The following is a 922,746-nucleotide window of genomic DNA, read 5'->3' as shown; positions in this document are numbered from 1 at the left end:
CCAGCAACTCCCTTGCCTCACCCGTCATGGCCTTGGTCCACGCGGCCTCGTCCGCCGGAGGCTCCGGAAGGAACAGGAAGTCGACCATCGCGACGATCTCGCCGAGCACGGCGACCCGGGTCTGCGCCAGTGGCGCCACCGCAGCGAACGCCCCCTCGTCGTACTCCTCCGGCTGCCACGGCGTGAACTCCCCGCGCAGCCACGGCTGGCAGACGGAGATGAAATCCTCGACACTCAGCGCACGAATGTACTCGCCGTTGAAAGCCCGCAGCTTCTTGACGTCGAAGAACGCCGGCGAGGGGTTGACGTCGGTCAGCCGGAACTCGGCCACGATGTCGTTCCAGGGGACGATCTCCCTGTCCCCCGATGGTGCCCAACCGAGCAGCATCAGGTAGTTGCGCATCGCATCCGCGAGATAGCCCTCCGCGCGGAAGTCCTCCAACGCGACCCGGTCACGACGCTTCGACAGCTTCTGCCGCTTTTCGTTCACCAGGATCGGAGCGTGCGCCCACACCGGGGGCTCGTGCCCGAGCGCCTGCCACAGCAGCTGCTGCTTGGGCGTGTTCGATAGGTGCTCCTCCGCCCGCAGCACGTGCGTGACGCCCATGACCATGTCATCGACAACGTTCGCCAGCAGGAACACCGGCGACCCGTCACCCCGCGCGATCACGAAGTCCTCGATCGTGGCGTTGTCGAACGTCGGCTCACCTCGTACGAGGTCCCGCACGACCGTCTGGCCCTCGTCGGGCGTACGGAAGCGCGCGGCCCGGCCGGGAGCGGCCCCCAGACCACGGTCACCGCAGAACCCGTCGTAGCCCCGATGTTCGCTGCCGGTGCGCGACACCACCTGCTCGCGGGCGCAGTCGCAGTAGTAGGCGCGTCCAGCGGCGAGGAGCTTGCCAATGGCATCGCGGTGGTGCTGCACGTACGCGGACTGGAACAGCGGCCCCTCGTACTCGTCCGGCCCACAGCCCAACCAGGCCATCGCGTCGAGGATGCCCTGCACCCACTCCGCCTTACTCCGTTCGGCGTCGGTGTCCTCGACCCGAAGCACGAGGGTGCCACCGGACTGCTTTGCCAGCACCCAGTTGTAGAGAAGGGAGCGGGCGTTGCCCACGTGGAACATCCCCGTGGGTGAGGGAGCGAACCGCACGCGAGCGCCGGAAGGAGCAGACGTCATTTTCGTAGCGTACAGATCGATGTCGGACGTCCACGCGGCGTATGGGCGATGAGGTCACTCCGCCTTGCCGCCTCGCCATCTGCTCGCGGTCAGGTGATCGAGGTGCTGCTTGAAGGAGTTGACCAGGCTGTCGAGATGGAGTTGACCCGGCTTGACGGACAGGGTCGATATGTTGATCTCACGCCACCCTGAGGGAATAGGCAGTTTCCTCGTGTTCGCTGGGGCCGAGGCAGCCGAGTGTGGAATGCCGGCGGCGGGTGTTGCACCCGCCCTCGATCCAGTCGAAGATCGCCGTCCGGGCGACGGCGCGGGTCGGCCACGCCCGGCGGTCGAGGAGCTCGGTTTTGATCGTGGCGAAAAACGATTCGGCGACGGCGTTGTACCCGGCACTGGCCCCGGGAAACGACTGAGAGCAGAACCCGGTGCTGACGGGCGAGGCGGGCGTACTGCGCTGAGGTGTAGCGGTACCGCCCGCTGTACCACCAGCCCACCTTCCAGCCCTATGCCAAGCAGTGCCTGAACACCGAACGCCTCGCCACGACCACCGTCCAGCTACCAGTTCACCCCGGAATGACCGACGCGACCGTAGCCTGGATGGCCGACCGCTTGGCCCAGATCGGCCAGAGAGAAGCCAGATCATGATCCGTCATTTCACCAGGTCAGCCATCGTCTTCAACGACGAGGGCCACGTCCTGCTCGTGCACCACAACAAAACCGACCTATGGCTTTACCCCGGCGGACACATCGACCCCAACGAAGACCCCGCTGAAGCTGCACTACGTGAAGTCCGCGAGGAAACCGGGATCACTGCCGACATCCTCGACCCACAGCCGTTCCGGCACCCCGCCGTACGCAGCATCCCGAGCCCGTTCGCCATCATCGAAATGGAGATCGAGGACCGCAAGGTCGGCCCACACCGACACATCGACTTCGTCTATGTCTGCCGAGCGATCAGCGGTAACTTGGTAGCCCAAGCGGAGGAAGTCAGCGGTGCCAAATGGGTACCTGTCGAGGACCTGCCAGCTCTCCACACGCCTGTCGAACTCCCCGCCCTCATCACCGAGGCCGCCAAGGGGGCTATGGGGGGCCTATGGAATTAACGGCTCTGCCTCACACTCGAAGCAGACTGGAGATGGTCGATGTCGCCGCGACCGTCAACTCCAGCCGGCCAGCCACCCAGGCAGGAGTTGCGGAACTGCGCGCCGCACTCGCCAGCCGGACGGTTGCCGTATGACCGAGGGGCTGGCACCCGACGACATGTTCGACGTGGCCTTCGTGGGTCGCGCCAACATCGACCTGACCGTCCATGTCCCACACCGCGCCCGGCCGGGCCGCACCGCCGTCGGATCGTCCCTGACCGCCCGCCCCGGAGGCAAGAGCCTCAACCAGGCCATCACCGCCGCCCGTGCGGGTGGACGTACCTGCCTCGTCACCAACGTCGGCGGCGACACCTGGGGCCACCAGATCGCCGACGCCCTCGTCCACGAGAAGGTCGACACCCGACACCTCACGGTCATCCCCGACGCGACCACCGGGGCCGCCGTCATCGAGGTCACCCCCGACGGCGAAAGCTACATCACCCTCGCCCTGTCACCCCCGACCGAACTCACCGCCCACCACATCCTTCACGCCACCGCCGACCTTCACGCCACGGTGACCGTCGTCCAACTCGACCTTCCCACCGAGCCCGTGACCGTGCTGCTGCAACACCGCCCCGGACCGATCCTCATCGGCAACCTCATCCCCCACCCCGACCACACCCCCGACCTGCTCCGACACCTCGACGTCCTCGTCGTCAACCACCACGAAGCCACCGCCATCCTGCACACCACCACCCACGACGCCCTCGACGCCGCCACCGCGCTCCACCGCCTCGGACCCCGCACCGTCGTCGTCACCGCCGGACCCCACGGCGCCGCCTACACCAACGAACACACACACGGAACAATCCCCGCCCCCACCGTGCCGGTCGTCGACACCACCGGCGCCGGCGACGCGTTCCTCGGCCGACTGGCCCTCGCCCTCGCCCGCCACACCCCGCTACCCGAGGCGGTCACCACCGCCGTCCACGCCGGAGCCGAAACCGTCCAACAATCAGGGGCCACCACCCGAAGCCACGACCGCTGAACAGACCCGCAGGCGGCGAGGTCGATAACCCCTCCCGCCGGGCCGTCACGAGGACCGACATGGAAGCGCACCACACCACACCGCCGACCTTGGTGATCATCCGCGGTAACTCGGGAAGCGGGAAGACCACCACCGCCCGCGAGGTACGCCGCCGGTACGGCCGCGGCGCCGCACTCCTCGAACAAGACTATTTCCGCAGGATCGTGCTCCGAGAACACGACACCGCCGGCATCGCTCCGGTCGCCCCCACCTTCATCACCACGACCGCCCGCACCGCCCTCGACCTCGGCTACCACGTCATCCTCGAAGGCATCCTGCACACCGAACGCTACGCACCCGCCCTCCACCACCTCATCGACCACCACCCCGGCCCCACCACCGTCTTCTACCTCGACGTCTCCTACGACGAGACCGTCCACCGCCACACCCACCGCGCCGAACCCATCCCCGTCACCCCCGACCAGATGCGCCACTGGTACACCCACCTCGACCTACTCGGCACCCCCGGCGAAATCACCATCCCCGAACACAGCACCCTCGACCAGACCATCACCACGATCCTGCACCGCAGCGGCCTCACCAGCACCCCCGCTCACACCCCCTGCCCACGACGCTGCCCGCACTGCACCCGATCCACCCACCTGCGAATCGGCGAGCGACAACCCAGCGACGGCGGTCCACAAGACATATGTCTGCAGTGAGCACCATCGAGGTCGCAGCGAGACCTCCGTAGTGCTCACTGCTGTCGGACGAGGACGTAGGCGCAGGCCTACGTGACGGACCCGGCACCGACCATCATCGGACCACTGGTCGAGGCCGCATCACCCCTTTGAGGTTCGGCCTGGACGCTCTCACCAGCCCCACTGGCGCACGCCTGACCGTCCTCTACTACCGGCGTGGACAGGATGCTGCCCACGCACCGCGAGCGCTGCTTGAACTCGACCGACGAGCTGCCGGTGGTCATCCGATTCCCGGGCCGGCGTCGTGGCCAGTGAGGGCTTGACGGACGGCACATCCGGTGACTACGGGGCGCCGACGGGGGGGTTCAGGGCGTCATGGCGGTAGCCGTCGGTCGGAATCTCGGTGGAACGGTCCGGCTGTGACCGGTCAGGATCGTCTGATGTCCGTTCCCGTGCGTCAGGTCCGTGCCCGTTACTCGGCCGCCACCATCACCGTCTACCAGGCATACCCTCCGCAGATCGCCTCACCGGCCGTGGCGGCCGGCCGGTTCGTCGCGCCGTTCAAGCGAGACCGGATGACCTGGATCAAGCCGTCGTTCCTGTGGATGATGTACCGCTGTGGCTGGGCTACCAAGCCAGGACAGGAACGCGTACTGGCCGTCGACATCAGCCGGGAAGGGTTCGAGTGGGCGCTGACGCGAGCCTGCCTCAGCCACTACGACCGGGACCTGCACGGCGACAGGGCGGCCTGGTCCAGGAAGCTGAAGAGCAGCCCGGTCCGGGTGCAGTGGGACCCGGAGCGGACACTGCGTCTGGGCGCACTGCCGTACCGGTCACTGCAGGTCGGCCTCTCCGGTGAGGCCGTCGACCGGTACGTCGACGAGTGGATCGTCGACGTCACCGACATCACCCCCACCGTCGAACGGATCCGCGACCTCCTCCGAGACGGCGGCGAAGCGGCGGCAGCGGTCCACCTACCCGTCGAGGACGTCTACCCCCTTCCAGGGAAGATCGCCGCCGGACTCGGCGTCGGGACAGACATCAGTCAGACCGCCACCGGGCGGCAATGAGGTTTGGTGTCAGCCGAGCGTCAAGCGCTCGCCGTCAAAGTCGGCAACGAGCTCCAGCTTGCCGCCGAGGGCCGAGACGTAGCGCTGGATGGTGCCGACCTCGGTGGCCGGCACCTCGCCCTTCTCGATGGCGGCGACCCGCGGTTGCGAGACGTCCATGCGCTCGGCGACGTCCATTTGGCTCAGGCCGCGCCGCTCGCGCACCTCGCGCAGCCGGGTGGCGCGGACCTCAGCGAGCATCCGCTCCTTATGCTCGGTGACCTTGGCCTCGTCGAGGTCGATGCGGGAGCGCGTGTCCCGCCAGCTGCGTGCCATCAGCGTTGTCCCTTCAGCTCTTTGAGGTGTTCGGTGAACCGTCGGTCGGCCTCGAGGATGCTGGTCTCGTACCAGCCCTTCCAGTTGCCCGCCTTGTCGCCTGCCACCAGCAGGATCGCTTCCCGCTGGGGGTCGAAGGCGAACAGGATGCGTACCTCGCTGCTGCCGGATGAGCCGGGTCGCAGTTCCTTCATGTTCTTGTAGTCGGATCCCTTGATCCTGTCGACGAGCGGACGTCCGAGTGCCGGGCCGTGCTCGACGAGCAGGTCAATCGCGGCGGCTACCTGGTTGGCGGAGTCGGGGTCTTCTTTGGCCAGGCGCTCGAACCAGTCGTCGACCTCGTCGGTCAAGCTGACTTCCCACCCGGCCATGAGTTCACTGTACCTCACATCAAAACGCCAGCGTTATATCCCGACGATACGGGGAGTGCTTTGGCGCTGCCGACGGCGAGAGCCATGAACAGGACATATGCTGCCATAACACTTGAAGGATCATACCGGCGCCTGCCACCTTCTCGCCCATCCGGCCGGTAGAGAAGCGCAGCGCCCAAGGGTGTCCACCGGCAGACCCGGATCCGCAGCGGCGAGTCGGGGCGGGTCGTGGCGTCGCCCAGGGAGTGGATGAACGTGCCGGCGTCGGCGGCCAGCCCCACTCACCACCACGAGCGGCCCGCCACAAGCGCCTGCATGAGCAGCACGGCCGCACCGGTGATCAGCAGTGAGCCCCAACGCCCGGCAGGTCAGGCCGGAAACACCGTTGAATCCACAGACCCAACGCACGCCCGACACATTCGTGAGGTTCTCGGTGCAGACCGTTACGAGTGGGTGAAGGTTTCGGCGAGCCCGTAGTTGTCCCACCATTGCGGTCGGTGTGTGCGTAGCCGGTCGGCGGTTCGGGTGAGCAGGAGCCAGTTGTTGCCCAGGACCAGGGCGGCGTCCTCGGGCCGGTCGGCGAGGACCCGGGCCACGGCGGCCACCATGGCTGCGGTGGCGGTGTCCGGCTGGTCGTTCTTGACCATGTCGAAGATGACGTTGACGTACCTGTCGGGCTCCCACTCCCAGTGGGTGCCGTCGTCGCCCTCGGCGTCGAGGTAGCCGTGGCTGCCCGCGAAGACGCTGACGCTGAAGCCCCGCTGGGTGGTCAGGTCGGCGGTGAGCAGGCGGGGACCGCCGGCTCCGGTGGAATCCCGGAAGCCGTCCGGTACGACGAGCGCCGCCACCTGCTCCAGCGGGATGTCCCCGGCCAGGGTCAGTCGGTAGTCGATACCCATGTGCTGCTCGCTCTCAGTCTCGCCGCAGGATTTGAATGATCTCACCGTTCCTGGTCACCGCCGCGACCTCCTTGAGGTTGGGGATGAGCCAGTCGTCGAACTGCTTGCGCAGGGCGCCGAGGTCGCCAGTCCAGTCCTGGAGGTTGATCACCACCCGCTGGGTCTGCTTCCGGACGATCTTCTCCTCGACGGCCGTCCAGACCCCGCGCACGGCCCTGGTGGCCGTCGGTGAGTAGCAGTCGAAGACATGTCCCTCGACCAGGTAGTCCGGGTCCTTGTCCGGCTCTCCGGTATCACCGGTGTCGTGCCGAGCCTGGCCGATCTCCTGCCGGGTCGGGTTCTGGTGCACCTGGTACGCCGCATCGGCGAAGGTGTCCGCGCACTCGTTCTCCAACTGCAGTGCCCGCTGCACCGCGGCGTCCGCGGAGGGGCGGATCCTGGTCCGGGGACCGGTGGGCTTTCCACCCGGTGTACCGGTGGAACGCCGTGACCATCGCATGCTCCCCACGCCGGTGGTGCAACCGGCGCGACCGGCGTCGGAACGCGGATCCGCAGAACCCGTGGCGTCCTCGGGGCCGGGGCTGACCGTCGAGGGACGGCCGGCCCCGCTCAGTTTCCCGCCGATCCCAACTGTCGGGCCTGGCTGATCGCCGCTTCGACGGTCTGTTGAGCGTTGGTGCCGCCCTGGACCAGGAGCACCAGAACCTGCTTGACGCTGTCGAGCGCCTGGAGAAGCGGGCCGGGCTGTCCGCCGTGCAGGACCGCGCCGACGAGGTGCCGGGCCTGGTCGACGTGCCCGATCGTGGCGGTGGCGGCCTCCCGGGCACCGGTGATGCCCTGCCCGACCGGAGCCAGGGCGGAGATGCTCTCCTGCGGGGTGGCCTCCCGGGGCACCCGGCCGGTGGCGGTGATCGCCTCACCGACCGCCGAGGCGACCCTGCCGAGCCCACCACGGATGGCGGCGATCGCGGCCCGTACCTGGGCCATGCCGGCGGCGACCGCCGTGAAACCGCCCCCGGCGGCGCGCGCGGCGACCCCCTGGGCCTGCCGATCAGCGGCGGCCGTCAGGCTCTGCGCCCGCTCGACCCCGGTCGTCAGCGCACGAACCTGACCGGTGATCTCCTCTATGCTCGACACGCGCCAACCACCCCGGCCGAGAAGCGGACTTCGACCGCCTGCAACGTACCCGGACCCGTCGACTCCCGGCGATGCCGCTCGTGTCTTTCGGCTGATACTGCCCCAGCCTCTCGATGCGTCCGGCCGCCCCGGTCTGCTGCATCGAACTACCCCGCAGACCTGCCCGAACGGCGCCATCCATGAAGCAGAAAAGGGCAGGTGTGCGCGTGTGGTGACGGATTGGTCCGCCACCACGCGCGCCGCTACCTACTCGTCTGCTGAACGTTGGGCTTCCTTGGTGGACCGGCTTCCGAGTACCCGCACGGTGGTGCTCAGCTTGATCGGCAGGTTCTCGTCGCCTTTGAGGAACGGTTGGATGTCGATGGTTCGGCGGAGGCTGCGGCCGGGGCCGTAAGCCTGTTGACGCTCGTGTCCGGAGACCCAGAACCGATGGTCGGGTCTGGTCCGGCCGTGACTCCCCGGCGTCGGGGTCCGTGGTGAGGTCGGGGTGGCGTTCGACGGTCGGATCCGGACGATCCTGACGTCGGGGGCCGCGCGCCGGGTGCGGGCGTACGACCTCGTCGTGCTTTTTCGGATCTTTGCCGGTACCGCTTCGGCCATCTGCTGCTTGATCAGTAGCCAGGTGGTGATGAGGGGCCCGAGTGGATGGCGTCCGTGGAGCGGGGTGCGGCGGGTGATGTGTTCGGCGTGGATCGGGGCCAGCCAGCCGATCTCGTGGCGCAGCAGGGGCATCAGGTCGTCGTCGAGGGCGGTGCCGATGCTGCGGTATCCGATGAACTGCCAGCCGTCGTCGTGGGGTGTCCAGGAGGCTGCGGCGAGTTGTCGGTCGGTGCCGACCGGGGTGGGCCAGGCGAGCAGGCCGGTTGGCGAGGGCACGAGTTCGTCGGTGATCTTTACCGGGGGTTGGTCGTGGCTGACCTCGTTGACCATGTCGGTGAACTCGTCGTTGATCCAGTACATGGGTGCGAGGTCGAGTTGGCCGGCCAGCGCTCGGCGTTGTTCTCTGTCGTTGATGGGTCCGGGCAGGTCCGCCGGGCTGTGCAGGAGGCCGGTGAACCGGTCTCGGATCTTCGGCAGCATGTCGGCGGTGAGTCGGGCCGGTGGCCAGCCGGTGGTCGTGAGGAGTGTCCTGCCCTCGCGGCCGAGGACGATTCCACGGTGCAGCGTGCGCAGGATCGCGTACTCGGCGCTGCTCGGTGGCCACAACATCGCGGTGGCGCTGTGGGCGGTGAGGGCGTCGGAGTCGTCGGCTTCGATGAACTGGGCGCACCGGTAGCAGACGTGCCATCGGTCGTTGTAGGTCGCCACCACGCCGGTGGTGAGGTCGCCGATCTGGAGGTGGCTGGTGCGGTAGTTCCAGACCGGCTCCGCAGTGGTGCAGGTGTGGCAGCGGTTGAAGACCTGTTGGAGGTCGTGGCCGTTCACGGGGATGGCATCGTGTCGGTCCTCGGTGACGGGGTGCCGGTAGATGATGCGTTTCCCGTCTGGGTGTTCGGTGAGGGCTTGGCGGCAGGTGGCGCAGGCCATGACGGTGGTGAGGTTCATTCGGCGCTCCCCCGCTTGTCACGCCGCAGGTCGCGTAGGCGTGGCCCTCGGCGGTGCCGGCGGCCGGGCATGGTCATGCCGGGGGTGTAGAGGAGGTGGTGGCCTCGTCCCTGGTGCTTGGCGTGGTACATCGCGATGTCCGCCCGGTGCAGGGCCACGGATTCCAGTGGTTCGGTGCTGGCTACTCGCGCGATGCCGATGCTCGCCGTGACGGTGACCGTGACGAGACCGCTGTCGGCTTGGATCCTGACTGGAGTGGCGACGGTCCGGCTGATCCGTTCGGCGATGTCGTCGATCGGGTGGTGGCGGACGGGCAGGAGGACGGCGATCTCGTCGCCGGCGAGCCGGGCGGCGATGCCGCCGTAGGTGTGGGCCGTGTGGGTGAGGCGGTCGGCGATCTCCATGAGCAGGTCGTCGCCCGCGTCGTGGCCGTGGGTGTCGTTGACGTGTTTGAACCGGTCGAGGTCGATGAGCATGACGATGATCGGCTGTGGTCCGCCGACGGCGGTGATGGCGGGGTGGATGGCACGCAGGCCGGTGCGGTTGAGCAGGCCGGTGAGTGGGTCGTGGGCGAGCTGCCAGGACGCGTCGGCCAGCTCGCCGCGCAGCCGGGTGGTGGTCGGTCGGGTGGCCAGGTAGCCGATTGCGGCTCCGAGAAGGGCCACCGCGGCGGTGGCGATCGCGAGGAGTGGGGTGAACACTGGGATCTCCGTTCGGTGGGGAGCCCGGGACGCGACGTCGTCGTGGCGAGGCGTCCCGGGCGTGCGACGACGACGGCCCGCCTGGTGGCGGGCCGTTGGTGTGTGGGGCGGGAGCGCGATGGGGGCAGTCGATGGGCGGCACTCGAGGTCCGCTCGGCTGAACCTGGAGGCGGTCAGCCGGTGGCCTCCTACGCCCGACGGTGCTGGGTCAGCAACGGTGGGACGTCCCGCAGGAGGTGGTCGGTGAGCCACGAGCAGGCGGTGGGCAGGACGATGACGTACCTCGCGGCGATGCGCTCCGCGTGCGCTCGGACCCGTTCGTCGGGTTGGTTCACTGAGGCGACGACGACGAGTCCGCGGCAGGCCAGTGGTCTGCGGACGCGGCCGGCGAGGTCGGCGCCCACGATGATGAGCGGGCGGCGGGCAGCGTACCGGCGTCCCTCGGGGATCGATGCGGCGTAGTCGAGGTCGGAGCCGGACTGCTGCTCGACGGTGTGCAGTTCGGCGCGGAGTAGTCGGCTGCCGGTGATGGCGATGGGTGGGAACCATCTGCCGGGCATGTGCGTACCTCCTTCACGAGGTGCCCCGGTCGGCGTGGTGAGCCGGGCGGGGCGGTGGGTTCGGTTGCCGGTGGGCTGTTGCACCGGTCAGGTGCCCGGTGGACAGTTCGGGCGGGGGGCGGGCGCAGGGACGGCAGACGGGCCGGCCCGAGGTCGGGTGTGGCCGCCGTGGCACGCCTGGCAGACGATGCGGAGGCAGGATCGGCGTTCGCCGGAGGCGACGGCGGTCAGGTTGGGGCCGCAGTGCCGCACCCGCCGGTCAGACACGTGTCGGTGTCCTGACCGGCCGGATGCTGGTGGCAGGGGTGTTCAGCCGTGACGTCTGGACCGGAGATGGCGGTGGACGGTGTCGGCGGTGAGCGGTGCACCGGTGATGCCCGTTGGCGTGTCGATGCGCTGCCAGCCGACGAATTCGCAGGCCAGCCAGGTGGTGTGACCGTTGGCGGTGACGGCGACGACGTCGCCGGTGGAGACCGACCGTAGCCGCAGCAGTCGGTAGGTGCAGGCGAGGAGGAAGTCGGCCTCGCCGGTCGGCGTGGCCCGTCCGTTCTCCAGGGGGTCGAGACCGATGTTGAACAGGCCGTAGATCCAGGCAGCTGTCTTCTCCGGGGTGGCGGTGTCGGGTAGGTGCCGCCAGTGGGAGATGACCTGGGTGAGAGCGTGACCGGTCTCGTACGGGAGGAACCGGCTCTCGGTGTTGTGGTAGACCGCGATGACGTGCAGGGTCATGGCAGATCTCCGTTCGAGTCAGGTGTTGCGGGGCGGGTGTTGATCGGGCGGACGCGCAGGATCTGGTCGGGCAGCACCATCGCGGCGGGTTGTCCGGTGAGGGGGTTCGTGAAGGGCCGGTAGCCGGTCGCCCAGAGCAGGTTCCAGCGTTCGGCGGGTGCTGCCGGGCGGGCGCCGGTGGGGTCGCCGTGGCTGGTGACGCCGAGTTCGGTCAGCTGGGCGGCCGGCAGAGTCGTCCGGTAGTGGCTCATTCGGCCGGTGAGCATGGGGCAGCCGTTGGCGGAGTAGGTGGCGCAGACCGGGTGCATGGCCGGCTCGTGGCTGATGAACGTCCGTAGGTCGCTGTCGCGCATCGCGAAGACCATCCGAGCCGAGTCGAGTGGGTTGCCGCAGGTTTGGCAGAGCCGGTTCTGCAGGGCGCGGACCTGGCGGCGGTGGTCGACGTGGCCGAAGCGGTACCGGCCGTCAGGCGTGCGGGCGGTGATCCACGGGACGACGAGTCCTCCGACGACGGGTCGGCGGGTCAGGCTCACCGCAATGGCGGGAACCTCTGCCCCGGTCACCCGGTGTGCTGCCGGAGCGGCGCGGCCCGGGCTCGGTGGGTGGGAGTGGGGGTCTGGCAAGGGATTCCTCCGTCTGGGAGAGGCGGAATCCGGGCACGCCTGTCGGCCGTGCCCGGATTCAGGGTGGTCCTCGGGCACTGAACAGGTGGTGCGAAGGGGCGGACCGGCACGCGACCGGCGCCGGATCACCCCGACCGCAGGTCGTGGCGCATGAGGTTGCCGCGCCGATGGGGCCGGTGGAGCGCCTGTCGTTACAGGTTGCGGGGGTCGTACCCACCCTCGCCGGTCAACCGGTCGAAGGTGGATGGCGGCATTCCGACGCGGAGCGCTCGCAGCACCAGCCCGGCGAGCTGGTACGCGGGATCGGCTTGGAGGGCGTACTCGGCGGCCATGCTGGCCAGGGCTCCGTCGCCACAGCGCCAGGCGGTGATGGCGAGCAAAGTGGCCGGCGCCGGTGCCAGCGGTTCGTCGGCCCGACGAGTGATCTCGGCCCAGAACGTGACGTGCCGATCGTGGGGCTTGGTCGCCATGACGGCGAGATCCCGCACCGTCAGGTTGGTCAGGAGCACCGCGATCCAGGCCGCCTCATCGTCGATGAGGTGCCGATCCGACTGCTGCAGCGCCTCACGGACCGCGTGAGCGCCGGCCGTTTCGACGGCGGACCTGCCGCCGGTGCTCTCCATCGCCTTCAAGCGGGCGAGGGCGGCATCGGTGGCCTTCTGCATGGCGGCGCGTGTGGCACCGCGAACCGGCTCGAAGCGAGCCCTGATGGCTGCCCGGTCCGGTAGGGCGACCATGCCGGCGGCGGTCGCCTGAACGGCGACGAGAGAGGCAGTGGGGTCGAAGGGAAACCCCTGCGGGGAGCAACACGACGGGTCGTCGCAGGTCAGGTTGAACACCCGGGCTCCGGTCACCCGCAGCAACTCGCGGACGGCCAGGCCGCCGCCGGTCATCAGCCCACTGATGGCGACCATCGCCGGGTCGATGTGGTCGGGATCCCCGTAGCCGATGAGCACGACGTCGTTGACCGGCTGCTGCCGCTGGAGGACGGGAATCAGGTGAGCCCCGAGGTCGGTGAGGTGATGTGCGGGTGCTCCGGGTGCGGGCAGGTCCGCTCGTGCGGCGAACACGACTCGGCCTTTCCTGAGGACGATCACGACCATGCTGCCGTCGGCTGGGCGGAACCCGAGAAGGTAGGGCACTGCGGCGGCGAGGTCGGCCGGGGTTCGGACGGTGAGTCTGTTCTCCGGAAACGACATGCTGATCTCCAGTACGTGGGCGGGGGTGGGCCAGCGGCCCGGGGACGGTGAGGCAGCGGCCCTCGAAGGTGACCGCTTGCGTGGATGGGGGGACGTCCGGACGCACCGGTAGGGCGCGAGGACATGTGGTGGGTGCTGGGACTCAGAGGCGGGCGTACGGCGGCCGACCGGGGAAGGTGGGCGCGATGCCGTCGCGGACGCGTCGGAGCAGCACAGAGAACCAGAAAAGAGCCTTCAAGCTAACCGCCTGACCACCGGTGCGGCCGGGGCTGTCAGGTCCCGCGATCGGACAGGACCTGACAGCCCCGGCCCATCTGCTGTCAGCTCGGGGAAGCCGTGGAACCGAACCCCGGCAGGCCACGCCTCAGGACCAACACGTCCTCGTGCGCCACCAGGTGCACGGGGATGCCCTCGTCCCTCGATCGGCGTACGGACATGAGGGCGAACATCGCGGCACGATGCACGATCTGCCCGTCCCGGACAGCCGCGAGCAGCGCTGCGCACCGCTGGACCGGTTGCAGCCCCACCGACCGGGCCACAGCCAGTAGCTCACCGGGCAGGTCGATCAGATCGTCGCGCTGACGGCGCACCGGCCGGCAGGTGATCACCACGAAACCGCCCGGGCGCAGCAGCGCAGAACTGGCGGCCAGGATCGCGGCGAACCCGTCGAGAAGCCGGGACCATCCCCCGTAGGCGAGGTTGCCGTGCTCCCGATCCCCGTACAGGTGGTCCCGCTTGCGCACCCCGCTCCTGGTGATCTGCACCAGGCCGTGGGTTCCGCGCCCGTACGGCGGCGACGTGAGCACAAGCCCCACCCGGCCGACCGCCGACGCGGGCACGATGTCGCGCAGACCGACGGCGTCACCGGTGAACACCCGCGCCGTTCCGGTCGCGCCCTGCGAGGAGGCGAGAGCCACGTTGGCTTCGGCCAGTGTGGTGAACCGGGGTTCGATGTCGATGCCGATCCCCTGCCGCCCGAGGTGCATCGCCTCCACCAGCGTCGTGCCCGACCCACACATCGGATCGAACACCAGATCACCGGGCACCGTGTACGAGCTGATCGCGTACGCGGCCAGGTGAGGCAACATCTTGCCGGGATGACTCGACGTCGCCCGCACGTAGCGACCCCGCCGCTGATCCCGAGCCGGCTGCTGACAGGTCAACCACAACGAGGTGACCGGCAGACCCTCATCCATGGGCGACGCCGGTGTCAGTCGCACTGCGCGTCAGGATCAGAACGTCGGTGTGGATGTCGAGCTGCGTCCGCTGGCCCCGCCGGGGCGGACGGTCGGCCGCCACGACGTGCTGCAGGTACGCAAGCCCGGCCCGCTTCGCGGCGATCACCACGTCGACGGGCAACGTCGCGTCACCGTGCGGCAGGAGCACCGCAACGCAACCGCCCGGCATCAGACCGCTGCGGCAGCGCCGGAAGAACGCGACCGGGCCGGCAGCGTCGTCGACCGGCCAGCCGGTGACGATCAACGCCACTGGTTCCCGCCCCCAACCCCCGGGATGAGTCGGATGCAGGTGGCTACGGCGATGCGAGGCGATGACCGCGCGGGCAAGCTGCGGCCCCACGGCCAGGTCGACGACCAGACCGGACGGATGGGTGAGGTTGTGGACCAGCCGCACGCCCATCGCGTTGGACATGGTCTCGCCCTGCTCCGGGGCAGGGACCGGCCAGACGGTGATCGGCACGGGCGGGTCGCCGGGCACCACATCCCCCACCGGGACGGGCGCACCAAACGGATTTCTCTCGGTCATAGGCGCGGTGGCCCCCGGACCGGCGGACGTACTGACGACCCCCAGTGCGCCGCTGACAGCCCGATCGAACTCACCCCCGACCTGACAAGCCCCGTCAGAACCTCCAGCTCCAGACGCGAGCGGCGCGGCTTCGATCTCCCTCGACGACCGACGGCACGGGCCGAACAGCCACCAAAGCCAGTCGCGTTCGTAGGGTCGGACGGACGTGAACTCGATTGCTCTTCGGCTCCCGGTCATGCCGATGAGCGGATGCTGCTGATCCGACTGGCGGCTTCCTGATACTCGGACGCCGGTGTGAGCGGAGACCGGACGGGTTGCGTCAGTCAAGCGAACCATCTGTCACCGGTCGCCCTCGCTCTCAGCCGAGTGGTCCTCCCTTCTGGCGTCTTCCCTGTAGGACCGGCTCAGCCCGTCGAGCAGCGCCCCCGAACGAGGCCACCGACCGCGTACACGATCAGCCGCCGCGCGGTACTGGTCGGCGAGCGCGCGTTCCTGCGCTCCGCCGTCGTAGACGCCGCGAGTTGTCACGCCGCGCCGGGTCAGCCTCGCGACAGCAACATGGTCGTCGAGCTCTGTGTCGCTGAGGATTTCGAGGACATCCCGGACTGGCTCGCTGGGCCAGGTGCCGTCCTCGTCTGTCACGGCACCCGACAGCGCATCGCCCAGAACTCTGGGCAGCACTCGTGCCCGGCCGGATGCGGTGAGCATCTCGCGTACTGATTTCACCCATTGCAGCATGTCCTCGGTGGTCGGCAATTGCCCGTCAGTGCAGCCTGGGAGCGGTGTGCGCCACTCCCGCAGGATGGCCCAGGCCGCATCGGATGCCTGTGACGATGCGGTATCGACCCTCGCCTCTTCGTCGGCTGAATCCGCGTCAGTATCCGTGTCGGGCCGGTACATCAGGGAGACGAGGTTGGCGAAGTGGGCAGGGTTGCGGGCGAGTTCTCGGTGCAGGGCCATTGGCCTACGACTGTGGTCGAGAAGTGGCTGGTAGAACCACTCAAGGTCTGCGAGCAGCGTGTCGTCCACGCCGGCCTCAGCAACACGGTCGAGTAGGCGTCCGACCTCATACTCCGGCGACCGCGCACGCGAGATGTCCTCGGTCGTGGCTAGAGTCGGCGCCTTCAGTGCCTGGATGGCCAGTTCACGGTCGGCGCCGAAGCCTGCGCGGCTGAGTAAGCCGATCGCCGTCCAGGCCCGGCCGTGCTCGAGGAGGCGCCGCGCGACGGCCGGTGTCAGATCACCCGGAACTCTCCACGGCTGCATGTCGCGCCAGAATTCATCTTGCGTGTCCGGCTCTAGGCCATCTACGAGCGCCAGCAAAGCCTCGTCGATCATCGCGGTGCGACACAAGGCTGCGGCCTGCGCGGGCCTGGCGGCTGCGGTAGCAGCGAGCCATCCTGCGTCCTGCCGCTGTCGGTGGGCCGCCAGTCCGGCGGCCATGGCGTGCAGTAGTTGTGACGAGCTCGCGAGATGCTCGAGAACTACAGGATCATGGTCGGTCGTAACTGACGCCAGGGCGTCGCCGACGGCTGCCGGGTTCTCGGACGCCTCAGAGGGCGGTCTGCGGCAGCTTGATCTGATCTATGCGTTGCGTCTGGTTGGTGGCCTTCCGGTGGGTTCGCTGTGGATAGCGGCAGGTCGATGAGTTGAATGTGAGTTCTGGTCGTGACCGCTCGGGCGGGTGGGGCGTTAGCCTGGTCATGGGTGATCGGAAGCCGTATCCGAGCGATGTCAGCGACGAGCAGTGGGAGCTGATCGGGCCGTTTCTGCAGGCGTGGAAAACCAGACGCGTCGCGGTGTCGGTGTCGGGCCAGCCAGGCGACTACGACCTGCGGGAGGTCGTGAACGCGATCTTCTACCAGAACCGGACGGGTTGTCAGTGGGCGTACCTGCCGCATGACCTGCCGCCGAAGTCGGCCACCTACTACTACTTCGCGCTGTGGCGTGATGACGGCACTGACCAGGTGATTTACGATCTGCTGCGCTGCCAGGCGAGGGAGAAGGTGGGTCGTCGGGAGGATCCGAGCGCGGTGGTGTTGGACACCCAGTCGATCAGGGCGGCGAACCACGTCCCGGCCACGACGACCGGCAAGGACGCGGCGAAGAAGGTGTCGGGGCGTAAGCGAGGCTTGGCGGTGGACGCGTTGGGACTGGTCATCGCGGTCGTGGTGGCCGCGGCGTCGGTCACCGACAACGCCATTGGTATCCGGCTGCTCGACAAGGTCGTCGCACACACCCCGACGGTGAGCCGCGCCTGGGTCGACGCCGGGTTCAAACAAGACCTCGCGCTGCACGGCGCCGTCCTCGGGGTCGACGTGGAGGTCGTCAAACGCTCCGACACTCGGCCCGGGTTCGTGCCGATCCGTAAGCGGTGGATCGTCGAACAGGTCAACGGCACGTTGATGCTGCACCGCCGCCTCGTGCGCGAGTACGAGAGCCGACCGGAATCCTCGGTGTCACGAACCCTGTGGGCCTCGACGGCGAACATCGTGCGCCGGCTGACCGGAACCAGCACACCCACCTGGCGGCACCGGTGAACCTCCCCACCGTCCTCGACCTGATCACCGACCGGGAGACCACCGCACGCCGGCACGCCGACCGACTCCGCGAGCAGATCACCGCCCTGACCAGCGAACTCGCCCGCCTCGACGGCGAACTGGCCGACCTGGCGACGACCCGCACCACTCTGCGCACCCTCGCCGCCGCCGAGTTCACCGCAGACGATCCGACGATCGCCAGCGGCCCCTACCAGCAGATCCTGCATGTCCTCGGTGCCGCGCCCGCCGGCATGCGCGCCAAAGGCATCTGCCTCGCCCTCGGCGTCGAACCCTCACCGAAACACGTCGAAGGCACCCGCGCGAAGCTGAAACGCATGGTCAACCAGCGCATCCTCACCGAAGACGAACCCGGTCTGTTCACCCTCATTCCAAAACAGACGTAGTACTGCGAACCGGCCTCTGAGTGCGTCACGGCTCTGCCGTCAGATCCTGTGGTGAGCCTCCTCGACCTTCAATCAGCGGCGCGAATCCGTCGAGCAGGTGTTTCATACCGAGGCCGAAGATCGCGTGTACGTCGGGCGGCCCGGAGACGCTGAACGTAAGGGGGAACCGGCCCTGCTCGGCGATCCTGAGGAACTCCGGACCCCTGGACCTCCACCAGTGTTCGGCGTCCATTCCGAACTCGTACTCCTCCACCACCGCCCGCGTGGCCTGGAGAGCCATACCGGAGGTGTAGGCGGACACGAAGGTGAGGATCGCCAGGGCCTCATCCGGGGATCGCCCCTGGGCGGTGATCACCTTCATCATCCACTCGGCGTTCTCCACGAGCCCGGGGGACTGGACCGCCCCGGCGAGCATGGTCAGTCGAACTGCCCAGGGGTGCCTCCGGTAGATGTCCCACTCAGTCAGGAGCGCCAGTTCGAGGGCTCGTCGCCAGTCGGCGGGCGGCGGTTCGGGCAGGGCGTGCTCCGTATAGACCTGGTCGATCATTGCCGTTGCCAGTGCCTCTTTGCTCGCGACGTGGCGGTACAGGGCCATGGTGCTCACCCTCAGGTGGGTGGCGACCCGGCGCATGGACAGGCCGTCGATTCCCTCAGCGTCGGCGATGGTGATCGCGGCCCGGACGATGGCCTCTCTGGTAATGGCGGTCTCGGTGGTCGGGCGGCCTCCTCCTGCCTCCGCCGGACGTGGGCGTACCCGCTGCCCCTGTGGCCCGCGTGCTTGCGGCGTAGCGACGGGCGCATCCCGCACGAGGGTCCCCACCCCGCGCACCGCTTCGACCAGACCCTCCTGACGCAGGGCCGCGAGCGCCTTGGTGGCTGTGGCCATGGCCACCCCCCACTCGCGCATGATCTCTCTCGTGGAGGGCACCCGCGCGCCCGGTCGCAGTTCCCTGGCGTCGATACGCGCACGGATATCGGCGACAACCTGCGCGTAGGGCGGCAACTTCTGTTCCGCAGTGGCGGACATCACTGGTCCCTTCGACTGTTCCCCGTCGCTTCAGTGTACTAGTGCACAGGGGAGTGCGAACTGCCTGCCCTCACGGCACCGGGCCGAACCAGCGAGCACTCCTTCGCTCCTGCTGCACTAGTGCTGATGGGGCGGTAGTCCCAGTAAAAATGAGGCTCACAAGGGAATCCACAGTGTGCGTACTATGTACACTCCGCCTCGGAGGGTGCACCTCGACGCGTACGCCGTTTCGCATAATCTGCGGCCCTTTGGAGGCCACCATGTCCTACACGTCCACCACCGGGCCGCGGACCGCTCCCGCTTCCGGTCCGCTCCCGCTCGACCGCCGTTCCCTGGCGCCGGATCTGGCCCGCGGCGTCATGCTTCTGGTCATCGCACTTGCCCACACGCACCTGTTCACCGTGTTCATCGGCGGTCCCGAGAACGCCCTCACCACTGCGGACCAGATCACCACCGCAGGCACCGTCATGTTCGTCGACCTGCGCGGCTACCCCATGTTTGCGGCCCTGTTCGGTTACGGCCTGGCCGTGATCTACCGACGCCGCAGCGAGCAGGAACACGCCTGGACCCGGACCCGCGGGCTGCTACGCCGGCGCGGCCTGTGGTTGATCGTCTTCGGGCTGGGACACGCGGTGCTGCTCTTCCCCGGGGACATTCTGGCCGTCTACGGCCTGGTGGCGCTGCTCCTGGTGGGCGTTCTGCGGCTGCGCGACCGGACCCTGGTGCTCCTGGCAGTGCTCTGGCTGCCCGTGGCCGCAGCCGTCCATGCCCTGGTCGCTGCCGACATGGCCATGACGGGGCAGGGCATGCCAGTGCTGCCCGACGGGTTCGTGAACGAACTCGTCTTCCGTCTGACCCTGTACTCGGTCCTGTTCGTGATGATGCTCGTCAGCACCCTCGTCCCGTTCCTGCTCGGCGTGCTGGCGGCTCGGCACCATCTTCTGGAGCGGCCCCACGAGCACCTGCGGCTGTTGCGCGTGACCGCGTTCGCGGGTATCCCCCTGGCCGCGGTGGCCGGTCTCCCCCTGGCCTTGGACAAGGCGGGGGTGTGGACCGACGTCAACCCGGGGGACGTCCTGGTCACCACCGCCCTGCACCAGGCGAGCGGCTACGCGGGCGGTTTGGGTTATGCGGCGCTTATCGCCCTCGTCGCGGCCCGCCTCGCCGGCCGGCAGGGACCGGTGGCCAACGCCCTGGCCGCACTCGGACAGCGCTCCATGACCTTCTACCTGGCCCAGTCGGTGGCCTGGGCGGCACTGTTCTCCTCCTACACACTCCACCTGCGGTTGACCTCACCCGCAGTGGGCGTGGGCATCGCGGTGGCGGTGTGGCTGACCACGGTGCTGCTCGCCGACCTCATGCGCCGCCGGGGCGTACGCGGACCGGCCGAGGTGGCGCTGCGCCGCCTCACCTACCGGGGCGCACCGGGTACCACCGGAAACAGTCTCGGGTAGGCGGAAGCCCTGGGCCGGCCCCCGGCCCCGCAGCTGGCCGTCGACTGCCTGGGTGGCCACGTCCACCTGCCCGCGTCGCCTCAACCCGGGCGGGCATCGCCGCCAGGCCACGAACTCGCGGGCGCACAATCGCGGAGAGCGGCTGCGTGATGCCCGGAAGGTCTGCCTGCCGCCAGGCGCTGTGTGGTGGCAGAGAGGGCGCCTCAATTCAGAAGCTTCTCCGTGAGGTCCATCAACCGCTCGGCGTCATGGGGATCGAGGGTCGGGAAACTGGGCGGAAGTCGCTTCTTTCGGTCGACGGCGGTCACCGGCGCGGCTGGCGGCGCGTCCAGGAACTGGTGAATCGGAGCTACTGCGTCGGCGACGGGTCGGGCCGCCACCGCAGCCGCGACCGCGAGCAGCACGCGGGCCAGTAGGGGGAACGCGCTACGGTCGCCGCTTCTGGTGAACCCGGGATGGTAGAGCACATATCGAGCGTGACTGCCGGACCGCTGGCTGAAGCCCACGCCAAGCAGATCGTTGGCGCGACCGGCCTGCAACTGTGCGGCGATGGCCGAATAGCCCGACGTCATCTGCGGGTCGGCCCAGTGCACCTTGCCTTTGGTGACCCCGACGCCAGCGACGTTCACGATCACCGGGGCGGTGGCCCGGTCCAGGGCCGGGACGCAGGCCGAAGCTGAGCAGATATCGGCTGAGGTAGTACAGCGCGAACGTGCGTTCCAGGCCATCGACTGGTCAGACTAGAACGCGCTCTTGGCGTCGAAAAGTGCCCCGATCCGCAGGCTCCGCCAAGACGGCCAAGTCACCACGGTGCGGAAGTCCACAAGAACCCGAATCCGAGCAAGTAAGGAAGCCGCCCATGGCCAGACTGGTCACTCCCGACGAAGTTGCCGGAACGAAGTGGTTCAAGAGCAGCAGGAGCAACAACGGAACCGGATGCGTCGAGGTAGCGCTCAACCTCCGAGGCGCCTACGTCCGAGACACGAAGGACGGCGGGAAGGGACCAGTCCTGCACTACACCGATGAGGAGTGGACAGCCTTCACGTCGAGCGTCCGGGCCGGCGAGTTCAGCAAGTAAGCCCAGGTGCCGTCCTCGGCGGCACCCGAGCCGATGCGGCCGCCCTCGGTCGACTGACGGCAGCTCCAGACGCCGTGACCTGATCCGAACCCACAGTGACGTCGACCCGCAGCCGGGTGATGTCACTCGATCACGGTGGCCGTCTGGCTCGACCAGGCGGCCACCAGGCCGGCCCTGGGGCAGCGGTAGATGTCGCCCCCCACCCGAGCCAGATCCCACACCCGGCCCAAGTGTTGCCGATACCGGACAGCATGATGATCACGGGTCAGGCCGTGCCTCAGCCCGGTCTCGGTCGGAGCGTGCTCGGGCGATCCGGACCTTCCACCACGCCCATTCTAAGATCCGGTCTGCCGTGCGCAGGAGGCCGTCGATGGGTCCAGCCACGGGAGGCGGCGCGGACAGCAGCCTGACGAGATCGACACGTCGACGGCTTTCAGCTGTGCAGAAGGCGGTGAGTAGCCTCCGTAGGCCGGGATCGTCTCCACCGGCTATCGGGAGATAGCCGTCCTGGACATCGATGCGCTGCGAACCGTGGCGGAGGTCGAGCTCGCGCGCTGAGCGTACGGGTGGAAGACCATCAGCACGCATCAGCCGTGGTGGTGACGGACTATTGGAGGTTGGTCCGGAGCTGATCGGCCAGGTCCGTCGTTGCCTTCTGGGGTGTGGTGTCGAGGTCGGCGAGGGCTTTGGTGAGGGCACCGAGCAGGATCCGGATGCCGTTGGCATCGCCGAGTGCGTGGCGTGCGCGCATCGCCCTGGTATAGAGGGCTTCGTTGTAGCGGTCCAGGACGATGGCTTGGTCGAGTAGGTCGGATGCGGCCTGCGGGTCGGTGTCGAGCAGGTCGTCGGCGAGCAGGAGGTGGGCTTCGGTGCCCCACCGTCGTACGGGACTGCCCCGGGTTTGGTTGACTCGCGGTGTTGAGTGGTTCAGGCCGCGTGTGCGGGTCTGTTGATTGTCTCGAACTCGATGGGGGTGAGCCGTCCGAGGCGTTGTTGCCGGCGTCGGCGGTGGTAGGTGCGTTCGATCCAGGTCACCATCGCCAGGCGGAGGTCGTGGCGGGTGGTCCAGCGTTGCCGGTCCAGGACGTTGCGTTGCAGGAGGGCGAAGAACGATTCCATCGCGGCGTTGTCACCGCAGGCGCCGACGCGGCCCATCGAGCCGACCAGTCCGTTGCGGCGTAGTGCCTTCACGAACTTCTTCGACCGGAACTGGCTTCCTCTGTCGGAGTGGACCACGGTGCCGGCCGGGTTCCGTAGTCGGATCGCGTTGTGCAGGGCGGTGACGGCCAGGGAGGCCTTCATGCGGGTGTCGATGGAGTAGCCGACGATCCGGCCGGAGTACACGTCCTTGATCGCGCACAGGTAGAGCTTGCCTTCGGCGGTGGGGTGTTCGGTGATGTCGGTGAGCCACAGCCGGTTCGGGGCGTCGGCGGTGAACCGGCGTCGTACCAGGTCGTCGTGTACCGGCGGTCCGGCACGCCTGGTCAGGCCCTTGCGCTTGGCGAACACCGACCAGATCCGCTGCTGTGAACACAGTCGGGCGACCCGGTTACGGCCGGCGGTGACGCCGTGGGCGGGGAGTTCGTCGGCGATGAACCGGTACCCGAACGCCGGATCATCGTGGTGGATGTCCAGGGCGGCGTTGATCAGGTGGGCGTCATCGACGTCGCGTCGCGACACCGGGTCGGCGCGCCACGCGTAGTAGGCCTGCTTGCTGAACCCCAACACCCGGCAGGTCACCGCGACGGGAATCCCGTCCGCGGCCAGGTCACCGACCAGCGGGTACATCATTTTGGGGAGATCTCCCGGGCGAAGAACGCCGCCGCTCTCCGGAGGATCTCGTTCTCCTGTTCCAGGAGCTTGTTGCGCCGTCGCAGGTCCCGCAACTCGGCCGACTCCGAACCGGTGACGCCGGGACGGACGCCGTCCTCGACGTCGGCGAGCTTGAGCCAGCGGTGCAGACAGCCCTCGGAGATCCCGAAGTCCTTCGCGATCTGCCGCAACGGCGCCTCACCCTTGCGAGCGACCGCGACCACGTCACGGCGGAACTCCGGCGGGAACGCTTTCGGCATGACAGACATCCTTCCAGCGAGGAACGCATCCTCACAAATCAGGAGTCAACCAAACCGGGTGCAGTCCCTACCGTCTCGCGGTGTGGTTGCAGCCATTCGTAGTTCTGGCCCTCAGCGAGGGGCGCGGTGTAGAGCGCGCAGGCGGCGGTGAGTAGTTCACGGCGGTGGGGGCCGGTGGCGATGGTCGCGGTGCGCATCAGGTCTCGGAGGCGCCAGACGTCGACGTCCACGGTCGTGGGGTCGAGTCGGTACCGTCCGGAGGATTTGATGACGTAGGCGTTCTTCGTGTCGGCGGTGCCGGCTCGACCGAGCACGTGTCGTAGGTTCGAGGCGTTGGTGTGGACGCGTTGGTCGGCTTGGCTGAGGCGGGCGTCGGGTTCGAGGTATTCGCCGACGTCGCGGGTGGTGGCTCCGTCGGGGTGCACGGCGAGGTAGACCGCCAGCTCCAGGGCTTTGGCGCGGAGCGGACGACCTTCTGCGGTGATGCCTTCGATCCGCGGAGGGCCAAGAACACACAGCCGTGCCCGGCCGGCGTCCGCCTCACTGGTCGACGCGGCATCTGGTTGAAGGGCTGACTCGGTGTCGGCGGGTGTGCTTCCGGTACGGCTTGTGTGCAGGGCGACGGTGGAGAGCGCCACCGGTGGCGGGGCTGGTGGTTCGCCGGTCTGCGCTTCGCGAAGGGTCGTCAGGATCTGGATGGCCGTGACCGGTTCGAGGACCGGCAGTCGGGCAGGAAGCGTCTCAGCGGACGATCCGGGGGTGCTGTCGTGGTGCCCGGTCGGGGTGACGGTGATGGTGGTGCCGTGTTCCCACTCGCCGAGCAGCAGCGCGGTGACGTGCAGGTCCTCACCGAGGACGAGTGCGGTCTTGGCGCGTACCCCCGCTCCGGGTGGTGGGGCTTCCGTGATGAGCACGACCGGCGGCAGGGGTGCTGCGTCCGGTGCCCGCTCGGGTGGGCTGTCCAGGTCGGTCGTGGCGTGCTCGTCGAGGATACGGCTGCGGTGCAGCAGCCGGGACTCGATGGCGGTGAGCGCAGCCTCGACGGTGTCGACGACGTGCAGGCGTGGCCAGGGCAGAAAGCTGGTCGTATCCGAGCCCAGGAGTGTCCGGAGGGTGTCGGTGGGGATGACGATTTCGCCCTGCGCGTGGGGATGGTGCCGGTTGCCGGCCGAGAGGACTGCGACGAGGGCGGCACGGGCGGCGGCGGACGCGCCGTCGCCGGTGAGGCCGAGTCCACCGGACGGGAGCGACGCGAAGTCGGGCACGTCGGCGGGTGTTTCGCCCTCACCGAGATCGGCGGCGGGTTGTTCGTCGCCAGAGTCGGGGGTGGGTGGCTCGATGGTGCGGGCCGCTACCGCGCGGCGGAGTCGGGTCACCGGAGCTGGTAGGTCGACGGGCGGGTCGGTGTCGGGTTGGCCGGTGTAGCGGCGCCGGCGGTGGAGCCAGACCGACGTGGCGGCTGCGCTGATGGCGGCGGCGAGTGTCCAGGGCAGCCAGTTGGTGCCTGGCAGCGGCACGCCGTGGTCGTCCCCGAACGTAGAAGGGCGATCCGGGGCGGTGTCGTCGGTCGGTGAGACCGATGGTGAGGACGTCGGTGGGGTGTTCGCCGACGGAGGTCTGCGGGACGGTTCGGACTCGCTCGGGGCTGCTGTCGAGGTTGTCGGGGCAGGGGCGGATGACTGCGTGGGGCGGGGTTCGGATTCCTGTCGTTCAGGGGCGGTGCTCGGCAGCGGAGGCGTCGTCGAAGGCGGCTTGGATGGTGGTGCGGGTCTGGCGGCATGCGGTGGGTGGGCGTCGCCGGGTAAACGCAGTTCCCAGCCGGGGTAGATCAGGTCGCAGTCGCGGAGGATGCCGCCGTTGTCCGGGAAGTGACGGTGCTTGTTCAGTCGGCAGATCTCCGGCCATCGGTCACTGTCGCCGAGCCACTCCTTGGCGACCTTGGACATGGTGTCTCGACGTTCGACGGTATAGACATAGCGCTGGTTGCCGACGTGAATGACGGCAACCCCACCGGCTACCGGCTGCGCAGGGGCATCGATGCGGACCGTCGCTGCGGCCGGCGTGGCCGCCGGGCCGGGGCTCGTCGCACGGTCGAGGGAACCGGCGGAGGTGACCGCGATGGCGGCGGTTCCCGCCAGTCCGAACACGAGCCGGTGTAGCGGGGCTGGCAGTCTGAGCACCGGAATACGCCAGCGGGTCAGCACCGCGACGAGTTCAGCCAGCAGGAGCAGAGTGAGTACGCCCCACAGCAGCCACATGACCCACAGGGCCACGCCGATGAGGACGTCCGGGGTGAACCGTCCGCTGATGTCCTCGAACCATCCCGGCACCTGCGACCACGCCGGTAGCCGATGAAGTGGATTACCGCCGACGAGCCACAACAGCACGGGAATCCCGGCGAGCAGGACAGTGGTGCCGACGACAGCACGGCCGACCCTGGCCAGGGAGCGTGACATCGGCGCTCGGGGCGACGGAGCGTCGCGGGGACGGTGGACCGTGGCTCGAACCCCGTAGTCCACCCGAGGGTCACTTCTGTCCGGGGACGTCTGCGGCACCTGCACCTCGCCCAAAGTTGATCGTCAATCCTCCGGGGTACACGAGAATGACGGACTCCGACCATCCCGCCGAGAAGAATTCTCACCATCCGCGCACAGAAGATCACCAGAGGGAATCACGGTTGACGTCACCGCGCCCTGTCCGGCGAGACTGCACCAATGCCAAACGGGGGCGCCCACGCGTCGATAGACCTCAGTTCCGCCGCCATCGCTGTCACCGTTCACCAGCAGTCCGCCCGGGTCCCGATCCTCATCGACGGTCGCATCGTCATGCCGACCGGCGTCGCCATCGGCCCCGAAGGTCAGCTGTACGTCGGCCTCGACGCCACACGCGCACAGTCACTCCCGGCCGGCCACCGGTACGTCGACAACCCGGCCGACCTGCTCGGGGCACCAACTGACCGCGGCGACGCGACACCCCCGGACACGGCGGATCTCCTCGCCGCAGTCCTGCGGCACACCGCCTTCCACGCCACCCACCAGGTCGGGCAGCCCGTCACCGGACTCACCATGACCGTCCCACCACAATGGGGACCACGACGTCGAGGACACCTCGCAGAAGCCGCCTCCCGCGCAGGCCTACCACCGCCCACCCTGGTCACCGCCCCCGCCGCCCTCGCCGCCTACGCCACGGCACTCGGCCACGCCGTGCCCCAGAACGCCTGCATCCTCGTCTGCCAAGCAGACCGACAACCGGTCACCCTCACCGTCCTTCAACTGGTCGGCGACGACTTCCACGAACTCGCCACACGGCAGATCGACACCCCACGCGACGTCGACCACCTCATCGTCCAACGAGTGATCGCCGCCGCGACCACCAACGACGACCCGCTCCGGACACAGGCCGACCACCCCTCGGGTGTCGACACGAACGGTCGGCTCGCCCTCATGGAGTCGGTCCGCACCGCCCGGCACGTGCTCGCCGAACACGACCGGGCACCCGTCCTGCTACCCGCGCCCCGACCACCCGCCGTCATCACCCGCGACGACGTCACCATCGCCACCCAACCGTTCCTCGACGAAGTCACCACCGAAGTCGCCGAACTCCTCGACGCCGCCGACGTCGACAAGACGCACCTCGCCGGTGTCATCGTCCGCCCCGCCCACGGCGTACCAGGCCTCACCGAACGCATCGCGCAGGCGACCGGCACCGTCCCCGGCGTCGTGGACAACTCTCACGCCCTCGCCGACGGAGCCCTCACACTCACCACCCTCGACCAGCCCGAACCACGCGCCGCCGCCGCACACCTACCCCGCGTCCGGCTCCGCATCCGCGACCTCGCCGGCATCCTCCTCCTCGGCGCCTGCTCACTCGCGCTCCTCCTCCAAGCCGTCCAGACCGCCGACGTCACCACCGTCGACAGCTGGGTCGTCGGCATCCGCACCTCCATGCCCCAACTCGCCACCGCCGGGGCGTTCGCCATGCTCGCCGCACTGGCCATCGCACACCTCGCCCCCACCACCTGGCTCGCCGGCACCCCGACCCCGACAACACCCGAACCCACCACCGGCAGCCTCATCCGCCAGGGATACCTCGCCGCCACCGCAGGCGGCCTCATCACCGCCACCCTCTACGGACTCGCCACCGGCACCGCCTTCGAATTCGACTACACGCCGTACCTGAAGTGGACCCTCGGTGCCGCCCTCCCCCTGGCCGCCTGCACCGCGCTCATCGCCCTCACCGCACCCCGCATCCCCGCCCCCGCCCTACCCACCTGGCTCACCCTGGCCCGCCCCGCCCTCACCCCTGCTCTCCTCGCCGTCACCGGCATCTATCTCATGCGCGCGGCACTCACCCTCACCACCCCGGTCGACCTCACCGGCATGCCCGGCCTCGTCGGCAGCCTCGGAGCAGCCCTCCTCGGAGCAGCCACCATCCTGACCATGACGAACAGCCGCCTGCTCCGCGTCATCGCCACTCCGGGCCTGGCCATCGGGTACGCCCTCGTCTTCACCTACACCACGAAGAGCGCCCTCATCGTCGCCTACCTCGTCGCACTCACCTGGTGGGCCGTCCGCACCACGACCAGAACACTGCAACTCGCCTTCCCCGGCACGGGAGCAGCCCTCCGGCGTTTCGCTGATCGATCCCACGGCTGAGGCACCTCGCTGATGGCGCTGCCGGTCAACGAAGTTGGTGTCACCTGTGCGCTCAGCCTGCAACCGCCGCATGCAGGGCCCGCGTTCCCACGGAGTCGCGTACTACAGGTGCCGACACCCCGCCGAGTACGCGCTTTCCAACCGCGTCGGGGTCTGCCGCACCCGTCACCCATCGGTGCAGCAGACCCCAATGACCAGAGGCCTCGATGAAGGCAGCTCCGACAGGAACTGCGGCTCGTCTACACGAATCTGTCGAAGGAATTCCCCGGGCCTCAATGATGGGCAGCTCCGCCGGGAGCTGCGGCCGCCGGGACCGCCCCGGTGTACCGGTTGATCGAGCCTCAATGAAGGGCAGCTCCGACGGGAGCTGCGGCCGCCCACCGGCACTTGCGGATCAGCCGCGACGCGCCTCAATGAAGGGCAGCTCCGACGGGAGCTGCGGCTGGATCCAGACGGACGCACAGGCGAAGATCAAGGGGCCTCAATGAAGGGCAGCTCCGACGGGAGCTGCGGCTCGCTAGCCGAATCTATGTCAATTATCGCCATCTTAGCCTCAATGAAGGGCAGCTCCGACGGGAGCTGCGGCCTTTTGGGTTCGCATTCTGAGGCTTTCGCTATTCACGAGCCTCAATGAAGGGCAGCTCCGACGGGAGCTGCGGCCCCGACACGCCGACGGTCCAGGGCCCAGAGAGCGCCGCCTCAATGAAGGGCAGCTCCGACGGGAGCTGCGGCTCGACCCGGGCCGGCTTGGTGGTGCGGGGCCGGCGGAAGCCTCAATGAAGGGCAGCTCCGACGGGAGCTGCGGCCTGCGCCTTCGAGTGGGCCCGACCCCGACTCACCACGCCTCGATGAAGGGCAGCTCCGACGGGAGCTGCGGCCGGTGGTGTCACCGGCGGCGGTGCAGGCGACCAGGCCGTCCGTGCCTCAATGAAGGGCAGCTCCGACGGGAGCTGCGGCAGTTGATCGCCCATCGGCCTTCTTGGTCCTGGCCGATGCCTCAATGAAGGGCAGCTCCGACGGGAGCTGCGGCGGATCACGCGGGCACCCGGGCCAGTTCGGCGGTGAGGCCTCAATGAAGGGCAGCTCCGACGGGAGCTGCGGCCGGCACCCCGCCGACGTCCGGCATGGTCGTCCAGCCTCAATGAAGGGCAGCTCCGACGGGAGCTGCGGCCCGCAGCGCCAGGGACTCCACGCGCTGCTTGGCCTGCTCGCCTCAATGAAGGGCAGCTCCGACGGGAGCTGCGGCGCCTGGAACGGCTGGACCGGGAGAAGGACGAGAAGGCGCCTCAATGAAGGGCAGCTCCGACGGGAGCTGCGGCTCGTGGCCGGTTTCCTCCCCTGCTGCGCGAGGTACGTGACGCCTCAATGAAGGGCAGCTCCGACGGGAGCTGCGGCTTGCGGAGCACCTGACGCGAGGCGTCACAGAGTAGGCCTCAATGAAGGGCAGCTCCGACGGGAGCTGCGGCCCGGGAGCGCCACCGCTCGGGGAGGTCTTCCTCCAGTGCGCCTCAATGAAGGGCAGCTCCGACGGGAGCTGCGGCGGCACCTGTCGGCCGAGGTTGTTGGGCGACCCGATGCCTCAATGAAGGGCAGCTCCGACGGGAGCTGCGGCGGGGACCACCTCGATGCCCTTGTCTCGCAGCCCGGACAGGCCTCAATGAAGGGCAGCTCCGACGGGAGCTGCGGCGGGGACATCATGGCGGGGAGGTCGGTGCTCCATGACTGAGCCTCAATGAAGGGCAGCTCCGACGGGAGCTGCGGCGCGTGCCCCATGCGCCAGAGCGCATCCCGGTTGACCCGGCCTCAATGAAGGGCAGCTCCGACGGGAGCTGCGGCGGCCCAGACCCGGCGCATGGTGGCGTGGACCAGGTCGTGGCCTCAATGAAGGGCAGCTCCGACGGGAGCTGCGGCGCCCGACCCATCCACCACATTACTGACGGCCCTACCTGCCTCAATGAAGGGCAGCTCCGACGGGAGCTGCGGCTGGGTTGAAATCTTACCCGCTTTGAGCTGCGCTGGAGTGGGTCAGTTGCGAAGGGTGCCGCTGGAGGACCCGTTGGACTCCGTCGGGTCGACGACCAACAAGTGGATCAAGGCTTCTGAGCTGGGGAAACTTGCCCGCGAAGGGTCCACGCTCACGGCCGTCACGACGGAGCCTTCGCCGAAGGTCTACAGGATCGCCGGCCCGTGATCGGTGATGTCCCGGCTGCAGCCGACGACATCGAGCGACCGGCGTAGGTTCTCGCGGAGGGTGCCCAGGTCGCAGAACAGGATCGAGTCCGTGTTCTGGTCGATGATATCGCCGAGCTGGGTACGGAGCCGCAGCAGCTTCGCCGGGCGGGCGTCGACGATGAAGACGCTGTACTGGACGCGGTCGCCGTACGATTCGAGCTTCTTGGCTACCTTCGTGCGGCGCATATCGTCGGTGATGTCGTAGGCGACGAGGAAGCGCCGTACGTCCTCCAGGCTCATCGGATTCTAATTCCCTGGTAGCGGGGTTGGGTTCCGTCGATGACTCCCAGCACGAGTCGTGCCTGGATCTCCATCGCCCGCCGCCACGTGACGTCGTACCCGAACAGGGGGTGACGGAAGGTGCCGGTGACGCGACGTTCGTAGCCGGAGATCAGGGCTTTGCGTCCGCGTTCGCCGATCCGTGTCGTGCCGAGCACGGTGGAGAAGTCGCGGGCGCGGATCTCGCCGTTGTTGAATGCGGTGACGACGACCGAGTCGGCGACGGGTGCCCGGAACTCCTCGACCAGGTCGAGTGCGAGCGCGGGTTTGCTGCGTCCGCTGCTGTGGAGGAACCCGGCGTGCGGGTCGAGGCCGCAGGCGACGACGGCCCGGAGGGTGTCGGCGGTGAGGAGGCCGTAGCAGAAGTTCAGGGCGGCGTTGATCGGGTCGCGGGCGGGACGTCGGGTCCGGGTGGAGAAGCTCAACTCCTCGGCGGTGACGACCTGTGGTCGGAGCATGGTGAGGAAGTGTTCGAAGTAGCGCGCTGCCGCGTCGCCTTCGATGCCGAAGAGGTCGGTCAACGACGGCGCTTCGAGGGCCTCCCGCTGGAGGGTCCGCAGCCGTGTCACGACGGTCGGGGCGTCGCCGTGGCGACGGAGCATCGTCGCCTGGTTGGCGACTTTCGCGGCCACGAACTGTCGGGCCAGGTCGATGCGCCCGTTGTGGGATGCGACGTGTTGGAGCACCCGTGGACCGCCGTTGGGGCCTTGCGCTGCCCGCGCCCATCCGGTGACCCGGCCCGAACTGCTGCACCACACGACGGAGAGGCTGCGCCAGAGCACCTCCCGGATGAGGCCGCTGGAGAGGTCGACGTTGCCGTGCACGACCACCCCCTGCACGCGTTCGATCGGGAAGGTGCCGAGTTTCTCGCCGCTCTTGCTGACCTCGATCCGTCCGCGGGCGACGTAGGCCCGTGAGCCTGGTGTGGTGAGGTGCAGGACCTGCGTGTCCGGGTCGGCCACGACGATCCGGCGGGTCACCGGCGCGAGGGGGCGTTCGTCGGGGAGGCAGACGGTGATGTGGGAGCACCGGGAGCAGCGCCGGTCGTCTTCCAGCGGGGGTGGTGCCTGCTCGGCGGCGAGGGTGAGTGCGGTGGCCGTCACCATCTCCCGGGCGAGCGCCATGTCGGGTGCGGACACCGGTACGTCCACCCGGGTGCGGTGGTTGATGAAGTAGATCGCCTGCCCGGCGACCGGGTAGCCCATGTCGGTGAGGGCGCCGGACAGGAGGGCGACCTGGATTCGCATCGGTTCGGTGACTTCGGGTCGGCGCCGGACCGGGGTGGCTTTGTGTTCGATGACGGTCATGGCGGCGTCGTCGTCGAGTTCGACGGTGTCGCAGCGTCCGATGACGCCGAGGTCGTGGCTGGCGACCTCGACCGCCCGGTAGCGCTGGGACCGTGACCCGGTGGGGTCGTCGGCGGGCAGGTGGGCCTGGATGCCGACAGCCACCTGGTGGGTGTCGGTGGTCTCCCCGACGGCTTCCAGCCAGGCCCTGCGCGGGCAGAACGCGTGGTGTGCGACGAGGCTGATGGGGATCAGCTCACGCATCAGCGGTGCCCGATTCGGAGGAAGTCACCGAGCATGGCCCGGCGTTCGGGTGCGCTGTCGCTGCCGAAGCGGTGCACGGGGAACCTGATGACTGTGGTGACACCTCGGCTGGCCAACCACTCGCGGGCGGATTCCCGGCGGGCCGTGTCGTCGTGGAGGTTTCGGCCGGTTTCCTTCGGGTCGAGGCCGGTGGCCGCGAATCGGGCCAGGTGCCGGCTGGCGAGGACCGTCCGGTGCCGGGCCGTGCGCCACCGGCCCTGCCAGACGGGTACGAGGAAGTAGCCGGCGGTTCCTCGTCCGATGTGCCCGCTGGTGGTCGCGAACCCGGTGGTGCGGTGGGCGATGGGGAACTGGGAAATGCCCCACAACGCGCACCAGGCCAGGGCGTTGTCGGTGGGTCCCGGTGCGGCAAACCCGGTGGGGGTGCGGCTGGCGGGTTGATCCTTGCCGATTTCGTCGCGGTTGCTGCGGCCAAGCAGGCCGTCGATGACTCCGGTGGCAGTCCGAGCGGCGACTGCGGTGGCGAGTGGGCGGATCCGGTTGCCGACGAACTCGGACCCCTGGTTGCGGGGTTGCATCTCGAGGCGGCTGGCGCCGTCGTCCTGGAGTCGTTGGCCCTGCTTGTTGCGTCGCCAGTAGCTGGGTTCGCCGAGGGCGGCGAGCAGCCGCAGGTCGAGTAGTGCCCGGCTGTCGGTGAGCTGGTCGAGGACCTGGTGGCGCCGGTCCTGCAGGGTTCGCCAGCCGTCCCGTTCGGGGATGACACTGATGCGGGGGCTCATCAGCGCGCGGTTCTCGCCGTCGGTGAGGGGTCGCCTCGGCCAGCTGTCGGGGGCGTCGCGGCGGGCGGCGTGGCGGCGTACGGTCTCACCGAGGGTTTCTTCGGTGGCCTGTGTCGTGCTCAGTACCGGCCGGGGGGTCATGCCCGAGGTCCACGACAGCCGTACGTCGTCGAGGCCTTCGTCTTCGGCGATCGCGGCGAGTCCGTAGAGGGCGAGGTGGGAGAGCATCGTCGTCGGGTCGGCGGTCGCCAGTACGAAGTCGGTCATGATCCCTCCGCGGAGACCTGTCCGTCGGCGGCGCGGAGCAGTGCCTCCAGGTAGGCGCAGCCCCACACTCCCCAACGGGTGTGTGTGCGTTCGATCAGTTCGTCCCACAGGCCCTCGTCGAAGAGGGTGGTGGTGATCTCGTCGGCGGTGTCGACGAGTTGCCCGCTGGTGTGGGGGAAGCCGTGGCGGCCGTGTCCGTGGCTGGTGCCGACGAGTCGGGCCACCAGTTCCCGGCTGTCGTCGTCGAGGGCGGACAGGGCGGGCCAGGCGCGGGTCACGGAGAGTTGCTCGTGTCGCCAGCCGGTCGGCAGGCCCGAGGCGGTGCGTAGCCGTCGGATGGTGCGGATGTCCCGTACCCCACTCTTGGCCAGGGGTTCGATCGGGGCGGGGCCGTCGCGCAACGACCGTTGGAACCGGTCGTCGGCTTTCCCGTCGTCGTGGTGCAGGCCCGCGAGGCGCAGCGCTTCCACCAGGTCGGCGGGGAGGCCGAGCCGGTCGGCGACGGTGGCGGCCCGGTCGGCGACGGCGTCGGCGTGCTGGCGGAGGGGGACGGGCCTGCGGCGCGGGGTCCAGGTCTGTCGGAGTTCCGCGTCGATGGTCGCCCGGCGCAGGTCGACGACGATCATGCGGACGAGTTCCGGCCTGTCGTCGTCGGGGTCCTGCCAGTGCAGGGTCACCTCGGCCTCGGCCCGCTCCTTGGCCGGGCGGTCGAGCAGGTCGGCGGCGGCTGCCACCATCGGCTGTGGGGTCAGCTCGGTGCGGTGGACGCGCAGCAGTCGGGCGATCTCGATCGGGTCGGGTTCGGCCGGGTCGACGGCGTCGGCGACGGCGTCGAGGAACCGGCGGTGCGCGGCGGTGTCCCGCTCGGTGCGGAGTACGACCTCACCGGGTTCCGGGGCGTCGAGGGCGTCGAGCACGTCGTCGACCCGTTGGGTGCCGTCCGGGTCGGGTACCCCGGCGGTGAACAGGGCGGTGGTGTCGTCGATGACGATCTGGTCGCCGGGGCGCAACCGGTCGTCGTCGATCAGCGGACGGGGTGCGTCGTCGCCGGGCCGGACCAGCACGGAGCCCGGCTTCAGCCGCCCTCTAATCAGTGTGGCCTTGCGGATCGAGACCGGGAACACCTCGTACGGTCGGGGTGGCAGCTTCTCGATCAGTCGGACGGCGTCGGGTTCGGTGGCGGGCAGGGCGCGTCGGACGACGAGGCCGATCTCGTGGTCGGGTTCGTCGAGGTCGTCGGAGAGCCACAGGTCCAGGTCGTCCTGGTCGGCGGCGAGGTCGTCGCTGGTGCGGGCGAGGTGCCAGGTCTGGGCCAGTTCGAGGCGTTGCAGGAGGTCCCGCCGCAGCGCCGGTACCGGGGGTCGGGGGTCCCGGATCGCCCACGGCGCCAACCCGGCCTGGTCGCCGGACTGCCGCTGCAACAGCCAGGTGTGGGCGGCGGTCAGGTCGTCCGGCTGGTACGGGCCGGACCGGGCGCCGGGAGGCAGGTCGGCTGCCGGCACCACCACGCTGACCTCGGTGGCACGCCGTCCGAGCCGGTTGACCCGGCCGGCCCGCTGGGCGAGGGCCCCGCCGGGGGCCAGTTCCGTCACGGCTGCGGCCAGGTCCAGGTCGACCCCGACCTCCAGGCTCTGGGTGCTGACCAGCACGTCGACCTGCGGGTCGCCGCCGATGGTGAGCAGGGTCGACGCCGGTGGCCGGAGGCGGGCCACGTCGTGGGGTCGCAGCCGCCCGCAGATCAGCTCCGTGGCCATGCCCCGGGTACGGAGTTCCTCGGCGACAGCGGCGGCGACCGGGACGCTGTTGACGAAACACCCGACGGTCGGCCCGTACGCCTCACGCAGGCGCACGGCCTCGTCGGCCAGGGCGGTGACGCCCGCCTTGCGGGCAGGTCCGGTCGACGGGATCGGCCACGACGCCAGCGGCAGGAGGGTCAACGGTTTGGGGGCGGTCAGCCGTTGCCACAGCGCCTCGTCGACGGCCAGGTCGTCGGCGTCGACGCCGACCGCCACCCCGGCGTCGACGCGGGGGGTGGCGGTGGTCTCGACCACCTGGAGGGCCGGAACGTCGAGGGGTCTGTCGGCGATCACGGCCAGTTCGGCGACTCGGCGGGCGGTGGTCACCAACTGCTGGGACAGGTGAGCCTCGTCGATGACGACGACGGTGTCGTACGCGAGCAGACCGGCCTCGCGGGGCCACGCCTGCGGCCGGGACCCGTAGCCGGACAGCAGCAGCCGGGAACCCCACATGTCGGGGGTGGCGCAGAGCACCGCGCAGCCGGCCGGGTCGTCGAGCCATGCCCGCGACGGCGGGGCACCGCCCCGCAGCAGCGCTGTGGACAGCGCCGCTGCAGGGTCCGGTCGTCCGACGCGCAGGGATTCGAGGGCGGCGCGTACCCGGGCGAGGACGGTGAGGTCCCCTCGGGCCTGCGCCAGGTGCCGGGCGACGGACCGGGCGTGTTCGTGCTGGTCGTCGACGAGGGCCCGCCGGTCGACGACCAGGGCCAGTCGGCGCGGCACCCGGACCGGGTGACCGGCGGCCATCAGCGCCACAGCGAAGACGTGGACGTCGATGACGCTGGTCTTGCCCGCGCCGGTGGGGGCAACGAGCTGGTCCGGCCACCGACCGGTACCCAGGATGTGGTCGAGCAGTCGCTCCTGCCAGCGGAACGGCCGGTGTCCACCCCGGACGGCGGCGAAGAAGGCACCGAAGTCGGTGCGGTCGAGGCTCACCGGGCGAGCCTGCGGGCGATGTCGGCGGGCAGGTCCCTCGGCACGAGCAGACCCCCACCGAGGTGCCGGCTCTGCCCGATCGCGGCGACCGTCCGAGGGCCGGTCAGGTCGCCGAGGGTGAGCACCGCCCGGTAGGGCTGGATCGTCGCGTCCGAGTTCACCTTGTGGACGTACCGGCCGACGTCGCCATCCATCACCCGGATCGCCGACTCGACCCGGACCCCGCGCGCGACGGCAGCGTCCGCCAACGCACGGTAGCGGGCGTCGCCGCGCCCGGGTGCGGAGAACTCGTGCCGCCACACCATGGCGACCGACAGGGCGGTGGCGTCCGCGAGGGACCAGGGGCCGCCGCGCGGCGGTCGGGTCTCCGGAACGGCGACCGGGTCGGTCTGCCACCACCGTTCGGTGCCGGCGGCGGGTTCCGGCCAGAAGGTGTCGGCGGGGATCTCCACCGGCGGCTCCACAGTGAAGGGGCCGGCGGCGACCTTGACGTGCCGCAGCCGTTGCACCGCCATCCGGATCAGGGTCAGGTCGACCTCGCTCGCAGACCGGGGCAGGAGCAGGGCCAGCGCGGCACCGCCGACGTGCGGTGTGTCCGGGCCGAGGAACTGGATGGCGCACCTGTTGCTCGGCCGGGGCACAGCCTGTTCGTATGCGCCGGTCAGGACCGCCGGTGCGCCGTCTCCCACGAGCGCGACGAGCGCCCGGTGCACCGCGACCGCGTACCGGACCCGCAGGTGCGGGTGGACCGGCCTGTTCATCCGGAACAGCAACACCGACGTCCACGGCGTCGGGGGTGGCGGCGGTTCCGGCGAGACGTACCGGCCGACGCCGAGGCCGTTCGTCACGACGGGCGGCGGGGCGGTCTTCTCGCTCGACCGGTGGGCGTCGTTTCGCAGCGGTGGGGGAACCGACGTGTCGTGGTGCGCCGCCTCCAGCGCGTCGACCCGACCGGCCGTGGCCACCGCCAGGTCCAGGCCCTCGCCGGTGAACAGGCCGGCGTCCCGGTCGAGGCGGTGGGTCGGCTCGGCCTCGGACACCGACAGCCGTACCGGCGACTCACTGGTGCCCAGGTACGGCACCTCGGGGCAGAGCGCGACCAGCGCGGCCACCACCGACGCGGGCGGAGCCTGCTCCCACGTCCAGGCGAACCGTTCGGCCACCGCGATCCCGCTGACCGCGGGCTTGCCGACCAGTTTCTCCGACAGCGGTCCACGGCCTTCCTTGACGATCAGCCCTTCCTTCCGGTACGCCGTCGCCGCACCGTCGTTGCGGAGGGTCTCCGGCACGGCGAGGCCGTCCGGTGGGTTCGTCTCCAGCCAGCGCAACGCGTCCCGGTCCGTGTCGCACGGGCGCAGCCCGTCCCCGTCGGGGACCGCCCGGACGCCCTGCGCCGCCGCGCAGAGCAGGGCGGCGTGCAGCCGCGCCGGTGACGGCAGCGCATCGAGCTGCCCGCTGCCCACGTGCCCCTTGTAGACGCCGAGGAGGGGCTCGGCGACGATCGCGAAGCTCACGAGTTGTCGTCCGTGTCCGCCGCACCGGAGACGATGTCCGGGCTGCCGTCGACCCGCATCGCGAGGCCGGACCAGCTGATGTCGGCGGCCTTCTCCGCATGGGCGAGCGCCTCGGCCAGCAGCAGGTCGGCGTCGTCGATGCCGAGCGGCTCGACGTCCAGGAACACTCCGCCCCGCTGGTCGATCCGGGCCTTCGGGGCCTCGGCCTCGACGAGGTCGCAGTTCGCCCGCAGGTACAGTTCGGCGTCCGAGCGGGCCAGGGCGCTGAGCGCCAACGCGGCCAACAGTGCCCGGCACGCGGCGTCGCCCTCGCCACCGGCACCGAAGCGCATCTGCCGCAGGGTGGCGAAGGACAACACGTGGGTACGCAGGATCGTGTCGCAGGCGACCCCCGCCAACTGGTCCAACGTGGGCGGGATGCCACCGAGGCCGAGCGGGGAGGCCGACTTCGTCTCGCCGGCCTTGATGCCGTTGGCCGCCTTGACGATCTCGCCGAAGGTGGACGGGCTGAGCTCCGCCTGCTGCCGGGTGGCGGTGTCGGCCATCGCCGTCTTCCCGAGGTTGATCTGCATACCCACCGGGTCGACCCGGGCTCCGCCCCGCAGCCCCGGCTCGGGCCGGGTCAGCGCGCCGCTGCGGTCCCGGCTCGCGGCGACGAACCCGATGATCTCCCCGACCAGGGCGCTGCGCCACCGACCCTGTCGGGTGCGCCGGCTGGAGTCCCAGCCACCGAAGATCAACGTCACCGGGCTCGTCTCCAACAGTGCCCGCGCGTTCGCCGGGGTCGCGTCCCGAACCGCCCGGTACGCCGCCGTCTGGGTGGTGGGCTGACCGTCGATGCTGCCGGCCCGGATGTGCCCGTCGAAGACCCGATGTGGCAGCGTCAGGTCGTAGTGGCGTTCGACAGCCCCGTCCCGTTCGTAGGTGACCCGCACGTGCGGCACCCGGGACAGCAGCGGATGCCGGTCCTCGATCGCCTGGGCGAGGGTCGACTCGGCCCGGTTGAGCTGGGACTGCTTCGAGTCGATCACCACCGCGTACCGGCTCTCCTCACCGAGGTACCGCTGCTCGTACGCGTACACCCCGCCCTTCTTGCCGCGCTCGGCGAACTTGGCCGGTGCGACGGAGGTGTGCCGACCGCCGGCCGGTTCCAACACGGTGGTCGACGTGAGACAACTGGAACCACCCGGCGAACCCGCCGCAAGCAACAACCCCAGATCGATCGAACGCACTCAAGACTCCCTTCGACAGTCGAACCACCTCCTGGTGGCCGACTCCTGGCTACTTGATGGTCTTTGGTCAGATGACTCTATGGAGACGACCCTGCACGCGGCGTACGCCACGCCGAGCCTGTCGCGTCGTGGTTGCCGAGCCGACCGACCTGCATCACACTGCACGGCAGGTAGGGGTGCCCTTCATTGAGGCTTGATCGTCTTGGCCTGCGACCGATGGGAGTCTGGTTGCACCCCTCCCCACACTTCGACGACCGCGGTCAGCCGCTTGTCGTCTCCTCCCCAGTAGAGGCCGAAGTGGGGCTGGGCACGGAACATGACCTCCTCCTCCGACAGCGGGCCTGCCGGGTGATGGCTCAGGCACAGCGGGGTGCAGGTCTTCCGGGACGGCTGACCTTCGGCTGGCTGGGGAGCGTCGCAGCAGGATCCCCCGGTCCGACCGTAAGGCCGCCACCAGGGACGACCGGTGCAGGTGGCCCAGCCGAGGCCCGGACGAGCCGGGTGACAGTGACCCCCGCCGATCCACACCGCGAGCCGACCGTGGTCGATCAACCACTGCGCCGCCTGGACCACGGTCCGAGCCTCACGGTCGCTCAGGTCATCAGGGGGTTGCAGAAGCAACACACACATCGGCCGTCCGAACCCCGACGCGAGCACCCGCCCCAGCCCGAGTGCACGCACCTCGGGCGGATGCCGCCGAGTGTGTGGCCCCGAACCGACCAGAGAGCCGGTCGCCAAGTCAGCAAGACAGTGACCATAGTAGACATTACTGGCGGCATGCGCTATCGCAAGTGCCCGAACAGCGGCAGGCGCGGCACCGCCCGACGCGGCGGAACCCTCTGCTCCAGGAAGCCACGCAGGGAGCAACTGCCCCGCCACCGCCTCCATCCCGTCCAGGCTGGCAGTGACCACCGCGTGCCGACTCCACCCTCGCGCAATCCGCTGAACCAAGACCGCTGGCACGTCGGACGGCGAAACCGCCACCGCAAGGTCCACATCGCTTGGACAGAAATCCTCGATCCAGACGACCCGATCGGTCGGAAGCTTCGAAAGAGCAGGGGCCAACGCTTCACCTTGCTTGAAAGGGCGGGGATCATCCATCCTGACGAGACACCCAACACAGCGACAATCGCCCATACGCCGATGCTTCACCACGGTCGGACACCGGTCGATGACCGATGAACCGCATTCCCTCATCCCACCGATGCGGGGCCTGCCGACCAACTCCCGCCCTCACACCCCGAGTGGCCAGTTCGCCCATACCAGCTGGACCGCACCGGCGGCCGCATGCGCCTCGCGCTGGGCCGATCGGTGGGCTCCGCCGGGCACCGGAAGAAGACTGGAACGGAACCTACGACCCGGGACCCTCGTTCCCGCACCCGCACCGGCCGTCGCGGCTGGGACGTGGATGGACGTCCGGATCGGGTACGCGTCCGGCACCACCACCCCCGCGCCCTCGACCCGACCGACCCCTCCTCCGCCCAACAGCAAGGAAACTCGTGGACCGCTCGGCCGGCGCCGTCAAGGTAGTCGTTGGTGATCGACTTCGGCGGGAGGGAGTAAGGCAGGTGCACCCCCTGGCAACCCGACGGGTGCCGACCTCGTCGAACCGACAGGAGCGGTCCGCCCACTGCCCCTGCCCATCGGTCAGGCCACTCCGATGCGCCGCACGCCCACCCCAACGGCCCGACACCCCAACCGGTTACGGCCTCAGCTCACATTCATGTCCGAACCTGGGTCCCCATGAAGGGCAAATCTGACGAACAACCTCTTCGTAGCCTGGCGACGTGGGGCAGGCCGTCCAACCAGACCTCGATGAAGGGCAGCTCCGAGAGAACCTGCGGCCCGTGATCGCGCTCGCGGTGACGGTCGGGTAGTCGCAGCCTCAATGAAGGGCAGCTCCGGGAGGAGCTGCGGCGACGATGCTGAAAGCCCTCGCACACCTGCAGTTCAAGCCTCAATGAAGGGCAGCTCCGGGAGGAACTGCGGCGATTGCCATGGGCCTCGGGGTGCAGGAAGTGAATGGCGGCGCCTCAATGAAGGGCAGCTCCGGGAGGAGCTGCGGCTGGGTCAGGATTCTACCGGTCCTGACCTGCTCCTGGGCTGTGCTACGGCGAAGGGTCCGCTCCGCCGACATGAGCGTCGCCTCCCACGACCAAGGTCATCGGACACGCTGGCAATCTGAGCTGGGGAAACACCCCCGCGAAGGGTCCGCGCTCACCGGCGGGACGACGGAGCCTTCGCCGTTGGCCTCCAGATCGCCGTGACCTGTTCGTGTCCAAGCAACATCGTCCACTCGTCCGCAGTTCAACGTCGAGGTTGGGTAGATGGTCGTAGAGAGCGGTGGACCGATCGCGGCGGTGCCATCAGTCTGACGCCTCGGTCTCGACGAGCACGGTGGAACCATTGGCTGCTTTGCGTACGTGGAGACGCGACGGTATGCGCCTGCGCAACTCGGCGACGTGGCTGACGAGTCCAACGGTGCGACCTCCGGCGCGCAGGCCGTCGAGAACGTCGAGTACCTGGTCGAGTGCCTCTTGGTCGAGTGTCCCGAACCCCTCGTCGACGAAGAGGCTGCCGAGTTGGGTGCCCCCTGCTTCGGCGAGGACTACGTCGCTCAGCCCGAGGGCCAAGCACAGGGATACCAGGAAGGTCTCTCCCCCGGAGAGGGTAGAGGGGCGTCGTTCCTGACCCGTCCAGGCGTCGACGATGGACAGACCGAGGCCGTTTCGGCCGGCGCGGCGGCCGGTGTCCGACTCGGTTACGTGGCGCAGCAGGTAGCGGTTGTGGGTCACCTGTCCGAGTCGGGTGTTCGCGGCTGTCACGACGTGTCGGAACCGGTGGGTCAGCACATAGGTGGAGAGGGTCATCCGGATGTTGCTGTCGGTGCTTTTGCCCTCGACGAGTTGGGCGAGCCGGTTGGCGACCTCGTACTCGGCGCGGATGGGTCTCCAGCGAGCGAGGGCTTCGGTCAGGTCGGGAGTCAACTCGCTCAGTCGGACGTGCTGTCCGACGGCAAGGCTGTGCTGGGTCTGCAGTTCGGTGGCCTGCAGTCGGGACGCCTGGTATGCCTGTTCGCTGCCTTCGACGTCCGGGGGTGGTTCGTGGGCGGCGGCGAGCAGCGCAGGGTCCTGCACTCGTCCTGTGATCTTGTGGTGGTCGGCGTCGAAGGCCTCGATCTGCTCCTGTAGTACGAGGACCTCGAATTCGGACAGGGCCGCTGCGCGGGCTGCCGCAGTGTCGGCGAACTCCGACCGGTGTAGGTGATCGTCCGCTACGCGTTGCGCGTCGGCGAGTTCCTTCGCTGCCTGTCGCCACTCCCTCAGGTTGGTTGCTGCGGTCCCGACCTCAGCGATCTCCTCGGTCAGTCGTGTGACCCGTACTCGCAGGCTCTTGTCCTCACCCCGGATGGCGTCGATGGTCTCGTCGAGTTCGGTGATCTGGGCGGTGAGGGTGGCCAGCTGGGTTCTCGCCGTAGCCTCCTCACGGCCGACCTCGGCGGCCTCGTCGTGTTGCTCGCTCAGCAGTACGTCGAGGGTTTCCAGTTGGGCGCTGAGGGAGTCGGCCAGTTTGCTGGCCTCGGTCGCAGTCCGGACCGCCTTGCGTGCCTCGGTGACCGCCGACTTCGCCTGTGCTGTCGTCAGGTCGCCGACGGCTTCGGTGATCTCCTGGAGCTGGGCGTTGATACGTCCCACGGTGATCTCGGCGGTGCGCCTTTCATCGAGCCGTCTCCCCGCCTCGGCTTTGGCGTGCTCTTCGTCAGCGGCGGTGACGGCGTCGGCGGCGGCTTGTGCGGGTTCGGGATGGTCCGGGGAGCCACAGACTCCGCAGGGCTGCCCGGGCCGGAGTTCGCCGGCGAGTTCCGCCGCCATTCCGGCCAGCCGGCGCTGCCGTACATCGAGGTGATGGTCCTCTGCAGCCTGGTGGCGGTCGGTGGCGGTATGCCGTTCCTCTTCGGCGGTCGGCAGCTTGGCGGTGAGGTCGTCGCGCCGTTTGCATGTCTTGGCCCGCTGCTGTGCCTCGGTCAGCAGAAGTTCGGCGGTAGCGTGGCCGGCCGATTCCATGAGAGCCTGCTCGTGCCGGGCGGTGACCTCGACCCGTTCGAGGGGTAGTTCGGCCAGCAGGCTCGTGACCTTCTCGGTCCGGCCGGCCAGGTCTTCGAGCTTCTTGCCGACAATCGTCCGCTGACGCAACAGGGTCGTACGTCGGGCCTCGCTCTCGATCGCCCCCTGGGCCGCGTGTAGTTGCTCGTTGCGGGTCCGCTCGGCGCGGTTCAGCGTTTCGGGGTCGAGCTCGGCGACGTCGACGGCGGGCACGCCGTCCTCCGAGAGCGTCAGCGGGCCTTCCGGCAGCAAGACCACGTCGGTGGGCAGCCGTGTGAGGTGTTCGATCGTCGTGCGGCGGACCTGCTCCAGGTCACTCTGCCTGCGGTCGACCTGGTCGAGGTGCGGTGTCAGCGTCGCTGACTCGCGGGCCAGGTCGAGCTGACGTTTCCATTCGTCACGTTCCGGCCTGCGCAGGGTCAGCTCGTCGCGCTGTTGGACCGCTGTCCGGTAGTCCCGCTGCTGGCCTGCCAGGGTTGTGGCTGACTGCCGGGCCCTGTCGAGGCGTTGTTCCTCGGCGGTCGCTTCGGCCACGCTCGTGGTCAGGGCATCGACCAGGTGGCCGATCCGGGTCTGGTGGGAGGTGGCCCACTGTTCGAGCTCGCCCAGGGTGCCGGGTGTGTCGAGATCGGCGGGCGCCTCCACCTTGATCACCTCTGCGAGGCGTTGAGTCAGGTCGCGGATCGTTTCGAGGGCGCCGCGGTCTTGTTGGCCGAGCTGCGTACGGTGCTCGGCCAGCCACCGCTCGGCACTGGTGAAGACCTCGATGTCGAAGAGGCGCCGCAGGAGCCCCTGCCGGTCGTCGGGGGATGCCTGCAGGAACTTGGCGAACCCGCCCTGGGGCAGCAGGACCACCTGGCAGAACTGCACGGCTTCGAGGCTGGTCTCCGCCCTGATGAGGGCGGCGGCTTCCTGGTGGTTCCCGGTGACGAACTCGGTCCGGTCCGGTAGCTGTTCGACGATCTCGACTCGTGCCGTCGCCCGGGTCGTCCCGCTGCCCCGCTTCCGGGGACGGACCCACTCTGGAGTGCGGGTGATCAGCAGGCGCCGGTTGGTCAGGGTGACGTCCAGTTCGACGCGGGGGCCGAGACCGGCGGCAGCGTGGTGGGAGTGCAGTGACTTGGCGTCGTCCCGGAAGCCGGGCACGACTCCGTAGAGGGCGAAGCAGATCCCGTCCAGGATCGTGGTCTTACCTGCGCCGGTGTCCCCGTGGATCAGGAACAGGCCGTCGGCCGTCAGAGTGTCGAAGTCGACGCTGACCGTCGTGGGAAACGGTCCGAACGCGGTCATGGTCAGTCGGTGAAGTCGCATCAGCGGGTCGCCTCCAGTCGGCGCAGCTCGTCGAAGGTGCGGTGGAGCAATGCGGCCTCGTCGCTGTCGGCGGACCGACCCCGAACCTCGGAGACGAAGTCGAGTGCCACCTCCACTGGAGACATCTGGTCGAGCGCGGTGAGATCCCGGTGACCAAACTCGGCGGTCAGCCCCGGGATGACCAGCTTCAGCAGATGCGGGAACCGGTCCTTGAGCCGCTCGTGCGGTGACATCGGCCGGATCCGGTCTGTGAGGGTCGCCTCGAGCCAACACTCCTCGTACTCGCTGAAGGCAGGGCTGTTGAGCAGCTCGTCGACGGTGCCGGTGATCCGGGCCATCCGTCTCGGTACCGGCGCGGGGATCTCCTGGACACGGCTCATCCCTTGGGGTCCGAGATCGACGAGGTAGGACGACTTGATGTGGGTGGCCTCGGAGAAGCTGAACGCCAGCGGCGAGCCGCTGTACCGCAACCCGTCGGCCAGGCGCTGCCGTCCGTGGAGGTGCCCGAGCGCCACGTAGTCGACGCCCCCGAACACCGCGCCGGGAACGTGCTGCACCCCACCCACGCTGATGTCCCGCTCGGTGTCACAGCCCTGCCCGCCGGAGACGAAGGCGTGGGCCATGACGACCGACCGATGATCGGGGCGGGCAGCCAGGTCCGACCGGACCCGACCCATCGCGGCTTGCAGCGCCGCCGCGTGGCTACGATCCTCGACCCCCCAGTCGGCCACCACCGCCGTCGGTTCCAGGAACGGAATCGGATAGCACGCCACCTTCGACGTCCCATCGTCGAAGAGCACCGGCGTGCCCACTGCGCCCGTGCCCACCCGGACGTGGACCCCTGCCCGCTCCAGTAACCGGGAACTGACCCCCAGGCGCGCCGGCGAATCATGGTTTCCCGCGATGACGACGACCTTGGTCTCCGCCTCCAGGGCGAGTCGGGTCTGCGCCTGGTCCCACAGACCGACCGCGTCAGGCGGCGGCACCGCCCGGTCGTAGAGGTCACCGGCGATGAGCACCGCGTCGACTCGTTCGTCGCGAGCAACCTCGACGAGGTGATCGATGAATGCCTGATGTGCATCGTGCAGGCTGAGCCCGTGCAGATGACGCCCCAGATGCCAGTCCGAAGTGTGAAGGAAACGCACGAGCGGTGACGCTAGGACACCCCCCAACGGCAGCACATCACCCCAGCCGACCACACTCCCGGCCGAAAATCGGGAGTGTCCCGACGGCCGAACGGCCGGTTGTCTGATATGGCCGGCGGCACTTTCCACTTCACCACCACGATCTCCGACTATGTGGTTGTCGCCGGGGGCGTCCATGCCTCGCCGACAGGCCTCGCAGCCTCAGGATCGACTGACGCCGCCATGTCGGTTAGGCGACAAAGGTTGTGAACCGCAAAGGCCGGACGGCATGATCCAACCTTCGCGAGCCGTACACGCGAATAGCCAAGCCGTACGTTGACTGACAGCCGAACGACGTTCGGCGAAGGGGCAAGGGTGTCTGACCCGGACGTCACGACCATGACCGACGCCGCAGGTCGAGATCTGGTGATCGTTGCGCTGTCCGGCGTCCAGTCGTTCATCGCCGAGTCCCGCACCACCTCGGACCTCCATGCGGCCAGTCAGATCGTCGGCCGCTTGGCGTCCACGGCCGCCGAGGTCTGCGCCGCGACCACGGGTGCCACCGTCGTCTTCCCGGCGACGGCGCACGCCAGCGCGGCCGACGACAACACGGTGGCCGTACCCAACCGGGTGGTGGCGCTGGTTCCCGCCGGCAGCGGTGCACAGGTCGCAGAGGCTGCCGCAGCCGCGGTCCGCAGGCAGTGGGCCGACTGGGTCAACGAAACCGTCGGCCGTGACGTGCCCACCCCTGGCATGCCGAGTGTGCAGTGGGTTGCGATTCCGGCCGGGCACAGCGGCTATGCCCCGCAGTGGAAGCTGGCCAACGAGACGCTTGCCGCACGGAAGCGGATCCGTGACTTTCCCGGTGACGGTCAGTGCGAGTGGACCGGCCGAAGAATCTGCGAACAGAGCCCTCGCTGGCCGGCTGAGGACAACCGGCCGCCTGGTACACCCCCGCACGAAACCGACGTGCTCAGCGCCGCGAACTGGGTCAAACGCCGATGGAAGCGAGGACCCGGCACCTCCGGTGAGGAGCGTGTCGGTTTCCCGTCCACCTTCTCCATCGCCTCCGCCCCCTACCGTCAGCTCATCATCAACAGGCTCGACGAGAAAGGCGTCCAACAGGCGGTCACCGCCCTTCGGGACGCGGTCGTGCCGTTGACCCGCAGGCGGGAGTCGGCGGTTTCTGGCCTGGTCGTCCCGTCCGACACGGCGCATGCCGAACTGGCCCGCTGGCTCGTCGATTCGGCGGGCCCCTGGGTCTATCCGAGTGCCTGGAACGCCCGCCGGCTGCGTCGCGACCACGGCCGGGGCGACCAAGACCAGCGGGACTTCAGCCACCACGCCACGGCAGGCCGTTCCGCCGTCGAAGGGCTCGCCGACGCGCTACAAGGCCTCGTACCACCGGCATACCTCGCAGTCGTTGCCCAAGACCTCGACGGGATGGGCCGGTTCCTCAGCGGCACCGCAGCGGTGAGCGCCGCGACACACCGGCAGATCTCGGCGCGGCTCTCCGAGCTGGCCGGTACCCAGCGGGTGGCCTTGCGCGCACCCCGACTGTTCGGCGTACCCGTCTACACCGGGGGTGACGACCTGCTGGCCTTCGCGCCGGCCGCCACCGCGCTCGACGTCGCCAGCACCTGCCATGAACTGGTGCCGCTCGACGCCCTGCCTACCGCCAGCACTGCGGTCCTGTATTTCCACAGCGGTTCATCGCTGCGGCGCGCGGTTGCGGAAGTGACCCAGTTGCTGCACGACGCGAAGGAGAGCCACCCGGACAAGCATGCGCTGGCGGTCGGATTCCTACGCCGCAGCGGCGCTCGGGAAAGCACCATTCAGCCCTGGACGCCCACCCCGGAGCCGGCCACCGGCGTTGCGCCCGACCACACAGCCGCAGACCTGCTCGCGGTCTTCACCGCAGGTGCCGTGCACCAGCGGCTGTCTCCTCAGCTCCTCGGTGAGTTGACCCGTGACGCCAGCGAGTTCGCCGACCGGAACCTACCCGAGGAACTCTACGAAGCGGAGCTGAGCCGACTGGCCGTCCGGCACGGCGGCACGGCGGCGGATGGGAAAGCCCTGGCTCGCCTCGGCCATCTGGAACGGGCCGGCCTGGGACGTGGCAGCGACGGACGACGTACGCCGGAGCGGGCCGCTCGAGTCGCGGTGTTCCTGCGGCAGGAAGCCCTGCCACTACCCGCTGAGGACAGGGAGACCGACCGGTGAGCAGCACGCGACGCTGGTTGGCCCTCACTCCTCGCGACGCGCTGCTGGTTCGCGACGGTCGCCAGTTCGACGCCGGACCGGACGCGTCAGCCGAGCCGGCTTTCCCCCGCCCGAGTACCGTCGGTGGTGCGGCCCTCAGCGCATACGGCCAGGAGCCCGAAGAGATCCGCGGCCCGGTTCTCGCCCGTTGGCATCGGGGTGGTTGGTGGACGTCGTACTTCCCAGCGCCGGCCGACCTGGTCCGTCTTCCTGACGACCCTGGTCTGGTCACCCGGTTACGCCCGGCCCCGTCGGGCGGCATCACGGATCTCGGTGACGGCTCCCCGCTGTTGATGATCGGCGAGGGCGACCCGTTGAACGGGTGGTTGACCTCGGAAACCCTCGGTGGCTACCTGCGCGGCGAACTCATCGACTCAGATCACCTCCACCGCAGGGTCGACGAACTCGACCTGGCCTTCGTCCGTGACGATCCGGACCTCGATCCTGGGCCGCTGGCCCGCGAACCACGGATCGGCCTCGGTCGCACCCCGCATCGGGTCGCTCAGGAAGGGCTGCTCTACCAGGCGACATTCCTGCGACCGGTGGACGGGGTCGCACTGCTCGCCGAGTGCGTACTGCCGGCCACCTGGCAGCGGACAGCCACCGGACCGGTGACACTCGGAGGGCGCGGTCGGCTGGCGGACGTGGCTGAAGTGGACGGGGTCAGCTGGCCTGAGCCACCGAAGGGGTTCCCCGCCGGCCGGGTGTTGGTCTACGTGGCCACGCCGGCGATCTGGCCCGACGGCTGGCGCATCACCGTTCCGCCCCGTGCCCGACTGATGGCCGCCGCTGTCGGGCCGCCGGAGCCGATCGCCACCGGCTCGCCGCGCTCCGCGGGTGGAGTACGGGCCACCCGCGCGCTGCGTTGGGCGGTCCCGCCCGGCTCGGTCTACCTGTTGCAGTTCGACAGCGCGGACGCGGCGGCGGACTGGGCGGTAGGTGACGGGGAACGTCCGGGTGTGCACGGGACCGCATACGGGCGGCCCCACCACGACCGGCTACGGACGGCGGGTTTCGGAGTGATCCTGACAGGAGTGTGGTCGTGAGGGAGATGCTGCTCTACCTGTATGCCGAGTCGCCCGTGCATGCCGGGGCGTCCGACAGCCTCGGGGTTTTGGACCTGCCGGTGCAGCGGGAGGCCACCACCCGGTACCCGGTGATCTGGGGACAGAGCCTCAAGGGTGCGCTGCGCCAGGCAGCACTGGATGCCGGTCTCGACGAGCTGGTGGTGCCGGTCTTCGGCTCACCGGTTCGGGGTTCCGGGGACGCCGAGGTCGAGTTGAGCGCGGGCCGGTTGACCGTCGGCGATGCGCAGGTGGTGGCGATGCCGGTGCCGACCTTGCAACGTACCTTCGCATGGGTCACCTCCGAGTTGGCGCTGTACCGTCTGGCCCGCAAGTACGCCCGCCTCGGGACGAGCGGGCTGCCGCAACCGAGTCGGATCGCCCCCGAGGGCGGGGTCGCCGCATCGAGTACGTGGACTGGTACCGGCAGTGCGGGTAACCAGGTGTTGGGGCCGTGCCTGGTCGAGCTGGGTGACGCACCGGATCGGCTGTTGCGGCACTGGGCCGCCCAGCTCGCCACCGACGTCCTCGGCGGTGTCGACAGCGACGCCCCCCTGGTGGCGCTCGGCGACAAGCTCCGCGAGGACCTGCTCGCTGTCGGGTCGGACGTGATGCCGATTCTGCTTACCGAGTGCACCGAGTTCGTCGCCCGAGTGCAGCTCAAGGAGGGCAAGACCGTGCAGCACGGCCCCTTTCACAGTGAGTACCTGCCCTCGGAGACGATCCTCGCCGCCTCGTTGACGCTACGCCCGATGCCACCCACCGGTGGACTGACGACCGACGATGCCGTCGAGTTCCTTCGTGATCTGCTGCACGACAGGCTGATCCAGGTCGGAGGAGACGAGACGATCGGCAAGGGCCTGGTCTGGGCGCGGCTGCTGCGCGCGGAGGACGTCAAGCCCGTGCCCGATCCGACGACCACGGACGACACGGTGGAGGCCGGCCGGTGAGCGGTCAGGTCCGTCGGGTCGACCAGCAGATGGCTTCGGCCGCAGCGGCCATGCTGCCAGAGAAGATCACCAAGGAGTTACGCACCCGCTACCGCCAGCTCCCCGTACAGATCCGAATGTCCGGGATGGCAGCCACCTACGCCTATCTGCTGGGCAAGAGCACGGACAGCGACCTGGGCCGGGCCTACCGAAGAGTCGCGGAGGGGATCCGGCATCACCTCACCACCCGCAGCGGGCTGGTCGACGGGGCCAAGGCCAACACCGGTGAGAAGCTCCTGCACGCCCTCGCCGACCTGGACCCGTCGGTCTACGCCCGAGCCTCAGCAGAGGTGCAGGCCCTCGCGGGCTGGTTGGGCAGGCTCGCCGAAGCACGCTGGATCGCCACCGGCGGCGACACGAAACGCAACGCCAGCCGCAACGCGGACGGCGGTGCGCAAGGTGACGCCGACGACGAGACGCCCGGCGGAGGCCAACGGTGAGTCATCCAAGCCGAAGAGCGGCCGGACCGATCGGCAGAGTCGTGTGGACCAAGGACCTGCTGGTCCGTGGGCACGGCGGGGCGTTGGGCTCTGGAGCGAATCCCCTCGTCGTGCTGCATCGTGCAGCGTTCGTCAACGGGATGGGGGTGTTCGACACCGACACGGAGGCTGCGGTGCTGCGGTGGGCCGCCGACTTCGACCTGGGTCAGGAGACCGGCCTGCTCGCAGTGGCTGCCGAACGGCGCGACCGGGCGCTGAGAGTGCTGGTCGGTCGGAGCGAGGGCAGGCTGGTGAGGAAGCGCCTGAAGGTCACCCCACAGTGGCGGATGGCCATCGGTGTGGGTAACCGCCTCAACCCGTATGAAATCGGTGTGTCCCTACATGGCACCTACGGCTGCCCGGTCATTCCCGGCTCCACCCTCAAGGGTCTGACCTGTGCATGGGCCCGCGAATGCGGCATCGATCGGGACGACGCGGAACGGTTCGACAGGATCTTCGGGCTCCCCCGGGTCCGAGTCGCCACGGAAACCGCCGAGGGGGTCTCTGCACCGGTGGACGGCGACAGTGCCGCCAAAGGCAGCGTGATCTTCCTCGACGGGCTGCCTGTCGACGGCCCGGTCAGCGTCATCCGTGACGTGGTCACCCCGCACCAGCAGCCGTACTACAGTCCGAGCCAGCGGCAGGCACCGGGCGAGCACCACCAGCCGATTCCCAGCGCGTTCCTGGTGGTGGACGGCGGCGCCTTCGCCCTCGACTTCGTCGGCCCAGACGAGGACGTCGCGGCTGTTGCGCGATGGTGTGCCACCGCGCTGGACGAGCTGGGTGTCGGAGCCAAGACCTCGGCCGGATACGGATACCTGTCCGTCCGGGAGGGCCAGCCGTGACGGTGCACCTCATATCCGTTGGATGCAGCGTGCTGAACGCATTCCACCGACCACGCGAGTTCTTCGGAGACATCCATCCGGTCATCACCCGCCACAAGCCGCAGCACGTGCTCGATGATGTCGGCACCAGCACCGCCGCCATGAGCGACAGGTTGACCGTCTGGTTCGGCGTAGGAGGCGACCTCCCAACTACGCAGGCCAACCTGATCCGCGCGGTCGAGGCAGACCGGTGGCCGGTGAAGGTATGCGCCGAGATGGAGACCTTCCACCGGGTGACCGGGCGACGCCGCATCGCCGATGACGATCTAGTGGTGCTTCTCGCCACCGACACCGTCGACGGCCTCGTCTCGGGCATGTGGGCTGCTGTCGGCCTGGCCGGGGGCGCACCCGAACGGATCCGCTTCGTCGACACCCCAGGCAGTATCACGCCGCAGCCCGGGGTGGCCATCGTCCGCGTGCCGCACCTGGACGCGAGCAACGAATCGGGGTTCGCCAAAGCGATGTCCGGACTCGGGTCACTGGGCCAGGCCCTGCTACCCGGACCGCACGGACCAGCCGAGACCTTTCACTTTCATCTCTCTGGTGGCTTCAAAGCAGCCATCCCCTACCTGATCGGGCTGGCAGAAGGACTGCGGTCCTTCCCCGACACGCAGGTCACCGCCGTCGAGGCGCACATGCTGCACGACACCAGTGACCGAGTCATCCGGCTGCCCCTACGCAAACTCGACTACTCAAGAGTCCGCAAGGAGTTGGCCTGCTTCACGCCCGACGGCTCGTGTAACCGACCGCCGAACCCCACGACCATGAACGGATACGCGTACGAGGCCGACCCGGACGGCCGACGCTTCAGCCTCACTCCGTTCGGCGTCGGTCTGCGTACCCTCATGGGTATCGCATCCGAGCCGATCGGCAGAGGCTGACGGTGTCCACCGAGGTCGGACTGCCCTACGGGCTGGCCGGGCTGGTGGACCGACTGGGCACCGGGCTCGGACCCGCGATCACCCGGTGGCGCCCCAACCAATGGAACTCGCAGGACATCCTCGCCCTCACCAGCACCGAACTCTGGACCGACCTGTTCGAGCTCGACGCACACCTACCACGTGGCGCCGCCCTGGCACCGACGAGGGCAGCGGCAGCAATCAGAGTCACGGCCACGAGGCTGCGCCGCAATCGGCCCGCGCTGCTGGCCATCCTGCTCGCTCCCGGCCTGCTGCCCCAGCGGATCAGCACCCTGCTGGACGAGCCGACCCCAACATCGACTCAGGTGTGGATGTGGTTGTGCTGGATCGGCGAGGCCTCCTGGCTCGCCGTCACCGACACCACGCCCATCAGCGGTGAACTCTCCGTTGCCGACATCGCCCCCGAGGATGCCGAGTTACTCCGTCCGGTGGCTGCCCGTCTGCGGTTCCTCGCAGTCAGCGAGGCGTTCCGCGGCGGGACAGGAACCAATCGCGGTCTCTGGCAGGAAGAACCTCCCGCCCTCGATCTGGGCACAGTCTTCGGCACCGACACGACCCACCTGGTGGTGCTGCGCTGCCGACAGGCCCGCTGGGAATGGCACCGCTGCCTCGACACACACCAGACCCATCCGCTCCTCGCCGCCGCCACGCCCGCCGAGATCGAGAGCGAGGTCGACGCGTTGGCCTTCCGGCAGCCAACTCCCGGGAGACCGACTTCACGATCGCGCCGGATACCACCAGGCCCGCCGCTGGTGACCGACTGGGACGTAGTCGACAACCCCACCCGGCCACTCACCGGCGACGACCGGGCACTCCTCGACGACGTACTCGATCGACATCTACTGCCCCGGATGCGGCTGGGGCGAGTGATACGTGCCGCCACCTATCCGACCGCCCTGACGACACCTCACCGACGCGCCATCACCGCAAGCGTCCGCTGGTCCCGACGATGGGCTGGCGTGCTACCACCACTCGGCGCGGCGGGCGCACTCACGCTCGCCGCCCACGGACACTTCCACGCAGCCGCGATCACCGCCGCAGCCAGCTACACAATCCTCGGTGCCCTCGTCGTCGCCTTCGGCAGACTGTGGGCCACCGCCTGGCTCCTGCGCCTGCCCGCCGCCGGCACAGTCGGCCTGTTCGCGCTACTCACCCTGCACCCACACTGGTGGCAGGAGCCGTCCGGTACCTGGTGGGCACCGGCCGCCCTCACCACAGCCAGTATCGGCTACCTCATCGTCGAAGCCCGCAACCACGGAGTCGCCGCTGTGGCATCGATCGGCCGCGCCCTGACGGTCGCCGCTGTCGGCGCCGTGCACGCGTTTCTCGTCGCGGTGATCGGCCTGGTCGCCGTCGCGCCGGCACTCGTGGAGAACGGCCGGACCCTACGCGAGGCATGGCAGACCTGGCCGACCACCACCGGCCTGGCAATCCTCGGCCTCGGCACCGCCTGGTGCCTGGTGGTCGGTGTCTTCGCCCAGATCCTCTGGGACGACCGGCCGATCACCGCCCCTCTGGCCCACCTACGCTGGCGCCGCTGATGAACACCGATCAACACAGCACGACAACGAGAGGCAGTCATGGCCTGGACGACGCTGAGCATGCAGGTCACCACACCGCTGTTCAACGGCGGCCATCAAGCCCCGCTGACCGATCACGAAGCTAAGCAACTCGACGCGAACCGGAAATCCCGGCCCCACAGCGCTGCCACCGATGCTGACGCCGGAGTACGTGTCTCGTCTCTGCGCGGTGCGATGCGCTACTGGCTCCGTGCGATGGCCGGGGCGACGGTAGGAGACCGGATCGACGTACTCGCCGCGCTGGAAAGTCGGGTCTTCGGCAACACCTCGCAGGCATCATCGGTAGCACTGCGGATCCCGGCCCCCCAGCAGTGTGTCAGAAACCCCCAGCCGGACTGGTGCAGACGCGACGATGCCCGCTGGATCGGATACCTCGCCGGTCAAGGGCTCTCCAAACCCGCCGACGGCAACCGTCGATGCGAACTCACCCGCAGCTTCGTCACGCCCGGAACGCCCTTCGACCTACAGCTCCGCTTCGGCCCGAACAAAGACGCCGCAGCACTCGCCGTAGCGACCCTGTGGTCCCTCTGTCGATACGGCGGCTTGGGCGCCCGCACCCGTCGCGGATTCGGCGGCCTGCGTATCGTCGCGGCCGAAGGCGACCTACCAGCACCGTGGACGCCGGAGATGCTGCACGCCGCAGCCGTCCTTCCGAGCAGCGGACTGGGCCTCGACGAACGTGGCCTGCCACCGGAGCTGACCGCGTGCGCCGAATCGCTGGAACGGATCGCCGCCCTCGCCCGTCACGACGTGGACGCTCCAGCGGCATCCCCCGAAGTCTGGCGCAGCCCGCCCACCTACCCCGTGTTCGGCGGCCCTCAAGTATTCGTCACCGGACTCAGCGCCCGCACCTTTCCCGACTGGCCGACGGTGCTCGGCTACGCCGGTGAACAGTTCCGGTGGTTCCGTGCCACCGAACCGGCGCTCGGAGCCCCGTACGACCCGCCTATCAAAACCCGGGAGTGGCTTCATGCCGTGAACGGCCACGATCGCCGATTCGCGCTGGGAGCCCTGGGGCTCCCGATCAACTTCAAAGAGGGGAAGACCGTCCATCCAGTACAACTTGCGGCAGCCGGAGGCACTCCCACCACACTGCGCCGGGCGTCACCGCTGTGGCTCCGGCCCGTACAGGACAGTGACGCCCGATGGCGGCTGCTCTCCTTCGCGTTCCTCGGTCGTTTCCTGCCCGACGAGACCAAGGTCGTCCTGCGGGGTCAGCGAAACCGCGAGTTCACCGTCAACACGGCCGATGTCGCAAGACTCAGCACGGACTGGATAACCACGCTGAGCGAGAACGGCACGTTCGTCCGCTCTACGACCTCCTGAGAGTTAGACCGGCGTGCCGTCGCAGTGGGCCTCAACCTCGCGGCACCAGTCGACCTCAACCGGAGCAAGGGCGACCACGGACCGGTGGTCAAGCCGCGCGACATGGTCGACCTGATGGCGTTGCCGCCTCAATGAAGGGCAGCTCCGGGAGGAGCTGCGGCCACCCACAAGTCGATCAACGACCCGGCGCTGCTCGTGCCTCAATGAAGGGCAGCTCCGGGAGGAGCTGCGGCGCGACGCCGACGACGGCCCAGAGCAGGGCGAGCGCGGCGCCTCAATGAAGGGCAGCTCCGGGAGGAGCTGCGGCGCGTATCCGAGCCGGTGTCGTCGACCCGCACCGTGGCGCCTCAATGAAGGGCAGCTCCGGGAGGAGCTGCGGCGCCGTACTCGTCGGCGGCCCCCTCGCCGAGGTCGATCCAGCCTCAATGAAGGGCAGCTCCGGGAGGAGCTGCGGCGTGCCGGTGGTGGTGTCGGCTGCGGGTGAGCGTGGCCGGCCTCAATGAAGGGCAGCTCCGGGAGGAGCTGCGGCACCTTCATGGCGTGCTTGGCGGCGGTCTTCGTCCGGCCTCAATGAAGGGCAGCTCCGGGAGGAGCTGCGGCCGGGATTGCCGCAACGGCGCAGCAAGAATCGGTAGTCCATCCCAATGAAGGGCAGCCCCGGGAAGAGCTGCGGCTGTCAGCCCGTGCTCGGCGTTCGGCCGGTCGATCCGGCCTCAATGAAGGGCAGCTCCGGGAGGAGCTGCGGCAGGGTGACCAATGGCGACCGAACCGACCGTTCCGAGCGTCGCCTCAATGAAGGGCAGCTCCGGGAGGAGCTGCGGCGAGCACCCCACGATCAAGTTCGAAGACGTCGACTTGCCTCAATGAAGGGCAGCTCCGGGAGGAGCTGCGGCCGAGGGAGACGTGAGCCTCGGGAACGCGAACATGCGCCTCAATGAAGGGCAGCTCCGGGAGGAGCTGCGGCTTTTCGCCATCACTGCGGCGTTGACCATTGGCATCCTGGCCTCAATGAAGGGCAGCTCCGGGAGGAGCTGCGGCCAGCAGGGGGCGACCGGGGAGGGCGTGAAGTACCTCCAGCCTCAATGAAGGGCAGCTCCGGGAGGAGCTGCGGCAGGGTCAAGATTCTACCCGTCCTGACCTGCTCCTGAGCTGCGCTACAGCGAAGGGTCCACTCCACCGACAGGAGCGTCGCCTCTTACGGCCGAAGCAATGGGACCCCAGTCGCGATCTGAGCTGGGAAAACACCCCCGCGAAGGGTCCACGCTCACGGGCGGGACGACGGAGCCTTCGCCGTTGGCCTCCCAGACCGCCTTGACCAACTCGATGGCAATACCGCCAGCGACAAGCGTGTGGCTACAGGCGGCTGGCGTCGAGTTTGGTGAGGAAGTTCGGTCGGCGTCGGTGGTCTGTGCGGAGCTGGTGGAGGTAGGCGGCGAACTGCGCGGTTTCACCGGTCGCGGTGTAGGCGTCGCGGAGGTTGCGTAGCAGCGTGATGGTCTTGTCGTAACGGCGCTTGTCGTACGAGTCCAGCATCTGGGCGTCGATGAGTTCCTGATACGGCTCCCGGACGTCGGCCGGGTGGGTACGCCGCCGAGTCTCCAGCAGTTCGATGCGCTGTCGGGCGGGTAGGTCGTTCAAGTGGGGCAGCCCGCTCTGCCATGCCTCGTCGGGGCGGTCGGCAAGCACCAAGGCGTCGATCAGGTGGGGCAGGTATCGCTGGTCCTGTCCGGCGCGCTCGCGTAGCACCGTCAGCGCTCGTTCGGCGGCGTGGGCGATGTCGCGGTCAGTCTCGACCACGGTGGCCATCAACGGCTGAAGGTTGTCGATCGTCGGCTGAGCGACGAACGCCGTCCAGCGTTCGACCACCGCCGCCTTCGGCTCACCCGTGTCGATCAACAGCCGAACGAGAAGGTCTCGTAGCTCCACCGTCTGGAAACCGGGCGGATGGTGGGCGAGGCCTCGGCGAGCCCAGTCGATCGCCTCGGCCGGCCGGTCGGCCTCTGCCAGAACTCGCACGATCCGGCTGTACTGCGCAGCGCTGAGCAGGTGCTCCGCCAGCACCGTCACGTACCGGTCGACGTCGCCGGAAACCTCGGCCAACTGCTCCCGCAGATCCCGCACCGCCCACCGCCGGCCGTCGGAATCCCCTGCGGTGGCGCGCTCGTCGACGAGCTGGGTCACCTCGGCCACCCCGGCCGGTCCCAGGGCCGGAGCCCAGTCGCGTAGCCGTACATCCGGCCAGCCCGGACCGTCGAACACCAGCTTCACCAACCACCCCGCCAGGGTGCGGGGTCGCGGCGGCGCGGCCCGGCACGCCCGGGCATAAAGATCCATCAGGTACGCCAGGTCCTCGCCAAGTACACCCGAGGAACTGTCCATGTACATCAGGGCGGTCGTCATCCGGTCGACCGCCTTCCGCAGCGCCGGCACCGCGACGGCCGCCTCACCCGCGTCGATCAGCCTCTCGCAGCGATCCGCGACATCCCGCGCGGCCCGCGAGTAGGCAGACCTGCCCGAGTACGGGTCACGACGGCGATCCCGCCGCAACCGGTCCACCAGCATCGTCAGCTCGTCGTGATCCTCAAACCCCACCCCGACATCAGAGGGCGGTCTGCGGCAGCTTGATCTGATCTATGCGTTGCGTCTGGTTGGTGGCCTTCCGGTGGGTTCGCTGTGGATAGCGGCAGGTCGATGAGTTGAATGTGAGTTCTGGTCGTGACCGCTCGGGCGGGTGGGGCGTTAGCCTGGTCATGGGTGATCGGAAGCCGTATCCGAGCGATGTCAGCGACGAGCAGTGGGAGCTGATCGGGCCGTTTCTGCAGGCGTGGAAAACCAGACGCGTCGCGGTGTCGGTGTCGGGCCAGCCAGGCGACTACGACCTGCGGGAGGTCGTGAACGCGATCTTCTACCAGAACCGGACGGGTTGTCAGTGGGCGTACCTGCCGCATGACCTGCCGCCGAAGTCGGCCACCTACTACTACTTCGCGCTGTGGCGTGATGACGGCACTGACCAGGTGATTTACGATCTGCTGCGCTGCCAGGCGAGGGAGAAGGTGGGTCGTCGGGAGGATCCGAGCGCGGTGGTGTTGGACACCCAGTCGATCAGGGCGGCGAACCACGTCCCGGCCACGACGACCGGCAAGGACGCGGCGAAGAAGGTGTCGGGGCGTAAGCGAGGCTTGGCGGTGGACGCGTTGGGACTGGTCATCGCGGTCGTGGTGGCCGCGGCGTCGGTCACCGACAACGCCATTGGTATCCGGCTGCTCGACAAGGTCGTCGCACACACCCCGACGGTGAGCCGCGCCTGGGTCGACGCCGGGTTCAAACAAGACCTCGCGCTGCACGGCGCCGTCCTCGGGGTCGACGTGGAGGTCGTCAAACGCTCCGACACTCGGCCCGGGTTCGTGCCGATCCGTAAGCGGTGGATCGTCGAACAGGTCAACGGCACGTTGATGCTGCACCGCCGCCTCGTGCGCGAGTACGAGAGCCGACCGGAATCCTCGGTGTCACGAACCCTGTGGGCCTCGACGGCGAACATCGTGCGCCGGCTGACCGGAACCAGCACACCCACCTGGCGGCACCGGTGAACCTCCCCACCGTCCTCGACCTGATCACCGACCGGGAGACCACCGCACGCCGGCACGCCGACCGACTCCGCGAGCAGATCACCGCCCTGACCAGCGAACTCGCCCGCCTCGACGGCGAACTGGCCGACCTGGCGACGACCCGCACCACTCTGCGCACCCTCGCCGCCGCCGAGTTCACCGCAGACGATCCGACGATCGCCAGCGGCCCCTACCAGCAGATCCTGCATGTCCTCGGTGCCGCGCCCGCCGGCATGCGCGCCAAAGGCATCTGCCTCGCCCTCGGCGTCGAACCCTCACCGAAACACGTCGAAGGCACCCGCGCGAAGCTGAAACGCATGGTCAACCAGCGCATCCTCACCGAAGACGAACCCGGTCTGTTCACCCTCATTCCAAAACAGACGTAGTACTGCGAACCGGCCTCTCACACCAGATCACCCGCCACGAATCGGACAGGCACGGCAACAGGAGATGTGGGCTGTGTCAAAAATCTTCGTAGATGTGCTGGTCAGGCTGCTATCGGAGTCTGGTAGGCGGTGAGGGCTTCAGCTGGGGTGCGGTAGTCGAGGGCGGAGTGCAGCCGTTGCCGGTTGTAGAGGATTTCGATGTATTCGCCGACGGCGAATCGGGCGCGGGCGCGGGTGTCGGAGCGCTGCCGGGGGTACACCTCGTTCTTCAGGGTGGTGAAGAACGATTCGGCGGCGGCGTTGTCCCAGTACACACCGGCACGCCCCACGTTGGTGCGTATCTGGTTGCCCGACATGAGCATGCCTCAATGAAGGGCAGCTCCGGAGGGCGCTGCGGGGCGGTCGCATTCCCCCTGGTGCCCGCCGTCACCTCGCCTCAATGAAGGGCAGCTCCGGAGGGAGCTGCGGGGCTCGGCGCGGCTGTCCATCCGGACCCGCACCGCCCCGCCTCAATGAAGGGCAGCTACGGAGGGAGCTGCGGGTGACCGCCCGGCAGCCATCGCCAGCGGAGCGGGCGATGCCTCAATGAAGGGCAGCTCCGGAGGGAGCTGCGGGCAGCGCAAGCGAGAGATGGGCGCTCGCGCGTGGAACGCCGCCTCAATGAAGGGCAGCTCCGGAGGGAGCTGCGGGCAGCACCGTCCACACCGTCCGTATCCCGCTGTGGCCGCCTCAATGAAGGGCAGCTCCGGAGGGAGCTGCGGGGGGCGCGTCCGGGCCGACGTCGCAGGAGACGAAGCCTCAATGAAGGGCAGCTCCGGAGGGAGCTGCGGGCCGCGTACGCGCCGCGCCGGTTGATGCCCGCCCGGCCTCAATGAAGGGCAGCTCCGGAGGGAGCTGCGGGTCCAGACCGGCGGCCAGCTCGGCCTGGCGCTGCTCCGCGCCTCAATGAAGGGCAGCTCCGGAGGGAGCTGCGGGCGGGTCATCAAGCCGGCCGTGGACGCCCTGGTCTGGCCTCAATGAAGGGCAGCTCCGGAGGGAGCTGCGGGCCGGGACGGACTCCGGCGGCGGGGGCGCGATGTCGCCTCAATGAAGGGCAGCTCCGGAGGGAGCTGCGGGCGACAGGCGAGGACTGGGCAGTCAACGGCGCGTTCGTGCCTCAATGAAGGGCAGCTCCGGAGGGAGCTGCGGGTGGGTACGAATTCTACCCGCCTTGAGCTGCACGGTAGGCGGCTTCCTGCGAAGGGTCCGTTCCGTCGGCTCACGCGCCGCCACCAGAACGACGCCTTGCCGGCCATCCACGGGACTTGAGCTGGGGATGTACCTTGGCGAAGGGTCCACGCTCACGGCCGGGACGAACGAGCCTTCGCCACATGCCGTAAATGGCCGCCGACCCGTAGCCCGTTCTGGTGCAGCCATCCCCGACGACATCAATTGATGGGCATCCCGCTCACGGAAGGATACCCAGTTCGCCGATCAGCACCAGACCGCACCGTGATCGATGAGATTGACGATCTGGGCACCAAGCCACAGCTCACCGGGACTGCACCGTAGTTGTGCAGGCCGACCGTCCGGAGGGGAAGGTCAGGCCAGAGCGCAACTCTCCTCCGACCTCGCCGCCGCCATTGCGCGTCCACCTCCGACCGTCGCCGCCGTACCGTCGAGCACCGGTCGCAGGGCCGAGGGGACGGTGGGGATTGCCAGGAGGCGCGTGGTCCCAGACGATCCTGTGATGGACATCGTCGTCGCCCAATGGGTCAGGACCTCCTGGACCGGACAGTCTCGGGACGGCTCCCAGGCCGCCCTTCGCAACGCCCTCCCCGTCGCGTTCGCCCTGACGGAGGGCCAGGCCACTGTCACCCACGAGGTGACCCTCAGCGAGGGTGAGGAGTTCCAGCCGCAGAGTGTCCTGCGCCGGGCGGATCCGTCCCCGGACACGGTTCGCCTCCGCCGTTCCGACGGGGACCTGTGGGTCGATCTCGTGCCGTTGCCTGCGGGTAGGCCGTTGCGGCGGCGGCGTCCGGGGGCGGTGCGGGTGCCGCGAGGCGAGTGGCTGCGGTGGCAGATCAACTACCGGTTCGACGCCCGTTACGGGGCGGGCTCGCACTACCGGTTCGACACGTTGAACATCGCGTACGGGTCGGTTCCGCTCGACGTCTTCCTCACCGAGCCGACCCGCACCGTCGACGAACGCATGCACCTGCGCTGACGGTGAGGGCCGGACAGGCACCGAACATCCAGGCGGCGGAGGCTCCTTCCGTACAGTGGGTTTCCGTGCTCTACGGCAGATCGACGGAAGTGGGCGTACTCGACGGGGTGGTCGCCCGGGCTCGGGACGGTTGCGGCGGCGCTGTGGTGGTGCGGGGTGAGGCGGGCGCGGGCAAGTCGGCGCTGCTCGACGCGGTGGCCTCGCGGGGTGGCGGGATGCGGGTGCTCCGGGCCACCGGCGTCGAGTCGGAGTCCGACCTTGCGTTCGCGGCGCTGCATCAGGTCCTGCGGCCGGTGGCCGATCTTGTCGACGCGTTGCCCGAGCCGCAGTTCGACGCGGTGTGTGCCGCTCTGGGGTTGGCCGCCGGTGGTGTCGGTGATCGGTTCCTGCTGGGGGCCGGTGTGCTGTCGGTGCTTGTCGAGGCCGCCGTGCCGGACGGGTTGGTCGTGGTGGTCGACGACCTGCAGTGGGTCGACAGGGCGTCGGCCGACGCGCTGCTCTTCGCGGCCAGGCGGTTGGGTACGGAGCGGATCGCGATGATCTTCGCCGTGCGGGGGGACCTGCCGGTCAGGGGTGTGCCGCTGACGGTGGAGGTGGGTGGTCTACCCGAGTCGGCGGGGGTGGAGCTGTTGAGGTCCCGCTTCGGTGCGGTGCCGGATCCGGTGGTCCGGGAGTTGGTGGCGTTGACCCGGGCGAACCCGTTGGCGTTGGGTGAGATCGGTGACCGGTTGACGTCCGCGCAGCTGGGTGGTCGGGAGCCGCTGCCCGATCCGCTGCCCGGTGGTGGTCGGCTCTTCGGTGACCGGGTGGCCGCGTTGTCCGCTGCGGGCCGGTTGGTCGCCCTGGTCGCGGCGGTGGAGGGTGACGTCGGTCCGGTCCTGCGCGCGGCGGACCGGTTGTTGGCCGAGGAGGGGGTACGGCCCGGCGGGTCGGCCGGTCGGGTGGCGTTGGCGGAGTTGGAGGGCAGTGGGCTGGTCGGGGTGTCGGGTCCGGCTGTGCGGTTCCGGCATCCGCTGGCCCGGTCTGCGGTGTACGAGGGGGCCGCCCCCGACGACGTCCGCCGGGTGCATGCCGTCCTGGCGGAGGTGACCGAGGGTGATCGGCGTGCCTGGCATCTGGCCGGTGCCGCCCTGGGTGAGGACGAGGAGGTCGCCGTCGCGCTGGTGGAGGTCGCGGAGCGGGCGCGTGATCGGGGCGGATACGGGACCGCTGCCTCCGCCCTCGCCAGGGCCGCCGGGTTGACCCCCGACCCGTCGGTGCGGGCCGCCCGGTTGAAGGACGCGGCGGTCGCGGCGTGGCTCGGTGGCCGGTCGGGGCAGGCGGAGTCGTTGCTGGCCGAGGCGCGGGAACAGACCGGTGGGGACCCGGTCCTGGCCGTGGAGATCGCGCACCTGCGGGGCCGGTTCGAGTTGAACTCGGGTGACGCCGCCGAGGCGGTCCGGATCCTGGCGTCCGGCGACGGCCTGGACATGCTGGCCGACGCTGCGGAGGCGGCCTCCTACGTCGGTGACACGGCGGCGATCGTGGCGGTGGGCCGGAGGGTCGCGGCCCTCCCGGAGGGTTTCCTGCGGGACGCGGTGGCCGGGATCGGTCTGACGTTGGACGGTGACGTCGCCGGGCCGGGCCTGCTGCGGCGGGCGTTGGCGGGGGTCGACGGGTGCGGGGACGCGGCGGGGTACCTGTGGGCTGCGGCGGCGGCCAGCCAGCTGGGCGAGTCGGACCTGGCGGCGGAGATGGCGACCCGGGCCGGTCGGGTGGCCCGGGTGTCGGGGATGACCGGGCAGCTGCCGGTGGTGTTGGAGTTCACGGCCACGGCGGAGCGCATCTGCGGGCGGTTGGCGAGTAGTCAGGCGATCTCCGAGGAGGGTCTGGCGCTGGCCCGGGAGGCCGGGTACGAGAACACGGTGGCGGCGCACCTGGCGAACCTGGCGGTGGTGGCGGCGCTGCGTGGCGACGAGGAGTCGTGTCGGCGGCAGGCCCGGGAGGCGTCGGCGATCGCCATCCCCCACCGGGTGGGTCTGCGGGCGGGGGTGGCCGCGTACGCGCTGGGGTTGCTCGACCTGTGTTTGGGCCGTCACGCGGCGGCGCACGACCGGTTCACGGCTCTCGCGGCGGCGGGTCCGGGGGTGGGGCATCCGAGCGTGGTGTGGCGGACGGCGCCGGATCGTGTGGAGGCGGCGGTGGGTGCTGGTGACGGGGCGGGCGCCCGGGCGGTGGTCGACGGATATCGGCGGTGGTCGGCGCATGCGCAGACGCCCGAGTCGCGGGCTCTGGTGGCCCGCTGCCGGGGTCTGGTCGACTCGTGCGAGGACGCCCTCGGTGAGGCGCTGGGGTTGCACACCAATCCGTTCGAGGCGGGCAGGACGGCGTTGTTGCTGGGGGAACGGCTGCGTCGTGGGCAGCGGCCGGGTGAGGCGCGGACCCACCTGCGGCGGGCGGCGGAGACGTTCGAGCGGGCTGGTGCGGTGCCGTGGGCGCGGCGGGCGCGGGAGGAGTTGCGGGCGGCGGGTGAGAGTGGGCAGGCCCCTCCCCCGGCGGTGTTGGACGCGCTGACCCCGCAGGAGTTGCGGATCGCGGGTCTGGTCGCCGACGGCTTGTCGAGTAGGCAGATCGCGGCCCGGCTCTTCCTCAGCCCGCGTACCGTCGAGTACCACCTGTACAAGATGTATCCGAAGTTGGGCATCGGCTCCCGTACGGATCTGGCGCGACTGGTAGTTCTACAGATGGCGCCCGGTGGGGAGGGCGACATGCTGTGAGCATGCATAACGTGAACCTGTGGAGCGAGGAGTTCGGCGCCGAGACGGACCCGCCCATTTTGTTGATCATGGGGTCGATGTCGCAGGGCGTCCTGTGGCCCGACGAGTTCGTGGGTCGCCTGGCCGCCGGGGGCCGTCGGGTCATCCGGTACGACCACCGCGACACCGGCCGGTCGGACACCGTCGACTTCGCCGCGCAGCCGTACACCTGGAACGACGTCAAGGACGACGTGTACCGCGTCATGGACATCCACGGGGTGCAGAGCGCCCACCTGGTCGGCCATTCGGCGGGCGGGCTCCTCGGCCAGCTCGTCGCGGTCGAGCGGCCGGAGCGGGTACGGTCCCTGACCGTCATCGCCTCCTCCCCCCTCGGCGGCGGTGAGGGTCAGGTGATCGTGCGGGCCCTGACCGGGCAGCCACAGCCGCAGGGGAGCCTGCCGGAACCGGCCCCGGAGTTCGTGGACCACTACCGCACGCTGATGGCCGCCCCGCCGCCGGAGGGTCGGCGGGCGCTGGTCGACGGCATGGTCGCCGAGCAACGGGTGCTCCACGGCACGGGGCTGCCGTTCGACGAGGACGCGACGCGTCGGCTCCAGGAGCGGATCTACGACCGTGCCCGGGACCTGTCGGCGGTGGCGAACCATCGGCTGGCCGCGATGGCCGATCCGGACTTCGAGCCGGTCGGGGTGCTGGATCAGGTACGGGTGCCCACGCTCGTCGTCGAGGGCAGCCACGAGCCGGTCAAGCCGGGACACGGCGCGGTCATCGCCGAGCAGATCCCGGGTGCGCGGTTGATGGTCGTTGCGGGCATGGGACACACCCTGCCGCCCGAGGTCCACGAGGAGGTGACCGACGCCATCCTCGCGCACACCGCCGAGTGACCCACCGGCCGCCGACGGCTGACCGTCCACGGGTCAGCCGTCGGCTTCGCGGACGTCCTTTCCCTGTTCGGCGAACGCCTTGAAGTCCTGCATGTGCTGTTGTGACTGCTTGCGGAAGGCGCCGGGCATGAGGAGCCCCACCAACTTCATCGGCAGGCTGTTGAACCGGAATTCGCTGTCGCTCACCCAGAGCGTCGTCTCCGGACCGGCTTCGGTCAGCCGATCGCGGACAGCGCTCCACATGCCCGCGCCGACGGTCTCCCGGTCGAAGTGGACGACGACGTCGGTGGGGATCCCGTGCAGGTCCGCCGGGTCCCGGCGGGTGATCGTCTCGGTGAGCTCCATGGTGCTCTTACCGGACTGCATCACGACCCGGGACGTGGTGCCGACCTGTCCGTGTGTCCCGTTCACGGGCTCGTGCAGCACCATGCCGCGCAGCCACTTCGGCAGGTGTGTCGGGTCGGCGAGCAGCTGGACCACTGTCTCTCGCGGCAGGGCGATCTCGATCGAGTTGGTGTACTTCACGGCGCGGATTCCTTTCCAGGATGGGTGGGCCGGGACTGTGTCACGCCGTCGACCTCGGTCAGCGCCGTGGGTTCGACGGTGTGGAACCGGCGAGCTCCCTCACTCCGTACCGACGCGAACCCCCTGTACATGACCAGGAACCGTACCGGCTGCCACTTATATAAGTCAAAGCTGAGATTCGGACGAGACGTCCGCCGGCACGGGCCATAGGACACCCGTGTCAGCCGAGGAAGTAGGGCAAGCTCGATCAACGGCACCAGGTCTGCCGAGACGAGGAGAACCGACACCGTGAGCTTCGGCTACCGACTGACCCTGGCAGGCGACATCCCCCTACACCAGGTGGCAGAGCTCGTCGGCTCCCACACCGTCGAGACCACCTCTCCAGCCGGAACCCGTCTCCTCACCGTCGACCGCTACGACGAAGACGGGTACCTGATCAGCATCACCTCGGGCCGCCACGGTTACTACGACGCCGAAGACGACGACACCCACTGGGAGTGGGAGCCCGAGCAGTACGTCGACATCAGCTTCGACATGCACACCGACGACCTCGTCGACAAGGGCATCCCCAACATGGTGGCGACGGTGACCCGCATCCTGACCGGCCGGCACGAAGACGCGGCACTCGTCCAGAACGGCAGCCATCTGCTGCTGACCCGTACCGCAGGCGTCGTCCGCAGGCACCGACCAAGCTGGTGGGACCACTACCACCTGAACCACCCCATCACCTGACCGTCCACCGCCCCAGTGACCACCACCAGCGCGGACATGGCCGCTGCTGTCAGGCCGGCGGCGGTGACACCCCATTGACGCCGGACGTCCCGGACGGGTACACCCTGTTCACCGAGGTACCCGCGTTGGGCGTCTCGCTCCAGACCTCGTGACCGGTCACCGGGGCGGTGGGGCGGGAGCGCCCGCCGCCGGCACACCCGCAGGATGGGAGACGAGAATGGCCGTCCGGATCACCATCGTCGTCGGTGCTCTCGGCAGCCTGGCGGCAGTCCTCTGGCTGCCGTGGGCCACCTACGGCAGCATCGACATACCGCTACACCGATTCCCGGGCTGGACCTTCCACGTCGCCGCCGTCACCGTCCTGTACGGCGCGGCGCTGTGGGCGCTGCTGCGGCCACCCGCCCGCCGTGCCCTTCCTCTCGCGGTCTGCGGGGTGGCCGGACTGGTCGCGGCCGGTTCCGCCGTCACCATCGCCAGCCGGTACGACGACCCGACCAGCCTGTTCGACGGCATCTTCCCGGCGATCCTGCCCGTGCTCGGGTCGGGTGGGCCGGTCGCCGTCCTGTCAGTGCTCGTCAGCCTCGCCGCGCTCGCCGTCCTGACGGCCCGGACGAGTGACACGCCGACTCGCACCGACGACCTGCCCCGGCGTCCCGGCACCGTCGCACGACAGCTAGACGGGTAAGCCCTGAACGTCCTTCGCCGCCCCCGAACGTGAAGTCGACGTCGACCACCACCGGTGGCACACCAGGGGCGCGGCACATCAGGAAGACTGACGGACATGGCTGACCCCGGCGACACGAAGGCTGTGCTGCACGACTACCTCCGGTCGGCCCGCGAGGCCCTGCTCTGGAAGCTCGACGGCCTCACCGAACGCGAGGCCAGACTGCCCCGGACCGCGACCGGCAACAACCTCCTGGGCGTCGTCAAGCACTGCCTCAACGTCGAAGCCGGTTACTTCGGCCCCACCTTCGGACGGGAGTTCCCGACCCCCGAGGACCTCGTCCCCGAGGAGGCGTTCGAGCAGGACCCGCAGGCGGACTGGTACGCCAGGGAGGACGAGACGAAGGAGGGACTGATCGACCTGTACCGTCGAGTCGCCGTCTTCGCGGACACCACGATCGAGCAGCTCCCCCTCGACGCCCCGGGACGGGTGCCGTGGTGGCAGCCCGGTCGGCAGACGGTGACACTGCACCAGATCATCCTGCACGTGACCTGCGACCTCGCCCGGCACGCCGGCCACGCCGACATCATGCGCGAGCAGCACGACTCGACGATCGGCCTACGTCCGGGAAGCACCAACATCCCCGACGACCACGACTGGCCCGCCTACGTCACCAAGCTGACCAGCATCGCCGACCGCTTCGCGTGACCGCCCCACCCCGCCGTGGTCAGATGGTGAAGCCGCCGTCGACGTTGACCGTCGCCCCGGTGATGTAGCGCCCGCCCGGACCGGCGAGGAACGCCACCGCAGCAGCGACGTCGGCCGGCGCCGCGTAGTGGCCGAGGGCGGTGAACGCGTTGATCGCGGCGATCCGCCGGTTGTCGAGGCGCGCCCTCCGCCGCATGGGATCCCCGCCTCACGGCTGGGCGGGCCTGTGTCCGTACAGAATCTCGGTGTCCGGCAGTTGCTCGGCGAAGACGCCATCGGGGGATGCCTCCCGCAGTACCTCGCGGAGGTCCCGTTCGAAATCCCCCATCCGCTCCCCGAACAGGTGCGGTGCCATGTCCGACCGCGAGAACCCCCAGGCCACGACATCGTCCTCGCTACGTTCGACCACCGCACCGGACGGGACGACCAGACGGCTCAGACCCGCGAAGCCGGCCCGAGCCAGGACCTCCCGTTCGCCGCAGGGCGTCCCGTGCACGAGGACGCCCTGTCCCGCCCGGCGCACGTCGCCCAGGTACTCCCGGGTCAGTGCGGCGATCCGGTCGTACGGCGGCGCGGGATGCGGCAGCGGGGCGGGGTCGGCGCGGGGCGTCTTCAGATCGCTGAGGTGCACGATCCAGCCGCCCGGCTCCAGCATCCTCAGGACGGTCGCCGCGACGCGGTCCCGGTCGGTCCAGTGGAACGACTGCGCGAAGACCACCACTCGGAAGGTTCCCAGCCCCCGGGGAAGATCCTCCGCCCGGGCCTCGACCCAGGTCACGTTCCGCACACCGAGCGAGTCGGCACGCCGCCCCGCCACGACGAGCATCCCCGGATCCGGATCCATCCCCACCGCCTCGGCGAAGTGCCCGGCGAAAGGCACTGTCACGGTGCCCGGGCCGCAGCCCACGTCCAGCAGCCGACCGCGACCGTCCAGCCCCAGCACCTCGGCCAGCCGGTCGGCGTAGCCCGGCGCGTACGGCAGACGCCCCTGCTCGTAGTACCCGGCGCTACCTCGGAACAGACTCTGATCCCACCGCCAGTCCTCTGGCACGCGTGAACTCCACTCGGGTGAGAGGGGGAACGTTCGCCTGCGGCAAGGCCTTCGACCGTACCGGACAGGCACCGGCAGCCTGAGCGAACTACCGTCCTGAATCAGGGTGTTCCCAGCATTTCGCCTCCGTATACCTTCGCCGTCGATATATTCCCAGGGATGGACATACCACTGCAGGAACCAACATTCTGGATCCTCACCGCTCTCGCCGGGCCGCCACTGCACGGTTACGGGATCATCAGAGAGGTGGCGACCCTGTCCGGCGGTCGGCTATCGCTGCGGCCGGGCACGTTGTACGGCGCGCTCGACCGGCTGGTGGACGCGAACCTCATCGAGGCCGACCGGGAGGAGACAGTCGACGGCCGGCTGCGCCGCTACTACCGCCTCTCCCCCACGGGCAGTGCCACCCTCGCCGGTGAGACCGAGCGCCTACGGCGCAACGTGGAGGCAGCGACCACCCGCTTGGGTAGATGGACACCGGCCGCCCGGCCCGTCGCCCCACGCGCTGTGGGAGGACTGGCATGAGGGACCTGGAGCGCCGTTACCGGAAACTACTCCGGGTCTATCCCACCAGCTATCGGCAGGCACGAGGCGCCGAGATCATCGGCACATATCTCGACCTGGCCGAATCCGAACGCCGCTGGCCGTCGATCCTCGACGTGACGGACGTGCTGGCTGGGGGCATTCGTGAGCGCCTACGCGCCGTCGGCGCCGCCGACCTACTACCCGGCGTACGCCTCGCTGCCGTTCTCAGCTTCATCACCGCTACCACTCTCGCAGGCTTCTGGGCCGCCGCCGAGACGGTCACCGTCTCGGATACGTGGGGCTCACCGTCCTTCGGGCCCTTCGCCACCACCGGCATCGTCGTGTGGGCCTCCTGGCTGCTGGCGGCCGTCGTTCATGTTCTTGCCCCGGCCCGGGTGCACATCGCCATCGGGCTGGCACTGTCCACCACCGCCGCCGTGGTGCCCGTCGCCGCGCTGTTCGAACTGCCCCGCCCCTACATGTTCGTCCTGGTTCCCCAAGCGATGCTGGGCTTTCTGGCACTGGCAATCCCAACCCACACGGCGCGACGTCATCGCCTCATGCCCTTGACGGTCGCCGCAGCGGCAGCCCTCATCGCAGCCGGAGCCCTGTCCGGGAGAAGCACGTGGTTCTACCGCTTCAGTTACGGAGGCGCATTCCTTCCGGAAGCCGGCGCCGCTCTCCTGCTGACGGCGATGCTCACCGCGGCCATCCTGTCGCTGCGCGGTGACACCCGAGGGCTCTGGGCAATTTTCGTCCTGCTCACCCCGATCGGACTACTCGCCCTCTACCCTCTGACCGAGAACATCGCCCCCGTCGTCGGTGCCGGTCATGCCGACTTCCGTGTCGCCACCGGGACGGCCGCCGTCGTCTTCCTCCTCGGCGGAACCACCCTGGTCACGGCGCTCGCGATCCGAAGACGTTCCAGCGCGGCGGTCGACACTCTGGCATCCCCCGTGCACGAGCGGTGTCCGCAATGCGGCAGATAGCCTCACCGTTCCAGTCCGAGCGAGCAGGGTTGATCGGAGACGGGAGCACGGCTCCATGCTCCGATTTCATGGTCGCATCCGGCCCGATCGAGAACCTGTCCATGTAGACACTCAGCCCATCCGTCTCGTTGGCGACTGAGTCAGGACAGAGCGTGATCCGTACGCCTAGGGTCGCGGCTATGCAACCGACCCCCGGCGCCGCCCAGGACAACCAGGCATCCCCACCGGCGCACCCGGCGTTGACCACGCGCCTCACCCAACTGTGCACGGCCCACCAGGTGGTCGCCGACGCCGTGGCGTCACTCAACACGGGCCATCCCACGCCGCTGTGCGTCGGGCTCCTCGACACCCAGGTCGGCAGCGACTACCTACCGGCCGCCAACATGATCGTCCTCTCGGCCAAGTACGCCGGTGCGGCGCTCGGCGTCATCGCCGACAAGCTGATCCTCTACCGGCTGGCCGCCTGCCTCGAACAGCTCCCCGTGAACGTGAACGACCCGGTCGCCCTCCAGGCGTTCAACACGCGACAGGAACACCTGTGGCGGCTGGCGAACCCGGCACCGGGACCCGTACCTCCGGGGATGCTCCGGTTCTACCAGGGCACCAACCGGGACAACTTCTACACCGGGCCGACCAGCATCTCCGTCGTGGGACTCGACCCCAGCAAGGCCGGCGGTGCCATCGGTTGCAAACGGTGGGAGAAACACATCGTCGCCGCAGAGTTCAAGGATCAGGGTTGGCACACTGTCACGCTCAGCTTCGACGTGGCGCTCTCCTACGCCCGCCAGCACACCGAGTGGGCCATGGGGATGAAGGAGCACGAACCCGCCCTCTTCGACGTGACCGACTTCGGCGGTCTCGTTCTCAGCTTCGACGTGCCGGAGGCGAGTGTCACCGGCAACGACCGGTGGCGACAGGACAAGAGCGGTGACAGCAACAACTTCCAGACCACGGACGCGATCGCGCGGGGGCAGATCCAGGTGGTCGAGCCGTTGGCCGTCCCCGGGCCGTTGACGAAGGTCGCGCCGCCGCCCATGGTCGCCCAGATCCCAGCGGTACAGCGGCAGGCGTCCGCCGCGCAGGGCACCGGCACCAAGCGCCGGGTCTATCCGACGAACTTCTCCTGAGATGGCCTGTGCGGATCGCGATGACCTGCCGCTGCCGCTGCGGTGGGCGCGGGAAGACGCATCCGGGCACGAGGGCGCGGTGACGATCGGCCGGATCACGGCCGGCGAGGTACAGGCGGCACAGCTGGCCGGCGAGGGCGATTTCATCGACGCCGTGCCGGAACTGGCGGAGGCCCTGGAGCTGTGGCGGGCCGGGTTGCTGTTCCCGAGCGTGGACCTGGACGACTTCGAGTTCGTGTACACGGACGGCGACTGCAAGTCGATAGAGGTAGATGTCCGGCGAGGAGTGGGAGGCGTTCATCGAGTCCGGCGAGGAGCCGTACATCCCGGTGACGAGGGGCCGAGTCATGGCGGTGACCATGCTCGGCACACAGGCGTTCATGAAGGCACGGCTGAACCTGGCTGACGGCTATTCATCGAAGAAGTCGCCTCGCGCGGTCCCGTGGTCCGTTGTGGCCGCGTACGTTGCAGGGAGACGGTCACGCGGGAGGATCATCGTGATTGGTGAACAGATCGCCCGGCTACGAAGCGCCGCGCACCTGACCCAAGACCAGCTTGCCGAACGGGCCGGGATCTCTGTCGACGTGATCCGACGCCTCGAACAAGGCGTTCGCCACTCCGCACGCCTCAACACGCTGACGAAGATCGCAAGCGCCCTCGGCGCCGAACTGTCCGTGATCATCGCGCCGCGAACCACCTTTGCTCCCGAGCCCGACCGTGGCATCCCCGCAATCCGCGAAGCGATCACCAGCTCCACTGTTGACCAGCTCGGCGGGCTCGCGGAGAGCGACGCAGACTTCGACCTCACGCGCCTGGCGGCCTCAGTCGACAGCGCCTGGCACATCTGGCAGCGCGGCGAATACAGCATCCTCGGCCGGCTTTTGCCCGACCTTATCGCCGAAGCCCGCCACGCCAGCAGAGAATCGACCGGCATTGACCAGGAACACGCCTTCTCGCTCCTCGCGACCGTATTCGAGCTTGCCGCCGGCGTCACTGTCATGCTCGGACACGAAGATCTCGCATGGCTCAGTACCGAACGCGCCGTCGCGGCATCCGAACACTGCGCCGACGAAGTCACCAAGGCATCTGCGGTGTACTGGGCCGCATGGATCCTCCGCAGGCAAGGCCGATTCCGAGAGAGCCTCACTGCCGCCACCCGGGCAGCCGAAACCCACGAACCTCGAATGAGCCGCGCCACCCCAGCACAACTCACCGTTTGGGGTGGTCTACTGATCAACGCCGCCGGAGCCGCCGCCCGCGATGACCGCGCCGGCACCGCTACCGACCTCCTCGCCTTCGCGCGTACCGCAGCCGTACGCCTCGGACAAGACCGAGTCGATAGATGGAGCGTGTTCGGACCCCGTCTGGTCGCGCAAAGCGCGGTCATCAACGCCACCGAACTCGGCGACTTCGACACGGCGGTTCGCCTCTCGGCCGAGGTGGACGCCACGCGCAGCCGTGTGCCAGTCACCTGGGAATCGCGATATCTGCTTGCTCTGGCACAGGCGCAGGCCGAACTCGGTCAAGACATCCCCGCAACAGAGACCCTGTACAAGACGCGCCGGCTGACACCCGAGTGGATCCGATACCACCGACTTGCCCGCGACCTCACGGCCGAGCTCACCACACGCATCCCTGCCGGTCGAAAGCCTGAACTGGATGAGCTGTCTCGTCACTTGCTTATGACGTAGGCGGCTCTCGAAGGGCTGGGCCACCCGCCTGTCTTGAACCTGCGTAATCTGGGCTGCGTTAGTCTGGGCGCTGTACCGCCGATGCTGGCTGCGGGCCGGTCGGGACGAGATCCCTACCGTGCTGGGGTTCCCCCGGTTTGCCGGAGGGGTGGTTACCTGGTGCCTGTGGGCCCACGCTGAACAAAAAAGCCGACGCGGCCTTCAGGATCTCGTGGGCACGCTTCAACTCGGGATTCTCCCACAGCAACCGCCGTAGCTCCTCCACCTTTGAGGTCGTTGGCCGGTCACCGCGTAGGCCACGGTCGGCTTCGTCCTGGCGGATCCAGTTGCGCAACGCCTCGTGATGCCCACCGAGATGGCGTGCCAGCTGGCGGATCACCGGTTTCGGGTCCGAATCCGATACAACCGCACCGCACGTTCACGCAGCTCATCGGGGTACTTCTTCGGTGCTGACACGGATGACTTCCTCTTGCCGTGACGCACTCGGATGCGGCCGTAGGGACGGCTCGGGCCGCCTGCCGCTGGTTGTCGAGGTAAGTGCGATCCGTCCCCGCGTCGAAATGAGCGCCGCAGGAGTGTCAGATGATCAATGACGAAACCCTCACTCGCAGCAACCGGATTCCTGTCGACTCCAGAGTTCCGCGACACCCGAGCACACCTGGGGGGAGACCGCTGCTGGCCGCGTGTGACGTCAGATGACGGCTGCCTCAGATCATCCGCCCCGCTCGTTGAGTAGTCCGCTGCGCCATGCAGCGAATCGGCCACGGAGATCGTTCAGAGCCTGGCCGGTGACGCCATACTGGGCAAAGTCGTCGGAATCGAGCAGGTTGGCTTGTCCGAGCGCGTCGGCGAAGACGCCTCGGTCGAACCCGCTGTCGGCGTGGTGCACGAGGTCGAGGAGATCGTCCTGGGTGTAGCGGCCGACCGGAGCGTAGCGTCGATGTCGATGAAGTCACGGGCAAATGCCCGTCCGTAGAGCGCGCTCATCTTGTTCGCTACCGCGTCGTCGGGATGCAGGACCGGCCCGATGGCCATGAGGATGGGCTCGTTGGCCCGCCAGTCCACACCGAGTTCCATCTTGGATGCACGGTCGCCTCCGGCGACGGTCAGCCGGACGAACGTCTCGTACTGTCGCTCGACGTCAACGGTCAGACCATCGTCGCGGTAGGCGTCAACGACGGCCGTGACCGCAGTGCTGAAATCGTCGCGACGGTCCCAGGCGGTAAAAAGATCGACATCTTCGCTGGGGCGTTCGAACAGCCCTGCGGCCTGGACGGCGTAGCCGCCGGCGAGAGCGAAACCGTATCGGCGGGTGGCGGCAAGCCCGATACGGGCAAGCCTCCCATGGAAGGCATCCATGCTTATACGGCGTTCGCGCTGATGGTGGCGAGTTCGGGGAAGGCTTCCTCCCAGTGTCGTCGAAGTCGAGGCGGGAGCCAGAGGGTGGGCCACAGGTGTCGGAGCAGGTCAGCGTCGAGCCACGTGTTGAGGTCGTCGACAGTGCCGGCTTCGGTGAGTACCACCTTGTACATGCTGGCCAGCCGGGCCGGCCGGCTCAGGTCGTACTCGGCGTGACCGGACCAGTCCAGGTGACGCGGAAGGGTGACCACGCCTGCGGTCGGGCCGGTCAGCGTGGAAAGAGTATCGGCCACGACATACGGTTTGCGGTCGCCGTAGAGGAGATAGTCCGCGGGCGGCTGCCGCGGCGTCTTACGCCGGCTGAGGTTAGTCGCCCGCCGGATCTCCGGCCGGAGCGCCTGACGGATCGTTTCCCGGCTGTACCCGGTGCTCCGTTGCAGGTCCACCGGTCGCCAACCGGCCGCGTGGAACGCCCGCAGTTGCTCGTCGCGCTCAGTCAGAGCGGCCGCCCTGGTCGCCTCGTACCTGGCGACAACCGCCCGCAGATCATCCTCGGAGTGTTGACCCACGCAGGCCAGCCTACCAGGCTAGGCCCAGCACGCTAGGCGCATAAGGCCGCTCGGCATTGTCGGCCCATACGACCACTGGCGACAGCGGCGACAGCAACAACCTTCAGACCACGGACGCGATCATCCCGGGGCCACATCCAGGTGGTCGAGCAGTTGACCGTCCCCGGCCATTGACGAAGGTCGCACCGACGCCCATGGTCGCCCCGATCCCAGCAGTGCAGCAGCGGCCGCCACCCAGGGCACCGGCACCAAACGCCGGGTCTACCCGACGAACTTCTCCTGAGATCTTCAGCCGTACCGACCAGGAACATCCTCGCCGGTCCAGGACACGCCGCTGGGGCGTCGTCCGGTGGTCGCGTACTCGATGATCAGGTCTCGGGTGGTGCGGGTGTCGAGTCGGGCGAGGGATGCGGGGATGCCGATCAGGCCACGGTCGGGAGACTCGTAGACGGTGATCCCGACGGTCGGTTCCAGGGCGGTCGCGTGGGTGTCGTCGGGTAGCCAGCGGGCGGCTGCCCGATCGGCGTCAACGTCGATGTCGATGCGCAGCGTCGGCTGGCCGACGGGGCCGACGGTGAGGGTCTGCCCGCAGCCCCCGTGCGGCATGATCGCCTCGATCTGCTCGTCGAACCTTCGCCCGGCTTCCTCGGCGGTGACCAGGTCGTACGGGTGGCCGTGGTAATCGCGCAGCTGCAGTGTCATGGGCGGGTGATCCTCATCCCGTGCTCGGGGTACATACCGTGCCACCCGGTGCCTCCGCCGTCGCGGGCGACCACCCGGCCGGCGGCTGTCACGTCAGGTGCGCTACGGCTCTGATCGCTGACGGCCACCGCCGAGGTGTCGGCTTTCGCAATCACTGGAACGCTTGATGCTTGAGTACGTGGCCCAGGGAAGTAATGCGGTAGAACCGAGGAAGAGACTCACATCCAGATCGAGGATTCCCCCAACCCAGAGCAAAGGCGACAGAGCCCAGAGCGCAAATCCCACACCTGCCAGAATCCAACCGGTCCTCGTCACCTTCGCTCCCCGTCACTCCGTACAGGAGAATACGCCCTCCGACACCATTTCGGGATTGACGGCGACCCGGACTGCGATCGACGGCTGCCGTGGTGGGGCTGTTGCTCTCATCCCCCTGATCACCGAGGCACAGCAGGTCGTCGTCCGAGTGCTTCAGGGCGGGCAGCCCGGGCCACTGGTGCAGTCACTGGACACCATCAGGCAGGTGCTGGTCCTGGTGGTCCAGCACATCGACCGCGCCCGACAGGCCGTCGAGGCCGCGATCAGTGAGGCGCGGCAGCTCGGGGCCTCGGGAAAACCCTCGGGGCTGGCGGTCCCACACCGACCAGCCCACCCCCAACCCCGTTCGGCGACTCCGCTGTCCGCCGATCCCCCGGCTCCGACCGAGGCGGGTCCGGCCCGCTGGGCATCCCGTGGACCTGCCGTCCCTCGGGCGTCGTCGGTGGAACACCGACCGGCCCGCGAACCCGGATCCCACCCCGGGAGGACGCACGAGTCCAGCGGGCACTGGAGTTGGAGAACGCCTGCGCCGACACGGCGGCCGGCCGCGGCTACCGGGTCCACCAGAACCCGACCAGGCGGGAGATCGCCGAAGCCCGGCAGAACACCGGAGACGTCGGCAAGCCCGACAAGGACCCGGACTACCTGATCGAGGGCCACGTCTTCGACTGCTACGCCCCGACGCCCAACAAGGCCGTGCATGGGTTCTGGACCGAGGTGTCGGGGAAGGTGACCAACCAGCAGACCCAGCGTGTGACGTTGAACCTGCACGACTGGCGTGGAGACCTCCCCGCACTGCAGAAGCAGTTCGACGACTGGCCCCTCCCCCACCTGAAGGAACTCACGGCGGTGACCCGCCAGGGTGAGATCATTCAAATCGTCCGGCGCGACTGAGAGGACGACACGACGTGGCCATCGAGTACCGGTTGACGCTGGCGGGAGACATCCCACTGGCACACGTAGCCGCTCTCATCAGCCCTACCGGCGTCGAGGAGTCGAACCTACCCGGCTACCCCCGACTACTCAGCGCGAACCTTCAGGCCACCTCCGGATGCACGGTCAGCATCCATGGCGGCAGCAACGGCTACTTCGACGCCGAAAGCGACGACCATTCCCCATGGGAGTGGGAACCCGACCAGTACGTCAACATCACCTTCCACATGCCGAAGGACGACCCCACCGGCCAGTCGACACCAGCCATGGTCGAGGCCGTCGCCCGTATCCTCACCCACCAGCCGGAAGACGCCGCACTCGTGCTGAACGGCAACTGGCTCCTACTCACCCGAGTCGCCGGGACACCGCACAAGCATCGACGTTCCTGGTGGGCCAACTACGACCTCGACGAGGCCTTCCCGTGACAACCGTCGGACGGATGTCGACTGACGACATCGTCATCGTCGAAGCTGGTGGTCCCTTCTGGTCAATCTCCATCCGTCAGCGGCCTCAGAAAGTACCTCGTCGTCAGTCTGGCCGGCTCCACACCGTGGTATGGATCTCCGGTCGAGGGATGCGGCGCCAGGATGTCCTCGCCGCGTCACGGGTGATACGGGTGGCATCGGCCTTGCCCCGATCGGCCAGGCGTGGGTCCGCGCTGGCGGCCAGGATCAAAGCCGCCCGCAGATCAACGCCACCACAGCCGGGCAGGAGCCGGTAGCCAGCCCGACGCAGCTCCACCCGGCCGTCCCGGAGCACTCCCACGGCAGGGCCGGGGGCAGAACGCCGGCAACCGGGCGCACCACCGTCGGTGACGGATCCCGCACCAATGTCACCAACTCCCCTGCGACGACCGCGCCCCGCAGCCGCAGACTCTGTACCGCCTGGGCACGGACCCTCGGCCGCTCATGGCCGAGCAGCCGAGGCAGCAACGGGGCGTCCGCTGCCGAGCCGGTCTCAGCGAGTCCGGCGATCGCCCCGACAGCCGGCTCGTCGGTGTTGACGCTCCTCCAGTAGCGTTCCCGCGCGTCCGTGCCGAGGCAGCGGGCCACGTCTCGGGCCAAGCCCGCACCAACTCTCCTGGTTCCCGACTTCGTCGATGCTCCCTCGACAGTTAATCGCTGGTCAACACTGGATGTAGGGCACGAGCCGGTCAAGAGACCATCGCCTCAGAACGCCTCTACCGGTTTGCGGTAACGAGGCTGCCAATCGATCACCCGGTATCCCGCCTTCTCGTACAACCGAACGCTGTTGTTCGGATTCTCCGCGACCGTGCTGAGTCGGGCCGTCGAGACTCCCGCTTCCGCCAGGATGCGCAGCGTGCGCCTCATCACCGCAAGGCCGACCCCCGCCGGCGCCACGCGGGACGTACGGCAACCCAGGGCGTCAACGCGCTGCCGTCGGTCTGCAACTCGTTCACCACGACCACCGCGATCTCATCCCCCGCCCAGACGACGCACCAGATGCCGACGTCCTGGACGTCGCGGAGGTACTCCTCGTAGGTCCTGGGCTGGTAGCCGTCGCGTGCTCCGGCGAAGCACTCCTCGATCACCTGGTGGATCTGGGGATGGTGGGCAGCCTCAACCGGACGCTGGACCAGCCCATAGGGCAGCCGAACGTCCCCGTCCGGCAGACCGTTCAGCTCGTGGGCCATCTCCACGGCCGTGAACGCGACCCGGTAGCCGTGAGCTGTCAGCAACGCCAGATTACCCGGCTGGTGCTCGCTCACGTTGGCACCGAAGACGCTCCGGCCCCCGACCGGATCGCTGCGGTCGAACGCGCTGGCCTGCGCCTCCTGCCACCGCAGCATGGCGGTGCCGATGCCCCGCCGACGCCACGCCGGATCCACGCATCCACTCAGCAGGTAGACCCGGGTATCGGCCGCTTCGGACCACCAGTCCATCCAGCTGAAGCCCACGATCCGCCCCGACTCGGCCTGCGCGATCAGACAGAACGGGTGCACGCCGTCGGGGTCCTCGCTGGTGTCGGGACCGGGCAGCCAGAGATCGCCGTCGACCCGGTGCACCTCGGCCCGAACGACCTGGATGCCGGCAACGTCACTGACACCCGAATAGGCACGCATCGCGACCCCCGCCACCCCTCGTGAACCGAACCGCTCAACCGCCACTGGTCACGCCCTTTCCGTGCCAGTTTCTCGGACTGCTGATGCCTGCTGCGGGTTCCACGTCTTGCTCCGGTTCTGCGATCAGCAGCGCGACCTGATCCCGTCGCCGCAACATTGATCCCGTCGCCGCACAAACCCTGGAACTATCACACAAGATCCGATGCGCCACTGAAGTGATCTCAGCGACTTTGCGGTAGGTATTTGTACTCGAAGTGGGTCAGGTGCAGGGCTGCGGTAACGATGTCGCCGATTCGGCGTGGGCTGACGGTCGTGTGGCGTAGCGTCTTCCAGCGTCCGATCAGGATCGCGAATCCTCGTTCTCCTTGCCAACGTAGACCGCGTAGCAGTCGGTTGTAGGCGCGGTTGTCAGGTGCGAGTCGGCGGCCGTCGGCGGGTTGCTTGACCGGGGTCATGATGCCGTGACCTGCGCTTTCGTAGCCGGAGTCGGCCAGGGTCGGTAGGTCGAGTTCGGCGGCGGACCAGTTCAGGGCAGCGGTGATCCCGAGTTCGCGAGCGCAACTGGTGTCGTGTAGATGCCCGGGCAGCGCCGCCGATGTCCAGATCGGCAGCCCGTCGGGTCGAATGATCGCTTGGACGTTCGCGCCGAAGTCGCGGTGCTTTCCGGAGAACCAGGCATCGATCACCTCGCCCTTGACCGACAGGGTCGTCTCGGTGAGCCGGTCGCAGTCGAACAGCTTGCCGTCGAGGATCACATGCGACCAGTCGTCGGCCGCAGCCCGACGCAGAGCGGCATGCAGGTCGCCGGCCTGGGCGGCGAGCACGGCGACGCCCTCGTCGCGGTAGCGGTAGGCGGTCGCCCTGGAGATGCCGAAGCCGGCGGCGAGCAGGGCCATGTCCTCGGCCTTGCGGAACCAGACGAGCACCATCAAGGCCTGGTAGAAGCAGGTCAACGCCCGGGTGCCACGGCGGGTACCGCAGGCCCGTCGCTGTGCGTACAACAGATGCGCGAGGTGCTGCACGAGTTCCCTCGGGACGTCGACCATGGCACGATAGGCAATCACGTGGAGCCCTCTCGAAGACGTGGATCTGTCGCAAGGACATGTCTATCGATGGCTCCACGCCTGTTTCCACTGCCGCCCGACTCGCGTCCTTCGCCCGTGTCGCACCAATCAAACCCTTTGCGTTGCTGAGATCACCTCACTGTCGGACAATTCTTATGCCCCTGAGACGTCCTATGCGTTTCCTCGGCTTGCCGAGGGTGGTGTTTACATGGGACAACACGCGCCTCGCCACCCCCCTCCTTCCGCCGACCTCGCGTAGCCTCCAGCTTTACCTGCCCAGCCCCCCCGACAGGGCGCGGTTCAGAGAGAAGGTAAGACCAGCCGACGTCGTGCATCTCGGGCGCGGTCCCGGGTTCGACTGAGCCGACAGCCACGATCTCCGTAACCACCCTGAATCGGGTCGGCGTCGCCGTCGACGCATCCGTCCGTGGAAACGTCGCCGTCTGGTGCTCCGGGAAGCGCCGCAAGCGGGCCAGCGCCCCGCCCGTCTCCAACACCTCGTCACAGCGAGTCATGACATCAAGGCTGGCCGTCCGCTCCGCCTTCTCGATCTTGCCAAGGAGGTCCGGACTCACGTACACCAGCGCCGCGAGCCCCCGCCAGCGACAACCCGCGCTGCTGCCGCCAGCATCGCAACTCCGCCCCGAGAAAATGACGCCCGGACGCGTGCGGCCTCAACTCCGCCGGCCGCTGCCCCATCAAACCCGCCTACGCCCATCAGCGAGCGGAAACACCCAGTTCAGTGGCAGCGACGTCATGCCGAAATCGACAAGAGTCTCGGCGTTACGGCGGATCCAGGGGACCTGTACACCCGTCATCGCTGCCGCCGCCCATCCCTGGGCCAGCGCACCCGGGACTCGTTGACCGGCGCGCTCGAACAGGCCGGTACCGGGGCGAGGGTGGTCGCGGGGTCGGACGGTTCGATGACAACCTCGACCGGCCCCGCCAGCACTCTGACACGGCCAGCCGGGACCTCGTCACGCACCACTCTGACCTGCGCCGCCTCGACGATCAGGCTCACCCGCACCGTCGCCGCACCAACCGGAACGACCAGCCCACCACCCTCGTTACCGACCACCCCGCCTACCGCTGCCGCACCATCGATGTCATCGGGTACGGGATTGGGCACGTTCGAGGTCCCCGGTGCGGCCACGTCCACCTCGGGGTCTTTGGCGTGTCCGTGGATGACGAAGAACCCGAGCTCGGCGTTCGTGGACTTGCCCAGCACCATCCGCAACGCGGTGCGGCAGGGCTCGAACGGCCACCGATGCTCACCCCGTTCCAGCTTGCCGACATAGCGGGCGTCGACAGTGACGCTGCGCCCCGCGTGCTCGTAGGCGTACGCGTTGACCGCCTCCGCCAACTCCTGCCGCGACATCGGCCGCCCCGAACCCGATGGAGACCGCCGCGCCAGCCGCGCCGCGCGCAGCAGGTCATTCGGCCCCGCTTGATAGGCCACGATGAGGATCCGTCTCCTGGTCTGTTCGCTGATGTCCACCTGGCCCTACGGGGAGGTCACTGTCCCCGCATCCTGACGATCGTCGGTTGACCACTCGCGACGATCATTCCGACACCGCTCGCAGCCCCGTCTCGTCCGGTCGTGATGAAGGGCCGATGGTCGGCTGCGGAACGCTGGGATTCCGATGCGTCCAGCCGAGAAACCGGTCGAACACTCCACCACAACCGCCCGTGCTCCGCACATCGAACGCCCGAAGATCCTCGATTGCCTCGTGCAGACACGCAGACAGGTACAGCGACAACCCGATCCGATTACCCTCGTACTCCACGACGAGCCAATCCCGTGCCGGACCACAGGGCCACGCGACGGCACATGCTCCACCCGACCACCGCCGTCGCCTGAACTCCCGTCAGACCCGGGTTCGCCGGCCCTCACCGGCCAACCCCCAGTCGGCCCGACTGGTCGAAGAATCGACGCCAGACATAGGTGAACAAGGGTGGATCGGCAGCCACCACCGTCACCGCGTGCAACGAGCGCGGCCTTCCCTGCTGGCCCGATCTCGCGTTGCTGGAGATGTACACGGTCACGCCCGCTCCCCCACCCCGACCAGAGCCGGAAGACGGTGGGCCAACCACTGGCGAGGTCGGCCCACCGCCCCCGGGCGGCGGACGGGGGCCGACCGCCCATCACCCGTTCCCGCAGCCCTGCTGGCGGTACGAGAACGGGGAGTCACCCACACGTTTGCCAGAGCGCCCGGCGGAAGCACATGCCCGTACGCTGGATCGCATTCCGGCCTACCGCCGATTGGCACATCCATGTGAAACTCCCGCGCGTTGAGACTGCTTCTGGCCACCCAAAGCGCCTGGATAAGCAGGCTGGCCACTCCAGATTGGCCTGAAGGACGAATCGGTGAAATGCCCTGTCGGTGCACTGACGGTGCACCTGCAGTCACCCCACACACCGCTACGATCAATCGACAGATGATGTCCGTTTCGAGGGGACCTGCGATGGCTCCGGTGACGACCTGGACCGGTCGGGAGGCAACAGCACTACGCCAGGCGTTACGGATGAGCGTCACCGCCTTCGCCGAGCACCTGGGCGCAGCACGAAGGACGGTCGCCAAGTGGAGCAGTCAGGGCGGCAGCGTCGTTCCGCGCGCCGACATGCAGGCTGCGCTGGACACCGTGTTGACCCGAGCCACACCCGACGAACAGGGACGATTCAATGCCCTGAGAACGGCAGGAATCCCCGGTGCACCACCGAGCATCACACCAGCGCTTTCCGCCACAGCCGCTGATACTGGAGCGGACCGACACGACGGCACGAGTGCGGACGGTGACGTGCGACGAAGAGATCTTCTGCGCGGCGCGGCGATCGGGGTAGCTGCGGTACCGACCGCAGCGCCGTTACTCGACGCACTCGTGGCACCCGGCCATTCCCCGGCGACGCTGCCGTCCATCGAACAGTTCTCCCGCGACGTGGTCGCAGTCAAACGCGACTACCAGGCCTGCCGATACGAGCGCGTGCTCCACCAGCTCACTCCGCTTCTGTCGGCCCTCGAACCCGTCCGCGCCGAGGCGGAGGGAGGGCATCGGGCGCAGGTCGATGTCCTCGCAGCTGACCTGTACCACGTCGTCGGAAGTGTTCTTCTCAAAGTCGGCGACCGAGGTATGGCTCTGGTCGCGGCCGAGCGGAGCGTCCGCGCCGCCGGGGCGAGCCAGGATCCGGTAGCGGTCGCTGCGAGCGCACGGATCATGACCCACGCCCTGATGAGTAACGGCCACAACGCCCAGGCGGTGACCCTTGCCGGCAACGCGGCTGACGTACTTGACCGGGGCACCCGCCTCGATTCGACCGACGCCGTCGCCGTCTACGGCGCCCTCATTCTCCGTGGTGCCGTCGCCGCAGCACGCCGGGACGACCGGGACACCGCCCACTCCATGCTCGACGAGGCGACTCGCGCCGCAACCCGACTCGGTTACGACGGTAACGACCGGTGGACGGGCTTCGGCCTCACCAACGTGCTCCTGCACCAGGTCAACATCGCACTCACCCTCGGCGACGCCGGCACCGCAATCGCGATCGCCCGCACCGTGCCCCTCGGCAAGGTGACGATCGGCGAGCGCAGAGCATCGCTGCACCTCGACGTCGCCCGCGCCTACACCCAATGGGGTCGCCACGAGCACGGCCTGAACGCGCTGCGCGCCGCCTACGAGGTGGCACCCGAGGGGGTCCGCTGCCGCCCTGCGGTCCAACGCATCGCCAGCGACCTCGCCCACCACGCCAAGGGCTCTACCCGCACCGCCGTCCTCGACTTCGCCCAGACCGCCCGGATCCCTCTGTGACGAAAGGCCACCTGCAGATCGTCGTCTGTGGCGCCGGGCCCGCGACCGACGTGGCCCAACTCGTCCGGGCCGCCCACGAACAGACCTGGACGGCAGCCGTCACCGCCACACCCAGTGCGCTGGCCTTCCTGGATGTGCCGGCGATCGAGGAGATGACCGGCGATCCCGTGCGGTCCGACTACCGGACGCGCCCCGGTGCCCGCCGGTCACCAGCCGCATCAGACGCCCTGGTCATCGCCCCCGCCACCTTCAACACCCTCAACAAGATCGCCCTCGGCATGGCCGACAACTACGCCACCACCTCGGTGGCCGAACTGATCGGCCGTCGGGTGCCCACCGTCATCGTGCCCTTCGTCAACACCGCCCTCGCACGCCGACTCCCCTTCCGGCGAGCCGTGGAGAACCTTCGCGACGAAGGCGTACACATCCTTCTCGGCCCCGAACACGACTGGGAGCCACACCCACCCGGCAGCGGCACCGAGCGACGACACGTCTTCCCCTGGACAACCACGTTCGAAGTCGCGGCCCGGCACGCCACCTGACAGGCTCGACCGGCCACATACGGCATCGCCAGCAGACCACCCCGACCAGAGCATGCAACAGTCGCGGACGTGACCTTTCCGCTGGAGGCGCTGTCAGCCGCCATCTCGGACCGAGCCCAGACCTGGGCGAGGCTGAGCATGAGTTGGCACGCGCGACCGATCAAGCCGAACCATGGCAAGCAGATCGTCAGCGGTGATTTCGAGTCCGAGTCTTGGCTTGCCGCGATCACGATCTGGAGCAGCGGAGAGGCCGAGTTGGAGGCAGCCCGCCTGACCGACGGTCGGATCGTCGCCAAGCACTACGACCTGAGCACCCCCGATGACCTCGACACACTGCTCAACGAACTCGTCGCCCTTCTCACCGAGAACCGCATCCCCGAAGCGGCAATCGTCGTCGCGCACGAGCCCACCGCACCAGCCTGAAGCCACCGATCGAAAGCGCCCGACGGGCTTACCGGCATGGGCTCCTATCGTTCAGGCCGCGATGGTTCAACGACTCTCAGGCACTGGGCACTCGACCACGACGAGTTGCCCGCGGATCGGAGTCAGCTCGGGATCGGGTACGAGGCCACGAGCACCCATCCCGGAGCAGTTGACGATCACTGGGGCCACACCAACGGCCTCACCAAGCGAGTGAATCCAACGGATCGCGACCTCGCCGCCGGCCGCCTCCAGCCGTCGGCGCAGGTAGCCGAGGTAGACCGGCATGTCGACCAGCGGGGCGGTATACCGCCACCCGGTGGCGAAACCATCCGGCAGCTCACTCGCAGATCCGGAACCCATCGAGCTGGCTACCCCCACTCGGGCGGTTCGACGGGCGTCCGGGACGCCTCGCGACCGCACATCACGCTCCAGGTGCTGCCCTACAAGGTCGGCGCACATCCGGGTATGCATGGCGCGTTCGCCGTGATGGACTTTCCGGACGGCGCCGACCCCGAACTCGTCTACATCGAGAACATGGCTGGCGCGCTGTACCTGGAGAAGGAGGCTGACATCCGGCGGTACGCCGAGATGTTCGACCAGCTTCGAGCGGCTGCCCTGAACGTGGCCGATTCGCGGAGGCTCCTCCGCCGCTTGATCGACATACACTGAGTGTTAGGGGAGGCGAAAGGTGAACGCTTCGGATCTGGGTGCCGTGACGTGGCGGACGAGCACCCGTAGCGGCGCAAATGGCAACTGCGTGGAAGTCGCCCAGCTCACCAACGCAGTTGCACTGCGTGACAGCAAGGACCCTTCGGGCCCCGCGTTGGTGTTCATGTCCCGAGAGTGGGTGGCTTTCATCGAGGGAGCCAAGGATGGGGAGTTCGATCGAGGCTGACCAGCCTGCCCGGGGTATCGATCTTACCGGCTCGGCTACGTGAGGCGTCAGGTTGACGAGCTTGCTCACCTGATCAAGGTCACTGCAGTAGACCCTGAAGGGGCACCCGCCGCCAGGCGGATGCCCCTTCGTGAACAGGCGTGTCCAGTGACTACCGGAACTACCGGAAGGTCACATCACTTCTGTTGACCTTGCAGTTGGCGTCGTTCCAGCCCTCACCGAGGTAGTCGGGGTCGCCGCTGCCCTTGGGCACGCCCTTGTACTTGCCACAGATGGTGGCCGAGCCGATGACAACCACACGGGTGATCGTCGCGGTGTCGTTCCAGTTGCTGTTGATGCCGGCGAGCATGTCGATGTCGTCGACGAGGACGTTGTCGATACGCGCGTGGCGGGTGTGCGAGGTGGTGCAGTTGCCGCAGCCGCGGTACAGCTTGCCGGACCCCTTGAGGTAGAAGCCGGAGATGTTGACCGTGCCGTTGCCGTTGTGCTGGAAGGTCTTGTCGCTGCCGTTGCGCGCGCCGCCACCGATGACGTAGGAGGTACCGCCGTTGGTCTGCTTGAAGGTGGCGGCGTCCTCACCGATGTCGTTCCACCACACGTTGCGCAGGGTGCAGGTGCCCTCGCAGTGCACGCCGTCGCCCGCGGGCGAGCCGAGGATGACGTTCTGCAGGGTGCCGCCGTTGGCGATCTTGAACATCGGGTCCTGCGATTCGCCCTGCCCACCGTCACCGATGCAGCAGTAGGTCTTCATCCCGCCGTCGAGGAAGCTGGGGACGTTGACCGTGCCCGAGATGCTCACCGAGCCGGTCGACGACGGCCAGGCGCCGGTCGGCGTGCCCGGGTTGCCGGTCGGGCCGGCTGTCGGGCCGCTGGTGGGGCCAGTGGTCGGGGTCGGGTTCGATCCGCCGCTGGAGTACGTCTCGAATTCGGCGATCCGAGGAGTGCCGGACGCGCCGGTGATGACGAAGGAGATCTTCTTCAGCGAGGCCGAGGAAAAGTTGATGGTGCTCGGGGCGCTGCTGCCGCTGGCCAGGACGGAGCCCGTGTCGTGGTTCTTGAGCTGCCAGCCGCTGATCGAACCGCCGCCCGAGGCCTGCTTGATGACGGCCGAGGACACCGTGGTGGCACTGCTCCACTTGACCGAGACCGTGCCGGTCGAGCCGCTCGGCGACCAGTAGGTGCTGGCGTTGCCGTCGATGACGTTGCCGTAGCTGGTACCACTGGCCTTGCTGGAGCCGTCGGCGCCGGCACCGAGGCTCAGGTTGGTGGCGGCCGAGGCGCTGGGAATCTGCAGCGCCAACACGGCGACGGCACCTGCGACCACAGTGGCACTGCAGGCAAGCCACCGCCTGGAGACGTTACGTCTCATCCGATGTCACCTTTCAGACATAGCAACATGGTATGGGAAAGCGCTTTCCACCAACCATAGAGATGGGTCGATGGTGAGGCAAGGGTCACAGTCAGTACGTATGCTTATACTACTAATGGTCCGAATTTGCCTTAAGGGGTAGCGCCTCTCGGGTTACGAACTCGCCCCACTACGATTTCCGATCACCGCTGACGAGGTATCGGCGCTGGCTCGTTCAGGCTCGAACACCGGATGCAGCGGACGGCAGGGCGGGTGGGACGACGGCGGGCCTCACGGTGTCACCGTCCAGGGCGGACGGACCTACAGGGCCGGCAGCTCGGCATCACCCGACTGGCCGACTACCGCAGAACGACGGAGCGTGACGTGCCGCACGCGGTGGGAGCCCTCCACGACTCCAGGAGATCGACACCGTTCCGCCTCACCACGAGAGCGTGGACCGATCCCACCACAGGTCGGTCCACGCTCTTTCATGGCGCACGGCCCCCTCGACATCGACCGGCGCTCCCGGCGACTCCTGGGCTACCCGGGGGGCGCCTGGCGCGATGCCGGCCTGGTCGTCGCGGCGGTGGGCGTGGTCCTACGGGCTCGTGCAGGTCAGCGCCGGTGTCGTCGGGGTACCGTTCGCGATGAAGCCGAACGTGGTCGTGGCCGAGGCCGCCAACGCGCCGTTGTAGGACTCGTTGGTGACCGTGGCGGCGGTGCCGCTGCTGGTGAGGCGGCCGTTCCAGGCCTGGGTGACGGTCTGACCGCTGGCGGGTGTCCACCTGACTGTCCAGCCGGTGATGGCCGTGCTGCCAGCCTTCACCGTCACCTCGCCCTGGAAGCCGCCGGCCCAGGTGTTGGTGGTCTGGTAGGTCGCGGTGCAGGCCCCACCGGCCGGCGGCGTGGTGGGGGAAGACGTGGGCGGCGTGGTCGGGGGCATGGTGGTCGGTGGGGTTCCACTGCCCTGGGCCGCGTGGTCGAGGTACTCCTCGATGTTGCGGTAGCCGTCGCCGTCGGTGTCCCCGTTACGGTCGTCGGTGTTCGGGTTCAGTCCGACGGCGGTTTCCCAGGCGTTGGGCATGCCGTCCCGGTCGGTGTCCCATCCGCTGGGGCGGTTCACCTGCGGGGCGTTCCACAGAGTGTTCCACTCGGTGGGGTCGGCCTCGGTGGGGACGGCTCCGCTGGTCGAGCGGGTCTCGCGGATCACCCTGGTGTCGACGGCGTCGCGTGCCCACCAGAAGGCGCCGGCACCGTCCAGCACCTTCGTCAGTGCCGCGCCCGCCGACTCGGTGGTCATGTGGGGGACGTTGAAGCGGCTGCTCCGTTGGTTCGGAATGTCGGTGAAGCGGTTCCAGCCCGCGTCCGCACCGTTGGTCAGGTTCGAGTCGCCGTCGTAGTCGGCCTTGTTGCCGGAGATGTAAGCGCTCGTCCCGGTCGTCCCGGTGTACACCTCGGGGTTGCTGGAGTTGTGGCGTAGGTAGGTGTTGCCGACGAAGTTGGCGTTGGCGATCTGGTTGGCGCCGCTGTAACCCTTGCCCTCGAAGACGACGTTGTTGCTCCACTCGACGGTGGTCGACGCCCCGACCTCGTTCCCCAGCCGTGGCAGGCGGCTCTTGTGATGGGCGAACAGGTTGTGGTGGTAGGCGATGTTCGATCCGGCCACGTCGCTACCGATGAGGGCGCCGTAGCTGTGACCGTTGTAGTTCAACCCGTCGGACACGATGGCGTACTGCACCGTGACCTGGCCGGCGCCGTCGCTGGCGCTGATGCCCTCGTCGTCGTGCCAGCTGACCGAGACGTGGTCGACGATGACGTCGTCGCCGGTGATCCAGATCCCGTCGTTGGTCGCCGATCCGGGATTGGCCTGGTCCTTCCCGGGACGGAACTTCAGGTGCCGGATGACGATGTTCTCGCCGGTGACCTTGGTGGTCTGCCCCATGATCGTGATGCCGGGGTCGGGCGCGGTCTGGCCGGCGATCGTCAGGTTGCTCTTACTGATCGACAGCCAGCCCTGCCGGCCGGCGGGGGACAGCTTGATGGTGCCCGCCACGTCGAAGACGATCGTCCGCCCGCTGCCGGGCGCGTTGTTGATTCCGTACCGCAGCGACCCGGGCTGTGGGTTGCTGGCGTTGTCGCTGAGGTTGGTGACGTGGTAGACGTCGCCACCGCGACCACCTGTCGCGTACATCGCCGGGCCTACGGCACCCGGGAACGCCGCGACCGTGGCCGCGCTCGCCTGCGGGCTGGTGACGACCAGCCCGACCAGGACGAGTACGCCGACCGCCGCCGAAGCCACGGCGACGCGGGCGGAGGCCAGCAGTGTGGACGGTGTCGCCGAAACCCTTGTCGATCGTGTTCTTCTCATGTGTTCTCCCTGATGGAGTGCCGGGTGGAACGGACGAGTCGAAAGCAGTTCGTGAGGACAACCGGATCGAGCGCAACCGACCTCCCGGGGTCGGGTGCTGCCACGAGGGCACGAAGTGGACGCAGCAAGCGCTGGTGTGCGATATCGCCAGGGGCCTGACCTGCTGACACGGAGGTCAGGCCCCGACTCACCCGTCTTCAGCCCTACGGGCTGGTGCAGGTGAGTGACGGCGCGGTGGGGCTGTCGCCACTCAGAGGGGGTTCCAGCCGTCGGTGCCGGCCAGGTACCGGTGGGGGGTGTAGGTGGCGGCCTGGGCGTCGCTGAGCTGCGGGCGGGTGCTGTTGACCGCCGCGCCGGACCCGGTATTGCGGTACTCCAGGAACCGGGCGTTCTGCCAGGTGGCGTCGCCCATGTTGGTCCAGGGTTGGTTCGTCTTCACGGTGCCGCCGAGGTTCGACTCCCGGTACAGCACCTGGGCGCCCTGCCGCCAGGGGCGACCGAGGTTGGTGTTGTTGGAGCCGGTACCGGTAATGGTGGAGCGGTAGAAGAGGAAGCCGTAGGTCTTCGCGGCGTCGGTGCTGGCGGCGGTGATGGTGCCCCCGCTGGAGCGCTTCTCGTGCACCGTGCTCCGGTCGATCACGATGGTCCCCCCACCGAAGACGAAGTCCACGGTCCCCTCGACGTAGGAGTCGACCATGTAGGCCCGGGTCCGGTCGTTGACCAGGAAGGTGTCCTGGTCCCCGAGGAGCCGGACATTGCGTAACACCGCCCGGTCGGCGTTGAGGTTCAGGGCGACCGCCTGGTGTCCGCTGCTGGCCAAGTTCTCGTCGAAGTCGTTGGAGATGGTCAGGTTCTCCGCGACGAAGTTCGCCCCGTCGACGAAGACACTGGCGCTGCCGGAGGTGCCGTGGGTGTAGGCGGAGTTGTTGAAGACCAGCACCGTGTTGGCGGGACCGGAGCCCAGCCCCCGCAGGGTGATGTGCGGCTTGTTCCCGGGCACCCGGACCACCTGCCGGTAGGTGCCCGCCTTGATGGTGATGGTGACCCGCTGGGTGTTGTTCACCGGTACCGCGTCGATCGCTGCCTGCACCGTGCGGTACTGCCCGGAGCCGTCGGCCGCCACCGTCGGGGCACTCGAAGGCGGGGTCGTCGGTGGGGTGGTGGGGGGTGTCGTGGGTGGTGGGGTGGGGCTGACCCCGCCGGTGCAGGTGGTGCCGTTGAGGGTGAAGGTTGTCGGCGCAGGGTTGGTGGAGTTGTTCCATGAGCCGTTGAACCCGACGTCGATGGTGGCGTTGGTGGGGATCGACCTGTTGTAGTCGACGTTGGTGGCGACGACGGTGCCACTGGTCGGGCTGGCGGTGAAGCCCCAGGGTTGGGTGATGGCCTGGCCGGCGGTGAAGGTCCAGCCCAGTCGCCATCCGTTGACGGCATCGCCGAGATTCTTGATCTTGATGTTGGCGGTGAATCCGCCCTGCCATGCTCCGGTGACCTCGTACCCGACCTGGCAGCCGGCCGCCGCCTGAGCGGACACCGCCGTGGCGATGCTCGCCGCGACCATCGCAGCGGTAAAGGCGGCAAGCCCTGCTCCCGACGCTTTTGACCACCTTGTTCTGGCTCTCACCCAGACCTCCTCAGTTCCGATCGACAGGGGAGGCGGACCCGCCGAGGCACCCGCCAACATTGCAGACGGGTTGCCGGAGGAGGCATAACATGAAGTGACAAACAATCACGGGTATCGCTCACATCCAGGCAAGATCGCCTGGTCAGCGACCAAAGACCCCAGTAGCCGACTCTGCTACCCGATCGGCGTGCCTGAACGGCATGCCGCATCCCCGCGAGCCGCCCGGCATCAGCACAATCAATCGGCTCGCCGGCGACGGGCGAGGTGAACGGCGTCACAGAGGAGCGGGACCGGTTCGGGAAGCACTCGACCTGCCAGCCTAATCGCCGCCATCATCTGGCTCTGATGACACCGATGACTCGCCTCAAGCAGCGACCTGGGCAGAGCTGACGAACCAGGAACCCGACTCGACACCGATGGGCTCATCAACCAAGGCTGCACGATGACGGCGAGCTGCGCTGTCATGGGCCACACGTCCACGACCCACCCGTCGGGCGTCACCTCGACATGCGCGCGCAGCGGCTCGGTGACCTCTGACGGCAGGTCCCACGAGCGATCGAGGAAATCGTCCACGCCGAACTTCTCAACCGTGTTGACCACAACCACGGCGAGACTCTAGCCAAGACGTCCTGCCTCACCGTTCCCTGACCGGCAAGACAGGGGTCAAGGCTGACCTCCCGGCGCCGTAGCCTGGCCACGTCGTCGACAGTGCGAGGGCATGCCGATCGGCCTGGTCAGCCTTCGCTTGTCCTCATTTCGGCAGGCGCGCTCGCCATTCTGCGGCGGGCGAAGGTCGATGTGCCTGAGGGTTCAGTCTTGCCTGAAGCCATTACTTTTCAGAGGGCGTCTGGTTCACGTACTTTGTGTGTTATGACGGTTTAGTCGTCTCGCCAGGTTGGGGTGGTTTCGGTGGTGAGGCGTTTGGCGAGGTTGTCGATCATGGCGAGGGTGATCATGCTGGCGGAGTTGTCGGGTCGGGTTTCGTAGTCGCGGACGAGTCGGCGGTGGTGCATGAGCCAGCCGAGGGTGCGTTCGACGACCCATCGCCGTTTGACGACGCTGAAGCCTTTGACCTGCGGGTCCTTGGTGACGGTCTCGACGTCGACGCCGAGCGTGGCGCCGTGTTCGACGACGCGGTTCTTGAAGCCGGCGTCGACCCAGGTCTTGGTCAGGGTGGGGTAGGTGGTGGTGGCCTGGTCGAGCAGGTTGATGCCGATGGTGTTGTCGCTGGCGCTGGCGGCGGTGACGGTGACGGCGAGGAGGAGGCCGAGGGTGTCGGTGATGATGCCGCGTTTGCGGCCGACGATTCTCTTGCCGGCGTCGGTGCCCTGTGTGGACAGTGGGACGTTGGTGGAGGGCTTCACGCTCTGGCTGTCCATGATGGATGCTGTGGGTTGGGTGGTGCGGCCGTGGTGGTCGCGGACGAGGCCGGTGAGCTGGTAGTTGAGTTCGGTGAAGATGCCTTCCCTGGTCCAGGCGGCGAAGTAGCCGTAGACCGTCGGGTGGGGTGGGAAGTCGTGGGGTAGGTAGCGCCAGGCGATGCCGGTGCGGTTGACGTAGAGGATGGCGTTGAGGATCTCGCGCAGGTCGTGGGTGGGGGTTCGGCCGCTGACGCCGGCGTCGGTGCGGGCCTGTCGCCAGGCGGTCAGGCGGGGTGCGATCAGGGCCCATCGGGCGTCGGACAGGTCGGACGGATAGGCTCGTCGGGCGGTCATGATTCAGGGGTACGGCGTTCGGGGCTCGGATCGACGGACCTCATGTACGTCGATGTCGGGTGAAAGTGAATCAGACACGATCGCGGGCTGAAATGCGCTGATTCTGGTCACGGTAGAGCTGGCTGGGATGTGCGTCTTCCGGGTCAGGCCCGGCATATCACCCTGACGAGGTCGAGGCGCAAATCGGTCGCTACTGACGTGAACGCGAAACAAACGTCCAGTCAGATGCTCAAGGGAGCGCCAACATATGCTGGAGTCCGCTGCGCCGGTGACGGTTACATATCGCCACCGGCGCAGCATTGACCGTCGCTATGTGCCGCTGTTCAGCCTCTGCCAGGCCCGGGCAATCACGGGTTCCGGCACCCACCGCCCGTCGACGTCGCTCTGGTCAATCACGTCGAGCATCTGAAGGATGCGGGCGGTCCGGTCCGGCTGGGAACCGGTGAGCGCGCACAGCTCGATCATCTCATCGTAGGTGACCGGAGCGGCGTACTCGAGCAGAGCCTGGAACGCGGCTTCGGCGCCGATGTCGGTACGCAGCCCGGTCGACTCGATGAATTCGGTGGCTCCATCGACGGTCGCCAAATACGCGGTGACCTGCTCGCAGATCTTTCTGGTGCTGGTGTGTTCGCGGGCCTTCTCCGCGGCTAGGTCCAGCAGATGCGGCCATCCGCCGGTTGCCGTCATCAGCTGGGCCTGGCTGGTCGCGTCGGTGAACACCTTCATCCGCTCGTTGTCCGCCAGCCACGTGCGTAGACCGATGTCGGTGGCCCGGCGCAGGGCGATCACATCGTCGCTGCCAAGTCCGAGGTCCGGGCTGGTCAGCAAATCCAAAATGCCGGGGGCTTCAACGTCGACAAGGACGGCGACGGTCCGGGTCGTACCGGAGGCCGGCTGGATCTGCATCGCGTTGACGATCGTGGACGTGACCGTGTCCGGTTTGGCGGAAAGCAGCGGGCTCAGAACTACGTGGTGCTGGCCGCCATTGTCCCCGCCCCGCAGCGCCCTTCCGTACGTCTGAGGCCGGGTGGTGACCGTCAAGCGGAACCGGGCCCCGTAACTCTTGCGTGACTGCTCCAGCAGTTCCTCTACCCGATCGACGGCGGTGGCCCTGGCCCCGGCGATAACTCTGATGGTACTGCCGGCGGTGCGGGTGACGACCTTGGACAGCTGCTGATCTGTACAGGGGGAGATCCGGCCGTCGGCGAGGTGGCCACGAGCCTGTTCGGTGGACAGCTTCGTTGGCGTCTTACGCCACTGGGAGCTGCACAACTCCTCCCAGATCTCGTCGGCGGTACCGAGCAGCCGCAGCACATTCGTCGACCGGAGCCGCCAGCGGGTGCCGCCGACGGTGGCCGCAAGAACCCCGAGTTCACGCATCTCGTCGAGCAACGAGCGGAACTCGCCGGGCTCCTGCCGGGCGAAGCCCGCCGGCCACCAACGGTGGCATTCGTTGCGCAACTGCGAGGTCGTCATCGTGTGGTCGGCGCCGTTCTCCAAGGCGAAGTAGGCGACGACCAAGGCGATGAGTTTGTACCGGGAGTCCAGGTCCAGGGTGAGGTGGACGGTCTGACGGATCCGCTGCTTTAGCGACTCGGACCCGAGGACCTGGTCCAGCAGGTTCTCGTCGATCAGGTAGACAGGGCCGCCGTCACGGCGGTTGAGAACTGAGCTGACCAGGGCTTTGCCGGCCATCTGCAACAGCTTCGGCTGGTAAGTGCAGTAGGCGAGGACTCGATGGACCAGTTCGTCGGACGCGAAACGGATACCGAGCGCTTCCATGGGGGTGAACAGCAACTGGTATGCCGGTTCGGGGCTGAGCGGGCCGATCGCTACCTGGTCACCGAGGTGAGCGTTGGCCAGCGGCTGGTTCGGCAGGTTGGCGAACCGCTGTACCTGATGCAGGCCGGCGAAGACGGGTTTGAAACGCCGGCCGGGGTACTTGTCGCGCAGGTTACGCAGATGCGTGACATGCTCGAAACCGCGTTCGGCGTCCGCGTCGAAGAATCCGTCACATTCGTCGATAAGCAGTAGCATCCGGCGGGCCGGATTCTGGTCCAGCCATGTGGTGATCGCAGCGATGACGTCCTTAACGGGGTCGCGGGTCCTCTTTGGCAACGCGATCTTGTTCTCGGCAAGCTTCTCTGCCAGCTTGTCCCACAGCGTGAGCGGGTTGACCTTAGTGCCGATGACGTTGGGCAACGTCACGTAAATCGGCAGGTTCGTGGGCACCCGCCCGAACGCCCGGGCGGCCTCCTGCAACAGGGCCGTCTTGCCGAGCTGCCGGCCGCCGTAGAGCAGGTTCGGGCCGTTTGGGTTGATGATGTCGGCACGTTCTGACCGCCGGCCAAAGAACATCTCCAGCGGCAGGGCTGCCTGCCCGTCCGGGGCGTAGGGGTTCGTTGCCGCGAACGGCAGCAGGGTCCGAGCGGTGGTGATGAACTGACCGCTGCCGTGCAACGCCAGGTGCAGAATCGCGATGTCGTCGATCACGATCACGGGCTTCTCGCTGTGCTGGGCGCACATCCCGGCGAGTTCCTCACGCTGGCCGGTGGACAACGCGGCGAACAGCAGCACGATGACCGGCAGGTCGGTTCCAGGGTCCTGGTCGATCCAGCCGAACATGGCCCGCACGTCGGGTTGCCCCCAGCACAACATGATCCGTTGCTGGCCGTCGGGCGGCGGGCTGTACTGCGGTACGCCCTGGGTCTCGCCGATACGGCGTACGCCGGTCAGATCCCACCAGGCACGGCGGGAACTTCCCTTGGGCTTCATATCCCGTACCGGCTGCATGCTAGCGAACTCGATACCGGCCAGCAGCAGCGCCGCCGCCAGACTGCTGCGCTGCACCCGGTCGTGCCGGATGTCGCGCATGTCAAGCCACGTTTGCAACAGGTCGGCGGTGGTTCGCTGTGCGGGAGTCAGTTCGTGGACGTCCAGCGCAGGGTGAGGTTTGCCGTAGCGGACTGCGTCGATCAAGTCCCGGGTGAGGCCGCCGGGGACCCGCTCGGTCAGCCGCAGGAAATGGGTCAGGTCCTCCGAGGGCTCTGCGGACGGTAGAGTCTCGCCGAGCACCGCGGCGAGCAGGTACTCCTCGGCGGTCGCCAGGTCGCCGGCGTCGATACGGTCCTGGATCTGGTTCAGACGCTGGCTGCGATCCGCTCCGGATGGTACTTCGCTGTCCGCGCGGCGCCGCAACGCCGCCTGGGCCTCGTGCCGGTACTTCGGGAGCTGTTCACGAACGTTGACCAGCCGGCTGCGGTAGTCGCTGAGGTTGACCTGCTCCGGCGCGGCGGCGAGTCGGGAGACATCCCCGGCCGCCAGAACACTGGTGACGGCGGTGCCGGCGTTCTCGTCGAGCTGACCGAGACGGGTGGCGCGGGCCACGTCCTCAGCCACGCTGCGATACAGGGCCTTCAGCTTCAATAGCGACTCGGCGGCAGCAGCCGTGAGCTGCTGGCTCAGCTCCCGGGACTCCTCCGGCTCCGTAACGGCACCAATGAGCAACCCGGCAGTGGCGTACTGCTCTGCCCGCAGCCGCTGCTCAAACGCGTCGGACCAGCTGGTGGAAGCCGCAACGGCGATCTCGTTGATGGTGGCCGGCCGCTCGGGAACGCCGTCGGCGGTGAACGGCAGCTGCGGGCAGAGCAGCAACTCCTGGTAGATGACGGCATCGGGATCCCGGTCGGAGCCGGTCAGTTTGCGCCCGTCGAGCAGGCCGACGCTACCGTTTAGACTGGTCAGGCACACCTGTGCCGCTTCGGCCTTCAGCAGCCATGGCGTGTCAGCGACCGAGGCGATCAGGTTCTGCAGCTCAAGTTCGGCGGCTGGCCACTGCGCGATCACGTCCACACGCAGACGCGCCAGTTCGGCCGGTACGGGGCCGTGTTCGGTGGCCTGGTTCACCCGGACGGCGTCAGCCCAGGCTCGGACGGCGGCTACGGACCGTCCGACCATCTCTTTGAGCTTGCGGCGCTGGCGGCCCTGCAGAGGGCGAGTGCTACCGGAGCGCATCTCGGCATCCTCGCGGTCGAGCAGGTCATCGACGTACTGACGCTTGGCGAACAGGCGCAGGCTCTCGGTTACCGCGTCGATCTCGACACGCCGGTCGGCTGCCGCGAGGGTCAGGAGCCGGCCGATGGCCCCGTTCGGGGACCACCACAGGGTGGCGATCTGATCAGCGCGGTCGAAGGCGAGGTTTCGGGGCTTGTTGAGCTCGGTCTGGGCGGCCTCGACGGTAACTGCTATGTCGTTGTCCGCTCCGGCGATTGGGGCGAGCCCCGCCAGCAGGTCCGGGCTGTACAGTAGGCGCTTCTCCGTGGCGGTGCCGATCGTGCCAGCGATCGAGGACACCGCCGGCAGCTCGCGCAGGGACTCAGCCACCGACTGGGCGACCTGGCCGGCGCCTGCGTCGGTGGTGACGAGGCAGGCCCGGACGGCACCGGCCAGCAGCAGCATCTGTGCCGTGGTGTCGCCTGAGGGCGCGGCGCCCTGCTCGGCTTCCAGAGCGACCCGTAAGGCGTCGGCGGTCGGGGAAGTCTCGCTCCGAACCGCAGTGGCCAGGGTGAGGACCCGCAGCGCGTCAGCACGACGCCGGTCCCCGCAGGCCGTGGCGGCGTGATAGGTCAGGCTGAGCCGGCCCGCGCCGAGCAGCTCCCGGACCAGCTCACGGCCGGCGGCGGGGTCGGTAGAACTCGTGTCGTCGGCCTGGCCCCGGCCAGCGTCGTCACCGACCTGGGCGTCCTCAGGAACATCGACGGTTACATCCTCACGAACGGCCGAACCGTCCGTGGCCGTGGCCAGCTGCTCCTCGCCGAGCGGAGCAGGGTCGGTGAATGCCTCGTCGACCGACGAAGGCACCGTGACAACCGGTTGTGGAGCGTTAGCCGGCTCCGGTTCCTCAGTAGCGGTCGGCTGCGGTTCGAAAGAGGCGACCATCGCCGTTTCAGGGCCGGTCTCGGCGGCTTGCGGCGCAGGCTCGGAGACCGACGTGTTGCTGGTCTCCTCCTCGCCGGGTCCAGTCATTCGCAACTGCCCGGTAATGGCAGCGGTGCGCAGGACGGCAAGGTCGGCGGGCAGATGCGATTCGAGAGTGGTCAGGGCCGCGGACAGCGCCTGCATGTCTTTGGTCTCGGAGGCGATGATCAGGTCCAGCAAAGCGATCAGGCCAGCCGCCTGCCGCTGCTGGTTCGCGTCCCAGAGCGGGTTCTGCTGCAAATCGGCAGCGAGCTGTATCGCCGCAGTGATTCGGTCGTGTTCGCTGGTCGGTCCGGTGAGCCGGCTGATGTCGGCGAGCCGGTCGTGTTGACCGCACTGCTCGGCGGTCGCGGTTAGTGCCGTGAGCAGGTCCTCGACGGTTACGTCAGCGGGTGTGTCCCGACCCAGCTGGGCGAGCAGGTCACAAGCTGCGTCGGCCGCGTCGAGGAACTCGATGACCGCGTCCAGGTCGGTTCGGCCCGGGATCTGACCACGGCCCAGCGCGTCGGTAAGGGCCTCCACAGCTTCCCGGGCCGCCGTGTGGCGGGTGGTCAGGTTCGTCGCGGCAGCCGCAACGTCACCTGCTGGCATGAAGGTGCTGGATTCGGCAGGCACGATTTCAGATCCTTCTGCGATCGGGGCGTTGCCGAGACCGGGCGGTCGGCATGTTTCGACACCGGCTGACTCGATGCTGCCGCCGTCGTCGACTTCACCGTCGCCACAAGGCGCGTCTCCGCCTTCATTGTCATTAGTCTCGTGAGAATCGATGATGGACTGTTCTACCTCTCGGCAGGCCTGCATGATGTCGTCTGCGGCCTTCTGCGGCCAGCTAGGAAGGCCGAGAGCGGCGTCCAGACCGACCCGCAGAGCGATGGTCATGATCGGGGAGACCGGGCCGTGGCACACAAGCGCCAAGCGCAGGATCGCGGTCTGTGCCGGGTCCTTGGTCAACGCTTGCCGTAGCGCCTCCTCCGCCTCCAGCAATCCGGCATCGGCGTGGCGACGCCACAACGTTTCGAGTCGTTCGGCTACCGAGACAGTGAGAAAAATGGCTGCCTTGTGGCGTTTATGTGTCGGCCACGCCCGAAGTTTCGTCAGGCCCCAACCCGCCGAGACCGTGGTTGGCCGTTTGGCAGGCGGGACACCTAAGTCATTGAGGAAGTCTGTTCTACCTGGCTGAGATAACTGCCACGCGAGAGCGGCGAACTGTTCGCTGGTCAGACATGCCAAAGAGTCCGTTACCGGATCGCCGAGCTCTGCCAGGCTTGCCCGCAGTGCCGTCACCGCTTCGGATTCGGACTCGGCTTGTAGTGGGGTGAATGGGCTGTAGCAAAGGCAGGCTTGTGCATGCCTACGCCGCTGCCGGCGGGACGGGTTGGCCATCGTAGGGGTACTCACTTTCGGAGAGGTTGCGCTCAGCCAGGGGTTGGTGGGGGTTAGTGCCGGGACTGCTGAGGCACGGCGAGATGTAGCAGCGGGGCGGGTTCACCTGAGCCACGCAGCTGCCCACGAACCCAGGTGTATCCATCGGGAAGTCGGGTGTCGGCGCTCGGGCCGTAAACCTTGAGAACCCAGGCGGCGTACTCCCGACGGGCGGTGTCACTGGCCTGATGTCCGGGCTGCAGCCGTCGCTTGAACGCAGGCACCCAGTGTTCGCGGACCTGGCCGGCAAGGATCTCCGCCCGAGTCGGCAGTTGGTGGCCGCTACGGCGGGCGGTACCGTCTGGCCACCAGACGAACGTCTCGAGCCTGCTGGGTCTCCCGTCTTCCGCTGGATCGCCGGGCTCCTTGATCAGGGTGCCGGCGTCGACGAGACGGTCGCACGTGTACACGACCTGCCACATCAACGGCGGCGCGACCAGTTCGGGTCCAAAGAGGGCGGCGAGCAACTGTGGGCCGGTGAGCCGCCGAGCACCGAACGCCCCCTGCTCTCCATGCCGGTGCAGCGCGGAGATAATCAGAGGCTGCAGTTGCGATATGCCGCGCTGGCGTTCGGAAATTCCTGGCGGTAACGGTTCGGGAGACGGCGGCATGGCGGCCGAGTCCGCAGCGGGAGGCTCGGCACCGATCGACGCGGCGAGGATAGCGGCGTCTGCGTCCCAACGGTACTGGTCGCCATACGGCAACGGCTGATTCAGCAGCGTCGTGGTGACGCTGATCCGGGTCGCGTTACGGGCAGCAGCGACGGTGACCTTGATCCCGGCGTAGAAGCTCCACGGCCAGCTGACACCGGTCAGGGTGGCGCCGCTTCGGTTGATCTGTTGCACCTGTTCGCTGTCATCAAGGGTATCCCCGTCATGGTGCAGCTGCATAATCAGCGGTCCCGCGCCGAGCACGCCGGTGGCCGCAGACGGTAGGGGCAGCTCTCCGGCTTCCCAGTGACTCTCGCGCAGTGCGACGGTGAACACGATCAGGCTGTCCGCGACGACGACGAGATCCGTCTCTCCCCCTTCTGTGGTGTTGGTGTCGGCCGGGGTCGGTCCGGGCGGAACCTCGTCTATGCGCCGCCCCGCCGGCCCGAGTTGTTTCTCGTCGGGGTTGTCGTCGTCGCCGAGCGGATCTGTCTCCACGTGTTCGGGCTGGGGCTCGGCAGGCCTGTCGCTGTTGCCGAGGGTGCCCGGGCCGGCGTATTCGATGGCGGGGACCACCATTTCGAAGGTGTCAACGGCAGGGCTGTGACCGAGGCCTAGTGGGATCCTCGGGTCGGTGGCCACCACCAGCGCCGAGACGGGCTCCCGCTGGGTACGCCACACACCTCCGGCCTGCCAGGGATCGTCGGCGCGCAGGTGTACTCGTTCGGGCAGCAGTCCGTCGACAGCGGTGTCAGCCAGGTCCGCGGCGACAAGGTTGGTGTGCACGACGATGTCAGCGGCACCGGTGAGCCCAAGCGAGTCGGGGGTGCCGCCAGCGGGAATCCGGCTGGACAGCAGCGGCCAAACGGCGGTGTAGCGAGGGTTCGGCGCGCTGCGGCGGACCGTCGCGACGACATCGTCGATGTCTGCGGCTGGCAGGCCGGGCCAGCCTTCGTGGGACCGCCGCGTGAACCGGTCCCCGCAGACGGCGTATCCGTTCCATATCCGCAACCCGGCTGCGCCGTCCAGCAACTGGCCGATGGTGTCGAATGTCTGGTGCAGAGCCGCAGCAAGTACCTGCTCATCGCCAGGATCGGTGAGCAACTCGGCGAGCGGTCCGCCGAGCAGCAGCGGTCGGGCCGGCCCGAGCAGATACGCAGCGTACAGGGCTACATCGTCACGGCCATCGGTCCCGGCCGGATACTGCACGGGGCCTGTCAGATGCCCGCGATTGTCGAGGACCTGACGGCGTAGCCGACTCAGTTCGCTGTAGTCGGCGGCATTCAGTGCACCGAACGCCTGCACGTCCAAGATAACCCGCTCGATACCGGTTCGGGTGCCGTCAGACTGCTCAACGCCGGCCGGGGCGCCGGACAGCTCAGCCGGTGTCCAGCCGTCAACGTCAACGTCCGGGTCGGCGCCGTACCGGGCGACGACCTCAGCCAGCAGCGACCGGCGACCACCCCGATCGAGATGCACGAACGTGCCGACTGGCAGCACGCACCGAGCCTGCGGCTGCACAGCGACCGGAACGAACAGGTCCGGGGTGAGCACCTCCGCCCGGTAGCCGTGGGTTTCGACGTCGAACCCGAAGTGCAGGGCGTTGAACGCGGTGCAGATGTGCAGAGGTGCGCTGCGGGTCTGCGCGACTGCGGTTAAGTACCCGACTATCCGATGGATCAGGTCGGTCGGGATTGCGCCCGGGCCTAGCAGCAGCTCTGGGACGAACAGCGGTTCGTCGTCGAATGGCCGCCACACGGGGGCCGCGGTCACGGTCAAGCGATTACCTCCGGGGTGGCCGCACCGGCATTCGCGCGGGCGCGGGCGGCTTCACGTGCGGCGTAGCGGCGCAACCGCCACACCCGGCCGTCACCAACGATCTCCCCACTGGTGGTGAGAACAGTGACGGCTTCCTGCACATGCGTGATCTTGATGCCAGGGTCGACACCACGCAGGCGGTGATACAGCAACTTCGGCCACAGCGGCCGCCGTCGCCCGTCGGCAGCCTGGTACGTCTCGTCGCCGTGTAGGACCCGGTGGATCATTCCTGCGGTCAGACCGCGGTAGTTGTCCCACAGCAGCGACCGGACGTAACGCTGGATGGCGGCCTGGTACGGGGCAGCGTCCCGCCGAGTCTCGGGCGTCGGCCGGGGTGTGTTCAACGCGGTGAGCAGCGGCGGCAGCGAGGACCGGTCACTACTGGTAGACCAGCAGCTCGAGCACCGGCACGCTGTGGTGGAGCAGACCCCGTCGGGTAGCGTCACCTTCCCTGTGAGAGAGAAGTAGCTCGCAAACCCCGCGTTCGCGCACTCGTCGGCGTCGTACCAGGCCCGTAGTTCCCGCAGGTCGTCGATCAGCCGGGCTCGGTGCCCGGTCATCTTTTGCACGTAGTCGCCCGGCAGGGTGGCGTTTCCACGCGGGCCGACCGCTATCAGGGTTCGGTTGTTGCCAGCCTGAGAAAGATCGATGACACCGAGGTCGTGCAGGGTCGCCAGGACCGCCCAGGTCTGTGCCGGGTCGTCGGCAATCATGCGGTAGCCGCGCACCTGCCTGGTGAGAGTCTTGTGCAGTTCGGTCAGTCGATGCCGACCCGGCGCGGTGGCGGCGAGTGCGGCGACCGCACCGGCGGCGGCGGTGAGAGTGTGGTCGTCGCAGCGGGTCGGGTCGTCCAGAGGTGTGATCGTCACCGTCGCCGGGAAGTCTCCATGGTCGTCAACCGTTCCCGTTTCGGCGAGCACGGCCAGCGCTCGCACGACCGTCGACCGGTACTGCGACACGGTGCCCGACCGGCGGGCATCGTTGCGGGACAGCCTCCCGGCGGTGAGGTCGGCGGTCATGCACGCATCAGTGACCCGGTCAGGGTCCAGAACCCCACCGTTGCGGGCCGCCTTTAGGACGGCCTGCCCGATCGTACGCAACGTCTCCGGTGGCAGTCCTTGGGTAGCCATCCACATCACGGTCCGGAACCCTCGACCGGAGCCGAGCGCCAGTCCCGCCGACGGCGTAGTCACCTCGCCGGGTGGCCGGCCGGCCTGATCCCGGCCAGCACGGCCAAGCTGCTGATAGAGGGCGGCCAGGTCCGTCGGCGGGGACACCACGAACACGCATCGGATGTCACCGCGGTTGACGCCGAGACCGAACGCGCTGGTCGCCACGATCAGTAACGGTGCATATCCGTCCTCGCCCTTGGCTGGCGCGTCTCGGAACTCGGTGAGCACGGCGGCCTTCTCCGCCTCCGACAACCGGCCGTGGAATCGCCGCACGCGCTGGGCGCCGTCACCGACGAACGCACGCAGGTGGGCGTAGACCGCGTCGACCTGCTTGACGGTCAGGCAATAGAAGATTGCGTGACCGTCACAGGCGGCCGCGATCTGCTCGGTCAGCCCGGCGATGGTGTTCGGGCCGGCGGCTTTCATCGTTCGCCGGTAGATCGCCAGTTCCGGGCGCAGCGGGTCCGCAGCGACCATCACCAGCGGTTCACCGGCCATCGTGGTGGCGGGCAGCCCAAACAGGCCGGTCCGTAGCCCCTCGCGGACAGCCCGGTTCGCGGTCGCGGTCACCGCAGTCACCCGCACCCCGTACCTGGACCGTAGTTCTGCCAGCAGCCGGCCGGCGCGGCGAAAGCTGGGCCGGAAGTCGTCGCCCCACTGCACGAAAGTGTGCGCCTCGTCAACGGCAACCCGCCGCAGGATTCCCCCTGCGGCCGCGGCTCGCAGGAGATCCTGGAAGCGGCGGTTGGCGAGCCGTTCCGGGGACACGTACACCAGCTTGATGCTGTGCTCGAACGTGCCGGTGAGCTGCTCGGCGACCTCGGTCTTGCCGCGGCGGCTGTTCGATTCGGCCATCGGCCCCACCAGCGCCCGGACCGCCCCGCCGACGGTCGCGTTGAGTTCCAGGGCCTGGTCGGCCATCAACGCGATCAGCGGCGACACGACCACGGTCACCCCCGGCAGCGCCAACGCTGGCAATTGGAACGTGTACGACTTCCCGAACCCGGTCGGCAGCAGCGCCAGCACGTCCATACCGTTGGCAACCGCGGCGATCACCCGCTCCTGCTGCGGTTTCAACGTCAGTGGCGTGTCTGAAAACCGCAGATAGCCCGCGATCGCCGCGCACCGGTCGGTCAGCAGCCGCGCCAGGGTGCCGTCGGCGCGGGCTGCCGCCTCCTGCTCGGAGGTCAGCTGCGCCTGCCGGATCTTGCGGGTCGCCGGCAGCAGGGTCTGTTCGGTGAGCGCCTGCGGTGTACACAGCTGCTCGACCCGGTCGGCGTTGACCAGCCCGGTCTCGCCGACAAACCGCCAGATCCGCTCCCACCCGTCGGTCATCGTGGTCAGGTTCCCGCCCGCCGGTTCGCCGGTGTCATCGTCGGCGACCAGCAGGCCCGGCTCCAGGGATTCCAGGAATACCCGCCGGTACGCGCGCCTCAACGCGGTGCGGCCAGCAAGTTTGCGGTCGCTGATCACGACCACGCCTCGGTGATCGCGCGAACGGATTAAGCGACCGACCGCCTGCCGCAGGTCCATCGCCGCCAGCGGCAGATAGTACGACTCGGTCGCGACCCGGTCGGGGTCCGCCGCCCCGCCCAGTTCGGCGCGGCGGGCGACCGCCGCCCGCCGGGCAGCCACGACCGGGTCCGCGAACGGCGCGAACGGCAGCTTGTTGATCCATACCATCGACAGACGGTCGGCGGGGAAATCGACGCCCTGCCACATGCCCCGCGTCGCGACGCAGAACCCGCCGGTGTCGGTGAACGCCCGCGCGGCGCGGGCGTTACCCAACAGCGGCGCCGAGGCGACCGGCACCTCGACCGCCTGCTGCTGCAACCGTTCGGTGATCGCAGCCGCAGCCTTCGTCGCCGTGGTCAGCACCAACGCCCCACCACGGAACCCTTGCTCCGAGTCGGAGCGGATCGCCTCGCGGGCGTACCCGGCAAGCTGGTGGGCGACCGTGCGGATCGCCCCGTCGGTCTGCTCGGCCCAGCTCGGGAAGTCGGTGAAACAGACCAGGCGGGCCTGGGTGGCCAGGTCGAACGGGCCCGGCAGGGTGTACGCGTCGACGGTCGTGCCGAGGCCAAGCCGGCCACGGATGTATTCCCACCGGCTGGACACCTGTAGCGTCGCAGACACGTAGAAGATCCGGGCGAATCGGTGCCGGACGTCCAGCCACTGCGGCTCGCGGGCCAGGTCGATCGGAGCGGACGCCAGCGAGAACCCGTATCGGCGGACGGACACGCTGACACCGGCCAAGTCTTGCTCGACGGCGTACACCACTCGGTTACCCAGGTCCGGGCCCGTCAGCGGGAACAACCCGTTTGGGCCGAGATCGTCGCCGTCTGCACCGAGATCCTCCTCGTCCGCACCGACCGTCCCGGTCACCTCGCCCTCGTCGTCGCTGCCGTCCCCCGGGTCACCGGTGCCGGGCGCGCTGCTGCCCTCCACGTTGGCAGGATCGGGTGCAGTGTCGAGAACGGCGCTGGCGTCACCGACGATCCGACCGGCCGCGTCAGCGAGCTGCGCGACGCGAGCGGCCAGCGAACCGGCCCGTTCCTGCTCCCACCAAGACTCCGCTTGCATGTGTGGGGTTTGCAGAAACGCGGCCAGTTGCCGGTGCACCTGAGCGGCGACGACCGCGATCGCGTCGAGCCGCGACAGCAACTGCCGTGCTGACCGGTCCCCTCCGAGGCCACCGAACGGACTGGCCAGCGTTGCCGGCCGGCCGCCCGGCTCGCCGCCGGCGGTGTCGAACACCGCCTGAGCCGATCGCGGCAGGACCTCCGTGTCGAGATGCCCCTCCAGATCGGCGATCACCGTCCGCAACCCGGGCGGGGTGTCCGCGTGCTGGGCAGCCCATCGCCGCAGGTCACCGGCCAGATTCTCCAGCAGCCGATACTCCACGACCGCGCTCGCCGCGCTGGTGACCGCCTGCTCAAGCGCATGCGCCTCATCAACTATCAGCAGCGTGTCGTCACCGAACACGTCCGGGCGACTCACCAGCAGCGCATGGTTCGCGATCACCAGCCGGTGCCCGGCCAGCGCTTCGGCGACCGAGTCGGTCATCGCCGCCAGCGGCGAGGCAGACCGGCGGCCGTAGTCGTCGGTGTCCTGACTGATGCTACGCAGCCAGGAGCCCACGACCGGCCCATACCCGGCGGCAAGGTAATCGGCCAGAAAGATCGGCAGGTCGACCGGGTCGGCGCTCCGGGCCAGCCATCCCTGCGGTGCAGTGACCGCGGTGACCAGCCTGCGGGTCACATAGATCAGCAGTTCCCGGAACCCCGGCACAGCCGCGAACCGGGCCCGGACGGACCGGCCATGGCCCGCAGCCGCCTGCGCGGCATCGGCCGCGTCGGCGAGCGAGGCGACCAGCGCCCGCAGGGACAACCGGTTCGCTGCTCCCTTGACCAGGTCCGCGGACCGCTCCAGACCCGGAATCCCGGCGGCGAGCCGGTCGATGTCGGCGCCCATCTGGGTCTGAAGCGCCTTGGTGTACGTCGCGATCACCGCCCGGCGCTTCGGGTCACCGTCGAGCCACTGCAACGCGGCCGCCAGCACCGCAAAGCTCTTACCAGTGCCAGTCGGCGCCTCGCACAACGCATCCCGACCGGCGCGGATCTGCGCGTTCAGCAGCGCCGCCATCTGCTGCTGCGCCGCCCGGCGTTCCACCTGCCGGGTCGAGGCCACCTGTGCCAGCGCGTGCGGGTCAACGTCACCGTCCGGACCTCGGACCGCGGCGGGCAGGCGCAGCACCGGTCGGGACCGGCCACGCCGGACCGGCTCATACCCGCCCGGGGTGCCGAGGCCGTCGAGGGCGTCGGCGAGGACCTGCGCGACCGTCACATCGTCGACAGCCATCCGGGAAACCGGTACCGGCAACAACGACGTCACCAGATCCCAGACCGGACTGCCAGCCCCGACCGTGCACACCAACTTGCGCATCGCGGCGTCCCACCCCGCCACGGTGGTGGCGGCGTGCCGCAGCAGCCGGCCCGTCAGTTCCGCGTCGTCGGCAGCGTCATGCCACGCCAGCCCGGACCGGTCGACACCGACTTTGTCGGCCAACTCAGCAAGCCGGTGCGAGCCCGCGTGCGGCCACACCGCGTAGGCCACGTAGAGCGCGTCGACGCGTCGCGGGCCGTGCAACGGCTGCTGCCCGGCCCGGACCGCCGCATCATCGAGTGCCGGAAAGTCGGCGCTGACACCGTTGTAGGCCACCAGCACGTCCGCGTCGGCGATGAAACGGCGCAACCTGTTCAGAACCCCGGCAGGATCGGCCGCGTGATGGACATACTGCTCACGAGCCGCCGGCGATCGCAGATGTTGCTCCCACTCCAGGGCCGGAAGCCGGACCCAGGAAACAAACGACGGTTCCTCAGCACACCATCGCGTGTCGGCCGACAGGCGGACCGCCCCGATCTGGAAGATTCGCCGATCACCCTGCGGCCGGTCAGCGCTGGCCCGGACCACCACCTCCACGTCCACGATCACCGCCCGCAGCGGTCCCGGCCGCCGCTCAGCTCCCGGCTCCGGCCGGCCTGGCCCGGCCGGATCATCGACGGCGGAGAGAATCCCCTGTTCGTCGCGGATGAGACCGGCGGTGATCGCCTTGACTACGACTGCCCGCACGCGGGCATCGGGAGTCCCAGGCCATCGCTGTTTGACCATCGCCACGAGAGTGCCGCCGTCACACGGACCGGACTCCTTCAGCAGTCGCTGAATCTGCACCTCGCGGGAACCTGCTGTGCTCGTAAAACCACCCCGTCCGTCACTGCCTTTGTCACTGGCGCCGAGAGTGCCGCTCTCTGTGGCGGCAGGGTCTGAATTTATCTCGCCGTTTCGTTCCGAAGTCCGACCTCGTTCAGGCGATTGACACGATGGGCCAGGAGTGCTTTGCCGCGCTCAAGGGGGGCGGCAGGACCGCCGCCGGAGCATGCGGTGTTCCGCGCCAGGTCGGTCGATTGGGGATTGTGGGGCGATCCAGGCATCGGGATGAGCCGCGATCGAATCGCAAGCGGGTTCGGACTGGCCTCGACGGCCGACGGTCGAAGCTCATTCCTCGACGGCCCATCCTGGTCGTCACCAGTAACCCCCGCCACCTTCCCATGTCCGCCAGCCAAACATCAGACGACGTCTGATAGGTTCTCGGCTTTCGCTCTACGCCCGCTACGAGCGGCGCACCGGATCGCCACCGAGCTGCGACCTCCTCTTGCACTCGCCTCATCTGCGAGGTCGACGACGGCTCTGAACCTGCCCGAACCTTCTGAACATCTAAGACCTTTGCTCTTTACTTGAGACAGTGGCCCCACCGGGATGGTCAGAACGGGTGACCTCAGAGGACGCGCCACGACGCTTTCCTCCGTCCGCAGCCTGGGTCTCGACGATCACGGTGAACCCGGTGGCTGCCTCACGTACATGCAGGCGGGACGGTATGCGCCTACGGAGCTCGGCGACGTGGCTGACGAGTCCTACGGTACGACCGCCAGCGCGTAGCCCGTCGAGGGCGTCGAGTACCTGGTCGAGTGCCTCCTGGTCGAGGGTCCCGAAGCCCCTCGTCGACAAAGAGACTGCCGAGTTGGGATCCTCCTGCCTCGGCGAGGACGACGTCGCTGAGGCCGAGGGCGAGGCAGGAGGAGACCAGGAAGGTTTCTCCGCCGGAGAGGGTGGCAGGGCGGCGTTCCTGGCCGGTCCAGGCATCGATGACGGACAGGCCGAGGCCGTTGCGGCCGGCGCGGCGACCGGTGTCCGAATCGGTAACGTGGCGCAGCAGGTACCGGTTGTGTGTGACCTGGCCGAGTCGGGTGTTCGCGGCCGTCACGACGTGTCGGAACCGGTGGGTCAGCACGTAGGTGGAGAGGGTCATCCGGATGTTGCTTTCGGTGCCCTTGCCCTCGACGAGTTGGGCGAGGCGGTTGGCGACCTCGTACTCAGCGCGGACGGGTCTCCAGCGGGCCAGATCGTCGGTCAGGTTGGGAGTCAGCTCGTCGAGTCGACGGTGCTGGTCGGCGGCGAGTCCGTACTGGGCCTGCAGTTCGGTGGCCCGACTGCGGCCGGCCTGGTATGCCTACTCGCTGTCGTTGACGTCGGGGGATGGTTGGTGCGCGGCGGCGAGCAGGACAAGGTCCTGCACACGTCCTGTGATCTTGTGGTATTCGGCGTCGAAGGCGGCGAGCTGCTCCGCAGGTTGGCGAAGCCCTTCCCCTTGCACGCGGCGAGGAGTTTGCCAGTGTCCTCGTCGCGCATCACCGGGATGAGTTGCGGGGGGTCTTGGGCTGTCGTACCAGGTCCATCGGGTGGCCTGTTCGTCGACGAGCAGCCACTTGAAGAACTGCTGTAGTCCCTTGTGCTTGTTTAGTGCGGTCGAGGTCGACCGGGTCTGGATCATCCAGGCCTGGAACACCTCGACGTGTCCCCGGGTCACCGCGCACGGGTCCTCGGTCGCCTCCTCGGCGTCCGGGTCCGGCGAGTACTCCCCGAGGTACCGGCCGAGCTGCGCGGCGGCGAGAAGGTAGTTGTAGCGGGTGGTATGGGGGTAGTTCCCGGCCCGCAGTGAGCGGTCTCAGTCCCGGAGGCACCCGGCCCAGATCCGGGACAGTCCGGCGGAGAGCTTTCGAGATCGAGGAGTGGCATTCGACACCTGCCCGAGTCAAGGAGTCCAACAGCGGCGCGCTAGACCGGACATCCATGTCGAGCACTGAAAAGAAGGCTTCCGCAAGTCGATGACCTGCGAAAACCCTCTCGCTGTCGGGACGGCCGGATTCGAACCGACGACCCCTTGACCCCCAGTCAAGTGCGCTACCAAGCTGCGCCACGTCCCGATGCCACCACTCGGGTCACCCCTGTGGCAGCCGCTACAGCTTAGCGCAAGATCGGCGCGGCCCCCCGACCGCCCCCACCCCGCGCCACACACCCCTCCTGACCGCCCCTACACCCCTGGGGAAACCCCAGGGGGACGGATCTCGGTCAGCCGTGGGCCTTGCCCCGGCCGCCGGGGCCAAGCTTCTTGCGGGGGCGTACGGAGATCTCCACCGGGCTGCCCTCGAAGCCGAACTCCTCGCGGAGTTTGCGCTCGACGAACCGTTGGTAGCCGGCGTCCAGGGGGCCGGTGGTGAACAGGACGAACCGGGGCGGCGCCACCCCGGCCTGGGTGGCGAAGAGGATCTTCGGCGCCCGGCCGCCGCGCACCGGGTGCGGGGTGGCCTGTACCAGGGCGGTGAGCCAGGAGTTGAGGTGCGCGGTCGGCACCCGGGTCTCCCAGCTCTCCAGGGCCTTACGGAGGACCGGGGCGAGCTTGTCGACGGCCCGGCCGGTCATCGCGGACAGGTTCAGCCGCAGCGCCCAGGGGATCCGGCGGAGTTCCCGTTCGATCTCCTTGTCCAGGTAGTACCGGCGGTCGGCGTCGACCAGGTCCCACTTGTTGAAGGCGATCACCAGTGCCCGGCCGGATTCGGTGACCATGCCGAGGATCCGCTGGTCCTGCTCGCTGATCGGTTCGCTGGCGTCCAGCAGGACCACAGCCACCTCGGCCGCCTCGATGGCCGAGGCGGTGCGGAGACTGGCGTAGTACTCGGTGCCGCTGGCCCGGCCGACCCGCTTGCGCAGCCCGGCGGTGTCCACGAGGTGCCAGGTCTCGCCGCCGATGGTGACGAGGCTGTCCACCGGGTCGACTGTGGTGCCGGCGACGGAGTCGACGACCGCCCGGTCCTCCCCGGAGAAGCGGTTGAGGAGGCTGGACTTGCCGACGTTGGGGCGGCCGACGAGCGCCACCCGGCGGGGGCCTCGGGGTCGGTTCTCCACGATCGCCGGGGCCTCCGGCAGGGCCTTGAGGATGGCGTCGAGGAGGTCACCGGAGCCTCGCCCGTGCAGGGCGGAGACCGTGAACGGCTCACCGAGGCCGAGTGACCACAGTGAGGTGGCCTCCATCTCGATGGTGGCGTTGTCGGCCTTGTTGGCGACCAGGATGACCGGCTTGGCGCTGCGGCGCAGCATCTTCACCGCGGCCTCGTCCACATCGGTGGATCCGACCATTCCGTCGACCACGAAGAGGACCACGTCGGCGGTGGCCACCGCCAGTTCGGCCTGCGCGGCGATCGCCGCCGCCCGGTCCTTGGCGTCCGGTTCCCATCCGCCGGTGTCCACCACCGTGAAGGCCCGGCCGGACCATTGGGCGTCGTAGGGGACCCGGTCCCGGGTGACCCCGGGGATGTCCTCCACGACGGCCTGTCGCCGGCCGATGATCCGGTTCACCAGGGTCGACTTGCCCACGTTGGGGCGGCCGACGACCGCCACCACCGGCACCGGGCCGGTGGACTCGTCGGTTCCGGCCTCGGGCTCGGGCAGCTCCACCCAACCATCGTCGTCACTCATGCTGCTCTCCCGCTCCGCGTCGGGACGTCCCGCAGGACGGCCGTCCGCGACCTCATGCCACTCCCCGCTCGGTGAGCAGCTCACGTAGCCGGTCGACGACCTCGTCGATGCCCAGCTCGGTGGTGTCCAGGACGACCGCGTCGGCGGACTGCTGCAACGGGTCGGCCTTGCGGGTCGAGTCCAGGCGGTCGCGTCGGGCCAGGTCGGCGGCGGTGGCCGCCACGTCGGCGGCGTCCTCGGCGCTGCGCCGCGCGGCCCGGGCCGCCTCCGAGGCGGTCAGGTACACCTTCAGGTCGGCGTCGGGGGCGACCACCGAACCGATGTCGCGGCCCTCGACGACGATCCGACCGGCGTTGTCGATCATCTGCCGCTGCCGTCCGACCAGGAGGGCCCGGACCGCGGGTACGGCGGCCACGGCGGAGACCGCCCCGGTCACCTCGGCGCCCCGGATGTCGGCGTCCACGCCGACCCCGTCGACGGTGACGCCGTACCCCTTGGGGTCGGTGCCGATGCGCAGGTCGGTCTCGCCGGCGACCTTGGCCACCGACTCGGCGTCGGCCGGGTCGACCCCGGAGCGCAGCACGGCCCAGGTGATCGCCCGGTACATCGCGCCGGTGTCGAGGTAGCGGGCGCCGAGTCCGGTGGCCAGCCGCCGGGAGACGGTGGACTTCCCCGAACCGGACGGCCCATCCACTGCGACCACACAACGCCCGGTCGGTACGTTCTCCACCACGGTGTTCCTCCTCAGCCCGTGTCGACCCCGACCGGTGAACGGTCGTCCGTCGTCAATGATGCCCGGCGCTCCCGGCGCGTTCCCGAGCGGGACACCGCCCGCCGCTGGGCCGCACGGAAGCCTACCGGCAGCCGTACCCGCGAATGACGGGTCAGTCACGTACCGCCTTGTACAGGGCGGCGACCTCCGCGTTGGTGAGGCGTCGGGTCCGCCCGTTGCGCAGGTCGCCCAGGCGGATCGGTCCGATGGAGGTACGCACCAGACGGGACACCGGGTGACCGACCTCGGCCATCATCCGCCGTACGATGTGTTTGCGCCCTTCGTGCAGGGTGACCTCGATCTGCGCGGTGCGTCCCACGGTGTCCAGGACCCGGAACGAGTCGACCCGGACCGGCCCGTCCTCGAGGTCGATCCCGTCGGTGAGTCGCCTGCCGAGGTTGCGTGGGATCGGGCCGGACACCTCGCACAGGTACGTCTTCGCCACCTTGTACGACGGGTGCATCAGCCGGTGGGCGAGGTCACCGTCGTTGGTGAGCAGGAGCAGGCCCTCGCTGTCGGCGTCGAGCCGCCCGACGTGGTAGACGCGGTGGTCGGACCAGCCGTCGAGGAAGTCGGCCAGGGCGGTGCGGCCCTTCTCGTCGGCCATCGTGGAGACCACTCCGCGTGGCTTGTTCATCGCCAGGTACACCAGGCTGGTGTCGGTGACGAGGCGTTCTCCGTCGACGTGGATGACGGCGGTGGTCGGGTCCGCCTTGTCGCCGAGTTGGGCGACCCGCCCGTCGACGGTGACCCGACGTCGGAAGATCAGGTCCTCGCAGGCCCGGCGGGATCCGACACCGGCGGCGGCGAGGATCTTCTGGAGACGCTGCTCCCCCTCGACGGCCTCGGTGGGCTGTGCGGGCCGGGTGCTCTGGCCGGGGCGGCCGACGGCACCGAGCGCGGAGCGACGCGGCCGATCGGCGGCACCCCGCTCACCGCGCTCGCCCCGGGCGACGGTGCGGTCACCGCGCGGGGCGGTCCGGTCACCGTGACCGGCGGTGCGGTCGCTGCGGCCAGTGGACCCGTCGCGATCGGTGCGGCCAGTGGACCGGTCCCGGTCGCTGCGGCCGGTGGTCCGGTCGCCCCGGTTGGTGGCGCGGTCACCGCGACCGGCGGAGCGGTGGTCGGAGCGGGAGGGGCGGTCATCGCGTGGCATCGGCAAGCTCTTCTACGTCGTCGGGGAGGAACGGGGCCAGGGGCGGCAGTTCGGCGACCGAGTTCAGCCCGAGCTTCTCCAGGAACAGGGTGGTGGTGCGATAGAGGAACGCGCCGCTGTCCGGCTCGGTGCCGCACTCCTCGACCAGTCCCCGGGACACCAGGGTACGGATGACCCCGTCACAGTTGACACCCCGGATGGCCGAGATCCGTGATCGGGAGACCGGCTGCCGGTAGGCGACCACGGCCAGGGCCTCCAGCGCCGCCTGGGTCAGCCGGACGGACTGCCCGTCGAGGATGAACCGCTCCACGTATCCGGCGTATTCCGGCCGGGTGTAGAGCCGCCAGCCCCCGGCGGCCCGGCGCAGGTCGAAGCCGTGTCCGGCGGCGGTGTAGCCGGCGGCGATCTCGTCGAGCATCCGCCCGACCCGCTCCGGTGACTGCTCGACAATCTGGGCCAGGAGGAGTTCGCTGACCGGTTCGTCCACGACCAGGAGGATCGCTTCGAGGGCACCGCGCAGTCGGTCGTCGTCGAGCGTGGGGGCCGCCACCGGTTCCGGGGCGGTCCGCCGCCCTCGTCCCCGACGGCCTGTCCGACCGGCGTGCCGGTTCTCGTCCGCACCGGGGGCGGCGTCGACGGGACCGGGGGCACCGGTCCCGAGGTCGGCGTCGACAGGACCAGAACCGGAATCGGTGGAACCTGAATCGACGGCCGGGACCGGGGCCGATGTCGGGGCCGCGTCAGAGAGCTGGGCGGCGTCCGAAGCCGGGGTCGGGTCAGGGTCAGAGGCCGGGGCGGCCTCCGAAGCCGGGGCCGGGGTCGGGTCAGGGGCCGAGGTCGGGAAGGCGTCCGAAGCCGACGCCGGGGTCGGGTCAGGGTCCGACGTCGGGGCGGCGTCCGAAGCCGGGGCCGGGTCGGGGTCCTCGGGGGATGGGGTCGGGGGCGACGGTTCCGGTCCGGTCCCGTCCTGTGATGCGCCGGACCGGCGTTCGGGTGCCCACGGCGGCACCCAGGCGGCGGCCTGGTCGGCCAGGGAGTCCCGGCGCTGCTCGTCGCTCATCCCGGTCGCTCCTCGCTCGTCCCGGCGGGATCGGCCCCGCCGATGCCCGCCTCCGCACCGCCACCTGCCGGTTCCGGCTCGCCCGCCGGGTCCGCGACGTCGCCCGTCGGGTCCGGTCCGTCGGCTGCGGGTCGGGCGTCACCTGCCGGGTCCGGGGCGTCGGTGCCGGCGTACTCGTCGATGGTCAGTTCCGGGCCGCCGTCGGCCGGGCCGGTCCAGCGTACGGTCAACTCCTCCAGGGCCTGGTCCTGCGTGAACGCCACCAGACCCTCCCGGTACAGCTCCAGCAGGGCCAGGAACCGGGCCACCACCTCCAGGGTGGTGTCGCAGTCGACGCAGAGCAGCGAGAAGGAGGCGATGCCGGCCCGACGGAGCCGGTCGGTGAGGATCGCCGCGTGTTCCCGGACACTGACCCGGACCATGTGCACGTGGTCGATGCTCACCTCGGGCACCGGTTTCGGGGTCATCGCCCGGACCGCGAGGGCACGTAGCCGCTCCGGGCCGATGCTCAGCACCAGGTCGGGCAGCGCCTCGGCGTACCTGGCCTCCAGGGTGACCGCCCGGGGGTACCGCCGACCGCCGACCGCCTCCAGGTCGGCGATGTACGCGGCGGCCTCCTTGTACGCCTTGTACTGCAACAGTCGGGCGAAGAGCAGGTCCCGCGCCTCCAGCAGGGCGAGGTCCTCCTCGTTCTCCACCTCGGCGGCGGGGAGCAGCCGGGCGGCCTTCAGGTCGAGGAGGGTGGCGGCGATGAGCAGGAACTCGCTGGCCTCGTCGAGGTCCCAACGGTCGTCCATGGCCCGGATGTAGGAGATGAACTCGTCGGTGACCCGATGCAGCGCCACCTCGGTGACGTCCAGCTTGTGTTTGCCGATCAGCTGCAGCAGCAGGTCGAACGGGCCGGTGAAGTTCTCCAGCCGGACGGTGAACCCGCCGCCCTGCGCCTCGGGGGTGGCCTCGGCGTCGGCGGGACCGGCCACGGTCTCGGGCGACGCGTGCGGCGGGTCCAGGGGCGGGGCGGTCACTCGACGACCGTAGTCGACGGGTGGGGCGGTTCGGCGTGGCGGTGCACCCTCTACCGCTCCGCCTGGGCGGCGATCACCTCACGGGCCAGCTGCCGGTAGTTGCGGGCACCGGACGAGGCCGGATCGAGGGTCGTGATGGGAGCACCGGCGACCGTCGACTCGGGGAACTTGACCGTCTTGGTGATCACCGTCTGGTAGACCTTGTCGCCGAACGCCTCCACCACCCGTTGCAGTACCTGCCGGCAGTGGGTGGTGCGACTGTCGTACATGGTGGCGAGGATGCCTTCCAACTCCAGGTCGAAGTTGAGCCGTTCCCGCACCTTGTCGATGGTGTCGAGCAGCAGCGCCACTCCTCGGAGGCTGAAGAACTCGCACTCCAGGGGGATCAGGACGCCGTGCGCGACTGTCAACGCGTTGATCGCCAGGAGGCCCAGGGACGGCTGGCAGTCGATCAGGATGTAGTCGTACTCCTTGCGGATGCTCCTGAGCACCCGCGCCAACGCCATCTCCCGGGCGACCTCGTTGACCAGCTGTATCTCGGCGGCCGACAGGTCGATGTTGGCCGGGAGCAGGTGCAGCCCGGCCACGTCGGTCTTGATGAGGACGTCCTCGGCGGTGACGTCGTCCTGCATGAGCAGGTTGTAGACCGTCAGGTCCAGGTTGTGCGGGTTGACCCCGAGCCCGACGGAGAGGGCGCCCTGCGGGTCGAAGTCGACGAGCAGGACCTTGCGCCCGTACTCGGCGAGGGCGGCACCCAGGTTGATGGTCGTCGTGGTCTTCCCGACGCCGCCCTTCTGGTTGGCCATCGCGATGATCCGGGCCGGACCGTGCCGGTCGGTGGGCATCGGCTCGGGAATAGGTTTACGCATCGTGTAGGCCGCCGGGTCCGCCGGCCCGAGGTCCGCGCCGAGCGACGCCTGCTGTTCGCGGAGCTCCGACGTCCAGGTCTCGGCACGGTCACCGTTGCCAGCCATGTCCTTGTTGCCCCCTCCCGACGTCCACCCGACGTCGGAACCGACCGACGTCCCTCGCGGCGCCGCTGCGCACCCCGGCTGTCGCCTCAGGAGGTCCGCGCCAATGCCGACTGTACGCCACCGTCCGCCGCCCCGGTCGGCACCGGTGCGGCGTGTCGACCGCCCTGCCTACCAGGTCATCCCTGGTCGGCGCCGCTGCCGGACCGGGGCACCCCGGACGTGGTGACGACCGGCGGACGCACCCTGCGCGGCCTGCCGATCCAGCCTACCGGGCCGGGCCCCTCCGGTCGGCACCCCGGCCCGCCGGGTCGGGGCCGGTCGGGTCGCCGGGGCGCGGCCGGTCGGGTCACCGGGGCGTGGCCGGTCGGGTCACAGTGCCCGGGGGTGGCTGGTGGCGTACACCTCGCGGAGCCGCTCCACGGTGACCAGTGTGTACACCTGGGTCGTGGTCACCGAGGCGTGCCCGAGGAGCTCCTGGACCACCCGGACGTCGGCGCCGCCGTCGAGCAGGTGGGTGGCGTACGAGTGACGCAGGGTGTGCGGGGAGACCGCGTCCGCCCCGTCCACGGGCAGGCCGGCCCGGGCGGCGGCCCGACGCAGGATCGTCCACGCCCCCTGCCGGGTCAGCGGCCCGCCCCGGGCGTTGACGAAGACCGCCGGGGTGCCCCGCCCGGCGGCGACCAGTCCCGGTCGGCCCCGCACCAGCCAGGCCCGGACCGCGTCGAGGGCGTACCCGCCGACGGGCACCAGTCGGGTCCGACCGCCCTTGCCGCGCAGCAGCACCGTGGCCTCCTCGGCGCAGAGGTCGTCGACGGCCGCGCCGACCGCCTCGGAGATCCGGGCGCCGGTGCCGTACAGGAACTCCAGCAGCGCCCGGTCCCGCAGCGCCAGGGGTGCCCCCTCCCCCGCCGCGTGCACGCTCCCGGCGGTCTCCAGGAGACGGACCACGTCCTGCACCGGCAGGGCGCGGGGCAGCCGACGCGGCGGGGTGGGCGGGCGGACGTCGCGGCTGGGGTCACCGCCGGTCAGCCCCTCCCGGAGGGCGAACCGGTGCAGTCCCCGGACCGCGCTCGCCGCCCGGGCCACCGAGGCGGTGCCGAGCGGCTGGTGGTCGTCGTCGCCGGCCCGGAGCCGGGCCAGGTGGGTCTCGACGAGTCCGGTGCCCACCACCGCCAGGTCGACCACCTCCGCCTCGGCCAGGGTCGTCAGGTAGCGGCGCAGGTCCCGACGGTACGAGGTGAGGGTGTTCGCCGACAGTCCGCGTTCGACGGTGAGGTGGTCGAGGTAGCCGTCGACGGCCCGGTGCAGGGCCGCCGCCCCGGTCGGGTTCGTCGTCTGTGTGTCGGGGGGCACGGGGCTCGCCGTCGGTGTCCGGCCGGTCAGCCCAGCACGTCGGCCAGGGGGGTGGCGGTCAGGCCGTGTGCCTCGGCGACCGGCCCGTAGACGACCTGCCCGTCGTGGGTGTTGAGGCCGAGTCCGAGGGCCGGGTCGAGGCGCAGCGCCTCCCGCCAGCCGTGGTTGGCCAGTTCCAGGGCGTACGGGAGGGTGACGTTCGTCAACGCGTACGTGCTGGTGTGCGGGACCGCCCCGGGCATGTTCGCCACGCAGTAGAACAGCGAGTCGTGGACCCGGTACGTCGGTTCGGCGTGGGTGGTGGGCCGGGAGTCCTCGAAGCAGCCGCCCTGGTCGATGGAGATGTCGACGAGGACGCTGCCGGGCTTCATCCGGGACACCAGGTCGTTGCTGATCAGCGTCGGGGCCTTCGCACCGGGCACCAGGACCGCCCCGATGACCAGGTCGGCGTCGAGGACCGCCCGTTCGATCTCGTAGGCGTTGGAGGCGACGGTCTGCAGGTGTCCCCGGTAGATGGCGTCGGCCTGGCGCAGCCGTCCCACGTTCTTGTCCAGCAGCAGCACCTCGGCCTGCAGGCCGAGGGCGATCGCGGCGGCGTTCATCCCGGACACCCCGGCGCCGATGACCACGGTCTTGGCCGCGTACACCCCGGAGACGCCGCCCATCAGGACGCCGCGTCCGCCGCCCTGCCGTTGCAGGTGGTACGCCCCGACCTGCGGGGCGAGTCGGCCGGCCACCTCGGACATGGGGGCGAGCAGCGGCAGCGACCGGTCGGGCAGTTCGACGGTCTCGTAGGCGATGCCGGTGACCCTCCGGTCGACCAGCGCGTCGGTGCACGCCTTGGAGGCGGCCAGGTGCAGGTAGGTGAAGAGGACCTGCCCGGGGCGCATCCGGTGGTACTCCTCGGCCACCGGCTCCTTGACCTTGAGGACCAGGTCGGCGGTCTGCCACACCTCGTCGGGGCCGGGGAGGATCTGCGCCCCGGCGGCGAGGTACTCGGCGTCGCTGATGCTGGAACCGGATCCGGCTCCGGCCTCGACGAAGACCTGGTGTCCAGCGCGGGTGAACTCGTTGACGCCCGCCGGGGTGATGGCGACCCGGTACTCGTGGTTCTTGACCTCGCGGGGAATTCCGACCTTCACGATGCTGACACCTTTCTGCGGGGCCGGGGGTCGCCCGGGCTACGCGGTGCGGGACGGCCCCGTTGCCGCCCGGTCCACCGGTCCCGTGGGCGGCAGTCTAGGCGTACCGTCGGCCGCCGGCAGCCGGCAGTGTGACAGCCCGTGGTCGACCACCCTGCCGAGTTGGCAGGGTGAGGTGGCCGGTGGGTCAGGCCGCCTCATCCGTCCGGGCACTATCGTCGCACTACCCACCCCTTGGTGCAGGACACCGCTCGTGGGATCACTAAGGTGACGCCTCATGACAACTCCTCCGTACCAGCAGTACCCGCCGAACGTGTCCGACAAGAGCAAGGTCGTCGCGGGCATCCTCGGCATCGTGCTCGGCGGCTTCGGCGTCGGCCGGTTCTACATGGGCGACACCAAGATCGGCGCCCTTCAGCTCGTGGTCACCCTCGTCACCTGCGGCATCGGCTCCCTGTGGGGCTTCGTCGACGGCATCCTGATCCTGATCAACGGTGGCGTCGACGGTCAGGGACGCCCGCTGCGGGACTGACCCACCGCCTGTTCCGGGCCCCGGCGGGTCCGGAAAGGGTGAGGAAACCGAAGACCGGGGCCGCGCGGATCACCGCGCGGCCCCGGTCCGTGTCCACGTCCGGTGGGCACCCCACCTGCGGGGTCACACCGGTGATAGAGCCGACTCCCGTCGTACGGCGGGGACACCCCCGCCGTACGACGGGGCTGTCAGGACGTGGCCCTGCCGGGCAGGGGCGCGTCGGCGGAGCGCAGGGCCGACCACCCGGTGTCCCGGGCCCGGGCTGCGGCCAGCAGACCGGCCACGCAGGACGCGTTGGTGATCTCCCCGGCCAGGACCTTCGACACCGCCTCGTCCAGGTCGACCCGGACGACCTGGAGGTCGGCCTCCTCGTCCCGGCGCTGGTGACGCCGGTCGACGGGCACGTCGGTGAGGTCCCGGGCGAGGAAGACCCGGACCAGCTCGTTGGTGAAGCCCGGCGAGCTGAACACGTCGACGAGGGTGTCGACGGTACGGGCGGCCAGGTCGGCCTCCTCGGCCAGCTCCCGCAGCGCCGCCGACGGCAGGTCCTCCCCCGCCACGTCGACCAGCCCGGCCGGCAGCTCCCACAGGTGCCGACCGACCGGGTGCCGGTACTGCCTGATCAACACCACCCGGTCGGCGTCGTCGAGGGCGACGACGGCGACCGCCCCGACGTGCCGGACCCAGTCCCGGCCGGCCGTCCCGCCACCGGGCATGGCCACCTCGTCGCTGACCACGGCGAAGATCGGCCCGGCGTAGCGTTCCTGCCGGGAACGCAGGTCGTAGCGGTGCTCGACGGCGCTCACGAGGCGGAGCCGGCCGACGCCGCCGACACCGGCTCGGCCAGGTCCACCGGAAGCTGGTCGGCCTCCGAGTAGTCGATGGTGGCCCTGACGAACGCGGCGAACAGCGGGTGCGGCCGGGTGGGGCGGCTCTTCAGCTCCGGATGCGCCTGGGTGGCCACGAAGAACGGGTGCAGGTCCCGGTCCAGTTCGACGAACTCCACCAGCCGGCCGTCCGGGGACGTCCCGGAGATCCGCAGACCGGCCCGGTCCAACGCGTCCCGGTAGGCGTTGTTCACCTCGTACCGGTGCCGGTGCCGCTCGCTGACCTCGGTGGTGCCGTACGCCTCGGCCACGATCGACCCGGGCGTCAACACCGCCGGGTACGCCCCGAGGCGCATCGTGCCGCCCAGGTCGCCCTTGCCGGAGACGATGTCCTCCTGGTCGGCCATGGTGGCGATGACCGGGTGGTCGGCCTCCTCGTCGAACTCCAGCGAGTTCGCGCCGTCGAGGTCCGCCCGGTGCCGGGCCACCTCGATGGCCATGCACTGCAGGCCGAGGCAGAGCCCCAGCAGCGGGATGCCGTTCTCCCGGGCGTACCGGGTGGTGCCGATCTTGCCCTCGATGCCGCGGACCCCGAACCCGCCGGGGATCAGGATGCCGTCCACCCCGGCCAGGGCCGCCGCCGCACCGGCGGGGGTGACACAGTCGTCGCTGGGCACCCACCGCAGCTTCACCCGGGCCCGGTGGCCGAACCCGGCGGCCCGGATCGCCTCACTGACCGACAGGTACGCGTCCGGCAGGTCGACGTACTTGCCGACCACGGCGACGGTGACGGTGTGCCGGGGCTGGTGCACCCGCTCCAGCAGGTCGTCCCAGCGGGTCCAGTCCACGTCCCGGAACGACAACCCCAACCGGCGCACCACGTACGCGTCGAGGCCCTCCCGGTGCAGCACCTTCGGGATGTCGTAGATGCTGGGCGCGTCCGGGGCGGCGACCACCGCCTCCCGGTCGACGTCGCAGTAGAGGGACAGCTTGTGCTTGAGCTTGTCCGGGATCTCCCGGTCCGAGCGGCACACGATGGCGTCGGGCTGGATACCGATGTTGCGCAGCTGCGCCACCGAGTGCTGGGTCGGCTTGGTCTTCAGCTCACCCGACGGGGCCAGGTACGGCACCAGCGACACGTGCAGGTAGAAACACTTGTCCCGACCCAGGTCGTGGCGGACCTGCCGGATCGCCTCCAGGAACGGCAGCGACTCGATGTCGCCGACGGTCCCACCGACCTCGGTGATCACCACGTCCGGGACCTGCCCGTCCTGGTCCGGGTCGGCCATGCCCAGGATCCGCGCCTTGATCTCGTTGGTGATGTGCGGAATGACCTGGACGGTGTCGCCGAGGTACTCGCCGCGCCGTTCCTTGGCGATCACGTCGGAGTAGATCTGCCCGGTGGTGACGTTCGCCTTCCCCGACAGGTCACTGTCGAGGAACCGTTCGTAGTGGCCGACGTCCAGGTCGGTCTCGGCCCCGTCCTCGGTGACGAAGACCTCACCGTGCTGGAACGGGTTCATCGTCCCCGGGTCGACGTTGAGGTACGGGTCGAGCTTCTGCATCACCACCCGCAGCCCTCGGGCACTGAGCAGATTGCCGAGGCTGGAGGCGGTGAGGCCCTTACCGAGCGAGGAGGCCACCCCTCCGGTGACGAAGATGTGCCTGGTCGTCTGTGCTGTTGGGGCCAACGCCTGCTCCCGTGTCGTCCGTCGCGGTCGTGCAGACCGCCGTGCCGATCAGTGCCAACCGCCAGCCGGAGACGGCTGGGTCGAGCGAAGTGATCACGCGATCCACGGGATTCCACGGTAACACCTCCCCGACGGCCGCCCGCAGGGTGCACCCGAGGTCACCCCCGCCACCACCCGACCCGTCACACCGGCACCACCCGCACCGGCTCGACGACGCCGCCCACGCCTGTCACACCGGTCGCCGCCGCCGCTCAGGCCGGGGCCACGCCCCCCGCCGACCGGGCGAGCGGCTCCGTCGACGTCGTACCCGACGGGGTGTCCGCCGCCGCCTCGGACCCGGCGGACGCGGGCCGGTCCGTTCCCCGGATCACGTCCTGGGGCCGGTCCCCCGGCGGCTGGCTCCGGTCGGCGGAGTGGTCCAGCACCCGCAGCGCCGCCAACGCCGCCATCGGCACCACCAGGGCACCCGCCGCACCCGCCACGTCCAGGGCGGCACCGCCGAGCAGACCCCCGATGGCGGCGGCCACGGCCGTGCCGGCCATCGCCCCCCGCATCGCCGGGTAGATCCCGAACAACCGCATCAGCCCGCCCCACGGGCGGAGCAGGGCGAACCACACCAGCAGCACCCCGGCCACGGCCAGGACCGTCAGCGGGCTGTTCATCAGGGTCTCCACGTTCGCGGCACTGGACCGGTGCACCGTCAACCCGCCGGTCCCGTCGCCCAACGCGGCCAGGAACCGGCCGAGGCTGCCCCGCTCGGCGGCCGGTCGACGCAGGTCCAACACGGCGAAACCGACGGTGACCGCCAGCGCGGCCATCGTCGCCCACGCCAACCGGCTGATCGTCAACCAGCCCCCGGCGCTGATCGCCGCGGCGACGCTCACCCCGGCGGTCAGGGCGATCGCCCCCACCGAGTCCGCCCCCAGGTACGGGCTGCCGACGACCACCACCGCCGCGACCCCGACAGTGACCATCACCACCGGCCGCCACGCCCGACGGACCCGCTGGGCCAGCCAGCCACCTGTCAGCAGCGACCCGGCGATGAACAGTCCGAGGCCCACGGTGCCCAGCCCGGCGTACCGGCCACCCTGCAACGCCGAGTAGCCGACCACCCCGTTGAGCTGCAACCGCGCCCCGGTCAGCACGTCGGCGCCGACGACCACGGTGGCGACCCCGGCGACCGCTCCCAGCGGCCCCAGCGTGGTCGCCCACCCGGGGGCGAACCGCACCATCGACGTCGCCGCCACCAGCACCGCCGCTGTCACCAGGGCGAAGTACCACCCGGCGTGCTCCCCCCGCCACCACGGCACCAGGTCGGCGAGCAACGCCGCCGCAACGGCCAGCGCGGCGGCGACGAGGAGCACCTCCACCACCCCCACGACCCGGCGTGACACCGGCTGCGGGCCGAACGGCCCGGCCTCCGGGCGGGCCCGGCGCAGCAGCGGCAGCACCGCCACCGCGAGTAGCACCTGTCCGGCCGCCAGGACGGTGAAGAAACCCTCGGCGACCCGCCGCTGGGCGCCGGCCTCCCGGTCGGCGTCGGCGGACGCCCTGATCGCCGTGGCCAGGTCCGCCGGTCGTCCCTCCACGGCGACCGCCGGGCGGCCGATGAACATCCGCTCCGGCATCGGACGGCCCAGCACCGCCAGGGCCGTCGGCGCCAGGTCGACCAGTTGCAGGTAGCCCTCCCGGCCGGTGGTGGCCGAGGTGAGCCACCCGGCGTCCCACCCCGGGCCGTCGGCGACGGCAACGTGCAGCCGCGAGGGCCGCGAGGTGTCGGAGATCCCCGCCACCACCACCAGGGACTGCGGCGGGCGGGCGGCCAACACCCGGGCCAGGTCGGCGTCGGCGGCGCGGACCGTCTCGGCCCGGACCGCCGGATCCTCGCCGCTGACGGTGCCCAGGTCGACGATGCTCAGCACACAGGACCCGAGCAGCTCCGCCGGGTCGGCCGGCAGCTGCGGGGCGTACCGGTCCACCCGACCGAACGGGCGGGCCGCCGCCACCGCCGCACCCGGCCCCACGGCGACCGAGCAGCGCACCGACTCCGACAGCGCCCCCGGCACCGCACCCCAGGACAGCTGGTCCTGGTTGTGCATGACCACGCTCTCCTGGTCGGGCAGGTTCGCGCCGATCCCGTCGGGCTGTTCCACCGCCACACCCGAGGGCGGGCACTCCCCGCCCGGACGGCCGCCGTTCCACCCGGCGTAGTTCCCCGCGCCCAACGTCAACCACCCGTCGACCGGGCAGGTCGGGTGGTACGCCGACCGCACCGACAGCGACCCGATGGAGCCGTCCCGGGCCATCCGCCACAGGTTCGGGGTGTTCTGCGGATCGACGTCGTCCCACCGCAGACCGGCCATCCCGACGAGGACGACGAAGTCGGCCCGCTGCTGGGCCGCCCGGCCGTCGCCGGGCCGCGCGGTCAGCGCGGTGACCGCCAGCGCCACCACCACCAGGGTCAGCAGGATCGGGGCGAGTCGACGCAGCATCACTGGTGCCCCACCGGCGGGGTGCCACCGTCACCGGGGGCCGCCGTCGGGCTTCCCACGGCGGTCGACGGCGGGCTCACCTCGGTGTAGAGCGCCTCCAGCGCGGCCACCGTGTCCTGCTCCGTCGGCCAGGTCGCCGCCTGCACCCGGCCCCGGGCCGTCAGGTCGGCGCGCAACGTCACGTCGTCGAGCAGGCTCCGCACGGCGGCGTCGACGGCGTCGACGTCCCCGGCGGGCACCAGCAACGCCGCGTCGCCCACCAGCTCCGGCAGCCCACCCACCGCAGTGGCCACCAACGGCACCCCGGCGCGCAGCGCCTCCTGGGCGAACAACTGCCGGGCCTCCCAGTCGCTGGTCACCACGGCCAGGTCCGCGCCGGCCAGCAGGTCGGCCACGTCGTCGCGGTGTCCGAGCAGCGTCACCGGGGCACGGGTCGCGGAGATCCGGGCGGCCAACGGCAGGTACGCCGGTCCGCTCCCGGCGACCACCACCACCGGCGGTGGGGTCCGGGTCCGCCACCGGGCCGCCGCGTCGACGAGGACGTCGTAGCGTTTCTGCGGGTGCAGCCGACCGACGGACAGCACCATCGCCTGGTCGGCGGTCACCCCGAACTCGGCCCGGACCGCCGCGCGGCGACGCGTCGCCGCCGGCCGGGCGGGGGCGGCGACCGGCGCCAACCGGGCGTCCGCGGCACCCAGCGCGGCGGCCCGCTCGACCAGGTCCGCCGACGCCCCCAGGGCCACCGTCGCCGACCGGGCCACCACCCGCTCGGCCAGCCGGGACAACCGGCCCCGCACACCGGTGGCGAGCACCGCGTTGTGCCAGGTCACCACCAGCGGTACGGACGGGCGGGCGAGCGCGGCCACCAGGGCGGCCCGCAGACCGTGCGCGTGCACCACGTCCACCGGGTCGGCGGCGAGGACCCGACGCAGGGCGGCGACGGCCCGGGCGTCGGCGGGGGTCGGGCTGGCCGGGATCTCCACCGGCTGGAACCGGGCCCCGGCGGCGGTGAAGTCGAACTGCTCCTGGGTGGCCGCCGGTCCGCAGACCACGACGTCGGCACCGGCTGCGGTCAGACCCCGTGCCACCGACCGGACGTGTTGTCCCACCCCGCCGGTGCTGGAGGCGAGCAGCAGGGCGACCCTGCCGGTCCACCGGGGTGCCGACGTGGCGTCGGTCATCGGGACACCGTCTCCTTCCCGTCACCCCGCTGACGGGGCGTGTCGTTGTCGTGCAACGGCCGGACGACTACCGGGTGCCCCGCCCGAGCCGCCGACCCACCGCACCGGTCCGCCGCACCACTGCGGCCAGCAGTGGCTGCACGTCCCGCCGGTCGGCGGCGAAGGCCACGGCGAGGAACACCACACCGACCACGAATGCGGACAGCATGCCTTGGCCGAGCGCCACCGGTGTCGTCGGGGTGCCGTCGGCCACCCCGGCCAGCAGCCGGGCCACACCCGCCCCGGCGAGGGCGGAGAGCACCCCGGCGAGAGTACCGGCGACACCGGCCCGGGCGGCACCGGTGAGCGCCCCCCGGCCCGCCGTGCGGGCCACCGCCGCCAGGAGCAGCCCACCGAGCAGGAGCATCCCCAGGGAGTTGGCGAGGGTCACCGCCAGCACCCGGTCGGCGGTGGGCAGCAACGCCGCCAACGGCACCGCCGCCACCGGCACCGCCAGCCACCCGAGGGTGATCGCCACCGTGGCCGGCCGGGTGTCGCCCCTGGCGTACAGGGCCCGGGACAGGACCGCGAACAGGCCGTACCCGACCAGGCCGGGGGCGAACCCGACGATCGCCGCCGCCGTGGCGGCGGGCTGCTCGGGATAGAAGAACCGGGCCACCGGGGCGGCGGTGCCGACCAGCGCCGCCGCGCCGAGGAAGCTGAACAGGAGCACCCCCCGGGTCGTCGAGGCCAGGGTCCGCCGGTATCCGGCCTCGTCCCCGCCGGCCGAGGCGGCGGCCAGGGTCGGGTACGCGGCGACCGCGAGGGGCACCGCCAGGACGGCCCACGGCAGCAGGTACATGGTCTGCGCCAGGTTGAACACCTGCGGGGACCCGGTCGGGCCGCCGGACACCCGGTTCAACGCCACCAGCAACGCCACCTGCTGGGCGGTGACGGTGACCGCACCGGCCACCGCCAGACCACCGATGCGGGCCCGGGCGTCGGGCGGGAACGCGTACCCGAACCGGGGCCGCAGCCCCAGTCGACGCAGCGGCACCAGCAGCGACAGCGACAGCACCACCACCCCGAGGGTGGTACCGGCCGACAGGACCAGCTCCCCGCCCCGGCCGACCTCGGCCACCGACGCCCCGCGCCCCTCGGTGGCCCCGAAGACCAGGTAGACCACGATCACGGTGAGGCTGGACAGCAGCGGCGCGATCACCGGCCAGGCGAACCGGCGGTGCGCCTGGAGCACCCCGGTCAACACGATGCCGATGCCGTACAGCGGCAGCTGGGGGGCGAACACCCGCAGCATCCGCGCTCCGGCGTCCGACTCCGGTGCCGACGGCCTGTCACCGACCGCGGCGATGATCGGGTCGGCGAAGACCGCCACCAGCACCGCCAACGGCACCAGCAGGGTCAACGTCCAGGTCAGCAACGCCCCGGTGGTGGCGGCCACCGACCGCCGGTCACCGGCGGCCACCGCACCGGCCAGCAGCGGTACGACCAGACTCGCCATCGCCCCACCGGCGACGATCTCGAAGATGATGTTCGGGACCCAGTTCGCCACGACGTACATGCCGCCGAGGTCACTGAGCTCCACCACCCAGGTGAACACTGCGGTACGGCCGAAGCCGGCGAGCCGACTGAACACGGTCAGCACGGCGATGAGGGCGGCGGCCCCGGCCACCTGACCGACGCCGACCGAGGGGGCCGGTTTCGTCACGTCAGTCGGTTCGACGGCCCAGCTCGTCCAGCTCCCGCAGGCCGGGCGTCCGCCCGATGACCTGGGTGAAGCTGACCTTCTCGCTGGCGGCGGTGAGCCCGGCGAGCACCGCCAGGGCGGCGGCCCGCCCGACCGGCCCGGTACGCGCGGCCAACCCGACGCCGAGGACCGCGCCGAGCGCGTTGGCCCCGCTGTCGCCGATCATCACCTGCTCGTCAAGGTCGGCGGGGAGCAGACCGGCGGCGGCACCGACCGCCCCGGCGGCGATCCCACCGTGCACCCCACCCAGCAGCGGCGCACCGAACAGCAGGCCGGACTTCGCCGCCCGCCCCGGACGCAGGTCCAGCAGGTTCACCAGGTTCGCCGTCCCGGCCACCACCCCGGCGCCGAGCAGCACGTCGACGGCACCGCGCAGCGGGCCCTGCCCCCGCCGGTGTCGGTGCCCCCGCACCGTGGGGTCGGCGGCGAGCAGCGCCGCGGCACCGAGCCCGGCGGCACCCACCCCGACGACCTTGACCAGCCCGGCGGTGACCCGCCCCTGACGCAGGGCGGCGAGGTGACCGGCGAACCCCTTCGCCGTCCGCTGCTCGGGGCGCGCCCCGACCACGTCGTCGTAGAGCCCCACCGCGCCGGAGGCGAGCCCGGCGACCAGGGTGGCCGCCCCGGCGGGGACGCTCCCGGCACCGAACGCCCCGGCTCCGGCGGCACCGGCGGCCAGCGCCGGACCGGCGGCCAGGGTGACGGTACGGCCCCGGAAGTTGGTCCGCTCCAGGTCCGGGCCGACCGGCGCGGTCCGGACCTCACGCAGCAGATACCGGGCGGCAGCCGCCCCGGCGCCGGCGACCAGCAACCGTCCCAGCAGGCTCACGGGGTCACTCCCGTCACGAGGGGATGGTTTCCGGACAGGCCGTCACGTCGTTCGCTCACTGGGGCAGTTTAGGCATCCGTTCGGCGGCGTTGTCGCCCACGCCGTACTGACCGGCCTTCTTCTCGGTCACCTGCTGCACCATCGCCAGGACCGTCACCAGTTGCCCCTGGATGGTGTTGGCGTTGTCCACCGTCGACATGGACTGGGACAACACCGGGTCGGCCCGGACGATCGCCACCAGGTTCCCCCCGGCCGACCCGTTACCGGCCACCACCGTCGCCCCGGTCCGGTCGAACTGCTCGGCGATCTTCACCACCGACTCGTCCTTCTTGCCGAAGTCCTTGTCCACGTACGGCTGCCCGCTGACCACCACGACCGCCTCCGCCGGACCGGCCACCCGTTCCTCGGTGGCGGCGTACCCGGCGTTGACGTACGAGGCGAGCACGGCCCGCCGGTCGGCGTCGGTCACCGGGGTACCACCCTCGGGGCGGTCGAGCAGGACGCTGGCCAGCAGCGCGCTGGAGGTCTCCACACCGTGCCCGTTGCCGGGCAGACCGGTGGCCGGGGCGGTGGGCCGGGCGGCGACGGTCGCCAGCTCCATTAGGTTGCTGTTGTTCTCCGGGTCGATGAACTTGTCCTGCAGGTCGACCCGGCCGGTGACGTTCGCCCCGGCGGTGGTGAGCATCTGCATCACGCCCTCGGTGTGGTCCCGCCCCGACGGCAGGCCCAACACCAGCACCCGACGGTCGGTGAGCCGGCCCGGCAGGAAGACCTGCGCCATGTCGGCGGCGAACTCCTCCTCCTGTTCCAGCTCCTTCTGCATGTTCTGCACCGACTGCCGCATCTGCTGGTTGTCCTTGCTCAGCGCGTTGACCCGCTCCTTGATCGAGTCGACCACCGGGCCGTTGAGGGCGGCCGTACCCACCACAAGGCCGATCGCCAGCGCCAGGAAAACCGCGGTCAGGGACACCACGTGGTACCGAAAGTTGATCACGCTTGCAGCCTCTATCGGTTCGGGATCTAGAAGAGCTGGCCCAGCTGGAACACGAAATTGTCCCACCATTCGGAGACCACGCCCAAATATGCCTTGCCGACGGTGGAGACCGTCACCGCCGAGGCCATCGCGGCCACCGCGGAGAGCACCAGCAACAGCAGCGACGACCCGGAGATGCTCTGCCGGTACAACCGGCTCACCCCCTTGGCGTCGACGAGCTTCCCACCGACCTTGAGCCGGGTCAGGAACGTCGACGCCATGCCGCCGCGCCCCTTGTCGAGGAACTCCACCAGGGTGGCGTGGGTGCCGACCGCGACCAGCAGCGACGCACCCTTCTCGTCGGCCAGCAGCATCGCCAGGTCCTCACTGGTCGCCGCCGCCGGGAACGTGATCGCCGACACACCGAGACTGTTCACCCGGGCCAGACCCGGAGCCCGCCCGTCCGGGTACGCGTGCACGATCACCTCGGCCCCGCACCGCAGGACGTCGTCGGTGACCGAGTCCATGTCCCCGATGATCATGTCGGGGGTGTAACCGGCCTCCACCAGCGCGTCGGCACCACCGTCGACCCCGATCAGGACCGGCTTGAACTCCCGGATGTACGGGCGCAACACGTCCAGGTCGGCCTTGTAGTCGTACCCCCGGACCACGATCAGACAGTGCCGACCGGACATCTCCGTCTGGATGTCCGGAACGCCCACCCCGTCCAACAGCAGGTCACGTTCCTGCCGCAGGTAGTCCATCGTGTTGGCGGCGAACGCCTCCAACTGCACCGACAGACCCTCCCGGGCGTCCGCCATCGCCTTGGCGACCGTCTCGGCGTCCTGGAGACTGCCGTGCGCGACCGGCTCGTCACCGACGAAGACCGTGTTGCCCTCGATCCGGACGACGTCACCCTCACGGATCCGCTCGAACACCCCCTCACCGAGGTCGTCGAGCAGCGGGATGCCCGCCGAGACGAGCACCTCCGGACCGAGGTTCGGATAGCGACCGGAGACCGACGGCTTGGCGTTGAGCACCGCCGCGACACCGACCGCCACCAGAGAATCGGCGGCGACCCGGTCGACGTCCACGTGGTCGATGACCGCGATGTCACCGGGCCGGAGCCGCCCGACCAGCCGTTTCGTCCGCCGGTCGAGGCGCGCGGTGCCGAGGACCCGGCCCGGTTCCACGTTCCGGGCGCGGCGCAAGGTGGGAAGACGCATCCTGACCATCCTGGCATGTGAGGAAGGCAATTCCGTCGCGACATGCCTGAGCAGGGTCGCCTACCCAGGGAAGCACACCGGGGCCGCGCCCGGTGCGCCCGCACCCACAAAACCGGCTCAGAAACGGCGTTCCCGGGCCGCCACGGCCAACAACTCCTCCGCGTGGGCGATACCCAGATCCGAGTCGGGCAAACCGGCCAACATCCGCGACAACTCCCGGGCCCGAGCCGTGTCCTCCACCACCCGCACCCCACTGGTGGTCACCGCACCCCCGGTGTCCTTGGCCACCACCAGATGCCGATCCGCGAACGCCGCCACCTGCGGCAGATGCGTCACCACCAACACCTGATGACTACGGGCCAACCGGGCCAACCGGCGGCCGATCTCCACCGCGGCCTGCCCACCGACCCCCGCGTCGACCTCGTCGAAGACCAACGTCGGCGGCCCACCCGACCCGGCGAACACCACCTCGATGGCGAGCATCACCCGGGACAGCTCCCCACCCGAGGCCCCCCGCTGCAACGGCAACGCCGGCGCCCCCGGATGGGCCAACAACCGCAACTCCACCTCGTCGGCACCGTCCGGACCGACACCCACCTCGGCCCCGTTCACCGACAGGGACGGCTCGGTACGCCCCGCCGCCCGGGGCAACACCGCCACCTCGATCCGGGCATGCGGCATCGCCAACCCGGCCAACTCGACGGTGACCTGATCGGCGAAACGCCCCGCCGCCTCCCGACGCGACGTCGACACCCGACCCGCCAACTCCGCCACCTCACCGGCCAGCCGCGACGCCTCCCGGTCCAACTCGTCGAGGAACTCGTCGGAGGTGTCCAACTCGGACAACCGGGCCCGGGCCCGCTCGGCCCACGCCACCACCCCGTCCACGTCGTCGGCGTACTTACGGGTCAACGCCCGCAACGCCGCCCGCCGCTCGTACACCACCTGCAACCGGGCCGGATCCGCGTCCAGCGCCGCCAGATACGTCGACAGCTCCGCGGACACGTCCCCGACCAGGGTCGCCGCCTCCTCCAACCGGGACGCCAACTCACCCAACGCCGGATCGGTGCCGGCCTGCGCCTCCAGGGTCCGACGAGCCGTACCGAGCAACGCCGTGGCGTCCGGAACCTCGTCGCTGGGCTCCCCCGTACCCGCCACACACTGCTGGGCCACCTGCGCGGCGGTCCGCAGCCCCTCGGCGTGCTCCAGCCGCTGCGCCTCCACCTTCAACTCGGCGTCCTCGCCCGGCTGCGGGTCGACCCGGGTGATCTCGTCGAGCCCCAGCCGCAACAGGTCGGCCTCCTGATGCCGGGCCCGGGCGTTGCTGCGCCGGTCGGCCAGGTCGTCCACCACCCGCCGCCACCCCGCGTACGTCTCCCGCAACGCCTCCAACAACTTCTCGTGCTCCGGACCGGCGAACCGGTCCAGCGCCGCCCGCTGCTCGGCCGGACGCAGCAGACGAAGCTGGTCGGACTGGCCGTGCACGGCCACCACCTGCTCACCCACCTCGCCGAGCATCGCCACCGGCATGCTCCGCCCACCCAGATAGGCCCGGGAACGCCCCTCGACGGTGACCGTACGGCTCAACAGCAGCGAACCGTCGTCGTCGGGTTCACCACCGGCGTCGACGGTACGGGCGTGCACGGTGGCCGCAGTCCGGCCGCTCAACCGCAGCCGCCCCTCCACGACCGCCCGGCCGGGTTGGGCGCGAACCCTCCCGGCGTCGGCCCGCCCGCCGAAGAGCAGGCCGAGGCCGGTCACGACCATCGTCTTACCCGCGCCCGTCTCGCCGGTGATGACGTTCATCCCGTCGGCCAGCGGCAGCGTGGTGTCCTCGATGACGCCCAGTCCGGTGATGCGTAGCTCTTCCAGCACAGCACCCGACAGTAGACGCGCGCCCCGACAGTTGACCAGCCGACGCGGCCCACCGTCGCCCCGCCGACGGTCCCGACCCGGGACACGCCGACGCGAGACACCGCACGTCGGGCGGTCGACCGGCCCCGGACACACCCACATGCCGCGACTCGCGACGAACATGAATCTCCGGCTGTCAGGTCACCGACGGTTGCCGCGCCACCCGTGCACCGGAAGATCGAACTTCGCCACCAACCGGTCGGTGAACGGCCGGTCCTGCAACCGGACGATCCGCACCGGCAACGAACCCCGCCGGACCGTCACCCGCGCCCCCGGCGGCAGGTCGTAGACCCGACGCCCGTCGCAGCAGAGCACCGCCAACGTGGTGAACGGATCCACGGTGATCGAGAACGTCGACCCGGGAGCGGTCACCAACGGCCGACTGAACAGGGCGTGCGCGCTGATCGGCACCAGCAGCAACGCCTCCACCTCCGGCCAGACCACCGGCCCCCCGCCGGAGAACGCGTACGCGGTGGAACCTGTCGGCGTGGCGCACACCACCCCGTCGCACCCGTACCGCGACAACGGCCGACCGTCCACGTCGACGAGCAACTCCAGCATCTGGGCCCGTTCGCCCTTCTCGACGCTGATCTCGTTGAGCGCCCACGACTCGATCGTCGGACCACCGTCGAACTCGGCCGTCACGTCCAACGTGAGCCGCTCGTTCACGGCGTAGTTGCGGTCCACCACGTCCCGCACGGCGACGTCCAGGTCGTCGATCTCCGCCTCGGCGAGGAAACCCACCTTGCCCAGGTTGATCCCGAGCAGCGGCACCTTCGCCGGCCGGGCCAGCTCCGCCGCCCGCAGGAAGGTCCCGTCACCACCCAACGCGAACACGATCTCCGCGCCCTCGGCCGCCTCCAGACCGGCCATCGGCACCACACCGGGCAGATCCAGGTCGTCGGCCTCCTCGGCGACCACCCGCACCTCGAAACCGGCGGCGATCAGATCCGCCGCGACGGCCCGGGCGTGTTCGGTGCTGCGTCGACGACCGGTGTGGGTCACCAGCAACGCGGTCCGATCCGCCGACCCCCTCGCGTTCACCCCGCAACCTCCTCGGCAGTCGCATCCAGGTCGCCGGACCGTACCGGACCGTCCGGCCCGGCCGCCACCACCGCCCGGACCCGCTCCGGATCCGGCGACGGCGCCCCCCGGCGCAACCACACGAAGAACTCCACGTTCCCGCTGGGCCCCGGCAGCGGGCTCGCCGCCACGTCCGCCAAACCCAGCCCCAGGTCGGCCGCACCGGCCGCCACGTCGAGGACCGCCTCGGCCCGCAACGCCGGATCCCGGACCACCCCACCGGCCCCCACCCGCTCCCGACCCACCTCGAACTGCGGCTTCACCATCAGGGCCAGATCACCGTCCGGATCGGTGCACCCCGCCAGGGCAGGCAGGACCAGACGCAACGAGATGAACGACAGGTCCGCCACGACCAGGCCCACCGGACCACCGATCGACTCCGGGGTCAGGGTCCGCACGTTGGTCCGTTCCTGCACCCGCACCCGGTCGTCGGTCCGCAGCGACCAGGCGAGCTGCCCGTACCCGACGTCCACGGCGACCACCTCCGCCGCCCCCGCCCGCAACAGGACGTCGGTGAAGCCGCCCGTCGACGCCCCCGCGTCCAGGCATCGCCGACCCGTCACCGACAGCCCCTGCGGACCGAACGCCGCCAGCGCCCCGGCCAACTTGTGACCACCCCGGGAGACGTACTCGGTGCTCGGGTCGTCCCCGGTGACCAGCACCGGATCGGCCGGGTCGACCATGGCCGCGACCTTGCGGGCCGGCGCCCCACGCACCAGGACCCGACCGTCCTGCACCAACACGGCGGCCTGCTCCCGAGAGCGGGCCAGTCCTCGACGGACGAGTTCGGCGTCCAACCGGTTACGACGTGCCACGGTGTTCTGGTTCTCCTCAGGCCCGGTCGATGGTGGCGAGGGTCTCGCTCAACGTCTGGTAGGCCGCCTCGTACTGGGCGATCTGGTCGGCCGGGGAGAGCGTCGCCGCGTTGGCCATCGCCTGCACGGCGGCGTCCACCGCCGGATGTCCGGCCTCCCCGTCGTACCCCCGGGTCCCGCCCGGTGGCGGCCCCGGACGCGGAGAACCCCCCGGTCGCGGCACGCCCTGCGGTGCCGGGGCCGACGGCGGGCCGGGGCGAGGCCCCGGACGCGGTACGTCCCCCGGTGTCACGCCGTCGCCTCGGCTGCGGACCCACCGGTGGTCGGCGGCTCGTCCCCGGAGGATCGCCTCGCGACGGCCTTCTTGGCGACTGCCTTCTTCGCCACCGCCTTGGTGGCGGGCTGCCGCGCCACCGCCTTCGTCGCGACGGCCTTCTTCGCGACGGGCTTGCGCGCCACCGCCTTCTTCGCCACAGCCTGCCCGGCAGGCGCCTCACCCGGTACGGACGCGTCCTGCGGACCCTCGGCGACCGGCTCCACATCCGGGCCACCGACCCGCGCACCGGTCGCCGACGTCGCGGGTGCTGCACCGTCGAGACGGGCCTGACGCAGCTGTCCTTCGAGATCCCGCACCCGCCGGTTGAGCTCGGCGACCTCCTCGGCGGTGGCCAGACCGACCAGCCCGAGAGCCCGGTCCACCTCGAACCGGACCAGCTTGGTCAGCGCCTCCCGGTTCGCCGCACCCGTGGAGACCAACTCCTCGGCGAGCGACTGCAACTGGGTCGCCGTCGCCCCGCCCGAGCCCACCACCCGTCGTACGGTGTCCTGAGCCTTCTTCCGGGGCGCTTCGGTCAGGCCCATGACCAGCTCGAGGTAGGCGCGCCACGCGTCCTGCATACCTGAGTCCTTCCGAGGTGGGTGTGCAGGTGTCCACGCTACCGGGCCGCCCGCGAGCCCCCGTGCGGTACGGTGCCGGAAACGGTGTGGCGTGCGGTGTGAGGAGGCGACGGTGGCCAGCGTGGACGAGTGTCGGCAGGCGTTGGAGGAACTCGCCGCCCGGTTGGACCGCAACGCCGCCACGGTGCGGGACCGCATCGACCTGGACCGGACCCTGGTCTGCAGGATCACCGACCTGGACACCGCCTTCCACGGCCGGTTGACCGGCGGGCGGCTGGTCGGGCTGACCGAGGGCGACGACCCGAAGGCGAAGATCGCCCTCAGCAGCACCGGTGACGACCTGCTCGCCCTGCTCCGTGGTGAACTCGAGATCACCAAGGCCCTCGCCGCACGCCGAGTGTCGATCAAGGCGAACCCGTTCGACCTGATGAAGCTCCGCAAACTGCTCTGAGCAGGACTTCCGCCCGGTGCGGTGGCCGCCGTCGACGACGGCGGCCACCGATCACACAGTCAGCCCCAGCTCCGCCAGCGCCTGCGTCGCCGCCGGGGACCCGGCACGGAACGCGGGAACCACCGCCGTGGACCAGGCTGCGGCGCAGAGCACCGCCAGCGCGTCCAACGCCGTACCGGAGCCGACGAGTTCCCAGCCGTCGCCCCCGGCGGACACCGACCAGCCGCCACCGGGCGGAACGGATCCGTCAGCCCCCGGGGTCACCCGGACCACCGCCGCCGGGTCGAAGAGCCCCGCCAGGTCGAACGCCACGTACGTGGGTCGGCGCTCGGGACCGGACGAGAGCAGCTCCGCCACGTCGCTGACCCCGGTCAGGACGAGCAGACTGTCGAGGCCCGCCCGGCAGGCGCCCTCGATGTCGGTGTCCAGACGGTCGCCGACCACGAGGGCACGCCCCGAACCGGCCCGCCGCGACGCCGTGGTGAACAACGCCGGTTCCGGCTTGCCCACCACCAGGTCGGGGTCCCGCCCCAACGCGGTAGCCACCGCCGCGACGAGCGAACCGTTGCCCGGCAGCGGCCCCCGCCCACTGGGCAACGTCCGGTCGGTGTTCGTGGCGATCCAGGTGGCCCCGGACCTGACCGCGATCGTGGCCTCCGCCAGATCGGTCCACCCGACCTGCGAACCGCCACCCTGAACCACGGCGACCGGGGCGTCGTCGGCACGCCCGACCGGGTTCAGCCCCACCGCCCGCACCTCGGCGCGCAACGCGTCGGCACCGACGACCAGCACCGCGGAACCGGCCGGGAACCGCTCCCCGAGCAGCTGAGCCGCAGCGGCAGCCGAGGTGAGCACCTCCTCCGGGCGGGCGGAGACGCCCATCCCGTTGAGCATCTCCGCCACCTCGCTGGAGCGCCGCGACGCGTTGTTCGTGGCGTACGCGATCTCCCGACCCTCGGCCCGCAGCCGACCGACCGCCTCGACGGCACCCGGAATGGGCCTGTCGATCAGGTAGATGACCCCGTCGAGGTCGAACACGACCAGCCGGTAGTCGTCGGCCAACGGCCCACCGGAGAGGTCACTCACCGCTGGTCCGCCGCCGGGTCGACCCGCCCTTCGGCCGGGGCCGGACCGGTCTTCGACGTCCCCGACTCCTCGGTGCGGTCGGCCGGGTCCGAACCGGAGTCCGGGCCGTCCTCGTCGGCCGGCACCCGGTCGACGTCCGCAGCGGCCTCGGAGGCCTCGACACGCGGCTCGGAGTCCCCGTCCCGGTCCACCGAAGCGGCAGGATCCACCGACACGGCACTGTCACCGGTCTCGTCCTCGGGGGCGGGGCCGGCCACCTCGCCGTCCGCCTCCGCACCGTCCCGGTCGGCCGGGTCGGACTCCGCGTCGGGGCCGGCGACGTCCTCGTCGTCGTCCTCCTCGTCGCCCTCGATCAGCACGCCGTCGAGCTCCAGCAGCCGCTCGGCAGCGTCCGTCTCACCGTCGACGTCGACCTCGGCCGCCCGGGAGAACCACTCCCGGGCCTCTTCCCGCCGGTCGACGGCCAGCAGCGCGTCGGCGTACGCGTACCGCAGCCGCGCCGTCCACGGCTCGGTGGCCTCGGCGGTCAACTCGCGAACCTGCAGCATCGCCACGGCCGCGTCCTTCTGCCCCAGGTCACCCCGGGCCCCGGCCGCCACGATCAGCAGCTCGGTCGCCACGGACCGGTCCAGCTTCTCCTGGTCGGCACCCCGGAACAGGTCGATGGCCCGCTCCGGTCGGCCGAGCGCCCGCTCGCTGTCGGCGATCACCGCGAGGTGGCTCTGCTCGCCGGTCATCCGGTGGTAGGTGCGCAGCTCGGCGATGGCGGTCTGCCACTCACCGGCGTGGTACGCGGCCAGCCCGACCGCTTCCCGAACCGCCGAGATGCGGGAGGCCAGACGACGGGCCGCCAGCGCGTGCGCCAGCGCCCCCTCCGGGTCGTCGTCGATCAGGGCGCCGGTCGCCACCAGGTGCCGGGCGACGCTCTCCGCCACCGGCTTGGCCAACGACAGCAGCTCGGCCCGGACCGCCTGGTCGAGGTCGGACGCGACGATCTCGTCGGGCAGTTCCGGGGCCGACGTACCTGCGGCACGGTCGTCCGGGCCACCCTCGCGGCGACGGTCGCCGGAGTCGGCCCGGTCGTCCCGGCGCGGCCGGTCACGGTAGCTGTCACGCCCGTCGGACGACCTGTCGAAGCGTCCCCGACCGGAGTCGCCCCGCTGGCCGCCGTCCCGGTCACCCCGGTAGCCACCCTCACGACGGTTGCCACCGTCGCCACGGTCGTCGCGGCGGAAACCGCCGTCACGCCGGTCGTCGCGGCGGAAGCCACCCTCGCGGCGGTCGCCACCGAAGCCGCCCTCGCGACGGTCACCGCCACGGAAGCCGTCGGGCCGCCGGTCGCCACCCTCACGACGGTCCCCACCACGGAAACCACCGTCACGGTCCCCACCACGGAAACCACCGTCACGGTCCCCACCACGGAAACCACCGTCACGGTCACCGCCACGGAAACCACCGGAACGGCGGTCGTCGGTACGGCGGTCGTCCCGGTTGAAGCCACCCTCGCGGCGGTCGCCGCCACGGAAGCCGCCCTCACGACGGTCACCACCGCCGAAGCCACCCTCGCGACGGTCACCGCCACGGAAACCGTCGGGACGACGATCCCCACCACGGAAACCACCCTCACGGCGGTCCCCACCACGGGATCCCTCGTCACGTCGGTCGGAGCGGAAGCCCCCACCGCTGCGGGATCCACCGTCGCGGTCACCGCCCCGGTAGCCGCCCTCACGCCGGTCGTCACGACCCCCGCCGGGACGCCGGTCGCCGCCGAAACCACCCTCGCGGCGGAAGCCGCCCTCACGCCGGTCCCCGCCGCCGAAGCCGCCCTCGCGGCGGTCACCGCCACGGAAGCCGTCGGGCCGCCGGTCGCCACCCTGGTAACCGCCCTCACGACGGTCACCGCCACGGAAACCACCCTCGCGGTCACCGCCACGGAAACCACCGGAACGGCGGTCGTCGGTACGGCGGTCGTCCCGGTTGAAGCCACCCTCGCGGCGGTCCCCACCACGGAAACCACCATCACGGTCGCCGCCACGGAAGCCGCCCTCACGACGGTCACCACCGCCGAAGCCACCCTCGCGACGGTCACCGCCACGGAAACCGTCGGGACGACGATCCCCACCACGGAAACCACCCTCACGGCGGTCACCACCGTCTCGGAAGCCCCCGCCGGACCGGCGGTCGTCGCCGCGGAACCCGCCCTCGCGGCGGTCACCTCGCGCCCCACCCCGGTCGTCCCGGTTGAAGCCACGGTCACCGCGGTCGTCTCGACGGTCGCCTCCGAAGCCGGCGCCCCCGCTGCGGAAGCCACCCCGGCCACCCTCACGGTCGCCACGGAAGCCGCCGTCACGGGACGGGCCACTGTCGCGGCGGAAGCCACCACCACGGGGGCCGTCGCCGTCACGCCGGAAACCGCCTTCGCGGGATCCTCCGCCGTCTCGGCGGTCGGAGCCGCCACCGTTCCCACGGCCGGAGCCGCTGTCGGAACGGAAACCGCCCGGGCGGCGATCCCCGCCTCGGAATCCCCCGTCCCGTCCCGACTGGCCGCCGCGATCGCCACGGTACGAAGGTCGGTCGTCACTCCGCCCACGACGGTCGTCGTCCCGGCCTCGGGAGCTGTACGACTGGGGGCGGTCGCTGCGCTCGTCGTGGCGGCGCTGACGATCTCCGCCCTGGGATTCTGAACTCACAGGTATTTCCTTCCTGATTGCGCCGCCCAGGGCGCCAACACGCAGTCGAGGGCCGACCCGGATGGGGCGGCCCTCGACTGGAAAGATGTCCGGCGGTGTCCTACTCTCCCACACCCTCCCGAGTGCAGTACCATCGGCGCTGGAAGGCTTAGCTTCCGGGTTCGGAATGTAACCGGGCGTTTCCCTTCCGCCATGACCGCCGTAACCCTATCGACATATCAAACAACACCACACACGTGGTCTGCTGTTCGTTTGTCAAGAGTTGCACAGTGGACGCGTAGCAGCTTCGTAGTCAAGTCCTCGGCCTATTAGTACCGGTCAACTCAACCCGTTACCGAGCTTACATCTCCGGCCTATCAACCCAGTCGTCTAACTGGGGGCCTTACCCACACCAAAGATGTGGCGGGATACCTCATCTTGAAGCGAGCTTCCCGCTTAGATGCTTTCAGCGGTTATCCCTTCCGAACGTAGCCAACCAGCCGTGCCCCTGGCGGGACAACTGGCACACCAGAGGTTCGTCCGTCCCGGTCCTCTCGTACTAGGGACAGCCCTTCTCAAGTATCCTACGCGCACGGCGGATAGGGACCGAACTGTCTCACGACGTTCTAAACCCAGCTCGCGTACCGCTTTAATGGGCGAACAGCCCAACCCTTGGGACCTGCTACAGCCCCAGGATGCGACGAGCCGACATCGAGGTGCCAAACCATCCCGTCGATATGGACTCTTGGGGAAGATCAGCCTGTTATCCCCGGGGTACCTTTTATCCGTTGAGCGACACCGCTTCCACACGCAAGTGCCGGATCACTAGTCCCGACTTTCGTCCCTGCTCGACCTGTCAGTCTCACAGTCAAGCTCCCTTGTGCACTTACACTCAACACCTGATTGCCAACCAGGCTGAGGGAACCTTTGGGCGCCTCCGTTACCTTTTAGGAGGCAACCGCCCCAGTTAAACTACCCACCAGACACTGTCCCTGAACCGGATCACGGCCCGAAGTTAGATATCCGAATCAACCAGAGTGGTATTTCAAGATTGCCTCCACCCATACTGGCGTATGGACTTCACCGGCTCCCACCTATCCTACACAAGCTAACTCAAATACCAATGTCAAGCTATAGTAAAGGTCCCGGGGTCTTTCCGTCCTGCCGCGCGTAACGAGCATCTTTACTCGTAATGCAATTTCGCCGGGCCTGTGGTTGAGACAGTGGGGAAGTCGTTACGCCATTCGTGCAGGTCGGAACTTACCCGACAAGGAATTTCGCTACCTTAGGATGGTTATAGTTACCACCGCCGTTTACTGGCGCTTAAGTTCTCCGCTTCGCCCCGAAGAGCTAACAGGTCCCCTTAACGTTCCAGCACCGGGCAGGCGTCAGTCCATATACATCGAATTACTTCTTCGCATGGACCTGTGTTTTTAGTAAACAGTCGCTTCCCCTGCTCTCTGCGGCCATACAACGCTCCACCCGCACGGGGCTTCACGTCTCCGGCCCCCTTCTCCCTAAGTTACGGGGGCAATTTGCCGAGTTCCTTAACCACAGTTCACCCGATCGCCTTGGTATTCTCTACCTGACCACCTGTGTCGGTTTGGGGTACGGGCCGCTCGGAACTCGCTAGAGGCTTTTCTCGGCAGCATAGGATCACTGACTTCACCTGAATCGGCTCGGCATCACGTCTCAGCCACATGCGCCGCGGATTTACCTACGACACGGCCTACACGCTTACCCCGGCACAACCACCGGCCGGGCTCAGCTACCTTCCTGCGTCACCCCATCGCTTGACTACTACCCGCCAGGTTCCCACGCTCCCCACCATCAACCCGAAGGCATCCGGCAGCTCGGGTGGTTAGCACAACGAGGTTCATCACGGGCGCTCCTTCGCGGGTACGGGAATATCAACCCGTTGTCCATCGACTACGCCTCTCGGCCTCGCCTTAGGTCCCGACTCACCCAGGGCGGATTAACCTGGCCCTGGAACCCTTGGTCATCCGGCGGAAGGGTTTCTCACCCTTCTTTCGCTACTCATGCCTGCATTCTCACTCGTGCCGCGTCCACAACTCGATCACTCGGCTGCTTCACCCCCGGCACGACGCTCCCCTACCCATCCACACACCTGCACAAGAACCACAAGGATCCCCGCGAAGTAAAAATGTGAATGCCACAGCTTCGGCGGTGTACTTGAGCCCCGCTACATTGTCGGCGCGGAACCACTTGACCAGTGAGCTATTACGCACTCTTTAAAGGGTGGCTGCTTCTAAGCCAACCTCCTGGTTGTCTATGCGACCCCACATCCTTTTCCACTTAGCACACGCTTAGGGGCCTTAGCTGGTGATCTGGGCTGTTTCCCTCTCGACTACGAAGCTTATCCCCCGCAGTCTCACTGCCGCGCTCTCACTTACCGGCATTCGGAGTTTGGCTGATTTCGGTAAGCTTGTGGGCCCCCTAGACCATCCAGTGCTCTACCTCCGGCAAGAAACACGCGACGCTGCACCTAAATGCATTTCGGGGAGAACCAGCTATCACGGAGTTTGATTGGCCTTTCACCCCTAACCACAGGTCATCCCCCAACTTTTCAACGTTGGTGGGTTCGGCCCTCCACGTAGTCTTACCCACGCTTCAGCCTGCCCATGGCTAGATCACTCCGCTTCGGGTCTAGGACACGCGACTCAAACGCCCTATTCAGACTCGCTTTCGCTACGGCTCCCCCACACGGGTTAACCTCGCCACATGCCACTAACTCGCAGGCTCATTCTTCAAAAGGCACGCCGTCACCCCGCAAGGCTCCGACGGATTGTAGGCGAACGGTTTCAGGTACTATTTCACTCCCCTCCCGGGGTACTTTTCACCATTCCCTCACGGTACTCGTCCGCTATCGGTCACCAGGAAGTATTTAGGCTTACCAGGTGGTCCTGGCAGATTCACGGCAGATTTCAGGGGTCCGCCGCTACTCGGGAACACCCACAGGAGACCAGCCACTTTCACCTACCGGACTCTCACCGTCTACGGTCAGCCTTCCCAGACTGTTCAGCTAGCAACTGGCTTTCTCACTCCTCCAACAGTCGTCAGCCTGTTGAGCAGGGTCCCACAACCCCGACCACGCAACCCCTGACAGGTATCACACGCAACCGGTTTAGCCTCATCCGCTTTCGCTCGCCACTACTCACGGAATCACATGTTGTTTTCTCTTCCTACGGGTACTGAGATGTTTCACTTCCCCGCGTTCCCCCCACACACCCTATGTATTCAGATGCGGGTGACATCACATGACTGATGCCAGGTTTCCCCATTCGGACACCCTGGGATCACAGCTCGGTTGACAGCTCCCCCAGGCCTATCGCGGCCTCCCACGTCCTTCATCGGCTCCTGGTGCCAAGGCATCCACCGTTCGCCCTTGACAACTTGACCACAAAGATGCTCGCGTCCACTGTGCAATTCTCAACAAACGACCAACCCACAACCCACAGCCCCACACCAAACCCAACCCCCACGGGCCGGCGGTATGCGAGACCAGGCCATGCCTGGCGACCTGACAGACCACGTCACCGCAGCCCACCACAGTCTCTGAAACAACAACACGATGGTTGTTCCTTCAGGACCCAACAGGGTGCTCTCCGCCCTCTCCCAGCCGCACCAGACCCCCCGCTCCACACCAATCCGAAGATCAGCCGTACTAGAGGAACCCGGCCGTTGCCAGGAAAAAACTCACCAGTGTCTCCGCCTCTGAGCACCCCGACCTGACATTCGCAGACCGCGGGCTCCATACCGTCTTTCGACGAATGGTGCTCCTTAGAAAGGAGGTGATCCAGCCGCACCTTCCGGTACGGCTACCTTGTTACGACTTCGTCCCAATCGCCAGCCCCACCTTCGACGGCTCCCTCCACAAGGGTTGGGCCACCGGCTTCGGGTGTTGCCGACTTTCGTGACGTGACGGGCGGTGTGTACAAGGCCCGGGAACGTATTCACCGCAGCGTTGCTGATCTGCGATTACTAGCGACTCCGACTTCACGGGGTCGAGTTGCAGACCCCGATCCGAACTGAGACCGGCTTTTTGGGATTCGCTCCACCTCACGGTATCGCAGCCCATTGTACCGGCCATTGTAGCATGCGTGAAGCCCTGGACATAAGGGGCATGATGACTTGACGTCATCCCCACCTTCCTCCGAGTTGACCCCGGCAGTCTTCGATGAGTCCCCGCCATAACGCGCTGGCAACATCGAACGAGGGTTGCGCTCGTTGCGGGACTTAACCCAACATCTCACGACACGAGCTGACGACAGCCATGCACCACCTGTGACCGCCCCCGAAGGACCTGCCATCTCTGACAGTTTTGCGGCCATGTCAAACCCAGGTAAGGTTCTTCGCGTTGCATCGAATTAATCCGCATGCTCCGCCGCTTGTGCGGGCCCCCGTCAATTCCTTTGAGTTTTAGCCTTGCGGCCGTACTCCCCAGGCGGGGCGCTTAATGCGTTAGCTGCGGCACAGAGAACCGGAGAGGCCCCCCACACCTAGCGCCCAACGTTTACAGCGTGGACTACCAGGGTATCTAATCCTGTTCGCTCCCCACGCTTTCGCTCCTCAGCGTCAGTATCGGCCCAGAGACCCGCCTTCGCCACCGGTGTTCCTCCTGATATCTGCGCATTTCACCGCTACACCAGGAATTCCAGTCTCCCCTACCGAACTCTAGCCTGCCCGTATCGACTGCAGGCCCGCGGTTGAGCCGCGGGTTTTCACAGTCGACGCGACAAGCCGCCTACGAGCTCTTTACGCCCAATAAATCCGGACAACGCTCGCGCCCTACGTCTTACCGCGGCTGCTGGCACGTAGTTGGCCGGCGCTTCTTCTGCAGGTACCGTCACTTGCGCTTCGTCCCTGCTGAAAGAGGTTTACAACCCGAAGGCCGTCATCCCTCACGCGGCGTCGCTGCATCAGGCTTCCGCCCATTGTGCAATATTCCCCACTGCTGCCTCCCGTAGGAGTCTGGGCCGTGTCTCAGTCCCAGTGTGGCCGGTCGCCCTCTCAGGCCGGCTACCCGTCGTCGCCTTGGTAGGCCATCACCCCACCAACAAGCTGATAGGCCGCGAGCCCATCCCAGGCCGAAAAACTTTCCACCACCAAACATGCGCCCGGTGGTAATATTCGGTATTAGCCCCGGTTTCCCGGGGTTATCCCAAAGCCTAGGGCAGGTTGCTCACGTGTTACTCACCCGTTCGCCGCTCGAGTACCCCGAAGGGCCTTTCCGCTCGACTTGCATGTGTTAAGCACGCCGCCAGCGTTCGTCCTGAGCCAGGATCAAACTCTCCAACAAAAACCTGTGGAAAATCCATCCCAGCAACAAACCAAATTGTTGCCAAAGGAATTCCGTCAACCAACCAGAAACCGAAGCTCCCAGCCAGCCACGGGGTATAAAACAATTGGCACTGGCTTATCAAGCACCCTGTTGAGTTCTCAAAGAACAACCACACACCAAACCCGAACCCCACACCGTGGAACCCGAACCCGGGGCATTTCGTCCCGCTGTGCCCGCTCTCGCGCCGGGCACTTTTACTACGTTACCCGGTGGTTTCCGCCGTGTCAAACCGGTATTTCGCGGTTCGTCAGGCTTCGTACCATTTACGGGCACCACGATTCCGCCGACTTCCGTCGGATCGGATCTCGCGGTTTTGGTAGGCCGGCCGCGCGGTCACCCGCAACTCGCCCGTTTCCCTACCGGCGGACCACTCTACCCGGTCGAGTTCGCTCCGCCAAATCGACCCTCAGGTCGCTCGGGGGCTCCGCCCGTCCCGGACTCCGCGACCTGGGTCGTGGTTCCGGAAGTGGTCGCCGCGCTCCGGCCTTCCCGGTTGTTTAGTCCCGGTTCGTCCGTTCCGCGCTGGCAGAGAGAAAGTTACGCCCCCGACGGATCGGTCGTCAAATCCGTCGGGGGCGTTCCCCGTCACACCGTCCGGGTGGCGCTATCCGCCCAGGTCGACACCGGCGAAGGACTTCTTTCCCCGGCGCAGGACCAGGTACCGGCCGTGGAGCAGTTCCTGCGGGGCCACTGTCGCGTCGACCTCGGTGACCCGTTCGTTGTTCACGTACGCGCCACCCTCGGCGATCACCCGACGGGCCTCCTTCATGCTCGGCACCAGCCCGGACTCTTTGAGCAGTCCGGCGACGTCGGGCAGGGCGTCGAGGCGTACCAGGCCGGCCTCGGCCAGCGCCGCCCGCAGCGTCTCCGGGGTCAACTCCGTCAGCGAACCCCGGCCGAACAGCGCCTGGGCGGCGGCGACCGCCTGCGCCGTCTCCGGTGCGCCGTGCACCAGGGTGGTCAGCTCCTCGGCCAGCGCACGTTGGGCCAGCCGGGCCGCCGGGCGCTGCGCCCCCTCCTGCTCCAACCGCTCGATCTCGTCGCGGCTGCGGAAGCTGAAGTACCGCAGGTACCGCCCGACGTCGCGGTCGTCGGCGTTGAGCCAGAACTGGTAAAAGGCGTACGGGCTGGTCAGCTCCGGGTCGAGCCAGACGGCGCCGCCCTCGGTCTTGCCGAACTTGGTGCCGTCGGCCTTGGTCACCAGCGGGGTGACGAAGGCCTGCACCGGACCGGCGCCGCGACGTCGGACGTAGTCGACTCCGGCCGTGATGTTGCCCCACTGGTCGCTGCCGCCGAACTGGAGCCGGCAGCCGTGCCGCTGGTGCAGTTGGTAGAAGTCGTTGGCCTGGAGGAGTTGGTAGCTGAACTCGGTGAAGCTGATGCCGCTGTCCAACCGGGCCCGGACCACCTCCCGGGCCAGCATCTTGTTGACCGGGAAGTGTTTGCCGACGTCCCGTAGGAACTCGACCACCGACATCTCGCCGGTCCAGTCGAGGTTGTTCACGGGGTGGGCGGCGTTCTCCCCCTCGTACGAGACGAAGGGCGAGAGCTGGGCGCGGATCCGCTCGACCCACCCGGCCACCGTCTCGGGTGGGTTCAACGAGCGCTCGGCGCTCTCCTTCGGGTCGCCGATCTGCCCGGTGGCTCCGCCGACCAGCAGGAGGGGCCGGTGTCCGGCCTGCTGCAGCCGGCGGGCGGTGGCGACCTGCATGAGGTGGCCGACGTGCAGGCTGGCCGCTGTCGGGTCGAAGCCGACGTAGAAGGTGGTGCAGCGGCCGTCGAGGAGTCCGCGCAGCTCGTCGGGGTCGGTCGAGTCCTGGATCAGGCCCCGCCACCGCAGGTCTTCGGTCAGGGAGTCCCGCCCGGAGGGCGGGAGGGTGCTGTCGGTCACGAGCACCGATTCTCCCCCATCACCCCGGGGTGGCCGAAGCGGGTTCTGGCCTGGTCACGGCCGTACCACGGTGCGCGACGGGGTCAGCGAGGGTTGCGACCCGGCGGTTAGGCTGGGTTTTTCCATGATCGCGGGAGGACAGCGTGGAGATGCCGGAACTGACCGGCGGCCTGATCGGGCTGCTCGGGCTCGAGTTCGACGAGGTCGGTGCGGACCGGGTGGTGATCCGCTGGCAGGTGCGTCCGGAGCTGCACCAGCCGCACGGCATCCAGCACGGCGGGGTGTACTGCACCGTGGCGGAGACGGCGGCGAGCATCGGTGGCACTCTCTGGCTCGGCGAGCGGGGGCGGGTCGTCGGGGTCTCCAACCAGACCGACTTCCTGCGGGCGGTCAGCGCGGGTGAGCTGGTCGCGGTGGGTACGCCGCTGCACCGGGGACGTAGTCAGCAGTTGTGGCAGGTGGAGATCGTCGACGCCGAGGAGCGGCTGGTGGCCCGGGGTCAGGTCCGGCTGCAGAACCTGACGCCCGCCTGATCGGATGAACGGCGGGGCCGGGCCGGGGCCTCGCGTGGGTGGACGTCGTCGGCGACCGCCGGCGGCATGTCCGGTTCAGCGCTTCTGAGGGCATTCGTCCCGATATCGTCGCCTCGATGACCCGGCCCGATCCGTCAGTGCGGTGAGGAAGCTCCTCGCCGCGACGCTCGGCATCCTCTCCGCGGTGGGCGGCTTCGTCGACATCGGCGACCTGGTGGCGGCGAGCCAGGCGGGTGCCCGGTTCGGGATGGGCCACGTCTGGGTGCTCCTGGTCGGCGTGGTCGCCATCTGCGCGTACGCCGAGATGGCCGGACGGATCGCGGCGGTCAGCGGCCGGGCGGTCTTCGACCTGGTCCGGGAGCGGCTCGGCCCCCGGGTGGCGCTGGTCAACCTGGTGGCGTCGTACCTGATCACGGTCCTGACGCTGGCCGCCGAGCTGGGCGGGGTGGCGCTGGCGCTGCACCTGGCCTCCGGCCTGCCGTACCTGCTCTGGGTGCCGGTGGCGGCGTTCGCGGTGTGGCTGGTGCTCTGGCGGATGCGGTTCCAGGTGATGGAGCGGGTGTTCGGCCTGGCCGGGCTGACGCTGGTGGTGTTCGCTGTGGCGTTGACCCAGCTGCCCACGGACTGGGGTGCGCTGGCCCGGGGCGCGCTGGCCCCCGGGCCGGGCGGCGACGGGTGGGGGGTGTACTGGTTCATCGCGGTGGCGTTGTTCGCCTCCACCGTGAGCCCGTACGAGGTGTTCTTCTTCTCCTCCGGCGGGGTGGAGGAGAGGTGGAGCGCCGACGACCTCTCCGACGCCCGGGCCAGCACCCTGATCGGTTTCCCGGTCGGCGCGTTCCTGGCGTGTTCGCTGATCGCCACTGCCGCTGTGGTCTACCACCCGTCGGGCACCCGCCTGGACAGCCTGGAGCAGGTGGCGCAGCCGGTGGTGATCGCCTTCGGCACCGTCGGTCTGGTCCTGGCGGTGGTGGCGTTCTTCGCCGTCACCTTCGGTGCCGCCCTGGAGACCGGGCTCTCCGCGGCGTACACGGCGGCGCAGTACTTCGGCTGGCAGTGGGGCAAGCGGGTCAGCCCCCGGGAGGCGGCCCGGTTCCACACCGTCCTGCTGGTCAGCGTGCTGCTCGGGATGCTGGTCCTGATGACCACCGTCGACCCGATCACGTTGACCGAGTACATGCTGATCGTCAGTGCGGTGGCGTTGCCGCTGACGTACCTGCCGATCCTGATCGTGGCCAACGACCGGACGTACCTGGGTGACCGGGTCAACGGCCGGTGGTTGAACCTGCTCGGCGCGCTCGTCCTGGTGGTCATCGTGGCGGCGTCGGTCGCCGCGATCCCGCTGGCGGTGGCAACCCGGATGGGGCAGTGACGACGATGACACCGACGAGGGTCCGGGGGTGACGACGGTGCGGATGCAACTCGGTCAGCATCTGCTGGACCGGCAGATCGTCGACGCCGACGGGCTCCTCGTCGGCAAGGTCGACGACATCGAGTTCGCGGTCGCCGACGACGGCACCGTCGTCGTGGACGCGTTGCTCACCGGGACCGGTGTGCTCGGGCAGCGGATCGGGGGGGTCGTCGGACGGCTGTTGATCCGGGCCGCCGACCGGCTCCGCGACCGGCAGCCGTCGGCGGTACGCATCCGCTACCCGCTCGTGGAACGGGTGGACAGTGCCGTCCGGCTGCGGGTCCGTCTGGACGAGTTGCCCCCCGCCCCGTTGGAGGAGTACCTGCGGCGTCGTCTGATCGACCGGATCCCGGGGTCGGACCGTGCGAGCGGGTGAGGTGCTCGGCCGGATCGCGTACGACGGCGACGGTCGGCGGCTCGGTCGGGTGGTGGACCTGGTGGTACGTCGTGACCCGGCCAACGGGCGGTTGGTCCTGACCGATCTGCTGGTGGCCCGTCGCTGGTACGGGCGGGTGGCCGGGCGGCTGATCGGCACCGAGCACCACCCCTCCGGGCCGTGGGTGATCAGGATGGCCGCCCGGCTGATCAACCGGGGCACGCACCTGTTCCCGGTGCACCGGGTCCGGTTGGTGCCACCGGTGCCGGGGCTACCCGACACCGGCGACGACACCTGACCGGGGTCCGGCCGGATCCGGTGCGGTCAGGGGCGGGCTCCGTCCATCACCGGGGTGTCGGCGGTGTCGGTGACGGGCCGCTGCTCGGGGGTGGGAAGCTGCCCCCCGTCGTCGGTCTGCCCGCCCGCCGGGGTGGACTCGTCGTCGGTCTCGGCCGACCGGGTCACCCGCCGGGCCTGCACGGCGGCGATGGCGTGGTGGTCGATCTCGGTGACCGTCAACGTCCAGCCGTCGAGGGTGATCTGTTCACCGGTCTCGGTGGGAATGTGGCCGAGGCACTCCAGCACCAGCCCGGCGATGGTGGTGTAGTCGCCCTCCGGGCGGTTGGGCAGCTCGACGTCGATGTCGGTCAGGTCGTGCACCGGGAAGGTGCCGGGCAGGACGAGGGCGCCGTCCTCGGTGGTACGGACCGAGTGCACGTCCCGGTCGGTCTCGTCGTAGATCTCGCCGACGATCTCCTCGAGGATGTCCTCCAGGGTGACGATCCCCTCGACCGCCCCGCGCTCGTCGACCACCAGGGCGATGTGCTGCCGTTCGGCCTTGAACTGGCGCAGCGCGTCGACCACCGGGAGGGAGTCGGGCAGCATCATCGGCGGGCGGGCCCGCTCATCGACGGGTCGGTCGTCGGCCACCCCGACGAGGTCCCGCAGGTGGATCACGCCGACCGCGTCGTCCAGGCCGCCGTGGCGGACCACCGGTGCCCGGGAGTGCCCGGACGCGGCCAACACCAGCCGGGCCGCCTCCGCGGTGGTCCCGCTGTCCAGGCAGAACACCTGAAGGCGAGGCACGAGTACGGCGCGGAGCCGACGGTCGGCGATCTCCACCGCTCCGGCGATGATGGTCTTCTGCTCGGTGGTGAACCCGTGGTTACCCGAGACGATGTCGCGCAGTTCGTCCGGGCTGATCTCGTCGCGCTGCTCGTCGAGTTTCACCCCGAGGAGCCGTACCACCAGGTCGGTGGTGGCACCGAGGGCCCAGACGGCCGGTCGGGTGAGGCTGGCGAGCAGGTCCAGGGGGCGGGCGATGAGCAGCGCCCACCGCTCGGGGGCCTGCATGGCGATCCGCTTCGGGGCGAGTTCACCGAAGACCAGGGTGACGAAGGTGAGTACCAGGGTGACCAGGACGACTGCCACCGCCTCGGCGGCACCGCCGAGGAAGCCCAGCAGGGGCACCAGGGGGCGGGACAGGGAGACCGCGGCAGCGGCCGAGGCGAGGAAACCCGCCAGGGTGATGCCGATCTGGATGGTGGCCAGGAACCGGTTGGGGTCCTTGGCCAGTCGGGCCAGGACCCGTCCGGAGCGGCTGGTGCGCTCCAGTCGCTGGATCTGGCTCTCCCGCAGCGACACCAGGGCGATCTCGCTACCCGCGAAGATCGCATTGAGGACGACCAAGACCCCGACCAGTGCCAGTTGGGTCCAGATGCTCTGCACGCCGGCTCCTCACCGTAGCCGCGACGGTCGACGGACCGACGCCCCCGGCCGGCCCGTCCGGCCGAGGTAGCGCTGTCTTTTCCCAGCGGGGACCGCGCCGAATCCTGGGTCCGTTCTCAGGCCGGTTCGTCGGCCCGGGTGACCGGCAGGTCCAGCACGTACCGGCCCTCGTGGGGGCGGAATCCGAGGCGGCTGTAGTAGGGGGCGACCATGCCGGGTGGGCTGACCACCCGGTGGAAGCCCCGGTCGGTGAAGAGGCTGCTGCGCCGGTAGACGAACTCCCCCGGGGTGAGATCCCGGTACCGGGCTGTCACGTAGTCGAGGTCGATCTGGGCCACCCCGTCGGGTTCGGCGTGGACCAGCACCACCCCGACCACCTCGTCGGCGCGTACGACCAGGAAGGCCGAGCCGCCGTCGCGGTCCGGGGTCGGCCGGAACCCGGGGTTGAACCTGGCGATGTCGGCGGCGTGCACCCGCAGCGTGTGGGCCAGGAAGGCGTCGTCCACCCCGACCTCGACGACCTGGTACGTCGCCTCGTCGTGGCGGGTGGCGAGCAGCGTCCGCAGGTACCACAGGTTGATCACGGCGAGCACCACGTTGAGGCCGACCATCGGCCAGACCTCGACGGCGGCGTTGTAACCGATCAGGATCAGGCAGCCGATCAGGTTGATCGCGCGCAGCCGTAGGAGGCGGGTCTGCAACAGGGACCAGACCAGCAGCGCGGAGCCGACCCAGCCGAGGATCTCCAGCCAGTTCACCACGGAAGCCTATTCGCCGCCCCGGTCACCCGGCTCGGCGGGCAGTTCGAGCAGCCACTCCTCGACGTCGGTGCCGCGGAAGGGGGCGTACCCGGTGTCCTCGCCGACGACGACGAAGCCGCACTTGCGCAGCACCGCCAGGGAGGCCCTGTTGTCCTTGGCGGCGCGGGCGTGCACCGGGCGTTGCGGAAGTTCGCGCAGGAGTGCGCCGAGTGCGGTGGTGGCGTATCCCCGGCCCCACCGTCGGGGGTCGATCCAGTAGCTGACCTCGGTGCGGGTCTCCACCGGGAAGGCGGCCACGTGGCCGACGACCTCCCCGTCGACGGTGACGGTGCGCGGCCGGATCGTCGGGTCGGCGCGGATCCTCGACCAGTGGGCCTCGAAGGCGGCCCGGTCGCCCGGGTCGGCCGGTCCGAAGGCGGCCATCCACCCGGCCTGCGGGTCCTGCTCGAAGCCGAACAGGTGCGGCAGGTCGTCGTCGCGTACCGGACGTAGGCGCAGGTCGGCGGTCACGGCCGGAGGATACGCGGTACGGCGGCTGCGGTACGGGAGGCCGGGGTGGCAGGTGACCTGGTCGCGGCCCCGCTGCGGCGGCAGACCGTACGGGTGATCATGGAATGCGTGTCGGGCGGCGTGTCCGGGCAGAATGCCGGGGGTCGACGCCGACAACCGTCGACAATGACCGCACACCGACCCAGGAGAGAACATGAACCGACCTGTCGTGGTGGGTGTGGACGGCTCCCCGTCCAGCCTGGTCGCCGCAGAGCAGGCCGCGCGGGCCGCGATCCGGTGGTCCCGGCCGCTGCACCTCGTGCACGGCTACCTGCACCCCCTCGGGTACGGGGTGCCGCTGAACCCGTACGACCTGGGGATCCCGGCCCCCACCGAGGACGCCCAACGGATGTTGGAGGAGACCGCCCGGGAGCTGGCGGACAGGTGGCCGGGGCTGGCCGTGGAGGTCCGTCAGGTGGCCGGCGGCCCGGGGGCCACCCTCGTGGAGGAGTCGCGCCGCGCCGAGCTGCTGGTGGTGGGCAGTCGGGGTCTGGGCGGGTTCGCCGGGCTGCTGCTCGGCTCGGTGAGTCAGCAGGTCGCCGGGCACGGTCAGTGCCCCGTCCTGGTGGTCCGTCCGCCGGAGCAGCCGATCCCGGTCGAGGGTCCGGTGATCGTGGGTCTCGACGGTTCGGATCCGACCCTGGGCGCGGTCCGGTACGCCGCCGACGAGGCCGCCCGGCGCGACACCGGGCTGGTGCTGCTGCACGTCCGCTCGGACGACTCCGACCGGGAGGCCCCGGACGAGGTGGAGCAGGGCGCGGCGGGGCGGGTCGACGCCGACGAGTTGCTGGCCCGTGCCGTCGCCACGGTCCGGGCCGAGCATCCCGACCTGCCCGTGGAGCAGCGGACGCTGCGGGCGGAGAAGCCGGCGTCGGCGTTGGTCCAGGCCAGTGGTGAGGCGACGTTGTTCGTGGTCGGCTCCCGGGGGCGGGGCGGGTTCACCGGTCTGCTGCTCGGCTCGGTCAGCCAGGCCCTCGTCCAGCACTCCCACTGCCCCGTCCTGGTGTTCCGCCCGCACCCCGACGACCGGTCCTGACCCGGGCGCTCGTCGGCGGTGCTGTCAGTCGCCGCCGGCGAGCAGGTGGTCGAAGGTGGTGGTGAGGGTGAAGGGGTCGGTGCGGGTGGGGGCGGTGTAGCGGCCGACCTGGTCGGCCAGTTCGGCGGCGGCGCGGTCGATGCGGCTGCGCAGCGCCCCGTCGGCGGCACCGTCGGCCCAGTCCTCGGGTCCGGCGAAGACCCCGGTGGGGGCGACCACCGCGCGGGCGTAGGTGAACAGCGGTCGCAGGGCGTGTTCCAGGGCCAGCGAGTGGCGGACGGTCCCGCCGGTGGCGGCGACCAGCACCGGTTTCCCGGCGAGGGCGTCGCGGTCGAGGACGTCGAGGAAGGACTTGAACAGCCCGTTGTACGACGCGCCGAAGATCGGCGAGACGGCGATCAGCCCGTCGGCGGTGGCGACCGCGTCGATCGCCGCGCCGAGGGTGTCCGACGGGAACCCGGTGAGCAGGTGGTTCACCACGTCGTGGGCGTGTTCGCGGACCTCGACGGTGGTGGTGTGGAGGGTGAGGTCCCGTCGGGCCGCCTGGTCGGCGACGGCGGCGGCGAGCTGGTCGGCGAGCAGCCGGGTGCTGGAGGGCTGGCGCAGGCCGGCGGTGAGGACCACCAGGTTGCGGCTGGTCATCGGCGGGCCTCCTGCGGGGTGTCGGTGGTGACGGTGGCGAGGCGGGCGGCGTGGGTGGGGGCGTCCGGGACGTGGGCCGGTCGCCGGGCCGCGAACTCACGGCGCAGCACCGGTACGACCTCCTCGCCGAGCAGGTCCAGCTGCTCCAGGACGGTCTTGAGGGGCAGACCGGCGTGGTCGACGAGGAACAGTTGCCGCTGGTAGTCGCCGACGTACTCGCGGAAGCCGAGGGTCTTGTCGATGACCTGCTGCGGGCTGCCGACGGTCAGCGGGGTCTGGCCGGTGAACTCCTCCAGTGACGGGCCGTGCCCGTACACCGGGGCGTTGTCGAAGTACGGCCGGAACTCCCGTACCGCGTCCTGGGAGTTGCGACGCATGAACACCTGCCCGCCGAGGCCGACGATGGCCTGCTCGGCCGAGCCGTGGCCGTAGTGGGCGTAGCGCTGCCGGTAGAGGGCGACCATCCGGCGGGTATGTTCGGCGGGCCAGAAGATGTGGTTGGCGAAGAACCCGTCGCCGTAGTAGGCGGCCTGTTCGGCGATCTCCGGGCTGCGGATCGAGCCGTGCCACACGAAGGGGGGAACCCCGTCCAGTGGGCGGGGCGTCGACGTGAAGGACTGAAGCGGGGTGCGGAACTTGCCCGACCAGTCGACGACGTCCTCGCGCCAGAGCCGGTGCAGCAGGGCGTAGTTCTCGACGGCCAGGGCGATGCCGTTGCGGAGGTCCTGGCCGAACCAGGGATAGACCGGGCCGGTGTTGCCCCGACCGAGCATCAGGTCCACCCGACCGTCGGCGAGGTGTTGCAGCATCGCGTAGTCCTCGGCGATCTTCACCGGGTCGTTGGTGGTGATCAGGGTGGTGGCGGTGGAGAGCTGCAGCCGGGACGTCCGGGCGGCGATGTACCCGAGCATCGTGGTGGGCGACGAGGGTACGAAGGGCGGGTTGTGGTGCTCCCCGGCGGCGAAGACGTCGAGGCCCACCTCCTCAGCCTTGAGGGCGATGGTCACCATCGCCTTGATCCGCTCGGCCTCCGTCGGTTCCCGTCCGTTTGTCGGGTCGACGGTGACGTCGCCGACGGTGAAGACTCCGAACTGCATGGCGGGCTCCCGCTCCTCGTCTGGTCGGGTCCGGGGCGGTGGCTCCCGGACCTCCCCGACAACATAGTTGCTGCGTCAACTATTCCGGAGCCCCCCTGGCTACCATGTGTGACGAAGATCCAGTGCACGGCCGACACGAGCCGCCGGGATCCGGGAGGATTCGACAGTTGTCGCCTGACTCGCTCGCCGTCCTGGCGCAGCCCGCACCACTGGTCGCCCCGGCCCTGATCGGCTGGACCCTGACCCACCACCACCCCGAAGGTACCGTCACGGTCGAACTGACCGAGGTCGAGGCGTACGCCGGCGAGGCCGACCCCGCCTCCCACGCCTGGCGCGGCCCGACCGCCCGCAACGAGGTCATGTTCGGCCCGGCCGGACGGCTCTACGTGTACCTGTCCCACGGCCTACACCACTGCGCCAACGTGGTGACCGGACCGGCGGGCACCGCCTCGGCCGTCCTGCTCCGGGCCGGGAGGGTGATCGAGGGGGTCGACCTGGCCCAGCGGCGACGCGGAGAGCGGGTCGCCCCGCACTCGCTGGCCCGAGGCCCCGGCAACCTCGGCCAGGCACTGGCCCTGACCCGCCACCACAACGAGGCTCACCTGCTCGGCGACGGCCCGCTCGTCCTGAGCCCTCCGACCCGGGCGCGAGGCCCTGTCGTCGCCGGCCCCAGGGTCGGGGTCAGCCGGGCCCACGACCGGCCGTGGCGGCACTGGCTCGCCGACGACCCCACGGTCTCGGCGTACCGCCGCGCCAAGGCGGCCGGAGCAGCCGTACCGCGCTGACTCTCGTTCCACGGCCCGGTCCGCCACCGGCATCGGGCCTACTATGGAGCCCCTGGCGATACGATGTCCAAGCTTCAGAATCGGATCTTTCGTCACCACTCCCACCCGGAAAGCTTGAGATGATCTTCGGAACCAAAGTGAATGAAAACTGGAGAGTTGATCTTTAGCTCCCCAGGTCAGTAAGTCTGCTCCCCGCGCATGCGGGGGTGATCCGTCGGAGACGCGGCGCAGCGTGCGGAGCATCCACTGCTCCCCGCGCATGCGGGGGGTGATCCCGCCTTGCGGGCCGACATGCACCGGGCCGCCCACTGCTCCCCGCGCATGCGGGGGTGATCCCGAGTTCGACGCCCCCGCCGGCATGGTGTCGGTCTGCTCCCCGCGCATGCGGGGGTGATCCCGCCGTGGTGAGCGACCAGCTGCGCCGGGAGCGCTGCTCCCCGCGCATGCGGGGGTGATCCCCCACGAGACGGGAGCAACCCCCATGGCGATCACTGCTCCCCGCGCATGCGGGGGTGATCCTCCCGAATGTCACGGAGCAAGCCGTTCTGCTCCCTGCTCCCCGCGCATGCGGGGGTGATCCCGAGTGCTGGTCGCGGGGGTTCGACCCGTGGTCCTGCTCCCCGCGCATGCGGGGGTGATCCGGAAGACCCGAGCATCTTGACCCGCTCGCTGTTCTGCTCCCCGCGCATGCGGGGGTGATCCCCGCAGGGACGCCGCCCGCGCGACTTTGCTGAGCTGCTCCCCGCGCATGCGGGGGTGATCCCTGGGCGTCGGCGGCCCCCTGGGGACCTTCCGCCTGCTCCCCGCGCATGCGGGGGTGATCCACTGATGACACCGGCGGCGGCATGGCGGGCGAGCTGCTCCCCGCGCATGCGGGGGTGATTCCACGTCCTTGATCGACCCGGACTTGATGCGCAGCTGCTCCCCGCGCATGCGGGGGTGATCCCCTCATCTTCATCCTGGACGCGGCCGGGAACCGCTGCTCCCCGCGCATGCGGGGGTGATCCCATCCAGATCAACAGCACGATGAATGGCGATCTCTGCTCCCCGCGCATGCGGGGGTGATCCGACGCTGCCGCAGCGCGCCCGGGTCGGGGGCGGCTGCTCCCCGCGCATGCGGGGGTGATCCGCGTGCGTCTACGATGGCGCACGGTCACCCCCTCTGCTCCCCGCGCATGCGGGGGTGATCCGCGGAAGACCAGCTCGCCGACCCCGTCCATCACCTGCTCCCCGCGCATGCGGGGGTGATCCGTGGCGTCCGGTGACGTCGATGTCCTGGACGACCTGCTCCCCGCGCATGCGGGGGTGATCCGGGCCGGTCGGCCCGCTTCATCGCGGAGCGATACTGCTCCCCGCGCATGCGGGGGTGATCCCCGGTACTCCTGGCCGTGCTGCGTCGCACGGGTCTGCTCCCCGCGCATGCGGGGGTGATCCCGCCTTCACCGGCGCGGTGACCCGGGCGACCTTCTGCTCCCCGCGCATGCGGGGGTGATCCTGCCCACAGCCGGCCACCGACCCGCCGGTCACGCTGCTCCCCGCGCATGCGGGGGTGATCCTTGCAAGAAGTCCGAGGGGGCGTGGATCGAGTGCTGCTCCCCGCGCATGCGGGGGTGATCCTTGGTGCGCTGAGAGGAAATACGGAGCATAGCCCTGCTCCCCGCGCATGCGGGGGTGATCCCTCTCGACGATTTTTGCCAGCACCCCTATGGATCTGCTCCCCGCGCATGCGGGGGTGATCCCCGTGCGCCGCTGGGCCGAGACCCTACTGGAACCTGCTCCCCGCGCATGCGGGGGTGATCCCGCCAAGCCTGCTGAGGGGGGCTGACCGATGGGCTGCTCCCCGCGCATGCGGGGGTGATCCCCTCGCCGCCTCCGGGATCCTGTCGCAGGTGTGCTGCTCCCCGCGCATGCGGGGGTGATCCCATCGCGGACACGCTCATGCTGACGCTCCCGGCCTGCTCCCCGCGCATGCGGGGGTGATCCGCCCCGGCTTCCGAACGGCCCAGGGTGGGCGGGCTGCTCCCCGCGCATGCGGGGCTGATCCCCAGTGGCAGGCCACCGCCACCGGCAAACCGTGCTGCTCCCCGCGCATGCGGGGGTGATCCCGTCACGTCGTTCGGCCCGGGGTCGAGCCGCCACTGCTCCCCGCGCATGCGGGGGTGATCCCGACACCTGCATCGACCTGTGCGTGCTCAACCCCTGCTCCCCGCGCATGCGGGGGTGATCCTGTCTACCGTCGCCACGTCAGTTCACCCATTCCCTGCTCCCCGCGCATGCGGGGGTCATCCCTCGAAGCTGCCCCCCGTCGCCCCGGGCCCGGTCTGCTCCCCGCGCATGCGGGGGTGATCCCCTGCACGTGACTAAGGATCCGGTGGCGTACCACTGCTCCCCGCGCATGCGGGGGGTGATCCCCACATCCCGTCGAAGCGGTGGCTCGTCCACCCCTGCTCCCCGCGCATGCGGGGGTGATCCCGGCGGGTAGGAGCCCCGCGCCCGCCCGTCATCCTGCTCCCCGCGCATGCGGGGGTGATCCCCAGCCGTCCACAAGGAGGTGCCGCCGGTGTACCTGCTCCCCGCGCATGCGGGGGTGATCCCCAGCCGTCCACAAGGAGGTGCCGCCGGTGTACCTGCTCCCCGCGCATGCGGGGGTGATCCCTTCGCTGCGGCGATCGGCTGCCGGGTCCGGGGCTGCTTCCCGCGCATGCGGGGGTGATCCGCTTACCTGGTAGGCGTCGTGGCTACCCAACACTGCTCCCCGCGCATGCGGGGGTGATCCGTCGTCGGCATCCTTGATACCGGCGGCGTAGGCCTGCTCCCCGCGCATGCGGGGGTGATCCTGGTAATGCGCGTTTCCGGCCAATGGCGTAACCCTGCTCCCCCGCGCATGCGGGGTGATCCGGCGGCTGCCGACCAGGGCGTGATCCTGGTCAACTGCTCCCCGCGCATGCGGGGGTGATCCGGGCTGTTCCCCCGTGGCACGGACGGCGTGGACCTGCTCCCCGCGCATGCGGGGGTGATCCGGTCCGTCCACCCGTGCCCAACCGTCAGCATGGCGGCTCCCCGCGCATGCGGGGGTGATCTCTGGACGAGGTTGAGCATGTTGATGAGCATCATCGGTTCCCCACATAGGCGGGGTAATGCCACACAGACGCGCAGGTCCTCGGTGGACTGACGTAACGCCAGTTGCCTCGCTCGTATCCGCGCTCGTGAGTCATCGGGCACCGTCCAGGCCCAGGGACTCCCCGAGCATGACCAGGCGGGGATCAGGACGGTCCGCCTGCCGCAGGGCCAGGGCGACCGCTGCCCGGGCCGCTGGCCGTACCCGCACCTCCTCCGGCGCGATCCGGTCCGCCTCCAACAGGGTCCGGGCCGCCTCCGCATCCTGCCCGGTGCCGGCGTACCCCCGGGCCGCATCCACCAGGTGATCCGCCCGGGTACCGGCCGGGAGGCCCCACCACCCCGGCCGGGTCACCGCCTGCTCGTGCGCCGCCACTGCGACAGCCGGGGATTCCAGGGCCAGGGCGGCGGCCACCCGCACCCCGTCGACCAGGGCCGGGCCGAAGCCGGTGTGGTGATGGTCCTGACCGTCCCCGACCCGAGCGGCACAGGCGGCGGCCTGGTCGACCAACTCCAACACCGTCAAGGGGTCTCCGAGCTGGGCGGCGGCCATCGCCGCCTGCAACAGCAGGCTCCCGTGCACCGACAGCCGCTCCTCGTCGACCGCGAGGGGATCTGTGGGAGCCAGGTCGTGCGCGACGGAGACGCACAGCTCGAAGGCCGGGCGGGGCTGGGCCAGCTCCCGCACCACCCCGCCGAGTGGAACAGCCGCCCGTGCGGCCAGTACCGGGTCACCGAGCCCGACACTGACCGCCATCGCGCGGTCGGCGGCCAGCCACGCCACCTCCGCCGCACCGACCTTCCGCAACACGGTCGCCGCAAGCTGGTACACCTCGACAGCCACCGCGTCAGCACCCGGCGCATCAGCCCGGGCCTGCCTGGACTGAGTCAGCAGGCCAGGCAGATCGGCCAGCACCCGACGCAGCCGTCCGTGGCGGAAGGTCGTCCACCCGTACGCCGCATTCCGTGCTAAACGATCGAGGGAACGGGCCGGGGCAGCGGGACCGTACCGGGCCAGGGATGCCTGCACCCCGTCGACCAATCCGCGCAGCTCGGCATCAGCGGGCGGGACCGCGCCGCCGCTCAGTGGCCCGGTCTGGAGCAGGGCCACGTCGACCCGCAGCGCGGCGGCGATCTCGTGAAGCACGTCGAGTTTGTTCAGCTCCCGGATGCCCCGCTCGACCTTGTCCACCCAGGACTTCGACTTGCCGAGCCGGTCGGCGAACATCTGCTGGGTCATGTTCCGACGGCTCCGCCAGTACGCAACCCGACGCCCCACCGGCACCGAGTTGTCATGACCGTCCACGCCGACCCCGCACCCGGGTCGTCTCCTCCACGGGTATCCGTTCCGCCTCGGCCAATTCGAGGATTCGTTGCTTCGCCGCTTCGTGTTCGGCGGCCTGGTCGACGACCACCGGCGGAATGGGCGGTTCGGGTTGCTGAGTGTTCACTGCCGGTCCTCCTTCCACTGCTTCGATAGCGCTCGCGTGCACATCGCCGAGCCGCACAATTGCTTGGAGTTTCGGCGCGCCATCGGCAGACGAGCCTCAAGGGCGGCAGGACCCTGTTCGGTTCCGATCACGATCGGCGGGCAGTGCGAGGCTGGAATGATTCACAGCCTTGCTCATGACCGCGCCCACCGGAACCGCCTGCTGCGGTGCGAGAGGTGCACACGGTCAGAGCGGTGGTGCGGATGGTGCGGATTTCCCCGAGAAGCACCGGTAACCGCTATCGTCGGACCTACTCGAATTGCCCTCACAACGCAATCGGCCCAACAATGGGATTCCCGCCGAGGACGATGCCGTGGAAGAATCTGCTCCGAACCATCACAAGGGCCACCTGGGCTCGTTGCTGATTCGGGCCGGCTGGCGGCCCGAGACGCTGGCCCGTCGCGTGAACGCCGCACTGTCGGAGCAAGGCAGTAGCCGTCGGGTGCACGAGAAGACGCCGTACAAATGGATCAAGAACGGCGAGACACCACACGGCGAGGTACCCGACCTCGTGGTTCAGCTTCTCTCAACCGCCTTGGATTCCGCCTTGTCCTTCGAGGAGGTATGGGGTGTCAGGGCTCGTCGCCCGGAGACGACCCTGCGCGTGGACGACTCGATGGACGTACCCTGGGACAGCAGCGGACTGCTCAGCCTCCTGGGAGGACCCGTGCCCACCCGCCGCACCATCCTCGCGCTCTCCGGTGTCGCCCTGACCGGTCACGCCTGGCGTGCGCTCCAGTACCCGGCACCCACCCTCACCGCCGTGGCAGCGGAACAGGGCCGAGTCACCCCTCCCCTGCTGGCCATGGTCGAAAGTGTCGTCACCCATGCGCAGCAGCTCGACACCCAGCACGGCGGCGCGGCTCGGGCCTTCGTCGCCGACCAGTTCGCCGCCGTCGCACGACTGCTCCGGCACGCCTCCTACCCGGCGGCCACCGGAAGTCGTCTGGCCGCCGCCCTCGCACAGCTCGCCCAGACCAGCGGTTTCATGGCCTTCGACGCCCACCACGACGGCGAGGCCCAACGTTGGTACCTCCTGGCCCTGCGCGCAGCGCACGCCGCACAGGACCCCGCGCTCAGCGCCAGCATCCTCGCCCTGATGTCCAACCAGGCCGCAGACCGGGGTTTCGGCCTCGACGCCCTCCAGCTCGCTTCCGCAGCGCAGGAAGCCGCAGCCACCGCCGGTCCCGCCGTCCGCGCCCTGGTGACCGCTCGCAGCGGTCTGGCCCACGCCGCCGCCGGCGATCTCACCGGCTTCCACCGCATGCGCGACGCCACCCTGGAGCTGGGCGACAGCAACGCCGACAGCCCGCTGCCCCGCTGGGCCTCCTACATGGATCCGGTCGAACTCGACGCCATCACCGGACGAGGGCTGGTCATGCTCGCGGAACGGCTGCCGGTACGCCGCAAACAGCTCCTCGGGCAGGCCACCCTGCTGCTTCATGCCCGCGCCCACACCCCCGGGACAGCCCCGCCGCAGCGGTCGGCGCTCCGCCACGGAGCCTGGCTCAGCCTGGCTCACCTGCGCAATGGCGACACCGACATCGCCGTCGACACCGCCCACCGCGCCCTCGACCGTCTGCCCCACGTGGCCTCCGTCCGCAGCGTCGCCCTCCTCCACCGATTACAGGAGGAACTCACCGCGACCGGGCCGCGCCACCCGGCCCCCGTACGGCAACTCATCGCCGAGCTCGGGCGACTTCCTCGCCGACACGACGGTGGTGTGATGTGACTCGCTCGCGGGCGATCTCACGCACAACGCTCGCCACCCGGCACCGTGACATCCCGGAAACTCAGCACCTGCGAGCCCGACTCCTGCAGACTGTCGGATCCGTCGGGTGAGATCGACTCTGGAGATGCTGACCGTCGGCTGCAGACAGGCGGGACTCACCGCCGACGGAGCCGAACTCATCCGTGCCGGGGAGAACACCCTCTACCGGCTTCGGGCCGGGGTCGTCGCCCGAGTCAGCCGACAGGGTCGACGAGAGGCGGCCGACAAGGAGGTACGGGTCTCCCACTGGCTGCAGCAGGTCGGTGTGCGGGTCGTCGAAGCGCTACCCGACATCGACCAACCGGTCGAGGTGGACGGGCGGGCGGTCACCTTCTGGCGTGAACTGCCCGATCACCGGGAGGGCGACCCCGAACACGTCGCCGACGCACTCCGTCACCTCCACCAGCTACACCAACCACCCCCGGAGCTGGACCTACCGCCCCTCGACCCGTTCGTGCGGCTGGAAGAACGCATGACCCAGACCACCGTCTTCGACGAGGCGGAACGACGCTGGCTCCTCGACCACCTGAACCACCTCACCCAGCAGTACGAACTCCTCCCCCTCGGCCTGCCCCGCTCGGCCGTCCACGGAGACGCCTGGGCGGGGAACATCGTCACCACCAGCCGTGACCAGTCCCCCGTCCTGCTCGACCTGGAACGTTTCGCTCACGGGCCACCCGAGTGGGACCTCGCCTCCGTCGCGGTCGACTACCTCACCTTCGAAACCACGCCCCCCGGGTCATGGGCACAGTTCTGCCACCGGTACGGACACGACGTCACCGACTGGTCCGGATACCAGGTCCTCCGCGACGCCCGAGAACTCCGGAAGGTCACCTTCGCCGCGCAGATGGCCGGTCACCATCCCCGCCTGCGACAGCAGGCACGGCACCGACTGGCCTGCATTCGGGGACAGCACGGACCACGCCCATGGCAGTGGCCCACAATGGCCTGATCACTCACACCGGCGGCATAATCACCCACGCCGCTACCGCACTTCAGGAGGCGATGGCGAGGCTCACTACCCGGCGGCCACCGCAAGTCGTCTGGCCCCGCCCTCGCCCGACCCAGCGGTTTCATGGCCTTCGACGCGCACCACGACGGCGAGGTCCAACGTTGGTATCTCCTCGCCCTGCGCGCAGCGCACGCCGCACAGGACCCCGCGCTCAGCGCCAGCACCCTCGCCCTGATGTCCAACCAGGCCGCAGGTAGGGGCTTCGGCCTCCTGCACCGATTTCAGGGGGAACTCACCGCCACAGCTCTCCCCGGGCCTTATGCGCCACCAACTCCAGCACCGCGATCACCGTCCCGGCACCGACGATCTAACCCCGGGACACCAGCTCGTACGCCTCGTCGAGCGGAATCCACGCGACCTGCTCGGCCTCGTTCACGTCAGCGGGCGCCGATCTGCTCGGGACCACCTCACCGCGGTCATGGCCAGCGGCACCACCGCCGAACGCAAGGCCGCCGTCGAGACCCTCATCGCCGAAGCCGACTCACCGACCAGGGAGTCGTCCCCGTCTTCAAGATCCCCACCGACGCGACGATGCTCCCGCCCGAAACGGACGGGGCACTCATGAGGAACGACCACCGGTTCGCACAATGATGTGGTCGGTGAGCCCGATGCATCACCATGCGAACCATCTCGCCGTCATCGTCGGTGAACCGCTGTCGCCGAGTCTGACCAGCTCGCGCGATTGAATGCCAATCCGATCCAGGGGTGCCGTACCGTCGTGGCCAGAGTCGCAGTCAGCGCGGGGCCTGACCGGGGAGGAGTCCTACGAACGGTAGGCGTCGCGTCGGTGGCGGATCGAGTGAATCTCTACGACTCGTTTGGCTTCATTGATCCGGTAGATGATCCGGTAGGTGCCGCGCCGGGCGGAATGAAAGCCGTCGAAGGGTTCGTCGAGGGGTTTGCCCACTCGGTACGGGTTGATCGCGATCGCCCGCTGGATGGTTTCCGTTGCTGCGACCGCCACCTCCAACGGCAGGTCCTCGTGCAGGTTGCGGCGGGCCTGCCGGGAGAAGGACACCGTGTACGGGTTGAACGGTTCGGTGGTGCGGTCGTCCGCCCGCTTGCCCCCCGGAGGCATCAGGCTGCCTTGTTTCGACGCCGCTCCAGTTCGGCACGGACCTCGTCCACCGAGAACGTGTCTCCGGCTGCGAAGTCCTCCCGCGATTGGCGCAGGTCTGCCAGGGCCTCGTTGTCGGAGAGTAGGTCGAGCGTCTCCCGCATCGACTCGTACTGGGCCACCGAGATCAGCATGACGTCGGCCCGGCCGTTGCGGGTGATCGTAAAGTGGTCGTGCTCCCGGGCGACCCGGTCGGCGAGTTCGGCGATCCGGGCCTTGGCCTCTGTGATCGGAATGATCTCCATGGCGACCATTCTAGCGACCGGTCATAATTATGGTCAAACCTGAAAGGGTGCGACGGTGATGTCATGTGAGCACGTCGTCGACCAGGCGACCGGAAGGAGCCTCATGTCCGCCTCCGGCAAGCGCATCCGTCAGCACTGGAAGGTGAAGCCCACCGCTCAGGACAAGGGGTTGAAACTGACCGTCACCGTCGTCGCGTACGACAACGGGCTCGTCGAGGTCGACGGTGTGCTCGTCGACGACAGCGCCGCACCTGACCCGGGTAAGGGCTGGCTGGTGGCTGCCGAGAGGCTCACCTCGACCCTCGTCGAGTTCCGCAAGGACGCGGTCAAGCGCCAGGAGAAGAAGGGCAAGGGCGGTGGTGGAACGCACCGGGGACGGCCCGCACGTCGGGCAGCCCAGCCTCAGCGCCCTCGACCGGAACCGGCGCACCACCCGTACGACTCATCCGGCAGCGGGGAGGGGTGAGGTCCGCGACGGCGGGCACCACCTGGGGGCGGTTCTACGACCCGACCTTCTCAACGAAGTGTTGACAACGTTTCGTTGAAGTGTTGGGATCGGGTGGTGACCAGCGAACCTGACGCCACCCATCCCGGACCCGACCGCACCTGGGCGGCCCTGCACCGGCTCACCGAGCGGCACGCCGCCACCGAGGCCCAGCGGCACCGGCACCTCAATCCCTATCTGGCCGACCCCTACGAGGCGGTCGCCCTGGTGCTGGCCCTGGCCGCCGGGGCCGCCGAGCCGACCCCCGGGGAGGAGCCCGTCGACCGGGACGACCTGCTCGCCGCCCTCGCCCTCCTGCCCCACCTGCGGGCCGAGGTGGACACCCTGGAGGCGGGGCTGCTCGGCCTCGCCCGGTCCCGGGGGCTGACCTGGCAGGCCATCGGGGAGGGGCTCGGGTTGGGCAGCGCCCAGGCCGCCAGTCAGCGCTACGAGCGGATCTCCGCCCGGAGCACGGGAACGGCCCCGGGCGGTGGGGCGGGGCAGTCGAGCCGGTGATCAGGCGTACGCCTCGACCCCGGTCGACGCGGAGACCCGGCCGGTCGACGACGTCGTGCGGGTTACCGCGAACCGGTGCCGCCGGGCTTTTCCGGCCCGCAGGGACGAGACTGACCCAGAGGACCCGACCGGAGGTGCCGCGCCCATGGAACGCGCACAGATGCTGACGTACTGCCTGGCCAAGCCGGGCGCCTGGCTGGACCGCCCCTGGGAGGACGAGGAGGTGGTGAAGGTCGGCAGCCGGATCTTCGCCTTCCTCGGGCCGGGGGACACCGGGGCGAGGATCGGGCTCAAGTGCGGGCCGGACCGCGACCTGGCCGACGAGTGGCTGCGCCGTTACCCCGAGGACGCCGGGGTGATGCCGTACGTGGGGCGGGCGGGGTGGAACACGCTGCGCCTGGACGGGGCGATCCCCGCCGACGAGCTGACCGAGGCGGTGGACGCCTCGTACGCCACCATCGTCGGCAAGCTCCCCCGCCGCGAGCGCCCGGACGTCCCCTGAGACGGCGTCGGGTCGGAGCGCGACGTGCGCGCCCCGACCCGACAGTGCCTCAGCGGGGTACGACCTGCTCGGCGGCCCACTCGCGCCAGCCGGTGAGCTGGTCGGCGGCGGCGGCGAGTTGGTCGGCGACCGGTCCGGGACCGGTGGAACCGGGGGTGGTCCGGGTGGCCAGGGCCGAGCGGACCGAGAGCACGTCACGCACCGACGGGTCGAGGTGCTCGCTGACCGCCGACAGGTCGCTGTCGGAGACCTCGTCGAGGGCGCAGTCCCGGACCACACAGAGCGCCACCAGCTTCCCGGTGATCTCGTGGGCCTCCCGGAACGGCACCCCCCGACGGACCAGCCAGTCGGCGACCTCGGTGGCCAGGGAGTACCCCACCGGCGCGGCGGCGACGAGCCGGTCGACGCGTACCGTCATGGTGGAGATCATTCCGGCGAGCGCGGGCAGCAGCAGTTCCAGGGTGTCGACAGCGTCGAAGGCCGGCTCCTTGTCCTCCTGCATGTCCCGGTCGTACGCCATCGGCAGGCCCTTGAGCATGGTGAGCACGCTCATCAGCCCGCCGACGAGACGACCGGACTTGCCCCGGGCCAGCTCGGCGATGTCCGCGTTCTTCTTCTGCGGCATGATCGACGAACCGGTGGCGAAGGCGTCGTCCAGCTCGACCCAGCCGAACTCGTGCGACGTCCAGAGCACCACCTCCTCACCGAGGCGGGACAGGTGCACCCCGACCAGCGCGGTGACGAAGAGGAACTCGGCGACGAAGTCCCGGTCGGCGACGGCGTCCATCGAGTTGGCGAAGGAGGTCCGGAAACCCAGCTCCTTGGAGACCGCCACCGGGTCCAGGGGCAACCCGGAACCGGCCAGGGCACCCGCGCCCAGCGGACTGATCGCGGTGCGGTGGTCCCAGTCGCGCAGCCGCTCCAGGTCCCGCAGCAGCGGCTGGACGTGGGCCAGGAGCCAGTGCCCGAAGGTCACCGGCTGGGCGTGCTGGAGGTGGGTCATCCCCGGGGCGGCCGTGTCCACGTGCCGCTCGGCCTGCTCGACCAGGGCGTCGGCCAGCTCGACCAGCCGGGCGGCCACCCCCCGCGCGTGGTCGCGCAGGTAGAGCCGCAGGTCGGTGGCGACCTGGTCGTTGCGGGACCGCCCGGCGCGCAGCTTCCCGCCGAGGGCGCCGAGCCGCTCCAGCAGCCCCCGCTCCAGGGCGGTGTGCACGTCCTCGTCGTCGACTGTGGGACGGAACGCGCCGGAGGCGCACGCCGCCTCCAGGTCGTCCAGGGCGGCCAGGACCCGGCCCAGCTCGTCCGGGTCGAGCAGGCCCGCCCCGGCCAGGACCCGGGCGTGCGCCCGCGACCCGGCGATGTCGTACGGGGCGAGGCGCCAGTCGAACTGGACACTGACCGACAGCCGGGCGAGGGCCTCGGCGGGTCCGCCGGCGAACCGACCACCCCACAGGCTCGTACGGTTGGTGGCGGCACTGTTCTCGGTGAGGCTCTTGTCGTCCACGTCGCTCATTCTGGTCGTCACGGTCAGTTCTCCGGCAGCCGGGCTTCGGCGTTGTCGTCGCGGCGGGACCAGGCGGAGAGCTTCTCGCCCAGCGCCGCCCCGCCGACGGTGTCCCGGGCCACCACGAGGATGGTGTCGTCTCCGGCGATGGTGCCGACCACCTCCGGCAGTCCGGCCCGGTCCAGTGCACTCGCCAGGTACTGGGCCGCCCCCGGCGGGGTCCGGAGGACGGCGATGTTGCCGCTGGCGTCGACCTCGTTCAACAGCTCCCGCAGCAGCCGGACCAGCCGGGCCGGGGCCGCCTCGGCGTCGCGCAGCGGACGGTGTCCGTCCTCCGGGATGACGTACACGCCGCGCCCGTCACCACCCCGGGCGGTCACCGCGCCGAGTTCCTTGAGGTCCCGGGAGAGGGTGGCCTGCGTCACCTGGATGCCGTCGGTGGCGAGCAGGTCGGCCAGCTCGGTCTGCGAGCGGACCGCCCGGTCCCGGATCAGCTCCACGATCCGGGCGTGCCGGGCGGCCCGGGTCAGGGGGCCGGTCACCCCCGGCCCTCCAGCAGGAAGGCCAACAGGGCCTTCTGCGCGTGCAGTCGGTTCTCCGCCTGGTCGAACACCACGCTCTGCGGCCCGTCGAGGACGTCGTCGGTGATCTCCTCGCCACGGTGCGCGGGCAGGCAGTGCAGGACGATCGCGTGCGACGCGGCGTACCCGACCAGTTCCTTGTTGACCTGGTACGGCAGGAACGGGGTGATCCGGTCCAGCCCGTCGGCCTCCTGCCCCATCGAGGTCCACGTGTCGGTGGCGATCACGTCGGCGTCGCGTACCGCCTCGACGGCGTCGGTCAGGACCCGGACCGATCCGCCGGTGTCGGCGGCGAGCTGCGCGGCCCGCTCCAGGACCACCGGGTCGGGACCGAAGTCGGCCGGACCGGCCACCCGCACGTGCATCCCGGCCAGCGCCCCGGCGAGCAGGTACGAGTGGGCCATGTTGTTCGCCGCGTCACCGAGGTACGTCAGGGTCCGTCCCTGCGTACCGCCGAGGTGTTCCCGGACGGTGAGCAGGTCGGCCAGGAGCTGGCAGGGGTGGAACCCGTCGGTCAGGGCGTTCACCACCGGGACGCTCGCCCCGGCGGCCACCTCGGCGATCCGGTCGTCGCCGTGGGTGCGCAGGACGATCGCGGCCACGTACCGGGACAGCACCCGACCGGCGTCGGCCAGGGTCTCCCCCCGACCGAAGTGGGTGACCTGGGTGTCCACCACCAGGGGGTGGCCACCCAGTTCGGCGATGCCGACGTCGAACGAGAACCGGGTACGCAGGCTCTGCTTGTCGAACAGCACCGCCACCGACTTCGGGCCGGCCAACGGCTTGTGCCCGTACCTGTCGGCCTTGAACCGGGCGGCCAGGTCGAGGACGGTGGACTGCTCGGCGGCGGTGAGGTCGTCGTCGCGCAGGAAGTGCCGGGTCATGCGGGGGTCTCCGTCTCGGTGGGTCGGGCCGCGTCCAACGCGGCCGGCAGGGCGGCCAGGAAGGCGTCGACCTGGGCGGGGCTCAGGATCAGCGGCGGGGCGAGCCGGACCACGTCCGGCTGCACCGGGTTGACCAGGAACCCGGCGTCGCGCAGCGCTGCGGTCACCGCCCCGCTGACGGGTGCGGTGAGCACCACGCCGAGCAGCAGACCGGCGCCGCGTACCTGCGCGACCAGCGGGTGACCGAGCGCCTCGACACCCCGCCGCACCCGCTCCCCGACCCGCTTGACGTGGTCGAGCAGCCCCTCGCTGGCGATGGTGGAGACCACCGCCAGGGCCGCCGCGCAGCTGACCGGGTTGCCGCCGAAGGTGGTGCCGTGGGAGCCGGGGCGGAGCAGGTCGGCGGCCGGGCCGAAGGCCAGGCAGGCCCCGATGGGCAGCCCACCGCCGAGCCCCTTGGCCAGGGTCACCACGTCGGGCTCGACCCCCTCGGCCTGGTGGGCGAACCAGTGTCCGGTCCGGCCGATCCCGGTCTGCACCTCGTCGAGCACCAGCAGGGCACCGCGCCGGGTGGTGATCCGCCGGGCCGCCGCCAGGTAGCCGGCGGGCGGCACGACGACGCCGTTCTCCCCCTGGATCGGCTCCAGGATCACCATCGCGGTGGCGTCGGTGACCGCCGCCTCCAGGGCCGCCACGTCGCCGTACGGGACGTGGGTGACCTCACCGGGCAGCGGGCGGAACGGGTCGGCCTTGCTCGGCTGACCGGTCAACGCCAACGCCCCCATGGTCCGCCCGTGGAAACCACCCTGGGTGGCGACGACGTGGCTGCGACCGGTGAGCCGGGACAGTTTGAACGCCGTCTCGTTGGCCTCGGCACCGGAGTTGGTGAACAGGACCCGGCCGGGTCGCCCGGCCAGCGCCAACAGCAGCTCGGCCAGGGCGATCGGCGGCTCGGAGACGTACAGGTTGGAGACGTGTCCGAGGGTGGCGACCTGCCGGGACACCGCGGCCACCACCGCCGGGTGGGCGTGCCCGAGGGCGTTGACGGCGATCCCGCCGAGCAGGTCGACGTACTCCCGGCCGTTCTCGTCGACGACCACCGCGCCCTGGCCGGAGACCAGGCCCAGCGGGGGTGTGCCGTAGTTGTCCATCATGCTCTGCCGCCAGCGCTGCACGAGCCCGGTCATGACTGTCCCTCCCGGTCGGCGGCCGTCTCGGTGACCGAGGCGGTGGTGGGCTCCGGCACGACCATCGTGCCGAACCCCTCGGAGGTGAAGACCTCCAGCAACGTGGAGTGGGCGACCCGCCCGTCCACGACGTGCGCGGCGGGCACCCCGCCGCGCACCGCGCGCAGGCAGGCCTCCATCTTGGGCACCATCCCCGACGCCAGCGACGGCAGCAGTCGGGCCAGGTCGTCTGCGGTGATCTCGGAGATCAGGCTGTCGGTGTCCGGCCAGTCGGCGTAGAGCCCCGGCACGTCGGTGAGGACGACCAGCTTGCGGGCCTGCAGGCCGATGGCGAGGGCGGCGGCGGCGGTGTCGGCGTTGAGGTTGTGCAGCACCCCGTCGACGTCCGGCGCCACGGTCGAGATGACCGGGATCCGACCGGCCGCGATCAGGTCGGTGACCGCCGAGACGTCGACCGACTCGACGTCACCCACCTGCCCGACGTCGACAGGCTCCCCGTCGACGTACGCCGGGCGGCGGACGGCGGTGAACAGGCCCGCATCCTCACCGGAGAGGCCGACGGCGAAGGGACCGTTCGCGTTGATCAGGCCGACCAGTTCCCGGCCGACCTGGCCGACGAGGACCATCCGGACCACGTCCATCGCCTCGGCGGTGGTGACCCGCAGGCCGCCCCGGAACTCGCTGGCGATGCCGAGGCGACCGAGCATCGCCGAGATCTGCGGTCCGCCGCCGTGCACCACGACCGGCTTGAGACCGGCGTAGCGCAGGAACACCATGTCGGCGGCGAAGGCCCGCTGCAACTCCGGGTCGATCATGGCGTTGCCGCCGTACTTGACCACGACGGTGGCCCCGGAGAACTGCGCCAGCCAGGGCAACGCCTCGATCAGCGTGGCCGCCTTGGCCTGGGCCTGGGTGAGGTCTGCCGAAAGTGTCACTGTGCCGTCTTTCCGTTCGCGACTGCGGGACTCCGCTGCGCTGCATTCCTCGCGCTCACCGGTCCACCTCTTCGTTCGCGACTGCGGGACTCCGCTGCGCTGCATTCCTCGCGCTCACGTCGAGTAGGCCGAGTTCTCGTGGACGTAGGCGTGCGAGAGGTCGTTGGTCCAGACGGTCGCCGAGGCGGAGCCGGCGTGCAGGTCGATCCGGATGGTGACGTCCCGCCCGGAGAGGTCCACCTTGGAGCGGTCCTCGGCGGCGGCACCACGGCGACACACCCACACCCCGTTGACCGCCACGTCGAGTTCGTCGGCCTCGAAGGCGGCGGAGGTGGTGCCGACGGCGGCGAGGATCCGACCCCAGTTCGGGTCGTTGCCGAACAGCGCCGTCTTGACCAGGTTGTTGCGGGCCACCGCGCGTCCCACCGCCACCGCGTCGTCCTCGTCGGCCGCCCCCACCACCTCGATGGCGGCCTGCTTGGTGGCGCCCTCGGCATCGGCGAGCAACTGCTGGGCCAGGTCGTGGCAGGCGGCGGTGACCGCGTCGGTCAGCTCCTGCTCGGTCGGCTCGATGCCGCTGGCCCCGCTGGCCAGCAGCAGCACCGTGTCGTTGGTGGACATCGCCCCGTCGGAGTCGAGCCTGTCGAAGGTGACCCGGCAGGCCGCGCGCAGCGCCGCGTCGAGGGTCGCCGGACCGGCCACCGCGTCGGTGGTGAGCACACAGAGCATCGTGGCCATGGCGGGGGACAACATCCCGGCACCCTTGGCCATCCCGCCGACCGTCCAGCCTGTCCCGGTGACCACCGTCGTCTTCGGCCGGCTGTCGGTGGTCATGATCGCTTCGGCGGCGGCCGGTCCCCCGTCGCGGGCGAGTCCGCGTACGGCTGCCTTGACGCCCGGCAGGAGCTTGTCCATCGGGAGCCGTTCGCCGATCAGCCCGGTGGAGCAGACCGCCACGTCCCCGGCCCCGACCATCAGGCGGGCGCTGGCCGAGGTGAGCACCGACGCGGTGTGCTCGGCGGTGGCGTGGGTGTCCTGGAACCCGGCCGGTCCGGTGCAGGCGTTCGCGCCACCGGAGTTGAGGATCACGGCGCGGGCGACCCCGCCGTTGACCACCTGCTGGGTCCAGAGCACCGGGGCGGCCTTCACCCGGTTGGCGGTGAAGACCCCGGCCACCCCGGCGTCGGGTCCCTCGTTGACCACCAGGGCGACGTCCAGGGCACCGGCGCTCTTGAGCCCGGCGGCGACGCCGGAGGCCCGGAACCCCCGTGCGGCGGTGACACTCATGCCGTCGTCTCCTTCGTCGTCTCGCTGCTCGACCGGGGCGACCTCACGGGGCCACCCCGTAGACGGACAGGCCGGTCTGCTCGGGCAGGCCGACCATCAGGTTGGCGCACTGGACGGCCTGACCGGCGGCGCCCCTGCCGAGGTTGTCGATGGCGCTGACCACGATCACCCGGCCGGAGTCGACGTCGACGGTGGCCTGGAGGTGGCAGGAGTTGGAGCCGAGGGTGGCCCCGGTGTGCGGCCACGCCCCCTCGGGCAGGACGTGCACGAACGGGGAGTCGGCGTACGCCTGCGCCAGGACCGCCCGGGGGTCGACCCCGTCGGTCAGCGGCAGGGCGGTCACCGTGGCGAGGATCCCCCGGGGCATCGGGGCGAGGATCGGGGTCAGGGAGAGGCCGGTAGCCCCGGTGGCCTGCTTGATCTCCGGTACGTGCTGGTGGGCGCCGACCTTGTAGGGCGTCAGGTCCCCCATCACCTCGCTGCCGAGCAGGTGGGTCTTGGCGGCCTTGCCGGCCCCGGAGGTGCCTGAGGCGGCGACCACCACCACGTCGGCGGGGCTGACCGCACCGGCGGCGACCAGGGGGGCGAGGGCGAGGGTGACGGCGACGGCGTAGCAGCCGGTGTTCGCCACCCGGGTCGCCCCGGCGATCTCCGACCGCTGGCCGGGCAGTTCGGGCAGGCCGTAGGTCCAGGTGCCGGCGTGTTCCCCACCGTAGTACCGCTGCCAGGCGGCCCCGTCGCGCAGCCGGTGGTCGGCCCCGAGGTCCACGACCTTGACCGTGTCGGGCAGCCCGGCGGCCAGGGCCCCGGACTCCCCGTGCGGCAGGGCCAGGAAGACCAGGTCCGCGTCGGCGAAGGCGGCCGGTTCGGTCGCCCCGAACACCTGGTCCACCCCGACGAGCTGCGGGTGTACGGCGCTGACCCGCTCGCCGGCCTGCCGGTGTGCGGTCGCGGCGACCAGCTCGAACTCCGGGTGACCGGCGATCAGGCGCAGCAGTTCACCCCCGGCGTACCCGCTCGCCCCGGCGACCCCGACCCGAATTCCCATACCTACCTCCGCATGACTATGCAAAGGAGGCTAGCAGGCCGCGTTACACAGCCGCAATGTGTCATGCAGCCGACCGCATGCCCATGCAGCACCGTTCAGCAGTTCGCCAGCGTCGTCGAATGGGCCGGGCACCTCCCTCGCTCCCGACCAGGGAGGTGCCCGGAGTCAGTGGTTCTCCCGTGTCAGGCCGTGACGCTCTTCGTAGCTGCGCAGCGCCGCGTCCCACGCCTGGGTGTACTCCGAAGGGCCGAGCCCGAGGTCGTTGTGCCCCCGCACCGCTTCCCGCAACAGGGACACCAACTCCGGCACCGTGCCGCGCCGTTCTGTCAGATAGCGGCCGAACACCTCGGCGAAGTCTTCACTGGTCAGCCAGGCCGCGTGGGCCGTCACCGGCAGGTCCTCAAGCCCTCGGAACACCGCTGACCAGCAACGGGTCAGCTCGTTGGCCTGCTCAACACGGATCTTCTGCAGCTCGTGCTTGTACTCCAGCTCGATCCGTTCTTCCCAGTACGGCCGCAACCGCTCTCGGATCCGCTCGTCCGGACTGACCCGCACCAGAGCCGTGAAACCGAGCAGCGCGTCCGAGTGGGGCCACCGACGGCCCGCCAAGTGGTCGTTCAGTGCCCGTTCAAGATCCTGGGCATGATGGGGGTCATGTCCACAAGCCAGATCCGTGGCCTGCTCCTGAACGATGCTCCCGGCCCACGGCAGGTGTAGACGGGCTCGCACCTGCAACTGATCGACGGACATGTTCCTGGCCGTCCAGGTATACACAACCCGCACCTGAAAATCGAAGGCGTTCCCCCGAGCGGGTACCAAGAGCGGCTGTGGGACCGACTGCCGAAAACCCACCGATGAGGGTGCGGGCGGTGGTGCCGGCCGAGGCGGCTCACCGGTTAGGTCAAACACCGAGAGGAGCCGTTCCCACCAGGTACGGCGCAACGGCACGGCGGCGGAGCCCTGGGCGTCCCCGCCCGGGTCGGAGTACATGCTCATCGGGTTCCCTCGGCAGTCAGTCGTCGCACGTCGGCGAGCAGGGGCGTACGGGGCAGGTTGATCACCCAGACGTGATCGAGTTGGTGGGCCAGTCGGCGACGCAGAGGCGCCTCTCCGGACATCACCAGCCCCAGCATTCTCAGGAGCAGAGCGGAGAGTTCAGGCTGCCCGTCGGCCAGGCTCAGCCAGTAGCCAAGGGTCCGCCATGCGCGGTAGCCGGTCTGCGGGATACTCAGAGCAGCCACCCAACAGGTCGCCAGGTCGTCAAGGCGGACCGTGCCGTCCCGGGTCAGGTTCAACAGTTCAGGCCAGTGTTCGAACGGAGAAGCCGCCGACCGGTCGGCGAGCACCCGCAATGCCCGCGCGGCGTGCAGGCGGACCTCTGTGTCCTCTGAGGCGGTCCACTCCGTCAACACCGGGAGAACAGTGGCAGCGTGTCCGGCCGAGTACACCTCGACGAGACCACGGACGACTGAGTTGTGCCACCGCTGACCCCGAACTTGGGCGACCAGACGCAGGTGCAGGAGTGCGATGTCAGGCCAGATCCGGGCCAGGCCCAGGGCGTAGGCCCGCGCGACAGTGTCCCGGAGGTACGCCGCCCCACCAGCCGCCCACTCGTCTAACGCAGCCCGAATGGGCTGACGCAGTTCGCTTTGCATAGCCATAGCCACCAGCGCGATGGCGGCGGCCTGCCGGACTCCGGCTCGCCGCTCCCTCGCCAATCGGTCAACGGTGTGCAGGGCTGCGTGGACACTGTGCCGGGCTGACAGACCGATTGCGCCTGCGGCGGCCTGCCGGACCCCGGGTGACTCACTGCGGACGAGATCCGCCAGCCAACCGAGGAACTGATCCGGCAGCCACCAGTCCGACCAGGCGGCCTCCAGCAACGGTGCCCGCAACACCTCATTGCCTGGGGTGAAATCGAGCCGCCGCCCACCCGACGGATCACGGTCGTCAACCGTCTGCACCACCTGTCGCAGGGTCGGGCCGAGCAGGACGTCCAGCCCTGCACGGATGGATCCAGCGAACACGGGCGCGGAGGGTGGCTGCACCGGCGCATCAGGCTGCCCCACGAGAGGTGGTCCGGCTAATCCCGCACCAGAAAGTCGTTGGGCGGCGGCGTACATCTCAGTCACCGGTTGCCCGGCCAACACCGCGCAGGCAATCCGGAAGGCCCGCCGCTGGTCAGGTGGAACGGCGGACGAGTCCTCCTCGCCGTCATCGAGCGACAGAATCCGGGTCGCCCGTGCCCGCAACCGGCTGGGCAACCACCGCTCCAGCCATTCGGTGAACCTAGTCTCCGGAATGACGTGGGAGTCGAGCGCCTCCACGAGTCTGACCACCTCGACGGTCCGGCACTCGCCCGCCAGATGAGCCGTCAGGAGAGGGTGTTCCAAAAGCCGCTCGACGTATGATTCTGCGCAATCCCCCTGGCAGCCGCTCTTGCACCAACGGACGCACCGTCCGCGCAGCCGTTGGCGCAGATGCACCCGGAACACCTCAGTGGTACTCGGTGCCCGGTGCTCGACCAAATACTCGGCGACCTCGCGAGTGCGGCTGCCGAACTCGCCGATCAAGATCAGGGTGCTGTTCTTCGTCTCCATCCGGGAGGCGAGACCGATCAAGGTCAGCCCGTCCAGCTCACGAACTTTCGCCTCGTCTAGTTCCAACACATGGCCGTGGCCGTGACGAATCGGTCCATCGGGGCGGAGCAGGTCGACCAGATGGTCGACGCCGAGCACGCCGACCCGGTCGGCCCCGCGGTCGCGAGCCGAGGCCAGACACGCGGTCGTGTAGCGGCCGGTGCCAACCGTTCCCGATAGGCACACGAGGCGACGGCGCTTGAGCTGATGATCGAGTTGGTGATCGTCGGGGGCGGGAGCGTACCCAGCGGCCATCTGCTCGACCGATTCGACCGTGAGCATCTCAGCCCAGGCGTGACCGGCACCGTTCGTCCCAGAGGTGGAAAGGTTCAGGGTACCGATGGCGGTCGCTCCCGGCCCGGTGGCGTTCTGCCCCCGAACCCAAACATCCCCGACCCCGACAGCCGGCCCACCAAGCAACGAGGCCAGCCGAGTAAGCACTTCACCTGGGTCGAGGTGCTCCTCCGCTTCGTCACCGGGCAGCTCCGCTGCGTCGTTCGCGGCTGCTCCGGAGCTGGCCCCTTGGTCCTGGCTCGTGTTCTCTGCGGCATCCCACCTCGCGGCGGGGTCTACGCCCGGAGAGTCGAAACGTCGATCCCTCGGCCCCACGCTCCCCGCATCGTCGAACGGGTCCGCATCCTCCTCGGGAAGCCGGCCGTCACTCACCATCCACCGCGCTCAGGGCCGAAGTTGAGGTCCCGGCCGACCGAACCGATCGCGGTGGCATTCGAGCCGATCGCGTTTGGTCCGTTGACCCGGATGTTTCCGGTGCGAATCCCCTCATTGCCTCGGTGAGAGCGGCTACCTCCAGCGGGTCCTTCTGGACGAGGGTCGGAGCGGCCCGACATCTGTCCGCCCGAATCGTCGGGGCCTCCCTGGTCGTCCGGCCCATCAGCCTGGGGCTCCTGGAAGGCCGACATGTCCTCGTCCACAACGTACAACCATGCGTGTTCGTCAAATCCCTTCTCAGGACGACTGATCCGGATCCGAACGAAACGTTCAGAGCGCATTTCCTCCGGGTACTCGCAGACCACCTCACGGTAGATGTCCGGTGACACGACCAAGGCGACTCCTGCCTCCGGGAAGGCCGCCAGCGCCCGCCGGACCGGATCGGCGTCACAGAGCCGGCAGACGAGGACGACGGCGTTGCCTGGGAAGCCGTTGGCACCGTCGAGATGTACGAGACCCTGGTGGACGGCGAGGCGCAGGCGCACCCGCGCCGCCGCCACCCGGCTGCTGTTGTACTCGCGCAGACGCCGGTTCAGTTCGGGCACGAACCGACCGATCACCCGCGACTCAGCGACGTCCCGGGGAAGAATCGCCAACTCGCCGTCACCGGCCTTCTGAGTCGTCCAGGAGGCACGGTCCAGGCCGACCGCATGGGCCGCGTCGTGCAGGAGTTCGTGGAACGCACGCTGCGCCTCGTGCTGCTGCACGTTGCCACGACGGCTGTACCGCTCCATGTCCACCGAGATCAGCAATCGCCGTTCCGGAGAGTTCATCTGCTGTCGCCTCTCGATCCGAACCGCCTCACTCGGGCGGCCAGAGGACATCGAACAGCGGCTGCAGCATAGAGATCCCCTACTAGTACGAGATCCGGGAAATCTATCGACCACCGGTCAACCAACCCGTTAGGGAAATTCATGCCGGAAGCGAAGGTCTGCGGTGACGAATGATGATCGACACGACCGGCTGCTGCTCGCCGCTGGCTGGTCACCCGAACAGACAGCCTGGGCGCTGGCGCCCTACGTGGTACTCCAAGCCACTGTCCGCACCACGACATCGCGCTACGCGCAGACACGGCTACGCTTCGACAAATCTTGCCGATTCAGGAGGGGTAGACCGTCCATGCATGCAGGCGATCCGTCAGAGCCCGAGTGGCCACACGGCACTTTTCTTCGGCGACTGGAGCCGGCTGATCGCCGATCCCTGCTCGAACTTGGAGTACGCCGTCGGGTGCCCACCGGGCAAATCCTGCTCCACGAGGGAGCCGACGGTTCACACCTGATCCTGCTGGCGGGCGGACTCACAAAGGTCACCGTCGCCCTGCCCGACGGGCGTTCCGCTTTGCTGTCACTGCGAGTTGGCGGTGATCTGATCGGGGAGATGTCCGCGCTAAACAACAAGCCCCGCTTCGCCACGGTGACCACCTGCGGCACCACCCGCTACTGGGTCATCCAACGGGAGCAACTCTATGGCTTCCTCCGGACACGTCCTCAGGCTGCTTTGGAACTTGCGGCGATGATGTCTGACCGTCTCCGCTGGTCCAACCGCCGCCGGATCGACTTCACCTTGTTCGGGGTACAGGTCAGAGTGGCCCGGGTAATCGCGGATCTGGCCCGCACCCACGGCCGACGCAACCGTGACGGGGTTGTCATCGACGTACGGCTGACCCAGCCGGAGCTGGCCTCCATCTGCGGAGCTGCAGAGACCACAATTCACAAGGCACTACGGGAACTGCGGACCGACGGGCTGGTGGACACCGACTACCGCCGGATCACCGTTCGCGATCTTGCGGGCCTGCGGCACCTCGGTCACCTGGATCCGGACGAGGAGTGAGAAGGGGTCCCTTCTAGACCGGGATCGTCACGAAGGGACCCCTCCTCACTTCGGTCAGGTGCCGCGGAGGGTGGCCTGGTGAAGGTCGGCGGCGCGGGCCACGGCGGCGTCCCGGGCGGCCACCGCCTCCTCGACGGTCAGGGTGCGGTCGGGTGCCCGGAAGGTGAGCTTGTACGCCAACGACCGGCGTCCCGCCCCGAGCTGCTCCGAGGCGTACACGTCGAACAGGCGCACGCTCTCCAACAGGTCACCGGCCCCCTCGACGAGAGCCCGCTCGACCTCGGCCGCCGGTACCCGCTCGTCGACCACCAGGGCCACGTCGATCAGGGCGGGCGGGAAAGCGGAGACGTCGGGCGCGGGAACCACCGGGGCGTCCGGCAACGCGTCGAGGTCCAGCTCCATCGCGGCGGTCCGCCGGGGCAGTTCGAGCCCCGCCAACACCACCGGGTGCAGCTCACCGGCGTGGCCGACGACGACCCCGTCGACGAGCAGCTCGGCGCAGCGGCCCGGGTGCCAGGGGGCGACCTCCGCCGCCCGCACCTCGACCCGGTCGGCAGGGACACCGGCGGCGGCGAGGACCGTCCGACCCGCCTCGACCGCGTCCGCCCAACCCGCCGGGCGACCCGGCCCCCACCAGCCCGCCGGCTCCACGTCACCGGTGAGGACCACCGCGACGTGCTGCGGCTGCGACGGGACCACCGCGTCGGCGGCGGCGAACTCGGCCTCGGTGGGCCGCCTGTCGACGCCCATGACCGGCGGGGACCCGGCGTCGGCCCGGGGCCGGAACACCAACCCGATCTCGTACAGGGCCAGGTCACGCAGGCCCCGACCGAGGTTGCGCCGGACCGCCTCCAGCAGCGGGCCGAGCAGCGTGGTGCGCAGCAGCGGCTCCTGCTCCGACAGCGGGTTGGCCAGCCGGACCGCCGGTCGCCGGGGGTCGTCGTCGGTCAGGCCGAACCGGTCGGCGAGGTGCACCCCGACGAACGGTTGGCTGAGCACCTCGACGTGCCCCTGCTCGGCCAGGGACCTGGCGACCGCCCGGCGACGACGCTGCCGCCAGGTCAGGCCACGTCCGGGGGGTGCGGTGGGCAACACCGACGGCACCCTGTCGTACCCGTCGAGGCGGACCACCTCCTCCACCAGGTCGGCCGGGTCGGTCAGGTCGGGCCGCCACGGCGGCGGGGTGACGGTGAGGACCTCGGCGTCGCCGACAGTCGTCCCGACGCTGCCCGGGTCCTCGGCGAGCCGGTCCGCGCCCCGGGTGACGGTGCACCCGATCTGCTCCAGGATCGCCACCACCCGCTGCGGCGGGTACGCCACTCCGACCCGCCGGGAGGGCAGGTCGACGGGCAGGGTCACCGGCGTACGCGCCGCCACGTGGTCCAGGTCGAGGATGTGCTCACCGGCGGTGCCCCCGGCGTACTCGGTGAGCAACGTGACGGCGCGTTCCACGGCGACCAACGGCATCGTCGGGTCGACGCCCCGCTCCCACCGCTTCGCCGCCTCGCTGAACAGCCGGTGTCGACGGGCGGTCCGCCCGACCATCGCCGGATCCCAGTGGGCGGCCTCGAAGAGGACGTTCGTGGTGCCGGCGACGACCTCGCTGGTCTCCCCGCCCATCACCGCGGCGAGCGAGATCGGCCCGGTGTCGTCGCAGATCACCATGTCCTCGGCGACCAGGTTGCGGGCCACCCCGTCCAGGGTGGTGAGCTTCTCCCCCGGCTCGGCCCGACGGACCACCAGGTCCCCGCTGAGCCGGTCGGCGTCGAAGGCGTGCATCGGCTGGCCGAGTTCGAGCATCACGTAGTTGGTGATGTCCACCGGCAGGGAGATGCTGCGGATCCCGGCGACGGTCAGCCGTCGCCGCATCCACTCGGGGGTCTGCGCGGTCGGGTCCACCCCGGTCACCAGTCGGGCGGCGAACCGGTCGCAGCCCACAGTGTCGAGCACCCGCACCGGGTACGCCGGTTCGGCGGTACCGGCGGGGGCGGGTGCCGCCCCCGGGTCACGCAGCGGCACCCCGAGGGCGTGGGACAGTTCCCGGGCCAAGCCGCGCAGGCTCAGGGCGTACCCACGGTCCGGGGTGACCTCCAGTTCCAGGACCACCTCGTCGAGGCCGACCACCGGGCGGGCGTCGTCACCGGGCTCGGCCGCCACGTCGGCGGGGAGCACCATGATCCCGGAGTGGTCGTCGCCCAGGCCCAGCTCCTTGGCCGAGCAGATCATGCCGTGGGAGTTGCGCCCGTACGTCTTACGCGCGCCGATGGCGAAGCCGCCGGGCAGGACCCCGCCCGGCAGGATCACCACCACCCTGTCGCCGGGGGCGAAGTTACGCGCCCCGCAGACGATCTCCTGCGGCTCGCCGGTGCCGTTGGCGTTCCCGACGTCGACCAGGCAGAACCGGATCGGCTTCTTGAAGCCGGTCAGCTCCTCGATCTCGCGTACCTCGCCGACCACCAGCGGTCCGGTGACCGACCCGCTGAGGTCCTCGACGGAGTCGACCTCGATGCCGAGGTCGACCAGGGCCTGGGCCAGGTCGCCGGTGGGCAGGTCGGCGGGGAGGTCGACGTACTCCCGCAGCCAGCTGACAGAGACTCGCATGACTTCAGACCACCGTTTCCGTGACTCGTACCCGCATCGCCTACGCCCCGACCCCGAACGCGCGGGTGAACCGCACGTCGCCCTCGACCAGGTCCCGCATGTCGCCGACCCCGTGCCGGAACATGACGGTCCGGTCGATGCCCATGCCGAAGGCGAAACCGGAGTAGACCTCCGGGTCGATCCCGCAGGCCCGCAGCACCCTCGGGTTGACCATGCCGCATCCGCCCCACTCGACCCACTGCGGGCCCTTGCGGTGCTCGGGGAACCAGACGTCGAACTCGGCCGACGGCTCGGTGAACGGGAAGTAGTGCGGCCGGAACCGGGTCTTCGCGCCCGCACCGAACATCGCCCGGGCGAAGTGGTCCAGGGTGCCGCGCAGGTGGGCCATGGTGATGCCCTCGTCCACCACCAGGCCCTCGATCTGGTGGAAGACCGGGGCGTGGGTGGCGTCCAGCTCGTCGGTCCGGTAGACCCGGCCGGGGGCCACCACGTAGATGGGGGGCCGCCGGGTGAGCATGGTCCGCGCCTGCACCGGCGAGGTGTGGGTCCGCAGCACCAGACCGGAGGTGTCGGCGCCGGTCGGCGGGGCGACGTGGAAGGTGTCCATCAACCCGCGCGCCGGGTGGTCGACCGGGATGTTCAGGGCGTCGAAGTTGGTCCACTCCAACTCGACCTCGGGTCCCTCGGCGATCTCGTAGCCCATCCCGACGAAGAAGTCGCTGACCTGCTCCATCAGCAGGGTGACCGGGTGTCGGGCGCCCCGGGGCCGCCGGTCGTGCGGCACTGTCACGTCGACCCGTTCCTCGACCAGCACCCGGGCTGCCTGCTCGCGGTCGAGGATTTCGGCGCGGGCGGCGTAGGCGGCCTCGACGGCGCGGCGGGCTTCGTTGACCCGCTTGCCCGCGTCCGACTTCGCGGCCGGTGGCAGTGCGCCGATCTCCCGGCGGGCCAGCGACACCGGGGACCGGTCCCCCAGGTGCGCGGGGCGCAGCGCGGTCAGCGCGTCGGGGTCGCCCGCCTCGGCGAACGCCTTTTCGGCGTCGGCGACGGCACCGGCCAGGGCGGCCGGGTCGAGCAGGGCGACCTGCTTCGGGTCGTACGGATCGTTGCGGTAGCTCATGGCGTACGGGCACTCCCTCACGGCGGCGCCGACCCTCACGGGCGGCGAAGCGAGTCTACGGACGCGCGGCTGTGCCGCAGCCCGCCGGTGGGAGTTCGCGCAGGGGGAAGGGTCAGGCCGTCCGCCCGCCGACACCGGCGGGCTGGCTAAACGAACGCTTGACGGCGTTCCTCATGACCGATGTTCTCCCTGGTCGTGGCCGACAGTCGCCGCACGGGTCACCGGCGGCGCAGTGCTGTGGCCGAAGCGTACAGGCAGACGGCGGCGGCCGCTGCCAGGTTGAGGCTCTCCGCCCGCCCGTGCAGCGGCACCCGGACCCGGGCGTCGGCGGCGGCGGTCACCTCCGGCGGGAGGCCGTGCGCCTCCGATCCGAACAGCCAGGCCGTCGGGGTGGCCAGTCCGCCCGCATCGGCCAGGTCGTCGAGGTCGGTGTCGCCGTACCCGGTGGTGGCCAGCACCCGCAGACCGGTGGTCCGCAGCGCGGTCACCACCTCGACCGGGTCGGCGGCACGGACCACGTCGACGTGGAACAGGCTTCCGGCCGAGGACCTGACGCACTTGCCGTTGTACGGGTCGACGGCGTCCCCGGCGAACACGACGGTCTGCGCCCCGGCGGCGTCGGCGGTCCGCAGCACCGTACCGGCGTTGCCCGGGTCCCGGATCCCGGCGAGCACCGCCACCAGGCGGGGTCCGGCGTCCAGCGCGGTGGCCAGCGGGACGTCCAGGTGTCGGCAGAGGGCCACCAGTCCCTGCGGGGCGACGGTGTCGGCGAGGACGGCGAGCGCCTCGTCGGTGACCGGGGAGACGGGCACCCCCTCGGCGGCGGCCCGGCCGACCAGGTCGGCGTACCGGTCCAGGGCGGTGGGGGTGCCGAAGAGTTCGCAGACCACCTCGGGGACGGCGAGGGCCTCCCGGACCGCCTGCGGCCCCTCGGCCAGGAACCGGCCGGTGGCCTCACGGTCGCGTCGGCGGTGCAGCCTGCGGGCCGCGACGACCCGGGGCGTACGCGGGGTGAACAGTTCGGTCTCTCCTACGACGTCGAGGCGTCTCCCACGCGATGGTGGCCGCATGGGAGACGCCTCGATGATCTGGTGCGGGTGGATCAGGCGGCCTGGGCCGCGGCGCCACCGGTGCCCTCGGCGGCGACGGCCGCGCGGGCCACCTCGACGAGAGCGGCGAACGCCGTGGCGTCGTGCACGGCGAGATCCGCCAGGATCTTGCGGTCCACCTCGACGCCGGCCAGACGCAGGCCCTGGATCAGACGGTTGTAGGTCAGCCCGTTGGCGCGGGCACCCGCGTTGATCCGCTGGATCCACAGCTGCCGGAAGTCGCCCTTGCGGTCGCGACGGTCCCGGTAGGAGTACTGCATCGAGTGCAGCACCTGCTCCTTGGCCTTGCGGTACAGCCGGGAGCGCTGACCGCGGTAACCACTCGCGGTCTCCAGCAGGGTACGACGCTTCTTCTGGGCGTTCACAGCCCGCTTGACGCGTGCCATCTCAACTCCTTCTTCGGTTCAGGTGGCGCGCGTCAGCGGCCGAGCAGCTTCTTGATGCGCTTGACGTCAGCCTTGGCCACCTCGACCACGCCGGTCAACCGGCGGGTACGGGTGGAGGACTTCTTCTCCAGGTTGTGACGCATACCGGCCTGCTGGGCAACGATCTTGCCCTTGCCGGTCACCCGGACCCGCTTGCCCATACCCGTGTGGCTCTTCATCTTCGGCATTGGAACGTCTTCTCCCCTGTTACTGGCCGCTGGTGTCAGCGGTCACGCCGGTATCACCGGCGACACCGACCTCGCTGGCCTCGCCGACCGCCTCAGCGGCGGACTCGTCCGTCGCGCGGTCACGGGGTCCACCACGGGAGGCCGTGGCCGCGACCGCGGCCGCCTTGGTCGCCCGGTGCGGCGCGAGCACCATGATCATGTTTCGGCCGTCCTGCTTCGGAGCGGCCTCGACGTACCCCAGATCCGAGATCTCGGATTCGAGTCGGCGCAGGAGCCGGTAACCCAGCTCCGGGCGGCTCTGCTCCCGACCGCGGAACATGATCGTCACCTTGACCTTGTCGCCGGCCTTGAGGAACCGCACCACGTGACCCTTCTTGGTCTCGTAGTCGTGCGGGTCGATCTTCGGTCGGAGCTTCATCTCCTTGATGACGGTCTGCTGCTGGTTACGCCGCGCTTCGCGCGCCTTGAGTGCGCTCTCGTACTTGAACTTTCCGAAGTCCATGAGCTTGCACACCGGCGGGCGCGCCATCGGCGCAACCTCGACCAGGTCCAGGTCGACGTCCGCGGCCAGCTGCAGGGCGCGCTCCAGCGGGACGATGCCCACCTGCTCACCCTCAGGGCCGACCAGTCGGACCTCACGTGCCCGGATCTGCTCGTTCACGCGTGGTTCGACGCTGATGGGGCCTCCTCTAGTCCGAAACTTCCACGGTGGCCGACCCCGCGGGCTCCCCGGTGGGAGCCGAGCCGGAAAGCAGAAGGCCCCGGCGCATGCCAGGGCCCGCTCGACCGGTCGACACGATCAGATGATCGCGCATCCGGGACCGGGACGTGCCCGGAACCGGTGACCGGACCCGGCCACCTCGATCGGTGACGCGGGTGGGAGCAGGCGCTCCACTTCAACGGCTGTCTCGGTCGTGGCCGGTGCGAAGGCACCGAACGGCGCGGACAGCCTGGTCGACTCGGCCACTCTACACCCTCGCCCCGAGCCGTCTCAAACCGGGCACGCCGGTCGGCCGGTGTCGCGCCGCAGGTCAGGGACCGACAGGGGTGGACCGGTGCGCCTGGTGCAGCCGACGCAGGGCCCGGACCCCCTCGACCGCGCGGTCCTTGTCGGCCGCCTGGAGGGCGACCACCGGGAGCAGGTCGTCGTCGTGCAACTCCACGCTGGCCCAGGGGGCACCCCTGTCGAACCGGACCCCCCGGACGACCTCCCAGGGCAGCTCGTACGAGCCGATGATGTTGCGCACCCGGATGCCCCAGGCGTCGGCCTGGACCCGGGGACGGGTGAAGAGCAGGATCGCCACCGCGCCGATCAGCCCCAGGCCGATCATGGCGAACCCGTCGCCACGCTGGAAGGTGCCGTACCCGTTACCGGTGGGCCCCTGCAGACCGGTGGCCAGCAGGCTGAAGGTCACCACCAGCGCCACCGCCGAGGCCCAGCAGACCACCCGGATTCGACGCGGACGCAGGGTCACCATCTCGGATCCACTCACCCCACCAGTCTGCCATCGCCGGTCGGCCCGACCTCACCGGCCACCCGCGGGACCCGCTGGTCGTACCGGACCGCTGTCGTCAGTACCGGCCGTCGGGGCGACTGCGGCGACCACCCCGGCGGGCGGTCGGCTCCCCCGCCCGGCGACCAGGACGGCCAGCAGGGTGAGGGCGGCGCCGACGAGCACCGGCACCCGCAACCCGGCGCCCTGCGGCAGGAGGAGGTCCAGCAACAGCGCCCCGGTGAGCTGGCCGGTGACCAGTCCCAGGCCGGTGCGCAGCACCCCGACGGCGCGTACCCCGACCAGCATGCTGACCACGATCGCCAGGCCGAAGACCCCGCCGAGGTAGAGGTGCCAGGCCCCCGGCCAGGTCGGGGCGGGGCCGGTGAAGACTCCGGCGACCACCGCGACGGCCAGCACCAGGGGCGTACTGACCAGGAAGTTGACGAGGGTCGCGGAGGCGGCGGTGCCGGCGGCGGTGAGTCGTCCGTTGAGGGCCGACTGCATCGCCACGGCGACCCCGCCGAGGGCCGCCAGCAGCACCGCTGCGAGCGCCAGCTCCCCCGCCGGCTGCCCGACCTGGGCCAGCGCCACGGCGCCCACCCCGAGCAGGGCTCCGGCGAGGCGGGGACCGGTGAGGGCGAACCGACCGGCGGCGGCCAGGCCGGCCCGGTCCACGGCCAGGCCGCCGAGGCTGGCCCCGGCGACCTGGGTGATGGTGAACACGGCGATCCCGAGGACCGGGACCGTGACCGTGGCGACCACCACGACGGCGGCCCCACCGACTCCGCCGAGGTAGGCCCACCAGGGCGGCCGGGTCCGACGCAGGGTCACCGCCCCGGACCGCATCGACGGCAGCAGCATCAGTCCGACGAGCACCAGCAGGGTGCCGACGAGGTTGTTCACCACCGCGCCGAGGACCGGGTTCCCGGCCCGCTCGCCCAACTCCGCGTTGACGGTGCCCTGTGCCGCAGACGCCATTCCGCCGAGGAGCACCACGGTCAGCGCCACCGGAGTGGGCAGCGACCTCACAGTCGGCAGGCGTGCAGGGTGGTCACCAGGATGGCCCGGGCACCCAGGTCGTACAGCTCGTCCATGATCCGGTGGACGTCCTCGCGGGGGACCATCGCCTGGACCGCCACCCAGCCCTCCCGGTGCAGCGGGGAGACGGTGGGCGACTCGATGCCCGGGGTGAGGGCGCTGGCCCGGTCGAGCAGAGCGGCAGGCACGTCGTAGGTGAGCATCACGTACCGGCGGGCGACGAGCACGCCGTGCAGCCGACGCAGGAGCTGGTCGGACTGCGGGTGGGCCGGTGCCCCGGCGCGCCGGACCAGGACCGCCGCGGAGCGCAGCAGCGGCTCGCCGAAGACGACCAGACCGGCCTGACGCAGGGTGGTCCCGGTCTCCACCACGTCGGCGACCACGTCGGCCACGCCGAGGCGGATGGCGTTCTCCACAGCGCCGTCGAGGCGGGTCACCTCGGCCTCGATGCCCAGGTCGGCCAGGTGCCGCTCGACCAGCCCCGGGTACGCGGTGGCGATCCGGTGTCCGCCGAGTTCGCGGACGTCGTCGACGTCCTCGGGGCGGGCGGCGAAGCGGAAGGTGGCCCGGCCGAAGTCGAGGTCCATGACCTCCTCGGCCGGGGCACCCGAGTCGATCAGCAGGTCCCGGCCGGTGATCCCGACGTCCAGGTCACCGGAGCCGACGTAGGTGGCGATGTCCTTCGGGCGCAGGTAGAAGAACTCGATGTCGTTGCCCACGTCCTGGCAGACGAGGTCCTTCGGGTCGGTGCGCTGGCGGTAGCCCGCCTCACGCAGCATCTGGGCGGCCTTCTCGGCCAGTGCCCCCTTGTTCGGTACGGCGACGCGCAGCATGACGGAGTGCTCCTTCGATCGGGTCTGATCCGGCGGCGGGGCACTCACAGATGTCGGTAGACGTCCTTGAGTTCGAGACCGGTGGCGAGCATCAGCACCTGGGCCTGGTAGAGCAGCTGGGAGATCTCCTCGGCGGCCCGTTCGGGGCCCTCGTGCTCGGCCGCCATCCAGGACTCGGCGGCCTCCTCGACGACCTTCTTGCCGATGAAGTGGACCCCCTTGTCCAGGGCGGCCACCGTGCCGGAGCCCGGGGTGCCGGCGGCGGCCTTGGCCTGCAGCTCGGCGAACAACTCCTCGAACGTCTTCACGCCGCGATTGTTCCAGCCGGGAACCGACCCCGTACACCGGGTCCGCGACCGGGTCACCTGGTGGTCACCGGTCGCGGTGGGGGCGTGTCGACACCCCCGGGTAGGCGACGGTCGAGCGGCCGGATCCGGGCGGACAGGGGTGCCCGAGTGGGCACGGCGGGTGCTAAACGGGCGACAGGGGCGGAGAAACGGGCACCGGGGTCAGCAGATCGGCGGCTTATATGATCATTTGATGGGCTCGTCCCGGGCACCGAATCCACCTGATCTGCGCGAAGACGATCGGGTCGGCGGTGCCCGGACGGTGTTACAAACGAGAAACACGAGGCCGTCGGGAGGTGCACAGTGGATGCGACGCAGCGGCGGCAGCACATCCTCACCATGGCCCGCCGGCAGGGCGACGTCGACGTCCGGCGGCTCGCCGCCGATCTGGACGTCGCGGCGGAGACGATCCGACGCGACCTGAGCCTGCTGGCCCAGCAGGGTCTGGTCCGCCGGACCCACGGGGGCGCGTACCCGGTGGAGAGTGCCCGTTTCGAGACCGCCCTGGAGACCCGGTCGGCCCGGATGGCAGTGGAGAAGCGGCGGATCGCCACCGCCGCCGTGGAGCACCTCGGCGATGCGGAGTCGATCTACCTCGACGAGGGCTACACCCCGCAGTTGATCGCCGAGGCGCTACCCACCCACCGCCCGCTGACCGTGGTGACCGCCTCCCTGCACACGGCGGCGATCCTGGCCCCGCACCCGACCATCACCGTCCTGCTGCTCGGCGGGCGGGTACGGGGACGCACCCTGGCCACCGTCGACCACTGGGCCACCGGGATGCTCGCCAGCTTCGTCATCGACCTGGCCTTCCTCGGGGCGAACGGCGTCTCCCGCAAGCACGGGCTCACCACCCCCGACCCCGCCGTGGCGGCGGTCAAGTCCCAGGTCGTCGCGGTCTCCCGGCGGGTGGTCTTCGCCGGGGTGCACACCAAGTTCGGTGGCAGCAGCTTCTGCAGGTTCGCCGACGTGGCCGACGTCGACACCGTCGTCACCGACACCGGACTCCCGGCCTCCGAGGCGCACCGCTACTCCCTGCTCGGGCCGGTCGTGCTGCGCGTGTGAGCGGCGGGCGGGACAGCCCGGCAAAAATGTGGTTCTGAGGACATTCGAGGGAGCGGTCACATGAAGGCAGCAGTCATCTCCACGCCGGGGCAGATCAGCATCGAGTCCGTCCCGGACCCCACGCCCGGCCCCCGTGACGTGGTCGTCGAGGTGGCCGGGTGCGGGATCTGCGGCACCGACCTGCACATCATGGACGGGGAGTTCGCCCCGGCGTACCCGATCGTGCCGGGGCACGAGTTCGCGGGCACCGTCGTCGCCGTCGGCGCCGACGTCACCGAGGTCCGGGTCGGTGACCCGGTCGCCGTCGACCCGTCCCTGCACTGTCAGGAGTGCTACCAGTGCCGTCGGGGTCGGGGCAACATGTGCGAGCGGTGGAACGCCATCGGCGTCACCGTCGCCGGTGGGGCCGCCGAGTACGCCGTCGCCCCGGTCCGCAACTGCGTGGTGCTCCCCGAAGGGATGAACCCGGCCGACGCCGCCCTGATCGAGCCGCTGTCCTGCGCGGTACGGGGGTTCGACGTCCTGCCCCGGCGGCTGGCCGACCACTACCTGATCTACGGGTCGGGAACGATGGGCCTGATGATGATGGAGCTGGCCAAGCGGTGCGGGGCGGCGACGGTGAGCATCGTCGACCCGAACGCCGACCGGTTGGCCACCGCCGTCCAGCTGGGGTGTTCGGCCTCCGCCGCCGGTGCCGACGAGCTGGACCGGCCGCGCGGCTGGGACGTGGTGATCGACTGCACGGGCGTGCAGGCGGCCATCGAGGACGGCCTGGGTCGGGTCGCCCCGGCCGGGACGTTCCTCCAGTTCGGTGTCTCGGAGTACAAGACCCGGGCGGGGATCGAGCCGTACCGGATCTACAACAAGGAGATCACCGTCACCGGGTCGATGGCGGTGCTGCACAGCTTCGAGCGCGCCGCCGACCTCTTCGCCGCCGGGGTGCTCGACCCGTCGGTCTTCATCAGCCACCGGTTCCCCCTGGACAGCTACGCCGAAGCGATGGCCCAGTTCCGGGCCGGGATCGGGCGGAAGATCCAGATCGCGTCCTGACCCGTTCGGGTCCGTCGGCCCGAACCCGTCGAGGATCGGTCGACCGGGAGCGCCCTCGCGCCGACCCGGTCGACCGTCGCGGACGGGGTGGAGCGGGACCGGTGATCAGAGTTCCCCACCGACATGGTGGGAAGATCTACTGAGGCATCTAGATATGCCTCTACGCTGATCGCCATGGTTCGTATCCCCCGTGTCACCGCGCTCACCGTCGCCGGTGTCGTCCTCGCCTCCATCACCGGCTGCTCCCCGCAGCAGGATTCCACTGTCACCCCCGCCCCCGGCACCTCCGCGTCCTGCGCCAAGGAGGACCTGCCGACCCGTACGCCGGGCACCCTCACCATCGCCACCGACCAGCCCGCGTACCAGCCGTGGTTCGTCGACGACAAGCCCGACAACGGTGAGGGGTTCGAGGCCGCGGTGGCGTACGCGGTCGCCGGGAAGCTCGGCTACACCCCTGCGGAGGTGACCTGGACCCGGGTGAAGTTCGACAGCGCCATCGCCCCCGGGCCGAAGGAGTTCGACTTCGACATCAACCAGTTCTCCATCACCGAGGAGCGCAAGCAGGCCGTCGACTTCTCCGCGCCGTACTACCTGGTGCGGCAGACGGTGATCGCGTTGAAGACCTCGAAGATCGCCGGAAAGACGTCCCTGGCCGACCTGCGGGGCGCCCGGCTCGGCGCCCAGGTCGGGACGACCAGCTACCAGGCGATCACCGACGTCGTCGCGCCGACGGTGAAGCCGCAGGTCTACAACAGCAACGACGACGCCAAGAAGGCCCTCCAGAACGGTCAGCTCGACGGGCTCGTCGTCGACCTGCCCACCGCCTTCCAGATCACCTCCTCGGAGATCGAGGACGCCGTCGTCGTGGGACAGCTGCCCCAGGTCGGCTCCCCCGAGGCGTTCGGGTTGCTGCTCGACAAGAACTCACCGCTGACCGGTTGCGTCAGCGACGCCGTCGGGAAGCTCACCACCGAGGGCTTCTTCAAGCAACTGGAGCAGAGGTGGCTGGCCGAGGAGGCCGGAGCACCCGAGCTCAGGTGAGGATGACCGCCCCGGGGTACTCCCCCTCCCCGGCCCAGCAGGCCCGCGACGCGTACCGGCGTCGACAGACGGTGCTCAGCGTGCTGGTCGCCGCCGCCTCCACGGCGGCGATCGGCACGCTCCTGGCGGTCGCTGTCACCGGGGCGCCCGGGTGGTCCCGGGTCCGCGACTCCTTCCTCGACCCGCAGATCGCCCGGGACGCCCTGCCGGAGGTACTGGCCGGGCTCTGGCTCAACCTCCGGCTGCTGGTCTGCTGTGCCGTCGGCGCGCTGCTGCTCGGGCTGGTCGTGGCGGTGCTGCGGACGCTGCGGGGACCGGTGTTCTTCCCGATCCGGGGGCTGGCCGCCGGGTACACGTACACGTTCCGAGGGCTCCCCCTGATCATCGTGCTGTACGTCCTCACCCTCGGCGTGCCCGGCCTGCGGTTGCAGGGGATGCCACCGGTGCTGGTCCTCGGCGGGCTGGCGCTGGTGCTCACCTACGGCGGATACCTGGCCGAGGTGTTCCGGGCCGGCATCGAGTCGGTGCACCCCAGTCAACTCGCGGCGGCCCGGTCCCTCGGGTTGACCCATCGGCAGACCATGCGGCACGTGGTCCTCCCCCAGGCTGTCCGCCGGGTGGCCCCGCCGCTGCTCAACGACGTGGTGGCGTTGCAGAAGGACGTCGGGCTGGTCTCCCTGGCCGGGCCGATCGACGCGGTACGCGCCGCGCAGATCGCCACGGCCCAGACCTTCAACTACACCCCGTACGTCGTGGCCGGGGTGTTGTTCGTGCTGCTCGCCGTGCCACTGATCGCGGTCACCGACCAGGTGACCCTACGGGCGGCCCGCCGCCAGTCGGGAGGGTGACGGTGTTGCGGTGCCGGGGGTTGCGCAAGGTCTTCGGGGGGCAGCCGATCCTCGACCGGCTCGACCTGACGGTGGCCGAACACCAGGTGGTGGCGTTGATCGGGGCGTCCGGTTCGGGCAAGTCGACACTGCTTCGCTGCGTCAACCTCCTGGAGGAACTCGACGACGGCGTGATCGAGTTGGACGGCGAGGAGATCTCCGCCCCCGGGGTCGACCCGGACCGGGTACGCCGCCGCATCGGGCTGGTGTTCCAGTCGTACAACCTCTTCCCGCACCTGAGCGTGCTGGACAACGTCACCCTCGCCCCGCGTCAGGTGCACCGACGGCCCCGGGCCGAGGCGGAGGCGCAGGCCCGGGAGCTGCTGGACCGGGTGGGGTTGGGGGCGAAGGCCGGGGCGTACCCGGATCGGCTCTCCGGCGGCCAGCAGCAGCGGGTGGCGATCGTCCGGGCGCTGGCCAACCGTCCGCGCCTGCTGCTGCTCGACGAGGTGACCTCGGCGCTCGACCCGGAGCTGGTCGGGGAGGTGCTCACGATGATCCGGGACCTGAAGTCCGAGGGGATGACGATGGTCCTCGCCACCCACGAGATGACCTTCGCCCGGGACGTCGCCGACCAGGTCTGTTTCCTCGACGGCGGCCGGGTCCTGGAGTCCGGCCCACCGGAGCGTCTCTTCGGTGATCCGGTCCAGGACCGCACCCGCCGGTTCCTCGCCCGGCTCCGCGACGCGGGCCGACTCTGACCCCGTCACCCCACCCGGCACCGACCTCGATCGCCACCCGGCCCGCTCTCCCGGCACCGACCTCGATCGCCATCCGACACCGATCCGGGTCGCCACCCGGCACCGGCCTGACGCCGATTCCCGGGACCACCCGGGCACCGTGTGGGGTTTTTGTTACCTTTGGTGCAATTGGGTCGACAATCGACGGGTGATGTGGGGGTGACGCAGGTGCGGTACAGGCGAGGGCTGTCCCTGGGCCTGGCGATCCTCGTCGCGGTCGTGGCCGGACCCGTCGTCGTCGCCGCCCCGGCCCAGGCCGGTCTCGTCCGGGCCTTCACGCCCCGGTTCCAGGCCTCCGAACGCGGGGACGTCATCTTCGCGGGGAACACCCTGGTCACCTGCCTCGCCCCCGCCACGACGGGCACCCCGACCTGCGCCGCCGCCCAGGCCGGCGCGGTCATCAACAACAACAGCTACACCTCGCAGTACGTCGACGTGGACAGCGTCGCCGCCACCACGAACTCCAGCTCCGCCACCCTGACCGTGCCGGCCGGGGCGACAGTCCTCTGGGCGGGCCTGTACTGGATGGGCAGCGCCAGCACCACCGCCACCAGCCGACGCAACATCTCCCTCGCCCCGCCCGGCGGCGGGTACACGGCACTCCAGGGCCAGGTCACCACCGGCGTGGTCGCCTCCACCGGAGGCAACCCCTACTCCGGGTTCATCGAGGTCACCTCGCTGGTCCGGACCAGCGGCACCTACACCGTCGGCGGGCTCACCACCAACCTGGGGACCAACGCCCGGGGCGGGTGGGCGATCGTGGCGGCGATCCGCGACACCACCCAGCCGCTGCGCAACCTGGCGATCTTCGACGGGTACGCCGAACTCGCCGCCACCACCGCCGACAACCGGGTCACCACCACCATCTCCGGGTTCCGGACCCCGTCGACGGGGACCGTCAACGCCCGCATCGGCGCCGTCGCCTCCGAGGGGGACCTCGCCACCACCGGCGACTCGATCGCCTTCAACGGCGTCACCCTCAGCGACGCCCTCAACCCGGCCACCAACTTCTTCAACAGCACGATCAGTCGCCTCGGCACCCGGGTCACCGCCAAGAACCCCGACTACGTCAACCAGCTCGGCATCGACGTCGACTACGTCGCCGCACCCGCCGGATCGATAGGCAACGGCCAGACCTCCGCCACCGTCGCCTTCACCACCACCGGGGAGTCGTACGAGGCGGTCGCCCTGTTCACCGTGATCGACATCTTCGAGCCCGACATCACCGCCACCAACACCGTCACCCGGGTCGGCGGGGGAACCATCGTCAACCCCGGAGACGTCCTGGAGTACACCACCACCGTCAACTCCACAGGCAGCGAGAACGCCACCGGGGTCCAGGTCCTCAGCCCGTTACCGGCGGGCACCACGTACGTCGCCGGGTCGATGACGATCAACGGGGTGGCCCGGACCGACGCGGCCGGCGACGACACCGCCCGCCTCGACACCGCCAACAACCGGCTCGTGTTCAACCTGGGCACCGGTGCCACCGCCACCGCCGGGGGCACGATGGCCCCCGGCAACCAGCAGGTCCTGCGGTTCCGGATCCGGGTCAACGACCCGGCCCCGGCCGGGCTGGTGGTCAGCAACCAGGCCACCATCACCTACGGGTCACCGACCAGCAGCACCACCTACACCGACGTGACCGACGACCCCTCCGCACCGGGCGCCACCGAACCGACAGTCATCGACGTCAACGACGCGCCGGTCGCCGCCACCGGCACCCTCGGCACCCCCGAGGACACCCCGGTGGCGTTCACCCTGACCTCGTTCGCCACCGACCCCGACCAGGACACCCTGACCTTCACCGTCACCCAGCCCCCGGCGGGACGGGGCACCGTGTCCTGCACCCCCGCCGGGGCCTGCACCTACACCCCACCGCCGAACTACTTCGGGCAGACCAGCTTCGACTACACCGCCACCGACCCGGGCGGCCGTACCGCCACCAGCTCGGTCACCGTCACGGTCACCCCGGTCAACGACCCGCCGGTCGCGGTCCCCGACACCGCCTCGACCGTCAGCGGGGTCGCCGTGACGGTCGACGTCCTGCGCAACGACACCGACGTGGAGGGCGACGTCCTCACCGTCGTCCCGGGCGGGGGCACCACCGCCGGGGGCAGCTTCACCTGCACCGCGTCCGCCTGCACGTACACCCCGGCGGTCGCCTTCGTCGGGCAGGACGGCTTCACCTACCGGGTCACCGACGGCAACGCCACCACCACCGGAACCGTCACAGTGACGGTCGCGGCGGCCCCGGCCGGACTCACCATCACCGTCGCCCCCACCGCCGTCCTGCCCACCGTCACCGGCGGCACCCCGACGGTCGCCGGGCAGATCGGCCGGGTCACGGTCGTCGACGACCGGGGCGCGGCCTCCGGATCCTGGGTCACCACCGTCACCATGACCGACTTCGTCAACACCGGCCTGCCCGGCCAGCGAGTCCGCCGGGACTCGGTGGTCTACGCCTCCGGACCGGCGCTGGAGACCACCGGCACCGGCACCTTCCAGCCGCAGCCCGGTGCCGGACTCACCACCCCGCAGACCGCCGCCCGATGGACCGGCACCGGACGCAACACCGTCGCCTGGAACCCCCGGCTGACCGTCTCCCTCCCCACCGACATCGTCGGCGGCCAGTACCGGGCCACGGTGACCCACTCGGTGGCCTGACCGACCCGGCCCCGCCTTGGCCGTGGCCTGGGTTTGGCCTGGCCTGGTTTGACTTGGCTGGGCTGGGCCACCGCCGGCTTGGCCGGGCCACCGCCGCCCGGTTCCGGCCGGACCCCTCGGTGGCCCCGGCGTTTCGACTGTGACAGCGATCCGGGGCGACTCGGGTCCCCACGGAGCGGGGTTCGACGGCTACCATCGCGCGATGGATCTTCGAGGAACGATCAGCCCGGACCGCCCGCTGCTCGTCCTGGCCCTCGCCGAGGAGGCCGCCCACCTCGACACCGACCTGCCGGTGCTGCTCACCGGGATGGGCAAGGTCAACGCTGCGATCGCCCTGGCCACCGCCCTGGCCCGGGGTCCGCTACCCGCCTCGGTGATCAACCTCGGTACGGCGGGCGCGCTGCGCCCCGGCAACACCGGGGTCCACGAGGTCAGCCGGGTCCTGCAACACGACCTCGACACCGAGCTGCTCCGTACCCTCACCGGGCAGACCGTCGGTGCCCCGCTCGCCCTCGCCGACTCCGGCCCGGTGCTGGCCACCGGCGACCAGTTCATCGCCGACGACGACGCCCGGGACCGGTTGGCCGCCCAGGCAGACCTGGTGGACATGGAGGGCTACGCCCTGGCCGCCACCGCCCACCACTTCGGCGTCCCGGTCCGGCTGGTCAAGCAGGTCAGCGACGGTGCCGGGGAGGGCGCGGACCGGACCTGGCAGGCCTCGGTCGACGACTGCGCCCGACTCCTCGCCGGGTGGGTCCGGGACAACCTCCCCGGCACCTGAGACTCAGGCCACCACTCACCTACCGTCCTCCCGCTTGAGTTCCACCAGGAGGTCCTCGTAGTCGCGGGCAGCGGTGGCCGTCGGGCAGTCCGACACCCGGCAGACCGGGCACCGACCGTCCGGGGCCGGCCGGTGGTCGCGCAGGATCCACCGGGCGGACAGGATCAACCGGTTGCGGATCTGGGCCGCCGACCGGAACGGCGCGGTCACCGGGTCAGGCCGACCAGGGTCGCCAGCCGGGCCACGTCCGACGCGGCCGGGTCGCCCCGCGCCACCTCGGCGATCACCGTACGCGCCGTCGGTCGGCACCGTACCTCCGCCGGAGCGACCCGGTCCGCCGCCACCAGCACCCGCCCCGCTCCGACCGGGTCCCCGAACTGGAGGTATGCCCGCGCGACGTCGAGCAGGTACGCGCCCCGGTGCTCGGCCGGTAGTCCCCGCCACCCGTCCCGCCTGACCACCTGTTCGTGCCGGTGCACCGCCTCCCCCGCGTCCCCCAGCACGGCCACCGCCACCACCCTGGCCACCTCGACCTCCACCGGCCCGACGTCGATCCGCCGACCGTGGCCGCGTACGAGCGTCGCCTCCGCCTGGTCGAGCAGCTCGGTGACCGCCCGCCGGTCGCCGCACCCGGCGGCGGCCAACCCGGCCTGCACCAGCAGCGCCCCGGCCACCGAACCACCGACCCCGCTCCGGCACGCGACGGCCACCGTCGCCGTCCACGCCAACCGGTCCCGGCCCGAGGCCCGTAACGCCTGCGCGAGCGGCACCACCGCCGTCGCCGCCAACCCGGGGTCGGTGCCCGCCACTGCCACCGCCCGGTCCGCCGCCAGCCAGGCCAGTTCCGGTTCTCCCAGCTTCACCGCCAGCAGAGAGACGATCCGGTACGAGCGCACCAGCAGCTCCGCGCCCCGAGCCGGGTCGACGCGGTGGAGTCGTCGGGCGGCGTCGAGCAGGCCCGGCAGCGTCCGGACCAGGAGCGCATAGTGCGCATGCTGGTACGTCAACACGGCGTGCCCCACGTGTCGGTCCAGCTCGGCTGGCGAAACCGGAGCAGGTTCCGCCCCGGTCCGGAACACCTCGTAACTGGTCAGGGCGGCACGGAGCCGCTCCACCCCGTCCAGGCCCGATCCGGTGCTCGACACCGACACCATCGCGGCGTCCCGGCCGAGCAGCACCACCGCGTCGACCCGCAGCACCTCGGCGATCTCCTCGATCACCGAGTACCGGTCCAGCGCCCGTACGCCCCGCTCGACCTTGTCCACCCAGCTCTTCGACTTGCCAAGGCGATCCGCGAACACCTGCTGCGTCAACCGCCGCCGTACCCGCCACTGCGCCACCCGCCGCCCGATCGGCAGCTCACCGCCGGTCACGCCGCCACCCGTGCTCAGGCATTGCCCGGGTGGTCTCCTCGACCGGTATCCGCTCGGCCTCGGCCAGATCGAGGATGCGCTGCTTGGCCGCCTCCCGCTCCGCCGCCTGGATCTGCTCACCCCGGCTCACGGCCCTCTTGTCATTCCCGCTCATTCCCATCTCCCGGTCGGGGACAGCGGCACCCGAGGATGTCGGACCGCTGACCGGATCGTGACGTCCTTGGTCGTACGGCCGAAAAGCCCGCCGATCCAGACGCCTCGATCACATCCTGTGACGGCGAGTGAGCACCTTCCAGACGGACGTCGTCCGCTACTGTCCGCCAGGAGCCTCAGTGGTGGCGGACAGATCTGCCGCCAGGTCCAGGAAGGCGTCGACCGCGACCGAGCCACCTGCGACCTCTTTCAACAGTCGCTGTAGTTCGGCCACCCGGGCGACCGCCCTGTGGGAGTGGGCTCGGCGTGCCATGGCCAACGCCCGCCCGGCCGTGTCCGCCGCCTGTTCGGCCTCTCCCGCCTGGAGGTAGCCCTCGGCGAGCCAGGTGAGGTACAGCGACGTCTCCCGGGGCGTACGATCACCGTACGCAGCGATCACCCGTTCCAGGATCGGCACGGCGCGCAGGGGCCGGTGCAGTTCCGTCCACACCCGGCCGGTCATGATCTCCACTTCGTCGGGAGTCAGCCAGTACGCCCACGACGGCGCGGACTCGGGGTCGCGGCTCGCGTACTCGTCCTCGACAGCGCCGAGTGCCCGTTCGGCAGGACCCACCTCACCGAGTCGGGCGTGCGCCCAGGCGACCCGCTCCAACAGAAGGCTCCGACCGGTCGCCTCGGCCGCGTGCCGCCCTCCGGCGTAGGCCGACCGGGCCAGCATGACTGCTTCCCGGCGGTCACCCAGGTTGGCTTCGAGGTAGGACAGGGTGCTCAGGCAGTTCGCCGCAGCAGCGGCGTCACCACCGGCGTGCGCCGCCCGCATACCGGCGAGGTAGTACCGGCGAGCCTCCCCCACCCGCCCGGCGTCCTCGGCGACGAACCCCGCAAGCTGACACAGGTCCGCGATCGTGACGAGCAGCCTCCGGGTCACCCTCTCGGAGTGGCTCCCCTCCCGCAGGAGTCCAGCTGTCGCGTCCAGCTCGGCGCTGACCACCGCGTACGTCTCGGCACCACCGACGTGGTCGTCCAGGCGGCGAAGCTGCCGCACCCGCTGCTCGACTCGGTCGACCGTGCCCGCCCCGACACGCCTTCCTGCCGCGAGTTCGTACCGTTGCGGTGGTTCGGCGACCAGCCACTGATGCGCCAGAACCCTGGCGTGGCCTGCCGTCGGTTCCCGCGAGACGAGGACATCCGCCAACCGTTCGGCGTCGCAGCGCTGCCACTCCTCGCGGTGGTCGAAGACCGACTCGTCGCCGACGCCCGACTCTGTGGCGAGGGCGGCCAGTGCACCCCCGGCGTTCAGCGCGGCGTCCAACCGCTCAGCGGCCTTCCGATTCGGGGTCTTTCGACCGCTCGCCAGGTCATGCAGGTAACTCTTGCTGTAGTGAAGTGATCTCAGCGACTTTGCGGTAGGTATTTGTACTCGAAGTGGGTCAGGTGCAGGGCTGCGGTAACGATGTCGCCGATTCGGCGTGGGCTGACGGTCGTGTGGCGTAGCGTCTTCCAGCGTCCGATCAGGATCGCGAATCCTCGTTCTCCTTGCCAACGTAGACCGCGTAGCAGTCGGTTGTAGGCGCGGTTGTCAGGTGCGAGTCGGCGGCCGTCGGCGGGTTGCTTGACCGGGGTCATGATGCCGTGACCTGCGCTTTCGTAGCCGGAGTCGGCCAGGGTCGGTAGGTCGAGTTCGGCGGCGGACCAGTTCAGGGCAGCGGTGATCCCGAGTTCGCGAGCGCAACTGGTGTCGTGTAGATGCCCGGGCAGCGCCGCCGATGTCCAGATCGGCAGCCCGTCGGGTCGAATGATCGCTTGGACGTTCGCGCCGAAGTCGCGGTGCTTTCCGGAGAACCAGGCATCGATCACCTCGCCCTTGACCGACAGGGTCGTCTCGGTGAGCCGGTCGCAGTCGAACAGCTTGCCGTCGAGGATCACATGCGACCAGTCGTCGGCCGCGGCCCGACGCAGAGCGGCATGCAGGTCGCCGGCCTGGGCGGCGAGCACGGCGACGCCCTCGTCGCGGTAGCGGTAGGCGGTCGCCCTGGAGATGCCGAAGCCGGCGGCGAGCAGGGCCATGTCCTCGGCCTTGCGGAACCAGACGAGCACCATCAAGGCCTGGTAGAAGCAGGTCAACGCCCGGGTGCCACGGCGGGTACCGCAGGCCCGTCGCTGTGCGTACAACAGATGCGCGAGGTGCTGCACGAGTTCCCTCGGGACGTCGACCATGGCACGATAGGCAATCACGTGGAGCCCTCTCGAAGACGTGGATCTGTCGCAAGGACATGTCTATCGATGGCTCCACGCCTGTTTCCACTGCCGCCCGACTCGCGTCCTTCGCCCGTGTCGCACCAATCAAACCCTTTGCGTTGCTGAGATCACCTCAGTAGGTCCGCGCGGCGAGCGCCCGATAGCTGACGCCTGCCTCCCGAAGCAGGCCCTGGAGGCGCTGACCAAACGAGGAGGCGGTCGCAGTCACGAAGGCTCCCGGAATCAGATCGGGTTGCACGCCGCTGGCCGCGAACGACGGCCCACAACCACTCAGGGTATATCGACAGTATCCACTCCGCGCTGCCCCGCCACCCCGACCCTGCCCGACCCAAGAGGCCATCCTGGGCCACGTACTTCGGCCCCGCGCACCTGGCCGGTGCCGCAATTCGTTGCCTCGGCGACCTCGGCCTGCACCGGCAGGCCTTAAGGCACGCGGTTGACGCGATGGCCTTGAATGCCACCAACAGCCGCACAAGGGCGCTGCACACCGCCCTGATAGCAACGACGCACGCCCACGCGGGTGACATCGATTCGGATTTCACCTGGGGGAACGATCTGGCGGTGCTCGCCCCGCAGGTGAACTCTGCCCGGGTAACCAGCCGGATCCGCGAGTTGTGCGCTCACCTCAGTCCTCACCGAACAGTCCGTCGCGTCGACGAAGTCCTGCAATGCCTGACGGCGGAAGGCACCTCACCTGCCTGACAGGTCCTCCTTGGCCCCGAAGGGTCGACTACCGTCTTCAGCGTGACCTGGACGGAGCCCGAAGTCTGGTATGCCAACTTGTCCGCTTTCCACGCCGCTGCATCAGCCTGGATCACCGACACAACCGGCAGGATTCTTCTCGTAAAGCCCACCTATCGCGACCACTGGACCTTCCCTGGTGGTTACGTCGAGGAGGGCGAGTATCCCCACCAAGCCTGCGTCCGCGAGGTGCGGGAAGAACTCGGTATCAATGTGATGGTGGGGACGCTACTCGTAGTCGACTGGGCACCACCCGCTGGACAGCGACCACGATCGCTCATCAGCTTCACTCTTGACTGTGGGAGCTTGGCCGACCTGAGCGAGGTCAACCTTGCCCGGCAGGAATTGGAAGACATCGCGTTCTTCACCGCAGAGGAGGCCGAGCAGCATCTTCCAAGCAATGTCTCCCCTCGCGTCCGGGCTGCACTTGCCGCACGGCATCAAAAGACCCCGATATATTTGGCTGCCGGCTCACCACCTGGCGACGGATGAAGACATGACAGCCACCAAGTCCCATTCTGAGAGCACCACCGATGCCTGAAGCCGCCTACCTACAAGTTGCTCGCGACATCCGTGAGCAGATCGCCTCCGGCCAGCTCAAACCGGGCGACAAGCCGCCCTCCTCCGCTGCCTTGTGCCAGCAGTACAGGCCCGTCCGTAGTTTCCAGACCAAAAACAACGCTAAGAACTGAGGGTTGATCAAGCTCTCCACCCGGCGGTAGCGTCCCGTTCCGTTCGGTGACGGTCGATGCTCGGGTGGTGGGGTTGTGGCGACTCAGGACGTGTTTTCGGCGGAGGATCTGGCGCGGCTTCGGGGGTTCCCGGAGATCAACCGGGCGGAGTTGATTCGGTACTTCACGTTGACCGGTGCGGACGAGGCGTTCGTGCGCCAGTTCCGTACGGGCCGCAACGTGTTGGGTGTGGCGGTGCAGTTGTGCACGCTGCCGTGGCTGGGGTTCGTGCCCGATGACGTTGCGGCGGCCCCGGTGGCGGTGGTGGGCCGGTTGTCGCAGCGGCTCGGGGTCGCGATGGGTGAGTTGCGCGGGTACGGCGAGCGGGGTCAGACCCGGACGGGTCATCTGCGGGAGGTGGCCGGCTACGCCGGCTGGCGGTCGATGGACATGGCCGAGTGGAAGGAGCTGGAGGAGTTCCTGTTCGCTCGGGCGATGGAGCATGACTCGCCGAAGCTGCTGTTCCGGCTGGCCTGCGAGTATCTGTTGTCGTCGCGGGTGGTGCGGCCGGGGGTGATCCTGCTGCTGCGGCAGGTGGCTGCGGCCAGGGCACGCGCTCGGGGTGAGACGTGGGCGCGGGTGCGGCACCTGCTCACCGACCGGCGGTGCGCGGAGCTGGACCTGCTGCTGGTCCCGGACGCCTACCCAGGCCGGACGCCGCTGGCGTGGCTGGGTGTGGGGCCGATGTCGTCGAGCCCGGCCGGGGTGAAGGCCGAGTTGGAGAAGCTGACCTACCTGCGCCGGTTGGACGCGCACACCCTAGACCTGTCGATGCTGCCGGCGGAGCGGCGCCGGTTTTCCTGGCCGGGGTCGGCCGCCGTTTGACGGGGCAGGCGTTGCAACGGCGCGAGCCGGAACGCCGGTATCCGATCCTGCTGACCCTGCTCGCGCAGTCGGCCGTCGACGTGCTCGACGAAACGCTGCTGCTGTTCGACCAGGTGATCCGCAGACGGGAGGCGGCGGCGAAGCAGAAGGTCGCCGAGGCCCTCGCGGAGCGGGCGAAGGCGCGACGCTGCACCAGCTGCGGCATTCCGCGTTGACCCACGCCGCGGAGGACGGGGCGAACACCTCGACCCTGTTGTCGTTCTCCGGGCACACCTCGGTGGCGTCCCTGGCCCGCTACGTCCGGGTGTCACCGGAGGTGCTGCGCCGCTGGCAGCAACGCCGCGACCCGGCCACCCGTCGCCGGTAGTAGCGGTGGCCGTCGTCGGCCTTAGGGCTTTGCGAGCCAGCGAAGCACGTCGTCGGTGAGGATCACGTCGTATGGAAGGCCGCGCAGGTCTTCCTCGGAGACCTTCAGGCCGCGAGCCCGAGCCAGGTCGGCCAGCTCCGCCCACGGGTGTGCCTCGGGGCTCTCGTCGTCGTCAGGAAGAACGGCGTTCAACGTCGCGTGGAGGATGCTGTCCCGGGCCACATGGTCCGGGACAGCATCGTCGCGTGTGCTACCGGACGTCCGGCCGATCGTGAAGCCACGAGCATCATGCAAGATCACGCGGCGGGCGTCGTCCAGCGCGGCGAATTCGCTGACCGAGAAGCTCTGGGCGTCCGGGTCGTCAAGGCGTTCCGGTCGGATGTCGCAGATCGCACCCAGCCCTACGACTCGTCCTGGGTCGACCGGGCAAAGATCGACGTGATCGTCAACAGCGTCCGGGTACGCACGCCAACCGCTCTCCACATCGCTCACTTCCTCGGAGGTCCCACGTTGCCGCGTCGAAGCTCATCGCGATAGACCCTTCAACCCCGATCAGCTGCTGCGACGCACTCCGACGCTGGTGCGGCTGGAGCACGTCCTATTGAAACAAGCTTTGCAGTCCCCGGGGTCCGAATTGGCGCAGAGGCGGTCAGGGGCTGCATGCGAGGTTCTGAACGGTCCCCGTAGTGGTGCCGGACGGATCGATAATCCCGGGTAGGTCCACGTCCACGACACCGCGCCAGCCGACCGTCGAGGAGTTCGAGCACGTCTTTCTCCCAGTGGCACGTTGACCGGAGCCACCCCCGGGGTAGTACCTGCCGCTGCCCGACCCGACCGTCACCCAGTAGCACGAGAAGGAGTCACAGAAGTAGCCCTGCAAATTCACCGCCACGTCTGCCTTCTCGGGGCAACTGCCGGAGACCTTGATCCACCAGCCGTGAACGGAGGTATCCCCACCGGACAGGTGAGGGTCATCAACGGCCTGCCGGTACGTGCAGCCGCCGGCACTGATATTGGACGACTCCGTCTGCGGGCTGACGCCACCCGGGTAGGGCGCGAAGTGACCCGCCCGCGAGGGCGATGACGGCTGCGACGCTACCGATAGTGCTGGCGAAGCCACCGCGGCGGTGGGCATCGCGCCGAGGAACACCGCAGCAGCGCAGCACGCAGCGACGGATGCGCGGCGCAGAGTTCTGAGCCTGTGGGCTCTGGTCACAACAACCACCTCCACGAGCATCGATGCAACTCGTGGTACACCTCATGAATGCATCCTGTCAATAGGTGGGGAAGTTCTGCGCGTTGCCGGGATCGGGCTCGGCCCAATCGCCGGCATTCGCTGCGATACGCGGCCCGGACCTAGCGTGACTTTCCGTTCCGATGCTCCCCAAGGGCCTTACCGCTGATCGGGGTTGCGCAGCGGGCGCCGGCCTCCACCCAGGTCGGGCAGCACGAACGAGTAGTGACCGTGGACGTTGAGCGCCCTGGTCGTCGAGAATGGCGGCGACCGCGCCTATGTGCACTGGGAGACCCCCACCGCCCGCCTGCTGCCCCGACTGCTGGCCGGTCGTAGCGCCGGGCCGGTGTTCCTGGCCGACCGGCGCGCACCCGCCGCCGGGCGCCGCGCGCCGGCCCTGGTCCACGTCTGCCCCGACACCGGCCGTGGCCGGCTGTCGTACCCGCGCCGAGTACCTGTTCCAAGCAGGCGTCCCAGCTCCACGACCCGCACGGCACCAGGCACACCCTCCATCAACTCCGCAACTCCGGGCTGACCCACCTCGCGGCCAAAGGACGCAGCGCCTCCGAGTTGCAGGCCAAGTCCCGCCACCGGCGCCTGGCCACCCTCGGTATCTACGTCCGGCTCGGCGAGGAAACCTCCGCCCGCATCACCGCCGAGACCGACGAGCACCACCGACGGCACCGACGCTGACGACGCATCCCACGTACCGGGATCACGGAAAGCGGCGAAGCGCTCCCCGCACGACCCGCCATTACTGGGCAGCCGTCCCTGGTGTGAGCCTTGATCAACTGCTTAGCGTTGTTTTTGGTCTGGAAACTACGGAAGGGCCTGCAAGGTGAGCAACACAACACAAAGAGCATTCGGATCTCAGAATTTCCAGATGACCCGGCCTCAATTCCTTGAGGTTATGGAATCGGCATTCGTGAATGCGGTCGACCATGGGGCCGACCAAGGCCTGGCCCCGCATCCGCCAGGTGATCGATCGCCTCCATTATCCGGTTGGCGGTCACCGCATCCACCTCACACAACTCCAGGAACCAGTCCTCCACCGGCCCCAGCAACACGATCTGCCACATACCCAGATCATAAATCCTAACTTATTCCAGACGTCGCACCCTCGCCGGACCGGCTAGCTAAGACAGCGGTGTTCGGGTGGGCAGGATAGTTAAGAGACAAAGCTTCGATGATCTGGTACAGCGAATGTTTCGTCTCCGAATTGGCTTGAGGTGTCCAGCGTGACAAGTGAATGCTGCACGAGTGCTCGTCCACTGGCCGACATGTTGTTCGCGGCCAGCACGATACCCGTCGCGAAATGCACGTCAACGTCACACCTGTCAGCCCAGGGGCTCACAAGTGCAGACTCGACAAGGTCGGCGGATCGAGGGGATCCATGCAGCCGGACCGCCGCGCCGAACTCGGACTCGAAAGGCTCGGCGTGCTTGATCGAAAGCGCCGACAGGACAAGGGACGGGTCAATGACCTCACGGAGGGCGAGGCTCGGGGCCTGCTGCCAGGCAGTCGGCGCCAGTTGCCGAACGTCGGCCGAAGGATCGGGACGCCATGCTCTGACTGTGGCGTCCACGTATGCCCAGCGGGTGACACCGTCGGAACCGTGTGCCCGCACGACGGCGCCTTTCTCGCTGAGGTCTTCGTAACGCCACCGATCAGGCTTGCCTACCTGCAGGCGGCAGCGCACCATGTTCGGTGACGTGGGAGCCTCCGGCCGATTCCGCATCAGCCACCCGCCGAGCGACCGGCACCCCGTCGTGGTCAGTGGAGCCACGGATCTTCCCAACGCCGGGGCGACGACCTCGACGAGGTACCGCTCGTCGTAGAAGCTGACGAGTTCGATGGCAAGGCGGGGATAACGGGCGTCGGCCGTTGTCATGGCGACCAGCAGGGGTCCCAGAATCTCGTTCGTACTGCCTTCCACAGGTCGTTCACCCGCGTCTCGTTGTCTCGGTAATGAATGCCCAAGACGCTGACACCTCGGCGGGAAGTCGACCATCCTGCTCACGCATCCGTGCGGGAACGTACCAAGCGGCGTTGACAATGATCAACCGAGCTTCGTCGCTTGACACTGTCGAGATACGGATCTGGGGTCTGCTGCACCGATAGGTGACAGTTTCAGTCACGCGGCCTGACTGGCCGGTGGGGTCATGATGGTCTCGTACTCGATGGGGGTCAACCGGGACAACGACCGTTGTCGTCGGCGGCGGTGGTAGGTCCGTTCGATCCAGGTCACGATCGCGGTCCTGAGCTGTTGGCGGGTGGTCCAGGTCCGGCGGTCGAGGACGTTGTTCTGGAGCAGGCCGAAGAAGGACTCCATGGCGGCGTTGTCGCCGGCGGCGCCGACCCTGCCCATCGACCCGATCATCTGATGTTGGTGGAGGGCACGGACGAATTTTCGTGATCGAAATTGGGATCCGCGGTCGGTGTGTAGGACACAGCCGGCGACGTCACCGCGTCGGGCGACGGCGTTGTGCACCGCGGTGACGGCCAGCCTCGATTTCATCCGTGAGTCGATGGAGTAGCCGACGATTCGGTGGGACCACACGTCCTTGATCGCGCACAGGTACAGCTTGCCCTCGGCGGTGCGGTGTTCGGTGATGTCGGCCAGCCACAGCCGGTTCGGGCCGTCGGCGGTGAAGTCCCGCCGGACCAGATCGTCGTGCACCGGGGGACCGACCTTGCCGCCCTTGCCCCGGCGTTTGCGCTTGCCGAAGGTGCTCCACCAGCCCATGCCGGAGCAGATCCGCCACGCGGTGCGCTCGACCATCGGCTGCCCGGCAGTACGGGCCTCGTCGGCCAGGAATCGGTAGCCGAACTCCGGATCGTCACGGTGGGCGTCGAACAACGCGTTGGCCCGATACGCCGCCACCTCCTCGGCGTCGGTGACACGGCGGGCACGCCACCGGTAGTAGGGCTGACGAGCGATCTTCAACACCCGGCACGTCACCGCCACGGGGATCCCGTCGGCGGCCAGCTCGCTCACGAGCGGGTAGAGCCATTTCCCGGCAGATTCGCCTGCGACAGATACGCAGCGGCCCGGCGCAGGACCTCGTTCTCCTGCTCCAGGAGCTTGATCCGCTTGCGGGCCTCGCGCAGCTCGGCCGAGTCACTGCCGCTGACACCCGGTCTGGTTCCGGCGTCCACGTCAGCCTGGCGCATCCACTTGAACAACGTCATCGGGTGGACCCCGAAGTCCTTCGCGACCTGCTCGACCGTCACACCAGGGTCCCGATCACGGGCCACCCGCACGACGTCGTCGCGGAACTCACGGGGGTAGGGCTTGGGCACAGCGACATCCTTCCAGCTCACCCACAGGGCAAGCCAACTCAGATGTCACCTATCGGTGCAGCAGACCCTGGATCCGTCGCGCCGGACCGCGAGGAGGACGGCGAGTTCGTCGGGCTGATGATGTTGTTGCCGACGGGCGGCCCCGATCAGCTCGACGACCCGACCGTCTGCGCCCTCGGTTACCGGATGGTCCGGCGTGCCTGGCGTCGGGGACTGGCCAGCGAGGCGGCGCGCACCCTGCTACGGCATGTCTTCCAGACGCTCGGCCGTGATCGGGTGGTCGCGGACACGATGGCAGTCAACGTGGGTTCCCGGGGTGTCATGGCAGCCGTCGGGATGCGCCACGTACGCAGCTTCCACCAGCAGTGGGACGACCCACTGCCGGGCACGGAGCTGGGCGAGGTCGAGTACGAACTGACCCGACAGGAGTGGGCGGCGGTCAACCACCGGCAGCCGATGGGCAGCTGAGGCGTCCAGCTAAGGACGGCCGGGCACAGCGCTCGCAGCGACAGGCCGGAGCTGACTCACCGTGGGTCCACTCAGCAGAGCCCCTGCTCAGTGGCCCAACTTTCGAATCCCCCAGCGGGGAACGGCAACCGGTACTGGCTCACCAACAGGTCGTCGGCGAGCGCACTCACCAGCTTCACCGTCAGTAGATCCTGCCTGATGGCATCGCACAGGAGCGCCAGGGTCGGCTTGAGGGGGATTCCATTCTCGCGCGCCGCCCTTCTACCCGCCCCGTCATCGACTACAGCGACTCCACCGACCACCGAGGCAAGGGCGAGGACTCCCGCTTCACCCTTGTTCCGTTCACCTTTCACCAGCAGCGCAGCGAACTTCGCAAAAGCCAGGATCTCTTCGGATGTCCGGAGCTCTCGGCGCTCGACCCAATCCGCGTCGAGGGCGGCCTTGACTCGATCGTCCATCAGGCTCATCTGCTGCAACTCGTCCACCACGACATCAGGCACCAGTGCCAGCCGGTCACCGACCACGGCTTTCAGAACGCCGAGCCAATTCTGCCGGGCGAAGTGCGCCAAGGGGCTTGTGTCGAAGACGAGGACACTACCGGGCACCCCTTCGGCCCGGGCATTGTTCCCATCACCTACACGAGGTTCCATATGGCACTCTCCGGTAGGTTGGGCAGAACCGGCAGGTCCTCCTCGCTCCAGGTGTCGAAGAGAAGATCAGTGGCGCGTGCCGGCGACACCATTTCGTGGCGGTAGATCCTCAGCACCGACTCTTCGTACGGCCTCGGGAGGTACGGTGCCGCGAGATCGTCGGGGACGATCAGGTTGAATTCCACGATGTCCGCACGAGTTGTTCGTATCGCACGAACCTGCCGACCCTCGGACTGTGCAATCATCCCGATCTCGACGAGGCGGCGGGCCAGGGTGGACATGTCGACCCTGAAAGCGCTGCCCACTTTGACACACTTTGCTCGTAGGTCGTCGCCGCGCGCCTCCAGGTCGGCCCACATTCGCGTGAGACCTGTTGCTGGAAGCAGGAGAGCGCGAGCGAAGCGGTCAAGCCGTGCTTCCCACGCGTTGTCGTCCCCCCAGTCGGAGACCCGCCAGTCGACCGAGTACTCGTCCGCGAAGAGGAAATGGCCGAGTTCGTGTGCCGCAGCGAGCCTCCGCCTACCGACGTGCAGGTGACCGTTGACAACCGCCACCCCGCCACGGTCGAGAAGGACGGAAGCCGCATCGGCTGCGTCGCGGCCCAGGTCGAAGGCGAAGACCAAGAGACCGAGGTCGGAGAAGGTGCGGGCGACGTCCACGAGCGGCGCGACGTCGTCCAGCTTGAGCAGGCTTCGGGCAGTAACCGACGAGGCTTCGGCCTCGTCGGAGTTCCGAGGCCGTGGCAGCGTGTCGATCGACCGTGTGACCCATCGTTCGTCACGCTGCGAGGCGAACTCGACGTTGAACGCGACCCTCTCGATCGCCCGGTCAATGGTGGGGCTCTCCGCTCCCGGTTCCTCAAGGTTCCGATGGGAAACGATCGCTGGAGGCGTTTCCATCACGAACCACTCGATCCGTTCACCGAGAGTGGTCGCGATCCGGGCCAGTTCGAGCGCAGAGACTCGACGCCCACCGTTTTCGATCTTGGCGAGGACCGAGCGGTCCAGCGAGATGGCCGAAGCGAGATCAGCCTGGGTGAGACCGCTACGGCTCCTCGCCTCGGCGATGCGCCTGCCCATGGACACGCTGTCACTCACTGTCACGTGTGCGATTCTAGAACATTCCTGCGGTCCGAAACCACGATCCGGCCCGGCACACGGTGAAGGAACGAGGCATCGTACGGAGACAGGAGGTCCGACACCTCAGCCGGTGAAGCCGACCCGGTGGGCGCCCGCCGCGCCCACGCCCCGGATGGCCAGGGCGGCGTCGAGGGCGGCCACCGTGGCCGCCCAGCCCTTGTCCTCGGCGGAGCCGGGGAGTCCGGCCCGGTCGCGGGCCTGGTCGATGGTGTCGACGGTGAGGACGCCGTGGGCGACCGGCTTCCCCTCGTCCAGGGCCACCCGGGTCAGGCCGTCGGTGACCGATTGGCAGACGTAGTCGAAGTGGGCTGTCGCACCGCGTACCACGACGCCGAGGGCGACCACGACGTCACAGCGACGGGCGAGGGCCTGGGCGACCACCGGGAGTTCCACCGAGCCCGCGACCCGGGCCACGACGGTCCGGGCGCCGCACGCCTCGGCGGCGGCGACGGCGCGGTCGAGCATGTGGTCGGTGAGGTCGCCGTGCCAGCGGGCGGCGACCACCCCGACGGTCAGGCCGGCGGCGTCGACCGCGTCCACTCCGGGTTCTCCGAAACCTGCCATGATCATGCTCCGATCTCGTCGCCGGTGGCACGCCGACCGGCCGGTACGTCGTCAAGGTCGTCAAGGAGGTGACCCATCCGGTCCCGCTTGGTGCGCAGGTACCGGACGTTCTCCGGGTGGGGGCGGATCGGCAGGCTCTCCCGGCCACTGACGGTCAGGCCGTAGCCTTCCAGACCGGCCCGCTTCGCCGGGTTGTTGGTGAGCAGCCGCATCGAACGGATTCCCAGGTCGGCCAGGATCTGCGCGCCGGTGCCGTAGTCCCGGGCGTCGGCGGGGAGCCCCAGGTCGAGGTTGGCGTCGACGGTGTCCCGACCGGTGTCCTGCAACTGGTAGGCGCGGAGTTTGTGCAGCAGCCCGATCCCGCGCCCTTCGTGGCCGCGCAGGTAGAGGACCACCCCCCGCCCCTCGGCGGCGACCCGGGCCAGGGCGGCGTCGAGTTGGGGGCCGCAGTCACAGCGCAGCGAGCCGAACACGTCGCCGGTGAGGCACTCGGAGTGCACCCGGACCAGCACGTCCCGGCCGTCGCCGAGGTCGCCGTAGACCATCGCGACGTGCTCGGCCGGGTCGTGCTCCGCGCGGTACCCCAGGGCCCGGAACACCCCGTGCTCGGTGGGCATCCGGGCGTCCGCGACCAGTTCCACCTGCTTCTCGGTACGTCGCCGGTAGGCGATCAGGTCGGCGATGCTGATCAGGGTGAGGGTGTGTTCGGCGCAGAACTTCTCCAGCTCCGGCAGGCGCATCATGGTGCCGTCGTCGTTGACCAGTTCGCAGATCGCCCCGGCCGGGCGGAGCCCGGCCATCCGGGTCAGGTCGACGGCGGCCTCGGTGTGCCCGGGGCGGCGCAGCACCCCGCCGGGGCGGGCCCGCAGCGGCACCACGTGCCCGGGGCGGGCCAGGTCGGTCGGGCCGGTCGCCGGGTCGGCGAGGAGCCGAATGGTGTGGGCCCGGTCGGCTGCGGAGATCCCGGTGCTCACCCCCTCCCGGGCGTCCACCGTCACCGTGTACGCGGTGCTGCGCCGGTCCTGGTTGATGTGGTGCATCGGGGGAAGGTCGAGCCTGTCGCACTCGTCCTCGGTGAGGGGGACGCAGACGTACCCGGAGGTCCACCGGACCATGAACGCCACCAGCTCCGGGGTGGCCAGTTCGGCGGCGAAGATCAGGTCGCCCTCGTTCTCCCGGTCGGCGTCGTCGACGACGACGACGGGGCGTCCGGCGGCGATGTCGGCCAGCGCCTGGTCGATGGTGCCGAACTCCGCGTGCTCGAACATGTCACGGCCTTTCGAGTCGATCGACGGTCCATCAGGCGTGCGGGGTGGGCAGACGCGGGCCGAGCAGGCGTTCGACGTACTTGGCCAGGACGTCGACCTCCAGGTTGACCGGGTCGCCGACCCGCCGGGTGCCGAGGGTGGTCAGGGCGAGGGTGGTGGGGATCAGTCCGACGGCGAACCAGTCGTCCCCGACGTCGGCGACCGTCAGGGACACCCCGTCGACGGTGATGGAGCCCTTCTCGACGACGTACCGGGAGAGGGTGTCGGGGAGGCGGAACCGGACCGTCTCCCACTGGGCGGCCGGTTCCCGGGCGACCACCTCGCCGACGCCGTCGACGTGTCCCTGGACCAGGTGACCGCCGAGGCGGGACCCGAGGGCGGCGGCCCGTTCCAGGTTGACCGGGTCGCCGGGGCGCAGCCCGCCGAGGGCGCTGCGGCGCAACGTCTCCCCCATCACGTCGGCGGTGAAGACGTCGCCGTCGACGACCTCCACCACTGTCAGACAGACCCCGTTGACAGCGATGGAGTCGCCGTGGCGGGCGTCGGTGGTGACCACCGGGCCGCGGACGGCGAACAGCGCCGAGTCGTCACCGGTGGGGGTGGTTCGGACGATCTCACCCAGTTCCTCGACGATGCCGGTGAACATGTCAGCTCTCCCTCTTCCGGGGTACCGCGGTGATCCGCAGGTCGGGGCCGATCTGGCAGACGTCGGTCACGTCCAGGTCGATGGCCTCGGTGATGGTGGTGACCCCGGCGTCGACGAGTGCCGTCGGTCCGGCGCCGAGCAGTCGGGGCGCGAGGTAGCCGACCACCCGGTCGACCAGGCCGGCGGCGAGGAAGGCCCCGGCCAGTCGGGGGCCGCCCTCCAGCAGCGCGGCCCGGACGCCCCGGGCGTGCAGGGCGGACAGCAGGGCGGGCAGGTCGACCCGACCGTCGACGTCCGCGCCGACCTCCTCGGCGGTGGCGATCCAGGTGCGGGCGGCACCGTCGCGGACCTTCGCGTCCGGCGGGGTCCGGCCCGTCGAGTCCACCACCACCCGCAGGGGCTGTCGGATGGCGAGGCTGCCGTCACGCAGGTTACGGGCGGTGAGCCGGGGGTCGTCGGCGAGGACGGTGCCCACCCCGGCGATGACCGCGTCGACGGTGCCGCGCAGGGCGTGCACGTCGATCCGGGCCGCCTCGGAGGTGATCCACATGCTGGTCCCGTCGGCGGCGGCGGCCCGGCCGTCCAGGGTCGCGGCGTACTTCCAGATCACGTAGGGCCGACCCCGGCGTACGGAGGTGAGCCAGGCGATGTTGCCCGCCTCGGCCTCCTCCCGGCGGATCCCGACGTCCACCCGGACCCCGGCGGCCCGCAGGGTGTCCCCGCCGCCGGTGGCGACCGGGTCGGGGTCGGGTACGGCGATCACCACCCGGGCCACCCCCGCGTTGGTCAGGGCGACGCTGCAGGGGCCGGTGCGACCGGTGTGGTCGCAGGGTTCCAGGGTGACCACCGCGGTGCCGCCCCGGGCCCGCTCCCCCGCTTGCGCCAGGGCGACGATCTCGGCGTGGGGGCCACCGGCGTACGCGTGGAAACCCTCGCCGACGACGCGGCCGTCGGCGTCGAGCAGGACACAGCCGACCACCGGGTTGGGGCTTGTCGTGCCGAGCCCCCGCGCGGCCAGTTCGATCGCGCGACGCATCGCCTCGTCGACGGAGACCCCGGTCATCGTCTGCTTCTGCCTCTCACTCGCCGGTGATGCGCAGGCAGGGTGAGGCAGGCGGCGACGAACGGGAACGGCAGAGCCGAACCCGAGGGACCCCGTGCGGCGGCCAGGCAGCAGCCAGCACGAAGCCCTCATCCGTCCCGCGCGCTGTCTCCCATCCGGACTGTCTGAGGGCGGCGAGGCCGTCCTCAACCGTCGGCCCCGGATTCTCACCAGGTCCACCGGGCAGCCGAGGCCGACCGGGTCGCGGGCTTACCACGGCCGGGCCGTGGATCACCGCCGGTTCGGAATCACACCGAGTCCCGCCAGCGCGTGGTGGGTACCTCAGGAAGTCTTACACGCCGACGCCTCGATGTCGCTATTCCCGCGTGCTTCCTCACAGGCTGCGTCGTCGGTCCACGGCGACGTACGACCCGGGCTGCCCCTTGGCCACCGACTTCATCTCGGAGGCCACCGCGATCGCGGCGAGGGGGTCGGTGATCCGTTTGGTGGAGTCGGACAGCGACACGCCGATCGAGAGGGTGACCAGGGCGGCGCGGCGGGTGTTGCCCCGGCGGTCCTTCAACTCGACGAAGCCCCGTTCCCGGTCGGTGGGGTCGTAGAGCTGGTCGGCGGCGTTCTCGAAGTCGACGACCGCCCGCTGGGTCAGGGGGCGGATCTGCTCGGGGCTACAGATGATCACGAAGTCGTCACCGCCGACGTGACCGAGGAAGGCCGGGGGGCGGCCCACCGAGACCACCGCCCGGTGCAGGCTCCGGGCCAGGGTGGAGATGAACTCGTCGCCCCGGACGAAGCCGTACCGGTCGTTGACGCTCTTGAACCGGTCGATGTCGACGTACCCGACGACGTAGTCGGCGCCGGTGCGGATCCGGTCGCGGATCTCGCGGCGGATCCGGCTGTTGCCGGGCAGGCCGGTCAGCGGGGAGACCTCCCGGGCCTCCTTGTTGCGCCGCAGGGTGGCGGAGACCCGGGCCACCAGTTCGGCGGTGTCGAAGGGCTTGACCAGGTAGTCGTCGGCACCGGCGGCGAGCCCGTGGACCTTGTCGACTGTCATCCCCTTGGCCGTCAGCATGATCACCGGCAGGGCGGAGGTCATCGGGTTGGCGCGGAGGCGACGGGTCAGTTCCAGGCCGTCGACCCGGGGCATCATCAGGTCGACCACCGCCAGGTCCGGGCGGCGGCCCTCGATGACCTCGAGGGCCTCCTGCCCGTCGGAGGCGTGGACCACCTCGAAGCCGTGCAGTTTCAGGTTGAACTCGACGAAACGGGCGATGTCCGCGTCGTCGTCGACGACGAGGATCAGATCGGGTCGGTCGTCGGCCTGGTCCACGCTCAGTTCTCGCCGTAAGCGCGCTGCGCCGGGGACTCGCCGTAAGCGCGCTGCGCCAGGGAACGGAGCTTACGGACCGCCTCGGCGGGGTCGTCGGCCCCGTAGACGGCGGTCCCGGCGACGAAGGCGTCCGCCCCGGCCTGCGCGGCCTGCTCGATGGTGTCGGCGGCGATCCCTCCGTCGACCTCGATCCGCAGCTCCAGGTGCCCGGCGGAGGCGTGCCGCCGGGCCGCCCGGACCTTGTCCAGCAGGTGCGGGAGGAACCGCTGCCCGCCGAACCCGGCCTTGATCGTCATGATCAGCAGGGTGTCGAAGCTGGGCAGCAGGTCCAGGTACGGCTCGATCGGGGTGTCCCGGTCGATGGCCAGTCCCGCCTTGGCCCCGGCCGCCCGCAGGTCCTTGGCCAACGCCACCGGGTCGTCGCACGCCTCGGCGTGGAAGGTGACGTTGTAGGCTCCGGCGTCGGCGTACCCGGGGGCCCACCGGTGCGGGTCGTCGATCATCAGGTGGACGTCGAAGGGGATCTCGGTCGCCGCCCGCAGACTCTGCACCACCGGCAGGCCGATGCTCAGGTTCGGCACGAAGTGGTTGTCCATGACGTCGACGTGCACCCAGTCCGCAGCGCCCTCGACGGCACGGACCTCCTCGGCGAGGCGAGCGAAGTTCGCGGCGAGGATGCTGGGGGCGATGATCAGCGGCGGCGGTACGGTCACCCGGTCAGTGTACGAATGCGGACACCGGCCGCCGTCATCGCGGGACCACCTCGAACCCGTTGTCACCCAGATGTGACCGGTGGTACAGGATTGCCCTCCGGTGTCGGCGTTCCTGAACGAAAGGGCAGCGGTGACTGGCCGATCGAAGGAAACGCCGCAACACTCCAACAGGGACGGTGTCATATGCTGCACGCCCGGCGGCGCACGGCCGTACCGGTCGCGGCAGCCGGCCGTCAGCTCCGGGAAAGGGCAGACGATGCGACGGTGGCTCGGCGCGCTGGCGCTGGCCGGCACGATGGTGACACTTCTCGGCGGGTGCGTGCAGCCCACCGGCACCGACGGTGACCTCACCGGCGGTTGGCCGGCGCTGAGACCACCCCAGCCCTTCGTGCCCTCCAGCGGCGTCTGCCTGCCCCGGATCACGGTGGTGGTGCAGGCCAGCACCTACGAGACCGTCGACTGCACCCGCAACCACCTGGCCGAGGCACTGCACGTCGGGGCGTTCACCGGCCGGACCGCACGGGCCGAGAACCGACCCGAGCCGGGGTCACCGGCGCTGCGTACCGCCCGGACCGAGTGCGACAAGCGGGTCCGGGAGGTCCTCGGCGGGGACTGGCGCTCGGCCCGGCTCAGCCTGACCATCGCGGTGCCGACCACCTCCGCGTGGAGCGCCGGGGCCCGGTGGTACCGGTGCGACGTCGCCGAGACCGACAGCATCGACAACGCCCGCCCGGTCAACCGGATCGGCAGCCTCCGCGGCGCGCTGGTCGGCGACTCCCCCCTCTCCCACAGCTGCTTCGACCCGAAGCTGATCAGCGGCAACCTGAACTACATGGCCCCGGTCATGTGCAGCGAACCGCACCGCGCCGAGTTCGTCGGCGTCTACCAGGAGGACGACATGACCTGGGAGGAGTTCGGCCGGGCCGACGCCCAGGTGCACAAACGGTGCATGGAACTGGTCGCGAACTTCGCCGCCGTGCCCGTCAACAGCGACCTGTCGTACCGGACGGGGTCGATCTTCTACCCGCCGTCGCAGCGGGAGTGGGAGGAGGGCGACCGGGGCATCCGGTGCTTCCTCTGGAGCGACGACCGGAAGCTCACCCGCTCCATGCGCGACGCCGGCCCCACCGGCCTGCCCGTCATCTGACCACCCCCGTCCGGCCACAGCGCCCACGGTTCGTCGGTCATGCGCGGCCGGGCCTGGTCCTCGCCGTCCGACTTCACCGCCGCCCCGACGGCCACCGGGGGTGGACGGCGTCGCGCCCGTCCCGGCAGGGAACGGGCGCGACGGTCGCCGACAGGTGAATACGGTATGGGGTCAGGTGCGACGCAGGACGGCGAGGAACATCGCGTCCGTGCCGTGCCGGTGCGGCCAGAGCTGCACCGTCGGCCCGTCACCGAGCCCCGGCATCCCGGCGGGCAGCAGCGGCCGGGCGTCCACGAAGTCCACCGGGACACCGCACCGGCGGGCCGCCTCGGTCACCGTCACGTGGGTCTCCACAGTGTGCGGAGAGCAGGTCACGTACGCCACCACGCCCCCCGGGCGGAGAGCCCGGATCCCGGCGGTGAGCAGCTCCCGCTGCAACCGGGTCAACGGCGGAAGGTCACCCGGCTGCCGACGCCACCGCGACTCGGGCCGCCGCCGCAGCGAACCGAGGCCGGTGCAGGGCGCGTCGACCAGGACCCTGTCGAACTCCCCCTCCGGCAGGTCCGGATCGGCCCCGACGGTACGTCCGTCGGTGGTCAGCACGGTCACCGGGAACCCCCGGGTGGCCTCGGCGACCAACCGGGCCCGGTGCTCGGCCACCTCGACGGCGGTCAGCCGGGCACCGCGCTGCGCGGCGACCGCGCCGAGCAGCCCCGACTTGCCTCCGGGGCCGGCGCACAGGTCGAGCCACCGGGCGTCCGGGCCGTCCAGTTCGGCGGCGACCAGCGCCTCGGCGACCAGCTGGGACCCCTCGTCCTGGACGTGTGCCCGGCCCTGGGCGACCGCCGGAAGGTCACCGGGCGCCCCACCGGGCAGGTAGACCGCGTGTGGTGAGAAGGCCCCCGGCGCCCCGCCGACCTCGTCGGCCAGGTCCGCCGCGTCGATCCGCCCGGGGCGGGCGCACAGGTGCACCGGCGGGCGGACGTTGTCCTCGATCAGCAGCCGGGTGGTCTCCCCCAGGTCGCCCCCGAGGGCCTCGGCGAACGACCTGACGATCCACTGCGGGTGGCTGTAGGTCACCGCGAGGTGCCCGATCGGGTCGGTGTCCATGGCCGGTGCGAGCTGCCCCGCCCAGGCGTCGGCGTCCCGGGTGGCCACCTCCCGCAGCACCGCGTTGGCGAACCCGGTCGCCCCCGCCCCGACGGTCCGGACCAGATCGACGGTCGACGACACCGCCGCGTGCGCCGGTACCCGGGTGTGCAGGATCTGGTACGCGCCGATCCGCAACGCGTCGCGCACCGGCGGGTCGATCCGGTCCACGTCCCGCCCGGCGGCCGCGGTCAGGATCGTGTCCAGGGTGCCCAGGTGGCGCAGGGTGCCGTAGGTCAGTTCGGTGGCGAAGGCGGCGTCCCGGCCGAACAGTCCCGCCTCGCGCAGCATCGCCGGCAGCACCAGGTTGGCGAACGCGTCGTCGCGGTGCACGGCGGCGACCGCCTCGTACGCCACCCACCGGGGGCGGTCCACAGCCGGTCGGGCGGACCGGTGCGGGCCACCCCGCCGGTCGTCGCCCCGCCGGTCGTCGCCCCGCCGGTCACCGCCCCGCCGGTCACCACCCCGCCGGTCACCGCCTCGCCGGTCGTCGCCGGGTCGGGGGCGACCGCCACCCCGGGGGGCGGTCACGCGAACACCTCGCCGGTGCCGACGCGGACGCCACGGGCCCAGTCGGTGGCCGGCATGGCCTTCTTGCCCGCCGCCCGGACCTCGCCGAGGCGTACCGGGGTGGTGGCCGTACCGACGAGCACCCGGGACTTCTCCACGAGCAGTTCACCCGGTTCGAGGTCAGGGCCGTCCGGGGCGGGGACGATCGGGCCGAGTTTCACCCGGTCACCCCGGAAGGTGGTCCACGGGCCGGGGGCCGGAGTGCAGGCCCTGATCCGTCGGTCGACAGCGAACACCGGATCCGACCACCGCACCCGGGCGTCCTCCACCGTCAGTTTCGGTGCCAGCGACACCCCGTCGGCCGGCTGCGGCTCGGCGCGTACGGTGCCGGCCTCGATCGCGTCGAGCACCGCCACCAGGAGACCGGCCCCGGAGTGCGCCAACCGCTCCAGCAGGTCACCGGAGGTGTCACCGGCGCGGACCTCGTCGGTCACGGTGCCGAAGACCGGCCCGGTGTCGAGCCCCTCCTCCAGCTGGAACACGCTGGCCCCGGTCATCTCGTCGCCGTGCAGGACGGCGTGCTGCACCGGTGCCGCCCCCCGCCAGGCGGGCAGGAGCGAGAAGTGCAGGTTGATCCAGCCGTGTCGGGGGATCTCCAAGGCCACCGGCGGCACCAGCGCGCCGTAGGCGACCACCGGGGCGCAGTCCGGGGCCAGCTCCCGCAACCGGTCCAGGAACTCCGGCTCCCGGGGACGGGCCGGGGTGAGGACCTCGATCCCGTTCTCGTCGGCCCAGGCCCCCACCGGGGAGCGGACCAGGCCCCGTCCCCGCCCGGCGGGGGCGTCGGGGCGGGTGACCACTGCGAGAAGTTCGTGCCGGGAGGCCGCGACGGCGGCCAGGGCGGGTACGGCGACGGCCGGGGTACCGGCGAAGATCAGACGCATCCGTCGGTCACCGCCCCAGACCGAAGGGGCTGCGGTGCGGGTCGACCTTCACCGTCGGTGGGGCCCCCGGGTCGTACCACTCCGCCTCCCGGATCGCCTTCATCGCCGTCTTACGGCCGGCCGGGTCGAGCCGGTCGAGGAAGAGCACCCCGTCGAGGTGGTCGGTCTCGTGCTGGACACACCGCGCCATCAGGCCGGTGCCCACGATCTGCATCGGGTCGCCGTAGCTGTTGTAACCCTTGGCGATCACGTGCTGTCGACGCTTGGTGTCGAAGTAGAGCCCCGGGATGGACAGGCATCCCTCCGGGCCGTCCTGTTCCTCCTCGTCGGGGAACTCCAGCACCGGGTTGACCAGATGTCCGACCACGTCGTCGACGTCGAAGGTGAACACCCGCAGCCCCACGCCGAGCTGCGGGGCGGCCAGACCGGCCCCGTTCTGCTCACGCATCGTGTCGGTCAGGTCGGTGACGAGCTTGCGCAGCTCGACATCGAAGTCGACCACCTGATCGGCCGGCGTGCGCAGCACCGGATCACCGAAGAGACGGATGGGCTGGACGGTCACGCGGGGTGGCTCCTTCGCGAGGTGGGACGGGTCCGTGCCGTACCAGTCTACGGAGTGTCCCGATCACGACCGGTCGACCAGGGTGGTCGGCCGGTCGTGCCCGCCGCGCGTCCCGGGGTCAGGCGCCCTGGCCCGGTTCCCCGGCCAGGACCGTCTCCGGATGCAGCAGGGCCTGCTCGGGCAGGGGCAGCTCGATCCCGTGCGCGGCCTGCCAGTCGTAGACGACCGACGGCCGGACCTGGGCGGCGAAGTAGTCCACGGCGCTCATCCCGCCGACCACCGGCTCCTCCATCTCGGCGACCAGCCGACCCGGTACGAGACGGAACCCGCCCCGCAGGGCGGCGCTGAGCCGACGGTGCCCCTCGACGACGAAGAAGTACTCCCCGGTGTAACCGATCTGCAACGGCTCCAGGGCCTCGTCACCGGCGGCGTCGACCCCGTCGACGAGGTCGGAGTCCCACACGTCCCGCAGCGTGGCGATGTCCTCGGTCGGGTAGACCCGGGCCGGGTCGAGCAGCAGCAGCGGCGGGGAGTCCTGGACGACGTCGGCGCCGAGCGCACCGGTGAAGACCGCGACGACGTGTTCGATCACCTCGTCGGCGGCGGCCCGGGTGGTGTCGCACACCAGGTCGTAGTTGCGCAGTCGGGCCTTGTCGACGCCGTACCGGACGACGAACCGGTTGCGCTCGCTGTCGCTGCGCTCCCGCAGCTTCGCCTTCGCCTCCTCCAGGGAGGTGTAGCTCTCGGCCGGGCCGGACGGCCGGGCCAGCACCCGCCGGGCGGCCTCACCGGCCTCGGTGATCATGTGCACCTTGAGCGCGTCGGTGAAGAAGTGCCAGGCCAGCCGGGAGTCCATGACCAACCGCTCACCGGAGGCGGCGATGTCGCGTTGCAGTTGGTCGACGTACCCGTCGACGGCCTGGTCCAGCTCGGCGTGCAGGTTGAGCTGGAGCGCGGTCATGTCCCGCTCCTGCGCCATCTGCCGGTAGAGGTCGCCGACACTGATTCGGCGCAGCCCCAGCCGTTTGGCGATCTCCACGGAGACGGTGCTCTTGCCGCTGCCGAGGTCACCGTTGAAGACGATCGATTGACGAACGGTCACGACTGGTCCACCTCTGATCACCGAATGGTTGACATCATCGCCCTGGCACCACGGCGACGCCGGGACCGACACGGCACCACACCGGTGCCGCGTTCAGCCGGGTCGGGCAGCGTCGCGACCGGCCGACGGGCGACCTCGTCGCCACACCCACCGTCGTTCGCGTCGTCCTCGCGCCCCGGCATGACGGGCGATGCTACCACCCGGGCGGCAACCCTCCGTCACCATGACGCTCAGAACAGGCTCAGCGGATCGATCTGGAGACGGACCGGGTCGGCGGCCTTACGCGCGGTGCGCGTACCGGCGGCGGAGTGCAGTGCCCCGGCCAGTTCGACGGCCCGGGAACGGGGCACCCGGACCAACATCCGCTCCCGGTCGTCGTCGGCGGGGACCGGGCCGAGCACCTCGGCCTCGGCCGGCAGCCGGGCCCCGGCGAGCAGGTCCGCCACCGCGTCGGCGAGACCGGTGACGCTGGCCATCCGGACCGCCGGGGGGAACCCCAACTCCCGCCGCTCGGCCAGCTCCCGCCCGGCGAACCAGGCGGCGTCCCAGCGCAGCAGCGCCTGCACCACGGCGAGGCCCCCGTCGGCGACCACCACCACCCGACCACCCCGGGACGCCGGACGGGCCAGGGCGGCGGCGGTCATCCACCGGCGCAGGGCCTCCTCACCGGCACGCAGGTCGGCCCGGGTCAGCAGGGCCCACGAGTCGAGCAGCAGCACCGCCCCGTAGCCGCCCTCGGCGACCGGCTCGGCACCCGGGGTGGCGATGACCAGGCCCGCCCCGTCCCCCACCGCGGTCAGCACCTCCTCCCGCCCGGAGGTCCGGACCGGCACCCCGGGGAAGGCCCGGCCCAACTCCTCGGCGGTCCGCCGGGCACCGACGACAGCCGCCCGGAGTCGCCGTCCACCGCACTCGGGGCAGGCGTACCCGGCGCAGACCCGCCCGCACCAGCGGCAGGCGGGCGTCCCCGTGGCGTTCGGCAGGGCCAGTGGCCCGGCGCAGTGCGGACACCGGGCCGGGGTCCGGCACTCGGCGCACCCGACCGACGGCAGGTAGCCGCGCCGGGGCACCTGGACCAGGACCGGCTGGTCGGCACGGACCGCGTCGCGGGCCGCAGTCCAGGCCAGGCTGGGCAGCCGGGCGGTCGCCGCCCCCGGATCGCGGGCCAGTTGCGGGTCGTCCCCGGTCGGGACGATCGCCGGGGTACGGCTGCGCAGTGTCGCCCGGTCGGCGGCCACCTCCCGGGCCCACCCGGTCTCGACGAGCAGCTGCGCCTCGGCGGTACGGGCGAACCCGCCCACCAGGGCGGCGGCCCCGGCGAGTTGGGCCCGGGTCAGCAGCACCTCCCGGGCGTGCGGGTACGGCGCCCGGGGCTCGGCGTGCAGGTCGTCCCCGTCGTCCCAGACCGCCACCAGGCCGAGCCGCTCGACCGGGGCGAACATCGCCGCCCGGGTGCCGACCACGACCTGGACCTCCCCGCGTCGCGCGGCCAGGAAGGCCCGGTAGCGGCGGGCCGGGCCGAGCGCCGCCGACAGGCAGACGTGTCGCCCCGCACCGAGCGTCGCCGTCAGGGCGGCGTCGAGGCGGTCCAGGTCCCGGGCGTCGGGCACCACCATCACCACTCCCCGGTCGGCGGCGACGACGGCGGCGCACGCCTCGGCGTAGCGGGCCGCCCAGTCCTCCCCGGGTAACGCCGACCAGACGGCCCGGGGTGCCCGCCCCTGCGTGAGTGCCCGCAGCAGCGCCGGGCCGGCCGGGTAGTCCCGCCAACCGCTCCGTCGTTGCGTCGTCGGGGTGGACTCGCTGGGCTCGGGCGTGGTGGGTTCGGGCATGGTGGGCTCGGCGTCGGCGGCGAGGATCTCCTTCTCCACCCGGGCGTGCCGGGGTGGGACGGCGAGCCGGAGGACGTCGGCGAGGCTGCCCGCGTACCGGTCGGCGACTGCGCGCGCCAACCCGGCGACCTCCGGGGCCAGGACGGGCACCGGGGAGACGACCTTCTCCAGGTACGCCAGTCGACCGGAGTGCGCCGACTCGTCGGCCCGCTCCAGGAGCCACCCGTCGACGAGCTGCCCGGCGAAGCGCACCTTCACCCGGCAGCCGGGCGTCGCGGCGTCGGCCAGGTCGGCCGGGACGAGGTAGTCGAAGGGGCGGTCGAGGTGCGGCAACGGCACGTCGACGCAGACACGAGCGACCGGCGACCCCTCGGCGGGTCGCCGGTCGCTGCGCTTGGTGCCGGTCAGGCTCCCGCAGCCGACTTGAGGTCGGCGGCCCGGTCGGTGCTCTCCCAGGTCAGGTCGGGCAGCTCCCGGCCGAAGTGGCCGTACGCGGCGGTCTGCCGGTAGATCGGCCGGAGCAGGTTCAGGTCCCGGATGATCGCGGCCGGCCGCAGGTCGAAGACCTCGTTGACGGCCTTCTCGATCGAGGCGACCGGCACGGTCTCGGTGCCGAAGGTCTCGATGAACAGGCTCACCGGGTGGGCCTTGCCGATGGCGTACGCCACCTGCGCCTCGCAGCGCTCGGCGAGCCCGGCGGCGACCACGTTCTTGGCCACCCACCGCATCGCGTACGCCGCCGACCGGTCCACCTTCGACGGGTCCTTGCCGGAGAACGCCCCACCGCCGTGGCGGGCGTACCCGCCGTAGGTGTCGACGATGATCTTGCGCCCGGTCAGGCCGGCGTCGCCCATCGGGCCACCGATCTCGAACCGGCCGGTCGGGTTGACCAGCAGCCGGTAGTCGCTGGTGTCCAGGCCGAGGCTCTCCAGCTCGGGGGCGATGACGTGCTCACGGACGTCCGGGGTGAGCAGCGACTCCAGGGAGATGTCCGCGGCGTGCTGGCTCGACACCACGACGGTGTTCAGCCGCACCGGGCGCAGGCCGTCGTACTCGATGGTGACCTGGGTCTTGCCGTCCGGGCGCAGGTACGGCACGGTGCCGTCCTTACGGACCGTCGCCAGTCGACGGGACAGCCGGTGAGCCAACGCGATCGGCAGCGGCATCAGCTCCGGGGTCTCGGAGCAGGCGAAACCGAACATCATGCCCTGGTCGCCGGCGCCCTGGGCGTCCAGCGCGCTCTCCGACGACCCGGTACGCAGCTCGAAGGCGTTGTCCACGCCCTGGGCGATGTCCGGCGACTGCGCCCCGATGGAGACGTTGACCCCGCAGGACGCCCCGTCGAACCCCTTCTTCGACGAGTCGTACCCGATGTCGAGGATGGTCTCCCGCACGATGCTCGGGATGTCGGCGTACGCCTTGGTGGTCACCTCCCCGGCGACGTGGACCTGCCCGGTGGTGATCAGGGTCTCCACCGCGACCCGGCTGCGCGGATCCTCGGTCAGCAGCGCGTCCAGGATGCCGTCGCTGATCTGGTCGGCGATCTTGTCGGGGTGGCCTTCCGTGACCGATTCGGAAGTAAAGAGGCGGCGTGTCACGGCACTCCTAAGCTATGGATAACTCGTCTCGCGGGAGTCTAGTCTCGCGGACATCCGGGCGCGGGGACGGTCCTTCCCGGGTCACCTGTCGGGAAACGTCTCCCACCGCGCGACGACCAGGTCCCACACGGCGTCGGCGACGTCCTCCTTGGACTGCTCGGGCATCCGGTGCACCGCACCGTCGGCTCCGATGACCGTCGCCGTGTTCGTCTCGGCCCCGAAGACCTTGTCCGCACCGACCTCGTTGACGACGACGAGGTCGGCCCGCTTGCGGGCGAGCTTGTCACGGCCGTTGGCCTCGGCGTCCCCGGTCTCCGCGGCGAAGATCACCAGCACCTGGTCCGGCCGACGGGCCTGACCCAGCTCGGCGGCGATGTCCGGATTGGTGACGAGTTCGATCGTAGGCGCTGCCGACTCGGACTTCTTGATTTTCCCCGAGGAGTACGTCGCGGGACGGAAGTCGGCCGGCGCCGCCGCCATCACCACGGCGTCCGCCGACTCGGCGGCGGCGAGGGTGGCGGCCCGCAGCTGCTCGGTGGTGCCGACCGGGACCACGTCGACACCGGCCGGATCGGCGAGGGAGACGTTGGCCGCGACCAGTGTGACCCGGGCTCCCCGGGCGACGGCGGCGCGGGCGAAGGCGTACCCCTGTTTGCCTGACGACCGGTTACCGAGGAAGCGCACCGGATCCAACGGCTCGCGGGTGCCACCGGCGGTCACCACCACGTGCCGCCCGGTGAGGTCGGCGGGTGCGTCGACGCCCCGGGCCAGCGCCCGCCGGGCGACAGCGAAGATCTCCGCCGGGTCGGGTAGCCGCCCCTTGCCGGTGTCGGCACCGGTCAACCGGCCGACGGCGGGCTCGATCACCCGGACCCCCCGACCACGGAGGGTGGCGACGTTGGCGACGGTGGCCGGGTTCTCCCACATCTCGGTGTGCATGGCCGGGGCCAGCAGCACCGGACACCTGGCGGTCAGCAGGGTGTTGGTGAGCAGGTCGTCGGCGAGCCCGTGGGCGGCCCGGGCGAGGAGGTCGGCGGTGGCCGGGGCGACCACCACGAGGTCGGCCTGCTGACCGAGCCGTACGTGGGGCACCTCGTGCACGTCGGACCAGACGTCCTCGGCGACCGGCTGACCGGAGAGCGCCGCCCAGGTCGGTGCCCCGACGAACCGCAGGGCGGACGCGGTGGGCACCACCCGGACCCGGTGCCCCGACTCGGTGAACAGTCGGAGCAGTTCGCAGGCCTTGTACGCGGCGATGCCGCCGCCGACTCCGAGGACGATCCGAGCAGACATCGACGGACCGGGGGCGGGTGCTACGGCTGGTCGGTCGGCTCGGCGGTGAGCAGACCGGCGTTGATCTCCCGCATGGCGATCGAGAGGGGCTTCTCCTGCGGAGTGGTCTCCACCAGGGGGCCGACGTACTCCAGGAGGCCCTCGCCGAGCTGGCTGTAGTAGGCGTTGACCTGACGGGCACGCTTCGCGGCGAAGATCACCAGGGCGTACTTCGAGGTGGTCTTGTCGAGCAGCTCGTCGATCGGCGGGTTGGTGATGCCTTCGGGGTTGGCGATGGATCCCACTGTTACCTCTGCGTCTCTGGAAAGCTCGATGTCTCTGGAAAGCTCGACGTCTCTGGAAAGCTCGATGGCACGCAATAACCGAGCAAGCCTACCAGCTCAGCGACCACCCGATCCGTGCGGTCGTGCAGTACGGCGTGGTCCACGGCGGCCGCGACTGCCGGATCGGGCCGGTAGCCGGGGGGCTGGAGCAGGACCAGGCGGGCCTGGGGCAACGCTGCACGCACCTGCAACGCGCCGGTCAGGTCCAACGGCAGCAGGACCGGCAGACCGGCCTGCAACCGGGACCGGATCGGCTCGCCCGACGTACCCCGCCGGTACGGCCCGATCCTGGCCCACTCCAGCAGCTGGCCGTCCTCGGCCAACTGATCGAACCCGGCCGGGTCGACGAAGACCCGGTCGATGCCGTCCGTCTCACACCCTCGGCGGGGCCGGGTGGTGACCGGAACGGGCACCCAGACGGACGGTGAACGCGCCCGGATCAGCTCGACCACACTCTCCCGACCGGAACCGGACGGTCCGGCCAGGACAGTGAGCCGAGCCGCCGGGCGCGCCTCGCCATCCGTGCTCACTGCTTGTTTCTACACGGCGTCGCGGCTCAGTTGGCGGCGAACTCTCCCAGCAGAGCCTTACGCTGCTGCTCGCCGAGTCCGCGCAGGCGGCGGCTGTCGGCGATCTTCAGCTTCTCCATGATCTGGGTCGCCCGGATCTTGCCGATGCCCGGCATCGACTGCAGGACGGCCGAGACCTTGAGCTTGCCGACGACATCGTCGCCCTCGGCCCGGTCGAGCACGGCGGCGAGGGTGGTCTTGCCCTGCTTGAGCTGCTCCTTCAGCTCAGCACGGGCCTTGCGGATTTCCGCGGCCTTCTCCAGCGCTGCAGCGCGCTGCTCAGGGGTCAGTGACGGGAGCGGCACCAGTTCTCCTCAGGTCCCTATCGCGACGGGCGGGACGCACCGCCGCATCTGTGAAAGATGGTGTCGCTGGAAACCAAAGGGGTCCGTGGTTCCCAGCGCGGGGAAAACTAGCGGTCAGCGGAGCTTTCGGCAACGTGGGCACGCGCCCATGGACGCTCAGTGACCGAGCCGTCAGTCAGTTGCCACCCTCGACAGCGGCCCGGCACTCGGCCAGCACGCGGTCCGTAGCGGCCCGTAGCGCGGCCACGTCGGGACCCGCGTTGAGCACCTCCCGCGAGTACGTCGGCAGCACCCACGGCAGCGCGGCGCCGAAGACGGTACGCAGATCCGCCGCCGTGGCACCCTGCGCGCCGAGCCCCGGAGCGAGCAGCGGACCCCCCACGGTGGACAGGTCGTGACCTGTCTCGCCAATGGTCGCCCCGACCACCAGCCCGAAACTGCCGAGCGGCTCCGCACCGCTGTTGAGCTGCGAAATCTCGTCGATCACGGTCTGCGCCACAGTCCGCCCGTCGGGACTGACAGCGCGTTGCACCGATGCCCCCTCCGGGTTGGAGGTGAGGGCCAGAACGAACACCCCACCCCCGTGCTCGGCGGCCAGGTCGAACATCGGAGCCAGCGAACCCACCCCCAGGTACGGACTGGCGGTCACCGCGTCGACATACAGGGGGCTGGATGGATCGAGGTACGCGGAAGCGTAGGCGCTGACCGTTGAGCCGATGTCGCCGCGCTTGACGTCGAGCAGAACGAGCGAACCGGCTTCTCGCAACTGTCGGATAGTTGACTCAAGAACCGACACGCCCGACGCGCCGAACCGCTCGAAGAAGGCCGACTGAGGCTTAACCACCGCAACCCGGTCACCGAACGCCTCCACCGCCGTCTCGGCGAACCGACGCAGGCCCTCCACGCTGTCCGGCAGACCCCAACGGGCCAGCAGGCCCGGGTGCGGGTCGATCCCCACGCAGAGCGGTCCCCGCTCGGCCGTCGACCGGTGCAACCGGCTACCGAAGCTCTCCATCCGTCCGTACCTCCTTCACACCCCGCGACGGTGGGACCGTCCGGGAACCTCCTGCGTCGTGTCCCCGACGGCGACACGCCGTGGGGTGGACCTCTTCGATCGTGGCGCCCGAGAGCGTCGCCCGACCTCGGCTCAGCCGGCCGCCACCGCCGCCGCCACCCCGGCCGTGATGCGGGCCAGGTCCGCGTCGTCGGTGACGTACGGCGGCATCACGTACACCAGGTCCCGGAACGGGCGCAGCCAGACGCCGCACTCCACCGCCGCCGCCGTGGCCGCCGGGACGTCGACCTGACGGTCCACCTGGACCACGCCGATCCCGCCGAGCACCCGGACGTCGTGCACCCCGGGCGCGGCCCGCAGCGGCTCCAGACCGGCCCGCAGTCCGGCACCCAACCGCGACACCTCGGCGGCCCAGTCCCCGGACCGGAGCAGTCCGAGGGAGGCTCCGGCCACCGCGCACGCCAACGGGTTGCCCATGAACGTCGGCCCGTGCGCCAGGACCCCACCGTCGGCGGAGATCCCCCGGGCCACCTCCGGCGTGCAGAGCGCGGCGGCGAGGCTGAGGTACCCGCCGGTGAGCGCCTTGCCCACACAGAGCACGTCCGGGACGACACCGGCGTGTTCGGCGGCGAACATCGTCCCGGTCCGACCGAATCCGGTGGCGATCTCGTCGAAGATCAGCAGCACCCCGTGTTCCCGGGTCACCTCCCGCAGCACCCGCAGGTACTCCGGATGGTGGAAACGCATCCCCCCGGCGCCCTGCACCACCGGCTCAACGATCACCGCGGCCAGTTCGTCGGCGTGCCGCTGGACCGACTCGGCCAGCGCCGTGCAGTACGCGGGATCGGGCGGGGTGTCGAACCCGGACGGCGGTTGCGGGGCGAAGACCTGCCGGGGCAGGACGTCGGTCCAGAGGTGGTGCATCCCGCCGACCGGATCGCAGACGCTCATCGGGTGGAAGGTGTCCCCGTGGTACCCGCCGCGCCAGGTGCCCAGCCGGTGCCGCTGCGGCCGACCGGTGGCCCGCTGGTACTGGAGGCACATCTTGACGGCCACCTCGACGCTCACCGACCCGGAGTCGGCGAGGAAGACCCGTTCCAGCCCCTCCGGGGCCAGTTCGACGAGGGTACGGGCCAGGCGGACCGCAGGCTCGTGGGTCAGGCCGCCGAACATCACGTGACTCATCCGGCCCAGCTGGTCGGTGACCGCCGCGTCGAGGACCGGATGCCGGTACCCGTGGATCGCCGACCACCACGACGCCATCCCGTCGACCAGTTCCCGGCCGTCGGCCAGCCGCAGCCGTACCCCCTGTGCCTCGGTCACCAGGTACGGCGGGGTCTGCGGCGGGAGTGAGGCGTACGGATGCCAGACGTGTTCCCGGTCGGCCGCGAGGATCTCCTCCGGTGTCATCGCAGCGGTTCCTCCCGTACCTCCCGTGGCCACCGGCCACCCGGACCACCGCCGCAGCGGTGGCCGGGTGCCGGATCACCTGGCGGCGGCACGGTTCGACGCGACCGCCACGGCCCGGGGCAGGGCTGGCCCCCGGTAGACGAACCCGGTGTAGAGCTGCACCAGACTGGCCCCGGCGTCGAACATCCGGGCCCCGTCGTCCGGGTCCATGATGCCGCCGACCCCGATCACCGGAAGCCGCCCACCGGTCTCGGTGTGCACGAAGGAGACCACCTGACGGGCCCGTTCGGCCAGCGGCCGACCGGAGAGTCCCCCGGCCTCCTCGGCGCGCGGCCGGTCGGCGGGGGCGAGCCCGTCGCGCGACAGTGTGGTGTTGGTGGCGATCACCCCGGCCGCGCCCCGGGCCAGGCAGACCTCCAACAGCTCCGCGATGGCCGGTTCGGTCAGGTCCGGGGCGATCTTCACGAGCACCGGCTTCTCGCCGACCAGCGCCGACAGCAGGGCGTCCAGGTGCTCCCTGTCCTGCAACGCGCGCAGCCCCGGGGTGTTCGGGGAGGAGACGTTGACGGCGAAGTAGTCACCGTGCTCCCGCAACGCCCGGTACGAGGTGAGGTAGTCCTCCACCGCCTCGTCCAGTGGGGTCACCTTCGACTTGCCCAGCGAGATCCCCAACGGGACCCCCAGCGGACGGGACGACGCGGCCAGCCGGGCGGCGAGCGCCTCGGCACCGGCGTTGTTGAACCCCATCCGGTTGATCACGGCCTCGCTGTCGCGGAGCCGGAACATCCGGGGGGTGGGGTTCCCCGGCTGGGCGTGCGCGGTGACCGTGCCGACCTCGACGAAGCCGAAGCCCAGCGCCGGCCAGGCCGGCAGGGCCACGCCGTTCTTGTCCATGCCGGCGGCCAACCCCACCGGGTTGGGGAACTCCACCCCGAACACCGTCCGGGGTGCCCGGGTCAGGTAGCGGGCCCGCAGCGCGGCCAGCAGCGCAGGCTGCCGACCGAGCACCGCCAGCCGACGCAGCGTCCACTCGTGCGCCGCCTCGGCGTCCCCGCCGCCCACCCGGAACAACCCGTTGCGGACGACCTTCTCAAACAACAACCCGCACCCCCGCCGTCACCGGGCCGGCCGCAGGGTGGCGTGGAGCTCCTGGAGGGGACGGACCTGCATGTCCCCACGGATCCGCGCCTCGATGCCCATCACCGCCGCCGCCGCACCCGGGACCGTGGTGATGCACGGCAGGTCGGCGGTGACGGCGGCACTGCGGATCTCGTACCCGTCGGAGCGGGCACTCGCCCCCGACCCCTGCGGGGTGTTGACCACCAGGGCCACCTCGCCGCGCAGGATCAGCGACACCGCGTCGTCGTCGGCACCGGCCTGGTAGTGCTTGCCGACCTGCTCGCAGGCGATGCCGTGGCGCCGCAGCACCTCGGCGGTGCCCTCGGTCGCCAGGATCTCGAAGCCCAGGTCCGCCAGGCGCTTGACCGGGAAGACCATCGCCCGCTTGTCCCGGTTCGCCACCGAGACGAAGATCTTCCCCCCGGTCGGCAGGGAACCGTACGCGGCCGACTGGGACTTGGCGAAGGCGTGCCCGAAGTGCGGGTCGATCCCCATCACCTCACCGGTCGACTTCATCTCCGGGCCCAGCAGCGAGTCCACGCCCTTGCCGGCCGGGGTGCGGAACCGCTTGAACGGCAGCACCGCCTCCTTGACCGCGATCGGGGCGTGCGCCGGCAGCGACCCGCCGTCCCCGGTCTCCGGCAGCATCCCCTCGGCGCGCAGCTCGGCGATGGTGGCACCGAGGGCGATCCGGGCCGCCGCCTTCGCCAGCGGCACCGCCGTCGCCTTGGACACGAACGGCACCGTCCGCGACGCCCGGGGGTTGGCCTCCAGGACGTACAGCACGTCGTCCTTGAGCGCGTACTGGACGTTGAGCAGACCGCGTACCCCGACACCGTGGGCGATCGCCTCGGTGTAGCGGCGGACCTGGTCGATGTGCTGACCGGCCAGGGTGATCGGCGGCAGCACGCAGGACGAGTCACCGGAGTGGATACCGGCCTCCTCGATGTGCTCCATCACGCCACCCAGGTACACCTCGCCGTCGGCGTCGCAGAGCGCGTCCACGTCGATCTCGATGGCGTCGTCGAGGAACCGGTCCACCAGCACCGGATGGTCCGGCGAGATGTCGGTGGCCCGTCCGATGTAGTCGCGCAGCGTCGGGTCGTCGTAGACGATCTCCATGCCCCGGCCGCCCAGGACGTACGACGGGCGGACCAGGACCGGGTAGCCGATCTCCTCGGCGATCGCCCGCGCCTGCTCGTAGGAGACGGCGGTGCCGTGCGCCGGGGCACGCAGCCCGGCCCGGGCCAGCACCTCCCCGAACGCGCCCCGCTCCTCGGCCAGGTGGATCGACTCCGGCGAGGTCCCGACCACCGGCACCCCGGCGTTCTTCAGCCGTTGCGCCAGGCCCAGCGGGGTCTGCCCGCCGAGCTGCACGATCACCCCGACCACGCCCGGACCGCCGGCGGCCTTACCGGAGGTGTCCTCGGCGTGCCACACCTCAAGGACGTCCTCGAAGGTCAACGGCTCGAAGTAGAGCCGGTCGGCGGTGTCGTAGTCGGTGGAGACGGTCTCCGGGTTGCAGTTGACCATGACGGTCTCGAAACCGCCGCCCTCGTCGCCCGAACCGGTCGGTGCGCCCCGCAGCGCCATGACCGCGTGGACACACGAGTAGTCGAACTCGATGCCCTGGCCGATCCGGTTCGGCCCGGACCCGAGGATGACGACCTTCGGTCGGGCCGACCCGGTCACCTCGGTCTCCGAGTCGTACGACGAGTAGTGGTACGGGGTCGTCGCCTCGAACTCGGCCGCGCAGGTGTCGACGGTCTTGTAGACCGGGCGTACGCCCAGCCGGTGCCGCAGGGTACGGACCCCGTCCTCGGCGGCGAGTTCCGGGCGCAGTGCGGCGAGCTGCCCGTCGGACAACCCGGCCCGCTTGGCCCGGCGCAGCAGCTCCTCGTCGAGCACCGGCGCGGCAACGATCTCCGCCCGCAGCTCGACGAGGGCGGAGATCTGGTCGAGGAACCACGGGTCGATCCCGCCGGACGCGGCCGAGACCTCGCTGATCGAGGCGCCCAGACGCAGCGCCCGCTCGACGGTGTAGAGCCGACCGTCGTGCGGGATCCGGAGCGCGGCGAGGGTGTTCTCCTTCGTCGCGTCGGCCGGGTCGGCGGTGGTCCAGAAGCCCGCCGCCTTGGTCTCCATCGACCGCATCGCCTTGTTCAGCGCCTCGGTGAAGTTCCGTCCGAGGCTCATCGCCTCGCCGACCGACTTCATCGTGGTGGTCAGCTCCGGGTCGGCGCCGGGGAACTTCTCGAACGCGAACCGGGGGATCTTCACCACCACGTAGTCCAGGGACGGCTCGAACGCCGCCGGGGTCTTGCGGGTGATGTCGTTGGGGATCTCGTCCAGGGTGTAGCCGATGGCCAGCTTGGCCGCGATCTTGGCGATCGGGAAGCCCGTCGCCTTCGAGGCCAGCGCCGACGACCGGGACACCCGGGGGTTCATCTCGATCACCACGAGCCGGCCGTCGGCCGGGTTGACAGCGAACTGGATGTTGCAGCCACCGGTGTCCACGCCGACCTCACGCAGCACCGCGATGCCCAGGTCGCGCAGGCTCTGGTACTCCCGGTCGGTGAGCGTCATGGCCGGGGCCACCGTCACGCTGTCGCCGGTGTGCACACCCATCGGGTCGACGTTCTCGATCGAACAGACCACCACCACGTTGTCGTGGCGGTCACGCATGAGTTCGAGCTCGTACTCCTTCCAGCCGAGCACGCTCTCCTCGATCAGCACCTCGGTGACCGGGCTGGCGGCCAGCCCGGCACCCGCGATGCGGTGCAGGTCCTCGTCGTTGTGCGCCATCCCGGACCCGAGCCCGCCCATGGTGAACGACGGCCGGATCACCACCGGCAGGCCCAGCTCGGCGACGGCCGCCTCGACCTCGGTCATCGAGTGGCAGACCCGCGAACGCGGCACCAGCGACGACGGGTCCTCGATGCCGATGCGGGCACCGGCGGCGGCGACGACGTCCTTGAACAGCTGCCGGTCCTCGCCGCGCCGGATCGCCTCGATGTCGGCCCCGATCAGCTCGACGCCGTACTTCTCCAGGATCCCCGCCTCGGCCAGGGCGACGGCCGTGTTCAGCGCGGTCTGCCCGCCCAGGGTGGGCAGGACCGCGTCCGGCCGCTCCCGGGCGATGACCAGCTCGACGAACTCCGGGGTGATCGGCTCGACGTACGTGGCGTCGGCGAACTCCGGGTCGGTCATGATGGTCGCCGGGTTCGAGTTGATCAGGCTGACCCGGATGCCCTCCTCCCGCAGCACCCGGCAGGCCTGGGTGCCGGAGTAGTCGAACTCGCAGGCCTGCCCGATCACGATCGGCCCGGAGCCGATGACCAGGATGTGCTTGAGATCGGTGCGCTTAGGCATCCTTGCCGCCTTCGGTGGTGTTCCGGTCGAGGCCACGGCCCTCGCCCTGGTTCCGGCCCTCGATCAGCTCGGCGAACCGGTCGAAGAGGTAGTCCGCGTCGCGCGGTCCGGCCGCCGCCTCCGGGTGGTACTGCACGGTGAAGGCCGGCACGTCGCGGGCCCGCAGCCCCTCGACCACGTTGTCATTGAGGCAGACGTGGGAGACCTCCACGCCGCCGAACTCGGTCTCGATCACCTGGTCGGGTACGACCGCGCCGACCCCCGCCCCCGGCACCTGCACCGCGAAGCCGTGGTTGTGGCTGGTCACCTCGACCTTGCCGGTCAACCGGTCCAGGACCGGCTGGTTGATCCCCCGGTGCCCGTAACCCAGCTTGTACGTGCCGAAGCCGAGCGCCCGACCGAGGATCTGGCTGCCGAAACAGATGCCGAACAGCGGGATCCGGCGGCGCAGCACCTCCCGCGCCAACCCGACCGGGCCGTCCGCGGTGGCCGGGTCACCCGGACCGGGCGAGAAGAACACCGCGTCGGCACCGGTGGCCAACAGGTCCTCGATGGTCGAACCGGCGGGCAGGACGTGGGTGGTGACCCCCCGGGCGGCGAGCCGACGCGGGACGTTGCGCTTGATCCCCAAATCGAGGGCGGCCACCGTGTACCGGTGCTCCCCCTCGGCCGACACCACGTACGGCTTCTCGGTGGTCACCTGGGTGGAGAGGTCCGCCCCGACCATCTGCGGCGCCTCCCGGACCCGGGCCAGCAGGCCCCTCGGGTCGTCGTCGACGCTGGAGATGCCGACCCGCATCGCGCCCCGCTCCCGCAGGTGACGGGTGAGCGCCCGGGTGTCGATCCCACTGATCCCGACCACACCCTCGGTGGCCAGCCGGTCCTCCAGCCCGCCGGTGGCGCGCCAGTTCGAGCCGATCCGGGCGGGGTCACGCACCACGTAACCGGCCACCCAGATCCGGCCCGACTCGTCGTCGTCGTCGTTGACGCCGGTGTTGCCGATGTGCGGGCTGGTCTGCACCACCACCTGCCGGTGGTACGACGGGTCGGTCAGGGTCTCCTGGTAGCCGGTCATGCCGGTGTTGAAGACAGCCTCACCGAAGGTCTCCCCGATGCTGCCGTAGGCCTCACCGTGGAAGGTCCGGCCGTCCTCCAACACCAGGATCGCCGCTCGTCTCCGAGTCACTGTTACTTCACTGCCTTTCCGTCGAGCACGGTCGCCTCGCCGCGTAGGAAGGTCGCCACGACGCGACCCGGGAGCGTCATTCCGGCGTACGGGGTGTTGCGGCTGTGGCTGGCCAGGTCGGCCGGTTCGATCCGGCGACGGGCGGCCGGGTCCACCAGGGTCAGGTTGGCCGGCACCCCGGGGGCCGGGTCGACGCCGTGCCCGGTCAGCCCGGCGATCCGGGCCGGTGCCCGGGACAGCCGCTCGGCGATCAGGTCCCACTCGGGTCCGAGCACCTCCAGCGCGATCGACAGCGCGGTCTCCAGACCGAGCATGCCGGGGCGGGCGTACGCCCACTCGCACTCCTTGTCCTCCACGGTGTGCGGTGCGTGGTCGGTGGCGACGATGTCGACGACCCCCTCGACCAGGGCGGCGCGCAGGGCGGCCACGTCGGCGACGGTCCGCAGCGGCGGGTTGACCTTGAACACCGGGTCGTAGCTGGCCCCCGGCTCCCAGTCCCGGCCCACCTCCGGGCTACCCGGCTCACTCTTCTCCCCGACCGGACCGGCATTGGTCGCGAGTGCGGGGCTCGCAAGCTCACTCTTCCCCCCCACAACCTCGTCGGTGAGGAGGAGGTGGTGCGGGGTGACCTCGGCGGTGACGCGTACCCCCCGGGCCTTGGCCTGGCGCAGGACCTCGACGCTGCCGGCGGTGGAGACGTGGCAGACGTGGAGACGGCTGCCGACGTGCTCGGCGAGCAGGACGTCCCGGGCGATGATCGCCTCCTCGGCGACCGCCGGCCATCCGGTCAGGCCGAGCCGGGTGGAGACCTCCCCCTCGTGCATCTGGGCGCCCTCGGTGAGCCGGGGCTCCTCGGCGTGCTGGGCGATGATCCCGTCGAAGGCCTTGACGTACTCCAGCGCCCGGCGCATCAGCTTCGGGTCGGCGACGCAGTGCCCGTCGTCGGAGAAGATCCGCACCCGGGCCGCCGAGTCGGCCATCGCGCCCAGTTCGGCCAGGCGTTCACCGGCCAGCCCGACGGTGACCGCGCCGATCGGCTGGACGTCGACCAGCCCGGCCTCCCGGCCCAGCCGCCAGACCTGCTCGACCACACCGGCGGTGTCCGCGACCGGGGAGGTGTTCGCCATCGCGCAGACGGCGGTGTAGCCGCCCAGCGCCGCCGCCCGAGACCCGGACTCGACGGTCTCGGCGTCCTCCCGGCCGGGCTCCCGCAGGTGGGTGTGCAGGTCGACCAGGCCGGGCAGGGCGACCAACCCGTCGGCCTCGATCACCAGGGCGTCCGGGGCGGACAGCCCCGGCCCGACGTCGGCGACGACACCGTCGCGGATCAGCAGGTCGGTCGGTGCGGCACCGACCACGCTCACGTTCTTGACCAGGTACGCGGTCACCGGTTGCTCCCTCCGAGCAGCAGGTAGAGGACGGCCATCCGCACGGAGACCCCGTTGGCGACCTGTTCGACGATTGTTGACCGGGGCGAGTCCGCCACCTCGGGGGTGATCTCCATCCCCCGGTTCATCGGCCCCGGGTGCATGACGATGGCGTGGTCGGGCAGGCGACGCAGGCGGGGGCCGTCGAGCCCGTAGCGGCGGGCGTACTCGCGGGCGGAGGGGAAGAAGGAGTCCCCCATCCGTTCCCGCTGGACCCGCAGCATCATCACCACGTCGGTGCCGGGCAGCACCGAGTCCAGGTCGTAGGAGACGGCGGTGCCGGGGGCCAGCGCGGCGGCGATGTCCACCGGGATCAGCGTCGGCGGGCCGACCAGGGTGACCTTCGCACCGAGGGTGGACAGCAGCAGGACGTTGGATCGGGCCACCCGGCTGTGCAGGACGTCCCCGACCACCGCGACGGACAGGCCCGCCAACCGGCCCAGCCGGGAGCGCATCGTGTACGCGTCCAGCAGCGCCTGGGTGGGGTGCTCGTGGGTGCCGTCCCCGGCGTTGACCACCGACCCGTCGACCCAGTCGGCGAGCCGGTGCGGGGCACCGGAGGCCGGGTGCCGGACGACCACCGCGTCGGCCCCCATCGCCTGGAGGGTGAGGGCGGTGTCCTTCAGGCTCTCGCCCTTGGCGACGCTGGAACCCCGAGCCGAGAAGTTGATCACGTCGGCGCTGAGCCGCTTCGCCGCCGCCTCGAACGAGATCCGGGTCCGGGTGGAGTCCTCGTAGAAGAGGTTCACCACCGTCCGGCCGCGCAGCGCGGGCAGCTTCTTGACCTCCCGGCCGGCGACGGTGGCCATCTCGGCCGCGGTGTCCAGGATCTGGGTCGCGGTGTCGGCGTCCAGGTCCGCCCCGGAGAGCAGGTGCTTGATCATGCGTACGCCCGCCTTTCGTTCACTGCCGACCGGCTGCGCCGCGCTGTGGTGCGCCCGCTCACGACGCGGCCTCCCCGTAGAGGCGTACCTCGTCGGTGCCGTCGGTCTCGGCCAGGGTGACCTTGACGTTCTCGACCGCCGCGGTGGGGATGTTCTTGCCCACGTAGTCGGCGCGGATGGGCAGCTGCCGGTGACCCCTGTCGACCAGGACGGCCAGCTGCACCGAGGAGGGGCGGCCGACGTCGCTGAGCGCGTCGAGCGCGGCCCGGACCGTACGCCCGGAGAAGAGCACGTCGTCGACGAGGACGACCCGGCGGCCGTCGATCCCGCCGGAGGGCAACTGGGTCGGTCCGACCGCCCGGGTGGCGTGCCGGCGCAGGTCGTCGCGGTAGAGCGTGATGTCGAGCACCCCCACCGGCACCTCGACGTCCTCGAAGGTGCTGATCCGGGCGGCGAGCCGCCGCGCCAGCGGGACACCCCGGGTGGGGATGCCGAGCAGGACGGTGTCCGCGGCCCCCTGGGTCTTCTCCAGGATCTGGTGGGCGATGCGGTCGACGACGCGCGAGACGTCGGCGGCGGTGAGGATCACCTTCACCGAGGGTTGCCGCGCCGGTGACGGTCGGGCAGCCGGTGGGTAGGCCACGGCGGACCTCCTTCCCCGCCTCACGGGACGGGTCGTTAAAGGATGTCGGTAGCGCCCCGGGGGCTGCGAGCAGCCACTACCGAAGCTCACGCCACGTTACCAGTGGTCACCGACTCGACAAGCACGGGCTGCTGATCCTCGGGTCAGCCCCCAGAAATGGGGACAACTCACCCGACCATCTCAACAGTGATGTCATGAGCACTTGACCAGGTGTCGCAATCTGCGTACCGTCACGCTCCGTAGCGATCGCTGGGAGAACCCCGAGCAGCACTGGGAGTGTCCGAATGCCCTCTGAATACGCCAAGTCGCTGGGCGCCCGCCTGCGTTCCATCCGCCAGCAGCAGGGTCTGTCCCTGCAGGGGGTGGAGGAGAAGTCCAACGGCCGCTGGAAGGCCGTCGTGGTCGGCTCCTACGAACGCGGTGACCGGGCGGTCACGGTGTCCCGCTTGGCCGAGTTGGCCGACTTCTACCGCGTACCCGTCTCCGAGCTGCTGCCCGACGGCAGCGGGGTGCGCCACGAGCCGACCAGCAAGATCGTGCTGGACCTGGAGCGGCTCTACGACGAGGCGTCCGAGGACCTCGCCTACGTGGCCCGGTACGCCCGCGCCATCCAGCAGCAGCGCGGCGACTACAACGGCCGGGTGCTCTCCATCCGCGCCGACGACCTGCGGGCCCTCGCGATCGTCTACGACGCCTCCCCGTCGGGACTGATCGAGCGCCTCACCGAGCACGGGGTCCTGGTCGCCGACCCCCGGGCGTTCTTCGCCTCCTGAGACCACGACCGCGAGGGGCCCGAGCCGTACGGCTCGGGCCCCTCGCGGTCATCTGTGATCTTCCGCTCACCACCGTGTCCCGCCTGCCGGAACGCGTCCCACCAGGCGGAAGACGGTGATCAACGGGTGGCGTACTCGGAGATCCGGTCCAGCAGCCCGTTGAGGAACCGGGGAGAGTCGTCGGTCGACATCTGCCGGGCCAACTCCACCGCCTCGCTGATCGCCACCGGATCGTCGACCCCGTCGACGTAGAGCAACTCGTAGACGGCGATCCGGGCGAGGTTGCGGTCGACCACCGGCATCCGGTTGAGGGTCCAGCCCTCGGCGTAGCTCGCGATCAGCTCGTCGATCCGGTCGAGGTGCGCTGCCACCCCCTCCACCAGGCTGACCGTGTACCCCAGGTGCTCCGGGCGGGGACGCTCGATCCGCTCGATGTACCCGGCGAGCACCTCCACCGGAGGGCGGTCGCGCTGGTCGGCCTCGTAGAGCACGTCCAGCGCCCGCTTGCGCGCCTTACGGCGCGCCGGCATCTGCTGCTTGGGACCCTCGGCCATCAGGCGCGGCCGAGGTAACGGCCGTCGCGGGTGTCGACCTTGATCTTCTCGTCGGTGGTGATGAAGAGCGGCACCTGCACCGTGGCCCCGGTCTCGACGGTGGCCGGCTTGTTGCCGCCGGTCGACCGGTCGCCCTGCAGACCCGGCTCGGTGTAGGTGACCTGGAGGACCACGCTGGTCGGCAGCTCGATGTAGAGCGGCACCCCCTCGTGGGTGGCGACGGTCGCCTCGGCCTCGGGCAGCAGGTAGTTGGCCGCCTCGCCGACCGTCCCGCCCAGCACCGTGATCTGGTCGAACGTCTCCAGATCCATGAAGACGAAGTCCTCGCCGTCGGCGTACAGGTACTGCATGGTGCGCTTGTCGACGGTCGCCGTCTCGACCTTCGTACCCGCGTTGAAGGTCTTGTCGACGACCTTGCCGGAGAGCACGTTCTTCAGCGTGGTGCGTACGAAGGCACCACCCTTACCGGGCTTGACGTGCTGGAATTCGACGACAGCCCACAGCTCCCCGTCGAGGTTGAGAACCAGGCCGTTCTTGAGGTCGTTGGTAGAGGCCATTTCCTGCCTTGATCGTCATTTGGCGGACAGACCCACGAAGTCTACTAGCTGGTCGGCGCGCCGGAATCCACCACCGAGCCCGCCCCGGCCCGGGCGGCCAGATGGTGCAGGGCCAGGCGGTACCCGTCGACGCCCAGGCCACAGATCACCCCGGTGGCCACCGCCGAGACGACCGAGTGGTGCCGGAAGGACTCCCGGGCGTGGATGTTGGAGATGTGCACCTCCACCAGCGGCCCCCGGAGCAGGGCACAGGCGTCCCGGACCGCAATCGAGTAGTGCGACCAGGCCGCCGGGTTGAGGACCACCGCCGCCTGCTCGTCGGCGGCGTCGTGCAGCCACCCCAGCAGCTCGTGCTCGGCGTCGGTCTGCCGGACCGTCACGTCCAGCCCCAGGTCACGGCCGGTCGACTCGCACAACTCGACGAGGTCGGCGTAGCTGGTCACCCCGTACACGTCGACCTGACGGGTGCCGAGCCGGCCCAGGTTCGGGCCGTTGAGGACGTACACCCTCATGCGCTCACCTCCCGGTAGGCGGCGTGCAGGAGGTCGTCGTCCGGGCCGTCGAGGATCGCCGGGCGGGCCAGGCCGTCCAGCACCACGAACCGCAGCCTGCTGCCCCGGGCCTTCTTGTCCACCCGCATCGCCGCCAGTAGGTCCGGCCAGGCGTCGGCGGCGTACCCGGTGGGCAGGCCGAGCGCGGCCACCGCGCTGCGGTGCCGGGCGGCGGTGGCCTCGTCGAGGCGACCGGCGAGCCGGGCCAGGGCACCCGCGTACACCAGGCCGACGGCGACCGCGTCGCCGTGACGCCACCGGTAGCCCTCCACCTTCTCGATGGCGTGGGCCAGGGTGTGGCCGTAGTTGAGGACCTCCCGCAGGCCCGACTCCCGCAGGTCACCGGAGACCACGTCGGCCTTGACCCGGATGGCCCGTTCGATCAGCTCCCGGCAGACCGGTCCGGTCGGGTCGACGGCCGCCGCCGGGTCCCACTCGACCAGGTCGAGGATGACCGGGTCGGCGATGAACCCGCACTTGACCACCTCGGCCAGCCCGGCGGCCAGGTCGGCCGGGGGCAGGGTGTCCAGGGTGGCCAGGTCGGCCAGCACCCCCACCGGCGGGTGGAACGCGCCGACCAGGTTCTTCCCGGCGGCGGTGTTCACCCCCGTCTTGCCCCCCACCGCCGCGTCGACCATGCCCAGCAGGGAGGTGGCCACCGGCACCCACCGGACCCCGCGCAGCCAGCAGGCCGCGACGAACCCGGCCAGGTCGGTCACCGCGCCGCCGCCCACCCCGACCACCACGTCGGTACGGGTGAACCCGGCCGCCCCGAGCCGGTCCCAACAGTCGGCGGCGACCTCGATCCGCTTGCCACCCTCGGCGTCGGGGACCTCGATCGTCAGCGCCTCGACCCCGGCGGCACGCAGCCGGTCGGCCACCGCGTCGGCCAGCCCCTTGAGCGGGGCCGCGTACAGCACGGCGGCGCGGTCCGCGCCGGGCAGCAGGCCGGGCAGCGCGTCGAGCAGGTCACGTCCCACCAGTACGTCGTACGGCTGATCGCCGCCGACCGGAATCCGGGTCACCTCGTTCATCGGGGCGAGCCTAGTCTCCGTCCTCCGTCGAGGCGCAGCCGACCAGCACTCGTCGAGAATCCGAAGGGCACGCTTTCTCGTGACGACCGACGGAACAGGACGCCCCGACAGGGTGCCGGAACGTCGGAGATCTCGGAAGAATCCGACCCCTCCGAGGGCCACTTCCTTCCAGGATCCACGTCGGGTCAGCGTTCGAGCAGGGAGACGATCTCGTCGGCGATCTCGGTCGGGGTCCGCCCGTCGGTGACCACGGTGGCGGTGGCCACCTCGGCGTAGAGCGGTCGACGCTGGTCCATCAGGTGCTTCAGGGTGGCCCGGGGGTTGATCGTCAACAGCGGCCGTCCGATTCCCAACCCGACCCGCTTCACCGCGTCGGTCAGCTCCACTGACAGGTGCACCACCGTGTGACCGACCAGGGCGGCCCGGTTCTCCTCGGCGAGGATCGCGCCGCCGCCGAGAGCGAGGATCCCGGGATGCGAGGTCAGGGCGGCGGCCACCGCCGCCCGTTCCAGGTCCCGGAAGTGGGCCTCCCCCTCGTCGATGAAGATCTCCGGGATCGGCTTGCCGGCCAGGACCTCGATGTCGGTGTCGGTGTCCCGGAACCCCACGCCGAGCGCGGCGGCCAGTGTCTCGCCGACAGTGGTCTTCCCCGACCCGGGCGCCCCGACCAGGACGACCACCGGCTTCGTCACCGGATCACGCTCCACCGGACGGCGCCCGTCGCGGTCACAGGATCACACTGCGCCAGAAGGACGCCGGTCGCGGTCACCGGATCACCAGGGCGTCGAGGTAACCGGCCAGGTTCCGGCGGATCTCGGCGACCGAGTCGCCGCCGAACTTCTCCATCGTCGCCTCGGCCAGGACCAGGGCCACCATCGCCTCGGCGACCACCGCCGCCGCCGGGACCGCACAGACGTCGGAACGCTGGTTGATGGCGGTGGTCGCCTCACCGGTGGTGATGTCGACGGTGGCCAGGGCCCGGTTCAGCGAGGAGATCGGCTTCATCGCCGCCTTCACCCGCAGCGGCTCACCGGTGGTGATGCCACCCTCCAGACCCCCGGCCCGGTCGGTGACCCGACGGACCCCGGTGGCGGTGGGAACGATCTCGTCGTGCGCCTCGGAGCCCCGGGACCGGGCCTGCAACCAGCCGTCCCCGATCTCCACACCCTTGATCGCCTGGATCGACATCAGGGCGGTGGCCAGCCGGGCGTCGAGCTTGCGGTCCCACTGGACGTGGCTGCCCAGGCCCGGGGGCACCCCGTAGGCGAGGACCTCGACCACCCCGCCGAGGGTGTCGGCGGCCTTCTTCGCGGCGTCGACCTCGGCGACCATCAGGGCGCTGGCCTCGGCGTCCAGGCAGCGCAGCGGGTCGGCGTCGATCCGGTCGGCGTCCTGCGGCTCGGGGCGCAGACCCGGCTTGACGGCGATCGGACCCAACTCGACGACGTGCGAGACGATCTCGATCCCGAGGGTCTGCTTCACCAGGGCCTTGGCGACGGTGCCCACCGCCACCCGGGCGGCGGTCTCCCGGGCGCTGGCCCGCTCCAGGATCGGGCGGGCGTCGGTGTGGCCGTACTTCTGCATCCCGGCCAGGTCGGCGTGGCCGGGACGGGGCCGGGTCAGCGGGGCGTTACGGGCCTGGCTGGCCAACTCGTCCGGGTCCACCGGGTCGGCGGCCATCACCGTCTGCCACTTGGGCCACTCGGAGTTGCCGACCCGGATCGCCACCGGACTACCCAGGGTCACCCCGTGGCGGAGCCCGCCGATGACCTCGATCTCGTCCTGCTCGAACGCCATCCGGGCGCCCCGGCCGTAGCCGAGGCGGCGGCGGGCCAGGTCACGCCCGATCTCACCGGTGGTCACCTCGACCCCGGCAGGCACCCCCTCCAGGAGCGCGACGAGGGCGGGACCATGGGATTCACCTGCAGTCAGCCAACGCAACACGTCAGTCAGTCTGTCACGCCCGGTGGCGGCTCCGACGCTGCGCCCGCCCCGTCCCGCCCTACGGACGGGTCGAGGGGAGGCACAGGTCCAGGCGATGCTCAGGGACGGCGGACGGCGATGATGGACTTGGTCAGTCCGAGGAGCCGCTCGGAGCGGATGGTGGCACCGGGGAAGAGGTAGCGCAGTTCCGCCCGCCCGATCAGCTCCGTGGTCAGGACCTGCTTCATCGCCAGGTCGTACGGCTTGTTGGGGGTGTAGGCCAGCGGCCACTTGCGGGCCACCAGGACCCGGGCCGACACCGGGAGGAACTGCATCCCCGGGGCCACCCAGTGCGGCTCGACGGGAAAGTACCGGTAGGGGGTCTGCACCCAGTACGCCGGGGCGAGTTCCTGGATCGCCTCGGCCATCCGTCGACGCCGCTCGTACCCGCCGACGTGCTCCAGGACGCTGTTGCTGAAGACCAGGTCGTACCGGCGGTCGAGGATGCTCCTGGGCAGCTCGCAGGCGTCGGCGTGGTCCGCCTCGGCCCAGTCCGGCAGGTCGGTGGGGAGGGGTTCGAGGTTCACCACGTGGACGTGCTTGGGCCGGACGGGCACCTCCGCCCAGCTCTGCACCCGCCCGCCCAGGTCGAGGACGTTCATCTCGGCGAGGTCGGGGAAGGTGTCCGAGAGCCAGGCGGCCCGGCGGGCCCGGCGCTTGGCGCCGAACGAGTCGGGTGAGTCGACGAGCCGGAACCGGAGGGAGTGGAGAGCCATGAATGGAGATCCTTGCCTGTCTGATTGCGCTGCGTCAACTGCGGATCGGTTCAGGGTCACCTTCGCGACCCTCGTCGGTACGGCTCAGATCCCCCGACCTCGCTTGTGGAGGGTCCGCAGGACGGCGTCGGCCCTGACCATCCGGCCGGCCACGGCCAGGGCGAGGTAGGCGCGGGGTTCCCGGGGGTTGCCCCGCAGGGTCCGGCGGGCCCACCGCAGCGCCCCCCGCCGGTCCCCGGAGGCGGCGTGGGCGAAGGCGATCTGCCCGGCGACCCGGGCGTGCCCGGCGGGTTGGGTGGCGAACTCGGGGTAGCGCTCCAGGAGCCACTGCAACGCCGACGAGATGGTGTCCCACCGCTGCGCGAAGTAGGACCGCTTGTGCCACCTGACCAGGACGTACGGAACTGTCAGGTTGGCCAGGGGGGCGCTGCGGGCGGCCCGGAGGAGGAATTCGTAGTCCTCGGCGTAGCTGCCCGGGATCTCCTCGTCGACCAGGCCGAACCCGTCCCGCAGGGCGGCGGCCCGGATCACGAAGGTCGACGGGTGCAGTTCGGTCATCCGGTCCCGGAGCAGCTCGGCGAGGGTGATCGTGTCCCGGTCGAGGACCCGGTCGACGGTCCGCCCGTCGTAGCTGACCCGGATCCCGCAGCTGACGAACTCCGCCCCCGGTACGGCGTTCAACGCGTCCACCTGTGCCCGGAGCTTGCCGGGCAGCCACTCGTCGTCGTCGTCGCAGAACGCGACGAGCTCCCCCTCGGCGGCGAGGGTGCCGGTGTTGCGGGCCCCGGCCAGGCCCGGTGACCTGTCGTTGGTGACGACCCGGACCCGACGGTCCGGTCGGGACAGCCCGGTGAGGGTGTCGTCCGGGGTGGACTGGTCGAAGACGACGACCACCTCGATCGGGGCGGGGTACTCCTGGTCGAGGATCGCCGTCACTGCGGCGCGGAGCAGCTCCGGCCGGTCCCGGGTGGGGACCACGGCGCTGACGGTGGGGTAGTGGCTCATCGGGTCGGTCCTCCGTCGTTCGGGGGCGGGACGGGGCGCGGGTGGGGGTGGCCGGCGGTGCCGAACGGCCACCACCACCGGTGTCGGGGTCGTGCTGTCGAGGAGGCCACCAGGTCCTCCACGATCCGGCCGACCCGGTCGACAGCCGCCTGCCGGGCGTCGGCGGTGCCGTCGTCGGTCGTCACCGTGAACCGGGCGGGATCGGCGAATCCGGCGGTCAGCGCCTCGACGAGGTCGGTACGGGACTCGCAGAGCGCCACCAGCCCGGCCGCGCCCAGCCGTCGGGCGAACAGCAGCTGGTGGTCGTCGACGTGCTCGCCGTACGTCGGGTCACGGGGCACCACGATCGGGAGGTGCCCGTTGCGCCGGGCCTCCAGGATCGTCGCCGGCCCCCCGTGGCAGACCACCAGGTCGGCCCCGGACATGGCGTCCTGGAGGTCGGCGTGCCCGAGGAAGGGTGCCGCCCCCGGGACCGCCGGCGCCCGGGTGTGTCCGTGCTGGACGGTCAGGTCGACGCGGTCGGCGACGCTCGGGTGCCACTGCTCGATCCACCCGGTGAGCCTGTCGAACGGGTGTTTGTCGGTGCCGACGGCGACCAGGACCCGGACCCTGCCGGTCACAGGAGGGTTCCCACGACTGTGGCCTCCGGGTACTGCCGCCGCTGCTCGTCCCACTGCACGAGCATCGCGGACAGGAACGGGCGGCAGAGCCGGGCGGTCAGCGTCGGGGTGTCGATCCGGTCGTAGACCTCGATGTAGATCGTCGGGATCCGCCGGAGTCGGGCGAGGACCACGAACGGGACGGCCACCCCGGCACCCGTGGTGACCACCGCGGCGATCTGCCGTCGGCGCAGCACCCGTACCGCGAGCCAGGCGTTGCGCAGCAGGTTGGGGATGTTGCGGGTGGTCGGATGGTGGGCGGCGACGAGTTCCTCCCCGGCCAGGAGGGACACCGCCTCGGGTGTGTCGAAGGTGACCCAGCACCGGGGCCACCGTTCGTACCAGGGACGTAGTGCCAGCAGTTGGGCCAGGTGCCCACCACTGGAGCCGACCAGCAACAGGGTCGGTGTATCAGATGCCTGCACAGTGGACATTCCTCCGCGACTCCCCACAAGTCCGCTCGGATTCTTCTTCTACGACAGGGTCGCCGGCTGATCTCAGCACGGCCGTCCCCACGGGTCAGTCGGCTAGTCGATCCTCGACTCAGTCCGCTGGTCGACCCTCGGCTCGATCGGTCGGTCGGTCCTCGACGCCGTCGGCTAGTCGATCCTCGACGACGTCGAGCAACGCCGGATGCAGCGCCCCGTTCCACCCCGCACCGGCCCGTGCCAGGCGGCAGCTGCGCAGCCACATCTCGACCAGGTACGCGTCGACCACCAGCCGGTGGCCGTCGGCGGACAGGCCCAGCCTGTCGCCGTGTCGGGTGAGCTGACCGTCTGCCGCCTGCGCCGCCTCCGCCGCCGACCGGTCGCCGAGCACCAGTGCGCGTTGGAACGAGTCGTGGGCCAGGTCGAACCCGACGGGCACGTCGGGGCCGCTGTGTTCCCAGTCCCAGGCGACCAGCCGACCGGCGTGCCGACCCAGGTTCCACGGCACCCAGTCACCGTGCCAGTGTCCGAACTCGACCTCGGTGGCGGCGTACCGGCGGGCGAGGGCGGCGACGGCGTCGACAGCCCGGGCACCGGCGGGATCCCACCGGGCGGCCCGGTCCGCCTCGGCGGTGAGCCGGGCGAGGAAGTCGGAGCCGCCGACCGGGCGCGGTGGCGTCGGCGGCCCGCCCCGACGGGCGACGGCGAGGATCGCGTCGAGCCGAGGCGGATCCTGCTCCCCCACTCCACGTACCGCTGTGGGCAGGGGTTCGACGACGGCGACCGGGTGCCCGGCCCAGTCGAACGCGGCGAGCAGGCGCGGCACCACCGGGTGGTCGCCGACCCCGGAGACCTCGGGCAGGGTACGCAGCACCGCCGCCTCGGCCGCGACGAGTTCCCGCGTCGCCCCGTTCCAGCCGATCTTGGCGTACCCGCCGGGGGTGCCGTCGGCGGCGAACAGTTGCAGCGTCGGCTTGTGGTTGGGGTCCGGGGGCCGGACCCCGCACGCCGCGTACGCCGGGTGGACGTCGAGCACGTCGGCCAGGTGCGCGGCGAGCAGCGCCTCGGCGGGCTCCACGTCGGCGGGCAGCGACACGGTCAGGGCCGGGAAACGGGCGGCGTCGAGCACCCCGAGCCGGGCCAGTCCGCCGAGTCCGGCCCGCAGCGCCCGCACCTTCGGCGGACGCAACGCGTTGTACGCCAACAGGGCGGCGGCGGTGGCCCGCGCAGCACCCCGGGGCAGCAGGAACCGGGCCCGCCCGACCGACGGGACGACCGTGTACCGGGCCACCACCCGGTGCCCGGCCGGTGGGTCGCCGTCGACGGTCAACCCGATCCGGTCGTCGCCGAAGATCGCCCGGCTCACCCAACCCAGGCCGTCGGAGCGGGACCGCAGATCGTCGGTCACCTGGCACCCCAGTCGAAGGTCAGGCCGAGCCGCTGCTCCAGGGCCTCGTTGTACGGCAGGTAGTAGTCGGTCAACTCGGCGCGTACCTGCGGGTCCAGGGGGGACGACCGACGGTCGTTGTAGACCTTGAAGTTCGGCAGGTCGTGGTCGGGGAGCCCGAGGAAGTCCAACGTCCGGGTGTAGGTGGCGCGGGCGTCCCGGTACAGGTCCTCACTGGGCAGGAAAAGCAGCCGGCTCCGGTCGAACCGGTCCAGCCACGGTTCGAGGTGCTCCAGGTACCGTCCCCGCGCCCGGTAGGTGTACCAGTCGTACGGCTCGCTGAAGTACTCCGGCTCGGCGATCAGCCGTTCCCGCTCCCCCGCCGTCCGCTCCGGCTCGGCGGCGAGCGCGGCCGGGAAGTCCAACGGCTCGATCCCGTGGGTTCGGCGTTCCTTCCAGTGCGAGTACGCCCGCTCCACCGGGTCGCGCAGGAGCACGATCAGCTTCACCTGCGGCATCAGCGCCGCCACCCGCTGCGCGGCGAGGGGGTGGAACATGTAGAGCGGGGCCGCCTCGCCGACCCGGGTCGGGCCGCCGTGCCGGGCGGCGAGCGCCGCCCGCTGCCGCTCGGTCGGGAAGTGGCTGCGGTACCACGCCTCGCCCCGGTTCCAGTGCTCCTCGAAGTAGTGCGACGCCTTGGTGTTCCAGGCCGGGAAGAGCCGGGGCACCAGTGGATGCTGGATCAGGTAGTTCCACAGCGAGGTCGTCCCGCCCCGCTTGGTCCCGATGATCAGGAAGTCCGGCAGCGGACGGCGGGCTGCGGTACGGACGCCGTAGCCCACCAGTCCGTCCCGCAGCCGCTCGGTCACCTGGTTCGGTACGAGGTCCTTGACTCGGTCCCGGATCGACGACACCGGGTCACCTGCCCTTCACGGATTGGGCCGGAGCGGGTCGACCGCCCCGGATCTGCGTCAGGATCGCCCGGATGCCCGCCCGGACCCGGGGCATCGCGAGCAGGGCTGTCGCCCCGACCGTCAGCACCACCAGCGCCACCACCAGCCCCGGGATCCCCCGGCCGGCGACGAGGACGCCCACCCCCGCCGCCGCCCCGACACCCGCCACCGTGGCCGCCGCCGCCCGGACCATCGACCTGTCGGTCAACGGGTGTCCGACGAGGCGACGGGCGCAGGCGAAGGCGATGAGGTTCTCGGTGGCGATGCCCGCCCCCCAGGCGACGGCTGCCCCGGTCGCCCCGTACCCGGGGATCAGGGCGACGCCGAGGGTGACGGTGCAGGTCAGCCCGGCCACCGCGGCGGCCAGGTGCAGGCCGCTGCGGCCCCCCATCAGCAGCAGGCTCTGCACGTTGCCGACACCGGTGTTGACGAGCATGGCCAGGGCGAGGACCGTCATCGCCGCCGCCCCGGCGGCGAACTCCGGCCCGAACAGCCGCAGGAACGCCGGTCCGAAGACGGCGAGGAGCAGGTACACCGGCCAGGACAGGACCAGCCCCCAGGTGGTCAACTGCCGGTGGACGGTGGCCGCCGCCCCCTGCTCACCCTGACCGAGCAGCCGGGACAGCTGCGGGGTGACGGCGACCCGGAGCCCCTGCATGGCCAACTGTCCGGCCAGGACGTACCTGCCGACGGCCCCGAAGACACCGGCCTGGGTCTGGTCGGCCAGGGCCGAGGTGAGCAGTACCCCCACCCACATGCTGCCGGCGTCGATCGCCGCCGACGCGGCCCGGGGCAGGGCGAAACCCCAGAACGTCCGCCAGTCGTCGCCCTGCGGGCGCAGGTCGGCCCCCTGGCGGAGCCCGACCGGACCGGCCACCAGGACGAGGCAGACCAGCAGGGCGATCCCCACCGGCACCAGCCAGCCGGTCAGGCCGAGCAGCAGCCCGCCGCCGGTCAACGCCGCCGCGCCGACCAGGACCGGCCGGGCGACGGGGAGCAGGATGAACTGGACGGACACGTAGGAGCGGATGCTCCGGACACAGCGCAGGGCGGCGAGCAACAGCGTCATCGCGACGACCACCGGCACCACTGCGAAGGCGACGGTGAGCAGCGACGTCCCGCCCGCGCCGGTGTCGTCGAGCAGCCACCCGGACAGCGGGGCGGCCAGGACGACCCCGACCGCTGCCACCACCACCGCCACCACCAGCGGCGGGAGGAGCGCCACCGGCAGCAGCCGGGCGGAGTCACCGGTGCGCCCGAGGCGGCGTCGGGGCAGTGCCCACATCAGCCCCGTCTCGGCCCCCAGGGTGCAGATCGCGGTGGCGACGGTGACCACGCCGATGGCGGCGAAGAACGCCCCCGACCCGGCTGTCCCGTATCCCCGGGTGATCACCACCGCGAGCAGGAACCCGAAGAGTCCGCTGGTGGCCGCGCCGACAAGTCCGGCCGCACCGTTGCGGGCGCTGCGGCGTACCTCGGTGTCGTCGGACCGACCGGGACCGGCGGTGGACCGGCCGTCGACGTCGTCGGACGCCCGGGGTGGCGCGGTCACGCCGGCACCGCCACGGCCGGGGACGGCCGTCGCCGGTCGAGCAGCGCGACGCGGTCCCGTTCCGCGATCGCCATCGCGAAGCAGATCACGTAGAACGCCAGGGCGATGTTCTGGTTGGCCATGCCGTAGAAGGGGACCTGCACCAGGCAGACCACCGGCACGATGGCCAGCCACTGGCCCGCCGAGGAGGTGGCCCGCGCGCACGCCAGGTAGGTCACCACGAACCAGGCCAGAAAGAACAGCAGGGCGGGTACGCCATGGCTGAACAGCACCATCCACATCTGCCCCTGTGATCCCACCGGGGCGTCGGCGGTGACGGTGTCCGCGTTCACCGGTGCCCCGTAGCCGATCCAGGGCGAGTCGGCGATCCGGCGCAGCACCTCACCGTAGAGGGAGAGTCGGTCGGTGTTCGTGTCACTGCGTTCCACCCGGTCGTTGATCAGGTCGAAGACCGGGATCACAGTGGTCGCCGCGGCGACCAGGACCGCGATCCCGACGATCGAGGCGGCGACCCGGACGTTGCCCCGCATGCTGGCCCGCACCCCGAGGACGAGCAGCCCGACCCCGAGGCTGAGGAACATCGTCCGGTTCAGGGTGAGGAAGGCCGGGGCCAGCGACAGAGGCAGCGACACCAGCAGCGCCCACCGCAGCACGCCCCGCCGCAGGAGGGTGATCAGGGCGACCACCGTCGGCAGGCTCATCGCGTACGCGCTGCCGTAGTTGTTCGTGTAGGCGAACGGTGCCGCCGGGCGGTAGATCGGGGTGAGCGAGCGGGGATTGAACTCGGCGGTGCTGAGGTGGACCATGTCGTTGATGAACGGGGTGCCGGCGATCCCCCCGGGCAGCAGGATCTCCATCGGGGTGGTCATCTCGAACCGGGGGGCCACCACCCCCAGCCAGCCCAGCACGACCAGGGAGAACCAGAACGCGGCGATCGGCAGCAGGACCGGCACCGGGTTCGCGCGTTCCCGGGCGCAGGCGTAGACGTAGCACCCGACCACCACCGCCGTCAGGTAGAGCCCGAACCGCAGCGAGAAGGTCAGCACCGATGAACCGCTGGTCAACTGGGTCGCACTGATCACGACCATGGCCAAGAACAGCAGCCACACCCCCACCCCCGGGGGCAGCGGCACCCGTCCCCGGGTGACCAGGAGGGCGAACAGCAGCGCGCCGAGCAGCGGCCAGCCGAGGTAGAAGGCCCCGGCCAGCCACCAGACGGGCACCAGACCGAACATCAGTGCCAACGGCCACAGCGGCAGCAGCGGCGGCGGTGCGGGCAGCGGCCGGGGCGTCCGGTCAGCCATGGCCGTTTCGGGTCAGGACGAAGCCCAGCGGCTTGACCCCGGCCGCCCGCAACCGCTCCACCAGACGACGCAGGTCCGCCTGGCGGGTCCGGTCCCGCTCCACGACGATCACCGCAGTGCCCTGACGGGCCAGCGCCACGCCGCGCTCGTCGGACTCGGCCGGCGGCGAGTTGTAGAGCACCAGCGGCTCACCGGCGCCCTGTCGGGCGGTACCGATCCGGACGCTCCCGGAGAAGATCGCGATCTCGTCGGGGTCGGCGGCCCGGCCGGCGTCGCCGTTGCGGGCCGACTTCACCCGGGGCAGTGTGACGGTGGCGTCCGGGTCACCCGACAGCCGTGCGGCCACCGGGTACGGCGACGGACGGCGGTTGGCGGTCGCGGCGGTGGGCGGCCCCGCCGGGGCCGGCGACCCGCCGGGGCGCTGTGCCTTCGCGGAGGTCACGGCGGGGATCGTCGCGGTCGGGGCGTTGCTCGACCGGACCACCTGCCCGGCCGGTTTGGGCACCGCCATCCGGGAACGCCCCTGGGCGGGAGCGCTCTCGGTCTCCGTGGCCCCGCCGGAGCGGTCCAGCGGCAGCCGGGTCCGACCGGCGATGACCGCCTCCCGGAGTCGACCGGCCCGTCCGCTGTCGTCGGCGAGGAAGACCGGCCGACCGTCTGCGGCCAGCGCCACCGCCAGTCCCGCGGAGATGACCGTCGGATCCTCCCTGGCGGTCAGCACCACCACCCGGGCGGGTGACCGGACCTGGGCGGCGATCGCCATGGCGACGTAGCGCACGTCGGCGTCGACGGGCTGGTTGCGCCCGGGCACCCGACGGCGGCGGATGGTACCCAACAGCGGCAGCCCGGTGACGTCCCGGCCGTCGGCGACCGAACGGATCCGCCGGTCCACTGACTCCCACCCGTACGCCGACACCACGCCGAGCAGGCCCCCGCCGAGCAGACCGGCCAGGAGCAGGAGCAGCTGGTTGCCGCTGCGGGCCGCCAGCCCCAACTCGGCGCTCTGCGTCACCCAACCCGGGTTGACGTCGACCGCCGCGATCTCGCTGCGTGCCCCGCTGAGCTGGGCGAGTTGGTTGTTGATCCCGGACAGCTCACTGACCGTCGCGTCGGAGGGGCCCTGCCCGTTGTCGATGCGGCGTTGGAGGGCCCGCTGCTGGACGGTGACCTTCTCGATGTTCTCGTCGTAGGAGCGCAGCATCTCGGTGCGCTGCTGCTCGTACATCTCCCGCCGGACGTCCAGGTAGGAGCGAGCCGCGAGGTTGACCGAGTCGACGGCCTCGTCGGCGGTGGGGGCCCGGTAGACGAACCGCAGGATCTGCCCGCCGGTGGGGATCTCCACCTCCAGGGCGTCCCGGACCTCCCGGGGGCTCTTGCCGATCGAGTCGGAGATCCGGCTGATCACGTCGGTGCCGGTGGCGATGCCGCTCTCCACGTTCATGTTCACCGCCCGGTCCGGGCTCGACCCGCTCGGGCTGAACGCGTCGGTCACCACCGGCCGGACCGCCACCACCGCGTTGGCGGTGACGGCGGTCGGCGACAGCAGGACGAAGGTCAGCGCGGCGAGGAGACCGGCTGCGGCGAGACCGGAGACCAGGCGGACCCGGTGCAGCGGAATCCGCAGCAGGTCGGTGATGGTGACGGTACGGTCGGGCTGGCCGGTGGGGCGATCGGCCGACCATCCGGGCGAGGTGGGCTCAGTCATGGAACTTCTTCACCGTCTGTTGAGGGTTGCCGACGACGACCACTCGGGGGGGCACGTCGGACCGGACCACCGTACCGGCGCCCACGACGCTGTCGTCACCGATGTGCACTCCCTTGAGGACGAGTGCGTGGGTGCCGATCCAGACGTTGTCCCCCACCACGATCGGACCCTCGGTCTGGGGGCCGGCCGGTTCGTGGCGAAGCTCCGGGGGCAGGTTGTGGAAGTCGCTGTCCAACATCTCGCAGTTGGACAGCAGGCAACGGTCCCCCACCGTCACCGACACCCAACTGCCGATCCAGGTGGCGTTGAGCAGGCAGTCGGCACCCACCCGCACCTCGCCCGGCCCGGCGAAGCGGACCAGCTTGTTGATCCGGGTCCGGTCGCCGATGGTGACCCGGACTCCCCGGCGCATCCGGATCCGGCCCCGGATCTCCACGTCCCGACCCAGGGTCAACCGGGGGTATCGCAACCGGTACCAGCTCCGTCGTAGCGCGAACACCGTGCGCAGCACGGCTCCTCTGCGCCGTCGCGCCTCCCCGGTCACCGCACCCTCCCCAACTCGTGGCAGGGCCGGCGACGAGACTGCGTCGCCGGCCCCCCGGTGGTTCAACTTACCGAGAAAAAGTCACGATCGGTGACTTCTCATTGCACAGAGAAGAACATCGCCGGCTGCGACCAGGTCAGACCGGTCGACGGGGCGGCGACGACGGTGGCGGTCGAACCCGTCACCACCTGGGCGGCGGTGGGGTCGAACGGCACCGTGCGCAGCGTACCGTCGGTGGCCCCGTAAACGATCTTGCCAGCCACCCAGGCCATCCCCCGCACCGACGACCAGGTCATACCGGTGGTCGGGGCGGTGAACTCGGTGGCACCCAGGTAGTTGCCGTCCGGCTCGAAGTACCTGTAGTACAGCCCGTTCGCACCGGTACGGGTGTAGTAGAGCCGACCGTCGACGAAGAACGCCCCGGTCAACGCGCCGACGTTGTACCACGCGTTGTAGCCGGAGGCCTCCCACGAGGCGCCGATGGTGGTGCCGTTGTAGAGCGAGATGTCCAACCGGCTTCCGGTGGTGGTGCCGGAGACCGTACGCGACCAGTAGATCCGGTCACTGACCTGCCAGGTGGCACCGGCACCGGTCCAGTTCGGCTGGTTGACGGTGGCCGGGGTCCCGAGGGCCGCACCGTCGAAGGGAACCTTCGCCAGGACGCCGTCGGCGGTCCGCAGGTGCAGGTTGCCGGTGGCCGCCGTGGACGGGTTGCGCGGGGTCACGGTCCGACCGCCGGCCAGCGGGAACATGCCGAGCCGACCGTGGTACTCGTTGCCCATGCCGTCGGAGTTGTGACCGAAGTAGAGCCCGTCCGAGCCGCGCCAGATCACCGGGACCGACGAGCCCCAGTTGCTCGCACCCGAGGGCAGCGCCGAGCCGCCGGCCCGACGCGGGTTCCAGTTCAACGGCATCCCGTTCGCCGGGTTGACAGCGCCGATCCCGAGCCGGTCGACGGCGCCGTTGCCGGCCCGGTCGCTGGCGTTGGGGTTGTTCAGCCACCGGAAGTGCCCGCCGAGGTAGACCACCCCGTCGGCCACCTCCACCGAGGTGATCGTGTCGTTGCCGGTGTAGTTGACCCAGGTGGCGACCTTGCCGGTGCCCCGGTCGGCGGTCTCGAACCGGACCAGGGCGTCGCAGTACGCCGCCGGCCACCCCGAACCGCCGTTGGTCCCGACCACGAACCAGCTGCTGTCGGCACCGAACCGGACATCCTGCACGTAGTGCACGAAGGTCTCCGGCGCCCCGCACGGGGCCACGAACTTCTCGGAGCTCCAGTCGATCACGCTGGGCGTCCCGGTCAGGTCGACCAGCGCGATCTGGTTGCGGGGCAGCCCGTTGAGGAGGGTGAAGTTCCCACCCACGACGAGGGTGTTCCCGTCGGGCGAGACGTCGATCGTCCACACGTAGGACGAGGTGTCGTGGCGTCCGACGGTGGCGTTGACGTCGAACGTGGAGTCGATCTCACCGGTGGCGGCGTCGATCCGCGCGAGGCCACTGTGGGCGGTGCCGTTGAGCCAGTTGAACGCGCCCGCCACGTAGAGGTCGTCACCGTGCAGGACCAGGTCCCGCACGGTGCCGCCGTCGGACCGACCGACCCAGCTGTCGACGATCGCACCGGTGCTCGGGTCGAGGGCGACCAGGTTCCGGCGGGCCACCCCGTTGACGTTGCGGAACGTACCGCCGACGATCACCGTCCCACCGGGACCGGCGATCAGGGCGTTCACCGCACCGTCGAGCACCGGCAGGAAGGTCGTCGAGATCTGCCCGGTGGTCCGGTCGTAGGCGAACAGGTAGCGCTGGGTGGTCCACGCCGCAGTGGCGGTGCGGCGGATCTGGGTGAAGCTTCCACCCACGAAGACCGTGTTGCCGACCTGGGCGAACGCGCGGGTCTCCCCGTCGCGGGCGTGTGGCGTCTGATCGGCGGGGTCGGCAGAGACCAGTGTGGCGGGTGCCGGGACCGGCACGACGGCGGCACCGGCCGGACCGGGTACGGCGGCTACCGCCGCCACTCCGACGGCCAGGGTGAGCAGCGCCGCGGGGAGGCGTCGAGATCCGGCGTTCCGCCGGCGAAACGAGGGAAGGTGCACGCTGGACTCCAACTGAGGGAGAGAAGGATCCCCGGTAGCGTCCCCCGTGTGGAGCGAAAAAGGAAATCCGCCGATTGGGCGGTCGGCGAATCCGGTTACCGACACCGGGGCGAACGGTCATGATCCGCCCGCCCCCGGTGCCGGTCGGTCAGCGCGGTTTCACGGTCGGCGTCGGCTGGCGCAGATAACCGTCCCGGCCCGCCTGGGCGAAGCCGGCCACCGCCGAGGCGTTGTGGTTCATGGTCATGTCGCAGTCGCCGGTCTTGCGGGTCATACCGGCCGAGTTGAAGTAGATCGCCGCCTTGATCTTCGGGTGCGCCTTGAGCGCCGCCGGGAACTCCTCGAACCACCGGCGCTTCGCGTTCGGGTCGCCCGGGTGCAGGTTCGTGCCGAACTCGGCGAGCATCCTCGGCTTGCCCACGCCGAGACGGTGCTCGTCGAGCCAGCGGTAGAAGCCGCCCACTGTGTCGTGCGGGCTCTTCCACACCGTGCTGCCGTTGCAGACGTGGAAGTTGTACGGGTCGTAGCCCACCCAGTCGACGTACCGGTCACCGGGGTAGAGGCCGGCGTACCTGTCGTAGTGACCCGACCAGCCCATCATCACCCACACCCAGACGGCGTTGTTCGCACCGGCCGCCTCGAAGCGGTCGTGGACGTACCGCCAGGCCCTGACGAAGTCGGCGTCGCTGCCCTTGGCCGGCTCGTCCTCCGGCTCGTGGTCGAAGCCCATGAACACCGGGCTCCCGACGGCCCGGATCCGACCCGCCACCGCGTCGATCGTCGCATCGTGTCGACCACTGTAGACGTCAGCCCAGGTCAACACCGTTCCCGAGGAGAAGATCCGGGACTCCCAGGCGAAGAAGGGGATCCGGCCCTCGCGCATCTGCGCTTGCTGGTACACGTCGGGGAACGCCCCGTTGCTGCCCACGTTGGAGAAGTCGTGGTAGCGGTGCACGACGTCGAACCGCCGTCCGACCTGGGCCTCCACGTCGGTGACCGCCTTGCCGTGGTCCCACCCGGTCGCCGCCGACGCCGGGGAGTACATCCCCCACCAGGCGCCGCAGGAGGGCACCAACAGATCCGACACCGTCCCACACCGACCGGACCCGCTGTCGGGGGTCTTGGTGGGCGGGGCCGGGGCGGTCGTCGCCGGTACGGGCGACGGGGTGGGCGACGGTGACATCGAGGGTTCGACGGTGGGGCTCGGTGCCGCCGGGGTGGGCGCGGTGGTCGGGGCGGCGCTCGGGGTCGGGGTGGCCGACGGCGTACCCGTGCCGACGTCGTAGCTGATCAGCAGACGCGGGTGCAGTCCGGGATCCCGGTTCTCCCGGGACGCCCAGTACAGCCGGGTGTCCAACCCCGACTGGGCCAACGCCACGGTCCAGTCGCCGTTGCCCCGGACCAGGTCGGAGACGTCCCACTCGTTGAAGCCCTTGATCACCGTGGACACCCGGTCCAGCGCCGCACCGAGCTGCTCGGGGGCGGGGCGGCGGTCGGCGGCGTCCACATCGGAGGCGTACGCGGTCACCGTCGCCGCCGCGTCCTGCCAGGTGTGCACCCGCAGGGTGGCCCGGATGTTGACCGCCGTGGCCGGGACCCCGCTGACGGTGAACCCGACGATCGCGTCCCGGGAGCCGAACCGGTTCCCGTCACACGGGGCCGGGCAGGTCGCCAGGGTCGTCTTGGTGGAGTTGTCGCCGTCCTGCGGCACCGTCGTGGCGGTGGTGTCGGCGACCGCCACCACCGCGGCGGCTGCGTCGTCGGCCAGCAGCGGCATCATGGTGGCCACGAGGCCGGCCACCACGCCGACACTGAGGACACCGAGAACGGTGGCCCTGCGCCGCGACCCGGCGTACCGGGTGAGGCGGTGAACTCCACGCCTGGTCACGAGAACACTCCCTGTGTCGACAGTGGTACGAAGTGCAGCGTAGCCAGGACCGGCCGTCGACATCAGTAGCTCAAGGCCGCGTAAGCGCGTCTTAACTCACAGTTAAGGCTCGTCGGTCACCCGGGGACGCGGTTGCCGGCTGCTCGTCGACGGGCGGCGGCGAGCGCCGCACCCATCGCCGCCACCGGGGCGGTCACCCCGGTGAACTGCTCGAACTGCCCGACGGCCTGGGCGAGGAGGAGATCGAGCCCGGAGACGATCCGGCACCCGGCCGCCTCGGCGGCGGCGGCCAGCGGGGTCGGCCACGGGTCGTAGAGGGCGTCGAAGCAGACCGCCCCGGACCGCAGGGGCAGGACGGTGGCGAGCGGATCCACCACCCCCTTCGGCACCGTGGAGATCAACACGTCGACGTCGGAGTGTCTGTCGGCCGTGTCCCACCCGGCCCCGACCACTGTCAGCCCGAGCGCGTCGGCGACCGGCCGGAGTTCGTCGATCGCCGCCCTCCGGCGGGCCACCACCGTCACCGCCGTCGCCCCGAGCCGGGCCGCCGCTGCCAGGGCCGCCCGTGCGGTACCCCCCGCACCGAGGACGGTCACCGTGGCACCCGGGGTCACCCCCGCTGCGACAAGCACCTCGACCATCCCGGCGACGTCGGTGTTGTCGGCGTACCAGGAGCCGTCGGGTCGGCGTACCAGAGTGTTCGCGGCACCGACGGCGGCGGCGACCGGCGAGGACTCGTCGGCCACCGCGAGCGCCGCCTCCTTGCCCGGCATGGTCACCGACAACCCGGCCCACTCCGGGCCGAGACCGGCGACCAGGCCGGCGACCTCGGCCTCGGCACACTCGATCCGGGTGTACGACCAGCCGGTCAACCCGGCCGCCGCGTACCCGGCGTTGTGGATCACCGGGGAGAGGGAGTGGGCGATCGGCTTGCCGATCACCCCCGCCCGGCGTTCGGCAACCATCAGAGGACCCCGGCCTCCCTGGCCTTCGCCTCGTTCTTCAGCTGTTCCTCGTACGTCTCGGCGAAGGCGGAGTTGCCCTCCTTGTCGATGGCCACGAAGAAGTACCACTTGCCCTCCGGGGGATCCATCGCCCCTTCGAGAGCTTCCTTGCCCGGGTTGTTGATCGGGGTGGGCACCAGGCCCTTGAGCTTGCGGTTGTACGGGTTCTTCGGGTTGTCGAGGTCGGACTGGGTCATCTGGGCGGAGGTCTTGCCCTGCTGCCCGATCGACTCGAAGTAGTAGTTGACGGTGACGTCCATCTCCAGGCAGTTGCAGGGGAACTCCCCGTACACCCGGTTGTAGGCGACCCGTGCCACCTTGCCGAGGTCCTCCTTCGTGCCCGCCTCGGCCTGGGCCAGAGACGCCACGATCAGGGCCTCGTACGGGCTGATCCCACCGCGCTCCTGCTGCACCCGGTCGGCGAAGTCCAACTCACCGGTGACGGTCAGGAAGTGGTCGACCATCGTCTGGAGGATCGACTCGGCGGAGGCCTTCGGCGGCAACTCGTAGGTGTCGGGGAAGAGAAATCCCTCGATCGACCTGTCGACCTTCTTGCCGTCGGAGCGCTTGAACCACCACTCCGGGACGCCGAGCGCCTCCGGGTCCTTCGCCGCCTCCTCGAACTCCTTGACCGGGATCTTGGTCTGTTCGGAGAGGAGCTTGAAGATGCCCTTGGCGGTCCGCCCCTCGGGGACGGTGAGCCCGTTGACGATCCGGTTCTTCAGGTCGAGCAGGGCGGTGACGGCGTTCTCGCCGCTCATCTCCTTGCGGACCTTGTACGTCCCCGGCTGGATGTTCGTGCTGCGGGAGTTGTCCGCCGCCGCGTTGACGAACGCCTTCGGGCTCTTGACCACACCGGCCTCGTGCAGGGCGTTCGCCATGTCGGCGATCAACGCTCCCTGCTTGATCTCGACGGTCACCTCAGCGGTGCCCGCGCCGTCGTAGTCGGGGGTGGTGAAGTAGTTCGACACCCGGTCGAAGCCGTAGAACGCGCCTCCGCCGATACCACCGAGGAGCAGCAGCGCCACCAGCCCGGCGACGACGGTCTTGCCCGCCCCGCCCGATTTGCGCTTGCCCTTGCCGGTGCTCTTGCGTCTCTCGACGAAGCCACGCCGGTGCCGACCCTTCTCCCCCTTTTCCTGCTCATCGAACCCGAGGTCCAGATCGTCGATCATGAAGTCCGCCTCCGCTGCGCGTCCAGCCAGCTCTGCAGAATCTCGACCGCGGCGGCCTGGTCGACCACCGCACGTTGACGCTTACCACGCACGCCACGCTCAGACAGCCTACGAGAAGCGACCACGGTCGACATCCTCTCGTCGGTCAACGCCACCGGAACGGGTGCCAGCACATCGGCCAGGCGCTGCGCGTACGCCTTGACGTGCACCGCCGCCGGACCGTGCTTCCCGGCGAGGTTGATCGGCAACCCGATCACCACTTCCACCGCCTCCGCCTCGCTGACCAGGCGTTTCAGCTCCGCCATGTCGGTCGGCACGGCATCGGGATCGGCGGTGAGGTCCCGCGCCAGGGTCGCCACCGGGGTGGCGAGCACCCCGTGCGGGTCGGATCGGGACACCCCGACACGTACCTGACCGACGTCCACACCCAGTCGTACCCCGATCACGCTTCGGCTCCCCTACGACACGTCGACCCGGACCACACGAGCGGAGATCCACTCGTGCACCCCGGGTCGACGGCAGTTGACCAGATCACGTGTCCGCGATCGCCTTCTCGACGGTGAGCAGCAGGTTCGGGGCCTCGGCAGCCGGCAGGCCGCCGCCCTGGGCCAGGTCGGGGCTACCCCCGCCACGGCCGGAGAAGGCCGCCTTGACCAGGGTGTTCGCCGCCAGGCCACGGGAGCGGGCCGCCCCGTTCACGGCCACCACCAGGGAGGCCTTGCCGCCGGCACGGGCCGCCACGGCCACCACCGCCGGTCGGGCCGCGTCGATCCGACCCTTGATCTCCTGTGCCAGGGTCCGCACGTCGTTGCCGGCCGCCCCCTCGGGCGCCTCGGTGCCGACGTACGCCACCCCCCGGACGTCGCGGGCCTGCGCGGCCAGGGCCGCCGCCCCGCCGAGGACCAGCTGGGCCCGGAGCTTCTCCAGCTCCTTCTCGGCGTCCCGCAGTTGGGTGACCGTCTGCTCGACCCGGTCGGCGACCTGGTCGCCGGGCACCCGGAACAGCTCGGCCAGCCGCGCCACCAGCAGGTGCTCGCGGGCCAGGAACCCGAAGGCGTCCATCCCGACGAGCGCCTCGATCCGGCGCACCCCGGAACCGACGGACGCCTCGGAGAGGATCTTCACCAGTCCGAGCTGGGCGGAACGGGACACGTGGGTGCCCCCGCACAACTCCCGGGCGTAGTCGCCGACCTCGACGACCCGGACCCGCTCGCCGTACTTCTCGCCGAAGAGCGCCATCGCGCCGATCCGGCGGGCCTCCTCCTGCGTGGTGACGAAGGCGTGCACCTCCAGGTCGGCCTGGAGCACCTCGTTGACCTGCTGCTCCACGTCGGTCAGGACGCTCGGCGACACCCCGGTCGGGGTGTTGAAGTCGAACCGGAGCCGCCCCGGGGCGTTCAGCGAACCGGCCTGGGTCGCCGACTCACCGAGGAAGTTGCGCATGGTCTGGTGCACCAGGTGCGTCGCCGTGTGCGACCGGGAGATCGCCCGGCGCCGGGTCACGTCGATCTCGGCGTACCCGGCCTCACCGGCACGGATCTCGCCCCGGACCACCCGGGCCCGGTGCACGATCAGCCCCGGCACCGGCTGCTGCACGTCGAAGACCTCGACCTGCCCGCCCCCGATGGTGATCAACCCCTGGTCGGGCTGCTGACCGCCGCCCTCGGCGTAGAACGGGGTGGTGTCGAGCACCAGCTCGACCGTCTCCCCCTCGCCCGCCGCGGCGACCTCGCCGCCACCGGAGAGCAACGCCCGGACCCGGGACTCCCGGGTCAGCTCGGTGTAGCCGGTGAACTCCACCGGGCCGCCGGTGTCCAGCACCGTCCGGTACGCCGACAGGTCGGTGTGCCCGGTCTTGCGGGCCGCCGCGTCGGCCTTCGCCCGGGACCGCTGGTCGGCCATCAGCCGACGGAAGCCCTCGGCGTCGACCTGGAGCCCCTGCTCGGCCGCGATCTCCAGGGTCAGGTCGATCGGGAAGCCGTAGGTGTCGTGCAGCTGGAACGCCTGGTCCCCGCTGATCGCCGCCTTCCCCGCCGACTTGGTCTGGGTGATGGCGGTGTCCAGGATCGTCGTCCCCGCGCGCAGCGTCGACAGGAACGCGTCCTCCTCCGCGTACGCGTACTGCGAGATCCGGTCGAACTCGACCGCCACCTCCGGGTACGACGGGGACATGCAGTCCCGCGCCACCGGCAGCAACTCGGGCAGGGCCCGGTCCTGCCAACCCAGCAGCCGCATCGCCCGGATCGCCCGCCGCATGATCCGACGCAGGACGTACCCGCGCCCCTCGTTGCCGGGGGTGACCCCGTCGCCGATCAGCATCAGGGCGGTCCGGACGTGGTCGGCGATCACCCGCAGCCGGACGTCGTCCGGGTGCGACTCGGCGGCCACCTGGCCGGAGTTCGCGCCGTACCGCTTGCCGGTCAGCTCGGCGGCCCGGGCCAGGATGGGCCGGACCTCGTCGATCTCGTACAGGTTGTCGACGCCCTGCAGGATGGAGGCGATCCGCTCCAGCCCCATCCCGGTGTCGATGTTCTTCCTGGGCAGGTCACCGACGATCCGGAAGGTCTCCTTGTCGACCACGTCGGTGATCTCGTGCTGCATGAACACGAGGTTCCAGAACTCCAGGTACCGGTCCTCGTCGACCTCGGGTCCACCCTCACGGCCGTACGCCGGACCCCTGTCGTAGAACATCTCCGAGCAGGGACCCCCCGGCCCGGGGATCCCCATCGACCAGTAGTTGTCCTTGTTCCCCCGGCGGACGATCCGCTCCGCCGGCACCCCGGTGTCCCGCCAGATCTGGTACGCCTCGTCGTCGTCGAGGTAGACCGTCGGCCAGATCCGCTCCGGGTCGAGGCCGAAGCCGCCCTCGGCGACCGGCTTCGTCGACAGCTCCCAGGCGAGCGGGATCGCCCCCGCCTTGAAGTAGTCCCCGAAGGAGAAGTTCCCGTTCATCTGGAAGAACGTGCCGTGCCGACTCGTCTTGCCGACCTCGTCGATGTCCGGCGTACGGATGCACTTCTGCACACTCGTCGCCCGCGCCCACGGCGGCGTCTGCTGACCGAGGAAGTACGGCACGAACTGCACCATGCCGGCGTTGATGAACAACAGGTTCGGATCACTGATCGCGGGCAGCGGAGCAGACGGGACCACGGCGTGTCCATGGGCCTCGAAGTGCGCCAGGAACCGCCGCTTGATCTCCGCCGTCTTCATCGTGGGTACTCCTCGGGAAAGATCCTGTCGTCCCCGATCCGCGGGTCCTCCCGCAGCTCGGCGAACTGGTCGTCGAACGCCTCACCCCGGGCGAACGCCTCGTGGATCTCCTGCTCGCGTTCGGCCATCCCGATCCGGACGTCCTCCACGAAGCTACGCAGCGACTCGACCAGGTTGCCAGCGGATTCCGACAACCCACCGGCGATACCCGCCGGGGTGTAGGCCTGCGCGGTCTGGGTGGCCTTGCGGACGACCAGGACGCCTACGGCCACCCCGATACCCAGCCAGAACAGCCGCTTCATGCCTGCTCACCCGCGCCCCGGCCACCGGAGTTCCGGTTCGCCCGCTTGGCGGCCCGCCGCTGCTGCTTGATGGTGTCGCGCACCTCACGCTCGTTCTCGGCGTGCCGGCGGGCGGAGGCGGCCCGTCGGACCCCGAACCCGAAGGCAGCCACCTTGACCAGCGGGTTCGCGGCAGCGGCGGAGACCACCGTGGCAAGGTTCGCGACGTTGGCGGTGACGTTCTGGGCGTGGCTGGTCATGGTGTCGACCTTCGCCAACTGCAGGTTCACCCCGTCCAGGGAGGTCTGCACCTGCTCCAGAGCGGTGTTCACGTTGCGGACGGTGACGTTGACGTCGCTCAGCAGCGGGCTGGTCTGCTCGTTGAGATCAGTGATCATCTTGGTCGCGGCGTCCACGGTGTGCCGCAACCGCAGGATCGGCACCGCCAGCACGATCACCAACATCAGGAACGCGCCGGCTGCGACCAGGGCAGCGGCCTGTCCAAAGTCCACGCATGTCCTCCTCAGGCAGAATTGTCGAGCCTCGACGCCGCGCCGGGTGCACGACCGGTACAGGCACCGTCACCGGTCGCGACCGCGCAGGCCCCACGGGGCCGGTGGGACCAGACGTCCCACCAGCCCCAGACCCTACCGTCAGTGATGAATGCCCGCTCACGACGGTGAGGGGGTCAGCTCTCCGAGAGGGTCGTCGGTCAGGGTCGGGAACGGGTCCTCACCGGTCAGTGAGGGGTCGGTGCTCGGCAGCGGGCGGGTCCGGTCGTCGTCGATGGCGTTACGCACCTTCAACGTCACCGAGGCCCCGGAGCACTCGGCCGGCGGCTCCTCACCGGGCTCCGGGACGGGCACGATCGCCGGTTCACCGTCCACCGGCGGCGGCACACAGGTCGGGACGCGTACCCACAGGTCGAGGGTGAGTTCGTCGCGCCGCCAGCACGTGTACGTCCCCGTCTCCTGCTGGTCCGGGCAGCGGTCCACCTCCCACCGACGCCACCCGTCGCGGAGCAGGGCCTGCTCGTAGACCTGGGCGGTCTCCTCCGGTGGACGCTCGGAGTCGGCGGTGCGTTCCCGCAGTCGGCAGTCGAGCAGGCACCAGCGGCTCCCGCTGACGTCGTCGACGGTCTGCGTCGCCGCCCACCCGGGCACGTCGAGCGCGTCGAGGGTCCCGAAGACCGGGTCGTCGGTGAGCGCCCGCGCGCCGAAGTACGCCGGCAACGCCCCGAGCATGACCACGATCACCGAGGTCAGGACGGCCAACCGCAGCCGCCGCCGACCCGGCGAACGCCGTCGGGGTTCGGTGCGCTCGTCGGCGTCGTCGGGATCGGCCCCGCTCCCCTCGGGGTCGCCCCGGTGGACGGGATCTCCGGACGGTCCGTCGCCCGAGGGCAGGTCGCCCGGCCCGGTGTCGCGGTCGGGACCGGGGCGGGGGTCCGGACGGGTCGGCCCGGCGTCGGGACCACCCGGTCGAGGTACTGCCGGTCCGGGGATCGCCACGGCAGCGGCGGCCCGGGCCGTACCCGTCGCCGGACGCGGCGGCGGACCATCCGGACGGCCGGACTTCGGCGCGGGTCCGGCCTCGGGCCGCCCCGGGTCCCGGGGCGGCGGCGGGGTGGCTCGGCCCTGCGGGTCGACGGGGCGCACCGACGCCGCCGCCCGGGCAGCCGACGGTGGCGGCACGGCCGCCGCCGCAGCGATCGGACGGTCCCCCTCCGGGTGACCGGGCCGGCGTGGCGGCGGACCGGCATCCGACTGGTCGCGGCCGTGGTGCTCCGGCTCGCCCGGCGGGCGTCCCGGTCGCCGGTTGCCCGTACCCCCGTCGCCGGGGGTGGGCGGCCCCTCCGGGGCGGGCGCACGGCCCGCCTGCGGGCCACCGGGCGGGCTCGGGGTGGCGACACCGGTCGGGGTCGGTCCGGACCCGCGCCCGGCGTCGGGCGTGGGCACCACCGGCTGCTCCCCGGTGGGAGGACGCATCGGTGGACGCGCCCCGTCCGGCCGACGGGCCGACGGACGGCCCTCGGTCGACGGCGGCATCGTCGGATGACCACCACTGGGCGACCGCAACGACGACTGGCCACCCGTCGGCGGCGACACCGTGGGGTGACCACCACTGGGCGACCCCAGCGACGGGTATCCACCGCTGGGCCCGGTGCCGGGGGCGGCGGGTGGTGCGGCACGCCCCGAGGTGGGACGGTGCACCGGACGCCCGTCCGGGTTCGGGTCGACGCCCGGTCGAGCCGGTCCCGCCGCCCGGTCCGTCCCGCCCGGCCAGGGCCGCTGCGCACCCGGTCGGGCCCGACCGGGGTCCGACGTCGGGGCGGAGTGGGAACCCGTGGACTCCTCCCCCGCCGGGCGCAGCGAGGGGACCCGGTCCGGCGGGTACTCGCCGGATGCGGCGCCCCGGTGTCCCGTACCGGAGTCCTCGTCGGTTTCGGGGGCGCGGCGACGGCCGCCGCCGCGACGTGGCGGCACACCGGGTGCAGCGGCACCGGTCTGCGCAGGGTCCGCCGATCCGCCGGTGGGCCTCCGGTCGGGAAGCGGACCGGAGTCGTCGACGTCCGGCGTCGGTCCGGGACCACCGGCGCTCGCCCGGCTTGCCGAGGTCGTCCCCGGCGACGGCACCTGCGGCGCGTTGCCCGAGGGCGGGACCTGGGGTGCGTGACCCGGAGGCGGGACCTCCGGCGCGTTGCCCGAGAGCGGCACCTCGGGGGCGTTCCCCGAACGCGGCACCGGCGGGCCGTCGGCCGGGCGCGGCACGTCCGGGACGGCACCCAGGCGCGGTGCCTCGGCCGGATCGCCGGTACGCGGCGCAGGGGAACCGTCAGCCGGGCGCGGCACACCCGGCGTCGAGCGCGGCGTCTCGGGCCGACTGCCGGTACGCGGCGGGCCATCGGCCGGATACGACTGCGGCGGCGGATCGCCAGGCCGGACCGGGGTCGACACGTGACCCGGGGCAGGTGACGGCGAGGCCGTGGTGGCGGCCTCCGCACCGGGGGCCTCCGGCTCCGCCGGCTCGGCGGCCCGGCGGCGGCCGACCGGTCGACGTGCCGGCGGCTCCTCCGCACCGGGCTGGGGTCGCTCGGCGGGCTCTCCCGCCGAGGGGACCGGTCGGGCCGCAGGCGGCCGAGGCGGTGCCGGCGGCGTCACCCCGTTCCGGGCGCGCCCCGCCGGGCGCCGGCCCCGGTTCCGGGTTTCGGGCGGCCGGGTCCGGCCCGCCAGCGGGATGCGAGCCGGCCGCTGGATGCGGGCCGGCGGCGTGCGGCCCAGCGGCGTGCGGCCCGGCAGAGGGGTGCGGGCCGGCGGCGGAGTGCGGCTCCCGAGGGGGCACCGGCGCGCCGGGCCACGGGCCGTCCGGTCGACGCCGGGGGCCACCTGCATCGGACCGGCCCGGTTCCGGCCCACCCCGGCGGGGCGGCGGCCCGGGAGGCGGTCCCGACGGCCGTCCCGATCCGGCCTGGTACGGCCCAGACTGGTGCGGCCCGGACTGGTCCTGTGGGGGCTCCGGACGGGGGGCGGGAGGCACTGCGGCTCGCGCCGCCGGGGGCCCGCCGACCGGCCCGTCACCGGGCGACGAGGCGCCCCGGCCGAGGGACGGGCCCGACGCCTGTTCCGGCCTCGGGCGCGGACCGGACATCGATTCCGGGTGCCGCCCGGACGGGTCCGGGCGTCCCGGACGGCCCGGCTGACCCGGCTGGTTCGGACGGCCCGGCTGATCCGGGCGGCCCGGCTGGTTCGGGTGACCCGGCTGGTGGCGGGCTCCGGGAGGGACCGGAGCCGACTGGACCGTCGGCGGCGGGACCCTCGGCGGCACCTGGCCGGGGTGGTCGGCAGGGCCGTCGTGCGGCGGCCCACCCTGCGGATACGGCGGGCGGCCCGGCACCGGTTCCGGACGTACTCCGTCGTGGGGAGCCGGGGCGACGGGCGGACCCGCCGGGCGAGTGCCCGCGACCGGCACCACCCCGGGGCGTGGCCCGGGCGGGACGGGGGGGCCACCGGGGGCCGCAGCCGGGCCCGGACGCGACACCGGCGGTACGCCCCCGCGACGCGGAGGACCCGACGGTCCGACACCCGGACGACGAGCCGACGGATCGCCCCCCGGGTGGCCGTCCGGCCCCGGTGCACCGGGCGGCGGCTGGGGAGCCCCGGCACCGGGACCGGGACCGGGACCGGCCATGGGAGGCGGACCCGGCGGACCGGCAGGTGGCGGGACAGCCGGTGGGGGTGGGCCGAAGTTGCGCTCACCACCCGGTCCGAGATCACCGCCCTCCTGCTTCGCCGTCCGCAGGTCGTCGATCCAGCCGAACTCCTCGCCCGACTCCGGCTCCGGCTCGGCCTCCGCCCTGCCTCGGCCCCAACGACGCCCCTTGGCGCGCGGATCACGCCGCTCCTCCGGGCCGTCCTCCGGTCGCTCGGAACCCCGCGATCTCACTGCTGACCCTCCCCGACGGCGTCGCCGCCCTCCTGAGCCGTGTCGGGGACCGCTGTCCCCGACCGGCTGTCGTTCTGCTCGGCGGCGCTGCCGGCCCGCTCCGTCCCGGCACCGCCGTCCGGTCGGGAGACCGAACCGGGCAGCCCTCGGACGATGCGCCGCAGCAACGGCAACCGGGTGCCGACGGAACGTTCGGCGCCGTGTCCGCTCGGACGGTAGTAGTCGGTACCGACAAGATCGTCAGGTACGTACTGCTGGGTGACGACGCCCCGGTGGTCGTCGTGTGGGTACCGGTAGCCGGTGCCGTGGCCCAACCCTCGGGCCCCGGAGTAGTGGGCGTCGCGCAGACCGCGCGGCACCGAACCGCCCCGACCGGCCCGTACGTCGGCGATCGCGGCCCCGATGGCGGTGGTGGCCGAGTTCGACTTCGGTGCGGTGGCCAGGTGGATCACCGCCTGGGCGAGGTTCAGCTGAGCCTCCGGCAGGCCGACGTACTCCACTGCGTGCGCGGCGGCGGTGGCCACCCCCAGCGCACCCGGGTCGGCCATCCCGACGTCCTCGCTGGCGAAGATGACGAGTCGGCGGGCGATGAACCGGGCGTCCTCCCCGGCCACCAGCATCCGGGCCAGCCAGTGCAGTGCCGCGTCCACGTCCGAGCCCCGCATGCTCTTGATGAAGGCGCTGGTCACGTCGTAGTGGGCGTCACCGTCGCGGTCGTAGCGGACCGCCGCCACGTCGACTGCCTGCTCGGCGGTGGTCAGGTCGATGACGTCGGCACCGAGCGCGGTGGCGGAGGCGGCAGCCGCCTCGAGGGCGGTCAACGCCTTGCGGACGTCGCCTGCGGCGAGGCGTACCAGGTGTTCCTCGGCCTCGGTCTGCAGGGTCAGCGCGCCGGCCAGGCCACGGTCGTCGGTGACCGCCCGACGCAGCAGGCCGCGTACGGCCGCGTCGTCGAGCGGTTGGAGGGTCAGCAGGACGCACCGCGACAGCAATGGCGAGATGACCGAGAAGTACGGGTTCTCGGTGGTCGCCGCGAGCAGGGTGACGGTCCGGTCCTCGACGGCGGCGAGCAGGGAGTCCTGTTGGGTCTTGCTGAACCGGTGCACCTCGTCGATGAAGAGCACAGTCGGCGGGCCGCCGCTGCGGCGCTGCCGTCGCGCGGTGTCGATCACCGCCCGGACGTCCTTCACCCCGGCCGAGAGGGCGGACATCGCGACGAAACGCCGGTCGGTCGCCCGCGCCACCAGGTGGGCGATGGTGGTCTTCCCGCTGCCCGGCGGTCCCCAGAGGATCACCGACATCGGCGTGACACCCCCGACCAGTTGCCGCAACGGCGCGCCGGGGGCGAGCAGGTGGTCCTGACCGACCAGTTCGTCGATCCCGGTCGGGCGCATCCGTACCGGCAACGGAGCGTCGGCGGTCACCGCGGTGAAGCCGTCGACACCGGTCGCCGACGCACCGGAGGTCCCGCCGGGCGCTCCTGGCGCTCCGGTGGGCTCACCGAGGGTGAAGAGGGCGTCGGACTCCATCGGATGAACAGTACCGGGCCGGGTCCGTACGCTCGGAAGCGCGGCGCGGACCCGACCCGGTGTTGATCACTGTCGGTCAGCCGCGGCCCCGGCCGCGTCCCCGGGACCAGCCACCGACCCGGCTGCCGACGCCGGCCAGGTGCAGTGCGAGCAGGAGCAGTCCGATCAGCACCAGGGTGTTCCAGTCGAACAGGTCCGGGGCGCCGAGCGTGGTGCCGGTCAGGTCGAGCAGGAGCGCGAAGCCGAACACGACGGCCGCGATGATGGCGAGCATGAGGTCCTCCGGTGGGGGTTACCAGTAGGTCGCACTCGATGTACCCGAACGGTCCGCGCGTCAATCTCCATCCTGGACCCGGTCGTCGCCCCCGACGGGGTTCCGGTCGCCCGCCGTGCGCCCCGGGGGGACCTTCTAGGCTGGCGGTCGTGCTCACCACCGACCAGGTTCTCACCGGCCGGGCCGCTCTCCTGGAGGCCACCGGTCACCATCCGTACGCCCGACACGGGTTGCGGCGGGGCAGCGAGGTACGCGGATACCGGCGCGGCGGGGCGGTGGCCTGGCTGCCCGGTCCCGGGCCGGGACCGACGGGCAACGCCGTCGGCTCGCCGGACGCGGCAGTGACGATCTTCGCCGACCTGGTCGCCGCCGGTGTGGTGCACCCCGGACAGTGGCTGCACCTGCCCGGTCTCGACCCCGGGTCCCTGGCCGGTCGGCTCGCCGCGGCCCGGGTCGACCAGTGGGAGTTCCGGTGGGCCGACGCGCCCCCACCCGACCAGACGGAGCAGGACCGGGTGGTTCGGCTCGACGAAACCGACCGTCCTTCCCTGACGGAGCTGATCGACGTCGCCTTCCCCACCACCACCTCCCGGCCGGGTGACCCCCGGATCGTCGACTGGTACGGCATCCGCGACGGCGACCGGCTCGTCGCCGCCGGGGCGGACCGGAGCCAGGGTGACATCGGATTCGTCGCCGGGTTGGTCGTCGCCCCTGGCCACCGGGGACGGGGCCTGGGGGCGGCGCTGACGGCGGGGATGGCCCGGCGGCTGTTCGACCGGTACGACCAGGTCGCCCTCGGCGTGTACACGGACAACGTCGGTGCGATCCGGCTGTACGAGCGGCTGGGTTTCCGGCACGTCGTGGCCCGCAGCTCGGTCCGGCTCGTCGAAGACTGAACGCGCCCCCGGCGAGGCCGGAACCCGCCCGGCGACGACGGAGCGCGGCCTGGCTGAGCGCGGCCCAGCTGAGCGCGGCCCGGCGACGACAGAGCGCGGCCTGGCGGGGCGCGGCCCGGCGAGGGCGGAGCGCGGCCCGCTCCGGCGGCGGTCACCGGCCCGCTTCCCTGCAGGGGGTCAGCCGCCCAGCACCTCGCCGGCCCCGCGCAGCCGGGTCCGCAGCTCGGTGACCGCGCGGGAGACGTCCAGCCGCACCTCGACCGGCCGTGGCGGGCCGGACCCGGCGCTGGTGGTGGTCGCCAACCCGGCCGGGTCGAGGCCGAACCGACCGGCCACCAGGCGGCCCAGGTCGGCCCGACTGACGGGTTGCGGGCCGGCCACGTTCAACGGTCCGGCGTGATCGGTGCCGACCAGTTCCAGGACGGCGTCGGCGAGGTCACCCACGTCGACCGGGCAGCGGATCTCGTCGGTGTAGAGGGCGGCCCGACCGGCCAGGGCGTCGAGGCAGAGACGGATCTGCGGGCTGTCGGCGTCGCCGAGGATCAACGAGGTACGCACCAGCACCGCCCCCGGGTCCACCGCACTGACCGCCGTCTCGGCCGCCGCCTTGGCAGCGCCGTACGGGAAGATCGGGGTGGGTGGCTCGTGGTCGGCGTACGGCTCGGGACGCCCGGCGTGCAGCGCGTCACTGGACAGGTGCACCAGCCGGGCACCGACCTCGGCGCAGGCGAGCGCCACGTGCGCCGCCCCGTCGGCGGTGACGGTCCAGTCCCCGTACCGGTAGGGGGTGCTCACCACGGCGTCCGGGCGCACCTGCGTGACCAGTCGGCGGACGGCCTCGCGGTCGGTGACGTCCAGCCGGTGGCTCGGCACCCCGGGCGGCGGACCACCCCGGTGGTACGTCCCCACCACCTGCACCCCGGCGTCCCGTCCCCGCCGACACACCTGCCCTCCAAGGTGCCCACTGGCACCCACGACGAGCAGTCGCATCCACACCACCGTCACCTTCCAGGTGACCAAGGGGTTTGCGTCGCGTCGGCGGGCGACCGGTGACGCAAACCCCTTGATCACCGCGATCTGAGGGGCGGGTGGGTCAGGTCGGGTCGGCGACCGGGGCGGCCGGGCCGGCGGTGCCGGTGTGGGCGGCGGCCGGCGGCTTGGGCTTGGCGTCGATCCCGGCCTCCAGCCGCTGCTGGGCGGTGACCGGGGTCGGCGCGCCGGTCAGCGGGTCGAAGCCACCCCGGGTCTTGGGGAACGCGATCACCTCACGGATCGAGTCCGCCCCGGCCAGGAGCATGCAGACCCGGTCCCAGCCGAAGGCGATCCCGCCGTGCGGCGGCGGGCCGTACTTGAACGCCTCCAGCAGGAACCCGAACTTGTCCTGCGCCTCCTCGGGAGTGATCCCGAGGACGTCGAAGACGCGACGCTGCACGTCACCCCGGTGGATACGGATCGAGCCGCCGCCGATCTCGTTGCCGTTGCAGACGATGTCGTACGCGTACGCCAGGGCCTGGTCCGGGGCCTGCTCGAAGCGGTCGACCCACTCGGCGTTCGGCGAGGTGAACGGGTGGTGCACCGCCGTCCACCCCGTCTCCCGGCCCTTGTCGTCGAAGGTCCGCTCGAACATCGGGGCGTCGACCACCCAGCAGAACGCCCAGGCGCTCTCGTCGACCAGGTCGGCCCGCTTGGCGATCTCGATCCGGGCCGCGCCGAGCAGCTCCTGCGCCTCCCGGGTGTTCCCGTTGGCGGCGAAGAAGATCGCGTCGCCCGGCTTGGCGCCGACAGCGTCGGCCAGTCCGGCCAGGTGCGCCTCGGAGAGGTTCTTCGCCACCGGGCCGCGCGGCGCGCCGGTCTGGGCGTCGAGCACCACGTACGCCAGCCCCTTCGCCCCGCGCGCCTTGGCCCAGTCCTGCCAGCCGTCGAGTTCCTTGCGGGTCTGGGCGGCGCCGCCGGGCATGACCACCGCGCCGACGTACCCACCGGCGGCGATCGCGGCGGCGAAGACCCGGAACTCGGTGCCGCGCAGGTACTCGGTCAGCTCGGTCAGCTCCACGCCGTAGCGCAGGTCCGGCTTGTCCGACCCGTACCGGGCCATCGCGTCGTGCCAGGTGAGCCGGGGGATCGGGCGGGGGATCTCGAAGTCGGCCAGCTCCTTCCACAGGGTCGACACGATCGCCTCACCGAGGTCGATGACGTCGTCCTCGGTGACGAAGGACATCTCGACGTCGAGCTGGGTGAACTCCGGCTGCCGGTCGGCGCGGAAGTCCTCGTCCCGGTAACAGCGGGCGATCTGGTAGTACCGCTCCATCCCGCCGACCATCAGGAGCTGCTTGAACAGCTGCGGGGACTGGGGCAGGGCGTACCAGCTGCCGGGCTGGAGCCGGACCGGCACCAGGAAGTCGCGGGCGCCCTCCGGGGTGGACCGGGTCAGCGTCGGGGTCTCGATCTCCAGGAAATCCCGCTCGTGCAGGACCGTCCGGGCGAGCTGGTTGGCCCGGGACCGCAGTCGCATCGCCCGGGCCGGGCCGCTGCGGCGCAGGTCCAGGTAGCGGTAGCGCAGGCGGATGTCGTCACCGGCCTCGACCTGGTCGTCCACCGGCAGCGGCAGCGGAGCCGCCTCGGAGAGCACCTCCAGTCCGGCGGCGGTCACCTCGATCCGGCCCGTCGGCAGCTCGGGGTTCTCGTTGCCCTCCGGGCGGACGGTGACCTCGCCGGTCACCCGTACGCAGAACTCGTTGCGCAGCGTGTGCGCGTCCTCCTCCCGGAGCACCACCTGGACCACGCCGGTGGCGTCGCGCAGATCGACGAAGACGACACCGCCGTGGTCGCGCCGGCGGGCCACCCACCCGGCGAGGGTCACCGTCGTGCCGGCGTCGCTCGCGCGCAGGCTGCCGGCGTCATGGGTACGGATCACTGGCTTGTGTCTCCTCACGTGTAACGGCTGCCCCCGCATTCTGTCAGGACACCCTTTTTCTCACCTCAGCCGGGCACATCCGCACGGGACTCGGCGGGCACCAGTCAAACCCTTCACCCGACTCGGGACATCCCATTTCCGTCTCCGGCCACCCGCCCCGAACCGTGTCCCGCCCCGGGTATGCCGGGCGCGGGGCCAAACCGGGCGCAGGTCCCGAGCCGGGCGCGGATGCCGAGCCGGACACAGGACGCGAGCCGGGCGCAGGTCCCGAGCCGGGCACGCCGGGCGCGCACGAAGGCGGGCCGCCGGGGGTGTCCCGGCGGCCCGCCCTGGTTCGTGTGGTGCCCTCGACCAGAGGATCGATCAGAAGATGCTGACCCCGTAGGCGCTCAGCGCCTCGCCGACCGGCTGGAAGAAGGTGGTGCCGCCGATGCTGCAGTTGCCGCTGCCGCCCGAGGTCAGGCCCAGCGCGACGCTGCCGCTGAACAGCGATCCGCCGCTGTCACCCGGCTGGGCGCAGACGTTGGTACGGATCATGCCCGTGACCCGGCCCTCGGCGTAGTTGACGGTGGCGTTGAGGGCGGTCACCGAGCCGCTGCGCAGCCCGGTGGTGCTGCCGGAGCGCTGCACCGACTGTCCGACGAAGGCGTTACCCGCGCTGGTGATGTCCCGGACCGAGCCGTTGTAGAGGGAGACGTCCCCGGCGGCGTTGGCGGCGTTGCTGTGCCGGACGATGCCGTAGTCGTTGCCCGGGAAGCTGCTGCCGGTACGGGTGCCGAGGGTCGCGGTCTGCCCGGAGTTGGAGAACCAGCTCGCGGAGATGTTCGTGCAGTGTCCGGCGGTCAGGAAGTAGTAGGTGCTGCCGCTGCGGACGTTGAAGCCCAGCGAGCACCGGCCCCCGCCGCCGGCGTAGATGGCCTGGCCACCGGAGATCTTGGTGCTCAGCACCCCGGCCTCGGCCTCGATCCGTACCGCGCCGTTGCTCTTGGCGGCGGCGGCCCGGACCCGCTCCAGCTTCGCCCCGGTCACGGTGCTGTCGACGGAGACGACGACCTGGTTGGTGGTCGGGTCGGTCCACCAGGCGGTCCCGGGGATGTGGATGGAGCGGTCCAGCTCGCCGGCGGCCCGGGCCAGCTCGGCGGCACCGCGCTCGACCAGCTTCGGGATCGCGCCGTTGGCGGCGACCTGACGGGCGGCGGCGGCGTCGGTCACCGGGACGACCATCTTGCCGGTGGCGTCGGCGTAGGTTCCGGCGGCCCGGTCGCCCAGGCGCTCGGCGAGGCCGGCGGCGGCGTCGGGGGAGGCGATCGTCGCGGCCTGGGCGGGTGCGCCGGCCAGCACGCCGGCGACCAGGGTGCCGGCAGCGACGACGGTGGCGGCACGGCGGAACGTAGACCTCGTGGGTCGCATCTGTGTACCTCCGGAGGGAGAGTCGGGCACACCGGGGAGGACATGCCCAAAGGGGGGTGAACGCGGCGGGTCTGGGGAAACCGGCCGCTTCTCGGTGAAGTATTCACATACTTAAGATCGTTAACAAGCCCCTTGATCCATACCATTCCCTACCTCCCCCGCATGGAGTGATCTAACAGAAACATTGTGGACACAGACAGTTATCAATACCATCTGGTCACCGTGTTCCGTCCCGGCACCCGCGAACCGGAGGCCACCATGCCCCTGTCCCGCCGCGCCCTGGCGTTCGTCACCGCCTGCGCAGCCCTGCTCCCCCTCACCCTCGCCGACCCCGCCGCCGCCGCCCCCCCGACCACCCAGGCGGCCCCCACCTCCATGGCCAGCCTCGGAGACTCGATCACCCGGGGATTCAACGCCTGCGGGTGGTACGTCGACTGCACCGCCCGATCCTTCTCCACCGGCGACAACTCCGCCGTCAACAGCCACTACCTACGCATCCGCGCCCTGGAGCCGGCCATCTCCGGGCGCAACCACAACGCCGCCCGCACCGGGGCGAAGTCCGCGGACATGGCCGGTCAGGCGGGTACGGCGGTCAGCCAGGGAGCCGGGTACGTCACCCTGCTGATCGGGGCCAACGACGCCTGCACCGGTTCGGAGTCGGCGATGACCTCGACGGCCACCTTCCGGGCCAACATCGACGCGGCCCTCAACCGCCTTCGCAGCGGCCTACCCCAGGCCCGGGTGCTGGTGATCAGCATCCCGGACGTGCACCGCCTCTGGTCGGTGGGCAAGGACAGCAGCGGCGCCCGCAGCGCCTGGTCCCTCTTCGGAATCTGCCAGTCGCTCCTGGCCAACCCGACCTCCACCAGCCAGGCCGACACCGACCGGCGCAACCGGGTACGACAGCGGGTCGTCGACTACAACACCCAGCTCGCCCAGGCCTGCACGGCGTACGGGTCGAACTGCCGCTTCGACGGCAACGCGGTCTTCCGCTACCCCTTCACCCTCAACCAGCTCTCCACCTGGGACTACTTCCACCCCAACAGCGCCGGCCAGCAGGCCCTGGCCTCGGTCTCCTACGCAGCCGGCTTCACCTGGTGACCCCCACCCCACCCCGCTGAACCCCCACCCCCACCCCACCTCCCCCGGACCCACCCTGTTGACCAAGGGGTTTGCGTCACCCAGGGCGCGATCCCTGACGCAAACCCCTTGGTCAACGCCGTCGGGGGCGGGGCGCAGGGCTAAGGCGGGGTGGTCAGGTGGGTGGGCGGTGGGCTCCCGGGCCGGGGCGGAGCGCCATCTCGCGGGGGGAGGTGATCGGGTGGCCCCGCTCGCAGTGGAGTTCGACGTGGACGTCGGCCCCGCACTCCCGGTGCTCGACCCGGAGCGGGGAGCCCTCCGGGTCGGCGAGGTGCCGGTCCCCCCAGTCCAACACGGCGATCAGGACCGGACCCAGACCCAGACCCATCTCGGTGAGCCGGTACTCGTGCCGCGCCCGGCTGCCCGGCTCCCGGTACGGCTCGCGGCGCAGCACCCCCTGCTCGACCAGCATCGCCAGCCGGTTGGTCAGCACCTGCCGGGGCATGCCGGTGCGGGCCCGGACGTCCTCGAAGCGGCGGACCCCGCTGAACACCTCCCGGAGGATCACCAGGGTCCACCTCTCGCCGAGGATCTCCATCGCCCGCGCGATGGTGCAGTTCTCCATCGACCAGTCCAGCGACTCGGGCTCCATGACCACCAAGGCTAGATCTGATTGACAGACTCAGCAACGTCCTGGCAGGCTGCGTCCATGACACAGACTCAGGACGTGGCGCGCAGCCGTACCTTCTCCTGGTCCGACCCGACCGCCCACGCCCACCACCTGGGCCGACGCAGCGGCCTGGAGACCCTCCAGGCGATGATCGACGGGGAGATCGCCGCGCCCCCGGTCATCCACCTGATCGGGATGAGCCGGATGGAGGCCCGGCAGGGGTGGGTGGCGGTGGAGCTGGTGCCCCAGGAGTTCCACTACAACCCCCTGGGCACCGTGCACGGCGGTGTCGTCTCCACCCTGCTGGACACGGCGGCGGCCTGCGCGGTGCACACCACCCTGCCGGCCGGGGTCGGCTACACCTCCGTGGACCTGAACGTGAAGTTCCTCCGGCCGGTCACCATCGCCTCGGGGCTGCTGCGCTGCGAGGCGACGATCCTGCAGCAGGGGCGGCGCACCGCTCTCGCCGAGGCCCGGCTCACCGACTCCCGGTCCCGGCTGGTCGCCCACGCCACCTCGACCTGCCTGACCTTCCCCCTGTCGGAACTCCCGACCCGACCTGACCCGACCTGACCGACCCGACCTGACCCGACCGGGCCGGGCTGGGCTGGGCTGACCCGACCGGTCCGGGCCGCCGCACCACCGGAAGCCGGAAGCCCGACCGCACCGGGGAGCCCGGCCGACCCGGGTTACCCCCGGCGCCTCGGCAGGACCCCGGCGGCTTGGCACGACCCCGGAGACCCGGCAGGACCCCGGCGGCGTGGCACGACCCCGGAGAAGCCGACGGCCCCGCCGGGTCGACGCCCCCCACCGTCAGGGGGTCGACCCGGCGGGGCCGGGGTATCGGGCACGGGGCTGCGTCGTGGACGGCCCCGAGGGCGGGGTCAGCGGGCGGCGGCGGCCAGGCGGGCCTGGCGGGCGTCGCGCTTCTCCTCGAAGCGGGCCGCGGCCTTCTCCAGGTCGTCCAGGTGCCGGCCGATCCGCTCCTGGGCGGCCTGCCCGTCGGGGCCCAGCCCGGAGACGTTGAAGACGTCCCACTGGCGCAGGACCGGCACCACCACCTCGTCGCGGTGCTGGCGCAGGTCGTAGATGCCGGCCAGGGCGATCTGCACCGACTTGCGGGTGAAGCCCTCGATGCCCACTCCCGGCATCTCGAAGTTGGTGATCACGTCGGCGACCGCCTGCATGGTCTGGTCCGGGTCCACCTCGAACGCCGCCCCGAGCAGGTTGCGGTAGAAGACCATGTGCAGGTTCTCGTCGGCGGCGATGCGGCCCAGCAGGGCGTCGCAGACGGCGTCGCCGGTGGCCTTGCCGGTGTTGCGGTGCGAGATCCGGGTCGCCAACTCCTGGAAGGAGACGTACGCCAGGGAGTTGAGCATGTGGTGGTCGTGGGCGTTGGAGTACCCGTGGGCCATGTGCACCATCCGGGCCCGCTCCAGGGCCACCGGGTCCACCGCCCGGGTGACGGTCAGGTAGTCGCGGATGGCGATGCCGTGCCGCCCCTCCTCCGCCGTCCACCGGTTCACCCAGGTCCCCCAGGCCCCGTCCCGACCGAAGAGGGTGGCGATCTGGTGGTGGTACGCGGGGAGGTTGTCCTCGGTGAGGAGGTTGACGATCAGGGCGGTCCGGGCCACGTCGGGCAGGGTCGTGTCCGCCTCGGTCCACGCCTCGCCGCCGAGGGGACCGGAGAAGGTCCGTCCCTCGCTCCACGGCACGTACTCGTGGGGGAACCACTCCTTGGCCATGGTGAGGTGACGGTTGAGGTTCCGCTCCACCACGGGTTCGAGTTCGTGGAGCAGGGCGGTCTGACTCAGTGCGGTCACGAGGATCTCCCTACGGTGGCGTAACTTACGCCACCGTAGGTCGCATCCGGCGTACGCGCCAGTAACGTCGACGGGGTGGCGACTCAGGTCACCACCGGCCGCAGGTCCGTCACAGGCGGGCTCCACCGGTCCGCCACCGCGCTCACCTGCTCACCGGAGCGGATGTCCTTGACCTCGTCGGATGCCCCCTCGACCCCGGGGAACCACACGTACGGCACTCCGCGCCGCTCGGCGTACCGGATCTGCTTGCCGAACTTCGCCGCGCTCGGCGACACCTCGGTCGCGATCCCCCGCCGACGCAACGCCTCGGCGACCCGGTTGCTCGCCGCCCGCTGATCCTCACTGGTCACCGCGACCAGGACACAGGTCGGCACCGACCGGGACACCGACAGCTCCCCGGCACCGAAGAGCAGGCCGAGCAGGCGGGTCACCCCGATCGAGATCCCCACCCCCGGGTACGCGACAGCGCCCGCGCTGGCCAGTGTGTCGTACCGGCCGCCGGAGCAGATCGACCCGAACCGCTCGTACCCGGCGAGCTGGGTCTCGTAGACGGTGCCGGTGTAGTAGTCCAGGCCCCGGGCGATGCGCAGGTCTGCCACGCAGAGGCCGGGCGCGTGCTCGGCAGCGGTCTCGACGACCGTCACCAGCTCGGCGAGCCCCTCGTCGAGCAGGGGGTCACTGACCCCGAGCGCCCGGACGGCGTCGGCGAACGAGGCGTCGGGTGCGGAGATCCCCGCCAACGCCAGGCACGCCTCGGCCTGTGACCGGCTCGCCCCGGCGGTCTCGGCGAGCAGGTCGGCCACCTTCGCCGGACCGATCTTGTCGAGCTTGTCCACCGCCCGCAGCGTCGCCTCCGGGTCGGTCAGCCCGATCCCCCGGTAGAAACCCTCACAGATCTTGCGGTTGTTGACCTGGATCGTCACCGGCGGGATCGGCAGCGACCGGAGCGCGTCCCCGATCACCAGGGGCATCTCCGCCTCGTGGTGGGAGGCCAGGGTGTCCCGGTCGACGATGTCGATGTCGGCCTGGACGAACTCCCGGTACCGCCCCTCCTGGGGGCGCTCCCCCCGCCACACCTTCTGGATCTGGTAGCGACGGAACGGGAACTGGAGCTTCCCGGCGTTCTCAAGCACGTACCTGGCGAACGGGACGGTGAGGTCGAAGTGCAGACCGAGGGTGTCGTCCCCGCCCGACGTCCCCGCCTCGTCGTGCAGTCGCCGGATCACGTAGACCTCCTTGGAGGTCTCCCCCTTGCGCAGCAGCTGGTCGAGGGGCTCCACCGCGCGGGTCTCCAGCGGCGCGAACCCGTACAGCTCGAACGTGCCGCGGATCCGGTCCAGCACGTACTGCTCGATCATCCGCTGCTGCGGAGTCCACTCCGGGAACCCGGAGATGGGGGTGGGCTTGCTCATCGATGCTCCGTTCACGCCGCCCGCGCCCATCCGGCGCGAACGCGAAGGTGTGTCGGTGCGGCCGACCCCGGCCGCGCGGGAAGTCCGGGCCGCCGAGGTCACAGACCGCGGGTCGGTGCGGCGCCCCCGGCACCCGACGCCTCGGCGAGGTACGGGTTCGTCGCGCGCTCCCGACCGATCGTGGTGGCCGGGCCGTGACCCGGCAGGACGACGGTGTCGTCGGCCAGCGGGAGGATCTTCTTGCGGAGACTGGTGAGCATCGCCGGCATGCTCCCCCCGGGCAGGTCGGTACGGCCGATCGACCCGGCGAAGAGCACGTCACCGGAGAGGCAGAGCTGCTCGGCCTCCCAGGCCGGGTCCTCCCCGGCTGGCAGCCGGAACAGCACCGAACCGCCGGTGTGCCCAGGGGCGTGGTCGACGGTGATCTCCAGCCCGGCCAGGTGCAGCGTCCCCCCGTCGGTCAGCTCGGCGACGTCCTCCGGCTCGGTGTAGGGCAGCCGCCCCCCGAACAGCGCGGTGAGGTCGGCGGAGAGCCCCTTGGCCGGGTCGGCGAGCATCTCCCGGTCGCCGGGATGCACGTACGCGGTGATGCCCCGGGCACCGCAGACCGGTGCCACCGAGAAGGTGTGGTCGAGGTGCCCGTGGGTGAGCAGCACCGCCGCCGGATGCAGCCGGTGCTCGGCGAGCAGGGCGTCGAGCTGGTCGAGGACCCCGATCCCGGGATCGACCACCACACACTGCTCCCCCGGCCCGGCAGCCACCACGTAGCAGTTGGTGCCGAACGCCTGTGCGGGAAAGCCGGCCACGAGCACGTCCGCGCCCCTTCCGTCGAGCTGTCATCCGCTCAGCAGCCTAGCCGTCGGTGATCGGGGCACCGGCGGCGACGCCGATCACCGAGGGGCGGTTCGCCACCTCGTACACGACTTTCCCAGCTGTTACCCGTACACTCTGGCGGGCGTGTGGCGTGGCGCACGGTGACACCCGACGGGCGCGTCCGCCCACTCGCGACCACCAGGGTAGAGGAGAGGGGTGCACCGGTGGCTTCCAGCAGGGACCGGCAGCGCAAACTGGCGCGGGCCAAGCTCGACCGCCAGCAGGCCCGGCGGGCCGCCACCGCCAAACGTCGCCGGCAGGTCCAGGCCGGTGTCGGGGTGGCCGTGGTGCTGGCGCTGATCGTCGCCGGCTCGGCGTGGGCGTTCGGTGCGTTCGACTCCGAACCGGCCGACCAGACGGCCCTCGACAACGAGGTCTGCGCCTGGACGCCGCAGGACGGCAACGCCAACACCAGCCTCAAGGACGTCGGCCTGCCCCCCACCGCCGACCTGCCCACCGAGGGCACCCGCCCGATGACGATCACCACCGGCCAGGGCACGATCACCGCCGCCCTGGACCTGGCGGTCGCGCCGTGCAGCGCGGCGAGCATCGACCACCTGGCCGGGCGGTCGTTCTACGACAACACCACCTGTCACGAGATCACCGAGGAGGGGGCGCTGCGCTGCGGCGACCCCAGCGGCACCGGCATCGGCGGCCCCACCTACTCCTTCTACAACGAGAACGTCCCCACCGGCACCCCCGAGGCGTCGGGCAGCCCCGCCCCCGAGGGGGAGCCGGCCTACCCGAAGGGCACCGTGGCGATGATCGGCACCGCGCCGGGTGCCAACGGCAGTCAGTTCCTGCTCTTCTTCGAGGACTTCGACCCGGAGGAGCCGACGTACCCGGTCATCGGTCGGATCACCGAGGGGCTGGACGTGGTGGAGAAGATCGGTGATCTGCCGACGGTCGAGGACGCCGTCGGGAACAAGGTCAAGCCCGAGACCGACGTGACGATCCAGACGCTGACCGTCGGCCAGCCCGGGCAGGACACCGCCCCGGCCAGCCCCGACGCCGGCTGACGGGACACACCCGCACCTCGACCAGGGGCCGGCCCGGCACCGGGACCGATCGGCGCGAGGCGGCCCAGCAGACCACGCGGCACCAGAGGGCGCCCGAGCAGTCCAGGAGGATCAAGGCGTGACGTCCACCAGAGACCGGCAGCGCGCGGCGGCGCGGGCCCGACTTGAGAAGGACATGGCCGAACGTGCGGCCAAGGCCCGCAGGCGCCGTCAGACCCAGGCCATCGTGGCAGCCGCAGGGGCCCTGGTGCTGGTGGTGGCCGGTTCGGTCTGGCTGGCCGGCCAGTTCGGCGGCGACGAACCGGAGCAGACCGCCGGACCGGCTGCCGGGCGGGTCCAGTGCGCCTTCACCGAGGTCCCCACCGACCAGCGGCCCCCACAGATCAAGGATGTCGGGCTGCCCGGCGCCGAGCAGCCGAACACCGGGGTCCAGACCCTGACGATCACCACCAACCTGGGTCCGATCACCGCCCGGGTCGACCGCGCCGCCGTCCCCTGCACCGCGGGCAGCTTCGCCCACCTGGCCGCCGAGGACTTCTTCGACAACACCAAGTGCCACCGGCTGGTCACCGAGGGGATCAAGGTCCTCCAGTGCGGCGACCCGAGCGCATCGGGGAAGGGGTGGCGCGACACCGACGGCATCGGCGGCCCGAGCTACCGGCTCGCCGAGGAGAACCTGCCGACCGACAAGCGCCCGCCCTACCCGGAGGGCGTCATCGCGATGGCCAACGCCGGGCCAGACAGCACCGGCAGCCAGTTCTTCATCGTCTATGGTGACTCGCCGCTGGACCCGAACTACACGGTCCTCGGCACCCTCACCGGGGGGCTGGACATCGTCAAGGAGGTCGCCGCCGCCGGTGACGACGGGGCGTTCGCCCAGCAGGCCGGGGGTGGCCACCCGAAGAAGGAGGTCGTCATCACCGACCTCACCCTGACCGACGCCTGACCCTCGGCACATCCGAGAAACGCCCGCCCGGCCCCGCTGGCGGGCGTTTCTCGTGATCCGGTCGCCTCAGGCGTTGGAGGTGACCCGGTAGGCGTCGAAGACCCCGTCGACCTTACGGACAGCGGCCAGCAGGTGCCCCAGGTGCTTGGGGTCGGCCATCTCGAAGCTGAACCGGCTCACCGCCACCCGGTCCCGGGTGGTGGTGACGGTGGCGGAGAGGATGTTGACCCGTTCCTCGGAGAGCATCCGGGTCACGTCGGCCAGCAGCTTGTGCCGGTCGAGCGCCTCCACCTGGATGGCGACCAGGAACGTGGAGGCCGAGGTGAGCTTCCAGCTGACCTCGACGACCCGTTCCTCCTGGGCCCTGAGGTCCTCGGCGTTGGCGCAGTCGTCGCGGTGCACGCTCACCCCGCCGGAGCGGGTCACGAAGCCGAACACGGTGTCCGGCGGCACCGGGGTGCAGCAGCGGGCCAGCTTGATCCAGACGTCGCTGACCCCCCTGACCACCACCCCGGGGTCGTGGCTGCTGGCCCGGCTGCGCGGCGGGCGGGTGGCGACGGCGGTCTCGGCGATGTCCTCGACCGCGCCCTCCTCCCCGCCGTACGTGGCCATCAGCTTCTGAACCACCGACTGGGCCGAGACCTGGCTGTCGCCGACCGCCGCGTACAGCGAGGCGGCGTCGGCCAGGTGCAGGTCACGGGCGATCGCCATCAGGTTGTCGGAGGTCAGCATGCGTTGCAGGGGCATGCCCTGCTTACGCATCGCCTTGACGATCGCGTCCTTACCGGCCTCGATCGCCTCCTCGCGCCGCTCCTTGTTGAAGTACTGACGGATCTTCGTCCGGGCCCGGGGGCTCTTGACGAAACCGAGCCAGTCCTGGGTCGGGCCGGCCGTGTCGGACTTCGAGGTGAAGATCTCGATCACGTCGCCGTTGGAGAGCGTCGACTCCAGGGGCACCAGCTTGCCGTTGACCCGGGCACCGATGCACTTGTGCCCGACCTCGGTGTGCACCGCGTACGCGAAGTCCACGGGGGTGGAGCCGGTGGGCAGCGGGATGACGTCACCCTTGGGGGTGAAGACGTACACCTCCTGGCTGGACAGGTCGAACCGCAGCGCGTCGAGGAACTCGCTCGGGTCGGCCGCCTCCCGCTGCCAGTCCAACAACTGCCGCAGCCAGGTCATCTCGTCGATGTGCGCGGGCGGACCGACGATCTGGGTGCCCTTGTGGTCCTTGTACTTCCAGTGCGCGGCGATGCCGAACTCGGCGGTGCGGTGCATCGCGTACGTCCGGATCTGCATCTCCACCGGCTTGCCGGTGGGCCCGATGACAGTCGTGTGCAACGACTGGTACATGTTGAACTTGGGCATCGCGATGTAGTCCTTGAACCGGCCGGGGACCGGCTGCCAGTTCGCGTGGATCACACCCAGGGCGGCGTAGCAGTCCCGCACCGTGTCGACCAGGATCCGCACCCCGACCAGGTCGTAGATGTCGTTGAAGTCCCGCCCCCGCACGATCATCTTCTGGTAGATCGAGTAGAGGTGCTTCGGCCGGCCGGTGGTCTCCGCCTTGATCTTGGCGGCCTTGAGGTCGGTGCCGACCTTCTGGGTGACCTGCTTGAGCAGCGACTCGCGCTGCGGCTGGTGCTCCCCGATCAGCCGGTTGATCTCCTCGTACCGCTTCGGGAAGAGGGTCCCGAAGGCCAGGTCCTCCAACTCCCACTTGATCGTGTTCATACCGAGGCGGTGGGCGAGGGGGGCGAGGATCTCCAGCGTCTCCTTCGCCTTCTGCTCCCGCTTGGGTGCCGGCAGGAAGGAGAGGGTCCGCATGTTGTGCAGCCGGTCGGCCAGCTTGATCACCAGGACCCGGGGGTCCTTCGCCATCGCCACGACCATCTTGCGGATGGTCTCGGCCTTGGCCGCGTCACCCAGCTTGACCTTGTCGAGCTTGGTGACCCCGTCGACCAGGAGGGTCACCTCGCCCCCGAAGTCGGTCCGCATCTGGTCGAGGGTGTACTCGGTGTCCTCGATCGTGTCGTGCAGGAGGGCGGCGACCAGAGTGGTGGTGTCCATCCCCAGGGTGGCCAGGATGGTCGCCACCGCGAGCGGGTGGGTGATGTACGGGTCACCGGACTTGCGGTACTGCCCGGAGTGCCAGCGGGCGGCGGTGTCGAAGGCCCGCTGCAACAGGCGGGCCTCGGCCTTCGGGTGGTTCTCCCGGTGCAGCGCGATCAGCGGCTCCAGCACCTCGCTGACCTGCGACGACTGCCAGGGCGCGTTGAACCGGGCCAACCGTGCCCGCACCCGTCGACCGGTCGGGGCGTGGGAGAGCCCGAACCCGATGCTCGGGGAGGGGTCGTCGTCGACCCCGAGGCCGACGACCGCCGAACCGGTGGCGGCACCGTCGTCGGGGACGGCAGCCACCCGCGCAGCCCCCGCCCGCTCCGCCGGGGTGGACCCGGAGACGCCGTTGGCGGACTCCGTGGTCCGGGGGGTCGAGGTGCCGTTACGGCCACTCGTGGAGCCGTCAGCGTCGCCTGTGGGGTGCACCGTGCCCTCCGCCGGAGGGACGACATCGTGGGACACCGGCCTCCTCACCGATCGCCGGGATGCGCCGGGGGCGTCTCGCCGGCCGGCCTGGTCTCACACTGCCGGGCGTTCCGCCCGGTCAGCAAGGGGCAATGCTACCCGCACGCACCGTGCCCCGCCGCTCCGCCGGTCGTACCAGTTCGGGATCGGTGCACCGGTCACCGGATCAAACGGTCAACAGCGCATGGAGCGGACGCGGGGCGAGTCTGTCCCGGCCGCCGAGGAAGGCCAGTTCCAGGACCACGGAGAAGCCGGACACCGTGCCGCCGGCCCGTTCCACAAGGTCGAGGGTCGCCTCGGCGGTGCCGCCGGTGGCGAGGACGTCGTCAACGACCAGGACCCGGTGACCGGCGGTGAAGGCGTCCTCGTGCACCTCCAGGGTGGCCTCGCCGTACTCCAGGGCGTACGAGGCCGAGTGGGCGGGACGGGGCAGTTTGCCGGCCTTGCGCACCGGCACCACACCGACCCCGGTGGCGTACGCGATCGCGGCGGCGACCACGAACCCGCGCGCCTCGATCCCGGCCACCACGTCGAAGGAGTCCCGCCCGTGGTGGGCCACGATCTCGTCGGTCGCCGCCCGGAACACCGCACCGTCGGCGAAGAACGGCATCAGGTCCTTGAACAGGACACCGGGGGTGGGGAAGTCCGGGACGTCGAGCACCCGCCCGGCCACCAGCCGGGCCATCTCCGGTCCGCTGTCCCCACGGACGGTGGTGTGAGTATCCGTCACGGCGCTCTGATCCCCCTGTCGACGACGACGGCGCCCTGCCTGCCGTTGGCACAGCATGCAGGACGCCGCCTGATCGGTGGTAACCGGGTGCGACTCAGCGTCGCTTGCCCCCACCCGGACGGTTGCCCCCGGGGCGGCCGCCCCGGGCCCCGGTGGGACGCTTGCCCGTCGGACGGGCACCGACCTTCGGTGCCGCCCCGGCCAGGGCCGGGGTGCCGGCCTCCGCCTCGTCGGGCTCGCCCTCGTCGGCCGGGTCGTCGGTGCGGGCCGCGCGCTTGCCGGGGCTCTCCCCCCGGCCCAGAGCGGTCGCCCGGGCCTCGACCCGCTTGTTGTGGGCCTGGATCCTCGGCTCCCGGTTCTTCAGGACGACCAACAGCGTGGTCGCCAGCAGGATCGAGGTGAGGAAGGCCATCGCCATACCGACGAAGAGCACCAGACCGAGGTCCTTCAGGGTGCCCGCCCCGAAGAGACCGGCACCGATGAAGAGCAGACCACCCACCGGGAGCAGGGCGACCACGGACGTGTTGATCGACCGCATCAGGCTCTGGTTGATCGCCAGGTTGGTCGCGTCGGCGTAGGTCATGGTGTTGTTCGCGGTGATGCCTCTGGTGTTCTCCTGCACCTTGTCGAAGATGACCACGACGTCGTACAACGCGAAGCCGAGGATCGTCAGGAAGCCGATGACAGTCGACGGCGTGACCTCGAACCCGACGAGCGAGTAGATACCCGCGGTCAGGATCAGGTTCATCACCAGGGAGAAGACGGCCGCCGCCGCCATCCGCCACTCGAACCGGATCACCAGGTAGAGGCTGACCAGTGCGATGAACAGGACCAGACCGAGCAGCGCCCGCTGGGTGACCTGCTGACCCCAGGCCTGGCTGACCTGGTTGCCGCTGATCTGGTCGACAGGCAGTGCGAACCGCTGCGCCAGTTCCGCCCGGACCGCGTTGGACTCGTCGGTGCTCAGCTGCGACGTACGCATCTCGTAGAAGCTGCCGCTGGCGTTACCGACCTGCTGGGCGGTGACCAGTTCCGCGCCCCCGCCCGCGCTGCCGAGGACCGACTCCACCTCGGCCTCGGCGTCGGCGAGGGTGCCCACGCTGGCCGGGATCTGGAACGAGTTGCCACCGGCGAACTCGATGCCCAGGCTGAACCCACGGACCCCGATGCTGAGCAGGGCGATCAGGACGAGTGCCCCGGCCAGCGAGAACCAGAGCCTGCGCCGACCGACGACGTTGATCCCGGCCTCGCCCCGGTAGAGCCGGGCTGCGAGTGAGTTTTCCGCCATGACTCAGGCCTCCTTGACGCGCCGGGTGCGCGGGTTGGTCGGCTCCGTCCGGGGCGGCAGTGCCCGCCCCAGACCACTGACCCGCGGGGACAGGAACGCCTTCGTCCGGGCGAGCATCGCCATGATCGGGTGACGGAAGAGGAAGACCACCAGGAGGTCGATCACGGTGGCCAGACCGAGGGCGAAGGCGAAGCCCTTCACGGTGCCGACGGAGACGGCGTAGAGGACCACCGCCGACATGATGGTGATCGCGTTCGCCGAGATGATCGTCCGGCGGGCCCGGACCCACGCCCGGGGTACGGCGCTGCGTGGGCTGCGCCCCTCCCGGATCTCGTCCTTCAATCGTTCGAAGTAGATGACGAAGGAGTCCGCCGCCACACCGAGCGAGACGATGATTCCGGCGATGCCGGCGAGGGTCAGGGTGAAGCCGATCGACCGGCCGAGGAACACCAGCGCCCCGAAGAGCAGCAGCGCCGAGAGCACCAGGCTCAGGAAGATGACCGAGCCGAGCAGCCGATAGTAGAAGAACGAGTAGATGATCACCAGCAGCATGCCGATCGCGGCGGCGAGCAGACCAGCCCGCAGGTGGCTCTCACCGAGGGTGGCGGTGACGTTCTGCTGCTCCTGCTCCTCGAAGGTCACCGGGAGCGCACCGTAGCGCAGGTTGCCGGCCAGCTCCGCCGCGTCGGCCTGGGTGAAGCTACCGGTGATCTGGGAGCTACCGGTGAGCACACCCTGGATCTCCGGCGAGGAGACGATCCGGTTGTCCAGCACGACCGCGACCCGGCACTTGCCGTCCTGGCCCAGGGCGCTGGCCTCGCAGGCCTGACCCTCGTTGTTGAACGCCTCGCGGGTCAGGTTGGTCCACTTCTCCTGGCCGCTGCGCTGGAAGTCGAGGCTGACCACCCACTGGCTGGTCTGGTCGAGCACCGCGTTCGCGTCACTGACGTCGGTGCCCAGCACCTTCGCCTGGTCGAGCAGGTACTTGATGCCGCTCTCGCAGGCCACGGCCTGCTGGGTCTCGTCCTTGATCGACGCCGGCGGACGCTCGTCGAGCTGGGCGCAGCCGATGGTCGGGACGTTGTACTGGACCGGCACCGGCAGGACCGCGACCTCACGCGGGGTGAGTTCACCGAACGGCTTGAGCTTGTCGGCCAGCGACGGGTCGGTGGCCAGGTCCGCCGGGGCCTGGAGCCCGTTGGCGGTCTGCCACGCCTCGGCGCCGACCTTCTCCTCGACCGCCTTGCGCTGTGCCTCGATCCCCTCGACCACCGGCGCCTCGGCGCTCGGCGAGGGCTCGGCTGCCGACGCGTCCGGCGACGGGGTGGGGGCCATCCCGCCCTGTCCGCCGGACGGGGAGGAGGTGACCTCCGGCTCGACGCTGCCCGACGGGGAGGGGGCGGCGCTGCCCGACGGCGACGGCACCGGTGCACCCGCCTCCGGCGGCACCGGGGCGTTGAGCACCCCGCTGCCGTCGGTGGCCTTGAGGAGCTTGCGGAATCGCAGCTCGGCGGCGCTACCGACGTCGCTGAGGTCCCGGTTCTCGCCCGGCAGGGAGATCACGATGTTCCGGTCGCCCTCGGTGATCACCTCGGCCTCGGCCACACCGTAGGCGTTGACCCGGTTCTCGATGATCTGTCGAGCCTCTTCGAGGTTCTCGGAGGTCGGGGGCCGGCCGTCGACGGTGTTCGTCGCCTCCAGCGTCAGCCGGGTGCCGCCGACCAGGTCCAGACCGAGTCGGGGCTCCAACCGTTCCTTCCACCCACCGCTGGCACCTGCTGCGAAGAACACCAAGAGATAGAGGACGATGAAGATGGCCCCGAGTACGGCGAGCTGCCGTCCGGGGCGCATCTGTCCCTGAGGTGGTGCCACGGCTGTCTGTCTCCCTGTAACGGTCGCGCCGCTGGTTGCACGGCTGCGGATCTCGGGCCGGGGGTCCCGGCGACGGCTGTGCCTGGTCGGGGACCACGCCGCACGAACCCCTCACGCCGCCGGGGGGCGACGCGAGCGGGGGTGGGTACGTGCCGACGTGGTAGACCGACCCAACTATCCACTTGTGACGATATCCGCTGCCCTGCGGGCGCGGTACTACTCCTTGACGACTTCGGCGTTTTCCGCCGTGGAGGCGGCCGGGGTGGCCTCCACGTCCTCCTCCTGCTCGGCGCGCTTGACGACCCGGGCGATGGCCGGGCGGGCGTACCGGGTCTGCACGCCGGGTGCGACCTCCAGCAGGACGGTCTCGTCGTCGACACCGGTGACCGTGCCGTAGAGCCCGCCGATGGTGACCACCTCGTCGCCGGGGGCCAGCGCGGACTGCATCTGCTCAGCCTCACGGCGCCGCTTCTGCTGCGGACGGATCATCATGAAGTACATGACGCCGAAGAGCAGTGCGATCATCAACAGCGGCATGAAGCTGCCGCCGCCTCCTCCGCCGCCTTCTGCTGCGATTAGCACGGTTGTCGACCTTCCCATCAGCCCACCCTCCGGCACGGTGGGCGCCGGAGCGGAGGCGATATCTCACGTCCTGTACAGACCGCGGCGAGTCTAGTCCCTGCACCTGGGAACGCCGAATGCGGCACAGATCACGAACGGATCACGCCTGATCGGGCGCCCGGGAGAAGAGATCGGGCACGGGAGGAACATCGGCACCAAATGTACCATTCGGTGGAATACGGCCGAGATGGTGCCAGGCCGCCTCGGTGGCCACCCGCCCACGCGGGGTGCGTGCCAGCAACCCCGCCCGGACCAGGAACGGTTCGCAGACCTCCTCGACGGTGTCCGGCTGCTCCCCCACCGCCACGGCGAGGGTGGAGAGCCCCACCGGACCGCCCCGGAACGAGTCGACCAGGCTGGTGAGGACCGCCCGGTCCAGCCGGTCCAGGCCCAGGGCGTCGACGTCGTACACGGTGAGTGCGGCGCGGGCGGTCTCCAGGGTGACCACCCCGTCCGCCCGGACCTCGGCGTAGTCGCGGACCCGGCGCAGCAGCCGGTTGGCGATCCGGGGGGTGCCCCGGGACCGACCGGCGACCTCGGCGGCCCCGTCGTCGGTGATCGGCACCCCGAGGATCCGGGCCGAGCGGTGCAGGAGCGTCTCCAGGTCGGCCGGGGCGTAGAAGTCCAGGTGGGCGACGAAGCCGAAGCGGTCCCGCATCGGCCCGGTCAGCAGACCGGACCGGGTCGTCGCCCCGACCAGGGTGAACGGCTCCACGTCCAGGGGGATGGCGGTGGCCCCCGGTCCCTTGCCGACCACCACGTCGACCCGGAAGTCCTCCATGGCGCTGTAGAGCAGCTCCTCGGCCGGCCGGGCGATCCGGTGGATCTCGTCGATGAACAGCACGTCGCCCGGGGCGAGACCGGTCAGGATGGCGGCCAGGTCACCGGAGCGCTCGATCGCCGGGCCGCTAGTCACCCGGATGCTGGTGCCCAACTCGGCGGCGACGATGTTCGCCAGGGAGGTCTTGCCCAGCCCGGGAGGACCGGAGAGCAGGATGTGGTCCGGCGGGGTACCGCGTCGCATCGCCCCCTGCAACAGCAGGTCGAGCTGGTCGCGGACCCGGTGCTGGGCGATGAACTCGGCCAGCCGACGGGGCCGGACGCTGACCTCCGCCTCCCGCTCGGCGTCGGTGGCGTACGCCGAGACCAGGTTGGGCTCCGTCATCGGGTGTCCCTCGTTCGCTGCCGCCGGTGGGTCCCCGCCGTCATCGGGTCCGGCCCAGGAGGCGGATGGCCTGCTTCAGCAGGACCGGCACCGGCGGGGTCGGCCCGTCGACCGTCTCGGCGACCGCCGCCACCGCCTGGTCGGCCTGTCCGGCCGTCCAGCCGAGTCCGACGAGCGCCTGCCGGACCTGCTCCGGCCAGGCCCCGCCGGTGACCCCGGCGGCCCCGTCGGCGCCCACCGGGACCGGACCGATCCGGTCGCGCAGTTCGAGGACCAGCCGCTCGGCACCCTTCTTGCCGATCCCGGGCACCCGGGTCAGCACCGCCGTGTCGGCGTTGGCGACGGCCTTACGGACCTCGTCGGGGGTGAGGACGGCGAGCACCGCCTGGGCGAGTCGGGGACCCACCCCGCTGGCGGTCTGGAGCAGCTCGAACAGCGCCTTGGTGTCGTCGTCGGCGAAGCCGTAGAGGGTCAACGAGTCCTCTCGGACGACCAGGCTGGTGGCCAACCGGGCCGCCGTGCCGACCCGCAGTCCGGCAAGGGTGCCGGGGGAACACTGGACGGCGAGCCCGACCCCCCCGACCTCCACCACCGCGTGGTCCGGACCGGTCGCGACGACGGTCCCGCTGACGCTGGCGATCATCTCGTTCCTCCTCGTCGGACCCGCTCGGCCGCCGCGGCGAGCTTCGACCGGGTCCCCCCGCGCCACACGTGGCAGATCGCCAACGCGAGGGCGTCGGCGGCGTCGGCCGGCTTGGGCGGCTCGGCCAGCCGGAGCAGTCGGGTCACCATCATCGTCATCTGCCGCTTGTCGGCCTGACCGGAACCGGTCACGGCGGCCTTCACCTCGCTGGGGGTGTACGTCTGCACCGGGAGCCCGGCCCGGGCGCCCGCCAGGACGGCGATCCCGCTGGCCTGGGCGGTGCCCATCACCGTACGGACGTTGTGCTGACTGAACACCCGCTCGACGGCGACCGCGTCCGGCCGGTACTCGGCGACCAGGTCGGTGAGGGCGCGGTCCAGGTGCAGCAGGCGGATCGGCAGTTCCTCGTCGGGTTCGGTCCGGACGACGTGGTAGGCCACGAGCGTGCACGGTCGCCCCGGCACGCCTTCCACCACGCCGACCCCGCACCGGGTCAGCCCCGGGTCGACGCCGAGCACGCGCACGCCGCCCCCTCCCCGGTCGTCAGCAGTACGTGTGTTCGACACCCTACTTGTCGGCCGCATCGGGCGCGCCGGGGGACACGCCGGGACACGCCGAGGCGGGCCGGGTCACGCCGGGGCAGCCGGGACGCGACGGGACGGGCCACCTCACGCCGGGGCGGGCGGGGCGCCGAATCACGCCGGGACAGTCGGGATGCGGACCGGGGCGGTGGGGGTCAGCCGGGCGGACCGGCCACGACGGCCAGCCGCAGGGCGGCGTCGCGCAGCCGGGTGCCACGCCGGAGGCGGGCCAGCCGTCCGGCGCCCCGGGCCAGGGCCACCATCCGCCGGGTGGGCGGGCGACGGCGCCTGTCGTACTCCCGCAGCCCCGCCGCGACGTCGACGTCCGGGCCCAGGCACTCGGCCAGCACCACCGCGTCGATCAGTGCCTGGCAGGCGCCCTGCCCCAGGTCGGGGGTCATCGCGTGGGCGGCGTCGCCGAGCAGGGCGACGTGACCGTCGACGTAGCTCGGCAGCGGGGTGAGGTCGTGGACGTCGTGGCAGAGCACCTCGGCCGGGTCCATCGTGTCCAGCAGGCGCGGGATCGGGTCGTGCCAGTCGCCGAAGACCCGGCGCAGTTCGGCCGGGTGCCCGTCGGCGGGACGCCACCCGGCCGGGGCGGTGCGGACGGCGTACCAGTTGGTCCGGCCGGGTCCCACCGGGGTGAGGCCGAACTTCGCCCCCCGCCCCCAGGTCTCCCCGCCGACGGCGACGTCCAGGGGGGCCAGGCCACGCCAGGCCACGACACCGGCGTGCCGCAGGGGGTACCTGTCGCCGTACAGGGCGGACCGGACCGCGCTGCGCAGGCCGTCGGCGCCGACCACCAGGTCGTGGTCGGCGGCGAGGCCGGCCGACGAGGTCACCGGTTCGGCGAAGCGCACCACGCCCTCGGGGAGCGCCTCGGCGAGCAGCCGCAGGAGGACGGGTCGACCGAGGAGGTGGACGGTGTCGCCGTGCCGGCGGGCGAGCCGGCCGGTGTCCATGGTGGCGATCCGGGTGCCGTCGGGGCGGCGGAACTCGCCGCCGAGCTGGGGTCTCCCCCGCCGTCGGGCCTGTTCCCCCACGCCCAGGTCGTCCAGGGCGCGCAGGGCGGTGGGCCAGATGCCCAGGCCGGTGCCGGTCGTCGGGAGGTCGGCCTCCCGTTCCAGGACCGTCACCGTCCACCCTCGGCGACGCAGACCGATCGCCGTCGCCAGTCCACCGATCCCGCCACCCACGACCACCGCTCGTCGACCCATGCCCCGCACCGTACTACAGATGTAGTGACCCTGACTACGCCTGTAGTGTGACCGGGTGACAGATCGGCGGCAGCACCTGCTCGACGCGGCGATCCGGGTCCTCGGCACCCGGGGACTCCGCCAGCTCACCCACCGCGCCGTGGACCAGGAAGCCGGGCTGCCCCAGGGCTCCACCTCCAACCAGTTCCGGACCCGCGACGCGCTGCTCACCGGGGTCCTGGAGCGGCTGGTGGAGGTGGAGACGGCGGCGTGGGACGCGCTCGCCGTCGACCTCGTCCCCGCAGACGTCGCCGGATTCGTGACGGTGCTCGGCAGGTTGCTCCGACAGTTCACCGCCGACCGACGGGACCTGGTCCTGGCCCGGCACTCCCTGTTCCTCGAGGCGGCCGTCCGGCCCGAACTGCGCCCGGCCATCACCGCCGGGCGACAGCGGCTGGCCGGGTGGGGGGTACCGCTGATGACGGGGTTGGGCTCGACCGACCCGCAGGCCCACTTCCGGGTCCTGCTCGACCTCGTCGAAGGCCTGCTGGTCGGCCAGCTCGCCCACCCGGAGCCCGACTTCGCCCCGGAGACCGCCCTCACCGCCCTCCTGACCGGACTCCTGACCCGACCGTCCGACTCCTGACCCGGCCGGTGGCCTTTCTGGCTCGGTAAGCGGACTCCGCACCCGGCCGCCGGGGCTCAGCAGACCCGAACGGCCTCCGCGAGACCCACCAACCGGATGATCGACGACGGCAGTGGTTCGATCCACCCCGGCCCGGCGGCGAGGACCCGGACCGACGGGAAGTCCCTGGCGAACCGGATCAGGCGGTACGTCCGGCCGGTGACCGGGGTCTGCGCCCAGACCACCACCGAGTGGGGACGGGCCCGGTACACCGCCCCGGCCAGCCCCGCCCAGGGCAGCGCCGGGCCGAGCAGGAGGCTGCCCCGGCGCAGCTCACGCCGGGCCGCGGCGAGCGCGTGCAGCCCGAGGCAGTGCAGTTCCTGCTCCGCACCGGCCAACAACACCCCGTCCGGGGCGTACGGCCGCCGAGGGTGCCGCCGGTGCACGTCCAACCCGACCCGAATCCCCTCGGACAACGCGTGCTCCACGGCGATCTCGGTGGGTTCCCGACCCGGCGACGCCGCCAGCAGCGGCACGCAGACCCGCTCCCAGTACGGCACCACCCCGAACCGGTCGGCGCTGTCCGACACCAGACCGGCGATGAGATTGGTGTCCAGATCCTCCGCCGCCCTCGACAGCCGCTTACGGGTCGTCTCCACGGCGTCGGTCGGCATCGGATCGGTCGGCACCAGACGCTCCCGGCGGGTAGACGGTCACTACCGCAGAGATTCGTCGGGAACCCGGCCCCTGGATGCGCCCGCCCGGGCCGCGCCCCTCAGTCGGTCAACGCGGCGAGCGCCAGGTCCACGTCCTGCACGGTCGAGTAGAGGTGGAACGAGGCACGGACCTGGCCCGCCCGGACGGCCGCGCGCACCCCGGCCCGGGCCAGCCGCTGCTCGGCCTGCGGCACGTCGACGGCGACGATGGCGCTGTCCCCCTCGGGCTGCCCCAACCCGGTCAGGAACCGGTTGGCCAACCCCACGTCGTACGCCCGGACGGCGGCCGTCCCCACCTCGGCGAGCAACTCCAGGGCCGGGGCTGCGGCGACGAAACTGAACCAGGCCGGGGAGAGGTCGAACCGTCGGGCGTCGGTGGCCAGCCGCAGCGGAGGGCCGTAGTAGGAGGTGTGCGGGTCCTGCCCGGCGTACCAGCTGGCCGTGTCGGGGCGCAGCGTCTCCCGCAGGCCCGGCGCGAGGTAGCCGAAGGCCACCCCACGGGGCGCCATCAGCCACTTGTACGCGGCCACCACCACCGCGTCGGCGAGGGTGGCGTCGAACGGCAGCCAGCCACACGCCTGGGTGGCGTCCACCACCACCAGCGCGTCGTGGGCCCGGGCGGCGGCCACCACCCGGTCGTACGGCGCCACCGTCCCGTCGGCGGACTGCACCAGGCTGAACGCGACGAGGTCGGTGTCGGAGTCGATGGCGTCCACCAGCCGGTCCAGGGCGACGGTCCGGACCCGGACCCCGCGTTCGGCCTGGACCAGCCACGGGAAGAGGTTGGTGGTGAACTCGACCTCCGGGACCACGACCGTGGCCCCGGCGGGCATGGCGGCGGCGATCGGGGCGAGCAGTTGCGCCGCGGTGGCCCCGACCGTCACGTCGGCGACCGGTGCCCCCACCAGGGCGGCGAAGGCCGCCCGGGACCGGCCGGTCGCCTCGTCCCACCCCTCCCAGGAGGTACGCCCCACCCGCCAGTCGGCCAGGGCCGCCTGGAGGGCGTCCCACGACGAGTCGGGCGGCAGCCCGTAGCTGGCGGTGTTCAGCCAACCCGGTTCGGGGTGCCAGAGCCGTTGTGCCTGTGCCAGTTCCACCGGTCCGACGCTAGCGACGGGTGGGGCGGGTCGGCAGAGCCAATTCCGCCCCGGTGGCCGTCGGGGCTGCTCAGCTGACGTTCGCGGGGCCGAGCACGCTCTTGAGGTCACCCATCAGGGCGGTGGTGGGGGCGACCCGGAACAGGCCGAGTCGCCAGGTCTCGACCCGGTCCCGACGGTTCAGCTTGACGTGCACCTCGGTGTCGCCGGGGTGCAGCAGGAGGGTCTCCTTGAGGCGGTCGGCCAGCGGTGGCGTGAGCCGGTGCACCGGGATGGTGAGGGTGACCGGCTTGTTCGCCGAGTTGCTCGTGACGTCCGGCATCTGCATGTCCATCGCCATGATCCGGGGGGTGTCGTCCCGACGGTCCACCCGCCCCTTCACCACCACGATCGCGTCCTCGGCGATGTACTGCCCGACCACCTCGTACGTGTTGGGGAAGAACAGCGTCTCCACCCCGCCGGCGAGGTCCTCCAGGGTCGCCGACGCCCACGCCCGGCCCTGCTTGGTGACCCGGCGCTGTACCCCCGAGAGGATCCCGGCGAGGGTGACCACCGCCCCGTCCGGGACGGTCCCCTCCTCGGAGAGGGCGGAGATGGTGGTGTCCGCCGCCGCGCCGAGGACGTGTTCCAGGCCGAAGAGCGGATGGTCGGAGACGTAGAGGCCGAGCATCTCCCGCTCGAAGGCCAGCTTGTCCCGCTTGTCCCACTCGCTCTCCCCGATGACGGGCATCACCGTGGTACTGCCGGTGGCCGTCTCGGCCTCGCCGAAACCGGCACCGAAGAGGTCGTACTGGCCGACGGCCTCCTTGCGCTTGACGTCGGCGTACGCGTCGATCGCGTCGGCGTGCACGGCGAGCAGCCCCTTGCGGGAGTGCTTCAACGCGTCGAACGCACCGGCCTTGATCAGCGATTCGATCGTCTTCTTGTTGCAGACCACCGCGTCGACCTTCGACAGGAAGTCGTAGAAGTCGGCGTAGTCGCCCTTGTCCTCACGGCAGCGCATGACCGAGGCGACGACGTTCGCGCCGACGTTGCGCACCGCACCGAGCCCGAACCGGATCTCCTTGCCGACCGGGGTGAACGGCCCGGCGGAGGTGTTCACCTCAGGCGGCAGGACCTGGATCCGCATCCGGCGGCACTCGGACAGGTACAGCGCCATCTTGTCCTTGTCGTCGCCGACGGAGGTGAGCAGCGCCGCCATGTACTCGGCCGGGTAGTGCGCCTTCAGGTACGCCGTCCAGTACGACACCAGGCCGTACGCCGCCGAGTGGGCCTTGTTGAAGGCGTACCCGGCGAACGGGACCAGGACGTCCCAGACCTTCTGGATCGCCTCGTCGGAGTACCCGTGCTCCCGACAGCCGTCGCGGAACGGGATGAACTCCTTGTCCAGGATCTCCTTCTTCTTCTTGCCCATCGCCCGGCGCAGCAGGTCGGCCTGGCCCAGGGTGTACCCGGCGAGGATCTGCGCGGCGCGCTGCACCTGCTCCTGGTAGACGATCAGACCGTAGGTGGGGGCGAGGATCTCCCGCAGCGGCTCCTCCAGCTCCGGGTGGATCGGGGTGATCTCCTGGAGGCCGTTCTTGCGCAACGCGTAGTTGGTGTGCGAGTCCACGCCCATCGGGCCGGGACGGTAGAGCGCCAGGACGGCGGAGATGTCCTCGAAGTTGTCGGGCTTCATCATCCGCAGCAGCGACCGCATCGGCCCGCCGTCGAGCTGGAACACGCCCAGGGTGTCGCCCCGGGCCAGCAGCTCGTAGGCCGCCTTGTCGTTCAGCTCCAACCCCAGGAGGTCGAGTTCCTTGCCGTGGTTGAGCTGGATGTTCTTGACCGCGTCGTCGATGATCGTCAGGTTCCGCAGACCGAGGAAGTCCATCTTCAACAACCCGAGCGACTCGCAGGTCGGGTAGTCGAACTGGGTGATGATCACCCCGTCGGAGTCCCGGCGCATCAACGGGATGTGCTCGATGATCGGCTCGGCGGACATGATCACCCCGGCGGCGTGCACACCGGTCTGCCGGATCAGCCCCTCGATCCCCCGAGCGGTGTCGATCACCTTCTTGACGTCGCTCTCGGAGTCGTACATGCCCCGGATCTCACCGGCCTCGGCGTACCGGGGGTGCTTGGCGTCGAAGATCCCCTCCAGGGGGATGTCCTTGCCCATCACCGCCGGGGGCATGGCCTTGGTGATCCGGTCCCCCACCGCGTACGGGTACCCGAGCACCCGGGCCGAGTCCTTGATCGCGGCCTTCGCCTTGATCGTGCCGAAGGTCGCGATCTGGGCGACCTTGTCGTCACCCCACTTGTCGGTGACGTACTTGATCACCTCACCGCGCCGACGCTCGTCGAAGTCGATGTCGACATCCGGCATGGAGACCCGCTCGGGGTTGAGGAACCGCTCGAAGATCAGCCCGTGCGGGATCGGGTCCAGGTCGGTGATGCCCAGCGCGTACGCGACGAGGGACCCGGCCGCCGAGCCCCGGCCCGGCCCCACCGCGATGCCCTGGTTCTTCGCCCACTGGATGAAGTCGGCGACCACGAGGAAGTACGACGGGAAGCCCATCTGGATGATGACGCCGAGTTCGTACTCGGCCTGGACCACGTGCCCCTCGGGGATGCCGTTCGGGTAACGCCGTCCCAGCCCCCTGAAGGTCTCCTTGCGGAACCAGGACTCCTCGGTCTCCCCCTCGGGCACCGGGAACCGGGGCATCAGGTTGCGGAACTCGAACATCCCCGCCGGGTCGACCTTCTCCGCCACCAGCAGGGTGTTGCGGCAGCCCTCCTGCCACAGCTCGGAGGAGTCCACAGCCCGCATCTGGTCGGCGGACTTGACGAAGTAGCCGCCCCCCTCGAACCGGAACCGGTTCGGGTCGTCGATGTTGCTGCCGGTCTGCACGCACAGCAGCACGTCGTGCGCGGTGGCCTGGGCCTCGTGGGTGTAGTGCGAGTCGTTGGTGACCACCGGGGGGATGCCGAGCTTGCGGCCGATCTCGGTGAGCCCCTCCCGGACCCGGCGCTCGATGTCGAGGCCGTGATCCATGATCTCCAGGAAGTAGTTCTCCTTGCCGAAGATGTCCTGGTACGCCGAGGCCACCTTGATCGCCTCGTCGAACTGCCCCAGCCGCAGCCGGGTCTGCACCGCCCCGGACGGGCACCCGGTGGTGGCGATGATCCCCTCGGCGTGCTCGGCGATCAGCTCCATGTCCATCCGGGGCCACTTGACGTAGTGGCCCTCCATGGAGGCGCGCGAGTTGAGGGTGAACAGGTTCTGCAGGCCGGTCTTGTTCGCCGCCCACATGGTCTTGTGGGTGATCGCCCCGTTACCGGAGATGTCGTCGCGCTTCTGCTCGGGGCGGCCCCACTTGACCCGCTTCTTGTGGTAGCGCGACTCCGGGGCGACGTACGCCTCGACGCCCAGGATCGGCTTCACCCCGGCGGCCATCGCCTGCTTGTAGAAGTCGTTCGCGCCGTGCATGTTGCCGTGGTCGGTGATCGCCACCGCCGGCATCCCCAGCCGGTTGGCCTCGGCGAAGAGGTCCTTGAGCCGGGCGGCTCCGTCGAGCATCGAGTACTCGGTGTGCACGTGCAGATGCGCGAACGAATCGCCCATGGAGCGTCCCCCCGGATCGAGTCATGGGTCTGCGAGAGATCAAGCCGGTCCACCCTAGCCCCGGTCGGCGGCCCGTCTCCATCCGCCGCGCCAGGGGGTGCCCGAGGGGGCCACGCGACGGGAGCGGACGGTCCGAACGGTGTCACGCAGCGTTTCCGGTCTGATCTCGGACTGACCGCCGCCGACCGGCCACCGCCCGCCCTACCCTGCTGGAGCACCCCCTCAGTCGGCCGCCTCCACGACACCGGCCGCCCCTCCCCCGATCACCGGAGGTGATCACCAGTGAACCCTCTTCCCGTCCGCAGAGCCGTCGGCACCCTCGTGCTGGCCGGACTCCTCGCGGCCACCCTCGCCGCCCCGGCCCACGCCGCCCCCGGCCGACCCGGTGCCCCACCCGCCACCGACCTCGGGTGGGCCGGACCGGGCGCCCCACCGGCCGACTCCACCGCCGGATGGGCCGGACCCGGTGCCCCACCGGCCACCGACCTCGGCTGGGCCGGACCGGGTGCCCCGCCGGCCGGTTCCGACGGCCGGGTCGGTGCCGCCCCGACGGACGTCCTCGGCGTCGCCGGTGCCGGGCCGTACCGCTTCGGTGCCCGCCTCGACCAGTTGACGGCCGCCGGGCTCGTCGACTGGACCGCCCCGGTCTGTGGCACCGTCGTCGACGCCGGTGCCACGGGTGAGTGGGCCGGGGTGATCCTGTTGACCTTCCAGGACGGCAGGCTCGTCGGGATCGGTACGGCCACCGCCCCGCCGCGCTCCCCGTCCGGAGCCGCAGTGGGGATGTCCTTCGCCGACCTGGAGGCGATCTACGGCCCCCGGGGCGCGTCGATCGACAACGACGCCGGTACGGCCACCGCCTACCTGGTCCGCCTCGGGTCCCGGGTGGAGTTGTACACCGGCCACCCGGTCCGGCCGGGCGTCGGCTACTTCCAGGTCGGGCCGGCGTCCTTCGTCGAACGCGCCTTCCGCCAGGGCCGGGTCTGCTGATCGTCGGGGCGCCACCCGACCCCGGGGGTGGCGCCCGCCGACACGTCGAGCGCCGATGGCAACGGACGGCCGGTCGACCCGTCCGCTGCCGTCGGCCGTGGACCGGAGGACGAAGGACCCGAGGCGGGTAGGTTTCGTACCTCGTACCCCGATCCTGCTCACCCGCGCGAGGTGTCACCGCATGTCCACCGTCGAAGAGATCACCGGCGAGCTGCGCGCCGTCCTGACCGGAGTCGAGCGGGCGCAGAGCCTGACCGCCGCCGCCGACAACCAGGCCCAGGAGACGGCGGTCCGGGCGGCCGGTGCCGGGTTCGCCGCGGTCGCCGCCGGTCTGACCCGGGTACGCTCCGCCATCGCCACCGTCCAGAGCGGACTCGGCACCCTCGCCACCGCCACCGGTGAGGCGGTCAAGGCGACCTCCACGGTGCCCCGCGAGGCCACCCCGCAGGAGACGATCGCCGCTCTCGCCCCGGTGCAGCAGGGCATCACCGCCGCCCGGGAGGCCTGCACCGCCACGATCGGCCACGTCGACGAGGCCCGACAGGTCGTCAGCATGGTGCTCCAGGGCGGTCAGCCCGGTCCGCTCCTGCAGTCGCTCGACAGCGTCAAGCAGGTCCTGGTCATGCTGGTCCAGCGCACCCACACCGCCCAGCAGTCCGTCGAGGCGACCACCAACCGGGCCCGCCGGCTCGGCTCCGCGGGAAACTGAGGCCAGTCGGGCGGTCGGTCGAGGTCCGGAAGGTGAACCGGCACCGGCGGAGGTTCGCGCCGGTGCCGGTTGCACTGTCGGACGGCTCAGTGCATGGCGGTGAGGGCCGCCGCCTCCTTCTCGGCCCGCTCGTCGCCGCTGACCTCGTGCAGCGGCTTCTCCTTGATGAAGACGACAGCGACCAGGGCGAGGAAGGCGATCGGGGCGCCGATGAGGAACAGCTCCGAGGTGGCGGTGGCGTAGGCGTCCCGGACGATCGCCAGGACCGGCTCGGGGAGGGCGCTGAGGTCCGGGACCTCGGCGGTGCCGCCGCCGGTGGTGGCGGCGGCCGGGCCGAGCTTCTCGGTCATCAGGCTCGTGACCCGGTTGGCCAGGACCGCGCCGAGGGCGCTGACGCCGATCGCACCGCCCATGCTGCGGAAGAAGGTCAGCACGGAGGTGGCCGCCCCGAGTTCGTTGGCGGGGACGTCGTTCTGCGCGGCGAGGACCAGGTTCTGCATGAGCATGCCGACGCCGGTGCCCAGCACCGCCATGTAGACCGAGAGCAGCGGTACGCCGGTGTCGGCGTCGACGGTGCTCAGCAGCAGCATCCCGGCGGTCATCACGGCGGCACCGGCGACCAGGTAGATCTTCCAGCGGCCGTACTTGGTGATGAGTGCCCCGGCGGCGGTGGAGGAGATCAGGAGGCCGAGGATCATCGGGAGGCTCATCAGGCCGGCGACGGTGGGTGACTTGCCCAGCGAGGTCTGGAAGTACTGGGACAGGAAGACCGTCCCGCCGAAGAGTGCGACGCCGACCAGGACGCTCGCCACCGTGGTCAGCGCGACGGTCCGGCTGCGGAAGATCTTCAGCGGGATGATCGGCTCGGGGACCCGGGACTCCACCCAGACGGCGAGGGCCAGCAGGACGAGGCCGCCGACGACCATCAGTGCGGTCCAGCCCGACGCCCAGGCGAACTTGTGCCCGGCCAGGGAGGACCAGATCAGCAGGGTGGAGACCCCGGCGGTGATCAGCGCCGCGCCGAGCCAGTCGATCTTGGCTTCGCGGCGGACGACCGGCAGGTTCAGGGTCCGCTGCAACAGGACGATCGAGATGATGCTGAACGGTACGCCGATCAGGAAGCACCAGCGCCAGCCGAGCCAGGAGGTGTCCACGAGCACCCCGCCGATCAGCGGACCGGCGATGGTGCCGACACCGAAGACCGCGCCGAAGACACCGGCGTAGCGGCCCAGTTCCCGGGGCGGGATCATCGCCGCCATCACGATCATCGCCAGGGCAGTCATGCCGCCGGCACCGACGCCCTGGATCACCCGGCTGAACAGCAGGATCTCCACGTTCGGGGTGAGCCCGGCGACGAGCGAACCGAGCACGAAGAGCCCGAGGGAGAGCTGGATGAGCAGCTTCTTGCTGTAGAGGTCGGCCATCTTGCCCCAGAGGGGCACGGTGGCGGTCATGGCCAGCAGCTCACTGGTGACGATCCAGGTGTAGACGGTCTGGCTGCCGTTGAGGTCGGCGATGATGCGCGGCAGGGCGTTGGCCACCACCGTCGAGGCGAGGATCGCCACGAACATGCCCACCATGAGTCCGGAGAGGGCCTGGAGGACCTCCCGGTGAGTCATCCGGCCGGCGCTCACCTTGGGTGAGTCGACTGGCTCGGTCGTTGCGGTCATCGGCGCTTCCTCACACGCGTGGATCTGCCTGCCCCGACGCGGCTGCGGCGGGGGCGGTACGGGGGTCGGGCAGGCCGGCGCCGACGACGGCGAAGGCCTCGTTGACCAGCTCGGCGAGGCTGCGGGCTCCGCCGCTGGCGGCCCACCGGACCATCGAGGTGCGCAGGGCCGCACCGCCGACCGCCACGACGAGCGCGGGGTAGGTGTCGTCCGGGGAGAGCCCGGTGCGGTCGGCGACCACCTCGACGAGGGCCTTCTCGGTAGCCGCGTTGCCGGCGACCAGGCGGGCCAGGAGGACGGGGTGCTGCACGACGACCCGCATCCGCAGCAGCCAGAGGTCGGCCTCCCCCTGCACCTCGTCGACGACCTCGGTCAGGGCCTGCCGGATGGCCTGCAACGCCGGCACCTGGGGCGGGACGTCGGCCAAGGCCCTCAGGACCCGCTCCCGATCACCGTCGGTGTCGCCGACCAGGGCGTCGTCCTTGGTGGAGAAGTAGTTGAAGAAGGTCCGGGCCGAGACGTCGGCGGCGTCGGCGATCTCCTCGACCGTCACCTGGTCGAGGCCGCGTTCGTCGACGAGCCGCAGGGCGGCGTCGGCGAGGGCGGCCCGGGTCTGCTGCTTCTTGCGGTCACGTCGGCCGAGGGCGGCCGGGTCACCGGGGGTCATGGCGCTCCGTGGTCACGGGGGCACTCTACGAGCGAAGGTGCAGAAACTGCAAACTTGCCGAGTGTGACGTTAGTTCGTGTCTCGACACGATGCCGTACGGGAGACAACAGTGCGCGTTGGACAATAGTGTGTGGCACACACTATGGTGTGACGCATGGTCAGTGACGACGTCCTCAGGACCCACCTTCAGGAACTGCGTCGGGGCACTGTGGTGGTGGCCAGCCTGATCGCCCTCCGCCGCCCCGACTACGGCTACGCGCTGCTGCAACGGCTGGCCACCCACGGCTTCGCGGTGGACGCGAACACCCTCTATCCCCTGCTACGCCGGCTCGAGGAACAGGGGCTGTTGACCAGCGAGTGGAACACCAAGGAGAGCCGGCCCCGCAAGTTCTACCGGACCAGCGAGGAGGGCGAGACGGTGCTCCGCCGCCTCCTCGACGACCTCACCGCCGTCCAGACCGCCATGACCGGACTGATCGAAGGAGTGGACCGATGAGTTCCCTGACCGACCGCTATCTGGCCGCCACCCTGGAGTCGGTCCCCGCCGGACGACGCCCGGAGATCTCCGCCGAACTACGCGCCTCCATCGCCGACGCCGTCGACGACCGCGTGGGCGCCGGGGCCGACCACCGGAGCGCCGAGCGGGAGGTGCTCACCGAACTGGGCGACCCGCAGCGGCTGGCCGCCCGCTACGCCGACCAGCGGTTGCAGCTCATCGGTCCCGCCTACTACCTGACCTGGCGGAACCTCCTGCGGCAGCTGCTGACGTACGTGCCGGCCATCGTCGGCACCGTCGTCGGCCTGGTGAACGTCTTCGACGGCGACGGATTCGGCGCGATCGGCCCCGCCGTCGCCACCGCCCTGAGCGTCGCCGTGCACATCTGCTTCTGGGTCACGCTCGGCTTCGCGATCATGGAACGGACCGGAGAGACCCGGTACCTGACCCGGTGGACCGTCGACGACCTGCCCGAGGCGACCGTCGAGCGGCAGATCACCCTGACCGACACGATCTCCTCCGTCGTCGTCCTGCTGTTCACGGTGAGCGTGGCGTTCTTCCCCTGGCAGCAACTGCGGGTCGACGGCGAGCCGATGGCCCTGCTCGACCCCGACCTGTGGGGGTTCTGGCTGCCCGTCATCCTCGGTGTCCTGATCGCGACGATCGTGTTCGAGTTCGTCAAGTACCGGGTCGGCCACTGGAACTGGGGGCTGGTAGTGGTCAACGCCCTCCTGGGCCTCGCCTTCACGGTGCCGGTGATCTGGCTGCTGCTCACCGAACGGCTGCTCAACCCGGACCTCGTGGCCCGGTTCGAATGGCTGCGTGAGGGCGGCAACCTCGACACCCTCACCGTGGTGACCGTCGTCGTCCTGGTCGCGATCACGGCCTGGGACGTGGTCGACAGCATCGTCAAGGCCCACCGCCACCGCAGGTGAGCAAACGCCACAGCGCTGCTGCTCGCACCGGAAGCAGCGGGGATGGCATCGTCACGGGTATGGACAGCACCAGTCGGGATCGGTGGAGCCGGCCCGGACCGACACCCCCACAGCTCCGCGTCGACCTCTGGATCGGCCTGGCGGTCACCGTACTGGCGCTGTTCAGCCTCACCCTCACCCGAAGCGCCGGCGTGTTCGTGCTGGGACCGCCGCCGTCCGGGGCCGAACAGGTCCTCTGGGTCGTGGCGGTCACCGCACCCCTGGTCTGGCGGCGACGCTTCCCGGAGGCGGTCACCCTGGTCACCTCGGTCGCCTTCATCGCCGGACAGTTCCGGGCCGCCCCGGAGAGTCAGGTCACCTCCGGGGCGCTCTTCGCCGCCATCTACGCCCTCGGAGCGTGGGGACGGAACCGACAGCTGGCCCGTCGGCTGCGCATCGGGGTGATCGCCACCATGTTCGCCTGGCTCGGAGTGAGCTACTCCGTCACCGTCGGAGAGATCGGACCGGACACCTTCGCCCAGGCCGCCGGTCCGGTCCCACCCCTGTTGGCGGCGGTCGTCAACGGATTCCTGATCAACGGACTGTTCTTCGGGTTCGCGTACCTGTTCGGGGACACCGCCTGGATCGCCGCCCGCCGCGACGCCGAGCTGCGGACCCAGGCCGAGCAGCTCCGGCGCTCCCAGACCGAGGCGCGCGAACGGGCGGTCATCGGCGAACGGGTCCGCATCGCCCGGGAACTGCACGACGTGGTCGCCCACCACGTCTCGGTCATGGGGGTGCAGGCCGCCGCCTGCCGCCGGGTCATGGACTCCGACCCGGCGGCCGCCCGCAGGGCACTGAGCGCGATCGAACAGACCGCCCGGACCGCCGTCGACGAACTGCGCCGCATGCTCGGCCTGCTCCGCGCCTCGGAGAACGCCACCGACGACCGGCAACCGGCTGGTGCCGGGATGGACCAGTTCCCCGAACTCGCCGACCGCGCCCGTGTCGCCGGGCTGGAGACCGGCTTCGGGGTGTACGGCGACCCGGTGCCACTGCCCGACTCGGTGTCGCAGGCGGCGTACCGGATCGCGCAGGAGGCCGTGACGAACACCCTCAAGCACGCGCGGGCTACCGTGCTCGACATCAGGATCCGGTACCTGGCGCACGAGGTGGAGGTCGACGTGACCGACAACGGCACCGGCGCGGCGCCGACGGGAGACCGGGGGCTGGGCCTGATCGGGATGCGGGAGCGGGTCACCGCCCACGACGGCATCCTGGAGGTCGGCCCCCGGACCGGGGGCGGCTGGCGGGTCCGGGCCCGCTTCCCGGTCCCCGTCCAGGCCGAGGAACAGTCGGCATGACCGAATGGCACCCGGGCACCGACGACGTCGAGCGCACCGACAGCCGACCCGTCCGGATCCTGCTCGCCGACGACCACACCCTCGTGCGTACCGGCTTCCGGGTCATCCTGGAGGTGGAGGGGGACATCGAGGTGGTCGGTGAGGCCGCCGACGGCGAGCAGGCCGTCGCCCTCGCCGCCGCCCTCGCCCCCGACGTGGTCCTGATGGACGTGGAGATGCCGAAGCTGGACGGGCTCGCCGCCACCGCCCTGATCACCGACGCGGCCACCCCGGACGCGCCCGGCCCGGCGGTCCTGATCCTCACCACCTTCGACCGGGACGACTACCTCTTCGCCGCGCTGCGCGCCGGGGCCAGCGGTTTCCTGCTCAAGAACGGCACCCCGGAGGCGCTCGTCGACGCCGTACGGGTGCTGGCACGCGGCGACGGGCTGCTCGCCCCGGAGCTGACCCGACGGGTGATCTCCGCCTTCACCCGGCCCACCGGCCCCGCCACGGTCGGCGGGAACGCCCCCGCCCTGGCCCAGCTCACCCCCCGCGAACACGAGGTCCTGATCCTGGTCGCCAGGGGTGCCAGCAACGCCGAGATCGCCGGCACCCTCGGTCTCGGTGAGGCGACGGTCAAGACCCACGTCAGCCGGATGCTGGCCAAACTCGGGCTCCGCGACCGGGTCCAGGCGGTGATCTTCGCCTACGAACACGAGGTGATCCAACCCGGCGGATGACCCGGGGTCCCCCGCTCGGCGGACCCAGGGAATCGTCCCAGGGCCGGAGGGTCGGCCCACCCTGTGGATCTAGCGTGGAGTGGTGACCTCAGTACTCCGACTCGACGGCGTCGACCGTAGCTTCGGCGACCACCGCGTACTCAAGAACGTGACCTTCGACGTCCGGGGCGGCCGGATGACCGGTTTCGTCGGCGGCAACGGCGCCGGCAAGACCACGACCATGCGGGTCATCCTCGGTGTCCTCGCCCCCGACCAGGGCACGATCACGTGGCAGGACGCCCCCCTGACCCGCGCGGACCGCAGACGCTTCGGCTACCTACCCGAGGAGCGTGGGCTCTATCCGAAGATGTCCGTCCGCGACCAGGTGATCTACCTGGGCCGACTGCACGGCCTCGACGCCGCGACCGCCCAACGCAAGACCGACGACCTGCTCGACCGGGTGGGGCTCGACGCCCGGGGCGGCGATCCGCTGGAGAAGCTCTCCCTGGGCAACCAGCAGCGCGCCCAGATCGCCGCCGCCCTGGTGCACGACCCCGAGGTCCTGGTCCTCGACGAGCCGTTCTCCGGGCTCGACCCGACCGCCGTGGACACCCTGGTCACGGTGCTGCGGGAACGAGCCGTCAGCGGGGTGCCGGTGCTGTTCTCCAGCCACCAGCTCGACGTGGTGGAACGGCTCTGCGACGACCTGGTGATCATCGCCGACGGGGAGATCCGGGCCGCCGGCGGACGTGACGAACTGCGGGCCGCCTACGGCCGACCCCGCTTCGAGATGGTGGTCGACGGCGACGCCGGCTGGCTGCGGGACCTCCCCGGGGTGAGCCTGGTCGACCTCGACGGCCCCCGCGCGGTCTTCGACCTGCCCGCCGAGGTCGACGACCAGCAGGTGCTGCGCGCCGCGCTGGAGCGCGGACCGGTCCGCGTCTTCCGTCCCGTCACGCCCACGATCGCCGAGATCTTCCGGGAGGTCACCCAGTGAACACCCGTCAGGCCGCCCTGCTCGTCGCCGCCCGTGAGATCCAGATCAAGATCCGGGACCGGGCCTTCCTGATCAGCACGGCCCTCTTCCTCCTCATCGCCGCCGCGGCCACCATCCTGCCCGGCATCCTCTCCGGCGACGACGAACCCACCACCGTGGCCGTCTCCAGCGCCTCCGGGAACGTCGTCGCCCCGCTGACCGAGGCCGGACACGAGGTACGCACCGTCGCCGACGACGCCGCCGCCGAGCAGGCGGTACGCGACGGCGACGTCGGGGCGGCGGTCGTCGCCGGGCCGACGGTCCTCGCCCTCGACGACACCCCCGACGACGTCGTCCGCGCCCTGAGCACCGCTCCGCCGGTGCAACTGCTCGACCCGGACGCGATCAACCCGGTGGCCGCCTTCCTGGTGCCGTTCATCTTCGCGTTCGTCTTCTTCCTCACCAGCCAGGCCTTCGGGATGCCGATCGCGCAGAGCATCACCGAGGAGAAGCAAACCCGGATCGTGGAGATCCTGGTGGCCGCCGTGCCGGTCCGTGCCCTACTGGCCGGGAAGGTGATAGCCGGGTGTGTGCTGGCCCTCGGACAGATCGTGCTGCTGTCCCTGGTGACGGTGGTCGGCCTTCAGTTCAGCGGCAACACCGAACTGCTGTCGCTGATCGCACCGGCGATCGGCTGGTTCCTGCCGTTCTTCCTGTTCGGCTTCCTGCTGCTGGCGGCCATGTGGGCGGTGGCCGGCGCGGTGGTGGCCCGGCAGGAGGACATCGCCTCCTCCTCCATGCCGGTGCAGATGGCGCTGATGGTGCCCTTCTTCGCGGTGGTGTTCCTCAACGACAACCCCACCATCCTGAAGATCCTGTCGTACGTGCCGTTCTCCGCACCGATGGCGATGCCGCTGCGCGCCTTCACCGGTGACGCCGCCGCGTGGGAGCCGATCGTGTCCCTGGCGCTGCTGGCGGTCGCGGCGGTGGCCTTCGTCCTGGCCGGTGCCCGGATCTACGAGGGCTCCCTGCTGCGGACCAACGGTCGGGTGGGCCTGGCGACCGCCTGGCGGTCCCGGGAGAACGTCGGCTGACCCCTGCGACACGGGTACGGGCGGCAGGTGTCCACCTGCCGCCCGTACCTTTTCGGGTCTGTCCGGGATCGTCCCGGGGTCAGTCGATCGCCGCCATGATCTCGTCCGGAATGTCGAAGTTGGCGTAGACGTTCTGCACGTCGTCGGAGTCCTCCAGCACGTCGATCAGCTTGAAGATCTTCCGCGCGCCCTCCTCGTCCAGCGGCACGTTCACGCTGGGGATGAGGGAGGACTCGGCCGACTCGTACTCGATTCCGGCATCCTGGAGCGCGGTGCGGACCGCGATCAGGTCGCCCGGCTCCGAGACCACCTCGAATGCCTCGTCGAGGTCGTTGACCTCCTCGGCACCGGCGTCGAGGACCGCGAGCATCACGTCGTCCTCGCTGGTCCCGGCCTTGGGGACGATCACCACGCCTTTGCGGGAGAACATGTACGACACCGAGCCCGCGTCGGCGAAGGACCCGCCGTTGCGGGTCAGCGCGGTCCGGACCTCGGTGGCGGCCCGGTTGCGGTTGTCGGTCAGACACTCGATCAGCAGTGCCACGCCGTTCGGGCCGTACCCCTCGTACATGATCGTCTGGTAGTCGGCACCGCCGGCCTCCAGGCCCGAGCCCCGCTTGACGGCCCGGTCGATGTTGTCGTTGGGCACCGAGCTCTTCTTGGCCTTCTGGATGGCGTCGAAGAGGGTCGGGTTACCGGCCGGGTCGCCGCCACCGGTCCGCGCCGCGACCTCGACGTTCTTGATGAGCTTGGCGAACATCTTGCCGCGCTTGGCGTCGATGACGGCCTTCTTGTGCTTGGTGGTCGCCCACTTTGAGTGGCCGGACATCTGCTACCTCCGTTGCTACCGCCGTCTGCGTCGACCGCACCGCATCCGCCCCCGACCCACCCGGCGCACTCGGTGGTGCCGGTCGACCCTGGTGGAAGTCGTGGCGAGCAGATGCCCAGCCGAATCCCGGCAATCTTACCGACGTCGTCGGCTCCGGTGTCAGGCACCGCGCGCGGACCGGGCCCGCCCCGACAGGGACGGACCCGGTGGTGGACCTCGGCGGGACCGGGGTCAGCTGCTGCGGACCAGGTCCACGAAGTAGCGGTGCAGACGCAGGTCGCCGGTGAGCTCCGGGTGGAAGGAGGTGGCCAGCAGGTTGCCCTGCCGGACCGCGACGATCCGACCGGCGGCCGGCCCCTCGGTCACCTCGCCGAGGACCTCGACGTCGCCGCCCACCCGCTCGACCCAGGGCGCCCTGATGAACACGGCGTGGAACGGTCCCCCCTCGACGCCGGTGAGGGCGACCGGAGCCTCGAAGGAGTCGACCTGCCGACCGAAGGCGTTACGGCGGACGGTCATCTCGATGCCGGCGAATCCGCGCTGGTCGGGACGGCCGTCGAGCACCTCGTCGGCCAGCATGATCATGCCGGCGCAGGAGCCGTAGACCGGCAGCCCGTCGGCGATCCGCTTGTCGATGGGCTCGCGGAGCTCGAAGATGTCGGTGAGCTTGCTGATCGTGGTGGACTCCCCGCCGGGGATGACCAGACCGTCGACCTCGTCGAGTTCCTCGGCCCGCCGGACCGGCAGGGCTCGGGCGCCCGCGCCGGTCAGGGCGGCCACGTGCTCGCGGACGTCGCCCTGGAGGGCGAGTACGCCGATCACCGGTTCCGTCACGTTCCCTCCTCCGCTGGTGCCGTCGGTCGCCCTACCGCTCACCAGCCTCGTTCGGCCAGGCGGTGGGGCTGGGGGATCTCGTCGACGTTGATGCCCACCATCGCCTCGCCGAGGCCCCGGGACACCTTGGCCAGCACGTCCGGGTCGTCGTGGAAGGTGGTCGCCTTGACGATGGCGGCGGCGCGCTGGGCCGGGTTGCCGGACTTGAAGATGCCGGACCCGACGAAGACCCCCTCGGCGCCGAGCTGCATCATCATCGCCGCGTCGGCGGGGGTGGCGATGCCTCCGGCGGTGAAGAGCACCACCGGCAGCTTCCCGGTCTCGGCGATCTCCTTGACCAGCTCGTACGGGGCCTGGAGTTCCTTCGCCGCGACGAACAGCTCGTCGGTGGGCAGCGACTGGAGTCGCCGGATCTCCTGACGGATCCTGCGCATGTGGGTGGTGGCGTTGGAGACGTCACCGGTGCCGGCCTCGCCCTTGGAGCGGATCATGGCCGCCCCCTCGGTGATCCGGCGCAGCGCCTCACCCAGGTTGGTCGCCCCGCACACGAACGGGACGGTGAAGGCCCACTTGTCGATGTGGTTGGCGAAGTCGGCGGGGGTGAGGACCTCGGACTCGTCGACGTAGTCGACGCCGAGGGACTGGAGGACCTGGGCCTCGACGAAGTGGCCGATCCGGGCCTTGGCCATCACCGGGATGGAGACCGCCTCGATGATGCCGTCGATCATGTCGGGGTCGCTCATCCGGGACACCCCGCCCTGGGCGCGGATGTCGGCCGGGACCCGCTCCAGCGCCATCACCGCGACGGCACCGGCGTCCTCAGCGATCTTGGCCTGGTCGGGGGTGACCACATCCATGATCACGCCGCCCTTGAGCATCTCGGCCATGCCCCGCTTGACGCGGGCGGTGCCGACGACGGGGGTGGCGGTGGCGGGCTGGGAGGTGGATTCGGACACGGGTCATCGCTCCTCGGAACGGGGGTCAGGGTGGCTGTGCGAAATGCTACGACGGTCCCAACGTCGGCCCGACAGCCAATCAGACCCCGGGTGGCCTGTTCTGTGGCCGCCGTCACCCCGGCGGTGGGGGCGTCGCGCCCCTCAGGCCGGTACGTCGGCCGAGGCGGGCAGGGTGGGGTCGTCGACGTCGAAGTAGCGGGGCCACTCGTGGCCGCGCCCCATCCGTAACAACCGCACCAGGGGACGCCCCCGCGCCGACCGGGCGTCCCGTACCAGGTCGGTGTGGACCTGCCGGGCCAGGGCGAGCCGTCGGCTGGCAGCGACCACCGCCGCGCACTCCGGGTCGGTCGGGTCCAGCCGCACCGACCGCAACTGCCGGGTCAGGTCGTTCTCCGCCGCCTCCCGCTCCTGCGGGCCGGCGTCCAGGGCGATCCGGGCGGCGGCGTACAGCTCCACACCGAAGCGCCGCTCGGCGAGGACGGCGGCGGCTGCGGCCCGGCGCAGCAGGTGGGCGTCGAGGGCACGGGCCGCCGCCTCGGCGCGCACCTGCAGCCGTTCGACCCGGCCGGCGGTCCAGATCAGGTACGCCGCGACCAGGCCGACGACCACGACCACGGCCACGACCCACCACATTCCCGGCATCGTAGTGCTGCTCCGTCTCCTCCGCCGCCAGTGGCGGGATCACCTGGGCACGTTCGCCCCACCAACCCCGGTGGTCAGGCGAGCCCCACCCATTCCTGGTCGATGACCCGCCCGTCGGTGGCCTCGATCGCGGCGGCGTAGACCTCCACCACCCGGCGGGCCACCACGGGCCAGTCGAAGTGCGCCACCACCTGGTCGCCGCAGGCGGTCAGTTCCCGGCGGCGGTCCGGGGCGTCCAGCAGTTCGGCGAGGACCCCCCGCAGGGCCACCGGGTCGCCGGTCGGGAAGAGGCACCCGGCCCGCCCGCCGTCGAGGACCCGCCGGAACGCGTCCAGGTCGCTGGCGACCACCGTGGTGCCGGCGGCCAGCGCCTCGGTCAGGATCATCCCGAAGGACTCGCCGCCGGTGTTCGGGGCCACGTAGAGGTGCACGCTGCGCAGCATCCGGGCCTTCTCCGGTTCGGAGACCCGGCCGAGGAAGGTCACCCGGTCCCGCAGGTCGGCGGGGAAACGCCCGTACAGGTCGTCGCGGTCACCGGGTCCGGCGACCAGCAGCCGCAGGCCGGGGCGGTGCCGGGCCAGTTGTCCGAAGGCGTCGACCAGGATCGGGAAGCCCTTGCGGGACTCGGTGAACCTGCCCAGGAACCCGATCGTCCCGCCGGTGCCCTCGGCGCACTCCCCCGGCCAGCCGGGCAGCGGGTCGACACCTGCGTACTTGGCGACGGTGACCCCGTTGGGGATCTCCACCGCACCGCCGTCCATGTGCTCGACCTGCACCTTGCGGGCCAGCGCGCTGACGGCGATCCGGGCGGTGATCCGCTCCAGCACGATCTGGAGCGCTCCCTGGGCGGCGGCGAGCACCCGGGACCGGGTCATCGCGGTGTGGAAGGTGGCCACCACCGGTCCCCGGGCGGAGAGCACCGCGAGCATGGACAGGCTCAGGGTCAGGGGTTCGTGGACGTGCAGAACGTCGAAGTCGCCCCGGGTGATCCAGCGTCGGACCCGGGCGGTGGAGACCGGACCGAACGCGATCCGGGCCACCGAGCCGTTGTACGGCAGCGGGACGGCCCGGCCCGCCGACACCACGTACGGCGGAAGGGAGGCGTCCTCGTCGGCCGGGGCCAGCACACTGACCTGGTGGCCGAGCCCGATCAGCGCCTCGGCGAGGTCCATGACGTGGTTCTGCACCCCGCCCGGCACGTCGAAGGAGTACGGGCACACGATGCCGACGCGCACGTCAGCCCCCTTCGTTCGGGACCGCCGTGCGCCGCCGTGTGGTGATCCTCGCCGTCATCAGGACGCTCCTTCGGACCGTTTCGACGGGGTCGGCGGTGTGGTGGCCCCCGAGCCCGACTGGTCCAGCCACATGCGCTGCAACATGTGCCAGTCTTGCGGATGCCGGGCGATGCCCGCCGCCAGACCGTCGGCGATTCGCTGGGTCAGGGTTCGTACCCGCTGGTCCAGGGGGCCGCTGTCCGGGTCGGGCAGGGGCAGGGGGCCGTCGATCGAGGCGCACGCGGCGTCCGGTTCGTACCACATCGAGGCGACGTAGAGGGGTGCTCCGGTCCGGATCGCCAGCAGCGCCGGTCCGGCCGGCATCCGGGTGCGGGCACCGAAGAAGTCGACCTCGATCCCCCGGGCCGACAGGTCCCGGTCGGCGAGCAGCGGGACCACCCCGCCCGCCGCGAGCCGGTCCACCAGCACGTCGAACGCGGGTCGGGGGCCGCCGTGGGTGGGCAGGATCTCCATGCCGAGGCTCTCCCGGAAGGCGACGAACCGCTTGAAGACCCCCTCCGGTCTGAGGCGTTCGGCCACGGTGGTGATCGGCCATCCGGTGGCCGCCACCCAGGCACCGGCGGCGTCCCAGTTCCCGGCGTGCGGCAGCGCCACGACCGCGCCCCGACCGGCGGCGACGTCGGCGTGCAGGGGCTCCGGGTTGCGGAGTCGGAAGCCCGACAGGAGCTGTTCGCGGCTCAGCGAGGGCAGCCGGAACGCCTCCATCCAGTACCGGGCGTACGAGCGCAGGCCCTGGCGGACCAGGTCGTCGAGGTCGGCCTCGGGCAGGTCCGGGCCGACCACCCGGCGCAGGTTGGCGCGCAGTCGGGTGGCCCCGGTGCCCCGGCGGCGGTGGGCCCGGTCGGCACCGGCGGCGAAGGCGGCGGCCACCACCGGTCGGGGCAACGCCCGCACCACCCGCCACCCGGCGACGTAGGCGAGCTCGGTGGCGTTCACTGCCGCTCCGGCTGGATCTCGCGGGTCTGCCGGTGGACGTGGAGCATCCGTTGGCCCACGGTGAAGACCGACACGGCCGCGAGCAGCCAGAGCGCCACCGGCAGGGCCGGGTCGAGGCCGAGGCCGGTGAGCAGGCCGCCGATCCCGACGATGAGCAGCCGTTCGGTCCGTTCGGCGATGCCCACGTCGCAGGTCAGCCCCAGCCCCTCGGCCCGGGCCTTGACGTAGGAGACGAGCCCGCCGGCGGCCAGGCACAGCAGCGCGGCGGCCACCCCCGCGTGGTCGCCCTCGGTGGCCAGCCAGTAGGCCACGGCGCCGAAGACGGCGCTGTCGGCCACCCGGTCCATGCTGGAGTCGAGGAACGCACCGAACCGGGTGGCGCCGCCGGACATCCGCGCCATGGTCCCGTCGAGCATGTCGGTGAGCGCGAAGACGGTCACGATCAGGGCACCGGTGACCAGGTGCCCCCGTGCCCCGAAGCCGAGGGCGCCGACGAGCACGCCGACGGTTCCGACGACGGTGACCGCGTTGGGGGTGACGCCTGCTCGGAGCAGGCTGCGTGCGACCGGCTCGACGACGCGGGTCATCGCCGCTCGGGCCGACACTTGGAAGATCTTCGCCATGGCGGTCCCACGATAACGGGCGGTCCGTCGGACACGATACGGCCGGTGGCCGTCGGCGCGCCGCGCGGCGGACTTGTGTCCCGTCGAGGCCCGGTGTCTGATCGGTACGCACGAGGTGAGCCAGCTCACCCGCTCGCCCGCCCCGTCCGGGGGACCCGGCGCCGCACCGGAGGATAGCGCCGCAGATTCGCCCGGGCCGTTCCCCGTCGCGCGGCGGTCGCCACCACTGTCGAGGGAGGTGCGTCCGATGGCGCAGAGGAGTCAGGACGAGGGGGTGGCCGCCGGTGTACCGGTGGTGACCGAGCCCGGCGGGATCCGCAACGTGGTGCTGGTGGGGCGCTCCGGGGTGGGCAAGACCGCCCTGGTCGAGGCGTTGCGCGCGGCCACCGACGCGACCGGTCGGGGCGCTGCGGTCCCGGTCGGGACACCGGCCGGTGCCGACGGCCCCGCCGTCGCCGACCCTGGGCGGTCCGTGGCGCTGTCCGCCGTGCCGCTGCGGCACGCCGGGGTGAAGGTCAACCTCCTGGACACCCCCGGGTACGCCGACTTCGTGGCCGGGCTGCGGGCCGGTCTGCGCGCCGCCGACGCGGCCCTGTTCGTCGTCTCGGCGGCCGACGGGTTGGATCCGGCCACCGTGGCGTTGTGGGAGGAGTGCGCGGCGGTGGACCTGCCCCGGTCGGTGGTGGTGTCCCGGCTGGACGACCCGCGCGCCGACTTCGACGAGGCGGTGGCGCTGTGCCAGCGGCTGTTCGGCGACACCGTGGTCGCTGTGCACCTGCCGATGCTGGGTGACGACGGGGAGTCGGTGGCCGGGCTGCTGGGGCTGCTGACCGACCGGGTGTACGACTACTCCGCCGGGCTGCCCGCCGTCGTCCGCGACCCGGATCCGGAGCACCTGTCGGCCATCGCCGAGTCCCGCGACGAACTCGTCGAGGCGATCCTCGCCGAGAGCGAGAACGACTCGCTCCTGGACCGGTACGTCGCCGGTCTGGACGTCGCCCCGCCGGTCCTCGTCGCCGAACTGGACCGGGCGGTGGCCCGGGGATACCTGCACCCGGTGGTGCCGGTCTGCGCGGCCACCGGGGTCGGGCTGGACCTGCTCCTCGACGGGCTGGTCGACGCGTTCCCGGCCCCGTCGCGGCGGGAGCTGCCGGTGGTCACCGGTGGGGACGGTTCCCCCCGCCCGCCGTTGGACTGCGACCCGGACGGCCCCCTGGTCGCCGAGGTGCTCCAGACCACCGTCGAGGCCGGGCCGGGGCGGGTGGGGCTGGTACGGGTCTTCTCCGGCACGCTCCGTCCGGGGCAGCCGGTGCACCTGGCCCGGGCGGGCGCCCCCGGCGCCGACGACCCGGACGTACGCATCGCCGACCTGCGCTCCCCGTCGGGGACGCCCGGGGGTGCGGTGCCCCTCGCCGTGGCCGGTGACGTCGTCGCGGTCACCGGGTGGGACGGTGTGACGACCGGGGACACCATCTCCGACGTCCGGGAGCCGTTGGTGCTCGTACCGTGGGAGCTGCCCGAACCCCTGCTGCCGGTGGCCGTGGTGGCGGCGGCCGACGGCGACACCGACGCTGTCGCCCGCGAGCTGGGGCGACTCGTCGACGCCGATCCGACGCTCCGGTTGACGCACGACCCGGACACCCGGCAGCTGGTGCTCTGGTGCGTGGGCGAGGCGCAGGCACAGGAGGTGCTCGACCGGGTGCGTGCCGGGGGTGTCGGGGTGGGCACCGAGCCGGTGCGGGTGGCCCTGGTCGACGGTGGCGGCCCGGCGCTGCGGGAACCGGTCGACGAGGTGCTGGCCCGGGTGCCCGGACACACCGTCGGCAGGGTCCTGGGTGACCTGTCCGCCCGGCGGGGTCGGGTACTGGGCACCGAACCGGACCCCGAGGCCGAGGGCCTGACCCTGGTCCGAGCCGAGGTTCCCGCAGCCGAGCTGGTCCGGTACGCCCCCGCGCTGCGCGACCTGACCGGCGGGGCCGGCACGTTCGGACGCAGGTTCGTCCGCCACGAGCCGGTCCCCGCCCACCTCACCGAGCAGTTGCGGGCGGAGCACACCGTCCAGCGGTGAGCCGACCGTCGGTCGGTCAGGACACCGCGACGGGCTGCATCGGGCTCGGCCAGTACGGCCTGTCGACGGCCCGGAGGGCGGCGGCGCGCAGGGCGGCCAGCTGACGTTCCACCTCCACGAAGTGGTCCGGTTCGAGTGGACCCCAGGCCAGCGCGGCGGCGTTCTCCTCGACCTGGGCCACGGTGCGGCAGCCGGGGATCGGGATGGTCCGGTCGCTGCGCGCCCACAGCCAGCCCAACGCCCCCTGGGCGAGGGTGCGGCCGTCGGCTGTCAACGCCGCCCGGGCCGCCTCGACCCGGCGTAGCCACTCCGGGGCGGGTCGGCCGCCCCGGAACCACTCCAGCCAGCCGGAGGTCCAGCCCCGGATGTCGTCGCGGGGCAGCGTCGAGCCGGGACCGTACTTGCCGGTCAGCAGCCCCATGCCGAGCGGCCCCCGGTTGATCCCGGCCAGGTCGTACCGGTTGCAGACGGCGAGCATGTCGGGGGCGTCCCGCAGCACCGACAGGTTGTGCTGGACGGCGGCGGCGTGCGGGGCGTCCCGTCCGAAGGCGGCGGCCCGGTCGGGCCGGTCGGTGCTCCAGCCGTACGCCCGGATCAGGCCGTCGGCGACCAGTTCCTCCAGCGTGCCGACCAGGTCCTGCCCCCGGGCCACCGGAAGGTCGGCCAGGTGCAGTTGGTAGAGGTCGATCCAGCCGGTGCCGAGGCGACGCAGCGAGTCGTGGACGGCGCGTCGCAGGTAGGTCGGGGAGGCGTCCTTCCCGGTGGCCTGCCGGGCCTGCTCGTCGAAGGTGTAACCCCACTTGGTGGCCACCACCGCCTCGTGGCGGCGGCCGGCGAGGGCCCGCCCGAGGATCCGCTCGCCGTGCCCGGCGCCGTACGTGTCGGCGGTGTCGAAGAACGTGACGCCGAGGTCCAGCGCGCGGCGTACGGCCCGGACGGACTCCTCGTCGTCGACGGCCCCCCAGCCCAGGGGTGTGCTCCCCTCGGCCCACGGTCCACCGATCGCCCAGCAGCCCATACCGAGGGCACTGACCTCGATGCCGCTTCTGCCCAACCGACGAGTCGACCGCAGTGTCCTCATGTCCGTCAATGTTCCGGGCAGCGAGTGACAGACGTCCATCATGACCATCCTTACGGGCGGTCGGGGCCCCACGGATCATCGAAGACGCGGCCGGGAACGGGGCCGGAAAGGTTCGGCCACGCCGACCACCAAACGACCCGACGACACAGCGGGTTGCGGTGGCGTACCGAAGACGGCGGGCGCGGTCGGGTCAGGTCGGCCAGGCGCGCACGAGCAGGTCCCGGGTGTCGGTGAGCAGCTGGGGCAGGACCTTCGTCTGCCCGATCACCGGCATGAAGTTGGCGTCACCGCCCCACCGGGGCACCACGTGCTGGTGCAGGTGGGCGGCGATCCCGGCACCGGCCACCCCGCCCTGGTTCATCCCGAGGTTGAACCCGTGGGCGCTGCTGACCTGGCGGATCACCCGCATCGCGGTCTGGGTGAAGGTGGCCAGCTCGACCGTTTCGGCCGGGTCGAGGTCGGTGTAGTCGGCGACGTGCCGGTACGGGCAGACCAGCAGGTGCCCCGGGTTGTACGGGTAGAGGTTGAGCACCACGAAGACCCGTTCGCCCCGGGCGACGACCAGGCTGTCCTGCTCGGCCAGCCCCGGGGCGAGGCAGAACGGGCAGCCGGTGGGCTGTTCGTAGCCCCCCTCCGGACGGTCCTCACCGGAGATGTAGGTCATCCGGTGCGGTGTCCAGAGCCGATCCAGCCCGTCGGACATGCTCCTGTCGCTGTGCCCCGCCGCCCCAGTCACACCGGGGATCCTACGACCCGGGGCCGACGGGCACCGCACCCGGCCGTGCCCGCCGGTGTCCCCGGCGGGCACGGCCGTCTCACTCGGCCAGGGCGGAGGGGCCGGCGTTGTCGCGGGACCGGACCACGTCCAGGACGTGGGCGACGGCCTCGGCGACCGGCACCCCGTTGCGCTGCGAGCCGTCCCGGTACCGGAACGAGACGGTCTCCGCCGCCACGTCCTCGTCCCCGGCGATCACCATGAAGGGGATCTTCTGCTGCTGGGCGGTGCGGATCTTCTTCTGCATCCGGTCGTCACCGGCGTCGACCTGGGCCCGGATCCCCTCGGCGCGCAGGGCGGCGGCGAAGTCCTGCAGGTAGCCGGTGTGGTCGTCGCGGATCGGGATGCCGACCACCTGGACCGGGGCCAGCCAGGCCGGGAACGCCCCGGCGTAGTGCTCGGTGAGCACCCCGAAGAACCGCTCGATCGACCCGAACAGGGCCCGGTGGATCATCACGGGGCGCTGCCGGGTGCCGTCGGCGGCCTGGTACTCCAGACCGAACCGCTCCGGGAGGTTGAAGTCGACCTGGATGGTGGACATCTGCCAGGTCCGGCCGATGGCGTCCTTGGCCTGGACGGAGATCTTCGGGCCGTAGAAGGCCGCGCCGCCCGGGTCGGGCACCAGGGTCAGGCCGGACTCCTCGGCGGCGGAACGCAGCGCCTCGGTGGCCCGTTCCCAGTTCTCGTCGGTGCCGACCGACTTCTCCGGGTTGCGGGTGGACAGCTCCAGGTAGAAGTCGTCGAGCCCGTAGTCGCGCAGGAGTTCGAGGACGAAGGCGAGCAGCGACTTCAGCTCGCCGGTCATCTGCTCCTCGGTGCAGAAGATGTGCGCGTCGTCCTGGGTCATGCCACGGACCCGGGTCAGACCGTGCACCACCCCGGACTTCTCGTACCGGTAGACGGTCCCGAACTCGAACATCCGCAGCGGCAGCTCCCGGTAGGAGCGACCCCGGGACCGGAAGATCAGGTCGTGCATCGGGCAGTTCATCGGCTTGAGGTAGTAGTTCGCCCCCTCCACCTCCATGGGCGGGAACATCCCGTCGGCGTACCAGTCGAGGTGTCCGGAGACCTCGTACAGGTTGCCCTTGGTGATGTGCGGGGTGTTGACGAAGGCGTACCCGGCCTGCTCGTGCTTGATCCGCGAGTAGTTCTCCATCTCCCGGCGGATGATGCCGCCCTTGGGGTGGAAGACCGCCAGGCCGGAGCCCAGCTCGTCGGGGAAGCTGAACAGGTCCAGGTCGACACCGAGCTTGCGGTGGTCGCGCCGGGCGGCCTCCTCCAACAGCTTGAGGTACGCCTTCAGCTCGTCCCGGGTCGGCCAGGCGGTGCCGTACACCCGCTGCAACTGCGGGTTCTTCTCCGAACCCCGCCAGTACGCGGCGGCCGACCGCATCAGCTTGAACGCCCCGATCAGGCGGGTGGTCGGCAGGTGCGGGCCCCGGCAGAGGTCCGACCAGCAGACGGTGTCCTCCTTGGCGGCGAGGTTGTCGTAGATGGTCAGCTCACCACCGCCGACCTCCATCACCTCGGAGGAGTCCAGGCCCTCCCCCTTGACGTCGATGAGTTCCAGCTTGAACGGCTCGTCGGCCAGCTCCTTCTTCGCCTCGTCCAGGCTGTCGAACCGGCGACGCCGGAACCGCTGGCCGGACTTGACGATCTCCTGCATCCGCTTCTCGACCTTGGCCAGGTCGTCGGGCTGGAACGGCTTGTCGACGGCGAAGTCGTAGTAGAAGCCGTTCTCGATGGGGGGGCCGATGCCGAGCCTGGCGTCGGGGAAGACGTCCTGCACCGCCTGGGCGAGCACGTGGGCGGTCGAGTGGCGCAGCACGTTCAGCCCGTCCGGGCTGTCGAGGGTGACCGCCTCGACGGTGGTCTCCTCGGCGGGCGCCCAGTCCAGGTCCCGCAGCTGTCCGTGCGGGTCGCGGACCACGACGACGGCCTTCGGGCCGTTCGTCGGCAGGCCGGCTGCGGCCACCGCGTCGGCCGCCGTGGTCCCGGCGGCGACGACGACGGGGTCGGCCACTGCGGGGGTACGGGGTGCTGACACGGTGACTCCTCCGGACAAAGGGTTACGGACAGGGCCGACGGGCGGCCCCTGCGATGCTATCGGTCCCGCCCCGCCCCCCTCCCGGCGGGAAAGGAACCCCGGCCCCGGTTCCCGCCCCGATTGAACCTTTCCGGGCTCCCACCCGAACTACTCGGGTGTGGCCGGAGTCGGTACGGCCACCGCGACCCGACACCGATGGGGAGGCCGATCGCAATGACCCGTAGCGACATCCGGTGGAGCCGGACCGGACCGCTGGCCGCCCTGGCGGTGGCGGTCGTGGGGGTCCTGGCCTGGCCGGGCGCGGCGGTGGCGGCGGACGTGACGAGCACCCCGCTGCAGGCCCGGCAGGGCGATCCGGTGAAGTTCGAGATCGTGGTGCCCGAGGAGCGTCCCGGGGCCCGGACCCGGCAGGTCGAGCTGCGGTTGCCGACCGACGCGCCGGTCGCCGAGGCGTACCCGATGTCCGTCGACGGGTGGGCGCCGAAGATCACCAGCCGGAAGCTGGACGAGCCGGTGGTGAGCCTGCACGGCCCCCGCACCGACACCGTCACCGCCTCGGTCACCTGGGTCCGGGTCACCGGCGGCGGGGCGGGACCACACCGGCTCACCGTCTCCATGGGGCCGCTGCCGCAGGCCGAACGGATGACCTTCGAGGTGGTGCAGACCTACTCCGACGACACCGTGGTCCGGTGGGCCGACCCGGCGGGCGGGCGGCACCCGGCCCCGGTGCTGACCCTGCTGCCCCCGGCGGCCGGTTCGGCGGAGCACGGGGGTGGGATGCACGCCCACCCGACGCTCAGCTCCCGCCTCGCCGAGCCGCACGAGTTCGGCGGGTCGGCACCGTACGAGCCGGCCGAGGAGGGCTGGTTGAGCGCCGACGTCCTGCTCGGCGGCGGGCTGCTGGCCGGGCTCGGCGGCGGGGTGGCGTTCGGGTGGCTGGGCAGCCGCTGGTTCCGGCGTTCCGGCGGGGACGACGACTCCGCGACGGGTCAGGACACCCAGTCCGGCAGCGGCTCCCGGGAGGCCAGCCAGGCCGACGGGACCCCGCCGGGTGTCCCCACGCCGGTGTGCGCGGCCACCACCGACCCGGCGACGGCGGCGGTGGTGTCGACGTCACCGCCGGCGGCCACGCAGGCCCGTACCGCCGCCGGGTAGTCGGCGAGGTGCGTGGCCGCGACCCACAGTGTGAAGGGGACGGTGTCCTGGGCGACGGCCCGGGAGCCGTTGCCGAGGGCGTCGGCGGCGTCGGCCACCGGACGACCCAGGAGCGCGGCGGCGCGGCGTACCCCGTGGTGGACGTCGGTTCCGGGGTCCAGCGCGGCGGCCACCGCGGCCAGCAGCCGGTCCGGGGCCGGGCGGTCGTCGGTGAGGCGGGCCCGGGCGGCGAGGGCGGCGGCCACCGCGACCGCCTGCGCCCCGGCGATCCCCTCCGGGTGGGCGTGGGTGACCTCGGCGCTGGCCCGGGCCTGGGCGGCGGCGCGGGCGGTGGAGTCGGCGAAGTACGCCCCGAGCGGGCCGACCCGCATGGCGGCCCCGTTGCCGCAGGAGCCCTGCCCGTCGAAGGCCGAGGCGGCGGCCACCGGCCAGGGCGTGCCGGCACGGATCAGGCGCAGGAGCGTCGACGCGCCGGTGCCGTACCCACGGTGCGGCTGGTGACGGTCGGCGAACGCCCGTGCCAGCCGGTCCCTGTCGATCTCCCCGAGTGCGGCCAGCTCCGACACCACCGAGCAGGCCATCTCGGTGTCGTCGGTCCAGTGCCAGGGCGACGGTGGGAGCCGACCGGCGGCCAGGTCGGCCGGGGTCGACCCCGGTCCGACGAACCGCTCGCCGAGGGCGTCGCCGACCGACAGACCGGCCAGGGCGTCCCGGGCCAGCCCCAGACGGGTGTCGGCGAAGAGTACGTACGTCATTACCGTCCCAGCTTGCCGGGTTCCCAGGTGTGCCGCAACGGGGTCGGCTTGCCACGGGAAGTACCTTCTTGACGTGGCCACCGTGCTCCTGGTCGAAGACGACCACGTCGTACGCGGCGCGATGCTGCGATCCCTCACCGACAGGGGGCACGCCGTGCACGCCGTCGGTACGGCGCTGGAGGCGCTGCGCCGGGTGGCCGCCGAGACCCCCGACCTGGTCGTCCTCGACCTGGGCCTGCCCGACCTGGACGGCTCCGACGCGCTGCGGATGCTGCGCGGCATCACCGACGTGCCGATCATCATCGCCACCGCCCGCGACGACGAACAGTCGGTGGTCCGCCTGCTGCGGGCCGGGGCCGACGACTACATGGTCAAACCGTTCACCGGGGCGCACCTCGACGCCCGGATCACCACGGTCCTGCGTCGGGTCGGGCGGGCCAGCCGGGACGTCGCACCGGCCGTCCACGCCGTCGGCGGGCTCCGGGTGGACGTGGGGGAACGCAGCGCCCACCTCGACGGCGAGGCGCTGGCGCTGACCCGCAAGGAATTCGACCTGCTGGCGTATCTCGCCGCCCGTCCGGGCCGGGTAGTGTCCCGGCGGGAACTCTTGGAGGAGGTATGGCGGCAGCCATCGGTCGGCGAGGACCAGACGATCGACGTCCACCTGTACTGGCTTCGCCGCAAAATGGGCGAGTCCGCGGCGAAGCCGCGCTACCTGCGCACCGTGCGGGGGGTCGGATTCCGGTTGGTGGCACCGGACTGAGGACGGCGCTGGCGTGGCTCACCGCCGGCATGTGCACCCTCGTCGCGCTGGCCTTCCTGGTTCCGCTCGGTACGAACCTGCGCGAGCAGGCCCGCGACGCCGCGCTCGCGGACGCGGCCCGACGCAGCGCCCTGGTCACCGGCGCGCTGTCGGTCAGCACCGAGGCGGCGGTGGTGGAACGGGCCGTCGCGGCCACCGGCGACGATCCGGCGACCCGTCCCGTGGTCCACGGTCTCGGGGGCGGAACGCCCGGCGGTCGGGCGGACGGGGCCGACCTCGACGCCGTCGCCGCCGACCGCCGACCGGCGGTGGTGACGGTGCCCGGTGGGGTGGCCCGGCTCGATCCGGTGTCGCTCGGCGAGACGGTGGCGGTGGTGGAGGTCTTCGTCCCCGACTCGGCCCTCACCGAGGGCGTGGAGCGGATCTGGTGGCTGCTGGCGGCGGTGTGCGCCGCCCTCGTCGGGGCCACTGTGATCCTGGTGGACCGGGTGGCGGCCCGCGCCGTCGACTCGGCCCGGGGGCTGGTCCGGGCGGCGCTCGCGGTGGGCGGCGGGGACCTGGACGTCCGGGTCGAGCCCGGCGGGCCACGGGAGCTGGCCGAGGCGGGTCACGCGTTCAACCGGATGGCGGACCGGCTGGTGGTCTCGCGTACCGACGAACGGGAGATGGTGGCCGACCTGTCGCACCGGTTGCGGACCCCGCTGACGGTGCTCCGGCTCGACGCGGAGGCCCTGGAGTCCGACGACACCAGCGTGGGGCCGTTGAGCCAGGCGGAGCTGGACCGCCTTCGGGGGATCCGGCGGATCCGGCAGGCGATCGTCACCCTGGAGGGGGAGGTCGACGAGCTGATCACCGCCACCCGTAAGGCTGTCACCCAGGAGACCGCCCCGGGCAGCTGTGACGCCAGCGAGGTGGTCCGGGACCGGATGGTGTTCTGGGCGGCGCTCGCCGGGGACCAGAACCGCCCGCACCGGGTCTCCGGCGCCCACCTGCGGATTCCGGTGCCGGTGGCGCGGGCCGAACTCGCCGCCGCCCTGGACGCGGTGATCGGCAACGTCTTCCGTTACACCCCGCAGGGTACGGCGTTCGAAGTGGCGGTCTCCCGCCGTGACGGATACGTGGCGATCCGGATCGACGACGCCGGCCCCGGCATCCCGGACCCGGACCGGGCGCTGCGCCGGGGCACCAGTGACCAGGGGTCGACCGGGCTCGGGCTGGACATCGCCCGTCGGGTGGCCCTGCAGGCGAACGGTTCGGTGAGCATCGACCGGGCCCGGATGGGCGGGGCCAGCGTGGTGATGCTGCTGGCCGACCCGGATGCCGCGCCCCGGCCGGTCAACCGCTTCGGCCTGGTGGGTCGGATGGCCCGGGAGGTCCGGGAGCCGCGAAGCGCCCGTCGGCGGTGGGGCGGCCGAGAGACCGAAGTGGACTGAGCCCTCATGTCCGCAGACGTAAGTCTTTCTTAGATCCCGCTTAACCGGGGCTCCGCGGGCCTCGGACCGTGCCATGATCGGCGGCGAACCCATCAGTTCCACCGGCCGAACTTCCTGTCACCCACCCGGCCGGTGCAGCCGGGCGCGCGGCGGAGTGACGGTCCCCCACACCAGTCTCCGCCGCGCGCCGCACGGTTTCCCCTCCCGCCCTTCGACGACCTGTCAGCGGTCCACGGCGGCCAGATGAGCGTCGATCTCGGCGATGATCCGATCCTGCTCCGGTCCGGCCAGGAACGAGGCGGCCACCCCGGCACGCGCCAGGTCGGCCACCCCGGCCGGGTCGAGGTCGAGCAGGCGGGCGGCGACGGCGTACTCGTCGTCGAGGGTGGTCCCGAACATCGGCGGGTCGTCGGAGTTGATCGTCACCGGCACCCCGGCCTCGACCAGTCGGGGCAGGGGGTGGTCGGCCAGGCTCGCCACGGCCCGGGTCCGGACGTTGGAGGTGGGGCAGACCTCCAACGGGATCCGCCGCTCGGCGAGGTGACGCAGCAGGTCCGGGTCGTCCACCGCCGAGATCCCGTGCCCGATCCGCTCGGCGCCCAACTCCCGCAGCGCGTCCCAGATCGTCTCCGGGCCGGTCGTCTCACCGGCGTGCGGGACCGAGCGCAGCCCGGCCGCCCGGGCCTCGTCGAAGTACGGCTTGAACTGGGGTCGGGGCACCCCGATCTCGGGGCCGCCCAGACCGAAGCTGACCAGGCCGTCGGGGCGTTCCTGGAGGGCGATCCGCAGCGTCTGTTCGGCGGCCGGGAGTCCGGCCTCGCCGGGGATGTCGAAGCACCAGCGCAGGGCGACCCCGAAGTCGGCCTGGGCCCGCCGTCGGGCGTCCTCGATCGCCTCGCAGAACGCCGGGGCGGGGATCCCCCGCCGGACGTGGGAGTACGGCGTCACTGTCAGCTCCGCGTACCGGACCTGCTGCCGGGCCAGCTCACGGGCCACCTCGTGGGTGAGCAGCCAGACGTCCTCGGGGTCGCGGACCAGGTCCACCACGCTCAGGTAGACCTCGATGAAGTGGGCGAAGTCCCGGAAGGCGAAGTAGTCGGCCAGGGCGTCCGGGTCGGCCGGGACCGGGCTGTCGCCCTCGTGGCGCGCGGCGAGTTCGGCGACGATCCGGGGGGACGCGGACCCCACGTGGTGGACGTGCAGCTCCACCTTCGGCAGTCCGGCGATGAACGTGGACAGGTCGGTCACGGCTCCTCCTCGACGGTTCTGGCGGTAGTCTCCCAGCTCCGGGGCACCGGCTCGCGGCGGCGGGGCCGCAGCCGGGGGTGCGGGGGATACCGGCCGGTCACTAGGCTCTGCCGAATGGAGAGACGGAAATTCACGCGGCTCGGCCGCGACGTGGGCGTGGTCGGCCTCGGCGCCTGGCAGCTCGGTGCGGACTGGGGCGAGGTCAGCGAGGACGCGGCCCTGGCCGTGCTGAACGCGGCCGTGGACTCCGGGGTCACATTCCTCGACACCGCCGACGTCTACGGTGACGGGCGCAGCGAGCGGCTGATCGGCAGGTTCCTGCGCGAGCGCGGTGACGCCGGACTGACAGTGGCCACCAAGATGGGACGGCGGGTCGAGCAGATCCCCGAGGCGTACACCCTCGCGAACTTCCGGGACTGGACCGACAGGTCCCGCAGGAACCTCGGCGTCGACACCCTCGACCTGGTGCAGCTGCACTGCCCGCCGACCCCGGTCTTCGCCGACGACGCGGTCTTCGACGCGCTGGACACCCTGGTCGCCGAGGAGCGCGTCGCGGGGTACGGCGTCAGCGTCGAGACCTGCGACGAGGCGCTCACCGCGATCGCCCGGCCCGGGGTGGCCAGCGTGCAGATCATCCTCAACGCGGTCCGGCACAAGCCGTTGGAGCGGGTCCTGCCCGCCGCCGCCGAGGCCGGGGTGGGCATCATCGCCCGGGTCCCGCTCGCCAGCGGCCTGCTCTCCGGGCGGTACGACGAGAACACCACCTTCCCCGCCGACGACCACCGCACCTACAACCGGCACGGGGAGTCCTTCGACGTCGGCGAGACCTTCTCCGGGGTGGAGTACGACAGGGGGCTGGCAGCGGTCCGCCGGCTCGTGCCGCTCGTCGGGGCGGACCGGTCGGTGGCCCAGTTCGCGCTGCGCTGGATCATCGACCAGCCGGGGGTGACGGTGGTGATCCCCGGGGCGCGCAACGCCGACCAGGCGCGGGCGAACGCGGAGGCCGCCACGGTGGCGCCGCTGACCGACGCGGAGCTGGACGCGGTCCGTGACACGTACGACCAGGTGGTCCGCCCGCAGGTGCACGACCGGTGGTGAACGGCGTGGCGCCCCCCGCCGGTGATCCGGCGGGGCAGGCTGGTCCGCAGGGCGGCGTCGCGGCGAAGGGGGCTCCGATGAAGGACTGGCTCGCGCTGACCCTGGGGCTGCTGGCGGTGGTCCTCGGGGCGGTCTGGACGGTGCAGGGCCTGGGGTTCGTCAGCGGCAGCCTGATGAGCGACCAGCCGGTCTGGGCGGTGGTCGGGGCGGTCCTGCTCGTCGTGGGGCTCGGGGTGCTCTGGTTCGCCCTGCGCGCCCGTCGACGCCCCTGACCCCGGTCGACCGGTCGCCTCCTGCGACGTCGGGCGGGGGTGCCCGGGTCAGCCTCGGACGGGTGGGACCGGCCTGCGAAAAAGCCCCGTATCCCTACGGATACGGGGCTCGATCGCGTTCACGGGTCGGGACCGCCGGGATGAGCGGCGGCGACCGGCCGGCGACGCTTTAGATGGGGCGGACCTGCTCGGCCTGCGGGCCCTTCTGGCCCTGAGCGATCTCGAACTCCACCCGCTGGTTCTCCTCCAACGAGCGGTAGCCGCTGGACTGGATGGCCGAGAAGTGGACGAACACGTCAGCACCCCCGCCGTCGACGGTGATGAAGCCGAAGCCCTTGTCAGCGTTGAACCACTTCACGGTTCCCTGCGCCATGTGAATCTCCTTCTAAAACTGGCGGCCGAGCACGCCGTACGGCCGATTGGCCGTCTTCGAGAAGCGGAGCCTGAGGCGGCCCCCGGTAAAGGGAACTTCTCTCAAACCACGCCGTCTCTCGACAGCGTGGAACAGCAAACCACGTACGCAAAATCTCTGCACAGCCTACCCGACGAATTTCTCCGACATGTGACCTGACCGATGCCTCACGCTCCCCGGCCGGGGCCACCCCGACCACGACAAGACCCCCTCTGAGCAGGTCAGGAGGGGGTCTTCGAGAGGGGTCGTGCTCAGTCGGGCCACTGGCCGGTGATCCGCCGTACCCCCACTGCACCACCACGGTCGACGGCCGCCCGGACGACCGAGAAGATCGCACCCTGCAGCGCCGCCGCAGCCAGGATCTCCACCCAACGGCGGTCCTCGTCGGTCGGGTTCGGTGCGTCACCGTCCCCGGCAGTCAACTTCCAGACCTGTCGGAAGACAGCACCCGCCACCGCACCGGCGGCCAGTCCCATCAGAACCCCGACGGGCTTGTAGACGGCCTTGTTGACGCGCCTGCTCACCTGTTCCTCCCCCTGATGACCAACAACACCACCACTGCCGCCACCGCACCGGCGGCGACGGCCGCCCACGGTACGGGGTTACGCCGGACCAGTTCGCCCGTCTCGTGCGCCTGACCCCGCGCCACCTCGGCGGTGTGCGCCGCCTGTCCGCGTACCCGCGCGGCGGTCGACGACGTCTGCTCGCGTACCCGCCTGCCGGCGTGGTCGGCCGAACCCCTCAGCCGCTCCTTCGCCTGCCCGGCGGAGCCCTTCAACAACTCCTTGGCGTGGTCGGCGGACTCCTTCACGCGCTCCTTGGCGTGGTCGGCCGAGTCCTTGACCCGCTCCTTGGCGTGATCGGCGGAGTCCTTGAGGCGGGCCTTGACGTCGGCCTTGGCCGCCAACTGCTCGACCGTCTCGCCCAACTCCATCCGGGTACGCCGGATCTCCGCCCGCAGGGCCTCGGCGTCCCCGGTGCCGTTGCCGTTGCCGTTGGCCGTCATGGCCGCCTCCCGTCCTTCACCGCGGCGCTCACCGTGTCGACGTCCGCCCGGACGCTTGTCACCGCCGCCGCCGGGACCGGCGGAACGGCCTGCTTCACCTGCTTCTTACCGGCCAGCGCGAGGATGCCCGCGACCACGAAGAGCACCACCGCCACGATCAGGGCGGACAGCCAGGCGGCGATCCAGGTCGCCAGGAGCAGGACCACCGCGGTGATCAGCGCACCGAGCCCGTAGAACGCCAGGGCACCGCCACCACCGAAGAGGCCCACCCCGATGCCGGCGTGGCGGCCCTTCTCCGTCAACTCCGCCCGCGCCAGTGTCAGCTCGTCCCGGATCAGCCGCGACACCTGCTCGGTCGCCCGCTGCACCAGTTCCGCGGTGGACGGCTCGGCCCCGGTCCGAGTCGTACGAGAATTCGCCACCTCTGTCATGCTGCCCTCCTTTCACCGTCACCGCGCTGTATGCCCCGACCGGGCACCGGTCAATCCTGGTGGGCAGCAGTCCCCGTCACGGAGCCCGTCAAACACCCGTTCCGGACAGACCACCCGGCAGGTGCAACGCCGACCCGGGCGGGAAGGTCACGACGACCCTGTCGCGTCGGGGGCGCAGACGGGGTCGACAGGGCGGACGACGACCCGGGTCGCGTCGGGGTGCGAAGGTCACGACGACCCGGGTCGCGTCGGGGGACGGCAGCGGGTCAGCGGCGGGCCTCGACGCGGCCGTTCGGGGCCTCGGCCGGCTCCTCGCGGTGCTCGCCGTCCTCGGCGGGACCGACGAAGGCCTCACTGCGGGCGTCGCCGTCGTCGCTGCCGCCGAAGAGGCGGGCGTCGTCCGGCGGGTTCGACTCGATCGGGGCACGTCCGGAGCGGCGGGTCGGGCGTCGGAGCTGTCCCGACTGCCAGGGCAGGGTGCTGGACTCCTCGCCGACCTCGGCCCGCATCCGGGGCAGGGCGGTGGGCCGCTGGTCGCGTACCCAGGCCACCAGGTGTTCGCGGACGACGCAGCGCAGGTCCCACAGGCTGCCGGAGTCGGCGGCGCTGACCAGTGCCCGGATCTGGATGGTGCCGCCGGTGGCGTCGACCACCTGCAGGACGCAGACCCGGCCGTCCCACAGGTCGGTGCTCTCCACCACCCGACGCAGTTCCTCCCGCATCGCCTGGACCGGCACCGACCAGTCGACGTCGAACATCGCGGTGCCGAGGACCGCCGCCTCGGTCCGGGTCCAGTTCTGGAACGGGGTGCTGGTGAAGTAGGAGGTGGGCAGGACCAGTCGCCTGTCGTCCCAGATCTGCACCACCACGTAGCTGAGGGTCAGCTCCTCGATCCGGCCCCACTCCCCCTCCACCACCACCACGTCGTCGAGGCGTACGGCGTCGCTGAAGGCCAGCTGGAGCCCGGCGAAGACGTTGCCGAGCAGGCTCTGTGCGGCGAGTGCGGCGACCACACCGACGACACCGGCACTGGTCAGGACACCGGCACCGATCCCCCGTACGGCCGGGAAGGTCATCAGCATCACGCCGAGGGTCAGCACCACGATCACCGCGATGGTGACCCGGCGCAGCATCACCACCTGGGTCCGGACCCGTCGGGCGTGCCTGTTGTTGGGGACGTCCACCCGGAACCGGGCCAGGGCCGTGTCCTCCACCACCACCAGCAGCGAGGTGACCAGCCAGGCGGTGCTGGCGATCACGCAGAGCACGAGCAGGTGCAGCACTATCTGTCGCCACGGGGTGCCGACGGCGTACCCGGTGCTGAACCGGACGGCGAACTGCACGGCCAGGACGACCGCCGTCACCTGGATGGACCGGTGTGCGTGCTCGGTGAGCTCGCTCAGCAGCAGGGACCGACGGCCGAGCCGCCGCATCACCCGGTGTGCGACGCCGACGAGCAACAACGCGGCCGTCGCCGCGCCGAGCGCGGCGACGACCGTCGTCAGGTAGTTCTGCACGTGTTCCTCTCCCTCTGCCCGGCTGACCATCTGGGCGCAAAGCCCCCATGGTGCCCGGCAGACCCGGAATCGACCAGGTCGTCAGACCTTGCGGTACCGGGACTGGAGGAAGCAGTAGACGCCGAAGGCGGCGATGCCCAGGGCGACGAGTCCGAGCAGGATGGTGCCGAAGGGCTGGTCCCGCAGGGTCCGCAGCGCGGCGTCCAGGCCCCGGGCCTTCTCCGGGTCGTAGTTGACGGCGGCGACCACGACCAGGACACCGGCGACGGCGAAGGCGGAGCCACGGGCGGCGTACCCGGCCATGCCCAGCTTGCGGGCGAGCTGACGGGTCTTCGCGCTCATCTCACCGGTCTTGAGGTTCTTCTCGAACTTCTTCTTGATCCCGTAGATCGCCTGGCCGATACCGATGCCGGCGACCACCAGGCCGACGAAACCGACCAGCCACCGACCGCCGGTGGACTCCATCAGCTTGGAGGTCATGTCCTCCTGCTGGTCGGCGCTGCTCGAGGAGGAGGCGCTGTTGACGACCTTGTACGCGGTGAAGGCGAACCAGCCGTAGACCACGGTCCGGGCGCCCGAGAGGACCCGCTCGACGATGCGTCGGTTGCCCTCCTCGCTGACGTGACCGACGGCGGCCTGGGTGAGCTGCCACAGGGCCATGGCGACCATGCCGACCCCGATGGCGATCACGATGAACTTGCCCATCGGCTGGGCGGCGAGGGTACGGAGGGCTCCCGACTGGTCGCCGTCGTCGGGCGAGCTGCCGAAGGCGATCTGGAGGGCCAGCCAGGCGAACAGCAGGTGCACCACCCCGTAGCCGATGAAACCGGCCCGGGCGAGGAGTTCGAGCCACCGGCTGTTCGCCGTCTTCGAGGCGGTGGCTTCGGCGTTCCGGGTGAGAGACATGGCGCCTCAATCTCCGAATGTGGAGATTCCCAAACGTCTGTGCCGACCGGCCCGGCCGCAACCGCGTCGGGGCCGGTCGGAGCCCTCCTACGGTCAGCCGTTGGGGTTGCGGGCGACCCGGATCTGGACCTGCTGGTCGGTGACGCTGTCCAGCGTGACGCTGAAGCCGCCGACCTCGGCGGCCTGCTGTCCGACGGTGAGCGACAGCCGCTCCCCGGCGACCTCGACGGTGACCTGGTCACCTTCGGCGCCCACGAGTCGGGTCTCGACGCCGAGGATGGTGGCGTGCGCCTCGACGCCACGTTCGAAGGTGACGGTGCAGGCGTCCAGGCCGCAGTCGGTGGAGGCTCCCTCGGAGCTGCAACCGGCGAGGAGGGCGACACCGAGTGCCAGACCGGCCAGGAGACCTGCGGCGCGGCGGATGGGGGTGTGGTGGGGGGTACCGGTGCGGTTCGTCACGCCGCTCAGCGTACGAGACCGAGGCGACCCCGAACAGCATCCAAGATCACCCTTCGGGTCGAGAGTGGAGTGAGCTGCCCGTCGAGCACCGAGATCCCGCGGTCGACAGGGGTCGGCGGACGGGCGGGGGCGGGCGGGGGCGGATAGGGTCGGGCGATGAGGGCTGACAACTGATGCCTTTCGGTCGTCAAGAGTGCCCACTAGTCGACTATGGTCGGCGTCGTGAATTTGAAGGAATGGGCGGCGGCCACGGGAGTCTCGTACGCGACGGCACGTCGGCGGTACGAGTCCGGAACGCTGCCTGTTCCCGCGTACCGCCTCGGCCGCCTGATCATGGTCGGTGAACCGATCACCGGCGCGAGGGTCGAGACTGGGCAGACGGTGGTGTACGCCCGGGTGTCGTCAGTCGATCAGAAGACGGACCTGGACCGGCAGGTCGCCCGGGTCACCGTGTGGGCCACCGGGCAGGGACTCGGCGTGGACCGGGTAGTGACCGAGGTCGGGTCCGCACTCGATGGGCACCGTGAGAGGTTCCTCGCGTTGCTCCGCGACCCTGCTGTGTCGACGATCGTCGTCGAGCACCGGGACCGGTTCGCCCGGTTCGGTGCCGAGTACGTCGAGGCCGCTCTGACCGCGCAAGGCCGCCGCCTGCTGGTGGTGGACCCGGCCGAGGTCGATGATGACCTGGTCCGAGACGTGACCGAGATCCTGACGTCGTTGTGTGCCCGGCTGTACGGCCGTCGTGCCGCCGCGAACCGTGCCCGCCGCGCGGTCGAGGTCGCCACCGAGAGCGGCCCGGCGTGAAGGCGATCCAGGCGTACCGGTTCGCCCTTGACCTCACCCCCGGCCAGGAGCGTGACGTGCTCGCCCATGCCGGGGCGGCCCGGGTCGCGCACAACTGGGCGCTCGCCCGGGTCAAGGCGGTCATGGACCAGCGGACCGCCGAACGCTCCTACGGCGTGCCGGACGAGCAGCTCACGCCGTCGCTGTCCTGGTCCCTGGCCGGCCTGCGGAAGGCGTGGAACACCGTGAAGGCGGAGGTTGCGCCGTGGTGGGGCGAGGTGTCCAAGGAGGCGTTCAACACCGGCCTGGACGCGCTCGCGCGCGGGTTGAAGAACTGGGCCGACTCCCGCACGGGCGTCCGTGCCGGTCGACCGGTCGGGTTTCCCCGGTTCAAGTCTCGCCGCCGCACCACGCCATCCGTGCGGTTCACGACCGGGGCGATCCGGGTCGAGCCCGACCGGATGCATGTCGTGCTGCCCCGGCTGGGCCGATTGAAGCTACACGAGTCGGCCCGCAAGCTGGCCCGCCGCCTGGACAACGGCACCGCCCGGATCATGTCCGCGACCGTACGGCGCGACGGCGGACGCTGGCACGTGTCGTTCACCGTCGAGGCCGAACGGGCCGAACACACCCCCGCCCGGCCCGTGTCGGTGGTCGGTGTCGACGTGGGGATCAAGCATCTCGCGGTGCTGTCCACCGGCGAGTTGGTCGACAACCCGCGCCACCTGGTCGCCGCGCACCAGTGGATGCGCTCGCTCGGCCGTGCGCTGTCGCGCAAGACCGGCCCCGACCGGCGCACCGGACGTCGGCCGTCGAAGCGGTGGGAGCGGGCAGCGGCCCGGCTCGGCCGGGCACACGCCCGCGTGGCGAATCTGCGTCGCGACGGGATGCACAAACTCACCACCCGGCTCGCCCGCGAGCACGGCACGGTTGTGGTGGAAGACCTCAACATCACCGGTATGCTCGCCAACCGCAAGCTGGCCCGGCACATCACCGACGCCGGGATCGCGGAGATCCGCCGCCAGCTGGCATACAAAACCTCGTGGAGCGGCAGCCGGCTACTCGTGGCCGATCGCTGGTACCCGTCCTCGAAAACCTGCTCGGACTGCGGCACGGTGAAAGCCAAGCTGGCCCTGTCCGAGCGCGAATACACCTGCGAGGCGTGCGGTCTGGTCATCGACCGCGACCGCAACGCCTCGCTCAACCTGGCCGCTCTCGCGGCCGAGTTCGACACCGCCGGGAGTGGCCCGGTGGCAGCACGTGGAGCCGACCAGAAGACCCGCGTACGCGGGCAGGTGGCGTCGAAGCGTGAACCCGGCACGGCATCCGTCGGTCAGACCGGGACCGTCCCGCCGCAAGGCAGGACTACCAACCGTGTGCTCACTAAAGCGCACTGAGAGGTAACGGAACGACCGCAGGTACGCCCGGGGACGGATCGTGCTCGCCGGGGCGCTGACAGTGGTGATGGTGCTCGTGGTGGGCGGCGCGGCGTACTGGCGGGGGTGGTTCACCGACCCGTCGGTGGCAGACCCGCCGCAGGTCGACCCGGCCGGGTTGGAGACGGTGCTGACCGGGCTGGCGACCCTCTGGGGGGTGGCCTTCCTCCCGGACGGCTCGGCACTGGTCACCGAGCGGGACAGCGGGCGGCTCCTGCGGGTCGCCGGGGGCCTCAGCGGGGAGGTGACCCGGGTTCCCCGGGGTGGTCGCCGGCGGCGAGGGGGGCCTGATAGGGGTCGCGGTCGCCGACAGCTACCCCGAGGACGGCTGGATCTACCTCTACCACACCGCCGAGGACGACAACCGGATCGTGCGGATGACCCTGGAGGGGGGCACCCCGAAGCCGGTCCTCACCGGCATCCCCAAGGCCCGTACCCACAACGGGGGTCGGATCGCCTTCGGCCCGGACGGGATGCTCTACGTCGGCACCGGGGACGCCGGGGACCGGAACAGCTCCCAGGACCGGGACTCCCTGGCCGGCAAGATCCTGCGGCTCACCCCGGAGGGTCGACCCGCCCCCGGCAACCCCTTCGGCGACTCCCCCGTCTACAGCTACGGCCACCGCAACGTGCAGGGGCTGGCGTGGGACTCCACGGGTGCCCTCTTCGCCGCCGAGTTCGGGCAGAACCGGTACGACGAGCTCAACCGGGTCGAGCCCGGCGGCAACCACGGCTGGCCGGAGGTGGAGGGGGACTCCGACGACGACAGGTACGTCCGGCCGGTGGCGACCTGGGCCACCCACGAGGCCTCCCCCAGCGGCATCGCGATCGTCGACGACACCGTCTACGTGGCCTGTCTGCGGGGGCAGCGGCTCTACCGGATCGGCACCGACGGGCAGGGCGCCGAGTCGCTGCTGACCGGTGAGTACGGGCGGCTGCGCCACGTCGAACCCGCCCCGGACGGCTCCCTGTGGGTGCTGACGAACAACCGTGACGGGCGTGGTGCCCCGGGGCCTGACGACGACCGGATCCTGCGCCTGGAGCCCTGACCGGTCCACCCCTCCCGACGGGTGCCGTCGGCCGCACCCGGGGCCGATGCCGCCCTCAGGTGCGGCCGACGAGCAGTTCGGCCGCCGCTCGGGTCACCACCCGGGTCGCCCCGTGGGTGGCCACGTGCACCCGGCCGACGACCAGCTCGGGCACCCCCAACTCGACCACGACCGCGTCCGGCCGGGCGGCCAGGGCGCGTTCCACAGCCGCCCGCATCCATCCGTGCCGGTGCAGGTCCCGGACCACCAGGACCAGGCGTCGACCGGCGGCCCTGACGGTCGCGTCGGCGTGGGGGTCGGACTCGGCGTACCGGACGGTGGTGGTGTCCGGGGCGAGGTCGGCCAGCGGGGCACCGAGCCCCCAGGGGGTCTCCGCCCCGATCGCGATGTTGCGGGACGGCTCGAACTCCACCACGTGCACCGGCCCGGCCAGCGGAAGCAGCCCCGGGTCGCCGTCGACGGTGACCCGGAGCGCCCGGCGGGCCGCGACCAGCCCCACCGGGGAGCCGTCGACAGTGGTCGGGGTCCACCCGGACCGACCGGACCGCTCCTCGGCGGTCCAGGTGGCGAGCTGTCCGACCCGTCGGGCGGCGTCGGCGAGCCGCTCCTCGGGCAGGTCACCGGCGACGACGGCGGCGACGATGGCGTCGCGGAGCAGCCGGGCGGTCGCCTCGTCGGCGTGTTCGCCGCCGACGCAGATCGCGTCGACCCCGGCGGCCAGGGCGCGGACGGCCGCACCGGTGAGGCCGTACCGCCCGGTGACCGCCCGCATCTCCACCGCGTCGGTGACCACCACACCGGTGAAGCCCAGGTCGTCGCGGAGGACCCGACCGAGGATCCGGTGACTGAGGGTGGCCGGGAAGTCCGGGTCGAGGGCCGGGACCAGGAGGTGACCGGTCATGATCGCCTGCACTCCGGCGGTCACTGCGGCCCGGAACGGCAGCAGTTCGGTGCTCTCCAGCCGGGTCCGGTCGCCGTGGATGGCGGGCAGGTCGTGGTGGGAGTCGACCCGGGTGTCCCCGTGGCCGGGGAAGTGCTTGGCGCAGGCCGCCACCCCGGCGGACTGGAGTCCGCGTACCCAGGCGGCGGTGTGCCGGGCGACCAGGTCCGGGGCGGCACCGAAGGCGCGTACCCCGATGACCGGGTTCTCCGGGTCGGAGTTGACGTCGGCGTCGGGGGCGTAGTTGAGGTTGATCCCGGCGGCGGCGAGTTCCCCGCCGAGGTCCCGGGCGACCGCCTCGGTCAGCGCCGGGTCGTCGACCACCCCGAGGGCCAGGTTGCCGGGCCGGGAGCTGCCCCGGGCGGACTCGAAGCGGGTGACGTCCCCGGCCTCCTCGTCGATGGCGACCAGGACGTCGGGGCGCTCCGCCCGCAGGGCTGCGGTGAGGGCGGCGACCTGTTCGGGGTCGACGACGTTACGGGCGAAGAGCACCACAGCGCCGAGGCCGTCGCCGACCCAACGGCGTACCCAGGTGGGTGGGGTGGTGCCGACGAACCCCGGTTGCAGGACGGCGGAGGCCAGCGCGGTCAGGCTGACCGTGGGGGCGCTCACGCGGCCACCCCCCGGGCCCGGGGGTGGAGTTTCGACGTGCCGACTGTGCAGGTCAACTCGCTCATGCGCCTCGCCCATCCCCCGTCTCGGCTCACACCGCAGCAGGCCCGACCGCCTCACGGCCCTGCCATGTTCACACCGGGACCGGAAATAGTCAATAAACCTTACTGTTAGCCGGTGGCCGTCCCCGCACCGGCCGTGGCAGAGTTCCACCATGGAACCCACCACCCTCGCCGACGCCACCAGCGCCGCCGACATCCCGGGCGTACGCCTGCTCGGGCTCCTGGTGGGTGGTCTGCTGCTGTTCGCCGCGATCAAGGCGATGTTCGGCCGCCGGTGACCCCGACGCCGGTCCGCCTCTCGGGGGCGGTCCGGCTCTCGGGCGCGGTCCGACCCCGAGGTCACCGCAGGCCGAGGCTACGGCGCAGCCGCAGGTACCCCTGCGGGGTGCCGATCCCGGCCCGCTCGTCGGGGTGGTCGACGTAGTACCGCAGGACGTCGGCGAGGAACCCGACGCGCACGGCCAGGGTGTCCCCGTTGATGCGGGGCCGACGCCGTGGGCTGATCAGCAACCCCCGCTGGACGACCAGGTCCGGGCGGGACACCACGAGGCTCACGGACCGGCCCGAGGGCGGGAGCGGGCCACCGGGGGCGAGGGCCGCCCAGGGGATCACCCGGGAGCCGAGGAGGTCCCGCGCCTCGACGCCGGTCGGGGTCAGGTCGACGCGCGGCCGGGACCGGAAGACCCCGACGGCCTGGGCCATGACCACCACGCCGACCAGGAGGACGAGCAACGCCAGGTCGATCATCAAGATCGTTTCGACGGTGCCCTCGTCCCACCGGGACCGGTCCACCAGGGACGTGGTGATCGCGCTGACGAGGAGGACCTGACCAGCGCAGAGCCAGCCGGCCACCCGACTCGGCCCGGCCCGGAAGGCGGCCACCCCGGGCCGGAGGTCGACCACGCCGAGCCTCGCCGATCCGCCTCCGGAAGCGAGGAGGACGGCACCGAAGGCGAACACCGCCAACAGGTACGGAACCCCGCCGATCCAGAGCGCCGAGGCCAGGTCGGCCGGCACCCACCAGATCTGAGCCGCCACCCAGCCGACGGCGAACACGTCGGCCAGGCCGACCACCCACCGGTTCGCCCAGGTGGCATCGGTCGCCCGCTCAGGGATCCCGGCCGGAGCACGGCCGTCCTCGGGGTCAGCGGCAGTCGTCACCGGCACATGATGGCACCCCCGGCCACTCCGCTGTGTGCACAGTGCACCGGCCGTGACCGGTCTTGCGTGATCGTTTGCGGTTCAGGTGCTCGACACGCCGGGGAAGTGGCATCTGGCGTGCGAACGACCACCGGAGCGACGACCGTTCGGCGGGCGGGGTGGGCGGTTTCGGTGGGGGGCGGTCAGGGTACGTCCCCGGCCACCATGAAAGCGACGAACCCCCACTCCACGACCCTGCGCCGTGCGGCCCGCAGCCTGTTCGGCTGGACGCAGCTGCGCCCCAACCAGCTGGCCGCGATGCGGGCGGTGATGAAACGCCGCGACGCACTCGTGGTGTTGCCGACCGGTGCGGGTAAGTCGGCGATCTACCAGATCCCGGCCAGCCTGATCCCGGGGCCGACGGTGGTGATCTCTCCGCTGCTGGCCCTTCAGCAGGACCAGATCGCGGCCCTCAACGAGCGACAGCGACCCGAACTGCGGGCGGTACGGGTCAGCTCCGACGAGTCCCCGACCCAGCAGGCCGAAGCGATCGAGGAGATCCGGCAGGGGCAGGCCGAGTTCCTGTTCATCACCCCGGAGCAGCTGGCCAACCCGGACCGGCTGGCCGAGGTCCGGGACCTCGGACCGGCGCTCGTCGCGATCGACGAGGCGCACTGCATCTCCGCCTGGGGGCACGACTTCCGCCCCGACTACCTGGCGCTGGGCCACCTGATCGACGAGCTGGGCCGCCCGCCGGTGGTGGCCCTGACCGCCACCGCCTCTCCCCCGGTACGCGAGGACATCATCGCCCGGCTGCGGCTGCGCGACGCCGAGGTGGTCGTCTCCGGACTGGACCGGCCGAACCTGTTCCTCGAGGTGGCGCACTGCCCGACCGAGGACTACCGGTGGCGGCGGCTGATCACGCTGCTCAACGACGACAGACGTCCGGGGATCATCTACGTGCCGACCCGTCGGGCCGCCGAAGAGCTGGCCGGGCGGCTCACCGAGGCCGGTTTCCCGTCGCAGTTCTACCACGGGGGGATGGCGACCGGGGCACGTGCGCAGCTGCACGAGGCGTTCCTCGCCGACCAGGTGCCGATCATGGTGGCCACCTCGGCGTTCGGGATGGGCATCGACAAGCCGAACATCGCCTGGGTGGTGCACATGGCGCTGCCCGACTCGCCGGACAGCTACTTCCAGGAGATCGGGCGGGCCGGCCGCGACGGGGAACCGGCCCGGGTGCTGCTGCTGTGGCAGGCCGAGGACATCGGGTTGCAGCGCTACTTCAGCGGCGGCCTGCCCAACCGCGACGAGTTGCACCAGCTGGCCGCGTTGGTCCGCAGTCGACCGGCGACCCGCAAGGCGTTGCGCGACGCCACCGGGCTCGGCCCCCGCAAGCTGGGACAGTTGCTCGCCCTCCTGGAGCAGGTCGGTGCGGTGGAGCCGCGCAAGCGGCAGCGCATCGGTGCCCCCCGGTACGGCCCCAGGCCCGCCGCCGCAGCCGACGCGGCGCTGGCCCAGGCGGAACGTCAGCAGAGCGTCACCCGGTCCCGTACCGACATGATGCGGGCGTTCGCCGAGACCACCGGCTGCCGGGGGCAGGCGCTGCTGGCGTACTTCGGCGAGCAGATGACCGAGCTGTGCGGGCACTGCGACAACTGTCATGCCGGGACGAGTGTGGCCGAGGTGAGGGACGAGGTTCCCTTCCCGGTGCACAGCCAGGTCCGGCATCCGGAATGGGGTTCCGGGATGGTGCTCAACTACGAGGACGACCGGATGACGGTCCTCTTCGACGAGGTCGGTTACAAGACGCTCTCCGTACCCGTGGTGTCGGAACAGGGCCTGCTGACGCTCGACTAACCTGAGCCGGCGAGGACGCCTCGCCTGCGGTCGGCGGTTCACCGTCGACGTCTACCACTGTGCACATCTTCGAGAGGGGCGTTGTCGTGATCGAGCAGCCGGCGTACACCGGATTCGGTTTCTCCGACGAGGAGTGGGGTCTCCTGGTCGGTCTGCCGCAGGCGGTGCTGACCGCCGCGAGCGCCGCCGAGTCCGACAGCAGCCGCCGTACCCGGGCGGAGGGCGTGGCCGGGATGGAGATCATCTCGTCCGGCCGGGAGTCGGCGATCCCGCTGGTGGCGGCGGTCGCCGGGGAGATCGTCGCCCGGGTCGGGGACCCGGAGGCCGGTGGAGACCTCCCCGGGGTCGAGGTCGAGCTTCCGGTCGTCGCCCCCGCCGACCCGCAGGCCCTCATCGACGACGTCCTCGCCCGGGCCGGGCAGGCTGCCGCCCTGTTGGCGACGAAGGTCGACGAGGGGCAGGCCGGGGCGTACAAGCACTGGTTGGTGGAGATCGCCGACCAGGTGGTGGGGGCCGCGCCGACCGGGGGGATCCTCGGGCTCGGCGGCGAGCAGGTGAGCGACTCGGAGCGTCGGTTCCGCGACCGGCTCGCCCAGATCCTCAACGACTGACCGCAGCGGATCCGCCGGGGCACCTCGTCGCGTCGACGGGGTGCCCCGGCGTCGGTTCAGGCGAGGCGACGGGGGAACAGGGCCGCGGTGAGGGCCACCCCGAGGGCGAGCAGGCCCAGGCACCAGGCGGCCGCGTACCCCGGGGCGGACCCGGTGGGGGTGCCCAGGAGCAGCGCCCGCATCGACTCGATGACCGGGGTGACGGGCTGGTTCTCGGCGAACCCGTGCAGCCAGGTCGGCATCGTCTCCACCGGGACGAAGGCGCTGCTCGGGTAGGGCAGGAACATCACCAGGAAGGAGAACCCCCCGGCCGCCTCCGGGGTCCGGGCCAGCAGCCCGGCGGCGGCGGCGAGCCAGGAGACCGCCAGGAGGAACAGCAGCAGCACCCCGGCGGCGGCCAGCCACCGCAGCGGGTCGAGGGCCGGACGGAATCCGATCACGGCGGCGACGGTCAGGACCAGGACGGTGGCGACGCCGTTGCGCACGACGCTGGCGGCGACGTGTCCACCCAGGATGGCCACCGGGCTGACGTCCAGACTCCGGAACCTGTCGACGACCCCGGTGGTGAGGTCGGTGGTGACGCTGACGGCGGTGCCCGCCGCCCCGAACCCCGCGCAGAGGACGAGGACACCCGGGACGACGTAGGTGACGTACCGGGTCCCGGTGTCGATGGCCCCGCCGAAGAGGTACACGAAGACCAGCATCAGCAGGACCGGCAGCAGCAGCGAGACGAACAGCGCGTCGACGTTGCGCCGGGACAGCCGTACGCACCGGGCCACCATGACCAGGGCGGACGTCGCGGCCGACCGGTGTCGGAGGGTACGCGGCGCCGGGGCGGCGGTGAGCAGCTCAGACATCCGCCACCACCATGGAGGCCTGCGCCGACGAGGACTGCGCCGTGGAGGGCTGCGGCGTCGAGGACTGCGGCGTCGAGGACTGCGGCGTCGAGGGCTGTGCCGGGTCGGTCGCCGGGCGACCGGTCAGGGCGAGGAAGACGTCGTCGAGGGTGGCGACCCGGACGGTGAACCGCACCACCCGGTGTCCCGTCGGATCGACCTCGTCGAGCAGGTGGCGGATCTGCGGGGCGCTGCCGTCGGTGACCACCCCCACCTCCCGTCGCTCGGGATCGTGGTGGACGACCCGGTCCCCGAGCAGGCGGCGTACCTGCTCGACGTCGGTCTCCTCGCGTAGCCGCAGGTCGAGCCGTTGGGCCCCGAACCGGGCCTTGAGGGCGGCCGGGGTCCCCTCGGCGGCGAGCCGCCCTCCGTGCAGGATGGCGACGACGTCGGCGAGTCGATCGGCCTCCTCCAGGTACTGGGTGGTGAGGACCACTGTGGTCCCGGCGCGGGCCAGGTCGGCCACGACCGACCAGAGCCCCTGTCGGCTGCGCGGGTCCAGGCCGGTGGTCGGCTCGTCGAGGAAGATCACCGACGGGTCGCCGACCAGGCCGGCTGCCAGGTCCAGGCGGCGACGCATCCCCCCGGAGTAGGTGACGACCCGGCGACCACCGGCGTCGACGAGGTCGAACCGGTCGAGCAGGTCGTCGGCGCGGCGGCGGGCGGCGGCCCGCCCCAGTCCGGCCAGTCGGCCCATCATCCTCAGGTTCTCCACCCCGGTCTGTCCGTCGTCGATCGCCGCGTACTGGCCGGTGAGGCTGATCCGGGCGCGCACCTGCCGCCGGTCGCGCAGGACGTCGTACCCGTCGACGCGGGCCTGCCCGGCGTCCGGGGTGGTGAGGGTGGCGAGGATCCGCACCGTGGTGGTCTTCCCGGCCCCGTTCGGCCCGAGCAGGGCGTGCACGGTTCCCGGGTCGACCCGCAGGTCGAGGCCGGTGAGCACCGATGTCCTGCCGTAGGTCTTGTGCAGTGCGACGGCCTCGACCGCCGGTGGTGTCGCCATGAGCGTCCCCTTTTCTGCGTACGGCGTACGCTTTACTGCGTGCAACATACGCAGAAGCTAGGATGGCGGTCAAGGCCGATCACGGGAGGTGCCGATGAGCGAGGCGGGCGTCGAGCTGCCCCAGGGCATCGAGCTGGCCTGGGGGCTGCGGGAACGCCCCGGGAAAGGACCCCGGCGCAGCCTGACCCTGGACCAGGTGGTCGCCGCCGGTATCCGGGTGGCCGACGCCGAAGGGCTGACCGCCGTGTCGATGAGCCGGGTCGCCGGTGAACTCGGGCTCGCCACCATGTCGCTGTACCGGTACGTGCCGACCAAGCAGGACCTGCTCGGTCTGATGTCCGACACCGCCTACGGGGACCCACCGGCACCCCGGGGCCCCGACGAACAGTGGCGGCCCGCCCTGACCCGGTGGGCCGGGGAACTGGTCGACCGGATCCGGCGACGCCCCTGGGTACGGCACGTCCCGATCGACGGCCCCCCGATGGGCCCCCGCCAGGTCGGCTGGATGGAGCAGGGACTGGCGACCCTGGACGGGATCGGGTTGCGGGGCATCGAGCCGCTCTCCACGATCCTGCTGATCAGCCAGTACGCCCGCAGCCACGCCGCCCTGACCCTGGACCTGGTCGACGCCGCGACGGCCGCCGGGACCACCCCCGACGAGGCCGGGCAACGCTACTGGCAGCAGCTGGAGGTGGTGACCCGCTCCGGGGCGTACCCGCAGATCCGACGCCTGATGACCGACCTGGCCGACGCCGAGGAGACCGACGCCGACGCGGACTGGCGGTTCGGACTGGACCGGATCCTCGACGGGATCGAAGCTCTGGTCTCCTCCCGTCACCCTGGGTGATCGGTAACGATGGACGGAGGCCGACGGGGAGGCAGAGACGCCGATGTTGCACACCACTGTCGTGGACACCCGGCGGCTGCCGACCGCCGACCGGTTCGACATGTGGCTGGAGACGGTCTCCGGCAGTTCGGCGAAGCTGCGGATCCGGACCGAGCACTCCGCCGACTTCACCGCCCGGGCGGTCTTCACCGACCTGGGCCCGATCCGGTTGGCCCGCCACGACTACCCCTCGCTGACCGCCACCTCCCCCGGTCGACCGGTGGACCGGCGTGACAGGGGCTCCTACCAGCTCGGGCTGACCGTCCGGGGCGGCAGCAGATGCCGCCAGGAGGGGCGGGACAGCCACTTCACCCCTGGTGACTTCACCTTCTACGACTCGGCCCGCCCGCACCATCTGGACCACCACAGCGGCGCCGGTGGACACGCCTCGTCGGTGGTGGTGATCGTCCCGCACACTGTCGTCCCGTTGCCGCCCCGACGGCTCTCCACGCTGCTGGCGGCCCGGATGCCCGGCACCGAGGGGGTGGGCCGACTCCTGGCGCAGTTCCTCGTCGAGGTCACCGACCACCCCGAGCACTACCACGCCGCCGACGCGTCCCGGCTCGGCACCATCGGGCTCGACCTGATCACCACCCTCCTCGGTCGGCACCTGGTCGCCGAGGAGGAGGTGCCTGCCGAGGTACGCCGTCGGGCCCTGTTCAGCGAGGTCCAGGCGTACGTCAGGCGGCACCTCGGGGACACCACGCTCGGTCCGCAGGTCATCGCCGACGCCCACCACGTCTCGCTCCGTTCCCTGCACCGCCTCTTCGAGGCCGAACAGACCACCGTCGCCGCGTACGTCAGGGACCTGCGGTTGCAGCGGTGCCGACGGGACCTCGCCGACCCGGCGCTGCGGGGCCGGTCGATCGGGTCCGTCGCCGCCCGCTGGGGCTTCGCCAGCCCGGCGCACTTCAGCCGGGTGTTCCGGGCGGCCCACGACACCACCCCCCAGGAGTGGCGCAGCCGGCACCTGGATCAGTCACGGATCGACAAGACGGCGGCATCCACAGTCAAGCGGTCCCCGGCAGACTGACCCGACGCGATCGGCCCGGACCGGAACGTCGCCCGGCCCGGGCCGATCGCGTACCCACACACAGGCCGCCCGGACGGGACCGTGCCGCCGGGTCAGGCCCGTTCGAGCAGGTCCAACACCGACCGCTCCGCCCCCTCCCGGGGCGTCCCCGGTTCCACCGGCACCACCACACCCTCGTGGTAGAGGTCGACGACCCGAGGGTCCACGTAGGAGGTCCGGGCCACAGTCGGGGTGTTGCCCAGCAGCTCGGCGACGTCCCGCATCACCGCCGCCACCGCCCGCCGACGGGCGGTGACCGACCGCTGCGGGCCGGTGGTGGCCAGGTGGGTCGCGGCCAGGACCGTCGCGTGCCAGGTACGGAAGTCCTTGGCGGTCATCTCCGCCCCGCTGACCTCCCGCAGGTAGCCGTTGACCTCGTCGCTGCGCACGTCACGCCAGGAGCGGCCGTCCCAGTAGCCGAACAGCCGGTCCGCCCGTCGACGCCGTCGCCGCAGGTCCACCAGGACCCGGCACAGCTGCGGGTCCTCGATCTGCCGGACCTGGTCCAATCCGCCCTTGGCCGGGAACTCGAAGACCACGCACCCGCCCCGGGACCTGGCGTGTTCGGGGCGCAGGGTCGCCACCCCGAAGGTCGGGTCGTCCCCGGTGGCGTACTGGTCGCTGCCGATCCGGAACATCCCCATGTCGAGCAGACGGGTCACCGTGGCCAGCACCCGGCTGCGGCTCAGCCCCCGGCCGGTCAGATCCCGGTCGACCCGGTCCCGCAGCTGCGGGAGGCGACGGGCCACCGCCAGGACGTGGTCGAACTTCGCCTCGTCCTGCCTGCGCCGCCACTGCGGGTGGTAGAGGTACTGCCTCCGCCCGGCGGCGTCCACCCCGACGGCCTGGATGTGCCCGTTCGGGTACGGCGAGATCCACACCTGCTGCCAGGCCGGCGGGATGACCAGGTCCCGCAGCCGGTCCAGCTCGCCGGGGTCGCGTACCGGGTCACCGCCGGGGGCGACGAACGACCAGCCCCGGCCGCGGCGGATCCGGGCGTACCCCGGTCTGCCCGGATCGCTACGCCGCAACCGCACCGGCCCTCCGCACCGTCCGTTCCACCTCGTCCACGGCGGCCAGCACCTCCTCCACCTGCACCGACACCAACCGCAGGTCGGTACTTTCCCCGTCGGCGGTCGGACAATCCTGCCCGGCGCCGCGCACGACCCGGTGCCACGGCCGCCCCGGCGGAGGACCCCAGACCTGCGGCGACTCCGGGCCGAACAGCACCACCGAAGGAGTGCCGTAACCGGTGGCCAGGTGGGCGACCCCGGTGTCCCCGCTGACCACGAGGCGGGCCCGCGCCACCAGGGCGGCGAGCTCCGCCAGGTCGGTCCGGCCGGCCAGGACCGCCCCGGGGGGCAGCCCGGCCCGGTCGGTGACCCATCCGGCGAGGTCCCGCTCCGCCGCCGACCCGGTCACCACCACCCGGTGTCCCCGGGCCCCGAGGGCGGCGGCCACGGCGGCGAACCGCTGGGCCGGCCACCGCTTCGCCTCGACCTTCGTCCCGGGGTGCACCACTGTGGTCCCGTCCGGCACACCGGCCCCCACCGGCCGCCGCAGCGCCAGGTCACAGGGGTCGGCCGGGACGCCGTACCAGTGCAGGAGTCGGCACCAGCGGCGTACCTCGTGTTCGGTCCCGTCCCATTCCGGCCCGTCGGTGTGCCCCGCCTGCGGGCAGGAGAAGGCGACCAGCCGGGCCGCGCCGACGTCGGCGAGCAACCGGTGCGAGCGGGGTCCCCGGCCGTGCAGGTTGACCGCGACCGTCGGCGGGGGGCCGGACCAGCCGACGTCGGCGTCCAACCCGTCCAGCGGGACCAGCCGGTCCACCCCGCCGACCAGGTCGACCAGCGGCCCCAGCCAGGCGGGCGCGAGCAGGGCCAGTTCCCGGTCCGGGTACGCGGCCCGCAACCCCCGCAGCGCGGGCACCGCAGTGGCCAGGTCACCGACCCCGAGGGCCCGCAACACCAGGATCACGGGTACGACGACTCCTGCTCGGCGCAGACCACCATTTCCCGTACCGCGCAGCCGGGCGGCTGGGAGAGCGCGAACAGCACCGCCGCCGCCACGTCTGCCGGTTCGTTGAGTACGGCGTCCGGGCCGGGTCTGTACCGGGCGTCCCGCTCGTCGAAGAAGGCGGTCCGCATCCCGCCCGGGATCAGCAGGGTCACCCCGACGGAACCGGCCAGTTCGGCGGCGAGGGACCTGGTGAAACCGACCACCCCGAACTTCGCCGCGCAGTACGCGGTGGCGTCGGCGACCGCCTTCACCCCCAGCGTCGAGGCGACCGTGACGACGGTCCCCCGACTGTCCTGCAGGTAGGGCAGCGCCGCTCGGACCACCGCGACGGTGGCGAGCAGGTCGACGGCGACGATCCGCTCCCAGGTCACCGCCGGGACGTCGACGAGCCTGCCGGGCACGTCCATCCCGGCGGCGGTGACCACCCCGTCCAACCCACCGGCCTGTTCGGCCAGCTCACGGGTGCCCTCCTCGGCGGCCCGGGTGTCGGCCAGGTCGCACTCGACCCACGGCACCCCGTCACCGGGGGGCTGGCGGTCCAGCACCAGAGGACGTCCCCCGGCCCGGGCGACGGCGGTCACCACCGCCGCTCCCAGCCCGCTGGAGCCCCCGGTCACCAGCACTGTCGGCCCGGTGCCGGGCGGTGTCACGCTCATCGGTTCCCCTCCACGCCCACCGGGACCGGTCGGGCACCGGCCGCCGCGATCAGGTCGGTGGTGGAACGTCCGTCCAGGTACGGCACCACCACCGTGTGTCCTCCCCACCGGCGCAGGATCCCCGCCTCGGGCAGCGCCGGCTCGTCACCCGCCCCGCAGGCGTAGTCCCCGCCCTTGACCCAGACGTCGGGCCGCAGCCAGGACAGGGTCGCCTCGGGAGTCGACTCGTCGAAGATCAGCACTGCGTCGACGCAGCTCAACGCGGCGAGGATCCGTGCCCGGTCGGCCTGGGCCACCACCGGCCGGTGTGGACCCTTCAGCCCCGTCACGCTGGCGTCGGAGTTCAGGCAGACGACCAGACAGTCACCGAGTTGGCGGGCCGCCTGAAGGGTCGCCACGTGACCGGCGTGCAGCAGGTCGAAACAGCCGCCGGTGGCCACCACGGTCCCGCCGGCGGCGCGTACCTCGGCCACCACCGAGGCGACCTCGGCCGTACCCACCCGCCCGGCGACCGGGGGCGGCGGAACGGACGGGGCCGGAGGGGACGACGCCGGGCGGACCGGCGGCGGCAACGCGGTGGCCACTCCCCCGTCCGCGACGTACGCCGACGCGTCGGCCACCGCCCGCTGCACCGCCTCGGGGAGCAGCGCCCCCGTCGACAACGCGCTCGCCGCGCTCGCCGCGAACCGGTCCCCCGCCCCGCAGGTGTCCCCGTCGGCGTGGGCCGGGCTGGGCACCATCAGCGGGGTCGACCCGGCCGAGCAGAGCAACGCCCCGTCCCCGCCCAGGGTGACCACCACCGCCCCGGCCCGCCACCGTTCCCGCAGGCTCTGACCGCCCCGCTCGGCGGCGGCCAACCGGGACCCGCCCGACGGGACCTTCGCCAGTTCCCGCACCTCGGACTCGTTAGGGGTGACCAACCGGACGCCGGGCACCGGCGCGGGCCCCCGGGGATGCGGATCCCACACCACGGGCGCCCGGGTCCCGGTCAACGCGGCCCGCAACGCCGGATGCCGGGCAACGCCCCGGCCGTAGTCGCTGACCAGCACCACCGAGGCGCGGGCGATCAGCCGCAGCACCGCCTCGCTCGGGTCACCCGGCTCCGGTGCGCCGCCACCCCGGTCGTGGCGCAGCAGCACCCGACCCCGGGCCCGCAGTCGCACCTTCTCCGGGGTGGGGCCGGCCAGGGACAGCGGGTGCAGCTGCACCCCGGCCGCGTCCAGCAGGGCGCTCAACCGGGCTCCACCCTCGTCGCCGGAGACCCCGGTGACCAGGGCGACCTCGGCGCCGTACGTGGCGGCGAAGACGGCGGCCAGCCCCGCCCCGCCGGGCCGGTCGGCGTACGCCGTCTCGTCGAGCACCGGCACCGGGGAGTCCGGACAGAGCCGGTTGACCACCCCCTCCACGTCCCGGTCCAGCAGGGTGTCCCCGACCACCACCACGGGTCCCGTCACCGTCTCCCCCTCCGCACGCCTCGATCGACCGGCCGCTGCGGGCCGCCCAGTTCCACCTCGACGCCGGTCCGGACCGGGGACACCCCGTCCGACGGGACCGGATCCGGGGACGGTTCGCCGGCGACCGGCCGGGCGACCCGGGCGGCTAGCACCGCCGGCAACGCCTGGTCCACGTACTCGCAGAGCACGTGGGTGGAGACCAGGTGCAGCTCCTGCACCACCTGGCTGTCCGGCGCGTCCACCGCGAGGGTCTCGTGGCAGACGTCGGCCAGCGGGTTCGGTGCCGGGCCGGTGAACGCCCAGCACCGCAGCCCGGCGTCCCGCCCGGCCCGCGCCGCGGTGAGCAGGTTCGGGCTGGTGCCGCTGGTCGACATCACCAGCAGGATGTCCCCGGGTCGACCGTGGGCCCGGACCTGCCGGGCGAAGACCTGCTCGTACCCGTAGTCGTTGGCGATCGCGGTGATCGCGGAGGTCTCCGCGTGCAGGGCGATCGCCGACAGCGGCTCCCGGTCGTCGCGCAGCTTCCCGACCAGTTCGGCGGTGAGGTGCTGGGCCTCGGCGGCGCTGCCACCGTTGCCGGCCACCAGGAGACGACCCCCCGTCCCCAGGTGCCGGGCCAGGTCCCCACCCCACCGGGCCAGCAGCCCCGCCGACGCCCGGTACGGCACCAGGGCTGCGGCCAGGACGGCCAGGTGCGTGTCGAGCAGACTCGGCGGCGGGGTCTCGGCCCGCCCGGTGACCGGGACGGCCGACATCAGGCCACCACCCGGTACGGCCGGTGCACTGCGGCGACCTCGGTGTAGACCCCGACCAGCCGCTCGGCGGTGGCCGCCCAGGAGTACAGGCGGCGGGCCCGTTCCAGCGCCTCGGTGGCGTACGCGAACCGGCGGATCCGGTCGTCGAGCAGCCGTCGGATCGCGGTGCCCAGGGCCTGTGGATCCCGGGCGGGCACCAGGTCCCCGGTGACCCCGTCGACGACGGTGTCCTTGATCCCGCCGACCGCCGTGCCGATCACCGGCACACCGCAGGCCATCGCCTCCAGGGGGGTCAACCCGAACGGCTCGTACCAGGGGGCGGCGACGAGGACGTCGGCGGAGCGGTACCAGCGGCCCATCTCCTCCCGGGGCACCGCCCCCACCAGCCGGACCCGGTCGGCCACCCCGCACGACCCGGCCAGTGCCCGCAACCGGCGGGCGTACGGGTCGGACTCCAGCAACCCCACCGGCGGCCCGCCCACCACCACGCACTCGGCGTCGGGGACCAGCGCCATCGCCCTGATCACGGTCTGGAAACCCTTGCGTTCGACGAGCCGTCCGACGGTGAGCACCCGGTGCCGTCCGGGCCGCACCTCGGCGGCCGGACCGAGCGGGGCGAAGGTGCCCAGGTTCACCCCCGACGGGATCACCGTCACCCGGGACCGGGGCACCCCGAGGCGGACCAGTTCGCCGACCTCGTCGGAGCACTGGGCGACGACCCGGTCCACGGACCTGCCGAGTTCCCGCTCGTAGGACACCCGCCGGGCCGGGCTGGTGTCCTGCACCCCCTGGTGGCGGCGCTTCACCGCGCCCAGCGCGTGGTACGTCTGCACCACCGGCACCCCGACCCGGCGACCGGCGGCGAGCCCCGCCAGCCCGCTCATCCAGAAGTGCGCGTGGATCACCTCGGGCACCCAGTCGCCGCCCCGCCACCTGTCCGTCAGCCACTGCCCGAACTGCGCCATGTACGGCAGGAGGGCGTCCTTGGCCAGCGGCTCGGCGGGACCTGCGGGTACGTGCACCACCGCGTACCCGTCCGGGCTGCGGACCGTCACCGGCAGGTCCACGGCGTCCTGTCGGGTGTAGACCCGGACGTCGTGGCCGGCGGCGGCGAGCGCGGCGGAGAGCTCCGCGACATGCGTGTTCTGGCCGCCAGCGTCCTCCCCGCCGAGGACGGCGAGGGGACTGGCGTGCTCCGAGATCATCGCGATCCGCATAGCTCCTCCTCCAGCAGCCGGTCCCAGTCCGCGAGGAATCGGTCCAGGCCGTAGCGGTCCCGCGCGGCCGTACGGGCCTCGATGCCGGCCCGTCGGGCCGCCACCGGGTCGGCGATGAACCGCCGGGCGGCGTCGACCAGGTCGTCGACCCGGGTGGAGATCGCCCCCGCCTGCGGGGGCACCGCCACGACGGCCTCGGTGGTGGCCAGGGTGACCACCGGCATGCCCAGCGACATCGCCTCCACCAGGCTCAACCCGAGCGAGGTCCACCGGCACAGGTGCAGGTAGGCCCGCCGACGGGCCAACTCCTCGTGCATCACGGCCTGGGGTACGTCGTCGTGGCTGGTCAACCGCTCCTCGGGCAGTCCGAGGTGGGCGGCGAGCCCGGCGACCCCCAGGCCGTACACGTCCAGCGGGGCGACGGCGGCGAAGCGGTGCAGCAGGTCGGTGCCGGTGACCCGCCCCCGGCGTACGGGTTCGTTGATCACCACGGCGAGCCGGTCCAGTTCCCCGGTCCACCGGACCGTCGGCGCGACCACCCCGTGCTCCACCACAGTGGTCCGGGTCCCGCCGGTGTCCCAGAACAGCTCGTTGAAGTGGGTCACGTGGGCGACCAGGAGGTCGTCCCGGTCGGCCATCGGGTGCCGGGAGTGCGGGACGTCGCCCTCCTTCGGCGTGTTGTGCTCCACGTAGATCACCGGCAGGTCCCGTCCGGGGCGGCGACCCGTCCACTGCTGCGCCAGGTCGAACTCCTCGGGGCGTTGCAGGACCACCACGTCCACCGGGGCCTCCCGGAGTTCCTCCGGGGTCACCTCGACCGCGCCGTCGGGCCACTGGTAGGTGCGGGCCCGGCCGAGGCCGTACGGGCCCCGGTCGGGTGTGGTGGGAATGAGGTAACGGTGCCGGCCGTGCACGAAGGCAGTGGTCCAGGAGCCGTGCACGTGCCAGAGCAGGACGTTCATCGGCCGCTCCCGCCGCCGGTGGACGCCACCGTCGCGGTCACTGCGGCCACCGGGGCGACGACGGGCGGGCGGGGGCCGGGCGTCGGTACGCCGAGCAGGCGTACCGCGTCGACCACCTCCTGCGGGTCGATCCCGGTCAGGCAGGGGTGCCCGGGGACGGGGCAGCGGGCGGCGCGGGTGTCCCGGCAGGAGGCGGTGGGGTCGCCGAGCCGTACGGCGGGCACCCGCCAGGGTCCCCACTGCCCGTACGGGACGGTCGGGGCGAACAGACTCACCACCGGTACGCCCAACGCGGCGGCCAGGTGCGCCGGGCCGGTGTTGCCGACGACCAGGGCCTGCGCCCGGGCGATGACGGCGGCCAGGTCCCCCAGGCCGGTGCCGCCTCCCAGGTCCACGCCGGTCCCCCCGGCGACCCGGGCGGTCAGCTCCCGTTCGCCAGGCCCGCCGGTGACCACCACCCGGTGCCCGGCGGAGGTCAGCAGCCGGACCACCCGGGCCGCCAACTCCGGTGGGCAGGCCCGGGACTCGGCGGCCGAACCGGGATGCACCACCAGGTACGGCCGTCGTGGCAGTCCGGTCGGGGTCGGTGGACGGATCCGCAGAGCGGGCCGGTCGCCGGTGGGCAGCGCGAACCCGGCGGCGGCGGCCAGGGAGAGCGCCCGTTCCGGCTCCGGGACGCCGGTGGGCACCCGGTGGCGGACGTCGAGGAGGCTGCCCGGGTAGTCGTCGCTGATCGCACTGATCCGGCCCACCCCGGCCATCCGCAGCAGCAGCGCCAGCGGCAACGCCGACTGGTGGTAGCTGGTGAAGACGACCGCCTCGTCGGCGCCGATCCGGGCGAGCCTGTCGACCAGGCCGGTCACGTCGGCCGGGTCCACCGGGGCCGGGTCCGCCTCGATCCAGGGCAGCGGGTGCTCGACGATCTCGGTCACCCCGGGGAGCAGTTCGGCTGCGGCCCGTCCCCGTGGACCGCACAACAGCACCACCCGCTCGGCGTACGCCGCGACGGCCCGGATCGCCGGGCCGGTCACCAGCACGTCCCCGGCCGAGTCGCTGCGTACCACGAGCACCGTCGCGGCCCGGCGGGGCGCGGCCGACGGGGTCAACGCCCGCTGTCGGGCGAGGATCTGGTCCACGGCCGTCGACAGGTCCTTGGCCACCCACCCGGCGGCGGCGACCTCCCGGGGGCGGGTCACCGGGGTCGGCACCAGCAGACCGGTCGCCCCGGCCGCCCCGGCGGCGACCACGTCCCGACCGATGTCCCCCACCACCACGCAGCGCTGCGGGACGGTGCCCAGTTCGTCGGCGGCCGACCTGACGAGACCCGGGGCGGGTTTGCGGCATCCGCACCCGTCCCCGTCGTCGTGCGGACAGACCTGCCAGGTGTCGAAGGGGCCGAGGTGGTCCTCGATCCGCGCGTTGACCCGGGCCAGGTCCCCGACGGTGAACAGCCCTCGGGCCAGGCCGGACTGGTTGCTCACCACCCCCAGCCGGAACCCGGCGGCCCGCAGCCGGTCCAGCGCCGCCCGCGCCCCCGGCATCGGCAGCACCCGGTCCGGATCACCGTTGTACGGCACGTCGACGACGAGCGTGCCGTCACGGTCGAAGAGCACCGTGTCGAACAGCCCGGCCGCGTCCCGGTCAGCACCGGCGGAAACCCCGGCTGACCTGCGCTGATCCGGATCACGGTCCTGTCGCACGGGCGGCGGGTTCCCGGCGCCCCGGGGAGTAAACGTCGGCGGGTCGGGGGCGGCCCCACCCCGGACCGTCCGACACCTGTCCTCCGACCCGTTGCGCGCCCACCCGCCTGCCTTTCGGACCGTTGCGCGCCTACCCGCCCTCGCGCAGAAGCTAACCCGGGTCGGCATACTCCGCCGGTCGGCCGGGTACCGGGAGCAGTGTGGCGATTGTGGAGAAAGTGATCGATGCCCCGCCGGAGCAGGTCTTCGCCGTGCTGGCGGACGGGTGGACGTACAGCGACTGGGTGGTCGGGACGGCGCACATCCGCGACGTGGACGACGCCTGGCCCCGGGTCGGCAGTCAGCTGCACCACCGGGCCGGGCCGTGGCCGTTCTCCCTGGAGGACACCTCGACGGTGCTGCTCTCCGAGCCGCCGTACCGGCTGACCCTGCGGGCCGAGCTCTGGCCCGCCGGGGAGGCGATCGTGGCCTTCGCACTGGAGCCGGTGGAGGGCGGCCGGACCCGGATCCGACTCGGCGAGGACTTCGCCGCCGGGCCGCTGCTCTGGATCCGGACCAAGATCAACGACATGGTCCTGCACCAGCGCAACAAGGAGACCCTGCGGCGGCTCTCCGACATCGCCACCCGGCAGAAGGGCGACCAGTGACGCAGACGGTGGTGGTGACGGGGGCCAGCGCCGGGGTCGGCCGGGCCGTGGCCCGACGGTACGCGCAACGCGGAGCCCGCCTCGGGCTGATCGCGCGCGGGGAGGCCGGTCTCGCCGCCGCCGAACGGGACTGCCGGCGGCTCGGGGCCGCCGACGTCCGGTGCTACCAGGTCGACGTGGCCGACGCCGGGGCGGTCCAACAGGCCGCCGACGACGTCGTGCACCACTTCGGCGGCATCGACGTGTGGATCAACAACGCGATGGTGTCGGTCTTCGCCCCGGCCTGGGAGATCTCCGCCGCCGAGTTCCGCCGGGTCACCGAGGTCAACTACCTGGGCACCGTGTACGGCACGATGGCCGCCCTGCGACACCAGCGGGCGCACGGGCGGGGCACCATCGTCCAGGTCGGCTCGGCCCTCGCCTACCGGGGGATTCCGTTGCAGTCGGCGTACTGCGCGAGCAAGCACGCGATCCAGGGGTTCAACGACTCCCTCCGGTCGGAGCTGCTGCACGACTGCCCGGGGGTGAAGCTGTCCATGGTGCAGCTCCCGGCGATCAACACCCCGCAGTTCACCTGGGTACGGACCAGACTCCCCCGGCACCCGCAGCCGGTTCCGCCGATCTTCGCCCCGGAGGTGGCCGCCCGCGCCGTGGTCTGGGCCGCCGACCGCGGGACCCGGGAACTCAACGTCGGTGGTCCGACCTGGCGGACCCGGCTGGGTAACACCCTGTTCCCCGGGCTGCTCGACAGGTTCCTGGCCCGCAACGGGTACGACGCCCAGCAGACGTCCACTCCGGTCGACCCGCAGACCTGGCGGGACAACCTGGACGCCCCGGCCGACCAGGAGCGGGACCGGGGAGCCGAGGGCGTCTTCACCGATCGGACCCGACACCGCTCGGCGGCACTCTGGGTGGGGACCCACAAACCCGCTGTCACCGCCGTGGCCGTCACCGGGCTGGCGGTCCTCGCCACCGGCCTGCGCCGCCGTCTCCGGTAGCGGAGTGGGGAGCCTGACGAAACCGCCACGACCATGTGGCTACCCTCTCTGAGTACCCTGTCGGCAAACCGAGGATGTCCGTCATGATCGAACCCGTGCAGTTGCCGTCACCGTGGCGGGATGTGCGCCTGACCGTCGTGGTCCCCACCTACAACGAGGCGGGCAATCTTCCGGTCCTGGTCGAGCGACTGCTCGCGCTTCCGCTGCCCGGGTTGCGCATCCTGGTCGCCGACGACAACTCACCGGACGGCACCGGCGAGGTCGCCGACAAGCTCGCCGTCGAGCACCCCGACCGGATCCAGGTCGTCCACCGGGCCGGCAAGGAGGGCCTCGGCCGGGCGTACGTGGACGGCATCAGCCGCGCCCTCGACGGCGGCGCCGAGTACGTCGCCCAGATGGACGCCGACCTGTCCCACCCGCCGGAGGCGCTGCCCGGCATGCTCGGTGCCCTGCTCTCCACCCGGGCCGGCGTGGTCATCGGCTCCCGCTACGTTCCCGGCGGCCAACTCGACGAGGCCTGGCCGCTGTACCGGCGGGCACTCAGCGGCTGGGCCAACCTCTACGTGCACACCCTGTTGCGGGTCCGGGTCCGGGACCTGACCGCCGGGTTCAAGATCTGGCGCGCCGACGCGCTCGTCGACATCGGCCTGGAGCGGGTCCAGTCCAACGGCTACAGCTTCCAGGTCGAGATGCACTACCTCGCCACCAAGCTGGGGCACACCATCCTGGAGGTGCCGATCCGCTTCGAGGAGCGGCGCGACGGCGCGTCGAAGATGACCACCGCCACGAAGATCGAGAGCGCGCTGATGCCGTTCCGGCTGCGCAGCCGGCACCGCAACATCGACAGCACCGGCGCCCACCCGGTCGAGGTCGAGCCGAACCCGACCACCGGCCCTGCGGTCACCGGCGACGACACCCCGGCCGCCGCTGCCGTCCCGACCGCCGCCGCCCCCACCGTGACGTCGGAATCCACCACGACCTCGGACGCCGCTGCGACCCCGGACGCCACCGATGCGACCACGGACACCGCTGCGACGCCCGGGACCACCGCAGCCTCGGACGCCACCGCGACGCGGGAGACCACCGAGGCCACCCCCGTCGTCGAGGCCACCCCGGCCGGGGCTACCGCCGTCGACGGCTCCCCCGCGACTCCACAGGCCGACGAGACGACCGCCCCGGAGGCAGCAACGGCCCCGGAGACGGCGGCCGCGTCGGAGACGAACATCCCGGAGGCGGCCGCGTCGGAGACGAACGCCGACGAGACCGTCGAGTCGGCACCGGTCGCCGAGGCCAAGCCCGCTACCAACCCGGCCCCCCGGACCCGTACCCCCGCCAAGGCCGGTCGGCCTGCGAAGAAGTCCACCCGGGGCGGCCGGTCCGGCACCCGCCCCTGACCTGTCCATCCCCGGACCACCTGAACCACCCGAACCCGGTGGCCTGCGTGCGGGCCACCGGGTTCGCCCCTTCGGCGGGCACGTGTTCGGCGCAGCGCCGTCCCGGTGGCCCCTCGTCACCGGGCGGGGCCGGGGCGGCGTGGGGTCAGCGGTACAGGGTGTGGTGGGCGGATCGGATCAGTCGGGCGTAGGCGGCACCGGTGAGAGCACGGTCCCGGGCCACCGCGGCTCGGGCGGCGTTCGACCCCGGTGCCCCGTGTACCCCGCCGCCGGGATGCGCCGACGCGCTGGCCAGGAACAACCTGTCGATCGGGGTGTCCGCCCGACCGAGGCCGGGGATCGGGCGCAGGAACAGCTGCTGGTACGCCGCCGCCGTACCGCCGCCGATCGTCCCGCCCACCAGGCTCGGGTTGTCCCGTTCCATGTCGGCCGGTCCGGCCACGTGCCGCCCCACGATCAGCTTCCGGAACCCGGGGGCCGCGTCCTCCATCACCTGTTCCATCCGGGTGACGTGCTCGGCGATCTCCTCGGCCCGCCAGTTCCGGCGGAAGGGCAGGTGGGTGTAGGCCCACAGCGACTCGGTCCCCGGAGGTGAGTGGCTCGGGTCGGCCACCGTCATCTGCCCGGCGAGCAGGAACGGCCTGCGGGGGACCTTGTTCCGGGCCAGCTTGCCGGCGTAACCGGTCAGCCCGTCGAGGTCCGCCCCGAGGTGTACGGTGCCGGCCCCGGCCAGCGCCGGGTTCGCCCACGGCACCGGCGCGGAGAGCGCCCAGTCGACCTTGACGGTGGAGCCGTCCCAGCGGAAGTGGGCCAGATCCTCGACCAGCCGGGGCGGCAGCGCCGCCGCCCCGACCAGGTCCAGGTAGAGGGCGGGGGCGGGAACGTCTGCGACCACCGCCCGACGGGCCCGCCACAGGGTCCCGCCGTCGGTGCGTACCCCCATCGCCCGGCCCCGGGCGACGAGCACCCGGTCCACCCGGGCCTGGTACGTGATCCGGCCGCCCCGCTCGACCAGCCGGGCGAGGAGGGCGTCGGTGATCCGTTGTGCCCCACCGGCCGGCACCGGCCAGCCGATCTGCTGGCCGAGCATGGCCAACAGCCAGCCGTACACCCCGGAACCGGCGTCGTCCGGGGAGAGGTCGGTGTGCAGGGCGCAACCGGCGAGCAACGCCGGTCCACCCACCCCGTCGAAGAGTTCGTCACCGAGTTGGCGGACCGGCACCACCAGTCGGCGGGCCAGCCGCAGCGCCCCACCGACGTGCAGTCGACGCAGCAACGCCGACCCGCCCCGCACCGGGGGGAAGGGGCTGGTGATGGTGTCCAGCATCGGCCCGGCGACGGTCGACCAGTCGGCGTACGCGTCGTGCCAGCGGTCCCCGTCCCCGGGGGCGAACTGTTCCAGGGAGGCGGCGGTGACGTCCGGATCCCGGTTCAGCAGCGCTGCCCGGCCGTCGGGGAAGAGGTGGGCGAGGACGTCGGGGGCGTGTCGCCAGGCCAGGCCGTACCGGTCCAGGTCGAGGCGGCGCAGCACCGGTGAGGCGTACCCGAGGGGGTAGAACGAGCTGTAGAGGTCGCTGAGGTAGCCGGGGGCGGTGACCTCGGCGGAGCGGACGGCCCCACCCGGTACGCCGGTGGCCTCCAGGACCATGACGTCCCAGCCGGCGTCGGCCAACAGGTTCGCCGCCACCAGGCCGTTGTGTCCGGCGCCGACGACGACCGCGTCCACGGTCTGGGTGGGGGAGGTCATCGGATCCGGCTACCCCCCGGGCCACCGGGCGAAACGTGTTTGTCCGGCCTGGGCCGGGGCATCCAGCGCCGCATGTACCGGGTTGAGCAGCTCATCGGTGGAGTGTGGGGCGCGGGTGGGGACGGCGGCGACCTGGCGGTCACCGACCCGGCCGACGGGAGGCCGGTCAGCACCGTACCGGTGGCGACGGCGGACGAGGTGGCGAAGGCCGTCGCTGCGGCGCGGGGTGCCGCGCCGGGCTGGGCGGCGACCGATCCGGCGCAGCGGGGCGAGGTGCTGCGTCGGGCCGCCGACGCGGTGGCGGCCGTGGCGGAGGAGCTGGCCCACGCCACCACCGCCGAGATGGGCAAGCCCCTCGACGACGCGCGCGGTGGCGTCGCGGCCGGGGTCGGGACCCTGCGTCAGTACGCCGAACTCGGCCCCCTGCGCGGCGGCCGGACGCTGCACGGTGCCCGCAGCGCCGTCGACCTCATGGTGCCCGAGCCGAGGGGTGTGGTGGCAGCGATCACCCCGTGGAACGATCCGGTGGCCGTCGCCTGCGGGTTGCTCGGCGCGGCCCTGGTCACCGGCAACGTGGTGGTGTTCAAGCCGAGCGAGCGGAGTCCGGCGACCGGCTGGTTGCTGGCGCGGGCCCTCGACGGTGTCCTGCCACCCGGGGTGCTGTCCCTGCTGACCGGCGGGGCGCAGGTGGGGGCGGCCCTGGCGGCCCAGGAGGTGGACGTCGTGGCGCACGTGGGTTCGACGGCGACCGGTCGGGCCATCGCGGCGGCGTGCGTCGGCAGCGGGGCGAAGGCCCTGCTGGAGAACGGCGGGAGCGACCCGCTGATCGTGGACGCCGGGATCGACCCGGTCTGGGCGGCCGAGCAGGCCGCCCTCGGGGCGTTCGCCAACGCGGGCCAGATCTGCGTGGCGGTGGAGCGGATCTACGTCCACCGGGACCTCGCCGAGGACTTCGTCGACCTGCTCGCCGAGCGCGCCGGGGCGCTGCGGGCCGGACCGGGCCGGGACCCGGACACCGAGTTGGGTCCGCTGGTGGACCGGCGGCATCGCGACCACGTGCACGGGCAGGTCACGGCGGCGCTGGCCGAGGGGGCGCGGCTGCGGGTCGGCGGCACCGTCCCGGACGGGCCGGGGGCCTTCTATCCGGCGACGGTGCTCACCGACTGCGCCGACGAGATGGTGGTGGTCCGGGAGGAGACCTTCGGTCCGGTCGCCCCGGTCGTGGTGGTCGACTCGTTCAGCGACGCGCTGAAGCGGGCGAGCCGGTCACCGTACGGGTTGTCCGCCACGGTGCTCACCGGTTCGATGAGCCACGCCCAGCGGGCCTGTCGGGAGCTGCCGGTCGGCACGGTGAAGGTCAACGCCGTGTTCGGTGGTGCCCCCGGTGGCGCCGCCCACCCCCGTCGGGGCAGCGGGCAGGGCTTCGGCTACGGCCCGGAGCTGCTCGACGAGCTGACCGCGACGAAGGTGGTCCACCTCGCCGCACCGGCCGGGGGCCACTGGTGATCCCCCGGCGGTGGGTCAGCGGGAGCGGGCCTTGCGCGTCTGCCTGTCGTTGGCCTTCTGGATGGCTTTGACCAGTTCCGCCTTGGTCATCGTGGACCGCCCCTTGACGTCGAGGCTGCGGGCCACCTGCATGAGGTGGTCCTTGGTGGCGTTGGCGTCCACCCCACCGGCGGTGGGAGCCCGTCGGGCCGGGCCGCCGCCGGCTGCCTGACTGTCGCTGGGGCCCTTGCGTCCCTTCGGCTCCCAGTGGTCGCCGACCTTCTCGAACTCGTGCTTGACGGCGGCGAAGGCGACGCGGTGCGCCCGCTCCCCCTCGCCGTACGTCTCCACCGCCGAGTCGTGCGTCTTGACCCAGGTACGCTGGGCCTTCTCCGGGGAGCGTCGCAGCGTGCTCGGCAGTACCTCGCGCCCGGGCATCTCGTCCTCCTCCGTGTCGGGTCCTGACCTTTTCCCGTTCCCCGGACCGGCCGGGTCAAACGCACCGGCGTACCGGCGGAGGGTTTTGCGACGACGGGGTCGGGGTACCGGCGGGCGATCGAGCCGCCGGCGACGACGGCGATCCGCCCGGCCGTCGCGGCCGGGCAGCAGGGAGCGGGCATGACGGCGACCACGGAACCGGTCGGGGAGGACACCGAGTCCGCTGCGGCGGCCCGACTGTCGGCCCCCCGGCGGATCCGGCAGTTGAACTGGCGGACGTGGCGTGGGGTGCTGGTCCGCAGCGGGCAGAACTTCCTCAAGGACAACTGCGTCGACCTGGCCGCCGCGCTGACCTACTACGGGGTCCTGGCGTTGTTCCCCTCCACCGTCGTGGTGGTGGCGTTGGTCGGCCTGGTCTCCGACGGGGAGCAGACGGTGGACACGGTGCTCGACCTGGCCCGGGAGATGGGGGCCGGGGCGATCGTGGCCAACGACAGCTTCGTCGAGGTGGTTCGGGGCGTGGTCGACCAGCAGAGCGGGGCCCGGGTGTTGCTGAGCTTCGGCCTCGTCGGGGCGCTCTGGTCGGCGTCCGGGTTCATCAGCTCGTTCACCCGGGCCGCCAACACCATCTACGGGGTGACCGAGGGGCGGCCCTTCTGGAAGCTGCGCCCGTTGCAGATGGGACTCGCCGGGGTGGCGCTGATCCTGCTCGCCCTGGTCGCCACCGGGCTGATCGTCAGCGGTCCCATCGCCGACGCCGTGGGTGACCTCGTCAACGCGGGCGGGCTGGCCGTCACGGTGTGGAACGTCAGCAAGTGGCCGCTGCTGGCCCTGATGCTGATGACCCTGCTCTCGTTGCTGTTCTGGATCGCGCCCAACGTCCGGCAACCCCGGTTCCGGTGGCTCACCCCCGGCGGGGCGGTGGCCCTGGTCGTCTGGGTCGTCGTCACGTTCGGTTTCGGTCTGTACGTGTCGAACTTCGGCTCGTACGACGTCACGTACGGCAGCCTCGGCGCGGTGATCGCCTTTTTGGTGTGGCTGTTCATGTCCAACTGCGCGTTGATGCTGGGCGTCCAGATCAACGCGGAGTTGCAGCGGGGCCGCCGGTTGCAGGCGGGCGAACCGGACCCGGACGACCCGCTGTTGCCACCCCGTTCCCCCGTCGAGCCGTGACCGGTGATCGGTTCGTGACGCGTCGACCGATCTCTGTTTACCCGCAGTCACCCCGGGTAGCGCTAGGGCATGGAACGTGGCAGCAGCAAGCACTCGCCCCGAGTCGACGACCAGATGAGCCAGGAGGTCGAGGGCCTGGTCCAGGGCCCCGGCACTGCCGGTTCCCGGGTTGACGAGTTCCGTCAGCCCGAGCCGGCGGGCGAGGACCAGCCGGAGGCCACCACGGCACCGGCGGGGGACCTGCGCAGCGGCACGCCCCAGGGGATGACCTCCACCGACGTCGAGCAACGTAGCCGCCTCGGTCGGTTCATCAGCCTGTCGGCACTGCCCGGTGACAGGGCTTCCCTGCTGCAGAACGCGCGGGACAACAACGCCCCGGAGGACATCGTGTCGGCGCTCGAAGGACTGCCCGCCGACACGTCGTACCAGACGGTTTCCGAGGTGTGGGCCGCGTTGGGCCACAAGAACGAGACGACGCGCTGGTGAGGCGGATCGCCCCCGATCCCGACCGGAATCACCGGCGCTTGGCGGAGGAGAGCTGATGAGTGGCGTTACCGAGCATGTCGACGTGGCGGTCCCGATCCGTACCGCGTACGACCAGTGGACGCAGTTCGAGGAGTTCCCGCACTTCATGGAGGGTGTCGAGGAGGTCCGCCAGGTCACCGACACAATGACCCACTGGCGGGTCGAGATCGCCGGGGTGACCCGGGAGTTCGACGCGGAGATCACCGAACAGCTCCCTGACGAGCGGGTCGCCTGGCGGTCGACCGGCGGCACCCAGCAGGCCGGGGTGGTCACCTTCCACCGGCTGGACCCGGAGAACACCCGGGTCACCCTGCAACTGGAGTTCGAGCCGCACGGTGTGGTGGAGCAGGCCGGGGACAAGCTGGGCGTCGTGGACCGGCGGGCCAAGGGCGACCTGGAGCGGTTCAAGAAGTTCATCGAGCGCCGGGGGCAGGAGACCGGAGCCTGGCGCGGAGAGGTCGAGCGTCCACGACCGTGACCCCGCCTGTTTGCCGGGATGCCCGTCGGGTACCGCTGATGGCATGACGGAGAACGACGGCAGGGTGTGGCGCGACGAGGACCGTACGCCGTTGGAGGAGTTGGACCGGGCCATCGCCCGGTCTCCGGTCGACGGGCAGTCCGACGACGTCACGGGTAACGACGCCGGCGCGGAGGCCGAGTTCGGGCACGGGCCGGAGGCGGTGGACCGGGGCGCGACGACGGCGGACCGGCGTCGGGAGATGACCGACGAGGAGCGCGCGTACCGGCCGTCGACGATGGGACGGACCGGCCCGGACAGCATGTGACGACGCAGGTGACCCGGACGGATCGAGCCCGTCCGGGTCACCTGCGTCGGGACGCCGCCGTGTGCAGGGCGACCAGGGCGACCGTGAGCACCACCAGGGCCGGCCCGAGCCACTCCACGCTGTACCGACTCAGGAGCACCCCGATCCCGGCGGGCAGCAGTGACACGCCCAGACTGGAGGCGCCGATCTGGATCCCGATGGTCCGGTCGGCGTGGGCCGCCCCGACCCGTTCGGCGGTGGTGAGGGTGAGCAGCGGGAAGACCGGTGCGGCGGTGAACCCGAGGACGACCAGGCCCGCCACCGCCACCCAGGCTGGTGCGGGCAGGGCGATCAGCCCCGCGCCCACCGCCATGCCGTACAGGTTGGCCCGCAGGACCCGGGCGGCACCGAGCCGTTCGGCGAGGACCCCCTGCACCAGTCGTCCGACGAACAGGCTCCCCCAGTACGCCGAGACGCAGATCCCGGCGACCGCCGCGCCCACCCCTCGTCCCTCGGTGAGCAGCAGGTACGCCCAGAGGCCGGCCGCGGCCTCGACGCCCACGTACAGCATGAACGCCAGCGTCCCGAGCCACACCGCGGGCAGCCGGAGGGTCTCCCCGACCGGCACCGGTGCGGCAGGGGGCGGCGGCGTGGAGTCCCCGGCCACGCCTGCGGTGGTGTCGGACCCGTGCCGCCAGGCCCTGATGGTGAGGGCGAAGGCCGTGGCGAGGGCGAGTTGGGCGGCGGCGACAGTGGCGTACCCCCACCGCCAGCCCAGACCGAGACTGATCGCCGCGGTCATGATCAACGGACCGAGCGCCACGCCGAGGCCGAAGAAGGCGTGCAACCAGTTCATGTGTCGCGGGCCGAAGGCCGCCGCCGCGTACGCGTTGAGCCCGGAGTCGATCGCCCCGGAGCCGATCCCGAGCAGGAACGCGCAGCCGATCATCACGGCCAGCCGGGGCGAGAGGGCGTACCCGGTCAGGGTCAATCCCGCCAGCAGGGTGCTGCCGGTCAGCAGCCGACCGATGCCGAGCCGGGCCAGTGTGAAACCGGCGAGGACACCGGAGGTGAGGTAGCCGGCCGCGCCGACGGTGAGCAGGATCCCGACGGCCTCGGTCGGTACGCCGAACTCGGTGCGGATCGACGGCCAGCCGACGCCGAGCAACCCGTCGGGGAGGCCGAGGCTGACGAAGGCGAGGTAGGCCAGCAGGAGCAGGGCGGGGCGGGGTGCGCCGGCACGGGTGGACACGAGCGCCCATCCTGCCGTAGAAGGTCCGGTGAGGGTGCCCCCTCGACCTGCTCCAGCGCCGACCGGAGCATCGAGGGGCGTCGACGATCACCGTCGATGAGTGACCCCGCCGTCACTGGAACGAATGACTACGCTCGCCGCCACCGCCGAGTGGACAAGATTTCCCGAACGTACGGGCACAAGAACGGTCAGCCCATCTAGAATCGGCCGATCGGGGGACGGCGAACGGGGCATCGCGCGCAAGACTTTCGGAATGCAACAGGGTTCCGGCTTTCTCACCGTTCGTCAGCGGCGGCTCGCCTGGCTCGGCTTCCTGCTCGCCGCTGTCCAGGCCCCGGTCTCGGCCCAGCTGGTCGCCGACGGCTCCTGGTTGTTCAGCATCTGCGTCGCGCTGATGGTGGCCACCGTCATCATCGCCGACGACGCGGCCCGCCGCCGTCCGGCGGACGCCCGCCCCGGCGACTAGGCCCGGGGCCTGCGGGCCCGGTGCCCGGTTGTCGCCGAATCGATCCCCCGGCCGTAGGCCGGCCACCGGCGTGGTGGACCCCCCACCCGCCGAGTGGACGAGGTCGACGGGGTGCCGGGTTGGTTAGCCTCGGTTTCCATGCGCCCGCCACCCGACGATCGGACGACCTCCGGCACCGCCATCGGTTCCGCCCGATCCGCCCTCACCGAGTTGACCGCCTCCGTGGGCACCAGCGGACTGACCGAGGCCGGCACCCGGCCCGGTCTGCTCGCCCTGGTCGACCAGCACGCGGCAGCGATCAGGGACAGCCTCGACGGTGACCGTCGGCCGCTGACCGCCGCCGCCCTGGCCGGCTACGCCGAGGGGGTACGTGCCGCCGCGCTGGAGCAGGACGGGTTCCTGCCGCTCGGGCCGGTGGACTGGTCCGAGCCGGACTGGTTGGTCCTGCGCCTGCTCGGGGTCTGCGCCCTGGCCGACCAGCTGCCCCGGGGCCGGACGCCGAGGGGCTAGCCACCCCCGGACCGGACGCCGAGGCGCTGGTCACCGGCCGGACGCCGAGGCGGTCGACGGGTGTCCGGGTCCCGTCGAGACGACCACCGGAGGACGTCCACGCCCGGTCGGCGCGAACATCCCCCGGCGGTCGCCCACCGAACGGCCCTACCGCGTGTGCTCCTCGGCCCGGCCGAAGGCCTGCGTCGGCTGTCCGGCACGGTCGGCCATCTGCCGCTCGTAGTCGCTGCGCCCGGCGTTGCGGGCCTGCCGGTGTTCCCGGACCGCACGCGCCTCCTCGGAGGCCCGGTCCAGCCAGCCGTCCCACCGCTGCTGCATGGGCCGGACCAGACCGCCGCCGACTCCGATGATCAGGATGCCCGCCACCGTGGCGAGGACCGCGATCAGGACCGGAGTGGTGACGGTGGTGGCGATGCCCACCTGGTTCAGCGCCGCGATCACACCGAGCGCCAGGATGAACACGGCGGTCACGTCGGCCAGCACCCGGCCGTACGACAGCCCGCCCAGCGCACCGCTGACCAGGTCCCGTACCGCGTTGGCGATGGCGGCGGCGATGACCACGATGACGATCGCGACGAAGGCCCGTGGCAGCCAGGCCACCACGCCTCGGATCAGGTCCGAGATGGCGTTCGGTCCCCACACGCCGAAGGCGAACTGCAGGGTGAACAGCAGGACGGCGTAGTACGCCAGCCTGGCCAGGATGTCGCTCGCGTCGTACCTGGTGCGTTCCAGGGCGCGTCGGATGCCGCCTCGTTCGACCGCCTTGTCGAACCCCACCCGCTCCAGCACCGCATCGACGATTCGTAGGACGGCGCGTGCGATGAGCCATCCGATCACGAGGATCGCGATGAACGCGATGGCTCGTGGGACGAAGGTCAGCACCGACCTCCACAAGTCGGTCAGGGCGGTACCGACGGCGTTCTGCGCCCCGACCGCGAGGGTTTCCCGCATGATGTCCCTCCTGTCGCATGGACTAGCGCGGGCCGCATACCCCCTCGATGCGGCAGCACGCCGGACGGTGCCCCCCGATTTTCCCGACATCCACCGACAGGGCGGCCCTGACCAGGGCAGACGGCGATCCCTGCACCGCCCGGGGAGGGTCGACCATCGATCGTCGCCACCATGATCAACGACAGCTCCGCCGTACTACGGATAGGCTGCGCACATGCCAGGCACGGTCGGGCGAGTGCCCACACCCGCAGCTCCCGTTCCGGGGGCCCGGACCGCTCACCGCACGGCGTCGGCGATCCCCGGCGGTCCGTGGGGCGTGCTGGGTCCGCCGGAGTCCTGGGACCCCGCCGTCCGTGCCGTGGTCGACGTCGTGCTCACCTCCCCCGTGCCGATGGCCCTGGCGTACGGCGAGAAGCTCCTGCTCCTCTACAACGACGGGTACGCCGAGCTGATCGGCGGCCGACACCCGGAGGCGCTGGGCCGTCCGGCCCCCGAGGTCTTCGCCGACGTGTGGGGGATGCCCGGCGTCGGTGACGTCATCGAGCGGACCTACCGGTCCGGCGAGTCGTTCCTGGAGAACGAGACCCTGCTGCCCTTCGACAGGCGGTACGAGCACGGTGCCGAGCAGGCGGTCTTCACCAGGGGCTACTCCCCCGTCCGGGACAGCACCGGAGAGGTCGTCGGGGTGCTGACGGTGGCGGCGCAGACCACACAGGTCACCAACCACCTGTTGAGCCTGAGCGAGTTCGCGGCCGCCCTGGCCGGCACCCTCACCCTCGACGACGTGGCCCGGGCCACCCTCCGGTACGCCACCGAGTCGTTCGACGCCGACCGGGTCTCCTTCGCCGTCGACGACGGCACCGGTTTCCGAACCGTGCGGCGGGTCCGGGGCGAACTGCTGGACGAGGCCGACGAGCGGCTGCCCCCGCTGTGGCGGCGGGTGGCCGGGGACTCGACGGCCCCGCTGCTCGTCGCCGCCCGTACCGGCGTGCCGGTCTTCACCCCGGACGGTCAGCCGCTGCGCGAACACGCAGTGGACCGGCACGACCAGAAGGTCCGCGCCCTGGCCACCGTCCCGCTGCGCAGCCTGGTGGTCCGGGGCGGGTTCGCCGTGGGGTACGAGACCGCGCACCACTGGTCCACCGCCGAGCAGGCCCTGCTGTCGGCGTTGGCGGAGCTGATCGGCCAGGCCGCCGAGCGGGCCCGCCGGTTCGAGACCCAGCACGGGACCGCCCAGCTCCTGCAACGGAGCATGCTGCCGGAGCACCTCCCGGACCTGCCCCGGCTGCGCATCGCCGCCCGGTACGCCCCGGGTGTCGACGGCAACGCGGCCGGGGGCGACTTCTACGACGCGTTCCTGCTCCCCTCGGGCCGCCTCGGTGTGGTCCTCGGTGACGTCGCCGGTCACGACGTCCAGGCCGCCGCCCGGATGGGGCAGGTCCGGGCCGCGCTGCGGGCGCTCGCCCTGGCCGACCCCCGCCCGGACGTGGTCCTCGCCGGCCTGGACCGGCTGGTCGCCAGTCTGGGCGCGGAGGCGGACACCCAGGAACTCTTCGTCACGGTGGTCCTCGGCGTCGTCGACGCCGACGACCTGTCGGTCACGCTCGCCAGCGCCGGGCACCCCGCGCCGCTGATCCGGCGCTGCACCGCCGATGGCGACTCGACGGCCGAGTACGTCGACCTGCCCCCGGGGCCTCCGCTGGGGCTGGGGGGACGGTTCGCCACCACCACCGTCCGCTTCGTTCCCGGGGACACCCTGCTGTTGTTCAGCGACGGCGTGGTGGAGCGGCGTCGACAGAGCCTCTCGGCCGGGTTGGCCCGCCTCACCGAGGCGGTCGCCGAGGCGGGCAACGGTGACCCCCGGGCCCTCTGCGCGGTGGCCAGCGGCGCGGTGGACGACGCGACCGAGGACGACGTCGCGGTGCTCGCCGTGGAGTACGCGTTGCGGCCGAGCCGGTCGGTGAGCATGGAGGTGCCGGCGGAGCCGACAGCACCGAGCCGGGTCCGCCACTGGATGACCGCCCAGCTCACCGAGTGGCTGGTCCCGGAGCAGGTCATCGGGGCGGCGGTGCTCTGCACCAGTGAACTGACCACCAACGCCCTGCTGCACGCCGGGACCGCCGCCCGGGTCGAGATCGACCTGAGTGCGGAGCGGCTGTTGGTGTCGGTCTCCGATTCCGGCACCCGGGGTACGGTGACCCGCGCCCGGACCGACACCCTGAGCAGCCGGGGTCGGGGGTTGGGACTGATCGAGCAGCTCAGCGACGCCTGGGGCACCGACCCGACGGTGCGGGGGTCGACGGTCTGGTTCGAGATCCTGCTGCCGCCGGGGTGACCCGCGCCGCCGGTGGCGGCCCGCGCGGGATGCCGGGTCTGACCGGTACCGCCCACGCCCGGACTCCCCGACCGCCCTCAGGCGGCTGGTGACGCCCTCAGGCGGTGGCCGGGCGCAGTCGGGCGGCGAGCGCCCGGCCGAGTTCCCGCCCGGAGAGCCAGGCGCTCTGCACCCGGGGCTTCCCGGCGAAGGCGTCCCCGGCCAGCCCGATGCCGTCGTCGTCGAGGTGGTGGTGCTCGGTGCGGGTGGCAGTCGGTGCGGCGAAGGTCCACCGGTGCACGTACACCTGTCGGGGCCGCTCGGGTAGTTCGAGCAGGGCGACGGTGGCCTGGGCCAGCGCGGGGCCGGCGGCGGCCGGGTCGGTCAGGTGCCGGGCGGCGTACTCGGGGGTGCTGTGTGCGACCAGGACGGGTGCCCCGTCGCCCCGACGGTCGCCGTCGTCGCAGACCAGCCGCAGGAGCGGGTGTTCGTTGACGAAGGCACCGTGGAAGTCCGGCCACCGCCGGGTCGGGAAGTGCAGGGCGGCGGCGAGCACCGGTGACCACCGTCGTCCGCCGACCACCCGGGTCGCCGCGGCCAGCGCCGGGTCGAGCAGCCGGGCCGCCTGCGGGTCGGGCATGGCCAGGACCACGGCGGCGTACGGTTGCCCGTCGGCGGTGGGGCCCGGTCCGACCGAGGTGACCGGCTCCTCCAGGGTCACCGGGAGGTCCCGGGCCAGGTGGGCGACGAGGGAACGCAGCCCGGCGGGGGCGGCCCACCGGAGTGGACCGGGCACGGCCCGGCGGCCGTCCGGACCGTACGCGAGGAAGGTGTCGGTCCACCTCCGGACGAGTCCGGCGGCGTGCCACCTGTCGACCACGTCGGCGAAGTCGGGGTCGTCGACGGTGAAGTACGCGGCCCCGAGGTCCACCGGTCGGCCGTCGAACCGGCGGGTGGCCATCCGGCCGCCGGGGACCCGGGCGCGGTCTCGGACCCGCACCCCGATCCCGGCCTGGACCAGTTCCCGGGCGCAGGCCACCCCGGCGATCCCGGCGCCGACCACCAGTACGTCCGCAGTCACCTGATCATCGTATGCCGCAGGTGGCGGCCCTCGCCCGACAAGCGCTGGAGGTGACGGAGCGGACGACCGAGGGTGATCGAGGAGCCGGTCGACGTCGGCGCTGGTGTCGGATCCGGTTCTCTCGGAACTGTCGGAGGTCTTCACACGACGGCAACCTGCCCGTAGTTTTGACAGAATCGCGTGGGAGCGCTTCCAGGGGCAAACGTCGATATCTGTGATCGAGGAGCAGTGATGAGGAGAACTTCAGGTCTGGCCACGGCGGTCGCCGTGGCCGGTGCCGTCGCGGTGGCCGCGACCATCGGGGCGGGCGTCCTGACCCGGCCCGCGTCGGCCGCCGCCGACTCCGTCTTCTACGTCGACCCGGACACCCGCGCGGCGACCTGGGTCGCGCAGAACCCGAACGACAGCCGGGCGGCGGTGATCCGGGACCGGATCGCCAACGTCCCCCAGGCCCGGTGGTACACCACCACCAACACCGCCACCGTCAGGTCGGAGGTCTCCGCCTTCGTCGGCGCGGCGGCCGCCGCCGGGAAGCGGCCGATCCTCGTCGTCTACAACATCCCGAACCGCGACTGCAGCGGGGCGAGCAGCGGGGGCGCCCCCAACCACACCGCCTACCGATCGTGGGTCGACCAGGTCGCCGCCGGCCTCGGCGGTCGTCCGGCCACCATCGTCCTGGAGCCCGACGTCCTCCCCCTGATGACCAGCTGCCAGAACGCCTCGCAGCAGGCCGAGACCCGGGCCTCGATGGCGTACGCCGGAAAGGCGCTCAAGGCCGGGTCCTCCCAGGCGAAGGTCTACTTCGACGCGGGGCACTCGGCGTGGCTCTCCCCCGCCGAGGCCGCCTCCCGGCTCAACGGCGCCGACATCGCCAACAGCGGCGACGGCATCTCGGTGAACGTGTCGAACTACCGGACCACCTCCGAGGCGGTCAACTGGGCCAAGCAGGTGATCCACGCGACCGGGGTGTCCCGGTTGAAGGCGGTGATCGACACCAGCCGCAACGGCAACGGACCGGCCGGCTCCGAGTGGTGCGACCCGCCCGGCCGGGCGATCGGCACCCCGAGCACCACGAACACCGGCGACCCGGCCATCGACGCGCTGCTCTGGGTGAAGCTGCCCGGCGAGGCGGACGGCTGCATCGCCGGGGCGGGCCAGTTCGTTCCCCAACGGGCGTACGACCTGGCGGTCGCCGCCGGTCCGGTCACCACCCCACCGACCACCCCGCCGGTGACCACCGCGCCTCCGACCACCCCGCCGGTCACCACCCCGCCAGCGACCACCCCACCGGCCGGAGGGTGTGGGGTGACCTGGACCCCGAACAGCTGGACCGGGGGTTTCACCGCCGAACTGCGCATCACCAACCGGGGACCGGCCGTCAACGGATGGACGCTCACCTTCGACGTCGCCTCCGGGGTCCGGCTCAGCACCGGGTGGAACGGTGAGTGGAGCCAGTCCGGCAACCGGATCACGGTCCGCAACATCGCCTGGAACGGCAACCTGGGGACCGGGGCCAGCACCTCGGTCGGTTTCCAGGGCACCCACTCCTCCGGGTCGACGGTCCCCACGCCGACCGCCTTCACCCTGAACGGTTCGGCCTGCTCCTGAGCCGACCGGGTGCTCCCCGTCGACGTACGACGGGGAGCACCCACGGCACCGGCCCAGACCTCCGAGACGCAGCTCAGGCAGCCGGACCAGCCACGGCCGAGCGACTCGGGCATCGGCCCGGCGCGGCCGGGACGCGACTCAGGCGCCCTGGCCCTGGTTCTGCATCAGCCCGCCGTCCATGAAGTAGGTCGACCCGGTGACGTAGTCCGCGTCGTCGCTGGCGAGGAAGACGGCCAACCTGCCGATCTCCTCCGGCTCGGCGGCCCGCTTCCACGGGATGCTCTGCACCTGCTCGTCGAGGTACCCCGGATCGTCGATGGCCTCCTGGTTGAAGGGCGTGAGCACCATCCCCGGGCCGATGTTGTTGACGTTCATCCGCATCGGGGCGACCTCGAGGGCCAGGGTCTTCGCGAACTCCAGCAGTGCGCCCTTACTGGTGTCGTAGTCCGACCCGCCGGAGCGGGCCACCTCCTGGTGGATCGAGGTGATGTTGATGATCTTCCCTCGTCCGCCCTGGTCGCGCCGGTGCCTGACGAACCGCCGCGAGCAGAAGAACGCCCCGTACACGTTGGTCCGGATGGCCCGGTCCCAGGTCGCGGTGTCCAGGTCGGCGACCTGGACGCCCGAGGCGTCCACCCCGGCGTCGTTCATCAGGATGTCCAGGGCCCCGAACTCGGCCAACGCCGAGTCGAACATCGCCTCGACGTCGGACTCGTCGCTGATGTCGCCCTGCACCACCACGGCCCGCTGTCCGGCCGCCTCCACCTCCCGCCGGGTGTGCTCCGCGCCGTCGCGGTCGTGCAGGTAGTGCACGACGACGTCGGCTCCCTCCCGGCCGAACTCGATGGCCGTCGCCTGCCCGATCCCGGAGTCCGAGCCGGTGATCAGGGCGGTCCTTCCGGTCAACCGTCCGGTCATGCGCCTGCTCCCTTCCTCGGTCCCGCACCGGTCGGCACGGGCTGTCGCTGTGCGTCGGTGAGCTGCCCGGCGGCGTTGATCAGCCCGATGTGGGAGAACGCCTGCGGGAAGTTGCCCACCTGTTCGCCGTCACCGGGGTCGATCTGCTCGGCGAGCAACCCCAGATCGTTGGTACGGCCCGCCACCTGCTCGAACAGCAGGGTGGCGCGGTCGGTCTCCCCCGCCGACGCCAGGCAGCCGACCAGCCAGAACGAGCAGATCAGGAAGCCTGCCGGATCGCCCTCCCACCGGCGGACCAGCCCGTCGTGGCCCAGTCGGCGCTGGATGGCGTCCATCGTGGACCGGAATCGCGGATCGGTGGCGGGTAGGAAACCCACCAGCGGCATGATCAGCACCGAGGCGTCCAGTTCGGCGGAGTCGAAGGCCCCGGTGAACGCCCCCACCCGCTCGTCGAATCCGCGCCGCAGCACCGTCTCCCGTACCTCGTCACGGGCGGCGGCCCACCGGTCCACGTCGGCGGCGTCGCCGATCCTGGACCCGAACCGGACGGCCCGGTCCAACGCCGTCCAGCACTGCACCTTCGAGGAGACGTAGTGCCGGTCGGCGTCGCGCGCCTCCCACATCCCGGCGTCCGGCTCCCGCCACACCCGGGCCGCCTGGTCGGCCAGGGCCCGCAGCAGGTGCCGCACCTCGTCGTCCATCGGGTCCAGGTAGTGGCGCATCAGCCAGGCCGCGTCCAGCACCTCACCGAGTACGTCGTTCTGGCGTTGCCGCCAGGCGTCGTTCCCCACCAGGACGGGTCGGCTGTCGGCGTACCCGCGGAGGTGGTCCAGGGCGTGTTCGGTCAGGTCCCGCTCGCCCTCCACGCCGTACATGATGGGCACCGGTTCGTCGCCGATCAGCCCCATCGCCCGGGACACCCAGGCGAACTGCCTGTTCGCCTCGTCCGGGCAGGCCGCTCGCCAGAGGGCCTGAAGGGTCAGGCTGAAGTCGCGTACCCAGACGAACCGGTAGTCGTAGTTGCGGTCCCCGCCGATCTGTTCGGGAAGCGAGGTGGTGGGGGCGGCGACGACGGCCCCGCTGGGCGCGTACGTCATGCCCTGGACGACCATCGCGCTGCGTCGTACCTGTTCACGGTAGAGACCCTGGTAGTCGTGCAGGTCCGCCCAGGAACGCCACCCGGCGCTCGCGTCGGCCAGGACCGCGTCGGCGTCGGGGGTGGGTGGGACGTCACCGGAGTAGGTCGGGGCGTACCCGAGGGTGAACCGACGGACCTCACCGGCGCGGACCGTGAAGGCGGCGGTGGACGTCCCGTCGTCGCAGTGCAGGTCGGCTTCGCCCCGCAGCCGCAGCCGGGCCGCACCGGCGGTCGCCTCCACGGTGTCGCCCCGTCCCACCAGGTACGCGGTGACCCGGCCGTACTCGAACCGGGGTCGGTAGTCCATCCGCATCGACACCTCGCCGTACAGGCCTTCGACCACCCGGGCCAGGACGCCCGGCGAACGCCGCCCGATGTCGTGCCCCCGTGCGTCGGGGTCCAGGGCGAGCGCGTCGGTGACCGCCACCGCACCCCCGTCGGTGTGGAACACGGTACGCAGCACCAGGGTGTCGTCCAGGTAGGACCGTTCGCTGTGGTGACCGTCGGCGGGGTGGATCGACCAGTGCCCACCGGCGTCGTCGTCGAGGAGCCGGCCGAAGACCGACGGCCCGTCGAACCGTTCCGGGCACCACCAGTTCACCGAGCCGCCCCGGTCGACCAGGGCCGCGCTCCGCCCGTCGGCAAGGAATCCGTGTTCGCTGATCAGTCCGCTTCGCACGTGGCTGCCTACCCGGCGTCGGCGAGAAGCATTCCGGCCCGACCCGGGCCGATCCCGGCTCCGCCCCCCGGGTTACCTCTCCCGGCTGTCCGGGAAGGCCGCCGGTGACGAAGGAGGTGCTCATGTCCAGTCCCTCGACACCAGCGGCCTGGCAACCCGGTAGGCCGGGCGGCTCCACCCTGACCGCCGGTCCGGCCGGTGCGGTCACCGCACCGAGCAGCAACGGCGACGGGCCGCAGCTCGGACCCGCCGCCGTGACGATCGGGTCGTATCCGGACTATCCGTCCGCCCAACGGGTGGTCGACTTCCTGGCGGACAACCGGTTCCCGGTGGAGCAGACCGCCATCGTGGGCACGAACCTCACACTGGTGGAGACGGTCCTCGGCCGGCTGACCACCGCCCGGTCGGCGGTGCTCGGCGCGGGCACGGGTGCCTGGTTCGGCCTGTTCATCGGGTTGCTGTTCGGGATCTTCACGGTCGGCAACTGGGTGACGGTGATCCTGGCCGGGCTGGTGATCGGCGCGATCTGGGGTGCCGTCTTCGGTGCGATAGCGCACGCCATGTCCGGCGGGCAGCGGGACTTCACCTCGACGAGTTCGCTGCGGGCCGGTCAGTACGCGGTCACCGTCGACGCGCAGGTGGCCGACCAGGCCCGCCAGCTGATGGGCAGGTTGCAGCAGCCGCGTCCGGCCGGTACGCCGGGGCGCTGACCCACCGCACAGGTCGTCGTGGGGACCGGGACACCCCGGACCCCACGGCGGCTTTTTCAGCTTCTGACGACTTCCGTCAGATCACCGGCTGAGAGCCCGCTCACCCGGGCCTTCAAGAGGTTGTCAAAATTTGAATTAGTGCTACTGTCGACAGCGTGACCGAGAGCCTCAGCACCGAACGGACGACCGCCTGGCGGGCGTACATCGAAGCCAGCCAGCGGCTGTTCACCCAGGTGGAGGAGGACCTGCGGGCGACCAGCGGGCTCAGCTTCGCCGACTACCACGTCCTGGTCCTGCTCTCCGAGGCTCCCGGGCAGCGCCTGCGGATGGGCGAGCTGGCCGACCGACTGGTCTTCTCGCCCAGTCGGCTCACCTACCAGGTCTCCACCATGCAACGGCGCGGCCTGGTGGCCCGCCAGTCGTGTCCGGACGACCGACGGGGCAGCGAGGCGGTGCTCACCGCCGCCGGGTTGCTCACCCTCCGGGAGGCCGCACCACACCACCTGACCTCGGTCCGCCACCACCTGATCGACGATCTCGACGATGCCGAGATCGCCTGCCTCACCCGGGTCTTCACCCGACTCGGCACCCGCCTGCGCGCCGTCCGCGACGCGTCGACCACCGCACCCCAGGAGTGATCACGATGCCCGCTGTCACAGTCGACGACGTCCTCGTCCTGCCCCGGCTGCCGAAGCCCACCGAGTCCACCGCCTACCGTCCGGTGCGCCGCCTGGTCACCGCCCCCAGCGGGTACGAGGGCGAGGGCTTCCCGGTCCGCCGGGCCTTCGCCGGGGTCCCGATGCAGGAGCTGGACCCGTTCATCCACCTCGACCAGATGGGCGAGGTGAACTACGCCCCCGGCGAGCCGAAGGGAACCTCGTGGCATCCCCACCGGGGCTTCGAGACGGTCACCTACATGATCGACGGGATCATGGACCACCAGGACTCGACCGGCGGGGGCGGGACCATCACCAACGGCGATACCCAGTGGATGACTGCTGGTAGCGGCCTGCTACACATCGAGTCACCACCGGAGCACCTGGTGACGAGTGGAGGTCTGTTCCACGGCCTGCAACTGTGGGTGAACCTCCCCCGGGTGGCGAAGATGAGCCAGCCGAAGTACCAGGACATCAGGGGTGCGGAGTCGGCACTGCTCACCACGCCCGACGGTGGGGCGCTGATCCGGGTGATCGCCGGTGAGGTCGCCGGTCACCGGGGGCCGGGGTCGACCCACACCCCGATCACCATCACGCACGTCACCCTCCAGCCCGGAGCCGAGCTGAGCCTGCCGTGGCGGCCCGACTTCAACGCCCTGGTGTACGTGCTGGGCGGGCGGGGCACCGTCGGGACCGACCGGCGACCGGTACGCACCGGACAGCTCGCCGTCCACGGCCCCGGGGACGCCCTCCGGGTCGACACCGACCCCGAGCAGGACGCCGACACCCCGGCGTTGGACCTCTACGTCATGGGGGGACAGCCGATCCGGGAGCCGGTGGCACACTACGGGCCGTTCGTGATGAACACCCGCGAGGAGCTGGTCCAGGCGGTCGAGGACTTCCAGGCCGGTCGACTCGGGGTGATCCCGTCCGAGCGGCTGCCGCACACCGACGGGGCGAGCCGCCGCCCCTGACGTCGAGGCGGGTCGGACACCCGGGCTGTTCCGGGTGTCCGGCGCGTCCCTCAGGACACGACGAAGATGCCCGCCACCCCGAGTACGACCATGAGCAGCACCGCCACCAGGGCACCCCGTTCGCCCTCCACCGTCGGCTCGTGGTGGTCGGTCAGGTTCGTCGGCTCGGAAGACATCCTGGGGCCTCCTCGGTTGTCGTCAGCTCGGTGTCGTGCGTACACCCTCATTGACCTGGCCCGAAACGACGGGACTCGACGTGCGGGACCAGGGCGGGGGTCCTACCGTGAGGACGGTTCGTCGACCTCGAAAGGCTGGAACGTGCCGACGCAGGACTGGTTCCTCACCGCTACCGAACGCGCCAACCCGGCCTCAGAGTTACCCGTCTGGAGCACCGGAAACCTTGCCGAGCCGCTGATTCACGGCACGACCTACTTCGACCGGCTGGTCAGCGAGGTGAACTCGCTGGAGGCCGGCGACCACCTGTTCTTCACCGACTGGCGGGGCGACCCGGACCAGCTCATGGGCCCGGAGGGACCCACCGTCACGCAGTTGTTCGCCCAGGCGGCACAGCGGGGGGTGGTGGTCAAGGGACTCGTGTGGCGGTCCCACCACCACGCCCTGTCGTTCAGTCACCGACAGAACCGCAACATCAGCGAGGCGATCTCGGCCGCCGGTGGGGAGGTGCTGCTCGACCAGCGGGTCCGCCGAGGTGGGTCGCACCACCAGAAGCTGGTGGTGCTGCGCCGCCTGAACGACCCGGAACGGGACATCGCGTTCGCCGGGGGGATCGACCTCTGCCACAGCCGACGTGACGACGCCGACCACCGGGGCGATCCGCAGGTGGTCCCGATGTCCCCCCAGTACGGTGACCGCCCGCCCTGGCACGACGTACAGGTGGCGTTGCGGGGGCCGGTGGTGGGGGCGCTCGACTCGACGTTCCGCGAACGGTGGGGTGACCCGAACCCGCTCGACGCCGAGAACCCGCTGGCCTACCTGTACGACAGGCTGCGTGGGGTCGACCAGTCCGCCGGCCCGCTGCCCGAGCAGCCCGCCGATCCGCCGCCGTGCGGCCCGCACCGGGTCCAGGTGCTGCGGACCTACCCGGCGGTCCGACCCCGCTACAACTTCGCCCCGCGCGGGGAGCGCACCATCGCCCGGGGCTACACCAAGGCGCTGTGCCGGGCCCGACGGCTCATCTACGTGGAGGACCAGTACCTGTGGTCCACGGAGGTGGCCGACCTGTTCGCCGAGGCGTTGCGGAACAACCCGGACCTGCACCTGGTGGCGGTGGTCCCCCGGTACCCGGACGTGGACGGCCGGTTGGCGTTGCCGCCGAACGTGGTGGGCCGGGAGCAGGCGTTGGCGCTGTGCGAGAAGGCGGCCCCGGACCGGGTCCACGTCTTCGACGTGGAGAACCACGACAGCGACCCGGTCTACGTGCACGCCAAGCTGTGCGTGATCGACGACGTCTGGGCGAGCGTGGGCAGTGACAACCTCAACCGCCGGTCCTGGACCCACGACAGCGAGCTGGCTTGCGCCGTCCTGGACGACACCCGGGACGAGCGGGAGCCCCGCGACCCGGCCGGGCTCGGCGACGGCGCCCGGACCTTCGCCCGTGACCTGCGGTTGCGGTTGTGGCGTGAACACCTGGACCGGGATCCGGACGGCGGCCAGGACGAGGACCTGATCGATCCGGAGGACGCCGTCCGGGCGATCGACGCCGCCGCCGAGGCGTTGCAGGAGTGGCACGACTCGGGCCGGGTGGGTCCGCGGCCGCCGGGACGGTTGCGCCCGCACCGACCGCAACGGTTGCCCTGGTTCACCCGGTTGTGGGCGCTTCCGGCGTACCGCCTCGTGTACGACCCGGACGGTCGTCCGATGCGGGCACGGCGGGCGAAGAGTTGGTGATCTACGACGCATCCGCGCCTTTTGGGCGTTTCGTCGTCGAAAGTCACCTAAGTGCATCGTCCTTTCGGCTAGATTTTGGCGAGCCGATCAGGCTAAGGTAGCCCTCGAACGGACATCTGAAGCTATACCAATGCGTCACGTCTTTGTCATCCGCGGACGAGGTGCAGGGAGGACCACCATGACCGCGCCAACCATCACCGAGCAGGCGACACCCGCCCCCTCGGCGGCCACCGAGAAGCTCGACCCACGGGCACTCACCGACAGCGCCAGCGACATCCTCAACGCGATGGCCGCCCTCCCGGCGGGCCACCCCTCCCGGGCGGCCATGCGGGACCGGGCGATCGAGGCGTGGCTGCCGCTGGCCAACCACCTCGCCCACCGCTACAGCGGGCGCGGGGAGCCGACCGACGACCTGGCGCAGACCGCCGCCGTCGGCCTGATCAAGGCGATCGACAAGTTCGACCCGACTCGGGGCGTCGACTTCGCCGGGTACGCGATCCCCACCATCATCGGTGAGCTCAAGCGGCACTTCCGGGACCGGACCTGGGACATCCGGGTGCCCCGTCGCCTGCAGGAGCTGCGGCTGGCGATCTCCGACGCCAACAGCTCGCTGTTGCAGACCCTCGGCCGGTCGCCGACGGTCGCCGACATCGCCGCGCACCTCAAGCTCACCGAGGAAGAGGTCCTGGAGGGCCTGGAGGGCGCCCGCGCGTACAACGCGGTGTCGCTGTCCACCCCGACCGGTGACGGAGAGCGGGCCACCGAGCTGGGCGACATGCTCGGCGGCGAGGACGGCGAGTTCGAGCTGGCGGAGCTGCGGGTCGCACTCGGGCCGGCGCTGGCCACCCTCGACGAGCGCGAGCAGAAGATCCTCACCCTGCGGTTCTACGGCAACCTCACCCAGTCGCAGATCGCCGACCAGATCGGCGTCTCGCAGATGCACGTCTCCCGGCTGCTCGCCCGGGCGCTGACCAAGCTTCGCGGTCAGCTCGACGGCACCTACTAGGCACCACCGCGCGGGGTCTCCCCGCTGCGGGTAGCGGTTCGACGGCGGGCCGGGTCAACGACGACCCGGCCCGCCGTCTGCCGTCGTCCGGGGGTCAGGCCGGATCACGCCACATCGGGTACAGGCTCGGACCCTCCGGGAGGTCCAGGGTCCCGGCGGTACGACGGAACCCGTGCCGGGCGTACAGGGAGATGCTGCGGGTCGTACTGGCCTCCAGGTAGGCGGGGATGCCCTCGGCGTCGAGTCGACGCAGGTGGTGCTCCAGCAGCGCCCGCCCGACCCCGGTTCCCTGGTGGTCCGGGTGCACGGCGATGAACGGCAGGTAGCTGTGCGGGCGGGTCGGGTGGTCGGCGGACATCAGGTCGTCGAGGACCGCGAAGCGCTTGGTGTGTTCCGGTCCGATCGCCGCCTCCAGCCGCAGGGCCGGCCCGTCGTCGTCCTCGGCGGGGCCGTGCCCGTCGACCGGCAGCCAGAGCGCGGCCCCGACCGTGTCCCCGGCCACGTGCAGGGAACCGGCGTCGAGGACGGCCTCCAGGAAGAGTCGGAAGAACGCCGGGTGCAGCCGCGCCCGCTCGGCCGGGTCGGGGAAGATCCACCGGCTGACCGGGTCCGGCATGAAGGCCACCGCCAGGAGCCGACCGGCCTCGTCGAGGTCGGCGGTGGTGGCGGCGCGTACCACGGGGTTGGACATCGTCTGCTGCTCCAAAGGGCGGAAGGGGAGACCCGAGCGGGTCGACCGGGACCGGTCGTGGCCCGGCCCCGGTCGGTCGGCGTTCGTCGGGTCGGCGATCAGCGTCGACCGGAGTAGGCGTCGGGTCGCTCGGGCAGGGTGTGCGGGGTCGGGTCGGGCAGCCGCTCCTCGGTCGCCGCCCGGCCGATGCCCGCGTACACCTCGGGCCGTCGGGACCGCAGCACCGCGCCCCAGACCAGCCCGGCCACGGCGGCCAGCGCCACGATCGCCGGCAGCAGCCAGCGCAGCGCAGCCGGGGTCTGCGGGGTGAGCAGGGCGTCGAAGTTCACCACGAGGATCCCCAGGACGACCAGGAGTGCCACGGTGGCCAGCACCGGCGCGACGAGGCGCTGCCAGGCGTTCTCCGGACCGCCCGGACGCCGTTGGAAGAAGCCGACCACCGCCGCGGAGGTGAGGGTCATCAGGAGCACCACGCCGACCGCCGAGACCCCGCTGAACCAGGTGAACAGGTCGATGATCGGGTCCCGTCCGGCCCAGGCGAAGGCCAGGACGACCAGGACGGCGACCAGGCTCTGGGTCACCGAGCCCGCCACCGGCGCCCCGGTGCGCCGGCCCGCCCGCCCCAGGAGGACCGGCAGGACCCGCTCGCGCCCGAGGGCGAACAGGTACCGGGAGACGCCGTTGTGGAACGACAGCAGGGCGGCCAGCACCGAGGTGATGAACAGGAGGTTGGCGAGGTCCGCCACGGTCGGGCCGGCGTGCTCGGCGAGGGCGCCGAAGATGACGCCGGGACCGGCCTCCTGGGAGGCGGCCTGGGCGTTCTGCGGGCCGGTGGAGACGGTCAGCGCCCACGCCGAGAAGGCGTAGAACAGGCCGGTGAAGGCGACGGTGATGTACGTGGCCCGGGCCACCGTCCGGCGGGGGTCACGCACCTCCTCGCTGTAGATCGCACCGGACTCGAAGCCGGTGAACGAGGCGATCCCCAGCGCCAGGACCGCCCCGAGGCCGGCGGCGAAGAGGTTCCCCGGGGCCAGCCCGTCCAGAGTGATGGTGCCCCCGGCCGGGTTGCCCAGGGCGACCAGGTCGAAGATCGCGACGGCGAGGCACTCCAGGACCAGCAGGACTGCCAGCACGGTGGCGTTGAGGTCGACCTGGAGCAGCCCGAGGAGGCCGACGAGCGCCCAGGCTCCCAGCGCCCAGAGCCACCACTGCGCCTCGATCGAGAACTTGCTCGACATGAAGTCACCGAAGATCGCGCCGAACAGGCCGTAGAGCCCGATCTGGATCGCGTTGTACGCGGCGAGCGCGATGAACGAGCCCGCCACGCCGGTTCCCCGACCGAGCCCGTTGGCAATGTACGAGTAGAACGCCCCGGCATTCGCCACGTGCCTGCTCATTGCCGCGTACCCGACTGCGAAAAGGCCGAGAACGACGGCGAGCAGAACGTAGGAAAGTGCTGCGCCGACGTTTCCACTGACGGCGTACATGGTGGTGACACCACCACCGAGAACCGTCAACGGGGCGGAGGCCGCGACGGTGAAAAAGACTAGGTGAGCCGTTCCCAGTCGGCCTCTGCGAAGGCCACCACGAAACGGATACTCATCGGCAGACATGGTTGTGCTCCAACTTGACAAGGGGTGGTCCACGGACTGGAACCATCGAAGAGTAGGACTTGATCGGATCTCCCACAAGACGTGCGGACAAGGCGGTCCATCCAGGTCCTGTCACCGAGATATTCGTACATTGGCCGCATTTCATCTCGCGGTCGTCACTCTAGATCAACATGGTTGAACGATGAGTGATCTTGTCGTACGATGCGGGTCGGCCGCTGCACCCCCATGCCCATTCCCGGAAGGCTGAGGATGACGAATGCAAATTACGGTTCACCCGTAATGCGCCTGGCCGATGAACTCTTCCTCGTCGGACACGACGACTTCACCGGAAAACCGCTGTCTTCGGGGAGGATCTTCGATACCGCTCTCGCCGGTGCCGCCCTCGCCGAACTCCTTCTCGACGGCCGCCTCGGAGTGGACAACGGGACCGTCTTCGCACTGGACCGGCAACCCCGCAACGAGGCCCTCACCGACCTGCTCCTCAGCGAGATAATCAGACGTGGTGACGGCCATTCGGCCCGACTGTGGCTGGCGTTCGTCCGGGACGAGATGCAGATCCGGGAGCGGGTGGGCAACCGCCTGGCCGGCGCGGGCTGGGTCCGCCGGGTGGAGAGCCGGGGGCTGACCCTGCGTACCTCGGTGCGCTGGCCGGGGGTCAACCCGAACCAGGTGGCCGCGCCCCGGGTCCGACTCGGTGCGAGCCTGCAACAGACCCAGCGCCCCCTGGACACCACCACCGCCACCCTGGCCGCGCTGATCCGGGCGGGGAACCTGGTGGGGGTGCTGACCCTCGTCGACAGGTCGGTGGCCGACCGGATCGTCACCGCCCGGCAGAGCCTGCCGGGTTCCCTGCAACAGCTCCTCGCCGCTGTCGACGCCGCCGCCGCCGACACCGCCGTCCAGATCCGCCGGTGACGGCGGAGTCACACCCGTGACGGCGGACGCCTTACGGAGTCACCCCGACGACGGCGGGCGCCCGGCGGGGGCACCCGTGACGGCGGACGCCCGGCGGGGGCACGCCGACGACGGCGGGCGCACGCCGGTGGGGCGTCGGCGACGGGCCGGGGAGTCCGGCCCGGCCCCGACTAGTCGGCGACGAGGTCCCCGATCACGACGGTGATGTTGTCCGGCCCGCCGGCCCGCAGGGCCAGGTCGATCAGACGCCGGGCGCACTCGTCCTGGTCGGGGTGGGCGGCGAGGGTCTCGGCGAGGGTCTCGGCGGTGACCACGTTCGACAGGCCGTCGCTGCACAGCAGCCAGCGGTCCCCGGCCCAGGGCACCATCGTCGCGTAGGTCGGGGTGACCTCGTCGCCCTGCAACGCCTGGGTGACCACCGCCCGGCGGGGATGGCTGCTCGCCTCCTCGGGTCGGATCAGCCCCTGGTCGACCAGCATCTGGACGAAGGTGTCGTCGCGGGTGATCTGCTTGAGCACCCCCTCCCGCAGCAGGTAGGCCCGGGAGTCACCGACGTGGGCCAGGGCCAGGCAGCTGCCGGTCCGGGCGAGGAGCAGGGCGGTGAGGGTGGTGCCCATGCCCCGCCGGTCGGTGTCCTCGGCGACTGCCTGACGGATCCGCTCGGTGGACAGGTCGATCCCGCTCTGCAGGGCGGCGACCAGGCCGCCCTCGGGTGTCTCCACGTCCAACGGGCCGACCGCGTCGATGGCGATTCCACTGGCGAGGTCCCCGGCGGCCATCCCACCCATGCCGTCCGCGACGGCGATGAGCCAGGTGCCGGCGTGGTGGGCGTCCTGGTTGCCGCTGCGGATCAGCCCGCGGTCGCTCGCCCCCACGGAACGCAGCTTCAGGGTCATGGGAGGAAGCCTGCCAGGCGAAGGGCGCAGTTGTCTCTAGGAGATCACGGTGACGTGGCGTGGCGCGGTGAATCTCACTGCCGGTGATCTGGGCACACCGCGCCGACCGGGCTTTATCCAGTTTCGTCGATTGACAGGGCGGTCACCTGCTGGAAACATCGGGTCGACATCTGGGAGCGCTCCCAGGTCTCCGGTCCCCACCACGCCGTATCCCACCCCCGGAAGGAACCCACGTGACGCCATCCCGACGCCGTCGGCGTCGCCTCACGATCCTGGCCACGGTGACCACCCTGGCCCTGACCGGCACCACCGTCCCGGCCTTCGCCGACCCACCCGCAGAAGCCCCGGAACAGGTCCGCAACGGCGACTTCAGCGACGGGGTGAGCCCCTGGTTCTCCTTCGGCACCGGCCCCCTCGCCGTGACCGACGGGCAGCTCTGCACCACCGTCGCCGGCGGACTGGCCAACCCGTGGGACGCCGGGATCGGCCAGGACGCCGTCCCCCTCGTCGCCGGTGCCGAGTACACCCTCGGCTTCGACGTCTCGGCCACCCCCGGGACGGCGCTCAGAGCGGTCCTCCAGCTGGGTGCCGCGCCCTACACCGCGTACGCCACTGTCGACGCGACGGCGACCGCCACCCGTACCCGGGTGGAGCAGACCTTCACCGTCACCGAGGGCAACGACGCCGCCCAGCTCATCTTCCAGATCGGCGGCGCGGCCCAGACCCAGACCGTCTGCCTGGACGACGTCTCCCTGCGCGGGGGCGACCCGCCGGAGCCGTACGTCCCGGACACCGGCCCGCGGGTCCGGGTCAACCAGGTCGGATACCTGCCCGGCGGACCCAAGAACGCCACTGTCGTCACCGAGGCGACCGACCCGCTCGCCTGGCAGCTGCGGTCGGCCGCCGGTGCCGTGCTGGCCGACGGGGTGAGCACCCCGCGCGGAATGGACGAGGCCTCCGGGCAGAACGTGCACAGCGTGGACTTCTCCACCTACCGCACGGCGGGCACCGGGCTGACCCTGGTCGCCGACGGCGAGACCAGCCACCCGTTCGACATCTCCGGCGCGGTCTACGAGCAGCTCCGCTCCGACGCGGTGCAGTTCTTCTACGCCCAGCGCAGCGGGATCGCCATCGACGGCGACCTGATCGGCGAGGAGTACGCCCGCCGCGCCGGCCACCTGGACGTCGCCCCCAACCGGGGTGACACCGACGTGCCGTGCCAGCCCGGGGTCTGCGACTACCGGCTGGACGTCCGGGGTGGTTGGTACGACGCCGGTGACCACGGCAAGTACGTCGTCAACGGCGGCCTGGCCACCTACCAGCTGCTGAACACCTTCGAGCGGACCAAGACCGCGCCGACCGCCGACGGCGGGGCGGCGTTGGGCGACAGCACGCTGCGGGTGCCCGAGCGGGACAACGGGGTGCCCGACATCCTCGACGAGGCCCGCTGGGAACTGGAGTTCCTGCTGCGCATGCAGGTGCCGGCCGGCAAGCCGCTGGCGGGGATGGCCCACCACAAGATCCACGACCGGAACTGGACCGGCCTGCCGTTGGACCCCGCCGACGACCCGGAGCTGCGTGAGCTGCACCCGCCGTCGACGGCCGCCACCCTCAACCTGGCCGCCGTGGCGGCCCAGTGCGCCAGGCTGTTCGCCCCGTACGACAGGGCGTTCGCCACCCGGTGCGGCACGGCGGCGAAGACCGCGTACGCGGCGGCCAAGGCCAACCCGGCCCGGCTCGCCAGCCCGACCGACAGCAACGGCGGAGGGGCGTACGACGACACCGTGGTCACCGACGAGTTCTACTGGGCGGCGGCCGAGCTGTACCTGACCACCGGGGAGAAGGCGTACCTGACCGACCTGACCGCCTCGCCGCACCACACCGGTGACGTCTTCGACGTACGCGGTTTCAGCTGGCAGGGGGTGGCCGCACTGGGTCGACTCGACCTGGCCACCGTGCCGAGCGGACTACCGGCCGCCGACCGGGACCGGATCCGGGCCTCGGTGACCGCCGCCGCCGACACCTACCTGGCCGAGATCGCCGACCAGGCGTACGGGCTGCCGATGCCCGGTGACCCGGGCAGCTACTTCTGGGGCGGCAACGGCAACATCATCAACAACGCCGTCGTCATGGCCACCGCCTTCGACCTCAGCGGGGACGTGCGCTACCGCGACGGGGCCGTGCAGACGATGGACTACCTCCTCGGCCGCAACGCCCTGAACATCTCGTACGTCACCGGGTGGGGCGAGCACCACGCGAAGAACCAGCACAGCCGGATCTTCGGCAACCAGCTGAACCCGCAGATGCCGAACCCGCCCGCCGGTTCCCTGGCGGGTGGGCCGAACGCGGCCCTCCAGGACCCGTTCGTCGCCTCCCTGCTCGCCGGCTGCAAGCCGCAGTTCTGCTTCGTCGACGACATCGCCTCGTACTCGACGAACGAGGTGGCGATCAACTGGAACTCGGCGTTGACCTGGATCGCCTCCTTCCTGGCCGACCAGGGCGGCGCCCCCGTCCCGACGCCGTCCACCTGCCGGGCCGAGTACGTCGACTACGGCACCTGGTCCGGCGGCAGCGGGTTCACCGCCCAGGTGACCATCCGCAACACCGGCAGCACTCCGGTGAACGGTTGGACCACCCGGTTCGCGTTCACCGGCGACCAGAAGCTGCGTGAGGCGTGGTTGGCCAAAGCCGAGCAGAAGGGCGCGACGGTGACCGCGAAGAACGAGTCGTACAACGCCCGGATCGCCCCCGGCGGCACTGTGACCTTCGGGTTCAACGCGCTCACCGGCGGCGGGGCCAAACCGGCGCCGGGACTGATCACCCTCAACGGTTCACCCTGCTCCTGACCGACGCCACCCCGGTGCCGTCCGCCGTGGTCACGGCGGACGGCACCGGGCGGGTCGGCTCAGAGCTCGCGGACCACCCGAGCCGGGTTTCCCACCGCCACCACGTTCGCCGGGACGTCCCGGGTCACCACCGCGCCCGCGCCGATGACGCTGTCGTCCCCGATCGTGACGCCGGGGCAGACGATCACACCGCCGCCGAGCCACACGTTGTCGCCGAGGGTGATCGGGGTGGCCGCCTCGATCTTGTCCCGGCGGGGCCGGGGTTCGAGCGGGTGCCAGGCGGTCAACAACTGCACGTTGGGCCCGATCTGACAGTCGGCACCGATCCGGATGGGGGCGACGTCCAGGGCGGTGAGGTTGGCGTTGACGAACGTCCGGTCCCCGATGTGCAGGTGCGCGCCGTAGTCGACGAAGAACGGCGGCTTGACCGACACGTCGGCCCCGACGGTGCCGAGCAGGTCGACGAGGATCTCCTGGGCCTTCTCCGGCCCCTCCTCGGCCCACACCCGGTGGTAGGCGTAGGTCAGCCGGACCGCCCGCTGCCCGAGCCGGGCCATCTCCGGATCGTCGGCGACGTACCGGTCACCGGCGAGCATCCGCTCCCAGTTGCTCCGTGGGTCGCCTGCGAAGTAGTCCGTCACCATGCGGGGAATCGTACGGTCCGTCGCGCCGTCGGCCCCCGTCATCGGGTCAACCAGTCCAGCAGTTCCCCACCCTGCTGCCAGACGGTCAGCACGGAGAAGACGCCGAAGAGCAGCGTGGCCCAGATCAACGCGGCCACCCGGTAGGGGCGGGGACGGATCTGCTCGGGCAGGACCCGCCGGTTGAGCACCAGCAGCAGGATCGAGTAGACGAACATCATCAGACCGCCGACGCAGGCCGAGATCACCAACAGCGGCAACGGCTGGCTCATCCCGGCGAGCAGGATCAGGCAGCCGATCCCGACCAGGCCCCACACCAGGGCGAAGTAGATCCGGCTCTCCGACATCCGGCGCAGGTAGGAGGTCTTGAGTACGTCGGCCGCGAGCCGGCTGGTGTAGTCCACGATGCCCAGTGCGGCGGCGAACAGCGACAGCGCCCCGATCGCCCAGAACAGGTTGCCGAACCACGGCCCGACCGTCTCGGCCAGCCGCTCCCCCTCGACCTGGAGGAACGAGACGCTGTTGGCCAGCCCCGGCACCCCGTACACGGTGGAGTAGGCGAGCATCGACATCAGGGTGATGGTGACGAACGAGATGAGCACGAAGGTGAACAGCTGCTCCTGGTTGGCCAGCCGCCACCAGCGCCGCCACCGGGTGAGGTTCTCCTCGGTCGGCTCGAAGACGAACCCGGCCTGCTCGGGGGCCGCCTCCTCGCGCCCGGTCACCGGGCTGACCAGACGCGGCACGTACGCGCCCATGCCGTACCCCTTGTCCCGGATCCAGTTGGACTGGACCAGGTTCTGTCCCCCACCGGCCCCGGCGAAGACCAGGGCGGAGAGCATCAGCGCGAACCCCAGCTCGGCGGGGAAGTCCGGCGCGGTGACCGCCCGGGGCACCTCACGCCAGGCGTCGGCGGTGACGGCGAAGACCACCGCCACCCCGACGAAGAGCACCACCAGGCCGACCTTGACGAACTCCACCCGCTCCAACGCCTGGTAGACCACCGGGGCGAGGGTCAGCGTCGCGCCGATCACCAGCAGGATGCCCACCGCGATCACCGGGACACTGCCCCCGAACAGGTACGTGACCATGGTGGCCGAACTCGACGCCCACCCCGGCCACAGGTTGGCGAAGTAGACCATCACCGCGAAGACCAACCCCCAGTGCCGCCAGTAGCGGGAGAACCCGGTCAGGGCGGTCTCCCCGGTGGCCAGGGTGTACCGCTCGATCTCCATGTTGAGGAACCACTGGGTGACGATGCCCACCGCGGCGGCCCAGAGGAAGACCAACCCCACCTGCGAGGCGATGTACGGGTAGAGGATGAACTCGCCCGAGGCCAGGCCGACGCCGGCGGCGATCACTCCGGGGCCGATGATCGGCCAGGCCGATCCGGGGGCGGGAGGCAGGTCCCGCACCCGGACCCGGGGCAGGTGTCGGGTGGGAAACCGGTCGGCGGCGGTCGAGGGCATCGGGTCCTCCAGGGGGCGGCATCTGCCCCTGGCTACCCGCACGACATCCAGGATCAAACATCCCTCGATGTCTCGCCGACCCGCCCCGTCACGCCCCGGTACGCAGTTTCGGCAGGACCTCCGCGCCGAAGGTGTCGATGAAGGACCGCTGTTCCTGGCCCACGTGGTGCAGGGCGATCTGGTCGAAGCCCAGCTCCACGTACTGCTCCAGCCACCCGACGTGCCGGCCGAGGTCGGAGCTGATGTTCACCACCTCGGCGAGCCGGTACATCGGGATCTCCTCGGACACCACGTCGAAGTGCGTCGGGGTGGCCAGGTCCCAGCAGATCGGCGGGGCGAACACGTTGCTGCGCCACTGGTCGTACGCCAGCGCCTCCGCGTCGCGCTGGTCCGGCGCCCAGCTCAGGTGCACCTGGAGGTGCAGTGGCCCCCGACCCCCGGCGTCCCGGTAGGCGTCGATCATCTGACGCAGGTGGTCCACCGGGGCGTTCACGGTGATCAACCCGTCGGCCCACTCGGCGCACCACCGGGCGGTCTCCACGCTCACCGCCGCGCCGATCAGGGCGGGCGGCTCCTCCGGCCGGGTCCACAGCTTCGCCCGGTCCACCCGGACCAGGCCGTCGTGGCTGACCTCCTCACCGGCCAGCAGCGCCCGGATCACCTCGACGCACTCGCGCAGCCGGGCGTTGCGCAGCTCCTTGCGGGGCCACACCTCGCCGGTGATGTGCTCGTTGGCGTTCTCCCCGCTGCCGAGCGCGGCCCAGAACCGGCCCGGGTACATCGCCCCGAGGGTGCCGATCGCCTGCGCGACGATCGCCGGGTGGTAGCGCTGCCCCGGGGCGTTGACCACGCCGTACGACAGGTTGGTGGCCTGGAGCGCGGCACCCAGCCACGACCAGGCGAAGCCGGACTGCCCCTGACGTTCGCTCCAGGGCGCGAAGTGATCCGACGACATGGCGGCGTCGAAACCGGCCCGCTCGGCGTGGATCACCGCCTCCAGCAGGGCGCGGGGGTGGATCTGCTCGTGGGACGCGTGGAATCCGAACACCGTCATGGCGGCGTCCATACCCACCCCACCCGACGGTCACGCATGGACCCGAGGGGGCCTCACGGACCGACGACGACCGATCCGACGACGGGTCACTCGGCGTGCGCCCCCGCACCGGCGCCCGCCCTCCCCTCCCCCACCCAGACGGTCTTGGTGTTGCAGAACTCCCGCATGCCCAGGGCGGACAGCTCGCGGCCGTAACCGGAGTTGCGTACCCCGCCGAAGGGCAGTTCCGGGAAGGACGTGGTCATCCCGTTGACGAAGACGTTCCCGGCGTCCAGGTCGGTGGCGAACCGTTCCTGCTCGGCCGGGTCGGTGGTCCAGGCGTTGGAGCCGAGGCCGAAGGCGGTCCCGTTGGCCACCTCGATCGCCTCCTCGTACGACGACACCCGGTACAGCCCGGCGACCGGCCCGAACACCTCCTCGCTCCACATCCGCATCCGGGGGGTCAGGTCGGTCACCACCGTCGGGGGGTAGAACCAGCCCGGCCCGGTCGGCTTCTGCCCGCCGCAGAGCACCGTCGCCCCCTGGTCGACGGCGTCGCGTACCTGCTCGTGGATCTCGTCGCGGCCCCGCTCGCTGGCGAGCGGCCCGACGTCGGTGCCCTCGTCCATCGGGTCGCCGACCCGCAGCGCGGACATCCGGGCGGTGAACTCCCGGGCGAAGGCGTCGAAGACGTCGGTGTGCACGATGAACCGCTTCGCCGCGATGCAGGACTGGCCGTTGTTCTGGCACCGGGCGGTGGTGGCCACCTCGGCGGCGGTCGCCACGTCGGCCGAGGGCATCACCACGAACGGGTCGCTGCCGCCCAGCTCCAGCACTGTCTTCTTGAGTTCCCGGCCGGCGATCTGGGCGATGGACCGGCCGGCGGCCTCACTGCCGGTGAGGGTGGCCGCCCGGACCCGGGGGTCGCTCAGGATCCGGTCGACGGCGTCCGAGCCGACCAGGAGGGTGACGAACGCGCCCTCGGGGAACCCGGCCCGACGGAACACCTCCTCCAGCAGCAGGGCGGTCTGCGGCACGTTCGAGGCGTGTTTGAGCAGTCCGGTGTTGCCCGCCATCAGGGCCGGCGCGGCGAACCGCATGACCTGCCAGAGGGGGAAGTTCCACGGCATCACCGCCAGGACCGGGCCGATCGGCTGGTAGCGGACGAACGCCCGCTTCGCCCCGACCGACCGGGCGTCGGCGGGCTCGTCGGCGAGCATCCGGGGGGCGTGCGCGGCGTAGAACCGGGCGGCGGTGGCGCACTTGGTGACCTCGGCCTTGGCCGCCGCGTACGTCTTGCCCATCTCGGTGGTCATCAGCCGGGCGATCTCGTCGCGGTCGGCCTCCATCCGGTCGGCGGCGGCGGTGAGCCACCGGCCCCGCTGGGCCGACGACGTGCCCTGCAACTGCCGGAAGGCCAGGTCGGCCCGGTCGATGGCGGCGTCGATCTGCTCCTCGGACATCGGGTCGTACGTCTTGAGCACCTTGCCGGTGGCGGGGTTGACGGTGGCGATGGGCATCTCGTACTCCTGTCACTCGAAGAGCGAGTGTCGCCTACCCGGCTCCTCTCGGCGTCGGGCGGCACGGCGGCGTTGGATGACTACCAGGTCGATCACGGCCACCACGGCGAGGACGACGCACGCCACCCCCAGCAGCACCAGGTCGGCGCGGAACGCCAACACGGCGAAGACGGTCATGGTGACCAGACCGAATCCGGCGAGCGCCAGTCGCAGGTTCAACGCGCTGTTCGCGTGCCCGACGGTGCCTCGGGCGCGCCGGGGTTGCGATTGCATCATCCCGTCCAGCTACCCCGGATCGGCCCGGTTAACCGGGGGCGGGCCGCCGATGCCGCCCCCGATGTGCGGGTGGGCGGGGCCGGACGGCTCTGGCGCGAACCACCACCGGACGCATAAAGTTACCGTGCTGTAGCTCTCCGACGCCGGGCGAGGGAACGATGTCTCGACGCTGGATCACCGCCCTGCTCTGCCTGTCGGCCCTGGTCGCGATCGCCTGCGAGGAGGGCGGCGAGGCCGGTCCCCGCCCGTCCGACGGTCCACCGCCCCGAGGTGACTCCCCCAGCTCCATCGCCGCCCTCGGCGACTCGATCACCACCGGTTTCGGCTCCTGTGTGGTGCTCACCTCGTGCGAGCGCAACTCCTGGTCGACCGGGGACGGGCTCCGGGTGGACAGCGTCTACCAGCGGCTCCTCGACCAGGATTCGGGCATCCGGGGCCGGGCCGCCAACCACGCCGACCCGGGTGCCAGGGCGTCCGCCCTGGCCGGGCAGGCCCAGGCCGCGGTCCGGGGCAAGGCCGACTACGTCACGGTCCTGATCGGCGCCAACGACGCCTGTCGGCGGACCGTCGACGAGATGACTCCGGTGTCGACCTTCCGCGAGCAGGTGGACCGGGGGCTGCGGGTGGTCAAGGAGGGCCGCCCCAAGGCCCGGGTGCTGGTGGTCAGCATCCCGGACCTCAACCGGCTCTGGGAGATCGGGCACGAGGACTCCCGAGCGGTACGGGCCTGGCGGACCGGCATCTGCCCGGCCCTGCTGGCCGCGCCGACCTCCACCGCCGAGGCGGACGTGGCCCGGCGGGCGACCTTCGGCAAGCGGATCGACGCGTACAACTCCCAGCTCGCCGCCGCCTGTCGGGCCTACGGCTCCCGGTGCCGTTACGACGGCGGGGCCGTGCACCGGGTCCGGTTCACTGTCGACGAGGTCAACCGACTGGACTGGTTCCACCCCAGCGCGGCGGGGCAGGACCGGCTGGCCGAGGTGACCTGGCGGGCGTCGCGCCTCGCCACCTGACCGACCGGCCCGCGACGGCGCTCACCCCGTGCGGGGTCTCGGGACGCCACCGACTCCGGGCTGCCGGTAGAGCGCCCGGGAGCGGATGGCCAGGTCCTTCGTGGCGGAGGAGTTCGCCCAGGTGCCGAGGACGATCGCGGCACCGGGGATGACCTTGGCGAAGACCCGCTTCGCGGCGCGGACCCCGGCCATCCGGGCGAGCTGGACGCCCAACCGGATCATCACCCGGCCCAGGGGGCTCTGGGTCGGGCCGCCGAACAGCGCCCCGGCCCGTTCCCGTCCGGCCGCCACCCCGAGGGCCACCCGGGCCGTCTGGGCGGCCTTGTGCACCTTCTGCAACACGAGCAGGTCGGTGGCGCGGTCCGGGTGCTCCGGGTCGACCTCGTACGCCGCCGCGACGTGCAGCACCATCCGGGCCTGGGTCCAGGCCAGCACCCCGACGTCGATGACGGCACCGGGCAGCCCGGCCGCCCCGGAGACCGCCCCGGAGAGCCGGGCCCGGTTGACGAACCGACGGACCGCCATGTCGGCCAGGGCGTCGGCGGGGATCCCGGGCTGCTCGGCCCGGATCCGACCGGCCCACCGGGCGGCCTCCGGGCCGAGCCGGCGGACCGCCTCCAGGGCCAGGTGCTCCGGGGCGTACTGCGGGTCCTGCCGCATCCTGTCCCAGAGGGTGGCCGGGGGCGCCTCCGGCGCGGACGGCTCGTCGGTCCCCGCCCCGGGGGGCGGGGTGGCGGGTTCGGCGGGTGAGGTCGACGGGGGGACTCTGGATTCTCCGTCGGGGGGCGCGGAGTCGGTCAAGGAAGGCTCCCGTGGTGGGACGGAGGGGTGTTGTGGGTACGCAGACCGGCCCCGGTCAGCGACGCCGGCCGGAGAGCCGGTTGGCGAGCTGGCGAAGCTTCTGCTGGTTCGCCGGCTTGGCCAGTTCACGGCGCCCACGATCGACCATCTGCCGGCCCTTCGGTGAGCGCAGGAACTGGGTGATCCGGTGCATCAGTGACGACATTGCATCCTCCTGTCGAACTTCCCTCTCCATGTGTACCCCGGGGCGGCAACCGCCACGCGTCCACTATGGAGATCACCACAGCATCCGACCCTCGCCGGATACCGACAAAAACGACAAAGAACGAGTAAAGCGTCGCAGTGGCGGGCGGCGCACCGGCGGACCCCGGAATGCACGAGGATGGTGGGTACGTTCCTCCGAACGGGTGGCCGCCGGGCGCGGTCATCGTACGCACAACAGGGAGGTCCCCACCGGTGCTCGACCCACACGAGCTGTACCAGCTCAGCGACGATCTGCCCGAGCTCGGTCAGCCGGTGCTCATCCAGGCGCTGACCGGCTTCGTCGACGCCGGCAACGCCACCCGGCTCGCCCGGGAGCAGCTGCTCTCCTCGCTCGAGGCCCGCCCGGTCGCCAGCTTCGACGTCGACCAGCTCTTCGACTACCGCTCGCGGCGACCGGTGATGACCTTCGTCGAGGACCACTGGGAGTCCTACGACGCCCCGAAGCTCGAACTGCACCTGCTGCACGACGACGACGAGACACCCTTCCTCCTGCTCACCGGCCCCGAGCCGGACCTGCAGTGGGAACGGTTCGCCGCCGCCGTGGCCGGCCTCGGCGCCCGGCTCGACGTACGGCTCACCGTCGGGCTCAACTCCATCCCGATGGCGGTGCCGCACACCCGCCCCGCCGGGGTGACCGCCCACGCGACCCGGCCCGAACTGATCGCCGGACACGAACCGTGGCTGCAACGGGTGCAGGTCCCCGGCAGCGTCGGCCACCTGTTGGAGTTCCGACTCGGCGAGGCGGGCCGGGACGCGCTCGGGTTCGCCTCCCACGTGCCGCACTACGTGGCCCAGGCCGAGTACCCGGCCGCCGCGGAGGTCCTGCTCACCTCGGTGTCACGCAGCACCGGGCTGCTGCTGCCCACCGACTCGCTGCGCTCCTCCGCCGAGGTGGTCCGGGTCGAGATCGACAGGCAGGTCGCCCAGACCGAGGACGCCGCCGCGTTGGTGCAGGCCCTGGAGGAGCAGTACGACGCGTTCGAACGGGGACGGGGGGAGAAGAACCTGCTCGCCGCCGAGAACGGTCCCCTGCCCACCGCCGACGAACTCGGTGCCGAGCTGGAACGGTTCCTCGCCGAACAGAGCCGGCCGGGTGACACCCCGGGCAGCTGAGCGTACGGATCTGCGGCGCGGGACACGTCGCCGGTGCCCGCGACCGGGGCCGGTATCGGGCAGGCTGGTGGCATGCGCCTGGCGACGTGGAACGTGAACTCGGTGAAGGCCCGCCTGCCCCGGCTGCTCGACTGGCTGGCCGGCACCGGACCGGACGTGCTCTGCCTGCAGGAGACCAAGTGCCCGGACGGTGCCTTCCCGGTGGCCGAGGTCGGCGAGCTGGGTTACACGGTGGCCAGCCACAGCGACGGCCGGTGGAACGGGGTGGCGATCCTGTCCCGGGTGGGGCTGGCCGACGTGGTGGTCGGGTTCCCCGGTGAACCGGGGTTCCCCGAACCGGAGGCCCGGGCCATCTCGGCCACCTGCGGGGGGACCCGGGTCTGGTCGGTGTACGTCCCCAACGGCCGGACCCCCGACGACCCGCACTACGCGTACAAGCTGGCCTGGTTGGCCGCCCTGCGGGACGCGGTGGAGCAGGACCTGGCCGACGGGGCGCCGCTGGCGGTCTGCGGGGACTTCAACGTCGCCCCGACCGACGCCGACGTCTGGGATCCGGCGCTCTTCGTCACCTCCACGCACGTCACCCCGGCCGAACGCGACGCCCTGGCCGCCCTGCGCGACCTGGGCCTGCACGACGTGGTGCCCACCCCGATGAAGGGGCCGCACCCGTACACCTACTGGGACTACCGGGCCGGGATGTTCCACCAGGACAAGGGCATGCGGATCGACCTCGTGTACGCCTCCGCCGGGCTGACCGGGGCGGTCCGGTCGGCCTACGTCGACCGGGAGGCCCGCAAGGGCAAGGGGCCCTCCGACCACGCGCCGGTCGTGGTCGACCTGGACCTTGCGCCCTCCGTCGGGGCGGAGTGAGCACCGGCGTACGCCTAGGCTGGACCCATGGCCATCGTGAAGATCAACGCACTGGACGTCCCGCCGGGTGGCGGGGAGGAGTTGGAGCGGCGCTTCGCCGCCCGGGCCGCCGCCGTGGAGAACTCCCCCGGGTTCCTCGGGTTCGAACTGCTGCGCCCGGTCGGGGGCGAGAACCGCTACTTCGTCTACACGAAGTGGGAGAGCGAACAGGCCTACCAGGCGTGGGCGGCGGGACCGTCCCGGGCGGCGCACGCCCAGAGTGGGGACGAGGCACCCCGACGACCGGTCGCCACCGGCGCGAACCTGCTGGAGTTCGAGGTGGTCCAGCAGGTGCCCGCCCCCTGAGCGCCGCGCTCAGGCCCGTCGGGTCTCCACCAACGAGGCGAAGGCGATCACGTTGTCCCGGTACCCGGTCCGGCCGCCCACCCACTGCCCACCGCAGGTGATCAGCCGCAGCTCCGGGGTGCCGGAGTCGCCGTACACCCGGTCGGCGGGGAGGTTGTCCTTCGCGAAGTGCTCCACCGAGTCGACGGCGAAGACGGCCACCGACCCGTCCGACCGGGCCACCTCGACCCGGTCCCCCGGCTTGGTCCGGGCCAGTTCGTAGAAGACCGACGGCCCGTCCTTGCTGTCCACGTGCCCGACGATGATCGCCCGACCCGGCTCACCCGGGGTCGGGGCGCGGTCGTACCAGCCGGTCTCGCCGTGCCGGTCCAGCGGCGGGACGTCGATGGTCCCGTCGGGGGCCTGACCGACCGGGGCCACCGGAGCGGTCACCCTGATCGACGGCACCGACAGACTCACCGGTCGGCTCGCCGCCAGGACGGGGACGCCCGTCGGGTCCTCGGAGTGCTGCTCGCCGAGGACCCTGTCGAAGGGTCCGGCGGTGCGACCCAGCCCCGCCCCGGTGGCGAAGATGCCCAACAGCACCAGCAGCACCGCCAACGGCACCGACCAGGGACGCCGTCCGGGCACCGTCGCGGGGGCGGGCGAGAGGACCGGTGGCCGACCCGCGCCGACCCGGGTCCCCGGCGGGGTCGCGGTGGGCACCAGCGCCCAGCCGGTACGCCGGGCCTCGGCGTCGGTGAGCCGGACCGCCGGGGCGGTGCGGCCACGCTGGGGTCGGCCGCCCGAGGCACCGTAGATCCGTCCGCTCGACGCCGTCGGGCGGCCCGTCGGGCGCGGGGCCGGGCCGGGCCGGGGCGTACTCGATCTCCCGCCACCGAACGGGACCCGCCCGGCGGTCACCGACGACCTCGCATGTGGTCGTCGGCGTGCCCGGTGGAGTGGCCGGCGGTCACGACGGCCCCCACCAGCGGCTGGCCCGACGCTGCCGCCTGAGGGTCAGTACGCCCGCCACCATGCCGGCCAGGGTCAACGCCAGTCCCCCGGGGACCAGCAGGTCACCGGCGCTCGGGCCGGCCGTGCCACCGAACCCGGTGGCCGGTCCGTGGCTGGGCCGGTGTGTCGGCCGGTGGGTCGGCGGTGGGGTGGGTGGGTGCTTCTTCACCACCTGGAGGGTCGTGGTGGCCGTCTCCCCGGTGCGGCACTCCAGCTTCACCCGGTAGTTCCCGGGTCGGGTCCGGGTCGACACCATCGGGCTGGCGGTGAGCACCCCGGTCTGCGGGTGAACGGTCACCTTGCCGAAGGCGTCCGACCAGACTGTCGCCGGCCACGAGTTGTCGTGGCAGCTCGCCCGGATCCCGACCAGGTACCCCGGCTGCACCAGGCTCGGGCTGACCTCGACGAAGACGACTCCCGGCGGGGGAAGGCCGGGAGTGGACGGATCTCCGGGCTGCGGGACCGCCGGCTGTGCCACCGGCAGCGGCCCGGCGACATTCAGCCCGGCGGCGGTCGCGGGCGTGGCGGACAGGGGCGTGACGAGCGCGGCGATCCCGACCGCCGTCGCGACGCCCAGGCGCGTGACAGGCACCATGACCCCTCCCGGCAGTAGTCCTCGGCCGGGCGGTGGCCGCCCGACCTGCCGTACGGGGTGATCGGCTCACCCCGGGTCGCACGTCACATCCGGTCCGGGCCGACGGTGGCGTACGCTCGGTTCGCTGTGACCTCCATCGACCACGAACCTGTCGCCACCGCCCGGATCCGGACCTTCCTCCCCCGCCGGGGCCGGATGACGAGCCGTCAGATCGACGCCCTCGACCGGCTCTGGCCGACGTACGGCCTGACCGTGTCGGACGTCGCGGACGGGCCGCTCGATCCGTCCGCCCTGTTCGGACGGGAGGCACCGGTGGTGCTCGAAATCGGTTCCGGCATGGGGGACGCCACGGCCGCGATGGCGGCGGACGACCCGGACCGAGACTATCTGGCGGTCGAGGTGCACACGCCCGGAATCGCCAACCTCCTCGACCTGGTCGGCCGGGACGGACTGACCAACGTCCGGGTCGCCGAGGGTGACGCCCTCGACCTGGTGCACGCCCTCCCGGTGGACTCGCTCGACGCCGTGCACGTCTTCTTCCCCGACCCGTGGCCCAAGACCCGCCACCACAAGCGGCGCATCATCCAGGCCGGGCACGTGGCCCTGCTGCGGTCGCGGTTGGCCCCGGGCGGCGTCCTGCACTGCGCCACCGACTGGGCCGAGTACGCCGAATCGATGCGGCACACCCTCGACGGCGACCCGGAACTGGTCAGTCCGCACCCCGGGTGGGCGCCCCGACCCGCGCACCGCCCGGTCACCAAGTTCGAACGCCGCGCCCACCGGGAGGGCCGGGAGGTCTTCGACCTCGTCTACCACCGAGCCGTCCCCGCCCGAACCGCCTCGGGTGACGCCGGGGCGTGAGAGGGGAACCCCTCTCTCGTGCGTGTCGACGAGGACCTCTTCCCTTCCTGGAACCCCGGTTGGCGGGTGGGGGTGGTGGGCGGGCACGATGGAGCGGCTATGACGCTCACCGCCGCGCTGCCGCACAGCGCCGACCCCGACACCCTGTACGACGCGTTCGCCGGCTGGGCGAAGGAGCGCGGCCTCGACCTCTACCCCCATCAGGAGGAGGCGCTCCTGGAGATCGTCTCCGGCGCCAACCTGATCATGAACACCCCCACCGGCTCCGGAAAGAGCCTCGTGGCCACGGCGGCCCACTTCGCCGCCCTCGCCGACGACCGGACGACGTTCTACACGGCTCCGATCAAGGCGCTGGTGTCGGAGAAGTTCTTCGCCCTCTGCGAGACCTTCGGCGCGGAGAACGTCGGGATGCTCACCGGGGACGCCAGCGTCAACGCCGACGCCCCGATCATCGCCTGCACCGCCGAGATCCTGGCCAACCTCGCCCTGCGCGAGGGCGCCCGGGCGGACGTGGGCCAGGTGGTGATGGACGAGTTCCACTTCTACGCCGAGCCGGACCGGGGTTGGGCCTGGCAGGTGCCGCTGATCGAGCTGCCCCAGGCGCAGTTCGTCCTGATGTCGGCGACCCTCGGGGACACCACCCGGTTCGTCGCCGACCTGACCCGCCGGACCGGGCGGGCGACGGCGGTGGTCCGTACCGCCGAGCGGCCGGTCCCCCTCCTCTTCTCGTACGCGATGACCCCGATGCACGAGACGCTGGAAGAACTGCTGGAGACGAAGCAGGCCCCGGTGTACGTGGTCCACTTCACCCAGGCCGCCGCGCTGGAGCGGGCGCAGGCGCTGATGAGCGTGAACGTCTGCACCCGGGCCGAGAAGGACCTGATCGCCGAGGCGATCGGCCGGTTCCGGTTCACCTCCGGTTTCGGCAAGACGCTGTCGCGGCTGGTCCGGCACGGGATCGGCGTGCACCACGCCGGGATGCTGCCCAAGTACCGCCGACTGGTGGAGACGCTGGCCCAGGCCGGTCTCCTGAAGGTCATCTGCGGTACGGACACCCTCGGGGTCGGCATCAACGTGCCCATCCGCACCGTGCTGTTCACCGGGCTGAGCAAGTACGACGGGGTCCGGACCCGGCTGCTCAAGGCCCGGGAGTTCCACCAGATCGCCGGGCGCGCCGGCCGGGCCGGGTACGACACGATCGGCCGGGTGGTGGTCCAGGCCCCCGAGCACGTGATCGACAACGAGAAGGCCCTGGCCAAGGCGGGCGACGATCCGAAGAAGCGGCGCAAGGTGGTCCGGAAGAAGCCGCCGGAGGGCTCGATCGGGTGGGGTGAGCCGACCTACCAGCGGCTGGTCGAGGCCGAACCGGAGCCGCTGACCTCCAGTTTCCAGGTCAGCCACTCGATGCTGCTCAACGTCATCGGCCGCCCGGGGGACGCGTTCGCCGCGATGCGGCACCTGCTGACCGACAACCACGAGGACACCGCCGCCCAGCGTCGGCACGTGCGTCGGGCCATCGCCATCTACCGGGCGCTGCGGGCGGGCGGGGTGGTCGAGGAGCTGCCCGAGCCGGACGAGACCGGCCGCCGGGTCCGGCTCACCGACGACCTGCAACTCGACTTCGCCCTCAACCAGCCGCTGTCCCCGCTCGCCCTGGCCACCATCGAGCTGCTCGACGCCGAGAGTCCCGCGTACGCCCTGGACGTGCTCAGCGTCATCGAGTCGATCCTCGACGACCCGCGCCAGGTGCTCTCCGCGCAGCAGTTCAAGGCCCGGGGCGAGGCGGTCGCCGCGATGAAGGCCGAGGGCATCGAGTACGAGGCCCGCCTGGAGCTGCTCGACGAGGTGACCTGGCCGAAGCCGCTGGCGGAGCTGCTGGAGAACGCGTACGCGATGTACCGGCAGGGCCACCCGTGGGTCGACGACCACCAGCTCTCCCCCAAGTCGGTGGTCCGTGACATGTACGAGCGGGCGATGACCTTCGCCGAGTTCGTGCAGTTCTACGGGCTGTCCCGGTCCGAGGGGCTGGTGTTGCGGTATCTCGCCGACGCGTACAAGACGCTGCGGCAGACGGTCCCGGAGGACGCCAAGACCGAGGAGCTGGTCGACCTCATCGAGTGGCTGGGTGAGCTGGTCCGCCAGGTCGACTCCAGCCTGATCGACGAGTGGGAGCGGCTGCGCAACCCGTCCGACGCCGAGGAGGTCGCCGCCGCCCTGGACGACCGGCCGCCGGCGGTCACCCGCAACGCCCGTGCCTTCCGGGTGCTGGTGCGCAACGCGCTGTTCCGTCGGGTCGAGTTGGCCGCGCTGCGCCGGTGGGACCTGCTGGGCGAGCTCGACGCCGCCGACGGGTGGAACGCCGACGCCTGGGCGGACGCGTTGGAGCCGTACTTCGAGGCGTACGACGGGATCGGGACCGGGCCGAACGCCCGGGGGCCGGCCCTGCTGCTGATCGACCAGACCGACCCGCAGCGGTGGACGGTCCGGCAGATCCTCGACGACCCCGACTCCGACCACGACTGGGGGATCAGCGCCGAGGTCGACCTGGTCGCCTCCGACGAGGTCGGGGCCGCGGTCGTCCGGGTCACCGAGGTCGGTCAGCTCTAGCCGAGCACGGCCGTGTTCTCGTCGTGGGCGGACCGGTGGGCGAGCACCTCGTCCATGTGGGTCTCGGCCCAGGTCTTGAGGCCACGCATGGTCCGGTGCAGGGAGAGACCGAGGTCGGTCAGCTCGTAGCAGACGGTGACCGGGACGGTCGGGGTCGCCGTGCGGGTGACCAGGCCGTCCCGCTCCAGGGAGCGCAGGGTCTGGGTGAGCATCTTCTGGCTGACCCCGGCCAGTAGTCGGGACAGCTCGGAGTACCGCATCGACCGGGGCGCTCCGGCGCAGTCGGCGCCGAACTCGTGCGAGCCGTCGCTGCCGAGGGCGGCCAGGACCAGGGCGACCCACTTGTCGGAGATCCGGTCCAGGAGCAGGCGGCTGGGGCATCCGGCCAGGAAGGCGTCGTACGCCGCCTTGCTCTGTGCCCTCTTCTGGGCCGCCGTCGTCGTCGTCATCGAGCCTCCTCCACCCCTCCTGGGTGCGTTACGCACTTCCAGGTGCCTACTTCCCCATGGAAAGTTACCCGGGGAGAGTGGAGCAGGCATCCCCGCCCGGCCGCACCGCAGGTGCAGGCACTGGCAGGGGCCGACCCGTGCGTACGAACGAGAGCAGAGGTTCCACGATGCTTCCCACCTCCCTTCCCGGCGGCACCTGGACCATGGGAGACCTGACCGTCACCCGGTTCGGGTACGGCGCGATGCAGCTCGCCGGCCCCTGGGTGCTGGGGCCGCCCGCCGACCAGGAGGGTGCCCTCGCCCTCCTCCGGGAGGTCGTCGACCTGGGTGTCACCCACATCGACACCAGCGACGCCTACGGCCCCCGGTTCACCAACCGGCTGATCCGCGAGGCGCTGCACCCGTACCCGGAGTCACTGCACATCGTGACGAAGGTCGGCGCCACCCGGGACCCGCAGGGCGGCTGGCCTCCGGCCCGCAGACCGCAGGAGCTTCGCCGGGCCGTACGGGAGAACCTGGACAACCTCGGCCTCGAAGCGCTCGACGTGGTCAACCTCCGGCTGGGCGATGCCGAGGGACCCCGGCCCGGCTCGCTCGCCGAACCCTTCGAGACCCTCGCCGAACTTCGGCAGGAGGGCCTGATCCGGCATCTCGGGGTGAGCACGGCGACGGCGGAGCAGGTCGCCGAAGCCCAGTCGATCGCACCGGTGGTGTGCGTGCAGAACCTGTACAACCTCGCGCACCGTGCCGACGACGACCTGATCGACGCGCTGGCCGACCAGGGGGTCGCCTACGTGCCCTACTTCCCCCTCGGCGGCTTCAGCCCACTCCAGTCCGCGGCCCTCTCGGCCGTGGCCACCCGGTCGGAGACGACACCGATGGCGGTCGCCCTGGCCTGGCTGCTCCAGCGGTCACCGAACATCCTGCTCATCCCGGGCACCTCGTCGCGGGCGCACCTGCGCGAGAACATCTCCGGTGCCGGGCTCACCCTCACCGACGAGGACCTCGCCGAACTGGACGAGATCGGACGCTGAGACGTCCCGTGGAGGGGGGTGCGGCCGACCCTTCCGCGCCCTGGGAAATGTCAGACCCGTCGATTAGAATGTGTGTACTAATCGCGCTGCTGAGCTGGGAGGACGCCCATGACCGCGCCCACCTCCACCCCCCTCACCCCGTACGCCACCCTGCTGGGGTTCACCCGCTACGTCGACCGCACCGGCCCGACCAAGGCCACCTTCGTCGGTGGGCTGCGCAAGCAGCGGGCCAGCCGCTCCGGCTTCAACCCGCACGGTCAGTTCGTCAAGGCGCTCAAGGCCGACGTGGCCTTCCACACCGGCGGGTCCCACCTGGCCCAGGTGGCCGATCTGGTCAAGCCCCGGTGGCGACCGCTCTACCAGGCCCTGGTCCCGGGGGCGACGGCCTGGCTGCACTCGCTCGGCGACCCGGCCGGGGTCGACCTGGCGCAGACCCGGGACGCCCTGGCCATGCTCGGCGACCTCCCCGTCAAGATCAACCCCCAGTTCGGCATCAGGTACGCCGACGGTCGCGCCGAAGCCGTCCGGCTGCACTTCGACGAGACCGAGCCCAGCGAGGAGGCGACCCTGGCCACCCTGCACCTGATGGCCCGGCACATGGACGCGGTCCTGCCGCACGCCGAGCCGGTCCTCGTCGACGTCCGGCGGGGGGTGACGCACCGGATGCCCGACGGTGCCAGGCCCGAGCAGATCGAGCGGTGGCTGGCCGGTGAGGCCGCCGCATTCCGCGCCATCTGGTCCACCGCCGCCTGAGACGGCCCGACGCACGGTGGTGGCCCCGACGGGAAGTCGGGGCCACCACGGGCCGTCGTGGTCCGACGGTCTCACTCCCCGGTCGGGGCCGGCGGCCCCGCCGAGGTGGTGGGGCTCGCCGGTCGGGCCCCACCACCGCCGCCCGCCTCGACGGCACCGGCGGGCAGGACGACGTAGGGGCGCATCATCTCGTTGTCCTCGTGTTCGAGGATGTGGCAGTGCCAGGCGTACCGGCCGGGCAGGTCGAACCGGGCCTTGATCCGGGTCACCGTGCCGGGGAAGACCGGCACCGTGTCGTGCAGGCCCCGCTCGGTCGGGCCGGGTGGGCGGATCCGGGACCGGCCCCGGCCGACCACCTCGAACTGCACCTGGTGCAGGTGGACCGGGTGCGTCTCGCCGGTGCGGTTGTGCAGTTCCCAGATCTCGGTGGCACCCAGCTCGACCTGCTCGGTGACCGGCGCGTCCCAGGTCAGGGGGATCCCCCGCCCCCGTTCGTCGACCACGCCCAGCAGCGGCTGGAACCCGCCTCGACCGTGGTCACCGGAGCGGGCGTGCAGCAACGCCAGTCGGCGTACCCGGTCGGCCGGACCGAGCCGGGGTGGTGCCGGCAGGCGGAGCTGATCGGGTGGGACCGACCGGTCCGGCCCGGTCCGCTCGGTGACCACGAACTTCAGCACCTGCCCGGTGGTGTGCGGATCCGCCTCGGCCGGCCGGTCCCCGTGTGCCTGCGACCCGTCCGGCCCCTCGTTGACCAGGTAGAGCTCGGTGCCCGCCGGCACCTCGGAGAAGTCCACGACCACGTCGACCCGGGCCCCGATGCTCAGCGGGACCGCACCCAGCTCCACCGGCTCGGGCAGGAAACCGCCGTCGCTGCCGACCTGCCAGATCGGCAGCACCGGCCGGGCCGGGCGGACGGCGGGATCGGTCACCACCGACACCCTGAGGAACCGGCTGTTGCAGCCGTTGAGCAGCCGGAACCGGTACCGCCGCCGCTGCACCGACAGCACCGGCCAGGTGGCCCCGTTGACGACGATGGTGTCGCCGAAGAAGGACGACTGCCACCGTGGCACGCCCTCGGTGGCCCCCGACAGTCCGTCCGGGTAGTACAGCTGCCCGTCGGCGCGGAACGACCGGTCCTGGATCAGCAGCACGATCTCGTACGGACCGCCGCCGAGGGCCGTACCCGGATCGGCCGGGCCGGGTAGCACCCCGGCCGGCAGGTCGCTGTCGCCGCCCCGGAGCAGGTAGAAGCCGGCCGCCCCGGCGTACACGCTCAGTCGGGTCAGGCCGAGGCAGTGGTCGTGGTACCACAGGGCGGTGGCCCGCTGGTCGTTGCCGTACTCGAACCGGGCCGCCCCGGGCGACCAGCGCGCACCGCCCGCCTCCATCGACCGGGCCTCGAACTCCGCGTAGGACCGACCCACCCGGGCGTAGGCGGCGGGAAGGTCCCGGGCGGTCGGCAGGTACCAGGCGTCCGGGTAGCCGTCGGCCTCCTCCCGGTTGTGGCCGCCGTGCAGGTGGACCACCATCGGCACCGGCCCGGCGTACCGGCTCGGCGTACCGGAGTGGCCCGTACCGGCCGGGTCGGCCCAGTGCACCGTCGGGTCCACCGGCAGCAGGTGGGGCAGGTAGCGGCCGTCACCGTCGACGAGTTCGTTGAGCCAGTTCACCCGCACCGGCCGGTCGACCCGGGCCTCGACGGTGCGGGCCGGGTAGTGGAACGTGCCGGGGTGGGCGGCGGAGCCGAACCCCCAGACCTGTGTCGTCGGCAGCGGTGCCGGAAGGACCTGCTGACGGAACTGACGCAGCGCGATCGCGTACTCGTCCACCTCGCCGTCGGCGCGCAGCGCCGGCATGACCCCGGGCACCGGCAGCCGGGTGACGTACTTGGGTATCGCCGTGGCGTCCAGACGGGGGGTCAGGTCCCGGGCGACACCCCACCCCACCGGCATCAGAGCCGCCGCACCGCCCGCCGCCCCCATGAGGAGCACCTGCCTCCGTGTGACCACGCCGCGTCCCTTCCTCGGAGCCGTCCGTCAAGTCGAGCAAACCTCACTTAGTGCCCCACGGTTCGCCACGACGTCGCTATCACCCATTCAGGGATCAATCGTCGGCGGCAAAATCTTTCACAATCAAAGGTTGAAGGCTCAACCATTCCTCGCTACGGTTGGCACACTGCGACGGCCCGGTGCGGGATCTTCCCGTTGATCAGGGCATTCGTCCGCTACCAACGGTCACAGCCGGTGACCATCGCGCCCGGAGCGGCGACCTGCCGCGCGGGAGGAACCCGTCGACCCACGTTCCAGGAGGAGTCCCATGACCCTGCCCAGCACCGTCCGCGACCTCGGCATCCTGCTCGCCCGAATCGGCGTGGGCATCGTGTTCTTCGCCCACGGCTGGCAGAAGCTGGTGACAAACGGCGTCGAGGGCACCGCCGCCTTCTTCGACCAGGTCGGCGTACCCCTGCCCACCCTCTCGGCCTGGTTCGCCACCGGCGTCGAACTCGTCGGCGGCGCGGCCCTGATCCTCGGCGCGCTCGTGCCGATCGCCGGGATCCTGCTCGCCCTCAACATGGTCGGCGCGTTCGTCTTCGTCCACGCCGGCAACGGACTCTTCGTCGACCAGGGCGGCTACGAACTCGTCCTCACCCTGGGCGCGGCTGCGCTCCTGCTCGCCTCGGTCGGCGCCGGTCGACTGAGCGTGGACCACCTCCTGTTCGGTCGGCGTCGCACCGCCGCCACCCCGGTCGGTGCCGGACGGGCCTGAGGGCCGACGACGGTACGACCCCGGGTTACACCCTCGGGCAGGGCACGGATCGGTCTGCGGTAGGAGCTACCGCACCGGAACGTGCCCTACCGTCGATGTCATGACGCGACGTGACGGGAACTCCCGACGGCTGATCGGTGCGGCACTGGTCACCATGGTGTTCGCCCTGGCCCTGCTGGCTCTGGGCTGGTGGGTCCGGGGCTGGGAGTACGACCCCGACCGCAGCCGTTACCTCGACCCCGCCTGGTGGGTCGGGAGCCTGACCAGTGGACTGGGCTACCTCGCGATCAGCCCCACCGGCCTCAAGGTGGCCCTGCTCGTGATCGGCGCACCGGCCGCCGCCGCCCTCTGGCTGCGGCGGCGCAACCAGGCCGACCACGCTGGCCCGAGCGACCAGGCCGACCGCCCCGCCCAGGGCGACCCGGACGACGCCTCGACCGGGGTGGTCAGGTCCCGGGTGGGAGGTCGGTGACCGCGACGACCTCGGGGGCGTCCACCGGCCCGACGATCACCCGCAGCGCCGGGAGGTGGTCGGCCAACAGCCGACGGCACCGGTCGCAGGGGGCAAGGACCTGCCGGCCCCGGTCGCCGACCGTCACGAGGGTCTCCAGCGCGCCGACGTTCTGGGTGACCGCCGCGCCGAGGGTGACGACCTCGGCGCAGGTATCCCCGGTGGGGTGCACGACGTTCACGCCGGACACGATCCGACCGTCGGCGGTACGCGCCGCGGTGGCGAGGGTGTGGGCGGCGCTGCGGCACCGCAGCTTGGCCACTGCGGCGGCGGCCTGCACCAGTGCCCGGTCCGTGTCGCGCAACGTCGTCATCCCGCCCCCAGGGTCGCCCGTCGATCGACGGTCAAGCCTAGACTGGGCCGTCCGGACGGACACCACTGGCGCTCCGGACGGGACCGGCAGGCGCTCCGGGTGGAACCGACGGGCACTCCGGGCGGAACCCACGGGCGCTCCGGCGGACGGCTGCCTATCCTTGGCGACGTCATGCAGACTCCACCCGTACCGGCCGCGACCGACACCGTCCGCGAGCTGCACCGCCGCCTGTCCCCCCTGATCTTCGACGACCAGCGTCGGCTGCGCCGTCGGCTCGACGGCGTCCGACGGCTGCGTGACCCGCAGCGACGCGACGAGGCGTTGGCCGAGATCACCGCAGACGTGGGCCGGGCCGAGGCCCGGCTGGCCACCCGACAGGCCGCCGTACCCACCGTCACCTATCCGGTCGGCCTGCCGGTCAGCGAGCGGGCCGCCGACATCGCCGCGACGATCCGCGACCACCAGGTGGTGATCGTGGCCGGGGAGACCGGGTCCGGCAAGACGACCCAGCTGCCCAAGATCTGTCTGGAGCTGGGTCGCGGGGTGCACGGTCTGATCGGGCACACCCAGCCCCGGCGGTTGGCCGCCCGGACCGTCGCCGACCGGATCGCCGCCGAACTCGGCACCGAACTCGGGGACGTGGTCGGCTACAAGGTCCGCTTCAACGACCAGGTGAGCGACCGGAGCCTGGTCAAGCTGATGACCGACGGCATCCTCCTGGCCGAGTTGCAGACCGACCGGATGCTGCGCCGGTACGACACCCTGATCATCGACGAGGCGCACGAGCGCAGCCTCAACATCGACTTCATCCTCGGGTACCTGCGGCAGCTGCTGCCCCGCCGCCCCGACCTGAAGGTGATCATCACCTCGGCGACCATCGAGACCGACCGGTTCGCCAAGCACTTCGCCGACGCCGAGGGCCGCCCGGCCCCGGTGGTCGAGGTGTCCGGGCGGACGTACCCGGTCGAGGTCAGGTACCGGCCGCTGGTCGAGGTGACCGAGACCGACGAGGACGACGCCGCCGACGAGGAGAACGTCAGGGACCAGATCCAGGCCATCGGGGACGCGGTCGAGGAGTTGGCCGCCGAGGGCCCCGGGGACGTGCTGGTCTTCCTCAGCGGCGAGCGGGAGATCCGGGACACCGCCGAGGCGCTGGGTCGGTTGGTGCAGAAGAAGCGGTCGCTGCTGGGCACCGAGATCCTCCCGTTGTACGCCCGGCTCTCCACCGCCGAGCAGCACCGGGTCTTCGCCCCGCACACCGCACGTCGGGTGGTCCTCGCCACGAACGTGGCGGAGACCTCCCTGACGGTCCCGGGGATCAAGTACGTCGTCGACCCGGGTACCGCCCGGATCTCCCGCTACAGCAACCGGTTGAAGGTGCAGCGGCTGCCGATCGAGCCGGTGTCCCAGGCCTCGGCCAACCAGCGCAAGGGCCGGTGCGGGCGGACCTCGGACGGGATCTGCATCCGCCTCTACGACGAGCAGGACTTCGACAGCCGCCCGGAGTTCACCGACCCGGAGATCCTGCGGACCAACCTCGCCTCGGTCATCCTCCAGATGACGGCGATCGGGCTCGGCGACATCGCCGCCTTCCCGTTCATCGACCCCCCGGACCGGCGCAACGTCGCCGACGGGGTCAACCTGCTGCACGAACTGGGCGCCCTGGACCCCACCGAGACCGACGCGGACCGGCGCCTCACCTCCCTCGGTCGGCGGCTGGCCCAGCTTCCGGTCGACCCCCGGCTGGCCCGGATGGTCCTGGAGGGCGAGCGCAACGGCTGCGCCACCGAGGTCGTGGTGATCGCCGCCGCGCTCTCCATCCAGGATCCCCGGGAACGACCGGCGGACCGGCAGGCCCAGGCCGACCAGGCGCACGCCCGGTTCGCCGACAAGGAGTCGGACTTCGTCGCCCTGCTCAACCTCTGGCGGTACCTGCGGGAGCAGCAGCAGACCCTCTCCGCCAGCGCGTTCCGCCGGTTGTGCAAGGCCGAGTACCTCAACTACCTGCGGGTACGGGAGTGGCAGGACATCGTCGGCCAGTTGCGGCAGGTCCTGCGTACCCCGGATCAGGGCGGGACCGGGCGCGGTGGGCGGGCCGGACGCGGAGCCGGGCCGGACGCGGCCGCCCCGGACGGGGGCGGACCCGGCGGGCGACGCGGCGGGGCGGACCTGCCGGAGGAGATCGACACCCCGAAGGTGCACCAGTCCCTGCTGGCCGGGCTCCTGTCCCACCTCGGTCTCAAGGATGCGCAGAAGCACGAGTACCTGGGGGCCCGGGGGGCGAAGTTCGCGCTCTTCCCCGGTTCGGCCCTGTTCAAGAAGCCTCCTAGGTGGGTGATGGCCGCCGAACTGGTGGAGACGTCCCGGCTCTGGGGGCGGGTGGCGGGTCGGATCGAGCCGGAGTGGGTCGAGCCGCTCGCCCAGCACCTGGTCAAACGCAGCTACAGCGAGCCGCACTGGGAGAAGAAGCAGGCGGCGGTGATGGCGTACGAGAAGGTCACCCTGTACGGCGTCCCGATCGTCACCTCCCGGAAGGTCAACTACGGCCGGATCGACGGCGGCCTGAGTCGTGAGTTGTTCATCAGGCACGCACTGGTGGAGGGCGACTGGTCCACCCACCACCACTTCTTCGACGACAACAAGCGGCTGCTCGCCGAGGTCGAGGAGTTGGAGAACCGGGCCCGTCGGCGGGACATCCTGGTCGACGACGAGACGGTGTTCCGCTTCTACGACGAGCGGATCCCCGCGGACGTGGTCTCCGGGCGGCACTTCGACACCTGGTGGAAGAAGACCCGGCGCGACGAGCCGGACCTGCTCACCTTCACCCGGGAACTGCTGGTCAACGAGGGTCGGGGTGGGGTCGGGGAGGACGACTACCCGGACGAGTGGCGGGCCGAGGGGGTCACCCTGCCCCTGACGTACCGGTTCGACCCGGGGACGGCCACCGACGGGGTGACGGTGGACATCCCGCTGCCGATGCTCAACCAGGTGCCGACCGACAGCTTCGACTGGCAGGTGCCGGGGTTGCGGGAGGAGCTGGTGGTGGCGCTGATCCGGTCGCTGCCCAAGGCGGTCCGCCGCAACTTCGTGCCGGTTCCGGACCACGCCCGCGACGCCCTCGCCGCGATCACCCCGGGCGAGGAGCCGCTGTTGGACGCGCTGACCCGGCAGCTGCGCCGGATGACCGGGGTGACGGTGCCCCGCGAGGCGTGGGACCTGACCCGGCTCCCGCCGCACCTGCGGGTCACCTTCCGGGTGATCGGCGAGGAGGACCAGCCGGTCGCCGAGGGCAAGGACCTGCCGGCCCTGCAACGTCAACTCCGCCAGCAGGTACGGCAGGTGGTGGCCGCAGCCGCACCGGAGGTCACCCGGACCGGGCTGCGGGAGTGGAGCATCGGCACCCTGCCCCGCACCGTCGAGCAGGTCCGGTCCGGGTTCGCGGTGACGGCGTACCCGGCGCTCGTCGACGAGGGGGCCACCGTCGGCGTACGGGTCTTCGACTCCGAGGCCGAGCAGGAGGCGGCGCACTGGGCGGGTACCCGGCGGCTCCTGCGGCTGACGGTGCCGTCCCCGGCGAAGATCCTGCAGGGGCGGTTGACGAACGAGGCGAAGCTGGCCCTCAGCCGGAACCCGCACGGCAGCGTCCAGGCGTTGATCGAGGACGCGGCCGGGGCTGCCGTCGACAGGCTGATCGGGCAGGCCGGTGGCCCGGCCTGGGACGCCGACGGGTTCGCCGCCCTGCGCGACGGCGTCCGGGCCGACCTCGTCGACACGGTGGTGGAGGTGATGGACCGGGTCCGCCGGGTGCTCGCGTCGTCGTACGCGGTCCAGCAGCGGCTCGGTGCGACCCGGAACCTGGCGGTGGTGGCGGCCCTGGCCGACATCCGTCAGCAGCTCGACGCCCTGGTGCGCCCCGGGTTCGTCACCGAGGCCGGGTACGCCCGGCTGCCCGACCTGCTGCGCTACCTGACCGCGATCGAGCGGCGGTTGGACCGGCTGCCCGGCAACCCGCAGCGGGACCGGCAGCAGCAGGATCGGATCGCCGCGGTGCAGAAGGAGTACGCGGACCTGCTCGCCGCGCTGCCTGCGGCCCGACGGGAGTCGACGGCGGCCCGACAAATCCGGTGGATGATCGAGGAGTTGCGGGTGAACGTGTTCGCCCAGGCGTTGGGGACCCCGTACCCGGTCTCCGAGCAGCGGATCTACCGGGCGATGGACGAGGCCGAGGGGCGCTGAGGCCTGGTCGGTGGGGCCACGGGCCGACATCGGTCACGACGGGTGGGGCCGGTCGGCCGTGGTCGCCTCAGTCGCTGCCGGTGACGACGGTGGTTCCGTCGGCGGCCATGGTGGTCTGCACGTAGCCGAGCAGGATCCGGCGCAGTTCCCGGCTGGCCTGGGTGGGCACTGCGTCGCGGCGGCGGGCGAGCGCGACGGTGCGGGTCACCCCGGGCGGGGCGAGCGGGGTGACCCGGATCCCGGATCGGCGGGCGACCACGATGCCGGGGACCAGGGCCACCCCCAGCCCGGCCTCGACGAAGCTGAGCACGGCGTCCATCTCGCCGCCGTCCACGGTGAAGGAGGGCTCGAATCCGGCCTCCCGGCACGCCTGGAGGGTGACGTCGCGCAGGTCGTAGCCCTCGCGGAACATCACCAGGGGCTGGTCGCGCAGGTCGGTGATGCGCAGCCGGCCGGTGGGGCGGGCGGCGGGGAGTTCGTCCAGCGAGGCGACCACCAGGCTCTCCCGCAGGATCGGCTCGGTCCGCAGGCCGGGATCGGTGCCGTGGGCGGGCAGCACGATCAACGCCAGGTCCAGTGCGCCCCGAAGGAGTCCCCGGACCAGGTCCTGGGAGCCGCCCTCCTCCACCCGCAGCTCCACCGCCGGGTACGCGTCGTGGAAGCGGCGCAGGACCGGCGGGGCCAGGGAGGTGGCCAGGCTCGGGGTGGCCCCGATCCGGACCCACCCCCGGCGCAGCCCGACCAGTTCCTGCACCTCCCGGGTGGCCGTGTCGACGTCGGCGAGGATCCGTCTGGCCAGCGGCAACAGGACCTCTCCGGCGACCGTGAGGGTGATGTTCCCCCTTACCCGTTCGAACAACGGGGCTCCGAGGGTGTTCTCCAAGGCGTGAATTTGCTTACTCAACGACGGCTGGGTGATGCCGACGAGGTCGGCGGCTTGCGTGAAATGTCGTACTTCGGCCACTGCCACGAAGGACTTCAACTGATGGAGCTGCATCTGGATAGCCTATGACTATCAACACTGCGAGTTCGATGCATTGGACGACTGATCCAACAAGCTCCTAGCGTCGATCTCGTGGTAGTCACGAGAACGCGGTCGCCGATCCGCTCCAACGTCGGCCTCAAGGCCGTCATGGCGGTGTCCGGCATCTTCCTGGTGGGGTTCCTCATCGCGCACATGCTGGGCAACCTGAAGGTCTTCGCCGGCGCGACGTCCTTCGACAGCTACGCGCACTGGCTACGGGACATCGGCAAGCCGATCCTGCCCGGGGTGTGGTTCCTCTGGTTCATGCGGATCGGCCTGGTGGTGGCCGCCGTCGCGCACATGTGGGCCGCCGCCACCCTGGCGCTGCGGGCCCGCGCCGCCCGCCCGGTCAAGTACGCCCACCGCAAGAAGGTCCGGGGCAGCTACGCGGCCCGCACCATGCGGTGGGGCGGTGTGATCATCCTGCTCTTCCTGATCTACCACATCATGGACCTGACCACCGGGACGTTGAACCCGGTCGGCGACCCGAACCGCCCGTACGCCAACGTGGTCGCCGGATTCGCCCCCGAGCGCTGGTACGTCACGCTCTTCTACACCCTGGCCGTGGTGGCCCTCGGGTTCCACCTGCGGCACGGGGTGTTCAGCGCACTGCGCAGCCTCGGTCAGCAGACCCCGAACGGTGAGCGCCGCGCCCGGCTGGTGGCCCTGGTCTTCGCCGTCGTGCTCAGCGCCGGCTTCCTGCTGGTCCCGTTCGCCGTACTCACCGGATTGGTGGCCTGAGATGGATCTCTACACCGAAGGCGACCCGATCGCCGACGCCAAGGCGCCGGACGGTCCCGTCGAGACCCGCTGGGAGCGTCGCCGCTTCGAGGCCAAGCTGGTCAACCCGGCCAACCGCCGCAAGATGACGGTGATCGTGGTCGGCACCGGCCTCGCCGGTGGTGCCGCCGCGGCCACCCTGGGCGAGCAGGGGTACCGGGTCAAGTCCTACTGCTACCAGGACAGCCCCCGCCGGGCCCACTCGATCGCCGCGCAGGGCGGCATCAACGCCGCCAAGAACTACCGCAACGACGGCGACTCGATCCACCGGCTCTTCTACGACACCGTCAAGGGCGGCGACTTCCGCTCCCGGGAGTCGAACGTGCACCGGCTGGCCGAGGTCTCGGTCAACATCATCGACCAGTGCGTCGCCCAGGGTGTCCCCTTCGCCCGCGAGTACGGCGGACTGCTCGACACCCGCTCCTTCGGCGGGGCGCAGGTGCAGCGGACCTTCTACGCCCGGGGACAGACGGGTCAGCAGCTCCTGCTCGGCGCGTACCAGGCCCTGGAGCGGCAGATCGGCCTGGGCAACGTGGAGATGAACACCCGGCACGAGATGCTGGAGCTGATCCTCGTCGACGGCAAGGCCCGGGGCATCGTGGTCCGGGACATGGTCACCGGTGAGGTCACCACCGAGATGGCCGACGCCGTGGTGCTCGCCTCCGGCGGGTACGGCAACGTCTTCTACCTCTCCACCAACGCCAAGGGCTGCAACGTCACCGCCACCTGGCGGGCGCACCGCAAGGGCGCGTACTTCGCCAACCCCTGCTACACCCAGATCCACCCGACCTGCATCCCGGTCTCCGGCGACCACCAGTCGAAGCTGACCCTGATGAGCGAGTCGCTGCGCAACGACGGCCGGGTGTGGGTGCCCAAGACCAAGGGCGACGACCGCAACCCGAAGGACATCCCCGAGGACGAGCGGGACTACTACCTGGAGCGGATCTACCCGTCCTTCGGCAACCTGGTCCCCCGGGACATCGCCTCCCGGGCCGCCAAGAACGTCTGCGACGACGGGCGGGGCGTCGGCCCGACCAAGCTCGGGGTCTACCTCGACTTCGCCGACGCGATCACCCGCCTCGGCCGCAAGGCCGTCGAGGCCAAGTACGGCAACCTCTTCGAGATGTACGAGCGGATCACCGGCGAGGACCCGTACGAGGTCCCGATGCGGATCTACCCCGCCGTGCACTACACGATGGGCGGCCTCTGGGTCGACTACGACCTCCAGTCGAGCATCCCCGGCCTGTTCGTGATCGGTGAGGCGAACTTCTCCGACCACGGCGCGAACCGCCTCGGCGCGTCGGCGCTGATGCAGGGCCTCGCCGACGGCTACTTCGTGCTCCCCAGCACGATCGCCAACTACCTGGCGGCCGGCCCGTTCGAGAAGGTCGACGGGAGTCACCCGGCGGCGGTCGAGGCGCGCGCCGACGTGGAGGACCGGATCCAGCGGCTGCTGGCCGTCGACGGCGACCGGACCGTGGACTCGTTCCACCGGGAGCTCGGCCAGATCATGTGGGAACACTGCGGGATGGAGCGGACCGAGGCCGGGCTGCGCAAGGCCATCGACGAGATCCGCAGCCTGCGCGAGCAGTTCTGGAAGCGGGTCAAGGTGTCGGGCACCGGCGAGGGGCTCAACCAGTCGCTGGAGAAGGCCGGCCGGGTGGCCGACTTCTTCGAGCTGGCCGAGCTGATGTGCATCGACGCCCTGCACCGCGAGGAGTCCTGCGGTGGGCACTTCCGGGGTGAGCACCAGACCCCGGAGGGCGAGGCGCAGCGCGACGACGAGAAGTTCGCGTACGTGGCGGCGTGGGAGTTCACCGCGACCGGGCAGCCGTCGGTGCTGCACAAGGAAGACCTGAAGTTCGAATACGTCCACCCGACGCAGCGGAGCTACAAGTGAACCTGACCCTGCGCATCTGGCGCCAGTCCGGCCCCCAGGACAAGGGTCGGATGGTGACCTACAAGGTCGACGACGTCTCTGCGGACATGTCGTTCCTGGAGATGCTCGACGTGCTCAACGAGCGGCTGATCCTGGCCGGCGACGAGCCGATCGCCTTCGACCACGACTGCCGCGAGGGCATCTGCGGCATGTGCGGCCTGATGATCAACGGTGACGCGCACGGACCGCAGCGCGGCACCACCGCCTGTCAGCTGCACATGCGGCAGTTCTCCGACGGCGAGACGATCGACATCGAGCCGTGGCGCGCCCAGGCCTTCCCGGTCATCAAGGACCTGGTGGTGAACCGGGAGGCGTTCGACGACATCATCGCCGCCGGTGGCTACGTGACGGTGCCGACCGGAAGCGCCCCCGAGGCCCACTCGGTGCCGGTGGCGAAGGCCCACGCCGACGCCGCCTTCGAGTCGGCCGCCTGCATCGGCTGCGGCGCCTGCGTCGCGGCCTGCCCGAACGGCTCCGGGATGCTCTTCACCGCGGCCAAGGTGACCCAGCTGTCGCTGCTGCCGCAGGGGCAGCCGGAGCGGTACACCCGGGTGATCGGGATGGTCGACGCGCACGACGAGGCCGGCTTCGGTGGCTGCACCAACGCCGGTGAGTGCACGGTGGTCTGCCCCAAGGGCATCCCGCTGAGCACCATCGGCCGGCTCAACCGCGACTACCTGGCGGCCAGCGCCAAGCGGGGGGACACCCCGGGCACCTGAGCCCTCCCACCGGGCCGCGACGCGGCCCGCCGAGGCGACCACCACCGGCGTCCATGCTCCCCGGAGCTGGACGCCGGTGGCGTTCTCGACTCGACTCCCGTGAGCGACCGCACGGGGCCGGTCGACTATCCCCGGTCGTCGGGGCCGGCGGCGGGGCGGACCCTCAGGAGGCGGTGCCCCGCCGCCTCGTCCAGGCCGAGGACGCAGTCCTCACGCTCGGCCAGGACCGCCACGAGGTCCTCCTGGATCGGCTTCGGATCCCCCCACGTGCCGTAGAACTTGTCAGGGGTCAGGCAGATCGGGTGCAGCCCCCGGGTGAGCACCGCCTCCCAGGTGGCGAGGGCCACCCCGGGGGTGTGTTCGGCCCGGAAGTCGTCGAGGACCACCACCCCGTCGGGGAGCAGGGCGTCCCTCGCGGCACCGATGTCGCCGTACACGTGCTCGTACAGGTGGGAGGCGTCGATGTGGACGAAGCGGCAGGACTGCGGGGCCACCCGTTCCGGGACCACCGAGGTGGGTGCCTGCAGGACCCGGGGAAGTTCACTGTGGAAGGACAGGTAGTTCCGCTCGAAGGCGGTCCGCGTCGCCAGGGGGAGGTACTCGGCGATCTCACTGCGGACGTCGTCGTCGGGGGCCGGGGACTCGAAGAGGTCGCAGACGGTGAAGCTCTCCCCCTCCCTCAGGTAACGACCCAGGAAGACGGCGCTCTTGCCCAGGTAGACACCCATTTCGAGGAGGTCGCCGCGCTCCCCGCGGTCGTCCTGTCGGGTCAGGATCCAATCGAAGAGCACCTGGTCGACGTCGGAGAACCAGCCGAGTACGTCTCCGAGGAGCCGGGGACGTCCACCGTCGGCCACAGTGGTCGCTGCGGTGGTCTCGTCGCCGACGTCACGGCTCGCCGCCGCACCCTCGGCGGCACGGCCTTTCTCGGTCCGGTCGCGGTCACTGTCAATCCGAACATCGTCGTACGGATCGGAGGTCATGGGGGTCCTGCCTTCCTGGTCACGGATGGGGGACGGAGGGGTCCGGTCGGTGGCGGCACATGCCTCGACGAGTTCGGTGGGTCTCGGAGGCCTTCTTCCGGCGGTGGATCTTACGTGCTCGACCGACAGTCGATCTAGGAAGCACCGGTCGGTCTCGGGATGCGGGCGGGGTGGGCCAGGGTTCAAGGGCGGCGACACGGGTAGCACCTCGTACGGATCAGGACCGTGAACGGGCTCCGAGACGACGGGAAGGCAGCCTCATGAAGGCACTGACATGGCACGGGAAGCGGGACGTCCGGGTGGAGGAGGTGCCCGACCCCCGCATCGAGGAGCCGACCGACGCCGTCGTCCGGATCACCTCGACCGCGATCTGCGGCTCCGACCTGCACCTGTACGAGGTGCTCGGCCCGTACCTGAACCCGGGTGACGTGCTGGGACACGAGCCGATGGGGATCGTCGAGGAGGTCGGGCCGGAGGTGAACCACCTGCGCCCCGGTGACCGGGTGGTGATCCCGTTCAACATCGCCTGCGGCTCCTGTTGGATGTGCCGCCGACAGCTCTACGCCCAGTGCGAGACCACCCAGGTCCGGGCGCAGGGCAAGGGGGCCAGCCTGTTCGGGTACACCTCGCTCTACGGGTCGGTGCCGGGCGGGCAGGCCGAGTACCTGCGCGTACCGCAGGCGCACTTCGGACCGATCAAGGTCCCGGAGAGCGGCCCGGACGAGCGCTACCTCTACCTCTCCGACATCCTGCCCACCGCCTGGCAGGCGGTGAGGTACGCCGACGTGCCGCGCGGGGGGACCCTCGCCGTGTTCGGTCTCGGACCGGTGGGGCAGCTCTGCGCCCGGATCGGCCGGCACCTCGGGGCCGAGCGGGTGATCGGCCTCGACCTGGTGCCCGAGCGGTTGGCGATGGCCCGTCGGCACGGGGTCGAGGTCGTCGACGTGAACAAGCTCAGCGACGTACCGGAGGCGCTGATCGCCCTCGTCGACGGGCGGGGTCCGGACGCGGTGATCGACGCGGTCGGGATGGAGGCGCACGGGTCCACTCCCGGCAGGGTGGCCCAGGCCGCCGTCGGGCTGCTCCCCGACGCCGTCGCCCAACCCATGATCGACAAGGTCGGCGGGGACCGGTTGGTGGTGCTCAAGGCGGCGTTGAAGGCCGTCCGGCGGGGCGGGACCGTCTCCGTCTCCGGGGTGTACGGCGGGGAGGCCGACCCGCTGCCGCTGATGGAGATGTTCGACAGGGGCATCCAGGTGCGGATGGGCCAGTGCCACGTCCGCAGGTGGACCGACGAGATCCTCCCGCTGCTCGCCGGGGACGACGACCCGCTGGGCGTGGAGGATCTGATGACCCACCGGATGCCGCTGGCCGACGCCCCGCAGGCGTACCAGATGTTCCAGGACAAGACCGACGGCTGCGTCAAGGTCGTGCTGCAACCGTGAGCCGGACGGTGGTGGTCACCGGCGCGACGAGCGGGATCGGCCGGGCGGCGGCCCAGGCGTTCGCCGCCCGCGGCGACCGGCTGGTCCTCGCCGCCCGCTCCCCCGAGGCCCTCGACCAGGTACGCGCCGAGTGCCGGGCGGTCGGCGCGACGGTCCTCACGGTGCCCACCGACGTCACCGACTCGGCACGGGTCGAGGAGCTGGCCGACACTGCGGAACGGGAGTTCGGCCGGATCGACGTGTGGGCGCACACCGCCGCCGTGATGGCGTACGGCCGGTTCGAGGAGATCCCGGAGCGGGTCTTCGAGCAGGTGATCCGGACCGACCTGCTGGGCGCGGCGGTGGTGGCCCGGGAGGCGCTGCGGCGGCTACGGGCCACCGGGGGCGGCACCCTCGTCCTCACCGGTTCGGTGCTCGGTCACATCACCGCGCCGTACATGAGCGCCTACGTCGCCAGCAAGTGGGGCCTGCACGGGCTGGTCCGGACCCTGCAACAGGAGGGCCGGGACCGACCGGACGTGCGGATCTGCCTGGTCAGCCCGGGGAGCGTGGACACCCCGGTCTACCAGCAGGCGGCCAACCACCTGGGGTGGGCCGGTCGACCACCGCCCCCGGCGACCGACGCCCGCCGGGTGGCCCGGGCCGTCCTGGACTGCGTCGACCGGCCCCGCCGGGAGGTCTCGGTGGGTCGGCTCAACGGGCTGATGCGACTCGGGTTCACGGTGCTCCCCGGGACGTACGACGTCCTGGTCGGACCGCTGATGCGCCGGGTCGGGCTGACCGGGGAGCGGACACCCCCGCACGACGGGGTGGTCTTCGCCCCGGCACCGGCCGGGTCGGCGGTCCGAGGTGGGTGGGGATCCGGCCTGACCGGGCTGGTCCGGCTGGTCCGGAACCTGCGGTCCGGGTGAGCGGCCGGTCCGCCGCCGACCGCCGGACGGCGAGAGCCCTGCGGCGGGTGGCCGCCGGGTACGCCCGGCACCGGGGCCGGGCCGGCGGGACCTGGCGGGCGTACGTCAGCGTCACCGGGCCGGACGGGATCCCGCAGGAGGCGGTGGCCGAGGAGCCGGACACCCCCGTCGAGGCGTACAGCGTCAACAAGGTCGCGGTGGCGGTGGCGGTGGCGGACATGGTCGACCGGGGACAGGTCGCCCTCGACCGGCGCATCGAGGTCACCCGGGACGTCGTGGTACCCGGGTCGGACGGGATCTTCGCCCTCGACGGGGCCTGGCCGAGCACCGTCACCCTCGGGCACGCGCTGGCGAACCTGCTCACCGTCTCCGACGACACGGCGGTCCGACTCTGTGGGCTGGTCTGCCCGGCCGCCCTGGTCAACCGGACCCTGCGGGACAAGGGCCGGCCGGAGACCCAGGTCCGACCGGCGGCCGACCCGCACCGGTTCCACCTGGGCACCAGCACCGCCCGGGGCACCCACGACCTGCTGTGGGGGTTGGCCACCGGGGCACTGCTCTCGGCGGAGTCGACGGGACACCTGCTCGGGTTGCTCCGCTCCCCCGTCGCGTTCACCGACGGAATCCGCCGGGAGATGTCCTCGGCGCAGCGGTCCCGGGTCGCCACCAAGGCGGGCTGGTTCGCCGACGCCCGGCACGAGGCCGGGATCGTCTTCGCCGGGGACGGGGCGCCGGTGGTGACGTACGCCCTGTTCGCGGCCGGTCAGGCAGGTGCGGAGGACTTCGGGGCGACCCACCCGGCGGTCCGGGCCCGGTCCCGGATGGGACGTGTCCTCCTCGCCGCCGTGGACCAGCTCACCACCGGGCCGGGCGGGCGGGTGCCGCCGTCCCCGGTGCCCTAACGTGGAGGACGGCGGTACGGGCGGGAGGACGACGGACATGGCGGCACCGACGACGCAGGACCCCCGACGGGGTGCGGGGCGGTGGGTGCCCGCCGCAGTGGGTCTGGCCGCCCTGGCCGGACTGGCCTGGGCCGTCCGGGACGTTCCGGCGGCCCTCGGCGGTCGGCTCACCGGAGCCCGCGCCGAGCGGGCCGCCCGGTCCCCGCAGTTCCACGACGGCACCTTCCGCAACCGGGGACGGAGCCGGTCGATCGCGGGTGCCCCCGACCGTGACCTGGTCCGGGAGCTGATCTTCGGCAAGCAGCAGCGCCACCCGCGCCGACCGGTTCCGGTGGTACGCCCCGGGGCCGCCCCCACCCCCGGCGACCACCCCGAACTCAACATCGTCTGGTACGGCCACGCCTCCGCCCTGATCGAGATCGAGGGGCGGCGGGTGCTGCTCGACCCGGTGTGGAGCCGACGTTGCTCCCCGTCGTCGATGATCGGGCCGAAGCGGCTGCACCAGCCCCCGGTCGAGCTGGCCGACCTGCCCGCGGTGGACGCGGTGCTGATCTCCCACGACCACTACGACCACCTCGACCTGGCCACCGTACGGGCGTTGACCGAGGGGCAGTCCGCGCCGTTCCTGGTGCCGTTGGGGGTGGGCGCCCACCTGGAACGGTGGGGGGTGCCGGAGCACCGGATCGTCGAGCTGGACTGGTCGCAGAGCCACCGGGTGGCCGGGTTGACCATCACCGCCACCGTCGCCCAGCACTTCTCGGGGCGGGGGTTGAGCCGCGACGGCACGCTCTGGAGTTCCTGGGTGGTGGCCGGGGAACGGCGGCGGGTCTACTACACCGGCGACTCGGGCTACTTCGACGGGTACGCCGAGATCGGTGCCGAACACGGCCCCTTCGACGTGACGTTGATGCAGATCGGCGCGTACGACAGGGCGTGGCCGAGCATCCACATGTTCCCCGAGGAGGCCGTCGCCGCCCACGTCGACCTCCGTGGTGACCTGCTGGTCCCGGTCCACTGGGCCACCTTCACCCTGGCCCTGCACGACTGGTCCGAACCGGTGGAGCGGCTGGTGGCCGAGGCGGCGACCCGGGGCGTCCGGGTGGCCGTCCCCCGTCCCGGCGAGCGGGTGGTGGTCGACGACCCGCCGCCGGTCGACAGATGGTGGCGGTCGATCACCTGACGTCGTCGGCAGCCCCGGGGACGCCGGCCGTCCGAGGCGGTCGACCACCCCGAGGTGGTGCGGTCGCCCCGAGGTGGTCGGGTCAGAGGACGAAGGCGTCGGTCCAGAGCGCCCCGGAGCGCCCGGAGAGGACGTCGAGCATCGCCACCGCCTGGCCGTCGGTGAGCTGGGCGACGAAGTCGATGATCGCTCGTCCCCGGGCCTTGCCGATCCGGTCGGTGGTCCGGGGGTGCAGTTCGGCCTCGGCCAACTCGACCAGGTCGTGCAGTCGGCGCGGCAGCCGGGAGGTCTCCTCCGGGTCCAGCAGCCACTCCCACAGCGCGTCGACCAGGGTGTCCAGCAGCCGGGCCTGACCCCGCTGGTGGAGGGCCAGGTCGGGGCGGGCCAACACGAACCGGTGGTGGACGAACTTGAGGACCTGCACCTCGTGCCACTGGGCCGGGGCGAGCAGGACGTGACCGGAGCGCATCGAGGGCTTGGCGGTGACGGTGATCGAGTCCACCAGTCGGGTGGTCCAGCGGGCGGAGAAGCGGGCCACGTACTGTTCCGCCTCGATCGACCCGTCGAAGGGCAACGCCAACAGTCCCTCGACCAGTTCGGCGCGGACGTGCTCGACGGCGGCGGCGAACGCCTCGTCGTCGGCGATCCAGCAGTCCTTGCGGTGCAGTTGCCGACGGAGCTGTTCGATGGCGGCCCCGGGTCGGCGGGCCACCCCGTCCAGCGCCGGGTCGGTGATCGCCCGGAAGTGGCCGCTCTCCCGCTGCCAGGCCATCAGCTCCGCGGCCACGGTGCCCTGCTGGAGCACCCCCACCCGGTAGAAGTCCTCCACGTCGTGGATGGCGTACGCGATGTCGTCGGCGGTGTCCATCACCGACGCCTCGGGGGTCTGCTGCCAGTCGGCGATCCGCCCGACGAACGGCTCCCGGGCCTGCCGGAGATCGCCCAGCTCCGTGCGGTACGCCCCGAACTTCGACGAGCCGCTGCCCGGGTCGTCCGGCGGTGGGGTGGCCCCGCGCGGCGGCGGGTCGAGCAGGCGGGGGTGCGGGTCGGGGTGGTCCAGCCGGGTCCACGGGTACTTCAGCATCGCGGCGCGGACGGCGGCGGTCAGGTCGAGTCCGGTGGTGGCCGCTCCCCGGATCTCGGTGCTGGTGACGATCCGGTACGACTGGGCGTTGCCCTCGAATCCGTCGGTCAGGCCGAGCCGGTTGCGGGCGAGCCGGTCCAGTACCCGCTCCCCCAGGTGCCCGAAGGGCGGGTGGCCCAGGTCGTGGGCGAGCGCGGCGGCCTCCACCACGTCCGGGTCGCAGCCGCCGAGGGCGGTCAGCAGGTCGCGGTGCCCCTCGTCGGCCCCGAGCCGCTCGGCGATCGCCCGGGCCACCTGGGCGACCTTCAGGCTGTGGGTGAGCCGGTTGTGCACCAGCAGCCCGGATCCGCCGGGGCTGACCACCTGGGTGACACCGGCCAGCCGGGCGAAGAACGGTGAGCTGACGATCCGGTCCCGGTCCGCCCGGAACGGGCTGGCGGCCAGGTCACCGAGGGTGCGGGCACTTCCGCCGAAGAGTCGACGGGCCCGCGCGTCCGCAGGTGGTTCCATGATCGCCACGCTAGCGCAGACCCGACGGCGGGGCGACGGGTCACCGGTACGCGGTGGACGCGACGGTCGAGGCCCTGATCGCGGCGGTTCCCGGCGGGTGCGGGGTCGGCTGTCGGGGCAGGGCGGCACAATGCAGGACGGAACCCACCCGAGAAGGCGGATCATCATCGTGACGCAGTCTGTTCATCAGCGGATCGCCGACGAGCTCGGCGTCGCCGAGCGCCAGGTACGGGCGGCAGTGGAGCTGCTCGACGGCGGCTCCACAGTCCCGTTCATCGCCCGCTACCGCAAGGAGGCCACCGGGCTCCTCGACGACGCCCAGCTGCGCACCCTGGAGGAACGGCTGCGCTACCTGCGGGAGCTGGACGAGCGGCGCGCGGCGGTGCTGGAGTCGATCCGGGGTCAGGGCAAGCTCGACGAGGCCCTCGAAGCACAGATCCTGGCGGCCGACTCGAAGTCCCGGCTGGAGGACATCTACCTGCCGTTCAAGCCGAAGCGCCGGACCCGGGCCCAGATCGCCAGGGAGGCCGGTCTGGAGCCGTTGGCCGAGGCGCTGCTGGCCGATCCGGGGCTGGAGCCGAAGGTCGCCGCCGTCGGGTACGTGGACGCCGACGCCGGGGTGGCCGATCCGGCAGCCGCGCTGGAGGGGGCCCGGGCCATCCTCATCGAGCGCTTCGCCGAGGACGCCGACCTGATCGGCACGCTGCGGGAGCAGATGTGGTCGCGGGGCCGGCTGGTGGCGAGGGTACGCGACGGCCAGGAGGCCGCCGGGGCGAAGTTCTCCGACTACTTCGACTTCGCCGAGCCGTACCCGAAGCTGCCCTCGCACCGGATCCTGGCGATGCTGCGCGGCGAGAAGGAGGGCGTGCTCGACCTGACGATGGATCCGGAGCCGGAGGGTGACTCGGACGGTGTCCCGGCCGGACCCAGCCGGTACGAGGCGGCGGTCGCCGGCCGGTTCGGGATCACCGACGCGGGTCGCCCGGCGGACCGGTGGCTCGCGGACACGGTCCGTTGGGCGTGGCGTACCCGGATCCTCATCCACCTCGGGGCGGACCTGCGGATGCGGCTGTGGCAGGCCGCCGAGGAGGAGGCCGTCCGGGTCTTCGCCACCAACCTGCGTGACCTCCTGCTGGCCGCTCCGGCCGGCACCCGGGCGACGATGGGTCTGGACCCGGGTCTGCGTACCGGGGTGAAGGTGGCGGTGGTGGACGCCACCGGAAAGGTCGTCGCCACCGACACGATCTACCCGCACGAGCCGCGCCGACAGTGGGACGCCTCGCTGTCGACCCTGGCGACGCTGGCCGCGGCGCACGGCGTGGAGCTGATCGCGATCGGCAACGGCACCGCCAGCCGGGAGACCGACAAGCTCGCCGGTGACCTGATCAAGCGGCACCCGGAGCTGTCGTTGACCAAGGTGGTGGTTTCCGAGGCCGGGGCCTCGGTCTACTCCGCCTCCGCGTACGCCTCGCAGGAGCTGCCCGGTCTGGACGTGTCGCTGCGCGGTGCGGTCTCCATCGCCCGTCGTCTCCAGGACCCGCTGGCCGAGCTGGTCAAGATCGACCCGCGCTCCATCGGGGTCGGGCAGTACCAGCACGACCTCTCCGAGGTGAAGCTCTCCCGGTCGCTGGACGCGGTGGTCGAGGACTGCGTCAACGCGGTCGGGGTGGACGTGAACACCGCCTCCGCCCCGCTGCTCACCCGGGTCTCCGGGATCGGGGCGGGGTTGGCCGAGAACATCGTGCTGCACCGGGACGCCAACGGCCCGTTCCGGAGCCGGGCGGAGCTGCGCAAGGTGCCCCGGCTCGGGCCGAAGGCGTTCGAGCAGTGCGCGGGCTTCCTGCGCATCCCCGGCGGGGACGACCCGCTGGACTCCTCGAGCGTGCACCCGGAGGCGTACCCGGTGGTCCGCCGGATCCTGGCCGGCACCGGGCAGGACCTCACCTCGATCATCGGCAGGAGCGCCATCCTGCGCGGGCTGCGGGCCACCGACTTCGTCGACGACACGTTCGGTCTGCCCACCGTCACCGACATCCTCGCCGAGTTGGAGAAGCCGGGACGTGACCCCCGGCCGGAGTTCCGTACGGCGACCTTCGTCGAGGGGGTGGAGAAGATCAGCGACCTCACCCCCGGCATGGTGCTGGAGGGGGTGGTCACGAACGTGGCCGCGTTCGGCGCCTTCGTCGACGTCGGGGTGCACCAGGACGGCCTGGTGCACGTCTCGGCGATGTCGCACACCTTCGTCAAGGATCCCCGGGACGTGGTGAAGTCCGGTGACGTGGTCCGGGTGAAGGTGCTCGACGTGGACGTACCGCGCAAGCGGATCTCGCTGACCCTGCGGCTGGAGGACGAGTCTCCGGCCGGTGGGGGTCGGGGGTCCGGCGAGGGTGGTCGCCGGGGTGCCACGCCGACCGGCGGTCAGCGGGACGCCGGTGGGGGCCGTCGGGGTGGTTCGGGTGGTTCCGGTGGTCAGCGCGGCGACCGGACCGACCAGGGCGGTGCGGGCGGGTCCGGGCGGTCGACCGCCGGTGGCCAGCGCGGCGGCCGGGGTGACCAGCGTGGTGACCAGGGCGGTCGGGGTTCACGGGGCGGGCCGCAGCAGCGTTCCGGCCGGGGTGCCGCCCCGGTCAACGACGCGATGGCCGAGGCGCTGCGCCGGGCCGGCCTGGCCTGAGTCGGGTGTCCCGCACCCCCGTCCGGCGTGGTCCGGTCGGGGGTGCGGGGCGTAGCGTCGGGGCGTGGGTGACGACGACGGCCGGGACTGGCAGGAGCAGCGCGGGCGGGCGGTCCGGGCGCACGCGGAGGCCGAGCGGCGTCGGCGGGCGGCCGAGCACGCCGAGGCGGCCGAGCTGGTGGCGGAGTTCGCCGCCGAGGCGACCCGGCGCGGGCTGGCCACGACCCGTCTCACCGCCCGGTCCCACGACGGCCGGGCGCGCTACCGGACCCCGCTGACCGGCTGGTACGTGGATCGGGCGCGGACCCGGGCGGTGGACACCGGGGGCCGGTTCCACCTGTTGAGCGTCCCGTCCCGGTTCCGGTTCCGGTTGTTCGGGGTGGAGCCGGCGGGTGATCCGGCTCCGTTGGTCCTCGGCCGGGGTGGCCGCGACGGCGAGTCGATCCCGTTGCGGACCCTGCTCACCCGGCGACTGGAGGCCGGTGACGACTGGCGCTGACCGGCTGGTCGGCGTCGCCCCCGGCGCAGCGGGTGTAGCAGTTCATCGGCCGCCCCTCGGCGGTGGTGAAGTTTCCCGCCGGGGTCCATCCGGCCCGGCGGTAGAAGGCGTTGACCCGGTCGTTGTCGACGGCGTCGGTGGTCAGGTACGCCGAGGTGACCCCCCGTCGGCGGACCTCCCGCCACCAGGCGTCGACGAGGCGGCGACCGTGCCCGCCGTGTTCGGTGGCGGGGTCGACGCAGATCGAGCTGAGCAGGGCGCCCCGGGTGTCGACGGGCACCTCGCCCCGGTAGGCGAGTCCGCGCAGCACCCGTACCGCCACCCCGGGGCGGCGCAGCACCGCCGGCACGCTCGCCAACGCCAGCCGGGCGCCCCTGCGGCGCAGGAGCCGGCGGAAGAACATCCCCGGGGCGACGGTCCCGACGACGGTGCCGACGAGCCGACCGTCGGGGTCCCGGGCCACGGCGGTGACCGCGTCGGGGTCCTGTACGAAGCCGGTGTAGAACTCCCTGAGGAAGGGCTCGCCGAGGCTGGACAGGAAGAACCTGTCGAAGGCGCGGACGTGCAGCGCGGCGGCGGCCCGGACGTCGGCGGCGGTCAGCGGGGCGAGGTCGCCGTGGGTGCCGGGGTTCATCGACGGCCCCCGGTCGCGGCGGCGGCCCGCAGCGCCTCCTCGACCCGCCGCACCCCGGAGGCGAGCGAGTACTCCCGGTCGTAGAACTCCCGGCCGGCCCGGCCCAGGATGTCGAGTTTCTCCCGGCCGAGAGCGCACACCTCACGGACGGCGTCGGCGATCGAGTGCGGGTCGCCGGGCCGGGCGGTGATCCCGGCCCCGCTGGCGGCAGCGACGGCCGCCGCGTCCCCGTCGGCGGCGACCAGCAGGGCGCGTCCGGCGGCGAGGATGGTCTGGACCTTGCTCGGCATGGTGTAGGCCGACATCCCGGCGGGTCGCAGGCTCACCACGTGGGCGTCACCGGTGCGCAGCAGGGCCGGCATCCGGTCGGCGGGCAGCCGCCCGAGGAACCTGACGTTGCGCAGTCCGTGCCGTTCGACCTGGTCCCGTAGGCGTCCCTCGGCGTTGCCGGAGCCGGCGAAGAGGCAGACGAGTCCGGGCTCGTCGACCAGGGTCAGGGCCTCCACCAGGGCGTCGAGCCCCTGGGCCTCGCCCATGGTGCCCGCGTACGCCAGGACGGTCTGGTCGGGGCTCAGGCCCAGTTCGGCGCGGAGGTCACCGTGGCCGGGGCCCGGGTGTTCGTCGGCCCACATCGGGACGTGCACGAGTTTCTCCTCGGGTACGCCCCGACGGGCCAGGAGTTCCCCGGCTCCGGGCGAGATGTAGGCGACCCGGGTGGCGGCCCGGTACATCGCCGTGCACCAGCCGCTCATGGCGTGGGTGAGGACCCGTCCGCGTCGACCGGTGCCGAGGAATCCGCTGGCCTGGGCGCTGTCCGGCCAGAGGTCGAGCACGTGCAGGACGACCGGGATCCGGTGGGCGTAGCGGGTGAACCACATCGGCAGCGAGACGGTGATCGGGGAGTTGCTGACCCAGAGGGCGTCGAGGCCGCGCAGCGCGTCGGTGCCGGAGGCGAGGGCGGAGGCGGCGAAGGAGCCGTAGGTGGTCAGGCGGCGCAGCGCCGAGGCGTCGTGGCTGGGGTAGAGGGCGACCCGGCGGATCCGTACGCCCTCGTCGCCGACCTCGTCGCGGCGGCGGGTGATCCGGTGACCGGGGGCGAGTCGGCCGGTGGGGTAGTTCGGGAACCCGGTGAGCACCTGGACGTCGTGACCTCGGCGGGCGAGCCCCCGGGCGAGGGCACCGGGCAGTGCCGCCGGACCCGGCTCGGGGTCGTACCACTGGGTGAGCAGGCCGACCCGCATTCGCACCTCACGAGAAAGATTCGCATAACGGTTGAATAGTCACCAGAAAGGGCGAAAGGAGTTTAACTCTGCGGTAGACCCGAAAACTCGCATTGCAGGAAAGAGGAGTTCGTGGTGGACGAGAGCAGGCTTCCCTTCGCGTTGCCGGACATCGGGGAGGAGGAGATCGCCGCCGTCACCGACGCGCTGCGTTCGGGCTGGCTCTCCAGCGGTCCCCTGGTGCCCCGCTTCGAGCAGCGCTTCGCCGACGCGTGCGGGGGCCGGGTCGGTGCCGTCGCGGTGAACTCCGCGACCGCCGGTCTGCACCTGGCGTTGGAGGCGCTCGGCGTCGGCCCCGGGATGGAGGTGCTGGTCCCGACCTGGACCTTCACCGCCACCGCCGAGGTCGTGGTCCACCTGGGAGCCGAACCGGTCCTCGTCGACGTGGACCCGGACACCCTCCACATCGACTTCACCGACGCGGCCCGCAAGGTCACCGACCGGACCGTCGCCGTCGTCCCGGTGCACTTCGCCGGCCAACCCGTGTCCGCCGCCGACCTGCGCGACTTCGCCGACACCCACCGGCTCGCGGTGGTCGAGGACGCCGCCCACTCCTTCCCGGCGAGCAGCCAGGGGATCCCGGTGGGCGCCGGCACCAGCGCGGCGACGGTGTTCAGCTTCTACGCCACGAAGACCATCACCACCGGCGAGGGCGGCATGGTGGTCACCCGCGACCCCGACGTGGCCCGCCGGATCCGCACCACCCGGCTGCACGGGTTCGACCGGGACGGCTTCGCCCGGTACCGCAGCGACCGACCGTCCTGGCGGTACGACGTGGTCGAGGCGGGTTGGAAGTGCAACCTCACCGACCCGGCCGCCGCCATGGGCCTGGTCCAGCTCGACCGGGCGGAGGCGATGCGGGCCCGCCGACAGGAGATCGCCGGGCGGTACCGGAACGCCTTCGCCGACCTCCCCCTCGACCTCCCGCCACCCGGTCCGGCCGGGGACGTGCACGCCTGGCACCTGTTCGTGGTCCGGCTGCGCTCCGAGGCACTCTACGACCGGGACGGGTTCGTCCGGGAGATGTCCCGCCTCGGCGTCGGGTGCAGCGTGCACTTCATCCCGCTGCACCAGCACACCTACTGGCGCGACCGGGGGCGGCTCACCGACGACCTGTTCCCGGTCGCCAGTGCGGAGTTCGCCCGGGTGGTCAGCCTGCCCCTCTTCTCGGCCATGACCGACGACCAGGTCGAGCGGGTCGTCACCACTGTCCACAAGGTGCTCCAGTGATCAAGAGGATCTTCGACGTCACGGTCGCGGCCGTGGCCCTGCTGCTGTCCGCCCCGGTACTGGCGCTGATCGCGGTGGCGATCCGGCTCGACGACGGCGGCCCGGTACTGTTCCGCCAGCAGCGGGCCGGTCGGGGTGGCACCAGCTTCCACATCCACAAGTTCCGCAGCATGCGGACCGTGGCGGGGGCCGCCGTCACCTCCGACACCGACGACCGGATCACCCGGGTGGGTCGACTCCTGCGCGCCACGAAACTCGACGAACTCCCCCAGCTGTACGACGTCCTGGTCGGCCACATGAGCCTGGTCGGCCCGCGCCCCGAGGTGCACCGGTACGTCGCCCACTGGCCCCCGCCGGCCCGCCTGCGGATCCTGTCCGTACGGCCCGGGATCACCGATCCGGCGTCGATCGCGTACCGCCACGAGTCGGCCGAGTTGGCGCAGGCCGCCCAGCCGGAGGAGTACTACGTCTCGGTGGTCCTGCCCCGGAAGGTGGAGATGTACCTGCGCTACGTCGACACCCGCAGCTTCCTCGGGGACCTGCGCATCCTCGCCCGTACCGTGCGGGTGGTGCTCAGCCGGTGACCCGCCGACGCGTGGGCCGGAGGTCGGACCCCCGGCCCACGCGTCGAGTCGGAGCGTCGAACCCCGGCCCGCGTCGGTTCGTCAGTGGCGGATGCCGGCCCAGTCGTGGTGGCGGCGGACGGTGGAGAGGATGAAGTCGACCACCCGGCGGGAGGTGTCGGTGACCCGGTAGTCGGCCGGGCAGGGCACCCCGTCGGCGGCGACCTGGTCGACGACCACCCGGACCGCCTCCACCACCCCGGCCGGATCCAGACCGGTCATGACGATCCCGCCCGCGTCCAACGCCTCCGGCCGCTCGATCGACTCCCGGAGGGTGACCGCCGGGAAGCCCAGGATCGCCGCCTCCTCGCTGATCGTGCCGCTGTCGGAGAGCGTGCAGCGGGCCCGGCGCTGCAACTGGACGTAGTCGATCAGACCGAACGGCTCGTGGAAGGTGATCCGGTCCAGGCTCAACGCGTCGGCGGCCAGGGACTCCAACCGCTTGCGGGTCCGGGGATGGGTGCTGACCAGCACCGGCAGTCCCCAGGTGTCACGGACCGCGCGGAGGCAGTCGAGCAGGCGTCCCAACCGGTCCGGCCTGTCGACGTTCTCCTCCCGGTGCGCGCTGACCAGGAAGTACCCGCCCTCGGTGAGCCCGAGCTGGTCGAGGACGGCGGAGCGTTCCACATCCGGCAGGTAGTGGGTCAACACCTCCCGCATCGGGGAGCCGGTGTGCAGGATCCGGCGGGGGTGCAGACCCTCGGCGAGCAGGTTGCGTCGGGCGTGCTCGGTGTAGACCAGGTTGAAGTCGGCGACGTGGTCGACCAGCCGCCGGTTCGTCTCCTCCGGGACGTTGAGGTCGAAACACCGGTTCCCGGCCTCCATGTGGTAGACCGGCACCCGCATCCGGCGGGCCATCAGCGCCGCGATGCAGCTGTTGGTGTCCCCGAGGACCAGCAGGGCGTCGGGGCGTACCTCGGTGATGGCCTGCTCCACCCCGACCAGGACCCCGCCCAGGACCCGCCCCAACGACGAGGTGTCCACCCGGAGGAACCGGTCCGGCTGACGCAGCCGCAGCTCGTCGAAGAACACGTCGGACAGCGACCGGTCCCAGTTCTGCCCGGTGTGCACCAGGACGTGGTCGACGGTACGGTCCAGCCGGTCCAACACCCGGGACAGCCGGATGATCTCCGGACGGGTACCGACCACTGTCATCACTCTGGTCATGCCTGTTCCTCCCTGATCCCGCCGACCGCCCGGTGGGCGTTCACGCCGCCGCCACGGCCGGCTCCGCCGGAGTCAACTCCACCGCCTCGGCCCAGGTGTCGGGGTGGACCGGATCGAACAGCTCGTTGGTCCAGAAGAGAGTGAGCAACTCGGTCGAGCCGGTGTTGACGATGTTGTGCACCCACATCGTCGGCATGTCCACCACCACCGGCTCGGTGCCCTCGACCGGGAACCTGACCACCTCGTCGGCACCGACCCGACGCAGCCGGATCTCGGCGGTCCCACGCAGGACGCAGAACCGCTCCACCTTCGCCAGGTGGAAGTGCTCCCCCCGGACGACCCCGGGACGACTGGTGGAGCAGAACGTCTGCCCGCCCCCGCCGTGCACCTTCACCGTCTCGACCAGTTCACCCCGGGCGTCGGCCCGTCGCACCGTCGGCAGCGGATAGTGCGCCGGGAAGCAGTGCGACCGGTAGGTGTTGAACAGCCGTACCGCGTGCCGGTCGGTCAGCGGTGGGATCTCCCCCTGCCGGTAGAGGGCGGCGAACCCGGCGAGCCGGTCGGCCAGCTCGCGCACCCCGACGCGCAGTCCCGGCATGTCGGCGTCCCAGGGACCCTGGGCGGGGGCGCCCATCAGGCGGGCCGCCGCGTCGGAGACGTGCACCAGGTTCAGTTCCCGGTCCTGGTCCACCTGCGGTGCCCGCTGCTCGGCGAGGAGCCGGCAGAAGGTGGCCACCACCGAGTTGTAGTACGGCAGGCCGTGTTCGCCGTACAGGTTCGGCAGTTCGACGTCGACCAGGTCCGGGCGGGCCGCCGCCAGGGTGACGGCGGCCAACGCCTTCGAGTCGCCGTACGGTGTGCCGTTGCCCGCCTGCACCGAGTTGGCGAAGACCACTGTGGGCGGCGGGGTGTCGCACCGACGCAGCCCTCGGACGAGGGCGGCGGCCAGTTCGACGTTGCCGGCGGCCACCTCGCGGGGATCACCCCGGTTCACCCCGGCCAGGTGCAGCACCCGGTCCACCCCGGCCAGCTTGGCGGCGGTGGCGACCTCGTCGCGCAGGTCGTCGCGGTCGACCAGGACCGGTTCCGGCCAGCCCAGGGCGCGGGCGAGGACCCGGACGTGCCAGCCGAGGAAGCCCCGGCCGCCGGTGAGCGCCAGCCTCAGCACGCCAGCACCGGGTCCCGCAGCGCCAGCTCCGCCCGGATCTCGGGCAGGTCGAGGAGCAGTTCCATGATCCCCGGTACGTCCAGACGGGGCGCGTTGGCCGAGTTGAAGTCCTCGGGGAGGGACTCCCGGAACTCGCCCTCGGAGGTGTAGACGGCGTAGTTGAGGTCCCGGGCGTCGACCGGGACCCGGAAGAAGTCGCCGAAGTCCTCGGCCTGGGCCAACTCCTCCCGGCTGGCCAGTGTCTCGTCCTGCTTCTCGCCGTGCCGCACCCCGATCATCTCGATCTTGGACGGGACGTCGAAGATCCGGCAGACCGCCTCGGCGAGGTCACCGATGGTGCAGGCGACCGCCTTGCGGACGAAGACGTCACCGGGGCGGGCGTGCTGGAAGGCGTGCTCCACCAGCTCCACCGACTCGGTCAGCGACATCAGGAACCGGGTCATCGCCGGGTTCGTCACGGTGGGGGCCCGGCCCGCCTTGACCTGCTCGACGAAGAGCGGGATCACCGAGCCCCGGGAGTACATCACGTTGCCGTAGCGGACGCAGGAGACCACTGTGGCGCTGCGCGGGTTGTTGCGGGCGTGGGCCTGAGCGACCTTCTCCATCAGGGCCTTGCTGATGCCCATCGCGTTCACCGGGTAGACGGCCTTGTCGGTGCTGAGCACCACCACCGAGCCGACGCCGTTGCGTTCGGCGGCCTCGATGACGTTGGCGCTGCCGAGGACGTTGGTGCGGACCGCCTCCAGCGGGAAGAACTCGCAGGAGGGGACCTGCTTGAGCGCGGCGGCGTGGAAGACGAAGTCGACGTCCCGGGTGGCGAGCCGGACCGAGTCGGGGTCCCGTACGTCACCGATGAGGTAGCGGACCCGTTCGTCACCGAGACGGCGACGCATCTCGTCCTGCTTGGCCTCGTCCCGGCTGAGTACCCGGACCTCGCCGACGTCTCCGTCGAGGAGGCGACGCACCATCGTCTGGCCGAACGAGCCGGTGCCGCCGGTGATGAGTACCCGGCGTCCGGCAGTCAAGAAAGTCACTGACGCTCCCGTTGTTCGTCTGGTGGCCCCGCGTGCCGACACCGGCAGGCGGCAGGCCTCAACTCGGGCAACGAGACAGGCCGGACCAAGCAACGAAATCCAGAAAAAGCATCTGACTTCACCAACATCTGATAGAACCGACCAGTCACCATTGAGCGGTTCATGCCCTGCCTGTCGCCCCGGCGGCGACGGGTCGCCCGGCGTGCCGTCATCGGACCGCCCACGTCCCGGTGGCCTCTCGGCGTCGTCACGACGTCGTTCCATCCGCATCGGCGCGAAGGACGAAGGCGTGTACGGCTCCTCGATGAACGGTCTGCCCCCGCTGTCGGCCCGACGGCATCCCCCCGGCACCGGGTCCGCCCCCGAGCCGGCACCCACCCCCCGACGGGAGGTCACCACCCTCAGCGTCGGCATCCTCTGTGTGGTCGCGTTCCTGGCCTGCTGGCTGCGCGACCAGACGCTGCTCGGGGTGGCGCTGCTGGCCGCCGTCGCACTCAGCGGACGGATGCCCCGACCCCGGGCCGCCGACACACTCGCGTTGCTCCTCGGCGGGTGGGCCGTCTGCACCCTGTTCTGGACCCCCGACGTCGGGGTGTCCCGCACCAACGCCTACCTGTACGTCGCCGCCACGTTCCTGTTCGTCACGGTGCGCCACCTGGTCACCACCCGGGTCGACCTGCTGCTCGTCGGCGGCGCGTACCTGCTGGGGTGCACGATCCGGGCCGGGCAGGTGATCGCCGACGCCGAGGCCGCAGGGATCTCCCCGAGCACCGGGTCGATGGCCCTGTCGGTCCGGTACGGCATCGAGGGATTCAACATCAACTTCACGGCGTACTCGCTGGCCACCGGGTTCCTCCTCGCGCTGGTCCTGATCCGGGTCGGTGGCCTGCACCGGTTGCTGCGCCTCGGCCTGTACGGGCTCCTGCCGGTCCTGGCGTACGCGGTCCTGCTCAACGGGACCCGGGGTGCCCTGTTCGCCCTGGTGCTGGGCACCGGCTACTTCGTGGTCTCCCGGTGGGCCGGGCGGTTCTGCTGGCCGGTGGCGCTGATCGGCGTCCCGGTGCTGCTGGTCGTCGTTCCGATCAGGCTGACCCACTCCGCCCTCACCTGGCTGGACACCCTCTTCGCCTACCGGTCCACAGGTGACCTCGCCGGGCGGATGCAGGTGTGGCCGTACGCCCTCCAGTCCTGGTCGGAGTCGGTGCTGCTCGGGGTCGGCCCGGGGATCTTCCCGGTCGCCAACCCGCTCGGGTTCGGGGCGCACAGCCTGGTCCTGACCGTCGGCAACGACCTCGGCCTGGTCGGCTTGGTGCTGTTCGCCGCCGTCGTGGCCACGGCCCTGGTGCCGGTGGCCCGCACCGCCGGCGGCCGACGCCTCACCGGGCTGTTCCTGGTCGGGTTGCTGCCCATCTGGATGACCGGCCACTGGGACGTGGCGCTGGGCATGTGGCTCCTGCTCGGCCTCACCTCGGTCCTGACCGCCGAGGGCGGGTCGGTGGCCACCGAGGACGGGTCGCTGCTGACCGACCCGGACCGGGAGGCCCGCCGTCGGCCGAAGGCCCCGAACGGCGTCGTACCGGGGATGCCGGTGCGGCGGCCGACGCCCGGCCGCCCGGGGACGGGGACCGCGCTGGTGGTGCGGGACCACAGGTGACTGTCGGCCCCGCAGGGAGACGTCCTAACCGGTCGTGGCGGTGGCCGACCCCGTCCGGTCGGCCGCCCGGGGTCCGGCCACCAGGTCGGCCAGGAACGTCCGCATCCGCTCGCCCTGGGCCGCCGGGCCCCGACTGGTCCTGACGAAGTGCGCCGCCTGCGATCCGAGCGCCCGGGCGGCGTCGGGCGGCAGGGCGAGCACCGAGGCCAGCGCCGCCCGCAGCCCCTCGGCGGTGTCCGGGTCGGCGAAGCGCAGCCAGGGCGTGTAGTCGGCCGGGATGCCGGGCAGCCGGGTGGTCACCACCGGGACCCCGGTGGCCAGGTACTCGATCAGCTTGGAGGGGAACGAGTAGCGGACGAAGTCCTGGTCGACCGGGCGGGGGTTGACGAGCACCGAGGCCGAGGTGAGTCGACCCACCACCTCCGCCCGGTCGAGGACTGTCGGCGGCATGATCCGGGGGTCCTGGACCGCCTGGACGTGCAGCCAGTCGGTGAGGTCGCCGCGCCCGTACAGGCACAGCCGCAGATCCGGGTCCGGCAGGGCGCGAAAGGCGGTGACCAGCCGGTCCACCCCGTACGCCCGGGTCAGTCCACCGGCGTAGGCGATCTCCCGTACCCCGGGGGGCGCCGGGGAGGACCCGGCCGGGCCGGGCGGGGTGCAGATGCCCTCCATGACCAGCCGGGGTCGCCCCGGGGCGAGGTCGTCGGCGAGCGCCGGGGTCAGGGCGACGACTCCGGCGCAGCGCCGCAGCGCCGCCCGGACCAGCCGGACGTCCAGGCCGCGCAGGAGACGGACCAGCCCACCGTCGGTGGGTTGGGCCACTCCCGGCGGATCGGTGAGGACCACGACGACCCGCAGGTCACCGCGGCGGGCGGCCCACGCGCCGCTCCACAGGAACGGGCTGTGCACCCCGTGCACGACGAGGACGTCGGTGTGTCGTTCCCGCAGGATCCGGGCGACCTCGCGACGGGCCGCCAGGAACCGGGTGAGGTGCTTGAGTCCGATCAGGTTGACGAAGCCGAGCAGCCGCCCCTCGACGCCGTCCTGTCGGAACCGTCCGCCGCGCAACAGGACGTGCGGGTTACGCGGGTACGTGGAGACCGGGACCGTCGAGACCAGCCGCACCGGGCAGCCCGCCGTGGTCAGGCTGCGGACCAACGCCCAGGCGAAGGTGTGCGTCTGCGTCGCCAGCAGGGCGTCCCCGGCGGTGGCGCGGGCGAACTCCTCGTCGGCGACGGTGAACCCGAGCAGTGTGACCCGGGGCGTGTCGGGCGGGTTCACCCCCGGGTCCCGAGGATCCGCCGGTACGTCCGGTCCAGGGTCCCGAGCATCACGTCGAGGCTGTAGCCGTCGTCGACGACCTTGCGCGCCAGGTCGCCGAGGTGCCGACGTTCGGCGGGGTCGGCCAGGAGTGGGGCGATCGCGGCGGCCAACGCCGACGGGTCGTCCGGCGGCACCAGTCTGCCGCCGCCGCGCCGCAGCACCTCCACGTTCCCGCCGACGGCGGAGGCCACCGCCGGAAGTCCGTACGCCATCGCCTCCAGCAGCGCGTTCGACAGGTTCTCGTGCCGGGTCGGGAAGACGAACAGGTCGGCGGCGGAGAGCAGGTCGGGTACGTCCCGGCGGGATCCGAGGAACCTGACGTCGACCGGGCCGGCGTCGGACAGCGCCGACTCGATCCCGGTCCGGTCCGGCCCGTCGCCGACGACCAGGAGCACCCGCCGGAGGTGGCCGGGGGCCAGCCGCCGCAGCGCCCGGGCCAGGACGGCGTACCCCTTCTCCCAGGTCAGTCGGCTGACCGCGATCATGACGACGTCGCTGGGGGCCAGGCCCAGTTCGGCGCGGACCCGGTCGCGGGCGGCGGTGGGGTCGACGGGGACCGGTACGCCGTTGGGGATGACCCCGACGAACCTCTCCCCCACCGCCCGGACGAACCGTCGCGCTGCGGCGTACTCGCAGACGGTGCCGACGTGGGTGGCGGCCCGGAGGGTGAACGGCTCCGCGCCGTGCACCAGCAGGTGACGACGCCACGACGGCGGGCTGGTGAGGTCACGGACCGTGCCGTGCACGGTGACGAGGATCCGGGGTACGCGGGCGAGCCGGGCGGCGAGCACCCCGTGGAAGCCCTCGTTCTGCAGTCCCCGCACGTGCACCAGGTCGGGTCGGACCTGCCGGAGCATCGACACCCAGCGGCGCAGCAGGCGGGTGTTGAGCGCGCCGTTGCCGTCGTCGGACTGGTGCATCCGGACGAACTCGTACCGTTCGGCGAGGTGGGAGCCGACGACCCGCTCGACGGCGGTCAGCGGCCCGTTGGAGCCGGAACGGCCCGCCGAGTGCTGCACCACCACCGGACGTCGGGGCCGCCGATAGGGGTCGTCCATCGTCACCTCTTCCGTGGGTCGGCGACGACGGGCCGGGGCACCTGACCGACGGTCCCGCCGCGACGACGTACGGTTAACCGACTTTCCGGAGAAATGGTGACTAGGTAATGAGAAATACTGCAATTAAGGTCGAACCGGCGCTTCGCCCGTCGCCGGCCACCCCCGACACGACGGTGGCCCTGAGCGCGTTCCGCTTCCCCCACGGCGACGCGATGTCCAACCGGCTGCTGCACCTGGCCCGGTCGGCCACCCCCGAGGGAGGCACCACCGTCGTGGTCAACGACTGGCCTGCGCAGGGGTCACCGCCCCCGGCCGCGCCGATCCTCCCGCCGGGCGTACGGCTGATCACCCTCACCGGATCGCCGCAGGGACGGTGGGGGCGCTGGTGGTGGCAGTGGACCCGACCGTGGCGGATGGTCCGGGCGCTGCGGCGGCACGGGCTGCGCCCGGCGGACCTGGCCGGGGTCTGCGTCCCCCTGAACCTGTGGAGTCTCACCACCTGGCTGGTCCTGCGGACCGCCCTGCGTCGACCGTTGACGGTGGACGTCTGCGAACGACACGACGCCGCCCAGTTCCCCAGGGGTCGGTGGACGCCCTACTTCCTGCGGCACCGCTGGGCGTCGATGCTGGCCGCCCGGCTGGCCGACCGGGTGACCACCGTCTCGCAGACCCTCGGGGAGCGGTTCCGGGCCGCCGGGCGGCCGACGCTCGTGGTGCCGCCGCTCGTCGATCCCACCGAGTACGCCAGGTGTGACCCACCCCCGACGGCGACCGGCGTACGGCTGCTCTACGCCGGTACCGCCGGACCGAAGGACCTCCTGGCGGTGGTCGTCTCGGCGCTGCTGACCCTCCCGCCCGCCGACCGGGACCGGATCGAACTGGTCGTCGCCGGGATGACCGGGGCCGAGGCGGCCCACGCCTCCGACCTCGACCGGCGGCAGCTCACCGAGGTCGGCGACCGGGTCACCTTCCTCGGCCGGGTCCCCCGTGACCGGGTCCTGGCGGAGCTGTCCCGGTCACACCTGTCGGTCCTGGTCCGGCCGGACGCCGGATACGCCAACGCGGGTTTCCCCTCGAAGGTCCCGGAGAGCCTGGCGGCCGGCTGCCCCGTGCTGCTCAACCACACCAGCGACCTGCACCGGTACGTCGTCGACGGGCAGGAGGGCATCGTCCTGGCCGGGTCCACGGTGGCCGACGTCCGGGCCGGGTTGCGCCGTGCCGCCCGACTCGACGACGCGGGCTGGCGGCAGCTGAGCCTGGCGGCCCACAACCGCGCCACCACCGACTTCGACTACCGGGCCTGGCGGTCGACGGTGAGCACCTTCGTCGCCACCGGATCGGCGGTCCCCGGCGGGTCGACCGGCTCCCCCGACACGGGTTCGGTCGGCTCTCTGGAGGCGGGTGCCGGCGGCGTCCCCGGGCCGTCGGCGGCGAGGTCGGACAGCTCCGCCAACTGAGCCTCGGTCAACCGTCGCCCGGGTGGGTAGCAGGCCGCCTCGTGCGCGGCGATCCGGTCGACCGGCCAGCGCAGCCGCAGCACCCGGGCCGGGTTACCGGCGACTATCGCGTACGGCGGCACCGATCGGGTGACCACCGCCCCGGCGCCGACCACCGCACCCCGTCCCACGGTCACCCCGTGCAGGATGATCGCCCGGGTCCCCACCCAGACGTCGTCGCCGATGGTCACCCCTTTGTCGTACCGTTCGTCGCCGGGTTCCTTCCCGACCGCGATCATCGGTAGGCCGACCCGGTCGATGCGGTGGTTGCCGCCCCGGATCGTCACCTCCGGACCGAACATCACGTTGTCGCCGATCCGGATCCGACTGCGGGCGGCGATCAGGATCGGCCGGTACCCGAGGTCGACGTCGTCACCCACCTCGATGGTCTCGTAGGTGTAGGTCCCGTCGGGGTCGAAGGCCAGGCGGTCTCCCCGGGCGGCGAACCGGTGCGCGACCGCCCAACCGCGTACCGCCCGCCGGGTCCGGTTCCCCGCCTGCCAGGCCGCGTCGACGAGCCGGGCCAGGGCACCCAGCGCCCGACCGGGACGTCCGGCGTCAATCCGCATCGTCAGTTCTCCTCTCGCCGCCGACGACGGCCTTGCGGGTGCCGGTGGCGACGACGGGGGTGCCGGTGGCGACGGCGGCCAGGGTCCGGCGGTAGCCGACGACGGCGGCGGGCAGCACGGTGAGCGCGTAGCCGGCGGTGGTGGCCACGGCGACGCCGGTGAGGCCGTACCCCTCGGCGAGCAGCACCTTCGCCGGGACCGACACGGCCAGGAACCCCGCCCAGCCGACGAACTGCGGGCCGAGGAGGCTCACCGCGTTCTGTGCCATGAACAGCGGGGCCGCCGCCGCCACCAGCACCGACCACCCGGCGAGCGCAGCCAGCAGCGCCACCGGGACGGTCGGGAACAGCGGATCGCGCAGCCACCAGTCGAGCAGGGGATTCCCCGCCACCACGAGGGCCACCCCGGGCAGTGTCACCGCCCCGACGGAGACCAGCACCATCCGGCGGGTGCTGCGGCGGACCCAGCGCACGTCACCCCGGGCGATCGCCTCCCCGTTCGCCGGCCACAACGGCAGGTTGACCACCGTCACGAAGAGACCCAGCAGGGCGAACAGCCGCAGGACCACCGCGTACACGGCGGCCTCGGTCAGCCCCAGCACCCGCCCCACCAGGAAGGCGTCCACGTTGAGCGCGGCGGAGGTCAGCACCGACAGGGCGCAGAACGCCGCGCCCAGCCGCAGCAGGTTCCGGGCGACCCGCCGGTCCACGAGTCGGCGGCGGGGCCGCAGGTCCCTACCCCGACCGGCGAAGTACGCCACGGTGTTGACCAGGTTCGTCGCCGGTACCGCACCGACCGCCGCCGCCACCACCAGCACCGGGTCGACCCGGGCCGCCACCGCCACGCCGACCAGGGCCACCGACGACAGGCTCCCCGCCGCCTGCCACAGGTTGCTGCGGGTCACCTCCTGGTGGGCGTACTGGATGCGCTGCACCAGGGCGAGGGGGACGTTGACCAGGAAGGCCCCGAGGCAGACCAGCGCCACGGCGGGCGCACCGGCGGCCACCCGGGGGTCGGTCACCACGAACAGCTCCGCCCAGGGGACCGTCGCCCCCGCGACGGCGAGGAGCACCAGCAGCCCGGCGGTGAGCGCACCGAGCACCGCGTACGCGCTGGAGACCTCCCGGGCGGCGGCGGGCCGGTCACCGGTGCCGTGCAGCCGGGACAGCCGGGTCAGCAGGCCGTTGCCGAGCCCCAGGTCGGCGAAGAGGGCCATCCCGGTCAGGGAGGTGACAGCCATCCACAGGCCGTACCGTTCGGCACCGAGGTAGCCGAAGGTCAACGGGGTGACGACCAGTGGCGCGACCAGGCCCACCGCCCGACCGGCCAGCGACGAGAGGATCCCGGTGGCCAACCGTCGGGTCCGGCCGACCCCGGCGGGCTCCGGCGGGCCGCCCCCGGACGACGGGGCCGCACCGGCCTCGACGGTTCCGGTGGCGGCGCCGGTCAACGGGTCGGCTGCTTCATCACGTGGGTCCGGAACCAGTCGACGGTCTCCCGCAACCCCTGCGCCCGGGGGGTGGGCACCACCGACGGGAAGAGGCCACGCAGCACCTCGTTGTCGGCCTCGGAGTGCCGTACGTCGCCGGTGCGGGGTGGGGCGTGTCGACGGGTGATCGGCCGACCGACGATCTGCTCCAACTCGTCGAGGACCGTCAACAGGTCCACCCGGGCCCCGAAGGCGAGGTTCACCGGATGCGGGTGGGAGACGGTCCGCCGTACGGCGTCCAACAGCACGTCGCAGACGGTCTGGACGTAGGTGAAGTCCCGGGACTGCCGCCCGTCGCCGTTGACCTGCACCGGCTCGTCGCTGAGGGCGGCGTACACGAACCGGGGCACCACAGCGGCGTACGCGTGGTCGTGGCGCTGCCGGGGGCCGTACACGTTGAAGAAGCGGAAGGCCAACGTGGGCAGCCCGAAGGAGGCCTGGTGCGCCAGGGCGTACGCCTCGGTGGCCAGCTTGCTCACCGCGTACGGGCTCAGCGGGCGGGTCCAGGTCAGCTCCGTCTTGGGCAGCGCCGGGTTGGCCCCGTACACCGACGAGGAGGAGGCCACCACGACGTGGCCCACCCCGTGGCGACGGGCCGCCTCCAGGACGCAGAGGGTGCCGGTGGCGTTGGCGTGGTGGGAGGCGACCGGGTCGCGCAGCGACCGGGGGACGCTGGGCAGGGCCGCCAGGTGCACTATCGCGTCACGTCCCCGTACGGCGTCGTCGAGGACGTCGGGGGCGAGGATGGACCCGGGGACGACCCGTACGTCGAGCCCGTCGAGGTTGCCGAGCACACCGGTGGCCAGGTCGTCGAGGACCCGTACGTCCCCGATGGACGGGTCGGCGACCGCCGCCCGTGCGAGGTTGGCGCCGATGAACCCGGCACCACCGGTGATGAGTAGTCGCATGACGAGCTGCCTCCACGCCCTGGTCGGTACATGACTTCAACGACCGGGGGGCGGGGCCGTCGCGGAAACTCCTCGGAGAACTTGTCGCCGGAGATCGGGCGGATCGCCGCGTGGCCGGACCCGCTGTGGTGAGCTGGACCGGTGACGGGGTACGGGTTCGGTCTGGTGCTGCATCCCACCCGGGACGTCTCCGAGGTGGTGGGGATCGTCGACCGGTGGGCGGCCCGGCGCGGGCGCACCCTGGCCGTACGGTCGGCCGACCGGCACCGGGTGCCGTCCTCGGTGCAGCCGGTGCCCGCCGACGAGTTGGCCGCCCGCTGTGACGCCCTGATCAGCATCGGCGGGGACGGGACGATGCTGGGCGCGCTGCGTGCGGCGGTCCGCACCCCGAAACCCGTTCTCGGCGTGCACCTGGGTCGGCTGGGGTTCCTGGTCGAGGTGGACCCGCCGGAGCTGCCCGGGGCGTTGGACCGGCTGGCCACGGGGGACTTCACCGTCGAGTCGCACGCCTGCCTCTCCTGCGAGGTGTGCGGCGACGACGTGGTGGCCTTCAACGACGTGGCCCTGGTCCGTCGGCCCGGTTCCGGGTTCGTCACCGTCACCCTGTCGGTGGACGGTCGGCGGTACGGCTACTACCGATGCGACGCGCTGGTGGTGGCCACCCCGACCGGGTCCACGGCGTACAGCTACGCGGCGGGCGGGCCGCTGGTCTCCCCAGCGACGCATGCGGTGGTGGTGACCCCGTCGGCACCGATGGCCGGGATCTCCCGTTCGGTGGTCCTCTCCCCCGACGAGACGATCCACCTGGAGCTGCGCCCGGACTCGGCGGCGGTGGCGGTGGAGATGGACGGCCTGGTCATCAGGGAGGCCACCACCGAGGGCTCGGTCCGGGTCCGCTACGTGCGCGACGCCGGGCAGGTGGTCCGCCTCGACCCGAACCGCTACCAGGAACGCAACCAGATCAAGTTGAGCCTGTTGGACCTGCCGCTGCTGCCCGAGCAGCTGCGTGAACTGCTCCCGGAGCAGCTGCGCGACCAGTTCGACAGGCGTCGGATGCGTCCGCCCCGGTGACCCCCGGGCCGGGCGGTCAGCCGGTCGGGATGCCGTAGATCTTCTTGATCGCCTCGGCCTTGGCCTGGGCGGGCAGGTGTCCGACGCGCAGCGACTTGGCCTGCAACCGGGCCAGGTAGTCGTCGGTGCTGCGGATCGGACGGGCCGGCACCCCGGCCGCCACCGTGCCGTCGGGGACGTCCCGGGCCACCACCGAACCGGCCCCGATCACGCACCTGTCGCCGATGGTGACCCCCGGCAGGACGATGGTCCGGATACCGAGGTAGACGTCGTCGCCGACCACGATCGGGGCGGTCCACTCCAGGTCGGGATGCTCCTTGCGGAGGATCAGGGTGCCCCCGTCGTGGGTGACGAACTGGACCCCGGCGGTGATGTGGACGTCGTTCCCGAGGGTGATCATCCACGGTTCCGACCCGAACATCTGCCTGTTGATCCCGTAGAAGGTCACCCGGCCGTTGAGGTTCACCCCGAGCGACCGGGCGAAGCCCATCGGGTCGCGCGACGCCGCCCACCTGTCGTGCACCCTGCCGACGATCGCCCGGACACGACTGGGCACGCGGACCCCCTCTGCTCGACGACCACAGGGGTAACGATCCGCGTGCCGTGCGGTGACGCCGGCGTCCCGGTCAGCTCCCCGAGAGGACCCCGTCGACGAGCGCCTTGGCCTCCTCCTGGATGCGGGCGAGGTGCTCGGGTCCCTGGAACGACTCGGCGTAGATCTTGTAGACGTCCTCGGTGCCGGAGGGGCGGGCGGCGAACCACCCCGACCCGGTGGTCACCTTCAGCCCGCCGAGCGCCGCCCCGTTGCCGGGGGCCTCGGTCAGGGTGGCCGTGATCGGCTCCCCGGCCAGCTCCGACGCGGTCACCTGCGCCGGGGAGAGCCGCCCCAACGCCGCCTTCTGCGCCCGGTCGGCCGGGGCGTCGATCCGGGCGTACGCGGGCGCACCGAACCGGTCGGTCAGCTCCGTGTAGTGCTCGCTGGGGGTCCGCCCGGTGGTGGCGATGATCTCGGCGGCGAGCAGGCAGAGCAGCAGCCCGTCCTTGTCGGTGGTCCAGGTGCCGCCGTCGCGGCGCAGGAAGGACGCCCCGGCGCTCTCCTCCCCGCCGAACCCGACAGTCCCGTCGAGGAGCCCCGGGACGAACCACTTGAACCCGACGGGCACCTCCAGCAGGGGCCGTCCCAGGTCGGCGGCGACCCGGTCGATCATCGACGAGGAGACCAGGGTCTTGCCGACCGCCGCCTGCGCACCCCACCGGTCCCGGGTCCGGAACAGGTGCCCGATCGCCACCGCCAGGTAGTGGTTGGGGTTCATCAGCCCCCCGTCGGGGGTGACGATCCCGTGCCGGTCGGCGTCGGCGTCGTTGCCGGTGGAGAGGGCGTAGTCGGTGCGGTTGGCGATCAGGGAGGCCATCGCGTTCGGCGAGGAGCAGTCCATCCGGATCTTGCCGTCCCCGTCGAGGGTCATGAACCGCCAGGTCGGGTCGACGGTGGGGTTGAGCACCGTCAGGTCGAGCCGGTGCCGGTCGGCGATCTCCCCCCAGTAGGCCACGCTCGCCCCGCCGAGCGGGTCCGCCCCGATCCGGACCCCGGCGTCGCGGATCGCGGCCAGGTCCAGCACGGCGGGCAGGTCGTCGACGTAGTGGGCGAGGAAGTCGTACTCACCGGTGGTGTCGGCGGCGCGGGCCCGGGCGTACGGGATCCGTTGCACCTCCTTGAGGCCGGCGGCGAGGATCGCGTTCGCCCGGTCCTGGATCCACCTGGTGGCGTCGGAGTCGGCGGGGCCGCCGTGGGTGGGGTTGTACTTGAACCCGCCGTCGTCGGGCGGGTTGTGCGACGGGGTGATCACGATCCCGTCGGCGAGGCCCGTGGTGCGCCCCCGGTTGTGGGTGAGCACCGCGTGCGACAGGGCCGGGGTCGGGGTGTAGCCGTCCCGGCTGTCCACCAGCACCGTGACCCCGTTGGCGGCGAGGACCTCCAGCGCGTCAACTGCGGCGGGGGCGGAGAGCGCGTGGGTGTCGCGGGCCAGGAACAGGGGTCCGTCGACGCCCTGGTCCCGGCGGTGGTCGCAGAGGGCCTGGGTGACGGCGAGGATGTGGTCGGAGTTGAACGCCCCGCGCAGCGACGAGCCCCGGTGCCCGGAGGTGCCGAAGGAGACCTGCTGCGCCGGGTCGTCCGGGTCGGGATGCTCGGCGTAGTAGGCGGTGACCAGCCTCGGCACGTCGACGAGGTCGGCGGGCTGGGCCGGCTGACCGGCACGGGGATGGGCCACGACGGGATCCTCCTGTGGGGTGGTGCGGTGGGTTCGCTGATTCCCCGGCGGGGACCGGGTCACACGTGGTTACGGTTCGACCCGCTGCCCCTTGCCGATGACCACGACGCCGTTGTCGGAGACGGTGTAGCGCTGCCGGTCCCGTTCCAGGTCCACGCCGATCTCGGCGCCCTCCGGGACGACCACGTTCTTGTCGAGGATGGCCCGGCGGACCACCGCGTGCCGGCCGATGTCCACCCCCTCCATCAGGACCGACCCCTCGACGTGCGCCCAGGAGTGGACCTTCACCTTCGGGGAGACGATCGAGTTCTCCACCAGCGACCCGGAGACCACCGCACCGGGGGAGACCATCGAGGCGACGGCCCGGCCGACCCGCTCCCCCCACTGGTGGACGAACTTCGCGGGCGGGTACGGCGGCTGCGCGGTCAGGATCGGCCAGTCGAAGTTGTAGAGGTTGAACACCGGGTGGACGTTGATCAGATCCATGTGGGCGTCGTAGAACGAGTCGAGGGTCCCCACGTCCCGCCAGTAACCCCGGTCCCGGTCGGTGCTGCCGGGGACCTCGTTGTCGCGGAAGTCGTAGACGTTCGCCTCGCCCCGCTCGACGAGCAGCGGGATGATGCTGCCGCCCATGTCGTGCTTGCTGGTCTTGTCCTCGGCGTCGGCCTCCACCACGTCCAGGAGGGCCTTGGTGGTGAAGACGTAGTTGCCCATCGAGGCGTAGATCTCGTCGGGTGCGTCGGGAAGCCCGACCGCGTCGGTGGGCTTCTCGCGGAACGCCCGGATCCGCCGGCCGTCCTCGCCGACCTCGATCACCCCGAACTGGTCGGCGGTGGAGAGCGGCTGACGGATACCGGCGACCGTCACCCCGGCCCCGGAGGCGATGTGCGCCTCCACCATCTGGCGGGGGTCCATCCGGTAGATGTGGTCGGCGCCGAAGACGATGACGTACTCCGGCTGCTCGTCGTGGATCAGGTTGAGGCTCTGGTAGATAGCGTCGGCGGACCCGGCGAACCACCACGGCCCCCGGCGCTGCTGGGCCGGGACCGGGGTGACGTAGTTGCCGAGCAGCGTCGACATCCGCCAGGTCATGCTGATGTGCCGGTCCAGCGAGTGGGACTTGTACTGGGTCAGGACGACGATCTTCAGATACCCGGCGTTCGCCAGGTTCGACAGTACGAAATCCACCATCCGGTACATCCCGCCGAACGGAACGGCCGGTTTGGCCCGGTCGGCGGTGAGCGGCATGAGGCGCTTACCCTCTCCCCCCGCCAGGACGATCGCAAGCACCTTCGCAGCCATGAACAGACGCTAACCACCCTCGACCGACTTCACCACTCGTACGACGACTCTCCTGCACTAGGGTGCGAGGGCATGACGGACTCCTCACCGCTGCGCGTCGATCTGTTGACCCGGGAGTACCCCCCGGAGGTGTACGGCGGGGCCGGGGTCCACGTCGAGTACCTGGCCCGCGAGCTGCGTCGACTCGCCGACGTCCGGGTGCACTGCTTCGGCGGTGACCGCACCGAACCGGGGGTCACCGGCTACCCCGACCCGGCCGGGCTGGCGGGGGCGAACGCCGCCCTGCGGACCATGGGCGTCGACCTGGAGATGGCCGCCGCCTGCGCCGGCACCGACGTGGTGCACAGCCACACCTGGTACGCCAACCTCGCCGGGCACACCGCCAAGCTGCTGCACGGGGTGCCGCACGTGGTGACAGCGCACAGCCTGGAGCCGCTGCGACCGTGGAAGGCCGAACAGCTCGGCGGCGGGTACGCCCTCTCCTCCTGGATCGAGCGGACCGCGTACGAGGCGGCCGACGCGGTGGTGGCCGTCAGCGAGGGGATGCGTCGGGACGTCCTGGCCGCGTACCCGGCCGTCGACCCGGACCGGGTGTACGTGATCCACAACGGGATCGACACCGAGCAGTACGCCCCGGACCACGACACGGCGGTGCTGGACCGGCTGGGAATCGACCCGACCCGTCCCAGCGTGGTCTACGTCGGGCGGATCACCAGGCAGAAGGGGCTGCCCTACCTGCTGCGGGCCGCCCGGGAGCTGCCCGCCGACACCCAGCTCGTCCTGCTCGCCGGTGCTCCCGACACTCCGGAGATCGCCGCCGAGGTGGAAGGGTTGGTGGCCGAACTGCGGGCCGGCCGGTCCGGGGTGGTCTGGGTCGCCGAGATGCTTCCCAAGCCCGAGGTGATCCAGGTCCTCACCCACGCCACGGTCTTCGTCTGCCCCTCGATCTACGAGCCGATGGGGATCGTCAACCTGGAGGCGATGGCCTGCGAGACCGCCGTGGTGGCGACGGCCACCGGCGGGATCCCCGAGGTCGTCGCCCACGACGAGACCGGCCTCCTGGTGCCGATCATGCAGTCCGCCGACGGCACCGGCACCCCGCTGGACCCGGACCAGTTCGTCGCCGACCTGGCCGCCGCCGTCAACGAACTGCTCTCCGATCCGGCCCGGACCGCCGCCCTCGGGAAGGCGGGCCGCCGCCGGGCCGTCGACCACTTCTCCTGGGACACCATCGCCACCCGCACCCTCGACCTCTACCGCACCCTGGGGTAAGGAAGGGTCCCCTGTTAACGCCTACGGCATGGAAGGGTTCCCCTTTCACACTCGCACCGGGCAGCGCTCGGGTGGGTTCAGGTGACGTGGAGGTCGGCGGCGAGGCGGGCCAGCCCGGCGGGGGCGGTCGCGGCACGGGCCACCACGGCGACGAGGTCGCGTACGGCGGGTCGGTCGTGGACCTCGCTGCGGGCGGTACGTTCGGCCTCCAGGAGGGTGCGACCGGCCCGGAACATGTCACCGGCCAGTGTGTACGCGCGGGCGGCGTCCAGGAGGTAGGCGGCCCGATGCTCGGGGGGCAGCCACCGCCAGCCCTCGGCGGCGAGCAGCCGTTCGTGGCGTACCGTCGCCGCCGCGACGTGCCCGAGGGCGGTCTCGGCCACCACCTCGACGGCAGCCACCGACGCCGACCCGAAACTCGCCCCACCGGGAGACAGGCCGGGGCCAAGGCTCCCGACGGCGGAACGGGGGGCCGCGACGTCGGCATCACGGCCCCCTGTGGCGGAACGGGAGAGCCCGGTGTCGGCACCGGTCGTCGTGGCGAGCGCCCTGGCCCGGTGGATCAACTCTCGGGTGCCGGACTCGTCTCCCCGTCCGGCGGCGGCCAGCGCGGCCTGCGACAGGAGCACCCCGACCAGGGACGGGTCGGCCGGGCGAGCGTCGCCCGGGGGCCTGAGCCGGTGGGCGGCGACGACGGCGGCCTCCACCGCCGACCGATGCCGACCGACACCCCGCAGGGCCTGGACCAGCGGTACGGTGGCGACCCCGGCCAGCCGAGGTTCCCCGACGGCCAGGGCGACAGACATCCCCCGGTCCGCGGCCAGCCAGGCGAGTTCCGGCTGGTCCACCTTGATCAGGGTCACCGCGATCAGGCCGTACACCGGCACCAGGAGCCCGTCGGTCGTCCGACCCGGAAGTGTCGCGCGGGCCTCCCGGACGGCGTCGAGGAGGTCGGGCAGGACGGTGAGCAACGCCGGATACCTGGCGTGCCGGTAACTCTGCTCCGCATGCTCGATCCGGACCCGCAACTCGGCGAGGTCCGGCGGTCGGGTCGGCGTCGGAACGTGGTACCGGGCGAGGGCGGCCCGCAGCCGCTCCACCCCGGCCCCGGGGCCGGCCCGCCCGGGTCGCTCCGGGAGGAGGGCGTCCATCTCGATCCGCAGCGCCTCGGCGACCTCCCGGAGACTCGACACCCGTTCCAGTCGGCGTACCCCGCGTTCGACCTTGTCGACCCAACTCTTCGACTTGCCGAGCCGGTCGGCGAACTGCTGCTGGGTCATGTTCCGCCGGATCCGCCACTGCGCCACCCGCCGCCCCACCGGCAGCTCGTTCACCATCCGGCCCTCCCCCATCCGAGGATCCCGACCAGAAGCAGGACCAGCACCACCACCGCGACGGCCACCCCGGAGACGTACTCCCGGCGGGAGACCGGCGAGGGCCGAGGCGGGCAGGGCATCCGGTCCCCGTCGGGCAGCGGGGGTCGACCACCGGCAACCGGGTACGCCGGGGGCAACGGCCCCTCGTGCGGGCGCTCGTTCATCAGTGCCTCCTCACGATCAGGGAAATGAGCAGGTCAGGGCGGGGTGGCACGGGGAACCACCCCGCCCTGAGATCGAGGCACTCCGCTGCTGACGAGAGGCCCCACTCGACTCAACATAGAAGGCACTGCCGTCACAGTCAACAGAGAAGGCACGGTGCGTCACTCCGAGTGCGAAGATCGAAGCGCTGACGAGAGGTGCACCACGATGCCGCAGGTACCGCTTTACGAGCAGATCATCACCGACGTCTCGGCCTCCATCCGGGCGGGAACCCTGCAGCCGGATGACAAGTTGCCGTCCATCGCCGAACTGCGTGAGCAGTACCAGTCGAGCGCCTGGCCCATCCGATACGCCCTTCGAATCCTTGAAGAGCGCGGCTGGATCGTGACCCGCCAGGGCAAGGGCTCCTTCGTCGCCCCGGAACCGCCCGCCTGACTTCCCGGCTGACCCACTTCCCTACGGGATAAATGGGAGATCTTGGAGGGAAGCGGCCCCCAGAGGGGCCAGAACCTCCCAAGATCTCGCCAGCTTGCGGCGAAGCCGTGGCGGTGCGGCGAGTGCGGCGGCCGGAACGGGTCCGGCGTCCCGGGTGAGCAGGGCGTACCGGCACACCGCCGCGTGCGCCCCGATGTAGGAGTCGGCCAACGGGGCTCGCTTCACCCCACCCGGGCGGCGATACCGCGCATAGGCCTTGCCCGCGAGAAAGCCCGCCGGATACGGCAACTCTTCGCAAAGGAAGTCTGCGGCGGGCAGCGCCTCGTCCAACATCTCGATGCGCTCGAAGCGCACCGAGACCTCGGCGTAGACAACGAGGTTGATCACGATGCCACCGGCATCGCGCGCCTCGGCCAGGGCCGCCTCCGACAACTGCGCCCACTTCGGGTCTTCGTCCGGATATCCAGCAGGGCTGCCGGAATGGTGGCCCACCCCTTGCTGTTCAACCGCATGCCCGCCTTCCGGATCACGTAAAACCAACGATAGGCGACACCGCCGGTGAGGCCGCCATCCGAATCTCCACAGACACGACCCGCCACATCTCCGCGTTCCCTCCCTGAGCCAGGAGGTCACATGATCCTGGCTCGCTTGGATGCTTGATCTATCGATGTGGGTTGTGGACTGTACTTGCGCGTCGTGTGTCCCCGCTGGTGATAGCTGGTCATGGCTGCGGCGAAATGGGTGGGGATTATGTCGGCACCTGTTATGAGCTTCCATTTGTTGGGTTTGGTGGGGTGTTGTTGCAGGTATTGACCGTGTCGTTCGAGGGAATCCCTGATCTCCTGTCCGGCGTTCTGCTTCGCGATTCCCCCGTCCCGTAGCCTGCTCAAGAATCTGCCGAGGGGGACAGGCTCGGCGCATTCCGGAATCTTTACGAGTTGATCCCGTGTGGGTAGTTGGCCTACTGGGAGTCCATTGAGGGCGGAGATGTAGAAGGACTGGGGCCAGACGATGGGCTTGCCGGTGGATGGAAGCTGCCAGTTGTTGGGTTTGGTGGGGTGTTGTTGCAGGTATTGACCGTGTCGTTCGAGGGAATCCCTGATCTCCTGTCCGGCGTTCTGCTTCGCGATTCCCCCGTCCCGTAGCCTGCTCAAGAATCTGCCGAGGGGGACAGGCTCGGCGCATTCCGGAATCTCTACGAGTTGATCCCGTGTGGGTAGTTGGCCTACTGGGAGTCCATTGAGGGCGGAGATGTAGAAGGACTGGGGCCAGACGAGGCGCTTGCCGGTGGGTGGAAGCTGCCAGTTGTTGGGTTTGGTGGGGTGTTGTTGCAGGTATTGACCGTGTCGTTCGAGGGAATCCCTGATCTCCTGTCCGGCGTTCTGCTTCGCGATTCCCCCGTCTCGTAGCCTGCTCAAGAATCTGCCGAGGGGGACAGGCTCGGCGCATTCCGGAATCTCTACGGGTTGATCCCGTGTGGGTAGTTGGCCTACTGGGAGTCCATTGAGGGCGGAGATGTAGAAGGACTGGGGCCAGACGAGGCGCTTGCCGGTGGGTGGAAGCTGCCAGTTGTTGGGTTTGGTGGGGTGTTGTTGCAGGTATTGACCGTGTCGTTCGAGGGAATCCCTGATCTCCTGTCCGGCGTTCTGCTTCGCGATTCCCCCGTCTCGTAGCCTGCTCAAGAATCTGCCGAGGGGGACAGGCTCGGCGCATTCCGGAATCTCTACGGGTTGATCCCGTGTGGGTAGTTGGCCTACTGGGAGTCCATTGAGAGCCGAAATGTATAGGCTTTGGACGAGTCTCGCCATATTTAGCTCCTTGGTCAGGTGTGTGCGGGGGCACGCTGAACGCATTGTCAACTCAGTGTATTCGAGGAAGTCGTATAGGCCCAGACCTGATCTTTCGTGGCTGGTGAGGTGGTGGTTACGGCGGTGGTTAGCCAGGGCGGCCAGCGGCGATTCCGGTGAGGGTGTTCATGATATCGCGGCTGTATGCGGTGGCGAGTTAGTAGCGGATCAGCGCGAATTGGTAAGCTACGAAGCCCTCGCCTACGGGCGACCACGACGGGGCTTCGACCGGCGGGCGAACCCCGCTTGGCCGCGCGCGAAGGGGGTTCGCACAGTAGGTTGATCGGGTGAGTGGACGGTTTCCGATCGAAGACGTCACCCCCGCCGTCTCCTGCGGTCGCTACCCGGCCAAGGCGGTGGTCGGGGAGGTCGTCCCGGTGTCCGCGCGGGCGTACCGCGAGGGACACGACGCGCTCGGCTGCAACGTGGTCTGGCTCGGCCCGGACGGGCGGGGTCGGCCGTTCACCCGGATGAAGGCCGGCGAGCCGGGGCACGACCTGTGGCACGCCACCATCACCCCGGACGCCGTCGGCGAGTGGAGCTTCACCGTCGAGGCGTTCCAGGATCCGTATCTGACCTGGCAGAACGCCGTGACGAAGAAGGTCGCCGCCGGGCAGACGGTCGGCGACCTGGCGAACGACCTGGCCGAGGGTGCCCGGGTCCTGACCGAAGCCCTCGCCCTGGTCCCGGCCGCCGACACCGGCCGGGTCCGGGCGGCGGTCGCGGCGCTCAGTGACGAGGGTCTGCCGCTGTCCCGCCGGGTCGCCCCGGCGCTGGACCTGGCCGACCTGCTCTGGGCGTACCCGGTGCGAGAGCTGGTGACCACCGGCGAGCCGTACCGGATCTGGGTGGACCGGCCCCGGGCGCTCTTCTCCGCCTGGTACGAGTTCTTCCCCCGCTCCGAGGGGGCGGTCCTGGCGACGGCCGACGAACCGGCCCGGTCGGGCACCTTCGTCACCGCCACGTCCCGGCTGCCGGGGGTGGCCCAGATGGGGTTCGACGTGCTCTACCTGCCGCCGATCCACCCGATCGGGCGGGTCAACCGCAAGGGCCGGAACAACACCCTGACCGCCGGTCCCGACGACGTGGGCTCGCCGTGGGCGATCGGCGCGGCCGAGGGCGGGCACGACGCCCTGCACCCCGACCTGGGTACGCCGCAGGACTTCCGTGACTTCGTCGCCGCCGCCGCCGAGGTGGGCCTGGAGGTGGCGATGGACCTGGCGTTGCAGTGCGCCCCGGACCATCCGTGGGTGACCGAGCACCCGCAGTGGTTCACCACCCGGGCCGACGGGAGCATCGCCTACGCGGAGAACCCGCCGAAGAAGTACCAGGACATCTACCCGCTGAACTTCGACAACGACCCGGAGGGGATCCGGGCGGAGATCCTGCGGGTGGTGCTGCACTGGGTCGGCGAGGGGATCAGGATCTTCCGGGTCGACAATCCGCACACCAAGCCGTTCGACTTCTGGCACTGGCTGATCGCCGAGGTCAAGCGAGTCGACCCGGACGTGTTGTTCCTCGCCGAGGCGTTCACCCGACCGGCGATCATGCACGGGCTCGGCAGGATCGGTTTCACCCAGTCGTACACGTACTTCACCTGGCGTACCTCGGCGGCGCAGCTGCGGGAGTACTGCGAGGAGCTGGTCGCGGCGGCCGACTACATGCGGCCGAACTTCTGGCCGAACACCCCGGACATCCTGCACGAGTCGTTGCAGCGCGGCGGACCCCCGATGTTCAAGATCCGGGCGGTCCTGGCGGCGTTGCTCAGCCCCTCCTGGGGGATGTACGCCGGATACGAACTCTTCGAGCACGTCCCCCGCCCCGGCGCCGAGGAGTACCTCGACAACGAGAAGTTCGAGCTGCGCCCCCGGGACTGGTCCGACGCGCTCGCCCAGGGCCGGTCCCTCGCCCCGTTCGTCGGCACCCTCAACCGGGTACGCCGGGAGAACCCGGCCCTGCACCGGCTGCGCAACCTCGTCTTCCACGACGTGGACAACCCGGCACTGCTCTGCTGGTCCAAACACGATCCGGCCACCGGGAACACGGTTCTGGTGGTCTGCTCGTTCGACTCCCGGGAAGTCCAGTGGGGCAACACCGTCCTGGACATGCCGGCGCTCGGCCTGGACTGGCACGACCGGTTCACCGTCCACGACGAACTGACCGGGACGACCTACGACTGGGGCCAGCACAACGCGGTCCGGCTCGACCCGTATCTTCAACCCGCACACGTGTTCACGGTCCGGCACCCGGACACCGGCGACACCCCGGCCCCGACCGGTCCCGACCTGACCGACGACGCCCCGAAGGACGACGCCCGATGGACCAGTTGATCGCCGGCGAGACGCACGACCCGCACGCGATCCTCGGGGCACACCCGGCCGACGGCCGGACCACGGTGCGTACCCTCCGGCGGGGAGCCGAGTCGGTCACCGTCCTGGTCGACGGGGAACGACACCCGGCGACCCGGGTGCACGGCGTCGGGGTCTTCGAGGTCACCCTGCCCGGCACCGTGCTCGACTACCGCCTCGACGTGGACGGCACCGTCGTCGACGACCCGTACCGGCACCCACCGGTCCTCGGGGAGCTGGACCTGCACCTGATCGCCGAAGGCCGGCACGAACGGCTCTGGGAGGCGCTCGGAGCGCGGGTCCGCGACGACGGGGTCGGTTTCGCGGTCTGGGCTCCCAACGCCCGGGGGGTCCGGGTCGTCGGGGACTTCACCGGGTGGGGGGCGCACGACGGGTGGCCGATGCGGTCGCTGGGCTCCAGCGGGGTGTGGGAGGTCTTCGTCCCGGGGGCCGTCTCCGGGCAGCGGTACAAGTACCGGATCCTCGGCGCCGACGGACTGTGGCGGGACAAGATCGACCCGATGGCGGCGTACGCGGAGGTGCCCCCGGCCACCGCGTCGGTGGTGCACCGGTCGACGTACCAGTGGTCGGACGGGGCCTGGCTGGCCGAGCGGGTCCGCCGTCGGCCGCACCAGGAGGCGATGAGCGTCTACGAGGTGCACCTCGGCTCCTGGCGTCCCGGGCTCGGCTACCGCGAGCTGGCCGAACAGCTCACCGCGTACGTGGTGGAGCTGGGCTTCACCCACGTGGAGTTCCTGCCGGTGATGGAGCACCCCTTCGGCGGGTCCTGGGGTTACCAGGTCACCGGGTACTACGCCCCCACCTCCCGGTTCGGTGACCCGGACGACTTCCGGCACCTGGTCGACACCCTGCACCGGGCCGGGGTCGGGGTGATCCTGGACTGGGTCCCCGCCCACTTCCCCAAGGACGACTGGGCCCTGGCCCGGTTCGACGGCACCCCGCTCTACGAGCACCCCGACCCGCGCCGGGGCGAACACCCCGACTGGGGTACGTACGTCTTCGACTTCGGCCGCCGGGAGGTCCGCAACTTCCTGGTCGCCAACGCCCTCTACTGGTGCGAGGAGTTCCACGTCGACGGGCTCCGGGTCGACGCCGTCGCCTCGATGCTCTACCTGGACTACTCCCGCCCGGAGGGGCAGTGGCTGCCCAACGAGTACGGCGGCCGGGAGAACCTGGAGGCCATCGCGTTCATGCAGGAGGTGAACGCGACCGTCTACAAGCACCACGCCGGGGTCATGATGATCGCCGAGGAGTCGACGGCCTGGCCGGGTGTCACCCGCCCCACCTCCGACGGCGGGCTCGGGTTCGGGTTCAAGTGGAACATGGGCTGGATGCACGACACCCTGCTCTACACCTCGAAGGATCCCGTCTACCGCCAGCACCACCACCACCAGCTCACCTTCTCCCTGGCGTACGCGTGGAGCGAGAACTACCTCCTGCCGATCAGCCACGACGAGGTGGTGCACGGCAAGGGGGCGCTGGTGGCGAAGATGCCCGGCGACACCTGGCAGCGGCTGGCCACCACCCGGGCGCTGCTGGCGTACATGTGGGCGCACCCGGGCAAGCAGCTGCTCTTCATGGGCTGCGAGCTGGGTGACGAGCGGGAGTGGAGCGAGGAGCGGGGCCTGGACTGGTACCTGTTGCACGACCCGGCCCGCGCCGGGGTGCAGCGCCTCGTCGGCGACCTCAACCGGGTCTACCGGGACTCCCCCGCCCTGTACGCCCAGGACACCTCCCCCGCCGGGTTCCGCTGGCTGGCCGGGGACGACGTGGCCAACAACACCGTCTCCTTCGTCCGAATCGCCCCGGACGGACAGACCCTGGTCTGCGTGGTCAACTTCTCCGCGCTGCCGTTGGAGGACTACCGGGTCGGGTTGCCGTCCGGGGGGCGGTGGACCGAGGTGGTCAACACCGACGCCCACCACTACGGCGGCTCCGGGGTGGGCAACCTCGGTGAGGTGCACGCCCAGGACGTGCCCTGGCACGGGCAGCCCGCCTCGGTGTCGCTGCGGGTGCCGCCGCTGGGCGCCCTCTGGCTACGCCCCTCCTGACCCGGAGGGGGTCTGCGGCGGCGGGGTGAACCGGGGCTCGACCCGCAGCGGTGGCAGCTGCGGTTCGGGCCTGACGAACAGGACCCGGAAGACCGCCAGCGGCACCGAGGCCCACAGTCGGCGGCGCTGGTCCCGGTCGAACCCCCGCCGTCGGGCCACCCACCAGGCCGCCGGAGCACCTGCGAACATGGCCCCGGCGAACGTCCAGACGGTGCCGTCGGTAAGCGACAACCAGGTGAAGTAGAGCTGGGCGGCGGCCCCGACCAGCACCAGCGACCAGTCGGCGGCCAACGGAAGAGGAGTCCGCCACGAGGGCGGCGGCTGATCCTGCACCAGACCATTGTCGATCACCGGCCGGAGCGCCCACAGCCTCCGTACGGTCGGGTCGGGGCCGTTCCTCCGGGGTCTTCTACCGCCGGGGAGCAACCCGGTGTGAACCCGATCCACCGGAGAGGTCCCGGGACGGTCCCGAACCTCCCCCGCCGGGCGGAGGACCTCCCCGGGACCTGGCATTCGCCTGCTGGACCAGGGTCGGATCGGGGATCCCGAGGAGCGTTGTGACGGCCTGCTCCAGCCTGCGCTGAGCCGCATCCGTTCTCGCACCCTGGTCCTCGATCTGCTTCTGTGTCACCGTCGCCCCCCGTTCGGCCGAGAGTCTCACGAACTGCTTCTCTTCCTCGTCCGCTCGGCGGGCGGCATCTCTAGTGATGTAGGTGAACGCCCGCATCGTGGGCATTCCGTTGAGGACGTCCGGAACACGGACGGCGTAGTGGCCGGGGTTGGGATCGGGTCTCCCGTCGGGTCCCCTGCGTTGGTAGTGGTAGTAGTAGGGCTGGTCGGGCCTCGGGGTGTCCGCCATCGAGGCCAGCACGAAGTCGCGCTTGTCTTCCAACCCGATCAGGTTGGCCTGCTGAAGCCTGAGATCGCTCAGGCGCGACTGGACGTCCGGGACGGCCAGCAACCACCGCTGCTGGTCGTCGGTGAGTGCCGCGACGATCCCACCCACCCGCGCCGACAGGTTCTCCTGGAGGTAGGTGAACTCTTCCTGATGGTCCATCGAGTCACACCCTCGTTCCGTCGGTCAGACGAGGCCGTTGTCGCGCATGAGCCGCCACAGGCCGGCGCCGTCCGGGGCGGAGAGCCACCGCTGGCCGACCGGCCCCTCGACCGTACTGTCCAGGGGGGTGGGCAGGGTGCCGGCCAGGACCGCCTCGGTGGGCGAGAGTTGGCGGATGGCGACCCCGGCGACGTTGTCCGGGTGACCGGCGGCGAACTCCCGGTAGATGTCCTGGTCGTGTTGGCCGTCGTCGCCGACGAGGAGCCACTTCATCTTCGGGAACTCCCGGGAGAGCCGTTCCAGGGTGGCCCGCTTGTGTTCCCGGCCGTTGCGGAACCAGCGGTCGTGGGTCGGACCCCAGTCGGTGAGCAGCAGGGGGCCGGCCGGGTAGAGGTGCCGGGACAGGAACCGGGTCAGGGTCGGGGCGACGTTCCAGGCCCCGGTGGACAGGTAGAAGACAGGTGCTCCGGGGTGGGCGGTGACCAGCCGCTCGTAGAGGACCGCCATCCCGGGCACCGCCATCCGGGCGTGCTCGTCGAGGACGAAGGTGTTCCACGCCGCGAGCAGCGGTCGGGGCAGGGCGGTGACCATGACGGTGTCGTCGATGTCGGAGAGGATGCCGAACGTGACGTCCGGGTCGAGGATCCGCACCGGGGCCTCGACCGGCGCGGCGTCCGGCAGGCTGATCCGGACCGTCCCCCAGCCGGGCGGCAGATCCGCCCTGATCACGGCCTGGACGAAGCCGCTGCGGTCGGCCTTGGCCCGGTGTCGCACACCGGCCGCCTCGATGGTGACGGTGGCGTGCTTGGCCGGCAGGGTGGCGAAGCTGCGCCAACCGCGGACCTTCTCCAGCCGCCCCCGCTGCCGGTGGTCCGGCCGACCCAGCAGCACCCGGCACATCACCCGGATCCAGCCCGGTGCGCCGTACCCGGTGTAGGCGATCACGTTGGTCTGCCAACCGGTCCGCCGCAGACGCCGTTCGAAGAACTGGTGCAGCGCGTCCTCGATCCGGGCGGCCCGGTGCAGGGTCGGCACTGCCAGCTGCTTGGCGGTTGTCGGTGGCACGTTGCCACCCTGCCACACCTGGACGGGACCGGCCACGCGAGGCGATCACCAGCACCAACCGAGACACAATCGGGACAAAAGGCCGGTCACATCGGGTCCCCGCACCGACCCGTACGCTGACCGGGCCGTCCCGTGCCGACCGCGTCGAGGAGACGTACCCGGATGCTGATCCTGCTGCCGCCCTCGGAGGGCAAGGCCGACGCCGGTGCCGGCCGCCGCCTCGACCTGTCCCGCCTGAGCCTGCCCGAACTGACAGCGGCCCGGGAGCGGGTCCTCGACGCGCTCGTCGACCTCAGCAGCGGCGACGACCACACCGCGAGGACGGTCCTCGGACTCGGCGAGGGACAGCGCGCCGAACTGCGCCGCAACGCCCGACTGACCCGGGCCGCGTGTGCGCCGGCCGGGCGGATCTACACCGGGGTGCTGTACGCCGCACTGGACCTGGGCGCCCTGCCCGCCCCCGCCGCCCGGCTGGCGAACCGTACGGTCCTGGTCTCCTCCGGCCTGTGGGGGGCGGTCCGGTTGACCGACCGGATCCCCCCGTACCGCTGCCCGATCGGGGTACGGCTGCCCGGCCCGGGGGCGCTGTCGGCGTACTGGCGGCGGGAGCTGGCGGCGACGATGACCGCGACCGCCGGTGACCGGCCGGTGCTCGACCTGCGCTCCGGGGCGTACGCGGCCACCTGGACCCCTCGGGGCGAGTCGGCCGGACGGACGGTGACGGTGCGGGTGCTGCACGAGCGGACCGTCGACGGGGAGACGGTCCGGACCGTGGTCAGCCACTTCAACAAGGCCACGAAGGGTCGGCTGGTCCGGGACCTGCTCACCGCCGGCGCCCGGCCGGACACCGCCGACGACCTGGTGACGGCGTTGCGGGACCTCAAGTACACGGTGCTGGAGTCGCCGGGGGCGACCGACCGGCCCCGGCAGGTCGACGTCGTGGTGACCGACCTCCAGCCCTCGTAGCGCAAGTTTTCCTCAAGCCTCGTCCCGATCGGTACCGCCGGGCCTGCCGTGTTGGGACGGTAGGGGCTCTCCCCCGACCCCAGGAGTGCCCGCCTTGGCCCGCGAATCCACCCTGCTCGACCGCGCCCAGCCGCTGGTGACCCCCGCCAGTCCCCTGGACTGGCCGACCCTGGCGGACGCGTTCGAGGCCGCCTGTCTGCTGCGCTGCACCCCCGCGCCCGCCCCGGCCTCGGCGGGACGTCGTCGCCCGACCGGCCCCCGCCCGACCGGGCCGGCCGAGTTCAACCGGGAGGACGCCGCGCTGCGGATGCTCCACCTCCTCGACCGGCTCGCCGTCCCGGTCCGCCACGAACGGGCCGTCGGAGGCCTGCGCCGCCGCTACGAGCTGCACCAGCTCCGGGTCGCCCCGGCCGCCCAGTCGAGCTACGTGGCGCTGCTGGACACCGGATGGCGGCAGGCCCGCCGGGAACTCCTCGGCGGCCCGGTGGCGGGGGCCTCCCCGACCCGTCAGGCGTGGCGGACCCGGCTGGCGGCAGCGGCCTGGCGCTCGGCGCTGCTGGCCGCCGGACGGCACGTACGCCGACACATCCTCGGTGTCCGACTCGCCGACCGGGAGCTGGCCGCCGTCCTGGTCCGCAGCGCCGCCATGCTCGACGTGCCGGCCCTGCTCCGCCCGGGGGCGGGATGCTTCGTGGTCAGCGTCGCCGACGGCCCGGACCGGGACCGGATCCTGGACGCCGCCGCCCTGGCCACCCCCGTCCGACCGACCGGCTGACCGCATCCCGACCACAGGTCGGGTTGCATCCGCCCCGTTCACGGCGCACAGTGCAGCGGGTGAACGGTCGCTGGTCTGTGCGCTCACGGCGGTACACCGCCCGCCTGGCGGTGCTGCTGATGCTGCCGGGCGCGCTCGGTGGGTGCCGGGAGGACCCCGACGAGACGGTGCAGATCCGGATCGCCACCGGCAGCCCGACCGCCGTCTACCACGCCTTCGGCCAGTCCCTGGCCACCATCCTCAACCGGGAGCTGCCCGAGGTGGAGGCCACCGTGGTGGTGACCGCCGCGTCGGCGGCGAACGTCGAGCTGGTCCGCACCGGTCAGGCCGAGCTGGGCTTCACCCAGGCCGACGTCCTGGCCCCGGTGACCACCCCCACCCCCGCCGTGGTCGCCGTGGCCCGCGTCTACGACGACCTGCTGCACCTGGTCACCACGGCGCAGAGCCCGATCCGGACCGTCGCCGACCTGCGCGGGAGGCGGGTCTCCCTGGGTGCCCCCGGCTCCGGCACCGGAATCACCGCGAACCGGCTGCTGACGGTGGCCGGGGTGGCGGGCGACGTCGACAGGCACGCCCTGAACCTGGACGACTCGGTGGCCGCCCTCCGGGAGGGCCGGATCGACGCCTTCTTCTTCTCCGGTGGGCTGCCGGTGCGGGGTGTGGAGCAACTGCTCGCCGACACCGCCGCCCGGGTCGTCGACCTCGGCGACTGGATCGAGCCCCTCCGCCGCAACTACCCCGAGGTGTACGTCTCCCGGGACATCCCCCGGTCCGTCTACGGGGTGGACCCGATCACCACGGTGGCCAACCCGAACTACCTCATCGTCCAGGCCGACCTGCCGGACCGTCTGGTCCGCGAGCTGACCCGGCTGTTGATGGAGCGCCGGGCCGAGCTGGCCGCCGCCCACCCCGCCGCCGGTCGGCTGAGCCCCCGGTCGGCGATCGCCACCACTCCGCTCCCCCTGCACCCGGGAGCCGCCGCCTGGTACCGGGAGAGCAAACCCTGACACAGTCGCGCAGGACGTCGAACCGGTCACGCCGCGCGCCCGTACCCACCTCTGCCACTCGGCAGCGGAAAGGAAGCCACGCCTTGCAGGATCCTGGTCGGCCGCAGTACGCGGACTCCGGCAGTGACGCCCAGTCCTTCGACGAGGCCGAATCGAACGACGCCTTCGTCCACGCCTACCGGAGCTTCCACCGGAACGTCACCACGTACCCCCCTGCGGACCTTCCCTACCCACCGGAAGCGTTGCGGGTGGCTCGTACCGGACCGTCGGCCGGGAACCCGGTCGTGTACCGGTTGGATCGGGAGACCCTCTACCGGTTGGACTCCCGGCCCCCCGACGTCATCTTCCAGGAGGGCTTCACCGGGTACAACGACCACCTGCCCGTCAGCCTCCAGGACTACCAGAAATCCTCGCCCTACACCCGATTCGTCAGCACCACCCGGGATCCGCGCGTCGACCCGGAGCTGTTCCGGCGGATCCTCGCCTCGGTCGATCCGACGCCGGGTGGACTGTGGCTCTACAAGATCTCGATTCGGGGCGGGATCGACGTCCTGGCCTCGCTGGGTCCGGCGGCCTACAGCCGCCAACAGGAGGTGCTGATCCCGGACCGTGTCGGTCCGGAGTACGTGGACACCGCCACCCCGTTCGACCGCGACAGCCGGCAGTGCGGGGCGACAGTGGGCAACCCCAATGCGTGGGGTACGGCTCAGGTGCGGTGGGAACGGGACTTCGAACGGGCTCAGGTGGCAACCCGCGCCATGGCCCGACTCGCCCCGCCGCCTGCCCCGTGGCCACGGCCGACCCCGCCGATTCCGCATCCGACCCAGCCGATGTCCTACCAGCCGCACCCGATCCTGTTCCGGTCGCCGCCGAGAACACTCCCGGGCGCGATGCCACCGGCCCCCGCCGGACCGTATCCGTCAGCTGCGCACCTGCCCTACGGTCCGCAGGGTCCCCACCGCCCGTCGGGACAACTCGGCCGCCCACCCGGCCCGGGGCACCATCGGTGACCGGCGCCATGACCTCTGTCCCATCTCCGAACCGGTGACACGGTGGGGCCGTCGTGGGGGTGGACCCGTCCCGGCCGCCGTCCGGGACACCGCTCGCCCCGGGAGGACGTCATGTACCAGTACACCGGCTTCGACACCCCCGCCAACGTGCGCCGGGCGGACCGGGCACCACTGTACTGCTGGAGCCCCGTCCCCCCGGAGGAGGTCTTCGGCACGGCGCACCTGCAACCGCCGGACCCCACGATGCCCGCAACCCTCGCGGAGCACCTCGTACAGGCTGGAACCTGCATCCTCAGCGCCACCCGGCAACGCGAACCCCGCCGGGACGTCGTCGACCACGCCCTGGAGCGCTACGGCCGGCCGTATGCCGAGTACGCCTACCGCTACACCGTCTGGACGACGCGGGGCTACGACATGAACTCCTCGGTGGCAGGTCGGCGTGCCCGAGCGGCGACGAGGTCGCCTTCATCGGGGCACTCCACAAGGATTGCGTCTCGGCGGTCACCACGTACCGGGTACAGGACCTGGCAAAACTGGAGAGCGAGTCCAACATCCACCTCTCGGACCAGGCGGAGGGGCTCAAGGAGGCCTGGATCCGAACGCCGGCACACCTTCGCGTCCCCCCGCCGGTGCGGCGGAGCTCCCACCGGCCGCCCGCCGGTCAGTACGGGAACCGGTACGGATTCCAGCCGGGCGGGCCGCGTCGCTGACCGTCGCGGAGGTCAGGAGCCGACCGTCTCCGGCACGTCGGACGTGGCGGTCGGCTCCGGTTCGGCACCGGGGAACCAGAGTTGCGCCACCAGACCGCGCGGATGCGCCCGGCGCATGGTGAGCCGCCCCCCGGAGGCGTCGACCAGGACCGCGACGATCGTCAACCCGAGACCGGCCCCGTCGACGTTCTGCACCTGGGGGGCACGCCAGAACCGCTCGGTGGCCTGACCCAGTTGACTCACTGTCATCCCCGGCCCGTCGTCGCGTACCTCGAGGGAGGTTCCACCACCGGACCGGCGGACCGTGACCGTCACCTCGCCACCGGAGCCGGTGAACTTCACCGCGTTGTCGATCAACGCGTCCAGGGCCTGGTCGATGGCGGTCGGCACGGTCCGGGCGTACGTCGGGTCGTCGGAGGTCACCAGACGCAGCGTGAGGTCCCGTCGCCGGGCCAGCGGCTCCCAGGCGGTGACCCGGGACGCGGCGACCGCACCGGCGTCGACGGTGGTCCGCTCGTTCTCCGCCCGTTCCGCCCTGGCCAGGGTGAGCAGCGCGTCGAGGACCTGGGCCAGCCTGTCGGTCTCCTCCAGGGCGAACTGGTGTTCGGCCCGCCCCTCCTCGTCGTGCAGGCTCGGACCGAGCTCCTCCACCCGCAGCCGCAACGCCGTCAACGGGTTGCGGAGCTGGTGGCTGGCGTGCGCGACGAAGGCCCGCTGCCGATCCATCACGTCGGAGACCGCGTCGGCCATGTGGTTGAAGCTGGCCGCGAGTCGACGCAGCTCCGGTGGACCCCACCGGTGCTGGACCCGGGCACCCCGGTCACCCTCGGCGATCTCGTGGGTGACCGCGTCCAGCTCGGTGACCGGTCGCAGCACCCACCCGGCCAGCCCGAACGCCAACAGGACACAGGCCACCACCACGACGACGCCGACCACCGCCAGCAGGAGCCACCAGGCGAGGACGGTGCGGCGGATCCGCTCCGAATCGGTGGTGATCACCACCGCCCCGAGGACCTCCCCGCCGTCGTTGATCGGCACCGCCACCACCACCGGGTCGTCGACCCAGGGCCACACCGAGTCGGGGGCACTGCTCTGCAACCCGGACAGGGCGGTGTCCAGGGCCGCCGCCGTCCCCGGCCCGGCCCGCCAACTCGCCGACTCCGCCACCGTACGGCGGTCCCGGTCCACCACCGCCGTGCCGATCCCGTACAGCTCGTCGTAGCTGTCCAGTTCCCCGACGAGCGGGCCGGTCACGTCCGTCCGCAGCGCCGGCCCGGCCAGCGAGGCGAACCGGGTGGCGTCGGCGAGCCGGTCGGCGCGGAGCCGGTCGGTCTCCCGGCTGGCCAGGGTGAGCGCCAACGGCGTCTCCAGGGCGAGCAGCACCAGCACCATCAGCAGCAGGTAGCTGATCACCAGTCGACGACGCACCGCCGGCCCCTCACTCGGCCCGGAGCCGGTAGCCGACCCCGCGTACTGTCTCCACCAGTCGGGCGTCGCCGAGCTTGCCGCGCAGCGACGCCACGTGCACCTCCACCGTGTGCCCGTCCGCCCAGGTGGTGCCCCAGACGTCGAGCAGGATCCGGTCCCGGGGCACCGCGACACCGGGCTGCCGGGCGAGGGAGAACAGGATGTCGAACTCCTTGCGGGTCAGGGCCACCTCCCGCCCGTCGACGCTCACCGTCCGGGCGGACACGTCGACCCGCAACGGCCCGGCGCAGATCAGGTTGCGCTCCGGCCGTACCTGGGTGGCCCGGCGCAGCACCGCCTCGATCCTGGCCTGCAACTCCGCCATCGAGAACGGCTTGACCACGTAGTCGTCAGCGCCCAGGCGCAGGCCGACGACCCGGTCCCGTTCCTCGCCCCGGGCGGTGACCACGATGATGCCCAGGGAACCGCTGCGTCGCCGCAGCTCCCGGCAGAGATCCACCCCGTCGCCGTCGGGCAGGTTCAGGTCGAGCAGCACCAGGTCGCTGGGGGCCGCCGAGAGGGCCGCCGAGACCCCTGCGGCGTGCTCGACCTCGTACCCCCGCCGGGTCAGTGCGGAGGACAGGGCCGCCGCCACCCGACGGTCGTCCTCGACCAGCAGGATCCGCACCTCAACCCCCGTTTCGTCGCCACCGGTGAAGGGCATCGTGGCAGATCCGCCGGCCCGACGCGACGGCCCACTGGGGTCGGGTCGCTATGCTACGGCGGGCCTACGCGGGGCGACCCTCGCCCGCCGGGCACCGCGCCCGCCTCCGGGCCGCGCCTGCGCCGCCGGTGGCGCGTACGCCCGAACCCGTACCCCGGCGCGGCGATGCGCCCCGACGTGTGAAGAGTCTGCCGATGACTGACACCCCATCCCTCTCCCCGACGGTCTTCGTCCACCCCAGCGCCGACGTCGAGGAGGGTGCCCGGGTCGGCGACGGAACGAAGATCTGGCACCTGGCGCACGTACGCTCCACCGCGCGGGTCGGATCCGGCTGTGTGATCGGCCGCAACGTGTACGTCGACGCTGAGGTCGTCGTCGGCGACCTGGTCAAGATCCAGAACAACGTCTCGGTGTACCAGGGGGTGACCCTGGAGGACGAGGTCTTCGTCGGCCCCTGCGCGGTCTTCACCAACGACTTCCGCCCGCGCGCCCAGAACCCGGACTGGAAGATCACCCCGACCCTGGTCCGCCGGGGCGCGTCGATCGGCGCGAACGCCACACTGGTCTGCGGCATCGAGGTGGGCGAGTACGCCATGATCGCGGCCGGTTCGGTGGTCACCCGGGACGTCGCCCCGTACCAGCTCGTCGCCGGTAATCCCGCCCGCCCCAAGGGCTGGGTGAACGAACGCGGCGACGTCGTCTCCCGCGACCCCCACCCCCCGACCCCCTGACCCGGAACCGCCCCGCCCTCGTGGTCGACACGGGGGCGGGGCGGCGGGTGACGGCGGGGTCAGTGGCAGAGGCGGGTGATCTCCTCGCGGAACCGCTCCATGGCGTTCGGGTCGTCCGGACCCAGCAGGTAGGTCTTGAGGTCCCGGCGGGCCTCGGTCAGTGGGTCGTCCCCGGCCCGGGTGAGCGAAAGGATCTTCTCCAGCTCACCACAGTCCTGGGAGAGCAGGTACGCGGCCCGGGCGGTCGGGAACTTGACCCGGAAATCGTCCTCCGGCAGCCCGCTCGGGTTCGCCACCACGTACGGGCGCTGGCTCTGCACGAAGTCCGAGACCACGCTGGACACGTCGCTGATCAACAGATCCGTCTGGTTGAAACAGTCGAACAGGGCAGGCACCCGACCGGTCACCACCCGGTGTCCCGGACCGTCCAGTGAGGTGGCGGCGACGTCACCACCGGCCGCCGCGATCCGGGCCACCACCCGGTCGTGCACCGCCTTGGTCTCCTTGGACCGGGCCCCCGTCAACGGGTGCGGCTTGTAGATCAGACGCACCCCGGGCTGGGCCTTGAGCAGTCCCTTGACGATCCGCTCCCCCATCGCCGTCAGCGAGGTGTGGTACGGGTCGTCGTCCAGCCACCCCTCCCAGGTCGGGGCGTACAGGACGGTGAACGGCCGGTCCGTCGCCGGGGCACCGAAGGTGTGCACCCCGGCCAGCTGCGGTCGACCGATCTCGACGATGTCGGCGTCCAGGACCCCGACCCCGGCCCGGGCGTAGCGTTCCCGGCCGGCGAGACCGGCCACCCACACCTCGTCGTACACCTTGCTGTAGGGGTTGACGCTGGCCTGCTTGTCGCTGTCGCCGTGTCCGACGAAGACGTGCTTCATGCCCGGCTCACGCAGCATGTGGATGTTGGCCCCGACGTTCGCCGCGTACAGCGACGCCCGGATGCTGCCCAGCTCCAGGTTCATGAAGTCGACACTGGTCGGTACGCAGATCACCGGCAGCCGGGTGTCGGCCATCTCCAGGAAGGCCTCCTTGCTGCGCATCAGGACCACGCCCCGCTGGTCGAGCGCCTCGGTCGGGGCGAGCCACATGTTGGCCTGGTAGACGTCCTTGGCCGGGCCGGCGAAGTAGAGCGCCACCTGCGGCTGGTACGCGTCGAGCCAGGTCTGCACCGCCGCCAGCACGGCGCTCTTGCCGGTGCCCTGCCCCCGACCCCGCAGCCAGGTCAACGCGACGAACCCGCCCACCAGGGCGGCGGCCCCGATGGTGAGGGTGCCGGCGATGAAGACCGGCACCAGGTCACCGATCAGGGCGGCGATCACCACGGCCGGCAGCAGGAGGATGTTCACCTGGGCCATTCCGCTGCCCATCAGCCCGGTCGTCCACACCGGCGGGCGGGGCGCCTCGCGGATCGGCCCGAGGTCGATGTTGCGGACCAGGGCGGAGACCGGGTTACGACGGTTGATCATGCGGCTGAACGCACCGGCGAAGACGCCGACCGTCCAGACCACGGCGGGCAGGAGCAACAGGACGATGGTCTCCCCGATACCGGGGCTGACGGTGGCGACGGCCAGCAGGACCACCGACAGGTCCCGGGCGAGCTGCCGGTAGACCCGGCTGAGACCGACCTTGTCCAGCAGGACTCGCGACGGGTTGGACCAACGGTTCAGGATGAACTCGCCGGCCACGGCGGCCACCCCGGCGACGGCAAACGCGCCGACCCAGCCGAGCGCACCCGTGACCAGCATGACGAAGTAGCACAGCAGCAGTAGCGCACCACGGGCGGGGACCCCGAGCCGCTGGAGTAACGTGCCGAACAAGGATGGCTCTCCCTACGAGATCGACGACGAGCCGGGCCGGACGGACGGGAAGCGACCGCTGGGCACGGCCGGCGGGGGCCGGCGGCGTTGGTCGGTTCGGCCTGGCTGCACACGACCTTAACGCGAAGACAACGGTGATCGCCGTTCGGGTATCGAGCCTCGTGCCCAGTTGACGGCAACCCGATCGAGGACGACTCACAGCTTCCGGACCGCCCCCGCCCCCACCCGCGCTGAGCTGCGTGGGGACCCGGAGACCGGCGGAGTCAGTCCGTCTCCGGTGGCGCTCCCGCGTCGATCTTGCGCAGACAGCGGACCGACCCGGCCGGGTCCTCCCGTTCGCCGAAGACCTCGAAGTCGAGCCGCTCCAACGCCCGACGGGCCTGCCGGTTGCCGAAGTACACGCAGACGGTCGTCACGTCGAGTCGTTCCAGGGTGGCGGCCAGCTCCTCCTCGGTCGGCACCCCGTTGCCGTCGGCGAAGGCGGCGAGCCGGAGCCGGTCCTGGGCGAACTCCGACTCCCAGTCGTACTCGATCAGGTAGCCGTCGCGGGGCAGGACGACCCGCATCTCGCTGCTGATCATCGGGGCGAGACGCATCAGGGTGCTGGGGGCCAACAGCAGGCCGGGCGGGCGGGCCGGGGTCAGGGAGTGGATCCACTCGATGCGGCCCAGCCGCTCCTGCGGCACCTTCCACACCGGGTGCGGGTGGGTCTCGACGAAGCTGTCCCGGTGCCACATCGGGATCCCGTACAGACCGAACGAGGTGATCAGGACCGCCGCGAGCAGGGCGCTGGTCAGGGAGGTGAGCATCCGCCCCGTCCAGGGCAGCGCACCCACCAGCGGGAACCGTCTCGGCCAGGGCAGTTGGACGGTGCACAGGATGCCGACCAGGCCGGGCAGGGCCAGGATCCACGGCACCCGCCAGAGCACCGCGGCGATCCCGGTCAGGTCGGCGAGGAACTCCAGCACCCCGGGGACGAACAGGACACTCATCGTCAGCGCCGCACCGGCGGCCATCAGGCGGGGGGTCCGACCCCGTACCAGCAGCGGAGCCAGCCACAGGGCCAGCCCTCCGATCACCCCGAGGGTGCCGAGCATCAGGGTCCGCCGGTAGGTGCCCTCCGCGTCGAAGAACTGGGTCTGCCCGCCGACCTCGGTGACGCCGCCCAGGGCCAGGCGGCTCACCACCACCGACCCGACCGGGTACGCCACTGCGGCGACGAACGCCGCCACCGCCGCACCCCAGCGGCCGACCAGCACCATCGCCAGGCCCGCCGCACCGGCCAGGATCGGCAGGATGATCGCCGCGGTCGAGGTGAGCCCGGCCGAGGCGACCCCGAGGGCGAAGATCAGGAACAGCTTCCACCGCGACCGTGACTCGAACCACTCGGTCAGGTAGACCCACATCAGGGGTACGGCGGCGGAGACGAACATGCCCTTGCCCTCGTGCAGCCGGGGCAGGTGGAAGGTGCCCAGGGCGGCGTCGGAGCCGGCCACCAGGTAGAGGTAGGCGACGGCCACCGTGAAGGCGAGCACGGCCCGGCGGGGAGCCCACCGGTGCACCAGCCGCCAGAGCGCGAGCACCGCCAGGAAGGCCAGCGCCGGCAGCATGACGTAGAACAGGGCGTTCGCCGCGTGGATGCCGAGGAACCGCCCGAGCGCACCGGCCAGGACCTCGATGGAGGAGATCGGCGGCTGGGTGCTCAGCCCCGGCAGGACGCCCTCGGTGAACAGGAAGTCCCGCACCGGCACCGAGTCCCGTTCGGCCACCCACACCGACTTGCCGACGTAGAAGACGTCGTCGGGGGTGTTGCGGGCGCCGTACAGGGAGGAGACTCCGACCCCGACGGAGACCAGCAGGACGTAACAGGTCTGCCAGACGGTGGGGGCGCCCTCGTCGTCGGCACCGCCGACCAGCCAGGTACGTCGGGCCAGCAGCGCCACCGCGACGGCGGCGGCCAGGCCGAGCGAGGCCGGCCACCACCAGGGCATCCCGCCGCCCTGACCGGCGGTGACGGCCGCCGCGACGGCGAGCAGCACGGCCGGCAGGACCCACCACCACCGGGGTCCGCGTCGGGTGTCAGCGCCCTCCCCGGCCTCGGGCTCGACGGGCACCGACGTCGGGTCCGGGGTACGCAGGGCGGCCCGTTCCCGGAGCACCGCGACGCCCAGCCGCAGGACCACCAGGAGCGCGCAGGCCCCCAGCCAGATCCGCAGCGACCGCGACGGCGGCAGGTCGAACACGAACCCCAGGTGGTAGATGACCGTGTACAGGGCGAAGGCGACCACTGCGGCGTCGGTCAGCCGACGCGGGATCGCGCCGACGAAGCGCCGGACCCGGCCGACCAGCCCGAACCGACGGCGTACCGGCATGGGCGGCAACGCCTCGCCCGGGACCGTGTCGGGCCAGGCCGTCGCGGCCTGCTCCGGCCCGGTCTCCGAGCCGGTCGCGGCCTCCGACGGGTCCGCTCCCGCCTGCGCCGGGCTCACCGCCGGGGCGGTCTTCGTGGGGCCGGATTCGATCGCGGTCACAACGGGAATATCGCCCTTCTCTGCCGCGGAAGGTCCTTCTCGCGGCCTGGCTGATGGGGTTCGTCACCGTCACTGCGGACGCGAGTACACCGCCCGGCAGTTGATCAGAAGCCTACCGGAGCGGCACCCGTCCGGCCCGCCGGCGGCAGCCGCCCGGACCCGACCCCCGGATCACCTCGAAGACCGAGGTCAGGACGCGTCTCCCGCGATCACGGCGGCGACGGTGCGGTGCGCCGGCAGGATCCGGTCACGCTCGGCGTCCGCGTCGAGCCGTCCGGCGAGGATGTCGAGGAAGTGATCGAGCTGGGCGACCAGCGGCTCCTGGTTCGACAACAGCTCCGGCACCTCCATGATGCTCTGCTGCCGGTAACCCCGCCCGTCCGGCGTCGCGGCGTCCAACGACACATGCCGGAAGATCGTCACCTGCTTGCGGATCAGATCCGCCTCGATCAGCCGGTCCACCTCACCGATGACCAGGCTGCGGACCTTGCGCTGGCCGATCCGGCTGGCCGACACGTTCGCCAACCGGCCCTCGCCGAAGGTGAGCAGCGCCTCGGCGACGTCCTCCGCACCCGGCACGGAGTCCTTGTGGAAGTAGCCGAGGGTGCCGCGTACGGTGGTCGGCTCGACCCCGCCGAACGCCTGGATCGCCAGGTCGACGTCGTGCACCAGCAGGTCCCAGGCCACCCCGGTACGGATCCGGGGCACGTACGGCGAGTGCCTGGTGATCGTCAGGTGCACCGGCTGGCAGGACAACGCCAGGGCGGTGACCACCGCCGGGTTGAACCGCTCCAGGAGACCGCACAGCAGCGGCAGCCCTGCCCGGCGGGCGTGGGCCACGACGGCCTCGGTCTCGGCGAGGCTGCCGCAGACCGGCTTCTCGATCAGCAGCGGCTTCCCGGCCGAGAGGACCTGCTCGGCGAGGCCGAGGTGGTGCTCCGTCGGCGCGGCGACGACGACGGCGTCCACCTCCGACAGGTCGCTCAGGTCCGGTGCCCACCGGGCGCCGAACCGGTCGGCGACCTCCCGGCCGACGCTCTCCCGGGGCTCGACCACCAGGGCCAGCCGGGCGCGCGGCGACTGGGCGATCACCCGGGCGTGCAGGGCGCCCATCGACCCGGTCCCGACCAGGGCGAAGCCGACCGGGGCGGTCACGCCCCGACCGCCTTGCGGACGGCCTCGACGACCCGGTCCACGTCCGAGTCGGTCAGGTGCTGGTGGACCGGGATCGACACACAGCTGCGGGCCACCCGCTCGGCGACCGGCGCGGGGTCGGCCACCACCCGGGGGTGGTCCCGGTAGCAGTCGTAGTCGTAGACGGTGCGGGGGTAGTAGATGCCGCACCCGACGCCCTGCTCGGTGAGGCGGGCGATCACCCCGTCGCGGTCGACCTCGGCGGCGTCGGTGACCAGCACCGTGTACTGGTGCCAGACGTGCCGTCGGCCGGGCAGCTCGGCGGGCAGCCGCAGACCCGGCACGTCGGCCAGCCCGGCGGTCAGCCGGGCCGCGTTGTCCCGCCGCCGCGCCACGTTGTCGGCGTACCCGGCCAGCTGCGGGATGCCGAGGGCGGCCTGGAGGTCGGTCAACCGGTAGTTGTGTCCCGCCACCTCGTACTGGTAGCGCTGGCGCATGCCCTGGTTGCGCAGGATCCGCAGCCGGTCGGCGAGCAGGTCGTCGTCGGTGGTGATCATCCCGCCCTCACCGGTGGTGAGGTTCTTGGTGGCGTAGAGCGAGAAGGTGCCGAGGCCGAAGCTGCCCGCGCCGCGCCCGTCGACGGTGGCACCGAGCGACTGGGCGGTGTCCTCGACCAGCCCGAGCCCGTGCTCCCGGGTCAGGGCGGTGATCGCCGCCATGTCGGCGGCCTGGCCGTACAGGTGCACCGGCAGGACCACCCGGGTACGCGGGCCGATCGCGGCCGACAACGCCGCCGGGTCCAGGCAGAAGTCGTCCTCGCGGATGTCGGCGAACCGGGCGGTCGCCCCGGCCTCGATGATCGCGTTGAGGGTGGCGACGAAGGTGAACGGGCTGGTGACGACCTCGTCACCGGGCTGGAGGTCCAGCACCTCCAGCGCGGCCACCAGCGCGGTGGTGCCGTTGTTCACCGCCACCGCGTGCTCCACGCCGACCAGCGCCGCGAACTCACGCTCCAGCCGCGCCACCATCGGTCCCTGCGCCAGGACGCCCGACCGGATCACCTCGACTGCCAACTGTTCGGCCGCCTCGTCGAGCTTGACGACGGAGATGGGGATCACGCTTCGGTCTCCTCGGGGGGTGCGGGGTGAGCGTTCAGACGTTAAACACCGGCCGAATCCTATGCAACACGGGGGCCACCGGCAGTGGGCCGGACGGCGTCACGTCGGCCGAGCGGGGCGACGGAACGTCGGCTAGGGTGATGCCTCGCCGCCCGGCCCCCACACGCTCTCCCCGGACAGCGGACGACCCGACACCCAGGCAGGTGACACGTGGTAGAGACCACCGCTCGCGGCGACGTCGCACCGACGTCGACCACCGCACCGGACGCCACGACACCCACGAGCCCCACCCGGCGCTGGGTCAACCTGGTCGTACGGGCGGTGGTGATCCTCGCCATCGTGGTCGGGATGACCTGGAGCGTCGTCGACCAGTGGCCGCAGGTGCGCGAGACCTGGCTCGGGCTGGCCTGGTCGTCGGTGGCCCTCTCGGTGCTCGCCGCCCTGCTCGGCATGGTGGCGAACACCATGGCCTGGCGGGCCGCCGTCGCCGACCTGGAACACCGGGTCTCCGTCGGCGCCGCCCTGCGGATCTGCCTGGTGGGTCAGCTCGGCAAGTACATCCCCGGCAGCGTCTGGGCGTACGTCCTGCAGATCGAGTTGAGCCGCCGGGCCGGGCTGCCCCGCCCCCGGGCCTTCCTCGCCACCCTGATCACCGTCGGACTCGGGGTGACCACGGCGCTGGGCCTGGGCGTGATCGGCCTGCCCTCGCTCCGGGAGGCCGTCGGCAGCGGCTCGGAGTACGCCGACTCGGTCCGGGTCGCCCTGGTGATCATGGCGATCCTGCTCCCGATCGCCCTGCTCTGCGCGGTACCCCGGGTCCTCACCGCCCTGGTCCAGCTCGTCCTGCGACTGCTGCGACGCCCGCCCCTGGAACGACGCCTCACCTGGTCCGGCGTACTCCGGGTGATCGGGTGGACGGCGCTCGGTTACAGCCTCTTCGGCGTACACCTGTGGCTGCTGGCCAACGCGCAGGCCACCCCCGGGTTCGAGGGGCTGGTCCGGTGCGTGGGCGCGTTCGCCATCGCGATGACGGTGGGGATGTTCGCCTTCGTCTCCCCCTCCGGGCTCGGCGTACGGGAGGCGGTCCTGGTGGCCGCCCTCGCCCCGTTCCTGCTCGACGACGGTGGCGTCGGCGCGGCGTTGGGCATCGCCCTGGCGTCCCGGCTGATCTTCACCATCGCCGACGTACTGGCCGCCGGGGTCGCCGCCCTCTCCGGGGTCCGCCAACTGCGCGGCACCACCCCCGACGTGGTCGCCACCGGCGTCGACAAGGGCTGACCCGCCCCGAACCCGGTCACCGGGTGGTGATCGTGGTGATCCGGGTGAACTCCCGCAGCAGGTCGAAGCCGTCCCAGACGGCGGCGAACGTCAACGCGTCCCCGATCGGCACCAGCCTGTCGATCCCCGCGCCCCCGACGGCCCGGGCGAAGGCGACGAGCTGCGCCGGATCGAACCCGAAGTGGGTGACGGTCTGGTCGCGCCGGACCACCACCGGGGCGAGATCGGCAAGGGTGTCCACCCGGGCCTGCGGGAAGGTGCCCACCCCGAGCCACCGGCGGGGCAGGTCGGCGGGGTCGGCGAGGTCGACGGTGGCCAGGTCGTTGCCGTCGAACCGGACCCCGGTCGCCGCCCCGGTCAACGCCAGACCGTAGGTGGCGACCCGCTTCTGCACCGCCATCGCCGGGTCGATCTCCGGTCGCCGGTCGTCGAGCACCCGGCGCAGCCGGGCCAGCAGGTCGGCCTGCGCGGCCGGGGTCTCCCGCACCGTGCCCACCCAGTAGACCGCCCGGGGAGACGAGCAGGCCGCCTGGTCGAACCAGTACGCGTCGTTGTAGAGACCCACCGCGAGGGCGTCCCGCCGGACCTCGTCGGCGGCCCACCACCCGGCCACGTCGATCACCGCGAAGGACGACCGGTCCGGGAACGTGACGTCCCGGGCGTGCGGGGCCAGTGGGTGCCGACGCAGGTCACCCACCGAGGCGTCCCCACCCCAGATCACCCGGAGGTCGGCGGCGGCCGACAGCGCACCGGTGACGGCGTCGTCCCGGCCGTACGTGACCATCCGCTGGGTCTGCCGGACCGCCGGATGGGCGTCGGCGAGGGTCTCGTTCAGGGCGTCCAGGACCGCGTCCGCCGCCCCTGCCGACCGGGAGGAGATCCGGACCACGTTGGCGTTCCCGGCCAACGCCGCCAACGCCCACGAGTAGACGAAGATGGTGTCCACGTTGGCAGGTGGCACGTGGAACACCAGCCCCCGGGGGAACCGCAGGTGACCGGGCTCCTCGGCGACCCGGGCCAGGGCTGCGGCCAGCTCGCCCCGGCGCAGGAAGAAGCCCAGCGACGCCAGCTCCGGATACCGGCGGGCCACCGCCGGACGAAGCAGTCGACGGGCGAACGCCACCAGGAACTCCACCACCCGGTCGTCGCCGACGGTGAGCGGCCCGTCGGTCGGTGCGGCCCGTACGGCGGCCAGCAGCTCCGCCACGGTCACCGGATCACCCGCCGGGAACCGCTGCCCCACCTCGCTACGCTCGTTCATGCCGCCACCTCCGCTGCGCTCCGGCGTCGCCACGAGGACCGACCACGACGATTCGCTCGCTGCACTCGCTCATGCCGCCACCTCCGCTGCGCTCCGGCGTCGCCACGAGGACCGACCATGACGATTCGCTCGCTGCGCTCGCTCATGCCGCCGCCGCGAAGGTGTCGCTGCATCCGCGCGCCTCGGCGCGGGGCAGTCGGCCCAGGATCGAGAACCTCCGGCCCGGCCAGACGCCGTCGTCGACGCCGTGCACCACCCCCCGGTCCTCGGTGAGCAGGAGGTGACCCGGGTACGACCGGGGCAGCGTGCTGACCACCTGCACCACCCCGGGGGTGCCCACCGGCACCGGCTCCCAGGTGCGCGGGTCCCTGACGATGACGTCGGAGAAGTCGGGGCAGTAGAGCCCCCCGCCGTCCGGCCCCTCCAGGAAGGTCAGCCCGATCTGCTCCACCATTCCGTAGAAGTCGTGGATCCGACGCAGGCCCGTCTCCTCGGCGAACCGGCGGCGGAACTCGGCGTTGTCGACCGCCCGGTCGGCGAGCTTCTTCCACCCGCCGCTGTGGATCAGGATGCCGTTGCTCAGGTCCAGCCGGTGGGTGCGGGCCAGGTCGTAGAGGTAGAGCCAGGTCATGAAGGTGAAGCCGAAGATCAGGAACGGCTCGCCCCCGTGCCGGCCGAGGAACCCCCGGACGGCGTCGAGGTCGGGGCGTTCCTGCTCGTCGAGGAGGAAGGTGTGGTCCCGGCCGAAGTTCATCATGCCGAGGACCCCGGCACTCCGGGCCGAGAAGGAACGCCTGTCGGCGAAGAGCGCCTTCGTGTCGACGAGCAGCATCGGCAACCGCCGGGTCCCCAGGACGGTACGCATCGTGGCGCTGAGCATCCGCTGCTGCGTCGAGGCGGCGGCCTTGTCGAGGTGGATCCGGCTGACCTCCCCGGTGGTGCCGGACGAGGTGAGCACCTTGAACACCTCGTCGTCGCCGATGCTCTTGAGCACGTGGTGCTTGAAGAGCCGGACCGGTAGCCACGGCAGGTCCGCCACCTGCTCGTACCGGCGGCCGGGCTGGTGACCCAGGGCGGAGAGGAGGCGGGCGTACTCCGGGCTGTGGGACCGGTGGTGCTCGGTCAACTCGATCAGCTCCGGCAGGAGCCGGGCCTCCCGCTCGGCTTGGCCGAGGGTGAAAAGGGTCATACCCGCGCCTCCAGGGTGCGGTAGTCGATCTTGCCGTTGGGCAGTCGGGGAAGCCGGTCGACGCCCCGGACGTCGAACCCGGTGCGGTGCATCCGGAGCCGTTCGGACAGCCGGCCCGCCACCTCCCGGGCTTGCGCGGCGTCGATCCCCTCGACGAAGAGGACCACCCGGTCCGGGCCGGAGACGGCGGCCACCGGTCCCCGGTCGCGGACCAGCTCCTCGACGTCGTACAGGTTCACCCGGATCCCGAAGACCTTGCCGAACCGACTGAGTCGACCACGCAGCCAGACGAACCCGTCGGCGTCGACCACACCGAGGTCACCGGTGCGCAGGACCCCGCCCTGGTCGTCCCCCCGAGCCAGGTCGGCGGCGTGTTCGGCGTACCCCATCATCACGTTGGGGCCGCGGTAGACCACCTCCCCGACGACGTCGGGCTCGGTGGTCTCGACCCCGTCGGCGTCCAGGACGGTGAACGCGCCGCCGGTCAGCGCGGGGCCGACCGAGCCGACCCGCTCGGGCAACGCCCCGGCCGGCAGGGTGCTCATCCGGGGTGCCGCCTCGGTGCACCCCCACATCACGTGGAACCGGCCGCCCACGGCGTCGATCCGCTCGTGGAAGGCCAGGATGAGCTCGTCGCGCAGTCGGCCACCGGCCTGGGTGAGGGTCCGCAGCGACGGGTACCCCGCCGGGCTCCACCGGATCCGGTGCAGCATCTCGTAGTGGTGGGGCACCCCGGCCAGCGACGTCGCTCCGTACTCGGCCACCGCCACCCAGAACTCCCGGGCCAACACCCCGCCGTCGACCGCCAGCACCGTCGCCCCGGCGGCGAGGTGGCTGGTCACCACCGACATCCCGAAGCTGTAGTACAGGGGCAGGTTGGTCGGGGCCACCTCGTCCGGGCCGATCCGCAGGGCCGTCCCGATGGCGGCCGCGTTGGCGAGGACCGCGTCCCGGGAGAGCCTGACGAACTTCGGATCCCCGGTGGAACCGGAGGTGGCGAGCAGGACGGCCAGGTCGGGGTGGGGCGGCTCGGCCGGTTCGGCGTCCCGCACCCAGATCGGGCCGAGCACCTCGTCGGTGGCCGTACGGTAGCCCTTCGGCGGGTCACCGGCCTGCGTACCGGCTCCCCCCTCGGCCAGTCCCACGACGGCGGCCGGGGCGAACCTGTCGACGAAGTCGGCGAGGACCGCCGGGTCCAGTCCCGGGTCGAGGGGGGCCACCGGTCGACCGGCCTCGAACGCGGCGGCGAAGCGCAGCACCGCCTCGAACGCGGTGCCGCTGCGGGCGAAGACGACCCCCGACGGCAGCACGGCGTAGGCGGCCGCCGACCGGGTCAGTGCGGCTGTCAGGTCGGCACCGGCCAGGACCGCACCGGTGGCGGCGTCGACGAGTCGGGCCGAGGGCGCGACGAGCGTCATGGGACGAGCCCTCCGTCGACCCCGAGGACCTGACCGGTGACGTACCGGGCGCCGTCCCCGGCGAGGAACCGGATCACGTCGGCCACCTCCTCGGCGTCGCCGAGCCGTCCCAGTGCCGCCGCCGCGGCCTGCCGGTCGAGCACCTCCGTCGGCAGGGCGGCGGTGAGGTCGGTACGGATCACGCCGGGTGCCACCGCGTTGACCCGTACGCCCCGGGGACCCAGCTCGCGGGCGGCGGAGCGGGCCAGGGCGGCGACCGCCGCCTTCGACGCCGCGTAGACGGACTGTCCGGCGGCGCCGAAGGTGCCGACCACCGAGGCCAGCAGCACTATCGACCCGCCCCGACGTTCGGTGCCGTCGGCGTCACGACGTCGACGGGTCATCGCCCGACCGGCGGCCTGGACGGCCGCGACGGTGCCGGCGACGTTGACGTCGAGGGTCCGCCGGACGTCGTCGGCCCGGATCATGCCGAGCAGACCGGTGTCCATGATCCCGGCGTTGGCGACCAGGACGTCGAGGCCACCGTGGTCGGTGACGACCTGCCTGACCAGCGCCCCGACCGCGTCGAAGTCACCGACGTCGAGCGCGAGGCCGTACCCGCCGAACTCCCCGGCGGACTCCGCCGCGCGGTCCGCGTCGCGCCCGGTGACGACGACTGTCGCCCCCGCCCGCGCCAGCGCCCGCGCGGTGGCCGCGCCGATCCCCCGGGTCCCCCCGGTGACCAGCGCGACCCGGCCGGTCAGCTCACTCATCGACGCCGAGACCCCGCAGCATGTCGAGGGCGACCTTGAAGCTGCTCAGGTCGATGACCTGGTCGGTCTCCAACTGGACGCCGAACTCGTCCTCGACGGCGGCGACCAGGGTCATGTGTCCGAGGGAGTCCCACTGCTCGATGTCGCGGTACGTGAGGTTCTCGACGTCGACGTCCCCCGGCAGTTCGAGGGCGTCGACGAAGACTGCGCGCAGCCGGTCGCTGAGGGTCATGGTCGTGGATCTCCGTTGCTCGTTGCCGCCGACGGTCACGGTCCGCGTCGACGGTGAGGTCGACGCAGCACCGGCGTCGGGGCACCGGGGACCGCCGGGCCAAGCTACGGCGCACGCCTTGCGGGTGGGTGAACGGAGTACGACGGGCACGAGTGTCGGGACGGGGCCGACCAGGCCGAAGATCCGGTTGCCGGCGTCGGGTCGGGTCGGCGTCGACGGTCGGCGGTGCGACTCGGCGTCGACGGTCGGCGGTGCGACTCAGCGTCGGCGTTCGGCGGCCATCTCGGTGAGCACCGTGAGGTGCCGGTCGAGCACCCGGTCGAGGCTGAAGTGGGCGTGCACGAGGGCCTGCCCGGCCAACCCCACCTGCTTGGCCCGGCCCGGATCGGTCAGGGCGGTGACCAGTCGATCCGCCAGGGCGGAGACGTCACCGGGGGCACAGAGCAGGACGTTCTCCCCGTCGCGCAGGGCGATGCCGGGGAAGTTGTCCGGTCGGGCCGGGGCCACCACCGGCACCCCGGCCGCCATCGCCTCCAGGGTGGCGGTGCCCATGCCGATGCCCTGCTCGTGGGACTCCACGGTGGCGGCGGCGAGGTAGTCCGGGACGTCGCTCTTGGCGATCTTGCCCACGGCGATGACGGCGTGCTCGACCCCGAGGTCCCGGGCCCGTTCGGCGAACATCTGGTAGTAGACGTGCCCGCAGATCAGCAGCTTCGCGTCCGGCACCGCCGCCAGCACCCGGGGCAGCGCCTCCACCAGCGCCACCCGGTCCCGCAGCGGGATCACGTGCCCCACCGACAGGATCACCGGCGACCCGCCCAGGCCGTGGCGTTCCCGGACCCGTTCGCCGTTGCCGCCGACCACCCAGTCCGGGTCCACCCCGACCGGGATCGGCACCAGACCGGAGTAAGCACCCCGGTACCGGGCCTCGATGTACTCCTGCATGAGGACGTCCATCACCACGATCCGGGGCCGGGACCGGCGCATGAACGGCTTCACCAGCAGGGCGTCCAACGAGCGGAACACCTTCGCGTACCGGGCCACCGGGTTCTCCAGCCGGGTGTGCACCGACAGCAGCACCGGCACCCGACGGCGGCGGGCGTACAGCGACGTGGCCCAGGTCAGGTCGAAGAACTGGCCGTGCTGGTGGATGACGTCCGGGGCGAACTCGTCGAGCAGCGTACGGACCCGCCGCAGCAGGCTCGGGCGGCTGGCGAAGGAGATGTCGAAGCTCACCGCGAGGCGGGTCTGCGGCAGCATCCAGGCCGGGAGCCGGACGATGCGCAGGCCGTCGCGCTCCTCGTGGGACGGGGCGTCCTGGTAGGCCGCCGTGAGCACCAGGACCTGGTGACCGGCGGCGGCGTAACCCCGGGCGAGCGACTCGGCCAGGTGGGAACTCCCCCCGGGCCGGGGCGGGAAGAAGTTGTTGACGACTGCGATACGCACGACTGGAAGCTCCTAGCTGTCCCGCGCGGCGACGAACCGGACGTCGTCCCCGTCCACCTCGACTGTGGAGACCACCTGGGCGGGCACCCCCGCCACGACCGTTGCGGCCGGTACGTCCCGGGTGACCACCGCACCCGCGCCGACCACCGCGCCGTCCCCGATGGTCACGCCCATCAGGACCGTGGCGTTGGCACCGATGAAGACCCGGTTGCCGATCACCACCGGGGCGCGGTCGACCTCCGGGTACGCCCGACCGGAGACGCACCGCCGGGCACTGGAGTGGGTGTAGATCTGCGCACCGCAGCTGATGTCGCAGCCGGCTCCGATGGTCAGCCCGCCCGAGCCGTCGATGACGGTGAAGGCACCGATCCAGGTGCCCTCACCGATCACCGGTTCACCGATCACCCAGGCGTGCGGGTGGAACGGGTTGGCCGGCAACCCGCCGTGCGGCGGGTCACCGGGGGTCGAGGCCGTGGTCACGCCACCTCGGTCTTGATCAGGTCGGTCATCCCGTCCCCGACGGTGATGGTCGGCTCCCAGCCGAGCACCTCGCGGGCCCTGGTGATGTCGGCCGCCCGCCGGCTGACCAGCACCTCGCGCGGGTTGAACTGCGGCTCGACGTCCACCCCGACGGCCTTGATCAGGATCTCGGCGAGGGTGGCGACCGAGGTGTCGATCCCGGTGCCGATGTTGACCGGGACGTTGCCCTGCTCGGCCTCCATCGCGGCGACCACGGAGCGGGCGATGTCGTGGACGTGGATGAAGTCCATCGACTGCTCGCCCTTGCCGTCGATGACCGGCGGCTGGCCCGTCTTGAGCCGCTTGACGAAGTGGTTGATCACCGAGGTGTAGTACGCGGTCGGCTTCTGCCCCGGCCCGTACACGTTGAAGAACCGCAGGGCGATCCAGTTCAGCCCCTTGCTGCGCTGGTAGAAGCCGAGCAGGTCCTCCCCGGCCCGCTTGGCGATGCAGTACGGGGTCAGCGGGTCGAGCCGGTCGTCCTCGTGCATCGGCAGCTTCTGCGGGTCGCCGTAGACCGACGCGGACGAGGCGTAGACGACCCGCTTCACCCCGTGGTCGGCGGCGGCGGCGAAGACGTTGTGGTTGCCCACCATGTTGATGTCGACCGACTCGTACGGGTCGGCCTGGCTCTTGTTGATCGAGACCGCGGCGAGGTGGATCACGTACTCGCAGCCCTTCATGGCCGCGTGCACCGCACCGCCGTAGCGGACGTCCTGGTCGATCAGCTCGACGTCACCGGTGGCCACCAGCTCGGCGACCTTGTCCCGGTCGCCCCGGAACATGTTGTCGAAGATGCGTACCCGGTATCCCTTGTCCAACAGCAGCGGCACCACGTGCAGCCCGATGAAACCGGCGCCACCGGTGATGAAGACGGTCTGCTTAGACATGACGGACGATGTCCTTCCTGGGGGATGTCAGCGGCCGACGGCCGTGGCGTCGACGACGTCGACCAGCGTGGCCGCGACGGTCTCGACCTGGGCGTCGGTGAGGTTGGCGTGCATCGGAATCGCGAGGTGCCGGACGAACAGGTCCGCCGAGACGGGGCAGGGGTCGGTCGGCCCGTACAGCGGTTGCAGGTGCGAGGCGTACGTGCCGAAGGTGCACTGGACCCCCCGCTCCCGCAGGGCCAGCGCCACCGCCCCCCGGTCCACCGCCGGGTCGAGGGTGACGACGTACGACTGCCACGGGTGTTCCCGGTCCGGGGCCTGGAACGGGGTGGTGATCAGCTCGTGGTCGGCGAGCAGCTCCCCGTAGCGGGCGGCGGTCCGGCGCTTGGCGGCCAGCAGCTGCGGCAACCGGTCCAGCTGGGCCAGCATGATCGCGGCGGAGATGTCGGAGAGCCGGTAGTTGTAGCCCAGCTCGGTGAAGGTGGGGATCGGCAGGTGCGACAGCTCGGCCCGGGTGAGCGCCCCCTCCACCCCGTAGCTGTGCAGCTTGCGGGCGTGCGCGGCGAGGTCGTCGGAGTCGGTGACGAACGCCCCGCCCTCTCCCGCGGTGATGCCCTTGCGGCCGTGGAAGCTGAACGTGGCGACGTCGGCGAGGCTCCCGGCGGCCCGCCCCCGGTAGGTGGCGCCGGCCGAGCAGGCGGCGTCCTCGACCAGGAAGAGCTTGTGCCGGTCGACGATCGCCCGCAACTCGTCGTAGTCGGCGGGCTGCCCGAACGCGTCGACGGCGATCACCCCGACGGTACGGGGCGTGATCGCCGCCTCGACGGCGGCCGGGTCGACGGTCCAGGTGTCCGGCCGGACGTCGGCGAAGACCGGCTTCGCCCCGGCCCAGAGCACCGAGTGTCCGGTGGCGGGGAAGGTGTAGTCGGCGACGATCACCTCGTCGCCGGGGCGCACCCCGAGGGTGAGCAGCGCCAGGTGCAGGGCGGACCCGCAGTTGGCGGTGGCGAGGGCGTGTCGGGTGCCGGCTGCGGCGGCGAACCGTTCCTCGAATCGACGGCAGGTGGGACCGGCGCCCGCCAGCCAGCCGGAGGCGAAGACCTCGGCGATGGCGGCGAGTTCGGCCTCGCCGACCGTGGGCTGACCGAGCGCGATGACCTCAGACATGTGACTCCTGTGCGACGGGACCCGCAGCAGTCTAGGGGAACGGCAGGCATCGGGCGCGAATCGGGCGGGTGAACCGTCTTCGCTACCATCGCTGCGCGGTTCCGGCCGGGCGTCGGAGCGCAGGGGAGTGAAGATGACGAGGTTCGTGGTCGTCGGCGGCGGGATCGTCGGCCTGGCCGTGGCGCACCGGTTGCTGACCGAGCGCCCGGACGACCAGGTGACGGTGCTGGAGAAGGAGGCCGGCTGGGCGGCCCACCAGACCGGGCACAACTCCGGGGTCATCCACGCCGGGGTCTACTACCAGCCGGGGAGCCTCAAGGCCACCCTGTGCCGGGCCGGCAGCGCCTCGATGGTGGAGTTCTGCCGGGAGCACGGGCTGGCGTACCAGGTCTGCGGGAAGTTGATCGTGGCCACCGACCCGGCCGAGCTGCCCCGCCTGCACGACCTGCACCAGCGTGCCCTGGCCAACGGCCTCCCGGTCCGGCTCCTCGACCCGGCGGAGACGGCCGAGCACGAGCCGCACGTCGCGGCGGTCGCCGCCCTGCACGTCGCCTCGACCGGGATCGTCGACTTCGCCGCCGTCTGCCGCACCCTCGCCGACCTGCTCGCCGCCGGTGGTGCTCAGCTGCGCACCGGCACCGAGGTGACCGGGGTGACCGACCGGGGCGACGAGGTGGTGGTGACCACCACCGGCGGCGAGGTGGTCGCCGACGTCCTGATCAACTGCGCCGGGCTGCACGCCGACCGGATCTCCCGGCTGGCCGGGGTGTCGACGCCGGTGCGGATCGTGCCGTTCCGGGGCGAGTACTACGAACTGACCGAACAGCGGCGGGACCTGGTCCGGGGGCTGATCTACCCGGTCCCGGACCCGCAGTTCCCGTTCCTCGGGGTGCACCTGACCCGGATGGTCGACGGGAGCGTGCACGCCGGTCCGAACGCGGTGCTCGCCACCGCCCGGGAGGGCTACTCCTGGGGGCGCTTCGACGTCCGCGACGTCTGGGACGAGCTGTCGTACCGGGGGCTGTGGGCGCTGGGTCGCCGACACTACCGGTACGGGATGACCGAGGTGGCCCGGTCGCTGTCGCGCAAGCGGTTCGCGGCCAGCCTGGCCCGCCTGGTGCCGGAGCTGACCGGGGCGGACATCGTCCGCGCGGGGGCGGGGGTACGCGCACAGGCGATCCGTCCGGACGGATCGCTGGTGGACGACTTCCTGATCGTCGAGGCACCCCGGCAGGTGCACGTGCTCAACGCGCCGTCCCCGGCGGCGACCAGCTCCCTGGAGATCGCCCGGCACATCGTGTCCCGGTTGCCGATCCCCGACGCCCACTGAGCCCCGACACCGGTGCGACAGGTTCGTGGTCCGGGTCGACCCGACGGGGTCGTCCGGTGGTCAGCTGCGGGCGGCGGGGACGGCGGCCCCGGGTGGGCGGGTCCCGGTGGAGGAGCCGCCCAGGGCGGTGATCACCGTGTCGACCAGGGAGTCCAGGTAGGCGTCGGTGAGCGGGGTCCGGGCGATGGCGAGCCGCCAGTAGAGCGGACCGGCGACCAGGTCGACGGCCAGGTCAGGGTCGGTGTCCGGCGGCAGTTCGCCGCGCTCGACCGCCCGCCCGACCAGTCGTCCGCCGAACTCCTGCTGTCGGCTGCGCAGCACCTGCTGGAGGGTCTCGTCGATCTGCGGGTTGCGGGCCGCCTCGGCGAGCAGGTCCGGGATGATCTGCGCGGCCAGGGGGTGGCCGAGCGCGTGCACCACCACCCCGAAGAGCAGGTGCAGGTCGCCCCGGAGGCTGCCGGTGTCGAGGGTGGGCAGCTTCCGTCCGGCGCTGGCGGAGACGATCTCCAGCACGAGTTCGAGCTTGGAACTCCACCGTCGGTAGATCGCCGTCTTGCTCACCCCGGCGCGGCGGGCGACCGCCTCGATCGAGAGTCGGCCGTATCCGACGGCGGCCAGTTCGTGCATCAGGGCCCGCCGGATGGCGGACGTTATGTCCTTGCGGAGCACCGCCGCGCCGGCGGGCGCGCGTCGCTTCCCGGTTCCGACCTGCGCCTCTTCCGGCGCTGTCACATCGCCCTCTTCTCACCTGTCACGCCACCCAATGTAGCGCAACGACGATACGGTTGCGTCCCGACGTTATTTCGACTACCGTCCACGCAGCGACGAGGCGGCGCTCCACTCGGTCACGCTTGGTCCTCTCCCACGCTTGGCCCCGTCGCCACGCGCACCCCGTCGGCACAAGAGATCGGAGCGCCCCACCAATGGCCAACACCGCGCTGGCCGACCCCGATTCCGGCCTCACCCAGGCGCAGCTGGCCGCCCGGCACGGGCTTCGGGTCGCCGGTGAACGGCCGCCGCTGGGCGAGTACGCCCGCCGGCTCTGGTCCTACCGGCACTTCATCGCCGCGTACGCCAACGCCAAGCTCCTCGCCTCGTTCAGCAACGCGAAGCTGGGGCAGCTGTGGCAGGTGCTCACCCCGCTGACGAACGCGGCGGTCTACTACCTGATCTTCGGCATCGTGCTCGAACAGAACCGGGTGCCGAACTTCATCGCCTACCTCACCACCGGGTTGTTCATCTTCAACTTCACCCAGACGGCGGTGCAGAACGGCACCCAGTCGATCACCAGCAACCTCGGGCTGATCCGGGCGCTGCACTTCCCCCGGGCCTGCCTGCCGCTGGCCGTCGTCCTCACCCAGCTCCAGCAGCTGATGGGCGCGATGGTGGTGCTGGTCTGCATCGTCCTGGTCACCGGCGAGCCGCTCACCTGGGAGTGGCTGCTCCTGGTGCCCACGGTGCTGTGCCAGGCGGTGTTCAACGCCGGCCTGACCATGGGGGTGGCCCGACTGGGCGCCAAGGTCACCGACCTCAAGCAGGTCATGCCCTTCCTCCTGCGGGCCTGGATGTACGGCTCCGGGGTGCTCTACAGCGTCACCCTCTTCGAGCAGAGCCTGCCCGGCTGGGCGGCCCGACTGGTCGAGCTGAACCCGGCGCTGGTCTACATCGAGCTGGCGCGGGTCTCCCTGCTGGAGTCGGCACCGCTGCTGAACTCCTCCCTGACCCAGCTCTGGCTGGTGGCGATCGGGTGGGCGCTCGTGATGGGCGTCGGTGGTTTCATCTACTTCTGGCGCGGCGAACAGGAGTACGGCCGTGGTTGAGAACGTCATCGAGCAGCAGCTCGAGAACTCCAACGACGTCACCCTCACCCTCCCCCGGGTGCAGGACCGCATCCCGACGGTGGTGGTGGACGACGCCCATGTGGTCTACCGGGTGCACAAGGGGGCCGGTGCCGGTTCCAGCCCGGTGGCCGCCCTGAAGCGGATCGTGTCGCGCACCTCGTCACCGCAGGTACGCGAGGTGCACGCGGTCAAGGGGGTCAGCTTCACCGCGTACCGGGGCGAGGCGATCGGCCTGATCGGCAGCAACGGATCGGGCAAGTCGACCCTGCTGCGGGCGATCGCCGGGCTGCTGCCGGTGAACCAGGGGGCGGTCTACACCCAGGGGCAGCCGTCCCTGCTCGGGGTGAACGCCGCCCTGCTCAACGACCTCTCCGGCGAGCGCAACGTCGCGCTCGGCTGCCTGGCGATGGGCATGTCCCCCGCCGACGTCGAGCGGCAGACCCCGGAGATCATCGAGTTCTCCGGGATCAACCAGCGCGGCGACTTCGCCTCGCTGCCGATGCGGACCTACTCCTCGGGCATGTCGGCCCGACTGCGGTTCTCGATCGCGGCGGCGAAGAAGCACGACGTGCTGCTGATCGACGAGGCGCTGGCCACCGGCGACAAGGGGTTCCGTAAGCGCAGCGAGCAGCGGGTCCGGGAGTTGCGGGAGGGCGCGGGGACGGTGTTCCTGGTCAGCCACCAGCTCTCCTCGGTGCGGGACACGTGCGAACGGACCATCTGGCTGGAATCGGGCGTTCTCAAGATGGATGGCCCGACCGCTGACGTCATCCGGGCCTATGAGGCCTTCGTGAACGGCAAGTAGAGTCCCGTCGTCCGTACGGCATCCGCCCGGTATCGTCCACCGCGCCGCCCGACTCAGGCGGCGCGGTGGCCGCGTTAAGGTTCATCCGGGCGTACCCCGGACGTCACCCACCGTCAGTTTTTCCCGGAAGTGAGGATCGGCAATGACGCAGGACCACACCACTGGCCCGGACGCCACCGACGAGGCGGCGACGCCGTGGCGACCTTCGCGGACGGTGGCGGTGGTGCTGGCGGGCGGTACCGGGACCCGCCTCGGCCTGGGCATCCCGAAGCAGCTGCTGAAGATCGCCGGTAAGCCGATCATCGAGCACACCCTGGCCGTCTTCGAGGCCGCCCCGGAGATCGACGAGGTCGTCGTCCTGATGGCCACCGGTCACGTACCGCAGGCCCAGGCGATCGTCGACAAGGCCGGCTTCCGCAAGGTCACCAAGGTGATCGAGGGCGGCGGGACCCGCAACGACACCACCCGGATCGCCCTGGACGCGGTGGGCGAGGGCGACGTCAACGTCCTCTTCCACGACGCGGTCCGCCCGCTGGTCAGCGGCCGGATCGTCAGGGAGTGCGTCAACGCGCTCTGGACCTACGAGGCGGTGGACGTGGCCATCCCCTCCGCCGACACGATCGTCCAGGTCGACGAGAACGAGTGCATCACCGACATCCCGGTCCGGTCCCGGCTGCGCCGGGGGCAGACCCCCCAGGCGTTCCGGTCGGGGACCATCCGGGAGGCGTACCGGCGGGCCGCCGGGGACCCGGACTTCGCCGCCACCGACGACTGCGGGGTGGTGCTGCGCTACCTGCCCGGCACCCCGATCAAGGTGATCGACGGTTCCGACGAGAACATCAAGGTCACCCACCCGGTGGACGTGCACCTGGCGGACAAGCTCTTCCAGCTGGCCGCCGCCCAGGTGCCCCGGCAGACCGACCCGCGCAGCTACACCGAGGAGCTGTCCGGGCGGACGATCGTGGTCTTCGGCGGCAGCTACGGCATCGGCCACGAGCTGACCGAGCTGGCCCGCCGCTACGGCGCCCAGGTCTTCCCGTTCAGCCGTTCCAGCACCGGGACCCACGTCGAGCAGGCCGAGGACGTCGCCGCGGCGCTCAAGACCGCCTTCGACGCCACCGGCCGGATCGACCACGTGGTGGTCACCGCCGGGATCCTGGAGAAGGGCTCCCTCGCCGAGATGGACGAGGAGACGATGGACCGGGTCCTCCAGGTCAACTTCGTCGGCCCGGTCACCATCGCCCGGCAGTCCCTGCCGTACCTCCAGCAGACCAAGGGTCAGCTCCTGCTCTACACGTCCAGCTCCTACACCCGGGGCCGGGCGCAGTACGCCCTCTACTCCTCCACCAAGGCGGCCCTGGTCAACCTGACCCAGGCACTGGCCGACGAGTGGGCCGAGTTGGGCATCCGGGTCAACTGCATCAACCCGGAGCGGACCGCCACCCCGATGCGGACCCGGGCGTTCGGCGAGGAGCCGGAGAACACCCTCCTGGCCGCCGAGACCGTCGCCCAGGCCTCCCTGGACGTGCTGATCTCCGAGCTGACCGGTCAGGTGATCGACGTACGCCGGGCACCGGGCGAGACGGCTCCCCAGGCCGTACCGGTCCAGTCGGAGCGGCCCGCAGTGACCACCGCCGGCTGATTCCGACAGCAGTCCAGCGGCGGGCCGGCCCAGCGAGACCGAAAAGCGGAGTGACATGCGTGGTGACCTGGTCAGAAAGCTGACCGCTCGGGTGCTGACCACCGGTGGGGCCCTGGTCGCCTTCGGTGTCGTGGCGTTCACCGGCGCGACGGGGTGGGGGTTGGCGCTCGCGGTGGCGGCGCTGGCCGCCGCCGCGCTGGAGCGACGGGTCCGGCCCGGTGCCGACGTGCTGGCCGAGACGACACTCGTCGCCGCCGCCGTCCTGGTGGGGTACGCGCGTAGCCTCGACGCCGGGTTCGACCCGGTGCTGGCGGTGACCGCGCTGGCCCTGCTCGGGCTGGTCCTGCTCGCCGGGCCGCTGCACGACGCCGGGATGCTGGAGATCCGGGCGGCCAACCTCGCGGTCCGGCAGTGGTCACCGGCCGTCGCCACCCAACTGGGCAACGCCGTCCTGGCGCTGCTCGCGGTGGTGGCGGCGGCCGCCGCCCTGGCCCTGCCCGCCTGGGTCGCACTGCTGGCCACGCTCGTGGTGAGCGGCGGGGTCGGTGCCGTCGCGCTCGACCTGGCCCGGCGGCGGTTCCGGCCGGGCAGCGGTGGCGGGCCGGTCGGTCGGGCGCTACGCCGCCTCCAGCCGGAGTTCCTGCTCTACTTCTCCGCCCCGCCCGGCTCGGAGTACCAGGTCACCATGTGGCTGCCGTACCTGGAGCGGATCGGTAGGCCGTTCCTGGTGCTCGTCCGCGAGCCGGAGTTCCTCGGCCCGGTGTCGGCGGCCACCCGCGCCCCGGTGGTGTTCTGCCCGACCCTCAAGGCGATGGACGAGGCGCTGGTGCCCAGCCTGAAGGTCGCCTTCTACGTCAACCACGGGGCGAAGAACAGCCACTGCGTCAGGTTCAACCACCTGACCCACATCCAGCTGCACCACGGCGACAGCGACAAGGCCCCCAGCGCCAACCCGGTCTCCGGGATCTTCGACCGGATCTTCGTGGCCGGTCCGGCGGCGGTCGAGCGGTACGCCCGCGCCGGGGTCGACATCCCGGCGGAGAAGTTCGAGGTGGTCGGCCGCCCCCAGGTGGAGGCGATCGAGGTCCGCCGGGAGGCGGTTCGGGGCCTGGCCGGCCCGACGGTCCTCTACACCCCCACCTGGACCGGGCACCACGCCGACGCCAACTACTGCTCCCTGCCGCAGGGCGAGACCCTGGTCCGGGCGCTGCTGGCCCGGGGTGCCACAGTCATCCTCCGGGCCCACCCGTACACCACCCAGAACCCGGCCTCGGCCCGACAGCTGGCCCGGCTCACCGAGCTGCTCTCCACCGACCGGGCCCGCACCGGACGGCCGCACGTCTTCGGGGCCGCCGCCGGTCGGGACCTGACCCTCACCGAGTGCGTCAACCGGTCGGACGCGCTGGTGTCGGACGTCTCCGGGGTCATCTCCGACTACCTCTACTCGGGCAAGCCGTACGCGGTGACCGACATGGTGGGCGAGGGTGACCGGTTCACCGAGCGGTTCCCCCTGGCCGGTTCGGCGTACGTGCTCCGGCGGGACATGTCGAACGTCGACGAGGTGCTGACCGCGCTGTTGCAGACCGATCCGGCGGAGTCGGCCCGGTGGCACACCCGCGCCCGCTACCTCGGGGACTTCCCGGCCGAGTCCTACGCGGAGGTGTTCCTGGCGGCCGCCCGGCGGCACCTGGACCCGGCGTGGACCCCGCCGGGTCCGCGTACCGGTGGGGATGCCGGGCTGGCCGACGCCGCCACCGGGCCACTCTCCCCCACCGCCTGAGCGACCACCGGGACGAACGCCGCTCCCCCACCGCCTGAACGGGCACCGGGACGAGCGCCCCTCTCCCATCGCCTGAGCGGCCCCGCGAGAACGAGACGGGCGCCGTCCCCCCTGCGCGGGGGGACGGCGCCCGTCTCGTGGACCGGGTGGGGCCTGCCGACTCAGGCGGAGTAGCCCCGGCTGGCGATCCAGTCGGCGAGCGTGCCCACTGTCAGCCAGTACGTCGGGACCGCCGGATTCGCCGAGTCGGCGATCTTCACGGTCCGGCCGTCGTCGCGGTAACCGACCACCGCGACGTAGTGTCCGCCCGGGAAGGAGTGCCAGCCCCCGGCGAGGTCGGTGGTGGTCCCGGCCACGTTCACCACCACGCCGCGCTCGTCGGCGACCGCCGCGACCAGGTCGGCCCGGAGCCGCTCGGTCTGGGCGGTGGTGGCGGCGTTGCCGGGGATCATCGTGGTCCGGTACGGGCTGCCGTCCACCACCTGGTTGAGCACCCGGGTGGTGTCGGCGGCCGAGTTGGTGCCCATCGTCGTGGTGCCGAGCCGCACCGCCAGGTCGTCCTGGGTCCGGGCCAGGCCCATGGCCGACAGCGCGTTGCGTACCGCCGCCGGGCCGCAGTAGTAGTAGGTGATCTGGGACTGGTGGTCGTGGTCGAGGACCTTCGACGCGGGCGGCTTCGGAGTCGCCGTACGGGTCAGGTCGGTCGCCGGTGCGGTGGTGCTGGTGGCGCTGCTCGCGGTCGCCGTCGGAGCGGGGCTCTGCGAGCGGGCGGTGGCGGTCGGGGCCGGGGTGGTCAGCGACGGCGCCGCGGTCTGCGGCGCGCTCAGCTCGGCGCGGGCGGGAAGGTCACCGGCGTAGGGGGCCTGTTCGGCGACGGTGGCCGGGGTGGGCTGGTCGAGGTCGGACCCGTCACCGGTGACGGCGACGCCGACTCCGACGCCCGAGGCCACCATGAGGGTCGCGGCCGAGGCGGCGACGACCTGGTACGAGCGGTCTGCGGTGAGCCGACGCAGCTGTCGCCCGAGATGGTGTCTCACTGTCGACTGAAGGGGATGGTGAGGCAAGGAACGGGGCTCCTTCCGATTCCGCCTACCGGGTTAGCTGACGGATTCGGGCGGGAAGAAGTCGCCCTACCGGGAGTGCTGGCTCCCGGATTCACCCCGGACTACGTGGGTCCCCGGCTCGTCCTGAGACGATTGAGCGGGTCGGAGCGGCGTCGCTTTTGCGATCGGGAACCGCACCGGACGCAGCGACACTACTGGCCGAGCTTTTCCCTGCCAACCCGGCTTGACCTGCTTAAACCTCGATCATGGCAGCAATCTTCACCGCACTCCGACAGTGTCGTGTATCTATGGGACGGGCGGTTTCATCCATCCGTCGAGGGCGACAACCGGACGTTCGGTGAGCATCCCCGAGGGATTGTCGGCGGGCGACGTCCCACCTGCGTCGCGTGACCGGATCCGGCGTCCTGTGAGCGGCATCACCGTCACGACGGGATGGGTCAGCGTCGTTCGGCGTCGCCCACCGGCTGCTCGGCGGCGGACGCCGCCGAGCGCGGCCCCGGCACGACCGGCTGCGGCTCGGGCGCGACCGACTGCGGTTCCGGCGCGACCGGCTGCGGCTCGGGCGCTACCTGTCGTGGGTCCGAACCGGCCGACTGCGGTCCCGACCCGCGCCGGGTGCGGCCGGAGCGGGAGGGGGCGAGCAGGCGCATCATCGGGGTCTCCAGGTACCTGTGCATCAGCCCGGCCAGCACCAGGTTGACCAGGAGGAAGGCCACCACCGCCACCGGCCCCCACCAGCCGGGCAGGCCGACGCCGTAGACGCCGGCGAGCCGGAGCACCGTGACCATGACGAAGACGTGCACCAGGTAGAAGGCGAAGGAGACCTCGCCGAGCCAGAGCATCGGCCGGGAGCGCCAGGGTGAGCGGCGGCCGTTGATGTCGGCGTCCGCCGCGGCGGTGATGACCAGGATGTACGCCACCGACAGGACCGCCGCCCAGAGCTCGGCGCGGATGAGCTCACCGGCCGCCACCCAGACGGCCACGAACACGACGCTGGCCACCGTCAGCCGGGGACCACGCCAGCAGCCCCGACGCATCAGCTCGGCGGCGGCGACGCCCATCCAGAACTCGAACGACCGGGTGATCGGGAAGATCTGGGTGAACCACCACCGGTACTCCGGTGGCACCAGCAACTGCGTCGGCCAGAGCGCCAGGATCAGCAGCGGTACGGCGACGACGACGGCCCAGAGCATCCAGGGTCGGGCCCGCCGGATCGCCGGGAGTGCGAACGGCAGGCACAGGTAGAAGAACAGCTCGCAGGAGAGCGACCAGCTGACCGTGTTGATGCTGTAGAAGTGGCCCGGAGTGGGGTCCCACGCCTGCAACAGCAGCAGGTTGGTGAGCGCCACCTGACCGTTCACCGGGTCGACGAAGTAGAGCCCGACGAGCAGCACGACCATCCACATGAGAATGTGGTTGGGATAGATCTTCGCGGCCCGGCGACGCCAGAAGGCCCGTTTCGAGTCCTCGGGGCGGGCCGACCAGACCAGGACGAAACCGCTGAGGATGAAGAAGAACTGCACTCCGGAGAGGCCGAGGGTGAAGACCTTCTCCAACACGCCCTGGGGTCCCGGCTCGGCGACGACCCGCATGGTGGCGGCGTGGAATCCGTACACCAGCAGGGCGGCGATCCACCGCAGTCCGGTGAGCGAGGGCAGCCGGGACAGGGCGGGGGTCGCTCCGGTGGCGGTCGCGCCGGTCGCCGATACGCTGGTCACGCCACCACACCGACCACGACCGTACGAACCACCACGACGTCTCCTCCTCCACGCTCCGTCGCCGGGGGTCGACCGGCCGCCGCCGGGGACCATACCGCAATCGGACGACCGCTCATCTTCGCGGCCGAATCGGACGGTGGTGACGGGCGTGGAGTAGGTAAGAGCCGATGCCCTAATATCCGCAGACCAGCCAGCGGGGGCATGGACGAGAGGGACCAGTGATGCACCAGCGGATTCTGCTCCGGGCCAAGAAGGGGCCCTTCGACATCTACCCGCCGGAGGAGACGTTCGAGCGGAACTGGATCGGCGACAACTCGGGAAACCTGGTTTTCAGCCACTCGGCACACAAGATCCTCCGGACCGCCAATGCGGAGATCACCTCGACCGGGTTCCGCTCCGACGCCCGGGACGCGGACATGATCAACGAGAACTACGACGTGTTCGTGGTCCCGTTGGCCAACGCCTTCCGGCGCAGTTTCGCCCACCGGCTGGTCAGCATGACCCGGCTGATCCGTCGCCTGAAGATCCCGGTGGTCGTCTACGGTGTCGGCGCGCAGACCAACCTCAAGGGCGACCTGGAATACCTGCGCCCGATCGACGACCAGGTCAAGGACTTCGTCGGGGCCGTCCTCGACCGTTCGCACACCATCGGCGTACGCGGTGAGATCACGGAGAACTATCTGCGTTCGCTCGGTTTCGACGCGGTGGAGGTGATCGGCTGTCCGTCGATGTTCCTGCACGGCGACACCCTGCGGGTGGAGAAGAAGAAGCCGTACCTCGGCACCGACGACAAGATCGCGCTCACCGTCTCGCCGTACGTGAAGTCGATGGCGAAGGTGATCAGTTCCCACCACCGGAAGTACCCGAATCTCTGTTACATCCCGCAGGACGTCAAGACCCTCGGTGTCCTGCTCTACGGTGACGCCCCCGAGGACCGTGGAAAGAAGAGCAACATCCCGATCCACACCTCGCACCCGCTGTTCACCGAGGACAAGATCCGGATGTTCGTCGACCCGTGGACCTGGATGGACCACCTCGCCGACTTCGACTTCAACTTCGGCACCCGGATCCACGGCACCATCACCGCACTGATCGCGGGCACCCCCGGTTACCTGTTCGCGCACGACTCGCGCACCCTGGAACTGGCCCGCTACTTCGACATCCCGTACCGGGAGATGACCGACGTCTCCGGTGAGGTGGACGCCGCCCAGCTCTACGACGAGGCCGACTACACGGCACTCAACAACGGGCACAAGGCCCGGTACGAGACGATGATGGCCTTCCTCACCCGACACGAACTCGGCAATTCCTTCGCCGACGGGGACAGCGCCGCGCGCTTCGACCAGCAGGTGCTCGACACCGTCTACCCGCCCGGTGTGGGGCCGCAGGCATGCGCCCCCAACGACCAGTTGGTCTCCCGGATCGACTGGCTGCGCGAGCAGAACCGCGAACTGCAGGAGAAGCTCGGCGCGGAACGGGACCAGCAGTTGAAGACCCGGGTCCGGCGGGCGCTGGGCAGCCGGGTCAAGCAGATCCTGAACCGATAGTTCACCGACGGGCGGCGGGCTGTTCAGCAATCGCCCGCCGCCCGTACACGTCAGGTTCCGGGGCCGGCCACCCGCGCCGTCGATGGTGTCGAGCGTGGTCACTGAGTCGACGCGAACCCCATTCCTGAGCTTCGTCGTCCCCGTGTACGGCGTCGAGTCGTATCTGTACCAGTGCCTGGAGTCGATCCTCGGCGGATTGTCCGACGAGGAATCCGACAGCGTCGAGTTGATCGCGGTCGACGACGCCTCTCCGGACCGGTGCGGCGAGATGCTCACCTCGTACGCGGCCGGACGACGCAACGTCCGGGTGGTCCGGCTCACCGAGAACGTGGGGTTGGGGCTCGCCCGCAACGCCGGCCTGGCCGTGGCGCGGGGACGCTACGTGTGGTTCGTCGACTCCGACGACTGGCTGCCCCCCGCCTCGGTGCCGGCGGTCCTGCAGCAGCTGCGCCGGGACGAGCCGGACCTCCTGCTCCTGGACCACCTCAGGGTGCACGAGAACGGTCGGCTGGAGGTCGACGCCAGCAGCCACCTGCTGCGCGGGGTGCCCGAGCCGGTCTCCCTCGCCGAGCGCCCGCAGCTGCTGCGCCTGCAGCACACCGCCTGGAACAAGGTGGTCCGCCGGGACTTCCTCGACGAACTGGAGCTGCGGTTCCATCCCGGCTGGTACGAGGACATCCCGTTCAGCCACCCGCTGCTGATCGGCGCGAAGCGGATCTCCGTCCTGGACCGGGTCTGCTACCGCTACCGGCAGGGTCGGCTCGGGGCGATCACCTCGACTCGCAGCGGCCGACACTTCGACGCGTTCACCCAGTACGAGCGGCTCTTCGCGTGGATGGACCGACACGCCCCCGACCCGCAGCTGCGCGCCGAACTGTTCACCCTGATGATCAGCCACTACCTGGTGGTGGTGGGCAACGACGACCGGCTCCACCCGCACCTGCGCCGGCCCTTCTTCCGTCGGGTCGCCGAGCACTACCGCCGGTTCGTGCCCGAGGAGGGCTACCCCCAGCCGGAGGGGGTGCCGGGGCTCAAGCACCGGCTCATCGGCAGGGACGCCTATCTGGCGTACGTGGCGCTGCGCCGGGCCCACCGGATGGCCGGGCGGCTCCGGGGCACCCTCGGCGCGGCGGACACCGCCGAGACCACCGGGGCGGCGGCGTCCGAGGTGGCCGGTCAGTCCACGGCGCTGGCGGGTCGGCGGTGACCGAGGTGCTGCGCCCGGCCACCGACGACGACCTGCCGACGATGCTGCGGTGGCGCAACCACCCGCAGGTCCGGGCGGTGAGCAACACCCGGCACGAGATCGACCCGGCCGAGCACGCCGCCTGGTGGAAGGGGGTCTGCGCCGACCCCGACCGGCGGGTGCTCATCCACAGGTACGCCGACCGGGACACCGGGGTGGTCACCTTCAGCGGGGCGACGACGCCCGACCGGGCCGTGGTGTGGGGCTTCTACCTCGACGTCGACGGGCTCGACCAGCGGCGGGAGCTGCTGCGGGCCTGGATGTCGCTGGAGGAGGCGGCGATCGCGTACGCCTTCACCGAACTCGGGGCGCACACCCTCGGCGGGGAGACCTTCGCCGACAACAAGCCGGTGCTGGCCCTGCACCGGCGCTTCGGGTTCCACGTGGTCCGCCGCTACGAGCGGACCGTCGACGGCACGCCGCACCAGGTGGTGTGGACTCAGATGAGCAGGGATGCATGACGGTGACAGTGAAGATCGGCCCGCACGCGGTCGGCGTGGGTGAGCGCCCCCTGGTGGTGGCGGAGATGTCCGGCAACCACAACGGCAGCCTGGACCGGGCCCTGGAGATCGTGGACGCGGTGGCGGCCACCGGCGCGCACGCGCTGAAGCTCCAGACGTACCGGCCGGACACCATCACCATCGACGCCGACGGCCCCGAGTTCCGGATCTCCTCCGGCCACGACCTGTGGGGCGGGGAGCGGCTCTACCAGCTCTTCGAGAAGGCGCACACCCCGTACGAGTGGCACGAGCCGATCTTCGAGCGGGCCCGTCGACACGGGTTGACGGTGTTCTCGTCGCCCTTCGACGCCTCGGCGGTGCAGTTGCTGGAGGAGCTGGACGTCCCGGCGTACAAGATCGCCTCTTCGGAGTTGGTGGACCTCCCGCTGATCCGACTGGTGGCGAGCACCGGCAAACCGCTGGTCGTCTCCACCGGCATGGCCACCCTCGGCGAGATCGACGCCGCCGTCCGCGCCGCCCGGGAGGCCGGTGCCGGTGGGATCGTCCTGCTCGCCTGCACCGCCTCCTATCCGGCCCCGCCGCAGGACAGCAACCTGCGTCGGATCCCGGTGCTGGCCGAGGCGTTCGGCGTGCCGGTGGGCCTGTCCGACCACACCCCCGGCATCGGGGTCCCGGTCGCCTCGGTGGCGCTGGGTGCCTGCCTGATCGAGAAGCACGTGACGTTGCGCCGGGCCGACGGCGGGGTGGACTCCGACTTCTCGCTGGAGCCGACGGAGCTGGACGCCCTCTGTGTGGAGTCCGAACGGGCCTGGGCCGCCCTCGGCGGCACCACCGTCGGTCCCACCCCGACCGAGCGGGAGGGGCTGCGGTTCCGCCGTTCGTTGTACGTGGTGGCCGACGTCCGGGCCGGTGACCAGGTGACCCGGGACAACGTCCGCTCGATCCGCCCGGCGGGCGGGTTGCCGCCGGTGGAGATCGACCGGGTCCTCGGCCGCACCTTCACCAGCGACGTGCCCCGAGGCACCCCGCTGGCCTGGGACTTCGTTTGAGGCTCGCCGTCGGACCCAGACGGCAGCCACCCGTTCACGTTCGGTCGGACCCGACGTTCACCGGACGAGGGCGACTCGTTAACCCACCGGGATTAACGTTCCGACCGGTCGGCCGGGCCGCGCCGGGCCGACCCCACACGACCAGGGGAGAACCAATTGAGCGAGTTGAACGGCTCGTCCATCCTGATCACCGGGGGGACGGGGTCCTTCGGGAAGACCTTCCTGCGGCACGTCCTCACCGAGGCCGACCCGGCCCGGGTGGTGGTGTTCTCCCGCGACGAGCTCAAGCAGTACGAGCTGCGCCAGCAACTCGGTGACGACCCCCGGCTGCGCTGGTTCATCGGCGACATCCGGGACCGGCACCGGCTGACCCGGGCCATGCACGGGGTGGACCACGTGGTGCACGCCGCAGCGCTCAAGCAGGTGGACACCGCCGAGTACAACCCGTCCGAGTTCATCGCCACGAACATCACCGGGTCGCAGCACGTCGTCGACGCGGCGATCGAGGCCGGGGTGGGCAAGGTCATCGCCCTCTCCACCGACAAGGCGTCCAGCCCGATCAACCTGTACGGCGCGACGAAGCTGGTCGGCGACAAGCTGTTCGTCTCGGCCAACCACTACGCCGCCCAGCATCCCACCCGGTTCGCCGTCGTCAGGTACGGCAACGTCGTGGGCAGCCGGGGATCGGTGGTCCCGCTGTTCCGTCGGCTCGCCGCGGAGGGCAAGAGCCTGCCGATCACCGACAAGCGGATGACCAGGTTCTGGATCACCCTCGACGCGGCGGTCCAGTTCGTCATGGACTCCTTCGACCAGATGCAGGGCGGGGAACTCTTCGTCCCCCGGATCCCCAGCATGCGGATCCTCGACCTGGTCGAGGCGGTCGCCCCGGACGCCACCACCCACGAGGTGGGCATCCGACCGGGCGAGAAGCTGCACGAGGAGATGATCGCCCCGGACGACAGCCGCCGTACCCTGCGCGCCGCCGACCGGTTCATCGTCCAGCCCACCATCGCCACCTGGGGCTACCAGCCACCCCAGGGGTGTGAGCAGGTCAGCGACGGGTTCGCGTACCAGTCCGACAGCAACGACGAGTGGCTCGGCGTCGACCAGCTCCGCGACATGCTCGGCGTGACCGGATGACCGGGATGCTCCCGTACGGTCGGCAGTCGGTCACCGAGGACGACGTCGCGGCGGTCGCGGCGGCCGTCCGCAGCGACTGGCTCACCACCGGCCCGCAGGTGGCGGCGTTCGAGACCGACCTCGCCGCCTGGACCGGCGGGGTCGGGTGCGCTGTGGTGTCCAACGGGACCGCCGCCCTGCACACCGCGTACGCGGCCACCGGGATCGGCCCCGGCGACGAGGTGATCGTCCCGCCGATGACCTTCGCCGCGACCGCCAGCACCGCCGTCGCCCTCGGCGCGACAGTGGTCTTCGCCGACGTGGAACCCGAGACGTACACCCTGGACCCGGCAGCGGTGTCGGCGGCGCTGACCGGCCGGACCCGGGTGGTGGCGGCGGTGGACTACGCCGGTCACCCGGCCGACTACGACGCGCTGCGCGCGGCGGTGGACGGCACCGACACCCTCCTGCTCGCCGACGCCGCCCACTCCATCGGAGCCCGCTACCGGGGCCGACCGGTGGGGGCGTTGGCCGACCTGACCACCTTCTCGTTCTTCCCGACGAAGAACCTGACCACCGCCGAGGGGGGTGCGGTCGCCGCGACCGACCCGGCGGTCCTGGAGCGGGCCCGCCGGTTCCGCAACCACGGGCTGGTCCGGGACACCGACGAGATGCGGTGGCCGGACGAGGGGGGCTGGCACCAGGAGGTGCACGAGTTCGGGCTCAACTACCGGCTGCCGGACGTGCTCTGCGCGCTGGGCCGTAGCCAGCTGCGCCGCCTCGGCGACTTCCTCGCCGCCCGGGTCAGGTTGGTCGCCCGGTACGACGAGGCGCTGGCGGGCCTGGACGGCGTCCGGACCCCCGGTCGCCGGTCGTGGGCGGACCCGGCGTGGCACCTGTACCCGATCCGGGTCCTCGACGGTCGCCGCCGCGAGGTGTACGACCGGATGCGGGCCGCCGGGATCGGGGTGCAGGTCAACTACATCCCGGTGCACTGGCACCCGGCCTTCGCCGACCTGGGGTACCGACGCGGAACCTGCCCGGTGGCCGAATCGTTCTACGCCGAGCAGCTCTCGTTGCCGCTGCACCCCGGCCTCACCGAGGCCGACCAGGACCGGGTGATCGGTGCCCTCGGCGCCGCACTGGGTGCCGGTCGGTCCCGGGCCTCGGTGGCCTGACCCGGAGACGCCCACGTCGATGCACCACGCCAACCACTTCTACGGCCACGCCCACGTGCTGGCCCGCTACTGCGGGCTCGGCGACGGCCACCCGCCCCGGATCGACGGGTACGTCCAGCACGGCTGGAACATCGGCGACGGGCTCGCCCCCGGCCACCCGTACGTCGAGGGGACCCCGAGCCTGCTCTGGTCGGAGCAGACCCGACGGCGGGCCTGGTCGGTGGGGCGGCGCAACGTGACGGTGATCGGGGCGCCGTTCGCGTACCTGCTGGCGCTGCGGGCGGCCGACCCACCGGCGGCGGAACGGACCGGCACCATCTGGTACCCGTTCCACGGTTGGGAGGGGCAGCGGGTCCGGGGTGACCACCGGGAACTCATCGCCCGCATCCGCGACACCGAACCGGGCCCGGTGACCGTCTGTCTCTACTGGCACGAGTACGGCATGCGCCGGGTCCGGCAGCTCTACGAACGGGCCGGGTTCCGGGTGGTCTGCCACGGCTACCGGGGGCACTGGTGGCGCGACACCGACCCGTCCTTCCTCGACAACCAGCTCACCGAGCTGCGCCGACACCGGCGGGTCGCCTCCAACCGGCTGACCAGTGCGATCTTCTACGGGATCGCGGCGGGCTGCGAACCGGCCGTCTACGGTGACCCGATGGTCCTGGCCGACGAGGACCCCACCTTCGGCGGGACCGCCCGGATCCGCAGACAGTGGCCACAGCTGCACGGTGAGCAGGTCGACGTCGAGGTGGCCACCGAGATCGCCCGAGCCGAGCTGGGCGTCGAGCACCTGTGCCGCCCGGCCGTCCTGCGCGAGCTGCTCGGCTGGGCGCACCACCAGGAGGAACCCGTTGGCGACTGAGACCGTACCCCGTGTGGAGCTGCCCGGGGGCGAGATGACGGCCTGGTCGGACCGCGACCGGGGGCACAGCGCCGGGGGCGACCCGCTGGCGGTGCTGGCCACCCGGCTGGTGCCGGCCGGGGCCCGGGTGCTGCTCGCCGGGCCGCACCACCCGACGTTCGTGCAACGGTTGGCGTACGCCGAGGTGACCTGCCTGCTCCGGGCCCTGCCGGACGCGGACGCGCTGACCGGGCTCGGGGTCCGGGTGGTCGTCGGCGGCGTGGACGGGATCGACACCGACCCCGGGTACGACGTGGTGGTCGCCGCCGCCGGACTGGACCCGGTCGAATCGGTCGAGGGGACGCCGCTGGGCTGGTCTGCGGTGCTGGACCGGCTGGTGGCGGCGCTGCGTCCCGGGGGCACCCTGCTGCTGGGCGTGGCGAACCCGTTCGGCCTGTCCCGGCTGGTCGACGCGACCCCGTGGTACGCGGGCCGGGACGACGCCAGGTGGGCCGTCGCCGGGGTCCTGGACACCGACCGACCGGCGAACCCGGACCAGCTCCTGGCCCGGCTGACCGCCGTGGGGCTGCGCCCGCAGGGCACCCTCGCCGCCTACCCGGACCCGGTCACCCCGACGGCGCTGCTGTCGACCGGCGCGTCGACCGCCAGACCCACGTCGGGCCTGTTCGACGCGGTCCTGCACACCGCCTACGCCGACCGGGCCGCCCCGCCCGACACTCCGCTGCTCCAGGACCCGGCCCGGCTGGCCGTCGACGCGCTGCACGCCGGCCTCTGCGCCGCCCTCGCCCCCGGCTGGCTGGTGGTCGCCCACCGGCCGACCACTGTCGACACCGAGCCGGCCCCGGCCCCCGCCGAAGCGGACCCGGCTCCCGTCGACGCGGACCCGGGCTCTCCCGGCGCGGCGGCTGCGGACGTCGGGTCGGGGCGGGTCGTGCTGCCGGTCGTCCTGGTCGAGGGGCCCGGGCCGGACATCGGGGTGGCCGAGGTGTACGAGGGGGCGGACGGGTGGCGGTGGCGGGTGGCCGCCCCGCTGGGCCGGTCCCGGACCCCCGACCCGGCGGGCGGGGAGCGCAGCGGCTTCCACCGGGACCCGGCCGCGCTCACCGGACCCGTCGCCGAGGGACGGCTGCTGCGGACCGTCCTGCTCGACGCCACACTGCGTCGGGACCTGCGCGAGCTGCGCCGACTCCTCACCGGGTACGCGGACTGGCTCGCCGCCCTCGCCGTGGGCGACCGGGTCACCGGTGCCCCCGCCGTGGCCGGGGTGACGAACGTGGTGGTGTCCCCCGACGGCGGGTACGCGGTCCTCGACCCGAGCCGCAGGTCCACCGACCCGGTCCCCACCGACCTGGTGCTGGCCCGGACCCTGCGTGGTCACGCCGCCGACCTGCTCACAGGCGGGTACGCCCACCCCTGGACCTCCACCGTGGACGAGTTCGGTCTGACCGTCGTCCTCGCCGGGCTGGCCGGTCGGGACCTCGACCGGTCGAGGGTGGCCGACGCGGTCGCGCTGGAGGCGACGGTGACCGCAGCGCTGCGCGGCCCGGCACCCGCCGGGCGCGTCGAGTCGACCGCCGGACCGACGGCGACCCCGACCGGGGGTTCCGTCGAACCGTCCGGGCCACCGGGACCGACCGGGACACCGGGGCCGACCGGGGCAACCGTGGTTCCGGAGGACTTCCAGCAGTTGCGTGAGGCGTGGCGGCGGCAGGGCGAGGAGCTGACCCGGCTACGTGCCCTGGTCGCCTGGACCCAGGACATCCTGGACCACCGGGAACGGGCCCTGCGCCGGGCCGAGACGAAACTCGGCCTGCTCAGCGGGTCGTTGAGCTACCGGGTGGGGCGGCTGGCGATCACCCCGCTGCGGCTGGCCCGGCGCGGTGCCGGGGCGGCGAAACGACAGGTCCGCACGGCGGTACGGCAGCACAGGGCCAACAGGGAGAGGTCATGACGAGGATCGTCGGCGTGGTGCAGGCCCGGATGGGTTCGTCGCGGCTGCCCGGGAAGGTGCTGCGTCCACTGGCCGGTCGCAGTGTCCTCGGTCGGGTGGTCCGCGCCGCCGCCGACAGCGGGGTCCTCGCCGACCTGGTGGTCGCCACCAGCACCGACGAGGTCGACGACCCGGTGGTGGCCGAGTGCGAGAAGCTCTCCGTGTCCTGCCACCGGGGGCCCGTCGACGACGTACTCGCCCGGTTCGTCGGGGCGGTGGACCGGCATCCGGGGGACGCCGTCATGCGGTTCACCGCCGACTGTCCGCTGCTCGACCCGGAGATCGTCACCCAGGCGGCCCAGGTGTACCGGGCGGTGCCCGGGCTGGACTACGTCAGCACGTCGATCGCCCGTACGCTGCCCCGGGGGCTGGACGTGGAGATCATCCGGGCCGACGTGCTGCGTACCCTGGACCGGATCGCCACCGACCACCACCGGGTCCACGTCACCTCGTACGCGTACACCCATCCGGAGCTGTTCCGGGTGCTCGGGGTGACGCTCACCCCGGACCGGTCCGACCTGCGCCTCACCCTCGACACCGCTGAGGACTGGGCACTGGTCCAGGCGGTCACCGAGCACTTCGGCGACGTGAGCGTCCCGCTGGCGAAGCTCGCCGACTGGCTCACCGGGCAGCCCGCGCTGCGCTCCCTCAACGCCGGGGTGCGCCAGAAACGACTTGAGGAGTGCTGAGGCGTGCAGGTACGGGTGGGGATGCGGTGTGACGCCGGGCCGGAACGGGGGGTCGGACACCTGGTCCGTTGCCTCGCCCTGGCCGAGGAGTTCCGGTCCCGGGGACACGCCGTGGAGTTCCTCGGCACCGTCGAGGGGGTCGGCTGGGCGGCCCGTCAGCTCGCCGACCGGGGCATCCCGCTGCGCCCCGGCCCGGATCACCCCGACGAGCTGGTCGCGACGGCCCGACGGCACCGGCTCGACGTCCTGGTGCTCGACTCGTACGAACTGGACCCCGCCGGGGCCGGGGCGCTGCGGGCGGCCGGGGTGGTGACCCTGGCAGTGGTGGACGGGGACACCCGGGGCCAGGACGCCGACGTCTACCTCGACCAGAACCTCGGTGCCCGGTACGGGCCGCTGCCCGGTCGGCTGCTCGCCGGGACGGCGTACCCGCTGCTGCGCGACGCGGTGGTGACCGCCCGACCGGCCGCCCCGCCCCCGGCCGTCCCGGTCCCCCGCCCCCGGGTGCTGGCCTTCTTCGGCGGTACCGACGCCTTCGGGGCGGCCCCGGTGCTGGCCCGGTCGCTGCTGGACACCGCCGCCCCGATGGAGCTGACAGTGGTGGTCGGCCGGGCCGACGTCGGGGCACGGCTGGCGTCCCTCACCCCCGGCCCGGGGCAGTCGGTGCACCCGGTCGGCCCCACCGACGACCTTCCCGCCCTCATCACCGCAGCCGACCTGGTGGTCAGTGCGGCCGGGACCTCGACGTGGGAACTGTGCTGCCTGGGGGCGGCGGCCGGGCTGGTCTGCGTGGTGGACAACCAGCGGGAGTCGTACCACCGGGTGGTGGCCGAGGGGATCGTCGCCGGTCTGGGTGAACTGCCCGCCCTGACCGCCGCCGGTGCCCTCGGCGACGCCGCGCGGGCCGAGGCGGTCGGCACGCTGCGCGGGCTGCTCGGCTCCCCGCAGCGGCGGGCCGCGCTGGCCGCCCGCGCCTGGTCGACCGTCGACGGGCGCGGCCGGTCCCGGGTCGCCGACGCGGTCCTCGCCCTCGTCGGAGCCCGCACACCACGCTAGACGGGACACAGCGCCCGCCGCGAAAGACCTTGGCAGCAGATGGCCCCTCTCTGGGGCCGAAATTTTCCAAGATCTCCCACTGCGGGCCGGCTCCGGCTTCGGAACCGCCCACCCGGGTGATCGCACACCTGTACGAACAGGCGCTAGGGTGGGCGCATGTCCGGTGCCGCCTACCAGCCGTCGATGCTCGACCTCGCCGCCGACGGGCCGTCGATCGGCCCGCTCGCCGGGCTACGCCGGCACCCGCTGAGCCGGGGTGCCTGGGTGGACCACCTGCCCGGCTGGGTGCACGGCTCCGACGGGGTCCTCGACGCCCTCCTCGACGAGGTCCCCTGGCGGGCCGAGCGCCGCACCATGTACGACACCGACGTCGACGTCCCCCGACTCCTCTGCTGGTACGACGCCGACCGACCCCTGCCCCACCCGGTGCTCACCGCCGCCCGGGCGGCGCTGACCCGGCACTACGCGCCGGAACTGGGCGAGCCGTTCGTCACCGCCGGGATGTGTCTCTACCGCGACGGGCGCGACAGCGTCTCCTGGCACGGCGACACCCGGGGCCGTTCCGCCCACACCGACACCCTGGTCGCCATCGTCTCGTTCGGGTCACCCCGACCCCTGCTGCTGCGCCCGCGCGGCGGTGGCGCGCCCAGCCTGCGCTTCCCGCTCGGCCACGGCGACCTGGTGGTGATGGGCGGTTCCTGCCAACGCACCTGGGAACACGCCGTCCCCAAGACCACCCGCCCGGTCGGCCCCCGGGTCAGCGTCCAGTTCCGCCCCACCGGCGTCTCCTGATCGTAGGTGAAGGGCAGGCTCGGCACCTCCCTGACGAAGTCCGCCCGTAGCTGTGGTTCAGGCAGTAGGTCGGTGAGGACCCCCGGCGGGAACCATTCGTGCCACGGCGGCAACGTGCCGCCGTCGACCCGCCCACGGAGGTGGTCGACGAGCGGCGGTGGAGCGGTCTCGATCCAGCTTCTCCCCGGACAGGGCAACGCCGAGTCCACATAGCAGAGCGCGACCACCTCGTGTGGGATCACCCGGGCCACGCGTGGCAGGAGTGGCCCGGCACCACTGTGACCGACGAGAACGACAGGGGTCGTGGCGTCCACGTCGACCAGCGCGCCCACCACCGCCTCGGCGACGGCCTGCTGGTACAGGGGGCCGCCGGTCACGGCCGTGGTCAGATCCGGGGCCGCCACGGCCCACCCGCGGTGGGTCAACCAGGCACCGACGGCCTGCCAGGTGAGCGGCCCGACGAACGGGCTGTGCAGCAGAACGAGCGCAGCATCGGTCACCCACCCGATGCTGTCAGGTCCACACACAGAGCCGTCAGGCCATCCCACGAGCGACCACGGCCCTAGCCGGTCAGTCCTTCCTGACGTACACGCCTCGGCCCGGGACCGTTTCGGTCATGCCACGCATCCTCAAGGTCAGGAACACGCGATCCGCCACGAAGTCGGAGACTTCGTACTCCGCGCACAGCTCCGCCCTGCTGGGCAGCTTGCTTCCGGGCGGGAACTCCCCAGACTTGATCCGTTCCGTCATTTCGTCAGCGATACGTTCATAGATAGATGAATAGGACGGCACGGCAGAATTCCTCCCCGGTCGGCAATCACCAGTGAACCACCCCTCGGGAAGGGTTGACTACCCATGGCTGCCATGGCACCTTTGCTCCAGGTCCCTCCGGTCGGCAACCCACGGGGCCAGATGGCGGTCCGGCTACGCGACATCGGGTCCGTGGCCGGACCTGCCCAACCCTCTCTACAAGGAGGTACCAGTGGATGAGCGTCGGTATGAGGGGCCGCTACCGGCGGCGCGCTCGGTGGCGGGGGGTGCCCCGCCGTTGCCGGACGGGGACCGGGTGCCCTGTCCGGCTCGGCCTGATCGCCGGGCGTTGTCCCGGCGGGAGTACGGGTACGGGGTGACGATGGCGGTGGTCGTACTCGTGTTGTTCGTGCTCGGAATCTTCGGGTGACCGGGAGGGTCGGGCGGTGAACGAGTTACCGGTGGGCCGCCGGGTGGCGCAGTGGCGGATTCGGCGGAACATGACGCAGCAGCAGTTCGCGGATCGGATCGGGAAGTCGAAGAGCTGGGTCGACAAGGTGGAGCGGGGAGTCCGCCGCCTGGAGCGGGTGTCGAATCTCCGGGAGGTCGCGCAGGCGCTCCGCATCGACCTGGAGGTGCTGGTGGCGGACCGGCCCGACAGATCCACCCCGGCCGCCGCCGGGCTGGAGGCGATCCGGACGGCGTTGGCCCGGTACCACGTCGAGACGTCGGTCCGACCCTCGGATGCGGCTCGGCTACGGGCCAGGTTGGATCATGCGGAACAGGCCTATCGGCACGCCCGGTACCCGGACCTGCTGGCGCTCCTGCCCGACCTGATCGATGCGGCCCGAGCGGGGCAGGTAGCCCGGCCAGGGCGAATGATGGACGGCGTCGCGGTCTCGGTCTACGGGCTGGTCGCGCTGGTACTGGTCAAGGTGGACCAGGGAGAGCTAGGGTGGCTGGCCGCCGACCGGGCGATGGCCGTGGCGTTGGCCACCGACGATCCGCAGGTGAGCGCCGCCGCGACCGTACCGCTGTGTCAGGCGCTGCGGGCGTGCGGGCGGCGACGGTCAGCGATGGAGGCTGCGGTGGTGGCCGCTCACCAGAGCATGGCTGCCGGGGAGCAGACTCCGGTCGGGGCGGCCGTCTGCGCGACGTTGCTGACCCAGGCCGCCCTGGCTGCAGCCAGCCTCGGTAACGCCAGCAGCACCGGTGAGCTGCTCGATCAGGCCGAACAGCTCGCCAGCGGCCTCGACCGTGAAGGTGCCCGACGGGTCACCATCCTGACCGCCCGAGTGGTCGCCGACACCGCTCTCGGGAACGCCCCGGCGGCGATCCGCCGCCACGTTCGACTCACCGCCACGGACGGGTGGCGATGGCTACCGACCGAACACCGAGCCGCGTACCTTCTCGACGCCGCCCGCGCCTACGCCCTCACCGGCGACATGCGTGCCGCCGGGCGAACCATCCTCGACGCCGAACGCACCGCCCGCAGCGAGGTCCACGACCGTCCCTCCGTTCGCGACCTGATCGCCGTCGTCGCCCGTTCACCCACCGCCCCCGCCGACCTGACCCGCCTCGCCGCCACCCTGCACGTCACCTGACCCGATCACCCGCGAGGCCTCCCAGCCCCGACCATCTTGATGATCAAGGGGTTTGCGTCATCGGCGGCCAGACTCCTGACGCAAATCCCTTGATCACCAAGGAGACCCGAGGTGGGGGTGTGGGGGTCAGTCGCGTTGGAGGTGGTGGCCGAGGATGGTGGGGCCGAGCATGACGGCGAAGCCGGAGCCGTCGCGGCGCGGGTCGGCCGGGGGCAGGTCGACGGGGTCGCCGGTGGCGGTGGCACCGACCGGACGGGGGCCGACCCAGGCCGCCGAGAGGTCCACCTCGCCCTTGAGGAAACGTTGGGCGCGCACCCCGCCGGTCGCCCGCCCCTTGGCCGGGTACGCCGCGAACGGGGTCACCTTGACGGTGGCCCCGGTGGAGGTGACCACCATCGGGTCACCGTGCGCCGGGTCGTCGGTGCGGACCGCGCCGAAGAAGACCACCCGGGCCCCGGCGGGCAGGCCCACCCCGGCCATCCCGCCACCCTTGAGACCCTGGGGTCGCACGAGCGTCGCGGCGAACCGGAGCAGGGACGCCTCACTGGTGACGAAGGTGAGGCTCTCCGCGCCGTCGGTCAGCCAGGTCGCCCCGACCACCTCGTCGCCCTCGCGGAGCCCGATCACCTCGAACTCGTCGGAGCGGACCGGCCAGTCCGGGGCGCAGACCTTCACCACACCCTGCCGGGTGCCCAGGGCCAGCCCGGGGGATCCCTCGGCGAGGGAACCGACGGGGGCCAGCCCGACCACCGTCTCGCCCGCCTCCAGCGGGACCAGTTCGGCGGCGGCCATGCCGCCCCGCAGGGCGACGGTTCCGGACTGTTGGGGCAGGACCGGCAGGGGCAGGACGTCGATCTTGAAAGCCCGGCCGGTGCTGGTGACCAGGAGGACCCGGCCCCGGGCGGTGGAGTGGACCACCGAGCGTACGGTGTCGTGCTTGTCCCGGCCGCTGGCGCGGCGCCCCTCCACCGCCTCCTCCGACTCGGCGGCGGTCCGGGCGACCAGACCGGTCGCCGAGAGGATCACCTGACACGGGTCGTCGGCGACCTCCAGCGGCCCGGCCGGCACCGAGGCGGCGAGGACCTCCTTGAGGTCACCGTCGACGAGGGTCGTCCGGCGGGGCGCGGCGAACTGCTTGGTCACCGCCGCCAGTTCGTCGGAGACGAGCTTCTTGAGCACCTTGTCGTCGTCGAGGATGGTGGAGAGTTCGGCGATCTCCTGACGCAGCTTCTCCTGCTCGGCCTCCAACTCCAGCCGGTCGAAGCGGGTCAACCGGCGCAGCGGGGTGTCCAGGATGTAACCGGCCTGGATCTCGGAGAGCCGGAACTTCTCCATCAGCCCGTCCTTGGCCGCCTGCGCGTCGTCGGCGGCCCGGATCAGCTTGACCACCTTGTCGATGTCGAGCAGGGCGATCAGGAGGCCGTCGACCAGGTGCAGCCGTTCCTCCCGACGGCGACGGCGGTGCGACGACCGTCGGGTGACCACCTCGTACCGGTGGGCCAGGAAGACCTCCAACAACGACTTCAACCCGAGGGTACGGGGCTGCCCGTCGACGAGGACCAGGTTGTTGACGCCGAAGGACTGCTCCAGCGGGGTGAGCCGGTAGAGGTCGGCCAGGAGCGCCTGCGGGTTGACCCCGACCTTGCACTCGACGACCAGCCGGGTGCCGTTCTCCCGGTCGGTGAGGTCCTTGACGTCGGCGATCCCGGTGAGCCGTTTGGTCTTGTTCACCTCGTTGGTGATCGCCGCGATGACCTTCTCGGCGCCCACCCCGTACGGCAGTTCCACGACGGTGATCGCCTGGCGGCCCCGGCTGCCCTCGATCGGGCCGATCTCCACCTTCCCGCGCATCCGGACCACCCCGCGACCGGTCTCGTACGCCCGGCGGACCTCGTCGAGGCCGAGCAGGAGGCCGCCGGTGGGCAGGTCGGGGCCGGGGACGAACTCCATGAGCTTGTCCAGCGTGGCGTCGGGGTACCTGATCAGCCACCGGGCCGCCGCCACCACCTCGCCGAGGTTGTGCGGGATCATGTTGGTGGCCATCCCGACCGCGATCCCGGAGGCCCCGTTGACCAGCAGGTTCGGGAAGGCTGCCGGGAGGACCGTCGGTTGGGTCAGCGAGCCGTCGTAGTTCGGCTCGACGTCGACGGTCTCCTCCCCCAGCTCCCCGACGAGCAGCATCGCCTCCCGCGACATCCGGGACTCGGTGTAACGCGCCGCAGCCGGTCCGTCGTCTGGACTCCCGAAATTTCCATGCCCGTCGATGAGGGGGGCGTTGAGGGAGAAGTCCTGGGCGAGGCGGACCATGGCGTCGTAGATGGCCGCGTCACCGTGCGGGTGGTAGCGCCCCATGACGTCGCCGACCACCCGGGCGGACTTGACGTACGGGCGGTCGGGCCGGAACCCGGACTCGTGCATCGAGTAGAGGATGCGCCGGTGCACCGGCTTGAGTCCGTCCCGGGCGTCGGGCAGTGCCCGGGAGTGGATGACCGAGAAGGCGTACTCCAGGTAGGAGTCGGAGACCTCGGTGACCAGCGGGTTGTCGAAGACCCGCGCACCGGCCTGGTCGAAGGCGGCGAGGTCGGCCTTCGTGCGGTTGTCCTTGCGGCGTGCCATCGTTCAGCTCTCTTCTCGGCGCGGCGTGGTCGGCGACAGGGTGCTCACGCGTCGATCGCCTCCCGGTCGACCCGGTCGGCCGAATTGATCAACCAGTTGCGGCGCGGCTCGACCTTCTCCCCCATCAGCAGTTCGAGGATCTGCTCGGCGGCCTCGGCGTCGTCGAGGGTGATCCGGCGTACGGCCCGGGTCGCCGGGTTCATCGTGGTCTCCCACAGCTCGTCGGCGTTCATCTCGCCGAGTCCCTTGAACCGGGGCACGGGGGTGACGATCTGCTTGCCGGCCTTCTCCAGGCGACGGATGGTGGTCTCCATCTCGGCCTGGGTGTAGGTGTAGATCGTCTGCGGGTTGCGCCCCTTCGTGGTGATCTTGTGCAGCGGGGGCATCGCGGCGTAGAGCCGCCCCGCCTCGATCAACGGCCGCATGTACCTGGCGAAGAGGGTGATCAGCAGGGTACGGATGTGCGCGCCGTCGACGTCGGCGTCCGCCATGATCAGTACGCGGCCGTACCGCATGGTGGTGAGGTCGAAGGTCCGGCCCGAGCCGGCCCCCAGGACCTGGACGATCGCGGCGCACTCGGCGTTGTCCAGCACCTGCTGGAGGTTGGCCTTCTGGACGTTGAGGATCTTGCCCCGGATGGGCAGGAGGGCCTGGTACTCGGCGACCCGGGCCATCCGGCTCGACCCGAGGGCGCTGTCGCCCTCGACGATGAACAGCTCGCTGCGGTCGACCCCGGTGGAGCGGCAGTCGACGAGCTTCGGCGGCATCGACGCCCCCTCCAGGGCGGTCTTGCGCCGGGCGGCGTCCTTCTGCTGCTTCTGGGTCAACCGGACCCGGGCCGCGTCGACGATCTTCTGGAGGACGGTCCGGGCCTCGGCCTTGGTCTTGCGGTCGTCCAGCCAGGCCTTGAGGTGCTGCTCCACCAACGTCTGGATGACCTTGGTGATGCCGGCGGTGGAGAGTTCGTCCTTGGTCTGCGAGGTGAACTGCGGCTCGGGCAGCCGGACGTGCACCACCGCCGTCATCCCCTCCAGGACGTCGTCCAGTGTGGGCGGGTCCTCCTTGGCCTTGAGCAGCCCCCGGGTGGCGCGGACGGCCTCACCGAGGCTGCGGACCAGAGCCCGCTCGAAGCCCTTGCGGTGGGTCCCGCCGTGGGCGTTGCGGATAGTGTTGGTGAAGCACTCGACGGTGCGGTCGTAGCCGGTGCCCCAGCGCAGTGCCACCTCGACCTCGGCCCGCCGCTGCACGTTGGACTGCATGACGCCGTTGGCGTCGGCGGCGTTCTCCCGGTAGGTGCCCTCGCCGGTCACCAGCAGGGTGCCGGAGACCGGCCGGTCTCCGGCCGGGGCGAGGAACTCCACCATGTCGGTGAGGCCGGCGGGGAACTGGAAGGTCTCCTCGCTCTGCTCCTCGCCGGTGGCGTCGCGCAGCGTGTAGCCGACCCCGGGCACCAGGAAGGCGGTGTTGCGCAGCTTCATCCGGACCGCCGCCACGTCGAGGGCGGCCCCGGTCTCGAAGTACCGGGCGTCGTGCCAGTACCGGATGGAGGTGCCGGTGGGCTGGCCCCGCTTGACCGCTCCGACCACCTGGAGTCCGGGACCGGGGGTGAAGGGGGCGTCCGGGCCGGGGCCGTCGAAGACTCCGGGTACGCCGTGCCGGAACGACATCGCGTGGACCTTGCCGCCACGGCGGACCGTCACGTCGAAACGGCGGGAGAGGGCGTTGACGGCGGAGGCCCCGACCCCGTGCAGGCCACCCGAGGTCTTGTAGCCGGAGCCGCCGAACTTGCCGCCGGCGTGCAGCCGGGTCAGCACCAGCTCCACCCCGGAGATCCCCGACTTGGCGTGCACGTCGGTGGGGATGCCGCGCCCGTCGTCGTCGACCTGCACCGAGCCGTCGGCGTGCAGGATCACCTCGATCCGGGTGGCGTGCCCGGCGACGCCCTCGTCGGTGGAGTTGTCCAGGATCTCGTTGACGAGGTGACCCACGCCACGGCTGTCGGTCGACCCGATGTACATGCCGGGGCGCTTACGGACGGCGTCCAGCCCCTCCAGGTGGGTCAGGTCGTCGGCCCCGTACAGGGTCTCAGGCTGTGCGGTCAACTGGTCGTACTCCTGGTCTCGGTGGTGCGGGCGGCCGGCCCCCGGTCAAGATCATCAGCGGCGCGCCGCAGCGAGCCTAGCCCGACACGCCGACATGCTGCCGATCCCCCACGCGCCCGACCGGGTGAACGGTAGGGCAACCCCACCTCCGCTTACCACCCCCGGACCACAGCCGGAAGGGGTCGGACGTTGACGTACGTCACACACCCGTGGTGGGATCAGCCCCCCGGAGGAACTTTCATATTTCCATGAATGGATGGAGTCCCGATGGCCCGATTCCGCCGTACCGCCCTCGCTGTGGGACTCAGCCTCGCCACGGCGGCGCTGTCGAGCGCCATCGTCGCGTCCACCCCGGCGACGGCCGCCCTGCCCACCGCCGCCGTCGCACTCGGGGACAGTTTCGTCAGCGGGGAGGGGGCCGGGGCGTACACGCCGGTGACCGACACCGCCGGGGTGGCACAGGGCTTCCCCGGCTGGACCGCGCCGAACAGCAACGCCTTCTTCTGCCACCGGTCGGCCAACGCCTCCCTGCACCGGGCCGACCTGCCGGGCATCGTCGACAGGTTCAACCTGGCCTGCTCCGGCGGCCAACCCCGGGACATCGCCGCCCCCAGCGCCGACCGGGCCAAGGGCCGTCAGGTCCCCGCCCAACTGGACCAGCTCCGGGCGGTCGGGCGGACCCACGACATCGACCTGGTCCTGATCGGGCTCGGCTCCAACAACACCTCCTTCACCTTCGGCACGGTGGCGGAGAAGTGCGCCAACCGGTTCATCGCCGACGCCTGGACGGGCTGGTGGGAGTTCTGGGCGTACCTGGGTGGGCCGGTGGAGCAGAAGCCGTGCGGCGACGCCGACCTGGCCACCGCCGCCCAGGTCGCGGCGGCCACCACGGAGACCACCGACGCGGTCCGCCGGATCCTCGCCACCCTGGCCGAGATCGACACCGACGGACAGCACCGGGTGGTGTTGCAGGACTACACCAACCCGCTCCCGTTCGACCTGGCGGCGAGCCTGCACTCCGAGGACGACCGGGACGACACCCGGGACAAGTTCCGCGCCCTCGGCGCCGAGCGGTACGCCGCCGGGTGCCCGATCCACCGGGCCAGCCTGCTGCCCGGACACCGGTTCTCTGCGGGCCTCGGCACGCTGGTCGGCTCGGTCCGCGCCACCCTGGCCGCCGAGTTCCCCTCCGCCGATCTGGTCCACCTGAACGTGCAGCGGGCCTTCGACGGCGCTCGGCTCTGCGAGTCGGCGGGCAGCCCCACCGGAGCCCTGGCCACCCCGATCCGGCTCCAGGACCGTCCCGACGGCACAGTGGTGACGAGCCTCGCCGGCAAGGACAAGATCGCCATCCAGCGGATCGCGAACACCTGTGTGACCCACTTCCAGACCTGCCAGGAGTCCTGGCACCCGAACGCCGCCGGACACCAGGTGCTCGGGCGGTGCCTCAGCGGGGCCGCCGTGACCACGGCACGGACGGTGGCCTGTGTGCGCTCCGGCGACGGATCCGTGGGGGTGGGCTGAACCGACGGGACGCCGGTCGATGCGGTGAGGCTCGCCACGCGGGCCTCACCGCCGGGGTCTCTCAGGCCAGGGTGACGACCGTCGGTCCGGGCGGTGCCCCGCTGAGGGTCCGCAGCAGTTCCCCGGGCGATCCCTTGATCAGGTCGGCGATCCGAACGTCGTCGAGGACCCCGATGAACGCCTCCTGCGCCCGGCGCAGTTCGATGCGCAACTGGCAGTTGGCCGAGAGCGGGCAGGGGGGTCGGTGACACTCGACCACCTCGCCGTCCCCCTCGAAGGCGCGGAATATCTCACCGACGGTGACGTTGTCGGCCCCCTCGGCGATGACCACACCGCCGGACCGCCCTCTGATGGTCACCAGGACGCCTGCCCGACTGAGTCGCTGCACCACCTTGGCCACGTGACTGCGGGGAAGCACCAGTGACATCGCCAACTCGTCGACCGTGGCGCGCCCCTGCGCCGCAGCAGCGAACATGGCGATTCGCAACGCCATGTCGGTTGCCCGGTTGATTTTCACGATGGCGACTTTAGCCAAGGAAAATGGGTTTGAACACTGACCCACCGGGACCGGAGCACAGTGAGTGAACTGCGGGAAGGTCGACAAAAGAAGATTCTGCAAGTCCTGTCTACAAAGGAGACGGACAGGCGAATCAAAAACAAGACTTCATGAATCCACAATTCCCGCATATCGGACCGCATTCCAAAAGGGATCTCCGGCTTCTCATTGAGTCCCTCGAATGTCACCTGGTGTCCGGTCGGTCGGACGCAGCGTCACCGTCCAGGTGGGGTGGCTGCTCGGGGCCGCCGGAGAACTCCCAGCTGCCCGAGGGTTAGGGGGCCGAACCCCGGGTACCGCTGTCGGTCATACGCCTCCCTCGGCGCCGGACGGCCCGGGTGACGGCTCACCTGTCCGATCCCGCCCGAGAGCGGGCGCGACCGAACGGATGCCCGGCGTGAGCGGGCGTGACGGAGTGGATGGAGAGTGAGTGTGCGAATCGCGATGATCTCGACGCCGGTCGGCCCGCTCGACCTCCCCGGCGGCGGGCACGCCGAGGACCGGGGCAGGCACGTCACGGAGCTGACCGCCGAACTGCTCGACGGCGGCCACGACGTCCGGGGACATCCCTCGGGTACGCCGACCGGCCCCGTCGCCACCGCAGGGGAACTCCTGCCACAGCTCGGCGAGTACGGGCGATCCCTGGCCGCCGGATGGCGCGCCGAGGACTGGTCGCCCGACGTCGTCCACGCCCACGGCTGGGACGCCGGGCTGGCCGCCCTGCACGCGGTACGGCGTACCGGCCCGGTGCCTGTGGTGCTCACCTACCACGCCCTCGCCCCCCTGCCCCGGCCCCGACGCGGATCCGGCTCGGGACCGGCACCCGACGGGGTGGATCACCGGTCCGGCTACGACCGGGCACTGGGACAGGCCGTCGACCGGGTCGTGGTGCAGAACACCGAGGAACTCGGCCACCTGATCCGGCGGGGCGTACCCCGGTCCCGGATGGTCCTGGTCCCCGCCGGTGTGGACCAGACCCTGTTCCGGCCGGACGGGCCGAAGGCCCCCCGCGACGCCCGGTCGCGCATCCTCACCGTCGCGGCCAGCCGGGGTGGCAGCGGCCTCGCCGACCTGGTCCGGGCGCTGCCCGCCGTGCCGGGAGCCGAGTGCGTCGTGCTCGGCCCCCGACCTGCCGGCCGTCGGTCGGACGACCCGTTCGCCGCCCGGCTGGCGGCACTCGCCGAGTCCTGCGGGGTCGCCGCCCGGGTCACCCTGGTCGACGGGGTCTCCCGCGAAGAGCTGCCCGGCTGGTACCGCTCCGCCGACGTCCTGGTGGCCACCGGCGACCACGACCCGTACGGCCGGACCGCACTGGAGGCGATGGCCTGCGGCGTACCCGTCGTCGGGGAGGCCACCGGCGGGGCCGCCGACGTGGTGGTCGACCGGGTGACAGGCGACCTGGTCGGCCAGCGAAGCCCCCGGGCCCTGGCCGGAGCACTGCGACGGCTCCTCACCGACCAGGTCCGCCGACTGACCTACGCCACCGCCTCGGTCGACCGGATCCGCAGCCGCTACTCGTGGCGACGCTGCGCCGAACAGCTCACCGCTGTCTACGCGCAGACCACCGGGATCGGGCAGACCCCGGTGCCGGCCTGACGGGTCGGCGGCCGGTCGTCGCCGGGTGGCGACGGTCCGTCTCGAGCCTCCGGTCACCGGTGGCCGTCGTTCCCGGCCGGTGCGGTGAATGGTCCGGCGCACGACGGGTATGCCGCCTCGCCCAAGACGGCGGAAGGGGATCAGATGTCGGACACGCATACCGCACTGCGCTCGATGCACGACCTGGGCCTGGCGGCCTGGTTCGGTGGCTCCCTCATGGGGGCGCTCGGGGTCAACGGCGCGGCGACCCGGATCAGCGACTCCACCCAGCGGCTACCTGTGGCCTCGGCCGGCTGGGCGCGGTGGACCCCGATCAACGCGGCGGCGATCGGTGCCCACCTGGCCGGCGCGGCCGGTGAACTGGTCACCGAGAGCCCCCGGGTGATCGGACAGGCCGGGGTGGGGCGGATGAGCGCGGTGAAGACGGCGCTCACCGTCAGCGCGCTCGCCGTGACCGGTTACAGCAGGTTGCTGGGCATGCGCCTGGAACGCGCCGGCAGCCCGCCCGTGGAGGGGACGACCGAGCCCAACCACGAGACACCCCAGCAGGTGGCCGCCGCCCAACGGCAGATGAAGATGCTCCAGTGGGCGATTCCGGCGCTCACCGGTGCGCTGATCGTCGTCACCGCCTACATGGGCGAGCAGCAGAAGCCGGGGCAGGTGCTCCGGGGGATGCTCGGCCGGGCCTCGGGCGCGATGCGCGGCGGGGGCATGGGGATGATGGCCGCCCGTGGGGCCGCCAAACGGCGCGGCGCGATGTCGATGCACTGAAATCCACCGTCGGGGTGCCGGGTGTGGGAGGTCCTCCCGCCCCCGGCACTTCGACGTCGTCGCCGTCCACCCGGACCCGGCGCACCGTTTGTCGACCGGCTCAGCGGGGAGCCTCAGGGAACGCCGCGACGAAAGGGGTGCCCGACATGCGTGCGCTACGGCTGCTGGAATGGAAGTCCGAAGCCCGGCTGGAAGAGGTCGACGAGCCACGCCCCGGTCCGGGTCAGGTGGTCGTCAAGATCGGTGGCGCCGGGGCGTGCCACTCGGACCTGCACCTGATGGACGAGTTCGAGGCCGGGGTCGTGCCGTGGAACCCGCCGTTCACCCTCGGACACGAGAACGCCGGCTGGGTGCACGCCCTCGGTGACGGCGTCACCGGGCTGGAGGTGGGCCAGCCGGTGGCGGTGTACGGCCCGTGGGGCTGCGGTGTCTGCCCCCGCTGCCGCCTCGGCATCGACCCGTACTGCGAGAACCCGGCCGCGGCACCGGTGCCCGGGGGCGGTGGCGGGCTGGGCCTCGACGGCGGCATGGCCGAGTACGAACTGGTGCCCGACGCCCGGCACGTCGTCCCGCTGCCCGACGGGCTGGACCCCGTCCAGGCGGCGCCGCTGACCGACGCCGGGCTCACCCCGTACCACGCGATCCGGCGGTCCTGGTCGAAGTTGCCGCCCGGGAGCTTCGCCGTGGTGATCGGGGTCGGCGGGCTGGGCCACGTCGGGGTGCAGATCCTCAAGGCCACCACCGCCGCCCAGGTGATCGCCGTGGACTCCCGCGCGGACGCGCTGCGCCTCGCCGAGGGGTGCGGGGCGGACCACACGGTGTCGGCGGGTGACGGGGCCGCCGAGGAGATCCGCGGGATCACCGGGGGCCGCGGGGCCGACGTGGTGCTGGACTTCGTCGGCGTGGACCCCACGCTGCGGCTCGGCGCGGCGGTCGCCCGTACGGTCGGCGACCTCACCGTCGTCGGGATCGGCGGCGGCACCCTCCCGGTGTCCTATTTCTCGGTGCCGTACGAGGTGAGCATCCAGACGACGTACTGGGGTAGCCGTCCCGAACTGGTCGAGGTGCTCGACCTCGCCGCCCGTGGCCTGGTGAAGCCGAAGGTGACCACCTTCCCCCTCGCCGAGGCGAACACCGCCTACCAGCGGCTGCGCGACGGCACCCTGGAGGGCCGGGCGGTGATCGTGCCCTGAGCCGGGCGGTGGCGGTGCCGTGCGCCGGGCGGGCGGGCGGTGGGGGTGCCGTGAACCCGGACGGGCCGGCGGTGGCGGTGCCGTGCGCCGGGCGGGTCAGCCGGGGAGCAGTCCTCGGACGTAGCCGGCCTGCCCGGCGTGCTGCAGGCTGTCGTCGACCACGCTGACCAGCCGGACGCCGAGGGTCACCGGGGGGTCCCAGGAATCGTCGACCACCCGGTCGAGGTCGGCGGGGGCCAGCCCGGCCAGGAACGACCGGGTCCGGTCCCACACCGCCGCGTGGTAGTCGACGAGGACCTGCGGGCTCTGCGGGGCGACGGCTGCCACCTGCTCGGGGGTGTGTCCGTACCCGGTGTCGTCGGGGTCCGCGGCGCGGCCGAACCGGCCCGCCCGGTCGCCCTCGGTCCAGAGCTGCCCGGTGCCGAGCAGCTGGGCCACGTGGTGGTCCTGGATCCGGGTCAGGTGCCACACCAGCCAGCCGATCGAGTTGGCCCCCAGCTGGGGCACCCATCGCAGCTGGGGTGGGGTGAGCCCGTCGACCGCCGCCCCGACCAGGTCGGGCAGCCGGGCGTACGCCTCGGTGAGCAGCTCGTTGACGTTCATCCCGGGTCCCTTCGTGGGTGTCGGCTGCCTCCAAGTACCGCCGGGTCGGCCGGTCAAACCTCGCCGCCCTGTCGGTCTACGATGGACACCCCGATGATCCCGCGAAGGGGACGAGCGTGTCAGAGTCAGCGCAGCACGGAGCAATCGTGGACGACAGCATCCCGCACTCGGCGCGGATCTACGACTGGTGGCTCGGCGGGAAGGACAACTTCGCCGTCGACCGGGCGACCGGGGCGGCGATGATCGAGGCGATCCCCACCCTGCGGGAGATGGCCAAGGAGAACCGGCGGTTCGTGCACCGGGTCGCCCGTCACCTGGTCGCCGAGGCGGGAATCCGTCAGTTCCTCGACATCGGCACCGGCATCCCGACCCGCCCGAACCTGCACGAGATCGCCCAGGAGATCGCGCCGGAGACCCGGGTGGTCTACGTCGACAACGACCCGATCGTGCTGGCCCACGCCCGGGCGCTGATGGTCAGCTCACCGGAGGGTCGCAGCACGTACATCCACGCCGACCTGCGTGAGCCGGAGAAGATCCTCACCGACGCCTCGCTGACCGAGACCCTCGACCTGACCCAGCCGGTGGCACTGACCCTGGTCGCCATCCTGATGCTGCTCGACGACGCCGACGACCCGATCGGTCGGATCCGGGTCCTGATGGACGCCCTGCCCTCCGGCAGCTACCTGGCGATCACGCACCCCACGCAGGACTTCGCCCCGGAGGCGGTGGAGGTCGCGGTGGCCGCCGCCCGCAACAACGGGATGACCCTGGTGCCCCGGCACCGGGCCGAGGTCGAGCGGTTCTTCCAGGGGTGGGAGCTGATCGAGCCGGGCGTGGCGCCGGTCCTGGGCTGGCGTCCCGACCAGCCGGTCGAGAACCCGGAGGCCGCCTACTACTGGGCCGGGGTCGCCCGCAAGCGCTGACCCGTCCCGACCTCGTCCCCGGGGCTGCCCGACGTCGCCTCGGCGACGACTCCCGGACATGCCGACGGGGCCGACCCCTGGTGGGGTCGGCCCCGTCTCGTCGGCCTCGACGTGCGGGTGGGTCAGTGGGCGTAGCCCCGGGTGGCGATCCAGTCGGCGAGCTCGGTGACGCTCATCCGGTAGGTGGCGTGGGCGGGGTCGGCGGAGTCGGCGATGGTGACGACGTCGCCACCGTCGCGGTAGCCGATCACGCTGATGTAGTGCCCGCCCTCGAAGGCGTGGGTGACGCCGTCGGTGTCGGTGGCGGTGCCGGCCACGTTGGCGACCACGGCCCGGCCGTCGTCGACGGTACCGACGATGTCGGCGCGGAGTCGCTCGGTCTGCTTCCGGTCGGGCTTGTCGGGGGTCTCGACGCTGCGGTAGACGTCCCGGCCGGTCTGCTTGTTGAGCACCGGGGTGATGTCGTTGATGGAGTCGGTGCCGTTCTCGGTGGTGCCCATCTCCTCGGCCATGGCGTGCACGTCGATGTTCTTGCCCTGGACGCTCAGGGCGTTGCGGGCGGCGGCGGGACCGCAGAAGTAGAAGTTCGGCTGCGCCTCGTAGCGGACGTCGAGTTCCCGCTCGCTGTTCGGCCGGCGCTCGGCCTGCACGACGGCGGTGGTGGTGCCGGTGTGGGTGGGGGCGGCCATGGCGGCGACCGGTCCGGCGATGGCGCCACCGGCGAAGGCGAGACCCGCAGCGGTCAGGGCGGTCTTACGGAACAGAGTGGTACGCATCGAGAGTGCCTCTCTGGTCGGGGGGAGAACCACACACGCGCGGCATCCAGAAGCGGCCCCGGGGGGTGGGGCGGGCGCGTACGGGGGTCGGTTCTCGGGGGTCGGCCCGGCGGCTCGGCCTGCACGGGCGTACGGATGGTGTAACGACCCGGGGGGGGTGGGGTCATTCCACGGACCCGGTGACCCCGACCACCGGGGAACCGGACATCGGTCCCGATACCGGACTCAGAGCAGCATCGTCCGGGGGTCGGCGGCCATGACCCGCAGCCAGTGCTCCGCCTCGCGGGCACCCGGGCAGTGCGCCCAGGTCAGGGCGTCGGCCACGGCGACCATCTGCCGGGCGGGGATCAGTGCCCCGTCGAGGCTGCGCAGTCGCAGGCCCACGGTGCGGGCCGGGGTCACCACCGTCAGCACCGGCGTACGGGTGTTGCCCGGCAGGGCGACGATCGACCCGTCGGCGCCCACCCCGGTCTGCGTGTCGGTGGCGGCGTGAATGGTGATCGAGGTGGCGGCCCGCAGGTCGACGGTCCTGCTCGACAGCCTGGTGACGGTGAGGTACGGACCGGTCAGGGAGGCCCCGGTACGGACGACGGTGGTCAGCAGCAGGCCCATCAGCAGGGCCGCCCCGCCGCCGAGGACCAGGGCGGCGATCCCCGTGATCGCAGCGGGTCCCCCCTGGAACCGAGTGAACTGACCGATCATCGCCCCGACGCAGCCGCAGGTGACCACCAGGAGCGGCGCGAGGACGGCGAGGGAGACCAACCGACCGGTCCGGCTGCGCTCGTAGCCGACAGACAGGTCGATCCGGTGGTGACCAGGTTGCATGGCGCCGATGATGGCACTCCGCCTCCACCAGCACGTCAGCACCACCGACAGGTACGACCGGCCCCACCCCACCGGCCGGTGCGTCAGCGACCCGCACCGATCAGTCGTAGACGATCGCCGAATCGGTACACCGCAATCGAATCGACACGTACCCCTCGTATCGTCTGGGAGCCGGTGGGCCGATCCGACGGCCCGGGGCGGTACGACGGGCCGGGGGGCGGCGGCGGTAGCGTTGCCCGACGCCCCGGCCGGGAGGCGGTCGTCCCCACCGGCGTGGCACTCGTGATCGTACGGAGGAAGGCGCATGTCAAACGGCGAAGAGCCGTTCGCAGCACGCGAGGACGCGAACTCGCGGCCGAATTTCGACCTTGCCCTGCGCGGGTACGACAAACGACAGGTGGACCGGCATCTCGAACACCTCGGCGGGGAACTGTCCATCATGGGGGCCGACCGGGTCCGGTCGGCAGCCCAGATCCACGACCTGACGAACGAACTCGCCCAGGTGCGTACCCAGCTCACCGAGTTGCAGCAGCGTCCGGCCCAGCTGGACCGCGCGACGTTCCGTGACCTCGGTCCGATGGTGGACCAGATCCTCGCCCTGGCCGAGAAGCAGGCCAATGCGATCACCGACACCGCCGCCGAGCGCGCCGGTGACCTGCGCACCGAGGCGGAGCGGACCCTGGTCGAGGCCCGGGAGCAGGCCAACCGGACCCTCCGGGAGTTGGACGAACAGGTCACCGCCCGGCGGGCCGAGCACGACCGGGCCTACGAGGAACGGCGTACCGCCGCCCAGGCCGAGCTGGTCGAGATCCGCAAGACCGCCGACCGGCTGCTCTCCGAGGGGCAGGCCGCCCACGAGCGGGCCCAGCAGGAGGCGAAGCGGATCGAGGAGCAGAGCGTCCAGCAGCTCGACCAGGCCCGCGCCGAGGCCGAGGCGTTCATGGCCGCCGCGCGTACCCAGATCCAGCAGGAGGTGCAGGCGGCCCGGGCGCAGACCCAGCAGGAGCTGGGACAGTGGCAGGCCAACGTGGAGCGGGAGCTCAACGAGCGCCGGGCCGCCGCCGAGCAGGACCTCGCCGAGCAGAGCAGCACCGCCGAGCAGGAGATCAACACTCTGATCGCCGAGGCCCAGCAGTACGCCGCGAAGGTCCGGCAGCACTCCGACGAGCAGGCCACCAGCCACCAGCAGCAGCTGACCATCGTGCAGCAGGCGATCCGGGACCGCCGGGAGGCGCTGACCGGGCTGCAGACCGAGTTGGACACGGTCCAGCAGCAGATCGCCAAGTCCCGTCAGGAGGGTGAGACCGCCGAACGGGAGTACGCCCAGTTGCAGACGCGCCTCACCGAGGTCCGGCAGGAACTCGGTGCCGAGATGGCCCGGCTGGACGAGGCGCGCCGCTCGGCCGAGTCGGTGGAGAAGCACGCCAAGGAGGTCCGCGGCCGGGTGCAGCGGGAGGCGAAGCGGGTGGCCGACCTGGCCGCTGCAGCGGTGATGGCGGCCGCTGCGGGCGGTGCCGAGACCGCCGAGTACCCGATGGTGTCGCGCCCCAACGGTCGTCACGCCGAGAAGCCGGTCGAGCCGGCTGCCGGTCCCGCCCCCGCCGCCGCGTCGACCGCCGACAAGGTTCCGACCAGCGCCTGAGGGTGTCCACCGGCCACGGACCCGTCGGTCCGTGGCCGGTGGGCCGCCTCCGCAGCCCCGACGGCGATCTTTCCCTTCCGTTGAACCGTCCGGCGCTCCGTCGCCGTACGGACAGGTGAAGGGAGCTGCTCATGAAGCGCTTGACGCCGATGCTCACGCTGCTGACCGGAACCGGTCTGGCAGCCGTTCTGTTCACGATGAGTGCGCAGGCGGCCCCGCCGGCCGCGCGCTCCACGCCCGAGGCCGCCGCTGCGGGGGCGACCGCCTCGCCCCCGTCGGAGGTGCCGGAACCGTCGGTGCAACGACCGGGTGAGACCGCGCCCCCGGAGCCGGACGCGACGCCGACTGACGCACCGACGGCCGTACCGACGGCCGCGCCGACGCCACAGGCACCGACGACCACCCCGCCGACGGGCACCGACGTCCCCATCGACAACAAGGTCGACGTCACCTGGACCGGGCGGCTGGACAACGGGGCGACCATCGCGATCACCGTCACCAACCGCAACGCCACGGCCTACGTCTGCGACGGCAGGAGCCTGGAGATCTGGTTGCAGGGCACCGCCGTGGACGGGGAGTTCAGCCTCACCGGCAAGGGTTCGTCCCGGCTGACCGGCACGTTCGACAGCGCCACCGGCCGGGCCTCCGGTTCGGTGACGGCGGGTGGACGGACGTTCACGTTCACCGCCACGTCGAACGGGTCGACCAAGCCGTCGGTGTACCGGGCCAGCCAGCAGGTCCGCGACGCCGGGGTGGACGGGGGCTGGATCCTGCTCGCCGACGGCACCCAGATCGGCGTGGTGACCTGGAACGGCAGGCCGGTGCCCGCCCCACCACTGGACCCGGCGTTCTTCACCACGATCGTCAACGGGGTGAGCATCGACGCGGTGCCGGTCCTGCCGACTCCGGGGAACGGTGAGTGAGGGTGGCCCGCCGCAGGTCCGCCACGGACGAGCCCCGGGACGCCTTCGACGACCTCGACCTGCGGGTGATCCCCGGCCCCGCATCCCCTGGCCCGGACCAGCCGGACGGTTGGTCCGGGTCGGGCGGCCCGCCCGAGTGGCCGCAGGGTAGGGACTGGTCACCGCCGACCGAGCCGCCGGAGCAGGCACAGTGGCCACCCCGGTCCGAGTGGACCGACCAGCCCGACCGGCCCGAGCCGGCGGACCGGTTCGACGGTCCGGAACGGGCCGACCGGTTCGACCGAACGGAACAGGCGGACCGGTTCGACCGACTGGAGCCGGCGGACCGGTTCGACCGAGCAGAACCTGCCGACCGGTTCGACCGACTGGAGCCGACCGACCGACCCGAGTGGTCCGCCGAACCCGCACGGTCCCCTGTCGTACCGAGGTCGCTGCTGGTCCCGCTGCTGGCCGGGTCGGCCGTGGCGGTGGCCATGGGGGTGTACGGGCGGCTGCACGAGCCGACCGGGATCGCGGTGAGCGTGGCCGGGTTCTCCGGCCCGATGACGGTGAAGGTGTGGCTCGGTACCGTCGCTGTCGTCTTCGCGATCCTGCAACTGGTGTCGGCGCTGGCGATGTGGGGCAAGCTGGGCGGCTTCTCCCCCTCCTGGGCGTCGACCGCGCACCGCTGGTCCGGCCGGGTCGCCTTCCTGGTGGCGATCCCCGTCGCGGTGCACTGCCTGTACGCGGTCGGGTTCGCCGACTACAGCCTGCGGACGGTGGTCCATTCGGCGTTGGGCTGCTTCTTCTTCGGGGCCTTCACCACCAAGATGCTGGTGCTGCCGAAACGGGACCTGCCCGGGTGGGTCCTCCCGGTGGCCGGTGGACTCGTGTTCACCGCCCTGATCGGGATCTTCCTGACCTCGTCGGTCTGGTACTTCACCACCTTCGGCGTACACCTGTGACCCGGCTGCCGTCCGCCGCACGCGACCAGGAGGAAACGATGAACCACCTGCACTGTCCGTCCCGACGGGCCCTGCTCACCGGTGCCGGCGCGGCCGGTGCCACCGCCCTGCTCACCGGGTGTCAGACCTACGGCACGCCACCCCCGGTGGCCGAACCGGGGGCACCCGCCCCCACCGGGACCGACGGCGCCACCGCCGCCCCCGACGGGCAGGCACCCGCGTTGGCGCTGCTGGCCGACATCCCGGTCGGCGGCGGGAAGGTCTTCGGGACCGAGGGGGTGGTGGTCACCCGGCCCGCCGAGGACACCGTCCGGGCCTTCTCGGCGACCTGCACCCACCAGGGCTGCACCGTCGCCGAGGTGACCGACGGCACCATCGTCTGCCGCTGCCACAACAGCGCCTTCGACATCGCCGACGGGTCGGTACGCAGCGGCCCGGCCCGGTCGGCGCTGGCCGAGTCCCGGGTCACCGTCGACGGGGACTCGATCCGGTTGGCCTGACCCGCCGACGTCTCCCGACGCCGTCACCCGGGCGGTCGGCGTCGGGGGCGCTCCGGTTGTCCCCGGCGGATATCTTCGGTCCGGCCGGACACCGACCGACGGGAGCAGACGTGCGAGAGGGTACGGGCGTCGACGCCGCCAACCGCCTCACCGCCGGGTGGGCGCAGACCCTCGACGGTCGACCGACGGTGCTCTCCGGGGCGGGCGCGTACCCACTGTTGGCGTTGCTGGCGGCGCACGCCGGTGGGGCGGCCCGCAGTGAGCTGGCCGCCGTCGCCCCGACCGGACTGCCCCTGGTCGACTCGCCGACCACCCGGCTGGCCCTGGGCGTCTGGTCCGCCGCCGACCTGCCGTTGACCGACAGCTGGCTGGCGGCCGTGCCGGAACCGCTGCGTCGACGGCTGACAGGGGACCCGGCGACGGACCAGCGGACCCTGGACGAGTGGGCCGCCGAGCGGACCGACGGGCTGATCCCCGCCGTGCCGGTCCAGGTCGGACCGACCGACCTGCTGGTGCTGGTCAGCGCATTGCTGGTGCGGACCGGTTGGGCCGAGCCCTTCCGACGCCGACCCTTCAGACCGACCGTCGGCGCCTGGCGGGGGCGCGACGTCGACGGTCTGCACCAGGTCACCGACGAGGTGTCCCGGCTGCGCGTGTCGGCCACCCCGGCGGGGCCGTTGAGCCTGCTGACGGTGCCCGGTGAGGCCGACGTCGACGTGGTGCTCGCCCTCGCCGAGCCGGACCGACCGGCCCGGGAGGTGGTGCCGGCGGCGATCGCCGCGTGGGCCGGTGACGCGGGGCTGCCGGTGCCCGCCGGTCCGGGGGTGGGGACCCGGACGGTCACCGCCACCGACGACCGCCCGCAGGTGCACGTCTGGACCGTGCCGTTCCGGGTCACCGCCGACCACGACCTGCTGGAGCACCCCGAGGTGTTCGGGCTGGGCTCCGCCGTCGGGACCCCCGGCGACCACTTCCCCGGGATCAGCGCGCAGCCCCTGTACGTGTCGCAGGCCCGGCAGTCGGCCACCGCCGTCTTCGGCGAGGCCGGCTTCTGTGCCGCCGCCGTGACGGCGATGGCCGCCCGTGCCGGGGCGGCCCCCCGCGCATCGGTGACGAAGGAGGTGACCACAGTCGAGGTGACCCCGCCGTTCTGCTTCCTCGCCGTGCACCGCGCCACCGGTCTGGTGCTCTTCGCCGGTTGGGTCACCGAACCGGGACCGCAGCAGCCCTGACCGGTGTCCGCAGGGGCACGTCGCCGCCCCTGCGGTGCCCCAGGCGATGGCCGTCCGGCCCGCCCGGGGCACGGACGGGTGTGGCACGGCGACTGTGCCGTCCGGGATCCTGGTCCGGACGGGGATCTCCGAGTCGAGGGGGCGTCATGCGGATCGTGGTCGTCGGAGGCAGCGGGCTCGTCGGCCGCAGACTGGTCGGCCGACTCCGGGCCGGAGGGCACGAGGCGGTTCCCGCCTCCCGGGGGACCGGTGTGGACGCGGTCACCGGCGACGGCCTCGCCGAGGCGCTCACCGGAGCCCAGGTCGTCGTCGACGTGACGAACCCACCTTCCTTCGAGCCCGGGGCGGCGCTGGAGTTCTTCCGGACCTCCACCCGCAACCTGCTCGCCGCCGGGGCCGAGGCGGGGGTCGGGCACCACGTGGCCCTCTCGGTGGTGGGCGCCGACCGGATGCCGGACAGCGGGTACATGCCGGCCAAGGTCGCCCAGGAGGCGCTGATCGAGGGCTCCGGTCGACCGTTCACGATCCTGCGGGCGACCCAGTTCCACGAGTTCCTCGCCGACATCGTGGCGGCCGGGGCCGACGGGGACGTCATCCGCCTCTCCCCCGCCCCGATCCGACCGGTGGCGGTGGACGACGTCGCCGACACGCTCGTCGAACTGGCCACCGGTGACCCGGTCGACGGGGTGGTCGAGCTGGCCGGTCCGGAGTCCTTCCCCCTGGCCCGGATCGCCGAGGAGGTCCTGGCCGTACGGCACGACGACCGGGCCGTCGTCGTCGACCCGCAGGCCCGGTACTTCGGACAGCTCCTGGACGAGCGGACCCTGGTCCCCTCCGGCGACACCCACCGCGTCGGCGCGATCCACTTCGCCGACTGGCTGGGACGGGACGCGTCGTCGTCCACCTGACCCGAACGGCACGCCCTTTCGCCGTCTCGGGTCTACTGCTCGGTAATCCGATCCGCTTATCCTCCATCGGCCAGATCCCTCTCGGAGGACTCGGAGTTCATGGACTGGAACAGCGGTAGACGGACACGAACCGTGTTGGGCGTACTGGTCTCCAGTGGAGCGCTCATCGCAACGACCGGGCTGCCCGCCCACGCCCAACCGGCGTCGACGGCGCAGACCCCCACGATCAGCGAGATCCACTACGACAACGCCGGTACCGACGTCGGCGAGGCGGTCGAGGTGGAGGCCCCCGTCGGCTTCGACCTGACCGGTTGGCAGATCGTGCTCTACAACGGGGCCAACGGCGCGCCGTACCACACCCGAACCCTCACCCAGACGGTGCCGGCCGCCGGTGTGGTCGTCGCCGAGTACCCCACCGACGGGATCCAGAACGGGTCCCCCGACGGCATCGCCCTGGTCGAACCCGGCGGACGGGTGGCCGAGTTCCTCACCTACGAGGGGACCTTCACCGCCGTCGGCGGCCCCGCGAACGGGCTGACCGGCACCGACATCGGGGTGCAGGAGACCGCCTCCACCCCCGTCGGCCACTCCCTCCAGAAGATCGACGGCACGTGGCGTCCGCCCGCGCCGAACACCTTCGGTGTCCGCAACGGCGGCGGGGGCGACCCCGATCCCGATCCGGGCACCGGCTGCACCGTCACCGTCGACCGGACCATCGCCCAGGTCCAGGGCACCGGGGACGCGACCCCGCTGGCCGGTACCCGGGTCACCGTCGAGGGCGTGGTCACCGCCGACCACCGCACCGGCGGGTACAACGGCGTCTACCTGCAGACCGCCGGTAGTGGCGGGGATCGGCCGGTGGCCGGCGGGACCGCCTCCGACGGTGTCTTCGTCTACCTGACCACGAACACCGCCAACCACCCGGCGGTAGCGGTCGGGGACCGGGTCCGGGTCACCGGCACCGCGTCCGAGTTCAACGGGCTGACCCAGCTCAGCATCGCCGGCCGGGCCGACGTGCAGGTCTGCCAGCGCGGGGTCCCGCTGCCCGAGCCGGTCCCGGTCACCCTGCCGCTGGACGACGCCGCCCGTGAGTCGGTCGAGTCGATGCTGGTCGCGCCGGTCGGCCGGTTCGCCGTCTCCGAGGTCTACAACGTCAACCGGTTCGGCGAGCTCGTGCTCACCGCCGGGGAGCAGCCGGCCCGTACCCCGACCGACGTCGCCGCACCCGGCTCCGACGAGGCCAGGAAGGTCGCCGCCGACAACAGGTCGGCCCGACTCCTGCTCGACGACGGCCGGACCACGAACCTCTCCAGCGCCGGGCTGGCCCCGCCGTACCTGTCCCGCACGGAGCCGGTACGCGTCGGCGACCAGGTCGAGGCCTTCGGCCCGACGGTCCTGTCGTACGGGTTCAGCGAGTGGCGGCTCCAGCCGACCACCCCTGTCGACGCGGACACCCCGGCCGCCGGTCGGACCACCTTCAAGTCCACCAACCCGCGCACCGCCGCCCCGGTGGACGTGGGCGGGGACGTCAAGGTGGCCAGCTTCAACGTGCTGAACTACTTCGTCCACTTCGGTGGGGAGGCCCGGGGGGCCGACGACGAGGCGGCGCTGGCCAAGCAGGAGGCGAAGATCGTCTCGGCGATCAGCGCGCTCGACTCCGACGTGGTGGCGCTGGAGGAGATCGAGAACTCCGTCCGGTTCGACGCCGCCGACCCGCAGAAGGCACTCAAGCGCCTCGTCGGGGCACTCAACCGGGCCGACGGCGCGGGCACGTGGGACTACGTCCGTACCCCGGCCGACCTGCCCGCCCCCGCGCAGCAGGACGTCATCACCACCGCGATCATCTTCAAGCCGGCGGCTGTCGCGCCGAAGGGTGCGTCCCGGTCGGTCGACGACGAGACCGTCTGGTTCAACGCCCGCGAGCCGATCGCCCAGACCTTCACCGCCGGGTCGGTCGACTTCACGGTGGTGGTGAACCACTTCAAGTCCAAGAGTGGCACCGGCACCGGGGACAACGCCGACGCCGGAGACGGGCAGGGCGCCTTCAACGGTGACCGGGTCCGCCAGGCCCGCGCCCTGACGGCCTTCGTCGACACCCTCGGCACCCCCGACGTGCTGCTGCTGGGCGACTTCAACGCCTACACGTACGAGGATCCGATGCGGGTCCTCTACGACGAGGACTACCGCAACCTCAACGACACCGGCAAGACCAGTTACGTCTTCGGTGGCGAGTCGGGGTCGCTCGACCACGTGGTGGCCTCGCCGTCGTTGGCGGCCCGGGTCACCGGTGTCGACGTCTGGCAGATCAACGCCGTCGAGTCGTACGCCTTCCAGTACGACGGTCACCCGACGTTCTTCGCCCCGGACGCGTACCGGGCCAGCGACCACAACCCGCTGGTCGTCGGGATCAGGACCGGCACCGACACCGCACCGATCGACGTGCAGTTGTTGAGCATCAACGACTTCCACGGTCGGCTGGAGTCCCCGGCCGCCTCGAACGGGCAGCCCGTCGGCGGGGCCGCGCAGATCGCCGGGCTCGTCGACCGGCTGCGGCAGCAGAACCCGAACACGGCCTTCGTCTCCGCCGGGGACAACATCGGCGCGTCGACGTTCGTCTCCGCGATCGACGACGACAACCCGACCATCGACGTGTTGAACAAGGCCGGGCTGACCGTCTCGGCGGTGGGCAACCACGAGTTCGACAAGGGCCTGGCCGACCTGACCGGCCGGGTCACCGAGCGGGCCGACTTCCCGCACCTCGGGGCGAACGTGTACCGGGGTGACGAGCGGGTGCTGCCCGCGTACACGGTCGACACCATCGGCGGGGTCCGGGTGGGCTTCGTCGGTGTGGTCACCGAGCAGACCGCCGCCCTGGTCAGTCCGGACGGCATCGCCGGTCTGACGTTCCGGGACCCGGTGGCCGAGGCGAACCGGGTCGCCGCCCAGCTCAAGGACGGCGATCCGGCCAACGGTGAGGCCGACGTCGTGGTCCTGCTGGCCCACGAGGGGGCGGCGACGCAGAACATCGGCTCCGCCGCGCAGCTGGCCGCCGACCCGGTCTTCGGCCGCTACACCCGGGCCGACGCGACGATCGACGTCATCTTCAGCGGGCACACCCACCAGCCGTACGCCTTCCAGGTCCCGGTACCGGGCTCGGACCGGCTGCGTCCGGTGGTGCAGGCCGAGGACTACGGCAAGCGGCTCGGCCGGGTCACGTTGACCTTCGACCCGGCCACCCGGACGGTGACCGGCACCGAGGCGACCCTCGTCGACGTGGTCGGTGCGCCGCAGGACCCGGCGGTGGCCGAGATCGTGGCCGCCGCCAAGACCCGGGCCGAGGAGCTGGGCCGGCGTCAGTTGGGCACCGTCACGGGGGACGTCACCCGGGCCTTCACCAACGGCAACGAGGACCGGGGCAAGGAGTCGGCGCTGGGTAACCTCATCGCCGACGTGCAGCTCGCCGGCACCCGGGACCCCGGTCGGGGTGGGGCGCAGATCGCCTTCATGAACCCCGGTGGCCTGCGTGCCGACCTCAGGTACGGCACCGACGGCACGATCACGTACGCCGACGCGTTCGCCGTGCAGCCGTTCGCCAACGACGTGGTCACCAAGTCCTACACCGGCGCGCAGATCAAGCAGGTGTTGGAGGAGCAGTGGCAGCCCGAGGGGGCGTCCCGGCCGGTGTTGTGGCTGGGGGTCTCCAAGGGGCTGACCTACGTCTACGACCCGCAGGCACCCCGGGGGTCCCGGATCGTGTCCGTCTCGCTGAACGGCAGTCCGCTGAGCCCGACCGGCACCTACCGGGTCACCGTGAACTCGTTCCTGGCCTCCGGTGGGGACAACTTCACCACGCTGGGGCAGGGCACCGACCGGGTGACGACAGGCGACAACGACCTGACGATGCTCACCGCGTACCTGGCGGCGAACTCCCCTGTCACGCCGGACACCCAGCCCCGCTCCACCGTCGGGCAGGGCGGGCCGACCTGCACGGAGACCATCACCGGTCGGCAGGACCTGCCGGTGACGGTCAAGCCGGGCGCCGTGGTCTGCCTGGTGGACGCCGTCGTCCCGGGGCAGACCACGGTCCGCAAGGGTGGTTCCCTGGTGGTCACCGGCGGCACCCTGAACGGTCCGCTGGTGGCGAACACCGCGGCGCTGCTCACTGTGACCGGCGCGACGATCAAGGGTCCGCTGACCGTGTTCGAGGCGACCGGTCCGGTGACGGTGGTCGACACGGTGGTCAAGGGTCCGGTGTCGACCTCGCGCAACACCGCCGGGGTCCGGCTCGAATCGATCCGGGCGGACTCCCCGGTGAACCTGTTCGACAACGTCGGCGGTCAGGCTGTGGTGATCACGGACAGCCTGGTCAAGGGCGCCCTGCGGTGCCGGGGCAACGACCCGGCACCGGTGGACGAGGACCGGCCGAACACGGTCCGGGGTGCGCTGCGGGGCCAGTGCGAGCAGCTGTGACCCACAGGTGATCCTCCGGGCCCCGGTCGGTGACGGCCGGGGCCCGGAGCCGTTCCCGACCCGGGGGCGTCCGCCGACCGGGTGGTCGGCGGACGGTCCCCCGGCCTAGGCGGGGGCCGCCAGGTGGCGGGCGACGAGCACGGCCGCCCGGACGATCAGGTCCGGACGGTAGAGGTCCTTGTCGTGCCAGAGCGGCAGGCCCTCCTCCCCGTCGTCCACCCCGATCAGGTACGCGTGCCCCCGGGCCACGGCGGCGGCGGTGTCGGGACCCGACGCCACAGTGCAGAGCAGATGCAGGGCGTACGCGGTCTCCTCGGCGGTGCCGTCGGACCGCCCCCACGAACCGTCGGCCCGTTGGGTGTCCACCACCCAGCGGGCCGCTCTCGTCAGGGCCGGGGCCACCGTCGCGGGGCGGCCGTAGGAGTGCAGGGCCAGGGCGCAGCAGAGGGTCGCGTAGTAGGGCGAGGCGTGCCACCGGTCCCGCCAGGCCCCGTCGGTGTCCTGCCGGTCGAGCAGCAGCAGTTGGAGCCGGTCGACGGCACTGTGATGCCGGTCGTGGCCGGCCCCGTCGGCGAGGTGTCGGCCCAGTGCGTCGAGGACGTGGGCGTTGGTGGTGACGGAGAGACCGTCCTCCCCCGGCCAGGTGCAGAAGCCGGCGCCGGTCTCGTAGGGCCAGAGGCAGTCCGGGTCGACGGGTACGCCCAGCCGCATCAGGGCGTAGAGGGTGACGGCTGTGGTGTCGGCGTCGGGGGGCAGCCCGGGGCTCGTCGCGACGCCGGCCGGACCCAGGTCGGCGGTGAGGCTGCGGACCACCTCGGCCGGGACGGTGACCGGCAGGCCGGCCCGGGTGAGGGTGCTGAGCACCCAGGCCCGCTCGAACACCGCGATCGGGGTGGTGCAGGGTGCGAGTCCACCGAGCGGGCGTACCGCGCCCTCCAGGTAGGACAGCGCCGCCGGGTGGGCGTCCGGGCGGTCCCGGGCGGCCAGCCACGCGGCGGTCGCGGCCGGGGACGCGCCGACCGTCCCCGACGGCAGCGGGGTGAGCCCCGGAAGGTCGCGGAGCAGGTCCGCCACCACCTCGACGGCGTGGTGCAGCTTCGGATGCAGCGGGGTACCGGCGGCCACCCGGTCCCGTACGGCGGCCAGGCGGGCACCGGTCATCCCCGGGGGCAACGGGAGCCGGGTCCGGGGCAGCCCCGGCGGGGGGTCGGCCAGGTGCTCGTTGATCGCCCCCACCAGCGCCGGCACGATGAGGTCGATCGCCGGGGTGTCGGGCAGGGCGCGGACGTCGCCGAGCCGGTCCGCCAACGCGGTCACCGCCCGTGACGCCGCCCGGATGACGGTGTCCAGGCCCGGAGCCGAGCCGGTACGCACCACGGTCAGCAGCGCCTCCGTGGCGCTCGCGGTGGGCACCAGCCCGTAGGGGTCGTCGGTTCCCCAGCCACCGTCGGCCCGCTGGGTGGCCACCAGGTGCCGGACCCGGCGGTCGTGGCCGGTCAGCCAGGGTGCGAGGCTCACCAGCCGGGCGGTCTCGTAGGTCGAGGCGGAGACCTGACCGGCCGGGTGTCGCACCATCCGGGCGACCAGGTCACGGACCTCGGAGTCGACGTCGATCCGGACGATCTCGGCGAGTTCACCGCTGTTCAACGTGACCCCAGAAGTCCGTCTGGCGGTAGAACCCGCTGGTGTACCCGATCTCCCGGGCGAGGTAGACGGCCTGCTGGGGGCAGCGTCGGGCCAGTTCCGCGAGCAGTGCGCGGCAGTCGGTCATCCGCTCCGCGGTCAGCTTCCGTACGTCGTCGGCGTCCAGGCCGAGCGAGAGGATGTTGAGGTCACCGCTGCGGGCGTCGCGTTCGTGGCCGGCCAGGTCGTTGACCAACCGGATGATCTCCTGGGCCTGCCGACTGGCCCGGGTCAGCTCGTCGAGGTGGGTGAGGGTGTCCGGGTCACCGGTGGCGATCCAGTGCGAGACGTTGACGAAGGTGGCTCCGAAGCCGTCGGCGTTGGCCAGGTACTCCTCGACGGTGGGGCGTACCCCGTCGGCCTTCCAGTGCCACTCCCGGGCGTCGGCGACGAGGACGCGACGTACCTCCTCGCTCCACAGTGGGTGCGTGTCGGCGAAGGCGTCGACGGTGGCGAGGTCGGCGCGGATCCGGGCGAGGAAGAGTCCGAGCTGGTCGCCGTCGTCGGGGGCGGCTCCCTCGGCGACGGCCGTGCACCGGGCGACGACCTCGGCGACCTCGGTGGCGGAGGTGGCCCGGTAGTCGATCTCCCAGTCCTCGGCGGTGATCCAGAGGGAGGTCCGGTTGGCGGTCCGCAGCTGCGCGGCGGTGCACCAGGGGGCGATGAACGCGGTGGACATCGCGACGGCGCCGAGCATGCTGGGGTCGACGGGCGGATCGGGCAGGATCGCCGGGTACGCGGCGGCGACCTTCTGCAGGTCGCGCTGCCCCCGGGAGGCCAGGGCGCAGATCCGGGCGTGTTCGGCGGCGGAGTCGAGTTCGGTGGTGACGACTGACATCAGACGCGCTCCTGGTCTCGTTGGCGACGGGTGAATGTGAGCGACACCGGCTGCCGCGCCCGCAGCAGCCCGGCGACCTCGACGCCGGGCGGGGTGTCGTCGACGGCCGTGAACTCGAACCGGCGCAGGACCGTCGCCACGATCAGCGTGGCCTGGAGGTGGAACAGGTGCTCGCCCACGCAGCGGTGCATCCCCCCGCCGAAGGGGAAGTGGGCGTAGCGGTGCCGCCCCTGCGCCTCGGCACGACCGGGGGCGAACCGGTCCGGGTCGAACTCCCCGGCGGTCGGCCCCCAGAACTTCGGCATCCGTGCGGTGGCGTACGGCGAGAGCAGCACCGTCGCGCCCTTCGGGATGCGTACGCCGCCGAGGACGTCGTCGGTCGTCGCCCGCCGGGGCAGGATCCACCCGGGTGGGTAGAGGCGGAGCAGTTCGGTGAGCACCATCCCGGTGTAGGTCAACCGGGTCAGGTGCTCGGCGCGGACGGGACCGGCCCCGACCACCCGGTCGATCTCGTCGGTGAGCCGCGCGGTCACGTCGGGACGTCCGGCCAGCACCGGCCAGAGCCAGGTCAGTGCCGTCTGACTGGTCTCGGTGGCCACCGCCACCATGGAGACGAGGTCGTCGCGCATCCGCCGGTCGGGCAGCGGGTCTCCGTCGGCGGCCCGCGCCCGGACCAGCATGGACAGGACGTCGTCGCCGTCGGTGGGTTCGTGGACGGCTCGGCGCAGGACGGGCAGCAGGATGTCGTCGATGGTGCGGACCGAGGCGTGGAAGCGCCGGTCGCCGGGCATCGGCAGCCACCACGGTACGAACGGTGCGACGACCCGGGGAATCATGGCGGTGAGGATGGTCGCCTGCGCCTCGGTGATCCGCAGGGCGTCGTCGAGCGAGAGCCGGTCGGCGAAGAACGTCCTGACGCTCACCGCGGCGACGATGCGGGTGAGTTCGTCGGCCATGTCGACGGGCGTCGCGGTGCCCGCCGCCGCCTCGATCCCCTGGACCGCGTCGGCGACCGTGTCGACCAGGGAGGCGGCGATGCCGGTGATCCGGGCGGGGCGGAACAGCGGGGCCAGGACCTTCCGGCTGGTGGTCCAGTCGTCGCCCTCGCCGAGGATGCCGTCGCCGACCACCCGGCGCACAGACCGCCAGAGCGCGGTGTCGCTGCCCCGCTGGTAGACGGTCGGCCGTTCGGCGAGGACCTGTTGGACGTGCACGGGGTGGGTGACGAGGTACGGCCGGGACAGGCCGAGGCCGATCCGTACCACCTCCCCGTCGGAGGAGTTCGCCGCGTCGAGCAGCGCGGCGTGGACGTCACGCAGCATCCCGGGCACCGCCCGGCGGGCCGGGATCACCCGCGCCCTGACTCCTGACTCACTGTCGGAGACCCCCACAGCACCCTTCTCCCATCACTTTGAGTAATCATGAGGCCCCCGTGCGTTGGTCGTCCCCGGCAAACTTAGCCATCTCCTCTCCGTACATCCATGGCTCCGGGGGGTGATCGGCTTCACCTTTGCGCATTTCATCGCCTGTGGACCCACTCCTGAGTCGTGAGTGAGTCCTTCGAGGACGGCGGGCGACGTCCGCCACGAGGCCGACCGGGCACTTCGCACGAGCGATCCGGGCAGTCTTGAGTGGAGAGTCGGCGAGCTGCTAGCGTCTCCCGGTCTGCCTCCTCCGAATAACTCGACCGGCCTGAAAATGCCGGAGGGTTACCGATGTCCGCCCATGGGACGGTTTGATGCGGTATCGCAGCACCAATCTGCGTACGAAGGTCATTGCTCTGCTGTTGTCGCTCGTCGCACTCTGGTCGTTCGCGGCCTGGGTGACCCTCCGCGACGGCGTCACACTCCTGGGCATCCGGGCAATGGACACCGAGGTGGCCGCGCCGAGCGAGGTCCTCGTACCCGCGTTGCAGGACGAGCGGCGACTCTCCGTCGCCTACCTCGCCGCCCCCAACGAGTCCCGGCGGGAGGCCCTCCAGGACGGCCGCCGCACCGTCGACGAGCTGGCCGCGGACTTCCGGCGCACCGCGACGGGCTGGACGGCGAGGCTGGCCGGCACCGACCAGACCCGCCAGCGCATCGACGCCGCCGTCGCCGAGCTGGACGCCCTCCCCGGAGTCCGCAGGTCGGTGGACGAACGGGCGGCCGACCGCTCCGGCGTCCAGGACGCCTACACCCGGGCCGTCGGCAGCCATTTCCTGATCTACGACGTCATCGGCGGCATCGGTGACCGGGTGCTCGAGGCGGACACCCGGCACCTGATCGAGATCTACCGGGTCCGGGAGCTGGTCGCCCAGCAGGACACCCTCCTGGCCGGGGTTTTCGCCGCCGGTCGGGTCACCCCCGCCGAGCACTCCCGCTTCGGTGACCTGGTGGCCGCCCAACGGTTCCTCGCCGACCGGACCCTCGACCAGATGCGGGCCGACGACCGGAGCCTGTTCCAGACGCTGCTCACCAGCACCGACCTCAGCCGGCTGGGCGAGCTCCAGGACCGGATCACCGCCGGTGACCGGGACGTCGCCCGCCCGGTGGTCGCCGCCCAGGACTGGGAGCCGGCAGCCGACCGGGCGCTGTCCGGCCTCCAGGAGTCGGTTCTCGACGGCGGTGACAAGATCGTCGACCGGGCCATCCCGGCCGCCGTCATGGTCGTCGTCCGGCTGATCCTCGCCGCCGGTCTGGGCCTCATCGCCGTCATCGCGTCCATCGTGATCTCGGTGACCACCACCCGGGCCCTGATGACCGAGTTGCAGCGGCTCCGTGACACCGCGCACAAGCTCGCCGACGAGCGTCTGCCCGCCGTCGTGCAGCGGCTGGGCCGGGGCGAGAAGGTGGACGTCGCCACCGAGGCGCCCCCGCTCGACGTCGGCGACGACGAGATCGGGCAGGTGGGGCAGGCGTTCAACAGGGTCCAGGAGACGGCGATCCGTACCGCCGTCGAGCAGGCCGAACTGCGCCGGGCCGTACGCGACGTGTTCCTCAGCCTCGCCCGGCGTACCCAGGGTCTGGTGCACCGGCAGGTGACCCTCCTGGACACCATGGAACGGCAGGAGGAGTCGCCGGAGAAGCTGGAGGACCTCTTCCGCGTCGACCACCTCGCCACCCGTATGCGGCGTAACGCGGAGAACCTGATCGTCCTCTCCGGGGCGGCTCCCGGTCGGGCCTGGCGACGCAACGTGCCGATGCTGGACGTGGCCCGCGCCGCCACCCAGGAGGTCGAGGACTACCCCCGGGTGCAGGTGCTGCCGCTGGGGTCGGTCGGCCTGGCCGGACGGGCGGTCAGCGACGTGATCCACCTCCTCGCCGAGCTCGTCGAGAACGCCCTGACCTTCTCTCCGCCGCACACCCAGGTCGAGGTCAGGGGACAGCTGGTGGCGAACGGGTTCGCCATCGAGATCGAGGACCGTGGGCTCGGGATGAGCGAGGAGGAGTACGCGGCGGCGAACGAGCAGATCGCCACCCCGCGCGACTTCACCCTCTCCAACGCCAACCAGCTCGGCCTGTTCGTGGTGAGCCAGTTGGCCGCCCGGCACGGGCTCGGCGTCCGGCTGAAGAACTCCCCGTACGGTGGCACCACCGCCGTGGTCCTGATCCCGATGGACCTGGTCACCGGTGCCGACGGGTTCCGCCGGGAGCCGGCGTCGACGAAGGCACCCGCCCCGAACGCCGGAGGCCTGCCCGACCGCGCCCGGACCAGGGCCGGTGAGCCGGGCGGGTCGGTGGCGCTCGCCCAACGCGGTCCGGTCCCGTCCCGCGGTCCGGCCCCGTCCGCCGACCCGACCCCGTCCGCAGGTCCGTCTCCGTCCGCCGGTCCGGTCCCGTCCGCCGGTCCGGCTCCGACGAGCGACGTCCTGGCCACCCAGGAGCTGCCCACGATCACCCCGGCCGGTCCGGCCCGGCCGACCGACACCCCGTCCCCGGCGCAGCGGCCACCCGCGACGGCACCGGAGACCCCGCCGACGCCGACCACCCCACGGGTGGCGGAGGACGGCGCCCCGCTGCAGGCCACACCACCGAAGCGCCCCGCAGCGACACCCCCGGACGGCGGGCAGACCCCCGCCGGTCTCCCGGTCCGGGTCCGACAGTCCAGCATCGCCCCGCAGCTGCGCGACTCGCCGACCGTCGACGACGACGCCGACGACGACGCGCCTGTCACCTCCCCCGACCGGGTCCGCCGGACCATGAGTTCGTACCAGCGGGGCACCCTGCGCGGGCGCGCCGACGCGGAACGTCTCCAGGACACCGAAGGCGACGACCGCCCCGACCCGGAGGATCCCCCCGCGCGCGGCACCGACCGGTAGAAAGAGGAACGAGTGGTACAGCAGCAGCAGTCCGCCGGTGACCTGGCCTGGTTGCTCGACGACCTGATCGGCCGGGTCAAGCAGGCCGAGCAGGCCGTCGTGCTCTCCGTGGACGGCCTGCTCATGGCCGCCTCCACCGGGATGAGCCGGGACGACGCGGAGCACCTGGCCGCGGTCGCCTCCGGGATCCAGAGCCTCGCGAAGGGGGCCGGTCGCCGATTCGACGGCGGCCCGGTCCGACAGACGGTGATCGAGATGGAGAGCCGGTTCCTGTTCGTCACGGCGGCGGGCAGCGGCGCGTGCCTGGCCGTCCTCGCCGGGGAGGACGCCGACGTCGGACTCATCGCCTACGAGATGGCCATGGTGGTCGGACGGGCCGGTCGGTTCCTCGTCGCTCCCACCCGGCCGATCCGATAGGACGCGCCGAGATGCCCGACGCGGAACCCCTGTGGGTCGACGACGACGCCGGACCGCTGGTCCGACCGTACGCGATGACCGGTGGCCGAGCCCGTACCAGGAACGGCTTCAACGTCATCTCGCTGGTCCTCGCCACGGCACCGGCACCTCAGTTGGAGGTCGGACTGACCCCCGAACACCTGCACATCGTGGACCTCTGCCAACGGCCGCTGGCCCTGGCCGAGGTCTCCGCCCACCTCCACCTGCCCCTGGGCACCGTCCGGGTCCTCCTGGACGACCTGCTCGCCCGGGGGCTGGTCCGGGTCTCCGAGCCGAGGCCGCCCACCCTGCTTCCGGACAACCACGTATTCGAGGCACTCATCAATGGACTACGGAAACTCTGACGACTCCCCCACGGTGGTCCTCCCGACAGCCATCAAGATTCTCGTCGCGGGCGGTTTCGGTGTCGGCAAGACCACGCTGGTCAGCGCGGTCAGCGAGACCCAGCCGCTGCGCACCGAGGAGGTCCTGACCGAGACCGGCGTCGGGGTCGACGACCTCTCCGGCGTCGAGGAGAAGGCCACCACGACCGTGGCGATGGACTTCGGGCGGATCAGCTTCGGCGACGACCTGGTGCTCTACCTGTTCGGCACCCCGGGACAGGACCGCTTCTGGTTCGTCTGGGACGAGTTGGCGTTGGGTGCCCTCGGCGCGGTGGTCCTCGCCGACACCCGTCGACTGGCCGACTCGTTCCCGTCCATCGACTACTTCGAGCGGCACGGCGTCCCGTTCATCGTGGCGGTGAACTGTTTCGAGGGTGCCCGCCGGTACGACCTCCCCGACGTACGGCTCGCCCTGAACCTGGATCCGGAGGTCCCGGTGATGCTCTGCGACGCACGGCTGCGCGAGTCCAGCAAGGAGGTGCTGATCGCGCTGCTCAACCACGTCCTGCGCAGTCGTGGCAGCAAGGTGGAGGCCGAGTCGGTGTCGGGCTGACCAGGACCGGCGGGGCGACCCGGTCAGCCGGCGTAGAGCAGCAGCAGACCGGCGACGGTGTAGCCGACCATGAGCACCAGCATCGGTAGCTGGCCGGTGACCGCCCGGGTCCGGGGGAACAGGTACAGCGACCGGTCGTGGGCGAGCACCGTGCCCAGCAGGTGCCCGATCAGGATCAGGGTGATTTGGAGGGCGGCCACCGTGTCCGGGGTGACCAGGCCGGTGAGCGGTCTCCAGTCGGCGGTCCCGAGCCAGTTCGCGCCGGTGCCCAGCGGGTCGGAGAGCAACGCGAACGTCCGCTGACCCTCGACGACGAGCAACGAGTAGTAGTGGGCCAGCAGGTAGCCGACGGCGATCGGCACTATCGAGTGGGCCAGTTCCCCGCCGACCCGCCCGGGTGCCACCTGGCCGTCCCGCCCGAGGGTGGCCGCCGCCCGGACGGCCAGGTGGTAGGCGACAGCGACCAGGGCGAGGACCCCGGCCATCCCGAGGCTGCCGGTGACCACCGCCGGGAGTCCGTTCTCCTGGGTGAACCGCTGCCAGGCCGGGGCGGTGGAGAGGCTGTCGTACATGGTCGAGCCGAGCAGGACGACGACCACGGCGACCAGTCCCGGCTCCGGCCGCAGGGTGGCCATCCCGTCGAGGGGGTTGCGCCACACCAGGACGCCGTCGTCGCGCCGACCCACCGGGGCCATCCGTCCGACGAGTGCACTGTGCACCTGGAACGGGTCGGCCCGGTCGAACCACCCGACGCCGTACCGCACCGCGCCCACCAGCATGACCAGGGCGTACCCGGCGAGCCAGGCGTTGATCACCGGGAGGGTGGCCCGACCGGGTGCGACGAGTTCCAGCCAGACGAAGGCGACCAGCCCGAACGCCGCCGGCCAGACCCCGAGGCCCGACGGGAGGGGTCGCAGCCCCTGGTCCGGGTTGCGCCCGGCCGCCGCCGCGAGCACCAGGTACAGCGACCGCAGCGGGCTGACCGCCCGCCACACCGGCCCGAACACCAGCGACAGGGGGACCAGGCCGATCCAGACGAGGACGTAGAGCACGCCCGCCGTGGGGTTGTCCTCGTCGTCGGGCCCGCCGAGCAGAGCCAGGCAGAGGTACGCCCCGGCGAGCAGGCCGAGTCCGCGCAGCGCCCACCGGAACGCCGGTGCGTCGAGGAACGCGGCGAGCCGACGCGGGACGGGCTGCCCGACGTGGCCGTCGCGGTCCAGCCTCGGGGAGCGCCAGAGCACGCCCAGCGCGACGAAGGTGATCACGAGGGTGAGGGCGGCGGCGACGACGAGCTGGGGCAGCGAGAGGGGCAGGTCCTCCCGGCCACCGACACCGTGGGCGAGCAGGCCGACGGGGGTCGACCCGGTCCGGTCGGTCAACGGAGGACGGTACGGGGTGCGGGGCGGACGACGGGGCGGGGGGCAGGGTCACCCATGGGCATTGACGCACTCCGTACGGTCGTGTCGCCTCCGATGTCAGGGCTGTGAACTCTACGTCTTGTCCCCGGCCAGGGGAATGGCCATCATGAGCAGATGCGAATCGGCGTCGGCTCGTCCCGACGAGTGGGAGCCCTGGTGGCGGCCCTGTCGGTAGTCCTGTCGACGGCGGTGTTGCTGCCCGCCGCCCCGGCCGCCGCCCACGGTCAACTGGCCGTCTCCGCCCCGCTCGCCGACACGGTGGTGGACTCGCCCCTGGAGCACGTGGCGCTCTACTTCACCGAGCAGCCGCACGCCCAGGCCCACTTCACCCTCCGCGCCCCGGGTGGGGCCCGGGTGGACGGTGCCTGGACCCACGGGGAGCCGAAGCGCCTGGACAAGCCGGTCCAGGAGTACTACCTCGTCGACGGTCGGCTGGAGCCGACGTTCTACCACACCGGTTACCCCGCGCTGCTCACCGTCGCCCACTGGCCGGTGACCGGCAGGTACACCGCCACGTGGCTCTCCGTCGCCTCCGACGGTGACGAGGTGAAGGGTTCGCTGAGCTTCGACTACCGGGGGCCGACCGGCGGCCCTCCGGCCGGGTGGACCGCACCGACGAACGAGGCGGCCCCGGCCCTGCTCTCGCTCCTGGAGCAGGGGCACCGCAGCCGCCCCGGTAGCCCCGGTTCCGCCGCACCGGCGGGCACCGCCCCGCCCGCCTCCGCACCGGCCGCCGCCCCCGCCCAGGAGGAGGGGGGCGGGATCGGGGCCTGGGTGGTACCCGGGATCGTGGTCGCCGTGGTGGCGGTGATCGTGTGGGGGGCCGCCCGGCGGCGGGGGACGACGAACGGACCGCCGTCCCGCCCGGTGGCCCGCCGCCCGTCCACACCGGGGCGTGCCGGCCCCACCCGCCCGTCGAAGCGGCGCCCGCGCCGCTGACCCGGGTTCACGACCGGGGCGGGTGCTGGTCGCGCAGCCGACGCCCCCGGCCGAGGGCGTCGGCGTACCCCCAGCGGCCCCGGACGTCGAGCAACGCGATCTGGCCCATCTCCTCGGGCACCGCCGCGTCGACCGCCAGGTGGTCGTCGTACGGCTCCAGCCCCAGCAGGACCCTCAGCAGCAACAACGTCGCCCCGGACGAGGGCGCGTACGGGCTGTCGGTGAACCGGTACGGCACCGGGACCCTGGTGCGTTCCCTGTCGTACCCGGCGAAGAACCCGGGTAGCCGCCCGCCGAAGTACCGGCCGGCCGCCAGCAGTGCCGTGGACAGTCGGGCGGCCTCCTCCTTGAACCCGTACCGGCGTAGCCCCCAGGCGATGATGGAGTTGTCCCACGGCCACACCGCGCCGGTGTACTGGCCCAGTGGGCTGAACCGGCCCTCGGTGGCGGCCAGGCTGCGCACCCCCCAACCGCTGAAGAGGGCCGGACCCAGCAGGTGTCCGACCAGACGCTCGGCGTGGGCCGGTTCGACGATCCCGCTGAACAGCAGGTGTCCGACGTTCGAGGCGAGCGCGTCGACCGGGGTCCCGTCGGTCTGCAACGCCAGGGCGTAGTACCCCCGGTCCGGAAGCCAGAAGTCACTGTTGAACCGTTCTCGCAGGTCGGCGGCTTCCCGTTCGAGCCTGTCGGCCAGGGCCCTGTCGTTCCAGAAGCGTCGGGCCAGCCGGGCGGCGCGGAGCTTGGCGTCGTAGGTGTACCCCTGCACCTCGCAGACCGCGTGCGGGTAGGTGGCCAGTCGGCCGTCGTGGAAGCAGATGCCCTCGGCGGAGCTGCGCCAGGACTCGTTCACCGGTCCGGCCCGGGTCTCGCGCCGGTCGGACCAGACGTATCCGGTGCCGACGGGGTCGGCGTCGGTGTCGAGCCAGTCGACGGCGGCGCGGGCCTCCACCTCGTAGCGGCGGATCAGGTCGGCGTCGCCGGTCCAGCGTTCGTACTCGTCGAGCAGGATGACGAACCACGGGGTGGTGTCGACGGCACCGAAGTCCGCTGCCTCCGGGCTGTCGTCGAAGGCCGCCGACTCGCCGTACCGGCTCTCCTGGACGATCCGACCTGGCTGTTCGGCGCGGAACGGGTCGTGGCGGGCGCCCTGGGCCAGGGCCATGATCCGCAGGGTGTTCACCGCCCGGTCGGGCAGGAAGGGCAGGGCCTGGAAGCTGCTGACCAGGCTCTCCCGTCCGAGTAGCGTCATCGACCAGGGCAGGCCGGTGGCGGGCAGCCGTTCGGCGAAGTTGAGGCCCTGGTAGTAGAGCGCGGCGAGGTCGCGGACGCTGCACTCGTACGCCTCGCTGAGCCCCTCGTGGTCGGCGCGGAGCCGGGGCGCCGTCGACACTATCGCGTCGATCTCCCGGCCCGCCTCGGCCCGGGCCCGGGTGGTGGAGCTGTACAGCCGTTCCCGCAGGTCGCGCTGGCGCAGGTCGCGTACGAGGGTCAGCACCCGCATCCGGGTGGACCAGGTGCCGTGCGAGTCGACGGTCACGGTGAAGGTGAAGCCCTGCTCGTCGATGTGGGCTGGTTGACTGCTGGAGATCACCGTCTCCCGGTGCAGGGTCTGCCGCCGGTAGTGCAGTCGCAGGGCGTCCTGGTCGACGGTGCTGGTCACCGTACGCTGCCGGTGGAACCCGTCGTGCACCTCCTTGATCTCGGCGAAGTCCGCCCCGACGTCGAGCCGTACGGTGTATCGGACCGGCTCGGGGGCGAAGTTGAACAGGGTGATCTCCTCTTCGAGGTTCTCCCGGAGCCACCGGTGCCGCAGGATCGACGTGGTGGTGTTCACGTAGTGCGCGGGACGGCCGGGCACCAGGGCGAACTTGGACTCGAAGGACCGGACGTCGTCGACGCTGAGGGAGGCGAGCGGCTGGTCGTCGACGCTCAGCCGCCAGGTCGACAGGAACCGGGTGTCGAAGAAGAACAGCCCGAGCGGAACCGTGGGACCGGCCTCGGCGTTGCCGTCCTGGCCGCTGATCATGAACATGTTGCCGTGGAAGACGCTGCTCCACTCGTGCAGGCGGATCCCGTCGCGTTCCCGGCTGACCGGGACGCCGACGTCCGGGTCGGGGTTGCCACTGTCCGCCTGCTTCGGCAGCAGTCGGCGGAAGAGCAGGTACAGCTTGAGGTCTCCCTCGATCGAGACGACCCCCCGGAACAGCAGGGCGACGGAGTTGCTGCGCCCGGCGAGGAGGCCTTCGAAGTCGGCGGCCTGCATCTCGACCACGCAGTCGGCGTCCCCGCCGGTGCGCTTCACCCGGGCCCGCCCATCGCGCATCGTCACGAACCAGGTGGTGGTCGTGCTGTCGTCGACGAGGTCGAACCGGAGGACGCCGGTGGGGGTGACGGGCAGGATCTCGCCGGTCGTCTCCTGGAGGTGGGCGAAGAAACGGTCGATGCTGTCGCTCACTGTCGCCCCCCGAGGTGACGCATCCCCACATCGATCCGCGATAGATTACAAAAGGGGTGAATACCCACAAAAGGCATGGTACGCCATGACAGTCGGTGACCATTCGGCTTCAGTAGAGCCAGGAAGACCGCTCTGAACTGGGAGGACGCCATGACGTCAGAAAGCCGAAGCGCTGCCGGCATCAGGTACTGGACCGCCGGCCGGGGCCGACGCGACACCTTCCTGCTGGTGCACGGATGGTGCTGCGACCACGAGTTCCTGACCCCCGTCGCCCGGCACCTCGCCGACCGACGGTCCGCCCGGGTGATCTCGGTGGACATGCCGGGACACGGCGAGAGCCCGCCCCCGCCCGACGGCTACGGCGTCGACCAGATGGCCGGACGACTCCGGGCCTTCGCCGCCGAACTCGACCTGCGACGGGTCACCGCCGTCGGGCACAGCCTGGGGGGCGTCTGGTCGCTGGCCACCGCCGCCGGGGCGCGGGACCGGTTCACCGGGCTGGTGATGCTCGACTCCGCGGTGGCCGGCCCACCCGGTGCCGCCGAGGCCGTCACCCGGGTCGCCGACTCCCTCCGCGACGACACCTCCGGCGAGGCCCGGGAGGCCGTCGTCCGGTCGTACTTCCTCCCCCGGTCCGATCCCCGCCTGGTCCGCCGGGTCGTCGCGGCGACGTCGAGGCCCAGCACCCAGGTCGCGTACGAGCCGATCGCCGGGCTCGCCGCGTACGTCACCGGCGACGGCGACGCCGCCGACCTGGCCCGCTGGGACCGCCCGTCGTGTTACGTCGGGTCCAACGCCCCCTTCGCCGACTACGCCCGGCTGGCGCAGCTCGCCCCGCAGGCCGACGTCGGGCAGACGGTCGGCTCCGGACACTTCGTCCAGCTGGAGGTCCCCGGCCAGGTCAACGCGATGATCGACCGCCACCTCGAACTCACCGACGGAGACGACTGACCGCCGGCCCCTCAGCGCACCAGCGGCACCAGGGAACGGGTGATCCGCTCGCCGGGGCGGTACACCACGCACATGACGTCGCGGTCCCCGTCCGCCCAGGTCTCCTCGGTGGGCAGCACCGGGTAGTGGTCCAGGCCGGACGCCTCCCGGGAGGTCCACCGCCGTGCGAAGTCCCGGCCACACCCGGCCCTGGCGAACTCGACGAGCCCCGGCCGGTCCCACGGGCCGTCCGGGGCGTGCAGGAAGGCGTACGACTGGTTGTCAGCGCCCTCCTCGCACGACGCGTACAGCACCACGACGTCGCCGAGCCGGGTCGAGTACGCGGGATCGGTGAAGCACTCACCGCCCTCGATGGTCAGGATCCCGTTGGTCTGGGCGTCGACGAAGGTGTCGTCCTTCATCAGCACCGCCCGGGGTTCGGTCGCCGGGAAGACCGCCATCGCCGCGACGACGGCGACCACCGCCCACCCCCGGTACCGGGGCGGGCGCCGGGTCGGCGGGCGGGCAGCGTCAGGTGTCATCGCGGGTCCGTTCCGTCCTGACCGGCCCGGGCCTTCCGTGCCGGCTGCTCCTTCCGGCACCGGCCTGCCGTACCGGTTGGTCACCGGCGCGGGACGTCCGGGCCGACCGGCGGCACGAGGCGTCAGGTGCCGAGCGCATCGTAGGCCCGACTCCGTGAACACAAGATCAACAGTCGGTGTCCGGTCGCGGACCAACCGGCCAGCCGCACATGACACCACAGCCGTGGATCATGAGTTCATCTCTGCGCAAGCTGGATGTCGCGTCGCCTTCCACTGGACCGTCGGTAATGCCACTGGCCTGCCCTTTCACCCCTGGTAGGCGAAACCCCTGTGCTGGAGGGCACTCTCATCGTGACTAGCCACAGTAGATCCTGGCTCACCGTCTCGCGGCGGGCGAAGATCGCCGGAATCGGCGCGACGGCGCTGCTCGTCGGCGGGTTCGCACTCGCACCGGCCGCGTTCGGCGACGCCGCCCCGGCCAAGTTCCCGGCGGCCGAGATCCACAAGCCGTCCCCGATGCCCGACCGTCTGATCCTGATCCCGACCACCACGCCGGACACCACGCAGAAGGTCACCTGGCGGGCCGAGGCCACCGCCGAGTGGGCGCAGGCGCAGATCCTCGAAGCCCCCCGGGCCCTCGGCGGCGTCACCCCGCCGGCCGGTGCCGTCCGGACCGTCCGGGCCAGCGCCACCAGCCCGGTCAACACCACCCTCGGGTACGCCTCGACCTACCACACCGTCGAGTTCACCGACCTGAAGCCGGGCACCCGCTACACGTACCGGGTCGGCGACGGCACCAACTGGAGCGAGTGGGTCGACTTCACCACCGCCGAGAGCAGCCTCGAACCGTTCTCGTTCATCTACTACGGCGACGCCCAGAACTACATCGACTCCGCCGTGCCCCGGGTGTTCCGGCAGGCCTTCGCCGACCGGCCCGAGGCCAAGGTCATCGTCAACGCCGGTGACCTGATCGACCACGCCAACAGCGAAGAGCAGTGGGGCCAGTGGTACAAGGCCAGCGGCTTCATCGACGGCCAGGTCAACAACATCTCCGTGCCGGGCAACCACGAGTACAGCGGTGGGCTGTCCACCTTCTGGCGTCCGCAGTTCCCGTACCCGGACAACGGCCCCGGTAACCCGGAGTTCAAGCAGACCGTCTACCACGTCGACTACCAGGGCGTGCGGTTCGTCGGACTGGACACCAACCACCAGAGCAACAGCACCCTGATGGCCGCACAGACCGCGTGGCTGGAGGGGGTGCTCAAGGACAACCCCAACAAGTGGACGGTCGTCACCTTCCACCACCCCGTCTACTCCACCACCGGCAGCCGGAACAACCCCAACGTCCGCGCCCAGTGGGGTCCGCTGTTCGAGAAGTACGGCGTCGACCTGGTCCTGCAGGGCCACGACCACTCGTACGGCCGGGGCAACGTGGCGGCGAACCGTCAGTCGACCACCGTGCACAACGGTGTCGCGTACGTCGTGTCCAACTCCGGCGGCAAGATGTACCAGCTCAACAACGGTCAGAACTGGACCGGCAACGGGGCCGAGGTGACCAGCACCGCCCAGAACGTCCAGCTGTACCAGCTCATCGACGTCAAGTCCGACCAGATCCGGTTCGAGGCCCGCTACGCCAACGGCGAGCACCACGACGGGTTCCTGATCCGCAAGAACGACTCCGGTGAGCGGACCGTCAACGAGCTGCGTACCCCGGAGAACACCGTGGGCGAGCAGGCCAAGACCAACAAGAAGAGCGTCCCGCTCGGCGGCCGGGTCCGGGTCGACGCCTTCGGCTACGACCCGGGCGAGCGGGTCACCGTCTACCTGCGCAACACCAAGGCCGAGGAGGGCCGTAACGGCGTCTTCGTCGGCTACAAGAACGCCGACGAGTTGGGCCGGCTCACCTACAGCTTCGAGCTCCCCCCGACCGCCAAGGCGAACTCCACCCACAACGTCTACCTGACCAGCGAGAACCAGAAGATCACCAGCCCGGTGGTCACGGTCACCAAGTGATCCGTGCCCGGGGTGGGCGGCCCGATCCGGGTCGCCCACCCCGGGTCGGCACCGACAGGGAGAAACACGTGAGGATCGGTACCCGCGTCCGGGCGGTCGACCCGCCGTCCGGCCCGGCCGTGGCCGGGTCCCGCGCCGGCGTTCGAACGATCGGCGCCGGACTGGCCGCGCTCGGCACCGCCGTCGCGGCGACGCTCGGCGTCGCCGGCACCCCGGCGTCCGCCCACCCGTTCGGTCCGCCCTCGGCGGCGGACGTCAGCGTCTCCGGCGACCGGGTCAGCCTGGTCTGGCAGGCCGCCGAGGACGACTGGGTGGCGCTGGGCCAGTCGGTCGGGGCCTTCGAGGACCCCACCCAGGGCTCGGTCGACACCACAGTCACCGGCGAGCAGAAGTTGCAACGCTCCACTGCGGTCCGGGACTACCTGCTCGGCAACATCAGGGTCAGCCAGGCCGGGCAGGACTGCGCCGGCACGCTGCTCCCCCTGGAACAACTGCTGACCGAGGGGGCGCGCCTGCGCTTCGACTGCCCCCGACCGGTCACCGAACTACGGTTGACTGTCACCACCCTGACCGACCTGAACCCGGCGTACCGCACCGTGGCCACCGGCCGGTCGACAAGCCCCGGCCAGGTGCTCTTCACCGCCACCGGGGCCAGCCACGACCTGCGGGTCACCGCCACCGGCGGCGGCGCCCCCACTGCGGTGACCTGGGTGGCCGCCGGGACCGGACTGGCCGCGGCCGGTGCCCTGGCCGTCTTCCTGATCCGTCGTCGGACGGGGGTACGCCGGTGAACGGCATCGGCGGGCTCGACGCGAAACTGGTCGCCTTCTTCGACGGCGGTGCGGTCTTCTGGCTCGCCCTCGTCGTCGCGTTCGGCGTGGGGGCGGCACACGCCGTGGCCCCCGGGCACGGCAAGAGCATCACCGCCGCCTACCTGGTCGGTACGCGCGGACGGTACCGGGACGCGGCCCGGCTCGGTGTGATCGTGGCGGTGATGCACACCTTCTCGGTGCTCGTCCTCGCCGTCGCCTGGGTGGGCCTCACCGGCGTGGCCAGCCTCGGCACCGAGTCGATCACCGGATGGCTCCAGGCCCTCGCCGGGCTGGTGGTCATCGGCGTCGGCGCCAACCTGGTCTGGCGTCACCTCACCGGCCGAGGACACGATCACGATCACGGGCACGGGCACGGGCACGGGCACGGGCACGGGCACAGCCACGGGCACAGCCACGGCCACGGCCACGGCCACGGGGACGGACGCACCCGCGACCACGCGCTGGTGCCGGTGGGGGTCGGCGGGCCCGTCGGGGACCGCCCCGCCCCGCAGGCTGCGGCGTCCGGTGCAGCCCACGCCCACAGCCCGGCCCACACGCACGGTCCGGCCCAGGCCCACGACCACCACGGCTCGGCCGGATCCGGCCACGACGACGCCCACTCCCACCCGACGCCCGCCCCGACCGATCCCTGGTCCCGGCGAGGGTTGGTCGCCCTGGGTCTCTCCGGCGGTCTGCTGCCCTCCCCCTCGGCCTTCCTGGTGCTGGTCAGCGGCCTGTTGACCGGCCGGGCGCTGGACGGGGTGCTGCTCGTGCTGGCGTTCGGGGTCGGCATGGCGGCGACGCTGACCGGGGTCGGGGTGGTGACCATCCGGGGATTCGCGCTCCTGGCCGGTCGAGCCGAAGGCTCCTCGGCCGCAGCGGCGCTGGTGTCCCGGGCACCCCTGATCGGCGGGGTCGTGGTCTGCCTCGGCGGCCTGCTGTACCTCTTCGTCGCGGTGAACGCCCTGACCGGCTGACCGGCCCCGGCGACGGACCGGATCAGGTCCCGTCGGACGACGACTCGGTGTCGTCCTCGACGTCGAGGGCGACCGGGAGGACGGGCGGGTGCTCCGCTTCTCCGACCTCGTCGTCGAGGGGCTCGTCCGGCCTGTCCGGTGGCTCCGGCCACCGGTGGGACCTGCCCACCGGCTTGCCGGGGTCGGGCTCCTCGTCGACGTCGAGGAGCCCGGCCAGCCGCTCCCCCAACTCGGCCACGTCGTCGGCCGCCGCCACCCCGACCAGCACCCCGACCGCCACGACCGCGACGGACCGGGGCCGGAGCCGGTCGGCGGAGGGGACCGGGGGGACCGGTCCACGCGGGGGCAGGGTCACCCGAGCCTTCGCCGCGAACTTCTTGTCCGGGGTCTCGACCAGCAGTGGACGGAAGTCGGTCGCGGGCAGATCCGGGTAGCCGCCCCGCTCGACGACGTCGACGAAGAGGCCCTCGGTGAACGCCACGGCCAGGTCACCGTCGTCGTGTCCCTTCAACTCCGCCTTCAGCTGGGCCGAGTCCACCACCCGACACGCCTCGACCACCGCCTGACCGACGTAACCGGTGCTCCCCTCGTGCACCACTCCCTCGCTGACGGCGGCGCGCAACCGGATCCTGCCCCCGTCCTCGGCGGCGCCGTTCGCCACGTGCAGGGCGTGCCGCAGGCCGAGCAGGAGGGAAGCGAGGACGACCGGTTCGTCCACGTCCGTGGGTAGGACCATCACCACCCCGTCGCCCTGGTCCTGCCGGAGGGTACGCCGCAGATGCAGCCGAGCCCGGTTGCTGATCGACCTGACGATGCCGCCCAGCCGCTCCTGGGCGGTCAGTTGCGCGGTGTACCGGAGGTGGCTGTAGCCCTCCATGTCCATGACCAGGCAGAGTCGACGTCTCCCGGGCCTTCGCCGTGCCATCGCGCCTCCTTGCCGAACGGATGTGACATCGGGACCCGCCGGGGTCGAGGACCGGACGGGCTCAGGCCGGTGGAACGGGTGCGGACGGGTCGATGTCGCCCCGGACCACGAGCCTCCGGTAGCCCGGGACCACCAGGCCCCGTCGGCGCAGGACCGCCATGGCCCGCTGGACGCTGGGCACCGAGACGCCCGCCATCGCGGCGAGTTCGGCCTGACTGAGCGGCACGTCGATCAGTCGTCCCTCGGCGACCGGCCGACCGTAGACCTCCGACAGGTAGGTCAGGAGTCGGGCCAGTCGGACCTCGGCGGCGGAGCCCCCGGCGTCCACCCGCAGCCGGGTCGCCTGACGGAGCTTGGCGACGATGCTGCGCCGTACCGCGTGATCCGCGGCCGGATGGGTGGCCAGGTAACTGTCGAAGGCACCCCGCCCCACGGACCGGACCACCGTGGGGGCGCACGCCACGACGGTGGCGGATCGACGGCCCCCGTCGAGCGCTGCGAACTCCCCGACGATGTCGCCCGGCACCCGTACGGCCAGGAGGGTGGTCCGGCCGTCGTAGGTGTCGCCGGAGACCTTGGTGCATCCCTCGACGATGACGAAGACGTCGTCGCCGACGTCGCCCTCCCGGATCAGGGCGTCGCCACGAGCGAGTCGGCGGGGAGTGCCGACGGCCAGCAGGTCCTGTCGATCCGGCTCCCCGAGGACCGACAGGAGGGTCCCGGCCGGCCAGGACCGGACCGGACGTCGACCGATCTCGACCATCTCGCGTCCCCATCGCTGCGACTGGCGGTGTCGAGCTTCGATGCTAGGACGCCGCGCCCCGGCGGGGCAGGTCCGGTTGGTGCCGGCCGGCTGACGGACGGCGACCGCCGGATGCGTTCGGTCATCGCGCCACGCCACGACGTCGTCCACAGTGGCCCACTTTCCGGCTGACGGGGGTGCGACCGGGGGGTCGACGGGTACGCCACCGAGCGTAGGTGTGGCCGTTCGGGCCGATCCCATCATCTGATGTCCTCTCCGGCGGGATTCCAGGGCTTGATGTCCTCGTGGCCGGTACGCGCCGACGGGAGGCACGATGACGACAGTCGCGGCGATCGACGTCGGGAACACCACCACAGTGGTGGCCGGCCCGGACGGGGTGTCCCGGTTCCCCTCGGTCGTGTGGATCGACCCCACCGGGGCAGCCCGCACCGGGGACACCGCAGGTGACCGGCATCGCGTCGAACTCCTGCCGGTGCGTGCCCTCACCGCCGCCCGGTCGACCCGGCTGGCCGGTCGATCGGTACCGACCGAGGACCTCGCCGCCGTACTCCTGCACCGGGCGTGGCGGCTCGCGCTCGCCGGGCGGCCCCATCCGACCGTGACCGACGCCGTCCTCACCCATCCGGGGCACTGGCACACCGACGAGGTCGGCGCGCTGCGCCGGGCCGCAGACCGGGCCGGGATACCGTCGCCACGGTTCGTGCCGGCTCCGGTGGCCGCCGTCGGCGGCTGCCGAGCCGAGCTGCCGGTCCGGCCCGGGGACCTCGTCGGGGTCCTCGACGTGGGCGGTCGCACCGCCTCCGGTGCTGTGGTGGTGGCCGCCGGGTCGGCGCCCCGGGTGGTCGCCGCCACCGAACCCGACCTGGTGGGCGGGGCTGACCTCGACGACGCCCTGCGGCGGTTGGTGCACGAGCACGCAGACGTTCGGGGGGACACCGGCGGGACCTCCCCGGACGGGCCGGAGGTGACCCGGTGGCGCGAGCACCTCTCCGACGCCACCACCGTGCAGGTCACCCGCCCGGAGTGGCCCGAACCGCTCCTGGTCACCCGTCGGGAGTTCGACGAGCGGGTCGAGCCCACCCTGCACGCCGTCGCCGCCCTGGTGGACCAGGCCGTCGACCTCGCCGGGACCTCGGTCGACCGGCTGGCGGTGGTGCTGCTCGTCGGCGGGGTCGCCGCCACACCGGCCCTGTCGGACCTGGTCGCGGAACGCCTCGGCCGGTTGCCGGTGCGGGCGGCCGACCCGGCCCTGGCCGTCGCGCTCGGGGCCCGGGGTGTGGTGCCCACCCCCCGTCCCCGACGGACCACCGAGTACGACCCGTTCGACCTGGCCGACCTCGGGGAGCTGCCATGAGGATCGTGATGCTCGGTCACAGCGGGGCCGGCAAGACCAGCTACATGGCGTCGATGTACGCCCTCATGAACCGGGGAGTCGACGGGTTCCGGGTGGTCGCCGAAGCCGACGACGACCGGATGCTGCGGGAGACTGCGGGGGCGATCCGGCGGGGCCGTTACCCGTACGCCTCGGCCCAGCGCGGCAGCTTCGACCTGGTCCTGCGCTATGCCGGAGCGGACGTGCTCCCCTTCACCTGGGTCGACTACCGGGGGGCGACCCTGACCGAGCGGGTACGGACCAGCCGGGCCGCCCGGGACCTGCACGCCGACCTCGACTCCGCCAGCGGGATCCTGCTCTTCCACGACGCCCGGGGGCTGCTGACCGACCCGGCCGCACCCCGGAACGTGGCCGCCTTCACCGGGCTGCTGCACCGGGCGCTGGACGCCCGCCGGGATCGGCTGACCCCGCTGGCCATCGTGGTGACGAAGGCCGACCTGGTGGACTTCCACACCCCGGCGGTGCGGGCCCGGCTCCGGGACCCGTTCACGCCGATCATCGATGCGGTCTCCCGGACGCTGCACGTCCAGGGCGCGTTCATGCTGGTCAGCTGCGGCCCTCTGGCGATCGGCGTACGGGTTCCGGCGCTCTGGATGCTCCACCTCGGAATCCTCAACCGGGCGTTGGAGCCGGCCTCCCCGGAAGCGACGACACCCGGGGCCGACCAGGGCGAGACGGCCCGGATCCGCTCCCTGGTCGAGCCGGCCGAACGCCTCGGTGACCTGCTCACCCACGTTCAGCGCTTCTGATCCTCCGACGATGTGGAAGGACACCACCATGCCGGACATCCCCACTGTCGACATCACCATGTTGGGCCCGTCGAGATCCGGGAAGACGGTGTTCCTGCACGCGATGTACGCCACCCTCGCGGCCGGTGTCGACGGCTACTACCTGCTCACCGTCGATCCGGACATCGGGCTGGACCTGATGGACGCCTGGGAGGACATGACACAGGGGGTGAAGACCCCGGAACCCTCGGACGACCGCCCGATCACCTACGAGTTCCACTTCAAGGAGGGGTTCGACAGGCTCGCCCGGATCGTGCTCCAGGACTTCCGGGGCGGAGCGCTGCGGGCGCGTCAGCACGAGAACGACGCCCGTCCGCTCCGGGACCGGCTGGCCGTCTCGCAGAGCATCTACATCGTCCTCGACGGTGAGGACCTGGCCACCTGGCTGGGCCGACCGGAGGGGACGCCGCCGGACCGGATCCTGGAGCTCCAGCGCATCCACGAGCACCTCCAGCGGGCCGTCGACGACCGCCGGGCACACGACGACACGGCGCTTCCCTCCTTCGTCATCCTGATCACGAAGATGGACCTCCTGGACGACATCCCCGGGATGGACCGACGGACCGCGCTGCGCCGGATCCCCGGCCTGCTCCGCGAACCGCTCAGCACCCTCTTCGGTCCGGGGGTGACCACCCTGATCTGCCCGGTCACCGTCGGCGAGCTGGGCACCCGCGCCGATCCGCAGCTCCACGAGGGGGCCGTCCGACCCCAGGGGGTGGACCGTCCCCTGGCCTTCTCCCTGCGCAGCCTCCACGACCAGGCGCTGCTTCACCAGGGGCGAGAGCTACGCGACGCCGAGGACGACCACCTGACCAGGTCGACGCGGCTCGACGAGGCACGGAAGGGCTTCTTCCGCCGGCTCTGGAACGCCGAGGAGATCGGCGTCCAGCAGCGGAAGCTCGACGCGGCCGGCACCGACCTCGACGGTCGACGTCGGGCCTACCAGGAGTTCGTCTCGCTCGCCGACCGGCTTCGGGCCCGGGTCGGGAACCTGCCCGTCATCCGCGACGGAGTGGTCACCAGGTACCTGGCCGGCGACCGGATCGAGGGACCGTGACCGATCACCCGACCCCCGACTGGTCACCCGTCGTCTTCGGCCGGACCCGGCACGCCGACGCCTGGTGGCGCGCCGTCCCGGCCGGACTGACCGGGGTGGACTGGTTGACCGACGTCGTGCACGCGACGGTCAACAACGGCAGGCGGATCGACGACGGCCCCCGCTTCGCCCTGGCGCAGGTCGACGCCGGGGTCCTCGTCGGTGTCGCCTGCCGGGCCACCGAACTCAGCGAGGAGTTCGGTGAGCAGGCCGGGCGGCGGCTGTACACCTTCGTCGGGTGGGTCGGACCGGTCCGGGCGGCAGCGCAGATCCCACCCCTGTCGGCGTGGCGCGACCGGTGGCGGGACTGGACCCGGACGACGTACCACGACTGGCTGCGGATCGACTGGGACCGCCCGGCCCGGACTCTCCACACTCCGCACGAGAGCACACCGGGCCTGCCCGGATGGGTCACCGGCCCGCCCTCGGTCGGCACTGCGGAGGCGACGGCGCCCGCCGCTCCGACACCGGCGTCGAGGGGGACCGTGTGGCTGCTCCCGGCCGGGCACGCCGACGCCGGTTGGGAGACCGTACGACGGGGTGCCGGCCCGGCCGTCCACGTCGTGGCGGGGGACCACCGTCGTAACGTCCTGCTCGACGGCGTCACCCACGTCTACGCCGGGGACGTCCCCGAACCACACCGCCACCCGACCCCGACCGAACCGGCCACAGAACCGCACCGCGACCCGGCACCTCCCCCGGCCGCCGCCGAACCGCACCGTGACCCGCCCCCGGCGGTCGGGTCGCCACCGGTCGAGGCCCGGCCGTCCATCCGACCCGCCCCGCAGTCCGCCGCCGCCGACGACTCCGAGGAGCAGGTCGAGAAGGCCACCGGGTCGGAGACCGGCGGACGTCGCCACATCATCCACCGGATCCCCGGACTGGGTTGGATCGCCGACCGACTCCGGCTCCCGACGTCCGACACCGCCCGGTCGGACGGTTCGGAACGGTCGAAGGTGGAGCAACTGGGTGACACCACCGTCCACTACCGGGCGGCACACCGGGAGACCGCCTCCCGGGCCGGGACACCGGACCTCCCTCCGGCGCTGCGTCGGGCCGGAGGAGCAGACCCGGCGGTGGAACGGGTGTCCCGGGCCGAGAAGACCTCGCTGCGGCGGGCGTCCCGACCGCCGGTCGAGGCCGTCCCGATGGACGAGTTCTTCACCGAGGAGGAGTTCCGCGGGCGTACCAGAGGAGAAGAGCGATGAGCACCAGTCCCCCTCCCGACCGGCACCCCCTCGGGCCGGCGGTGGCACGGTACTGCGCCGACGTGACCGAGGCCCTCGGGGAGGAGGTGCCCGAGGCGACCCGGACGGCGATCCGGGCGGCGACCGGTCGCCTGGTCGGCGACCACACCAGCGTCATCGTGGTAGGCGAGCAGAAACGCGGCAAGAGCTCCCTGATCAACGCGCTGCTCGGCGCGGACGGCCTGATGCCCGAAGATGTCGACGTCGCCACGACGGTCCACGTCGCGGTGCGTCACGCTCCGAAGCTGTCGGCCCTGGCCTGGTTCCGGGACGCCACCGAACCGCAGCCGATCAAGCTGTCCGAACTGTCCGCGTACGCGGCCGTCGACCCCGAGTCCCGGCGACCCCGCCACCCGGACGTCGTCGCCGTGACCGTCGATCACCCCGCCGACCTGCTGACCGGCGGGCTCGAACTGATCGACACCCCGGGTGTCGGCGGGCTGGACTCCGGGCACGCCCGGCTCACCATGACCGCGCTCGACCGGGCGGACCTGCTCGTCTTCGTGACCAGTGGGGCCAGTGAGATGACCGCCTCGGAGTTGCGGTTCCTCACCGAGGCGACCGAACGGATCGCCATTGTGCTTTTCGTCCTGGCCCAGATCGACAAGTATCCGAACTGGTCACGGACCCTGGAACGCAACCGGGAACTCCTCGCCGGACACGCCCCCCGGTTCGTGACCGCGCCCTGGTTCCCGGTCAGCAGCGTCCGGTGGTGGGACGGCGTCGAGGCCGAGGAGCGGGGAGAGCACGACACCGCCCGCGAGCGCAGGCACGACAGCGGCCTCCCCGACCTGGTCGCCGCCCTGGCCGACGCGGCGGCCCGGGGATCCCAGGTCCGGCTGGGCAACGCGCTCCACGTGGCCCGCAACGAGGTGGACGGGGTGGTCGCCCGGTCCTCGCGGCTGCTGCGCCGGCTCAGCCGGGACCCGGGCGTGGAGGCCGAGGTCGCCGACCTGACCCGGCAGCTCGCGGCGCTGGAGTCCAGCGGTGCCGCCTGGCGGACCACGGTGCGGACCCGGACCAGGGAGCTGGGGGAACGTCTCCAACTCGGCTTCCAGCGCAGCCTCTCCGATCTGCGCACCCTTCTGGACAAGCGGATCGCCGAGGCCGAGCCGCTGGAGCTCAAGGAGATCCCGGCCGAGGTGGAGGCCGGTGTCCGCGCCCTCTGGGCGGACCTGGAGACGGAGACGGGGAAGTCCGTCCGGGGGGTCCTCGACGAGATCACCCAGGGCCTCGGTACGCCGGGACTGGAGACGACCGGCACCGATCTGGTCCTGCCGGAGCGCCTCCGTCGACTCCCCGCGATGGTCGTCGGGAGACAGGACAACCGATCCGCCATCGACCACCTGGAACGTCTCTCCGGCTCGTACCGGACCGGGGCGTTGACAGCGACCCTGCTCGCCGTGGTCACCGGAGGCGTGGCGATCCCCCTGATGGTGGGGGTCCTGATCACCGGGGAGGCCATGTTCAACAGGTTGCGGCGGGACCAGACGACCCGGTCGGTGACCGACGTGACCCGCCACGTCGCCCGGGTCGTCTCCGACCTCGGAGTGGAGGGGCCGGTCGAGATCCGGCGGGTGGTCGACCTGGTCGACAGGTCCCTCGTCGCGCACGTCACCACCCAGCTCACCACCGAACGGGCGCAGTTGCGGGCGGAGCTGACCGAGCAGGAGCAACTGGTGGCCGCCGACGACCGCCGGGTGGAGAGGCGGCGTGCCGAGCTACAGGACCGGGTCGACCGGCTCACCGCCCTCTCCGGCCGGGGCGCGGAGCTTCAGGTACGGCTGGAGGGGGACCTCGGCGGTGCACCCTGACCTGTCGGGCCGGGTCCGGGAGCTGTGTGCCCGGACCCGGCCGGCTCTGTCCCCCGGCCCGGCCGCCACGGCGCTCGACGTGGTGGCCCGGCGGCTCGCCGAGCCGGTCCTGCGGATCGCGGTCGGCGGTCGGCTCAAGGCCGGGAAGTCCACGCTCGTCAACGCCGTGCTGGGCCAGTCCCTGGCGGCGACCGCCACCACCGAGTGCACGACGGTCGTCGCCCGGTTCCGCGCCGGACCGCAGAACCGCGTCGAGGTACGACTCCGCGACGGGACGAGCAGGACCGTCCCGGCCCGGCGGGGTGGTGGGGTTCCCGAGACCGTGGCGGAGCTCGGAGCACCCCGGGAGTCGATCACGGAACTCGTGGTGGAGGCGGTCAACGACCGGCTCGCCGACAGCCACGTCCTGGTCGACACCCCGGGCCTGGACTCCCTCACCGGGCTCGACGGGGTGTCGATGGCCGCCCTCGCCGGGGCGGACGCCCTGCTCTACGTCATGCCCCACCCCGGGCAGGGTGACCGGGAGGCGCTGCGGGCGTTGCGAGGCACGGCGACCGGCTGGTGGACCGCCGGGACCGCGTTGGGGGTGCTCAGTCGCATCGACGAACTCGGCACCGGCCGGGACCCGTGGTCCGACGCGCGTCGCCTCGCCGAGGCCTATGCGAGACGGATGCGCGGGCTGGTGGCCACCGTGACACCCGTCCACGGGCTGCTCGCCGAGACGGCGGTCTGTGGGGAGTTCACCGAGGAGCACGCCCGGCAGGTGCACACCCTTCGTCGACTCGACGGGCCGACCCGGGAGGCCCTGCTCTACTCGTACGACACGTTCCTGTCCGGGACGTCCCTCCCGATCGACCGGACGGCCCGCGTCCACCTGTTGGCGCTGCTGGGAATGTACGGCCTGCGGGAGGTGGCGGCCCTGCCCGGACCTCCCGCCCTCGGTGCTGTCACCCTCCGGGCACACCTGCGTCGGCTGTCGGGGCTGGACGGCCTGCTCGCCGAGATCCAGCACCGGTTCGTCGACCGGGCCGACCGGTTGCGGGCCGCCACCGCCATCGACGCGCTGTCCCGGCTGCGGGTACCGCTGACCGACGCCCGTGGTGCGGCGGCCCTGGCCGAACTGCGGGCACAGGTGCGGGCGGTGGCCCGGACCCCGCAGCTTCGGCAGGTGGCCCTCGGGGCGGCGTCGACGGACCTGGCCGGGAACGGGTCGTGGCTGTCACCGGAGGACGAGAGCGCCCTCGTCGCGCTCACCACCGGCGCGGACCCCGGGTCCTGCCTGCGGGTTCCCGGGGCGTCGCCGGACACGATCCGGGCGGCGGCGGATCGGGAGATCCTGCGGTGGCGGGGACACGAGGACGCCCACGACGGCGTCGTACGCCGACACGCACGCCTCGCCCGCGAGTACGCCGAGGCGCTCTTCTTCGCCTCGGACGCCATCGTCTGATGGCGCCCGTACCCGGGATGTCGGGTTCCCTGAGCCCATGCGGATGCCACCCCTCGTCCTCCGGGCGCTGCACACCCTGCACCGTCCCGATACCGGGCCGGACCGACCGGAGCGGACGCTCACCCCGTTCGAGGAACTCCAGGTCGCCATGAACGTCACCGCCTCCTTCCAGACCGCCATCCAGCAGGCCGACGCGAAGGCCGGGATGCTCATCGCGGTGCACACCGGACTCCTGGCGCTGGTGGCTGCCACCACCGACGACACGGTGCGTCGGCTCGTCCTCGGCGACGGCCCCACCTCGTGGGCGGCCGCAGCGGCCTGGACGGCGCTGGCGGTGTTCACCGCCGCCACCGTCGCGGGCGGGACGTTCCTGTTCCAGACCGTCCGTCCCCGCCTGTCGCCGCCGGGTCCGGAGAACCGCTTCGCGTTCCCCTCGCTACGCCCCGGCGGTCAGCCCGTCGCGGCCCAGACCGCCGCACAGCTCTGCACCCAGGCCTGGCAGCACGCCGCGACGGTCGCCGAGATCGCGTTGACCAAACACCGGCACATCCGCCGGGCGTTGCGCTGCCTGCCGGTGATGCTCCTGAGCGGTGTGCCGCTGCTCTGGCTCGCCCCGCCGCCCGGGTGACGGGACCACACGACTGCGGTGACGGGACCGGACGACTGCGGTGACGGGGCCGGACCACGGCGGTGACCTGGGCCACAAGGGCCCGCACGCCCCGCCCACGCCCCCTGTCCGACCTGCGTAAACTCTGCGCGGGGCGAGCGGATGCCAGAGCTCACGAGGCGTCGGCACGCTCGCCCTGCCCGCTCTGCGTCCCGGCGGAGTCCCCCGCCGCCCCGCGCCCGGCACGGTCGTCGCGGCGGGGCGGATCCCGTCCGCCGACGAGCCCCTCGGAAGGGTCATGACCAAGAAGTACGACGCGTCGCTGCTGATGCTGACGGTGGCGACGGGAGCGATCGACGGGGTCAGCTTCCTCGCCCTGGATCAGGTCTTCACCGGCAACATGACCGGGAACGTGTTGTTCATCGGGTTCGGCCTGGCCGGCGTCTCCGACCTGCCGGTGCTCAACAACCTGGTGGCCCTGCTCGCGTTCATGCTCGGCGCGGTCCTGGCGGCCCGGTTGACCCGGGGTGCGTCCGGGCCCGCGAAGCTGCCCCGGTCGGCCCTGGTGATCCTGGTCGTCAACACCGTGCTCACCTTCGTCCTGGCCGGGATCTGGCTGGTCACCGGGGACCCGGGGACCGTGGCGATGCTGTTCGTCACCGGACTGCTGGCCCTGGTGCTGGGTGCCCAGGCCGCGGCCGTCCGGCACATCGGCATCCGGGACCTCTCCACAGTCGTGGTGACCATGACGATGGTGAACCTCTCCGCCGACAGCCGGGCGGCCGGCGGCGAGGGGGCGGCCTGGGCCCGCCGGGTCGGGGCGATCGTCACGATGGGGCTCGGCGCGTTGATCTCGGCGCTGCTGGTGCTGCGGGTCAACGGCGCGGTGGCCCTGCTCGCCTCGGCGGTGCTGATGGCTGTCGGTACGGCGATGGTGGCGCTGGTCCGTCGGCACGAGGTCCGGGCCGCCGCCCGGGTCGAGGACGCCCAGCCGAGCACCTGAGCGGTCATTCCACCGGAGCGCGGAGCCGCCCCTCGACGGCGAACCGGTCGTCCGACCGCCGCCCCGTCCCCGTCAGGTGTTGAGCGGACGGCGGGCCACCAGCAGGACGTGGGTGACGGGCCAGTCCACCGGGTCCCCGACCGGGGTGGTGAGGGTGGCGACCGGGGCGAGCCGGTTGGTGACGATCCAGTCGTTACGGACCGCCGTGCTCACCGGGTCGACCTCGAAGCCGACGTCGGTCAGCAGGCCCTTCCAGTCGGCGTACTCCAGGCCACAGAACTGCTCCTGGGTCTCCGACAGCCAGTTGTCCGTGTAGTCCTTGCGGGTCAGGAAGTCCATCGCCGCACCGAGGGTCAGCTCCACCACCCCGTCGGCCACCGGGCGGTGGTCGACGGCGAACCGGTGGTCCACCGCGAACTGGTCCAGCCGGGCCCGGGTGGACAGCCCGGCGACGTACGCGGCGGCCTCCGCCGATCCCGCCGCCGCCAGGTCGGTACGGGGCCGACCGGGGTCGACCCCGTCGGTGGTGGCCAACCGTAGGTGGACCGTCCGGTCCCGCCCGTCCGGCCCGCACACGTCACTGTTGATCCAGACCCCACCGGGCACCGTGTGGTCGTAGATGGCCTGGACGAACCGGCGCAGGGAGGCCATCTGCTCGCCGTACGACCAGATCTCGTGGGTCAACGCGAAGGTCATCGTGGTGTCCACCGAGCGGGGGGCGAACACCGCCCCGCCGAGGACGTTGCGGCGGTAGAAGAAGACGTTCGGGTTGACGAAGAACCCCTGCGCCTTCTTGTGCACACACTCCTCGTGGAGGTGCCGGGCGACCTCGACGCCGATCAGGTCGCTCTCCCGCAGGGCCGGTTCCCGGTCGGCGAGTTCCAGCACCGCGCCCGCCCCGCAGCCGATGTCCACGATCCGGCCCGGCCGGACGTGTTCGCGTACGGTGTCCCACTTGCGCTGGGCGGCCCCCGCGAACGCCTCGGCGTACGTCCGGTAGTCACGGGTGGCGGTCAGCCCGCCCTCGTCGCCCACCACCGGGTCGTTGACCACCGAGCGGACCAAGTCGTCGAGCCGGTAGCGGGCGTACAGGTCGACCGTCGCCGGGTGGGCCAGGTCCCGCCACGACGGGTCGTCGGCGGCCAGCCGCAGCAGTACGTCCCACGGCCTGGCGGGCGTCGGCTCGACCTCGGCCTCCACCCCGGCGATGGCGAAGCCGAGCCCCTCGTACATCGCGGCGACCTCGGGCGTGGAGCAGGCGACCACGGTGTCGGCCGGGGTCAGCTCCAATCCGGTGGCCGCCGCCACCGTCTTCACAGTCACCTCGGCGAACCGGTCGGTGGGGGTGGTGTCGAAGACCGGTACGACCACCGACCGCAGGCCGGTGAGGACGCTGAACCGCTCGATGGCCGCCTCCCGCCGGTGGTACGGGACCGGGTTGCGCCGGGTGTTCTCGTGGTTCGCCGAGGTGACCGCCCACACCACGGTCACCAGGTCGTCCGCGTCGGTCACCGCACCGTCACCGGGGGTGGCTAGCCGCTGCAGGTACCCGGCCTGGAAGCGGGTCAGCAGGTGATGGCGACCGGGAAAGAGCAGGTAGCGGGGCATGTCATGTTCCTAGCCGATGCCCTGACGGAACGGGGCGGCAGGGTCCCCACCGACTGATGGCGCAGTCAGTCGGGGCAGTTGCGGCTGGTGAGCCGGACGGTGTACTCGGCGTCGTCGTGGGTGATGCCCGACGGTCGGCCGTCGAACCAGGTCTCCACCTTCGCCCAGCCCCGGCGCTGTTCGTAGTGCAGGTGCGGGGCGCCGGAGTTGCCGGTGCTGCCCAGCCGCCCGATCTGCTCGCCCTGCTCGACCCGCTGCCCCTCGGACACCAGCGGCGGTTCGAGCAGGTGCAGGTACTGCGTCTCCCACCGGCCACCGTGATCGATCTTCACCCAGTAGCCGCCGCCCCGGCCCCGTGGCCCGTCCGGGTCCTCGGGGGTACGCCCACCCAGCGACCCGTTGATCCCCGCCACCGTGACGGTGCCGGCGGCCGAGGCGAGCACCGGCCGCCCCCACGACTCCCCCTCGGTGGGGAAGAAGTCGACGTCGAAGTCGTCGTGTCCGGGATAGGTGCCCAGTTGCCAGGTCTCGCCGCAGGCCACCGGCATCTGGAAGAGCGGACGCGGGCCGGGGGAGAGCAGTCGGGGCACCAGCACCACGGCACCGGCGGCCAGGATCCCGACCACCCCGAGGGCGAGGAGCAGTCGCAGGAGGCCACGGCGGGTACGGCGGCGGCGGGACGGGCCGGTGGTCACCCAGCCGAGGATGTCAGATCCCCACCCGGGCACCGGCCCGGGGTGGGTCCGGAACGTACCCGGGTCGTCTTCCGAAGTGGACACGACCTACACTCCGCCCGGTGATCAACAAGAGACGATCAACAGCCGTCGTGGTCGGGCTGCTGGTGGCGGCGGTGTTGACCGGTCCGGTACCGGCCCTCGCGAACGAGCCACCGGCGGAGCCCGCCGAGCCACCCAAGGTCGAGTTGGTGCTCGACGTCAGCGGCTCGATGGCGGCCAAGGACATCGACGGGCGAAGCCGGATCTCGGTGGCCCAACAGGCCTTCAACGAGGTGGTCGACGCGCTGCCCGAGACCACCCAGCTCGGCATCCGGGTGCTCGGCGCGACCTACCGGGGTGAGGACAAGGCACGCGGCTGCCGGGACACCCAGCAGATCGTCCCGGTCGCCCCGGTGAACCGGACGGCGGCCAAGGCCGCCGTGGCGGACCTGCGGCCCACCGGGTTCACCCCGGTCGGGTTGGCCCTGCGCGAGGCGGCCAAGGACCTCGGCACCGGAACGACGGTCCGGCGGATCGTGCTGATCACCGACGGTGAGGACACCTGCGCACCCCCGGACCCCTGCGAGGTGGCCCGGGAACTGGCCGCCCAGGGCACGAAACTGGTCGTCGACACCCTCGGCCTGGCCCCCGACGAGAAGGTCCGTCGGCAGCTGCTCTGCATCGCCGCGGCCACCGGCGGTACGTACACCGCCGCACAGAGCGCCGACGAGTTGACCACCCGGATCAAACAACTGGTGGACCGGGCGGAGGACACGTACACGGCGGCCCCCACCGTGGTCGGCGGCACGTCGGTCTGCGACGCGGCACCGCTGCTGGGTCCCGGGGTCTACAGCGACCGTGAGGAGTTCTCCGAGCACCGCTGGTACCGGGTGCCGGTCCGCCCCGGGCAGGAACTGCGCGCCTCGGTCAGCGTGGCGCTGGACCGCCCGGTCAACCCGGACTACGCGGTCCTGCTGCGCGCCACCACCGGCGACGGCCGGGAACTGGTCCGCGGGGTGGACGCCGGCAGCGGCCGCACCGACGTGGTCTCCGCCGGTCTGCGCTGGTCGGCCGCGGAGGACCGGACGATCGGGGTGACCCCGGAACCGGACGCCTCCACCGCCGTCGCGCCCACCGTCGTCTGCCTGGTGGTGAGCAACGCCTTCGCCCCCCAGCGGGGCACCCGGACCACGCCGGGCCTGCCGGTCGAGCTGACCGTCGACGTGGTCGCGTCCTCCCCCGCCCCGGCCGCCCCGGACCTCGGGCGGGGCTGGGTGCTGCTGATCCTGTTGACCGTGGCCGGACTGGTCACCGGGCTGGTCAGCGGTCTGCTGACCCGCTGGTGGTTCGCCACCTGGAGGGACACGACCCGATGAAGAGCACGATCATCCGTACCGGCGCGGCGGTGACCCTGGCCGGGCTGACCCTGCTGACCCTTCCGGCCCCGGCGTCGGCCGCGCCCACCCCGTCGCCGGGCGCGACGCCGGTGACCCGCGCCGGTACGTCGTTCTTGACCGCCACCCCCATCGCCGCCGGGCAACCGGTCCGGATGGACGCCGCCGTCGGTGACTACCTGTACTGGTCGTTCTCGGCCGTCGCCGGCGAACGACACGTGGTCACCGCGACGGTGTCGTCCCCGAAGGCCCGCAGTGGGGCGTCGACCTGGAAGGTGGAGGTCTTCGACGGGCTCCGCCGCCGACAGTCCTGCACCGACGGAGCACAGGCCCCCCGGGTCGACGCCACCACCGACGTCACCCTCGGGTGCACGCTGCGCCAGGTCCGGTCCTGGGCCGAGCCCTGGTCGGCGGATCCCCTCCCGGGGACGTACTACCTCCGGCTGTCGGTGACCGACCTGCCCGAGGCCGACCTCGGTCAACCGATCGAGGTGGAGCTCCTGCTCGGGGCGACCGGCGCGGGCTCCCGCGACGACGGGGAACTGAAGGCACCGCTGGTGCCCGACACCCGGGCCGGCACGGTGCTCGACGCCGAGCCGACGGCGCAGCCGGCCGAACCGGACGACTCCGGCTGGTTCGACATCGACTTCGGCTGGGTTCCCGACCTCGGGTCGCGGTGGATCTGGAGTGCGGTCGGGGGAATCCTCGCCGCTGTCGCCGGGGTGATCGGTTTCGGCCTTACCCGCCGTCCCCGCCGTCCTCGCAGGCCATGACGGGTGGCGGTGGACGCCGTCGACGGAAGGCGTCCACCGCCCGACACCCGACCTCCGGGGCGGCAGAGGTTCGCCGTCTGCCGCCCCGGAGGCGGTGTCGGCCCCGGGGGCTACGATCCCGCCCATGCTTGACGATCTGATCCGGGCGGCGGAGTCCGACGACTACGACGCCGTCGAGGAGTTGGCGGACCTCGCCGCCGCCGACCCCCAGCGGCTCGCCCCCCACCTGCCCCGGCTGCTGGAGCAGGGGGTGCTCTGGCCTCCGACGCTCTACCGGGGGGCCGGTGCCGACGTGGTCGCCGAGGCCGTCGAGCGGGTCGACGGCGGGCGACAGCCCGGACAGCTCAACCATCTGCTGCTCATCCTCGCCCACATCCAGGACCCGGCCGCCGAGGCGGCGCTGCGCCGGTGGGAGGAGCAGCCCCCCTCCGGCCTGGACCGGCTGCACCTGAGTCCCCTCGGGTACGCCGTCACCGCCGGGTGGACCGTCGACCCCGAGGGGCGCCGACGCGACCTGTGCGCGCCGGTGGCGTACCGGCTGGTGATGACCCCGACGGCGCCGGACGCCGCCGCACCCACCTGCCCGTGGTGCGAGTCACCGCTGATGACGCTGCTCGACCTGGACCCGGCCGACCCCCGGGTCGCGGAGGTCCTCGCGCACACCGGGTGGTCGGGTCGACTGCGGTTCACCACCTGCCTCGGTTGCTCCTGCTACACCACCCTCTACGGCCGGGTCACCCCCGACGGGGGGTCGACCTGGGCACCGGAGAACTCGGCACCGAGGCACCTGCACCGGTCCACCGAGGATCCGCCCGCCGTGCTGCCGAGCGTCGGCCCGGCGCGCAGCTCCGTCTACCAGGCGAGCGCCTGGCACCCGGAGGGCTCCACCCTCGGTGGGCACCCCGACTGGATCCAGGACGCCGAGCACCCCGACTGCCTCGTCTGCGGGCAGACCATGGACTACGTCGCCCTGGTCGGCGGAGCCGACCTCGACTCCGGCGAGGGTGCCCACTACCTCCACCTGCACGCGCCCTGCGGAGTGACCGCCGTCACCTACCAGCAGAGTTGAGGCGAGGTTTCCTCGCCGCACAACTGGCGCCCACCGCGAGATCTTGCGAGGCTAGCCCCCGTGTATGACTTCGACCTGTTGGTGCTGGGCTCCGGACCGAGTGGTCAGAAGGCCGCGATCGCCGCCGCGAAACTGGGCAGGCGGGTCGCGATCGTGGACCGCCGCGACATGCTCGGTGGGGTGTGCATCAACACCGGCACCGTGCCCTCGAAGACGCTGCGGGAGGCGGTCCTCTACCTGACCGGCCTCAGCCAGCGCGACCTCTACGGCAGCAGCTACCGGGTCAAGGACGAGATCACCGTCGGTGACCTGGCGGCCCGGACCCAGCACGTGATCAGCCGACAGACCGACGTCATCCGCAACCAGCTCGCCCGCAACCGGATCACCATGCTCACCGGGACGGGACGGTTCGCCGACCCCCACTCGGTCTGGGTGGACACCGAGGGTGGCCGCGCGACGAGGGTCACGTTCGACAAGGCGGTCGTCGCCGCCGGCACCCGCCCGGCCCGCCCGGACAGCGTCGACTTCGACGACCGGACCATCGTCGACTCCGACGGCGTGATCAACCTTGAGGCGATCCCGCGCAGCATGGTGGTGGTGGGGGCCGGGGTGATCGGGATGGAGTACGCCTCGATGTTCGCCGCCCTCGGCACGAAGGTGACGGTGGTGGAGCGACGCGAGCGGATGCTCGACTTCTGCGACGAGGAGGTCGTCGAGTCGCTCAAGTACCACCTCCGGGACCTGTCGGTGACCTTCCGCTTCGGCGAGGAGGTCGCGACCGTCGAGAAGCACGAGAAGGCCGCCCTGTGCACCCTCAAGAGCGGCAAGAAGATCGTCGCCGACACGGTGATGTACTCGGCCGGCCGCCAGGGTCAGACCGACGACCTGGACCTGCCCGCCGCCGGGCTGGAGGCGGACCGGCGCGGCCGGATCAGCGTGGACGCCCACTACCGGACCGCCGTCGACAACATCTACGCCGTCGGTGACGTGATCGGCTTCCCGGCGCTGGCCTCCACCTCGATGGAGCAGGGGCGGCTCGCCGCCCAGCACGCCTTCGGCGAACCGGGCCGGGCCATGCACGAGTTGCAGCCGATCGGCATCTACACCATCCCCGAGATCAGTTTCGTCGGGAAGACCGAGGAGCAGCTCACCGAGAGTTCCACCCCCTTCGAGGTGGGGATCGGCCGCTACCGGGAGCTGGCCCGGGGGCAGATCGTCGGCGACTCGTACGGGATGCTGAAGCTGCTCGTCTCCCCCGCCGACGGGCGGCTGCTCGGCGTGCACCTGTTCGGCACCCAGGCCACCGAGATCATCCACATCGGACAGGCGGTGATGGGCCTCGGCGGCACCGTCGACTACCTGATCGACACCGTCTTCAACTATCCGACGTTGGCCGAGGCGTACAAGGTGGCAGCCCTGGACGCGGCCAACAAGATCCGCAACATCACCCGGATCGACGGGTAGCCGGGCGGCCCGGGACCGAGGGACCCGGTCCCGGGTCGGCGACGCTACCCGTCGAGCAGTTCGGCGAGGATCTCGGAGACGGCCCGTCGGTAGGCGGCCATCGCCTGGACACACGTCGGGGCGTCGGCGGTGATCCAGTGCAGGTGGAGCCCGTCGGCGTTGCGGTAGAACCACATGTTCCCGGTGTTCGTGTGCGACGCCTGCGGGATCGTCCTCGGTCGCCACGTGTCGTAGTGCTCGGCGCCCGGGGCGCGACGGAAGTCGAGGAACGAGAAGAAGTTCACCGGGTACGGCCACATCCGCATGTGGTAGTACTCCGGGGCGAGCAGTTCCCAGGCCTTGACGAACGGCACCTCGACGCTCTCGATCAGCTCCCGGAACGCATGGCCGACCGCCGCGACGGTCTCCGGGAACGTCCGGTCCGCCGAGATCGGGAAACTGATCGGCATCGTGTTGACGAACCACCCGAACGACGACCGGTACCGGGGGTCCTGACGTTCGCCGACCGGCATCAACCCGTGGTAGGTGTCGGCACCGGAGAGCCGGCCCAGCGCCAGGCCGGCCACGGCCAGCACCCCCATGAACAGCTTCCCGTCGTGTCGGCGGCACAGCTGTTCGAAGGCGGTCGCTGCGGCGTCGTCGAGGAGCTGGACCATCCGGTTCTCGGCCGGATACATCCGCCCCGACTCGATCCCGAGGTCGAGCGGGATCTCCGGGAAGAAGTCGCCGCAGCGGGCCAGGAACGACCGCCAGTAGGCCAGTTCCGGTCCGTCGGCGGTCATGCCCGCGTACCGGCGTCGCTGGGCGGCACCGAAGTCGAGGTAGCTTCCCGCCACCTCGAACTCGGTGACCGCCCCGGCGGCGGCCTCCGCGTACCACCGTTGGATCTCCTCGACCGCGACGGCGAGGGACATCCCGTCGCAGACGATGTGGTCGAAGGCGAGGTAGACGGTCGACCACTGCGGTTCGACCACCACCCCCATCCGGAACAGGGGCCAGTTCAGCGCGCTGATCGTCTGGTCGAAGGTGGATTCGAGGTGGTCCCGGACCGCCTCGGTGCTGTCCCGGTAGCCGACCTCGGTGTGCTGCAGCACCACGTCGGACGGGGGCATCACGTCGCACCTCAGGTCACCGGCGAGTTGCTCGAACCCGCAGCGCAGCACCTCGTGTCGCGCGACGAACCGGTGCAGCGCGGCCTCCAGGGCGGCCAGGTCGACCTGGCCGTCGACCCGGAAGGTCATCGCCACCCAGTGGTCCTCGGCGACGTGTTCCCGGCGGGCGTCGAGCGCCGCGGAGAAGTGCTTCTCCTGGTTGTACGAGGCGGACTTGTTGGCCACCGCCGCCAGGTCGAGGGTGTCGGGGGCGACCAGACACCACTCGTGGATCCACCCGGGACCGATGTCGAGATCACTGATCGGGATCTGCTGCATCTCTGCTCACCACCTGTTCGCTCGTCGATCGTTGTCGATTCCGGGTGGGCTCAGATCGCGGACCCGAGGACGAGTACGACGGGACCGGCCGCCGACAGGACACCCGGCTCGGCCAGGCAGGCCGCCGGCATGACGTTGAACAGCACCGCGGCCTCGGTGTACGTCGCCCCGATGAACTGGCCCGCGATGACGGTGCCGGTGAGAACCACCGCCGTCTGACCGAGGACCCGGGTGACCACCAGGTCGGTCGCCCGGACGGTGCTGGGCCCGCCGTGGTCCCAGCCGACCACGAAGGTGAACGGTCCGGTCAGGGCACCCTGCAGGCAGCCCTGGTTGCTGGCGAAGCCGCGTACCGCGGTGCCGTTGATGGGGCCGGTGGTACCGGTGCAGTTGCTGAAGCTCGTGACTCCGGTGGTGAGGGTGGGCCGCTGCGGCATGGTCAGGCCGGGAGTGTAGGTCTGGGCCTGGTTCCCGCTGCAGGTCAGCAGGGTGGGGGCGGCCTGCGCCGGGGCGGCGGTCAGGGTGACCAGACCGGCGGCGAGGACGATCGCGGACAGGACGGCGAGGGCGCGACGCGACATCAGGGACTCCTTCTCGGAACGTACCGCTGGGCGTAGGCGGTGACGTCGTCGACGATCGTCCAGACCCGTGACTCCACCAGACCACCTCCGGGCCGAGGTGGCGGGCACGTCCGGTACCCGCCGCATCACCCGATGGTGGTCCCCGGGCGGCGGAGGTGACAGGTCCCGTTCCACGGCGCGGGCCACGTCCTGCGACGAGCCGCTGCGCCGACGCCCCTTGGTGGCATCGCGCCTGCGACACTACGGTCTGAGGCATGAGTCAGCGCGACGACGAGATCCTGGCCGCCCACGCGCGGGGCCGGACCGTCAGGCAGATCAGCCGCACGTACGGCGTCAGCGCGCAGGCGGTCAGACGACTGGTGTCCGACGATCCGCCCCCGCCTCCGTCGAAGCCGGTCACCCGGGCACCGGCGCCGGTCATCGCCGTCGCGGTCCTGATGCTCCTCGTCGGCGCCGTCCAGATCTCGGGCGTGCTCTACTTCGCGTCACACTGGACCGTGTGGGCGAGACTCGCCGTCATCGTGCTCGGGGTGAGCGCCTACGCGCTCCTCGCGTACGGCCTGTGGCGGGGGTGGCGGGCGGCCCGGTGGACGGTGGCCGTGGTCGGCGGGATCGCCATGGTCAGCGGGACCTTCAACGCCGCCGGTCCGGAGATCGCCTCGATCCTGCTGGGTGGGCTGCTCGTCGCGCTCCTCTTCGTGCCCGTCCGGTCGAGAGCCTGGTTCGGCGGCTGACCGCCGGGCACCCGACGCTCCCCCGGCCTGACCGCGTGGACCGGGTGCACCACGGCACCGGGGGCGGCGGCCGGGTGGCCGCCGCCCCCGGTGCGGGGTCGGGGTCGGGAAGCCGGAGCGCGTGGCGGGTGTTCACCCCGACTCCGGCAGGGTGTCGCTACCCGGCGTACGTCTCGAACTCGGCGACCCTCGGCGCCCCGGACGAGGCGGTGATGTCGAGGGTGACCTTGCGCAGCGAGGTCGTGGCGAAGGTGATGGTGCCCGCCCCGGTGCCAGAGGTCAGCACGGCCCCGGTGTCGGCGTTGAGCAGGCGCCACGACCGGATGGCACCGGTCGACCCGGAGGCCTCCCGGATGACCACCCGGGAGATCCGGGTCGCGGTCCCCCACTTGATGGAGATCTGACCGGTCGCACCGGAGGGACCCCAGGCGGTGCCCAGGTTGCCGTCACGCACGTCGCCGTAGCTCGTGCCGCTGGCCTTGCTGGAGCCGTCGGAACCGGCGCCGATGCTGAGGTTGGTGCCGCTCGGCGGGTTGGTGGGCGGCGGGGTGGTCGGACCCGGGGTGGGGTTCGTCGGGCCGGGGGTGGGGTTGGTCGGACCCGGGGTGGGGTTGGTCGGCGAGCAGCTGCCGTCGGAGACCCGGTTGCCCTTGTTGGCGCCGGCGGTCTGGGCGACCAGGTTCGGCACGCAGTTCGCCCCGTCGAGGCGGTAGGAGTACGGGATGCTGACGCTGGTGTTGGACTGCGGGTTGGGTCCGGCGGGGTTGTTGTCGCCGCTACGGGCCGACCAGGTCACCCCGTCGAAGATGTTGCCGCTGACCTGCCAGTATCCGGCCTGGTTGGTGTAGAAGGTGCCCAGGACGTCCTTGGAGCTCTTGAAGTAGTTGTTGTCCACCCGGGCTCGCGCCCCGGCCCGGGAGTTGATGCCCGACTCCCGCAGGTTCACGTAGTGGTTGTTGAAGATGTGGGCGATCCCGCCCCGTAGCAGGGGCGTACGGGAGTCGATGTTCTCGTACAGGTTGTGGTGGTAGGTGATGAAGCCGTTGGAGGTGTCACTCTCGCTGGACCCGACCAGTCCACCCCGGCCGGAGTTGCGCAGGATGCTGTAGGACAGGGTCACGTACTGGGTGTTGTCCTTCATGTCGAAGAGGCCGTCGAACCCCTCCGACTCACCGCCGGAGGCCTCCAGGGTGACGTGGTCGACCCAGACGTTACGGACGGTGCTCTCCATGCCGATGGCGTCACCACCGTTCGACGTGGGCGACCCGGACTTCTTGACGTTCCGGACCGTCACGTTCTGGATGATGATGTTGCGGGCGTCGCGGATGTGGATGCCCAGCTGATCGAAGAGCGCCCCGCTGCCGACCCCGACGATCGTGACGTTGCTGATCTCCTTCAGCTCGATCTTGTCGGCGGCGGTGTTGCAGCTGTTGCCGGAGACCTTCGTGGTGTTGCCGTGGTTGATGGTGCCCTGCACCTCGATGATGATCGGGGTGCTGCTGCTGGCCCGGTTGCACAGGGCCGCATGGATCTGGGTTCCCGTGGTGGCCCGTACCGTCTGTCCGCCCGCACCACCGGTGGTCCCGCCGTTCTGGGTCGCGTAGCCGGTGGCGCTGCCGGTCGCCGCCGACGCCTGGGGCATAGGCAGTGCCACCACCACGGCGGCTCCCACCGCTGCGGCGGTGGCCACCGCCGCCGGAAGTCTCAGTCCCGCTGGTCGTCTCATCCTGGGCCTCACCTTCGTGGTCGAGCGCTGGTGGTGGTGCGGTGTGGACCGGCAACGGTCCGTTCACAAAGTCGCAGCGGTGTGACCAGGGCCGTCACCACCGCCTCCGACTGGAAAGCGCTTTCCAACAGCGAGGATAGGGAGTCGTCTATCGATGTGCAAGGTGAGTCCGATTTGTGGCTTTGTTAACACGGCTGTCACACCATCCTCGGGCCGACGGTGAGAACCGCCACCCCGGCCGCCCCCGCCCCGACTCCGCCGACCTCTTTTCCCAGGTTTTCGGTGCAACCTGGTCGACTGGGTGGGTAGGGCTACCACGACGGACTGACCGAAGGTCGAGGGAGACGAATGCGACACAGAGTGTGGTGGGGTTCGGCGCTGGCCGTCCTCCTGGTGGCCGGCACGACCGCGTGCGGCAACGGAAACGGCGACGAGGACGGAACCGGTCCCCCTCCGGCGACCGAACCCACGGCAGCCCCCACCGGTACGCCCGGCAGCTCCCCCTCGGGGACACCCGACCTGTCGGCCGGGCAGGAGATGGCACGGGGTGTCGACGTACCGTGGGGGCTCACGTTCCTGCCCGACGGCGACGCGTTGGTCGCCGAACGCGGCTCCGGTCGGGTCCTGCGCGTCCCCGCCGGTGGCGGGACGCCGCAACAGGTCACCGAGGTCCCCGGCGTCTCCGCCGCCGGTGAGGGTGGCCTGCTCGGCCTCGCCGTCTCGCCGGACCACGCCTCGGACAACCTGGTCTACGCCTACTTCACCGCCGCCGACGACAACCGGATCGTGCGGTTCCGGCTCGACGGGGGCGACCCCGAGGTGGTCTTCTCCGGCATCGCCAAGGCGACCTATCACAACGGCGGCCGGATCGCGTTCGGCCCCGACGGGATGCTGTACGCAGGCACCGGCGACGCCGGGGACACCGCCCGCTCCCAGGACCCGGCGGACCCGGCCGGCAAGATCCTGCGACTCACCCCGGAGGGCGAGCCCGCCCCCGGCAACCCCACCTCCGGTTCCCCCGTCTACAGCCTCGGCCACCGCAACGTCCAGGGCCTGGCCTGGGACGCCGAGGGACGGCTCTTCGCCACCGAGTTCGGCCAGAACGACGTCGACGAGATCAACCTGATCCGTCCCGGGGGCAACTACGGCTGGCCCGAGGTGGAGGGCGAAGGGGACACCGACGGGGGCCGGTACATCAATCCCCTGCTCACCTGGCAGGTACGCGAGGCGTCCCCCTCCGGCATGGCGATCACCGGCAACACCGCCTACGTCGCCGCCCTGCGCGGTGAACGACTCTGGGTGGTCCCGCTCGACGGTGAACAGCTCGGCGAGCCCTCGGCCCAGCTCACCGACCACGGGCGACTGCGTACCGTCGAGGTGGCCCCGGACGGCGCCCTCTGGGTGACCACCTCCAACACCGACGGCAGGGGGGACGTCCGCGACGGCGACGACCGGATCCTGCGCTTCCCCGCCGGCTGAGCCGAGGCGGTCGGTCTGCCGGGCCGCTTCGAAGATCAGGAACGGGACTTGTCCTGCTTCCAGGAGAGCGGGCCGGGCAGGTCCACCCGGTGCGCCTTGGCCCGTGAGTTCCAGGACCACCGGCCGATCCTGATGCTCCAGGAGGAGAAGCCGTTCTCGGTGAAGTTCAGGACCAGCGGCCCGTACTTCTTGCGCTTGCGGAACATGAGGCCCATCGTGGCGCTCCCTTCGTGCCTTCCCTGCCGTGACACCCGTTCCGGTCCTGCCGGCACCGTCCGTGCCCTGTCGACATCGAACATTCCCTAATCGTCGATGCCAGAAACGTGGCCCACCGAATGCCCCATCTTCCAGAGAGGATTAACGCTTTCGTTCCCGGTGCTGGACAACCGGTGACGACCACCGGATACGCACTGATCTCAGATGGCGAATGGTCGTTGACCCCCTCGACGCCGCTGCTGCACCATGAGCCCATGCGCGCCGGGTCACGACCCCGGTCGTCCCGCTCCCGCGCACCGTCACCCGATCCGGCCGGCACCCCCTCCGCCGACCGGCCCGGCCCGCACCTGGGATTCCGTCACCTCCCCTCGTCGACCGCCCAGGGAGACACGCCATGTCCCTCTTCCGTCGCCACCGTCGGCGTATCCGAGCCGGCACCGTCACCGTTGCGCAGACCGTGGAGCCCCTCGCCCCCCGTACCGACCCCACCGGTCGACAGGTCCGCCGCCGACACCCCGCCGTCCTCCGGTCGACCCTGCGCCACCCCGGGGCCGGCGAACTGGTCCCCGTCGACGGGGACCTGTTCGACAGGCTGCTGCGGCAGCACACCGCACCGACCAGCGTGGTCACCACCGTGGCCCGCCCGACCCGACACGAGCGCGGGGAGGTGATCACAGCCGGATTCACCACCACCTCGCTCACCCCGGTGTCACTCGATCCGCCGCTGGTGTCGTTCACCGTCGGGGTCGGCGCGCCCGGCGCCCCGGTGCTCAGCCGGGCCGAACACGTCGTGGTCCACCTCCTGGCACCGGATCAGCAGGACACCGCAGCGGCGCTGGCCGCCGGGGTCACCGACGCACTCCCCGGCCCGTTCGGGCTGCCCCTGCTCACCGGCGTCCCCGCCCACCTGCTGTGCCGGGTGGTCCACCGGATCCCGGCCGGCGACAGCATCCTCGTGGTCGCCGAACCGCTTGCCCTGGCCGCCCGCCCGACCCCCTGACCACACCGCCGCCCTCGGTGGCGCCCACTGGCCGCACCGCCATCCGCCATCCGCGGTGGCACCCACTGGCCGCACCGACGCCCCGGTGGCCTCCGCACCCGCCGCCCCTCCCCCGGTGGGGCGGCGGAGGGGCTACGACGCCGGGGTCAGCGCGGCTGCCAGGCGTCCGGAAGGGCGGTCAACTTCCGGACGTGGGCGGGGAGTCGGCCGCTGACCAACTCGGCCAGGCTCACCTCGTCGACCACCCGTCGCACCGACGCCCGGACGGCCACCCACAGCCGGGGCAGATTCTCCGCCGGGCCTTCGTACCGGGTCTCCTCGGGACGTTGACCCCGGACCCCGGCCAACGGGCCGTCGACGGCCCGCAGGATCGACCCGACGTTCACCTCGTTCGGTGGCCTGGTCAGCGAGTATCCGCCCTCGACGCCGCGCTGGGCTCGGACGATCCCGGCCCGGCGCAGGTCGGCCAGGACGGCCTCGAGGAACTTACGGGGAAGATCCTGTTCGGTGGCGATCACCTGGGCCGAGAGCAGACCCGGGTACGCGGCGGCGAGGCTGAGCGCCGCCCGTACCGCGTAGTCACCGCGCGCGGAGATGTGCACCCTGCCATCATGCCCGGTCGGGCTCGTCGGTCCGACCGGCGGGCGGACGTGGCCGGACGAGTCGGTTCGGAACCTCTGTCGACGTGGCGTGTCGCCCGTTGGCCGTCCCGGGCTGCGCGACGTCGGACGAGGGCTGTTCGCCGGCCACCGTACGCTGCTCGGGAACCGCAGACCGGCGCTGGCCGGGCGGGGTCCGCACCGCCGACGGAGCCGGCCGCTGGTCCCGGGGGACGCCCCCCGACTCCCTGTCCGGTGCCCGCTGGTCCCCGCCCGCCGGCCACTGCTCCCGGTCGGCGCGGAAGGCCCCCGGGCTGCGCCCGACCTCACGGGTGAAGAACCGGCCGAAGTTGGTGGGCTCGGGGAACCCGAGGCGGCGGCCGATCTGGGCGATCGGCTCGTCCGTGGCCGCCAGCAACCGGCTGGCCTCCAGTGCCACCCGCTCGTCGATCACCTGCTTCGCACTGCGCCCGGTCACCGCCAGGCAGGCCCGGGTCAGGGTCCGCACCGAGCAGCCGATCCGGGTGGCGTAGTCCTCCACCCGCCGGGTCTGCCGGTAGTCCCGCTCCACCTCCTGCCGCAACCGGTGGAAGGTCCCCCGCTCGCCACCCGGTGCGGAGGGCTCGTCGGTCGACGACAGCGCCAACCGGGCCACCAACGCGGCGAGCTGGTACCGGAGCAGGTCGGCGGCCTCGGGACCCGGGAACCGCTGCCGGTCCGCTGTCACCCGGTGGAACGCCTCCCGTACCGCCTCACCGTCGGCACCCCGCAGGTGCCACTGGCGGGGGGCGGCGACGTACCGCTCCGGCGCCTCGGCGTACCACCGCAGGACCAGGCCGTCGAAGGGGTGACCGACGCAGCGCAGCACCTGGCCGGTGTGCACCCACAGCAGCGTTCCCGGACGGCAGGACACCTGGCGGAAGTCCACTTCGGCGACGCCGCGACCGTCGGTGACCAGGATCAACAGCTCCGCCCCGGCCAACGCGGGACGACGCCAGTCCGGATCCGGGGCGAGGTCCCGAAGGGCCGGGGTGTCGACCGGAACGGCGGCGGCGGGCGCGGAGGTGCCCCCCGGGGACAGCCCCGGCTGGCCCGGGGGGATGTCCACGGCCGAGGGCGGCTGACCGAAGGAGACCATCACCTAGGACCGTAACCGGCGGGTCGACCGCCCGCATCCCGGCACGCCCCCCACCGGTCGCGTCGGGTTGTCGCCGTGCTACGGGCCGGTTAGCTTTCCGAGGAGTACGCCCAGCTCGACCGACGTCGCCAGCCGACCCGGTGCACGGCGGCGTGGGAGGGAGGATCGAGCATGACGGAGCTGTTCGCTGTCGACGGCAAGACGGTCCTGGTCACCGGGGGTTCCCGGGGAATCGGGCTGATGATCGCAGGGGGTTTCGTCCGGGCCGGGGCCAAGGTGATCATCTCCTCCCGGAAGGCCGACGTCTGCCACCGGGTGGCCGAGGAACTCCAGGCCGAGGGCGACTGCGTGGCGATCCCCGCCGACCTGAGCGACGACGCCGGGGCCCAGCAGCTCGCCGCCGCCGTGCGGGAGCGCGTCGGGCGACTCGACGTCCTGGTCAACAACGCCGGGGCGACCTGGGGGGCGAGTCTGGAGGAGTACCCGGAGAGCGCCTTCGACAAGCTCTGGGCGATCAACGTGAAGGCGGTGTTCCGACTCACCACCGCCCTGCTCCCCGCCCTCCGCGCGGCGGCCGACCCCGACGACCCGGCCCGGGTGATCACCATCGGGTCGGTGGACGGTCTGCGGGTGCCGGCCATGGAGGTGTACGCCTACTCGGCGACGAAGGCCGCCGTACACATGCTCACCCGATCCCTCGCACACCGGCTGGCCGGCGAACAGATCACCGTCAACGCGATAGCACCGGGACCGTTCGAGAGCGCGATGATGGCCTTCGCCCTCGACGACCCGGAGCTGCGGGCCACCATCGAGCGACAGGTTCCTCTGGGCCGGATCGGTCGACCGGAGGACGTCGCGGGAACCGCGATCTACCTGGCCTCGCGGGCCGGGGCGTACCTGACCGGAGCCGTCATCCCGGTCGACGGGGGGCTGACCACGCATGGTTGACCCGGGCTGGACCTGCGCGGTTGACCCGGGCGGGGGGTGCGCGTACCGGACGAGGGTGTGCCGGTGCCGCGCGGACTCGGCAGATCCGCGCGGCACCGGGCAGGTCGGTCAGCGACCGGCGAGCAGCCGGTTGACCGCCGTGTCCACGTCGAGGTGCTCGGCCTCCCGACCGCGCGGAACCACGACGTACGTGCGACGCAGGAACCGGACCAGGACACTGCGCGGCACCTCGAACAGGGCGTTGCCGTCCGGGGACGACAGCGCCAGCGCGACGAAGTCGCCGCGCGGAGTGGCCCAGGGCCACACCCGGACGTCCCCGATCCCCGCCGGGTCGTCCAGCCCGGTGACCAGCAGTTCGCGGGCGAACGACCAGCTCACCGCCTCGCCACCTGCCGATTCGGCATGGAACAGGACGTGGACCGCATACGGGTCAGCAGGGTCGTACCGCAGACTGGCGCGCACCGGCAAGGCGGTGGCGTCAGGTGCGACGAGCCTTAGTGACGTCTCGACCTCTACGGTCGTCGGTCGGATGACACTCATGAACGTTCTCCCCCCGGCACCGCTGCGGAACGTCCGTGTCCCGCTTTTCCCATACTCAGGTGCTACTCCTGGCTACGCTCCGCCATACGCTGACTTCACCCAGTGGTGGGAAGGGGGTCGGAAACGCAGGTAGAATGTGAAAATTCTTGTACGATATCCGGTTCTGCCCAACAGTTGGTCCCGCACGGTGTCCGGGGTTGGTTCAGACGACGACTTACTCCGGTAACGTCCAGTCGTCCGTTCCAGTGACGGGCCGGGGCACACTAGGGGTTGAAATGACCACAAACAGATCCTCAGTGGAAAGGCCCTCCTCGACGACGTCGTTGCAGGTAGCGGCTGGCACAGGTCGAAAACGGGGGGACACCGTGCCGACTGATCAGCACGACGCCGGAAGCGGCGCACGCCCCAACGCGGGGCGCAGCGGACGCCCCGGCGCGGACACCCGTGGACCCGGCCGCAAGGCCGGATCACGCGGCGAACCCAGCCGCAACGGAACGTCACGCAACGTGAACGGAACGCCCAAGCCGCCCCGCGCCCCCAAACCCCCCACCCGGCGCCACCTGCTCCGCCAGCGGCTACGCACCACCCTCGCCCTGATCCGCGCCAACCCCACCGGCCGGGTCACCCTCAAGGTCGCCGTCGCCATCGCCGGCGCCCTTGTCGTCACCATCGGCATCATCCTCATCCCGCTACCCGGCCCCGGCTGGCTGCTCGTCATCGCCGGCATGGGCATCTGGGCGGTGGAGTTCCACTGGGCCAAACGGCTACTCGGGTTCACCCGACGGCACGTACAGGGCTGGACCAGATGGGCGACCACCCGCCCCCTGCCGATGCGATTCGCCCTCGGCTCCGTCGGCCTGGTCTTCGTCGCCACCGTGGCCTGGCTGTCCCTCAAGTACAGCCTCGGCATCGACGTCGTCGCCAAGGCCCTGCACTACCTAGCCACCAACTGACCCCGGATTCGCGGTCCACCCGACTGATCGGGTAAAGTCATCCGCGCTGAGGGCGATTAGCTCAGTGGGAGAGCGCTTCGTTCACACCGAAGAGGTCGCTGGTTCGATACCAGCATCGCCCACGCAGGTCAAAGGCCACCTTCCATCGATGAAGGTGGCCTTTCTGCTGCCCGTACAACAGCTTTGTACAGCAGCACGGTCAGTGCCCGAGTGACTCACCGAGGCGCTTGAGGGCGTCCCGGGTCGCCGTGGACGAGACCTGGGTGTAGATCTCCATCGTCACCGAGAACCGGGCGTGCCTGAGGATCTGCATGGCGACTCGCGGGTGGACGTCGAGGTCGGCCAGGAGGGTCGCGCAGGTCCGCCGTGCGTCGTGGACGGTGATCGGCTTGACTCCCGCCCTGTCGCACCGGGCCTGCCAGGAACGCTGGAAGTTACGCGGCTCGACGGGGGTGCCGTAGCGGGTGGTGACCACGAGATCGTTCTCGTGCCACGCCTTTCCGGCGGTGGCCCGCGCCTCGTCGCGTTGGTTCCTCCTCAACCTGAGTGCGGCCACGCAGAGGTCGGGCAGGGGCAGGGTGGCGTCCGACGCCTGCGTCTTGGTGTCGCGGTGCAGCAGTTGCCCGCGTACCCGTTGCAGTTGCCGACCGATGGTCAGCTCACCGGCGTCGAGGTCGACGTCCGACCAGGTCAGACCGAGGGCTTCACCTTTGCGCAGGCCGGTGACGAGGACCAGGGCGTACGCGGCGTAGAGGGGATCGTCGTCGGCGCGGGCCGATTCCAGGAACCGACGGGCCTCGTCGCTGGACCATGACCTGCCGCGTCGACGGCGGACGGTGGCCAGGGTGACAGGCACGGCCGGGTTCCGGGTGATGAGGTCTTCGGCCTGGGCGTGGGTGAGGGCGGCGCGCAGAGCGGCCCGGATGTCGCTGACCGTCCGGGTCGACGGGGCGGCCTGGCAGCAGCGGCCGACCGCGCAGCACCGGCGCTTCCCCGTCCGGCGGACGGCATCCTTGCCCTGGGCACAGCACTGACAGGTACGGGCCACCTGGTTGAGCCAGGTCTGCACGTCCCGGGGTTGGAGCCGGTCGAGCCGCTTCGCCCCGAGGCCGGGGGCGATGTAGCGCCGGACGAACGTCTCGTAGGTGGCGTAGGTCAGCGGTGCCCGGTTCGGCTGGAGGATCTCGGTGAGCCAATAGGTGAGGAAGCTGCCGACCGTCGGGACGGTTGTCGCCACCGGCCCCTGCTTCGCCTGCTGGTGCAGCTTGATCCACTTGTCGTGGACAGCGTCACGCGTCTTGCCGTAAACGTACTTGCGGGTCCGCTTCCCGTCGGGCTTGGTGACCCAGACGTACGCGGCGAAACCCTTGCGGTACGGAAGATCGAACCTTCCCCCGTTGGCGCGGGCGCGGGCGGGCATCAGGCAGCCTCCTGCCGGTCGACCTGGTCACGGACGTACTCGTCAACCCACTCGGGGAGAATCCGGCGGTACTTGCCGTCCTTGATGGAGCGCAGCTCACCGGTGGCGATCTTCGCCTTGACCTTGGACAGGCCGAAGCCGAGCAGGACGGCGACCTCGGCGGGCGAGTACCACCGTGGGGTGAGGTGCCGGGTCACGCCACCACCCCCGACCACGTCTCGTGGGCGAGTTCCTCCCGGCCGATCCGGCGACTCTCCCGGTGCTGGGCGGCGACCGTGTTGGCGAGCAGGGCGTCCCCGTCGGTGAGCCACCCGGAGCCGACGAAGGCCAGGGTGCCGACGGTGATCGAGCCTTCCTCGACGCGGCGGAAGGTGGCCCGGGTGTCCCGGAGCAGCCCGAAGGTCACCGAGTACCGGCGGGCCTTGGTGAGGAAGTGACCGCCGTAGCCGAGCATGTGCGCCCACCGACGTAGCCCGGGATAGAGGTGCGATCCGGTGTCAAGGTGTGCTTGACGCTCCCGGCCCCGGTGGGGGTGTCGCTGGTGCGGTGCGGGGTGGGGCGGCCGAGTCGCCAGCAGGCGTCGATGAGCCGAGCCAGGTGGCCGCCCTCCGGGTCGGCGTAGCCGTCGATCGTCTCCGGGGTGAGTCGGGTGGAGCAGTGGCCGGTGACCTCGGTTGCCTTGGTGGCGTACTTGGCCAGGTAGGCGGCCACCCTGGCGTCGGTCACGTCCCCGTCGCCGGTCCCGATGCGGCGTACGTCGACCTGCTCTCCCCAGGCGACCGACCAGCCCTGCGGCCGGTCTGGGTGCGGCGGGGCGGTGAGAGCGATCTGCCGGGCGGCGACGTGCACGGCGGCGTCGAGGTCGTCGACGGTGACCCCGGTCGGCGGCGGAACCAGGGCGTGCCGGTCGACGGGGTCGACCCCGTCGAGGCGGAGCAGGACGTGGAAGTGCACCGCGCCCCGGCGCTGCATCTCGGCGACCTTCCCGTGCGACACCCGCACCGGCGGCACCCGCCGGACCCGGCCCGAGTCGGTGACGACCTGGACTCCCGGGATGCCTCGTCGGCGGCAGAGCGCGGCGAGGTGCCGCTCGACGGCCTGCTTGGTGCGCCGCCACAGCTCCCCGGAGAATGCGTTCCAGACGACCTGGTGGTCGTGGTCGTAGCAGTCCAGGCAGAGCGGCCGACCGAGCTGCGCATCGGCGGCGTCGTGGCGGGCGAAGCAGGCCGAGGGCCGCCCGTGCGGGCAGGTGGCAGCGTCGCGGCGGGCGTGACAGGGGGCCAGTCGACAGTCGCAGCGTCGCCGATCGGCGCAGGTGTGCCGTGAAATGTGCCGGTGGTGGACCGGGCCGAACGACGGTGCGGTGAAGGTGGCGAAGACGACCGGGTGCCGGGCCACCGAGGCGGGGACGGTCTTGCCGCCGGTCAGGCCGCAGCGGACGACCTGGAAGGCGTCACCGGCGTAGACCCAGGAGCAGTCCGGGCACTGGGCGGCACGCCGGTTGCCGCACGCCTTGTAGAGCACCCGGTCGGGCAGCTCGTCGGTGTGCTGCTCGGCCAGGACCCGCCCGGTGTCCCGGTCGACGGCGATCATGGTCCCGGTCAACCGAACCGGACGGGCACAACCTCCAGCGGTCCGGGTGTGCTCCAACCAGCCGAAGTAGTCCGGGGTGGCGGCCCGATGCAGAGCCTGGGCATCACGACCGGCAGCGACGCCGGGACGGTACAGGATGGACACGATCTCTCCTCAGGGGCGGGCGGCAGGGACGGCTACGAACCGCCACCGGACGCCGGAACGCTGTCCGTCGGTGGTGTTCGTGGTGTCTCCTGGCACCGCCCGGGAGGGCGGCTGACGCCGGAGGGCCGGTCTGACCGACCGCCGCTGGGACGTGGTCCTTCCGGTTGCTGGACCTGATGCCGGGACGGGTGGGGTGCCTGGAGGTCGGCGTCCGGCGGGTTGCCGCAGGCGAGTCCCACCCGTCGAAGGGAAGCGAATCCGGGCCATCGTGACGGCGGGAAGGCCGTGCTGGGCCACTCAGCGGATTCCGGGGCCGACATCGCGGCCAACATGATCGAGAACCGGCGGGACCTGGCCCGCATCAGCGGCAGGGAGACCGCTCAGCATCTCCGTAGTCGAGCCCAGCGATCCGGCGGGAAGGCCGCACTGGCGTGCTCGACGACCGCCAGAGTAGCACCGGGTACGGACACGTCAACCCGCCGTGAACCTCGGTACCGGACTGGCCCCGGACCAGCTACCGGCCGATGTGGGAGAACTTTCTGTACGTCTATCAAGGCGGCCCTTGGCGGGCCGCACGCGCCGCCGCCAGGGCGCGCGTCCGTCGCTCCGCTGGCGCTCCGACTCCGGCCACGCAGGACTCCCGGCGGCTGGCGCGAAGGGCGGGAGCCCGGTGGGCCGCCGAGTGACGACAGGCCGTTGCCCAGTGGGGGTGGTGGGCCGGTAGCCGGCCGGGCCGCGCGGCGAGCATCGCGCGGCGCAAGGAAGCGGACGCCGGGTCCGTCGACGGCGGGCGGGTGGCGGGGGCGGGGTTGCGGTTACTGCGCCTCCGGCGGGGGCGCTCCGGCTCCGGGATGGCCGGGGACCGTCGGCGGGTCGCGGTCCGTGGGTGGTGGCGGTGGCAGCCATCCCGTCTGCCGTCAACCCGGGCGAGCCGAGCAGACCACCGCCCGACCCGCCAGCGTCCGTACGAGCGTCAAGGCCGTCTTGACGTGGCGGGCCGGGCGGTGGTCTGCTCCACAGGAGTGCGGGTCGACGGCAGACGGGATGACATCAGGCGTCATTGTTGTGGGAGTTGTGGCTGTGCTTCTGGCAGGGCGACGTCATCGGGAACGTCAAGGGCATCCATCTTCAGACCGACGAACTGCACCAAGGTCGACAAGCCGGGAATCAGACTTGCGATGGTCCACGTCGTGAGAAGAGTGGTTGGAGCGCTGATGAGGGCTATCAGCGTTTCGGGAGCCTGAGGGCTGACCGCTGACATCACGATCAAGGCCAGCATGGAGATTACTCCCAAAACTGCTGTAAAGAGAAATGGAGCTAGATAGTAGACGGGCTCGGATTGGATAGCGCGAAGCTTTCTTAGGAAAGCTTGATCCATGAACGCCGCCTGGAACGAGATGCCTGCAATAACCGCTCCCACGATGACGCCGACTACCCCGATGGCGCCAGGTGCCGCCCGCAGGACAGCGTCTGGATGACTGAACGACAGGATGAGCGCGGCCACTCCGAAGGCAGCGCCCGTACCAAAATCCGCGCGGAGCAGCTCGCTGAGCCTGAAGTCGAGGGCCCTCCACAGGTGTCGGTTGATTCGGCTCGCCATGCCCGTCACACCTCCTCTGCGTTAGTACAAACGTACGCCCAGGGTGTGACATCGCTTGAGCGTGATCAGCTAGGCGGCAGCCCTTGGCGGCCTGGTGTCCGCGTAGACGACGAGGGCTCGAAGCACAAGGTCCATGCCTCGCTCAAGATCCTTACCGTAGTCGTCGATCCGGGTGTCATCGGTCCTGGTGTCGCTGTCGAAGGTCGCGTCCACGCCTTGAGCTTCGCGTGACTTCATCTGCACCCTCGTGTCTCCGGTCTCCAAGCCCTGGAGCTTGTCCTGGAACGCCTCGGAGTCAACGTTCAGTACCTGTGAGTTGTAGGCGGCAAACTCCTCGGTCGCCCGGCGGGCCCGCATCGCCCGCATCTTGGTGCGGACGTCGTCGAGGTCTCGGCCCGGGTTGGAGAACTTGACGGTGCGACGAAGAAGCTTCACCAGCGGATGCTTCTCGATCCACTCCTGCACAGTGTGCTGGGAGACAACTGGGTCGCATTCCCAGTCGGCAGGCATGAGGTGAAGATTCTGTGCTGCCGTGGAGAGCACCTGGCCGAGCGCGGGCCGGAAGCTTGCGGGTTGGATTCGTCCAGTCGTAGCAAAGGCGACCCACCTGTTATGTTCCCGCAGGTCAATCGCGAACGGGACTACGGTGTCTTGGGACGCAGCGTCGGAGTCCTCCGTTGGCCCCTTGATCCAGGACCACCCATCGGAGTCGAAGAAGCGCTTCTGATCAGCCACCGAGTATCCCAAGATCCCGGTCATGAAGTCCTCGCCCATGGCTAGGCGCATGTCAGCGGCATACCAGGTGCGAGCCGGTCGCTCCGGCGTCGCAGGCACAAGGTAGGACGTCTGCCGACTCTCAGCGAGCGCCCGCATGTCTTCAGAGAAGGGGCGCATGTCAAGGGTGTTGTTACGGCGATTGATCCTCGCGAACACTACCCGGCGCTGCCTTGTCACAGAAGTCCACCATCCTGATAGAGGGTAGTTCCAACCTGAGACAATCTACCGATTGGTACCCAAGGCTGCGATGGCGGACAGTGTCCAAGACCTGACAGTTCTGTGTAGGTGGGCTCCCATGCGGATTACAGGAGCTGGACAGCGACGAAACGACGAGGATCAAGCCCGAGCGCCTTGTCAGGCCGTCACCAGGCCGCCGGAGGCTGATCGTGAACGACCAACGACGACCAGCGGTGACGACGTCTGCCCAGGTGGCAATGCTTAGCCCGCTCGATGGCCAGGACCGCTGGAGTGTCCTTATCTGTAGTTGGTGAACTGATGGGCTGTAGCGAGCTGGACAGGTGGGTATCGCAGTGCGTTAGTAGCCTGGCATGCATGGCGGATGAACTGGATGAGTGCATGAAGTGCGGCGCGGCGGTGTTCAGCATGGCCAAGCACAGACGCTGGCACGAGGCCTTGGACCAGGTCGCACCGGGCATGGACGCGGCTATGGAACGTATCCTGCAGGAGCAGCAGGCCAAGGCGTACCCCGCGAGGCGGCTCCGCTAGCCGCACGACGACCAGGAGGCTGCGGCCTGCCGGAAGCTACCGGCGGGCCGCATCTGAGATCCGGAACATGCGCGGAATGATCAAGCGGCCTGTTGAGGATTCGGCGGAAGTAAGTCCTGGTAGGACGCGCCGTGGTCCGGCCGGCGCTACCCCCTTCCTAAACCGTGTGCGGCAGCAGCGCTGACAGCAACCGGCCGGGACGAGGGGAGCCGCTGGCGACCGATCACGGACAGCCGCCCGAGGTCGCAGACGTTAACGGACCCCGCCGGACGGGGCGCCCAGAACTTACAAGCGAGGGGTCAGCTCGCGGGGCTCGGTGGTGGTGCAAGCCAGGCGAGGGGTTGGCCGGTGAGTGCGGCGTCGGCGAGTTGGTGTGCGGAGGTGGTTTTGAGGGCGGCACGGCTGCTGTCGATCCAGCGTTGGACGTTGTCGATGCCTTGGTGGCGGTATTCGACGGCTTGGATGAGGCATTCGAGTTTGTCGGCGTCGCGGGCGACGATAGCTTCGAGGGTTTCGCCGGTTTCGTACTCGGTGACGGCGGCGGTGATGAGGTCGGTGACTGCGGGTGGGCAGTCGGCGACCTGGTCTGCGGTGATGGCGATGTTGGGTGTGGCGGTGAGGTATCGCTTGGCGATGTGGGGCAGGTCGGTGGTGCGGGTTTCCTGGGTGTCGTGCAGGGTGCAGAGCATGGTGACCCGGGCGGGGTCGGCTCCTTCCATGGCGGCGAGGATCATGCCGATCAGGGCGGTGCGGTGGGAGTGTTCGGCGATGGTTTCGGGGTGTTTGACTCCGGCGAACCACCAGCCGGTCCGGGCGGCGCGTTTCAGGACGCCAGCCTCGAAGATGAACCTCATTGCGGCGGCGTACTGGTCGTCGCTCATCTGCCCGTCCCTGTGCCGGTGATGCCCTCAGTCCGCAGGCTGTAGACGATAGAGGTTAGTTCCTGACGGGACTGTGCGGAGATCCGGTCGCTGTCGAGGATGGCGACGGCACGCGTGGCGAGGGCTTGTCCGATGTCGGGGTGGTCGTGGACGAGCCCGCGTCGGGCGGTGAGCAGTGCCCAGAGGTTGTGGGTGTTGAGGTCGATGAACGGGTGGTCGGCGTCGAGGCGTTCGACCAGGTGCCGCAGGAGGCGGCTGCCGCGCCAGTCGGTGATGGTGGCGGTCATGAAGGAGTCGTCGGGTTGGCGGTATGGGATCTCGCCGACCCAGTAGGCGGAGTAGTTGAGGGCCGCGCGTTGGCAGGCGTCGTCGGGGTGCGCGCGGGCGATGAAGTCTCGTAGTGGTTCGGGGTCTCCCTGGTTGGCCAGGGAGGTCACAACGGAGCGGGCGTCGGGCCACAGCGGTGACCAGGTGTGGAAGGTGGTCGTCCGGTGGGTTCTGCGGGCGGTGCTCTGGGCCAGCCAGGTGGCGGATGACCCGGTGGGGTCCACGCCCGCAAGGAAGCATGCCTGCCGGTGCAGGAGCAGGTTCGGGTGGCGTTGGCCTGCGGCGCGTTCGGCCAGGATGTGCAGGCTGGAGAAGAAGAGGAGTTGTTCCTCGGCTCCCAGGGCTGGGCCGATGGCGACCGGGCCGCGTCGGCGGTGGGCCATCGGCATGCCTCGGATGAAGGTGGGGGTCTGGCCGAGGACCGCCCAGAGGATCAGGTCGGCCAGCCGGTGGGTGAGTACGGTGCAGCCGAGCGGTTGCTCGGTGATGTCTGACTGCTCGATCTTCGGGCCGAGGAGGGCAGAGAGGACGGTGTCGGCCTCGACGGCGTCTGCGAGGGCGTCGAGAAGGACCGGGTTCGCTCCGAGTCTGCCGAGCCGCTGCCGGACCCTGACAGCCTGACCGAACGGTACGGCGAGGAACGGCCGCCGCCCCGACTCCCAGCTCTGCACGGTCGCGCGGTCGACGCCGACTTCCACACCGAGCTGTTCCTGAGTCAGCGGAATGGACTCTCGGATCAGCTTCAGCAGGTACCCGGTTACGTCTCCCCGCGCTGGGGTGGATCGTCCGAACGGTGCCATCAACATCCCAACGGTGACCGGCAGTCGACGTTCCCCACGCTCCGACAGCAACGTGGAACGGCCTGTGGCCAGCTCATTCGTACTGCGAGTGAGTTCAACGCACGTCGCGGTGATCGTAGCGTCACGGTTACTGAAAGTGCCAGGCCCGAGCTACGCGATTAACGGCCGGCCTTCGCTGAACAAGGGGTGATGCTCGGTGACGCCGCACGAACCCAATTCGCCGTCCGGGGTGTCCACCGGGCTGCTTCACCAACAGTTTCGTGGGTGGAGCGGATGAGGCCCGCCCAGCCGGAGGCCCTGCCCGTGGGTCGGCGAATGGCGTACTGGCGAGCACGGCGGCGGATGTCGCAGCAGGTGCTCGCCGACCGGTTGAAGAAGTCGAAGAGTTGGGTAGACAAGGTCGAGCGGGGTGTGCGTTCCCTGGACAAGCTGTCGACCCTCCGGGAGGTGGCCTCGGCCCTGCGGGTGGATACGGCGGCACTGCTCGGGGATACCCAGCCCGCCGAGGTGGCCGAACGGAGCGCCGGGGTCGAGCGGCTCCGGGAGGCCCTGTCCCGGTACGCGATCCCGCTCGGTCGACCGGCGGCGAGCCGGCGGGTGTCGCCGACCGGACCGGTGGACCAGCAGGTCGCGCACGCGTGGGCGACCTTCCAGCACGCCCGCTACCTGCGGTTGGTCGACGGGCTACCGGAGCTGTTGCACGACGTGGAGCGCATCCATGCCGTCGACTCGGTGAGGGGTCGGGTGCCGTTAATGGAGGCGTACCGGGTCACCGCCGCGCTGTTGGTGAAGCTGGGTGCGCCGGAGTCGGAGTGGTTGGCGGTAGACCGGGCGATGACGGCTGCCACAGGTGACCGGACAATGGTGGCCGCCGCTGCGGTGCAGCTCGGTCAGGTGCTCCGCGCGTCGGGGCAGGGGCGGGCGGCCAAGTCGGTGATGCTGGCCGCCGCGTACCGGATCGCCCCGGCGATGACCGAGAGAGGCCTACCTGCGGAGTCGTCGTTGTGCGGAACGCTGCTGGTCCAGGCGGCGTTGGCCGCCGCCGGATACGGCGATCAGGCGGCAGTCGCCGAACTACTCGACGAGGCCGCCGCCCTGGCCGCCCGGGTTGGTGACGGGCACGACCACTACCGGACCGGGTTCGGGCCAACGGCGGTGGAATCCGCCCGGGTCGTCGCAGCGGTGGAGTTGGGCGACGGGGTCGACGCGGTGGCCTGGCACGAGAAGACGACCGCCCGGGACGGGTGGCGGTGGCTGCCCGCCGAACATAGGGCCGCACATTTGATCGACGCCGCCCGCGCGTACCTCCAAGTCGACGACCCGACCAACGCCAGTCGGGCACTGATGGAGGCCGACCGGGTCGCACCGGCCGAACTCCGGCACCGCCCGGCGGGACGGGAGGTCCTTGCTCAGGTGACTCGGGAGCCCACCGCCCCGACGATGCTGGTCGACCTCGCCGCCGCCCTCGGGGTGGCGTGAAGATGACCGCGCCGTTCCGCTCCCTGGCCCAGATCCGCAACCGACTGATCCTCACCGCCCGATGGGTCCTCCGCGACCACCGACCCGGACCCGACCGCCGCTGCCCGATCTGCCGCACGGCCGACTGCGGAGTGGCCGCCGCCGCCCGCGACGTGCTCCGGTCGGCCGGGGAAGTACAGCTGTGGAGTACAGCAACCGATTCCACCGAACCCGACCGGAGCGACCCCCGGCAGACCGGATGACCTCGGACGGCACCCGATCCGACCGACCTGCCGACAGTTCACACCGAAGAGGTCGCTGGTTCGATACCAGCATCGCCCACGTAAGAAACGCCAGGTCAGAGGCCGGTCGGGACACCCCGACCGGCCTCTTTCTTACCTCACGTCGAAGATCACGAGTTACGCACAAGTCGCCGCCTCCCTGCCGCAGACGGCATGATCACCGACGATCAGACCACCGTGCACCGACCGACCCTCAAGACCTGGGACTGCACCCGGTTTGGTTGACTCCTGATTTGTGAGGATGCGTTCCTCGCTGGAAGGATGTCTGTCATGCCGAAAGCGTTCCCGCCGGAGTTCCGCCGTGACGTGGTCGCGGTCGCTCGCAAGGGTGAGGCGCCGTTGCGGCAGATCGCGAAGGACTTCGGGATCTCCGAGGGCTGTCTGCACCGCTGGCTCAAGCTCGCCGACGTCGAGGACGGCGTCCGTCCGGGCGTCACCGGTTCGGAGTCGGCCGAGTTGCGGGACCTGCGACGGCGCAACAAGCTCCTGGAACAGGAGAACGAGATCCTCCGGAGAGCGGCGGCGTTCTTCGCCCGGGAGATCTCCCCAAAATGATGTACCCGCTGGTCGGTGACCTGGCCGCGGACGGGATCCCCGTCGCGGTGACCTGCCGGGTGTTGGGGTTCAGCAAGCAGGCCTACTACGCGTGGCGCGCCGACCCGGTGTCGCGACGCGACGTCGATGACGCCCACCTGATCAACGCCGCCCTGGACATCCACCACGATGATCCGGCGTTCGGGTACCGGTTCATCGCCGACGAACTCCCCGCCCACGGCGTCACCGCCGGCCGTAACCGGGTCGCCCGACTGTGTTCACAGCAGCGGATCTGGTCGGTGTTCGCCAAGCGCAAGGGCCTGACCAGGCGTGCCGGACCGCCGGTACACGACGACCTGGTGCAACGCCGGTTCACCGCCGACGCCCCGAACCGGCTGTGGCTCACCGACATCACCGAACACCCCACCGCCGAGGGCAAGCTCTACCTGTGCGCGATCAAGGACGTGTACTCCGGCCGGATCGTCGGCTACTCCATCGACACCCGCATGAAGGCCTCCCTGGCCGTCACCGCCCTGCACAACGCGATCCGACTACGGAACCCGGCCGGCACCGTGATCCACTCCGACAGAGGAAGCCAGTTCCGGTCGAAGAAGTTCGTGAAAGCACTACGCCACAACGGTTTGGTCGGCTCGATGGGCCGCGTCGGCGCCTGCGGTGACAACGCCGCGATGGAATCGTTCTTCGCCCTCCTGCAACGCAACGTCCTGGACCGGCAACGCTGGACCACCCGCCACGACCTACGCCTGGCGATGGTGATCTGGATCGAACGCACCTACCACCGCCGACGCCGACAACAACGCCTCGGACGACTCACCCCGATCGAGTTTGAGACAATCAACAGACCCGCACACGCGGCCTGAACCACTCAACCCCGCGAGTCAACCAAACCCGGGGCAGTCCCCCTCGACCCACGGTCTGCGGCACAAGACCTCGGAGCGACATGGCCCCCAGAGGGGCCACCCGCTTCCAAGATCTCCTGGTGCGAAGGGTCAGTGAGGCGTGCTGAGCGCGACTCGACGCTCCGGTGATGCTCTGCCACTCAGTAGGACCTGGGTGCAGATCGACGCGACTCCCAAGCTGACGTCAGCAGTTGAGGCCCTACGATCGTGTTTCGTGCCCCACTGGTTCGAGAAGGTGCGCGTCGCAGAGGATCGTGGCGACTATGACGAAGCGATCGCAGTGCTCAGCGATGTAGCGGAGTGTTACAGCGTGGACTACGAACGCCACAACGCGCACCTTTGGCACATGGATCTGCTTGCCAGGGCTGGACGGCGTACGGAGCTGGCGGCCCTCGGTCGACACGATGCTCATGCACGCAGGCGGCTCAACCGACTGGTCCGCGAGGACGGGCGAGCCGACAGCAGTCCTGAGGATTTCGGTTGACCGACCGCAACGCCACATGACACCAGGCTGGATGGAAGGGTCCCTCGGCTACTCCGTGGTCGTGTTGTAGCGGTCGAGGGTTGCCTTGGAGGTCGAGGCGTCGCGGAAGACCAACTCCCACGGGCCGGTGTTGACGTCCATGTCCTTGCCGAATCCGATCCACTTTCCGGCCATCCGTCGGCCTGTGGGCTCGGCCAGGAGTTGGATAGCGCCGTGGTAGCGGGCACCCCGGTAGTAGCCGGTCGGGTCGGTCTGCTCCACCCACGTGCCGGTGACGACGGCACCGTCCACAGTCAGGTCCAGTGACAGGGACGAAGCCGCCGAGCCGGGGAGGCTGCGCGCGGTCAGTCGGTCGCCGTGTTGAAGCACGACCACGAAGTGCTGCCCGGCGAAGGATTCTCCCCTACCGCTGGAGTAGTACTGGTAGCGGCTCAGCCAGACACCCTCGTACGACCGGTGGGCCGTGGTGGGCCTTGCCGTCGGCGTCGGGGTAGCCAGGCTGGATATCGGGGAGGTCAGGTCGTGTCCACCGTGCCGGTCGTCAGCGACCTGCCCGCCGGGCACTGCGGCGAACCCGAGGAGCGAGATGGGTAGGCCGGTGACGACCTCCAGGGCTCGGGCGTAGACGGGTCGCGGTGCGGCGATCGCGCCGGACTCCCATCGCTGGACGAGTCTCTTGTTGGCGTCGTTGGGCTCCCCCACGCGGTGACCTGCGGCCTGGAGTGCTCGGGCGAAGTCGTCCTGGCTCATCCGCATCCCGGTGCGGACGGCGCGCAGGGCGGTGTTCGGGGCGGTCATGCGGGTCACCATAACGGAATGTCGCCTGAATGTCGTCAGCGATGTGGATGGTTTGCCATCTCTCCTGTCGTCGCGGGTGACGACAGATCAGCGTCACTGTGGATGGCGTGCGACGACGAGCCTGCCGCCGCGCTTCTATCGACGGAGGTGGCGATGCAGAGTGACGGCGATGGCCCAGCGAAGAGACGTTCCACGCGGTTGCCAGGTGGAGGGAACGAGCTGCCGGTGGGTCGGCGGGTGGCGTACTGGCGGGGACGGCGGAAGCTGTCGCAGCAGGTGTTCGCCGACCGGCTGGGAAAATCGAAGAGCTGGGTGGACAAGGTCGAGCGGGGAGTCCGGTCGCTGGACAAGGTGTCGAGCCTCCAGGAGGTCGCGGCGGCCCTGCGCATCGACACGGCGGTGCTGCTCGGTCGGGACGTCCAACCCGTCGGGGTGACCGAGTTGACCGCAGCCGTCGAGCGGATCCGGGCTGCGCTGTCGCGGTACACGATTCCCTTCGGCCGACCGGCGGGCGGTCGACCGGTGGTGTCGGCTGTCGAGGTAGACCGGCAGGTGGCGTACGTCTGGACCGCTTTTCAGCACGCCCGCTACGCACTCGTGGTCGACCGGTTGCCGGGGTTGTTGGCCGACGTGGAGCGTGTCCACGCCGCTGATCCGGTGGCGGGTCGGGTGCCGCTGGTGGAGGCGTACCGGGTCACCGCCGCCCTGTTGGTCAAGCTGGGTGCGCCGGAGTCGGGGTGGCTGGCGGTCGACCGGGCGGTGACCGCTGCCACGGGTGATCGGACGCTGGTGGCCGCCGCTGCGGTGCAGCTCGGTCAGGTGCTGCGGGCGTGTGGGCAGGAGCGGGCGGCCAAGTCGGCGATGCTGGCAGCCGCGTACCGGATCGCTCCGGCGTTGGCCGAGAGAGGCCTACCTGCGGAGTCGTCGTTGTGCGGGACGCTGCTGGTCCAGGCGGCGTTGGCCGCCGCCGGATATGGCGATCAGGCGGCGGTGGCCGAACTACTCGACGAGGCCGCGGCCCTGGCTGCCCGGGTCGGTGACGGGCACGATCACCACCGGACCGGGTTCGGGCCGACGGCAGTGGAATCCGCCCGGGTCGTCGCAGCGGTGGAGTTGGGCGACGGGGTCGACGCGGTGGCCTGGCACAAGAAGGCAATGGCCCGGGACGGGTGGCGGTGGCTGCCCGCCGAACACCGCGCCGCGCATTTGATCGACACCGCCCGCGCGTACCTCCAAGTCGACGACCCGACCAACGCCAGTCGGGCGCTGATGGAGGCCGACCGGGTCGCACCGGCCGAACTCCGACACCGTCCGGCGGGTCGGGACGTACTCGCTCAGGTCATGCGGGAACCGGCCGCCCCGACGATGCTGGTTCACCTCGCCGCCGCCCTCGGGGTGGGGTGAGGATGACCGCACCGTTCCGCTCCCTGGCCCAGATCCGCAACCGACTGATCCTCACCGCCCGATGGGTCCTCCGCGACCACCGGCCCGGCCCCGACCGCCGCTGCCCGATCTGCCGCACGGCCGACTGCGCGGTGGCCACCGCCGCCCGCGACGTGCTCCGGTCGGCCGAGGAAGTACAACTGTGGAGCACAGCAACCGACCCGACCGAACCCGACCGAGACGACCCTCAGCAGCCCGGATGACCTCGTACGACAACCGATCCGACCGGCCCGCCGGGAGTTCACACCGACGACGTCGCTGGTTCGATCACGGTATCGGCCATGCGAACGAGGGCCCAGGTTGCTTTAGAACCGCCGAGCAGCAGGTGTACGGAGGATCTGCATGCTGGCGGGATGAACCGGGGCTCGTCAGACCGCCGCTGCGGTCGGCTGTGATGTGGGCCGGTGACGGCCCGAGGCGGCTAGAGCGAGGATTGTGAGCCCGATGGCCAGTGCACCGATGACCTGTTCGGCCTCGGTCACGTGCCAGTAATAGGCTGGTGCGATGAAACCGACGCCAGGCTCGGCGAAGGCGAGCTCGCCAAGAATTCTGTAGGTGTCGATGGTGGTGTCGGTGACGAGCCATAGCGCGGTAAGACCGAGCGTGAGAGCAGCCAACCGGCGGGGTAGCCCTCGGCGCCGGAAGCGGTAGCTCGCCCAGCCGGTAAGAAGCCAACCGGTGGCGCCACCGACGAGCCAGCCCAGCAGGGCCGCTCCCGGTTCCCCGCTCGGCGGGACCGGCTGGACACCGACCTGTACGCCCGCACCGGCTTGGTTGGACGTGAAGGTGTACGCGAGCACGGTGAGGGCGAGACCATCTCGGGTTACCTCAAACCTCTGGTTGATCAGAGGCTGGTTGTCCAGGGATGCGGAATAAGACTTCTCGACAGGACCGAGCGTCCAGCCGTCGGCCTGCAGTCGCGCCTGTGCTGCTTCGATCGTCCAGTCCGGGAACCGCTGCTCGTTCGGGCTGTTCGCACCGACGGACACCGTACGCGAGGTTGCTCGGACATGGTCAATTCGCGTGAGGCGCGGCGCGGAGAATGGGGCACCGGCTGCGGCCTCGGCGGCCTGCAGGGCTGCCTCGTCGGACGGTAGATCTGCAGCCGTCTGCCATGCCAGCCAGGAAGCCGCAGCTGCTCCCACGGCTCCAAGAACCACCGCCGCCACCACGGCCGCAACCACGGCCGACAAGCCGACCGGTAGCCGAAACCACTGCCGCACTGCCCCACGGACCAGATCGACCATATCGGCCCGGGCTGGCACGCGACGGCCCGGTTCAGCGGAGTCCATCAGCATCGAGAGGATCTCTTCGCCGTGAGCGCGGCGGTAACCGACCGGGTATGCCCACAACAGCCGCCGGTACCGGCGTTCCAGCTCGACGTGTGGCGGCAGTTCGCCAGTGCCGTTTCCCGAAGCGGTCATGCGCTGGCCCCGAACGGGTCAGCAGTGAAACCAAGGCCCCAGTTCGGTCGCGCCTGTAGTCGGCCTTCCGCAACCTCAGCGTGCTTGCGCAGGCGGCGGGCACGCTCGGCGAGCTGACTGGCGCCGGTATCGGTAAGCCGGTAGTAGCGGCGCAGCCGCCCGTCGACGACCTCCTGCCTGTCGACCATGACGAGTTCCTGCTCCACGAGACGGTCGAGTGCGCCATAGAGGGTGCCTGCCCGCAACGTCACCGTTCCCTCAGAGATCTCAGCGACCTCCTGAGTCAACCCGTAGCCATGCTTAGGCCCCGCCGCCAGCGCGGTGAGGATCAGAAAAGTGGGCTCTTGCATCGACGCCATGCAGTCAGATTACGTCTACCGATATATATCGTCAACCTGCCTATACGGGGTGGCTAACAGGAGAAAATGGTTGGTGTGGGGGCCGACGAAGATCCGTCGCCCTCGTGCCACGCCTGAAGGCAGGTCGTGTCGCCTACTGCTGATCAACCCCTGACGTGGAGCTTTCTCGACGCCTGAGCCAGGTTGCCGTCAGCCCATCCGAATCAGCCGAGGGCGGAAGCAGTGCGAAGAACGCGTCTTCGACTGCCTCGATGACCGGAGTTCCGTCGGAGGTGTCGACCTCGACGACGGCATCGACTTCTTCTGGGGGCTTGAAGATCGACCGCTTCATCTCGCCGAGCTGGAACTGAGCGGCGAGCTGTTTGTCGACAGCCCCGCCTGTAGCTGCCCTGGCCGCGAGGCGCCGATCGATCACCGCCTCGTGGGCGACCACGTGAACAGCGAGCACCAGGGCGTCACAGTCGAGCAGCGTGTCCAGCAGTTTGCGGGACAACACCGAGGACTCCACGATGAAGCTGACTCCGGAGGCTGCGAGCAGTCGGGCTGCATCGACCATCACGGTCTCAGCGCGGACGCTGAAGAGACCCCCAGCCGTGTGAAATTCCCGGTCGAGCGGAGGGCCGTCGTGGACGGCGAAAGCAGCTGATACACCGAGACCGGTCTTGATCTCGTCCCTTGTCAGAAGTGGCAGTCCGAAGCGACGGGCCGTTGCTGACGCGATTGTTGTCTTTCCCGCCCCCGGGCAACCGCACACGGCGACCACCACAGGTCTCTCCCTGGCGAGCATCCGCCGATGGTGCCAAATTCCATCCGTGCTGTCGACGAACCGCCGCAGAGCTCCCCGCCACCAGCCGGCCCGAGGTCGGGTCAGACGATGCCTGTGGATCCGTCGGTCAGTTCTCGGAGGACGTCGGCGTGACCGGCGTGTCGAGCCGTCTCCCCGATCATGTGCACCAGGATCCAGCGGAGCGACACCTCACCGACCTGCGGTTGCGGCACGACGTGACCGAGGTCGAACCGGGCGGCTACCTCGCGGGACCGGGCGCACCGGGCCTCGTAGGCCGCCGCGATCCGCTCGACGGTGTCCTCTTCGGTGAGGGCGAAGCTGGCCGTGGCGTCCTCCTGCGAGGTGAGCTGGACGGCGCCGGGCTCCCGGGCGAGCAGTGACGAGAACCAGCTCTCCTCGACGAGGGTGAGATGCTTGACCAGTCCGGTGAGGGTGGTCTCCGAGGGCACCAACCGGCGGCTCGCGTCGGCGTCGGAAAGCCCTCGAAGCTTGTTCAGGATCACGGCACGTTGCAGGTCGAGAAAGGATTCCAGCACGGAACGTTCGTCGCCCGTGCTCGCCAACATCGGAGCGAGTGTGGGATCGATACGATTCTCCGTCATTTCTGGAACCCTAACGGCCGGTCACGCCGCCCGCTGCCCCGCATTCGACCCGACCACGCGACGATCCGTCAGTCGACGAGCGTGCCGTCCGGCCGCATCGTCTCGACCCGTACCAGCGGGCGGAGCGCCGACCAACCACCGTCGTCCACTGCCACGCAGAGGCGGATCCGACCCTCACCGTCGTCGAGGGCATAACTGACCACCGTGTACGCCGTTTCAGCCTCGTCGGCGACGCGGAGGGTCTCCTTCTCGTCGAGCATCGCGTACCACCGGTCGTAGCCCAGACGTCGCCACCGCGTCAGGTGCTCCTCGGCGATCCGTCCTGCAACCGTCCTGTCCATTCTCATCTCCTCGTCAGCCACCGGAAACCACCCCTGGATCTTGGATCCGGTTCGAGAGCGACGCACGCGGAAACAGCGCGTGGGAGGACGGCGGCCGGACCGGTGGAAGAGGGAAAGGGGTGGGGTCAGGCGGTGGGGGTGGCGCCGGCGGGGTCGAGGGTGATCAGGACGTCGCCGCCGAGGCGGCCGTCCGGTGGGTCGCGTCGGACGGTACCGGCGTCGAGCAGGCCGGTCAGGGCGGGCAGGACGTCGGCGGAGCGGTAGACGGTGGCGGTGAGGGCGTGTCGGCGCAGTTCGGTGACGGTACGGGGGCCTGAGCGGGTCAGCTCGGCGGTCAGCGCCTCGGCGAGCGGGGCGGGGTCCGGGTCGACGGTGGTGGTCACCGGGTCGGCGTGGGGGTCGGCGGGGTCGCGCAGCAGGGCGCCGGTGGATCGGGCCACCGTCCACAGGGCTGTTTTGAAGGCGTCCAGCCCTCGGTCGGAGCCGGTGGCGAAGGCGACGATCCGGGGTTCGGTGGCGTCGGACGGTACCCACTCGACTTCGGCGACCAACGGGAACCGTGCGGCCAGTGTGTCGCGGACCGGGGTACGGGCGGTCAGGAGGAGTTCGCCGGGGCGTCCGGCGGCGACCGATGCCAGCACGTCGGCGGCGGGGGTGGCACGGTGGGCGTCGAGGACGGCCAGGACGGGTGCCCCGGCGGCTCCGGCGGCTTTGAGCGCCACCGGCAGGCGGGTGTGGTCGCCGGGCACCAGGTGCACTGTCGCCTCGGCGGGGAGCGTCGCCTCGGCGGCGCCGAGGCGGGTGGGCAGGTCGTCGGCCTGGTCGGCCAGGACCAGGACGGTCAGCCGACGACCGCGTAGGCCGCCGGCGGCGGCCACGGCCCGGACCGCCGCCTCGGGGGTGTCCGCGTCGGCACCGGCCACGACGAGGGTGGCGCGGCGCGAGCGGTGCAGGGCCGCAGGCAGCCAGGCGTCGAGTTGTCGGCTGAGCAGCTCGCGGAGTACGGCGTCGGTGGACATCCTGACGTTCTACCCCACCGGTACGCCGTCCCGCCGGGCGGGCCACCGGGCGAGCCGACGGGGTCCAGCCGGGCGGGCCGCCAGGCGGGTGGCCCTGTGGGATCGGGTCAGGCCGGTACGGAGATGCCGACGCCGCCGCGGGTCTGTCCGCCGTACCGCTGGCGCTCTTTCTGCAGGTCGAGGCGGCCGATGCGCTTGCGGGCGGCGAGGGCGGTGTCGTCGAGGAGGGCGGCGGGGACCAGCCAGACCACCTCGAACTCCAGCCCGTCGGGGTCGCGCCCGTAGAGGCTCTTGGTGGTCCCGTGATCGGAGGCGCCGACCAGGGCGTCGGCGGCGGCGAGGCGTTCGGCGGTGGCGGCGAGTTCGTCGAGGGTGTCGACCTCCCAGGCCAGGTGGTAGAGGCCGACGGTGCTGCGTCCGGCGGCGGACGGTCCGGCGCCCGCCCCCAGTTCGAACAGGCCGAGGTCGTGGTCGTTGGTCGAGTCGGGGGCCTGGAGGAAGGTGGCTCCCCGGAATCCGTCGGGGGTCATCGGCACCGGCTGGAAGCCGAGGACGTCCCGGTAGAAGGCGACACTGCGGTCGAGGTCTGCGACGTAGAGCACTGCGTGGTTGAGGCGGTGGATTCCCATGTCGTCGACCATACCCCGATTTAGTTGAGCGTTCAACTACTGGGGTTATGCTGTACGTCATGACCCGATGGCTGGACCCGGACGAACAGCGCACCTGGCGCGCGTACCTGACCGCTTCCCGGGTGTTGATGGACACCCTCGACCGGGAGTTGCAGCGCGACGCCGACATGCCCCACGCGTACTACGAGATCCTGGTCCGGCTCTCCGAGGCCCCCGACCGGCGGGTACGGATGAGCGAACTGGCCACCCTGACCTCCTCCTCGCGGAGCCGCCTGTCCCACGCGGCGGCCCGGCTGGAGGCGGCCGGCTGGATCCGCCGCGAGGACTGCCCCACCGACCGGCGGGGGCAGATCGCCGTCCTCACCGACGCCGGATTCGCCACCCTGGCCGCCGCCGCCCCCGGCCACGTCGAGGGGGTACGCCGACACCTGTTCGACGCGTTGAGCCCGGCCCAGGTCGACCAGTTGCGCCGGATCAGCGAGACGTTGGTCGACCATCTGAACGCCTCCTGACAATCCGTCACTCCGGGGGTTGTACATACCGTCGCCGAATGAGCACGATGGGGCGTGTCCTCGGGCCTCGATGAACTGACCGTCCACGCACACCAGTTGGTGTCCGACGGCGACCTGCACGGTGCCCGGCGGGTGCTCACCGACGCGCTCGCCGACGCCGACCCCCATCCGGCGAACGCCTCGCCCGACCTCGCCGACGCCGCCGGGCTGCTGGCGCGGATCCTGGTCGCGCTCGGCGAACCGCAGATCGCCAGGGGTTGGGCCGCCTACACGTACGCGGCCACCACCCGCCTGTACGGCCGGTCCGACCCGCAGACAGTCTCGGCGGCGGCCACCCTGGCGGCGGTGCTGCACCGGGTGGGCAGCGACGCCCGGGCCGCCCGGCTCTACTCGGACGTCATCATCGAGTTGACGGCCACCGACGGCCCCGAGTCGCTGCGGGTGCTGGCCGCCCACGCCGACCTCGCCACCGTGGAGTACGCCCGGGGCCAGTGCGCCGTCGCCCGGGACCGCCTCCTCGACGCCTGGGAGCTGCACCGGGAGGTGTACGGCGACGGCCACCCCGGCGGGATCAAGATGCTGGCCCGGCTCGGGGCGATGCAACGCGACTGTGGCCGGTACGCCGACGCCCACCGGAACCTGACCTACGCCGACGAGCTGTGTCGACGGTACCTGGCCTTCGACGACCCGCTCGCCGCCCAGGTGGCGGCCCTGGGCCGGGCGTCGGCCAACCCGGCACACGTCTGCGCCGACGACGAGGAGCCACCCGCAGTACCGCCGGCCCCTCCCGCACCGTCGGAGGACGGGCCACCCGGGATGACGGAGGGGCCGGCCGGGGTGCCGTCGGCCCGGACCGCCCTGCCGGAGGAAGGGCCACCGGAGGCGTACACCCGACCGGCCTGGTCCGAGTCGACCTCGTACATTCCGCCGGCCCTGCCGGAGCCGACCCCGTACGAGCCGCCCGGGGCCACCGAGCCGGTGGCCTACGACCCGTCCACCTCGCCACCGCCGCCGTACGATCCGCCCGCCTGGTCCCAGCCGTACCCGCCGACGGGGTCGACGGGGACCGTACCCGCCCCCCGGAGCCCGACCGACGACGACCACGGGTGGCCCCCGGCGGACACCTTCCCGGCACCGGCGGACACCTTCCCCGCACCGACGAGCACCGCCCACCGGGGTCGGGGCGGGCCGGAGGCACCCGGGGTGCACCGGGTACGCCGCTCCCCCGCCCCGGAGGCACCGTCGCGGCTGCTGCCGGTTCCGGTCCACCGGGCACCCGCGCAGCCCCGACCGAACCGGCTGGTGCCGATGGTCGCCGCCGGGGTGGTCGTGGTCGTACTCGGTGCGGCGGCGGTGATCGCCGGGGTGGCCAGGGTGGACGGCTCGCGCAACGACCCACCGGCCCCACCGGTCGGCACCCCGACGTCGTCGGGGACGACCGACGACGGTCCGGGGGCGGGTGAGCCCGCCGACCCCCCGGCCTCCCCGGGGACTCCCCCGGCCGGGTTGAAGCTGCGTGACACCCGGGACACTGTGGTGTTGAGCTGGCGTTATCCGGTCGGGGCGGAGGGTCCGGTGGTGGTCTCCGGCAGCCGTACCGGTGAGGAGCCGCGCGCCTTCACCGAACTCCCGGCGGGCAGCGGAACCTACACCGTCCACGGTCTGGACCGGGACGTCGACTTCTGCTTCACCGTCGCCGTCGTCTGGTCCACCGACTCGGTGGGCCGTTCCCGGCAGGTCTGCACCGACCGCCGCTGACCCTCGGCCCGCATCCGACCCCGCCGGTCAGCGCGCCGGACAGCAGCCGTCGGGCAGGGGGCGCGCCGGCCGGGTCAGCGGGCGGGTTCCGGGCGGCGCGGCGGGGACGGCGGCGGGGTGGCCCGCGCCGGAAGGTGGACGGTGACCCGGAGGCCGGGGGCGTCCGGGGGGTCGGCGAGCTCCACCCGGCCACCGGTGCGGCGGACCAGGTCACGGACGATGGCCAGCCCCAACCCGGCGCCCCCGGCGTCGCGCGCCCGCGCGTCGTCCAACCGGGTGAACCGGCCGAAGACCCGCTCCCGGTCGGCGGGCGGCACGCCGGGACCGTCGTCGGTCACCGTCACCCGGTGGTACGCGGTCTCCCCCGCCCCGTCGACCTGCGGGTGCACCGCCAACGACACGCCGGTACGGGCGTGCCGCACCGCGTTGTCGACCAGGTTCGTCAGGACCCGGTGCAGCTCGTCGGGGTCCCCGTCGGTCCAGACCGGCTCACCGGTGGCGGCCTCGACCCGTACCGGTGCCGAGGGGTATCGGGCGGCGACGGCGGTGAGCAGGGCGTTCAGCTCGACCGGTCTGCTGCGGGGCGGGGACTCGGTGGCGTCGAGGCGGGCCAGCAGGAGCAGGTCGTCGACGAGGCGGCTGAGCCGCTCGGTGTCGGTGAGGAGGTTCTCGGACACCGTCGACCAGTCGGTGCGGTCGCCGAGTCGCTGGGCCACCTCCAGCTCGGTCCGCATGTTCGTCAACGGGCTGCGTAGCTCGTGGGCGGCGTCGGCGACGAAGGCGCGCTGCCGGTCCCGGGCACGGGCCAACCGGTCGAGCATGTCGTTGAGGGTCACCGCCAACCGGTGGATCTCGTCGTGTGACGCCGGTACGGGCAGCCGCCCCGTCCGGGCGCTGCCGGTGATCTCGGCCGCTCCGCTGCGCAGCGCCTCCACCGGGCGCAGCGCGGCACCGACCACCCGCCAGGCGACCACCGCGAGCAGCGCCACGAACAGGGGAAACGCGACCACGAGGAGGTTGCGCACCACCCGTACGCTCTGGTCCACGTCCGTCGTCGACTTCCCGACCAGGACCGTCAACGGTTCGGCTGTCGTGCCCACCGGCACCGCCACCACCCGTACCCGTCCGTCGAGGCCGAGCCGTTGACCCGGCACCTCGGTCCGCTGCGGCACCCCCGGGTCGATGCGGTCCACGGGGAGCATCGGGACGAGCCGGTCGGCGTCGATGGAGGCGGCGACGACCCGCCCCTGGGCGTCGACGACCTGGACCCAGGAGGGTCCACCGGCCACCGGGAGGGGGTCGGGCAGCGCGTCGGCGGCGGCCAGTCGGGCGACGGTGTCGGCGGTACGCAGCGCCTCGGTGTCGACGATGCGCTGCAACGTGTAGTCGAGTACGCCGAGCAGGAGCACCCCGCCCGCCCCCAGGCCCAGGGTCAGCCCGAACACCCCGAGCACCATCAGCCGGGACCGCAGCCCCCACCGCCTCGGGGTGAGGAGGGGACCCTTCCCGGACCGGGAGCGGTAGGAGGGTTCCCTTCCGTTCACGGGCGGGGGGTGAGGCGGTAGCCGGCCCCACGGACGGTCTCCAGACGGTCCCGGCCGATCTTGCGGCGCAGGTAGCCGACGTAGACCTCCACCGCGTTCGGGGCGGTCTCCAGACTGTCGTCCCAGACGTGGTCCAGCAGTTCGATCTTCGAGACCACCTCGCCGGGACGGCGGATCAGGTACTCCAGGAGGGCGTACTCGCGGGCGGTCAGGACGACCTCGACGTCGGACCGGGTGACCTGTCGGCGGGCCGGGTCGAGGCTGAGGTCACCGACTGTCAACACGGCGGGCCGTTCGGGGGCCCCGCGCCGCAGCAGCGCCCGCAGCCGGGCCAGCAGGACCACGTACGAGAAGGGTTTGGTGAGGTAGTCGTCGGCTCCGCAGTCCAACCCGTCGGCCTGGTCGTACTCGCCGTCCTTGGCCGAGAGCATCAGCACCGGCAGCCACTGCTGCTCGGCCCGGAGCCGTCGGACCACCTCGTACCCGGACAGGCCGGGCAGCATCACGTCGAGGATCATCGCGTCGTAGCCGCCGCCACGGGCCGCGTCGAGACCGGCGGGCCCGGTCCCGGCCACGTCGACGGCGAACCCCTCGGCCTGCAGGCCGCGTTGCAGGGCGGCCGCCAGCCGCGCCTCGTCCTCCACCACCAGCAACCGCACGGGTCAAGGGTGCCACCCGTTCGGGCTCCCGGCCGTACGTCCTCAGCCTGCTCACAGGGGGCACCCGGCACCATGGGGGGCGGAGGTGCCAGATGTCCGTCCTGAGAAGTCGTCCCGTCCTGCGTTGGCTGGTTCCCGCAGCCGCCGCCGTCACAGTCATCGGCGGGGGTGCCGCGATCGGCACGTTCGCCGCCCAAGCCGAACCGAGCCTGCCGCCCCGAAGCGCCGCCCAACTCCTGGTCGACATCCAGACCTCACGGCTGGAGGGGCTCTCCGGCACCGTCGTGCAGCGCGCCGACCTGGGGCTGCCCCCGCTGGCCGGGCTGGCCGCCGGCGGCAACGACCTGCTCGCCCTGGCCACCGGCACGCACACCCTGCGGGTCTGGCACTCGGGGCCGGACCGCCAGCGGGTCGCCCTGGTCGACACCCTCGGTGAGCGCAACATCGTCCGGGACGGCCGGGACCTGTGGACCTACGACAGCCGGACCAAGTCGGCGACCCACCGGACCCTGTCGGGTTCGGGCGAGGAGCAGGTCCCGCCGAGCCTGCCGGCCACCCCGCAGGAGGCCGCCGACGCGGCCCTGGCCGCCATCGACCCGAGTACGGAGGTCAGCGTCGGCCGCTCCGCGACCGTCGCCGGGCGCGACGCGTACGAACTGGTCCTCAAGCCGCGTGACGAGGCGTCCCTGATCGACCAGATCCGGGTCGCCGTGGACGCCGAGGAGTACGTCCCGCTGCGGTTCGAGGTGTTCGCCGACGCCGCCGACCGGCCGGCCTTCGAGGTCGCCTTCACCCAGATCGACTACCGCCGCCCGGACGCCGACCAGTTCCGGTTCAACCCGCCGCCGGGCACCACCGTCACGGAGCAGTCGACCGGGGACAAGCCCGGCCGGGACGGTTCCGGGCCGGGGCGGCCGTCCGCCGACGAGCCGGGACACCCGGACGCCGGGGACGTGACGAGCGTCGGTGAGGGGTGGACCACCGTGGTGGTCGCCGAGATCGACACCGACGAGGTCCCGAAGCCGGAGGCCGGTGACGCCGAGGCCGGTGCCGTGGTGGACGCCCCGGCCCTGATCGGCGGGCTGCCCGAGGTCAGCGGCGACTGGGGCAAGGGTCGGTTGTTCAGCACCAAGCTGGTGAACGTCCTGCTCACCGAGGACGGCCGGCTCCTGGCCGGAGCGGTGACGCCGGAGCGGCTCTACCAGGTCGCCAAGGGCTGACCAGCGCGTACGACACACCCGGGGTCGGGTCGGCACCACGCCGACCCGACCCCGTCGTCGTCGGTGTCGGCGTCGGGGCCGGGCGGGCTTCGCCGGTGGGGGTGAGGTGCGAGACTGCTCGGGCACGGTGTGGGCTTGGCCGGAGGCGGCACGGCACGGTAGATTGACCCGTTCAGAAACGCAAAAAGGAATGGCGCGCGGCCATTCCTGCAAGGAGCCTAACTTCCGAGGAGACAGCTTGTCAAGATACTCCGACGGCCCCGGTGAGCTGCCCTCCGTCGACGAGATCGACAGCGAGCAGGCGTACGTCTCGATGCTCTACGGCCGGTTGGACGACCTCCGGGAGCAGGCCGCCACCCGACTCACCCAGGCGCTGCGGAGCACCGGCGGCACGCTCCAGGACCGCTCCCAACGCGACAGCTCGGTGCAGATGTACACCGAGCAGGTCGACCAGTACGCCGTGGTGGAGAACGGTCTCGCCTTCGGTCGACTCGACACCGACGACGACGGCCGGCACTACATCGGCCGGATCGGCATCTTCGACCCCAGCGACGACTACGACCCCCTCCTGATGGACTGGCGGGCCCCGGCCGCCCGGCCCTTCTACCTCGCCACCGCCGCCAACCCACAGGGCGTACGGCGTCGACGCCACCTGCGGACCCGACGGCGTACCGTCGTCGGCCTCGACGACGAGGTCCTCGACCTCGCCACCGCCACCCCCAACGGCCACGAGGAACTGACCGGGGAGGCGTCCCTCCTGGCCGCCCTCAACGCCGGGCGGACCGGGCGGATGCGCGACATCGTGGAGACCATCCAGGCCGAACAGGACCAGGTCATCCGCGCCGACCTGCCCGGCGTCCTCGTGGTCCAGGGCGGGCCCGGCACCGGCAAGACCGCAGTGGCCCTGCACCGGGCCGCGTACCTGCTCTACACCCACCGCCGGGAGCTCTCCAGCCGGGGTGTCCTGCTGGTCGGCCCCAACGCGACGTTCCTGCGCTACATCTCCCAGGTCCTGCCCGCCCTCGCCGAGACCGGCGTGCTCCTGCGTACCCAGGCGGATCTCTTTCCCGGCGTCAGCGCCCGGCGCACCGAATCCGCCGAGGCCGCCGCGGTCAAGGGCCGCCCGGTGATGACCGAGGTCCTGGCCGCCGCGGTCCGGGACCGGCAGTGGGTGCCCGACGAGCCGTTGGAGGTCGAGGTGGAGCGGGAGGCGCTCCACCTCGACCCGCAGACCTGCCGCGCCGCCCGGGACCGGGTCCGACGCTCCGGTCGACCGCACAACCTGGCCCGGCCGCTGTTCGACGTCGAGATCGTCCACGCCCTCGCCGCGCAGGTCGCCGAGCGGATCGGCGCCGACCCCCTCGGCGGGGACAACCTGCTCGCCGAGGCCGACATCGCCGAGATCCGCCGCGAACTCGCCGAGGAACCCGGGGTACGGGCCGCGCTCGACGAACTCTGGCCGGTGCTCACCCCGCAGCGCCTGCTCGCCGACCTGTTCGCCGACCCCGACCGGATCGCCACCGCCGCACCGCAGCTCACCGCCGCCGAACGGGACCTCCTCCACCGGGAACCGGGCGGGTGGACCCCGGCCGACGTCCCGCTGCTCGACGAGGCGGCCCACCTGCTGGGTGAGGACGACCGCGCCGCCGCCGCCCGCCGGGACCGCATCCGCGTCCTGCAACGGGAGTACGCCGAGGGCGTCCTGGAGATCTGGCGGGGTTCCCGCTCCATCGACGTGGAGGATGAGGCCGACGGCGGCGAGATCCTGGGTGTCACCGACCTCATCGACGCCGACCGGCTCCTGGACCGTCAGGAGGAGTCCGAGCGGCTCACCACCGCCCAACGGGCCGCCGCCGACCGGACGTGGGCGTTCGGGCACGTGATCGTCGACGAGGCGCAGGAGTTGTCGCCGATGGCCTGGCGGCTGCTGATGCGGCGCTGCCCGAGCCGGTCGATGACGATCGTCGGGGACGTGGCGCAGACCGGTGCCCTCTCCGGCACCCCGTCCTGGGGTGACGCGTTGGAGCCGTACGTGGCCCAGCGCTGGCGGCTTGAGGAGTTGACGGTCAGCTACCGCACACCGGCGGAGATCATGGCGGTCGCCGCCGACGTACTCGCCGAGATCGACCCGGCGTTGACCCCGCCCCGCTCGGTACGCAGCAGCGGCGTGCCGCCATGGGACCGTACGGTGTCCCCCGACTCGCTCGTCCGGGAGGCGGTGGCGGCGACCGCCAAGGAGGCCGCCGACCTCGCCGAAGGCCGACTCGGGGTGATCGTCCCGGCCGGACGGGTGGCCGACCTGGAGGCCGCCCTGGTCGGCGAGGTGCCCGAGGTGGCGGTCGGGGAACATCCCGAACTGGAGAGCCGGGTGGTCCTGCTCACCGTGGCGCAGGCCAAGGGGCTGGAGTTCGACAGGGTCCTGGTGGTCGACCCGGCCGGCATCGTCGCCGAGTCCCCCCGTGGCCGCAGCGACCTGTACGTCGCACTCACCCGCGCCACCCAACACCTGGGCATCCTCCGCCCCCGGTGAGGCGAGGGTGCCCTGCCGACGCGTACGGCGGGGCACCCTCTCCCACCCCGTCCACCGGGGCGGAGCCGGACGGGCGGGTGGGTGTCCGGGGCTCAGTCGTCGGTGAACCCGCCGACCTGACCGGCCGACGAGGACTGGTCGCTCGTCGGACCGCCGGCCGGCGTACTCATGCCCCCCGTGGTGGCGTCCCCGGTGGTGGTCGGCGCCACCCGCCCGGGGTGCTGCTCCGGTTGCCGGGCGACCCGCCGGACGCTCGCCGGCCCGGCGGTCCCCCCGGTGGTGGTCACCGCGCCCTGGCCTCGGGTGGGTCCACCGTCACGCAGCACCTCCGGGTCGATCGGTACGTCGGCGGGGTCACCGGGGTCGACGTCCTGAATCACCCGTTCCACGTCGGTCTGGGGGACGGTGACCTCGTCGAGCGCCCCCGCGCCGTACTGGTCCCCGAGAATCCGGTCCTCGGCCTTGCGGGCGGATGCCCGCATCGTGTCGTCCTCACGCACCACGATCACCTCGCAGAAGTGTCGGCAACCCCCCGCCTGCCCGCCCCCACCCCCGCCAAACCTCGGCGAACGCCTCGCGGTGCGGGTGCGGGCGCTGCCCACGGCGGTGTGCAGAGGGAGGCCATCTCCACCGGCACCTCTCCCTTCCCCGGGGCGGGGGGTATTGGTGGGGGTGGGGGCGGTTACCTTCCCCGGGGCCTCGGGTAGACCCGACGTGCCGCCGCCGAGCACGTCGACCGTGCCGTGGCAGGGACACGGTAGCGGGGCGGAGGACGCACTCATCGCATCCGAGGAGGACAAGATGAGCACGCAGGCTGCATCCACCAGGCCGGCCAACCGGACCATGCAGGACATGCCGACCCGTTCGATGGACCCGGCGCAGAACCGGGCCATGCAGAACGCGGAGACCCGGCAGATGGCGGCCATGAACGACGGCCACCGCCAGCCGATGATCTCTCCTGGTACGGAGACCAAGCCGGCCTTCGCGACCACGGAGTTCTGGGTCTACATCGCTGCCGTGGTAGGTGTGCTGGCCGCCTCGCAGCTGGTCGGTCAGAACGCGCAGGGGGTGGACATCTTCCGCGCCCCGCAGGCCTGGTTCTTCGTCACGCTGCTGACTCTCGGCTACCTGGGTAGCCGTGGCCTGGCCAAGGCCGGGAGCAACTTCCGCAGCGGTCGGGAGCGCAAGGGCAAGCACTGACCTGCGAGCACCGATGGCCTCCGGGGTGGTCACCCCGGAGGCCATCGTCGTACGCGAAGCGCCGAGGTCCACGTCGACGCCCCGCCACACCGCCGTCGCGTGACCGGCACACCCCACATGCACCGGCCACGTCGGCGGCGGGTTACTCCTCGCCGCCGAAGTCGTCGCCACCGGCGAAGTCGTCGCCGCCGCCGTCCTCGTCGTCACCGTCGAACGCGTCGGCGACCATGCCGCCGACGACCATGCCGCCGACAGCGCCGATCGCCGCTCCGGCCACCACGCCGCCCATGCCGACGCCGCCGCCACGGCCCTGCTGGTGCTGCGGGTAGCCCGGGGCACCGTACCCGGCCTTCGCGGGGTATCCGGGAGCGCCGTACCCGGCCGGGGCGCCGTACCCGGGCTGCTGCGGGGGGTAGCCGGGCGCGCCGTACCCGGCCTGCTGCGGGTAGCCCGGGGCACCGTATCCGGCCTGGGCCGGGTAGCCGGGGGCGCCGTAGCCGCCCGGGGCGCCGTACTGGGCGCGGAGGTTGCCGAAGGTGGCGGTGGTCTCCTGGAGCCAGCCGTCGACCACCTGGACCCAGTCGCCGCGCTCGGCGTCGCTGTGCGGCACCGAGTACCGGCCGAAGACGTCGTGCCCGGGGCGCAGGAACCCGCCCCGCTTGTCGCACTCCAGGACGACGTCGACGCCGTGCGGGTTGGTGACGAAGGTCAGTTCGACCTCGGTGATGTTCTGCGCGTACTGCGGGGCCGCGAAGTACTCGATCTCCTGGTAGAAGGGCAGAGTCTGGTTGACGCCCCGGATGTGCCCCCGCTCCAGGTCGGCGTTCTTGAACCGGAACCCGAGCGCCAGGAACGCCTCCAGGATCCTCTCGTGCACCGGCAGCGGGTGCACGGCCACCGGGTCCAGGTCACCCTTGTCGACGGCGCGGGCGATGGCGAGTTCGGTACGCAGACCCATCGTCATCCCGTGCAGACGCTGGCCGTACACGTCGGTGATGGGGGTCTCCCAGGGCATCACCAGCTGGAACGGGATGGACATCTGCTGCTTCGGGGCGAGTTGGAGAGGCCCGCTGACGGTCGTCCGGTGGAACTCCATCGTCCCGGCGTACTCGCTGTCGCCGCTCTCCATCTCGACCCGGGTGACCAGCCCGAGGGTGATGTGCTCGATGTTGGTGGCGGCGTCCCCGCCGACGATGTTGACCTGCCCGTCGAGCGGCATTCCGGGACGGGTGTTCGGATTGGCCAGGACCGTGTCGACACTCGGACCGCCCACACCGAACGCACTGAGCATCTTCTTGAAGACCATCGAAACTCCCGTACGAGGCACGCCGTGGTCCACCGTGGACCCGGCCATGGCTCACCGACCCTAGGGGGACCCCCTGTGAAGTGTCTGTGAGCGACCACGGCGTGTCAGGAAGGAGTGTTTCCCTCGCGTCACACCGTCCGGCGGCGTCACTGACGGGGACCCGCAGTCCGCTGCTGGTCGGAGTTCTGCCGCCCCAGATGAGCAGGGGTGACAGTCGCGCCACCGGGTTGCCCGGAGCCGGACCGGTGGGAGGCCGTGGGGGTGTCGCCCCGGGTCGGCACCCGCATGGCGGCGAAGGAGGCGTACGGGTTCTGCTCCAGGGTGGGGCTCGACGGGGGGCTGTCCGACATCTGCAGGTCGGTGAAACGGCCGGGCGGACGCCTGCTGGCCGGATCCCTCGCGGTCAGCGGGGTCATGGGGTAGGCGTCCCGCTGCGCGTCGTAGACGTCGGGTTCCTTGTAGGCGGGGGTCGTGTCCTCGGTCTGCCGGGAGGCGGGAGCCGGCCGAGCGAACGCGAGGCGAGTCTCGGCGATCTGCGCCGCCCGTCGTTGCGCGTCGGGATCCTGGTCGTACTGAGCCTGGTCGTAGGTGGGCAGTTCCGCCATGGACGGGTCCCCGCTCTGGCCGGGTCCACCGTGCTGCTGGTAGTTGCCGTAGTTGTGGCTGGGTCCGGGCATGTCCTGGCTCCCCGACCTCGTGGGGGACGGGCTCATTCGGTTCTCCGCTCGATCGGGCCGCAGCGGTTGCGCGGCTCACCAGGGATTACGAGCACCCGCGCAGAGAGTTCAACGCCGGGGAGGTGACCACCGCCATCCGATCCGGATGTTTCATCCCTCGGGTGGGGAGGATTCGCGGATCACCACGACCTCCCCGGCCGGGACCGTCACCTCCGGGTCGTGGGAACGCCCGGTGAGCAGGTCCATTCCGGTGGCCCCCACGGTGACGTCCTGCTCCGTGTGGTTGATCACGAACAGCCAGCTCCGTCCGTCGGTGCGGCGGCGGACCACCTCCACCCCGGACGGGCTCGGCACGGGCGGCTGCACCCCGGACTCGGTGACCAGGCGGGCCACCAGTCGGGCGGTACCCGCCCGGTCGAGGCGGGTACCGACGTACCAGGCGACGCCGGAGCCGTACGGGTGCCGGGTGACGGCGGGTACGCCCGCCAGCGGCCCGTCGGCGTACCCGGACATCACCTCGGCGCCGAGGGGGTGCAGCAGTTCCGCCCAGACGTCGGCGGTGCAACCGTCGTCGAGGTTGACCCGCTCCCCCTCGCCCAGCGGGAAGAACTCCTCGGTGCGGACCCCGAGGAGGTCCCGGAACGCACCCGGGTACCCGCCGAGGCGGATGTGGTCGTGCTCGTCGACGATGCCGCTGAAGAAGGTGACGAGGACGGTCCCGCCCTGGCGGACGTAGCGGTCCAGGGCGTCGACGTCGGGGTCGCGGACCAGGTAGAGGGTGGGCACCACGACGAGCCGGTAACCGGTGAGGTCGGCCGAGGGGTGGACCACGTCGACTGTGGTGCCGCACCGCCAGAAGGCGTCGTACCAGGAACGGAGCCGCTCGGCGTAGTCGAGGTCCACAGTCGGGTGGGCGTCCAGTTCGGCGCCCCACCGGGCCTCGGCGTCGACCAGGATCGCCACGTCGGCGTCGACCCGGCTGCCGCGTACCTCCCCGAGGGCCCGCAGGTCGGAACCGAGCCGGCAGACCTCGCGGAAGACCTTGGTCTGGGTCCCGGCGTGCGGGACCATCGCGGAGTGGAACTTCTCCGCCCCGGCGCGGGAGGCCCGCCACTGGAAGAACAGCACCCCGTCGGCGCCCCGGGCCACGTGGGCGAGGCTGTTGCGGCGCAGCTGCCCGGGGGTCTTCGCCAGGTTGCGGGGCTGCCAGTTCACCGCGCTCGTGGAGTGCTCCATCAGCAGCCACGGCGCACCCCCGGCGACACCACGGGTCTGGTCGGCGGCGAGGGCCAGGCCGACGTGCGCCTGCGGGTCGGCGGCGGTCAGGTAGTGGTCGTTGGAGACCAGGTCCATGTCGTCGGCCCAGCTGTGGTAGTCCAGGTACCGTCCGCCGTCACCGAGCATGAGGTTCGTGGTCACCGGGTGGCGGGTCAGCCGGTGCAGGACCTCCCGTTCGGCGCGCAGCTGCGCGCGGTGCTCGTCGGAGGAGAACCGGAGGAAGTCGAGCTGCTGGGTGGGGTTGACGAAGGTCGGGGCGGTACGGGGCGGGTTGATCTCCGCCCAGTCGTGGTACCGCTGGCTCCAGAAGGCGGTGCCCCAGGCCTCGTTGAGCCGGTCCAGGTCGACGTAGCGCTCCCGCAGCCAGCCCCGGAACGCCTCGGCGCTGACGTCGCAGTAGCAGTGGGTGTTGTGGCAGCCCAACTCGTTGGAGACGTGCCACATCACCACCGCCGGATGGTCGGTGTACCGGGTGGCGAGCGCCTCGACCAGCGCCAGGGACCGCTGCCGGAACACCGGCGAGCTGGGACAGTACGCCTGCCGGGCGCCGGGCCACAGCAGGGTCCCGTCGGCGCGTCGGGGCAGCGTCTCGGGGTGCCGGTGGGCCAGCCAGGGTGGTGGACTGGCGGTCGCGGTGGCCAGGTCGACGGCGATCCCCCCGTCGTGCAGCAGCGCCAGGACCCGGTCCAGCCAGCCGAACTCGTACCGGTCGGGGGTGGGTTCCAGCAGCGCCCAGGAGAAGATCCCGACGGAGACCAGGTTGACCCCGGCCTGGCGCATCAGCTCCACGTCCTCGGCCCAGGTCGACTCCGGCCACTGTTCCGGGTTGTAGTCCGCACCGAACCGCAGTCCGTCGGAGTGCCAGATCCCCATGTGCGCTGAGCCTGGCACCCGGACCGACCCCCGTCAATCGTCGGTCCACCGCGTGGCGGACAGTGGCCCGATGACCATTGTTCACCTGAGCCGGGGCGCCACCCGGTTGGTGCTCGACTGTCGCGGCGAGGGTCTGCCCCGGATCGTGCACTGGGGTGCGGACCTGGGTCCGGTCACCGGCGCCGACCTCACCGCACTCGTCGGGGCGGTCCGCCCGCCCGTCGTACCGAGTGGTTTCGACGCCCCCACGGTGCTCTCCCTGCTGCCGGAGGCGAGCGCCGGGTGGGGCGGCCGGCCCGGTCTCGCCGGTCACCGCGACGGCACCGCCTGGTCCACCGCGTTCCGGCTGGTCGACGTGGACGTCACGGACGAGCCGGAGCGGACCGCCCGGATACGGGTCCGGGCCGTCGACCCGGACGCCGCGTTGACCCTCACCGTCGACCTGGACCTGGACCCGACCGGGTTGCTGACCGTCCGCCACCGGGTCCGCAACGACGGCACCACCGCGTACGAGGTGCGGGAGCTGGCCCCGGTGCTGCCGGTCCCGGCGGTCGCCACCGAACTGCTCGACCTGACCGGCCGGTGGTGTCGGGAACGGAGCCCGCAGCGGCACCCGTGGCAGATGGGGACCTGGGTCCGGGAGGGCCGGCACGGGCGGACCGGGCACGACGCGACACTGCTGCTGGTCGCCGGGGAGCCCGGGTTCACCTTCGGCCGGGGCGAGGTGTGGGCGGTGCACACCGCGTGGAGCGGCGACCACGTCACCTTCGCCCAACGGCAGCCGACCGGGGAGTCCACCCTCGGCGGCGGTGAGCTGCCGGCACCCGGGGAGGTACGGCTCGCCCCGGGCGAGGAGTACGCCACCCCCCTGCTCTACGCGGTGCACTCCACCGAGGGGCTGGACGGGATCAGCGCGGTCCTGCACACCCACCTGCGGTCCCGCCCGCAGCACCCGGGTACGCCCCGACCGGTGACCCTGAACGTCTGGGAGGCCGTCTACTTCGACCACGACCTGACCCGGCTGACAGCGCTCGCCGACGTCGCCGCCGAGGTGGGTGTGGAGCGGTTCGTCCTCGACGACGGCTGGTTCACCGGCCGCCGACACGACCGGGCCGGGCTCGGCGACTGGTACGTCGACGACACCGTCTGGCCCGACGGGCTGCACCCGTTGGTCGACCACGTCACCGGGCTGGGGATGGAGTTCGGGCTCTGGGTCGAACCGGAGATGGTCAGCGAGGACTCCGACCTGTTCCGCAGCCACCCCGAGTGGGTGCTCCGGGTCCCCGGGCGGCTCCCCCCGTCCTGGCGTCACCAGCAGGTCCTCGACCTCGTCGAACCGGACGCGTACGGGTTCGTGCTCGACCGGCTCGACGGGCTGCTGACCGAGTATCCGAAGATCGCGTACCTGAAGTGGGACCACAACCGGGACCTGACCGAGGCGGGTCACCGGGGCCGCCCGGCGGTACGGGCACAGACCCTGGCGGTGTACCGGCTCCTGGACGAGCTGCGACGCCGGCACCCCGGGGTGGAGATCGAGAGCTGCGCCTCCGGCGGGGCCCGGGTCGACCTGGAGATCCTGCGTCGCACCGACCGGGTCTGGGCCAGCGACACCAACGACGCCCTGGAGCGGCTGCCCGTCCAGCGGTGGACGGGGTTGCTGCTCCCGCCGGAGCTGATCGGCACGCACGTCGGTCCGGAGCGGTCGAAGACCACCGGCCGTCGGCACGACCTGGGCTTCCGGGCGGCGACGGCGCTCTTCGGCCACACCGGGATCGAGTGGGACCTCACAGCGGTCGGGCCCGTCGACCGGGCCGAGCTGGCCGCCTGGGTCGCCCTGCACAAGCGGCTCCGGCCGTTGCTGCACTCCGGCCGGACGGTCCGGGTGGACCATCCGGACCCGGCGGTCTGGGTGTACGGCGTCGTCGCGCCCGACCGTTCGGCGGCGGTGTACGCGATCGCCCGGTTGGCCACCTCGACGACCCGGGTCCCCGTCCCGGTACGCCTGCCCGGGCTGGACCCGGACCGCCGCTACCTGGTCCGACCGGCCGAGGGGGTGCCCGGCCCGGCGGTCCTGCAACGGGACGCTCCGGGCTGGCTGACGACCGACGACGGGGTGGTCCTGACCGGGGCCGCCCTGGCCACCCTGGGCCTGCGGCCTCCGGCCCTGCACCCCGAACAGACCCTCGTCCTGGAGCTCACCCCGGCCACCTGACGCGGCCCGTTCCGGTGATCACGGGGTCGACGGTGCGAACCGCCGACCCCGTGATCGTCACCCGGGGGTCAGGTGTCAGGTGGCGTTGCAGGAGAGGGTGGGGACGGGGTTGGAGCCGTTCCAGGTGCCGATGAAGCCGAAGCTGGTGCTGGCACCGGCGGCGAGTCGACCGTTGTAGGACACGTTGCCGGCCGTCACCGTGGAGCCGCTGCTGGTCACCGTGGCGTTCCAGGCCTGACTGACGGTCTGGCCGTTGGCGTACGTCCAGCGGACCACCCAGGAGCTGATCGGCGACGCCCCGGCGGTGACCTTGACGTCGCCCTGGAAGCCGCCCTGCCACTGACCGGTCACCGAGTACGTAGCGGTGCACCCGATGCCGGCCGGCGGACTGGTCGGCGGGGTCGTCGGCGGCGGGGTCGGCGGAGTCGTCGGCGGGGTGGTGGGGGGCGTGGTCGGCGGGGTGCCGGTGTAGACCGACGCCTCGCGGGCGGTCTGCTTGATGCCGTTGGCCCCGTTGAACAGGCGCTGCCCCCAACTGCTGAGGTTGGCCGGGTCGAAGTTCACCGCCAGGTCGAGGTACTCCACCCCGCCGCCGTTGCCGCTCCACGACCAGCCCAGCCAGCCGATCCGGTTGGCCTGGGCGTACGACAGGATGGCGTCCTCGTCCGGGTCACCGTCGGAGTGGTTGTGACCGAACTCGCCCACCACGATGGGCAACTTCGCCGTCCGGAACCGGCCCAGGTAGTCGCTGATCTCGGCGGCGGTGTCGAAGACGCCGTACATGTGGATCGAGAAGACGGTGTTGCGCTGCGGGTCGGCGGCGAAGACCGACGCCGCGTTGTCGCGCATCGTGAACGACCAGTCCTGACCCCAGTTCGGACCGTCGACCATGATCGTGTGGGCGAACCCGGCGGTCCGCAGCCGCTTGATCGCGTTGGCGGTGTCGGTGGCCCAGGTGCCGTAGTTCTGGTTGCCGTACGGCTCGTTGCCGATGTTGACGATGACGTACTTCTCCTGGCCGGTCAGGGCGCTCTGGACGCTGATCCAGTAGTCGACCGCCTGGCTCAGGGTGGCCGCGCCGGCCTGTTCGCCGTACCCGGTGGTGTCGTGCACCTCCAGGACGCAGATCAGGCGGTTGGCCTTGCACAGCGACACCACGTTGGCCACGTCGGCGGTCTCGTTCTTCGTCCAGCGCTGGCCGCTGGCGAGCACCACCCGGACGGTGTTGGCGCCGAGGGCCTTGACGTTGGCGAACGAACTGGTCTGCTGCTGGTACCAGGTGTGGGCGTGGTTGACGCCCCGCATGACGAACTCGTTGCCGTTGGCGTCGTACAGCTTGCCGTCGGAGACGGTGAAACCGGCGGCGGCGCGGGCCGGCTGACCGACGAGGAGGATTCCGGCCAGGAGCGCGAACAGCGCGATCCCGGCGGTGATCAGACGTTTCTTCATGGCATTCCTCAGGGACGGGTCCCCCGGTGCCCAGGTGGGGGTGCGGTCGTGACAGGGGCCGGCGGCTGCAGCCCGACAGCCACCGTCCGGCTCCGGCGGACGCGGCATCGACTGCCGGCGGCCGGGCAACCGGTTCACACGCTCGGGTCTGCGACGCGGTGTGGCCTGTGACGACCCAGGGTGACGAGCCGCCACAGGCGCGCCATCCCCACCACAAGGATGTCCGCCAACCCGACTGAACCGGTTAAGCCCGAACCTTATCCATCGACGTCCATCACGTCAAGCGGACACTGCGCAACCCGGACGGCGACCGGCGGGGAGCGGACCGGCGGGGAGCGGACCGGCGGGGAGCGGACCGGCGGCGGCGTGTCCCGCCCGGGTGGGTTGACCGGCGGAGCCGGGGGTATCCGAGGACGTTGCGTCGCCCACGAGACGAGTCGTCGGCGATCGAGTCGAGTGAGGAGCGCCCGAGATGGTGACCGTCGGCTACACCCTCATGTGCGAGCAGGCCGGCCCGAAGCAGCTGGTCGACCACGCGGTACGGGCGGAGGCGGCCGGCTTCGACCAGCTGGTCATGTCCGACCACTACTACCCGTGGCTCGACTCGCAGGGGCACTCACCGTACGCCTGGTCGGTGCTGGGAGCCGTCGCCCACGCCACCTCCCGGGCCGAGCTGATGTCCTTCGTGACCTGCCCGATCCGGCGCTACCACCCGGCCGTGGTGGCCCAGAAGGCGAGCACGGTCGGGGTGCTGTCGGACGGCCGGTTCACCCTCGGACTGGGTGCCGGGGAGAACCTCAACGAGCACGTGGTCGGCGGCTGGCCGCACGTGCAGCAGCGGCACGAGATGTTCGAGGAGGCGCTCCAGATCATCCGTCCGCTGCTCAACGGCGAGACGTTGACCTTCTCCGGCAACCACTTCGACGTCCCCGACGCCTACGTCTGGGACCGGCCGCAGCGCCCCGTACCGCTGGCGATCGCGGCCTCCGGGCGGTCCTCGGCGACCCTCGCCGCCGAGTACGGCAACGGCATCATCGCCACCGAACCCGACCGGCGCATCATCGAGATGTACGACGAGGCGGGCGGCATGGGCCAGCCCCGGTTCGGTCAGGTGGCCATCTGCTACGGGCCGGACGAGGCGGAGTGCCGCAAGACCGTGCACGACCAGTTCCGCTGGTTCGGCAACGGCTGGAAGGTCAACGCCGACCTGCCCAACCCGGAGGCGTTCGCCGCGGCGACCCGGTTCGTCCGCGAGGAGGACGTGGCCGAGGGCGTCTCCTGCGGCCCGGACGTCGACCGGCACGTCGAGGCGTTCGCCAAGTTCGTCGAGGCGGGCTTCACCCACGTGGCGATCGTGCAGGTGGGCGGGGACAGTCAGCCGATGTTCCTCGACTGGGCGCGCGAGGAACTCCTGCCCCGGCTCCGGCGGCTCTGACCCGACCCCGTTGCGCAGGCGCTGCCCTGTCCGCCCCCTCGCCCTCCCGGGAGACCACCATGCGCGTCGGCAACACGGAGATCCGATTCCTCGGCGGCGGCCTCGGCTGCCTCGGCATGATCCTCTTCTCGATCCTCGCCTCCATCCTCCTCACCATCCTCGTCAACACCCTCCTCTAACCACCCCAATCCCCACCCCCACCCCCACTCCCCACCCCTACTCTCCACCCACCCCTCCCCTCTCCCACCCCCCACCCGCCCCTTCCCCCCGGGGTCGGTCCGAGTGGTTGATCAAGGGATTTGCGTCAGATCCGGCCTGGAACCTGACGCAAATCCCTTGATCAACGCACCCGAGGCCGAGGCCGGGGGCGGGGCCGGGGGCGGGGTCGGGGGCGGGACCGGGGGCGGGGTGGGGGTCAGGGGTGGAGGGTGAGGGTGGTTCGTAGGGGGTAGTGGTCGGAGGCCCATTCGGTGTCGCCGCCGCGCAGGACGGTGACGGTGGTGGCCAGGCGGGCCAGGGACGCGGTGGCGTACAGGTAGTCCAGGCGCATGCCGCCCGTGAACTCGGCTCCCCCACCTGCCGTCGTCGGGACCGTCTGGCCGGGGTCTCCCGGGTTCCGGGCCGGGTACAGGTCGACCAGGCCGGCGGCGGCGAGGCGGGCGGTCGCCCGGGTCTCCACCGTCCGCCCGTCCCGGCGCAGGTGACGACGCCGGTACGCGGTCGGCAGCCCCGCCACCCGGGCGGTGTGGTCGGTGTCCGGGTCGAGGGTGTTGAGGTCCGCGGCGAGCAGCGCCCACTCCCCCGGGGCGCGGCGGACGGCGGCGGCCAGCCATCCCGCCTCCACCAGCCGACGGGTCCCCGAGTACGGGTCCAGGTGGGCGGCCAGGACGGTCAGGGGACCGGCTGTGGTGGCCACGGTGACCCGCTGGGCGGCGTGGTGGAACGGCCGACGCAGCGGGGCGACGGTGAGGACCCGTAACGGGGGGCGGACCGCCACGGCCACCGGTTGCCCGAAGAGGCTGCGGGCCGGGTACAACCGCATCCCGATCGCCGAGGCGAACCGCCGGGCCTGGTCGTCCCGTTCGAACCCGCGCAGCTCCTGCAGGGCCAGCAGGTCGGGGCGGTGGGCTTCGACCACCCGGGCGACCGCGTCCAGTCGCCCGGTCCCGCCGTCGGCGTCCCGCCCACCGGTCCGGATGTTCCAGGTCATCACCGTCAACATCACGCCCGCCCGGCAGCGGCCGACCCGGCACTGATGTTCCAGGTCATCGCAGTCGACATCACGTCCGCCCGGTGGTCGTCGGCTCAGTGCGGGTGGGCGGCCTTGGCCAACTCGTCGTCGAGGGTGTCCACGTCCTCGGACTCGATGGCCGGCTGGTTGCCCTCGTCGACGTCGGCGTTGGGGCGGACCACCCAGCAGAGCAGGCCGATCCAGGCGGCGGTGAGCAGCATCGCACCCATGAAGTCGGTCGGGTGGTGCATGCCCCGGTACATCCGGGAGATCGCCACCCCGACCGGCATGACCACCGCCAGGCCCACGAAGACCCACCGCCACCACCTGTCGGTACGGGGGAAGACGACGACCGCGACGGCCACCCAGAGACACAGGGTGGCGGCGATGTGGCCGGACGGGAACGACGAGGTCGGCATCGGGCCGTCCAGGTTCTCGATCGGCGGCCGGGGCCGGTCCACGGCGGCGGCCGTGGCGAGGAAGAGGGTCAGCTCGCCGAACATGGTCAGCGCGACGAACAGCACCGGTCGCCACCGCCGCCACACCGCCAGCACCAGGGGGCAGAACACCATGGAGATCAGCAGAATGGCGTGGGTGTCACCGACCTTGCTCCACCAGTAGCTGACGTCGTCGCCGAAGGGGGTGCGCTGGGCGTCGAACCAGGCGGGGACGTCGGTGTCGAGGGTCTCGAAGAAGGTGCCTCCGGCGTAGTAGCTGACGTACATGCCGAAGCCGTAGAGCATCCCGAACACCAGCACCCAGCCGACGACCAGCTCGGCGATCCCGGCGCGGGTGTGCGGGAGCAGCTTCTCCTCCTCCGGGGCCAGGGCCACGTCGCCGGCCGCCTCCGGCTCCAACCCCTCGGTCAGGTGCGCCACCGGTCGCCCCCGTTCCAGACGCCACAGCCGGAACGCGTACGCGGTCACGCCCAGCCACGCCGCGCCGAGCAGCCAGGCCCCGAGCACGTCGGAGAGGAAGTGGACGCCGAGAGCGACCCGGGTGAAGCCGATGAGGAAGACCACCAACCCGGTCAGGGCGATCGCCGGCTTACGCCACCGGGGGGCCATCGCCGGGAGGAAGACCAGCAGGATCGCACCGTAGGCCACCATCGAGCCCAGGGCGTGTCCGCTGGGGAAGCTCTGCCCGGCGAAGGTGCCGATCGGGACCTCCACCTCGGGGCGGAACCTGTCGACGAGGGTCTTCAGCGACGGATCGAGGATCAGCGCGCCGAGCCCGGTGACGATCACGTAGACGGCCAGGCGGCCCTGCCGACGGATCAGCAGGCCCACCACCGCCACGCTGACCAGCCAGATGATCACCGGGCGGCCACCCAGGTCGGTGATCGCCGTCAGGACCGTCACGAGTGGACCGATCGGTGCCACCAGCTCGTTGAGCCGGGCCGCGAGTCCGTGGTCGACGTCGTACAGGGGCTGCCACTCGACCCGGACCAGGACCAACAGGAGTCCGAACCCGACACCGGCCCCGAGGATCACCAGGAGTCCGAGGAGACTTCGTTCGGTGAAATGTCCCAGTGGCCGCCGCAGCAGCTCTTTGACCCCGGTCACGGCAGCCTCCCTCACACGACTTGGCGTGCCGCGCAATACCCGATGCCCGCCTTCGATACACCAGGACGGCGCGGCGGGGTCACAGGGCTGTCATCTCACCGGTGTCGTCGAGGTTGGCCCGTCGGATCTCCGGCCGCCACAGGTCGGGTCGGGCCGGTTCCCGTACCCCGATGCGCAGCGCCTCCAACTGGGCGGCGAAGGCCAGCCCGCCGAAGAGCGCCATCCCGGTGAGGTTGGCCCAGAGCAGCAGCGCCATCATCCCGGCCAGTGCCCCGTAGGTCTGTCCGAACCCGTCGCTGAACGCCACGTACGCGGCGAGCAGGAGGCTGGCCAGCCACCACAGGACGGTGGCGGTCCCGGCCCCGAAGAACAACCAGGACAGTCCGGGCTGTCGGCGGCGGGGCGCGTACCGGAACAGGACCGCGACCGCGATCACCGTCAGTCCGAGGCTCAGCGGCCACCGGATCACGTCCCAACCGGCGTCGAGGCCGCTGCCCCACCGGTAGTGCCGCTGCACCGAGTCACCCATCGGCCCGCCGCCGACCAGGATCAGGAAACCGACGAGGGCCGGCAGACCGGCGGCGACGGCCAGCGCAGCGGCGCGCAGGTACTTCCAGAGGGCGGGGCGGTCCCGCTCCACCCCGTAGATCCGGTTGGCGCCCCGCTCGATCTGCGCCATCGTGCTCGTCAACGCGAACAGCCCGGTGATCAGGCCCAGGGTGAGCGCCAGCTCACCGGCGCGCTCGGTGCGCTCCCCCTCGCCGAGCAGTTCCTTGACCATCTCCTCGCTCGCGCCGGGGGTCAGCGCCAGCACCGTGTCCGCGACGACCTCCCCACCCTCCTCGACGCCGAGTTCACTGATCAGACCGGTGAGGGCGATGAGGAACGGGACCACGGCCAGGCAGAGCTGGAGACCGAAGGCCCGGGAGTGGCTGAACCCGTCGCCGTAGCGGAACCTGACGAAGGCGTCGCGCAGCAACGCCCACCCGCCGTGCCGACGCAGGGTGTGCCAGGCGTCGTCGGCGGACAGCTCCTCGTCGGGCATCAGCCGGGTCTCCGGCACCAGGCGGGTGCTACTCACTGCGGGTCTCCTCGATCAGCTCCTCCCCCCGCTCGCTCGCGGCCTCCGCGTCGGTGCTCAGGTCCGGTGCCTCCTGCGGCTGGGGTACGCACAGCCACAGCGCCTCGGGCCGGACCTCGGCACGCAGGGACCGCCCCGGCTCGATCAGGTCACCGTCGAGTTCCCGGGGCTCGGCCCGGTTGCTGGTGATCTCGATCCGGCGCCCCCGGTACACCTCCATCCGGGGAACCCGCTCCCGGCGGCGTACGACAGCCCAGCCCAGGGCGACCCAGTGGCGCAGACTGTGCGGGGTGAGCACGGCGACGTCGAGGCAGCCGTCGTCGGGCTTCGCGTCGGGGAGCAGGCGTACCCCGCCCTGGAGTCGACCCACGTTGGCGATCAGCACCGACCGGGCCCGACGGCGCAGCGGGGGCCGGTCGTCGATGGTGACAGTGACCCGCATCGGCCGGTCGCGCAGGTTGCGCAGCGCCCCCACCACGTACGCCGGCCACCCGATGCGCGCCTTCGTCGTCTCGGAGGTGTCGGCCAGCATCTTGGCGTCGAAGCCCATCCCGGCCATCACCGTGAAGTAGCGGTCCTCCACCGCTCCGACGTCCAGTCGACGCCGGCCGCGCTCCACGGCGACCTCCAACGCGGCGGGCAGGTCGACGGAGAGGCCGAGGTTGGCGGCGAGCAGGTTGCCGGTGCCCTGGGGCAGGACGGCGAGCGCCACGTCGGTGCCGACCAGCGCGCTGACGCAGGACATCACCGTACCGTCGCCGCCGCAGGCGAAGACCACCTCGGCACCGGCCGCGACCGCTTCCTCGGTCTGTCCCCGCCCCGGGTCCTCGGGGGTCGTCTCGTACCACCGGGGGGCCGGCCAGCCGGCCCCGGTCAGGGCCGCGTCGACCGTCTGCCGAAGGTCGTCGAGGTCGGTCACCTTGGCCGGGTTGACCACCACTGCCGACCGGGGTCCCGGCCCGGTTCCGGCGTCCTGTCCACCTGTCACCGCGCCAGTGTGCAGCACCCGGGCGGGTTCGGCACTCCGACCGGAACCGCCGCCGCCGGGGGCCTGCGGGGGTAGGCTCGGCTGAGAGGCAGCGGCGCCCCGGGAGGTGATGCCGGATGTCCGCACGCGACGGGTCGGCGGCGGTCGTGGCCGGGATCGGTACGACCGGGGAGGACCTTCCGGTGGTCCGGTTGGCCGCGCAGGAGGCCGTCACGCACGGCCGGGCGTTGGCCCTGCTGCACGCCTTCAACTGGGCCGCCTCGACGCCCCAGCCCACCACGATCGGCCCCCGCGCCGAGGCCGAACAGATCATCGACCGCGCTCTCGTCGTCGCCCACCAGGTCAGCTCGGCGCTGCCCGTCGCCGAGGAGATCGTCGAAGGCGACGCGGTGGTGGCGCTGATCCGCCGGTCGGCGTCGGCGTTCCTGGTGGCCGTCGGCGACGGCGGCATGATCGACTGCGGCCGGTGCGTACCGGCGGACACCCCGGCGGTGCAGGTGGCCGCCCGCGCCGACTGCCCGGTCCTGGTGGTCCGCCGGGACCCGCCCCCGCAGGGGCCGCTGCTGGTGGGGGTCGACGGCTCGCCGAGTTCCCGGGCCGCGCTCGGTTTCGCCTTCGACTGCGCGGCCAACAGGTCCGCCCGGGTCCTGGCGGTCCGGGTGATCGAACCGGACCGGCCCGCCGACACCGGAGAGGATCTGGCCGACATCGTCGCCGGGTACCGGCAGCGGTACCCGGCGGTCGCCGTCGAGTGCCACACCGTCCACGGCGACGCCGAGACGGTCCTCGTCGAACAGTCCCGCTCGGCGCAGCTGACAGTGGTCGCCGCGCGGGGCGACGAGCCCCGGCGGGGGATGCTCGGCCCGGTCGCGCAGACGCTGATCTACCACTCACCGGCCCCGGTGCTCGTGGTCCGGGGGTTGACCGACTCCGTACCCGGAAGGGGCTGACCCGGCATGGACGCCGCGTTGGACCCGCCCTCCCCGCTGACCTCCGACGAGCTGTACCGGTTGGACGCGTACTGGCGGGCGGCGAACTACCTGACCGTCGGGCAGATCTACCTGCTCGACAACCCGCTGCTGCGCGAACCGCTGCGCCCCGAACACGTCAAGCCCCGCCTGCTCGGGCACTGGGGCACCAGCCCCGGGTTGAACCTGCTCTACGCCCACCTCAACCGGGTCATCGTGCGACGTGACCTGGACGCCGTCTTCGTCACCGGCCCGGGGCACGGCGGGCCGGCGCTGGTGGCGAACACCTGGCTGGAGGGGACCTACAGCGAGCTGTACCACTCGGTGAGCCGCGACGGGGCGGGCATGGCCCGGTTGTTCCGCCAGTTCTCCTTCCCCGGGGGCATCCCGAGCCACGTCGCACCGGAGGTGCCGGGCTCCATCCACGAGGGCGGCGAACTCGGGTACGCCCTCAGCCACGCCTACGGGGCGGCGTTCGACAACCCGGACCTGCTGGTGGCCTGCGTGATCGGCGACGGGGAGGCGGAGACCGGCCCGCTGGCCGGCAGCTGGCTGTCGAACGTCTTCCTCAACCCGGCCCGGGACGGGGCGGTCCTGCCGATCCTGCACCTCAACGGGTACAAGATCGCCAACCCGACGGTGCTGGACCGGATCGGGCCCGACGACCTGCACCAGCTGATGCGCGGCTACGGCTACCAGCCGTACCTGGTGGAGGGCGACGATCCGACGACGGTCCACCAGAGCCTCGCCGCCACCCTGGACCGGGTCGTCGACGAGATCGCCGCCGTCCAACACCGGGCCCGCACCGGCGGCGACGGGGGACGACCCCGCTGGCCGATGATCATCCTCCGGACCCCGAAGGGCTGGACCGGACCCCGGGAGGTCGACGGCGTGCAGGTCGAGGGGACCTACCGCGCCCACCAGGTCCCCGTCGCCGGAGTCCGCCAGAACCCGGAACACCTCGCCGAGCTGGAACGCTGGCTGCGCAGCTACCGCCCGCAGGAGCTGTTCGACACCGCCGGCGCCCCCGTCGCCGAACTCGCCGCCCTGCCGCCGACCGGCGCCCGCCGGATGAGCGCCAACCCGGTCGCCAACGGCGGCAGCCTGCTACGCGACCTCGCCCTGCCGGACTTCCGTGACTACGCCGTGGAGGTGCCCACCCCCGGCCAGCCGGCGGCCGGGGCGACCGGGGCGCTCGGTCCCTGGATCCGCGACGTGATCACCGCCAACCCCCTGACGTTCCGGCTGTTCGGCCCCGACGAGGTCGCCTCCAACCGGCTCGGGGCGGCGTTCGAGGTGACCGACAGGGCGTTCGTCGGTACGACGGTGGCCGGCGACGACCACCTCTCCCCCGACGGCCGGGTCATGGAGGTCCTCTCCGAGCACCTGTGCCAGGGCTGGCTGGAGGGGTACCTGCTGACCGGCCGGCACGGCGTCTTCACCAGCTACGAGGCGTTCGTCCACATCGTCGACTCGATGGTCAACCAGCACGCCAAGTGGCTGAAGGTGACCCGGACGATCCCCTGGCGGCAGCCGGTGGCCTCACTGAACTACCTGCTCTCCAGCCACGTCTGGCGGCAGGACCACAACGGCTTCTCCCACCAGGACCCCGGGTTCATCGACCACGTGGTCAACAAGAAGGCCGAGGTGGTCCGGGTCTACCTGCCCCCGGACGCCAACACCCTGCTCTCCACCATGGACCACTGCCTGCGCAGCCGGCACTACATCAACGTGGTGGTGGCCGGCAAGCAACCGGCACCGAACTGGCTGACCATGGACGAGGCGATCCAGCACTGCCGACGCGGCCTGGGGATCTGGCAGTGGGCCGGCAACGACACCGGCACCGAACCGGACGTGGTGCTCGCCTGCGCCGGGGACGTACCGACCCTGGAGACCCTCGCCGCCGTGGACCTGCTCCACAGGCACCTGCCGGAGCTGCGGGTACGGGTGGTCAACGTGGTCGACCTGATGCGGCTGCAACCCCCCTCGGAGCACCCGCACGGCCTGCCCGACGACGAGTTCGACACCATCTTCACCACCGACCGACCGGTGATCTTCGCCTACCACGGCTACCCGTGGTTGATCCACAGGTTGACCTACCGCCGGACCAACCACGGCAACCTGCACGTCCGCGGATACAAGGAGGAGGGCACCACCACCACCCCCTTCGACATGGTGATGCTCAACGACCTGGACCGTTTCCACCTGGTCATCGACGTCCTCGACCGGGTGCCCGGGTTGGCCGTCCGCACCGCCCACCTGCGTCAGGAGATGGTCGACGCCCGCCAGGCGTGCCGCGACCACACCCGCCGGTACGGCGAGGACGACCCCCGGGTCGCCGAGTGGCGTTGGGTCCGCGAGACCAACCCGACGAACGGTTGAGCAGACCGGGGAGACCGAGGCGTTGAGCAGACCGGGAGGACCCATGGACGACCAGGAGATCGTGGTCGGCTACGACGGATCGGCCGACGCCCGTGTCGCCCTGGACTGGGCCCTCGACGAGGCGACCCGCAGCGGACGTCCGGTCCGCCTGGCGTACGTCTTCGAGTGGTTGACCGTCACCGACTGGCTCGGCCCCGGAACCACCCCCGGGCCGTGGCCGGACGAGACCGCCCGCCGGGAGGTCGAACAGCAGGTCCGACACGACGCCGCGGAGGCCGCCGCCCGGCGGCCCGGCCTGCGGGTGCAGGGCGACGTCCTCGACGGCCCGACCGCCCTCGTCCTGTCGGAACGGTCCGCGCGGGCCGCCCTCCTGGTGCTGGGCAGCCGAGGACGCGGCGGGTTCAGCGGCCTGCTGGTCGGCTCCACCGCCGTCACCGTCAGCGCCCACGCCGAATGCCCGGTGGTGATCGTCCGCCAGGACGTCGAACGCCCCGCCCCGACCCGCGCCCCGGTCGTCGTCGGCTTCGACGGTTCACCCGGGTCGCTGCCGGCCCTCGGCTGGGCAGTGGAACGCGCCGCCGGGCTGGACGTCCCCCTCCGGGTCGTCCGGGCCTGGTCGCCGATGCAGTACCGCACCCAGGGATTCGACGCCGAAGAGGCCACCACCGTCGAACGGGCCGACACCGACGAGGCCCTGGCCCCCTGGCGGGACCGCCACCCGCAGGTACACGTCGACGTCGAGGTGAGCGCCGGCAGCCCCGGTGCCCTGCTGCAGGCGGCTGGCCGGGGCGCGCAGGTCGTCGCGGTGGGCACCCGGGGTCGCGGCGGGCTGCGCGGGATGCTGCTCGGGTCGGTCAGCCAACAGATGATCAACCACGCACCCTGCCCGGTCGCCGTGATCCGCCGACCGGCGGAGTGACCGGGACGGTTCGGGGAACAGCGACAGCAGGCAGGTCCCTGCACCGCCACCATCGGGCACCGTGGACGCCCCGTCGACTCGGGTCGAAGGACCCGGTGCCGGTGGACCGTTCTCCCCTGCGAACGCCGTCACCGGTCGGCGACCATGGAGACGCCCCGACGCGACCGCACGCCGGGGCACGAAGGCAGAAACGGAAGGGTCGTGACGATGAGCCACCAGACACCGGGCACCGACCGCTCGCTCGTCGACGCCCTCACCGAGGCCGCCGCGACGGCAGGCCACGCCCCGTCGGTGCACAACACCCAGCCGTGGCGGTGGCAGGTCCGACCCGACTCCCTGGACCTGCACGCCGTCGCCGACCGGCAGCTCACCGCCACCGACCCGCAGGGTCGACTGCTCGCCCTCAGCTGCGGTGCCGCCCTGCACCACGCCCGGGTGGCGCTGGCCGCCGAGGGCTGGACGCCCGTCGTCGACCGCCTGCCCGACCCGGACCGGCCGGACCTGCTGGCCCGGTTGACCGCCCTGCGGCACGACGGCGCCGACCCGGCCGCGATGCGGGCCGTGCAGTGCATGCGGATCCGACACACCGACCGGCGGCCGGTCAGCGAGGACCCGGTACCCGACGCCGCCGTCGAGGAGATCGTCCAGGCCGCCACCGCCGAAGGGGTCCACCTGCACGTCCTCGACCGCGACCAGGTCCTGGCGCTCGCCGCCACCGCCTCCCACGCCGACACCGTCGAAGCCGAGGACCCGCAACTGCGCGAGGAACTCGCCTACTGGACCAGCCGGGCCGACACCGGCACCGGGCTACCCCCGGAGGTGCTGCCCGAACAGACCCCGCAGACCACGGTCCCTGGCCGTGACTTCGGCCGCCCCGGCACCCTGCCGGTCGGGCCGGGACACGACCGGGCCGCCCGGTACGGAGTGCTCTACGGCGACGAGGACGAACCCGTCGACTGGCTGCGGGCCGGGGAGGCGCTCTCCGCCGCCTGGCTGACCGCCACCCGGCTCGGGGTGTCCCTGGTCCCGCTCTCCGGGGTGGTGGAGATGCCCGGCACCCGGCAGACCCTGCGGCAGCTCCTCGCCGACCTCGGGTACCCGTACCTGGCGCTGCGGATGGGGCTGGCCGACCCGGAGCACGCCGGGCCACCGCACACCCCGAGGCTGCCCGCCACCCAGACCGTCGACACCTCGGCGGTCCGCGACCCGCAGAGGTGACCGGTCGACGGAACGAACACCTGCTCACGTTCCGGCGTCGTCACCTCATCTCAGCGGGTGACCGGCGGTAACATCCCCCGGTGCCCACCACCGCACCCGACTCGGACCACGACCACACCACCCCGTCGTTGGGTCTGAGCCCCCTGTCCCGGGTCCGCCTCGACGAACTCCTCCAGGAGATGCTCGACCGGGTCGGCGAGGTGGTGGCCAGCCGGGAACGCCTGCGGGCGCTACTCGACGCGGTGGTCGGCATCAGCACCGACCTCGACCTGCGCAGCACCCTGGAACGGATCGTCAGGTCCGCCTGCGAGCTGGCCGGAGCCCGCTACGGCGCGCTCGGCGTCATCGGCCCCGACCGGATGCTGCACGACTTCATCGTGCACGGCATCGACGACGACCTCCGCGCCCGGATCGGTGACCTCCCGCACGGGCGGGGCGTCCTCGGCCTGCTGATCGACGACCCCCGCCCGCTGCGCATGCCGGACATCACCCAACACCCCCGCTCGTACGGCTTCCCCGCCAACCATCCCCCGATGCACAGCTTCCTCGGCGTCCCGGTCCGCATCCGCGACCAGGCCTTCGGCAACCTGTACCTCGCCGACAAGCAGGGTGCCGCCGAGTTCACCGAGGACGACGAGGAGATCGTGGTGGCGCTCGCCGCCGCCGCCGGGGTCGCCATCGAGAACGCCCGGCTCTACGCGCTCGCCCACCGTCGGGAACGCTGGCTGGCCGCCACCGCCGAGATCACCTCGGTGCTGCTCGGCGAGGTCCGGCGTACCGACGCCCTCACCCTGGTCGCCCGGCGGGCCCGGGAGGTGGCCGAAGCCGAACTGGCGCTGGTGCTCCTCTACGACGAGGACGCCGGCCAGTTCACAGTCGAAGTGGTCGACGGCGCCGACGAGCACGCCTTCGACCTGGTCGGCACGGTGATGCCCGCCGCCGAGACCACCTTCGCCGGGTCGGTCACCGACCGCCGCCACGAACTGCTGGCCAACCTGGCCGAGGCGGCCCCCTGGCCGGTGCCGGTCACCACCGGCCCCGCCCTGATCTCCCCCCTGGCCGCCGCCGACACCCTGCACGGCGTCCTGGTCATCGCCCACGCCCCGGAGCGGGGCGTCCAGATCACCTCCGACGACGACGTGGCGCTGCTGGGCAGCTTCGCCGGGCAGGCCGCACTCGCCATGGAACGCGCCCGGGGGCAGGAGGAACGGGAACTCCTCGTGGTCCTGGAGGACCGGGAACGCATCGCCCGGGACCTGCACGACGTGGTGATCCAGCGGCTCTTCGCCACCGGCCTGCAACTACAGAGCGCCGCCCCGATGAGCACCCGCCCCGAGGTCACCAGACGGGTCAACGCCGCCGTCGACGACCTCGACGCCACCATCCGCGACATCAGGCGGACCATCTTCGAGCTGCGTACCCCGATGAGCGCCGAACTGCGAACCGAGATCCGCGACGCGGTCGCCGCCGCCACCCCGGCCCTGGGGCACCGCCCGGCCCTGGAACTGACCGGCCCGATCGACAGCGCCGTGCCCGACGCGGTCCGTCCCGACCTGACGGCGGTGCTCCGCGAGGCCCTCTCCAACGCGGTACGCCACGCCGAGGCCGACCGGGTGTCGGTGGCGGTGGCGGTCACCGACGGCGCGTTGACGGTGACGGTCGCCGACGACGGGATCGGAATGGACCCCTCCGCCGCCCGCAGCGGACTGGTCAACCTCCGGGAACGCGCGCAGCGCCACGGCGGGGAGTTCACAGTGACCCCGGCCGACCCGCACGGGACCGTCCTGCACTGGAGCGTCCCCCTCTGACCGGCGGCGCGGCACCGGCCACCCGTCAGGGGCGCTGCCCCAGCAGCCGGGTGGCCAGGACCGCCGCCTGGGTACGACGTTCCAGCCCCAGCTTGGCCAGCACACTGGAGACGTAGTTCTTCACCGTCTTCTCGGCCAGGAACATCCGTCCGGCGATCTCCCGGTTCGTCAGCCCCTCGGCGACGTACTCCAGGATCCGTCGCTCCTGCTCGGTGAGGGACTTCAACTCCCGGGGCTGCTCCACACCGTTGCGGATCCGCTCCAACACCCGGGTGGTGATCGCCGGGTCGAGCAGCGACTGCCCGGCCGCCACCCGCCGCACCGTGTCCACCAGGTCGGTGCCCCGGATCTGCTTGAGGACGTACCCGGCGGCACCGGCCATGATCGCGGCGAAGAGCGCCTCGTCGTCCTCGTACGAGGTGAGGATCAGGCCCTTGATCGACGAGTCGACCGCCCGGACGTCCCGACACACGTCGATGCCGTTGCCGTCGGGCAGCCGGGCGTCGAGGATGGCCACGTCGGGCCGGAGCGCCGGGATACGGCGGGCCGCCTCCGGGGCGGAGCCGGACTCGCCGACCACCTCGATGTCGCCGCCGCTGGTCAACAGGTCGGCCAGGCCACGCCGGACGACCTCGTGGTCGTCGAGAAGGAACACCCGGATCATTCCTCGTTTCTACCCGGCCGCCAGCGGCTCCGCACGGGCCGAAGGTCCCGGCCCCCCGTCCGACACCCGCGGTGGGACCCGGTACGACGGGACGTCCGGCCCTGCCCGCCACCGGCCCGTACGGGGCACCGTGACTGTGGAAGGGAGCCTCACCATGGACACCGGGTTCACTGTCGAACACCTGCGGGCCGCAGTCCGGGACGCCGTCCGCGCGCCGTCGTTGCACAACACCCAGCCGTGGCGGTTCCGTCTGCACGACGGCGGGATCGAGGTGGCGGTCGACCCCCTGCGTCGCCTGGCGGTGACCGACCCGTCCGGCTGGGGTGCCCGGCTCTCCTGCGGGGCCGCCCTGTTCAACCTGCGGCTGTCGCTGGCAGTGGCGGGCCGACCGGCCCGGGTACGGCTGCGCCCGTACCCGAACGACCCGGAGGTGGTGGCCCGCCTGGTGCCGGACCGCCCCCGCCCGCCGACCCCGGCGCAGCGGACCCTGCACGCGGCGGTGCCCCGACGGTTCAGCAACCGCACCCCCTTCCGACCCGACCCGGTCCCGGCCGACCTGCGGTGGCGGCTCGGCGAGGCGGCCCGGGCCGAACAGTGCTGGCTGGAACTGGTGATCGGGGTCAGCGCGGTCAACGCGTTCGCCGAGATCGCGCACACCGCCCACCGGGTCCTGCACCGTGAGGCCGCCTACCGGGCCGAACTGGCCGACTGGGTACGGACCGGACCGGCCGACGACGGGGTCCCGGCCGACGCCGGTGGCCCGGTGTCCCAGCCCCAGGACCTCCTACCCGCCCGGGACTTCGGCGACCGCGACCGCGCCCCCGGCCGGGATTTCGAGGCCGAGCCCCTGGTGGCGGTGCTCGGCGCCCCCGGCAACACCGGGGTCGACCAGATCCTCGCCGGGCAGGCCCTGCAACGGGTACTGCTCACCGCCACCGACGCCGGGCTCTCCGCGTCCCTGCTGTCCCAGCCGATCGAGGTGCCGGGTGCCCGGGAGGTGCTGCGCCGGTCCCTGGGCCGGTTCGGGACCCCGCAGATGGTGTTGCGGGTCGGCTACGGCCGACCGGGGTGGGCGACCCCCCGCCGGGACGTCGACGAGGTGGTCGACCTCCTGGTCGACCAGGTGTGACTGCCGACGCCGCAACGAGTACGGCCCGGGAGGGTTCCCCGGGCCGGCAGCGGACGTTTCGATGATCGATGGTGGGCGATACTGGGTTTGAACCAGTGACCTCTTCCGTGTCAAGGAAGCGCGCTCCCACTGCGCCAATCGCCCGTGGGGCCGAACCGGAATCACCGGCTCCGGCGACGGTCTCCCCCGGCGGGAAAGACCACGAGCGGACGACGGGATTCGAACCCGCGACCCTCACCTTGGCAAGGTGATGCGCTACCAGCTGCGCTACGTCCGCGTGCCACCGATCGGTGTCGGTGACGGCACCAACTGTACCCGATTCCAAGATCAGGCGTCGCCCACCCCCGTCCACCGGGATTGTCCGGCTCGCCACCGGGGTACTGGATCCGTCGACAGCACACCGCACCCCCGAAGGAGGCTGTCGTGGGAATGGGAACGAGCATCTTCCTGATCGCGGTCGGCGCGATCTTCACCTTCGCCATGGACGCCACCGTCGCCGGCGTCGACCTCGACGTGGTCGGCTGGATCCTGATGGGCGCCGGCGTGCTGGGGCTCGTCATGACCGGGCTGATCTGGGGACGCCGCCGCCAGGTGGTCGCCGCCCCGGCCGCCCAGCCGTACGTCGAGGAGCGCCGGGACCCCGCCCCGCCGCTGTAGGCACGCACCGCTGGGCCGCACCGTCGATCCGGGCGGGTGCCGTCGCCGAGTCGCACCTTCACGGGAGCGGCCCGGCGCCCCCGTGGGCCGACAGCGGCGGACGGGGGACCCTATGCTGGTCCCCGCCCCTATCGGCCCGCACCACCGGAGGTCGTCGCGTCCAGGCAGACCGGTCGTCAGGTCGTCGCGTCGAACCGTCGGGCGCGACACGACTACGACATCCTCAAGACCTACGAGGCGGGCCTCGTCCTGGCCGGCACCGAGGTCAAGTCGCTGCGCGAGGGGCGGGTGTCGCTGGTGGACGCCTTCGCCCAGGAACTCGACGGTGAGCTGATGCTGCACGGCCTGCACATCGCCGAGTACGGCTACGGCACGTGGACCAACCACCAGCCCCGACGCACCCGCAAGCTGCTGCTGCGCCGGGTGGAGATCGACCGGATCCTGACCCGGCTCCGCGAGGACGGGACCGGGCTGACCCTCGTACCGCTGTCGATGTACTTCGCCGGGGGCTGGGCCAAGGTGGAACTGGCCCTGGCCAAGGGCCGCCGCTCGTACGACAAGCGGCAGGCGCTCGCCGAACGGGACGCCAACCGGGAGATCGCCAGGGAGTTCGGCCGGCACCTCAAGGGCCGACGCCGCTGACCGTCGGGGTGTGGGCGGGCGGGTGGCAGCGGGATCCGCGAACGCGGTCCGGTGCAGCTCCCCCGAGGAATCCCGGAAGCCGCTCAAGAAGCAGCGAGGCGGCTCACCGATTATCCGGTGAGCCGCCTCGCTCGCTGGTGGGCGATACTGGGTTTGAACCAGTGACCTCTTCCGTGTCAAGGAAGCGCGCTCCCACTGCGCCAATCGCCCTCGTCCTTGCCGAGGTGGAGACGGGATTTGAACCCGTGTACACGGCTTTGCAGGCCGTTGCCTCGCCTCTCGGCCACTCCACCGAGGTTGCCCCTGTCGTGGCGGCATCTCCGAGCGGACGACGGGATTCGAACCCGCGACCCTCACCTTGGCAAGGTGATGCGCTACCAGCTGCGCTACGTCCGCACGCCTCCCGGTGTTCCCGGGTGACGGATGGGAACTTTAGCCGAGCCCGGGAAGGGTTGCCAAATCGGGGGCGAATTCCGGCGCGGCGGAGCCGGGTCGACTCCCCCAGGGCTTCCTAGGAGGATGGGGAGGATCCGCCGGGCGGTCGGGTCGGGTCGGCGGCGGGGCCATCGACCGGAACCCATCGACGGGTGGGCGGGCGCCCAGATCAGGAGGCGCGAACAAACCGACAAACTTGAATGAAGCTCCGGGTTCGGTCAGTCCACGGCAACATCACCCGGGCGGTAACTGTTTGTGCACGAACGGATAGGCTACGGTAACGCCGTGACGAGACGCGCGGTCGAAATCCGGCTGGATGCCCTGCTGCGTACGGCCTGCGACGTGATCGCCGAACGCGGCCTGGCCAACACCCGGACAGCCGACGTGGCCCAGGCCGCCGGGGTCAGCCAGGCGCTGGTGTTCTACCACTTCGCCACGAAGGACCGACTCGTGGCGCAGGCGTACGCGTACGCGGCCGAGCAGGATCTGGCCCGGTTGGACGCCGTGGTCCGCTCCGCCGCACCACCCCTGACCAAACTGAAGCGGATCCTGCGGCTCTACCCACCGACCGGCCGAAGCACCTCCTGGGCGATGTGGATCGACGGGTGGTCGGAGTCACTGCGTACCCCGGAGTTGGAGAAGGTCTCCCGCCGCCTCGACCTGCGCTGGCGCACGGACCTGGCGGCGGTGATCTCCGCCGGGGTCGCCGACGGCACCTTCGAGTGCACCGACCCGGACGGCGCGGCCTGGCGGATCAACGCCGTGATGGACGGCCTCGCCGTGCAGTTCGCCGTGCACGACCGGGTCATCTCCCGCCGCCAGTTCACCGAGTGGATCCGGCTGGTGGCAGCGCGCGAACTCGGCCTCGATCCGTCCCGGTTGGACTGACGAGGACCGGACCGACGGCGGTCGGCCCGGTGCAGACCGGCCCGACGGCCCGAGGGGACCGTCGGGCCGGGGAGACCGGACCGAGAGACCGTCGGCCCGCGGAAGGACCCGCGGACCTGCGGAGACCGGCCGAGGGCGTCGACGCCGTCAGCGGCGGGCGGGACGCCAGCGTTGCGCGCTGGCCGGACGCTCCCACCGTTGCCGCAACGCCGCCCGGTCGTCCGGCTCGATCGAGACGGTCAGGTCGTTCGGCTCGTCGGGGGCACCGGCCGGGCGCATCAGGTGCCGCAGCCGCAGCAGCAGACTGACCCCCAGGAACAACAGCAGGCCGCCGAGGAGGAAGGCGGCGTGCACCACGCCGAAACCACCGCCGGTCTGGGCGGTCGGCCGGCCCGCGGCACCCGCCGGCACGTCGGTGCTGTCGGTGGACTCGATCGGCTCCTCGGCGGGGATCGCCGCCTCGACCGTCGGTTCGAGACTCGGCTCGACAGTCGGTTCCACAGTCGGCTCCGGCGTCGGCTCCGGGTCACGCGGGGCGGCGGTGGTCGGCTCCGGGCGTCCGCCCGCCCCGAACACCGCCCGGGTGGCGGTCTGCCGGGACAGCAACCGGTTGTTCACGTCGTACGCCTCGGCGGCCAGGCTGATCCGGCCCTGCCCGACGTCCCCGGTCACCGCCAACCGGTAGGTGGCGGTCACCGTCCGGTCCGGGCAACTGACCCCCGGGTCGAGTTGCCGGTCGGTCACCCGGGCCGACGATCCCTCGGTCCGGATCGACACCGGGAACGAGCCGGTCTCCTCGATCCGGTCCACCCGGACCTGGTTCAGCCGCATCCCCTGCACCTGAAGCACCATCGACCAGCGGACCTTGACGCATCCGCCGTCCCGGTCGGTCCGGGCCACCACCGCATCGATCGTCTCCACCCGGCCGTCGGCGGTGAACTCCTGCGGCACACCGCGCAGTTCGGTGCCGAACGCCGCCTGCGCCGGCAGGGCCATGGCCCCCTGCACGCCCGCGAGGCAGGCCAGCACCACCCCGACCCGTAACGCGTACCGCAACACCGTCACCACTCCCTCGTGCCTCCCGGGTCCTGTCCAGTGATCAACGCTAGGAGCGGACCCACCCCGCCGGTAGACGGGCGTGTTCGCACGCACCGTGAAGTAGAGGGGGCCATTTCACCGACAGTGGTGAACCCTTCACCCCCCACCCGTGACACGCCCGGGATCCGGAGCCGGGCACAATCGGGGCATGCCCGACCTGTCCTCGACCTTCGTCCGGCTGCACGCCCGGCTCGCCCCGGTGGCCTTCGTCCCCGAGGTACGCCTGCACCAGGCCGACGAGCCGATCGGGCTGTGGGAGCTGACCGAGGGTGAGTTCCACAGCGCCCAACCCCCGCCGTTCTGGGCCTTCGCCTGGGCCGGTGGGCAGGCCCTGGCCCGGTACGTCCTCGACGAGCCGACTGTGGTCGCCGGCCGCCGGGTGCTGGACCTGGCCGCCGGGAGCGGCCTGGTGGCGATCGCCGCCGCCCGGGCGGGCGCGGCAGCCGTCCGGGCCGTCGAGATCGACGAGCGGGCGGTGGCCGCCGTCGCGCTCAACGCCGAGGCCAACGGGGTACGCGTCACCGCCGACCACGCCGACCTGCTCGAACCGGACACCGCCGACACCGACGCCGAGGTGATCCTCGCCGGGGACGTGTTCTACAGCGAGGCGATGGCGAACCGGATGCTGCGGTTCCTGCTCCGGGCGGCGCGCTCCGGGGCGCGGGTCCTGGTCGGCGACCCCGATCGGGCGTTCCTGCCCCGGGAACGGTTCCGGGAGTTGGCGACCTACCAGGTGCCGGTCCCCCCGGCGCTGGAGAGCGTACGGGTGAAGCGCACCACGGTGTGGGAGCTGAACCCGGCCCGCCCGGGCGCCTCCCGCTAGCGTGTCGGAGTGCTGTTCAGCAGCTGGACGGCGGTCGCCGGTCCCCCTCCCCCGGGCCTGACGAGCGCGCCCGGGATCGACGGGACCGGGTGGCCCGACGTGGCGGTGGTCGCCGACCACGTGGGTGTCGAACATCTGGTGGTGACCCGGCACGCCCTGGTCCGGCAGGTCCTCGCCGACCCGGAGACCTACCGCCCGGACAACGCCCTGGACGCGGTGACCCCGGTGCCGGTGGCGGCCCTGCGGGTGCTCGCCGAACACCGGTTCCGGCTGCCGCCCACCCTGGCCAACAACGCCGGGGCGAGCCATCCGGCGATCCGGGCGATAGTCGCCGACGCCCTGCACCCGTCCCGGGTCGAGGCCCAGCGTCAGTGGCTGACCGGGGTGGTCCGACGACGGGCCGCCGGGATCGCCGCCGACCTGGCCACCGGGCGTGAGGTCGACCTGCACGCCGAGGTCGCCGCCGACCTGCCGCTGCTGGCCCTCGCCCGGCTCGTCGAGTTGCCGGACGCCCCGGTCGACGTGGTCAAGGACTTCGCCCGGGCCGCCCTGGAACTGTTCTGGGCCCCGGTGGACGCCGACCGGCAGCGGGTCCTCGCCGCCGAGGTCGGACGCTTCCACCTGGTGCTGCGGGAGTTCGCCGCCACCGGGGGCGGCCTGGTGGCCCGGCTCCGGTCCGCCGGACACCCGCCCGACGTGGTGGTCGGTGCGCTCTTCTTCCTCCTGGTCGCCGGGCAGGAGACCACCTCCCAGTTCCTCACCCTGCTGCTGCACCGGCTGGCCGGTCACCCGGGGGTCGTCGCCGGTCTCCGGCGGGGTGAGGTGTCGGTGGCCGACGTGGTCGAGGAGGGGCTTCGGCTGGAGCCGCCGATCGTGACGTGGCGGCGGGTGGCGACGACCAGGACCCGGCTGGGATCCACAGTGGTGCCGGCGGGAAGCAGCGTCGTGCTCTGGCTCGGTCGGGCCGGCCGCGACCCGGCGGTGGTCGCCCACCCCGACGACCTCGTACCCGGGCAGCGGGGTTCCCGTCGGCACCTGGCCTTCGGCGTCGGCGCGCACCGGTGCGTCGGGGCGCAGTTGGCGCGGATGGAGGCGGGCGTGGTGGTCGAGGAGGTCGCTCCCCTCCTGTCCGGGGCGACGGTGGTCCGGGCACCCTGGTACCCGGACAATCTGACCTTCCGGATGCCTGACGCCTTCGTGATCCGCCGACCCCGCTGACCGACCGCGCCGCTCGTCTGCCCTCGGAATTCGGGGCCGGTCAGCCGGCGTCCTCGGCCCAGGCCCGCCAGTCGTCGAGGACGCCGTACAGGGCCGGGGTCAACCAGCCCGGGGCGGAGCGACGGAACACCCCCGGGTCCATGGTGCCCGCGCCGTCGGGCAGCGCGCCGAGCAGATCCGGTACCAGGTCGGTGAGGTTGGCCCAGTGGACCAGCTCGGGCTCGGCGGGCCACGCCCCGATCACGATCCCGGCCGGTACCGCCCGCCGGTGCAGCGCCTCCAGCGTCAACGCGGTGTGGTTGAGGGTGCCCAACCCGGCCCGGGCCACCACCACCGCCGGGGCGTCCAGGGAGACCGCCAGGTCGGCCACCGTCCAGGGCTCACCGGAGGGGCGTACCCCCATCGGGACGAGCAACCCACCGGCCCCCTCGATCAGCACCAGGTCGTGCTTGTCGACCTCGGCCCGGATCGCGTCGACGGCGGTGTACAGCTCCAACGGCTCCAACTCGGCCATCCGGGCCGCAGCCAGGGGGGCGAGGGGGTCGGGAAAGCTCGCCAGCGTACGGCCGGTCATCGGCGCGGCCAGCCGGTTCACCTCGTCGAGGTCGGTCGGGGTGCCGTCCGCCGTACCCGTCTGGCCGGGTTTGACCACCGCCACCCGCAGCCCGGCGGCCTGCGCGGCGGCGGTGATCGCAGCGGTCACCACCGTCTTCCCGACGCCGGTGTCGGTGCCGGTGACCAGCACCGGCCCCTGCCAGGGCGCGGTCACGACGGCACCGTGGCGCACGATCCGGAACGGTCCGCACCGGCCTCGGTGGGATCGGCGGGTGGCGCGCAGTCGACGACGACCTCCAAGGCCCTGTCGAAGTCGGGTCGGGGCACCCCCGTGTTGATCGTCAACCGCAGCCGGGACCTGTCGTCCGGCGTCGAGGGCGGCCGGAAGCAGCCCACCGCCACACCCCGGTCGGCACAGTCGGCGGCCCAGGCGGTGGCGGCCTGCGGGCTCGGGGCGGTCACCGACACCACTGCCCCGTCCGGCGCCGGGACGCTCAGACCGGCGGCGCGGAGGCGACGGACCACTGCGGCGGCCCGGTCGGCGAGTTCGGCGCGCTCGTCGTCGGCGTGCTGCGCCAACCGCACCGCGGCGAGCACCCCGGCGGCGACGGCGGGCGGCAACGCCGTGTCGAAGATGAAGGTCCGTCCCGTCTCGACCAGGTGCCTGACGAACCCGGCCGGACCCGCCACCACCCCACCGGCACCGCCGAGCGCCTTGGACAGGGTCGCGGTGACCACCACGTCCGGTTCGCCGGACAGCCCCGCCGCCGCCACCCCGCCGGCACCGCCGGGGCCGAGGACACCCACCGCGTGGGCGTCGTCGACGAGCAGCAACGCCCCGTACCGGCGGGCGACTGCGTGCAGGTCGGCAAGGGGGGCGAGGTCACCGTCGACGGAGAAGACCGACTCGGTCACGACCACCGCCGGTCGGCCGGGCGCGGCGGCCAACGCCCCGGCCACCGCCGCCGGGTCGGTGTGCCCGGCCACCACGGTCTCCGCCCCGGACAGGCGGCACCCGTCGATCAGCGAGGCGTGGTTGTGGGCGTCACAGACCAGGAGGGTACGCGGACGCACGAGACCCCTGATCGCGCCGAGGTTGGCCAGGTAACCGGAGGAGAAGACGAGGCTGCCCTCGACGCCGAGCCAGTCCGCCAGGGCCGACTCCAACAGGCGGTGCGCCTCGGTCGACCCACGGACCAGCCGGGACCCGGCGGCACCCAGCCCGTACCCGGTCAGGGCCTGCGCGGCGGCGGCGACGACCTCGGGGTGGGTGGCCAGGCCGAGGTAGTCGTTGCCGGCCAGGTCGACCACCGCGTCGTCGGCCTGGCGAGGTCGCAACCGCCGGGTGAGCCCGGCCCTCGCCCGCAGTTCGGCACGACGATCGAGGGCCGCCAGCCAGTCCGCCACCGTCACTCCCCTCACCGCCCGTCGGGCGAAAATTACCACCCGGCCGCCCCCGACCGGCGTGGCGTGGAGGCCACCCCGCCGTCCCCGGGCGCGTCGCGTACGCGAGCCCTGGTGGGCGGGACGGGTGGTCGGCGGCGTTCCCGCCGCCTCGGGGGCCTTGTAGGGTACGAGCCATGGCAGAAATCCTCGATCAGGCTCGGGCGCAGGTGCTGGACGACGGCGTCGGCCTGGACGAAGCCGGTGTCCTCGCCGTGCTCACCCTGCCCGACGAGGACCTCTCCGCCACGCTGCAACTCGCCCACGAGGTACGGATGCGCTGGTGCGGCCCGGAGGTCGAGGTCGAGGGCATCGTCTCGCTCAAGACCGGCGGATGCCCCGAGGACTGCCACTTCTGCTCCCAGTCGGGCCTGTTCACCTCGCCGGTCCGGTCGGTCTGGCTCGACATCCCGTCGCTCGTCGAGGCGGCGAAGCAGACCGCGGCGACCGGGGCGACGGAGTTCTGCATCGTCGCCGCCGTACGCGGGCCGGACGCCCGCCTGATGAGGCAGATGCGCGAGGGTGTGGCCGCCATCAAGGCGGAGGTCGACATCCAGGTCGCCGCCTCGCTGGGCATGCTCACGAAGGAGCAGGTCGACGACCTCGTCGACATGGGCGTCCACCGCTACAACCACAACCTGGAGACCTGCCGGTCGTACTTCCCCAACGTGGTCACCACCCACTCGTGGGAGGAACGCTGGGAGACCCTGCGGATGGTGCGCGAGTCCGGGATGGAGGTCTGCTGCGGCGGCATCCTGGGCCTCGGTGAGACGGTGGAGCAGCGGGCGGAGTTCGCCGCCCAGCTCGCCGAGCTGAACCCGCACGAGGTTCCGCTGAACTTCCTCAACCCCCGTCCGGGCACTCCCCTGGCCGACCGTCAGGTGGTCGAGGGAAAGGACGCCCTGCGGGCCATCGCCGCGTTCCGCCTGGCCATGCCCCGCACCATCCTGCGGTACGCGGGCGGCCGGGAGATCACCCTCGGCGACCTCGGGACCCGGGACGGGCTGCTCGGCGGCATCAACGCGGTGATCGTCGGCAACTACCTGACCACGTTGGGTCGTCCGGCCACCGATGACCTCCGGCTCCTCGACGACCTGAAGATGCCGGTCAAGGCGCTCTCCGAGACGCTGTGACAGCAACGGGGACCGGGCCTGTGACCCCACTGTGGTGTGACAGGTGCGGCGAGCCGACGGCGACCGGCACCCACCCGACCTGTGCGTCCGCCAGGTCGCTGGAGCCACCACGGTTCTGTGCCCGGTGCCGCCGCCGGATGAAGGTGCAGATCCTCCCGGCCGGATGGTCGGCGGTCTGCGTCGAACACGGCGACCTCCAAGGCTGACCCGCCCCGCCCCCTCGCACCTCCGCGCCTCTCGCGCTCTCCACGCTTGGCACGGCCGGAGCCGGTCACCGCCCGTGGGGGAGGTGACCGGCGGCCAGGGGTCGAGGGGTGGTCAGCCGGTGGTGCAGGTCTGACCGTTGAGGGTGAAGGCGGTCGGCTTGGGGTTGGTGCCGGTGTGGGTGCCGTTGAAGCCGAAGCTCGTCGACGCCCCAGGGGCGAGCGCCCCGTTGTACGACAGGTTCGTGGCGGTCACCGCCGTACCGGTCTGGGAGACCGTCGCCGACCAGGCCTGCCCGGCCTTCTGGCCGGTGGTGGGGAAGGCGAAGGCGAGGGTCCAGCCGGTCAGCGGGGTCGTGCCGGTGTTGGTGACCGTGACGTTGGCGGTGAAGCCGCTGCTCCAGTCGTTCGTGGTGTACCCGATCGCGCAGGACGAGGTGGGAGCGGCCGGGGTGGTGGTCGCCGTCACCGTGGGTGACGGCGGGGAGACGTTACCGGCGGCGTCGAGGGCGACGACGTAGTAGGTGTAGGTGGTGTCCGGGGTCAGCCCGGTCACCGTGTGGGTGGTGCCGGTGACGGTGGCGATCAGGGTCTGCAACGGGGCGGCCTGGCGGTAGACCCGGTAGCTGGTCACCCCGACGTCGTCGGTGGCCGGGGGCCAGGTGAGGGTGAGTCCGACGGCGCCGACGGCGGAGGCGACGGGGCGACCGGGTGCTGCGGGTGGGGTGGTGTCGCCGCTGTTGCCGGCCGGGGTGGTCACCCTGATCTCCGGCGCGGTGGTGGACTGGTTGCCGGCCCCGTCGCGGGCGTTGACCCAGAAGGTGTACGTGCGGGCCGGGAAGAGGCTGTCGACGGTCAGGCTGTTCGTGGTGGTGTTGCGGACCACCACCACGTCGCTGCCGACCTGCTGCTCGCGGACCACGTACCCGGCCAGCCCACTGCCGCCGGTGTCGGTGGAGGGCGGCCAGGTGAGGGTGACCGAGGTGGGGGTGAGCCCGGAGGCGACCGGGGTGCCCGGGACGGTGGGTGGGGTGGTGTCGGGAGCCGACGGTCCGGGCTCGGTGCCCCAGACCCGGGTGGTCCCGGCGTAGAGGGGGACGTTCCGGTTGGGTCCGGCGGTGCTCTGGTACGAGGGGTCGTCGGCCGGGTTCCAGGTCCCGCCCTCCGGTACGCCGACCTTGAACTGCACCTCCATCCGGTGGGCCGACTGTCCGGCGGGGGCGATGGTGTGACCGGTGCAGTCGACCTCGACGTACCAGAGGTCGGCGGAGTGCTGCCTGGCGGTGGTCGGGGACGGGCAGCCCTGGGTGTAGCCGGGGGTGACCTGGACCGGCCCGGTGCCGTCGGGGCGGAAGTAGTAGCGGAACTTCCCGTTGGTCAGGGCCCGGGCGGGGAAGGCCGACTTGTTGTAGACGATCACCTTCAGGCCGGTGGCCCGGGGCTCGTTCTGCATCACCGTGGTCTCCACGGTCAGCTCGTCGATGTCGGGGCGCTCCGCCCCGGGGAACCCGGCCAGGGGGTGCCGCCGTACTCCTGGGTGAGTCGGGCCAGGGCGGAGGTGAATCCGGCGTTGTAGTCGGTGGCGACCTCGTTCATCACGTAGTCGTCGCGGTTGTCGGTGTAGGCGTCGTCGGGCGAGGAGGGTCCGCCGACGAGCGCGCCGTAGAGGACGTGTCGGGTCTCGGCGGGCACCTTGCTGCTGTCCCACCAGGAGCCGTGGGCGGTGCGGTGGTGCGGGTTCTTCGGGGAGTTCGCTCCGAACCCGACCACGTAGCTGGAGTTGCGGGGGTTGTCGCCGAGGGCGTACCCGATCTGCCGGACGGCGAAGTCCTTGTACCGGGCCTTGCGGGTGGTGTCGGTGGTCTTGTCGCTGTAGACCAGGGCGGCGAAGGCGGTGTTGGCGGCGTACCGCAGCGCACCCCAGGAGTCGAGGACGGCCATCCCACCCGGGGAGTACCTGACCCTCTCCCCGTTGACCCCGACGGTCCAGTAGTCGAGCCACCGGTTGGCGTCGTCCACGTACTTCTGCTTACCGGTCAGGTTGGCCAGCAGCACGTAGGCCCCGAACTGCTTGTTGTCCCAGGCCACCGTCCACTTGTAGGAGCGCAGGGAACTCTGGTTCTCGGTGCCGAGCCTGTCATATTCGGTCTCGGCCTTGGCCAGGTAGGTGGCCTCCCCGGTGGCCCGGTACAGCCAGATCGCGCCCCAGACCAGTTCGTCCTGGTACCCGCTCCAGGACCGGTAGAAGCTGGTGGCGTCGGTGATGCACTCGCTGTAGCTCTTGCGGACCGTGTCGGCGAAGGTGTAGAGCTGCCGGGCGTGGCCGAGCAGCTTGTCGGCGTAGGCGGCGTCGGTGGGGCGGAACACCATCGACGACGCGGCCATCGCCGCCGCCGTCTCCCCCGCCAGGTCCGCGCCCCCACAGCTCGCATCGATCTTGTACGCCGGGCGCGCCATCGGCATCACCTCGGCCGGCCCCCACCACTTGTGGTCGTCGTCGCCCTTGCCCACCTGTCCGTAGAGGACGTTCGGGGCGGCGTGGGCCTTGACGAAGTAGTCGTTGACGAAACGCAGGTTGTTCAGGAGGTGGGTGAGCTGGCCGGACTGGACGTACCCGGCCCGGTACTCGACAGCTCCCCAGGCGAGCATCGTGGTGCTGAACGCCATCGGGAAGCCGAACTTCACGTGGTCACCGGCGTCGTACCAGCCGCCGGTGAGGTCGACGCCGACGTCGGAGCCGTCGGTGAGCGCCGAGTCGCCCCGCCAGGAGACCCGGTTCCAGGACGGCTTCGGGCCGGACTGCTGCGCCTCGTAGAACAGCAGCGACTTCTGCAACGCCTCGGCGTAGTTGAAGGCGGGTGCCGCAGCGGTGGTGGGGGCCGTGGCGGTGGTCGGGGCGGCGACGGCAGCCGGCGGTGCGGTGAGGGCGAGGGCGAGTCCGCTGGTCAGGGCGGCACCGGCGGCGACGAGGCGGCGTAGCCGGCCACGATCGAGCGGCGGGCGGGGGCGGTGGCGCATCGGGGGCTCCTGTCGGAAGGTGCCCGGCAGCCGACGAGGTACGCGGGACGGCGTCGGGGGACCTCGCCGGTGGCCGGTGGTGGGGTGGGTCCGCAGATGAGCGCCCGGGAGCGCTCCCATGGATGACAGACAATGTATCCACCCATCGACGGCTTGGGAACCCCGTCGACCACCACCCGTGCCGTGGCCCCCGGTCAGCCCGTGATCGCCGGGGTCACAGTCAGCGGCAGGGTGACGGTGAGCAGCGGCCCGTCCCGGTCCACCGGCGTGGGGCGGCCCAGCCGACGGAGGGTCCTCAGCATCGGCACGTTCTCCGCCTGGACGTGCAGCACCAGGGCGGCGTACCCGTCCCGCTCGGCACGGCGGACCACCCGGCGCAGCAGGGCGGTGCCGAGGCCCCGCCGTTGCCAGTCGTCGCGGACCAGGAGCGCCACCTCGGCCTCGTCCCCCTCGCCCAGCAGGTTCGCCATCGCCACCACCGGCTCCCCCGGGGCGTCGAGGTCGACGGCGACGAGGGTGACCCCCCGCTCCGGTTCGACCAGTCGGCGCAGCCGGGACGGGGCGGGCACCCCGCAGCCACCGAGGTAGCGTCGCTGTCGACTGCGCTCCGAGGACTTCTCGTGCAGGTCGAGAATCGCCGGTACGTCGTCGGCGCCCGCCGGGCGCACCCGTACCTCGGCACCGTCGGCGACGACGACGGTGACCTGGTCCTCGGCGCGTCGGGCGACTGTCGCTGCCAACTCCACCAGGGCCTGTGCCCGGGCGTACTCGGCCGGGGTGAAGCTCGGGGCGGCCCGCCGCAGGGTGAAGGTCCCGCCGGTCGGGTCGGCCAACCGCATCCGGTGGTCGTCGAGGCCCGGACGGTCGACCGGCGGAGCGGGACGCCAGCTCACCTCGTCCGCGCCGAGCAGGGTCCGCAGCGCCTCACCCGACGCCTCCGGATCCCGGACCAGCCGGGTGGCCAGGCCGAGGACCCGGGTCGGCGGGTCGGCCAACCCCCGTGCCTCGCTGCGCTGCACCCAGCACCGGCGACCGCGCCCCCGCTCCACGGCGGCCGTCAACTCCGCCTCGTCGACCGAGTCGGGGGCGTCGACGAGGAAGTCGTCGATCGCACCGGCCTCGGTGGTGTGCACCTGCACGCTGAGGATGTTCACCCCCCGCAGCGCGAGACTGGCAGTGAGCACCGACAGGAAGCCCGGCCGGTCGTCGACCGTCGCCCGGATCCGCCACAGCGCCATGTTCGTTCCCTTCCTCGCCTGGGTCCGACCTTCGCCGCCCGGTATTGCGGGAGCGTTGCCCGGCGGTGTCGAGCCCGGTACCGGGCGCAGATCACATTCACCCGGAACCGGATCGGGCCGACCCCGAACCGGGGTCGGCCCGTCGCCGGAGACCCGAGGGGGTCGGGCGACAGCTCGGCCCCGAACCGGGGCCGAGCCGACGAGGAGGGTCGGGCCGAAGGCCCGACGGTCAGGACCCGGCGACCGCCGAGGGGGCGCCGACCAGGTCCAGGCGGTCGCCGAGGATGACGGCGCTGGCCCGGACGAGCTGCGCCAGCCGGTCGACCTCGGTGCTGTGGAACGCCGCCGGGGTGAGGGTGTCGGTGCGTTCCCGCGCCACCAGCAGGACCAGCCCGGCCCGGCCGAACGGCGCCACCGCGAAGTGCCCACCGTCGACGCTCGTCAACGCCCGCGCCCGCAGCGGGGTCACCTCGGGCAACCGGGGCGGGACGGGGGCCCGCCAGCTCGCGTGCGCGACGCTCGCCTGTCCCCCACCGGCGCGGGACGCCCAGTCGACCGGCACCACGGCGGCCACCGCCCAGTCGGCGGCCAGCAATCCGGGGACCGCGTCGACGAGGGTGGCGAGGCCGTCGGTCGGGTTCGCCGCCACCTGGGCCAACAGCTCCGCGTCCTGGCCGGTGGTGGTGGGTGCGCCGATCGCCTGCCAGACCCCGTCCACCTGGACACCGGGGATGGCAGCCAACCCGGCCAGCAGCCGCTCGACGCGGCCCGCGCCGGGCCAGACCACCGTGAAGTCGTCGACAGCCCGCCCGCCGAGCCGCTCCAGCACCACGACCTGGACGATGTCGGCGCCGCAGACCCCGAGGGTGCGGGCCACCTGGCCGAGGGTTCCGGGCCGGTCGGGCAGGGTCACCCGAACTCTGAGCAACATGTCTGTCCCTCCACACGGCGGGGCCGGCACATCCGGCAGGCTGGGTGCCAGCCTGCCGGATGACCATTTCGCCCGTGTTGCGGGTGGATGACCCGGGTGAAACTCTCCTGGCAGCCGGTGCCGGACCGCACCGACTGTCACCGCCGACGAGGTCCGGCGGACCGCACCGACGGTCTTCGGCGACGGGGCCGGGCGGACCGCACCGACCGGGTCAGGCGGAGGCGCGTCGCACCATGTGGGTGTCCAGCAGGACGTGCGGGCTGGGCACCTCCTCGCCACGGATCCGGGCGACCAGGAGCAGGGCCATCTGGCGGCCCATCTCCTCGATCGGCTGGAAGACGGTGGTCAGCGGCGGCTCCGCCTGCCGGGCCACCGGGGCGTCGTCGAAACCGATCACCGCGACGTCCTCCGGGACCCGACGACCGGCCTCCCGCAACGCCCGCAGCGCGCCGAAGGCCATCAGGTCGGAGGCGACGAAGACCGCGTCGAGGTCCGGGCACTGCTCCAGCAGCCGCCGCATGCCGGCGGCACCGCTGCCCTCGCTGAAGTCGCCGTACGCGATCAGGTCGGGGTTGAGGCCGGTGCCGACGGCCTTGACCGCCTCCCGGTACCCGCTCAACCGGGCCAGCCCGGCCCCCATGTCCTGCGGGCCGGCGATCGTGGCGACCCGGCGTCGCCCCTGGTCGACCAGGTACTCCACGGCGTGTCGGGCACCGCCGACGTTGTCCACGTCGACGTACCAGCCGGGGGTCGCGGCGGGGTGGAGCATCCGCGCCGGCCGACCGCCCAGGACGGTGGGCAGGCCGCGCTCCTCCAGCAGGGTGGGCAGCGGGTCGGCGTCGTGCAGCGAGAGCAGCAGGACGCCGTCGACGTGCTGGTTGGTGAGATGGTGCTCGACGCGTTCCCGCTCGACCGGGGACTGGGCCATGGCGAGCCAGAGCTGCATCGGCGTCTCCAGCAGGCCGGAGCTGATCCCCCGGACGATGGCGGCGAAGAAGGGCTCGGTGAAGACCCGGTCCCCCGACTCGGAGACCACCAAAGCCACCGAGTCCGTACGCTGGGTGACCAGCGCCCGGGCGGCGCGGTTGGGGACGTACCCCAGCTCGGCGATGGCCTGCTGCACCGCGGCCCGGGCCTCCGGACTCACCTGAGGTGAGCCGTTGACCACCCGGGACACCGTCCCCCGGCCGACGCCGGCACGGGCCGCGACGGCGTCGAGGGTCGGGCGCCCGAGTGACCGGGTGCGCTGCGTAGTCATGGTCTGCTCCTCCGACATCGGGCGGTTCCGGCGTCACCCCAGCTGGGAGAGGCGCCGGAGCCGCCCGCCACTGGCTGGCCCTCGCCTATTGTGCGGCCAGACCGTTGCGTCGGATCACCTCGGCGTACCACCTGGCGCTGGACTTGGGGATCCGCGCCTGATCGTCGTCGTAGTCGACGTAGATCATGCCGAACCGCTTGGTGAATCCCCAGGCCCACTCGAAATTATCCATCAGTGACCAGGCGAAGTAGCCGCCCAGGGGCACCCCCGCGCTGATCGCGGCGTGTGCGGCGCGCAGATGCGCGTCGAAGTAGGCCACCCGGTCGACGTCGTCCACCCGGCCGTCGACGACCGTGTCGACGAAGGCCGAACCGTTCTCGGTGACGTAGAGCGGCAGGTCGGTGTACTCGTCGTGCACCCGGCGCAGCGTCTCGACGAGACCGGGGGCGTCGATCTCCCATTGCATGTCGGTCACCGGCACACCCCGACTGACGAACCGGACGTCCTCGCTGCCCGGCCAGGTAGAGCCGGAGACGAAACCGGACGAGGCCGGTTCCGGCGGCCCGGCGGCCACCACGTGTCGGCTGTAGTAGTTGATCCCGACCAGGTCCAGCGGGGTCGCGATGACGGCCAGGTCACCGTCGCGGACGTGTCCGAAGTCGCAGATCCGGCGCAGGTCGTCACGGACGTCCTGCGGGTACGACCCCCGCAGCAGCGGGTCCAGGAAGAACCGGTTGGCCAACCCGTCGATCCGTCGGGCGGCGTCGACGTCCTCCGGCGAGTCGGTGGCCGGGTCGACCGGGTACAGGTTCACCGTCACGCCGACCTGCGCGTCGGGGCGGGCGGCCCGCAGCGCCTGCACCGCGAGTCCGTGACCGAGCATCAGGTGGTGACCGGCCCGGACGGCCGCCGCCGAGTCGGTACGGCCGGGGGCGTGGACCCCCGAGCCGTACCCGAGGAAGGCGGAGCACCACGGCTCGTTGAGCGTGGTCCAGTGCCGCACCCGGTCACCGAGGGCGTCGACGACCAGCCGGGTGTAGTCGGCGAACCGGGCCGCGGTGTCCCGGGCCGGCCAGCCGCCCTCGTCCTCAAGGCGTTGGGGAAGGTCCCAGTGGTAGAGGGTCAACCACGGCTCGATGTCGCTGTCGAGCAGGTCGTCGACGAGGCGTCGGTAGAAGTCCAGGCCCTTGGCGTTGGCCGGGCCGGACCCGGTGGGCTGCACCCGGGGCCAGGAGACCGAGAACCGGTACGACTTCAGACCCAGGTCTGCCATCAGCGAGACGTCGGAGGCGAGCCGGTGGTAGTGGTCGCACGCCACGTCGCCGGTGTGCCCGGCCACCACGGTGCCCTCGGTGTGACTGAAGGTGTCCCAGATCGACGGGCCCCGACCGTCCTCGGTCGCCGCCCCCTCGATCTGGTACGCCGCCGTGGCCGCCCCCCAGAGGAAGCCGGACGGGAAGGTCAACTCTGTGCCCTGGTCGAGTACCCCGACCCCGGGCGACGGTGCCGGGTTGCTCACGACTTGACGGCGCCTTCCATGATCCCACCGATGATCTGGCGGCCGAAGATGAGGAAGACCAGGACCAGCGGGATGGTGCCGATCGCCGTGGCGGCGAAGACCTGCGAGTAGTCGGTGTAGTAGGCGTACGACAGGAACGACAGCGACACCTGGAGGGTGGGGTTCTCCGGGGTGAGGATCGCGTACGGCCACAGGAACGAGTTCCAGGTCTCCATGAAGGTGAGCAGACCCAGCACACCGGCGGCCGGACGCAGCGCCGGCAGCACGATGTTCCAGTAGATCCGGAAGGTGCTCGCGCCGTCCATCCGACCGGCCTCGATCAACTCGTCGGAGATGGCCTGGCTGGCGTACTGCCGCATCATGAACACCCCGAAGGCGCTGACCAGGAACGGCACGGTCACCGCGTAGAGGGTGTCGAACCACCCGAGGGTCTGCATCATGCCCCAGAGCGGGATGAGACCGAGCTGGGTCGGGATCATCATCGTGATGATGATGCCCAGGAGCAGGATGTTGCTGCCCCGGAACTTCAGTTTGGCGAAGGCGAATCCGGCCAGCGAGCCGGTCAGCACCACCGAGATCGTCACCACCGAGGAGACGATGATCGAGTTCATCATGCCGGTGAGGAAGTTGGCGGCGTCGTTGTCGAGGACCCGGCCGAAGTTGGCGCCGAACTCACCGCCCGGGAGCATCGGCGGGGGCACGTCGTTGATCTGGTCGAGGCTGCGGGTGCCGATGACGATCATGTAGTAGAACGGGTAGATCGAGAGCAGCGCCGCGAGGACGAGTGCGATGTAGGTCAGCGGGCTGGTGCGCCACAGGCGCTGGGATGCGGAGGTCACAGGTCGTTCCTCACTTGGCCGAGCGGCGGACGAGTACGAAGTTGAGCAACGACATCAGCACGATGATCAGGAACATCGCCCAGGCGACGGCGGCACCGTAGCCGGCGGTGTTCAGGTTCGTGATGCCCATCTCGTACATGTACATCGCCAGGGTCTGGAACTCCCGCTGGTCGCCGCCGAGGATCACGCCGTTGGCGAAGAGGAGGGGCTCGGTGAAGAGCTGCATGCCGCCGATCGTGGAGAGGATGACCACGAAGATGAAGGTCGGCTTGAGCATGGGGAGGGTGATCTGCCAGAACTGCCGCCACTGGCTGGCGCCGTCGAGGGCTGCCGCCTCGTAGAGGTCCTTCGGGATGGCCTGCATCCCGGCGAGCAGGATCAGGGTGTTGTAGCCGGTCCACCGCCAGTTGACCATGGAGGCGATCGCCGTCCAGGAGCTCAGTCTGCCCGCGTCCCAGTCGACCGGGCTGACCCCGACGAAGCTGAGCAGCCAGTTGAACATGCCGAAGTCACGCTGGAAGAGCATGCCGAAGACGATCGCGACGGCGGCCACCGAGACCACGTTGGGGATGAAGATGGCCATCCGGAAGAACGTCTTGGCCCGCAGGAGGGTGCGGTTGAGCAGGTTGGCCAGGAAGAGCGCGAGGAGCAGCTGCGGGATCGTCGACAGGGCGAAGATCCCGAAGGTGTTGACGAGCGCGTTCCAGAAGTAGTCGTCGGAGATCAGGCGGGTGTAGTTGTCCAGCCCGATGAACGTCTGGTCGCCGACCATGTCCCAGTCGTGCAGGGACATCCAGGCGGTCCGCAGCATCGGGTACAGGCCGAACGCGCCGAAGACGATGAAGAACGGTGCGATGTAGAGGTACGGCGAGTACTTCAGGTCCAGGCGGTTGAGCAGGTGCCCCTTGGCACGCCCGGAGTTGGCGGCCGGTGGCCGGGGGGCGGCTGGCGACGGCGGTGCCGTCGTGGTCGACAGGCTCATGACGGCACTCCGCTGCGGTGGGTACGGCCTGGGGACACCACGACGCCGGCCGGAGGGGTGGCTCGCTTGCGCTCGCTCATGGGGGGTTCCTTTCCCGGCGAGGCCCGGGGTCCTCGCTCAGGGTGGTACGCGGAGGGGGGACCGACCGGTGGCGTTCGGGAGTATCCCGAACGCCACCGGATGGGACTGACTCAGAAGGCGCCCTGGGTGGTGGCGTCCTTCGTGAACTGCTCCCAGGCCTTCTCCTTGTTGGCTTGCCCGTTCTCGAACGACCGCAGGGCCGGCTCGAGCGCGTTCTCCTTGACCGCCTGGTGCTTCGGACCCAGGTGGACCGGCTTGATGTTGGCGACGCTCTCACCGAAGATCTTGGCGGTAGGGGCCCCGCTGAAGTACTCGTTGGTGTAGCTCAGGAAGTCCTGGTTCTTCAGGGCCTCCAGGTTGGTGGGCAGTGGGCCCTTGAGCTTGAACGCCTCGACCTGGCTCTTGGAGCTGGTCAGGAACTCGGCCAGCTTCGCGGCCTCCTTCTGGTGGGCGCTCTGCTCCGGCACGGACAGCCAGGAGCCGCCCCAGTTACCCGCGCCGCCCGGCACGCCGGCGACGTCCCACTTGCCCTTGTTGGCCGGACCGGAGTTGTCCGCCACGATGCCGAGCATCCAGGACGGGCAGAAGGTCGCGGCGAAGCTGCCCTGCTTGAAGCCGGCCGACCACTCGGGCGACCAGGTCTGGGCCTTGGCGGAGATCTCGCTCATCGAGGTCGCGGTGTCCCACGCGGCCCGGACCGCCGGGCTCTTGTCCGCGATGACGTTGTTGTCCTTGTCGTAGAACAGGTCGGTGCCCTGCTGGAACAACACGCCGTTGGAGACCGCGGTGATCGAGTCGATCAGGGCCTTGCCGCCGCTGCCGGCCTTGTACTTCTTGCCCGCGGCGAGGAAGCCGTTCCAGTCCGGCCAGAGGGCGGTGACCTGGTCCCGCTCGGTCGGCAGACCGGCGGCCTGGAACAGGTCCTTGCGGTAGCAGACCGCGAGGCTGCCGACGTCGGTCGGCAGACCCATCAGCCGACCGTCGGGGGCCTTGCCCAGCTCCCACTTCCAGGGCAGGTACTCGGTGGAGTGGTCGGCGACCAACGGCTGCAGGTCCACCCAGTTACGCGGGTTGGCCTTGAACTCGTTGAGGATGCCCTCCTCCAGGGCGACCACGTCGCCCGCGCCCTTGCCGGTGGCGAGGTAGCGGACCAGCTTGGGGCGGTAGTCACCGAGCTGAGCGGTCTTGCGCAGCTCGATCTTGATGCCGGATTCCTTCTCGTACTGCTTGACGAGCTCGTCGTAGCCCATCTCGCCGAAGGTGTCGACGACCAGCTTGGCCGGCTTTCCGTCGGCGGTGGTCGAGCTCTCGTCGTTGCCGCAGGCCGTGAGACCGCCCAGTGCGGTGATCGCGGCAAGGGCGGCGACGGCCATGCGGTTGCGCCGCGTGGTGACGCTCATCCTGACCCCTCTTTTCGGTGGTGAGGCAGTGGGTTTCCGTGGTGGGGTGTGCTGCTCGCGAAGCCGGGCCCGGCGGAGGGCCGGACCGGTTTCGAGTGCCCCGGTTCGCTGGATCCGCGAGCGCCGGGAGCGCTCCCATGAGACTGCCGGGGGGTTACAGGAGTGTCAATAGACCGTTTGCAGCGTTCCCAGATCGTTACCGCCGGCCCCGACGGGGCCACCACCGACAGAGCCTTCCCGGCCTCTGCCACAACCGTCCTGAGCAGGCGATACGTCGCCCTCGACGGACGGAAGGACGGCTGCGGGGCACCGAGACCCGCCCGTCTGTGCGATCAGGTCGGACCGTACCGGCGGTAGGGCCGACACCCACCGAGCGCCACCGTCCCACCAGTCGGGAGACGACGCCGGGGGCGCCGACCGAACCCGCAGTGCCCGTCCGGACACCCCTCGTCGGGGTCGGCGACGACGACGTCCTCCACCATCGGGTCGTGCTCGCACCGGTCAGTCCCGCCGGTCCATCGGGCACCCCGCCACCCTGTGTAGTCGGTCCAGGGTGTGGCCCCCGGGCACCAGGACCCGCCGCCGCAGGGTCGGCCGGTGCCCGGACAGGGACACCTTCAGCTGAAAGATCTGACGGGACATGCGGCCCTGTCCTTCCTCGGCCTAGGCTGGCGGCATGATCTGCCGAGCGTGCCGGGCACGGCGGCACGACGAGTGCCCCGGCCGGAACTGGTGTGACTGCCAGCACCGTACTCCCGTACCGACCCCTGTGGTGACCGGGCCGGCCGGCGAATGAGCGTACGCACCGCCATCCACCGGCTCCTGCCGCCACCCGAGGTCGATCCGCCGTCCCCCCGTACCGCCGACGGGTTGTCGCAGACCGAACTGACCACGTTGTACGAACGGACCGACGGACCGCGCCTGCGGATGAACTTCGTGGCCAGTCTGGACGGTGCGGTCAGTGTGGACGGACTCTCCGAAGGACTCTCCGGTGAACCGGACAAGCGGGTCTTCCGGCTGCTCCGGATGCTCTGCGACGGTCTGCTGGTCGCCGCCGGGACGGTACGCGAGGAGGGCTACCGCGCCCTGCGCCTGGACGAGCGACGTCGGGCCTGGCGCACGGAGCGCGGACTGCCGGCGTACCCGACGCTGGTGGTGGTCTCCGGGTCCCTGGCCCTCGACCCCGGACAGGCCGCGTTCGCCGACGCCCCGGTCCGGCCGATCGTGCTCACCCACGACGCCGCCGTGCCGCCGCCCGGGTTGACCGACGTGGTCGACCTCCTCCGGTGCGGCACCGACCGGGTGGACCTCGCGGCCGGGCTGGTCGAGCTGCGCCGCCGTGGGCTCGGACAGGTGCTCTGCGAGGGCGGCCCCCGGCTCTTCGGCGCGCTCACCGCCGCCGACCTCGTCGACGAGGTCTGCCTGACCGTCTCCCCGCTGCTGGCCGGTCCGGGAGCGGGACGGATCACCGCCGGGGAGGAGACGCTCCCCCGCCGGTTGCCGCTGCGGCACGTGCTCGGCGCCGACGACGGCACCCTCCTGCTCCGGTACGCCCGCGACTGACCGCTGCGGGCACCGCCGCCCGCCGGTCGGGGTCGCCCACCACCGGTCGGGGTCGCCCACCGACCGGAGCCCGTCGACACCGACGGTGTGTCGGCGGTCGCCGCCAGTGGGCGGCGGCACGTCGCGTGGCAACCTGTCACACTCCTCGGGCAGGATGCAGGACGTGTGCGCTGACCGAGACACCCGGCTGACCGGAGTCCCCCGATGACCGACGACGAGTTCGACGGCGCGGGCGGCGTCGGCCGGGTGCTCGGCACCGCCGACGCCACCCCGTTGCAGTTCTGGACGGCTGTGGCCCCCGGCAGCTACCTGCAACTCGACGACGTGGTGGTGACCCGCCGTGAGCTGCCCGACCGGGAGCCGGTGACCATCGCCGGGGTGGTGACCCAGGTCCGGGCCCGGCACGAGGGGGCGCAGTTCGACTCGGACGTCTTCGCCATCGCCGACGGCACCCTCCCGGCGATGGTCCAGGAGGCCGCCGAGATCACCACCACCCGGGTCGACCCGGAGTTCTACGTGCCGCCCTCGCCGGGGGCGGTGGTGCACCGCGCCGAGGGGGACGCCCGGGCCCGGGCGCTGCACTTCGACCGGATGGAACGGCGGATCCCGATGGGGATGGGCCGCGACGGGGTGCCGGTCTACCTCAACGCCGACTTCCTCGACGGCACCCGGGGGGCGCACGTCTCCATCTCCGGCATCTCCGGGGTCGCCACCAAGACCAGCTTCGCCACCTTCCTGCTCTACTCGGTGTTCCGGTCGGGGGTCCTCGGCGGGGACGCCGTCAACGCCAAGGCGCTGATCTTCAACGTCAAGGGCGAGGACCTGCTCTTCCTCGACCATCCCAACACCCGCCTCGACGAACCCACCCGGGCCGGGTACGCCAAGCTCGGCCTGGACGCCGGTGCCTTCGCCGACGTCCGGGTGTACGCCCCGCCCCGGGTCGGCGACTCCTCCGGCACCCCGGACGTGAGCAGCCGGCTCAGCGGGGTGGACAGCTTCTACTGGACGCTGTCGGAGTTCTGCGCCGACCGGCTGCTGCCGTACGTCTTCGCCGACGCCGACGACGAGCGCCAGCAGTACACGATGGTGGTCCACTCGGTCGCCGCCCACCTGGCCCGGTACGCCCAGCCCGCCGACGGTGGGGTGAGCATCGACGGGGTACGCCTGGGCAGCTACGGCGACCTGGTCGACCACATCGTGGAGCAGCTCAACGACGACGAGACCCGCAGCGACTGGGCGGGCAGCGCTGTCGGGTTGGGCACCGTCAACGCCTTCGCCCGGCGGCTGATCGGCAGTAAGAAGGACCTGTCCCGGCTGATCCGGGGCGACCTCGCCACCCGCCGCCCGCACAGCATCAACACCGCCGAGAGCGCCCAGGTCACAGTGGTCGACCTGCACAACCTGCCGGACCGGGCGCAGCGGTTCGTGGTCGGGGTGACCCTCAAGAGCGAGTTCGAGCGCAAGGAGAAGGCCGGGACCGCCAAGCCGCTGCTCTTCGTCGTCCTGGACGAGTTGAACAAGTACGCCCCCCGGGAGGGTTCCTCGCCGATCAAGGAGGTGCTGCTCGACATCGCCGAGCGGGGACGCTCGCTCGGCGTCATCCTGGTCGGGGCGCAGCAGACCGCCAGCGAGGTGGAGCGGCGGATCGTGACGAACTCCGCGATCCGGGTGGTGGGTCGGCTGGACCCGGCCGAGGCGTCCCGCCCGGAGTACGGTTTCCTCCCGCCCGCCCAGCGGCAGCGGGCCCTGTTGGCCAAACCGGGGACGATGTTCGTCAACCAGCCGGACATCCCGGTCCCGCTCTGCCTGGAGTTCCCCTTCCCGGCCTGGGCCACCCGGGTCTCCGAGGCCGGTCGGGCCCCCTCGCAGACCCTCCGGTCGATCACCGGGACGACCGACCCGTTCGTGGTGGTCGGCTCCGGCGGCGGCAGCGACGACGACATCCCGTTCTAGTAGTCAGGTGACCTCCCGATGAAGATCCTGCACACCTCCGACTGGCACGTCGGCAAGGTGCTCAAGGGGCGGTCCCGGGCCGAGGAGCACAAGCAGGTCCTCGCCGGGGTCATCGAGGTCGCCCGCACCGAGCGCCCCGACCTGGTGATCGTCGCCGGTGACCTGTACGACACGGCGGCCCCCACCCCGGAGGCGACCCGGCTGGTCACCCGGGCGTTGACGGCGCTGCGCCGGCTCGGGGCCGACGTGGTGGCCATCGGCGGCAACCACGACAACGGGGCGGCCCTGGACGCGCTGCGCCCCTGGGCCGAGGCGGCGGGGATCACCCTGCGCGGCAGCGTCCGGGAGAACCCGGACGACCACGTCGTCGACGGGGTCACCGCAGGCGGCGAGCGGTGGCGGGTCGCCGCGTTGCCGTTCCTGTCCCAGCGGTACGCGGTCCGCGCGGTGGAGATGTACGACCTGACCGCCGCCGAGGCCAACCAGACCTACGCCGACCACCTGGGCCGGATCGTGGCCCGGCTCTGCGAGGGGTTCGACGAGGCGGGTCGGGTGCACCTGGTCACCGCCCACCTGACAGTGGTCGGGGCGGCGGTCGGCGGCGGGGAACGCGACGCGCACACGGTCCTCGGGTACGCCGTCCCGGCCTCGGTCTTCCCCGGCACCGCGCACTACGTCGCGTTGGGACACCTGCACCGGTCACAGCGGATCAACGGCCCGTGCCCGATCCGGTACAGCGGCAGCCCGCTGGCCGTCGACTTCGGGGAGCAGGAGAACGTCCCCTCGGTGACGGTGGTGGAGGTGACCCCGACCACCGCGGCCCGGGTGCGGGAGGTCCCGGTGACCGCGGCGCTGCCGCTGCGTACGGTCCGGGGCACCCTGGAGCAGCTGGCCGAGGCCACCGTCCCGGAGGGCTGGCTGCGGGTGTACGTCCGGGAGCAGCCCCGGGCGGGGCTGCGCGAACAGGTGCAGGAGCTGCTTCCGACGGCGGTGGAGATCCGCATCGACCCGGAGTTGGTGCCGGCCCCCGGCAGCGGCACCCGGACCGCCCAGCGGGCCGGCCGGTCCCCCCGGGAGCTGTTCGCCGACTACCTGGACAGCCGGGGGCACGCCGACGAGGGAGTCCGGGAGCTGTTCGACGAGCTGTTCGAGGAGGTCGACCGGTAGTGCGACCGATGCGCCTGGACCTCGCCGGCTTCACCGTCTTCCGGGACCCGACCACCGTCGACTTCACCGACGCGGACTTCTTCGCCCTGGTGGGGCCGACCGGCTCGGGCAAGTCCACCGTGTTGGACGCGATCTGTTTCGCCCTCTACGGCACGGTGCCCCGGTGGGGCGGGGCACGGGGGCTGGGCAACGCCCTCGCCCCGTCGGCCACCGAGGCCCGGGTCCGGCTGGTCTTCGAGTCGGCCGGTGACAGGTACGTGGCGACCCGGGTGGTCCGGCGGGACGGGCGGGGCAACGTCAAGACCGCCAACGCCGGGATGCAGCTCATGCCACCCGGGTTCGACGTGACCAAACTGGACACCGGGCTGAGTCCGGAGGACCTCGGTGAGGTGGTGGCGGGCACCCCTGCCGAGATGGAGAAGGCGGTGCTGGCCGCCGTCGGGCTGCCGTACGAGCAGTTCACCAGCTGTGTGGTGCTGCCACAGGGACAGTTCGCCGACTTCCTGCACGCCAAGCCGGCCACCCGGCAGCAGATCCTGGTCAACCTGCTGGGCCTCGGGGTCTACGAGGAGGTGCAGAAACGGGCCACCGAGCGGGCCGGGCGGGCCGAGGCGCGTCTGGAGGAGGTCGACCGAATACTCGGCGGCCTCACCGACACCGACGACGCCGCCCTGGCCGCTGCGCAGGGGCGGGTCGAGCAGGCACGGGACCTCGCCGGGGCGGTCGGGTCGGCCGTACCCGAGTGGGAGGCCGCCCGCGCGGCGCAGCGGGAGGCGGGGGCGGCGCTGGCCGCCATCGACGCCGACCTGGCCGTCCTCGGCGCGGTCCGGCCCCCCGACGGGGTGGCCGAGGTGGCGCTGGCGGTCAGCGTGGCGCGGGCCGCAGCCCAGGAGGCCGCGACGGCGGTGACGGTGGCCGAGGAGCGGGAGGAGAAGCTGCGCGGAGAGCTGGCCGGCGTGGGCGACGAGAGCGCCTCGCGGGTGCTGCTGTCGGCCTACGCCGACCGGGACCGGATCTCCGGGGAGCTCGCCGAGGTGACCCCGGCGCTCACCCTGGCCCAGGACGAACACGAGGCGGCGGTGGCCGCGCTGGCGCAGGCCCGGGCGGCCGCCGAACGGGCCGAGTCGGTGTTGGAGGCGGCGTTCGCGGCGCACGAGGCGGCCAAGGCGGCCGACCAGGCGGCGGTGCTGCGCGCCCACCTGGCGGCGGGTGCGCCCTGCCCGGTCTGCGAACAGCAGGTGTCCCGGGTGCCGGCGCTGCCGGCCGGGTCGGCGGTGGCGGCGGCCGTCGCCGCCGGGAAGACGGCCCGTTCCGAGAGCGACTCGGCGAAACGCGCGGTGCAGGACCGGGACGTGGCCGCCCGGGACCTGGAGCGGGTGCTGCTGCGCGCCCGGGCCCGGCACGACCAGCTGCGGGACCGGCTGACCGAGTTGGACGACCGGCTCGCCGGGGCCGCGACCCCGGAGGCGCTCCGGCACGACCTGGCCGAGCACGCCCGGCTGCGCCGGGCCCTGGACGAGGCGGCGGGCGCGGTCCGGACCGGCCGGGACGCGGCCCGCCGGGCCCGGGGGGCGGTGGACGCGGCCGAGGAACGGCTGCGGACCTCGTGGCGCGACTTCGACGCGACCCGGGACGGGCTGGCCCGGCTGGCGCCCCCGGCCGCCGACCGGGACGACGTGAGCGCCGCCTGGGCGGCCCTCGCCGAGTGGGCCGCGGGTCAGGCCGCCCGGCGGCACACCGAACGGACGGAGCGGGCCGCCGCGGTCGACGCGGCCCGCCGGGCGGCCGAGGTCGTCCAGGGGCGGATCGCCGAGTTGCTCGCCGCCGCCGGGTTGACCCCGGACGACGATCCGGTCCGGGTGGCGGCGGTCGCCGTGGAGCGGGCCGAGGCGGATCACCGTCGGTCGGTGGAGCGCCGTGAGCAGGCCGCCGGGCTGCGTGAGCAGCGGGCCGGGCACGAACGCGAGGCCCGGTTGGCGCGGGCGTTGGCCGGACACCTGCGGGCCAACAACTTCGAGCGGTGGCTGCTCGCCGAGGCGCTGGACCTGCTGGTCGACGGGGCGTCCCGGATCCTGCGGGAACTCTCCTCCGGCCAGTACGACCTCGTCCACGACAAGGGGGAGTTCTTCGTCGTCGACCACCACGACGCCGGGCTGCGGCGCGGGGTGCGGACCCTCTCCGGTGGGGAGACCTTCCAGGCCTCGCTGGCCCTGGCCCTGGCCCTCTCCGAGCAGCTGGCCGGGCTCTCCACCACCTCGGCGAGCCTGGAGTCGATAGTGCTCGACGAGGGGTTCGGCACCCTCGACGTGGCCACGTTGGACACCGTCGCCGCCACCCTGGAAAGCCTGGCCGCCCGGGGGGACCGGATGGTCGGGGTGGTCACCCACGTACCCGCCCTGGCCGAACGGATCCCGGTCCGGTTCGAGGTCCGCAAGGACGCCCGTACCGCCCGCGTCGAACGGACCGGCCTGTGACGACGGGGGAGGAACCGGCCGGGGCGCAACTGTTCGTCGACTCCTGGGACCCGGGGTACGGGGCCTCCTTCGAGGCGGCCCCGGCCGGACCGGCGACGCCGAGCAGCGCCCAGGTCGACGCCACCGTGGAGTTGCCGGTGGTGGACTGGCGGGCCATCGACGTGTGCCGGGACGTCTCGGCACCGGACGTGGTCCTCCTGGTCGACGGGGTACGCCGGATCGACGCCAGCGTCTGGACGGCGGAGCCGGACGGGACCTCGTTCCCCGGGGTGGCCGCCTCGTACGCCGCCGGGGTGGTCTGCTGCGACCTGGTGCGGGGGGCGGCGAGCCTGGCGGGGGCGACGGTGGGCCGGGGGCTGTTCACGGCGAGTCCGTCGGCGCGGGAGGTGGTGGCCGGGCGGATCCGGTACCCGGTGCACCGGGTGGGGGGCAGCGGGGAGATGAACAAGCTGTCGGCGGCGGTGCAGGGGCCGCTGACCGCCCTGGAGGTGGAGGTCTCCGGGGCCGCCCGTACCGACGGTGACCTGCTGGTGGTGGACGGTCCACTGCGGAGTCGGCGCAACCTCCCGCGCACCCTGGGCTACGTCAAGACCCAGCACAGCCAGTACCTCGACGCCCGGCTGACCTCGGTGGTGACCGGGCTGCGGTCGGGGCAGCGGTCGCCGGTGTTCCGGCTGGGCACCGCCTGGGGTGGCTACTCCTGGTATCTGCGGCTGCCGGTGGCCAGTCGGGCCCCGTGGGCGGGGATCGTCCGGGTGGAGTGTTCGGCGGAGCTGCCCGAGTCGGCGGCGATCGGGCTGGCCGACCTGTCGCTGGTGACGCTCCCCCGGTTCGCGTCGACGCCGTACAAGGATCCACGGGCGCCGCAGAACCTGGTGCCGATCGCCGGGTTGGAGCGCCGGCTGCGGGCGTTGCTGGGCGACGCCCGGCTGCTGCACCGGGCGTTGACCGCCGCCGCCCGGGCCGGACACTGATGGGTCGGCGGCGCGGTGCGGACCGGTCGGTCGAGGAGGTCGACACCGGCCGGGCCGAACTGGTCCCCGACCCGGACCGGCCCCGCTCGTTCACCCTGCTGCTCGACGGTGCCCCGCAGTCGCACGTCGACCTGGCCGACCCGACCCACCTGGAGTTCGAGTACGTCCGGCGGTTCGCCGCCGCCCTCGACCTGGTCGCCCCGCCGGGGACGCCGCTGCGGGTGCTGCACCTCGGTGGGGGCGCGTTGACCCTGCCCCGGTACGTCGGGGTGACCCGTCCCGGCTCCGCCCAACGGGTCTGCGAGGTCGACGGTGCCCTGGTGGAGCTGGTCCGCCGGGCGTTGCCGTGGCCGGCCGACCTCCGGATCCGGGTACGGGTGGCCGACGCGCGGGCGATGTTGGCGTCCACCCCGGACGCGAGCTTCGACGTGGTGGTGGCCGACGTGTTCGCCGGTGCCCGTACCCCGGCGCATCTGACCAGCGTGGAGTACGTCGCCGAGGTGGCCCGGGTGCTGCGACCCGACGGGTGGTACCTGGCGAACGTGGCGGACGGGCCACCGCTGCGGCACGCCCGGGGGCAGGTGGCGACGGTACGGGCGGTCCTGCCGTACGCCTGCGTGGTGGCCGACGCGGCGGTGCTGCGCGGCCGACGGTTCGGCAATCTGGTGCTGGTGGCGGGGCGGACGGAACCCCCGGTGCCGGAGCTGACCCGACGGGCGGCCGGGGACTGGTTCCCGGGCCGGGTGGTGGCCGGTGGGGAGCTGGACCGGTTCGTCGGGGGCACCTCTGTGGTGCACGACGCGGACGCCACCGGATCGGTCGCACCCCCTTCGGGATTTTTTTCCGCCGGTCGTTGATCCGCTGGGGCGACACCTGCGTATCACCGGGCAGCCCTGCTCGACGGAGTCCACGGAGTCCGTCGGGGGGGCCGACTGAGCTGACAGGACGTTCCGGAGGTCTGCATGCATGCGGTGGCGGCCGGCTGGCACGGCGACCGGGTCCGGGCGGACTGGATGTCCGCCCGCTCCCAGTCCCGGGTCTCCCGCTCGACCCGGGGGGTCGACGCCCGTTCGGTCGATCGCCAGAATGACCCGGTGACCCCGCGACCGACGACCGGACGCCATCAGGCTCCGGACGACGCGGGTCACTCGGACCGGTTGATCCGGCTGCTCTACGCCGAACACGCCGGTCCGCTGCTGGCCTTCGTGATGCGGCTGACCGGCGGTGACCGGCAGCGCGCCGAGGACATCGTCCAGGAGACGCTGCTGCGGGCCTGGCGTAACGCGCACCGGCTGGGCGTCCAGGGGCAGGGGTCGTTGCGCCCCTGGCTGGTGACGGTGGCCCGGCGGATCGCGATCGACGAGCACCGCAGTGAACAGGCCCGCCCGCCCGAGACGTACGACCGGGACCTGACCGCCTTCGCGGAGGCGGACAGCACCGAGCGGGTGTTGCGGACGATGACGGTGGCGGACGCTCTGCGTACGCTGAGTCAGTCACACCGGGAGATCCTGGTGGCCACGTACTTTCGGGGACGGACCGTGCCCGAGGCGGCCGAGGAGTTGGGACTGCCGTTGGGTACCGCGAAGTCGCGGGTCTACTACGCACTTCGTGCACTGCGCACGGCGCTACAGGAGAGGGGGGTGACGGAGTGAGCCGGACGGAGCACATGGACGTCGCGGCGTACGCGCTCGGCGTACTGGACGAGCAGGACACCGAACGGTTCGAGGAGCACCTCGCCGCCTGCTGGGCGTGTGCGGCGGAGTTGGAGACGATGGTCCCGGTGGTGGGGATGCTCTCCGACATCGACGGCGAGACGATGACGGCGATGGAGCAGACCGCCACGGATCCCCGGCTGCTGGACCGTACGTTGGCAGCGGTGCGCGGCCAGCGACGTCGCCAGCGGTTCCGGCAGATCCTCACCACGGCGGCGGCGGTGGTGGTCTTCGGCGGGTTGACCGGGGTGGGCATCGCCAGTGTCACCGAGGGCGGCGCCCCGTCGGAGTTGGGGGCCCAGCCGAGCGTGACGGCACCGGTGGGCGAGCCGGGCACCCCGAACCCGTCGGCGTCGGGGCCGGGGCTCGGAGGCCGGGACGAGATCGAGGGCGACCCGTACGCGGGCACCGACGCCAGCACCGGCGTGGAGGCCACCTTCTACGTCTCGGACAAGCCGTACGGCACGCAGGTCAACTTCGTCCTGAACAAGCTGCCCGGTCCGCGTGACTGCCGACTGATCGTGGTCCGCCGCGACGGGTCGACGGCGGTGATCTCCTCCTGGGCGGTGCCGGAGGGCGGCTGGGGCACCAACACCAACTCGGAGAAGTTGGTCCTGGGTGCCACGACCGCCGTGGAGCGGGGCGACATCGAGCAGTTGCAGGTGCAGAACATCAGCGACCGAGGGGTGGCGACCGCCCTGGTGACAGTGAAGATCTGACGGTTCCCGTCGAGCGATCGGCGTCGGCCTCCCACGACGGGGGCCGGCGCCGATCGGTGTTTTTCCGGCCAAACGGCCAGGTGCGCCCTGATACGCAGGAAACGGCCAACCGGTTCAACCATTGATCGGTGACATTGGCCACCTCGACGCGTTCAACCTTGACACGCTCCCCCGCGTACTACTCGGCGACTGACCAAGTATGAGGAGGGCACGTGGCACACCTGAAGCGGACCGTCGTCGTGGCGGTAGGTGCAATGGTCGCACTGACGGCTTGCGCTCCGGCAGGCTACGACGGGACGAACCCCGGCCCCGCCGAGCCGGTGGCCGTCGCCGCCGCCGAACCCACCTCGACTGCCGACCCGGGGGCGACCCCGGAGGTGACAGCGGAGCCCACGGCGGCCCCCACCGCCGACCCGACCGCCGACCCGACGTCCGCCCCGATCCCGTCGAACGTCAAGCTCACGCAGGCGCTCAAGGGCAAGGCGGTGCCCAAGATGGGCAAGGTCGTCACCGACGAGAAGGGCTTCCTGCTCTACCGTTTCGACAAGGACACCAACGACCCGGCCGCGTCGAACTGCATCGACAAGTGCGCCCAGGTCTGGCCGCCCGCGCTGACCGACGGCAACCCGCAGCTCGACGGGGTCGCCGACGAGAAGGTCGGCACCGTGACCCGGCAGGACGGCACCCGTCAGATCACCCTCGACGGCTGGCCGCTCTACCGCTACATCGGTGACAAGAAGGCCGGCCAGTGGAAGGGCCAGGGCGTCGGCGGCACCTGGTTCGCCGTGCAGCCCAACGGCAAGAAGAACCTGGAGTGCCTGCCCACCGGCACCCCGAAGGCCGTCGAGCCGCCGTCGAACGCCGACTCCGGCTCCTCGTACTGACACACCCCTTCCGCCCCCCGTCGGCGGTGTCCCGGATCGCCGTGGCGGCCGGTGCGACAGCCGACGGGGGGCGGGGTGGACCTGGACGTCGGTGCACCGGCAACGCGGACGTCCACGGAAGCGGCGTCGGCCCGTACGGGCCGACGCCGCGGTGCGTTCGTGCTGCCGGGACCACGACCCCCGGTCCCGGCAGCACGGACCCACGACCCCCGGTCCCGGCAGCACGGACGCGTGACAGAGTGTCCGGGTGGACGCGACAGGTCCGGCGGCCCGCCGGGTGCTGCGGCCCCCCGCCGACCACCGGTTGGGGGCGTCGGTCCGTGCCCTGACCTTCAGCAGGTACGACCCCTGTGCCCGGATCGCCGACGGGGTCTTCTGGTGGGCCACCCGCACCCCGGACGGCCCGGCCACCCTCGCCCTCCGGCCGACCGGCGGTGACCTGGTCGCCGAGGGGTACGGCCCCGGTGCCGGATGGGTGGTCGACCGCGCCGACGCCGTCGCCGGGCTCCGCGACGACCTGACCGGCTTCGCCGAACAGGCCCGGTCGCACCCGCTCGTCGCCCGGCTCGCCGCCCGGCACCGGGGGCTCCGGATGCCCACCACCGGGCTCGTCTTCCCCCGGGTGCTGCGGGCGATCCTGGAGCAGAAGGTCACCGGAACCGAGGCCTACCGGGGGTACGCGGCGATCGTGCGGCACTTCGCCGAACCGGCCCCCGGCCCGGTGCGGCAACTGCTGCTCCCCCCGGATCCGGCCGCCGTCGCCGCCGCCCCCTACTGGGTCTTCCACCCGTTCGGGGTGGAGCAGCGACGAGCGGAGACGCTACGACGGGCCGCCGCCATGGCCGACCGGCTGCAACGCTGCGCGGACTCGGCGGAGGCCACCCGTCGCCTCACCGCCGTCCCCGGGATCGGGCCGTGGACCGCCGCCGAGGTGGTCCGGGTCGCCTACGGAGACCCGGACGCGGTGAGCGTCGGCGACTACCACGTCCCCCACACCGTGACCTGGGCGTTGGCCGGTGAACCCCGTGGCGACGACGCCCGGATGTTGACGCTGCTGGAGCCGTTCCGTGGCCACCGGGGGCGGGTCTGCCTCCTCCTCGCCGCCGAGGGCCTGCACGCCCCCCGCTACGGCCCCCGCATGCCGATCCGCTCCTTCGCCGGCTACTGACCGTCGGGCCGGACACGCCCGGCGGTCGACGGGGAACCGGGACGCCGGCCTCGCGTCGATCTGGTTGACTGGGGCCGTGGACCTGCCGATCAATCCGCCGGTCGAGCCGATGCTGGCCAAAGCGGTTTCGTCGTTGCCGACCGACCCCGGGCTGACGTACGAGCCCAAGTGGGACGGCTTCCGCTGCATCGTCTTCCGCGACGGCGACGAGGTCGAGCTGGCCAGCCGGGGCGGCAAGAGCATGACCCGCTACTTCCCGGAGGTGGTGGAGCAGGCCCGGCGGCAGCTGCCCGTCCGGTGCGCCGTCGACGGCGAGCTGATCGTCATCCGTCGGGACGGCCCGCAGGGGCAGCCCCGACTCGACTTCGAGCTGCTCGCCCAGCGGATCCACCCGGCCGCGTCCCGGGTGAAGCTGCTCGCCGAGACCACCCCTGCCGACTTCGTCGCCTTCGACCTGCTCGCCGTCGACGACGAGCTGCTCACCGACCGGCCCTACCCGCAGCGCCGGGCCCGGCTGGAGCAGGCCCTGTCCGGGGTACGCCCACCGATGCACGTCACCCAGGTCACCACCGACGCGGCGACCGCCCGACGGTGGTTCGACGTGTTCGAGGGCGCCGGACTGGACGGGTTGATCGTCAAACCGGCGGACCTGCCGTACGCGCCGGGCAAACGGCTGATGGCCAAGGTCAAGCACGCCCGGACCGCCGACGTGGTGGTGGCCGGATTCCGGTGGCACAAGACCGGCCCGGTGGTGGGTTCGCTGCTGCTCGGCCTCTACGACGACTCCGGGGTGCTGCACCACATCGGGGTCAGCTCCTCGTTCACAGCGGCCCGCCGCAAGGAGCTCCTCGACGAGCTGGAGCCATACCGGGACGTCGACGGGGAGCACCCCTGGGTGCACGGGGACCACGAGCGGGGGCAGCGGATCCCCGGCGGGGTCAGCCGGTGGACCGGGACGAAGAACCTGGAGTGGGAGCCGTTGCGTCCCGAGCTGGTGTGCGAGGTGGCGTACGACGCGATGGAGGGTGACCGGCTGCGGCACACCGCCCGGTTCCTGCGCTGGCGACCCGACCGGGACCCGCGCTCCTGCGGCTACGACCAGCTCGACCGGCCGATCCGGTACGACGTGGACGAGGTCCTGCGTGGGGATCCCGCAGCCGTTCGCGAGGACCCCGCGTAGCGTGGCGTCGAGATCACCTGGGAGGTCGACAGTTGCCCCGTACGTCGCACCGGATCCGTCGGGTCCGGCTCATCCTCGCCGGACTCGTCGCCGTGACCTTGGTCGCCGCCGGTTGCACCCTGCCGGCGTTCGCTCCCCGTACCGCCGACGACGGCGAGGCCGCCGGGGAGCGGGCCGCCCGGTGGCGACCCTGCCCCGAGGTGGCCCAGGAACTGGTCGGCCGGGGCGCACCCGACATGCGGTACGAGTGCGCGCGGATCGCCGTACCCCGTGACTGGGGCGACGGAACGGGGGCGACGGCCGGACCGGGCAGCGGGGAGACCTTCGAGATCGCCCTCCTGCGGGCCCGGTCGGCCAAGCAGCGCGACCGGATCGGGTCACTGGTGATCAATCCGGGCGGCCCGGGTGGGTCGGGGGTGGACACCGCCGTCTACCTCTCCTTCGGGCCGGCCTTCGGTGGGCTGCCCGACAGCATCACCGAACGGTTCGACATCGTCGGCTTCGACCCGCGCGGGGTGGCCCGTTCCAGCCCGGTGGAGTGCATCTCCGACGCCGACCTGGACGCCAGCTTCGGATCCGACCCCGACCCGGTCGACCAGCAGGACTTCGACGACTACCGGGCGCTCAACCGCCGCATCGGTCAGGGCTGCGGCGAGAGGTACGGCGACCAGCTGTCGCTGTTCTCCACCGCACAGGCCGCCCGGGACATGGACGCGATCCGCTCGGCGGTCGGTGACGACAAGCTGACCTACCTCGGCTACTCGTACGGCACCCTGCTCGGCGCGACCTACGCCCAGCTCTACCCGCAGCGGGTCCGGGCCCTCGTCCTCGACGGGGCGATCGACCCCCGACAGGACCTGGTCGCCGGGTCGGAGGGGCAGGCCCGAGGCTTCGAGCGGGCCTTCGACAACTTCGACGAATGGTGTGCGGCGAACGTCGCCCGGTGCCCGATCGCCCCGGACGCCCGGGAGGCTGTCACCTCGGCGATCGACAAGGCCCGGTCCTCGCCGGTACGGGGAGCCGACGGCCGGGAGGCGACCGCCGGTTGGATCTTCTTCGCCGTCGTCTCCTCCCTCTACACCGAATCGGGCTGGGAGGCGCTGGCCCGGGCGATCGACCAGTTGGAGGGCGGGGACCCGACGGAGGTCTTCACCCTCGCCGACGGGTACGCCGGCCGGGAACCCGACGGGCGCTACTCGAACCTGTTCGACGCCAACCTCGCGGTGAACTGCTCCGACGAGGCCCAGCGGCCGACAGTGGAGCAGATCCGGCAGTACCAGTCGCAGTGGCGGCAGCAGTACCCCCTGTTCGGGCCGGCGTTGGCGACCGGGATGCTGTCCTGCATCGAGTGGCCCGCCCGACCCGACCCGTACCCGACGGGACCTGCCGAAGGGGCACCACCGATCGTGGTGGTCGGCACCACCGGTGACCCGGCCACCCCGTACGAGCAGACCCCCGCCCTGGCCGCCATGCTGGCCGTCGGGCGGGTGGTGACCTGGGAGGGCGAGGGGCACACCGCGTACCCGAAGACCGCCTGTGTCGTCGAGGCGGTCGACGCGTACCTGATCGACCTGACGGTCCCCCCGGACGGCCTACGCTGCCCGGCCCGCTGACCCGTGGAAACGGCGCGGCGCCCCGGGGTGGACGGCGCGGGTGACCAGGGGTGGGCGGTGCGCCCGGTGCGTCGACCGGGGGGCGCCCGGGTTCAGCCCTCGACCAGGCGGCCGTCGCGCAGGGTGAGGACCCGGTCGGCCAGGTCGATGAGCGCCGGGTCGTGGGTGGCGACGAGGGCTGTCGTCCCCCTGGCCCGCACCGTGGCCGCCAGCAGGTCCATCACCGACCGGCCGGTCTCCGAGTCGAGCTGGCCGGTCGGCTCGTCGGCGATCAGCAGGTCCGGTTCGTTGGCCAGGGCGCGGGCCAACGCCACCCGCTGCTGCTGACCGCCGGAGAGTTCGTACGGGCGCTGTGCGGCCTGGTCACCCAGCCCGACCAGCTCCAACAGCACCGCCACCCGTTCCTCCCGCTGCCCGGCCGGCACCTTCGCCAACCGCAGCGGTACGCCCACGTTCTCGGCCGCCGACAGGATCGGGATCAGCCCGAAGGTCTGGAACACGAAACCGATGCGGTGGCGGCGCAGGGTCAGCAGGTCCCGCTCCGCCGCCACCGCCACGTCGGTGCCGGCGACGACGATCCGGCCCGAGTCCGGGCGGTCCAGCCCACCGACCAGGTTGAGCAGGGTGGTCTTGCCCGCTCCGGAGCGTCCCCGGACGGCGACCAGCTCACCGGTCCCGGCGGTGAACGACACGTCGGTCAGCGCCGCGACGGCCTGTTCGCCCCGGCCGAAGCTGCGGTGCACGCCCTCGACGCGTACCGGCGGATCGGGCGACGCCCCGTCGACCCCCTGGACCACCGTCTCCGCACTCACCGCTGCTCCCTCCCGTCGCCCCGGTCCGCCTCGGCACCGGCACTGTCGTCTCCCGGCCTGACCTGCACGTGGTCCGGGGCCAGGTCGAGCCGGACCCGGTCCCGCAGCGCCAGCGCGTCGACGAAGGCCGCCGGCAGTTGCATCCGGCCGGTCCGGTCGAGCACCGCGTACTCCTCACTGATCACTTCGGTGGTGCCGTCCGCCCCGACCCGGGCGGTCCGGCGTACCTCCGAGGCGGTCCGCCCGTCCCGGATCGCGACGGTCCGACGGACCTGGGTGGCCACCGCCGGGTCGTGGGTGACCACCACGACGGTGACCCCCAACTCGGCGTTGATCATCCGGAGGGCGCCGAACACCTCCGCGCCGGTCGCCTCGTCCAGTTCGCCGGTGGGCTCGTCGGCGAAGAGCACCTCCGGGTCGTTCGCGACCGCCACCGCCACCGCACACCGCTGCTGTTCACCCCCGCTGAGCTGGGCCGGTCGCCGGTCGGCCCGGTGGCCCATGCCGACCGTCTCCAACAGCTCCCGGGCCCGGTCCCGGCGGGCGCGGCGACCGCGCCGACCGGCCAGCCGCATCGGTAGTTCGACGTTCTCCACCGCCGTCAGGTAGGGCAGCAGGTTGCGGGCGGTCTGCTGCCAGACGAACCCGGCGACCCTCCGCCGGTAGCTCAGGCGCCGACGGGCGGAGAGGGCGAGCAGGTCGTAGTCGGCCACCCGGGCGATGCCCGCCGTCGGGGTGTCCAGCCCCGAGAGGATGTTCAGCAGCGTCGACTTCCCGGAACCCGACGCCCCCACGATCGCCACCAGTTCACCCCGGTCGATGACCAGGTCGAGGCCCTGGAGGGCGACCACCTCCACCCCCTCACTGCGGTAGATGCGGACCAGACCGTCACAGACGATGTGCCCGCGCAACCGGTCCTGCCCACCGGCCCGTTCGGCGGCCCGGCGGGCCGCCCGTCGCTGCAACGTGGCCAGGTCCGGTACGTCACCGGTCGGGGCCATGGTGCTCGTCATCTCGACTCCCCTCTGTCGATCCGCAGCGCGTCCCCGAGACGCGACCGGCGGTTGTTCAGCATCTCCACGGCGAGGGCGAGGGCGAGCGCGAGCCCACCCAACCCGAACACCCCCGCGACCAGGGCCGGATCGAACGTGACAGTCACCGGGGTGCCGCCGGTGAACGCCCGCAGGCCGAGCGTCGGGGCCAGGAGCACCGGCAGCAGCGCCCCCACCAGCGCGCCGGTGAGCACCGCCACCCCGGTCAGCGGGGCCAGTTCGATCAGCAGCAGCCCCCGCCACTGCCCCCGGGACAGGCCGAGGGTGCGCAGCCGGAACACCGTCTGCGCCCGGTCCCGCGCCCCGGCCAGCACCGTGAGCGCGACGGCCAGCAGCGCCAACCCGGCACCGCCGACCGCCCCGGCGAGGAACCCGAAGGCCAGCACCCCGTTCGCCCCACCCGTACCGTGCTGGGCACGCAGATCGGCCCAGGTCGACACGGTCACCGGCAGCGGTCCACCGGCCGCCGCCAGCGCACCGCCGGACTGGAACCGCCGCTGCCCCTCGTCGCCGACGCGCTGCACGGCGGCCACGTCCAGGTCCGCCCCGGCGATCAGGAACCCGGTGGGCACCGCCGGGTAGACCCGGGTCGGCAGCGCCTGCCAGGGCAGGACGAGGAACCGGTCGGTGCCGGGGCGCAGCAGCGGGAAGTCGCCTGCCGTGTCGGCCACCCGGAACTCGTACCGCCGGCCCTGGAACTCGACGAAGGCGGACCGGTCCAGACCCGCCTCGGCCAGCTCCCCCGCCAGGGCCGGGGAGACCACAGCGGGGGCGGGTCCGGCCGGATCCGTCCCGCCCGACAACACCCGGGGTACCGCCACGTCCCGCCCGGCGCGGCCGGCCACGTCGGCCAGCCCCGGGCCGTCGACCACCAGGACCGTGACGTCCCCCAGCCCCGCGTCGGTGCCGAGGGCGTCACGGGACAGCGTCGCGTCCGCCTCGTCGGCCACCGGGGTCACCGCCCGGACCCCGGGCAGCCGGGCCAGTTCGTCCCCGGTCTCCGGGGTCAGCCGGTACCCGTCGACGAGCGCGTCGGCCGGTACCGCCCGGCTCGTCGACCGGTCCCGACCGGCCTCGATCCCGGCGGCCACCACGGCGCAGAACGCGGCGGTGGCGACCGCCACCACCACCACGACCAGTGGGGAGGTGACGCCGGACCGGCCGGCCCGGGCGGCGCCCAGGAAGGCGACCCCGCCCCGGGTGCCGGCAGCGACCCGACCCAGCAGCCGCAGCGGCCACGGGTACGCCCGCAGCGCCACCGTCGCCGCCGCCACGGCCACCAGCACCGGCACGGAGACCAGCAGCGGATCCACCGCACCCGGTGTCAGTCCCCGCCGGTGCAGCAGCACCACCCCGAGCGCCGCCGACACCAGCAGCAGCACCTCGACGGTGAGGCGACGCGGGCCGGTGCCCCACCGGACCGTGTCCCGCCGACCCGTCGTCCCGTCGGGTACGGCCAGCGCCGCCACCGGCAACGCCGCGGTGACCCCGACGGCCACCGCCACCAGGAGCCAGCCGGTGCCGGCGGCGTCGCCCGGGACCAGGCGACCGAGCGACCAGCCCACCACCACCGCCGGGAGGACCACCAGGGCCGACTCGGCCAGGCAGTGCAGTGCCGGACTGCTCCGGCCGCCGCCCCGCGCCCGGATCAGGGCGAACTCCTCCCGCCGGGCGCGGACCGCCAGGCCGGTCACCAGCAGGACCAGACCGGCCAGGGTGCCCAGGACCCCGGCCGCCACCACGGCGAGCAACGTCCGGGCGGCCGAGACCGACGCGGCGAACTCCCGCAACGGCAGGTCCAGGCCCTGGGTGAACCGGACGCCGGGGACGACGTCCCGCTGCATCCCGGTCAGCCCGTCGACCGTCGCGTCCAGGTCTCCCGGGGCGAGGCGGTCGGCGTCCACCCGGTACCGCCAACTGAACCGCAGCGGCCACCCCTCGGCGGCCCGGGCGTCCAACGCCCCCGCCCCGACCAGGCCCACCGCGTTGAACGGTTTGCCGTCCCCCTCCGGTTCGACGACCCGCAGGACCGGAGGGAGTCCGGCCCAGATCCCGTCGGCCGGGTCGGTGGGGCGGAAGACCCCGACCACCATTAGCTCCACCGGCTCCGCACCGTCGCCGGGGCGCAGCGCGGCGAGGTCCAGACGGCTGCCGACCCGCAGGTTGAGACCGGCGGCGACGTCGGCGGCGAGGGCCAGGGGGATGGGACCCGCCGCCGGTGGCTCGTCGGTGGGCCAGTCGCCGTCGACGAGGGTGCCCGCCTCGGCGGCCCCCGGTGACGTCCGCAACCGCAGGTCCACCAGGAGGTTCCGGGCCGCCAGGTCGGCGCCGGTCAGCCGACCGGGTGCAGCCTCGGCCAGGTACCAGCGGCGGGCCACCACGGCGCGTACCGGTGCGGGCATCCGCTCGGTGAGCCGGTCCAGTTCCGCCCGGCGGGCCGCCACCGGTCCGGTGGCGTCGACGTACCCGGCCGGGTCGGCGTCGTACACGAGGTCCCGCAGCACCGCCGGTCGGTCCGCCACGTGGTGGTGCAGGCCCTGTTCGGTGAGGCGGCCGGTGATCCGCGGCACCCCCTCCACCAGCCCGGCGACGAGCACTGTCAGCACCGTCAGGAGCAGGAAGGTGGCCCGGTGGGACCGGATCCGCCGCAGGGTCTCGTGGACCGTCATCGCTGCGCCCCGATCCGTAGCCGGGCCACTGTCATCCGTTGTCGCAGCCCGGTGGCGACGACGGCGCTGCACGCCAGGGCCGCCACCAGCAGACCGACCGAGGTCACGCCGACGGGCAGCCAGGGCAGGTGGAAGACGGCGTCGGGGACGGGCCGGTCGGCGGTGGGGGTGACGATCACCAGGGGCGCCGTCGCCGCACCGACGAGCGCGCCGAGCAGCACCCCCACCCCGACGCCGAGTCCCGCCAGGAAGGTCTGCTCGGCCAGCAGTGCCCGGGCCAGCAGTCGGGGGGACCCGCCGAGGGTGTGCAGGACCGCGAACTCGGTCGACCGGTGCCGGGCGGTGGCCCAGACGTCGACGGCCAACCCGACCAGGGCGAGCAGGACGGCACCGAACGCCGCCGCGAGCAGCCCGGTCCGGGCCGCCCGCCAGTACGGGTCGCGGGCGGCCGTCTCGACGACGGCGATCCGGTCGACCACCGTGACACCGGACAGGTCGGCGGCGCTCCGGACGGCGGTGGGCGGGGCGTCGGCGCGTACCCACCACTGCGGCACCGGCCGCACCACCCCCCGGGTCCGGGCCAACCGGTCCACCGCCGCCGGGAGGTCCAGCAGGATCGCGTCCCCGCCGGTGGTGGGCACCGCGTCGACCTCGCCGACGAACCGGACCGGCAGGGAGGCCCCCGGCAGTCCCAGGGTGACGGTCTCCCCGGTCCGCAGGCTCAGCGCCGACCGGACACCGGGGGTCAGGAGGGCAGGTACCGGTTCGGCCTCGGCGGTCGGCAGGACGCTGAACCGTACCGGCGGTTGGACCGACCACCAGCTCTCGCCCTTTGGCGGCAGCGGGAACTCCGCGCCGAGGGTGCCGGCGGTGACGGTGGCGGGCAGTCGGACGTTACCCCCGTCGGTGCTCACCCACCCGCCGTCGACCGGCGCGGCCCGCCGGGTGCCGTCGGCGTCGACGGTGGCCAGGTCGGCGACGGTCAGCCGGTAACGGTCCCCCAGTGGCGGGGCGTCGACGGCGAACCCGACCAGCCGGATCGCCGTCCCGCCGGTGTCCGGCAGGTCGACGGTGACGCGCGCCGGCCGTCCGTCGCTGTCCGACTCGGTCATCGGCAGCCGGTACGCCTGCCCGTCGTCGGTGGTCAACACCATCGACACCGTCACCCGGTGCGGACGGACCGGTTCCCGGACCGGGGTGCCGACGACGCCGGTGAGCTGCCGGGCCTCGACGGGCAACGCGATCCCGGCCGGTGCCCCCCGGGCCCGGACCAGCCTGTCGAACATCTCCGGGACCGGTTCGTCGGCGAGCCGGTCGTCGAGCCGGACCAGGCCTGATGCCCCGGCGGCGTCCAGTCCGACGACTGTCACCGGCAGGTCGCCCCGCCCCAGTCGCAGCTCGTCGCGCCAGGCCGGTAGCGCCCGCCCGACCCCGTCGAGGGCGGCCAGCTCACCGGCCCGGCCCACCGGGGCGACCCCGCCCCGCTCGACCACCCGCAGGTCCGCGCCGACGGTGTGGTCGGCCTGGTCGCTGCGGGAGGTCTCCCAGGTGCTCAGCAGCGACCAGGACAGGGTGCTGCCGCCCACGGCCAGGGCGAGCAGCAGCACCGGCCCGGCGTGCGGTCGCCGACCGGCCTGCCACATCCCGAACACGGTGGCCGTCCACTGTCGCCGGTCGACGAGGCGTTCGGCCACCCGGGTCGCCGGGGGCAGCAGCCGCAACGCCACCACCGCCCCGGCCAGGACCCCCAGGATCGGGGCGCTGGCCAGCAACGGGTCGATGCCGAGTCGACCGTCGGCACCGGCCAGCGGTCCCGAGTACTGCCGCAGCTGGAACCAGGCCAGCGCCGCCGACCCCACCAGGGCGATGTCGACACCGGCCCGTTGGACGGCCGCGCCCCGGCGCGGGCGGGACCGGGACGCGAGGTCGGCGACGTAGGTCCCGGCCCGACGCAGCGCCGGCACCACCAGGGCGAGCAGAGCGCCGATCCCGGTCGCCACGGCCACCGCCGGGCCGGGGCCGGTGTCGACCCCGCCGAGGTGGCGCAGGACCAGCCCGGCCAGCGGTGGGGCGAGCAGGACGGCGGGGAACACCACCAGCCCCGCCTCCCGTACGGCCAGGCCGACCACCTGTCCCCGGGAGGCACCCCGGGCGCGTAGCAGCGCGGTCTCGGCCCGTCGGTCGTTGCTGAGCAGCGCGGCGACCAGCACGAGGGCGTACCCGCCGAGGACCAGGATCAGCAGCAGCGGGGTGAGCAGCGCGGAGCGGCCGACCAGGTCGGCTCGGGCGAGCCGGTCGACGAGGTCGTCGATGTCGGTGGCGCTGCGCGCCGACGTGCCGAGCCCGGCGGCCTCGGGCACCTCGACGGCGGCCTCGGCGACCGCCTGTTTGACCGGGGCCAGCCGCCCCGGTGCCACGGCGGCCAGGTCGGGCTGGACCAGCCAGGCGGCGGAGAAGGATCGGGGGAAGGACCTGTCGAAGTCCGCCGGGTCCAACACGAACGGCCCGTACGAGGTGACCGGCCCGGTCGGGGCGGCGGCACCCACCCCCGGGGCCAACCGCCAGTACGGGGCGGTCGGGTCACCGGGGTTCCAGACGCCGACGACGAGCAGGTCGCTCTCCTGCTCGGAGCTGCGGTCCACGACGGGCACCCGCTGCCCGGCGCGGATCCCCAGCCCGGAGGCGACCTTCTCGGGCACTGTCACCTCGACCGGATCCGCGCCGGGGCGGGGCCAGCGGCCGGAGGCGAGTTCGGCGTGTCCGGCCAGGTCGGGCAGGGTGCTCAGGGTGGCGAAGACCGGATCGTCCCCGTCCCGGTCCACGGCGGGCGCGTCGATCAGTTCCCGGCCCGTGCCGTAGCGGGCCGAGGCGACGGTGACCGGCACCCCGGCGAGCCCGTCGGCGAACCGGTCCCGGACGGTGCGGTCCCGCTCGGCGTACTCCGCGCGGTCCCGCCCGCCGGCACCGCTGATCAGCAGGGTCCGTTCCTCGGCGGGCGCGGCGGCGAGCAGGCTCCGCTGACCGGCGTCGATCGCCTCCCGGTTGTGGTGGGCCAGCCCGGTGACCAGGGCCACCGCCACCAGGGCCGCCGTGGCGGCGGCGAGCAGCAGCCCGCGCGCCTCCCGCGCCCGCCGCAACACCAGTCTCATCCCCGCGCCTCCCCTGCCCCCGGTTGACCGGTGACCAGGAAGAGGGGGTGCGCCCGGGAAAAGGTTCGCGCCCGTTACTTGATCGTTATCGGCCGATCCCTTTCGGACCCTCCGCCGTCCGACTACCGGGGGCGGTCACGGTCCTTCGACGGTTGGACCCGCTTCGGTTCGCCGGGCATCTTCGGGTGGTCCGGCGGGTAGGGCAGGTCACCCTGGCCGTCGGCGGCGTCCCGGTCCGCCCACTCCAACAGCGGGGTGATGTCCCACGGGGCGTCGTCGATCCCGGCGTGCGGGTCGCCCCGCTCGGCCAGCCGGGCCGCGACGGTCCGCAGGTCGAAGTCGTCCGGTTCGACGTGGGGCAGCTCGTCCCAGTCGACAGGGGTCGAGACCGTCGCCCGGGCGTTGGCCCGCAGCGAGTACGCGCAGGCGATCGTCCGGTCCCGGGCCATCTGGTTGTAGTCGACGAAGACCCGCTCACCCCGCTGTTCCTTCCACCAGGCGGTGGTGACCAGGTCGGGTCGGCGACGCTCCAGCTCCCGGGCCAGGGCGATGGTGGCCCGCCGGACCTCGGTGAACGTCCACCGGGGTTCGATGCGCAGGTAGACGTGCAGCCCTCGCCCCCCGGAGGTCTTCGGCCACCCGGTGGCCCCCAGCTCGTCGAGGATCCCCCGCAGGTCACCGGCGGCGGCGACCGCCGTGACGAAGTCGGTGCCGGGTTGCGGGTCGAGGTCGATGCGCAGCTCGTCGGGCCGGTCGACGTCGGTGGCCCGCACCGGCCAGGGATGGAACACGATGGTGCCCATCTGGGCCGCCCAGGCGACGTGGGCCAGGTCGGCGGGGCAGAGTTCGGCGGCGCTGCGTCCGCTCGGGAAGCTGATCGTGGCTGTCGACAGCCAGGGGGGCACCCCCCGGGTCGGCACCCGCTTCTGGAAGAACATCTCCCCGTCCACGCCGTCCGGGAAGCGCTGCAACGTGGTGGGCCGGTTCCGGAGGGCCCGCATGATGCCCTCCCCCACGGCGAGGTAGTACTCGAAGACGTCCGCCTTGGTGAAGCCGCGCTCCGGGAAGATCACCCGGTCCGGGCTGGTCAGCCGGACCTCCCGACCGGCCACCTCGACCTGCTCGGCAGCACGCTTTCCCACCCCGGACGTGGCTTTGGTAGCCCCCATGGCGCGACCATATGCCATGGCACCGACAGTCGACGTACCGTTGACCGGTGAGTCTCGACGAGAACGACCTGCCCCGCACCGACGAGCAGTGGCGGGTGCGCCTGAGTCCCGAGGAGTTCCGGGTGCTGCGCCAGGGCGGCACCGAACCCGCCTGGACCGGCGAGTACGTGGACACCAAGACCCCCGGGATGTACCACTGCCGGGCCTGTGGGGCCGACCTGTATCCCAGCGACGACAAGTTCGACTCGCACTGCGGGTGGCCGAGCTTCGACGACGCCCTGCCCGGTGCGGTCCGGGAGATCGAGGACCGCAGCCTCGGCATGGTCCGCACCGAGATCCGCTGCGCCCGGTGCGACAGCCACCTCGGGCACGTCTTCCGGGGCGAGGGTTTCACCCCGAAGGACACCCGGCACTGCGTCAACTCGATCTCGGTCCGCCTGGAGCCCCGTCCGAGCTGACCAGGGACCGGGCCTGCACAGGGCCGCTCCCCGGGACGTCACCCGACACGCCGACGTGACACGCCGCCGATGTAGTTGAATGTCCGGTTTCCGGACCATCGGCCACCGCCGTCGCGCAGGCTTGGGAAAACGTCTGTCACGGGGGAACTGTCATGGCGACCTGCGAGGTCTGCGGAAACGACTACTGGATGGCCTTCGAGGTCCGTACGGTCAGCGGCGACGTACACACCTTCGACAGCTTCGAGTGCGCCGCACACCGGCTGGCACCGATCTGCGAACACTGTCAGGTCAAGATCGTCGGTCACGGGGTCGAGGTCTCCGGCCGCTTCTTCTGCTGCGGGCACTGCGCCCGTACGTCGGCGGGCGAGCCGGGGGCGCAGATCCGTGACGCCGTCGGTGCCCGCCCGGCCTGAACCGTCCGCCGACGCCACGGCGGACGATCCCCCCGGGTCGGCGGGGTCGACCCGAGGTGCCGACCGGGGCTCCGGTGCGGCCTACCATCAGGGCGTGCAGCCGACGTCCCTCCAGGTGTCCGCCTTCGCCGACCTGTCCCCGCGTACCCTCTACGACCTGCTCAGACTGCGGGTCGACACCTTCGTGGTGGAGCAGGAGTGCCCGTACCCGGAACTGGACGGGCGCGACGTCGAGCCCGACGCCCGACATCTCTGGATCAGCCGCGACGGTGCCGTCCTGGCGTGCCTGCGGGTCCTGCGCGAGCCGGACGGCACGGCCCGGATCGGCCGGGTCGTGGTGGCTCCGACCGAGCGCGGCGGTGGGCACGGTGCCCGACTGATGACCGAGGCCCTGACCCTGGTCGGTGCGGTGCCGTGCGTCCTGTCGGCCCAGTCGCACCAGGCCGGTTTCTACGCCCGGTTCGGGTTCACCGCCGACGGCCCGGAGTACGACGAGGACGGCATCCCGCACGTGCCGATGCGCCGCCCCGGCCGACCGGCACGCTGACCCGCCCAACCGACCGTCACCGCCACCGGGCCACCACCACCAGGGGTTCCCGGTCGGCGGGGCGGGGTCCGGCGGTGAGGACCAGGTACCCGTCGTGTTCGAAGGCCGGTCCGGTCGAGGGCCCGACCTCCGCCGGCAGTCCCCGGCCGAGCAGGGTCGTCGCCCCGGTACCCGCCTCGACCAGCACCAGCCCCGTCGATCCGGCGGCCTGCCGGGTGGTCCAGACCCCTCGGTCGTCCACCCGCACGATCCGGGTCCGCCCGTCGCCCTCCTGCTGCGTCCAGGTCAGCGTGCCGTCGGTGAGGTCGAACGCGGTCACCCGTCCCCGGTCGGCCTGGTTCACGGCGAACAGGACACCGTCGCGGACCACCATCCCGGACGGGCTGGTGCCCGGCTCCCCGGTCTCCGCGGAGGTGCTGGCGAAGTCGAGGGCCCGCCCGGGGGCACGGACCGGGATCTCGACGGTCCGGCGGCCCTGCGGGTCGAAGGCGGCCACCACGACGTCCGGGGACCTCGTCGGGTTGACCACGGCGACCACCGGGTCGACGGAGACCACGTTCTGCACCGTGGTCCGTTGACCGAGCAGCGCCTCGAACCGACCCTCGCCGGTGGCCGGGTCCACTCCGACCAGGTACGTGCCCTCCCCGGACAGGCACCGCCGATCCATCAGGACCCGCTGGGCGCTCATGGCGTACACCTCGGCGGCGCAGTCTCCCTTCTCCTGTCGCCAGCGGATCGCGCCGTCACCGAGTCCGACGGCGGTGATCGTCGCCTCGTCGTCGAAGACGGCCACCTCCCCGGCGGCGAGGAGCCGGTACCCCCGGGGCGGCTCGGCCGCGTACTCCGGCAGGGGTATCCGGACGGTGACGGTCCGCTCCCCTGATCTCAGGTCGACCACACCGATGCGGTCGCACCGGTGCCCGCCGTGGGCGAACACCCCGTGATGGCCGCTCGACCCGATCGCGGCGGCACAGATCCGCTGCCCCTGCGGCAGCGGGACGGTCCACACCGGATCCCCGTCGGCCAGCCGGTACGCGCTCACCCCGTCGGCGGTGGCCCGCACCACGACGTCCGCGCCGACCCAGGTCGCGTACGTGCGAGGCAGGTCCCGCCGGTCCGGCGGTGCCGGCGTCGACCAGACGACCGCCAGGTGGTCGGGCTGCGGGGTGCGGAGGACCCGCCAGGCGACCACCGCACCCACGCCCGCGCAGAGCAGCAGGGCCAGGGTGGCGGCGACACCCCCGATCAGCAGCGCACGCCGACCGGGTCGGTGACGCCCGGGCGGACCGTACCCCGGCTGGGTCGACCCGATTCCAGTCGGCGGCACGGGCGGACCGTACTGCGGGTGGGTCGACCCGACTCCGGGCGGCGGCGCGGGTGGGGGGCCGTGCGGTACGTGCTGTGACATGGCGACTTTCGGGTGCGAGGACGCCGGGGGCGTCATGATCCGGTGTCGCCCCGATGGTAGACCGGCGGTGCACCAGGGCCGGAACACCACGACACATTGACTGACGCCTATCTATATGTCACTCTGCGATACAGGCCGACGTGGGAGCCGCACCACCGGCGCGAGTTGAGGGCGACTCGCGACCGTCCGGGCGTTTCGTCAACCGACCACTCCCCTGGGGGCTTCAACCCATGTCCACGATCTCCCGAGTACGACGCATCCCGCTCGTCGGCGGGCTGCTCGCCACCGGTGTGGCGGCCGTGCTGCTGCTGACCACCGTCCTGGCCACCCCCGCGTCCGCCCACGGTTCCGTCGTGGACCCGGCCTCGCGCAACTACGGCTGTTGGCAGCGGTGGGGTGGCGACTTCCAGAACCCGAACATGGCCACCGAGGACCCGATGTGCTGGCAGGCCTGGCAGGACAACCCGAACGCCATGTGGAACTGGAACGGCCTGTTCCGTGAGGGCGTCGCCGGCAACCACCAGGGTGCCATCCCCAGCGGCCAGCTGTGCAGCGGCGGCCGGACCGAAGGTGGCCGGTACCGGTCCATGGACACCGTGGGGGCGTGGCGGACCACCAACGTCTCCAACAACTTCCGGGTCCGCTTCTTCGACCAGGCCAGCCACGGTGCCGACTACATCAGGGTCTACGTGACCAGACAGGGCTTCAACGCCCTGACCTCCCCGCTGCGCTGGGAGGACCTGGAGCTGGCCGGCCAGATCGGCAACACCCCGGCCTCACAGTGGACCCCGACCACCGGAGGGGTCCAGATCGACATCCCGGCGAACGCACCGGGTCGCACCGGCCGGCACATCGTCTACACCATCTGGCAGGCCAGCCACCTCGACCAGTCCTACTACCTGTGCAGCGACGTGAACTTCGGCGGCAGCGGGCCGACCAACCCGCCCACCACCCCACCGACCACGCCGCCCACGACCCCGCCGACGACCACCCCGCCCACCACGCCCCCGGCCGGCACCGCCGGATGCACCGCCGCCTACCGGGTCACCGGCCAGTGGTCCGGCGGCTTCCAGGGTGAGGTCCAGGTGACCGCCGGCACCACCGCCATCAAGAGCTGGACGGTGACCTGGACCTACCCGGGCGGGCAGCAGATCGCCAGCTCCTGGAACGCCACCGTCACCACCAGCGGATCGACGGTGACCGCCCGCAACGCCAACTACAACGGCAACCTGCCCGCCGGAGGGACCGCGAGCTTCGGCTTCACCGGCTCCGGCAGCGCCACCACACCGACCCTCACCTGCACCGCGACCACCTGATCAGAGTGGGGCCGCACCCGAGGACCACGGGTGCGGCCCCGACCGGCCCGACCGGGCACCGGTGAAGGTGACCGGGCCGTGGAAGACGGCCACACCGGCACCGGCCCCCAGGTCGAACCGGGCCGCCTCGAAACCGCTGTCGTCGAAGCGGGTGACACCGTGGAACTGGGTGCCGGTGAAGTCCGCGTACCGGGCCCGGCACCCGGTCAGGTCGACGTCCACGAGGACCGCCGCGCAGAGGTCGAGGTCCATCCCGGGCCAGTGCCGCGTACCGCCGCGAAGCCGGTCGGCGAGCAGTCCCTGGGCGACCCCGCGCAGCCGTACCTCGGCGGCCTGCTCGGCGGTGTGGACCCCGGTGAGCGGGAACGGAACCGGACGGCGCAGCCACCCGCAGACCGCGTCGACCACCCGTTGCCGCGACGCGGGGCGGTCGTCGGCGAGGGCGACCAGCCCGCGCAGACCCCCGTCGCGTACGGCGGGATCCGGGTCGACCAGCCGCACCAGGTACGCCCGGAGGTCCTCCTCCGCGAGCAGCATTCCGGACCCGGTCGAAGTGGCCGCCACCCGCCAACCGGGCGGCCAGTACGCCTCGGGATCCGACACCTCGCCACCGGTACGGGCGCCGGTGAGGTCCGCCGTGGGCGGCTCCAGGTGCGCCCCGGCGCCGAAGAACGCCTCGCAGAAGTCGACGACCCCGCCGAACTGGGCCCTGCCGAACCAGGCCGGACCGGTGAACCGGGCCTGCCGGAAGGAGACCGACGCCCCGAACCTGGCCCCGACCCCACCCTCGGACCACTCCTGGTAATCCCCCGTCAGGACGGCGAGCGGCCAGTTCGGGTCGGTCTCGTTCGGCTCGTCCCAGGGCAACGGGCGCCACTGGTCGACGGTCTCCCAGGCCGGGTCGTCCTCCCAGAACTCGTCCTCACCCCGCCCGAACCAGGCGATGCCGCCGAACCCGACCCGACCGAAGTCGGTCGGCCCACGGAACCGGACCCGACCGAAGGCGGCGTCCCCGTCGAACGTGGCCCCACCGAAGCGGGCGGGGCCGTCGAAGACCGCCCGGGAGAAGACCGCGTCCCCGGTGAACCGGGTGCCGACGAAGGTGGTCGTCCCCTGGAACCTCGTGTCGGCGAACCGCCCCCCGGCCAGGACGCAGCCGCCGAGATCGAGGTCGACGAGGGTCGCACCGGAGAGGTCGAGGACGATCCCCGCCCAGCGGGGCGGGGCCTGTCCCACAGGTCGGAGCCGGTCGGCGAGGAGCCCGGTGGCGGCGTCCCGTAGTCCCCGGTCGGTGCGGGCCGACGGCTCCGGGGCGCGCAGGAACCGGCAGATCGCCTCCACCACCGGCTGCCGCTGCGTCGGGTCGGCGTCGGCCCGGGCGGCCAGGTCCCCCAGGACCTCCCGCCGCTCGTCGGCCGACCCGGTGCCCGACAGCCACCGGGCGGGCACGTCCACCGGCTCCGCACTGCCCTCCCACCCAGCGGCGTGTTCCGTCCCGGCCGTGTGTTCGCGCCCGGCGACGTGCTCCGGCCCGGCGGCATGTTCCGGCCCAACGGTGTGCTCCGGCCCGGCCGTGTGTTCGCGCCCGGCGGTGTGGTCCGGCACGCGGGTCAGACCAGGCCGGCGACGATCTCGGCCACCGACCGGCGACGACCGGTGTAGAAGGGGACCTCCTCGCGGACGTGCCGACGGGCCCGCGAGGCCCGCAGGTCCCGCATCAGGTCGACGATCCGGTGCAACTCGTCGGCCTCGAAGGCCAGCATCCACTCGTAGTCGCCGAGGGCGAACGACGCCACGGTGTTGGCCCGCACGTCGGCGTAGCCCCGGGCCATCTTGCCGTGCTCGGCGAGCAGTTCCCGACGCTCCTCGTCCGGCAGCAGGTACCACTCGTACGACCTGACGAACGGGTAGACGCAGACGTAGTCACGGGGCCGCTCGTCGGCGAGGAACGCCGGGATGTGGCTCCTGTTGAACTCGGCGGGCCGGTGCAGGGCCATCTGGGACCAGACGGGGGTCAGCGTCCGCCCGAGAGCCGTCCGGCGGAACCGCCCGTACGCCTCCTGGAGCGCGTCGCTGGTCGAGGAGTGCCACCAGATCAGCAGGTCGGCGTCGGCGCGCAGCCCGGAGACGTCGTAGGTGCCCCGGATCGTCACGTCCTGCCCGGCCAGCTCCGCGAAGAGGGCCTCCACCTCGCCGGTGACGTTCTCCCGCAGCGTCGGCAGTTGGCTGCCGGCCCGGTACACCGACCACATGGTGTACCGGATGGTGTCGTTCAGCTCCCGCAGCCGTGCCGCGTTGGTCTGCTCGGTCATGACCCCGCACCTCCCAGTGCTGTGATGATCTCGTCGGCCGCCGTCTCGCCGGAGCGGACACAGACCGGGATGCCGACCCCGTCGTAGCCGGCCCCGGCCAGGGTCAACGTCGGGTGGGCGCGGCGCAGCGCCGCCCGGACCCCGGCCACCCGGTCGAGGTGCCCCGGCGTGTACTGGGGCAGGGCACCGCCCCAGCGTTGCACGTGCCCGGCGACCGGGTCCGGCAGCGTGGTGCCGAGCACCCCCGACACCTCCCGGTGGGCGGTGGCGGCCAGGTCGGCGTCCGGGCGGTGCAACTGCGTCTCGTCGCCGTACCGACCCACGGAGGCTCGCAGCAGAGCCGACCCGTCCGGCCGACGCAGGTGCCCCCACTTGGTGGTGAAGAAGGTCGACGCCTTGATCGACAGCCCTTCGGTGGCCGGGACCAGGAAACCGGAGAGCTCCGGCAGGTCCGGCGCGGGAAGCACCAGCGTCACCAGCGCGACGCCGGCGTAGTCCAGGGCACCCACAGTCGTCGCCGCGTCCGGGTCGGTCGGTGCGAGCAGCCGGGCCGCCGGACGGGCCGGCACCGCCAGCACCACGGCGTCGACCTCGACGTGTTCCGGTTCGCGGGTCGGCCCGACGGTCAGCCGCCACCCCCCGGCGACCCGGGTCAGCTCACGGACCGCGGCGTGCTGGCGGATCGTGGCCCCACTGGCGGCGGCGGCCGCCTCGACCAGCCGACTCAGCCCGCCGGCCACCGTGGCGAAGACCGGTGCCCCGGGCGCCCGGGGTGCCGCCGCCTGGGCCGCCCGGACCGCCCCGGTGAGGGTGTGCGCGGTGCGGGCGGCGTGGGCCAGCGCGGGCATCGTGGTGGCCAGGGACAGGTCGTCGGCCCGACCGGCGTACACCCCGCCGAGCATCGGGTCGACCAGCCGGTCGACCACCTCGTCGCCGAGCCGGCGACGGACCAGCGCCCCGACGGCGACGTCGACGTCCGGGTCGAGCAACGGGCGGCCCTCGTCGCGGTCGGCGTCCGCGTCCGGCCGGGCCACCGTGGCCACCGCCGCCAGATCCCCGGGTACGCCGACCAGGGTCCCGCCCGGGATGGGCCGCAGCCCGCCGTCGACGGCCACCGCGGCACGTCCCACAGTCGGGTGCACGACCTGCCCAGCGAGGCCGAGTCGGCGGACCAGTGTCAGCGCTGCGGACTCGCCCCCGGCCGGATCCCGCACCAGGAACGACTCGGCACCGAACTCCACCGGCTGACCGGCCAGTTCACCGGTGCGCAGCTTGCCGCCGAGCGCACCCGACTGCTCGTACACGGTGATCTCGGTGTCGGCCGGGGCGCGGTCGCGCAACCGGACCGCAGCGGCCAGCCCGGCGATCCCGCCGCCCACCACCGCCACCCGCCAGGGCTGCCGCATCCCGCCGACCGCCTACTCCGCCGGGCGGGCGGAGACCTCGTGCACCAGCGCGACCACCCGGGTCAACACCTCGGGGTCGGTCTCCGGCAGCACCCCGTGCCCCAGGTTGAACACGTGTCCGGGAGCGGCCCTGCCCTGTTCCAGGATCCGCCGCACCTCGGCCTCGACCACCGGCCACGGCGCGAAGAGCACGCACGGGTCGAGGTTGCCCTGGACCGCCTTGTCCGGGCCGATCCGCCCGGTGGCCACGTCGAGCGGCGTACGCCAGTCCACCCCGACCACGTCGGCACCGGCCTCGCCCATCGCCCCGAGCAGCTCGCCGGTGCCCACCCCGAAGTGGATCCGGGGCAGCCCCGTCTCGGCCAGGCCCTGCAGGACCCTGGTCGAGTGCGGCAGGACGAAACGACGGTAGTCGGCCTCGGAGAGCGCCCCGGCCCACGAGTCGAACAGTTGCACCGCGCTGACCCCGGCGGCGGCCTGCACCCGCAGGAAGGCGAGGGTCACGTCGGCGAGTCGACCGCAGAGCGCGTGCCACAGGTCCGGGTCGCCGTACATCAGGGCCTTGGTCCGGGAGTGGGTCCGCGACGGACCCCCCTCGACCAGGTAGCTGGCCAGCGTGAAGGGGGCACCGGCGAAGCCGATCAGCGGGGTGTCGCCCAGCTCGGCGACGAGCAGTCGGACCGCCTCGTCCACATAGGACACGTCGGTGACGTCGATCGGTCGGATCCGCTCCACGTCGGCGGCGGTCCGCACCGGCTCGGCCACCACCGGACCGGTGCCGGGGACGATGTCCAGCTCGACCCCGGCCGCCGCGACCGGCACCACGATGTCGCTGAACAGGATCGCCGCGTCCACCCCGTGCCGACGTACCGGCTGGAGGGTGATCTCGGTGACCAGGTCGGGCCGACGGCAGGACTCCAGCATCGCCACGTTGGCCCGGATCGCCCGGTACTCCGGAAGGCTGCGGCCGGCCTGACGCATGAACCAGACCGGGGTGTGGGGGCCGGGTCGCCGCCGGCAGGCCCGGACGAAGGTCGAGTCCGCAGGCCCTCGGCGGGGTTCGTCTCGGGCGTCGACGCCCGCGCTGGTGGTGGTCATCTCCCCCATCGTCGCACGCCTGCCGCACGCCCGGAGCCCGCCCGCCCCCGGTGTGATCTCCGCCCGCGACAGCGCCCGGGTCGCGGGTGACGAACCAGGACACACAGGGTCACCACCTCCCCTTTCGGGAGCGGTGCGACACACTCCGATCAAGGGTCGTCACCGACCGTCGACCGTCGGCGGCGGCGGGCCCGCACGAGTCGGCGCGCCGCCCGGCAGTCCGTCCGGCGGCGACATAGGCTCGCCGACATGGCCCCCCCGACCGCGCACCCGGAGACCTTCGCCCGCGCGGTCGCCGGACTACGCTCGGTCACCCCCCGTGCGGAGATCGTGTTGGAGGAGGGGGGCGCGCCCCAGCGGCTGGCCCCGTACACCTTCGCGCTCTCCGCCACCGTCCTGCGCGACGACGACGACGTGGCCACCGGGCGGCTCATCCTGCTGCACGACCCGGCCGGACACGAGGCGTGGCAGGGCACCCTGCGCCTGGTCACCTACGTCACCGCCGACCTGGAGTCGGAGCTGGCCGCCGATCCACTGCTGCCCGGGGTGGGCTGGACCTGGCTGACCGACGCGTTGGAGGCGCACCAGGCCCCGCACCGGGCGCTCGGCGGAACCGTCACCCAGACCATGTCGACCCGGTTCGGCGAACTGGCCGGGCCGCCCGCCGCCGGGGACATCGAGATCCGCGCCTCCTGGACCCCGGTCGGGGAGGACCTGGCCGCCCACCTGACGGCCTGGTGCGCGCTGCTCGCCTCCACCGCCGGTCTGCCCCCGCCCGGCGTCACGGCGCTGCCCGAACACCGTCCCGCCGGCACCGCCTGACCCGCGACCAGCCGACGGGCCGACCACGACGCGGTGATGCGGGACCCGGCCGGCCTCCCGGCCTCACAGGTACCGTTCGGCCTCGTTGCAGATCCTCGTCATCCCCTGGGTCGCCCGGCTGAAACCGGACTGGTCGTTACGACCGGCCGCGTCCAGGGCCGTGGTGAGCCGGTTCAGACAGTCGGCGATGACCCGCTTCTGCCGGGCCTGCTCGTCCCGGTCGTTGCGGGTTCCGGTGAGATCCTGCTCGGTGTCGGCCAACCGGTTCTTGGCGGTCTGCAACTCACCCCGGAGTCGTTCCAGCTCCTTGGTCCGGTCCTCCCCCTGGGAGACCGACGTGGCGAGCTTCTTCTCGACGCTGTCCAGCTCGTTACCGGTGACGACGAAGAGTCCGGTCATCACCCCGCCGAAGACCAGCAGCAGCCCGGCGACGACACCGAGTACCACGGCGGCCCGGCTCCGCCGGGCCGGTGGCGTCGACGGCCCGTACGGCGGGGCGGATCCCGGAGGCGCGAAGGCCGTCGGCCCGTACGGCGGCACCGGCCCCGCCTGCGGCGGTGCCGACTGGGGCTGCGGCCCGTACGGCGAGACGGGTGACGGCGGCGCGGAGTGCGGCGGTGGCGACCCCGCGTAGGACGGCGCGGACTGCGGCGGGGGGCCGTACGGCGAGACGGGTGACGGTGCGGCGGACTGTGGTGCCACGGGAGACTGTGGAGCCGGGGTCTGCGCGGGCTGGGGGGACCCGGCGGGCGGACCGGAGGTCGGCGGGCGACCGTAGACGGATCCCCGGGGCTGTGCTGAACCGGGGTCCGCCGGGGGCTCGGGGGAGGAGCCCTGCGGGGGTGGTTGGGTCATCGCTCTTCTCTCAGGGGGTGACGGCTGCCCCGCCGGGAGGGTCGGCGCGGCGTCCGGGGGGCCGGGATCAGCAGATCTTGAAGCCGTCGCAGGCGGTCTTTATCGGCACGGCCAGCCCGATCCCCTCGGCGTTGCGCGCCTTGGCGGTGGCGATGCCGACGACCTCCTTCGCCCCGTTGATCACGGGACCGCCGGAGTTGCCGGGGTTGATCGGAGCGTCGAACTGGATCATCGGCCCGTTCCGCCCCTCGGCCCGCCGGAACGCGCTGACCACTCCGGTGGTGACGCTGTCCTCCAGGCCGAGCGGTGCCCCGACCACGACGATCTGCTGGCCCGACCGGACCTCGTCGGTGGCGGCGACGAGTCCGTCGAACTTCCCGGTGGTCCGCAGGTGGGCGACGTCGTTGAGTTCGTCGACCTCGACGATGGTGGCCGGGAACCGCTGGTCGGTCCGCTCCAGGAAGACCTGCCGACCACCGGTCAGCCAGAGCGACTCCACCACGTGGTAGTTGGTGAACAGGTTGGCCCCGCCCCCCTCGGCCGGTCCCCCCACGGCGAAGGCGGTGCCGGTGGCGGCACCGGCCCGGACCCGGAAGACGCTGGGCAGGACGGCGGTGGCGATGGTCTCCGGGTTGAAGGTCTGCCGCTCCAGGTCCTGGGTGCGGCCCTCCAGGCTCTCCATCCGGGCGCCGTCGCGCCCCTGCGTCTCGGTCAACTGCTGGTCGAGGTCGCCCAGCTCGCCGGTGAGCTGGTGGATCCGCAGCGCCTGGAAGCCGCTGACCAGTCCCAGGACCACGGCGAGGAACAGGGCGGTGAATGCCAGCCCACGGCCCCGGGCCTTCGGGGCGGGGGCGACCGGCTGCCAGCCACCGGCGGGAGGTGCCGACCCGGGCGGCAGCGGGCCGGGGTTCAGGGGCGGGGTCCTCGGTCCGGGTGGGCCCGACGCCGCGGCGACCGGTCCCCCACCGGCGGCCTGGTTGCCCGGCCAGCCCTGCGGGGGGCCCGGTCGACCGTAGGACGGTGCCGGTTGCGGGGAGCGCTGGGCCGGTGGGGCCGAGGGTGGGCGGCCGGGGGCGGGCGGTGACCATCCGGCGCCGGAGCGGGGGGCGGAGCCGACGGCCGCCGACCCGACCGCAGGCGACGGAGCGGACCACCCGGGGGCGGCGGGCGGCGGGTACGGCGCGGCCGACGGCCGGGGCTCGAACCGCGGTGGTAACGGACCGGGTCGTCCCGCCGTCTCTCTCCCGGCCGCCTCCTCGTCACGTTCCGGAGTACCGCCCGTGTAACCAGCCGTCATGATGCCCATGTCCTCCCACAGCGCCCCGGCACACCGCCGACGACGTCCCGCCTAGGCCACCGGCCCGATGGAACGTACCCGCGCGATCGGGCTTTGTCTTCCCCGAAGTCCGACCCTGTCATGCAGGGTCAAGTATCGCCGCACGGTGTGGCGGCGTGCGGTCGGACGGTGTCGGGCCGACACACAGGTACCGGCTGCACCCCACCCTCCGGGACGCGCACTAGGGTTGTCAGGTGACCGACGAACCACCCCTGAACCGTCGGGCCGCCGAAAGTCGTACGGGAAACGGACCGCACCACCCGTCACCGGCCATACCGGTGGACCCGGACAGCACCCCGACCTCCGGCGGGCCCGTACCCCTGACCGCCCCTCGTGACGGCACCCCCCAGCCGGCGACCACGCTGGAAGAACTCGCCGACGTGGTGGCCCGTTTCGCCGCCGGTACCGGCCCTGTCGCGTTGGACGCCGAACGCGCCTCCGGTTACCGCTACAGCCAACGGGCCTACCTGGTCCAGCTCCGCCGGGCCGGGGCCGGGACGGTGTTGCTCGACCCGCTGCCCCTGCCCGACCTGACCAGCCTGGACGCCGCGATCGGCGACGTCGAGTGGGTGCTCCACGCGGCCAGCCAGGACCTACCCTGCCTGGCCGAGCTGGGGCTGCGCCCACGCCGACTCTTCGACACCGAACTGGCCGCCCGGCTGGCCGGTTTCGAGCGGGTCGGGCTGGCCGCGCTCACCGAACAGCTCCTCGGCTACAGCCTGGAGAAACACCACTCGGCGGCGGACTGGTCGAGCCGCCCGCTGCCCGAGTCGTGGCTGACCTACGCCGCGCTCGACGTCGAGATGCTCGTCGACCTGCGCGACGCCCTCGACGCCGAGCTGGACCGGCAGGGCAAGTCGGCCTGGGCGGCGGAGGAGTTCGCCGCACTGGTCCGCGCCGGTGCCCGGCCGCCCCGGGTACGCGCCGAGCCCTGGCGGCGTACCTCCGGGATCCATCGGATCCGGGGCGCGCGGGCGCAGGCCCGGGTCCGGTCGATGTGGTACGCCCGGGACCAGATCGCGGCCCGTCGGGACGCCGCCCCGGGGCGGGTGCTGCCCGACTCGGCCATCGTCGCCGCCGCCGAACTCGACCCTCGGGACGAGAAGACGCTGCTGACCCTGCCCGGTTTCGGTGGCCGGTCGGTACGCCGACTGTCCCGGACCTGGTTGGCGGCGCTCGACGAGGCCCGGCTGCTGCCTGACGACGAGCTGCCGGTGACCCCGGCGGTGGAGGGTCCGCCCCCGCCGCACCGGTGGGCGGAGCGTGATCCGGTGGCGGCGGCCCGGTTGGCCCGCTGCCGTGAGGTGGTGGTCGGGATCGCGGGCGGGCACGACCTCCCCCCGGAGAATCTGATCACCCCCGACTCGGTACGCCGTCTCGCGTGGCAGCCGCCGGCGGAGATCACCGAGGAGACCGTCGCGGAGGTGCTGCGCGGCTTCAACGCCCGCGAGTGGCAGCTCGGTCTGCTGGTCCCCGCCCTGACGGCCGCGCTCCACCCGCCCGGGGAGTGAGTCGATCGAGGGGTTTGCGTCGGCGGGATCGACAGACGTGACGCGAACCCCTCGATCCGGTGACGCCGGGGGCACCGGCGGGGGTGCGGGCTTGGTTACTGGTGGGTAGCATTCGGGGAAACGCCAGTGCCGGCTAGGAGGCTCCAAGTGCCCCGTGACGTTCGGGACGTCGTCTTCGTCGACGGCGTCCGCACCCCCTTCGGCAAGGCGGGCGGCATGTACGCCCACACCCGCGCCGACGACCTGGTGGTCCGCTGCATCCGCGAACTGCTCCGCCGCAACCCGCAACTGCCGCCGGAACGGGTCGAGGAGGTGGCGATCGCCGCCACCACGCAGACCGGCGACCAGGGCCTCACCATCGGCCGGACCGCCGCCCTGCTGGCCGGCCTCCCCAAGACCGTGCCCGGGTTCGCCATCGACCGGATGTGCGCCGGCGCGATGACCGCCGTCACCACCGTGGCCGGTGGCATCGCCATGGGTGCCTACGACGTGGCCATCGCCGGTGGGGTCGAGCACATGGGTCGGCACCCGATGGGTGAGGGCGTCGACCCCAACCCGCGGATCCTGGCCGAGAAGCTGGTCGACCCGTCGGCCCTCGTCATGGGGGCCACCGCGGAGAACCTGCACGACCGGGTCCCACACGTCACCAAGGCCCGCACCGACGCGTTCGCCCTGGCCTCCCAGCAGCGGACCGCCAAGGCGTACGCCGACGGCAAGCTCCAGGGCGACCTGGTCTCCGTGGCCGTACGCGACCCTGAGGCCGGCTGGGGCCTGGCGGCGGTGGACGAGGCACCCCGGGACACCTCCCTGGAGAAGCTGGCCTCGCTCAAGACCCCGTTCCGCCCGCACGGCAAGGTCACCGCCGGGAACGCGGCCGGTCTCAACGACGGGGCCACGGCCAGCCTGATCGCCGCCGAGGAGACCGCCCGTGAGCTGGGCCTGCCGATCGCCATGCGGCTGGTGTCGTACGGCTTCGTCGGGGTGGAACCGGAGGTGATGGGGGTCGGCCCCATCCCCTCCACCGAAAAGGCGTTGCGCATCGCCGGCCTGACCATCGACGACATCGGCCTGTTCGAGCTGAACGAGGCGTTCGCCGTCCAGGTGCTCGCCTTCCTCGACCACTTCGGCCTGGCCGACGACGACCCCCGGGTCAACCAGTGGGGTGGGGCGATCGCCATCGGCCACCCGCTGGCCTCCTCCGGGGTCCGACTGATGACCCAGCTCGCCCGCCAGTTCGCCGAGCACCCGGAGGTCCGCTACGGCCTGACCGCGATGTGCATCGGCATCGGCATGGGCGGCACCGTGATCTGGGAGAACCCCCACTGGGAAGGCGGCGCCCAGTGAGCGCGAGGAATGAGCCGTTCCTGCGAGTCCCGCAGTCGCGAACGGAAAGGAGAGCCCAGTGACGGGGTTGGCTGCACCGAACGAGGTGGTGACCCGGGCGCTGGTGCGTCGGGTGGACGTACCGGGGCTGGACCGTCCGGCCGCCCTGATCACCCTGGACAACGGACACGACCACACCAAACCGAACACCCTCGGTCCGGCCGGTCTGACCAGCCTGGACGAGGCGATCACCGCCGCCCTCGCGGCCGATCCGGCGTTCGTGGCGGTCACCGGTAAGCCGTACGTCTTCTGCGTGGGCGCGGACCTGACCAGCCTGCCGCTGTTGCAGGACCGGGACCAGGCGTTGGAGATCGGTCGGCTCGGTCACCGGGTCTTCGCCCGGCTGAAGGACAGCACCGTCCCGACCTTCGCCTTCGTCAACGGCGCGGCGATGGGGGGCGGCCTGGAGCTGGCCCTGCACTGCCACTACCGGACCCTGTCGGGAGGGGCGGGCGCCCTGGCCCTGCCGGAGGTGTCCCTGGGGCTGATCCCCGGTTGGGGCGGCACTCAACTGCTGCCGAACCTGGTCGGGATCCCGGCGGCGACCCAGGTGATCCTGCAGAACCCGCTGATGCAGAACAGGATGCTCAAGCCGAAGCAGGCTGCGGAGATGGGCCTCGCCGACGTCCTGCTGGAGCCGGCCGACTTCCTGGAGCGTTCCCTGGAGTGGGCCGCCGGGGTGGTCGGGGGCGAGACCACCGTCACCCGCCCCGAGGTGGACCGGGACATGTGGGCGGGGGTGCTCTACTTCGCCCGTCAGACCCTCGACCAGCGGCTGCACGGTGCGGTACCGGCCGCGAACCGGGCACTGGACCTGCTCGAGTCCGCCAAGGACGCCGACTTCGCCACCGGTACCGCCGCCGAGGACGAGGCGTTGGCGGACCTGATCTTCTCGGAGGAGCTGCGCAGCGGCCTGTACGCCTTCGACCTGGTCCAGCGACGCGCCAAGCGGCCCGCAGGTGCACCGGACAAGGAACTGGCCCGACCGGTGACCAAGGTCGGGATCGTGGGCGCCGGACTGATGGCCGGTCAGCTCGCGCTCCTGTTCGCCCGTCGACTCCAGGTCCCTGTCGTCCTGACCGACCTGGATCAGGCCCGGGTGGACAAGGGCGTGGCGTACGTGCACACCCAGATCGAGAAGCAGGTCTCCAAGGGCCGGATGGACAAGGGCACCGCCGCCAGGCTGTACGGGTTGATCAGCGGCGCGCCCAAGGCGGAGGCATTCACCTCGGGCCACTCCTCGTCGTTCGCCGACTGCGACTTCGTCATCGAGGCGGTCTTCGAGGACCTGACGGTCAAGAAGCAGGTCTGGGCAGAGCTGGAGAAGGTCGTCGGGCCGGAGACGGTGCTCGCGACGAACACCTCGTCACTGTCGGTCTCGGCGATGGCGACCGACCTCGAACACCCGCAGCGGTTGGTCGGGTTCCACTTCTTCAACCCGGTGGCCGTCCTCCCGCTGCTGGAGATCGTCAGGGGTGACCGGACCGACGACGCCACCCTGGCGACGGCCTTCGCCGTCGGCAAGCAGCTGCGCAAGTCCTGCGTGTTGGTCAGCGACGCCCCGGCGTTCGTGGTCAACCGGCTGCTGACCCGGTTCCTCGGCACGGTCTTCGCCGCAGTCGACGCCGGCACCCCGTTGGAGGTGGCGAACAACGCGCTGGACCCGCTGGGTCTGCCGATGCGTCCGCTGGCCCTGCTCCAACTGGTCGGCCCGGCTGTGGCGTACCACGTGGGGGGCACCCTGCACGCGGCGTTCCCGGACCGCTTCGCCGTCAGCGAGAACCTCAAGCGGATCGCCGAGTCCGGTCGGCCGATCGTCGTCGACGACGAGATCGACCCGGAGGTGGCGTCGCTGCTCGTTGTCGGCGACCAGCCGCTCACCGCCGAGCAGGTACGCCGCAACGCCCTGGAGGCGCTGGCCCAGGAGGTCCGGCTGATGCTCGACGAGGGTGTCGTCGCCGAGGCGCACGACATCGACCTCTGCATGATCCTCGGCGCGGGCTGGCCGTTCCACCTGGGGGGCGTCACGCCGTACCTGGACCGGACCGGCACGAGTGAGCGGGTCACCGGCCGGCGGTTCCTCCCGCCCGGAGTGGCGAGCCTGCCCGCCTGATCCGTCGTCGCCGCACGTCGCGGTGGTCGCCCCCGTCCCGGACGGTCGGCGACCACCGCGTCGTCGGTTCCGGGGACGTCTCGGGGAACCCGGCCCGGGGGCGGCTGGCCCGTTGCCCCGGGAGGGGCGCAGCTCTCCCGCGCCGGGAGGGGGCGGTCAGCGCTGCGGGGTGACCGACTGGTCCGTCCCTCGGACCGCCGCCGCCCCGGCGGCGGGCAACTCGACGGTGACCTCCAGCCCGCCCCCGGACTGGGCGACCACCCGGACGGTCCCGGCGTGGGCGTCGCAGACCGCCCGGACGATGGACAGGCCGAGCCCCGACCCCCGCGCCCCGGTCCGTTCCCGGCCACCTCGCCGGAACGGCTCGAACAACCCCGGAACGTCGGCCTGGTCCACCTCGAACCCGGTGTTGCCGACCACCAGCCAGGAGCGACCGGCCTCCGAGCCGGTCCGGACCCAGATCCGCCCGTGCAGATGGTTGTAGCGGACCGCGTTCTCGATCAGGTTCCCGGCCAACCGGTCGAGCAGGCCGGGGTCGCCGACGACCGGGGCGTGCGCCAGGTCGGTCTCCACCGTCAACCCGATCCGCTCCACCTCCCGCCGGACCGCCGACAGGGCGTTGGCGGTGCCTTGGGCGAGGTCGCACTCGGAGCGCCGACCGAGCGGCCGACCGGCCTGGGCCTCGCTACGGGCGAGCACCAGCAGCGCGTCCACCAGGCCGTTGGCCCGTTCGGAGGCGTCCCGGACCACTGTGGCCATCCGGCGGTACTCACCGGTGTCCGCCTCGTCGTCACTGAGGGTGACGTCGATCTCGGTACGCATCACCGCCAACGGCGTCCGTAGCTCGTGGGAGGCGTTGGCGACGAACCGCTTCTGCGTCTCGAACGACTCGGTGAGCCGGTCCAGCATCGCGTCGAAGGTCTTGGCCAGTTCGGCGACCTCGTCGTCGGCACCGGAGTAGCCGATCCGCTGGTCGAGGGTGGCCTCGCCGAGCCGCCGGGCGGTGGCGGTCACCTGGTGCAGTGGGCGCAGTGCCTGACCGGCGACCGCGTACGCCCCGGCCACTCCGACGATGCTGATGCCGACCAGGGCGAGCAGTCCGGTGACCACCAGTTCCCGGGAGGCCGCGTCGGTGAGCTGCTGCTCCCACTGCACCGCGTCCAGGATCCGGCCGTCGGCCAGGGTCACCGTGCTGCCCGGGGCCAGTTGGTCGGTCAGCTGCGCGCCGTCCCGGACCAGCAGCCAGGCCAGGAACATCAGGATCGCCCCGGTGCTGACCAGCAGCACCCCGTTGAGCAGGGTGAGTCGCAGCCGCAGGGTCGGGCGGATCCGGGGTCGCCGGATCACGCCGGCACCTCGGCCGTGCGGTACCCGGCGCCGACCACCGTCTCGATCAGCGGCGGGTCGCCGAGCTTCTTGCGCAGGGTCATCACGGTGACCCGGACGATCGTGGTGAACGGGTCGGTGTTGGCGTCCCAGACCCGTTCCAGCAGCTCCTCGCTGGAGACCACCGCCCCCCGCGCCTTGAGCAGTTCGGCCAGCACCCCGAACTCCTTGTTCGTCAGCTCCACCGGGGTACCGCCCCGGGTCACCACCCGCCGGGCCGGGTCGAGCACCAGGTCGGCGAGCTCGAACACCGGGGGCGCGGCCGGGGTGGCCCGCCGCCCCAGGGCCATCACCCGGGCGACCAGCTCGTCGAAGGCGAACGGCTTCGGCAGGTAGTCGTCGGCGCCGAGTTGGAGCCCCTCGACCCGGTCGGCCACCGTACCGCTGGCGGTGAGCATCAACACCCGGGTCAGGGCACCGGAGGCGGCCACCTCGGCGCAGATCTGGTCCCCGTGCACCCCGGGCAGGTCACGGTCGAGGACGATCACGTCGTACCGGGTGACGAAGGCGGCCTCGTGCCCGCTGTCGCCGTCGTACGCGACGTCCACCGCCATGCCCCGTTTACGCAGCCCCCGCGCGATCGCGTCGGCGAGGTTGCGCTCGTCCTCCACCACCAGCACCCGCATCCGGGCCACCTCCAAACGCTGCGCCTGGAGACAACCTAGTGGGACCCGCCGATCCGACGGACGCGGGCCGACCGGTGCGGTCAGGTCACGCCTGTACGATGGCCCGTCGTGGCTGTGCCGGTGGTAAATCCCTCGTTGAACGCAAAAACCAGATCCGCCCCGGGTGGACCCGACACGACCGATTCACCCCGGCGGCTACGCCGGCTGAATCGAGCCGACACACTGGCCATCGGAGCCTACGTGTTGTTGGGCGTCTTCGTGTGCCTGAACTACTGGGTGGACGTCCAACAGCGGGTCTCGTCCCACCTACCGACAGACCACAGCTGGTTCGAGTGGCTCTTCTCGCACGGCGCCTACTCGCTGCGGAACCTGGAGAACCCGCTGTTCAGCAGCCGTCAGAACGCCCCCGACGGGGTGAACATGATGGCCAACACCTCCATGCTGGGGGTGACCCTGCCGCTGGCCCCGGTCACCTGGCTGTTCGGCCCGCAGGTGACGTACGCCCTCTACCTGGGCGGTGCGCTGGCCGCCACGGCCGGCACCTCGTACTGGATGCTCTCCCGCTACCTGGTGCGGTCCCGGATGGGGGCGTTCATCGGTGGCGCGTTCCTCGGGTTCGCCCCGGGTGTGGTGCACCACGCCAACGGTCAGCCCAACTTCGTGTCGAACTTCCTGCTCCCGCTGATCTTCGTCCGGGTGCTCCGGCTCGGTGAGCCGGGACGCTGGCGGCGCAACGGGATCGTGCTCGGCCTGCTCGTCGCGTACCAGGTGTTCATCAACGAGGAGATGCTGCTGCTCACCGCGTTGGCCTGCCTGGTCGTCGTGGTGGCGTACGCGGTGCAGCGCCCGACGGCGGCCCGCGCCCAGGCCGGGACCTTCCTGGCCGGGCTCGGTACCGGCGGTGCGCTGACGCTGCTGCTGACCGGGTACGCGATCTGGTTCCAGTTCAACGGCCCGCAGTCGTCGCGGGGCCTGCAGGACGGGGTCTTCCACAGTTGGGGCGAGGACCTCGCCGCGTTCGTCACGTTCCCCCGGGACACCCTCGCCGGGGACCCGGCGGTGGAGCAGACCATCGGTCTCACCGAGCAGAACTCCTGGTTCGGGTGGCCGGTGGTGGTGGTGTCGGTGCTCGCGCTGGTGCTGCTGTGGCGGCGGTCGTTGACGGCCCGGATCCTCGGGATCGTCGCGGTCCTGTTCGCCTTCCTCTCCCTCGGCCCGCGCCTGCGGGTGGGGGGCACGGTGACCGAGATCCCCGGCCCCTGGGAGTACATCCCGAGCAGCATGCCGCTGGTCGAGATGATGATGCCGACCCGGTTGGCGCTGGTGACCACCGGTGCGCTCGGGGTCCTGCTGGCGCTGGCCTGGGAGGCGGTCTCCCGCCACGGCGGTCCCGGAACTGCCGTCCCGGCGCCACGGACCCCGCAGGACGACTCCCCCGGTCCCGGGGCCGAGAAGGCCGACGACGAGCCGGCCCCTGCCGACGGCGGACGCCGCCGGTGGGTCCGTCCGGTCGGCTTCGCGGCGATCGCACTCGCCGTGCTGCCCCTGTTCCCTCGGCCGCTGCCGGCGGAGCACGTCGACCTTCCGCCCCGGTTCATCATGTCCGGCGCCTGGGAGGAGTACGTCCCAGACGGCCGGACCCTGGTGCCGGTGCCGATCCCCAGCAACGTCCACGGCCTGACCACGTTGCGCTGGAGCGCCCTGACCCAGCACGAGTTCCCGATCCCGGCCGGTTACTTCATCGGCCCGGGCCTGGAGAACGAGGGGATGTTCGGTGCCCCGAACCGGCCGACCAGCACCCTGATCTACGCCACGATGGACTCGGGTGAGGTGCCGGAGCTGACCGACGAGAACCGTCGGCAGGCCGCGGAGGACCTGCGCTACTGGAAGGCCTCGGTGGTGGTCCTCGGCGAGCATCCCCGCGAGGCGGTGCTCCGCGACCTGATGGCCGGCCTGCTCGGGGCCCCGCCGCAGCGGGTCGACGACGTCTGGCTCTGGGAAGTCTCGGACTGACGAACGGCAAGGCCCCCGATCCTCACTCGGATCGGGGGCCTTGCCGTTCGGTCGTAGGCCCTACTCGGACGTCGGTCCGGGCCGGTCGGGTTCGTCCGGGTCAGCCCTTCGTCCGGGCCGGTCGGGCTCGTCCGGGTCAGTCGTTCGTCCGGGTCAGTCGTTCGTCTGGGTCAGCGGACGGACGTCCCAGATCCAGACGTCGAGTTCCTGCCGGCCCGGGCCGACGATCTGCTCGACGGTCTGTTTCAGCGGCTCGACGTTGGGCTGCCCCTCCGGCAGGACCAGGATGGCCGCGTTCCAGTACCGCAGTTCGTCGAGGGAACGCCGCCGCTCCCGGTCGTCGAGCTTGGGCGTACGGCCGGTCCGGGACACCTCCTCCAGGATCGACCCCATCCCGCTCGGCCGACCGCCGAAGCGGCCCGCGTCACCGGTGTTGGCGTTGCGGGGGGCCAGGAAGTACCCGCCGGGGATCTTGAAGTCGAGGTTGGTGGAGGCGGCCCACCGCATGCCGTGGGTGTTGCCCATGCTGGGCACCGGGATCGGCACCAGGGTCTGCTCCGCGCTGACGTACTCCCGCCAGCGGTCGGAGGTGATGAACTCCGGCACCGGGGGACGCGTGGTCATCTTCAACGGCATCGGGGCGATCGGCAGCAGCGCCAGGACCAACCCGGAGGCGGCGAGGGTCCGCAGGGTCCTCGGGTCGGCGACCTTGAGCGCCCGGACCCGCTCGGCGGCGATCGCCAACAGGATGCCGATCACCACCGTCGTGATCATGCCGAACCGGGTGGGCACCACCGCGTCGAGCAGCGGCAGCCGGACCAGCAGCTCCCACGGGCCGGGGATCAGCTCCCGGTCCCACCAGGTGATCCGCTCGCCCAGGGAGAGGATCACGAAGAACAGACCGGTGGCGGCGAGCGCCCGTACGATCATCTCCCGCCGCAGCCAGACGACGATGCCGACGGCGATCAGCGCCAGGCTCCACCCGAAGAAGGCGTTCTCCTCGGAGTAGTTCGGGGCGAGGTTGACGTTGGCCCGCCGGTCCCCGCCCAACGTCGGGGAGCCCTGGGCGACCAGCGCCGCGATGTCGTTGCCGTAGTCCTGCACCGCCGAGCTGAGCCCGTGGTACGCCATCGGACCGGCGAACTGGATGTAGAGCGGATACGCCAGCAGGGACCCGGCGACCACGGTGCAGGTCAGCACGGCCTTGCCCAGGGGACGCCACGCGGCGCTCCACATCCCCGGTCGCTGGACCACCACGGCGATGAGGAAGATCCCGCAGGCCATCGCGGTGAAGAGCAGGATCTCCTCGTTGATGAAGGCCTGCCAGACCACCAGGAGGCCGAGGATCGCCCCGTCCCGCCAGGGGCGGGTGGTCCGGGTGATCACCAGGACCCGCCAGACGATGAAGGGCAGCAGCCACTGGCTGATGATGTTCGGATGCCAGCTGGCGTGCGACAGCATCGCCGGGGAGAAGCCGCAGAACCAGCCACCGACGGCGGCGGCGAGCGGGCTGCGGACCACGTGCCGGGACAGCACGTAGTACCAGGCGAAGGCGGTCCCGGAGAGCGCCAGCGTGATCAGCAGGACGAAGGTCACCGCCGGCCCGAACAGCAGGGTGATCGGCACCATCGGGATCCCGAGCGCGAGGATGGCCGTGTTGGCCATCAGGTTCACGCCGTCGGGGTAGTTGAACTGGTCGGTGTAGAACGGGAACTCCCCGTGCAGCACCACCCGCACCGAGTGGGCGAGGAAGAACTGGACCTGGGCGGGGTCGCTGACGTACAGCGACGCGACCCGGCCGGCCGGGTCGACCCAGATCTGGCTGGTCACCCAGACGGCGGCGAGCAGGAACACCGCGTACGCGGCCAAGTCCCGGCGGCGGCGGTTGTGCCACCAGGGACGTTTGCCGCCGTCGGAGGCCGACCGTTCGGCGGCCCCCCGTTCCGGTACCGCAGCCGGTACGGCCCGACCGTCGACACCGTCACGTTCGGTGACCGGTTCGACGACGGTTCGGGGTTTGGTGTCCAGCGAGGCGGCACGGGTCTCGGCAGGCGTCACAGTCGGCGGAGTCTACCGGAGGGCGAACCCGGCAAAACCTGCCGGTCCAGGTCCATTGTGGCCGGTGATGGGGTCAGCACAGTCACCGTCGGCGATCGACCCGAGGGGGCGCGGGCGGTTGACCCGACATCTCGTACTATGTGGCTTCCGCACACGACCGGCGAGACGATCGGGGGCGTAACAAGGTGGCTCAGATCCGCCGATTCGGCATGACGGCCACCCTGCTGACACTGCTGCTCGCCGCGACGGCGTGCGGCCCCGACACCGAACGGTACCGGGCCGACCTGCGGGTCGGATTCGACAGCCTCGACGGCGACCTGGAGGTCTGGCCCGCCCGGGGCTCCCTGGCCGACGACGGCCCGGCGACAAACCGGATCACCGAGGCCGTCCGAGCCTGGCGGTCCCCCATCGACGACCGGGCCCACATGCCCACCTCGGGGATCCTCTACTCCGGTGAGGTCGACCAGGGGCGGATCGCCCTGGTCGCCGCCGACGTGCCCGGTGAGTCCGCGTCCTGGCTGCTGCAGCTGCGCGCCGACGGCGACCGGTACACCGTCGAGCGGGCCACCGAGTACACCGACCCGGGCTATCTGATCTACGCCGACCTCCTCCCGGTCCACACCGACCAGGGCCGCCGTTACCTGACCTCCGGCCGGGTCGAGCGGGTGCTCGGCCCGAACGGTCGGGCCGTCGAGCAGACCGACGGCCTCACCGCGACGGTGAAGATCGCGGACTGCGAGGCCGCGCCGTTGACGCTGACCCTGCGGGCCACCGAGTCGCTGCCCCGTGGTCGGGCCGCCGACCGCCTGGTCGACCTCGGTACGGCCACCACCGACCCCCGCTATCCCCTGGTCCGGGACGAGGGTGGGACGGGTCGGCGGGCGCTGACCGGGTTGGACACCTGCGTCCTGGCCGACCGGGAAGGACCCTTCGGCAGCATCCCGCGCCGGATCGGCGACCGGGATGCACCCCGCTCGGTCCCCGCCTCCTGGCCGATGCAGAAGATCAGCGCCCGTTCCCTCGGCGAGGTCTCCCTCGGTGGTGGTGACCGGGGCAAGCTGGAGCAGTTGACCTGGGAGACCGACGCGGGCGCGATGACCGCTGTGGTCTACCGTCCGGCGTCCGACGGCGCCCCGGTGGTCTCCCGCGCCGACCGGGCCAACCCGCTCCAGGCGTACGTCCTGCCGGTGCCGGGTCAGCCGTTGGTCGTACTGACCTGGCGGGACCAGCAGGACAGCACCCTGGCCGTCCCGCCGAACACCCCGCGTCTGGTCGACCGGGCCGGTCTGGTGGTGATCCCGGAGCCGGAGGGCAGGGAGACATTCAGCCTCGCCGAGCCCGAGCGCACCTACTACCGCTCCGTCGGCGGTCGCTGACCGCACCCCGGGCAGCGCCCCGAGGCGGCTACCGGGCCGCCTCTCCTCCCCCGGACGACCCGGGGTGGATCCACCCCGGCCCGCCACGGACCCGGACGACCCGGTTCCCACGGACCCGGACGACCCCGGGTCGACCACGGGGTCGGCGGCGCTTCCGGTGTTCCAGGAAGGCCACCGCCCCACGATCGACCCGAGGGTCGGACGGGGTCAGTTCTGCTGGGCCGGGAGACGGACCGGCTCGTCGGAGCGGGAGTCCAGCCCGGAGATCCAGCCGGTGACGTCGCGGGCCACGTCCTGAGCGGTGAGGCGCAGGTCGGCGAGGATCTGGCTGCGGCTGCCGTGCGGATGCCACTGCGCCGGTACGCCCAGGTCACGCAGGGGCACCCGGACGTCGGCGTCCCGCATCGCCTGGCCCAGGGCGTCGCCGACCCCGCCGACGCGTACCCCGTCCTCGACGGTGACCACGAGCCGGTGCCGGGAGGCCAGGTCGACCAGCTCGGCCGGGACCGGACGGACCCAGCGCGGGTCGACCACTGTCACCCCGTACCCCTGCTCGGCGACCCGGGCGGCGACCTCCATGCCCAGCTGGCCGAAGGAGCCCACGGCGACCAGGAGCACGTCGGTACGGGCCGACTCGGCCAACACGTCGACGGTGCCGACCCGGCGCACCGCCGGCAGGTCGGCGGCGACCGCCCCGGTCGGGAAGCGCACGATGGTCGGGCCGTCGTCGACGGCGACCGCCTCGCGCAGCTCCTCCCGGAGGGTGGCGGCGTCCCGGGGGGCGGCGATGCGCAGCCCGGGGACCACCCCGAAGACCGACATGTCCCAGATGCCGTAGTGGCTGGGCCCGTCGGGGCCGGTGATCCCGGCCCGGTCCAGGACGAAGGTGACAGGCAGCCCGTGCATCGCCACGTCCAGCAGGACCTGGTCGAAGGCCCGGTTCAGGAAGGTGGCGTAGACCGCCACCACCGGGTGCAGTCCACCGAGGGCCAGCCCGGCCGCCGAGGTGGCGGCGTGCTGCTCGGCGATGCCCACGTCGTAGGTGCGCTCCGGGTACTTGCGGGCAAGCTTCGCGATCCCGGTCGGCTCGGCCATCGCGGCGGTGATCCCCACCACGTCGGGGCGCTCGTCGGCGATCGCGACCAGCTCGTCGGCGAAGACGTGGGTCCACTTCACCGCCGGGGCGGCGGTGACCTTGCCGGTGGCGATGTCGAACGCCCCCGGGCCGTGGAAGCAGTCCGCCTCGTCCTGCTCGGCGGGGCGGTAGCCGTACCCCTTGCGGGTGACGGCGTGCACGATCACCGGGCCGCCGAAGCTCTTCGCCGCGCGCAGGGCCGACTCGACGGCGCCCACGTCGTGCCCGTCGACCGGGCCGACGTACTTGATGCCCAGGTCCTCGAACATGGCCTGCGGGGCGACGGCGTCCTTGAGCCCCTTCTTGACCGCGTGCAGGACCTCGTACATCGGACGGCCGACCAGGGGGGTGGAGCCGAGGGCGTCCTTGACGGTGTCCAGGACCTTCTCGTAGCTCGGGTTGAGCCGCAGCGAGGAGAGGTGGTCGGCCAGCCCGCCGATGGTCGGGGCGTACGACCGGCCGTTGTCGTTGACCACGATGACCAGGGGGTTGCGGGCGGCGGCGATGTTGTTCAACGCCTCCCAGCACATGCCCCCGGTCAACGCGCCGTCGCCGACGACCGCCACCACGCTGCGCTGCTCGCCCCGCAGGGCGTACGCCTTGGCGAGTCCGTCGGCGTAGGACAGGGCGGTGGAGGCGTGCGAGTTCTCGATGAGGTCGTGTTCGCTCTCCGCCTGGCTCGGGTAGCCGGACAACCCGCCGCGCTGACGCAGACTGTCGAACCCGGCCTGCCGCCCCGTGACGATCTTGTGGACGTACGCCTGGTGGCCGGTGTCGAACAGGAGCCGGTCCCGGGGAGAGTCGAAGACCCGGTGCAGGGCGAGGGTCAGCTCCACCACGCCCAGGTTGGGACCGATGTGACCGCCCGTGCGCGACACCTTGGCCACCAGGAAGTCACGGATCTCGGCGCTGAGAATGTCCAGGTCCTCGGCGGACATCCGCTTGACGTCCTGCGGACCACGCACGGTGGCCAACAGCCCGCCCTGGTTGGCCGTGCCCTCATCAACACTCATGACCGCAGAGTCTATCGGCCCGGCGACACGGTGCAGTCCGGGTGGAAATCACCCGGACGCCACCTTGTGCAGAAGTCCGACGCATTCCACGTGCTGGGTCATCGGAAAAAGGTCGAAGCCACGCAGTGCGGTCAGCCGCCACCCGAGCCCCGCGAAGGTCCGGACGTCCCGGGCGAAGGCCGCCGGATCGCAGGCGACGTACGCCACCGCCCGGGGTCCGGCCGTGGCCAGCGCCTCGACCACTGCGGCCCCGGCACCGGTCCGGGGTGGGTCCAGGACCACCAGGTCGACCGGACCGGTGATCCGACGACGGGCCAGGGCGGTCTCCACCCGGGCGGCGACCACCTCCACCGACGGCAGGTCCCGCAGGTTCTCCCGGGCGGCGGCCACCCCCTGCTCGGCCGCCTCGACCAGGGTGATCCGGGTGTCCGGGCCGACCCGGGCGGCCAGCGCGGCGGCGAACAGGCCCGCCCCGCCGTAGAGGTCCCAGACGGACTCCCCCGGCTGCGGGTCGAGCAGTTCCAGGACGGCGTCGACGAGGGTGTCCGCCGCCGCCGGGTGGACCTGCCAGAAGGCGTCGGCGGGCACCTCCCACCGCCGTCCGGCGGCCTCCTCCCGGACCGTCGTCGGCCCCTGCACCCGGGTCGGGACGCCCTGGGCGACGGTGGCGACGCTGACCTGCCCGTCGGCGGCGGCGACCGTCTCCACCGTCTCGGCCTGCGGCCACCGGGCGTCGCCGAGCACCGGCAGCTCCTGGATCGCCGGGTGTGCGATCAGACACCGGTCGATCGGTACCACCTCGTGGGACCGGTGCTTGAGCAGCCCGGCCCGGTCGGCGGCGTCGACGGAGTAGCGCACCCGGGACCGCCAGCCCAACGATCCGCCGAGCAGCGCCTCGACGGCGACCCCCAACCGGTCGAGGTCGGCCTCGGTGAGCCCGCCCAGCCGGGTCAGCTGTTCCCGGACCACCGTCGCCTTCCAGGACAGCTGCGCGGCGGGGTCGACGTGCTGGAGGTCGCAGCCCCCGCAGCCGCCCGGCACCGCGTACCGGCAGGGGGCCTCCACCCGGTCGGCGGAGGACTCCAGGACGGTCACCGCGTCGGCTCGGACGAACGCCTTGTGCACCTCGGTGACCTCGGCGACCACCCGCTCACCGGGGAGGGCGTGCCGGACGAAGACCACCTGCCCGTCCACCCGGGCCACGCAGTGCCCCCCGGGGGCCACCGCGTCCACTGTCAGCTCGATCCGCTGCGCCTCGGTCAACCCCGACCGGTTCCCGTCGTCGGCCGGACGGCTCCGGTCGGTGTGGCGCGGGTCGGGCACGGTCTCAGTCACGCAGTCCTCCGAGGCGTTCGCCGGGCTGGTCGGGGTCGGCCGGTTCGACCGGGGGAGGCAGGGTGCTGCGGGGTGCCACCCGTGGACCCCGGGGCGGCCCCTGGCTCAGGGCCGCGTCGAGCCGGTCGAGGTTCTTACCGGCGGTCGAGGCGAGCTGCCAGGGGACGCTGGTCACCATCACCCCGGGCTCGAAGAGCAGCCGCCCCTTGAGTCGCAGGGCGCTCTGGTTGTGCAGCAGGTTCTCCCACCACCGTCCGACAACGTACTCGGGGATGAAGACCGTGACCACGTCGCGCGGCGACTCCCGCCTGGTGGAGGCGACGAAGTTGAGGATCGGCCGGGTGATCTCCCGGTACGGGGAGTCGACGACGGTCAGCGCGACGGGCAGCTCCCGCCGCTCCCACTCCTGCTGGAGCTGGCGGGTGTCGGACTCGTCGACGTTGACGGTGACGGCGGTGAGCGTGTCCGGCCGGGTGGCCCGGGCGTACGCCAACGCCCGCAGGGTGGGCTGGTGCAGTTTGCTCACCAGCACGATGGCGTGGTTGCGGGCGGGAAGGACGGGGCGGCCCTCGTCCGGGGTCAGCTCCACGGCGACCCTGTCGTAGTGCCGCCGGATGCCCACCATCAGCGCGTACATCAGGGCCATCGCGGCGATCGCGATCCACGCACCGAGCAGGAACTTGGTCAACAGGACGATGATCAGGACGGTGCCGGTCAGCACCAGCCCGAAGGCGTTGATCGCCCTGGACCGGATCATCCGTTGACGGGCCTGCGGGTCCCGTTCGGTCCGCAGGTGCCGGTTCCAGTGCCGGATCATGCCGGCCTGGGAGAGGGTGAAGGAGACGAAGACGCCGACGATGTAGAGCTGGATGAGTTTCGTCACCTCGGCCTGGAACCCGACGATCAGCACCACGGCGAAGACCGCCAGGAACAGGATCCCGTTGGAGAAGGCCAGCCGGTCGCCCCGGGTGTGCAGCTGCCGGGGCAGGTAGCGGTCCTGGGCGAGGATCGAGCCGAGGACCGGGAAGCCGTTGAACGCGGTGTTCGCGGCCAGGAAGAGGATCAACGCGGTCACCCCGGCCACCACGTACAGCAGGACCGAACCGGCGCCGAAGACCGTCTCGCCGAGCTGGGTGGTGACGGTCTTCTGGACGTACCCGTCGGGGCCGTCGACGATCTGCAGGGCCGGGTTCTCCACGAACTGGAGCCCGGTCAGTCGGGCCAGCCAGATGATCCCGACGAGCATGGTGACCGCCACGGTGCCGAGCAGCAGCAGGGTGGTCGCCGCGTTGCGGCTCTTGGGCTTCCTGAACGCCGGTACGCCGTTGGAGATCGCCTCCACCCCGGTCAGCGCCGCGCAGCCGGAGGAGAAGGTCCGCAGCAGCAGGAAGACGAGGGCGAATCCGGTGACCGTGTGCTCGGCCTGGATCTCCAGGTCGGCGCTGGGGGCGCGCAGGTCGTGACCGAGGACGAAGATCCGGATCAGCCCGGTGACGATCATCCCGATGATCACGATCATGAACCCGTAGGTGGGGATCGCGAACAGGTTGCCCGACTCGCGCAGCCCCCGCAGGTTGAGCGCGGTCAGCAGGACCACCGCGAGGACCGCGATGAGCACCTTGTGCTCGGCGACGAAGGGCACCACCGAGCCGAGGTTGGCCACCCCGGAGGAGACCGACACGGCGACGGTCAGCACGTAGTCGACGAGCAGGGCGCTGGCCACCCCGAGACCGGCACGGGGGCCGAGGTTGACGGTGGCCACCTCGTAGTCCCCGCCGCCGGAGGGGTAGGCGTGCACCGTCTGCCGGTAGCTGGCCACCACGGTCAGCATGACCACCACGACGGCCAGGGCGATCCACGGGGAGAAGAAGTACGCGGACGCGCCCGCGATGGAGAGCGTCAGCAGGATCTCGTCGGGCGCGTACGCGACGCTGGACAACGCGTCGGAGGCGAAGACGGGCAGCGCCACGCGCTTGGGCAACAGGGTGTGCTGGAGACGGTCGGACCGGAACGGTCGACCGAGAAGCAGACGCTTCACCAGTGAGGTGGGACGGGCCACGAGCGCCAAGAGTACGACGCGCCATCCGTCGATGGTGGGGGGTGGGGGACGGTGTGATCCCGGCGGAGTACCGTCGGGTCCGCGCCGGCGGCCAGGACGAGACGGGTTCGCAGACGACGCCCATCGGGTGGCACCTTCTGGAGGACGAGCGTGCATGTCGTGATCATGGGTTGCGGCCGGGTCGGCGCGACCCTCGCCAGGAGCCTGGAGTCCCGGGGGCACACGGTGTCGGTCGTCGACCAGGACGCGGACGCGTTCCGGCGGTTGGGCGACGACTTCGCCGGCACCACCGTCACCGGGGTCGGCTTCGACGGCGGTGTCCTGCGCCAGGCCGGCATCGAACGGGCCGACGCCTTCGCCGCCGTCTCCAGCGGTGACAACTCCAACATCATCTCGGCCCGACTGGCCCGGGAGACGTTCGGCGTGTCCCGGGTCGCCGCGCGAATCTACGACCCGCGTCGGGCCCAGGTCTTCGAGCGGCTCGGCATCCCCACCGTGGCCACCGTCCGGTGGACCGCCGAGCAGATGCTGCGCCACCTGGTCCCCGAGGGGACCACCGAGATCTTCCGGGATCCGACCAGCACGGTGTCGATCGTGGAGGTCCCGGTGCACCGGGACTGGGTCGGGCGGACCGTCCGCAGCCTGGAGGGGGCCTGTGGGGCCCGGGTGGCGTACCTGATCCGGTTCGGTATCGGGACCCTGCCCACCGACTCCACAGTGGTTCAGGAGGGCGACCAGGTGTTCATGCTGGTCACCGACGACATCGTCGCGACCGTCACCGGCGTGGCGGCAGCGCCCGAGGGAGGGCACTGAGAATGCGGATCGCCATCGCCGGCGCCGGCAACGTGGGCCGGTCCATCGCCCAGGAGCTGATCGACAACGGCCACCAGGTCATGCTCATCGAGCGGCAGCCCCGGATGCTGCGCCCGGACCGGGTGCCGGGTGCGCAGTGGGTCCTCGCCGACGCCTGCGAGCTGACCAGCCTGGAGGCGGCGGACCTGGCCGACCACGACGTGGTGGTGGCGGCCACCGGGGACGACAAGGCCAACCTGGTCGTCTCCCTGCTGGCCAAGACCGAGTTCGCGGTTCCCCGGGTGGTGGCCCGGGTCAACCGGGCCGAGAACGAGGGGCTCTTCACCGAGCAGTGGGGGGTCGACGTCGCGGTGAGCAAGCCGCGGGTGATGGCCGCCCTGGTCGAGGAGGCCGTCACGGTCGGCGACCTGGTCCGGCTGATGACCTTCCGGCAGGGTGAGGCGAACCTGGTCGAGATCACCCTGCCTCCGGCCGCGCCGTACGTCGGTCAGCCGCTGCGTGACGTCCCGCTGCCCCGTGACAGCGCGCTGGTGGCCATCGTGCGGGGCAAGAGGGTGCTGGTGCCCACCCCGGACGACCCGATCGAGGTCGGCGACGAACTGGTCTTCGTCTGCACCGCCGAGGTCGAGGACGACGTCCGGGCCGTGATCCTCGGCGCGGACAGCGTGGAACGGACCCGCAGCGGCGGCTGACCGGTCAGCCGGTCGGCACCCGCTCCGGTTCCTCCCCGGTGGCCCGCCGGACCGTCCAGACCGTGATCAACAGCAGCAGCACGTACGGCGGGTAGCCCAGCGCCAACCGCGCCACGCCCAGTGCGGTGTCCTGTTGGGCGAGGTAGAGCCCGGCCTGGACACCCACCTTGGCCAACCAGACCACCCCCCACAGGACGGTCAGCCAGGTGAAGGTCCGGACCAGCTTCGGGTCCTGCCGCCACTGCGACTTCCCCCCGGCCACCAGCACCGACCAGATCCACCCCACCAAAGGTTGGCGGACCGCCGCCGAGATCAGCAGGGCGAACCCGTACCCGATGCCGTAGAGGATCCCCGGGAGGTAGAAGTCGCGTGCCTCACCGCTCCGCCAGGCGATGGCGGCACCGATGGCGACACCGAACAGGCCGTTGACGGCGTGCCGGACCGGCCGACGTTGGGCCAGCCGCAACCCGGCGATGAGCAGCGCCACCGTCACCGAGGCGATCACCGCGGGGCGGAGTTCGCCGAGGATGTTGGCCACCACGAAGACGACGACAGGAATGCTGGACTCGACCAGCCCCCGCCAGCCACCGAGCTGGTCGGCCATCTGCTCGGCCATGCTGGGCAGCGGCTCGTCGCCGCCCGGACCCCCTGGGGCGGGGGCCGCCGTCCCGGCCGACGTCGCCGACGTGTCCGCGCGACGTGGGGCCTCCACCGCCGGACCCGCTCCCCGCGCCGGCACCGCCGTCGACAGGTCCTCCACCTCGCCGTGTCCCGCCGTCACCTGATCGGCTCCAGTTCGTAGTACGGGTTGTAGATGACCTTCCGGCCGTCGCGCAACGCGACCCGGCCACGGGCGGTCAGGTGGCGGCCCGGTTCGATCCCGACGATGTGGCGGCGGCCCAGCCAGACCAGGGTCACCACGTCACTTCCGTCGTAGAGGTCCGCCTCCAGGGTGGGGAGGTTGGTCCGGGGGGTGTAGACCACCGTCCGCAGCCGCCCCGCCACCGAGACCACCTGCCCGCGGCGGCACTGACCGGCCGGTACGCCGCCGCACTGGGCGCTCTCCCGGAGCAGCTCCTGCGCCTCGATCTCGGCCTCGGTCGCGGTGAACCGGCGCAGCATCCGCCGCAGCGACACCCGGCTCTCGTCGGTCCTCATGACCTGCGCGTCACCTTCCACCCGAACGACACCCGGTGCCACCCGCCGGGATCCCTCCCGACCGGCTTCCCCGCAGTCGCGCCCGGAGGAGTCCGGGGCCGTCCCGCCAGCGTACGCCGTCGGGGCGCGGAGCCGGCCACCTCGTCGGGGCGGAACCCGACCCGACGAGGTGGCGGCACCAGCACGAAACACCACGAACCGCGCCGCCCGTGGGCGGCGCGGTTCGTGAACGGGTCAGGCGTCGGTCTGGTCGCCGTCGGCGGCCGCCTCACGGGGCAGCCGCAGCGGGAGCGGCTCCCGGACCGGCTTGGCCTCCTGGCCCCGGTCCACCACGAGCCCGTCGAGGCACTCGGTCAGCGGGCCGGACGCCGAGGGGTCGGTGGCGACGGCCCCCTGGTAGACACCCCGCACCATCCAGCGCGGCCCGTCGATCCCGACGAACCGCAGGTCGGTCAGGCCGTCCTGGGTCCGCACCCGGGCCTGCAACTCGATGCCGTGGTCGCCCTGGATCTCCTGCGCGGCGGCCCCGTCGTTGAACAACGACTTGCGGATCTCCTCGCGCACCTCGTCCCAGATGCCCTCGGACCGGGGTGCGGCGAAGACTCCCAGCTGCAGGGCGTTGTCACCGTGGACCAGGACGACCTGCTGCACCACGCCCTGCGGGTCGGCCTGCACCCGGACCTCGACCTCGGGCACCGCCGGGATGTGCAGGCTGCCCAGGTCGAGCCGCTGCACGCCGTCCGGCGCCTCGGAGACGTCGTACGGGCCACGGGCCGGCTCCACGGCGGCCTGGTCACCGCCGTCGAGGCTGTCCAGGACCTCGGTCTGCTCTGCACGGGCCCGCTTACGGGAGAAGATCACTGCGCCCACCCTCCGCTGTTCGCACTCACCCTGCCACCTCTTCCGTCCGCCCGCCCGCCCGGTCCGCCTCCACGGGTCCGACGAGCCCGGCGTGTCCGCCTGTCGAACCGTGCCCACCGGTGCCCCGTCGGGTGGCGGACAGCTCCGACACCGGCCGGAACTCCGCCCGCGCCACCCGCTGCACGAGGAGCTGCGCGATCCGGTCGCCTCGGGAGATCTTCGCCGGTCGCTCACGATCGTGATTGATCAGGCTGACCATGATCTCACCTCGGTAACCGGCGTCGACCGTACCGGGTGCGTTGAGCACCGTCACGCCAAGCCGGGCGGCGAGTCCGGAACGGGGATGGACCAGACCCACGTACCCCTCGGGCAGCTCGATCGCCACGCCGGTGGGCACCAGGGCACGGTCGCCCGGGGGCAGCTCCACGTCCACCGCAGCCACCAGGTCCGCCCCGGCGTCCCCGGGGTGTGCGTACGTCGGCAACGGCAGCTGGTCGTCGAGCTGACGCACCGGCACGGGTACGACGTCGGTCACACGGTCCTCCTCTTCCGTCCGCTCCACGGGGTGTCCCTGCCATCCTGCCCGGTCGGTACGCCGGAGTGCGCCGTACCCTCGGACTGTGAGTGTGTCGCCATCCTCGTCGTCGACGGCCCGCCCCACGACGGCGCCCCCCGGGTACACCGAACGCCTGACCCTGCCCTGGTGGCTGTGGCTGGCCGGGCTGGCCGCCGCCGCCCTGCTCGCGGCCGAGGTCTGGATGGGCGCCCCCGGCGTACGGGCCTGGCTGCCCTTCGCCGCGCTGGTGCCCGGCGCGGTCGGCGGGCTCTGGTGGCTCGGCCGGATCCGGGTACGGGTCCACGACGGCGAACTCCTCGTCGACGACGCCCGGATCCCGGTCCGCTTCGTCGCCGACGTGGTGCCGCTGGACGTGGCGGGTCGACGGGAGGCGCTCGGGATCGGTTCGGACCCGCTCGCCTTCGTGGTGCAGCGGCCCTGGATCGGCCCGGCCGTCCAGATCGTGCTCGACGACCCGGACGACCCCACCCCGTTCTGGGTGGTGAGCACCCGCCGCCCGGTCGAGCTGGCCGAGGCGATCCTGGCCGCCCGCGACGCCGGCTGACGGTCCGCCGGGGTCAGGGCGTGATGCTCGGCCCGATGGCGGGCGGCAGGGTCGGCAGCTGCTTGCCCTGCTCACGCAGGTCGGCGCTGAGCTGCTCGCCCAGGGATCGGGTGGCCCGCCGGTTGAGGTAGCTGGCCACCGCCGCACCGGTGAGGAACGGGCCGAGGGCGGTGAGGTTGCGGCCGAAGCGCTTGAGCAGCGTGTGCTGGAGTTCCTTGCGGGCGGCCGTGCCGAGCACCGCGCCCACCCCCACGCCGGGCATCATCGGGTTGACCCCCCGCTGCCCGGCCCAGGCCTGGATCAACGCCACGGTCTTCTGCGTACCGCCGGTCGGCAGTGGAACGCCGTACACCTCGTGCAGCTCACCGGCGAGTTTCAGCTCGATCGAGACCACCGCCACGGTCTCGGCCGCCAGCAGGACGGGGGCGGAGAGCAGGGTCGGCGTGACGGTCCACTGGACCGCCGCGACGCCGCCTCCGGCGGCACCGACGCCGGCCGTCGCCCGGGACGCGTTGCGGACCAGCCGCTCGGCCAACTGGTCGCCGTCGAGTCCGGGGTAGTGCCGACGCAGCGTGGCCAGGTCCCGGATCGGGACGTGCGGAGCCACCTCGGCGACCGTCTCGGTCATCCACCTGAGGGCGGCCCGTGGTTTGAACAGATCGGAGAGCCGCCCCCGACTGCGACTCTGCCCGACGAGTCGGGACAGCAGTTGCCGACGCTTGGCCGGCTCGAGGTCGTCGGCGGTCAGTGCGGCGACGGTCTCACCCAGCTCGTGCGGCTCGGGCTGCCCCGTCGCGGGTCCGTTGCCTGGCTCACTCACTGTCCGACCTCCCGCGTGACGTCTGCGACGGGGACATCCCCCACTGCGAGTCAAGCAGGTACCGGCCACCGGCGCACGGCAGCTCCGGCGGCGACCCGTTCAGAAGGCCGCCGCCGGCACACGGGCACCCGGCGAACCCGGCACCCGTGGGACGGTCATACGCACTCGCGGCAGATCAACTCACCGTTTCGCTCGACCGCAAGCTGGCTGCGGTGATGCACGAGGAAACAGCGGGCACACCGGAACTCGTCCTGCTGCATCGGTAGCACCTTGACGGTGAGTTCCTCGTCCGCGAGATCGGCGCCGGGCAGCTCGAAGCTCTCGGCCACCTCGGCCTCGTCGACGTCCACGGCGCCGGACTGTGAGTCGACCCGCCGGGCCTTGAGTTCCTCGAGGCTGTCCTCGCCGAGGTCGACCTCGTCGCGACGCGGGGCGTCGTAGTCGGTGGCCATCGGTTTCACTCTCCCATTTCGATGATGTCGCTTCCGGTTGTAACGCCGGACGACGCTGTTTCGGTTCCGCTGGCCGGCCACCGTCACGTGTCGGTCACCCGACTCGACGACGGTCGCGCCCGGGCCGCCGAGGAACTTCCCCCAGCGAGCGCGGTACCTTACCCCCCTCGTGGGCGAGGCATGTATACCGCCCTCGTGGCAGAGATGTACGCCCCAGGCCGAGAAGTTGTTCCCAATGTGACTCAGGCGACACGAAGATAGGGGTAGTAGTACCCGGTTCCGAGGTGGCGCGCCGTCATGTCCGACTGTTTCCACGCGACGGTCGGACAACCGCTAACCTCAGCGGCGTACTCGGCGGCCGGCGGACCGACACGCCGCCGGTGTCGCTGCCACCCACCATGTCCAGGGAGCGCCCGGATGAGCTTTGCGCGAGTGCGAGCACTCGTCGTCGTCGGCCTGTTGGCGGTCTTCGCCCTGGTCTTCGTGGCGGTCGCGGTGGTCCGCGACACCCAGCGCAACGCCGGCGCCAGCGGGGGCTGCCCGGAGGGTTGGCCGTTGGCCGACGTGACCCTCCGGGAACCGAAGGACGTCAAGATCAATGTGTTGAACGCCACCGACGAGGCCGGCCGGGCCCGGACCACCGCCGACGACTTCGGCAACCGCAAGTTCCAGGTGAAGAAGGTCGCCAACGAGAAGAAGGCGGTCGACGAGGTCGCCGTCCTGCGGTACGGACCCGAGGGCGTCGGCTCGGCACACCTGCTGCGGGCGTACTTCCTCAACAACGCGGAGCTGGCCTTCGACCCGGAGCGCGAGGAGGACACCGTCGACGTGGTCCTCGGCACCGGTTTCCAGCAGCTGGCCACCACCACGGAGGTCAACCAGTCCCTCGGTGACCTGGGTTCCCCGGTCGCACCCCAGGGCACCTGCCCGATGCCGGTCGGCAAGTAGCCGCGTCGACGCCTCCCGGTGGTCCTCAGGGGCCGCCGGAGGCGTCCAGCCTCAGGGGCCGCCGGAGGCGTCCAGGTCGGCCAGCCGGTCGTGCAGGGGCTCGAAGAGCGCCGGCGGCGCGGCCAGGAGCAGGTCCGGCCCGGGTGGCAGACCCCGCAGCCCGGTCACCCGCAGCCCCGCCTCGGCGGCGATCAGCCCACCGGCGGCGATGTCCCAGGGGGCCAGCCCCTTCTCGAAGTACGCGTCGAGGCGTCCCTCGGCGGCCAGGCACATGTCCAGCGACGCCGCCCCCATCCGGCGGATGTCGCGTACGTGCGGGATCAGTTCGGCGACTACCCGGGCCTGGTGCGACCGGCGGGCCGGGTCGTAGCCGAACCCGGTGGCGACCAGTGCCTGACCCAGGTCCGTCTGGGTGGAGCAGTGCAGCCGTGCCCCCGCCCGGTACGCGCCGCCCCCGGCGGTGGCGGTCCACTCGTCACCGGTGACCACGTTGCGGACCACCCCCGCGACCACCTCGCCGTCGACCTCGGCGGCCAGCGACACCGCGCAGTACGGCAGCCCGTAGAGGTAGTTGACCGTCCCGTCGATCGGGTCGATGATCCATCGCACCCCGCCGGGTCCGGCAGTGGGGGTGTCGCCCGCGCCGTACTCCTCGCCGAGGACGGCGTCGGTGGGGCGCAGCCGGCGCAGCGCGTCGACCACCTGGCGCTCCACCGCCCGGTCGGCGGCGGTGACCACGTCGGTGTCGGTGCTCTTGGTGGCCACCGTCGACACCCCGTCGACGCGCATCCGGTGTGCTGTCGCGGCGGCCTCCCGGGCCACTTCGACAGCGATGTCCAGCAACTGTCGTGACGACGGCGGCAAAGGCATCTTCGTCCCCTTCCTGCACGACCGGGACGTTCCGTCGTCGCGCGCGTATCATCCTTACAAAGTCCACATCTGGGCCCAATCGGTGGTCCCAACCGCCGACGACGCCGTGCGGCGCAGGATGATCGCCGCAGACGGCGTTACAATTCACCCCTGCCCACGCGCCACGGACCGCCAACGACCGGCCGGCCCGGGACACGCGGGTTCCTCAACCACATCGTTTAGCGCGGGGCTCCATCCTGTGCCAGACGACCCGGCCGTGCTCGCTCTTCGCCTCCGGAAGGTCATTCGTGACAGAACCCCGCCACATCGGTGCCGACGTACGCTCGCTCACCGACACGCTGATCGCGCATGCGCAGACCGCCGGCGGCCAGTTGACCTCGGCTCAGCTCGCGCGCACGGTCGAGGCCGCTGAGGTGACTCCGACCCAGGCCAAGAAGATTCTGCGGGCGCTCTCCGAAGCGGGAGTGACCGTGGTCGTGGACGGCTCCGCCAGCACCCGACGTCGGGTGGCGGCGGCCCGGTCTGCCACCCCGGCGTCCCGGGCCACCACCGCCAAGACCACACGTAAGGCCGCCACACCCGCCCCCAAGCAGGCCGCCGGTGGCGAGGAGGCCACGGCTCCGGCTCCCCGGAAGGCGGCCGGTCGCAAGACCGCCACCACCACCGGTGAGGTCGCCGCCAAGGCCGCCGCCCCGGCCCGGGCCACCAAGTCCCGGGCCACCAAGGCGACGGTGGCCGCCGCGGCCGGCAAGCCCACCAAGGCCGCAGGGAAGGCCAAGGGTGAGGGGGCCGAGGGTGAGGTCGACCCGGAGGAGCTCGCCGCCGAGATCGAGGACGTGGTGGTCGAGGAGCCGGCCGAGCTGACCCGGGCGGCCGAGGCCGACGCGGCCCGCTCGGCACGGGACAACGACTTCGAGTGGGACGACGAGGAGTCCGAGGCGCTCAAGCAGGCCCGGCGGGACGCCGAGCTGACCGCCTCCGCCGACTCGGTCCGGGCGTACCTCAAGCAGATCGGCAAGGTGCCGCTGCTCAACGCCGAGCAGGAGGTGGAGCTCGCCAAGCGGATCGAGGCGGGCCTCTACGCCGCCGAGCGGCTGCGCGCTGCCGACGAGGGCGAGGAGAAGCTCGTCCGGGACATGCAGCGGGATCTGCTCTGGATCTCCCGCGACGGTGAGCGGGCCAAGAACCACCTGCTGGAGGCCAACCTCCGGCTGGTCGTCTCGCTGGCCAAGCGGTACACCGGCCGTGGGATGGCCTTCCTCGACCTGATCCAGGAGGGCAACCTCGGCCTGATCCGGGCGGTCGAGAAGTTCGACTACACCAAGGGCTACAAGTTCTCCACCTACGCCACCTGGTGGATCCGGCAGGCCATCACCCGGGCCATGGCCGACCAGGCCCGCACCATCCGCATCCCGGTGCACATGGTCGAGGTGATCAACAAGCTCGGCCGTATCCAGCGCGAGCTGCTTCAGGATCTGGGCCGCGAGCCCACCCCGGAGGAGCTGGCCAAGGAGATGGACATCACACCGGAGAAGGTGCTGGAGATCCAGCAGTACGCCCGGGAGCCCATCTCGCTGGACCAGACCATCGGCGACGAGGGCGACAGCCAGCTCGGTGACTTCATCGAGGACTCCGAGGCGGTGGTCGCCGTCGACGCGGTCTCCTTCTCGCTGCTGCAGGACCAGTTGCAGCAGGTCCTGCAGACGCTCTCCGAGCGGGAGGCCGGCGTGGTCAGGCTCCGGTTCGGGCTGACCGACGGGCAACCGCGTACCCTGGACGAGATCGGCCAGGTGTACGGGGTGACCCGGGAACGGATCCGGCAGATCGAGTCGAAGACCATGTCCAAACTGCGCCACCCGTCCCGTTCCCAGGTCCTGCGGGATTACCTGGACTGACCCTGCCGCGTCAACCGAGGGTGTCGTTTTGGTCGCCACGCGTACAACGCCGAATGGTGATGGGGCGGTTGTACGTTCGTGATCGTTGACGTGGCACCCTTGGTGCACGGCACACTGTGTCTGCCATGTGTGACCTCGGTCCCCCGGGGGCACACAGGGAAGGCATCATCCCACCCGGGTGTTGCACGATTGGTGAGCAACGACCGAAGAGTTTGTTCATCGGTGACGACCAGAGGAGGAAGGCGATGAACCCGACCCTCACGCCGCCGCCCGAGACGGTGAGCCCCCCGGCCGCCGATGAACGGTGCGACCGCTGCAATGCTGCCGGCAAGCTCCGGATCACTCTGGCAGGTGGAAGCGAGTTGGTGTTCTGTGGACACCACGCCAACAAGTACGCCGAGGATCTAGTCAAGATCACCGTTCGGTACTCGGCAGACCCCGAGTTCAGCTGGCGGGGTGCCGACCTGATCTCGAACTGACCCCCGAACCCGACATAGCCGACCGGAGGCGTCCATGGGACGCCTCCGGTCGGCTTTCGTGCACCCGGGGCGGGACGGGACGGGCCCATCGGGGCAGCGCCGCATCGGAGCAGGGCCCCATCGGACCAGGCCAGCGTCGGAGCTGGGCCGCAACGGACCAGGCCAGCGTCGGAGCTGGGCCGCAACGGACCAGGCCAGCGTCGGAGCTGGGCCGCAACGGACCAGGCCGCAACGGACCAGGCCGTGTTCGGAGCAGGGCCGGGCCAGGGCCGGGTCGCGCCCCGGGGCTGGCGTGTCGGGTGGGTCGGGTGGTCGCCGGGTGGAGTCAGAGGGACTGGACCGTGGCGATCCGCTCCTCCAACTGCTCGATCGTCGCCTGGGCACTGGGTGGTCCGCCGCAGCGCCGGCGCAGCTCCGCATGGATCTTGCCGTGGGGCAGACCCGTCCGGTGGTGCCGGGCGGCCACCAGAGCGTTCAGTTGGCGCCGGAGGGCCACCCGACGCTGGGCGGCACTCATCGGTACGGCAGGGGCAGCCGAGGCCGCAGGGGCCGGCTCAGCGGGCTGCCCGGCGGTACGGCGACGCTGGGCGGCGACCTGGTCGGCCTGCCGCTTGCTGAGCAGCAGGGTGACCTGGTCCGAGGTGAGCAGACCCGGGAGGCCCAGATACTCCTCCTCCTCGGGGGTGCCGGCCTGGGCGGCCGTACCGAAGGACGCCCCGTCGAAGATCACCTGGTCGAGTTCGGCGGTGGCGGAGAGCGCGGCGTACCGCTTCTCCAGTTCACCGCTGGCCTGTTCGTCGCGCTGGGCGCGTTCCAGCAGGTCGTCGTCGAAGCCCTCGCGGTCCTTCGGCTTGCCCAGCACGTGGTCCCGGGAGGCCTCCATCTGGCTGGCCAGGTCGAGCAGGTGCGGCACGCTGGGCAGGAAGACCGAGGCGCTCTCCCCCGGCTGCCGGGCGCGCACGAACCGCCCGATCGCCTGGGCGAAGTAGAGCGGGGTGCTGGCGCTCGTCGCGTAGACGCCGACGGCGAGACGGGGGATGTCGACCCCCTCGGACACCATCCGCACCGCCACCATCCAGCGCTGCTCGGAGGTGGCGAAGGTGGCGATCCGGGCGGAGGCCCCGTCGTCGTCGGAGAGGACCACCACGGCCCGCTCGCCGGTCACCTGCTCCAGCAGCCTGGCGTACGAGCGGGCGGCCTGCTGGTCGCTGGCGATGACCAGGCCGCCGGCGTCTCCCATCCCCGCGTTGCGCAGCACCGTCAGTCGGGCGTCGGCGGCCCGCAACACCTGCGGCATCCAGTCCCCGGCCGGATCCAGGGCGGTCCGCCACGCCTGGGCGATCAGGTCCTGCGTCATCGGCTCACCGAGGCGGGCCGAGAGTTCGTCGCCGGCGTTGGTCCGCCATCGGGTCTCCCCGGAGTACGCCAGGAACAGCACCGGTCGGACCACCCCGTCGCGGAGCGCGTCGGCGTACCCGTAGGTGGCGTCGGCGCGGGAGTGCAGGAGGCCGTCGCCGCCGCGTTCGTACTCGACGAAGGGGATCGGGTTGTCGTCGGAGCGGAACGGTGTCCCGGTCAGCATCAGGCGGCGTACGGCGGGCTCGAACGCGGCCTTGACCCCGTCCCCCCAGGACTTGGAGTCCCCGGCGTGGTGGATCTCGTCGAGGACGACCAGGGTCCGTCGGGTCATGGTGCGTCGGCGGTGGACCTGCGGGGCCATGCCGACCTGGGCGTAGGTGACCACAGCGCCGTGGAAGTCGGCCGAGGAGTGCAGGTCGGCGTTGCGGAAGGCGGCGTCGAGCTGGATGCCGACCCGGGCCGCCGCGAGCGCCCACTGGGTCTTGAGGTGCTCGGTGGGGGCGACCACGGTGACCGCGTCGACGGTGCCGTCGGCGAGGAGTTCGGCGGCGATCCGCAGGGCGAAGGTGGTCTTGCCGGCGCCGGGGGTGGCGACGGCGGTGAAGTCCTCGGACCGGCCCCGCAGGTACGTGAAGAGCGCCTTGCGCTGCCAGGCACGCAGCGCCGGAAAGGTCTCGATCGCCGGCAACCGGGCAGCCACGTGCACGCTCCTTCCGACCGCGTCCGGCGGCCACGGGTGCCACCGCCCATGAAAAGACCCTCGCGCATCGGGTGCCGCGAAGGCCGACTCAGCATAACCAGCGCCCGTCTCGGCGCCCACGCGCCGCCACGCCGCCGGTCGAGACCGACCCGGGCGGCAGCGTCGAGGCCGAGGAGAGGACCCTCCGGCGGGGCGTTCAGGGGTCGCCGTGAGGTGCCACCGGCGGACGGACGGCCACCGGTGGAGGGTGGTGGAGGTGGTCACCACGGAGGGGGTCAGGTGGGCGGCCGCGCCGGGCCGCCCCGCGCTACTCGCCCCAGGAGTCGTAGATCTCCTTGCACTTCGGGCAGACCGGCGAGCCGGGCTTGGCCGACTTCGTCACCGGGAAGGTCTCGCCGCACAGTGCGATGACGAAGGTGCCCATGACGGCACTCTCGGCAATCTTCTCTTTGCGGACGTAGTGGAACATTTCGGGGCCGGTATCGGCGTCCTTCTGCTCCGGACGCTCAAGGATCTGAGTGCTCATGATGACACCTCCAACTTTCCAGTTTTGCAGGTCACTCCGGCCCGGTCCACCGTGGGCGGCCCGGGCGCGGCCCGTAACGTACCTAAAATGACCGACTTTCACATCCGATTCGGGGCCGAGGTGGCCGAGGCGCTACGGACCGGGCGACCGGTGGTCGCCCTGGAGAGCACCATCGTCTCGCACGGCCTCCCCCGACCGCAGAACCTGACCGTCGCCCGGCAGATCGAGCAGGCCGTACGGAAGGCCGGCGCGGTGCCGGCGACGATCGGTCTGATCGGCGGAGAGCTGGTCGCCGGACTCGACGACGACCAGTTGACCCGACTCGCCACCGCCGACGGTGTGGCCAAACTCTCCGTACGCGACCTGGCGGTGGCGGCGGCGACCGGCGCGGACGGTGCCACCACCGTCGCCGCGACCAGCGCGGTGGCCGCAGCGGCCGGGATCGGGGTGTTCGCCACCGGAGGACTCGGCGGGGTGCACCGGGAGGCGGCCCAGACCTTCGACGAGTCGGCCGACCTGATCACCCTGGCCCGGACCCCGATCACCGTGGTCTGCGCCGGTGTGAAGTCGATCCTCGACGTCGGGGCGACGCTGGAGCGGTTGGAGACCCTCGGGGTCGGCGTCGTCGGCTACCGGACCCGCCGGTTCCCAGGCTTCTTCGTCACCGACGGCGGGTTCGACCTCGACTGGTCGGTGGAGTCCCCGACGCAGGTGGCCGACGTGATCGCCGCCCGCGACGGACAGAACGTGCACCACGGCGGGCTGCTCGTGGCCAACCCGCTGCCCACCGACGAGCAGCTCGACCCGGACCTGCACGACCGGACCCTCGCCGACGGTCTGGCGATGCTGGCCCGGGACGGGATCACCGGCAAGGCCGTCACCCCGTTCCTGCTGTCCCACTTCCACTCCGCCACCGAGGGGGCCAGCCTGGCGGTGAACATCCGGATCATCCTGCGCAACGCCGACCTCGCCGCCCGGATCGCGGTCGCCGCAGCGGAGCGCCGTACCCCCTCGGCGACGTGACCGGTCCCGGGCGGGTCCTGGTCGTCGGGGACGTCGTCACCGACGTGGTCGCGGTGCTGGCCGGGCCGGTGGCGCCCGGCTCGGACACCCCGGCGGCGATCCGGGTCACCGGGGGCGGCCAGGCCGCCAACACCGCCGCCTGGCTGGCCGGCCGGGGTCGCCCGGTGACCCTGGTCGGTGCGGTGGGCGACGACGACGCCGGCCGGGAACGCGTCGCCGAGCTCACCCGGGGCGGGGTGGACTGTGCCCTGGCCGAGCAGTCGGGGACGGCCACCGGCACGGTGATCGTGCTGGCCGCCGAGGGCGAACGCACCATGATCACCGAGCGGGGGGCGAACCTCCGACTCACCCCGGAGCACGTGGAAGCGGTGGTCACGGCCGCCGCCGACGCCTGCCACCTGCACCTGTCGGGGTATCCCCTGCTGGACGAGGGGTCCCGTCCGGCCGGGCTGCGGGCGCTGGCGGCGGCCCGGGCCCGGGGACTGACGATCAGCGTCGACGCGGCCTCCGCCGCCCCGCTGCGGCAGGTGGGGCCGACGGCCTTCCTGGACTGGGTACGCGACGTCGACCTGCTGCTGGTCAACGCCGACGAGGCGACCGTGCTCGCAGGAACCGGGGAGCCCGCCGGGCAGGCCCGGTTCCTGGTCGAGCGGGTACGCCGGGTGGTGCTGAAACGGGGCGGTGCGGGCGCACTCTGGGCGGACCGGGAGCAGACGGTGGAGGTGGCACCCGCCCGCCGGGTCCCCGTGGTGGACGCCACCGGGGCCGGGGACGCCTTCGCCGCCGGGCTGATCGCCGCCTGGTTGGACGGGGCAGCACCGGTGGAGGCGCTCCGACACGCCGGTGAGTCGGGTGCGGCGGCGGTGGGGACGGCGGGTGCCCGCCCGCCTCAGGTCAGTCCTCCGCGTCGATGATCTTGTGAGGGTGCTCCGCAGCGGTGATGACCGGCTGCGGGGTCTCCTTCCGGTGGCGCGCCCGGAACCGGTTGACCAGCCGGTGTTCCTCCTTGGGCGGCCGGTCGTTCGCGATCAGGACGGCCAGCCAGGGCAGCAGCACCATGCCGACGGCGCAGAGCGACAACCAGAGCCAGAGCAGGGGCACCCCGACCATGACCAGGACGGCGCCGATCACCACGCAGGCCACCCGGAACAGCATCATCACCAGGTACTGCTTCTGCCGACTGGTGAGCTGGTCGTCCTGACTGCGTGGGGCGTCGGTGATCAGAATCGGCTCGTACGCCTGACGCTTCACCACTGGCCTCCTCGACGGGGAACTCACCCATTGTGACACCGCCTTCAGGTCCGCAGCCCGCCCCCGCCTGGTTCCCTCCGCCACGCCGTCGCCTCGCAGGGTGGATTTGAACCGGAGGTCGGCCCGCCCCGTAGAGCCGGTTCCCGGCCCGGAAGGCCGCCACGGGTCTCCTGAGCGTGAGAGGCAGCGATGTCACCGACTCCCGATCCGAGCCCGATCGACCCGGTTCCTCCGCCACTCTCGTCCCAGCCCGACGTCGACCGTCTCGCCGACCACCTCACCGAGGCGAACCGACTGCGCCTCGCACGACTCCCGGTCGACGAGCAGCGGCAGTACGCACTCCAGGAGATCAACGGTGTCGAGTTCCTGCACGCACTGCGGGCTGACATCCTTCGACAGGAACAGGTCCGGTACGGGGTTCTGAAGCATGTCGACAGATCCGCGGTGGAGCCGTACACCGGTTGGCACGGCCCAGACCTCAGCCCCCACCTGATCCTCACCAGCGATCCGACGATACGGACGCACAGCTACGCCAGGCTGGGACACATTGTCGGATCACGGGCCGAGCAGCAGTTCATCGTCGATCAGATCCGCTCCGGGCGACACGCGGACGAGAGGTCCATCGAGCAGAACCAGTGGAGCCACTTCGTCAACTGGTCGGCACTCAACGAGCGGATGGCGGAGAAACTGCGGGCCGTGATGCCGTCGTCGCCGGCGCAGACGGGATCACCACTGGCCGAACACCTCACCCCCGAGAACCGGCGGCTCCTGCACGGCCTGCCCACCTCCGAGAAGCTCCTTCGTGAAGAGGTCCACCAGATCCACCAGCTCCTGCACCTGAGCATCGAGATCCGCGGGCACGAGCGGATGGTCGCCGCTGCCGCGCCCGAGAACGGTCACCTCCACGCCGGGCGAGGAAAGGAACTGTCCGACGACTTTCTGATCGTCCGTTCACGTCTCAACCATGCCCTTGGACAGGGCCTGGCACGTCAACTCCCCCCCGCCGACCACATACTCTGCCGACCTGGCCGGATCAGCTCCGGCGCTGCCCGGACACCTCACCGTGCAGGCGGCGCAGGCCCGCGCGGCGGCACCGCCACACCGGCGGTGGGCCGCCCGTCACCACAGGTCGGTGCCGCCGGTCGCGGTCGAAGCACCCGGTCTTAGCCGGACCGGGCAGCACCGCCCGTCGACCTCCGCGACCGCGTCCGGTGCCGGCTCGCTGCCCGGCACCGGCCGGCGGCCTCGCAGGTCAAGGGGCTCAGGTCACATGAACCGAGGAAGCAGACACCCGTAGAGCGAGTCGGCTGACCACCCAAGCGACGGAGGAACAGATGCCATCCCCCACAGCCGGACGCCCGACAGACGAGGCGCCGACACTCGGACCCACTGTCGACGCCGGCCCGCTCGCCGACCGTCTCACCGACGAGAACCGGCGCGGCTTCCACCTGCTCCCACTCGAGGAACAGCAGCGCCTCGCCCTCGCGGCAGCCCCTCTGGTCGAGCGGCTGTCACAGTTGGAGGCCAAGATCCGCCGGCAGGAGGAGATCGGGGAAGTCGCCAGGCGGCAGGCGCAGACCTACATCGACCCTGCCACCTGGCAACCGAACGAGAAGCTACTCCTTTTCATCGATCCGACAGCACAGAAGTTACACAGCCACGCCGAGCACGGACACGCCAGCCGTTCGGCAGCCGAGACCGAATTCATCGCCAAGAGCAAGGCGATGGGACAGCACACCAGTGAGGAAGAGACGACCCTGGACAGGTGGAACCACCTACTCAACTGGAGCCGGTTGAACCAGGAGACCTCACAGAGGCTGACAAGCCGTGGTCTGCTACCGACGACAGGAACGCCGAGGGCACCGCTGACTTCCTTCATGTCCGCCGCGAATCAGGAGGCCTTGGCCCACCGGTCGAGCCAGCAGAACGACTCTCTCGCCGCAGACGAAGCGACGCTGATCCACAACCTGATCTCCACTACCGCCGAACTCCACCAGCAGAATCGCGTCCGAGAGAAGGTCTGGAGGCACCTGCAAGACGGGAATGCCACATTCTACGAGAATCCGAACACCGAACACCGAACACCGGACATGCAGCTGATCGTGGCCACCGACCCGGCCACCAAGGAGGAGTACACGTACTCGCTGACGGGCCGCCACGGGCTACTCCCGGACCGACCTGATCTGGTGGGCACCACCCTCGCCGCAGGGCGGCACGCTGCTGCCGACCACGTGCGGGAACTGACGGCCTTCCGGGAACAGACGTGGACGGCGTTCAACCAATCGGTGCAGCGCAGACTGGAACAGTCCGGGACCACGGTCTCGGCCGACACCACGGCAGCAGCGCAGGCTCGGTCACCGCACCACCACCCGGCCCCCGATCCCACCGGCTGGACCTCGCCGGGTGTTCCGCAGGGCAACGCCACGGCACCACCTCCTCCCGTCCGGCCGGACGGGAGGAACCCGGTCGTCCCCGGCCGGACGCCCCACTGACAGCGGTGCCCCCGTGACCGCACGGCCCCTCGGGGAGAACCACCGGAGCATGGTGTCCTGAAGGCGGGGAATCACCCTTTGGCGGCCTTGGCCTCCGCCTTCGCCTGCTTCTTGTACTCGCGGACCCGGCGCAGCGACTCGCCGTCGACGATGTCGGCCACCGACCGGTACGCGTCCGGGTCCCCGTAGCCACCGGCCGCCTCCCGCCAACCCGGCGGGGTGACGCCGTACCGCTTGCCGAGCAGGGCGAGGAAGATCTGCGCCTTCTGCCTGCCGAAGCCGGGCAGGTCGGCGATGCGGGCCAGCAGTTCCCGCCCGTCGGTGACGCCGGTCCAGAGCCCCGTCGGGTCGCCGTCGTACCGGTCGACAAGCACCCGACACACCTCCTGCACCCGGGTGGCCATCGCCTTGGGGAACCGGTGCAGGGCAGGCGGGGTGGCGAAGACGGTGATCAGCGCCTCGGGGTCGTACCCGGCCAGCTCCCGGGCGTCGGGCTCGTGACCGAACCGCTGGGTCAGCACGTACGGCGACGTGAACGCCTTCTCCAGCGGGATCTGCTGGTCCAGGGTCATCCCGACCAGGAGGGCCAGCGGATCCCGGTTCAGCAGATCGTTGGCGGCCGGGTCGATCGGGAGTGAGAGAGCCATGCCCTGATCATGCCGCACCCGACAGGCACACCGGCGGACCTGCGCCGATCAGCGAGGCGATCGGGTGAACCCGGAGACACCGTCCACCGTAGAACGAGCGCCGTGAACCCTCTCCCGGGGTTAGAGGAAGCGAAGGAAGCGACATGAACTCACCGACAGCACCGGCGGATCGCCCATTCAGCGCGTACCTCACCGAGGAGAACCGACGAGGTTACGAGGATCTGCTGCCGGAGGTGCAGGAATCTGTCTCTCGTGGGTCGAGCAGTCAGCTCGCCCGGCTGGCCGGTCTGGAGCAGGAGATCGCCAGACTGAAGTCGATAGAAGCCCGCATCTTCAAGACTGACGAGCAGGGTGGTCAGGAACATGAGACCGGCTACTACCAGGAACCATTACCTCGGGGCGAAGGTGTCTACAACAATTTCTCCCACGTGGTCGCCGTCGATGGACAGAGGCGACCACAGCTGAGTTTCCTGGCGGAGGGGACCGACCAGCAGTTGACGCCGCTGGAACAGCAGTTGGTCGAAGGACTTCGCCAGAACGGCCGCCACGCCAGCACCGCCGAGATCGTGAGTCTCCACGCGGAGCATGCCACCACTCGCGGCGAGCTCAACCAGTACGTGGCGAGCCGGTTGGGCTACCCCGCCGCGAATCGTGCGGTGGCAGCCCTGAACCGTCACCTCAGCCCGGACACCAGGCAGGCGGCAGCGGAAGGACTCACCGCACAGGGGCAGGCGATCGTCGCTCGCTTGCCCCTGGTCCAGGAACTCCTCAAGACGCTCGACGACGCCGACAAGACCATCGCCGGCAAGGAGGCGGTGCAGGCTGCGGCCCTGATGCACAGCATGACGGTCGGGCCGGAGAACGCCGCCTACCGGGAGGGGCACCGACCCGAGGAGGTCGCGATGGGGATCCCTGCATTCCAGCGAATGGAACACATCGTCTTCACGATGCACGGGAGGCCGGCCAGCTACCTCGACGAGGCCGACCCGGTCGGTCTGACCTTCCGGGAGACGCTCTACGTCTCGCAGGCCCGGGACAACCACCTGCACACGTCGCGCGCGGAGATCGACACTCTACGAAGGGCCAGAGCAGAAACCCACGGTCTGCTCCAAGGCGTGGTCCAGCATCACGTGGATGCCTCCTACAGGCACCTGTCGATCCCGTCGGCCGACCGGTCGACGGCGCTCGGTACGACAGGGCCGCAGCAGGGACCCATGGCGATGCAGCAACAGGTCGCCCGGGCGGCCGGGCTGGGGCATCCGGCGCCCGTCGCGACCACGACGGCAGGCCTGCCCGCGCAGATCGGACATCCGACCCAGAGGGCGCGCGCCCTGTGAGATTCCCGGTGCTGGTCGGGTCGAACTGAGTCGGGTCGACCGCCGTAGACCGGGCATGCCCGCCCCACCACCGTCGTGGAGTGGACCGGGCACGCCCGCTACCTCACCGGAAAGGACCACCCGACCATGACCGTTACTCGCACGCCCGAGCAGCACCTCGGGAGACTCAACAGGTTCCTCGACCGGGACACCATGGCAGGACTTCAGCGGAGACTCTCCGAGCCGGAACAACTCGAAATCGCCAACCAGCCCGGCATCCTGCAACTGGTCGAGGAGGCAGCCTTGACAACGGCGGCCTATCAGCAGCAGCGGGCGATCGAGATCCGGGCCCAAGGCACCCGACAGATCGCCGGCGGCAATGCGACCTACCTGGAAGTCGACTCCCCGGAGGCGAGCCGGCACGGCGGGATCTACCGGAACCCCGACCACGTCGTGATCCTCGTGAAGGGCCACGACGTGGTCGGCAGCTACCTGGAGAACGGGGCGAGACCCGCGACCGCCGGAGAGTCGCACCTCGTCGACCTGGCCGCCGCCCGTGGGGTGAGCACCAGCCAGGCGGAGATCCAGGCCACCAGAGAGCGGCTGACGGCGAGCACCACGGCCCTGAAGGAGGCCGTCACCCGTCACGTCGCGAGCCTGCTCGGGGCGAAGGCCGCAGCGCTGCGGCCGGATGGCAGGTCCATGGCACCCGCGACGGCGGCGGCGATGCACCTCGGGCCGGGGTCGGCCGGGCCTCTGGCCCGCCCGCCCAAACGGTCGGCCACCGACGTGCCGGCGACCACCCAGCCGACCCAGGCTAAGCGCCAGCGCACCCTGTGACGCCCCGGGATCGGGCACCCCGACGAACCGCGACGTGACGTCCGCCCCACATGCGGGCTGGTCAAGTTGAGGTTAGGCTGTGCTAACTTCTAGCACCGTCCGCCGGGTTCACATCTCCCGGGAGCAGGCAGAAGGGGTTCAGCACCGTGTCCATCAACCTCCGCAGATCCACTGCGGCCATGCTCGCCCTCGGAGTGCTCTCGGCCGGTCTGGTCGCCTGCGGCTCCGGTGACGAGTCCACCGAGGCCGGCACCGGATCCGGCGACGCCGGCGACAAGCAGATCACCGTCTACAGCGGACGCAACGAGCAGTTGATCAAGCCCCTGCTGGAGAAGTTCACCCAGCAGACCGGGATCACAGTCAACGCCCGGTACGCCAACACCGCGCAGCTCGCCGCCCAACTGGTGGAGGAGGGTGACCGCTCCCCCGCCGACGTGTTCCTGGCCCAGGACGCCGGTGCCCTCGGCACCGTCTCCAAGCAGGAGATGTTCACCACCCTGCCGACGGCCACCACCGACAAGGTGCCGACCAGCTACCGGGCCGGCAACGGGCACTGGGTCGGGGTCAGCGCCCGGGCCCGGGTCCTCGTCTACCACGCCGACCAGGTGACCGAGGCGGAGCTGCCGAAGTCGGTGTTCGACCTGACCGACCCGGCGTGGAAGGGCAAGGTCGGCCTCGCCCCCACCAACGCCTCCTTCCAGGCGTTCGTCACCGCGATCACGGTCCAGCACGGTGAGGCCCGGGCCAAGGAGTTCCTGGCCGGGATGAAGGCCAACGACCCGCAGATCCGCGACGGCAACGGCAAGATCCTCGAAGACGTCCTCGCCGGGACCATTCCGGTCGGACTGGTCAACCACTACTACCTCGGCGAGATCGCCAAGGAGCAGGGGACCACGATCGACGGGCTCAAGGCCAAGCTGCACTACTTCCCCGGTGGCGACACCGGCGGCCTGGTCAACGTCGCCGGGGTCGGCGTGCTGAAGCGGGCCGCCGACAACCCGAACGCCCAGGCGTTCGTCGACTACCTGCTCGGTTCGGAGGCGCAGACCTACTTCGCCGAGCAGACCTTCGAGTACCCGGTCGTCGAGGGCGTCACCGGACCGGCCGGGGTGCCGGCCCTGGCCGACCTCCAGGTGCCCCAGATCGACCTGAACGACCTGGACAAGCTGGACTCCACCGTCGCTCTGATCAAGGAATCGGGGCTCGTGCCCTGACCACCCCGACGCACGCCCGACCAGGGCCGGACCGCAGACGCGGCCCGGCCCTGTCCGGCGTACCGGCGGGGGTCCGACGGCTGGCTCCCCGGCCCGCGCTGCTCGCGGCCTCGACCGTGGCGGTGGCCGTGGCCACCATCCCCCTGACCTACCTCGGGGTACGCACCGTCGAGGCCGGACTGGACCGGATCGTGGCGGAGGTGTGGACGGTACGGGTCGCCTCGCTGGCCCTGCGCAGCCTCGGCCTGGCCGCTGTGGTGACCATCGCCTGTGTGCTGCTCGGTGTCGGTTCGGCGTACCTGGTCACCCGGACGGACCTGCCCGCCCGGCGGGCGTTCGCGGTGCTCGCCGCGCTTCCGCTGGCCGTGCCGACCTACATCGCCGCCTTCTCCTGGGTCTCCCTGGTCGACGCGTTGGAGGGGTTCTGGCCGGCGGCGCTGGTGTTGACGCTCTGCTCGTACCCGTACGTCTTCCTGCCGGTCGCGGCCGCGCTGCGCGGCGCGGACCCGGCGCAGGAGGAGGTGTCCCGGTCGCTGGGTCGCGGTGGTTGGCAGACGTTCACGCAGGTGACGTTGCGCCAGATCCGCCCGGCCACCGCCGCCGGGGCGCTGCTCGTCGCGCTCTACGTGCTCTCCGACTTCGGTGCGGTGGCGATCCTGCGCACCGACACGTTCACCCGGGCCATCTTCGTCGCCTTCGACCTGGGCTTCGACCGGACCGGGGCGCTGGTGCTGTCCTGTGTGCTGGTGCTGCTGACAGTGCTGCTGCTGACCGGTGAGACGGTCACCCGTCGACGGGGTGCCCGGTACGCCCGGCTCGGCGGTGCCCGGCGGCCCGCCGCCCGGCTCCGGTTGGGCGTGGCCCGGTGGCCCGCCCTCGCCGCCCTCCTCGCTGTCGCCGCCCTGGCCCTGGGTGTCCCGGCGGTCAGCCTGGCCCGGCGACTGGTCGCCGGGGTGTCCCGGCCCGGGGCGCTGACCGAGGTGGCCGCCGCCGCCGGTAACTCCCTGCTCCTGGCGTCGGCCGGGGCGGCCCTGACCATGCTCCTGGCCCTGCCGCTGGGGCTGCTCATCGCCCGCGCCCCCGGGCCGTTGACCACCGTCCTGGACCGGATGGCGTACATCTCGCACGCCCTGCCCGGGGTGGTGGTCGGACTGTCGCTGATCTTCTTCGGGATCAACGTCGCGTACCCGCTCTACCAGACCACCTGGCTCCTGGCGCTCGCGTACGCCGCTCTCTTCCTGCCGTTGGCAGTGGGTTCGGTGGCCGGGGCCGCCGCCCAGGCCCCGCCGGGCCTGGAGGAGGTGGCCCGCTCCCTGGGGAAGGGGCCCTGGGGTGTGCTGCGCACCGTCACCCTTCCGCTGACCCTGCCGGGGATCGGCGCGGGTGCCGCACTGGTCTTCCTCACCGGCATGAAGGAACTCCCCGCCACCCTGCTGTTGCGCCCCACCGGCACCGACACCCTGGCCACCCAGTTGTGGACCAACACGGCGGTCGGGGCGTACGCCGCCGCGACCCCGTACGCGGCGCTGCTGGTGGCCATCTCGGCGCTGCCCACCTGGCTGCTCGTCGCCCGCAGCGGTCTGCTCGACAAGGAGGAACGCCGATGAGTCAGGTCGTGTTGACCGGGGTCGTGAAGCGGTACGGCCGGGTGACGGCACTGGACGGGGTCGACCTCACCGTCCCGGCCGGGGAGTTGACAGCCGTCCTGGGTCCCTCCGGGTGCGGTAAGACCACACTGCTGCGCTGCCTGGCCGGTTTCGAACGGCTCGACGCCGGGGAGATCACGCTCGACGGGCGACTGGTGGCCGGCGGCGGCAGACACCTGCCGGCGCACCGACGCCGCATCGCCGTGGTCCCGCAGGAGGGGGCGCTCTTCCCGCACCTGAGCGTCGCCGCCAACATCGGGTACGGCCTGGACCGGGCGGCCCGACGCGGCACCCGGGTCGACGAGGTCCTCACCCTTGTCGGCCTGGCCGGGTACGGCGACCGGATGCCGCACCAGCTCTCCGGAGGACAACAGCAGCGGGTGGCGGTGGCTCGGGCGCTGGCACCCCGGCCGTCGCTGGTCCTGCTCGACGAACCGTTCAGCGCCCTCGACGCCGGGCTGCGGGCCGGACTCCGCCAGGACATCCGGGAGGCGCTGCGGGCCGACGGGGCGACGGGCGTCCTGGTCACCCACGACCAGGGGGAGGCCCTGTCGGTGGCCGACCGGGTAGTGGTCCTGCGCTCCGGGCAGGTCGTCCAGGCCGACACCCCGACGGCGGTCTACCGGTCACCCGCCGACCCGTGGGTCGCCGGTTTCGTCGGCGACGCGGTCCTGCTCGACGCGGTCGTCGAAGCCGGTCAGGCCCGTACGGCGCTGGGTCCGATCCCGGTCGCCGGGACCGCCGCGTCGGGCCGGGTCACCGTCCTGGTCCGCCCGGAGCAGGTACGCATCGTGCCCTCCGCACGCCCGGACACCGTGTCGGCGACGGTGCTCCGCCACGACTTCCACGGCCACGACGCGCTCGTCGGACTCCGGTTGACCGACGGGACCAGGATCACCGCCCGGATCCTCGACGACGCGACAGCCGCCCCGGTGGGCACCGACGTCATGGTCCGGGTCGACGGCACCGCCCGCGCCTGGCCCGCCTGAGCCCCCCGCCTCCGGTCGGTGCGGGTCCCCGATCGGTCGCTGTCGGCGCGGGGACAGGCACGCCGCCTTGAACGCTCAGTGACCGGCAGGTCACTGGAAAGAGACCGTTGTCGATTGAACCAGAAGCGTCGACCTACCGTAACAGGGAGAACCATGCCCGCTGTGCAGCCCTGACACCTGGCAACCAGCAGGCCACCGACCCACAGCAGGCTCAGGACCGTCCCTGATCGGAGCAGCCCCTTGGACCACATGCCGGCAACCAACGAGGACTGGGTAAACGTAGCCCGTCTCAGGAATGCGCTCGACCCGGATGTTCGCGCAGTATTCGACAGCACGCCACCCAACAGCCAGGTCGCCCTCTCACGGAACGTACAGGCCCGGACCGACCTCACCAGGTGGGAACAGCTCGCAGGAGAGCCTGTGTCCGCACCGGCCAGACAGGAATTGACCGAAAGTGTACGACAGCGGGTGAACAACGGAGTACTCAAGGCATTCGGCCACCCTACGAAGTACCCGACCAACTTCGATACCGCGCGACCGACGCCGCCCAGTGGTCCCGACCCCTCGTCCGACAAGGAGATCAAGGGGGTGTGGGAACGGATGCAGCAGAGCCAGCTCCGCCCCCCGTCGATCCCGGCCCAGTCACAGGTGTCGTTCGCGGCCCAGGCATCCCTGCCGTCGACGGGGAACTCACTCGCCGGCACCTCCCCCGAAGTCCAGCGACCGAGCCAATCCTCGACCTCCCCGGCGGAGCACCACCAGCACGGCTCGGCACAGGGCCGGGGGCCGCAGCGCTCGCCGTAGGACGCCGTGCTGCCCGGTCGCACCGGTACCGTGCGGCCGGGAGCCGGGCACCCCGGTCCTGCCGCCCGGGGGTGCCCGGCCCGGTGGGCGTACTCAGCGGGGCCGGGGGCGGGCCAGACCCAGGTCGTACGCGAGGATGGTGGCCTGCACCCGGTCACGGACGCCGAGCTTGGCGAGCAGGGCGTTGACGTGGGCCTTCACCGTCCCGGTGGCCACCCCCAACTGGGCGCCGATCTCGGCGTTCGTCAGGCCGGCGGCCAGCCGGGTGAAGACCTCCCGCTCCCGCAGGGTCAGGTCGGACAGTTCGGCGGGTGCGGTCGGTGGGGCGAGGGTGCCGGTGGCGAAGGCGTCGATCAGTCGCCGGGTCACCGTCGGGGCGAGCAGTCCCTCCCCGGCGGCCACCACCCGGATCGCGGTGAGCAACTCCTCCGGCTGGGCGTCCTTGAGCAGGAACCCGGACGCCCCGGCGCGTAACGCCTGGAAGACGTAGGCGTCCAGGTCGAACGTTGTCAGCACCAGGACCCGGGGGCCGGCCGGTTCGGCGGTGAGCCGGGCGGTGGCGGTCAACCCGTCCATCCCGGGCATCCGGACGTCCATCAGCACCACGTCCGGGGCGGTCCGGGCGGCCAGGTCCAGGGCCTGGGATCCGTCGGCGGCCGTACCGACCACTGACAGGTCCGGTTCGGCGTCGACGATCGCCGCGAATCCGGCCCGGACCACCGGCTGGTCGTCCACCACCAGCACCCGGATCACGCCGGGACCCCGTCGACCCGACCGGCTCCGGGAGACCCGGCGTCGACCGGGGCAGCCACCGCACCGGCGGGGCCGGCCGTACCGGTGTCGGTGTCGGCCGTACCCGGTGCGGGTCCGGTGTTCTCGGCCGTGTCGGGGGTGGGCTCGGTGTCGACGGGGGTGCGGACCGACAGCGGTACGGGCAGGCGGGCCTGGAGCCCCGCCCGGTCGACCCGGAGCTGCCCGCCCAGGGCCTCGACCCGGGCCTGGGCGGCGGCCGACGCCACCTCGTCCATCGTCGTGCCGGTCATCGCGAGGCGTACCTCCTGGTCGTCGACGCGCAGACGGACCCCGACGTCCCCGACGGCGGCCTCCAACGCCGCCTCCACCAGCCGGTACACCGAGGTGTCCAGGGCGACGGGCAGCGGGGTGACGGTCTCCGGGCCGTCGAACGTCACCCGCCGGCCGGGGCCGCTGCGGGTGGCGCAGAGCCCGGCGATCTCAGCGGCCCCCGGCTGCGGGGCGCTCCCTGGGGAGCCCGCGTCCGGACGCAGGTCGTCGAGGAGTTCCCGCATAGCGGCGAGGGTGGCCCGCGCCTCCGTGAGGATCGCGGCGGGCGGGCCGTTGTCGGCGACGGTGACCAGCCGCCCGGCCCGGTCGAGGACTGCGGTGCGCAGCCCCTCGGCGATCCGGGCCCGTTCGGCGGCGGCGACCGCCACCGACCGGGCGGCGGTCGCCGCCAGGGCACCACCCTCCCGACTCAGGACCAGGCCCCGCCGACGACGCACCCACAGGCCCGCACCCCAGGCCGGCAGGAGCGCCACAGTCGTCGGCACCGTGAAGACGGCGACCATGAACAGCACCACCGGAACGCTCACCGGCTCACCGCCGAGCGACCCGTCGCCCGCAGCGGTGCCCAACAGGCCACCCACGAACGCCAGCGCGGCCAGTGGCACACCGAGCCAACTCACCGCCGGACGCGCGTACGCCCCGACGGCGTACACCGCCGCGAACTCCACGACCACCGCGATGAGCAGCACGAAGGTGGCCCCCGACGGCAGCCCGAACGTCAGGGCCGCCGACGGCCACAACGCGGTGGCCACGCCGACCCCGACAAGGGTCCACCAGGGCCGCTCGACCCGCCACAACAGCGGGGCGGCGTGCACCGCGCAGAGCAGCACGACGAGCGCCAGCAGCCCCGGATGCCCCAGACCGATCAGCTCCGGCTCGGTCTCCATCGACACCACCGCCGAGGCGACCGGCAACACCGTGGCGGTGGCGACCAGTCCGGTGGTGAGCAACGACGGTTGGATCGCCCCTTGGGTCGGACGGCCCGGGGTCGGGGCGGCGGCGACCGGCAACTCCGCCCGGACCCGCCAACCACCGCCGCCGGGACCGGCGGTCAGGGTGCCGCCCAGCGCGGTGGCCCGCTCCCGCATGCCCACGATGCCCCGGCCCGCACCGACGGTGGTGACGCCCGGGGTCGTCCGGCCGTCGTCGGTGACCTCGACCACCGCCACGGCACCGTCGACCGCCACCCGGACCTCCACGTCGGCGCCCCGGGCATGCCGCAGGACGTTCGTCAACGCCTCCCGGACCAGGGCGTGGACCGTCTCGGCGAGGGCGGGCGGCAGGTCGGTGAGGTGCAGGTCGAGGCGGACCGGCTGGTCGAGGCGGCGGAACCCGTCGGCGAGTTCGGCCAGTCGGGCCGCCAGGGGACGGTCGACGTCCCGGTCGCCGTCGCGCATCACCGCGACCAGCCGGTGCAGCGCGGTGAGGGTGTCCCGGCTGGTGGACGCCGCGAAGCGGAGCGCCTCTCCGACGAGTTCGGGTCGTCGCCCGGCCAGCCGCTCGGCGGCACCGACGGTCACCACGATCGAGGTCAGGTGGTGGGCGCTGACGTCGTGGAGTTCCCGGGCCAGCCGGTGACGTTCCCCCTCGGCGGCCCGTCGCAGCTCGTCGTCGGCGGCGACGAGTCGACGCGCCGCCACGGTCCGCCCAGCCAGCCAGCGCCGTCGACTGCGCCCCAACTCGGCGGCGAGCAGGTAGCCGAGGACGACGAGCACCACCTCGCCGACCCAGGACATCCCCGACCCGAGCCGGACCAGGTGCACCACCACCGCCGTGCCGGAGGCACCCGCCACCGCGAGCCAGGTGGTCCGGCCGGTGCGGTGGACGGCCACCGAGAAGAGCGCCACCAGCTCGGCGACGGCGAGCAGCCACATCTCGTCCGGCGGCACCGTCGGCTGGGCGACGGCCGACGCGGTCAGCACCACCACGACGGTCGGCACCGGGGCCCGGCGGCGCCACCCCAGCGCCAGGGCCGTCACCCCCGTCGCCACCAGGGCGACCGCCGTCGGGACGGCCGCCGGTGGGGCACCACGCAGCACCGGCAGGCCGGGCCAGAGCAGCAGCTGCCCCGCCGCCAGCGCCACCGGCAGCCACCACGTACGCACGACATTCATGACGGGTACGACCCTACGAACCGCGCACCACCACGCGCCTCCCCCGTCGGCAGGAGGTGTCCTACATCCCAGGGCAGGCCTCGGATCACCCCTCGCGCCGATTCGGCGTGTCGACCCTCGGCGCAGGATGGTCACATGATCGTCGGCGCACCGCCCGCAACCCCGTACGACCGGCTCGCCCGTACCGCCCGGCACCGGTGGTGGCGTCCCCTGGCCGGCACCCTGCTCGTCCTCGCCGCAACCGTGTTCACCGGTTGTGTGATCTTCGGGGTGGCCGCTGTGGTGGCCGAGCTGACCGGTCGGCCCACCGACGACGACGGGATCCCCGTCCTGGGTCCGGTCGCCGACACCGCACTGCTCCTCCTCGTTGTCGCCGCCGCCCTGCCGTCGACCCTGGCCGCCGCCCGGTGGGTCCAGCGCCGCCCCGCCGGGACCGTCTCCTCGGTGACGGGTCGGCTGCGCCTGCGGTGGCTGGGTGTCTGCCTGCTGGCCGCGGTGCCGCTGATCGGGGTGCTGCTGTTCGGGGCCGAACTGCTGCTGAGGCTCACCGGCCACGACGAGTCACTGACCGAACCGGCCGCCTGGGTGGGGTGGCCCGCGTTCGGGGTCGCGTTGTCGATGATCGTGCTCCTCGTGCCGTTCCAGGCCGCCGCCGAGGAGTACGTCTTCCGGGGCTGGCTGCCACAGGCCGTCGGGGCGTACCTGGCGAACCCGTGGCCGGGGATCGTGCTCTCCGCCCTGCTCTTCTCCGCCCTGCACGGCTACGGCACCCCGTGGGGCTTCGCCGAGCTGACGGTAATGGGGCTGCTGATGGGATGGCTGACCCGGCGTACCGGTGGACTGGAGGCCGCTGTCGCACTGCACGTGGTCAACAACGTGCTCGCGTTCGCCCTGACGGCGGCGTACGGCGGGCTGGGCGCGACGGAGACGATGGCCGACGCGCCCTGGCAGGTGGTGGCGGTCAGCGTGCCGGTGCTGGTGACGTACACGGTGCTGGTGGACCGGCTCGCCGGTCGCCGTGCGGTGGCGACGGTGACCGCCGCGCCGCCGGTCCCGGTGGCCCCCGGGCCGTACCTGGCGACCGGGCCGCGCTGAGCCGTCGGCGTGGGCGGTGCCGGACGGCCGGGGCGCAACAGGGAGGATGGCGTGGTGGACCACGACGACATGCTGTTCTCCCCCGCCGGGGTCGAGGCGCTGCGCACCGCGCTGACCCGGGCCGGCTACACCTCGCACGGGATCGCCGCCCGGCTCGGCGCGGCGGCCACCGCCGGGGTGGCCCGCAACGACTTCCGGGCCGCCCTGCGGGCGACCGAGGAACGCGATCCGCTGGCCACCCTGATCCGGTTGTTCGTCTGTGAGCAGGTCGAGCCGGAGCCGGCCGTCGCCGCCGCCCTGGCCCCGCTCCCGCTGGCCGAGGCGCTCGACGCCGGCCTGGTCGAGCGGCACGGCGACGGTCTGCGGATGGGGCTGGACCTGGAGCCCTACGGGGACGGGTGGTGGCTGCTCTCCGACGTGCCGGCCAGTGCCCGGCCCGGGCTGCCGCTGCCCGCCGAGCACGTCCTGGGCGTCGGCGGGGCGACCCAGACCCTGACCGGGGCCACCGTCCGACGGCCGGTGGAGACCGCGCTCGACCTGGGCACCGGGTCGGGTGCGCAGGCGTTGCACCTGTCCGCCCACGCCCGCCGGGTCACCGCCACCGACGTCTCGGCCCGGGCGCTGCGCTTCGCCGCCACCACCGCCGCGCTCAACGGCCTGGAGTGGGAGCTGCTCGCCGGTGACCTGGTCGCGCCGGTCGCCGGACGCCGGTTCGACCTGGTGGTGAGCAATCCGCCGTTCGTGGTCGGCCCGGGCACCACCACCCACGTCTACCGCGACTCCGGTCGGGTCGGCGACGCGGTCGGTGCCGAGCTGGCCGCGGCCGCGCCGGGGCTGCTCACCGAGGGCGGCACCATGCAGTACCTGGCGAACTGGGTGCACGTCACCGGGGAGGACTGGGGGGAGCGGGTGTCCGGTTGGTTCACCGGCACCGGCCTGGACGCCTGGGTCGTGCAACGGGAGGTCGCCGACCCGATGGCGTACGTGGACCTGTGGCTGTCCGACGCCGGCCAGGCCGGTGACCCGCAGCGGGCCGCCGCCTGGCTGGACTGGTTCGACGAACACCGGATCGAGGCGGTCGGGTTCGGCATCGTCTCGGTGCGTCGCGGTGGGCACGACGACCCGGTGGTCCGGGTCGAGGACCTGCGGCAGCGGGTCGAGCAGCCGATGGGCGACCGGGTCGGCGAGTGGTTCGACAGGCAGGACTTCCTCCGGGTACGCGACACCGACGGGCTGCTCGCCCAGCGCTATCGGGCCGCCGACGGGCTCCAGCTCCGGCAGGAGGCCACCATGGGCGACGAGGGCTGGGCGGTGGACCGGCAGGTGCTCGCCATGCCGCACGGTCTGCGCTGGACCGAGGAGATCGATCCGTTGGTCCTGGCGCTGGTCGGCGGGGCCGACGGTGAGGTGCCGCTGCGGGACCAGCTCGCGTTGCTCGCCGCCGCGCACGACGTGGCGGTCGACGAACTCGCCGAGGCCGCCGGGCCGATCGTGGCGCACCTGGTGGAGCGGGGCATCGTGGAACCGGTGGTCGGCTGATGCGGGCACTGGTGCAGACCGTGGGGCGGGCCGGTGTGACAGTCGACGGCGAGGTGGTCGGGTCGATCGACGACGGCCTGCTGGTCCTGCTCGGGGTGACCCACTCGGACACCGAGCAGGTGGCGCAGACGATGGCCCGCAAGCTGCACGAGCTGCGCATCCTCGACGAGGACCGGTCGGCGGCCGACACCGGCGCCCCGTTCCTGGTGGTCAGCCAGTTCACCCTGTACGGCGACGCCCGCAAGGGTCGTCGGCCGAGCTGGACCGCCGCCGCCCCCGCCGAGGTCGCCGAGCCGCTCGTCGAGGCCGTCGTCACGGCCCTGCGGGCCCGGGGCGCGACCGTCGAGACCGGGCGGTTCCGCACCCACATGCTCGTGGAGAGCGTCAACGTCGGCCCCCGCACCCTGCTGCTCGACCTCTGAGTCCCCCGGTCCCGGGGTCGGGTCGACGCCGGGGAGGGTCAGAAGAACAGGCCCCGGGACTGGAGGGACTGGCGCAGCCAGCCGTCGAGGTGGGCCGTCCAGTCGGTACGGTCCACTGTGGCGTGGTCGACGGTGAGGCGACCGAAGGCGTCCCGCCCCTCGGTGAGCAGCCCACCCCGCTTGTCCAGCTCCAGGATCACCTCGGTCCGGTGCGGGTCGGAGACGAACGTGACCTCCAACTGGTTGATCGCCCGGGCGTACTGCGGCGCCGGGTAGAACTCGATCTCCTGGTAGAACGGCAGGGTCTGGTGCACCCCGTAGATGTGACCCCGTTCCACGTCGGCGCGGGCGAACCGGAAGCCCAGCCTGACGAAGGCGTCCAGGATCCGTTCCTGGGCCGGCAGCGGGTGCACCGAGACCGGGTCCAGGTCGGAGGAGTCGACTGCCCGGGCCACCTCCAGTTCGGTCCGCAGACCCATCGTCATCCCGTGCAGGTGCTGGCCGTACAGCACTGTCACCGGGGTCTCCCACGGCACGTCGAAGCGGAACGGGATGTCGTAGCGCTGGCCGGGGGCGAGGGGGAACGCGCCGGTGATGTGCTGGCGGTGGAACTCCTGGTTGCTCTGGTACTCGTTGTCACCGCTCTCCACCTCGACCCGGGTCTGCAGTCCGAGGGAGACGTACGAGATGTCCACCTGGTGCTCGCCGCCGAGGATCTGGACCCGCCCCTCCACCTGACCGCCGGGACGGCAGTTCGGGTTCGCCAGGACGGTCTCCACCTGCGGACCACCCACCCCCATCGCCTGCATGAGCCGTCTGAAGACCATGAAGCCCTCTCCTCGCCTGCGCACCGACCGACCACGATGGTCGCCGATGGCACGGTAACCGACCCCACCAAGGGTTTCTGACCTGGTCCGACGGGCGTCGGCGAGGTACCGTGTCGGCAACACCCGGTGGTACGGCGGCATCGTGGTCCTCGGATTCCTGTCGGGTCCCCGATCGCCTCACTCCCGTTTCACGTCCTTCCCGCCAAGCTGTTCGTCACCGGTGCCACCAGGTGGCCCGGTAAGCGGCACAGAAGTCGACGCGGGGAGACGACGGAGATGGCCCAGCAGATGATCGAGCAGCAGCACAGTCCGACCACCGACACCCTCACCGACCTGGACGCCACCGACGAGCGTGGTGTCTCCACAGACCTGGTTCGGGCGTACCTCAACGGGATCGGCCGGACCAAGCTGCTCACCGCGGCGCAGGAGGTCGACCTCGCCAAGCGGATCGAGGCAGGGCTGTTCGCCGAGGAGAAGCTGACCACCTGCACCCCCGTCTCGCCCACCCTCCGGGCCGAACTCGACGTCGTCGCGGCCGAGGGCCGCGCCGCCAAGGACCACCTCCTCGAGGCGAACCTGCGCCTGGTGGTGAGCATCGCCAAGCGGTACACCGGCCGTGGGATGGCCTTCCTCGACCTGATCCAGGAGGGCAACCTCGGTCTGATCCGGGCGGTCGAGAAGTTCGACTACGCCAAGGGCTACAAGTTCTCCACCTACGCCACCTGGTGGATCCGGCAGGCCATCACCCGGGCCATGGCCGACCAGGCCCGCACCATCCGCATCCCGGTGCACATGGTCGAGCAGGTCAACAAGATGGTCCGGGCCCGGCGGGAACTGTCGGTGACGCTCGGCCGGGAGCCCACCGTCGCCGAGGTCGCCGTCGCGATGGACGTGCCCGAGTTCCAGGTCATCGAGCTGATATCCTACGACCGGGAGCCGGTCAGCCTGGACCAGGCGGTCGGCGAGGACGGCGAGAGCGCCCTGGGTGACTTCGTCGCCGCCGTCGACCCCCGTGACGAGGCGGGTGAGGGTGCCGCCGGGGGTGAGCTCCGCAACGAGGTGAGCGTCGTGCTCGCCACCCTCTCCAAGCGCGAGCAGGCCGTGATCCGGCTCCGGTTCGGCCTCGACGACGGCCGCCAGCGCACCCTGGACGAGGTGGGCCGCGAGTTCGGCCTCTCCCGGGAGCGGATCCGGCAGATCGAGAAGGTCACCCTGCTGAAGCTGCGGGCACCGGAGCGGGCCCAGCGCCTGGAGGCGTACGCCTGCTGACCTCCCCGCCGACGACCGGCGACGAGAGCTGTACCGGCGAATCAAGGCCCCGGTGGTTCACCGGGGCCTTCCGCCTGCGTCCGGTTCCGACGACCCGGGTCGGTGCCCCCTGCGGTCCGGGTGGGAGACGAGTGGGTCAGAGTCGGCGGGGCCCGGTGTCGGGGCGGGCCACGGCGGCCCCGGTGCGGACCGTGGCGTGCAGGATCGCGTACCCGTCGGGGCGGGCCAGGACCGGGTTGAGGGTCAGCGAACGGACCCGGGGCTGGTCGTCGGCGAGCCGCCCGACCCGCAGCAGCAGGTCGGCGAGGGCCGCCCGGTCCACCGGGGCGGCACCCCGATGCCCGCGTAGCAGCGGAGACGCCCGTGGCTCGTCGACCAACTCCAGGGCGTCCCGGTCGGTCAGCGGCACCGCCCGCCAGGCCCGGTCACCGAGCAGCTCCGTGGCCACGCCACCCAGCCCGAACCCGACCACCGGCCCGAAGGCCGGATCCTCCACCACCTCGACCACGCACGGCACGCCCGGCGGGACCATCGCCTGGACCAGCACGTCCGCACCGAAGGCCACAGCCAACTCCGCGTACGCCCGACGCACCGCCGCCGGGTCGGCCAGGTCCAGGCGGACCGCACCCAGGTCGAGCCGGTGCCGCAGGCCGGGTGCGGCGGCCTTCAGGACCACCGGACAGCCGAGCCGGTCGACGGCGGCCAGAACCTCGTCGAGGGTACGAGCCGACACCGAGTCGACCACGTCGATGCCGTACGCGGCGAGCAGGGGACGGGTCGGGTGGTCACCGGCGGCCCGGATCGCCGCCTCCCCGGCCGCCGGGTCCACCCGGGACAGGTCGGGGACGACCCCCGGTTCCCGGCTCCGCCACCGCGCGTACGTGCTGACCCGGGCCAGGGCCCGGACCGCCTCCTCGACGCTGGGGTACGCCGGCACCCCCGCCGGCAGCCGCCCGACCGGCAACGTTCCGGCCAGGAAGGTCGCCACCGCCGGTTTCCCGGTGCTCGACACGGCGGGCAGCGCGGCGGCGAAGTCACCGGCCCCGTCGGTGGGCTGACCGGGCAGGGGCGGGGCGCACACGGCGACCAGGGCGTCGACCCCCTCGTCGGCCGCCGCCTCGGCGATGGCCACCGCGAACTCCCCCGCCCCGGCCTGCGGCCCCACGTCGGTGGGGTATCCGGCGGCGACGGTCAGCCCCTGGGCGGCGCAGGCGGTCGCGGCGAGGCCGGTCAGGGCGGAGGAGTTGCCGACGACGCCGACCCGGGAACCGGCCGGCAGGGGTTGGTCGGCCAGGAGCAGGCCGACGTCGAGCAGCTCGGCGACGGTGTCCACCCGGATCACCCCGGACTGGGCGAACAGCGCGCTGACCGCCTCGGTGTCCGGCCCCGGGTTCTCCCCCACCCCCGGTGACCGGGCCGGTGAGGCGAGCGCCACCACCGGCTTGCTCCGGCCGATCCCCCGGGCCAGCCGGGCGAACTTGCGGGGGTTGCCGAACGTCTCCAGGTACAACATGATCACGTCGGTGCCCGGGTCGGCCTGCCAGAACTGGAGCAGGTCGTTGCCGGAGACGTCGGCCCGGTTTCCGGCCGAGACGAAACTGGACAGGCCCAGTCCACGCCGGTGCGCCTCGGCCAGCAACGCCACAGCGAACGTACCGGACTGACTGAAGATGCCGACCGGTCCGGGATTCGGCAGGACCGGAGCCAGGGTGGCGTTGAGGCGTACCGCCGGGTCGGTGTTCGCCACGCCGAGGCAGTTCGGGCCGACCACCCGCATCCCGGCGGCGTGGGCGGCCCGGACCACGGTCCGCTGCGCCGCCGCACCGTCCGGTCCCGCCTCGGCGAACCCGGCCGAGACCACCACCAGACCGTGTGCCCCGGCGGCGGCCGCGTCGGCCACCACCGCCGAGGCCGCCTCCGGCGGGACCGCGACCACCGCCAGATCCACAGGCAGGCCGGCGTCGGCCGCCGACGGGTACGCCGGCAGTCCGGCGACGCTCGACGCGCTGCGGTGCACCGGCACGATCGCGCCGGTGAAACCCCCGTCCCGCAGGTGTCCGAGCAGTGCCGCACCCACCCCCTGACCGGTGGCGCTGGCCCCGTACACGGCGACACCCCGGGGGGCGAGCAGCCGGGCGATCGAACGGGCCTCGGTCCGGTGCTCCCGACCCCGCTGCACCTCGAGGGTCTGCTCGGTCGGGGCGATCGGGAAGCTGAGGTGGACCACCCCGTCGGCGAACTGCCGCTGGACCTGGTAGCCGAAGTCGGCGAAGACCCGCAGCATCGCCCCGTTGGCCGGGAGCACCTCGGCGACGAAGCTCGCCACGTCGACCTGCCGGGCCGCGTCGGCGAGGTGTTCCAGCAGGACCGAACCGATCCCCCGCCCCTGGAAGGCGTCCTCGACCACGAACGCCACCTCCGCCTCCGGGTCCTGCGGGCCGAGCCGCTCGTACCTGCCGACGGCGACGATCCGGTCACCGGCCAGCACCACCAGCGCCTCCCGGTCGCGGTGGTCCACTGTCACGAACCGGTCCAGGTCCCGCTGCGGGATACGCGGGTACGCCGAGAAGTACCGCAGGTAACGGGTGCGCTCGGAGAACCGCGAGTGCATCGCCACGATCCCCGGCGCGTCCCGAGGGTGGATCTGTCGTAGCTGGACCGTCGTACCGTCGCTGAGCAGCACGTCGACCGGGTAGGCCCGGGTCACGACCGCCTCCCTCCGCTGTCGCCGCCGGCCGGTCGGCCCACCCGCGTACGGCCTCGGGTTCAGTCCCGCGGGTCGTGCGGGTCCAGACCGAGCAGGGGGAACACCGCCTTGCGGGTGGCCGCGACAGCCCGGTCAACCGGGTCCGGTTCCCCCGTCGGCTGCCACGGCCTGTGCGTCGGGTCGACGTCGTCGGTCATCCGCAGCGGGACCTCCCGACCGGGCCGACGGGCGGCGGCCAGTTCCCGCCAGGCCGGTGGGGTCGGGGTGGCCGGGGTCAGCGGCTCCCCGGTGGCCACGGCCAGCAGATGGGTCCAGGCTCGGGGCACCACCTCGACCAGGGCGTACCCCCCGCCGCCGGTGGCCACCCACCGACCGTCGCAGAGTTCGTCGGCGAGCGCCCGCAGGGCCAGGTAGGTGGCGCGTTGACCGTCCACGGACAGGTTCAGGTCGGCCAGCGGATCGATCCGGTGGGCGTCGGCACCGCACTGGGTGACGAGCACCTGCGGCCGGAACGCCCGCAACACCGACGGGACGACGGCGTGGAAGGCCCGCTGCCACCCGGGATCGCCGGTGCCCGGTGGCAACGCCACGTTCACCGCCGATCCGGCCGCCTCCGGGCCGCCGGTCTCGTCGGGGAAACCGGTGCCGGGGAAGAGCGCGAGTGGGGTCTCGTGCAGGCTGATCGTGAGCACCCGGGGGTCGTTCCAGAAGACCTCCTGGACCCCGTCGCCGTGGTGCACGTCGACGTCGACGTACGCGATCCGTTCGGCCCCCAGGTCGAGCAGGCGGGCGATCGCCACCGCCGGGTCGTTGTAGACACAGAACCCGGCGGCCCGGTCGGGCATGGCGTGGTGCAGCCCTCCGGCGACGTTCACCGCCCGCCGGGCCTCGCCACGCCACACCGCCTCGGCGGCGGCCACACTGGCCCCGGCGACCAACGCACTGGACTCGTGCATCCCGGGGAAGACCGGATTGTCCGAGGTGCCCAGGCCGTACCCGGCGAAGAGCGGGTCGTTGGGGGCGGCCCGTACCGCGTCGAGGTAGTCGGCGGTGTGCACCCGGGTGAGCAGGGCGTCGTCGGCGGGTCGCGGACGGACCAGGCGTACCCCCGGGCGGTCCAGGACGCCGAGCTCGCGGGCGAGCGCGACTGTCAGCTCGACCCGGACCGGGTCGAGCGGGTGATCACCGAGGTCGTAGGCGAGCAGGGACTCGTCCCACACCACCACAGTCTCGTCCGACATCAGGCCATCGTCGCACGTCGGACCGACGTCCACCGGGCGGCGCGGGCACCGAGCGGCCGCGACACCGGTCAGCCGGGCTGCGGCCCGGTCGCCACCGGGCGTCCCGGATCGGCGATCCAGTTGCTCCACGACCCGACGTAGAGCGCGGCGTCCGGCCGCCCCGCGAGGTGCAGGGCGAGGACGGCCTGGGCGGCGGTCACCCCCGAACCGCAGTACGCCCCGACCCGGCGGCCCGGCTCCACCCCCGCCTCGGCGAACCGCAGTCGCAGGTCGTCGGTGGACGGGTACCGGCCGTCTGCACCGACCAGAGCGGTGGCGGGCAGGTTCACCGCCCCGGGTACGTGACCGGCGACGTGGTCGATCGGCTCGGTCTCCCCCCGGTACCGGGCGGCGGCCCGCACGTCGAGGAGCACCCCCGGCGCGGCGCCCCGGGCCGGGTCGGTCTGCGCCCCGCCGACCGGGTCGGTCTGCGATCCGGCGGACGGGTCGGTCTGCGCCCCGCCGGACGGGTTCACGAGGCGGACGACCTGGTCCGGGTCGAGGACCGGCAGTCCGCCCGGGTCGACCACCACGTCCCCCGGAGTCGGGGCGGGCGGATCGGTGTCGGTGGGCAGCCCGGCCCCGACCCAGGCGGGCCAGCCGCCGTGCAGCACCCGGACCGCCCGGTGCCCCGCCCAGCGCAGCGTCCACCAGGCTCGGGCGGCGGCCATCCCGTCGCCCCCGTCGTACACCACCACGGGGTGACCGGCCCGGACCCCGGCGGCCCGGAGAACGGCCTGGAGGGTGTCGGGGTCGGGCAACGGATGCCGACCGGCCGGGCCGGGCGGCCCGCAGAGGTCCGCGTCCAGATCGAGGAAGACGGCACCGGGCAGATGACCGGCGGCGTGGTCGCCCCGCCCGGACGGACCGGACAGCCGCCACCTGACGTCGAGCAGCGTGGGCGGGTCGGGCCGAGCCCACTCGGCGGCGAGACGGTCCGGCTCGACGAGCGGGTTCGCGGATTCGGGCATGCCGCCCAGTCAACACCATCGGGGCAGCTGACGGCGGTTCGACAGAGGCCGTTCGGCGGCCGTCGGGGTAGCATCGGCCACGGAAACCGCTGGCGTGGAGTGTGACCTCGTCGACACGACCGAGGGTCGACACCTTCGTCGCCAGGAAGGGATGAAGGTGTCTAAAACCGATCTAGTCGATACGACCGAAATGTACCTGCGCACCATCCTCGAACTGGAGGAGGAGGGTGTACCGCCGCTGCGCGCCCGGATCGCCGAACGGTTGCGGCAGAGCGGACCCACTGTCAGCCAGACCGTGGCCCGGATGGAGCGCGACGGACTGCTCACCGTCGAGGGCGACCGGCACCTGACCCTCACCGACCAGGGCCGCACCAGCGCGGTCGCGGTGATGCGCAAGCACCGGCTGGCCGAACTCCTGCTGGTCAACGTGATCGGGATGCCCTACGAGGAGGCCCACGAGGAGGCCTGCCGGTGGGAGCACGTGATGAGCGACGCCGTCGAGCAGCGGGTGTACGACCTGCTCAACCGGCCTACCCGGTCGCCGTACGGCAACCCGATCCCGGGACTGGAGGAGCTGGGTAGCGCGGGAACTCCCGACGTCCCCGGCAACGACAGCGAACGCAACCTCGCCTTCCCCGGCCTCACCGGGGCGGTGGTGGTCCGACGGATCTGCGAGAGCGTCCAGACCGACTCCGACGTGCTCCGGCAACTGCACGCCGCCGGCGTCGACCCCGGTGCCACAGTCAACGTCGTCCAGGAGCGCGACGGCGTCTCCATCGACCGCTCCGGTGACCGGGTCCGGTTGCCCCGAGAGGTCGCCTCCCGGGTGTTCGTAGCCGCCGGCTGACCGTACGCCCACCCGACCCACGCCGGTCGGCCGGTCACCCCGGTCGACCGGCGGCGGCGTCGACGCCCCGGTCAGAGGGGCTTGACCTCCACCGACTTGGCCAACTCGGTCAGCTTGCCGGCCAGCTCCTGCGCCGCGGACCGCTCGGCGTCCGCCGGCAGCGTGTAGCGCAGGATCGCCAGGCGACCCTGTTCGGCCAGCCACCCCACCTCGGCGACCGGACCGTCGCCGTCGGAGGCCGCCACGGTCCGGCGGTACGCCTGCTGCCCCAGGCCGGAGACCGTGTCGGCCTGCTGCGGCACCGCGTCGGCGGCGAACGAAGCCCGGTCCAGTGAGGTCCTGCTGACGCTGAAGGTCAACTCCGGCAGGTCGTCCTGCCCGACCCGGACCACACAGGTGTGGCTGCCGTCCCGCTCGCCGGCGGCGGCCACGTCGAACCGGACCCCGGCGTGCTCCTCGATCTTCGCGAAGTCCAACAACTCGCAGGCCCCACCGGCCGAGGCCGCCGGTGCGGCAACGCCCTCCGGTGTGTCCATCGGCGGCACCGGCGGCTTCGTCACCCGCTCGTCCGAATCCTGCGCACAGCCCGTCGCCAGCAACACCACCGCCGCGACCCACCACACCCGCCCGCGCACTGTCTCCACCTCCTGGTGACGTCCCGCCCCGAATGCCCGTCGGCCACCGTACGGAAAGAGCGGACGGGAGGAAAGTCGTCAGTCGTCCACGTACGGACAGTGCCGACAGCCACGCCCGCAGCACGTGCCCCGACGGGCGAGGAACCCGGCGCTGAGCACGAACAGTCCGGTCGCCGGATCGAGGTAACCAGACTCCCCGGCGGCCAGGGCGACGGCGTGCACGGCCAGGATCCGCTCCCGGTCCGGGTGGTCGTCAGGCAGCCGGGACAGGTGCGGCTCGGTCAACGCCCGACCCGCCAACGGCACCCGCTCCCCACCCACCACCGCAGTGTAGGAAAACCGGGGACGCCCCCGGACACCGTGGTCCGGGGGCGTCCCCTGTCACCCAGGCTCGTGGCTGCCGTCCTCGGCGCAGACGAGACCGCGACGGGTCAGCTGCAGCCGCTGGTGGAGCCGCACCCCTCGCAGACGTAGCAGCTTCCGGCAGGGCGCATCTTCGTACCGCAGGTGAAGCAGAGCGGTGCGTCGGCGGCCTTGCCGATCACGGCCTCCAGGAGTTCGGTGCTGGAGCCGACCGCCGGAGCCGGCTTGGCGGCGACGACGTCGGCGACCTCCTGGGCGGGCTGGGCGACCGGACCGATCTTGGGCTCCGGCGCGGCCTCCACCGGTGCGGAGGCGGCCATCGCGGTGAGGTCGGTGCCGTTCGCCTCCGCCTCAGCCTCGGCCCGCAGCTGGGCGGCCCGCTCCTTGGCGGTGAAGATGCCCAGTTCGGCGCGGCGATCGTACGGCAGGAAGTCCAGCGCCAGCCGACGGAAGATGTAGTCCATCACCGAGGCGGCCATCCGCACGTCCGAGTCGTCGGTCATCCCAGCCGGCTCGAACCGCATGTTGGTGAACTTGCTGACGTACGTCTCCAGCGGGACGCCGTACTGCAGTCCGATGCTGATCGCCACCGAGAAGGCGTCCATCACACCGGCCAGGGTGGAGCCCTGCTTGGACATCTTGAGGAAGACCTCGCCGAGCCCGTCGTCGGGGTACGACGAGGCGGTGAGGTAACCCTCGGCACCACCGACGGAGAAGCTGACCGTCTGCGACGGGCGCTTCTTCGGCAGCCGCTTGCGCACCGGGCGGTACTCGACGACCCGCTCGACGGCCGGCTCCGCCACGGCGGCCGGGGCCTCGGCGACCTCCGCCGCACCCTTGTTCGGCTTCGCCACCGACAGGGGCTGGCCGACCTTGCAGTTGTCCCGGTAGATCGCCAGCGCCTTCAGGCCGAGCTTCCAGCCCTCGAAGTAGATCTTCTCGACGTCGGCGACGGTGGCCGCCTCCGGCATGTTCACCGTCTTCGAGATCGCCCCGGAGATGAACGGCTGCACCGCCGCCATCATCCGCACGTGGCCCATCGGGGCGATGGAACGCTCACCCATCGCGCAGTCGAAGACCGGGTAGTGCTCCGGCTTCAGGCCCGGGGCGTCGACCACGTGACCGTGGTCGGCGATGTGCTCGACGATCGCCTCGACCTGCTCCTCCGGGTAGCCCAGGCTGCGCAGGGCACGCGGCACCGTCTGGTTGACGATCTGCATCGAGCCGCCGCCGACCAGCTTCTTGAACTTGACCAACGCCAGGTCCGGCTCGACGCCGGTGGTGTCGCAGTCCATCATCAGGCCGATGGTGCCGGTCGGGGCGAGCACGCTGGCCTGCGAGTTGCGCCAGCCGTTCTTCTCGCCGACCTTGTTGCCCTGGGTCCACTGCTTCGTGGCCTCACGGACGATGGCGGTGGCGACCGTACCGCTGGGCTTGATCTCGTCGTTGGCGGCGGCGTGCTTGCGCATGACCCGCTTGTGCGGCTCGGCGTTGCGGGCGTAGCCCTCGTACGCGCCGACGATCCCGGCCAGCTCGGCCGAGCGGCGGTACGCGGTGCCGGTCATCAGCGAGGTGATCGCCGCCGCGACGGAACGCCCCTGGTCCGAGTCGTACGGCAGACCGGAGGCCATCAGCAGCGCGCCGAGGTTGGCGTACCCGATGCCGAGCTGCCGGTAGGCACGGGTGGTCTCGCCGATCTTCTCCGTCGGGAAGTCGGCGAAGCAGATCGAGATGTCCATCGCGGTGATGACGAACTCGACCGACCTGACGAACTTCTCCACCTCGAAGCCGCCGTCGGCGCGGAGGAACTTCATCAGGTTCAGGGAGGCCAGGTTGCACGAGGAGTTGTCCAGGTGCAGGTACTCCGAGCACGGGTTCGACGCGGTGATCCGCCCGGTCTCCGGGCAGGTGTGCCAGTCGTTGATGGTGTCGTCGTACTGCAGACCGGGGTCGGCGCACTCCCAGGCGGCCTGGGAAATGGTCCGGAACAGCTTCTTGGCGTCGATGGTCTCGATCACCGCACCGTCGAGCCGGCCACGCAGGTCGAACCCGCCGCCGCCCTCCACCGCGCTCATGAACTCGTCGGAGACCCGGACCGAGTTGTTGGCGTTCTGGTACTGGACGCTGACGATGTCCGAGCCGCCGAGGTCCATGTCGAACCCGGCGTCGCGCAGCGCGCGGATCTTGTCCTCCTCGCGCGCCTTGGTGACCACGAACTCCTCGATGTCGGGGTGGTCCACGTCGAGGATGACCATCTTGGCGGCCCGCCGGGTCGCCCCGCCGGACTTGATGGTGCCCGCGCTGGCGTCCGCGCCCCGCATGAAGCTGACCGGCCCGGAGGCGGTGCCACCGGAGGAGAGCAGCTCCCGGGAGGAGCGGATCCGGGAGAGGTTCACCCCGGAGCCGGAGCCGCCCTTGAAGATCAGCCCCTCCTCCTTGTACCAGTCGAGGATCGAGTCCATCGAGTCGTCGACGGCCAGGATGAAACAGTTGTGGACACGAAGGTTCCCGGCCAGGAACTCGCCGCTCTCGGTCTGGATGTCGTAGACCGCCATCGCGCCGAGCGGCTCGATGCGGTCGACCTCCAGCTGCTTGACGTCGTTGGCCGGACGACCCGGCTTGGCGAAGCCCGCCTCCAGCTTGGCCATCTTCTCCGCGCCGACGAACCCGATGTGCGTGGCGAAGGCGTCACGGTCGCCGTCGTTCTGGATCCGGACGGTCCAGATGTCCTGGCGGTCCGGCCGGGAGTCGGCCTTACGCGACACGCGGGAGAAGATCCCGAACCGCAGGAGCAGGCTCTGAACCCCCCGGATCAGCTCCTCGGAGATCATGTCTGCGGCGACGAGGGTCGAGCTCTCCCGCGACGAGACGTACCCCTCGGCCTGGAAGATGCTGCGCAGGTACGCGGCGACGACCGGGAGCGGTGCGGTCAGGAGTCGCTGCGGCACCGTCATCTCGGCGCCACGGACCGACAGGTTCCACTTGTCCACGAAGGGGCGCAGGTGCTCCCCGTAGAGGCGGGTCCGCCGACAGTCCAACGTCTCGTCCTGGGTCGCCACGGTCCGCACCTTGCGGTGCACGCCGGGGAAGACCTCGTCCAGGGTGCCGGTCACCCAGTCCAACTCGTCGTCGTTGACGGTGATCGCCTCGATCGTCAACGACCGGTTGGTGCCCTCGGTGTCCTGACCGACGAACCCCTCCGACTGCAACCACCCGGCGAGGGCGGCCTCCCGGATCTCCCGCAGGTCGATCTGGTCCTCGCCGTAGGCGTACGTCCGGTGCCATTCGAGCTGGTCACCCGGCTTCAGGGTGCCTGCCTCCACCCACTTGCCGCTGCCGACCCCGGTGCTGAGCCAGACGACGTGGTCCGGCGTGACGTCGAGCTGGTAGCCCGCCTTGGTGTGCAGCCGGACGACCTCACGGACACCGTTGTCCTTGACGGCGACGATCCTGGTCAGGCCGCTCGCGTCGTACACCTTGGTGCCGACGGCCCCGTCCTCGACCAGCTTGCCGATCGGCACCAGCCCACCGGGGGTGCTCACCAACGAGTCGTACGGCAGACACGCCGAGACCTGCTGGGGTGACGGCGTACCGACGTTGAACCAGACCGGGGAGTTGAAGCTGAACACCTGGTGCAGCAGCATCCAGGTCAGTTCGTGCTCGAAGATCTCGGCGTCGCCCGGGGTGGCGAAGTAGCCGTGCAGCTCGCCGGCCTTGCGGTAGGTGACCACCACCCGGTCGATGAGCTGCTTGAGCGACCACTCCCGCTCCGGGGTCCCCACCGCACCCCGGAAGTACTTCGTGGTCACGATGTTGGCGGCGTTGACGCTCCACGCCTCGGGGTACTCCACCCCGCGCTGCTCGAAGTTGATCGAGCCGTCCCGCCAGTTGGTCATGACGATGTCGCGTCGTTCCCAGGCGACCTCGTCGTAGGGGTGGACCCCCTCGGTGGTCCAGACCCGCTCGACCTTGAGTCCCGCGCCGGCCTTCGACCGCGACCGGCTGGTTGTCACGCCGTCCCCCGCCATCTCATCCACCCCTCGTCCGCGCAGCATCGCACCACGCATGGTCACTGTCGTGAAAAAATCGGAAAAAGCTCAGTTGGTACGGCCGTCGACCCGCGCCTCGCCGTCGGCGGTCCCCACCCTCACGGTGGGGTCGCCCGGGGGCGCCGTCGCCGGGACGCGGTCGGCCGGAGCAGGATCGCCTGCCTCCCGGGCCCGCGCCGCCTCCCGCAGCGTCTCGATCTCCCGCTCGAAGTCGGCGAGGGAGTCGAACGACCGGTAGACGCTGGCGAACCTGAGGTACGCCACCTCGTCCAGGTCCCGCAGCGGGCCGAGGATGGCCAGTCCCACCTCGTGGCTGGGCAGTTCGGCAGCGCCCTTGGCGCGGACGGTCTCCTCCACCCGCTGGGCGAGCAGGGCGAGCGAGTCGTCGTCGACGGGGCGCCCCTGGCAGGCCTTGCGCACCCCGCCGATGATCTTCGTGCGGCTGAAGGGCTCGGTCACCCCGCTGCGCTTGACCACGGCGAGGACCGCCTCCTCGACGGTGGTGAACCGCTTGCCGCACTCGGTGCAGGACCGCCGACGACGGATCAGCTGACCGTCGTCGGCCTCCCGCGAGTCGACCACCCGGGAGTCGGCGTGACGGCAGTACGGACACCGCATCGCCCGACCTCCTCGGCATCGATTCGCGGACAGCACCAGACACCCCCGTCGCACGCGCCGAGGCGACGCCAGCCATCACCGATGACTGCCGCCGGGGTGGCGGTACGGGGAGTGCGGTCGGTAGTCGAACCCAACCTGTAGGCGACTTACACCCATGTGACTACTACATCTAGGGGTCGACCGTATGCCGCTGACGGACCCCGGTCAAGTTGACCGGCGTGTCCGGCGCGTCACCACACCATCCGGTGACCACCCCCGCACACCGGGCGTTCCACCACCCCACGGACCAGGGTGGATCCCCGCCCGCGACCAGGGCGGACCCCCGCCACCGGACCGGATGGACCCACCCCACGGACCAGGTCGACTCCCCCTGGCGCAGCGGGCCGGACCCGTCGAGTCTCCAACGCCTCGGACCCGGTCGGGTTACCCACCCCACCGATGATCTGATCGCACACCTGTTCCAACCGGACGTATCATCGGCAGAACACCCGTTCGGAATACCGGGCATCCGTCACCGACACCCCGAAAACGGTCGTACAGATGTTTGAAAATGGCCGATCCCACCTATACGGTCAGGAACAGTCGGGCAGCACCGCAGCGGCGGGTCGCCCGGCCTTCACCGTACGCACCACGTGCCGCGAGGCAGTCAGCGCCGACCAGGGAGGACGGACGTGACCGAGGAGCGGGCCAGCCGGCCGAAGCACCCGCAGCAGAAGACCGACGCGGGTACACCGGCCAGTCGGCGTCGTGGCGCCCCGCGCAGCCGTCCCGGCCAACCCGCCGTACGGCCGGTCGCCCCGGTGAGCGCGTTCTCGGAGCCGGCCACCGTCGACCTGACCGCTCGGCAGCGCCGGATCCTGGAGTTCATCCGGACCTGGGTCGACCGGCACGGCTACCCGCCGAGCGTCCGGGAGATCGGCGAGGCGGTCGGCCTCGTCTCACCCTCCAGCGTCGCCTACCAGCTCAAGGAGCTGGAGAAGAAGGGCTTCCTGCGCCGCGACCCGAACCGCCCCCGGGCGGTGGACGTCCGCGCTCCCGGCGACGCCGTCGACGACGAGCTCTCCCGCGCCCAGCGCCCCGCCCCGGCGTACGTGCCGATGCTGGGCCGGATCGCCGCCGGTGGCCCGATCCTCGCCGAGCAGTCGGTGGAGGACGTCTTCCCGCTCCCCCGCGAGTTGGTGGGTGAGGGCGAGGTCTTCATGCTCCAGGTCAAGGGCGACTCGATGCTCGACGCGGCGATCTGTGACGGCGACTGGGTGGTGGTGCGCCAACAGCCCACCGCCGACTCCGGCGAGATCGTGGCGGCGATGCTCGACGGTGAGGCCACCGTCAAGACCTACCGTCACCGCGACGGGCACGTCTGGCTTATGCCGCAGAACCCGGCCTTCGACCCGATCCCCGGCGACGACGCCACCATCATGGGACGGGTCGTCGCGGTGCTGCGCCGGATCTGACCGACCCGAACTCCTGCCGTCGCAGGCAGGCGGCAGGTCAGTACCGCTCTCCCCGGTAGTCGTCCGGGCCGTCGTCACGCCGTCGACCACGGGAATCCTGGTCTCGGGAGTCGGAGTCCCGGGGTGCCCGACGCGGTGGTTCGGCCCGGCCGCCGCCGTAGACCCCGCCCCGACCGCCTCCACCCGCCTGGCCGCTGCGGCCACCGCCTCCGCCGGGCTGGCCGCCCCGGTTGCCCGGAGGTGGACCGCCCCGACCACGGGCCGGCGGTTGTCCGCCCCGACCGCCACCGCCCTGACCACCACCTCGCGGCTGCCCACCGCCCTGGCCACCCGAGCCACCACCTCGTTGCTGCCCACCACCCTGGCCACCCGAGGCCGCTCCCCCGTAGACCCCGCCGCCACCACGGCCGCCCTCGCCGGAAGGCCGACCACCACCGCCCTCGCCCGCAGGCCGACCACCGCCGCCGCCGTAGACACCGCCCCGGCCGGACTGACCGCCGCCGTACACGCCGCCACCGGCCTTGCCACCGGCGGGCTTCCCACCGCCTGCGGGTCGCCCTCCGCCGGCACCACCGGGCCGAGCCGACCCGGGCTGTCCCCCAGGCCGGGGTACGGCGGCCGCCGCCGCACGTCCCGAGCCGCCGGGGCGGGCACCGGCGCGGGCGGCGGCGGGCGCGTCCTGCTCGACCGGCCCCGAGGCGGCACCACCGTAGACCCCGCCCCGGTCCCGGTCGTTGCGATCGGGCGTACCGGTGGCCGACGACGTCACCCCGGCAGTGGCGGGGACCGGGCGTCGACGGGCCCTGACGATCCCGACGATGCCCGCCCCGACCAGGACCGCTCCGAGGATCCCGACGGAGGCGATCAGGTACGTGATGTCGTCCAGGGAGAGGCTCGACGTCCAGGACTGCTTCTTCTCCTGCGGCGACCCGTCTCCCGCGCCGTCCTCGCCCGACACCGTCGACGGGGTGTACGCCAGGATCTCCACCGGCTCCTCGGCGTCCAGGTCACCGGCGTCGGAGACCGTCACGAAGGTCTTGCCGTCCGGGGTGTACGAGATCGCCTCACCGAAGGTGTCCGACAGCGGGGTCACCCGGGGGGTGCCGGTGGTCAGGGCGGCCAGCACGTCACCGTCCCGGACGTCGAACTCGAAGGCGTCGGCGTAGGTCCGCAGGGCCACCCGGGAACCGTCGGGGGCGCGGGCCGCCCCGGTCACCATGTTCCGGCCGACCGCGCCGAGCTGGTTCTCGGTGGTCGTCTTCGGCAGGGTGACCTCGCCGACCTTCTTCATCGGGACCGGGTCGGTGGCCCCGGACCGCAGCGGGCCGGTCGGGGTGAAGATCTGCGCCTTGCCCTTGAGTTCCTTGGTGATGACCAGGGGGAGGCCGTCCGCCCCGATCAGCAACGCCTCCGCGTCGTGCGGCTTGCGCTCCGGGTAGGAGAGTCGGTGCAGCACCGGCCGCTTGGAGCCGTCGATCGGCATGGACCAGACGGCGACCCGCTCACGACGGGGGTCGTTGGTGATGTTGTCGCCGGTGTCGGCGATCCAGAGCGTCTTGCCGTCCGGCGAGACCGCCAGGTCCTCGGTGTCCAGCGGTCCCTGCTGGGTGTACGAGACCGCGTTCGTCACCGCGCACTTGTCGTCGAGGTAGAAGACGCGCTTGTTGGCCTCGATCTCGGTGCTGTCGTTGACGACGATGTATCCGTCCTCGGTGGCCACCAGGCCGGACAGCTCCCGCAACCGGGGGTCGCTGATCATGCACTGTCGCTTGCCCGGCTCCGCCTTGGGTTGGGGAGCGGGCGCGGCCACAGCCGCGCCCGATAACGCCACCGTCGCCCCGGCCAGGCCGAGAGCGACCGTGACCGAGATGACAGCACGGCGCATGACGTCAGTGTCGCATGCCCCGATTACCGGCCGGTCAACACGTTCAGCGCCGACCGGACCCCGCCCGGACCGTCTCGACCTCCGCGTACGGAGCGAGTTCGGCTGCCAACGCCTCGTCGACCCGTACGTGCAGGAGGGTGCCCTCCGCCAGGTGCGCGGTGGAGAGGACCTCGCCGTGCCGGTGCACCCGGGCCACCAGGTCACCCCGGTCGTACGGCAGCACCGCCCGGATCTCCACCGCCGGGGTCGGCAGCCGGTCCTCGATCGACTCGCGGAGCCCGTCGATCCCCCGCCCGGTGTGCGCGGAGACGAAGACGGCGTCCGGCCAGAGCCGCTTGAGCCGCAGCAGCGTCTCCTCGTCGGCGGCGTCGACCTTGTTGACCACCAGGAGTTCGGGCAGTCGGTCCGCCCCCACGTCGGCGAGCACCTCGCGGACCGCCCGCACCTGCTCCTCCGGGTCCGGGTGGGCACCGTCGACCACGTGCACCAGCAGGTCGGCGTCGGCCACCTCCTCCAGGGTCGAGCGGAACGCCTCGATGATCTGGTGGGGCAGGTGTCGGACGAAACCGACGGTGTCGGAGAGGGTGTAGAGCCGACCGTCGGAGGTCGTCGCCTTGCGGGTGGTCGGGTCCAGGGTGGCGAACAGCGCGTTCTCCACCAGGACACCGGCATTGGTGAGCCGGTTGAGGAGGCTGGACTTGCCGGCGTTCGTGTAACCGGCGATCGCCACGGCGGGAACCGCGTTGCGGGCCCGTCGGGCGCGCTTGGTCTGCCGGATCGTCCGCATGCTCTTGATCTCACGGCGCAGTCGGGCGATCCGGTGCCGGATCCGACGCCTGTCGGTCTCCAGCTTGGTCTCACCGGGACCACGCAGACCGACCCCGCCCCCCGCGCCCCCGCCACGGCCGGAGCCACCGGCCTGCCGGGAGAGCGTCTCGCCCCAACCCCGCAGGCGGGGCAGCAGGTATTCGAGCTGGGCCAGCTCGACCTGCGCCTTACCTTCCTTGCTCTTGGCGTGCTGGGCGAAGATGTCCAGGATCAGCGCGGTCCGGTCGACGACCTTGACCTTCGTCCGCTGCTCCAGGTTGCGCAGCTGGGACGGGGAGAGTTCACCGTCGCAGATCACCGTGTCCGCGCCGCTGTCGACGACGACGGCGGTGAGGTCGTCGACCTTGCCCCGGCCGATGTACGTCGCCGGGTCGGGGCGGCTGCGTCGCTGGATCAGCCCCTCCAGGACCTGCGATCCGGCCGTCTCGGCCAGCGCGGTCAGCTCGATGAGGGAGTTCTCCGCGTCGGTGACGGTGCCCTCGGTCCAGACCCCGACCAGGACCACCCGTTCCAGCCGCAGTTGGCGGTACTCGACCTCGGTGATGTCGGCGAGCTCGGTGGAGAGCCCGGGTACTCGGCGCAACGCCTGCCGCTCCGACAGGTCGAAGTCACCGGTGGTGCCGTCGAGCGCCTCGTCCTCGACTGAGACGAAGGTCTCCTGATCTCGCAAACCGTTCTCCTGTCCGCTCTGTCACGTACCGGGTAATCCTGTCATGTGCCAACGTCGAACGCACCAGCTATATGCCCGTCCGCAGGTGGTGGACACCAGGGGCCGGCTACCGGTGGAACCCGGGGCGGGCGACCCGGCTGCGGGGCGAATTCCGGGGGCGGATGCCGGGCGACCTCGGCAGGCGAGTAGAAAGGCGGGGCAACTTTCGACCGGCCGCTCAGCGTTGACGGAGGGTATCCCGTGGCCATCACCCGACTTCCGAGTGCCGGATTCTCGATAACGATCCGAATCGCGGTGCCTGCCGACGCCTCCTCGATCGGCCGGTTGACCACCTGCGTCGGCGAGTCCGACGCGATCGTCACCGCCCTGGACGTGGTCGACTCCGACCCGGCCAACGTGATCGTCGACCTCACCTGCGACACCGCCGACGCCAACCACGCCGACCAGGTGGTCCAGGCGTTGAGCGCCCTGGACCAGGTCGACGTGCGGAAGGTGTCCGACCGCACCTTCCTGCTGCACCTCGGTGGCAAGATCGAGGTGAGTTCCAAGGTCTCCCTGCGGACCCGTGACGAGCTGTCCCGGGCGTACACCCCGGGGGTGGCGCGGGTCTGCCAGGCGATCGCCGAGAACCCGGCCGACGCCCGACGGTTGACCATCAAGCGCAACACCGTCGCGGTGGTCAGCGACGGCTCGGCAGTGCTGGGGCTGGGCAATCTCGGCCCGGCCGCGTCGCTGCCGGTGATGGAGGGCAAGGCGGCGCTGTTCAAGCGCTTCGGTGGGGTCGACGCCTGGCCGGTGGTGCTCGACACCCAGGACACCGACGAGATCGTGGCGATCGTCAAGGCGATCGCACCGGCGTACGGCGGGATCAACCTGGAGGACATCGCCGCACCGCGCTGCTTCGAGATCGAGGCCCGGCTGCGGGAGGCGTTGGACATCCCGGTGTTCCACGACGACCAGCACGGCACCGCGATCTGCGTACTGGCCGCCCTGACCAACGCGCTGCGCGTGGTGGACAAGCGGATCGAGGACGTCCGGGTGGTGGTCTCCGGGGCCGGCGCGGCCGGCACCGCGATCATGAAGCTGCTGCTGCGCCAGGGCGTCGGGGACATCGTCGCCTACGACCGGCAGGGCGCCCTGCACCGTGGCCTGACCGGCCTCAACCCGGCGTGGCAGTGGCTGGCCGACAACACCAACAAGGACGGCTACTCCGGTGACCTGGCCGGAGCGGTCCGGGGCGCTGACGTGTTCATCGGGGTGAGCGCGCCGAACCTGCTCACCGGGGACGACATCGCCACCATGGCCAAGAACGCCATCGTCTTCGCGCTGGCCAACCCGGACCCGGAGGTCGACCCCCGGGAGGCGCGCAAGCACGCCGCCGTGGTCGCCACCGGCCGGTCCGACCAGCCGAACCAGATCAACAACGTGCTCGCCTTCCCCGGCGTGTTCCGCGGGATGCTCGACGCCCACGCCGAGGGGTTCACCGAGGAGATGGCGATCGCCGCCGCGCAGGCCATCGCGGACGTGGTCGGCGAGGAGAAGGTCAACCCGACCGTCATCGTGCCGAGCGTCTTCGACGCCCGGGTGGCCCCGGCGGTCGCCGCCGCCGTCCGTGCCGCCGCCCAGAACCCGGCCTCCGCCCCGGCACCGGCAGCCGACAGCGGTCCGGTGGACCTGCCGGAGATCGCCGCCGCCTCGGCCGCCACTCCCTGATCCGCGCCGACGTCCGTACGGTCGAGGGGTCCACCTCCAGGGTCACCTGGGAGTGGACCCCTCGGTCGTCGGGGTACGAGCGGGTCGGTCAGGAGGTCGCCGGGACGAGGGTCCCGGTGGCGACCAGGACGGCGGGGCCGGTCAGCCAGCAGGAGTCCTCGGTGATCCGGATGGTGAGGCGACCACCGGGAACGTCCACCGCCACGGTTCCGGTGTCCAGTCCGATGTCGCGTAGCGCCACCGCACCGACGGCGCACGCCCCCGTGCCGCAGGAGAGCGTCTCGGCCGACCCCCGCTCGTAGACCCGCATCAGGACGTGGGCGTCGGTGCCGGCGACCGGATCGGCGGAGCTGGTGAACTCGACGTTGGTGCCGGTGGGGAAGACCGTCTCGTCGAAGCCGGGTGCGCGGGTCAGGTCGAGTCCGGGCAGGTCCAGCCCGGCAGGCAGAGCGCAGACCAGGTGCGGGTTGCCGACGTCCACCGCCGTACCGGGCAGGGAGAGCCCGCCCAGGGTGGCGGTGGCGGCCCCGAAGAGCCGGGGACGACGCATCTCGACGGCGACCTGGTCCCCGTCGAGCCGGGCCCGGACGATCCCCGCCCGGGTGGCCACCGGCACCGTCTCCCCGGTGGGTGCGGTCAGGCCGGTGTCGAGCAGGTAGCGGACGAAGACCCGTACCCCGTTGCCGCACATCTCCGCAGGCGAGCCGTCGGCGTTCCAGTAGTCCATGAACCACTCGGCCTCGGCTGCCTGACCGACGCCCTCCGGATGCTTGGCGGCCCGGACCACCCGCAGCACCCCGTCCCCGCCGAGGCCCCGCCGCCGGTCGCAGAGGGCGGCGACCAGGCCGGGCGTCAGGTCGAGGGCGCCGTCCGGGTCGGGAAGGATGACGAAGTCGTTGCCGGTGCCGTGCCCCTTGGTGAACTCCACGCCCCTATCATCACCCAGCCGTCCGGAGCGCGTGCAGGGCGGCCGAGACCAGGTCGGGGGCGGCCCCGTCGAGCCACCGGACCCGCAGGTCCCGGCGGAACCAGGACCGCTGGCGGCGGGCGAAGCGGCGGGTGGCGCGGATGGTGTCCTCGTACGCCTCGGTCTCGGTGAGCTCCCCGGCGAGCGCGCCCAGCACCTGTCGGTAGCCCAACGCCCGGTTGGCGGTCCGCCCCTCGCGCAGACCCCGGCCGACCAGTTCCCGGGTCTCGGCGACCAGTCCGTCGGCCCACATCCGGTCGACGCGTACCGCGAGCCGCTCGTCCAGGGCCTCCGTGTCGAGGTCGACACCGAGCTGCACGGACGGGTAGTACGGGGTGGGTTCGGGCAGGGAGGCGACGAACGGCGCCCCGGTCAGCTCGATGACCTCCAGGGCCCGGACGATCCGTCGGCCGTTGCCGGGCAGGATGGTCGCCGCCGCCACCGGGTCCGCCGCGCGCAGCCGTTCGTGGAGCGGAGCGGGACCGGCGTCGGCCAACTCCTGCTCCAACCGCTCACGCAGCACCGGGTCGGTGCCTGGGAACTCGAACCGTTCCAGGACGGCCCTGACGTACAGCCCGGAGCCGCCGACCAGCAGCGGCACCCGCCCCCGGGCCAGGATGTCGTCGACCGCCGCGCGGGCCAGCCGCTGGTACCCGACGACGCTGGCGGGCTCGGTGACCTCCCAGATGTCGAGCAGGTGGTGCGGTACGCCCGCACGTTCGGCCGGGGTCAGTTTCGCCGTCCCGATGTCCAGCCCCCGGTAGAGCTGCATGGAGTCGGCGTTGACCACCTCCCCGCCGAGGGCGTGGGCCAGGGCGATGCTGAGCGCGGACTTGCCCGCCCCGGTGGGTCCCACCACCGCCACCACCGCCCCCGGCCGGAGACCGGACCCGGAAGAGTCGGGCCGCAGACCGGACCCGGACGGGTCGGGCAGGGGTGGTCGGGGCGGCTCGGGGCCGGTCACGCGACGACCTCGTCGGGGTCGTCGACACGGTGCCAACCCGCGACGAAGTAGGCCACCCCGTAGGGCACGCACTGGTGGTGCAGCCGCCCCCGCCAGGTGCCACCGGAGGCCTCGACGGCGGCGGCGAGCACCTGCCAGGGGGCCCGGCCGGCGGCCAGCAGCTGCGCCGACAGGTCGGGGTCCAGGTCGAGCAGGGCGGCACGGTCCGCGTCGGTCAGGGCCGCGGCGACCCCCTCGTCGTACGCCTGGGCACGCGGGTCCTCGTACCCGGGGGCGGAGGTGCTCCGGCAGGCCGACCCGTCCCCCAGGACCAGCAGGGCGGTGCGTGGGTCGGCCCGTCGGGCCAGCTCCTCGCCGAGGGTGGTGCACTCGGCAGGGGTGGCGTCGACAGCCACCGCCTCGGCGAACCGGGGTCGCCCGGTGTCCTGGCGTCCGAGCAGCCAGGCACCGATGGTGAGGCTCAGCGGCAGCCGGTCGCCGCCCGCGCAGTTGGTCTTCCAGAACCGCACGTACCGGTCCAGTCCGTACCGGTGCAGGGAGCCGTAGTCGGCGGTACCGAAACGGGTGGTCTCCGGCCCGCCACCGACCAGCAGGATCTGCTCCGGTTCGGCCGCGAGCAGGTCGGCCACCGCCGCGTGGCAGGCGGCCCGGAGTTCGTCCAGCTCGGGGGCGGCGGCACCGGCCAGCTCGGGGACGAGCAGCGGCGGATGCGGACAGACGGCGGCGGCGACCAGGGGCACCGGGCAACCGTATCCGCCGCCGCGCGGCCCGCTTCGGCACACCCCGCCGGCCGGTGCGGCCGCCGGGTCACTGGGCCTGGTCGCCCCAACCCCCCTGGATCATGGTCTGGAACCGCCACTCGCCGCCGACCTTGACCAGGACGTCGGCGTACCGGACCCGCTGCCGTCGGCCGTCGACGGTGAAGTCGGCGTCGGTGAGGACCACCGCGAGGCTGCCGGTGAGGAAGTGCGGGGTGCGGCGGGACTCCATCTGCAGGTCCGCCGGCCCGCCGAGGACCCCCGCCATCATCTCCAGGTACGCCGCCCGGTCCAGTTGTCGCGCCGACGCCTCGCCGGTGGCGTCGTCGGTGACGGTGTTCAGCGGGAACAGGGCGAGGTCGGCGGTGCCGGTCACGTCGCCGGCGGTGGCGAGGGCGTCGTAGCGGCGGAACCAGTCGTCGAGCGCGGCGAGGTCCTCGGCGCTGGGCACGAAGCCGGTGTCGGCCGGGGGCGTGGTCTGCGGTCGGCTGTCGGTCAAGGGTTCTCCTCCCGGCGTCCGGCGGACGCTTGTCGTACATTGTACGGTACGGCTACCGGACCGGCTGCCGGTTTTGTCACGGGGGTCCCCACCGGGCAGTAGGACACCGTATGGTCACGGTCGGCGATAGGCGCTCGACGCGGACCCGGTCAGACCTGTGACAATGCCGGGAGTAACTTGCTGCGCCGTGGCGGCGATCGCGGGTCACACCCGTCGACGCCGGGAAGAACGAGGATGGGCACATGAGCGACTGGACTGCCTTCGGACGGGTCGACGAGGACGGCACCGTCTACGTCAAGACCTCCGACGGCGAGCGGGTGGTCGGATCCTGGCAGGCGGGCGCACCCGAGGAGGGACTGGCTCACTTCGCCCGCCGCTTCGCCGACCTGGTGACCGAGGTGGACCTGACCGAGGCCCGGCTGAACTCGGGAGCCGCGGACGCGGCTCACTCGCTGACCACCGTCCGCCGGATCCGCGCCTCGCTGCCGGAAGCGCACGTGGTGGGTGACATCGACGCCCTCGCGGCCCGGCTGGACAAGCTCGCCACCGTCGCCGAGGAGAAGGCCGGCGAGGCCCGGGCCGCGCGGGACGCCGCCCGTGTCGAGGCGCTGGCCCGCAAGACCGCCCTCGTCGAGGAGGCGGAGCAGCTGGCCGCCGAGGCCACCGGCTGGAAGTCCGCCGGGGACCGCCTCAAGGAGATCCTCGACGAGTGGAAGACCATCCGCGGCGTCGACAAGAAGACCGACGGCGAGCTGTGGAAGCGTTTCGCCGCCGCCCGGGACGGCTTCACCCGCCGCCGTGGGGCGCACTTCGCCTCCCTGGACGCCCAGCGCAAGCAGGCCCAGACGGGCAAGGAGGAGCTGGTCGCCCGAGCCGAGAAGCTGAAGGACTCCACCGACTGGGCGACCACCGCCAACCAGCTCAAGGAGCTGATGACCGAGTGGAAGGCCGCCCCGCGCGCGTCGAAGGAGGCCGAGCAGAAGCTCTGGGAACGGTTCCGCGCCGCGCAGGACGAGTTCTTCACCCGCCGCAGCGAGGTCTTCTCGGCCCGGGACAACGAGCAGCGGGCCAACCTGGAGCGCAAGCAGGCCCTGCTGACCGAGGCCGAGGCGCTCGACGTCGAGGCCGACCCGAAGGGCGCCCAGGCCAAGCTGCGTGACATCCAGGCCCAGTGGCACGAGGCGGGCCGGGTGCCCCGTGAGGCCGCCGCCGGGCTGGAGCGCCGGATGCGGTCGATCGACGACAAGGTCCGCGAGGTGATGGACTCCGCGTGGCGGCGGACCGCGCCGGCCGACAACCCGCTCCTGGCCCAGATGCGTGACCAGGTCGCCGAGGCCGAGCAGCGGTTGGCGCGGGCCCAGGCCGCCGGGGACACCCGCCGGATCCGGGAGGCCGAGCAGGCCCTGTCCTCCAAGCGGCAGTTCCTCCAACTCGCCGAGCAGGCCGGCTGAGCAGAGCCGACCGGCCAGAAGCCCCCGTTCCGTTCCGGGACGGGGGCTTCGTCAGGTCCTCGGGCTGATCCCCGAGACCCGGCTCCGGGGGTGCCGGTGTCGCGGCCCCGGTGGGGTCAGCGTGCGGCGCAGCCGGTGGTGGGCACCGGCGACTCCGCCGGCGGCCCCATCGTGGGGAGCCCGAGCAGGACTCCCGGGGTACGCGGTGCGCGGCCCGCCTCGGCAGCGTCCCCGGCCCGGGTACGCCGGTGGGCCACCGGCTCCCCGTCGGCGTTGAGGTGGTGCGGGGCGGCGTACGTGACGGTGGTGTGGACGATGTCCCCGGGCCGGATCCGCCCGTCGAGGGAACCGGCGTCGAAGTGGACCAGTCGGCCGTCCCGGGCCCGGCCGGAGAGCCTGCCGGTCCGCTCGTCCTTACGCCCCTCGCCGAGGGCGACGAGCACCTCGACGGTCTCCCCCACCAGCTTCCTGTTCTCCGCCCAGGTGATCTCCTCGACCGTGGCGATCAGCCGCTCGTAGCGTTCCTGGACCACCTCCTTGGGCAGTTGGCCGTCCATCGTGGCGGCCGGGGTGCCGGGACGCTTGGAGTACTGGAACGTGAAGGCGGAGGAGAAGCGCGCCGCACGGACCACGTCGAGGGTCTGCTGGAAGTCGGCCTCGGTCTCGCCGGGGAACCCGACGATGATGTCCGTGGTGATCGCCGCGTCCGGCATCGCCGCCCGGACCTTCTCGATGATGCCGAGGTACTTCTCGGAGCGGTAGGACCGACGCATCGCCCGCAGGACGTCGTCCGACCCGGACTGCAGGGGCATGTGCAGCGAGTGGCAGACGTTCGGGGTCTCGGCCATCGCGGCGATCACGTCGTCGGTGAAGTCCTTCGGGTGGGGGCTGGTGAACCGGACCCGCTCCAACCCGTCGATCTCCCCGGTGGCGCGCAGGAGCTTGCCGAAGGCGTACCGGTCGCCGAACTCGATGCCGTAGGAGTTGACGTTCTGCCCGAGCAGGGTCACCTCCAGGACACCGGCGTCGACCAGGGCACGGACCTCGGCCAGGACGTCGCCGGGGCGGCGGTCCTTCTCCTTGCCCCGCAACGACGGCACGATGCAGAAGGTGCAGGTGTTGTTGCACCCCACCGAGATCGACACCCAGCCGGCGTACGTCGACTCCCGGCGGGTGGGCAGGGTCGACGGGAAGACGTCGAGGGACTCGAGGATCTCCACCTCGGCGGCGGAGTTGTGCCGGGCCCGTTCCAGCAGGACCGGCAGGGAGCCGATGTTGTGGGTGCCGAATACCACGTCCACCCAGGGCGCCTTGCGGACGATCTCGCCCCGGTCCTTCTGGGCCAGGCAGCCGCCCACCGCGATCTGCATCCCGGGGTTGCGGCGCTTGGCCGGACGCAGGTGTCCCAGGTTGCCGTAGAGCCGGTTGTCGGCGTTCTCCCGGACCGCGCAGGTGTTGAAGACCATGACGTCGGGGTTGTCGTCGCCCGCACCGGTCCGTACGTAACCGGCCTGCTCCAGCAGCCCGGAGATGCGTTCCGAGTCGTGCACGTTCATCTGGCATCCGTACGTCACGACGGTGTAGGTCTTCGCCACCGGTGCAGCGCCCCTTTCCTCGGGCTACCAGGGTAGCCGTCCGGGTACCGGGGCCGTGGGTGACCTATCCTCGGCTCAGAGGCCGCCGAGCCTGCAGCGCGAGGAGAAGCCGATGTGCCGCAGCATCAAGACCCTGCGTGAGCCGTACGTCCCGGTGGTGACCCAGGCCGACATCGAGGCGGCGGCGTTGCAGTACGTCCGCAAGATCTCCGGGTTCCGGGCCCCCGCCGCGCACAACGCCGCTGCCTTCGACGCGGCGGTGACCGCGGTCGCCGCGGCCACCCGCACCCTCCTCGACGAGTTGGTCGTCCGGGGCGGCTCCCCCCGCCCCCCGCAGGCCGCCGGCTCCTGACCCGCCCGACCGGCGGGCGGCGATCGCTCGGCCCCGGGGTGGATCAGGCCGCAGCGAGCGCCGGACCCACCGAGTCGGGTGCCCACCGCGACCTGTGGCACTGCGACCACCCCCGGCAGCCCGGGTGTTCCAGGCTGCACAGCCGTCGACCGCTGAGCACCTCCCCCTCGTCGGTCTCGGTCACCTCGAAGTGCACCGGACGGATGGTGCCCTCGGGTGCGACGAGCAGGTGCCGTCCGGCGTCGAGGGTGTCGTCGCGCAGCACGCACTCCCGCCCCAGCAACCGGGCCAGGGCCGCCACGCAGGTCAACTCGGACAACTGCTCCGGGACGCCGTAACAGTCCACGATGGTGCCGAACTCGCCCGGTGCCTCCCAGACGTCGCAGACCACCGCGTACGCCGGCAGCCGGGCCGGATCGGCCAACGCCAACGGCATCACCACCCGGCCGAGCGCCTCGGCCAACGCCGGGTACACCACCACCGGTGCCGCCCCGTCGATTCTCCAGTTCCACAGCTCGGTCATTCCGCGCCTCCTCGCTGTGCTCGTTCCACCGGCCTCCGAATCGGGCCTTATGACGATGGTGCGGGGCATATGACCGCAGCCGGGGGCAAGTTACCGGTCTGTGACCATTCTGGGCAAAATTTCCGATACCGCCGTCGCTCAAGGTAGCGGAAAGATGACAGTTTATCGGGTACGGTGCCCCGCCGGCACGGGCCGACGAGGCCGTGTCCCCACTTCCCGACGCCGATCACCCGCCATGGTCAACGGAGTACCACCCGGTGCTCACCGGGCGGCAGCAGCTCACCGATCACAGCGGCTCCCGGCACCTCCCCGGCCACCAGCAGACCCCCCGAGGTCTGGGCGTCGGCCAGCAGGAGCCGGTCGGCCTCAGTGGCGGCGCCGAACTCCGTCCACGGGGCCACCCAGTCCAGGTTGCGCCGGCTACCGCCGCTGACGAACCCGTCCCGCACCGCCTCCCGCGCCCCCGTGAGCAGCGGCACCCGGCCCACCTCGATCGCCACCGTCAGCCCACTGGCCCGGGCCAGCTTCGAGGCGTGCCCGAGCAGCCCGAAGCCGGTCACGTCGGTGCCGCACCGGATCCCGGCCGCCACCGCCGCCCGCGCCGCGTCCCGGTTGAGGGTGCTCATCGCCTCGACCGCCTCGGGGAAGACCTCACCCGTCGACTTGTGCCGGGTGTTGAGCACCCCCACCCCGAGCGGCTTGGTCAACGACAGCGGCACCCCGGCCCGACCCGCGTCCAGAGTGATCAACTCCTCCGGGCGGACCAGGCCGGTCACGGCCAACCCGTACTTGGGTCCGTCGTCGTCCACGCTGTGCCCACCGGCCAGGTGACAACCGGCCTCCCGGCACACGTCCTGCCCGCCGCGCAGCACCTCCCGGGCCAACTCGACAGGGAGAACGTCCCTCGGCCAGCAGAGCAGGTTCAGGCCCACCAACGGGGTGCCGCCCATCGCGTACACGTCGGAGAGGGCGTTCGCCGCCGCGATCCGACCCCAGTCGTACGGGTCGTCGACCACCGGGGTGAAGAAGTCGGCGGTGGTCACCACCCCGGTCCGCTCGTCGAGGCGTACCACTGCGGCGTCGTCGCCGTGGTCGAGCCCGACCAGCAACTCGGCCGTACCGGTGGCCGGTCCGAGTCCGGCCACCATCGTCTCCAACTCCCCGGGTGGGATCTTGCAGGCGCACCCGCCACCCCGGGCGTACCGGGTCAGTCGTACCGGTTCGGTCATCCTGCGATGGTGTCCCGGCGTACGTGTCGAACGCCACCGTGGCACCCCGTTGCGGCTCGGATTTCGGATTCCGGACACGACTCCGGACGGGTGTTACACCCTCGTGACCATTTGGCTTGCATAGCGCCACGCCGCCCCGCCTACAGTTGCCCAAACCGGGGGTTCATCCGATCCCGGTTTCCGGTGAGGACAGGGACGGTGGGCGACGTGACGACGGGCGAACCGGTCATCGTGCAGGATGACGCGCCGAAGGGCGAACCGCTCATCGTGATGGATGCGGTAAACAAGCACTTCGGGCCACTGCACGTGCTGCAGGACGTCTCCCTCTCGGTCGACCGGGGCGAGGTGGTGGTGGTGATCGGCCCCTCCGGCTCCGGGAAGTCGACGCTGTGCCGGACGATCAACCGCCTGGAGCCGATCGACTCGGGCACCATCACCTTCGACGGCCGGCCGCTGCCGGCCGAGGGCAAGGCGCTGGCGAAGCTGCGCAGCGAGGTCGGGATGGTCTTCCAGTCGTTCAACCTCTTCGCGCACAAGACCATCCTCGAGAACGTCACCCTCGGTCCGATCAAGGTCCGCAAGGAGAAGCCGGCCGCCGCCCGGGAGCGGGGCCTGGCCCTGCTCGACCGGGTCGGCATCGCCAACCAGGCCGAGAAGTTCCCGGCCCAGCTCTCCGGCGGTCAGCAGCAGCGGGTCGCGATCGCCCGGGCGTTGGCCATGCAGCCCAAGGCCATGCTCTTCGACGAGCCGACCAGCGCGCTCGACCCGGAGATGGTCGGCGAGGTGCTCGACGTGATGACCTCGCTCGCCAAGGAGGGGATGACCATGGTCGTGGTCACCCACGAGATGGGCTTCGCCCGGCACGCGGCCAACCGGGTGATCTTCATGGCCGACGGCCGACTCGTCGAGGACGCCGTCCCGACCGAGTTCTTCGCCAACCCGCGCAGTGAGCGGGCCAAGGACTTCCTGTCGAAGATCCTGACGCACTAGTTGCGTCTGTTGTGGAACTTGCCGCCCCCGGCGAGCTCCGTCTAAGCCCTCCCGATGGGGCTTGTGTCAGAAGGAGAAGAACATGCGTATCAAGCGCGTAGCGGCGCTCGCCGCGACCGCCGCCCTGGCGGTCACCATGACGGCCTGCGGCGGCGACGAGGGCTCCGGGGAGGGCTCCGGCTCGGGTGCCAGCGGCATCGTCGGCAAGGCGGAGAACCAGAAGAAGCTGGTGATCGGCGTCAAGGGCGACCAGCCCGGCCTGGGCCTGCAGACCGGCAACCAGTACGAGGGCTTCGACATCGAGATCGGCAAGATCATTGCCAAGGGTCTCGGCGTCGAGGAGAGCGGCATCGAGTGGAAGACCACGGTCTCCAACAACCGTGAGCCCTTCATCCAGCAGGGCACCGTCGACCTGGTCGTGGCCACCTACACGATCAACGACGAGCGCAAGCAGAAGATCAACTTCGCGGGCCCGTACTTCATGGCCGGTCAGGACCTCCTGGTCAAGACCGACTCGACGATCACCGGCCCGGACCAGCTCAACGGCAAGACCGTCTGCTCGGTCACCGGCTCCACCCCGGCCAAGCGGATCCAGGAGGAGTACCCGCAGGCCAAGCTCCAGCTGTTCGACTCGTACTCCAAGTGTCTGCCGGTCCTGGACAACGGCCAGGTCGACGCGCTGACCACCGACGACATCATCCTCGCCGGCTACGCCGCCCAGGACCAGTACGTCGGCAAGTTCAAGGTGGTCGGCAACACCTTCTCCGAGGAGCCGTACGGCATCGGCCTCAAGAAGGAGGACACCGCCGGCTGCGAGAAGGTCAACGAGATCCTGAAGGCGGCTGCCGAGGACGGCACCTACAAGGCCGCCTGGGACGCCACCGTCGGCAAGAGCGGCACCCCGGCTCCCGAGCTGGACACCACCAAGCTGACCAACTGCTCCGCCTGATTCGAAACGGGGCCGGCATCGTCGTGATGCCGGCCCCGCCCTGTGTCGACACCGATCTCGTGCCCGGGGAGCCGATGGATGCACGTATTCGCTGATCCGACGAACTTCGACGCCTACCTGTCGGGCTTCCTCTGGATCCTCAAACTGACCGGCGCCTCGGCGGTTCTCGCGCTGGCGCTCGGGGTGTTCCTCGCCGCCATGCGGGTCTCACCCGTACCCGTGCTACGGGGTTTCGGTGCGGCCTGGGTCAACATCTTCCGTAACACCCCCCTCACCCTGGTCATCTTCTTCTGCTACTTCGGCCTCTTCTCCACCCTCGGGCTGAGGCTGTCGGACGACCTCAACCTGAACAACTACTGGCTCGGCGTCGTGGGCCTGTCGGTCTACACCTCCGCCTTCGTCTGCGAGGCCATCCGATCCGGGGTCAACACGGTTCCCGCCGGGCAGGCCGAGGCGGCGCGGGCCGTCGGGCTGAGCTTCGCCCAGACCCTGCGGATCGTGATCCTTCCCCAGGCCGGGCGGGCCGTCGTCGCTCCCCTGGGCAGCATCCTCATCGCCCTGTGCAAGAACGCGACGATCGTCGGCACCATCGGCCTGCTGGAGTCCTCGAACATCATGAAGGACCTGATCAACAGCAACGGTGACGCCGTCATCCCGATCTTCCTCGTCTTCGCCGGCACGTTCGCCGCGTTCCTGATCCCGACCGGTTATCTCTTCGGCTGGCTGGCCAACCGACTGGCGGTGAAGCGCTGATGAGCACTCTCCTCTACGACCACCCGGGACCCAGGGCGCGCATCCGCAACCGGATCCTGAGCGTCGTCTTCGGCATCGGTCTGGCCGCCGTCCTGTGGTGGGTGTACGCGAAGTTCGACCAGGCCAACCAGTGGGAGGGCTGGCTCTGGAAGCCGTTCACCGAGGCGGCCACCTGGACCCAGTTCATCCTGCCGGGTCTGCGTGCCACCCTCTGGGCGGCAGCGGTCGCCATGGTCCTCTCCCTGGCCTTCGGCATCATCTTCGCCGTCGGCCGGCTGTCGGACCACTGGTGGATCAGCATCCCGGCCGGTGCCGTCGTCGAGTTCTTCCGGGCCGTACCGCTGCTGTTGATGATCTTCTTCATCTTCTACGGCGTGCCGTTCCTGATCCAGGGGCCGGTGTCGGCGTTCTGGGCGGTCGTCGTCGGCCTCACCCTCTACAACGGCTCGGTCCTCGCCGAGGCGTTCCGGGCCGGTATCCGGTCGGTGCCCACCGGGCAGTCCGAGGCGGCGTACGCCGTCGGCATGCGCAAGAGCCAGGTGATGCAGCTGATCCTGGTGCCGCAGGCGGCCCGGGCCATGCTCCCGGTCATCGTCAGCCAGCTCGTGGTCCTGCTCAAGGACACCGCCCTCGGCTACATCGTGGCCTTCCCCGAGCTGCTGCAGCGCGGCGTCAACGACCTCTCGGCCAACCGTGGCAACGTGGTCGCCGCCGCGATGGTCGTAGCCGTCATCTACATCGTGCTCAACTCCCTGCTCACCTCGCTGGCCGGATGGCTCGACCGGCGCTCCTCCCGTCGGGCCTTCCGGATCTCGAAGCAGACCCCCAAGCCCGGCCCGGGCGGTACCGCGACGGCCGGCAACGTCACCGGCGTCACCGAGCCACAGGGCTGACCCGACAGTCCCGTAACGACACCGAGGCCGAACCCGTTCCGCGGGTTCGGCCTCGGTGTCTGTGCTGCGCCCCGACGGCCCCGGTCGAACGCCATGGGCCTCGGTCCGAGCGCCCCGGTCGAACGCCATGGGCCTCGGTCCGAGCGCCCCGGTCGAACGCCATGGGCCTCGGTCCGAGCGCCCCGGTCGAACGCCATGGGCCTCGGTCCGAGCGGACCCGTGCCCGGGTCCGAGAGCCGACCCACCCGGCCGGTGTCGGTGGGGTGGGCGCCTAACGGGCGATCTCGGTGACCCGGGACTCCCGGACGACTGTCACCCGGATCTGACCGGGGTAGGTCAGCTCCTCCTCGATCTGCTTGGCCACGTCCCGGGCCAGGACCGCCGCACCGATGTCGTCGACGTCGTCGGGCTTGACCATCACCCGGATCTCCCGGCCCGCCTGCATCGCGAAGACCTTGTCCACGCCGAGCTTGCCGGCCGCGATCTCCTCGATCCGCTCCAGCCGCTTGACGTACGCCTCCAGGCTCTCCCGCCGTGCCCCCGGTCGCCCACCGGAGCAGGCGTCGGAGGCCTGGGTGAGGACCGCCTCGACGGTCTGCGGCGGAACCTCGTTGTGGTGCGCCTCGATGGCGTGCACCACGTCCTCGGTCTCGCCGTACTTGCGTGCCAGGTCGGCCCCGATGATCGCGTGGCTGCCCTCCACCTCGTGGGTGAGCGCCTTGCCGATGTCGTGCAGGAACGCCGACCGTTTGATCGTCGGCACGTCGAGCCGCAGCTCGGCGGCCATGATCCCGGCGATGTGCGCGGTCTCCACCAGGTGCTTGAGCACGTTCTGCCCGTACGAGGTCCGGTACCGCAACCGGCCGAGGTAGGTGACCAACTCCGGGTGGATCTCGGTGATCCCGACCTGGACGAGGGCGTCCTCGGCGGCGCGCAGGCAGAGCTCCTCCACCTCCTGGCGGGCCAGGTCGTGGACCTCCTCGATCCGGTGCGGATGGATCCGGCCGTCGAGGACCAGCTTCTCCAGAGTCAGTCGCCCGACCTCCCGGCGGACCGGGTCGAAGCAGGAGAGCAGCACCGCCTCAGGGGTGTCGTCGATGATCAGGTTGACCCCGGTGACCGACTCGAAGGCGCGGATGTTGCGCCCCTCCCGGCCGATGATCCGCCCCTTCATCTCGTCGCCGGGCAGGTGGAGCACGCTGACCACGCTCTCGGCGGTCTGCTCGCTGGCCACCCGCTGGATGGCGTCCACCACGATGTGCCGGGCGCGCTGTTCGGCGGTGCTGCGGGCGTCGGACTCGATCTCCCGGACCAGCAGCGCGGCCTCCCGCTTGGCCTGCCCCTCGATCGCCTCGACGAGTTCGGTGCGGGCGGTGTCGGCGGTCAGTCCGGCGACCCGCTCCAGTTCCCGGCGACGCTGCTCCTCCGCCTCGGTCAGGGCCTCCTCGCGTCGGACCAGCTCCGCCTCGCGGGCCGCGAGGGCCGCGCCGGCGGCGGTGAGCTGCCGCTCCCGCTCGGCGAGCCGCTCCACCTCCTCGGTGTGCAGGCGTTCCCGCTCGTCCATCCGGGTGGCCCGCCGGTCCACCTCGGCGGCCTGCTCCCGGGTGGTGGCGGCCAGGACGGCCACCTCCCGCTCGCCGCTGCGGCGGGCTGTGGTCCGCAGTTGCTCGGCGTCCGCCTCGGCCTGCTTGTGGGCCCGCTCCAGGACGGTGTCCGCCTCGATCCGGGCGGTGTCGAGCACCCGACCCGCCTCGGCCCGGGCGGCCTTCGCCTCGGCCTTGGCCGCCGCCGCCTCGGCCCGGGCTGCGGACGCCGCCGACTTCGCCACGTCGATCGTGCTGTTGGCCTCGTCCGCTGCGGTCCGCAGGGCGGCCAGGGACTGCTCCTGCCGGTCCTTCTCGGCCACGAACGCCGGGTCCTCGGGGGCGGGGGCCGCCGAGAGTCGGCGGATCACTCGCATGCCGAACAACACCGCACCGACCACGACAAGTGTCAGAATCACGACTGTCAGCAGGAGTACGACGTCGACGGCGTTCATTCGGCCGCCTCCGTGGGGCCACCGGTGAACCTCTGCCGCCCAGCCATGGCCGCCTCCCCTGCACGTCGGCGCCGCAGTCGCCGCGCCGGTGGGCACGCCTACTACGGCTCTGGACGCCCGACCGGAGCGCCTGGCCTGGGTGGCTCACCGTCGGTCGCGCCCCGACTGGGGACACCACCGACGGGGGTGCAGTTGTCGGGTCAGCAGCCGACGGCGCGGGCGGCGAAGGGCCGTCCGCGACGAAGAAAGCTGACCAAAGTGTTGCTGTTCCGTTATGCCATCTATGTTGTGCGCTTAGCCTGCACTGGTCGGGCAAATTGAGCTTGTAAGGCGAGGCTAGGTCTCCGAGTGCCCTCCGGTCAAGGAGTCATGATCGAACCCCCCGAACGGAGCGAAGTGGAAAAGTCACTCCGTGCCCACCGGCGGATCGGACATCGCCGGACAGATGCGGTGATGTCCGAGGGGGAGACTCAGCGGTCGAGGTCGCCCTCGGACTCGGCCAATGCGTCGGCGTCGATCCGGTCGGCGAACTCGGCCGCCTCGGCGCTCTGCGCGGCGAGGGCGTCCTTGACCGCCCGGATCGCCACCCCGGCCGGGTAGCCCTTACGGGCCAACATGCCGACCAGCCGGCGAAAGACAGCATCGGGCTCGCCCCGGACGGTCCGCAGCTTCCGGTCCACCAGCGCCCGTGCCGTCTCCGCCTCGGTCTCCTCGTCGATGGCGTCGAGGGCCGGGGCGGCCACCTCCTGGTCCACCCCGCGTTGGCGAAGCTCGTTGGCGAGCGCCCGACGCGCCAGTCCCCGGCCCGAGTGTCGGCTCGACACCCAGGCCCGGGCGAAGGCGGCGTCGTCGACCATGCCGACCTCGTCGTACCGGTCGAGGACCTCGGCGGCAACCTCCTCGGAGATCCCCCGTCGGGTCAACGCTGTCGCCAGCTCCGCCCGGGTGCGCGGCCGGACGGAGAGCTGGCGCAGGCAGATCTCCCGGGCCAGCTCCGCCTCCCGGCGGGCCGCCTCGGCGGGACTCGGAGGTGAGGCCTCGGCCGCTCCCTGGGTCGGGTCGTCGTGGTCCCCGTCGGAGCCGACACGTCGACCCCGACGGGGGCGGGGGGTGGCATCGCCCGCGCGGGAAGGGCCGGCATCCCAGCCCCGCCCCGTGCGGGCGCGTCGTCCTGCCACCCGCCGATCAGAAGTCGACCGGCGGCAGCTCCGGGCCACCGGCAGCGTCGGCACCAGCGGCCGTCCCCACGCCGAGCTTCTCCAGGATCTTCTTCTCGATCTCGGCGGCCACGTCCGGGTTCTCCCGAAGGAACTCCCGGGCCTTCTCCTTGCCCTGGCCGAGCTGGTCGCCGTCGTAGGTGTACCAGGCCCCGGACTTGCGGATGATCGCCTGCTCGACACCGACGTCGATCAGCGACCCCTCCCGGGAGATGCCCTTGCCGTACATGATGTCGAACTCGGCCTGCTTGAACGGCGCGGAGACCTTGTTCTTCACGACCTTGACCCGGGTCCGGTTACCGACCACGTCGGTGCCGTCCTTGAGGCTCTCGATGCGACGCACGTCGAGTCGGACCGAGGCGTAGAACTTCAACGCCCGACCACCGGTGGTCGTCTCGGGACTGTTGTGCACCATGACGCCGTCGACGAAGTAGTTGTGGTTTCCCTCGACCTCGATGTCGAACCGGTTCATCGAGCGGGTCCTGGGCTTGACGTGCACGTCGATGATCCGGGCCGGCACCGGGGTCAGCTCGGCGGGAACGAACTGCGGTTCGACAGTGCACCGGCCACGGAACCGGGGCAGGAGCTTCGACTCCATCGCCGCCGGCACGTAGTCGGCGACCAACGAGTGGAACCTTGCCGACGCCTCGGTCGTGAACAGGACCGAGGCGGTGCCCCGAGCGCCACGGGAGGCGAGCCTGACGTCCAGGTCGTACGTGTGTCGGAGGTGCTCGACCAGCCGGATCCGGCTGCCCTCGGCCATCGCCTCGACGCAGATCTCGATCCGCCCGGAACCGCCCTCGGTACGTTGCTGAAGGCCCTTGGACCGAACGGTGAAGCCGCCGTCGTCCATGTACCACACCGCGAGGGCCAGCGGGGTCAACGCCTTGAGGAAGTCCCAGCTGAGGTGCTTCTTGCCGTCGCCCAGGTAGACTGCCCGACGCAGTTCGGCAAGCTCCGGTAGCGGAGTGAAGTCGACGAAGGCGGCACCCCGCGAGTCGGTACGCCGGGAATGGGTGATGTTCCCGAGCAGGGCCACCTTCCAGTCCAGGTAGTCGACCTGGGCGGCACCGTGCCCGAGACGGAACCGGACCCCGTTACGGTCGTCACGGTTGGGAGAGAGGGCACCGTCCCCCAGCACCGAGCCGAGCACCACCTGCCACTGCTGCTCGCTGAGCCGGTGCGACTCGGCCAGCATCACCCGGTCACCGGCGATGAGCTCCCCGGCCTCCCGCCACCCACCCGGAGTGCGGACCAGGTGGTTGGGAGTGGCAGCGAACTGTGCCCGCCCGTTGCCGCCCGACTTCGCCACGGTGAACTGGAGGAACTGCTCCGCCGGGCCGTTGTTGAACCAGTTGGTGATCCGTTTCGGCTCGACCCGGTCGGTCTCCGGGTCGTACGAGAGGACCTCGACGTCCATCCGCTGATTGACGATCTTGCCGATCTTCTCCTGCGTGCCGTCCGCCAGGGTGACCCGGGTCGAGTACGACATGCAGCCGAACATGACACCGATCTTCTCGCGGAGCTGGTTGATGAAGATCGCTGTGGTGCCGGTGTTGTTGAGCACGCCGGTGATCTTGCGCAGCGCCTGGCTCATCAGCCGGGCCTGGAGGCCGACGTGACTGTCGCCCATCTCACCCTCGATCTCGGCGCGCGGCACCAGGGCGGCGACCGAGTCGATCACGATGATGTCGAGCGCACCGGAGCGGACCAGCATGTCCACGATCTCCAGCGCCTGCTCACCGGTGTCCGGCTGGGAGACCAGCAGGGCGTCGGTGTCGACGCCGAGGGCCTTGGCGTACTCCGGGTCGAGGGCGTGCTCGGCGTCGACGAAGGCGGCGATCCCGCCGTTGCGCTGGGCGTTGGCCACCGCGTGCAGGGCCACCGTCGTCTTACCGCTGGACTCCGGGCCGTAGACCTCGACCACCCGCCCCCGGGGCAACCCGCCGACCCCCAGCGCCACGTCGAGGGCGATGGAACCGGTCGGGATGATCGCGGTCTGGATGACCGGCCGCTCCCCCAGCCGCATCACCGAACCCTTGCCGAACTGCTTGTCGATCTGAGCGAGAGCAAGGTCGAGTGCCTTCTCCCGGTCAGGCCCTGCCGCCATGGTTGCCACCCCTGCCTTCGCCGGCGTCTTTCCTGAGCTTCTCGTCACGCGGGACACGCTAGGCGCTGGGTCCGACAGAAAACCAGCCGACGGGCCGCGACCTGTGGACAAGCACCCCGCTGTGGACAATAGCCGAACAGGTGTACGACTGGGCAAGTGACACGCTGGGCGATCGTCTGCGCTGCTCAGCGTAGGCGCGCGGGGACCCGGTCGGGATACGCGGCACAGACCGCACGCCACACGACGTGGGTCTGCTCACCAGCGGCGAGCGCCTGTTCGACGGTCCGCCCGTCGAGCTGGGACAGCACCTGGTCGGCGGCGATGCTGGCCGCGTACCCCGGGCCGAAGGCCTCCTCGAGCCGCGTCCAGAAATCGGTCAGCCGCACTGTCACTCCCCCTCGTCCGGCGCGTCGCTGTCGGCCCGGTACGGAACCGGCGGCGCCGGCCGCAACGCTAGCGCCACCAGTGGCCCCACCGCGACCGCCGCGAGCAGGGTCAGGACCGGATATCCCGCCACCTGCATGACGAACCCGCTGACCGCGCCGGCCGACGCCCCGGCCAGCCCCATGATCAGGTCGGACAGCCCCTGGACGGTCGGGCGGACCGGCACCGGGACCGACTCCGACAGCAGTGTGGAACCCGCCACCATCGTCGCCGACCAGCCCAGCCCCAGCAGGACCAGACCGGCGGTGAGCCGGAAGGTGTCGTGTCCGGCCGTACCGGCCACCGCACAGGCGGCCAGCAGCAGCCCGGCCCCGCCGAGCACCACCGGACGTCGGCCGAGCCGGTCGGTGAGCCATCCCACCACCGGGGCCAGGGCGTACATGCCGGCGATGTGCAGACTCAGCACCAGACCCACCACCGGCAGGACGTCGACGTCGTGGTGTGCCTCGTGCAGGCGTACCGGGGTCATCACCATCACCGCGACCATCACCAGGTGACCGACGGCCACCGCGGCGATCCCGAGCCGGGCGGCGGGTCGCTCCCGCACCACCGACCAGGCCTCCCGGAGCCCGCGCGACGGCCGGGCCGCCGGGTCGACGGTGACGGGGTCGGCCAGCCGGCGCGCGGTGAGCAGCGGGTCGGGCCGCAGGAACAGCAGGAGCACCCCGGCGGCCAGGACGAAGGCGGCGGCGCTGAACGCGAACGGCCCCGACAGTGCGGGCAGCCCCCACCCGACGGTGACCCGGTCGGCCACGGCGGCGAAGTTGGGGGCCGCCACCGCGCCGAGCGTGGTGGCCCAGACCACCAGCGACAGTTGCCGTCCCCGACGGGCCGGCTCGGCCAGGTCCACTGCGGCGTAACGGGCCTGGAGGTTGGCCGCGCTCCCCCCGCCGAACAGCAGCATGCCCAGGAAGAGCAGGGGCACCGACCGGGTGGTCGCGGCCAGCACGGTGAGGACCCCACCGACCGCCCCCACCAGGTACGCCAGGACCAGGCCGGGTCGCCGCCCGTACCCGGTCATCAGGCGGGTGACCGGGACGGCGAGCAACGCGGCACCCACCACCGCCGCGCTCTGGGCGACCCCGGACACGGCGGTGCCGGCGATGTCGGTGGCGAGCAACGCCCCGACCGCGACCCCGATGGTCACCCCCACCCCACCGACGACCTGGGTGAGGAAGAGCAACCGGACGGTACGCCGCTGGATCGCCGCGACCGTCGTCCGGTCGCGGGGCGGCACTGCCTGCCTGGTGGTCATCGCGGCTCCCGGGGTACGCCGGACGGGCCGGTCGGCGACGGCCCCTGTGCCCCCACCGTAGAGAGGAACGTCTCCGCGCCCCGCACCGGCGGCCGCCTCGGTCGGCGAGAGTCCGGTCCCGGAGATCGTCGTGATGCTCGGTGCCGCCGCCGAAGCCCTGCTCGGTCTGGATCTTGGACAGTTCCTGTGCGCTGCTGACTGCGCTGCTGACGGAAACTGCCCGAGATTCATTTCCTCGAAAGGGGCCGTGCGGTCAAGCGGTGAGGCCGGTGCGGGGGGAGGGGTGCAGGGCGCTGGCGATCGCGGCGGCGAGGGGGGCGATGTCGGCGTCGGTGAGGGTGCTGACGGTGACCCGGACGGCGGGTGGGGCGGCGAGCCGGAACGGGGCACCTGGCGCCAACGACCAGCCGGCGTCACGCAGGGCGGTCACCGCGGCGGTCTCGTCGGGCACCGGCAGCCAGACGTTGATCCCGCTGCGGCCGTGGCCGGTCAGCCCGTGGGCGGCGAGGGCGGACAGCAGGGCGTTGCGCCGACGTTCGTAGTCGGCACCGGCCCGGTCGACCAGGTCGGTGGTGCCCGGGTCCCGCCACAGGGACAGGACCAGGCGTTGCAGGACGGTGGAGACCCACCCGGCGCCGACCCGGGACCGGCCGGCGACGCGGGCCACCGTCGTGTCGTCTCCGGTGAGGACAGCCAGGCGCAGGTCGGGGCCGTACGGCTTGCTCACCGAGCGGACGAAGGCCCACGACCCGGTCGCCCCGACGAGTGGGTGCAACGGCACCCGGGCCAGTTCGGCGGCGTGGTCGTCCTCGACGAGGAGCAGGTCGGGCCGGTCGGCGAGGAGGGTGCGCAGGGCCCTGGCCCGGTCGGCGGAGACGGCGGCGCCGGTGGGGTTCTGCGCCCGGCTGGTCACGATCAGCGCCCGGGCCCCGGCGGCGAGGGCGGCGCGTACCCCGGCCTCGGTGGGGCCGTCGTCGTCGACGGGGACCCCGATCGGGCGCAACCCGAGGGCGGCGACCAGGTCGAGGAGGTTGGCCCAGCCGGGGTCCTCCACGGCGACCGGGTCACCGTGGCGCAGGTGGGCGTCGAGGACGCGTTCGATGCCGTCCAGGGCACCTCCGGTGAGGGTGACCTCCCCGACCGGTACCCCGTCGGCGGCGAGTCGTCGACGGGCGGTGTCGGCCAGGTCCGGCAGGGTTCCGGCGTCGGCGTACCCGATGGTGGGGGTCTTCGCGGCGGCGAGGGCGGCCAGGTGCGGACCCAGCTGCGGCAGGAGCGTCGCGTCGGGTTCCCCGGCGGAGAGGTCCCGGGTGCCGGGGGCGGGAGGCGGGCGCAGCGCCGACCGACCGACGGTGACGGTCGGTCGGGCTCGGACCCGGGTGCCGTGGCGACCGGCGGTGGCGACCAGCCCCCGCTGCCGGAGGTCCTGGTAGGCCCGGGCGACGGTGGCCGGGCTGACGGCCAGGTCGACGGCGAGGGTACGGACCGCAGGCAGCGCCGCGTCGGCGGGGAGCGCCCCGGTCCGGATGCCCGATTCGATGCTGGCTGAAATCTCGACGGCGGTGGACCCGGTGACCTGATAGCGTGCTGACACAATTAAGAGATTGTACTAGAACAAAGAGGATCCGTCTCGTGTACCCACCGACCCCCCGCACCACCTCCACCCGGGCCCGACAGCGGATGAACTACGACCGGGACGCCGCCCACGCGGTCCTCGACGAGGCGTACCACTGCACGCTCGGGTTCGTCGTCGACGGGGAGCCCCGACTCCTGCCCACCCTGCACGTCCGGGTCGACGACACCCTCTACCTGCACGGCTCCACCGGCAGCCGACCCCTGCTGGCCGCCCGCTCCCCCGACGGCCTGGCAGTCTGCGTCTCGGTCACCCTCCTCGACGCGCTCGTCTACGCCCGCTCCCAGTTCCACCACAGCGCCAACTACCGGTCGGTGGTCGCGCACGGGACCGCCCACCTGGTCACCGACGACCAGACCAAGACCGAGGTCCTCACCGCCCTGGTGGACAGGTTCGGCCCCGGTCGCGCCGCCGACTCCCGACCGCCCAGCCGACGGGAGCTGGCCGAGACCGCCGTCCTGGCACTGCCGCTGCGGGAGGTGTCGACGAGGGTCCGCAGCGGCGGGGTCGGCGACGACGAGGAAGACCTCGCCCTGCCGCACTGGGCAGGGGTCGTCCCGCTCCGGCTCACCCCCGGAACACCCGAACCGGACGCCGGGGTGAGCACCCCGCCCCCCGCCTACCTACCCGGTACGGGCACCCGGCGATGATCTCCCCCGTGCTGGGAATCACCGACCTCTGGACGTACGTGCTGGGCACCGTGGCGATCGTGCTGCTGCCCGGCCCGAACTCGCTCTTCGTGCTCTCCACCGCCGCCCGTCGCGGGATACGGGTCGGCTACCGGGCCGCCGGTGGGGTCTTCCTCGGCGACGGGGTGCTGATGGTCCTCTCCGCCGCCGGGGTGGCCTCGCTGCTCAAGGCGTACCCGCCGCTCTTCCTGGTGATCAAGTACGCGGGCGCCGCGTACCTCGGCTACGTCGGGTTGACGATGCTCCTCGGCGCCTGGCGGCGCTGGCGGACCCGGCACGACCCGGACACCCCGCGTCTGATCGACAGCGCCGGACCGGAAGCGGCACGCAGTCCGTTCCGCAAGGCGCTGGTCATCAGCCTGCTCAACCCGAAGGCGATCCTGTTCTTCGTGTCGTTCTTCATCCAGTTCGTCGACCCGACCTACCCCTGGCCGGCGCTGTCGTTCCTGCTGCTCGGGCTGATCGCCCAGGTGACGAGCGCTGTCTACCTCAGCATGCTGATCTTCGCCGGGACGTTCCTGGCCGCGCAGTTCGCCAGCCGACGACGACTGGCCGCCGGGGCCACCACCGGGGTCGCCGCCCTGTTCCTCGGATTCAGCGTCAAGCTGGCCACCGCCGCCGGCTGACCGCCACCCTCAGGTACCGTCACCGCCCCCGCCACCCCCGCCGATGCCGGTCCCGCCCCCGGTGCCGCCCAACCCCATCCCGGGCGGCACCGGACGGTCCGGCGGACGACTCACGTGCGCCGACTCGGTGACCTGCGCCGACCAGTCCGCGTGCGCCGCCATCGCGGCGTGCCGGTTGATCGTCGAGCGCAGCCACCCGTCCACCACGGCCGGCCAGTCCTGCTGGTCGGCCCCGACGTGCCAGACCCGGAACCGGCTGATGCTCTGGTGGGTGGCACCGGCCAGGGCCAACCGGCGGTCCACCCAGAGGATCACCTCCAGCCCCACCGAGTCGGCCACGAAGATCACCTCCAACTCGGTGATCGGACCGGCGTACAGCGGTCCCACCCAGTAGCCGAGCCGCTGGTGCACGCCGAGCGTCTGCTCCACCCCGGGCAGCCGCCCCAGTTGCAGGGCCGCCTGACGCATCACGAAACCCAGCGTGTCCAGAGTGGCCAGGACGTGCTGCTGGACCGGAAGCGGATGGACGAACACCGGGACCGACGTGCTCCGGCCCGCCCCCGGATCCGCACCGACCGCGACCTCGGTACGCAACGCGGTGCGCAACCCCATCACCGGCACCCCGCCGAAGATGGTCACCGGGGTCTCCCAGGGCAGCGGCAACGCGAAGTCGACAGCCCGACGTCGTCCGGCCGGAACCACGAACGGACCGGCGATCGACGTCTGGTGGAACTCCACCAGCCGGGGCCCCCGGCCCGGATCATCCGGCTCCGCCTGGGCGACCAGGCCGAGCGCGATGTGCCGGACGGCCACGTCCCGGTCACCGGCGGAGAGCATCACCCGCCCCGGAAACCGCAGCCCCGGACGGGTGCTCGGGCTGACCACAGTGGTCCGGACCCCCAGCCCCGGCCAACCCGACTCCGGTGACACCCCCGTCAACCGCACCGCCGTCGCTCCCGTCGCCAGCCGCCCCCGCGGCACCGACAACCCCGACCCCGACCCCGTCGCGGTACCCGTCCCACGCGTCCGGTCCCCGCTCGGGGGCCGGACGCGCGGGACCCGTCTCAGCGCATCCGCCGCCCGCGCGGCACCGAGTCGGTCTCGTCGTCGAACTCGCCGATGACCTCCTCCAACAGGTCCTCCAACGCGACGAACCCGATCGGCCGGGTCGGCCCGCCACCGTTGCGGACCAGCGCCAACTGGGCCTGCCGACCCCGCATCGCCGCCACCGCCTGATTGACAGTCGAATCGGCGGGCAGGGTGAAGGCGCTGCTCATCAACTCACCGGCGGTGGCACTACGACCGGTGGTGACAGCGCGTACCGCCTCCCGGACGTGGACCAGGCCGACCACCTCGCCGCCCGGATCCACCACCGCCAGTCGGGACCGGCCGCTGTCCCGACTGACCTGCTCGATCCGGTCGGCCGGGTCGTCACGACGGACCGTGACGATCTGGTCGAAGGGTTCCATCACGTTGGCCACCGTCGTGCGTTGCAGCTCCAACATGCTCGTCAACAACTGGTGCTGCTCCGCGCCGAGCAACCCGTGCTCCCGGGACTGCTCCAGCAGGATGCGCAGCTCACTCGGCCCGTGCACCTGCGCCAACTGGTCCTGCGGATGCACCTTGACCAGCCGCAGCATCGCGTTGGCCCACGAGTTGAGCACCGACAGGACCGGCCGCGCCACCCGGGCGAAGGCCCGGAACGGCAGGGCCAACAGCAGTGCCGAACGCTCCGGATGGGTGATCGCCCACGACTTCGGTGCCATCTCGCCGACCACCAGGTGCAGGAAGGTGACCAGGCTCAACGCGAACACCAACGCGACGACGTGACTCGCCGTGTTGGGCAGCCCCGCCGCGTGCAGCAGCGGACCGACCAGCCGCTCGATCGCCGGCTCGGCCAACGCACCCAGACCCAGGGTGCACAGGGTGATGCCGAGCTGCGCACCGGCCAACATCAGCGACAGCTCACGGACCCCGTCGATGGCCGCCCGGGCCCGGCGTCCCCCGGTCCCGGCCAGCTGCTCCAACCGGTACCGCTTCGCGGCCACCAGGGCGAACTCCGCCGCCACGAAGAACCCGTTGAGGGCCAGCAGCACCACCGAGACAGTGAGCGCGATCCCCGGACTCATGCCGTCACCTCACTACGTTCGGCACCGACATGGACCACGACGACGATGACTCGCTCGCACCGCTCGCTCATGCCGTCACCTCTTGGCGTTCCTCGGGGGCGGCGACGCGGATGCGGACCGAGTCGGCGACGTGTCGGTCGACGGCCAGGACCTCGACCAGGGCGGTGGGCACCGTCTTGGGCTCCTCGCCGTCGGCCGGCAGGACGATCTCCAGCCGATCGCCCACCTCGGGCACCCGACCGAGTTCCCGCATGACCAGGCCGGAGAGGGTGTCGTACTCGGGGGCCTCGGGCAGGGCGATACCGGTGCTGTCGGCGACCTCGTCGATCCGCCAGCGGGCCGGCACCACCCAGGATCCGTCCTCCTGTCGGGCGGGGGCCCGCTCCGGGAGGTCGTCCTCGTCGAGGATCGGGCCCACCAGCTCCTCGGCCAGGTCCTCCAACGTGATCACGCCGGCGAACCCGCCGTACTCGTCGACCACGCAGGCGAGCTGACGGTGTCCGGACCGGAGCCGGTCCAGCACCGTCGGCAGCGGAAGCGTCTCCGGCACCAGCAGCGGCGGTACGGCCACCGCGCTGACCGGGGTGCTGCCCCGCTGCGCCGGTGGCACCCCGAGCACGTCGGCGATCCCGACCACGCCGACCACGTCGTCGACCCCCTCGGCTCCGCGCACCGGGAACCGGGAGTGGCCGGTGTCGAGCAGCTCGACGATCCGGCTGACCGGCTCGTCGGCGCGGATGGTGTGCACGTCGACCCGGGGCACCATCGCCTCCCCGGCGGTCAGCTGTCGGAAGTCCAGCCCCCGGTCGAGGAGGTCGGACATCTCCGCGTCGAGGTGCCCCTCCTCCCGGGACTCCGCGATGATCTGTTCGAGGTCCTCGGGGGTGGCGCCGGTGGGCAGCTCCTCGATCGGCTCGATCCCGACCCGGCGCAGCAGGCGTACGGCGGCCCGGTCGAAGAGCTTGATCAGCGGACCGGCCACCTTCAGGTAGATCAGGGTGGACCGGGACAACGCGCGGGCCAACGGCTCGGGGCGGGCGATGGCCAGGTTCTTCGGGGCCAGCTCCCCGAGGACCATCTGCACCGCCGTGGCGATGACCAGGGCGAGCACGATGGACAGGGGGAGGGTGACGGCCTGGGAGACGCCCGCCCCGCCGAGCAGTTGGGCGAGCCCGGCACCCAGGTACGGCTCGGCGACGTAACCGACCAGCAGGGTGGTCACCGTGATGCCGAGCTGGGCGCCGGAGAGCATGAACGACAGGCGGCTGGTGACCTCCAGGGCCCGGACGGCGGCCTGGTCGCCGGAGTCGGCGAGCTGCTTGAGCTTGCCCCGGTCGACGGCGACGTAGCCGAACTCCTGGGCCACGAAGTAGCCGGTCGCGACGGTGAGAACGATGATCAGGACGAGTCCGACGAGGGTCAGCACGGGGAACTCACGGCGGCCGTGGACGTCGTCGGCAGGGGGGAACGCCGGGCGGAGCCCGGCTCGCTACTGCTGCCCTCCTGGGCAGAGGAGTCGGTCATGCCTGACATTTTATCGGCGTGGACCCCGCTTCCGCTGGGGGTGGCCACACCGGGTCCGGCGCCGTCACCACCTCGGGTGACGGCGTCGGAACCGGGTCGGTCGGGTCAGCTCCGCACGATCCGGACGTCGTCCACGGCGGCCTCGACCAGGCTGGCCGCGCCCGCGTCGGCGGCGTCGACGACGACGCGTACGGTCTGGCCCCGCAGGGCCGAGACGTCGGCGGTGACCGACTGCCAGGCAGCCGCCCGGTTGGCCGCCGCACCGGTGACGGTGAGGGCGGTGACGGTGCTCGTGCCGACCACCCGTACCCGCAGGTAGTCGGCGGTGTCGGCGTTGTCGAGGTGGGCCAGGTAGGCGGCGAGGGACAGGGTCAGCGTCCCGGTGGCCGGGAGGGTGACCGGTGGGGACTGGATGGTGCTGACCCCGCCGTCGAGGTCGTTGGCCCCGGCGCTGGCCCCGGCCGCCGCCCCGGTCACCAGGGCGTTGCTCCCGGCGGCTGCGGGAAGCTGGGTGGTCACCCCGCCGCTGCTGGTGGTGGCGGGGACGCCCCGCTCCCAGCGGCCGGCGGTGGCGGTGTCGGTACCGGCCGGGTTCACGGTCCACCCGGTGGCGGTCTCGAACCCGTCGGCGAAGACGGTGCTGCCGGCCGGCGGGGCGGCCCCGGCCAGGGTCCAGACGGTGTGCGCGATGGCGTCGGCGTTGCGGTCCAGGGCGGTGGCGTTGACGTTGGCCAGGGTGTCGCAGGCCCGGTGGTAGCAGGGGTCGAAGGCGGCCCCGGCGGTGCCGCCCCAGAGCGCGGCCTGGGCGCTGGTCTTGGTGCCCTCGGCACCGGTGAAGGTGCCGCCGGCCGGGATGCCCGCGCTGATGAACGGCCCGTAGTCGCTGCGCCCGTCGAAGTCGGTCCCCCGGGTCGTCACCCCGATGGAGGTGAAATACGCCTGGATGGTCTGCTCGATCTGGGCCGAGCCGGCCGGTCCGGGGCCGGCCCCCACCCCGTCGGAGTTGTCCCCGTCGTAGACGAAGTAGCCGGGGTTCGGCGACCCGATCATGTCGAAGTTCAGGTACGCCTTGATCTTCGTCCGCTCGGTGGTCGGCAGGTTGGTGACGTAGTGCCGGGAACCGCGCAGCCCCAGCTCCTCCGCCCCCCACCAGGCGAACCGCAGGTGCCGGTCCGGGGTGAACCCGGTCCGGGCCACGGCCAGGGCGACCTCCAGGACGGCCGCGGACCCGGTGGCGTTGTCGTTCATTCCCGGCCCGGCGGTGGTGCTGTCCAGGTGCGCCCCGGTCATCACCACGGCGTTCGGGTCCCCGCCGGGCCAGTCGGCGATCAGGTTGTAGCCGGTGGCGCCGTTGTAGGTGAACGACTGCACGGAGGTGGTGAACCCGACCGCGTCGAGCCTGCCCCGGACGTAGTTGACGGAGGCGAGGTAGCCGGGCCGCCCGTGCGCCCGGTTGCCGCCGTTGGCGTTGGCGATGGCCAGGAACTGGTTCAGGTGGGCCTGCACGTTCGCCACCGGGACGTCCGGGGCGGCCAGCGCCACGGGGGCCGCCGCCGGGGCCGTCCCGGTGGCGGCCACTGCGGGGGCGGCGGTGGCGCTCGGGCCGGTCGCCAGGGTCACGGCTGTGACGGCCAGCGCGGCGATCCAGGGGGTACGGGATCTCATGGGTCCTCCGGGTCGGGAGTGGAGGGCGGCCGGGCCGGGTGGGCCATGGCCGACCGGTCACCGTTGATCGACAACGGACTGTGCATGAGACTGCGACTGACATCGACGATCGGCAATACGCAAGGGGGGAATTCGTCGCAGTCCCCGAATTGGGACCGCTCGGCGGTTGTGGGACCAATGGGGGTGGAGGGACCCGACGGCGTCAGCCGGAGCGGCGTCCGGCGAGTTCGTCGGACTCCAACAGCGTCGGGTCGTGTCGGCCGCTGCGGTACGCCGCCCGGCCGATCATCTGGGCGGCCACCGGCGCGGTGGCCAGCTGGAACAGGCCCACCACCGCCACCATGCCGAGGTCGGCCGGGGTACGCAGCCGCAGTGCCAGCCCGAGCATCGTCAGCAGCACCCCGAGTACCTGGGGTTTGGTGGCCGCGTGCATCCGGTCGAGGACGTCCGGGAAGCGCAGCAGCCCGATCCCGGCGGCGAGAGCGAGCCCGGCACCGGCCACGAGACAGAATCCGCCGAGCCAGTCGGCGACGGTGCCGAACATCAGACCTCCTCCCGTACGGCGAAGCGGACCAGCGCCACCGACCCGACGAATCCGAGCAGGGAGAGCACGACGAGCACCGGCAACGTGGTGGCGTGCCGGTTGACGGCCGCCTCGGCACCGACCGCCGCGACCATGGTGGCCAGCAGCGTGTCGGCGGCGATCACCCGGTCCAGGAGGGACGGCCCCCGGTACATCCGGGTCAGGGCGAGCAGCGCGGTGGCGGAGAGCAGGATGGTGACGGCGACAGCGAGGACGGTGTTCACGGTGCGGACTCCCGGTCGGCGGTGACGAGGTTCAGTTCGGTGGCCGAGCCGACGGCCCGGACGATGCCGCGCTCCACGGCCAGGACCCGCTCCCGGTTGGCCTCGATCCCGCCGGTGCCGTCCAGATCGAGGACGTGGACGTAGAGGATCGCGGCCTCCCGGTCCACGTCGATGATCAACGTCCCGGGGACCAGGGAGATCACCTCGGCGGTGAGCGCCAGGTTGAGGTCGGTGTGCACCCGCAGCGGCACGGCCATGATCGCGCTGCGGGGAGGTGGGCCGGGGCGTACCGCCACGGCGGCGACGTGGAGACTGGCCCGGACCAGGTCGACGGCGAAGGCGGCGCCCATCGTCAGCAGGGCGCCGACGCGCAACCGCCCGCCGAAGGTGACCGGGGGCAGGGGGAAGAAGACCAGGACCGCCCCGCCGACCAGGAGTCCGCCGAGCAGGTTGCCCCAGGTGACGTCCCCCCAGAGCAGGATCCAGATCGACACCAGCCAGCCGAGTGCGATGCCCTGGTCCCGCCACCGACCGAGCCGGGACCGCAGCCGCCGCCTCACGACTGCGCCCCGGGCAGGACGGCCCGCAGGTACTGGGTGCGTTCCACCAGGTCGGTGGCGGCGTCGGCGGTCACGTCGAACAGCGGTCCGGCGGCGACGGTGAGCGCCACCCCCAGCACGACCAGGGCGGCCGTGGCACCGACCATCAGGTTGGGCAGTCGGCCGTTCGGTCGGGTGGTGGCCAGTTCCGGGGTACGCCAGAAGGCGATGTTCCACACCCGGGAGGCCGCGTAGAGGGTGAGCAGGCTGGTCACCGTGCCGGCGGCGACGAGGACCCAGGCCAGCGGGGTGCCGTCGGCGACGCCGGCCTGGAGCAGGCCCAGCTTGCCGAGGAAACCGGAGAACGGTGGGATCCCGGCGAGGTTCATCGCGGGGACGAAGAAGAGCACCCCGAGCAGGGGGGCGACCCGGGCCAGGCCACCGATGCGGCGCAGGTCGGTGCTGCCGGCCCGGACCTCGACCAGTCCGGCCACCAGGAACAGTGTGGTCTGGATGGTGATGTGGTGGACCACGTAGAAGATCGACCCGGTGAGGCCGGCGACGGTGCTCAGCCCCACCCCGAAGATCATGTAGCCGATGTGGCTGACCAGGGTGAAGGAGAAGATCCGCTTCATGTCCGACTGGGCCACCGCGCCCAGGATCCCGACCAGCATCGTCGCCCCGGCCACCACCAGCAGCAGCGAGTCGGCCAGCCCGTCGGGGAAGAGCAGGGTCTCGGTCCGGATGATGGCGTAGACGCCCACCTTGGTCAGCAGACCGGCGAACACGGCGGTCACCGGGGCCGGGGCCGTCGGGTAGCTGTCGGGCAGCCAGGCCGACAGCGGGAAGACCGCCGCCTTCACCCCGAAGGCCAGCAGCAGCATCAGTTGCAGACTCAGCCGTACGCCGTCGGGGAGTTCGTCCAGCCGCTGGGCCAGTTGGGCCAGGTTCAGGGTGCCGGTGGCGGCGTACACCAACCCCACCGCGGCCAGGAAGATCATCGACGACAGGACGCTGACCACGACGTACGTCGACCCGGTCCGGATCCGGGCCTCCGTCCCACCCAGCGTGATCAGGACGAAGCTGGCGGCCAGCAGCACCTCGAACCCGACGTACAGGTTGAACAGGTCACCGGCGAGGAAGGCGTTGGTGACGCCGGCGGTCAGCACCAGATAGGTGGGGTGGAAGATGGTGACCGGGGCGGTCTCCCCCACGTCCGCCTGCCCCTGGCCGATGGAGTAGAGCAGCACGCAGAGGGTCACCGCGGCCGAGACGACCAGCAGGAGCGCGGCCAGTTCGTCGGCGACCAGGACGATGCCGACCGGGGCCTCCCACCCGCCGACGTGCATGACCACCGGCCCGAACCGGTACGCCTGCACCAGGAGCACCACGGCGACGGCCATCGTGGTGGCGAGCACCACGACGCTGACCATCCGCTGCGCCCGGGGACGGTCGGAGAGCAGCAGGGTCACGGCGGCACCGAGCAACGGCACCACCACCGGCAGCGGGACCAGCGCCGACATCATCGTGGGCCTCCGCCGGGAGGACGCCGGTGCGGCGGCGGGTCGACCTGCTCGGGGTCGCTGTCGGGACCCTCCCCACCGAGGTCGGCGGCGGGGAGTTCGTTGCGCGCGGCCAACTGGACCACCTGCCGGTCCTCCACGTCGTCCTGCACCTCGTCGTTGCCGGTCAGGTACCAGCTCCGATAGGCCACGGCGAGCAGGAAGGCGGTGAACCCGAAGGTGATCACGATCGCGGTGAGCACCATGGCCTGCGGCAACGGGTCGCTCATCTGCTCGGTCGGGCCGGTGCCCACCACCGGTGCGCCGCCCGCCCGGCCACCGACCAGGATCAGCAGGTTGACCCCGTTGCCGATCAGGATGACGCCGAGCAGGATCCGGGTCAGGCTCCGCTCCAACAGCAGGGTCACCCCCGTCGTCACCAGCACCGCGACGGCGAGGATCAGCACCAGCGTCGGCCCCTCGACGCCCGCGGTCCTCACGGCCCGCTCCCCGACCGACCGACCAGCGGCCCCCGCCCGGACCCCCCGGCGGCCTCGATGTGCCGGTCCACCTCGGCACCGAGGCTGCGCAGGATGTCCAACGACAGCCCGACCACCACCAGGTACACGCCGACGTCGAAGAAGAGCGACGTCACCAGGTACACCTGCCCGACGACGGGCAGGGTGACCGAGATCGTCGTGCTCTCCAGGACGGCCCCGCCGGCCGCCAGGGCGACCACCCCGGTCCCGACGGCCACGGCCAGCCCGGCGCCGAGGACCGCCCCGGCGCTCACCGGCATCGCCTCGGCCAGTTCGTACCGCCCGCCGGCCAGGTAGCGGACGGCGAGGGCGAGGCTGACCACCAGCCCTCCGGCGAAGCCTCCCCCTGGGGCGTTGTGTCCGGACAGGAGCAGGAAGAGGGAGAAGAGCACGAGGGTGTGGAAGAGCAGCCGGGTGACCACCTCGAACACGATCGACCGTTGCCGGTGCCGCAGGGTCGCCCCGCCCCGCAGCCACACCGGGCGTTGCGGGGGGCGCGGCCCCTCGGGCGGCCGGACCCGCTCGGGCCGTCGGGGGCGGGGACCGGTCCGGGACCGTTGGAAGACCAGGCTCGCCACCCCGGTCGCGGCCACCACCAGCACGGAGAGCTCCCCCATGGTGTCCCAGGCCCGGATGTCGACGAGGGTCACGTTGACCACGTTGCGCCCGTGCCCCTCACTGACGGCCAGGTCCGGGAAGGCCAGCGAGTCCGCCGGTGCCTGCCGGGCGGCGGCGGCGGTGAGGGCGAGACCGGCGACCACCACCCCCGCCGCGACGCCGATCCCCCGCCGGATCCACCGGTCCCGCCGCAGTGGCCGGTCCGAGAACCGGTCCGGCAGTCGGCGCAGCACGAGGACGAAGACCGCGATGGTCGCCGTCTCCACGAGGAACTGGGTCAGTGCCAGGTCCGGCGCTCCGTAGAGGACGAACAGCATCGCGCTGCCGTAGCCGGTGACCCCGGTCAGCAGCATCGCGGTCAGGCGACGTCGGGCACCGACGGCGAGTACGGCGGCGACCGCGACGACCGCGACGACGACGAGTTGCAGCGGGGTGTCCCAGACCGCGACCCAGCTGCGCCAGGGGTGGGCCGTCACCATCGCGGTGCCGGGCACCGCCACCAGGACGAGCAGGATCGTGCCCAGGTACAGCGGCAGGGAGCCCCGCTGGGTGGCCCCGGTGACCTCGATGGCGAGCCAGTCGAACCGACGGACCAGCCGCTCGTACCCCTGCTGGCCGTCGATCGGGGCGCGGAGCCGGGCCAGCGCCGGGGCCAGCCGACCGCGCCACACGAACAGCAGCCCGCCGCCGACCAGGGCGAGGGCCGACAGGCCGAGCGCCGGGGTGAGGCCGTGCCAGAGCGCCAGGTGCTCGCCGGGGCTGCCGAACAGCTCCGCGTACGGGCGCAGCAGGTCGTCCAGTCCACCGGCGAGTGGCCCGGCGACCAGCCCGAACCCGGCGAGCAGCGCCGGGGGCACCAGCATCGGCAGGTTCGACGCGGCCGGCTCGGTCGACGCGACGCCGGGCTTGGTGGCGAAGGCGCCCCAGAGGAACCGGATGCTGTAGGCGACGGTGAGGACGGTGCCCAGGACCAGTCCGGCGAGGACGACCGGCCGGTCGGTGAAGGCGGCGAAGATCGCCTCCTTGGCGACGAACCCGATCAGGGGCGGCACACCGGCCATCGAGGCGGCGGCGAGCACCGCCACGGTGCACAGCACCGGGGCGCGGCGGCCGAGGCCGCTGAGCCGGTCCACCTCGCGGGTGCCGGTGGTGTGGTCGACCACCCCGACGACCAGGAACAGGGCCGCCTTGAACGCGGCGTGGGCGAGCAGCATCGCGGCGGCGGCCAACGCGGCGTCCGGGCTGCCCGCCCCGGTCACCACCACGAGGAGACCGAGTTGGCTGACCGTCCCGTACGCCAGGAGCAGTTTCAGGTCGGTCTGGCGCAGCGCGGCCCACCCGCCGAGGACCATGGTGGCCACCCCGGCGGCGAACACCACCGGTCGCCACGGGCCGACGGTGGCGAGCACCGGCGCGACCAGCCCGATCAGGTAGACGCCCGCCTTGACCATCGCCGCCGCGTGCAGGTACGCGCTGACCGGGGTGGGTGCCGCCATCGCCGCCGGCAGCCAGGAACTGAACGGGATGATCGCCGACTTGGAGAGCGCACCGGCGAGGATCAGCAGGACCGCGACGACCAGTGGCGCGCCCCCGGGCAGTGGCGCGGCGCTGATCTCCGACCAGCGGTAGCTGCCGGCGTGCGCGCCGAGCAGGAGCACCCCGACCAGCATGGCCAGGCCGCCGAGGGTGGTCACGATCAGCGCCTGGGCCGCCGCCCACCGGCTCGTCCGCCGTTCGGTGCTGTGCCCGATCAGCAGGTACGAGAAGACCGTGGTGAGTTCCCAGCCGACGTAGAGCAGCAGCAGGTCGTCGGCGAGGACCAGGACGAGCATCGCCCCGGCGAAGGCGACCAGGACCCCGGCGAACCGGGCCAACCCGATCGATCCCGGCTCGAAGTACCGGGAGCAGTAGATCAGCACCAGCGCGCCGACCCCGCCGACCAGCAGGGTCATCAGCCACGACAGGGTGGTGAGCCGGAAGGTCAGGTCCAGACCGAGCTGCCCGATCCAGTGGTACGTCTCGACCACCGCCGCCCCGTCGCGGACCTGTGGGGTACGCAGCAGCGCCCAGCCGAAGGCGGCGGCCGGGGCCAGGGCGAGCGGCCAGCACGCCCGGGGACCCCACCACCGCACCAGCAGCGGCGCGACGAGCGCCGCCAGCAGGTGAAGGATCAGCAGGGCCAGCACGGGTGCTCCAGGTCGACGCGGGGGCGCTCGGGCGGGCCTCTCCGGTACGGGGCCGCTGTCCCGATCACACGCCAGATCGTCGTCAGGCGGAGGGTTTTGCGTAATAAATCCGCTTTCGGTGGCTCGCCCGTCCGGTCGTTCGGTGGCCGCCCGTCCGGACGACCTCAGCCGAGGAGGGCGTCGCCGGGCGCCCGGGCCGCCCCGCCGGCCGGGTACGCCTCGACCACCAGATCCGGCCGGTTGAGGTGGAGCACCACCCGGTTGACCACCCGGTGGGCGGCGGACAGGGAACGCACCGACAGCATCCGGCCCCGGCTCTCCCGACGGAGCACGAAGAAGTGCACGGCGGCCCGGACCTGCCCCCGGTCGGCGGCGCTGGCCTGCGCCGTGCAGACGACCAGCTCCCGCAGGCACCCGGCGAGCCGCTCGGCCAACTCCAGCTCGGCGCCGTGCAGACCACCCCGGAGGGCGGCGAGGTGACTGTCGACCTTACGGATGAGCACGTCGGTGCCAGACCAGGAGGAACGGCCCTCGACGGTCATCGCCCACTCCCCCCGACACCACGTTGCGAGTGAAGTTACGGTAAGTTGCAACTCACGTGCAAGCAGTTAAGTGAGACTTAACGCTCCAAAAGCTCAACTGCCGGCTTTCAGGTCCCTCTCGGACAGAACAGCGTCGACCGTCCCGGGATTGTCACAGCCGCGAGGCACGATGGGGTGGTGACAGGCAGCGAGAGCAGGGGTGGGGTCCTCGACGGGTTCGCCCCGGCCACCCGGGAGTGGTTCTCCGCCGCATTCGCCCACCCCACCGCCGCCCAGGCCGGTGCCTGGCGGTCGGTGGCCGCCGGGCGCAACGCGTTGGTGGTCGCCCCGACCGGGTCCGGCAAGACCCTCGCCGCGTTCCTGTGGTCGCTCGACCGGATCGCCGGGACGCCCGCCCCGACCGACCCCCGGCAGCGGTGTCGGGTGCTCTACGTCAGTCCGCTCAAGGCCCTGGCCGTCGACGTCGAACGCAACCTGCGGGCACCGTTGGCCGGCATCCGGCAGGCCGCCACCCGGCTCGGGGTGGCACCACCGGAGATCACCGTCGGGATGCGGACCGGTGACACCCCGGCCGACGAGCGGCGGGCGTTCGCCCGTACCCCGCCGGACATCCTGATCACCACGCCGGAGTCGCTGTTCCTGATCCTCACCTCGGCGGCCCGGGACTCCCTGCGCGGTGTGCAGACGGTGATCCTCGACGAGGTGCACGCGGTGGCCGGCACGAAGCGCGGTGCCCACCTCGCGCTCTCCCTGGAGCGCCTCGACGCCCTGCTGCCCGCCCCGGCCCAGCGGATCGGGCTCTCCGCGACAGTCCGGCCGGTGGACACCTGCGCCCGGTTCCTCGGCGGGTCCCGGCCGGTGGACGTGGTCCAGCCGACCACCGACAAGACCATCGAGGTCACCGTCCAGGTGCCGGTCGAGGACATGACCCGGCTGGAGAGCCGGGAGGAGCCCGTCGACGACCTCGGCGGACCGGGGCCGCGCCGAGCCTCGATCTGGCCCGCCGTGGAGGAACGCGTCCTGGCGCTGATCCGGGCGCACCGGTCGACGATCGTCTTCACCAACTCCCGACGCGGGGCCGAACGGCTCTGTGCCCGGCTCAACGAACTCGCCGCCGAGGAGTCCGAGGCGACGCCACCGTCCCTGGACCCGCCACCGTCGGGGACCACCGCGTCGCCGGGTCCGTCGGGCGGCGGACCGGGTCGGCGCGGACGACAACCGGCGGAGGTGATGGCACAGTCCGGTGCCGCCGCCGGGGCGGACCCGGTGATCGCCCGCGCCCACCACGGGAGCGTGTCCCGGGAGGAACGACGCCAGATCGAGGAGGCGCTCAAGGAGGGCCGCCTCCCCGCCGTGGTGGCCACCTCCAGCCTGGAGCTCGGCATCGACATGGGCGCCGTGGACCTGGTGGTGCAGATCGAGGCGCCGCCCAGCGTGGCCGCCGGCCTCCAGCGGGTGGGTCGGGCCGGGCACCAGGTCGGGGCGGTCTCCCGTGGGGTGGTCTTCCCCAAGCACCGGGGCGACCTGCTCTCCTGCACCGTGGTGGCCGAGCGGATGGCGCAGGGGGCGATCGAGGAACTGCACCCACCGCGCAACCCGTTGGACGTGCTGGCCCAGCAGATCGTGGCGATGGTGGCCCTGGAGCCGTGGCACCTGGTCGACCTGGCCACCCTGGTCCGCCGGGCCGCCCCCTTCGCCGACCTGCCCGACTCGGCGCTGCACGCGGTGGTGGACATGCTCGCCGGGAGATACCCCTCCACCGCCTTCGCCGAGCTGCGGCCCCGCCTGGTCTGGGACCGGGTCACCGACACCCTCACCGGTCGACCCGGTGCCCAGCGACTCGCGGTCACCAGCGGCGGCACCATCCCCGACCGGGGACTGTTCGGGGTCTTCCTCGCCGGTGCCGAACGGGCGGCCCGGGTCGGCGAGCTGGACGAGGAGATGGTCTACGAGTCCCGGGTCGGCGACGTGTTCCTGCTCGGCTCCTCCTCCTGGCGGATCGAGGAGATCACCCCGGACCGGGTGCTCGTCACCCCCGCCCCCGGCCAGGCCGCCCGGATGCCGTTCTGGAAGGGCGACAACGCCGGTCGCCCGGTCGAGCTGGGACGGGCCATCGGGACCCGGGTCCGGGCGCTGCTGCGCCGCGACGACGAGACGGCGGTGGCCGCGTTGCGCGCCGGTGGGCTGGACGACTGGGCCGCCGGGAACCTGCTGGCGTACCTGCGGGAGCAGCAGGCAGCGACCCGGTCCCTGCCGGACGACCGGACGGTGGTGGTGGAACGGTTCCGCGACGAGCTGGGCGACTGGCGACTGGCGGTGCACTGCCTGCTCGGCGCCCGGGTCAACGGGCCCTGGTCGCTGGCGATCGCCCGGCGGCTCGCCGAACGGTACGGGGTGGACGCCCAGGTGATGCCCTCCGACGACGGCATCGTGGTCCGGCTGCCCGACACCGCCGAGGAGCCGCCCGGCGCGGAGGTGGTCGCGTTCGACCCCGACGAGATCGCCCAACTCGTCGAGGAGTCGGTGGGCACCTCGGCGTTGTTCGCCTCCCGGTTCCGGGAGTGCGCGGCCCGCGCCCTCCTGCTGCCCCGCCGTGACCCGCGCCGACGTCAACCGCTGTGGCAGCAACGCCAACGCGCCGCCCACCTGCTCGACGTGGCCCGGGAGTACGCCGACTTCCCGGTCACCCTGGAGGCGGCCCGGGAGTGCCTGCAGGACGTCTTCGACCAACCCGCGCTGTCCCAGCTGATGCGCGACCTGGCCGCCCGCCGGATCCGGCTGGTCGAGGTGGTCACCGAGCGTCCCTCGCCGTTCGCCCGTTCACTGCTCTTCGGGTACGTCGGCGCGTTCCTCTACGAGGGGGACGCCCCCCTGGCCGAACGCCGGGCCGCCGCCCTCTCCCTCGACTCGGCCCTGCTCGGCGAGCTACTCGGTCGGGTCGACCTGCGGGAACTGCTCGATCCGGCGGTGCTCGACGAGACCGGTCGGCAACTGCGGTGGCTGACCGACCAGCGTCGCCCCCGAGACGCCGAGGACGTCGTGGAACTCCTGCGGGTGCTCGGTGACCTCTCCGACGCGGAGCTGACCGAACGGGGGGTGCCTACCGACTGGCCGGTCGAGCTGGCGGCGGCCCGACGGGTGCTGCGGATCAGGGTGGCCGGACAGGACCGGTGGATCGGGGTCGAGGACGCCGCCCGGTTCCGCGACGCCCTGGGGGTGGCCCTGCCGGTCGGGGTCGCCGAGGCGTACCTGGAACCGGTGCCCGATCCGCTCGGTGACCTGGTCGCCCGCTACTCCCGTACGCACGGCCCGTTCGCCGCCGCCACCTGCGCGGCCCGGTTCGGGCTCGGGGTCGCCGTGGTGGAGCAGGCACTGCGCCGGATGGCCGCCACCGGCCGGGTGGTCTCCGGGGAGTTCACCCCGGACGGGGTCGGCACCCAGTGGTGCGACGCGGAGGTGTTGCGGCTGCTGCGCCGGCGGTCCCTGGCCGCCCTGCGCCGGGAGATCGAACCGGTGCCGCCGGCCGCCCTGGCCACCTTCCTGCCCCGGTGGCAGCAGGTCGGTTCGTCGGCCCGGGGGGTGGAGGGGCTGGCCGCCGCGGTGGAGCAGCTCCAGGGTGCGGCGGTGCCCGCCTCCGCCCTGGAACGGCTGGTGCTGCCCGGCCGGGTGGCCGACTACTCCCCCGCCCACCTCGACGAGCTCTGCGCCAGTGGGGAGGTGCTCTGGGCCGGGTCCGGGGCGATCGGTGGCGGGGACGGGTGGGTCACCCTGGCCTTCGCCGACGCGGCACCCCTGCTGCTGCCCCCGCCGGACGAGGCGCTGGCCCGTACGCCGGAACACGACGCCGTCCTCGACGCCCTCGCCGACGGTCAGGCGCTGTTCTTCCGTACCCTCTCCGACCGGGTCGGGTCGACCGACGACGCGGCACTGACCGGCGTGCTCTGGGACCTGGTCTGGGCGGGGCACCTCACCAACGACACCCTCGCCCCGTTGCGGGCGCTGCTCGGGGGCGGGGGTGCCCACCGGGCGCGTCCACCCGCCGGGCGGACCCGGTACCGGCGGCCGGGCCGACCTGCCCTCCCCGCCCGGGGTGGGCCGCCGACGGTGGCCGGACGCTGGTCCCGGCTCCCCGAACGGGACACCGACCCGACCCGACGGGCGGCGGCCCTCGCCGACGTCCTGCTGGACCGGCACGGGGTGGTGACCCGGGGCGCTGTCGTCGCCGAGCAGGTGGTCGGCGGTTTCGCCGCGGTGTACCCGGTGCTGGCCGCGTTGGAGGAACGGGGTGCCGCCCGGCGGGGATACTTCGTGGCGGGTCTCGGGGCGGCGCAGTTCGCGGTCCCCGGGGCGGTGGACCGGATCCGGGCGACCGCCGAGAAGGTCGACGACGGTCGGGGGCGGGTCGGGTCCGCACTGGTCCTGGCGGCGACCGATCCGGCCAACCCGTACGGCGCGGCGCTGCCCTGGCCCGACCGGGCCGCCGACACCGGCACGGGCACCGCCACGACCACCGGTCACCGGGCCGGCCGCAAGGCGGGGGCGATAGTGGTGCTGGTCGGTGGCGACCTGGCCCTCTACGTCGAGCGGGGCGGCCGGACCCTGCTCTCCTTCAGCGACGACCCGGAGGCGTTGACGGCGGCCGGGAAGGCGCTCGCCGACGCCGTCCACTCGGGAGCGTTGGGGGCGCTGTCGGTGGAGCGGGCCGACGGGGAGGCGGTGCGGTCGTCCCCGCTGAGTGACGCCCTGACCGCCGCCGGGTTCCGGGCCACCCCACGTGGCCTGCGGCTGCGCGGCTGACCCCCGGTCGGGTGCCCGGGATCAGCGCAGGTCGGCGAGGACCTTGTCGTACCTGGCCCGCTCGGTGGTGGAGGTGCTGGTGCCCAGGTAGTTGAGGACCACGCTGCCCTCCCGGTAGGACGCCCCGCTCCAGGTGTCGGCGATGTCAGCCGCGCTGGTCTCGTCGGGGAAGACGTAGATCCGGACGGCGTCGGTGGTGATCAGCTCCGAGCAGCCGAGACCCAGTCCGTCGGGTCCACAGTCGATCGACTTGTCCTTGACGTTCGACACCTTCAGCCCGGCCGTCCGGAAGGCGGCGACCACCTGTCGGGCGCTCGGCGCGGCGGCGGGCCGGGGCGGCAGCACGACCGGCGGTGGACTGGTCTGCGGGCGGGCGGTGGAGGCCCCCGGCGGGGCGGTCGCAGCGGTCGGCGCGGGGGCGGCAGGGGTGGCCGGGGCGGACGTCGGGGCGGTGCCGGTGGGGCTCGGTGCCGCCGAGGGGTCGGCGGAGGGCTCGACCGGCACGGTGGCGGGGGCCGGCGGCGCGGTGGTGGGCGGGGCCTGATCGGCCTGCGGGAGGTCCCGCGACGAGTCCCCACAGGCGGCGACGCCGGCGACCAGCACACCGAGCAGCACGACGGCGGGCAGGGTCCGGATGCGACTGTTCACGTGAGGCAGTGTGCCCGACCCGGATGGCGGGGCGGCAGGGGCCGGTCGGTCCGCAGTGGTGTCGTCCTGGCGTCACCGGTACCGGAACCACGCCCCGCGTACCGTCGGGCGGGCTAGCCTTCGGGCATGGCGGAACCCTCCTGGATCTCGTTGACCACCGACTACGGCCTGACCGACGGCTTCGTGGCCGCCTGCCACGGGGTGATCGGCCGACTCGCCCCGCGGGCCCGGGTGATCGACGTGACCCACCTGATCCCACCGGCGGACGTACGCCGGGGCGCGGCGGTGCTCGCCCAGACCGTGCCGTACCTGCCGTGGGGGGTGCACGTGGCGGTGGTGGACCCGGGGGTGGGGACGCGTCGACGTGGCATCGCCGTCGCCGCCGAGGGCGGGTTGCTCGTCGGCCCGGACAACGGGCTACTGGTGGAGGCCGCCGAGGCGTTGGGCGGAATCGACCGGGTGGTCGAGTTGTCCAGCCCGGACTGGTTGGCCCCGCAGGTCTCCCGGACCTTCCACGGCCGGGACGTCTTCGCTCCGGTGGCGGCCCGACTGGCCACCGGTTCCCCGCTCGCCGACGCCGGTCCGGCTGTCGACCCGGACGACCTGGTCCGGCTCACCCCACCGACGGTCCGGGTCACCGCCGGGGTCCTCACCGCCGAGGTGTCCACGGTGGACCAGTTCGGCAACGTCCAGCTCGCCGCCGAGGGCGGGCTGCTCGACCCGCTCCCCGACACCGTCGTCGTCGCCGGGCACGTCGCCGTACGCGGACGGACCTTCGCCGACGCCAATCCCGGCGCCCTGGTGGTGTACGTCGACTCGGCCGATCGGGTGGCTGTTGCGGTGAACGGTGGACGGGCGGTGGACCTGCTGGCGGTCCGGGTCGGTGATCTGCTGACGGTCACGGGCGGGTGGGGCTGAGCGTCACCGGCCGGTGGCGGTGTGCCGAGGAATCGGTACGCTCCCGTGCTCCTGTCCGATCCGCGGATGTGGAATGCTGCCCCGGTGGGTGACCAATGGGTTCCGCCAGTCTGTCCCTGTTGCGCCTGCCTCACCGGCGGTGGCACGTGTCCGGTCTGTTTCTGGACCGACGACGGCCAGGGTGACGCCGACGCCGACGTGGTGCGGGGCGGCGCCAACGGAGACCTGAGTCTGGCGCACGCGCGGCTGAACTACGCCGTCTACGGTGCCAGCCACCCTCGTTACCAGGACATGGTTCGTCCACCGCGTCCGGAGGAGCGCCGCTGACCGGCGTCGCGCCCTCCGCGTGGTCGGACCGGCCCGCGCCGCCGACGTCGCTGCGGCCCTGACCCGTCGCTCCGACCGTTGCGGCCCTGACCCGTACCGCCGACGTCGCTCCGACCGCGTTGCGGCCCCTCGTCCGAGCGGACTCGGCCCGGGTGGTGGGCGGGTCCGGTGCGGGCGGGGCAGGATGAGGGGGTGCCCGAGGGTGACACCGTCTGGAACACCGCCCGCGTCCTGCACCGGGCGTTGGCGGGTGCCCGGCTGACCGGCAGCGACTTCCGGGTGCCGCAGCTGGCAACTGTCGACCTCGCCGGGTGGACCGTCCGGGAGTCGGCCAGCCGGGGCAAGCACCTGCTGCTGCGCCTGGTCGACCCCGACGACGAGCGCCGTACCCTGCACTCGCATCTGCGGATGGAGGGCGCCTGGCGGGCGTACGCGCCGGGGGAACGCTGGACCGCCCGCCCGGCGCACCTGATCCGGGTGGTGTTGCGCGGTCCGGAGGCGGTGGCCGTCGGATACCACCTGCACGAGGTGGCGTTGGTGCCGACCGCCGAGGAAGAAGCCCTGGTCGGGTCGCTCGGCCCGGACCTGTTGGGGGCGGACTGGGACCCGGAGGAGGCGGTGCGCCGGCTGGCCGCCGGACCGGAGGTCACGGTCGCCGAGGCGTTGTTGGACCAGCGCAACCTCGCCGGTGTGGGCAACCTGTACAAGTGCGAGGTGTTGTTCCTGCGGGGTGTCTGGCCGTGGACGCCGGTCGGGGCGGTGGCCGACCTGCCGGGCCTGGTGGGGCTCGCCCACCGGCTGCTCGCCGCGAACCGGGGCCGGTGGACGCAGAGCACCACCGGGTCCCTGCACCGGGGTCAGACGAGCTGGGTGTACGGCCGCCGCGCCCGACCCTGCCGACGCTGCGGCACGGCGATCGCCAAGCGGGAACTGGGCGAGCGGGTGACCTACTGGTGCCCGGTCTGCCAGCCGGAGCCGACCTGACACGCCGGCCACTGCGATGCTCCGACACACGCGGGCAGCGGTGATCGGCCGACACGCCGCAACCGGTGGTGACGCTCCGACAAGCCCCGACCGGGCGGGCGTTTTTCGGACGATTGGGTAATTCCTCCCGATCATCCGACCGTCGCATTCTGTTGTCGGGCGACTACGTCACGCCCACCGCTCACCTCGACCGGTCGCAGGGCGGCGTCCGGTCGTGGGTGCCGTGACCCGGGAGCGCCATGGCCATCTTCCGCAGACTCCGCTCCACCTGGCTGCTGCGGCCCACCCGCAGCGGGACGGACCGACGGCCGGTGCCGGCCGCCCGGACCCCCGACCCGGCGACGCCGACGACCACCGGCAGCCTCGATCCACAGGTCGCGCCCCGGTGGTACGGCCCGGTGCCGAACTTCGCCACCAGTCCCCGTCCGGAGGTCACCGCCGCGAATCGGGTGGTCGCCGGCACCGGTGTCCGCAAGTTCGTCGACGCGCTCCCGCTGCCCGGTCCGCACGGACGCAACGCCCTCGGCGGGCACCTGCCGGTGGCGGTTCCCGACACCATCACCTACCCGGGCTGCGACTACTACGAGATCGGGTTGCAGGAGTACCGGCAGCGGTTGCACCGGGACCTGCCCGCCACCCGGCTGCGCGGCTACCGGCAGCTGAACCTCGGCACCGACCCGACCGGGCACAACACCGTCCACCCGCCGGACCGGCCGTACCTGCACGGGCCGTTGATCGCCGCGCGGCGGGGGCGGCCGGTACGGATCAAGTTCATCAACCAGCTGCCGACCGGGCCCGCCGGGGACCTGTTCCTCCCTGTCGACCCGACCCTCGACGGGGCGGGTCCGGGGCCGCTGGACGGTCCGGCCCCCTATCCGCAAAACCGGGCGGTCCCCCACCTGGCCGGGGCGCACACCGGCTGGATCAGCGCGGGCAACCCCCTGCACTGGGTGACCCCGGCCGGCGAGATCACCCCGTACCCGACCGGGGTGGGGCTGACCCACGTGCCGGACATGCCGGACCCGGGCGCCGGCTCCACCACGCTGTACTTCCCGAACAGCCAGAGCGGCCGGCTGATGTGGCTGCACGACAACACCCTGGGGCTGTCCCGGCTCACCGTCTACTCCGGGCAGCTCGCGCCGTACCTGCTCACCGACGCCGTGGAGGAGGAGCTGGTAGCCGACGGGGTGCTCCCCGCCGAGCAGCTGCCGCTGGTCATCCAGGACAAGACCTTCGTGCCCGACGACGCCCAACTCGCCGCCGAGGACCCGACCTGGGACCGGGGCCGGTGGGGGTCCCGGGGCGACCTCTGGCACCCGCACGTCTACCAGCCCCGACAGAACCCGTACCACCCGTCGGGGCGCAACCCGACCGGCCGGTGGGACTACGGCCCGTGGTTGCGGGAGGGGGTGGCCGGGACCTCCACGGCCGACCCGACGGGCGACCACATCAGGTCGGCGGCCCCGGTGCCGAACCCGCACCACGACCCGGCCACCGCCCCCGACGAACCGCCGTTGGCTCCGGGGGTACCGCACCCCGGGGCGGTGCCCGAGGCGTACGGCGACACCCCCGTGGTCAACGGGTGCGCCTACCCGTACCTGGTGGTCCGGCCGAAGGCGTACCGGTTCCGGATCCTCAACGCCTGTGCGGACCGGAGCCTGAACCTCCAGCTCTACCGGGCGGACTCGGACGCTGCGATGTGGCGGCCCGACGGCACCCTCGCCGACCCCGACGCCGGGGAGGTCCCGATGGTGGAGGCGGTCCGGACCCTCGACCGGCCGCCGCGCTGGCCCACCGACGGGCGGACGGGCGGTGTCCCCGACCCCCTCGCCGCCGGTCCCGACCTGGTGCAGATCGGCAACGAGGGCGGACTGCTCCCGGCACCCGTGGTGCTTCCCGCGCAGCCGATCGGGTACCGGTACGACAGGCAGGACCCGACGGTGTTGAACGTGGACGCCCACGCCCTGCTCCTGGCCCCCGGCGAACGGGCCGACGTGGTGGTCGACTTCTCCACTGTCACCCCCGGCAGCGTGTTGATCCTCTACAACGACTGTCCCGCCCCGCTGCCCTGCCTCGACCCCCGCTACGACCACCACACCGGTGGCCCGGACCAGCGCGACGTCGGCGGTCCACCACCGACCCGCCCCGGGTACGGGCCGAACACCCGGACCCTGCTCCAGATCCGCGTCGAGGGCGAGGCCGACGAGGCGTACGACCTGGCCCGGCTGGCCGAACGGCTGCCGAGGGCGTACGCGGTCGCCCAGCGCCCCCCGATCGTGCCCCAGCCCGCGTACGACAGGGCGTTCGACACCCGTACCGCCCGGGAGACCCGGGTGACGGTGCACGCCACGACCGTGGAGTTCACCCCGGTCGGGGCGATCGAGGCGGTCACCCTGCCCCTGGCGGTCAAGGGTGTGCAGGAGATCTTCGAACGCCGGCACGGCCGTCGGACCGGCCGCCTCGGGGTGGGCAACCCGCACGCCGGGCCGCTGAACCCGGCGATCGTCCCGCTCGGCCCCACCGACCCGGCCACCGAGATCCTCTACGCCGGCGACCCGGCGTCCCCCGTCGGCGGTCCCGACGACGGCACCCAACTGTGGCGGATCGTCGGCACCGACCGGATCACCCATCCCCTGCACCTGACCGGGTGCGACCTCCAGGTGGTCAACCGGGTCGGCTGGGACGGCACCCTCCGCCCCCCGCACCCGGCCGAGCTGGGCTGGAAGGACACCGTCCGGGTCAACCCCCGCGAGGACGTGGTGGTCGCGTTGCGCCCGGTCGCCCCGGTGCTGCCGTTCACGCTCGGCGACAGCGTACGGCTGCTCGACCCGCTGCTCCCGGCCGGTGACCGTACCGGCGGGACGGGGACCAGCCCGTTCGACGGGGGTCCGGCGAGAGTGGTCAACCAGGTGGTCAACCTGGGGTGGGAGTACCGCTGGCAGAGCACCCTCGCCGGGCACCGGGACCAGGGCATGACCCGCCCCCTGGTGCTGCGGGTCTCGCCCCGGGCACCGTCCGGTCTGACCGCCGTCCCGGTTCCGGGGACCTCGACCCGACTGCCGGCGATCGACCTGACCTGGACCGGCAACGGCAGCCGACCGGCGGCCACCAGCCACCGGTTGGAGCGGGCCACCGACGCGGCCTTCACCGAGGGGGTGACCGCCCTGACGGTGGCCGGCACGGCGAACCGTTACGCCGACGCCACAGTCACCCCGGGGGTGACCTACCACTACCGGCTCCGGGCGGAGAACAACGCCGGTTGCTCGGCCTGGTCGAACAGCGTCCTCGTCGCGGTCCGGATGAACCCGCCGACCGGGCTGGCCGCGGCGGTCCCGGCGGCCGCCCCGTTGCGAATCTCCCTGGGCTGGACCAACCGTTCCTTCGCCACCGGGATAGACGTGCAACGCGCCACCAACCCGACCTTCACCAGCGGTCCCGTCACCACCGCGATCGGGGTCGGTGAGACACACCTGGACGCCGTGGTCGCGGCGGACACCACCTACTACTACCGGGTACGCGCCACCTACCTCGGTGCCGTCTCCCCCTGGTCGACGGTGTCCACTGTGACCACACCACCGGTGCCCGGGCTGCCGCACTCCGTCGCCGCCACCGCCGCCGCCCCCGCCCCGGACACCGCCACAGTGACCCTGACCTGGTCCTGCGTCACCCCGGCCGGGGCCGGATCGGGGTTCGTCGTCCAGCGGGCCACCGATCCCCGGTTCACCCGGGACCCGGCCTCCTTCACCGTCACCGGGCGCGGGTTCACCAACAGCGGGCTGTCCCGGGGTACGACGTACTTCTACCGGGTCCGGTCGTTCAACGTCGTCGGCAGCTCCCCGTTCACCGGCCCCCTCCCGGTCACCACACCGACACCCGACCCACCCTGACGGGTTCCAGTGATCTACATCACCTCGATGCCTCCTGAACCATCGGCTCCCGCACACGTCAGAGAGGGAGCCGACACCGCAGAGGAGCACCGTCATGAACCCCCGCACCGACGACGAGTGGGTCAGTGTGATGGCGACCTACCTGGAGGCCACCGGAACCGGCAAGATCTCCCGGTCCGAGAGCGGGAACGTGGTCTTCGACGACGCATTGGATCCGGGGGTGTACGACCGGCTGACCCGCTGGAAGGACATCAACTCCCCCGAATACTGCGGCCCGGCCGACATGCCCCTTCGCATCCGGCAGCAGCTCGAACTAGACGGGATCCTGCCGCCCGGGTCCGGGTTCATGATCCGAGAGGTGGGGGGTGAACTGGTGGTGACTCCCGCCCTGCGGATAGCAGCCATGCAGCGGCTCGCCCAGCGTCTGCGAGGGCGACCCCCCACCAAGAAGGACGTGATCGAGGTGGAGGCCTGGCGGGTCAAGGTGAGCCCTCTGAATCCGCTGATAACACCAGAGCGGATCACTGTCGACTTTCCGATCGGAAGGCGACTGTACGACCTGCACAAGTACTCGGATGTCAGCAGAGACGAGCTGCGGACCATCTCGCAACTCGGTTGGACGAACGCAGTCCGAAACAGACACAAGGCCGAGCGATGCAGCGCGGCCAACCGTTTTCGGCCGTGTCCGGTCAACCGGGACTTCCCCGCATCGTACGTTCCCGGCAGACCGGGGACCCTCTTGGCGCGGAGGCAGAATGCACCGGAGGATCCACCCATGGTGCCCTCGTACCGTCGCCCGCCGGAGTACCCGGGACCGGGACGGGGGTCGTCGCCCTTTCCCGTGATGTTTCCGGTTGACGAAGAGCAGCTCACCGCCGGGATCGCGGGCATGAGGCTCGGAGACCAGCCACCGTCCTACTCCTTACCGCGCAGCGGCCCGTCCCACCAGACGTCGCACGGGTACAGGCAGCAACCGGGAAACCAGGGCCGAGGGATGTAGACCGGGTCGTCCGGCAGGTCAGGTGGTCGGGGTCCGGATCGGGGCGGTGGCGGGGGCGGTGGCGCGGAGTTCGGCGAGGGCCGACGAGACCCCGTGCAGCAGGTCGGTCGCCTCGGCCAGCCGGGCGGCGGCGACGTGCTCGGTGGTCGCCGGTCGGGAGTCCTCGGCGAGGAACCCGGCGGCGGCGACCACCAACTGCTCGTAGGCGGCGACCCCGCTGTCCAGCTGGGCGACCAACTCCTGGTGGACGTCGGCAAGCGGGGAACGGGGCTCGGCCGGGGCCAGGTGCAGCGCCCGCTCGACACTCACCACCCGCCCGGCCAGTTCCCGTAGTGACCTGTCGGCGTCGGCCGCCTGCTCCAGGGCGGGGGCGGCGAGTCCGGTCAGCCGACCGGACATCCCGCCGAGCGCCAGCGCCGCCTGGTCCAGGCGGCCCCAGAGCGGGGCGACGGAGGTGCCCCGCATCGCGTACCGGGAGCGCACCCGGCGTACCTCGGCCAGGACACCCGGTCCGGCCGGGAGCCGCTCGACGGCGGCGACCAGGCGGGCCCGGTTGCGGGCGGCGACCTCGGCCGGGTCGACCGGCGGGGGCGCCGGTCGGGCGGCAAGCGCCTTCAGGTCGATCCAACGCCAGGCCGCCATCGCGATGGCGGTCCCGGCGGCACCGGCCCAGGCCGCGTCCGGCAGACCGATCCCGGCGTACGGGATGAGGACGGCGGCGGTGCCCCCGAGTCCACCGGCGGCGACGCTCCACCGACGGGCCGAGCGCCGAAGCTTGCCCAGCCGACGAAAGTAGCGTGCTCGTTCGTCCGCCATCCCTACCCCCTTGGGTCCCCGGGTCGACGACGGCCCCGGATCACCGGTGGCCGTCGCCGGCAGCCGTCCTCTGCTCAGCCGGCGGCCGAGCTGTCCCCGGTGTTGCGGTCACGCGACATGTTGGCCCGCAGCTCGTCGAGGCGGGCGGCGGCGGCCGGGTCACTCGCCGGGGCGGCCTGCTGACCGCCCGCCTGCTGACCGGCGGCCTGGTCCGGCCGGTTGGCGAGCTGCTCACCCGCGAGGCTGGACCGGATCTGCTCCAGCCGGGCCGAGCCCGCCATGTCGATGGTCGACTTCTGGATCTCCATCATCCGGCCCTCGACGGAGTTGCCGGCCAGTTCGGCCCGCCCCATCGCGGTGGAGTAGCGCTGCTCGATCCGGTCCCGGACCTCGTCGAGGGAGGGCGTGTTGGCCGGAGCGGCCATCGAGGACATCGATTCCAGCGAGGCGGCCACCGTCTCCTGCATCTTGGCCTGCTCCAGCTGGCTGAGCAGCTTGCTGCGCTCGGCCAGCTTCTGCTGGAGGATCATCGAGTTGTTCTCCACGGCGCGGCGGGCCTGGGCGGCAGCGGCCAGCGCCTGGTCGTGCAGGGTCTTGAGGTCCTCGGTGGCCTGCTCGGCGGAGACGAGCTGGCTGGCGAGGGTCTGCGCGGACTGCTCGTACTGCCCGGCCTGCGCCTCGTCGCCCTTGGCCCGGGTCTGGTCGGCCAGGACCAGGGCCTGTCGGGCGTTGGCCTGCAGGCGCTCGACCTCGGACATCTGCCGGGACAGCTTCATCTCCAACTGGCGCTGGTTGCCGATGACCGCCGCCGCCTGCTGAACGAGAGCCTGGTGCTGACGTTGGGCCTCTTCGATGGCCTGCTGGATCTGCACCTTGGGATCCGCGTGTTCGTCGATCTTGGCACCGAAGAGCGCCATCAGGTACTTCCAACCCTTGACGAACGGGTTAGCCATCTTCGCCGTGTCCCCTCAGTAGCATCGCTCCGCCTGCGCCGGACCGGACAGAGCCGGACCGGCGGTAGCGCGGCACTGTGTCCATCGTCCCAGGCGTTCGCCACCCGGACCCCGGGTACGCCACGGACGCCGACCAGGCCAGCGCTCGTGCGCCAACCCTACGCGGCGGAAACCACCCTCGGCCACGCCGGGAGCAAGCTTCAGGCAGCGCAGACCACGTCCCGGTCGGCCGACCGGACCCGACTGCTACGCAGGGTGGCCTTCAACGGCGATTCCTGACGCACCGAGACGGCGACGGCACCGTCGGAGCCGACCTGGCGCACCCCTCGGGCCCCGGCCCTGCCGACAGCGGTGGCGGGCGTCGGCTGTGCAGCGGACTCCCCGCCGACCGGCACCAGTACCCCCGGCATCTGCTCGGCCAGGGCGACGGTGTCGCTGACCTCGCGCAACAGCTCGGAGAGGCGGGCACCCAGCGCATCGCAGATGGCGGCGAGCAGCTCGCTGGAGGGTTCCTTCTGGCCCCGCTCGATCTCCGAGAGGTAGCCGAGGCTGACGTTGGCGGCCGAGGACACCTCACGCAGGGTCCGGTGCTGCCCCTGTCGGCGGGCCCGCAGCGCATCCCCGATCACGCGGCGTAGCAGGACCATCGCACCTCCCCCTTCTCAGGGACGACCACCCGGCAGAGTCACGCCGCACGCCGTGTCACCACGGCCATGCCGGCGGATCACCCGGCCTTCCCGCAACCGTACCCGGTGCCGCGCCCGCTGACATCCTCCCCCGCCCATGGATCCCCGGGCCGGGAGCGCCTCCCACGGCCGACTCCGGGCCGCCGGGACGCCCCGGGCACCACCTCACCGGAGGACGGCGTCGAGTGCGTCGATCCGTTCGGCGAGCAGGCGCAGTGCCTCGATCACGGTGGCCGACCGGATGTGCTCCCGCCCCCCGTCGAGGTCGAGTTGCCGGACCGTCGTCCCGTCGGGGCCGGCCACCGCGACGAAGACCAGCCCGACCGGCTTGCCGTCCTGCGGCTCCGGCCCGGCGACGCCCGTCGTCGCGACGCACCAGTCCACGCCGCACCGGCGTCGCCCACCCTCGGCGAGAGCGACCGCCACGTCCGCATCGACAGCGCCCCGCTCGGCCAACAGTCCGGTCGGCACGTCGGCGAGCTGCGCCTTCATGTCGGTGGAGTACACCACCAGCCCGCCCCGGTAGATGCTGCTGACCCCGGCGATCTCCACGATCGCGGCGGCGAGGAGCCCGCCGGTGAGCGACTCGACGGTGGCCAGGGTCTCGTGCCGCAGGGCGAGTCGGTGTACTGCGGCGGCAGCCGGACTACCCACCGGCCGCCGTCCGTGGGCGTCGCTGTTCATACGATCCACACTTCCCCGACCGGACGGGGTCAATCCACCGACCCCGGGCTGATCCGAGGCCGGACGCTCTCACCGCGCACGGTGCGGACGCCGATCTCCCAGGTCACCGCCGACGACGCGGACACCGGCCCTCCGGGTCACCGCCGACGGCGCAGACGCCAGGCCTGCAGGGCGTAGTCGAAGCCGGTGACCACGGTGACCACCACCGCCGCCGCCATGATCCAACCGCCGACGACGGCGAGCGGATCCGGCAGGGGCCAGAGGTAGCAGACGATCGCCACGATCTGGAGGGCGGTCTTGAGTTTGCCGCCCCGGCTCGCCGCGATGACGCCGTGCCGGATCACCCAGAACCGCAGCGCCGTGACTCCCACCTCCCGGGCCAGGATCAACCCGGTCACCCACCAGGACAGGTCGCCATACCAGGACAGCAGCAGCAGCGCCGCACCGGTCAGCGCCTTGTCCGCGATCGGGTCGGCCACCTTGCCGACTGCGGTGACCAGCGAGAACCGGCGGGCGATCCACCCGTCGACGACGTCGGTCGCCGAGGCGAAGACGAAGGTCAGGCAGGCCACGATCTGCCAGCCCGGCCGGTCCATCTGGGAGACGATCACCAGGGCCACGAAGACCGGGACGAGCACCAGCCGCAGTGCGGTCAGGGCGTTCGCAGGGTTGACCACCGGTACCGCGGTGACCACCGGGCTCGCTTCCGTCGTCGGGCTCACCGCAGCGTCCCGCTGCGGTCTGTCCGGTCCCGCGTCACTCGACTCCCCCGCTCCGTTCCGGGCCGCCGTCACCGCGCCGCGCCGGGCGCCGCCGAGATCATCTCATCCGGTACGGCCACCAGGTCGACCCCTTCGGTGTCGGTGACGGTGGCCCGGACCAGATCGCCGGGGCGCAACGCGGCCAGGTCCACGCCGCCGCCGTCCGGGGCGACCAGGGTGGTGGAGCCGTCCACCTCGGGGGCCTGGTGGGCCGCCCGGCCCTCCACGACCCCGTCGGCGACGGTGTCGACGAGCACCTCGACGATGCTGCCCAGTCGCTCCTCGGCCCGCTGGGAGCAGAGTTCGTCGGCCAACGCGCTGATCTTGTCGTACCGGCGTTTCACAGTGGCGGCGGCGACCTTCCCGGAGAGCCCGGCGGCCTCGGTGCCGTCCTCGTCGCTGTAGTCGAAGACGCCGATCGCGTCGAGCCGCGCCTCGGTCAGGAACCGGACCAGTTCGTCGACGTCGGCCCGGGTCTCCCCGGGGAAGCCGACGATGAAGTTGCTCCGCGCGCCGGCCGCCGGGTCCAGCGCCCGCGCGGACGCGAGCAGCTCCAGGAACCGGTCGGTGGAGCCGAACCGACGCATCCGACGCAGCACCGTCTCGCTGGAGTGCTGGAAGGAGAGGTCGAAGTAGGCCGCCACACCGGGGGTGGTGGCGATCGCCTCGACCAGCCCGGGGCGGGTCTCGGCGGGTTGCAGGTAGCTGGCGCGGACCCGGACGATGCCGTCGACGGCGGCCAACTGCGGCAGCAGCTTCTCCAGCGCCCGGGGGTCCCCCAGGTCCTTGCCGTAGGAGGTGGAGTTCTCGCTGACCAGGACCAGCTCCCGGACGCCCGTCCCGGCCAGCCACTCCGCCTCGGCGAGCAGCTCGTCCGGGGTACGCGAGACGAACGCCCCACGGAAGGCGGGAATGGCGCAGAACGCACACCGGCGGTCGCATCCGCTGGCCAGTTTCAACGACGCGACCGGCCCGGTGTCGAGCCGACGACGCAGCACCTGACGCAGGTGCGCCGGGGTCCGCTCGTCCAGGGCCGGGTCGGCGGGGTCCGGGGCGGGGCCACCGTGGCCGGGCAGCACCACCGCGCTGTCGCGCCGGGCCACCGGGGTCAACGGGAGCAGCTCACGCCGGTCCCGGGGGGTGTGCGCGTCGAGGGGGGCACCGGCGACGACAGCGTCGAGCCGGGCGGCGATGTCGGGGTAGTCGTCGAAGCTGAGCACCGCCTGCGCCTCGGGGAGACTGTCGGCGAGCTCGCGACCGTACCGCTCGGCCATGCACCCGGCGGCGACCACCTTGGCACCGGTGTCGGCGGCGGCCAGCAGGGTCTGGATCGAGTCCTGCTTCGCTTTCTCCACGAAGCCACAGGTATTGACGACCACCACGTCGGCGCCCTCGCCGTCGGTGGTGACCTGCCAGCCGTCGGCGTGCAGCCGGGCGGCCAGCTCCTCCGAATCGACCTCGTTGCGGGCACAACCCAGAGTCAGCAGGGCGACGCGACGGCCCGGCTCGGCGGAAGGGGAGGTGGCAGACACGGTCCGAGGGTACCGGGCCGACCCGGGGCAGCGTCGACGGCGGCGACGTCACCGGTCGCCCCTGGTCGACGGTGCTAGGGTCACCGAAGGCGGCCCGGTGTCGACGAGCCGCCCCGGACGAGTCGTGGGCGTACCCGGTCATGCGAAGACGCCCCGAGTTCACCACCGCGCCCTCGGGTGCGGTGACCGACTCGTCCCGGCCCCGGTGGTCGGGCCCACCCACCGAGGTGACGTCATGGCCTGGATCGTATTGGTGGTCTCCGGGGTGTTGGAGACGGTCTGGGCGATCGCCCTGGGCCGCAGCGCCGGTTTCACCCGGCTCACCCCCACCCTGGTCTTCCTGGGCGCGCTCGTGCTCAGCATGTTCGGTCTGGCGTACGCGCTCCGCGAGATCCCGATCGGCACCGGGTACGCGATCTGGGTCGGAATCGGCGCTGTGGGTACCGCCCTGGTCGGCATGCTGTTCCTGGGCGAGTCGACGAGTCTCCTGCGGGTGCTGAGCCTGCTGCTGGTGGTCGCCGGTGTGATCGGTCTCAAGCTCTTTCATTGATCCCGGTACGGGGCGTGCTGTTTGGACCGTGCACCGGCGTGGGTACTGCCGGACCGACGCCGAACAGCACGAAGCCAGGAGGAGAGATCATGGCCAACACCCACGCCGGGGCCCGCTCGACCACCAGCGCCGCCCGCATCTGCACGATTCTCGGATTCGTCTTCGCCGGGGTCGGTCTCTTCCTGTTCCCGCTGCTGTTCGGTCTGGTCGCGGTGGCCCTCGGGGTCGCCGGAGCGGTTCAGGGCGACAAGCCGCTCGGCTGGTACGCCGCCGCCGCAGGGGTCGGTGCGATTCTGATCAACATGCTACTCGGCGCGCTGATCATGGGCGGCTGACCCGCCCACCGCACCAGCCGTACGCTCTCGACGGGCCCGCCGGACACCGGCGGGCCCTCGTGCGTGGTGCCCCGGTCACCCGTCGCCGCGCAGGCCGACCAGGACCTCCTCCAACTCGTCCGGCTTGACCAGGACGTCGCGGGCCTTGGAACCCTCGGAGGGTCCCACCACGCCCCGGGTCTCCATCAGGTCCATCAACCGGCCCGCCTTGGCGAAGCCGACCCGCAGCTTGCGCTGCAACATCGAGGTCGACCCGAACTGCGAGGTCACCACCAGCTCCACCGCCTGCACCAGCAGGTCCAGGTCGTCGCCGATCTCCTCGTCGATCTTCTTCTTGGTGTCCTGCGCCGGGGCGAGCACGTCGGAGCGGAACTCCGGCTCCCGCTGGTCCTTGCAGAACTTCACCACATCGGCGATCTCGCCCTCGGTGACCCAGGCACCCTGGATCCGGATCGGCTTGGACGCCCCCATCGGCAGGAACAACCCGTCACCCCGGCCGAGGAGCTTCTCCGCACCCGGCTGGTCCAGGATGACCCGGGAGTCGGCCAGCGAGGAGGTGGCGAAGGCCAGCCGGGACGGCACGTTCGCCTTGATCAGACCGGTGACCACGTCCACGCTGGGCCGCTGGGTCGCCAGGACCAGGTGGATCCCGGCGGCCCGGGCCAGCTGGGTGATCCGGACCACCGAGTCCTCCACGTCGCGGGGCGCGACCATCATCAGGTCGGCCAGCTCGTCGACGATCACCAGCAGGTACGGGTACGGCCGCATCTCACGTTCGCTGCCCGGGGGTGCCGTGATCTCACCGGTACGGACCTTGCGGTTGAAGTCGTCGATGTGCCGGACCCCGTTGGCGGCGAGGTCGTCGTAGCGCATGTCCATCTCGCGGACCACCCACTCCAGCGAGTCGGCGGCCTTCTTGGCGTTCGTCACGATCGGGGTGACCAGGTGCGGGATGCCTTCGTAGCTGGTCATCTCCACCCTCTTCGGGTCGATCAGCAACAGCCGCACCTCGTCCGGGGTGGCCCGGGTCAGGATCGACACCAGCAGCGAGTTGAGGCACGACGACTTGCCGGCGCCGGTAGCGCCCGCCACCAAAATGTGAGGCATCTTCGCAAGATTGGCCACGACGTAGCCGCCCTCGATGTCCTTGCCGAGTGCCACCACCATCGGATGGTGGTCGCTGGTGGCCGCCCGGGACCGCAGGACGTCGCCGAGGGACACGTTCTCCGGGTCGGTGTTCGGGATCTCCACGCCCACCGCGCTCTTGCCCGGGATCGGGCTGAGGATGCGGACGTCCGGGGACTTCACCGCGTACGCGATGTTGCGGGAGAGCTGGGTGATCCGCTCGACCTTGACGCCGTGCCCCAGCTCGACCTCGTACCTGGTGACTGTCGGCCCCCGGGTGAAGCCGGTGACGTCGGCGTCCACCCCGAACTGCTCGAACACCCCCCGCAGGGCGGTGATCACCTCGTCGTTGGCCTTGCTGCGGGTCTTCGGTGCGGCACCGGAGGAGAGCAGGTTCGCCGGAGGCAGGGCGTAGTCCCCGGCCATGCCCGTGAGGGCCAACTGTTCGGCCCGGGTGGGCGCGGGCGAGTGCTCCGGGGGGTCCGCCGGCTTGCGACCGGCCGGCACCTTCCCCGGCGGCTTGCGGGGCAGGGGCAGGGTCTCGTGGACCTCGACCGGCTCGTCGTCGCCGTCGTCGTCGAAGTCCTCCGGTTCGGACGGCGGGGCGGGCGCGGCCTTCTTCGCCGGCCGTCGGCGGGGCCGCCGGGGAGCCGGGGCCGGTGCTGCGGCCTCCTCCTCCTCGTCGGTGGGCGGGTGCCCGACCACGGTCCCGGCGAGCAACCCGAGGCGTTCGGGGATCTTGTTGATCGGGGTGGCGGTCACCACCAGGAGACCGAAGACCAGCAGCAGGAGCAGCAACGGCACCGCCACCCAGCCGGTCACCGCCCCCTTGAGCAGGTCACCGACCCCGGCACCGACCAGCCCACCGGCGTAGTCACGCTGGACGTGGTCGACAGGGGCCTGTCCGATGTGCAGCAGGGCCGCGAAGGCCACCAGCATCGAACCCCAGCCGACCAGACCGCGCCCCCGGTGTTCCGGGTCGGACGGCTCGCTCATCAGCCGCCACGCGCCGATCGACAGCAGCACCGGGACCACGATGGAGATCGCCCCGAGGAAGAGCCGGACCGTGTCGGCGAGGCGGGCGCCCACCGGCCCCGCCCCGGAGAACCAGATCGCCACCGCGCTGAGCAGGGCCAGTCCGAAGACGAGCAGCCCGGCACCGTCACGCCGGTGCTCCGGGTCGATGTCCTTGGCGGACGCGGCCTGCCGCCCGGCGGCCCGCACCGCCCACCCGACGCCGTGCGCCACCCCCATCCAGACCGCACCGACGGCCCGGCCGACGTACTGGGCCGGGCCCGGACGGGTTGCGGCCGCCTTCCGGCGGACCGGAGCCTTCGCCTTCTTCGGCGGTTGGCGGGCACGGTTGTTAGTGGTACCGCGCGGCGACGCGCCGCGTCGCCGACTCGCCTGAGGGGTACGGCCCGCCATAAGGTCACCGTAACGGCGTGAGCCGGTGGACCGCCGCTTTTGCGGGTCGTGTCCGCGCGTCGCAACACGGGCTACGTCGCCGATCGTGATATTCGCCTCTCTGCGAGAAGGTAGGTCGGATGGAGTCGCCGGTCCGCTCCGACGATCCGCTCGGCGGTCATCCGTCGACGCTGCGCCCGTTGACCGACGACCTCGTCGCCGCCGTCCTCGCCCACCGGGGCTACCCGGTCCGGACCGGACCCGACGGCACCCGCTACGCCCGGTGGGGGGACACCGTCGTGTGGTTCCTGCGCCTCGGCGACGCCGGGGAGCTGTTGCAGATCCGTACGGTGGCCGCACCGACCTTCGACATCCACCGGGTGCCGCAGCTGCACGCCTTCTGCGACCTGTGGAACCACGACCAGCTCTGGCCCAAGGCGTTCGTGCACGTCGACGACGCCGGTCGGGCCCGGGTGCACGGCGAGGTCGTCACCGACCTGGAACGCGGGGTCACCCCACACCAGTTGGACCGGCTGGTCGACAGGGGGGTCTCGGCGGGACGCGGACTCGCCGCCGCCGTCGACGACGTACCCGGTGGTCTGCGGTGAGCGGGCCCCCGGCCCGCCGGGAGTGGGTCGACGGCCTGGTCGGACCCGCCGACCGGAGCCTCGCCGAGGCGTTGGCCGAGGCCCGGGACCGGCCCGACTCCCCGGACCGGGTCGCCCGGCTGGAGCGGGTGGCGCTCTACGCCGACGCCCTCGGCGACATCCGGTACGGCGTCGAGGCCCGCCTCGACCTCATCGACACCTACCTGCAGCAGGGCGAGGCGTGGCGGCTGTACGAACCGGTCCGGCACTGCCACGACCTGCTCGACCGGGTCGGTGGACCGCCTGTCGGCCCGGCGCTGCGCCGGTACCAGCGACACGCCGTCGAGGCGCTGCTCGGGACTCCCCGGGTGGCCCTGACCGAGGCCCGGTCCATGCTGGAGGACCTGGCCCGACGGTCGGCGGTGGACGGTCGACGGGTCGACGGGGACCCGTCCCAGGTGGTGGCGGAGCTGCACTGCCGGATCGCCGACCACCTCGGGGACGAGCCCGCCGCCCGCCGGTGGTACGACAGGTGGCGTGACGCGGCACCCGACCCGGCCGCCGGTTGCCCCGGTTGCCTCCCGGTACGCCGGGCGGAACTCCTGGCCGGATGGGGTGACCCGAGCGGGGCCCTGGCCGAGTTGGCCCCGGCCCTCGACGGGACGGACTGCTGCACCGACCAGCCGGAGGCCGCCGCTGCGGTGGGGCTGTTGCCCTGGCTGCGCTGCGGCGAGCCCGACCGTGCGGCGCGGGCACACGTGCTGGCGTACCGGCGGCACCGTCGAGAACCCACCGGATACGGGTACCTCGTCCACCACCTGCGGTTCTGTGCCCTCACCGGCAACCCCGAGCGGGGTCTGGCGATCCTCGCCGAGCAGTTGCCCCGCCTCGACCGGGCACCCGACGACCGACGGCTGATGGAGTTCGCCGCCGGTGCCGCAGTGGTGTGCGCGGTGGCGGTGGAGGCCGGGCTGGGCGGGCGTACCCTGCGCCGACCGGCGTACGGGTCCCGACCGGCGGTCACCCTGGACGTGGCGGCGCTCGGCCACGACCTGCTCGCCACGGCCACCGCGCTGGCCGGGAGCTTCGACGCCCGCAACGGCACGGGGCACCAGTCCGGACGGATCGCCGCCTGGCTCGCCGAACGGCCGTCCGGCCCTCGGGTGTCGTTGCCGTTGCCGTTGTCCGGCGACGGCGACGGCGACGATCCGGACACGGCCCCGCCGGAACGGGACGAGCCGACCGGTGGGGTGCTCGCCCCGCTGCGCCTGTCGATGATCAAGTCGGTGCTCGACGACCGGGGTGACGACTACACCGTGGACGAGACCGGGACCGTGCTCGGCAGGTGGGGTGGAACCCTGATCCAGTTCCGCCGGCTCGGCGACGACGGGGAGATCCTCCAGGCCCGGGTGGCCGCCGTGCGCCGACTGCCAGCGGCCCGCCTCGCCGAGGCGTACGTGTTCTGCAACGCCTGGAACCATGACCGGCTGCTCCCCCGGGCCTTCGTGCACGACCTCGGCACCGGGGAACTGGTGCTCGCCGGGGACGTCACCACCGACCTGGCCTACGGTGTCGCCCCCGACCAGCTCGCCGTGCTGATCGACTCGGCCCTGACCACCGGGGTCGCGTACGCCGACGCCGTCGCCGCCCTCCCCTGACCACCGGCGTTGGCCCGCTGCGCTGCCTGCTGTGCGGCCCCTCCGAAGGACCTTGGAGGCCGGTGGCCCCTCTGAGGGCCGGAAGCTTCCCAGATCACAGAACCGGACGGCCGAGAGAGGCAGCACCGGACGGTCAGGGGAGGCGGCACCGGACGGCCGAGGTCACGGAACCGGACGGTCAGGGGAGGCGGCACCGGGGCCGTCAGGAGAAGACGCGGCCGAACAGGTTCCGGCGGGCGGGCTGCTGGACGGCCGCCGCGTTGCCGACGGTGACCAGGGTCAGGTTGTTCGCCGCCAGGATCTCGTTCACCGGCTGGAAGAAGGTGATCCCGCCGAACCGGCAGTCGCCGGAGCCGCCGGAGGTGACCCCCTGCGCCTGGTTGCCGGAGAGCCAGGAGCCACCCGAGTCACCGGGCTCGGCGCAGACGTTGGTCCGGGTCAGGCCGGTGACCGTACCCTCCGGGTAGTTGACCGTGGTGTTCTTGGCCTGGACGACCCCGCAGCGGGCACCGGTGGTGGAGCCGGAGCGGCAGATCGAGGAACCGACAGGGGCCTCCAGGGAACCGACCACCGGGACCAGGCCTCCGGCGAAGTCGTTCACCACCGGCTGCGGCACCCAGTCGTCGCTGGTCCGGACGAACGCCCAGTCGTCCCCCGGGAAGGACGACGACCGGAAGACCCCCTGGGCCACCTGGTTGGTGCCGACGGTCCGGTCACCCGGTCGTCCGCAGTGCCCGGCGGTGACGAACCCGCCGACCACCGAGAATCCGACCGAGCAGCGGCCGGGGCCGTTGAGGTAGGCGTCCCCGCCGCGCAGGTCGAACAGCAGCCGGGGCGACTCGACAGTGGCGTCCACCCGGACCGCCTGCCGGGGCACGCCGCTGCGGTCGACGAAACGCCACCCCGCGTCCTCGGCGCCCGGCTGGGCCAGCACCACCACGGAGTTGTCGGTGACGTCGACGTACCAGCCGGAGACCGCGTCGGAGGCCGCCGACCCGGAGCGGTCCATGGCGGACTTGAGCGTGTCGAGCTGGGTCAGACCCCGGGACACCAGCTTCGGCTGCGCGCCGGCCGCGCGGACCCGCTGCGCCTGGTCTCGGTCGGCGACCGCGACGTTCAGGGTACGACCGTCCTTGCCGAGCCACGCACCCCCGTACGCCGCCCCGAGGTCGTCGCTGAGGTCGGTGACCACACCGGCCGCCCACCGTTCCCGGTCCAGTCGACGCAGCGCCTCGTCCCGGGTCAGCCCCAGATCGCGGCGCATCGCGTCGACCACTGCCGGGGCCGGCTCCGCCGAGAGGGCCGGGGCACCGCCAGGGGCGGGTTCCTCCCCCGCGAAGGACGGCAGGGTGATCGCCGTCGCCGCTCCCACCGCCACGACCACCACGCCGATGGCTGTCATCCGTCTGCGGTCCATCCGCCACGCTCCTCCCGGCCGGCCGGTCTGGCCTGCCTCGTCGGAGTACGGTCGGAGGCCCTCCACCGGTTGAAGGAATCGGCGACAAACTATTCCGAACCGGTGATTGAACCATCGAGGCCGGCCACCCGTACCCGGGTGACCGGCCTCGTCGGACGAGGGTGGTCCGCCGCCGGTCGACGGCGGACCGACCGGGTCAGACCTCGACGACGTTCGGCACGATCATCGGCCGACGACGGTACGCGTCGTTCACCCACCGGCCCACGGTCCGCCGGACGATCTGCTGGAGCTGGTGCGGGTCGGTGATCCCGTCGGCGGCGGCTCGGTTGAGCGCCTCGGTGATCAACGGCACCACCGGGTTGAACGCCGCCGGGTCCTCGGAGAAGCCCTTCGCCGAGACGGTCGGCCCGCCGACCACCTTCCCGGTGACGGAGTCGACCACCACTGTCGCGGCGATGAACCCACCGTCACCGAGGACCCGACGCTCGGTGAGCAGGGACTCGCTGACGTCGCCGACGGCGAGACCGTCGACGTAGACGTACCGGCTCTTGACGTGACCGACCAGACTGGCCCGACCCTCGACCAGGTCGACCACGTCGCCGTCCTCGCAGAGCACCACCCGGTCCGGGGCGACCCCGGACTCGATGCCGAGGCGGGCGTGGGCCCGCAGGTGCCGCCACTCCCCGTGCACCGGCATCAGGTTGCTCGGCCGGACCACGTTGAGCAGGTAGAGCAGCTCCCCGGCGGGGGCGTGCCCGGAGACGTGCACCTTCGCCACGTCCTTGTGCACCACTGTCGCCCCGGCGCGGGCCAGGCGGTTGATCACCCGGTAGACCGAGGTCTCGTTGCCGGGCACCAGCGAGGACGCGAGGACCACGGTGTCGCCGGGGGCGATGGTGATGTGCCGGTGGTCACCGCTGGCCATCCGGCCCAGGGCGCTCATCGGCTCCCCCTGGGAACCGGTGGACATCAGCACGATCTGCTCCGGAGGCAGGGCGGTGGCCTCCTCGATGCCGATCACCAGACCGGCCGGGATGTTGAGCAGCCCCAGGTCCCGGGCGATGCCCATGTTCCGGACCATCGAACGGCCAATCAGCGCGACCTTGCGGCCGTGTTCGAGGGCCGAGTCGAAGACCTGCTGCACCCGGTGGACGTGCGAGGCGAACGAGGCGACGATGATCCGCCCCCGGGCCTTGGCGAAGATCGAGTCGAGGACCGGCCCGATCTCCCGCTCCGGGGTGACGAACCCGGGGATCTCCGCGTTCGTGGAGTCCGACAGGAGCAGGTCGACGCCCTCCGCGCCGAGCCTGGCGAAACCGGCCAGGTCGGTGATCCGACCGTCCAGCGGCAGCTGGTCCATCTTGAAGTCGCCGGTGTGCAGGACCAACCCGGCGGGGGTACGGACGGCCACCGCGAGGGCGTCCGGAATGGAGTGGTTGACGGCGAAGAACTCGCACTCGAACGGCCCGAGCCGCTCCCGACCCCCCTCCCGCACGGTCAGGGTGTACGGCTGGATCCGCCGCTCGGCGAGCTTCGCCTCGACCAGGGCCAGGGTGAACTGCGAGCCGACCAGCGGGATGTCGGGCTTGTGGGCGAGCAGGTACGGCACCGCGCCGATGTGGTCCTCGTGGCCGTGCGTGAGCACGATGGCCTGTACGTCGGCGAGCCGGTCCAGGATCGGCCCGAAGTCGGGCAGGATCAGGTCCACCCCGGGCTGTTCCACGTCGGGGAAGAGCACCCCGCAGTCGACGATCAGCAGCTTGCCGTCGTACTCGAAGACGGTCATGTTGCGGCCGATGGCGCCGAGTCCGCCGAGCGGGATGATCCGCAGACCGCCCTCCGGCAGCGGCGGGGGCAGTTCCGTCTCGATGTGCGCCTCGGTCACGCGTCCACCCCATTCTGCGGCGCCGTCGTCGGGCACCGGTATCGAGTCCTCGGCGCCGTCACCCGGCACCCGTCTGGTCGTTTCGTCATTCGGGTAGTGCCAGCCCCGCGGCCGCACAGTCGGCCCGGAGCTGGACGATTTCGGCGTCGGTGGCGTCCACCAGCGGGGGACGCACCGGCCCGGCCGGCATCCCGCAGGCCGCCAGCCCGGCCTTGACCAGGATGGTCCCCTGGGTCCGGAAGATCCCGGTGAACAGCGGCAGGAGCCGCCGGTGCACTGACAACGCGGTCGTCAGGTCACCCTTGTCGTACGCCTCGATCATCTGCTTGGTCAGCGCCCCGGTGAAGTGCGTCGAGGTGCCCACCAGTCCGACGCCGCCCACCGCCAGAGCGGGCAGGGTGAGGGCGTCGTCACCACTGTAGTAGGCCAGCTCGGTCCGGCTGGTCACCCACGAGGTGGCGGTCAGGTCCCCCTTGGCGTCCTTGACCGCCACGATCCGCCCGTGTTCGGCGAGCCGGACCAGGGTCTCGGTCTCGATCGGGACCCCGGAGCGGTGCGGAATGTCGTAGAGCATGACCGGCAGCCCGGTGGCGTCGGCGACAGCAGTGAAGTGCCGCACCAGCCCGCTCTGCGGCGGCCGGCTGTAGTACGGGGTCACCACGAGAAGCCCGTGCGCGCCGGCCTTCTCGGCGGCGGCGGCCAACTCGATGGTGTGCCGGGTGTCGTTGGTGCCGACCCCGGCGACGACCCGGGCGCTGTCCCCGACCGCCTCGACCACGGCCCGGACCAGGCGTTCCTTCTCCGCGTCCGTCGTGGTCGGTGACTCGCCGGTGGTGCCGTTGACCACCACCGCGTCGTTGCCCTGCTCCTTGACGAGGTATGTGGCCAGCCTGGCGGCGCCGTCGAGGTCGAGGGAACCGTCGACGGTGAAGGGGGTCACCATCGCGGTGAGCAGTCGCCCGAACGGGCGCGACGCGGCCCGGCCAGGGGCGGCAGCGTGGTCGTGGGTCATGCCTTCCAACCTAGCGGACGGTCACCCGAGGCCCGCTCGGGAAGGGTGCAGGACTCACCCGACGTGCGGGCTGGCCGCCACCTCGGTCCCGTCGGGCAGGGTGGAGAGGGTGAAGTCGTCGAAGACGTTCGGGGCGACCCGCTGCAGCTGCCGCAGGCACTCCACCGCCAGCTCACGGATCTCCACGTCGGCGTGCTCGGTGGCCCGCATCGCGATGAAGTGCCGCCAGGCCCGGTAGTTGCCGGTGACCACGATCCGGGTCTCGGTGGCGTTGGGCAGCACCGCACGGGCCGCCTGCCGGGCCTGCTTGCGCCGCAGGGTCGGGTTGGGCTCGTCGGCGAAGCGCTGCTCCAGCCCCTCCAGCAGCTCGGTGTACGCCCGGAGGCTGGCCTCGGCGGCGGCCTCGAACTTCTTGTGCAGCTCCGGGTCCTCGGCGATCACCGCCGGCTCCACCATGGCCGCGTCCCGCTCCGGGACGTACCGCTGGGACAGCTGGGAGTACGAGAAGTGCCGGTGCCGGATCAGCTCGTGGGTGAAGGAGCGGGAGACCCCGGTGAAGTAGAAGGTCACCGAGCCGTGCTCCAGCACCGACAGGTGCCCGACCTCGAGGATGTGGGCCAGGTAGCCGGCGTTCGTCGCGGTGGCCGGGTTCGGCTTCTTCCAACTCTGGTAGCAGGCCCGACCGGCGAACTCGGCGAGCGCCTGGCCCCCCTCGGCATCGGTCGACCACGCGACGTCGTCGGGGGCCTCGAAGTGGGTCCATGCGATGAGCTTGACCTGCGGCTGCACCATGTCCGGCATTCCTGCGACTGTAGTGGTCGGCCCGCCGACACCCCAACTCGGGCATACCGGTGGCAGCCGGGTGCCCGGTCGACCCGTTCACCCGCCGCCGACGGCCCGCTCAGACGTAGAGCGAGGTGAACGGTTCCCAGGGGAGGTTACGGGCCACCGAGAAGGCCAGCCAGACCCCGAGGAACCCGCCGATCAGCTTCGGGCTGATCCGCAGCTCGGGCAGCCGCCATCCGAAGGCCGTACGACCGGCCCAGGCGACGAAGAGGTACGCCAGGAACGGCAGGGCGAAGACGAACAGGAAGTGGTGCCGGGCGGCGGCGGGGATGTCGGCGTGCAGCACGTACCAGAGGGCCCGGGTACCCCCGCAGCCCGGACAGTCCAGCCCGGTGGTGAGCTTGAGCAGACAGGAGGGGGCGGCGTCGGGTGCCGACCGGGTCGGATCGCTGGCCAGCGTGTACACCAGGCCGAGCCCGACGCACCCGACGGCGGCCAGTGGCACCACCCAGCGGGGTGACCGGTCGTAGAGCCTGACGACGAACCGGGTCAGCCGATCCGATTCGGGCACCAGGTGCGGGGGGACCGGCGGCGGTCCGGCGTACGGCGGGTACGACCCGTCCGGCGGGTACGACCCGTCCGGGGCGTACGGTCCGGCGGGGTGTCCCGCCCCGGGGGCGTACGGCCCGGCGGTCGGGGCGGCGGCTGCGACGGGTTCCGGCGCGACGGGGACGCCGGACGGAGGGTGACCGGAGGAGCCGGGTTCGGTGCTGGTGGGCTCCGGTCGGCCGGTGGCTCCGTCAACGCTCGTCACACGGTCACGGTACACCGCAGCGGCTCGCCAACGCGGCGGCCAGGGGACCGGCGAGGTCCCCGGCGACCGGCGGGGCCACCGATTCGAGACCGAGCCATCCGGCGAGCCGGTGCAGCTCGGCGGCGAGGGCGACGGCCGTCTCCCCCGGCTCGGCACCGGGCTCGATCCAGGCGGCCGGCACCAGCAGGACCCGGGCCCGCCGGTCGGCCTTGAGGTCCACCCGGGCGGTGAACCGCTCCCCCTGCCGGAACGGCAGGACGTAGTACCCGTGCACCCGCTGCGCGGCCGGGACGTAGATCTCGATCCGGTAGGTGAGTCCGAAGAGGCGTTCGGTGCGCCCCCGTTCCCAGATCAGCGGGTCGAAGGGACTGACCAGGGTGTCGCCCCGGACCCAGCGGGGCATCCGGGCCGTCGGGTGCAGGTAGGCCGGGTGTCGCCAGCCGGGGACCCGCACCGGCAGCAGTTCCCCCGCCTCGACCAGTTCGGCGACGGCCTGCCGGGCACCGGCCACCGGCAGCCGGAAGTAGTCGCGCAGCTCGGGCTCGGCGGCCACGCCGAGGCTGCGGGCGGCGAGCGCCACCAGGGCCCGGTGGGCGTCCGCGTCGGTAGGGGTGGGGGCGGCCAGGACCGCCGACGGCAGGACCCGTTCGGGCAGGTCGTACCGGCGGGCGAAGGAGGTGCTCCGCTCGGCGGCGGTGACCTCGCCGGCCCAGAAGAGGTATTCCAGGGCGCTCTTGACCGCCGACCAGTTCCACCCCCAGTTGCCGGTCTCCCGGGGGGCGTCGTGCTCGATCTCGGCTGCGGTGATCGGCCCTCGGGCGGCCACCTCGTCGCGCACCCAGGCGACGAGCCCCGGCTGTTCCTCGACGATCCGCCGCATCCCGCCCCAGGCGTCGTCGCGCGCCCGGGCCATCCGCCAGCGCAGCACCGGGTGCAGCCCCACCGGCACCAGGGACGCCTCGTGCCCCCAGTATTCGAACAGCTCCCGGGGACGGCGGTAGGCGGCGGTGTCGAGCAGCCCGGTCGGATACGGTCCGAGCCGGCTGTAGAGCGGCAGGTAGTGCGCGCGTTGCAGGACGTTCACCGAGTCCATCTGGATCAACCCGACCCGGTCGAGGACCCGACGCAGGTGCCGTCGGGTGGGCACCCCTGAGGGCGCCGGGTCGGCGAAGCCCTGGGCGGCCAGCGCCACCCGCCGGGCCTGGGCGAGGGAGAGCGATTCCGGTGCTGCCATCGAACGAACCCTAAATCACGGGTACGACGCGCAAGCGGAAGCTGGACTCCGGTCCGCCCAGGACATAAAACGGTTCAATGGTGATGATTCGCCGCGAGAGCCCCGAGGACGCCGAGGCGGTCGCCCGGGTGCACGTGCACGGCTGGCAGGCCGGCTACGCCGGCATCGTGCCGGAGGAGGTGCTCGACCGGCTCAACGTGGCCGCCTGGGCGCAGCGGCGACGAGACGTCGGCACCGCCGACCCGAACAACCCCTTCACCACCCTGCTCGCCGAGTCGGCAGGCGAGGTGGTCGGCTTCACCTCGTTCGGCCCGTACCGCAACAACCAGGACCGGGACGACCTCGACCCGACGTACGGCGAGGTGGTCTCCCTGTTCGTCGAGCGGACCCGGTGGGGCGACGGTACGGCGGTGGCCCTGCTCGACGCGGCCTGCGCCGGACTGGCCGAACAGGGCCTGGTGGAGTACCGGCTCTGGGTGCTGGCCCGCAACTTCCGGGCCCGCCGGTTCTGCGCCCGGTCCGGGCTGGCCACCGACGGCGAACGCTCCACCTACCCCGTCCCCCTGGCCGGTGGGCGGATCCCCGTCGGACTGGTCGAGCTGCGTTACGTCGGGCGACTCGACGGGGCGGACCCCGAGGAGACCGGCTCGCGAGCGTCCGGCGACGGCGACGGCGGCCCGGCGAGGGAACCGTCGGGCTGGGCGGTGCCCCGCCGGATCGGCAGGAACACCAGCAGCGCCAGGCTGATCCAGACGTAGGCGTTGCCGCCGAGGAACCCGTCCAGGCCGGTGAAGTCCCGCTCCCACGACCAGACGATCCGGCTGGTCAGGAAGGCGTACCCGACTGCGGCGGCGGCCAGCAGGACGATCCGACGACGGCTCCGGGCCGGGGCGGCCATCCCGTTGTCCACCAGGAGGATCAGCCCGGGCAGCAGCCACACCAGGTGGTGCACCCAGGTCACCGGGCTGACCAGGCACATCACCACGCCGGTGAGGGCGAACCCGGTGGCGTGGTCGCCGGCCGCCGACGCGGCCCGGATCCGCCACGCCCAGATCACCAGGGTGACCAGCACCAGGGCGAGCCACCCCAGGGTGCTCGGGTGGTCCGGGGAGAGACGGGCCACCACCCCGCGCAGCGACTGGTTGGAGACGAAGGCCAACTCCCCCACCCGGCCGGTGTTCCACAACGCGGCCGTCCAGAACTCCCGCGACGCGTTCGGGAACAGCGCCGCCGCCAGCAGCGTCGTCACGGCGGCGGTCCCCGTCGCGGTGAACGCCGCCCGCCACTGACGGGTCACCAACAGGTGGACGATGAAGATCCCTGGGGTCAGCTTGATCGAGGTGGCCAGCCCGATCCCGACCCCGGCCCACCTGCTGCCCGCCGGCAGCAGACGCAGCAGGTCCACCGCGACCAGGAACAGCAGCAGCATGTTGACCTGGCCGAAGTTGACGGTCTCCCGCATCGGCTCGTACGCCGCCGCCAGGCAGACCGCTACCGCCAGGGTGAACCAGCGGGTCCACCCGCTGCGTCGGGCCACCGGGTCGAGCAGCCACCAGATCACCACCACGCTGACCAGGACACCGGCGGTCACGCTCACCACGATCGCGGCATGCCAGGACAGGTACGCCATCGGGAGCATGACCAGCGCCGCGAACGGCGGATAGGTGAACCCGTACTGGGTGCCGGGCTTGAGGAAGTCGTAGATCTCCCCGTCGTCGTTGACCCAGTGGTTGAGCGCCCCGTAGTAGACGTTGAGGTCGAAGAAGCCGTGCCGGACGGCGGCCCAGGACAGGAACCAGGCCACCACGAGCGCCAGCACCACGACCACGAGACCCTGTACCAGGGTCCGGGCCACCACTCGTCCGGGACCCTGCGCCACCGTCGTCTCCCTCGCCCTGCGTAGGCTCACGTGCCATGGCACTCGGGTACGTCCGCCCAGCGCGCGAAGACGACGCTGGCGAGATCGCACGCATCCAGCTCGCGACCTGGCGGGCCGCGTACCGCCGGATCCTGCCCCGGCACGTGCTGGACAACCTGGACGAGAAGTATCTCGCCCGACGGTGGAGCAGCGCGGTGCGCCAACCGCCCTCCGACGCCCACCGCGTGCTGGTCGCCGTCGAACAGGCCGAACAATCGTATCTGGTGGGTTTCGCCGCCTCCGGTCCGGCCGACGCGGAGGCCCTGGCCCCCAACGAACCCGCCGACGGGCTCGGTGCCGGGGTGGCCGCCGTGACCGACCTGCTCGTCGAACCCCGGTGGGGTCGGCGGGGGCACGGCAGCCGGCTCCTCGCGGCGATGGTCGACCACTGGCGCGGCGACGGGTTCGACAGGGCGGTCGCCTGGTCCTTCGACGCCGACCAGGCGACCCGCAAGTTCCTCACCAGCACCGGATGGGAGCTCGACGGGGCGGCCCGGGCCCTGGACGTCGAGGACATGCTCGTCCCCCAGGTGCGCCTGCACGTCACCCTCGGCCCGCCGGAGACCGACGACGCGGAGACCGGGGAGGCGGGGGCGCAGGCCCCCGACCCCGCCTAGTCGAGCAGGGCGTCCAGGCCCACCGTGAGCCCGGGGCGGTCGCCCACCGCGCGGACCGCCAGCAGCACCCCCGGCATGAACGACACCCTGTCGTACGAGTCGTGCCGGATGGTCAGCGTCTCACCGAGGGTCCCGAAGAGCACCTCCTGGTGGGCGACGAGCCCGAGGGCACGGACCGCGTGCACCCGTACCCCGTCGATGTCGGCGCCCCGGGCACCGGGCACCTCGTCGCTGGTGGCGTCCGGCGGCGGCGCGAGGCCCGCCTCGGTACGCGCCCGACCGATCAGCCGGGCGGTGTGGGTGGCGGTGCCACTGGGGGCGTCCAGCTTGCGCGGATGGTGCTGCTCGATCACCTCGACGGACTCGAAGTACCGGGCGGCCCTGGTGGCGAACTGCATCATCAGCACCGCGCCCAGGCCGAAGTTGGGGGCGATCACCGAACCCACCCCCGGCCGGGCGGTCAGCCACTGCTGGACCTGGTCCAGGCGCTGACGGGTGAACCCGGTGGTGCCGACGACGGTGTGGATGCCCCGCTCGACACACCAGTCGAGGTTCTCCATGACGACGTCCGGGGTGGTGAAGTCGACGACCACCTGGGCGTCGGCGGCGGCGTCACGGCTCTCACCCTGGTCGATCCGCGCCACCAACTCCAGGTCGGCGGCGGCCTCGACCGCCTTGCACACCTCCAGGCCCATCCGGCCCCGGGCACCGAACACACCGACCCGGATCGCCGGGCCCAACTCCTGCTCGTCAGTCACGGGGCACAACCTATCCCAATCGGGACGCCCGGCAGCGGCGGGACCACCACCGGTCGGTTCCCCCGACGGTCAGGAGGTGAAGTCGTCGTCGCCGAACGGGCCGACCACCGACAGGGACATCGGTCGGACGAGCAGGTCGGCGGCGAGGGCGTTCACCTCGTCCAGGGTCACCGCGTCGACCCTGGCCAGCAGCTCGTCGACGGGCATCACGGTGCCGTAGAGCAGCTCCCCCTTGGCCAGCCGGGTCATCCGGGAACCGGTGTCCTCCAGGCCGAGGACGAATGCACCCTTGCTCATCCCCTTGCCCCGGGCCAGCTCGGCCTCGGTGAGCCCGTCGGCGGCGGTCCGGGCCAGCTCCGCCCGGCACAGGTCGAGCACCTCGTCGACCTTGCCCGGGGCGCAGCCCGCGTAGACGGCGAACAGGCCGGTGTCGGCGTACTGGCTGGCGTAGGAGTAGACCGAGTAGGCAAGTCCGCGCCGCTCCCGGATCTCCTGGAACAGCCGACTGGACATCCCCCCGCCGAGCACGTTGTTGAGCACCCCGAGGGCGAAGCGTCGCTCGTCGAGCCGGTCCATGGCGGGGCAGCCGAGCAGGACGTGGGCCTGCTCGGTCTCCTTCGACTCCACCAGCGTCGTCGGCGGGCGGGTACGGACCGCCGGGGTACGCCGCCGGGGCGCGGCCGGCGCGGCCGGCGCGGCCGGCCCGGTCTCCAGGGGGCTGCCGCGCAGCGCCTGCCGGACCATCCGGACCACCGTGGTGTGGTCGAGGTTGCCGGCGGCGGAGATCACGATCTGCGGGGCGGTGTAGCGGCGGCGGTAGAAGTTCTGGATCTGCCGCCGGTTCATCGGGGTGACCGTCTCCTCGGTACCGGAGATCAGCCGACCCAGCGGATGGTCGCCGTACACGGCCCGGTTGAACAGGTCGTGCACCTCGTCACCGGGCTCGTCGTCGTGCATGGCGATCTCTTCGAGGATCACCCCACGCTCGGTCTCCACGTCGGTGGGGTCCAGCACCGAGTCGGCGACCAGGTCGCACATGACGTCGATCGCCAGCGGCAGGTCCTCGTCCAGCACCCTGGCGTAGTAGCAGGTGTACTCCTTGGTGGTGAAGGCGTTCGTCTCGCCTCCCACCGCCTCGATCTGCGCGGAGATGTCCAGCGCGGTCCGTTTGTGGGTGCCCTTGAACAGCAGGTGTTCCAGGAAGTGGGCGGCCCCGGACTGGGTGGCGGTCTCGTCCCGTGACCCGACGGCGACCCAGATCCCGAAGGAGACGCTGCGCATCGTCGGGATCGCCTCGGTGAGCACCCGCAGACCGCTGGGCAGCACGGTGCGACGCACCGTACCGCCGAGCGGATCCTCACTCAGGATGCGGGTGACCGACCGGCCCCGGGTCGCCCCGGAGCGGGCCGGTCCGGTGGCCCGGTGCGGCGTCGCCGCGCCCGGCCCCCGAACGCCCACCACCCCCCGTCGATCCGGTGGCAACGGTGCACGGTCGGCCCGACTCACAGTTGCTCCCGGTGTCGACGAGGGGTGGTGGTGACGCGGAACGGATCAGCTGTGCCGGGTCCGGCGACGCGGACGCGACTCGCCGCCGCCCTCGCCACCCTCGCCGCCGCCCTCACCACGGTCACGCGGAGCCCGGTCACCGCGGTCGCGGTCACCACGGTCGCGCGGGGCCCGCTCGCCCCGGTCCCGACCGGACGGCCGGTCGCCACCGCCGGCCTCGCCGGCGGCCGGCGCCTCGGCGCCCTCCGGGCGGACCTTGTCCAGGTAGATCTTGCCGCGCTGGTCGATGTCGGCGATCTCCACCTCGACCTTGTCGCCGACGTTGAGGAAGTCCTCGACCCGCTCGACCCGCTTGCCGTCGCCCACCTTGGAGATGTGCAGCAGACCGTCACGGCCCGGCAGGAGCGAGATGAACGCCCCGAACGCGGCCGTCTTGACGACGGTGCCGAGGAACTTGTCCCCCATCTTCGGCAGGGTCGGGTTGGCGATCCCGTTGATCCGCTCCACCGCCGCCTGCGCCGACGGACCGTTCGTCGCACCGACGTAGATGGTGCCGTCGTCCTCGATCGAGATCTCGGCGCCGGTCTCGTCCTGGATGGCGTTGATGGTCTGGCCCTTCGGGCCGATCACCATGCCGATCTTGTCGACCGGGATCTTCACGGTGGTGACCCGCGGCGCATAGTCGGACATCGTGGCCGGAGCCTCGATCGCCGCCTGCATCACGTCGAGGATGGTCTGCCGGGCCTCGTGCGCCTGCTGGAGGGCCGCGGCCAGCACGTCCGACGGGATGCCGTCGAGCTTGGTGTCGAGCTGCAACGCGGTGACGAAGTCCCGGGTACCGGCGACCTTGAAGTCCATGTCACCGAAGGCGTCCTCGGCACCGAGGATGTCGGTGAGGGTCACGTACTCGGTCTTGCCTTCGACCTCGTCGGAGATCAGACCCATCGCGATGCCGGCGACCGGGGCCTTCAACGGCACACCGGCCGAGAGCAGACCCAGGGTGGAGGCGCAGACCGACCCCATCGAGGTGGAGCCGTTCGAGCCGAGCGCCTCGGAGACCTGCCGGATCGCGTACGGGAACTCCTCCCGCGCCGGCAGCACCGGGATCAGCGCCCGCTCGGCGAGCGCCCCGTGGCCGATCTCGCGCCGCTTCGGCGAGCCGACCCGGCCGGTCTCACCGGTCGAGTACGGCGGGAAGTTGTAGTTGTGCATGTAGCGCTTGGACTTCTCCGGGGAGAGGGTGTCCAGCGACTGCTCCATGCGCAGCATGTTCAGCGTGGTGACACCCAGGATCTGGGTCTCGCCCCGCTCGAACAGGGCCGATCCGTGGACCCGGGGCAGCACCCCGACCTCGGCGGTGAGCGGCCGGATGTCGCGTGGCCCCCGACCGTCGATGCGGACCTGCTCGCGCAGGACCCGGTTGCGGACCTCGGACTTGGTCAGCGACCGGAAGGCGGCGGAGAGTTCCTTCTCCCGGCCCTCGAAGCGGGACCCGAGGTCCTCGGCGACCCGGGCCTTGACCCGGTCGAGGGCCTCCTCCCGGTCGGCCTTGCCGGCGATCTTCAGCGCCTCGGCGACCTCGGCGCGGGCCACCTCGGAGACCGCGGCGTAGACGTCGTCCTGGTAGTCCAGGAAGACGGGGTACTCGGCGACCGGCTTGGCGGCCACGTCGGCCAGCTCGCTCTGCGCCCGGCACAGCTCGCGGATGGCCGGCTTGGCGGCCTCCAGGCCGCTGGCGACGACCTCCTCGGTCGGGGCGGGGGCACCACCGGCGACCAGGGCGACGGTGTTCTCGGTGGCCTCGGCCTCGACCATCATGATGGCGACGTCACCGTCGGGGAGTGCCCGACCGGCGACCACCATGTCGAAGGTGGCGCGGGCCAGCTCCTCGTGGGTCGGGAAGGCCACCCACTCGCCGTCGACCTGGGCCATCCGGGTGGCCCCGATCGGGCCGGAGAACGGCAGGCCGGAGAGCTTGGTCGACATCGAGGCGGCGTTGATCGCCACGACGTCGTAGGGGTGCTGCGGGTCCAGCGCGAGGACGGTCTCGACGACCTGGACCTCGTTGCGCAGGCCCTTGACGAAGGACGGACGCAGCGGCCTGTCGATCAGGCGGCAGGTGAGGATCGCGTCCTCGCTGGGCCGACCCTCACGGCGGAAGAACGAGCCGGGGATGCGGCCCGCGGAGTACATCCGCTCCTCCACGTCCACGGTCAGCGGGAAGAAGTCGAACTGCTCCTTCGGCTGCTTGCCGGCGGTGGTGGCGGAGAGGACGACGGTCTCGCCCAGCTGGGCGATGACGGAGCCGGCGGCCTGACGGGCCAACCGACCGGTGGAGAAGGTGATCTCACGGGTGCCGAAGGACCCGTTGTCGATCACGGCGGTACGGTGTTCGGTGCCGAGGTTGGTCTCGGTCATGTTCTGGACTTACTCCTTCACATCGGGGGTCCCGCGACGCGTGAGGAGCTGTTCAGACGGCCGGTCTTCGATCGAAGCGCCCGGACGGGCCGACCGCGGGGGCCGGGGTGCCCGGAGGCCACTACCGGAGACCGGTGCGCTGACCGGCTCCCCTTCTCGGGTCGGTCGCGTGCCCGGTTCGTCGGTGGTGACGCCGAACGGGAGAGCGGCACGAGGTGCCGCTCTCCCGTCACGTCATCGGCGCAGACCGAGCCGCTCGATGAGCGACCGGTAGCGGTTGATGTCCTTCTTCTGGACGTAGTTCAGCAGCCGGCGCCGCCGGCCGACCAGCAGCAGCAGTCCACGACGGCTGTGGTGGTCGTGCTTGTGCACCTTCAGGTGCTCGGTCAGCTCGGCGATCCGCTTGGTGAGGACCGCGACCTGCACCTCGGGGGAACCGGTGTCGCCCTCGGCGGTCGCGTACTCCGCGCGGATCTTGGCCTTGCTCTCCTGGTCGAGCGCCATTTTCTCCCTGTTCTCTGGGTTGATGGGTAAGTCCGCCGTCCCGGCTCTCGGCGGGATCACCGGACGGACTGACCTCGCGCCCGCGGCGTCGTGCAGGCACGCGAGGCCCCTCGTCGGACAGCCGACGTCTCCGCCACAGTACCAGCTCACGACGGAAGCGCCCGCTAAGGTGCACCTCGGGATGTCAGACGAGGATCCGACGTACCTGGGCGACGTCGGCGGACATCTGGGTCAGCAACGGCTCGATCCCGTCGTACTTGACCTGGCCGCGCAGGTGCGCCACGAAGTCCAGGGCGACCCGCTCCCCGTACAGGTCGTCGTCGAAGTCGAGGACGTGGGCCTCGACCCGACGCTCCCGGCCGGAGAAGGTCGGGTTGGTGCCGACCGAGATCGCCGAGGGCAGCGCCACGGTGGGTCCGCCCGCCCGGCCGTACCTGATGAACCAGCCGGCGTACACCCCGTCGGCCGGCACCGCCGGATACGGCGGGCAGAGCAGGTTGGCGGTGGGGAACCCCAGCTCCCGGCCACGCTGGTCGCCCCGGACGACCACCCCCTCCAGCCGGTGCGGGCGGCCCAGGACCGCCGCCGCCGCGGCCACGTCCCCCGCCTCGATCCGGGACCGGACGTACGTGGAGGAGAAGACCGTCCCCTCCTCGGCGAGCAGCGGCCCGTCCTCCACCGCGAAGCCGAACGTGTGGCCCAGCCGCCCCAGCAGCGCCACGTCACCGGCGGCCCGGTGACCGAACCGGAAGTTCTCCCCGACCACCACGAGGGTGGCGCGCAGGTGCTCGACGAGGATGTCGTGCACGAAGTCCTCGGCCGAGAGGCGGGAGAACTCACCGGTGAACGGGACCACGCAGAGCGCGTCGACCCCGAGCGCGGCGAACAGTTCCGCCTTCCGGTCGGGCTCGGTGAGCACCGCCGGGTGGGATCCGGGACGGACCACCTCGGCCGGGTGCGGGTCGAAGGTCACCACCACCGACTTCACCCCCAACTCCCGGGCCCGGGCCACCGCGTGACCGATCGTCGCCTGGTGCCCCCGGTGCACCCCGTCGAAGACACCGATGGTCACCACCGACCGGTCCCAGTCGACAGGTGCCGCGTCGTACCCCCGCCACCGCTGCATCATCACCCTTCCCGTCGCCCTTCCCCGTCGGCAGCACCTGCGGACCCGGCGGTCATGCCGGCGCGAGCACGATCTCGGCGCGGGCGCGTCCGTCCCGCTCGCTGACGATAGCGACCAACCCCCCGGCCGGATCGAACACCGCGTACGGGCCGTCGATGCCCGCCGGGGCCAGTGGCCCACCGTGGGAGAGGGTCCGCGCCTCCTCCGGGGTGGCCTCGCGGCGGGTGAAGAACCTGTCGGCCGCCGCGGCGAGCGGCAGGCCGACCACCTCGGGGGCGCGTTCCTCCAGCTCGTCGAGGGTGGCCGACTCGTCGAGGGTGAACCCCCCGACGGCGGTACGCCGCAGCGCGGTGAGGTGGCCGCCCACCCCGAGCGCCCGACCCGCGTCCCGGGCGATCGCCCGGATGTACGTTCCCGAGGTGCAGGTGACGTCGACGTCCACGTCCACCACGTCGGGGGTGTCCCGGCGTACCGCCAGGAGGTCCAGCCGGGAGACGGTGACCCGACGGGCGGGCAGGTCGACGCTCTCCCCCTCCCGGACCCGGTGGTACGCCCGCCGACCGTCGACCTTGATGGCGCTCACCGCACTCGGCACCTGGTCGATCTCGCCGGTGAGGTCGGCCAGGGCCGCCCGGATCGCCTCGTCGGTGACCCCGCCGGCCGGGACGCTCTGCGTCACCTCGCCCTCGGCGTCGTCGGTGACGGTGGCCTGACCGAGCCGGATGGTGGCGGTGTAGCCCTTCCCGGCCCCGATCACGTAGGTCAGCAGCCGGGTCGCCCGGCCCACCCCGATCACCAGGACACCGGTGGCCATCGGGTCCAGCGTCCCGCCGTGCCCCACCCGCCGGGTCCGGGCCAGTCGGCGGATCCGCGCCACCACGTCGTGCGACGTCATGCCGCCGGGCTTGTCCACCACGATCAGACCGTCTGTGCTCACGACCGCCAAGCCTGCCAGAAGACCCGGGGGCACCGCCTACCCGGTGGCGGCGTTCACGCCGACGTCAGCGGACGACCCCCGCCACGGCCCACTTCCCGGACCGCAGTCGGAGCAGCACCGCACCGAGCCGCAGCAGCATGAACAGGGTCAGTCCGGCCCAGATCCCACCCAGGCCCAGATCCCACACGTACGCCGCCCAGATCGCCGGCAGGAACCCGCCCAGCGCTGCCGTCACCGTCAGGTTCCGCAGATAGCGGACGTCCCCGGCTCCGATCAGGACCCCGTCGAGGGCGAACACCACACCGGCGACGGGCTGCATCGCGGCGAACCACGGCCAGGCCAGCATCGCCTGTTCGCGTACCTGGGGATCGGAGGTGAACAGGGCCGGGACGATGCCCGCTCCGGCGGCGATCAGTCCGGCGAAGACCACCCCGCAGACGCCGCCGACGAGCGCGAACCGGCGGGCCAGCGCCCGGGCCGTCGGGGCGTCGTCGGCGCCGAGCGCCGCCCCGACGAGGGCCTGCGCGGCGATGGCCAGGGCGTCGAGCAGCAGGGCGGTGAAGAACCACAGTTGCAGGGCGATCTGGTGGGCGCCGACGGTGGCGGCGCCGAAGCGGGCGGCGACCGCCGTGGCGGACAGGAAGCTGGCCTGGAAGGCGACCCCCCGGATCAGCAGGTCCCGGCTGAGCACGAGCTGCCGACGGATCAGTCCGGCCCGGGGACGCAGCGGAATCCGTTCGGCCACCAGGGCGGCGAGGAAGAGCCCGCCGGACAGGGTCTGGGCCAGGACGTTGGCCACCGCCGAACCGGGCAGGCCCAACCCGACGGGATAGACGAGGACGGGACAGAGCACGGCGGAGAGCAGGTTCGGGGCGAGCACGAAGATCAACGGTCGGCGGAAGTCCTGGACGCCCCGCATCCACCCGTTCCCGGCGGCGGCGAGCAGGAGTCCGGGGGCGCCGAGGGAGGCGATCCGCAACCACTGCCCGGCGGCGTCGGCCACCTCACCGGGACCACCGGCGAGGGCCTGGGCCAGGGCCCCGCCGCCGAACTGCATGGCGACCACGACCAGCAGCCCCACCCCCACTGCCAACCAGGAGGCCGGTACGCCCTCGGCCACCGCAGCGGCCCGGTCACCGGCGCCGAAGCGGCGGGCCGCCCGCCCGGTGGTGCCGTAGGCGACGACGGTCCCGAGCCAGACGATGATCGTCATGACGGTGCCGCCGATGGCGACGGCGGCCAGGGGCGTTCGGCCGAGATGACCGACCACAGCGGTGTCGACCAGGATGTAGAGCGGCTCTGCCGCCAACACCACCAGCGCGGGCAGGGCCAACGCGGCGATCCTGCGCGGTGACGCGACTACCGGGGTGCTCACGGCCATGATCCTGGCAGAGCGACAGGTAAGTACGAAACCCCTTACCCGCTACTTACCGGACGACCTGCCCACCGGCGTCGACCTCGACTGTCGCGCCGGCATCGACGTCGGTGCGGCGGTCGGCTCACCTGCCCCCGGGCTCGTCGCCCGGAGCGGGCAGGGGCGGTCCCGAGAACTACTGACGGGTGTCCATGGAGGTCTGCAGGGCGCGACGGGCCTGCTCACGGGCCTCGTCGACGGTGGGCGTGGTGTCGGGCTTGGGAGTGGTCGACATGTTGGTCCCCTTCCAGGGCGCGACCACCGCCGACGACGGCGGTCGTACGGGCGGTGCAGCTGAGCGACCACAGCGCTCCCGGGGTCACCGGAGGGGCTACGGACAGCGAGAGCCCGGGTCGGTTGAGACCCTGGAGGGAGGCGACCCTGGTACGACGTCACCGCCCACGACCTGCGCACGGCAACCCCGCAGGCCGATTCCCAAGCTATCGTTCAGTTCCACATGCTGCCTTTCCTTCCCGGCATGTGGGCGGGTGGTGACGTATGCGACCCGTGGCGGCGCGGCCGGTCCGTCCCGCCCGTCAGACGGCGGCCGTCACCGGGCCAGGAAGTGCCAGCCGACCCACCACCAGAACCCGAGCAGGGCGATCCGCCCCACCGGCACCGGGCCGACCTCGTACCGCATCAGATGGCCGCAGACCTCACCCAGCGACGGGATCCGCGACCCCTCCCGCCGGGACGCCCACTCGACCACGGCGAAGAGCACCAGCGAGAGGAGGAATCCACCGATCGCGATCGTCCGCATCATCGCCGCACCAGCCCCCAGAAACCGGCCAGCCAGACCCCCCACGCCGCCGACCGGACCAGGTGGTCCTCCAGCAGCGGATCGGCCAACCGGCTGAAGGTGGGGAACTCGTCCTTGGCGGCCATCAGGAAGGTCGCCGCCTCCAGGACGGTGAAGACCGTGACAGGGACCACCCACCACACCACACCGGAACCGAGCCGGTGCGGTGCCGGTCGGCGCGGCACCCTGTTGCTCAGCCCCAACCAGATGAGCACCCCACCGGTACCGAGGGTGTAGAGGTTGGCCTGGGTCGAGAAGGACGGGAACTGGCCACCGACGAGCGAGAGGCAGATCAGCACCGGCACGGTGACGATCGGACGCTCCCACACCCGGGTGGCGTCGACGGCGAGGTCGTGGGGCTGCTCCATCCGCCGATTCTCCCCGCCCTCACCGAGCGCGGGAAGACGACACCCGGCGGAGTCAGACCTGATCTTCCGAGCCCACCAGGGCGTCGTCGAGCTGACCCCGGATCCCGTCCATCACCTCGTCGGCACTGCCCCGACCGGTGAACCCGGCGGCGAACCGGTGCCCACCACCGCCGAGAGCGACAGCGACCCGGCTGACGTCCACCGCCCCCTTGCTGCGCAACGACACCGCCCATTCGTGCGCCGACACCTGCTTGACCACACAGCTGACGTCCGCCTCGGCGGTGCACCTGACGGAATCGATCAACGCCTCCAACACGTACGGCCGCTGCCCGTGCCGAACCAGGTCGTCCTGGGTGGCGTACGTCCAGACCAGACCCCGGCCCCCCGCCGCGGCCGGCTCCAACCGGGCCCGCCCGAGCACCTCGCCGAAGAGCCGGACGGCCCCGAACGGCCGGTGGTCGAAGATCCGGCGGGAGATGTCCCCCGGACGGATCCCGGTGGCCAGCAGCCGAGCCGCCATCTGGTGGACCGCCGGGGTGGTCGCCTCGAACCGGAACGAACCGGTGTCGGTGGTCAACGCCACGTAGAGACACTCGGCGATCCCGGCATCCAACGGCACCCCGAGCCGGTCCAACAGTTCCTCGGCCACCACCGAGGTGGCGGCGGCCTGCGGGTCCACCAGGTGGAGCCCGCCGAACCGGGTGTTCGAGGCGTGGTGGTCGAGCACCAGGGCCGCCCCGGCGGTGTCCAGCCGGTCCACCAGCTCACCCAGCCGGGAGGCGCTCGCCGCGTCGAAGCAGATCATCAGGTCCGGGTCCGGGTACGCCTCGGTCGCCGGCACCAACATCTCCTCGCCGGGCAGTCCCCGCAGGGGATCCGGCAGGTCGAACGGGCCGGGAAAGGTGGCCTGCAACAGGTCCACCCCGAGCCGGCGCAGCCCCTGGGCGAAGCCCAGCATGCTGCCCAACGCGTCGCCGTCCGGGTTGACGTGGCAGACGAGCAGCACCCGCCCCCCGGCCGGCACCTGGCGGACGGCGGCCACCGCAGCGGCCCACTCGGCCTCGGTGGGCCCCGACTCCCCCGGGGCCGTGCCGGGCAGCACCGCCCCGGTGGGCGCCGTCACCGCCGGTCCCCGCCCCGGTCCGCCCCCGTCGTCCCGGACTGCCCACCCTCGTCGCCGTCGGAGTCCTCGTCGTCGGCCTCCCGGTACGGCTGGGGCTCCCCCGCGTACGCCGCCCCGGCCGCCCGACGCTGCACCTCCGCGTCGGCGTGGCGGGCCTGGGCCAGCAGGTCGTCGATGTGCTTGACCTGGTCCTGCACGTTGTCCAAGACGAAGGCGAGGCTCGGGGAGTGACGCAGCCCCAGGGCCTTGCCCACAGTGCTGCGCAGCATTCCCTTGGCGCTCTCCAGGGCTGCGGCGGTGTCCTGCTGGGCGACGGTGTCGCCGAGGACGGTGTAGAAGACCGTCGCCTCCCGCAGGTCGGCGGTGATCCGGGCATCGGTGATGGTGATCATCCCGAGCCGGGGGTCCTTGATCTGACTCCGCACCACCGACGCCACGAGTTCGCGCACCCGCTCCGCGTGCCGACGTACCCGGGCCGGATCCGTCATCTCCCCCACCTCCAGGACCTACCTGCTACCGGTCGGAGACGACGGCGCCCCGCGCCGCCGGGCCCGACCGCCGACATCCGAACACTACCCGCGCGCCCCTGTCGCCCGCGCAGCGCCGCCGGGGTACGGGCACCCGGCGACACCGACCGACGGGTCAGTCCTCCACCCCGTGCAGCCGACGGCGGACCGAGAGCAACTCCACCTCCGGGCGGGCGGCCACCAGCCGCTCGCACGAGTCGAGCACCTCCCGCACGTGGGCGGCCTCGGCGGCGACCACCGCCACCCCGATCTCGGTCCGCCCGTGCAGCTCCACCGCCCCCACCTCGGCGGCGGAGACCTCGAACCTGCGCAGGGCGGCGACGATCGGTCGGACGTAGGACCGCTTGGCCTTCAGGGACCGGGAGTCCCCCGGCAGCAACATGTCGAAACAGGCAGTTCCCGTGTACACGGCGAGCAACGCTACGCCGGACACCCCCCGGCGGCCACCCGTTTCAGGTCGGGACCACCGCCACCAGCACGTCCCGCTCGATCGCCTGGTCCACCCGGTGCGACAGTCCGAGGTACCCCGGCCCGTCCACCACCCGCAGCCCCGCCCCGGTCAGCACCGCCTCGGCGGCCCGACGGGGGGTCACGTGGGTGTTCCAGGACAACCCCAGGGCCCCACCGGGACGCAACAGCTCCCGCCAGACCGGCACGGCGGCGGTGAGCAGGTCCAACGGGCTACGGGACAACTCCCGCCCGGTACGGCTGCCGTGGGCCACCCCGTACGGCGCGTCGGTGACGATCAGGTCGGCGCAGCGGGGACGCAGGCTCTCCCGGGCCCGGAGGGTGTCGGAGTGCAGGACTGTGACCTTCTGGGTGTCACCGGCCTGGTGGGCCTCCCGGGTCGGGGCGAGTACCGCCTCGAAACGGCGGGCCACCAGCTTGCGGTCCCGGCGTACCGAGGTCATCTCGGTGCTGTGCTTGAGCCGCTTGCGCTTCAACCAGGTACGCAGGAAGGCGGCGTAGGAGTCGACGTCCTTCCCGTCGTGCTCCACCCCGATGCCGTGGTAGCCGTACATGAGGGCCTGGTTGAGGGTGGTGCCCCGGCCGCAGAGCGGGTCGAGGACCACCAGCCGGCGGTCCAGCATCGCCCCGGCCGAGGCGGAGGCGAGCACTGTGGCGTTGAGCAGCAGCCGGGTGAACTGCTCGTTGGTCTTGCCCACGTACTTGGGAATGGTGACCAGGTCGGAGTCGTACCGGGCCAGGGGCCGCAGCGGGAGGGGCCGCAGCAGGTCCTCCCCCACCCGCTCGAACAGCGCGTACGCCGCCGACAGGTTCGCCAGGTGGGCCAGGTCCCGCTCCCCCAGCCCCGGATCGGGGGCGGCGAAGGTCAGGTACTCCACCCCGCCGATGCGTTCCGTGGCGGTCTCTGTCGGGGCGGCGTCGAGCACCCCCGAGGCGGCGAACATCTCCAGCTCGGCGCGGGCCAGGCGGCCTGCGGCGTCGGCGTAGACACGGTTGGTGGAGGGGGCGAGGAGAAGCGCGTACCTGGGCACACCGGAGATTGTCCCAGGCGGGACAGACGGTGACGGCCGGGGCCCGTGTCCAGGCCCCGGCCGTCACCGGTGGTGTTCACCGCACACTCAGGCGCGCGGCTTCTCCCGCATCTCGAAGGTCTCGATGATGTCGCCGACCTGGACGTTGTTGTACCCGCCCAGGGTCAGACCACATTCGAAGCCCTCGCGAACCTCGGTCGCGTCGTCCTTGAACCGCTTGAGGGAACTGATCGTGAGGTTGTCCGCCACGACAGCCCCGTCCCGCAGCAGCCGCGCCTTGGCGTTGCGGCGGAGGATCCCGGACCGGACGATGCAGCCGGAGATGTTGCCGACCTTGGAGGAGCGGAACACGTCGCGGATCTCCGCGCTGCCCAGCTCCGCCTCTTCGAACTCCGGCTTGAGCAGACCCTTGAGGGCCGCCTCGATCTCCTCGATGGCCTGGTAGATGACGGTGTAGTACCGGATCTCCACGCCCTCGCGGTCGGCGATCTCGCGGACCTTGTTCGCGGCCCGCACGTTGAAGCCGATGATCGTGACCGCCTCGGAGGAGGCGCTCGCCAGCATGACGTCGCTCTCGGTGATCGCGCCGACGCCCCGATGGATGATCCGGAGCTGGACCTCCTCCGGGATGTCCAGGTTGAACAGCGCGTCCTCGAGGGCTTCGACCGAACCGGAGACGTCGCCCTTGAGCACCAGGTTGAGCGAGGTCTTCTCGCCCTCCTTGAGCTGCTCCATGAGCGTCTCCAGGGTGGCCCGACCACGGGAGTTGGCGAAGGACGCCGCCCGCCGCCGTGCCTGCCGCTGCTCGGCGATCTGCCGGACCGTACGGTCGTCCTCGGCGGCCAGGAAGGTGTCACCCGCTCCCGGCACCGTGGTCAGACCGAGCACCAGGACCGGACGGGCCGGACCCGCCTCGGCGACCTGCTGGCCGTTCTCGTCGAGCATCGCCCGGACCCGGCCGTGGGCCCCACCGGCGACGATCGAGTCGCCCGCCCGCAGGGTGCCCTTCTGCACCAGCACCGTGGCGACCGCACCCCGACCCTTGTCCAGGTGGGCCTCGATCGCCACACCCTGCGCCGGCCCGTCGATCGGAGCGGTCAGCTCCAGCGACGCGTCGGCGGTCAGGATGACGGCCTCCAGGAGTTCGTCGATGCCGATACCGGGCTTCGCGGCCACGTTGACGAACATGGTGTCGCCGCCGTACTCCTCGGCGACCAGTCCGTACTCGGTGAGCTGCTGGCGGACCTTGTCGGGGTTCGCCTCCGGCTTGTCGACCTTGTTGACCGCGACCACGATCGGCACGTCCGCCGCCTTGGCGTGGTTGAGCGCCTCGATGGTCTGCGGCATCACACCGTCGTCGGCGGCCACCACCAGGATCACGATGTCGGTGACCTGGGCACCACGGGCACGCATGGCGGTGAACGCCTCGTGACCCGGGGTGTCGATGAAGGTGATCGCCCGGTCCTCGCCCTCGTGCGGGACGTGGACCTGGTACGCGCCGATGTGCTGGGTGATGCCACCGGCCTCGCCGGCCACCACGTTCGCCTTACGGATGGCGTCGAGGAGCTTGGTCTTACCGTGGTCGACGTGACCCATGACGGTCACGACCGGCGGCCGGTCGACCAGACGGTCCTCGGCGACCTCGGCGTCCAGGTTGATGTTGAACTGCGCGAGCAGCTCGCGGTCCTCGTCCTCCGGGCTGACGATCTGCACGTCGAAGCCGAGGTGCTCACCCAGCAGCAGCAGGGTCTCGTCGGAGCAGGACTGGGTCGCGGTGACCATCTCGCCCAGGTTGAACATCTCCTGGACCAGCGAACCCGGGTTGGCGTTGATCTTGTCGGCGAAGTCCGACAGCGAGGCGCCACGGGAGAGCCTGACGACCTGACCCTGACCCCGGGGGGCACCCGAGCTCATGGTCGGAGCCGACAGGTTGTCGAACTCCTGTCTGCGCTGCTTCTTGGACTTGCGACCCCGGGTCGGGCGACCACCCGGACGCCCGAAGGCACCCGCGGTTCCGCCACCACGGCCACGACCGCCACCACCGGGACGACCGCCGCCACCGGCCGGAGCGCCGGGCCGGAACCCGCCACCGCCACCGGCACCGCCGCCGGGGCCGCCACGGTAGCCACCGCCACCGCCGCCACCACCGGGACCGCCACGGTAGCCACCGCCACCGCCACCGCCGCCGGGACGACCGGCACCGCCACCGCCGCCGGGACGACCGGCACCCGGTCCGCCGGGGCGACCCGGACGCTGGCTCGGCATCGAGGCCGGGCTGGGCCGGGGCGGCATGGAGGCGGGACTGGGCCGGGGCGGCATTCCGGCCGGGCTGGGCCGGGGACCACCGGCACCGGCGGCCGGGGGACGCTGCTGACCACCCTGGATGCCGAACGGGTTGTTGCCGGCACCACGGGCCGGCGGCCGACCACCGGGCCGGTTACCCGGCGTCGGGGCCGGACCGTTGCCACGGTTGGCAGCCGGGGAACCCGGCCGGGGCGGCATGTTGCCGGGGCCGGGGCCACCGGGTCCGGGGCGCGGCCCCGGACGGGGACCACCGGAGGCCGGGGGCTCCCGGCGCGGGGTCTCCCGCTGCTGCTGCCGGGCGGCCTCGGCGGCCTTCGCCGCCGCTGCCTGCTCGGCCTTGAGCGCGGCGGCGCGCGCCTCGGCGGCGGCCACCTCGATGTCGTGTGCGCTCGCCGGCTTGGTGACCGGGGTCACCGAGGGCGGCGGGCCGGGAACGGGTCCCTTGGGCTTCGGTCCGGGGGTCGGCGGACCCGGCCGCCGGGGCGGCATCGGCTTCGCCGAGACCCGGGGTCCCGGGGACGGGGTGGGCGTCGGGGTCGGGGCCGGGGTGGCCGCCGGTGGAGCCGCCGGTGCCGGGGAACCGGCGGAGGCGGCGAACGCGTTGCGCAGCCGACGGGCGACGGGCGCCTCGACGGTGCTGGACGCGGACTTCACGAACTCGCCCATGTCCTTCAGTTTGGCGAGAACGGTCTTACTCTCGACCCCGAGCTCTTTCGCCAGCTCGTGTACGCGGGCCTTACCTGCCACTGCACTCCTCACTCCGAGGTCGTGCGGGCAGCACCCGCAACGACCTCACTCGTCCACTTGAAGCCTGATCATTTCTGCGACTTCATCGTGTGCCCATGTCGGTCGTCCTACCTTGCTTGCGACCCTCACCCGATCCGGTTGACCGGGTGTAGTGGTTTGACGCGTCGACGTGCTCGGCCAGCGCACCGTGATCGACGATCCCGGTGATCCGCAACGCACGCCCGAAGGCGCGACGCCGCACTGCCAGCGCGAAGCAGGCCGGATCCGGGTGCATGTTCGCTCCCCGACCCGGCAGTCTGCGGAACGGGTCGGGCCGGAGGCTGTAGCCAGCCTCGTCGGTCACCGCGACGATCCGCAGCAGTTCGCTGGTCGGCGCACTGAGCCGGCAGCCCACACAGGTGCGCTCCGGCAGCGCGCGTCCCACCACCGGAAGAAGTCTACCCCTAGCTGCCCGAGATCGCGCTGCCCGCCTCCCGGACGTGATCAGCAGAGCCCCGGCCGGAGCCGGAGCCGGTCTCGGCGTCGGACTTGATGTCGATCCGCCAACCGGTCAACCGGGCAGCAAGCCGGGCATTCTGCCCTTCACGTCCGATCGCCAACGACAGTTGGAAGTCCGGGACCGTCACCCGGGCCGCCCGAGCGGCCAGATCGACCACCTCGACCCGGAGGGCCTTCGCCGGTGAGAGCGCGTTTCCGACGAAGACCGCCGGATCGTCCGACCAGTCGATGATGTCGATCTTCTCGCCGTGCAGCTCGCTCATCACCGCCCGGACCCGCTGCCCCATCGGACCGATGCAGGCGCCCTTGGCGTTCACGCCCGGCACCGTGGAGCGCACCGCGATCTTCGTACGGTGACCTGCCTCACGGGCGATCGCGCCGATCTCGACGGTGCCGTCGGCGATCTCCGGCACCTCCAGGGCGAAGAGCTTCTTCACCAGCGCCGGATGGGACCTGGACAGGGTGATCTGCGGCCCCCGCATGCCCTTGGCCACGTGCACCACCACACAGCGGATCCGGTCACCGTGCTCGTACCGCTCGCCGGGCACCTTCTCGGACTGGGGCAGGACGCCCTCCAGCTTGCCCAGGTCGACGCTGACGATGCCCTTCTCGGTACGCGCCTCGTGGGCCTGCACCACACCGGTGACCAGGTCACCGTCACGGCCGACGTACTCGCCGAAGTGCACCTCGTCGGTGGCCTCCCGCAACCGCTGGAGGATCACCTGCTTGGCGGTCATGGCGGCGATCCGGCCGAAGTCGTGCGGGGTGTCGTCCCACTCCCGGGTGACGGACCCGTCGGAGTCGAGTTCCTGGGCGTACACCAGGGCGGCACCGTTCTTGCGGTCGATCTCCACCCGGGCGTGCGGCTCCGCACCCTCGGTGTGCCGGTACGCGGTCAGCAACGCGGTCTCGATCGCCGCGAGGATCGTGTCGAACGGGATCTCCCGCTCGCGCTCCAGGGCGCGCAGCGCCGCGAGGTCGATGTTCACCTCTCCTCGTCCTCCACATCGTCTTCGTCGTCGATTTCATCTGATTCGTGGATTTCGTCTGATTCGTGGATCTCGTCGAGGCGGTTGAACTCGACCTGCACCCGCCCCGGTCCCAGCTCGGCGTGGGCGGCTGTGACGGTCCCGGTGTCGGCCTCCAGCACCACCCGGTCGTCGTCGGCCTCGACGATCCGCCCGGTCACCTGCCGGTCACCGGAGGGCTGGTCGCCGCGCTGCCCCGGCAGCCCGGCGGCGTTGCGGACAGTGACCTTGACCAGCCGTCCGACGTTGCGCCGCCAGTGTCTGGGCAGGGTGAGCGGCCGGTCCACCCCCGGGGAGCTGACCTCGAGTTGGTACTCCCCGGCGAGGAGGTCCCCACCGGTGGCCTCGGCCTCGTCGAGCGCCACGGAGACCGACCGGGAGACCTCCGCCACGGCGTCGAGGTTGATCCCGCCGTCGGCGTCCACCATCACCCGGACCACGTGCCGTCGTCCGGCCCGGGAGACCGAGAGGTCCTCCAGGTCGTAGCCGGCCCGGCTCACCACCGGTTCGATCACGGCCCGCAACCGGTCGCGGCGCGCGGTCGCGTCACCGCCCCGGGGCGCCTCGCCACCGCGGGGCCTGCCCGTCGGTCTGGTGGCCCGGCCACGCTGCGTCATCTGGCGCACCCCTTCGAAGGTCCACGGCCCGGTTCGGCCGCCATGCCGACACGCCACCGGGCGATCCGCGCCGGTGGTTGCGCAGAGCGTAACGCGCTCCCCGCACGGCGGGCCGGGCGGCGCACCGACGCCGGTCGCCCATGCTCCGCCCCGGATGGTGTTGACTTGTCCGGTGACGACGGGCAGGACCACAGTTTCAGGCGGAACAACCGGGCACACCCGACGGAGGCTGCTGCGCGCCGGGACACTGTTGGCCCTGGGTGGGACGGCCGCAGCGGTCACCGGATGCGGCCTGTTCGCCCGGGAGGACGCGCCGGACCCCGCCGCCGACCCGTTGGCGCCCCTGCTCGCCGGCGCACTCGAACTGGCCGCCCGGCACCGGGTCGCCGTCGACGGCGACCCCACCCTGTCCGACCGGCTCTCGCCGATCGCCGAGGCGCACCAGGCGCACGCCGCCGAGCTGGCGCGGCTGACCGGCGCCACACCGTCGCCCACCCCGCCCACCCCGACCGGGGGCGTCCCGACCGGGGACGCCTCGGCGGTGCTCACCACCCTCCGGGAGGCAGAGAGGAAAGGCCGGGAGGCCGCCGACCAGGCGTGTGCCGAGGCCCCCGCCGACCGGGCCGCGCTGCTCGGTTCCATCGCCGCCGCCCGGGCGACCCACGTGGAGGCGCTCAAGTGACCCAGCCCACCCCCAGCGCCGCCGACGCGGCGCTGATCGCGGCCCTCACGGCCGAGTACGCCGCCGTCTACGCGTACGGGTCGATCGGCGTGCACCTGCCGGCGGCCGGTCAACGTGCCGCACGCGCCGCCGAGGCCGCCCACCGGTCCCGCCGGGACGCCCTCGTCCTGCAGTTGAGCAACGCCGGCGGGTCGGTCCCCGCCGACCGGGCCGGGTACGCCCTGCCGTTCCCGGTGATCGACCAGGCCAGCGCGGTACGGCTGGCCATCGAGGTGGAGGAGCGGACCGGGGCGTTCTGGCGGGCGGCCCTGCCGGTGACCACCGGTGGGGAGCGGAGCCGGGCACTGGCCGCGCTGACCGACTGCGCGCTGCGGGCCACCCGGTGGCGTCGGACCGCCGGGGTGACCCCGCTCACCGTGCCCTTCCCGGGCCGACCCGGCTGAGGCCGGTCACCCGGGGCCGACGTCGAGGCCGGTCACCGGGGCCGACGGCCGTGGTTGCGGCCGGGATACCAGGTATGCATACTCCGTAGCCATGTCGATCCGCCACGGACTGTTGGCCCTGCTCGAACGCGGCACGATGTACGGCTACCAGCTCCGGGCCGCGTTCGAGGAGTCGACCGGCTCGACCATGCCGGTGAACATCGGGCAGGTCTACACCACCCTGGGTCGACTGGAACGGGACGGGTTGGTCCGCCCCCTTCCGGAGAACGAGGCGGGACAGCGTCCGTACGAGATCACCCCGGCGGGCCGGACGGAGCTGGCGCGCTGGTTCGCCAACCCGGTCAGCCGGACCGGCCGCCCCCGCGACGAGTTGACGATCAAGCTGGCGCTGGCGTTGACCACGCCGGGGGTGGACGCCGGGGCGGTGCTGCGGCAGCAACGCGTCGCCTCCGAGCGCCAGTTGCAGGAGCTGACCGGTCGGACCTGCGCCGGGCACGGAGAGGCGGACCTGTCCTGGCGGTTGGTGCTGGACGCGATGGTGTTCCAGACCGAGGCGGAGATCCGTTGGTTGGAGCACTGCGAGACGACCCTGGCGCGGGAGCACGCGGACCGGTGAGGATCCCGGCGGGCGTGGCGGTCCGACGCACGCGAGCCCGAGCACGGTCAGGGTCCGGCGGGCGTGGCGGTCCGGTGGCTCCGGCACCCGGCTGACTAGGGTGGATGCGTTCCGAGTCGGCGGGGGCGCAGCGGAGGTGAGGCCGACGTGGAGGCGGGACCGACTCTCGGAGTGCCCGGCCGACCGCCGGGCGGCGCACCGAACGAACCGCGCTGGGACGATCCCCGCTGGCGGGTCGCCGAACGGGCCACCGAGGCGATCCGTCGACGGTTCCCCGCCGACGTGCTCGCCGTCGCCGTGCACGGGCCGCTGGCCCACGGCGACGACGACGGTGGTGGGGACGGGGAGGTCAACCTCCTGGTGGTCACCTACCGGCCCGGGACCGGGCCGGGACCGGCCACCCGCCGGGTCGACGGGGTCCTGGTCGACCTGACCGTCTCCGGTGCCGACGACTACCTGCGGCAGGCCCGGACGGTCACCCCGCTGTGGCCGTTGACCGCCGACCGGTACGTCACCACCCGCGCCTTGTACGACCCGTCGGGGTGGCTGCCGGGGCTGCGCGACCAGCATCTCGCCCAACTGGTCCGGGCCAGGCCGACCGAGTTCAGCACCGCCGCCCGACGGGCCTGGTACCGGGGCTGCGCCGCGCACGCCCGGGCGGGCCGACTGGCGCAGTGGTACGAGACCGACCAGGCACTGCTGATGCTCGGGGAGGCCCGGCTGGCGGCGGCCACCGTGACCGGGCTGCTGACCCGGACCTACTACCGTGATCCGGGTGACGCGGTCCGGCGTACCCGGTTGGCGGGTGCCGACATGACCGAGGTGGGTCGGGTGCTGGCCGGGCAGGCCGACGAGTTGGCGGCCCGGGGTCGGCCGGTCGACGGCTCGGTCGAGGAACTCCTGGACGGCTGACCACCGGCGACCGGCACCGCCGGACCCGGCAGAGGGCCGATCGAGGCCGGCCCGGGAGCCGCCGGACCAGCCGGGGTGCGCCGCGTCGGGAATCGTCGGATCCGCCCCGGAACGGAACCGACGTTGGCAGAGTGGATTCCATGGTCGACGGGGGCGGACCGGCCGCCGCCGGGACGGGGACCCCTGGCCTGTTGCGCGGGCGGGTCCACGCGGGTGACGACGGGACCGCTGTCACCCGGGTGGAACTCTTCTTCGACCTGTTCTTCGTCTACGCCTTCCTCGAGGTGAGCCGCCTGATGGCGGCCGACTTCAGCCTGACCGGGCTCTACCAGGGGACCCTCCTGGTGCTGCTGCTGTGGCGGGCCTGGACCTCCTGCAGCTGGCTGGGGAACACGGTCCGGATGGACCAGGGGATCATGACCCCCGTCGTCTGCGGGCTCTGCGTGGTGGTCCTGTTGATGGCGGTCACCGTCCCGACGGCCTTCACCGACGAGCCGGGGCTGCTCACCGGGCCGTTGGTCATCGCTGTGGGCTTCATCCTGGTACGCGGCACCGCCCAACTGTTGTTCGGTGCGGTGATCCGCCGTACCGAGCGGGAACGGGTCTCCATCGGGCGGCTGTGGACGCCGCTGGTCTGCGCGAGCCTGTTCCTGCTGGCCGGTGCGCTGGTGCCGCCGCGCCTGCCGGAGGGCGTGGACCCCGACCTGGTCCGGCTGGTGTTGGTCACGGCGGCGGTGACGAGCGACTTCGGCACCCTCCGGGCGATCAACGGGCGCTCCCGGCGGATCCACTCGGTCCGGCACTGGACGGACCGGCACGCCCTGATCATCCTCGTCGCCCTCGGCGAGACGATCATCTCCGTCGGCACCAGCCTGGGGTTCGAGGGGACCGCCCGGATCACCGTCCCGGTGATCGCCGCGTCGATGCTCGGCATGGTGGTCGTGGCGATCCTCTGGTGGTCGTACTTCGACGTGGCCAAGCCGGTGGCCGAACGCGCCCTGCACGACGCCGGCCCGGTCGAGCAGACCCTCACCGGCCGGGACGCCTACAGTCTGTGGCACCTTCCGATGATCAGCGGGTTGATCCTGCTCGCGATGGGTCTCAAACAGTCGGTACGGACCACCGCCGCCGAGGACGTCCACCCGTGGCGGGGCATCGGGGCACTGGTCCTGTTCGGCGGTGTGCTGCTGTACCTGGTCGGACTCGTCGGGTTCCAACGGCGGGTGCTCAGAATCTGGGGACGGGGGCCGCTGCTCGGGGCCGCCGCCACCCTGCTGGTCCTGCCCCTGGCCGCGCTGACTCCACCGTTGGGCTCGTTGGCCCTGCTCACCCTGACGATGACGGTGATGGTGGTCGCGGACCAGACGGTGTTCCGACAGCGGCACCGTGTACTGCACGAGCTCGCCGACGAGAGCCTCGCCGGGGAGGCCGGGGCCACCCCGAAGGAACTCTTCGTCGACCTGGTGTTCGTGTTCGTCTTCATCCAGGTCGTCGTCCTGATGGGCCGGGAGGGGACCTGGCACGGGATGTTCCGGGCGCTGCTGGTCCTCGGCCTGGTCTGGTGGGCGTGGTGCACGTACTCCTCGGTGACCAACAGCGTCCGCTCCGAGGCGAGCTTCCTGCGGATCACGCTGCTCACGATCCTCGGCATCGCCCTGGTCCTGGGGATCGCCCTGCCGCAGACCTTCACCACGATCCCGGGCGGGCTGCCCGGGTCGGTCGTCGTGGCGGTCTGCTACGTCGCCATCCGGCTGCTCCTGGTGGCCCTGCTGTGCTGGCGAGGGGGCATCGACCCACGGGTGTTCCGCCGTACGGTCGTCACGATGATCGTCGCCGGGGCGCTGCTGGGCGGGGCCGCCGTGGTGGGCGACCGGCCCGACACCGCCGCGACCGCCACGATCGTCACCGCCCTGTGGGCCGGTGCCCTGGCCACCGAGATGGTGGGCAACTACCAACCCGGGCCGGTGTCGTGGCAGATGAACTCGATCGAGCACTGGACCGAACGGTTCGAGCTGATCATGCTCATCGCCTTCGGCCAGGTGATCGTCGCCATCGGTCTCTCCGTCGACTGGCAGGAGTTGTCGGCGGGGGTCCTGGCCGCCGTCGCCCTGAGTGCGCTCGGGCTCGCCGCGCTCTGGTGGGCGTACTTCGACACAGACGTGATCGTGACCCAACGGAGCATGCGCCGCAGGAAGGGGGGCGACCGCGCCGCCCTGGCCCGCGACGCGTACGTCTACCTGCACTTCCCGATGGTCTGTGGGCTCCTGGTGTACGCCTTCGGTCTGCGCACCAACCTGATGGTCCTCAGCAGCGACCCGTACGACTCGACCCTGCTGGGTCACGTCGCCCTCTACGGCGGGGTGGCGATCTTCCTGGTGGCCAACCAGCTCTTCTGGTGGCGCAGCTGCCGACAGGTCAGCCGGTACCGGGTGGGCTGGGTGGTGACGGTGCTGGGGTTGGCGTTGGTGACCTATCCGCTGCCGGAACTGGTGGACCTGGCCCTGCTGAGCCTCACCGGGTTGCTGTTCACCGTCGTGGAGACGTTCACCGGGCGGGAGCGGCGGCGCCTGCGGGCCCGCCCGACGACCGCCGCCGGGTGAGCACCGGGCGCGTCGTCACAGGCCGCCCTGCACCCCGATCATCGTCCCGACCAGGTAGGTGGCCGCAGCGGCCGCCGCGCCGAGCAGCAGCTGCCGCAGCCCGCTGAGCAGCCAGGACCGGCCGGTGAACCGGGCGACGACCGCCCCCGCGACGAACAGCCCGACACCGCCGACGGCGAGGGCCAGCCACAGGCTGGTGAACCCCAGCAGGTAGGGCAGCAACGGCAGCAGCGCCCCGACGGAGAAGAACAGGAACGACGAGATCGCCGCCGTCCAGGGGCTGGGCTGGTCGTCCGGGTCGACTCCCAGCTCCTCCCGGACGTGCACCCGGAGGGCCTCCTCGGGGCGGCGGGCGAGCGTCTCGGCGACCTCCATGGCGAGGTTCCTCGGCAGCCCCCGGCCCACCCACACCTCGGCCAGTTCGCGGGCCTCCGCCTGCGGGTGCCGCTCCAGCTCGCGCCGTTCCTTCGCCACCTCGGCGGCGACCTGCTCGTTGGCCGACCTGACGCTCGTGTACTCGCCCAGCGCCATCGAGATGGCCCCGGCGACCAGACCGGCGGTGCCGGTGAGGACGATGCTGTTCGCGGAGACGCCACCGCCGCCCACCCCGGCGATCAGCGCGATGTTGGTGACCAGACCGTCCATCGCACCGAACACGGCCGGTCGGAGCCGGCCACCCGAGACGTCCGCGTGGTGCCCCTCCCGCAGCGCGGCAGGCTGGTCCGTCACGGGAGGGTGAGGATCTCGTGGCCGCTGTCGGTCACGACGATGGTGTGCTCGAACTGGGCGGTCCACCGGCGGTCCTTGGTGACCACCGTCCAGCCGTCGTCCCACATGTCGTGCTGGTAGGTGCCGAGGGTGATCATCGGCTCGATGGTGAAGGTCATCCCCGGTTCCATCACCTCGGTGGGACGGGGGCTGTCGTAGTGCGGCACGTACAGACCACTGTGGAAGGCCTCCCCGATGCCGTGACCGGTGAAGTCGCGGACCACCCCGTAGCCGAACCGCTTGGCGTACGACTCGATGACCCGGCCGACGACGTTGATCTGCCGCCCCGGGGCGACCGCCTTGATGCCCCGCATCATCGCCTCGTGGGTGCGCTCGACCAGGAGCCGGGCCTCCTCGCTCACCTCACCGACGCAGAAGGTCGCGTCGGTGTCCCCGTGCACCCCGTCGATGTACGCGGTGACGTCGACGTTGACGATGTCGCCGTCGACGAGCACGGTGGAGTCCGGGATGCCGTGGCAGATCACCTCGTTGATGCTGGTGCAGCAGGACTTCGGGTAGCCCTTGTAGCCCAGCGTCGACGGATAGGCGCCGTTGTCGCAGAGGAACTCGTGCACCACCCGGTCGATCTCGTCGGTGGTGACCCCGGGCTTGCAGTGCGTACCGGCGAGCTGGGTGGCCTGGGCGGCGAGCCTCCCGGCGACCCGCATCCGCTCGATCGTCTCCGGGGTCTGGACGTGCGAACCGCGGTACTCCCGGGGGCTCTTGCGACCCACGTACTCGGGGCGGACGATGTGGGCGGGTACCGCTCGCCACGGGGAGAGCGTGCCAGGGGTCAGCGGCGCACGGACGTTCATGCCGCAAGCCTATCCCCGCCGACCGGGTGACCCGCGTCACCGCCCGGCGGGGCCGGATCCTTGCCGCGTCCACTCCGCTGTGTCAGGGTGTGAGCGTGGATCAAGGGAGATCGACACCCGTCTTCTCCGCCACCGCCGGCATCGACGACGGCCATCTCCGCGTGGTGGTGACGGGCGAGCTCGACATGGCCACCGCCGACACGATGTTGCAGACCGCGCTGCGGGAACCGGCCCGTCGGATCACCCTCGACCTGCGGGCGGTGACCTTCTTCGACTCGGCGGCGATCCACGCGGTGCTCCACCTCGGACGGCGGTTCCCGGGGGCGCTCACCGTCCACCCGTCCCGTCAGGTGGCCCGGGTGCTGGAGATCTCCGGGCTCGGCGACCAGGACTGGCTCCGCCCGGTCTGACCCGCCAGACCTGATCGGAGACCGGCGACGCCGGGGGCCGCCGCGCCGGACCGGTCAGGGCTGGAGCCGACGGCGCAGGGTCAGCTCCGTACCGCCCTCGGTGTGCCGGACCGACAGGTCACCGAGCGCCTCGATCAGGGACAGCCCCCGGCCCCGGAACCCGGAACCCGTCGACTCCCGCCACCGCCCGGTGTCGCGGACGGTCGCCACCACCGTCCGGTCGACGACCGTCACCTCGACGTAGATCATCGCCTCCCGGGGCTCGACCGGGTGTTCGATGGCGTTCGCGGCGGCCTCGGAGATCGCCACGGTCAGGTCGAACAGGTCGGTCTCGCTCACCGCGTGCCCGCTGAGGAAGTCCTCCAGCCGCTTGCGGAGCACACTGAGCCGGGTCGGGTCGGCCGGCAGCCGCAGGGTGAACCTGTCGACGTCGGTCGCCTCCAGGGCGAGCACCGCCACGTCGTCACGGCGACGGCGGGTCCCCACCCGGTCGACGACCCGGTCGACCAGATCGGCGACGTGCTCGGCGTCCCCGGCCACCTCCGCCCGCAGCTGCGCCAACGCGGCGTCGATGCCGATCTCCCGGTCCTCGATCAGCCCGTCGGTGAACAGCAGCAGCCGGGCACCGGAGGGCAGCTCCCCCTCGGCGGTCCGGTACTGCGTCCCGGGGATCGCCCCCACCGGAGGACCGAGCGCCCGATCGTGCAGGAACACCACGTCGTCTCCTCGGATCAACAGCGGTGACGGATGCCCGGCGCTGGCGTACCGCAGGCGGCCGGTGCGGGAACAGAACCACAGACAGACCACCGTCGCGAACGACCGGTGTTCGGCGGAGCCCACCAACCGGTTCAACCGGGTCAGCGCCTCCCCCGGGTCGAAACCCTCCAGCAGGTACGCCCGCAGCGCGTTGCGCAGCTGCCCCATGGCGGCGGCAGCGCGTACGCCCTTGCCGACCACGTCCCCGATGACCAGCACCGACGAGTCGTCGTCCAGGCCGATCACGTCGTACCAGTCGCCTCCCACCTCGACGTCGGCGGTGCCGGCCAGGTAACGGCCGGCGATCACCGCACCGGGCAGCTTCGGCAGCGACCGGGGCAGCAGACTGTGCTGGAGGGTGGTGGCGATGTGGTGCTCCGCCTCGTACAGCTGGGCGTTCTCCAGGCGCACCCCGATCAGCCGGGCCAGCTCCGTCAGGGTCGCCCGTTCGGTGTCGGTCCGCTCGCCGTCGCGGTGCCACACCCGCAGTTCACCCAGCGGCTCGTCGGTGGTGCCGGTGAGCGGCACGACGGTGGGGGGTCCGGTGCCGGTGGCCCCGCTGTCCGCCTCGTACCGGACCTCGTCGGCGGTGATGGTGACCCGGGCGGCCTCGGCGAGGGTGAGCGCGTGTCCGGCGGCGACCTGGAGCACGTCGTTGGTGGAGCGGGCGGTGTTCACCGCGACCGCCGCGTCGGCCAGCCCCCGGAGCCGACGGATGATCTGGCCGCGCAGCTGCCCCAGCTCCACGTTGGCCCGGACCCGGGCGATCAGTTCCTGCCCGGAGAAGGGCTTGGTCAGGTAGTCGTCCGCGCCGACCGAGAGCCCGGCGACGGCGTCGGCGGGCCCGGCCCGGGCGGAGAGCAGGACGATCGGCACGTGCCGGGTACGGGGATCGGCCCGCAACGTGGTGACCAGCCCGAACCCGTCCAGCCGGGGCATCATCACGTCGGTGAGCACCAGGTCGAAGGGGGTGTCGACGGCGAGCGCCAGCGCCTCCACCCCGTCGGCCACGGCGACCACCTCCCAGGAGGGGTGCAGCAGTCGGGTGACGTGGTCACGCAGGTCGGCGTTGTCGTCGACGAGCAGGATCCGGCCCCCGGGGCGGGGCGACACCGCCGGGGTCCCCGTCGCCGAACGGGCCTGTGGGTCGACTGTCGACCCCGGGGCGGGGCGGTCCCCGAGGCCCGCCCAGAGCGGGATCTCGGCCATCCAGAGCCGCGCCTGCTCGGGCTCGTCGGGCAGGGGCGACGCGGTCTCGACGACCCGGTCCGGGGGGAGGTGGGCGGTGCCGAAGGGCACCGTGACGGTGAAGGTGCTCCCCTCGTCGGGTCGGCTCCGCACCTCGACCCGCCCGCCGTGCATCTCGACGAGCTCCTTGACCAGGGCGAGCCCGATCCCGGTCCCCTCGTGGGTACGGGCCCGCGCCCCGGACACCCGGTGGAAACGGTCGAAGACGTGGGGCAACTCGTCGGGGGCGATCCCCACACCGGTGTCGGTGACGCGGAGGTGGACCATGCCGTCGCCGTCGCCGATCCGGACCCGGATCTCGCCGTCGAAGGTGAACTTCACAGCGTTCGACAGCAGGTTGAACACGACCTTCTCCCACATCTCCCGGTCCACGTGGACCAGCGCGGGCAATCGGCCGTACTCCACCACCAGCCGCAGTCCGGCGCGTTCCACAGCCGAACGGAACGTGCTGACCAGCCGGGTGGTGTAGTCGGCCAGATCGGTCGGCTGGTAGTGGGCGGTGCGGCGGCCGGACTCCAGCCGGGAGAAGTCGAGGACCGTGTTCACCAGCTTGAGCAGCCGTAGCGCGTTGCGGTGCAGGACGGTCAGCCGCTCGGTGTGGGCCCGGTCGAGGGTGGTGTCGGCGAGCATCTCCTCCACCGGGCCGAGCACCAGGGTCAACGGGGTCCGGAACTCGTGGCTGACGTTGGCGAAGAAGTTGGTCTTGGCACGGTCCAGCGCGGCCAGCTCCGCGGCGCGGACGCGTTCCTGCTCGTACGCCAGCTGTCGGCTCACCGCGCCGGAGATCTGTGCGGCCACCAGGTCGAGGAAGGCGCGGTACTCGTCCCCGAAGGCCACCCGGCGGGACACCCCGACCACCAGGGCGCCGACCGGCTCGTCGGTCACCGTGACCGGCAGGATCAGCGCCTGCTCCACGACGTCCGGCCCCGGGCTCTCGACCAGGTCGGCGACGGGCACCGTCACCGGGGCCGGACCGGCGGCGGCGACCAGCTGCGCCGGATCGGCCCGCAGGCCCGCCGCGTCCACCCCCCACACCCCGGCGACCGCCGGTCGGTCGCCGTCGGGCAGGCACAACAACCCGAGGGGTACGTCCGTCCGGTGCCGGTCGAGCACGTCGGCCACGATCGTCCCCAGGTCGTTGGCCCCACCGGCCGCGCCGGCCAGTCCCGTGCCCAGTTCGGCGAGGACGCGCAGCCGACGCTCCCCCACCACCCGGGCGGTGGTCTCGTTGACCAGGCACAGCACCCCGCCCACCGCGCCGTCGTCGTCCACGGCGCGCAGCGGGTCGTAGGTGATGTCGAAGTGGACGTCCTCCAGGAACCCGTGCCGGTCGAGCACGAAGGGGTGGTCCCGGGCCTGGTACGACTCCCCGGTGCGGCGTACCCGTTCCAGGAGCGGGGCGAGGACGTGCCACGTCTCGGACCAGTGTTCCCGGGCCGGACGGCCGATCGCCGCCGGGTGCTTGTCGCCGATGGTGGGCAGGTACGCGTCGTTGTAGAAGGCGAGATGGTCGTCGCCCCAGAAGATCACGATGGGGGCGGCGGAGGAGAGCATGAGGCTGACCGCGTGGCTGAGTGCGGTGGGCCACCCGCCGGGCGGGCCGAGATCGGTACGGGTCCAGTCGTGCCCGCCGAGCCGACGACCCATCTCGCCCCCGCCGACGACGGCGGCGGCGAGCCACGGCGGCAGTACGGGCCGCTGCTGCCCGTTCTCGCCCCCCTGGGCCGAGCCCATGCGACCTCCCCGCTCCGGCCGATTCCGCGACACGACGTACCGCCGGCCGTGCCGGACCCTGTACCCAGGCGGACCAGCGACGTAACGCGATCGACACGGCGAACGCTGATCACCGCACACCCTGCCGTCGACGCGGGGCGCGGGCGGCTACAGCGGGGTGACGTACGCCCCGGTGATCCCGCCGTCGACGACGAACTGCGCCGCCGTCATGAACGACGCGTCGTCGCTGGCCAGGAAGGCCACCGCGGCGGCGATCTCCTCCGGCCGCCCGAACCGACCCATCGGGACGTGCACCAGGCGGCGGGCGGCCCGGTCCGGGTCGGCGGCGAACAGTTCGGTGAGCAACGGCGTGGCGATCGGCCCGGGGCAGAGCGCGTTGACCCGGATGCCCTCCCGGGCGAACTGCACACCCAACTCCCGGGTCAGCGCCAGGACCCCGCCCTTGCTCGCCGTGTACGCGATCTGCGAGGTGGCCGCCCCCATCAGGGCGACGAACGAGGCGGTGTTGATGATCGAGCCACTCCCCTGCCGCCGCATGTGCGGCAGGACGTACCGGCAGCACAGGTAGACGCTGGTGGTGTTCACCCGCAGCACCCGTTCCCAGGCCTCCAGGCCGGTGTCGAGGATCGAGTCGTCCTCCGGCGGGGAGATGCCGGCGTTGTTGAACGCCACGTCGATGCGGCCGTACCGCTGCGCCACCCCGTCGAAGAGGTCCCGGACCGCCGTCTCGTCGGAGACGTCGGCCGCGACGAACTCCCCGCCGACCTCCTCGGCGGCCCGCCGACCCGCCTCGGCGTCGACGTCCACACAGACCACCCGGGCGCCCTCGGCGGCGAACCGACGGACGGTGGCCAACCCGATCCCGCTGGCCGCGCCGGTGACCACCGCCACCCGATCCTGCAAACGACAGTGCACCGGTCCTCCGCTCACTCGTCGGTCATCCCCGTCGGCCTGTCGTGTCAGTCGTCGGTGGCGACGAAGACGTTCTTGACGTCGGTGAACGCGTGCAACGCGTCCGGGCCGAGTTCCCGGCCCAGTCCGGACCGTTTCATCCCACCGAACGGGGTCCAGTAGCGCACCGAGGAGTGCGAGTTGACGCTCAGGTTCCCGGCCTCCACCGCCCGGGCCACCCGCAGCGCCCGGCCGACGTCCCGGGTCCAGATCGAGCCGGAGAGGCCGTACTCGGTGCCGTTGGCGAGCCGGATCGCCTCCGCCTCGTCGTCGAAGGGGAGGACCGACACCACCGGGCCGAAGATCTCCTCCCGCCAGTGTCGGTCGGCGGGCGAGTCGGCGAGCAGGACCGTCGGGGCGTACCAGAATCCGGGGCCGTCGGGGCGGGAGCCGGTGAAGGCGATCCGGGCACCGTCGACGTACCCGGCGACCCGGTCCCGCTGACCGGCGGAGATCAACGGCCCCATCTCGGCGCTCTCCCGGGCCGGGTCCTCCACCCGCAGGGCGCGTACCGCAGGCTCCAGGAGTTCCAGGAACCGGTCGTACACGGACCGCTGGACCAGGATCCGGGACCGGGCACAGCAGTCCTGGCCCGCGTTGTCGAAGACGGCGTACGGCGCTGTCGCCGCCGCCTTCTCCAGGTCCGCGTCGGCGAAGATGACGTTGGCGCTCTTGCCGCCCAACTCCAGGGTGAGGCGTTTCACCCCGGCGGCGGCACCGGCCATGATCCGGGTGCCGACCTCGGTGGACCCGGTGAAGCAGATCTTGCGGACCGCCGGGTGGGTGACGAACCGCTCGCCCACCACGTCGCCCCGGCCGGGCAGGACTGTGAACACGTCCTGCGGGAGCCCGGCCTCCCGGCCCAGTTCGGCCAGGCGCAGCGCGGTCAGCGGCGTCAGCTCCGCCGGTTTGCAGACGACCGTGTTCCCGGCCGCCAGGGCGGGGGCGAACCCCCAGGCCGCCACGGGCATCGGGAAGTTCCACGGCACAATCACCCCGACCACGCCGAGCGGCTCGTGGAAGGTGACGTCCAGTCCGCCCGCCACCGGGATCTGCCGACCTGTCAACCGCTGCGGAGCACCGGCGTAGTAGTCGAGGACGTCGCGGACGTTGCCCGCCTCCCAGCGGGCGTTGCCGACGGTGTGCCCGGCGGTACGGACCTCCACCTGGGCCAACTCCTCCAGGTGCGCGTCGACCACAGCGGCGAACCGACGCAGCAGCCGTGCCCGGTCGGCCGGGTCCACCGCCCGCCACGACTCGCTCGCGGCCGCCGCCCGCCCGATCGCCGCGTCGGCCTGGGCCACAGTGGTCTCCGGCACCAGGTCGACGACCTCACCGGTCGCCGGGTTGCGGACCCGGGTCACCCCACCCTCGTCACCGCCCGGTCCGCAACGACCGGATACGGAACCGCCCGGACCGGAACGACCGGATGCGGAGCCGCCCGGTTCAGAGTCGCTCGAAGCCACGGGCCAGCTCCCAGTCGGTGACGGCGGCGTCGAAGGCGGTCAGTTCCACGGCGGCCTGGTTGGCGTAGTGGGCCACCACGTCGGCGCCGAAGGCGTCCCGGGCCACCGCCGAGGACTCCCACGCCGTCGCCGCCTCCCGCAACGTGGCGGGCACCCGGTCGGCTGTCGAGTCGTCGTACGCGTTGCCTGCGCACTCGTCGGGCAGCTCCAGCTCCTGCTCGATCCCGTGCAGCGCACCGGCGATCAACCCCGCTATCGCCAGGTACGGGTTGACGTCGGCCCCGGGCACCCGGTTCTCCACCCGCAGGCCCTGCCCGTGTCCGACCACCCGCAGTGCGCAGGTGCGGTTGTCGACGCCCCACCGCAGGACGGTCGGGGCGAACGAACCCGGCTGGTACCGCTTGTAGGAGTTGACGTTGGGGGCGGAGAAGAGGCTCAACTCCCGCATGGTGGCGAGCAGCCCGGCCAGGACCCGCTGCCCGGTGACGCCGAGGTGGGCCGGTCCGTCGCCGAGCATCGCCGAGGCACCAGACTCGTCGCGCAGGGAGAAGTGGATGTGGCAGGAGTTGCCCTCCCGGGCGTTCGGCTTCGCCATGAAGGTGAGCGACCTGCCCTCCTGGGCGGCGATCTCCTTCGCCCCGTTCTTGTAGACCACGTGGTGGTCGGCGCAGGTGAGCGCGGCGTCGTAGCGGAACGCGATCTCGTACTGGCCGAGGTTGCACTCGCCCTTGGCGCTCTCCGGGGTCAGTCCGGCACCGGCCATCTCGTTGCGGATGCGGCGCAGCAGGGGCTCCACCCCGGCGGTGTCGAGCAGGGTGTAGTCGACGTTGTGCCCGGTGGCCGGGGTCAGGTCGCGGTAGCCGCGCCGCCGGGCCTGCTCGTACGAGTCGTCGAAGAGGACGAACTCCAGCTCGGTCCCGGCGTACGCGCTCAGCCCGTGCTCGGCGAGCCTGTCGAGCTGGCGGCGCAGGATCTGTCGGGGTGAGGCGGGCACCGGACCGCCCCCGCCCGGCCACTCGACGTCGGCCAGGACCAGGGCGGTGCCCGGCTGCCACGGGATCCGGCGCAGGGTGTCCAGGTCGGGACGCATCGCCAGGTCGCCGTAGCCCCGCTCCCAGCTCGACATCGCGTACCCGTCCACGGTGTTCATGTCGACGTCCACAGCGAGCAGGTAGTCGCAGCCCTCACTGCCGTGCTCGACCACCTGGTCGAGGAAGAACGGGGCGTGGAAGCGTTTCCCCTGCAACCGGCCCTGCATGTCGACCATGGCCAACACCACCGTGTCGACCTCGCCGGTGCTCACTGCGGCGCGCAGCTCCTCCACCGTGAACGCACTCAACCCGGCACCCCCACCTGTTCGCCCGTCCGCCTCATGCTAGGCACCGACCCCACCCGCCGCACGCCCACGCGATCGACACCCGGTGTCCCGGGCGGGTCAGGCGGGCGGGGTGCCCCGGAGCCGGGCGCTGATCCCGTCGGCGGGGACCGGCGGGCCGAGCAACCGACCCTGACCGGTGTCGCAGCGCAGCGCCCGGAGCCGTTCGACCTGTTCGACGGTCTCCACCGCCTCGGCGGTGACCCGCAGCTCCAGGGCGTGGGCCAACCGGACCAGCGCGTCCACGATCCGCTCGTCGCGGTGCCCGTTGGTCGGGTCGTCGGCCCGGATGCCCTCCACGAACGGCGCGGCGAGCTTGAGGGCGTGGATCGGCAGCCGACGCAGGTACGCCAGGCTGGAGTAGCCGGTCCCGAAGTCGTCGATCGCCAGCCGTACGCCCAGCCCGGCGAGGCGGTGCAGCGCCCGCAGCGGCTCCCCGGGGCCGCCCGTCGCGGCGCTCTCGGTGAGTTCCAGTTGCAGCAGTTCGGCGGGGAGTCCGGTCCGGCGCAGGGTCTCCGCGACGACGTCCACCAGCGACGGGTCGTCGACCTGTCGGGCGGCCACGTTGACGCTCACCACCAGCCGGGCGTCGGGGAACTCCCGCCGCCACCGCTCGGCGTCCCGGCACGCCTGGCCGAGGACCCACTCGCCGAGCCGGACGATCAGGCCGCTCTCCTCGGCGAGCCCGATGAACCGGTCCGGCCCGACCAGTCCCAGCTCGGGGTGGACCCACCGGACCAGCGCCTCGACGGCGGACATCGTGCCGTCGACGAGCGACACGATCGGCTGGTAGTGGACCACGAACTCGCCCCGGTCCAGGGCCGCCGGGAGCCCGGCGCTGAGCGCCGACCGGGCCTGGTCACGGGCGCTGCGCTCCGGGTCGAACACCGCCCACCGGCCCCGCCCCTCCCCCTTGGCCCAGTAGAGGGTGGTGTCGGCGGCCTTCATCAGCTCGGCGGCGCTGGTCTGCCCCACGGGGGAGTCCACCACACCGATGCTGGCCGAGACGGTGAGCTGGTGGTCACCCACGTCGACCGGGGCCGCCACGGCGGCCAGGACCTTCTCGGCGACCGCCACCACCTCGTCGAGACCGGCACCGCCGTCGACGAGGATGACGAACTCGTCCCCGCCCATCCGGGCCACCAGGTGCCCCAGCCCGGAGACGCAGTCGGCGAGCCGGTCGGCGATCACCCCCAGCAGCAGGTCGCCGTGGTGGTGACCGAGGCGGTCGTTGACCGCCTTGAACCCGTCGAGGTCGAGGAAGCAGACACCGATCCGCTGCTGCGGGTCGGCGGCGGCGAACAACGCGTTCAGCCGGTGGAAGAACAGGGTCCGGTTCGGCAGGCCGGTGAGCGGGTCGTGCTCGGCCTGGAACCGGAGCCGCTGCTGGAGCGCGTGCCGCTCGGTGATGTCCTGGACCATCGCGACCGTGAACCGGGGGCGGCCGTCTGCGTGCCGGACCAGGGAGACCGCGAGGTCGGTCCAGACGGCGGTGCCGTCCTTGCGGAAGTAGCGCTTCTCCACCCGGGCGCAGTCCCGCCTGCCCTCGACCAGCTCCTGGTACAACTCCCACATCCCGGCGGCGTCGTCGGGATGGGTCAGCTCGGCCACGTTGAACTCGCGCAGTTCGTCGGGGGTGTACCCGAGCAGGTCGGCGAAGGCCTGGTTGACCTCGACGATCCGGCCGTCGACACCGGCCACACCGACGCCGATCGCCGCTCCGACGAACACCGCCCGGAACCGGGCCTCGCTGTCGCGCAGCGCCCGCTCGATCTGGTCCCGGGCCTGCCAGGCGGAGCGGGCGATCCGTTCCTGCTGGGCGAAGGTCCGGTCGCGCAGCGCCCGCGCGAACCCGGCGGCGAACGCCGCCTGCAACGCCGCGACCCGGGCCGGGGTGTCCGGGTGGTCGACCCGTCCGGGCACGACCCGGGCACAGAACGACACACCGAGGGTACGCACCGACCAGTCGAGCATCTGCGGTTCGGTCAGGTGGGCCTCCACCAGGGCACGACCCACGTCCTGCGCGGGCCGGGCGGTGAAGTCGGAGGCGAGCAGCGCCTGCGCCAACCGGACCGTGTGGACGAGCAACAGCCGCTCGGCCTCCACCGGGTCCAGCGGCACGAAGCCGAGGCGACGCAGGTGACGCGCCCACTCGGCGGCGTACTCCTGGGCACCTGTCAGGTCGGCGGTCTCCCCGCCGGTGGTCGGCTCGGCACCCATCGCGGGGTCAGCCGCCGGGGTGGTCGTACCGGGCGACCCCGCCGAACGCACCGAACCGCTCCGGTCGCTCGTCCGGGTCGGGCGGAAGGTCCGGCCGCCACAGGGGCATGTGCACCGCCCCGGGTTCCAGGATCGTCCAGTCACCGAAGAACCCGGTGATCTCCGCCCGGGAGCGCAGGGTGATCTCGGTGTCGGTACGCGCGGAGAGCCGCTGCGCGTCGAGCATCTCCGGTGGCTGGTCCTCGAAGGTGGAGTGTGAGACCACCAGGAAGCTGCCCGGTGCGACGGCGGCCCGGAGGGTGGCGAGCAGGTCTGCGGGGCGGTCCGCGTCGGGGACGAAGTGGACCACCCCGGCGAGGAGGACACCCACCGGACGGGTGAGGTCGATCAGCCCCGACTCCCGGGCCCCGGCCAGGATCCGGTCGGGTTCCCGCAGGTCAGCGTGGAGAACCGCGGTCAACTCGTTGCCGGCGAGCAGCTCCCTGCTGTGGGACACGGCGACCGGGTCGATGTCGACGTAGACGATCCGGGCCGACGGGTCGGCGGCCTGGGCCACCTCGTGGACGTTGCCGACGGTCGGGATCCCGGAGCCGATGTCGAGGAACTGGTCCACACCGGAGTCGAGGAGCGTACGCACCGCCCGGCGGAGGAACTCCCGTCCGGCCCGCATGGTGGCGGCGAGGTTCGGGGTCATGGCCGCTATCTGCGCGGCGAGCCGCCTGTCGACCTCGAAGTTGTGCGCCCCGCCGAGGAAGTAGTCGTACACCCGGGCTGCGCTGGGCCGGCTCAGGTCGATCCCGGCCGCCCGCCCCTCCTGTTCGTCCATCTCCCCGCCCCAGTCCCTTCCGCGTCCACTCGGGTCGGTGCCGGACACCGACCCGCCGACAGCCGACGGAAGCTCGCGTCTCGTGTGGTGGGAACACTCTAAGCCGCTGACCGGCGACTTAGCGAGACGACCGGACAGGTGGTGGATCGTGTCGGATCGATGACCGTCCCGGGTGGGCCGCCCGGGACGGTCCCGCCGGGTCAGTCGACCGACTCCAGCAGCAGGGAGATGCCCTGTCCCACCCCGACGCACATGGTCGCCAGCGCCCGCCGACCGCCCCGGCGGCGCAGCTCCGTCGCGGCGGTCAACGCCAACCGGGCGCCGCTGGCCCCGAGCGGGTGTCCCAGGGCGATCGCCCCACCGTTGGGGTTGACGTGTTCGGCGTCCTCCGGCAGGCCGAGCTGCCGCAGGACCGCCACCGCCTGGGCGGCGAATGCCTCGTTCAGCTCGACCACGTCGACCTCGGCGAGGGAGACGCCGTGCCGGTCCAGGAGCCTGCCGGTGGCCGGCACCGGACCCAACCCCATCACCCGGGGCGGCACCCCCGCAGCGGCCGCCCCGGTGATCCGGGCCAGCGGGGTCAGCCCGTACCGGGCCACCGCCGCCTCACCGGCCACCAGGAGGGCGACGGCCCCGTCGTTGACCCCCGAGGAGTTGCCGGCGGTGACGGTGCCGTCGGCCCGGAACGGGGTGGGCAGGGCGGCCAGCTTCTCCATCGAGGTCTGCCGGGGATGCTCGTCGACGTCGACGAGCCGGGTCTCCCGCCGCCCCGCCGGTACGCGGACCGGCACGATCTCCTCGGCGAACCGGCCGTCGGCCTGCGCCCGGGCCGCCCGCACCTGCGACCGGTACGCGAAGGCGTCCTGGTCGGCGCGTCCGACCCCGTGCTCGGCGGCGACGTTCTCCGCCGTCTCCGGCATCGAGTCGGTCCCCCACCCCTGCTCCATCAGCGGGTTGACCAGCCGCCAGCCGATGGTGGTGTCGTACATCTCGGCCGATCGGGAGAACGCCGCCGTCGCCTTCGGTACCACGAACGGTGCCCGGCTCATGCTCTCCACCCCACCGGCGACGAGGAGGTCGGCCTCCCCGGCGACGACCTGTCTGGCGGCGACGGCGAGGGCGTCGAGACCCGACCCGCAGAGCCGGTTGACAGTGGTGCCGGAGACCTGTTCGGGTAGCCCGCCGAGGAGCGCCGCCATCCGGGCCACGTTCCGGTTGTCCTCGCCGGCCTGGTTGGCGCAGCCGAGGACGACGTCGTCGACCCGGTCCCAGTCCACCGTCGGGTGCCGGGTCACCAGTTCCCGGATCACGTGCGCGGCGAGGTCGTCGGGGCGGACCCCGGCCAGCGCGCCGCCGTACCGGCCGAAGGGGGTGCGGACACCGGCCACCAGGTAGGCCACAGTCATCGGGGGTCCCTCACAGGTGGGAAGGGGCAGGGGCGTTCACTGTCGACAGGATCACCGTCGACACCGGCGCCAGGATATCCACCACGGATCGGATAGGTTGTCGCCCATGGTGCCGCCCGCCTCCCGGGCCCGGACGTCACGGGAGGTGACGGCTCGGGTCGCCGCCGCCGTGGCCGCCGTCGGCACCGTGGGGGGCGTGGTCGCGATCGTCGTCGCGGTGGTCGCCGGTCCCGGTCCGGGTCTGACCGGGTACGTCAGCGAGTCCGGCATCCCCGGGAGTCCGTACGCCCCGATCTTCGGTTCCGGGATGTTCGCGCTGGCCACGGCGCTGCTCCTGCTCGCCGTCGCCCTGCCCTCGGCGCTGCGTACGGCCGCCGGGCTCCTCTCCGTCGCCGCCCTCTGCACGGCGCTGTCCGCTGCGGTGACCTGTAGCGACGGATGTCCGCTTCCCCCGTTCGAGGAGCCGACGGTGGCGGACCTGGTGCACGGTGGGGCGGCGGTGGCGGCGGCGGCCTTCGTGGTGTTCGCGATGGCGGCGGTGGCCGTCTGCCCCGACGCCGCACCCCGGCTGCGTCGGCTGGCGGCGGGAGCCTTCGTGGCGGCGCTCCCGATGGCCGGGGCGGTGGCCCTGGCGATGCTGGTCGTCGGGCGGAGCACCCTGGTCGGGGTCCTGGAACGGGTGTTCATCGCGCTGGCCGCCGGGTGGGTCCTGGCCACTGCGGTGACCCGGGCCGCCACCCGGCACACCCCGCCGCGCCGGGGTCACCCCGCGAGGTGACCCCAGCGCGGCTCCAGCTCCGCCCAGGTCCCCTGGGCCACCGCCGTCCCGGCCTGCAACACGAGCACCCGGTCGGCCCGGACCAGCGCGGCCCGTTTCGACGTCGACCCGACCACTGTCACCCCGTGGCCGCGCAGGGCCTCCCAGAGCGCCAGCTCGGTGGTGACGTCCAGCGCGGAGGAGACGTCGTCGGCGATCAACAACTCGGTACGCGGTGCCAACGCCCGCGCCAACGCCAGCCGTTGCAGCTGTCCCCCGGAGAGCCGGGTGCCCTTGTGGCCGATCACCAGGCCGAGCCCGCCACCGGCGGCCAGGTCGTGGTCGAGCTGGGCGGTGGTGACCGCCCCGGTGGCGTCCACCCCGTGGTCGAGGGCGATGTTGTCGGCCACCGTCCCGGAGAGCACCCGGGGCAGTTGACCGACGTATCCGACCTGGTTGGGCCGGAGGAACACCTCCGGCTCGGTGACCGGTTCCCCGTTCCAGGTCAGGGTCCCGGTGTGGTGCACGATCCCGGCGAGGGCGCGCAGCATCGACGACTTGCCCGCCCCCACCGGCCCCACGACCAGGACCAGCTCACCCCGTTCGACAGCCAGGTCGACGTCGCGGACGGCCACCGTGCCGTCCTCGTGGACAGCGCCGAACCCGGTCAGCTCCAGCCGACGCAGGGGGCTCCGCGGAGCCGGTTCGGGTGCCGGGGCGGTCCCGGCCACCAGGTCCAGCCCGGGAACCTCCGTCGAGTACGCCCCGACCCCCGTCATCGCCACCGTCCGCCGCGTCCACACCCGCGCCGAGGGGTACTTGGAGACCAGTGAGGCGGTGGTCCAGGCGAACCACCGGGCCGCCCCGAGGGTGGAGACCGCGACCAGGGTGGCCCCGGCGGAGAGCCCACCGCCGAGGTAGAGCGCCCACGCGCCGATCGGCAGGAGTCCGCTGACCATCGCCGGGGTCGACGCCGACCACACCTGCAGGGAGATCTCCCGACGTTGCCGGGCGCTGCGGACGACGTCCAGGTCGGCGAGGTGACCGAGCACCGGTCGGGTCGCCCCGGCCAGCTTCACCGTCCGGGCCGAGGAGAGGGCGGAGACCAGGGCGGTGGCGAACGCGGCCCGCGCCGTCACCGTCGCCCGCGCGCACCGTTCCAGCATCGGCCCGAACCCGGTGGCGACCGCCCCCGAGACGAGCATGGTGCCGAGGAAGAACATCGCCGGTACGACACTGCCGGTCACCGCCGTCATCCCCACCAGCATCACCACGGCGATGCCCTGGTCGAGGAGGTTGTCGGTCATCTGCACCACCCGGTCGGTGTCCCCGCCCTGCGCCACCACCTCGGCCGGGGTGTGGGCGCTGACCCGACGCGGGCCGGTCTGCCCGTGCACCAGCCGGGCGTTGATCCGCAGGATCTGCCGGACCCACCACTGCGGGAACCACAGGTTGGTGAAGTACGGCAACGGCGCGGTGACCAGCAGGGCGGCCACGATCCCGAGGGCCGGCAGCCAGGGTTCGGCGGTGCCGTCGACCACGTCGGCCCAGAGCCAGGGCAGCACCACCCCGTCCAGGCCCAGCAGCGTCATCACCGCGAACAGGACGATGGAGACCAGGCCGTACCGGGGGTCGTTGCGGCTGAGCCGCAGGATCTCCCGCATGGTCCGGGCGGGCGGCGACCCGGGCAGCGGCGGCGGGGTCCCCTTCGGCACCGGTTCCGCCCGCTGCGGGGCCACCGCCGCCAGGTCCGGCCGCTCCGGGGCCACCACCTGATCCGGCCGCTGGGGGGCCACCACCACCGGGTCCGTGCCCTCCGGCCGGGGCTCGGGCACCACCGGTGCCGTCCCACCCCGACCGCCTCCGACCTGGGCGCCCGCCCCGGCGAGGGCGAGGCTGTCGCTGGTGGCGAGCAGCTCGGCGAAGCGCCGCGACTCGGCCATCGGCCCGGCCTCGACCACCGCACCGTCGGCCAACAGCACCACCTCGTCGCAGCGCCGGACCGAGGAGAGCCGGTGGGCGATCACGATCCCGATCCGGTCGGCGAGCAGCCGTTCGGTGGCCCGCTGCACCCGGGCCTCGGTCACCGGGTCCAGTCGGGCGGTCGCCTCGTCCAGGATCACCACGTGCGGATCACGGACCAGGATCCGGGCGAACGCGACGAGCTGCTCCTGCCCGGCGGACAGGACGTGACCGCCCTCCCCGAGCCGGGTCCGCACCCCGTCAGGCAGTTCGGCGACCCACGGGTCGAGGCCCAGTTCGTGCAGTGCCCGTTCGGCGGCGTCGAGCAGGTCCCTGTCGAACAGGGCCACGTTCTCGGCGAGGGTGCCGGCGAGGATCTCGGTCCGCTGCGGCACCACCGCCACGAACCGGCGCAACTGCTCCACGTCGAGGTCGACAAGGTCCACGGAGCCGAGGAAGACAGTCCCGGCGGGCACCTCCACTGCCCGGGACAGCACCTTGGCCAGCGTGGACTTGCCGGACCCGGTCCGCCCGACGAGGGCGTACGACCGGCCCCGGGCGAAGGTCAGGTGCAGGTCGCGCAGGGCCGGTCCCCGTCCGGCGTCCTCCGACGGGTAGCGGTAGGTGAGCCCCCTGATGACCAGGTCACCGGGGACGGGAGGCAGGCCGCCCGTCGGCTCCTGCACGCCGGCGGCGAGCAGTTGGATCCGCGCCCACGCCCCGAGGGCCTGCTGCATCTGCGGCACCAGCCGGCTGGCGTGTTCGACCGTCGCGCCGTACCCGAGGGCGAGGAGCCAGACGGCGGTCAGCCGGGCACCGTCGATCCGGTCGGTGAACAGCGCCCACGACCCGCCGAGCACCACAGCGGCGATCCCGCCCCGCATCACCGCCCCGGCGATCGTGGTGACCTGACCGGTGAGCCGGAACACCCGGATCCCCCGTTCCAGGACCCGGGCGGCCCGCCCCGCGTACACCTTCAGCACGTACGGACGGGCCAGGCTGGTACGGACGTCGTCCTGACCGTGGACCGCCTCCTCGACCACTGCGGCCAGGTCGGACCAGGCCTCCTCCTCGGCCATCCGGGCCGGGGCGATCCGGGCGGTGGGCCGACGCAGCGCCCCCACCAGCACGGCGGTGACCACCAGCATCCCGATCCCGGCCGGCCACCAGACGACGAAGGCCACCACCGTGGAGAGCACCCCACCGGCGAGTGCCTGGGTCAGCCGTACGCCGGCACCCCGGACCTCGGCAGCGACCTGGTAGACGTCCCCGTCGATGCGGTCCAGCAGCTCCCCGACCGGGGTGTTCTCCAGGGTGGGCAGGTCCTGCCCCATCGCCACCCGGCAGAGGCGGCGTCGGACGTCGGCGGACCAGTCGGCGGTCAACCCGGCCATCACCAGCCCGACGACCAGGTCGGTCAGGACCAGGGCGACCAGGGCCGCCGCCAGCAGGGTGAACAACCCTCCGGAGCGGTGCACCAGGACCGGGCCGGCCAGGGCGGAGGCGGCGGCCTGACCTGCCGCGCCGAGCACGATGAGGACGACGACGACCGCCATCCGACGGGGGGAGGTGACCCACAGGTCACGGAGCAGGCGCATGCGGTTCCTCCGGGACAGGGGGGTGGCGATCCTCCCAGCCTTCCCGTCCGGGACGTCCCGCTCAACGCATTTTTCCACCCGTACCGGGGCGCAACGCTCGATCGGTCGCGTCAGAAGAGGACCGTGGCCAGGGTCCCGACCGGGCGGAACCCGCACCGCTGGTACACCCGGCGGGCCGGTTCGTTGAAGTCGTTGACGTAGAGACTGACCGTGGGGGCCACCCGCAGGAGGGCGTCGCGGACCACCGCCGCCATCGCCGCGGTGGCGATCCCCCGACCCCGCCACGACGGGGCCACCCAGACCCCCTGGATCTGGGCGGTCCGCCGGGTCACCACCGCCAGTTCGGCCTTGAACACCACCTGGCCGTCGACGAACCGGGCGTACGCCCGCCCGGCCCGGACCAGTTCGTTGACCCGACGGCGGTAGCTGCGCCCCCCGTCGTCGGTCAACGGGGAGACGCCCACCTCCTCGGTGTACATCGACACCGCCGCCGGAAAGAGCCTGTCGACCTCACCGGCGCGCACCGGGCGGACCTCCGGGTCGGGCACCACCCCGGGCAGGGCGTCGGCGACCAGGAGCGGCTGGTTGGCGCGGACGTCACGGGGTGGCCCCCAGGTCGTGGCGAGCCGGTCCCACAGGCTGAGGACGGCGTCGGCCCGCCCGACGATCGACGAACAGAGTCGCTCCTCCCCGGCGAGCAGGTCGGCGAAGGCGGCGACCGCCGCGTCGGAGGCGAGCACCGGGGTGAGGTTCCCGCCGAGCCAGCAGATGGCCTCCAGGTTGCGGCGGGCACCGTACCCCAGGACTCTGCCCTCGGCCCGCCACCACGCGAGCCCGCGGGCGGCGATCCGCTCGGCGACCTGCGCCCCGGCGAACGGGTCGAGGTCGAGCAGGCGCTCCACGGCGCGACGCTCCGACTCCCCCAGTTGGCGCACCGGAACCGTCAGCACGACCACCAGCCTGCCAGATGTTCCCGGTCCGCCGCCGCCCGACCGCAGGACGCGGGTGGCCGACCGGCGACCGGGGAAACGCCGCAGGCCGTGGTGTCCGGTTCGTCGGACGCCACGGCCTGCGGGATGAGTGACGGGTCAGTGGACGGTGACGGTGGCCCCGCCGGGGAGCAGGTCGCGCAGCTCCTCGGGCAGCTCCGCGCCCATCTCGTCGGCGATCCGCAGCGCCTCCTCGATGAGGGTCTCCACGATCTGCGCCTCCGGCACGGTCTTGACGACCTTGCCCTTGACGAAGATCTGACCCTTGCCGTTGCCGGAGGCGACGCCGAGGTCGGCCTCCCGGGCCTCACCCGGGCCGTTGACGACGCAGCCCATCACGGCGACCCGCAGCGGCACCGGCAGCCCCTCCAGACCGGCGGTGACCTCCTCGGCGAGCTTGTAGACGTCGACCTGGGCCCGCCCGCAGGACGGGCAGGAGACGATCTCCAGGCCGCGTTCGCGCAGCCCGAGGGACTCCAGGATCGCCGCCCCGACCTTGATCTCCTCGACCGGCGGGGCCGACAGGGAGACCCTGATCGTGTCGCCGATCCCCTCGGCCAGGAGCGCCCCGAAGGCGACCGCCGACTTGACGGTCCCCTGGAAGGCGGGGCCGGCCTCGGTGACCCCCAGGTGCAGGGGATAGTCGCAGGCCTCGGCGAGCTGACGGTACGCCCGGATCATCACCACCGGGTCGTTGTGCTTGACCGAGATCTTGATGTCCCGGAACCCGTGCTCCTCGAAGAGCGAGCACTCCCACAGGGCCGACTCGACGAGCGCCTCGGCGGTGGCCTTGCCGTACTTGGCGAGCAGCCGCTTGTCCAGGGACCCGGCGTTGACCCCGATCCGGATCGGGGTGCCCGCCGCCGAGGCCGCCGCCGCGATCTCGGCGACCTTGTCGTCGAACTGACGGATGTTGCCCGGGTTGACCCGGACCGCCGCGCACCCGGCGTCGATGGCCGCGAAGACGTACTTCGGCTGGAAGTGGATGTCGGCGATCACCGGGATCTGCGACTTGCGGGCGATCGCGGGCAGCGCCTCGACGTCGTCCTGGCTGGGCACCGCCACCCGGACGATCTGGCATCCGGCGGCGGTCAGCTCGGCGATCTGCTGGAGGGTGGCGTTGACGTCGGAGGTGAGGGTGGTGGTCATCGACTGCACCGAGACCGGGGCGCCACCGCCCACCGGAACGTCGCCGACCATGATCTGGCGGCTGGTGCGGCGCTTGGCCAGCGGCGGGGGCGGCACGGCGGGCATACCGAGACTGACAGCTGTCACTTTGGGGCACTCACCTTGAGAAGAGCGTGATGGGGTTGATGACGTCGGCGGTGATGGTCAGCAGGGTGAACGCACCACCGATGAGGATCACCCCGTACGTCAGGGGCATGAGTTTGAGGTAGTCGACCCGACCCGGGTCGGGCTTGCCGAACCGGGCGTAGATCCACGACCGGGCCCGTTCGAACCAGGCGATGGCGATGTGCCCGCCGTCCAGGGGCAGCAGCGGCAGCAGGTTGAACACGCCGATGAAGAAGTTCAGCGAGATGAAGAGCATGAAGAAGACGATCCAGGCGTTGTTCGCCACCGCCTCCCCGCCGAGTCGGCTCGCTCCCACCACGCTGATCGGGGTGTCGATGTCCCGCTCGCCGCCGGTGATCGCGCTCCACAGCGCCGGGACCTTCTCCGGCAGCCGCTTCATCGCCTCGTACGTGTTGACGGCCATGGTGCCGGTGAAGTCGGCGGTGGCCCCGAACGCGGCGAGCGGACCGTAGCTGACCCGGACCGGGGTGCTGGGGATCAGGCCCACGCCGAGGGCGGCGACCGGGGTGACGGTGCCGTTCGGGTCGTCCAGCGGGGGGCGCTGGGTCTGGGCGAGCACGGTGCTGGCGGTGGCCTCCTGGCCGTCGCGGACGTACCCGATCTGGGCGGTGCTGCCGGGGGCGACGGTCCGGATCGCGGCGAGCAGGTCGCCGTAGTCGTCGACCGGGATGCCGTTGAGCGAGGTGATCCGGTCGCCGTCGCGCAGTTGGGCGGTGGCGGCCGGGCTGGCCGGGTCCCCAGCCGCGCAGGCCCGGTTGGCGAACTCCGGCACCACACACTCGGCGAGCGCCACCACTGCGGGCTCGGCCCGGATCTGCTCCTCGGTGCTGGGGAACTGCGGGTTGGGCAGCCCGGCGGAGATCGCCATGATCCAGATGCCGATCAGGGCGAGGGCGAAGTGGGCGGCCGACCCGGCGGACATCACGATCGTCCGCTTCCAGACCGGGTAGCGCCACATCGCGCGCTTCTCGTCACCCGGCTCGACGTCGTCGTCCTGCGGGGTCATTCCGACGATCTTGCAGAAGCCGCCGAGGGGGATGCCCTTGAGGCCGTACTCGGTCTCGCCCCGGCGGAACGACCAGATGGTGGGGCCGAAGCCCACGAAATAACGGGTGACCTTCATCCCGAAGGCCTTGGCGGTCATCAGGTGACCGGCCTCGTGCAGGCTGACCGAGATGAGGATGGCCAGGGCGAAGAGCACCACCCCGAGCAGGTACGCCATCAAGCTCCTTCCACAGATGCCACGATGATCTCCTGCGCGCGGGCACGCGCCCACGACTCAGCGACGAGCACGTCCTCGACCGTACCTGGTTCGGCATAGTCGGGGGCCTCGTCCAGGACCCGTTCCAGGGTGTCGACGATGCCGAGGAACGGCAGCCGCCCGGCGACGAACGCGGCGACGCACTCCTCGTTCGCCGCGTTGTAGATCGCCGGTCGGCACCGCCCCGCCGTACCGGCCGCCTTGGCCAGTGCCACCGCCGGGAACGCGGTGTCGTCCAGGGGGGCGAACTCCCAGGTGTGGGCGGTGGTCCAGTCCACCGCGCCGGCGGCCCCGGGGACCCGGTCCGGCCAGCCCAGTCCCAGGGCGATGGGCAGCCCCATGTCCGGGGGGCTGGCCTGCGCGATCGTCGACCCGTCGACGAACTCCACCATCGAGTGGATCACCGACTGGGGGTGGACCGTCACCGTGATGTCGGCGTACGGCACGTCGAACAGCTCGTGCGCCTCGATCACCTCCAGCGCCTTGTTGACCATCGTCGCCGAGTTGATCGTCACGACCGGCCCCATGTTCCAGGTGGGGTGCGCCAACGCCTGCTCCGGGGTGACCTCGGTCAGCTCCTCGCGCCGCCGCCCCCGGAACGGCCCGCCGCTGGCGGTCACCACCAGTCGGCGTACCTCCGCCCGGGTCCCGGACCGCAGGCACTGCGCGAGCGCCGAGTGCTCGGAGTCGACGGGCACGATCTGCCCCGGCCGGGTCACCGCGGCCTTGACCAGCGGGCCGCCGGCCACCAGGGACTCCTTGTTGGCCAGGGCGAGGGTACGCCCGGCGCGCAGCGCCGCCAGCGTCGGCGGGAGCCCCAACGATCCGACGACCCCGTTGAGGACGACGTCGCACTGCCACTGCGCCAGCTCGGTCATCGCGTCCGGCCCGGCCACGATCTTCGGGAGCTTGAAGTCCCCGGTGGCCCACCCCCGACGTTGCGCCTCGGCGTAGAAGGCGAGTTGGAGGTCCTGCACGGCGGACGCCTTCGCCACCCCGACCGCCTCGACCCCCAACTCCAGGGCCTGGGCGGCGAGCAGCTCGACGTTTCCACCACCGGCACCCAACGCCACCACCCGGAACCGGTCCGGGTTGCTTCGCACGATGTCGATGGCCTGGGTACCGATCGAACCGGTGGATCCCAGCAGCACACAGTCGCGGGGGGTCGTCACCGGCTCATTCTGTCCCACCCTGTCTGAGCCCTCGCTGGGAGCCTCACCAACCCGCCCCGACCTGCCCCTGCGGTGCCCACCGATCCGTTGCTGGACGTTACTCCGGCTCGTCGTCGGTCGGTGGGGCCTCCTCGCCGAGCAGGTCGGCCGGGTCGACGGCGAACTCGAAGGGCTCCCGCATCACGAACGTCATCCCGGCTGCTGCGGCGGCCTGCGGCCGGTACTCCCCGTCGACCAACTCGTAGAGGGCGATCGTGGGAATCCGGTTACGAAGATCCACCCGGAGGAAGAAGGGAACACCGGCTGCGGCGTACTCCCGGGGACGATCGACGATGTCCTTACGCCGATTAACCGGGGACACCACCTCTCCGAGGAGGACCGCGTGCCGGATGTCCATGGTCGTCCGGCCACCCCCGGGCACCCGAAGAACGACGATGTCGGGAATGAAGAGGTCATCGCCCGAGACGACGTTGGCCTCCGCGTAGAGCCACAGCTTGGCCCGGCGGGCCGCCTGCTTCAACAGGTACGCGAGATCAAGCTCGGCGTCCTGGTGGTCGTATCCGGCGTGGGGTGTCACGATCACGCTTCCGCTCAGGACCTCAACCTTGGGGCCGTTGGTCTCCGGCAACAGGTCGAGGGCGAGCTGGGCGGTCCACGGCTCGTCGTGCCACCGGAGCACGTCGAACGACGCTCCGGCGGTTCGTCGGGCCTCGGTGCCCTGCGGCATCGGCTCCGGTGCGTACGCTGCCTGGGCCATCCGGGCTCACCCCCTCAGCGGGACATCCTGCACAGCCCACCCTAGCCACCGCAGCCCCCGACGCACGCCGTCGCACACACGGTCCGTCAACTTTCGATCCAATACTCTCGGCGACCCGATGGGCGCAATGAGCTACGCCACATCCTTTGTCAAATCCGCATCGAACCGACCGGGGTCCGCCGTCGTAGGGCGGGCACGCAACGCATCGACGATCCTCCAGGAGGTCCCCGGATGAACCAACATCGACCGGAAGTCGACGCACAACGGGAGGCGGATCAGGCCCGGTTCCAGGCCCAGCAGGACAGGCAACGGGACGAGGACGCCGCCAAGGTCGCCAACGAGAACGCTCTGATCACGATTCGGGCCACCTTGCGGGAGCACGGTGACCACGACTCGGTCGAGCACGCGGAGGCGATGCGGGGGATCCAGGCCGCCCGCACCACCCCGGGCTTCACCCGACCTCACATCGCCGCCCTGCGAGAACGGACCGTCGGCGAGATCCGCCAGTCCGACGACCAGGACAAGACCCAGACGCAGGACCCGGACGCCCAGCGACGACGCCGGAGCCGGGGCAGGTAATCCCCCACCACCCCGGCCGACACCAGGCCGGGAACCACCCGCACGACACACCGGAGCCCGGCAAGCACACTGCTCACCGGGCTCCGGCCCGCCCCGCCCTGCTTTCCCGGCCCTTCCCGGCCCGCCCCCTTGAGGGTGACCCGCGGCCTCGCGAACGTCACCGCCCCCTCAGGCCCGCTCGACGCCCGCACCGTCCGAGGGCTGCGAGGTGGGGGCCAGGGTCTCGGTGCCGGACCAGTCGACGTACTCGTCGGCGATGGCCCTGTCCGGCTCACCGTCCTCGTCGAGGGTGCTGTACGAGGCGTAGTACCGGCCGAAGCCGTACCCGCCGCTGGTGAGAGTGGCCACCGCCCACGGCCGCAAGGCGGCGGGCAACCGCTCCGGAAACCGCCGATCGACAGTGACCCGAACAACCCCGAGCAGGTCGTACGACTGCTCGAACGTCCCCGCGTCCAGCACCCGACACAACGAGAACGCGTGCGGAACCTTCCCCTGCTGGTAGACCCACCGACCCTCGGTCTCCATGACTACCTCCATCGTCTGGCGACTGCTTCCCAGCAGCATCGACCATCCCGATGGTTATATCAAGGGTCTGGCAGACTCGGTGTTTTGCGCGTAGCGTCTCTCAACACCGGGACCGATCCATGTTGGAGGAGTGGCATGAGCCCCAAGCCCGCACGTTCGCGCCGGATGTCGCAGCCCGCCTTGACATCGCCCACCGTCCACGCCTGGGAGCTGGGCATCCGGCTGCGGGAGCGCCGGGAGGAGCTGGGCCTGACCGCCGTCGCCGCCGGGCGGGCGAGCGGGATCACCCAGGCGTACGTCTCCGGGGTCGAATCCGGTCGGGTCAAGCTGCCAGCCGACCGACTGGCCCAACTCGTCAAGATCTACGAGATCGAGCCGAGCGAGGCCGCCGAGCTGGAGGAGCTGCGCGTCGCGGCGATGCAGCGGGCCTGGTGGCACCAGTACTCCCAGCTCTTCCCGGCCGAGTTCCTCCGCTTCCTCGGCTACGAGGCCGGCGCGGCAGAAATCCGCAGCTACGACAACGAACTGCTCCACGGGTTGTTGCAGACCGAGGAGTACGCCCGTGCAGTAATCCGGGGCGGCAACACCTACGTCCGACTCACCGAGATCGACCGGCGTATCAGCGCCCGGATGGCCCGCCAAGCCAGGCTGACGGGCGAGGTGCCACTGCGGTTGACCACCGTCGTCGCCGAGGGCGCGCTGCGTCAGCAGGTCGGCGGCCCGACGGTGATGCGCGCCCAGCTCGACCACCTGGCCGCGCTGCTCACCGAACGCCCCCACCAGTTCGACATCCGGGTCATGCCCTTCGCCGCCGGAGCACACCCGGCGCTCGGCGGACCGTTCCAGATCCTGTCGTTCCCCTCGCCCCGACTGCCCGAGCTGGTCTGGCAGGAGGTCCTCACCTCCAGCGACATCATCGACCAGTCCAGCCGGGTCGCCGACTACGTCGTCACCTTCGCCGAGGCCCAGGAACGAGCGCTAAACTCGGCCGAGTCGTTGGCCCTGATCCAGCGGATCGCCGAGGAGATGACGTGACCACCCCCCACCGCGACTGGTTCAAGTCCACCCGCAGCTCCAACAACGCCGCCTGCGTCGAGGTCCGCCTCACCGAAGACACCATCGGCGTACGCGACTCCAAGGACCGCAACGGCCCCACCCTCGCCTTCCCCGGCCAGGCGTGGACCGGATTCCTCCAGGCCCTCAAGGCCGACCAGACCCCACACGCCTGACAGTCCGGCGGGTGCGCGCCACCGATCGCCGCGCTTCCCCGGACACGTGAACTCCTCTGCCCCTCCCGTGAGCCAAGACCACGGGAGCGGTTTCACGATCAGGAACCGGCACGGCCGCCGGGCGACAGATACTCCTTCACGCCCTTTCGAGCTGCCCGCATAGACGGGGCTGATGCACAAACCTCGACCCAGTCACCGATCGCGGCGAACGTGCACGCCCCGGCCATCACCGCACACACCGCCACCGCGAGCACACTGGCCAGGGGGTACCGGACACCCTGCAGGTCACGCGGGTCGGGCACCCGCGCCAGGGCCTCCAGCAGGCCATATGCCTCGCGGCCACCCGTCGGGGAGTCGGTCAGGGCGAGGGCGTGCTGACGGATCGCGTCAATCAGCGATGATGACATGCGCGGGTGTGGTCCTTCTCGGTGTCATGCTGTCTCAGCAACTTCATGATCACCGACGGGCCACACCCGTTCCGCCCCACCCTCCACACAGGCCACGGCCCTACGTACTGCCAGGTCAGACGCACCTCAAACGACTACGCAAAAGCCCTGCCGTCTCGGTGGGATGACTGGCGATCGAGTTCTCCGGGGCACTGCAGGACCTTGAGGGACAAAAATCAGGAAGCACGCCGCAGAATTGCGACAACGTGAATGGCGAAAGTTCCCTTTTTCTACCGCAGCGATGGAAAAAGTCTCGATCTTCCCAGTCTGAGTCAAGGGAATCATTGATTAGCTCCAGCACTCTTACTTCCCTCAGGTCACGCCCATCCTGCGAGCCTGCAAGCAACCCGGCCAAGGAGCTACGAAGCGAAGACCAACCAAAAACGTGAGCGAGATACTGCACGACCTCTACGGGGATATGGAGATTCTGAACATTTCGCACTCGCTTGAGGAGCTCAATCTCCAGCAAACCTTCACTCCCTGAAGAGCGAATCAAGTCGCAAAAATCTTTCAGAGGTTCATCGACTTCCAGCGTGGATCTCGACTCGAGCAGACGCTCCCCGACACGAGCAAGGAACTCGGAAATATCCACCGGATTCAGCACTGATACCCTCTTTCTACCATCTCTCCTTATAGGATTTCGGCCCCACGAGGTTGCAATCTCAGACGGGCGAAGGGTCAGAGTGGGCTGCCGACCCGGGTCCGCCGCCAGCACGACGGCTTTCCAAATTTCACCAAGATGTTTGGCTGTTTCTTCGACCGTGAAACGGTCATCCGAGACGCGAGGGGGATTGACGTGACCGTAGGCGCCATTAACGGTCAGCTCGACGCCGACGCCGAAGGCATGAACGCACAGGATCCGAACATCAACGGTGCGTCCCACCAGTTCATTGCCCACCTCCCTCCACTGCGACAAGGGGAGATCATGGATGTCTCTGCCTTCTACCACGGCGCCCACAGCTTTTCCCTGCTTTGAGTCAGTCGATTGAAGAGGTCAATTTATCATGGGGGTATTTCCCATTCCAATCCAGGGCCACCTTCGCATAAAAGACCTTTGCCAAAGTATTTCTCGAACTCTGAACGCTTGAACATGAACTTGGTATAGCAGTCCTCGTGCGTGCCGACTGAATAATCGGCATACTTCTGCACCACGTCCTCAGTCCCGACATAGGCGTAACCATTGTCGCCCGCATACCGAGCAGAGTTAAGCCCGCTAGTAAGCTCATCGGCTCCGTTCCCCCTCTGCGCGGCGCGAGAGATGTGGATTAGGTCATCGGAATCGCCTGAACCGCAGTTGTGTACGAGGATCGGTTCGTTGCCGGCGAGTGCGTGGTAGGTGTGGGTGTTGGCGGTGGTGAGGTTGTGGACGGTGGCCCGCTGGGTGTGGCGGGTGATGGCGGTGATCTGGACGTGGGTGCCGGCGCTGGTGCGCAGCCGCTGACCGGGGTTGAGGTCGGTGGCGTCGACCCACTCGCCGAGGTCGACGACCCAGAAGGGGTGCCCGTCGGTGGCAGTGACGTCGGCCGTCTCGGTGCTTTGGTCGCCGTCGGTGTCGACGGTGATGGTGACCAGGTGCTTGACGCCGTCGCCGGTGATCGCGGCGGTGACCGTCTCCACCTCGGTACGCCCGGTCTCCGGGTCGGTGGCGACCACCCGATCACCGGGCTCCACCTCCTCGATCGGCTTGGTGCTGCCGTCCGCCATGAGCACGGGAATGCCGGGGATGAAGCTCGACGTGCATTGCCGTGGCCTTCTGGCGCCCAACCTCGCGCCTCGACTGCGCTTCCGGCTGGGACGCCGGTGGCCGCTCAACCGGTATAGAATTCGGCAATGAGCGCCTACTTCGCTAGGGTTCTTCGAGGGCTTATGCAGAACCGCCAACTATCAGCAAGAATCGCCAGCCGAGCCTCTGGGCGCGCCGAGTCGACCATCAATCAACTGCTTACAGGCAAGCTTCAACCGACGCCCCAGATCCTTCGAGACATCGCGCCTTCTCTCCGGCTGAATATCAATGATCTACTTGTCATTGCGGACTTGCCGATAAATTCTGGAAGGGCTGCGAAAGAGCCGTACCCCGCCACCACAGAGATTGGTCAACTGGTTGCCGCCGCCAGCTTCCTAGCCCCCACACAAGTCAAGCTGCTAGTCCAATCGGCTAGGACCTTGAGGGACAGAAATCAGGAAGAGCCCAGGGAACCCGTTACGGATTAGTTCGCCCGGACCGGGCTAGCGAAAAAGGCATGAAACAAACTCCCGCCTGCGCCACGAAGCCAAACCGTCTAATGTGTGGCAACAAGCAGTCTGCGAGTATCGTGCTCGTCAGCACCTGCTCATCAGGCAATGCGGGAAGCGACGAGCCAACTTTTGGCCAGAAGTGCTGGGACCATAGCCTGCGGGGTCACGATGCATAGCTCTGCAAGCAATCAAATGAACCCCACGCGCCATGCCGTTTCGGCCCGCACCCACGCAACATAGGCCCCGCTCCGCCAGCAAGTCCGGCCCGTCAACCAAGCCGTGACGATCGCCAAAGCAGTTCCGAATATTGACTGCCTTCGGATCCTCGTTGCGAGCAGCGAGCATCAAAGAATTCCCTCATTGAATTCATAGAGGTTCTCCACTCAGATAAGACATTCCCATCGTCATCCACGGTCTCGCGCGGGGAGATCGAACTCCATGGCTGACTGGGATCGAAGGCACCCCGAACCTCGTCCAGGAATAAAATTGAGTTCTGAACGTAAACAGTCTCGCTGTCTCGATACAGCGGCCAGCAACTTAAATAGTTCGCGGTTTCTGGATTCGACATGGAGGTCATCAGGCAAGACGTCGAGGACGAGCTCTCCCCTAAGGCAACAAAAGCCCTGCACCAACTACGCAGGTAATCAGGTATTCCCCAGAATTCGAGTGGCATTTCGAACGCCTCCGAGTAGTCATCGATTGTGATTCGACCAATCGCACACACACCACCCTCGTCCACCCCGAGGCCAGACCCTAACGACTCCACGTCAATCGCAAACATTTCACTCCTTCACATAGTTGAGATCGCTGTCATAAGTTCCGATTCTTTTACCTCTCCGATTGAACATTTTCCAACCATCCGTCACATTGTGGCCATCAACATCTCGCGTGATAAAGTTTTTTCCGTCCGTGAAAACCTCTTGCCTATGAGAGTCGAAGTGGGCTTTCTGGGAAGGAATTCGAGTTCGGTATCCCAATTCAGCAGCTCGATCTGCGTCGCTAGGAGCATACAGCGCCCGGTTCGCGGCGCTACGTTCAGCAACGGCCGCCGGGTCATAAGGATCATCCGGAAACCCGACTCCACACGAACCACCAATGTTATGTACGAGGATCGGTTCGTTGCCGGCGAGTGCGTGGTAGGTGTGGGTGTTGGCGGTGGTGAGGTTGTGGACGGTGGCCCGCTGGGTGTGGCGGGTGATGGCGGTGATCTGGACGTGGGTGCCGGCGCTGGTGCGCAGCCACTGTCCGGGGTTGAGGTCGGTGGCGTCGACCCACTCGCCGAGGTCGACGACCCAGAAGGGATGCCCGTCGGTGGCAGTGACGTCAGCGGTCTCGGTGCTTTGGTCGCCGTCGGTGTCGACGGTGATGGTGACCAAATGCTTGACGCCGTCGCCGGTGATCGCGGCCGTGACCGTCTCCACCTCGGCACGCCCGGACTCCGGATCGGTGGCGATCACCCGATCACCGGGCTCCACCTCCTCGATCGGCCTGGTGCTGCCGTCCGCCATGAGCACCGGGGTGCCGGGGATGAAGCTGTTGTTCGGGTTCTGACAGGAACCCCCGGCGGCCTTACCGCTCCCACCACCACCACTGGAACCACCGTGGGAACGACTACCGCCCCCGGAGGTACCACCCGGCTTGGAAGTCGACTTACCACCGCCTCCAGAGGCCCTACCACCGCCTCCAGACTTCCCACCGCCTCCGGACGCAGCCGATGAAGCCTTCGGGTTCAACTTGGCCTGAGGTCATTCATTATTCGAACATTTCGCGTGTGGGACAAAGAATGGCAACGTGCCTTCTCTGCAGGGGGCGCAGGTTTGGAAGAAGTCTGACGTAGGCGAGCGATTCAGGCGACCTCTGTGATGAGAACTCGATATTGGTGACGTAAATCCTCGGCCAAACGTCTACCGCCGTGTCGCACGACACCGCGCGCCCACCAGGATCGCTCGTCGATTCGAGAAAACGCGTCTGGGAGCAGTAGGGGACGAAACTTGGCGTCCACGTCTTCGACCCTTGCGCGAAACGCCGGAAGTTCAGCAAATCCCTGCAGCTCCGCCGCGTTCATCGCCCGCTCCAAGGAGTCTCGCGATGTCAGGTCGTTGAAGTAGTCCTGAGAATCACCCCGATACCCCCGCTCGCAAGCGTCAACAAAATTGACCCAACGAGCCAGGAGGGTCTCGGGCTCCGTGTCCCGCCACCGTCCCGAGGCCCTAACGAAGGCAGAAAAGGCAGCACGAAATGCGTCGTCGCCATGCGTCACCGCGCTAGCTCCTTCTCGAAATAGACGGCAGGGTCGTCGGGACGGAAGAAGGTGACTATCTTTCCGTTCCTCCGCATACCCACCTGTCCGGTTCTGGGATCGTACCTGACCAAAGTACCGTCGGTTCGGGCACCTTCCTTCACACCTACCGGACAAGCATCCGAGCACATGAGAGCCTTCGAATCAGCTACAAATCTCTCGAATCCGCCGTTTTCATCGTCGTACTCTGGCATGTCCGGTCTTCGAGTGAAATTGCCGTCGTCATCCATGCCGAGGACGTGCTTGTCGTAATGCGCGTCCGCACTGTTGTTTCCATAGGTCTCCCAGCCGCAGTTGTGGACCAGCACGGCTGTGAGGCCAGCTTCTACATGGTAGGTGTGGGTGTTGGCGGTGGTGAGGTTGTGGACGGTGGCCCGCTGGGTGTGGCGGGTGATGGCGGTGATCTGGACGTGGGTGCCGGCGCTGGTGCGCAGCCACTGGCCGGGGTTGAGGTCGGTGGCGTCGACCCACTCGCCGAGGTCGACGACCCAGAAGGGATGCCCGTCGGTGGCAGTGACGTCAGCGGTCTCGGTGCTTTGGTCGCCGTCGGTGTCGACGGTGATGGTGACCAAATGCTTGACGCCGTCGCCGGTGATCGCGGCCGTGACCGTCTCCACCTCGGCACGCCCGGACTCCGGATCGGTGGCGATCACCCGATCACCGGGCTCCACCTCCTCGATCGGCCTGGTGCTGCCGTCCGCCATGAGCACGGGAGTGCCGGGGATGAAGCTGTTGTTCGGGTTCTGACAGGAACCCCCGGCGGCCTTACCGCTCCCACCACCACCACTGGAACCACCGTGGGAACGACTACCGCCCCCGGAGTTACCTCCCGGCTTGGAAGTCGACTTACCACCGCCTCCAGAGGCCTTACCACCGCCTCCAGACTTCCCGCCGCTGGTGGAAGTGGCCGATGAGGCCTTCGGGTTCGACCTGGCCTGAGCCTGCTTCTGAACCGGGTTACCGGTCTTCTTGGCCTGGTTCACCGCCCGGTTGCTGGTGGTGTTGACCTTCGCTGCGGCCTTCTTCTTCGCCGCCTGGGCCGCCCGCTTCGCCCGCTCGATCGCCGCCTTCTTCGCCGCCAGAGCAGTAGCCTCGGCAGCTCTGGCGGCCCGGAGGGTGTTCGCTGCTATGCGTTTGGCCTGGAGCAGGCTTTGAACGGCTCGGAAGGTGCGGTGAACCGCAGCGATGACCTTCCCCGTCTGGTAGACCCTCTTCATCGGGATGAGGTTGGTGACGAGGTCGACGCAGGCCCAGACACTGCCGCCGAAGCAGCCCATCGCAGCGTGGAGGCCGATAAACTCGCCCAGAACATTCCAGGCCACGGAGAGAACAACGTCCATGATGCTCTTGGCCATCGTGGCGTTGGCCTGGGCGACACCGGCAGATGAGGTGCCCGCACCCTTCAGAGCCGCCTCGCGCTCCGACGCGTCCAGGGAGATGGACAGACCCGACGGGTCGGAGTGGGTGACCGGGTTGTTGTGGGCGTACGCGTACCCGTTGGACTGCAACGGGTCCGCCAGGTCGAGGACCGGGTCGGCGGAGAGGAACCGGCCCACCGCCGGGTCGTACAGGCGGGCACCCAACGGGGTGTAGCCGGACGCGTCGTCGTGGACGGCACCGAGGAACCCGGTCCGGGTCTCGGTGTTCGACGCCAGGTACCCGGTGCCCCGGGCGTTGCCGAACGGATCCTGCTTCCGGATCCTCGGCGTCATCGCCGACCCGTCGAGGGCCACCTCGGCATAGGGGGAGCCCTGATGGTCCCCGGCGATCGCCGCCAACTGGGACTCGCCCGCCCCGTGGGCGTACCGCAGGACACTCCCACCGGGGGCCGCGTACGAACGGTGGGTGCTGACCCACGTCCCACCCGACTGGACCGTCACCTGGGCCTCGCCCAGGTCGAGGGTGGCCTGCCGCCCCTGGACGGTCAACAGTCGGCTGCCGTCGGGGCCGTAGATGTGCCGGGTGTCGTACTGCGCCTCCCACCGCTGCGACGCCGCCCCACCCGCACACGCGGCGAGGACCGTCGGGGTCCCGTCGGCGGTGGCCGTCCCCTGCACCGCCAGACACAGACCCGAACCGACATGCGTCAACTGACCGGTCGAGGACCGTTCCCACCGCTGACCGGCCCCACCGTCGCACTTCTGCAACTGGACCGCCGAACCGGCGGCGCTGCCGGCAGGCTGGAGGCACCAGTCGTCGTAGACGGTCACCGAGCCGACGTCACCGTCGGACTGGCCCGGGGCGGGGGCGAACGTCCACCGCTGGGCGGGGGTGCCGTTGCACGACCACAGTTGGATCGGCTGCCCGGCCACCGCCTGCCCACCGGTCAGGTCCAGGCACTTACCCGCCACCCCGACGTACGGGGACCGGCCCTTGCTGCCCTGCCCGGTGATCCGCTCGACCTGACCGTCGTGGGTCCACGTCAGGGTCTGCTCGTCGCCGTTCTCCACCGACGCGACGGACCTGGTCTCCCCCGTCGCCTCGTACAGGCGCTGGGCGACAGCGGTGATCTCCGCGCCGGCCGGGGTGGTGTACTCCTTCGTGACCCGGGTCAGGGTGCGCGGCTGCCCGCCGTCGACCCGACCGTAGGTGTAGGTGGAGGTCGCGTCCTTCGCGGTGTCCCCGGTGATGTCCTTCTCCACCAACCGGGTCCGGTTGCCGAGCAGGTCGTAGGAGTACTGGTGCCAGTATCCGGTCCCGTCCGGACCGGCAGCCACGTTCGGGACACCGTCCGGACCCGCCGCACCGGCGATGCACGACGTCAGGTTGTTCGAGGTCCAGGCGGTGGTGAGCTGGCCGACGGCGTCGTACCTGAAGCACTGCCGTTCCTGGATCCCGATCGCCCGTTCCCGGATCGAGTTGACGTTCCCGGCGTTGTCGTAGCCGTAGGAGCGGTGGGACACCAGGTTCCCGGCGACCCGGGCGGTGTGTCCCTTCTGCTCGCGGTAGACCTGCTGGTCGGTGAGGGCACCGCTGGCGTCGTCGTACGAGGCCGTCGTCCACACCCGGGACGGCTGGGCCCCGAGGGTGGAGCGCAGCACCTGGCCGTACGGGGAGTAGACGGTCTCCGAGCCGTACCAGTCCTTGCCGGACACCGACAGGGGCAGCCCGTCGGCGGTGTACCGGACCAGCATCTTCTCGCTGGGCAGGGCGCCGACGGCCGGGAGGGTGACCGATTCGGGCAGACCGGTGTCGGTGTAGGTGTAGTCGTACCGGTAGGTGGGGGCCAGCCCCCAGGCGGTGGCGATCGCGGTGGGGAGGGTCAGGGTGGTCGAGGTCGGCTGGTAGTCGTCGGTGTACCCGCCGATCGACTGGGTGTACGGCAGTCCGTCGGTGAACCGGGTCGCGGTGGCCGGGAGCCCCTTGCCCCGGGTGGCGGTGTCGTAGGTGTACTGGCCGAGGAGGGTTCCGGTGCTGCCGCCCAGCCGCTGCTGGGTCGGGCGGGACAGCTCGTCGTACCCGTTCCAGACGGTGATCCCCCGGGCGTTGGTGGAGGTCACCTGCCGGTCGCGGTGGTCGTACCCGACGGTGGTGGTGCCGGTGTCCGGGTCGGTGGCGCTGGCCAGCCGGCCCCGCCTGTCGTACGCCCAGGTCCAGGGGCGGGACGGGTCGGCGGAGTGGGTGGCCTTGGCGAGCTGCCCCCGGTCGTCGTACTCGTATCGCATCGAGGTGAACGCGGTACGCGCCGAGTTGGTGAAGGTGTCGACCCGGGCGGTCCGGCCCAGGGCATCGGTGTACAGCCGGTACGAGGGCGCCCCGGTCGGGTTGATCACGGTGGAGTGGTCGGCCCCGTAGCTGTACCGGGTGGCCCGCAGGGGCACCTCGACGCCGTGGTGGATCGGCATCTCCTCGACGACCCGACCGAGCCCGTCGTAGGCGTAGTGGGTCGCGTTCGGCACCGCGGCGGGGGCCTCGTCGGTGGCCGCCGGGGTGAAGAGCGTCCCGTTCGGAGCACCGTCGGCGTAGTAGGCGTTCTGGGTCCGCCACACCTCGCCGGAGGCGTTGTGGAAGATGTCGGTGATCAGGCGACCCCCGCCGACGGCCCCCTCCTGGGTCTGCCGTTCCCGGCCCAGGCCGTCGTAGATGGTGACCGAGGTGTCGATCCGGTTGTCGTGTCCCCGCAGCCTGGTCAGGACGTACGACGGTTTTCCGGTCTCGACGACGTACTCGGCGGCGAAGTCGGGGGTGGCGGTGGTGCTCCGGCCGGGTCCCCACGCCTGGACGAGGCGGCCGAGGGCGTCGTACCGGGCCTCGCTGACCAGGTCGTTGAGGTCGGTGCTGCGCAGGACCACGTCCCGCCCCGGGTCGATCTCCTGGATCTGCCGGTGTTGCAGGGAGTTGCTCTCCCGGACCTGGAAGGCCTGGCCGGTGTCGGGGGTGTACGTGGTGGTCGAGGTCTTGCCGTCGGGGTCGGTGCGGCCGGTGACCCGGGCGTGGGCGTCGAAGGTGACGGTGCCGTCGGACTGGTAGCCGGTCCCGGCGCCGTTGAGCGACCAGGTCTGGGTGACCAGTCCCCGGGCGTCGACTGCCAGTGCGGTGCCGTACGCGGCGCCGTCGTAGCCGATCCGGCTGGCCGAGGCGAGCGTGCCCAGGTCGTCGAAGGTGGCGGCGGCGCAGGTGGTCGGGCTGGTCCGCAGCTGCCGGGTCAACCCGATGAGGTGCTTGTCGGTACGGTGCACGTACTGCACCGACGTGCAGGACTCGTCCCCGGTGCGCCCGGTGTCCCCGAGGGACTCGATCGACGTCGGCAGACCGTACGTCGTCTCGTAGGTGGTCCTCGACTCGACTGTCCGCAGGGTACGGGTGTCGTCCCCGGTGCCGGAGGACCTGGTGAACGACCGGGTCCGGGGTTCGGTGACCCGCCAGGCCCGCAGCGGGGTGAGCCCGTCGTCCCGGTCGCGTCGGCCCAGTTCCAGGGCCTCCGGGTAGGTGACGCTGCGGGTCAGCCAGTTCGAGTCGGCGTGCTCGGCGCTGCTGTAGGTCAACTCCTCGGCGATCCGCCCGGCGAAGGCCTCCCGGTCCTTGGCGATCTCGGTCCCGGTGACGTCCGGGACGGAGACCGTGTCACCCATCCCCCGGAAGTACCTGGCGACGGACTTCGTACGCCGACTGCCGTCGCTGTCGTCGTCGTTGCCGGTCAGGACGGTGACCTGGGCGAACCCGGCGAACTGGGAGTAGGTCCGGGTGGACTTCTTGGTGAACTCCTGCTCGGCGAGCTTCCACCCGGGGGTGTCGTAGGCGTACCTGGTGATGGTGTTGACCGCCGGGCCGTCGATGACGGGCAGCTCCTCGACGCTCTCCACGACGTACTTGTGGAACCAGTCGATCTCCTCGGCGGCCGGGTCGGGGTGCCAGAACGCGGGATAGCAGAGCCGGGTGTTCGATCTCAGGGCCGTGGTGTCGGTCTTTCCGGGCAGGCCCGCACCGGTCGCACAGGCGCCGGTGGGCTGCCGGTAGGTGACGACGGTCTCCCCGCCGTACTCGTTGATGACCCGGGCGATGCGCAGCCGGGAGAACCCGGGGCGGTGGTCGTTGCGGACCCGGTTCGGCATGTCCTCGACGTTGGACTCGAACCGGACCGGGTTGAGGCTGACCCGGTCGGTGCCACCGGCCCGGCCGTAGCCGGTCCGGGTCACCGACTCCAGCCAGAGGGCGGTGTTGGTGCCGGTCTGCAGGATCGGGAAGGACTGCTTGAGCTGGTACTCGTCGACGACCTGCCGGGCGGTGCTGCCGGGCTGCCGCTGCGTCCAGGTGGTGATCTTGTCGAGGCGCTTGCGGGTGAAGAAGGACGGGGAGGCGTTCCAGCACTTCTGCCCGCCCGTGCAACGCAGGTCCGCCGGGGTGTCGTACCAGATCCGGTACCTGGCGGGTTCCTTGCTGGTGAAGTTCGCCTCGGTGCAGGTGAGGCTCCCCTCGGCGAAGCAGCGCTCGGCGACGGAGAAGGTCACCTGGGACACCGGCGGGGCGGAGAAGAGAGTGCTGCGCCGCTGACCGTAGTCGATACGGGTCAGGTAGCCGCCTCGGTCGTACCGGACGGGGTCCTTGAAGTTGAAGTTGCGGGCGTAGTGGTTGGTCTCCTTGGTCCACCACAGGCTCATCGCGTTGCCGTGGACGTCCTCGACGTAGTCCAGCGACCACCGCCAACCCTGGGTGCAGACCGAGGCCCCCCAGTTGCCGGCCTGGTAGCAGGGCTCCCCGGCGTGGTTGCCGTAGACGGGGACGGTGAGGACGGAGTTGGTGACCGGGTCCCCGGTGGACCACCCGGGCAGCCGGTGCAGGCCGAAGTGGTGCCGGGTCCCGTCCCGGGTGGTGACGATCCAGTATTCGCCGTCGGCGTCCCCGTTGGCCTTGCTTGTGTCCTTGACCAGTTCCACCCGGGACCCGTCGCCGTTCGCGGTGAACCAGGTCGCCTCGTCGGCGTCCCAGACCAGCTCGGTGGTGGACCCGCCGAGGGAGAGGGTGGCGTTGTTCGAGCCCCAGCAGAAGTCGCCGGTGCGGTGGGTGGCGTTGTTGGCCCCGGCCTTCTTCGAGTCCTGGGCGCAGTTGGCGTAGCTGCGGGTGATCGACCCGGCGCTGTAGTCCCAGCCGTCGCCGATCCAGGACGCCTGGTTGTTGGTGGCCGAGGTCCGACCGTCCACGGACTGGGAGGAGTACCCGAGGTTGATCTTCGGCTGGAGGCCGCCGGTCGCCTCCGGGACCTGGACCTGGTAGCCGTAGGTGAACGCGCCGGAGGAGGCACCGGCCGCCCAGGACCCCGAGGAGAGCAGCGGGGTGGCGGTGAAGTCACCGGCCGCCGAGGCCCCGGTGTCGAGGACGCCGACGACTCCGGCGGCGGTGGGAGACGCGGCGCGGGCGGCGGCCCCGGCGGGGGCGTCCTGGCCGGCGAGCAGGGCGGCCACCGAGACACTGCCGTTGACGATCCGGCGGACCGGCTCGTCGTCCTCGGCGGCGGTGGGTGCCTCGTCGGCTGCGACCAACTCCACCTCGCTGGTGACGACCGCTTCGGCGTCCTGACCGGGTGCCGAGAAGGGGGCCACCCGCAGCGGGGCCGCCCCGCCCTCGTCGGTGGCGCAGTCCCCGCCGTCGGGGTCGTCGAAGACGCAGTCGGGAAGCAGCATCAGACCGAACCGGTCAGCGGCCTGGGGGCCGTACAGGTCGGCGAAGGGGGTGTAGTCGACGCTGAGCGCCACCTCGGCGGCCGGGTCGGCGGTGGCCGGGGGCGTGACCTTCATGATCAGACCGGCGACCCCGGCGGCCTGGGAGGCCTCCGGCGCGGCCAGGTCGACGGTCCAGGTGCCGGCCAGGTCGGCCGGGTCACCCCCCTCCGGTACGCCGAGCGCCACCGGGAGGTCCTCCACCGGCAGGGGGACCCCGGGGGCAGCGGCGGTGAGGTCGACGGTGCCGGTGCCCTCCTGCCAGGGGTCGACGGCCTGCGGCTCGTACGGGACCGCCGGGACCTCGGCTCCGGTGGTCAGCTCGGAGACGGCGTCGATGTCCCGGTCGACGTGGACCATCGTCGGGATCTCCGGCAGCTCGACCGGCATCCCCGTCCGGCTCATCCCCGGTCCCGGGACCGCCCACGCCTCGGCGGGGACGAGGGTGACCAGGAGGGTGGAGGAGAGCGCCAGGGCGATGGTGGTCCGGGTACGGGACCGCGGGAGGCGGCCCGCAGTCGCCGGGTCGGGTCGGCCGGGCCGCCGTCGGGGCAGCAAACCGATTCCAGGCATACGTCGACTCCCACCCAGGCGCGAAGACGGAGGAAGAGCCACGGCGAGAGCCGTGACGGCGCACGTCAAACACGGCGTGCGTCCGAGCACTGTCGACCACCACGCCCGGTAACTCAAGATCGCTTTCGGTAGCCGCCGACGATCGGCGGTGATCTACGTCACCGGCGAACACTCACCCATGCCCACACACCGGAACTGTCCACCACAGTGGACTAATACTGATTCAGCCCTTAGATCACGTACCGCAAAAGGTGCATAAGATCGATCTCGCGGCGTAACCATCGATCACCAATCCGTGATCATCACGAATAGGTAAACCTCCTGGTTCTAACGCAACCGAACGTCGACATGGGATCGTGTGCCCGCGATCGGCCCCCCGGCGCTGCCGGAAGGGGCTGATCGTCGTTGCCTCCCCTGTCCCGCCGGCCCCCACGGGAGTAGACCGCCGTGACCGCGCCACGCCTGCTCAAACCCTTCGTGCGTACGCGCACCCGGCTGTTGTGCACCCTGGGTTTCCTGGTCGCCGCCCTGCTGGCGACCTCGTTGCCGTACTGGCTGCGAACCGCCGACCCCCGTGCCGGGCGTGACCGGGTCACCGAGGCGGCACCGGCCGCCGTCGAGAAGGACCAGGCGACAGCGGTGGCCGAGGCGCTGCGGACCGGGCAGGAGGTGGCGGTGGAGACCACCACCACCGAGACGTCCCAGACGTGGGCGCTTCCCGACGGACAGCTGCGGACCACGATCTCGGCCCTGCCCCGCCGACTGAAGACCGACACCGGTGGATGGGCACCGATCGACACCACCCTGACCCGGAGCGCACGGACCCCCGGCGGTCTGGACATCCGACCGGTGAACGCCCCCGACGAGGTCCGCTTCTCCGGCGGCACCGTCGCGGCCGACCGACCGGCCGACGACCGGAAGCGGGACGGGACCACCCAGTCCCTCCGGCTCGTCCCGGTCGCCCGGACCACCCCCCAGGGCGACCCCACCGAGTCCGTCCTGGCCGAGGTGGAGGTCGGCGACCACACCATCGGCTACCTCTGGCCCGGCCCGCTGCCGGAGCCGGTCCTCGACGGTCCCCGTGCCCTCTACCCCGAGGTACGCCCCGGAGTGGACCTGCTCGTCGTCGCCCGCGAGGAGGGCGGCTTCGGGCAGTTGCTGATCGTCAAGAACAACCTCCCGGCCACCACCGACGCAGTCACCTCCCTGACCTACGGGCTCCGCTCCACCACGGCGGTCTTCGAACACAACGCCGCCACCGGCGGGGTCAGGATCCTCGACCCGGAGACCGGGAAGGAGGTCAGCTCGATCCCCACCCCCGCCGCCTGGGACTCCGCCGGACGGGCACCCGCCTCCCCGGAGGTCGCGCCCCGGACCTCGGTGGCCACCACCGCCGACGTCCTCCAGCTCTCCGGCCTCGGTGGACCCGAGCCCGGTGCCCGGCAGGCGCCGATGCCCACCCGTCTCGACGGCGACCGCACCGGCGAGGCCCGACTGCACCTCGACGCCGCCGCCACCGGCCTGCTCACCGATCCCGAGGCGGTCTTCCCGCTCTTCCTCGACCCGACCCTGCACAGCCGGATGCAGTCCTGGGCCACCGTCCTGCGGCAGCACCCCAACACAAACACCTTCTACAGCACCAACTTCAACACCGGAACCTCCGACGCCCGGGTCGGCTACGAACAGCAGACCCCCCTGCTGACCCGGTCCTTCTGGCGGATGCAGTACGACGCCAAGATCAAGGGCACCACCGTCAGCTCGGCCACCTTCCGGGTGGAGAACACCCACTCCTGGTCCTGCACCAACCGGGAGATGCAGCTCTGGCTCACCGGGGCGATCTCCTCCAGCACCACCTGGAACAAGCAACCCGAGTGGCGGACCCTCCAGCAGCGCCGGTCCTTCGCCCACGGGTACGGCTCGAACTGCAACCGCGACTACGTCAGCTTCAACGTCATCAACGCCGCCCAGGAGGCCGCCGACAAGGGGTGGGCGAGCATCACCCTGGGCATGCGCGCCACCAGCGAGTCCGACACCCTCACCTGGCGCAAGTTCCGCGCCAACAGCGCCGAGATGACGGTCGTCCACAACACCCCGCCGAACGAGCCGACGGGCGGGAGGAACACGCCCGGCGGCGACTGTGTGCCCGGCCCCGGTGCCGGGGTCACCATCGCCCGTACCGCGATCACCCTCTCGGCCACCGGCAAGGACGCCAACGGCAACCTCAAGAGCCTGCGTTTCCGGTGGTGGCGGACCGGCACGACGGTCCCCGCCGGCACCCTCGTCACCCCCGACAACAACGGCTACGCCACCCTGACGATCCAGGCCAGCGCCCTGGTCGATCAGGCCACCTACTCCTGGGACGTCCGCGCAGAGGACCACTCGAACGCCAACTCGTCGTACTACCCGCCCGGCAGCGAACCCTGCCGGTTCACCATCGACGCCTCGGCACCGCCCGCCCCGACGGTCACCAGCACCGTGTGGTTGGAGGCGACCCCGGACGGGGCCACCTGGTCCACCCGGAAGTTCGGCGAGACCGGCCCGATCCGGTTCACCGCCGAGGGGGCCACCCAGTTCAGCTACTCCTACGAGAGCGTGGGGATCACCCACATACCGGCCACGAACGGGGTCGCCGAGGTGCCGAACCTGGCACCCCGACACTCCGGGCCGGTCACCCTGCACGTCTACGCCTTCGACACGGTCGGCAACCGCAGTCTCCGTACCGACTACACGTTCTACGTCCCGCCCCGGGACATCGCCGACCAGCCCGCGGACACCACCGGTGACGGGATTCCCGACCTGATCCTGGTCGACGCCACCGGGAACCTGCGCAACTACGTCGGCGACGAGGGCGGGGAGTTGTACTCGTGGCTCGCCGGGTCGTACACGAAGGGCAACGTCCTGAACCCGTCCGGCCACTGGTTCGACCCGGGCACCGGGAAGGCCGCCCTGATCACCAAGTACGCCGACGCGTACCCGGGTGACGGCTCCACCGACCTGTTCGCCCGTACCCCCGACGGCCGGTTCTGGCTCTACCCCGGCGACGGGTACGGCAGCTTCGACGTCGACAGACGGCTGCGGGTCCTCCTCCCCGCCGACGCCCCCGACCCGGCCACCTGGACGCAGATCAAGGCGATCGGTGACGTCACCGGCGACGGGCTGCCCGACCTGTTCGTCAGGGCCGGCACCGCCATGTGGGCGCTGTCCGGCTACACCGGGGCCAGTTTCCAGGAGGCGACCCTGATGGAGGGCACCGCTTGGGCCCGCCGGGAGGTGGTCAACGTCGCCGACGTCGACCAGGACGGCACCCCGGACCTGCTCTGGCGCAACCTGGACAACGGCAACATGTACGTCCGGCACGGCCGTCCGGGCCCGGTCACCGGGAGCGTCGACCTGAACTCGCTCAAGCAGGCGGCCGCCTCCCGCGACGGTGACGTCTCGTACGGCACCGGCTGGTCGGAGGCGAACATCAACGTGCTGATCGCCATCCCCGACGTCAACGGCGACGGGGTGCCGGACTTCTGGGTCCGGTTCGCCTCCGACGGGCAGATCCGCCTCTACTACCCGTCCCGCACCAACACCGGGACCCCGGTCAAAGTGGTGTTGGGGGCAGACTGGAACGGAATGAAATCCTTCGGCTGACGCACTACCCGTTGTCGGCGCACTTCATGCCATGGGATTCGGCACACGATCCATGGCGTACGCCGCCGAACCAGCCGCCACCTCCGTCCGTAGTCGGCACCACACCCGACTGCCGACTACCGACGGAGGCTGGAAAAATGTCGATGCCCATCGAACACCCGGTGCCCACCGAGGACGAGACCCGCCGTAAGGCCGGCGGTATCCATTTCGAGGCCGACGACCCGCAGATGCAGAACGTCATCGAGCAGCAGAAGACCGCCGCCGCTTTCGACAGCGTCCTCAGCGACCTGGAAGAGGACCACCTCGTCGGCACACCGGAATACGCGGAGGCCCGCCGCAAGCGGGACCTGGCCGCGAACGGCCAGCCCGTCGCGACCAGCCAGATCGCAGCGGTACGCGTCGCCGCCGCCACCCGGGAGGACCGGGTCGAGAGCCAGGAGAGCCGGCCCAGTCCTCCCGTCGAGCACCTCGACCCGTCCCTCGAAGAGACCCCGACCCAGCATCGAACCCTCTGACTCAGACCTCGCTCTCCTCGACGACGAAGCCCGGTGCCGACCCTCCGGTCCACCGGGCTTCGTCGCACGTCCCGGCCGTCCCTCCCCCATCGTGTACGCACACCCGGCTTTTCAGAAATCAGAATGGAACATCACCCGATCAACGGCGATTCTCACGACTCCACAAGCGACACCCCAACCGAACCTCCTCCCGATCGCCCGACCGAAAACGCCGGCAGCAGATCCCCGACAAGATCGAACCCAGCGACGACCTCCGACGAGTAAGGATGCAGCGACGCCCATCGGAAGGGCCGAAACACGGCTACCGCCATCCGACTCGGCAGCGGCAGCACATACAGCGACCCGAGTCGGCGGCAACGCCAACCGCAATCAGCGGGGACGGCGCATACGGCAACGGAATCGGAAGCAGCGCCAACCAGAATCGGTGGCGGCGCGTACGGCGACCGGAATCGGCCGGGCATGCGCGCACAAGCGACCGAAATCGGCGGCGACGGCGCGCACGGCAACCGAAATCGGCGGCATCGGCATCGGCGCGGTAGGTGCGCTGAACGCTATAGAGCTGCCCCACCCGTGAGACCGCCCCTGTCCCACGGCAGCCATCGAGACGTACGACCGCTCATCGCCGGCATCAGCCACGATGGCGACGGCAACGACGGCAACGGTAACGGCAGGCACGCCGAAGGCTTCGAGCTGCTCCACCTGTGAGACCGAGTCCGCTGTCCCGCCCATCGCGGCGCGTTCCCACGCCCCTGTTGTCGGGACGGCGTGGCACCACTCCGACCCCGGTCGTACCTGCAGAACGTCGGGATCACCTACGACGTCGTCCGCCCTCGCGAACACCAGGACACCGGACGCACCAGGCAGCGGACGGACCGGGCGAACCCCCACAAGGGCTCATCCGTCAACAGAGCGCAGCGGGCCACCGGACGAACCAGGCCAGCAGGCACCACCGGGCCAGCGGACCCAGACGACCAGCAGACGCAGAGGACCAAGGAGGGCCGGTGGACGCAGTGGGCCAGCAGACGTAACGGGCCAAAGCAGAGGACCAGCGGACGCAGAGGGCCGACGATCGCAGGGGACCAGCGGGCCAGCGGGGCAGGCGCCCAGCGGAGGCGAGGAGGCCACGATCAGCTGGATGCCGCCCCATTCATGGGGGCAGCTCGACAGTCTCCGACGCACTACCCCTGCCGGGCGTGCGACGAGGCCGGCGCGACACCTCCGACAGACCTGTGAACAGGCCCGAGAGGGGTTGGTGTCGGAGCCGCGACCATGCCCACGGCGGAGTTACGATCAAGGCCCAGGGCGGTAGCGCCGCACCAGACCCCGCCCGACCAGACCCAGGGCGACACAGCCACACCGGACCCCGCGACCAGACCCGGGACACCCCACACCGGACGCCCGAGGCACCGAGGCGACACCTGCGCCGCGGCCAGGCGACTCGCCGTCGCTACCGCTCCCTCCCCCGCCTCGCCCAGAGGCCAGGGGGACAGGGGGCCAGAGGCCAAGGGCCAAAACCAGGGGCCAAAGCCAGCCAAAGCCAAGGGCCAGCCGCCCATACCTCTTCGACTCCGCCGAGGTCAGGTCCGGCCGGGTCTGGTCAGGTCGGTCAGGCCGGGGTCAGGTCGGGTCGGGTCGGGTCGCGGAAAGGGGGCGAGCTGGGCGGGCGGCCCGTGAGACACCACTGTTCGCGTCGTATTGTCGGTGAGGCCGGTCACGAATGCGACATCGGTGAATTTTGTGTCGGACAGCCTCATTTGTAATGAGCTGGGACACACATTTCGTTCCGGTTCTCTCTGAACCGCTGGTGGGGGCGGGCCGTAGGTGAGGCGCACGTCCACACACCCACCTTCCGGGAGGCCCAGGAATGACCGTCTACTACAGCATGCAGCACCGAGAACGCAGCGGTGACGACGCCCACAGGAATAGTAAAATGCCCCGCGTCGCACCAGACCAGCAGCAGGCCCGGGAGGCCATCGAACGGGTCAGCAACATCGCCGCCATCAACCAGGTGCTGGGCATCCTCAACGACCACGGCCTGCAGGGATCACCGTTGTACGCGGAGGCCCGGCGGGCGTTGGCCGCCGCGAGCAGCAGCGGCCGGCCGTTGTCGCCGGGTGAGGTCGCGGCCCTGCGGGTCTCGGCGATCGTCGGTTACCGCCGTCAAGCGGAGAAGGACGACACCCACCCCTGCAAGGACGACAGTCACCCGTGCAAGGACCGCAGCCAACCCTGTAGGCAGTTCGACAACCACGAGCACCACGACCACCTGCAGGACCACGAGCACCGCGTACTGCACCGGGTCAGATGACCGGGTACGAGGGGTCAGCAGGTCGCGGTGACGTCGACCGATGAGGCACGGAATCGGATAGTCGACGGCAGGGCGCTGCCCTTCTGAGGGAGTCCGGTGGCAGCGACGGTCACCGGGCTCCGGTCATCAGCCATCAGTCATCAGTCATCGGGCGAACCGCAGGCCTCAGTTCTCCGTCCGGTGCCGGACGAACGTCTCCAGTTCCTCGCCGCCGTACCAGTCGGTCCGCCGACCGACGTGGGTCATGCCGAGCCGACGCGCCACCGCCATGGAGGCGCTGTTCTCCGGGTGGATCACGGCGTGCACCAGCGGGGTGCCGAGGGCCAGTTCCGGTCGACGAGGACTCGGGCGGCCTCCGTGGCGTACCCCCGGCCCCACGAGTCAGGGTGCAGGTGCCATCCCACCTCGATGTCGTCGGTGAGGCGAGTGGTGTCCCGCCCGGGAAGCGGATGCACCAGGGCGGTGCCCACGACGAGATCGATGGGGCAGGCCGGGGCCGGCCAGGAAACGGGCCACCTCGGTCCGGGAGTACATGTCGAAGAACCGGGCCAGATCCGCAGGGGCCTCGGTCCAGTTACGCACAAGAAGCCGGTCGGTGGAGACGATCGTCATGAAGCCTGATCGTGATGCGTGCCGGAAGAGGGTACGGGGAAGAGAATCGCCATGGGCAGCGGATGGCAGCGGGCGAAACGGATCACCAGTGCCGCCTTCCGGCCGGTACGCGGACGGGACCTGTCGCTGCACGCCGCCGCGATCACCTTCTACTCGGCGATCGCCGTGGTCCCGGTGGCACTGCTGGCCATCTGGTTGACCGGGCTGGCCGCCGGGGCGGACCGGGTACGCCGGCTCGCCTCGTACGCCGTGGAGACGTTGCCGGACGCGATCGGTGCGCCCCGGGCGGTGGAGGCGCTGGTTGACGCGGGGGTGGAGTTGACCCCGCTGTTGGCTCTGGCGGCCCTGCTCCCGGCATCGCTCTACGGCGAGGGGCTGCGCCGGGCGTTCGTGTCGGTGGCCAAGCCGCCCAACCCCGACGAGTCCCTGGTCGGCTGGCGGGGACGGCTGCTGCTGCTCCCCCTGCTCGCCCCGGCGCCCGCCCTGCTGTTCAGCATCCTGCTCGCCCTGCCCACCACCACCGGGCTGGTCCGGCAGGGCGGGTGGATCGGGTTCGGCGGCATCGTGTTGTCGTTCCTGGGGGTGTGGCTGGTGCTCACCCCGGTTCTGCTCTGGGTGTTCCGGGTGGTCGGCCCGGCCTCCCCGGACTGGCTCTCCGCGCTGGGCGTCGGGTCTTTCACCGCGGCGAACCTCTCCGGTTTCCTGCACGGTTTCGTGCTCTTCTGCTCCCTGCCGCTGGACCTGGGGATCCCCTTCGGCGGGTTCGACGAGATCGGCGCCGGGGTGGCGGTGCTGCTGTGGTTGTACCTGTTCCACGTGATCGTGCTCGCCGGCTACTCCGCCACCCTGGCGCTGTCCGGGTGGCGGGTCCGGCGGGCCGGAGCCGCCGCCACCCCGACCGCCGGTCAGGCCCGGAAGGGGCCGGTCACCTCGTAGGTGATGCCTCCGCCGTTCACCCCTGCCGTGCCACGCTGGGAGGAGAAGTAGAACCGCTGACCGTCCGGGGAGAACGCCGGGCCGGCGATCTCCGAGGTGTCCTGCCCGAGGATCCGGATGAACGGGGCGACCACCCCGGTCGGCGTGATGATGTTGATCTCCATGTTGCCGCCGTCCTCGGCGACGTACAGGTCCCCGCCGCCGGATCCGGTGATGTTGTCGACCCCGGTCAGGGGCGCGGTGCCGGCCGGGACGAGGTCGTCGTCGTACGCCAGGTCGATGGTCTCGTTGACCGCGTCGTACGCCCACACCCGGTTGTCGCCCTGGGTGGTGAAGTAGCAGACGCCCCTGTCGTACCAGCATCCCTCGCCGCCGAAGAACGGCTTGGCCCCCTCCACCTGGCTGCGGGTGGGCACCGGGACGCCGCCCCGGTCGGGGATGTCGACCCAGGTCACCGGCCCGCTGGTCTGTTCCTCCGGGGCGCAGAGCACCTGGAGCTGACCGGTCCTCAGGTCACCCCAGGTCTCCGGGACGAACCGGTAGAAGCAGCCGTCGGCCCGGTCCTCGGTCAGGTAGATGACCTCCCGGTCCGGGTCGCAGGCGGCTGCCTCGTGGGTGAACCGCCCCATCGCGAGCCGCACCTCGGCCGCGCGGTTCCCCTCCGGCCAGGTCTCGAAGACCCGCCCGAAGGGCGTCTCCTCACAGGACAGCCAGGTGCCCCACGGGGTCGCGCCACCGGCGCAGTTCCAGTTGGTCCCGTCGAGGATCTTGTACGCCGAGGTGATCGACCCGTCGGCGGCGAACCGGATCGCCGAGACCCCACCCCGCTGGAGGACCTCCGAGTTGGACACGTAGATCCAGCCCGTACCGGAGGGGAAACAGGCCCCGCCGTCGGGTGCCGGATGCCAGACGTACGAGGTGCCGGCGACCGGCTCCGAGGAGCGGGCCACCACCCGGCTGGTGAAGCCGGCGGGTAGTTGGATGCCGTTGGCGTCGGCGGCGAGCAGCGGCCCGTACGGGCTGGGGCCGGGTTGAGCGGTGGCGGCGAAGGCCTGCTGCCACAGCGCCCCGGAGAAGGCGGCGGTGCCCGCGCCGATGACTGTGGCGCGCAGCACGGTACGACGATCCATGGATTCCTCCCGATGTGTCGATACCCGGCCGACTATAGGTCCGCCGGGTATCGATCACCTCCACTATCGGTTGAGCGTGGAGTGCGGCTCCCCCGGGCCGCCGGGAATCATGTCCAGTTCCTCGTCGGTGGCCTCGCGGATGCCCCACCGGCGGTAGACCCGACCCAACGGTCCCGGGGCCCACCAGTTCCACCGGCCCATCAGTCGCATCGTCGCGGGCACCAGCAGGATGCGGACCAGGGTGGCGTCGACCACGATCGCCACGATCATCCCGATGCCGATCAGCTTCAGGTAGGTCATCCCGCCGGTGGCGAACCCGGCGACCACGACGATCAGCAGCAGCGCGGCGGCGGTGATGATCCGCCCCGTGTACTGCAGGCCCGCGGCGACCGAGGCGGTGTTGTCCCCGGTCCGGTCCCACTCCTCCCGTACCCGGGACAGCAGGAACACCTCGTAGTCGGTGGCGAGACCGAACAGCACGGCGAGCATGAGGATCGGGTTCGTCGGTTCGATGAACCCGGTGGGGGTGAAGCGCAGCAGGTCGGCCAGGTGCCCGTCCTGGAACACCCAGACGACCACGCCGAACGACGCCCCGATCGAGACGAGGTTCATCAGCACCGCCTTGATCGGCAGCAGCACCGACCCGAAGGCCAGGAAGAGCAGGATCAGGATGGCGACGGCCATCAGGACCGCCATCCACGGCAGCCGCTCCACGAGGCTGTCCAGGAGGTCCCGGTCGGCGGCCGGTCGCCCGCCGACCAGCACCTCCGCGTCGTCGGGGGCGGGCAGTGCCCGCAGCGCCCGTACGACGTCGTGGGCCTCGTCGCCGGTGGGCTCACCCGCGTAGCTCACCGCGAGCAGTGTCGACTCCCCCCGGTTGGCGGTGGGGGTCACCCCGGTCACCCCCGGCACCTGCGCGACCCGGGCGGTGAAGGTCTGGACGGTCTCCGGGGACGCGCCGGAGACGAGGACGTCGATCGGGGCGACACTGCCGCCGGGGAATTCGTCCGCGATCCGCTCGGCCACCTGCCGTGGGCCGGCGCTGGTCGGCAGCACCCGCTCGTCGACCCCGCCGAACTCCATCCGCAGGGTGGGGGTGGCCAGGGCCAACAGCAGAATCGTGACCCCCAGCAGGTACGGCACCGGGCGGCGCATCACGCTGTGCGCGATCCGGGCCCAGGCTCCCTTACCCGGCTCGGGCGGGCGGGCCGGCCCCTTGCGTCGCCAGGGCAGGGGTACCCGCAGGGCGTCGATCCGGCGACCCAGCACCACCAGCAGGGCCGGCAGGACGGTCAACGCCCCCAGCATGGCGACCAGGACGGCGGCCATCCCGCCCAGGGCGATGGAGCGCAGGAAGGGCTGGGGGAAGATCAGCAGACTGGCCATGGCCAGGGCGATGGTGAGCCCGGAGACCAACACGGTCCGCCCGGCGGTGACCATGGTGCGGGCGATGGCGGCGGAGGTGCTGCGCCCGGCGGCCACCTCCTCCCGGAACCGGCTCACCACGAACAGGGAGTAGTCGACGGCCATCCCCAGCCCGATCAGGGTGATCACGTTGATCGCGAAGATCGACACGTCGGTGAAGAGGTTGACCACCCGGACGGCGACGAACGCCCCGAGGATGGCCAGCCCGCCGACCAGCAGGGGCATCGAGGCAGCGATCAGACCACCGAAGATCAACACCAGCAGCACCAGCAGGATCGGCATGCTGATCAGCTCGGCCCGGAGGATGTCCCGGGTGGTCTGGGTGTTCACCGTCTCCAGGAAGGCGACCGCCCCGCCGACCTGGGTACGCAGCCCGGGGGCGTCCAACCGGGGGCGCAGCTCCTCGTACGCGGCGAGTTTGCCGTCCTCGTCCCGGGGGTTTAGCTGCACCAGGGCGTAGGTGGCCCGCCGGTCGGTCGAGACCAGGGCCGGTGCCTGGGTGTCGTACCAGGTGGTGACACTGGCCACCGAGGGCTGCTCGCGCAGTCCGGCGACGGTGGCGGTCACCGGGTCCCGGAAGGCCGGATCCTCCACGGTCCCGCCCGACGTGCCTCCTTCCGCGCCTTGCCCGTTCTCCCGGGCGGACCAGAGCACGATCAGGTCGGCCCCCTGGGGCCCCAGCTCGGTGGCGATCCGCTCCGCCGCCCGGCTCGACTCACTGGCCGGATCGTCGAACCCACCACCGCTGAGCTGCCCGAACACGCCCACCCCCCAGGTGGACCCGAGCACCACCAGGGCCACCGCGGCAGCCAGTACGGCCCATCGTGCCCGTACCACCACCCGTCCCCACCAGGCGAACATGTGCGGCTTCCTCCCGAACGACCACGAGGCGCCCCGGGGTCAGGAAGGGCACCTTCTTCACGCATACCGTAAGGAAGGGCCTCCTCCCCGCCGACAGGCACCACCCCACCCACTCGATGCCCCACTCACCCCCTCCGACCATTCGTGTTGATCAAGGGATTTGCGTCACCGGCAGCCGGATCCGTGACGCGAACCCCTTGATCGACGCGGTAGGGGGCGGCAGGCGACGCTGACGGGCACTCGGGGCTCCGGATCGGGGCTAGGCTGCCGGGGTATGAGTGGCGAGCTGCCCGCTCGGGCCGACGTGGTGATCGTCGGGGCCGGGCACAACGGACTGGTCTCCGCCGTCCTGCTGGCCCGGGCCGGGCTGACGGTGGTGGTTCTGGAGGCGGCCGAGGTGATCGGGGGAGCCACCCGCACCGAGCACCCCTTTCCCAAGGTCCCCGGGCTGGCCCACTCCACCGGGTCGTACCTGCTCGGGCTGATGCCCCCCGAACTGCTCGCCACCCTCGACCTGCGGATCCCGGTGCTGCGCCGGGACCCGCACTACTTCCTGCCCACCCCAGGGGGTCCGGGTTCGCCGTACCTGCTGATGGGCAGCGACCGGGCGGCGACCCGGGCTCAGCTCGCGGAGTTCTTCTCCCCCGCCGACCTCGCCGCCGACGAGGCCATGCAGGCCGAACTGGCCGACCTTCGGGAGGATCTCGCCCCGGCCTGGCTCGCCGAGCCCCTGCCGGTGGAGGAGACCGCCGAGCGGTACCTGCGCCCCGCCCTGCGGCAGGTCTTCCTGGACCTGGTCCGGGGCTCCGTCGCCGACTACCTGGCCCGCTTCGGGTTCCGCTCCGAACTGCTGGTCAGCATGTACGCGGTCACCGACGGCCTCTCCGGGCTCACCGCCGGCCCCGACGACCCCGGGACGGGTCACAACTTTCTCGTGCACAACATGTGCCGTCTACCCGGGGCGGACGGGACGTGGATGATCGCGCAGGGGGGCATGGGGACCGTCTCCCGGACCTTCGCCGAGGCCGCCCGCGCCGCCGGGGCCACCATCCTCACCGGCACCCCGGTCACCGCCATCACCCTGGCGCAGGGGGCCGCCGAGGGGGTGGTCCTCGCCGACGGCCGGCAGGTCACCGCCCCGGTGGTGCTGGGGGCCTGCGACCCGTACCGGCTGATGGGGTTGCTGCCCGAGGGCGCCCTCCCGGCGGACCTGACCGCGCGGATGGCGGGGGTCCGGCGCACCGGCACCACCCTGAAGGTCAACCTGGCCCTGACCGGGCTGCCCCGCTTCTCCTGCCTGCCGCAGGAGGCTCCCAGCCCCTTCGGCTCCACGATCCACCTGCTCCCCGGCTCGGCCAGCCTGGTCGGGGGCGCGGGCGAGCCCCCGATGGCCGCCCTTCGGGGAATGTGGGAGCAGGTACGGGCCGGGCGACTGCCCGTCGAGCCGACCATCGAGTGGTACCTGCACACCACAGTCGACCCCTCGCTGCGGGACGCCGAGGGACACCACTCCTCGGCCCTGTTCGTCCAGTCGGTCCCCTACGCACTGACCGGCACCACCTGGGAGCAGGCCCTGCCCGGGTACGTGGAACACCTGGTGGGGATCGTCGAGCGGTACGCCCCGGGCACCGGGGACCTGATCGCCGACGCGGTGCCCCTGACCCCGCCCGGGATCGAGGCCCACTTCGGGATCACCGGTGGGCACATCCACCACGTCGACAACACGGTCTCCTTCGCCGACCGGATGCCGTACGCCACCGGGGTCCCCGGGGTGTACGCGGGCAGCGCCGGCTGTCACCCGGCGGGCAGCGTCATCGGGGCCGCCGGCCACAACGCCGCCCGCCGCATCCTCACCGACCTGACCCCCTGACCATCCCTGCCCCCCACCCCACCCCACCCTCAGCGCCCCCGCCGAGCCCGGTTTCCGATGTTGATCAAGGGGTTTGCGTCACGGACGGCCGCTCTGGTGACGCAAATCCCTTGATCAATGCGGCGAGAGCCGCGGGCGGGAGCTGGGTCAGGGGTCAGTGGTCAGGGGTCAGTGGTCAGGGGTCAGTGGTCGGTGTCGGGGCGGAGGGCGCGGTAGGCCGCCCAGGGGACGGTCGGGCGCGACCAGCCGCGTCGGCGCAGGTAGCGGCGGGTGGCGGCCCGGAGGGTACGGATGGTGCGCAGCTGGTCCGTCGGGCGGGGCTTGTGCCGGGCTGCCGGCTCGACCAGTCGCCGGGGGTGCAGGGTCCAGCCGTCGACGCCGTGCACCAGCTCACCACGCACGTTGGCGTTGTGCAGGCTCGACAGCTCCGCGTCGTGCCGGTGGACCAGCAGGGAGGCCGGACCCTCGGCCGGGTCGACCCCCTCCGGCACCCGTACCCGGTAGCCGTCCGCGCCGACGGTCACGGTGGTCCGCACCAGCAGCGGCGCCCCGGCGGCGTCCCGGGCCGCCAACACCACACTCGGGTACGCCGACACCACCTCCGCGCCGACCAACGAGCTGTGCCCGACGGTCGCGGCGTCGGTGGGGGTCGGCAGCGGACGGTCGGCCACCTCGGTCGCAGCGTCGGTGGGGGGCGGCAGCGGACGGGTGGTCACCTCGGTCGGAGTGACGGTGATGAGCAACCGCATGAAGTAGAAGTCGGTGAACATGGTCGCCGGCCAGTCGAGGTACTGACGACTGACCGGCTGACGCCGGAACATCTGGGCCCAGAAGGCGCCCAGGTCCCCGGTCGGCTCGGTGTGCACCTGGTCGGGGCAGTCAGCCGTGCCGCGTACCAGGATCTGCTCCGGCTGGTCCAGCCCACTGGCGGTGGGGTCGGAGAAGAGCAGCGCCACCCGGGGATCGCGGCGGACGTTGAAGGCCTTCTGCGGGTATCCCAACGAGGTGGTGACCATGATCGTGCCGTCCGGGCGCAGCAGTCCGGAAGTCGGCCAGGCGACCGGTGTCCCGTCCTTGGCGAGGGTGGCCAGCTCACAGGTGCGGTAGGCGGAGATCGCCGTACCGAGCGCGGAATCGGACACGACGGCGCTAAAGGGCTGCTGCATGGCCAGCATCGTAATCAGTGAACCGGCTCGATGCCGGGCAAGTCAGTGACCCGGATCGATGCCGATGGCGCCTACGATGCCTCGACGGTCTCCGGCGTCTCGCCCACCCGGTGCGCGCGGACCTTGTGGCCGACGCTGGTCAGGCAGCGGCCCGACGGCAGGTCGAACTTCCAGCCGTGCAGCTGACAGGTGAGCTGGTCACCGTCGACGATGCCGAACCGGCTCAGGTCCGCCTTCAGGTGCGGGCACCGACGCTGGACCGTCCAGTCACCGAGGGTGATGTCCTCGGCGTCGACGGACCGCTCGTGCTCGTCGTACCAGCCCTCGGCGTACTGGAGACGCTCGGTGGACAGGCACTTGAAGAAGGCGTACACGAACTCGTTGTACTGGCCGATCCGGGCGGCGGAGAACCGGCAGGACAGGAAGAGGGAGTTCACCCAGTCCACCTCGCCGATGTGCAGCAGGTGCTCCATCAGCGCCCGCTCGGTCCGGAACCGGTACCGGACCTTCTCGTCGGCGTACGACCTGACCTGCTTGCCCGGGAAGTCCACCACGATCGACTCGACGCTGTCGCCGTCGTAGCCGACCAGGTCGAAGCGGACCGGACCACCGACCCCCTTGGCCAGGTAGATCGACTCCTCCAGCAGCGGCTCGACCCGCTGCTTGAGCTCCTTGAGCACGTCGATCTCCGGGTGCCGCCAGGAGGCCTTCTCCGCCTCGATGACCGGCCGCTTACGCTCACGCATCTCTTCCAGGTGGGCGACCTTGTTCGCGAAGAACTCCTCCACCGGCTGCGGGTGGGTGGTGGTCGCGCCGGAGGTGGTGACCTCCGCGACGCTGCCCGGCAGCAGGACGATCCCGTTCGTCCCGCCCACCTTCGCGTACTCGGACAGGAAGACCGACTGGTCGGGGAAGATGTTCCCCTCGTCGCCGTGGATGTCGTTGAACTGCCACAGCTCGTCGTCGAGGAAGCACGGCGGGCCGGCGATCGGGAAGACGTTGTCGGCCTTGAGGTCGTCGATGTAGCGCCAGGTCCTGTCGAACTGCCGTTCCCGCTTCTGCTTGCCGAACGCGGACTTCGCCGCCTGCGGCAGCTCGTAGACCATCGGGTACCAGATCGCGCCGGAGAACTGGAGCAGGTGGGCGTGCACGTGACCCAGCTCGGCGAAGACGCTCAGGTCGGTGGGGCGGGCGTCGTTCTGGTTGAGCAGCCGTACCCCGTCGTACTCCACCCAGAGGGAGGAGTCGCCGATCGGGCCGTCGGTGGGGCTGGTCAACGCCTGGATCATGATCTTGAGCCCGCCGTCGAGCTCCACCACCTGCTCGTTCGGCGCCTTCAGGAACTTCGTGAAGCCCAACTCCCGCAGCTCGTCGGCCATCTCCGAGGTGGGGAACTCGGGCAGCAGGACCGTGGCGTCCTTCGAGACGTACCGCTTGAGGTGCGCCGCGTCGAAGTGGTCCCGGTGCAGGTGCGACACGTACAGGTAGTCGACCTGGCCCAGGGTCTCCCAGTCGAGCTGGGAGTTGTCCGGGAAGGGGAACCACGAGGCGAAGTACGCAGGGTTCACCCACGGGTCGCACAGGATGCTGCCCGCAGGGGTGTCGATCCGCATGCTGGCATGTCCCGTACCGGTCACTCGCACCGCAGTTCTCCCTAACAAGGCAATCAAGGCGTACGCCAGAACGCTACCGGAGGCAGTGTCGCCACCCACCCGCGACGCCGGTAGTGCCCTCCGCCCCACCGGCACGGGACCTTCGGCAGCAGCTCGTCGGGGCCCCCACCCGAGGTCCACGGGCACCATCAGGGCGGACCCCACACCGACGCCGACACGGGGCGTGCCAGACTAACCGGAGATCCGATCGCGAGGAAGGACCGACAGTGGCTGGAAGTGAGCCGGTGACGTCGCCAGATCAGCACAAGCCCGGACACCGCAAGGCCGGGCGGATCGGCGCGGTGGTCACCGCGTTGGCGCTGCTCTCCATGCTGTGCGGAAACCACGAGGGCAGGGTCGAGGATCTCTGGCTGGTCGGACTGGCCGTCCTGCTGCTGGGCATCGTGATCGGCGACGTGGTGCTGCGCCGCAACGGCCTGCGGTCCTGACCCGGGTTCCGTTCGCGCCCGGACAGCCCGCCCGAACCGGCCCACCCGGCCGTCGGCGTTGCGTGGGGTCTCTCCCTGCCGGCCACCGAGGTGGGGTCAACGGCCGAAGAGGATGTCCTGCACGTTCTTCAGGGCCTCGTCGACCTCGGCCTCGAAGTAGCCTCCCTGCACCAGGCCGAACCGGAGGGTGTCCAGGTCCTTCGGGTTCACCGGCATCGGGCCACGACCGGCCATCCCGCTGAGCAGGCTCTCGAAGAAGTGGTCCACCTGGTCCGGGTCGTACCCGCTGCCGAAGCGGCGCACCTGGAAACTGCGCCGGATCTGGTCGACCTGGTAGAGGTCGCTGCCGGGGGGTCCGGCCATCGGCGGACCGGCCACCGCAGGCGGACCACCGGCACCGGGACCGGCCGGGGGTGGACCGCCCGCCGGCGGACCGGCGATCTGCGGCTGCTGCGGCGGCGGGCCACCCGGACCACGCCCCCGCAGCTCACGCTCCGGCATGTGGATCTCGGCGGTCATGTCCGGCCGCCCGTGTCGACCGGCGGCGAAGCCGTCGAAGCGGGGCTCGTCCGACCCGTACCCGTCGTACCGGGACTCTCCCGGACCGTACGAGTCGAAGCGGGACTCGTCCTGGTCGTACCCGGTCGGACCGGCCGGCAGACCACGAGGCGGCGGACCACCGTGGCCGATCGGCGCACCCGGTCCACCCGGACCCGGACCCGTCGGGGCCCGGGGCGGCTCGTACCCACCGCGCTGCTGCTCGTACCCACCGGCGAAGGCTCCGGTCGACTCCTCGTAACGGCCGTACCGCTCGGGTGGCGGGCCGGCCTGCGCCGGCAGTGCCCGGGGGGGCATCGACGGCGCGCCGGGCGGCAGACCCCGGTCGTCGCGGGGCGGCGGACCCATCCGGTCGGGCGGACCCATCCGATCCCCGGGACCCATCCGGTCGGGGGGACCCATCCGATCCGGCGGACCCATCCGGTCGGGGGCACCCATCCGGTCCCGATCCGGCGGCGGACCCATCCGGTCAGGGGGACCCATGCGGTCGGGCGGACCCATCCGATCAGGGGGACCCATCCGGTCCGGCGGACCCATCCGATCCCGATCCGGCGGCGGACCCATCCGGTCCCGATCCGGCGGACCCATGCGGTCCCCGGGACCCATCCGGTCGGGCGGACCCATCCGATCAGGGGGACCCATCCGGTCCGGCGGACCCATCCGGTCCCGATCCGGCGGACCCATCCGGTCGGGGGGACCCATCCGGCCTGCGGCGGCCATCCGGTCCGGGGGACCCTGACGGTCGGGAGGGCTCGTCCGGTCGCGCGGGACCATCCGGTCGCGGTCCGGGAGGCCGACCCGGTCGGTGATCCGGGTCTCCGCGTCCCGGTTCGCGGCGTCGCCGCGCTCCTCCAGCTCGGCCAACTGCCGTTCGACCCGGTCCAGGTGCAGGTCCACCTGCCACTCGTCGTAGCCGTTGAACCGGACCCGGAAGACGACGTCGTGGACCTCCTGCGACGCCACCGGGGCACCGACCGGCTGGCCGTCGAGGGTGGCTTCCACCCGGTCGAGGAAGGCGTCGACCTCATCGACCTTGTAACCGCGGCGAAGCGCCTTGCGCCGGAACCGCTGACCCTGACTCGCCACTATGTCTCCTGGTCCTGTTCGCTGAGCCCGGTCACGCCGTCGCCTCCCGCGGCGGCTCGGTCTCCGTGTCCTCGGCGGCCGCGAGTTGCCCACACGCTCCGTCGATCTCCTGGCCCCGGGTGTCCCGCACGGTGGTGGAGACGCCCGCCGCGCGGAGCCGCCGGACGAACTCCCGCTCCACCGGCTTGGGACTGGCGTCCCACCGGCTGCCCGGAGTGGGGTTCAACGGGATGAGGTTGACGTGGGTCCGCCTCCCCGCCAACAACCGGCCGAGCAGGTCGGCCCGCCACGGCTGGTCGTTCACTTCTTTGATCATCGCGTACTCGATCGACACCCGCCGGCCGGTCCGCTCCGCGTACTCCCACGCAGCCTCCAGCACCTCGGCCACCTTCCAGCGCTGGTTGACCGGCACGAGCTCGTCGCGCAGATCATCATCGGGCGCATGCAGGGACAGCGCAAGGGTCACCCCGAGGTCTTCGCTGGCCAGGCGGTGGATGGCGGGGACCAGACCCACGGTGGAGACGGTGATGTGCCGCTGGGACAACCCGAGGCCCTCCGGCGGCGGCGCGATCAGTCGTCGGATCGCCCCCACCACCCGGGAGTAGTTGGCCAGCGGCTCACCCATGCCCATGAAGACGACGTGCGAGAGCCGGGACGGTGAACCGGCCACCGCACCGGAGGCCGCCACCCCGGCCAGGTAGACGGCCTGGTCGACGATCTCGGCGGTGGAGAGGTTACGGGTCAGACCGGCCTGGCCGGTGGCGCAGAACGGGCAGGCCATGCCGCATCCGGCCTGGCTGGAGATGCAGACGGTGACCCGGTCGGGATAGCCCATCAGGACGCTCTCGACCAGTGCGCCGTCGTGCAGCCGCCACAGGGCCTTGCGGGTCGCACCGTCGTCGCAGGCCAACTCGCGGACCGCGGTGAGCAGGGTGGGCATCAGCTCCCCGGCCAGCCGAGCCCGACCGGCGGCAGGCAGGTCGGTCATCTGTTCCGGGTCCCGCACCAGGCGACCGAAGTAGTGGGTGGAGAGCTGTCGGGCCCGGAAGGCAGGCTCCCCCAACTCGGTGACCGCCGCCTGGCGGCCGGCGAGGTCGAGGTCGGCGAGGTGGCGGGGCGGCATCGCGGCGCGGCGGGCCGGAGCGTCCGACGTGACGGGGATCAAGGGCAGACTCGTCATGGCACGTCCAGTCTCCCACGTCGCGGCCCGGACGCATCCTTCCGGAGGCGCCGAACCCACCCTGGTCGGCGCAACGGCGGCGGGCCGACGCGGGTCATCCCTCAGCTCACCACCGGTACGAAGACCGCCAGGATCAGGTACGCGGCGGGTACGGCGAACAGAATCGAGTCCAGGCGGTCCATCAGCCCCCCGTGCCCGGGCAGCAGGGTGCTCATGTCCTTGATCCCGATATCCCGCTTGATCATGGATTCGGCGAGGTCACCGAGGACCGCAGCGCCGGACACGGCCACCCCGAACAGCGCCCCCCACCAGGGAGCCACGTCGAACAGCAACCAGATCAGCACCGCACTGCCGGCCGCTGCGGCGAGCACCGAGCCGGCGAAGCCCTCCCAGGACTTGCTGGGGCTGATGCTCGGGGCCATCTTGTGCCGACCGAACGACACCCCGGTCGCGTACCCGCCGGTGTCGGAGAGGACCACCGCCACCAGGGTGACCAGCACCCGCCAGTGTCCGTCGTCGGGGACCGCTGCCAGCATGGCCGCGAAACCGGCCAGGAAGGGCACGTAGACCGCGATCATCGCGATGGCGACCAGGTCCGGTTTGAGGCCCTTGAACCCGTCGCCGAGCCGCCAGATCGTGGCACCGACGATGGTCACCAGCAGACCGAGGGTGAGCGCGTCCGGGCCGGCCCACCAGGCCAGCACGATGGTGAGCACCGAACCGGCGACCAGGGGCACCGTCGGTGGTCGGGCGCCGACCCGGCGTACCGCCCGGCTCATCTCCCAGACCCCGACCCCCACCGCGGCCGCGATCACCGGCAGGAAGGCGGGCGGGTACGTGAACAGCGGGACGAGGATCAGCGCGCCCAGCGCCAGCCCCACCCCGATCGCGGCCGGCAGGTTCCGTCCGGCCCGGTTCGGCCTCGGCTGCTGGGTCGCGGGGCGATCGGCGCTCGCCCGTCGGCGACCCGGGCCACGCCGGTCCGAGGGCTCCTGCGGATCCGGATCCGACCCGGGTTCCGGCTCCGGCCTGATCGCGGCGAACTGGGCGGTGGGCCGCTCGTCCACCGGCGGTTGTGCGGGGCCGGAGGCGGACGGCCGGCCCAGGCCCGTGCCGGGGGCCGGGGTCGGGGTCGCCGGTCCTGCCGCACCCACGGCTGAGGAGACCCCGGGGTCGGTGGCGGGCACGTCGTTCCGGTCACCGGCGGGAGTTCCCGACTCGGGGCGGCCCGTGGCCGGGACCGGTCGGGCGCCGTACGGGTCGGTGGGCGTCTCCCGGTCGGCCGGTTCGGCGTACCGGCCGGGCAGGGGTCCGGGTTGCCGGGCCGCCAGTGGGCTCGGGCCCGGCTCCATGTCCCGGTCCGGCCAGGGCAACCCCGGCCCCGGCTCGGGGCGGTCCCAACCGCGCGACTCGGTGCCGCTGTAGGGGTCGAGAGGGGACATCACGAACCGGACGAACGAGGTACAGGTACCACCACAGGACGCAGAAACACGATCATCCCCTACCGGCGCGACTGTTCCGTTCGATGTGGTCCGCCCGACGGACGGATGACTCCTGCCGTGCACCCGTGGCTGCCAGGAATCGTGCCGAGCCTACTGCACTCGGCCGGCGGGCCGGGTGGACGACCGACCGGGCAGCGGCCGGTTCTCGGTCCGAACCCGCCCATCCGGGGCCTGACCTGCACCTGGAGCTGAACTCGGGCTGAATCCGACCCGGGCCTGACCTCAAGCTGGAGCTGGACCCGACCCGGGCCTGACCTGGTTCGGGCCGCAGAAGCAGGGTGGCACCGGAGGCACGCCCGCAGGGCGCACACACCCGGTGCCACGGCGTCGCCGGCGGTCGTCGGCGAGCGGCTCAGACCTCGAGCAGCTCGGTCTCCTTGTGCTTGACCATGTCGTCGACGGTGCCCACGTACCGCTGGGTCAGGTCGTCCAAGTCCTTCTCGGCGCGCCGGCCCTCGTCCTCGCCGACCTCGCCGTCCTTGACCAGCCGGTCCAGCTCTTCCTTGCCCTTGCGGCGGATGTTGCGGATGGCCACCTTGGCCTCCTCGCCCTTGTTCCGGGCGACCTTGATCATTTCCCGGCGCCGCTCCTCGGTCATCTGCGGGAGCAGGATGCGCAGCTGGTTGCCCTCGTTGTTCGGGTTCACGCCGAGGTCCGAGTCGCGGATGGCCCTCTCCATGGCGCCGATCTGCGAGTTGTCGTACGGCTTGATGATCACCATGCGGGGCTCGGGGACCCCGATCGAGGCCATCTGCGGCAAGGGGGTGGGGGTGCCGTAGTACTCGATGATGACCTTGGAGAACATGGCGGCGTTGGCGCGGCCGGTACGAATCGCGCCGAACTCCTCCTTGGCGTGCTCGACCGCACGGTCCATCTTCTCTTCGGCCTCGAGGAGGGTGTCGTCGATCACCGCTGCCTCGCCTCCTTCTTGTGCTCGTCGTGGCTGGTGGGTCTCGGAGGGCCGGTGAGCTGGCCACGCCCGGCGTACCCGGCCCCCGGCGGGTGGAAGCCGGCGCGGTCAGGCGGTGATCAGGGTGCCGATCTTCTCGCCCCCGACGGCCCGGATGATCGTGTCGTCGCCCTGGGCGCCGAAGACGAGCATCGGCAGGCCGTTCTCCATGCAGAGGCTGAACGCGGCGGCGTCGGCCACCCGCAGATTACGCCGCAGGACCTCGGAGAAGGTGATCGACTCGAACTTGCTGGCGGTCGGGTCCACCCGGGGGTCGGCGCTGTAGACGCCGTCCACGCCGTTCTTGCTCATCAGGACCACGTCCGCGTGGATCTCCAGGGCCCGCTGGGCGGCCACCGTGTCGGTGGAGAAGTACGGCATACCGGCCCCGGCACCGAAGATGACCACACGGCCCTTCTCCAGGTGTCGGATGGCCCGCAGCGGGATGTAGGGCTCGGCGACCTGCGCCATGGTGATAGCGCTCTGCACCCGCGTCTCGATGCCCTCCTTCTCCAGGAAGTCCTGCAGCGCGAGGCAGTTCATGACGGTGCCGAGCATGCCCATGTAGTCGGCCCGGGCGCGGTCCATACCGCGCTTCTGCAGCTCCGCGCCGCGGAAGAAGTTGCCCCCACCCACCACCACGGAGACCTGCACGCCCCGGCGGGCCACCGTCGCGATCTGTCGCGCGATCGCCTGGACGACGTCCGGGTCGACGCCGATCGCCCCACCGCCGAAGACCTCACCGGAGAGCTTCAGCACCACCCGCCGGGCCCGGCCGGGTGGTGGTGCGGTCGGATCCTCCGCCCCCGGACCCCGGTCACTCACACCCTGCGTCATCCGCCGCCCTTCCCCTCACCCGCGTGCCCCTGCCTGCCCGCGCCCTGCGGGCCTGCCGCTGACGACCCTATGCGAAGAGGAGGCCGCGGTGCCTGTGACGTACACCTGCGGCCTCCTCGTCGATGCTTCCCCCGCACGGACGCCGGAGCGTCCGTGGCACGGCTCAGGCCTGGCCGACCTCGAACCGCACGAACCGGGTCACCTCGATGCCGGCCTCGGCCAGCACCTGCTTGACGGTCTTCTTGTTGTCCGCCACCGACGACTGCTCGACGAGGACGTAGTCCTTGAAGAAGGCGTTGACCCGACCCTCGACGATCTTCGGCAGGGCGGCCGCGGGCTTGTTCTCCTCGCGGGCGGTCTGCTCGGCGATCCGCCGCTCGGACTCGACGACGTCCGCAGGCACCTCGTCACGGGTGAGGAACTTCGGCCGCATCGCGGCGATCTGCATGGCGACGGCACGGGCGTCGGAGTCGGCGGCCTCGTCGGCCTTGCCGCTGTACTCGACGAGCACGCCGACGGCCGGGGGCAGGTCCTGGCTCTTGCGGTGCAGGTAGACGGCGGTGGTGCCGTCGACCTTGGCGAAGCGGTTCAGCACCAGCTTCTCACCGATCTTGGCGGACTGCTCCTGGACCACGTCGGCGACGCTCTTGCCGTCGAGGGTCGAGGCGAGCAGCTCCTCGGCGTTGGCGACACCGGCGGTCTCGCCGTGCTCGACCAGCTGCTGGGCCAGGGCGATGAAGGCGTCGGTCTTGGCGACGAAGTCGGTCTCGCAGTTGAGCTCCAGCAGCGCCTTGCCGGAGTGCGCGACCAGCCCGTTGGCGGCGGTACGCCCGGCCCGCTTGCCGACATCCTTCGCGCCCTTGACGCGCAGGATCTCGATGGCCTTGTCGAAGTCGCCCTCGGCGTCGGTCAGCGCCTTCTTGGAGTCCATCATGCCGGCGCCGGTCAGGTCGCGGAGCCGCTTGACGTCCGCAGCGGTGAAGTTGGACATGACTCTCTCTTCGGTGTTGGGACTGCGTGAATGGTCGGCCTGGTCACCCGGTCACGAGCGGGATGTGCCGGGCGGGGCGAGCGCTCCCCACCGCCGGGGCGACCCGGCGGTGGGGAGCGACGGTACGCCTTACTCGGCGGCGGCGGCCGCCGGCTGCTCGGTCTTCTGCTCCGGCTCGTCGGCCTTCGCCGGCTCGTCGGCCTTGGTCGGCTCGTCGGCCTTCTTCGGCTCCTCGAGCAGCTCACGCTCCCACTCGGCCAGCGGCTCGTCGGCGCCGACCTGGCCCGGCTCGGGCTTCTCGTCGGAGCCCCGACGACGGCCCGAACGGGCGATCAGACCGTCGGCGACGGCGGCGGCGACGACCCGGGTGAGCAGCTCGGCCGACCGGATCGCGTCGTCGTTGCCCGGGATCGGGAAGTCGACCTCGTCCGGGTCGCAGTTGGTGTCGAGCACCGCGATCACCGGGATGCCCAGCTTGCGGGCCTCGTCGACGGCGATGTGCTCCTTCTTGGTGTCGACCACCCACACCGCGGCCGGGAGCTTCTGCATGTCCCGCAGACCACCCAGGGTCTTGGTGAGCTTCACCTTCTCGCGGGAGAGCTGCAGGGTCTCCTTCTTGGTGTAGCCGACGGCGGTGCCGCTGAGGTCGCCCAGCGCCTCCAGCTCCTTCATCCGCTGCAGCCGCTTGTACACCGTCTGGAAGTTGGTCAGCATGCCGCCGAGCCACCGGTGGTTGACGAACGGCTGGCCGACCCGGGTCGCCTGCTCGGCGATGGCCTCCTGGGCCTGCTTCTTGGTGCCGACGAAGAGGATGCTCCCGCCCTCGGCCACCGTGGTACGCACGAACTCGTACGCCTTCTCGATGTACTCGAGGGTCTGGCGCAGGTCGATGATGTAGATGCCGTTGCGCTCGGTGAAGATGAAGCGCTTCATCTTCGGGTTCCAGCGGCGGGTCTGGTGCCCGAAGTGGACACCACTCTCCAGCAGCTGACGCATGGTCACGACGGCCATGGTGGGGTACTCCTTGTGGTCCCTGGTTGGTCCGCCCGGCCGGCGGCCGGGCATCCTGGCGCCCGGTCGCCGGCCGTGGTGGGCCCGATCATGTTCGACCGGGACCAGGGAGGGCCGTCGCTCCACGACAACCGTGGAGAGGGCACGCGAGGTCGACCGCACGAGGCGGTCGCCAGTCGCCCAGTGTACGCCCCCCTCCGATCCCCGGGACCGAACCCCCTGATCCGGCCGCCCACGGCGGGGTGGGCGGCCGGATCAGGGCGGGACCTGCGGCGGAGGCCGGGTCAGCCGGCCGCGATCGCGGCGGCGAGGAACAACGCCAGGCCGACCGCCAGGTACGCCGTGGGCGGACGGAGCCAGCCCCGTCCCCCGTCGGAGAGGGCGAGACCACCGGTACGCAGCCCGTACAGGCCGACGGCGAAGATCGGCAGCCCGAGCACCAGGAAGATCCCGACCACGACGTTGGCGGTGGAGAGGGGATCGCCGACGGTCCCGTTGTAGAGCACCCGCAGGGCGGGCACCTCGAAGATCACGACCAGCAGGATGAGCAGGGTGGCCAGCGCGGGCCGCCGGGTCCGGTACACCCCGTCCCCCGCCGGCCCGCCGGTCGGACGACCCGCGTCCACCCCGAAGGTCAGCGGCTCACCGGCCGGGCCCCCGAAGTCCGACCTGGGGGTGATCGGGGACATCGGCCCGGTCGGCAGGTCCATCGGGTTCGGCGGCTGCGGGCGGCCCGGCTCGGCGGCAGGATCGGTCCCGCGTACCGGATCGGTCCCCCCGGGCTGGTCCCCGCCGGGCCGGACACCGACCTCCCGGGCCTGCTCACCGAAGCGGTCCCGGTCACCGGCCCGGTCCAGGTCGGCGAACGGACTCCGGTCACCGGTCCGCGCCAGATCGGCGAACGGACTCCGGTCGCCCGAACGGTCCAGATCGGCGAACGGGCTCCGATCGCCGCCGCGACCCGGGTCGGTGAGGACGTCCCGGTCGCCGGTACGGCCCTGGTCCGTTCCCGGGGTCGGGTCGACGCCACGGGGTGCGGGGACGCCGCTCGTGGGTGCCGGGCCGCGCCGCGAGTCGCCACCGGCGGGATCCACGCCACGCGCGAGATCGACGCCGCCGAGCGGCACCGGCCCCTCGGCGGGCTCGGCTCCACCCAGAGGATCCCGGCCCCGACCCGGGTCGGTGGTACGGGTCGTGTCGGCGGTACGGGTCGGGTCGGTGCTCGGGCCGGGCTGCCCGGCGAAATCCGTCTCCGTGACCCGGCCGGCAGCGTGGCCCCGAACCGCCGGGGTGGCGCGTTCCACGGCAGGGCTGCGCTGGAGACCACCGCCGGGGCCGCGCTCCAGGGCGACCGCCCGCCCGTGTTCCGAGCCCACCGCCCGCTCCGGGAGGGGCTCGGGTCCCACCGGCGGCTCCACGCCACGGCCGGAGACGGCGGTACGCCCGGAGTCCGCCGGACGCTCGACGTCGGGCGTGCGACCGGGGTCGGCCGGTCGACCGAAGTCGCCCGGACGCACCGGCTCGGCCCCCCGGCCCGGCTCGACGATCGGATACCCGCCCAGCGGCGCCGAGCGCAACGGGTCGAGCGACCTGACGGGCGGCTCGGCGTCACGCGACCTGACGGGCGGCTCGGGGTCGTAGCGGGCGGGCGGCTCGGCGGCGTACGGGTTCGACGAGACCGGTGCGGCAGACGTCGGGCGGGCCACCGGCAACGCGATCTCCATCGAGGTGTGCGCCGACCGGGACTGGTCCCATTCCGCGGCCCGACCGCTCCCCGTCACCTCGGGGGACTGCTCACCCCGTCGAGGCGGCGACTGAGCGTAACCGCCGGACTCGGTACCGTCCCCGCCGAACGGGTCACCCGGGGCGTACCGGCCCACAGTCGCGTGCCGTCCGGACGAGGGCTCGTCGAGCTCCTCGTACCGCCGCTGACCCGGGTCGGTCCGCTGGTCCGGGGCACGGCGGTCGTCCGCCCGGTACCGCCCTTCGTCCGTTGCGGGCCAGTCCGACTCGCCGTATCCCCGTTCGCCGGAGTACCAGCGGGGGTCCTGATCATCGGGAAAGCTCCGTCGTCCGTCCACGACCGGCACGGTATGTGACGAAGGCTCCACCGCGCCATTCGTACGGCGCGCCGCGCCCCGTACGCCCTGGTCGGCGGGAGATCCGGCGGTCGGCCGACGGGTTCGACTGCCCAGCCCGTCATAGCACGACAAGGGCATGATCGTCCGGTTGTCCACAGAACGCCGTCGTCCACAGGAGGTCCCCCGACGGCGTCTCCTCGACGGCACCCTGCACCCATGACGAAGCGGAACCAGGCCGTCGGCGCGTACGGCGAACGTTGTGCCCTGCGGCACCTGATCGCGACCGGCCTGCGGCCGGTCGACCGCAACTGGAGGTGCTCGGCGGGCGAGATCGACATCGTGGCGTGGGACGGCGAGGTGCTCGCCTTCTGCGAGGTGAAGACGCGTCGGAACGAGGCGTTCGGCGTCCCCGCCGAGGCGATCGTGCCGACCAAGGCCCGCCGGTTGCGGGGACTGGCCGTACGGTGGCTGGCCGCCACCGGGACCAGCGCCGCCGAGCTGCGGTTCGACGTCCTCTCCGTACGGCTCGCCGCCGCCGGACCGGCACGGGTCGAGCACCTCAAGGGTGCGTTCTGAGATGGGCGGGCAGCGATGAGCTACGCCCGGGTGCACTGCGTCGGACTGGTCGGGGTGACCGGCCACGTGGTGCAGGTGGAGGCTGACCTGGCTCCCGGGCTGCCGGCCGTGGTGGTCTCCGGGCTGCCGGACACCGCGTTGCACGAGGCCCGCGACCGGGTCCGCGCCGCCGTCGTCAACTCCGGCCAACGGTGGCCCAACCGGCGGATCACCATCAACCTCCTCCCCGCCGACCTGCCCAAGTTCGGATCCGCGTTCGACCTGGCCATCGCTGCGGCGTTGCTCGGTGGGGCCGGTGAGCTGGCCCTGACCGCCCTGGACCGGGTGGTGCTCCTCGGTGAGCTGGGCCTCGACGGGACGGTCCGGCCGGTCCGGGGGGTCCTGCCGATGGTCACCGCCGCCGTGCGGGCCGGTCTGGACCGGGTCGTCGTTCCCGCCGAGAACGCCGCCGAGGCGGCGATGATCCCCGGCGTACGGGTCCGGGCGGTCGACACGCTGCACCGACTCGTCGGATTCGTCCGCGACGGCACGCCCCTGCTCGAACCACCCGTCCCACCGACGTCGCCACCGCCGGACGGGCCGGACCTCGCCGACGTGGCCGGACAGTCCCTCGGCCGACGGGCAGTGGAGGTGGCCGCCGCCGGTGGCCACCACCTGGCGCTGCTCGGGCCACCGGGAGCGGGGAAGACGATGCTCGCCGAGCGACTGCCGTCGATCCTCCCCGAGCTGGACGACGGGGCCGCGCTGGAGGTCACCGCCCTGCACTCGATAGCCGGACGACTCCCGGCGGACGGACGGCTGCTGCGCCGGCCACCGTTCCAGGCACCGCACCACACCGCCACTGTCGCCTCCCTGGTCGGCGGCGGCTCCGGGCTGGCCCGGCCCGGTGCGCTCTCGCTGGCCCACCGGGGGGTGCTCTTCCTGGACGAGGCCGCCGAGTTCGGCAAGAACGCGCTGGAGGCGCTCCGACAGCCGTTGGAGAGCGGACGGGTCCGGCTCACCCGTTCCCGGGGCGGTACGGAGTTCCCGGCCCGGGTCCAGTTGGTGCTGGCCGCGAATCCCTGCCCCTGCGCGAAACCCGCAGGCGATTCACACTGCGAGTGCACCCCGCTGGCCCGACGGCGGTACCTGGGCCGACTGTCCGGTCCGCTGCTCGACCGGATCGACGTGCAGGTGACGGTCCAGCCGGTCCGGGCTGCCGAGCTGATGGCCACCGAATCGACGAGCGAGTCGTCCGTCGTGGTGGCGGCCCGGGTCACCACCGCCCGGGCCGCCGCCGCCCACCGGTGGAGACCGTTGGGGCTGAACCTCAACGCCGAGGTCCCCGGTCCGGTGCTGCGCCGGCCACCGTGGCGGCTGCCCCTGCCTGACACCGCTGAGCTGCGGGCCCGGCTGGACCGGGGTTCCCTCTCCGCCCGAGGCTTCGACCGGGTCGTCCGGCTGGCCTGGACCATCGCCGACCTGGACGGTCGGGACCGCCCGGGCCGGGACGACGTGCTGGAGGCCACCGGCCTGCGGACCGGGGAGGAGTCGTGAGCCGCGACGACGACCTGCTGGCCCGGGTGGCGTTGACCTGGCTCACCGAGCCCGGCACCCGGTCGGTCCACGGCCTGGTGGGTCGGTGGGGTCCGGCCGCCACCCTGGAGCTGTTGCTCGACGGCGGTGCGCCCGACGACGCCCTGCGGGCCACCGTGGCCGCCCGGCTCGGGGCCGGTGACCCCCGGGCGATCGCCACCGAGGCGTTGGCCCGGGCCGACCGGCTCGCCACCCGGCTGGTCACCCCGCACGACCCGGAGTGGCCCGCTCGGGTCGACGGGCTGACCGACCTCGGACCGGTCACGCCCGGCCGCCGGGTCGACCGGGAGACCGCTCCCCCGCTCTGCTTCTGGGTGCGCGGCTCCTGGTCCCTGACCGAGGTGCTGGACCGGTCGGTGGCGGTGGTCGGGGCTCGGGCCGCCACCGGCTACGGGGTGCACGTCGCCACCGACGTCGGCTACGGGCTGGCCGAACGGGGCTGGACGGTCGTCTCCGGCGGGGCCTTCGGGATCGACGCCGCCGCCCACCGGGGGGCGTTGACCGCCGGTGGGGTGACGGTCGCCGTGCTCGCCTGCGGGGTGGACCGGCCCTATCCGGTGGGCAACACGGCGTTGTTCGACCGGATCGCCGAGAGTGGACTGCTGGTCAGCGAGTGGATGCCGGGTTCGGCACCGCTGCGGCCCCGGTTCCTCATCCGCAACCGGGTGATCGCCGCCGCCACCCTCGGCACCGTGCTGGTCGAGGCGTCGGCCCGCAGCGGTGCCACCCAGACCCTGCGCCGGGCGATCGGGTTGCGACGCCCGGCGATGGTGGTGCCCGGCCCGGTGACGTCGGCGATGTCGGTGGGGGCACACGAGATCCTGCGGGACCATCCCGAGAGCAGCCGACTGGTGACCGGGGTGCCGCACGTGCTGGAGGAGGTGGGCCGGATCGGCGCCGACCTCGCCCCGCCGGCCCGGGGGCCGGAGCGTCCCCGGGACGACCTCGACGACGAGGCGGCGATGATCCTGGAGTCGATGCCCCGCCGGGGAGTGGCCGGGGTGGAGGCGCTCGCCGCCGGCGCCGGGGTGGACCTCCGTACCGCCCTGCGCAAGCTGTCCCTGTTGGAACAGCTCGGCCTGGTCGGTCGCCACGACGGCGGGTACCGGCTGGTGGTCGCCTCCGACACCGCCGGTCGGTCCGGCCCGGGTTCCGGCGGGGCGGATGCGGCCACCGGTCGGCGGTGACATGATCCGTTCGTGGTGGTTGACCCCCGGGGCACCCGGGCCAGGCACGAGGCGCTGCCGGTGGCCCTGCGTGCCTCGGTGGACGACTTCGCCGGTCACCTCGGGCAGGTGCTCGGCCGCTCCGAGCACACGGTACGGGCGTACGTCACCGACCTGGTCTCGCTCCTCGACCACGCCGCCCGGATGGGGCGTACCACCCCGGCCGGGCTGGACCTCGCGGTGCTGCGGAGCTGGTTGGCCCGACAGCGGACCGCCGGGGCGGCGCGCTCCACCCTGGCCCGGCGGGCCGCCTCGGCCCGGGTCTTCAGCACGTGGGCGCACCGCACCGGGCTGCTCACCACCGACGTGGCCGCCGCGCTCGCCACCCCGCGGGCCCACCGGGAACTACCCACGGTCCTGCGGGCCGACCAGGCCGAGCAGTTGGTCCAGGTGCCCGTCGACGACGACCAGCCGGTGTCGCTGCGGGACCGTCTGCTGCTGGAACTGCTCTACGCCACCGGAGTTCGGGTCAGCGAGGCGTGCGGGGTGGACGTCGCCGACGTCGACCAGGGGCGACGACTGCTTCGGGTGCTGGGCAAGGGCGGGCGGGAACGGGCGGTGCCGTACGGCCGGCCCGCCCAACTGGCGCTCGACGGCTGGCTCCGGGCCGGCCGACCGGCGCTGGCCGGCCCGACGAGCGGGGACGCCCTGCTGCTCGGGGCGCGTGGCGGCCGGTTGAACCCGACGACCGCCCGACAGGTCGTGGCCGCCTACGCCCGCGCCGTCGGGCTGACCGGCACCAGCCCGCACAGCCTGCGGCACTCGGCCGCCACCCACCTGTTGGAAGGCGGCGCGGACCTGCGCTCGGTGCAGGAGCTACTCGGCCACTCCGCCCTGTCCAGCACCCAGATCTACACACACGTGTCGGTGGAACGGCTGCGGTCGGCGTACCGGCAGGCCCACCCCCGGGCCTGAGCCCCGGGCGGCACCGGGAGCACCCCACCCCCACACACCCGCACCCGCACCCGCACCCGCACCCGCCAGAAGATCTCGCACCCGCCAGTGGATCCGGCAGGGGCCCGGGCGGTGGTCGGAGCGAAGACCGGGCCGGGAGGCCGCGCCGGGCTACGATCACGAGGTGAGCCCGTCGCCACCGCCCGAGCCGATCGCCGGTGCCCGACTGCTCTTCTCCCTCGACCCGGCGGTCAGTCACCTCAACCACGGGTCGTTCGGTGCGGTACCGATCCCTGTGCAACGCGCCCAGCACCGGCTGCGCGACGAGATGGAGGCCAACCCGCTGCGCTTCTACAGCCAGGGGTTGACCGACCGGATCGCCCACGCCCGTCGCCACATCGCGACGTTCCTGGACGCGGACCCGCAGGGTGCGGCGTTGGTGTCCAACGCGACGACCGGCGTCGGTGTGGTGTTGCAGTCCCTCGGCCTCGGCCCCGGAGACGAGGTGATCAGCACCGACCACGGGTACGGGGCAGTCACCCTCGCCGTCGCCCGGGAGTGCCGCCGGACCGGGGCGACGTCCCGGGTCCTGCCGGTGCCGCTGACCGCTTCCGACCAGGACGTCGTCCGGATCGTCCGGGCCGGTCTGCGTCCCGGCCGGACCCGCCTGGTCGTCCTCGACCAGATCACGTCCGCCACCGCCCGGCTGATGCCGGTCGCGGCCGTCGTCTCGGCGGCCCGCGCGCACGGGATTCCGGTGCTGGTGGACGCCGCCCACGTGCCGGGAATGCTGCCGGTGTCGGTCCGCGACGTCGCCGCCGACTTCTGGGTCGGCAACCTGCACAAGTGGGGGTACGCCCCGAGAGGAACCGCACTGCTGGTGGTGGCCGAGCCGTGGCGGGACCGGATCGAACCACCGGTGGTCTCCTGGGAGCAGGAGTCGGGCTTCCCGGCCCGACTGGAGTGGCAGGCCACAGTGGACTACACCCCGTGGCTGGCCGCCCCGGTGGGACTGTTCACCCTCCGCAGCCTCGGCCTGGACCGGGTACGCCGACACAACGCCGCACTGGCCGCGTACGGGCAACGGGTCGTCGGTGAGGCACTGGGGGTGGGGCCGGCGGCGCTGCCCGACCCCGGTGATCCGGCGGTGGCGATGCGGCTGGTGCCGCTGCCGCCCGGGGTCGCCACCACCTTCGACGCGGCCCGGTCCCTGCGGCAGCGGATCGCCGACCGACTCGCCGCCGAGGTCTCGGTGGCGTCGTGGCACGGCCGGGGGTGGCTTCGCCTCTGTGGCCAGGTCTACAACACCCCCGACGAGTACGAACGTCTCGCCCTCCGGCTGCCCGCACTGCTCGACCACCGCTGATCCGGCCCACGACCACCCCCACCGTCGGAAGGTCCTTCCTTCCGACGGGAGCCGGCACGGCCGCCCGCTGCGGCCCTGCGAAATCGACCGGGAGTCGGTTCAGACGGGGCGCCGGCGCGGCCGTCCCATGTCGCCCTACGGACTCGACCGGACTCGGTTCAGCCGGGGAGCGGGAGCAGGCGGACGGGGCCGAGCCCGAGCAGCGAGAGCGGATCGAGGTACTCCTGCCCTCGGCGCAGCCCCCAGTGCAGGCAGGCCGGTGCCGAGCAGCCAGGGTGTCCGGGGAGCAGGACACCGAGGCCGCTGCCGGCGTTGAGCTGCTGCCCGACGTCGACGACCGGTTGGACGGGCTCGTAGGTCGTCCGCAGCCCGTCGGCGTGCCCCACAGTGACGACCGGCCGACCGGCGACCGCCCCGGCGAAGAGCACCACCCCGGGGCCGGCCGCGTGGACCGTGCTGCCCGCTCCCGCCGCCAGGTCCACCCCTCGGTGTCCCGGCAGCCAGGGCTCGGGCGGAGGGGTGAATCGACGCCGGAGTTCGGGCGTGCCGGGCAGGGGCCAGCGGAATCCGCCCGGGACCACCCCGTCCGGCTGTACCGACCCGACCCGAACGGAAGACCCCACCGACCGGACCGCCGGCATCGACGGCACCGACGCACCCGCCGAAAACAGGGCGGCCGACGGGAACAGGGCGGCCGACCGAACCGGCTCGACGGTGGTGGGGCGGTCCGGTGGGGCGGGATCGAGCGGGATCGGCGCGGGTACGCAGAGCAACAGGGCAGTCGCCGTCACGATGAACATGTCGGCGAGGGTGCCGGGGTGAACCGCAGCGGCGCAGCCCCGTCCGTCGTCGGCTGTGGACAGGGCACCGACTGTGGACGACGCCCCACCGACGGCGACGATCTGCTATGGCCCTACCGCAGGCCGGGCGGCACCGCGCAGGCGCCCGGGACACGGACGAGCAGCCGACGAGGGCGGGTACACGGTGGAGGGTCGGGACGCAGGCGGGCGGCGGAGCCGGACGACCGGGCTGAGGGAACCGGGCCGGACGGCACCCTCCCCCGCGCGGCGGTACGCGGGAAAGGGCTGGCGGGGTGGTCGGGTCAGTTACCGAAGCCGGTGTCGGTCGGCAGGGAGATGTCGGGCTTCTCCAGCTCTTCGACGTTGACGTCCTTGAACGTCATCACCCGGACGTTCTTCACGAACCGGGCCGGACGGTACATGTCCCAGACCCAGGCGTCGTGCATCTCGACCTCGAAGTAGACCTCACCGTCGGAGTTGCGCACGTGCAGGTCGACCTGGTTGGCCAGGTAGAAGCGGCGCTCGGTCTCCACCACGTACGAGAACTGGCGGACAATGTCGCGGTACTCCCGGTAGAGCTGCAGCTCCATCTCGGTCTCGTACTTCTCGAGATCTTCCGCGCTCATCGCACTCCGCCTTCCATGACGACATCTTCCCCCACCGGCGCGGGAGGTCGAGGTTGCTCGCCCGACGCCACGCCGACGGTACCTGCTGAGGCCCCCGTACGCTCCATCGGCTCGTACGACCTTTCCCGCCCGGGACGGCGTGATCGGGGCGGTCGACCGGCCCGCCCGGAGACGGTGGCGACGTTGACGTACGAGAATCGGTGTTCCCGACACGGGCCGAGTTCCCGCAGCGCCGTCGAGTGATCGGCGGTGATGTAGCCCTTGTGCTCGGCGAAGCCGTAACCGGGGTAGGTGCCGTCCAACTCGACCATGAGCCGGTCCCGGGTCACCTTGGCCAGCACGCTCGCCGCGGCCACACAGGCGGCGACCCGGTCGCCCTTCCAGACGGCCAGCCCCGGCACGTCCAGCCCGTCGACGCCGAACCCGTCGCTGAGCACGTACTCGGGGCGGACGGTCAGCGAGGCGAGCGCCCGACGCATGGCGGCCAGGTTGCACACGTGCAGACCCCGGGCGTCGACCTCCTCGGCGGGGACGATCACCACCGCGTACGCCAGGGCCTTGGCCACCACCTCGTCGTGGACCCGTTCCCGGGCGGTGGGGGTGAGCAGCTTGGAGTCGGCCAACCCGTCGATCTCGCCCCGACGCCCCTCGGGCAGCACGGCGGCGGCGGCCACCAGCGGCCCGGCGCAGGCCCCCCGACCGGCCTCGTCGGCTCCGGCGACGTACCGGAAGCCCCGGCGCTGCAAGGCCCGTTCCAGCGCGTACAGTCCGCCCTCCCGGCGGACCACGGTGCGCGGCGGCGTCAGCATCGGGCACCCGCCCCGGGGGTCCCCGCCGGACCGGCGGACGGATCGGTCCCGGCCGGACCGACGCAGGAATCGGACCCGGCCGGACCGGCGGACGGATCGGTCCCGGCCAGCAGCCGGGTCAACAGGGTCGGCAGTTCCTGCGGGTAGCAGAGCTCACCGCAGGTGCTCAGCTCCGTCACCGGCCACCACCGGTGACCGGTGACGGTGGCTCGTTCGATCGCGCCGAACCCTGCGGTGTCGACCTCCCAGGTGGAGACCCGGACCAGGAAGAAGTGCTGTTCCTGCCGGTACCAGACCCCGTCGAAGGGGAACTCGACGGTCTCGCTCCAGACCGGTTCGCCCAACTCGCCCGGGGTCATCCGCAGTCCGGTCTCCTCGGCCAGTTCCCGGGCCGCCCCGTCGGCGGGGGTCTCCCCCGGGTCGAGCCCACCCCCGGGGGTGAACCAGTACCGGTGGCCGGGGCGGGCCGGATCGAAACCGGTGAAGAGCAACACCCGGCCGGTGGCGTCGACGAGCAGCACCCGGCCGGCCCGGCGAGGGGTGAAGACGGTCACCGTCCCAGCCTGCCAGACGACGCCCGTCGCGCCCATGCCCACCCGGGCCGCGACGGCCCTCGGTGCGGGCCGTCGACCGGACCACCGCGCCGACGAGGCAAGGTCACGACGCCGGATCGGGTACGTCGTGGTAGCCCTGCGGAACGGTGAGCCAGGTGGCCCGGTTCACCGGCCAGAAGACCGTGAACGCCCGACCGACCACCGCGTCCTCGCTGATGGTGGCCGACTCGATGTTCTGGCCGGACTGCTGGTAGTGCTCCAGGGAGTCGCCGGAGGCCTCCCGGTGGTCACCCATCACCCAGATCCGCCCGGGCGGCACGGTGACGTCGAACTCCTGGTCGGCCACGCGGTCCCGCCGCCCGTTGGCCTCGTAGATGTACGGCTCGTCCAGCGGCAGACCGTTGATGATGAGCCGGTCCTCGGTGTCGCAGCAGACCAGGTTGTCGCCGCCGACGGCGATCACCCGCTTGATGAAGTCCTCACCGTCGGGGTTGCCGCTCCACTCGGTGGGCGCCTTGAACACGATCACCTCGCCCCGCTCCGGGGTCCGGAAGTTGTAGACCAGCTTGTTGACAAGCACCCGGTCATCGATCTTGAGCGTGTTCTCCATGGACGGGGAGGGGATGAAGAAGGTCTGCAGTACGAAGGCGCGGACCAGTACCGCGACCAGGACGGCCACCCCCAGGAGGATGGGCAGTTCCTTCCAGAACGAACTACGGGGCTTGTCGGTCTGCTCGTCAATCACGACAGGAGCCTACGTCGCCGGGCATGTGTCGACCTTCCGTAACGCGCTAGAACGGATACCACGGTGGCAATCGGGACGAGCAGTGCGACTCCCCCACCAGGAGTCGGCCGTACCGGCAACGGCCCGTCGTCGGAGACGGTGGCGGCCGCCGGCACCGACTCGTAGGTCTCCGGCACCGGCAGTGGGGACCAGCGCGACGACGGCCAGACGACCATGAACGCCCGCCCCACCACGTTGTCGATGGGTACGGGACCCTGGCAGCGGCCGTCCTGCGAGACGAGCCGGTGGTCACCCATCACGAAGATCTGACCGGGCGGCACCACGATCTCGTCGAAGCGCCGGGACCGGCACTCGGTCGGGTTCGGCGGGAGGTCCAGAGGGGAGTCCTGGAAGACGTACGTCTCGTCGAGGGGAACCTCGTTGACGGTGACCCGACCCTGCTCGTCACAGCAGGCCACCCGGTCCCCGGGCACCCCGACCACCCGTTTGATGAAGTCCTTCTCGCCGGGGCGGCCCACCCCGACCAGGTCGCCGACGGTCTGCGCGGCCCGGCCGGCCAGGCCGGGGTCGGGGCCGAGGTCCACCTGGGGCACCCACTGCTCGGTGCCCCGGAACACCACCACCTCACCGCGCACCGGGTCCCGTACGTCGTAGACGACCTTGTTGACCAGGACCCGGTCCCCGACCAGGAGGGTGTTCTCCATCGACCCCGAGGGGATGAAGAACGCCTGCAGCAGGAACGTACGGATCAGCACGGCCAGGCAGAAGGCCACGATCAGCAGCAGTGGCAGTTCCTGCCACAGCGGCATCTGCCTCGGCGTACGGCGTCGGGACCGGCGTTGCCACGGGTCGACTGTGCCGTCGTCGTCAACCGTCCGCACCACGCAACTCCCCGGTCCGCAGAAACGTCACTACCGCCCGGGAGCCTCCCTGGAGGCCCCACGGGCGGTAGTGGACATCTGTCGTGCCGTCGCTGCCCACCTGCGCCCGTACCGAACAGGGTAGTGCGCCCTCGTCGGTGCGACACACGGGCAGGTCAGGCGGGGGACGCCGAGCGAGGGGTCAGCTCGGGAGCTTCTCGCGACGCTCCTTGATCTTGGCCTTCTTGCCCCGCAGCTCGCGCAGGTAGTAGAGCTTGGCCCGCCGGACGGCACCCCGGGTCACGACCTCGATCCGGTCGATGGCCGGGCTGTTGACCGGGTAGGTCCGCTCGACGCCGACGCCGAAGCTCACCTTGCGGACCGAGAAGGTCTCGCGCAGACCGTCACCCTGACGGCGGATGACCACGCCCTGAAAGATCTGGACACGGGACCGGTTTCCCTCGACGACCCGGGCGTGCACCTTGACGGTGTCACCGGCCCGGAACTCGGGGAGGTCGGTCCGCTTGGACTGGGCGTCAAGGGCGTCCAGGATGTTCATCACAAACCTCGTGAGGCTCACGGCGCACCGTCAGTCGGCGCGCGGATGGGCGATTCTGATCCCCGGGTGGTGACGATCGGGTCGGCACCGGTCGAGGATCCTCGCAACCTCCCGCGGCGCGGTCGGTTGCGGCAACCGCTCTACTCTGCCACACCCGGCCTCGGCAGACGAAATCAGTCCCGGCCCGTCGCGGTCGGGTCGGGAACCGTCGGCTCGGCACCGACCCGCTCCAGGGCGGCCCGGTCGTGCCGGTCCAGCGACTCCGGGGACAGTGCGGCGACCAGGTCCGGGCGGCGGTTCCCGGTGCGTACCAACGCCTCGTCACGTCGCCAGCGGGCGATCCGGCCGTGGTCGCCGGAGCGGAGCACCTCCGGCACCTCCTGCCCGCGCCACGTCTGCGGCTTGGTGTAGACCGGCCCCTCCAGCAGGCCGTGGGCGTGTGACTCCTCGTCCAGCGAGTCGGCGTTGCCGAGTACGCCGGGCAGCAGGCGGACGACCGCCTCCAGGACCACCAGTACCGCCACCTCGCCACCGAACAGGACGTAGTCGCCGAGGGAGACCTCGGTGACCCGCATCCGGGTCGCGGCGTGGTCGAGGACCCGCTGGTCGATGCCCTCGTACCGGCCGCAGGCGAAGAGCAGGTGCGACTCTCCTGCCAGCTCCTGTGCCATCGCCTGGGTGAACGGTGCGCCGGACGGGGTGGGGACCACCAGCCGGGGCAGGGTCAGCCCGTCCGGGGTCAACTCGTCGGGGGCGAGGGCGTCCAGGGCCTCCCCCCACGGCTCCGGACGCATCACCATCCCGGGTCCGCCGCCGTAGGGGGTGTCGTCGACGGTGCGGTGCACGTCGTGGGTCCAGGTCCGCAGATCGTGTACGGCCAGCCGGAGCAGCCCGCCGGCCCGGGCCTTGCCGATCAGGGACAGGTCCAGCGGGGCGAAGTACTCCGGAAAGATCGACACGACGTCGACACGCATGAGGGGGAGACTCCAGCTCGGTCAGAGATCGAGCAGACCGGTCGGTGGGTCGACCACCACGCGACTGCCGGCGAGGTCCACCTCCGGCACGATCGCCCGGACGAAGGGGATGTACGCGTCGCGCCCGTCGGGACGACGCAGCACGAGCAGGTCGGAGGCGGGAGCGTGGTCGACGCGGCGGACCTCGCCGAGCCGTTCCCCGTCCGGGGTGACGGCGACGAGGCCGACGAGTTGGTGGTCGTGGAACTCGTCCGGGTCCGTCGGTGGGTCGATGTCGACGCTCTCCACCACCAGCAGGGTGTCGCGGAGCGCTTCGGCGACGTTGCGGTCGTGGACACCCTCGAAGGTGACGAGCAGTCGGCTCTGGTGCCACCGCGCCGCGACCACTGTCAGCCGGTCGGGCACCCGGTAGGCGCCCGGGGTGGGCGGGGTGGGCGGCGCGGCCCGCCCGGCCGCCGCCCCCGGCTCGGTGACCAGCACCGAGCCGGGGGCGAAGCGAGCCTCGGGCTCGTCGGTACGCACCTCCACGGTGACCTCACCGCGGATGCCGTGCGGCTTGCCGATCCGGCCGACGGTGAGCTGCATCAGTACGAGTCGACGATGTCGACCCGGACGCCGCGCCCACCGATGGAGCCGACCACCTGACGGAGGGCCTTGGCGGTGCGACCGGAACGGCCGATCACAGTGCCCAGGTCCTCCGGGTGCACGCGGACTTCGAGCCGCTTGCCCCGACGGGAGTCGACCATCCGGACGCGAACGTCATCGGGGTGGTCGACGATGCCCTTGACCAGGTGTTCGAGCGCCGGACGCAGCGCCACGTCAGGCCTGCTCACCGGAGTCCGCAGCGGCCGGCTCCTCGGCCTTCGGGGCCTCGGCCTTCGACTCGTCGGCCTTCGGGGCCTCGGTCTTGGCGGCCTTCTTGGCCGGCTTGGCCGGCGCGTCGGCCAGACCGGCGGCGGCCTTCGCCTCGGCCTCGTAGGCGGCCTTGCGGTCGGTCCGCTCGGCGGCGACCTTGAGGGGCGGCGGCGCCGGCAGGCCCTTGAACTTCTGCCAGTCACCGGTCAGCTCCAGCAGGCGCTGCACAGCCTCGCTCGGCTGGGCGCCGACGGACAGCCAGTACTGGACCCGCTCCGACTTGACCTCGATCACCGAAGGGTCTTCCTTCGGCTGGTAGATCCCGACGAACTCGATCGCCCGGCCGTCGCGCTTGGTGCGCGAGTCGGCGACGACGATGCGGTACTGCGGGTTGCGGATCTTGCCCATCCGCAGGAGCCGGATCTTTACGGCCACAGTTGTTTCGC

Annotated in this window: 789 protein-coding genes, 7 tRNA genes, 3 rRNA genes, 29 pseudogenes, 4 CRISPR repeat arrays and 3 riboswitches (1 of these 835 cut by a window edge); of the genes and pseudogenes, 321 read left to right on the top strand and 507 right to left on the bottom strand. The window is 71.5% G+C overall.

Going from position 1 to position 922,746, the window contains the following annotated elements; all coding sequences use genetic code 11:
- Window positions 1–1,180, bottom strand: the 5' portion of a protein-coding gene (gltX, locus tag WHN02_RS14980; RefSeq protein ID WP_434739357.1) for a glutamate--tRNA ligase. 230 nt of this gene lie to the left of the window's left edge; only the first 1,180 of its 1,410 coding nucleotides appear in the window; it begins with the start codon at window positions 1,178–1,180; its stop codon lies beyond the left edge, outside the window.
- A gap of 178 nt (window positions 1,181–1,358) precedes the next feature.
- Complete coding sequence (locus WHN02_RS14975; RefSeq protein ID WP_434739356.1) at window positions 1,359–1,820, bottom strand: integrase core domain-containing protein; 462 nt, start codon at window positions 1,818–1,820, stop codon at window positions 1,359–1,361.
- Between WHN02_RS14975 and WHN02_RS14970 the strand changes: the two genes are divergently transcribed.
- From WHN02_RS14970 to WHN02_RS14955, 4 genes are all read left to right on the top strand, one after another.
- Complete coding sequence (locus tag WHN02_RS14970; protein ID WP_434739355.1) at window positions 1,819–2,280, top strand: NUDIX hydrolase; 462 nt, start codon at window positions 1,819–1,821, stop codon at window positions 2,278–2,280. The two genes, WHN02_RS14975 and WHN02_RS14970, sit on opposite strands and share 2 nt — an antisense overlap.
- A gap of 130 nt (window positions 2,281–2,410) precedes the next feature.
- A complete protein-coding gene (locus WHN02_RS14965) occupies window positions 2,411–3,307 on the top strand; it encodes a ribokinase (protein WP_434739354.1) in 897 nt (298 codons plus the stop codon).
- Between the two features lie 59 nt (window positions 3,308–3,366).
- On the top strand, window positions 3,367–4,008 hold the full coding sequence (locus WHN02_RS14960; protein ID WP_434739353.1) for an AAA family ATPase: 642 nt from the start codon (window positions 3,367–3,369) through the stop codon (window positions 4,006–4,008).
- Between the two features lie 419 nt (window positions 4,009–4,427).
- On the top strand, window positions 4,428–5,057 hold the full coding sequence (locus tag WHN02_RS14955) for a DUF4291 domain-containing protein (protein WP_434739352.1): 630 nt from the start codon (window positions 4,428–4,430) through the stop codon (window positions 5,055–5,057).
- A gap of 9 nt (window positions 5,058–5,066) precedes the next feature.
- Here WHN02_RS14955 and WHN02_RS14950 read toward each other — a convergent pair whose 3' ends face one another.
- From WHN02_RS14950 to WHN02_RS14885, 14 genes are all read right to left on the bottom strand, one after another.
- Window positions 5,067–5,372 carry a helix-turn-helix domain-containing protein gene (locus WHN02_RS14950; RefSeq protein ID WP_434739351.1) on the bottom strand — a complete coding sequence of 102 codons (306 nt, stop codon included), beginning with the start codon at window positions 5,370–5,372 and terminating at the stop codon, window positions 5,067–5,069.
- A complete protein-coding gene (locus tag WHN02_RS14945) occupies window positions 5,372–5,743 on the bottom strand; it encodes a type II toxin-antitoxin system RelE/ParE family toxin (protein WP_434739350.1) in 372 nt (123 codons plus the stop codon). Before WHN02_RS14945 ends, WHN02_RS14950 begins: the two co-directional genes overlap by 1 nt.
- A 443-nt stretch (window positions 5,744–6,186) precedes the next feature.
- On the bottom strand, window positions 6,187–6,642 hold the full coding sequence (locus WHN02_RS14940; RefSeq protein WP_434739349.1) for a SitI3 family protein: 456 nt from the start codon (window positions 6,640–6,642) through the stop codon (window positions 6,187–6,189).
- 13 nt (window positions 6,643–6,655) lie between these two features.
- Window positions 6,656–7,054, bottom strand: coding sequence for a hypothetical protein (locus tag WHN02_RS14935; RefSeq protein WP_434739348.1), 399 nt, complete (start codon window positions 7,052–7,054; stop codon window positions 6,656–6,658).
- 197 nt (window positions 7,055–7,251) lie between these two features.
- Window positions 7,252–7,779 (bottom strand): DUF6244 family protein, encoded by a 528-nt coding sequence (locus tag WHN02_RS14930; RefSeq protein ID WP_434739347.1) that lies wholly within the window; start codon window positions 7,777–7,779, stop codon window positions 7,252–7,254.
- A gap of 246 nt (window positions 7,780–8,025) precedes the next feature.
- The gene (locus tag WHN02_RS14925) at window positions 8,026–9,324 is read right to left on the bottom strand and encodes a hypothetical protein (protein WP_434739346.1); all 1,299 of its coding nucleotides are present in this window, start codon (window positions 9,322–9,324) and stop codon (window positions 8,026–8,028) included.
- Window positions 9,321–10,025 carry a GGDEF domain-containing protein gene (locus tag WHN02_RS14920; protein ID WP_434739345.1) on the bottom strand — a complete coding sequence of 235 codons (705 nt, stop codon included), beginning with the start codon at window positions 10,023–10,025 and terminating at the stop codon, window positions 9,321–9,323. The genes WHN02_RS14925 and WHN02_RS14920 overlap by 4 nt, the downstream gene beginning before the upstream one ends.
- Before the next feature lie 188 nt (window positions 10,026–10,213).
- Window positions 10,214–10,585: a hypothetical protein gene (locus WHN02_RS14915; protein WP_434739344.1), complete on the bottom strand. Its 372-nt coding sequence runs from the start codon at window positions 10,583–10,585 to the stop codon at window positions 10,214–10,216.
- A 309-nt stretch (window positions 10,586–10,894) separates the two neighbouring features.
- Window positions 10,895–11,314, bottom strand: coding sequence for a hypothetical protein (locus WHN02_RS14910; RefSeq protein ID WP_434739343.1), 420 nt, complete (start codon window positions 11,312–11,314; stop codon window positions 10,895–10,897).
- Window positions 11,311–11,847 (bottom strand): hypothetical protein, encoded by a 537-nt coding sequence (locus WHN02_RS14905; protein WP_434739342.1) that lies wholly within the window; start codon window positions 11,845–11,847, stop codon window positions 11,311–11,313. The genes WHN02_RS14910 and WHN02_RS14905 overlap by 4 nt, the downstream gene beginning before the upstream one ends.
- Window positions 11,848–12,128: 281 nt before the next feature.
- Window positions 12,129–13,136: a DUF4192 domain-containing protein gene (locus WHN02_RS14900; protein ID WP_434739341.1), complete on the bottom strand. Its 1,008-nt coding sequence runs from the start codon at window positions 13,134–13,136 to the stop codon at window positions 12,129–12,131.
- A gap of 320 nt (window positions 13,137–13,456) precedes the next feature.
- Entirely contained in the window at window positions 13,457–14,332 is an 876-nt protein-coding gene (locus tag WHN02_RS14895; RefSeq protein ID WP_434739340.1) for a TRM11 family SAM-dependent methyltransferase, read from the bottom strand.
- Window positions 14,325–14,834 (bottom strand): hypothetical protein, encoded by a 510-nt coding sequence (locus tag WHN02_RS14890; protein ID WP_434739339.1) that lies wholly within the window; start codon window positions 14,832–14,834, stop codon window positions 14,325–14,327. The genes WHN02_RS14895 and WHN02_RS14890 overlap by 8 nt, the downstream gene beginning before the upstream one ends.
- 405 nt (window positions 14,835–15,239) lie before the next feature.
- Window positions 15,240–16,238 (bottom strand): hypothetical protein, encoded by a 999-nt coding sequence (locus tag WHN02_RS14885; protein WP_434739338.1) that lies wholly within the window; start codon window positions 16,236–16,238, stop codon window positions 15,240–15,242.
- A gap of 365 nt (window positions 16,239–16,603) precedes the next feature.
- On the opposite strand from WHN02_RS14885, the gene WHN02_RS14880 reads away from it, so the two are divergent.
- Both WHN02_RS14880 and WHN02_RS14875 read left to right on the top strand, forming a co-directional pair.
- Entirely contained in the window at window positions 16,604–17,440 is an 837-nt protein-coding gene (locus tag WHN02_RS14880; protein ID WP_434743965.1) for an IS5 family transposase, read from the top strand.
- Window positions 17,437–17,844 carry a hypothetical protein gene (locus WHN02_RS14875; protein WP_434739313.1) on the top strand — a complete coding sequence of 136 codons (408 nt, stop codon included), beginning with the start codon at window positions 17,437–17,439 and terminating at the stop codon, window positions 17,842–17,844. The genes WHN02_RS14880 and WHN02_RS14875 overlap by 4 nt, the downstream gene beginning before the upstream one ends.
- 25 nt (window positions 17,845–17,869) lie before the next feature.
- Here the strand turns inward: WHN02_RS14875 and WHN02_RS14870 are convergent, their stop codons facing one another.
- Window positions 17,870–18,871, bottom strand: coding sequence for a GntR family transcriptional regulator (locus tag WHN02_RS14870; RefSeq protein WP_434739337.1), 1,002 nt, complete (start codon window positions 18,869–18,871; stop codon window positions 17,870–17,872).
- A gap of 260 nt (window positions 18,872–19,131) precedes the next feature.
- Here WHN02_RS14870 and WHN02_RS14865 point away from each other — a divergent pair, with 260 nt between their 5' ends.
- Window positions 19,132–20,325 (top strand): DUF418 domain-containing protein, encoded by a 1,194-nt coding sequence (locus WHN02_RS14865; protein ID WP_434739336.1) that lies wholly within the window; start codon window positions 19,132–19,134, stop codon window positions 20,323–20,325.
- A 203-nt stretch (window positions 20,326–20,528) separates the two neighbouring features.
- On the opposite strand, the gene WHN02_RS14860 is transcribed toward WHN02_RS14865, so the two are convergent.
- A complete protein-coding gene (locus WHN02_RS14860; protein ID WP_434739335.1) occupies window positions 20,529–21,053 on the bottom strand; it encodes a hypothetical protein in 525 nt (174 codons plus the stop codon).
- A gap of 131 nt (window positions 21,054–21,184) precedes the next feature.
- On the opposite strand from WHN02_RS14860, the gene WHN02_RS14855 reads away from it, so the two are divergent.
- Window positions 21,185–21,403 (top strand): DUF397 domain-containing protein, encoded by a 219-nt coding sequence (locus WHN02_RS14855; RefSeq protein ID WP_434739334.1) that lies wholly within the window; start codon window positions 21,185–21,187, stop codon window positions 21,401–21,403.
- Between the two features lie 607 nt (window positions 21,404–22,010).
- Here WHN02_RS14855 and WHN02_RS14850 read toward each other — a convergent pair.
- From WHN02_RS14850 to WHN02_RS14840, 3 genes are all read right to left on the bottom strand, one after another.
- Complete coding sequence (locus tag WHN02_RS14850; protein ID WP_434739333.1) at window positions 22,011–22,154, bottom strand: hypothetical protein; 144 nt, start codon at window positions 22,152–22,154, stop codon at window positions 22,011–22,013.
- 176 nt (window positions 22,155–22,330) lie between these two features.
- A protein-coding gene (locus WHN02_RS14845; protein WP_434739332.1) for an IS3 family transposase occupies window positions 22,331–23,475 on the bottom strand; the annotation gives its coding sequence in 2 pieces (ribosomal slippage) (window positions 22,331–23,202 and window positions 23,202–23,475; 1,146 coding nt in all).
- 38 nt (window positions 23,476–23,513) lie between these two features.
- Window positions 23,514–25,931, bottom strand: a complete 2,418-nt coding sequence (locus WHN02_RS14840) for a transcriptional regulator (protein WP_434739331.1) — start codon at window positions 25,929–25,931, stop codon at window positions 23,514–23,516.
- A 258-nt stretch (window positions 25,932–26,189) separates the two neighbouring features.
- On the opposite strand from WHN02_RS14840, the gene WHN02_RS14835 reads away from it, so the two are divergent.
- The gene (locus tag WHN02_RS14835; RefSeq protein ID WP_434739330.1) at window positions 26,190–28,130 is read left to right on the top strand and encodes a hypothetical protein; all 1,941 of its coding nucleotides are present in this window, start codon (window positions 26,190–26,192) and stop codon (window positions 28,128–28,130) included.
- A gap of 269 nt (window positions 28,131–28,399) precedes the next feature.
- A CRISPR array of direct repeats spans window positions 28,400–30,114; the repeat unit is 36 nt; unit sequence GCCTCAATGAAGGGCAGCTCCGACGGGAGCTGCGGC.
- A gap of 185 nt (window positions 30,115–30,299) precedes the next feature.
- Here the strand turns inward: WHN02_RS14835 and cas2 are convergent.
- The 8 genes from cas2 to WHN02_RS14795 all read right to left on the bottom strand — a co-directional run bounded on the left by cas2 (window position 30,300) and on the right by WHN02_RS14795 (window position 45,403).
- Window positions 30,300–30,602 (bottom strand): CRISPR-associated endonuclease Cas2, encoded by a 303-nt coding sequence (cas2, locus tag WHN02_RS14830; RefSeq protein ID WP_434739329.1) that lies wholly within the window; start codon window positions 30,600–30,602, stop codon window positions 30,300–30,302.
- Window positions 30,599–32,191, bottom strand: coding sequence for a CRISPR-associated endonuclease Cas1 (cas1, locus tag WHN02_RS14825; protein WP_434739328.1), 1,593 nt, complete (start codon window positions 32,189–32,191; stop codon window positions 30,599–30,601). The genes cas2 and cas1 overlap by 4 nt, the downstream gene beginning before the upstream one ends.
- Complete coding sequence (locus tag WHN02_RS14820) at window positions 32,191–33,237, bottom strand: hypothetical protein (RefSeq protein WP_434739327.1); 1,047 nt, start codon at window positions 33,235–33,237, stop codon at window positions 32,191–32,193. Before WHN02_RS14820 ends, cas1 begins: the two co-directional genes overlap by 1 nt.
- Window positions 33,234–35,969, bottom strand: coding sequence for a type I-G CRISPR-associated helicase/endonuclease Cas3g (gene cas3g / locus WHN02_RS14815; RefSeq protein WP_434739326.1), 2,736 nt, complete (start codon window positions 35,967–35,969; stop codon window positions 33,234–33,236). Before cas3g ends, WHN02_RS14820 begins: the two co-directional genes overlap by 4 nt.
- On the bottom strand, window positions 35,966–37,483 hold the full coding sequence (csb2, locus tag WHN02_RS14810) for a type I-G CRISPR-associated protein Csb2 (RefSeq protein ID WP_434739325.1): 1,518 nt from the start codon (window positions 37,481–37,483) through the stop codon (window positions 35,966–35,968). Before csb2 ends, cas3g begins: the two co-directional genes overlap by 4 nt.
- A complete protein-coding gene (cas7g, locus tag WHN02_RS14805) occupies window positions 37,480–38,715 on the bottom strand; it encodes a type I-G CRISPR-associated RAMP protein Csb1/Cas7g (RefSeq protein ID WP_434739324.1) in 1,236 nt (411 codons plus the stop codon). Before cas7g ends, csb2 begins: the two co-directional genes overlap by 4 nt.
- Window positions 38,716–41,081: 2,366 nt before the next feature.
- Entirely contained in the window at window positions 41,082–44,108 is a 3,027-nt protein-coding gene (locus tag WHN02_RS14800) for an AAA family ATPase (RefSeq protein WP_434739323.1), read from the bottom strand.
- Between the two features lie 20 nt (window positions 44,109–44,128).
- The gene (locus tag WHN02_RS14795) at window positions 44,129–45,403 is read right to left on the bottom strand and encodes an exonuclease SbcCD subunit D (RefSeq protein ID WP_434739322.1); all 1,275 of its coding nucleotides are present in this window, start codon (window positions 45,401–45,403) and stop codon (window positions 44,129–44,131) included.
- A gap of 249 nt (window positions 45,404–45,652) precedes the next feature.
- Here WHN02_RS14795 and WHN02_RS14790 point away from each other — a divergent pair, with 249 nt between their 5' ends.
- The 8 genes from WHN02_RS14790 (at window position 45,653) to cmr1 (ending at window position 54,757) form a co-directional block, all read left to right on the top strand.
- Window positions 45,653–47,476 carry a Cas10/Cmr2 second palm domain-containing protein gene (locus WHN02_RS14790; RefSeq protein ID WP_434739321.1) on the top strand — a complete coding sequence of 608 codons (1,824 nt, stop codon included), beginning with the start codon at window positions 45,653–45,655 and terminating at the stop codon, window positions 47,474–47,476.
- On the top strand, window positions 47,473–48,561 hold the full coding sequence (locus WHN02_RS14785; protein ID WP_434739320.1) for a type III-B CRISPR module-associated Cmr3 family protein: 1,089 nt from the start codon (window positions 47,473–47,475) through the stop codon (window positions 48,559–48,561). Before WHN02_RS14790 ends, WHN02_RS14785 begins: the two co-directional genes overlap by 4 nt.
- Before the next feature lie 5 nt (window positions 48,562–48,566).
- Window positions 48,567–49,529 carry a type III-B CRISPR module RAMP protein Cmr4 gene (gene cmr4 / locus WHN02_RS14780; protein ID WP_434743966.1) on the top strand — a complete coding sequence of 321 codons (963 nt, stop codon included), beginning with the start codon at window positions 48,567–48,569 and terminating at the stop codon, window positions 49,527–49,529.
- Window positions 49,526–50,008, top strand: a complete 483-nt coding sequence (locus WHN02_RS14775) for a type III-B CRISPR module-associated protein Cmr5 (RefSeq protein WP_434739319.1) — start codon at window positions 49,526–49,528, stop codon at window positions 50,006–50,008. The genes cmr4 and WHN02_RS14775 overlap by 4 nt, the downstream gene beginning before the upstream one ends.
- A gap of 110 nt (window positions 50,009–50,118) precedes the next feature.
- Window positions 50,119–50,892 carry a type III-B CRISPR module RAMP protein Cmr6 gene (gene cmr6 / locus WHN02_RS14770; protein ID WP_434739318.1) on the top strand — a complete coding sequence of 258 codons (774 nt, stop codon included), beginning with the start codon at window positions 50,119–50,121 and terminating at the stop codon, window positions 50,890–50,892.
- The gene (locus WHN02_RS14765; protein ID WP_434739317.1) at window positions 50,889–51,812 is read left to right on the top strand and encodes a hypothetical protein; all 924 of its coding nucleotides are present in this window, start codon (window positions 50,889–50,891) and stop codon (window positions 51,810–51,812) included. The genes cmr6 and WHN02_RS14765 overlap by 4 nt, the downstream gene beginning before the upstream one ends.
- A 2-nt stretch (window positions 51,813–51,814) precedes the next feature.
- The gene (locus WHN02_RS14760) at window positions 51,815–53,392 is read left to right on the top strand and encodes a hypothetical protein (protein WP_434739316.1); all 1,578 of its coding nucleotides are present in this window, start codon (window positions 51,815–51,817) and stop codon (window positions 53,390–53,392) included.
- A gap of 39 nt (window positions 53,393–53,431) precedes the next feature.
- Complete coding sequence (gene cmr1 / locus WHN02_RS14755; protein WP_434739315.1) at window positions 53,432–54,757, top strand: type III-B CRISPR module RAMP protein Cmr1; 1,326 nt, start codon at window positions 53,432–53,434, stop codon at window positions 54,755–54,757.
- A 125-nt stretch (window positions 54,758–54,882) separates the two neighbouring features.
- Window positions 54,883–55,869: a CRISPR direct-repeat array (repeat unit 36 nt; unit sequence GCCTCAATGAAGGGCAGCTCCGGGAGGAGCTGCGGC).
- 241 nt (window positions 55,870–56,110) lie between these two features.
- On the opposite strand, the gene WHN02_RS14750 is transcribed toward cmr1, so the two are convergent.
- Window positions 56,111–57,349, bottom strand: coding sequence for a DUF6880 family protein (locus tag WHN02_RS14750; RefSeq protein ID WP_434739314.1), 1,239 nt, complete (start codon window positions 57,347–57,349; stop codon window positions 56,111–56,113).
- Between the two features lie 158 nt (window positions 57,350–57,507).
- Here WHN02_RS14750 and WHN02_RS14745 point away from each other — a divergent pair, with 158 nt between their 5' ends.
- Together WHN02_RS14745 and WHN02_RS14740 are read left to right on the top strand one after the other, a co-directional pair.
- The gene (locus tag WHN02_RS14745; RefSeq protein WP_434743965.1) at window positions 57,508–58,344 is read left to right on the top strand and encodes an IS5 family transposase; all 837 of its coding nucleotides are present in this window, start codon (window positions 57,508–57,510) and stop codon (window positions 58,342–58,344) included.
- Window positions 58,341–58,748, top strand: a complete 408-nt coding sequence (locus WHN02_RS14740; protein ID WP_434739313.1) for a hypothetical protein — start codon at window positions 58,341–58,343, stop codon at window positions 58,746–58,748. Before WHN02_RS14745 ends, WHN02_RS14740 begins: the two co-directional genes overlap by 4 nt.
- 101 nt (window positions 58,749–58,849) lie before the next feature.
- On the opposite strand, the pseudogene WHN02_RS14735 reads toward WHN02_RS14740, so the two are convergent.
- Window positions 58,850–59,092 (bottom strand): annotated as a pseudogene (locus tag WHN02_RS14735) (integrase core domain-containing protein); the annotation flags it as partial.
- An 18-nt stretch (window positions 59,093–59,110) separates the two neighbouring features.
- A CRISPR array of direct repeats spans window positions 59,111–59,937; the repeat unit is 36 nt; unit sequence GCCTCAATGAAGGGCAGCTCCGGAGGGAGCTGCGGG.
- 540 nt (window positions 59,938–60,477) lie between these two features.
- On the opposite strand from WHN02_RS14735, the gene WHN02_RS14730 reads away from it, so the two are divergent.
- From WHN02_RS14730 to WHN02_RS14720, 3 genes are all read left to right on the top strand, one after another.
- Entirely contained in the window at window positions 60,478–60,954 is a 477-nt protein-coding gene (locus tag WHN02_RS14730) for a hypothetical protein (protein ID WP_434739312.1), read from the top strand.
- A 65-nt stretch (window positions 60,955–61,019) separates the two neighbouring features.
- Window positions 61,020–63,710 carry an ATP-binding protein gene (locus WHN02_RS14725; RefSeq protein WP_434739311.1) on the top strand — a complete coding sequence of 897 codons (2,691 nt, stop codon included), beginning with the start codon at window positions 61,020–61,022 and terminating at the stop codon, window positions 63,708–63,710.
- Window positions 63,711–63,712: 2 nt separating this feature from the next.
- Window positions 63,713–64,591, top strand: a complete 879-nt coding sequence (locus WHN02_RS14720; protein ID WP_434739310.1) for an alpha/beta fold hydrolase — start codon at window positions 63,713–63,715, stop codon at window positions 64,589–64,591.
- 33 nt (window positions 64,592–64,624) lie between these two features.
- On the opposite strand, the gene WHN02_RS14715 is transcribed toward WHN02_RS14720, so the two are convergent.
- Window positions 64,625–65,116, bottom strand: a complete 492-nt coding sequence (locus WHN02_RS14715) for an SRPBCC family protein (protein ID WP_434739309.1) — start codon at window positions 65,114–65,116, stop codon at window positions 64,625–64,627.
- 288 nt (window positions 65,117–65,404) lie between these two features.
- On the opposite strand from WHN02_RS14715, the gene WHN02_RS14710 reads away from it, so the two are divergent.
- The 3 genes from WHN02_RS14710 (at window position 65,405) to WHN02_RS14700 (ending at window position 67,220) form a co-directional block, all read left to right on the top strand.
- A complete protein-coding gene (locus tag WHN02_RS14710; RefSeq protein WP_434739308.1) occupies window positions 65,405–65,848 on the top strand; it encodes a SitI3 family protein in 444 nt (147 codons plus the stop codon).
- 217 nt (window positions 65,849–66,065) lie between these two features.
- Window positions 66,066–66,533 carry a hypothetical protein gene (locus WHN02_RS14705; protein ID WP_434739307.1) on the top strand — a complete coding sequence of 156 codons (468 nt, stop codon included), beginning with the start codon at window positions 66,066–66,068 and terminating at the stop codon, window positions 66,531–66,533.
- A 96-nt stretch (window positions 66,534–66,629) separates the two neighbouring features.
- Window positions 66,630–67,220 carry a DinB family protein gene (locus WHN02_RS14700; protein ID WP_434739306.1) on the top strand — a complete coding sequence of 197 codons (591 nt, stop codon included), beginning with the start codon at window positions 66,630–66,632 and terminating at the stop codon, window positions 67,218–67,220.
- Window positions 67,221–67,239: 19 nt separating this feature from the next.
- Here WHN02_RS14700 and WHN02_RS14695 read toward each other — a convergent pair whose 3' ends face one another.
- Window positions 67,240–67,416, bottom strand: a complete 177-nt coding sequence (locus tag WHN02_RS14695; protein ID WP_434739305.1) for an SDR family oxidoreductase — start codon at window positions 67,414–67,416, stop codon at window positions 67,240–67,242.
- Window positions 67,417–67,428: 12 nt separating this feature from the next.
- Window positions 67,429–68,271, bottom strand: a complete 843-nt coding sequence (locus WHN02_RS14690; RefSeq protein ID WP_434739304.1) for a class I SAM-dependent methyltransferase — start codon at window positions 68,269–68,271, stop codon at window positions 67,429–67,431.
- 159 nt (window positions 68,272–68,430) lie between these two features.
- Here WHN02_RS14690 and WHN02_RS14685 point away from each other — a divergent pair, with 159 nt between their 5' ends.
- The 5 genes from WHN02_RS14685 (at window position 68,431) to WHN02_RS14665 (ending at window position 72,603) form a co-directional block, all read left to right on the top strand.
- The gene (locus WHN02_RS14685; RefSeq protein WP_434739303.1) at window positions 68,431–68,796 is read left to right on the top strand and encodes a PadR family transcriptional regulator; all 366 of its coding nucleotides are present in this window, start codon (window positions 68,431–68,433) and stop codon (window positions 68,794–68,796) included.
- Window positions 68,793–69,785, top strand: coding sequence for a hypothetical protein (locus tag WHN02_RS14680; protein WP_434739302.1), 993 nt, complete (start codon window positions 68,793–68,795; stop codon window positions 69,783–69,785). The genes WHN02_RS14685 and WHN02_RS14680 overlap by 4 nt, the downstream gene beginning before the upstream one ends.
- Before the next feature lie 179 nt (window positions 69,786–69,964).
- A complete protein-coding gene (locus WHN02_RS14675; protein WP_434739301.1) occupies window positions 69,965–70,912 on the top strand; it encodes a hypothetical protein in 948 nt (315 codons plus the stop codon).
- Window position 70,913: 1 nt separating this feature from the next.
- Window positions 70,914–71,318 (top strand): hypothetical protein, encoded by a 405-nt coding sequence (locus WHN02_RS14670; RefSeq protein ID WP_434739300.1) that lies wholly within the window; start codon window positions 70,914–70,916, stop codon window positions 71,316–71,318.
- Complete coding sequence (locus WHN02_RS14665; protein WP_434739299.1) at window positions 71,260–72,603, top strand: helix-turn-helix domain-containing protein; 1,344 nt, start codon at window positions 71,260–71,262, stop codon at window positions 72,601–72,603. Before WHN02_RS14670 ends, WHN02_RS14665 begins: the two co-directional genes overlap by 59 nt.
- 58 nt (window positions 72,604–72,661) lie before the next feature.
- On the opposite strand, the gene WHN02_RS14660 is transcribed toward WHN02_RS14665, so the two are convergent.
- From WHN02_RS14660 to WHN02_RS14645, 4 genes and pseudogenes are all read right to left on the bottom strand, one after another.
- Entirely contained in the window at window positions 72,662–72,982 is a 321-nt protein-coding gene (locus WHN02_RS14660) for a transposase (RefSeq protein ID WP_434739298.1), read from the bottom strand.
- A gap of 333 nt (window positions 72,983–73,315) precedes the next feature.
- Window positions 73,316–73,962 (bottom strand): annotated as a pseudogene (locus tag WHN02_RS14655) (nucleotidyl transferase AbiEii/AbiGii toxin family protein).
- Window positions 73,963–73,964: 2 nt separating this feature from the next.
- Complete coding sequence (locus WHN02_RS14650; RefSeq protein ID WP_434739297.1) at window positions 73,965–74,531, bottom strand: hypothetical protein; 567 nt, start codon at window positions 74,529–74,531, stop codon at window positions 73,965–73,967.
- 288 nt (window positions 74,532–74,819) lie between these two features.
- Entirely contained in the window at window positions 74,820–75,233 is a 414-nt protein-coding gene (locus WHN02_RS14645) for a hypothetical protein (protein WP_434739296.1), read from the bottom strand.
- Between the two features lie 166 nt (window positions 75,234–75,399).
- Here WHN02_RS14645 and WHN02_RS14640 point away from each other — a divergent pair.
- The 3 genes and pseudogenes from WHN02_RS14640 to WHN02_RS14630 all read left to right on the top strand — a co-directional run.
- A pseudogene (locus tag WHN02_RS14640) lies at window positions 75,400–75,774 on the top strand (DUF6244 family protein); the annotation flags it as partial.
- Between the two features lie 281 nt (window positions 75,775–76,055).
- The gene (locus WHN02_RS14635; protein WP_434743964.1) at window positions 76,056–76,442 is read left to right on the top strand and encodes a hypothetical protein; all 387 of its coding nucleotides are present in this window, start codon (window positions 76,056–76,058) and stop codon (window positions 76,440–76,442) included.
- Window positions 76,443–76,456: 14 nt separating this feature from the next.
- A complete protein-coding gene (locus WHN02_RS14630; protein ID WP_434739295.1) occupies window positions 76,457–76,906 on the top strand; it encodes a SitI3 family protein in 450 nt (149 codons plus the stop codon).
- 246 nt (window positions 76,907–77,152) lie between these two features.
- Here the strand turns inward: WHN02_RS14630 and WHN02_RS14625 are convergent, their stop codons facing one another.
- The 5 genes from WHN02_RS14625 to amcA form a co-directional block, all read right to left on the bottom strand.
- A complete protein-coding gene (locus tag WHN02_RS14625) occupies window positions 77,153–77,545 on the bottom strand; it encodes a HEAT repeat domain-containing protein (protein WP_434739294.1) in 393 nt (130 codons plus the stop codon).
- 266 nt (window positions 77,546–77,811) lie between these two features.
- Window positions 77,812–78,564 (bottom strand): GNAT family N-acetyltransferase, encoded by a 753-nt coding sequence (locus WHN02_RS14620; RefSeq protein WP_434739293.1) that lies wholly within the window; start codon window positions 78,562–78,564, stop codon window positions 77,812–77,814.
- A gap of 221 nt (window positions 78,565–78,785) precedes the next feature.
- The gene (locus WHN02_RS14615) at window positions 78,786–79,610 is read right to left on the bottom strand and encodes a transposase family protein (protein ID WP_434739292.1); all 825 of its coding nucleotides are present in this window, start codon (window positions 79,608–79,610) and stop codon (window positions 78,786–78,788) included.
- An 832-nt stretch (window positions 79,611–80,442) separates the two neighbouring features.
- Window positions 80,443–81,126 carry a hypothetical protein gene (locus WHN02_RS14610; RefSeq protein ID WP_434739291.1) on the bottom strand — a complete coding sequence of 228 codons (684 nt, stop codon included), beginning with the start codon at window positions 81,124–81,126 and terminating at the stop codon, window positions 80,443–80,445.
- A 392-nt stretch (window positions 81,127–81,518) separates the two neighbouring features.
- Window positions 81,519–81,674 (bottom strand): multiple cyclophane-containing RiPP AmcA, encoded by a 156-nt coding sequence (gene amcA, locus WHN02_RS14605; protein WP_434739290.1) that lies wholly within the window; start codon window positions 81,672–81,674, stop codon window positions 81,519–81,521.
- A gap of 420 nt (window positions 81,675–82,094) precedes the next feature.
- On the opposite strand from amcA, the gene WHN02_RS14600 reads away from it, so the two are divergent.
- The 5 genes from WHN02_RS14600 (at window position 82,095) to WHN02_RS14580 (ending at window position 85,292) form a co-directional block, all read left to right on the top strand.
- Entirely contained in the window at window positions 82,095–83,432 is a 1,338-nt protein-coding gene (locus WHN02_RS14600) for a hypothetical protein (RefSeq protein WP_434739289.1), read from the top strand.
- Window positions 83,429–83,974, top strand: a complete 546-nt coding sequence (locus WHN02_RS14595) for a flavoprotein (protein WP_434739288.1) — start codon at window positions 83,429–83,431, stop codon at window positions 83,972–83,974. Before WHN02_RS14600 ends, WHN02_RS14595 begins: the two co-directional genes overlap by 4 nt.
- A 69-nt stretch (window positions 83,975–84,043) precedes the next feature.
- Complete coding sequence (locus tag WHN02_RS14590) at window positions 84,044–84,397, top strand: hypothetical protein (RefSeq protein WP_434739287.1); 354 nt, start codon at window positions 84,044–84,046, stop codon at window positions 84,395–84,397.
- 36 nt (window positions 84,398–84,433) lie between these two features.
- Window positions 84,434–85,066 (top strand): Scr1 family TA system antitoxin-like transcriptional regulator, encoded by a 633-nt coding sequence (locus WHN02_RS14585; protein WP_434739286.1) that lies wholly within the window; start codon window positions 84,434–84,436, stop codon window positions 85,064–85,066.
- A gap of 19 nt (window positions 85,067–85,085) precedes the next feature.
- Complete coding sequence (locus WHN02_RS14580; protein WP_434739285.1) at window positions 85,086–85,292, top strand: DUF397 domain-containing protein; 207 nt, start codon at window positions 85,086–85,088, stop codon at window positions 85,290–85,292.
- A 160-nt stretch (window positions 85,293–85,452) separates the two neighbouring features.
- Here WHN02_RS14580 and WHN02_RS14575 read toward each other — a convergent pair whose 3' ends face one another.
- The 8 genes from WHN02_RS14575 to WHN02_RS14540 form a co-directional block, all read right to left on the bottom strand.
- Window positions 85,453–86,595, bottom strand: a complete 1,143-nt coding sequence (locus WHN02_RS14575) for a pectate lyase (RefSeq protein ID WP_434739284.1) — start codon at window positions 86,593–86,595, stop codon at window positions 85,453–85,455.
- Between the two features lie 643 nt (window positions 86,596–87,238).
- Window positions 87,239–89,008 (bottom strand): cellulose binding domain-containing protein, encoded by a 1,770-nt coding sequence (locus WHN02_RS14570; protein WP_434739283.1) that lies wholly within the window; start codon window positions 89,006–89,008, stop codon window positions 87,239–87,241.
- 250 nt (window positions 89,009–89,258) lie between these two features.
- A complete protein-coding gene (locus WHN02_RS14565) occupies window positions 89,259–90,566 on the bottom strand; it encodes a pectinesterase family protein (protein ID WP_434739282.1) in 1,308 nt (435 codons plus the stop codon).
- 300 nt (window positions 90,567–90,866) lie between these two features.
- On the bottom strand, window positions 90,867–91,235 hold the full coding sequence (locus WHN02_RS14560) for a hypothetical protein (protein WP_434739281.1): 369 nt from the start codon (window positions 91,233–91,235) through the stop codon (window positions 90,867–90,869).
- Window positions 91,236–91,507: 272 nt separating this feature from the next.
- Window positions 91,508–92,344, bottom strand: a complete 837-nt coding sequence (locus WHN02_RS14555; protein ID WP_434739280.1) for an IS5 family transposase — start codon at window positions 92,342–92,344, stop codon at window positions 91,508–91,510.
- 309 nt (window positions 92,345–92,653) lie between these two features.
- The gene (locus WHN02_RS14550; protein WP_434739279.1) at window positions 92,654–98,605 is read right to left on the bottom strand and encodes a hypothetical protein; all 5,952 of its coding nucleotides are present in this window, start codon (window positions 98,603–98,605) and stop codon (window positions 92,654–92,656) included.
- Between the two features lie 152 nt (window positions 98,606–98,757).
- A complete protein-coding gene (locus WHN02_RS14545) occupies window positions 98,758–101,166 on the bottom strand; it encodes a hypothetical protein (RefSeq protein WP_434743963.1) in 2,409 nt (802 codons plus the stop codon).
- Between the two features lie 2 nt (window positions 101,167–101,168).
- Window positions 101,169–107,114: a DEAD/DEAH box helicase gene (locus tag WHN02_RS14540; RefSeq protein WP_434739278.1), complete on the bottom strand. Its 5,946-nt coding sequence runs from the start codon at window positions 107,112–107,114 to the stop codon at window positions 101,169–101,171.
- An 847-nt stretch (window positions 107,115–107,961) separates the two neighbouring features.
- On the opposite strand from WHN02_RS14540, the gene WHN02_RS14535 reads away from it, so the two are divergent.
- A complete protein-coding gene (locus WHN02_RS14535; protein WP_434739277.1) occupies window positions 107,962–108,723 on the top strand; it encodes a hypothetical protein in 762 nt (253 codons plus the stop codon).
- 21 nt (window positions 108,724–108,744) lie between these two features.
- On the opposite strand, the pseudogene WHN02_RS14530 reads toward WHN02_RS14535, so the two are convergent.
- The 10 genes and pseudogenes from WHN02_RS14530 to ald form a co-directional block, all read right to left on the bottom strand.
- Window positions 108,745–108,936 (bottom strand): annotated as a pseudogene (locus WHN02_RS14530) (integrase); the annotation flags it as partial.
- Between the two features lie 194 nt (window positions 108,937–109,130).
- Window positions 109,131–109,204, bottom strand: a tRNA-Pro gene (locus tag WHN02_RS14525).
- A gap of 145 nt (window positions 109,205–109,349) precedes the next feature.
- Complete coding sequence (gene der, locus WHN02_RS14520; RefSeq protein ID WP_434739276.1) at window positions 109,350–110,753, bottom strand: ribosome biogenesis GTPase Der; 1,404 nt, start codon at window positions 110,751–110,753, stop codon at window positions 109,350–109,352.
- Between the two features lie 52 nt (window positions 110,754–110,805).
- Window positions 110,806–111,486, bottom strand: a complete 681-nt coding sequence (cmk, locus tag WHN02_RS14515; RefSeq protein ID WP_434739275.1) for a (d)CMP kinase — start codon at window positions 111,484–111,486, stop codon at window positions 110,806–110,808.
- Between the two features lie 151 nt (window positions 111,487–111,637).
- Entirely contained in the window at window positions 111,638–112,339 is a 702-nt protein-coding gene (locus tag WHN02_RS14510; protein WP_434743962.1) for a pseudouridine synthase, read from the bottom strand.
- A gap of 328 nt (window positions 112,340–112,667) precedes the next feature.
- On the bottom strand, window positions 112,668–113,741 hold the full coding sequence (gene scpB, locus WHN02_RS14505) for an SMC-Scp complex subunit ScpB (RefSeq protein WP_434739274.1): 1,074 nt from the start codon (window positions 113,739–113,741) through the stop codon (window positions 112,668–112,670).
- Complete coding sequence (locus WHN02_RS14500) at window positions 113,738–114,766, bottom strand: segregation and condensation protein A (RefSeq protein WP_434739273.1); 1,029 nt, start codon at window positions 114,764–114,766, stop codon at window positions 113,738–113,740. The genes scpB and WHN02_RS14500 overlap by 4 nt, the downstream gene beginning before the upstream one ends.
- Before the next feature lie 50 nt (window positions 114,767–114,816).
- Entirely contained in the window at window positions 114,817–115,740 is a 924-nt protein-coding gene (locus WHN02_RS14495) for a ParA family protein (RefSeq protein WP_434739272.1), read from the bottom strand.
- A 369-nt stretch (window positions 115,741–116,109) separates the two neighbouring features.
- Window positions 116,110–117,093, bottom strand: a complete 984-nt coding sequence (locus WHN02_RS14490) for a site-specific tyrosine recombinase XerD (RefSeq protein ID WP_434739271.1) — start codon at window positions 117,091–117,093, stop codon at window positions 116,110–116,112.
- Window positions 117,094–117,119: 26 nt separating this feature from the next.
- Complete coding sequence (gene ald / locus WHN02_RS14485) at window positions 117,120–118,235, bottom strand: alanine dehydrogenase (RefSeq protein ID WP_350898603.1); 1,116 nt, start codon at window positions 118,233–118,235, stop codon at window positions 117,120–117,122.
- A gap of 277 nt (window positions 118,236–118,512) precedes the next feature.
- Between ald and WHN02_RS14480 the strand changes: the two genes are divergently transcribed.
- Entirely contained in the window at window positions 118,513–118,767 is a 255-nt protein-coding gene (locus WHN02_RS14480; RefSeq protein ID WP_350898605.1) for a TM2 domain-containing protein, read from the top strand.
- Window positions 118,768–118,955: 188 nt separating this feature from the next.
- Here WHN02_RS14480 and WHN02_RS14475 read toward each other — a convergent pair whose 3' ends face one another.
- The 13 genes and pseudogenes from WHN02_RS14475 to WHN02_RS14415 form a co-directional block, all read right to left on the bottom strand.
- Window positions 118,956–119,573: an NUDIX domain-containing protein gene (locus WHN02_RS14475; protein WP_434739270.1), complete on the bottom strand. Its 618-nt coding sequence runs from the start codon at window positions 119,571–119,573 to the stop codon at window positions 118,956–118,958.
- On the bottom strand, window positions 119,570–121,285 hold the full coding sequence (locus WHN02_RS14470; protein ID WP_350898609.1) for a CTP synthase: 1,716 nt from the start codon (window positions 121,283–121,285) through the stop codon (window positions 119,570–119,572). Before WHN02_RS14470 ends, WHN02_RS14475 begins: the two co-directional genes overlap by 4 nt.
- A 93-nt stretch (window positions 121,286–121,378) precedes the next feature.
- Window positions 121,379–123,777, bottom strand: a pseudogene (locus WHN02_RS14465) (hypothetical protein).
- Window positions 123,777–124,958, bottom strand: a complete 1,182-nt coding sequence (locus tag WHN02_RS14460) for a glycosyltransferase family 4 protein (protein ID WP_434739269.1) — start codon at window positions 124,956–124,958, stop codon at window positions 123,777–123,779. Before WHN02_RS14460 ends, WHN02_RS14465 begins: the two are co-directional and overlap by 1 nt.
- Window positions 124,959–125,025: 67 nt before the next feature.
- Window positions 125,026–126,663, bottom strand: coding sequence for a murein biosynthesis integral membrane protein MurJ (gene murJ / locus WHN02_RS14455; protein WP_434739268.1), 1,638 nt, complete (start codon window positions 126,661–126,663; stop codon window positions 125,026–125,028).
- A gap of 1 nt (window position 126,664) precedes the next feature.
- The gene (locus tag WHN02_RS14450; protein ID WP_434739267.1) at window positions 126,665–127,531 is read right to left on the bottom strand and encodes a hypothetical protein; all 867 of its coding nucleotides are present in this window, start codon (window positions 127,529–127,531) and stop codon (window positions 126,665–126,667) included.
- Window positions 127,532–127,586: 55 nt separating this feature from the next.
- A complete protein-coding gene (locus WHN02_RS14445) occupies window positions 127,587–128,525 on the bottom strand; it encodes a copper transporter (protein ID WP_434739266.1) in 939 nt (312 codons plus the stop codon).
- Window positions 128,526–128,551: 26 nt separating this feature from the next.
- On the bottom strand, window positions 128,552–129,730 hold the full coding sequence (gene steA / locus WHN02_RS14440) for a putative cytokinetic ring protein SteA (RefSeq protein WP_434739265.1): 1,179 nt from the start codon (window positions 129,728–129,730) through the stop codon (window positions 128,552–128,554).
- 117 nt (window positions 129,731–129,847) lie between these two features.
- Entirely contained in the window at window positions 129,848–131,605 is a 1,758-nt protein-coding gene (recN, locus tag WHN02_RS14435) for a DNA repair protein RecN (RefSeq protein WP_434739264.1), read from the bottom strand.
- 180 nt (window positions 131,606–131,785) lie between these two features.
- Window positions 131,786–132,688, bottom strand: coding sequence for an NAD kinase (locus tag WHN02_RS14430; RefSeq protein ID WP_434739263.1), 903 nt, complete (start codon window positions 132,686–132,688; stop codon window positions 131,786–131,788).
- Window positions 132,685–133,542, bottom strand: a complete 858-nt coding sequence (locus WHN02_RS14425; protein ID WP_434739262.1) for a TlyA family RNA methyltransferase — start codon at window positions 133,540–133,542, stop codon at window positions 132,685–132,687. Before WHN02_RS14425 ends, WHN02_RS14430 begins: the two co-directional genes overlap by 4 nt.
- A gap of 16 nt (window positions 133,543–133,558) precedes the next feature.
- The gene (locus WHN02_RS14420; protein ID WP_434739261.1) at window positions 133,559–133,834 is read right to left on the bottom strand and encodes a hypothetical protein; all 276 of its coding nucleotides are present in this window, start codon (window positions 133,832–133,834) and stop codon (window positions 133,559–133,561) included.
- Window positions 133,831–134,439, bottom strand: coding sequence for a hypothetical protein (locus WHN02_RS14415; RefSeq protein WP_434739260.1), 609 nt, complete (start codon window positions 134,437–134,439; stop codon window positions 133,831–133,833). Before WHN02_RS14415 ends, WHN02_RS14420 begins: the two co-directional genes overlap by 4 nt.
- A 112-nt stretch (window positions 134,440–134,551) precedes the next feature.
- On the opposite strand from WHN02_RS14415, the gene WHN02_RS14410 reads away from it, so the two are divergent.
- Window positions 134,552–134,890, top strand: coding sequence for an alkyl sulfatase C-terminal domain-containing protein (locus WHN02_RS14410; protein WP_434739259.1), 339 nt, complete (start codon window positions 134,552–134,554; stop codon window positions 134,888–134,890).
- A gap of 51 nt (window positions 134,891–134,941) precedes the next feature.
- Here the strand turns inward: WHN02_RS14410 and WHN02_RS14405 are convergent, their stop codons facing one another.
- Complete coding sequence (locus WHN02_RS14405; protein ID WP_434739258.1) at window positions 134,942–135,976, bottom strand: HAD-IIA family hydrolase; 1,035 nt, start codon at window positions 135,974–135,976, stop codon at window positions 134,942–134,944.
- The gene (locus WHN02_RS14400) at window positions 135,973–136,929 is read right to left on the bottom strand and encodes a tetratricopeptide repeat protein (protein ID WP_434743961.1); all 957 of its coding nucleotides are present in this window, start codon (window positions 136,927–136,929) and stop codon (window positions 135,973–135,975) included. Before WHN02_RS14400 ends, WHN02_RS14405 begins: the two co-directional genes overlap by 4 nt.
- On the opposite strand from WHN02_RS14400, the gene WHN02_RS14395 reads away from it, so the two are divergent.
- Window positions 136,888–138,660: a hypothetical protein gene (locus WHN02_RS14395; protein ID WP_434744124.1), complete on the top strand. Its 1,773-nt coding sequence runs from the start codon at window positions 136,888–136,890 to the stop codon at window positions 138,658–138,660. The two genes, WHN02_RS14400 and WHN02_RS14395, sit on opposite strands and share 42 nt — an antisense overlap.
- A gap of 93 nt (window positions 138,661–138,753) precedes the next feature.
- On the opposite strand, the gene rrf is transcribed toward WHN02_RS14395, so the two are convergent.
- From rrf to tyrS, 4 genes are all read right to left on the bottom strand, one after another.
- Window positions 138,754–138,870, bottom strand: a 5S ribosomal RNA gene (gene rrf, locus WHN02_RS14390).
- 84 nt (window positions 138,871–138,954) lie between these two features.
- A 23S ribosomal RNA gene (locus WHN02_RS14385) occupies window positions 138,955–142,065 on the bottom strand.
- Between the two features lie 385 nt (window positions 142,066–142,450).
- Window positions 142,451–143,965: ribosomal RNA gene (locus WHN02_RS14380) — 16S ribosomal RNA — on the bottom strand.
- Together the 16S, 23S and 5S rRNA genes form the textbook arrangement of a ribosomal RNA operon.
- A 646-nt stretch (window positions 143,966–144,611) precedes the next feature.
- Window positions 144,612–145,898: a tyrosine--tRNA ligase gene (gene tyrS / locus WHN02_RS14375; RefSeq protein ID WP_434743780.1), complete on the bottom strand. Its 1,287-nt coding sequence runs from the start codon at window positions 145,896–145,898 to the stop codon at window positions 144,612–144,614.
- A gap of 149 nt (window positions 145,899–146,047) precedes the next feature.
- On the opposite strand from tyrS, the gene WHN02_RS14370 reads away from it, so the two are divergent.
- The 4 genes from WHN02_RS14370 (at window position 146,048) to WHN02_RS14355 (ending at window position 148,513) form a co-directional block, all read left to right on the top strand.
- Window positions 146,048–146,431: a PaaI family thioesterase gene (locus WHN02_RS14370; RefSeq protein WP_350897883.1), complete on the top strand. Its 384-nt coding sequence runs from the start codon at window positions 146,048–146,050 to the stop codon at window positions 146,429–146,431.
- Window positions 146,432–146,573: 142 nt separating this feature from the next.
- Window positions 146,574–147,800, top strand: a complete 1,227-nt coding sequence (locus tag WHN02_RS14365) for an NRAMP family divalent metal transporter (RefSeq protein WP_434743779.1) — start codon at window positions 146,574–146,576, stop codon at window positions 147,798–147,800.
- A gap of 43 nt (window positions 147,801–147,843) precedes the next feature.
- The gene (locus WHN02_RS14360; protein ID WP_434743960.1) at window positions 147,844–148,215 is read left to right on the top strand and encodes a hypothetical protein; all 372 of its coding nucleotides are present in this window, start codon (window positions 147,844–147,846) and stop codon (window positions 148,213–148,215) included.
- Complete coding sequence (locus WHN02_RS14355) at window positions 148,202–148,513, top strand: PRC-barrel domain-containing protein (protein WP_434743778.1); 312 nt, start codon at window positions 148,202–148,204, stop codon at window positions 148,511–148,513. The genes WHN02_RS14360 and WHN02_RS14355 overlap by 14 nt, the downstream gene beginning before the upstream one ends.
- Before the next feature lie 26 nt (window positions 148,514–148,539).
- Here the strand turns inward: WHN02_RS14355 and WHN02_RS14350 are convergent, their stop codons facing one another.
- The 3 genes from WHN02_RS14350 to WHN02_RS14340 all read right to left on the bottom strand — a co-directional run bounded on the left by WHN02_RS14350 (window position 148,540) and on the right by WHN02_RS14340 (window position 151,214).
- Entirely contained in the window at window positions 148,540–149,943 is a 1,404-nt protein-coding gene (locus tag WHN02_RS14350; protein ID WP_434743777.1) for a hemolysin family protein, read from the bottom strand.
- Window positions 149,944–150,059: 116 nt separating this feature from the next.
- Window positions 150,060–150,701, bottom strand: coding sequence for a hypothetical protein (locus tag WHN02_RS14345; protein ID WP_434743776.1), 642 nt, complete (start codon window positions 150,699–150,701; stop codon window positions 150,060–150,062).
- Window positions 150,702–150,710: 9 nt separating this feature from the next.
- The gene (locus tag WHN02_RS14340) at window positions 150,711–151,214 is read right to left on the bottom strand and encodes a GNAT family N-acetyltransferase (protein ID WP_434743775.1); all 504 of its coding nucleotides are present in this window, start codon (window positions 151,212–151,214) and stop codon (window positions 150,711–150,713) included.
- Between the two features lie 193 nt (window positions 151,215–151,407).
- On the opposite strand from WHN02_RS14340, the gene WHN02_RS14335 reads away from it, so the two are divergent.
- Window positions 151,408–152,289, top strand: coding sequence for a universal stress protein (locus tag WHN02_RS14335; protein WP_434743774.1), 882 nt, complete (start codon window positions 151,408–151,410; stop codon window positions 152,287–152,289).
- Window positions 152,290–152,313: 24 nt separating this feature from the next.
- On the opposite strand, the gene WHN02_RS14330 is transcribed toward WHN02_RS14335, so the two are convergent.
- Window positions 152,314–152,931 (bottom strand): FMN reductase, encoded by a 618-nt coding sequence (locus WHN02_RS14330; protein ID WP_434743773.1) that lies wholly within the window; start codon window positions 152,929–152,931, stop codon window positions 152,314–152,316.
- Window positions 152,928–154,028: an LLM class flavin-dependent oxidoreductase gene (locus tag WHN02_RS14325; protein ID WP_434743772.1), complete on the bottom strand. Its 1,101-nt coding sequence runs from the start codon at window positions 154,026–154,028 to the stop codon at window positions 152,928–152,930. The genes WHN02_RS14330 and WHN02_RS14325 overlap by 4 nt, the downstream gene beginning before the upstream one ends.
- Before the next feature lie 167 nt (window positions 154,029–154,195).
- On the opposite strand from WHN02_RS14325, the gene WHN02_RS14320 reads away from it, so the two are divergent.
- A complete protein-coding gene (locus tag WHN02_RS14320; RefSeq protein ID WP_434743771.1) occupies window positions 154,196–154,813 on the top strand; it encodes a DNA-3-methyladenine glycosylase in 618 nt (205 codons plus the stop codon).
- 185 nt (window positions 154,814–154,998) lie between these two features.
- Window positions 154,999–157,650: a CRISPR direct-repeat array (repeat unit 28 nt; unit sequence CTGCTCCCCGCGCATGCGGGGGTGATCC).
- 374 nt (window positions 157,651–158,024) lie between these two features.
- Here the strand turns inward: WHN02_RS14320 and WHN02_RS14315 are convergent.
- Window positions 158,025–159,170 carry a helix-turn-helix domain-containing protein gene (locus tag WHN02_RS14315; RefSeq protein ID WP_434743770.1) on the bottom strand — a complete coding sequence of 382 codons (1,146 nt, stop codon included), beginning with the start codon at window positions 159,168–159,170 and terminating at the stop codon, window positions 158,025–158,027.
- Window positions 159,171–159,222: 52 nt separating this feature from the next.
- Window positions 159,223–159,381 carry a hypothetical protein gene (locus tag WHN02_RS14310; RefSeq protein WP_434743769.1) on the bottom strand — a complete coding sequence of 53 codons (159 nt, stop codon included), beginning with the start codon at window positions 159,379–159,381 and terminating at the stop codon, window positions 159,223–159,225.
- 655 nt (window positions 159,382–160,036) lie between these two features.
- On the opposite strand from WHN02_RS14310, the gene WHN02_RS14305 reads away from it, so the two are divergent.
- A complete protein-coding gene (locus WHN02_RS14305) occupies window positions 160,037–161,152 on the top strand; it encodes a hypothetical protein (protein ID WP_434743768.1) in 1,116 nt (371 codons plus the stop codon).
- A gap of 106 nt (window positions 161,153–161,258) precedes the next feature.
- Window positions 161,259–162,143: a phosphotransferase enzyme family protein gene (locus WHN02_RS14300; RefSeq protein WP_434743767.1), complete on the top strand. Its 885-nt coding sequence runs from the start codon at window positions 161,259–161,261 to the stop codon at window positions 162,141–162,143.
- A 292-nt stretch (window positions 162,144–162,435) separates the two neighbouring features.
- Here the strand turns inward: WHN02_RS14300 and WHN02_RS14295 are convergent.
- The 3 genes and pseudogenes from WHN02_RS14295 to WHN02_RS14285 all read right to left on the bottom strand — a co-directional run.
- Window positions 162,436–162,591, bottom strand: a pseudogene (locus WHN02_RS14295) (NUDIX hydrolase); the annotation flags it as partial.
- Window positions 162,592–162,966: 375 nt separating this feature from the next.
- Window positions 162,967–163,281, bottom strand: coding sequence for a type II toxin-antitoxin system RelE family toxin (locus tag WHN02_RS14290; protein ID WP_434743766.1), 315 nt, complete (start codon window positions 163,279–163,281; stop codon window positions 162,967–162,969).
- Window positions 163,281–163,565 carry a type II toxin-antitoxin system Phd/YefM family antitoxin gene (locus WHN02_RS14285; RefSeq protein ID WP_434743765.1) on the bottom strand — a complete coding sequence of 95 codons (285 nt, stop codon included), beginning with the start codon at window positions 163,563–163,565 and terminating at the stop codon, window positions 163,281–163,283. Before WHN02_RS14285 ends, WHN02_RS14290 begins: the two co-directional genes overlap by 1 nt.
- Before the next feature lie 58 nt (window positions 163,566–163,623).
- Between WHN02_RS14285 and WHN02_RS14280 the strand changes: the two genes are divergently transcribed.
- The 3 genes from WHN02_RS14280 (at window position 163,624) to WHN02_RS14270 (ending at window position 165,067) form a co-directional block, all read left to right on the top strand.
- A complete protein-coding gene (locus tag WHN02_RS14280) occupies window positions 163,624–164,031 on the top strand; it encodes a hypothetical protein (RefSeq protein WP_434743764.1) in 408 nt (135 codons plus the stop codon).
- A gap of 96 nt (window positions 164,032–164,127) precedes the next feature.
- Entirely contained in the window at window positions 164,128–164,565 is a 438-nt protein-coding gene (locus tag WHN02_RS14275; protein WP_434743763.1) for a DNA-binding protein, read from the top strand.
- Window positions 164,566–164,710: 145 nt separating this feature from the next.
- The gene (locus tag WHN02_RS14270; protein ID WP_434743762.1) at window positions 164,711–165,067 is read left to right on the top strand and encodes an MmcQ/YjbR family DNA-binding protein; all 357 of its coding nucleotides are present in this window, start codon (window positions 164,711–164,713) and stop codon (window positions 165,065–165,067) included.
- A gap of 49 nt (window positions 165,068–165,116) precedes the next feature.
- Here WHN02_RS14270 and argH read toward each other — a convergent pair whose 3' ends face one another.
- The 10 genes from argH to WHN02_RS14220 all read right to left on the bottom strand — a co-directional run bounded on the left by argH (window position 165,117) and on the right by WHN02_RS14220 (window position 176,634).
- A complete protein-coding gene (gene argH, locus WHN02_RS14265) occupies window positions 165,117–166,580 on the bottom strand; it encodes an argininosuccinate lyase (RefSeq protein WP_350897873.1) in 1,464 nt (487 codons plus the stop codon).
- Between the two features lie 14 nt (window positions 166,581–166,594).
- A complete protein-coding gene (locus WHN02_RS14260; protein WP_434743761.1) occupies window positions 166,595–167,113 on the bottom strand; it encodes an arginine repressor in 519 nt (172 codons plus the stop codon).
- A complete protein-coding gene (gene argF, locus WHN02_RS14255) occupies window positions 167,110–168,036 on the bottom strand; it encodes an ornithine carbamoyltransferase (RefSeq protein WP_434743760.1) in 927 nt (308 codons plus the stop codon). Before argF ends, WHN02_RS14260 begins: the two co-directional genes overlap by 4 nt.
- Entirely contained in the window at window positions 168,033–169,223 is a 1,191-nt protein-coding gene (locus WHN02_RS14250) for an acetylornithine transaminase (protein ID WP_434743759.1), read from the bottom strand. The genes argF and WHN02_RS14250 overlap by 4 nt, the downstream gene beginning before the upstream one ends.
- On the bottom strand, window positions 169,220–170,158 hold the full coding sequence (argB, locus tag WHN02_RS14245; protein ID WP_434743758.1) for an acetylglutamate kinase: 939 nt from the start codon (window positions 170,156–170,158) through the stop codon (window positions 169,220–169,222). Before argB ends, WHN02_RS14250 begins: the two co-directional genes overlap by 4 nt.
- A gap of 114 nt (window positions 170,159–170,272) precedes the next feature.
- On the bottom strand, window positions 170,273–171,445 hold the full coding sequence (argJ, locus tag WHN02_RS14240; protein WP_434743757.1) for a bifunctional glutamate N-acetyltransferase/amino-acid acetyltransferase ArgJ: 1,173 nt from the start codon (window positions 171,443–171,445) through the stop codon (window positions 170,273–170,275).
- 43 nt (window positions 171,446–171,488) lie between these two features.
- Window positions 171,489–172,493, bottom strand: a complete 1,005-nt coding sequence (gene argC / locus WHN02_RS14235) for an N-acetyl-gamma-glutamyl-phosphate reductase (protein ID WP_434743756.1) — start codon at window positions 172,491–172,493, stop codon at window positions 171,489–171,491.
- A 165-nt stretch (window positions 172,494–172,658) separates the two neighbouring features.
- Window positions 172,659–173,243: a hypothetical protein gene (locus WHN02_RS14230; RefSeq protein ID WP_434743755.1), complete on the bottom strand. Its 585-nt coding sequence runs from the start codon at window positions 173,241–173,243 to the stop codon at window positions 172,659–172,661.
- Between the two features lie 242 nt (window positions 173,244–173,485).
- Window positions 173,486–175,414 carry a hypothetical protein gene (locus WHN02_RS14225; RefSeq protein WP_434743754.1) on the bottom strand — a complete coding sequence of 643 codons (1,929 nt, stop codon included), beginning with the start codon at window positions 175,412–175,414 and terminating at the stop codon, window positions 173,486–173,488.
- A gap of 380 nt (window positions 175,415–175,794) precedes the next feature.
- Window positions 175,795–176,634 carry a hypothetical protein gene (locus tag WHN02_RS14220; protein WP_434743753.1) on the bottom strand — a complete coding sequence of 280 codons (840 nt, stop codon included), beginning with the start codon at window positions 176,632–176,634 and terminating at the stop codon, window positions 175,795–175,797.
- Between the two features lie 454 nt (window positions 176,635–177,088).
- Between WHN02_RS14220 and WHN02_RS14215 the strand changes: the two genes are divergently transcribed.
- Entirely contained in the window at window positions 177,089–177,691 is a 603-nt protein-coding gene (locus tag WHN02_RS14215; RefSeq protein WP_434743752.1) for a Crp/Fnr family transcriptional regulator, read from the top strand.
- Between the two features lie 54 nt (window positions 177,692–177,745).
- On the opposite strand, the gene pheT is transcribed toward WHN02_RS14215, so the two are convergent.
- The 10 genes from pheT to WHN02_RS14165 all read right to left on the bottom strand — a co-directional run bounded on the left by pheT (window position 177,746) and on the right by WHN02_RS14165 (window position 186,809).
- On the bottom strand, window positions 177,746–180,292 hold the full coding sequence (gene pheT, locus WHN02_RS14210; protein WP_434743751.1) for a phenylalanine--tRNA ligase subunit beta: 2,547 nt from the start codon (window positions 180,290–180,292) through the stop codon (window positions 177,746–177,748).
- A 40-nt stretch (window positions 180,293–180,332) separates the two neighbouring features.
- Complete coding sequence (gene pheS, locus WHN02_RS14205; RefSeq protein ID WP_434743750.1) at window positions 180,333–181,412, bottom strand: phenylalanine--tRNA ligase subunit alpha; 1,080 nt, start codon at window positions 181,410–181,412, stop codon at window positions 180,333–180,335.
- 218 nt (window positions 181,413–181,630) lie between these two features.
- Window positions 181,631–182,482 (bottom strand): TrmH family RNA methyltransferase, encoded by an 852-nt coding sequence (locus WHN02_RS14200; RefSeq protein ID WP_434743749.1) that lies wholly within the window; start codon window positions 182,480–182,482, stop codon window positions 181,631–181,633.
- Window positions 182,483–182,514: 32 nt separating this feature from the next.
- Window positions 182,515–182,907 carry a 50S ribosomal protein L20 gene (gene rplT, locus WHN02_RS14195; RefSeq protein ID WP_350897382.1) on the bottom strand — a complete coding sequence of 131 codons (393 nt, stop codon included), beginning with the start codon at window positions 182,905–182,907 and terminating at the stop codon, window positions 182,515–182,517.
- Between the two features lie 32 nt (window positions 182,908–182,939).
- Window positions 182,940–183,134 carry a 50S ribosomal protein L35 gene (gene rpmI, locus WHN02_RS14190; protein ID WP_350897381.1) on the bottom strand — a complete coding sequence of 65 codons (195 nt, stop codon included), beginning with the start codon at window positions 183,132–183,134 and terminating at the stop codon, window positions 182,940–182,942.
- Between the two features lie 19 nt (window positions 183,135–183,153).
- Window positions 183,154–183,795: a translation initiation factor IF-3 gene (infC, locus tag WHN02_RS14185; protein ID WP_434743748.1), complete on the bottom strand. Its 642-nt coding sequence runs from the start codon at window positions 183,793–183,795 to the stop codon at window positions 183,154–183,156.
- 370 nt (window positions 183,796–184,165) lie between these two features.
- Window positions 184,166–184,612, bottom strand: coding sequence for a PH domain-containing protein (locus WHN02_RS14180; RefSeq protein ID WP_434743959.1), 447 nt, complete (start codon window positions 184,610–184,612; stop codon window positions 184,166–184,168).
- Window positions 184,613–184,660: 48 nt separating this feature from the next.
- The gene (locus tag WHN02_RS14175) at window positions 184,661–185,659 is read right to left on the bottom strand and encodes a DMT family transporter (protein ID WP_434743747.1); all 999 of its coding nucleotides are present in this window, start codon (window positions 185,657–185,659) and stop codon (window positions 184,661–184,663) included.
- Window positions 185,656–186,501 carry an ATP phosphoribosyltransferase gene (gene hisG / locus WHN02_RS14170; protein WP_434743746.1) on the bottom strand — a complete coding sequence of 282 codons (846 nt, stop codon included), beginning with the start codon at window positions 186,499–186,501 and terminating at the stop codon, window positions 185,656–185,658. Before hisG ends, WHN02_RS14175 begins: the two co-directional genes overlap by 4 nt.
- A gap of 44 nt (window positions 186,502–186,545) precedes the next feature.
- Complete coding sequence (locus tag WHN02_RS14165) at window positions 186,546–186,809, bottom strand: phosphoribosyl-ATP diphosphatase (RefSeq protein WP_350897376.1); 264 nt, start codon at window positions 186,807–186,809, stop codon at window positions 186,546–186,548.
- A 342-nt stretch (window positions 186,810–187,151) separates the two neighbouring features.
- Here WHN02_RS14165 and WHN02_RS14160 point away from each other — a divergent pair, with 342 nt between their 5' ends.
- The 7 genes from WHN02_RS14160 to WHN02_RS14130 all read left to right on the top strand — a co-directional run bounded on the left by WHN02_RS14160 (window position 187,152) and on the right by WHN02_RS14130 (window position 195,079).
- Entirely contained in the window at window positions 187,152–187,913 is a 762-nt protein-coding gene (locus WHN02_RS14160; protein WP_434743745.1) for a DeoR/GlpR family DNA-binding transcription regulator, read from the top strand.
- Window positions 187,914–187,973: 60 nt separating this feature from the next.
- Window positions 187,974–188,963, top strand: coding sequence for a zinc-dependent alcohol dehydrogenase family protein (locus tag WHN02_RS14155; RefSeq protein ID WP_434743744.1), 990 nt, complete (start codon window positions 187,974–187,976; stop codon window positions 188,961–188,963).
- 174 nt (window positions 188,964–189,137) lie between these two features.
- Window positions 189,138–190,004, top strand: a complete 867-nt coding sequence (locus WHN02_RS14150; RefSeq protein ID WP_434743743.1) for an ABC transporter substrate-binding protein — start codon at window positions 189,138–189,140, stop codon at window positions 190,002–190,004.
- 2 nt (window positions 190,005–190,006) lie between these two features.
- Window positions 190,007–190,852: an amino acid ABC transporter permease gene (locus WHN02_RS14145; RefSeq protein ID WP_434743742.1), complete on the top strand. Its 846-nt coding sequence runs from the start codon at window positions 190,007–190,009 to the stop codon at window positions 190,850–190,852.
- Window positions 190,849–191,592 (top strand): amino acid ABC transporter ATP-binding protein, encoded by a 744-nt coding sequence (locus tag WHN02_RS14140; protein ID WP_434743741.1) that lies wholly within the window; start codon window positions 190,849–190,851, stop codon window positions 191,590–191,592. The genes WHN02_RS14145 and WHN02_RS14140 overlap by 4 nt, the downstream gene beginning before the upstream one ends.
- Before the next feature lie 207 nt (window positions 191,593–191,799).
- Window positions 191,800–194,298, top strand: coding sequence for an Ig-like domain-containing protein (locus tag WHN02_RS14135; protein ID WP_434743740.1), 2,499 nt, complete (start codon window positions 191,800–191,802; stop codon window positions 194,296–194,298).
- A 202-nt stretch (window positions 194,299–194,500) separates the two neighbouring features.
- A complete protein-coding gene (locus WHN02_RS14130; protein ID WP_434743739.1) occupies window positions 194,501–195,079 on the top strand; it encodes a nucleosidase in 579 nt (192 codons plus the stop codon).
- Window positions 195,080–195,094: 15 nt separating this feature from the next.
- Here the strand turns inward: WHN02_RS14130 and WHN02_RS14125 are convergent, their stop codons facing one another.
- The 5 genes from WHN02_RS14125 to WHN02_RS14105 form a co-directional block, all read right to left on the bottom strand.
- Window positions 195,095–195,289 (bottom strand): hypothetical protein, encoded by a 195-nt coding sequence (locus WHN02_RS14125; protein ID WP_434743738.1) that lies wholly within the window; start codon window positions 195,287–195,289, stop codon window positions 195,095–195,097.
- Window positions 195,286–196,452: a helix-turn-helix domain-containing protein gene (locus WHN02_RS14120; protein ID WP_434743737.1), complete on the bottom strand. Its 1,167-nt coding sequence runs from the start codon at window positions 196,450–196,452 to the stop codon at window positions 195,286–195,288. Before WHN02_RS14120 ends, WHN02_RS14125 begins: the two co-directional genes overlap by 4 nt.
- Window positions 196,439–196,606, bottom strand: a complete 168-nt coding sequence (locus WHN02_RS14115) for a hypothetical protein (RefSeq protein WP_434743736.1) — start codon at window positions 196,604–196,606, stop codon at window positions 196,439–196,441. Before WHN02_RS14115 ends, WHN02_RS14120 begins: the two co-directional genes overlap by 14 nt.
- Window positions 196,607–196,762: 156 nt before the next feature.
- A complete protein-coding gene (locus WHN02_RS14110) occupies window positions 196,763–197,917 on the bottom strand; it encodes a transcriptional regulator (protein WP_434743735.1) in 1,155 nt (384 codons plus the stop codon).
- A gap of 80 nt (window positions 197,918–197,997) precedes the next feature.
- On the bottom strand, window positions 197,998–198,672 hold the full coding sequence (locus WHN02_RS14105; protein WP_434742818.1) for a transposase family protein: 675 nt from the start codon (window positions 198,670–198,672) through the stop codon (window positions 197,998–198,000).
- A 636-nt stretch (window positions 198,673–199,308) separates the two neighbouring features.
- Between WHN02_RS14105 and WHN02_RS14100 the strand changes: the two genes are divergently transcribed.
- The 5 genes and pseudogenes from WHN02_RS14100 (at window position 199,309) to WHN02_RS14080 (ending at window position 201,528) form a co-directional block, all read left to right on the top strand.
- Entirely contained in the window at window positions 199,309–199,566 is a 258-nt protein-coding gene (locus tag WHN02_RS14100; protein ID WP_434743734.1) for a hypothetical protein, read from the top strand.
- 42 nt (window positions 199,567–199,608) lie between these two features.
- On the top strand, window positions 199,609–200,097 hold the full coding sequence (locus tag WHN02_RS14095; protein WP_434743733.1) for an NUDIX domain-containing protein: 489 nt from the start codon (window positions 199,609–199,611) through the stop codon (window positions 200,095–200,097).
- Between the two features lie 41 nt (window positions 200,098–200,138).
- Window positions 200,139–200,252 (top strand): annotated as a pseudogene (locus tag WHN02_RS14090) (GntR family transcriptional regulator); the annotation flags it as partial.
- A gap of 120 nt (window positions 200,253–200,372) precedes the next feature.
- A pseudogene (locus tag WHN02_RS14085) lies at window positions 200,373–201,340 on the top strand (DUF4158 domain-containing protein); the annotation flags it as partial.
- Between the two features lie 32 nt (window positions 201,341–201,372).
- Window positions 201,373–201,528 (top strand): hypothetical protein, encoded by a 156-nt coding sequence (locus tag WHN02_RS14080; RefSeq protein ID WP_434743732.1) that lies wholly within the window; start codon window positions 201,373–201,375, stop codon window positions 201,526–201,528.
- A gap of 21 nt (window positions 201,529–201,549) precedes the next feature.
- Here the strand turns inward: WHN02_RS14080 and WHN02_RS14075 are convergent, their stop codons facing one another.
- Window positions 201,550–202,020, bottom strand: coding sequence for a hypothetical protein (locus WHN02_RS14075; RefSeq protein ID WP_434743731.1), 471 nt, complete (start codon window positions 202,018–202,020; stop codon window positions 201,550–201,552).
- A 1,312-nt stretch (window positions 202,021–203,332) separates the two neighbouring features.
- Between WHN02_RS14075 and WHN02_RS14070 the strand changes: the two genes are divergently transcribed.
- Window positions 203,333–203,455 (top strand): hypothetical protein, encoded by a 123-nt coding sequence (locus tag WHN02_RS14070; protein ID WP_434743730.1) that lies wholly within the window; start codon window positions 203,333–203,335, stop codon window positions 203,453–203,455.
- Window positions 203,456–203,930: 475 nt separating this feature from the next.
- On the opposite strand, the gene WHN02_RS14065 is transcribed toward WHN02_RS14070, so the two are convergent.
- Both WHN02_RS14065 and WHN02_RS14060 read right to left on the bottom strand, forming a co-directional pair.
- Window positions 203,931–204,698, bottom strand: coding sequence for a hypothetical protein (locus WHN02_RS14065; RefSeq protein ID WP_434743729.1), 768 nt, complete (start codon window positions 204,696–204,698; stop codon window positions 203,931–203,933).
- Window positions 204,699–204,896: 198 nt separating this feature from the next.
- A protein-coding gene (locus tag WHN02_RS14060) for an IS3 family transposase (protein WP_434743728.1) occupies window positions 204,897–206,065 on the bottom strand; the annotation gives its coding sequence in 2 pieces (ribosomal slippage) (window positions 204,897–205,778 and window positions 205,781–206,065; 1,167 coding nt in all).
- A gap of 42 nt (window positions 206,066–206,107) precedes the next feature.
- Here WHN02_RS14060 and WHN02_RS14055 point away from each other — a divergent pair.
- A complete protein-coding gene (locus WHN02_RS14055; protein WP_434743727.1) occupies window positions 206,108–206,533 on the top strand; it encodes a GNAT family N-acetyltransferase in 426 nt (141 codons plus the stop codon).
- A 71-nt stretch (window positions 206,534–206,604) separates the two neighbouring features.
- On the opposite strand, the gene WHN02_RS14050 is transcribed toward WHN02_RS14055, so the two are convergent.
- The 8 genes from WHN02_RS14050 to rpe all read right to left on the bottom strand — a co-directional run bounded on the left by WHN02_RS14050 (window position 206,605) and on the right by rpe (window position 213,903).
- Window positions 206,605–207,102: a hypothetical protein gene (locus WHN02_RS14050; protein ID WP_434743726.1), complete on the bottom strand. Its 498-nt coding sequence runs from the start codon at window positions 207,100–207,102 to the stop codon at window positions 206,605–206,607.
- 65 nt (window positions 207,103–207,167) lie between these two features.
- On the bottom strand, window positions 207,168–208,286 hold the full coding sequence (locus WHN02_RS14045) for a helix-turn-helix domain-containing protein (RefSeq protein WP_434743725.1): 1,119 nt from the start codon (window positions 208,284–208,286) through the stop codon (window positions 207,168–207,170).
- A gap of 99 nt (window positions 208,287–208,385) precedes the next feature.
- Window positions 208,386–208,886: a 6,7-dimethyl-8-ribityllumazine synthase gene (gene ribH / locus WHN02_RS14040; RefSeq protein WP_434743724.1), complete on the bottom strand. Its 501-nt coding sequence runs from the start codon at window positions 208,884–208,886 to the stop codon at window positions 208,386–208,388.
- Window positions 208,887–208,888: 2 nt separating this feature from the next.
- Complete coding sequence (locus WHN02_RS14035) at window positions 208,889–210,154, bottom strand: bifunctional 3,4-dihydroxy-2-butanone-4-phosphate synthase/GTP cyclohydrolase II (protein ID WP_434743723.1); 1,266 nt, start codon at window positions 210,152–210,154, stop codon at window positions 208,889–208,891.
- A 31-nt stretch (window positions 210,155–210,185) separates the two neighbouring features.
- Window positions 210,186–210,800, bottom strand: a complete 615-nt coding sequence (locus WHN02_RS14030; RefSeq protein WP_434743722.1) for a riboflavin synthase — start codon at window positions 210,798–210,800, stop codon at window positions 210,186–210,188.
- A 1-nt stretch (window position 210,801) separates the two neighbouring features.
- Complete coding sequence (gene ribD / locus WHN02_RS14025) at window positions 210,802–211,863, bottom strand: bifunctional diaminohydroxyphosphoribosylaminopyrimidine deaminase/5-amino-6-(5-phosphoribosylamino)uracil reductase RibD (protein ID WP_434743721.1); 1,062 nt, start codon at window positions 211,861–211,863, stop codon at window positions 210,802–210,804.
- A 139-nt stretch (window positions 211,864–212,002) separates the two neighbouring features.
- Window positions 212,003–212,174: riboswitch (FMN riboswitch) on the bottom strand.
- A 62-nt stretch (window positions 212,175–212,236) separates the two neighbouring features.
- Window positions 212,237–213,196 (bottom strand): response regulator, encoded by a 960-nt coding sequence (locus tag WHN02_RS14020; RefSeq protein WP_434743958.1) that lies wholly within the window; start codon window positions 213,194–213,196, stop codon window positions 212,237–212,239.
- The gene (gene rpe, locus WHN02_RS14015; protein WP_434743720.1) at window positions 213,193–213,903 is read right to left on the bottom strand and encodes a ribulose-phosphate 3-epimerase; all 711 of its coding nucleotides are present in this window, start codon (window positions 213,901–213,903) and stop codon (window positions 213,193–213,195) included. Before rpe ends, WHN02_RS14020 begins: the two co-directional genes overlap by 4 nt.
- A gap of 256 nt (window positions 213,904–214,159) precedes the next feature.
- On the opposite strand from rpe, the gene WHN02_RS14010 reads away from it, so the two are divergent.
- On the top strand, window positions 214,160–215,050 hold the full coding sequence (locus WHN02_RS14010) for a septum formation family protein (RefSeq protein ID WP_434743719.1): 891 nt from the start codon (window positions 214,160–214,162) through the stop codon (window positions 215,048–215,050).
- Between the two features lie 171 nt (window positions 215,051–215,221).
- Here the strand turns inward: WHN02_RS14010 and WHN02_RS14005 are convergent, their stop codons facing one another.
- The 18 genes from WHN02_RS14005 to pyrR all read right to left on the bottom strand — a co-directional run bounded on the left by WHN02_RS14005 (window position 215,222) and on the right by pyrR (window position 236,293).
- A complete protein-coding gene (locus WHN02_RS14005; protein ID WP_434743718.1) occupies window positions 215,222–216,730 on the bottom strand; it encodes an RsmB/NOP family class I SAM-dependent RNA methyltransferase in 1,509 nt (502 codons plus the stop codon).
- On the bottom strand, window positions 216,727–217,653 hold the full coding sequence (gene fmt / locus WHN02_RS14000) for a methionyl-tRNA formyltransferase (RefSeq protein WP_434743717.1): 927 nt from the start codon (window positions 217,651–217,653) through the stop codon (window positions 216,727–216,729). The genes WHN02_RS14005 and fmt overlap by 4 nt, the downstream gene beginning before the upstream one ends.
- Before the next feature lie 7 nt (window positions 217,654–217,660).
- Window positions 217,661–218,215, bottom strand: coding sequence for a peptide deformylase (gene def / locus WHN02_RS13995; RefSeq protein WP_434743716.1), 555 nt, complete (start codon window positions 218,213–218,215; stop codon window positions 217,661–217,663).
- A gap of 118 nt (window positions 218,216–218,333) precedes the next feature.
- Complete coding sequence (locus WHN02_RS13990; RefSeq protein ID WP_434743715.1) at window positions 218,334–219,317, bottom strand: AAA family ATPase; 984 nt, start codon at window positions 219,315–219,317, stop codon at window positions 218,334–218,336.
- Window positions 219,318–219,547: 230 nt separating this feature from the next.
- Complete coding sequence (locus tag WHN02_RS13985; protein ID WP_434743714.1) at window positions 219,548–221,488, bottom strand: primosomal protein N'; 1,941 nt, start codon at window positions 221,486–221,488, stop codon at window positions 219,548–219,550.
- A 65-nt stretch (window positions 221,489–221,553) separates the two neighbouring features.
- Entirely contained in the window at window positions 221,554–222,747 is a 1,194-nt protein-coding gene (metK, locus tag WHN02_RS13980) for a methionine adenosyltransferase (protein ID WP_434743713.1), read from the bottom strand.
- A gap of 81 nt (window positions 222,748–222,828) precedes the next feature.
- On the bottom strand, window positions 222,829–224,040 hold the full coding sequence (gene coaBC / locus WHN02_RS13975) for a bifunctional phosphopantothenoylcysteine decarboxylase/phosphopantothenate--cysteine ligase CoaBC (protein ID WP_434743712.1): 1,212 nt from the start codon (window positions 224,038–224,040) through the stop codon (window positions 222,829–222,831).
- Window positions 224,041–224,060: 20 nt separating this feature from the next.
- Window positions 224,061–224,324, bottom strand: coding sequence for a DNA-directed RNA polymerase subunit omega (rpoZ, locus tag WHN02_RS13970; RefSeq protein ID WP_067373935.1), 264 nt, complete (start codon window positions 224,322–224,324; stop codon window positions 224,061–224,063).
- Window positions 224,325–224,326: 2 nt separating this feature from the next.
- Window positions 224,327–224,893, bottom strand: coding sequence for a guanylate kinase (locus WHN02_RS13965; RefSeq protein WP_434743711.1), 567 nt, complete (start codon window positions 224,891–224,893; stop codon window positions 224,327–224,329).
- Between the two features lie 26 nt (window positions 224,894–224,919).
- On the bottom strand, window positions 224,920–225,237 hold the full coding sequence (mihF, locus tag WHN02_RS13960) for an integration host factor, actinobacterial type (protein ID WP_350897593.1): 318 nt from the start codon (window positions 225,235–225,237) through the stop codon (window positions 224,920–224,922).
- A gap of 175 nt (window positions 225,238–225,412) precedes the next feature.
- Window positions 225,413–226,252: an orotidine-5'-phosphate decarboxylase gene (gene pyrF / locus WHN02_RS13955; protein ID WP_434743710.1), complete on the bottom strand. Its 840-nt coding sequence runs from the start codon at window positions 226,250–226,252 to the stop codon at window positions 225,413–225,415.
- 132 nt (window positions 226,253–226,384) lie between these two features.
- Window positions 226,385–227,662: an adenosylmethionine--8-amino-7-oxononanoate transaminase gene (locus tag WHN02_RS13950; protein WP_434743709.1), complete on the bottom strand. Its 1,278-nt coding sequence runs from the start codon at window positions 227,660–227,662 to the stop codon at window positions 226,385–226,387.
- A 75-nt stretch (window positions 227,663–227,737) separates the two neighbouring features.
- Window positions 227,738–228,763, bottom strand: a complete 1,026-nt coding sequence (locus WHN02_RS13945; RefSeq protein WP_434743708.1) for a quinone-dependent dihydroorotate dehydrogenase — start codon at window positions 228,761–228,763, stop codon at window positions 227,738–227,740.
- Window positions 228,764–228,778: 15 nt separating this feature from the next.
- Window positions 228,779–232,153 (bottom strand): carbamoyl-phosphate synthase large subunit, encoded by a 3,375-nt coding sequence (carB, locus tag WHN02_RS13940; RefSeq protein ID WP_434743707.1) that lies wholly within the window; start codon window positions 232,151–232,153, stop codon window positions 228,779–228,781.
- Window positions 232,146–233,339, bottom strand: coding sequence for a glutamine-hydrolyzing carbamoyl-phosphate synthase small subunit (gene carA, locus WHN02_RS13935; protein ID WP_434743706.1), 1,194 nt, complete (start codon window positions 233,337–233,339; stop codon window positions 232,146–232,148). The genes carB and carA overlap by 8 nt, the downstream gene beginning before the upstream one ends.
- Before the next feature lie 2 nt (window positions 233,340–233,341).
- Window positions 233,342–234,727 carry a dihydroorotase gene (locus WHN02_RS13930; RefSeq protein ID WP_434743705.1) on the bottom strand — a complete coding sequence of 462 codons (1,386 nt, stop codon included), beginning with the start codon at window positions 234,725–234,727 and terminating at the stop codon, window positions 233,342–233,344.
- The gene (locus WHN02_RS13925) at window positions 234,724–235,650 is read right to left on the bottom strand and encodes an aspartate carbamoyltransferase catalytic subunit (RefSeq protein WP_434743704.1); all 927 of its coding nucleotides are present in this window, start codon (window positions 235,648–235,650) and stop codon (window positions 234,724–234,726) included. The genes WHN02_RS13930 and WHN02_RS13925 overlap by 4 nt, the downstream gene beginning before the upstream one ends.
- A 58-nt stretch (window positions 235,651–235,708) precedes the next feature.
- Complete coding sequence (gene pyrR / locus WHN02_RS13920) at window positions 235,709–236,293, bottom strand: bifunctional pyr operon transcriptional regulator/uracil phosphoribosyltransferase PyrR (protein ID WP_434743703.1); 585 nt, start codon at window positions 236,291–236,293, stop codon at window positions 235,709–235,711.
- A 284-nt stretch (window positions 236,294–236,577) separates the two neighbouring features.
- On the opposite strand from pyrR, the gene bldD reads away from it, so the two are divergent.
- Complete coding sequence (gene bldD / locus WHN02_RS13915) at window positions 236,578–237,066, top strand: transcriptional regulator BldD (protein WP_013285505.1); 489 nt, start codon at window positions 236,578–236,580, stop codon at window positions 237,064–237,066.
- A 119-nt stretch (window positions 237,067–237,185) separates the two neighbouring features.
- Here the strand turns inward: bldD and nusB are convergent, their stop codons facing one another.
- The 27 genes from nusB to WHN02_RS13780 form a co-directional block, all read right to left on the bottom strand.
- On the bottom strand, window positions 237,186–237,596 hold the full coding sequence (gene nusB / locus WHN02_RS13910; protein WP_434743957.1) for a transcription antitermination factor NusB: 411 nt from the start codon (window positions 237,594–237,596) through the stop codon (window positions 237,186–237,188).
- Between the two features lie 23 nt (window positions 237,597–237,619).
- Window positions 237,620–238,177: an elongation factor P gene (gene efp / locus WHN02_RS13905; RefSeq protein WP_350897602.1), complete on the bottom strand. Its 558-nt coding sequence runs from the start codon at window positions 238,175–238,177 to the stop codon at window positions 237,620–237,622.
- A gap of 44 nt (window positions 238,178–238,221) precedes the next feature.
- Window positions 238,222–238,689 (bottom strand): type II 3-dehydroquinate dehydratase, encoded by a 468-nt coding sequence (gene aroQ / locus WHN02_RS13900; protein ID WP_434743702.1) that lies wholly within the window; start codon window positions 238,687–238,689, stop codon window positions 238,222–238,224.
- Complete coding sequence (aroB, locus tag WHN02_RS13895; protein ID WP_434743701.1) at window positions 238,686–239,762, bottom strand: 3-dehydroquinate synthase; 1,077 nt, start codon at window positions 239,760–239,762, stop codon at window positions 238,686–238,688. The genes aroQ and aroB overlap by 4 nt, the downstream gene beginning before the upstream one ends.
- Window positions 239,763–239,947: 185 nt before the next feature.
- Complete coding sequence (locus WHN02_RS13890) at window positions 239,948–240,454, bottom strand: shikimate kinase (RefSeq protein WP_434743700.1); 507 nt, start codon at window positions 240,452–240,454, stop codon at window positions 239,948–239,950.
- A gap of 73 nt (window positions 240,455–240,527) precedes the next feature.
- The gene (gene aroC / locus WHN02_RS13885) at window positions 240,528–241,706 is read right to left on the bottom strand and encodes a chorismate synthase (protein ID WP_350897606.1); all 1,179 of its coding nucleotides are present in this window, start codon (window positions 241,704–241,706) and stop codon (window positions 240,528–240,530) included.
- Between the two features lie 98 nt (window positions 241,707–241,804).
- Window positions 241,805–242,461, bottom strand: a complete 657-nt coding sequence (locus tag WHN02_RS13880; protein WP_434743699.1) for a class I SAM-dependent methyltransferase — start codon at window positions 242,459–242,461, stop codon at window positions 241,805–241,807.
- An 84-nt stretch (window positions 242,462–242,545) separates the two neighbouring features.
- Entirely contained in the window at window positions 242,546–243,466 is a 921-nt protein-coding gene (locus tag WHN02_RS13875) for a glycosyltransferase family 2 protein (RefSeq protein WP_434743698.1), read from the bottom strand.
- The gene (locus tag WHN02_RS13870; RefSeq protein WP_434743697.1) at window positions 243,463–244,086 is read right to left on the bottom strand and encodes a glycosyltransferase; all 624 of its coding nucleotides are present in this window, start codon (window positions 244,084–244,086) and stop codon (window positions 243,463–243,465) included. The genes WHN02_RS13875 and WHN02_RS13870 overlap by 4 nt, the downstream gene beginning before the upstream one ends.
- Window positions 244,083–244,559, bottom strand: a complete 477-nt coding sequence (locus WHN02_RS13865) for a UDP-N-acetylglucosamine--LPS N-acetylglucosamine transferase (protein ID WP_434743696.1) — start codon at window positions 244,557–244,559, stop codon at window positions 244,083–244,085. Before WHN02_RS13865 ends, WHN02_RS13870 begins: the two co-directional genes overlap by 4 nt.
- Before the next feature lie 109 nt (window positions 244,560–244,668).
- Window positions 244,669–245,961, bottom strand: a complete 1,293-nt coding sequence (locus WHN02_RS13860; RefSeq protein WP_434743695.1) for a hypothetical protein — start codon at window positions 245,959–245,961, stop codon at window positions 244,669–244,671.
- Entirely contained in the window at window positions 245,958–246,854 is an 897-nt protein-coding gene (locus WHN02_RS13855) for a sulfotransferase domain-containing protein (RefSeq protein ID WP_434743694.1), read from the bottom strand. Before WHN02_RS13855 ends, WHN02_RS13860 begins: the two co-directional genes overlap by 4 nt.
- 4 nt (window positions 246,855–246,858) lie before the next feature.
- Window positions 246,859–248,445, bottom strand: coding sequence for a lipopolysaccharide biosynthesis protein (locus WHN02_RS13850; RefSeq protein ID WP_434743693.1), 1,587 nt, complete (start codon window positions 248,443–248,445; stop codon window positions 246,859–246,861).
- Entirely contained in the window at window positions 248,442–249,749 is a 1,308-nt protein-coding gene (locus WHN02_RS13845) for an O-antigen ligase family protein (protein WP_434743692.1), read from the bottom strand. The genes WHN02_RS13850 and WHN02_RS13845 overlap by 4 nt, the downstream gene beginning before the upstream one ends.
- Window positions 249,742–251,454, bottom strand: coding sequence for a lipopolysaccharide biosynthesis protein (locus tag WHN02_RS13840; RefSeq protein ID WP_434743691.1), 1,713 nt, complete (start codon window positions 251,452–251,454; stop codon window positions 249,742–249,744). Before WHN02_RS13840 ends, WHN02_RS13845 begins: the two co-directional genes overlap by 8 nt.
- Window positions 251,447–251,998 carry an acyltransferase gene (locus tag WHN02_RS13835; RefSeq protein ID WP_434743690.1) on the bottom strand — a complete coding sequence of 184 codons (552 nt, stop codon included), beginning with the start codon at window positions 251,996–251,998 and terminating at the stop codon, window positions 251,447–251,449. The genes WHN02_RS13840 and WHN02_RS13835 overlap by 8 nt, the downstream gene beginning before the upstream one ends.
- 98 nt (window positions 251,999–252,096) lie before the next feature.
- Window positions 252,097–254,031, bottom strand: a complete 1,935-nt coding sequence (locus WHN02_RS13830) for a hypothetical protein (RefSeq protein ID WP_434743956.1) — start codon at window positions 254,029–254,031, stop codon at window positions 252,097–252,099.
- 205 nt (window positions 254,032–254,236) lie between these two features.
- On the bottom strand, window positions 254,237–255,976 hold the full coding sequence (locus WHN02_RS13825) for a glycosyl hydrolase (RefSeq protein ID WP_434743689.1): 1,740 nt from the start codon (window positions 255,974–255,976) through the stop codon (window positions 254,237–254,239).
- Between the two features lie 116 nt (window positions 255,977–256,092).
- The gene (locus WHN02_RS13820; RefSeq protein ID WP_434743688.1) at window positions 256,093–256,941 is read right to left on the bottom strand and encodes a shikimate dehydrogenase; all 849 of its coding nucleotides are present in this window, start codon (window positions 256,939–256,941) and stop codon (window positions 256,093–256,095) included.
- The gene (mltG, locus tag WHN02_RS13815) at window positions 256,941–258,155 is read right to left on the bottom strand and encodes an endolytic transglycosylase MltG (protein WP_434743687.1); all 1,215 of its coding nucleotides are present in this window, start codon (window positions 258,153–258,155) and stop codon (window positions 256,941–256,943) included. Before mltG ends, WHN02_RS13820 begins: the two co-directional genes overlap by 1 nt.
- Window positions 258,152–258,601, bottom strand: a complete 450-nt coding sequence (gene ruvX, locus WHN02_RS13810) for a Holliday junction resolvase RuvX (RefSeq protein WP_434743686.1) — start codon at window positions 258,599–258,601, stop codon at window positions 258,152–258,154. The genes mltG and ruvX overlap by 4 nt, the downstream gene beginning before the upstream one ends.
- A gap of 85 nt (window positions 258,602–258,686) precedes the next feature.
- Window positions 258,687–261,365, bottom strand: coding sequence for an alanine--tRNA ligase (alaS, locus tag WHN02_RS13805; RefSeq protein WP_434743685.1), 2,679 nt, complete (start codon window positions 261,363–261,365; stop codon window positions 258,687–258,689).
- Window positions 261,362–261,667, bottom strand: coding sequence for a hypothetical protein (locus WHN02_RS13800; protein ID WP_434743684.1), 306 nt, complete (start codon window positions 261,665–261,667; stop codon window positions 261,362–261,364). The genes alaS and WHN02_RS13800 overlap by 4 nt, the downstream gene beginning before the upstream one ends.
- A complete protein-coding gene (locus WHN02_RS13795; protein ID WP_434743683.1) occupies window positions 261,664–262,158 on the bottom strand; it encodes a DUF948 domain-containing protein in 495 nt (164 codons plus the stop codon). The genes WHN02_RS13800 and WHN02_RS13795 overlap by 4 nt, the downstream gene beginning before the upstream one ends.
- Before the next feature lie 159 nt (window positions 262,159–262,317).
- Window positions 262,318–262,926 carry a hypothetical protein gene (locus WHN02_RS13790; protein WP_434743955.1) on the bottom strand — a complete coding sequence of 203 codons (609 nt, stop codon included), beginning with the start codon at window positions 262,924–262,926 and terminating at the stop codon, window positions 262,318–262,320.
- 3,159 nt (window positions 262,927–266,085) lie between these two features.
- Window positions 266,086–267,618 carry a replication-associated recombination protein A gene (locus WHN02_RS13785; RefSeq protein WP_434743682.1) on the bottom strand — a complete coding sequence of 511 codons (1,533 nt, stop codon included), beginning with the start codon at window positions 267,616–267,618 and terminating at the stop codon, window positions 266,086–266,088.
- Window positions 267,619–267,694: 76 nt separating this feature from the next.
- Entirely contained in the window at window positions 267,695–267,892 is a 198-nt protein-coding gene (locus WHN02_RS13780; RefSeq protein ID WP_434743681.1) for a hypothetical protein, read from the bottom strand.
- A gap of 149 nt (window positions 267,893–268,041) precedes the next feature.
- On the opposite strand from WHN02_RS13780, the gene WHN02_RS13775 reads away from it, so the two are divergent.
- Entirely contained in the window at window positions 268,042–268,788 is a 747-nt protein-coding gene (locus tag WHN02_RS13775; RefSeq protein WP_434743680.1) for a GNAT family N-acetyltransferase, read from the top strand.
- A 177-nt stretch (window positions 268,789–268,965) separates the two neighbouring features.
- On the opposite strand, the gene WHN02_RS13770 is transcribed toward WHN02_RS13775, so the two are convergent.
- The 3 genes from WHN02_RS13770 to WHN02_RS13760 form a co-directional block, all read right to left on the bottom strand.
- Window positions 268,966–269,778 (bottom strand): SDR family oxidoreductase, encoded by an 813-nt coding sequence (locus WHN02_RS13770; RefSeq protein ID WP_434743679.1) that lies wholly within the window; start codon window positions 269,776–269,778, stop codon window positions 268,966–268,968.
- A gap of 103 nt (window positions 269,779–269,881) precedes the next feature.
- Entirely contained in the window at window positions 269,882–271,702 is a 1,821-nt protein-coding gene (gene aspS, locus WHN02_RS13765; RefSeq protein WP_434743678.1) for an aspartate--tRNA ligase, read from the bottom strand.
- Between the two features lie 363 nt (window positions 271,703–272,065).
- Window positions 272,066–273,112, bottom strand: coding sequence for a S1 family peptidase (locus tag WHN02_RS13760; protein WP_434743677.1), 1,047 nt, complete (start codon window positions 273,110–273,112; stop codon window positions 272,066–272,068).
- 222 nt (window positions 273,113–273,334) lie between these two features.
- On the opposite strand from WHN02_RS13760, the gene WHN02_RS13755 reads away from it, so the two are divergent.
- Window positions 273,335–274,213: a GDSL-type esterase/lipase family protein gene (locus WHN02_RS13755; RefSeq protein ID WP_434743676.1), complete on the top strand. Its 879-nt coding sequence runs from the start codon at window positions 273,335–273,337 to the stop codon at window positions 274,211–274,213.
- A 154-nt stretch (window positions 274,214–274,367) separates the two neighbouring features.
- Here WHN02_RS13755 and WHN02_RS13750 read toward each other — a convergent pair whose 3' ends face one another.
- On the bottom strand, window positions 274,368–274,844 hold the full coding sequence (locus WHN02_RS13750; RefSeq protein ID WP_434743675.1) for a winged helix-turn-helix transcriptional regulator: 477 nt from the start codon (window positions 274,842–274,844) through the stop codon (window positions 274,368–274,370).
- A gap of 57 nt (window positions 274,845–274,901) precedes the next feature.
- On the opposite strand from WHN02_RS13750, the gene WHN02_RS13745 reads away from it, so the two are divergent.
- On the top strand, window positions 274,902–275,435 hold the full coding sequence (locus WHN02_RS13745) for a PaaI family thioesterase (protein ID WP_434743674.1): 534 nt from the start codon (window positions 274,902–274,904) through the stop codon (window positions 275,433–275,435).
- 311 nt (window positions 275,436–275,746) lie between these two features.
- Here WHN02_RS13745 and WHN02_RS13740 read toward each other — a convergent pair whose 3' ends face one another.
- From WHN02_RS13740 to WHN02_RS13730, 3 genes are all read right to left on the bottom strand, one after another.
- A complete protein-coding gene (locus WHN02_RS13740; protein WP_434743673.1) occupies window positions 275,747–276,685 on the bottom strand; it encodes an acyl-ACP desaturase in 939 nt (312 codons plus the stop codon).
- Between the two features lie 83 nt (window positions 276,686–276,768).
- Window positions 276,769–278,097 (bottom strand): histidine--tRNA ligase, encoded by a 1,329-nt coding sequence (gene hisS / locus WHN02_RS13735; protein WP_434743672.1) that lies wholly within the window; start codon window positions 278,095–278,097, stop codon window positions 276,769–276,771.
- A 98-nt stretch (window positions 278,098–278,195) separates the two neighbouring features.
- Window positions 278,196–278,909 (bottom strand): MBL fold metallo-hydrolase, encoded by a 714-nt coding sequence (locus tag WHN02_RS13730; RefSeq protein WP_434743671.1) that lies wholly within the window; start codon window positions 278,907–278,909, stop codon window positions 278,196–278,198.
- Window positions 278,910–279,134: 225 nt separating this feature from the next.
- On the opposite strand from WHN02_RS13730, the gene WHN02_RS13725 reads away from it, so the two are divergent.
- Both WHN02_RS13725 and WHN02_RS13720 read left to right on the top strand, forming a co-directional pair.
- Window positions 279,135–279,989 carry a peptidylprolyl isomerase gene (locus WHN02_RS13725; protein ID WP_434743670.1) on the top strand — a complete coding sequence of 285 codons (855 nt, stop codon included), beginning with the start codon at window positions 279,135–279,137 and terminating at the stop codon, window positions 279,987–279,989.
- Between the two features lie 118 nt (window positions 279,990–280,107).
- Window positions 280,108–280,935 carry a peptidylprolyl isomerase gene (locus WHN02_RS13720; RefSeq protein WP_434743669.1) on the top strand — a complete coding sequence of 276 codons (828 nt, stop codon included), beginning with the start codon at window positions 280,108–280,110 and terminating at the stop codon, window positions 280,933–280,935.
- A 66-nt stretch (window positions 280,936–281,001) separates the two neighbouring features.
- Here the strand turns inward: WHN02_RS13720 and WHN02_RS13715 are convergent, their stop codons facing one another.
- From WHN02_RS13715 to WHN02_RS13675, 9 genes are all read right to left on the bottom strand, one after another.
- Window positions 281,002–283,518 carry a RelA/SpoT family protein gene (locus WHN02_RS13715; RefSeq protein ID WP_434743668.1) on the bottom strand — a complete coding sequence of 839 codons (2,517 nt, stop codon included), beginning with the start codon at window positions 283,516–283,518 and terminating at the stop codon, window positions 281,002–281,004.
- Between the two features lie 169 nt (window positions 283,519–283,687).
- Window positions 283,688–284,251, bottom strand: coding sequence for an adenine phosphoribosyltransferase (locus WHN02_RS13710; protein ID WP_350898530.1), 564 nt, complete (start codon window positions 284,249–284,251; stop codon window positions 283,688–283,690).
- A 94-nt stretch (window positions 284,252–284,345) separates the two neighbouring features.
- On the bottom strand, window positions 284,346–285,539 hold the full coding sequence (gene secF / locus WHN02_RS13705; protein WP_434743667.1) for a protein translocase subunit SecF: 1,194 nt from the start codon (window positions 285,537–285,539) through the stop codon (window positions 284,346–284,348).
- Between the two features lie 3 nt (window positions 285,540–285,542).
- A complete protein-coding gene (secD, locus tag WHN02_RS13700; protein WP_434743666.1) occupies window positions 285,543–287,411 on the bottom strand; it encodes a protein translocase subunit SecD in 1,869 nt (622 codons plus the stop codon).
- A gap of 216 nt (window positions 287,412–287,627) precedes the next feature.
- Window positions 287,628–287,993: a preprotein translocase subunit YajC gene (gene yajC / locus WHN02_RS13695; RefSeq protein WP_434743665.1), complete on the bottom strand. Its 366-nt coding sequence runs from the start codon at window positions 287,991–287,993 to the stop codon at window positions 287,628–287,630.
- 139 nt (window positions 287,994–288,132) lie between these two features.
- Window positions 288,133–289,197 carry a Holliday junction branch migration DNA helicase RuvB gene (ruvB, locus tag WHN02_RS13690; protein WP_434743664.1) on the bottom strand — a complete coding sequence of 355 codons (1,065 nt, stop codon included), beginning with the start codon at window positions 289,195–289,197 and terminating at the stop codon, window positions 288,133–288,135.
- A gap of 40 nt (window positions 289,198–289,237) precedes the next feature.
- Window positions 289,238–289,840: a Holliday junction branch migration protein RuvA gene (gene ruvA / locus WHN02_RS13685; RefSeq protein ID WP_434743663.1), complete on the bottom strand. Its 603-nt coding sequence runs from the start codon at window positions 289,838–289,840 to the stop codon at window positions 289,238–289,240.
- Window positions 289,837–290,364 carry a crossover junction endodeoxyribonuclease RuvC gene (gene ruvC, locus WHN02_RS13680; protein WP_434743662.1) on the bottom strand — a complete coding sequence of 176 codons (528 nt, stop codon included), beginning with the start codon at window positions 290,362–290,364 and terminating at the stop codon, window positions 289,837–289,839. Before ruvC ends, ruvA begins: the two co-directional genes overlap by 4 nt.
- A gap of 212 nt (window positions 290,365–290,576) precedes the next feature.
- Window positions 290,577–291,638 carry an FAD-dependent oxidoreductase gene (locus tag WHN02_RS13675; RefSeq protein ID WP_434743661.1) on the bottom strand — a complete coding sequence of 354 codons (1,062 nt, stop codon included), beginning with the start codon at window positions 291,636–291,638 and terminating at the stop codon, window positions 290,577–290,579.
- A 55-nt stretch (window positions 291,639–291,693) separates the two neighbouring features.
- Between WHN02_RS13675 and WHN02_RS13670 the strand changes: the two genes are divergently transcribed.
- On the top strand, window positions 291,694–292,263 hold the full coding sequence (locus WHN02_RS13670; protein ID WP_434743660.1) for a TetR/AcrR family transcriptional regulator: 570 nt from the start codon (window positions 291,694–291,696) through the stop codon (window positions 292,261–292,263).
- Window positions 292,264–292,319: 56 nt separating this feature from the next.
- On the opposite strand, the gene WHN02_RS13665 is transcribed toward WHN02_RS13670, so the two are convergent.
- The 3 genes from WHN02_RS13665 to dnaE all read right to left on the bottom strand — a co-directional run bounded on the left by WHN02_RS13665 (window position 292,320) and on the right by dnaE (window position 297,662).
- Window positions 292,320–292,931, bottom strand: a complete 612-nt coding sequence (locus WHN02_RS13665; RefSeq protein WP_434743659.1) for a transcriptional regulator — start codon at window positions 292,929–292,931, stop codon at window positions 292,320–292,322.
- Between the two features lie 86 nt (window positions 292,932–293,017).
- Window positions 293,018–294,055: an aminotransferase class V-fold PLP-dependent enzyme gene (locus tag WHN02_RS13660; RefSeq protein ID WP_434743658.1), complete on the bottom strand. Its 1,038-nt coding sequence runs from the start codon at window positions 294,053–294,055 to the stop codon at window positions 293,018–293,020.
- Window positions 294,056–294,125: 70 nt separating this feature from the next.
- Window positions 294,126–297,662: a DNA polymerase III subunit alpha gene (gene dnaE, locus WHN02_RS13655; protein ID WP_434743657.1), complete on the bottom strand. Its 3,537-nt coding sequence runs from the start codon at window positions 297,660–297,662 to the stop codon at window positions 294,126–294,128.
- A 282-nt stretch (window positions 297,663–297,944) separates the two neighbouring features.
- On the opposite strand from dnaE, the gene WHN02_RS13650 reads away from it, so the two are divergent.
- Together WHN02_RS13650 and WHN02_RS13645 are read left to right on the top strand one after the other, a co-directional pair.
- A complete protein-coding gene (locus WHN02_RS13650; protein ID WP_434743656.1) occupies window positions 297,945–298,652 on the top strand; it encodes a hypothetical protein in 708 nt (235 codons plus the stop codon).
- A 181-nt stretch (window positions 298,653–298,833) separates the two neighbouring features.
- On the top strand, window positions 298,834–299,361 hold the full coding sequence (locus tag WHN02_RS13645; RefSeq protein ID WP_434743655.1) for a DUF6244 family protein: 528 nt from the start codon (window positions 298,834–298,836) through the stop codon (window positions 299,359–299,361).
- A gap of 86 nt (window positions 299,362–299,447) precedes the next feature.
- On the opposite strand, the gene WHN02_RS13640 is transcribed toward WHN02_RS13645, so the two are convergent.
- A complete protein-coding gene (locus WHN02_RS13640) occupies window positions 299,448–301,031 on the bottom strand; it encodes an MDR family MFS transporter (RefSeq protein WP_434743654.1) in 1,584 nt (527 codons plus the stop codon).
- A gap of 10 nt (window positions 301,032–301,041) precedes the next feature.
- On the bottom strand, window positions 301,042–301,698 hold the full coding sequence (locus WHN02_RS13635; RefSeq protein ID WP_434743653.1) for a TetR family transcriptional regulator: 657 nt from the start codon (window positions 301,696–301,698) through the stop codon (window positions 301,042–301,044).
- A gap of 154 nt (window positions 301,699–301,852) precedes the next feature.
- Here WHN02_RS13635 and WHN02_RS13630 point away from each other — a divergent pair, with 154 nt between their 5' ends.
- The 6 genes from WHN02_RS13630 (at window position 301,853) to WHN02_RS13605 (ending at window position 307,243) form a co-directional block, all read left to right on the top strand.
- Window positions 301,853–302,194 (top strand): PadR family transcriptional regulator, encoded by a 342-nt coding sequence (locus WHN02_RS13630; RefSeq protein ID WP_434743652.1) that lies wholly within the window; start codon window positions 301,853–301,855, stop codon window positions 302,192–302,194.
- Window positions 302,191–303,129, top strand: coding sequence for a permease prefix domain 1-containing protein (locus WHN02_RS13625; protein ID WP_434743651.1), 939 nt, complete (start codon window positions 302,191–302,193; stop codon window positions 303,127–303,129). The genes WHN02_RS13630 and WHN02_RS13625 overlap by 4 nt, the downstream gene beginning before the upstream one ends.
- 59 nt (window positions 303,130–303,188) lie before the next feature.
- Entirely contained in the window at window positions 303,189–304,472 is a 1,284-nt protein-coding gene (locus WHN02_RS13620; protein WP_434743650.1) for a sensor histidine kinase, read from the top strand.
- On the top strand, window positions 304,469–305,194 hold the full coding sequence (locus tag WHN02_RS13615) for a response regulator (RefSeq protein ID WP_434743649.1): 726 nt from the start codon (window positions 304,469–304,471) through the stop codon (window positions 305,192–305,194). Before WHN02_RS13620 ends, WHN02_RS13615 begins: the two co-directional genes overlap by 4 nt.
- Before the next feature lie 82 nt (window positions 305,195–305,276).
- Window positions 305,277–306,170, top strand: coding sequence for an ABC transporter ATP-binding protein (locus WHN02_RS13610; RefSeq protein ID WP_350898071.1), 894 nt, complete (start codon window positions 305,277–305,279; stop codon window positions 306,168–306,170).
- On the top strand, window positions 306,167–307,243 hold the full coding sequence (locus WHN02_RS13605; protein ID WP_434743648.1) for an ABC transporter permease: 1,077 nt from the start codon (window positions 306,167–306,169) through the stop codon (window positions 307,241–307,243). The genes WHN02_RS13610 and WHN02_RS13605 overlap by 4 nt, the downstream gene beginning before the upstream one ends.
- 79 nt (window positions 307,244–307,322) lie before the next feature.
- Here the strand turns inward: WHN02_RS13605 and WHN02_RS13600 are convergent, their stop codons facing one another.
- From WHN02_RS13600 to pgsA (WHN02_RS13570), 7 genes are all read right to left on the bottom strand, one after another.
- Complete coding sequence (locus WHN02_RS13600) at window positions 307,323–308,072, bottom strand: YebC/PmpR family DNA-binding transcriptional regulator (protein WP_434743647.1); 750 nt, start codon at window positions 308,070–308,072, stop codon at window positions 307,323–307,325.
- Between the two features lie 231 nt (window positions 308,073–308,303).
- The gene (gene pdxT, locus WHN02_RS13595) at window positions 308,304–308,906 is read right to left on the bottom strand and encodes a pyridoxal 5'-phosphate synthase glutaminase subunit PdxT (RefSeq protein ID WP_434743646.1); all 603 of its coding nucleotides are present in this window, start codon (window positions 308,904–308,906) and stop codon (window positions 308,304–308,306) included.
- Between the two features lie 38 nt (window positions 308,907–308,944).
- The gene (pdxS, locus tag WHN02_RS13590; protein WP_434743954.1) at window positions 308,945–309,793 is read right to left on the bottom strand and encodes a pyridoxal 5'-phosphate synthase lyase subunit PdxS; all 849 of its coding nucleotides are present in this window, start codon (window positions 309,791–309,793) and stop codon (window positions 308,945–308,947) included.
- 210 nt (window positions 309,794–310,003) lie between these two features.
- Window positions 310,004–310,504 (bottom strand): hypothetical protein, encoded by a 501-nt coding sequence (locus tag WHN02_RS13585; RefSeq protein ID WP_434743645.1) that lies wholly within the window; start codon window positions 310,502–310,504, stop codon window positions 310,004–310,006.
- Between the two features lie 74 nt (window positions 310,505–310,578).
- On the bottom strand, window positions 310,579–311,739 hold the full coding sequence (locus tag WHN02_RS13580; protein WP_434743644.1) for a glycosyltransferase family 4 protein: 1,161 nt from the start codon (window positions 311,737–311,739) through the stop codon (window positions 310,579–310,581).
- A gap of 57 nt (window positions 311,740–311,796) precedes the next feature.
- Complete coding sequence (locus WHN02_RS13575; RefSeq protein ID WP_434743643.1) at window positions 311,797–312,735, bottom strand: phosphatidylinositol mannoside acyltransferase; 939 nt, start codon at window positions 312,733–312,735, stop codon at window positions 311,797–311,799.
- Window positions 312,732–313,358, bottom strand: a complete 627-nt coding sequence (gene pgsA / locus WHN02_RS13570) for a phosphatidylinositol phosphate synthase (RefSeq protein WP_434743642.1) — start codon at window positions 313,356–313,358, stop codon at window positions 312,732–312,734. Before pgsA (WHN02_RS13570) ends, WHN02_RS13575 begins: the two co-directional genes overlap by 4 nt.
- Before the next feature lie 247 nt (window positions 313,359–313,605).
- Between pgsA (WHN02_RS13570) and WHN02_RS13565 the strand changes: the two genes are divergently transcribed.
- Window positions 313,606–315,426: a GTP-binding protein gene (locus tag WHN02_RS13565; protein ID WP_434743641.1), complete on the top strand. Its 1,821-nt coding sequence runs from the start codon at window positions 313,606–313,608 to the stop codon at window positions 315,424–315,426.
- Window positions 315,427–315,442: 16 nt separating this feature from the next.
- Here the strand turns inward: WHN02_RS13565 and WHN02_RS13560 are convergent, their stop codons facing one another.
- The 3 genes from WHN02_RS13560 to thrS all read right to left on the bottom strand — a co-directional run bounded on the left by WHN02_RS13560 (window position 315,443) and on the right by thrS (window position 319,329).
- A complete protein-coding gene (locus WHN02_RS13560; protein ID WP_434743640.1) occupies window positions 315,443–316,507 on the bottom strand; it encodes an aldo/keto reductase in 1,065 nt (354 codons plus the stop codon).
- A gap of 190 nt (window positions 316,508–316,697) precedes the next feature.
- Window positions 316,698–317,210, bottom strand: a complete 513-nt coding sequence (locus WHN02_RS13555; RefSeq protein ID WP_434743953.1) for an HIT family protein — start codon at window positions 317,208–317,210, stop codon at window positions 316,698–316,700.
- A gap of 112 nt (window positions 317,211–317,322) precedes the next feature.
- Window positions 317,323–319,329 (bottom strand): threonine--tRNA ligase, encoded by a 2,007-nt coding sequence (gene thrS, locus WHN02_RS13550; protein WP_434743639.1) that lies wholly within the window; start codon window positions 319,327–319,329, stop codon window positions 317,323–317,325.
- A 195-nt stretch (window positions 319,330–319,524) separates the two neighbouring features.
- Here thrS and WHN02_RS13545 point away from each other — a divergent pair.
- Window positions 319,525–320,007: pseudogene (locus WHN02_RS13545) on the top strand (DUF1775 domain-containing protein); the annotation flags it as partial.
- A 311-nt stretch (window positions 320,008–320,318) separates the two neighbouring features.
- On the opposite strand, the gene WHN02_RS13540 reads toward WHN02_RS13545, so the two are convergent.
- A complete protein-coding gene (locus WHN02_RS13540; protein WP_434743638.1) occupies window positions 320,319–321,239 on the bottom strand; it encodes an ADP-ribosylglycohydrolase family protein in 921 nt (306 codons plus the stop codon).
- Between the two features lie 73 nt (window positions 321,240–321,312).
- Between WHN02_RS13540 and WHN02_RS13535 the strand changes: the two genes are divergently transcribed.
- Window positions 321,313–322,002 carry a response regulator transcription factor gene (locus WHN02_RS13535; protein WP_350897855.1) on the top strand — a complete coding sequence of 230 codons (690 nt, stop codon included), beginning with the start codon at window positions 321,313–321,315 and terminating at the stop codon, window positions 322,000–322,002.
- A 29-nt stretch (window positions 322,003–322,031) separates the two neighbouring features.
- On the top strand, window positions 322,032–323,435 hold the full coding sequence (locus WHN02_RS13530) for an ATP-binding protein (RefSeq protein ID WP_434743637.1): 1,404 nt from the start codon (window positions 322,032–322,034) through the stop codon (window positions 323,433–323,435).
- 222 nt (window positions 323,436–323,657) lie between these two features.
- On the opposite strand, the gene WHN02_RS13525 is transcribed toward WHN02_RS13530, so the two are convergent.
- Complete coding sequence (locus tag WHN02_RS13525; RefSeq protein ID WP_434743636.1) at window positions 323,658–324,683, bottom strand: adenosine deaminase; 1,026 nt, start codon at window positions 324,681–324,683, stop codon at window positions 323,658–323,660.
- Between the two features lie 114 nt (window positions 324,684–324,797).
- On the opposite strand from WHN02_RS13525, the gene WHN02_RS13520 reads away from it, so the two are divergent.
- Both WHN02_RS13520 and WHN02_RS13515 read left to right on the top strand, forming a co-directional pair.
- Window positions 324,798–325,781, top strand: a complete 984-nt coding sequence (locus WHN02_RS13520; protein WP_434743635.1) for an aldo/keto reductase — start codon at window positions 324,798–324,800, stop codon at window positions 325,779–325,781.
- A gap of 77 nt (window positions 325,782–325,858) precedes the next feature.
- Window positions 325,859–326,053, top strand: coding sequence for a hypothetical protein (locus WHN02_RS13515; RefSeq protein WP_434743952.1), 195 nt, complete (start codon window positions 325,859–325,861; stop codon window positions 326,051–326,053).
- 169 nt (window positions 326,054–326,222) lie between these two features.
- Here WHN02_RS13515 and WHN02_RS13510 read toward each other — a convergent pair whose 3' ends face one another.
- The 8 genes and pseudogenes from WHN02_RS13510 to WHN02_RS13475 form a co-directional block, all read right to left on the bottom strand.
- Window positions 326,223–326,426, bottom strand: a complete 204-nt coding sequence (locus WHN02_RS13510) for a cold-shock protein (RefSeq protein WP_088962828.1) — start codon at window positions 326,424–326,426, stop codon at window positions 326,223–326,225.
- 290 nt (window positions 326,427–326,716) lie between these two features.
- Complete coding sequence (locus WHN02_RS13505) at window positions 326,717–326,941, bottom strand: DUF4235 domain-containing protein (RefSeq protein ID WP_434743951.1); 225 nt, start codon at window positions 326,939–326,941, stop codon at window positions 326,717–326,719.
- Between the two features lie 44 nt (window positions 326,942–326,985).
- Window positions 326,986–327,180: pseudogene (locus tag WHN02_RS13500) on the bottom strand (DUF3618 domain-containing protein); the annotation flags it as partial.
- 132 nt (window positions 327,181–327,312) lie between these two features.
- Window positions 327,313–327,471, bottom strand: a pseudogene (locus WHN02_RS13495) (DUF3618 domain-containing protein); the annotation flags it as partial.
- A complete protein-coding gene (locus tag WHN02_RS13490; protein WP_434743634.1) occupies window positions 327,468–327,902 on the bottom strand; it encodes a phage holin family protein in 435 nt (144 codons plus the stop codon). The gene WHN02_RS13490 and the pseudogene WHN02_RS13495, both read right to left, overlap by 4 nt.
- 266 nt (window positions 327,903–328,168) lie before the next feature.
- Entirely contained in the window at window positions 328,169–329,419 is a 1,251-nt protein-coding gene (locus tag WHN02_RS13485; protein WP_434743633.1) for a mechanosensitive ion channel family protein, read from the bottom strand.
- Between the two features lie 81 nt (window positions 329,420–329,500).
- Window positions 329,501–330,325: a DUF1206 domain-containing protein gene (locus tag WHN02_RS13480; protein ID WP_434743632.1), complete on the bottom strand. Its 825-nt coding sequence runs from the start codon at window positions 330,323–330,325 to the stop codon at window positions 329,501–329,503.
- A gap of 93 nt (window positions 330,326–330,418) precedes the next feature.
- A complete protein-coding gene (locus tag WHN02_RS13475) occupies window positions 330,419–330,784 on the bottom strand; it encodes a hypothetical protein (protein ID WP_434743631.1) in 366 nt (121 codons plus the stop codon).
- A 222-nt stretch (window positions 330,785–331,006) separates the two neighbouring features.
- On the opposite strand from WHN02_RS13475, the gene WHN02_RS13470 reads away from it, so the two are divergent.
- The 3 genes from WHN02_RS13470 (at window position 331,007) to WHN02_RS13460 (ending at window position 334,052) form a co-directional block, all read left to right on the top strand.
- A complete protein-coding gene (locus WHN02_RS13470; protein WP_434743630.1) occupies window positions 331,007–331,588 on the top strand; it encodes an IS607 family transposase in 582 nt (193 codons plus the stop codon).
- Window positions 331,585–332,964 (top strand): IS607 family element RNA-guided endonuclease TnpB, encoded by a 1,380-nt coding sequence (tnpB, locus tag WHN02_RS13465; RefSeq protein WP_434743629.1) that lies wholly within the window; start codon window positions 331,585–331,587, stop codon window positions 332,962–332,964. Before WHN02_RS13470 ends, tnpB begins: the two co-directional genes overlap by 4 nt.
- Window positions 332,965–333,266: 302 nt before the next feature.
- Complete coding sequence (locus WHN02_RS13460; RefSeq protein WP_434743628.1) at window positions 333,267–334,052, top strand: PQQ-dependent sugar dehydrogenase; 786 nt, start codon at window positions 333,267–333,269, stop codon at window positions 334,050–334,052.
- Between the two features lie 55 nt (window positions 334,053–334,107).
- On the opposite strand, the gene WHN02_RS13455 is transcribed toward WHN02_RS13460, so the two are convergent.
- Complete coding sequence (locus WHN02_RS13455) at window positions 334,108–335,604, bottom strand: glycoside hydrolase family 3 protein (RefSeq protein WP_434743627.1); 1,497 nt, start codon at window positions 335,602–335,604, stop codon at window positions 334,108–334,110.
- Between the two features lie 214 nt (window positions 335,605–335,818).
- Between WHN02_RS13455 and WHN02_RS13450 the strand changes: the two genes are divergently transcribed.
- The gene (locus tag WHN02_RS13450) at window positions 335,819–335,944 is read left to right on the top strand and encodes a hypothetical protein (protein ID WP_434743626.1); all 126 of its coding nucleotides are present in this window, start codon (window positions 335,819–335,821) and stop codon (window positions 335,942–335,944) included.
- 61 nt (window positions 335,945–336,005) lie between these two features.
- Here the strand turns inward: WHN02_RS13450 and WHN02_RS13445 are convergent, their stop codons facing one another.
- Window positions 336,006–336,827, bottom strand: coding sequence for a PH domain-containing protein (locus WHN02_RS13445; RefSeq protein WP_434743625.1), 822 nt, complete (start codon window positions 336,825–336,827; stop codon window positions 336,006–336,008).
- Between the two features lie 204 nt (window positions 336,828–337,031).
- Here WHN02_RS13445 and WHN02_RS13440 point away from each other — a divergent pair, with 204 nt between their 5' ends.
- The gene (locus WHN02_RS13440) at window positions 337,032–338,666 is read left to right on the top strand and encodes a RecQ family ATP-dependent DNA helicase (RefSeq protein ID WP_434743624.1); all 1,635 of its coding nucleotides are present in this window, start codon (window positions 337,032–337,034) and stop codon (window positions 338,664–338,666) included.
- Between the two features lie 86 nt (window positions 338,667–338,752).
- Window positions 338,753–339,277 carry a hypothetical protein gene (locus WHN02_RS13435; protein ID WP_434743623.1) on the top strand — a complete coding sequence of 175 codons (525 nt, stop codon included), beginning with the start codon at window positions 338,753–338,755 and terminating at the stop codon, window positions 339,275–339,277.
- A 56-nt stretch (window positions 339,278–339,333) separates the two neighbouring features.
- Here WHN02_RS13435 and WHN02_RS13430 read toward each other — a convergent pair whose 3' ends face one another.
- The gene (locus WHN02_RS13430; protein ID WP_434743622.1) at window positions 339,334–340,134 is read right to left on the bottom strand and encodes an ABC transporter permease; all 801 of its coding nucleotides are present in this window, start codon (window positions 340,132–340,134) and stop codon (window positions 339,334–339,336) included.
- Window positions 340,127–341,176 (bottom strand): ATP-binding cassette domain-containing protein, encoded by a 1,050-nt coding sequence (locus WHN02_RS13425; protein ID WP_434743621.1) that lies wholly within the window; start codon window positions 341,174–341,176, stop codon window positions 340,127–340,129. The genes WHN02_RS13430 and WHN02_RS13425 overlap by 8 nt, the downstream gene beginning before the upstream one ends.
- A gap of 94 nt (window positions 341,177–341,270) precedes the next feature.
- On the opposite strand from WHN02_RS13425, the gene WHN02_RS13420 reads away from it, so the two are divergent.
- Both WHN02_RS13420 and WHN02_RS13415 read left to right on the top strand, forming a co-directional pair.
- Window positions 341,271–342,023, top strand: a complete 753-nt coding sequence (locus WHN02_RS13420; RefSeq protein WP_434743620.1) for a TetR/AcrR family transcriptional regulator — start codon at window positions 341,271–341,273, stop codon at window positions 342,021–342,023.
- Between the two features lie 43 nt (window positions 342,024–342,066).
- Window positions 342,067–343,095, top strand: a complete 1,029-nt coding sequence (locus WHN02_RS13415) for a helix-turn-helix domain-containing protein (RefSeq protein ID WP_434743619.1) — start codon at window positions 342,067–342,069, stop codon at window positions 343,093–343,095.
- A gap of 92 nt (window positions 343,096–343,187) precedes the next feature.
- Here WHN02_RS13415 and WHN02_RS13410 read toward each other — a convergent pair whose 3' ends face one another.
- The 8 genes from WHN02_RS13410 to WHN02_RS13375 are packed head-to-tail and all read right to left on the bottom strand — an operon-like array spanning window position 343,188 to window position 351,897.
- Window positions 343,188–344,171: a DNA topoisomerase IB gene (locus WHN02_RS13410; RefSeq protein WP_434743618.1), complete on the bottom strand. Its 984-nt coding sequence runs from the start codon at window positions 344,169–344,171 to the stop codon at window positions 343,188–343,190.
- On the bottom strand, window positions 344,155–345,111 hold the full coding sequence (locus WHN02_RS13405) for a glycosyltransferase family 9 protein (RefSeq protein WP_434743617.1): 957 nt from the start codon (window positions 345,109–345,111) through the stop codon (window positions 344,155–344,157). Before WHN02_RS13405 ends, WHN02_RS13410 begins: the two co-directional genes overlap by 17 nt.
- Window positions 345,108–345,809 (bottom strand): SDR family oxidoreductase, encoded by a 702-nt coding sequence (locus WHN02_RS13400; RefSeq protein WP_434743616.1) that lies wholly within the window; start codon window positions 345,807–345,809, stop codon window positions 345,108–345,110. Before WHN02_RS13400 ends, WHN02_RS13405 begins: the two co-directional genes overlap by 4 nt.
- Entirely contained in the window at window positions 345,806–347,248 is a 1,443-nt protein-coding gene (locus WHN02_RS13395; RefSeq protein WP_434743950.1) for a PfkB family carbohydrate kinase, read from the bottom strand. The genes WHN02_RS13400 and WHN02_RS13395 overlap by 4 nt, the downstream gene beginning before the upstream one ends.
- Window positions 347,249–347,259: 11 nt before the next feature.
- Complete coding sequence (locus tag WHN02_RS13390; protein ID WP_434743615.1) at window positions 347,260–348,018, bottom strand: D-sedoheptulose-7-phosphate isomerase; 759 nt, start codon at window positions 348,016–348,018, stop codon at window positions 347,260–347,262.
- The gene (locus WHN02_RS13385) at window positions 348,018–349,235 is read right to left on the bottom strand and encodes a glycosyltransferase (RefSeq protein ID WP_434743614.1); all 1,218 of its coding nucleotides are present in this window, start codon (window positions 349,233–349,235) and stop codon (window positions 348,018–348,020) included. Before WHN02_RS13385 ends, WHN02_RS13390 begins: the two co-directional genes overlap by 1 nt.
- Window positions 349,220–350,197 (bottom strand): glycosyltransferase, encoded by a 978-nt coding sequence (locus WHN02_RS13380; RefSeq protein ID WP_434743613.1) that lies wholly within the window; start codon window positions 350,195–350,197, stop codon window positions 349,220–349,222. The genes WHN02_RS13385 and WHN02_RS13380 overlap by 16 nt, the downstream gene beginning before the upstream one ends.
- The gene (locus tag WHN02_RS13375; protein WP_434743612.1) at window positions 350,194–351,897 is read right to left on the bottom strand and encodes an HAD-IIIA family hydrolase; all 1,704 of its coding nucleotides are present in this window, start codon (window positions 351,895–351,897) and stop codon (window positions 350,194–350,196) included. The genes WHN02_RS13380 and WHN02_RS13375 overlap by 4 nt, the downstream gene beginning before the upstream one ends.
- A 218-nt stretch (window positions 351,898–352,115) precedes the next feature.
- Between WHN02_RS13375 and WHN02_RS13370 the strand changes: the two genes are divergently transcribed.
- The 3 genes and pseudogenes from WHN02_RS13370 to WHN02_RS13360 form a co-directional block, all read left to right on the top strand.
- A complete protein-coding gene (locus WHN02_RS13370) occupies window positions 352,116–352,544 on the top strand; it encodes an SRPBCC family protein (protein ID WP_434743611.1) in 429 nt (142 codons plus the stop codon).
- Window positions 352,541–353,542, top strand: coding sequence for an SDR family oxidoreductase (locus WHN02_RS13365; RefSeq protein WP_434743610.1), 1,002 nt, complete (start codon window positions 352,541–352,543; stop codon window positions 353,540–353,542). The genes WHN02_RS13370 and WHN02_RS13365 overlap by 4 nt, the downstream gene beginning before the upstream one ends.
- Window positions 353,543–353,625: 83 nt before the next feature.
- Window positions 353,626–354,387 (top strand): annotated as a pseudogene (locus tag WHN02_RS13360) (polyprenol monophosphomannose synthase); the annotation flags it as partial.
- Window positions 354,388–355,081: 694 nt separating this feature from the next.
- Here the strand turns inward: WHN02_RS13360 and WHN02_RS13355 are convergent.
- Complete coding sequence (locus WHN02_RS13355) at window positions 355,082–356,683, bottom strand: phytoene desaturase family protein (RefSeq protein WP_434743609.1); 1,602 nt, start codon at window positions 356,681–356,683, stop codon at window positions 355,082–355,084.
- 72 nt (window positions 356,684–356,755) lie between these two features.
- On the opposite strand from WHN02_RS13355, the gene WHN02_RS13350 reads away from it, so the two are divergent.
- Entirely contained in the window at window positions 356,756–358,189 is a 1,434-nt protein-coding gene (locus WHN02_RS13350; RefSeq protein WP_434743608.1) for an aldehyde dehydrogenase family protein, read from the top strand.
- 15 nt (window positions 358,190–358,204) lie between these two features.
- On the opposite strand, the gene WHN02_RS13345 is transcribed toward WHN02_RS13350, so the two are convergent.
- Entirely contained in the window at window positions 358,205–358,606 is a 402-nt protein-coding gene (locus tag WHN02_RS13345; protein ID WP_434743607.1) for a ChaB family protein, read from the bottom strand.
- 180 nt (window positions 358,607–358,786) lie between these two features.
- Between WHN02_RS13345 and WHN02_RS13340 the strand changes: the two genes are divergently transcribed.
- The 4 genes from WHN02_RS13340 (at window position 358,787) to WHN02_RS13325 (ending at window position 361,089) form a co-directional block, all read left to right on the top strand.
- Window positions 358,787–359,779 carry a YihY/virulence factor BrkB family protein gene (locus WHN02_RS13340; protein WP_434743606.1) on the top strand — a complete coding sequence of 331 codons (993 nt, stop codon included), beginning with the start codon at window positions 358,787–358,789 and terminating at the stop codon, window positions 359,777–359,779.
- 69 nt (window positions 359,780–359,848) lie between these two features.
- Complete coding sequence (locus WHN02_RS13335; protein WP_434743605.1) at window positions 359,849–360,265, top strand: DUF2795 domain-containing protein; 417 nt, start codon at window positions 359,849–359,851, stop codon at window positions 360,263–360,265.
- A gap of 55 nt (window positions 360,266–360,320) precedes the next feature.
- On the top strand, window positions 360,321–360,782 hold the full coding sequence (locus WHN02_RS13330; protein ID WP_350897387.1) for an SRPBCC family protein: 462 nt from the start codon (window positions 360,321–360,323) through the stop codon (window positions 360,780–360,782).
- A 43-nt stretch (window positions 360,783–360,825) separates the two neighbouring features.
- Window positions 360,826–361,089 (top strand): hypothetical protein, encoded by a 264-nt coding sequence (locus tag WHN02_RS13325; RefSeq protein WP_434743604.1) that lies wholly within the window; start codon window positions 360,826–360,828, stop codon window positions 361,087–361,089.
- A 37-nt stretch (window positions 361,090–361,126) separates the two neighbouring features.
- Here WHN02_RS13325 and WHN02_RS13320 read toward each other — a convergent pair whose 3' ends face one another.
- Window positions 361,127–362,320 (bottom strand): MFS transporter, encoded by a 1,194-nt coding sequence (locus WHN02_RS13320; RefSeq protein ID WP_434743603.1) that lies wholly within the window; start codon window positions 362,318–362,320, stop codon window positions 361,127–361,129.
- 253 nt (window positions 362,321–362,573) lie between these two features.
- Between WHN02_RS13320 and WHN02_RS13315 the strand changes: the two genes are divergently transcribed.
- Window positions 362,574–362,786, top strand: a complete 213-nt coding sequence (locus tag WHN02_RS13315) for a hypothetical protein (protein ID WP_434743602.1) — start codon at window positions 362,574–362,576, stop codon at window positions 362,784–362,786.
- A gap of 138 nt (window positions 362,787–362,924) precedes the next feature.
- A complete protein-coding gene (locus WHN02_RS13310; RefSeq protein WP_434743601.1) occupies window positions 362,925–363,296 on the top strand; it encodes a DUF6401 family natural product biosynthesis protein in 372 nt (123 codons plus the stop codon).
- Between the two features lie 147 nt (window positions 363,297–363,443).
- On the opposite strand, the gene WHN02_RS13305 is transcribed toward WHN02_RS13310, so the two are convergent.
- Window positions 363,444–364,247, bottom strand: a complete 804-nt coding sequence (locus WHN02_RS13305; protein ID WP_434743600.1) for a mechanosensitive ion channel family protein — start codon at window positions 364,245–364,247, stop codon at window positions 363,444–363,446.
- Window positions 364,248–364,461: 214 nt separating this feature from the next.
- Between WHN02_RS13305 and WHN02_RS13300 the strand changes: the two genes are divergently transcribed.
- The gene (locus tag WHN02_RS13300) at window positions 364,462–366,582 is read left to right on the top strand and encodes a SpoIIE family protein phosphatase (RefSeq protein WP_434743599.1); all 2,121 of its coding nucleotides are present in this window, start codon (window positions 364,462–364,464) and stop codon (window positions 366,580–366,582) included.
- Window positions 366,583–366,679: 97 nt separating this feature from the next.
- On the opposite strand, the gene WHN02_RS13295 is transcribed toward WHN02_RS13300, so the two are convergent.
- The gene (locus WHN02_RS13295; protein ID WP_434743598.1) at window positions 366,680–367,642 is read right to left on the bottom strand and encodes an NAD(P)/FAD-dependent oxidoreductase; all 963 of its coding nucleotides are present in this window, start codon (window positions 367,640–367,642) and stop codon (window positions 366,680–366,682) included.
- A gap of 231 nt (window positions 367,643–367,873) precedes the next feature.
- Between WHN02_RS13295 and WHN02_RS13290 the strand changes: the two genes are divergently transcribed.
- Complete coding sequence (locus WHN02_RS13290) at window positions 367,874–369,250, top strand: glycoside hydrolase family 6 protein (protein WP_434743597.1); 1,377 nt, start codon at window positions 367,874–367,876, stop codon at window positions 369,248–369,250.
- Between the two features lie 138 nt (window positions 369,251–369,388).
- On the opposite strand, the gene WHN02_RS13285 is transcribed toward WHN02_RS13290, so the two are convergent.
- Both WHN02_RS13285 and WHN02_RS13280 read right to left on the bottom strand, forming a co-directional pair.
- On the bottom strand, window positions 369,389–370,168 hold the full coding sequence (locus WHN02_RS13285; RefSeq protein WP_434743596.1) for an SDR family oxidoreductase: 780 nt from the start codon (window positions 370,166–370,168) through the stop codon (window positions 369,389–369,391).
- Window positions 370,165–371,985, bottom strand: a complete 1,821-nt coding sequence (locus WHN02_RS13280; RefSeq protein WP_434743595.1) for a glycoside hydrolase family 15 protein — start codon at window positions 371,983–371,985, stop codon at window positions 370,165–370,167. The genes WHN02_RS13285 and WHN02_RS13280 overlap by 4 nt, the downstream gene beginning before the upstream one ends.
- 122 nt (window positions 371,986–372,107) lie before the next feature.
- Between WHN02_RS13280 and WHN02_RS13275 the strand changes: the two genes are divergently transcribed.
- The 3 genes from WHN02_RS13275 (at window position 372,108) to WHN02_RS13265 (ending at window position 374,325) form a co-directional block, all read left to right on the top strand.
- Window positions 372,108–372,695: a general stress protein gene (locus WHN02_RS13275; RefSeq protein ID WP_434743594.1), complete on the top strand. Its 588-nt coding sequence runs from the start codon at window positions 372,108–372,110 to the stop codon at window positions 372,693–372,695.
- 155 nt (window positions 372,696–372,850) lie between these two features.
- Window positions 372,851–373,333, top strand: coding sequence for a MarR family winged helix-turn-helix transcriptional regulator (locus WHN02_RS13270; RefSeq protein WP_434743593.1), 483 nt, complete (start codon window positions 372,851–372,853; stop codon window positions 373,331–373,333).
- A gap of 5 nt (window positions 373,334–373,338) precedes the next feature.
- Complete coding sequence (locus WHN02_RS13265) at window positions 373,339–374,325, top strand: pirin family protein (protein WP_434743592.1); 987 nt, start codon at window positions 373,339–373,341, stop codon at window positions 374,323–374,325.
- Window positions 374,326–374,375: 50 nt separating this feature from the next.
- Here WHN02_RS13265 and WHN02_RS13260 read toward each other — a convergent pair whose 3' ends face one another.
- Entirely contained in the window at window positions 374,376–374,501 is a 126-nt protein-coding gene (locus tag WHN02_RS13260) for a hypothetical protein (RefSeq protein ID WP_350898409.1), read from the bottom strand.
- A 142-nt stretch (window positions 374,502–374,643) separates the two neighbouring features.
- Here WHN02_RS13260 and WHN02_RS13255 point away from each other — a divergent pair, with 142 nt between their 5' ends.
- Both WHN02_RS13255 and WHN02_RS13250 read left to right on the top strand, forming a co-directional pair.
- Complete coding sequence (locus tag WHN02_RS13255) at window positions 374,644–376,233, top strand: phospholipase D family protein (RefSeq protein WP_434743591.1); 1,590 nt, start codon at window positions 374,644–374,646, stop codon at window positions 376,231–376,233.
- 178 nt (window positions 376,234–376,411) lie between these two features.
- Window positions 376,412–377,239 carry a SigB/SigF/SigG family RNA polymerase sigma factor gene (locus WHN02_RS13250; RefSeq protein ID WP_434743590.1) on the top strand — a complete coding sequence of 276 codons (828 nt, stop codon included), beginning with the start codon at window positions 376,412–376,414 and terminating at the stop codon, window positions 377,237–377,239.
- Window positions 377,240–377,333: 94 nt separating this feature from the next.
- Here the strand turns inward: WHN02_RS13250 and WHN02_RS13245 are convergent, their stop codons facing one another.
- Together WHN02_RS13245 and WHN02_RS13240 are read right to left on the bottom strand one after the other, a co-directional pair.
- Window positions 377,334–377,930: a GNAT family N-acetyltransferase gene (locus WHN02_RS13245; protein WP_434743589.1), complete on the bottom strand. Its 597-nt coding sequence runs from the start codon at window positions 377,928–377,930 to the stop codon at window positions 377,334–377,336.
- A 98-nt stretch (window positions 377,931–378,028) separates the two neighbouring features.
- Window positions 378,029–379,543, bottom strand: a complete 1,515-nt coding sequence (locus tag WHN02_RS13240; protein ID WP_434743588.1) for an APC family permease — start codon at window positions 379,541–379,543, stop codon at window positions 378,029–378,031.
- Between the two features lie 279 nt (window positions 379,544–379,822).
- Between WHN02_RS13240 and WHN02_RS13235 the strand changes: the two genes are divergently transcribed.
- Window positions 379,823–380,458: a GOLPH3/VPS74 family protein gene (locus WHN02_RS13235; RefSeq protein WP_434743587.1), complete on the top strand. Its 636-nt coding sequence runs from the start codon at window positions 379,823–379,825 to the stop codon at window positions 380,456–380,458.
- Window positions 380,459–380,628: 170 nt separating this feature from the next.
- On the opposite strand, the gene WHN02_RS13230 is transcribed toward WHN02_RS13235, so the two are convergent.
- Window positions 380,629–381,354: a PP2C family protein-serine/threonine phosphatase gene (locus WHN02_RS13230; protein WP_434743586.1), complete on the bottom strand. Its 726-nt coding sequence runs from the start codon at window positions 381,352–381,354 to the stop codon at window positions 380,629–380,631.
- 233 nt (window positions 381,355–381,587) lie between these two features.
- Here WHN02_RS13230 and WHN02_RS13225 point away from each other — a divergent pair, with 233 nt between their 5' ends.
- Window positions 381,588–384,200 (top strand): glycoside hydrolase family 9 protein, encoded by a 2,613-nt coding sequence (locus WHN02_RS13225; RefSeq protein WP_434743585.1) that lies wholly within the window; start codon window positions 381,588–381,590, stop codon window positions 384,198–384,200.
- 59 nt (window positions 384,201–384,259) lie between these two features.
- Here the strand turns inward: WHN02_RS13225 and WHN02_RS13220 are convergent, their stop codons facing one another.
- The 5 genes from WHN02_RS13220 to WHN02_RS13200 all read right to left on the bottom strand — a co-directional run bounded on the left by WHN02_RS13220 (window position 384,260) and on the right by WHN02_RS13200 (window position 389,139).
- Window positions 384,260–384,844: a sugar O-acetyltransferase gene (locus WHN02_RS13220; RefSeq protein ID WP_434743584.1), complete on the bottom strand. Its 585-nt coding sequence runs from the start codon at window positions 384,842–384,844 to the stop codon at window positions 384,260–384,262.
- Between the two features lie 38 nt (window positions 384,845–384,882).
- Window positions 384,883–386,310 (bottom strand): Nramp family divalent metal transporter, encoded by a 1,428-nt coding sequence (locus tag WHN02_RS13215; protein ID WP_434743583.1) that lies wholly within the window; start codon window positions 386,308–386,310, stop codon window positions 384,883–384,885.
- Window positions 386,311–386,398: 88 nt separating this feature from the next.
- Window positions 386,399–387,364 carry a TIGR03885 family FMN-dependent LLM class oxidoreductase gene (locus WHN02_RS13210; RefSeq protein ID WP_434743582.1) on the bottom strand — a complete coding sequence of 322 codons (966 nt, stop codon included), beginning with the start codon at window positions 387,362–387,364 and terminating at the stop codon, window positions 386,399–386,401.
- Window positions 387,365–387,450: 86 nt separating this feature from the next.
- Entirely contained in the window at window positions 387,451–388,863 is a 1,413-nt protein-coding gene (locus WHN02_RS13205) for an NADP-dependent succinic semialdehyde dehydrogenase (protein WP_434743581.1), read from the bottom strand.
- A 12-nt stretch (window positions 388,864–388,875) separates the two neighbouring features.
- Complete coding sequence (locus WHN02_RS13200; protein WP_350898420.1) at window positions 388,876–389,139, bottom strand: DUF6343 family protein; 264 nt, start codon at window positions 389,137–389,139, stop codon at window positions 388,876–388,878.
- 158 nt (window positions 389,140–389,297) lie between these two features.
- Between WHN02_RS13200 and WHN02_RS13195 the strand changes: the two genes are divergently transcribed.
- Complete coding sequence (locus WHN02_RS13195; RefSeq protein ID WP_434743580.1) at window positions 389,298–390,152, top strand: SGNH/GDSL hydrolase family protein; 855 nt, start codon at window positions 389,298–389,300, stop codon at window positions 390,150–390,152.
- A gap of 21 nt (window positions 390,153–390,173) precedes the next feature.
- On the opposite strand, the gene WHN02_RS13190 is transcribed toward WHN02_RS13195, so the two are convergent.
- Window positions 390,174–390,953: an EcsC family protein gene (locus WHN02_RS13190; RefSeq protein WP_434743579.1), complete on the bottom strand. Its 780-nt coding sequence runs from the start codon at window positions 390,951–390,953 to the stop codon at window positions 390,174–390,176.
- Window positions 390,954–391,008: 55 nt separating this feature from the next.
- Complete coding sequence (locus WHN02_RS13185; protein WP_434743578.1) at window positions 391,009–391,158, bottom strand: hypothetical protein; 150 nt, start codon at window positions 391,156–391,158, stop codon at window positions 391,009–391,011.
- 251 nt (window positions 391,159–391,409) lie between these two features.
- Here WHN02_RS13185 and WHN02_RS13180 point away from each other — a divergent pair, with 251 nt between their 5' ends.
- The 3 genes from WHN02_RS13180 (at window position 391,410) to WHN02_RS13170 (ending at window position 393,545) form a co-directional block, all read left to right on the top strand.
- Window positions 391,410–392,330, top strand: a complete 921-nt coding sequence (locus WHN02_RS13180) for a proteasome assembly chaperone family protein (RefSeq protein ID WP_434743577.1) — start codon at window positions 391,410–391,412, stop codon at window positions 392,328–392,330.
- Between the two features lie 72 nt (window positions 392,331–392,402).
- Window positions 392,403–393,200 carry an exodeoxyribonuclease III gene (locus WHN02_RS13175; protein ID WP_434743576.1) on the top strand — a complete coding sequence of 266 codons (798 nt, stop codon included), beginning with the start codon at window positions 392,403–392,405 and terminating at the stop codon, window positions 393,198–393,200.
- Window positions 393,201–393,227: 27 nt separating this feature from the next.
- On the top strand, window positions 393,228–393,545 hold the full coding sequence (locus WHN02_RS13170; protein WP_434743575.1) for an antibiotic biosynthesis monooxygenase family protein: 318 nt from the start codon (window positions 393,228–393,230) through the stop codon (window positions 393,543–393,545).
- Window positions 393,546–393,554: 9 nt separating this feature from the next.
- On the opposite strand, the gene WHN02_RS13165 is transcribed toward WHN02_RS13170, so the two are convergent.
- Together WHN02_RS13165 and WHN02_RS13160 are read right to left on the bottom strand one after the other, a co-directional pair.
- Window positions 393,555–394,175, bottom strand: a complete 621-nt coding sequence (locus tag WHN02_RS13165; protein WP_434743949.1) for a class F sortase — start codon at window positions 394,173–394,175, stop codon at window positions 393,555–393,557.
- Window positions 394,176–394,497: 322 nt separating this feature from the next.
- Entirely contained in the window at window positions 394,498–395,136 is a 639-nt protein-coding gene (locus tag WHN02_RS13160; RefSeq protein WP_434743574.1) for a hypothetical protein, read from the bottom strand.
- Window positions 395,137–395,331: 195 nt separating this feature from the next.
- On the opposite strand from WHN02_RS13160, the gene trmB reads away from it, so the two are divergent.
- On the top strand, window positions 395,332–395,997 hold the full coding sequence (trmB, locus tag WHN02_RS13155) for a tRNA (guanosine(46)-N7)-methyltransferase TrmB (protein WP_434743948.1): 666 nt from the start codon (window positions 395,332–395,334) through the stop codon (window positions 395,995–395,997).
- 99 nt (window positions 395,998–396,096) lie between these two features.
- On the top strand, window positions 396,097–398,604 hold the full coding sequence (locus tag WHN02_RS13150) for a DEAD/DEAH box helicase (protein WP_434743573.1): 2,508 nt from the start codon (window positions 396,097–396,099) through the stop codon (window positions 398,602–398,604).
- On the opposite strand, the gene WHN02_RS13145 is transcribed toward WHN02_RS13150, so the two are convergent.
- Window positions 398,601–399,053 carry a winged helix-turn-helix transcriptional regulator gene (locus tag WHN02_RS13145; RefSeq protein ID WP_434743572.1) on the bottom strand — a complete coding sequence of 151 codons (453 nt, stop codon included), beginning with the start codon at window positions 399,051–399,053 and terminating at the stop codon, window positions 398,601–398,603. The genes WHN02_RS13150 and WHN02_RS13145 overlap by 4 nt on opposite strands.
- 167 nt (window positions 399,054–399,220) lie before the next feature.
- Here WHN02_RS13145 and WHN02_RS13140 point away from each other — a divergent pair, with 167 nt between their 5' ends.
- Both WHN02_RS13140 and WHN02_RS13135 read left to right on the top strand, forming a co-directional pair.
- The gene (locus tag WHN02_RS13140) at window positions 399,221–400,087 is read left to right on the top strand and encodes an oxidoreductase (RefSeq protein WP_434743571.1); all 867 of its coding nucleotides are present in this window, start codon (window positions 399,221–399,223) and stop codon (window positions 400,085–400,087) included.
- Between the two features lie 108 nt (window positions 400,088–400,195).
- Entirely contained in the window at window positions 400,196–400,840 is a 645-nt protein-coding gene (locus tag WHN02_RS13135; protein WP_434743570.1) for a hypothetical protein, read from the top strand.
- Between the two features lie 71 nt (window positions 400,841–400,911).
- On the opposite strand, the gene WHN02_RS13130 is transcribed toward WHN02_RS13135, so the two are convergent.
- The gene (locus WHN02_RS13130; RefSeq protein ID WP_434743569.1) at window positions 400,912–402,849 is read right to left on the bottom strand and encodes a multicopper oxidase family protein; all 1,938 of its coding nucleotides are present in this window, start codon (window positions 402,847–402,849) and stop codon (window positions 400,912–400,914) included.
- A 307-nt stretch (window positions 402,850–403,156) separates the two neighbouring features.
- Here WHN02_RS13130 and WHN02_RS13125 point away from each other — a divergent pair, with 307 nt between their 5' ends.
- Window positions 403,157–403,606, top strand: coding sequence for a DoxX family protein (locus WHN02_RS13125; RefSeq protein WP_434743568.1), 450 nt, complete (start codon window positions 403,157–403,159; stop codon window positions 403,604–403,606).
- A 100-nt stretch (window positions 403,607–403,706) separates the two neighbouring features.
- Window positions 403,707–404,078 (top strand): hypothetical protein, encoded by a 372-nt coding sequence (locus tag WHN02_RS13120; RefSeq protein ID WP_434743567.1) that lies wholly within the window; start codon window positions 403,707–403,709, stop codon window positions 404,076–404,078.
- Here the strand turns inward: WHN02_RS13120 and WHN02_RS13115 are convergent.
- Window positions 404,053–404,430 (bottom strand): cytidine deaminase, encoded by a 378-nt coding sequence (locus tag WHN02_RS13115; protein WP_434743566.1) that lies wholly within the window; start codon window positions 404,428–404,430, stop codon window positions 404,053–404,055. The genes WHN02_RS13120 and WHN02_RS13115 overlap by 26 nt on opposite strands.
- A gap of 171 nt (window positions 404,431–404,601) precedes the next feature.
- Here WHN02_RS13115 and hrpA point away from each other — a divergent pair, with 171 nt between their 5' ends.
- Complete coding sequence (gene hrpA, locus WHN02_RS13110) at window positions 404,602–408,666, top strand: ATP-dependent RNA helicase HrpA (protein WP_434743565.1); 4,065 nt, start codon at window positions 404,602–404,604, stop codon at window positions 408,664–408,666.
- Window positions 408,667–408,733: 67 nt separating this feature from the next.
- On the opposite strand, the gene WHN02_RS13105 is transcribed toward hrpA, so the two are convergent.
- Entirely contained in the window at window positions 408,734–409,669 is a 936-nt protein-coding gene (locus tag WHN02_RS13105) for a LysR family transcriptional regulator (RefSeq protein WP_434743947.1), read from the bottom strand.
- Window positions 409,670–409,798: 129 nt separating this feature from the next.
- On the opposite strand from WHN02_RS13105, the gene WHN02_RS13100 reads away from it, so the two are divergent.
- From WHN02_RS13100 to WHN02_RS13090, 3 genes are read left to right on the top strand one after another with little or no spacing between them, the layout of a single operon-like run.
- Window positions 409,799–410,431 (top strand): succinate dehydrogenase cytochrome b subunit, encoded by a 633-nt coding sequence (locus WHN02_RS13100; protein ID WP_434743946.1) that lies wholly within the window; start codon window positions 409,799–409,801, stop codon window positions 410,429–410,431.
- 1 nt (window position 410,432) lies between these two features.
- Window positions 410,433–412,370 (top strand): fumarate reductase/succinate dehydrogenase flavoprotein subunit, encoded by a 1,938-nt coding sequence (locus WHN02_RS13095; protein ID WP_434743564.1) that lies wholly within the window; start codon window positions 410,433–410,435, stop codon window positions 412,368–412,370.
- The gene (locus tag WHN02_RS13090) at window positions 412,367–413,128 is read left to right on the top strand and encodes a succinate dehydrogenase/fumarate reductase iron-sulfur subunit (protein WP_434743563.1); all 762 of its coding nucleotides are present in this window, start codon (window positions 412,367–412,369) and stop codon (window positions 413,126–413,128) included. The genes WHN02_RS13095 and WHN02_RS13090 overlap by 4 nt, the downstream gene beginning before the upstream one ends.
- A 125-nt stretch (window positions 413,129–413,253) precedes the next feature.
- Here the strand turns inward: WHN02_RS13090 and WHN02_RS13085 are convergent, their stop codons facing one another.
- Complete coding sequence (locus WHN02_RS13085; protein WP_434743562.1) at window positions 413,254–414,111, bottom strand: class I SAM-dependent methyltransferase; 858 nt, start codon at window positions 414,109–414,111, stop codon at window positions 413,254–413,256.
- A 260-nt stretch (window positions 414,112–414,371) separates the two neighbouring features.
- Here WHN02_RS13085 and WHN02_RS13080 point away from each other — a divergent pair, with 260 nt between their 5' ends.
- The 4 genes from WHN02_RS13080 to WHN02_RS13065 are packed head-to-tail and all read left to right on the top strand — an operon-like array spanning window position 414,372 to window position 418,549.
- Window positions 414,372–415,556 (top strand): zinc-dependent alcohol dehydrogenase, encoded by a 1,185-nt coding sequence (locus WHN02_RS13080; RefSeq protein WP_434743561.1) that lies wholly within the window; start codon window positions 414,372–414,374, stop codon window positions 415,554–415,556.
- Window positions 415,553–416,467 (top strand): SDR family NAD(P)-dependent oxidoreductase, encoded by a 915-nt coding sequence (locus WHN02_RS13075; RefSeq protein WP_434743560.1) that lies wholly within the window; start codon window positions 415,553–415,555, stop codon window positions 416,465–416,467. Before WHN02_RS13080 ends, WHN02_RS13075 begins: the two co-directional genes overlap by 4 nt.
- Window positions 416,464–417,369: a serine hydrolase gene (locus WHN02_RS13070; RefSeq protein ID WP_434743559.1), complete on the top strand. Its 906-nt coding sequence runs from the start codon at window positions 416,464–416,466 to the stop codon at window positions 417,367–417,369. The genes WHN02_RS13075 and WHN02_RS13070 overlap by 4 nt, the downstream gene beginning before the upstream one ends.
- A 37-nt stretch (window positions 417,370–417,406) precedes the next feature.
- Window positions 417,407–418,549 (top strand): MBL fold metallo-hydrolase, encoded by a 1,143-nt coding sequence (locus WHN02_RS13065; RefSeq protein ID WP_434743558.1) that lies wholly within the window; start codon window positions 417,407–417,409, stop codon window positions 418,547–418,549.
- A gap of 82 nt (window positions 418,550–418,631) precedes the next feature.
- Here WHN02_RS13065 and WHN02_RS13060 read toward each other — a convergent pair whose 3' ends face one another.
- Complete coding sequence (locus WHN02_RS13060) at window positions 418,632–420,143, bottom strand: deoxyguanosinetriphosphate triphosphohydrolase family protein (protein ID WP_434743557.1); 1,512 nt, start codon at window positions 420,141–420,143, stop codon at window positions 418,632–418,634.
- Between the two features lie 169 nt (window positions 420,144–420,312).
- On the opposite strand from WHN02_RS13060, the gene WHN02_RS13055 reads away from it, so the two are divergent.
- Window positions 420,313–422,817 carry a Tex family protein gene (locus WHN02_RS13055; RefSeq protein WP_434743556.1) on the top strand — a complete coding sequence of 835 codons (2,505 nt, stop codon included), beginning with the start codon at window positions 420,313–420,315 and terminating at the stop codon, window positions 422,815–422,817.
- A gap of 64 nt (window positions 422,818–422,881) precedes the next feature.
- Window positions 422,882–423,316, top strand: a complete 435-nt coding sequence (locus WHN02_RS13050; RefSeq protein ID WP_434743555.1) for a hypothetical protein — start codon at window positions 422,882–422,884, stop codon at window positions 423,314–423,316.
- Here WHN02_RS13050 and WHN02_RS13045 read toward each other — a convergent pair.
- Complete coding sequence (locus WHN02_RS13045) at window positions 423,279–423,950, bottom strand: GNAT family N-acetyltransferase (protein ID WP_434743554.1); 672 nt, start codon at window positions 423,948–423,950, stop codon at window positions 423,279–423,281. The genes WHN02_RS13050 and WHN02_RS13045 overlap by 38 nt on opposite strands.
- Window positions 423,947–425,191, bottom strand: a complete 1,245-nt coding sequence (locus WHN02_RS13040) for a glycosyltransferase family 4 protein (protein WP_434743553.1) — start codon at window positions 425,189–425,191, stop codon at window positions 423,947–423,949. The genes WHN02_RS13045 and WHN02_RS13040 overlap by 4 nt, the downstream gene beginning before the upstream one ends.
- A 114-nt stretch (window positions 425,192–425,305) precedes the next feature.
- Between WHN02_RS13040 and WHN02_RS13035 the strand changes: the two genes are divergently transcribed.
- Together WHN02_RS13035 and WHN02_RS13030 are read left to right on the top strand one after the other, a co-directional pair.
- Window positions 425,306–426,460: a DegT/DnrJ/EryC1/StrS family aminotransferase gene (locus WHN02_RS13035; RefSeq protein ID WP_434743552.1), complete on the top strand. Its 1,155-nt coding sequence runs from the start codon at window positions 425,306–425,308 to the stop codon at window positions 426,458–426,460.
- The gene (locus tag WHN02_RS13030) at window positions 426,457–427,044 is read left to right on the top strand and encodes a sugar transferase (protein ID WP_434743551.1); all 588 of its coding nucleotides are present in this window, start codon (window positions 426,457–426,459) and stop codon (window positions 427,042–427,044) included. Before WHN02_RS13035 ends, WHN02_RS13030 begins: the two co-directional genes overlap by 4 nt.
- A gap of 81 nt (window positions 427,045–427,125) precedes the next feature.
- On the opposite strand, the gene wecB is transcribed toward WHN02_RS13030, so the two are convergent.
- Genes wecB through WHN02_RS13015 form a run of 3 tightly spaced genes read right to left on the bottom strand, consistent with a single transcriptional unit; the run spans window position 427,126 to window position 430,452 of the window.
- On the bottom strand, window positions 427,126–428,250 hold the full coding sequence (wecB, locus tag WHN02_RS13025) for a non-hydrolyzing UDP-N-acetylglucosamine 2-epimerase (RefSeq protein ID WP_434743550.1): 1,125 nt from the start codon (window positions 428,248–428,250) through the stop codon (window positions 427,126–427,128).
- A 40-nt stretch (window positions 428,251–428,290) separates the two neighbouring features.
- A complete protein-coding gene (locus WHN02_RS13020) occupies window positions 428,291–429,418 on the bottom strand; it encodes a polysaccharide biosynthesis C-terminal domain-containing protein (protein ID WP_434743549.1) in 1,128 nt (375 codons plus the stop codon).
- On the bottom strand, window positions 429,412–430,452 hold the full coding sequence (locus tag WHN02_RS13015; RefSeq protein WP_434743548.1) for a polysaccharide biosynthesis protein: 1,041 nt from the start codon (window positions 430,450–430,452) through the stop codon (window positions 429,412–429,414). Before WHN02_RS13015 ends, WHN02_RS13020 begins: the two co-directional genes overlap by 7 nt.
- 289 nt (window positions 430,453–430,741) lie before the next feature.
- Here WHN02_RS13015 and WHN02_RS13010 point away from each other — a divergent pair, with 289 nt between their 5' ends.
- Complete coding sequence (locus WHN02_RS13010) at window positions 430,742–432,106, top strand: O-antigen ligase family protein (RefSeq protein WP_434743547.1); 1,365 nt, start codon at window positions 430,742–430,744, stop codon at window positions 432,104–432,106.
- Window positions 432,107–432,130: 24 nt separating this feature from the next.
- Here the strand turns inward: WHN02_RS13010 and WHN02_RS13005 are convergent, their stop codons facing one another.
- Both WHN02_RS13005 and WHN02_RS13000 read right to left on the bottom strand, forming a co-directional pair.
- Window positions 432,131–433,387, bottom strand: a complete 1,257-nt coding sequence (locus WHN02_RS13005) for a glycosyltransferase (protein WP_434743546.1) — start codon at window positions 433,385–433,387, stop codon at window positions 432,131–432,133.
- The gene (locus WHN02_RS13000) at window positions 433,384–434,487 is read right to left on the bottom strand and encodes a glycosyltransferase (RefSeq protein WP_434743545.1); all 1,104 of its coding nucleotides are present in this window, start codon (window positions 434,485–434,487) and stop codon (window positions 433,384–433,386) included. Before WHN02_RS13000 ends, WHN02_RS13005 begins: the two co-directional genes overlap by 4 nt.
- Window positions 434,488–434,594: 107 nt before the next feature.
- Here WHN02_RS13000 and WHN02_RS12995 point away from each other — a divergent pair, with 107 nt between their 5' ends.
- Window positions 434,595–435,944 carry a glycosyltransferase gene (locus tag WHN02_RS12995; RefSeq protein ID WP_434743544.1) on the top strand — a complete coding sequence of 450 codons (1,350 nt, stop codon included), beginning with the start codon at window positions 434,595–434,597 and terminating at the stop codon, window positions 435,942–435,944.
- Window positions 435,945–435,991: 47 nt separating this feature from the next.
- Here WHN02_RS12995 and WHN02_RS12990 read toward each other — a convergent pair.
- The 3 genes and pseudogenes from WHN02_RS12990 to WHN02_RS12980 form a co-directional block, all read right to left on the bottom strand.
- Window positions 435,992–436,552 (bottom strand): annotated as a pseudogene (locus tag WHN02_RS12990) (acyltransferase); the annotation flags it as partial.
- Complete coding sequence (locus WHN02_RS12985; protein ID WP_434743543.1) at window positions 436,542–438,002, bottom strand: lipopolysaccharide biosynthesis protein; 1,461 nt, start codon at window positions 438,000–438,002, stop codon at window positions 436,542–436,544. The pseudogene WHN02_RS12990 and the gene WHN02_RS12985, both read right to left, overlap by 11 nt.
- Window positions 437,999–438,949, bottom strand: coding sequence for an NAD-dependent epimerase/dehydratase family protein (locus WHN02_RS12980; RefSeq protein WP_434743542.1), 951 nt, complete (start codon window positions 438,947–438,949; stop codon window positions 437,999–438,001). The genes WHN02_RS12985 and WHN02_RS12980 overlap by 4 nt, the downstream gene beginning before the upstream one ends.
- A 141-nt stretch (window positions 438,950–439,090) precedes the next feature.
- Here WHN02_RS12980 and WHN02_RS12975 point away from each other — a divergent pair, with 141 nt between their 5' ends.
- A complete protein-coding gene (locus WHN02_RS12975; protein ID WP_434743541.1) occupies window positions 439,091–440,020 on the top strand; it encodes an NAD(+)/NADH kinase in 930 nt (309 codons plus the stop codon).
- A 16-nt stretch (window positions 440,021–440,036) separates the two neighbouring features.
- Here the strand turns inward: WHN02_RS12975 and WHN02_RS12970 are convergent, their stop codons facing one another.
- The 3 genes from WHN02_RS12970 to glgC form a co-directional block, all read right to left on the bottom strand.
- Window positions 440,037–440,576, bottom strand: a complete 540-nt coding sequence (locus WHN02_RS12970) for an acyltransferase (protein WP_434743540.1) — start codon at window positions 440,574–440,576, stop codon at window positions 440,037–440,039.
- A 70-nt stretch (window positions 440,577–440,646) separates the two neighbouring features.
- A complete protein-coding gene (pgm, locus tag WHN02_RS12965; protein ID WP_434743539.1) occupies window positions 440,647–442,290 on the bottom strand; it encodes a phosphoglucomutase (alpha-D-glucose-1,6-bisphosphate-dependent) in 1,644 nt (547 codons plus the stop codon).
- 69 nt (window positions 442,291–442,359) lie between these two features.
- Window positions 442,360–443,592, bottom strand: a complete 1,233-nt coding sequence (glgC, locus tag WHN02_RS12960; protein ID WP_434743538.1) for a glucose-1-phosphate adenylyltransferase — start codon at window positions 443,590–443,592, stop codon at window positions 442,360–442,362.
- 72 nt (window positions 443,593–443,664) lie between these two features.
- On the opposite strand from glgC, the gene glgA reads away from it, so the two are divergent.
- On the top strand, window positions 443,665–444,864 hold the full coding sequence (glgA, locus tag WHN02_RS12955; RefSeq protein ID WP_434743537.1) for a glycogen synthase: 1,200 nt from the start codon (window positions 443,665–443,667) through the stop codon (window positions 444,862–444,864).
- 77 nt (window positions 444,865–444,941) lie between these two features.
- Here the strand turns inward: glgA and WHN02_RS12950 are convergent, their stop codons facing one another.
- Entirely contained in the window at window positions 444,942–446,198 is a 1,257-nt protein-coding gene (locus tag WHN02_RS12950) for a helix-turn-helix domain-containing protein (RefSeq protein WP_434743945.1), read from the bottom strand.
- Entirely contained in the window at window positions 446,195–446,404 is a 210-nt protein-coding gene (locus tag WHN02_RS12945) for a hypothetical protein (protein ID WP_434743536.1), read from the bottom strand. Before WHN02_RS12945 ends, WHN02_RS12950 begins: the two co-directional genes overlap by 4 nt.
- A gap of 205 nt (window positions 446,405–446,609) precedes the next feature.
- Here WHN02_RS12945 and WHN02_RS12940 point away from each other — a divergent pair, with 205 nt between their 5' ends.
- Window positions 446,610–446,837, top strand: a complete 228-nt coding sequence (locus WHN02_RS12940; protein WP_350894871.1) for a winged helix-turn-helix domain-containing protein — start codon at window positions 446,610–446,612, stop codon at window positions 446,835–446,837.
- Between the two features lie 21 nt (window positions 446,838–446,858).
- On the opposite strand, the gene WHN02_RS12935 is transcribed toward WHN02_RS12940, so the two are convergent.
- Entirely contained in the window at window positions 446,859–447,377 is a 519-nt protein-coding gene (locus WHN02_RS12935) for a type II toxin-antitoxin system VapC family toxin (RefSeq protein WP_434743535.1), read from the bottom strand.
- An 89-nt stretch (window positions 447,378–447,466) separates the two neighbouring features.
- On the bottom strand, window positions 447,467–448,645 hold the full coding sequence (locus tag WHN02_RS12930; protein WP_434743534.1) for a hypothetical protein: 1,179 nt from the start codon (window positions 448,643–448,645) through the stop codon (window positions 447,467–447,469).
- Between the two features lie 326 nt (window positions 448,646–448,971).
- Here WHN02_RS12930 and WHN02_RS12925 point away from each other — a divergent pair, with 326 nt between their 5' ends.
- Window positions 448,972–451,014 carry a maltotransferase domain-containing protein gene (locus WHN02_RS12925; protein WP_434743533.1) on the top strand — a complete coding sequence of 681 codons (2,043 nt, stop codon included), beginning with the start codon at window positions 448,972–448,974 and terminating at the stop codon, window positions 451,012–451,014.
- On the top strand, window positions 451,002–453,104 hold the full coding sequence (gene glgB / locus WHN02_RS12920; protein WP_434743532.1) for a 1,4-alpha-glucan branching protein GlgB: 2,103 nt from the start codon (window positions 451,002–451,004) through the stop codon (window positions 453,102–453,104). Before WHN02_RS12925 ends, glgB begins: the two co-directional genes overlap by 13 nt.
- On the opposite strand, the gene WHN02_RS12915 is transcribed toward glgB, so the two are convergent.
- The 3 genes from WHN02_RS12915 to WHN02_RS12905 all read right to left on the bottom strand — a co-directional run bounded on the left by WHN02_RS12915 (window position 453,090) and on the right by WHN02_RS12905 (window position 455,226).
- The gene (locus WHN02_RS12915; protein ID WP_434743531.1) at window positions 453,090–453,437 is read right to left on the bottom strand and encodes a hypothetical protein; all 348 of its coding nucleotides are present in this window, start codon (window positions 453,435–453,437) and stop codon (window positions 453,090–453,092) included. The two genes, glgB and WHN02_RS12915, sit on opposite strands and share 15 nt — an antisense overlap.
- Before the next feature lie 76 nt (window positions 453,438–453,513).
- A complete protein-coding gene (locus WHN02_RS12910) occupies window positions 453,514–454,161 on the bottom strand; it encodes a hypothetical protein (RefSeq protein WP_434743530.1) in 648 nt (215 codons plus the stop codon).
- A 24-nt stretch (window positions 454,162–454,185) separates the two neighbouring features.
- Entirely contained in the window at window positions 454,186–455,226 is a 1,041-nt protein-coding gene (locus tag WHN02_RS12905) for an App1 family protein (RefSeq protein ID WP_434743529.1), read from the bottom strand.
- 162 nt (window positions 455,227–455,388) lie between these two features.
- On the opposite strand from WHN02_RS12905, the gene yaaA reads away from it, so the two are divergent.
- The 4 genes from yaaA to WHN02_RS12885 all read left to right on the top strand — a co-directional run bounded on the left by yaaA (window position 455,389) and on the right by WHN02_RS12885 (window position 458,984).
- Window positions 455,389–456,192: a peroxide stress protein YaaA gene (gene yaaA / locus WHN02_RS12900; RefSeq protein WP_434743528.1), complete on the top strand. Its 804-nt coding sequence runs from the start codon at window positions 455,389–455,391 to the stop codon at window positions 456,190–456,192.
- Between the two features lie 94 nt (window positions 456,193–456,286).
- Window positions 456,287–456,967: a hypothetical protein gene (locus WHN02_RS12895; protein WP_434743527.1), complete on the top strand. Its 681-nt coding sequence runs from the start codon at window positions 456,287–456,289 to the stop codon at window positions 456,965–456,967.
- A gap of 119 nt (window positions 456,968–457,086) precedes the next feature.
- Complete coding sequence (locus WHN02_RS12890) at window positions 457,087–457,974, top strand: TAXI family TRAP transporter solute-binding subunit (RefSeq protein ID WP_434743944.1); 888 nt, start codon at window positions 457,087–457,089, stop codon at window positions 457,972–457,974.
- Window positions 457,975–458,057: 83 nt separating this feature from the next.
- Complete coding sequence (locus WHN02_RS12885) at window positions 458,058–458,984, top strand: scabin-related ADP-ribosyltransferase (protein ID WP_434743526.1); 927 nt, start codon at window positions 458,058–458,060, stop codon at window positions 458,982–458,984.
- A 722-nt stretch (window positions 458,985–459,706) separates the two neighbouring features.
- On the opposite strand, the gene WHN02_RS12880 is transcribed toward WHN02_RS12885, so the two are convergent.
- A complete protein-coding gene (locus tag WHN02_RS12880; protein ID WP_434743525.1) occupies window positions 459,707–461,122 on the bottom strand; it encodes an ATP-binding protein in 1,416 nt (471 codons plus the stop codon).
- Between the two features lie 10 nt (window positions 461,123–461,132).
- Window positions 461,133–461,825, bottom strand: a complete 693-nt coding sequence (locus tag WHN02_RS12875; RefSeq protein WP_434743524.1) for a response regulator transcription factor — start codon at window positions 461,823–461,825, stop codon at window positions 461,133–461,135.
- 194 nt (window positions 461,826–462,019) lie between these two features.
- Between WHN02_RS12875 and WHN02_RS12870 the strand changes: the two genes are divergently transcribed.
- Window positions 462,020–462,556 carry an acyltransferase gene (locus WHN02_RS12870; protein ID WP_434743523.1) on the top strand — a complete coding sequence of 179 codons (537 nt, stop codon included), beginning with the start codon at window positions 462,020–462,022 and terminating at the stop codon, window positions 462,554–462,556.
- A gap of 59 nt (window positions 462,557–462,615) precedes the next feature.
- On the opposite strand, the gene WHN02_RS12865 is transcribed toward WHN02_RS12870, so the two are convergent.
- From WHN02_RS12865 to WHN02_RS12850, 4 genes are all read right to left on the bottom strand, one after another.
- A complete protein-coding gene (locus WHN02_RS12865) occupies window positions 462,616–464,379 on the bottom strand; it encodes a CDP-glycerol glycerophosphotransferase family protein (RefSeq protein ID WP_434743522.1) in 1,764 nt (587 codons plus the stop codon).
- 263 nt (window positions 464,380–464,642) lie between these two features.
- Window positions 464,643–466,910, bottom strand: a complete 2,268-nt coding sequence (locus WHN02_RS12860; RefSeq protein WP_434743521.1) for a DUF6077 domain-containing protein — start codon at window positions 466,908–466,910, stop codon at window positions 464,643–464,645.
- A 189-nt stretch (window positions 466,911–467,099) separates the two neighbouring features.
- Window positions 467,100–468,065: a Gfo/Idh/MocA family protein gene (locus WHN02_RS12855; RefSeq protein WP_434743520.1), complete on the bottom strand. Its 966-nt coding sequence runs from the start codon at window positions 468,063–468,065 to the stop codon at window positions 467,100–467,102.
- Window positions 468,062–469,162 carry a DegT/DnrJ/EryC1/StrS family aminotransferase gene (locus tag WHN02_RS12850; RefSeq protein WP_434743519.1) on the bottom strand — a complete coding sequence of 367 codons (1,101 nt, stop codon included), beginning with the start codon at window positions 469,160–469,162 and terminating at the stop codon, window positions 468,062–468,064. The genes WHN02_RS12855 and WHN02_RS12850 overlap by 4 nt, the downstream gene beginning before the upstream one ends.
- Window positions 469,163–469,372: 210 nt before the next feature.
- Here WHN02_RS12850 and WHN02_RS12845 point away from each other — a divergent pair, with 210 nt between their 5' ends.
- Window positions 469,373–470,440, top strand: coding sequence for a lysylphosphatidylglycerol synthase transmembrane domain-containing protein (locus WHN02_RS12845; RefSeq protein WP_434743518.1), 1,068 nt, complete (start codon window positions 469,373–469,375; stop codon window positions 470,438–470,440).
- 16 nt (window positions 470,441–470,456) lie between these two features.
- On the opposite strand, the gene WHN02_RS12840 is transcribed toward WHN02_RS12845, so the two are convergent.
- From WHN02_RS12840 to WHN02_RS12800, 9 genes are all read right to left on the bottom strand, one after another.
- Window positions 470,457–471,701, bottom strand: coding sequence for an acyl-CoA reductase (locus tag WHN02_RS12840; protein ID WP_434743517.1), 1,245 nt, complete (start codon window positions 471,699–471,701; stop codon window positions 470,457–470,459).
- A gap of 142 nt (window positions 471,702–471,843) precedes the next feature.
- Entirely contained in the window at window positions 471,844–472,890 is a 1,047-nt protein-coding gene (locus WHN02_RS12835) for an acyl-protein synthetase (RefSeq protein ID WP_434743516.1), read from the bottom strand.
- Window positions 472,887–474,308 carry an AMP-binding protein gene (locus WHN02_RS12830; protein ID WP_434743515.1) on the bottom strand — a complete coding sequence of 474 codons (1,422 nt, stop codon included), beginning with the start codon at window positions 474,306–474,308 and terminating at the stop codon, window positions 472,887–472,889. Before WHN02_RS12830 ends, WHN02_RS12835 begins: the two co-directional genes overlap by 4 nt.
- Entirely contained in the window at window positions 474,305–475,060 is a 756-nt protein-coding gene (locus tag WHN02_RS12825) for an SDR family NAD(P)-dependent oxidoreductase (protein ID WP_434743514.1), read from the bottom strand. The genes WHN02_RS12830 and WHN02_RS12825 overlap by 4 nt, the downstream gene beginning before the upstream one ends.
- Entirely contained in the window at window positions 475,053–475,292 is a 240-nt protein-coding gene (locus WHN02_RS12820; RefSeq protein ID WP_434743513.1) for an acyl carrier protein, read from the bottom strand. Before WHN02_RS12820 ends, WHN02_RS12825 begins: the two co-directional genes overlap by 8 nt.
- Window positions 475,293–475,550: 258 nt before the next feature.
- The gene (locus WHN02_RS12815; protein ID WP_434743512.1) at window positions 475,551–476,738 is read right to left on the bottom strand and encodes a glycosyltransferase family 4 protein; all 1,188 of its coding nucleotides are present in this window, start codon (window positions 476,736–476,738) and stop codon (window positions 475,551–475,553) included.
- Between the two features lie 12 nt (window positions 476,739–476,750).
- Window positions 476,751–477,218: an acyltransferase gene (locus tag WHN02_RS12810; RefSeq protein WP_434743511.1), complete on the bottom strand. Its 468-nt coding sequence runs from the start codon at window positions 477,216–477,218 to the stop codon at window positions 476,751–476,753.
- Window positions 477,215–478,147 carry an NAD-dependent epimerase/dehydratase family protein gene (locus WHN02_RS12805; RefSeq protein ID WP_350894899.1) on the bottom strand — a complete coding sequence of 311 codons (933 nt, stop codon included), beginning with the start codon at window positions 478,145–478,147 and terminating at the stop codon, window positions 477,215–477,217. Before WHN02_RS12805 ends, WHN02_RS12810 begins: the two co-directional genes overlap by 4 nt.
- Before the next feature lie 27 nt (window positions 478,148–478,174).
- Window positions 478,175–479,314, bottom strand: a complete 1,140-nt coding sequence (locus WHN02_RS12800; protein WP_434743510.1) for a DegT/DnrJ/EryC1/StrS family aminotransferase — start codon at window positions 479,312–479,314, stop codon at window positions 478,175–478,177.
- A 133-nt stretch (window positions 479,315–479,447) separates the two neighbouring features.
- Between WHN02_RS12800 and lhgO the strand changes: the two genes are divergently transcribed.
- Complete coding sequence (gene lhgO, locus WHN02_RS12795; RefSeq protein ID WP_434743509.1) at window positions 479,448–480,644, top strand: L-2-hydroxyglutarate oxidase; 1,197 nt, start codon at window positions 479,448–479,450, stop codon at window positions 480,642–480,644.
- A gap of 60 nt (window positions 480,645–480,704) precedes the next feature.
- Here lhgO and WHN02_RS12790 read toward each other — a convergent pair whose 3' ends face one another.
- Window positions 480,705–481,313, bottom strand: a complete 609-nt coding sequence (locus WHN02_RS12790) for a TetR/AcrR family transcriptional regulator (protein WP_434743943.1) — start codon at window positions 481,311–481,313, stop codon at window positions 480,705–480,707.
- A gap of 254 nt (window positions 481,314–481,567) precedes the next feature.
- On the opposite strand from WHN02_RS12790, the gene WHN02_RS12785 reads away from it, so the two are divergent.
- The 4 genes from WHN02_RS12785 (at window position 481,568) to WHN02_RS12770 (ending at window position 486,712) form a co-directional block, all read left to right on the top strand.
- Window positions 481,568–482,464, top strand: coding sequence for an ABC transporter permease (locus WHN02_RS12785; protein WP_434743508.1), 897 nt, complete (start codon window positions 481,568–481,570; stop codon window positions 482,462–482,464).
- Window positions 482,465–482,471: 7 nt separating this feature from the next.
- Window positions 482,472–483,290, top strand: coding sequence for an ABC transporter ATP-binding protein (locus WHN02_RS12780; protein WP_434743942.1), 819 nt, complete (start codon window positions 482,472–482,474; stop codon window positions 483,288–483,290).
- Between the two features lie 142 nt (window positions 483,291–483,432).
- On the top strand, window positions 483,433–484,932 hold the full coding sequence (locus WHN02_RS12775) for a D-ribitol-5-phosphate cytidylyltransferase (RefSeq protein ID WP_434743507.1): 1,500 nt from the start codon (window positions 483,433–483,435) through the stop codon (window positions 484,930–484,932).
- 55 nt (window positions 484,933–484,987) lie between these two features.
- Window positions 484,988–486,712 (top strand): CDP-glycerol glycerophosphotransferase family protein, encoded by a 1,725-nt coding sequence (locus tag WHN02_RS12770; RefSeq protein ID WP_434743506.1) that lies wholly within the window; start codon window positions 484,988–484,990, stop codon window positions 486,710–486,712.
- Between the two features lie 161 nt (window positions 486,713–486,873).
- Here the strand turns inward: WHN02_RS12770 and WHN02_RS12765 are convergent, their stop codons facing one another.
- Both WHN02_RS12765 and WHN02_RS12760 read right to left on the bottom strand, forming a co-directional pair.
- The gene (locus WHN02_RS12765) at window positions 486,874–487,749 is read right to left on the bottom strand and encodes a C39 family peptidase (protein WP_434743505.1); all 876 of its coding nucleotides are present in this window, start codon (window positions 487,747–487,749) and stop codon (window positions 486,874–486,876) included.
- Between the two features lie 34 nt (window positions 487,750–487,783).
- Window positions 487,784–487,925, bottom strand: a riboswitch (cyclic di-AMP (ydaO/yuaA leader).
- A gap of 288 nt (window positions 487,926–488,213) precedes the next feature.
- Window positions 488,214–489,494, bottom strand: coding sequence for an acyltransferase family protein (locus tag WHN02_RS12760; protein ID WP_434743504.1), 1,281 nt, complete (start codon window positions 489,492–489,494; stop codon window positions 488,214–488,216).
- Between the two features lie 221 nt (window positions 489,495–489,715).
- Between WHN02_RS12760 and WHN02_RS12755 the strand changes: the two genes are divergently transcribed.
- From WHN02_RS12755 to WHN02_RS12705, 11 genes are all read left to right on the top strand, one after another.
- Window positions 489,716–491,041 (top strand): polysaccharide pyruvyl transferase family protein, encoded by a 1,326-nt coding sequence (locus WHN02_RS12755; RefSeq protein ID WP_434743503.1) that lies wholly within the window; start codon window positions 489,716–489,718, stop codon window positions 491,039–491,041.
- 94 nt (window positions 491,042–491,135) lie between these two features.
- On the top strand, window positions 491,136–492,248 hold the full coding sequence (locus WHN02_RS12750) for a glycosyltransferase family 2 protein (protein ID WP_434743502.1): 1,113 nt from the start codon (window positions 491,136–491,138) through the stop codon (window positions 492,246–492,248).
- Window positions 492,245–492,748 (top strand): GNAT family N-acetyltransferase, encoded by a 504-nt coding sequence (locus tag WHN02_RS12745; protein WP_434743501.1) that lies wholly within the window; start codon window positions 492,245–492,247, stop codon window positions 492,746–492,748. Before WHN02_RS12750 ends, WHN02_RS12745 begins: the two co-directional genes overlap by 4 nt.
- Window positions 492,745–493,797: a pseudaminic acid synthase gene (pseI, locus tag WHN02_RS12740; RefSeq protein WP_434743500.1), complete on the top strand. Its 1,053-nt coding sequence runs from the start codon at window positions 492,745–492,747 to the stop codon at window positions 493,795–493,797. Before WHN02_RS12745 ends, pseI begins: the two co-directional genes overlap by 4 nt.
- 156 nt (window positions 493,798–493,953) lie before the next feature.
- Complete coding sequence (pseB, locus tag WHN02_RS12735; protein WP_434743499.1) at window positions 493,954–494,937, top strand: UDP-N-acetylglucosamine 4,6-dehydratase (inverting); 984 nt, start codon at window positions 493,954–493,956, stop codon at window positions 494,935–494,937.
- Window positions 494,934–496,094 carry a DegT/DnrJ/EryC1/StrS family aminotransferase gene (locus WHN02_RS12730; protein ID WP_434743498.1) on the top strand — a complete coding sequence of 387 codons (1,161 nt, stop codon included), beginning with the start codon at window positions 494,934–494,936 and terminating at the stop codon, window positions 496,092–496,094. Before pseB ends, WHN02_RS12730 begins: the two co-directional genes overlap by 4 nt.
- A 19-nt stretch (window positions 496,095–496,113) precedes the next feature.
- Entirely contained in the window at window positions 496,114–496,956 is an 843-nt protein-coding gene (locus WHN02_RS12725) for a hypothetical protein (protein WP_434743497.1), read from the top strand.
- Window positions 496,946–498,907, top strand: coding sequence for a class I SAM-dependent methyltransferase (locus tag WHN02_RS12720; RefSeq protein WP_434743496.1), 1,962 nt, complete (start codon window positions 496,946–496,948; stop codon window positions 498,905–498,907). Before WHN02_RS12725 ends, WHN02_RS12720 begins: the two co-directional genes overlap by 11 nt.
- Window positions 498,904–499,635 (top strand): cytidylyltransferase domain-containing protein, encoded by a 732-nt coding sequence (locus WHN02_RS12715; RefSeq protein ID WP_434743495.1) that lies wholly within the window; start codon window positions 498,904–498,906, stop codon window positions 499,633–499,635. Before WHN02_RS12720 ends, WHN02_RS12715 begins: the two co-directional genes overlap by 4 nt.
- 21 nt (window positions 499,636–499,656) lie before the next feature.
- Window positions 499,657–500,691: a PseG/SpsG family protein gene (locus tag WHN02_RS12710; protein WP_434743941.1), complete on the top strand. Its 1,035-nt coding sequence runs from the start codon at window positions 499,657–499,659 to the stop codon at window positions 500,689–500,691.
- A gap of 156 nt (window positions 500,692–500,847) precedes the next feature.
- Window positions 500,848–501,483: an alpha-ketoglutarate-dependent dioxygenase AlkB gene (locus WHN02_RS12705; RefSeq protein WP_434743494.1), complete on the top strand. Its 636-nt coding sequence runs from the start codon at window positions 500,848–500,850 to the stop codon at window positions 501,481–501,483.
- A gap of 570 nt (window positions 501,484–502,053) precedes the next feature.
- On the opposite strand, the gene WHN02_RS12700 is transcribed toward WHN02_RS12705, so the two are convergent.
- Window positions 502,054–502,233 carry a winged helix-turn-helix domain-containing protein gene (locus tag WHN02_RS12700; protein WP_434743493.1) on the bottom strand — a complete coding sequence of 60 codons (180 nt, stop codon included), beginning with the start codon at window positions 502,231–502,233 and terminating at the stop codon, window positions 502,054–502,056.
- A 232-nt stretch (window positions 502,234–502,465) separates the two neighbouring features.
- Between WHN02_RS12700 and WHN02_RS12695 the strand changes: the two genes are divergently transcribed.
- Together WHN02_RS12695 and WHN02_RS12690 are read left to right on the top strand one after the other, a co-directional pair.
- Window positions 502,466–502,663: a hypothetical protein gene (locus WHN02_RS12695; RefSeq protein WP_434743492.1), complete on the top strand. Its 198-nt coding sequence runs from the start codon at window positions 502,466–502,468 to the stop codon at window positions 502,661–502,663.
- A gap of 70 nt (window positions 502,664–502,733) precedes the next feature.
- The gene (locus WHN02_RS12690) at window positions 502,734–503,837 is read left to right on the top strand and encodes a helix-turn-helix domain-containing protein (RefSeq protein ID WP_434743491.1); all 1,104 of its coding nucleotides are present in this window, start codon (window positions 502,734–502,736) and stop codon (window positions 503,835–503,837) included.
- Between the two features lie 126 nt (window positions 503,838–503,963).
- Here the strand turns inward: WHN02_RS12690 and WHN02_RS12685 are convergent, their stop codons facing one another.
- Both WHN02_RS12685 and WHN02_RS12680 read right to left on the bottom strand, forming a co-directional pair.
- A complete protein-coding gene (locus tag WHN02_RS12685; RefSeq protein WP_434743490.1) occupies window positions 503,964–506,453 on the bottom strand; it encodes a DNA gyrase/topoisomerase IV subunit A in 2,490 nt (829 codons plus the stop codon).
- 44 nt (window positions 506,454–506,497) lie between these two features.
- A complete protein-coding gene (locus WHN02_RS12680; RefSeq protein ID WP_434743489.1) occupies window positions 506,498–508,555 on the bottom strand; it encodes a DNA gyrase/topoisomerase IV subunit B in 2,058 nt (685 codons plus the stop codon).
- A gap of 267 nt (window positions 508,556–508,822) precedes the next feature.
- Here WHN02_RS12680 and WHN02_RS12675 point away from each other — a divergent pair, with 267 nt between their 5' ends.
- Window positions 508,823–510,079 (top strand): hypothetical protein, encoded by a 1,257-nt coding sequence (locus tag WHN02_RS12675; protein WP_434743488.1) that lies wholly within the window; start codon window positions 508,823–508,825, stop codon window positions 510,077–510,079.
- A gap of 61 nt (window positions 510,080–510,140) precedes the next feature.
- Here WHN02_RS12675 and WHN02_RS12670 read toward each other — a convergent pair whose 3' ends face one another.
- Window positions 510,141–510,596, bottom strand: a complete 456-nt coding sequence (locus WHN02_RS12670) for an RrF2 family transcriptional regulator (protein ID WP_434743487.1) — start codon at window positions 510,594–510,596, stop codon at window positions 510,141–510,143.
- 471 nt (window positions 510,597–511,067) lie between these two features.
- Here WHN02_RS12670 and WHN02_RS12665 point away from each other — a divergent pair, with 471 nt between their 5' ends.
- The 3 genes from WHN02_RS12665 (at window position 511,068) to WHN02_RS12655 (ending at window position 514,195) form a co-directional block, all read left to right on the top strand.
- Window positions 511,068–512,231 carry a glycosyltransferase gene (locus WHN02_RS12665; RefSeq protein ID WP_434743940.1) on the top strand — a complete coding sequence of 388 codons (1,164 nt, stop codon included), beginning with the start codon at window positions 511,068–511,070 and terminating at the stop codon, window positions 512,229–512,231.
- Between the two features lie 144 nt (window positions 512,232–512,375).
- Window positions 512,376–513,002, top strand: coding sequence for a hypothetical protein (locus tag WHN02_RS12660; RefSeq protein WP_350897027.1), 627 nt, complete (start codon window positions 512,376–512,378; stop codon window positions 513,000–513,002).
- Between the two features lie 146 nt (window positions 513,003–513,148).
- The gene (locus WHN02_RS12655; protein WP_434743486.1) at window positions 513,149–514,195 is read left to right on the top strand and encodes an NAD(P)-dependent alcohol dehydrogenase; all 1,047 of its coding nucleotides are present in this window, start codon (window positions 513,149–513,151) and stop codon (window positions 514,193–514,195) included.
- Window positions 514,196–514,291: 96 nt separating this feature from the next.
- Here WHN02_RS12655 and WHN02_RS12650 read toward each other — a convergent pair whose 3' ends face one another.
- Window positions 514,292–514,798 carry a mycothiol transferase gene (locus WHN02_RS12650; RefSeq protein ID WP_434743485.1) on the bottom strand — a complete coding sequence of 169 codons (507 nt, stop codon included), beginning with the start codon at window positions 514,796–514,798 and terminating at the stop codon, window positions 514,292–514,294.
- Between the two features lie 158 nt (window positions 514,799–514,956).
- On the opposite strand from WHN02_RS12650, the gene WHN02_RS12645 reads away from it, so the two are divergent.
- Entirely contained in the window at window positions 514,957–515,721 is a 765-nt protein-coding gene (locus WHN02_RS12645) for an SAM-dependent methyltransferase (RefSeq protein WP_434743939.1), read from the top strand.
- Window positions 515,722–515,843: 122 nt separating this feature from the next.
- Here WHN02_RS12645 and WHN02_RS12640 read toward each other — a convergent pair whose 3' ends face one another.
- Both WHN02_RS12640 and WHN02_RS12635 read right to left on the bottom strand, forming a co-directional pair.
- Window positions 515,844–516,497 (bottom strand): C39 family peptidase, encoded by a 654-nt coding sequence (locus tag WHN02_RS12640; RefSeq protein ID WP_434743484.1) that lies wholly within the window; start codon window positions 516,495–516,497, stop codon window positions 515,844–515,846.
- Between the two features lie 225 nt (window positions 516,498–516,722).
- Window positions 516,723–517,322 carry a hypothetical protein gene (locus WHN02_RS12635; RefSeq protein ID WP_434743483.1) on the bottom strand — a complete coding sequence of 200 codons (600 nt, stop codon included), beginning with the start codon at window positions 517,320–517,322 and terminating at the stop codon, window positions 516,723–516,725.
- 304 nt (window positions 517,323–517,626) lie between these two features.
- Between WHN02_RS12635 and WHN02_RS12630 the strand changes: the two genes are divergently transcribed.
- The 7 genes from WHN02_RS12630 (at window position 517,627) to WHN02_RS12600 (ending at window position 527,941) form a co-directional block, all read left to right on the top strand.
- Window positions 517,627–518,964, top strand: coding sequence for a hypothetical protein (locus WHN02_RS12630; protein WP_434743482.1), 1,338 nt, complete (start codon window positions 517,627–517,629; stop codon window positions 518,962–518,964).
- Window positions 518,965–519,095: 131 nt separating this feature from the next.
- Window positions 519,096–519,887, top strand: coding sequence for a hypothetical protein (locus tag WHN02_RS12625; protein WP_434743481.1), 792 nt, complete (start codon window positions 519,096–519,098; stop codon window positions 519,885–519,887).
- A 473-nt stretch (window positions 519,888–520,360) separates the two neighbouring features.
- A complete protein-coding gene (locus tag WHN02_RS12620) occupies window positions 520,361–520,831 on the top strand; it encodes a DUF6529 family protein (RefSeq protein WP_434743938.1) in 471 nt (156 codons plus the stop codon).
- 38 nt (window positions 520,832–520,869) lie between these two features.
- Window positions 520,870–521,331: a Rieske (2Fe-2S) protein gene (locus WHN02_RS12615; RefSeq protein WP_434743480.1), complete on the top strand. Its 462-nt coding sequence runs from the start codon at window positions 520,870–520,872 to the stop codon at window positions 521,329–521,331.
- Window positions 521,332–521,441: 110 nt separating this feature from the next.
- Window positions 521,442–522,563 carry a serpin family protein gene (locus WHN02_RS12610; RefSeq protein ID WP_434743479.1) on the top strand — a complete coding sequence of 374 codons (1,122 nt, stop codon included), beginning with the start codon at window positions 521,442–521,444 and terminating at the stop codon, window positions 522,561–522,563.
- Window positions 522,564–522,709: 146 nt separating this feature from the next.
- Window positions 522,710–523,471 (top strand): SDR family oxidoreductase, encoded by a 762-nt coding sequence (locus WHN02_RS12605; RefSeq protein ID WP_434743478.1) that lies wholly within the window; start codon window positions 522,710–522,712, stop codon window positions 523,469–523,471.
- A gap of 132 nt (window positions 523,472–523,603) precedes the next feature.
- Window positions 523,604–527,941 carry an ExeM/NucH family extracellular endonuclease gene (locus tag WHN02_RS12600; RefSeq protein ID WP_434743477.1) on the top strand — a complete coding sequence of 1,446 codons (4,338 nt, stop codon included), beginning with the start codon at window positions 523,604–523,606 and terminating at the stop codon, window positions 527,939–527,941.
- A 105-nt stretch (window positions 527,942–528,046) separates the two neighbouring features.
- Here the strand turns inward: WHN02_RS12600 and WHN02_RS12595 are convergent, their stop codons facing one another.
- The 3 genes from WHN02_RS12595 to WHN02_RS12585 are packed head-to-tail and all read right to left on the bottom strand — an operon-like array spanning window position 528,047 to window position 531,811.
- Window positions 528,047–529,588: a prenyltransferase gene (locus tag WHN02_RS12595; protein WP_434743476.1), complete on the bottom strand. Its 1,542-nt coding sequence runs from the start codon at window positions 529,586–529,588 to the stop codon at window positions 528,047–528,049.
- Window positions 529,575–530,462: a terpene synthase family protein gene (locus tag WHN02_RS12590; RefSeq protein ID WP_434743475.1), complete on the bottom strand. Its 888-nt coding sequence runs from the start codon at window positions 530,460–530,462 to the stop codon at window positions 529,575–529,577. Before WHN02_RS12590 ends, WHN02_RS12595 begins: the two co-directional genes overlap by 14 nt.
- Window positions 530,462–531,811, bottom strand: a complete 1,350-nt coding sequence (locus WHN02_RS12585) for a cytochrome P450 (protein ID WP_434743937.1) — start codon at window positions 531,809–531,811, stop codon at window positions 530,462–530,464. Before WHN02_RS12585 ends, WHN02_RS12590 begins: the two co-directional genes overlap by 1 nt.
- Window positions 531,812–532,200: 389 nt before the next feature.
- Here WHN02_RS12585 and WHN02_RS12580 point away from each other — a divergent pair, with 389 nt between their 5' ends.
- From WHN02_RS12580 to WHN02_RS12565, 4 genes are read left to right on the top strand one after another with little or no spacing between them, the layout of a single operon-like run.
- Window positions 532,201–534,762: a nitrate- and nitrite sensing domain-containing protein gene (locus WHN02_RS12580; protein ID WP_434743474.1), complete on the top strand. Its 2,562-nt coding sequence runs from the start codon at window positions 532,201–532,203 to the stop codon at window positions 534,760–534,762.
- A gap of 12 nt (window positions 534,763–534,774) precedes the next feature.
- A complete protein-coding gene (locus WHN02_RS12575; protein ID WP_434743473.1) occupies window positions 534,775–535,179 on the top strand; it encodes a roadblock/LC7 domain-containing protein in 405 nt (134 codons plus the stop codon).
- A gap of 11 nt (window positions 535,180–535,190) precedes the next feature.
- A complete protein-coding gene (locus WHN02_RS12570) occupies window positions 535,191–535,562 on the top strand; it encodes a DUF742 domain-containing protein (RefSeq protein ID WP_350897012.1) in 372 nt (123 codons plus the stop codon).
- Entirely contained in the window at window positions 535,543–536,154 is a 612-nt protein-coding gene (locus tag WHN02_RS12565; RefSeq protein WP_434743472.1) for a GTP-binding protein, read from the top strand. Before WHN02_RS12570 ends, WHN02_RS12565 begins: the two co-directional genes overlap by 20 nt.
- A gap of 23 nt (window positions 536,155–536,177) precedes the next feature.
- On the opposite strand, the gene WHN02_RS12560 is transcribed toward WHN02_RS12565, so the two are convergent.
- Complete coding sequence (locus WHN02_RS12560; RefSeq protein WP_434743471.1) at window positions 536,178–537,533, bottom strand: hypothetical protein; 1,356 nt, start codon at window positions 537,531–537,533, stop codon at window positions 536,178–536,180.
- 153 nt (window positions 537,534–537,686) lie between these two features.
- Here WHN02_RS12560 and WHN02_RS12555 point away from each other — a divergent pair, with 153 nt between their 5' ends.
- On the top strand, window positions 537,687–538,511 hold the full coding sequence (locus tag WHN02_RS12555) for a copper resistance protein CopC (RefSeq protein ID WP_434743470.1): 825 nt from the start codon (window positions 537,687–537,689) through the stop codon (window positions 538,509–538,511).
- 7 nt (window positions 538,512–538,518) lie between these two features.
- On the opposite strand, the gene WHN02_RS12550 is transcribed toward WHN02_RS12555, so the two are convergent.
- On the bottom strand, window positions 538,519–540,966 hold the full coding sequence (locus WHN02_RS12550; RefSeq protein ID WP_434743469.1) for a glycogen debranching N-terminal domain-containing protein: 2,448 nt from the start codon (window positions 540,964–540,966) through the stop codon (window positions 538,519–538,521).
- A 150-nt stretch (window positions 540,967–541,116) separates the two neighbouring features.
- Here WHN02_RS12550 and WHN02_RS12545 point away from each other — a divergent pair, with 150 nt between their 5' ends.
- Window positions 541,117–541,917, top strand: a complete 801-nt coding sequence (locus WHN02_RS12545) for an alpha/beta fold hydrolase (RefSeq protein WP_434743468.1) — start codon at window positions 541,117–541,119, stop codon at window positions 541,915–541,917.
- An 11-nt stretch (window positions 541,918–541,928) separates the two neighbouring features.
- Here the strand turns inward: WHN02_RS12545 and WHN02_RS12540 are convergent, their stop codons facing one another.
- The gene (locus tag WHN02_RS12540) at window positions 541,929–542,438 is read right to left on the bottom strand and encodes a hypothetical protein (RefSeq protein ID WP_434743467.1); all 510 of its coding nucleotides are present in this window, start codon (window positions 542,436–542,438) and stop codon (window positions 541,929–541,931) included.
- Window positions 542,439–542,789: 351 nt separating this feature from the next.
- Here WHN02_RS12540 and WHN02_RS12535 point away from each other — a divergent pair, with 351 nt between their 5' ends.
- The 3 genes from WHN02_RS12535 (at window position 542,790) to WHN02_RS12525 (ending at window position 546,240) form a co-directional block, all read left to right on the top strand.
- Window positions 542,790–544,451: a fibronectin type III domain-containing protein gene (locus tag WHN02_RS12535; protein WP_434743466.1), complete on the top strand. Its 1,662-nt coding sequence runs from the start codon at window positions 542,790–542,792 to the stop codon at window positions 544,449–544,451.
- A 68-nt stretch (window positions 544,452–544,519) separates the two neighbouring features.
- Window positions 544,520–545,242 carry a hypothetical protein gene (locus tag WHN02_RS12530; protein WP_434743465.1) on the top strand — a complete coding sequence of 241 codons (723 nt, stop codon included), beginning with the start codon at window positions 544,520–544,522 and terminating at the stop codon, window positions 545,240–545,242.
- Window positions 545,239–546,240 (top strand): nickel/cobalt transporter, encoded by a 1,002-nt coding sequence (locus WHN02_RS12525; protein WP_434743464.1) that lies wholly within the window; start codon window positions 545,239–545,241, stop codon window positions 546,238–546,240. Before WHN02_RS12530 ends, WHN02_RS12525 begins: the two co-directional genes overlap by 4 nt.
- Before the next feature lie 22 nt (window positions 546,241–546,262).
- Here the strand turns inward: WHN02_RS12525 and WHN02_RS12520 are convergent, their stop codons facing one another.
- Both WHN02_RS12520 and WHN02_RS12515 read right to left on the bottom strand, forming a co-directional pair.
- On the bottom strand, window positions 546,263–547,165 hold the full coding sequence (locus WHN02_RS12520; protein WP_434743463.1) for a hypothetical protein: 903 nt from the start codon (window positions 547,163–547,165) through the stop codon (window positions 546,263–546,265).
- A 61-nt stretch (window positions 547,166–547,226) separates the two neighbouring features.
- A complete protein-coding gene (locus WHN02_RS12515; protein WP_434743462.1) occupies window positions 547,227–547,928 on the bottom strand; it encodes a Crp/Fnr family transcriptional regulator in 702 nt (233 codons plus the stop codon).
- 313 nt (window positions 547,929–548,241) lie between these two features.
- Between WHN02_RS12515 and WHN02_RS12510 the strand changes: the two genes are divergently transcribed.
- The 8 genes from WHN02_RS12510 to WHN02_RS12475 all read left to right on the top strand — a co-directional run bounded on the left by WHN02_RS12510 (window position 548,242) and on the right by WHN02_RS12475 (window position 557,323).
- Window positions 548,242–549,282 (top strand): Hsp70 family protein, encoded by a 1,041-nt coding sequence (locus WHN02_RS12510; RefSeq protein ID WP_434743461.1) that lies wholly within the window; start codon window positions 548,242–548,244, stop codon window positions 549,280–549,282.
- Complete coding sequence (locus tag WHN02_RS12505; RefSeq protein ID WP_434743460.1) at window positions 549,279–550,070, top strand: TRAFAC clade GTPase domain-containing protein; 792 nt, start codon at window positions 549,279–549,281, stop codon at window positions 550,068–550,070. Before WHN02_RS12510 ends, WHN02_RS12505 begins: the two co-directional genes overlap by 4 nt.
- Window positions 550,071–550,080: 10 nt before the next feature.
- On the top strand, window positions 550,081–551,166 hold the full coding sequence (locus tag WHN02_RS12500; RefSeq protein ID WP_434743459.1) for a hypothetical protein: 1,086 nt from the start codon (window positions 550,081–550,083) through the stop codon (window positions 551,164–551,166).
- Complete coding sequence (locus WHN02_RS12495) at window positions 551,163–552,413, top strand: hypothetical protein (protein WP_434743458.1); 1,251 nt, start codon at window positions 551,163–551,165, stop codon at window positions 552,411–552,413. Before WHN02_RS12500 ends, WHN02_RS12495 begins: the two co-directional genes overlap by 4 nt.
- Complete coding sequence (locus tag WHN02_RS12490; RefSeq protein WP_434743457.1) at window positions 552,410–554,266, top strand: dynamin family protein; 1,857 nt, start codon at window positions 552,410–552,412, stop codon at window positions 554,264–554,266. The genes WHN02_RS12495 and WHN02_RS12490 overlap by 4 nt, the downstream gene beginning before the upstream one ends.
- On the top strand, window positions 554,256–555,713 hold the full coding sequence (locus WHN02_RS12485) for a dynamin family protein (RefSeq protein WP_434743456.1): 1,458 nt from the start codon (window positions 554,256–554,258) through the stop codon (window positions 555,711–555,713). Before WHN02_RS12490 ends, WHN02_RS12485 begins: the two co-directional genes overlap by 11 nt.
- 37 nt (window positions 555,714–555,750) lie before the next feature.
- Window positions 555,751–556,341 (top strand): Pycsar system effector family protein, encoded by a 591-nt coding sequence (locus WHN02_RS12480; RefSeq protein ID WP_434743455.1) that lies wholly within the window; start codon window positions 555,751–555,753, stop codon window positions 556,339–556,341.
- Between the two features lie 277 nt (window positions 556,342–556,618).
- Window positions 556,619–557,323: a YoaK family protein gene (locus WHN02_RS12475; protein WP_434743454.1), complete on the top strand. Its 705-nt coding sequence runs from the start codon at window positions 556,619–556,621 to the stop codon at window positions 557,321–557,323.
- 72 nt (window positions 557,324–557,395) lie between these two features.
- Here the strand turns inward: WHN02_RS12475 and WHN02_RS12470 are convergent, their stop codons facing one another.
- Window positions 557,396–558,931, bottom strand: a complete 1,536-nt coding sequence (locus WHN02_RS12470; protein WP_434743453.1) for a class I SAM-dependent methyltransferase — start codon at window positions 558,929–558,931, stop codon at window positions 557,396–557,398.
- Between the two features lie 65 nt (window positions 558,932–558,996).
- Entirely contained in the window at window positions 558,997–559,659 is a 663-nt protein-coding gene (locus WHN02_RS12465; protein ID WP_434743936.1) for a M23 family metallopeptidase, read from the bottom strand.
- A gap of 68 nt (window positions 559,660–559,727) precedes the next feature.
- On the opposite strand from WHN02_RS12465, the gene WHN02_RS12460 reads away from it, so the two are divergent.
- From WHN02_RS12460 to sthA, 4 genes are all read left to right on the top strand, one after another.
- Window positions 559,728–561,023, top strand: a complete 1,296-nt coding sequence (locus WHN02_RS12460) for a VWA domain-containing protein (RefSeq protein ID WP_434743452.1) — start codon at window positions 559,728–559,730, stop codon at window positions 561,021–561,023.
- Window positions 561,020–561,814, top strand: coding sequence for a peptidase (locus WHN02_RS12455; protein WP_434743451.1), 795 nt, complete (start codon window positions 561,020–561,022; stop codon window positions 561,812–561,814). Before WHN02_RS12460 ends, WHN02_RS12455 begins: the two co-directional genes overlap by 4 nt.
- Before the next feature lie 124 nt (window positions 561,815–561,938).
- The gene (locus tag WHN02_RS12450; RefSeq protein WP_434743450.1) at window positions 561,939–562,883 is read left to right on the top strand and encodes a hypothetical protein; all 945 of its coding nucleotides are present in this window, start codon (window positions 561,939–561,941) and stop codon (window positions 562,881–562,883) included.
- 60 nt (window positions 562,884–562,943) lie between these two features.
- Window positions 562,944–564,347 carry a Si-specific NAD(P)(+) transhydrogenase gene (gene sthA / locus WHN02_RS12445; RefSeq protein ID WP_434743449.1) on the top strand — a complete coding sequence of 468 codons (1,404 nt, stop codon included), beginning with the start codon at window positions 562,944–562,946 and terminating at the stop codon, window positions 564,345–564,347.
- 44 nt (window positions 564,348–564,391) lie between these two features.
- Here the strand turns inward: sthA and WHN02_RS12440 are convergent, their stop codons facing one another.
- Window positions 564,392–565,777, bottom strand: coding sequence for a condensation domain-containing protein (locus WHN02_RS12440; protein WP_434743448.1), 1,386 nt, complete (start codon window positions 565,775–565,777; stop codon window positions 564,392–564,394).
- A gap of 50 nt (window positions 565,778–565,827) precedes the next feature.
- Window positions 565,828–566,358 (bottom strand): hypothetical protein, encoded by a 531-nt coding sequence (locus tag WHN02_RS12435; protein WP_434743447.1) that lies wholly within the window; start codon window positions 566,356–566,358, stop codon window positions 565,828–565,830.
- A 254-nt stretch (window positions 566,359–566,612) separates the two neighbouring features.
- Here WHN02_RS12435 and WHN02_RS12430 point away from each other — a divergent pair, with 254 nt between their 5' ends.
- Window positions 566,613–567,092: a hypothetical protein gene (locus tag WHN02_RS12430; protein WP_434743446.1), complete on the top strand. Its 480-nt coding sequence runs from the start codon at window positions 566,613–566,615 to the stop codon at window positions 567,090–567,092.
- Window positions 567,093–567,249: 157 nt separating this feature from the next.
- Here WHN02_RS12430 and WHN02_RS12425 read toward each other — a convergent pair whose 3' ends face one another.
- The gene (locus tag WHN02_RS12425) at window positions 567,250–568,818 is read right to left on the bottom strand and encodes a pectate lyase family protein (protein WP_434743445.1); all 1,569 of its coding nucleotides are present in this window, start codon (window positions 568,816–568,818) and stop codon (window positions 567,250–567,252) included.
- 348 nt (window positions 568,819–569,166) lie between these two features.
- Here WHN02_RS12425 and WHN02_RS12420 point away from each other — a divergent pair, with 348 nt between their 5' ends.
- Entirely contained in the window at window positions 569,167–570,297 is a 1,131-nt protein-coding gene (locus WHN02_RS12420; RefSeq protein WP_434743444.1) for a PQQ-dependent sugar dehydrogenase, read from the top strand.
- A 35-nt stretch (window positions 570,298–570,332) separates the two neighbouring features.
- On the opposite strand, the gene WHN02_RS12415 is transcribed toward WHN02_RS12420, so the two are convergent.
- A complete protein-coding gene (locus WHN02_RS12415; RefSeq protein ID WP_350897680.1) occupies window positions 570,333–570,512 on the bottom strand; it encodes a DUF4236 domain-containing protein in 180 nt (59 codons plus the stop codon).
- A 395-nt stretch (window positions 570,513–570,907) separates the two neighbouring features.
- Between WHN02_RS12415 and WHN02_RS12410 the strand changes: the two genes are divergently transcribed.
- A complete protein-coding gene (locus WHN02_RS12410) occupies window positions 570,908–571,513 on the top strand; it encodes a flavin reductase family protein (protein WP_434743443.1) in 606 nt (201 codons plus the stop codon).
- Window positions 571,514–571,659: 146 nt separating this feature from the next.
- On the opposite strand, the gene WHN02_RS12405 is transcribed toward WHN02_RS12410, so the two are convergent.
- Together WHN02_RS12405 and WHN02_RS12400 are read right to left on the bottom strand one after the other, a co-directional pair.
- Window positions 571,660–572,115, bottom strand: coding sequence for an RrF2 family transcriptional regulator (locus tag WHN02_RS12405; protein WP_350897682.1), 456 nt, complete (start codon window positions 572,113–572,115; stop codon window positions 571,660–571,662).
- Window positions 572,116–572,122: 7 nt separating this feature from the next.
- The gene (locus WHN02_RS12400) at window positions 572,123–573,250 is read right to left on the bottom strand and encodes a helix-turn-helix domain-containing protein (protein WP_434743442.1); all 1,128 of its coding nucleotides are present in this window, start codon (window positions 573,248–573,250) and stop codon (window positions 572,123–572,125) included.
- Window positions 573,251–573,421: 171 nt separating this feature from the next.
- On the opposite strand from WHN02_RS12400, the gene WHN02_RS12395 reads away from it, so the two are divergent.
- A complete protein-coding gene (locus WHN02_RS12395) occupies window positions 573,422–574,198 on the top strand; it encodes a glucose 1-dehydrogenase (protein ID WP_434743441.1) in 777 nt (258 codons plus the stop codon).
- A 108-nt stretch (window positions 574,199–574,306) separates the two neighbouring features.
- Here the strand turns inward: WHN02_RS12395 and WHN02_RS12390 are convergent, their stop codons facing one another.
- Complete coding sequence (locus tag WHN02_RS12390; protein WP_350897683.1) at window positions 574,307–574,738, bottom strand: SsgA family sporulation/cell division regulator; 432 nt, start codon at window positions 574,736–574,738, stop codon at window positions 574,307–574,309.
- 275 nt (window positions 574,739–575,013) lie between these two features.
- Between WHN02_RS12390 and WHN02_RS12385 the strand changes: the two genes are divergently transcribed.
- Both WHN02_RS12385 and WHN02_RS12380 read left to right on the top strand, forming a co-directional pair.
- Complete coding sequence (locus WHN02_RS12385; protein WP_434743440.1) at window positions 575,014–575,691, top strand: TIGR02611 family protein; 678 nt, start codon at window positions 575,014–575,016, stop codon at window positions 575,689–575,691.
- A gap of 50 nt (window positions 575,692–575,741) precedes the next feature.
- Window positions 575,742–575,813, top strand: a tRNA-Val gene (locus tag WHN02_RS12380).
- Window positions 575,814–575,890: 77 nt separating this feature from the next.
- Here the strand turns inward: WHN02_RS12380 and WHN02_RS12375 are convergent.
- The 5 genes and pseudogenes from WHN02_RS12375 to WHN02_RS12355 all read right to left on the bottom strand — a co-directional run bounded on the left by WHN02_RS12375 (window position 575,891) and on the right by WHN02_RS12355 (window position 581,234).
- A complete protein-coding gene (locus tag WHN02_RS12375; protein WP_434743439.1) occupies window positions 575,891–577,111 on the bottom strand; it encodes a tyrosine-type recombinase/integrase in 1,221 nt (406 codons plus the stop codon).
- Entirely contained in the window at window positions 577,111–577,308 is a 198-nt protein-coding gene (locus WHN02_RS12370; protein ID WP_434743438.1) for an excisionase family DNA-binding protein, read from the bottom strand. Before WHN02_RS12370 ends, WHN02_RS12375 begins: the two co-directional genes overlap by 1 nt.
- Window positions 577,305–578,851 (bottom strand): annotated as a pseudogene (locus WHN02_RS12365) (replication initiator). The gene WHN02_RS12370 and the pseudogene WHN02_RS12365 overlap by 4 nt, the downstream one beginning before the upstream one ends.
- A 1,054-nt stretch (window positions 578,852–579,905) precedes the next feature.
- On the bottom strand, window positions 579,906–580,448 hold the full coding sequence (locus WHN02_RS12360) for a hypothetical protein (protein ID WP_434743437.1): 543 nt from the start codon (window positions 580,446–580,448) through the stop codon (window positions 579,906–579,908).
- Window positions 580,449–580,517: 69 nt separating this feature from the next.
- Window positions 580,518–581,234, bottom strand: a complete 717-nt coding sequence (locus tag WHN02_RS12355; RefSeq protein WP_434743436.1) for a hypothetical protein — start codon at window positions 581,232–581,234, stop codon at window positions 580,518–580,520.
- 543 nt (window positions 581,235–581,777) lie between these two features.
- On the opposite strand from WHN02_RS12355, the gene WHN02_RS12350 reads away from it, so the two are divergent.
- Entirely contained in the window at window positions 581,778–581,951 is a 174-nt protein-coding gene (locus WHN02_RS12350) for a hypothetical protein (protein ID WP_434743435.1), read from the top strand.
- Between the two features lie 299 nt (window positions 581,952–582,250).
- Here the strand turns inward: WHN02_RS12350 and WHN02_RS12345 are convergent, their stop codons facing one another.
- Window positions 582,251–582,832: an HD domain-containing protein gene (locus WHN02_RS12345; RefSeq protein WP_434743434.1), complete on the bottom strand. Its 582-nt coding sequence runs from the start codon at window positions 582,830–582,832 to the stop codon at window positions 582,251–582,253.
- Window positions 582,829–583,959, bottom strand: coding sequence for a helix-turn-helix transcriptional regulator (locus tag WHN02_RS12340; RefSeq protein ID WP_434743433.1), 1,131 nt, complete (start codon window positions 583,957–583,959; stop codon window positions 582,829–582,831). The genes WHN02_RS12345 and WHN02_RS12340 overlap by 4 nt, the downstream gene beginning before the upstream one ends.
- A 273-nt stretch (window positions 583,960–584,232) precedes the next feature.
- Here WHN02_RS12340 and WHN02_RS12335 point away from each other — a divergent pair, with 273 nt between their 5' ends.
- From WHN02_RS12335 to WHN02_RS12320, 4 genes are all read left to right on the top strand, one after another.
- Window positions 584,233–585,438, top strand: coding sequence for a helix-turn-helix domain-containing protein (locus WHN02_RS12335; RefSeq protein ID WP_434743935.1), 1,206 nt, complete (start codon window positions 584,233–584,235; stop codon window positions 585,436–585,438).
- A gap of 2 nt (window positions 585,439–585,440) precedes the next feature.
- Window positions 585,441–585,680, top strand: a complete 240-nt coding sequence (locus tag WHN02_RS12330; RefSeq protein WP_434743432.1) for a hypothetical protein — start codon at window positions 585,441–585,443, stop codon at window positions 585,678–585,680.
- Window positions 585,681–585,989: 309 nt separating this feature from the next.
- Window positions 585,990–587,134 (top strand): IS3 family transposase gene (locus WHN02_RS12325; protein ID WP_434743431.1). Its coding sequence is split into 2 segments (ribosomal slippage): window positions 585,990–586,263 and window positions 586,263–587,134, totalling 1,146 coding nucleotides; the frame shifts between segments, so codons are not numbered across the junction.
- Between the two features lie 253 nt (window positions 587,135–587,387).
- Window positions 587,388–587,657: a hypothetical protein gene (locus WHN02_RS12320; RefSeq protein WP_434743430.1), complete on the top strand. Its 270-nt coding sequence runs from the start codon at window positions 587,388–587,390 to the stop codon at window positions 587,655–587,657.
- Window positions 587,658–587,705: 48 nt separating this feature from the next.
- Here the strand turns inward: WHN02_RS12320 and WHN02_RS12315 are convergent, their stop codons facing one another.
- A complete protein-coding gene (locus WHN02_RS12315) occupies window positions 587,706–588,467 on the bottom strand; it encodes a helix-turn-helix domain-containing protein (RefSeq protein WP_434743429.1) in 762 nt (253 codons plus the stop codon).
- 213 nt (window positions 588,468–588,680) lie between these two features.
- Between WHN02_RS12315 and WHN02_RS12310 the strand changes: the two genes are divergently transcribed.
- The gene (locus WHN02_RS12310; protein WP_434743428.1) at window positions 588,681–589,859 is read left to right on the top strand and encodes a helix-turn-helix domain-containing protein; all 1,179 of its coding nucleotides are present in this window, start codon (window positions 588,681–588,683) and stop codon (window positions 589,857–589,859) included.
- Window positions 589,860–589,861: 2 nt separating this feature from the next.
- The gene (locus tag WHN02_RS12305) at window positions 589,862–590,101 is read left to right on the top strand and encodes a hypothetical protein (protein ID WP_434743427.1); all 240 of its coding nucleotides are present in this window, start codon (window positions 589,862–589,864) and stop codon (window positions 590,099–590,101) included.
- 165 nt (window positions 590,102–590,266) lie between these two features.
- On the opposite strand, the gene WHN02_RS12300 is transcribed toward WHN02_RS12305, so the two are convergent.
- From WHN02_RS12300 to WHN02_RS12270, 7 genes are all read right to left on the bottom strand, one after another.
- A complete protein-coding gene (locus tag WHN02_RS12300; protein WP_434743426.1) occupies window positions 590,267–591,322 on the bottom strand; it encodes a hypothetical protein in 1,056 nt (351 codons plus the stop codon).
- Window positions 591,319–591,672, bottom strand: a complete 354-nt coding sequence (locus WHN02_RS12295; protein WP_434743934.1) for a PadR family transcriptional regulator — start codon at window positions 591,670–591,672, stop codon at window positions 591,319–591,321. The genes WHN02_RS12300 and WHN02_RS12295 overlap by 4 nt, the downstream gene beginning before the upstream one ends.
- A 142-nt stretch (window positions 591,673–591,814) precedes the next feature.
- Window positions 591,815–592,468, bottom strand: a complete 654-nt coding sequence (locus tag WHN02_RS12290; RefSeq protein ID WP_434743425.1) for an AAA family ATPase — start codon at window positions 592,466–592,468, stop codon at window positions 591,815–591,817.
- An 80-nt stretch (window positions 592,469–592,548) separates the two neighbouring features.
- On the bottom strand, window positions 592,549–593,034 hold the full coding sequence (locus WHN02_RS12285) for a DinB family protein (RefSeq protein ID WP_434743424.1): 486 nt from the start codon (window positions 593,032–593,034) through the stop codon (window positions 592,549–592,551).
- A gap of 104 nt (window positions 593,035–593,138) precedes the next feature.
- Window positions 593,139–593,417, bottom strand: coding sequence for a hypothetical protein (locus WHN02_RS12280; protein WP_434743423.1), 279 nt, complete (start codon window positions 593,415–593,417; stop codon window positions 593,139–593,141).
- A 119-nt stretch (window positions 593,418–593,536) separates the two neighbouring features.
- A complete protein-coding gene (locus WHN02_RS12275) occupies window positions 593,537–594,430 on the bottom strand; it encodes a hypothetical protein (RefSeq protein ID WP_434743422.1) in 894 nt (297 codons plus the stop codon).
- A gap of 107 nt (window positions 594,431–594,537) precedes the next feature.
- A complete protein-coding gene (locus tag WHN02_RS12270; RefSeq protein ID WP_434743421.1) occupies window positions 594,538–595,059 on the bottom strand; it encodes a VOC family protein in 522 nt (173 codons plus the stop codon).
- Window positions 595,060–595,106: 47 nt separating this feature from the next.
- Between WHN02_RS12270 and WHN02_RS12265 the strand changes: the two genes are divergently transcribed.
- Together WHN02_RS12265 and WHN02_RS12260 are read left to right on the top strand one after the other, a co-directional pair.
- Complete coding sequence (locus WHN02_RS12265; protein ID WP_434743420.1) at window positions 595,107–595,571, top strand: MarR family winged helix-turn-helix transcriptional regulator; 465 nt, start codon at window positions 595,107–595,109, stop codon at window positions 595,569–595,571.
- Between the two features lie 54 nt (window positions 595,572–595,625).
- A complete protein-coding gene (locus WHN02_RS12260; protein ID WP_434743419.1) occupies window positions 595,626–597,329 on the top strand; it encodes a tetratricopeptide repeat protein in 1,704 nt (567 codons plus the stop codon).
- 74 nt (window positions 597,330–597,403) lie between these two features.
- On the opposite strand, the gene WHN02_RS12255 is transcribed toward WHN02_RS12260, so the two are convergent.
- Both WHN02_RS12255 and WHN02_RS12250 read right to left on the bottom strand, forming a co-directional pair.
- On the bottom strand, window positions 597,404–598,786 hold the full coding sequence (locus tag WHN02_RS12255; RefSeq protein ID WP_434743933.1) for an ATP-binding protein: 1,383 nt from the start codon (window positions 598,784–598,786) through the stop codon (window positions 597,404–597,406).
- Between the two features lie 83 nt (window positions 598,787–598,869).
- The gene (locus tag WHN02_RS12250; RefSeq protein WP_434743418.1) at window positions 598,870–599,532 is read right to left on the bottom strand and encodes a response regulator transcription factor; all 663 of its coding nucleotides are present in this window, start codon (window positions 599,530–599,532) and stop codon (window positions 598,870–598,872) included.
- A gap of 92 nt (window positions 599,533–599,624) precedes the next feature.
- Between WHN02_RS12250 and WHN02_RS12245 the strand changes: the two genes are divergently transcribed.
- Window positions 599,625–600,752, top strand: coding sequence for a LolA family protein (locus WHN02_RS12245; RefSeq protein WP_434743417.1), 1,128 nt, complete (start codon window positions 599,625–599,627; stop codon window positions 600,750–600,752).
- A gap of 313 nt (window positions 600,753–601,065) precedes the next feature.
- The gene (locus WHN02_RS12240) at window positions 601,066–603,282 is read left to right on the top strand and encodes a HelD family protein (RefSeq protein WP_434743932.1); all 2,217 of its coding nucleotides are present in this window, start codon (window positions 601,066–601,068) and stop codon (window positions 603,280–603,282) included.
- 92 nt (window positions 603,283–603,374) lie between these two features.
- On the opposite strand, the gene WHN02_RS12235 is transcribed toward WHN02_RS12240, so the two are convergent.
- Window positions 603,375–603,782 (bottom strand): hypothetical protein, encoded by a 408-nt coding sequence (locus tag WHN02_RS12235; protein WP_434743416.1) that lies wholly within the window; start codon window positions 603,780–603,782, stop codon window positions 603,375–603,377.
- 301 nt (window positions 603,783–604,083) lie between these two features.
- Between WHN02_RS12235 and WHN02_RS12230 the strand changes: the two genes are divergently transcribed.
- On the top strand, window positions 604,084–604,482 hold the full coding sequence (locus tag WHN02_RS12230) for a hypothetical protein (protein ID WP_434743415.1): 399 nt from the start codon (window positions 604,084–604,086) through the stop codon (window positions 604,480–604,482).
- Window positions 604,483–604,624: 142 nt separating this feature from the next.
- Here the strand turns inward: WHN02_RS12230 and WHN02_RS12225 are convergent, their stop codons facing one another.
- From WHN02_RS12225 to WHN02_RS12215, 3 genes are all read right to left on the bottom strand, one after another.
- Complete coding sequence (locus tag WHN02_RS12225) at window positions 604,625–605,788, bottom strand: sporulation protein (RefSeq protein ID WP_434743414.1); 1,164 nt, start codon at window positions 605,786–605,788, stop codon at window positions 604,625–604,627.
- A gap of 146 nt (window positions 605,789–605,934) precedes the next feature.
- Window positions 605,935–606,465, bottom strand: coding sequence for a hypothetical protein (locus WHN02_RS12220; RefSeq protein WP_434743413.1), 531 nt, complete (start codon window positions 606,463–606,465; stop codon window positions 605,935–605,937).
- Between the two features lie 150 nt (window positions 606,466–606,615).
- Window positions 606,616–608,616, bottom strand: a complete 2,001-nt coding sequence (locus WHN02_RS12215; RefSeq protein ID WP_434743412.1) for a beta-galactosidase — start codon at window positions 608,614–608,616, stop codon at window positions 606,616–606,618.
- Window positions 608,617–608,686: 70 nt separating this feature from the next.
- On the opposite strand from WHN02_RS12215, the gene WHN02_RS12210 reads away from it, so the two are divergent.
- Window positions 608,687–610,828, top strand: coding sequence for an alpha-galactosidase (locus WHN02_RS12210; RefSeq protein WP_434743411.1), 2,142 nt, complete (start codon window positions 608,687–608,689; stop codon window positions 610,826–610,828).
- Between the two features lie 75 nt (window positions 610,829–610,903).
- Here WHN02_RS12210 and WHN02_RS12205 read toward each other — a convergent pair whose 3' ends face one another.
- The gene (locus WHN02_RS12205) at window positions 610,904–612,277 is read right to left on the bottom strand and encodes a cellulase family glycosylhydrolase (protein ID WP_434743410.1); all 1,374 of its coding nucleotides are present in this window, start codon (window positions 612,275–612,277) and stop codon (window positions 610,904–610,906) included.
- Window positions 612,278–612,749: 472 nt separating this feature from the next.
- On the opposite strand from WHN02_RS12205, the gene WHN02_RS12200 reads away from it, so the two are divergent.
- Window positions 612,750–613,712, top strand: a complete 963-nt coding sequence (locus WHN02_RS12200) for a TIGR03557 family F420-dependent LLM class oxidoreductase (protein WP_434743409.1) — start codon at window positions 612,750–612,752, stop codon at window positions 613,710–613,712.
- Between the two features lie 415 nt (window positions 613,713–614,127).
- On the opposite strand, the gene WHN02_RS12195 is transcribed toward WHN02_RS12200, so the two are convergent.
- The 4 genes from WHN02_RS12195 to WHN02_RS12180 form a co-directional block, all read right to left on the bottom strand.
- Window positions 614,128–614,922, bottom strand: a complete 795-nt coding sequence (locus tag WHN02_RS12195; protein ID WP_434743408.1) for an endonuclease/exonuclease/phosphatase family protein — start codon at window positions 614,920–614,922, stop codon at window positions 614,128–614,130.
- 95 nt (window positions 614,923–615,017) lie between these two features.
- Window positions 615,018–616,508 carry a phosphatase PAP2 family protein gene (locus WHN02_RS12190; RefSeq protein WP_434743407.1) on the bottom strand — a complete coding sequence of 497 codons (1,491 nt, stop codon included), beginning with the start codon at window positions 616,506–616,508 and terminating at the stop codon, window positions 615,018–615,020.
- 79 nt (window positions 616,509–616,587) lie between these two features.
- Window positions 616,588–617,589 carry a YihY/virulence factor BrkB family protein gene (locus tag WHN02_RS12185; RefSeq protein ID WP_434743406.1) on the bottom strand — a complete coding sequence of 334 codons (1,002 nt, stop codon included), beginning with the start codon at window positions 617,587–617,589 and terminating at the stop codon, window positions 616,588–616,590.
- A complete protein-coding gene (locus WHN02_RS12180) occupies window positions 617,582–618,577 on the bottom strand; it encodes a diacylglycerol/lipid kinase family protein (RefSeq protein ID WP_434743405.1) in 996 nt (331 codons plus the stop codon). The genes WHN02_RS12185 and WHN02_RS12180 overlap by 8 nt, the downstream gene beginning before the upstream one ends.
- Before the next feature lie 116 nt (window positions 618,578–618,693).
- Here WHN02_RS12180 and WHN02_RS12175 point away from each other — a divergent pair, with 116 nt between their 5' ends.
- From WHN02_RS12175 to WHN02_RS12155, 5 genes are all read left to right on the top strand, one after another.
- Entirely contained in the window at window positions 618,694–619,527 is an 834-nt protein-coding gene (locus WHN02_RS12175; protein ID WP_434743404.1) for a universal stress protein, read from the top strand.
- Between the two features lie 6 nt (window positions 619,528–619,533).
- Window positions 619,534–621,927, top strand: coding sequence for a phosphoketolase family protein (locus WHN02_RS12170; protein ID WP_434743403.1), 2,394 nt, complete (start codon window positions 619,534–619,536; stop codon window positions 621,925–621,927).
- Between the two features lie 43 nt (window positions 621,928–621,970).
- A complete protein-coding gene (locus tag WHN02_RS12165) occupies window positions 621,971–622,846 on the top strand; it encodes a universal stress protein (RefSeq protein WP_434743402.1) in 876 nt (291 codons plus the stop codon).
- A 207-nt stretch (window positions 622,847–623,053) separates the two neighbouring features.
- Window positions 623,054–624,064, top strand: coding sequence for an Acg family FMN-binding oxidoreductase (locus tag WHN02_RS12160; RefSeq protein ID WP_434743401.1), 1,011 nt, complete (start codon window positions 623,054–623,056; stop codon window positions 624,062–624,064).
- 134 nt (window positions 624,065–624,198) lie between these two features.
- Window positions 624,199–625,872 carry a GAF domain-containing protein gene (locus tag WHN02_RS12155; protein ID WP_434743931.1) on the top strand — a complete coding sequence of 558 codons (1,674 nt, stop codon included), beginning with the start codon at window positions 624,199–624,201 and terminating at the stop codon, window positions 625,870–625,872.
- Between the two features lie 25 nt (window positions 625,873–625,897).
- On the opposite strand, the gene WHN02_RS12150 is transcribed toward WHN02_RS12155, so the two are convergent.
- Window positions 625,898–626,536 carry a response regulator gene (locus tag WHN02_RS12150; protein WP_434743400.1) on the bottom strand — a complete coding sequence of 213 codons (639 nt, stop codon included), beginning with the start codon at window positions 626,534–626,536 and terminating at the stop codon, window positions 625,898–625,900.
- A gap of 154 nt (window positions 626,537–626,690) precedes the next feature.
- On the opposite strand from WHN02_RS12150, the gene WHN02_RS12145 reads away from it, so the two are divergent.
- Complete coding sequence (locus WHN02_RS12145) at window positions 626,691–627,665, top strand: Acg family FMN-binding oxidoreductase (RefSeq protein WP_434743399.1); 975 nt, start codon at window positions 626,691–626,693, stop codon at window positions 627,663–627,665.
- 69 nt (window positions 627,666–627,734) lie between these two features.
- Here WHN02_RS12145 and WHN02_RS12140 read toward each other — a convergent pair.
- Together WHN02_RS12140 and WHN02_RS12135 are read right to left on the bottom strand one after the other, a co-directional pair.
- Window positions 627,735–627,809 (bottom strand) — tRNA-Val (locus tag WHN02_RS12140).
- A 60-nt stretch (window positions 627,810–627,869) separates the two neighbouring features.
- Window positions 627,870–627,942 (bottom strand) — tRNA-Gly (locus WHN02_RS12135).
- A gap of 152 nt (window positions 627,943–628,094) precedes the next feature.
- On the opposite strand from WHN02_RS12135, the gene WHN02_RS12130 reads away from it, so the two are divergent.
- Together WHN02_RS12130 and smpB are read left to right on the top strand one after the other, a co-directional pair.
- Complete coding sequence (locus WHN02_RS12130; RefSeq protein WP_434743930.1) at window positions 628,095–628,322, top strand: DUF6458 family protein; 228 nt, start codon at window positions 628,095–628,097, stop codon at window positions 628,320–628,322.
- Between the two features lie 36 nt (window positions 628,323–628,358).
- Complete coding sequence (gene smpB, locus WHN02_RS12125) at window positions 628,359–628,964, top strand: SsrA-binding protein SmpB (protein ID WP_434743398.1); 606 nt, start codon at window positions 628,359–628,361, stop codon at window positions 628,962–628,964.
- A gap of 135 nt (window positions 628,965–629,099) precedes the next feature.
- Here the strand turns inward: smpB and WHN02_RS12120 are convergent.
- The 3 genes from WHN02_RS12120 to WHN02_RS12110 all read right to left on the bottom strand — a co-directional run bounded on the left by WHN02_RS12120 (window position 629,100) and on the right by WHN02_RS12110 (window position 629,360).
- Window positions 629,100–629,174 (bottom strand) — tRNA-Val (locus WHN02_RS12120).
- Between the two features lie 12 nt (window positions 629,175–629,186).
- A tRNA-Cys gene (locus WHN02_RS12115) sits at window positions 629,187–629,257 on the bottom strand.
- A 30-nt stretch (window positions 629,258–629,287) separates the two neighbouring features.
- Window positions 629,288–629,360, bottom strand: a tRNA-Gly gene (locus WHN02_RS12110).
- A 324-nt stretch (window positions 629,361–629,684) separates the two neighbouring features.
- Here WHN02_RS12110 and WHN02_RS12105 point away from each other — a divergent pair.
- Window positions 629,685–630,287 carry a TetR/AcrR family transcriptional regulator gene (locus WHN02_RS12105; protein ID WP_350895677.1) on the top strand — a complete coding sequence of 201 codons (603 nt, stop codon included), beginning with the start codon at window positions 629,685–629,687 and terminating at the stop codon, window positions 630,285–630,287.
- A gap of 147 nt (window positions 630,288–630,434) precedes the next feature.
- Here the strand turns inward: WHN02_RS12105 and WHN02_RS12100 are convergent, their stop codons facing one another.
- On the bottom strand, window positions 630,435–631,352 hold the full coding sequence (locus WHN02_RS12100; RefSeq protein ID WP_434743397.1) for a hypothetical protein: 918 nt from the start codon (window positions 631,350–631,352) through the stop codon (window positions 630,435–630,437).
- Window positions 631,353–631,533: 181 nt separating this feature from the next.
- Here WHN02_RS12100 and WHN02_RS12095 point away from each other — a divergent pair, with 181 nt between their 5' ends.
- Both WHN02_RS12095 and WHN02_RS12090 read left to right on the top strand, forming a co-directional pair.
- Window positions 631,534–632,208, top strand: coding sequence for a class I SAM-dependent methyltransferase (locus WHN02_RS12095; RefSeq protein ID WP_434743396.1), 675 nt, complete (start codon window positions 631,534–631,536; stop codon window positions 632,206–632,208).
- A 9-nt stretch (window positions 632,209–632,217) separates the two neighbouring features.
- Complete coding sequence (locus tag WHN02_RS12090) at window positions 632,218–633,426, top strand: cytochrome P450 (RefSeq protein ID WP_434743395.1); 1,209 nt, start codon at window positions 632,218–632,220, stop codon at window positions 633,424–633,426.
- A gap of 40 nt (window positions 633,427–633,466) precedes the next feature.
- Here the strand turns inward: WHN02_RS12090 and bioD are convergent, their stop codons facing one another.
- Window positions 633,467–634,171, bottom strand: a complete 705-nt coding sequence (bioD, locus tag WHN02_RS12085; RefSeq protein WP_434743929.1) for a dethiobiotin synthase — start codon at window positions 634,169–634,171, stop codon at window positions 633,467–633,469.
- A gap of 83 nt (window positions 634,172–634,254) precedes the next feature.
- Window positions 634,255–635,388 (bottom strand): annotated as a pseudogene (locus WHN02_RS12080) (8-amino-7-oxononanoate synthase); the annotation flags it as partial.
- Between the two features lie 173 nt (window positions 635,389–635,561).
- On the opposite strand from WHN02_RS12080, the gene bioB reads away from it, so the two are divergent.
- Both bioB and WHN02_RS12070 read left to right on the top strand, forming a co-directional pair.
- On the top strand, window positions 635,562–636,557 hold the full coding sequence (bioB, locus tag WHN02_RS12075; RefSeq protein ID WP_434743394.1) for a biotin synthase BioB: 996 nt from the start codon (window positions 635,562–635,564) through the stop codon (window positions 636,555–636,557).
- Window positions 636,554–636,763 carry a hypothetical protein gene (locus WHN02_RS12070; protein ID WP_434743393.1) on the top strand — a complete coding sequence of 70 codons (210 nt, stop codon included), beginning with the start codon at window positions 636,554–636,556 and terminating at the stop codon, window positions 636,761–636,763. The genes bioB and WHN02_RS12070 overlap by 4 nt, the downstream gene beginning before the upstream one ends.
- Before the next feature lie 112 nt (window positions 636,764–636,875).
- On the opposite strand, the pseudogene WHN02_RS12065 reads toward WHN02_RS12070, so the two are convergent.
- The 9 genes and pseudogenes from WHN02_RS12065 to WHN02_RS12025 all read right to left on the bottom strand — a co-directional run.
- Window positions 636,876–639,778, bottom strand: a pseudogene (locus WHN02_RS12065) (glycoside hydrolase family 9 protein).
- A 194-nt stretch (window positions 639,779–639,972) separates the two neighbouring features.
- Window positions 639,973–641,016, bottom strand: a complete 1,044-nt coding sequence (locus tag WHN02_RS12060; protein WP_434743392.1) for a GNAT family N-acetyltransferase — start codon at window positions 641,014–641,016, stop codon at window positions 639,973–639,975.
- Window positions 641,017–641,245: 229 nt separating this feature from the next.
- Complete coding sequence (locus WHN02_RS12055; RefSeq protein ID WP_434743391.1) at window positions 641,246–641,947, bottom strand: amino acid-binding protein; 702 nt, start codon at window positions 641,945–641,947, stop codon at window positions 641,246–641,248.
- A 211-nt stretch (window positions 641,948–642,158) separates the two neighbouring features.
- Complete coding sequence (locus WHN02_RS12050; RefSeq protein ID WP_434743390.1) at window positions 642,159–643,205, bottom strand: LacI family DNA-binding transcriptional regulator; 1,047 nt, start codon at window positions 643,203–643,205, stop codon at window positions 642,159–642,161.
- 85 nt (window positions 643,206–643,290) lie between these two features.
- Window positions 643,291–644,724 (bottom strand): GH1 family beta-glucosidase, encoded by a 1,434-nt coding sequence (locus WHN02_RS12045; RefSeq protein ID WP_434743389.1) that lies wholly within the window; start codon window positions 644,722–644,724, stop codon window positions 643,291–643,293.
- Window positions 644,721–645,563, bottom strand: coding sequence for a carbohydrate ABC transporter permease (locus WHN02_RS12040; RefSeq protein ID WP_434743388.1), 843 nt, complete (start codon window positions 645,561–645,563; stop codon window positions 644,721–644,723). The genes WHN02_RS12045 and WHN02_RS12040 overlap by 4 nt, the downstream gene beginning before the upstream one ends.
- A 10-nt stretch (window positions 645,564–645,573) precedes the next feature.
- On the bottom strand, window positions 645,574–646,545 hold the full coding sequence (locus tag WHN02_RS12035; protein ID WP_434743387.1) for a carbohydrate ABC transporter permease: 972 nt from the start codon (window positions 646,543–646,545) through the stop codon (window positions 645,574–645,576).
- A gap of 191 nt (window positions 646,546–646,736) precedes the next feature.
- Window positions 646,737–648,026, bottom strand: a complete 1,290-nt coding sequence (locus WHN02_RS12030; RefSeq protein ID WP_434743386.1) for an ABC transporter substrate-binding protein — start codon at window positions 648,024–648,026, stop codon at window positions 646,737–646,739.
- A gap of 504 nt (window positions 648,027–648,530) precedes the next feature.
- Window positions 648,531–648,668 (bottom strand): annotated as a pseudogene (locus WHN02_RS12025) (IS1096 element passenger TnpR family protein); the annotation flags it as partial.
- A gap of 150 nt (window positions 648,669–648,818) precedes the next feature.
- Between WHN02_RS12025 and WHN02_RS12020 the strand changes: the two are divergent.
- The 12 genes from WHN02_RS12020 to WHN02_RS11965 all read left to right on the top strand — a co-directional run bounded on the left by WHN02_RS12020 (window position 648,819) and on the right by WHN02_RS11965 (window position 663,433).
- Window positions 648,819–649,589 (top strand): pyrimidine reductase family protein, encoded by a 771-nt coding sequence (locus WHN02_RS12020; protein ID WP_434743385.1) that lies wholly within the window; start codon window positions 648,819–648,821, stop codon window positions 649,587–649,589.
- Between the two features lie 204 nt (window positions 649,590–649,793).
- The gene (locus tag WHN02_RS12015; RefSeq protein WP_434743384.1) at window positions 649,794–651,542 is read left to right on the top strand and encodes an ATP-binding protein; all 1,749 of its coding nucleotides are present in this window, start codon (window positions 649,794–649,796) and stop codon (window positions 651,540–651,542) included.
- Window positions 651,543–651,560: 18 nt separating this feature from the next.
- A complete protein-coding gene (locus WHN02_RS12010; protein WP_434743383.1) occupies window positions 651,561–652,709 on the top strand; it encodes an exonuclease SbcCD subunit D in 1,149 nt (382 codons plus the stop codon).
- On the top strand, window positions 652,709–655,183 hold the full coding sequence (locus WHN02_RS12005; RefSeq protein WP_434743382.1) for an AAA family ATPase: 2,475 nt from the start codon (window positions 652,709–652,711) through the stop codon (window positions 655,181–655,183). The genes WHN02_RS12010 and WHN02_RS12005 overlap by 1 nt, the downstream gene beginning before the upstream one ends.
- Window positions 655,180–656,157 carry a hypothetical protein gene (locus WHN02_RS12000; protein WP_434743381.1) on the top strand — a complete coding sequence of 326 codons (978 nt, stop codon included), beginning with the start codon at window positions 655,180–655,182 and terminating at the stop codon, window positions 656,155–656,157. The genes WHN02_RS12005 and WHN02_RS12000 overlap by 4 nt, the downstream gene beginning before the upstream one ends.
- Entirely contained in the window at window positions 656,157–657,014 is an 858-nt protein-coding gene (locus tag WHN02_RS11995) for a spermidine synthase (RefSeq protein WP_434743380.1), read from the top strand. Before WHN02_RS12000 ends, WHN02_RS11995 begins: the two co-directional genes overlap by 1 nt.
- Before the next feature lie 105 nt (window positions 657,015–657,119).
- Window positions 657,120–657,809 carry a sigma-70 family RNA polymerase sigma factor gene (locus WHN02_RS11990; protein WP_350895697.1) on the top strand — a complete coding sequence of 230 codons (690 nt, stop codon included), beginning with the start codon at window positions 657,120–657,122 and terminating at the stop codon, window positions 657,807–657,809.
- The gene (locus WHN02_RS11985) at window positions 657,806–658,588 is read left to right on the top strand and encodes an anti-sigma factor family protein (protein ID WP_434743379.1); all 783 of its coding nucleotides are present in this window, start codon (window positions 657,806–657,808) and stop codon (window positions 658,586–658,588) included. The genes WHN02_RS11990 and WHN02_RS11985 overlap by 4 nt, the downstream gene beginning before the upstream one ends.
- Before the next feature lie 212 nt (window positions 658,589–658,800).
- The gene (locus WHN02_RS11980; RefSeq protein ID WP_434743378.1) at window positions 658,801–659,472 is read left to right on the top strand and encodes a COG4315 family predicted lipoprotein; all 672 of its coding nucleotides are present in this window, start codon (window positions 658,801–658,803) and stop codon (window positions 659,470–659,472) included.
- A gap of 247 nt (window positions 659,473–659,719) precedes the next feature.
- A complete protein-coding gene (locus WHN02_RS11975) occupies window positions 659,720–660,640 on the top strand; it encodes a DNA-3-methyladenine glycosylase family protein (RefSeq protein WP_434743377.1) in 921 nt (306 codons plus the stop codon).
- A gap of 76 nt (window positions 660,641–660,716) precedes the next feature.
- Window positions 660,717–661,820, top strand: coding sequence for an ATP-dependent DNA ligase (locus tag WHN02_RS11970; RefSeq protein ID WP_434743928.1), 1,104 nt, complete (start codon window positions 660,717–660,719; stop codon window positions 661,818–661,820).
- 53 nt (window positions 661,821–661,873) lie between these two features.
- A complete protein-coding gene (locus WHN02_RS11965) occupies window positions 661,874–663,433 on the top strand; it encodes an alpha/beta hydrolase (RefSeq protein ID WP_434743927.1) in 1,560 nt (519 codons plus the stop codon).
- A 92-nt stretch (window positions 663,434–663,525) separates the two neighbouring features.
- Here WHN02_RS11965 and WHN02_RS11960 read toward each other — a convergent pair whose 3' ends face one another.
- From WHN02_RS11960 to ligD, 5 genes are all read right to left on the bottom strand, one after another.
- A complete protein-coding gene (locus tag WHN02_RS11960; RefSeq protein WP_434743376.1) occupies window positions 663,526–664,245 on the bottom strand; it encodes an ABC transporter ATP-binding protein in 720 nt (239 codons plus the stop codon).
- On the bottom strand, window positions 664,242–665,258 hold the full coding sequence (locus WHN02_RS11955) for an ABC transporter ATP-binding protein (RefSeq protein WP_434743375.1): 1,017 nt from the start codon (window positions 665,256–665,258) through the stop codon (window positions 664,242–664,244). Before WHN02_RS11955 ends, WHN02_RS11960 begins: the two co-directional genes overlap by 4 nt.
- Complete coding sequence (locus WHN02_RS11950; protein ID WP_434743374.1) at window positions 665,255–667,966, bottom strand: FtsX-like permease family protein; 2,712 nt, start codon at window positions 667,964–667,966, stop codon at window positions 665,255–665,257. The genes WHN02_RS11955 and WHN02_RS11950 overlap by 4 nt, the downstream gene beginning before the upstream one ends.
- Window positions 667,963–671,115 carry an FtsX-like permease family protein gene (locus WHN02_RS11945; protein ID WP_434743373.1) on the bottom strand — a complete coding sequence of 1,051 codons (3,153 nt, stop codon included), beginning with the start codon at window positions 671,113–671,115 and terminating at the stop codon, window positions 667,963–667,965. The genes WHN02_RS11950 and WHN02_RS11945 overlap by 4 nt, the downstream gene beginning before the upstream one ends.
- Before the next feature lie 122 nt (window positions 671,116–671,237).
- Window positions 671,238–672,284 (bottom strand): non-homologous end-joining DNA ligase, encoded by a 1,047-nt coding sequence (gene ligD / locus WHN02_RS11940; RefSeq protein WP_434743372.1) that lies wholly within the window; start codon window positions 672,282–672,284, stop codon window positions 671,238–671,240.
- A gap of 47 nt (window positions 672,285–672,331) precedes the next feature.
- Here ligD and msrB point away from each other — a divergent pair, with 47 nt between their 5' ends.
- From msrB to WHN02_RS11925, 3 genes are all read left to right on the top strand, one after another.
- Window positions 672,332–672,742: a peptide-methionine (R)-S-oxide reductase MsrB gene (msrB, locus tag WHN02_RS11935; protein WP_350898339.1), complete on the top strand. Its 411-nt coding sequence runs from the start codon at window positions 672,332–672,334 to the stop codon at window positions 672,740–672,742.
- Between the two features lie 152 nt (window positions 672,743–672,894).
- Window positions 672,895–673,155 carry a Prokaryotic metallothionein gene (locus tag WHN02_RS11930; protein WP_350898338.1) on the top strand — a complete coding sequence of 87 codons (261 nt, stop codon included), beginning with the start codon at window positions 672,895–672,897 and terminating at the stop codon, window positions 673,153–673,155.
- Between the two features lie 94 nt (window positions 673,156–673,249).
- Window positions 673,250–673,702: a GNAT family N-acetyltransferase gene (locus WHN02_RS11925; protein WP_434743371.1), complete on the top strand. Its 453-nt coding sequence runs from the start codon at window positions 673,250–673,252 to the stop codon at window positions 673,700–673,702.
- Window positions 673,703–673,718: 16 nt separating this feature from the next.
- Here the strand turns inward: WHN02_RS11925 and WHN02_RS11920 are convergent, their stop codons facing one another.
- Window positions 673,719–675,029: a PQQ-binding-like beta-propeller repeat protein gene (locus tag WHN02_RS11920; protein ID WP_434743370.1), complete on the bottom strand. Its 1,311-nt coding sequence runs from the start codon at window positions 675,027–675,029 to the stop codon at window positions 673,719–673,721.
- Window positions 675,030–675,340: 311 nt separating this feature from the next.
- Between WHN02_RS11920 and WHN02_RS11915 the strand changes: the two genes are divergently transcribed.
- A complete protein-coding gene (locus tag WHN02_RS11915) occupies window positions 675,341–676,426 on the top strand; it encodes a lytic polysaccharide monooxygenase auxiliary activity family 9 protein (RefSeq protein WP_434743369.1) in 1,086 nt (361 codons plus the stop codon).
- On the opposite strand, the gene WHN02_RS11910 is transcribed toward WHN02_RS11915, so the two are convergent.
- From WHN02_RS11910 to hemE, 4 genes are all read right to left on the bottom strand, one after another.
- Complete coding sequence (locus WHN02_RS11910) at window positions 676,427–677,881, bottom strand: pentapeptide repeat-containing protein (RefSeq protein WP_434743368.1); 1,455 nt, start codon at window positions 677,879–677,881, stop codon at window positions 676,427–676,429.
- Between the two features lie 155 nt (window positions 677,882–678,036).
- Window positions 678,037–678,738 carry a hydrogen peroxide-dependent heme synthase gene (hemQ, locus tag WHN02_RS11905; protein WP_434743367.1) on the bottom strand — a complete coding sequence of 234 codons (702 nt, stop codon included), beginning with the start codon at window positions 678,736–678,738 and terminating at the stop codon, window positions 678,037–678,039.
- Window positions 678,735–680,144, bottom strand: a complete 1,410-nt coding sequence (hemG, locus tag WHN02_RS11900; RefSeq protein WP_434743366.1) for a protoporphyrinogen oxidase — start codon at window positions 680,142–680,144, stop codon at window positions 678,735–678,737. The genes hemQ and hemG overlap by 4 nt, the downstream gene beginning before the upstream one ends.
- A 12-nt stretch (window positions 680,145–680,156) precedes the next feature.
- Window positions 680,157–681,242, bottom strand: coding sequence for a uroporphyrinogen decarboxylase (gene hemE / locus WHN02_RS11895; protein ID WP_434743365.1), 1,086 nt, complete (start codon window positions 681,240–681,242; stop codon window positions 680,157–680,159).
- Between the two features lie 249 nt (window positions 681,243–681,491).
- On the opposite strand from hemE, the gene WHN02_RS11890 reads away from it, so the two are divergent.
- Complete coding sequence (locus tag WHN02_RS11890; protein WP_434743364.1) at window positions 681,492–682,064, top strand: DUF3000 domain-containing protein; 573 nt, start codon at window positions 681,492–681,494, stop codon at window positions 682,062–682,064.
- A gap of 63 nt (window positions 682,065–682,127) precedes the next feature.
- Here WHN02_RS11890 and WHN02_RS11885 read toward each other — a convergent pair whose 3' ends face one another.
- Both WHN02_RS11885 and WHN02_RS11880 read right to left on the bottom strand, forming a co-directional pair.
- The gene (locus WHN02_RS11885) at window positions 682,128–682,766 is read right to left on the bottom strand and encodes a hypothetical protein (protein WP_434743363.1); all 639 of its coding nucleotides are present in this window, start codon (window positions 682,764–682,766) and stop codon (window positions 682,128–682,130) included.
- 220 nt (window positions 682,767–682,986) lie between these two features.
- Window positions 682,987–684,216 carry a trypsin-like peptidase domain-containing protein gene (locus WHN02_RS11880; protein WP_434743362.1) on the bottom strand — a complete coding sequence of 410 codons (1,230 nt, stop codon included), beginning with the start codon at window positions 684,214–684,216 and terminating at the stop codon, window positions 682,987–682,989.
- 233 nt (window positions 684,217–684,449) lie between these two features.
- On the opposite strand from WHN02_RS11880, the gene WHN02_RS11875 reads away from it, so the two are divergent.
- The 3 genes from WHN02_RS11875 to WHN02_RS11865 all read left to right on the top strand — a co-directional run bounded on the left by WHN02_RS11875 (window position 684,450) and on the right by WHN02_RS11865 (window position 689,262).
- Window positions 684,450–685,766: an HRDC domain-containing protein gene (locus WHN02_RS11875; RefSeq protein ID WP_434743361.1), complete on the top strand. Its 1,317-nt coding sequence runs from the start codon at window positions 684,450–684,452 to the stop codon at window positions 685,764–685,766.
- A gap of 147 nt (window positions 685,767–685,913) precedes the next feature.
- A complete protein-coding gene (locus WHN02_RS11870) occupies window positions 685,914–687,110 on the top strand; it encodes a thiolase family protein (protein WP_434743360.1) in 1,197 nt (398 codons plus the stop codon).
- Between the two features lie 58 nt (window positions 687,111–687,168).
- On the top strand, window positions 687,169–689,262 hold the full coding sequence (locus WHN02_RS11865; RefSeq protein ID WP_434743359.1) for a 3-hydroxyacyl-CoA dehydrogenase NAD-binding domain-containing protein: 2,094 nt from the start codon (window positions 687,169–687,171) through the stop codon (window positions 689,260–689,262).
- A gap of 156 nt (window positions 689,263–689,418) precedes the next feature.
- Here the strand turns inward: WHN02_RS11865 and WHN02_RS11860 are convergent, their stop codons facing one another.
- Both WHN02_RS11860 and WHN02_RS11855 read right to left on the bottom strand, forming a co-directional pair.
- Window positions 689,419–690,609 (bottom strand): sensor histidine kinase, encoded by a 1,191-nt coding sequence (locus tag WHN02_RS11860; RefSeq protein ID WP_434743358.1) that lies wholly within the window; start codon window positions 690,607–690,609, stop codon window positions 689,419–689,421.
- The gene (locus tag WHN02_RS11855; protein ID WP_350895747.1) at window positions 690,606–691,274 is read right to left on the bottom strand and encodes a response regulator transcription factor; all 669 of its coding nucleotides are present in this window, start codon (window positions 691,272–691,274) and stop codon (window positions 690,606–690,608) included. Before WHN02_RS11855 ends, WHN02_RS11860 begins: the two co-directional genes overlap by 4 nt.
- Before the next feature lie 135 nt (window positions 691,275–691,409).
- On the opposite strand from WHN02_RS11855, the gene WHN02_RS11850 reads away from it, so the two are divergent.
- The gene (locus WHN02_RS11850; RefSeq protein ID WP_434743357.1) at window positions 691,410–693,287 is read left to right on the top strand and encodes a hypothetical protein; all 1,878 of its coding nucleotides are present in this window, start codon (window positions 691,410–691,412) and stop codon (window positions 693,285–693,287) included.
- 153 nt (window positions 693,288–693,440) lie between these two features.
- Here WHN02_RS11850 and WHN02_RS11845 read toward each other — a convergent pair whose 3' ends face one another.
- A complete protein-coding gene (locus WHN02_RS11845; RefSeq protein ID WP_434743356.1) occupies window positions 693,441–695,345 on the bottom strand; it encodes a hypothetical protein in 1,905 nt (634 codons plus the stop codon).
- Window positions 695,346–695,554: 209 nt separating this feature from the next.
- Between WHN02_RS11845 and WHN02_RS11840 the strand changes: the two genes are divergently transcribed.
- Window positions 695,555–696,721: a hypothetical protein gene (locus WHN02_RS11840; protein ID WP_434743355.1), complete on the top strand. Its 1,167-nt coding sequence runs from the start codon at window positions 695,555–695,557 to the stop codon at window positions 696,719–696,721.
- Between the two features lie 207 nt (window positions 696,722–696,928).
- Here WHN02_RS11840 and dxs read toward each other — a convergent pair whose 3' ends face one another.
- From dxs to WHN02_RS11825, 3 genes are read right to left on the bottom strand one after another with little or no spacing between them, the layout of a single operon-like run.
- Window positions 696,929–698,869 (bottom strand): 1-deoxy-D-xylulose-5-phosphate synthase, encoded by a 1,941-nt coding sequence (gene dxs / locus WHN02_RS11835; protein WP_434743354.1) that lies wholly within the window; start codon window positions 698,867–698,869, stop codon window positions 696,929–696,931.
- A gap of 48 nt (window positions 698,870–698,917) precedes the next feature.
- Window positions 698,918–700,192 carry a class I SAM-dependent RNA methyltransferase gene (locus tag WHN02_RS11830; RefSeq protein WP_434743926.1) on the bottom strand — a complete coding sequence of 425 codons (1,275 nt, stop codon included), beginning with the start codon at window positions 700,190–700,192 and terminating at the stop codon, window positions 698,918–698,920.
- A 4-nt stretch (window positions 700,193–700,196) separates the two neighbouring features.
- Window positions 700,197–702,263 carry an APC family permease gene (locus WHN02_RS11825; protein WP_434743353.1) on the bottom strand — a complete coding sequence of 689 codons (2,067 nt, stop codon included), beginning with the start codon at window positions 702,261–702,263 and terminating at the stop codon, window positions 700,197–700,199.
- Window positions 702,264–702,413: 150 nt separating this feature from the next.
- Here WHN02_RS11825 and WHN02_RS11820 point away from each other — a divergent pair, with 150 nt between their 5' ends.
- On the top strand, window positions 702,414–703,076 hold the full coding sequence (locus WHN02_RS11820) for a potassium channel family protein (RefSeq protein ID WP_434743352.1): 663 nt from the start codon (window positions 702,414–702,416) through the stop codon (window positions 703,074–703,076).
- A gap of 2 nt (window positions 703,077–703,078) precedes the next feature.
- Complete coding sequence (locus WHN02_RS11815; protein ID WP_350895740.1) at window positions 703,079–703,768, top strand: potassium channel family protein; 690 nt, start codon at window positions 703,079–703,081, stop codon at window positions 703,766–703,768.
- Between the two features lie 4 nt (window positions 703,769–703,772).
- On the opposite strand, the gene WHN02_RS11810 is transcribed toward WHN02_RS11815, so the two are convergent.
- From WHN02_RS11810 to dut, 4 genes are all read right to left on the bottom strand, one after another.
- Window positions 703,773–704,393: a DUF3159 domain-containing protein gene (locus WHN02_RS11810; protein ID WP_434743925.1), complete on the bottom strand. Its 621-nt coding sequence runs from the start codon at window positions 704,391–704,393 to the stop codon at window positions 703,773–703,775.
- A gap of 152 nt (window positions 704,394–704,545) precedes the next feature.
- On the bottom strand, window positions 704,546–704,926 hold the full coding sequence (locus WHN02_RS11805; protein WP_434743351.1) for an OB-fold nucleic acid binding domain-containing protein: 381 nt from the start codon (window positions 704,924–704,926) through the stop codon (window positions 704,546–704,548).
- A gap of 234 nt (window positions 704,927–705,160) precedes the next feature.
- Window positions 705,161–705,787 carry a DUF3710 domain-containing protein gene (locus tag WHN02_RS11800; RefSeq protein WP_350895737.1) on the bottom strand — a complete coding sequence of 209 codons (627 nt, stop codon included), beginning with the start codon at window positions 705,785–705,787 and terminating at the stop codon, window positions 705,161–705,163.
- 25 nt (window positions 705,788–705,812) lie between these two features.
- Window positions 705,813–706,322, bottom strand: a complete 510-nt coding sequence (dut, locus tag WHN02_RS11795; RefSeq protein WP_350895736.1) for a dUTP diphosphatase — start codon at window positions 706,320–706,322, stop codon at window positions 705,813–705,815.
- 91 nt (window positions 706,323–706,413) lie between these two features.
- Between dut and WHN02_RS11790 the strand changes: the two genes are divergently transcribed.
- Window positions 706,414–706,908 carry a DUF3093 domain-containing protein gene (locus tag WHN02_RS11790; RefSeq protein ID WP_434743924.1) on the top strand — a complete coding sequence of 165 codons (495 nt, stop codon included), beginning with the start codon at window positions 706,414–706,416 and terminating at the stop codon, window positions 706,906–706,908.
- Window positions 706,909–706,921: 13 nt separating this feature from the next.
- Here WHN02_RS11790 and WHN02_RS11785 read toward each other — a convergent pair whose 3' ends face one another.
- Together WHN02_RS11785 and WHN02_RS11780 are read right to left on the bottom strand one after the other, a co-directional pair.
- Window positions 706,922–707,728: a hypothetical protein gene (locus WHN02_RS11785; RefSeq protein WP_434743350.1), complete on the bottom strand. Its 807-nt coding sequence runs from the start codon at window positions 707,726–707,728 to the stop codon at window positions 706,922–706,924.
- Window positions 707,729–707,883: 155 nt separating this feature from the next.
- Window positions 707,884–708,180 carry a DUF4193 domain-containing protein gene (locus tag WHN02_RS11780; protein WP_007075406.1) on the bottom strand — a complete coding sequence of 99 codons (297 nt, stop codon included), beginning with the start codon at window positions 708,178–708,180 and terminating at the stop codon, window positions 707,884–707,886.
- 432 nt (window positions 708,181–708,612) lie between these two features.
- Here WHN02_RS11780 and WHN02_RS11775 point away from each other — a divergent pair, with 432 nt between their 5' ends.
- Complete coding sequence (locus WHN02_RS11775; protein ID WP_350895755.1) at window positions 708,613–709,128, top strand: LytR C-terminal domain-containing protein; 516 nt, start codon at window positions 708,613–708,615, stop codon at window positions 709,126–709,128.
- Between the two features lie 51 nt (window positions 709,129–709,179).
- Here the strand turns inward: WHN02_RS11775 and WHN02_RS11770 are convergent, their stop codons facing one another.
- Entirely contained in the window at window positions 709,180–709,998 is an 819-nt protein-coding gene (locus WHN02_RS11770) for an inositol monophosphatase family protein (protein ID WP_434743349.1), read from the bottom strand.
- 287 nt (window positions 709,999–710,285) lie between these two features.
- Here WHN02_RS11770 and WHN02_RS11765 point away from each other — a divergent pair, with 287 nt between their 5' ends.
- Complete coding sequence (locus tag WHN02_RS11765) at window positions 710,286–711,893, top strand: RNA polymerase sigma factor (protein ID WP_434743348.1); 1,608 nt, start codon at window positions 710,286–710,288, stop codon at window positions 711,891–711,893.
- 245 nt (window positions 711,894–712,138) lie between these two features.
- On the top strand, window positions 712,139–712,372 hold the full coding sequence (locus WHN02_RS11760) for a DUF7455 domain-containing protein (protein ID WP_350895731.1): 234 nt from the start codon (window positions 712,139–712,141) through the stop codon (window positions 712,370–712,372).
- 325 nt (window positions 712,373–712,697) lie between these two features.
- Here the strand turns inward: WHN02_RS11760 and WHN02_RS11755 are convergent, their stop codons facing one another.
- Together WHN02_RS11755 and WHN02_RS11750 are read right to left on the bottom strand one after the other, a co-directional pair.
- A complete protein-coding gene (locus WHN02_RS11755; RefSeq protein ID WP_434743347.1) occupies window positions 712,698–714,431 on the bottom strand; it encodes a DEAD/DEAH box helicase in 1,734 nt (577 codons plus the stop codon).
- A 307-nt stretch (window positions 714,432–714,738) separates the two neighbouring features.
- On the bottom strand, window positions 714,739–714,957 hold the full coding sequence (locus tag WHN02_RS11750) for a DUF3039 domain-containing protein (protein WP_350895729.1): 219 nt from the start codon (window positions 714,955–714,957) through the stop codon (window positions 714,739–714,741).
- A gap of 87 nt (window positions 714,958–715,044) precedes the next feature.
- Here WHN02_RS11750 and WHN02_RS11745 point away from each other — a divergent pair, with 87 nt between their 5' ends.
- Both WHN02_RS11745 and WHN02_RS11740 read left to right on the top strand, forming a co-directional pair.
- Window positions 715,045–715,980: a pseudouridine-5'-phosphate glycosidase gene (locus WHN02_RS11745; RefSeq protein ID WP_434743346.1), complete on the top strand. Its 936-nt coding sequence runs from the start codon at window positions 715,045–715,047 to the stop codon at window positions 715,978–715,980.
- Complete coding sequence (locus WHN02_RS11740) at window positions 715,977–716,894, top strand: carbohydrate kinase family protein (RefSeq protein WP_434743345.1); 918 nt, start codon at window positions 715,977–715,979, stop codon at window positions 716,892–716,894. Before WHN02_RS11745 ends, WHN02_RS11740 begins: the two co-directional genes overlap by 4 nt.
- Here the strand turns inward: WHN02_RS11740 and WHN02_RS11735 are convergent.
- Window positions 716,875–717,234, bottom strand: coding sequence for a DUF3099 domain-containing protein (locus tag WHN02_RS11735; protein WP_434743344.1), 360 nt, complete (start codon window positions 717,232–717,234; stop codon window positions 716,875–716,877). The genes WHN02_RS11740 and WHN02_RS11735 overlap by 20 nt on opposite strands.
- A 186-nt stretch (window positions 717,235–717,420) precedes the next feature.
- Between WHN02_RS11735 and WHN02_RS11730 the strand changes: the two genes are divergently transcribed.
- Together WHN02_RS11730 and WHN02_RS11725 are read left to right on the top strand one after the other, a co-directional pair.
- The gene (locus WHN02_RS11730; protein WP_434743343.1) at window positions 717,421–718,398 is read left to right on the top strand and encodes a hypothetical protein; all 978 of its coding nucleotides are present in this window, start codon (window positions 717,421–717,423) and stop codon (window positions 718,396–718,398) included.
- 350 nt (window positions 718,399–718,748) lie between these two features.
- Entirely contained in the window at window positions 718,749–719,723 is a 975-nt protein-coding gene (locus WHN02_RS11725) for a hypothetical protein (protein WP_434743342.1), read from the top strand.
- A gap of 71 nt (window positions 719,724–719,794) precedes the next feature.
- Here WHN02_RS11725 and WHN02_RS11720 read toward each other — a convergent pair whose 3' ends face one another.
- Window positions 719,795–720,370, bottom strand: coding sequence for an HhH-GPD-type base excision DNA repair protein (locus WHN02_RS11720; RefSeq protein ID WP_434743341.1), 576 nt, complete (start codon window positions 720,368–720,370; stop codon window positions 719,795–719,797).
- A 143-nt stretch (window positions 720,371–720,513) separates the two neighbouring features.
- Between WHN02_RS11720 and WHN02_RS11715 the strand changes: the two genes are divergently transcribed.
- The 5 genes from WHN02_RS11715 to WHN02_RS11695 all read left to right on the top strand — a co-directional run bounded on the left by WHN02_RS11715 (window position 720,514) and on the right by WHN02_RS11695 (window position 726,375).
- Window positions 720,514–721,707, top strand: a complete 1,194-nt coding sequence (locus tag WHN02_RS11715; protein WP_434743340.1) for a hypothetical protein — start codon at window positions 720,514–720,516, stop codon at window positions 721,705–721,707.
- A 126-nt stretch (window positions 721,708–721,833) separates the two neighbouring features.
- Window positions 721,834–722,526 (top strand): hypothetical protein, encoded by a 693-nt coding sequence (locus WHN02_RS11710; RefSeq protein ID WP_434743339.1) that lies wholly within the window; start codon window positions 721,834–721,836, stop codon window positions 722,524–722,526.
- 179 nt (window positions 722,527–722,705) lie between these two features.
- A complete protein-coding gene (locus tag WHN02_RS11705) occupies window positions 722,706–723,740 on the top strand; it encodes an iron ABC transporter substrate-binding protein (protein WP_434743923.1) in 1,035 nt (344 codons plus the stop codon).
- Window positions 723,741–723,790: 50 nt separating this feature from the next.
- Window positions 723,791–725,347 carry an ABC transporter permease gene (locus tag WHN02_RS11700; RefSeq protein WP_434743922.1) on the top strand — a complete coding sequence of 519 codons (1,557 nt, stop codon included), beginning with the start codon at window positions 723,791–723,793 and terminating at the stop codon, window positions 725,345–725,347.
- The gene (locus WHN02_RS11695) at window positions 725,344–726,375 is read left to right on the top strand and encodes an ABC transporter ATP-binding protein (protein WP_434743338.1); all 1,032 of its coding nucleotides are present in this window, start codon (window positions 725,344–725,346) and stop codon (window positions 726,373–726,375) included. The genes WHN02_RS11700 and WHN02_RS11695 overlap by 4 nt, the downstream gene beginning before the upstream one ends.
- Before the next feature lie 897 nt (window positions 726,376–727,272).
- Here the strand turns inward: WHN02_RS11695 and WHN02_RS11690 are convergent.
- Both WHN02_RS11690 and WHN02_RS11685 read right to left on the bottom strand, forming a co-directional pair.
- Entirely contained in the window at window positions 727,273–727,932 is a 660-nt protein-coding gene (locus WHN02_RS11690; protein ID WP_434743337.1) for a response regulator, read from the bottom strand.
- Window positions 727,929–730,376, bottom strand: coding sequence for a histidine kinase (locus tag WHN02_RS11685; RefSeq protein ID WP_434743336.1), 2,448 nt, complete (start codon window positions 730,374–730,376; stop codon window positions 727,929–727,931). The genes WHN02_RS11690 and WHN02_RS11685 overlap by 4 nt, the downstream gene beginning before the upstream one ends.
- A 135-nt stretch (window positions 730,377–730,511) precedes the next feature.
- Here WHN02_RS11685 and WHN02_RS11680 point away from each other — a divergent pair, with 135 nt between their 5' ends.
- The 3 genes from WHN02_RS11680 to dtd are packed head-to-tail and all read left to right on the top strand — an operon-like array spanning window position 730,512 to window position 733,432.
- Window positions 730,512–731,471 (top strand): lysostaphin resistance A-like protein, encoded by a 960-nt coding sequence (locus WHN02_RS11680; protein ID WP_434743335.1) that lies wholly within the window; start codon window positions 730,512–730,514, stop codon window positions 731,469–731,471.
- Window positions 731,472–731,525: 54 nt separating this feature from the next.
- Window positions 731,526–733,010, top strand: coding sequence for a DUF7782 domain-containing protein (locus WHN02_RS11675; RefSeq protein WP_434743921.1), 1,485 nt, complete (start codon window positions 731,526–731,528; stop codon window positions 733,008–733,010).
- Window positions 733,010–733,432, top strand: a complete 423-nt coding sequence (gene dtd, locus WHN02_RS11670) for a D-aminoacyl-tRNA deacylase (protein WP_434743334.1) — start codon at window positions 733,010–733,012, stop codon at window positions 733,430–733,432. Before WHN02_RS11675 ends, dtd begins: the two co-directional genes overlap by 1 nt.
- Before the next feature lie 38 nt (window positions 733,433–733,470).
- On the opposite strand, the gene WHN02_RS11665 is transcribed toward dtd, so the two are convergent.
- Entirely contained in the window at window positions 733,471–734,259 is a 789-nt protein-coding gene (locus WHN02_RS11665; protein WP_434743333.1) for a sporulation protein, read from the bottom strand.
- A gap of 276 nt (window positions 734,260–734,535) precedes the next feature.
- On the opposite strand from WHN02_RS11665, the gene sigB reads away from it, so the two are divergent.
- Window positions 734,536–735,528, top strand: a complete 993-nt coding sequence (gene sigB, locus WHN02_RS11660) for an RNA polymerase sigma factor SigB (protein WP_434743332.1) — start codon at window positions 734,536–734,538, stop codon at window positions 735,526–735,528.
- Window positions 735,529–735,664: 136 nt separating this feature from the next.
- On the opposite strand, the gene WHN02_RS11655 is transcribed toward sigB, so the two are convergent.
- From WHN02_RS11655 to WHN02_RS11645, 3 genes are all read right to left on the bottom strand, one after another.
- Entirely contained in the window at window positions 735,665–738,235 is a 2,571-nt protein-coding gene (locus tag WHN02_RS11655; protein ID WP_434743331.1) for a GNAT family N-acetyltransferase, read from the bottom strand.
- Window positions 738,236–738,294: 59 nt separating this feature from the next.
- Window positions 738,295–739,476: an acetoin utilization protein AcuC gene (locus tag WHN02_RS11650; protein WP_434743330.1), complete on the bottom strand. Its 1,182-nt coding sequence runs from the start codon at window positions 739,474–739,476 to the stop codon at window positions 738,295–738,297.
- Window positions 739,477–739,544: 68 nt separating this feature from the next.
- Entirely contained in the window at window positions 739,545–740,486 is a 942-nt protein-coding gene (locus WHN02_RS11645) for a sulfurtransferase (protein ID WP_434743329.1), read from the bottom strand.
- A gap of 151 nt (window positions 740,487–740,637) precedes the next feature.
- Here WHN02_RS11645 and WHN02_RS11640 point away from each other — a divergent pair, with 151 nt between their 5' ends.
- On the top strand, window positions 740,638–741,333 hold the full coding sequence (locus WHN02_RS11640; protein WP_434743328.1) for a metal-dependent transcriptional regulator: 696 nt from the start codon (window positions 740,638–740,640) through the stop codon (window positions 741,331–741,333).
- A 71-nt stretch (window positions 741,334–741,404) separates the two neighbouring features.
- Here the strand turns inward: WHN02_RS11640 and WHN02_RS11635 are convergent, their stop codons facing one another.
- The 6 genes and pseudogenes from WHN02_RS11635 to nrdR form a co-directional block, all read right to left on the bottom strand.
- Entirely contained in the window at window positions 741,405–741,968 is a 564-nt protein-coding gene (locus tag WHN02_RS11635; RefSeq protein ID WP_434743327.1) for a hypothetical protein, read from the bottom strand.
- Between the two features lie 78 nt (window positions 741,969–742,046).
- Window positions 742,047–742,289 carry a DUF5522 domain-containing protein gene (locus WHN02_RS11630; protein ID WP_434743326.1) on the bottom strand — a complete coding sequence of 81 codons (243 nt, stop codon included), beginning with the start codon at window positions 742,287–742,289 and terminating at the stop codon, window positions 742,047–742,049.
- 110 nt (window positions 742,290–742,399) lie between these two features.
- Window positions 742,400–744,832: pseudogene (locus WHN02_RS11625) on the bottom strand (vitamin B12-dependent ribonucleotide reductase); the annotation flags it as partial.
- A gap of 225 nt (window positions 744,833–745,057) precedes the next feature.
- Window positions 745,058–745,852: pseudogene (locus WHN02_RS11620) on the bottom strand (LAGLIDADG family homing endonuclease); the annotation flags it as partial.
- 39 nt (window positions 745,853–745,891) lie between these two features.
- A pseudogene (locus WHN02_RS11615) lies at window positions 745,892–746,359 on the bottom strand (vitamin B12-dependent ribonucleotide reductase); the annotation flags it as partial.
- Between the two features lie 69 nt (window positions 746,360–746,428).
- Window positions 746,429–746,998 carry a transcriptional regulator NrdR gene (nrdR, locus tag WHN02_RS11610; protein WP_434743325.1) on the bottom strand — a complete coding sequence of 190 codons (570 nt, stop codon included), beginning with the start codon at window positions 746,996–746,998 and terminating at the stop codon, window positions 746,429–746,431.
- A gap of 671 nt (window positions 746,999–747,669) precedes the next feature.
- Here nrdR and lexA point away from each other — a divergent pair.
- Entirely contained in the window at window positions 747,670–748,452 is a 783-nt protein-coding gene (gene lexA, locus WHN02_RS11605) for a transcriptional repressor LexA (RefSeq protein ID WP_434743324.1), read from the top strand.
- A gap of 37 nt (window positions 748,453–748,489) precedes the next feature.
- On the opposite strand, the gene WHN02_RS11600 is transcribed toward lexA, so the two are convergent.
- A complete protein-coding gene (locus WHN02_RS11600) occupies window positions 748,490–750,337 on the bottom strand; it encodes a hypothetical protein (RefSeq protein ID WP_434743323.1) in 1,848 nt (615 codons plus the stop codon).
- A gap of 43 nt (window positions 750,338–750,380) precedes the next feature.
- Window positions 750,381–751,835, bottom strand: a complete 1,455-nt coding sequence (hflX, locus tag WHN02_RS11595; protein WP_434743322.1) for a GTPase HflX — start codon at window positions 751,833–751,835, stop codon at window positions 750,381–750,383.
- Window positions 751,836–752,075: 240 nt separating this feature from the next.
- Between hflX and WHN02_RS11590 the strand changes: the two genes are divergently transcribed.
- Window positions 752,076–753,548 carry an NAD-dependent malic enzyme gene (locus WHN02_RS11590; RefSeq protein ID WP_434743321.1) on the top strand — a complete coding sequence of 491 codons (1,473 nt, stop codon included), beginning with the start codon at window positions 752,076–752,078 and terminating at the stop codon, window positions 753,546–753,548.
- Window positions 753,549–753,636: 88 nt separating this feature from the next.
- Here WHN02_RS11590 and dapF read toward each other — a convergent pair whose 3' ends face one another.
- From dapF to WHN02_RS11570, 4 genes are all read right to left on the bottom strand, one after another.
- A complete protein-coding gene (dapF, locus tag WHN02_RS11585) occupies window positions 753,637–754,476 on the bottom strand; it encodes a diaminopimelate epimerase (protein ID WP_434743320.1) in 840 nt (279 codons plus the stop codon).
- 10 nt (window positions 754,477–754,486) lie between these two features.
- Window positions 754,487–755,425 carry a tRNA (adenosine(37)-N6)-dimethylallyltransferase MiaA gene (gene miaA / locus WHN02_RS11580; RefSeq protein WP_434743920.1) on the bottom strand — a complete coding sequence of 313 codons (939 nt, stop codon included), beginning with the start codon at window positions 755,423–755,425 and terminating at the stop codon, window positions 754,487–754,489.
- Window positions 755,426–755,475: 50 nt separating this feature from the next.
- Window positions 755,476–756,219, bottom strand: a complete 744-nt coding sequence (locus tag WHN02_RS11575; protein ID WP_434743319.1) for a class III extradiol dioxygenase subunit B-like domain-containing protein — start codon at window positions 756,217–756,219, stop codon at window positions 755,476–755,478.
- A 67-nt stretch (window positions 756,220–756,286) separates the two neighbouring features.
- Window positions 756,287–756,736: a hypothetical protein gene (locus WHN02_RS11570; RefSeq protein ID WP_434743318.1), complete on the bottom strand. Its 450-nt coding sequence runs from the start codon at window positions 756,734–756,736 to the stop codon at window positions 756,287–756,289.
- A 242-nt stretch (window positions 756,737–756,978) separates the two neighbouring features.
- Here WHN02_RS11570 and WHN02_RS11565 point away from each other — a divergent pair, with 242 nt between their 5' ends.
- Window positions 756,979–758,187: a DUF349 domain-containing protein gene (locus tag WHN02_RS11565; protein ID WP_434743317.1), complete on the top strand. Its 1,209-nt coding sequence runs from the start codon at window positions 756,979–756,981 to the stop codon at window positions 758,185–758,187.
- Window positions 758,188–758,303: 116 nt separating this feature from the next.
- Here the strand turns inward: WHN02_RS11565 and miaB are convergent, their stop codons facing one another.
- A complete protein-coding gene (gene miaB / locus WHN02_RS11560; protein ID WP_434743919.1) occupies window positions 758,304–759,743 on the bottom strand; it encodes a tRNA (N6-isopentenyl adenosine(37)-C2)-methylthiotransferase MiaB in 1,440 nt (479 codons plus the stop codon).
- A gap of 151 nt (window positions 759,744–759,894) precedes the next feature.
- Between miaB and WHN02_RS11555 the strand changes: the two genes are divergently transcribed.
- On the top strand, window positions 759,895–760,134 hold the full coding sequence (locus WHN02_RS11555; RefSeq protein WP_434743316.1) for a DUF2277 family protein: 240 nt from the start codon (window positions 759,895–759,897) through the stop codon (window positions 760,132–760,134).
- Window positions 760,135–760,177: 43 nt separating this feature from the next.
- On the opposite strand, the gene WHN02_RS11550 is transcribed toward WHN02_RS11555, so the two are convergent.
- Window positions 760,178–760,657 carry a hypothetical protein gene (locus tag WHN02_RS11550; protein WP_434743315.1) on the bottom strand — a complete coding sequence of 160 codons (480 nt, stop codon included), beginning with the start codon at window positions 760,655–760,657 and terminating at the stop codon, window positions 760,178–760,180.
- 239 nt (window positions 760,658–760,896) lie between these two features.
- Entirely contained in the window at window positions 760,897–761,886 is a 990-nt protein-coding gene (selD, locus tag WHN02_RS11545) for a selenide, water dikinase SelD (RefSeq protein ID WP_434743314.1), read from the bottom strand.
- Between the two features lie 270 nt (window positions 761,887–762,156).
- On the opposite strand from selD, the gene WHN02_RS11540 reads away from it, so the two are divergent.
- From WHN02_RS11540 to WHN02_RS11525, 4 genes are all read left to right on the top strand, one after another.
- Window positions 762,157–762,876, top strand: a complete 720-nt coding sequence (locus tag WHN02_RS11540) for an amino acid ABC transporter ATP-binding protein (RefSeq protein WP_434743918.1) — start codon at window positions 762,157–762,159, stop codon at window positions 762,874–762,876.
- Between the two features lie 82 nt (window positions 762,877–762,958).
- Window positions 762,959–763,825: a glutamate ABC transporter substrate-binding protein gene (locus WHN02_RS11535; RefSeq protein WP_434743313.1), complete on the top strand. Its 867-nt coding sequence runs from the start codon at window positions 762,959–762,961 to the stop codon at window positions 763,823–763,825.
- Window positions 763,826–763,903: 78 nt separating this feature from the next.
- A complete protein-coding gene (locus WHN02_RS11530) occupies window positions 763,904–764,578 on the top strand; it encodes an amino acid ABC transporter permease (RefSeq protein ID WP_434743312.1) in 675 nt (224 codons plus the stop codon).
- Window positions 764,578–765,471 carry an amino acid ABC transporter permease gene (locus WHN02_RS11525; RefSeq protein ID WP_434743311.1) on the top strand — a complete coding sequence of 298 codons (894 nt, stop codon included), beginning with the start codon at window positions 764,578–764,580 and terminating at the stop codon, window positions 765,469–765,471. The genes WHN02_RS11530 and WHN02_RS11525 overlap by 1 nt, the downstream gene beginning before the upstream one ends.
- A 271-nt stretch (window positions 765,472–765,742) precedes the next feature.
- Here WHN02_RS11525 and rny read toward each other — a convergent pair whose 3' ends face one another.
- From rny to WHN02_RS11485, 8 genes and pseudogenes are all read right to left on the bottom strand, one after another.
- Window positions 765,743–767,509, bottom strand: a complete 1,767-nt coding sequence (gene rny, locus WHN02_RS11520; RefSeq protein WP_434743310.1) for a ribonuclease Y — start codon at window positions 767,507–767,509, stop codon at window positions 765,743–765,745.
- Between the two features lie 470 nt (window positions 767,510–767,979).
- Window positions 767,980–768,687: a regulatory protein RecX gene (locus WHN02_RS11515; RefSeq protein ID WP_434743309.1), complete on the bottom strand. Its 708-nt coding sequence runs from the start codon at window positions 768,685–768,687 to the stop codon at window positions 767,980–767,982.
- Between the two features lie 7 nt (window positions 768,688–768,694).
- Window positions 768,695–769,147: pseudogene (locus tag WHN02_RS11510) on the bottom strand (intein-containing recombinase RecA); the annotation flags it as partial.
- Window positions 769,148–769,153: 6 nt separating this feature from the next.
- Window positions 769,154–770,218, bottom strand: a pseudogene (locus WHN02_RS11505) (intein-containing recombinase RecA); the annotation flags it as partial.
- Window positions 770,204–770,836: pseudogene (recA, locus tag WHN02_RS11500) on the bottom strand (recombinase RecA); the annotation flags it as partial. The pseudogenes recA and WHN02_RS11505, both read right to left, overlap by 15 nt.
- Before the next feature lie 185 nt (window positions 770,837–771,021).
- Complete coding sequence (locus WHN02_RS11495; RefSeq protein WP_350899299.1) at window positions 771,022–771,222, bottom strand: DUF3046 domain-containing protein; 201 nt, start codon at window positions 771,220–771,222, stop codon at window positions 771,022–771,024.
- Between the two features lie 2 nt (window positions 771,223–771,224).
- The gene (locus tag WHN02_RS11490; protein ID WP_434743308.1) at window positions 771,225–772,535 is read right to left on the bottom strand and encodes an MFS transporter; all 1,311 of its coding nucleotides are present in this window, start codon (window positions 772,533–772,535) and stop codon (window positions 771,225–771,227) included.
- A 253-nt stretch (window positions 772,536–772,788) separates the two neighbouring features.
- Window positions 772,789–774,129, bottom strand: coding sequence for an aminotransferase class I/II-fold pyridoxal phosphate-dependent enzyme (locus WHN02_RS11485; RefSeq protein WP_434743307.1), 1,341 nt, complete (start codon window positions 774,127–774,129; stop codon window positions 772,789–772,791).
- A gap of 38 nt (window positions 774,130–774,167) precedes the next feature.
- Between WHN02_RS11485 and WHN02_RS11480 the strand changes: the two genes are divergently transcribed.
- Together WHN02_RS11480 and leuE are read left to right on the top strand one after the other, a co-directional pair.
- The gene (locus WHN02_RS11480; RefSeq protein ID WP_434743306.1) at window positions 774,168–774,818 is read left to right on the top strand and encodes a pyridoxamine 5'-phosphate oxidase family protein; all 651 of its coding nucleotides are present in this window, start codon (window positions 774,168–774,170) and stop codon (window positions 774,816–774,818) included.
- The gene (gene leuE / locus WHN02_RS11475) at window positions 774,815–775,483 is read left to right on the top strand and encodes a leucine efflux protein LeuE (RefSeq protein ID WP_434743305.1); all 669 of its coding nucleotides are present in this window, start codon (window positions 774,815–774,817) and stop codon (window positions 775,481–775,483) included. Before WHN02_RS11480 ends, leuE begins: the two co-directional genes overlap by 4 nt.
- Before the next feature lie 9 nt (window positions 775,484–775,492).
- Here the strand turns inward: leuE and WHN02_RS11470 are convergent, their stop codons facing one another.
- From WHN02_RS11470 to WHN02_RS11420, 11 genes are all read right to left on the bottom strand, one after another.
- Window positions 775,493–776,428, bottom strand: coding sequence for a sporulation protein (locus WHN02_RS11470; protein WP_434743304.1), 936 nt, complete (start codon window positions 776,426–776,428; stop codon window positions 775,493–775,495).
- Between the two features lie 119 nt (window positions 776,429–776,547).
- Window positions 776,548–777,612 (bottom strand): hemolysin family protein, encoded by a 1,065-nt coding sequence (locus WHN02_RS11465; RefSeq protein ID WP_434743303.1) that lies wholly within the window; start codon window positions 777,610–777,612, stop codon window positions 776,548–776,550.
- A 67-nt stretch (window positions 777,613–777,679) separates the two neighbouring features.
- The gene (locus tag WHN02_RS11460; RefSeq protein ID WP_434743302.1) at window positions 777,680–779,038 is read right to left on the bottom strand and encodes a hemolysin family protein; all 1,359 of its coding nucleotides are present in this window, start codon (window positions 779,036–779,038) and stop codon (window positions 777,680–777,682) included.
- A gap of 203 nt (window positions 779,039–779,241) precedes the next feature.
- A complete protein-coding gene (locus WHN02_RS11455) occupies window positions 779,242–780,801 on the bottom strand; it encodes a M20/M25/M40 family metallo-hydrolase (RefSeq protein ID WP_434743301.1) in 1,560 nt (519 codons plus the stop codon).
- Between the two features lie 202 nt (window positions 780,802–781,003).
- Complete coding sequence (gene mnhG, locus WHN02_RS11450) at window positions 781,004–781,345, bottom strand: monovalent cation/H(+) antiporter subunit G (RefSeq protein ID WP_350897557.1); 342 nt, start codon at window positions 781,343–781,345, stop codon at window positions 781,004–781,006.
- A complete protein-coding gene (locus tag WHN02_RS11445; RefSeq protein ID WP_434743300.1) occupies window positions 781,345–781,608 on the bottom strand; it encodes a monovalent cation/H+ antiporter complex subunit F in 264 nt (87 codons plus the stop codon). Before WHN02_RS11445 ends, mnhG begins: the two co-directional genes overlap by 1 nt.
- The gene (locus WHN02_RS11440) at window positions 781,605–782,168 is read right to left on the bottom strand and encodes a Na+/H+ antiporter subunit E (protein WP_434743299.1); all 564 of its coding nucleotides are present in this window, start codon (window positions 782,166–782,168) and stop codon (window positions 781,605–781,607) included. The genes WHN02_RS11445 and WHN02_RS11440 overlap by 4 nt, the downstream gene beginning before the upstream one ends.
- Window positions 782,165–783,670 (bottom strand): Na+/H+ antiporter subunit D, encoded by a 1,506-nt coding sequence (locus WHN02_RS11435; protein WP_434743917.1) that lies wholly within the window; start codon window positions 783,668–783,670, stop codon window positions 782,165–782,167. Before WHN02_RS11435 ends, WHN02_RS11440 begins: the two co-directional genes overlap by 4 nt.
- Entirely contained in the window at window positions 783,670–784,149 is a 480-nt protein-coding gene (locus WHN02_RS11430) for a Na(+)/H(+) antiporter subunit C (protein WP_434743298.1), read from the bottom strand. The genes WHN02_RS11435 and WHN02_RS11430 overlap by 1 nt, the downstream gene beginning before the upstream one ends.
- A complete protein-coding gene (locus tag WHN02_RS11425) occupies window positions 784,146–786,992 on the bottom strand; it encodes a Na+/H+ antiporter subunit A (protein ID WP_434743297.1) in 2,847 nt (948 codons plus the stop codon). The genes WHN02_RS11430 and WHN02_RS11425 overlap by 4 nt, the downstream gene beginning before the upstream one ends.
- A 164-nt stretch (window positions 786,993–787,156) precedes the next feature.
- Window positions 787,157–787,534, bottom strand: a complete 378-nt coding sequence (locus WHN02_RS11420) for a hypothetical protein (RefSeq protein WP_434743296.1) — start codon at window positions 787,532–787,534, stop codon at window positions 787,157–787,159.
- Between the two features lie 174 nt (window positions 787,535–787,708).
- Here WHN02_RS11420 and WHN02_RS11415 point away from each other — a divergent pair, with 174 nt between their 5' ends.
- A complete protein-coding gene (locus WHN02_RS11415; RefSeq protein ID WP_434743295.1) occupies window positions 787,709–792,331 on the top strand; it encodes an ATP-dependent helicase in 4,623 nt (1,540 codons plus the stop codon).
- Between the two features lie 21 nt (window positions 792,332–792,352).
- On the opposite strand, the gene WHN02_RS11410 is transcribed toward WHN02_RS11415, so the two are convergent.
- Window positions 792,353–792,979, bottom strand: a complete 627-nt coding sequence (locus WHN02_RS11410) for a hypothetical protein (RefSeq protein WP_434743294.1) — start codon at window positions 792,977–792,979, stop codon at window positions 792,353–792,355.
- A 126-nt stretch (window positions 792,980–793,105) separates the two neighbouring features.
- Here WHN02_RS11410 and WHN02_RS11405 point away from each other — a divergent pair, with 126 nt between their 5' ends.
- From WHN02_RS11405 to WHN02_RS11385, 5 genes are all read left to right on the top strand, one after another.
- Window positions 793,106–793,897 (top strand): SAM hydrolase/SAM-dependent halogenase family protein, encoded by a 792-nt coding sequence (locus tag WHN02_RS11405; RefSeq protein WP_434743293.1) that lies wholly within the window; start codon window positions 793,106–793,108, stop codon window positions 793,895–793,897.
- A 66-nt stretch (window positions 793,898–793,963) separates the two neighbouring features.
- Complete coding sequence (locus WHN02_RS11400) at window positions 793,964–794,224, top strand: CPCC family cysteine-rich protein (RefSeq protein ID WP_434743916.1); 261 nt, start codon at window positions 793,964–793,966, stop codon at window positions 794,222–794,224.
- A gap of 192 nt (window positions 794,225–794,416) precedes the next feature.
- The gene (locus WHN02_RS11395; protein ID WP_434743292.1) at window positions 794,417–795,208 is read left to right on the top strand and encodes a DNA-formamidopyrimidine glycosylase family protein; all 792 of its coding nucleotides are present in this window, start codon (window positions 794,417–794,419) and stop codon (window positions 795,206–795,208) included.
- A gap of 239 nt (window positions 795,209–795,447) precedes the next feature.
- The gene (locus tag WHN02_RS11390; RefSeq protein WP_434743291.1) at window positions 795,448–799,095 is read left to right on the top strand and encodes a multicopper oxidase domain-containing protein; all 3,648 of its coding nucleotides are present in this window, start codon (window positions 795,448–795,450) and stop codon (window positions 799,093–799,095) included.
- A 94-nt stretch (window positions 799,096–799,189) separates the two neighbouring features.
- Entirely contained in the window at window positions 799,190–800,095 is a 906-nt protein-coding gene (locus WHN02_RS11385) for a hypothetical protein (protein ID WP_434743290.1), read from the top strand.
- A gap of 18 nt (window positions 800,096–800,113) precedes the next feature.
- Here the strand turns inward: WHN02_RS11385 and pspM are convergent, their stop codons facing one another.
- The 6 genes from pspM to rimO all read right to left on the bottom strand — a co-directional run bounded on the left by pspM (window position 800,114) and on the right by rimO (window position 805,527).
- Entirely contained in the window at window positions 800,114–800,911 is a 798-nt protein-coding gene (pspM, locus tag WHN02_RS11380) for a phage shock envelope stress response protein PspM (RefSeq protein WP_434743289.1), read from the bottom strand.
- Window positions 800,912–800,985: 74 nt separating this feature from the next.
- Window positions 800,986–801,864: a PspA/IM30 family protein gene (locus WHN02_RS11375; RefSeq protein ID WP_434743288.1), complete on the bottom strand. Its 879-nt coding sequence runs from the start codon at window positions 801,862–801,864 to the stop codon at window positions 800,986–800,988.
- Window positions 801,865–802,064: 200 nt separating this feature from the next.
- The gene (locus tag WHN02_RS11370) at window positions 802,065–802,511 is read right to left on the bottom strand and encodes a helix-turn-helix domain-containing protein (protein ID WP_434743287.1); all 447 of its coding nucleotides are present in this window, start codon (window positions 802,509–802,511) and stop codon (window positions 802,065–802,067) included.
- Between the two features lie 204 nt (window positions 802,512–802,715).
- Window positions 802,716–803,234, bottom strand: coding sequence for a CinA family protein (locus WHN02_RS11365; RefSeq protein ID WP_434743286.1), 519 nt, complete (start codon window positions 803,232–803,234; stop codon window positions 802,716–802,718).
- A gap of 137 nt (window positions 803,235–803,371) precedes the next feature.
- Entirely contained in the window at window positions 803,372–803,956 is a 585-nt protein-coding gene (gene pgsA / locus WHN02_RS11360) for a CDP-diacylglycerol--glycerol-3-phosphate 3-phosphatidyltransferase (protein ID WP_434743285.1), read from the bottom strand.
- 68 nt (window positions 803,957–804,024) lie between these two features.
- Window positions 804,025–805,527, bottom strand: a complete 1,503-nt coding sequence (gene rimO, locus WHN02_RS11355; RefSeq protein WP_434743284.1) for a 30S ribosomal protein S12 methylthiotransferase RimO — start codon at window positions 805,525–805,527, stop codon at window positions 804,025–804,027.
- 86 nt (window positions 805,528–805,613) lie between these two features.
- A riboswitch (guanidine-III (ykkC-III) riboswitch) is annotated at window positions 805,614–805,685 on the top strand.
- A gap of 77 nt (window positions 805,686–805,762) precedes the next feature.
- On the opposite strand from rimO, the gene sugE reads away from it, so the two are divergent.
- Both sugE and WHN02_RS11345 read left to right on the top strand, forming a co-directional pair.
- Complete coding sequence (gene sugE / locus WHN02_RS11350; protein ID WP_350897575.1) at window positions 805,763–806,077, top strand: quaternary ammonium compound efflux SMR transporter SugE; 315 nt, start codon at window positions 805,763–805,765, stop codon at window positions 806,075–806,077.
- An 89-nt stretch (window positions 806,078–806,166) separates the two neighbouring features.
- The gene (locus tag WHN02_RS11345) at window positions 806,167–806,412 is read left to right on the top strand and encodes a hypothetical protein (RefSeq protein WP_434743283.1); all 246 of its coding nucleotides are present in this window, start codon (window positions 806,167–806,169) and stop codon (window positions 806,410–806,412) included.
- Between the two features lie 75 nt (window positions 806,413–806,487).
- Here WHN02_RS11345 and WHN02_RS11340 read toward each other — a convergent pair whose 3' ends face one another.
- Window positions 806,488–808,965: a DNA translocase FtsK 4TM domain-containing protein gene (locus WHN02_RS11340; RefSeq protein WP_434743282.1), complete on the bottom strand. Its 2,478-nt coding sequence runs from the start codon at window positions 808,963–808,965 to the stop codon at window positions 806,488–806,490.
- A gap of 119 nt (window positions 808,966–809,084) precedes the next feature.
- On the opposite strand from WHN02_RS11340, the gene WHN02_RS11335 reads away from it, so the two are divergent.
- Both WHN02_RS11335 and WHN02_RS11330 read left to right on the top strand, forming a co-directional pair.
- Complete coding sequence (locus WHN02_RS11335) at window positions 809,085–809,552, top strand: YbjN domain-containing protein (RefSeq protein WP_434743281.1); 468 nt, start codon at window positions 809,085–809,087, stop codon at window positions 809,550–809,552.
- Window positions 809,549–811,189, top strand: a complete 1,641-nt coding sequence (locus WHN02_RS11330) for a YbjN domain-containing protein (RefSeq protein WP_434743280.1) — start codon at window positions 809,549–809,551, stop codon at window positions 811,187–811,189. The genes WHN02_RS11335 and WHN02_RS11330 overlap by 4 nt, the downstream gene beginning before the upstream one ends.
- Window positions 811,190–811,391: 202 nt before the next feature.
- Here WHN02_RS11330 and WHN02_RS11325 read toward each other — a convergent pair whose 3' ends face one another.
- From WHN02_RS11325 to WHN02_RS11300, 6 genes are all read right to left on the bottom strand, one after another.
- Entirely contained in the window at window positions 811,392–812,606 is a 1,215-nt protein-coding gene (locus tag WHN02_RS11325; protein WP_434743279.1) for a S1 family peptidase, read from the bottom strand.
- A 196-nt stretch (window positions 812,607–812,802) separates the two neighbouring features.
- Window positions 812,803–814,491 (bottom strand): ribonuclease J, encoded by a 1,689-nt coding sequence (locus WHN02_RS11320; RefSeq protein WP_434743278.1) that lies wholly within the window; start codon window positions 814,489–814,491, stop codon window positions 812,803–812,805.
- Between the two features lie 85 nt (window positions 814,492–814,576).
- Window positions 814,577–815,503: a 4-hydroxy-tetrahydrodipicolinate synthase gene (dapA, locus tag WHN02_RS11315; protein ID WP_434743277.1), complete on the bottom strand. Its 927-nt coding sequence runs from the start codon at window positions 815,501–815,503 to the stop codon at window positions 814,577–814,579.
- A gap of 54 nt (window positions 815,504–815,557) precedes the next feature.
- Window positions 815,558–816,295 (bottom strand): FAD-dependent thymidylate synthase, encoded by a 738-nt coding sequence (gene thyX / locus WHN02_RS11310; RefSeq protein ID WP_434743915.1) that lies wholly within the window; start codon window positions 816,293–816,295, stop codon window positions 815,558–815,560.
- Window positions 816,296–816,404: 109 nt separating this feature from the next.
- The gene (locus tag WHN02_RS11305) at window positions 816,405–817,103 is read right to left on the bottom strand and encodes a DUF2752 domain-containing protein (RefSeq protein ID WP_434743276.1); all 699 of its coding nucleotides are present in this window, start codon (window positions 817,101–817,103) and stop codon (window positions 816,405–816,407) included.
- 4 nt (window positions 817,104–817,107) lie between these two features.
- Window positions 817,108–818,337 (bottom strand): winged helix-turn-helix domain-containing protein, encoded by a 1,230-nt coding sequence (locus WHN02_RS11300; protein ID WP_434743275.1) that lies wholly within the window; start codon window positions 818,335–818,337, stop codon window positions 817,108–817,110.
- A gap of 77 nt (window positions 818,338–818,414) precedes the next feature.
- Between WHN02_RS11300 and WHN02_RS11295 the strand changes: the two are divergent.
- A pseudogene (locus tag WHN02_RS11295) lies at window positions 818,415–818,801 on the top strand (GNAT family N-acetyltransferase); the annotation flags it as partial.
- 140 nt (window positions 818,802–818,941) lie between these two features.
- On the opposite strand, the gene WHN02_RS11290 reads toward WHN02_RS11295, so the two are convergent.
- Window positions 818,942–820,216 (bottom strand): glycosyltransferase family 87 protein, encoded by a 1,275-nt coding sequence (locus WHN02_RS11290; protein WP_434743274.1) that lies wholly within the window; start codon window positions 820,214–820,216, stop codon window positions 818,942–818,944.
- 35 nt (window positions 820,217–820,251) lie between these two features.
- On the opposite strand from WHN02_RS11290, the gene WHN02_RS11285 reads away from it, so the two are divergent.
- Window positions 820,252–820,872 carry a GNAT family N-acetyltransferase gene (locus WHN02_RS11285; RefSeq protein WP_434743273.1) on the top strand — a complete coding sequence of 207 codons (621 nt, stop codon included), beginning with the start codon at window positions 820,252–820,254 and terminating at the stop codon, window positions 820,870–820,872.
- On the opposite strand, the gene dapB is transcribed toward WHN02_RS11285, so the two are convergent.
- From dapB to rimP, 17 genes and pseudogenes are all read right to left on the bottom strand, one after another.
- Window positions 820,869–821,630, bottom strand: coding sequence for a 4-hydroxy-tetrahydrodipicolinate reductase (gene dapB / locus WHN02_RS11280; protein ID WP_434743272.1), 762 nt, complete (start codon window positions 821,628–821,630; stop codon window positions 820,869–820,871). The genes WHN02_RS11285 and dapB overlap by 4 nt on opposite strands.
- 69 nt (window positions 821,631–821,699) lie before the next feature.
- A complete protein-coding gene (locus WHN02_RS11275) occupies window positions 821,700–823,136 on the bottom strand; it encodes a M16 family metallopeptidase (RefSeq protein ID WP_434743271.1) in 1,437 nt (478 codons plus the stop codon).
- Window positions 823,137–823,181: 45 nt separating this feature from the next.
- Window positions 823,182–825,554: a polyribonucleotide nucleotidyltransferase gene (locus tag WHN02_RS11270; protein ID WP_434743270.1), complete on the bottom strand. Its 2,373-nt coding sequence runs from the start codon at window positions 825,552–825,554 to the stop codon at window positions 823,182–823,184.
- Window positions 825,555–825,788: 234 nt separating this feature from the next.
- A complete protein-coding gene (rpsO, locus tag WHN02_RS11265; protein WP_067365384.1) occupies window positions 825,789–826,058 on the bottom strand; it encodes a 30S ribosomal protein S15 in 270 nt (89 codons plus the stop codon).
- 184 nt (window positions 826,059–826,242) lie between these two features.
- Complete coding sequence (locus tag WHN02_RS11260) at window positions 826,243–827,184, bottom strand: bifunctional riboflavin kinase/FAD synthetase (RefSeq protein ID WP_434743914.1); 942 nt, start codon at window positions 827,182–827,184, stop codon at window positions 826,243–826,245.
- 52 nt (window positions 827,185–827,236) lie between these two features.
- Window positions 827,237–828,121, bottom strand: coding sequence for a tRNA pseudouridine(55) synthase TruB (gene truB, locus WHN02_RS11255; protein ID WP_434743269.1), 885 nt, complete (start codon window positions 828,119–828,121; stop codon window positions 827,237–827,239).
- A 64-nt stretch (window positions 828,122–828,185) separates the two neighbouring features.
- Window positions 828,186–829,502, bottom strand: a complete 1,317-nt coding sequence (locus tag WHN02_RS11250) for an MATE family efflux transporter (RefSeq protein ID WP_434743268.1) — start codon at window positions 829,500–829,502, stop codon at window positions 828,186–828,188.
- A gap of 583 nt (window positions 829,503–830,085) precedes the next feature.
- Window positions 830,086–830,295, bottom strand: coding sequence for a DUF6186 family protein (locus tag WHN02_RS11245; protein WP_350895517.1), 210 nt, complete (start codon window positions 830,293–830,295; stop codon window positions 830,086–830,088).
- On the bottom strand, window positions 830,295–830,702 hold the full coding sequence (locus tag WHN02_RS11240) for a hypothetical protein (protein ID WP_350895501.1): 408 nt from the start codon (window positions 830,700–830,702) through the stop codon (window positions 830,295–830,297). Before WHN02_RS11240 ends, WHN02_RS11245 begins: the two co-directional genes overlap by 1 nt.
- Window positions 830,703–830,754: 52 nt before the next feature.
- Window positions 830,755–831,825, bottom strand: coding sequence for a DHH family phosphoesterase (locus tag WHN02_RS11235; protein WP_434743267.1), 1,071 nt, complete (start codon window positions 831,823–831,825; stop codon window positions 830,755–830,757).
- Entirely contained in the window at window positions 831,822–832,313 is a 492-nt protein-coding gene (rbfA, locus tag WHN02_RS11230; RefSeq protein ID WP_434743266.1) for a 30S ribosome-binding factor RbfA, read from the bottom strand. The genes WHN02_RS11235 and rbfA overlap by 4 nt, the downstream gene beginning before the upstream one ends.
- Before the next feature lie 154 nt (window positions 832,314–832,467).
- Entirely contained in the window at window positions 832,468–832,761 is a 294-nt protein-coding gene (locus tag WHN02_RS11225) for a DUF503 domain-containing protein (RefSeq protein WP_434743265.1), read from the bottom strand.
- Between the two features lie 43 nt (window positions 832,762–832,804).
- Window positions 832,805–833,851, bottom strand: a complete 1,047-nt coding sequence (locus tag WHN02_RS11220) for a TRM11 family SAM-dependent methyltransferase (protein ID WP_434743264.1) — start codon at window positions 833,849–833,851, stop codon at window positions 832,805–832,807.
- A gap of 87 nt (window positions 833,852–833,938) precedes the next feature.
- On the bottom strand, window positions 833,939–836,902 hold the full coding sequence (gene infB, locus WHN02_RS11215) for a translation initiation factor IF-2 (protein ID WP_434743263.1): 2,964 nt from the start codon (window positions 836,900–836,902) through the stop codon (window positions 833,939–833,941).
- A gap of 45 nt (window positions 836,903–836,947) precedes the next feature.
- Window positions 836,948–837,329, bottom strand: a pseudogene (locus tag WHN02_RS11210) (YlxR family protein).
- A gap of 16 nt (window positions 837,330–837,345) precedes the next feature.
- On the bottom strand, window positions 837,346–838,389 hold the full coding sequence (gene nusA, locus WHN02_RS11205; RefSeq protein ID WP_434743262.1) for a transcription termination factor NusA: 1,044 nt from the start codon (window positions 838,387–838,389) through the stop codon (window positions 837,346–837,348).
- A complete protein-coding gene (gene rimP / locus WHN02_RS11200; protein ID WP_434743261.1) occupies window positions 838,386–839,045 on the bottom strand; it encodes a ribosome maturation factor RimP in 660 nt (219 codons plus the stop codon). The genes nusA and rimP overlap by 4 nt, the downstream gene beginning before the upstream one ends.
- Window positions 839,046–839,274: 229 nt before the next feature.
- On the opposite strand from rimP, the gene WHN02_RS11195 reads away from it, so the two are divergent.
- From WHN02_RS11195 to WHN02_RS11175, 5 genes are all read left to right on the top strand, one after another.
- Window positions 839,275–839,727, top strand: a complete 453-nt coding sequence (locus WHN02_RS11195) for a hypothetical protein (protein ID WP_434743913.1) — start codon at window positions 839,275–839,277, stop codon at window positions 839,725–839,727.
- The gene (locus WHN02_RS11190; RefSeq protein WP_350895494.1) at window positions 839,724–840,170 is read left to right on the top strand and encodes a ferritin-like domain-containing protein; all 447 of its coding nucleotides are present in this window, start codon (window positions 839,724–839,726) and stop codon (window positions 840,168–840,170) included. The genes WHN02_RS11195 and WHN02_RS11190 overlap by 4 nt, the downstream gene beginning before the upstream one ends.
- A gap of 91 nt (window positions 840,171–840,261) precedes the next feature.
- Window positions 840,262–840,786 carry a PadR family transcriptional regulator gene (locus WHN02_RS11185; protein ID WP_434743260.1) on the top strand — a complete coding sequence of 175 codons (525 nt, stop codon included), beginning with the start codon at window positions 840,262–840,264 and terminating at the stop codon, window positions 840,784–840,786.
- Between the two features lie 171 nt (window positions 840,787–840,957).
- Window positions 840,958–841,698, top strand: a complete 741-nt coding sequence (locus tag WHN02_RS11180; RefSeq protein ID WP_434743912.1) for a nucleotidyltransferase domain-containing protein — start codon at window positions 840,958–840,960, stop codon at window positions 841,696–841,698.
- Between the two features lie 140 nt (window positions 841,699–841,838).
- Window positions 841,839–844,298, top strand: a complete 2,460-nt coding sequence (locus tag WHN02_RS11175; protein WP_434743259.1) for a low temperature requirement protein A — start codon at window positions 841,839–841,841, stop codon at window positions 844,296–844,298.
- A gap of 15 nt (window positions 844,299–844,313) precedes the next feature.
- On the opposite strand, the gene WHN02_RS11170 is transcribed toward WHN02_RS11175, so the two are convergent.
- Together WHN02_RS11170 and map are read right to left on the bottom strand one after the other, a co-directional pair.
- Window positions 844,314–845,027, bottom strand: coding sequence for a VIT1/CCC1 transporter family protein (locus tag WHN02_RS11170; protein ID WP_434743258.1), 714 nt, complete (start codon window positions 845,025–845,027; stop codon window positions 844,314–844,316).
- Window positions 845,024–845,881 carry a type I methionyl aminopeptidase gene (map, locus tag WHN02_RS11165; protein ID WP_434743257.1) on the bottom strand — a complete coding sequence of 286 codons (858 nt, stop codon included), beginning with the start codon at window positions 845,879–845,881 and terminating at the stop codon, window positions 845,024–845,026. Before map ends, WHN02_RS11170 begins: the two co-directional genes overlap by 4 nt.
- A 95-nt stretch (window positions 845,882–845,976) precedes the next feature.
- Between map and WHN02_RS11160 the strand changes: the two genes are divergently transcribed.
- Window positions 845,977–846,291, top strand: a complete 315-nt coding sequence (locus WHN02_RS11160) for an STAS domain-containing protein (protein ID WP_434743256.1) — start codon at window positions 845,977–845,979, stop codon at window positions 846,289–846,291.
- Between the two features lie 54 nt (window positions 846,292–846,345).
- Here the strand turns inward: WHN02_RS11160 and WHN02_RS11155 are convergent, their stop codons facing one another.
- The 7 genes from WHN02_RS11155 to pcaF form a co-directional block, all read right to left on the bottom strand.
- On the bottom strand, window positions 846,346–850,029 hold the full coding sequence (locus WHN02_RS11155; protein WP_434743255.1) for a SpoIIE family protein phosphatase: 3,684 nt from the start codon (window positions 850,027–850,029) through the stop codon (window positions 846,346–846,348).
- 147 nt (window positions 850,030–850,176) lie between these two features.
- Window positions 850,177–850,944, bottom strand: a complete 768-nt coding sequence (locus tag WHN02_RS11150; protein WP_434743254.1) for a 3-oxoacyl-ACP reductase — start codon at window positions 850,942–850,944, stop codon at window positions 850,177–850,179.
- A gap of 44 nt (window positions 850,945–850,988) precedes the next feature.
- Window positions 850,989–852,344, bottom strand: a complete 1,356-nt coding sequence (locus WHN02_RS11145; protein WP_434743253.1) for an aldehyde dehydrogenase family protein — start codon at window positions 852,342–852,344, stop codon at window positions 850,989–850,991.
- 82 nt (window positions 852,345–852,426) lie between these two features.
- Window positions 852,427–853,713, bottom strand: coding sequence for a glutamine synthetase family protein (locus WHN02_RS11140; protein WP_434743911.1), 1,287 nt, complete (start codon window positions 853,711–853,713; stop codon window positions 852,427–852,429).
- Window positions 853,714–853,881: 168 nt separating this feature from the next.
- Complete coding sequence (locus tag WHN02_RS11135) at window positions 853,882–856,041, bottom strand: putative bifunctional diguanylate cyclase/phosphodiesterase (RefSeq protein WP_434743910.1); 2,160 nt, start codon at window positions 856,039–856,041, stop codon at window positions 853,882–853,884.
- 7 nt (window positions 856,042–856,048) lie between these two features.
- A complete protein-coding gene (locus WHN02_RS11130) occupies window positions 856,049–856,867 on the bottom strand; it encodes an SAM-dependent methyltransferase (RefSeq protein ID WP_434743252.1) in 819 nt (272 codons plus the stop codon).
- 200 nt (window positions 856,868–857,067) lie between these two features.
- Window positions 857,068–858,273, bottom strand: a complete 1,206-nt coding sequence (gene pcaF / locus WHN02_RS11125) for a 3-oxoadipyl-CoA thiolase (protein WP_434743251.1) — start codon at window positions 858,271–858,273, stop codon at window positions 857,068–857,070.
- A 106-nt stretch (window positions 858,274–858,379) separates the two neighbouring features.
- Here pcaF and WHN02_RS11120 point away from each other — a divergent pair, with 106 nt between their 5' ends.
- Window positions 858,380–859,051 (top strand): DUF998 domain-containing protein, encoded by a 672-nt coding sequence (locus WHN02_RS11120; RefSeq protein WP_434743250.1) that lies wholly within the window; start codon window positions 858,380–858,382, stop codon window positions 859,049–859,051.
- Here the strand turns inward: WHN02_RS11120 and WHN02_RS11115 are convergent.
- The 6 genes from WHN02_RS11115 to WHN02_RS11090 form a co-directional block, all read right to left on the bottom strand.
- The gene (locus WHN02_RS11115) at window positions 859,036–862,590 is read right to left on the bottom strand and encodes an ATP-binding cassette domain-containing protein (RefSeq protein ID WP_434743249.1); all 3,555 of its coding nucleotides are present in this window, start codon (window positions 862,588–862,590) and stop codon (window positions 859,036–859,038) included. The genes WHN02_RS11120 and WHN02_RS11115 overlap by 16 nt on opposite strands.
- Window positions 862,591–862,700: 110 nt before the next feature.
- A complete protein-coding gene (locus WHN02_RS11110; RefSeq protein ID WP_350895480.1) occupies window positions 862,701–863,540 on the bottom strand; it encodes a GNAT family N-acetyltransferase in 840 nt (279 codons plus the stop codon).
- Window positions 863,541–863,678: 138 nt separating this feature from the next.
- Window positions 863,679–864,854, bottom strand: coding sequence for a flavodoxin-dependent (E)-4-hydroxy-3-methylbut-2-enyl-diphosphate synthase (gene ispG, locus WHN02_RS11105; protein ID WP_350895479.1), 1,176 nt, complete (start codon window positions 864,852–864,854; stop codon window positions 863,679–863,681).
- A gap of 10 nt (window positions 864,855–864,864) precedes the next feature.
- On the bottom strand, window positions 864,865–866,115 hold the full coding sequence (locus tag WHN02_RS11100) for a M50 family metallopeptidase (protein WP_434743248.1): 1,251 nt from the start codon (window positions 866,113–866,115) through the stop codon (window positions 864,865–864,867).
- A complete protein-coding gene (dxr, locus tag WHN02_RS11095; RefSeq protein ID WP_350895477.1) occupies window positions 866,115–867,326 on the bottom strand; it encodes a 1-deoxy-D-xylulose-5-phosphate reductoisomerase in 1,212 nt (403 codons plus the stop codon). The genes WHN02_RS11100 and dxr overlap by 1 nt, the downstream gene beginning before the upstream one ends.
- A 97-nt stretch (window positions 867,327–867,423) precedes the next feature.
- Complete coding sequence (locus WHN02_RS11090) at window positions 867,424–868,083, bottom strand: Uma2 family endonuclease (RefSeq protein WP_434743247.1); 660 nt, start codon at window positions 868,081–868,083, stop codon at window positions 867,424–867,426.
- Between the two features lie 231 nt (window positions 868,084–868,314).
- On the opposite strand from WHN02_RS11090, the gene WHN02_RS11085 reads away from it, so the two are divergent.
- Window positions 868,315–868,662 carry a hypothetical protein gene (locus WHN02_RS11085; RefSeq protein ID WP_434743246.1) on the top strand — a complete coding sequence of 116 codons (348 nt, stop codon included), beginning with the start codon at window positions 868,315–868,317 and terminating at the stop codon, window positions 868,660–868,662.
- 168 nt (window positions 868,663–868,830) lie between these two features.
- On the opposite strand, the gene WHN02_RS11080 is transcribed toward WHN02_RS11085, so the two are convergent.
- The gene (locus tag WHN02_RS11080; protein WP_434743245.1) at window positions 868,831–869,187 is read right to left on the bottom strand and encodes a hypothetical protein; all 357 of its coding nucleotides are present in this window, start codon (window positions 869,185–869,187) and stop codon (window positions 868,831–868,833) included.
- A gap of 165 nt (window positions 869,188–869,352) precedes the next feature.
- Here WHN02_RS11080 and WHN02_RS11075 point away from each other — a divergent pair, with 165 nt between their 5' ends.
- Both WHN02_RS11075 and WHN02_RS11070 read left to right on the top strand, forming a co-directional pair.
- Entirely contained in the window at window positions 869,353–870,222 is an 870-nt protein-coding gene (locus tag WHN02_RS11075) for a helix-turn-helix domain-containing protein (protein ID WP_434743244.1), read from the top strand.
- On the top strand, window positions 870,219–870,416 hold the full coding sequence (locus tag WHN02_RS11070) for a DUF397 domain-containing protein (protein WP_434743243.1): 198 nt from the start codon (window positions 870,219–870,221) through the stop codon (window positions 870,414–870,416). The genes WHN02_RS11075 and WHN02_RS11070 overlap by 4 nt, the downstream gene beginning before the upstream one ends.
- A 98-nt stretch (window positions 870,417–870,514) precedes the next feature.
- Here the strand turns inward: WHN02_RS11070 and WHN02_RS11065 are convergent, their stop codons facing one another.
- From WHN02_RS11065 to WHN02_RS11035, 7 genes and pseudogenes are all read right to left on the bottom strand, one after another.
- The gene (locus tag WHN02_RS11065) at window positions 870,515–870,823 is read right to left on the bottom strand and encodes a transposase family protein (protein WP_434743242.1); all 309 of its coding nucleotides are present in this window, start codon (window positions 870,821–870,823) and stop codon (window positions 870,515–870,517) included.
- Window positions 870,824–870,938: 115 nt separating this feature from the next.
- A complete protein-coding gene (locus WHN02_RS11060) occupies window positions 870,939–871,760 on the bottom strand; it encodes a hypothetical protein (protein WP_434743241.1) in 822 nt (273 codons plus the stop codon).
- A 379-nt stretch (window positions 871,761–872,139) separates the two neighbouring features.
- Window positions 872,140–872,670: pseudogene (locus WHN02_RS11055) on the bottom strand (polymorphic toxin-type HINT domain-containing protein); the annotation flags it as partial.
- Window positions 872,671–873,365: 695 nt separating this feature from the next.
- Entirely contained in the window at window positions 873,366–873,770 is a 405-nt protein-coding gene (locus WHN02_RS11050) for a hypothetical protein (RefSeq protein ID WP_434743909.1), read from the bottom strand.
- Window positions 873,771–873,879: 109 nt separating this feature from the next.
- A complete protein-coding gene (locus tag WHN02_RS11045; protein WP_434743908.1) occupies window positions 873,880–874,074 on the bottom strand; it encodes a toxin C-terminal domain-containing protein in 195 nt (64 codons plus the stop codon).
- A 114-nt stretch (window positions 874,075–874,188) separates the two neighbouring features.
- Window positions 874,189–874,839, bottom strand: a pseudogene (locus tag WHN02_RS11040) (polymorphic toxin-type HINT domain-containing protein); the annotation flags it as partial.
- Between the two features lie 514 nt (window positions 874,840–875,353).
- A complete protein-coding gene (locus tag WHN02_RS11035) occupies window positions 875,354–883,123 on the bottom strand; it encodes a ricin-type beta-trefoil lectin domain protein (RefSeq protein WP_434743240.1) in 7,770 nt (2,589 codons plus the stop codon).
- 447 nt (window positions 883,124–883,570) lie between these two features.
- Between WHN02_RS11035 and WHN02_RS11030 the strand changes: the two genes are divergently transcribed.
- Both WHN02_RS11030 and WHN02_RS11025 read left to right on the top strand, forming a co-directional pair.
- Window positions 883,571–886,762 (top strand): FG-GAP-like repeat-containing protein, encoded by a 3,192-nt coding sequence (locus tag WHN02_RS11030; RefSeq protein ID WP_434743239.1) that lies wholly within the window; start codon window positions 883,571–883,573, stop codon window positions 886,760–886,762.
- Between the two features lie 137 nt (window positions 886,763–886,899).
- A complete protein-coding gene (locus tag WHN02_RS11025; RefSeq protein ID WP_434743238.1) occupies window positions 886,900–887,277 on the top strand; it encodes a hypothetical protein in 378 nt (125 codons plus the stop codon).
- Between the two features lie 369 nt (window positions 887,278–887,646).
- On the opposite strand, the gene WHN02_RS11020 is transcribed toward WHN02_RS11025, so the two are convergent.
- Window positions 887,647–887,976 carry a hypothetical protein gene (locus tag WHN02_RS11020; protein WP_434743237.1) on the bottom strand — a complete coding sequence of 110 codons (330 nt, stop codon included), beginning with the start codon at window positions 887,974–887,976 and terminating at the stop codon, window positions 887,647–887,649.
- A gap of 1,165 nt (window positions 887,977–889,141) precedes the next feature.
- Here WHN02_RS11020 and WHN02_RS11015 point away from each other — a divergent pair.
- Entirely contained in the window at window positions 889,142–889,585 is a 444-nt protein-coding gene (locus tag WHN02_RS11015) for a hypothetical protein (protein ID WP_434743236.1), read from the top strand.
- Window positions 889,586–889,750: 165 nt separating this feature from the next.
- Here the strand turns inward: WHN02_RS11015 and WHN02_RS11010 are convergent, their stop codons facing one another.
- Window positions 889,751–889,882 (bottom strand): hypothetical protein, encoded by a 132-nt coding sequence (locus tag WHN02_RS11010; RefSeq protein WP_434743235.1) that lies wholly within the window; start codon window positions 889,880–889,882, stop codon window positions 889,751–889,753.
- A complete protein-coding gene (locus WHN02_RS11005) occupies window positions 889,879–890,055 on the bottom strand; it encodes a GNAT family N-acetyltransferase (protein ID WP_434743234.1) in 177 nt (58 codons plus the stop codon). The genes WHN02_RS11010 and WHN02_RS11005 overlap by 4 nt, the downstream gene beginning before the upstream one ends.
- A 193-nt stretch (window positions 890,056–890,248) precedes the next feature.
- On the opposite strand from WHN02_RS11005, the gene WHN02_RS11000 reads away from it, so the two are divergent.
- A complete protein-coding gene (locus WHN02_RS11000; protein WP_434743233.1) occupies window positions 890,249–891,133 on the top strand; it encodes a YhjD/YihY/BrkB family envelope integrity protein in 885 nt (294 codons plus the stop codon).
- Here the strand turns inward: WHN02_RS11000 and WHN02_RS10995 are convergent.
- On the bottom strand, window positions 891,103–892,263 hold the full coding sequence (locus tag WHN02_RS10995; protein ID WP_434743232.1) for an alkaline phosphatase PhoX: 1,161 nt from the start codon (window positions 892,261–892,263) through the stop codon (window positions 891,103–891,105). The genes WHN02_RS11000 and WHN02_RS10995 overlap by 31 nt on opposite strands.
- Window positions 892,264–892,326: 63 nt before the next feature.
- Window positions 892,327–894,549: an MMPL family transporter gene (locus tag WHN02_RS10990; protein WP_434743231.1), complete on the bottom strand. Its 2,223-nt coding sequence runs from the start codon at window positions 894,547–894,549 to the stop codon at window positions 892,327–892,329.
- A gap of 274 nt (window positions 894,550–894,823) precedes the next feature.
- Here WHN02_RS10990 and WHN02_RS10985 point away from each other — a divergent pair, with 274 nt between their 5' ends.
- Window positions 894,824–896,419 (top strand): phytoene desaturase family protein, encoded by a 1,596-nt coding sequence (locus tag WHN02_RS10985; RefSeq protein WP_434743230.1) that lies wholly within the window; start codon window positions 894,824–894,826, stop codon window positions 896,417–896,419.
- A 182-nt stretch (window positions 896,420–896,601) separates the two neighbouring features.
- Here WHN02_RS10985 and WHN02_RS10980 read toward each other — a convergent pair whose 3' ends face one another.
- Complete coding sequence (locus tag WHN02_RS10980; RefSeq protein ID WP_434743229.1) at window positions 896,602–897,585, bottom strand: pyridoxamine 5'-phosphate oxidase family protein; 984 nt, start codon at window positions 897,583–897,585, stop codon at window positions 896,602–896,604.
- A 71-nt stretch (window positions 897,586–897,656) separates the two neighbouring features.
- Window positions 897,657–899,228 carry a Rieske 2Fe-2S domain-containing protein gene (locus tag WHN02_RS10975; RefSeq protein WP_434743228.1) on the bottom strand — a complete coding sequence of 524 codons (1,572 nt, stop codon included), beginning with the start codon at window positions 899,226–899,228 and terminating at the stop codon, window positions 897,657–897,659.
- 236 nt (window positions 899,229–899,464) lie between these two features.
- Here WHN02_RS10975 and WHN02_RS10970 point away from each other — a divergent pair, with 236 nt between their 5' ends.
- Window positions 899,465–899,686 carry a DUF2631 domain-containing protein gene (locus WHN02_RS10970; RefSeq protein WP_350896836.1) on the top strand — a complete coding sequence of 74 codons (222 nt, stop codon included), beginning with the start codon at window positions 899,465–899,467 and terminating at the stop codon, window positions 899,684–899,686.
- Window positions 899,687–899,782: 96 nt separating this feature from the next.
- On the opposite strand, the gene WHN02_RS10965 is transcribed toward WHN02_RS10970, so the two are convergent.
- The 9 genes and pseudogenes from WHN02_RS10965 to WHN02_RS10925 all read right to left on the bottom strand — a co-directional run.
- Window positions 899,783–900,904, bottom strand: coding sequence for a DivIVA domain-containing protein (locus WHN02_RS10965; protein WP_434743907.1), 1,122 nt, complete (start codon window positions 900,902–900,904; stop codon window positions 899,783–899,785).
- Window positions 900,905–901,150: 246 nt separating this feature from the next.
- A pseudogene (locus tag WHN02_RS10960) lies at window positions 901,151–901,330 on the bottom strand (DivIVA domain-containing protein); the annotation flags it as partial.
- A gap of 31 nt (window positions 901,331–901,361) precedes the next feature.
- Window positions 901,362–902,510, bottom strand: coding sequence for a 23S rRNA (adenine(2503)-C(2))-methyltransferase RlmN (gene rlmN, locus WHN02_RS10955; protein ID WP_350896838.1), 1,149 nt, complete (start codon window positions 902,508–902,510; stop codon window positions 901,362–901,364).
- A gap of 101 nt (window positions 902,511–902,611) precedes the next feature.
- Complete coding sequence (locus tag WHN02_RS10950) at window positions 902,612–903,952, bottom strand: phosphatidate cytidylyltransferase (RefSeq protein ID WP_434743227.1); 1,341 nt, start codon at window positions 903,950–903,952, stop codon at window positions 902,612–902,614.
- Window positions 903,953–904,364: 412 nt separating this feature from the next.
- A complete protein-coding gene (frr, locus tag WHN02_RS10945; protein WP_434743226.1) occupies window positions 904,365–904,922 on the bottom strand; it encodes a ribosome recycling factor in 558 nt (185 codons plus the stop codon).
- A 108-nt stretch (window positions 904,923–905,030) separates the two neighbouring features.
- Window positions 905,031–905,798: a UMP kinase gene (gene pyrH, locus WHN02_RS10940; protein WP_350896841.1), complete on the bottom strand. Its 768-nt coding sequence runs from the start codon at window positions 905,796–905,798 to the stop codon at window positions 905,031–905,033.
- A 163-nt stretch (window positions 905,799–905,961) separates the two neighbouring features.
- Complete coding sequence (gene tsf, locus WHN02_RS10935; RefSeq protein WP_434743225.1) at window positions 905,962–906,789, bottom strand: translation elongation factor Ts; 828 nt, start codon at window positions 906,787–906,789, stop codon at window positions 905,962–905,964.
- A gap of 129 nt (window positions 906,790–906,918) precedes the next feature.
- A complete protein-coding gene (gene rpsB / locus WHN02_RS10930; RefSeq protein WP_434743224.1) occupies window positions 906,919–907,800 on the bottom strand; it encodes a 30S ribosomal protein S2 in 882 nt (293 codons plus the stop codon).
- A gap of 284 nt (window positions 907,801–908,084) precedes the next feature.
- Window positions 908,085–908,498: pseudogene (locus WHN02_RS10925) on the bottom strand (hypothetical protein); the annotation flags it as partial.
- Between the two features lie 1,599 nt (window positions 908,499–910,097).
- Here WHN02_RS10925 and WHN02_RS10920 point away from each other — a divergent pair.
- The 5 genes from WHN02_RS10920 (at window position 910,098) to WHN02_RS10900 (ending at window position 915,518) form a co-directional block, all read left to right on the top strand.
- Window positions 910,098–910,457, top strand: a complete 360-nt coding sequence (locus WHN02_RS10920; protein WP_434743223.1) for a YraN family protein — start codon at window positions 910,098–910,100, stop codon at window positions 910,455–910,457.
- Window positions 910,458–910,472: 15 nt separating this feature from the next.
- Window positions 910,473–911,993, top strand: a complete 1,521-nt coding sequence (locus tag WHN02_RS10915) for a YifB family Mg chelatase-like AAA ATPase (RefSeq protein ID WP_434743222.1) — start codon at window positions 910,473–910,475, stop codon at window positions 911,991–911,993.
- A complete protein-coding gene (locus WHN02_RS10910; protein ID WP_434743906.1) occupies window positions 911,903–913,219 on the top strand; it encodes a DNA-processing protein DprA in 1,317 nt (438 codons plus the stop codon). Before WHN02_RS10915 ends, WHN02_RS10910 begins: the two co-directional genes overlap by 91 nt.
- Window positions 913,220–913,234: 15 nt before the next feature.
- Complete coding sequence (locus WHN02_RS10905) at window positions 913,235–914,173, top strand: tyrosine recombinase XerC (protein ID WP_434743905.1); 939 nt, start codon at window positions 913,235–913,237, stop codon at window positions 914,171–914,173.
- A gap of 163 nt (window positions 914,174–914,336) precedes the next feature.
- Window positions 914,337–915,518, top strand: a complete 1,182-nt coding sequence (locus tag WHN02_RS10900; RefSeq protein WP_434743221.1) for an aminotransferase class V-fold PLP-dependent enzyme — start codon at window positions 914,337–914,339, stop codon at window positions 915,516–915,518.
- A gap of 158 nt (window positions 915,519–915,676) precedes the next feature.
- On the opposite strand, the gene WHN02_RS10895 is transcribed toward WHN02_RS10900, so the two are convergent.
- The 11 genes from WHN02_RS10895 to rpsP form a co-directional block, all read right to left on the bottom strand.
- Window positions 915,677–916,318: a M23 family metallopeptidase gene (locus tag WHN02_RS10895; protein WP_434743220.1), complete on the bottom strand. Its 642-nt coding sequence runs from the start codon at window positions 916,316–916,318 to the stop codon at window positions 915,677–915,679.
- 302 nt (window positions 916,319–916,620) lie between these two features.
- Complete coding sequence (locus WHN02_RS10890) at window positions 916,621–916,944, bottom strand: DUF2469 domain-containing protein (protein WP_350896849.1); 324 nt, start codon at window positions 916,942–916,944, stop codon at window positions 916,621–916,623.
- Window positions 916,941–917,753, bottom strand: a complete 813-nt coding sequence (locus tag WHN02_RS10885; protein ID WP_434743219.1) for a ribonuclease HII — start codon at window positions 917,751–917,753, stop codon at window positions 916,941–916,943. The genes WHN02_RS10890 and WHN02_RS10885 overlap by 4 nt, the downstream gene beginning before the upstream one ends.
- The gene (locus WHN02_RS10880) at window positions 917,747–918,307 is read right to left on the bottom strand and encodes an NUDIX hydrolase (protein WP_434743218.1); all 561 of its coding nucleotides are present in this window, start codon (window positions 918,305–918,307) and stop codon (window positions 917,747–917,749) included. Before WHN02_RS10880 ends, WHN02_RS10885 begins: the two co-directional genes overlap by 7 nt.
- A 103-nt stretch (window positions 918,308–918,410) precedes the next feature.
- Entirely contained in the window at window positions 918,411–919,052 is a 642-nt protein-coding gene (gene lepB / locus WHN02_RS10875; protein WP_350896852.1) for a signal peptidase I, read from the bottom strand.
- A complete protein-coding gene (gene lepB / locus WHN02_RS10870) occupies window positions 919,049–919,936 on the bottom strand; it encodes a signal peptidase I (protein ID WP_434743217.1) in 888 nt (295 codons plus the stop codon). The genes lepB (WHN02_RS10875) and lepB (WHN02_RS10870) overlap by 4 nt, the downstream gene beginning before the upstream one ends.
- 178 nt (window positions 919,937–920,114) lie before the next feature.
- Window positions 920,115–920,471 carry a 50S ribosomal protein L19 gene (gene rplS / locus WHN02_RS10865; RefSeq protein ID WP_434743216.1) on the bottom strand — a complete coding sequence of 119 codons (357 nt, stop codon included), beginning with the start codon at window positions 920,469–920,471 and terminating at the stop codon, window positions 920,115–920,117.
- A 173-nt stretch (window positions 920,472–920,644) separates the two neighbouring features.
- Window positions 920,645–921,445 carry a tRNA (guanosine(37)-N1)-methyltransferase TrmD gene (gene trmD / locus WHN02_RS10860; protein WP_434743215.1) on the bottom strand — a complete coding sequence of 267 codons (801 nt, stop codon included), beginning with the start codon at window positions 921,443–921,445 and terminating at the stop codon, window positions 920,645–920,647.
- Window positions 921,446–921,466: 21 nt separating this feature from the next.
- A complete protein-coding gene (gene rimM, locus WHN02_RS10855; RefSeq protein ID WP_434743214.1) occupies window positions 921,467–922,030 on the bottom strand; it encodes a ribosome maturation factor RimM in 564 nt (187 codons plus the stop codon).
- Entirely contained in the window at window positions 922,030–922,290 is a 261-nt protein-coding gene (locus WHN02_RS10850; RefSeq protein ID WP_434743904.1) for an RNA-binding protein, read from the bottom strand. Before WHN02_RS10850 ends, rimM begins: the two co-directional genes overlap by 1 nt.
- Window positions 922,265–922,735, bottom strand: coding sequence for a 30S ribosomal protein S16 (gene rpsP / locus WHN02_RS10845; protein ID WP_434743213.1), 471 nt, complete (start codon window positions 922,733–922,735; stop codon window positions 922,265–922,267). The genes WHN02_RS10850 and rpsP overlap by 26 nt, the downstream gene beginning before the upstream one ends.
- Window positions 922,736–922,746: the final 11 nt, after the last annotated feature.

The sequence above is a fragment of the Micromonospora sp. SH-82 genome, from assembly GCF_051132485.1.
GTDB lineage: Bacteria > Actinomycetota > Actinomycetes > Mycobacteriales > Micromonosporaceae > Micromonospora.
The sequence above is the reverse complement of the archived record's forward strand: the minus strand, read 5'-3'. Positions and strand labels throughout refer to the sequence as shown.

Coding starts and splice junctions, on each gene's coding strand:
- WHN02_RS14970 (WP_434739355.1), top strand. CDS start 1,819: ATGATCCGTCATTTCACCAGGTCAGCCATCGTCTTCAACGACGAGGGC.
- WHN02_RS14975 (WP_434739356.1), bottom strand. CDS start 1,820: ATGATCTGGCTTCTCTCTGGCCGATCTGGGCCAAGCGGTCGGCCATCC.
- WHN02_RS14965 (WP_434739354.1), top strand. CDS start 2,411: ATGACCGAGGGGCTGGCACCCGACGACATGTTCGACGTGGCCTTCGTG.
- WHN02_RS14960 (WP_434739353.1), top strand. CDS start 3,367: ATGGAAGCGCACCACACCACACCGCCGACCTTGGTGATCATCCGCGGT.
- WHN02_RS14955 (WP_434739352.1), top strand. CDS start 4,428: ATGTCCGTTCCCGTGCGTCAGGTCCGTGCCCGTTACTCGGCCGCCACC.
- WHN02_RS14950 (WP_434739351.1), bottom strand. CDS start 5,372: ATGGCACGCAGCTGGCGGGACACGCGCTCCCGCATCGACCTCGACGAG.
- WHN02_RS14945 (WP_434739350.1), bottom strand. CDS start 5,743: ATGGCCGGGTGGGAAGTCAGCTTGACCGACGAGGTCGACGACTGGTTC.
- WHN02_RS14940 (WP_434739349.1), bottom strand. CDS start 6,642: ATGGGTATCGACTACCGACTGACCCTGGCCGGGGACATCCCGCTGGAG.
- WHN02_RS14925 (WP_434739346.1), bottom strand. CDS start 9,324: ATGAACCTCACCACCGTCATGGCCTGCGCCACCTGCCGCCAAGCCCTC.
- WHN02_RS14915 (WP_434739344.1), bottom strand. CDS start 10,585: ATGCCCGGCAGATGGTTCCCACCCATCGCCATCACCGGCAGCCGACTA.
- WHN02_RS14910 (WP_434739343.1), bottom strand. CDS start 11,314: ATGACCCTGCACGTCATCGCGGTCTACCACAACACCGAGAGCCGGTTC.
- WHN02_RS14900 (WP_434739341.1), bottom strand. CDS start 13,136: ATGTCGTTTCCGGAGAACAGACTCACCGTCCGAACCCCGGCCGACCTC.
- WHN02_RS14895 (WP_434739340.1), bottom strand. CDS start 14,332: ATGGATGAGGGTCTGCCGGTCACCTCGTTGTGGTTGACCTGTCAGCAG.
- WHN02_RS14885 (WP_434739338.1), bottom strand. CDS start 16,238: ATGATCGACGAGGCTTTGCTGGCGCTCGTAGATGGCCTAGAGCCGGAC.
- WHN02_RS14880 (WP_434743965.1), top strand. CDS start 16,604: ATGGGTGATCGGAAGCCGTATCCGAGCGATGTCAGCGACGAGCAGTGG.
- WHN02_RS14870 (WP_434739337.1), bottom strand. CDS start 18,871: ATGTCCGCCACTGCGGAACAGAAGTTGCCGCCCTACGCGCAGGTTGTC.
- WHN02_RS14865 (WP_434739336.1), top strand. CDS start 19,132: ATGTCCTACACGTCCACCACCGGGCCGCGGACCGCTCCCGCTTCCGGT.
- WHN02_RS14860 (WP_434739335.1), bottom strand. CDS start 21,053: ATGGCCTGGAACGCACGTTCGCGCTGTACTACCTCAGCCGATATCTGC.
- WHN02_RS14855 (WP_434739334.1), top strand. CDS start 21,185: ATGGCCAGACTGGTCACTCCCGACGAAGTTGCCGGAACGAAGTGGTTC.
- WHN02_RS14850 (WP_434739333.1), bottom strand. CDS start 22,154: ATGCGCGCACGCCACGCACTCGGCGATGCCAACGGCATCCGGATCCTG.
- WHN02_RS14840 (WP_434739331.1), bottom strand. CDS start 25,931: ATGTCACGCTCCCTGGCCAGGGTCGGCCGTGCTGTCGTCGGCACCACT.
- WHN02_RS14835 (WP_434739330.1), top strand. CDS start 26,190: ATGCCAAACGGGGGCGCCCACGCGTCGATAGACCTCAGTTCCGCCGCC.
- cas2 (WP_434739329.1), bottom strand. CDS start 30,602: ATGAGCCTGGAGGACGTACGGCGCTTCCTCGTCGCCTACGACATCACC.
- cas1 (WP_434739328.1), bottom strand. CDS start 32,191: ATGCGTGAGCTGATCCCCATCAGCCTCGTCGCACACCACGCGTTCTGC.
- WHN02_RS14820 (WP_434739327.1), bottom strand. CDS start 33,237: ATGACCGACTTCGTACTGGCGACCGCCGACCCGACGACGATGCTCTCC.
- WHN02_RS14800 (WP_434739323.1), bottom strand. CDS start 44,108: ATGACCGCGTTCGGACCGTTTCCCACGACGGTCAGCGTCGACTTCGAC.
- WHN02_RS14790 (WP_434739321.1), top strand. CDS start 45,653: ATGACCGACGCCGCAGGTCGAGATCTGGTGATCGTTGCGCTGTCCGGC.
- cmr4 (WP_434743966.1), top strand. CDS start 48,567: ATGCTGCTCTACCTGTATGCCGAGTCGCCCGTGCATGCCGGGGCGTCC.
- cmr1 (WP_434739315.1), top strand. CDS start 53,432: ATGGCCTGGACGACGCTGAGCATGCAGGTCACCACACCGCTGTTCAAC.
- WHN02_RS14745 (WP_434743965.1), top strand. CDS start 57,508: ATGGGTGATCGGAAGCCGTATCCGAGCGATGTCAGCGACGAGCAGTGG.
- WHN02_RS14730 (WP_434739312.1), top strand. CDS start 60,478: ATGGACATCGTCGTCGCCCAATGGGTCAGGACCTCCTGGACCGGACAG.
- WHN02_RS14720 (WP_434739310.1), top strand. CDS start 63,713: ATGCATAACGTGAACCTGTGGAGCGAGGAGTTCGGCGCCGAGACGGAC.
- WHN02_RS14705 (WP_434739307.1), top strand. CDS start 66,066: ATGGCCGTCCGGATCACCATCGTCGTCGGTGCTCTCGGCAGCCTGGCG.
- WHN02_RS14700 (WP_434739306.1), top strand. CDS start 66,630: ATGGCTGACCCCGGCGACACGAAGGCTGTGCTGCACGACTACCTCCGG.
- WHN02_RS14695 (WP_434739305.1), bottom strand. CDS start 67,416: ATGCGGCGGAGGGCGCGCCTCGACAACCGGCGGATCGCCGCGATCAAC.
- WHN02_RS14685 (WP_434739303.1), top strand. CDS start 68,431: ATGGACATACCACTGCAGGAACCAACATTCTGGATCCTCACCGCTCTC.
- WHN02_RS14680 (WP_434739302.1), top strand. CDS start 68,793: ATGAGGGACCTGGAGCGCCGTTACCGGAAACTACTCCGGGTCTATCCC.
- WHN02_RS14675 (WP_434739301.1), top strand. CDS start 69,965: ATGCAACCGACCCCCGGCGCCGCCCAGGACAACCAGGCATCCCCACCG.
- WHN02_RS14670 (WP_434739300.1), top strand. CDS start 70,914: ATGGCCTGTGCGGATCGCGATGACCTGCCGCTGCCGCTGCGGTGGGCG.
- WHN02_RS14665 (WP_434739299.1), top strand. CDS start 71,260: ATGGCGGTGACCATGCTCGGCACACAGGCGTTCATGAAGGCACGGCTG.
- WHN02_RS14645 (WP_434739296.1), bottom strand. CDS start 75,233: ATGACACTGCAGCTGCGCGATTACCACGGCCACCCGTACGACCTGGTC.
- WHN02_RS14620 (WP_434739293.1), bottom strand. CDS start 78,564: ATGCGTGCCTATTCGGGTGTCAGTGACGTTGCCGGCATCCAGGTCGTT.
- WHN02_RS14615 (WP_434739292.1), bottom strand. CDS start 79,610: ATGGTCGACGTCCCGAGGGAACTCGTGCAGCACCTCGCGCATCTGTTG.
- WHN02_RS14600 (WP_434739289.1), top strand. CDS start 82,095: ATGGCTCCGGTGACGACCTGGACCGGTCGGGAGGCAACAGCACTACGC.
- WHN02_RS14585 (WP_434739286.1), top strand. CDS start 84,434: ATGGGCTCCTATCGTTCAGGCCGCGATGGTTCAACGACTCTCAGGCAC.
- WHN02_RS14570 (WP_434739283.1), bottom strand. CDS start 89,008: ATGAGAAGAACACGATCGACAAGGGTTTCGGCGACACCGTCCACACTG.
- WHN02_RS14565 (WP_434739282.1), bottom strand. CDS start 90,566: ATGGTCGCGGCGAGCATCGCCACGGCGGTGTCCGCTCAGGCGGCGGCC.
- WHN02_RS14555 (WP_434739280.1), bottom strand. CDS start 92,344: ATGACCGCCCGACGAGCCTATCCGTCCGACCTGTCCGACGCCCGATGG.
- der (WP_434739276.1), bottom strand. CDS start 110,753: ATGAGTGACGACGATGGTTGGGTGGAGCTGCCCGAGCCCGAGGCCGGA.
- scpB (WP_434739274.1), bottom strand. CDS start 113,741: ATGAGCGACGAGCAGCGCCGGGACTCCCTGGCCGACCAGGCCGCCGCC.
- WHN02_RS14495 (WP_434739272.1), bottom strand. CDS start 115,740: ATGGCTGGCAACGGTGACCGTGCCGAGACCTGGACGTCGGAGCTCCGC.
- WHN02_RS14480 (WP_350898605.1), top strand. CDS start 118,513: ATGACAACTCCTCCGTACCAGCAGTACCCGCCGAACGTGTCCGACAAG.
- WHN02_RS14460 (WP_434739269.1), bottom strand. CDS start 124,958: ATGACCGACGCCACGTCGGCACCCCGGTGGACCGGCAGGGTCGCCCTG.
- steA (WP_434739265.1), bottom strand. CDS start 129,730: ATGCGTCTTCCCACCTTGCGCCGCGCCCGGAACGTGGAACCGGGCCGG.
- WHN02_RS14415 (WP_434739260.1), bottom strand. CDS start 134,439: ATGCAGGACGCGTGGCGCGCCTACCTCGAGCTGGTCATGGGCCTGACC.
- WHN02_RS14370 (WP_350897883.1), top strand. CDS start 146,048: ATGCCGGAACTGACCGGCGGCCTGATCGGGCTGCTCGGGCTCGAGTTC.
- WHN02_RS14360 (WP_434743960.1), top strand. CDS start 147,844: ATGCAACTCGGTCAGCATCTGCTGGACCGGCAGATCGTCGACGCCGAC.
- WHN02_RS14335 (WP_434743774.1), top strand. CDS start 151,408: ATGAACCGACCTGTCGTGGTGGGTGTGGACGGCTCCCCGTCCAGCCTG.
- WHN02_RS14330 (WP_434743773.1), bottom strand. CDS start 152,931: ATGACCAGCCGCAACCTGGTGGTCCTCACCGCCGGCCTGCGCCAGCCC.
- WHN02_RS14325 (WP_434743772.1), bottom strand. CDS start 154,028: ATGCAGTTCGGAGTCTTCACCGTCGGCGACGTCACCGTCGACCCGACA.
- WHN02_RS14315 (WP_434743770.1), bottom strand. CDS start 159,170: ATGACCCAGCAGATGTTCGCCGACCGGCTCGGCAAGTCGAAGTCCTGG.
- WHN02_RS14305 (WP_434743768.1), top strand. CDS start 160,037: ATGGACGTACCCTGGGACAGCAGCGGACTGCTCAGCCTCCTGGGAGGA.
- WHN02_RS14290 (WP_434743766.1), bottom strand. CDS start 163,281: ATGCCTCCGGGGGGCAAGCGGGCGGACGACCGCACCACCGAACCGTTC.
- WHN02_RS14285 (WP_434743765.1), bottom strand. CDS start 163,565: ATGGAGATCATTCCGATCACAGAGGCCAAGGCCCGGATCGCCGAACTC.
- WHN02_RS14280 (WP_434743764.1), top strand. CDS start 163,624: ATGTCATGTGAGCACGTCGTCGACCAGGCGACCGGAAGGAGCCTCATG.
- WHN02_RS14270 (WP_434743762.1), top strand. CDS start 164,711: ATGGAACGCGCACAGATGCTGACGTACTGCCTGGCCAAGCCGGGCGCC.
- argH (WP_350897873.1), bottom strand. CDS start 166,580: ATGAGCGACGTGGACGACAAGAGCCTCACCGAGAACAGTGCCGCCACC.
- argF (WP_434743760.1), bottom strand. CDS start 168,036: ATGACCCGGCACTTCCTGCGCGACGACGACCTCACCGCCGCCGAGCAG.
- WHN02_RS14250 (WP_434743759.1), bottom strand. CDS start 169,223: ATGACCGGGCTCGTGCAGCGCTGGCGGCAGAGCATGATGGACAACTAC.
- argJ (WP_434743757.1), bottom strand. CDS start 171,445: ATGAGTGTCACCGCCGCACGGGGGTTCCGGGCCTCCGGCGTCGCCGCC.
- argC (WP_434743756.1), bottom strand. CDS start 172,493: ATGGGAATTCGGGTCGGGGTCGCCGGGGCGAGCGGGTACGCCGGGGGT.
- WHN02_RS14230 (WP_434743755.1), bottom strand. CDS start 173,243: ATGTCCGTCGATCAGTTGCAGGTGCGAGCCCGTCTACACCTGCCGTGG.
- WHN02_RS14225 (WP_434743754.1), bottom strand. CDS start 175,414: ATGCTCACGGTCGAATCGGTCGAGCAGATGGCCGCTGGGTACGCTCCC.
- WHN02_RS14220 (WP_434743753.1), bottom strand. CDS start 176,634: ATGAACTCTCCGGAACGGCGATTGCTGATCTCGGTGGACATGGAGCGG.
- pheT (WP_434743751.1), bottom strand. CDS start 180,292: ATGCGAGTCTCTGTCAGCTGGCTGCGGGAGTACGTCGACCTCCCCGCC.
- pheS (WP_434743750.1), bottom strand. CDS start 181,412: ATGAGCTACCGCAACGATCCGTACGACCCGAAGCAGGTCGCCCTGCTC.
- WHN02_RS14200 (WP_434743749.1), bottom strand. CDS start 182,482: ATGCGGCCACCATCGCGTGGGAGACGCCTCGACGTCGTAGGAGAGACC.
- rplT (WP_350897382.1), bottom strand. CDS start 182,907: ATGGCACGCGTCAAGCGGGCTGTGAACGCCCAGAAGAAGCGTCGTACC.
- rpmI (WP_350897381.1), bottom strand. CDS start 183,134: ATGCCGAAGATGAAGAGCCACACGGGTATGGGCAAGCGGGTCCGGGTG.
- WHN02_RS14180 (WP_434743959.1), bottom strand. CDS start 184,612: ATGGTGACCCTGCGTCCGCGTCGAATCCGGGTGGTCTGCTGGGCCTCG.
- hisG (WP_434743746.1), bottom strand. CDS start 186,501: ATGCTGCGCGTCGCCGTACCGAACAAGGGGGCACTGGCCGAGAAGGCC.
- WHN02_RS14155 (WP_434743744.1), top strand. CDS start 187,974: ATGAAGGCAGCAGTCATCTCCACGCCGGGGCAGATCAGCATCGAGTCC.
- WHN02_RS14150 (WP_434743743.1), top strand. CDS start 189,138: ATGGTTCGTATCCCCCGTGTCACCGCGCTCACCGTCGCCGGTGTCGTC.
- WHN02_RS14145 (WP_434743742.1), top strand. CDS start 190,007: ATGACCGCCCCGGGGTACTCCCCCTCCCCGGCCCAGCAGGCCCGCGAC.
- WHN02_RS14130 (WP_434743739.1), top strand. CDS start 194,501: ATGGATCTTCGAGGAACGATCAGCCCGGACCGCCCGCTGCTCGTCCTG.
- WHN02_RS14115 (WP_434743736.1), bottom strand. CDS start 196,606: ATGAGCGGGAATGACAAGAGGGCCGTGAGCCGGGGTGAGCAGATCCAG.
- WHN02_RS14105 (WP_434742818.1), bottom strand. CDS start 198,672: ATGGCCCTGCTCGCCGCCGGCTTCGGCATCTCCAGGGCGACCGCCTAC.
- WHN02_RS14100 (WP_434743734.1), top strand. CDS start 199,309: ATGGCCTTGAATGCCACCAACAGCCGCACAAGGGCGCTGCACACCGCC.
- WHN02_RS14055 (WP_434743727.1), top strand. CDS start 206,108: ATGTCACCTATCGGTGCAGCAGACCCTGGATCCGTCGCGCCGGACCGC.
- ribH (WP_434743724.1), bottom strand. CDS start 208,886: ATGGCAGGTTTCGGAGAACCCGGAGTGGACGCGGTCGACGCCGCCGGC.
- WHN02_RS14035 (WP_434743723.1), bottom strand. CDS start 210,154: ATGTTCGAGCACGCGGAGTTCGGCACCATCGACCAGGCGCTGGCCGAC.
- WHN02_RS14030 (WP_434743722.1), bottom strand. CDS start 210,800: ATGTTCACCGGCATCGTCGAGGAACTGGGTGAGATCGTCCGAACCACC.
- ribD (WP_434743721.1), bottom strand. CDS start 211,863: ATGACCGGGGTCTCCGTCGACGAGGCGATGCGTCGCGCGATCGAACTG.
- WHN02_RS14010 (WP_434743719.1), top strand. CDS start 214,160: ATGCGACGGTGGCTCGGCGCGCTGGCGCTGGCCGGCACGATGGTGACA.
- fmt (WP_434743717.1), bottom strand. CDS start 217,653: ATGCGTCTGATCTTCGCCGGTACCCCGGCCGTCGCCGTACCCGCCCTG.
- coaBC (WP_434743712.1), bottom strand. CDS start 224,040: ATGTCTGCTCGGATCGTCCTCGGAGTCGGCGGCGGCATCGCCGCGTAC.
- pyrF (WP_434743710.1), bottom strand. CDS start 226,252: ATGGAGAGCTTCGGTAGCCGGTTGCACCGGTCGACGGCCGAGCGGGGA.
- WHN02_RS13950 (WP_434743709.1), bottom strand. CDS start 227,662: ATGACACCGGAGGAGATCCTCGCGGCCGACCGGGAACACGTCTGGCAT.
- carB (WP_434743707.1), bottom strand. CDS start 232,153: ATGCCTAAGCGCACCGATCTCAAGCACATCCTGGTCATCGGCTCCGGG.
- WHN02_RS13925 (WP_434743704.1), bottom strand. CDS start 235,650: ATGATCAAGCACCTGCTCTCCGGGGCGGACCTGGACGCCGACACCGCG.
- bldD (WP_013285505.1), top strand. CDS start 236,578: ATGCCCTCTGAATACGCCAAGTCGCTGGGCGCCCGCCTGCGTTCCATC.
- nusB (WP_434743957.1), bottom strand. CDS start 237,596: ATGCCGGCGCGCCGTAAGGCGCGCAAGCGGGCGCTGGACGTGCTCTAC.
- efp (WP_350897602.1), bottom strand. CDS start 238,177: ATGGCCTCTACCAACGACCTCAAGAACGGCCTGGTTCTCAACCTCGAC.
- aroQ (WP_434743702.1), bottom strand. CDS start 238,689: ATGAGGGTGTACGTCCTCAACGGCCCGAACCTGGGCCGGCTCGGCACC.
- aroB (WP_434743701.1), bottom strand. CDS start 239,762: ATGAACGAGGTGACCCGGATTCCGGTCGGCGGCGATCAGCCGTACGAC.
- WHN02_RS13880 (WP_434743699.1), bottom strand. CDS start 242,461: ATGGCTCTCCACTCCCTCCGGTTCCGGCTCGTCGACTCACCCGACTCG.
- WHN02_RS13875 (WP_434743698.1), bottom strand. CDS start 243,466: ATGAGCCACTACCCCACCGTCAGCGCCGTGGTCCCCACCCGGGACCGG.
- WHN02_RS13865 (WP_434743696.1), bottom strand. CDS start 244,559: ATGTCCACTGTGCAGGCATCTGATACACCGACCCTGTTGCTGGTCGGC.
- WHN02_RS13845 (WP_434743692.1), bottom strand. CDS start 249,749: ATGGCTGACCGGACGCCCCGGCCGCTGCCCGCACCGCCGCCGCTGCTG.
- WHN02_RS13840 (WP_434743691.1), bottom strand. CDS start 251,454: ATGACTGAGCCCACCTCGCCCGGATGGTCGGCCGATCGCCCCACCGGC.
- WHN02_RS13820 (WP_434743688.1), bottom strand. CDS start 256,941: ATGGTTGCCGAACGCCGGGCGGGGGTGATCGGCAAGCCGATCGCCCAC.
- mltG (WP_434743687.1), bottom strand. CDS start 258,155: ATGATCGACGATCTGGACCTCGGGTTCGATGAGCAGGAAAAGGGGGAG.
- alaS (WP_434743685.1), bottom strand. CDS start 261,365: ATGAAGACGGCGGAGATCAAGCGGCGGTTCCTGGCGCACTTCGAGGCC.
- WHN02_RS13800 (WP_434743684.1), bottom strand. CDS start 261,667: ATGAAGCGGCTGTTCTGGCTGGGTATCGGGGTGGCCGTAGGCGTCCTG.
- WHN02_RS13785 (WP_434743682.1), bottom strand. CDS start 267,618: ATGGAGTCCGACGCCCTCTTCACCCTCGGTGAGCCCACCGGAGCGCCA.
- WHN02_RS13780 (WP_434743681.1), bottom strand. CDS start 267,892: ATGCTCGCCATCATCGCGGCCGTCGTGTTCGGCTTCGCGCTCCTGCTC.
- WHN02_RS13770 (WP_434743679.1), bottom strand. CDS start 269,778: ATGCGACTGCTCGTCGTGGGTGCCAGTGGGCACCTTGGAGGGCAGGTG.
- WHN02_RS13760 (WP_434743677.1), bottom strand. CDS start 273,112: ATGCGACCCACGAGGTCTACGTTCCGCCGTGCCGCCACCGTCGTCGCT.
- WHN02_RS13750 (WP_434743675.1), bottom strand. CDS start 274,844: ATGGAGCCCGAGTCGCTGGACTGGTCGATGGAGAACTGCACCATCGCG.
- WHN02_RS13745 (WP_434743674.1), top strand. CDS start 274,902: ATGACACAGACTCAGGACGTGGCGCGCAGCCGTACCTTCTCCTGGTCC.
- hisS (WP_434743672.1), bottom strand. CDS start 278,097: ATGAGCAAGCCCACCCCCATCTCCGGGTTCCCGGAGTGGACTCCGCAG.
- secF (WP_434743667.1), bottom strand. CDS start 285,539: ATGGCGGAAAACTCACTCGCAGCCCGGCTCTACCGGGGCGAGGCCGGG.
- ruvB (WP_434743664.1), bottom strand. CDS start 289,197: ATGACGGAGCCCAACCTGGTCTCGGCGTACGCCACCGACGCCGAGCGG.
- ruvA (WP_434743663.1), bottom strand. CDS start 289,840: ATGATCGCCAGCGTCAGCGGGACCGTCGTCGCGACCGGTCCGGACCAC.
- WHN02_RS13675 (WP_434743661.1), bottom strand. CDS start 291,638: ATGGGTCGACGAGCGGTGGTCGTGGGTGGCGGGATCGGTGGACTGGCG.
- dnaE (WP_434743657.1), bottom strand. CDS start 297,662: ATGGGCGATTCGTTCGCGCATCTGCACGTGCACACCGAGTACTCGATG.
- WHN02_RS13645 (WP_434743655.1), top strand. CDS start 298,834: ATGTCCACCGTCGAAGAGATCACCGGCGAGCTGCGCGCCGTCCTGACC.
- WHN02_RS13640 (WP_434743654.1), bottom strand. CDS start 301,031: ATGACCGCAACGACCGAGCCAGTCGACTCACCCAAGGTGAGCGCCGGC.
- WHN02_RS13635 (WP_434743653.1), bottom strand. CDS start 301,698: ATGACCCCCGGTGACCCGGCCGCCCTCGGCCGACGTGACCGCAAGAAG.
- WHN02_RS13630 (WP_434743652.1), top strand. CDS start 301,853: ATGGTCAGTGACGACGTCCTCAGGACCCACCTTCAGGAACTGCGTCGG.
- WHN02_RS13625 (WP_434743651.1), top strand. CDS start 302,191: ATGAGTTCCCTGACCGACCGCTATCTGGCCGCCACCCTGGAGTCGGTC.
- WHN02_RS13620 (WP_434743650.1), top strand. CDS start 303,189: ATGGACAGCACCAGTCGGGATCGGTGGAGCCGGCCCGGACCGACACCC.
- WHN02_RS13615 (WP_434743649.1), top strand. CDS start 304,469: ATGACCGAATGGCACCCGGGCACCGACGACGTCGAGCGCACCGACAGC.
- WHN02_RS13600 (WP_434743647.1), bottom strand. CDS start 308,072: ATGTCCGGCCACTCAAAGTGGGCGACCACCAAGCACAAGAAGGCCGTC.
- pdxS (WP_434743954.1), bottom strand. CDS start 309,793: ATGGCCGAGATGCTCAAGGGCGGCGTGATCATGGATGTGGTCACCCCC.
- WHN02_RS13585 (WP_434743645.1), bottom strand. CDS start 310,504: ATGCCGGGAATGTGGTGGGTCGTGGCCGTGGTCGTGGTCGTCGGCCTG.
- pgsA (WP_434743642.1), bottom strand. CDS start 313,358: ATGGCGAAGATCTTCCAAGTGTCGGCCCGAGCGGCGATGACCCGCGTC.
- WHN02_RS13565 (WP_434743641.1), top strand. CDS start 313,606: ATGGCGCAGAGGAGTCAGGACGAGGGGGTGGCCGCCGGTGTACCGGTG.
- WHN02_RS13560 (WP_434743640.1), bottom strand. CDS start 316,507: ATGAGGACACTGCGGTCGACTCGTCGGTTGGGCAGAAGCGGCATCGAG.
- WHN02_RS13555 (WP_434743953.1), bottom strand. CDS start 317,210: ATGTCCGACGGGCTGGATCGGCTCTGGACACCGCACCGGATGACCTAC.
- WHN02_RS13540 (WP_434743638.1), bottom strand. CDS start 321,239: ATGACGTACGTACTCTTCGCCGACACCCGTCTGGGGCTGGCCCGGGAC.
- WHN02_RS13530 (WP_434743637.1), top strand. CDS start 322,032: ATGTGCACCCTCGTCGCGCTGGCCTTCCTGGTTCCGCTCGGTACGAAC.
- WHN02_RS13520 (WP_434743635.1), top strand. CDS start 324,798: ATGGAGAGACGGAAATTCACGCGGCTCGGCCGCGACGTGGGCGTGGTC.
- WHN02_RS13515 (WP_434743952.1), top strand. CDS start 325,859: ATGAAGGACTGGCTCGCGCTGACCCTGGGGCTGCTGGCGGTGGTCCTC.
- WHN02_RS13510 (WP_088962828.1), bottom strand. CDS start 326,426: ATGGCGCAGGGAACCGTGAAGTGGTTCAACGCTGACAAGGGCTTCGGC.
- WHN02_RS13505 (WP_434743951.1), bottom strand. CDS start 326,941: ATGGGACTGGCCGCCGGTGCGGTGGCGGGTGCTGTCTTCCGACAGGTC.
- WHN02_RS13490 (WP_434743634.1), bottom strand. CDS start 327,902: ATGACAGAGGTGGCGAATTCTCGTACGACTCGGACCGGGGCCGAGCCG.
- WHN02_RS13480 (WP_434743632.1), bottom strand. CDS start 330,325: ATGTCTCTCACCCGGAACGCCGAAGCCACCGCCTCGAAGACGGCGAAC.
- WHN02_RS13450 (WP_434743626.1), top strand. CDS start 335,819: ATGGAACCCACCACCCTCGCCGACGCCACCAGCGCCGCCGACATCCCG.
- WHN02_RS13440 (WP_434743624.1), top strand. CDS start 337,032: ATGAAAGCGACGAACCCCCACTCCACGACCCTGCGCCGTGCGGCCCGC.
- WHN02_RS13430 (WP_434743622.1), bottom strand. CDS start 340,134: ATGTCTGAGCTGCTCACCGCCGCCCCGGCGCCGCGTACCCTCCGACAC.
- WHN02_RS13425 (WP_434743621.1), bottom strand. CDS start 341,176: ATGGCGACACCACCGGCGGTCGAGGCCGTCGCACTGCACAAGACCTAC.
- WHN02_RS13420 (WP_434743620.1), top strand. CDS start 341,271: ATGAGCGAGGCGGGCGTCGAGCTGCCCCAGGGCATCGAGCTGGCCTGG.
- WHN02_RS13415 (WP_434743619.1), top strand. CDS start 342,067: ATGTTGCACACCACTGTCGTGGACACCCGGCGGCTGCCGACCGCCGAC.
- WHN02_RS13400 (WP_434743616.1), bottom strand. CDS start 345,809: ATGAGCGTGACACCGCCCGGCACCGGGCCGACAGTGCTGGTGACCGGG.
- WHN02_RS13390 (WP_434743615.1), bottom strand. CDS start 348,018: ATGTCGGCCGTCCCGGTCACCGGGCGGGCCGAGACCCCGCCGCCGAGT.
- WHN02_RS13385 (WP_434743614.1), bottom strand. CDS start 349,235: ATGCGGATCGCGATGATCTCGGAGCACGCCAGTCCCCTCGCCGTCCTC.
- WHN02_RS13380 (WP_434743613.1), bottom strand. CDS start 350,197: ATGAACGTCCTGCTCTGGCACGTGCACGGCTCCTGGACCACTGCCTTC.
- WHN02_RS13355 (WP_434743609.1), bottom strand. CDS start 356,683: ATGACCTCCCCCACCCAGACCGTGGACGCGGTCGTCGTCGGCGCCGGA.
- WHN02_RS13350 (WP_434743608.1), top strand. CDS start 356,756: ATGTACCGGGTTGAGCAGCTCATCGGTGGAGTGTGGGGCGCGGGTGGG.
- WHN02_RS13345 (WP_434743607.1), bottom strand. CDS start 358,606: ATGCCCGGGCGCGAGGTACTGCCGAGCACGCTGCGACGCTCCCCGGAG.
- WHN02_RS13340 (WP_434743606.1), top strand. CDS start 358,787: ATGACGGCGACCACGGAACCGGTCGGGGAGGACACCGAGTCCGCTGCG.
- WHN02_RS13335 (WP_434743605.1), top strand. CDS start 359,849: ATGGAACGTGGCAGCAGCAAGCACTCGCCCCGAGTCGACGACCAGATG.
- WHN02_RS13330 (WP_350897387.1), top strand. CDS start 360,321: ATGAGTGGCGTTACCGAGCATGTCGACGTGGCGGTCCCGATCCGTACC.
- WHN02_RS13325 (WP_434743604.1), top strand. CDS start 360,826: ATGACGGAGAACGACGGCAGGGTGTGGCGCGACGAGGACCGTACGCCG.
- WHN02_RS13315 (WP_434743602.1), top strand. CDS start 362,574: ATGCAACAGGGTTCCGGCTTTCTCACCGTTCGTCAGCGGCGGCTCGCC.
- WHN02_RS13310 (WP_434743601.1), top strand. CDS start 362,925: ATGCGCCCGCCACCCGACGATCGGACGACCTCCGGCACCGCCATCGGT.
- WHN02_RS13305 (WP_434743600.1), bottom strand. CDS start 364,247: ATGCGGGAAACCCTCGCGGTCGGGGCGCAGAACGCCGTCGGTACCGCC.
- WHN02_RS13300 (WP_434743599.1), top strand. CDS start 364,462: ATGCCAGGCACGGTCGGGCGAGTGCCCACACCCGCAGCTCCCGTTCCG.
- WHN02_RS13290 (WP_434743597.1), top strand. CDS start 367,874: ATGAGGAGAACTTCAGGTCTGGCCACGGCGGTCGCCGTGGCCGGTGCC.
- WHN02_RS13285 (WP_434743596.1), bottom strand. CDS start 370,168: ATGACCGGACGGTTGACCGGAAGGACCGCCCTGATCACCGGCTCGGAC.
- WHN02_RS13275 (WP_434743594.1), top strand. CDS start 372,108: ATGTCCAGTCCCTCGACACCAGCGGCCTGGCAACCCGGTAGGCCGGGC.
- WHN02_RS13265 (WP_434743592.1), top strand. CDS start 373,339: ATGCCCGCTGTCACAGTCGACGACGTCCTCGTCCTGCCCCGGCTGCCG.
- WHN02_RS13260 (WP_350898409.1), bottom strand. CDS start 374,501: ATGTCTTCCGAGCCGACGAACCTGACCGACCACCACGAGCCGACGGTG.
- WHN02_RS13250 (WP_434743590.1), top strand. CDS start 376,412: ATGACCGCGCCAACCATCACCGAGCAGGCGACACCCGCCCCCTCGGCG.
- WHN02_RS13245 (WP_434743589.1), bottom strand. CDS start 377,930: ATGTCCAACCCCGTGGTACGCGCCGCCACCACCGCCGACCTCGACGAG.
- WHN02_RS13240 (WP_434743588.1), bottom strand. CDS start 379,543: ATGTCTGCCGATGAGTATCCGTTTCGTGGTGGCCTTCGCAGAGGCCGA.
- WHN02_RS13235 (WP_434743587.1), top strand. CDS start 379,823: ATGCGCCTGGCCGATGAACTCTTCCTCGTCGGACACGACGACTTCACC.
- WHN02_RS13230 (WP_434743586.1), bottom strand. CDS start 381,354: ATGACCCTGAAGCTGCGTTCCGTGGGGGCGAGCGACCGCGGGCTGATC.
- WHN02_RS13220 (WP_434743584.1), bottom strand. CDS start 384,844: ATGGTGACGGACTACTTCGCAGGCGACCCACGGAGCAACTGGGAGCGG.
- WHN02_RS13215 (WP_434743583.1), bottom strand. CDS start 386,310: ATGCCCTCGACCGCCGCCGACCGGTTTCCCACCCGACACCTGCCCCGG.
- WHN02_RS13210 (WP_434743582.1), bottom strand. CDS start 387,364: ATGACGGTGTTCGGATTCCACGCGTCCCACGAGCAGATCCACCCCCGC.
- WHN02_RS13205 (WP_434743581.1), bottom strand. CDS start 388,863: ATGCCCATCGCCACCGTCAACCCCGCCACCGGCAAGGTGCTCAAGACG.
- WHN02_RS13200 (WP_350898420.1), bottom strand. CDS start 389,139: ATGATGCAATCGCAACCCCGGCGCGCCCGAGGCACCGTCGGGCACGCG.
- WHN02_RS13195 (WP_434743580.1), top strand. CDS start 389,298: ATGTCTCGACGCTGGATCACCGCCCTGCTCTGCCTGTCGGCCCTGGTC.
- WHN02_RS13185 (WP_434743578.1), bottom strand. CDS start 391,158: ATGTCGTCACTGATGCACCGGATCACCCAGTTCCTGCGCTCACCGAAG.
- WHN02_RS13175 (WP_434743576.1), top strand. CDS start 392,403: ATGCGCCTGGCGACGTGGAACGTGAACTCGGTGAAGGCCCGCCTGCCC.
- WHN02_RS13170 (WP_434743575.1), top strand. CDS start 393,228: ATGGCCATCGTGAAGATCAACGCACTGGACGTCCCGCCGGGTGGCGGG.
- WHN02_RS13160 (WP_434743574.1), bottom strand. CDS start 395,136: ATGGTGCCTGTCACGCGCCTGGGCGTCGCGACGGCGGTCGGGATCGCC.
- trmB (WP_434743948.1), top strand. CDS start 395,332: ATGACGAGCCGTCAGATCGACGCCCTCGACCGGCTCTGGCCGACGTAC.
- WHN02_RS13150 (WP_434743573.1), top strand. CDS start 396,097: ATGACGCTCACCGCCGCGCTGCCGCACAGCGCCGACCCCGACACCCTG.
- WHN02_RS13145 (WP_434743572.1), bottom strand. CDS start 399,053: ATGACGACGACGACGGCGGCCCAGAAGAGGGCACAGAGCAAGGCGGCG.
- WHN02_RS13140 (WP_434743571.1), top strand. CDS start 399,221: ATGCTTCCCACCTCCCTTCCCGGCGGCACCTGGACCATGGGAGACCTG.
- WHN02_RS13135 (WP_434743570.1), top strand. CDS start 400,196: ATGACCGCGCCCACCTCCACCCCCCTCACCCCGTACGCCACCCTGCTG.
- WHN02_RS13125 (WP_434743568.1), top strand. CDS start 403,157: ATGACCCTGCCCAGCACCGTCCGCGACCTCGGCATCCTGCTCGCCCGA.
- WHN02_RS13120 (WP_434743567.1), top strand. CDS start 403,707: ATGACGCGACGTGACGGGAACTCCCGACGGCTGATCGGTGCGGCACTG.
- WHN02_RS13115 (WP_434743566.1), bottom strand. CDS start 404,430: ATGACGACGTTGCGCGACACGGACCGGGCACTGGTGCAGGCCGCCGCC.
- hrpA (WP_434743565.1), top strand. CDS start 404,602: ATGCAGACTCCACCCGTACCGGCCGCGACCGACACCGTCCGCGAGCTG.
- WHN02_RS13100 (WP_434743946.1), top strand. CDS start 409,799: ATGGCGGTGTCCGGCATCTTCCTGGTGGGGTTCCTCATCGCGCACATG.
- WHN02_RS13095 (WP_434743564.1), top strand. CDS start 410,433: ATGGATCTCTACACCGAAGGCGACCCGATCGCCGACGCCAAGGCGCCG.
- WHN02_RS13085 (WP_434743562.1), bottom strand. CDS start 414,111: ATGACCTCCGATCCGTACGACGATGTTCGGATTGACAGTGACCGCGAC.
- WHN02_RS13080 (WP_434743561.1), top strand. CDS start 414,372: ATGAAGGCACTGACATGGCACGGGAAGCGGGACGTCCGGGTGGAGGAG.
- WHN02_RS13065 (WP_434743558.1), top strand. CDS start 417,407: ATGGCGGCACCGACGACGCAGGACCCCCGACGGGGTGCGGGGCGGTGG.
- WHN02_RS13060 (WP_434743557.1), bottom strand. CDS start 420,143: ATGGAACCACCTGCGGACGCGCGGGCCCGTCGACTCTTCGGCGGAAGT.
- WHN02_RS13045 (WP_434743554.1), bottom strand. CDS start 423,950: ATGAACCCCGGCACCCACGGCGACCTCGCCCCGCTGACCGCCGCCGAC.
- WHN02_RS13040 (WP_434743553.1), bottom strand. CDS start 425,191: ATGCGGGTCGGCCTGCTCACCCAGTGGTACGACCCCGAGCCGGGTCCG.
- wecB (WP_434743550.1), bottom strand. CDS start 428,250: ATGACCAGAGTGATGACAGTGGTCGGTACCCGTCCGGAGATCATCCGG.
- WHN02_RS13000 (WP_434743545.1), bottom strand. CDS start 434,487: ATGGACGACCCCTATCGGCGGCCCCGACGTCCGGTGGTGGTGCAGCAC.
- WHN02_RS12995 (WP_434743544.1), top strand. CDS start 434,595: ATGAGAAATACTGCAATTAAGGTCGAACCGGCGCTTCGCCCGTCGCCG.
- WHN02_RS12980 (WP_434743542.1), bottom strand. CDS start 438,949: ATGCGACTACTCATCACCGGTGGTGCCGGGTTCATCGGCGCCAACCTC.
- glgC (WP_434743538.1), bottom strand. CDS start 443,592: ATGGCTGCGAAGGTGCTTGCGATCGTCCTGGCGGGGGGAGAGGGTAAG.
- glgA (WP_434743537.1), top strand. CDS start 443,665: ATGACGGACTCCTCACCGCTGCGCGTCGATCTGTTGACCCGGGAGTAC.
- WHN02_RS12945 (WP_434743536.1), bottom strand. CDS start 446,404: ATGAACGAGCGCCCGCACGAGGGGCCGTTGCCCCCGGCGTACCCGGTT.
- WHN02_RS12940 (WP_350894871.1), top strand. CDS start 446,610: ATGCCGCAGGTACCGCTTTACGAGCAGATCATCACCGACGTCTCGGCC.
- WHN02_RS12930 (WP_434743534.1), bottom strand. CDS start 448,645: ATGGCGAGACTCGTCCAAAGCCTATACATTTCGGCTCTCAATGGACTC.
- glgB (WP_434743532.1), top strand. CDS start 451,002: ATGGACCAGTTGATCGCCGGCGAGACGCACGACCCGCACGCGATCCTC.
- WHN02_RS12910 (WP_434743530.1), bottom strand. CDS start 454,161: ATGGACCATCAGGAAGAGTTCACCTACCTCCAGGAGAACCTGTCGGCG.
- yaaA (WP_434743528.1), top strand. CDS start 455,389: ATGCTGATCCTGCTGCCGCCCTCGGAGGGCAAGGCCGACGCCGGTGCC.
- WHN02_RS12890 (WP_434743944.1), top strand. CDS start 457,087: ATGCTGCCGGGCGCGCTCGGTGGGTGCCGGGAGGACCCCGACGAGACG.
- WHN02_RS12875 (WP_434743524.1), bottom strand. CDS start 461,825: ATGCCCTTCACCGGTGGCGACGAAACGGGGGTTGAGGTGCGGATCCTG.
- WHN02_RS12870 (WP_434743523.1), top strand. CDS start 462,020: ATGACTGACACCCCATCCCTCTCCCCGACGGTCTTCGTCCACCCCAGC.
- WHN02_RS12840 (WP_434743517.1), bottom strand. CDS start 471,701: ATGAACGAGCGTAGCGAGGTGGGGCAGCGGTTCCCGGCGGGTGATCCG.
- WHN02_RS12835 (WP_434743516.1), bottom strand. CDS start 472,890: ATGACCCTTTTCACCCTCGGCCAAGCCGAGCGGGAGGCCCGGCTCCTG.
- WHN02_RS12830 (WP_434743515.1), bottom strand. CDS start 474,308: ATGACGCTCGTCGCGCCCTCGGCCCGACTCGTCGACGCCGCCACCGGT.
- WHN02_RS12825 (WP_434743514.1), bottom strand. CDS start 475,060: ATGAGTGAGCTGACCGGCCGGGTCGCGCTGGTCACCGGGGGGACCCGG.
- WHN02_RS12820 (WP_434743513.1), bottom strand. CDS start 475,292: ATGACCCTCAGCGACCGGCTGCGCGCAGTCTTCGTCGACGCCCTCGAA.
- WHN02_RS12805 (WP_350894899.1), bottom strand. CDS start 478,147: ATGTCTAAGCAGACCGTCTTCATCACCGGTGGCGCCGGTTTCATCGGG.
- WHN02_RS12800 (WP_434743510.1), bottom strand. CDS start 479,314: ATGTCTGAGGTCATCGCGCTCGGTCAGCCCACGGTCGGCGAGGCCGAA.
- lhgO (WP_434743509.1), top strand. CDS start 479,448: ATGACGAGGTTCGTGGTCGTCGGCGGCGGGATCGTCGGCCTGGCCGTG.
- WHN02_RS12785 (WP_434743508.1), top strand. CDS start 481,568: ATGGCCAACACCGCGCTGGCCGACCCCGATTCCGGCCTCACCCAGGCG.
- WHN02_RS12775 (WP_434743507.1), top strand. CDS start 483,433: ATGACGCAGGACCACACCACTGGCCCGGACGCCACCGACGAGGCGGCG.
- WHN02_RS12770 (WP_434743506.1), top strand. CDS start 484,988: ATGCGTGGTGACCTGGTCAGAAAGCTGACCGCTCGGGTGCTGACCACC.
- WHN02_RS12755 (WP_434743503.1), top strand. CDS start 489,716: ATGCACCAGCGGATTCTGCTCCGGGCCAAGAAGGGGCCCTTCGACATC.
- pseI (WP_434743500.1), top strand. CDS start 492,745: ATGACGGTGACAGTGAAGATCGGCCCGCACGCGGTCGGCGTGGGTGAG.
- WHN02_RS12730 (WP_434743498.1), top strand. CDS start 494,934: ATGACCGGGATGCTCCCGTACGGTCGGCAGTCGGTCACCGAGGACGAC.
- WHN02_RS12725 (WP_434743497.1), top strand. CDS start 496,114: ATGCACCACGCCAACCACTTCTACGGCCACGCCCACGTGCTGGCCCGC.
- WHN02_RS12715 (WP_434743495.1), top strand. CDS start 498,904: ATGACGAGGATCGTCGGCGTGGTGCAGGCCCGGATGGGTTCGTCGCGG.
- WHN02_RS12710 (WP_434743941.1), top strand. CDS start 499,657: ATGCGGTGTGACGCCGGGCCGGAACGGGGGGTCGGACACCTGGTCCGT.
- WHN02_RS12705 (WP_434743494.1), top strand. CDS start 500,848: ATGTCCGGTGCCGCCTACCAGCCGTCGATGCTCGACCTCGCCGCCGAC.
- WHN02_RS12700 (WP_434743493.1), bottom strand. CDS start 502,233: ATGACGGAACGGATCAAGTCTGGGGAGTTCCCGCCCGGAAGCAAGCTG.
- WHN02_RS12690 (WP_434743491.1), top strand. CDS start 502,734: ATGACGCAGCAGCAGTTCGCGGATCGGATCGGGAAGTCGAAGAGCTGG.
- WHN02_RS12685 (WP_434743490.1), bottom strand. CDS start 506,453: ATGGCACGCCGCAAGGACAACCGCACGAAGGCCGACCTCGCCGCCTTC.
- WHN02_RS12675 (WP_434743488.1), top strand. CDS start 508,823: ATGGCCCGATTCCGCCGTACCGCCCTCGCTGTGGGACTCAGCCTCGCC.
- WHN02_RS12660 (WP_350897027.1), top strand. CDS start 512,376: ATGTCGGACACGCATACCGCACTGCGCTCGATGCACGACCTGGGCCTG.
- WHN02_RS12655 (WP_434743486.1), top strand. CDS start 513,149: ATGCGTGCGCTACGGCTGCTGGAATGGAAGTCCGAAGCCCGGCTGGAA.
- WHN02_RS12650 (WP_434743485.1), bottom strand. CDS start 514,798: ATGAACGTCAACGAGCTGCTCACCGAGGCGTACGCCCGGCTGCCCGAC.
- WHN02_RS12640 (WP_434743484.1), bottom strand. CDS start 516,497: ATGCGTACCACTCTGTTCCGTAAGACCGCCCTGACCGCTGCGGGTCTC.
- WHN02_RS12635 (WP_434743483.1), bottom strand. CDS start 517,322: ATGCAACCTGGTCACCACCGGATCGACCTGTCTGTCGGCTACGAGCGC.
- WHN02_RS12630 (WP_434743482.1), top strand. CDS start 517,627: ATGTCAAACGGCGAAGAGCCGTTCGCAGCACGCGAGGACGCGAACTCG.
- WHN02_RS12625 (WP_434743481.1), top strand. CDS start 519,096: ATGAAGCGCTTGACGCCGATGCTCACGCTGCTGACCGGAACCGGTCTG.
- WHN02_RS12620 (WP_434743938.1), top strand. CDS start 520,361: ATGGGGGTGTACGGGCGGCTGCACGAGCCGACCGGGATCGCGGTGAGC.
- WHN02_RS12615 (WP_434743480.1), top strand. CDS start 520,870: ATGAACCACCTGCACTGTCCGTCCCGACGGGCCCTGCTCACCGGTGCC.
- WHN02_RS12605 (WP_434743478.1), top strand. CDS start 522,710: ATGCGGATCGTGGTCGTCGGAGGCAGCGGGCTCGTCGGCCGCAGACTG.
- WHN02_RS12590 (WP_434743475.1), bottom strand. CDS start 530,462: ATGTCAGTCGTCACCACCGAACTCGACTCCGCCGCCGAACACGCCCGG.
- WHN02_RS12580 (WP_434743474.1), top strand. CDS start 532,201: ATGCGGTATCGCAGCACCAATCTGCGTACGAAGGTCATTGCTCTGCTG.
- WHN02_RS12570 (WP_350897012.1), top strand. CDS start 535,191: ATGCCCGACGCGGAACCCCTGTGGGTCGACGACGACGCCGGACCGCTG.
- WHN02_RS12565 (WP_434743472.1), top strand. CDS start 535,543: ATGGACTACGGAAACTCTGACGACTCCCCCACGGTGGTCCTCCCGACA.
- WHN02_RS12555 (WP_434743470.1), top strand. CDS start 537,687: ATGCGAATCGGCGTCGGCTCGTCCCGACGAGTGGGAGCCCTGGTGGCG.
- WHN02_RS12545 (WP_434743468.1), top strand. CDS start 541,117: ATGACGTCAGAAAGCCGAAGCGCTGCCGGCATCAGGTACTGGACCGCC.
- WHN02_RS12540 (WP_434743467.1), bottom strand. CDS start 542,438: ATGACACCTGACGCTGCCCGCCCGCCGACCCGGCGCCCGCCCCGGTAC.
- WHN02_RS12520 (WP_434743463.1), bottom strand. CDS start 547,165: ATGGCACGGCGAAGGCCCGGGAGACGTCGACTCTGCCTGGTCATGGAC.
- WHN02_RS12515 (WP_434743462.1), bottom strand. CDS start 547,928: ATGGTCGAGATCGGTCGACGTCCGGTCCGGTCCTGGCCGGCCGGGACC.
- WHN02_RS12510 (WP_434743461.1), top strand. CDS start 548,242: ATGACGACAGTCGCGGCGATCGACGTCGGGAACACCACCACAGTGGTG.
- WHN02_RS12505 (WP_434743460.1), top strand. CDS start 549,279: ATGAGGATCGTGATGCTCGGTCACAGCGGGGCCGGCAAGACCAGCTAC.
- WHN02_RS12500 (WP_434743459.1), top strand. CDS start 550,081: ATGTGGAAGGACACCACCATGCCGGACATCCCCACTGTCGACATCACC.
- WHN02_RS12490 (WP_434743457.1), top strand. CDS start 552,410: ATGAGCACCAGTCCCCCTCCCGACCGGCACCCCCTCGGGCCGGCGGTG.
- WHN02_RS12480 (WP_434743455.1), top strand. CDS start 555,751: ATGCGGATGCCACCCCTCGTCCTCCGGGCGCTGCACACCCTGCACCGT.
- WHN02_RS12475 (WP_434743454.1), top strand. CDS start 556,619: ATGACCAAGAAGTACGACGCGTCGCTGCTGATGCTGACGGTGGCGACG.
- WHN02_RS12470 (WP_434743453.1), bottom strand. CDS start 558,931: ATGCCCCGCTACCTGCTCTTTCCCGGTCGCCATCACCTGCTGACCCGC.
- WHN02_RS12455 (WP_434743451.1), top strand. CDS start 561,020: ATGAAGAGCACGATCATCCGTACCGGCGCGGCGGTGACCCTGGCCGGG.
- WHN02_RS12450 (WP_434743450.1), top strand. CDS start 561,939: ATGCTTGACGATCTGATCCGGGCGGCGGAGTCCGACGACTACGACGCC.
- WHN02_RS12440 (WP_434743448.1), bottom strand. CDS start 565,777: ATGCAGCAGATCCCGATCAGTGATCTCGACATCGGTCCCGGGTGGATC.
- WHN02_RS12435 (WP_434743447.1), bottom strand. CDS start 566,358: ATGTCGCGTCGCGCCCTCGCCGTCCTGTCCGCGATCGTCCTCGCCGCC.
- WHN02_RS12430 (WP_434743446.1), top strand. CDS start 566,613: ATGAGTCAGCGCGACGACGAGATCCTGGCCGCCCACGCGCGGGGCCGG.
- WHN02_RS12425 (WP_434743445.1), bottom strand. CDS start 568,818: ATGAGACGACCAGCGGGACTGAGACTTCCGGCGGCGGTGGCCACCGCC.
- WHN02_RS12420 (WP_434743444.1), top strand. CDS start 569,167: ATGCGACACAGAGTGTGGTGGGGTTCGGCGCTGGCCGTCCTCCTGGTG.
- WHN02_RS12415 (WP_350897680.1), bottom strand. CDS start 570,512: ATGGGCCTCATGTTCCGCAAGCGCAAGAAGTACGGGCCGCTGGTCCTG.
- WHN02_RS12410 (WP_434743443.1), top strand. CDS start 570,908: ATGTCCCTCTTCCGTCGCCACCGTCGGCGTATCCGAGCCGGCACCGTC.
- WHN02_RS12400 (WP_434743442.1), bottom strand. CDS start 573,250: ATGGTCTCCTTCGGTCAGCCGCCCTCGGCCGTGGACATCCCCCCGGGC.
- WHN02_RS12395 (WP_434743441.1), top strand. CDS start 573,422: ATGACGGAGCTGTTCGCTGTCGACGGCAAGACGGTCCTGGTCACCGGG.
- WHN02_RS12390 (WP_350897683.1), bottom strand. CDS start 574,738: ATGAGTGTCATCCGACCGACGACCGTAGAGGTCGAGACGTCACTAAGG.
- WHN02_RS12385 (WP_434743440.1), top strand. CDS start 575,014: ATGACCACAAACAGATCCTCAGTGGAAAGGCCCTCCTCGACGACGTCG.
- WHN02_RS12375 (WP_434743439.1), bottom strand. CDS start 577,111: ATGCCCGCCCGCGCCCGCGCCAACGGGGGAAGGTTCGATCTTCCGTAC.
- WHN02_RS12360 (WP_434743437.1), bottom strand. CDS start 580,448: ATGGCGAGCCGAATCAACCGACACCTGTGGAGGGCCCTCGACTTCAGG.
- WHN02_RS12355 (WP_434743436.1), bottom strand. CDS start 581,234: ATGCGCCTAGCCATGGGCGAGGACTTCATGACCGGGATCTTGGGATAC.
- WHN02_RS12350 (WP_434743435.1), top strand. CDS start 581,778: ATGGCGGATGAACTGGATGAGTGCATGAAGTGCGGCGCGGCGGTGTTC.
- WHN02_RS12345 (WP_434743434.1), bottom strand. CDS start 582,832: ATGAGCGACGACCAGTACGCCGCCGCAATGAGGTTCATCTTCGAGGCT.
- WHN02_RS12340 (WP_434743433.1), bottom strand. CDS start 583,959: ATGGCACCGTTCGGACGATCCACCCCAGCGCGGGGAGACGTAACCGGG.
- WHN02_RS12335 (WP_434743935.1), top strand. CDS start 584,233: ATGAGGCCCGCCCAGCCGGAGGCCCTGCCCGTGGGTCGGCGAATGGCG.
- WHN02_RS12330 (WP_434743432.1), top strand. CDS start 585,441: ATGACCGCGCCGTTCCGCTCCCTGGCCCAGATCCGCAACCGACTGATC.
- WHN02_RS12315 (WP_434743429.1), bottom strand. CDS start 588,467: ATGGTGACCCGCATGACCGCCCCGAACACCGCCCTGCGCGCCGTCCGC.
- WHN02_RS12305 (WP_434743427.1), top strand. CDS start 589,862: ATGACCGCACCGTTCCGCTCCCTGGCCCAGATCCGCAACCGACTGATC.
- WHN02_RS12300 (WP_434743426.1), bottom strand. CDS start 591,322: ATGACCGCTTCGGGAAACGGCACTGGCGAACTGCCGCCACACGTCGAG.
- WHN02_RS12295 (WP_434743934.1), bottom strand. CDS start 591,672: ATGCAAGAGCCCACTTTTCTGATCCTCACCGCGCTGGCGGCGGGGCCT.
- WHN02_RS12290 (WP_434743425.1), bottom strand. CDS start 592,468: ATGCTCGCCAGGGAGAGACCTGTGGTGGTCGCCGTGTGCGGTTGCCCG.
- WHN02_RS12285 (WP_434743424.1), bottom strand. CDS start 593,034: ATGTTGGCGAGCACGGGCGACGAACGTTCCGTGCTGGAATCCTTTCTC.
- WHN02_RS12280 (WP_434743423.1), bottom strand. CDS start 593,417: ATGAGAATGGACAGGACGGTTGCAGGACGGATCGCCGAGGAGCACCTG.
- WHN02_RS12275 (WP_434743422.1), bottom strand. CDS start 594,430: ATGTCCACCGACGCCGTACTCCGCGAGCTGCTCAGCCGACAACTCGAC.
- WHN02_RS12270 (WP_434743421.1), bottom strand. CDS start 595,059: ATGGGAATCCACCGCCTCAACCACGCAGTGCTCTACGTCGCAGACCTC.
- WHN02_RS12265 (WP_434743420.1), top strand. CDS start 595,107: ATGCTGTACGTCATGACCCGATGGCTGGACCCGGACGAACAGCGCACC.
- WHN02_RS12255 (WP_434743933.1), bottom strand. CDS start 598,786: ATGGTGCTCGGGGTGTTCGGGCTGACCCTGGGCCTGGGGGCGGGCGGG.
- WHN02_RS12245 (WP_434743417.1), top strand. CDS start 599,625: ATGTCCGTCCTGAGAAGTCGTCCCGTCCTGCGTTGGCTGGTTCCCGCA.
- WHN02_RS12240 (WP_434743932.1), top strand. CDS start 601,066: ATGCTCTACGGCCGGTTGGACGACCTCCGGGAGCAGGCCGCCACCCGA.
- WHN02_RS12230 (WP_434743415.1), top strand. CDS start 604,084: ATGAGCACGCAGGCTGCATCCACCAGGCCGGCCAACCGGACCATGCAG.
- WHN02_RS12225 (WP_434743414.1), bottom strand. CDS start 605,788: ATGGTCTTCAAGAAGATGCTCAGTGCGTTCGGTGTGGGCGGTCCGAGT.
- WHN02_RS12220 (WP_434743413.1), bottom strand. CDS start 606,465: ATGCCCGGACCCAGCCACAACTACGGCAACTACCAGCAGCACGGTGGA.
- WHN02_RS12215 (WP_434743412.1), bottom strand. CDS start 608,616: ATGGGGATCTGGCACTCCGACGGACTGCGGTTCGGTGCGGACTACAAC.
- WHN02_RS12210 (WP_434743411.1), top strand. CDS start 608,687: ATGACCATTGTTCACCTGAGCCGGGGCGCCACCCGGTTGGTGCTCGAC.
- WHN02_RS12205 (WP_434743410.1), bottom strand. CDS start 612,277: ATGAAGAAACGTCTGATCACCGCCGGGATCGCGCTGTTCGCGCTCCTG.
- WHN02_RS12200 (WP_434743409.1), top strand. CDS start 612,750: ATGGTGACCGTCGGCTACACCCTCATGTGCGAGCAGGCCGGCCCGAAG.
- WHN02_RS12195 (WP_434743408.1), bottom strand. CDS start 614,922: ATGACCTGGAACATCCGGACCGGTGGGCGGGACGCCGACGGCGGGACC.
- WHN02_RS12175 (WP_434743404.1), top strand. CDS start 618,694: ATGTCCGCACGCGACGGGTCGGCGGCGGTCGTGGCCGGGATCGGTACG.
- WHN02_RS12170 (WP_434743403.1), top strand. CDS start 619,534: ATGGACGCCGCGTTGGACCCGCCCTCCCCGCTGACCTCCGACGAGCTG.
- WHN02_RS12165 (WP_434743402.1), top strand. CDS start 621,971: ATGGACGACCAGGAGATCGTGGTCGGCTACGACGGATCGGCCGACGCC.
- WHN02_RS12160 (WP_434743401.1), top strand. CDS start 623,054: ATGAGCCACCAGACACCGGGCACCGACCGCTCGCTCGTCGACGCCCTC.
- WHN02_RS12150 (WP_434743400.1), bottom strand. CDS start 626,536: ATGATCCGGGTGTTCCTTCTCGACGACCACGAGGTCGTCCGGCGTGGC.
- WHN02_RS12145 (WP_434743399.1), top strand. CDS start 626,691: ATGGACACCGGGTTCACTGTCGAACACCTGCGGGCCGCAGTCCGGGAC.
- WHN02_RS12130 (WP_434743930.1), top strand. CDS start 628,095: ATGGGAACGAGCATCTTCCTGATCGCGGTCGGCGCGATCTTCACCTTC.
- WHN02_RS12095 (WP_434743396.1), top strand. CDS start 631,534: ATGCCCGACCTGTCCTCGACCTTCGTCCGGCTGCACGCCCGGCTCGCC.
- bioB (WP_434743394.1), top strand. CDS start 635,562: ATGGCAGAAATCCTCGATCAGGCTCGGGCGCAGGTGCTGGACGACGGC.
- WHN02_RS12060 (WP_434743392.1), bottom strand. CDS start 641,016: ATGGCGCTGTGGCGGATCCGGGCGACGGTCGACGACCGGCCGGGCTTC.
- WHN02_RS12055 (WP_434743391.1), bottom strand. CDS start 641,947: ATGTTGCTCAGAGTTCGGGTGACCCTGCCCGACCGGCCCGGAACCCTC.
- WHN02_RS12050 (WP_434743390.1), bottom strand. CDS start 643,205: ATGACTACGCAGCGCACCCGGTCACTCGGGCGCCCGACCCTCGACGCC.
- WHN02_RS12035 (WP_434743387.1), bottom strand. CDS start 646,545: ATGAGCCTGTCGACCACGACGGCACCGCCGTCGCCAGCCGCCCCCCGG.
- WHN02_RS12030 (WP_434743386.1), bottom strand. CDS start 648,026: ATGAGCGTCACCACGCGGCGCAACCGCATGGCCGTCGCCGCCCTTGCC.
- WHN02_RS12020 (WP_434743385.1), top strand. CDS start 648,819: ATGAGCGTACGCACCGCCATCCACCGGCTCCTGCCGCCACCCGAGGTC.
- WHN02_RS12015 (WP_434743384.1), top strand. CDS start 649,794: ATGACCGACGACGAGTTCGACGGCGCGGGCGGCGTCGGCCGGGTGCTC.
- WHN02_RS12010 (WP_434743383.1), top strand. CDS start 651,561: ATGAAGATCCTGCACACCTCCGACTGGCACGTCGGCAAGGTGCTCAAG.
- WHN02_RS11995 (WP_434743380.1), top strand. CDS start 656,157: ATGGGTCGGCGGCGCGGTGCGGACCGGTCGGTCGAGGAGGTCGACACC.
- WHN02_RS11990 (WP_350895697.1), top strand. CDS start 657,120: ATGCATGCGGTGGCGGCCGGCTGGCACGGCGACCGGGTCCGGGCGGAC.
- WHN02_RS11955 (WP_434743375.1), bottom strand. CDS start 665,258: ATGACGAGCACCATGGCCCCGACCGGTGACGTACCGGACCTGGCCACG.
- WHN02_RS11950 (WP_434743374.1), bottom strand. CDS start 667,966: ATGACGGTCCACGAGACCCTGCGGCGGATCCGGTCCCACCGGGCCACC.
- WHN02_RS11945 (WP_434743373.1), bottom strand. CDS start 671,115: ATGAGACTGGTGTTGCGGCGGGCGCGGGAGGCGCGCGGGCTGCTGCTC.
- ligD (WP_434743372.1), bottom strand. CDS start 672,284: ATGGGGGCTACCAAAGCCACGTCCGGGGTGGGAAAGCGTGCTGCCGAG.
- WHN02_RS11930 (WP_350898338.1), top strand. CDS start 672,895: ATGGCGACCTGCGAGGTCTGCGGAAACGACTACTGGATGGCCTTCGAG.
- WHN02_RS11915 (WP_434743369.1), top strand. CDS start 675,341: ATGTCCACGATCTCCCGAGTACGACGCATCCCGCTCGTCGGCGGGCTG.
- hemQ (WP_434743367.1), bottom strand. CDS start 678,738: ATGACCGAGCAGACCAACGCGGCACGGCTGCGGGAGCTGAACGACACC.
- hemG (WP_434743366.1), bottom strand. CDS start 680,144: ATGCGGCAGCCCTGGCGGGTGGCGGTGGTGGGCGGCGGGATCGCCGGG.
- hemE (WP_434743365.1), bottom strand. CDS start 681,242: ATGACCACCACCAGCGCGGGCGTCGACGCCCGAGACGAACCCCGCCGA.
- WHN02_RS11890 (WP_434743364.1), top strand. CDS start 681,492: ATGGCCCCCCCGACCGCGCACCCGGAGACCTTCGCCCGCGCGGTCGCC.
- WHN02_RS11880 (WP_434743362.1), bottom strand. CDS start 684,216: ATGACGGCTGGTTACACGGGCGGTACTCCGGAACGTGACGAGGAGGCG.
- WHN02_RS11855 (WP_350895747.1), bottom strand. CDS start 691,274: ATGCGGGTGCTGGTGGTGGAGGACGAGCGCAACCTCGCCGACGCGATC.
- WHN02_RS11840 (WP_434743355.1), top strand. CDS start 695,555: ATGACGGCCACCCTGCTGACACTGCTGCTCGCCGCGACGGCGTGCGGC.
- dxs (WP_434743354.1), bottom strand. CDS start 698,869: ATGAGTGTTGATGAGGGCACGGCCAACCAGGGCGGGCTGTTGGCCACC.
- WHN02_RS11815 (WP_350895740.1), top strand. CDS start 703,079: ATGCGGATCGCCATCGCCGGCGCCGGCAACGTGGGCCGGTCCATCGCC.
- WHN02_RS11805 (WP_434743351.1), bottom strand. CDS start 704,926: ATGAGGACCGACGAGAGCCGGGTGTCGCTGCGGCGGATGCTGCGCCGG.
- WHN02_RS11780 (WP_007075406.1), bottom strand. CDS start 708,180: ATGGCCACCGACTACGACGCCCCGCGTCGCGACGAGGTCGACCTCGGC.
- WHN02_RS11770 (WP_434743349.1), bottom strand. CDS start 709,998: ATGCCTTTGCCGCCGTCGTCACGACAGTTGCTGGACATCGCTGTCGAA.
- WHN02_RS11760 (WP_350895731.1), top strand. CDS start 712,139: ATGAACCCGACCCTCACGCCGCCGCCCGAGACGGTGAGCCCCCCGGCC.
- WHN02_RS11750 (WP_350895729.1), bottom strand. CDS start 714,957: ATGAGCACTCAGATCCTTGAGCGTCCGGAGCAGAAGGACGCCGATACC.
- WHN02_RS11745 (WP_434743346.1), top strand. CDS start 715,045: ATGACCGACTTTCACATCCGATTCGGGGCCGAGGTGGCCGAGGCGCTA.
- WHN02_RS11730 (WP_434743343.1), top strand. CDS start 717,421: ATGTCACCGACTCCCGATCCGAGCCCGATCGACCCGGTTCCTCCGCCA.
- WHN02_RS11720 (WP_434743341.1), bottom strand. CDS start 720,370: ATGGCTCTCTCACTCCCGATCGACCCGGCCGCCAACGATCTGCTGAAC.
- WHN02_RS11715 (WP_434743340.1), top strand. CDS start 720,514: ATGAACTCACCGACAGCACCGGCGGATCGCCCATTCAGCGCGTACCTC.
- WHN02_RS11710 (WP_434743339.1), top strand. CDS start 721,834: ATGACCGTTACTCGCACGCCCGAGCAGCACCTCGGGAGACTCAACAGG.
- WHN02_RS11705 (WP_434743923.1), top strand. CDS start 722,706: ATGCTCGCCCTCGGAGTGCTCTCGGCCGGTCTGGTCGCCTGCGGCTCC.
- WHN02_RS11695 (WP_434743338.1), top strand. CDS start 725,344: ATGAGTCAGGTCGTGTTGACCGGGGTCGTGAAGCGGTACGGCCGGGTG.
- WHN02_RS11685 (WP_434743336.1), bottom strand. CDS start 730,376: ATGAATGTCGTGCGTACGTGGTGGCTGCCGGTGGCGCTGGCGGCGGGG.
- WHN02_RS11680 (WP_434743335.1), top strand. CDS start 730,512: ATGATCGTCGGCGCACCGCCCGCAACCCCGTACGACCGGCTCGCCCGT.
- dtd (WP_434743334.1), top strand. CDS start 733,010: ATGCGGGCACTGGTGCAGACCGTGGGGCGGGCCGGTGTGACAGTCGAC.
- WHN02_RS11665 (WP_434743333.1), bottom strand. CDS start 734,259: ATGGTCTTCAGACGGCTCATGCAGGCGATGGGGGTGGGTGGTCCGCAG.
- sigB (WP_434743332.1), top strand. CDS start 734,536: ATGGCCCAGCAGATGATCGAGCAGCAGCACAGTCCGACCACCGACACC.
- WHN02_RS11650 (WP_434743330.1), bottom strand. CDS start 739,476: ATGTCGGACGAGACTGTGGTGGTGTGGGACGAGTCCCTGCTCGCCTAC.
- WHN02_RS11645 (WP_434743329.1), bottom strand. CDS start 740,486: ATGCCCGAATCCGCGAACCCGCTCGTCGAGCCGGACCGTCTCGCCGCC.
- WHN02_RS11640 (WP_434743328.1), top strand. CDS start 740,638: ATGAAGGTGTCTAAAACCGATCTAGTCGATACGACCGAAATGTACCTG.
- nrdR (WP_434743325.1), bottom strand. CDS start 746,998: ATGCGGTGTCCGTACTGCCGTCACGCCGACTCCCGGGTGGTCGACTCG.
- WHN02_RS11600 (WP_434743323.1), bottom strand. CDS start 750,337: ATGCGCCGTGCTGTCATCTCGGTCACGGTCGCTCTCGGCCTGGCCGGG.
- WHN02_RS11565 (WP_434743317.1), top strand. CDS start 756,979: ATGAGCGACTGGACTGCCTTCGGACGGGTCGACGAGGACGGCACCGTC.
- miaB (WP_434743919.1), bottom strand. CDS start 759,743: ATGAACGTGCACGACTCGGAACGCATCTCCGGGCTGCTGGAGCAGGCC.
- WHN02_RS11555 (WP_434743316.1), top strand. CDS start 759,895: ATGTGCCGCAGCATCAAGACCCTGCGTGAGCCGTACGTCCCGGTGGTG.
- WHN02_RS11550 (WP_434743315.1), bottom strand. CDS start 760,657: ATGACCGAGCTGTGGAACTGGAGAATCGACGGGGCGGCACCGGTGGTG.
- selD (WP_434743314.1), bottom strand. CDS start 761,886: ATGACCGAACCGGTACGACTGACCCGGTACGCCCGGGGTGGCGGGTGC.
- WHN02_RS11540 (WP_434743918.1), top strand. CDS start 762,157: ATGGATGCGGTAAACAAGCACTTCGGGCCACTGCACGTGCTGCAGGAC.
- WHN02_RS11535 (WP_434743313.1), top strand. CDS start 762,959: ATGCGTATCAAGCGCGTAGCGGCGCTCGCCGCGACCGCCGCCCTGGCG.
- WHN02_RS11530 (WP_434743312.1), top strand. CDS start 763,904: ATGCACGTATTCGCTGATCCGACGAACTTCGACGCCTACCTGTCGGGC.
- WHN02_RS11525 (WP_434743311.1), top strand. CDS start 764,578: ATGAGCACTCTCCTCTACGACCACCCGGGACCCAGGGCGCGCATCCGC.
- rny (WP_434743310.1), bottom strand. CDS start 767,509: ATGAACGCCGTCGACGTCGTACTCCTGCTGACAGTCGTGATTCTGACA.
- WHN02_RS11490 (WP_434743308.1), bottom strand. CDS start 772,535: ATGACCACCAGGCAGGCAGTGCCGCCCCGCGACCGGACGACGGTCGCG.
- leuE (WP_434743305.1), top strand. CDS start 774,815: ATGATCTCCCCCGTGCTGGGAATCACCGACCTCTGGACGTACGTGCTG.
- WHN02_RS11465 (WP_434743303.1), bottom strand. CDS start 777,612: ATGAGTCCGGGGATCGCGCTCACTGTCTCGGTGGTGCTGCTGGCCCTC.
- WHN02_RS11455 (WP_434743301.1), bottom strand. CDS start 780,801: ATGAGATCCCGTACCCCCTGGATCGCCGCGCTGGCCGTCACAGCCGTG.
- mnhG (WP_350897557.1), bottom strand. CDS start 781,345: ATGTTCGGCACCGTCGCCGACTGGCTCGGCGGATTCTGTCTCGTGGCC.
- WHN02_RS11435 (WP_434743917.1), bottom strand. CDS start 783,670: ATGTCGGCGCTGGTCCCGCTGCCGGTGGTGGTGCCGTTGCTCGGTGCC.
- WHN02_RS11420 (WP_434743296.1), bottom strand. CDS start 787,534: ATGACCGTCGAGGGCCGTTCCTCCTGGTCTGGCACCGACGTGCTCATC.
- WHN02_RS11405 (WP_434743293.1), top strand. CDS start 793,106: ATGGCGGAACCCTCCTGGATCTCGTTGACCACCGACTACGGCCTGACC.
- WHN02_RS11400 (WP_434743916.1), top strand. CDS start 793,964: ATGTGGAATGCTGCCCCGGTGGGTGACCAATGGGTTCCGCCAGTCTGT.
- WHN02_RS11390 (WP_434743291.1), top strand. CDS start 795,448: ATGGCCATCTTCCGCAGACTCCGCTCCACCTGGCTGCTGCGGCCCACC.
- WHN02_RS11385 (WP_434743290.1), top strand. CDS start 799,190: ATGAACCCCCGCACCGACGACGAGTGGGTCAGTGTGATGGCGACCTAC.
- pspM (WP_434743289.1), bottom strand. CDS start 800,911: ATGGCGGACGAACGAGCACGCTACTTTCGTCGGCTGGGCAAGCTTCGG.
- WHN02_RS11375 (WP_434743288.1), bottom strand. CDS start 801,864: ATGGCTAACCCGTTCGTCAAGGGTTGGAAGTACCTGATGGCGCTCTTC.
- WHN02_RS11370 (WP_434743287.1), bottom strand. CDS start 802,511: ATGGTCCTGCTACGCCGCGTGATCGGGGATGCGCTGCGGGCCCGCCGA.
- WHN02_RS11365 (WP_434743286.1), bottom strand. CDS start 803,234: ATGAACAGCGACGCCCACGGACGGCGGCCGGTGGGTAGTCCGGCTGCC.
- sugE (WP_350897575.1), top strand. CDS start 805,763: ATGGCCTGGATCGTATTGGTGGTCTCCGGGGTGTTGGAGACGGTCTGG.
- WHN02_RS11345 (WP_434743283.1), top strand. CDS start 806,167: ATGGCCAACACCCACGCCGGGGCCCGCTCGACCACCAGCGCCGCCCGC.
- WHN02_RS11340 (WP_434743282.1), bottom strand. CDS start 808,965: ATGGCGGGCCGTACCCCTCAGGCGAGTCGGCGACGCGGCGCGTCGCCG.
- WHN02_RS11335 (WP_434743281.1), top strand. CDS start 809,085: ATGGAGTCGCCGGTCCGCTCCGACGATCCGCTCGGCGGTCATCCGTCG.
- WHN02_RS11325 (WP_434743279.1), bottom strand. CDS start 812,606: ATGGACCGCAGACGGATGACAGCCATCGGCGTGGTGGTCGTGGCGGTG.
- dapA (WP_434743277.1), bottom strand. CDS start 815,503: ATGACCCACGACCACGCTGCCGCCCCTGGCCGGGCCGCGTCGCGCCCG.
- thyX (WP_434743915.1), bottom strand. CDS start 816,295: ATGGTGCAGCCGCAGGTCAAGCTCATCGCATGGACCCACTTCGAGGCC.
- WHN02_RS11300 (WP_434743275.1), bottom strand. CDS start 818,337: ATGGCAGCACCGGAATCGCTCTCCCTCGCCCAGGCCCGGCGGGTGGCG.
- WHN02_RS11285 (WP_434743273.1), top strand. CDS start 820,252: ATGGCACTCGGGTACGTCCGCCCAGCGCGCGAAGACGACGCTGGCGAG.
- WHN02_RS11270 (WP_434743270.1), bottom strand. CDS start 825,554: ATGACCGAGACCAACCTCGGCACCGAACACCGTACCGCCGTGATCGAC.
- rpsO (WP_067365384.1), bottom strand. CDS start 826,058: ATGGCGCTCGACCAGGAGAGCAAGGCCAAGATCCGCGCGGAGTACGCG.
- WHN02_RS11260 (WP_434743914.1), bottom strand. CDS start 827,184: ATGCAGCGGTGGCGGGGGTACGACGCGGCACCTGTCGACTGGGACCGG.
- WHN02_RS11250 (WP_434743268.1), bottom strand. CDS start 829,502: ATGGCCGTGAGCACCCCGGTAGTCGCGTCACCGCGCAGGATCGCCGCG.
- WHN02_RS11245 (WP_350895517.1), bottom strand. CDS start 830,295: ATGCGGACGATCGCGATCGGTGGATTCCTCCTCTCGCTGGTGCTCTTC.
- WHN02_RS11240 (WP_350895501.1), bottom strand. CDS start 830,702: ATGGAGCAGCCCCACGACCTCGCCGTCGACGCCACCCGGGTGTGGGAG.
- rbfA (WP_434743266.1), bottom strand. CDS start 832,313: ATGACGGATCCGGCCCGGGTACGTCGGCACGCGGAGCGGGTGCGCGAA.
- rimP (WP_434743261.1), bottom strand. CDS start 839,045: ATGACGCAGCGTGGCCGGGCCACCAGACCGACGGGCAGGCCCCGCGGT.
- WHN02_RS11185 (WP_434743260.1), top strand. CDS start 840,262: ATGTCGATCCGCCACGGACTGTTGGCCCTGCTCGAACGCGGCACGATG.
- WHN02_RS11175 (WP_434743259.1), top strand. CDS start 841,839: ATGGTCGACGGGGGCGGACCGGCCGCCGCCGGGACGGGGACCCCTGGC.
- map (WP_434743257.1), bottom strand. CDS start 845,881: ATGAACGTCCGTGCGCCGCTGACCCCTGGCACGCTCTCCCCGTGGCGA.
- WHN02_RS11155 (WP_434743255.1), bottom strand. CDS start 850,029: ATGGGCTCGGCCCAGGGGGGCGAGAACGGGCAGCAGCGGCCCGTACTG.
- WHN02_RS11140 (WP_434743911.1), bottom strand. CDS start 853,713: ATGGTCGACATGCAGGGCCGGTTGCAGGGGAAACGCTTCCACGCCCCG.
- WHN02_RS11135 (WP_434743910.1), bottom strand. CDS start 856,041: ATGGGTGCCGAGCCGACCACCGGCGGGGAGACCGCCGACCTGACAGGT.
- WHN02_RS11130 (WP_434743252.1), bottom strand. CDS start 856,867: ATGGACGAACAGGAGGGGCGGGCGGCCGGGATCGACCTGAGCCGGCCC.
- pcaF (WP_434743251.1), bottom strand. CDS start 858,273: ATGACTGTGGCCTACCTGGTGGCCGGTGTCCGCACCCCCTTCGGCCGG.
- WHN02_RS11120 (WP_434743250.1), top strand. CDS start 858,380: ATGGTGCCGCCCGCCTCCCGGGCCCGGACGTCACGGGAGGTGACGGCT.
- WHN02_RS11115 (WP_434743249.1), bottom strand. CDS start 862,590: ATGCGCCTGCTCCGTGACCTGTGGGTCACCTCCCCCCGTCGGATGGCG.
- WHN02_RS11100 (WP_434743248.1), bottom strand. CDS start 866,115: ATGGCGTACCTGCTCGGGGTGGTGCTCTTCGCCCTGGCCATCCTCATC.
- WHN02_RS11090 (WP_434743247.1), bottom strand. CDS start 868,083: ATGGCCCAGGCAGCGTACGCACCGGAGCCGATGCCGCAGGGCACCGAG.
- WHN02_RS11085 (WP_434743246.1), top strand. CDS start 868,315: ATGAACCAACATCGACCGGAAGTCGACGCACAACGGGAGGCGGATCAG.
- WHN02_RS11080 (WP_434743245.1), bottom strand. CDS start 869,187: ATGGAGACCGAGGGTCGGTGGGTCTACCAGCAGGGGAAGGTTCCGCAC.
- WHN02_RS11075 (WP_434743244.1), top strand. CDS start 869,353: ATGTCGCAGCCCGCCTTGACATCGCCCACCGTCCACGCCTGGGAGCTG.
- WHN02_RS11065 (WP_434743242.1), bottom strand. CDS start 870,823: ATGTCATCATCGCTGATTGACGCGATCCGTCAGCACGCCCTCGCCCTG.
- WHN02_RS11050 (WP_434743909.1), bottom strand. CDS start 873,770: ATGCCACTCGAATTCTGGGGAATACCTGATTACCTGCGTAGTTGGTGC.
- WHN02_RS11035 (WP_434743240.1), bottom strand. CDS start 883,123: ATGCCTGGAATCGGTTTGCTGCCCCGACGGCGGCCCGGCCGACCCGAC.
- WHN02_RS11025 (WP_434743238.1), top strand. CDS start 886,900: ATGTCGATGCCCATCGAACACCCGGTGCCCACCGAGGACGAGACCCGC.
- WHN02_RS11015 (WP_434743236.1), top strand. CDS start 889,142: ATGACCGTCTACTACAGCATGCAGCACCGAGAACGCAGCGGTGACGAC.
- WHN02_RS11000 (WP_434743233.1), top strand. CDS start 890,249: ATGGGCAGCGGATGGCAGCGGGCGAAACGGATCACCAGTGCCGCCTTC.
- WHN02_RS10995 (WP_434743232.1), bottom strand. CDS start 892,263: ATGGATCGTCGTACCGTGCTGCGCGCCACAGTCATCGGCGCGGGCACC.
- WHN02_RS10990 (WP_434743231.1), bottom strand. CDS start 894,549: ATGTTCGCCTGGTGGGGACGGGTGGTGGTACGGGCACGATGGGCCGTA.
- WHN02_RS10985 (WP_434743230.1), top strand. CDS start 894,824: ATGAGTGGCGAGCTGCCCGCTCGGGCCGACGTGGTGATCGTCGGGGCC.
- WHN02_RS10980 (WP_434743229.1), bottom strand. CDS start 897,585: ATGCAGCAGCCCTTTAGCGCCGTCGTGTCCGATTCCGCGCTCGGTACG.
- WHN02_RS10965 (WP_434743907.1), bottom strand. CDS start 900,904: ATGGGTCCGCCGGACCGGATGGGTCCCCCTGATCGGATGGGTCCGCCC.
- rlmN (WP_350896838.1), bottom strand. CDS start 902,510: ATGACGAGTCTGCCCTTGATCCCCGTCACGTCGGACGCTCCGGCCCGC.
- WHN02_RS10950 (WP_434743227.1), bottom strand. CDS start 903,952: ATGTCCCCTCTCGACCCCTACAGCGGCACCGAGTCGCGCGGTTGGGAC.
- pyrH (WP_350896841.1), bottom strand. CDS start 905,798: ATGACGCAGGGTGTGAGTGACCGGGGTCCGGGGGCGGAGGATCCGACC.
- tsf (WP_434743225.1), bottom strand. CDS start 906,789: ATGTCCAACTTCACCGCTGCGGACGTCAAGCGGCTCCGCGACCTGACC.
- rpsB (WP_434743224.1), bottom strand. CDS start 907,800: ATGGCCGTCGTGACCATGCGTCAGCTGCTGGAGAGTGGTGTCCACTTC.
- WHN02_RS10920 (WP_434743223.1), top strand. CDS start 910,098: ATGACGAAGCGGAACCAGGCCGTCGGCGCGTACGGCGAACGTTGTGCC.
- WHN02_RS10915 (WP_434743222.1), top strand. CDS start 910,473: ATGAGCTACGCCCGGGTGCACTGCGTCGGACTGGTCGGGGTGACCGGC.
- WHN02_RS10895 (WP_434743220.1), bottom strand. CDS start 916,318: ATGTTCATCGTGACGGCGACTGCCCTGTTGCTCTGCGTACCCGCGCCG.
- WHN02_RS10890 (WP_350896849.1), bottom strand. CDS start 916,944: ATGAGCGCGGAAGATCTCGAGAAGTACGAGACCGAGATGGAGCTGCAG.
- WHN02_RS10885 (WP_434743219.1), bottom strand. CDS start 917,753: ATGCTGACGCCGCCGCGCACCGTGGTCCGCCGGGAGGGCGGACTGTAC.
- rplS (WP_434743216.1), bottom strand. CDS start 920,471: ATGAACATCCTGGACGCCCTTGACGCCCAGTCCAAGCGGACCGACCTC.
- trmD (WP_434743215.1), bottom strand. CDS start 921,445: ATGCGTGTCGACGTCGTGTCGATCTTTCCGGAGTACTTCGCCCCGCTG.
- rimM (WP_434743214.1), bottom strand. CDS start 922,030: ATGCAGCTCACCGTCGGCCGGATCGGCAAGCCGCACGGCATCCGCGGT.